The following is a 905,844-nucleotide window of genomic DNA, read 5'->3' as shown; positions in this document are numbered from 1 at the left end:
TCGGCGGACAGACGGAGCCGCACGCCGGGGGCCTGATGGTGGACGGCCATGGTCAAGGCGGTGCCGCAGGCCGCGGTCAGGGCGTCGTGCCAGCGCACGGTGAACACCCGGTCCAGAGCCGTCAGGTCGGGTTCCTGCTGTACGGCGAAAAGCCGGTGGGCCTGCTGCACGAGGGCGTGGACCTCGGCACGCATGGCCAACGCACGTGTGGTGGGGACCATGCTGCGGCCGGTGCGGACCAGGATCTGGTCACCGGTGGCCTTGCGGATGCGCCCCAGGGAGCGGCTCATCGCCGGCGAGGTGACGTGGAGGCGTGCTGCGGCACCGGCGACGCTGCCCTCTTCCAACAGGGCGTCCAGGGCCGTCAGGAGATTCGGATCCAATTGCATGAGAGTAACTCTACAAGTGACAAGCATGCACTTGTTGTTAACAATCTGGCGGCCTACCTTCGGAGTGCGGGGCGAGACGACCGCCCCGCTTCCACCGATCCCCCAGGGAGCCCGCCATGAGCACAGCCATGCCTTTCGACGCCGACGTGACGCTCCTGTCCGACGTGACCGCCGCGGTGAAGGCCGCCGGCGCCACGCTGCGCGACCGCTCCACCTCGCACGCCCGGGGCGTGAGTCTGGACGAGGTCGTCGGCGAGATCCACGCCAACGACGACGCGGTGCTGGAGGTGCTGCGGGAACCGCTGCTGCGGGCCCGGCAAGGGTCGCGGTGGGCCGAGGACGAGCTGGCCGGGGGCGCGCTCCCGCCCGGGGAGTGGTGGGTCGTCGACCCCGCCGAGGGCAACATCAACCACGTCCACGGCATGGAGGACTGGGCCGTCACCGCCACCCTGGTCCGCGAAAACCAGCCGGTACTCACCGTCGTCCACCTGCCGCTGACCGGCGACACGTACACCGCCGTCGCCGGCGGCGGTGCCCGGCTCAACGACCGGCCCCTGAAGGTGTCCGCCAAGACCGACCTGGGCGCCGCGCTCATCGGCACCGGCCAGGCCAAGCCCGGCGAGGACGAGCGCACCTTCCGGCGGATCGGCGACTCCGTCACCGCCATGCTCATCAACGGCCTGGTCGTGCGCGTGTCCGTTCCCGCCACGATGCAACTCATCCACGTCGCCGCCGGTCGCACGGACGCGTTCTGGCAGTTCTCCGACGTCCGCTCCGGCCTGGTCGCGGGCGCCCTGCTGGTCGCCGAGGCCGGAGGCACCGTCACCGACCTGACGGGCGAACCCTGGAGCACCGGCAGCCGCGACTTCCTGGCCGCCGCCCCCGGCATCCACGGCGCCGCCCTCAAGATCCTCTCGCCGATCGCCTGACAGGACCTCGCCGCTCTTTCCCGATCCCCCTCCCCGCCCCCACACCGCAAGGAGCATCACCGCATGGCAAACATCGGCATTCTCGGAGCCGGGCGCGTCGGCACCAACCTCGCCGGCAAGCTGTCCGCAGCCGGACACCGTGTCACCATCGGCGCCCGCAGCCCCACAGACGCCGCCGCCCGCGGCCTTGGGCCCGCCCACGGATCGCCTTCGCCGACCAGCGCACCACCGCCCGCACCATGGACATCGTGATCAACGCGACGCCCGGCGACAGCTCCCTGGAGCGCCTCGTCGACCTGCGCACCGAGCTCTCGGGAAAGATCCTCGTCGATGTCTCCAACGCAACCCGCGACGCCGCTGACGGCTTGCCCGGCGACCTGTGCTATCCCGGCAGCAGCCTCGCCGAGAAGCTCCAGGCCGCGCTGCCCGACACCCGTGTGGTCAAGACCCTCAACACCATGCTCTTCATGGTCATGACCGCTCCCGAAACCCTGACCACCCCGCCGACCGCCTACCTCTCGGGCGACGACGCACAGGCGAAGGGGACCGTCTCCGGCCTGCTCGCCGACCTGGGCTGGCAGCCCGAACGGATCGAGGACCTGGGCGACATCACCTCAGCCCGCGCCACCGAGGCCATGATCCTGGTCGTGCCCCACATCCTGCGCCGGCACGGTTTCAAGCCCTTCGCCGTCACCCTCGCCCGCTGACCCGGGGCGTCGGTTTCGGAATTCTTGATTTCGGGGATGATTTCCCATCATTTGCCCTGATTGTTCCGCGCCGTGACGGTGCCTTATGCGACAGCCGAGGAAGAGCATGGGTTGGAAACGTACACGTCGGACGGCCGCGTCGGCCGCTCTCGCCGGGGCGGTCGCCCTCGTCCTGACGGCGTCGCCTTCGGCAGGAGCCGAGCCTCGGGCCGGGGCCGCGTCCTGGCCCGGGAGCGTGGCCGCCCCGCAGGACAGCGATCCGCCTCCGCCTCGCCTGCCCCGCGATTTCCGCGGCAAGGGCAAGTGGATCGTCCGGGACCTGGGCATCACGGTGCCGTTCACCTGGAGCGGCAGGGACGGCAACAGCCAGATGACCGCGGGAGGCCCGCAACACCCGATCTGGTTCACCAACCTGATCTACCACGACACCCTCTACACCCTGACGTACAAATGGCCCGGTCTGAACGAGCATCCCTGCTCGCGCATTCCCGGATTCGGCCTCGAGGATCTGAACCAAGGGTTCGAAGGGGCCCGGTTCGTCGGGCGGGAGACCCTGCGGCGCACTCCGCAGCGTCACGTGAACCACTGGAGGGTGGGCGTGGTCTTCCCGCAGCTGCCTCCCGGGAACTACCCCCGGCTGCCCCTCGCCCTGGGCGACATCTACGTCGACGAGGGCAACCCGGGCACCTTCTGGCAGGTGCTGCAGTTCGGTGTGCAGAACCTCTACGACCCCGAGCTGGACGAGTGGCTGGTCATGGACACCTTCGAGCACCGGCCCGGGACCGTGACGCTCCCCCAGGAGTGCGAGCCGCCCCGGCCCTGACGGTCTTTCCGTCCGCCCGGGCGATGCCGGCCTGCGGCCTCCGGCCGGCGCCGCGTCCGGGCGACCGGTCAGGCTCCCGGACCGCTCGCCGACTCCGTGGCGGCTGGGGCGGAGTCCTCGGTGTAGTAGCGGAGGAGGAGTTCCCGCTCGGCGTCCCGGTGCGGGTACATGAAGAAGATCAGCAATCCACCCAGGGCGATCGCGGCCAGACCGACGGTGTACGCCCAGTCGTCGCCGTGGAGGAACGACTTGCGTGCCGCCTCGACGATCTGGTGGGCGTACTGGGGGTGTTGCTCGGCGACCTGCCCCGCTGAGGCGAACGACTTCGTCAGCTCGCTCTGGACCTGGTCCGACACGTTCTTGCTCTCGGGGGAAGCGGCGATCGCCGCACTGAAGGCCGAGGCGTAGCCGGCGGTGAGGAGTACGCCCATGACGGACTGCATGACGGCCCCGCCGAGGTCCCGTTGCAGGTCGGCGGTGCCCGAGGCCATGCCGGCCCGTCGCACGGGCACGGATCCGGTCAGGGAGTGGGACGCGGGCGTCCCGGCGAGGCCGGCGCCGATGCCGATGAGCACGTAGGCCAAGCCGATCTGCCAGTAGCTGCTGTCCTCGCCCCAGAACAGCAGCATCCAGGCGAAGGCGAGGAAGAGGAACGCGTAACCGATGAGCAGGGTCGTGCGGGAGCCGCGCGTCTCGACCAGCTTCGCGGACCGTGGTGCCACGAGCACGATCATCACGACGAGGGGCAGGATGGCGGCGCCGGCTTCGACGGGGTTGTACTCGAGCACGTTCTGCAGGTACTGCTGGCTGATGAACGCCGACCCCATCATGGCGCCGTACACGATGATTCCCGCGCATGCGGCGACCCAGAACGTGCGCCGGCCGGCGATGCGGAGGTCGTACAACGGGTTCGGAGCCCGGCGCTGACGCCAGAAGAACGCCGCGCCGGCAGCCAGGGCGATCACGGCGAGGCCGATGACCAGGGCCTCCTGGCCGGGGACGGCGCCGAAATTGATCGCCAGCACCAGTCCCGCGACCAGGAGGACGGACAGGATGCCGCCGAGGTTGTCCAGCGGTTCGGCCGATTCGTTGGCGTGTGCGGGGACGAACAGCAGGGCCATGACCAGCGCGACCACGGCGAGGGGGAGGGTGATCAGGAACACCGACCCCCAGTAGAAGCGTTCGAGCAGCGCTCCCGCGGTCACCGGCCCGAGCATGGAGATGCCACCGCCCAGGGCCGACCACAGCGCGATCGACTTCGTCCGCCCCGGCCCCGTCCACAGCGCGGTGATCAGCGCCAAGGTGGTCGGGTAGGCCATGCCGGCCGAGAGGCCGCCGAGGATCCGGGCCGCGACGAGGACGGTGTCGTTCGGCGCGTACGCGGCGAGCAGACAGGCGGGGACGGACAGCACGACGCCGAGGAGCAGCAGCAGCTTGCGTCCGTGACGGTCACCGACCGCACCCAGATAGAGCACCGACGCGGCCAGGCCGAGGGAGTACCCCACGGCGACCAGGTTGAGCGCGGTCTGGGAGGAGTCGAAGGCCTTGCCGATCGCGGGCAGCGCCACGTTGGCCACCGACAGGTTCAAGTTGGCCACCGCGGCGACGATGATCAGGGACGCCAACACGAGCGACGCCCGCGCCGGGGCCTCAGGCGGAACGTCGATGGGAGCCGCGCCGCTGTGCGACATGGAACCTCCGGGGCGAAGTCGGGCTTGGCGGGAGTCGGAATGCGGGGTGCGGGGCAGCGGAGGGTGATGCCGGGTCAGTCGCGGAGCGATCTGAAGAAGACGGCACTGTCGTCGCCGGGGCCGAGGACCATGCGGACCAGCGGGTCGCTGTGGAACAGCGAGGAGGCCATGGGTACGCCGGAAGGCCCGCCCCATCGCGGGTTGTCGGCGGGGGCCAGTTCCCAGGAGAAGTCGCCCGCCGCGGCTCCGGTCCGGATTCCAGCCGCGTGTCAGGAGCGGGCTGCGGGATCTGGATCCGGAACTGGCTGATATCAGCACACACGATCAGCAATATATGGCCGATGCGGGCAAATCTAGATGAAAGTGGTTGGCGTCGGTACTGCGCGTCCACCAGGAGCCCGGTCGCGCAGCGACGTCCAGACCCGCCTGCGGTCCTGGCCGACGCGAACAGCCGCCACCGGCGAGGGCACCGCCCAGCGGGCCGGCGTACACGTCGCAGAGGCCGACAGACCTTCCGGGCCACCGCCTTCGTTCGCAAGAACTCGCCGTCGTCGGACGTTTCGGCGCGCGCGGCCGGTCGGCACCCGCTCAAGTGCAGGTCCGGCCGGGTCTGCCTGGGCAGGCGGCAGCTTCTAGGATCTTCCGCATGGCAACAAGACTCGTGCAGATCAACATGAAGGCACAGGACGACTCCGCGCTCGGCCGGTTCTGGGCGGAGGCGCTCGGCTGGGGTATCGACAGCGAGGGACCCGGCGTCACCAACCTCGAACCCGTCGGGTTCGCCTATCCCGACCCCCTGGCCGTCTGCATCGACATCATTGCCCGCCCGGAACCCAAGACGGTGAAGAACCGGGTGCACCTTGATCTGGCGACCACCTCGACCGCCCATCAGGCGGAGTTGGTCGCGCGCTTGGAGGATCTCGGCGCGACACTCGCCGACGTGGGTCAGGGCGATGTTCCCTGGGTGGTCATGGCCGACCCGGAAGGCAATGAGTTCTGCGTCCTGGAGCCCCGCCCGGTCTACCAGGACACCGGGCCGGTCGCCGCGGTGGTGGTGGACTGCACCGACCCGCGGGGGATGGCCCGGTTCTGGGACGCGGCGATGGACTGGACGCTGCACGAGGTGACCGACGGCCAGGCGAGCATGCGATCCGCCGCAGGCGTCGGCCCTTACCTGGAGTTCGTCCGCAACCCCGACACGAAGAGCGTGTGGAACCGCGTCCACCTCGACGTCTGCCCCTACCCCGGTGACGACCTGGCCGCAGAGGCAGCCCGACTGCGCGCATTGGGCGCCACGAACCCCGACTTCGACCCGACCGCTATCTCCTGGACGGTTCTTGCCGATCCGGAGGGCAACGAGTTCTGCCTCCTCAGCCCTCGCTGACCGCAGTCAACGCTTCCGGCAAGGCTGCATCGGGAACGGGCCGGCGCCGTGTGGCGCCGGCCCGGATGGATGTCACGCGCCTCTCAGGGTGCGGAGGCGGGGGCGGTACGCGGTTCCTGCTCTTGTTGCTTCTGGGGTCCTCGGAACCACTGCGCCTCCTGCGAGGCGTCGGCCGACGGGTCGAGCGGGGGCTCCGCCTGGTGGCCCGGCTGGCCTTCGGGGTGGTCGTGGTGCTGATGGCCGGGCTTCGGCTTGTGCTCTGGCTCCGGCTTCGGCTTGTGCTCTGGCTCCGGCTTCGGCTTGTGCTCCGGCTTCGGCTTGGCATCCGGCTCCGGCTTCGGCTTGTGGTCCGGCTTCGGCTTGGCCTCCGGCTTCGGCTTCGGCTTGTGCCCGGAGTGGCCGCCTTCGATCACGAAGGCCTCGGCGATCGCCGAGGTCACCTCCGCGGTGGGGCCACCAAGGGCGTAGACGCAGTGGCTGTGCTTGTCGCCGGGGCAGGGAGCCGTGGCCGCGCCCAGGTTGACGCGCGCCGTGGGAAGCGGGGGCAGACTCGCCCAGGCGTTCGCGGCCGGGGTGTAGGCCTCGAAGGTGTTCATGACAGCGTCAACGCCGGAGCTGCCGCCCACGGTGTAGACGCAGCCGTTGCTCATGCCCTCGGGGCAGGGGGCCGCCGCCGCGCCGAAGTCGGCGCGCGGGGTCGGGATGTCGGCCGCGTACTGCCACTGGCCGAGGGAGGGGCTGTACACCTCGACTGAGGGGAGCAGGCCGGGGACGCCGGTGCCGCTGATGGCGTACACGCAGGTGCCGTGAAGGTGCAGGTCGGCGGGGCAGGGAGCGGCCGCGCCGCCGTGGGTTTGGCGGGCGGCCTGGAGGGGCGCCAGGGTGGCCCAGGTGTTGGTGCTCGGGCTGAACGCCTCGACCGTTGCGAGCGGGGCACCGGCACGTCCTCCGAAGACGTACACACAGGTTCCGCGCAGGCCCAGTTCGTCGGGGCAGGGGGCCGTCGCGGCAGCCGTGTCCGCGCGCCCGGTGGGCATGGACCTCACGGTCAGCCACACATTGGTCTTCGTGCTGTAAGCCTCCACCGTGTTCAAGGTCGCGCCGCCCCCGCCGACGCCGCCGATGGCGTAGACGCAGTCGCCCTTCACCCCGCCGGGGCACGGCGCCGTCGTGGTCGCGGGGTCGTAGCGGGGGAACTTGGGGGCCGGCAGGGTGACCCAGGTGCCGGAGGCGGGGCTGTAGGCCTCCAGCTTCTGCCGGTCGCCCACGTCGACGGCGCTGACGGCGTAGACGCAGGTGCCGTGGAGCCCTTCCGGACATTTCGCAGCCGTACTCGCCAGGACGCTGTGCGGCGCCGGCATGTCCGGGAGCGTCACCCACACGCCCTGGGCAGTGGCCGCGGTGGACGCCAACGCCAGCACCGGGGCCAGGGACATGACGGCGAGCCGACGCCAGAGCGAGCGTCTGGGCCGGGCCGGCGGGGAAGCCTCGTATGCGCTTCGCGGGACGCGCCTCATCGGGCACCTCTCTCCGGGCGTGCCTCGGCGAGAGGTGCCGTGGCGGAAAATGGGAGCACCCGAAAGTTACATACGATGATGTGATTGATGCGCAGCGTGACGGTCGTACGTTCCGAGTCTTACCCGGTCGGCCGATCCGGACTGGCGTCCCACCGTCGGCGGCACGGGCAGCGGTTTCGGCTCGATGTGCCCGAGGTGGCCCGGGTGAGCACCGCCTCGTTCCTCTTCGGGCTTACGGGGCCGGGCAAGCGCGGGTACGGCCTTGTCGAGCACCGATTGCCTCATGCCTGCCGAGTGGGAACGGCTGCGGCCGTGCCCTATCGCAGCTCGCCGGCCGCCGCCTGAGCGAACTCGTTGGTGTAAGTCCGATCGAGGGCGATTCCCTTGGCCGCGACCGCGGGCGAGAACGACTTCTGCAGGTCCGCGGCAGCCCGCGCCCCATCGGCGTCGATGGTCCCGTCCGTGGAGTAGCCCGGCTTGGCGTGTTCGATCGCCGCCCGGTAGATCTCCGGGTCGCCCGCCGCGTACTCCTTCGGCATCGCGTCGCAGATCTCCTGCGCCGAGTGCTCCTCGATCCACCGCAGCGTGCGCAGCATCGCCCGGGTCAGCTTGGCGGCCGTGTCCTTGTTCTCCGCCAGCCAGGACTGGCCACTGTAGAAGACGGCCGCCGGGTAGCTGGAGACGCCGAACACCTCCTGCGCGCCCTCCGGGGTGCGGGTGTCGGCGAGGATGCGGAGCTGTGTACCTCCCATCCGCTTCTGCAGCAGCGAGACGGCGGTATCGACCATCACGGCGGCGTCCACCCGGCCCGCCTCCATCGCGGCGATGGCGGCCGCCTCACCGCCCACGGCCTGGACGGAGGCGGCGTCGGCCGCCAGCCCGTTCTTGCCCAGGAGGTACTTCAGGAAGAAGTCGGTGGACGAACCGGGGGCGGTGATCCCGACATCGGCACCCTTCAGGTCCGCCACGCTCGCGATCTCCCGGGTGGCCTTCGGGGACACGGCCAGCACGATGGAGGGGGTGCGGAGCATGTTGACGAAGGCACGTACGTCCTTGCCCTTGGCCTGCATCTGCACGGTGTGGTCGTAGTAGCCCGAGGCCACGTCCACGCTGCCGCCCTGCATCGCCTGGAGCGCCTTTGACCCGCTCTTCAGGTCTTGGAGCTCGACGTCGAGACCCTCCTCCTTGTAGTAGCCGAGCTGCTGGGCCAGGGTCGTGGGCAGGTACGGAAGCAGGGGCTGGCCGCCGATGCCGATCGTCACCTTGGTGAGTTCGCCGTTTGCACCGTCCGCCCCGGACGATGCCGATCCGCAGCCGGCGAGCACCGCGGTGAGGGCTCCGGCCAGCGCGAGGGCGAGACCGCGTCGGCGTGTGAAGGGCTGCTGGGGTGAAGAGGGATGGGCGGGGGTCGGCATGAAGGTCCTCTGTTCTCGGTCCTGTGGAGTGGGGTCGGGGAGTGGTCGGTGACTACGGCTTCCAGCGCAGCAGGCGCCTCTCGACCCGCTGGACGCAGGCGTCGACGGCCAGGACGACGGCGGCCAGTACGGCCATTCCGGCGAACACCCCGGTGGTGTCGAGGACGCCGTCGGCCTGGGAGATGAGGTAGCCGACGCCCTGCGAGGCGCCGAGGTACTCCCCGACGACGGCGCCGACGAGAGCGAAGCCCACACCCGTGTGGAGACTGGAGAAGAGCCAGGTCATCGCGGCGGGCAGGTGCACCTGGCGCAGCAACTGGGCGTCGCTCGCGCCGAGCATCCGCACGTGACGGACCAGAACCGGATCGACGTCCCGGACTCCCTGGTAGACGTTGAAGAAGACGACGAAGAAGACGAGGGTGACGCCGAAGGCCACCTTCGACCAGATGCCCAGGCCGAACCAGATGAGGAACAACGGGGCCAGGACCACCCTGGGCAGCGAGTTCAGCATCGTGACGTACGGTCCGAGGAGCGTCGACAGGAGCGGGGAGCGGGCGAAGGCGAGACCCGCCGCCAGGCCCAGCAGGGTGCCGGCAACGAGCGCGAGCAGGGCTTCGAGGGCCGTGGTGCCCAAGTGCGGCCAGATCGTGCCGGAACCGAACCAGTCGGTGAGGCGTTCGGCGACCGCCGAGGGGCGGCTGAGGTAGAAGGGATCCGCCCAGCCGTGCGCGGTGGCGAACTCCCAGCTCCCGAGCAGCAAGACGATGATGCCCGCGTGTACGGCCACCCTCCCGGGGGTCTTCACTGTGCCCGCTCCCCGGAACCGATGGCGGGCAGCGGACGGCCCTGGGCGCGGGTGACCTGCTCGCGCAGCGATTCCCAGATGAGGGTGTAGATCTCGCGGAACTCCGGTGTCGTCCTGATGTCCATGAGGGTTCGGGGCCGTTCGAGCGGCACGTCGAACCGGCTGACGACGGTACTGGCGGGCCCGGAGGAGAGGACCACGACCTCGTCGGACAGCGAGACCGCCTCCTCCAGATCGTGCGTGACGAACAGGACCGTCTTCGCGGAGCCCGCCCACAGGGCGAGGAGTTCGTCACCGAGCAGTTGGCGGGTCTGGACGTCCACGGACCCGAACGGCTCGTCCATCAGCAGGATGTCGGGATCGGTGATCCAGGTCTGCGCGATGGCGGCGCGTCTGCGCATCCCGCCGGAGACCTGATGGGGGTACGCGTCCTCGAAGCCGGTCAGGCCGACTCGGTGCAGCCACTGCCGGGCTGCGTCCGTGCGTGCTTCACGTCCCGTGCCGGCCAGCAGCGGGCCGAGCGCCACGTTCTGCAGGAGGGTCTTCCACGGCAGGAGCACGTCCTGCTGGAATACGTAGCCCACGTCGCGCTGCGGCCCGCTGACGGGACGTCCGAACACCTCGACGCCGCCCACCACCGGAAACGCCAGCCCTGCCACCAGGTTGAGCAGGGAGGACTTTCCGCAGCCGGAGGGCCCCACGACGGAGACGAAGCGGCCCCGGCGCACCGACAGCCCGACACCGTCGAGCACCGGACGGTCGGCGCCGTCGCCCTTGCCGCTGCTTTGGCGACCGGGTCCGTAGGAGAAGCCGACGTCTCTGAGGAGGATCGCGGGAGCGTCGTCGGATTCGTCCCCGGGCGTACGGCCGGCGGGTTCCGAGGAGGGTATTTCGGGGAGTTCTGAGGAATACATGGGGCATCGATTCGAAAGTCCGCCGCAGTCGTACCCGCGATGGAGAACGTACGTACAGAGAGCGGGGAGATGTCGGGTTGGGTCGGTCGCCGGCGTTTTCGCATCCTTGGAGGCCATGGCGACTCTAAAGCCAAGAGCGCTCCTAGATCACTCCTCCGGAGCAAGAGGGGACCTAATTCCTTCACATCCCAGGCCATTGGTCCTGCACGGACCTTCGGCCCTTCCGGGGCGGTACTTCGTCCGGCAGCCTCGGTCTGACCGAAGCAGTTGACGGACAACCCTAGGACCAGTCTTTATGAGTGGCACGGACGTGACGGGTGCGGCGCTCGTGGAGTGGAATGGTGGACTACAGCGGGAGGCGGTCGAGATCCTGTCCGGCCGGGGCGGCATGGTCGTCGCGCCTGCGAAAATCGGCTACGCCCTGATGACCACTGACCGGGACGGACTGGAGCGGAAGTTCGCGGCGAAGAACCGCAGTCGGAACAAGCCCGGTGTCGTCATGTGCGCCTCCCTGGAGCAGTTCGCCGAGCTGGCCCGCACGCACGAGGAGATCCTCTCCTTCGTCACGGACCACTGGCATCAGGACGTGCTGCTCGGTTGCATCCTGCCGTGGCGGGACACGGCCCTCCGACGGATCCCGGAAGGGGCCGGGGAACTCGTCATGGATTCCCGGGGTACGAGCTGCTTCGTCATCCGCTGCGGGACCCCGGCGGACCTCATCACCGCCTCGCTCTGGGAGGACCACGGCAAGATCACTTTCGCGAGCTCCGCCAACCCGTCAGGGCAGGGCAACAGGGGCACGATCGCAGGGGTCGGGCGGCGCATCGCCGAACACGCCGACCTGTTGGTCGCGGCGGACGGCTATGTACGGTCCGTCCAGCCCGGCAGCGGTCCGCACGACCGGTACGCGCAGGGCGTGATGGTCTCGATGGTCGACCCGCGGGGCGAGCTGGTACCCCGGCAGGACGGCGGGCCCGCCCCGGAGGCCAGGCCCACCGTGATCCGCAAGGGTCTCGAGGTCCGCCGGATCATGCTGTCCCTGGGCGAGCACTTCCCCTCGTGGGACTACCGGCACGGCAGCCACCACTGAGCTTCTTGAGTGCGTCCTGCTGCCGGGTGCCACGAAAGGCCGAGGGCGAACGCCGGGCAACGGGTACCTGGCGCTCGCCCTCGGAGGGTCAGGTGACGTTGATGGTGGTCATCATTCCGCCGTCCTCGTGGTCGAGGATGTGACAGTGCACCATCCAGGTGCCGGGCTTGTCGAAGGGGCGAGGTCGAACGTTTCGGCGTCGGGGAAGACCTCACCGTTGATCTTCCATGGGTGTCCTGACATCCCCTTCATGTCGTCGGAGAGGGTCGTCTCCACGTCGGGGGTCGTGGTGGCGAGAGCCGGATCCAGCGGTGTCGCGGGCGGCGGGGTGAAGGGCGAGAGCCCGGGCTCGGCCTGGGTGGCGGTGTACGTGGGGGGATGCGCAGCCCGGCCTTGCGTCCGTCGGTGAGGGACAGGCTCTCGTTCTTGCCGCCAGTCATGGCCAGTTCGACGTCGAACCGTTCACCGGGTGCCAGGGTGAGGGTGCGGGTCGTGTACGGCTCACGCAAGGGAGCCCCGTCGGTGTGGGTCACCTGCACCTCCACGGGGAACGACAGGTCCGGGTCTTGGCTGAGGACGCGTTGATGAGCCGGAGCTTGGCCATCTGCCCGGTGGACAGGGCTAGCGGGAAAATGTCCTTCCCGGTGTCGAGGTCTGGTTGTGCACGTTCAGGCGGACCGTATCGCCGCTGTCGACGACGACCGGCAGCCCGGCGCCGAGCCGGCCGCTCGCGGAGTCGGCCAGGTCCGTGCAGGAGAACCGCTGCAGTTCCTTGCCGCCGATCCGCTTCGTCGTGCTGGTGATGCACAGCTCGATGTTCTCGCGCGGCGGCGTCCTGGTGATGTCGTACGCGTCGACGGCGGGCAGGGCCGCCCGGCGGTCGATGCGCCGGCGGTCGTGTCCGTGGAGCACGCGGCGAGCGTGGTGGCCGCCACCGCGCACACCGCGGTCAGCGCGACACCGCGGCGCAACCGCGATCCGTGCGGCACGCGGACCTGGATGTCCGCTGATGGTTCTTCGTGTGCCTGCGCCGCTGACGGGCCCTGAGCACATCCTCTTCGGGAGGCTTCAGAGCGCCGGCCATGCTCCCGGCGGGCCGCGTCGTGCACGGCCAGTACCCCGCCGACGCCTTCTCCACCGCACGGCATTGCGCTGAGGGACGCACGCACCGGACACGGGATCGCAGCTCGCCCGGCCGACGGTGAAGACCGCGCCCGGCCCCAGCTCCACGGGGACGAGAACCGCGGCGGTCCGCCGGAAGGACCGTGCGCGCCGCGTCAGGGGAACCGCCACGGCGAACACGCCCATGATCGCGACGGCGAGCGTGGACGGCGGCAGCGGGGCGTGCGACATCCACACCTGTGAGGTCGTGGACAGGGTCACGCACATTCCCCTCCGGGCGTTTCCGCTGCTCCTTCCCCTCCGCGCCAACCGCCGCACCGCACACCGCGCCTCGGGGTACCCGCTGACACCGCTCACCGCACGTGGGGCAGGGACGGGTCAACGGTCCCTTGCACCCTTGGCAGTAGACGGCGCCGGGGAGGTTCTCGTACCCGCATGAACCGCATCGCATGGCATCGCCCCTCAACTCCACGCTGTTCCTCTGGACGGCGGGGCGCTCGCCATCGGGCGGCCGCGCGCTCCTTTCGGACACCCCGGCCGAGGGCCGCCGGGTTCGCGCGCAACAACCGAAAGCAGTCTGCTTTTGGTGATTGCAGCGGGCGTTCACCAGCCAGGAGGATCTAATTCGGAACGGCGCACAAATAGGACCCCTTCTCCCTTTCCCGTTTCAGGGGGCGAGGGGACAGAAAGCGAAGGAGGTGCATCTTGTTCAAGTTCCCGGTTCTCTGGATTCCAGGAATCCTGACAGTTTTCCTGGCCCTCTAGCGGCCGCGAGCGACGCACGTAGCGGAAATCTCACGAGAGAGGGGTGATTAAATTGTCGATCAATCTGTTCAGCTTCGCCATGACGCTTTTCAGCGGCACCTTCAAGCTCTTCGGCTGAACCCGAGAGCCATCAGAACGAGAAACCGAAGAAAGGAGCGGGGAAGTGTTCTTCTCTCTCTTCAGCCTTACGCTCCAACTGTTCGGCCTTTCCTAGAGAGGCCGGGGCACGAAACTCCTTCCCTCACGGACGGCATCAGCCAACCCGCAGGGCAAGGAGTTTCGTGCCCTGCGGCATATGCGCGAACACCTCGCTTGGACCTGCGCGCGGCACCGCTGCCATTCGACACCCGTGTTTCAACCGACGGCCACCAAATGCAAACCATCGGCAACTGTCGGATCCGTTGACGCTGCCTAAGGTGATCGACAGCAGCGATGCCGTGTCGATATCCGAGGCGGCATCCGAACCCCTGGAGGAACCGCCAGCATGAAGGCCAGCACCACCCTTCAATTTCTCAGCCCCGTCCGTTCCGCTGGGCCCCGGACCCGGAATGCGTTCCTCGGCGCCGGCGCGCTCGTCACGGCCGGCGCCTGCATCCTGCTCACCGGTTCCGCGGCAACGGCTGCCGCTGCCCCGGGCACGGCATCCTCTCCGGCGGATTCCACGGAGGTCACGCTGCCGTGGCAGCCCAAGGTCCGGGGTGAGTACTGCAGCGCGGTGTTCACCAACAAGTACCAGCGGATCGGGTGGGACAAGCCCGCGAACCTGGGTTCCGACACCCGCATGGTCATCGAGCGCTACAACCGCGACACCGGACGACCCAACGGCACGGCGAAGCAGTTCGACCCCAACTCCACCACCAACTCGGGACAGGAAGTCGGTAACGTCGGCAACGACACCGACCGGTGGCGCGCCTACTTCGTCGGCACCGCGCTGTCCGGGGAGCACGCCGGCAAGCGCGTGCGCACCGAGTTCTCCGTGCTCCAGCCCGTCTCGACGGGAGTCTCCACCTGCGAGACCAGGGTTGTCAGCACCGGCGGCGCTCCCGGGTTCTGGCCCGGTCCGAGGTCCCTGGTGACCCCGGAGAACGGGGCGGTCCTCACTCTCGGCTCGGCATCGGGGAAGAACGCGTCCGTGACCAGCAGTCTTCTCGCGACCCCGGTCTCACAGCGGGCACCTGGTGGCAACAACCCCCGGATGCAGAACTGGATCCTCCAGGGCAGCGGCGACACGTTCCAGCTCAAGAGCATGTCCTCCAACCAGTGCATGTCCGCCAGCTTCCCCGCGAGCGACGGGATCGGCCGCTCCGTCAACCAGGTGGGTTGCGGCAGCGATGCCACCTGGTGGCGCATCGTCCCGGCTGCCGAGGGCGGCCACAAGCTCGTCAACACGAAGTGGGACTCCGCGCTCGACGTACCGGGCGGCACCGAGGGGGACATCGATCTGGTGGCGGCCGCCCCGAACGCCGGTGCCGTGCACCAGGTGTGGAACTTCTTCACGCCGAATCCCTAAGGGGCGTGCTGAGCTTGGCGGCAGGGCACCCGGGTAGCTGGGAGGGGCCGCTCGACCCCATCCGTACAACCCCAGGAGCCCTGCCGCCGCGGCCTGCCACGACGTCGGTCGCGCGGCCACGCCTCGGAGCCGGTCACGCGACGGCGGGTGGACCAGGCCTGCACGGGCTACTGGCCGGCCACGTCCCAGGCCCGCATCAGGCCGTCCAGCCAGGCGGGCGGCAGCTCGGCGGCTTCCCACTCCTCCCGGAGAGCGGTCCCCGTCGTGGCGAGCCGCTCCAGCACGGCGACGCTGGTGGCGGAGTGCAGAAGGGAGTAGCGGCCGTGAATGGCGGTGGCGCTGTCGGGCCCGTACTGCGCGTACAGCCGCTCCAGACGAGCCTCGTGCGCCCCGGTGAACGCCGCGAGCCGGCCGGGGTACCCGGCCCGCTGCCGGGGGGTCATCGTGCCGAGGACAGCACCCAGCACTTGTTCGGTGACCTCGGGGTCGAGGTCGGAGGCAGCGGTGAAGGCGAGGTAGAGGGGGGTGACGGCCACCTTCGCCCGTTCCACCTCCATCCGCCCGACCGGTGACCGGGCGTCCGAGGCTCCGGTCGATCCCGAGGGGTCCACGGCCTCCCGCAGTGCCCGTTCGGCGATCGCGCCGAGCTCGTCGGTGACGGCCCGGACGCCGTCCAGCCAGCCGGACTCGTACGGCTCGCCCTTGTCCCCCGCAGCGGGCCTCCCGAACGCGCCGGCCTCCTCGTGGGCGCCGGCCAGCGCGCCCGCCTCGACCAGGGCGATCAGGCCCTCCGCGTCGCCCGAGGGGACCCCTGCCCGGGCCAGCAGGTGGAGCAGCGTCGTCTTCGCGTTCAGGATGCTGACCACGTCCAGATCCTGCCGCTTCTCCACGGCAGCGTTCATCGAATCCTCCTCATCCACGGGCGGCACGGTGCGCTTGCGCGGAGCGCTCCGTTCGACGATTCAACGCCTGATGGGCGCGCCGAGATCCCCTGGGATGCTCATGATCGGCCTCGTCCGGTGAGGCTACCTTGAAGTGCCCTTGCCGGGACCGAACCTGGAAACGGGGAAACGTCTTCCGCCGGCGCCGCTGCCTCCCCCCGCTACGTCTGCCGTCGTCCCCGGCGCGCGGGCGCGGCCTGAGATGATGAGGGTGTGCCAGAGCCAGGGACCACTGCCGTCGTCATCGTCCTGCCCGACGCCGCCCCGCTCCTCGATGCGGCGCGGGGTGTCGACCCGGCTCTCGTGCGCGGTGGGATACCGGCGCACGTCTCGCTCCTCTACCCGTTCGTACCGGAACCGGCGCTGACAGATCGGGACGATCAGGACGTACGTTCCCTGGCAGCGCGTTTCCCGGCAGCTGAGCTTCTCTTGGAAGAGGTCGTGACGGCGCCCGGCTTCGTCGCCGTCACCGTCCCGGGGCTCCAGCCGATCGTCGACGCGTTCCACGCGCGGTGGTCCGGGCTGCGCCCGTACAGGGGCCGCTTCGGGGATCGGCCCGCCGCCCACGTGACGGTCGCCATGGGGCCGGACGAGCCTACGGCCACCGCCCGGGTACGCGATGGGATCGGCGGGCTGCTGCCCCTGCGCACCCGTGCGACGGCGCTCCAGCTGGTGGTGCTGGCGGAGAAGGGCTGGCGGTCGCGGCTCACCGTGCCGCTCGGCGTCCCGGGCGGGCCGTGAACACCGACGCCTGCTGATGCGCTGATCCTCGGCGCAGTCGCGCGGCGACTAGGGGGTGTCTGACGGGTGTCCGTGGGGAAGGAGCGGCGTCCGGTGCGTGCTCTCGGCGTGCCGGCCGAAAGCCTGCGTACTGGGCGTACTCGGGCTTCCGGCCGGCGCGGCGAGAGTGCGTGCCGGGCGTCGCGACGCCGCGGACACCCGTCAGACACCCCCTAGGCTCGCCCCCATGACCGATTCCACTCCTGATCCCCGTCTGCAGCGCTTGGTCGACCAGCTCGGGCCGGGACCGGTGAGAACGGTGGAGGTCATCGGGTTCGACGAAGCCGACGTCCTGGTGAAGATCGTGGATGCCGGGGGCGGACAGGACGAGATCGGACGGATCCCTCGGCACGAGGTCTCGCTGCGTCGGCGAGAGCATCCGTCCGAGCTCTTCGCGATCGGCCAGAGGCTCGACGCCGAGGAGACCGGACGGTGGGACGAAGGTGAGCTCCACCTCTCCGCCAGGGCGTGCGAGATCCCGCCGCTGCGGTCGTTTCTCCTCTCGCGGGAACGAGAGCAGGTGGTCACCGGGACCGTCGCCGGGGTGCACGACTTCGGGGTCTTCGTCCATGTCGACGGTGAGCCCGAGGGCTTGTGCACCGGCTTCATCCGGGTCCCGGACCTGACGTGGTCCCGGATCGACCACCCCGCCGAAGCCGTCGAGACCGGCCAGCGCGTCACGGGAGAGGTGATAACCGCCGAGACCCGGTCCGGGCAGGTGACGCTCTCGCTGAAGGCCCTGCAGGAGGATCCGCTCATCCGCTGCGCGGACCAGGCCGGCCGAGTCGTCACGGGGACCATCACCAAGGTCGTTCCGTTCGGTGTGTTCGTGCGGCTCGCTCCGGACCTGGAGGGATTCCTTCACCTCTCGGAACCGACCGACGAGCCGGTCGACACCCCCGGCCAACTCGTCCACGAGGGACGGCAGATCACGGTGAAGGTCGCCGGGATCGACCTCGAACGCCACCGGTTGCGGCTGTGCGCCGCCGACGCAGCCGCCGGCGGCTGAACGGCGTACGGTCGCAGGGTGGTACGCCGTCCCGTGCGGCCGAAACCTGTCGTTCGGCCGCACGGGAGTCGGTCGGGGGCGTCGGGGGCTACTTGTCGCAGGCGACGCCGTCGCCGTCCTTGTCGAGGGCGGAGCGGTAGCCGGGCTGGCCCTTGCGGATGGGCGCCGCACCGGCCGCCTTGGCGGCGTCGCAGTTCTTGTAGTAGGCGCTGCTGCCACCGCTCCCGCCGGTGCCGGAGGTCGCGTCGGTGTCCGCCGTGGGGGTAGCCGGGGCCTTCGTCACCTCGGCGTAGCGCCGGGTGCCGGCGGCGGCCGGACACGTGCTGCCGGGCGAGACGAGGTGGAGGGTGGCGTCGGCGGGTGCCGCTCCGGCTTCGGGACTCTGGAAGCAGACGCCCCAGTTGGGGTGGTACGAGGCGAGGGGCACGTCGGTGTAGACGCTCTGCGCGGTGACCTTGGCCACCCCGGCGGCCTTGAGCGCCTTCTCGGCCTGATCGAACGGCATCGAGACCACGGAGGGCAGCACGGGAGCCGCGCTCGGCTCCGCAGTCTTGCCCGTGGTCGCGGCGGAGGCATCCGGCGAAGCCGTCGCGGTGGCGGCCGGCCCGGCCTTGGCGTCGCCCTCGGCCTTGTCGTCCCCGCCGGAGAACAGCACGACGAGGAACCAGAGGCCCGAGATCACCGTGGCGGCGATCTTCTTGCCCTGCGTCCAGCGGGTCATCCATGCCAGCGCGATCCCGAGCGGGGGCAGGAACACGAGCGCGGCGATGATCACAGCCGGGCGCTGCCACCAACGCTGGACGGGCGGCTGCTGGGGGTAGGGGGCGTGCTGGGCGGGCGGCGAGTACACGGTTCTCCTGGTGACGGTGTGACAGATGTTCAGACCGCAACCATTTTTGATCATGATGGCGATAGATACCACCGAAATGGCTTATTCCGGATTCAAGGAGCGTCGGAGAACGCACCCTTTCGGACTCAGCCGTTCTTCAGCCGGCGGAGGAACTCGTCGCCCAGGCGTCGCTGGAGTTCGGCCAGTTGTTCGTCGGTCAGGCCCGCGAGCTCGCCCGTGCCGCCCGCGCCCTTCGCGGCATCGTCCTGTTGCTTCTGCTGCTCACGGCGTTTGAGTTCCTGCTCCTCCGGAGAGCCGGGCGCCGCGTGGGCGCAGCGTATGAGGACGCCGTCGGCAGCCTTGAGACAGGTGGCCTCGCGGCCGTCGACCGGGCCCCTGCCCTCCACGCGATAGCGGATGTTCTGCTCGCTGCCGACGGTGGCCGTCCACGTACTGCCTCCCGTCGGGACGACCTCGAACACCTGGTCGTCGTTGTAGCAGCAGACGTCCCGGTACTCGGCCTTGATGAGCGCGACGAGGGCCTTCGGCGAGGACCAGGCCGGATCGAGGCGGCGGATGGTCATGGGCGCGAGACCGCCGCCCTGGTGGCGGGTGGGGACCGTCGAGACGGCGACCACCGAGCTGGCCTCGCCCTGGGGGGTGAGGGGGGTGACGTAGGCGCTGTCTCCTGCGGAGCCGGTGTACCGCAGGGTGAACTCGGACTCGTTGCCCTCGTTGGCGCCGTCCTCGGAGGCGTCCCAGCCACTGCGCTCGAACCACCAGTCGCTGAAGCCGCCCACGGCGGCCGTGCCCTCGCGCTGACGGGCGGCGAGACTCAGCGGGTAGGAGGGGCCGGGGACGGCGGACGTGTCGGTGGTGACCGTCAGCTTTCCGGTCGTGCCGTCGTAGAGGGCCACGCCGGCGGGGCGTTCGGTCACGAGGAGGAGCCCGGTCTGCCGCTTGAGCGGGACGACCACGACCGGCGTGCCGTCCGAGCAGGTCACGTAGGCGTCGTCGGCCTCGAACCGGACCCACCGCTGCACGGCGGAGATCTTCCGGCCGAGATTGTGGTTGAACCATCCGCTGATCCGGGCGCCCGCCTTCTCCACGTCGAACGGACACCGCTCCTGGCTGCGGCCGCTGCCGCCCAGGGGGACCTCCTGCACGAGGCCCACCTCGTAACCGGCGAGCCAGCCGCGCCGCTCGACCAGGGCGCCGAAGCGGTCCGAGTCGGGCAGGTAGGTGATGTCGGAGATCTCACCGGTGACATCACCCAGATGCGGAGCGGCCTGAGCCTTGCCGACCACGTACGGGGAGCGGGCGGACAGCCCGTGCAGCGGCTCGGTCACGATCTGCGCGGTGGCCATGTACGCGCGGTCTTGCAGATAGGCCCCGTACACCAGCCAGCCGATGGCGAGCGCGAGTCCGAACACGCCCCCGAACCACCCCAGGACGATCGCCGTGTTCCCCGCTCCCCCGGTACGCCCCGCGCGCCGCCGGATCCACCGCACCGCCACCCCGGCCGCGATGCAGCACGCCACGAGCAGCAGCGGAAGAGCGAACCAGGAGAAGAGCTTGCGCAGCTCCCACACCGCGATCGTCGTGTAGTAGGAGGCGTACCACAGCACGAATGCCGCCGCGAGTACGGTCAGTCCCCAACGCCATGCCCGGCCCATCGGTGCTCCCCCGCCCCCGGTCCGGGCCCCCCGCCCGGTATCACCCGTTCGATTCTGCACCCCGGGCCGGGCCGTGTCACCGGCCTCACGCCCGCCGGTCGGGAAGATGCCAGCGGTACGGCGCGACGAGGGCGTCGATGCTGTCCGGCCCCCAGCTGCCCGGTGCGTACGGTTCCACCGGCGGCGGGGCGTCGAGCAGCGGGGCGGCCACCTCCCAGAGCCGCTCGACGCCGTCGGACCGCGTGAACAGGGACTGGTTGCCGCGCATGGCCTCCAGGAGCAGGTGCTCGTACCCCTCCAGCGAGTTCTGCGCGGCGAACGAGGTGGCGTAGTTGAAGACCATGTCGGCGTCGGCCAGCTGCATCGACGGCCCCGGCTCCTTGACCAGGAAGCGAGCGGTGATGGAGCCCGGGTCGTCGAAGTCGATGACGAGTTCGTTGCTCCGGCCGTCGGCAGCGGCCCGCGCGTCCAGCGGGAACATCCGCAGGACGGGCTCGTGCAGGCCGATCGTCACGACGTGTCGGCCCTCGGCCAGGGCCTTTCCCGTGCGCAGGTGGAAGGGCACTCCCGCCCAGCGCCAGTTGTCGATCTCGACCCGCAGCGCCGCGAACGTCTCCGTGTCCGACGCCGGATCCACGCCCTGCTCGTCGCGGTATCCGGTGTACTGGCCGCGGACGACGTGCGCGGGGTCCAGGGGCCGCATGCTGCGGAAGACCTTGACCTGCTCGTCGCGGAGCGCGTCCGCCTCCAGGGCGACCGGCGGTTCCATGGCGACGAACCCGAGCAGCTGGAACAGGTGGGTGACGACCATGTCGCGGAAGGTTCCGGTGCCCTCGAAGAAGCGAGCGCGGCCCTGGATGTCGATGTGCTCGGGCACGTCGATCTGTACGTGGCTGATGTGCTCGCGGTTCCACAGCGGTTCGAAGAGGCCGTTGGCGAAGCGGAGCGCCAGGACGTTGTCGACGGCTTCCTTGCCGAGGAAGTGGTCGATCCGGAACACCCGTGACTCGTCGAACACGCGGTGGATGGCGGCGTTGAGCTCGCGGGCGGACGCGAGGTCGGTGCCGAAGGGCTTCTCGACGATGACCCGGCCGTTCCCGGCGAGCCCGGTGGCGCCGAGCAGGTCGATCATCGAGGTGAAGGCGACGGGGGGTACGGCGAGGTGGAAGAGGCGGCGCGGCTCTCCGCCGAGGGCGGTCTCGGCCTCGCGCACCGCTGCCATCAGGGGGTCCGCCGCCCCCGTGTCGGCCGCGCCGAACGACAGGGCGGCCTCGAACGCCTCCCAGGCCGGGCCCTCGGGCTTCGAACGCCCGAACTGCGCCACGGCCTGCTGCGCATGGGTCCGGAACTCCTGATCGGTGAGGGCCTCCGCCACGGGAGCGGTGCCGACGATGCGGTAGCGGCGCGGCATCAGTCCCGCTCGCGCCAGGTGGAACAGCCCGGGCAGCAGCTTGCGGCGGGCCAGGTCGCCGGTGGCCCCGAACAGGACGACGACGTGGTCCGCCGGGGGCTCGGGAGACTGGGCAGGCTGGGCCATCGGGGCATCCTCACTCGTCCGCGCCTGAGCGCTGCACCGGCACGGCCCGGGCCCTGTGCCGTGTGCCGTGTCCGCCGTCGTGGCGGCGGCCGTGCGTCCTCCAGCCCACTGTGCGCGCCCCCAGCCGATCCGGCATCCGGGCCCGTCCGGAGCCCGTCCGGCCCGCGCTCCCGCAGTGCCGCGCGCCGGACACGCGACAGCGCGGCCCGCCGGCAGCCACCGGCGCGCCGTGCGGCTCTTCCCGGGCGGCGGCCCGGCCCTCCCTACACTTCTGGTGGAGGTGGGCATGGCTCAGACCGGACTCTCCGACGGGGACGGTGTCACGACGGCGAACGCGGGCGGCGGCGGCGCGGTGCTGACCTTCGCCGGTGCCCTCGCGCCGGTCGTCCTCGACGGCGCCGAGGTGACGGAGGGCCCCACGGGCAGCACCTCGCTGACCGGCTGGGCCCGGCCGGGTACGCACACACCGGGCGGAGAGCAGAGCCTGCCGGTGGCCGAGCACGGCGGCCACCGCTGGGCGGTGGCGGACGTCCATGTCGAGGTGTCATCCGACGGCGGCCCGCGGGACTGGGTGGACGTGCGGTGGCGCAGCGGCCATGAGCTGGAGGCGGTCGACCCCCGTGGCCGGTACCGCATGGAGGTGCCGTGGCTGCTGCGGGCCCGTACCCTCAGACTGCTGCCGCTCGACGATCTGATCGACCAGGTCGCCCGGTACGCCGTCACTCTCGCCTCCGGCCACCGGGACCTGGCGGGGGCCCGACGGCTCGAGCTCGGCTGCAACGAGCTGACCGCGCGAGACGCGCTCGCTCCCCGGCGGCCACGCCGGTCCGCCGAAGCGGGCCCCGTCCGGCTGCTGCACGACGTGATGGCGGCCGGCGGCCATCTGGCCACCACGGCCCACGCCGTACGGGCCCGGGCCGAAAGCGCTCAACGCCTCGCCGGCCTGTCCCTGGTCACCCTCCCCCGCAGGCTGCCCGCCGCGCCCGACGCACCCGTCCTGGTCTTCAGCACACAGGTGCACACCCTCGATCTGTTGCGAGCCTGCGAGAGCGTCGCCACCGACGAGCGGGCCGGGGCCGGACTCGACGCCGCCCGCGAGGCCCTGTGCCGCCGCTACCACCGCCCCGTCCCCTACCGGCGGAGGTAGCCCGGTCAATGCAGCCCGCCGCCCGGCTGCGGCAGGATGCGGCGGCCGCCGCCCCGGGCGCCCGGTTCCGGGGCCGCGGCAGGGGTGCCCGCCGGGACGGCGCGGTCCCGGCCCCAGGCCCTGATGTCCTCGATCTGGTCGGGGTTGGTCCGGCTCAGCGGCATCGTGTTGGCGAAGGTGTCCCGTACGAACTCGGGGGTCACCGCCGCCTCGCCGCGGATGTGCCGCATCGCGCCCACGTCGTGGAGGGCCGATTCGAGGTCCGCTCCGGCGAAGCCGTCGGACATCGCCACCAGGCTGTCGAGCAGGTCCTGCGGCGGGGCGGCCTTCACGTAGCGCTGGTAGTACATGCCGATGATCTCGCGCCGGTCCGCCTCGTCCGGCAGGTCGACGAAGAACAGTTCGTCGAAGCGGCCCTTGCGGAACAGCTCCGGGGGCAGGCTGCGCACGTCGTTGGCGGTGGCCACGACGAAGGACCGCGAGCCGCTCTCCTGGAGCCAGAACAGGAACTGCCCCACCAGCCGCCGGTTGACTCCGGTGGAGTCGTTCTGCCCGGCCAGCCCCTTCTCGATCTCGTCGATCCACAGGACGCAGGGGGAGATCCGGTCCACGGTCTCCAGCGCGTCCTTGAGCCTGCCCTCGGACTCGCCTACGTACTTGCCCAGGATCGAGGCGAGGTCCAGCCGGTAGAGCGGCAGCTGCCACTCGGCGGAGATCGCCTTGGCGGACAGCGACTTCCCGCATCCCGGTACGCCGACCAGCAGCACCCCGCGCGGGGGCCGCAGCCCGGTGCCGCGCAGGTCCGACTCCAGGAGCTCGCGCTTGTTGCGCAGCCAGGCGCGCAGGGTGAACAGACCGCCGATCTGCCGGTCGGCCTCCTTGACCTGGACGCGCTCCAGCCCGGCCAGGTCGCCGAAGATGCGGTCCTTGGCTCGGGCCAGCAGGTGGACGTCCTCCCGTTTCACCGAGCCCTTCGCCACGATGGTGGCGAGCAGGTTCACCGCCTCCGCCTCGGTGACGCCGACGAGGAACTCCGCGGCCCGCCGGGTGTCCTGCTCGGTCCACTCGATCGGGACGATGCCGTGGTGGTCCCCCAGGAAGCCCGTGATCTGCGTGTACATCTCCTCCGCGTCGGGGAGGTCCAGTTGCAGGGTCATGCCCAGGCGCAGCAGCCCCGTCCAGATGGGGGTGTCCGTGATCAGCATCAGACAGCCGGAGTTGCTGTCGGCGAGCCGGGCCAGCTCGGAGAGGTGGCGGGTGAAGGGGCTGTCGCCGCTGACGTCGTCGGGGTCCACGAAGACGACCGTGGCCTGGGCCCGGCCGGTGAACTGGGCCGCGGCGAACTCCATCGCTCCGGTCAGGGAACGGTCGTCGTTGACCGGTGCGTTGGTCCGCAGATCGCGTAGTCCGGTGGCCCGGGTGTACACCCAGAAGGGCAGTGCGGCCCGGGCCGGACTGCCCGCGGCCTCCCTGACCAGCCGCATCGCGCGCGGCTGCTCGATGGTGCGCAGGCCGACGACGGGGATGCGGGCCGCGATGTAGCTGTCCAGATCGCGGCGAGCCTCGGCGAAGAGGGGCATGGAGACCTTCTGTCGTTCGTACGGTTCCCGTGGGAAGGGCGGGCGGAGCGGGGTGCGTCAGTCGGTGATGACCCGGCGGCGGGGCCGGGCGGCCGGGTCCTGGCGCCAGGGGTCGGGGCCGGTTCCGGCGGCGGGTGGTGGGCCGTCGAGCGCGCCGGTCAGGGAGCTGTCCCGGACGGCGCGCAGCCGCGCCTCGATCAGGCGGGGGTCGGTGCCGTCCCGCCGCATGTCCTCGACCTGTTGTTCCAGGGAGCGCTGGGCGTCGCGGATCTGGTCGTCGATCGCGGTCCGGAGCCGGTCGCGGAGGTCCGCGGGCAGGCCGGGGTGGCCTGCCATGGTCCGGATCTCCCGCAGTCCGGTGCGGGCCTGGACGAGGGCGCGGCCGACCGAGAACTCGTCGGAGGCCTCGGCCATCGCCTCGGTCAGCCGTCGGCTCCACAGGTTCAGCCGCCGGTCCAGGGCCTGTCGGAGCCGTTCGACGAGCCGGTTCCAGGTGTCGGCGGCGAAGTCGGCCGGTGCCATGCCGGGCAGGGCCGGGTCCACCGGCACCCGCTCGTCCGCCCAGGCTTCGAGGTGGTCGGCCCAGGCACGGTAGTGGCCTCCCGAGGTCCACAGCATCGGCTCAGTCGTTCCCGCCCCGCCGCACCAGGATCTCGCCGGGCGGCAGCGGCTCCCAGTCGGGCAGGCCCTCCACGATCCGGCGCAGCCGCCCGGTGGCCGCCGTCTCGGCGGTGGTCTGCTGCCGGGCCCAGGGGAGGGGCTCCGGCTCCGGCCGGCTCGTTTCCTGTGCGCTGCCGCTCATTGCGTGCCTCCTGCCGGGCTGCCGTTCGGGGTGCCGTTCGGACGTACGACGCGGGCTTCGAAGGGGGAGCTCCCCTCGCCGGCCCCGGCCAGGCCGTCGATCATCGCCCGTACGTCCGGTTCCTGGGCGTCGGCATCGCGGAACCTGGTCTCGAAGTCGACGAGTTCGGCGCCGGCGGCGCGCAGTTGGAGCAGCGAGTCCGCCTTCGAGCGGTCCAGCACGCCCTGCGCGTACTGCTGCCGCTCCACGGCCTCGCGTCGGCCGCGGGTGATGACCAGGGCCCAGATCCCGCCGGCCAGCAGGGTGAGGACGAGGCCCCCGCCCGGGTGGACGCTCATCGCGAGCGGGAGCACCAGGAGCAGCAGGACGATGGCCGGGGCGACCACCTCGTTGCGCCACGAGGGCACGAGACCCGCGATGAACGGCCCCACGTGGTTGTCCCAGTGGTCGCTCAGGGAACGTTCGAGCTGCTCCATGGGCGTGGTGAACGCGCCGGTCCAGCGCGGCAGTCCGAAGGTCTGCGCCCCGAGGTTGTGCTGGGTCTGGAAGACGGCCTCGACGGTTGACGGGAGGTGCGTGCGGTAGTCGCGGCTGAATTCGGCGTGCGCCTCGCGGAACCAGTCGTGGCAGGCGCCGACGGCCAGCCGCTGGGTGGCGGCGGAGACGCCGATGGCGGCCGGGCTGAGGGCGGAGGCCGACTGGACCGTCAGGTAGTCCAGCTTCTCCTCCAGCGAGGTGGCGTCGGCGTCCGCCGCCGCGCGGGCCGCCGTCGTGTCGCCGTCGTGGGCGAGCACGGCCTCGTTGTAGGCCAGGTCCCGGCGCAGGGGCAGTTCCTCGTTGTCGTACTCGGACACCAGGCGGTCGAGGATGTCGTCCACCAGGTCCTCGACCCGGTGGGTGAGCCGGTCCTCCTGGCTCATCAGCCGGTTGTACTTCTCCAGCAGCGCCCGGTGCACATCGGCCGCGCACAGTACGTAGTCCAGGGCGGGCCACTGCGGCGACACGGCGGCCAGCGCCGGGAAGTCGGTCTTCGCGGACTTGCCCATGTGCGCCGCGACCTCCGCGCGCCAGCGCTGGACCTGGGCCGCGACGGTCTGCTCGCCCTCCAGCAGCACCTCAAGCCATTCCTCGAGCACCGTGCGCAGGAGTTCGCGGCCGGCCGGTCCGAAGGCGCCCTGGGCCACGGATTCCAGGATGACGGCGAACTCCCGGCCCAGCGCGGTCGGGTCCTGGGCGCGCAGGTAGTGCAGGAGCCAGCGCACGGCGGCGGCCTGCCGGTTCTGGCGGCGCAGGATCAGGGCGAAGAGCAGCGAGGTGCGGCCGGGCGAGCGCCGGAAGGCCTCGGTGACGGCCCGGTCGCACAGGTCGCGGTCGTCGGAGGACCAGGCGGCCAGCGCGACGAGGGCCGGGGCCAGCCAGTAGCGGGGGGTCTGGATCATCAGCTCGTCGCTGACGGACCGTACGGACTCCTCGGAGACCAGGCCGGTGTCGAAGGCCTGGAGCAGACCCACCGTGGTGCGCCGCACCACCTTGTGGTGGCCGAATTCGTGCTCGATGCGGTCCTGGATCACACCGATCCTGGTCTCGGCCCGCTGGAGCGCGTCGGCGAGCTGCGCGGAGCGGACGAACGCCTGGAAGTCGTCGCGGAGCTGCTGCAGCGAGTCCCGGGTGTCACGTTGTGTCGCCTCGACCCCGGCCACCTGCCCGGACACGTTCGCCACGTGCATGTCGAGCTGGTTCACCAGGTTGCTGAGCTGCGAGACCTGTCTGCGCAGGTGGTGGTCGATGTCTGCCATGAGGCCTTCTGCTCCTGTTCGGGTCTGGCAGCGAGGGGCTCACATGCCGCGGGTGTAGACGACTCCGTCGGGCGGGACGGGCACGAGGGCTCCGCTGGCGTAGACCTCGACGAGCGGGTACGCGCCGGTGCGGATCATCATCCGGGCGCGCGCGTAGGGCTCGGGGACCACGTCGGCCGGCGTGTAGTGCTGGAGGATGGCCATGGTCAGGTCGAGCCGGTGGTCGACGTACGGGGGGCCCAGGCCGCACACGGCGACCCAGCCCACCGGGAAGTCCCCGTATTCGTTCTGGTACTCCTCGCGGATCCAGTCGGTCAGCTCGCTCAACGCCTCGCGGCTCAGGCCGGCGTCCAGCCGGTGGAGCGCTTCGAAGAGTCCGGCGTGGCGGGGCCTGGCCAGTCCGGCGGCCAGCTGCCCCCCGGTGGTCCCCGGAGCCGCCGTGTTCCCGGTCCGGGCCGCCGTGGCGCGGGTCTCGGCCTCGCGGGCGAACGGGCCCAGGACGCGGCGCAGCCGCTGCCCGAATTCCATACGGTCCCCCCGTGTGCACGCGTCAACCCATCTGATCATGATGGGTCGTCAATTTACTTAAAGCTACGTGTTTCTGAGTAGAACTCATAGAAACTGAGTCAACTACGATCGTCAATTCCGGGGGCATGATGGGGAGTTGCTGGAACTGTGGCCGGGAACAGGCACCCGGAGCCGCCTCCTGCCCCCACTGCGGCATGCCCGTGCGCACGACTGCGGCGGGCACTTCCGATCCCTCCGGCGCCGGCGGTCTCTCCCACCCCGCCGACCCGCCGCTGTTCCCGGATCCCGCCGGGCTCCGGGGCGACGCCGACGCACCGCTCTTCCCGCCCCTGCCGCCACCGCACCGGCCCAGCCGCCCGGCCCCCGACGCTGACGGCGGCCGAGCGAACCGGACGGCGCCGCGCCGGATCGTCCACGTACCCGGCGGCCCCCAGGACCCCGCCGGACAGCCCGGCCCCGTACCGCCCGCCGCCGGAACCCCGCCGCCGGGGCGGATGCCGCCTCCCGCGCCGCCGGCCGACGGCGGACCCCCTGCGGACCCGGGCTCCTCGGCATCCGCTCCCGGACCGGCCTCGGCCGCGTCCACCCAGCGGCGCCGGTCCGCGGGCGGCGACCTGGAAGGGCTGGTCGACGGGCCCGTGGTGCTCGACACCGTCAGCCACCGGATGCTCGGCCTCGGCGTGCTGGTCGCCCTCGGCCTGCTGCACCTGCTGCTGGCGCTGATCCGTCTGGTCGCCTCGATGGGCGGGGACATGCCGGTCACGGCCGTACTGAAGGACTTCGTCTACTTCCTCGCGATCGTCGCCGTCATGGGACTCGCCATGCACCTGGCCTTCCACGGCTCGCCCTCCGGAGGCGGCGGCGGGATCCTCTCCGTGCTCCTCTCCCTGGTCCGCGGCTGCTTCACCTTGATCACCACCGCCCTGCGCCTGCTCTTCACCGGACTCGCGAACGCCTTCAGGAGCGGTACCCGGGCCGCCCAGTCCGCCGGGCAGGGCGAACTGCAGCAGGCCGTACGCCGGTTCCGGATCCGCGACATGGCCGGCAACACCACCGCGTGCAGCCTCGTGGGCGACCTCCTGGGTCCCGAGGTACGGCAGGGCGACCTGATCCGGGTCAGCCGCCGGGGCCTGCGTACCGGCCACATCCGGATCCGCCGCGCCGAGGTGCTCGCCGCTCCCGGCGGCCCCGTCTCCAGCGTCGTCACCACGCGCACCGCCCGGCGGTTCCGGCTCGGGGTCTGGGCCGACGGCCTCGCCTGGGTTCTCGCCGCTCCCCTCGCCCTGAGTCTCGTCACCCAGATCACGGCGGTGTTCGCATGACCTGGCCGGGGACCGATGCCAAGGCCCCCCGCGCCGGGGCTCCTCGCACCCCCGCCGGGCCGCCGGCGCACGGGGCCCTGCCGCCCCTGCTCGAACAGGTCGCGGTGATCCTGGAGTCCTCCCGCGAGTGGGCCCCCGACGAGCAGGCGCTCGCCACGGCCGAGCAGCTCCTCTCGCGCGGGCCCGGCCCCGGGACGCCCGCCGCCCCGCTGAACGAACTCGGCGCCACCCCGGACCGGTTCAGCTGGCTCTGCCTGCGGGAGGCGGCCTCCGATCAGGAACCCCGGCTCTCCGCCGCCCGCGCCACGGCCGCCTGGAGCTCCCTCGCGGCCCTTCGCCGGCCGGCGGCCCTGATCGTGGGGGCGGACGAGAGCGGCCGGGCGGGGGTGGCCATCGGGCTGGACCCCGGGATGGGTACCGGGATGTACACCGGACGCACCCGCGAGCCCGGCACCGTCGCGGGCGGCCCGGCTCACACCCCGGGGGACGGTGTCCGCCAGTGGCTCTCCGACCAGGCCCCGGACATGATCTGGGAACCCGGCACCCCGCCCGGCTGGCCGGTGGTCGCGGATCCGGCGCACATCGAGGAGGCCCTGGTCTGCCGGACCCGGTCGGCCGACCCCTCGGCGGGCGGCGGCAGCGGCCTCGCGGAGGACCAGCGCCTGCCCCATCTCACCGGGCTGCTCGGGCTGCCTCTGACCGGCTGGTGCGTGGTCCTCACCCTGCTGCCGCTGGATTCCGGCGAACTCACCGCGGCGGGCGGCCGGTTGGCGAACCTGCGGGCCCAGGCGGCCCGCCGGGTCACGGTCTCAGAGGGGATCGCCGAACACCGCCACCACTCCGTGGTCGACCCCCGGGCCGAAGCCGTCACCGCCACCCTCGGAGCCTGGCAGGCCCTCGTCGACGACTGCCTGCGCACCGGCGGCTGGAGCGTCGCCGTCCACCTGTGCGCCCGCACCCACGAGACGGCCGCCGTGGTGCGCAGCGCCTTCAGCCGGGCCCTGCGCGCCGACACCGCCGCGGCGCCCGAGGGCCGCACCCAGGACTGGGACACCGCCCGCTGCCGGGCCGGGGCCGCGCCCGCCGGGGGCTGGCTCAGCTCCCACGACCTCGGCTCCCTGCTCGTACCGCCCGCCGACGCCGTGGGCGACCTCCAGGTCCGGCGCTCCCTGCCGGCCGGGCGGCGCTCGTCCCCGACCCGCCGCGCGCTCTCCCTCGGCAACTGGCTCGGCACGGACCTCCCCGCGCGGATCGACGTCGACGACCTTGCCGGACACGCCTTCGTCGCGGGCATCACCGGATCCGGCAAGAGCACCACCACCAGCAGCCTGCTGCTCCAGTTGTGGAACGAGCACCGGGTGCCCTTCCTGGTGATCGACCCCGCCAAGGGCGACTACGCGCGGCTCTCCGGCGCACTGGAGGGCGGCCTCACCGTCGTGTCCGGGACCGAGCTTCGCATGAACGTGCTCGCGCCCTGGCCCGGTCAGCCCGCCGACCGGCACATCGCCCAGGTCGGCACCGCCTTCCGCGCGGCGTTCGGTCTCGCCGTGCCGTCGCCGTACGTGGCCTCGCTGATCCTGGAGGAGCTCGCCGTCGACGCGGCCGCCGGCTCCTCGGTCAGCCTGCACGACGCCGCCGCCCGGCTCGACTCGCTCGTCGCCGAACTCCGCTACCAGGGTGAGGTGGAAAGCAACATCCGGGCCGCCCTGGGGCTGCGCCTGCGGCTGCTGCTGCAACCCAGCCGGGCGGAACGGGTGGCGGGCAGCGGCCCGCCCGTCTGGCTCACCGAACGGCCCACGCTGGTCCGGCTGGGAGACCTCGGGGACGAGCAGGAGCGGGCCTTCCTCGCCGCGATGCTGGTGCTCTACGTCTCCGACGCGGCCCGGGCCCGGGGCGAGTCGGCCGGCGTGACCCATGTGACGGTCGTCGAGGAGGCCCACCGGCTGATGCCGGAGCCCCGCCCGACCGGCGCCGAGGACGGAGACGCGGCCGGTGTGGCCGCCCGCCTCATGACGCAACTGCTGGCGGAGATTCGCGCGTACGGCGAATCGCTGATCGTGGTCGACCAGAGCCCGGCCGCGGTGGCCCGCGAGGTGCTGCGCAACACCGGCCTCAAGATCGCCCACCGGATCGTCGACACCGACGACCAGCAGTCACTGGGCGGCGCCCTGGGCCTGTCCGACACCGAGACCTCACTGCTCGGCTCGCTCACCGTGGGGCGCTGCCTGGTGTCCTCGCGGGAACTGGTCCGCCCCCAGTCCGTCCAGGTCACCGCCCCGGATCTGACCCCTCGGTCCCCCGGCGAGCCGCCCGCGCCGACGCCCCTGCCGCAGGGGGCCCGCTGCCACCGCCCCGAGGACGCCCGGCACCACCACGTCAGCGAGAGCGTGGGGGCACAGGCCGAACTGGCCGTGGCGCTGTGGACCGCGGCGGCCGGGGAGGCGGACGTGGTGGATCTGCTCCACCCGCTCGCGGCGGCGCACCCCGGCAGCCGGACCAGTTGTCTGGTCGGGGCCGGCATCCGCCGGCACGTGCGCACCCTGCGGCGGCTCGGGCAGCTCTCCGAGGCCACCGGGCACGCGTACGAGGCACAGCTGTGGCAGGCGATGGTCACCCGCGGCCCGCTGCCGCCCCACCCCGCTGCGAAACCCGCCACCCGTCCCCACCAGGCGTGTGTGTCCTGCCCCGCCCCCTGCCTGGTCCGGGCGGCCGTCGCCACGGGCGCCCTGCCGCAACTGCGGCGCGCCCGCACCCAGGTGGCGCGGGCCGCCACCCAGAAGGCCGCGCTGGACGCGACGGGCGTCGCGATGGAGGCCTGCCGGGTGGAGCTCGCCCGCCTGTACTCGGGCCCCGCCCTCTCGGCCGTGGGCTACTGCCTCGGGGTGCACGTGGCGGTGGAGTACGGCATGGAGGCGGCCTGGATCGGCCTGTTGAAGTCCTAGGAACCGGAGGAGAGATGGAGAGACGATCGGAAGGCTCCGAAGCGTGGGAGGCGGACGAGGACGCCGAGCCCCCGGCAGATCCCGCCGAGGGCTCGGGCGCGCTGGAGAACTACCGCCGGCACCTGGCGGCCCCCGAATCGGTGGAGGGGCCCGAGGGACTCGAGAGCAACGAGGCGCAGGCACCGCTCGACGACACCGGGAGGTTCCACCGGGAGATGACCCGGCGGGAGCAGCTGCTGCGGGAGGACATGAAGACGGTCGTCGTCGCCGCAGGCGGGACAGCCGGGCGCGAGGCGGGAGAACCCGAACAGGACGGGGAAGACCGCCGTACCGCGGAGGAACGGTTCGCCGACGCATACGGCGTCCGCTTGGTCGGTCTGGACCACGCCGTCAAGACGGAGGAATCGCTCCGCCGCAAGGTCGCCGGCTACCAGGCCGAAGGCATGTCGGAGCAGGACGCGCTGAAGCGGATCAAGGATGCGATCCGCTACACCGTCCAGTTGCCCGACGACCAGTACGTCGCCGGTTCGTTGCGGGCGATCGGCGCGCTGACCGCGCTGGGGCACGAGGAGCAGGGAGTGCGGAACTCCTGGAAGGACTCCGAGTACCGCGGCGTGAACACCTCGTGGCGTGCGAGTGGAACGGACACCCGCTTCGAGGTCCAGTTCCACACTGAGGTTCCCCCGCTGTGCGGGAGTGGTTGACTAGCTGGTCAGGGCGGGTTGACGTGGTTTCAGGTTCACTTGTTCGGTGGCTGCCTGGTTGGCGTAGTGCTTCTCCTCGAACTCGATGGGGCTGAGGTAGCCGAGTCGTTCCTGGATGCGGTGGGGGTTGTAGAAGCCGTCGATGTAGTTGAAGAGTGCGAGGTTCGCCTCGGCACGTGTGGCGAAGACGCGGCCGCGGACGCACTCGGTCTTGACAAGCATCCACAGATTCTCGGCGAGGGCGTTGTCATACGAGTCGCCGACGGAGCCCATGGAGGCTTGGATCCCGGCTCTGAGCAGGCGTGTTGTGAGCTTCACGGACGTGTATTGGCAGCCGTGGTCGGCGTGGTGAATGAGTTCGCCGGTGATGGGCTCGCGGGAGGCGAGGGCGTACTCAAGCGTGGTCAGGACCAGGTCGGCGTCGGCGCGGGCGGAGGTTTCCCAGGCGACGACGCGGCGGGAGAAGGCGTCGCGGATCGCGGAGAGCCACAGCGGGCCCTCCAGTGTGGCGATCATGGTCAGGTCGGTGACCCACAGCCGGTTCGGCCCGGTCGCGGTGAAGTCGCGCCCGACCAGGTCCGGGGCGAGCTCGGCGTTCGGGTCGCGGCGGGTGAAGCCCTTGGCCTTGCGGGGACTGAGGCCCTGGAGGCCGGCCTGGCGCATGAGCCGTTCGACGCGTTTGCGGCCGACTCGGGTGCCCTCGCGCCGCAGGACGGCGTGGACGCGCGGTGAGCCGTAGATCCCGCCGGAGGCGTCGTGGACCTGGCGGATACGGTCCGTCAGCTCGATGTCCCGGCGGCGCCGCTCGCACGGCTCCTTCTCCGCCCGGCGCCAACGGTAGTAGGTGGAAGAGGGGAGGGAGAGTTCCCGGAGTACGGGCTCGACCCCCAGGTGTGGGTGCTCGTCGAGGAGTCCTGTCACCTGGGCCGGGTCGGGTCGAGCTGCGCCGCGAAAAAAGCCGACGCCGTCCGCAGAACCTCATTCGCCCGCTTGAGCTGGACATTCTCCTTCCGCAAGGCCGCCAGTTCCTCACGCTCCGCGGTGGTGAGCAGGTCTCCCCGTTCGCCGGCGTCGGCCTCGGCCTGACGGATCCAGTTCCGCAGAGCCTCGTGATGCACACCGAGATCCTCGGCCATACGACGGATCACCGGCTTCGGCTCCGCGGCGCGATACATCCGCACCGCACGCTCACGCAACTCCAACGGATACTTCCTCGGTGCGGACATCGTCCGGGTTCCTCTCATGAGACCCATCTGACCCCCTGTCACCCATCCCCGCATCTCGGGGGAACCTCACACCCGGGTCGGCTTCCTCGCCAAACAGGCGACCCACCCCGCGTACGCGGAGAAGCGGGCTCCCGGTACATCGGAGGACAGAGCGGCGGAGCTCGGCAAGAAGCAGGAGCTCTTCACCCGCTTCGTGACCCCGCCGCAGGGCACCGGTCTGATCGTAGGACGTGACCAGAGGGGAGAGACGGAATGAGCGGCGAAGGCGGCGAGGGCGGGTACGACGGCGCGGACGCCTCACCCGACGTCGGTGTCGAGGCGGCGGAAACGGTCGAGAGCGTGGAGACGGCCGAAACCGCGTCGGCTGCGGAGACGGCTGAGACCGCGGAGGACTCGTACCTGAACGAGGCGCCGGAAGACGACCCGGAAGCCTTCAAGAACCACCTGCGCGAACTGGACCCGGCCCTGTTCGAGGCGGACGCCACGCCGGAGACCCAGGAGGAAAGGGAGGCGAGGCTGCGCCGGGAGGCGGCGGCCGCCGCCCAGGGGGTGCTGCCCGTCCAGCTGGCCATGCGCAAGCGCGGCGAACTCCCGTAGGGCCACGACCAGGAGGAAGGCACATCGCCATGAGCGACGAGAGCGGCCGAGAGCCCGGATACGAAGACGGGGCGGAGTCCTACGAGGAACCGTACGGGGAGCCGTACGAGGGCGGGCCCGAGGCAGTGGAACGGGCCGAGAACCCGTGGCTGCGGGACGCGAAGGGGGAGCCGGCGGGGCAGGAACCCGAGAACCCGTGGAAGCCGTACATGAAAGAGGCGCCGGAGGACGACCCGGACGCCTTCTCCAGACACCTCGAATCACTCCCGAAGTCCGGGGACGAGGACGATGACGCCGAGGTGCGTCAGCTGGCCCTGACCCCGGACCGGGAGGCGCTGGAAGCGGACCCGAACCAACCCGAAGCCGCGCCCGAGCCCCGGGAGACGGAACCCGTCGCCCAGGAAGCGGAGCCGGAACACTTGCGCATGATCCGGCTTACCCAGACAGGAGTGCGCCCGATCGGTGAACTGCGGAGCCGGGGAGCCGGCTCCAGCGCGGAGCATGCTCACGGGGAAGCCCCGGGCCTCTCTCAGGCTCCCGGGCAGAGGCTCAGGCAGGGCCGCGGAAGGGGACCGGCAGACGGGCTGGGGAAGGAGCTGTAGCGCGCGGGGACCGGGCGTCCGCGAGGCAGGTGGGCCTCGCCGGCGCCCGGATCCCGGCGCCGGCGCCCGCCCGGCCGCGGCACTATGCGGTGGGGAGGAAACCGGCCACGAGCACGGCGAACTCCTCGGGGTCGAGGATGGGGATGCCCAGTTCCTCGGCCTTGGCGCGCTTGGAGCCTGCCTTCTCCCCCGCCACCACGAGGGTGGTGCGCTTGGACACGGACGACGATGCCTTTCCGCCCGCCCGCTCGATCAGCTCGTTCATCTCGTTCCGCGACAACACCGCGAGGGGCCCGGTCATGGAGCCGGTCACCACGACGGCCTGTCCGGCCAGCGGGCCGCCCGCCGAGTCCTCGCCGTCGTTCACGCCGTTCTCGTTGTTCTCGTTGTTCTCGTTGTTCTCGTTGTTCGTGCCGCTCGCGCCGCCCGTACCGGTCGCGGGCTTCTGCGGCTCGGTGACCTGCGTGCCCACCCGTTGGGCCTGGAGTCTGTCGAGGAGCGGGGCGAGTTCCACGAGTTCTGCCTCGATCACCCGGGCCTTCTCGGTGCCGATGCCGTCGACCCCGGCCAGCGTCTCCGCGTCGGCGGTCCGGATCGCGGCCATCGAGCCGAAGTGCGCGGCGATCCGGCGGGACATCGTGCGCCCGGTGCCGCGGACGCCGAGGGCGCAGAACACGCGGCTCAAGGCCGCACCGCGGGCGGTCTCGATCGCGGCCAGGAGGTTGGCGGCGCTGGTCTCACCCATCCGCTCCAGGCCGAGGAGCTGCTCGCGGGTCAGTGTGAACAGGTCGGCGACGTCGTTGACCAGACCCGCCTCCACCAGCTGGACCGCGCGCGTGCCGCCGAGGCCTTCGATGTCGAGCTGGTCCCGGCCGGCCGCGTAGATCACCGAGGCCACGGCCTGACAGCTCCGGCCGCGCACGCACCGCCAGCGCTGCTCGGAGGTGTCGATCGCGTCCCCACAGCGGGGGCACGCCTCAGGGAAGACGATCGGGCTCTCGGCGCCGGTGCGCTGGTCGACCAGCGGTGCCTCGACCCGGGGGATCACGTCGCCGGCCCGGTACACGAACACCTGGTCGCCGGTCATGAGACCGCGGCGGGTGATGTCGGACGGATTGTGAAGCGTGGCGTAGGTGACCGTCACCCCGTCGATGACCACGGGCTCCAGGACGGCGCGCGGGGCGATGATCCCGGTCCGGCCGACGTTCCACTCCACCGCCAGCAGACGGGTCACCTTGTGCTCGGCCGCCAGTTTCCGGGCCACCGCCCACCTCGGGGCGCGCGAACCGTTTCCGGCCTGCCGCTGGTCATCGGCCGTATCGGCCTTGACGACGACACCGTCGATCCCGAACGGCAGGTCTCCGCGCAGGCCGGCGATCACGTCGATGCGTTCCTGCACCTGCTCCACGGTCTCGCAGCGCATCGGGGCGGCGGCCGTACTGGCGGCCGTGTTCGCGCCGAGCACGGCGAGGTTCGCCAGCAGAGCGGTGTGACCGAGGTCTTCCAGGCCGATCGCGCCGTAGGCGAAGAAGGTCAGCTCGATCCGGTACGGGCGGTCCTTGGCCCGCAGGGTGCCGGCCGCTCCGCTGCGCGGGTGCGCGAAGGGCGTGGCCTCGTGGGCGAGCCGGATCCGGTTGGCCTCCTCGAACTGCTCGGTCGTCAGCAGCACTTCGCCCCGCAATTCGACGTCGGCCGGCGCGGTGAGCAGCGGCGGCAGACCGAGGATGGCGTCGGCGGCGTGGGTGATGTCCTCGCCGGCCAGGCCGTCGCCACGGGTGAGGATCTGGACGAGCCGGCCACCCCGGTACCGGGCGGCCACCGCGAGGCCGTCGAGCTTCGGCTCCACACACCATCCGGCCACGGGGCGCCCGAGACGCCGTTCCAGCCCTGCGGCCCACTCGGCGAGCTCGTCCGCGTCGAAGACGTTGTCGAGGGAGAGCATCGGCACCGAGTGCGGAACGTCGCCCTGCACGGCCCCGCCCGCCACCTTCCCGGTCGGCGACTCGGCGAGCGCCTCGTCCGGGTGGGCTTCCTCGTAGGCCGCGATGGAGCGCAGCAGCCCGTCGTACTCGTCGTCGCCGAGCGGGGTGGTCCCGTCCCCGTAGTACGCGGCCGACGCGGCCAGGGCGGTGGTCACGGCCTCCGCGTAAGCAGCGGGAGAGAGCAAGGCAATGTTTTCGGTCATGAACATCATCATCCTGCCCGGCACTGACAATGCGGCGGTGCGACCCCGCCTCGCCGCGACCCGTTCGTCCATCGTGACCTGGGAAGACGGTGGCGTTCCGACACGTGGGACGCTGCTGGGCGGCGGCCGTGAGGGGGGTATCTTCGTGCGGTCACGGACGGCAATCGGATCGTCTGTCCAACCCAGGGGAATCGACATGACTGATCTGAACTCGCTGCGGGCGAGCCTTGCGTCGGGTGAGCACGAGTTCGCCGGCACCCTGGCCTTCGTCGCCGCGCACTACGAGTACCAGCCGCAGGCGTTCCGCAACGGGGACCTGGACAACGCCGCAGGGACCAACGAGGGTTCCTGCAAGACGCTGGGGCTGGCCCTGCTGGAAGGGCTGAGCGACCAGGAGGCGCTGCTGGCGTTCGGTGAGCACTACCGCAGCGTGCTGGCAACGCCGGACGACACCGATCACGGCAACATCCGCAACCTGATGGCCCATGGCCTGGCAGCGGTGAGCTTCACCGGTCAGCCGCTGGCCCGCAAGAGCTGAACCCGGCCGAGGACCTTGCCCGGCCGCCGTCCGGAGGTGCGCCAGGGCCTCGTCGACCGCGTCCAGGGTGGAGGCGGCCGGGAGCATCGCCACGCTCTGGGAGATGCGGGCCAGGAATCGTCCGAGGCGTCGACCCGGCAGGTCGAGTCGTCGACCGGCGGCCCGTCGGCGTGGGCCCGGTGGTCTCCCAGGCGATTCCCGATGCGGCGGCCTGGAGCGCCAGGCCGCTCGCCGCGGTACGCGGGGCCACCGCGATGGCCACGGCCTCGTCGTCGTCCGGCCGGAGCGGCGGCAGGCCGGCTCCGGCGGCGACCTCGTCGAATTCGCGGTCCCGTTCGTCCACCAGCACGAGGCGGGACACCCCTGGCCCACGCCCTGGGGCGCCATGCCCAAGCTGGACCCGTGCGATACCGACAGCCTCGGTGGGCGGATCCAGCGGGTCCTGCCCACCGAGGTCGTGCGCCGAGCGCGCCGCGCCCGGCCGGGCCCCGCACCGCTACGCGCGGGCCGGCCTGGTCCGCGGCCTCGGGCGTTCGCCCTGCGGCCCGAACAGGACCAGGTACTCGACCGGCCCGCCGGGGCCTGCGTTCGCCAACCCGTGCGGCGTGCGGGTGTCGAACTCGGCGACCTCCCCGGCGGCCAGGACGAGATCCTGGTCGCCCAGCGCGAGCCACAGCCGCCCGTACAGGACGCACAGCCACTCGTAGCCCTCGTGGGAGACCTGCCGGGGCCGCACGGGCGGATCCTCGACGGCGGGCAGTACGTGCTTGTGGGCGTGCAAGCCGCCGACGTACCGGGTGAGCGGCAGCACCGCCTTGTCGTCGCCGAAGCGGGGCGGCGCCGAGGTGCGCGGCTCGGCCACCGGGGCGGCGGCGGGAGCGGTACCGGCCAGCTCGTCCAGGGAGACGCCGTACTCCTTCGCCAGCCGCAGCACCACCTCCAGGGTGGGCTTGCGTCGGCCGGTCTCGATCCGCGACAGCGTGCTCGGCGAGATGCCGGTCGCACGGCTGACACCAGCGAGCGTGGCGCCGCGCCGCTCGCGCGCGGCCCGCAGCCCGGGACCCATCGCCGCCGGCGTGCCGTCCAGGTCGTCACCCGTCACCGTTCCCGCTCCTCCCACCGCACCGCTCCCCCGTCCTGTCCTGCGAGCTTGCCAGACTGGCAACGCCGATCGCGCCGGGAGGCTGCCGCGCCGCATGATCGACGGGTAGCCGATTCCGCCCGCGAACCGAGGAGAAGCCCATGCAGCCCGAGCCGACCGCCGAGCTCCGCCACCGCACCGTCGAGGCCCCGGCCGGGCGCCTGCACCTGGTCGAGCAGGGCACCGGCCCGCTGGTCCTGCTCGTGCACGGCTTCCCCGAGTCCTGGTACTCCTGGCGCCACCAGCTCCCGGCCCTCGCCGCCGCGGGCTACCGGGCGGTGGCGATCGACGTACGCGGTTACGGCCGCTCCTCGAAACCCGCCGCGACCGACGCCTACCGGATGCTCGACCTGGTGGAGGACAACGTGGCCGTGGTGCGCGCCCTCGGAGCGGCGGACTCGGTGGTCGTCGGCCACGACTGGGGATCCAACATCGCCGCAGCCTCCGCCCTGCTCCACCCGGAGGTCTTCCGCGCCGTCGGTCTGCTGAGCGTCCCCTACGCGCCGCCGGGCGGCCCCCGCCCCACCGCCGTCTTCGGCCGGATCGGCGGCCCTGAGCAGGAGTTCTACGTCTCCTACTTCCAGGAACCCGGCCGTGCCGAGGCGGAGATCGAGCCCGACGTCCGGGGCTGGCTCGCCGGCTTCTATGCGGCGCTGTCCGCCGACACCATGCCCGCCGCGGGCGAGCCCGACCCGCACTTCGTCTCCCCCGGCGGCCGGCTGCGCGACCGCTTCCCGGCCGGCCGGCTCCCCGCCTGGCTGAGCGAGGACGACCTCGACGTCTACGCCGCGGAGTTCGAGCGCACCGGCCTGACCGGCGCCCTCAACCGCTACCGCAACATGGACCGTGACGGGGAGGACCTCGCTCCCCACCGCGGAGCACCGATCACGCAGCCGTCCCTGTTCATCGGCGGCACCCTGGACGCCTCCACCACGTGGATGGCCGATGCCATCGACGCCCATCCCTCCACCCTCCCCGCCCTGTCCGCCTCCCACCTGCTGGAAGGGCGCGGCCACTGGATCCAGCAGGAACGCCCCGACGAGGTCAGCCGCCTGCTCGTCGACTGGCTCACCACCCTCCGGGACTGAACCGGGCGCACCGGGACCTGCCATGCTGAGCAGGTTCGGTCCGGTCCTCGTCCCCCGGAGGTTCTGATGCGTGCAGGCGTCGTCGTCGCCGCGCAGCCCGGTGTGGAGGAACTCGCCGTGCAGGCCGAGGGGTTGGGCTTGCACAGCTTCTGGGTCAACGACACCCCCATGGTCCACGGCGACCCCTTCGTCGCCTTGAGCCTGTGCGCGAAGGCGACCAGCCGCATCAGGCTCGGCATCGGCGTGACCTCACCGGCGCTGCGCTCGGCCCCGGCCGCCGCGAGCGGGCTCGCCAGCCTCAACGCCCTGGCACCGGGCCGGATCGTCTGCGGAGTCGGCACCGGGAACACCGCCCGGCGCACCCTGGGCATGCGCCCGACCTCGGCGGCCAGGCTGGAGGAGTTCACCGGCGCACTGCAGGACCTGTGCGCCGGACGCTCGACCGAATACCGCGAAGGTGACCGGGTCCGCGACATCCGGTTCCTGCACGCCGGAGCGCACGTGAACACCGCCGACCCGATCGAGTTCGCCGTGGCCGCGCTGCTCGGGCCGAAGGCCGCCGCCGTCGCCGGCCGCCGCGGCACCGGCCTCATCTCCTTCGGCCTGCTGGACCCCACCGCCTGGCACGCCCTGCACGCCGCCCGGCACCACGCCGCGCAGGGCACGCCCCGCGCCTCCGGCTCCCACACGGACTCCTACGTGGTCACCTCGCTCCACGTGCTCGACGAGGGCCAGGACCCCCACGGCGAAGCGGCCCGGGACGCGACGGGCCACCTCGTCCTGTCGCTGCTGGCCTTCGCCGCCGACACCGCCGCGGACACGCCCGCCGCCGTCGGACAGCTCCGCCCCGAGGAACGCGAGGCGGTGCGTCGGCTCCTCGAACGGCGAGGCACCACCGCCACCGCGCCGGACCGGCACACCAAGCTGTACCCCGGCTACCTGGGACGCATCGCCCCGCAGGACCGGGACCTGGTTCTGCCCTCGCTGATGAACATGCTGGCCCTGGTCGGCACCCGCGACGACCTCCTCGCCCGTATCTCCATCCTGGAACGGGCCGGCGTCGACGAACTCCTCATCCAGCCGGTGATCGACCCGCCCGCCGAGATGGCCGTGCTCGCGCAACTCCTCACCTGAGCCGATCGACGGCCGGTGGCCGGCCTCAGGCCGGCCTGCGCCACACGGAGACGTGCTTCGAGGAGTCCTGGGTGAAGGGAGCCTTGTCCCAGTCCGCGAAGCGGTGTTCCAGCTCGAGCCCGGCGATCCGTGCCATCAGGTCGAGCTCTGCCGGCCAGGCGTACCGGTGCCGGGAGTTGTCCCGTCGGTAGCGGCCGTCGTCGCCGTCGCGTACGAAGTGGTGCGAGACGAGGATCTGCTCGACCAGGTCGAAGGTGTCGAAGCCGAGATGCGCCTCGGAGACATCGAACGGCACCGCGACCTGGCCGGGCGGCAGGAACCGCAGCGGCGGCACGCCCAGCTCGACGACGAACCGGCCACCGGGCTCCAGATGCCGGGCGGCGTTGCGGAAGCACTCGACCTGCTCGTCCTGAGTGAGCAGGTTCGTGATCGTGTTGTAGACGAGGTAGACCAGGGTGAACCGGCCGGGAACGGCGGTGGTGGCCATGTCCCCGATGAACACCGGGAGCGTGTCCTCGTCGGTCTTGCGACGCAGCACCGCTGCCATGTGCTCGGACAGTTCGACGCCCACCACCGGCACGCCGCGTTCTCGGAGCGGGACTCCCACTCGTCCGGTTCCGATGGCGAACTCCAGCGCCCGGCCGTCTCCGGCGAGCTCGGCGAGGAAGGATAGAGCCGGTCCGAGAACGGCGGCCGAGGACGCTTCGGTCTCCTCGGTGTCGTAGCGGTCGGCGGTCGCGCGGGTCCACAGTTCACTGCTCGTCACGGACGGCCACTCTGCCGGGTGCCGACGTGCGCTGTCGAGGCATTTACGTTCTCCACGGCGCGCCTCGCACCGGTCACGACGCGTCGTCGCCTCGCCCACCGGCCGAGTGTCCGTCGCCCGGCCGGGACTCCGCCTGGTGGATGGCCCAGGCCGCGTTGACGAGGCCGATGTGGCTGAAGGCCTGGGGAAAGTTGCCGAGGAGTTCGCCGGTCGTCGGTTCGACTTCCTCGGCGAGAAGCCCCACGTCGTTCATGCAGCCCGCCACGCGTTCGAAGACGATGCGGGCCGCGTCGGTGTCGCCTGCCAGTGCGAGGGCCTGGGCCAGCCAGCACGTGCACAGCAGGAAGGTTCCTTCGCCTCCGGCCACGCCGTCGTCGGCCGCGAGGTAGCGGTACACCATCCCGTCCGGCCCGGTGAGGCGGGTGCTGACCGCGTCGATGGTGGCTCGCATCCGCGGGGAGCCGGCGGCTTCGAACCCGACGATCGCCATCATGAGGGCCGACGCGTCGAGGACGTCCGAGCCGAACGCCTGCGTGTACGCGCCCGCCGATTCGCTCCACCCGTCCTGTTCGATGGCCGCGCGGATCTCGTCCCTGGTCTGCCGCCAGAGCGGGGTCCGCTCCTCAGCGCCCAGCACCTCGGCCAGGTCCAGGGCGCGGTCCAGGGCCACCCAGCACATGAGCTTGGAGTACAGGAAGTGCTGCGGTTCGCCGCGGACCTCCCAGATGCCCTGGTCCTTCTCGCGCCAGCGGACGGCGGCCGTGTCGGCGAGGCCGGTCAGGAAGGCCCTGGTCTGCTCATCGGCGTCCTGCAGGTGGTCGCGCAGCTTGTGGAAGGCGGCGAGCAGTTCGCCGTACACGTCGAGCTGGCGCTGGGACCAGGCGCCGTTGCCGGTCCGGACGGGGCGGCTGTCGCGCCAGCCGGGGAGGTGCGGCAGTTCGCGTTCGCTCAGGTCGCGTTCACCGCGGATGCCGAACATGATCTGGAGGTCGTCGTGGTGGTCCGGGTCACCGGCGGCGGCCTGTGCCATCCAGCGGAAGAACTGCTCTGCCTCGTAGGGGCAGGCGGCGACCCACAGGGCGTCCAGGGTGAACGCGGCGTCGCGCACCCAGGCGTAGCGGTAGTCCCAGTTGCGGACTCCTCCGATCTCCTCGGGGAGGGAGGTCGTCGGTGCGGCCACGATGGCGCCGGTCGGCTGGAAGGTGAGTGACTGCAGGACTCGTCCGCTGTGGCCCACCAGGTCCGCCCACGGGCCCTCGTACGTCTGGTGCTCTCCCGACCAGGCGCGCCAGGCCTCGACGGTGTCCCGCAGGTGACCGAGGATCTCCTGCTGGGACCACATGGTCGGGTCCCCTCCGGCGGGTACGTACTGGAGGGCGAAGCCCGCGTGCTGGCCTGCGTGCAGTTCCGGGGAGCATCGGGCCAGGTCCGTGATCTCCAGTGGGTACGGGGAGCACAGACCGAGGGTGTCGGGGCCTCCGTGGCAGAGCAGTCCTCCTTCGACCGCCGTCAGGCGGGGTCTGATCAGCCCGTATTCCGGTCGTGGGGCGAATTCCACGTCGAGGGTGACCCGGCCCTCGGTGCAGTGCGCCACTCTGAGGAGGAGGTGGGGTGCGCGCAGGCCCAGGTCGTGTCCGCTCTCGCTGCCTCCGGAGGCGAGGGCGTCGGTCAGGGTGACCGATCCGGTGGGCGTGCGGAACGTCGTCTCGAGGACCATCGTGCGTTCGAGGTAGCGCCTGCTCTGGGTGGAGGGGCCGGCGGGCCGGACGAGCCAGTGGCCGGCCTGCGGGCCGAGGATCCGGCCGAAGAGGGAACCGGAGTCGAAGTGCGGCATGCACAGCCAGTCGACCGATCCATGACGGCTGACGAGTGCCGCGGTGTGGCAGTCCGAGAGCAGGGCGTAATCCGCGATGGGCCGGTCGTTCATCTCTGGCACCTCCGCGGTGGCCGGAGTCGCAGCGCCGTGGGACGGGGCCGGGCCCCTGCGGGTGCGGCGGTACGCCTGCGTCACATCTTCCTACAGCCGGGATGTGCCCGCACGTCCCGCCGCTCTGCCGGTCACCACCGCAGGCCCCCACGGGCTGTACGTGCCTGGTGCCTGTCGTCAAACTCCCGTCTGCCCCGCGACGCCTGGCACGCGCTCTCGCCGCAGGGCCGCCCTCCGGGCGACGACGGGAGTTTGACGACAGGCCCTAGGGGCAGGCTTCCTCGGTCTTGGCCACGGTGAACGCGACCGGCTGACCGGTGAGCGCCGTCCCGGGCTTCGGGTCCTGGCTGCACACCTTCCAGTTCGACTCCTGCAACACCATGCGGCTGTGAAGGGCGTCCTTCACCGTGATGCCGGTGTTGGCCGGCAGCGCTCCGCGGACCGCTTTCATTCCCTGCCCCCCGAAGTCCGCCATGGTGCTGCCCACGGGCTTCGGGGCGGGGGCGTCGCCGGCGGGACAGGCCTCCTCCAGCTTGACGGCCCCGAAGTCGATGGTGGTGGAGGTGTCGACGTTCGCCGCGGCGGCGGGCTGCTGCGAGCACACCTTCCAGTTCCGGTCCACGGCCTGGAGACGGTCGCGGCCGAGCGCGTCGTGGGACTTGAGGACCGCGAACCCCGCGGCCTGCGCCTCGTCCTGAGCGGCCTGCAGGCCCTTGCCGACGAAGTGGGGCAGAGTCGCGGTCTTCGCGGCGGACGCCGGACGGGACGGCGCGGGGGCAGGTGCGGCCGGGGTGCCGGTTGCCGAGGGCTTTCCCGCATCGGAGGACTGGGGGTTGCAGGCGGTGAGCCGACTCCCGTGCCCTGCTGGGTGCCGTCGATCAGCATGCCACCGAGCCAGTACGAGCCGTCGTCGTCGCGGCCCCACATGATGTGGCCCACCACCGTGTCAGCGGCGCAGACCGCCAGCGAGTGCCAGACGCCCTCCCTCGACGACAGAAGCAGGTAGCGGGCCGCCAACGCGGGCACGTACCGGCGCTGGTCGTCCAGCGGAGCGATGTCCGCGACAGCGCGCCAGTTCTCGTCGTTCACCTCGTGCAGGGCAACCGGTCGCCCCGCGCCGTCGGACAGTCCAAAGCTGATCATGAGGACCAAGCCATGCGCCGAGCGGTTGACCGGCGAGTCATTTTGGATGCGTCAGGCAGTGGTCGAGGAGTGCGTGCATGCGGGGGACGGGGAGCGACGGGTTGGCCGCGGCTCCCTCCGCGGTGCGCAGGTCGGTCAGGAGGGTCTCCAGGGTCTCCGGTGTCAGGATCGGGTTGGCGGCGGCTGCCCGGCGCACTGCGTCGTCGGGGTCTTCCAGCGGGGGTCCGGGCAGGGCGGGGTCGGCTGCGGCCAGTGCGCGTACCTCGGGGTCCGGGTGGCCGATGAGGTGCGTCCAGCCGGTGCGGGGGAACGTGGAGAGGGTCAGCAGGTGCGGGCGGTGGGCCGGGCGGGTCACGAAGACGTCCACGAGGAGGTGCGGCGGAGCCAGCGGGTGGTGGCAGGCCAGCCGGATCCGTACCTCCTCGTCATCGTCCCGAGCCAGTTTCCCGACGAGCTCCGCGGGCAGGCCCCGCCAGCTCGCCGCGGCCCGGCGGAGCACCGGTTCCCCGGACACCGCGCAGGTGGCGTACCAGTCGGGCGACGGCTCGGTGGCCGGCTCCGTGATCGGGCAGGTGCAGTCGGGGCCGTGGTCGACGATCGTGCGGATCTTCTCGCATTCGGTCCAGGTACGGACGGAGGGCTGGAGACGGGCGCGCATCCGGATGTCTTCGTCCGGATCCTCCCTCAGCTCCGCCGCCGCCGGGCCCAGGTCCGGCCGGGTGGCGATCAGCCTGCGGATCTCGGCGTCGGGGTGGCGGGCCAGCCGGGTCAGGGCCTCGGCCGGGGTATGGCGGTTCCAGGCCAGCGGATACACCTGGTCGTCCGCGAAGCACCGCTCGACGACCGCGGGTGACAGGGCACAGCTGCTGAGCACGGACACCGCGTAGCGTGAACCGATGGGCGGCAGCCCGGCCTCCACCGCCTCCGGGTCCAGTTGCCGGCTGCCCTGCCTGGCTGCCTCCCGTACGGCGGGGTCGGGGTCGTCGAGCAGGGCGGCGTGCTGGGCGGCGGTGAGCGACTGCCACTGGAAGGCGGCGTACAGACGGAGTGCGGGGTGGTCGTGGCCGGCCATGTCCTGCGGGAAGGAGACGGGGACCTGCCGGGAGGACCAGAGGTCCCCGAGGATGTCGTGCTCGGTGACCCTGCCGTCCTCGCCTCCGTCCTGGGCGGTCAGGAAGGTGACGAGGATGTCGTGCGGCAGGGACCGGAGCTGCCGGGGCTGGGGCCGGGGGCCGTGGGCGAGATGCGCACGGACGAGTCCCGAGGGGTCCGATGCCAAGGGAGCGAGCCGCGCGGGGTCCACGTGCCGGTTGCGGGCGAGGGCGCGGCGGACCGGCTCGGCCGGGTGGTGAACGGCCGCGTCGACGACGGCGTCGGGCAGGTCCCGGCCCTCGCACATCAGCAAACCGGCCCGGCCGGCCCCACCGGCCGCTTCGTCCAGGAGGCGTATCAGTACGTCGGCGGGCGCCGCCACGTTGAAGGCGATGCCGCGCAGCCACGGTTCACGGAGAGAGTCGGACACCACGTCATCCTGCCAGCTCGCCTGCTGAGACCCTCGGGCATCGTTCGGCGGTGGCGGCCGGCTCGCGGTTCTGCTGGGGTGGTGGCGACGGCGGCACGAGCAGCAGGAAGGAAGACCGGCATGGCGGTTCAGCGGATGGACAACGTCGGCATCGTCGTCGAGGACATGGAGGCCGCCATCGCGTTCTTCGTGGAACTCGGCATGGAACTGGAAGGCAGGGCGGAGGTCGAGGGACTCGTCGCCGACCAGTGCACCGGACTCGACGGCGTCCACTGTGACATCGCGATGGTCCGTACCCCGGACGGTCACAGCCGGCTCGAACTGGCGCGGTACCGCAGCCCCGCGGCGATCAGCGGCGAACCGCGCAACCGGCCGCACAACGTCCTGGGCACGCACCGCGTCATGTTCGCCGTCGACGACCTTGAGGACACCGTCGCCCGCCTGCGCCCTCACGGCTCCGAACTCGTCGGCGAGATCGCCCGGTTCGAGGACAGCTACCTGCTGTGCTACGTCCGCGGCCCGGAAGGCATCATCGTCGGACTGGCCGAGCAACTGCGCTGAGTGCCGGCGGCTGACGGACCGGGCTGCGCCGGCGGGCCGCCCGGTCAGCCGATGTGGACGACGCGGGCCCACACGGGCGGGCCGTCGGGTACGTAGTCCGGATCCTCCTCGTTGACGGTGCGGGGAGGGCGGGGGAAGAGCCCGACGACCGTGCGGCAGGACGGCTGCGCGGAGGGCCAGGGCGTCTGTCCGTCCGTCAGGGCGACGATCACGTCCGGGCGGGGACGCGAGCGGAGCGCACGGGCGAAGCCGGACCGCAGGTCCGTACCCCCGCCGCCGATCAGTTCGAGGCTCTCGGCCCGGCAGAGCGGGAGGGCGACGCCCGCCGCCGCGTCGCAGGAGATCACCGAGACCAGGTCGCGCCGCCCGCCCACCGCCCGTGAGATCGCCGCCACCTCCAGCAGCGCGCCGCCCAGCTCGGCGTCGCTCACCGACCCGGAGGTGTCGATCACGACGCAGACCCGGGGCGGCGTCCGGCGCAGGCTCGGCAGCACGACGCCGGGGACGCCGGCGGAGCGGCGGGACGGGCGCCGGTAGCTGTGGTCCTCTCCCGGCCCCGGCGCACCCACGGCCGCCCGAAGCGCCGCGCCGAGCAACTGCCGCCACGGCTGCGGAGGGTGGAACGCCTCGTCCGCCCAACGCCGCCACGCCTCCGGGGCGTCCCCGGGCCGGCCGGTGATCGCCTCGGCCACCCGGAAGCGCACCGCGTCGCGCTGCTGCCGGCTCAGGCCGTGCGCTCCCTCGGGCCCCAGCTCCCAGGGCCGCTCATGCCCGTCGGCGCCGCTGCCGCAGTCCAGCCAGGCCAGCCGTGGTGTGCGGCCCGCCATCGAGAACCGCCGCAGGTACTCCTCCATGAGCAGCCCGTCGGGCAGGCCCAGCATCGCCGGGAGCACCGCGCCCGCCGGCTTCGGCAGGCCATCGCCGTAGATGTCGTCGTTGATCTCGAAGTCGGCGGCGACGTTCTGCCGCAGCCGTTGTCCCGGCCCTTGCTCCCCGTGCTGCCGGGCGTACCGCGCGCTGCGTTCGTGGTGGTCTCGCAGCAGGTGGGACACCTCGTGCACCCAGACGCCCGCCAGCTCTTCCAGGGGGGTGCGCGCCACGAAGGACGGGGAGACGTAGCAGCGCCAGTAGGCGTCCACCGCCATGGTCGGCACGGACCGGTCCTCCACCACGTGGAGCGCGAAGAGCGCGCCGGCGAGGTACGGCCGTACGGCGACCGCGTACAGCCGCGCCGCCAGCAACTTGTCCATGTCCAGCGGGACCACGGGGCCCGGCGGTGCCCCGGGAACTTCGGCTCGCACCGGCCGCGGGGGCGGGGGCGGGGACATGGGGCGCGGCAGCGGGCGCGGCCCCGGCTGCTTCACGGGCCGGCTCATCGGTGCCCACCCGCCGGGCCCTTGGCGCCGGCGGCCGCCGCGGTACGGGCCACCGAGTCCTCCGCCCGTCGGGCGAGGCCGACCACGGCGGCGAGGCGCTCCACCGTCTCCGGGACCTCCCAGCCGTCGCGGCGCAGCGCGGCCAGCGCCTTCGCGGGGGCGACCAGCAGATCCGGTGCACCGGTCTCCAGTGCCCTGACCAGCACCGCCCAGCCCGCCTCCCAGCGCTCCCGCTCCGGGCGCGCCCCGACGGCGGCGACCACCGCTTCCAGCGTTGCCTGGCGCAGGTCGCCGCGCGCGGGCAGTTCGGCAGCGGCCGGGTCGGCGAGCAGCACGTCCGGGTCGGGCAGTTCCATGCGGTCGATGTGGGCGAGCAGTTCGAGGCCGGGCCCGTCCCCGACCGCACCGCGGACCAGCAGTGCCAGCACGTCCCGGGAGACGGAAGCCGCCGTGCCGAAGGCCAGCAGGGTCATCGCGGCCTCCCAGCTGCGGGGCGAGGGCCAGGCGCCGCCGCGGCGCGTCTCGGTGGTCGGCAGCCGGTGGATCAGGTTCGGGCGGGCGTTCAGGAAGCCGCAGACCGCCTGCCGGGCGAACGCCACCGCATCCGGCAGTCCCGCCGGGTCGAGCCGGGGCAGCTCCGCACGCGGCCAGACCCCGCCGAGGCCGCGTACGACCACCTCCCTGTCGTGCACCCAGTACAGGTGGACGAACCGGTTCGCCAGCGGCGGGCTCAGCTCCCAGCCGTCCGCGGCCGACGCACGCGGATTGGCCGCGGCCACGATCCGTACGCCGGGTGGCAGTTGCAGCGCGCCGACCCTCCGTTCCAGGACGACCCGTAGCAGTGCGGCCTGGACGGCAGGGGTGGCGGTGGACAGTTCGTCGAGGAAGAGCAGCCCCCGCCCGGTGCGCGCCAGCTCCACGGCCCATTGCGGCGGAGCCATGGGCACGCCGTTGGCCGCCGGGTCCTCGCCGACGATGGGCAGCCCGGAGAAGTCGGTCGGTTCGTGGACGCTGGCGATCACGGTCGTCAGCGGCAGATCGAGGGAGGCGGCGAGCTGGGTCAGGGCAGCCGTCTTGCCGATGCCGGGCTCGCCCCAGAGCAGTACGGGCAGGTCGGCGGCGACGGCCAGGGTGAGTGCCTCCAGCTGCTCGTCGGGGCGCGGTTCGGTCGTGGTGGTCCGCAGGAGGGTCAGGAGGCTGTCGGCGAGGGCGAGCTGTGCGCGGTCGGCCGGGGGCGGCAGAGGTACGGGCACGGTCACGGGCGTAGGCAGGAGGGTGCTTGAAGTCATGGGTATCACCTGGGTGTTCGGGGACGGGGGCCGTCCTGGATGTCGACGTCGTCGAGCGGCGCACGACGCCTGTGGAAGGCGCGCGCGGTTGCCGGGGCTGACGTCCGGTCCGGTCGGTTGCCGGTGTGGTTCGGGTACGGGGCGGTCGGACGTGGCCGTGCGGCAGACCGGGCCCGCGGGCGGGGGCGCTGCGGGCCTTCAGCTGTACTGGCCGGTCCGGGGCCTGGTGCGGCTGCCTTGTTTGCGGCGCAACTCCAGCGGCAGCCGGTGATCGGGCCGTGGCCGGTGGCCCGGGCTGCCCGTCGCTGCCGCGGCGGGGTGCACCGGTACCAGCCCCGAGCGGAAGAGCCCGTGGTCGAGGCGGCCGGTCACGGCGGCTTCCAACGCGTCCCGTAGGGGCCCTTCGCGCAGGACGGCGCCAGGACCGAGCAGCCCTTCGACCACGGCCAGGGCTCCGGTCACGTCGCCGTGGCCGAGCCGCTCTCGGACGGCGGGCAGCGCTTCGGGGCTGCGGTGCACCGTGTCGATCGCCCTGAGGCAGGGCAGGCCGGGCCCTCCGAGCGCCATGAGAAGTTCCTCACGGGCCAGTTGGGCCGGTTCGTGGTCGACCGCGGCCAGGGTCCCGTCGCGCAGCGCGATCCGGTGGACCTCCCCCAGGCATTCGACCCGGTGCGGGTCCGTTGGCCCGGGGGCCGCGTGGTCCGGCGGCCTTCCGGGGCCCGGGTCCACCACCGGACCCGAAACGGAGCCTGTGACGCCGGGCGGGCACAGCGCTGCCGCCACCAGCGGGTGCAGCCGTTCGGCACGGAGCAGTCCGGCCCGCAGCAGTTCCAGGTCCGGAAGCTTCCGGACAGCGGCCTCGGGAAGCACCGGGAGCTCCGCGATCCACTGCGGCGCCGGCACCTCCCGTACCGGCCGGAGGACGGGGGCGTGGCTGTCGTCGGGGGCGACGAGTTCGAGCACGGAGTGGTTGCGCGCGCCGAGCCGTACGGCGAGGGCCCCGCGAGGGCGGCCTTCGGCCCGCAGGAGCAGTTCCGCCTCGTGGGCCCAGTGGTCCGGCGGCCACGCGGGATCACGGCCGGCGGGCCGGTGCGGTGTGTCCGCGCCGCACCGCTGTGCCAGCTCGGCGCTGCGCGTGGCGTCCCAGAGGTGGCGGTGCAGGTCGAGACGGAACCGCCGGTCGGGGTGCGGGTGCGGGTGGTGCTCCGGTGCGCCGTCGCGCGAATCCTCCCAGAGCGCCAGGGACATCCGCTGGCCTGCGTCCGCCCAGGCGGGCGGGGTCCGCACGACGAGCTGCGGGGCTGAGGGGCCCAGGTCGCCGTAGCGGGCCAGGGAAAGGGTGAGACCGGGCCGGAGCCGCCCGTCGGGGGCGATCCGGGGGATGTTCCAGCGCAGCAGATCCGGCGCCAGTCGGCGCAGATCGGCCCGGAGGCGGGTGGCGAGGAGGGTGCCGTGGCTGTCGCGCACGGCGCGCAGATCGAAATCGACGTCGATGCGGGCTGCGGCGCAGGCACCGGCCCAGTCGCCGGCCGCGCGGCGCGCGGTCGCGTTTTCGATCATGGACGGTGGCACGGCGTACTCGCGTACGCGCTGCCACATCAGGAGGCGGGCGGGAATCGGTTCCGCGAAGTGAAGTGCCATCAGCACTCACCTTGCACGGACGATTCCCCCAATCCGAAGAAGGGGAAGTTGTTCATCACCGGCATCATAAGCAGCTCCCGGATGATCTGTCAGCCACGAATCGTGAGGCCACGGCGCCGTGGTCGCACCTCCTGACGCGGCGCGGTTCAGCCCCGGCCACCCTTGTCGCCCTTGTCGCGGTTGCCGGTGGTGGCCGGCGTACGGCCCCCGGCCCCGTCGGCTTCCCGCGCGGCGCGACCGCGCAGGTGGGCCCGGTACGAGGCGAGCTCCCGCTTCACGATCGGTGCCATCAGGTACAGGCCGATGACGTTGAACAGGGCCAGGACGAAGACGAGCGCGTCGGCCAGGTCCAGGACCGCTCCCAGGGTGAGCAGCGCGCCGGCCACGGCGCAGGCGGACACGAGGAGTTTGTAGAGGGCCAGGCTGGTCCGGCTGCGGCCGAAGAGGTCGGCCCAGCCCTGCTCGCCGTAGTAGGTCCAGGTGATGATCGTCGAGAAGGCGAAGAGGACGACGGCGACGGTCAGGACGTACGGGAACCACGGCATGACGGTGGCGAAGGCGTCGGAGGTGAGGGCGACCCCGCCCGGCGCGGCCTCGCCGTTCGCGACCGCCTCGCGGGCGTCCAGCCAGCTCTGGGGCCGGGCGATGATGATGGTGAGCGCGGTGACCGTGCAGACGATGACGGTGTCGATGAAGGGGCCGAGCATCGCCACGAACCCCTCGGTCACCGGATGGCGGGTGCGCACCGCGGCGTGGGCCATGGGGGCCGAGCCCAGGCCGGCTTCGTTCGAGAACGCCGCGCGCTGGAACCCGACGACCATCACGCCGACGAAGCCGCCCGCCACGCCGGACGGCTGGAAGGCGCCCTCCACGACCGAGGCCAGGGCTCTGGGCACGGAGCCGATGTTGGCGGTGATGACGACGAGACAGGCCCCGATGTAGACGGCGGCCATCGCCGGCACCAGCCGGGCGGTGACGGCGCCGATGGTCCGCATCCCGCCGAGCAGGACCGCCGCGATCAGTACGGAGGCCACCAGCCCGAAGACCAGCCCGGCGCCGGGGCCGCCGAGCCATCCGGTGTCGCCGCCGGTCACCGTCCGCAGCTGGGCGAGGCTCTGGTTGATCTGGAACATGTTGCCGCCGAGCACCGCGAAGATCACGATGATCACGGCGAAGACGGGCGCGAGGAGCCGGCCCAGCCAGGCCATGCCGCGGTCGGCGAGGCCGCGCCGCAGGTACTGGAGGGGGCCGCCGCGGACGGTGCCGTCCTCGTCCACCTCGCGGTACTTCACGCCCAGGGTGCACTCGGTGAACTTGATGGCCATGCCGAGCAGGCCGCACAGGACCATCCAGAACGTGGCGCCGGGGCCTCCGATCGTCACGGCGACGGCGACGCCCGCGATGTTGCCGAGCCCGACGGTCCCGGAGACGGCCGCCGTGAGCGCGCGGAACGGCGTGACCTCTCCCGGTTCCCCGGCGGCTCCCTTCCTGCGGCTGCTCGCCCGCACGAGCGAGACGGCGTGGCGGAATCCGCGCAGCTGGACGGCTCCGAAGTACACGGAGAACACCGCGCCGGCGATGACCAGCCAGGCGACGATCCAGGGGAAGGTGACTCCGAAGACGGTGACTTCGGCGAATATCAGGCCGGATATGAAATCGGTGAGGGGGTCGAATACTCCGCTGATGGCGTCTTCGACGGCCGATCCGACGGAACTGTCGGAGGCGGCGAGGATATTCGGGGTGGTCGCGGATGCGTGGAGGATCTGCATGAAGGGAGGGGCTCCTCGTTCGCGCTGAACGCGGCACGTGCCGCGTAGATGAATGGTCAACTGACGGCAAAGGGACGTCCAGGGACTTTGGTCCTTTTCCGGCCGTACGGTCTGACTCCGGTCTCCGCTGGTCCGTACGTGCGAACGGGACCAAAGACTCACCTCCGGCGCGGAACTGTCACCATTCGGACCGACCATCGGACGAATTCGAGCAATGCGTTCCCGCACGAATTCGAGAAGGTCCTCCCGTCCCGCGAGGCGGATAAGCAGCGGGAATCTTCGGCGGAGAGGTTCGAGCCCGTCCGTGCACCCCGAGCCCGCCCGGAAGCCTCGGGCATCTGCCCGTGGGTGCACCGGCGCACGGGCAGCGCAGCCGCCGCTTCGGCTCGGTCGCGCGGTCGCGCGCACTGGGGGGACGGTGGACGAAACGGGCCGTCCGCCCTGACCGGGCTGCGGTCCGGTGGCTGAGCCGGTCCGGCGATTCAACGCGTTCACGCATCCCGCCGTCGCAGGCGCAGACACCCCGCCCGCTGAGGGTGAGGATGGGCTGACGGGGCCTCCCCCTGCGGTACCGCCGGCCTTCGGCGGGCGCAGCGAGGCCTTGCTCCTGCCTTGGGCGGGCGGGGTCCGGGCTACGGCCCGGGCCTCTCCCCCGCCTCACCCATCGGTCTTTGCCTGGCGCTGTCGCTGGACACTGGAGCGCACGTTGAACGTACATCAAGAGAGCTTCGCGGACGTGGTCACGATCGCGGCCAACGGCCCGTTCCCCCGGCCCGGTTCCCGGATCGCCGGACTCGGTGCGTACCGGCCGGTGACCGTCGTCCCCAATGCGTTGGCCGCGGACGCGGCGGGGGTGGACGCGCAGTGGATCGAGCAGCGCGTCGGAATCCACGAGCGGCGCCACGCCACCGGCGGGGAGAGCGTGGTGGCGATGGCGGTGGAGGCCGGGAACAAGGCCCTCGCCGACGCGGGCGCCGGCCCCGGCGACGTCGACGTGATCATCCTGGCCACGTGCTCGATGCCTTCGCCGATGCCCAACGGGGCGGCGTCGGTGGCGGCCTTGCTCGGCTGTCCGGCCGCTGCCGGGTTCGACGTGAACGCCGCCTGCTCCGGGTTCAGCCATGCGCTGGCCGTCGGTGACGCCCTCGTACGGGCCGGCACCGCGCGCAACGTCCTGGTCGTCGCCTCGGAGCGGATGAGCGACTGGGTCTCGGCCCGGGACCGCAACACCGGGCCGATCTTCGCCGACGGCGCGGCCGCCGCCCTCGTCTCCCCCTCCGAGCGGCCCGGGATCTTCCCGGTCGCGTGGGGAAGCGACGGCCGGCGGGCCGGGCTGATCAACATCCGGCCCGAGACCGGGCACATGGAGATGGCCGGACGGAAGGTGTACCGCTGGACCACCAGTGCCCTGATGCCGGCCGTCCAGGGCGCCTGCGAGCGAGCGGGCATCACTCCGCAGCAGCTGAAGGCGTTCGTACCGCACCAGGCGAACCTGAGGATCATCGACATCCTCGCCCAGGCCATCGGAGCCCCCGGCATGGTCACCGCCCGGGACGTGACGTCGGCCGGGAACACGTGCGCCGCGTCCGTGCCGCTGGGCTTCCACGCGCTGCGCCGGCACGGGCAGATCCACAGCGGCGATCCGGTGCTCCTCTTCGGTTTCGGTGCCGGCCTCACCTACGCCGCCCAGGTCGTCATCACCCCCTGACTGGAGGATCCGATGCATACGGAGACAGACATCCCGACCGGTGTCCGGCAGCTGGTCGCCGCCCTCGCGGAGCGCCCCGCCGGGGAGGTCCAGCCCGGTGACCGGCTGCTGGAGGACCTGGGCCTGGACTCACTGCAGATCACCGAACTCGCCCAGAAGCTGGAGCACCTGCTCGGCCGGCCCGTCGACGAGGACCTCCTCAACGCCGAAGGCGTCACCGTCGCCGACTGCGCCGCGCTCGCCGAAAGGGGCTCTGCACCATGACTGCCTGCCCGCCGCCGAAGGCTGCCGAGAGCCTGTCGAGCCTGCGCACCTGCGTCGAAATCACGTGTGACATCTTCCTGCGCGTCGTGCCCGCCGCTCCCTCGCGGGAACTCCCCCTCCCGGCGGCACTCTCCGCCAGACCGTGGCTCCCCCACGTGCTGACCCGGGTTCCGCTGTCATGACCGGGCCCATTTCGGGAGTCCTCCAAGGACTCCTGACCAGGCGCAGGTCCCGGGCCGCGAGGACCCTTTCGGCCACGGGGACGGCCCATGCCAAGGCGATCCTGCTGGGCGAACACGCCGCTGTGTACGGTGCGCCCGCGCTCGCCCTGCCCCTGACCGCGCTGACCTGCCGAGCCACTGTCACCGCCGCCCGCGACGGCGCCCGGGGACTCCACAGCATGCGCGTCCTGGGGACTCCGCCCCCGCCCGCGCAGGGCGTCCTTCTCGACTCCGGCAAGCCGCCACCCGGGATGTCCCTGCTGGTCGACGCCGTACTCCAACGCGCCGATGCCAAGCGCCCGCAGGGCGTGGACCTGGAACTGGCCACCGCCATCCCGCCGGGCCGGGGCCTCGGCGCCAGCGCCGCGTACGCCCGCGCCCTGACCTACGCGCTGGCCGGACTGCTGCGGCTGGACCTGCGCGACCGGGAGGTGTTCGACTACGTGCAACTCGCCGAAACGGCGGCGCACGGACACGCGTCCGGTATCGACGCGCTGACCACCGGCAGCATCCGGCCCGTGCTCCTCCAGGCAGGCGTTTCCAGTTCGCCACCGGTCGCACGGGAAGCATGGGTGGTCGTCGCCGACTCCGGCACATCGGGCAGCACCCATCAGGCCGTCGCGATGCTCCGCGCGTGTTTCGACGCCCGCCCCGAGGCACGGACCAGGTTCCTCTTCGAGTCGTCGGCGCTCACCCGCAGGGCGCTGCGCGCCCTGGCCGAGGGGCATCTGGACATCGTCGGCTTCTGCATGACCGACACCCACCAGCTGCTGTCCGACCTGAGGCTCAGCACCGCGGACCTCGACGCCCTGGTGGAGGCGGCCTTGGACCACGGGGCCCTGGGTGCCAAGCTCACCGGAGGCGGGCTCGGCGGATGCGTCATCGCCCTGGCCGGGACCGCCGCCTCCGCCGACGCCCTGGCCGCCCACCTCGCCCGGCACGGAGCGGTCCGCACCTGGACCGCCCGCGTCGAAGGCGGGTGAACCCCGGTGACCTCGCGCTCCCTTGCCGCGACCGCGGTCGCCCATCCCAACATCGCCCTGGTCAAGTACTGGGGGAAGCTCGACGAGGAGCTGATCCTGCCCCTGGCGGACAGCTTGTCCATGACCCTCGACGTGTTCCCCACCACCACGACGGTCCGTCTCGCACCCGGGCAGGCACAGGACTGCGTCCGCATCGACGGCTCACCGGCCGCGGGCGAGCCCTTGCGGAGGATCACCGCCTTCCTCGACCGGCTCCGTATCCGTACCGGCCGCACGGAACGGGCCCTGGTGGAGACCGGCAACACCGTGCCGGTCGGAGCAGGACTGGCCTCTTCCGCGGCGGGGTTCGCCGCGCTCGCGGTGGCCGCGGCCACCGCCTACGAAGCCGGCCTCGACCCGGCGGGCCTGTCCCGCCTGGCCCGCCGCGGCTCGGGATCCGCCTGCCGCTCGGTCTTCGGCGGCTTCGTCCACTGGCACGCCGCCGCCCCCGGCGCACAGGACCGCGACCACGCCTCCTACGCCGAACCCCTCGACGACGTCCACCCCGGCCTGCAGCCCGCAATGATCGCGGTGCTCCTCCAGACCACCCCCAAGGCCGTCTCCAGCCGCGAGGCGATGCACCGCACCGTCGCCACCTCGCCCCTGTACGGCAGCTGGCTGCGCTCCACGCGCGAAGCCCTCCCGTCCATGCGCAGCGCCCTCAGAGCCGGCGACCTGGAACGGGTCGGAGCCATCGCCGAACGCAACGCGCTCGGCATGCACGCAACGATGGAAACCGCCCTCCCCCCTGTCAGATACCTGACGCCGGCCTCGCACCACCTCCTCGCGCACGTCCGCACCATGCGCGCGAACGGGGAGCCGGTGTGGGCGACGATGGACGCGGGCCCCAACGTCAAGGTCCTGTGCCCCGCGGTCGAAGCCCCGCGGATCGCGGCCGAGCTCGCCGCGGTGTCGGGGAGTCCGACGGCCATCGCCCGCCCCGGCCCCGGTGCGATCCTCGTCGCAGGCGGCGTGTGATGGCCCGGCCGGTCACCTGCCGGGCACCCGGCAAACTCCTCGTCGCCGGCGAGTACGCCGTCCTGACCCCCGGTCAGCCGGCGATCGTCGCGGCCGTCGACCGTTACGTCACCGTCACGGCCGCCCCGGCCCGGCACGCCGACATCGAAGTGGTCACCACCCTCGCCACTGCGCCCCTTCTGCTGCACCGGGACACCGACGGACAACTCCCCGACCCCACCCGCACGTCCCGCCCCCGAGGCCTCCTCCACCTCCTCGCGGCGGTCTCCGCCGTCGACGCACTCCGGGCCGCACTCGGCGCGCCCCCGCTTCCCGTGCGCCTGTCCGTGCACTCCGCCCTGCACGACCAGGGCGTCAAGATCGGACTGGGCTCCAGCGGTGCCGTCACCGTCGCCACCGTCCAGGCGCTGGGCGGCTTCTTCCGGCTGCGCCTCACCCCCGAGGTCCGGCTGCGCCTGGCGCTGCTGGCCACCGCCGCGGCCGATCCCCACGCCTCCGGGGCGGACGTCGCCGCCAGCACATGGGGCGGCTGGATCCGCTACTGCGCACCCGAGCGCGCGGCACTGCACCGGATGAGAGCACGGCACGGGGTCACCGCCGCCCTGTTCGCCGAATGGCCCGGCCTGTCCCTGACACCCGTCCCGGCGCCCGCCGGCGCCCTGCACGTGGGATGGACGGGCTCCCCCGCCTCCACCACGGCCAAGGTCCGCCGGCTCCAGGACACCGAGTGGTGGGACAGCACGGCCCACCGGCGGTTCCGTACCCGCAGCGCCCTGATCGCCGATGCGCTCGCCCACGCTCTGCGCCACGGCGCCGACACCGTGCCGGTGCGCACGATCGATGCCGCCCGCAGACTCCTGGCCGGCCTCGACCGGCAGACGTCCGCGGGGATCTTCACACCCGCCCTCACCACCCTCTGTCACGCCGCGCACGTCCTCGGAGGTGCGGGGAAGCCCTCCGGGGCCGGCGGTGGAGACTGCGGCATCGCCGTGCTCCCGCCATCAGCCGACCCGGGCGCCCTCCACCGCGCGTGGACCGACGCGGGCATCTGCCCCCTCGACCTGCGCACGGCGCCACCACAGCCGTCCCCGGGCTGGACACATCCCATCGGACCACGCCCCCGCACCGCGCTGCCCACCGCCGCGGGGCCCGGCGCGAGGAGGACACCGTGACCGTTCGTCCCGCTCCCCTGCCCGACCGGACAGCCGTCCCCGCGGACCGGCCCACCCCCATCCCCACACGCTGGGTCGGCCCGATCCGGATCAGCGGGAACGCCGCGTCCGGTGAGATCCACGTACCGCTGGCCACCTACGAAACGCCGCTGTGGCCCTCGGTCGCCCGCGGGGCCGGGCTCTCCCGCCTCGTCGCCGACGGCATCAAGGTCACTCTCGTCGACGAGCGGATGACCCGCTCGGTCCTCCTCGAGGCCCCTGACGCCGAGACCGCGTACGCCGCCGCCCGCGCGATCCATGACCGCACCGAAGAGCTGCGCCGGCTGACCAGACGGTCCAGCCGGTTCGCCGAACTCCTGGGCATCCGGCACGAGATCACCGGACCCCTGCTGTTCGTCCGCTTCGAGTTCGCGACCGGCGACGCCGCGGGACACAACATGGCCACCCTGGCCGCTGACCTCCTGCTGGCCCACCTGCTCCAGCACGTCCCCGGCCTCGCCTACGGATCCGTCTCCGGGAACTACTGCACCGACAAGAAGGCCACCGCGATCAACGGGATCCTGGGCCGCGGCAAGAACGCCACCGCCGAAATCCTCGTCCCCCGGAGCCTCGTCGCCGGGCGGCTGCGCACGACCGCCGCCAGGATCGCCCGCCTGAACGTCCACAAGAACCTGGTGGGCACCCTCCTCGCCGGCGGGGTCCGGTCAGCCAACGCGCACTACGCCAACATGCTCCTCGCCGTCTACCTCGCCACCGGCCAGGACGCCGCGAACATCGTCGAAGGCTCCCAGGGCATCACCTACGCCACCGACCGCGGCGGTGACCTCTACTTCTCCTGCACCCTGCCCAACCTCGTCGTGGGCACCGTCGGCAACGGCAAGCACCTGCCCGCGGTCGAAGCAGCCCTGACGCGGCTCGGCTGCCGAGACGAGCGACCCACCGGGCAGAACGCCCGGCGCCTCGCCGCCATCACCGCCGCGACCGTCCTGTGCGGGGAACTGTCCCTCATGGCCGCCCAGACCAACCCCGGCGAGCTGATGCGTACGCACACCCGCATCGAACGGGCCTCTGGAGACCGGCATGAGCACTGACCCGCCCGTGGGTATCCACGACCTGAACTTCGCCACCACCAGCCTGGTCCTGACCCACGACGAGCTGGCCCGCCACACCGGGGCCAACCCCGCCAAGTACCGCCACGGCATCGGCCAGACCTCCATGAGCATCCCCGCCGCCGACGAGGACATCGTCACCCTGGCCGCGAACGCCGCCGCCCCGGTCATCGGCCGCCACGGCACGGACGGGATCCGTACTCTGCTCTTCGCCACGGAGAGCGGCATCGACCAGTCGAAGGCCGCGGGTGTCTACGTCCACCGGCTTCTCGGCCTGCACCGCAACGTCCGCGTCGTCGAGCTCAAACAGGCGTGCTACGGCGCCACCGCCGCCCTCCAGCTCGCCCGCGCGCTGGTCCTCACCGACCCGGACCAGCAGGTCCTGGTCCTGGCCTCCGACATCGCCCGCTACGACCTCGACAGCCCCGGGGAGGCCACCCAAGGGGCCGCCGCGGCCGCCCTCCTCATCGCGGCCCGTCCCGCCATCGCCGTCCTCAACACCCCATCCGGCCTCTACACCCGCGACGTCATGGACTTCTGGCGCCCCACCTACCGCTCCACCCCCCTCGTCGACGGCAAGAAGTCCGTCGACACCTACCTCGAAGCCCTCACCGCCACCTGGCACGACTACCGGGCCCGCGGCGGGCTGCCCTTCGAGAAACTCCGGGCCCTCTGCTACCACCAGCCCTTCACGCGCATGGCCCACAAAGCCCACCACCATCTCCTCAAGACCGTCGGCACCACCCCGACCAGCCAGGCCGTCATCGAGGCGATCGGGGCGACGACCGGCTACAACGAAGCCATCGGAAACAGCTACACCGCCTCCGTCCACCTCGCTCTCGCCTCGCTCCTCGACTCGGACGCCCCCCTCGACGGCGAGACCATCGGCCTCTTCAGCTACGGCTCCGGCAGCGTCGCCGAATTCCTCACCGCCACCGTCGTGCCCGGCTACCGCACCGCGCTGCGCACCGGCGCGCACCGCCGCGGCATCACGGACCGCACGCCCCTCACGTACGACGCCTACCGCGCCCTGCACGGCCGGCTGCTGCCCACCGACGGCCGGGAACACCTCCTCCCCCACCAGACCGACGGCACCTACCGCCTCGCCGGCGTCAACGCCCACCAACGCCTCTACACGGCCACCCCCGACCGTTCCAGCCAGGCACCCTGCGAGGATCAGTACGATGAACCGCGCCGCAACGAGGTGCGCGCAGCACACAGCCGGGAGGCAACGGGACATGAACGCCTCGCACAGCACGGGCGACCGGGATTCCCGCCGACGCGGTCAGGGTGAGCTCGAATCCCAGGTCCTTGCCGTGCTCGGCCGGGCGCCGCGGCCCGTGAACGCCGCGTGGGTCCAGGAGCGCCTCCCCGGGGACCTGGCCTACACGACCGTGATGACGATCCTGACCCGCCTCCATGCCAAAGGCGCGGTCGTCCGCGAGCGTGCGGGCCGGTCCTTCGAATGGGTGCCGGTCGCCGACGAGGCGGGACTGGCCGCGCTGCGCATGCGCAAGGTCCTGGACGGGGAAGCCGACCGCGAGGCGGTGCTGGCCAGCTTCGTCACCACCCTTTCCCCCGGCGACGAGCAGGTGCTGCGCAACGTGCTGGCCCAGCTCGCCGACGAGGGAGAAGGCTGACCGCGATGGGGGTGTTCGTCTTCCTGCCGCTGGTACTGCCCTTCACCGCTTGGCCCATCGCCCGCCTCGCCGAGCATCACCTTCATCCGCGGACCGCCACCCGCCTGCTGGCCTCGATCGCCGCCGTGCTCGCGGTGTGCAGCACGCTGTGCCTGGTCCTGCTCATGGTGGTCGGCACCGCACAGCTGCCCGGCAATCCTCTTCCGGACGGCTGGTCGGACCCGGAGGTGCGCGCGGCGCTGCCCTATGACGAGGTGGCCGGAAAGGCCGCCATACCCGCACTCCTGGCCGTCATCACCGGCGGCGCGCGGCAGGCCTGTCGGCACCACCGGGTGCGCCGCGGCGCTGCCCGCGCCCTCGCCGCGCTGCCGGACCGAAGTGTGGCCGTACTGCCGGACGACACGCCGTACGCCTACGCTCTGCCCGGCTCCCGGGACCGGATCGTGGTGACGGCCGGAATGCTCGCCGAGCTGAGCGGCCCGGAGCGTCGGGCCCTGTTCGCCCACGAACGTGCCCACCTCATCGGACGCCACCACCGCTTCCTGATGGCCGTGCAGCTGGCCGCGTGCGCGAACCCGTTCCTGCGTCCGCTGCGGACCTCGGTCAGGTACACCACGGAGCGCTGGGCGGACGAGGAGGCGGCGGCCACGACCGGCAGCCGCCGCACCGTGGCCCGGGCCGTCGCCAAGGCCGCGCTCGTCACCCGGGGCGCGCCCGCGGCCACGCTCGCGCACTTCGCGGCGCCGGGCCCGGTGCCACGGCGGGTGGCGGCCCTGCTCGCCCCCGCTCCGCTGTCGCGGGCATGGCCGTCGGTGTTCACCGCGGCGGGTCTGGCGGTCTGGGGAGCTGCCGTCGGCGCCGCGGTCTCGGCGCTGTCCTCGGCGAACTCGGCCATCACCCTGTTCTTCGTACTCAAGGCCGCGACCCCGCTGTGAGCGGCGCGGGCCGGCGCTAGGGAATCGTCAGCACCTGGCCGACGGCCAGCAGGTCCGGATCCTCGACGCCGCTGGCCGCGGCGATGTCGGGGTAGCGGCTGCCGTCGCCGTAGAAGCGTTCGGCGATGTCCCAGAGGGTGTCGCCGGGTTCGACGGCGTAGGTGCGCGGCTCCGGAACGAACGGGGGCTCCTGTCCGGCGGCGGGGGCCTCAGCCGGTTCCGCGACGGCGAGGGGATGGTCGGTGTCGGTGTCCGACGCCCACAGCGGGCCGCCGCCTGCGGCGTACAGCACCACGTTGCGGTCCGCCTGGACGACCAGCCGTCCGGGGTCCTCCCCGTTGGTGCCGGTGGCCCACACCGGACCGTAGTCGCTGTAGAGCACGAAGTTGCCGTCCTGCTGGAGGACTGCTCGCCGGACTCCCTGCTCGTGGGTGTCGGTCGCCCATACGACGCCGCCGGGCTCGGAGAGCACGAGGTTGCCGTCGTCCTGGAGCGTCAGGACGTAGGCGCCGCCCAGCAGGGACTGGCCGAGACCGATTTCGTCACCCGGGTACAGGGTGTCACTCATGGACGTTCCTTTCGAACGGGGGGATGCGCTTCGAGGCCGTCGCACGGCCTCTGGCCTGCCTGGCGGCCTACGGGCCGGTGCTACAGGTCGAACTCGTGCGGGGGCAGGTCGAGCGTGTAGCAGGCTTCGCGGACGACGGCCCGCTCGGTCTTGTCGAAATCGCCGTCGGCGCCACCGATGACGATGCCGATCTGGATGACGGCCCGGGCTTCGGCGGGCTTCTTCTTGGCCTTGGCGATCTCCTGCAGGACGCTGACCCTGCCGAAGTCGAAGTCGGCGGTCAGCTTGTCCAGGTTCTCGTCGAATCGCCGCTGGAGGTCGGCGGCGTCGAAGTTGCGCAGCACGTCGTTGGTGGCGATCAGCTGGGCGACGCGCCGGCGCTCGGACGGGTCGATGCTGCCGTCGGCGGCGGCGACGAGGGCGCACATCGCCATGGAGGCGTCGCGGAACGCACCGGACTTGAGATCGTTCTTCTTCGCTTCCAGCTGCGTCTGCATCTGCTGGGCGGATTCCTTGATGCGGTCCCACAGGGCCATGCCAACTCCATTTCCGACGGGCGGGCGGTCCAAGGGCGTAGAAGCTCCTTCCGGACCACCTAACTTCTACACACTTGTAGAAGTTACCAGTCGTGACGACCTCGGCGACACACGGGGGCCGGCCGGTACCGCACCGGCCGGCCCCCGCCGTTCACGCCTGCTTGGCCGAGGCGTCCAGCGCGGCCAGCGCCTGCGCCCAGCGCGCGTACTTCAGGTCGGCGAGGTCGGCGACGGTCTTGACGCCGAACGCCTCCTTCAGGAGACCACCCTGCCGCTCACTGACCCCCTTCAGGGCGTCCACGGGCGCGGCGAGTATCTCCGGCAGGCTCTTGTCGGCCCACGCCTTGTCCAGCACCTTGTCCAGATCGATCGAAGCCACAGCGGTCCTTCCACGTCTACTACACGACTGTAGAAGCGTATGGGCGGACGGGGCGCCACGGGGCCCATCCCGGCCGATCGCGCGAGAAAGGCCTGAAACCGGCCCTACGGGGAAGGCCCTTCGGGCAATTCCTCCACTCGAGCGGATCAACATCCCTTGAAGAGACCGGGGATTGACCGCACCCTCGTCGTTCACACCCTCCAACAGGCTTCACAAGCGCACAATCTGACGCTCTCGAATACCTCACGGAGCACATTTCCCTCTTGCCGCTCGATACACCGTGCTGTGAACTGTAAAGACCCATTGGAAGCAGCCGCAGGGCGCGAGCGAGCCCAACGGGCTGCACATGGAGAGCTCGTGAACATCAGCCCCAAAGAGCCGAACTCCATTCTGCGCCACCTCATCGGCGAATCAGGGTGGACTCTGGAGGAGTTCGCGCGAGCCGTCAATGCCCTCGGACGCGGTCAGGGAATCCCTTTGCGCTACGACCGCACGTCGGTGGCTCACTGGCTGACCGGTTCACGTCCCCGCCCCCCTGTCCCTGATGTCGTTGCCCAGGTACTGAGCAGACGGCTCGGCCGGCTCATCCGGGCGCAGGACACGGACCTCCTTTCCGTAGTGGTCGATCCCACTGATGCGACGCCTCTCACCCAGGCCTCCCTCATCGAAGACCCGGTTCTCCGGCTCCTGGCGCTGTGCCGCCTCGAGCTCGCGCCCAGCGGCTGCGCCGTGATCGCCGCGCACGCTTTCCGCTTGCAGGAAGCGGCCGTTCCGCCTCCACGCGAGGGGGCGCCGTCCGGCGGTTCCCGCGTTTCCTCGCAGCCGTCGGCCCGGCCCGCCGGCGGCAACGTCCTGCCCATGGTCGGACGGGCCCGTGTCGCGCATGCCGCGCTGCTCGAAAGGATGCTCTCGTCCTATGCCGACCTCGACGAGGAGTTCGGCGGCGGCCGGGCCCGAACCTCCCTGGCCACGTGCCTCGCAGACGTCGCCGTGCCCTTGCTCGCCTCGACGGCGCCACCTGCGCTGCACGACCGGATACGGAGCCTCTCGGCGCAGCTGGCGCTCGTCCTCGCCTCGATGCACGCGGACAGCAGGGCCGAAGGGGCAGCCCAGATCTACCAGAACGCCGCGCTGCACCTGTCCGCCCATTCCGCGGACCCCGCGACGCCGGCGCTGGCACTCCAGGCGATGAGCAGTCAAGCGTCCCGGCTGGGGCACGACTGGTATGCGCTCGGACTCGCGGCACGCGCCGTCGGCGCGACCGACGAGTACGCGGCATCGGCCGTCCGCGGACTCGCGTTCCAAAGGCGCGCCGTCGCCCACGCGCTGGTCGGACAGTACGACGCCGCCTCGGAGGACATCAGCAGCGCGCGGGAGATCCTGCGACAGGACCCCTACTCGGCGCACCCGTTGATCCCTGCGAGCGCCGCCGCGTTCCACGAGTCCGCCGCCCGCGTGCACGAGGTCGCGGGCGACACGCGTCGCGCGGTCAAGGCATGGCTGGCCTCGATAGATCACCGTGCTCAGCCGCTCCAGCGGTCCGGCGTGCTGGCCCACGCGTCGCTCGCGGGGCTCATGATCCGCACCGGGCACGTACAGGCCGCCTACCCCCATGTCAGGGCCTTCGCCGCCCGTCATCACGACTTCGAGTCGGCGCGCGTGCACGAGGCCCGTGTGCGCCTGGTAGAGCAGTTGCGTCCGTTTCGCTCCCACGCGGCCGCCCGATTCATGCTCCAGCACCTGGAACCGGCGGAGATGTTCGGGGGGAACGGAACATCAGCACCGACTACGGCTGCTTCCAACGCTGTTGGAGGGTGAGGTCGAGGGACGTGGGTGCCAGAGTGATCCGCGCGGCCGGACGTGGGTGTACCGACGGAGGCTTGATGTGCCAGCGAGCGGCGATGGAGGCGAGGGCGAGCGTGGAATCAACGATGCTGAAGGTGTCGCCAATGCACTTGCGGGCGCCGGCAGCGAAGGGAATGTACGCGTGGCGGGGGCGCATCGCGAGAGGACCCGGAAGCCAGCGGTCGGGGTCGAAACGCTCCGGGTCGGGATAGTGAACGGCCTGATGGTGGATGAGGTAGGGGCTGTAGATGATGACGCTGCCCGCGGGGAGGGGGTGTCCTGCCAGTTCGGTGGCGGTCGTGGTGGCCCGGGTCAGGCACCAGACCGGTGCGTACTTGCGGAGCGTCTCGTGGACGATCCGCCTCGTCAGATCCAGGTGCGGTAGGTCCTCCCAGGTGGCGATGCGGCCGCCGAACACGGTGTCGGCTTCGTCCTGCAGCCTCTCCTGCACGTCGGGGTCGCCGGCCAGCGCGTACATCGCCCAGGCCAGTCCGTTGGCGGTGCTCTCGATACCGGCGATCAGCATGGTGCTGATCTGATCGTGTATCTCGCTGTCCCCCAGCAGACGGTCGTCCGCGTCACGAGCCGTCACCAGTGCGGACAGCACGTCGTCGTGGCGGCCACCGTTCAACCTGTGGTCGGCCAGGACGCACTGCACCGCGGCACGGATCTCGGCTTGAGCACGTCGGTAGCGGCGGTTGCCCGGAGTGGGTACTCCTCCCATGGCTGCCATCGACATGACCATGTGCCGGTACGCTCCGCCGGTGATGAGCCCCAAGGAGGCTTCCACGACCTGCGTGGCACGAGTTGCCGGATCGTCGGCATCGCCGGGGTCACCCGTGAACAGGGCCCGGGCCACGATCCTGGCGGCGAGCCGGTGCATCTCGGCGGAAGCGGATATGGTCTGGCCGTCCCGCCAGGTGCCGAGCACCACGGCGATCTGCTCGCTCATCACCCGCGCGTAGGCCGGGAGCCGGTCGTTTCGGAAGAGTGGCTGCAAGCGCCGTCGCTGGGCTCGATGATCTCGATACGGGCAGGTCACCAGCCCGTTCCCGCCCACAGTGCGGAGCTTGTCCATCACCGGACCGCCCTTGTCGAACACGCGGTCGTTGCGCAGGACTTGGTCCACCAACGCGGAGTCGCACACCACGTGCGCCTGCCAGCGGCCGATCCTGACCTGCACCAGGTCGCCTTGCGCGGGCAGCGACTCCATGAAGGGCAGCAGCCCGTTGCGCAGCTGCAGGAGGTGACCGATCACCGGCAGGAGCCCTGCGGCTGTCGTGACCTTCCATGTCGTCCGCGTCTCAGACATGGCGTCGGCCGCTCACGGAGAGGAGGAGAAGCGCAAGGTCGGTGAACCCGGGGGTGTCCAGCAGATCGGCGCAGTCGGTCAGGTCCTGCTGGGTGACGAGCCCTTGTCCGACCATGGCAGGCCCGGTCTGCTCCAGCGTGAGGCGCACGAGCACGTCGGCGTTGCGGCCGCGGCCCACCACACCCGGGGTGCAGCGGAGGTCTATCTCTTCAAGACCAAGCCGTGCGAACAATCCGGGCAGTGAAGTGGCCCAGCGGAAATCGGCCTGCATGGCGTCGGCGGTCAAACCGATCAGGGCATTCATGCACCGGTGATAGGCGTCCCCATGAGCGTCAGGGGGCGGAATTATGATCACCCCGTCCACATGCACCCACCCCCCGGGGGCGGTCCAGTCGACCATCCGGGCGAGGACGTCTTCGCGCTCGGGCAGGTGCTCGAGCAATGCGCGAGCGTGAACCAGATCAAAGGATTCAACGGGAAAGCCCTCCTTGACCACGTCGTGCCGCAAGAGGGCCAGGTTCGGCACGTCAGGGGGCAACAGCCGCAGGTCTACGTCCGTCGCCACCACCTGTCCGGGCGCACACCGCGCGGCCAGCCACCGTGCGACGGAGCCGGCCCCGCCCCCCAGCTCCAGGCAGCGCCAGCCTGGTTGGATACCACGATTCTCGATGACCGCGCAGGTTGCCGGATCCGCGAACGCCTCCAGAGCCTGCAGACGCCGCCGCTCCATCGGGATCCGATGGTCGAGCAGCCCCGCTCCGTATTGCTCGCCACCGGATCCGCCCGCTTCAGGTACTACTTCCATGATCTACCTCCCGAGTTCCTCGGATCGAATCCCGTCACAGTCCGTGCAGTTGGTCGCGGGAGCACGCCCTGAGCCCATTGGTGTGAACGGGGAACGGGGACCGGCGGGTCCGCTTCACCACGACACGGTCGCTGGGAACGTTTCGAGCATGCAAGATCCCTTCGATCAGGCCCTCGCCTGTCGCATCGTCGCCCACCCGGCGTTCGGAGCACTCTGCCGCCGCCTCGAAACGGATGACGGCGTCGCCGCGCCGCCGGAACAACGATTGCCGCAGCAGCTCGAGCAGGGTGAGCACGCCGTCGTCGGACCACCTGTTCCCTGACCGCCCGGGCGTCCGCTCTCCCGGCCCGGCCGTCCGTCGCGTCCGTCATGCGCTCAACCGCCGCCAGACCAGGTGCGGAGCGATGCCACCGGCCATGGGAGGGGGTGAGAGGGTCATCGTGTCCTGTGCGAAGGCCAGGGTCCTGGTCTGGCAGGTGCCCGCCCAGTCCAGGATCGACGAAGCCTCGATGTGGTGCATGACCTCGTCCCCCGAGCTTTCGTAGGTTCCGAAGTAGCCGACGTAGGAGACTCCTGCGGCCAGGCCTTCGGCGGTGATGGCCGCGGCGCGGTCCGGCGGCGGCGCGGTGATCCCGCCGCCCGTGAGGTGCACGCTGACGCGCCCTTCGGAGGTGTAGACGAGGAGCCCGTCCGGCCGGTCGCCGAACGGCCGGGCCACGACCTGTCCCGCCGGTGCCAGGAGGTGGCAGGCGAGCAGCCGCCAGGTGCCGACGAGGCCGGTCATGAGGCACCCGGCAACCGGGTGGCGATCGCTCCTGCGCCCACCGGGGCAACGGATCCGATGAACCGCCTCACGCAGGGAGGTACCGTCGGCCCCGCATCGCCCCCAGCCATGCGACCGAGCCCGCCTGGACCTCCCGCATCGCCCGCGCCACCTCCGGGTGCGTCACCGCAACCCGGTACACCGACCGCGCCATCTCTTCTTCGTAGTCGGAGAACAATGCCGCGCACGCGTCGACCGCCTCTTGCATCCCCATCGACGGACTTGAACGCTGCACGATCCGGGCGGCGTGTACGTATTCGCACTTCTCCGCGTGGGTGCCCGCGAGGTCGTACAGATCCAGGACGATTCCGATGGAGCGGCCCGAAGAGAAGGCGGCCCGCTCGAAATCTTCGCGTCCGGCCAGCTCCTCCACGCCGGCCGCGAGCTCCGGATGCGTGCACACCAGGAACACGTGCATGAGGGGCATGGCCGCGCTCGTCTGCCGCAATGACATGTATTCCTCCAGCGCCACGGGTTCTTGCTCGATCTCGATCTCCCGCACCCGCCGCGTCACCGCGATCCACTCCAGGAACCGCTTCCGCACGAGATCCCGGCACTTCGCACCACGCCGATGTGCCAGCGCGAGAAGATCCGCGACGGCGCCGTACCCCGCCACCCGCTCTCCGCCGAAGGCCGACTCCAACCGGTCCAGGAGCAGAGCCACCCGCCGGGGATCCGTTGAATCGTCGACGACATCGTCCAGCATGACCCAGAAGGAGTAGAAACGCGCCAGCACTTTCATCGAGGACAGGTCCCCTGCGGGATAGGTGTACGCGCAGTAGTACGCGCCGCAGTCCACGTAGAAGCCGTGGGCCAGGTCGGAGATCTCCGCCGCCAGCCACTGGAGTCCGTCCTCGTAGTACTCCCGGCAGTCCCGCCGCATCTCGGGGTACTCCGCGTGCAGCCGAGGCGGAAAGCGCGAAACGAAGACCGGAACACTCACGTCCATGGTGCCTTCCCTCAGTACCGCCGGTGCTGTGCCGGATCCGGATCTGCCAGTGCGTGAGGCCGTTCATGCGCTCCTCCCGACCGCCCGTTGCGCGAGTTGGCGCAGGGCGTCCACGGCCCACGGCTCGAGTCGAGCGTCCTCCAGCGCGTCGAGGGCCCTGCGATGGCGCTCGCCGATCATGGACTCGACGGTGTCCCGCGCGCCGGTGGCGTCGATGATGTCCCGCGCCACGGCCGCCTGGTCCTCGGTCAGCGTCGGACAGCCGAGCAAGGGACGGAGCCGGTCCGCCTGGCGGCGCGCGGCACGTTGCAGGGTGAGGGCGATCAGCACCGTGGCTTTGCCCTCCCGCAGGTCGTCGAGTGCGGGTTTCCCGGTCTGTGCGGGGTCGCCGAAGACGCCGAGAAGGTCGTCACGGAGCTGGAAGGCCTCCCCCACCGGGATCGCGTACGCCGTCAGGGTGTTCAGCAGCGCGCGGTCGCCTCCGGCGAGCGCGGCTCCGAGCTGGAGGGGGCGCTCGATGGTGTATTTCGCGGTCTTGTAGCGGACGACCATGAGAGCCGTCGCCACGTCGGGGGTGCCGCGGCCGGAGTGTGCGAGATCGAGGTACTGGCCGAGGGTGACCTCGGTGCGCATCTCGGCGAGCAGGGGCAGGATCCGGGCCAGCTGGTCCGGGGTGGGACGGCCTGCGTGGAGAAGTTCGTCGGACCAGACCAGGGCCGCGTCCCCGATCAGGATGGCAGCGCATTCCCCGAACCGGTCCGCTGCCGTCGTCGTCTTCGTCGTCGTTGTCGTTGTCGTTGTCGTTGTCGTTGTCGTTGTCGTTGTCGCGGCGGTGGAGGTCTCCGCCGCGATGCCGGCCACGCGGCAGTGGTACCGGCCGGCCTGGGCACGGTGGACGGTGGGCCGGCCGCGACGCGTGGCCGATCGGTCCATGACGTCGTCGTGGATGAGCGCGAAGGCGTGGAACAGCTCCAGCGAAGCCGCCACGTGGTGCGCGGTGACGATGTCTCCCGCGGCCCCGGCGGCATGCCAGCCGATCATGGCGAGAACCGGCCGGATGCGTTTGCCTCCGGCGGCCAGGAACTCCCGCAACGGCCGGGCCAGGTCCGGCAGACGGCCCGATGCCTTCGATGCCACCGCCTTCTCCGCCAGAAAGCCGGTCAGCACCCGCTCGACTGCTTCCTTCAAGCCGTCGAGGTCCGCAGCGGCTGTGGGTGCGGGGCCCGCGGACGGTTGCGTCGTCGAAGGGTTCATGACGGGATGTCCTCGCCGGTGGAGTTGGGGAGCCATGCGACAGAAGGCCGGCAGGGTGGGCCGCCGCGGTCTGCGGCCTCATGGGCTCGCTTGCGGCCTGCTTCCGGTGGGCATGACCAGTTCACTTCACGCCAAACCGGGCAGCAAGGGGATACGACGCTGCGTCAGGGATCCACCGCAGCAAGTTCGTGCGCTTGTGAAAGCCGTGTGTAAGGAGCACAGTTGTCCACCGACCCCGCGAAGAACGTGCAAGGCAATCCCAATACGCGGCTGAGGGAGCTCGTGAACGAGGCGGGCTGGAACGGGGCCCAGTTCGCGTTCGCCGTGCGGTCCGCGGCGCAGCGCCAGGGGATCGTACTGGGCTGCAACCGGTCGGTGGTCACGCGCTGGCTGGCGGGCACCCAGCCCCGGCCGCCCGCTCCCACCTACATCCTCCAGGCCCTGTCGCAGAAGCTCGGCAGGCCCCTCACGGCTCAGGAAGCGGGTCTGACGCGCTCGCCGGCCCCTCACGAACTCCCGTGGGAGACCGACGCCATGCGCCGCGTGTTCCAGCTGACCGGAGCGGACCTCGACCCCGCCCGTCGCCACCTGCTGGCCGCACGCCCCTACACGCTGGAGATCGTTCCGCAGTATTTCCTCCTCCAGCCCGCGACACCGGGGCGCACCCCCACCGCTGGGGAAGGCACTGCCGTCGCACAGATGCAGACGATGGCCGTGTGCTTCGCCGATGCCGCCGAACGGCACGGCGGCAGGCACGTGCGCACCGCGCTGGCCGCCTACCTCCACCACGACGTCACCGCCTGGCTGGGGACCCGTCTCCCCGAAACCGCGCACCGCGCGATTCTGGGCGGGGCCGCGCAACTGACCCTGCTCCTGGGCACCATGACGGCCGACACCGGTCTCGACGCCCTGGCCCAGCAGTACCACCGCGCAGCCGTCGATCTCGCGGCCGAAGCCGCCGACGCCCTCACCCACGCCATCGCACTGCGGACCATGGCCGCGCACGCCTACGACCTGGGACATCACGCCACCGCGATCGTGGACCTGGCCGAACACGCCGCCGCCGAGGCCAAGACCGCCCCGGCGGCCGTCCGCGCCTACACCCAGGCGCACCTGGCGGTCGCCCTGGCCCGCCACGACCGCCGCGCGGCCCTGGCGTCCCTCGACGAGGCCGAGAGGCTCCACGGCCAGGCCGACAACCGGCCGGGGCCCTTCACCGCCTACCCTCTGGGCGCCCTTCTCTACCAGCGCGCCCAGACCCTCCAGGCCCTGGGCGACCTGTCCAACGCCGTCGACGCCTACCGGGCCTCGCTACAGGCCCGGGGCGAAGGCGAACAACACGCCCGGACGCTCACCCACTCCCGCCTGGCCGAAACCCTGCTCAGCCTGGGACACCTCGACGGGGCCCTCCACCACTGGCAGGCGTTCGCCGACACCTATCCGGCCATCCACTCCGCCCGCACCACCCGTCGCCTCACCGTGATGCGCCAGGTCCTCAGCCCCCACCAGCGCCACCACGGGGTGCGCGCGCTCCTGGCCGACACGGCCCCCCTGCGCTAGTAGTGCTTTGTTAGCGGGTCTTGTCACGTCGGGTGTTCGGTAGTTCGCTGGTTGTATGAGGGCTGGGGAGCTTGCCGCGGTTCGGGTCCGGTTGGAGGAGTTCGCCTCCGAGGTGTTCGCGCCGTTGGTGCGGCCGGACTGGCAGGCGAAGGGCCAGTTGTACCTGCGGGGGCTGCTGCTGGACGGCCGCAGGAAGTCGATGCAGCCGATGGCCGAACGCCTCGGGGTCGACCACCAGCAGTTGCAGCAGTTCATGACCTCCTCGACCTGGCCGGTGAAGGACGTGCGGGCCGGGCTGGCGTGGCGGGCTGTGCAGGCGGTGCGCCCGCAGGTGTGGGTGGTCGATGACACCGGTTTCCCCAAGGACGGCAAGGCATCGCCCGGGGTTGCCCGCCAGTACTCGGGCACCCTGGGCAAGGTCGGCAACTGCCAGATCGGCGTCAGTGTCCATGCCGCCTCCGACACCGCCTCGTGCCCGCTGTCTTGGCGGTTGTTCCTGCCGCAGTCGTGGGACGGGCCTGAGGCGGCCCAGCGCCGGGCGGCCTGCCGGATCCCCGAGAGCGAATACCACCGCCCGAAGTGGCAACTCGCGCTGGAGATGCTCGACGAACTCGCCGGGATCGGCCTCCGGCCGGCCGCCCTGGTCGCGGACACCGGTTACGGTGCGAACGCCGATTTCCGCCACGGTCTGGAAGACCGCGGGCTGGCCTACGTCCTGCAGGTCAAGGGCGAGATGACCGCCCACGGCGAGGACGCCGTGCCGCACCAGCCCGGCTATGGCGGGCTCGGGCCCCGCCCGCTGCCCCGATACCGCACGCGGCCGGTGTCCTTACGCGAGCATGTGCTGACTGCCGGACGCCACCGGGGCCGGGCCGTGACCTGGCGCAAGGGCTCGAAAGCGGCGATGAGCTCGCACTTCGTCTTCCTGAGGGTCCGCCTCGCCGGCCGGCGGCCCAAGCCTGCTGAGGACGGCACGATCCCGCTCGTCTGGCTGATCGCCCAGTGGCCCGAGGGCGAGGCCGAGCCGGTCAAGTACTGGATCTCGAACCTGCCCGCCGGCCTTCCCGCCAAGGACCTGGTCCGTCTGGCGAAGTCCCGCTGGCGGATCGATCACGACTACCGCGAGCTGAAAACAGCCCTGGGACTGGACCACTTCGAGGGCCGTTCGTTCACCGGCTGGCACCGGCACGTCACCCTCGTCACCGCAGCCCACCTGTTCCTCACCGAACAGCGGAGCAGCCCAAAAGCCCCTGCCAGGGCCTGACCCTCTACCAGGCCCTGGACCTCCTCCAACACCTACTCGCCACCTGGACCGGCGCCTGCCCCACATGCCAGCAAACCGTCCCCTGGCAGCCCTACGACAGCACCTAACAAAGCCCTACTAGGGCCTGTCGTCAAACTCCCGTCTGCCCCGCGACGCCTGGCACGCGCTCTCGCCGCACCGGGCGAAAGCAAAGTACGTCCAGTACGCGTGCTTCCGCCCGGCGCACCGAGAGCACGCACCAGACGCCGCAGGGCCGCCCTCCGGGCGACGACGGGAGTTTGACGACAGGCCCTGGGGCCGCGGCAGTGCACTGCCGGGATAACTCCTCGGCAGCCTCATCGGTAGACCGTTCCGCGCCGGCCATTCTGACGACGGCGCTCAGATATGGATCCTGCATGCGGTGACGATGCCCGAACCACGCTTGCGTGGCCAATAGGTTCACTCGTCGAACAGGTTCTCGCATCCCTGAAAAGGCGGCGGTCGTCGCACCAAGTCCATGGGCGGAACAGCCGAGTTCACGAAGGCACAATCTCGAAACCGGAGAACCAAAGTGCCCCGTGCCAATCCCTTCTGATGCGGGGCCCACCTCATCTCTACTTGAGCCCGAGCGGAAACAGCACCACGAAAAGGCACTGACGCAACGGTGAAGAGTCTCCTCCTCGGCAGGAGACCAGACCCGCCTACGCAGCCGCGGCTGTACGGGCCGGGATCCGCGTCCCCCTTCGAAATTCCGGCCCTGGGTCCCTGCAGGAGTTGCCGTGCCCGAACGCAGCGTACGAGACGACGACATCGCCATTGTGGGAATGTCCTGCCGATTTCCCGGCGCACGCTCACCCCATGAGTACTGGGAGCTGCTGAGCCACGGCGTGGACGCGATCGGCGAGGTACCGGCGGAGCGTCGAAACCTTGCCCCTGAGAACTCGCCCGACGCCATCGCGTCCGGGTTCCCCGCCTCGCTCCGTGGCGGATTCCTCGACCACGTGGACCTGTTCGACGCCGGATTCTTCGGCATCTCACCGCGCGAGGCCTCTCATCTCGACCCGCAGCAGCGCCTGATGCTCGAACTGGGCTGGGAGGGTCTGGAAGACTCCGGAATCGTCCCGGACGCCCTCACGGGAAGCCGTACGGGCGTCTTCATGGGTGCCATGCGCGACGATTTCGCGACGGTCGTCCACCGTCGCGGCCTGCGGAACATCACCCAGCACACCTGCACCGGCCTGCAACGCGGGATGATCGCCAACCGGCTCTCCCACTTCCTGCGCCTCACCGGGCCCAGCCTGACACTCGACACCGGACAGTCCTCGTCCCTCACCGCGGTGCACATGGCCTGCGAGAGCCTGCAACGCGGGGACTGTGCGCTGGCGTTGGCCGGAGGCGTCAACGTGATCCTGGTGCCGCAGAGCACGGTGGAAGCCACCCGGTTCGGCGGGCTCTCGCCGGACGGCCGGTGCTTCGTCTTCGACGCACGCGCCAACGGATTCGTCCGCGGCGAGGGAGGCGGTCTCGTCGTACTCAAGCCCCTCGCCCGGGCGCTGGCCGACGGCGACCGGGTCCACGGGGTCATCCGCGGCAGCGCCGTCAACAACGACGGGGGCGGACGCCTGACCGTCCCCAGCGGCGCCGCCCAGCAGCAGGTGCTGCGGCTTGCCTACGAGCGCAGCGGAATCAGCCCGGCCGAGGTGCAGTACGTGGAACTGCACGGTACGGGGACCAAGGCGGGCGACCCGGTGGAGGCGGCCGCGCTCGGTGCCGTGCTGGGCACGGGCAGGAACGCCGGCGCGCCTCTGCGCGTGGGCTCGGCCAAGACGAACGTGGGGCACCTCGAAGCCGCGGCGGGCATCGCGGGTCTCCTGAAGGCGGTACTCGCACTGCGGCACGGGGCGATCCCGCCGAGCCTGAACTTCCGGTCCGCGCCTCCCGGCATCCCGCTCGGGGAACTGGGCCTGCGCGTGCAGACGGCCCTGGAGCCCTGGCCCAGCGCGGCAGGTCCCCGGACCGCGGGGGTGAGCGCCTTCGGCATGGGCGGCACCAACTGTCACGTGGTCCTGACGGAGGCCCCCGAGACGGGGCAGGCTCCCGCCGCCGGGCGACGGCTTCCTCGGCAGGCGCCCCACCAGGGTGCGGCCTGGGTGCTGTCGGCCCGGAGCGAACAGGCGCTGCGGGCCCAGGCCGAGGCCCTGCTGGCCCATGCGGACGCCCGCGCCGAGGACACCGTCGCCGACATCGCGCACTCCCTGGCCACGACACGCTCGGCCCTCGAACACCGTGCGGTGGTCATCGCGAGCGAGCGCGCGGAGTTCCTCGAAGGGCTGCGGGCCCTCGCGGACGGGGTTGCGCACACCAGCCTCGTGCGCCGACCGGCCGGGAACCCTGCGGCCACGGAACCGCCGTCAGGGGTTCCGACGGCAGACCACGGCGGCCGCGCGCCCGCGCTCCCGGCGCTGGCAGCGGCCTACGTCCGGGGCGAAGACGTGGAGTGGGCAGGGGCCCTGGCCTCCTCCGGCGGCCGCCGGGTGGATCTGCCCTCGTACGCCTTCCAGAGGCAGCGCCACTGGCCTGACGAGGCCGACGGCGGCGGCGCGCCGGATCCGGCGCGCCGACGGGATCCGGAGCCCCGGCCGGATCCGGAGCCCCGCGCTGTCCCGGACGGCCCGCGGCTGGCTCTGGAGTCCCTGCCGGGCCCGGAGCGGCAGCCGGTCCTGCTGGATCTGGTCCGCACCGAGGTGGCCGCCGTACTGGAGTACTCCGGTCCGTCCGATGTGGAGGAGGACCGCTGCTTCGACGACCTCGGGCTGGACTCGCTGACGGCGGTGGAGCTCACCGAGCGGCTGTCCTCGGCCACCTCTCTGCCACTGACCAGCGGCCTGGTCTACGACCATCCCACCCCGCGCGCCGTCGCCCGCTTCCTGGACGGCTTGACGTTCGAGCCCCGGACGGCCCCTCCCGCACCGATGCCCCGCGCCTCGGCCGAGGTCCGTGACGAGCCGATCGCCGTCGTGGGCATGGGCTGCCGGTTCCCCGGGGGCGTCCGATCCCCGGACGCGCTGTGGGAGGCGGTCGCGGCCGGCCGCGACCTCCTCGGGGATTTCCCCCAGGACCGCGGCTGGGACCTCGACCGCCTCTTCGACCCCGACCCCGACCAGCGCGGCACCAGCTACGTGCGCCAGGGCGGCTTCCTGTACGACGCCGCCGAGTTCGACGCCGCCTTCTTCGGGATCTCGCCGCGCGAGGCACGCGCCATGGACCCCCAGCAACGCCTTCTGCTGGAAGTGGCCTGGGAGACAGCCGAACACGCGGCGATCGATCCCGCCTCCCTCCGCGGGAGCAGCACCGGGGTCTTCGTGGGGGCCATCCCCCAGCAGTACGACACGGGCGTCGTCCAGGCGTCCGAGGACCTGGAGGGGTACATCTACACCGGCAACACCACGAGCGTGCTCGCGGGCCGGGTGGCGTACAACTTCGGCTTCCTGGGGCCGGCGCTGGCCGTGGACACCGCTTGCTCGTCCTCCCTGGTGGCGATCCATCTGGCCTGCCGCTCGCTGCGGGACGGGGAGTGCTCACTGGCACTGGCGGGCGGCGTGACGGTGATGTCCACCCCTTCCATGTTCACCGAGTTCAGCAGGCAGCGCGCACTGGCGCCGGACGGGCGGTCCAAGGCCTTCGCGGCCGCGGCGGACGGCACCGGATGGTCCGAGGGGGCCGGCCTGCTGATGCTGGAGCGGCTCTCCGACGCACGCCGCAACGGGCACCGGGTCCTGGCCGTCGTGCGGGGAAGCGCCCTCAACGAGGACGGGGCGAGCAACGGGCTGACCGCACCCAACGGCCCTTCACAACAGCGCGTCCTGCGCCGGGCCCTGGCCTCCGCCGGGCTCGGCGCCGCGGAGGTCGACGCCGTCGAGGCCCACGGCCCGGGCACGACGCTGGGCGACCCCATCGAGGCACATGCTCTGCTCGCGGTCTACGGCCGTGAGCACACCGCCGAGCAGCCCCTGTGGCTGGGCTCGGTCAAGTCCAACATCGGGCACACCCAGGCCGCCGCCGGAGTCGCCGGAGTGCTGAAGATGGTGATGGCCATCCGTCACGGCGTGCTGCCCCGGACCCTGCACGTCGACGAACCCACCCGGCACGTGGACTGGTCGAGCGGCACGGTACGCGTGCTGACCGGGGCACGGGCCTGGCCCGAACTGGACCGGCCTCGGCGGGCCGGCGTGTCCTCCTTCGGCGCCGGTGGGACCAACGCCCACGTGATCATGGAAGAGGCGCCGCCCGAGGCCACGGCGGCAGTCCTGCACGTACCCCCGGACGGGGACGGACCCCCGGCGGAGACGAAGGCGCTGCCCTGGCCGCTGTCGGCCAAGGGCGACCAGGCCCTGAGCGCCCTGGCCGGCCGCCTGCGCCGGCACGTGGCCGAGGATCCGGCGCGATCCCCGGCGGACATCGGGTACACGCTGGCCTGCGGTCGATCGAACCTCGACAGCCGTGCGGTGCTGGTGGCCGCGAGCCCCGCGGAGTTCCAGGAAGGTCTCGCGGCCCTGGAGGAAGGCGGCACGGCGGCCTCACTGGTACGGGGCTCCGGCAGGCTGGGCGCCAAGACGGTCTTCGTGTTCCCCGGCCAGGGGTCGCAGTGGCCGGGCATGGCGGCCGGACTGCTCCGGTCCTCGCCCGCGTTCCGGGACTCCGCACAGAGCTGCGCCGACTCCTTCGCGGCACATCTGGACTGGTCCGTACTCGACGTACTGCGTGGAGCCGACGGCGCTCCTCCCCTGGACCGGGTGGACGTCGTCCAGCCCGCCCTGTTCACCATGATGGTCTCGTTGGCGGCGATGTGGCGGGCCCACGGAGTGGAGCCCTCGGCAGTCGTCGGCCACTCCCAAGGGGAGATCGCGGCGGCCCACGTGGCCGGGGCGCTGTCCCTCGAACACGCCACGCGGATCGTGGCCCTGCGCAGCCGCGCCCTCCTGGCCCTGGCGGGACAGGGAGCGATGGCTGCCGTCGGGGCGCCCGCCGCCGACCTGCGCAGGCGGGCCGAACGGTGGCCCGGGCTGCTGGGCATCGCGGCGGTCAACAGCCCCGTATCGGCCACCATCGGCGGAGACCCGCGGGCTCTGGACGAACTGCTCACCGAACTCGCCCGGGAGAACGTGGAGTTCCGCCGCCTTCCGGGGGTCAACAACGCCGGCCACTCGGCCCAGGTCGAGTCGCTGCGCGGCCATCTCCTCGAGGTGCTCGCCCCGGTGGCACCGCGGCCGGCCGACGTCCCCTTCTACTCGACGGTGACGGGCGCCCTCCTCGACACGAAGCAGCTGGACGCGGAGTACTGGTACCGCAACGCACGGGAACCGGTGCTGTTCGAGCAGGCCTGCCGTGCGCTGCTCGACTCGGACCACGGGCTGTTCATCGAGGTCAACCCGCACCCGTTGCTGCACATGGCCTTGGAGGAGACCATCGCGGACAGCGGCCGGGCCGCGGCTGCCATCGGCTCCCTCCGCCGCAACGACGAAGCCCCCAGGCGCTTCCTCACCTCCCTCGCCGAGGCCTGGGCCCACGGGGCCCCGGTGGACTGGCGGTCCGCCTTCACCGGCACCGGCGCGCGGCCCACGACCCTGCCCACCTACGCCTTCCAGCGGCAGCGCTACTGGTGCGACGCCGCCCCCGCCACCGCTGCCTCAGCAACCGGTACGGGGCTGGGCGCGGCCGGACACCCCCTGCTCGGGGCCTGCGTACCGCTCCCCGGGACCGACGGTCTGGTGCTCGCCGGGAGCGTGTCCCGGCGCAGCCACCCATGGCTCGCCGATCACCGTGTGTGGGGGAACCCACTCCTGCCGGGTACCGCGTTCGCCGAGATCGCCGGAGCGGCGGGCCGCCTGCTCGGCTGCGCGGTGGTGGCGGAGCTGGATCTGGAAGCTCCGCTGTGGCTGCCGGACACGGGCGCGCTCCGGCTCCAGGTCGTCGTGGACGGGCCGGCTCCGGACGGCACACGCCCGTTCAGCGTGTACGCCACATCCGACGCGGATTCCGGCCGTCAGTCGTGGACCCGGCACGCCAGGGGCTCGGTCGGCCCCCGGTCACCCGGCGCGGATCCGGCCGACGCGGTCCCCGAGGTCTGGCCGCCCCCGGGCGCGGAACCGGTGGACCCGGCCGACGGGTACGAACGCCTGCACGCTCTCGGCTATCACTACGGAGCGGCGTTCCGGTGCCTGCGCAGGATGTGGCGGCACGGTACCGAACTGCTGGCCGAGGTGGACCTGCCCGACGAGGCCCGCGGCCAGAGCGCGGGGTACGGCATACACCCGGCGCTGCTGGACGCCGCGCTGCACGCCGTCCTGATGGAGACGGCGGGCGACTCGCCCGTCGTCCGCATGCCCTTCTCGTGGAACGGGATCGCGCTTCACGCCTCGGGTTCCTCCGGGCTGCGGGTCCGGATCACCAGGACCGGCGAGGACAGCATCGGGCTCGTGGCCACCGACGGCACCGGACAGCCGGTGGTGTCCGTGGACTCGCTGACCTTCCGTTCGGTGTCCCGGGAACAACTGCACGCCGACGGCTCCGAGCCCCGCGACTCGCTGTTCCGGGTGGAGTGGACCGCCCTGCCCCCCGGCGCCGCGCCCGCGCCCGCCCCCTCGCGCCCCGTGGCCGCGATCGGGACACCAGGGGATCCGGCGCTGCACGGGGCGACCTGGTACGCCGACGTGCCGGCGCTGGCCGCGGCCCTGGAGGGAGGGGCTCCGCCCCCCTCCGCGGTGATCGCCTCGGTCCCCGCGCCCGCCGCCTCCGCCCTTCCGGGGGCCGTCCACGCCCACGTCCATCAGGTACTCGGAGTTCTCCAGGCCTGGCTCGCCGACGACCGTTTCACCGGGACGCGCCTGACCGTGCTCACCCGCGGCGCGGTCGCCACCGACGCGGGGGAGGACGTCACCGGCCTGCCCTCCGCCGCCGTCTGGGGCCTGGTGCGCAGCGCCCAGGCCGAACATCCCCACCGCTTCACCCTGCTGGACCTCGACGACGATCCCGCGGCTCCCGCCGCCCTGCCCACCGCGCTCACCACGGCGGAGCCCCAGCTCGCCGGCCGGGCCGGTGTCCTGCTCGCGCCCCGGCTCGTGCACGCCGTGCCGTCGAGCGTGCTCGCGCCGCCGCGCCACAGCCCCGTGTGGCGCCTGGACATCCCGCGCAAGGGCACCCTCGACGGTCTCGCACTGGTGGCATGTGAGGAACACACCCAGCCGCCGGCCGAGGGGCAGGTGCGCGTCGCGGTACGGGCGGCGGGGCTGAACTTCGTCGACGTCATCATCTCCATGGACCTCTTCCCGGGCTCGGCGGCGCTGGGCAGGGAGTTCGCAGGGATCGTCACCGAGGTCGGCCCGGAGGTCTCGTCCTTCGTGCCGGGCGACAGGGTGCTGGGCATCGTCGGGATCGAAACGGGGGCGATCGGCCCGGTCGTCACCGCCGACCACCGCATGATGGCGCGGATCCCGGAAGGATGGTCGTACGAGCAGGCCGCGTCGATGCCCATCGCCTACCTGACGGCGTACTACGGGCTGGTGGAACTGGCCGGGCTGCGAGCGGGCGAGGCGGTGCTGGTGCACGCCGCCACCGGCGGGGTCGGCATGGCGGCCGTCCAGCTGGCCGGGCACCTCGGGGCGGAGGTCTTCGCCACCGCCCACCCCGACAAGTGGCCGCACCTGACCCGGATGGGACTCGACTCCGACCACATCGCCTCTTCGCGGACCCTCGACTTCGGGGAGGCGTTCCTGGCGGCCACTTCGGGCCGGGGCGTCGGGGTCGTGCTGAACTCGCTGACCCGGGAGTTCGTGGACGCCTCGGCGCGGCTGCTGCTGCCCGGCGGCGGCCGCTTCCTGGAAATGGGCAAGACCGACATCCGTGACGCGGCGGAGATCGCCGGGCAGTACCCCGGGGTCGAGTACCGGGCCTTCGACGTCCTGGACGTCGGGCCGGAGGACATCCAGCGCATGCTGGCGGCGGTGCTCGCCCTGTTCGCCGACGGCACCCTCCGGCCGCTTCCCGTCAGGTCCTGGGACGTGCGGCGGGCCCCCGAGGCGTTCCGGTACTTCAAGGAGGCCAGGCACACCGGCAAGCTCGCCCTGACGATTCCACGGCCGCTGAACCCCGGGGGGACGGTGCTGATCACGGGCGGCACGGGCATGCTGGGCGGGCTGTTCGCCCGGCACCTGGTGGCCCGCCACGGTGTTCGCCGCCTGTTGCTGATCAGCCGTCAGGGGTCACGGGCCCCTGAGGCGGCCCGCCTGGAACAGGACCTCACGGAACTCGGGGCGGCCGTCACGGTTGCCGCCTGCGACATCTCCGACCGCGATGCCCTGGCGGGCGTCCTGGCCGCGGTTCCCCCGGAGCATCCGCTGACGGCGGTGGTCCATGCCGCGGGGACACTGGCGGACGCGGTCCTGACCGGCCTGACGCCCGAACGCTGTGACGAGGTCCTCGCGGCCAAGGCCGACGGTGCCTGGCACCTGCACACGCTGACCCGCCACGAGGACCTCGCAGCCTTCGTCCTGTTCTCCTCCGTCGCCGGTGTCCTGGGCGGCCCCGCGCAGGCCAACTACGCCGCCGCGAACACCTTCCTCGACGCCCTGGCCCAGCACCGCGCCGTCCACGGGTTGCCCGCCCAGTCCCTGGCCTGGGGCCTGTGGAAGCAGGCCAGCACGATGAGCAGGCACCTCACTTCGCGCGATGTGGCCCGCATGGTGCAGGGCGGTCTGCTGCCGCTGGGGGACGAGGAGGGGCCGGCGCTCTTCGACGCGGCCTTGCGTACGGGCGAGACCTTCCTGATGACCGCCCATGTGGACACCAAGGCCCCCCACTCGGACACCTCCTCGCCGCTGCTCCGCCACGTACTGCGCCCCGCCGTCCGGCAGGCGGTGCACGCAGCGCCGGCCAACGTGCGCTCGCTGAGGCAGCGGCTCGCCGGGCTCACCCCGGCGGAACGCGATCACGCCCTGCTGGAACTGGTACGGCAGCACGCTTCGCAGGCCCTGCGGCTGGCCGCCGCCGACCGCGTTCATCCCGAGCGCGCGTTCAAGGACATCGGTTTCGACTCGCTCACCTCCGTCGAGTTGCGCAACCGTCTGAACCGGGTCACCGGAGCGCAGCTGACCGTATCCGCGATCTTCGATCATCCCACCCCGGCCGCACTGGCGGCCCACGTACGCGACCGGCTGTTCCCCGAGGGCACCCCGACCCGTCCGGCCCTGCTGGAGGAACTGGGCAGGCTCGAGGGCCTGATCCTCCTGCCGCAGACCGACCCCCGCACGGCTGATGCGGTCAGGACGCGTCTGGAGTCCGTGCTCACCAGGCTGCGCGAACAGCGGGACGGCGGTGCGCCTGCCACCGGTCCGGACCTCGAAGGGGCAACGGCCAACGAGGTCTTCAAGCTCATCGACGACGAGTTCGGGCTCCGGTGACCTCCCGGGGGCGGCGAGCCCGCTCGTACTCAGAAGCAGGTGCACGATGACCGAGGACGAGAAGACACTCGCCTATCTGAAGCGGGTGGCGGTCGAGCTGCGGCGTTCCCGCGACCGCGTCCAGGAACTGGAGGGGCAGGCGAACGAACCCATCGCGGTCATCGGAATGGCCTGCCGCCTCCCCGGCGGCGTCCGCTCACCCCAAGACCTGTGGGACCTCGTCATCGGCGAACGCGACGCCATCGGCCCCTTCCCCACCGACCGCAACTGGGACCTCGAACGCCTCTACCACCCCGACCCCGACCACCCCGGAACCTGCTACGCCCGCGAAGGCGGATTCCTCCACGACGCCGCCGACTTCGACGCCGACTTCTTCCACATCTCCCCCCGCGAAGCCCTCGCCATGGACCCCCAGCAACGCCACCTCCTCGAAGTCGCCTGGGAAACCATCGAACACGCCGGGATCAACCCGCACACCCTCCGCGGCACCCCCACCGCCACCTACGCGGGATGTGTCCGTCAGGAGTACGGCCCGCCGCTGCACCTGGCGTCCGAGGAGGTGGCGGGGCACCGGCTGACCGGTGTGTCGGGGAGCGTCGTATCGGGGCGGATCGCCTACGCACTCGGCCTGGAAGGCCCCGCGATCACCATCGACACGGCGTGCTCGTCATCCCTGGTCGCCGTCCACCTCGCCTGCCAAGCACTCCGCCAACACCACACCCCACTCGCCCTCGCCGGCGGCGTCACCATCATGTCCACCCCCGGCACCCTCACCGAATTCAGCCGCCAACGCGGCCTCGCACCCGACAGCCGCTGCAAACCCTTCGCCGCCACCGCCAACGGAACCGCCTTCGCCGAAGGCGCCGCCCTCCTCCTCCTCGAACGCCTCACCGACGCCCAACACAACAACCACACCATCCACGCCCTCATCCAAGGCAGCGCCATCAACGAAGACGGCGCCAGCAACGGCCTGTCGGCACCCAACGGACCCGCCCAACAACGCGTCATCCACCAAGCCCTCACCAACGCCCGCCTCACACCACACGACATCGACGCCATCGAAGCCCACGGCACCGGCACCACACTCGGCGACCCCATCGAAGCCACCGCCCTCCTCACCGCCTACACCACCAACCGACCCACCCACCAACCCCTCTGGCTCGGCTCCGTCAAATCCAACATCGGCCACACCCAAGCCGCCGCAGGCACCGCCGCCATCATCAAAATGATCATGGCCATCCACCACGCCCAACTCCCCCGCACCCTCCACATCGACCAACCCACCCCCCACGTCAACTGGACCACCACCCCCCTCCAACTCCTCACCACCACCACACCCTGGCCCACCACCCACCACCCCCGACGCGCCGCCATCTCCAGCTTCGGCATCAGCGGAACCAACGCCCACCTCATCCTCGAACAAGCACCCCCGCACGACAGCACCCCGCCGACAGCCGTCCCGGACGACCACCCGCTGACCTGGGTGCTCTCCGCGCACACTCCGAACGCCCTCAAGGACCAGGCCGAACGCCTGCGCGCGCACACCGCGGCGCACCCCCGTCTGCGCGCCGCGGACATCGCCCACGCCCTCGCCACCACGCGGGCGACGCTCGAGCACCGCGCGGCGGTCGTCGGACGCACCCGCGAGGACCTGCTCGACGGGCTGGCAGCCCTGTCCTCGAACCAGCGGCACCGCGGCACCGTACGAGGAACACCCGACGAGGACCGCGCGCTTGTGTTCCTGTTCTCCGGCCAGGGAGCCCAGCGAGTCGGCATGGGTCAGCAGCTGTACCGCACCCATTCCGCGTTCAGGCAGGCGCTCGACGCGGTCTTCGAGGCCGTGGACCCCCACCTCGACCGCCCTCTGCGCGATGTCATGTTCGCCGCTCCGGCCTCACCCGAGGCGGCTCTCGTCCACCGGACGGGATACACCCAGTCGGCCCTGTTCGCCGTGGAGACGGCCCTCTTCCGCATGCTCGAACGGCAGGGCGTGCACCCCGACCACCTGATCGGGCACTCCATCGGGGAGCTCACGGCCGCCCACGTCTCGGGCGTCCTCGGCCTGTCCGACGCCTGCGCGCTCGTCGCCGCCCGCGGGCGGCTGATGCAGTCGCTCCCCTCCGGCGGCGCGATGGTCGCCGTGCACGCCGGCGAAGCCGAAGTCCTCCCCTACCTACGGGAGCATTCCGGGCACGTGTCCATCGCCGCCGTCAACGCGCCCGCGTTCGTCGTCATCTCCGGCCACGCCGAGACGGTGCGCGAGATCGCCGACGAGCTCGGCCGGCAAGGTCGGCGCACCAGCCCGCTCCGTGTCAGTCACGCGTTCCACTCCCCCTTCATCGAGCCCGTCCTCCAGGAGTTCCAGGCCGTCGCCGCGGGCCTGGAGTTCCACCGGCCGGCGATCCCCGTCATCTCCACCCTCACCGGTCGGCCGGCCGCACCCGACGACCTGACCACTCCGCGCTACTGGGCGGAGCAGGCGCGCCACGCCGTGCGCTTCCAGCAGGCCCTCGACACCCTGATCCGCGAGCGGCCGACGACCCTCCTGGAAATCGGCCCTGACGCCACGCTGACCACCATCGCCCACAGCTGTACCCGCGAACGCACGCAGCATGACCACACCATCCTCCCGACGCTGCGCAAGGGCCACGGCGAAGCCGACACGCTGGCCACGGCCGTCGCCCAGCTCCATGCCAACGGACACGTCGCCGCCCCCCTCCTGCCCGCCGCGCCGGCCGCCCGGCCCGCTCCGCTGCCCACCTACCCCTTCCAGCACCGGCGGTACTGGCTCGCCCCGTCCGTCGACGGCACACCTCGCGCAGCCGCACGCGCCGTCGGCGCGGAGTACGGGGACCACCCGCTGGTCGGCGCCGTGCTCCCGCTGCCGGATGACGAGGGCTGGGTACTGAGCGGACGGCTCGCGACGGAAAGCCACCCCTGGCTCACCGACCATGCCGTAGACGGCGAACGGCTGTTCCCCGCTACCGCGTTCCTTGAACTCGCCCTGCGGGCGGCTCGGGAAGCAGGCTGCGACAGCGTGGCGGAACTCGTCCTGCACACACCGCTGAGCCTGCCGGAACACGGTGGGCTCCAGCTGCGCACGACCGTGGGCCGGGCCGACGCGGCAGGGTGCCGTCCCCTCCGCGTCTCCTCGCGCGCGGAGGACTCCGGGGCCGCGGGCGAGTGGGTCCGGCATGCCACCGGCGTGCTCGCCCCGGACCCCGTCGTCCCCCTCACCGCACCCGTGTCCTGGCCGCCTGCCGGGGCCGACGGGACGGAACGCGCCGGTCTTCACGACCGGTTCGCGGCGCACGGTGTCGTGTACGGGCCCGCGTTCCACGGCCTCACCGCTGCCTGGAGCCGTGGCGACGAGGCCTTCGCCGTCGCGGAGGCCCCCGAGGCCATCAGGGCCGCATGCGGCTCGTTCGGACTCCACCCGGCCCTGCTGGACGCCGCGCTGCACGCCCTGCCGCTGTGCCTGCCGGACGGCGCCGGGCAGTCGCTGCCCTTCTGCTGGACCGGAGTGACCCTGCACGAACCGGGGGCTTCGGCCGTCCGGGTACACCTGGCACGCACCGGAGAGCACGAGGTGGCGGTGACGGCCACGGACAGCACGGGGCGTCCCGTGCTCACCGTGACATCGCTGGCGCTGAAGCCCACCGGGCGCGCGGCGCCCGACGTATCGCCGCCCGAGTCGCTGTTCCGGTTGGACTGGCCGGAGCGGCAGCTTCCCGAGGGGACTCCCGATACCTCGTCCTGGGCCGTACTGGGCGGCTCCACGGACGGGCCGCCGCTCGCGAACCTCCCGGTCACCCGGACGTACCCCGATCTCGCCGCGCTGGCCACGGCGATGGACGACGGCGCCGCCACCCCCCGCGTCGTGATCGCCCCCGTGCACACCGGGCTCGCGGGAGACGTCGAACTCCCCGCGGCCACCCGCGGCCTGGGGCACCACGTCCTCGCCCTGGTGCAGAGCTGGCTCGCCGACGACCGGTTCGCTCACGCACGGCTCGTCGTGGTGACCCACCGGGCGGTCGCCACCCACACCCGCGAGGACGTCCGCGATCTCGCCGCCTCCGCGGTGTGGGGGCTGCTGCGCAGTGCGCAGAGTGAGCATCCCCGGCGTTTCGCGCTCCTCGACCTGGATGACGGTCCCTCCGCCCCGGGCGTCCTCCCCCGCGCACTCGGCAGCACCGAACCCCAGCTCGCGGTCCGGGCCGGAGCGCTTCTCGCCCCGGCCCTGAGCCGCGCGGCCTCCACCTCCGCCGGAGCCGCGACCGGATCCGCCATCGGATCCGCCGCCGACGGGCGACCGCTGGACGGGGCGGGGACGGTACTCGTCACGGGCGGCACGGGCGTACTCGGGGGACTGGTCGCACGGCATCTCGTGACGCGTCATGGCGTACGCCGTCTGCTCTTGATCAGCCGACGGGGAGCGAACGCGCCCGGAGCCAAGCAGCTGGAGCACGAACTCGCCGCGCTCGGGGCCACGGTGACACTGGCGGCATGCGACGTCGCCGACCGGCGGGCACTGCGGGACGTCCTCGCCGCGATCCCGGCCGAACACCCGTTGACGGCGGTCATCCACACAGCCGGAACCCTCGATGACGGTGTCCTGACGAGTCTGACCCCGGAACGGTGTGACTCGGTGCTGCGGGCCAAGGCCGACGGCGCCTGGCACCTCCATGACCTGACGCGCCGGCACGACCTGGCGTTCTTCGTCCTCTTCTCCTCCGCCGCCGGCGTTCTGGGCAACGCCGGACAAGGCAACTACGCCGCCGCGAACGTCTTCCTCGACGCCCTGGCACACCACCGTGCCGCCCAGGGCCTGGCGGCCCAATCCCTCGCCTGGGGTTGGTGGCGCGAGGCCGGGATGACCGCTCGCCCGGGCGAGGATCTGCGGCACGTCGGCCACTTGGGGCTCGTCCCGATGCCGGCCGAAGAGGCCCTCACGCTGTTCGACGCGGCGCTCGGCAGCCCGGAACCGCTGCTGGTGCCCGCACGGCTCGACCTGCACGCGCTGCGCACCCGGCCCGGCGCCTCCGCCGCGCTGCCGGTGCTGCGCGGGCTGACCACCGGCAGTGCGAACGGGGCAGGACGCGGCGGAGCCGAACCGTCCTTGACGCTGCATCAGCAGCTGGCCGGCCAGGACGGGCCCGGGCGCCACACGATCGTGCTCGGCCTGGTCCGCGGCCTCACCGCGACGGCACTCGGCCACCAGGGCGGAACGAGCGTCGAGGCGGACGTCGGATTCACCGCTCTGGGCGTCGACTCGCTCACGGCAGTCATGCTGCGCAATCGGCTCGCGTCGTCCACCGGGCTCCAGCTGCCCAGCACTCTGATCTTCGACCACCCCACTCCGGAGGCACTCGCCCGCCACCTGACCGCGGAGCTCGCGCGGACGGCCGTCTCCCCCGTCTCCGCGTGGCTGGACAAGCTCGACTCGGCCCTGTCCGCCACGGCACCTGACGACGCGGTCCGCACGACAGGTCTCCGGCGCGTGCGGGAACTCCTCGGGAAGTACGGCGACAGCGCGGAGCCCGCACGGGGAAGCGATCTCGCGCAGTCCCTGGGAGAGGCGACCGACGGCGAGCTCTTCGACTTCCTCGACCAGGAGTTGAGCTGAGATGGCAGGGGACGGCCCCGCGGCGACCGCGACGAACGAAGAACGCATGCGCGCCTATCTGAAGCGGGTGGCGGTCGAGCTGCGGCGTTCCCGCGACCGCGTCCAGGAACTGGAGGGGCAGGCGAACGAACCCATCGCGGTCATCGGAATGGCCTGCCGCCTCCCCGGCGGCGTCCGCTCACCCCAAGACCTGTGGGACCTCGTCATCGGCGAACGCGACGCCATCGGCCCCTTCCCCACCGACCGCAACTGGGACCTCGAACGCCTCTACCACCCCGACCCCGACCACCCCGGAACCTGCTACGCCCGCGAAGGCGGATTCCTCCACGACGCCGCCGACTTCGACGCCGACTTCTTCCACATCTCCCCCCGCGAAGCCCTCGCCATGGACCCCCAGCAACGACACCTCCTCGAAGTCGCCTGGGAAGCCATCGAACACGCCGGGATCAACCCGCACACCCTCCGCGGCACCCCCACCGCCACCTACGCGGGCGTCATGGCCGGCGACTACGCCGCATGCTTCTCGGGCGGTTCGCAAGAAGTGGAGGGATATCTCGCCACGGGCACTGCCGCGAGTGTCGTGTCGGGGCGGATCGCCTACTCCCTGGGCCTGGAGGGGCCCGCCATGAGCATCGACACGGCGTGCTCGTCATCCCTGGTCGCCGTCCACCTCGCCTGCCAAGCACTCCGCCAACACCACACCCCACTCGCCCTCGCCGGCGGCGTCACCATCATGTCCACCCCCGGCACCCTCACCGAATTCAGCCGCCAACGCGGCCTCGCACCCGACAGCCGCTGCAAACCCTTCGCCGCCACCGCCAACGGAACCGCCTTCGCCGAAGGCGCCGCCCTCCTCCTCCTCGAACGCCTCACCGACGCCCAACACAACAACCACACCATCCACGCCCTCATCCAAGGCAGCGCCATCAACGAAGACGGCGCCAGCAGCGATCTGTCGGCACCCAACGGACCCGCCCAACAACGCGTCATCCACCAAGCCCTCACCAACGCCCGCCTCACACCACACGACATCGACGCCATCGAAGCCCACGGCACCGGCACCACACTCGGCGACCCCATCGAAGCCACCGCCCTCCTCACCGCCTACACCACCAACCGACCCACCCACCAACCCCTCTGGCTCGGCTCCGTCAAATCCAACATCGGCCACACCCAAGCCGCCGCAGGCACCGCCGCCATCATCAAAATGATCATGGCCATCCACCACGCCCAACTCCCCCGCACCCTCCACATCGACCAACCCACCCCCCACGTCAACTGGACCACCACCCCCCTCCAACTCCTCACCACCACCACACCCTGGCCCACCACCCACCACCCCCGACGCGCCGCCATCTCCAGCTTCGGCATCAGCGGAACCAACGCCCACCTCATCCTCGAACAAGCACCCGCCCCCCTCGACGAGGACGGCCCGCTCACGGAACAGCCGTCCGGCACGGGCAGCGGCCCGATGCTGTGGCTGGTCTCCGCACGGAGCGAGCCGGCGCTGCGCGCCCAGGCACGAAGGTTGCGGGATTTCCTGTCCACGCACACCGCCCCCGGACGCGCAGACCTCGCGAACATCGGGTTCTCCCTGGCCACGACCCGGGCCTCGTTCCACCACAGGGCCGTACTGACCGCCGACGACACCCAGGGCTTCCTGGCCGCGCTGGAGGCACTGGCCGCCGGAAAGGACGACCCCGGCATCGTCCGCGGCACGACCGGAACCGACCCGGCCGCGCCGGACCCTGCGCCGGCGCACCGCCTCGGCTCCTCTCCCGCCGGACCCCTCGCACCGGTGGCCCGCGCCATCGCCGACGGCGCCGACCCCGACCCGCACGTCCTCTACCCGGACGCCCGCCGTGTTCCGCTGCCCACCTATCCGTTCCAGCACCGCTCCTACTGGCCCACCGCCGTCACGGGGCCCGAGCCCTCCACCACCTTGCCCGAGCCCTCCCCGTTCTGGGACTCCGTACACCGGGGGGACATCGCCGCCCTCAGCACCGCACTCGGCATCGACGCCGACCAGCCGTTCCGCGAAGCCGTCCCCCGGCTGGCCGCTTGGCGCCGACACGAGATCGACAGGGCCCGGGCAGTCTCCTGGCGCTACCGGCTGACCTGGAAACCCGAACCGGATGTCCCCGCGGCAGATGTGTCGGGGACCTGGCTCCTCGTGGCCCCCGCGAGTCCCTCCGCCGCCGCGTCACAAGCACGGTGCGCTCAGGCCCTGGACGGCCGCGGAGCCCGCGTCGTCCCCGTCACCGTGCCGGCCGGGGGCACCGATCGGGCGTCCATGGCCGGTCGGCTGCGCGACGCGTTGCCCGGCGGCCCGCCCCGCACCGCAGGGGTCCTGTCTCTGCTCGCCCTCGACGAAGAGCCCATTGCCGCGGACGCCGCCACACCGGCCGGCTTCACCGCCACCCTCGCACTCCTGGGAGCCCTGGACGACGCCGGCTTCGAGGCTCCGCTGTGGTGCGTGACCCGCGGCGCGGTACGCGCCGAGGAATCGGACCGCGTCGACCACCCGCTGCAGGCTCTCCTGTGGGGCCTGGGCCGAGTCGCCGCACTCGAGCAACCCCGTCGCTGGGGCGGGGTGATCGACCTCCCCCTGACCGCGGACGGCCGGATCGCGGACCGCCTCGCCGCCGTCCTGGCGGCGTCAGGAGGCGAGGACGAGTACGCGCTGCGGCACAGCGGCACGTACGTACGACGGCTGGCCCGTGCTCCGCTCCCGGAGCCGTCGACGGTCCACCGATGGGAACCGGACGGGGCCGTCCTCGTCACCGGTGGCACCAGCGGGGCCGGGGCGGAGGCCGCCCGGATGCTGGCACGCGCGGGGGCGCGGCGCCTGGTTCTGGCCGGCCGCCGTGGCCCGGCAGCCGCCGGGGCGGCTGAACTGGCCGCGGAACTCACCGCCGAGGGAGCCCAGGTCACCCTGGTGGCGTGCGACGTGTCGGACCGTGCCGCGACCGGCCGGCTCCTGCACGAGATCCAGAGCGGCCACCGCCTCGCCGCCATCGTCCACGCCGCGGGGACCGTCGACGACGGGATGCTGGAGAACCTGACGCCCGAGCGCTGTGAGTCCGTACTGCGCCCCAAGGTCAGCGGAGCGCTCAATCTCCATGAGCTCACGGCGGGACTGGACCTCTCCGCCTTCGTGCTCTTCTCATCGGCCGCCGGCACCTGGGGCAGCCCGGGGCAGGCCAACTATGCGGCGGCGAACGCCTTTCTGGACGCCTTGGCCCAGCACCGGGCCGCCCGGGGACTGGCCGCGACGTCCGTGGCCTGGGGTGCTTGGGAAGGCGTGGGCAGCGCCGCCGCCGAGGCAGTGGTACGGGAGACACGGCACAGGGGCATCCGCCGCATGGCAGCCGCGGCGGCCTCGGCCGCCCTGGAACGGGAACTCGGCCGCAGGGAGCCCTTCGCCGTCATCGCCGACCTCGACTGGGGCAGGTTCGCCCCCGCGCACACCGCGGACCGGGCGTGCCACCTCTTCGACACCGTTCCCGAGGCGCAGTCCGCGCTCCGCGCGGTCCGGACACCCGGCACCGGCACACCGCTCCCGCACCTGGCCGCACGCCTGGCAGGCGAGGCGCCCGCCGACCAGCACCTGCTGCTCGGCACCTTCATCCGCGGCCACGTCCGCGAACTGCTGGGACTGACCGGACCGGGCGGGCAGCAGGAGGGCCGCGGCTTCGCGGAACTGGGCCTGGATTCCCTGGGGACGACGCGACTGCGCCGGCGCCTGGAGACCGGGCTGGGTATCCGGCTGCCCCTCACCACCCTGTTCGAGTACGACACGACGGAGGCCCTCACGGACGAGCTGCTCCGGCTCCTCGGCACCGCGAGGACACCGGCTGCCGGTCCGGACCCGGAAGCCGGACCGGACGACCTGGACGGCCTGGAGGCGCCGGACGCGCTGGACGCGCTGGACGCGCTGGACGCGCTGGACGCCGCGAGCCTGGTCGAACTCGCACTCGGCACGCCCACGGGGATCCGACCATCGACCCAGGGACCCGATCATGAGCACTCCTGAGAAGCTGACCGAAGCCCTGCGTTCCACGCTCAAGGAAGTGGAAAGACTCCGGCGGACCAACCGGCGGCTGTCCGAGCGGGCCGACGAACCCATCGCCGTCATCGGAATGGACTGCCGCCTCCCGGGAGGGATCCGCTCCCCCGAACACCTGTGGGACGTGCTCGCCTCCGGTCGTGACACCGTCACGGATTTCCCCGACGACCGCGGCTGGGACTTCTCCGCCCTCTACGACCCCGAGCCCGGTCGCCCCGGCCGCAGTTTCGTACGTCAGGGCGCCTTCCTGGACGGAGTCGCCGACTTCGACGCGGACTTCTTCGGTGTCGGAGCACACGAGGCCCTGATGATGGACCCGCAGCACCGGCTTCTCCTGGAAACCTCGTGGACCGCCTTCGAACGGGCCGGGATCAACGCCCGGACCCTTCAGGGCAGCGACACCGGAGTGTTCATCGGCATCGGATACCTCTACTACACCTACGGATCCTTCTTCTACGACAGCACGGACGCCTCCGAGGGCCACCGGTACGTGGGCAACGCGCCCAACCTCGCGTCGGGCCGGATCTCCCGGACCTTCGGCTTCGAAGGGCCCGCGATCACGCTGGACACCGGCTGCTCCTCCACGCTCGTGGCACTCCACACGGCCTGTCGTGCGCTCCGCGCCGACGAATGCACGCTCGCCCTGGTGGGCGGTGCCACGGTCATGCCCCATCCCGGAGCCTTCGTCGAGTTCAGCCGGTACCCGTCCGACTCCCTGATCGCACCGGACGGCCGGAGCAAGGCGTTCTCGGCCGGAGCGGACGGCATCGGCTTCTCCGAAGGAGTCGCCGTCCTCCTGCTCGAACGGCTTTCCACCGCCCAGCGCGAGGGGCATCCGGTCCTGGCGGTCGTGCGCGGCAGCGCCGTGAACCAGGACGGCAGCAAGGAGGGCTTCGAGGCGCCCCGGGGGCCGTCCCAACGGCGGGTGATCCGCTCGGCGTTGGCAGCTGCCGGGCTCACCGGTGACGAGGTCGACGCCGTGGAGGCACACGGCACGGGAACCCCCTTCGGCGACGCGATCGAGGGTGAGGCGATCGCGGCGGTCTACGGGCCGGGGCGTGACCGGGACCGGCCGTTGTGGCTGGGATCGGTGAAGTCGAACATCGGGCACACCCAGGCCGCCGCCTGCGCGGCCGGAGTCATCAAGATGGTTCTCGCCATGCAGCACGGCCTGCTGCCCCGCACCCTGCACGCGGAGGAGCCGTCGCCGCACATCGACTGGCAGGGAAGCGGGGTGCGATTGCTGACCCAGGCCCGGGCCTGGCCGGACACCGGCAGACCGCGCAGGGCCGGCGTGTGCTCGTACGGTGTGAGCGGCACCAACGGACACGTGATCCTCGAACAGGCTCCGCCCGCCGCCCACGAGCGTCGCCACCCGGCTCCCGGGGAGCACGGGGCCGACCGGCCGCCGCTGGTGTGGGTGCTCTCCGCACGAAACGAGCGAGCGCTCCGCGACCAAGCCCGACAGCTCCTCTCCAGGGTCGAGGCGGACCCCGCGCTGGACATGGGGGACGTCGCTTTCACCCTGGCCACGTGCAGGGCCCACTTCCCTCACCGTGCGGCGGTGGTGGCCCGCCACCGTGACGACTTCCTGACGGGTCTTGCCGCCCTCACCTGCGACCGGGAGAAGGAAGCCGTGGTCCGCGGAACGGTCAGCGGCGGCAGGCTCGCCTTCCTCCTCCCCACCACGGACGAAGCCGGCCAGCCTGCCGCAGAAGGGGATGTCGAGCGGGCCAGGACCTGGTTCGGTCACCTGGAAGGCTGGGGAGTCCGGCCGGACCTGCTCCTCGGCGGCCGACCACCACGGGCCGTGGACGACCACGGTTCCGCACCGCCCGGCGGTGACGCGTTGCGCGGGCACGGTGTGAGCACGGTGGTGTCCATCGACGCGCAGGGCCTCCCGGCGGTGCGGCTGCTCGACGGCCCGGCCGACAGCCGCAGTGACCAGGGCCGCCCCCCGTACGCAGGCGACCACCCCTCGGCCGACGTGCTGGTGCGCGTACTTGCAGCGCTCCACGTAAGCGGGTTCTCCCCGGACTGGCAGCGCTTCTTCGCCGATGCGGACGCGCGAGCCGTGAGTCTGCCGACCTATCCGTTCCAGCGCCAACGGTACTGGCCGCTGCCCTGAACCCACGCGGCCCGCCCGGGCTCGGAGCCCCGGTGGCAGCCGCGAGCAGATGAGAGCAGAGAGGACGTCGACGTGCTCTTCGATGATCTTTGGCTGGCGGAGGAACCCGGCGATCCCCCCGAGGTGTTCGAGGAACTGACCGCGTGCCCCTGGCCGCCGGGACCCGTGCCGCCCGAGCGCTGGGTGCTTCCGGGAGTTGCCCCCGTCGCCCGCACGCTCGCCCGGGGGACGCACGTCTGCGTGGCCCTGAACGGAGTGCGGGCCTGGCCGTCCGGGGCCACGCTGGACCTGGTGATCTTCGCCCGGCGCGTCCGATGGCCGGGACCCCGCTCGCTGGCCCCCTTCCCGCAGCCGTTGCCCCGGGCCGGCGACGCCGAAGGGCTGGCCCTGTCCGTCCGCTACGCCGACGGCCGGCGGGCCTGCACCGCGGACCACCACCGGGGGAGCCCGCGGCAGGGACGGGCCCGAACTCCCGAGGACCCGGTCCTGCGCTACGGCGATGGCGGCGGCGGCCCCTTCCTCTATCGCCAGAGCGTCCACCTGTGGCCCTTGCCGCCCCCCGGACGCCTCACCGTCACGGCGGCCTGGCCCGGCCGCGGAGTGCCCGAGAGCCGGACCGACCTCGACGCGACCGCCATCCGCGACGCCGCGGGGCAGGCCACCGCCATCTGGCCCGACCTGGCCGGCCTCCCGTTCGCGGGCGGCGGTACGTGAGCGCGGAAGCGGTGCGCGGGACCCACGGCAGCGGCCGCCCCGCGCGCACGAACGATGCCGGGCAGGCCGTGGCGGACTTGGAACGACGCGATGCCGACCTACGGGAGAAGGAGGTGCTCGCGGCGCAGCGGCAGCACGCCAAAGGCCGCAGGACGGCCCGCGAGCGCATCGGCATGCTGCTCGACCCCGGCTCCTTCACCGAAACCGGAGCCATGGTCCGGCACCGCTCGCGGATGCCGGGCCTGGTGCACGACCGGCCGTTCGGTGACTCCGTGGTCACCGGATTCGGCACGGTCGACGGCCGGCAGATCTGCCTGTTCGCACAGGACTTCACGGTGTTCGGCGGCAGCCTGGGGGAAGCGGCCGGAGAGAAGATCGTGAAGGTGATGGACCTGGCCGCGTCCGCCGGATGTCCGATCGTCGGGATCAACGACAGCGCCGGCGGCCGCATCCAGGAAGGGGTCGCGGCTCAGAGCCTCTACGGGCAGATCTTCCTTCGCAACGTCCGGCTCTCCGGCAGGGTCCCCCAGATATCGCTCATCATGGGCCCGTGCGCCGGCGGCGCCGTGTACTCGCCGGCCCTGACCGACTTCGTGGTGATGACCGACAAGGTCTCCCACATGTTCATCACCGGTCCCGAAGTCATCAGAGCCGCCATGGGCGAGGAAGTCGACATGGAAACGCTCGGCGGCGCTCGCACCCACAACGCCCGGTCGGGCAACGCCCACTACCTGGCAGCGGACGAGGAAGACGCGATCGCCTTCACGAAGAGACTCCTGTCCTACCTCCCCTCGAACAGCGGGGAGCAGCCACCTGCCGGCGGACCCGGCTGCGCACCGCCCGGCTTCGGAACGGACGTCCACGACGTCGGCGAGACCATCGCCGGTGTCATGGACAGCGGAACGTTCCTCGAGGTCCAACAGCTCTTCGCACCGAACATCGTGGTGGGACTGGGCCGCGTCGACGGCCACAGCGTGGGGGTCGTCGCCAATCAGCCGAAGAGCTCCGCGGGCTGCCTCGACATCGATGCCAGCGAGAAGGCAGCCCGCTTCATCCGGACGTGCGACGCCTACAACATCCCCGTGCTCACGTTCGTCGACGTCCCCGGCTTCCGCCCCGGAGCAGCCCAGGCCCGGGCCGGGGCCGTCCGCCGTGGCGCGAAACTCGCGTACGCCTACGCCGAAGCGACGGTCCCGCTCATCACCGTCATCACGGGCAAGGCGTACGGCGGCGGCTATGAGGTGATGGGCTCCAAACACCTGGGAGCCGACGTCAACCTCGCCTGGCCGACCGCTCTGATCGGTCCCGCGGACCCCTCCACCGCGTTCCGTTCCCCGCAGCAGGCATCCGCGTCCGGTCTCTGCGACCCCTACATCGCGGCGGAGCACGGATACGTCGACGTGGTCATCCGCCCCTCCGACACCCGTGAGCACGTCGTCCGCGCGCTACGGCTCCTGCGCGGCAAATCGGAGTCCTTGCCCCCGCGGAAGCACGACAACATTCCGCTGTGACGACTGAAGGACCGGCGGGTGTTCCTACCGGCCGGAACGCGGAAGCCGTACGACCGCCATGCCTGCGGCCAGGTCCACGGTCGTCCTGTTCGGCGGGGCCCCGTCATCCTCGTTGTCCGGAATGACCAGGGCCGACTGCCGCTCCTTGAGCTCGTTCTGCTTGCCCGGGGAGAAACTCGCATGGAGTTGTTCGAAGCCGGTCGCCGATATCTGCCCCTGCCGCGCACCGTTCCGCCACGGGAGCACACCGGCCCGCCCCGCGCGCAACAGCAGCTGGTCGACGAAGGCCAGCAGGGTCAGCACGATGACCAGCCCCGGCAGAGTCATGAAGGCGATGAAGTGCACGTCCCCAGTATCCATCCGGTCCGGCGCAGTGGTCGCAGCCCGCGAAGGCCGTCTCGCCCGTCTACTTGACGCCCGCTCGACGGCCCTCCACGGCATCGTCGGCGCCCGTCAGATGTGCTCGGGTGTCGGGGATGCCCAGGGCCTTCGCGTGCCGGTCCGCCATGCTGAGCAGGCGTCGTATCCTGCCGGCCATTTTGTCCTTCGTCATGGGAGGAGTGGCGAGGGCTGCGAGTTCGTCGAGCGAGGCCCGGTCGTGCTCGATGCGCAGCCGGGCGGCTGCCGCCAGGTGCTCCGGCGTCTCACCACCCAGGATCTCCAGTGCCCGGCGGGCGCGTGCGCCGACGACCACGGCTGCGCGCGCCGACCGGTGCAGATTGTTGTCCGTGCAATTGGCCAGGCTGTTCGCCGCAGGGGTGCGCGACTGCTTTCCGTGCTCCTCGTATGTCATTTGCGCTTCGCTCCAGCGGGCCGCCGTGGACCTGGCGCCGATGCGGCCGAGCATCGCGGAAATCGCGGACGCGTCCTTAATCACCACGCGGACGGCGCCCGGCCGCTCCCCGTCCATGCGCGGCTCGCGGATTTTCGCCGGAATCGACAGCCGACGCGCCGCGCCCACGAGGGCGAGAGCCACTTCCTGACCGGGGCACAGGACCTCGAGGCCGGCATGGCGGCCGGGCTCCGCCAGGGTTCCCGACGCCAGGAACGCCCCCCGCCAGGCGGCCTCGGCATCGCAGACCGGGCCGGAGACCACGCTCGGGGGGAGGCCGTACACCGGGTTGCCCCGGCCGTCCACCAGGCCGGCTTGGGTCGCCAGGTGTCCGGAGCCGTTGGCCACCCGCACGAAGTACTGAATCTCCTGCCGGTGGTCGGTGGGGTCCGCCGGCACGAGGTCGGACCGGTGGCCGTAGACCTCCAGCACCGCCGTGCGCAGTCGCTCGGCCGTGGCCCGGCACATCGGACCCGCCTGGACGCCCTGGGTCCGACCCGGTACGCCTGCCGTCGTGAAGCGCAGGGTGGCCGCGGCTTCGGCCTTCCGGCAACAAGGGCGATGGACCGGAAGGCGAGACAACTCTCCCCGTGCGGCTGCCGTCATTTCCACGGAGTGGCTCCTCTTCCTGCAGCCGGGTGCTTCGCCCAGGCGCGCGACCAATGGCATTCAAGATCAATTGATCAGATCGCCGAGATGCTCAAGGATAACGTCACGCGCCCGCCCGCGGAGAAAGGCCTGCGGCACGCAGATCCCTTTGCGGAGTGCGATACCCCACAGGAAATCCGCCGCGCCGCAGGAAAGGAAGCCGGAGCACCCTTGAATTCATCCGGTGTTCCGCTGTGCGGCCTGCCGGGAAGGAGCGGTGCTGCTATCGGATCGCGTCCTGCACGGCCTTGCGGGCGTGCAGGACGTAGGCCTCCAGGGGCAGGGGGGTGCGGTCGAGGAGTTCCAGACCGGCGCCGGCCAGCAGGCGGGCGTAGTCCTCGGCGCGGCGCTCGCGACCGCCGACATTGCACATCATGTGCAGGTCCCAGGCCGTGGCCAGCGAGGGCGAGCCGTCGGTGGGGAGGAGCCGTTCGACGATCAGCAGGTCGGCGTGAGCAGGCATCGCGCGGGCGCAGTGCCGCAGGATCTCGGCACACCGGTCGTCGTCCCAGTCGTGCAGGACACGGGAGAGGATGTAGACGTCACCGCCGTGGGGCAGGTCCGCGAAGTCGCCGCTGCGGTAGTCGCAGCGGGCGCCGCAGCCCATGCCGTCGAGCGAGCGGCGGGCCGCCTCGACCGCGTGGGGCCGCTCCAGGAGCGTGCCGCGCAGCTCCGGGTGCGCGATGAGGATGCGCCCGAGGAGCGCCCCGTTGCCGCCGGCCACGTCCACGATGGTGCTCGGCGTGGGCGTCCGGGCCGCCGCGGTGATCACGGGGTGGTCGGGGATCGGCCGGAACATGCGCGAGCTCGCCGCCATGGACCGGTCGAAGAGGTCGGCGAGCGCGGGGTCGCGGGCGAAGTGGTCGAAGTGGTTCTCGCCGAAGAGGTGGTCGAAGGCCGGCTGCCCGGTCCGTACGGTGTGGTCGAGGGCGCCGAAGGAGCGGTAGAAGGGGCCCCCGTACATCAGGGCCAGGGGGCGCATCGTGTCCGGGGTGTCCGCGCGGAGCAGGCTTCCGAGCGGGGTGAGTCGGAAGCCGTCCTGCGCTTCGTCGTCCTCGGCCACGATGTCGAGCATCGTGAGGTAGCGCAGGAGTGTGCCGAGGCTTTCGGGGTGGGTGGCCGTGCGCCGGGCGAGTTCCCGGGTACTGGTCGCGACGGTGGTGTCCATGGCCTCGGGCAGGCGCAGCCGTGCGAACGCGGCCAGGGCCTGTGTGGTCCATGCTCCCGTGAGGAGGTGGAGGAGCGTTTCAGCCGGCCGGTTCGCGCCGGGGTACTCGTCGAGATGGGCCGCGAGGGCGTCGCGGTGATCGCCGGGCGCGTAGAGCTCCAGGCGCCGGTAGCCGCCGCCGGTCGCGGCCGCGGGAGTGGTGAAGTACAGGACGGTTCCGTCCTCGTGCGGGTTGTAACCGCCGCCGTCGGGGCGGGCACCGTGCCGGGAGAGCACCGCGCACAGACCGCGCAGCAGCAGTGTGTCGGGGTTCTCCAGCTCGAAGGCCAGGTGGGCCTCGTGATCGCGGGCGCGCTCGTGCGCGGCGATCGGTTCCAGGTCCGATCGCTCGGGCACCGTGAGGGCGAACACCTCCACCGCGCGCCGCTCCCCGTCGGGGCCGTGGACGCGGGGCCGCAGGATGCGGACGTCGAGATCGAGCGCGTCGCGGCGGTGGCGCCGGGCGAGCCGTTCCCGTACGACGACGCTCGGGTGGGACGGGGTGTCGGCGGCGAGCCCGCAGTCGGCGAGCTGGCTGCGCAGGTGCTGGGGGTCGCGGGGGAAGAGCAGCAGGCCGGCGTGGGCGAACCGGCAGTGCTCGGCGAGCGACGCCAGTTCCGCGCCCCGCAGGCCGGGCAGCAGGAGGGGCAGCAGCGTGCTGCTCTTGTGTTCCCGTACGAAGGCCGCCGCCGCGCGCAAGCGGGCCGTGTCGTCGAGAAGCATCGTTTCGCCGGGAAACGCCGCGGCGGTGGATGGCTTCACGGCAGCGGGCAGGTGGGGTCCGTCGGGGAGGGTCGTGGTCATCGCGGTGCTGTCCTCAGGCCGGTGCTGGAACGGAACGGATTGGAACGGGGCATAACGGAATAGAGTTGTGTGAAGCGGGGCAGACCGGGGCGCCGCGTTGTACCGCGGGCGCCGGCAGGGGTGGAGCGGCGGCTCAGACGCCGACGTAGTTTTCGGCGAACCAGTCCTGGTGCGCACGTGACGTACGCAGGGATTCGAGGCGGGCGCGCCGCAGGGAGGCGTGGAAGAACGATCCTCCTGAGCGGTCCTGGTCGGGGATCGCGTGCAGCAGCCCGGTCATCCACTGGGTGAACTCCTGCGCACGCCAGATGTACGCGAGGCACTGCGCCGAGTAGCGGTCCAGGGCCGCGCCGTCCCCCCGGGCGAGGGCCTCGGCCAGGGCTCCGGCCAGGAGCTCAGCCTCCAGGACGGCCAGGTTCGCACCCTTCGCGGCGACCGGGGCGGGCAGGCTCGCCGCATCGCCGGCGAGCAGGAGCGAGCCGTGGCGCAGGGGTTCGACCACGTCGCACGCCAGGTCGACGACACCGCGCTCGATGATCGGCCCCCGGTGCAGCGGGCCGTGCTCCGTGGCACGCATCCGCAGGTCGAGTTCGTCCCAGATCCGCTCCTCCGTCCAGGCGTCGGCACGGGCGCCGCGTCGGCACTGGAGGTAGTAGCGCGTCACCTGGGGGCTTCGGGCCATGTGGCCTGCGAAACCGCGGTCGTGGACGGCGTAGCCGACGGCGTCGAGACTGGGCGGGGCCTCGGCGAGCAGGCCGAGCCAGCTCACGCCGTGGTCATGGTGGTGGCGGACCGTGCCGGGCGGCAGGGAGCGGCGGGCGGCGCCGTGCCGGCCGTCGCAGCCGGCGACGTACCGCGCGTCCCACCGGGTGGGGCGGCCGTCCGGCTCGCGGGTGGTGACGTGGGGCCGGGCGCCGTCGGCGTCGTTGACGGCCAGCGCCTCGGTCTCGAAACGGATCCGCCCGCCGGCGCCGCGATAGCGACCGAGGAGGTCGGACACCAGGTGCTGCTGCGGGTAGACGGTGTGCCGCTCGCCCCGGCCGAGGTTTCCGTAGTCGAGGCGGAAGCTGCCGTCCGCGGTCCGGAACTCGCATGTGCCGTGGGTCCGTCCGTGCCGGTGCAGCCCGTCGGCGAGGCCATGGCGGTCCAGGACCCGCACGGTGTTCGGCGCGAGGAACCCGGCCCGGGCGCGGGTCTCGACGCGGGAGCGGGCGGCGCGTTCGAGGACGACGCAGTCGATGCCGGCGCCGAGCAGGAGGTTGCCCAGCACCAGGCCGGCGGGACCGGCGCCCAGAACGACCACATCAGCTGATTCACGTAATGCTCGGCGATTCCGATGTTCTGTCATAGCGCTGGAATCATAAGCACGGAAAAACTCGCGGACGATCATGACTAATTCGGATGCGGTAATAGAATGACAATCACTGGAATTAATGGCCGGCCGGGCCTGCGCCCGGCCGGCTCCGTCCTCGCCCCGCGTCGGCGTCGTCCGCCCGGCAAGCGGTCCCGGTTCACCGGGGCGGACTCGCCGGGCCGACGGGCGCGGTTCAGCTCGTGGGCACGGTGTCCTCGAAGGCGGTGCCGACCGACCGGTACGCCGCGATCCTGGCGTTGACCTGGGCGGGCGTCAGCACCTGGTCCTTGACGTGGAGGACGTAGTCGACCTGCTGCTCGTACGCGCGGGGGGTCGTGGACGTCTGGCCGTTGAGGTCGATCAGCCACTGGTTGAAGTTGATCGACATGGGGCGTTCGGGAAGGTAGGAGGCGCCGTGGGTGCCGAAAAGCTGCCCGTCGACGTAGTACGTGATGGCGTTGTCGTCGATGGTGACGACGAGGTCGTGCCAGCCGGCGTAGCTCTGGCGGCTCTCGGTGTGGGCGTTCACCGCCTGCCACGGATCCGGGTTGTAGGTCTCCCAGGAGGTCGTGTACAGGATGTTGGACGGCTCGCCCCAGCCGCCGTTGGGGAGGTACTCGAAGTCGTACTCGGCGTAGTCGTCGGCCATGGGGGCCTTGAGGTCGTTGATGGTGAAGAACGTCTGTACGAGGCGGTCGCCGTCGGGGCCGGACCTGGGGGCGTCGCTGAACCTGACCCGGGCGGCGTACGTGCCGTTCTTGAACTTGGTCGCCTTGGTCAGGACTTCGGTGTGCTCGGTGCCCGGGGCCGTGCCGTTGGTGGAGGTCTCCAGGGTCATGACCGTGTTGCCGCCGCCGGTGGCGAAGGTGACGTTGGAGGGGTCCCAGGTGGCGCCGGGAACTCCGGGACCGCCGGAATTGGAGCGCACCGACCAGCCGTTGGCGGAGATCTTCGGATCGGTGTGGGTCGTGTACGTGAAGTCGTCCCAGAGCGATCCGGATCCTCCGGGCGGAGGTGTGGTGGGAGGCGGAGTGGTCGGCGGGTCGGTGGGGGTGTTGCCGGCCGGGGCGGTGCCCCAGACCGGGGTTCCGGCGCGGGTGGCGGTGACCTTGGTGGAATCGCCGTACGCGGTCTGTGCGGCGATGAAGGAGTAGTCGTCGCTCTGCCGCAGCGTCTGCCAGTTGGCCTGGTGGAAGCGCAGCTGCATGTCGCCGGTGTCGGCGCCGGGGGCGAGGGAGCCGGCTCCGGAGGTGAACCCGACCTCCAGGTAACGGTCGGCGGTGCCGGTCGGGTTGGCGAGGTCGCCGAAGGTGCCGGTGATGTTGGCGCAGCCCTTCACCGCCCAGGAGCAGGCGAAGCGGTAGGCGGCGCCGGGCGAGTCGGACTTGAAGTAGTAGCGGAGTCTGACTTCGCTCAGCGGCAGGGCCGTCGTGCCGGTGTTCTTCACCTTGAACCAGGGCTCGCTCTGGTCGGCGGTGGCACCCGTGGCACTGGTGCGGTACTGCACGGACAGGCTGCTCGCCGCGCTGGCGGTGCCCGGCAGGGCGGCGAGGGCGGCGGCGCCGAGGGCCGCGACGACGGCTGCCGCGGCGGCGGCCCGCAGCCGGCGGCGGCGCGTTCCTGCCGTCCGGCTGCCGTTGCCTGCCGTCCGGCTGCCGTTGCCTGCCGTCCGGCTGCCGTTGCCTGCCGTTGCCTGCCGTCCGGCTGCCGTTGCCTGCCGGACGGGTCGGGCCGGTCGGGCCGGTCAGGTCTGGTGAGCTGTTCGAGCTGGTCACGGTGGGGTCCTCTCCGGGGGTGCGATCGGGACGATGTCGCAGCAGGCCCGTGGGGCCGGCTGCGCGCATCACAACGGAGTGCGGGGGGGGGCCGGGTGCAAGGGTGGGGCGGGGCAGACCAGAAGGCTGACCACTCGACTACTGGACAAGTGACCTGTCGACGAGGAATGAAGCTGGCATAGACCAATTCAACCGTCAACCCCCTTGTATCCAAGGCCCTTTGCCTGATTCTCGGTGCGATGCGTCACGATCAGCTCGTACACTCCGCTTGACCAGTGACGGTGGGCGGCCGAAGTGGCCAAGGCCGGTAGGACACGGCACGCGGTAGTGGCGCTGGAGAGGGGACGGCACAGATGCGCGAGAGAAGCCCGGCCGGCGGACCCGAGGGGATACGCCCCGGAGGAGTACTCAAACGCGAGCGGGTCCGTGATGCGGTGCTGGGGATGGTCGAGGAGCGTCGGGCGGGGGACGCGATCCCCTCCGAGCGGGCCCTGTGCGTCCAACTCGGGGTCTCCCGGCCGACGCTACGTGCCGCCGTCGACGAGCTGGTCGCCGCCGGCGTTCTCATCCGCGAACACGGTCGGGGCGTGTTCGTCGCTCCGGAGAAGATCACCCAGGAACTGGTTCCGGGGCGCCACTCGCTCAGCGTGCCCCGCGCCTCGGGAGCCTGGGCCAGTCGGCTGCTGGAGTTCACGACCGTACCGGCCGGCGCCCGGGTGGGCCGCAGGCTGCACCTCTCCCCCGCCGCGCCGATCGTCTACGTGGCCCGGTTGCGGCTCGTCGACGGCTACCCGATGGCCATCGAGCACCTGCACATCCCGGCCGCTCTGGTCCCCGGCCTCACCTCCCGGGAACTGGAGCAGGGCGACCTGTACGAGCATTTGCGCACGCACCACGACGTGCACGTGAACGAGGCGACGCAGACGATCGAGCCCACCGTGGTGACGCGCGCGGAGGCCGAACTGCTGGAGGTGCCGGAGCTGTCGCCCGCCCTCCTCTTCGAACGGCTCACCACCGACACCGCGGGGCAGCCCGTGGAGTACGTCCACTCGCTCTACCGCGGCGACCGCTACCGCATCGTGTCCCGCCTGACGCTCCGGGCCGACACCGCACCGGCCGCACCCGCCGCAGCGTCCGACGGGCACCATCCGGGCATCCCGCCGGGCGACTTCGTCCACGGCGACCCGGTGACCGCGTCGACGCTGGGAGACGTACAGGGGCGTCGCTGACACGCCCGGTCCGGCAGCCGGACCACGTTGCCGTGACCCGGCTCGCCGACCCCCAACGGGCGCGCTGAGCCGATCCGTTGGGGGCGCGGCTGTTCTGGTGGGCCGGTCAGGAGCTCATGATGAAGCGCAGGGCCAGGCCGGAGGCGGTGGTCCAGTGGGTGACGCGGGCTCCGTCGTCGAAGGGGACCTGGCCGGGCAGGTCGAGGGTGATCGGGGCGCTGGTGTTGCTGTCGGGGTCGGGGCCCTGGAGGCGGAGGGGGATGGTGTTGGTTTCGTAGGTGTCCATCCGGCCGCCGGTGGCGAGCAGGGCCGCGTAGGCCTTCCCGCCGGGGGCGAGGGTGACGGGTGCGTCCTGACTGTCCTTGATCACGGCGATCGCGGACCTGGCACCGTCGAACTTCAGGTGGGGGTACTGGTAGAGGTTGCACTTCTTGTTGCCGGTGTTGGTGACGGTGAGGAGGAGGTGCCTGACGCTCTTGCCCTGCGGGTCCTCGCTCGTGGCGGAGAAGGTGAGGTCACCCGGGGCACACCCCACCACCACCCCCGGAACACTCGGCGACGCCGAGGACGTCGCCCCGCTGCTCGGCGTGGCCGCAGCCGACTCACTCGCCTCCGGCGAGCCCGTCGTGCCCGGCCGGCCCGAGGACGTGGAGTCGCCCGCGCCATCGGCGCCGTTCGCCTCGCACGCGGTGGACGCCAACAGCAGCGCACCGAGAGCGGCCACGGCCGCAACGTTCCTGATTGCCTTGTTTCCCCTGGTCAACAGAGCCCCCTATGTGGTGTGCTTCGGTCTGCACGACCTGTACGCACGCCGGAAGCCACCGGGTTGCATGCCGAGGCGAAAAGTTTTGGTACCGATGGGGGTGGCATGACGGAGGACGAGTTCGACGCGTTCTACGCGTCGGCGTTCCCTCGGATCGTCGGCCAGGTGTACTCCTTCACCGGTGACCACGGCCAGGCCCAGGACGTCGTCCAGGAGGCCTTCGTCCGCGCCTGGGACCGGCGGCGCGACTTCCTTGCCACCGAGGCCCCGGAAGCCTGGATCCGCACCGTCGCGATGCGTCTGGCGGTCAGCCACTGGCGGCGGGCACGGCGGTGGCTGGAGCTGGTACGCCGCACTCCGCCGCCCGAGCACGCCCCGGGCCCCGGACCTGAACACGTCGCCCTCGTCGCAGCGTTGCGGCAGCTCCCGGAGCCCCAGCGCCTGGCGATCGTGCTGCACCACCTGTGTGACCTCAGCGTGGAGCAGGTAGCCTCCGAGACCGGCGCCCCTGCCGGTACGGTCAAGGCCCGCCTCGCGCGCGGCCGGACCGCCCTCGCCAAGCTGCTGCCGGCGAGCGAGGTCGGCGCAGCGGGCGGGAGCGGCGAGAAGAAGGAGGACGACCGTGGCCGATGACCTCTCCTTCGCCCTGCGCGAGCTGGCCGACAGCGCGGGCACGCCCGCCCCCACGACGGGCGCGGAGGTCCGCCGCCGGGCCGCGTCCCGTCGGCGCCGCCGGCACGCCGCCCTCGCCGGCGGTACCGCCGTACTGGCCGCGGCCTTGGTGTTCGGCCTGGCCGCAGCCTTCGGCGGGCCGGAGCCCGACCGGCGCCCGACCCTGCCCGCCGACTCCCCCACCGCGCCCTCCCCCACCGCGTCCGCCCCCGCCGGACCCTCCGCCGTCGCGACGTCCCCGACCTCCCCGACCTCCCAGAGCTCTCCGGCGTCGCCGAGTGCTCCGGGGGTGGTGGTGGGGTGTGCCCCGGGTGACCTCACCTTCTCCGCCACGAGCGAGGACCCGCAGGGCAAGAGCGTCAGGCACCTCCTCCTCACCGTCACCAACACCGGCAACAAGAAGTGCAACCTCTACCAGTACCCCCACCTGAAGTTCGACGGTGCCAGGTCCGCGATCGCCGTGATCAAGGACAGTCAGGACGCACCCGTCACCCTCGCCCCCGGCGGGAAGGCCTACGCGGCCCTGCTCGCCACCGGCGGCCGGATGGACACCTACGAAACCAACACCATCCCCCTCCGCCTCCAGGGCCCCGACCCCGACAGCAACACCAGCGCCCCGATCACCCTCGACCTGCCCGGCCAGGTCCCCTTCGACGACGGAGCCCGCGTCACCCACTGGACCACCGCCTCCGGCCTGGCCCTGCGCTTCATCATGAGCTCCTGACGACCTGACCTCCTGACGACGCCCGCCCCGCGGCGGCTGCGGACCACCCGGGTGACCTTCGGCCACGGTTGGCCGATCCCGAATCGGCGTGGCGGCCGCACCATGGTGCGCGCCGGTCGAGTGTGGATGGACCGTCCGCAACTCTCTGCCGGACGCCTTCGCCGGGAGTGTGAGTCATGCGCCGTTTCCTGCCCGTCCTGCCAGTCGCCGCCGTTCTGATCGGGGCGTCGGCCGTCCCCGCGGCCGCGGCCGCGGCCGACCCGAGGCCGATCACCTCTCCCTACGTCCAGGCCGCCGCGGACGTCGCCGCCTCCGGCGCGCTGAGGCGTGCGAAGAACATCGACTGGGTGCGTCACGTCAACACCGGCCGGTACTGCGTGAACGTCAGCGAAGAGGTCAACCTGGCGTTCAGCGTGGTCCACGTCGAGCTCCCCAACTCCAACCGCCGCAGCTTCAGAACCGAGCCCAACTCCACCTGCGGCCCGGATTCCGTCACGGTGTACACGTACGACCTCAACGGCAGCTACATGGACAACCCCTTCACGGTCACCGTGTTCTGACCCGTGCCCTCCGCGCCGGGGCGCGGCCGCCCCGACGAGCAGGTCGCCCCGGAACACGTGCTGCCACCGCACGGCGGTGTTGATGTCGGGTGAGCGCGCGACGTAGGCCTCGGTGATCCCCGAGCCGACCACGACGAAGGTGCCGCACCAGACCGCCTAGCCCACCACGAGCAGCGGGAAGAACGTGAGCTGCCGCTCCAGTCCGACGTCTCCGCGGGAGGAAGCACCGTCGGTCCCCGCGCGTCGCGGCATACGAGCGCGGGGTGACGGCCAGGGTGGACACCGGCCGGAGACGACGACGGAGCGGAGAGCGCGGATGCGGTACATCAAGCTGGGTGGCCTGGAGGTTTCCCGGATCGGGCTGGGTGCCATGGGCATGTCCGACGGCTACACGGGGGCCGGGACGGACGAGGCGGAGTCCATCCGGACCGTGCACCGGGCGCTGGAGCTGGGTGTGACCCTGGTCGACACCGCCGAGATCTACGGCCCCTACACCAATGAGGAACTCATCGGCCGGGCGCTGAAGGGCCGCCGCGAGCAGGTGGTGCTGGCGACGAAGTTCGGCCTCGTCTCCCACGCCGGCGGCGGCCCGTGGACCCTCGACAGCGGCCCGGCCAACATCCGCACCGCCGTCGAGGGCTCGCTCAGGCGGCTCGGCACCGACTACGTCGACCTGTACTACCAGCACCGGGTCGATCCGAACACGCCGATCGAGGAGACGGCCGGGGCGGTCGGCGAGCTGGTCGCCGAGGGCAAGGTACGCGGCTTCGGCCTGTCCGAGGCCGGCCCGGACACCATCCGCCGCGCCCACGCCGTCCACCCGGTCACCGCCGTGCAGTCCGAGTACTCCCTGTGGACCCGCGGCGTGGAACAGCGGGTCCTGCCGGTGCTGCGCGAACTGGGGATCGGCCTCGTGCCGTTCTCCCCGCTCGGTCGCGGTTTCCTGACCGGCACGATCCGCTCCACCGACCAGTTCGACGACGGCGACTTCCGGCGCGACAACCCGCGTTTCACCGGCGAGAACTTCCGGCGCAACCTGGCGATCGCCGACCAGGTCCAGGCTCTCGCCACCCAGGTCGGCGCCACGCCGGCGCAGGTGGCGCTGGCCTGGCTGCTGGCCCAGGGCGACGACATCGCCCCGATCCCCGGTACCAAGCGCGTGGCCCGGGTGGAGGAGAACACCGCCGCCGACGGGATCGCGCTGAGCGGCGAGCAGATCGACGCGCTCGGCGGCCTGCCGCCCGCCGCGGGCGACACGCACACCGCGGCCCAGGCGCGGATGCTCGAACGCTGAGCCCGGTCGCGTGCCGTCCAGCCGCCCGGCGGCTGCGACCACCAGACCATCAGACCATCAGACCACCACTGCGAGGCAGGCCTCCATGGAGCATGTCACCCTGAACAACGGCGTCGTGATGCCGGTCCTCGGCTTCGGCGTCTACCAGATCCCCCCGGAGCAGACCGAACAGGCCGTCGCCGACGCGCTCGCGGCCGGCTACCGGCTCCTGGACACCGCGGCCGCGTACGGCAACGAAGCGGCCGTCGGCCGGGCCATCAAGGCCGGCGGCGTTCCGCGCGGGGAGCTGTTCGTCACCACCAAGCTGTGGGTCCAGGACGCGCCGGCCGAGGACAACGCCCGTCGGTCCTTCGAGACCTCCCTGGCCAAGCTGGGACTGGACCACGTGGACCTGTACCTGATGCACCAGCCCTACGGCGACGTCTACGGGCAGTGGCGCGCGATGGAAGCCGTCAACCGCGAGGGGCTGGCGAAGGCCATCGGGGTCTCCAACTTCTACCCCGACCGGCTCCTGGACCTCATCCTCAACAACGAGATCACCCCGGCGGTCAACCAGATCGAAACCCACCCGTTCTTCCAGCGAGCCGCCGACCACGACCTCATGCGCGAGCACGGGGTCCAGCACCAGTCCTGGGGCGGCTTCGCCGAGGGCCGGAACAACCTGTTCACCCACCCCGTCCTCAGCGACATCGGGCGGGCGTACGACAAGTCCGCGGCGCAGGTCGTACTCCGCTGGCTGATCCAGCGGAACGTCGTCACCATCCCCAAGTCGGTCAGCCCCGACCGGATGGCCCAGAACATCGACCTGTTCGACTTCCGGCTCACCGACGACGAGATGGCCCGGATCGCCACCCTGGACACCGGCGCCTCGCTGTTCTTCGACCACCGCGACCCCCAGATGGCCGCCCGGCTCGGCACGCACCGCCTGGAGGGCTGAGCGGCGGCATCGGGGCGGCTACCGGCCGTTGCGGCTCCCGGACGGCATGATGTGGCTGCTGACGGCCCGTCGGGATCCGCCGACGGTTCCGTGCCGGCGCGTCCGCGTACCCGCGTACCGTGCGCGCCCGTCACCTGAGCACCTTGGAGGCCCGTATGAACCGCGCGTGGATGCGCACCCTGCCGGTGGCCGCCGTGCTGGCGGCCCTCACCGTAGGCACCACGGGGTGCTCGGGCGATACGACACCGTCCGAAGCCGCGTCGAAGGCGGCCTCTGCCGTGCAGTCGGTCGGGGCGGGGCTGGACGCCGCGGCGTCCGAAGCCAAGAAGAAGCTCGACAGCGTGAAGGACGGGGTGGACGCGAAGACGGACGTCAAGCTGGGAACTCCCGACAAGGACGGCGACGGGCACAGCACCGTTCCGGTCACGGTGTCCAACTCGGCCGACGGTGCGAAGTCCTTCGCGGTCCAGGTCAACTTCCGCGACCCCGGGGGCAACCTCCTCGACACGGTCGTCGTGACCGTCTCGGACGTCGCCGCCGGGGCCACGGGCCAGGGCACGGCGCGCAGCACCCGTGCGCTCTCCGGCGAGGTCCAGACGAGCGTCGGAACGGCGCTGCGCTACTGAAGCCCGCGGGCGTTCATTCCCCGCGCGCGGAGCGGCCGTCCACCGCCGTGCGGTCGAGCCCTCGCGCGTATTCGTTCAGCGTGAGAGGCGGGGCGACGGCTCCCCCTCGTACCCGGTACAGGCGGCCCTGCCCCGCCAGCAGCTGCAGGTCCCGGTTGACGGTCATGGCGCTCACATCGAATTCGAGCGCCAGCGCCCGGCAGGTGACGTACCCGCGCACCAGCGCCTTCACCTCGATCCGGTCGCGCCGGGCCTCTGCGGTGAGCTTGCCGGTGGCCAGGCTGATCTGTCCGTGACCATGCCGCATGGCGGCCTCCTCTTGTCCGATGGGCGTGTCAGCCCCGCCCACCACATGGCAACCACATTTAGACCAAAGATAGGCCAGAGGACGAGAGGGCGAGCTCGTGCTGCGGGAAGTGGGGACCTCCTGCGGGAACGCGGGGAGCAAGGTCCCGCGCGGCGGGGGGACAACGGCCCCGGACCGGCCTTCAGCGCGCGAGGCACCCGGTTCCGGTCACGCGGGGAGCACTTCCGGCGTATCCGATACTGGAACGGTGAACGCCTTTCCCTCCCTGCGGCCGGTGGTGCGCGACGGCTCTCGCGCCATCCACGCACAGGCATACAGCGCCCTCGCCGATGCCATCGCCGCGGGAGACTTCCCCGCCGGGGTGCGGCTGCCTTCCGAGCGCTACCTGTGCGACCGGCTGGGCGTCAGCCGCGAGACCGTACGGAAGGCGCTGCGCGCACTGGAGGAGGACGGCCTCGTCGCGTCGGCGGAACGGGCCGGCTGGCACGTGACCCACACCCCGGCTCCGTCCTTCGACCACACCTCCGAATCGGTCGGCGGCCTCCAGGAGTACGCCCGCTCCCTCGGTTTCGAAGCCACGGCCCGCGTCCTCGCGGCACGCCTTCGCCCGGCGGACTTCGACGAGGCCGAGAAGCTCGCCGTGCTCCCCGGAGACGAGATCTTCGAACTCGACCGGGTTCGGCACTTCAGCGGCCTGGCCATCTGCCACTCCGTGAGCCTGGTCCCGGCCGAACGCGTGCCCGGCCTCACCGAGATCGACTTCACCGCCGTATCGCTCTTCACCGCGCTCTCCGAACGCGGAGTGGTACCCAGGCACGCCCGCTACTCGGTGCACGCCTCCCTCGTGCCGCCCGAGGAGGCGGCCCACCTCGACCTGGCCGCAGGCGCCCCCGTCCTGAACACCGAACAGCTCACCTTCGACCAGCACGAGCGGCCCTGCGAGTACAGCCGCGGCGTCTACCGCGCCGACCGCTACCGCTTCCACGCCTCCCTCACCGCAGGGCCGAACGTCCCTCAGTCCGTCGCGCCGGTCGGCCCTCGTCGCTGAGGTCCGGTACCCCCGGACGGGAATCGGCTGCGGCGGCCGGGTTGTGACGGAAGCCTTACGCCGGAGCGTGGCAGCCCCCGCTCGGCCCGCCCGCTGCATAGCGTCCCCGGCATGCGCGTACTCCTCACCGGAGGAGCCGGGTTCATCGGCTCCCACATCGTCCCCGCCCTCCAGGACCGCGGCCACGACCCCGTGGTTCTCGACGCCCTGCTGCCCGCCGCCCATCCCGGCACCCCTCCCCTGCCGGACGTCGAGTTCCTGCGGGCGGACGTACGGGATCCCGACGCCGTACGGGCGGCGCTGCGCGGGGTGGGGGCCGTCTGCCACCAGGCGGCCATGGTCGGGCTGGGCAAGGACTTCGCCGACGCCCCCGAGTACGTCGGCTGCAACGACCTGGGCACGGCCGTACTCCTGACCGCGATGGCCGAGCGCGGGGTGCGCGAGCTGGTGCTGGCCGGGTCGATGGTGGTCTACGGGGAGGGGCGCTACGCGTGCCCGCGGCACGGCGCGGTCCGGCCGGGCCCCCGGCTGCCCGCCGACCTGGCGGCGGGCCGGTTCGAGCCGCTCTGCCCCGCGTGCGGGGCCGAACTGGTCCCCGGTTTGGTGTCCGAGGACGCTCCGACGGATCCGCGCAACGTGTACGCGACGACGAAGCTGGCCCAGGAGCACCTCGCCGCCGCCTGGGCCCGGTGCATGGAGGGCCGGGCGGTTTCGCTGCGCTACCACAACGTGTACGGGCCCGGCATGCCGCGCGACACCCCCTACGCCGGGGTCGCGTCCTTCTTCCGGTCCTCGCTCGCCCGGGGCGAGGCCCCCCGGGTCTTCGAGGACGGGGCGCAGCGGCGCGACTTCGTCCACGTGAGGGACATCGCGGTGGCGAACGCGGTGGCTCTGGAGGCGGTGGGCGGCCGGGCGCCCGGCACGCTCACCGCGTACAACGCGGGCAGCGGCGAGCCGCACACGGTCGGGGAGATGGCCGCCGCCCTGGCCGCAGCCCACGGCGGACCGGCGCCCGTGGTGACGGGCGAGTTCCGGCTCGGGGACGTCCGGCACATCACGGCCGACTCGGCGCGGCTGCGCGACGAGCTGGGCTGGCGCCCGGCGGTGGGCTTCCCGGAGGGGATGGCCGAGTTCGCCGCAGCCGGGCAGCGCGCGTCGGCGGGCGCGGACCGCTGACGCGTCCGGTGGCCGGCCCCGGTTCCGTCCGCGGCCGGCGCTCCGGTGGCTTCAGCCCGGGGCGGGGAGGCTGAGTTCGAAGCGGCATCCGCCGGGCACGTTGTGCACGTCGGCGTGTCCGGAGTGGGCCTCGACGATGCCCCGTACGATCGCGAGGCCCAGGCCTGCGCCCGAGGGCGGCGTACGGGCCTGCGAGCCCCGCCATCCGGTGTCGAAGACCCGGGGCAGGTCCTCCTCCGGAATGCCGCCGCAGGCATCGGTGACGGACAGCACCACCGCGTCATCGCGGCGTTCGGCCGCGATCGCGACGGTTCCGTCGGCCGGGGTGTGGCGGATCGCGTTGACCAGCAGGTTGGACAGCACCCGGGTCATCTCCCTGCCGTCGACCTCCACCGGCAGCGGGGCCACGCCCGCTCCGGCGAGGCGCACGCCGTGCTCACGGGCCAGGGCGTCGGCCCCGGCGAGGGCGTCGCCGACCAGGTCGTAGAGGGACATGCGGGTGGGGTTGAGGGCGAGGGCTCCCGCGTGGATGCGGGACAGCTCGAACAGGTCGGTGACCATCGAGTTGAGACGGTCCACCTCGACGCGCATCTGGCGGTGGTAGCGCACCGGGTCGGCGACCACGCCGTCCTCCAGGGCCTCCGACATCGCGCGCAGCCCGGCCAGTGGGGTCCGCAGATCGTGCGAGATCCATGCCACGAGCTCGCGCCGCGAGGTCTCCAGGGCCCGCTCGCGTTCGCGGGAGGCGGCGAGCCGCCCGCTGGTGAGAGCCAGCTCCCGGCTGAGTGCCTCCAGTTCGGCGGGCGCCGGAACCGCGGGGGGTGTGAAGGTGCCGTCTTCCCCGAACCCGTGCGCGGCCGAGACCAGTTCGCGGCAGCGCAGGACGACCTGCCGCCCCAGCAGCAGAGCGGTGCCCAGTGATACGGCGGCGGCCATCGCCACGACGGTGGTCACCACGGCGAGGTCGTGGGAAGACAGGAACATCGCCCAGGCCACGGTGAGCGTCCCGGCGAGCATCGCGCACACGGCGACGGCCGCGACGACCGCCAGGGACACGGCGATACTGCGGCGGCGCAGTATCCGCAGGCCCGCGGCCCCGAGCAGGCCGGCGGCGCCCGCGCCGAGCAGGGCGTACAGGGCGATCAGCAGCAGATCACGCATGGCTGTCGTCCGTCCCGGCCCCTGCCCCGGCCCCCGTCTCCGCCGCCTCGCGCACGGGCGCGGCCGGCTCGAAGCGGTATCCGGCGCCCCACACGGTCTGGATCAGCCGGGGTTCGGCCGGATCGTCCTCGATCTTGCTCCGCAGCCTGCGGACGTGGACGGTGACCGTGGACAGGTCCCCGAAGTCCCAGCCCCAGACCTCCCGCATGAGCCGTTCCCGGTCGCAGACCTGCCCGGGGTGCCTGAGGAAGTGGACCAGGAGGTCGAACTCCCTGAGGGTGAGGGCCAGTTCCCTGCCGTCCTTGGTCGCCCGGCGGGACGCCGGGTCGGCCGTCAGACCGCCTGCCGCGAGACGGGAACCGTGGACCGGCGCGGCCGCGGACGCCCGGCGCAGGACGGACCGTACGCGCAGCACCAGTTCGCGCGGGCTGAACGGCTTCGTCACGTAGTCGTCGGCGCCGACCTCGAGGCCCAGGATGCGGTCCTCCTCGTCACCGCGCGCGGTGAGCATGACCACGGCTACCGGCGGAGCCCCCGCCGTACGGCTCCTCAGGCGCCGGCAGACCTCCAGGCCGTCCATGCCGGGCAGCATCAGGTCCAGGACGACGAGGTCCGGACGGCAGCGGGCGGCGGCCTCCAGCGCCGTCGGCCCGTCAGCGGCGCGGTCCACGGTGAACCCGGCCCGTTCCAGATAGACGGCCACGACCTCGGCGACCGTCGGGTCGTCGTCCACCACCAGGACACGGCCGGAAAGGTCACCGGCCGGGGAGGGGGTACGGCCGCCGCCCGGGTTCCGCTCGCTGCTTGGTTCCATACCGCCAGGGTGACATCGCGAGCGCTCCGTACGAAGCCGGCCCCGTGGGGATCCGCACGGCGTCCGCGTTTCGTAAGGTCTGCGAACCCCCTGCTCCGCCTTCCGCTTCCTACGGTGTGGAGGGTGACTTCCTCTGCTTGTCCGCCGCCCCGCGCGGACCTCGTACTGCCGTGCCTCGACGAGGCCGAAGCGCTGCCCTGGGTTCTGGCCCGCGTACCGGCCGGGTGGCGGGCCATTGTCGTCGACAACGGCTCCTCCGACGGCTCCGCCGACATCGCCCGCTCCCTGGGCGCCACCGTGGTGCACGAGGCACGGCGCGGGTTCGGTGCCGCCTGCCACGCGGGGCTCCTGGCCGCACGCGCCGAACTGGTCTGCTTCTGCGACTGCGACGCCTCCATGGACCCCGGTCTGCTCGCCCCGATGGCCTCCCGGATCCATGCCGGGGAGGCCGACCTGATCCTGGGCCGCCGCCGCCCCCGGGCCCGCGGCGCCTGGCCCGTGCACGCCCGCGCCGGGAACCTCGCCCTCGTCCGCATGCTGCGGCGGCGCACCGGACTGCGGTTGCACGACCTCGGCCCCATGCGGGTCGCCCGCCGCGAGGCGCTGCTCGGCCTGGAGCTGACCGACCGCCGCAGCGGCTACCCCCTGCAGATGGTCGTGCGGGCGGCGGACGCGGGCTGGCGAGTGGCCGAGACGGATGTCCCCTACCTGCCCCGTTCGGGAAAGTCCAAGGTCACCGGGACCTGGCGCGGCACCTGGCACGCCGTACGGGACATGCGCCGGGTCCTGGCCGAGCCGCCGGGGCCCCGCGCCGCCCCTGCCGACGGGATCCGCGCGTGAACGCCGCGAGCACGCTCCTCGTCATCGCCAAGGCCCCCGTCCCGGGCCGCGTCAAGACCCGCCTGACTCCCGTGTTCGCGCCGGAGCAGGCCGCCGACCTCGCGTGCGCAGCCCTGCGGGACACCCTCGCGGCGGCGCTGGCCACCCCGGTCCGACGCAGGCTCCTGGTCCTCGACGGGCAGGCCGGCCCCTGGCTCCCCGAGGGCATCGAGGTCGCTCCGCAGGGCGAGGGCGGCCTGGACGCCCGGCTGGCCGCCGCCTTCGCCCTGGCCGACGGGCCGGCTCTGCTCATCGGCATGGACACGCCCCAGGTCACCCCCGGCCTGCTCGCCAGAGGTCTCGACTTCACCGAGGCCGACGCGTGGTTCGGCCCCGCCGACGACGGCGGCTTCTGGGCTCTCGGTCTGGCCGCCCCGGACCCGGCGCTCCTGCTCGGCGTCCCCATGTCCGTACCGCACACCGGTGAAGCTCAACGGCGGCGGCTGACCGAAGCGGGGCTGGCCGTGCGCGACCTGCCCGAGTTGTGCGACGTGGACACCCCTGCCGACGCGGCCAGGGTCGCCGCCGCCGCTCCGCGGACCCGCTTCGCCGCGCTGTACTCGGCGCTGCGCGCGGTGGCGCGATGAACACCCGGGTCTTCGCACCGGCCCCGCAGAGCTGGCAGGCCGACCCGTACACGCTCGCGCTGCGCGCCGGGCGAGGCCCCCTCTACCTGCGCCGCGAGGACGGCTGGCTGCTGCCGCTGGACGTCGCCCGGTGGTGTGCCGAACCCGATGCGGCGGACGACACCGTCCTCGGCCGCTGTACCGGTCCGGTCCTGGACATCGGCTGCGGACCCGGCCGCCTGGTCGCCGCCCTCAACCGGGCCGGCCGGACGGCCCTCGGCGTGGACGTCACCCCGGAGGCGGTGGCCCGTACGGTGCGGGCGGGCGGCAGCGCCCTGTGCCGGTCGGTGTTCGACCCGCTGCCCGGCGAAGGCCGCTGGCAGACGGTGCTGTTGATCGACGGAAACATCGGAATCGGCGGAGAGCCGGGCCCCCTGCTGCGCCGCGCGGCCGAGCTCGCCTCCCCCGGCGGTTCCCTGCTGGTCGAGGTGGTGCCGGTCGAAGTCGACGAACGGGTCGAGGTGTTCGTCGACGATGGCCGCGGCGGGCGCGGGGCCTCCTTCCGGTGGGCGCGGCTCGGTCCCCGGGCACTGTGCACCGAGGCCGAGGGGGCGGGCTGGTCCCGCTCCGGTGGCTGGGAGGCGGCGGGGCGGCACTTCGTCCACCTGCGACGCCGCTGACCTGCCGCCCCGCTCCGCCGTTCCCGATCGGCCGGGCCGGGATCCGCACCTCCCCCGGATCCCGGCCCGGCGGGGCCCTCGCCGGCGGGCCGGCCGGCTCAGGGCCGCCGGCCGGCCCGCCGCAGCCAGGCGCGCGTGCCGAGGTACGCGGCGGTGAGCACGGCGATGGCCGCCATGGCCAGCAGCCAGTTGCGCGGGTAGTCCAGCGGGAGCACGGTCGGGTTGGCCGCGGCGCCGGGTCGCAGCAGGGCCGGCAACGCGATCGCGGTGAGTGAACCGGCGACGATCAGTGCCGCGCGCGGCACCCCGCCCAGCCGCACTCCGGCCGCCGCGGTGAGCGCGGCGACCGCGAACACCAGCGGGGCGATCAGCGCGTCGTGCAGCACGACCGCTCCGCCGAGCCACAGGGCGATCCGCCAGGGCTCGGGCTGCTGGAGCAGCAGCCATGTGCCCCAGGCCATCAGTGCCACGCCGCCGGCCCCCGTCACCTGTCGGAACGTCATCACACCACCTCCAGCCGGGCGACCCACTTGGTCTGGAGCACCCCGGGCCGGTTCGGGGCGATGATCCGCGCCGGGTAGCCGTGGTCCAGGGACAGCACGGCGCCGTTGAGCCGCAGCGCCAGCAGCGTGAGCGGGTCCTGCGCGTACAGACGGCCCATGTCCATCACCCGGTACGCGCCCTCCGCCTCCAGGGAGACCACCCGGGCACGGGAGCCGTGCCCGCCGCCGGCCCGCTCGAGGAGGTCGCGGACGCGGATCCCGCTCCAGCGGGCGGACTTGCTCCATCCCTCGACGCAGGCGATGGGCAGGATGACCTCGTGCTGCGGCAGTGCGCGCAGTTCGTCCAGCGTCAGGGTGTACGGGCGGGGGCCGGCCACGGTCAGCCGCCAGTCGGCCAGTGAGGCCCAGGTGACGCGGGCGGCCGCGGCCGTCCGGTTCACCGGCAGTCCCTGGAGGCCGTGTTCGGGGCTGCGCGGGGCGAACAGGTCGACCGGCCCGAGGGCGGTGACCGACTGGCCGACGGTGGTCAGCGTCACCGCGCCCACCGCCGCCGTGACGCCGAACAGGAGCCGGCGCCGGTCCGGTCCGTCCGCTACGGGCAGGGCGAGGGTGCCGGTGGAGCGGCGGGTGAAGTGGTCCCTGATCTTCGGCCACTGCACGGCGAGGTGCAGGAGCAGTGCGCCCGCCAGGAGCCAGCCGACCGCGTAGTGCACGGGCACGAAGCCGAACGGCCAGGGGTACCACTGGAAGGTGTTCAGGAGGCCGGTGAGCAGCTGGAACACCGCGGCGGCGACGAGGACGGCGACCGACATCCGCTCCAGCGCGTGCCGCGCCGAGCGCACGGGCGGCCAGGTGAACAGCCGCGGGTACACCGCCCACAGCTTCGCCAGCAGCAGGGGGATCGCCGCGGTCCCGGACGCCACGTGCAGTCCGTGGGTGAGGCGGTAGCCCCAGTACGGCCTGCTGGGCAGCCGGTCGGCGAGCCAGCCGGGCGGATGCTGGAGGACGTGGCTGAGCACACCCGTGGCGAAGCAGACGGCGACGGCGAGTCCGAGCCAGCGGCCGATCGCGGTCGCGGTGCGGGCATCGTGGAGGCGGGCCTTGAAGGTGACCGGCGGGCCGGGCGGGAGAGTGGGGCGCATGGCCCCATCACACCCCCGCCGGGGCCCGTACGGGTGGCCGCGACACCTTACGGATCGGGGACGTCGGCGGTGTGGGGGCCCGTTCGCCCGCTCCTTCCTGGAAGCCTTGCCCGGGTGAATCCGACCACCGCCCTCGCCTCCTCCGCCGTGGCCGCACTCGCGGCCGCTCTCGCGCTCGCCGTCGGGTACGGCAGCCATGGTTCCGTCGACCTGTTCTGGTGGTACGCGGGGTGCTGGGCGCTCTTCGCCGTGGCTCTGCTCGTCCTGCGCCGTGTGCCGGCCGCCCTGGTCGTGCCGCTGGTGCTGGCCGGCGCCGTGGCGATCACCGTGACGGGGCTGGCCGGGCCGCCGCGCACCAGTACGGACTCGTACCGCTACGCGTGGGACGGCCGGGTCCAGTCCGCCGCCGTGTCACCGTACGACCACGCGCCGCAGGATCCGGCCCTTGCCGGGCTGCGCGACCCCTGGCTGTTCCCCTCGGGCCCGGCCTGCGCCGGTCCGGGCCTGGCCCGGATCCCCTCCGCCTACGGGACGCCCCGCTGCACCCGCGTCAACCGGCCCGCCGTGCACACGATCTACCCGCCCGTGGCCGAGGCCTACTTCCTGGTCGTCGACCGCCTCTCCCCCGCCGGTGCCCGGCACAAACCGCTCCAGATCGGGGCCGGCCTGCTGTCCCTGGGCGTGACCGGAGTGCTCCTGTCGATCCTGCGGCGCCGCGGTGACGACCTCCGCAAGGCCGCCTACTGGGCCTGGTGTCCGGCCGTCCCGCTCGAAGCGGTGAACAACGCGCACGTCGACGTTCTGGGCGTGCTCCTCGCGGTCGCCGGCCTCGGCCTGGTCGCCACCCGGGCCACCACGCGGCGGGCGGCCGGCGGACTCCTGATCGGCGCTGCCGTCGCGACAAAGCTGATGCCCGCCGTCGTCTTCCCCGGCGCGCTGTCCGGCGTCCTGTCCGGGGGCCGCCGCGTCCGCGACACGGCCGTCGTGCTGCTGCCCGCCGCGGCCCTCGTGGCGGCCTCCTACCTGCCGTACGTCCTGCTCTCGCACGGCTCGGTCTTCGGCTACCTGGGCGGCTACGTCGAGGAGGAGGGCTACGACGACCCGTCGGCGGGTTCGCGCTACGCGCTGCTGCGACTGGTGCTGCCGGACGCCTGGGCGTTCCCCGTCCTGCTCGCCGCCGTCGCGGGGGTGTCCCTGTACGTGATGCGGCGGGGGGATCCGCGGCGGCCGTGGAGCGGGGCCCTGCTGGTCACCGGCTGGGCCTTCGCCCTCCTGACCCCCGGCTACTCCTGGTACGCCCTGCTCCTGATCGCGCTGGTGGCCCTGGACGGGCGCTGGGAGTGGCTCGGCATCGCCGTGGCGGGGGCGGCCGTGTACCTCCTCGGGCCGCTGTTCGCCTACCGGGACGTGCTGACCGACATCGCGTACGGCACCGCGGTCCTGCTGGTGGTCCTCGTGTCCGTGCTCCGCGGGCGGGCTCAGGCGAGGGCGGCGGCCAGCAGGGCGAAGGCGGCGATGATGACGGCGACGCGGACGTAGTGGAAGCGGTCCCAGCGGTTCTTCTGCTGCTGCCAGTCGGCGGGCCGGTTGTCGGGGGTCCAGGTCTTGCTCCGGTTGTTGATCGGGACGAGCAGCAGGACCGACATGATCACGCTGAGCACCAGCAGTGCCCCCGCGGTGATGACGAGGCCGGTGCCGTCGTGCCGCCATCCGGCGACGGCCCACACCACGACGAGGGCGAGCGAGGTGATGTACCAGACCGGCATCACGGCTCCGAGCATCCGGCCCCCGTGGGCGCGGCCGAGCACACCGCTGTCTTCCGGGAGGGCGTTGAGGATGGGGTTGATGACGAAGGCGACGGAGAACTCCACCCCCACCATCACGCCGACGACCACGGTGGTGAAGACCTCAAGTGCGTTGAGCATGGCCCCTCCTGGGATCTAGCGTTGCTAGCTGACGTGACAACGCTAGCGCTACTGCCGCTCGATTGTCTAGCGGTGCTAGAATCGAATCATGTCGGTACAGGAACGCAAGGAACGCGAACGGGCGGACCGCGAACGCCTCATCGTGGCGACGGCCCGCGAACTCGCCGAGCAGCAGGGCTGGGACGCGGTCACCACCCGCCGGCTCGCCGAGCGCATCGAGTACAGCCAGCCCGTCCTCTACAGCCACTTCCGCGGCAAGCGCGAGATCATCGGCGCCGTCGCCCTCGAGGGCGCCGCCGAGATGGCGGGACTGCTGCGGGGCGCGGCCTCCGCCGCGGATGACCCGCGCGGCCGCGTCACCTCCCTCGCCCGCGCCTACCTCGACTTCGCCGACCGCAATCCGGCGGTCTACGAAGCGATGTTCCAGCTCGACGGCGGCCTGGTGTTCGCGAAGGAGGACACCCCGAAGCATCTGAAGGACGCGTTCGCCGCCCTGCTGGACAACCTGGGCGAGGTCGCCGGGGACGGCGTCCACCCGGCGTTGTTCACCGAACTGTTCTGGGCGGCCCTGCACGGCCTGGCGACCCTGACCCGTGCGGGCCGGCTGCCACCGGAGGACGCCGAGCGGCGGACGCGGCTGCTGGTGGACCGGCTCTCCGTGTTCTGACACACCGCCCCGGCGCGTACGTGGCCGCGCTCGGGACGGCCGCCCGCACGGGAAGTTCCCGGTCCCGCGCGCCCGGCTCCAGGTAGCCTGCCTCCTCGCAGACAGCCAACGGAGCCATCACGCTCGACGGCGGCGCCCCGCTCGGCGAGGTGATGCTGCGCCGGTTCCCGGAGGGATTCGAGATCGGCTACGCGGTCGGCCCCGCCCACCGCGGTCAGGGGCTGGCGGCGCGAGCGGTACGGGTGATGTCCGCCTACGCCTTCGGGCAACTCGGCGCGCCGCAGGTGATCCTGGAGCTGGAGGCCGAGAACCTCGCGAGCGTCGCCGTGGCCACCCGGGCGGGCTTCCGGCCGCTCGACGTACCCCTGATCACCGGGGAGGAGAAGGGGCGGCCGTACAGCCTCCAGACGTGGGGGCTCACCCGCTCGGGTTCCGTCAGCCCAGGGGGACGGTCTTGACGGCGGTCAGGAGCGGAATGAGGACGTGGTCCCCGTTGCCCGGCCCGCAGACCGGTGCGGTGTCCGCGGTGTCGGAGACGTTCGTCCCGGTGGCGTAGCGCGTGTCCGCGGCCGGCACGAGGCTCGTGAGGTGGCTGGCGTGCCGTTCGGAGTAGTACACGCACTGGTGCAGGTTGAGGTAGCGGCCCGCGATCAGGTCCAGGGACTTGACGCCGGAGAACCCCGGGTTGGGCACGTGGCTTCCGTTGCCGGCGCCGCAGGCCGGGCCGGTCTCGGGGGTGTTGGAGACCTTCGTGCCCGTGGAATACCTGCCGTCGCCGCCCGGCGTCACCAGCGTGGTGAAGTGGTCGGTGCTCGCGGCGCGGTAGTAGTCGCACTGGTGGAGGTTGAGGTAGCGCCCCGACCCGAGGTTCAGCGCCCTGACACCGTGCAGGAGCGTGACGGGTACGTGGTTGCCGTTCCCCGGCCCGCACGCCGCGGCGGTGTCGGCGGCGGCGGCGTGCTTCGTGCCGGTGGAGTACCGGCCGTCTCCACCGGGTGTCAGGAACGTGCTGAAGTGGTCGTCGAGCGAGCTCGCGTAGTGCGCGCACTGGTGCAGGTTCAGAAAGCCGGAAGGCGCCGCGAGCCCGGCCTCCCCGTCGTGCGTCCATGCCGTGGAGGGCGGGGCGGCGGCGATGAGAGCGCACATGCCGGCCGCCATGGTGAGCACCAGCCGCCAGGCGCGGCTGACCGTCCGTCGTGTCATTGTCTGTACCTTTCCATGAGGGTTCGTGTCTGGTCCGCCTCGGCGGGCCTTCCCCGGGCAGTTGACGCAGGGGCCCCGGGCGACTGCCGCGGCCGGCGGGCACCGTCATGCTCTCGGGCCCCGCACCGACTCCCCCACCCCTCCTGGACAGCGGATCGTTTCCCCCTCACCCGGATGGAACAGCCGGACCGGGGCTCGGCGGCGCCGGAGGGCGGTGGCACGGATGGCGGAGTCCGCGAGCCGTTCGCCGCCGAAGAGTTCCCCGCCGGGCGGCAGGTCAGGGCTCCAGGTCAGGGCTCCAGGTCAGCCAGTCCGGCGAGAACCGGCTTCCCCCCGTCCTCTTGCCGGAGCCCCTCCGCGACGGCGAGGGCGCGGCGCCGGTAGTGCGGATTGCGGGTGGCTGCGCCCAGTGCGGCGGCCAGGGTCCCGGGGTTGGTGAACTGCCTCAGCGGGACGGCTCCGGGGGACACTCCGAGGGCGGCCAGCCGTGCGGCCCAGAACGGGCCGTCGAACCACACCGGCATGGTCACGGCCGGCACTCCGGCCCGGAGCGCGGCCGCCGTCGTGCCCGCTCCCGCGTGGTGGACCACCGCCGCCATCCGGGGGAACAGCAGGGCGTGCGGTACCTCTCCGATCGTCAGCATGTCGTCGCCTTCCGCCCGCAGACCGCTCCACCCGGACTGGATGACGCCGCGCAGGCCGGCCAGGCGCAACGCCTGCACGATCAGCCGACTCACCCGCTGCGGATCCGGCACCGTCGGACTGCCCAGCCCGACGAAGACGGGGGCGGGGCCGGCCTCCAGGAAGTCCGTTACGTACGCCGGGAGTTCGGCGGTCGGCGGATCGTACGGCCACCAGTAGCCGCCGACGGTGAGAGCCGGACGCCAGTCGTGCGGGCGGGGCACCACGAGCGGACTGAACCCGTGGTGCACCGGCCAGTCCTGCCGTTCCCGTCGCCGGCGGCGGACCCGGCTGCCGTCCCGGGGAACCCCGAGTTCGCTCTGCACGGTGCGGGCGGCTTCCGCGAACACCAGGTCAAGCGCGGCGTTGACCGCGCGCGCCGCCAGCCGGTTGCCCTCCGCGCCCAGCGAGCGCGTGCCGGTGACGGGCGGCGGGAACGCACGGGTGGAGGCCAGCGGTTGCAGGTAGACGCCCCTGCTCGGCAGGCCGAGTCCCTCGGCGATGGCGTATCCCAGCGGCGCGACGGACGCCGAGAGCAGCAGCACGTCACTGGTCCGGGCCGCGTCGAGCATCCCGGCCGCCATGTCCCCCACCAGACGCCTGGCCATGGCCAGCATCCAGGCCAGCTTCCCCGGTCCGCTTCCGCTGCTCAGCAGTCGGCGGCCGTGCTCCGTGCGCAGTTCCGCCTGCGGGTCGACGGGCAGGCCGTGGCACGTCAGGCCGGCTCCGGCCACCAGGCCCGCGAAGGACTGGTGGGTGGCCAGGGTGACCTCGTGGCCGGCCCGCGCCAGTTGGTGGCCGAGCCCGGTGTACGGCGCGACATCACCCCGGGAACCTGCCGTGATCAGAGCAACACGCATGGTGATCAGTATGGCGGCGGCGCCGGGGTGGGCGGGGGAGGCGGGCGCCGGGGCAGCGAGCCCGGGCCCCGAGCGGCCGTCGACCTTGGGCCTTCGGCCTTCGACCGTCGGCCGCCTTGCAGTCGATCAATCCCCCGCACAGGTCGATAATGTCCGATATGACATCGAAGGCCTCTACGTCGCACCGCCCGTCGACGCTGACCGTGAAGGGCCGGAACGTGCGGTTGCGGACCCTTGGCTTCATCGCCCTGGCCGCCCTCGCGATCTGGTTCATCGCCGTCAACACCGGGCAGGTCACCATCCGGCTGTGGGTCCCGACGGTCACGATCCCGCTGTGGGCCGTTCTGACCGTGACGTTGCTGGCGGGCATCGCGCTCGGCCTGCTGATCGCCCACCGCCGGGCCAAGCGCTGACGGCGCCGCTGTCGCTACGAGCTCGCGGCCACGCCCGCGGCTTCGCTCGCCGGTCCCGTCCGGTCCTGTGCGGTCCGCCGCTCGGCCCGCGCTGCGGGGATGAGGGCGGCGACGGCTCCGGAAACCAGGGCGAGGCAGCCGCCCAGCAGCAGGCCGGTCCGGAAGCCGCTCTCGGACGTGAACGTGAAACCGCCGACCGTGGTGGTCATCTGGGCCAGGACCACCCCGACGACCGCCGCGCCGACCGAGGTGCCCAGGGAGCGCATGAGCGCGTTGAAGCCGTTCGCCGCGCCGGTCTCCGCGAGGGGCACCGCGCCCATGATCAGGGCCGGCATGGCTCCGTAGGCGAGGGCGACACCACTGTTCATGACCATGGCGGCCACCATGAGCCCCGGAGCCGTACCGGCCAGCAGGAGGGCGGCTCCGTAGCCCGCCGCCAGGACGAGCGCACCGGAGACGAGGGTGACCTTGGGGCCGCGGGCGTTGGTGAGCCTGCCCCCGAGCGGGGAGACGGCCATCATCATCAGGGCACCGGGCAGCATCCACAGGCCGGCCGCCAGCATGGACTGGCCCAGGCCGAAGCCGGTGGCCTCGGGGTACTGGAGGAGCTGCGGAACGACCAGCATGCTCGCGTACATGCCGAACCCGATGAAGACCGACGCGAGGTTCGTCATCAGGACGCGCGGGCGGACGGTGGTGCGCAGGTCCACGAGCGGTTCGACGGTGCGCCACTCGAACCATCCCCAGGCGGCCAGGACGACGGCCGCACCGGCGAACAGCCCGAGGACGGCCGCCGAGCCCCAGCCCCAGTCGGCCCCCTTGGACACGGCGAGCAGCAGGCAGACCAGGCCCACGGCCAGGCCCAGCGCGCCGGCGAAGTCGAAGCGCTGCCCCTTGGCCGCGACGGGGACGTCGGGAACGAAGGCGACGATCATGACGGCGACCGCGACCGCGAGTCCGGCCGCGCCCCAGAATAGGAGGCGCCAGTCGGCGTACTGCGCGACGGCCGCGGCGAGCGGGAGCCCGATTCCGCCGCCGATGCCCATGGAGGCGCTCACCAGGGCGATGGAGGAGCTGAGCTTCTCGGCCGGCACGATGTCGCGGAGCAGGGCTATCCCGAGGGGGATCATGCCCATGCCGATGCCCTGGAGGCCGCGGCCGACGATCATCGGTACGACGCTGCTCGACAGGGCGCACACCACCGACCCGACGATCAGCGGCACGGTGCAGGCCAGGAGCATGCGGCGCTTGCCGATCATGTCGCCCAGGCGCCCGCTGATGGGCACGCACACGCCCGCGACCAGCAGGGTGGCGGTGACGACCCAGGCGGAGTTCGAGGAGGAGGTGTGGAGGAGTTTCGGCAGCTCCGCGAGGAGCGGCGTGACCAGGGTCTGCATGACCGCCGCGGTGACTCCCGCCAGTGCGAGCGTGGCGATCACTTTGCCGGTGTGTGGAGCAGCCGTGGACGGCTGAGACATGGGGGGTCCCTCGGGGCGTGGGTCCGTCGCCCCGCCGTCCGGGCGCGGTGACGCGAGGAGCCGGGCGGCGCGGCGGGTGGACGGGCAGGACGGTGGCACGTGGGATGACACGGGGGGGCGGACGGGGGTGGCGTGAATGGACACACCATATTCAGTAGCCAACTATCACTTCGGGGCTCGCGGAGTGTCAACTCGAACTAAGGGTCGGCTATCACTTGTTAGGCTGGAGAGGTGCCCACCGAGACCCCCAGGCCCCTGCGCGCCGATGCCCTGCGCAACGTCGAGAAGATCGTGCGGGCGGCCCGCGACGTCTACGCCGAGCAGGGGCCGGACGCGCCGCTCGACGAGATCGCCAGACGGGCGGGCGTGGGGATCGCGACGCTCTTCCGGCGGTTCCCGGACAAGGCGGCCCTCCTGCGGGCGGTACTGGAGCAGCAGTTCACCCAGCAGGTCCTGCCCGTCATCGAGCACGCCCTCGACGACGAGGACCCTCGCCGCGCGCTGACCTCCGTCATCGAGGCCGCCCTGACATCGGCGGCGGACGAGCACCACGTGCTCACGGCCGCGCGGAACGCGGGGATCATCACCTCGGAGACCAGCGCCCGCTTCTTCGACGCGCTCGATCCGCTGGTCACCCGGGGCCAGCAGGCCGGAGTGATCCGGGCGGACCTCGTGCCCGACGACGTCAAGCGGGTCATGGGCATGCTCGTGAGCGTGCTGTGGACCATGGATCCGGCGGAGGGGGGCTGGCGGCGCTACGTGACGCTGGTCGTGGACGGCCTGTCCCCCGCCGCGGCCACTCCCCTGCCGAATCCCTCTCCCCCGCTGCTCCGCAGACACCGGCCCTGACCCGGCCGCGGCCTCGGACTCGCCCCTTCCGCAAGGCCAGCAGACCGGTCCGGACCGGTGGCACTGGATGGATGGCGCCTCAAGCCGGTTTCCGGTCGAGCTCCCGCAGTCCTGGGGCGCCGTTCGAGCTGCCCGCGAGCGGAACCGCTACGGCTTGTCCCGCAACGCGAGAGCGAAGCCCTCCGCGGCCGGCCGGAGTGGCCCGCCGGTATTCCGGCGCCCTGGGCGGGGTGTTCCCTTGCCGGATCGGGGTGATGGCCGCCTGGGCGCTGCCGCGCGGCACACGTGCCCGAGGAGGTCGGCTTCGCCACCAAGCCCCGCCAACCCGAGGTGATGATCTCCCGGATCCTGCCCGACCTGCCACAGGGACGGGTGTGGGTGGCCGCCGACGAGGTCTACCGCCGCGAGGACGAGCCCGAGAGACGGGGCTACTACCTCGGCTGGAGCCCGCCGGACACACCGATCGAGGAGATCGTCTTGGTGCCCGGCGCCCGCTGGCGGGTGGAAGGAGCCATCAAGCTGGCAAGGTCGGCATGCGGGCCGGCCGACTACGAGGTGTGCTCCTTCCACGGCTGGAACCGGCACGTCACCCTCGTCCAGCTCGCGGCGGCGTTCCTGGCCGTCAGCAACGCCCGGGCCGCCCGGGAAAACGGTCCGCTCGCGAGCAGCCGCTTCGGCATCCCCCGCACGAGGAACGGATCCGGCACGGGCTGGCCTGGTCCCTATGGCAGTCCTCCCGGGGTACCGCGCGTAGTCCGGATGGCGCTGTGCGGGCGGCGGACAGGGCGGCAGGCGTCGCTCCCCGGGTCCGGGGAAGGGATCGCGCCCCGGGCTGAAACAGGAGTCCGGGAAGCGCTCCCCCTCCCACGTAGCGAACTGCACGTCATTCTCCCGGTCCTGAGCCACCACCACGTTCATCGCGATCACCGGCTGCAAGGAGCTTCCGAAAAACTTCACAGGACTCGCCGGAAAGATACAGGAACACTTCTTCTCGTACTGCCAGCACGTCGGCGTCAAGGGAATTTCGCAGAGAAGCGACCGGAAGACCGTGACATCTCGACTCCGGGGTGCAGGCTACGATACATCCAAGGTGTACGAAAAATACTACACTGACTTCTACATGGAGAAATCCAAATTCCAGACCAGGGACTACCGGACATACAAGCGGGTTGAGGCGAAGGTAAGGGCAGACCAGGTCGAGGCGACGGTCGCAGTGCAGGCCAAGAAGCACGGCGAGCGCGTCAAGAAGCTGGCCCGTCTGGCCGAAGAATGGTGCTCCTATCCCTCGAAATACGTGATTGCCCGCACGGCACAATGGGATCGCATACTCAAGGAGTGCGATGACCTGCTGAACGCCGTATCGCCAGGTTCTCAACACCGCGCCGCGCTGGAGCGGATAGCCGCGAAGATCAGCGTCAAGCGGGCCAGGATCGAGAACGTCAGAGGAACCGCCAGATCTGCGGTGTACGCTTCCATGCTGAAGTTGGAAGCAGAGTTCCTGGATCTCGCGAAGGAAACTTTCGGACCGTCCCGGATCAAAGAATGGGCACGCTCCAAGGAGAGATACGAACTCGCCGTTGCCGGTTTCAATCAACGGACGGGTTCCAGATCGATCGGGAACCCGCCGTCGCCCCCGAATCCAACCGCCAGGACAAGAGGATCCAGGAACTGCGACGGGCGGTCGACTCGAAGTACGAATTTGAGCGGGTCGCCAAGGGGAATTCCAACGGCGTCGCGTACGGAATGATGGAAAGCCTTCGATCAGAATTCAAATCCTCCGGCCAGGCGGCCGGCGCTCCCCAGGAGATCCACTACCAGGCGACGCTGGATTCGATGGAGAAGAGCCTGGCGGCATGCAAGCAGCGCCTACCGGAATGGGATAAGCAAAGGCTTGCGAGGCAGGCCGCCCCACAGACGGTGAAGGACGTCCGGGGCGCCGTCCAGAAAGGGGGCGCGACACGGGCGAACCCGGCCCCGGCGAGCGTGTACAACATCCAGCCACCTCGCCGGGCACCCCGGGCGGCGCACTTGTCCATGGAGTGGACCATGCCCATCGGCCAGGAATTCCCCATCCCTCTGGACGCGTACACGATGGACAGTTTCCGCGCCGACTACTCGGATTGGGACCTTCCGCTCGCGAAAGCATTCTACGCTTACTTTCACCTGAACCGGAAGTGATACGACACGAACAGTTCCCATCTCGACACTCTCGTTTACAGCGGATCCCACGACGTCGTTCACACGGCGGTGGACAGTTTCCGCGTGGACCTCCAGGAAGCGATCCGCGAATCCACACGCGCATTCACCGAGTCGTATCCGGACTGGACGTAGGGACGGACGGTCACTTCGAGGCAGTGGCGGCCGACGGTCATGCCCGCGTTCCGCGCAATTCGGCTGGTCTAGACCCTTTGGTTGCAGATCGGCGGTTGGCTGTAGTTCGGTCCTCGGCTGGTGGGGGTGGAGGGCGTCCGGGGGGGGTGGTGGCTCGCATGCGTCGGTGGCCGGTCAGGCCCTCACGCGATGATGCGCGCCGTTCCGGCGGGGCGGGCCGTGCCGCGATGTCGCGCCGCCACTCGCCGACGGTGCGGCTGCGTTTGCTGTTGTTCAATCAACGCACCCATTGACACTGCCCGACGGGTACGGGTCAGGGTGAGCAGGTCGCGGAGACGGCCTCGTTCGCGGCCGCGGCCGGCTTGTCGTCGTCCTGGTCGGCACCGGCCCAGGCGACGTGCCCGTCGGGGCGGATGAGCGCGGCGCGTACCCCGCTCCAGGCGGCCGGCAAGGCGGTGGGCGCCGCGGTGTGGACGGCGGGCCCGGGCCGCGGCAGGCGGACGCCGAGCGTGCCCGCGGCCGTGAGGTCGAGCAGGAGGTGCGCGTCCGGGCGCAGGAGGCTCAGCATCGACGGTCCGTGCCGGTGACGGCCAGGCCGGGGGCGCGGGTACCGGTGAGCGGGTGCGCACCGGGGTCGGCGGCGGGGTAGCCGACGGAATGTCCGGTGAGCCGTTCGGACAGGGCGCGGCCGAACTCCGGGCGGGTGGCGATCATCCCGTCGAGCAGGGAGCGCAGGGCGAGGCCCTCGGGGGTGAAGGTGGCCATCACGGCGGTCTGGGCCCGGCTGTGTTCCATCAACTGGACGCCCACCGGGTGGCGTTCGGTGTGGTAGGTGTCCAACAACACTTCGGGGACGGCCGTTCTGGGTCGCGGTCGCTTCCAGCCGAGGTTGTGCGCGTCCTGGATGCCGACGTTCATGCCCACTCCCCCCGGCGGGGTAGTGCTGGTGGGCGGCGTCGCCCGCCAGCAGGACGCGGCCACGGCGGTACTCGGCCGCCGGCCGGGTCGCGTTGCCGAAGTCCTCGCCGGCGACGGCGACGACCTTCTGGCGCAGTTCCTCCCAGGTGAGGTCGCCGGGCCACTCGGTGGCGGCTGTCGGGGCCGGCGCCGACGATGCGGTGGCGTCCGCCGGGCAGCGGGGTCCGCGGTGAAGCCGGTGACGCGCCGGCCGCGGAGGATCGTGGCCCGAGCGAGAGGGCGAACTCCTGGAGCAGTTCCTCGGTACGGCCCTGGGGCATGAAGAGGGTGTACGGGTACGGGGTGTCCAGGTCGCGGAAGTCGAACCGGGTGTCGAGCACGGCGAAGTGGCCGCGGGTCGATCTGCGTGCGCGGTTCGATGACGGTGACCGGGACCCCACCCAGCCGGAGTTCGGCCGCGAGCCACAGGCCGACGGGACCGCCTCCCGCGATCAGGACGTGCTGCTGCTGTTCCATGACGGCTCCCCACCTTCTTGGTCACTGACCAGTAGCGTGGTTCGCAGCCCGGATGCTGGAGCTGATGGCGGACCCCGTGGCCGGCGAGGTCCCCGCTGGCCGGACTCCCCGAGGAGCCGGACCGGCGCGCCCTCCTGGCCCACCGCGACGGGGCGGGCGGCCCTGGTCGTCGGCACCTACGCCGCCGAAAGCACACCCCGGGCCTGGCCGAAGCGGTCTCCGAGGCGAGCCACCTCGCCCTCCACCGCACGTTCGCCCACCTGGCCACCGACTCCTTCGACGAGCGCTTCGAGTTCGGACTGAGCTCGATCCTGGACCGGCGCTGAGCCGCGCCGCCTTCGCCTCCCCCGCGGTCGTGCACGCCGCCGTGCTTGGACACGCGCACGGGCCGTTCAGGGGCCCAACGCCCGCTTCAGCTCCGCCTTGTCCATCTTCGAACGGCCCTCGATCCCCTTCCGCTTCGCCTCGCCGTACAGCTGTTCCTTGGTGGGGCCCTGCGCGCCGCTGCGGGAGCGCTGTCCGCCGCGCTTGGAGGACGACATGTCCTGGCTCGAGGAGCGGGATGCGGTCTTGGACTCGCCGGAGCGGGCGCGTTCCTTGTTCACGGTGCGGGCGGCGATCTCCTCGGCGCGCTTCGTGCTCTCTCCGCGCTGCTCGACGCTCTCCTTGATGTGCTCGTACTGCCGTTCCCGCTTGGGGCTGGAACCACGAGGCATGACAACGCTCCTCTGCTCGTAGTGCGATCTCGGCGTGCGATCTCGGCACGTGTGCGCGCCTGCCCCCCCGGTCATTTCATTCAGCCGGTTCACGCGTCCGTTCCCCGCCATCGGCCGGCCGCCGTGCGCCGGCTCTCCGTCCCTGCTCGCCGGCACGCTGCACACGGGCCGGATCGGCGGGCGGGCCGGTGCCGGGGCCCGTCCGGGACGGGACTCCCGGCGGGCGGCCGTGCTCGTCCACGGCCGCCCCCATATCGGGAAGCAGCTTCGGGCGCGGGTCCTGCTTCTTGGCGTTCATGATCCACCGACCTTTCACCCGGCGCCCGCGTACGGAGCACCGCCCCCGTTTTCGCGACTACCCCCGATATCGCCACATATCGAGCCTGCAAGAACCGTGATCAGGGTGTGCGGCATCACCCATGGGGCATTCGCCCTATATGCACCTTCTGAAACATCCCGTCATCCCTTGGACCGACAGCACGCTCTCCCTCATGGCCCAGGGCTACGCATGGCTCCCCGACCGGATGCGGGCCGCCGAGGACGGCATGGTCAGGACCCATCTGCTCGGCCGGCCGACGATCGCGCTGCGCGGTCCGGAAGCGGTCGGCTTCTTCTACCAGGAGGACCATGTCGTAAGGGCCGCCGCGCTGCCGGACCCCGTACTGGCCACCCTGTTCGGGCACGGCGCCGTCCATACCCTCGACGGCCGGGCGCACCGGGTCCGCAAGGCCATGTTCCTCTCGCTCCTCAAGGACCCGAACGGTGTCGCGGCGCTGGGCGAGGCCGTCCGGGAGCGTTTCCTGGCGTCCGTGTCCGGCCGGCCGCGGGAGCGCCAGGTCCTCTTCGACACCGCGGCCGAGTCCCTCGCGGCGGCCGTGTGCGACTGGGCGGGCGTCCCCCTGGCCGGGACCGCGGTCGCGGACCTGTCCCGTGACTGCACGGCCATGGTCGACGGCTTCGCGTCGCCCGGCACCCGCCACGTCCGCGCCCACCGGGCCCGGGTCCGGCAGGAGCAGGCTCTCGCAGACCTGGTCACCGATGTCCGCGCGACGCAGCCCGATGCGGTCACCGGCGGCTCCGCCCTGGGCGCCATCGCCCGGCACCGTGACGCCGACGGCGATCTCCTCGCCCCCGGGACCGCCGCGGTCGAACTGCTGAACGTCATCCGCCCCACGATCGCGATCGCCTGGCTCGCCACCTTCGCCGCCCACGCGCTGCACCGCTGGCCCCACCACCGCGAACTGCTGCGCGCCGGCGCGGACGGCGGCTACGCCGTCGCGTTCGCCCACGAGGTACGGCGCTTCTACCCGTTCGCCCCCTTCGTGGCAGGCCTCGCGGCACGCGACCTGACCTGGCGGGGCGAGGAGATCACGAAGGACACCCTGATCCTGCTCGACCTGTACGGCCAGAACCACGACCCCGCCCTGTGGACCCACCCGTACCGGTTCGACCCGCACCGCTTCACCGGCGGGCACAGCCGGATCGGCCTCCTGGTTGCCCAGGGAGGCGGCGACCCCGCCCACGGCCACCGGTGCCCCGGAGAGGACATCACCGTGACCGTCCTCGCGGTCATCGCGACGGAGCTGGCCCGGCTCGACTTCGACGTGCCCGAGCAGGACCTGTCCATCCCCCTGTCCCGCATTCCCACCCTCCCCCGCAGCGGTTTCGAACTGGTCCTGCGCCCGTGAGACACGCGTGGTCCGGGTCGCTGCGACGTTTGCCGCGCCGCGCCAGGAGCACGCGCCGATCGGGGGCCGTCCGCCCGCTCCGTCACCACGGAGGTACGAGGCCGCGGGCCTGCCGGTGACCACCCCCGTCAGGGACGGTTCGCCCTCGGCGTGGGGACCGGTGAAGCACTCAACGAGCACGTCCTCGGCGGCCGCCGGCTGTTACCGGCGGCCTCGAGGCGCGCCGGCACACGGACCGCGACAGGGCTGTGGGCACCGCGCTCAGGCCGTGGGGTCCGATCACGTCACGTGGGCTGGGCCCCGTGCCGCAGCCGGCGGCCCGCCGCATTTCGGACGCGGCGGGTTCGTCCGCGCTCGGCCAGCAGCCCGAGGGCTTCGGGTGAGGTCACGATCTGTGTGGTCGCGGCCGTGCGCTGGAACCAGTCGGATGCGCTGGTGAGTTCCTCGGCGGCCCACGGCTCGTCCAGGGCGATGGTTCTGAGCAGACTCCATTCGCGCAAGCGGCGGGCGAGGAAGGGGCGGTCCGCGATCACTTCGGTGAAGTTCTGGGCCCAGGGCGTGAAATGGGGGTCGGTCAGCAGGGCGGAGGCCCGGCGGTCCAGATGGTGGCCCACCGCGCTGTCCGCCATCATCGCGTCCTGGTCCTGCAGGACAGCAGCCGCCAAGTCGGCCTCGTCAGCCTCGGTGACGGCTTCCAAAGCTTCCAGATAGCGGGCGAACCGCCGGTGCTCGGCGGGTTCGTCGTCGGTGTCGGGGCCGGTCATTCCGCGATCCCTTCCGGCCGATCGACCCATCGGCCTCGCCAGGCGGGGCGCGTTGACCGCGCGCCAGCGAGGGTACGCGGATCCGATCAGGTTGCACACCATGGACCCGTGCGCTGCGCGCCTACCGGCTCTGGCGCAATACGAACGCCCGCCGTCCCGATCAGCGCGCTAGCTATGAAACTGCCGGACGTTGGTTACACATGGGTCTCCGAGTAGACGGAGGTCTGCCGTGCCCCCTTCACCTCAACAGCAGCAGGACCGTCAGGCCCAGCACCGCCTTGCGGTCCTGCGACACGCCGAAGAAGTCACGGGGAACGTCGCGCTGACCTGCCGGTACTACGGCATCAGCCGCACTTGCTTCTATAAGTGGCAGCGCCGTTACCAGGACGAAGGCCTCGACGGCCTGCGGGACCGGTCCAGCAAGCCGCACCACTGTCCTCACGCCACCGAGGCCGACGTCGTGAACAAGATCGTCTACCTGCGGCGGCACTACTACTTCGGTCCGATGAAGATCAAGATGTACCTCAAGCGGTACCACGACATCGACATCGCCTGTTCAGCCGTCTACCGCATCCTCAAGAAGCTCGGGCTGAACCGGCTGCCGGCCTCCCAGCGCTACAAACGCCACGACAAGCGCTACACCCGCTACGAGAAGCAGTTGCCCGGCAACCGCGTCCAGATCGACGTCAAATTCATCGAGCCGATCGGCCTCCCTGCGCAGGCTCCTGCGGCAGCGCCGGTGACCGGGCCCCTTCCGAAACGGCGGCGCCGGGCGAAGTACTACCAGTTCACCGCCATCGACGACTGCACCAGGCTGCGGGTGCTGCGGATCTACCCGCGGTGCGACCAGAAGACCGCCGTCCAGTTCCTCGACTACGTCCTCGAGCGCCTGCCGTTCCGCATCGAGGTCATCCAGACCGACAACGGCGCGGAGTTCCAGTCAGCCTTCCACTGGAACGTTCTCGACAAGGGCATCGCCCACACCTACATCAAACCCGCATCACCGCACCTCAACGGCAAAGTCGAACGCTCCCATCGCATCGACGCCGAAGAGTTCTACCGCATGCTCGACGGCCTCGTCATCGACGACACAGGCGTCTTCAACGACAAGCTGCGAGAGTGGGAGGACTACTACAACTACCACCGCCCCCACGGCGCCCTCGGCGGCCAGACACCCTACGAACGCCTCAAGCAGAAGACCGAGGCCCCGGTGTAATCAAGCACCAGCAGTCGCACACCTAGCGCGTGGCGAGCCGTTCCAGCAGGGCTGCGCTGCGTGCCAGCAGGGCCCGTTCCTCGTCACTGAGTTCGGCCTCGATGGCCTGTGCGAGCCAGCCGACCCTACGGCCGCGCTCCGCTTCGAGCGCGGCCCGGCCTGCGTCCGACAGCTCGACCAGAGACTTGCGGCCGTCCGTGGGGTGCGCCCGGCGCGTGATCAGGTCCTGTTCCATGAGCAGCCCCACCGCCCGGGCCATCGACTGCGGGCGTACTCGCTGGTCGGCAGCGAGGTCGCTGGTGGTCAGGGCACCTGCGCGGTCGAGTGCACCCAGCACGGCGACCTGGCCCAGCGGGATGTGGTCCTCGTGTTTGACGCGCCGGGTGAGCTTGCCCATGGCGGTACGCAGTTCGGCGGCGATGGCGGCGGCTTCCGTGGTGGGCATAGGGCACTTTAACCCTCTTTGCAGCAGGACTGCGCACCTTGTCTGCACAGTGAAACTGCACAGCAGAACTGTTCAGCATTGCTGTAGAGTCTGGTATGTCGGGTCGAGCGCCACCGTTGCCGCAGCCGGGGCCCGGCACCGCACAACGGGGAGGAACCCACATGTCCGCGAAGGAAGCCGGGACCGTCGACGCCACCATCGAGACGGTCACCGCCCGCCGGATCATCGACAGCCGCGGCAACCCCACGGTCGAAGTCGACGTCGCCTTGACGGACGGCTCCCTGGGACGCGCCGCCGTCCCCTCCGGCGCCTCCACCGGCGCCCGGGAGGCGGTGGAGCTGCGCGACCAGGACTCCGCGCGCTGGCACGGCAAGGGGGTCGACCGTGCGGTGGCCCATGTGAACGGGGAGATCGCGACGTCCGTGCGCGGCCGCGACGCGGCGGACCAGGCGGGGCTCGACGCCGCACTGGTAGCCCTCGACGGCACCGCGACGAAGGCCCGGCTCGGAGCCAACGCGGTTCTCGGCGTCTCCCTCGCCGCCGCCAAGGCCGCCGCGGCGGCCCACCGCCGGCCCCTCTACCGCTACCTCGGCGGCGCGGACGCCACCCTCCTGCCGCTGCCGATGATGAACATCGTCAACGGCGGCGCCCACGCCGACAATCCGCTGGACTTCCAGGAGTTCATGATCGCGCCGGTGGGTGCGGACACCTTCGCCGAAGCCGTCCGCATGGGCAGCGAGGTGTTCCACACGCTGCGCCGCGATCTGCTGGCCGCCGGACACTCCACGGGCGTCGGCGACGAGGGCGGCTTCGCGCCCTCGCTCCGTACCGCCGAGGAGGCCCTCGACTTCGTGATGGCCGCCATCGAGCGCACCGGCTACCGCCCCGGCGCGGACATCGGCCTGGTCATGGACCCGGCGTCCTCGGAGTTCTTCCGCGACGGCGTGTACGACTACACGGGCGAAGGAGTGCGCCGCAGCTCCTCCGAGAACGTCGACTACCTGGTCAAGCTGATCGACTCCTACCCGATCCTCTCCATCGAGGACCCGATGGCGGAGAACGACTGGGACGGCTGGCGCGAGCTGTCCGCCCGCGTCGGCGACCGCTGCCAGCTCACCGGCGACGACCTGTTCTGCACCAACGAGACACTGCTGCGCGAAGGCATCGCCACCGGCGCCGGCAACTCGATCCTGATCAAGGTCAATCAGATCGGCACGCTGACAGAGGCCCTGGCCGCCGTGTCCACGGCCCACCAGGCCGGCTGGACGGCCGTCATGTCCCACCGCTCGGGCGAGACCGAGGACACCACGATCGCCGACCTGGCGGTCGCCACCGGCTGCGGTCAGATCAAGACCGGCTCCCTCTCCCGCTCCGACCGCACCGCGAAGTACAACCAACTGATCCGGATCGAAGAGGAGCTCGGCGACTCGGCGCGCTACGCGGGCCGCTCCGCACTGCGCCGGGCGTGAACGGCAAGCCGGAGTAGGAACCGAGTGGCCCCCGATCACGATCGGGGGCCACCAGTGACCGGCGCCCGGCCGGCTGCCGGAGTCCGCCCTACGCGGCTCGGCGGGGCTACGGTCCGAGAGCGAGCAGGGTACGGAAGGTCACCGACACGCGCCGGCCGCGTGCGACGCGCCCTGTGGTTCCGGTTCCGGGGTCGCTCTTGCGTGCGGCGATGGCATGGCGCCAGGTGTAGCGGGCCGGGCCGGTCATGACCAGCAGGCTGCCGGGGGCGAGCGGCACTGCCAGCTTCGTGCCGTCCTCGGGGTTGGCGAAGTCCATGAGGCAGCTTGACCCCAGCGAGATCGCGGCGATGGCCGGACCGAAGCAGGGCAGGCAGTCGACGTGGGCGCTGATCCCCTGACCCGGCTGGTACTCGTTGACGATCACCTGCTCCGCCTCCTGGTCCATCAGACCTTCACGAGTGAGGCGAGCGGCCGCCTGGCGGGCCCATACGGGAAGCGGTGGAGCGGCTGCCTCCCGTACGCCCGCCACACTGCGGCGGCCGTAGTCGTACCGGTGGCCGTAGTGCTGCACCCGCCGCTTCAGCTGTGCCGACCACTCGGCGGTGTCGATGTCCGAGAGCAGGGCCTCGCAGGCCTCGGGAGCCAGCCAGTCGGCGATGCAGCGCAGTCCCGGCACCGCACCAGACGGCTGCGGCGGGGATATGGAATCGATGCCCAGGGAAAGCCGGCCGGAAGTCTCAGACATGACCCGAACAGTAGCCAGTCGTCGTGCGCCACGCTTTCGGGCGACTACGCGGCCACACCCTGCGCCCCCGCGCCGGCGGAACCGTCCGACAACGGCCCGGGCCTGTGGGCAACGACCCGCAGGCCCCGGGGAGGGTATGCGGTGGGTCTACTTCTGGTTGAGGGGCAGCGCCAGGTCGGTGACCTGGTACTTCTCCGGGAAGGCACCCTTGTCGGTGGCCTTGCCCGTCAGTACGTCGACGGAGTAGAGGCGGTATGCGCCGCCGGTGCCGATGGCGGCGAAGCCGCGGTTCGTCCCCGCGTCCGGGTTGTAGTAGACGTCGAATCCGGCGCCGAGGTCGGCATCGACCCCGAGGTTGCCGGTGGGGGCCAGGAGGCCGGCGTTGGCGGGTGACTGCAGGGAGATGCGGTTGCCCGTCGTGTCGAGGTCGAACAGGGATGTCGCCGTTGCGGCGTTGAGGTCGTTGTTGGTGTACGCGGCGCCGGTGACGCCCACGGCGGTCGACGGCGGGGTGGTGGGGTTCGTGAGGGGCCCGTCGACCGTCGTGGTCAGGGCGGCTGCCGCATCGTCGATGTTGTGGCGCAGGTTCTGGCCGGTGTCGGAGATGACCCGCAGACGGTTCGCGGCGGGGTTGAAGTCCACGCCGAAGGCTGTCCCGGCAAGCGCCTCAGTCAGCTGGGACACCTTCGTCGCCGCAGCGTTCGCGGTGTTCAGGGTGTAGACACCGCCTTGATTGCCGACGCCGTACAGCTGCTCGTTCTGGACACGGAAGTCGATTCCGACGAGCCTGGTGTCGCCGACGAGGCCGGAGACCTCGCCCAGCGGCCTGGGCTTGGACGGCTTGTTCACATCGAACTCGACCAGGCCCTGGTCGCTGGTCAGGCCGATCGCACTCAGGCCGCCCTTGTGGTCCGTCGCAGGCAGGGTCCGCGACGGGGTGTCGTCGGCAGCGGCGAGTGCGGGAGCCGCGCACAAGGCTGCGAGAACGACGGCGGACACGGCGGTGAGGGTGCGGTTTCGCATGGTCACTCCCAGATCGGATGGCTCGGCCAATGCGGCCGAGCGCTCGACGGGCATTCGTGACCGCGGCCACCGCGGACGCGTGCCTTCGGTGGATGCCACCCGCACGGCCCACGTGCGCTCCCCCGATTGCTCCGGTCCGTGGTGCCGGCATGGGCTCACCTCGGTCCGGAGACTTAGAACGCTGGTCTAAACTGAAAATCCAGTCAGTGCGTCGAAGGGGTGAGCCACGTGTTCTCGACCGGCCCCCAGTGGTCGCCTGCACCGATCCGTCCTCGAGGAGGCACCCGCATGACGCATGGATTCGATGTCGTGGAGACCTGTATCGCCGACCTGCGCGCCGCGCTGGAGAAGGGTGAGACCACCGCCGTCGGGCTGCTCCACGCCTACCTCGCGCGGATCGACGCGTACGACCGGCCCGGTACGGCCACGGCTCTCAACGCGATGGTCGTGATGAACCCGGACGCCCGGGCGGAAGCGGAGGCCAGCGACGCACGCCGCGCGCGCGGCGAGACGCTCGGCCCGCTGGACGGCATCCCGTACACCGCGAAGGACAGCTACCTCGCGAAGGGCCTGACCGCCGCGTCCGGCTCCCCCGCGTTCGAGCACCTCGTCGCCCAGCGGGACGCCTTCGCCATCGAGCGCCTGCGCGCCGGCGGGGCCGTCCTCATCGGGCTGACCAACATGCCTCCGATGGCGAACGGCGGCATGCAGCGCGGTGTGTACGGACGCGCGGAGAGCCCGTACAGCGCCGACTGGCTCACCAGCGCCTACGGCTCCGGCTCCTCCAACGGATCCGGCACGGCGACGGCGGCGTCGTTCGGCGCGTTCGGCCTCGGCGAGGAGACCTGGTCCTCGGGCCGGGCACCGGCGTCGAACAACGCGCTGTGCGCCTACACGCCCAGCCGCGGCGTGATCTCGGTACGCGGCAACTGGCCGCTGGTACCGACCATGGACGTGGTGGTCCCGCACACCCGCACCATGGCCGACCTGCTCGAACTGCTCGACGTCATCGTCGCCGACGACCCGCACACGCGCGGTGACCTGTGGCGCGCACAGCCGTGGGTCGCGCTGCCCCCGGCGTCGCAGGTACGACCCGCCTCGTACCCGGCGCTCGCGCCCGCCGACGCCGCGTCCGCGCACGACGCACTCGCCGGCAAGCGCGTCGGAGTACCCCGGATGTACATCAACGCCGACCCCGAGGCCGGAACGAACCCCGAGGGAGGCATCGGCGGCCAGACCGGCCGGCGCATCGACACGCGTCCCTCGGTCATCGCCCTGTGGGAAGCCGCACGCCGCGACCTGGAGGCCGCCGGCGCCGAGGTGGTCGAGGTCGACTTCCCCGTCGTGTCGAACTACGAGTCCGACCGCCCCGACGCACCCTCGCTCTTCACCCGCGGCCTGGTCAGCCGCGACTTCCTGACCTTCGAGATCGAAGACCTGTCCGCCTGGGCATGGGACGACTTCCTGCGCGCCAACGGCGACCCCGCGCTCTCCACCCTGACCGAGGTCGACGGCACCCGCATCTGGCCCAAGCAGGCGGGCGAACTGCCCGACCGCTACCACGGTTTCGACGACACGATCGGCGACTACCCGCGCCTCGTGCGCGAGCGCCCGTACGCGTCCCTCAGCGACATGCCCCACCTCGAACAGGGAGTGCGCGGACTTGAGGAGACCCGCCGGGTCGACCTGGAGCTGTGGATGGACGGACTGGGGCTGGACGCGGTGGTGTTCCCCGCGGTCGCGGACGTGGGCCCCGCGGACATGGACGTCTCCGTGGCGTCCGCCGACCTCGGCTGGCGCAACGGCGTCTGGGTCGCGAACGGCAACCTGGTCCCCCGCCACCTCGGCATCCCCACGGTGACCGTGCCGATGGGTGCCATGACGGACACCGGCATGCCCGTCGGGCTGACCTTCGCAGGCCGCGCGTACGACGACAACGCCCTGCTGGTCCTCGCCGCCGCCTTCGAGAAGACCGGCAGCCGGCGCACGGCACCGCCCCGCACACCGCGGCTGCCGGCAGAGTGACCGACCCGCGGCCCAGGGGTCTCCACGGGAATCCCCTGGGCGGAGCGCGGCGGTCGCTGCCACGTTTCCGGAGGCCGTGCGAGAGAACGAGGCGGACCGGTTGGTGGCCCGGGCCCGGCATTCGGCGGCGTGCGGCTACGCGGTGGCCGGCATCGACACCTCCGGGTGCGGTGACCGGCCCCGTTCCGCCGCCGACGAGGAGCTTCGCGCCGGCTTGCGCCGGGCGACGGAGGCCGGCGAGCCGGTCGACGAGGTCTTCGAGTGCCTGGTCGGCCGGCTGGTCGAAAGGGCGGTCCCCGGATGGCGGACCACCCTGGACGCCCTCTTGGCGCTGCCCGAAATCGGCGGCCCGGTCGGGTACTCGGGGTGGACCGCGGTCGGGATCCACCGTGCGGCGGTCGAGCCGAGCATCGCGGCCGCGGGCTTCTTCGCAGGGGGCTACGTGCCCCGCGCCCAGCGCGAGGAAGCCGGGCAGCTCACCCTTCCTCTGCTGTTCTTGCTCCAGTGGGACGACCAAGGGAACCCCCGGCAACGGGCCCTGGACCTGTTTGACGCCTTCGGTAGCGCGGAGAAGACACTGCACGCCAATCCGGGCGGGCACACCGGTACACCGTGGTTCCAGGTGGAGGACCGGAACCGGTTCCTCGACCGGCACCTGAAGTGAGGCGCTCCGTCTGCGCCGGGCGGTGAAGGCAAGTCACCTCCACCGCCCGGCGCAGGGGGTTCAGCGTCGTCTCGAAAGCCGGCCCGAGCCGATACCCGCCACGTGCAGGGCCAGGGCCATCAGGCCGAGCAGCGTCACGTTCGTCGAGGAGAACGCGTCGTTGGTGCCGATGGCCGCCGCATTGATCAGGAACGCGATGAAGAAGAGCACCGCTGCCGCCATACCAAGCATGAACAGCTCCTCTCGAATTGAAGGATGCTGCCCGTATGCCCCCGCGTCACCGTCGCAAGCCCGGGAGGGCTGAGGGTGCCGTCGCCTCCTGCCTCCTGCCCCCTGGTTCCAGGAGACGACGACCGTGGGCGGGTTACGAGCAGACGGCGAAGGTGACCGTCTGCGGAGGCCTTCTTGGCCGACGCGTCGGTGACCGTGGTCGCGTTGCGCAAGCCCCAGCCGCTCGGGGTTCCGCAGATCACGCCGGTGGTCGCGTCGGCCAAGAAGGCTTCCGTGACGGTCCAGGTGAAGGTGGTGGAGCCCGTCTTGCCGGCCGTGTCGGTGGCCGTGACCGTGACCTGGCCGGCGCCGGCCATGGTCGGGCTTCCTGTGACGGTGCCGGTCGCGGCCGCGATGGAGAGCCCGGCGGGCAGCCCGGTCGCGGACCAGGTGTACGGGACGGTGCCGCCCTCGGCGGTGTTCCTCAGATCACGTCGACGGCCGGCCTGTCGCCGGGGCCGGCCTGGTACACGGCCGCGCTCGCCCACGGCCACGGCGGCAGCTTCGCGCAGGCCCTGCGCTACGCCGCCCAGGGACTGCGCGCCTCCCGCGAGGAGCACGACGCCGTCGAGGCGTTCGCCGCCGCCGGCCGGACGGCCGCGGCCCAGGACCTGCTGGACCGCATGCACGACGCGGTCGGCCCGCACAGCGGCCACGCGCCCCTGACCCGGGCCCGGGCGGTCTGCCTGCACCTGAACGGCGAGAACGACGACGCCGTCGAACTCCTCGACGACGCCGCCCGTTCCTTCGCGGTGCTCGGCCGCCCGGTCGAGGTGGGGCGTACCCATCTGGCCCGGGGCCAGGTGGAGCGCCGCCGCCGTGCGGCGCCGGCCCGTACCGCGTGGGAGACGGCCCGTACGGTGTTCGAGGAGGCCGGGGCCGCGCCCTGGACGGCGCTCACCGACGACCACCTCTCGCATCTGACGGGCCGGCCCCCTGTGCCGGGTACGCCTGGCAGGTCGGCGCGCGGGCGGGCGGCGCCGGAGCTGACGCAACACGAGCTGCGGCTGGTGGGCCTGGTCTGCGCGGGTGCCACCAACCTGGAAGCGGCGCAGCGGATGTTCATCTCCACCAAGACGGTCGAGTCGACCCTCAGCCGGGTCCACCGCAAGCTCGACGTCCGCAACCGCACGCAGCTGACCGCCGCCTTCGCTCCCGGGATGGTCCCACTTGACCCATCGGGTCACGTCAACGCCCGCCAGCAGCGGCTGCTTTGACTCGACCCGAGCAAGATCGGCGCCTCGCGGAGATGAACGTCATGGACGCCGTGGACGCCTCGGTACACCTCCTCATCGCCTCCGGCAACCTGGGCGAGCCGACCTTCCCGGGCGAGGACGCCATCGGCTGGCGCACGGCCCTCATCGCGGCCGCCGTCGCCGCCGTCGCCTACGAACTCACCCTCGCCGGGCTCCGCAGGGTTCGCCGTGTGCGGCGCGGCCCGCTGGCGGCTTCGCCGCCGGTGTGCGCGTGGAGGCGCCTGAGGGACCACATCCGGCAACGCGCTTGAGCGGGCTCTCCACAGGCCCGCCGACACCGAGCTCCTGGCGAACCGTCGCGGGCCTACCGGGTGCACGCGTGCCAGCCACCCGGTAGCGTCGAAAAGGTGCGTTCCGCCTAATACGCTGCGGCCCGGCCCGGCAGGGCCGCTGCCGATGCCGGCTGGCAGAGGAACGGGATCACATGCGAAAGCACAGCAAACACGCCATGGCCGCTGCGGCAGCCATGGTCTGCCTGGTGGCCTTCGGCCCTGCGTGCGGCAGCATCGGCTCACCACCTGCCCAGCCCGCCGGGCAGCCCAGCCCCACGGCCCCGGCCCCCCGGTTCGTGCCCGGTCCCTGTCCGAAGCCGCCCGAGCCGATCGAAGCGCTGAGCGACGCGCGGTGCGGCGTCCTCGAAGTCCCCGAGAACCGCTCCCGCCCCGGCAGCCCCACCATCAAGCTGGCCGTCGCGCGCATTCCGGCCGCCACCGCGGAAGCCGCCGAGGACCCGGTGGTCTTCATGGCGGGCGGCCCCGGCGCCGACACGTTCGACGACATTCCCTTCCTCATCGACTCCGGCCTGAACAAGGACCGCGAACTGATCGTCATGGCCCAGCGCGGCAACCTCTACGACCGGCCGAACCTCGCATGCCCGGAGGTCGACCGGTTCAACGAGCAGGCCGTCGGCCTCGGCTACGACGCCCAGCGGGCACAGCAGCTCTTCCTGAAGGCGGTGCAGGACTGCCGGAACCGTCTGACGGCCGACGGCATCGACCTGAGCGCGTACAACACCACCGAGAACGCCGCGGACTTCGCCGACCTGCGCAGGGCGCTGGACATCCCCCAGTGGAACGTCTACGGGTACTCCTACGGCAGCAACCTGGCCCTCACGTACCTGCGCCTGCACCCCGAGGGCATCCGCGCGATGGCGATCGACTCGATCACGCCGCCCCAGGACGCGACCCTGCCGTGGACGTGGGGCAGCAGCGCCGAGGGGATCCGCAACATCTTCGAGGCGTGCGCGGCGCAGCCCGCCTGCAAGAGCCGCTACCCGGACCTCCCTAAGCTGCTGACGAAGCAGGTGCGCAAGCTGGAGAAGCACCGGCTGACGCTGGACGTCACGCCGCCGGACGGGGGCGAGCCGGTCAAGACCGTCCTCGACGGGGGCGCGCTGCTGAACCTGATCGTCGCCTTCACTCCCCGCCCCAAGGACATGCCGGCAGCGCTCGACGAACTCAGCCGCGGCAACCCGGAGCGCTTCGCGCAGGCCCGCGCGGCCGGCTCGGTCCAGAAGTCCGGCGAGTTCGCGCACGGTCTGACGAATTCGTTCGCGTGCGGCGAGTGGGCTCCCGGCTACTCGGAACCCGACGTTCTGGAGGCGGGCCAGAAGGCCTTCCCCGGATGGCCGGACACGGTCCTGGCCCAGGCCCCCCAGCTGCCCTTCCAGTACCCGGCGTGCGGGATCTGGAACGTTGCGGACCGGGCCTCGGTCCAGCGGGTGCCCACGGTCAGCTCGGTGCCGGCGCTCGTCATCTCCGGCACGTTCGACGCGAAGACCGGTGCGAGCTGGGCGCAGGGCGTGGCACGCGACCTGTCCCGCTCGACTGCCATTCAGGTTCCCGGAATCGGCCACTGGGTGGTCCCGCAGTCGCCCTGCGCGCAACGCGTGCTGGCCTCGTTCCTCGCTCGACCGACCGCGCCCGACACCGACTGCGTGGACGATCTCGAGCCCGGAGAGTTCACGATCATCCCGAAGTAGCGGGAGGGCAGATGCCCCGTCATCACGCGCCCCGTCGTCGGCGCACCGTACGACGGCTCCTGGCCCCGTCGGCCGGCCTGGCGACCGGCCTCCTCGTCACCGGCCTGCTCTCGGCGCCCGCCCGGGCACAGACCGGTGCGGAGGCCACCCCCAGCCCCGGAGCGCCGATCGGTACCGCCGCCCGGACGGTGGGCGACGCCCGCTACGAGCCGGGCCCCTGCCCGAAGACACCGGAGCCCGTCAAGGCCCTCGAAGGGGCCCGCTGCGGAACGCTCACCGTGCCCGAGAACCGCACCAAACCGGGCAGTCGGACGATCAGGCTCGGTGTGGCGATCGTGCCGGCCGCGTCCGACACCCCGAAGACCGACCCCATCGTGTGGCTCGCGGGCGGGCCGGGCGACGACGCGGTCGGGGAGGCCCAGATGGCGATCGACGGCGGCCTGAACCGCGACCGTGACGTGATCTTGATGTCCCAGCGCGGTACGTACTCGGCCGACCCGGAGCTGCTGTGCCCCAACGTCGACGAGTTCAACGCACGCGTGGTCGGCCTCGTCTATGACGCTCCGGAGACCGAACGACTACACGTCCAAGCCACGAAGGGCTGCCGGAACGAACTCGCCGGCCGCGGGGTCGACCTCAGTGCCTACAACGACACCGAGAGCGCCGCCGACTACGAGGACCTGCGCACCGCACTGGGCATCAAGGAGTGGAACCTGTACGGCATCTCCTACGGCACCCACCTGGCACTGAACTACATGCGCCTGCACCCCGAGGGTCTGCGCTCGGTGGGCCTCGACGGCATCCTGCCGCCGTCCAGGTCGGGGTCGGCCTCGACCTGGAGCAGCTTCCGGCAGGGCGTGGACGGTCTCTTCAAGGCCTGCGCGGACCAGCCCGCGTGCAACAAGCGCTATCCGAACCTGTCCGCCACTTTCAAGAAGCTCGTCAGCGACCTCGAAGCCAAGCCGGTCACCACGACCGTCACGCCCCCCGGCGGCGACAAGCAGGTGGAGGTCGTGCTGGACGGCGGGACCCTGGTGAACTGGCTGACCTCCGCCACCCACACGGCGGAGGCCGTGCCCCGGTCCATCGACGAGCTGGCGAAGGGCAACCCCCGGCGGATCGCCGAACAGTGGGCGGGCTGGCGGACCAACCCCAAGGGCATCGGCCTGGTTTCGCACGGTCTCTCCTACGGAGTCTTCTGCAGTGCGTGGACGCCGTACGAGAGCAAGCACGCGGCGCTCCGGGGCGGGCGCAGAGAGTTCCCGTCGTTCCCCGAGTCGGTGCAGGCCCAGGCTCCTCTGCTCACCTTCCTCCATCCGGACTGCGACGTCTGGAACGTTCCCGCGGCGCCCCGCTCGATCCGGGACGTCACGAACAGCGACATCCCCACACTCGCCCTGTCGGGTGCGTTCGACGCCCAGACCGGGGCGGACAACGGGCCCTACGTCGCCCGCACGCTCGACAAGGCCACGGTCGTCACGATCCCCTACGAGCCGCACGTGGTGTTCGCCACCTCGAAGTGCGCCCAGGAGATCACCGCCTCGTTCTTCGACCGCCCGACCGCGCCGAAGACCAAGTGCCTGAAGAGCCTCGAGCCGCCCGAGTTCGAGATCGGCCCCTGAGGCCGATTCCCACCTCGTCGGAGTCACCATGGCCCCCACCTGGGACGCACGCCGCCCGCACCGCTCCGGGGCCTCGCTCCTGCCGGTCCTGCTTCCCATCGCGCTGCTGATCGTGGTGGCGGTGGCCGTGGGGTCGTGGCTGCAGTTCTCCGAGCGGCAGGCGATCGACACGGTCCGCACGGTCGGATCCCACGCCGCCGACCGCGTGGACGTCAAGGCCACCGTCCAACGCGTCGACGCCACGGCCCGGGAACTCCTCCTGCGGGTGCAGGTCACCCCCAGAGGGGCTCTCGGCGAGGAGGACGGGACGGCGCCGGTGGCCGACCTCAGCCTCCAGACCTCCGCGCAGACCCTCGGTGACCTGGCCTTCAAGGCACACGAGCGGATCGCGACCAGGGACGTACAGGTGGCGATCACGGGTGGGTCGGTCAGCGACTACCCGTTCGACGGCTACGTGACGGACATCGAGTTCTGGGCGCAGCTGGACGGCAAGCCGGTGCCGGTCCGGATGCTCTTCGCCAACAACGACACCCTCTTCTCCGTCTCCACGACGCCCCTGCCCGCCACCGGACTGGAAGCAGCCCTGGGGCTGGAGCTGACCCGATCGGGCAGCCTGCTCGTCTTCGCGGTCTTCATGATGATCGTGATGTGGGCGCTGGCCGCGTCGGTACTCATCGGCACCTGGTACCTGACGACCCGTAGGCAGGGCCTGGTCTGGCCCGCCCTCGCCTGGATGGCCGCCACCCTGTTCGCCCTCGCGGCGTTCCGCAACACCGCCCCCGGTACGCCGCCGATCGGCTGCGTGCTGGACTGGTTCGCCTTCCTGTGGGCCGAAACCATCATCGCCCTCTGCCTGATCGCCGTGGTCCTCACCGGCGTCCACACCGCCCTCCGGAACGACGACGCCCCTCCCTCCTGACCGCTCGCAGGATCCTCGCCGTGCGTGCATGTGTAGCCATAAGGATGATGTTGAGCGCTTGCAGCGACGAGCATACTCGGTATACATACTGAGTATGTCGATCCGTCACGGGCTACTGGCCCTGCTCGAACGGGGTCCTCGGTACGGCTCGCAGCTGCGCACCGAGTTCGAATCCCGGACCGGTTCCACCTGGCCGCTCAACGTCGGGCAGGTGTACACCACCCTCGCCCGGCTGGAGCGCGACGGACTGGTCGCCCCCGGCGGCGAGGACGCCGCCGGGCACACGCTGTACGCCATCACCGATGACGGACGGGCCGAGCTGCGCCAGTGGTACGAACGGCCCGTCGACCGCACCAACCCGCCCCGCGACGAGCTGTCGATCAAGCTCGCCATGGCCGTGGGCGCACCCGGCGTGGACATCCGCGCCGTCATCCAGTCCCAGCGGCACGCCACGATCAAGGCGATGCAGGACTACACCCGGCTCAAGGCCACCGCGCTCGCCGCGATCGAGGGCGGACAGTCCCACGAACGCGACGACGTGGCCTGGCTGCTGGTGCTGGAACAGCTGATCTTCCAGACCGAGGCCGAGGCCCGCTGGCTCGACCACTGCGAAGCCCGGCTCGTCCGGCTCTCCCGGCCGGCCGACGGGGGAGCCACCGAGCCCCAGCCACCCCAGGCCGCCGCAGGAGCCGAGTCTCCCGCCCCGACCACCATCAACCGGCCCCGCACCGCCCGCTCGCGGCGGGGCTGAACCACCGTCCGGAGACCTCTCATGCCTGACCAGCGTCAGAATCAGCCCGTGCTCCAGCTGGACCGACTCGTACGCACCCACGGCAGCGGCGCCACCGAGGTGCACGCCCTGCGCGGGATCAACCTCTCGGTATACCCCGGTGAACTCGTCGCCGTCATGGGCCCCTCCGGCTCCGGCAAGTCCACGCTGCTCACCCTGGCCGGCGGCCTCGACACCCCCACCAGCGGCCGGGTCGTCGTCGAAGGCACCGACATCACCACCGCCAACCGCAAGCAGCTGGCAGCCCTGCGCCGCCGCAGCATCGGCTACGTCTTCCAGGACTACAACCTCATACCCGCCCTCACCGCCGCCGAGAACGTGGCCCTGCCCCGCGAACTCGACGGCGTCTCCGCCCGCAAGGCCCGCGTCTCCGCCCTCGCCGCACTCGAGGAAATGGGCCTGGGACAACTCGCCGACCGCTTCCCCGACGAAATGTCCGGCGGCCAGCAGCAACGCGTGGCCATCGCCCGCGCCCTCGTCGGCGACCGCCGCCTCGTCCTCGCCGACGAACCCACCGGCGCCCTCGACTCCGAGACCGGCGAATCCGTACTCGCCCTGCTCCGCACCCGCTGCGACGCCGGCGCCGCCGGCGTCCTGGTCACCCACGAACCACGCTTCGCCGCCTGGGCCGACCGCGTCGTCTTCCTCCGCGACGGCAGCGTCGTCGACGAGAACGTGCGGGGCAGCGCCGAACAGCTGCTCAGCGGTTCCGGAACGCCCGACGCCGGCTTCGGCGGCCCCGGTCAGGCGGCCGGCCTGTGAGCAATCCGTTCGGCGGTTGGTACCACTCCTGGGTCGCGGCCGTCCGTATCGCCCGCCGTGACGCCTGGCGCGCCAAGGGCCGCAGCGCCATGGTGCTCGCCATGGTCGCGCTGCCGGTCATCGGCGTCAGCGCCGCCGACCTGACCCTGCGCAGCTCCGAGCTCTCTCCCGAACAGACCCTGAGCCGCCGGATCGGCGCGGCCGATGCCCGGATGGAGCTGCCCTTGTCGGGCCGGGCCGTCCTTCAGAGCGCGGACGGCACCGACTACCTGGACGGCGTCACCGACGGCGGGGACCGCGACAAGTTCGTCGGGTCCGACCTCACCGGGGCGGTTCTCGCCGCGACGGTGCCCGCCGGGGCCGAGACCGTTCGGGACACCACCGGCAAGGTCAAGGCGCAGACCGCGCACGGCCTGCTCGGGACCGAGGTGCGCGAACTGGACGCGGCGCAGCCGCTGGCAGCGGGCATCGTCACCCGCACCGGCGGACGGCTGCCCGCGGCAGCGGGCGAGGTGGCCGCCACCGACGCCTTCCTCGAGGCCTCCGGACTCGCGGTCGGCTCCGAGGTCACCGTGCGGGGCGTCACGCGTCCGTACCGGATCACCGGCTCCTACGAGCTGCCCTCCGCGCTCAGGCAGAGCCAGTTGCTCGCCCCGGACGGGAGCGTGCTGGCGCCGCTGGACCAGGCGCAGCGTGATGCCGGGCTGAGCCCGCTCTTCTACCGCGAGGGCCTTCTGGTCAAGGTGGGTGGCGCGGGCTTCACGTGGGACATGGTGAAGGAGGCCAACGCGAAGGGTGCGGGCGTCGTCTCACGGGCCGTCATCACTTCTCCGCCGGCCGATGCCGACGTGCCGTACCTGCGGCAGAAGCCCGACTTCGGCGACGGGAACCGCTACGGCCTCAGCCCGGAGACGATCACCGTCACCCTCGTCATGATGGCCCTGCTGGAGGTCTGCCTGCTCGCCGGACCCGCCTTCGCGGTCGGCGTCCGGCGCTCGCGCCGCCAGCTCGGACTGGTCGGCGCCAACGGCGGCGACCGCCGCCACATCCGGGCCATCGTGCTCTCCGGCGGCCTGGTCATCGGCGCCGCGGCCGCCGTCATCGGCACCGTCATCGGCATCGCGCTCACCCTCGGGCTGCGCCCGGTACTGGAGCAGGCCGTCGGCATGCGCTTCGGCGGCTTCGACGCCCGTCCGCTGGAACTGCTCGGCATCGCCGCGCTGGCGGTGGTCACCGGCCTGCTGGCCGCCGTGCTGCCCGCGATCACCGCGTCGCGCCAGAGCGTACTGATCTCGCTGACCGGCCGGCGCGGGGTGCGCCGGTCCCATCGGCTCCTGCCCTTCGTCGGCCTGGTCGCGGTCGCACTCGGCGCTGCGGTCACCGTATGGGCGGCCCTGGGCATGCGCGGCACGATGACCATCGCCGCGGGCAGCGCCCTCGCCGAACTCGGCGTGGTCGCCCTGACCCCCACCCTGGTCGGGCTGTTCGGACGGTTCGGCCGCTGGCTCCCGCTGTCGCCGCGGCTCGCGCTGCGCGACTCCGTGCGCAACCGCAGCCGTACCGCGCCGGCCGTCGCGGCCGTACTCGCCGCCGTCGCGGGCACCGTCGCGGTGGCCACCTACCAGCACAGCCACGACCTGCGCGACGCCCGGGCGTACGTGGCCAAGCTGCCCGCCGGCTCCGGCCGGCTACTGATGAAGGAAGCCGCCGGCCACCGGGACGTACCGGCCGCCCGGACCGCGCTCGCCGACAGCCTCCCGGTGGCCGTGCAGGCCGATGTGGACCGCATCACCGTCGGCCCGCCGGACTGCGCCCCGTCCTCCAGGGAGCCGGGCTGCGGGCGGGTGGAGCTGATCCCGCCGAAGGAACAGCGCTGCCCGCTCACCGAGACCAGGCAGGGATCGTCCGCCTTCCCCGAGGACCAGCAGCGTGAGCTGCGCCGGGACCCGCGGTGCGCCGATCCGGTGGACCGGCCGGACTTCCCCGTCCTGGTCGCCGACGAGAAACTGCTGACCGCTCTCGGGGTGACCGACCCGGGTGCGGTGGCCGCGCTCAAGGCGGGTACGCCCGTCTCCCTCGACTCACGCAACCACGTGGACGGGAAGGTCACCGTCCGGGTCGTCGACAACAAGTACGAGAGCGAGCACTGGGAGCCCGGCAAGAACATGCCGGGCCAGGACAAGGTGGTGCAGGTCTACCAGGTGCCGCAGGGCGTCCAGGGCTACGGGGTCCAGCTGATCCTGCCGCCCGCCGCCGCCAAGGCCGCGGGGCTGGCCACCGCGCCCTACGGGGCGTACTTCACCCTCGCCGACGGCGCCGCCGGCTCCGCGCAGCGCCAGGCCATGGACGCCCGGCTGGGCGACCTCGGGTCCGACACGAAGTTCATGATCGAGAACGGCTACGAGAGCCCCGTCGACGTACGGGTCCTGGCGCTGACCGTGTTCGCGGGCCTGATCACCCTCGGCGCGGCCGGGATCGCCACCGGTCTGGCCCAGGCGGACGCCGAGGCCGACCTGCGCACCCTGGCAGCGGTCGGCGCGACCCGGCGGGTCCGGCGCACGCTGAGCGGCTTCCAGTGCGGGGTGGTCGCCCTGATGGGCGTGATCCTGGGTTCGGTGGCCGGGCTGCTGCCCGCGGCCGGGCTGCTGATCGCCGAACGGACCCAGGCGGCCCGGTTCGGCGAGCGGCTGGGTGAGGCCGTGCCCGTACCCATCGGCGTGCCGTGGGAGACGGTCGGCGCACTGCTCGTCGTGGTTCCGCTGGGCGCGGCCCTGCTCGCCGCGCTGGTGACCCGCTCGAGCGGCTCGGTGGCCCGCCGCGCAACCAGCTGAACCGTACGAATCGCTGCCCCCGTCCAGGCCGGATCACGCCTGGACGGGGGCGCACCCGGTTCCTCGGGTAGATCGCGGCCCGCGCCCGGATGCGGTCCCCTGCCGCGTCGTTCACGGGGTTCCGTTTCCCGCCGGCCCCCGTGTCAGTGGCCCACGGTCCGGCACCACGATCCTGCGCAGCAACCCGCGCGCGCGATCGGACGTTTCCTCGGCCGCATCGATGGCATCGATGCACTGCCAGTAGACGGATTCGTCGCCGGTGGCGCACGCGACCGCGACGAGTGCCACGACGACTTCGCCGAGCAGCGCGGCGAGCGCGTGCAGCGCGCGCTCAGGGTCCGGGACCCCGGTCAGCCGGCCGGCCCTCGGCACGCGGGCCCGCTCCGCGCCCGCGCCCGCGCCCGCGGCCGCGTCGCGGTCGCCGACGCCTCGCCCGCGGCCTCCGGCCTCGGAGAGACCGCGTGCCTCGGCTCGCAGGTGGGCCGGTCCGGTGACCGCCAGCATCCCACCGATCGCCCGGGCCAGTGCTTGCGCCTGCCACGCCTCCGTCAAGACCCCCGCTGCCGACGGGTTCTGGGCGAGAGAACGACGGCAGATGTCGATCAACGACGTGGCATCGCTCGCGGAACGGGCCGAGTCGGCCGAGTCGCCCGAGGAGTCCGGGGAATCGCCGAGCCTCTCCCCCAGCTGCCCGTACCGCGCCGCGATGCCTTCGGGGTCGCTCCACATGTCGTCGACTGCACGCGCGGCATCACGGAGTCGGTCGTCGATACCCATGGATCAACCTCCCTCGTCCTCGCCGAGCAGCAGTCTGAGAGCCTTGCGGGCGTGGTGCAGGTGAGTCTTCACCGAACCCGTCGAGATACCCATGATGGCGGCGATCTCGTCGAGCGGCAGGTCGTACTGCGCCTGAAGCGCGATGGCCCTGGCCTGCTGCACGGGGAGCTTGCGTACCGATTCGAGGATGTCCGTGCGGGCATCGCACACGGCGAACTGGTCCCGGGGCCGCACGAATCGCGACTGGTCGGGAAGCAGGTGCGGATCCGTACTCGAGCCGAGTCTGCGACGCGCCGCCTGCGCATCGCCGAGGCGTTGGCCGGCGACCTTGAACAGCCAGGCCCGGGGATTTTCCAGGCCGCAGACCGTCGTCCAGTACCGATGGGCGCTGATCATGGTCTCCTGCGCGGCGTCGTCGATCACGGACGCGTCGCCCTCGAGCCAGACGAGATACCTGCGCACCTGCGGCTCCCACCGGGCGAAGAACCGTTCGAAAACGTCGTCACCCGTGCCCACTTCCTCCCCCTGACGCGGTGCCCGCTCCCGCCTCGCCCCGCCCGTCCCCTTCGCCCGTCGCCGGCGTGCTGTCGGGCATCCGGTCAAGGATCACCCGCAGTGTCGCCCGGCGCTCCCGCTCCAGCCCCGTACGGACCCGGCCGCGGGCCAGCTCGTGCAGAACGTCCCAGTGGCTGGAGCTCCCGTGCCGGCATCGGAGAACCAGACCGATGACGGCGACCACGGCCGGCGCCAGGATTCCCATCAGCTCAAGCGTCATGCTGCCCTGCTCCTCACTCACACGCGAGGCACCCGGCGCCGCGCTCGTGCCCACTACAGGCCCGGGACGGCCAAAGGGTTGAACGCGGAGGGCGGTACGACGGCGAGCTGCCCTCCGCCTCTTGCGGGCCGGCCCGCAAGAGGCGGAGGGGGAGGGCTGCTACTCGGCGATGTCGATGTGCATGTTGAAACGCACCCCGGCGACCTTCACCAACAGGTTGCCCTGCACCTTGCGCTTGGCCAGGGTGCCGCCCACGTTGCCCTTGCCCAGGGCGGCCTTGTTCTGCGGCGGGAAACTGTGGAACTCGGTGAAGATCCCGCCCGCGGCCAGCGGCGCGGCCTTGCCCCACTCCCCGCGCAGTTCCTCATAGGTGTCGGGGTCCATCGCGGAGCCGCCCAGGCCGAGGTTGACGCGCTCCCCGCCCACGTAGGTGGCCGCGCACTGCTGCAGGACCGTCAGGACCAGCGAGTCCTTGAGCAGGTAATGCGTCTTGATCTTGCCGAGCAGGTTGGCGGCGTCCCCGTCGAGCTTCCTCTTCCGGGCCTCCCGCGCCCCGGACTTGATCATCTCGGTGCGGTCTGTCTCGATGGACTTGTATGCCTCGACGTAGCCCTTGTCCTTCGCCGGGCGATCCGGATCGTCGTGGCCCACGTGTCCGGCGTGATCCACTCCGGGTCGAAGCCGATCGATTCGCTGTACTCCAGAAGGCTCTGGTTGGCGTCCTCGTCGTTCTCGGCGTACTTGGGCATGAACGGGTTCCCCCTCCGTCGTGCTGACGGCGTACAACGTGCCACGGAGTCAGGGGGCTGTCATCCGGTTCCTCCAAGGTCGTGAACGGGGTGGGAGACGGGGCGGATGTGACGGCTCGGCGCCACATCCGGCACCCTCGCGTTTCCAGCACGTCGGTGGCGGTCAGCTCGCCCTGGAGAGTGAGCCGTTCCTTGACCTCGGCCCGGTGGGTGACCAGGTCGTTGAGGTCCGCCTTGTCCGCGGCGACGGTCCCCCACTCCCCTTCCCGGACGGGACGGTCTCCAGGACGATGTCCGTGCCCGTGGCCACCAGGACTCTTTCGGCCCCGAACCGCCATGACCGGAGCGAACCGGATCCGAACTGACCGAAACAGGCGGGCGGGAGGGTGCGCGGGGTCCGTCGCCCATCTGCCGTGTGCGCCGGAGTGTGCGGCGCGTGCCCGTGAGCTGCGCGTGCGCTCTTGCGGCGGGCGGATGCGCGGATCGACCATGTCGTCCAGTGCCAGCTGCCGTGGCCGGATCTGATGCCCGGCGGCTACCGCTGTCCGGCCTTCTCCCGTCCTTCCCGTACGGGTCGGCTGTGGTGCGTCCGGAAGCGGTGACGGCGAAATCAGCTGAGGCAAGGCCGGGACGATGCACGTAAGCGACCCTGTGGATGCGACCGCGGGAACCGACACCTACGGTGGCGCGGGAACCGCCGACTCCATCGGCGCGTCCATCGCCCGGGGATGGACGTTCCTGCGGACCGCCACCCGGGGCCCCTCCGCGTGGACGCTGTCGCTGTCCCTGGACGTGCGCATGCCCAGCGGCGGGGTCTTCCGCGCCGCCCAAGCCCGTGAGCACGTGCGCACGGCTCTGGGCAGAGAACTCGGTTACGACGTCGGGACGGACGGTTTCGGCGCGATGCTCGCGCTCCAGCTCACACCGGCGGCAGAGCACGACCTCGTCTGCGCACTCGCCCGGCGGGTCGGAGACTGCCGGTCGGTGAACCGATTCCGCTTCTTCCCCGACGACTTCCGCTTCGCCGCCGACACCGACTGCACCGCCGTGGCCGCGGCCGCACTCCACGCGCACGGGCTCCTCCCCGAACCCCACCTGGATGCCGTCGCGGAAGAACTGGCCGGCGCCGCCGCCCACCGCGGTCCCGCCGACGGCATCGACGTGCGGGAAGGGGTCGTCATGGTCTATTGGGAGGACGACGTCGAGCCGGGCGCCGCCCCCAGAGGCCGCAAGCACGACCCTGTCGCGTGCGCCAACACGGCCTACGTCTTCCATCTCGCCGGGCACCGTCATCCCGCCTGCGACGCGACGATGAACTACCTGCGCGACCACGCCGCCTCGGAGCGCCTGCTGCACGGCACGCGCTACTACCCCGCGCCCGCGGCCTTCCTGTACGCAGCCTCCCGCGGATGCGCTCGTTTCGACGCCTACGAGGCTGCGCTCTGCGAGCCACTGCGCGACGCCTACCGGCGCTACCAGGAGTCGACGACCTCGGACGCGTGCGAACTGCCCGCGCTGGAGCTGGCGTTGATGAGCATCGCCGCCGACAACCTGGGGATCGAGGACGGCCGGCACCGGCGACGTGCCGCCCTGGCCGGTCTCCAGCAGCCGGACGGGTCCTGGCCCGCCCACGGCTACTTCCGCACCGGGCGCACTCCCCTCTACTTCGGCTCCTCCTGGCTGACCACGCTGTTCGCCGTCACCGCGCTGAGCTCGCAGAACCGAGGCCGAGGTCACTCACATGCACCCCACTGATCCCGCAGCACTGCTCGCGCCGTACCGCACCCACCTCACCGACCCCCGGCACGCCCTGCTCACAGAGCAGTTGCTCGCCTGGTACCTCCGCACATGCACATGCGATCAGGACCCGAGCCGACACGCCTCGACCGTCTTCGCCGCGGCGACGTTCGACTTCCACTGCGCGCCCCGCGACGCCGCTCTCCAGCAGAACCTCATCGCCTCCAGGTACCTCGTCCTCTTCCTCGCCGTCGACGACTCGACAGCCGAAGAGAAGGCCGTCCTCGCCGGGCAGCTGACAGCCGGACGCGCCCCCACACCCGGAGGCTGCGGTACGGCGCTGCTGCCCCTGCTGGGAGCCCTGCGCGAGCAGGGACTGGCAACCGAGCGCCTCCTGGCGGAAATCACCGGCCTGGCAACGGCCATGGCCCGGGAAGCCCATGTCACCCCGGCCTCCGAAACCCTCGATCAGCTGCTCGCCCTGCGCCACACCACGATCGGCACGCTCCCCTACATCACCCTGTGGCGAACCCTGCTCGGTCTGGCCGTGCCCGCCCCGGGAGCCCCGGTCGAACCGGTGGTCGACGATGCGATCGAGGCCACCTACCTGGCCAATGACCTGGCCTCCCTCGCCCGGGACGGCGACGCCGATCCCGCGGACTCCCCCGCGACCTCCAACTCCGTCCTCGTACGCGCGATGTTCTCCGTACGGTCCGCACACGCTGCCGATGACCGCGGCGAGCTCCCGCCCGAGGCCGTCGCCGGCGCCCTCGACACGACCGTCGCCCGCTACGCCACGGTCGCCCGACGTGTCGAAGCGGCCGAAGGCGATCTGGGGCAGCTCCTGCGCGGCATCGTCGAAGGCAACCTCGAGGCCACCTCCCACCTCGTCGACGCCCGCTACCCCGGGGCGAACGCGCTGATACCGCGACTGCACCGCATGGACCGCACGGCCCGCGCGGACCGCGCGTCTACGGACCGGCCCAGAGGATCGACAGGACGCGGAGGTGTCCGAGAGTGCGGTTGACCCAGTAGACGGCGTTGAGCGGGCCGACCGACGCGCACCGTACGTCCTCCCCCTCCGGGTCGGTGGGGTCCCACTGGGGCCAGGACCACGGGGAGCGGGAGGCGATGTCGAGGACGTCGCGGACCATCTCCTGAACGGGCGGATCGAGCGCGGCCAGACAGGCGGACGCCTGCGGTGCCAGCCGGGCGGGCCACGCGTCAGCCATCGACGCGGCCCGGGAGTCGCGATCGGGGGCGGCGCGCGGACCGTGCACTCATTCGGGGATCCCTTCCTCGGTGCCGAGTCTGCCGCCCAGCCGTGTGCCGCGTCGAGTGCGCGTTGCCGGCCTCAGCCGCGCTCGGGCGGGCCGGGGCCGCCCGGCTTCTCGGGGCCGTCCACCGCCGCTGTTGCCGACTGCTCCGCGGGCGCCGGTCTTCTGAGGCTGAGCACCACGGATCCGGCCAGGACGACGACGATGACGGCCAGGCTCACCGGTGAGGGGATCTCCGGGATGTCGGGGCTGATGAGTTTGTGGGACGCCTGGAGGATGAGTTTGACGCCGATGAAGCCCAGGATGATCGCCAGGCCCCGGTTCAGGTAGTGGAACCGGTCCAGGAGTCCCGCGAGCATGAAGTAGAGGGCCCGCAGGCCGAGAATGGCGAACGCGTTGCTGGTGTAGACGATGAAGGCGTCGTCGCTGACGGCGAGGACGGCGGGGACGCTGTCGACGGCGAAGATCAGGTCGGCCGCTTCGATGGCGGCGACGACCGCGAGCAACGGCGTCGCCATCCGTTTTCCGGCTTCCTTGACGAAGAACTTGGCTCCGGCGTACTCGTCCCGTACCGGAATGACCTTGCGGAGCATCCGCACGGCGAAGCTCTTCCCCGGGTCGAAGCTGTCCTGCTCGTCATTGAGGAGCTTGTAGGTGCTGTAGAACAGCACGGCCGCGAAGGCGAACAGCACGGCGGTGAAGCGGCTCACGACGGCGACGCCGAGCGAGAGGAAGATCCCGCGGAAGACGAGGGCGCCGATGACGCCGAAGAACAGCACCCGGTGCTGATAGGCGCGGGGCACCTTGAAGTAGGCGAAGATCACCGCGAACACGAACAGGTTGTCGACCGACAGGCTCTTCTCCAGCAGCCACGCCGTCGTGTACTCGGTGCCCGCCGTCACCCCCAGAACGAGGAACACGACCGCACCGAAGATCAGGGCGAGGCTGACCCACACGCCGCTCCACGCGGCGGCCTCCTTGAAGCCGATGACGTGCACATCGCGGTGGGCCAGCAGGTCCACCGCCAGCGACACCACCACTGTCGCGGCGAACGCCCCCCACAGCCATAGCGGGACTTCAAGCACGCGGAACACCCTCACCACGGGCCGTGCGAAGCGAACCGGCCCCTATGTCGCAGTGTCCAGGACGGAGCCTCGGCGAGCACGTCGTGCCCGGCCCCGCAGGTCCATCGGCAGCCCGCCGAGCCCCGTGCCGGACCGCAGCCGAATGCGACGGGAGCACGACTCAGCGCTGCCGCGGCCGGAGCGAGCGGTGAAGGCACAGGCCACCACCGCGTACACCCGGGCCGCGGCGCCGTTGATCAACATTGTGCGATGCGGCACTACCCCTGGCTCCGCCCGGCCCTGCCGGCCTCCGGCACCCGCCGGTCCGCAGGCGCGGCGGCTCCGGTGCAGTCGGGGTTCGTGCAGCGGGCGTCGGAGTACTGGGGAACATAGACCCCCATGGTCTTCGACCGCTGGACCGTCGCCGGCAGCGGCTGCTTGCAGGACGGGCACAGGTGCCCCGGACGAGTCCCCGCAGGGTGCTTTTCTCCGTACATACACCGACTTTACGTCCCCTTTGCCCGGATTTGAAGTGGTTTTGGGTGGGCGGTCGAAATCGAGGGCGGCCGGCGCCGCCCAGGCAGAACATGCGTTCCCCGTTTGCCCCCGAACCGGCCGTGACGACCTCGGTCCAGCGCCGTTCTTGGAGCACCAGTACCAACCCTGCGCCCATCCGGAGGATGCCGTGAGCCCTGGGCCCACCCGCTCCCACGTCCGCGATCTCCTGACCTCGTACCTGGTGCGCCGCCCCGCCGAGGCGGACCTCCTGGCACCCCTGATGCGGGCGCTGGAAGCCGGGGACGATCCCACCGACCGCTCCACGCTGCCCGGACACATCACGTGCAGCGCCGTCGTGATCGACCGGAACCGACGCGTGCTGCACGTCCACCACAAGGCCACCGGCACGTACCTCGCGCCGGGCGGATACGTCGAAGAGGGCGACCGCACACTGCTGGAGGCGGCGCTGCGCGAGGTGCACGAGGAGACCGGGATCCCGCCCCTCGCCCTGTGCGCCACCGCCGCATACGGGAGCGTGCCCTTCGACATCGACGTCCATGACATCGATGCCGGCCCGACGAAGGGTGAACCTGCCCACCAGCACTACGACTTCCGGTTCGTGTGCTGTCTGGTCGACACCACCGCCGAGATCGCCCCGCAGCTCGACGAGGTCTCCGGGGTGGAGTGGCGGCCTTTCGACGAGGTCGCGTCGCCCGCTCTGCGGGCCAAGCTCATCGCCTCCGGCCTCGACGGCCGCATCGAACCGGTGAACGCCTCGGCACTGATCCACGACGGGAACGGCCGCTACCTGCTTCATCTGAGGGACGATCTGCCCGGGATCCGGGAACCGGGGGCCTGGGCTCTGCCGGGCGGCGGCCGCGAACCGCACGACGGTTCGCTGGAGGCCACCGTCCGCCGAGAACTGCGGGAGGAGGCCGGACTCGAGATCCCCGTACTGACGCCCCTCGCAACGGAGTTGGCCACCGGAACCGATGGCATGACCGTACCGGTGCAGATCTTCGCCGGGCGGTGGAACGGCGATCCGGCCGAACTCCACCTCACCGAGGGCGTCATGCTCGCCTGGTTCTCCCCGGAGACGATGCCCCGCCTGCGGCTGAGCCCCTCCACCGTGGACCTGGTCCGCCGCCACCACACCACCACCCACACCACCACCCGTCCGCCCCTGCCGGAACAGCCCCGCAGCCGCCAGGCCGGCAGCGGAGGCGTGCCCCATATCGTCGGCGTCCACCTCTACCTGGAGCAGGACGGCCGGGTGCTGCTGGGGCTGCGGCACCCCGGTTCCGCTTTCGGCGCCTCCACCCACCACTTCCTCGCCGGGCACTGCGAGCAGGAATCCGCGGCGAGTTGCCTGGTGAGGGAGGCCGAGGAAGAGGCGGGCCTGGTCATCGACCCCGGAGACGTGGAACTGGTGCATCTCGTCCACCACGTGGACGCGGCGGGCGGGCATCCCAGGATGGGAGTGGTCTTCCGCGCCCGGCGATGGCAGGGCACACCTGAGGTACGCGAGCCCGACCGCTGTGTGTCCTGGGGCTGGTGGCCCGCCGACGCCCTCCCCCACCCCGTCGTCCCGTACACCCGGGCCGCCATCGAGGGCATCCTGGCCGGCCGCTTCTACACCGAGGTCGGCTGGACCTGAGCCGGCCTGCTCCGCCCCCTCCGCCCGCCACCTCCCGAAGGAGCCGTACATGGCTGATCCCGATCTCAACGGCATCCCCCGGCACACGGTGCCGGTCGACGTCCACCTCATCCTGAGCCGCGAGGGCGAGCGCGGCCCTGAGGTGCTCCTGTCGCGGCGCGCCGGAGCGGTGTACGCGTCGGGGCTGTGGCACCTCCCGTCCGGGCATCTCGACCCGGGCGAGGACATGGTCGCAGCGGTGATCCGGGAGGCCCACGAGGAGACCGGCGTCGCCATCGACGCCGGGGACGTCACCGCGGCCGTCACCGTCCACCATCACCCTCCCGTGGGCACCCGCTCCCGGATCGGGGTCTTCTTCGAGGTGCGGTCGTGGTCGGGGCGGCCCCGGGCGATGGAGCCGGACCGGTGCGACGGCATGGGCTGGTACCCGCTGGACGGGCTGCCGGACCCGATGGTCGCCTACTGCCGGGCCGGCCTTGACGCCTACCGCGCCGGCCTGCCCGCCGCCGTGCACTTCCAGCACCCCGACGACCCCGTCCACCACACCCCGGACGGCCACCACCGCACCCGCCTCCTGCCGGCCCCGCCCGCCGGCAGAGTGCACCTGCCCCACCACCTGCGGGCGTTCGCCGAGCGGGCCGTCGGCCGGCTCGCCCGGACGACGGAGGTCTCCTGGGCGCGGACACGGAACCGGGTCTGGCGGATGACCGGATCCGACGGCGGCGTCTGGTACCTCAAGCAGCACAGCGGTCCGCGGTTCCACGACCGGGAGGTGGCCGCGTACCGGGCGTGGGTGCATGCGCTCGGCCCCCAGGTGCCCCGTCTCGTCGCGGTCGACGCCGCGGCCCGGGCTTTCGTCATCACCGCGCTGCCGGGGCGCTGCCCGAACGGCATGCTCCTCGACACGGCCGCCGAGGAACGTGTCCAGTACGAGCTGGGCCGCCTCGCCGCCGCCCTGCACCGCAGCGGCCCCGAGCGGCCCGCCGGCCCACCGGAGGTCTTGGGCCGGATGAGGCGTCATCTGGAGGAGGCGCAGCCGCATCTGGCCGACGGGGAGGCGGACTTGCTCCTGGGGTTCGCCCGCGCGTACGAGGGCCTGCCCCGGCCCGTGGTGGTGCCGACGCACGGGGACCTCCAGTACCGCAACGTCCTCCTCACCGACGACGGCCAGGTACGACTGTTCGACTTCGAGCGATCGGAGTACGCCACGGCGACCCGCGACATGGTGCGCCTGAGGGACACCTGGGCCGGCCGGCCCGGACTGCGTGCCGCGTTCCTGGACGGGTACGGCCGACCGCTCACGCCCACCGAGGAACTCCGCCTGGAGTGCGAGACGGCCTTCGACGCCGTTTCCGGCATCGCCTACGGGATCTCCCACGACGACCCCGAGGTCGCAGAACGCGGCCGGCGCACGCTGCTCCGGCTACATGCAGCGACCCCGGTTTGACAGCGCCCGGGCGGGTGGGAGGGTGGTAGGTGGGGGCGATGTTGGGAGGCTCGGCATGGCATCCGGCTTGGCATGGCGCTGCTCGGCGCGGCAGATACCGCTCAGGCTCACCACCGGGGTGTTCTTCCTGAACTCCGGACTATCGAAACGCGGTGCGGACCGGGCCACCGCCGAGGGGTTGCAGCAGTTCGCCGCCGCCACCTATCCGTTCCTGGCGAAGCAGGACGCCCAGAAGTTCGTCCGGCTGCTCTCCGCCGGGGAGATCGCCATCGCCGCCACCCTGCTCCTGCCGGTCGTTCCCGCCGCTGTCGCCGGGGCCGCGCTGACGGCGTTCTCGGTCGGCACCATCGGGCTGTACCTGCGTACGCCGGGAATGCGGCAGGAAGGGAGCCTGCGCCCGACCGAGCAGGGAATCGCGCTGGCCAAGGACTTCTGGCTGCTGGGCATCGGCGCCTCCCTCATCGCCGAAGGCGTGCACGAACACCGGTGACGACCGGGCGGTTGGGCGGGGCGGACGGGAGCGGGCGCACTCGGCCCACCCCGTTCGGGTGTACCGCTGCGCGGCGCGGGCGGGTGTCCGAACGAACCTCCCCATCGGAACCGGCGCGCGGGTCCTGTGCCCGGGCGCCCGTGGAAAGTATGATCAAGCAATGTCCGACACGACCGAGACCACACCCGGCTGGCTGAGCAAGGACGAGCTGGAAACGGCCAGGGCGCGCATGCCGATCCTGTACGTCGCGGCTGTCCCCGTACGCGTCGATGACAGCGGGGAGGTGACCGGCATCGGACTGCTGCTGCGCATCGGTCCGGACGGCACGGTCAGCCGCACCCTGGTGTCCGGGCGCGTCCTGCACCACGAACGGGTCCGCGACGCGCTGCTGCGCCACCTGGAGAAGGACCTCGGTCCCGTGGCCCTGCCGCGCGTGCCGCCCTCCCTCCAGCCCTTCACGGTCGCCGAGTACTTTCCGACGGCCGGCATCACCTCGTACCACGACCCGCGCCAGCACGCGGTGTCCCTCGCCTACCTCGTGCCGGTGGCCGGTGACTGCCGTCCCCGGCAGGACGCTCTGGACCTGGTCTGGTTCAGTCCGCAGGAGGCGGCCTCTCCGGCCGTGCAGAGCGAAATGCCGGGCGGGCAAGGTGTGTTGCTCAAGCAGGCGCTCGCACACACCGGGCACGTCTACTGAGAGCCGCGTGCGGGGAGCGGGGCGCCGTCGGTGCCGCGCTCCCTATTCGCGCTTCCACACCTTGGCGTAGGCCTCCAGGTAGTCGTCCTGGCCGTCCTCGATCTTGGTGACCTCCAGGACGAGCAGCACGTCGGAGGAAGCGCGGACGCAGATCTTGTCACCGATCCCCCACTCGGCGTCCTCCACCAGCGTTCCGTAGCCGGAGGCCCACTTGCGCGCGAGGCAGTCGCTGTTCTTGCCGGAGTCCGCGTCCTTCAGCAGCAGGATGTCGTCCCCCGCGAAGTCCCAGTTCTCGTGCAGGTCGACGTCGAACCCCTTCCCGGACTGGGCGTTCTTGAAGTCGGCGGCGTCCAGACCGTGCCCGGTGGGCAGTTGGACGGCCTCCTGCTCGTCGGACAGGTACCAGTCGGCGAACGGATCGGTGGCGCTGGGGCTGGGTGCCGGGGTGGTCGCCTCGGGGGTCTCGTCCGGGGTGGTTTCGCCGTCGGTGGGCTCCGGTGTCGTCTCCGTATCCGAAGGGGTGTCCGAGGGGGTGTCCGAGGGGGTGTCCGAGGGGGTGTCCGAGGGGGTGTCCGAGGGGGTGTCCGAGGGGGTGTCCGAAGGGGAATCGGCGTTTTCGTCCTGGGACACGGACGACGGGTCCGTCTTCCCGGACTGGTGGGCCGAGTACGCCAGAGCCCCGATCGCCGCTGCCACGACCACGGCCGCGGCAGCCAGGAGGGGCGCGGTCCGGACCTTCGCCCGGAGTCCCGTCGGACGTGGGCCGTGGCCGGCCGGGCCCTGGCCCGCCGGGATGGCAGGCGGCTCGCCGGGAGGCTCCGGCACGGTCGAGCCCCGGACCATCGGGCTCGCCGCCGGGGTGGTCGGCTGGTCGGCGAGGCCGGCCGGCGCCGGGCCGGGGTCCACCCGCGTGGGCTCGTAGGGCGCGGGGGCCGTGGGCGTTTCGGGTTCCCCGTCCGCCTCCAGCGCCGAGGAGGCGCGTGCCAGCAGGCTGCTCGCGACGGCCGGCGGCAGCCATGCCGAACCGTGCGGTCGCGCGTCGTCCGCAGGCCCGCCCGGGCGGCCGGCTCCGGCCACCCGGGCCGACAGCTCCGCCTCCAGCGCCGCGAGGGACGGCCGCTGTTCCGGGTCCTTGGCCAGGCAACGCCGTACGAGGTCCCGCGCGAGCCCCGAGAGGGCGTCGAGCCGCGGTTCGGAATGCACGACCCGGTACAGCAGTGCGGGGGTGGCCCCGGTCCCGAACGGGCTCTCGCCGCTCAGGGTGAAGGCCAGTACCGCGCCGAACGAGAAGACGTCGGAGGCGGTGCCGACGGCGTCACCCGCGGCCTGCTCCGGGGACATGAAACCGGGTGAGCCCACGGTCATCCCGGTCCGGGTCAGGGCGCTCGCCTCGGTGGCGCGCGAGATGCCGAAGTCGATCACCCGGGGCCCGTCGGGCCCCAGCAGTACGTTCGAGGGCTTCAGGTCCCGGTGGACCAGCCCGGCCGCGTGCACGGCGGACAGGGCCGCCGCCAGACCGCGGCCGAGGGCGAGCGCCGAGGCCTCGGGGAAGGGGCCGTGTTCGGCCACTGCCTCGGCGAGCGACATGCCGGGTACGAAGGCGGTGCTCAGCCATGGCGTCGGATCGTCCACGCCGGCGTCGAGCACCTTGGCGGTGAACCTGCCGTCCACCGCCCGCGCGGCGGCGACCTCGCGGGCGAACCGCCGCCGGAACTCCGGGTCCCGGGCCAGTTCAGGATGCACGACCTTGACGGCCACGCTCCTCCCGCCGGGGGTCCTGGCCAGATAGACCCGCCCCATGCCCCCGCTGCCGAGCCGGGCGACTACGCGGTAGGGCCCCACCCGTACGGGGTCGCCCGGTATCAACGCGTCCACTTGGCCCCCCGAGTAGCGCTGGTTTGGCTGGATTCTAGTGTCGCCTCCATGGTCATGTCTGGCTTTGTCCCTCAGTGGGTCAGGCGGGCGCCTGCTCCCGGTTGCGGTCGATCGCCTTGGCCAGGCGGGCGGCCTGCGTGACCAGGCGGGACCGGCCGCCGCGGGCCGCGACGGCGGCGAGGCCGGCCGGCTGCGGGGCGGCCACCGCGGACTGTTCCACGCAGTCGGCGGCCGTCTCCAGGAGTTCGCCGGTGCCGCGCGGATCGGCGGCGCCGGTGAGTAGCGCGGGCAGGGCGGGTTCCAGGACGGACCAGGTGGTGGCGCAGGCGCCGGTCGCGGCGGCGGTGCGCAGCGAGTCGGCGAGCCGGTTGGGCTTGACCGTGCCCAGGGTCAGCTGCTCCCCCAGGTCGGAGCCGAGGCGTACGGCGTCCAGTTCGCCGCGGGCGGCGAGGGCCAGGAGCGCGTCGACGGCGCTCAGCCGGTCCTCGGCGTGCCGGGCTCCGAGTCCGGTGGCGACGGCGAGGTGGAGCGCCGGACCGGCCGGGCCTCCGGCGGCCGCGAGCAGCGGCAGCACGGCGGTCCCGCCCCGCTCTTCGTGGACGGCGCACGAGGTGATGGCCGGGAGTGACCAGGCGGCGAGCGTCTCCCGGTCCTCGGGGAGGACGGCGACCAGGGCGGCATCGCCGTCGCCGTCCCAGCAGCGGCCGGCCGCCCTGCGTGCCTGTCCCAACTCCCGGAACGGCTCGGGGAACCGGTGCAGGACGGTGGGGCGTTCCCCGGTGTCCAGGGTGAGGTGCTCCGGCCACACGTCGTAGTGGCGGGCGCCGGCCGGCGCGGTACGGCGGGTGACGGCGGCGGGCAGACCCTCCTCGCCGAGCCAGGCCGCGAGCCGGTCCCCTTCGGGTGTGCCCAGGGCGGCCGCTCCGGGTACGGCCGTGGGGTCGCGGCGGGTCCGCAGCAGGGCCTGCGCGAAGTCCGCCGGGCCGGGGGTCTCGTCGAGCCGTGCGTACGCGGCGAGGCGCTCGATCAGGGTGTGCGGGTCCAGGGAGCCGCTCGTGTGGGTGGGGAAGGCGAGCAGGAAGGGCAGCGGCCGGTCCGCGATGTGCCGCGCGGCCTCGGTCACGCGGGCGTGGGAGGCGACGTGGAGCGCGGGGTGGTGGCAGTCGCTGCGCCAGCCCACGGGGGCGGGCCAGGACCTGTCGGCCTGCTCCGCCGGGCGTACGTCCAGGACCGCTGCGGCGACGTGTTCGATTCCGGGCAGCTCGCTGGTGAAGTGGTGGGACCGCTCGGGGTCGAGCCACCACCGTCCGGCGAGCGCGGGACGCAGCGCCGCCGCGAGGGCCTCCCGGTCCCGGTGGGCGTGCCGGACGAGGCCGTCCAGGGCGCGTTCGAACTCCTCGGCGTTCGCGCTTCGGGAGTTGACCGCGGCGGCGACGAGCTCCACGGTCTCCTCGACGCTCTCCGGGGCGGGCGCGAGCGGGACCCGGGCCGGGGGCGGGGGAAGGATCTCCCGGTAGGGGGCGCTATCGGCGGCGGGTGCGGCGTCAGGGCCGAGGACCTCCACGGCGCGCGCCTGGTGCAGGGGGCTCAGCAGGTGTGCGGATGCGGCGAGTCCGGCGCGTACCTCCGGATCGGCGACCAGGTGCGCGGCGGCGAGCTTCAGGGCCCGTTCCTGGATGCCGGTGTCGGTGTGCCCGAAGGCCTCGCCGAGTACGGGCAGCAGCTCGGGCGCGGCGGACGGATCGCGGACCAGCTCACGGCCGAGCAGCACCAGTTGGGCACGGACCAGCTTCTTCTCCGGCCGGAAGAGGACGGTCAGGGACATGTCGGTGAGCAGGCGGGGGGCGAGGCCACCGGTCGCGGCGAGCCGGGCCAGAACCTGCTGGGCGTGCCCGGCGACGGCGGACGGGGCGTCGGCGGCGAGCGCGATCCAGTCGGCGGCACGCTCCCGTTCCTCCTCCGCGGTCGGGTGCAGGGCCTGGAGGATCGCGAGGTACGGCTTGAGGTGGGGGGCCGTGCCGCCGCGCAGCAGACGGGCCGTGCACCCGTCCAGGAGGACGGTGCGGTCGACCAGGCCCTCCTGCGCGACGGCGGTGAGCGCGGTCGGCCAGTGGTACCGGCCGACTGGCTCGCCCGACCAGTTGCCGAGCGCGGCGACCGGCTCGGCGGTCTCGAAGAGGTGCGGCACGAGCTCGGCGGTGTACGGGTCCCCGCGCAGGGCCTCGGCGAGGGAGGTGCGCGCTGCGGGCAGGGACGAGGCCCAGCCCTCGAGGCAGCCGTCGGTGGTCGGCATCGCGCAGCCGGCGATGCCGACGAGCGTGCGGATCAGCGGATAGTCCTGCTCCGCGGTGGCGGCCCGGGCGGCGAGCCGGTGGGCGAGGTCCCCCAGCAGCCGCGGCTCCCGGTCGGAGAGGACCTCGAGCAGGGCGTCGACCGGGAGCCCCTGCCAGCGGCGCAGGTCGCGCGCGGCGATCCAGGAGGCCGCGGCCGCGGCACCGGTGGTGCATCCTGCGCCGGCGACGACCAGGGCCGGGTTCACCAGGTCCCGTTCCCGCCAGTTCTCCCAGCCCTGGGAGCGCAGGTCCGCGCGCAGCACCTTCAGCTCGGCGAGCAGCTCCCGGCGCTGCGCCCGGTCGAGGGGCTTGAGCAGTCCGGGCAGGTCGGAGGTGCGTCCGGCCCGGACTGCCGCGAGGATGTCCCGCGCGGCGGCGTCCGGCTGCGGTGCGGGAGCAGTGGCGTCCTGGGCGGCGGTGTCCTGGGCGGCGGCGTTCATCGTGCGGCTCCGGCGGGGGTGGTGGCGTCGGTGTGCGTGGCGGCCCGGCGGGCCATGCGGGTGGCGAGGGCGTGCTTGCAGGGGCCCCGGCGGCCGCGGTAGTCGGCCCACCACTGGCAGGTGCAGCTGAGGGCGCCGCCCGTGCCGCGGACCTGGTAGCGGCGCTCCCCCGAGGCGACCACGGCGGTGCCCGCGCTGGCGTCCAGGGTGACGGCGCCCTCCGCCAGCAGGGCTCGGGCGGCGGCCAGGCGCGGGTTGTGGCGTTCGGCGCGGCGGGCGTCGTAGGGCAGTTCGCGGTGGAAGTAGGCGGCTTCGGCGAGGTCGTAGCCGACGCGGCCGGCCGTGCCGAGGTGGGTGAGGGCTGCGCGTACGCGCGCCACGGGCAGGCCGGACTGCTCGGCGAGGTCGGCCGGGTCGATGCGCGGTTCCCAGGCCAGCAGCACGGAGATGAGGTCGGCGTCCGCGGCCGCCGTGTCCATGGCGAGGGCCTCCAGGACGCCGCCTTCGCCGGAGAACCCGCGGTCGGGTTCCGGGGAGAGCGTGAGGGTGAGCCGCATGCCGGGCAGCCCGACCTCCCAGGCGGAGGCGGTGGGCCCGGAGCCGTCGGCGGGAGGCCCGTACACGCGCAGGCCGGTCGCGTTGCGCAGGACCCGCTGGAGGGCGGCGAGCCGGTCCGGGCCGGGCAGGCAGACCGCCCCGGGCGCGGGGCGGGTGGTGGGCCGCAGGGTACGGCCCGCGGGGATCACCCACAGGGCGGCTCCGGCGGCGCCGTTGCCGGCGGGGGTGCGCGGGAGCGAGCGCAGGAAGCGTACGGCTTCGGCGGCGGTGAGTTCGGCGCGCAGGTCGAAGCCGGTGGTGATGGCCTGGGATTCGGCGAAACCGCGCAGCCAGCGGTCGGGCAGCGGGACCTTCTTCTCGACGACCGGTCCGTCGAGGGTGGTGACCGTCAGCTCGTCGGGGCCGACGCGCAGGTGCAGCGGGTCGTCGCCGGTCAGCCGGGACAGGGCCTCGCGCAGCGGGTTGTTGACGTCGACGTTGGTGGTGCCGTGGCCGGTGTCGGCGCCGCCGAGTCCGTCGGGGAGCACGTCGAGGCGGGCGTACACCCCGCAGCACCCGGAGAAGGACTCGAAGCGCAGCCGGTCGCCGTTGCCCGTGACGACCGGGTCGAGGGAGGCCCGCAGGGTTCGCCGGTAGTAGCGGGCGGCGGCCACGTCGGCGACGGCCAGCAGGGCGCGGGCGGTGGCCTGAGGACTGTTCAGGAACCCGGCGAAGAACTGGGGGTGGGCCTCGGCTCCGGCCGGCGTCAGGCCGCCCGCGGTCTCCAGGCCGAGCATCCGTCCCGTGCCGACGGCGTCGGTGGTCAGCGAGGATGAGCCCGCGTAGGCGAAGGTGTGTGCGGTTCGCGTCATGATCGGAACGCTAAGGGGGACCACTGACAACGCCGCTGCGCGCCCGTCGCCCCCGCGACCCCGCCGTTACCGGGCGGGGCCACGGGGACGCTGTTACCCGATGACCCGTCACATCCGTGGCGGTACCCGGGTGATGGTCCGGGCTGCGGCGAACTCCGCCAGGTAGGCCTGTTCGGCCTCGTCGAGGTATCCGTAGGCGTCCTCGCCGACGGGGATCCGCAGGGGCGTGGCGGTGTCCGATCCGACGATGTCCAGGACCCGCGCCGCGAAGTCCTCGGGGCGGCCGGTCTCGGGGTTCTCCGCGAGGCCGCGGGCGCCTTCGAGCATCTCGCGGTTGGTGACGTCGTAGGCGGGGATCCGGTGGCCGGCCTCGGCCATGGAGGTGCCGTAACGGGTGGCGAACATGCCGGGTTCGAGGACGGTGACGCGGATGTTGTGGGGCGCGGCCTCGACGGCCAGGGCCAGGCTCATGCCCTCCAGGGCGTGCTTGCCGGCGCCGTAGGCGGCGAGCCCCGGAAAGGCCATGCGGCCGACGATGGAGGAGACGTTGACGATGTGTCCGTGCCCCTGGGCCCGCATCAGCGGCAGGACCAGGCGCGTCAGCCGCCAGGGGCCGACGACCAAGGTCTCCAGCTGGTCGCGCAGTTCGCCGTCGGAGACCTCTTCGACCGCGCCGAACAGTCCGACGCCGGCGTTGTTCACGAGTACGTCGATGCCCCCGAGACGTTCGGCGGCGGTACGGACCGCCTCGGCGCAGGAGGCGGCGTCGCGCAGTTCGAGCGGGACCGGGATGATGCGGCCCGGCCAGGCCGCGGCGAGTTCCTCCAGGTCGGCGGTCTTGCGTGCGGTGACGGCCAGTTCGTCCCCGGCCCGGGCCGCGGCGACGGCCAGCGCCTGCCCCAGGCCCGAGGAACATCCCGTGACCAGCCAGCGTCGTGACATCGTGCCCCCGATGCGTCCGTGATGCGCGGTGTCCGCCGTACAGCGGAAGCTCATGGTCGGCGGACCCCCGTCCGACGGCCATCCCTCCCGCTGGGGCGCGCGGAGGCGCGCGGGCGCACACCGGGGCGCGCGCTGCCTGCGGCGCTCCGGCGCGAGCCCGGTCAGACCACGGCGGGCACGATCCGCGGTCCGACCGGACTTCTGCGTGCGGTACGTCCTCGGATCGGCCCCCGGCCCTTACACCTGCGGCGTGCTCAGCGGGCCCTGGGCGGAAGCCCGCTGTCGAGCGAGCTTGTCCATGACCCGGTCGCGGAGGAGCTGGTACTCCTCGCGGAGCCTGCCCCACTCGGTCTCGGGCGGCCGGGCGATGACGATGCCGCCCGTGACCGTCTCCTCCGGCCCGAACTGCTCGCGGGTGAGATCGACTTCCACCCCCAGGCCCAGCCGGTTCCACCAGTGGTAGTCCACACGCTCCCCGTTGACGTGGACCTCCCCTCGGATCAGTTCGCCTCCCAGCAGGTCGTTGAGCACCATGGCGGTCACCCCGCACTGGTCCCGGGCAGGGTTGTCCTCGGTCCAGTGCGCGCGGAACTCCGGCGTGCACGTCTCGGCACTCCAGCTGCCGCGAACGGCTCGTTCGATATCGGACATCAGCAACGTGGTCATGCCCCTGATCCTGCCCGCGCCCACTGACAACGGCCGACGGCCGACGGGCTCGAGCGTTCCCGTCAGGCGTCTCGTCGTCGCAGGACCGTTCCGCCCAGCAGCAGGGCAGTGGCCGTCCACAGGGCCAGCACACCCAGCCCCGGCCACGGGCCGATGGGCAGCCGTTCCAGGTCCGTCGTCGCCTGGATGGCCAAGCCGGCGGGCATCGGGCCGGCGCGGGCGAGTTGGCGCTGCAGCCACGGATCGGTCACGACGTGGCTGATCAGCGGAAAGAGGTACAGCATGGCCAGGACGGCGCCCGAGGCGACCGCGCCGTCACGGACGGCGAAGGTGACGCCTAGGGCCAGCTGGGCGATGAGCACCAGGTAGAGCACGGAGCCGAGGGCGGCCCGCAGCGCCGGCCCGTCGGTGAGGGCGGGCGAGCCCGGCAGCAGCAGGTGCCCGGCGACCAGCGAACCCAGTACGGCCACGCCGCCCGCCACCGCGACGACCGCGCTCAGCACCGCGGCCTTGGCCGCCAGTACGGTCGTCCGCGCGGGCACGGCGGTCAGCGTCACCTGCATCATTCCCGTGCCGTACTCGCCGCCCGCACACAGCACGGCCAGGACCACGACCACGGCCTGGCCGACCGTCACCCCGCTGAGGGCCAGCCAGGCCGGATCGCCTCCGCAGCACCGCACGCCGCCCGCCGTGGCCGCGCCCACGGCCACCGTGAGGGAAACCAGGACGAGGAGCAGCCACCACCAGCCCGTCTCCGTGCGCAACTTCGTCCACTCGGCCCGGCACGTACGGCGCAGCACCACGGCGTTCACGCGTTCCTCCGGCCCAGCACCAGGGAAGCCGCCGCCAGCGCGAGCAGCGCCCACGCGCCCAGCACCGCCAGCCCGACCCACGGAGGTAGCGGGAAGTAGCCCGTGGCCGGGGTGTAGACGGAGAGGACGTGGTCGTGGCGCGGCAGGGTCTGCTGGACGGCGAATCCGGCCGCCGGGGTGAGGCGCAGCAGCCAGCCGGCCGGACCGGCCGGCAGCATGCCGCCCAGGGCCAGCAGGTAGGGCAGGACCGTCACCGCGACGAGGGCGGTGATCGCTGCCGCACTGCGGCGCAGCAGCACGCCGAGCGACAGTGCCAGGACGGCCGTCGCGGCCAGCAGCAGCCCCGTGCCGAGTACGGCCCGCACCTGCTCCTCCGTCGGTACGGTCAGCACGGCGAAGTGCGCGGCTCGGGCACGCGCCCGGCCCAGCGGCAGACTCACCGCGGCCGCGCCGGCACCGACGGCGAAGCCGATGCCCGCGACGACCAGGGCCTTCGCTCCGAGCACCCGTCCCCGCCTCGGCGTGGCCGCCAAGGTCAGGCCGAGCAGCCCGCGCCGGTACTCGCTGGTGGAGAACTGGACGGCCACCACACCGACCACGATCAGGCCGATGAAGGTACCGATCAGGAAGGTCTCGACGGTGAAGGCGGGACCGAGTGCGGGACCGCCGACCACGGGCGCGATGTCGCCCGCGCCGGTGACGGTGAAGCCGTCGCCGCTCGCGCGGTGGCCGCCCGACGTGCCGGGGGCGTAGCTGCCCGACGTGCCCGCGTCACCGCCCACCTGTGTGTAGGCCCAGTCGTCGCGCCACGCGCCGGTGAGCACCGGCTGTCCGAAGGCCGCGGTCGCCGTCGCCGGGGAGCTGCCGGCGCCGGCCGTCTGCACGGCGGCGGGCGCGGTGACGAACAGACCCGCCCGGACCTCATCTCCCGGAACGGCCACGGTGGCGATCTCCGTCCAGTGGACGCCGTCCGCCGAGTCGTAGCCGGTGACGGTCTTCCCGGCCCGGACCAGCCGCAGCCACTGCGGCGCGGCCGCGGACGGCACACCCGTCAGACCGGCGGCGCGGTCGTGGACGAAGGCGTGCTGCATGCGGACGCCGTGCGCGCCCGTCGCCATGACCGCCGCGTACGGCGAGCCCTGCGTCAGGTTCGTCTTGACGATGATCCCCGCCTTGGACCAGGGCGTGACGCCGTTCGTCGTGTGGTCCGGGGGGCCATCGGGATCGGCGAGCACGCCCGTCAGCGCAGTGACCGGTACGGTCAGCGATCCGTCGCCGGTCAGGGTGCGGTGGACGAACGAGAAGCTGTCGTTGACCGCCTCGCCGCCCGGTCCGACCGGCAGGGCCGAGGCGTCACCGGGGTGCTCGTTCGACGAGACCGTGCCGACCAGCAGGAACAGCACCGAGGCCAGCGCCGCACCGACGGCCCCCAGCAACCAGCCTCGCACGGTGCGGAACTTGGTCCATTCGGCGTGCAGGGCCCTCATCGCCCGGCCCCCTCTGCGGCTGCCGTGGAGGCGTCGGCGCTCCGGTACTGCACGGAGTCCCGGGTGAGTTCGAGGTACGCCTCCTCCAAGGTGACGCGGTGCGCGGCCAGTTCGGCGAAGGGGACCCCCGTCTCCGTGAGCCGGGCCACGATGGCCTCGGCGGCCATCCCGGTGACCGTCAGCGTGTCCGGACCGGCCGCCTCCGCCACGGCCCCGGACTGCTTCAACGCGTGTGCGGCCGCCGGCAGCGCCGCCGTGCGCAGCGTCACCCGCCCGGCCGCGACACCGGCCAGCAGCTCACGTACGCCGGTGTCTGCGACCACCCGGCCCCGGCCGACGACGACCAGGTGGTCGGCAACGCCTTCCAGCTCGCTCATCAGGTGGCTGGAGACCAGCACGGCGCGCCCTTCCGCGGCCAAGGTCGTCAGCAGTGTCCGAATCCACCGGATCCCTTCCGGATCCAGCCCGTTGAACGGTTCGTCCAGCATCAGCGCGGGCGGATCGCCCAGGAGCGCTGCCGCGATGCCGAGGCGCTGCCGCATGCCCAGGGAGAAGCCGCCCGCCCGGCGCCGCGCGGCATCCGCCAGTCCGACGTCGCCGAGGACACGGTCGACGCGGGTGGCCGGCAGTCCTTGGGTACGGGCGAGCCAGAGCAGGTGGTCGCGGGCGGTGCGGCTCGGCTGGAGCGCTCCGGCGTCGAGCAGCGAGCCGAGCTCACGCAGTGGCTCCGCCAGGCTCCGGTACGGGCGTCCGCCGACCAGCGCGCGGCCCGCGTCAGGCGCGTCCAGGCCCAGCACCACCCGCATCGTCGTCGACTTGCCCGCCCCGTTCGGCCCGACGAAGCCGGTCACCCGGCCCGGGCGCACCGCGAAGCTCATCCCGTCCAGCGCCTGCGTCGCACCGAAGCGCTTGCTCAAGCCCCGTACCTCGATCCCGTCCGTGCTCCCGGTCCCGATGCCGGGCCCGATGCCGTCCTCGCCTGCCATGGCTGCCTCCGCCTGTGTTCGTTCGGTGCTTGCGGCACCACGGTGCGCGGGCGGGGGTGACACGGGCCGAACGCCCGCCGTCATACCGCTGTTAGGCGGGCTCACCTAGCCTGACCGGCAGGGCGGTACGGGCCCGGACGAGAGGAGTGCTCCATGGCGGGCGAAGGAGGTTCCACACGCGCGTCGCGGCGACGCGGCGTGCGCTGGCGGTTCACGCAGCTGTACGCCGGGCTGTTCCTGACCTCGGGCGCCGCGATGCTGGCCGTCGTCGCGCTCTTCGCGGGCGGTTCGATGGACGTGGCGCCGGGCCCCGGTTCGATGGCGCCGGACGTGTCGGGCGCGGCACAGGCGCGGATCGCGAGCCTGGAGCACCGGCTCGCGCAGGCGCAGGCCCGGCAGACGGAGCAGCTGCTGCTCGGCTCGGCGGTCGGGCTGCTGGTGATGGGTGTGCTCTCGCTGCTGCTCGGCTGGTACGCGGCCGGACGGGTGTTGCAGCCGTTGCGTGCGATGACCGCGGCCACCCGTCGGATCTCGGCGGACAACCTGCACGAGCGGCTGGCCGTCGACGGCCCGCACGACGAGCTGCACGACCTCGGCGACACCATCGACGAGCTGCTCGCGCGCCTGGAGGGCTCCTTCGCCGCTCAGCGGCGGTTCGTCGCCGACGCCTCGCACGAGCTGCGCACACCGCTGGCGACCATGCGCACAGCCGTGGACGTCACCTTGGCCAAGCCCGGCCCGCTGCCGGAACAGACCCGTGTGCTTGCCGGGCGCGTGCACACCGAACTCGACCAGATCGACCGGCTGTTGGACGGTCTGCTGACGCTGGCCCGCGCCCAGCACGACCTGCCGGAGCCGGAAGCCGTCCCGCTGGACGAACTCGCCGCCGCCGCGCTGGCCTCCCGGGGGCTCCGCGTCGAAGAGGTGATGGACTCGACGCCTGGCGCCCTGGTAGGGGGGAACCGGACGCTGCTGCGGCGGCTGGTGGAGAACCTCGTCGACAACGCCGTCGTGCACAACGAATCCGGCGGCTGGGTCCGCGTCTCCCTCCGCACCACCGGCTCGGCGGTCGAGCTCGTCGTGGAGAACGGCGGGTCGGTACTGGCGCAGGAGCAGGTTGCCGAACTCACCCGTCCCTTCCGCCGCGCAGGAGCGGACCGGACGGGCTCGACCGGTCCGGGGCAGGCGCTGGGGCTGGGGCTGGGACTCGCGATCGTCGCGGCGGTCACCGAGGTGCACGACGGACGGCTGGACCTGCGCGCGCGGGAGGGCGGCGGCCTGCGCGTCGCCGTCACCCTGCCCAGGGCGGTCGAGGGGGCGGAGGCGGCATGAGGGTGCTGGTGGTGGAGGACGCCCGCGCGCTCGCGGACCTCGTCGCGGAGGGACTGCGCGACCAGGGCATGGCCGTGGACATCGCCTACGACGGCCTGGCGGCCGCGGCCAAGCTCGACGTCAACGGCTACGAGGTGGTGGTCCTGGACCGGGACCTGCCGGGTCTGCACGGCGACACGCTCTGCCAGATGATCACCGAGCGGGACGAGCGCCCGATGGTGCTGATGCTGACCGCCGCGGACTCCCCCGCCGACCGCGTGGGCGGTCTGGGCCACGGCGCGGACGACTACCTGGTCAAGCCGTTCCACTTCCCGGAACTCGTGCTGCGCCTGCGGGCCCTGGCCCGGCGCCGCCCGTACGCGAAGGCCCGGATCCTGCGTACGTCCGGCGTCGAGCTCGACCCGGTGCGGCGCAGCGCGACGCGCGACGGGCGCACGCTCGACCTCTCCGTCAAGGAGTTCGAGGTGCTGGCGGCGCTGCTGCGGGCCGGTCCCGGCTTCCTCAGCACGGAGGCCTTGCTGGAGCAGGTCTGGGACGAGCACGCCGACCCGTTCACCAACACCGTCGCCGTCACCGTCGGACGGCTGCGCCGCAAGCTCGGCAGCCCTCCGGTCATCACCACCCTGCCGACGGTCGGCTACCGGATCGCGGACCCCGAGCCGGACCCCGAGCCGGGCCCGGCGGCGTGACGAGCCCACAGGATCAGCGGGACCTGCAGGGGAAGCCGTGCCGTGGCGAGGGCCTTCGCGGGCATGGGGCGATGGCGCCAGTCGTAGGCCATCTGCACGTTGGCCGGGAACACGGCCGCGAAGAACACGGCCGCGGCGCGGGCGCTGGTCCGGCGTGTCGGCGGAAACGCGAGGCCCGCGGCCAGGGCCAGTTCCACGACCCCGCTGGCGGCCGTCCACGTACGGGGGCTGCCGGGCAGGGCGCGCGGCACGATGCCGTCGAACTGCTTCGGGGCGATGAAGTGGGCGGCGCCCGCAGAGGCGAGCAGCGCGGCCAGTGCGAGTGCGGAGCGTGCGGGAGAGGGCATCGGGGTCCTTCGGGCGCGGGGGATGTGCCGGGACTGCGTGGGCAAGCGGGTCCTACTCGCCGGTAAGTATGGTCCACTCGCACGGCGCTGTCAGCGTCACCGTCAGCGCGTGAGGAAGCGGGTAGCGCCCACGTAGACGCGGCCCGTGGATCCGATGGGTTCCTCCTTGACCACGTCACCGGTTCGCGGCGAGTTGATCATCATCGGTTCGCCGTTCTTCGTCCCCGAGTAGATGCCGACGTGGGTGACCTCGGTGCCGGTGGCGGGGCGGAAGGCGACGATGTCGCCGGGCTTCAGGTCCTTCGTGCCGGTGATCCGCACACCGACGGCCGAACCGGACGGTGCCTGCCCGCCGCCCGCGTCGAACTGCGGCTGGGCGTCCCGGGGAATCGTCACGCCGAGGGCGGAGTAGATCTGTCCGGTCAGCCCGGAGCAGTCGTAGCCGAACCCGGAGGTGCCCGACCACAGGTAGGGCAGGCCCATGAAGGTGCGTGCGGCGGCGACCACGTCCTCCCCGCTCGGCGCGGCCGGCACCCTCGCGAGGTCGCCGGCGCGGAAGTACACGCGGGCGCCGGTGTGCGAGTACGCGGTCACGACACCGGGCACCGGGCCGGCCTTCACGGGGAACGAGGTGTTGTACGAAAACTCGGGCGCCCGCGCCGAACCGGCGCCCGAGACGGCGGCCTCGGCGGTGGTGAAGCCCCGGGCGGTGGGCCGGCCGACACGTTCCTCGTGCGTACCGGCGGGCGGCTTCCGGTGATCGGAGGTCAGCTGCCGGTCGGGAATCCAGCCGGGGTACGCGCCCCGTCCTGCCTCGTCCCTGGGGGTGGGCTGGCCGTGCACCCATACGTGGTCCCAGAGGAGGCCGCCGTGCCACATCGTCCGGTCGACGGTCACCCGCACGCCGTGGAGCGCCTGCGTCTCCCCGGCCACGTCCCGGCGCTCGTCCAGCGTCATGGCCTTCAACCAGCCCCGGACGTCGGCGGGATGGGCGGTCGCCGGAGCGTCCACGGGCCGCACCTCCTCGGGGGACACCCAGACCTGGGCCACCGTCACGTCGACGTAGCAGGTCGGGGCGCCGTCGCACGGACGCGCCGCGGCGGGCCCGGAGTGGCCGGCCGCGACGGCCGGAACGGCGGCGGGGCCGGCGGGGCCGGCGGGGAGTGCGGCGGCCGGGGCGGCGAGGGCGAGGAGCGCTGCGGCAGCCGTCAGGGCTGTCTTCACGGAGTACATGAGCCGATTCTGTCCAGTACGCCCCGTCCGCGAACCCCTCCGGTGGTTGCACGGCCCGGCGGCCTCCGGGGGCCGGCGCGCAGGGGCTAGCGTGTGGGTGTGGACCTCTTCTCATCCTCCTGGGCGGCGCTGCGGGCGGCGGTCGCCGGGCTCGGTGACGAGGACTTCGCGCGGCCGTCCGGCTGTGCGGGGTGGCTCGTGCGGGACCTGGTGTGCCATCTGGTCATCGATGCCCAGGACGTCCTGATCACCCTCGCCACCCCCGCCGACACGGAGCCCACCCGGGACGCGGCGACCTACTGGGAGGTCGGCGCGGCCCCGGACGGACAGGACCCGCTCGACGCACTGACCGTGCGCCTGGCCGCCGCGTACGGGGAGCCGTGGCTGCTCACGTTCCACCTCGACGACGTCGGCTCCGCCGCGGGACGCGCCGCGGCCCTGGCGGACCCTTCGGCCCGGGTCGGCACCCGCGGCCAGGTGCTCACGGTCGGCGACTACCTCTCCGCGTACGTCCTGGAGTGGACGCTGCACCACCTCGACCTCGGCGCGCACCTCCCGCACGCACCGGGCCCGCCCGCCGAGGGCCTCGCCGCGGCCCGCGCACTGCTCGAGCGCATCGGCGGGACGCCGTACCCGCCGTCGTTCTCCGACGAGGACGCCCTGCTGGTCGGCACCGGCCGACGGGCTCCGACCGCGGCCGAGGCGGGCGCGCTGGGCGCGGCGGGGGTGAGCGTGCCGCTCGTCCTCGGCTGACGGGTGGTGCGCAGGCCTCCGCGGCGGGTCAGGGCATCTCGTCGGGGTCGCAGCTGGCCCGGCGCAGTCCGATCGTGCGCAGGGACCGCATCAGGGCCTCGGAGTCTCCCTCGCGCACCACGTGGACGGCTCCTTCGACCGCCAGGCCGGACACCGAGCGAGGCACCCGGGCGGCCGCCAACCTCAGCACCACGCCGCTCGGCGGGTCGAGCGTGCGCACCCCGTGGAACACGCGGAGGACGCCGGGGTCCGCGTCGAGGCTGTCGAGCCCGGCAGGCACGGACAGGACCGTGATGTCAGGCAGCAGGACACGCGCCCGGGCGAGGGCCACTACGGGGTCGTGGGCGTGCGACACGACCCGGAAGTGCGGGTTGCGCTGGATGCCCGAGCGGAGCAGCTCCAGCTGCTCCCCGTCCGGCACGCCGACCACCAAAACCGTCATCACCTGCCCCATCCTCCGTTCCGGGACTCCGCGAGGCGATGCGGCGCGCGGAGACCGGATCGGCGGGGTCGGCCGCGCGCCCGCGCTGCGGGCGGCCGCTCAGGGCTTCCTGATCTCCGCGAAGATGCCCGCGGCGCCCTCGGCGAGGAGGGCGCGTTCCGCGCGTGCGCAGGCGTCCACGTACGGATCGCCGGTGGAGGCGAGGAGGCGGGCAGCCGGGGAGCCGCGCCAGACCTGGATGCAGAGGGCGCCTTGCCCCGGTGACGGGAGGAACTGGCGGGGCTCGAGGATCTCGTGGACCTCGGGCATCAGGCCCAGCCGGTTGAGTCCGGCGGCTGCCAGCAGGACCGCGTGGCGCTGCACAGCACGTCTCGGACGTCCGGCGTCTACGTGCCGCAGCCTCCCGCCGCGCGGCTCGTGGCGCCGAGCGCACGGACCTCGGGCTCGTATCCGCAGGACCGGAGAAAGACGAGCAGGCCCTCCGGCGAGATCGCGGTCGTCGCGTCGTTGCGCAGCGGATGAAAGAGCAGGAGCTCGTACCCGGTCAGCCTGGCGTCGACGACGACTCGGACGGTTTCCGGGGCGGCGTTCATCAGGGCGAACGGGGTGACCGCTCCGGAGGTCACGCCGAGGACGTCCGCGAGGGTTTCGGGGCGGGCGAAGGACAGCCGGCCGACGCCCCACTCGGTGGCCAGGGTCTTGAGGTCGACCGGGGTGTCCTCGTCCGCCACGAGCAGGACGAACCGCTTCCGGCGATCCCGGAGGAAGAGGTTCTTCGCCCCTCTGCCACCGAGGCGCATCCCCAGGTTCCGCGCCTGCTCGACGGCGAAAACGGGAGCGTGGCGCTCGCTCGTCCAGGCAATCCCCAGTCCGTCCAGCCGCGCCGTCAGCACGGCTTCAGCCTGGTCCAGGTCGCGCATCGTCATTCCGCCATCTTCCTTCATGTTCGACCATCGGCGACAAAGGCGCAGGTCAGGGCCTATCTCGGAACGTCGGAACCGGGTCCGGGGCCATGACCACGGCCAAGGTCGGCGGTCCTCGCCGGGCCGTGGTGCGAAGCGCGGCCGGCCCCGGCCGGGTGTGCGCGTTACCGGGCCGGAGGCGGGGCTCCGGGGTCCTTGCGCTCCGGGTCGGCCTTCGGCTTCGCGGGGGCCTCGTCCTGCGACGGGCCGATGCGGATCTCGAACTCGCCCGCGTACTTCTCGTGGCCCGCGATCACGGCTTCCTCCACCGCCTCCTCGGCGAGTTCGCCGCGGACGATCAACGGGTCCTGGCGGAGGTCCTTCAGGAGGGCCCAGCACATGCCGATCATCACCAGGACGAACGGGGCCGCGACGAGGATCGTCAGGTGCTGCAAGCCCGCCAGGGCGTCGCCCTTGCCCTCGCCGACGAGCAGCATCACGGCGGCCACGCCACCGGTCACCACGCCCCAGAAGATGACGACGAACCGGGCGGGTTCGAAGGTTCCCTTCTGGGAGAGGGTGCCCATGACGATCGACGCCGCGTCCGCCCCGGAGACGAAGAAGATGCCGACCAGGACCATCACGAGCAGGCTCATCACGCCGGCGATCGGGAACTCCTGGAGCACCCCGAAGAGCTGCGCCTCGGGCGTGGTCGCGTCGCCGAGCTTCCCCTGCTCCTTCAGGCGCATCGCCGTACCGCCGAAGACGGCGAACCAGACCAGGCTCACGGTGCTGGGCACCAGGATGACGCCGCCGACGAACTGACGGATCGTACGGCCCCGGCTGATGCGGGCGATGAACATGCCGACGAACGGCGTCCACGAGATCCACCACGCCCAGTAGAAGACCGTCCAGCTGCTCAGCCAGTCGGCGACGTCACCGCCGCCGGTGGACGCCTCGGTGCGGCCGATCAGCTGGGGCAGCTCGTCGAAGTACGCGGCCAGGGAGGTGGGGATCAGGTCGAGGACCATGACGGTGGGGCCGACGACGAACACGAAGACCGCGAGGACGACGGCCAGCACCATGTTGGTGTTGGAGAGCCACTGGATGCCCTTCTCCACACCCGAGACGGCGGAGAAGACGAAGCAGACGGTCAGTACGCCGATGATGGCGACGAGCAGCCCCGTCCCGGCCTTGCTCAGCCAGCCCACCTCGTGCATGCCGCTGCCGATCTGGAGCGCGCCGAGTCCCAGGGACGTCGCGGAGCCGAACAGGGTGGCGAAGATCGCCAGGATGTCGATCACCCGTCCCGGTGCGCCCTCGGCGCGCTCCTTCCCGAGGAGCGGCACGAAGACGGCGCTGATCGTCTGCCGTCTGCGGCGCCGGAAGGTGCTGTACGCGATGGCCAGGCCGACCACCGCGTAGATGGCCCACGGATGCAGCGTCCAGTGGAACAGCGTGGTGGCGAGCGCCGTCTGCATGGCGTCCGCGGAGTCGGCGGGGTCGGTGCCCGGAGGCGGGGTCGTGTAGTGCGCGAGGGGTTCGCTGACGCCGTAGAACATCAGGCCGATGCCCATGCCGGCGCTGAACATCATGGCGACCCAGGAGACGGTGCTGAACTCCGGCTTCTCGTGCTCCTGGCCCAGCTCGATCCGCCCGTACCGGCTGATGGCGAGCCAGAGCGCGAAGACCACGAACCCCGAGGCGACCAGGACGAACGCCCAGCCGGCGTTGTGCATCAGCCCGCCCAGCAGCGTGTCGGAGACTCTCTCCAGCGCGCTGGTGGCCGTGGCGCCCCAGATCACGAAGCCCAGGGTCAGCACGGCGGTCACGCCGAAGACCACCCGGTCGGTGACGGGCTCCTTGTCCTCGTGCGGGTGCCGGCCGGGCAGCGCCGCCTTCACGGGCAGCCGCAGCCTTTGCATCCGTTTGCGTTGCTCCTGAGACACACGCGGCACCCTTCGCGGTCGTGGCCGGTTTTGGCCTCGGGTATCCCGTACCACGGCGCGCACACCCGTCCCCGCATCAACAGGCCCCGATCGGCCGACCGGCTCAGGCGCGCGGTGCGATTTCCTCGAGGTCGTCGACGGTGCCGGACATGACGACCCGGATGTGTTCGGTGAGGTGGTCCGCGGGCCAGTCCCACCAGGCGAGGGCGAGGAGGCGGGCGATGTCGTCCTCGTGGTGGCGGGTGCGGATGAGCCGGGCCGGGTTGCCGCCAACGATGCCGTAGTCGGGGACGTCGTCCACGACCACGGCGCCGGACGCGATGACCGCGCCGTGCCCGATGCGTACGCCCGGCATGACCATGGCCTGGTAGCCGAACCAGACGTCGTTGCCGACGACGGTGTCGCCCCTGCCCGGCAGGCCGGTGAGCAGGTCGAAGTGCTCGGCCCAGGATCCGCCCATGATGGGGAACGGGAACGTGGAGGGCCCGTCCATGCGGTGGTTGGCTCCGTTCATGATGAACCGCACCCCGGTGCCCAGCGCGCAGAACCTGCCGATGACCAGCTTCTCCGGCCCGTAGTGGTAGAGCACGTTGCGGGACTCGAACGCGGTCGGATCGTCCGGGTCGTCGTAGTAGGAGTACTCCCCGACCTCGATCAGCGGCGAGGTCACCAGCGGCTTGAGCAGGACCACGCGCGGCTGGTCGGGGAACGGGTGAAGCACCGTCGGGTCCGCGGGAAGGCGGTTCATGGCAGTCGCTCTCGGTTCCGGTTTTCGGTTCTTGGCTCTCGGTTATCGGCTATCGGTTCGGCGTGGGCGTCGACCGCCCCGTACTGCGACCGCCCGGGCCGGCTCAGGCGTAGGGGCGCCCCAGGCGGCGGACCAGGGCGGCCTCGGCTTCCGTGAGGTGGGGGTCCTCCAGCCGTCGCTCGGTGGCGACGGGCATGCCGGGGCGCCGGTCGGTCCCACAGGTGCGGGCCATGGCACGCAGGAAGCCCCGGATCAGCAGCCGTTCGTGCGGGCGCAGGACGATTCCGCGCAGGATGACGAAGGTCATCGCGACATCGACCTCGGGGCGGCCGACGCGGCAGGTGCTCCAGTCGATGACCCTCGGGCCGCGGTCCGTGATGATGACGTTCTCCGGATGCAGATCGAGGTGCAGCACCCGGGCGTCACCGCCGTCGCCTCCCGGCAGCCCGGGCAGCCAGCCGGGATCGGGAAGACCGTGCAGCTCCTGGTGCAGCCGGCCCAGCAGCGCACCGTACGCCGGAGCCCGCCAGGGGCGACTGCGCAAGGCCTCGCTCATGGTCGGCCCGTGCAGCCGCTCCATCACCAGGTCCGTACCGGCCACGTCGTGGACGACCGGCACCGGGTAGCCCTGCGCGGCCAGCCACCGCAGGAGCCGCGCCTCGTCCTCCGCGTCCTCCGCCGGACCTCCGTTGCGGAAGCGGCGCAGCACGCGGTCCCCGTCCACGGCGTACACATCGGCCTCGCGTCCCCGCCCGATCAGCTCCAACACCCCTCCTCGGTCCACCTGCTCCGCTCCCGGGCAGCGCGATCGCCCCCGCCCGCAGTATCCACGAGAGGGACCGAACAGGATGATCGGGTGCGTTGGGCCGTTCGGTGGCGGTCGATGCGCCGAAGTGCTGATGGGCGGCGCGTACGCCCGGGCATCGGAGCGGCCGCATGTCCGACTGGTTCGCGGGAATCCGGCAGGGCAGGGGGCGACCGAGAAGGAGGGAGCAGGGAAGGATGGCATCCGACTCGTCGCCCGTGCCCGCGGAGGCGGGCACGGCCACCGTCACCACCGCCGTACCGGCCCGCCTCGACCGCCTGCCGTGGTCCCGCTGGCACTGGATGATCGTGATCGGCCTCGGTACCGTCTGGATCCTCGACGGCCTCGAGGTCACCATCGTCGGCAACGTCGCGGGCCGCCTCGCCGAGGAAGGCAGCGGGCTCGACATCACCGCCGCCCAGGTCACCGGTATCGCCGCCGCCCTCTATGTGGCAGGTGCCTGCTCCGGGGCGCTCTTCTTCGGATGGCTGACGGACCGCTACGGCCGCAAGAAGCTCTTCATGGTGACCTTGGTCGTCTACCTCGGCGCGACCGCGATGACCGCGCTCTCGTTCGAGTCCTGGTGGTTCTTCCTCTTCCGCTTCCTGACCGGTTTCGGCATCGGCGGCGAGTACGCGGCCATCAACTCGGCGATCGACGAGCTGATCCCGTCGCTCTACCGGGGCCGGGTCGACCTCATCATCAACGGCAGCTACTGGCTGGGCGCGATCGGCGGAGCCCTGCTGTCCGTCGTGATGCTGGACACCGACATCTTCCCCAAAGACCTCGGCTGGCGGCTCAGTTTCGCCCTCGGCGTCGTCCTCGGCCTGGTCATCCTGCTCGTACGCCGGCACGTTCCGGAGAGTCCGCGCTGGCAGTTCATCCACGGCAGGGCGGAGGAGGCCGAGGCGCTGGTGTCGTCCGTGGAGCAGGAGATCGAGCGGGAGAAGGGCGAGCGGCTGCCGCCGCCGGCCGGTGAGATCACCATCCACCAGCGCAAGAGCATCGGCTTCGGCCTCATCGCCAGGACGGTCTTCGGCCGCTACCCGCGCCGTGCGTTCCTCGGCCTGTCGCTCTTCATCGGCCAGGCGTTCCTCTACAACGCCATCACCTTCGGCTTCGGCACCATCCTCACGACGTTCTTCGAGGTGCCGACGGGCCACACGGGCTACTACTTCGCCGTGATCGCCGCGGGCAACTTCCTCGGCCCCCTGCTGCTCGGCAAGCTGTTCGACACGCTGGGCCGCCGGATCATGATCTCCTCCACCTACCTGCTCTCGGGCGTGCTCCTGTTCGGCACGGCCTGGCTGTTCGACCGGGGTTCGCTCACGGCGACGGGCATGACGGTCTGCTGGTGCGTGGTGCTGTTCTTCGCGTCGGCGGGCGCGTCCAGTGCGTACCTGACCGTGTCGGAGATCTTCCCGATGGAGACCCGCGCCATGGCCATCGCCTTCTTCTACGCCCTCGGCACCGCGGCCGGCGGCATCAGCGGCCCGCTGATCTTCGCCGACCTCACCGAGTCGGGCGTGGTCGGCGACACGGCGCTCGCGTTCCGGATCGGCGCCGCGCTGATGTGCGCCGCCGGCCTCGTGGCGGCCTTCCTGGCGGTGAAGGCCGAGCGCCGCTCGCTGGAGGACATCGCCGAGCCGCTCTCGGTGGTGAAGCCGGCCGCGGCCGGCCCACCGTGAAAGGCGACGGCGCTCGGCGTCCGCCGGGGGGGGGGGGCGTACGGCGCGCTCTAGCGGCCGCTGTCCGTGAGGACCGTCGGTGACGCCGCTCGCTGGTGCGGGACCGGCACCTGCGCGGACGGCTCCGGGAGGTCTCCGTCCCGGTGCAGGGCGACGGTACGGGTCGGGGCGGGGATCGAGATGCCCTCCGCACGGAACCGCCGGTGCAGGCGCTTGATGAACTCGTGCTTGATCCGGTACTGGTCGCTGAACTCGCCGACCCCCAGGATCACGGTGAAGTCGATGCGGGAGTCCGCGAACGTGTGGAAGCGGACGGCCGCTTCGTGGTCGGGGACCGCGCCGTTGATGTCGGCCATCACGCCGTCGACGACGTCGAGGGTGACCCGCTCGACGTGCTCCAGGTCGCTCTCGTAGCCCACTCCCACCTGGACCAGGATCGAGAACCGCGCTTCCGGCTGGGTGAAGTTGGTCATGTTCGTCCGGGCGAGGCGCCCGTTGGGGATGATGACCAGGTTGTTCGACAGGTTGCGCACCACGGTGTTGCGCCAGTTGATGTCGACGACGTACCCCTCCTCGCCGCTGGTGAGCCGGATGTAGTCACCGGGCTGCACCGTCTTCGAGGCGAGGATGTGCACCCCGGCGAAGAGGTTGGCAAGGGTGTCCTGGAGGGCGAGGGCCACGGCCAGACCGCCCACTCCCAGGGCCGTGACCAGGGGTGCGATGGACACGCCGAGGGTCTCCAGGGCGACCAGCACGCCCATCACGAGGACCACGATCCGCGTGATGTTGACGAAGATGGACGCCGACCCGGCGACTCCGGTGCGCGCCCCCGCCACGGACTGGACGAGGCCCGCGACGACCCTCGCCGTGCTGAGCGTGGCGATGAGGATCAGCAGCGCGGTCAGGGACTGGTTCACGATCCCCGAGACCCGTGCGGTGAGCGGCAGCGTCGTGGCGGCCACCGCGGCGCCCGCGATGAGCGCGGCGCCCGGGGCGATGGTGCGCAGCGCGTCGACGATGATGTCGTCGCCCCGCCACCGGGTGCGCTCCGCGTGCCGGCCCAGCCAGCGCAGGAGGGTGCGCAGCAGCAGCCCGGCCGCGGCGCCCGCCGCCAGCGCGATTCCCGCGACGAGCCAGTCGTGCAGGACGAGATCGCGGTTCAACGGACCCCCTCCGCCGCGCGGCGCCGGCCCGGGGGCGTGGCGACGGACGCTGCCGGCCGTCGTATAGGGTGTGTCGTCACCTTGTCACCTGTCAGTTCGTCGTGCTGTAGGCCGCGTTCGGGCGTGTGTACGCATCCGGAACGGGCTGCCATCCTGCCCCATGGCGGGTGACGCACCGCAGGCGGGGGCGGCGACTACCGTCGCACTGCGGCGTGTTCGAGGACCGCGCGGACCTCGCCGGTGATCGAGCTCTCGTTGCGTTCGAACTCGGGGCCGGTCAGCAGCTGGGGATCGGCCGGCAGACCCGTGAGCACGGGGGTGTGGAGGTGGCCGCCGGGCAGGTGCGGGGCGAGCTCGGTGCGCAGCCGGTTGGAGCGGTAGGCGACCTCGTTGGACAGGTAGCCGCCCCCGCCGCCCGATACCGCCCGTGAGCCCGGTGTCGGGCCGTCGGGCCGGTCCACGGGAGCCGTGCCGCCGGCCGGGATCTCGGTCACCGCGCGGTTGAGGAGGACCGGGTACGGGGTCTGCACGGCGGCGGTCACCGCGTCGGCGGGCAGCGTGGTGCGGATGAACTCCGGTCCGGGGCCCAGGCCGGGGGCCGTCACCGGGCGTTCGCGGGTACCGCCGGAGAGGGCGCGCGCGTTGTCGGGGTACGGGTCGGCGGACCGTGCCCGGCCCGCCCAGTCCTCCAGGGTGAAGATGCCGGGGTAGCCCTGGCTGACGGTGGTGATGATGTCGGCCGAGGCGGGTCCGGCGGTCATGCGCGGGGCGAACGCCCGCTCCACCATGTGGGCGTCGAAGTCGGCGTACCGCACGGGCAGGACGACGGCGCGGATCTCGGCAGGGCTGCCGTCGGCGAGGGTCACGCGCCGTCCGTTGAGCTGGAGGGCGGCCGATCCGGAGGGGTTGGCGCGGCGGATCTCGGCGTCGAGCCCGAAGGGGTCGAACCCGCTGATGAATATCCTCCGTACGCCGGGCGCCGGCCGGAAGGCGTTGTCGGTCAGGCCCCGGGAGGCGTCCTCGAAGCGGGCGCGCAGCGCGGCCCGGTCGACGGTGAACCCGGGCTGCCAGCGGGCGAGGGCGGCGGTCATGGCGAGCCGCGTCCAGTACAGCGGCCGGTCGTCGCCGGCGGCGAGGTCGCCGCCGGGCCGCTGGCCCTGGGCCCGCCGTACGGATGCCTGCCAGAGGGCCTGGCCCCAGGACTGGAGGAGCCGTTCGGCCTCGGCGGGGCCGCGCGTCGCGCACAGGGCGGCGGGGAAGCGCCGTACGAAGTCCTCCAGGCCGGCCCGCTCGACCAGGGCGGTGGTACGGGCGTCGGCGAGCCTCGACTGTTCGGAGTCGAGCGGTGCGGAGGGCTGGGTGCGGCAGGCGGAGGTGCCGGCGGCCGCGTGCGCCGGTGAGGCGACGGCCACGGGGAGGATGGTGATGAGGAGGGCGGCGGCCGATGCCGCGCGACGTAAGATCATCATGCGATGTGACATTACATAGTGGCCGGCACCCCCACCACAGGAGCACCGGCCACAGCCGCGAGGGCTGGCTCAACTCCACCGGCCCCGGGCCGGCGGGCCGCTCATCCGTACCGGCGCAGCTCGTGGAAGAAGCCGTCGATGACCTGGAGTTGCCCGGTGCGCAGGGCCTCGTCGTAGACGTGCTTGCCGACGGCCAGGTCGAGCACGCCCAGGCCGAAGGGAGAGAACACCACCGGCCGGTCCTGCGGCACCTCCGTGCGGCCGGTCGTGACGTCGTGCAGCGTGCCGGCGAGGAAGTCGCGGCTCCCGGTGAGCTGTTCGGCCAGGTGGGGCGAGGTGTCGGCCTTGAGGCAGTGCTCGACGTCGTCGACGATGTTGGTCGAGGCGAGCAGGATCTCGGGCGCGAGGTCGCGCAGGGACACGTGCAGGACCAGGGGGTTGTGGTCGAACCACGCCGGGTCGGTGACGTGGGGCCGGTCGGCGATCGTGGCGAAGACGAGCAGGTCGCTGGAGCGGATCAGCTCCTCGGGGCTGTCGTGCAGGGTGACCGGGGTGGTCTCGTCGGTGGTCCGCAGGTAGCTCTGGAAGCCCCCCGCGCTGTCGGCGGAGATGTCGTGCACGCCGATCTCGTCGAAGGACCAGCCGGTCGCGGCCAGGAAGGTGTGGATGTAGCGGGCGATCAGGCCGGTGCCGAAGAATCCGATGCGGGTGGGCCGGGTCCCGCGGGCCCGGCTCAGGCTGTGGGCCGCCGATGCGGCCATCGCCGCGGTTCGGGTGGCGCTGATGATGGAGCTCTCCAGGCAGGCGAACGGGTAGCCGGTGTCGTGGTCGTTGAGGATCAGGACCGCCGAGGCCCTGGGGAGGCCGGCCTGCACGTTGTCGGGGAAGCTGGAGATCCACTTGAGGCCGTCCACCCGGTCCTGTCCTCCGATCGACGCGGGCAGCGCGATGATGCGGGCGCTCGGGCGGTCGGGGAAGCGCAGGAAGTACGACGGCGGGTTCACCGACTGCCCGGCGGAGTGCAGTTCGTAGGTGGCCTCGATCAGTTCCATGATCTGGCGCTCCTGGCCCTGGAGGGTGTGCTGGACCTGGGCGCCGGGGATCACGGCGAACGGGGGAACGGTGAACTGCGGTGCGGTGGGAGTCGGTTCGGAGTCCGTCGTGGTCGTGGGAGTGGTGCGGGCGGCGTTCATCGGGTGCTCCCCTCGGAGGATGCGGTCGGGGCGGGCGGGAAGGAGTGCGGGGCGTGGGGTGCGGCCATCGCGACGAGGACCTCGCGCGGCGGCTCGAACGGTTCCCTGCTGTGGGCGGTGCGGATGTTGTCGATGAGCATCAGGTCGCCGGACTGCCACGGCTCGCGGACGGTGTGCTCGGTGTAGACCGTGTTGATCAGCTCGACGACGTCCTCGCCGATCGGGTCGCCGTCCCCGAAGCGGGTGTTGAACGGCAGGGCGTCGGGGCCGTAGACGTCGACGAGGTACTCCCGTACCTCGGGCGCCAGCGTCCACTCGTTGAGGAACGCGATCTGGTTGAACCAGCAGCGCCGGCCGGTGGCCGGGTGGCGCACCACGGCGGGGCGGCGCTGGCGGGTGCTCAGGCCCCCGTCGCTCTGCCAGGCGAACTCGACGGCGTTGGCACGGCAGTACTCCTCGACGACGGCCCGGTCCTCGGTGCCGAACGCCTCGGTCCAGGAGGCGCCGATGTCGTCGTTGTAGGTACGGGTGAGCAGCCAGCCCTCGCCTTCGAACCGCTGGACGAGCTCCGGCGGCAGCGCGTCCAGGACGGCGGCGGAATCCGCCAGGGCGGTGGCTCCGCCCTCGGCCGGTGCGGTCAGGCAGGCCATCAGCATCAGACCGGGAGGGCTGTGGGTGTAGCTCAGCTCGTGGTGCATGCACATGGGCTGGTTGGCCGGCCACACCGTGGAGGAGTACACGCCGGGGGCGTGCGCCCGGCGGGGGGCGAAGGTCTCGGTGTCGGCCATCAGGTTCGGGGCCACCTCGGTGAAGACGGCGCCCACCTGCCCCACGTCTGCCAGGCCGAGCCCGCGGACGAGGACGGCGCCGTGTTCCGTGACCAGGCCGCGCAGGGTGTGTCGGTGCTCGGCGGCCCAGGCGGGTACGTCGGCCGGTTCAGGGGTGGGAACGTTCAGGATCGGGGGTGTGCCGGGGTTCAGGACCACCGGGGGCACGGGCGCGGAAGCGGACACCGGGCTGGGGCTGATCGGGGCGGGGCTGGTGAACGACATGGTCTGGTTCCTTTCGGGGGTGACGGGGCTGAGGAGGCGGCCGGACATCAGAGGGAGACCGGCGGTGCGGTGGGACGCGGCCGGGACGGGATGTCCAGGAACCGGGCCAGATCGGCGAGGACGGGGTGCCGGTTGACGTCCGCCGGGGAGACGGCGCGGTCCAGGGTGACGGCGAGCCTCACGGCCGACAGGGAGGTCCCGCCCCGGTCGAAGAAGTTGTCCCCCCGGCCGATCTGGTCCTGCGGCACGCCGAGCACCTTCGCCCACGCGGCCGCCATCCGCTCTTCGGCGGGTGTGCCCGGCGGCTGGACCTCGTCCTCGGTGGCGTCCTCGGTGCCGTGGAGCCGCGCGGCCAGGGCGGTCAGGGCCTTGCGGTCGATCTTGCTGTTGGCGGTCAGCGGGAGGCTCTCCTGCCAGTGGATGGCCGAGGGGACCATGTACCCGGGCAGCGACGCGCCGAGGCGGTCCAGCAGGACGCCGGTTTCGAGCGGCTGCGGGGCGCTGTAGAAGGCCACCAGGTGCGTGCTCTGGTCGGGCCGTTCGGTGACCACCACGGCGCTGTCACGGACCCCGGGGGCGCGGAGCAGGGTGTTCTCGATCTCGCCGGTCTCGATGCGGAAACCGCGGATCTTGACCTGGTTGTCGCGGCGGCCGAGGAACTCCAGCTTGCCGTCGGGCTGCCAGCGGCCGACGTCGCCGCTGCGGTACAGGCGCCGGCCCTCACGGTGCGGGTCGGCGAGGTAGGTCGGCCGGGTGCGCTCGGGGTCGTTGACGTAGCCGCGGCCGACGCAGACCCCGGAGAAGGCGATCACGCCGGGGGCGCCGAGCGGTACCGGGTTGAGGTGCTCGTCGACGACGTAGAGGTGCACGTTGTTGACGGGCCGGCCCAGCGGCACCCGGTCGGTGTCCGGTGTGCGGTCCATGACCTCGTGGTTGGTGTCGTCGCTGGTCTCGGTCAGCCCGTAGGCGTTGACGAGCTTGATCCGGGGCTGCGCGGTGAACCAGCGCTGGGCGAGCTCCTTCTTCAGCGCCTCACCCGTGACCGATACGTACCGCAGGTCCGGCAGGGTCCGGGGGTGCTGCTCGAGGTGGGACAGGACCACGTCGAGGTAGGAAGGGACCACCTGCAGGACGGCGACCCGGCCGCGGACGACGGTGTCGACGAACCGTGCGGCATCGAGGATCGCCTCCTGCTCGATCAGCAGGGTCCGCCCGCCGACCAGCAGCGGGGCGAGCAGCTGCCACAGGGAGATGTCGAAGCACTGGGGCGCGGTCTGGGCGACCACCTGCCCTTCGGTGATCTCCAGGTCGTCGATCTTGGCGTAGAGGTGGTTGAGCATGCCCTCCTGTTCGCACATCGCGCCCTTGGGCTCGCCCGTGGAGCCGGAGGTGAAGTAGATGTAGGCCAGCTGGTCGGGTGCGACCTCGATGCCGAGGTCGGTGCCGGAGTGCTCCCGTTCGCCGGCGGTGTCGGTGTCCGTGTCCGTGTCGGTGAAGAGCGTCCGGACCTCGGGCCGGGCGGTGAGAGCCGAGCGCACGCCGGCGGTGGCGTCGGACCGGGTCATCACCAGTCCGCAGCCCGCCCGGGCCAGCATGGTGGTGATGCGTTCGGCCGGCAGGTGCGGTTCGATCGGCAGGTAGGCGCCGCCGGCTTTGAAGACGGCCAGGACCGAGGTCAGCCAGTCCAGGTTCCGCTCCATGGCCACCGCGACCACCCCTTCACGGTGCAGTCCCCGGTCCAGCAGGGCGCGGGCCAGCCGGTTGGCGCGGGTGTTGAGCTCCTCGTAGGTCCACTCGCGGTCACCGTGCTGGGCGGCGACGGCGTGCGGGTGCTGCCGTACGCGCTCCTCGAACAGTTCGTGCACGCGGCGCTCGGGCAGCTCCCGGCTCGGCCCGGCGAGGCCATTGATCTGGAAGCGGAGCTCTTCGGCCGACAGCAGGCTCCGAGCCGTGTGATCGGCCTCCGGGTCGGCGGCGATCAGGGCGAGCGCGGTCAGGTGGTATCCGGCGATCCGGGCCGCACAGTCCTCGTCGAGGACGTCGGTGCGGTAGCGCAGCCGCAGCGTCGCCCGGCCGTCGTCGTGGTGGGCGATGCCCATCCACAGCGGCATGTCCGCGGCCGCGGCGCTGCCGGTGACGTCCAGCACGGTCTCGAAGGGCGCCTCGGCCAGACCGAGTTCGCGCTTCAGGTCTGCCACGGGGAAGTCCTGGTGGACCAGTAGCCGCAGCAGGGCGTCGCGGGTGTGCAGCAGGAGGCTGCGCCACGAGCCGGGGCCGGTCGTCAGCCTGCACGGCAGCGGCCGGGCTCCGGCGGCGGCGACGTACCCGGTGGTGACCTCCTGCTCGCCGCTCAGCGCGGCGAGCACCTTCGCGTGTGCGGTCAGCAGCACGCAGTCCAGCGGCACTTCCAGGTGCTCGGCCACCCGGCGCACTGCCGCCACCCGGTCGGCCGGGACCGGCGTCTCGTACTCGGCCACGCCCGCGACCGGCACCCGGGTCCATCGGGGAAGGGGGGCGAAGCCGCTGCCGGCGGTCAGGATGCCGTGCCAGAACTCTCGGCTGGTGGATGCGTTGCGGGCCATGAGGGGTCTCTCCTGTCTGGTGCTGATGCGGTCGGGTCGAGTTGCGTCGGGTCGGGTCGGGTTCAGCTGGGCTGCGGCCGGGCCGGGTTTCCCGTCCACCGGGCTCCCTGCGGGATCTGCTCGCCCTTCATGAGGAAGGAGTCGCACGCGAGCTGGACGCGGTCTCCCACGGTCACGCCGTAGTGGACGTACGCGCTGACGCCGAGGGTGGAGCCGTCACCGATCGTGGTGCGGTCGGACTTGAAGGCGCCGTCCTCCTGCGAGTGGCACTGGACCACCGTTCCCGCGTTGAGCGTGCAGTCGTCCCCGATGGTGACGAGGGTCCGCTCGGGGAAGGAGCAGCCGTCGTCGAAGACCCGCTTGCCGATCCGCGCGCCCAGCAGCCGCCAGACGACGCTCTTGAACGGGGTCCCGTCGAAGAACCGCTCGTATCCGATCGAGGCCATCTTCCAGAAGCGCTCGTGCCGCCAGAACGACGGCTCGTAGATCGAGCAGTACAGCGGTTCCTGGGCCTTGAATCCGGTGGTGGCCCGTTCGATCAGCGCGAAGTAGACGACGGTGAACGGCAGCATCAGGACGGCGGCCAGCGCGACGACCGACACGCCGAGCGAGGGGTAGAGGGCCGCGGCGGCCAGGCCGAGAAGGGTCATGGCGAAGACGTGGATCCACCGCGCCGTCAGGTACAGCGCCGCCGTGACGGTGTTGTGCCGGTTCTTGGCGGCCAGGCGCCGGCGCAGCTCGCTGCCGCTCTCCAGCTCCTCGAACCGGGTGTCCCGCATCACCGTGCGGGGGATGGCGAAGGCGGGCGAGCCCAGCAGTCCCGTGTTCTCCCGCACCTCTCCGTCGACCGGGACCATCACCTTCGTCGCCAGCAGGCAGTTGTCGCCGGTCTTGGCCCGCGCGGGATAGGCGATGCGGTTGCCGAGGAAGTTGTCGGCTCCGATCGAGGCCCGGGACAGGCTGAACGCGGTGTTGGAGTAGTCGGCGTTGATGACCGAGAGGCCGTCGGCGACCATCGTCCTGCTGCCCACCGAGCTCAAGAACGGGCTGTCGTGTTTCACGTCGATGCCGAAGTTCGAACCGGTCTGCGTGACGCGCGACAGGTCGTAGCCGACGTAGCGCAGGTAGTGGACGATCGCGGAGCTGTCCCCGAACAGCGCGGTGAAGAACTTGCTGTTGGTCAGGCGTGCGATGGCGCGCTGCAGACCGTAGTGCAGGCCGTAGAGCGGATAGACCGTGTCCGGCTTGACCGCCAGGTTGAGCAGGCGCGGCAGTACGCCCTGGATGACCAGGCCGGCGAGAGCGGCGCCGAAGAACAGGACGAAGGATGCGGCCAGCGCGCCGAGGTAGAAGCCCCCGCTGGTGAACGCCGCGGTCCCGGCGCGGGTGGGCGTGGTCAGGTTCGACAGCGGGGCGAGCAGCACGGTCAGGCCACCGGTGGCCAGCGGCAGGTACACCAGTACCAGGGCGAGCAGCTGCCCGACGGTGTAGCGGACCTTCCTGGCGGTGGAGCAGTCGGCGGCGCCGACCGTACGGAAGTCCGTGCCGGTGGGCTCGGCCGGCGAGCCGTGCCAGCGCTCGCCCGCGGGGACCGTCTGACCGGCGTGCAGGCTGGAGGCGTGCCCGAGCTGGGCCCGGCTGCCCATCGAGGTGTGGATGTCGAGGACGGTCTGTTCGCTGACGAGCACGTTGCTGCCGAGGGTGACCGGGCCGGTCTGGATGAGACCGTCGTGTGCCCGGTAGCCGGAGAAGAGCACGTGCTTGCGGACCACGGTTCCGTCACCGATCGTGATCAGGTCGGTGCAGACGGGGATGTGCGGGGAGAAGATCGCGACGTTGCGGCCGATCTTGGCGCCCAGCGCCCTCAGGTACACCACGTACAGCGGCGACCCGGCGAGGAGGCGGACGGGGCTGGTGCGGATCAAGGTCTTGACCAGCCACCAGCGGACGTAGCCGAGGCTCCAGACGGGGAACTCGCGGGGCGTGAAACGACCGATGAGGGTCCACTTCCCGACGATCGGGAGGGCGCACAGGCCGGCGAAGCCGACGCCGCCCGCCAGTACGGATCGCAGGTAGACGTCGAGCGCACCGTGGCCGTCGGCGATCCAGTCGAAGCTGCGGACGGTGAGCAGTGCGACGAGGTAGGAGTAGCCGAGGAACACCAGGAACTGCAGCATTCCGCAGAGCAGGTACTGGCCGGTGCCGGCCCGCTTCACCTGCTCGCGCGCCGGGGCGGGGGCGGCGGGCGCGGCCCCGGTGAGCGCGGCGGCCAGCGCATCGACCGTGGGATTCCGGTAGACGTCCTTCATGGATGCGGGCGGCAGGTCCGACCGCTTGCGGATTCTGGCGCAGAACCGAGCCATCACCATCGAATCAGCGCCCAGGTCGGCAAAGAAGTCGCTGTCGCCGGGGACCTGGTCCACACCCACGACATCAGCCAGCACCTCCGCAAGGAGCCGCGCCGTCTCGGCGGTCGCGCCGTCAGACGTGGCCTTCGGCCGTTCCTGGGGCCTGCTGGTGGACAGCGTTGCGGTGGGTTTCTCTAGCATGTCTGCTCCTCGACGGTGTTCCGGGCGCCGCAGACCGCGGGGGTCGCCTCGTCACGGCACTCACTGCCGCCCTTCCAGTAGGCCCCGGGGGGATATTTCCGTCACGCCGCTCGATGTCGTGTCTTGACACCGCACAACGGCAGAGGTAGCGCCTCCCGGGCTCGGGCTGCCGATCCGGGCGCGTATCCGGGATCGCGTACCGCGTCAAGTCACGACATCGGGTGACATGACAGAGCCGCAGGTCAGCACGCGTACTGGAGGGGTCCCGAAGACGTCGCAGCAGCCGAGGTCTTCCCCGAGTCGCCCACACGAGCCAGTGGCACCAGAGCCGACGTGAGCGCATACCAGGAGGTGCCCATGCCGGTCATATCCACTCCCCAGGAATTCAACACGGACGACCTCTACGTCGACCTCGAGGCGATCAGCGGGCACCGGCTGTTCCTCAAGTGCGAAGGGTTCAACTTCGCGGGGTCGATCAAGCTCAAGGCCGCCACCGCGATGGTCGAGGCCGCCGAACGCGACGGCCTGCTCACCCCCGGGTCCATCCTGGTCGAGTCCTCCTCGGGCAACCTCGGCGTGGCGCTGAGCATGATCGCCGCGAGCAAGGGCTACCGGTTCGTGTGCGTGACCGACTCGCGCTGCAACCTGGCGACGCGGCTGCTCCTGGAGGCCCTCGGCAGCGAGATCCACGTCATCACCGAGCCCTCCCCCACCGGGGGCCTGCTCGGCGCCCGCATCGACCACGTCCGCGCCCTGTGCGCCTCGGACGACCGCTACGTATGGCTCAACCAGTACGCCAACCCCAACAACCACACGGCCCACTACCGCACCACCGCACCGGCCATCGCCCGCGCCTTCCCCGACCTCGACGTCCTGTTCGTAGGGGCCGGCACCACCGGGACCCTCATGGGGTGCGCCCGCTTCTTCCGCGGCTGGCACCGTCCGGTCCGCATCGTCGCGATCGACTCGGAGGGCTCCGCCACCTTCGGGGACACGCCAAGCCGCCGCATGATCCCCGGACTCGGCACCAGCATCCGCCCGCCGCTGCTCGACACCTCGTACGTGGACGAAGTCATCCACGTGGGCGAAGCCGAGACGATCCGCACCTGCCATCAACTGGCCGGCCACGGCTTCATCTTCGGCGGGTCGACCGGCACCGTCGTGAACGGGGCCGGCCAGTGGCTGGCCCGGCAGGACAAGCAGCTGACCGCGGTCGCCATCGCCCCCGACCTCGGCGAGCGCTACCTCGAAACCGTCTACCAGGCCGACTGGGTACGGAACTTCTACGGCGAGGACGTCCTCCGGTCCCAGACGGCCGCGGCCGCCGCGGCGGCCTGATCCGGCGGGCACGCCGCGCGCTACCTCAGCGGCGGTCCGCCGGCAGGTCGTCGAGTTCGGCCGCGCAGAGGTGGGCCGGATCGAGGTCCGTGCCGGCGAAGTGACCGGCGAGCTCCAGTGACAGCACGCCGTGCAGGCCGGTCAAGAAGGTCAGGAACCGGTGGAGCGTCCCGGCGGCCGGGGGGTGGCCGGCGGCCCAGTACCGGTGGCTCTCCAGGTAGCTGCCGAAGGGGCTCCCGGCGCCGTCCCCGCCGGGCCCCCCGCCTCCCGCGAGGGCCGCGCACGCGTCGAGCAGCGTGGTCACGACCTCGGAGGAGATGGCGGTGATGTCCGCGGGCGCGTGGCGGCCGGGGATCGGGGTGCCGTAGACGAGGAAGTACCGCTGGGCGTCCGCCAGGGCCCAGCCGCGCAGGACGTGCGCCAGCCCCGCGAGGTCGCCGCCGCCAGCGGAGGCCGCGCGGAGGGTGTCGGCGAGGCTGCGGTAGGCCTCCCCCACCAGCTCGGTGATCAGCTCGTCACGGCCGGCGAAGTAGCGGTAGAGCGCGGGTGCGCTCATGCCCATCTGCTGGACGATCGCGTTGAGGGAGAGTGCGGACGCGCCCGCCGTGGCGATCTGCTCCCAGGCGCGGGCCGTGATCTCCGCCCGCACCTGTTCCCGGTAGCGCTCCCGCGGGGTCTTCGCGCCCATCGCCGCCGCGCCGCAATGTCAGCCGTCCCGCTCGCCCTCGTCCGCCACCGGACCGAGACCGTGATCAGCGCTCCGCTGCACGCCGTCTGGAAGCTCCAGACCGACGTGGAGCGCCGGCCCTCCTGGCAGACCCCCGTCGAGACCGTGGCACGCCACGACCACGGCACCCTGCGCAGCGGCTCGGCCTTCCGGTGGACGCCCCCCCATACCCCCGAACCCCGTGACTCACGCCACCTCCCTGGAGATCACCTCGAACGTCCGGCAGCCGCGAGGACTCGAAGCCTGGCTGCGCGAGTTGAAGGCCGCCGCCGGAGCCCGAGCCCACGACCAGCCGCGCTGACCGCCCCTATGATGGGCCGATGGCGACGATCAAGCAGATCCAGATCACCTTCGACTGCGCGGAGCCCGAGCGCGTCGCGCGCTTCTGGTGCGAGGTGCTGGGGTACGTCGTACCGCCGCCACCGAAGGGCTTCGCCGACTGGGGCGCGTTCGATCGCGCGCTGCCGGCCGAGCGGCAGGGTTCGGCGTTCGCGTGCGTCGACCCCTCGGGCGTGGGCCCGCGGCTGTTCTTCCAGCGCGTCCCCGAGGCCAAGGTCGTCAAGAACCGGGTCCACATCGACGTACGCGTGGGCGCCGGGCTCGTCGGCGAAGAGCGACTGGCCGCACTCGAGGCCGAATGCGCACGGCTGATCCCGCTCGGCGCGTCCCGCGTCCGGTTGCTGACCGCCGACGGCGAGAACGAGTCGTGCCTCGTGATGCAGGACGTCGAGGGCAACGAGTTCTGCCTCGACTGACGGTCGCGAACCCGAGGTCCCCGGTGCGGTCAGCGGTCAGCGGTCAGCGGCGGCTCGGCTCACGGTGCAGGAACTCCAGGCGGTGCTGGGCCAGTTGCAAGTGCCGCGGATCGAGGGCCGGCAGCACGCGCAGCAGGCGGATGAGGTCGGGTCCCGTTTCGAGGGCCGCGCCCGCGTCCTTGAGCTGCGTCCAGCAGTAGAGCGCGCCCGCGGCCGCCGCATGCACGTCGGCAGCGTCCGGGGCCTGACTGCCCAGCCTGGTGCGGACGGCGCCGGACCACAGCTGCGTCGCGAGCCGGAAGTCGCCCGCCATCCGGGCCAGATCGGCCCGGATCTCCACCCAGTCCAGCGCCTCGGGCGAATCCGGCCCGTGCGTCTGATGCACGTACTGCTCCCATGCCTGCGCGAGCAGCGCGGCCTCGGAGTGCCGGCCCGCCGTGGCCAGGGAGTGGATGTGGGGGCGGGGATCGTCGGGCAGGTCCACGCGCGCGGACTGCTGCGGCCGCGGCGCTTCCGCGCGCCGGTGCTCTTCACCGGGATGAGCGACTGCCTGACCCGGCACCGGCCCGGGCGGCGTCGCCATGGCGAGCTCGCGGGCGCCGGGAAGGACCAGCGAACCGGGCGGCAGGGCGGCGGCACCCACCGCGAGCGCGTGCAACTGGAGGTTGGCGGGCCGGGTGGGACTGGCCCGCAGCTGGTCGATCCAGGCCCGCGTATAGCTGCTGACGACCAGGCCCGCGCCCTGCCAGCCGGGCGGGCAGACGACTCCGTACACCTCAGCCGACGGGGAGGCGGGCAGGCTGCCGTACTCCTGGAGCAGCGGCCAGGCCGCCTTGTCGGCCACGAGGTCGAGGAGGACCGTGGTCAACCCAGCCGGGCGGCAAGCCAGTTCCGTACCGAGCCACTCCCACGGCAGCGCCGTGTAGCGCACCGAGCCGGCCGTGGTCCCGGCCAGCGCCAGGTGCAGGCGGTCAGCCCGCCGGTCGGCGGTGAGCCGGCCCGAGAGGTACACGAGCAGCGGACCGGGCGTGGCAGCGGCCGTACGCAGCCGCATCAGCACCGTGTTCGGATCCCGGGCCCCGTCCAGGTACGTCGTGTCATACGGAACGCCGCTGTTCAGCAACGCCGACACCGGCACCACACCCAGCGCGGCCACGTTGGCGCTCGGCGCCACCTGTACACCGCGGCGCCTCACGGCGGCGTCCCCCGCTATGAGGAGCACATGGCCCCGCTGCTCTCCCAGCCCCAAGTTGTGCATGGACAGACCGTACTCACTCTGCGGGGTCCGGGAACCACGCGCCCGGCTGCTCCCCCGCCATCCCGATCTCCCTCTTTAGGGGGATACAACCAGCTCTTTGCCTTTATATGGTGGTGTACGCAGATCAGTTTTCCGTCGAGACCTGGACGGTGCCCGTGTCCGATTCCCCTTCCTTCCTCACCGGTGTACGCAATGCCGTGCGCCTCATGGCAAAGCGGGTCAACTCCCGGCTGAGCCGGCCGGACGCCGCCGTGCTCCTCGCCGCGGACGACCTCGTGGTCTCGGCGCCGGCGGAGGGCGCCGAGTGGACCGCGGGGGCGGAGCACCTCGTGCGGTGGTACCTCACCGGCTCCGTCGACCCGGTCGACGTCCACCTCGTCCAGCGCGAGGGCATCTCGACCGTGACCCGCGCCGTCCTCGCCGAAGGACTGCCCTCACACGAGACGTCGGTGAAGGTGACCGTCCCCGTCGGCACCCCGGCGGGCGAGTACATGGTGCTGGTCACCAGCCAGGGCCTGCTCGACGCGTACAGCCGCCCCTTCCGCATCACCTCGGCCTGATCCCGCTACGCGGACCGCTGGGCCGTGACCAGGAGGTACTCCCACTCCATGACGCCGTCGGCGAGGTGCCGCGAGGCCAGGTCGTCGAGGGCCGCGTCGAGTGCGGCCACCCGCTCGGGGTCTTCGGAGACGAAGCGGTACGTGGCGATCGTCGGCCCGTAGCAGGCCTTGAAGTAGTCACGGAACTCCTCCGGCCGTGCGAACCGGTCGACGCGCAACCGCTGTCGGCGCGCGTCCACGTCGGTCACGCCGTCGCCGAGCAGGGCGTGCACGTGCTCCGGGTCCCCCCACAGGGGCGGCGGCTGGACACCGGGCGGCGGCGGAGGGGCGTAGGGGCGCATCGCGGCGAACATCTGCCCGATGAACCCCTCCGGGGTCCAGTTGATCAGGCCGACGGTACCGCCCGGGCGGCAGACCCGGACCAGTTCGTCGGCGGCCTGCTGGTGGTGCGGGGCGAACATGACGCCGACGCAGGACATCACCGTGTCGAACTCCCCGTCCGCGAAGGGCAGGGCCTCCGCGTCCGCTTCCCGCCAGTCCAGCCGGGCGCCGCTCGTCTCGGCCAGGCGGCGTCCGACCTCCAGGAGTTCGGGCGTGAGGTCGGAGGCGACGACGTCGGCGCCGAGGAGGGCGGCGGGGACGGCCGCGTTCCCGGAGCCGGCCGCGACATCGAGGACGCGGTCGCCCTTCCCGACGCCGCATGCCCGCACCAGCTCGCCGCCCAGCTCGTGGATGACGTGCGTCGCCACATCGGGGTAGTCCCCCAGCGCCCACATCGCACGGTGTTTCGCCTTCAGGGCATCGGGGACCGCGTTCTCGTTGCTCATGTCTCCATACCTAGTGCCTGCCGCCCGCGACGGCCCCGGGGCCGGGGCCAGGAGGGTGACGGTGGCCGGCGGACGCCCGGGCCGTCCCCTCCCGGGTCCTCCGGACGGCCCAACGCCGGGCCGGGTCGCGGACGGGGCGGCGGTCCGTCCGCGTACGGGCCCGCGACCTGGTGAATCACCCGCCGGGCGAGTGGAACGGCAAGGGCGGGGGCAAGGGTCCGTGCGCGGCGGACCGCATGTCGTCGCGCCGGGCCGGGGCTACGTTCCGGTGGCATGAAGCAGACATCAGGCGACCGGCCCTCCGGCCCCTCCCGCCGCGCCCTGCTCACCGCCGGCGTGGGCGCCGCGCTCGTGGCGGGCTGCGCCCGCGGGGGCTCTCCCGGGGCCCCGGCCGCCGCCGCCACCGCCACCGCCACCGCCAGCGGATCCGCCACGCCCAGCGCCGCCGCGGGCGGCATCACGCCGGGGGTGATGACGCTCTTCAAGAACCCGGAGTACAACTTCAACGGGCTCCTCGCGCTCGGCGCCTCCGGCGCGGGCGCCGCCGAGGTCGGCGAGGTCCTGACCGCCGTCAACGCCATCAACAGCGCCGGGCTGTCCTCGCAGACGTACGTCGAGACCTTCCGCACACTGGGCGACCAGCTCCTCAAGGCACCCCCCGGAGCCCCTGCCGACGACCAGACGAAGCGGTTCAGGGCGCTGCGCGCCGCCCAGTACTACGGCCAGGCGCTGTTCTTCGTCCTCGGTTCCGACGACCCGGGCAGCGAGGAGCAGCTGTACCGGTCCGGCCGCGCGGCCTGGGACGCGTTCTGCGACCTGTGCGAGCCCGCTCCCGTCAAGGCCACCGTCCCGTACGGCACGACGCCGCTGCCGGTGTGGTTCTTCCGGCCCGACGCGTCGAACACCCCGCGCCCCACCGTGATCCTGACCAACGGCAGCGACGGCCAGAACGTCGACATGTGGACCTACGGGGTTCCCGCCGCGCTGGAACGCGGCTGGAACGCGCTCGTCTACGACGGGCCGGGGCAGGGCCAACTGCTCTTCGTCGACCGGATCGTGTTCACGCCCACCTGGGAGAAGGTCGTCACACCCCTCGTCGACTGGCTGACGGCCCGCTCCGACGTGGACGCCGCCAGGATCGCGCTGACGGGTCTGAGCATGGCGGGGGACCTGGCGCCCCGGGCCGCGGCGTTCGAGAGCCGGATCGCCGCGCTCGTGGCGATGCCGGGGTGCGTGGAACCGTGGCTGGGCTTCCCGCCCGAGATCCGCAAGATCCTCACGCCCGACAAGCAGGAGACGAACGACATCTGGAACAAGGAGGTCGTCCCGGAACTGCCGCCGGAGGCCGCCGCGGTGATGAAGAAGCGCTTCGAGCCGTTCTCCGTCCCCGCGATGCTCGACGCCCGCCAGGGCAAGCTGTTCACCGACTTCTACACCCCCGCCACCCGCATTCAGGCCCTGTCGATCACCGACGTCGTCGGCCGCATCAAGGCGCCCACCCTGGTGCTGGACTACGAGGGCGAGCAGTTCTACCCCGGCCAGCCGCGCCGGATGTACGACGCGCTCACCTCACCCAAGGACTTCCTGCGGCTGACGGCGGCGCAGGGCGCGCAGTTGCACTGCTCCCCCATGGCCCCGCAGCTGCACTGCGAGGTGGTGTTCGACTGGCTGCAGAACACGTTGCCGGGCAGCTGACGCGGCGCGGACCGGCCGTGTATCGCGTACGTATCGAAAATCGCATACGCCACCGCAACGGCCCGGCGTCTCCCATGGGGCGTATGAACCACAACGCATCGCCACCGTCACCGACCCGCCGCGCGCTCGGGATCCTGCTCGTCGGTCTGGCGGTGCTCGGCATCGCCGGCTCCGCGTACGTCCTGCGCATGCCTCTGATGATGTCCGTTCCGGCGTGCATGGCGGGGCGGTGGCACGGCTGCTTCGACACCTTCAACGGTGTGGTGCTCATGACGCTGGTCACGCTGCCACTGGCCGTGCTGGTGGCGTGGGCCCTGGCACGCCGCCGGCGTGCCGCGGGCGCCCCGTCCGCGTGGCGGCTGTCGCTGGCCGAGGTGGGCATGGTGCACGGGACGGTGCCGTTCGTGTGGATGACCATGATGCCGGGCTCCGGGGCCGGCATCGTGCCCGGCCGGGTGAGCCTGGTGCCGCTGCGGGACCTGGTCACGATGGGGACGCTCGGGACCGTCGGCAACCTGCTGGTCTTCGCGGCGCTGGGGTTCTTCGCCCCGATGCGGTTCTCGGCGCTGGCGTCCCTCCCGCGGATCCTGGCGCTCGGGGCGGGCTGCTCGCTCCTGGTCGAGACCGCGCAGTACGTGTTCCGGCTGGACCGGGTGTCGTCCGTGGACGACGTACTGGTCAACGCCGCCGGCGCCGCACTGGCCGCGCTGGCGTCGCGCCGCTGGTGGCGTACCGCGGCGCAGGCGAAGACGCCGTCGGACCGGCCGCGTCCCACGCTGGTGCCGGCCGGCTGAGGTCGCGTGCGTGTCCGGTGTGTACACGTCTTCGGATACGCCGACGATATGCCGTGCTGCTTAGGCTTCGGGCATGCGCGTACTGATCGTGGAGGACGAGCCCTACCTGGCGGAGGCCGTCCGTGACGGTCTGCGGCTGGAGGCGATCGCCGCCGACATCGCGGGCGACGGCGACTCCGCCCTGGAACTGCTCAGCGTCAACTCCTACGACCTCGCGGTCCTCGACCGCGACATCCCCGGCCCCTCCGGCGACGAGGTCGCCCGGCGCATCGTCGCCTCCGGCAGCGGCATCCCGATCCTCATGCTCACCGCCGCCGACCGGATCGACGACAAGGCCTCCGGGTTCGGACTCGGCGCCGACGACTACCTCACCAAGCCGTTCGAGCTGCGGGAGCTCGTCCTGCGGCTGAGGGCGCTCGACCGCAGGCGCGCGTACGCCCGGCCCCCGGTCCGCGAGATCGCGGGGCTGCGGCTGGACCCCTTCCGGCGGGAGGTGTTCCGCGACGGGCGCTACGTCGCGCTCACCCGCAAGCAGTTCGCCGTCCTGGAGGTCCTGGTCGCCGCCGAAGACGGGGTCGTGAGCGCCGAAGAGCTGCTGGAACGGGCCTGGGACGAGAACGCGGACCCCCTCACCAACGCGGTGCGCATCACCGTCTCGGCCCTGCGCAAACGGCTCGGCGAACCCTGGATCATCGGCACGGTGCCCGGCGTCGGCTACCGGATCGACGCACAGCGGCAGCCGGGGCTCGGGCCCGGCGGACCCGAAGGAGGAAACCGTGCGTAGAGCGCCCGGGCTGAGCGTTCGTTCCAAGCTCACCCTCAGCTACGCCGGATTCCTGATGCTCGCCGGTGTCCTGCTGCTCGCCGCGGTGTGGGTGTTCCTCCTGCGTTACGTACCCGAGCGCGCGACGCTCATCGTCCCCTCCGGCGCGCCCACCAACGGTGTCTTCCCCATCCGGTCGAGCCTCCTGCGCGTCTTCGCGCCGCGGGCGGCCGCGGTCCTGGCGTTCCTGCTGGTGCTCGGTCTCGCGGGAGGGTGGATCCTCGCCGGCCGGATGCTCGCACCGCTCACGCAGATCACCGAGGCGGCGCGGACGGCGGGCAGGGGATCGCTGTCGCACAGGATCCGGCTCAGGGGCCGTCAGGACGAATTCCGCGAACTGTCCGACGCGTTCGACTCGATGCTGGAACGACTCGAGTCCCATGTCGCCGAGCAGCGGCGGTTCGCCGCGAACGCCTCCCATGAGCTGCGTACGCCGCTGGCGATCTCGCGGGCGCTGCTCGACGTCGCCCGCAAGGACCCCACCCGGGACCGGGACGAACTCGTCGAACGCCTGCAGGCCGTCAACACGCGGGCGATCGACCTCACCGAGGCCCTGCTGCTGCTCAGCCGCGGCGACCGCGGAAACCTCGCGCGCGAGAGCGTCGACCTCTCCCTCATCGCCGAAGAAGCGGCCGAAGCGCTGCTTCCCCTCGCCGAACAGCGCGGTATCACGCTCGACGTCACCGGCGGGGCGGCCGGGACCAGCGGCTCCGCGGAGCTCCTGCTGCGGATGGTGACGAACCTCGTCCAGAACGCCATCGTGCACAACCTCCCCACGGGCGGCACGGTGACGGTCCACACCGCGTCGCACGGGGACACGAGCGTGCTGCGGGTCGAGAACACGGGCCGCCCGCTCCCACCGGAACTGGTCCCGTCCCTCACCGAACCCTTCCGGCGCGGAACGGACCGCGTACGCACCGACGAACACGCCGGGGTCGGCCTCGGCCTGGCCATCGTGCAGAGCATCGTCCGTGCCCACGACGGAACCCTCGGCCTCGTCCCCCGGCCCGCCGGCGGCCTCCTGGTCACGGTCCGGCTTCCCGGCACGCCGTTGCCGTAGCCGGGGTGTGCATAGGGTGAGCCCATGTCTGTCACATTGAGCTCCGCACGAGCCGCTGCCGCACTGCGTACGTCGGCACGGATCTCCGCCGAGGTGCTGGTGGTCCTGGTCATGGCGGCGGCGGCCCTGTGGGTTCTGGGCCGGATGTGGTCGGTCGTCTGGCCGCTCATAGTCGCCCTGTTCCTCACCACTCTGACCTGGCCCCTGGCCGCGTACCTTCGGCGCCGGGGGTGGCGGCCCGCGCTGGCCGCCTCCGTGGTGACCGTGCTGTTCCTCTTGGTGGGCGCGGGCATCGTGGCGCTGATCGCCGTGCCCGTGGCGTCCCAGTCGGGCGAGTTGGTCGACGGCGTCTCCGCGGGCATCCAACGGCTGCGCGAGTGGGCGGCCGGTCCTCCCCTGAACATCGGCGACGACCAGATCTCCGGCGCCTTCGACGCCGCGATGGCCCGTCTCCAGAACAGCGTCGGCAGCGCGGTCTCCACCGTCGCCACCGGCGTGAGCACCGTCTTCAACGGTCTGGTCACCGCCGTGCTGGCGCTCTTCCTGATGTTCTTCTTCCTCAAGGACGGCCCCCGCTTCCTGCCGTGGCTCACCCGCCAGCTCCCCGGCCGGCTCGCCACCGACATCCCGGTCGTGGCCGCGCGCAGCTGGCAGACCCTGGGCTCGTTCGTCCGGTCACAGGCCTTCGTCGGCCTCCTCGACGCCGTGTTCATCGGCCTGGGCCTGTGGATCGTGGGCGTACCCCTGGTGCTGCCGCTGGCGGTCCTGACGTTCGTCTCGGCGTTCGTGCCGATCGTGGGAGCCCTGTTCGCCGGTCTGGTGGCGGTGCTCATCGCGCTGGTGTCGAACGGTCTGACGGACGCGCTGATCGTGCTGGCGATCATCGTGGCGGTGCAGCAGCTCGAAGGCAACGTGTTCCAACCCATGATCCAGAGTCGCGGTCTCGGTCTCCACGCGGCGGTGATCCTGCTGGCGGTCACGCTGGGCGGCAGCCTGGCCGGCGTCGTGGGCAGCCTGCTGGCCGTACCGGCGGCCGCGCTGGTCGCCGTCTTCTGGAACTACCTGCGCGAGCAGATCAGCGAACCGCCGAACGAGCCGGGGGCCGGCGAACCGCTGCCCGCGGCTCCCGTCCCGTCGTAGACGGGACGGGCCGAACGAGCCGCTCAGGAGCTGGTGGTCGCGCGGACCGAGCCGGAGCTGGCGCCGCTGGCGTCACCCAGGAAACAGGTGACCTCGCGGTCTCCGCGGCCCCAGGTCTCCTCGGACGGGAAGTAGACGAAGAGCTCCAGGTTGTCCGGGAGGGTCGCGGACGGGCCCACGTAGTCGGTGAGCACCGTGCCGGAGCACCGTTCCTCGGTGTTCGCCGCGACCGCCTCCTTGCCCGGGTACGGTCCGTCGTCCAGGGCGAAGACGGCGTACGTCTCCCCCTCGTGCGGCCGGTCGCAGGGCAGGACGGTGACCGTGAAGGGAGCATCCACGCTGGCCCCGTCCTGGAACTCCGCCAAGTCGTTGGCCGTGTTGAAGCAGTCCCCCGTGCGGAGGTCCTTGACCTCGCTGGAGCCCTGCTCGGTGACCCGGCCGGTGGTGTCGCGCTTCGGCGCGTCGTCCAGCACGGAGAACCCGAAGACCACGGCGAGGGCGTAGAGCACGAGGGTCGCGCAGTGGATGACGATCGCGGCGATGGCGAACCCCTTGCCCCTCTCGTGACGCGCGCGGATCTGGTAGAGGGCGATGATGCCGAGGATCAGCGGGACCAGGGGGATCGCGCAGAGGACCGACATGATGAAGGCCACGATGGCCAGCGTGTTGGTCTTCTCCGGCTGCTGCGGAGGCGCGTACCAGCCCGTCGGGCCGCCGTAGGGCCCGGGCGGCTGCCCTGGTGGTGGCGGGTACTGACCCGGTGGCGGGGGCGGTGGGGGCGGGTACTGACCCGGGGGCGGTGGGGGCGGGTACTGACCTGGCGGGGGCGGGGGCGGGGGCGGCGGGTGCTGACCGGGCGGTCCGTGCGGCCCCCAGCCGGGCTTCGGCTCGGGGGACGACGGTGGTGGCGGGGGTGGGAAGGTCATGCGCGTCGCGCTCCTTGCACGGAGGAACGTGGATCTCGACCTCGTGCCTTCGGCCCGACGGCGTCCTTGCGTCCACTCCGACGACGCACGCCTGTCTGCCGATGGTGCTCTGATTTCCACGCTACGCCCCGAAGCCGGAGGCGTCCTGCGGGAGCCGCCCGCCTTATCCGTTTGCCGTCGGTGAACCCCGTCGGATAGGAAGCTCGCATGTTGAGAGGCGGCAAGGTCGGGCTCAGGGCCCGGCACGAAGACGACATCCCGGTCCTGCGGACCGAGCTCTACGACGACGTGGTCAACTCCTCGCGGGCCGAGGGCCGGCCGTGGCGGCCGATCTCACCCGGCTCGAAGGACTCGCGGCTCGCGGTGAACGACGAGCAGGAGGCGCACGTCCCGTTCTCCGTGGTGGAACTGGACGGCGGCACGCTGGTCGGCACCGCGGTGCTCTGGGGCATCGACAACCACAACCGGTCCGCGCACATCGGGCTGGGCCTGCTGCCCTCCTCCCGCGGGAAGGGCTACGGCACCGACGTGGTCGCGGTCCTGTGCCACTACGGCTTCACCGTGCGCGGCTTGCAGCGGCTGCAGATCGAGACGCTCTCGGACAACGCCGCGATGCTCCGCTCGGCCGAGCGCAACGGCTTCGTCCGCGAGGGCGTGCTGCGCTCTTCGGCCTGGGTGATGGGCGAGTTCCTCGACGAGGTGCTGCTCGGCCTCCTCGCCCAGGACTGGAAGCCGGACTCGAAGGGCTGAGGCCGCCTCCGGGCACGACGCGTCGCGGGGGCGTCGGTCAGGAGAGCAGGTCGATCCGCCGGCCGATGTCGTGCTGCTCGGCCTGTCGGTAGGCGGTCCACGCCAGAGCGAGGTCCTGCCAGGGAAGTCCGACGGGCGCGTAGACGGAGCGGGCCGTCGCGCCGGTGCGTCCCGGGTGCTCGCCGCGCAGTACCTCGCCGAGCGTGGCGTCGGCGGCGGGGGCCGGAAGGCCCGCCGCCGCCAGTGCGCCCATGGCCGCGGCGAGTTCCCGGTCGTCGACGACCAGGAGTGCGGATTCGAGCAGATCGGCGGAGAGTTCCTGCTTGCCGGGCTCGTCGGCTCCCAGAGTCGTGAGGTGCTGCCCCGGCCGCGTGTCCGCGAGCCGGAGCACCGGTGAGCGTGACCAGGTGGCGAGCAGGACGATGTCCGCGGCCGCGGCGACCTCGGCGGCGGACGTCAGGGAACGGCCGCCGTGGCGTGCGGCGAAGGCGTCGGCGCGCTCCGGATCCACGTCGTGGACGACCAGATCGCGGTGCCGGCGCAGGGTGTTCAGGCCGCGCACCATGAGCTCGGCCTGTGCGCCCGCGCCGATCACCCCCAGTACCGTGCCCTCCGTCGCGGCGGGGCCTGCCAGAAGGTGGGTTCCGAGGGCCGCGGCCAGTCCGGTGCGCCACGCGGTGACGGTCGCGGAGTCCATCAGCGCGAGGAGCTCCCCGTCGCGGCCGCTGTGAAGGCAGATCACACCGCGCAGCGCCGGCCGGGCTCCCGGGAACTTGGCGTTGACCTTCACCGTGTACGCCTCGATCCCGGGCAGTACGCCGGGGATCAGGGCCGTGGCCGTGCCGGGAAAGGGCAGGTCGGTGCGGATCCGTTGCCCGGCGACCGGGGAGGCGGCGGCACGGAAACCGTCGCGCAGGGCAGCCATGCAGGCCACCGGCTCGAGCACGGTCTGGAGGTCGCTTCGGGTCAGTAGGCGGGTCACCCGGCCATGATCTCCCAGGGCATCGCCCGGGATCGACAGGGGGATCGACCGGCATCGGCCGGGAGCTCTCCGCGTTCGGCGGGCCGGCGCCGTGGCCGTGCGCGCGCCGGCCCCCGCCCGGGGAAGGGGCGGGGGCCGGCGCGCGGGGTGGACGGCCCGCGCGGAGCGGTCAGAACGCGAAGACGGCGTTTCCGTTGAGGGTCGCGGACATGGTGCACGCGTTGCCGAAGGTGTGCTTCCAGGAGATGCGGCTGCCCTGCCAGACGCCGTCCGCGGTGACGGTGACGGGGGCGTAGTGCATCGGGCAGGCGCGGTTCGTGTCCGGGGCGGCCAGGAGCGCGTCGAGGCTGCCGGCGGTGGCGGCGAGGGCCGTACAGGCCGCGGCGGGGTCGGGGTGCGTTCCCTGGGCGGTCGGGGCGCAGCTGAGGGTCGACGCCCGCGCGACGGTGTCCGCTTCCTCGCCCTGAGCGACGGTCAGGACCACGGCGGAGGGCGCGTACAGGCTGGCGGGCTGGGCCTCCGCGATGCCGGTGGCACCGGCCAGGGTCAGAAGGGCGGCGGCGGAGACGGCAGCGATGCGGTGACGCACGACAGAACTCTCTTTCAATTCGAAGGGATGATGCAGCTGTTGGCTGCGATTCATCGACCGGACGCTGCCGAGTCTGTCGGGTGCGAAGGGCGCATGCACATCGAACGCCGATTTACAGACATCTCGTTCGATTATCGGCGACCGAATGGTCGTTCAGGCAGCTCGGACCGGGGATGCACCCCTTCGCGATCGCGCGCGAACAGAGGGTCACACCCGTCCGGGCAGCCGTATGCAGGCCGTTGACCTGCTGTCGGCTGAGCGTGGTTCACCGAACGTCCACCCAGGCTGACCGGATAGTGCCGGTGCGCGCCCCCCGCGAAAACCGGGTGCGGCCGCTCGACCCGCCCTGGGATCATCCCGGGATGGTCCACCGACTCGAACCCCTGGTCATCCGGCACACCCATCGCGTCCCCTCCCCCACGGGACCCGTCGGGGAAGGCGCCGTCGCGGCGCAGCAGTTCGACGCCGCACTGATGTCCGCGGGCTTCAAGCTCTCCGCCGAGCTGCTCGCGCACCTGTCGGGGCTCTCCGCGGGCGCGGTCGTCGAGACCGCCGTACGGACCCTGGGCACCGTCCGGGAGATGGCCGGCGACCACGTCCGGCACAACGTGTACTTCATCGGCTTCCCCGCCAACGTCCCGGACACCTTCGACTTCTGGATGAGCTGCATCGCCGACGCGCTCGCCGACGAGGGGACGCGCGCGAGCACCCTGGAGCAGCTGAGCACCGGCCTGGTGAACCTCCTCACCCTCCCCTCGTACGGGAACCACCGGCACACCTACGCCGAGATGCTCGCCCACCACGACGAGCTGATCGCCGCCGCGGGAGACCGCATGACGGTCCTGCACCTGGGCGGCGTTCTCGACGAGGAGATCACCGCCCTCTACCTGGCGTTGGCCGGCAGCACCACCCCGCTCGGCGAGGACGGGCTGCACGACCTGCAGGACCTCGCCGGCCACTGCGCCGACGGGCCGCAGCCCGCCGAGATCCCCATGCGGGAGAACCGCGCCGTGGTCAACCAGGCCCGCCTGATGGCCGGTGCGGGTCTGCTGCTGGACACGGTCACCGATGTGCTCCGCCTGGCCTGCGCGTTCGTGGGCGGCGACGTGACCCTGCAGGAGCCCGCGCGGCTGCGCACCCTGCCCCGGTCGGTGCGCCGGGCGCTGCTCGCGGGCCTCGACGCGGTCGTCGCCGCGGCGCCGGCCAAGCTCGCGGACGTCCACGCCCACCGCGAGATGTGGAAGCGGCTCGGCGAGCGGCTGCACCCGCACGAGTACCCGCAGTGGCCGCACGCGGCCGACGTGTTCGCCGTCGCCCGCGGCGAGAAGACGGCCCGCTCCCTCGACAGCCGGGTCGAGGAGCTGCTCGCCCGGGGCGACACCACCGCGGCGGCCGGGCTGCTGAAGGCCGCGCCCGGCAAGCTCTTCCGCGCCCTGGACCAGCTGCTGCGCGACTCGGTCACGCAGGACGAGCGCGACGTCGTGGTCGCCGCCGCCGAGCAGGTACTCCCCGATGTCTCCGGCCGGGTCGTGCTGTCGGTGCGCCAGCACCTGCACAACCGCGAGCACGAGACCGGCGAGCAGCGCGTGTTCGTCAACCGCCTCGGCCGGGCCTGGGTCACCGGCGACCTCCGCCGTCCGGTGTTCGCGCCCGAACGCGAACGGCTGACCGCCGCGCTCGACGCGGAGCTGCGCCGACGGCTGCCCGCCCCGGACCACCTGCTCATCGACCCGGACGTGCTGGACGTGGCGCTGCCGCTCAGCGGCAAGGCCACCGCGTCCGGGCTCGGTGTGCTGCCGCGCGGCTCGGTGTCCCGCGTCGACGGGGACCTGCTGCGCTTCTTCGTGTACTGGAAGCAGAGCGAGCACTCCACCGACTACGACCTGTCCGCGGCGCTCCTGAACGCCGACTACTCGACCGCCTCCTGGCTGTCGTACACCAACCTGCGCGGGGTCGGCGGCGAGCACTCGGGTGACATCACCAACGCCCCGGACGGGGCTTCGGAATTCATCAACCTGCGCCTGGGAGCCGTACGCGCCGCCTGCATCGTGCCGCAGATCAACATCTACTCCGGGGAGGGCTTCGAGGAGGTCGAGGAGTCCTTCTTCGGGTTCATGCTGCGCGAGGGCGAGCAGCGGGGACGGCCGTTCGAGCCGCGTACGGTCCGCATGAGGTCGGAGCTGCGCGGTCCCGGCCGGGTCGCACTGCCACTGGTCTTCCTGCGCGCGTCCGACGGCCGTTGGCGCGCCAAGTGGCTGCACCTCTACCTGAAGGGGACGCCGTCGTCGAACACGGTCGAGGGCAACCGGGCGACCGTCGCCACGCTGCTGCGCGGCATCGTCGAGCGCGAGCAGCTCACCGTGGGCTACCTCACCGGGCTGATGACCGGCAGCGCGACGACGGTCACCCTGTGGGACGGCAAGACGGCTCCGGCCGGACCCGTCACCTACGTCGGCCTGGAACGCCCCGCCGGCCTGCACCCGGGGTCGCGGATCGTCACCCCCGAAAACCTGCGTGACCTGATCCCCGCCTGACTGTTAACGTGGCCGTGGCGAGGCCATGAAGGGGCTTCCTTCTCCACACTCCTTGAAATTAGTCCCTTCGCTTTCCTCGCCACCGACTTGAGGCCTCCGGCCGCCCCGCCTTCACACGGTGTGGCCGGAGGCCTTTCGCATGGCTGGATTGCGTCGGCGGGCGTCTGGGCATTGTGTCCGGCGGGCCTGGATTTCCCGGGCGGGTGGGGGTGGGGATGCTGCCGCACGTGCAGGGGGAGGCCGGACCGCGCGAGGGGCTCGACCTGACCGGTATCCGGGGGCTCGTCGAAGCGTGCCTGGCCGATTTCCTGGAGGTCAAGGCCCGGCAGGCCGAGGCCGCCGGTTTGCCCGGGGAGGCGGCGGACCTGCTGCGCGCCTTCCTCCTCGCGGGCGGCAAGCGGATCCGGCCGGTGCTGTGCGTGGCGGGCTGGTACGCCGCGGGCGGGCGGGGGGACGATGCGGGGGTGGTGCGGGTGGCGGCGTCCCTCGAGATGTTCCACGCCTTCGCCCTGATCCACGACGACATCATGGACGGCTCGATGCTGCGTCGCGGCCGTCCGACCGTGCACCGTGCCCTCGCCGACCGGCACGGTGATGCCCGCCTGGGCGTCAACATCGCCATCCTGATCGGCTCGCTCGCCCTGGCCTGGTCGGACGAACTGGTCAACGGCGCCGTACTCGCTCCGGGCCGGCGGCGGGCGGCCGCCGGGCTGACCGACACCATGCGCACCGAGGTGATGTACGGGCAGTACCTCGACTTGACCACGCAGAATGCATTCTCCTCCGATGTCGAGGGGGCGTTGCGGATCGCCCGGTACAAGACGGCCTCCTACACCTTCGAACGGCCGTTGCAGATCGGTGCCGCCCTGGCCGGTGCCGACCGGGAACTGCAGGCGGACCTGGGCGCGTTCGCCCTGCCGCTCGGCGAGGCCTTCCAGCTCCGCGACGACCTGCTGGGCGTCTTCGGGGATCCGGCCAGGACCGGGAAGTCGGCAGCGGAGGATCTGCGGGAGGGCAAGCAGACCGCACTGGTCGCCCTGGCCATGAGATCCGCGACGCCGCGCCAACGGCGGGTCCTGCGACAGGCGCTCGGCAACCCCGACCTGGACGAGGAGGGCGCCAGAGGCGTCCGGAGCGTCCTCGTGGACACGGGAGCCGTTGCTGCGGTCGAGGACCTCATCCGGGTCCGCCGCCGGCAGGCCGAGAAGGCCCTGGACCGGTCCGGGATGTCCGGCCCGGCCGCACGCAGGCTGCGCGAGTTCGCCCGCAGCGCTACGGAGAGGACCTCATGAACCTTCCGCTCCCGGTCGCAGACCCGCACGGCAGGGCTCCGGCCGCCCGCGCGATGCTCGACCGCCTCGTGGACGACCCGGCCGGGCACGTCTCGGCATCGGTGTACGAGACGGCCCGGCTGGTCCGGCTGGCCCCGTGGGTGCACGGCCAGGCGGGCCGGGTGGAGTACCTCCTCGGCCGGCAGCACGCGGACGGCCGCTGGGGCACGGCGGGGCCGTACGCGCTGGTGCCGACCCTGTCCGCCACGGACGCCCTGCTGCACCTGGCCCGGTCCTCGCCGGATCCCGGGCTGCTGCCCGCCGCGGGCCGCGCGCTGGAGTACCTGCACCGGGTCCTGAGCCGGCCGGGCGGCCTCCCGGACACCGTCGCCGCGGAGGTCCTCGTACCCGCTCTGACAGGCGACATCAACGCCCAGCTGTCCCGTCCGGTGCCCCGCCTCCAGCCCGTACGGCACCTGCCCCCGCATCCCGGCTCCGACGCATCGCGGCTGGACGGGCTTCGGTCCGCGCTCGCGGCGGGAGCCGCGCTCCCCCTGAAGTCCTGGCACGTCCTGGAAGCGGCCGGCCCCCTCGCGCACGCGGCCGCCTCGGTCCGTCCCGTGGACGGGGCGGTGGGCTGTTCACCGGCGGCCACCGCGGCCTGGCTCGGACCCCACCGCCCGAGCGGCGACCCCACGGGCTGTGCGGCCTACCTCGACCGGGCGGCGGCCCGGGCCGGCGGCCCCGTACCCGGCGTCTGGCCGATCACCGCGTTCGAACGCGCCTGGGTCCTCTCCTCGCTCCTTCGGGCGGGCCTCGACATCACCGTCCCCGCCGGGCTCCTCCGGCGGATGCGCGCCGCGCTCGGGGACACCGGCACCGGCGGCGCGCCGGGGCTGCCCCCGGACTGCGACACCACCTCGGCCACCCTGTTCGCCCTCGGGCTGGCCGGCCACCCCAGCCCGCCCGACATGCTCCTCGCCTTCGGGAACGACGACCACTTCCACTGCTGGCCCGACGAACGCACCCCCTCGCCGACCGCCAACGCCCACGTCCTGGAAGCCCTCGGCAGCCACCTGCAGCGCCATCCGGAAGGCCGTGCCCGTCTCGGCCCGGCCCTGGCCAAGGCAGCCGCCTGGCTGGCCGCCCGCCAGCGCGAGGACGGCAGCTGGCACGACAAGTGGCACGCTTCCCCGTACTACGCCACCACCGCCGTGGCCCAGGCCCTCCACGAGTTCGCGGGCCCCCGGCACCGCGGCGCGGTGGCCAGGGCCACCGCATGGATCCGCTCCACGCAACTGCCCGACGGGAGCTGGGGCATCCACGGCGGCACCGCCGAAGAGACCGCCTACGCCCTGGGCTTCCTGCACGCCACCCGCGCCGCCACCGGCTCCGCCGACCGGCGGCTGGTCCGCGCCGCCCGGGCGCTCACCCGCCTGGCCGAAGCGGGCGAGCACCCGCCCCTGTGGCACGACAAGGACCTGTACGCCCCGACCGTCATCATCGACGCCGCCGTCCTGGCCACGCTCCACCGCGCCCACACCGATCCCGTGCTCGCCCCGTACCTGTCCGGGCGGCCCGTATGAGCGGACGCCCCCACCCGGAGCACGGCCCGCGGTCGATGCCGATGCCGATGCCGACGGCGTGGCACCTGTTCCCGCACCGCATCAACCCGCTCGCGCAGGCCGCCGACGACCACACCAGGGCATGGATCCACCACTACCGGCTGACCGAGGACCCCGCCGCCCGGGAACGCCTGGTGCGCACCTGCATGGGCATCGGCGCCGCGGGCTCCTTCCCCGACGCCGGGCGGGACCTCCTGGAGCTGGTCACCGACCTGTTCATCTGGCTGACCGCGGTCGACGACGTCCACGTCGAGGGACCGGACGGCGGCATCGCGCGGCTGACCGAACAGATCACCGTCTTCATGCGCGTCCTGGACGGCGGCGGGCCGACCACGGGGACCGGATGCGTGCCGGCCCTGGCCGACCTCGTGCGCCGTACGCACGCCACCCTCACCCCCGGTCAGCGGGCACGACTCACCGCGGCCCTGCACTCCGCGTTCCTGGGCTGGATCTGGGACATGTCCCTGCACGATCGGCCGGTCGGGCTCGCCGAATACAACACGATGCGCCCCCACACGGTCTCCGCCGTCATCGCGACCACCCTCATCGAACCCGGCATCGGAATCGACCTCCCCGACAGCGTCCGCGAGAGTCCCGGCATCCGGCAGCTGACCCGGTCCACGACCCTGCTGACCGGCTGGGCCAACGACCTCTACTCCTTCGCCTACGAACACGGTACGGAGGCCGACGCCGACGCACCCCGCTCGCTGCCCACGGTGCTCGCCCACGAGTACGGCCTGGCCCTCCCCGACGCGTTCGCCGCTGCCGCCGCCATGTGGGACGAGGAAGCGGTCAGGATGCACCGGAGGGTCACCCGGCTCCGCTCGTCCTCCGCGCCCGGAGTCGCCGCGTACGCCACCGCCTGCGCGGAGTACCTCGCGGGCAGCAAGGCCTTCTACGACACCACGCGCCGGTACACGGCCCCGCACCGGCCGCACGGTGACCATCCGTAGGGCCTCGGGCGGGTACCGCGTCAGCTGCGGGGCGGGTTCAACGTGGCGAGGGTGGGGCCGTCGGGGCGGACCGTGATGCCGAACGCGGCCTTCGTGGGCGTGGAGTGGAAGGCCACGGTGTGGGCCGGCAGGAGGTGTTCGAGGAGGATGGTCATCTCGCGGAGCGCGAACTGCATGCCGAGGCAGGTGCGCGGCCCCATGCCGAACGGGAAGTAGGCGGCCGGGTGGGTGGGCCGGCCGGCCGCGGTGGTGAAGCGGCCGGGGTCGAAGCGCTCCGGATCCGGCCACAGTTCGGGATCGCGGTGCGTGAGGTACGGGCAGATCAGGAGGTCGGTGCCCGCCTCGATGGCATGGCCGGCGAGGGTGTCGTCCTGGGCGGCGCGGCGGGGCAGGATCCAGGCGGCCGGGTAGAGCCGCAGTGTCTCGTGGATCAGTGCCTGGACGGCCCGGCGGCGGTGCGGCGTGCCTTCGCCGCCGGCGGCGAGGGCTTGTTCGCGGGCGGCGGGGTGCCGGTCGAGGAGCAGGTAGAGCCAGGTGACGGTGGTGGCGGTGGTCGCGTGCCCGGCCACGAGCAGCGTGATCAGCTCGTCGCGGATCAGCTGGTCGGTGTACTCGGGGCGTTCGGCGGCGGCGCCGATCAGGGCGTGCACCAGGCCCGGGCCGTCGGGCCCGGCGGGCTCGGCGCGGGCCGCGTCGATGGCGCTCCGGGCGACCGCGTCGATGCGGGCGAGGTCGGCGGCGACGGCGTCCGGAACCTCGGTGACATCGGCGGGCAGGGTCGGAAGGACGGCCGTCACGGCCGGCACGGTGGACAGTACGCGCTCGGTTGCCTCGTCCAGGGGGTGCCCGGTGAGCGCGCGCCAGATGACGTCGATGGCGAAGCGGCGCATCTCCTTCTCGACGTCGAGGGTCTGGCCGGTGCGGGCGTACGCCCGCCAGCGCTCGGCGACGGTCCGGACGGCCGCGGTGATGCGCTGTTCGTACCGGCGCGTTCCGGTGGCGGTGAACTGGGGCTGGAGCAGGCGGCGTTGCCGCTTCCACGCCTCACCCGTAGCGGCGAGCACACTGTCGCCGACCAGCAGGCGGGCCCGCTGCTCGCCCTGGACGTACCGCTCCGGGTGCCGGGCCAGGATGTGCTGGACCGCCTGCGGATCGGTGACGAGGACCGTGCGGGCGTCCTCGAGACGGAACGCGGCGACGCCGCCGAACCGGCCGCGCACCTGGGACAGCAGATCGACCAGCGCGCCCCGGTCCGAAAGCCACCGCTCCACCAGATCCGCCCCGGCCTCTGGCACCGGCAGCCGGGCGGCGGGAACGCGTGGGAGGGAACCGGCTCGGGTGTCGATGGCTCGCCACACCTTCCTTCTTGTGATGATCGGGATCATTCGCAAGATCGGGACACCCCGGGAGCGTGGGTGTGGCCGGAACGGTCGAGGAGCACCGGCACTCCAGACTGTACGAGAACAGCCGCATCCGGCAAGGGAGTCACACATGACGCGGTATCTGATCTCGTTCGATGACGGCGCGATGAACATCGCCGCGGAGGACTTGCCCGCGGTGTCCGACGCCTCGCACGAGGTGGTGCGTGAGGCCCGGGAGGCCGGTGTGTGGGTCTTCGGAGGCGGAGTGGAAAGCCAGCGGGCGAGCATCGTGTCCACCGACGGGACCGTCACCAACGGCCCGTACCCGGAGACCAAGGCGGTGCTCGGCGGCTTCTCGGTCATCGATGTGCCCACGCGCGAGGACGCACTGGGCTGGGCCGCCCGGCTCGCTGCCGCGTGCCGCTGCGCGCAGGAGGTCCGCGAGATCATGTCCGACGACCCGACCACCTGACCGGAGCACCGAGCGGGGGTCCGCTCCACGGCTGAATCCACGGCGGACGTGGCCGGCGCGTCGGGCGTGGCGTCGGGACTTGTGCGGGTTGCCGGGTGATGCTGGCGCGGTGCGACTTGATCACGTGTCCTATGCGGTGGCCCGCGACAGCTTCGTGTCGACCGTCCAGTGGATCGGATCGGCCCTCGGCGCCGGATTCGTCGACGGTGGCGTGCACCCGCGGTTCGGCACCCGCAATTTCATCCTCCCGCTGAGCGGCGGCACCTACGTCGAGGTCGTCACCACGCTCGACCACCCCGCCGCCGACCGGGCACCCTTCGGCCAGGCGGTCGCGCGCCGCGCCGCCGAGGGCGGCGGCTGGCTCGGCTGGGTGGTCTCCGTCGACGACATCGCCCCGGTCGAGGCCCGCCTGGGCCGCACCTCGGCCGACGGGCACCGCGTCCGCCCCGACGGGTTCGACCTGAGGTGGAAGCAGATCGGCCTGCTGGAACTGCTGGAGGACCCGCAACTGCCGTACTTCCTCCAGTGGCTGGTCCCCGTCGAGGAGCGCCCGAGCGCCGGCCCGCGCACCTCCACCACCATCCAGGGGGTCTCCATCGGCGGCGACGCCGCCTCCATCGCCGAATTCCTCGGCGAACCGGCCGACCACCCGCTCGACCAGATCGACGTCACCTGGGTCGAGGACGAGGAACCCGGCCTGGTCTCGGTCGAGTTCGCCACGCCCCGCGGCCCGGTCACGATCTGACCCGGTCCCGGCTGCCCCGCGGGAGCAGCCGGGTCACGTGGAGGCCTGGACCTAGTTCGGGGCCACGCGGCAGGCGCTGACCGCCGTGCCGTCGGTGACGCCGCCCTTGGTCAGGCCGGACACGCACTGGTCGTGGTAGCCGCTGACGCCTGCGGAGCAGGCCGTCCTGATGGACTCCGGGGCCTCGCCGCCGCGGAGTTCTCGCTCGACCGCGTTGATGCAGGCACTCACGTCCGCGTGTGCGGCGGGGGCGGCCAGGGCAGCTCCGCCCAGGGCCAGGGTCAGTCCGGTGAGGACACTGGCGATACGGGTCGACGTACGGGTTGACGTGCGCAAAGGGATGCACCTGCTCTCGGTGTGCGGTCGTCTCGACCGGACGGCGAAGACTCCGACGGCGTACTCGCCGTGGTGCCGGTACCGGTCCCCCTGACCACCGTACGACCGGGGGCACCTCCCCACGAGTCGGTTACCCGGTGCGCCGGACCCGTCACCCGGCCGCCGGCCCTCGCGAACGGCGGAAGGGCCCGGATCCTGTGGGGATCCGGGCCCTTCCGAGTGGTAGCGGGGACAGGATTTGAACCTGCGACCTCTGGGTTATGAGCCCAGCGAGCTACCGAGCTGCTCCACCCCGCGTCGTTGCCCTAACCCTACGGCACCTTTGGCCCGCGGTTCACCACCTTTTCCCGCCGGGGCAGCAGGAACGGGGTCACCAGCACGAGCGCGCCGGCCAGGCCGATGGCAGTGCGCGGGCCGAGCAGGACGCCCAGCGCGCCCCAGGCCGCCGTCAGGAGCGCGGTCGAGGCCTTGGTCGTCACCGCCCAGGCGGACAGCGTGCGCGCCACCCGGTCGGCCGGGGTGCGCTCGAGGCGGTACGTGGCGTACACCGGGTTGAAGACCCCGCAGCAGAAGACGAGTCCGAGCTCGACTCCCATCACCAGCAGCAACCCCGCCGTGCCCGGCCCGAGGAAGGCCAGACCGAAGGGCCAGAGCGCGCGCAGCGCTCCGGCCACGGCCAGGACCCGGTGCTGCCCGAACCGGGTGACGAGTGGCCGGGCCAGCCGCGATCCGAGCAGCCCACCGACGGCGGGCACGGCGAACGCGAGGCCGTACTGCCACGGCGCGAACCCGAGCGGGCCGAGCATCAGGACGGCCAGGAGCGGCTGGGTGGCCATGACCAGGCCGTTGAACAGGGCGGTGTTGAAGAACAGCGGACGCAGCGCCACGTCGGCGAGGATGAACCGCCAGCCGTCGAACAGGTCCGCGGCCCGTATCCGGGCGGCCTCCCAGCGCTCGGGCGGCGGCTCGTGCCCGCCCATCGCCCGGATGCCGAGGGCCGACAGCAGATGGCTGACCGCGTCGGCCACCACCGTCGCCACGGGCCCGAGGAGCCCCATCACCGCTCCGCCCAGAGGTGGTCCGACGACCGTGGCCGTCCAGGTCGTGGATTCGAACCGGGCGTTGGCGACGAGCAGTTCCCCGGCCGGCAGCAACGTCTTCAGGTAGGCGCCGGAGGCCGCCCGGAAGGTGATGTCGGCCGCCGCGACGACGATCGAGACGAGCAGGAGCTGGAGGAAGGTGAGCACCCCGAGCACGTACGTGATGGGGATCGTCAGCAGCGCCGCGAACCGCACGAGGTCCATCGTGATCAGCACCGTCCGCTTGCCGCGGAACTCCACCCACGGACCGAGCGGCACCGCGACGGCCGCGCCCGCCATGGCCCCCGCGGACGAGAGCGCCGCGACCTCCGCCGGGCCGGCGTGCAACACCTGGATGGCGATCAGCGGGAACGCCCCGAAGGCGAGCCACGTGCCGAGCGTGCTGGTCCCGTACGCACCCCAGAGCCATCCGAAGCGCCGCCCGAGGCGGTGGCCGTTCCTCATCCCGAAGGCCCCTCACCTGCTCTCCCGCACAACCGATCCGCGATCGGAAGCATCAAATCGAGCGCTCTGGCGGGGGTCAAACAACCATGCGAGCGAGGAGACACAACCCGAGGTTGTGGTCCTAGAGTGTCGCCATGGACCTCGAATCCGTCCGGACCTTCGTCGCCGCCACCGAGGCGGGGCAGTTCCAGCAGGCCGCCGCCGAGCTGGGGGTCACCCAGCAGGCCGTCTCCAAGCGCATCGCCGCGCTGGAGCGCAACCTCGGCGTGCGGCTGTTCACCCGCACCGCGCGCGGAGCCGAGCTCACCATCGACGGGCAGGCGTTCCTGCCCCACGCGCGCGAGCTGCTGCGCGCCGCCGAGCGCGCGGTCGCGTCCGTGCGCCCCGGCCACCGTCCGCTGCGCGTCGACGTGATCGCCTCGCGCGGCGCGCCGTCGGGTCTGATGCGCGAGTTCCACCGCGCACACCCCGAGATCGACCTCGACGTGGTGATGCTGTTCGACATCGAGACGGCCGTCGCCGCCATCCGGTCCGGCGCGATCGACGCGTCCTTCCGCGCCGTCGCCGTGCCCGGCCGTCCCCTTCCCGAGGACATCGAGTCCGTCCGCGTACTGGACGAGGCCCTCCAGCTGCTCACCGGCCCGGCCCACGCGCTGGCGGGCGCCCGGTCGGTGTGCCTCGCTCAGCTCGCCGGGCACCGGATCTGGATGCCCGGCATCGTCCCCGGGACCGAGTGGGCCGCCTACTACGCCGACGCCGTCGCCGAGTTCGGCCTGACCATCGAGGCCACCGGCCCCAACTTCGGCTCCGACGCGCTCCTGGACACGATCGCCGACACCCCGGCCCTGGCCACGTTCATGGGCGAGCAGACCCGCCTGGTGTGGCCCGCCGGCCACGGCCTGCGCCGCATCCCGGTGACGGACCCGACGCCCGTCTACCCGCACTCGCTCCTCTGGCACCGCGACAACCCCCACCCCGCCCTGACCGCCCTCCGCGCCCACCTCGCCGCCGCGACGGCCGGCCGCGGCGCCGCCGGGACCTGGGCGCCGGGCTGGGTGCTCCCGCGCTGAACACCGTCGCTTCCCGGAGCACCCCGGCCGACCGGCGGACGGCAACTCGCGCCGACAGGTGAACGCGCCCGGACGGGGCAGGTGTCACGTACGGTCGGGCGGCGGGCCGGGGCGTGCTGCCACGGCTGTCGTGCCTCACCCGGTCGCAGGCCGGTCTTGTCCGTTGATGTCGCCGGAACAGGAGCACGCAGATGCGCCTCTACGCCCAGACCCGAGCACGTCGCTGCCGGCAGGTGCTCGCCGATCTCATCGCCGTGGCCCTGTTGGCGGGTGCGGTGACGTTCGCACTGGCCGTCCACGACGTGATCATGCTGCTGGCCGAGCCGGGGCGGAAGGTGGAGAACGCGGGCGGCAGTCTGGCCTCCGGTCTCGGCGACGCGGGGAACGCGGCCTCGAACGTGCCCCTCGTCGGCGGCATCCTGAAGAAGCCGCTGCAGTCCGCCGCCGAGGCCAGCAACGGGCTCTCCGATGCCGGGCAGTCGATGCAGGACGCGGTGAGCCGTGCGGCCGACCTGACCACGTTCGCCCTGATCGTCTTCTCGGTGACGGTGGTGCTGGCGCTGTGGCTTCCCCCGCGCGTGCGCTGGATCCGGCGCAGCGCGCTGATCCGAGGTCTGGTCGACGCTCCCGGCGGCGCCGACCTGCTGGCGCTGCGTGCCCTGACCGGGCCGGTGGCGGACCTCGCCGCCGTCTCCGTGCCGCCGGGGGGTCTCGCGGATGCCTGGCGCCGGGGCGACGAGCAGGTGATCGGCGACCTGTCCCGGGTGGCACTCGGGCAGGCCGGCCTGCGCCCCTGAGGGCATCTCGGGTCCGGCCGGGGCCTATCCTCAGCCTCGCATCGGCGGGATGCTGCACGTGGGGGGTTGTATGAGCTGGATGGGCCCGGGCACGGCCGACGAGGTCACGGTTCCCGACGTGGTCGGACTGATCGTCACCGACGCGCGGAAGGTCGCGTGGGAGGCGGGCGTGGTGCTGGCCGCCTCCGACCCGGACGGACCTCCGGTGGGGGCACTGACCTGGCCCGGAGTCTGGGTGGTCACCGCCCAGACTCCCGCCCCCGGGTCCCGGATGCGCCGCCGGGGCTCCCTGGTGATCGAGTTCAGGGAGGTTCCCTCGTACCTCCGTGAGACGGCGGAGGCCTACGACGCCGTCTCCGTTCTCTACGCGGATCTCGTCCGCGACTCGCTCGACGGCCTGCCGCTGGACCGCGCGGTCCTCGCCGCGTTCGCCGATCTCACGCGCGGCACCGCTGCCGGGCCCGTCGCCGAGCTGGGCTGCGGCCCCGGATACGTGACGGCGCATCTGCGGGGCCTGGGGCTGGACGTGTTCGGCATCGACCTTTCGCCGGCGATGATCGGCCTCGCCCGCGAGGCCTACCCCGACGTGCGCTTCGAGGTCGGTTCGATGGACGCCCTGGCTCTGGCCGACGGCACGCTGGGCGGCATCGTCTGCTGGTACTCGGTGATTCACGCACCGCCGCGGGACATGCCGTCGTACCTCGCCGAGTTCCGCCGGGTTCTGGCCCCGGGCGGGACCCTCCTGCTCGCCTTCTTCGAATCCGAGGGCGGACCCGTGGCGGCCTTCGACCACAAGGTGACGACGGCCTACCGCTGGCCGGTCGACGCCGTCGCCGGGCTGGCCGGCGAGGCCGGGTTCGCCGAAGTCGGCCGGATGCTGCGCGAGCCCCTCGAAGGGGAACGGTACCGCCGGGGCCATCTGTTGATGCGGGCACGGGACCGGTAGCGGGTCCCCGGCCGAGCGGACCGTGAGGCGTACGGCCCGGTCAGAGGGAGGCCAGCCAGGCCGCCGTCTCGTCCGGGTGGGTGAAGCGGAGGGTGCCGAGAGGGGCGAAGCGGGGGTCGCGGACACGGCGCTCGACTTCGCGGTGGCGGGCCCCGTGTTGCGACCAGGCCCACCAGACGGGGTGTTCCCGGCTCAGCCAGCCCGCCCAGGACTCCCTGTTGCCGCCGAACAGAACCTCGCGCGTGACGGTGCGCCGGAGGGAGCGGCGCAGTACGCGGGGCATGACGACGCTTTTGCGGTAGTCGAGCCAGATCACGGTGTCGGCCCGCTCCCACAGCAGGTCACGGACGTCCGGGTGACCGATGGAGTCGACGATCCAGCGAGGCCCGGCGGCCAGCTCCGACACCTCTTCGACCAGCATGTCGTTGGTGGCCCAGCCGGGGCCGTTGAAGTGCAGCGCGTCCATCTCGTGGCACGGCAGGCCCAGACGGCTGCCCAGGGCTCTCGCGAGCGTGGACTTGCCCGCGCCGGTGACACCCACAACCAAGATCCGTTCCACGGTTGCGCACCCTATCCCGCCCGGCATCGAAGCGGGTGGCCGTCGCCGCGGGCTTCGTGGCCGCCGCCGTGGCATTGACGGCCGTGTGGGCGGGGTGGATCCTTCGCGCACCCCATGAGATCGACGGATCGTTCCCGGTGAACGCCCAGCAGGAGGCGGCGGCACGCCGCCTCGCGGCGGAGCATCCGGGCCCGGACTCGCAGGTGGCGAGGATCCAGCTGGTCAAGGACGGGACGGGCGGCTCTCCTGCCATCCGGATCACGTCGGCCACCGCGTCCATGGAGTTCTCCTGGCCGGACGAGCGCCGGCTGCGCATGGCCGGCGCCCTGCCCGTCGCGCCCGTCTCCGAAGTGCTGCGCGTGAGCCGCGAGGCCGCGACGACGAAGGCCGAGGAGTACATGCTGGCGCACTTTCCCCGGGCGCGAGAGGCGACCCGACCGGTGCCCCCAGCGGCGAATGGGGAGACTGGCATGTGAGCCGGCAGGCGCACGTAAAGGGTGTCCTGATGCCGATGCGGCTCGACATCGTGGTGGACGCGACGGGGAAAGTCGTGTCGTTCGCCGCGCGCGACGTCGCCAACCCGCCGCTCCCCGGCGTTCAGGTCGACGCGGCCGGGGCTCGGTCCGCTCTCGCGGCAGGAGCTCCGCACAGCCCCATCGTTCCGGGAGAGCCGGTTCTCGTCGCCGCCGACGTACGGGGCGCGTGGCGGCCCGTGTGGCGCTTCCCGCTGTCCCTGCCCGGCAAGACGGACGGTCCGGTGTCCGTCGCACTGGTCGACGCGGCGAACGGTGAAGTGATCCAGCCGTAGCCCTATATCCAGCCCAGAGCCTGACCGACGACGAAGGGAACCGGGATCAGCACGGCCATGGCAAGCCACCGGCGAGGCTGTCCGCCCTCTTGTCGCGGAATGAGCACGTCCACGACCAGCACCATCCCGAGGACGAGCAGGCCGCTGAGCACGGCGCCGTACGACACGACGGTCGCGGTCTCGGACGCTTCCTTGTCACAGCCGACGCCACCGCCGCAGTCGACCGACGGGTACTGCGTGGTGAGCCAGCGGATGCACAGACCCGGAATGACGGCGACCACGCCGATCAGGAGGTTGGCCAGCCCTGGCGCCCACAGGTGACGGCCTCGCTGCCACCACCTGCCGTCGGCGTTCGCCTCGGGACCCGGCACGGCCCGTCCCTTCATCGTGTCCTGGTACGGACGGCATCCGGCGGCGCGGCCACCGACGGGCTCCGCCCCGGAACACACGGTCCGGGGCGGAGTCGTCTGCGGCTGGATCAGGCGGCGGTGATGTTCTCCGCCTGCGGGCCCTTCTGGCCCTGCGTGATGTCGAAGGTCACGGCCTGGCCTTCCTGGAGCTCGCGGTAGCCGGTCGAGTTGATGTTGGAGTAGTGCGCGAAGACGTCCGGTCCGCCGCCGTCCTGGGCGATGAAGCCGAAGCCCTTCTCGGAGTTGAACCACTTCACGGTTCCGCTGGCCATGCTCGAGCCTCTCAGTCGATGTCGGATCCGCACCGCGCGGACCCGGAGGTGATCGCCCTGGTCCGGCACTGCACAGCAAAACGCCCACGCCAGGGCGCGGGCAGGTACTGCGAACCACGACAGCTGGTGCTGAAACTACACGCAGGAACCACGTCTCACCAGAGAGCAATATCGGGCATGTGCGAATCGCCGGTCCTGCGGCGGCAGACTGCGGGCATGGCTACCTTGAACGGATCCCCCGCCGGCCTCGCCGACGTGCAGGCCCTGGCACTCACCAACTACGGGCACTTCACCACCATGGTCGTGGAGGACGGCGCGGTACGCGGGCTCGCCCTCCACCTCGACCGGCTGGTCGACGACTGCCGGACGGTGTTCGACGCGCCGCTGGATGCCGAGTGGGTGCGGGAGTGCGTACGGCGGGAGGTGGGCGGGAGCGCGGGACGGCGCACCGTCCGGGTCACGGTGTTCGGCCCGGGGCTGGACCTGGCGGCCCCCGACCGGGAGACACGGCCCGCCGTGCTGGTCACGACGCGGCCCGCCGGGGGCGTCGCGGGCCCGCTGCGGGTGCAGCGGCTCGCCTACCGGCGCGACCTGCCGGCGGTGAAGCACGTGGCGCTCTTCGGGCAGCTGTGGATGCGGCGCAGGGCCCGCCTCGCCGGGTTCGACGACGTGCTGTTCACCGGTGCCGACGGGCTGGTCTCGGAAGGCTGCACCTGGAACATCGGCTTCGTGGACGCGGCCGGGACCGTGGTGTGGCCGGAGGCCGACGTACTGCCGGGGGTCACCATGCGGCTGCTCCGGTCGGCCCACGGCGGGCATGTCACCGCTCCGGTGACGGACGGTCTGCTGCGGTCGATGCGGGCCGCGTTCGCCACGAACACGGCCATCGGGGTACGGGTGGTGGCCTCGGTGGACGATGTCGTGTTCCGCACCGACGACCCGGTGGTCACCGCACTGCGGGAGGCGTACGCGGGGGTGCCGCTGGACCGGTTCTGAGCCCCGGAGCCCCGGAGCCCGCGGCCCCGCGGCCCCGCACGAAGGGCCTGCTCGTCAGCCGGCCAGTTCTCGCGGGTCCAGCGGGATCCTCCAGAAGTTGCGGCGGTGTGCCGCGTCGAGGTCGGCCTGGAGCGGGGACGGGGGTACGACCAGGACGGGGCAGGCGGCGTGCGCGAGGCAGTAGCGGGCCACCGAGGGGCGGACGAAGCGGCGCAGCGGGGTGCGGGGTCCCGTGCCGACCACCAGGAGGTCATCCGGTTCGCGGGCCGTGTCCACGAGGGCCGCGCCCGGAGTGCCGCGTACCGTGAGGCCCGCGAGGGTGACTCCGGGCTTCACAGCGCCGAACGCCGTGTCGAGGACCTCGCGGAGTCGGCCGACGGCCGCGGCACGGCACTCCGCCGGGACGGACGGCCCGAGGCCGTTGCGGCTCCCGAGCTCACCACCCGGCGACTGCCAGGCCAGGACCACCCACAGCTCCGCATCCCGCACCCGGGCCTCCGCGGCCGCCCTGTGCAATGCGGCCAGGCTCCCCAGGGTGCCCGTGGCACCGACCACGACTCTTGGCATGGCGTCTCCCTGTCTCCGTCGTCCGCCAGGTTCCATGGAAGGGCCTCGACGGGCGGTGGAGTACGGCTGTTGACGGCCTTCTCACGCGGAGTCCGGCAATTTTGACGGCCTGCTGACGCTGCCCGGCGATGCCCGGTGCTGCGCGGCGCTGCCCGGCTCACGGGCGGTAGACGAGCTCCATCAGCATCGCGACGATGACGGCCCAGACGCCGAGGCCCAGCAGCCAGAAGGCTTCGAGGCAGGCGCCGGCGGCGATGACGACGAGGCCGATGGTCCCGAGGCCGAGTACGGCCCGGCGGATGGCGCGGTCGGGGCGCGAGCGAGAGGTCACGGCGCCAGAATCCCCCGGCTCCCCCGGCGCGGCGGGCGGCCCGCGGGATTCCTGGCGGCGTCTTGATGCGAATGGGTCAGCCGGCGTGGACGTGGGGGCGGCGGCGCACCGGCGCGTTACGGCGCCGAGCGGCGGAGGCGGCCCGGACGGGGGCCGCCCCCGCGGGAACCGGCGGCGGGGCGAATCCGTCAGGGCACCGTGGGCGTGTCGTCGAAGACGGTCGGCCCGGTGTCCGCCGTGACGCGGAAGCGGAGGCGGCAGATGACGGCGTCCGTGTCACGGCGGACGGCGTGGGCGACGACCGAGCCGCGCTGGTTCTGGAGCAGCCGCTGCCACAGGCGTGCGGGTTCGGTCTCCGGGATGAGGACGGTGACCTGGGCGCCGGGGTGGGTCTGCGCGAGCCCCCGCACGTACGCCGACACCGGCCGGCCCAGCGAGCGGCTCTCCGAGGACAGCTCGGTCAGTTCGACCCCCGGATTCCACAACTCCCAGTCCCGGCGCAGGGATTCGACGGCCAGCCGGTCTTCGTCCGTGGGATGGGTGACGGTGACGGCGCGGACCTCGTCGCCGAGGGAGCGGGCGGCGGTGAGGGCCTGGCAGGTGAGGCGGGACAGCCCGGATACGGGGACCACGACCAGCGAGTGGGCCCGGTGCGGCGGCTGCGGGACACGGCCCAGTTCGAGGCGTTCGCCGATCTCGGCGTAGGCGCGGTGGATCTTCTCGAAGGCGAGCACGATCAGCGGTAGGGCCAGGACGATCAGCCAGGCGCCCTCGGTGAACTTGGTGGCGGTGACGACGACCGCCGAGACGCCGGTCAGGAGCGCGCCGAACCCGCCCAGGGCGGCCTTGGTCTGCCAGCCCTTGCGGCGTTCGCCGTACCAGTGCCGGACCATGCCGACCTGGCAGATGGTGAAGCCGACGAAGACCCCGATGGCGAAGAGCGGGACGAGGGTGTTGGTGTCGCCGCCCGAGAAGACGAGCAGGGCGCCGGAGACGAGCGCCAGCCAGACCACACCGTGCCGGTGGACCTGCCGGTGGGCCTTGAGGGCGAAGACGTGCGGGAGGTGGTTGTCGCGGGCCAGCAGGCCCATCAGCACCGGCAGCCCGCCGAAGGAGGTGTTCGCGGCGAGCGCCAGCAGCACCATGGTGGCGAACTGGACGACGTAGAAGGCCGCGTTGTGCCCGAACGAGGCGTCCGCGAGCTGGGCCAGGACGGTGACGCCCTCGACCGGCTGGAGGTGGAAGCGGCCGATCAGGATGGACAGGCCGATCAGCATCACGCCGAGCAGGGCGCCGAGGGCGACCTCGGTGCGCTGGGCGCGGCGGGCGGCCGGGGCGCGGAAGGAGGGTACGGCGTTGGCGACCGCCTCAACGCCCGTGAGCGCCGAGCAGCCGGCGGCGAACGCCTTCAGCAACAGCAGGGCGCCGACGGCGGTGGCGCCCTCGCCGAGCACGGAGGCGTGCCCGGCGGCGGAGGCGGTGCTGACCGGGCCGTCACGGAGGAGCCCGACGGTGATCATCGCGAGGATCGAGCCGACGAAGAGCGCGGTCGGGACGAGAAACGCCTTGGCCGAATCGACGACCCCGCGCAGGTTCACGGCGGTGACCAGGGCCAGCACGCCGAGGCAGATCCACACGCGCTCCCCGTGCAGGGCCGGGAAGGCCGAGGTCAGCGCGGCCACGCCCGCGGTGACGGACACCGCGACGTTGAGGACGTAGTCGAGGATGAGAGAGGCGGCGGCGACGAGGCTGGTGCGCTTGCCGAGGTGGCGCCTGGCCACCGCGTACGATCCGCCGCCGTCCGGGAACGCTGCGATGACCTGCCGGTACGAGGCGACCAGGACCGCGAGGAGTGCGGCGATGGCGAGGGTGACCGGGAGGGTGAATCCCAGGCCGTAGGCGCCGCCCGCGGCCAGGACGAGCACGATCGACTCGGGGCCGTACGCGACGGACGCCATCGCGTCGAGCGACAGTGCGGAGAGGCCCTGCAGGGCGGTCAGCCGGTGCCGCTCGCCCGCCCTGTTCGCTCCGGCGCCGGGGGGGCTCCTCCTGGCCCGGCGTCTCGGCGACCGCGGTCGGTTTTCCTACGTGCATGGCCATGTCGCCGGTCCCTCCGATTGAGCACAGTGAGAACAGCGTCGAAGGCGCACGGGGCTGCCACCAGCACCCTTGGCGTGTTCCATACGTCCGCCCCGGCACTCTTCACGCGTTCCATACGCACCGGCGGTGCGGCGGGCGTCAGGGGTCCGTCAAGAGCCGGCGCCACGCGTTGCGCCGGCTCCACGGAGGGGCAGGCTTGATCTGGGCGAGGGCGACGCCCTGCGTCGCACCCCCTGAGCCCTGCGCCACGATCGGCCCGTCCGGACGGGAGGCCTCACATGTCCGGCTACTGGTTCCGCTACCGCGACCGGATCGCCCTGGCCGCGGGCCTCGTCCTCCCGTTCCTGGTGGCGCTCGCGCTGGCGCCGTTCCGTACGGGCCTCTCCGCGACGAACGAGGCTCTGGTCATGGTCGTCGCCGTGGTCGCGGTCGCCGCGCTGGGCACGCGGGCCGCCGGGGCGCTGGCCGCCCTGTCGGCCGCGGCCTGGTTCGGCTTCTTCCTGACCAGGCCCTACCAGCGGTTCGCCATCGCCGACACCGACGAGATCCAGACGGCGGTCCTCCTGCTCGCCGTCGGCCTCATCGTCTCGCAGCCGGCCGTACGCACCCGCCGGCTCCAGGCCGTCGTGGTCACGGACACCGCGCACCTCTCGAGCCTCCGGGGGACGGCCCGGCTGGTCGAGGACGGCGGCTCGCCGGCCGCGGTGGTGGAGTACGTGCGCCGGGAGCTCGTCGGCCTGCTGGGTCTGCGCGGCTGCCGGTTCGAGTACGGAACCCTGATGGGTCGCCTGCCGCGGCTGGAGCACGACGGCAGCCTGTGGCTGCGCCGCGGCAGCCGCGTCACCGAGTACGCCGCATGGCCGGACGGCGAGACGGAACTGCGCGCCGTCGGCGGTGGCCACTACTACGGCCGCTTCCTCCTCGACCCGCTCCCGGGCCGCCCGCTGCCGCCCGAGGAGGCCCGCCTGGTGGCGGTCGCGCTGGCCGCCCAGGCCGGCGCCGCCCTGGACACGGCCGGTCTGCCCCACCACGGCTGACCGGCGTGGCGGGGGGGGCCGGGCTCCGGGATGGCGGTGCGCACCCACCGCAGCGCGCCCCGATGCGGCGCACACCCATTCGGGCGGTGACGGCCCGTCATCGCCCGCGTAGCGTAGGGCTGGGGAGGATCCGGGGGGATACGGACACATCGCATCCTGGGAAAGACGGTCCACATTCATGGCATCAACCAAGCCGTCCATCGTCCTGGTCCACGGCTTCTGGGGCGGCGCCGCCCACTGGGCGAATGTCATCGTCGAACTGGACAAGCGCGGATTCGGCGACCTGCACGCGGTGGAGAACCCGCTGACCTCGCTCTCCGACGACGCCGAGCGCACCCGCAAGATGGTCGGGCAGATCAGCGGCCCCGTCCTGCTCGTCGGCCACTCGTACGGCGGCGCCGTCATCACCGAGGCCGGCGACCTGCCCAACGTCGCCGGCCTCGTCTACATCGCCGCGTTCGCCCCCGACGCGGGCGAGAGCCCCGGCCGGATCACCGAGGAGGTGCCGCCGGCGGCGCTCGACAACATCGCCCCGGACTCCGACGGCTACCTGTGGATCAAGCAGGACAAGTTCCACGAGAGCTTCTGCCAGGACCTCACCCCCGACGAGGCCCTGGTCATGGCCGTCACCCAGAAGGCCCCGCTGGCCTCGACGTTCGGCGACAGCGTGACCTCGCCCGCGTGGCGGAACAAGCCGGCCTGGTACCAGGTCTCGACCCAGGACCGGATGATCCACCCGGACAACGAGCGCCGCATGGCCCAGCGCATGAACCCGCGAGCGATCGTCGAACTCGACGCCGGTCACGCGTCCTTGGCCTCCCGGCCGGGCCCGGTCGTCGACCTCATCGAACAGGCCGCGAACGAACTCGGCGGCTGAACCCCGGCAGACCGCCGCCCGTGGCCCGGCGCCCTTCCTTTCGAGGGGCGCCGGGCCGCGGGCCTTCGTACGGCGGTGCGGCGGTGTGGCGCGGCTACCGGCTACTTCGGCATCAGCACGGTGTCGACGATGTAGACGTTGGCGTTGGCGGTCTTGACGTTGCCGCAGACCACCGAGGCGGCGCCGTTGACCTCGTAGGCCTCGCCGGAGCCCGTGGTGGAGACCATGCCCTTCTGCAGGGTCTCGAACGAGCCGTTGTCCAGCTGCTCCGGCGTCAGCCGCTGGCCGACGACGTGGTAGGTGAGGATCTTGGTGAGCGTCGCCTTGTCGGCGAGGACCTTGTCGAGGTCGGCCTTCGGGATCTTCGCGAAGGCGTCGTTGGTGGGGGCGAAGACGGTGATGTCCTGTGCGTTGTTGAGGGTGTCGACCAGGCCTGCCTGCTTGACCGCGGCGACCAGGGTGGACAGGGCCGGGTTGTTGGAGGCCGCGGTGGCGACCGGGGCCTTGGCCATGCCGTCGAAGGAGCCCGCGCCCTGCTTCGGCACTCCGGAACAGGCCGGGCCGAACGGCTCGTCACCCGCCGTGGAGCCGGCTGCCGGAGCCTCGCCGGTGTTGGCCGCGTCGCCGGCGGCCGCGGTGGGGGCGGCGGCCTTGGTGTCGCCGGAGGAGTCGGAGCAGGCGGCCAGCGAGAAGGGCAGCAGGACGGCGGCGGCGACGGCGATCCCGGTACGACGGATCTTGATGCTGTTCATGATCGGTATCTCCTTGGATGGTTCGGTTCTCGGTGGTGTGGTCGGTCTCAGGGGTCGGGTCTCAGGGGACGGGTCTCAGGGGACGGTGACGAAGACGCTGTGCCGGCCGCTCGCTCCGTCGGGGACGGTTCGGGTGCGCTGCTCGGTCTGCGTCTGGCCGGTGCCGTCGGTGGCGCGGACGGTGATCGTGTGGCCGCCCGAGGCGGCCTGCCAGCGGTAGGACCACTGGCGCCAGGTGTCGACGGTGTCCTGGGCCGCCAGGTCGGCGTCCTGCCAGGGGCCGTCGTCGATTCGGACCTCGACGCGGGTGATGCCGCGGCGCTGGGCCCATGCGACCCCGGCGACCATGACGGTGCCGCCGTGGGTGGCGGGGCGGGCGAAGGGCTTGGGGGTGTCGATGCGGGACTGCGTCTTGACCGGCGCCCGACGGGCCCACTTGCGCTTGACCCAGTACGGGTCGTAGGCGTCGAAGGTGGTCAGCTCGATGTCGTCGATCCACTTGCAGGCGGAGACGTAGCCGTAGAGCCCGGGGACGAGCATGCGGACGGGAAAGCCGTGGTCGAAGGGCAGCGGTTCGCCGTTCATGCCGACGGCGAGCATCGCGTTCCGGCCGTCCATGACGTCCTCGACCGGGGAGCCGAGGGTCATGCCGTCCACGGAGCGCGCCACCAGCTGATCGGCCGGCCCGCCCTTCGACGGCGGCTCGACCCCGCAGTCCGCCAGCAGGGCGGCGAGGGGTACGCCGAGCCAGCGGGCGTTCCCGAGGTAGGGGCCGCCCACCTCGTTGGAGACGCAGGTCAGCGTGATGTCGCGTTCGATCAGGGGGCGGGCCAGGAGCTCCTCGAAGGTGTACGTACGGGGCCGGGTGACGCCCTTGCCGTGAACGCGCAGCCGCCAGGTGGCGGCGTCGACCCTGGGCACGACGAGGGCGGTGTCGACGCGGTAGAAGTCCCGGTTCGGTGTGGTGAACGCGCCGATACCCGGCACCTTCAGCTCCGCTCCGGAGGGGACTGCGGGAGCGGGCGAGGCAGGGGCGGGCAGGGTGAGACCGGTGCGGGAGGCGACGGCGCCGCGGCCGCGCCGCCCGGACAGTGCGCGGCCCAGCACACCGGCGCCGGTGGCGGCCGCGGCGGTCACGGCCGCCGCGGTGAGGAACCCGCGCCGGTTCCACCCGGCCCCGGCCCGTGCTTCGTCCCCGGGCCCTGCCCCGGCCCCGCCGCCCTCGTCACCGGCCGGGGAGCTGCGGGCGCGGGTGGCCCGGCCCGCCAGGAGGTACAGCACGGCAGCACCCGCCACCGCACCGGCCAGGGAGGGCAACACGTCGGCGGCGCCCGCGGAGTCGGGCCGGCCCAGGGCCGCGGCAGCGCCGACGACGCCGAGCACCAGGACCCCGGCCGCCCCAACCCGCCGGTGGCGCAGCGCGAGGACGCCCAGGAAGAGCGCGAACACGGCGAGCAGCGCGAGGATGCCGAGCTGGAGGACGAGCTTGTCGTTCTCCCCGAAGGCGCGGATCGCGAAGTCCTTCACCGCGGCCGGGGTCCGGTCGATGACCGCGCCGCCCACGACGGTGACCGGCCCGGCGGCCGGACGCACCACGGCGGCGGCCAACTCGGCCACGGAGAGCGCGGTGAACCCGGCCAGGAGCCCGGCCGCCCCGCCGGGGGCGGTGCGGGCGACGGTGTTGCGGAAGCTGCTCACACCCTGGCTTCGACGGCCCCCGCCCGGCGGATTGGTCTGCCATCCGAACGAGTCACATCCGCCGTTCCTCCTGTGGACCGAGGCCGACGCGGGTGAGCCCGTCGCCGAATCCACACCCATCCGCACGCACGTCCGCTACGAAGAGGAGTCAGGCACCCCGAACGGCTCTGGGGCCGGAACGCGCCACGGTGGCGGTCCGGCCATGCCCTACCGACAAGGACCACTATGCGATGGACACCCCACCCCCGGACGGCCGACGCCGGCCGATGCCCCTTCGCCTGGTCGCCGCGGCCGGAGCCCGGCCGGTGAACCAACCGCTCCCGTTCGGCGTCACGGGCCACACCGGCCACACCAGCCACACCGGACTCGCCGAGGTCATGCAGCAGGTGGCCCACGGCGACAAGCAGGCCTTCTCCGGCCTCTACGACGCCCTCGCCCCCATGGTCTTCGGCATCGTGGTCAAAGTCGTGCGCGACCGCGCCCAGTCGGAAGAGGTCGCCCAGGAGGTCATGATCGACCTGTGGCGGCAGGCCGCCCGCTACCGGCCCGACGCCGGCAGCGTGCACACGTGGGCGGCGACCATCGCCCACCGCCGGGCCGTGGACCGCGTGCGCTCCGCCCAAGCCGCCGCCGACCGCGATCAGGCCCAGGCCGCCCGCGAACACCAGACGGCGTTCGACCAGGTCGCCGAGCAGGTCGAGACCCGACTGGAGAGCGAACAGGTACGGCGCTGTCTGCGCGGCCTGACCGAGCTCCAGCGGCAGGCCGTGACCCTCGCCTACTACCGCGGGCTGACCTACCGTGAAGTCGCCCAGACGCTTCGCACGCCGCTTCCCACCATCAAGACACGCATGCGCGACGGGCTGATCCGGCTTCGCGACTGCATGGGGGTGACCGCATGAATCACCACGCGTCCGACATCCATGTCCTCGCCGCCGCGTACGCGCTGAACTCCCTCGACCCCGGCGAGCGCGAGGAGTTCGCCGCGCACCTGGCCTCCTGCGAGGCGTGCCGGCACGACGTGGCGGACTTTCAGGCCACCGCCGCGCGTCTGGCAGCCGCCACCGCGCAGGCGCCGGCCGCCGCGATGAAGCAGCGGACGATGGCGGACATCGACCACGTGCGCCAGCTCCCGCCGCACGTCCCCGCAGGCGCCCCGGCCGCCCAGGCCGCCCCGGCCGTGTTCCGCGGCGTGCTGCGGCGCAAGGCCCTGCCCGTGGCCCTGGCCGCGAGCCTGGCCGCCGCCGCCTCGTTCGCCGGGCTGGCCGCCTGGCAGCACCAGGAGAACCTGCGGCTCGAGCAGCGGGCCCGGCAGAGCGAGCAGCGTCTCGACGCCGTGAGCACCGTGCTGGCCGCCCCGGACGCCCGCACCGTCCACGGCCGGGCCGGCAACGGGGCCTTGACGACCGTCGTCGCCTCCGACCGGCAGAACAGGGCCGTCTTCACCGCCGCCGGCCTGCCCGCCCCGGCTGCGGGCAAGACCTACCAGCTGTGGCTGGCCCACGACGGCGCCATGCGCCCGGCCGGGTTCATCCACCGGGACGGCAGCGTCCTGATCGACGGCGACACCGCCGACGCGGACGCCGTCGGCCTCACCCTCGAACCGGCCGGCGGATCCGCACAGCCCACCACGAACCCCCTGCTCCTGCTGCCCCTCGCCACGTGATCCGCAGCCCTGCACACGGCCGGCCGGTCACCCCTTCGGCTGAACTCGGCACCGGAGCCGCCCCGGTCCGGCGAAGGTGCTCGGCCGAAGACGCCCGGCGGCGCGCCGCCCTTGCGTACGATGCCGCCACCCAGACCGAACCGAGACCGTAGGGCGGAACCGTAGCCATGACAGAGCGGTACGACTGCTCGATGACATCCGAACGCACGGCCGGCCTGCGCGCGGCCGCAGCGGCCGTGCGGTCCGGCGGGCTCGTCGTGCTGCCCACCGACACCGTCTACGGCATCGGCGCCGACGCGTTCGACCCGCGCGCGGTCGCCGCTCTGCTCGATGCCAAGGGGCGGGGCCGCCACATGCCCTCACCCGTCCTCGTCGGCTCCCCGGACGCCCTGGACGGCCTCGTCACCGACCTCCCCGACATCGCCTGGAAGCTCGTCGAAGCCTTCTGGCCCGGCGCCCTCACCCTCGTCGCCCGGCACCGGCCGACGCTGAAATGGGACCTCGGAGACACCCACGGCACCGTGGCCGTCCGCATGCCCCACCACCCCCTCACCCTCGAACTCCTCGAAGACACCGGCCCGATGGCCGTCTCCAGCGCCAACCTCACGGGACACCCGGCCCCGCAGGACTGCGACGCCGCCCGGCGCATGCTCGGCGACACCGTCGCGGTCTACCTCGACGGCGGCCCGACCGCCGCCCTCGTCCCCTCGTCGATCGTGGACGTCACCGGCCCCGTGCCGGCCCTGATCAGGGCCGGCGCCCTGACCCCCGCCCAGCTCCGCACCGCCGCCCCGGACCTCACCGAGCCCGAAGCCTGAGGCTGCGGGATCCTGAAGGGGGCCGCGCTGCCGCGCGCGATCCCGTGACCGTGCCCGACATCGGGCCGCCGCCGAACACCGGCGAGGCCGCATCGATCGCCGACCCGGATTCGTCTGCCCGATCGGACCGGGCGACAACTGAATGGCCGTATGAACTGGGGGAAGCCGGTGGGACCGCGGGCGAGGTCGAACATCCCGTGGTTGAGGGAGTGGAAGCCTGCCAGCGTGATGAACTGGAAGCGGTAGCCCATCGCGCCCAGCTCCCGCTGGAACTTGGCGATCTGGTCGTCGTCCAGCGCCGCCTTCCGGTTGAAGGACGGCGAGCAGTTGTAGGCGAGCATCTGGTCCGGGTACTGCGCGTGGATCGCCTCGGCGAACTCCCGGGCCTGCGGGAGGTCCGGGGTACCCGTCTCGACCCAGATCAGGTCGGCGTACGGTGCGTAGGCCAGACCGCGGGCGATGACCGGAGCCATGCCGTTCCGGACGCGGTAGAAGCCCTCCGCCGTGCGCTCCCCCGTCGCGAACCGGGCGTCGCGCTCGTCCACGTCACTGGTCAGCAGGTTCGCGGCCAGCGCGTCCGTACGGGCGATCACCAGGGTCGGCACGTCCGCGATGTCCGCCGCGAGCCGGGCCGCGTTCAGGGTCCGGATGTGCTGCGAGGTCGGCACCAGCACCTTCCCGCCCAGGTGCCCGCACTTCTTCTCCGAGGCGAGCTGGTCCTCGTAGTGGATGCCGGCCGCGCCCGCCGCGATCATCGCCTTGGTTAGCTCGAACGCGTTCAGCGGGCCGCCGAACCCGGCCTCCGCGTCCGCCACGATCGGCGCCAGCCACTCCGTGGTGTCCGAACCGCCCTCGGCCGTCGCGATCTGGTCGGCGCGCAGCAGCGCGTTGTTGATCCGACGCACCACCTGGGGCACGGAGTTGACGGGGTAGAGGCTCTGGTCGGGGTAGGTGTGGCCGGCCTGGTTCGCGTCGGCCGCGACCTGCCAGCCCGACAGATAGATCGCCTGCAGGCCCGCCCGGATCTGCTGGACGGCCTGACCGCCGGTCAGCGCACCCAGCGCGTGGATGTAGTCCCGCTCGTGCAGCTGGCGCCAGAGCCGCTCGGCACCCCGGCGGGCCAGCGTGTGCTCCTCACGGACACTGCCGGAGAGCCGCACCACGTCCTCGGCCTTGTACGTCCGCTCGATACCGGCCCACCGCGGATCGGTGGCCCACCGCTCCTCCAGCCGCTGGGCCGCCGCCGTCGTGTTCGCCTCTGCCATGGCCGTCACCGTTTCCGTGATCGCTGGGTCTGCGAATGCTCCGAACTCTCGCCCAGCGCATTGGCACCCTGTGCCTGAGTAGGAGATCGCGGCCGCCGGGTCCGGCGGGCCGCACCACAGACTTTGGCAGTGGCACTCAGTGCCCTCAAGAAGGGACGCGTGCCAAGTCCTGCGCATCTTCTAAGGCCGTTTTGCCAAGCTTGCGAAGGTCCCCCACAGCTCACCCGAGTGCGCCGGGCCTCGCTCGTCGGCGTGGCGTACCCCGTTCCGTCCGTTCTGCACCACTAGCCTCAGCGCATGGCTGATACGTTCGAACACGCGCCGCAGGTCTGGACAGCGGGACGGCTTCGCTCCGCCCTCGCCGGGGTTTCCGACGACACCCCCATTCACATCGGAGTGGCGGACGAGCCCGGAAACCTCGAGGGATACGGCGAGTTCGTGCTCGTCGGCGCCGAGCCCGTGGAGATGGAGGGCGACAACGGCGCCGCGCCTGCTCAGGTCCAGTTCACCCTCTTCGCCGATGCCAAGGCAGGCGTGTACTACCTCGACATGGACTGAGCGGCACGTGCCTCATCCCTGGGGCATCAGCCGTGTCAGCGTCGCGTCGACGAGGGCGCGGGCGCTGTCGGCGTCCAGCAGGCCGGGCCGGAAGAGGATGCGGTACATCATCGGCGCCACCACGTGGTCGACGACCACGTCGACGGCCGGCGCCGGCTCCCCGCGCCCGGTCGCGCGGGCGAGGATGATCTCGACCTGCTCGACGGCGTAGGCGGAACACTGGCCGGCGTTGCTGCCGTCGGGGTCTCCGCCGAGGGCGTCGCGGATGTAGTCACGGCCGGCCGTCGAGGACATCTCCTCCAGGAACTGCACCGCCCACGCTTCGAGGTCGGCACGCAGACTTCCCGCGTCGGCCGGCGGGGCCTCCGGGCGGAGCCGCTCCACCGCCACGTCGGAGAGCAGTTCCTTGATGTCGCCCCAGCGCCGGTAGATCGTCGAGGGCGTGACGCCCGCGTGCTTGGCGACGAGCGGAACCGTCAGGGCTGCGCGGCCGCGTTCGGCCTCCAGCTCGCGCACGGCCTCGTGGACCGATCGCTGGACGCGGGCGCTTCGCCCTCCTGGACGGGGTCTGGGCTGTGAGCTCATACCCGATACCCTAACGCTAAGAATTCGCTTCAGCTGGGATGCTCTATCCGGCCTGCCGCTCGGCCATCGGGGCCGGGCCCCTCACCTGCTCGTACGCTTCCGCTACGTGCAGGACGGTGGCCTCGCCGAACGGGCGGCCGATCAGCTGCAGGCCGATCGGCAGACCGTGCGCGTCGGCGCCGGCCGGCACGGACAGAGCGGGCAGTCCGGTGATGTTGGCCGGCGCGGCGAGCCGTACGTAGGCGTCCGAGACGCTCTCGGTGGTGCCGTCCGGCCAGCGGAAGGCTTCCTGGTCCGCCCTGGCGGCGGTGGCGGGGACCGCCGGAGCGGCGATGACGTCGACCTCGCGGAGGACCCGGCTCCACTCGTCGCGCATGAGGGTGCGGGCCCGCTGAGCACGCAGGTAGTCGGTGGCGGGGACCAGGGCGCCGGCTTCGAGCAGCACCCGGACGTCCGGTCCGTACAGGTCGGCCATCGTGTGCAGGTGCTGCTCGTGGTAGGCCGTCGCCTCCGGAACCATCAGGCCCCACTGGATGGCCTGGACGTACTCGGCCATCGGGATCTCCACGTCGACCAGCCGCGCGCCGAGGGCCGTCATGTCGTCGAGGGCCTTGCGCACCGCGGCTTCCACCTGAGGGTCGACGCGGTCGAAGTAGTGGTTGACGGGGACACCGACGCGCACCCCTTGGAGGCCCTGTCCCGGGCGGGAGGCCCGCGCCTCGTGGGGGCGGTCGAGGCCGGCGGGGTCGCCGGGGTGATGTCCGGCGAGGGCGTCCAGGACCAGACCGGCGTCGCGGGCGGTCCGGGTGATGGGGCCGACGTGGTCCAGTGACCAGGACAGCGAGGCGACGCCCTGCCGGGGCACGAGGCCGTAGGTGGGCTTGAGGCCGACCACGCCGCTCAGCGCCGCGGGGACCCGGATGGAGCCGCCGGTGTCCGTGCCGAGGGAGAAGGTCGCCATCCCGGCCGCCACCGCCGCCGCGGAACCACCGCTGGAGCCGCCGGGCACGTGGTCCAGATTCCAGGGGTTGCGGGTCTGCGGGGTCGTCAGACCGTAGGCGAACTCGTGGGTGTGGACCTTGCCGAGCAGGACGGCGCCGGCCGCCTTCAGCCGCGCGGCCACCACGCTGTCCTCGCCGGGCACGCGGGCGGCGCGGACGGCGGAACTGGAGGTGGTCCTCACGCCCGCGGTGTCGATGAGGTCCTTCAAGGCCATGGGCACGCCGTGCAGCGGACCACGGCGGCGGCCGGCGGCGATGTCCCGCTCCGCCTGGGCGGCCTGGGCCCGCGCCGCGTCGGCGGCCACGGTGACGTAGGCGTTGACCTGCGGGTCTACGTCATCGATCCGCTCCAGGACCGAATCGGTCAGCTCGACCGGTGAGAGACTTCCGTCCGCGAGGGCGGCGGAGGCCTCGGTCAGGGACAGCGCGTAGGGCTTCAACTCGCTGACCGCTCCCGGGAGTCGGCGCGGAACGCGAAGGCCGGGCGGACCTCCGCCAGGTCGAGCTCACGCAGTCGGCTGATGACGGTGATGATGTGGTGCGCCGTCCCGGCCACCACCGCGTGCCGATCGGGGTCCAGGGAGAGGCCGGCTCGAAGCGCCGACTCGGCGGCCCCTTCGGGCGAGAACGCGGGAACAGACATGAGGCGAGTCCTTTCCGGGACCAAACGCTGCATATTTGCGTTAGCGCCACGGTAGGCGAGCCTCACCACTAACGCAAACACTGAGCCTTAAAGCGCCAGAACCGGCCAACCCGTGGCCTGAACGCGCAATCATTGCGTTAACCCGAGCGTCGGGGTAGCTTCCACGCAATATCTGAGCGTTAAGGCGGAGTCCGCACACGCTCCCCCACCCCTTCTCCCAGGGAGCCCTCCCATGACCAGGCACGCCCTCACGCCCACAGCACCCGGTCTCACCCCCACGTGGATCCTGGGCGACATCACCGTCCGCCGCATCGACGAGACGGAACTCCCCGCACAGACCGGCCCCTGGCTGCTGCCCCGGGCAACACCCGAGGTCGTGGCCGGATCCCCCTGGCTCCGGCCCGACTTCGCCGGAGCCGACCACGTCATCCGCCTGGCGAGCCACACCTTCGCGATCGAGGCGGGCGGACTGCGCATCCTCGTCGACACGGGCATCGGCAACGGCAAGGAACGCGCCAACCCCGCCTGGCACCACCTCCGTACGGACTACCTCGCACGCCTCGAAGCAGCGGGGTTCTCCCCCGAGTCGGTCGACCTGGTGATCCTCACGCACCTGCACACCGATCACGTCGGCGGGAACACCCGCTCCCACGAGGGCTCCTGGATCCCCACGTTCCCCAACGCCCGGTACCTCGCCGGCCGCACCGAGTGGGACTACTGGGCATCCACTGAGCTGGACGGGCCCCGCACACAGATGTTCCGCGATTCCATCCACCCCATCAACGACCACGGCCTCCTCGACCTGATGGACGTCCCCGCCGACGGGCTGGAGATCGCCGCCGGCCTCACCCTCGTCCCGGCCCCCGGCCACACCCCCGGCCAGGTCGCCGTCCGGCTGAGCAGCCAGGACAGCACGGCCCTGATCACCGGCGACTGCATCCACCACCCCGTCCAGCTCGCCGAGCCCGCCATCCACAGCTGCGTCGACACCGACCCCGCACAGGCCCACGCCACGCGCCGCGACCTCCTCGCCGCACTCGCCGGGACCGACACCCTCCTGCTCGGCAGCCACTTCCCCCCGCCCACGGCAGGCATCGTCCGCACCGACGGCGCCTCCTACCGCCTCCACCCCGTGCCCGCCCACCTCGCCTGAGCCCACCGAAAGGAACGCATGAACCGCCCCGCGCCGGTGCCGGCCGAGCCCCGCCCACGGTTGGCCAGACGCTCATCCTTCGCTCTCAACGCCTCCATCCTGGTCACCCTGCTGGCGGCATCGAGCGCGCCGACCCCCCTGTACGCGATCTACCAGCGCCAGTGGGGCTTCTCCTCCCTCACCCTCACCGTCGTCTTCAGCGCGTACTCCCTGGCCATGCTGCTGGCCCTGCTCACGACCGGCTCCCTCTCGAACCACCTCGGGCGCCGCCCGGTCCTCATCGGCTCCCTCGCCGTCGAGGCCTCGGCCATGACCCTCATCGCCACGGCCGACGGAGTGGGCCAACTGCTCCTCGCCCGGGTGCTGCAGGGTCTGGCGACCGGTGCGGCGACCGGCGCCGTGGGCGCGGCCGTCATGGAACTGGAGCACCCCGGCCGCGCGGGCCGGGCGGCCCTCACCAACAGCGTCGCACCCATGGCGGGCATGGCCGCGGGTGTGCTCGGATCGACCTTTCTGGTCCGGTCCGTTCCGGCGCCGGGCCCCGCGGCGCACTTCGCGCTGGCGGCCGTGTTCGCGCTCCAGGCGGTCGCCATGGTCCTCACCTCCGAAACGGCCCCCCGCATGCCCGGGGCCCTCGGCTCGCTGCGCCCCTCCGTCACCGTGCCCGCCGCCGCCCGCGGGCCGCTGCTCCTCGCGGCGCCGAGCGTGATCGCGGTCTGGTCACTCGGCGGCTTCGCCTCCTCGCTGGGCCCCGGGCTCGCCCGGCTGATCGCCCCTGACACGCCCCAGGCCGTCGGCGGCCTCGTCTACTTCACCCTGACCGCGAGTGCGGTGCTCTCCGTGGCGGCCGTCCGGCGCCTGCCGTCCCGCACCTCGCTGCGCATCGGCGCGGCCGCGGTACCGCCCGGGGCCGGCCTGATCCTGCTCAGCCTCCAACTGAGCAGCCTGGCCGTACTGTTCGCCGGTACCGCGCTGGCCGGTGCCGGCTTCGGCGCGGTCTCCCAAGGAGCCCTGCGGGCCGTACTGTCCCCGGTCGCCGCGAGGGACCGGGCCGGAACCCTCGCCGCGTACTACGTCCTGAGCTACCTGGCCCTGAGCCTGCCCACCGTGCTCGCCGGCCTGCTGACCGTTCGCCACGGACTGTCCTCCACGACGCTGCTCTTCGGCTCCGCGGTCGGCGGCACCGGGCTGCTCGCCCTGGCGCTCGCCCTACGGGACACGCGCGGGCCGGGCCCGAAGGGACGAGGAGGACGGTCCGGAGCGAACGGTCACCGACGCCGGGGGCGCCGTATCCGGACATTCGGTGGCGTGATGTGATCGGCGTCTGTTCTTGGTCCGCTTCTTTCGTGGGGATGTGCAGTGGTGATCGGGTGCCTGTCTGATCGGTGGCGCGTGCGGCCGGCGGTGCTCGCGGCGATCGCCGGGTGCGTGGCACTGGCCGCGTGTTCCCCTGCGAAGGGCGAGGGGAAGGCCGGGGAGAAGGCCGGGACCTCTTCTCTCGCCCCGCCGGTCCCGACCGTGATCGGCTGGGACCAGGCCGAGGAAGTCGTCACACGCGGGTTCCGCCAGGCCGCGTCCGCACGGGACGAGACCACCCTGGCGACCCTGCTGACCGGCGCCCTGCTCCAGGAGAGCGTGGCCCAGGTCAGGCTGAAGCGGTGGCCGGACAACCTCGTGCGCAAGGCGGAAACGGACATGTACCGCCGCGAGTACCTGATCCCCACCGAACGCGACCAGCCCGGATACCCCCGTTCGTTCGCCGTGCTCTTCCGTATGACGGACACGGCGGAGAAGGACCGAGCGGCCGGGATGTACTACTTCGTCCAGGCGGAGCCCGGCGCCGCCTGGAAGGCCGCGGCCCGGACGTGGGCGACCGACCGGCCCGCTCCGCAGCTTCCGCCGGAGCAGTTCGAGGACCGCGGGTACGGCACCTACGGCTTCGAGGTCCGCGACCGGCCGATCGCCGCGCCGGCCCGGGAGCCCGCCGGCGCCGCGGCGCTCTCGCCCACCGCCGCATCCGACCGGCGCGTGTGCGGCCAGTACGCGGAGTACCTCGGCTTCACGGCACCCCACGGGGAGCCCGAGAGCGAGAACTTCGTACCGGGCAAGCTGACGGGCGAGGTCGTGGACTCCTACAACGCGGAGGACGGCAAGAAGGAGTGGAAGGGCGATCTCCGCCACCGGTACGCCTTCGAGGTGACGGGGCCCGAGCTGCCGGTGCTGCGGCTGGCGGACGGAAAGGCGCTCGTCACGTGCTCGTACGTCCGTACCGACCACCGCGAGGGCAAGTCCGGCCCGACCACCTCGTTCAAGTACGGCGGCGAGAACGCCGCGAGCCGCGACACCGACCAGCTGCTGGGCGGCGGCCACAAGTGGTGGCGGAACACCGATGTGCGGCGCGTCATGACCGCGACGTTCGAGGTACCGGAACAGGGCCCGGCCGACGTGGTGGGGTGCAACTGCCTGAACCCGCCCGTGCTCTCCGCGGAGGGAACCCCCAAGTAGGCGCCGGCCCGTTCGGCGCGTGACCGCGGTCACTCTCACGTGGTGTCACGTCCCCGTGCCGCGTCGAGCGGGGAGAACCGGACCTCGCTCGGCTCGCCCCTCGCCCCTCGCCCTTCGTACCAAGAGTGGGGCCCGATCAGGTAATGGTGCGGGCAAATCCGTCTCGGAGCGGTGTCCGGGGAAGTAAGGGTCAGCTAACTTAGGGCTGCCTCACCACTTACCCCATCGCCAGGAGCCTTCATGCGCCCCGCCCGCCTCACCGTCATCGTCGCCGCTTCCGCGGTGGCCGCACTGACCGCCGTCACCGGCTGCGCCGACAAGAGCGCCGGCGGTGGCGACGGGGCGGTCAAGGTCGCCGCGTCGGACAGCGCCTGCGAGGTCTCCACGACCGAATTCCCGGCCGGCAAGGTCACCATCGACGTCGAGAACAAGGGTTCCAAGGTCACCGAGCTGTACGTGCTGTTCCCCGACGACCGGATCGTCACCGAGCGCGAGAACATCGGCCCCGGGACCAAGGCCTCCATCACCGCCGAGATCAAGGCCGGCGACTACGAGATCGTCTGCAAGCCCGGTATGAAGGGCGACGGCATCCGGCAGAAGGTCAAGGCCACCGGTCAGGGCGGCGGCGAGAAGCGCAGCCCCGAGCTGGACGCCGCGGTCGCCGCGTACCGCAAGTACGTACAGGAGCAGGCCGACGAGACCCTCCCGAAGGCCCAGGTCTTCGCGGACGCCGTCAAGGCCGGGGACGTCGAGGCCGCGAAGAAGGCGTACGCCCCCTCGCGCATCGGCTGGGAGCGCACCGAGCCGGTCGCCGAGTCCTTCGGCGACATCGACCCCAAGGTCGACGTCCGCGAGGACGGCCTGGAGGCCGGCCAGGACCCGGCGAAGGACTGGACCGGCTGGCACCGCCTGGAGAAGGCGTTGTTCCAGGACGGCAAGATCGGCGACGAGGAGAAGAAGCTCGCCGACACCCTCATCACCGACCTCACCGACTGGCAGAAGAAGGTCGGCCAGGCGGAGATAACGCCCACGTCCATGGCCAACGGCGCCAAGGAGCTGCTCGACGAGGTCGCCACCGGCAAGGTGACGGGCGAGGAAGAGCGCTACAGCCACACCGACCTCGTCGACTTCAAGGCCAACGTCGAAGGCGCGCAGAAGTCCTACGAGCTCCTGAAGCCGGCCGCGCAGAAGAACGACCCGGAGCTCGCCAGGCAGCTGGACACCCAGTTCGCCGCGCTGTCCGCACTGCTCGACAAGTACCGCGCCGACAAGACCTCCTACGAGTTCACCTCGTACGACAAGGTCGGCGAGGCGGAGCGCAAGGAGCTGTCGGACGGTGTGAACGCACTCGCCGAGCCGCTCTCGAAGCTGGCCGCCGCGGTCGTCAAGTAGTGCCGGCCGCGCGGCCGGACGGAAGCATGGACAGGACAGGCGGGAGAGCCGGATGAGCGACTCGGAGCCGGAAGAGACCGGCAGTTCGGCGAACGCCCCCTCGCGGCGCGCCGTGCTCGGCTGGGGCGGGGCCGGGCTCGCGCTCGGTGCCGCCGCGGCAGGCGGCGGGGTCGCCGCCTTCCAGGCCGGATCGGACGCGGTCCCGGCGGCCGCGGCCGGCGGCGCCGTGCCGTTCCACGGGGAGCACCAGGCCGGGATCGCGACGGCGGTCCAGGACCGGCTGCACTTCGCGGCCTTCGACGTACGGACCAAGGACCGCGCCGAGCTGGTCGCGCTGCTCAAGGAGTGGACCGCGGCGGCCCGGCTGATGACGGCCGGGCATCCGGTCGGCGAGGGCGGCTTCGGCGGGCTGCCCGAGGCCCCGCCCGACGACACGGGTGAGGCGCTGGGCCTGAAGGCCTCCCGCCTCACCCTGACCGTCGGTTTCGGCCCCGGCCTGTTCGCCAAGGACCGCTTCGGTCTGGACGGCAGGCGCCCCGAAGCCCTGGTGGACCTGGAGCTGTTCCGCGGCGACAACCTGGACCCGGCCCGCTCCGGCGGCGACCTCTGCGTCCAGGCCTGCGCCGACGACCCGCAGGTGGCGGTGCACGCGATCCGCCAGCTCGCCCGGATCGGCTTCGGCCGGACGGCGATGCGCTGGTCACAGCTCGGCTTCGGCAAGACCTCCTCCACCACGCCCGACGAGCAGACCCCGCGCAACATGATGGGCTTCAAGGACGGCACGCGGAATATCTCGGGCACCGACACCGCGGCCCTGGACCAGCACGTCTGGGCCGGCCCCGGCGACGGCAGCGCATGGATGACCGGGGGCTCGTACCTGGTCGCCCGGCGCATCCGCATGAACATCGAGACCTGGGACCGCACCTCCCTCCAGGAGCAGGAGGACATCTTCGGCCGCGACAAGGGCGAGGGCGCCCCGGTGGGCAAGTCCAAGGAACGCGACGAGCCGTTCCTGAAGGCGATGAAGCCCGAGGCGCACGTCCGCCTCGCCCACCCCGACAGCAACAACGGGGCGACCATCCTGCGCCGCGGGTACTCCTTCACCGACGGCACGGACGGTCTGGGGCGGCTCGACGCCGGACTGTTCTTCCTGGCCTACCAGCGCGACGTCCGCACCGGCTTCGTCCCCGTCCAGCGCAGTCTGGCGAAGTCCGACGTCCTCAACGAGTACATCCAGCACGTGGGTTCGGCCGTCTTCGCCGTCCCGCCGGGCGTCCGCGACAAGGACGACTGGTGGGGCCGGACACTGTTCTCTTGATCAACACCGTGGAGGGACCGCCGTGTTCGGCAACTATCTGATCGGACTGCGTGAGGGTCTGGAAGCCAGCCTCGTCGTCTGCATCCTCGTCGCGTACCTGGTGAAGACGGAACGCCGCGACGCCCTGCGCCCGGTGTGGCTCGGCATCGGTGTCGCCTGCGCGATCTCGCTCGCCTTCGGCGCGCTGCTCGAGTTCGGCACCCAGGAACTCACCTTCGAGGCGCAGGAGCTGATCGGCGGCACCTTGTCGATCCTGGCCGTCGGCCTGGTGACGTGGATGGTCTTCTGGATGAAGCGCACCGCCCGGCACCTGAAGGCCGAGCTGCACGGCAAGCTCGACGCGGCGCTCGCCATCGGCACCGGCGCGCTGGTCGCAACCGCCTTCCTGGCCGTCGGCCGGGAGGGGCTGGAGACCGCGCTGTTCGTGTGGGCATCGGTTCGGGCCAGCGGCGAGGGCTCCTCGGCACCGCTGATCGGCGTGCTGCTGGGCATCGCCACGGCGATCGTGCTGGGCTGGCTGTTCTACCGCGGCGCGCTCGGCATCAACCTGGCGAAGTTCTTCCGGTGGACCGGCGCCATGCTGGTGATCGTGGCCGCGGGCGTGCTCGCGTACGGGGTCCACGACCTCCAGGAGGCCCGGTTCCTCGGGGGCCTGGGCAACAAGGCGTTCGACATCAGCGAGGTCATCCCGCCAGACAGCTGGTACGGGGTCGTGCTGAAGGGCGTCTTCAACTTCCAGCCCGACCCGACGGTCCTCCAGCTCGTGGTGTGGGCGCTGTACCTGGTCGTGACCATGGGCCTCTTCCTCGCCCCGTCGCGGGCATCGGGAACCGGGGAGGCGGACGGCGTCACTGGTGGCGGGAGGAGCGGCGCTGTCCGCCCGCGGAGCGGAACGGGGTGACGGGGCGGGGCTTCACCGATGGGCCGGAGGAAGCCCCGGGGGGCACCGAGGCCCTCGGTCAGACGGCCGCGGGGGTGCCGAGCATCGCGGAGGCGTGCTGGAGGGGGCTCAGGACGCGCGCGGGCGCTGCGGCCAGGGGAAGGCCTCGGCAGGTGAAGCCGAGCTGGGTCATGGCCCGGATCACCTCGCCGGCGCTGAAATCGCGGCGGTCCTGGCGGGTGACGACCTGGCCGACCTGCTTGACGGGGTAGACGCGGCGGCCGATGATCACGGACTCCCCGACGACCTCCTCGGGCTTGACGCCCTTCATCGCTTCCAGGACTCCGCTCTTGGTCAGGTCGAACGGAAAGCGGGCGATGACACAGCGCATGATGCCTCACAGGGAGAAGAGGTGGATGGTCCGACCGCGCTGAGGCGGTTCAGCGTGAAGGTCCGGCCGTTCGTGGTCAGGCCGCCGCGTCGACGGCGGAGTGCCGCGCGCCCCCGCGCCTGGCCGCCGAAGCGGGGCTGCGCCGGCCGCGGGAGGCGGCGCTGCGCTTGGGCCGCTCGGTCGCCGGCGCGGTGATGGTGACGGGGATGCCCGAGGGGGTCCGTGCGCCGGTGATGCGGTGGAGTGCTTCGTCGCCGGAGCGGACCTCGGTGGTCTGGGGCACGATGCCGGCCGCGGCCATGAGGCGGGTCATGTCGCGGCGCTGCTTGGGGACGACCAGGGTGACGACGCTGCCGGACTCACCGGCGCGGGCGGTGCGGCCGCCGCGGTGGAGGTAGTCCTTGTGGTCCGTGGGCGGGTCGACGTTCACGACGAGGTCGAGGTTGTCGACGTGGATGCCGCGGGCGGCGACGTTCGTGGCGACGAGCACGGTGACGTGTCCGGTCTTGAACCGGGCCAGGGTGCGGGTGCGCTGGGGCTGGGACTTGCCGCCGTGCAGGGCGGCGGCGCGGACCCCGCTGTCGAGGAGGTCCTGGGTGAGGCGGTCCACGGCGTGCTTGGTGTCGAGGAACATGATGACCCGGCCCTCGCGGGCGGCGATCTCGATGGTGGTCGCCTGCTTGTCCGTGCCCTGGACGTGCAGCACGTGGTGTTCCATCGTGGTGACCGCGCCCTGGGAGGGGTCCACGGAGTGGACGACGGGGTCGGCCAGGTAGCGGCGGACCAGGAGGTCGACGTTGCGGTCCAGGGTCGCGGAGAACAGCATGCGCTGGCCTTCGGGGCGTACCTGGTCAAGGAGCGCCGTGACCTGCGGCATGAAGCCCATGTCGGCCATCTGGTCGGCCTCGTCGAGGACGGTGACGGCCACCTGGTCGAGTCGGCAGTCGCCGCGGTCGATGAGGTCCTTGAGGCGTCCGGGGGTGGCCACGACGACTTCGGTGCCACCGCGCAGCGCACCCGCCTGCTTGCCGATCGACATCCCGCCGACGACGGTGGTCAGGCGGAGTTTGACGGCGCGGGCGTAGGGGGCGAGGGCGTCGTTGACCTGCTGGGCGAGTTCCCGGGTGGGGACCAGGACCAGCGCCAGGGGCTGGCGCGGCTCGGCGCGCCGTCCGGCGGTGCGGGCCAGGAGCGCGAGGCCGAAGGCGAGGGTCTTGCCGGAGCCGGTCCGGCCGCGCCCGAGGACGTCGCGGCCTGCGAGGGAGTTCGGGAGTGTCGCGCCCTGGATCGGGAACGGCACGGACAGACCCTGGTTCCCGAGCGCGGCCAGCAGCTCCACGGGCATGTCCAGATCGGCGAACGCCTCGACCGCGGGCAGCCCGGGGGTAATGGTCTTGGGCAGGGCGAACTCGCCCTGCGCGGCGGCGGGCCGACGGCCGTAGCCGCCCGAGCGGCTCGGGGCGGATGAACCGAAGCGGCTCCCCCGGCCCGAACCGGAGGCCGAGCCGGAGCCGTAGGCGGGGCCGTCCGTGCGGCCTCGGGTGCGGGAGGAGCGGCCGTTCGTACGTGTGGGGTTCATTCAGAACCTTCCTTGATACGGCACGTATCAAGGAATTCCCGCAGCGAAATGACAGCGCGGGCAATCACAAGAACGAACCGAATGGAATGCGACAGCGAACGCGGCACACGGGAATTCCGTGTCGACACAAACGCTTCGATGGGCAATATCCCAGAAAATCTCGTGTCCGCAGGTGAAACCACTGCGGGAAATGCGTGCAGCTGGGGCCCGCACCCCCAGGGATGCGGGCCCCAGCTACGAATTACGCAACAGCGTCAGGCGTGGGCGAACGCGTCGGCGCCGCCACCGTCCTGCTCGATGAAGCCGAATCCCTTGGCCGCGTTGAACCACTTCACGGTGCCTGTTGCCATGTTCTGTCTCCCTGGGGCAGTACAGCAGCGTCCGCAGTGCGCGGACACCGTGTCGCCGCGATGATGCCCCGCCGGAGAATGACCGGAAATATGAAGGGCGTCCGCCTGGCCGGGGGCCGGGGGAAGCGCCTGGCTTCTTGGGTACCAAAACTGCAACCGAGATCGACAGTAGCACGGTACGGTGGCTCGCGTACGTCAAAATATTTCCCTTGTGCGCGTCGCGGCAGAAAATCTCCGCACGGGGCCCATTGAAATCCCGGCCCGCCGGCACGGAAATTCTTGGCCCCGGCCCGCCCCGGACCGCGCCGCCCCCGCGGGCGAAAACGCCGCAGGGGCGGCCGACGTCACCGTCGGTCCGCCCCTGCGGCGCGAGCCGCCCGGGTCAGGCACCCAGGTGGTGCCCCTTCGCCCACTCCAGCTCGCCGTCCGCGGCACAGTTCGAGGTGTAGACCGGGCCCGTGAACGCCGGGCGGCTGGCGGGCACCGCGGCGAGCGAGGAGCAGTTCGACGAGTAGCCAGCGCGGCCGCCGGAGAAGTAGTCGATGTCGACCCCGTCGTTGGCCAGGGCGGCACCGGCCCCGCCCAGCAGGATGCCGGCGGCCAGGACGGACGCGGTGACAGCAGAACGAATACGCATGACTCCCCTAAGGATCTCTGAAACGAAGCGCAGCTCGATGTGCGCGTCGGCCGGTCCAACCCCCCAGGGGCACTGCCGGGAACGGCGGTTCACTCCAATGCCCGCTGCCGTATCGTTTCGACACCCCCATTCAGCCGCTGAAGTGCGCACCGGCCGCCAGGGCAAGATCCGCGTCCTCACGCCAGGCGGTCGATGAGGATCATCGCCACGTCGTCCGTGAGGCGGCCATCGGTGTGGCGGATCAGCGCCTTGTGCAGTTCCTCCAGGAACTCCTGCGGCGAGGTGTCGGCCGCTATCCGCTCCATGATCTCCGGCAGCGGGAGGAAATCGTCGTCACCGTTGCGGGCTTCGATCACGCCGTCGGTGTAGAGCAGCAGCCGGTCACCGGGCAGGAGCGGGTGGCTCTCGGCTTCGGCGAGGGGGCCGTCGACGAGGTCTTCGAGACCGAGCGGCGGCATCGGCGAGGCCGGCATCAGGGTCTGCACCTTGCCCTGGCGCAGCACCAGGGGAGGCGGATGGCCGCGGTTGACCAGGTGCACGACCGATTCGTCCGGCACCTGGGCGATGAGCGCGGTGGTGAATCCCTCGATCAGGACTTCGGGCAGTTCCGCCTGGGAGTAGGTGCCTGGTACACCGGCCTCTCGCCGCAGCGCCGCAGCGCAGTGGTTCATGACCTCCTGGACGTCTTCCTCGTAGTGGACGGCCTCCCGGAACGCGCCCAGTGCCACCGCGACCGCGCGGATCGCGGACAGGCCCTTCCCCCGGACGTCGCCCACGATCAGGCGGACGCCGTAGCGCGTCTGCACGGCCTCGTACAGGTCGCCGCCGATCTGGGCCCCGGTCCCGGCCGCGAGGCACAGGCTGGCCGCGCGTACGGGGCCCAGGAGCTCGGGGACGGGGCGCAGGACGACCTCCTGGGCCGCCACCGCTATCCGGCGGACCTGGTCGAGCTCGAGCTGCCTGCGCGTGCGCACCGCGTTGCTCAGGATGACGCTGGCCACGGACACCACGAGCAGCCCCAGGAAGTTGCCGATGATCAGCTGGGTCTGGGTTCCCCACGACTGGTTGTAGGTCGCGGAGGTGATGTTCACGGCCACGGCGAGGGCGGCGGCGGACAGGGTGCCCACCGGGCCCATCGTCAGCGCGGCCAGCGCCGGCGTCGTGGAGATGACGGGGCCGGTGACCAGGTCGTGTGCGGGCGAGAGCTCGATGGCCAGTACGCCGAGCGCGATCGCGAAGGGCGCACACTGCGCCAGCTTGAACAGGACCTCGCCGTGACCGCCCGCTCCTGGCCGAGAGGACGCTCCCGGCCGAAGGGGCCAGCGAGGGTGTGACCTCATGGAAACAGCCTACGGGGCCACCCGTGGTGCCCGCCGCACCCGGTAGGGCGGCGCCGGCTACCTCCCGGGCGGAACGTCGCGGCGCCCGCGCAGCAGGCGGGTGGCGAGGAGGGCCAGGTTCAGGGCGAGCGCCCCCGCGGCCAGCGCGATCTGCCAGGTCGGCCCGCCGGAGACGATGGCGACCACCAGGTAGACCGTGAGGAGCACCGCGAACAGGGATTCCTGGACGGCGCTGCGCTGCCACCACGGCGCGCGCGGGGCCTCCTCTTCGGCCAGGCGCAGCGCGTACAGCTCCACGGGGCCGAACTCGTCCTCGGGCGCGCTTCCGGTGGCGTCGAGGTGGCCGGCGGCCTCCTCGGCCAGTTCCGCGGCGCGTGCGCGGGGTATCGCGTGGCGCTCTTCGAGCAGCCGGGGCAGCCGGTCCAGCCAGAGCTCGCGCTCGCCGCCGCTCAGGGGGGCGGTTCCGGAATCCATGATCGCTCCTTTGGGTTCTGCGGTCGGTGTGGTCCGTGTCGCCGCCCAGAGCAGCGCGAGACCCAGTACGCACGGCAGCGGGGCGGGGAGATGGCCGAGCGGCTGCCCGGAGAGGGAGGTGAGGGCCGTCGCGGCGGCCACCGCCGCCACCGCCGCGCCCACCCGCGCCAGTGCGCGCCGTCGACGGTTCCGGGCGGTGGCCGCGAGGGCGGCTCCGGCCAGGGCCATCGCGATGAGCGAGGAGCCGGCCAGCCCCGCCGGAGTCACGGGAAGGGCCAGTCCGTTCGCGATCCAGAGCCAGGCACCCGCTGCCACGGCGGCCAGACCGACGGGCGCGGAGGCGGTGCGGAGCGCCTGGGCGAAGGTCGGACCGTTCCCGACCTGCCGCAGGCGTTCCTCGGGCGGGACGCGGTCGGCGACCACGGTGGCGGCGAACTCCTCCGGTGAGCCGAAGGCCTCCTCGGGAGGCTCGCCGCTGTCCGCGCAGTGCTGCGCGACCTCGTCCAGCACGGTGTCCGCGGTGGCGCCGCCCACGGAGTGCGCGGCCAGGGCCAGTCGGGCCCGTGCGTTCCACCTGGTGACGGCGTCGCCGCTCATGACGTCTCCTCCCCGCCGGGTCCCTCCACGGCGTGGGACAGGAGTCGGGCCATGGCCTCGGAGAACTGCCCCCAGCCGACGGCCTCCTGCCGCAGCCGGGCGCGTCCGTCGCCGGTGAGCCGGTAGACCTTGCGGCCCGGCCCGCCTTCGCCGGGTTCCCAGCGGGCCTCCACCGCGCCGTCGGCCTCCATCCGGCCGAGTACGGGGTACAGCGCGCCACCGCGGACGGTGCCGAACCCGCGGGCGGCCAGCTCCTGCACCAGCGCGTAACCGTGCCGGTCGCCGTCGGCGAGCACGGCCGCGAGGGCGAGCGGCAGGACTCCGCGCAACCAGCCGGTCATGGACTCCGTACCGGCCATCCGGACGCCACCCCGCTCTCTCCTGCTCGACCTACTACTCGACTGCGACTAGTCCGGACTCAGACTAGTGTGGAGACACGTCAGCCCGTCGTCAACAGCCAACGGGTGACGGGACGGTTGAGAGGTGCCGCGACGGGCAGGTGCCCCGTGTACGAGGAGGTACCGCTCTGGACGCTTCCGCGCCCGACTGACCGGAGAACCCGATGAGCAGCGCCGACGAAGCCTACGGCGACGACGTGTACCAGCCGCAGGAGACGAACGAGTCCGCCGAGGCACAGCCCGACATGGAGAACGCCCTCGACGAGCCGGGCCTCGACGACACCCTGGACACCGCGTACGTACCGCTCGACCGCCCCTTGGCGGTGGAGGACCGGGGCACGACGGCCGCGGAGGCGCGCACCGGGGAGAGCCTGGACGAGCGGCTCGCGCGGGAGCGGCCGGAGGTGTCCGCCCGGGACGAGGAATCCGACGAGACCGGCGACCCCCTGCTGGCGGGACCGGACCGGGCGGGCCGCCTGATGGCGGTCGACGAATCGGCTCCACGGAGCCACATCTCCGTACTGGCCCGCGACGTCGGGATCGACGGCGGCGCGGCGTCGGCGGAGGAGGCCGCGGTCCACATCGTCGACGAGCTGCCGCCCGCCGAAGACCGGGACGGATAGCGGCGCGGTCAGATGATGTGGATGCGCTCCAGTTCACCGGCGGTGTCGCGGAGCATCAGGTCGCTGCCCTTGGCGCGTTCGCGCTCGATGTACCCGAGCAGGAGCACCGCCCGGTTGATCACGTCGGACTTGCTGACGCCGCTCGCGGCAGTCAGCTCGGAGACGACGGTGACGGCCGGGGGACACAGGGTCACGGAGTACCGCTCGGAGTCGGGGTGAGAGGGAAGCTGTTCCATGGTGACGTCCTTACCTGGTGACGAAGACCTGCACCATGCTTGCACCAATTCCGCGCACTGTCGCATCAATTTTGCGCATACGCTACCGCGTGCAACCAGTCGCCCGCCCTGCCGAGGCGGCAGACCGGTCCCCCGTACGGATCGCCGCCGGGCTAGTGCGCGGCGGGCCAGGGGACGTCGGGCTCGGCGGGCCGGTCGTAGGACACGCCGTCGACGCCCCAGCCGTAGAGCTCGCGGACCTGGCTCATGAACCAGTCCGCGCCGGCGCGGGCGCTGTCGAGGCCCAGCTCCGGGTCGGCCCACAGCTCGCGGACGCGGTCCTGGACGGCGCCGTCGAGCTCCCAGCCGTCCAGGCGGATGCGCCCCGCCTCGTCGAGGACCAGCGGGCTGCGGCCTTCCAGCTGGTCCCACAGGTCCACGGCCTGCTGCGCGGTGGACCGGAATCCGTCCGCTCCGAGAACGGTGCGCAGGAAGGCCGTGTAGAGGGCGATCGAGGGGATCGCGCTGGACGCCTGGGTGACGGCCGCGCCGGCCACGACCGTGAACGCACGGCCGTCCTTCTCCTTGAGCAGGGGCGAGGCGTTCAGGTCGTGGGCGGTCCGTTCCAGGTGTTCCTTGGCCGCGCCGATGGTCCCGTGCCGGTAGACGGGGGCGGTGACCTCCGAGCCGACATAGGTGAGGGCCGCCGTGGTGAACCCGTCGGCGAGGAGCCGGCGGGCGGCGAGGGCGCGGACCCACAGGTCCCAGTCGTCGCCGCCCATCACCGCGACGGTCGCCCGCTCCTCTTCCTCGGTGCCGGGTTCGATCCGGAACCGGGTGACCTTGGGGTCGTCGCCGGAGAAGTCGAGCGCGGGCGCCTCGTAGGCGGCGCCGAGGGGTTTGATCACCGAGTGGTGGACGGCGCCGGTCGCCGGGTCGGTGCGGCGGGGGGCGGCGAGGCTGTAGACGAGGTAGTCGATCGGCCCGTAGTGCTCTTCCAGCAGGTCGAGGACGTGCGTCTTGGCGTCCGCGGAGAAGGCGTCGGTGTTCACGAACCGGAAGTCGTGTCCGTGCTCGGCGGCGAGCCGGGCGGTGGCCGCGGTGCGGTACCAGCCCGCTGTCGCGGTGCGGCGCCCGTTGTCGGCGCCCTCGAAGGCGACGCCGATGCCGCGGATGCCGTGCCGGCGCAGGCCGGCCACGAGCGTGGCGAGGCCGTAGCCGGCGGAGTGCCCGAGGACGAGAGCGGTCGGCCGACGGCCGTCGGTGCGGGCCTCGATGCCCTCCCACATGCGGTGGACGGTGTGCGCGGCCCCGTCCGGATGGGAGTTGACGATGAGGAATCCGCGTTGCTTGGGCTCGATCTGACGAAGGGTCACGATGCGTCCGTTCCGCTCGGGCGAGGCGGACGAGGCGGGTGCACGGGTCAGCGAGCGCGTGAAGGCGGCGTGCCGGTCCCCTCGTCCGGGATGACGGCGGACGGCCGCCGCCCCCGATGCCCGTCACCAACCCGGCCGGGGCCGGACTGCCGACGCGGAAGTCGTGCTCCAGCCGTCCGTCTTCCAAGATCGTATGCGCGGAGTTGCCGACGGTTCGTGACGGGCCGTCACGCAGAACGCGGCCGGTCCTTTGTGGATGTCCGACATTGACACCGTCTGTCGCTGCGTGGCCGGCCACCGGAGCGTCCGTACGGGCGGAGCGCCGGCCGCGTGGTGGCGGGGGGGGTGCCACCACGCGGCTCGGGCCCGCTCGGGAGCCCGCGGCGCTCACCGCCGCGGGCTCCCGTGACCCTCGTATGGCCGCTCTCCGCCGGTTCAAACGGTCGAAGCACAAACTTTCTCGGAGCGGTCCGACGGTCCCCGCCGGCCGGGGATGGAGCGGCGGGGGCCGGGGCAGGCGCGCCCTCGACGGAGACCCCTCCGCGCCCGGGACCAGGGGGCGGAGGGCCATGGTTCCGATCGAAGGAGTTGTTTCGCATGGCGGAGAACGTGTGGGCCTACCGGGCCGGCGTCGACTACCTGGCGGCCGACCTGACCGGCTACGGCGTCGAGGCGCTCGACGGCGGCATCGGCAAGGTCGCCAAGCACTCCGACGAGGTCACCGACGCCTATCTGGTCGTCGACACCGGAGTGTGGATCCTCGGCAAGGAGGTCCTGGTGCCGGCCGGCCTGGTGTCCCGGGTCGACCACGTGGCCGAGAAGGTCTACGTGGACCGTACGAAGGACCAGGTCAAGGCCGCTCCGGAGGTCCACCGGGACGAGCACCTCGGGAACCCGGACCACCGCGCGGCGCTGGGCAGTCACTACCTCTCCGGAATGCGGCTCGGCATCCCGCTCGCCTGAGCGGACGCCGGCCGTGATCCGGCCGCGTGTGTTTGACGGCCGCGATCCGGGTCAGACGCGGAGCGCAAGGCAGTTCCCCGTACCCCGAGGGAGTGATCAGCTGTGTCGCAGGACGAGAAGGGCAAGGCCAGGGCCGAGCAGGCGAAGGGCAAGCTCAAGGAAGCGGCCGGCCGACTGGTGGGCAACGAGCGGCTGACCGCGGAAGGCCGCGCCGAAGGCGCGAAGGGCGATGCCCGCCAGGCCAAGGAGAAGATGAAGGACATCTTCAGGCGGTGATCGGACCGCGCCACAGAGCGTGCCTCGGTCCCGAGCCCCCGAGGGGGTTCGGGACCGAGGCCTGTCCGCGGCCGGCAGCGGTCATCCGGCCCCCGCGCGGGGGCCGGCGGTACGGCCCGGTACCTTCGGCGGATGAACAGTGATGACCAGCCGGACCTGGACGCGATCGAGGAGTGCTTCGTCGCGGTTCTCGAAGGGCGGCTCACCCGTGACGCCGCCGACCGATGGGCCGGTCGCTGGTTCACGGACGACGGCCTGGAGTGGGACGAGCCGGGCCGGTGGGCGCTGGGACTGCTCCACGGAATCGATCTGCGTCACGGGCCGGGCGAGGCGTACCTCCACGACGACGTCCAGGTTCGGGAGTGGCTGGCGGAGCTGCGGGACCGGCGCACCCGGTGACGTGCCCCGGCCGGTCGCGTCAGTGGCCGACGAGGGTGCGGTCGAGGAGTGGGAGCAGGCGGTCCCAGTGGCGTTGCAGCGCGGCGGGGTGGAAGGCGTCGGTGTCGGACATCGTGAAGCCGTGGACGGTGCCGGGGTAGACCTCGCTCGTGTAGCCGACGCCCGCGGCCTCGAAGGCCTTGTCGAGCTCCGCCAGGGCCTCGGGGGTCAGATCGCCTTCGGCGAGACCGAGGTGGACCTGGGCGGTGAGCTCGGAGAGCAGGCGGTGCGGGCTGTCGGGCGCGTCGGTGACCAGGAAGCCGGGGTGGAATCCGGCGACGGCGGCCACCCGGTCCGGGTGGGCCGCCGCGGTGCGCAGGGCCAGGGCGGCGCCCAGGCAGTAGCCGACCGTGGCGACCGGTCCCGCGCCGGCCTCGGGCTGCGCCGCGAGGAAGCGGAGGTAGGCGTCGGCGTCGCGCAGGACCCGTTCGGTGGTGTGCTCCTGTACGAGGGGCATGAGCCGGGCGAAGAGCGCGGGCCGGGCCTCTGATCCGATGTGCTCGGGAAGTTCGACCACCGGCGATGGACCGTGCCGGTAGTAGAGGTTGGGGACGAGCACGTAGTAGCCGTGCCCGGCCAGTTCGCGGGCCTTCGCCTCCAACTCGGGGCGTACCCCGAAGGCGTCCGGGTACAGCAGCACCCCCGGGTGCCGCCCTCCGTGGTCGGGGAAGGCCGCGAAGGCGTCGGCCTGGCCGTCAGCGGTGGGAATCCGAAGTGTCCTGGTGGGCAAGTTCTTCCTTACGTGGAGTCCGCTCAACCGTGTGCCGCGTTGCTGTCCTCGGCTCGATCGAACATACATCGCCCGGCGCAACCCGCCGCGCGACGGCTCCCGTTGCTCGGCCGGAACGCCACTCCCGGATGCCTTCAGCTGCGGAGCGCCGTCCGGCATCCGGCATCCGGGAGCGGTGCGTCAGTGCCGCCGGATCAGTGCCACGCACCGCAGGCGACGAGCCCGCGGTCCATGCTGTAGAGACAGGCGCGGACCTTGAAGGGAGGCCCGTCGTACAGGGGCTCGGACCAATTGGACTGGTTGACCACCGGGTTGAGGATGCCCTCCCACGAAGCGCCGTTGTCCTCCGACCTGTCCATGTAGTGCGAGAAGCTCCCGGTGTACACGTTCCCCCAGGTGCGGGCGTACTCGTGCCGGTCCCCTCCCAGCTCGGTCGCCAGCATGAACCAGCCCCAGTTGTCCGCGGAGTACTTGCGGCAGTAGTACACGCCGCTCACGTTGCAGTTGCTGGCGGCGACGGCCGCTTTGCCGGGCAGCGGTTCCTCTCTCAGGATGACCGGGTTCTGCCACGAGCCCGGACGCGCGTCGGGGTCGTGGGTGACGCGGGTTCCCGGGGCCGGGGGCGGGGTGGCCGTCGCGGCGGCGGCCGGGCCCGTATCACCGGGTGCCGGCTGGGCCTGGGCGCCCGTGGTGAGAACGCCTGCGGTGCACACGGCGAGGACGGTCGCGATGGTGGCCCTGCGCCAGGTGGTGAAGCGTTGCATGTTCCCTCTCCTTCGGAATGCGGATGGAGCGCTCATGAGACGGAGCGCTCATGACGGATGCGGCGGCCGGTGGTCGCCCGCCCGTTCGTTCATCACCCCGCCCGCGGCCGCTCTGCGCTGCTGCCGGGGCGTGGCGTGGGGCTTCGCGGGGCCGCCGTGGGCGTGGCGGTGGTCCCGCGGGGTGCGGTCGTAGGCGGCGCGGAAGCTGCGGCTGAATGACGCCGGGTCGCTGAACCCCCAGCGGGCCCCGACCGCGTGGACCGGCAGGCCCGCGAGCCGCGGGTCGACGAGATCGGCGGAGCAGCGTTCGAGCCGGCGCCGGCGGATCGTCGCGGACACCGTCTCCCCGCGGTCGGCGAAGAGCCGGTGGAGGAGCCGTACGGAGATGTGGTGGCGGGCCGCGACGACCTGCGGCGACAGGTCCGGGTCGGCGAGGTTGTCGTCGATGAAGGCGTCGATCCGGCCGAGCAGCATGCGGTGCCGGGCCGGAGGCGGCAGGCTGTCCGCGGCGTCGATGTGGTGCGCGAGGAAGGCCGTTGCCAGGTCCGCCGTCATGACGGCGATCCGGCGGCCGTCCGCTTCGCTCAGGTGCTCCGCCTCCTGCACGACGGAGGTCAGGTGCCGGGCCAGCACCGCCCCGACGCCCCGGTCCGACACCAGGCCGCGGGCGAGGAGCCCGTCCACCCGCGATTCCGGGAGGGCGACCAGGGAACGCGGCAGGTGCAGGACGATCGCGTCGGACGGCACGGCGCCCGGCCCGCCGACCGGGGCCCGGCTGCGGGAGGGGGTGGACGAACTCCAGAGGTTGAAGTCCCCTGCCGACAGGGCGGCTTCGCGCCCCGCCTGGGAGACCTGGAGCGACCCGGTGAGCAGGAGCGTGAGTTCGTACGTCTCCGGGTCGGACCGGCGGATCAGCCGGTCGGTCCGCTCCGAGCTCATCGCGGGAAAGGACATCCTCGCGATCCTGACGTCGTCGAGGGGCAACAGGCCCATGCTGACCCTGAAGTCGGCCGGGTGGTCGGCCGTCACCCGGGTCGGGCCGGCCCCCTTGCTGACCATTTCGCGCCACCACTCGAACCGGTGCTCGGCAGGCAGATCCCCCGCGTCGAAAACCGTGAAGCCCATGTGCCCCTCCCCCGTACGGCAGGGATCCACCGTTGGGGGGCGGTTCGGGGGGCGTCCATGCGGCCGTTCCGCCGGGTGGCCGGATACCGCACACCCCGGCAGCGGGGAGCGGAAGCGGCGCGTGGGACGGCCCTGCTCGGAGGGACGCGTGACGGCACGGAAGCGGACGCGGGCGGGAGGGAGCGCGGGGGCCCCGGTCCGGCGGGGCGATTCGGCGCGTTCGTACGGGTCGGGGTACGGGTCGGGGTACGGTCCGTGGCGGCCGTCGCGCCGCGTCACGGGCCGTCCGCCGGGGGCAGCAGGGCGGCGGTGCCCGCGTCGACGAGGATCCTGGTGGCGTCACCGGGAGAGCCCGCCGGCCCGGTGGCCGTCCCGGTCGCGGCCCCGGTCACCGACCCGCTCGCCGACCCGGGGAACGACCAGGCAGGCCGCCACCCGCCGCCGACCGGGACCGCGAGCAGGACCGGCCGACCGGGCGGCACGCCCGGACGGGCCGCGGCGGCCACTGCCGTGGCCTGCTCCTCACCGACCTCGACGGGTGCGAGCCGCGGGTCCGGCTCGTCCACGGCGACGAAGGACACCGCGGTCCCGGAGCGGTCGACGACGATGTCCAGCCGCATCGGCATGAGGACCGAGTCCACCGCGCGCCGCCACGAGATGACCCGGCGCCCGGTGTCGCCCAGGGCCCACGACGTCACCCGCGCGCCGTCGGCCCACGGGAAGTGGGCCCGCATGAACTCCTCTCCCCCGCGCTGTTGTTCGGCGGGTCCGCCGCCGGCGTGGGCGTCCTCGTCGTCGCCGTCGCCATCGTTCACCTCCATGCTCCGGGTGCCGCTCAATGGCTTGAGGTCCGGCCAGGAGAACTCCGTGTACCCCTGGCCGGAGGTGACCACCACGGCCTCGGCCGCGGGGTCGGTCCCGCGCTCGACACCGGTGACGGGGACGCCCGCTCCCCACAGCGCCCGGGCGGCCCCCTCCGCCCGGGCGCGCTGCTCGCCGGAGAGGGCGACGGCCGTCGGAGCCGCGGGCGCCGCGGACCCCGTACCGGCCGGCGAACCGAGCGCCACGGCGAGGACGGCGAGGACGGCGCAGAGTCCGGTGACGGCCAGGAGGACACGGCGCGGTGTCCGGGCCCCGGCGGGCGCTGGGGCCGCCCCGCGGGCGGGGGTTGCGCGGAAAGGGATCCGGCTCATGTCCCCTCCTTCAGCAGAGGGTGACCGGGGGGACCTCGTAGCGCGTCCCGCCGGAGTCCATGAACCCGACGACCGCCGAGCAGTCGCCGTAGTAGGAGGTGCCCCAGGTGAAGTAGCGGGTGGTTCCCTTGGACTGGGTGAAGGCACCTTGGTCCCACCACGTGCCACCGCGGTTGTAGTGCCCGAACCGGGCGGTGATGGTGGAACCGCCGGTCTTCTCGTACGAGTTGCTCACCTGGGCCCGGTCTGCGGCGTCGCGGTTGGCGAGCTGGGTGCAGAGCACGCCGTTGCTCAGCCTGGTGCAGGCGACGGTGCGCGCCTGGGCCGGGGCGGCGAGGCCGACGGTGGCCAGGGCGAGGGCAACGCCGACGAGGGCAGGGGCGATCCTGCGCATGGGTCTCCTCCGGAAGGGGGTGGGGCGAAGTGGAGTGGGTGGGGTGGGGCTCGGTTGGGCGGAACGTGCGTCCTGCGGCACCCGGATCCAGCCGGGGTCGTACCGTGCGGTGCCGTGCCGTGCCGTGCCGTGCCGTGCCGTGCCGTGCCGTGCCGTACGCATACCGTGCGCGTGCTGCGGGTGGCCGCTGCGGGCCGGCCTGAGCGGTGGTCCTGCCGGCGGCTCCGGACTTGAGTATCCGTGCCGCTGCGACCCTGCCGCGTTGACGTGGCGTGCCCGCTTCCTTGGCACTGGGCGCACGCCCCGCTGCCGACATCACCCGAACACCACGTTGCGTAGCGCTGCTGATGCGTGCCGTGACGCCGCGTGCCAGCGTGGTCGGGAGGAATCCACCCACCCACGCATCGAGGAGTGGCCGTCATGGGCGGTATGAAGGACAAGCGCCAGGAGCCGGGCAAGGGCCGCGAGGAGCAAAGGCGCCCCCAGGCGCCCGGCCAGGACCCGGTCCACCCCGAGCCCGGCACCCCCTCCCGCAGCGGCAAGAGCCCGGAAGAGATCAGGCGGCCCCGCGAGGAAGAGCCGCTCCGGGACGACGAGTACAACCTGCGCGACGGCGACTGACGGGCTCCGTCACGCCGCACACGGAGCTCCGGAGATTCGCCCCCGGCCGCGGCCCGGGCTTCGGCCCACCCCCGTGGCAGGCAGCGCCATCTACATGCTTTACAGTTCAACCACCACCCGCGGTACGCCTGCGTTCCAGCAGCCGCGCCACGGGTCCAGCACACCACGGCCGCCCGACGCCCCCGTAAGGCGGCCCTCCCGGGGGCTGGCGCCCCACCCCCGTGCGCGCCAGCCCCCACCTCTTCGACGAGGCGTGCCGCGGCGGGGGTCCCGGTCAGGCGTGGGGCGTCATCGCACGCAGCCGGTCGGCCACGCCGTACACGCTCAGGCGCAGGGCCCGGATGTCCGCGATGAGGGCGCGCCAGGGTTCGAAGGCGGTGTCCACGTCCTTGCCGGAGGCCTTGATGTAGGCGATGGCGACGCCGTAGCCGAAGTACTCGTTCCTGGCGGGGAGGGGCCGTACGAGGACGAGCTGCTCCAGCAGGGCGGCCGCCCGCCAGTGCGCGTCGGGTTCGTCGGTCTCGAGGGCCGGGGTGTTCACGCGGTGCCGGGCGACCGCGGCGACGAGACCCGAGTAGTCCAGGACCCCCAGCTCCCGGCCCAGGAGTTCCTCCTGGCGGTCGAGGAGCCACCGGAGGTCGATGTGCAGATCCAAGATCAGGCCGCCCGGTGCGTCTTCACGGACGCGGGCAGCCCGCCGAACTCGGCGTCGAAGGCCTCGGCGATGCCCGGCCGGCTGACGGCTTCGCGGAACGCGGCGGTGGCCCGGCCGAGGGCCAGCTGGTTCTCCTCCTCGATGGCCAGCTCCGCGAGATACGCCCGCACGCTCTTGCCGCGAGCGGCGGCGAGGGTGGCGAAGCGGTCCCGGGTCTCCGAGTCGATCTTTACGGTCGTGTCTGCCATGGCATGAGTATGCACCGACGCATACCTGGGTGAATACCCCGCGAAAACCCGGGTACGGGAGTGGACGGCGCCGTGCGCGAGCGCCCCAGGGGCGCGCGGGGGCCGACGCGGGCACACTGGCAGGACGACGAATGCAGCAGGGAGGCCGGATGAGCTGGGCATCGTGGACCACCCCCGGGATCTTCGCCGGACGCAACGGGGTACAGACCGGCGAGGCGGGGCCCGTCCTGACGGGCGAACTCGCCGTGCACACCACCTGGACCGAGGCCGACGGCCTGGCGCACATCACCGTGCAGTACAGCGGCGCGTCCGACTGGCTCCCGCTCGCGGGGAGCCCCGTGCCCTGCGCCAGCGAGTCCGCGAGCCGCACCCTGCACGACGCGGTCATCCACGCGATCCGCGCCGGAGCCGTCCTCCCCCTGGAGGCCGACACCCCGGCCCCTCCCGCCTCCTGATCCGGCTGTCATGGGAGGGCTGGATGCGTTCACCGGGGTACTCGACTATCCGATGTACGTCGTGACGGCGGCGGCCGGGGACGAGCAGGCCGGCTGCCTGGTGGGCTTCGCCTCCCAGTGCTCGATCGACCCGCCCCGCTTCATGGTGTGGCTGTCCAGGGCCAACCGCACGTACCGGATCGCGCGGCAGGCCTCGCACCTGGCGGTGCACGCGTTGCGCAAGGACCAGAAGCGGACGGCGGACCTCTTCGGGGAGCAGACCGGCGACGACGTCGACAAGCTCGAGCGGATCGCCTGGCGCCTTCCGGCCCACGGGACCGCGCCGGTGCTGGCGGACGCGGGAGCCTGGTTCGTCGGCCGGATCGAGGAGCTGCTCGACGGCGGAGACCACGTCGGGTTCCTGCTCTCACCCGTGGAGCAGAGCCCGCCCGGTCCCGCGCGGCCGCCGTTGCTGCTCTTCAGCGACGTCCAGGACCTCACACCGGGGCACCCGGCCTGATACGCCGCGCCGCCACGGGGCCGCCCGGCCGGAGGCTCATGGACCTTGGACGGGGACTCAGGGACGGAGACTCACGGACGGGGACTCACGGCTCGGTGGCCTCGGCGGTGATGAGGTCGGTGAGGGCCGGGAGGCCGCCGTCGGCGAACGCGCGGCGCTGGCGGTCGGCCGGGGTGCCGCGGCGCAGGAGCCGGTGTACGAGCGAGTTCACCTCGCGGAGGTCGCCGGACTCCTCCAGGGCGGGGCCGATGTGCCGCAAGAGCGTGCACAGTACGTCCCCGCTGCTGCGGGGCCGCCCGTCCAGGTCCAGCAGCGTGCTGCTCAGCCCGTCGCGGGCCGCGTGCCAGGTGGCGGCTTGCAGGACCTCGGGCTGCCAGGGGACGGGGGCCGCTCCCGCCCGCTCCTCGGCCATCGCGGTGACGACGAGGGCGCGGACGATGCCGGCGAGCATGACGGCCTCGTCCGCGTCGAGCTGCACGTCGCAGCAGCGCACCTCGACGGTGGGGTAGCGCTCCGACAGCCTCGCCTGCCAGTAGAGCTGTCCCCGGTCGGCGATCACCCCCGACACCAGCAGCGCATCGGCCCGCGCCTCGTAGTCCGCGAGCCCCGCGAACCGCGGCAGGGGCCCGCTCACCGGCCAGCGGCCGAAGATGATCGTGCGCCAGCTGGCGAAGCCGGTGACCCGCCCGTCCCACAGGGGCGAATTGGCGGACATGGCCAGCAGGGCCGGAAGCCAGACGCGCAGGCGGTTCAGGACCGCCACCCCGGTCTCCCGGTCGGGAATGCCGACGTGGACGTGCATCCCACAGATCAGCTGCTCGTCGACCAGCAGCCGGGCCTCGCCCCGCATCCTCAGGTACCTGGGCCGGCCGGTGACGGGTACGGGTACGGCGTCCCTCAGCGGTGCGGCGCCGGAGGCCGCGATGCGGCAGCCGTTCGCCTGGGCCGCGGAGGCCACCGCGTGCCGCAACCGGAGGAGATGGCCGCCCACCTCCTCCAGGGCCTCGCACACCGGGGTGGCGACCTCGATCTGTGCCTGGAGCAGCTCGTCCTGGACCTCCTGGGCGTCGGCGATCGGCGCCAGGCCGGCCGTGGCCCGCACCTCTTCCACGAGCGGCACGGGGAGCAGCGTCACCGGGTCTACCAGCAAGTACTCTTCCTCGACCCCGACAGTGACCATGCCGGACGGATACCCGCAACGGGCGTGATCATCCGGGAAGCCGGCCGGCGTTCTACTCTGGTACCGGGAACTTCAGGGAGGCCCGCATGGCGGCCCACCACCGGTACCACGTGGATCAGGACGGGCACTCGATCACCGTCCTGAGCGATGTCCGGCGCCGCCGCGCCGACGTGCTGGTCGACGGGAAGACCGTCGCGTCCGTGCGCGTGCCCCGCCGCGGAGCCGCCTTCCTCCGGGGCGAGCTGCCCGGTGATCCGCCGGATCCTCCGAAGCCGTTCCTCATCCGCGTGAGCCACGCCTACGATTCCGGCGACGTTCCCCCGTGTGCGCTGGAAACGGACGGCATGCGCTACCTCATGCCGTCGGTCCCCCTCACGCGGGAGGAGGAGTGGCCTGCCGAACCCACGCCGCCGGCCCGGACCCCCGGCGAACTCGCCAGACGATGGCGAAACCGCGTCCACCGGACCGGCCGGGGCGGGTCAGGACCGCGTGTCTGACGGGTGCGCGGCCGGCGCTGCCGCCCTGCGATGCCTGAGGTTGACGACTGAGGCCTTGGCCAGTGCCAGGGGGTTCAGGAAGCGCAGCGGGCCGATCAGGCGGGAGCCGAACCGGTGCACGTGCCGCGCCACCGATGCATCGCGCGCCGCCGCCGAGAACACCAGCCGCTCCAGGGGGTTGAACGGGCGGGCCTTGGCGTAGTCGACGGCCAGGTACTGGTGGCCGCGCAGCTTTCGCCGGTGTGTCCGCCCGTACGCCGCGAGCGCCCTGTCGAGGTCAGCGCGACCGGTCGCGGCCGCGGCGACCGCTTCCGCCAGCCAGTGCGCGGACTCCAGCGCCCACCCGCATCCCACTCCCCACAGGGGATCGCCGGTCAGGGCCGCGTCGCCGATGAGCGCGACGCCCGGTGCGGTCGGCTTGCGGCTGTGCAGCGGGTAGTCGACCGTCCCGATGATCTTCGTGATGCGTTCGGCGGAGTCGATGGGCGGCGCCTCGGGAAGGGCGCGTACGAACTCGAAGAAGCTGCGCTCCAGGTCTTCCCGGAAGGCGGGCAGCCGCTGCTTGCCGGGGAGCACCGCGAGGACGGTCACGCCGTCGTCGTTGGGGAACGCGTAGGCCATGTCGGGTTCGAGGAACCAGGTGTGACCGATCCCGTCGTGGAGCGGGAGGTCGCGGAAGTGCGCGAGGTAGCCGAACCGGGCGTTCTCGTACTGCCGGGCGGGCACTCCGGCGAACTTCGCCACGGCGGAGTCCTTTCCGTCGGCGCCGACCACCAGGCGGGCCCGGATCTCGCGCTCGCCCTGCGGGGTCGACGCGCACACCCCGAGGGTTCGCCCGGATTCCCGCACCAGTCCGGTCACCCGGTGTCCGAGGAGCAGGTCGACGCCGGGGGTCTGCGCCGCGCGCGACCTGATCAGCGGGTCGAGGACGCTGCGGCGGATGTTGTACGCGTACGGCAGTTCGGGGCCACCCGGCGCGGCCGTCGGCCGGATCCATCCCCAACGGGTGTACCAGCGGGCCTCGTTGCGGACGGCTCCGGCCTTCTCCAGGGCGGGGACGAGCCCGAGTTCGTCCAGCACCGGGTAGGCGTTGGCCGTGATCGAATGGGTGCACAGCACCTTGTACGCTTCCGGGTCCGAGCGGCGTTCCAGCAGTGCGACGCGGGCACCGCGCCGGGCGAGCAGGATCGCGGCGGCGCTGCCGGCGAGGCCGGCTCCGCTGATGACGACGTCGTAGTCGTAGACGCGTCCCGGGTCCGTGCCCGTGCTCTCAGGCTTGGTCATGCGCCGATCGCCCCCTTCGGATCGTGGTGCCGTTCGTGGGAGTGGTGCGGTGCCCCCCTGATGTCAGGCACATGGCGAATTGTAGAGAGCCGGGCCGCGGACCGGGTGACGGGTGACGGGTGGTCAGGCTGCCGGCCGAGAGGGATTCCTCGCCCAGGTGGGTCAGGAGCCCGCTGATGCGCGCGGCCAGGTCGGTGATCGCGATCCCCGCGGGGCCGACCCAGACGGGCGGCGCGACGAGCAGGTTGACCAGCAGCCCGACCGCGGCGCCGATCAGCGTCCCCAGGACGCGGTCCCAGGCGGTGTCCGCGACCTGGGCGACGCCGAGGACGAGCATGGCGCTGATCGCGACCGCGGGGACGAACTCGTCGACACGGACCAGGTGACCTGGACGACGAGCAGGGCGGCCAGCGGTGCGGTCAGCGGATTCGGCTCGCTGCCGAGGCGGAGCGCGACGACGTAACCGATGACGGCCGCCGCGGTGGACCGCAGGGCCTGAACGGCGACGGGCTCGCGACGGCGGTGGGCGATACGGACGGCGAGTGCACTGATCATTTCCGGCATGCCTGCCCGCATGCCCCAGGCGGACCCGGGCGACACGGCACGGACGCGCCGCCTCGACGAGGTCGCACATATTCGTCCAGTCGTTCGATATCTGGCAGGATGCGGGAGTGACGATGGAGCGTGAGGGCGGTACGGGGTTCGGCACCGCCGATCCCGGGGCCTGGGTACCCCGGCCCGGGATTCCCGGCGACCTGCTGAGGGCGAAGACGCTGGTGTACGACCCGAGCGGCCTCGACTGCTCCCGGCCGGTGCCCGAAGCGGAGGGTGCCGAGTACGGGGCGTGTGCGTTCGCCCTGGACGGCCTCGCGGTCAGGTTCCGGGTGGCCAAGACGACCCCGACGAAGGCCGGGCAGTTCGTGACGGTGTGGAAGAGGTCCGTGAACGGGCCGATCCAGCCGTTCGACGCGGAGGATCCCGTCGATCTGTTCGTCATCAGCGCCTGCCAGGGCGGACGGTCCGGGCAGTTCGTGTTCCCGCGGGAGGTGCTCCGCGACCGGGGCATCGTCTCGACGAAGGGCTCCGGCGGGAAACGCGCCTTCCGCGTCTACCCGCCCTGGGTGACCGCCCCCAACCGTCAAGCGCAACGCACCCAGACCTGGCAGGCGGAGCACTGGCTCGGGCTTCCCGGGGACGGGCCCGTCGACATCCCGCGCGCGGTCGCGCTCTATCACCCCCGCGCCGTTCCGTAGGCTGGAGGCATGCGGATGCGCCCCACTCTGAGCTGGACGCCCTCCGGGGACCTGCGGCCCGGCAGCACGGATCCGGAGCCGGTCGCCGGGGCGTTGCGGGCCGGCGGGGTGCTGGTGCTCAGCGGGGCGGGGATGTCCACCGAGTCGGGGATCCCGGACTACCGGGGCGAGGGCGGGAGCCTGCGTCGGCACACCCCGATGACCTACCAGGAGTTCACCGCCAGCGCCCGGGCCCGGCGCCGGTACTGGGCGCGCAGTCACCTCGGCTGGCGTACGTTCGGCCGGGCCCGGCCGAACGCCGGGCACCGGGCCGTGGCGGCGTTCGGCCGGCACGGGCTGCTCTCGGGTGTGATCACCCAGAACGTGGACGGGCTGCACCAGGCCGCCGGCAGCGAGGGCGTCGTGGAGCTGCACGGGGGCCTGGACCGGGTCGTCTGCCTCTCCTGCGGGACCTCCGGCTCGCGCGGTGCACTCGCGCGGCGGCTCGAGGAGGCCAACGCGGGCTTCGCGCCGGTGGCCGCCGGGCTGAACCCGGACGGCGACGCCGACCTCACCGACGATCAGGTCCGGGACTTTCGCGTGCTGCCCTGCTCGGCATGTGGCGGCGTCCTCAAACCGGACGTGGTGTTCTTCGGCGAAGCCGTTCCGCCGCGGCGGGTCGAGCACTGCCGTGAGCTGGTCGCCGGAGCGACCTCCCTGCTGGTCCTCGGCTCCTCGCTGACGGTGATGTCCGGGCTCCGGTTCGTCCGTCTGGCGGCCCAGGCCGGAAAGCCCGTGCTGATCGTCAACCGGGACGTGACCCGCGGCGACCAGCACGCCGTGACCCGGGTCGCCCTCCCCCTGGGCGCGACCCTCACCGCCCTCGCCGACCTGCTGGACATCCCCGTGGACGGCGCCGGCGGCTGATGAGGATCGGGGCGCCGGTGAAGACGATCAGGCCGGCGGCGACGAGGCCGACGTACAGGGCGGGGCTTCCGATCGGGAGCTGGGCGGGTGGGACGAAGGAGAGGACCAGGGCGAAGGCCACGGCGGTGAAGCCGGTGCCGGCGACGGCCCACATGCCCTTCTTTCCGCCGGGGATGGTGAAGCTGCGCGGCAGGTCGGGGCGGGTGTGGCGCAGCCGGATGGCAGCCGCGTACAGGAGCAGGTACATCACCAGGTAGAGGGAGACGGTCATGGCCGAGATGAGGAAGAAGGCCGTCGACACGCTCGAGGTGACCAGGTAGATCGAGGAGATCAGGGACACGATCAGCCCCTGGACGATCAGGATGTTGCGCTGGGCTCCCTTCTTGTTGGTGCCCTGGAGCACGGCCGGGAGGTGGCCGTCGTGCGCGGTGGCCAGCAGGGCCTTGCTGGGGCCGCTGATCCAGGCGAGGGCGCCGCTGAGGGCTCCGTAGCAGACGAGTGCGGCGACGACGGGGACGAGCCAGCCGACGTGGAGGGCTCCGCCCAGGACGCGCTGGAAGGCGTCGAAGACGCCGGTGGTGATGGAGATGCGCTCGTACGGGAGGATGCCGGCCACGGCCAGCGCGCCGGCGGTGAAGATGCCGAAGGTGAGTGCGGCGCCGATCCACATGGCCTTGGGGTAGCCGCGCTTGGGGTCGCGCAGGTCGGAGACGTGGACGGCCTGGGACTCGGCTCCCGCGAAGAGGAGCAGGATGCCGGCGAGGAAGGCGAGCGTCGCCAGGCCGGTGAAGGCGGGGAGCAGGCGCGGGGTTCCGGTGGCGGTGGTGACGGCGGCCGCGTGGGCGTGTTCCCAGCCGATGGGGTGGCCGGAGGCGACCCAGTAGCCGAAGAGGCCCAGGAGCAGCAGACCGGGCAGGGCGGTGCCGAGGACGAAGCCGCGCTTGGCGATCTTCACGAGGAGGCCGGTGCCGCTGAGGGCCACCAGGGTGGCGAGCCAGTACGCGCCGATGCAGAACAGGCCGATGAAGACGTGGTCGGCCCCGAGGGAGGGGTCGCGGACGGCGAAGGCGACGGCGACGGCCGCGAATCCCAGGCCGGTCGGGTACCAGACGACGTTCTGGATCCACTGGAGCCAGACGCCGACGAACCCGGTGCGCTTGCCGAAGGCCTCGCCGATCCAGTCGTAGACGCCGCCCTTGCGCTGGGCGAAGGCGCCTCCGAGCTCGGCGGAGACGAGGGCTGCGGGGATCAGGAAGAGGAGGGTGGCGAAGCCGATGTAGCCGAACATCGTCAGTTCTTCCTCGGCCATCATCGGCAGTCCGCGCAGGCTGGTGATGACGGAGGCCGCGGTCATCAGGCCGAGTGCGGGGACGGTCAGGCCGCGGGCGCGGCCCGCGCGCAGGACGGTGCGGGCCGGGTCGCCGCGCGGGGGGCGTCGGTGGATGGACATGGGGGTGCTCCGTTCGGGTCATGGGTGGGAGGGGACGCGGCCGGGCGTGTGCGCAGCGGCGTGCCGCGGGCCTCAGTGGTGGAAGGAGACCGGGCCCGTCGCGCCGGAGTCCCCGGCCGTGCGGCCGAGCTGTGTCACGGCGCGCCGCAGGTCGGCGAGGAACAGGGAGGCCTTGTCGCGGCTGATCTCGCGGCGGACCAGCACCCGGTGGATCACGGTGTCCTGGCGGCCTGCGGGCAGCGGGTACGCGGCGACCTGCCAGCCGCGTTCGCGGAGCTTCGCGGAGACGTCGTAGAGCGTGAAGCCGGCGCCGTCCGGGTCGGTGAGGGTGTACGAGACGCCCGGCAGGGCTCCGCGTCCGTCGTACAGGAGGGTGAAGGGGCCCAGGGCCGCGATCTCGTCGCCCAGGTGGGCGGCGGTGTCCAGGAGGTTGCGCTGGATCCGTGCGTAGCCTTCCCGGCCCAGCCGCAGGAAGAGGTAGTACTGCGTGATGATCTCCCCGCCGGGGCGGGAGAAGTTGAGGGCGAAGGTGGGCATGTCGCCGCCGAGGTAGTCGACGCGGAACACCAGCTCCTCGGGAAGGTGGGCGGGGGTGCGCCAGAGGACCCAGCCGACGCCGAGGGGCGCCATCCCGTACTTGTGCCCCGAGGCGTTGACGGACACGACCCGCTCGACGCGGAAGTCCCAGACCAGCTCCGGCTGGGCGAACGGGGCGATGAAGCCCCCACTGGCGGCGACGACGTGGACGGGCACGTCGAGTCCGGTGTCGGCCTGGATCGCGTCGAGTTCGGCGGCGATCGCCGCGACCGGCTCGTAGTCGCAGGTGAAGGTGACGCCGAGAATGGCGACGACTCCAATGGTGTTCTCGTCGACGTACTCCCGCAGCTGCTCGGGGCGCAGCCCCGTGGCGCCCGGCAGCAGGGGCACTTCGCGCAGTTCGACGTCGAAGTAGCGGGCGAACTTCTTCCAGCAGATCTGCACGGGTCCGCACACCAGGTTCGGGCGGTCGGCGGGCAGGCCCGTGGCCCGACGGGCCTTGCGCCAGCGCCACTTCATGGCGAGGCCGCCGAGCATGCACGCCTCGCTGGAACCGGTGGTGGAACAGCCGAGCGCGCGCCGGGCGTCCGGGTTGTTCCACAGGTCGGCGAGCATGCGCACGCAGTGCTGTTCGAGCTCGGCGGTCTGCGGGTACTCGTCCTTGTCGATCATGTTCTTGCCGAGGGTCTCGGCCATCAGCCGGCGCGCCTCGGGCTCGCTCCAGGTGGTGCAGAACGTGGCGAGGTTCTGCGAGGCGTTGCCGTCGAGCTCCAGTTCGTCGTGGACGAGCCGGTACACGGACTCGGGGGCGGCGCCGGCGGCGGGGAAGTACGTATCGGGGAGGATCTCGCGGCCCAGGGGGCCGCCATAGACGCCCTCCACGCCCGCGGCGGTCTCAGTGGTCTTGGCTGTCTCGTTGGTTGCAGTGGCTTCCGTGGTCACCGGGTCACCTCACACGTGTGCGTCACCTGACACCTTCAAGACAACGCCCGAAATGTCACGTTCGGGCGCTCTCGGAGGTCCCCGGATTCCGCCGAAAGCCCCTTCCGCTTCGAGTCGGACCGCATGTTTCGGATGCCGGCTACCGGCTCCGGCCCGCACGGCGCCCGCGAAGGCGCCGTGCGGGCCGGATCGGCTCGGCTCAGCCCTCCTCGGGCTCCAGCTGGGCCACTTCGAGGAGCGTGGCGAGCACGTCCGCGGCACTGCCCTCGTGATCGCTGCCCGCGGTTCCGCTTCCGCTCTGGAGGTTGGCCGTCCGGTCGACCTCGACCACGGAGTCGGCGTGCGAGTTGTCGATGACGGTGATCAGGCTCCCGCTCGCGGCGGCCGGGGCCGCGCCGCCCCCGAGGACGGCGACCGCGAGGAAGGCGGCCGCCCGGATGCGAGCGCCGGTCACACGCCCACGCTCTCGCGCGCCCCGGGTACCGGGTGGTGGCGCGTGATGTTCTTGGCCAGCAGCTGGGTGGACTCCCCGACCCCGACCTCCTCACCCCCGTCGGCCGCGGGCAGCCGTCCGTCGGACAGCCTCAGCTCGGCCAGTGCCGTGTCCATCGCCTTGTGCGCGGCGAACAGGCACGGCGTGCTGTAAATGGCCACGTCGACGCCGAGGTCGGTCAGCTCGCCCAGGGACAGGCGGGGCGACTTGCCCCCGGCGATCTGGTTGAACAGCAGCGGCTTTCCCCCGACCGCCTCGCGGATCCGCTCGATCCACTCCACGCTGCGCACCCCGTCGACCAGTACGACGTCGGCGTCCGTCGCCGCCAGGGCCTGCGCCCGGTGGACGATGTCGGCCTCCTCCGTCGCGTCGGTACGAGCGACGACGACCAGGTCCTTGCGGGTGGCCAGCACCATGTCCAGCTTCTCCAGGTACTCCCCCAGCGGCAGCACCTGCTTGCCGTCCGCGTGCCCGCACCGCCGCGGACGCTTCTGGTCTTCGAGGATGACCCCGGACGCGCCCATCCGCTCCAGGCCTTCCACGACGTGACAGGCCACCTCGGGGTCGACGTACCCGTCGTCGATGTCGACGAGGAGGTGGTGGCGGGGGAAGGCGCCGCGCAGCCGCTGGACGAAGGCCACCATGTCGGGCCAGGCGATGAAGCCGATGTCCGGCAGCCCGTAGTACGAGGCCGCGAAGCCGAACCCGGAGACGAACATCCCGTCGTAGTGCTGGGCCGCCACGGAGGCGGAGTACATGTCGTACACCCCGATCAGCGGGGTGGTGCCCGGCTTCGCGATCTGTTCCCGCAGCTTGTTTCCGTACGTCATGGTTCGGTTCCTCCGAGGGTCGCGTCGGCACAGGGAAGGTCGGGGGCCGTCGCGACACGACGGCCCTTTACGCGATGTGGATCTTCCCTTGGTGAAGTCCAGACCCTTCGCTTGTGAAGCCTTTACTCACCCCAACGGCGCAGTCCGTTCACCACAGAAACGTCTCTGGTCGTCCGACTGACCGACAGCCGGCGCCCTCATGGCCCGATCCGGCCCCGGGGCTTACGCGCCTACGCCGTCCGGCCGTACGCCGCGCATCCGCCCGTACGCGTACACGCAGCCCGCCAGCGCCAGGTCCGACAGCAGCATGAAGCCGATCGAGTAGGAGTCCTTGGCGCTGTACACGGCGCCCATGACCAGCGGCGGCACGAAGCCGCCCAGCCCTCCCACCGCGCCGACGATGCCGGTGACGCTGCCCACCTGGGCCTGCGGCGTCACCTGCGCCACCAGGGCGAAGACGCTGCCGCTCGCCGTGCCGAGCCCCGCCGCGATGCACAGGAAGCAGATGGTTCCGACCGGATCCAGAGCGGGGTCGAACGCCTGGACGATGGCGAGGAGGGCGACGAAACCGAGGGCCGCGGCCGTGACCAGGGCCGGGTGGACGCGGTCGGCCAGCCAGCCGCCGAAGGGGCGGGCGACCACGGTCAGCAGGGCGAATCCGGCCGCCTTGGTGCCCGCGTCGGTGGGCGAGAGTCCGTACCAGGTCTTCAGGTACGTGGGCAGGTACACCCCGAAGGCGACGATGCCGCCGAAGCCGATCGCGTACAGGGCGGACAGCTCCCAGGTCACGCGCAGCCGCCCGGCCCGCCCGAGCCGTACGGTCAGCGACTCGTCGGGCACCGGGCGGTCGGGGCGGTCCCTGAGCAGCAGGGCCGCGAGCACGGCGAACAGGGCGAGCGCCGCGGCCACGACGAGGAAGGGCAGGGTCTCGCCGTGCCGGGCGATCCGCGGGGTGAAGTAGCCCGAGAGCGCGACTCCGCCCATCCCCATGCCGAAGACCCCCAGACCGAAGCCGCGCCGGGCGGGCGGGAACCAGGAGTTGACCAGCGGGACGCCGATGGCGAACGTGGTCCCCGCCAGGCCGAGCACGAAGCCGACGGCCAGTGTCGCGGCGTACGAGTGGCGCGCCGGGATCAGCAGCAGCACCGGCACGATGGTGAGCGCGGAGACCAGCGGGAACATCAGGCGGGCGCCGTAGCGGTCGGTGAGCGCTCCCACCGGGACACGGCCGACGGAGCCGACGATCACCGGCACCGCGACCAGCAGGGACTGCTCGAGCGAGCTCAGCCCGAGGCGGTCCCGGTAGTCACTGCCCAGCGGCGCGATCAGGTCCCAGGCCCAGAAGGTGAGCGTGAACCCGACCGTGGCCACGAACAGATTGCGATAGGCGGCGGGCGAAGGTCTCTCGGTGGCTGCCACGCCCTCACGCTACGCACCGCCGTCCCGGCCCGCGCGACGGGCTGCGCTGTTCGGCGCAGCGATCCGGGGAGCCCCGCGCGGGTGGCGGATTCTCGACAAGATCCGTAAATTCTGACGCAGAGAGCCACACTGGCCGGAAATATTTGCTCAGTTTGGTGAGATGCGCACTGATGTTTCATCATCATGACTGCGCGTCACTTTTGACGTGCGTCGAGGAGGCGGGGGCGCCGGGGGTCCCCCGTTCCCACCGGTCGGGCCCGCAGGCGAGTCCTCGCCGCGCCCCGCCGGGACTCCTGCCCCGTTCCCGTTCTCGTTCCCGTCCCCATTCCCGTCACCTAGGCAAAGGCCCATGTCCGCCCAGCAACTCTCGGACCTCATACGTTTCGCCCGGCACAACTCACCCTTCTACCAGGACCTCTACGCACCCCTGCCACCGCACACAGACCGGCTCACCGACCTGCCGGTGGTCGACCAGCAGGCGTTCTGGGCGGCCAACTCCCTGCACGGCAGCCGCGTGTTGACCGGGCCGCTCAGCGAGGCCACGGTCTACAAGACCGGCGGCACCACCGGGTCGCCCAAGTTCTCCGTCTACACACGCGACGAGTGGCGCACCTTCGTCACCGCCTTCGGCCAGGGACTCGTGGACACGGGCCTGCGCCCGGGGCACCGCGTCGCCGACCTGTTCTACGCCGGTGAGCTGTACGCCAGCTTCCTCTTCGTCCTCGACTCCCTCGCCCACGCCCCCGTGGACAACGTCCGCCTGCCCATCGGCGGCGCCGCGCCGCCGGAGTCGACCCTGCCCACGCTGCGCGACCTCTCGGCCCAGGTCCTGGCCGGTACGACCACCACCCTGTGCCGGCTCGCCGAACAGACCCTCTCCTCGGCCGTCCGGCTCGACTCGGTGGAGCTGCTCCTCTTCGGCGGCGAGGCCCTCTTCGACGACCAACGGCGCCTGCTGACCACCGCGTTCCCCCGCGCCGAGGTGCGTTCCGTCGGATACGCCAGCGTCGACGCCGGCCTGCTCGGCCGGCCCGTGCCGGGCCCCGACGCGCGGGTGCACCGGGCCTTCACCCCGTACTCGCTCGTCGAGATCCTCGACGACTCCACCGACGAGCCCGTCACCGAACCGGGGCGGCCCGGCCGGGTCGTGGTCACCAGCCTCTTCCGGCGCCTGATGCCGATCATCCGGTACCCCGCGGGTGACCGGGCCGAGTGGACCGGCACCGGTCACGGCCACTTCAGGATCCTCGGCCGCGCCGAGGAGGGCGTACGGGTGGGCCCCGTCTCCCTCTACACCCAGGACGCCCAGGACGCCGTGGCGGCGGCCGACACCGCCGGGCAGGTGGCCGGCATGCAGCTCGTCGTCCGCCGCTGGGACGGCCGCGACGGGCTCGTCCTGCGGCTGGCGGCGGCCCCCGGCAGGGCCGCGGATGGCCGGGAGGCGCTGGCCAGCGCCGTGGTCCGGGAGTTGGAGACCGTACGGCCGCTGTATCCGGACAGCGTGCGCGCCGGGTTCGTGCACCCCATGTCCGTGGAGTGGGCGCGCCACCGCGACCTCGCCGTCAACCCGCGCTCGGGCAAGCTCGTCCGGGTCCTCGACGAGAGGCCGACCGCATGACCTCCGCTCCCGTCGAGACGCGTAGGACCGAAGCCGAAGCCGAAGCCGGCGCCGAGCCCGACGGCCGGCGCACTCCGCTCGTCCTGCGCAACCGCGCCTTCGGCGCCGTCTGGCTCGGCCAGGTCCTGACCCAGGCCGCCGTGCGCATGTTCCAGGTCGGCGTGTCCTGGTGGATCGTCGCCTACGCCGTCCACGACGCCCGCGGTCTGGCTTCCGGGGTGTTCATGGCGGCCTGCACCCTGCCCGCCGTGGTGCTGGCGCCCGTCGTGGCCGGGGCCGTCGCCCGGTTCGCGCACCGCTCGGTGCTGCGGACCTCCGCCACCGCGGCCGGGGGCGCTTCGGCCGCCCTCGCGGTGTGGGCGTACGGCGGCGGGCCGCCGCTCGCCACCGTGTACGCCGCCGGACTGGCCCTGGCGACCTGCCAGGCGTTCTTCGACCCGTGCCTGACCACGTCGGTGCCCGAGCTGGTCGACGACGCCGACATCGAGACGGCCACCGGTTTCGAGCTGTCCACCCAGTCCCTGGCGGGGCTCGGCGGGGCGCTGCTCGGCGCCCTCACCGTCGACCGGGCGGGCGTGGCCGGGCTGGCCGCCGGCTGCGCGGCCGCCTACCTCGCCGCCGCCCTGCTCGTCGCGAGCGCCCGCTTCCGCACCGCCTCGACCAACCCGACCACCCCGACCACCGGCTGCGCCCCGGCCGCGGCCGGCCCACAGCGGCGCACGCTCCGCCGCATCCTCGGCGAACTCCCCTACGTGCGGCGGATCCTGGTCTGCTTCGCCGCGGCGAACCTCTTCACCGCCGCCGTGTTCGTCGTCATCCCCCTCTACACCCGCTCGGTCCTCCAGGGCGGCGGCGGCACGGTGGCCCTGCTGGAGGCCTCCCTGGGCACCGGTGCGCTCGTAGGCGCCTTCACCGGCACCCGCGTGCCGGGGCGGCCCACGGTCGCCGGTGCCTGCTGTCTGGGTCTCATGGCCCTCGCCCTGGCGGTGCCCGGGCTGATCGCGGACCGCCCGGTCGTCGCGGGCTGCCTGGCCGTGGCCGGCTGGTGTGCCGGGGCCGTCAGCGTCCGCTTCGTGGCCCTCTTCCAGCGGCTGGTGCCCACGGCCGACAAGCCCGGCTTCTTCGCGGTGATGCAGGCCGTACTGGGCGCCTCCCTGCCGGTGGCCTCGCTGGTGTTCGGCACCGCCGGAGACTTCCTGTCGCCCCGGACGCTGTGCCTGGTGCAGGGGATCGGCCTGGTCCCGGCCGCCTGCGCGCTGGCCCTGCTCCGCTCCCCCGCCGCGGCTTGGGCCCGGCCCGCGGAACCCTCGGGGGGCGCCCGGTGAAACCCGTCATCACCCCGGCCACCAGCGCGGACATCGCCGAACTGCGCCAGCTGTACTACGCGGTCTACGGGCCGCACTACCCGGTGGCCCTGGGCACCGACCCGGCCGAGATGGCCCGGCTCATGGCGGACCCGCACTCGCTGTGGCTCGTCGGCCGCTGCGCCTCCACCGGCGCCCTGACCGCGTCCGCCGCCATCCACGGCGAGCCGGGCAGCCGCATCGGCCGCCTGGAGGGCATCGCCGTCCATCCCGGGCACCGCTCGGCGGGCCTGGCCGCCGCCCTGACCGAGGCGCTGTGCGCCGGGATGCTGGACACGGGGCGGCTGGACTCGGTGTACGCGACCGTACGCACCGTCAGCGCGGGTCCGCAGCGGGTCGTCGCGCGCAACGGCTTCCGCCCGCTGGGCATCCTGCCCAACGCGGTGGATCTCCGCAGCCGCGAAAGCCTCGCGCTCTACGCGCGTCACTCCGCGGGCGTGCTCGACCGCCGGATCCCCGTCACCGAAGTGCCCGCCCCGCTCCTGCCGTTGCTGCGCGCGGCCGGAGCCGCGCTCGGCATCGGCTACCCCGGGGTCCTGGCCGCCACCGGCCCGCTCCCGGCGCCCGCGCCGCAAGGGGCCGCCGAACGGCTGGAGATGATCGAGGCTCCCGCCTTCGTGCGCCGCCGGTTCCGCGAGCGGTTCCCCGGCGCCGGGGGCTGGTTCTACCCGCTGCACACCCCGAACGTGCTGCTCACCCCCGAGGACGGCCGGTTCGAGGTCTACGCCTACCTCAACCGGGCCGGCGGGTACGGCTGCCTGCTGACCGCCCACCCCGACCCGGCCGCGGCGGCCGCGTACCTGGAACCCGTCACGCGCGCCCTGGCCCGCGCCGGCGCCGGCTACGTCGAGGCCCTGGTGCCGCTCGCCCACCACGAGGCCCTCTCGGCCTTCCTGGCCCAGGGGTTCGTCGCGGGGGCCCTGTACCCGGCGATGCGCGCGGACGGCGACGGCTTCCACGACTACGCCGTGCTGTCCCGTTCCAGCGAGCGCGTCGACTTCCGCGGCGTCGCCGTCGAACCGCCGCTCCAGCCCTATCTGGACTGCTACGTGTCGGCCTGGGCGTCGACGCACCTGCCCACATCATCCGAGGTTGCCCCATGAGCCCCCTGACCCCCGTACACCCCCTGAACCCCCATCTCGCGCCGGTCGCCGTACCCGACCCGGCCCTCCTGCCGCACGTACAACAGCTGTGCGACCTGACCGACCCGTACGCGTTCGGCCCCGCGCAGGACGAGCTGTTCGCCGCCGCCATGGCGGAGACCAACGCCTGGCACGCCGAACGCTCCCCGTTCTTCCGCTCCCTGTACGAGGCAGCTCCCCCGGCGGAGCCGTACCGCGCACCGCTCGTCCACGCGAACTTCTTCAAACGGCACGAGGTGCTCTCCATCCCGCGCGAGGACGTCCGGCTGCACCTGACCTCCTCCGGCACCACCGGCCAGAAGTCGCAGATGTTCTTCGACGAGTGGACCATCCGCTCCGCCCAGCGGATGGTCGCCCGGATCTTCGAGCGCAACGGCTGGATCACCCCCGGCCAGGAGGTCAACTATCTCCTGTACAGCTACGAGCCCTCACCGTCGCTGAACCTCGGGACCGCCTTCACCGACAACTACCTGTGCGATTTCGCCCCGGCGCGCAGTGTCGAGTACGCGCTGCGCAACACCGGCGGCGACCACGAGTTCGACCCCTTCGGCTGCGTCGCCGCGCTGCGCCGCTTCGAGCGGGAGGACGCTCCGGTCCGCATCCTCGGCTTCCCGGCCTTCCTCTTCTTCACGCTGGAGCGGATGCGGGCCATGGGGCTGCCTCCGCTGCGGCTGCCGGAGGGCTCCCTCGTCGTCCTCGGCGGCGGCTGGAAGGGGCACGCCGACCGGCGGATCGAGAAGGAAGAGCTGTACGCGCGCGTCACCGAGCAGCTCGGCATCCCCGGTGGGCGGATCCGGGACACCTTCGGGTCGGTGGAGCACTGCGTCCCGTACATCGAGTGCGACCACCACCGGCTGCACGCGCCCGTCTGGTCCCGGGTGACGATCCGCTCCACCCGCACGCTGGAGCCCCTGCCGTACGGCGAGCGGGGCTATCTGCACCTGGTGTCGCCGTACATCACCTCGGTGCCGGCGCAGAGCGTGGTCATGGGCGACCTCGCCTCCCTCCAGCCGGGCGACGGCTGCGGGTGCGAGCTCCGTACCCCCTGGTTCACCGTCCACGGCCGTGCCGGGGTGAGCCGCAACCGCAGCTGCGCGGTGGCCGCAGCGGAACTGATGAAGGGCATGGCGTGACCGTGACGGAGACCAAGGCCGCGACCGAGGCCGCGTACGCGCAGGACAGCGACGGCCCGGGGGCCGCGCACCACTACTGGCAGGGCGCCTTCGTCGGCGACGAGGAGGCCGGGCGCCGTCTCGCGGACCTGCCCGCCGCCGTCGAGGCGGCGCTGGCCGAGGGGCTGGAGACCGAGACGGTCCTGGCCGCCTGCGAAGCCCTCGCCACCGCCCTGCGCGATCCGGCCCACCCCGTGCACGCCCGGCTCGCCCCGCACCTGCCCGAGGGCGAGGACCCGGCCGTCCTGGCGGAGCTCGGCGGACTCCTCGGGCGGCGGGAGCTCACCCGCAAGCTGCGCCGCGAGCTCGGCAGCGCTACCCCGGGCCGGCTGAACCGGGCCGATCCGCGCGAGACGGTGTACGAGGCGTGGGCCCCCGTCGGCATGGTCGCCCACATCGCCCCGGGCAACGCCGCGACCGTCGCACCGCTGAGCATCGTCGAGGGCCTGCTCGCCGGAAACGTCAACGTGCTCAAGACCAGCAGCGCGGACACCCTCCTCACACAGCACCTGATGGCCGAGCTCGCCACCCTGGACCCGAGCGGCGCACTGGCGGCGCGGATCGTCGTGCTGCGCTTCCCGTCGTCACGGCAGGAGTGGCTGAGCCTGATGTGCGCGCCCGCGGACGCCGTCGCCGTGTGGGGCGGGGAAGGGGCCGTCGAAGGGGTGGCGGCCCATGTGCCGGCGGGCTGCCGGCTGGTGGAGTGGGGGCACCGGATCTCGTTCGCGTACCTGACGGGTGACGCGTGGTCGGACGCCGGCACGCTCGACGCCCTCGCGGACGACGTGTGCCTGCACGAGCAGCAGGCGTGTTCCAGCCCGCAGGTGGTCTACCTCGACACCGGGGACGAAGCCGTGGTGTTCGCGTTCGCCGAGCGTTTCGCCGCCGTCCTCGCCGCCCGTCCGCCCGCGGTGGCCGGCGCCGCGTCGGGCGGCGCGGACGAGCCGGATCCCGCCGAGGCGGCCGAGCTGACCACGGCCGAGCTGGTGGCCCGGCTGGAGGAACACCTGGGGCTGACGAGGGTGTTCGCCGCGCCGGACGGTTCGTGGCGGGTGATGGCCGACACCCGGTCGGCGCTGACCGCCTCACCGCTGCACCGCAGCGTGTGGGTCAAGCCGCTGCCGCGCGAGCGGCTGGTCGCCACCCTGCGCCCGATGCGCCGCTACCTCCAGACGGCGGGCCTCGCGGGCAGCCGGACCGACATCGCCGAGCTGTCCCGCACCGCCCTGGCGGCGGGCGTCACGCGCGTCACGCCGGTCGGCTCGATGCTGGACGGCTACACGGGCGAACCGCACGACGGCGTCTACGCCCTGCAGCGCTACAGCCGCCGCGTCGCGGTCCGGGCCGACCCGGCCCGCTTCGCCACCACCGCCTGCCTGGACGACCTGGCCCGGCCCGTGGTCCTGCCGCGGCCCGCGGGCCCGCTGCTGGGCAAGGAGCAGGTGCAGGAGCGTGGTTCGCGGGTGGCGCGGGCCGATGCCGAGCTGTACTTCCGCAGCGGCGGCAGCACCGGCGTGCCCGCGCTGTCGGTCTTCAGTTACGACGACTACGACACCCAGATGCACGCCGCCGCCCGCGGACTGCTCGCCGCCGGCTACGACCCGGTCGGGGACCGCACCGCCAACCTGTTCTACTGCGGCGGCATGTACGGCAGTTTCATCAGCTTCTTCTCCGTGCTGGAACGGCTCGGCGGGGTGCAGCTGCCGCTGTCCGCGGGGCCCGACCACCGCGCCACGGCGCAGGCCCTGATCGGCCACGGGGCGGACACCCTCTTCGGGATGCCGTCGTACCTGTGGCAGCTGCTGCACGCGGAGGCGGACGCGCTGCGGGCGTACGGAGGGCTGCGCAAGATCTTCTACGGGGGTGAGCACTTCACGCAGGAGCAGCAGCGCACCCTGAAGGACGCGTTCGGCATCGAGGCGGTCCGCTCGATCACCTACGGCAGCACCGACCTCGGCCCGCTGGGCTTCCAGTGCACCGAGAGCTCCGGCGGCGTCCACCACCTGCACGCCGACCTGCACACCATGGAGATCGTGGACCTGGCTGAGGACCGGCCGGTGGCCCCGGGCGAGACGGGCCGGCTGGTGTTCAGCACGCACGCCCGGCGCGGCCAGCACCTGGGCCGGTACGTGATCGGCGACCTCGGCCGGGAGGTCCCGGGCCGCTGCCCCTGCGGCCGTACGGCGCCCCGCTTCGAGCTGAGGGGACGTACCGGTGACGTGATGCGGGTGGCGACGCACTTCCTCAACCACCGCCGCTTCCTGGCCCTGGCCGAGGAACAGGGCGGCCACCGTGGTGAGTTGCAGATCCGGCTCGACGGTACGGACGCACGCGAGCGGCTGACCGTACGGGTGGAGCGGGGTGCGGCGACGGACGCCGCGCGGCTGAGGTCGGTCTTCCTGTCCGGCTACCCGGAGCTCCGCTCGGCGGTCGCGGAGCGGCTGCTGGACCTGGTGGTCGAGGCGGTCGACGGCGCGGCGCTCGACCGCAGCGCGACGAGCGGCAAGCTCCTGGCCGTGGTGGACGCACGCGGTTAGACGGCGGCCGGGCGAGGGGCGAGCCGGCTTGGCCCGGCCCCCCGTCCGGCGGCGGCCGTCAGCCGGTCACTTGGACTCCAGGTCACTCTTGATCATGGCCATGGCGGAGGCCAGCCGGCTGAGGCCCTTCTGTACCTCGCGGATGCCCGCGCCGGTCTGCAGCTCGTCGTTCTTGCCGGCTCCGGTGACGCATTCGTCGCCTCCGTGCTCGAAGGCCGTCAGGGCCTCCGTCCAGAAGTCCTTCGCCTTGTCGCTCGGCACGGGGTCGAGCTTCTTGGCCTTCGCCACCGCTGCCACGAGCTCCTCGCAGGCGGTGCGCTGGACGTCCGTCGTGCGCAGACTCACCTCGTTGACCCGGCCCGAGGTGTCGGCCAGCGCCTTCATGCTGCGCTCGCCCCCCGACGACCACCAGTCCTCCAGCTTCTCGGCCTGGGTCGAACTGCACCCGGTGAGCAGCGCCCCGGCGGCCACGGCCGTGGCCGCGACGGTGAGCAAGCGGATACGCACACGCATGGAACCCCCCTTGTACGGTCGTGCCGATGCTGTCAGGAACCACCGGACCGGGCAGGGCAAACGCCGGAACTCCGGTTCCTCCCGGCGTGGTTCACTCGGCGCCGAGGACGTTGTCGATGTACGCCGCGAGCGAGGCCCGCAGACCGGCGGGGTCCGTCCCCTGCCCGTCGATCAGGTGGGCCACGAGGTCGGCCCGGATGGCGGCCAGCAGGGCGTGGGCGGTGAAGTCCGCGTCGTGGACGGCGGGCAGTTCCTCGAGTGCGGTACGGAGGATGCCGTGCCACCAGCCGTAGTGCTCGGCCCGGTAGGGGCTGCTGAGCCCGGCGTCCTCCGCGGCGGACATCAGGTTCCGGTTCTCGATCTTGAAGCGCAGCGAGGTGTCGAGGAGGTTCAGCACCCGCTGCCGGGGCGAGGACCCGGCCGCGTCCTGTGCCTCCCGCACGGCCTGGTGGAGGGGTTCGAGGCGGGAGGCGATCACGGCGCCGATCAGCCCGGCGCGGTCGCCGAAGCGGCGGAAGAGAGTGCCCTTGCCGACGCCCGCCGCCGCGGCGATCTCGTCCATCGACACGCTCTGGGGGCTGCTGCTGGCGGCGAAGAGCGCGTCGGCCGCGGCCAGTACGGCTTCCCGGTTGCGCAGGGCGTCCGCGCGTTCCGTGCGCTGAGCCACAGGTCCTCCTTGGCGGCCTCGGGCGGCCGGTCCGTCCCGGACCGGGCTTGTGCTGTCGAACCGTTCGACGGTACGCGCTGCCACCCTACGGGGGTGCCCGGGGCGGGCGTGGCCGCCGGTCAGCGCACTGCGGCAAGTTCCCGTTCGGCGAAGGCGCGGAAGGTGTGCGGCGGGCGGCCGGTGATGCGCCGGACGGTGTCCGTGGTGCGGTCCTCGGCGCCGTCGGCGATGGCTCGGTCCATGCCGGCCAGCAGGGTGGCGAACGCCGGCGGGATCTCGGCCGCCCAGCGGTCGCGCAGCTCCTCGAAGGTCACGTGCCGGTGCACGACGGGCCGGCCGGTGACCTCGGCGATGATCGCGGCGGCGTCGTCGTAGCTCAGCGTTTCGGGCCCGGTCAGGATCAGGTCGGTGCCGGGGGCCCGTTCGTCGGTCAGGGCGCGCACGGCGACGCCCGCGATGTCCTGTGCGTCGACGAAGCCGACGCGGCCGTCCCCGGTGGCGGTCCGGATGGCGCCCTCGTCGCGGATGCTGCGGGCGTGCGGGGCGGCTCCGGCGAAGTTCTGCATGAACCACGAGGGCCGCAGCACCGCCCACTGCTCGAACAGGCCGGGCAGGGCCTGGTGGACCTGCCCCACCGCCGGGCCGCCGGAGGGGATCGCCGAAGAACCGAGCAGCACCGCCCGCACCACGCCCGCCGCACGGGCCTGGCGGAGGAAGGGGAGCATGACGGCGGCCGGGTCGGAGGATCCGATGGGCGGGACCAGGTACACGCGGTCGGCCCCGTCCAGGGCCGCACCCCAGGTCGCGGGCTCGTGCCAGTCGAAGCGGACGGCTTCGGCGCCGGGCACCGGGGTGGCGGTGCGACCGCCCGCCTTGACCCGGCGGCCTTCGGACACGAGGCCCGCGGTGACGCGGCGGCCGGTGGTGCCGGTGGCTCCGATGACCAGGGTGGCCTGGAGGTCGCTCATCGCCCGACTCCCGCGAAGCCGTGCCAGGGGGTTGTCATGTTCGAGCCTTCCGTTCCCATAAACGGACCGTCGGTCCGTATGGCCGAAGCATACGGACCGGCGGTCCGGTTAGCAAGGAGGCCACCAGCGGTCCCCTGCGGCCCTCTCCCGCTCAGCGCACGGTCACCCGGGCCAGGGCCCAGGAGGTGTGGTCGAACGCCGTGGCGGCGTTGGCGTCCTCGACGGCCAGGTGCAGCAGTTCGACCCCTCGTACGTCGACGTCCACCTGTACGGGACAGCCCGCTCCGGTCAGCGTGGCGCCGACCGGCCAGCGGGTCCTCGCCGGTCGCGGTGGTCGCCCGGACCTGCCAGCCCGCCGGGGCGCGCAGCGTGAGGAGTGCGCGGGTCCAGGGCTTGCCCGACCCGTTACCCAGAGTGCCGGTGACCGTGAAGGGCCTGCCCGGCTGGGCGGACGTCTGGACCTGCCACCGGGGGTCGGGCAGCGCGTGGTCCCTGACGGGCGCGAACCGCAGGGCCTTCCAGTCGTCCTTGCGCACGGCCTCGGCGAGCCAGGTGGCTCGGCCACCGTCCTGGGCGTTGGCACGGCTGGTGACGCCGCGTTCGTCCCGGTACCAGTACAGGTGGTCGTGGCGTGCGGCGTCCGGGCCGCCGGCGAGCAGCGGGGCGGCCGGCAGTCCGTCGATGTCCGTGGGTGCCGGTGCGCCGCCGAGGTCCGAGAGGGTGGGCAGCACATCGGTGAGCGGGGTGGGCCGGTCGTTGGTGCCCGGCGAGGAAGTGGCGGCGGGTGGGCATCGGGGGCTCCTCGGCTCTCGCGGATGGAGTTCGATCATGCGGAGAGCAGTGCCCCGATGACCATGCACACGGGATGAGGAGCGTGTGACAACGGCTCGGGCGGTGCGTCAGCGGCGCTGCCACTCCTCGGCCAGCAGGCGGTAGGAGCGGACCCGGTCCGCGTGGTCGTGGGTGATGGTGGTGATCACCAACTCGTCTGCTCCGGTCGCCTCTTGGAGCCGTTCCAGGTGATCGGCGACGGTCCGTGGCGAGCCGGCGAACTGGGTTTCCACCCGGTCGGCGACGAGTGCGCGGTCCGCCTCCGTCCAGGGCAGGGCGCGCGCCTCGTCGGGTGTGGGAAAGGGGATGGCGCCCTCGGCGGTACGGATGCTGCGCACCCACGGCGCGTATCCGGTGGCCAGTTCGCGGGCGGTCTCGTCGTCCTGGGCGACGACGACGTCGGCGGACACCGTCACGTACGGCCGGTCCAGCTCGGCGGACGGCTTGAAGGCGGCGCGGTAGCCCTCCGCCGCCTCCAGTACGGAGGCGGGGCTGACGTGGTAGTTCGCCGCGAACCGCAGCCCGTTGCGGCCCGCGGTCTCCGCGCTGACCCCGCCGCTGCTGCCCAGGATCCACACCTGTACGTCGGCCCCCTCGCCCGGGACGGCGTGCGCCTCCAGGCCCTCCGGGGAGCGGTAGTCGCCCCGGAGCAGTGCGAGGACGTCGTCGACCTGCTCGGCGTAGTCCTGCGGCTGGGCGCCGGGCAGGTTCAGCAGCCTGCGCTGGAGCGCGGTCCGGGGATGGCCCAGCAGGTGCTCGAAGGAGAACCGCGGCGGGATGCGCAGCCCGTTCGGGGTGTATCCGTCCACGACGGGGACGCCGGGCGGCGCCGGCTCGCCGGAGCGCGGCTGCGGCCGGCCGGCCGAGCGGCCCAGGCCCAGGTCCAGGCGTCCGGGGTGCAGCGCGTCGATCAGGCCGAACTCCTCGACCGTGGACAGTGCGGTGCGGTGCCCTAGCTGCACGGCGCCGGAGCCGAGCCGGATGGTCGAGGTCGCGGAGGCCGTCAGTGCGAGGACGACCGCCGGGGAGGTTCCGGCGACCCCCGGATTGAGGTGGTGCTCGGCGAACCAGTAGCGGGCGTAGCCGAACGCCTCCGTCTGCCGGGCGAGGTCGATGCTGTGGTGGAGGGCCTCGGCGGCGCTGGAGCCGGACGGGACCGGGACGAGGTCGAGGACCCCGAGGGGGATGCCGGACATGCGGGGCTCTCCTTACAGGTCGGGGCGGGCGGGCTCGGGCACGCAGAGTCCGAGGTGGTCGCGCAGGGTGGTGCCCGCGTACTCGGTGCGGAAGACGCCGCGCTCCTGGAGCAGCGGGACGACGGTGTCCGCGAATCCGTCCAGGCCGCCCGGCGTGATGTGCGGGACGAGGATGAACCCGTCGGCCGCGTCGGCCTGCACCAGGCCGTTGATCGAGTCGGCGACCGTGGCGGCGGAGCCGACGAAGGTCTGGCTGGAGGTGGTGGCGATGACGAGTTCGCGGATCGAGAGCTTCTTGGCCTCGGCGAGCTCGCGCCACTGGCGGACGGTGTCGAGCGGGTCGCGGAACTGGCGGACGCTGGCCCGGCCGAGGGCGATGGTGTTCTCCCCGACGACCGGGTCGACGGCGGGCAGCGGGCCGTCCGGGTCGTAGGCGGACAGGTCCCGGTTCCAGACGTGTTCCAGGTACTTGACCGCGGTCTGTCCGCTGACCTGGAGGCGGCGTACCTCGTGCGCGGTCTCGTGGGCCTCGGCGTCGGTGTCGCCGAGTACGAAGGTGGCCGCGGGCAGGATCTTCAGCTGGTCCGGGGTCCGCCCGTACGCGGGGAGGCGGCGCTTGACGTCGGCGTAGAACGCGCGGCCCTCGTCGAGCGTCCCGTACCGGCCGAAGATCGCGTCGGCGCCGGCGGCGGCGAACTCACGGCCCTCGTCGGAGTCCCCCGCCTGGAAGACCACGGGTCGGCCCTGCGGGCTGCGCGGCACGTTGAAGTGCCCTTCGATGTCGAAGTGCCGCCCCTGGTGGGCGAAGGCCCCGGCCCGCGGGTCCCGCAGGAACACGCCCGACACGGGATCGGCGAGGACCTCGGAGCCGTCCCACGAGTCGAACAGCTCCGTCGCGGTGGCCAGGAACTCCCGCGCACGGGAGTAGCGCTCCTCGCGCGGCAGGAAGCCGCCGCGCCGGAAGTTCTCGCCGGTGAAGGCGTCCCAGGAGGTGACGACGTTCCAGGCGGCCCGGCCCTCGGACAGGTGGTCCAGCGAGGCGAACTGGCGGGCCACCTCGTAGGGTTCGTTGAAGGTCGAGTTGATCGTTCCGGTCAGCCCGAGGCGTTCGGTGACGGCCGCCAGGGCCGCGAGCACGGTGAAGGTGTCGGGACGGCCGACCACGTCCAAGTCGTATATTTTTCCGCCCTGTTCGCGCAGTCGCAGCCCCTCGGCAAGGAAGAGGAAGTCGAACTTGGCGCGTTCGGCGGTCCGCGCGAAGTGGACGAACGAGTCGAAGTCGATGTGGCTGCCGGCGGCCGGATCGCTCCACACGGTGGTGTTGTTGACGCCGGGGAAGTGGGCCGCGAGATGGATCTGCTTGAGCGGCTTGCTGCTCATGGTGGGTCCTTCCGGGTCCGGGATCAGGCGGCGTAGCGGCCGGCGGGGCGTTCCAGGCCCAGCAGTCCGCGCAGGGTGTCCGCCTCGTAGGCGCGGCGGAACACCCCGCGCCGCTGGAGCTCCGGCACCAGCCCCCGGGTGATCGCGGGCAGGTCGTGGGCGAGTGCGCCCGGCCGCAGCCGGAAGCCCGACAGTCCGGCCGTCCGCCAGTCCTGGAGCAGGTCCGCCAGGTGCGCGGAGGTCCCGGTGAAGATCGCCGCGTCGCCTGAGTACGGGGCGCCCGCGAGCGCGTCGAGACGTTCCTTTCGCGCTGCGGCCGCCGGGGCGTCCTCGTCCAGGAAGACGGTGAGGTCCGCGAAGAGGTGCAGCGGCTGCGCCTGCCCGGCGGTCCCGGCCGACGCTCGGGCCCGGCGGATCTCCCCGGCCGCGGCGCGGACCCCGTCGGCGTCGGGCGCGGCGATGTACCCGACATCCGCGGACCGGGCGACGAGGCCGTACGCGGCGCTGCCGTCGCCGGGGGCACCGGCGGCGTACGCCGCGGTGACGAGGGGCTGCCCCTGCGGTGGGCGGGGGGTGATCGACGGTCCTCTGACGCTGAAGTGACGGCCTTCGAAGTCGATGTAGTGCAGCTTGTCGCGGTCGACGAACCGGCCCGTGGACACGTCCCGGATCTCGGCGTCGTCGTCCCAGCTGTCCCACAGCCGCCGGATCACCTCGACGTGGTCGGCGGCCTCCTCATGGGCCTCGGCATCGGGGAGCGGGACCGCCCGGCGCCCGAAGTGCCGTGCCTCGTATGGCAGCGGGGACACCTGGACGCGCAGCCCCGCACGGCCGCGGCTGACGTGGTCGAGGGTGGCGATGGCCTTGGATATGTGGAAGGGCTCGGTGTGGGTGGCGGTCACGGTGGGGACCAGGCCGATGTGCCGGGTCAGCGGTGCGACGCGGGCGGCCGTCAGGACCGCGTCCAGCCTCCCCCGGACCTGGTCGGTGCGCCCGTCGGGCCCTTCCGCCGAGGACGACTGGACGGAGAGGGCGTCCTCGAAGGTGACGAAGTCGAGCAGTCCGGCTTCGGCCTCGGCCACGGCGGCGGCCCAGTGCCGGGCCGTGAACAGCTCGCCGGGCCGCGCCTCCGGCTCGCGCCAGGCGGCGGGGTGCCAGCCCGCGCCGTCGAGGGCGACGGCGAGGTGCAGCGGCCCGGAAGACGCCGATGTGAATGCGGATTCGGATTCGGATTCGGATTCGGACGGGAATATGGGCACGTCGGATTACGCCTTCCTGATCGGCCGTACGAAAAGGAGGCCGATGTGCGTCGGGAAAACATGGGGGCGCAGGAGAGGGGGCGGGGAAGAGAGCCGTCGCCGATGTCTCCAAGAAACGCTACGCCCGATAGCGGTGCCATACAAGGACCGAAATATTAAGAGCAGTTGGCAGCCGTATTGCCCGGCGCCCGGACCGCCAGGAAGGACGGACGGGTGCGCACGGTGAAGCCGATCGACTCGTACAGCCGGACCGCCGTCGTGTTGCTCGCCGCGGTGTGCAGGAACGGGACGTCGCCGCGCTCCCGGATGCCCGCGGCCACGGCCCGGACCAGCCGCGTGGCCAGTCCCCTGCCCTGGTGGCCGGGGTGGGTGCACACGGCGCTGATCTCGGTCCAGCCGGGCGGCCTCAGCCGCTCGCCGGCCATCGCGATCAGCCGCCCCCGGTGCCGGATGCCGAGGTACGTGCCCAGCTCGACGGTGCGGGCGAGGAACGGACCGGGCCTGGTGAGCTCGATCAGAGCGAGGATCTCGGGTACGTCGCGGGGGCCGAGCCGGACCGCCTCGGGAGCGGGTTCGGCGCGCAGCGAGGTGTCGACCAGCTGGACGCCCTGGATCGACGCCACGGTCTCCCAACCGCCCGGCGGGGTCAGCGCGCCCGTGAGACCGGTGGTCCCGCCGTCGCCGACCAGCGCGTGCAGCTCGGCCCAGGCGTCCGGGTCGGCCGGGTCCGCGAGGCCGGCGAAGGGCGAGACGTCCGACGGATAGCGGGCGGCGCGCGGGGTCCGCAGTCCCGTCCCGGTTCGGGCCGCCCGCTCGGCCCAGGAGGCGTGCGCATCGCCGGACAGCGAGGCCCAGGCGGGGTTGTCGAGGATGTGCGGGGCCACCACGGTGCGCGTACTCGGACCGGAAGTGGTGTTCGTGCTCATGGGGCGATCTCTCCGTCCGTGGCGCGGCCCGGGGGCCGGGGATTCAGGAGTTGGTCACCGGCAGGCCCGGCGGGTCGACCTCCGAGGCGGTGACGGCCTCGTTCGACAGGTTCCAGGCCTCGAGCAGCCGCGCGTACTGGCCGTTCCCGACCAGGTGGTTGATCGCCTCCGCCACCGGCTTGGCGAGCCCGCTGTCCTTCTTCGCGGTCGCGGCGATCAGGCCCTGGAGCGACTCGCCGGCACCGGAGAAGGCGCCCGCGTTGCGGGTCGGCGCGTTGCTGCTCGCCGTCTGGGTGATGTGGTACGCGATGGACGGGTTCGGGCCGAAGCTGAGGTCGATCCTCTTGCCGCTCAGGGCCAGGTAGGTGCTGTTGGCGTCGGGGAAGTACTTGACGGTGACGTCCTTGCCCTCGGCCTGGAGCTTCTTCTGCCACTCCAGCAGGATCTTCTCCTGATTGGTGCCCGAGCTGACCGCGACCGTCCTGCCCGCCAGGCTGCGGTAGTCGCCGCCGAAGTTCCAGGGGTTGTCCTTCAGCGTCTCGAAGGCCAGGTTGTCCTGCCGGTAGGAGGCGAACTCGTACTTCTTCTTGCGCTCCTCCGTGACGGTGACGTTCGTGAAGGCCACGTCCACCTTGCCGCTGTCGATGCCGACGAAGAGGTTCTCCCAGGTGGAGTTCTTCACGACCGGCTTGAGCCCGAGCGCGGCGGCCACCAGCCGGCCCAGGTCGGGCTCCGCCCCGGTCAGGGTCTTCTGGTCGGTGCCGACGTACGCCAGCGGCGGGAAGCCGGCGGGCAGCGCGCCCACGCCGATGACGAGCTCGCCGCGGTCGCGGACGGCGGCGGGCAGCTGCGCCCGCAGGGCTTCCACGGCGGGGACGGCCAGCTCGGTCTGGCGGGCGGCGCCGTTGGACACGGCGCCGACGGTGACCGTGCCGCCGCCCGCCCCGCCCGCCCCGGCATCGCCGCCGCACGCGGTGAGGCCGGAGGCGAGCGCGGCGGTGGCGGTGGCGGCTCCGATACCGCGGACGAGTCTGGTGCGCAGGGAGCGTGGGCGTCGCATGGGGTTCCCTTTCGGGTCGGGAAGGGCAGCGTCGGTGTGCGGTGGGGGCTTCGGGTGTGGCGCGCGGCCGGGTCAGAGCACCTTGCTCAGGAACTCGCGCGTGCGGGCGTGGGCGGGCCGGTCCAGCACCTGCCCGGGCGGCCCCTGTTCGACGATGCGGCCGTCGTCGAGGAAGACGACCTCGTCGGCGACCTCGCGGGCGAATCCGATCTCGTGCGTGACGATGACGAGCGTGGTGCCGCCGGTGGCCAGGTCCTTGATCACGGACAGCACCTCGCCGACGAGTTCGGGGTCGAGCGCGGAGGTGGGTTCGTCGAAGAGTATGACGCCGGGCCGCAGCGCGAGGGCGCGGGCGATGGCCACGCGCTGCTGCTGGCCTCCGGACAGCTGCCGCGGGTAGGCGCCCGTCCGGTCGCCGAGCCCGACGCGCTCCAGGAGTTCGCGCGCCCGGGCCCTGGCCTGCGGCCGTTGCAGTCTGCCGGTGGCGACCGGGGCCGCCGCGACGTTGTCCAGCACCGTCAGGTGCGGGAAGAGGTTGAAGTTCTGGAAGACGAAGCCGATCCGCCCGCGCTGGGCGAGGATCGCGCGCTGGCTCAGCTCCTTCAGCCGGCCGCCGTGCCGCTGTACGCCGATCAGCTCGCCGCCCACGCTGACGTATCCGGACTCGGGCTTCTCCAGGTGGTTGATGACCCTCAGCAGGGTGGACTTGCCGGAGCCGGAGGGTCCGAGGACCGCGGTGACGGTGCCCGGCCGGAGAGTGAGGCTCACCCCGGCCAGCACCTGCTGCCGGCCGTACCACTTGTGCACGTCGTGGACCTCGATCGCGGCGGCCCGCGTGCGGGTGGCGGTGGTCATCGCGCCGTCTCCTTCCGGAAGCGGTCCCGCAGTTCGCGCAGGCCCGTCCGGGCCCGCTGCAGGGGGGTGGGCGGCACGGTGCGCAGCGCGCCGCGGGCGTGGTGGCGCTCGACGTAGAACTGGACGACCGAGAGGACGCTGGTGAGGACCACGTACCAGAAGGTGGCCACCATCAGCAGCGGCACCACGTCGCCGGAGTAGGTGCTGCCGAGGCTCTGCACGGTGCCGAACAGGTCGAGCAGCGATACGTAGAAGACCAGCGAGGTGGCCTTGACCAGACCGACCAGCTGGTTGACGTAGGCGGGGACGATGGAGCGCAGCGCCTGGGGAAAGACGATCCGGGCGAACTGGTACCGCTTGGGCAGTCCCAGCGCGGCCGCCGCCTCGTGCTGGCCCTGGTCGACGGAGAGCAGCCCCGCCCGGACGACTTCGGCCGCGTACGCCGCTTCGCACAGGCTCAGTCCGACGACCGCCACGACGATGTCGGTGGCCAGCCGTGACTCGTCGAAGGTGAAGAGGGCGGGCCCGAAGGGTACCCCGATGCTCAGGGTGGGGTAGAGGGCGCTGAGGTTGTAGAGGAACAGCAGGACCACGATCAGCGGCACCGAGCGCAGCAGCCAGATGTACGTCCAGCTCACCGACCGCAGTACGGGGTTGGCCGACAGCCTGCCGAGGGCGAGCAGGATGCCGCCCGCAAGGCCCAGGACGGCGCCGTACGCGGCGACTTGGAGGGTGATGAGCAGGCCTTCGAGGATGACCGGGCGGACGAACCAGTACGTGAACCGGTCCCACTGGTAGAAGGGGTTGGTCAGCAGGCCGTGGGCGGCCTGGGAGAGCAGCACCAGCACGATGACGGTGGCGATCCACCGCCCGGGCCGGCGGAGCGGGCGGACCCGCTCCGCCGGCGCCGGAGGTCCGGGAGGTCCCTGCGGTCCGGGAGGTCCGGGAGGCGCGGTGCGGAGGATCGGTTCGGTGGTCAAGGGCACTCCAGCAGCATTCGATGAACCGAAGAATCGAAAAGCAGCCGTCATGCCGGACGGAAGAGGCCGCTGATGTCGTTATCTGCGGCGTAAGCTAGGCAGCCCGGAGAAGGGCTGTCAACGGTCCTGATATCGATATCCGCGGAAGCGTGCGGCATTTTCATCCGCCGTACACACAACGCCTTCCGGTGAAATCAACCGGGCTGTCGTTTCACAACCAGGGGAGCTGTTCGGCGGAGTACCGGTGGGCGCGGAAGACGGAGTTCTGGGCGCCGGCCGAGGACTCCAGTCCCACGCCCTCGCCGAACGACCGGAACTGCGGGACCACGAACTCCCAGACCACGTCCCCGCCGGGGGTCACCTCGAAGAGCCGCCCGAAGGAGCCCTCGGCGATGAAGGTGTTGCCGTTGGGCAGCCGCTGGGCGCTGGACATGTACGGGCTGTAGAAGTTCTGCGGCGGGTTGTCCTCGTACGACCACACCTCCTTGCCCGTGCGCGGGTCGAGCTCCAGCACCCGCGAGTACGGCACGGAAGTGGTGTCGCGGTAGGTCCCGTTGTCGAAGACGAGGATGTTCCCGCCCGCCAGCTCGTGCGGATGGTGCTGCTGCGCCAGGACGTCGGGGCCGATGTGCCAGAGCACGGAGCCGTCGGTGCGGTCGACGGCCACGGCGGAGGACGCGCTGCGGAAGCCCACCACGAGGGAGCCGTCGGCGCGTTCGTTGACGGTGTTGGCCATGGGCCAGTGCTCACGGGCGAAGTGGCGGTCCAGCGGGAACTCCTCGGGGTCGAGGTGGTCGATGGCGGCCCACCGCCACACCTCCTCCCCGTCCCAGGTCAGTTCGTACACCACGTCCCCGTAGATGACCCCGCCCGGTGCTTCGGAGCCGGGGATGCCGCCGCGGATCCGGGCGGCGTCGGCGGGGGCCAGTGGTTCGACGACGGTGATGACGAGGTTCCCGTTGCGCAGCAGCGAGGCGTCGTGGTGGTGGAAGGGGTGTCTGACCTCGCGGATCACCGTGGAGTCGGGGGCCAGTTCCTGGAAGATGCCGCCGTGGTAGACGTCCCAGATGGGGAAGAGGGTCGGACTGGTGGTGTCCTTGGCCGCGTAGAAGAGGTTGCCGCCTGGGAGGAGCTGGGCCTGGCGGCCGGGCGGGTGCGGCGAGTTCCAGGTGTGGACGGGCCGTCCCCCGATGTCGACGAGGTGGATCTCGCCGGCGCTGGTGATGGGCGTGTAGAGGGTGTAGCCGCCGTAACTGCGGGCGGGGTCATGGGCGATGAGGCCGACGCCGCGGCGGCGCAGGGTGTTCTGGTCGACGGTCATGGGGATCTCCTGTTACGTGGGGGGTGGCTAGCGGATGGTGACGGCGGCCGGGTCGACGGCCGTCAGGGGTGCGGGGTGCAGATGCCCCAGCAGCGCCGCGCGGTCGGCGGAGCCGGGCAGGCCCTGGGCGGCCTTCGCCCAGCCGGCCTCCTGCTCCAACTGGGCCAGCAGCTCGGGCGAGAGGGTCGCGCCGTACTCGTAGCGGGGCTGGAAGACGTCGAGGTACGCGGGCTGGAGCGCGCCCTTGGACTGGGCGAGTACGGCCTTGCGCGCGGCGGCCCGGTCGGCGGCGATCTCGCGCTGGGCCTTCAGCAGTGCCCGCAGGACGGCCGTGGTCGTCTCCTCGGTCGCCTCCGGGCCCGCGACGAGCAGGGTCCGGGCCGTGTAGCCGGCGAAGGGGAGCTCGGCGTAGCGCTCGCCCAGGGTGGTGCGGGCGGAGTCGTAGAAGCTGGGGAAGGTGACCCCGGCGTCGATGTCGCCCCGGGCCAGCGCCGAAGTGACCTGGTTCGGTGCGAGGTTGACCACGGTGACGTCCGCGGCCGTCAGCTGGGCGGAGGCGAGCATCCGCGAGAGGGCGTACTCGACGTTCGTGCCCTGCGGGACTCCGACCTTGCGGCCCTTCAGTGCGGCGAAGCCGGTGATCTGCCGGTCGGTGCGGGTCAGCAGGCGCCAGTCGGAGAACCGGGACAGGTCTGCGACGATCCGCAGCTCGCGCCCGCCCAGAGCGGCCGTGACCGCGGGCAGGTCGCCCACGACACCGAGCTGCGCCTGACCGCCGAGTACGGCGTTCAGCGCGTCCCGCCCGCTGGGCTGGGTCGTCACGGTGGCGTCGATGCCCTCGGCGGACCACAGTCCGCGCTCCTGCGCCACGGAGACGGGCGCCCCGCCGAGGTGGTCGGACCCGGCGAGGGAGACGGCGGGGCGGCCGCCGCCCGCCGGGCCGGAGCCGCCGGCGCAGGCCGAGGTGAGCGCGCAGAGCAGGGCCGCCGTCAACAGGGCGGCCACTGCGCGGGGTCTGGGCATGGGGAGTCCTTCCGGGGACGGAGATGCGGGCAGAGGCGGGGAGGGAGGGGTTTCAGCTGGAGCCGAGGTGGCGGGCGATCAGTGAGCGCAGGTCCGGGTCGGGCGCCCCGGCGGGCACGGCGTGGTCGGCCAGCACCCGCCCGGGGGTGCCGCCGAGGACGACGACCCGCTCGGCGAGGGCCAGTGCCTCGTCGATGTCGTGCGTGACGAACAGGACGGTGGTTCCGCGGCGCTGCCACAGCTCCCGCAGCAGGGTCTGCATCCGGGTGCGGGTCAGGGCGTCCAGCGCTCCGAACGGCTCGTCCATCAACAGCACTTCGGGCTCGGCGGCCAGGGCGCGGGCCAGGGCGACGCGTTGCTGCATGCCTCCGGACAGCTGCGCCGGGTACTTCTCGGCGCCGTCCGCGAGCCCCACCTCGGCCAGAGCCGCGAGGGCGCGCCGGCGGCGTTCGGCACGGGGGAGGCCGAGGCTCTTGAGGGCGAACTCGACGTTGCCGCGGGCGGTGCGCCAGGGGAAGAGCGCGTAGTGCTGGAAGACCACGCCCCGGTCCGGGCCGGGACCGCGCACCGGAGCCGAACCCGCCGTCACCCGCCCTTCGGTGGGCCGTACGAACCCGGCCACCAGGCCCAGCACCGTGGACTTGCCGCACCCGCTGGGCCCCAGCAGGGCCGTGAACGAGCCCGCCGGGAGCTCCAGATCGGTGCGCTCCAGCACCGGGGCGGCCCCGTAGCGGACCGACAGCCCCTCCAGTCGTACTCCCAGGCTCATGAGGCGCTCCAGTGCACGAACCGGCGGCCGACCGCGGCCAGTACGAGGTCGACGGCCACGCCGAGCAGTCCGAGCACGAGCAGCCCGGCGAACATCCGGTCCACGCGCAGGAACTGGCCGTCCACCTGGAGCCGGTACGCCAGCCCGCTGTCCGCGCCGCCGAGTTCCGCCGCCACCAGGGCGAGCAGCGCCACCGAGGCCCCGTACCTCAGCGCGGCGAGCAGCGCGGGCGCGGCGGCGGGCAGCAGCACCTCGGTGAACCGCCGGTGCAGCGGCGCTCCCAGTGACCTGGCCGCCCGCAGGTGGGACACCGGCACCCGGGACACCCCGTCGTGGACGTACAGCCAGACGGCGAGCAGTACGGCGTACGCGATGAGCAGGCGCTTGGCCGTCTCCCCGATGCCGAACCAGGCGGTCGCGAGCGGGACCAGCGCGATGGCCGGTATCGGGCGCAGGAAGGAGACCACCGGGGTGACGGCGGCGGACAGTCGCGGCAGATAGCCGGTGGCGAAGCCCAGTGCGCTGCCGAGGAGGGCGCCGAGGGCGAAACCCTGCCCGGCGCGCGCCAGGCTGGCGCCGAGGTCGGCGGCCAGGAGGCCGCTGCGGGCGCTGTCCACGAGCGCGGTCGCGGTCTCGCCCGGCGTGGGCAGCAGCCCCGGGGCCACCGCACCGGACCAGGCGAGCAGGGACCACAGCGCGAGCACGGCACCTGCCGCGCCCAGGGCCGGGCCGAGACGGCTGAGGGCCCGGCCGGGCGGTGAGTGGGTGGCGTGCACGGGGCGGCTCCTCGGTCGGTTCCTCGGTCGTCGATAAGTGAGGTCAATAATTGACCAGGCTTATGACGGGAGTGTTGCGGCAGTGCGAAACCTCTCCGGAGCCCCACGGACGCCGTCCGGTGATGAGGTACGTTCGCCAGCGTGTCTCGACCCGAACCCACCCCGGAGGCGATCGAGGTCGGACGGGTGATCCGGAGCTGCCGCACACAGCGCGGCGTCTCGATGGCCGTCCTCGCCACCCGCTCCGGGCTCTCCCAGCCGTTCGTCAGCCAGCTCGAACGCGGCCTCGCCACGCCCAGCCTCAGCTCGATCTACCGGATCGCGGAAGCGCTGGACGTCACCCCGGGCACCTTCCTGCGGCCGCCCGCGCGACCGGGTGCGGTCAGCCACGAGAGCGACCCGCAGGTGATCCGGGTGAACGAGGCCACCGGGCAGACCGCCCAGGTGCTCATCCCGGGCGGGCGCAGCACGCTGATGGAGGCCTACGAGCACCACTTCGAGCCCGGCCAGGGCGAGCACGGCTGGTTCGAGCACCCCGGCGAGGACTTCCTGTACGTACTGGAGGGCGAGATCGTCCTCGAGGTCGAGGGCGAGGAGCCGCTGACGCTCCGCGCCGGGCAGAGCGCGCACCACCGAGGCGAGGTCCCGCACCGATGTCGCCTGGCGGGCCCGGCCGCCGCACGCACACTGCTGGTCATCGCGAACGCCTAAGGGCTGTCCCGGCTTTCACCGAAGCGGGCCCCGCCTCCCCGACTGCCAAGGATCCGATCCGCCATGAGTGACCCCGTCACCGCACTGAGCGTCAGCGAGGCGCGGTCCCGCCTCCACGAGCTGACCGTCGTCGATGTCCGTACGCCGGCCGAGTTCGCGTCCGGCCACCTGCCGAACGCCGTCAACGTCCCGCTCGACCGCATCGCGCGAGCGCTGCCGGAGCTCCGTCAGGCCGCCGGGCGGGGTCCGCTCCTCCTGGTGTGCGCCTCCGGCGCCCGCTCGGAGAACGCCGCGGGGACCCTGGCTTCCCACGGCCTCTCCGCCGCGACCCTGACCGGCGGCACCACGGCCTGGGCCGCCGGGGGCCACGGGCTCCGGTACCCGGACGGGCGGCCGCGGGCCGTGTGGGCCATGGAGCGCCAGGTCCGCTTCGCCGCGGGCGGCATCGTGCTGCTGGGCCTGGCCCTGGACCAGTTCGTCCATCCGGCGTTCGGACTGCTGTCCGCCGGGATCGCGGCCGGCCTGGTGTTCTCCGCCCTCACCAACACCTGCGGCATGGCGGTCGTACTCGGCCGGCTCCCGTTCAACCAGCGGCGGGGGACGCAGGGCTGACGGAGCACCCCGCCACGCTCGGCGTGGCGGGGTGGCGGGGTGGCGGGATACCGGGGCTCCGGGGTGCTCTCGACCGACCGGGCCCTAGCTATGAAACTGCCGGACGTTGGTTACACATGGGTCTCCGAGTAGACGGAGGTCTGCCGTGCCCCCTTCACCTCAACAGCAGCAGGACCGTCAGGCCCAGCACCGCCTTGCGGTCCTGCGACACGCCGAAGAAGTCACGGGGAACGTCGCGCTGACCTGCCGGTACTACGGCATCAGCCGCACTTGCTTCTATAAGTGGCAGCGCCGTTACCAGGACGAAGGCCTCGACGGCCTGCGGGACCGGTCCAGCAAGCCGCACCACTGTCCTCACGCCACCGAGGCCGACGTCGTGAACAAGATCGTCTACCTGCGGCGGCACTACTACTTCGGTCCGATGAAGATCAAGATGTACCTCAAGCGGTACCACGACATCGACATCGCCTGTTCAGCCGTCTACCGCATCCTCAAGAAGCTCGGGCTGAACCGGCTGCCGGCCTCCCAGCGCTACAAACGCCACGACAAGCGCTACACCCGCTACGAGAAGCAGTTGCCCGGCAACCGCGTCCAGATCGACGTCAAATTCATCGAGCCGATCGGCCTCCCTGCGCAGGCTCCTGCGGCAGCGCCGGTGACCGGGCCCCTTCCGAAACGGCGGCGCCGGGCGAAGTACTACCAGTTCACCGCCATCGACGACTGCACCAGGCTGCGGGTGCTGCGGATCTACCCGCGGTGCGACCAGAAGACCGCCGTCCAGTTCCTCGACTACGTCCTCGAGCGCCTGCCGTTCCGCATCGAGGTCATCCAGACCGACAACGGCGCGGAGTTCCAGTCAGCCTTCCACTGGAACGTTCTCGACAAGGGCATCGCCCACACCTACATCAAACCCGCATCACCGCACCTCAACGGCAAAGTCGAACGCTCCCATCGCATCGACGCCGAGGAGTTCTACCGCATGCTCGACGGCCTCGTCATCGACGACACAGGCGTCTTCAACGACAAGCTGCGAGAGTGGGAGGACTACTACAACTACCACCGCCCCCACGGCGCCCTCGGCGGCCAGACACCCTACGAACGCCTCAAGCAGAAGACCGAGGCCCCGGTGTAATCAAGCACCAGCAGTCGCACACCTAGCGGGTGTCGGGCACGTACTTGTAGCCGACGCGGCGCACGGTGGAGATCCGGTTGCGGAGGGCGGGGCCGAGCTTGCGGCGCAGCCGGGCCACGTGGACGTCGACCGTACGGCCGTCGCCGATGTGACCGTAGCCCCAGATGCCCGAGATGAGGGAATCGCGCGTGTGAACCGTGTACGGGTTGCCCACGAGGTGCGCCAGGAGGTCGAACTCCAGGTACGTGAGGTCCAGTTCGCGCCCGTCGACCTCGACGACCCGGCGATCGCGGTCGACTCGGATGGCGTCGGCGGACTGCTCGGGTTCGGCGCGCGGGACCGGTTCCGGTCCGCGGGCCGGGAGCGCCACGGGTTCGAGGGGATGGATCTCCGGGCGGATCCCGTGCGCTTCCATCAGGGCCACGGGGTCGACGTGCGCCGGCAGGAACACGAGGTACCCGACGCGGGCTCCGTCGGCCCGGTCGGCGAAGGCGCCCGGCGGGCGCTCGCCGACGAGCTGGAGGCGGGGGGCCGGGGAACGGCGGGCGGCGGATGCGGGAACTGCGGTGGTCACGATGAGCCCCTTCGGCTGCTCGGAGTGAAGTACGGATGCCGGGTTTTCGGCCACGACGGGGCAGGGGATCTCCGTGACGGTCTCGACCGGGAAGGTCGAAGCGCGGCACGCCGGACGGACCCGTACGGCCCAGAGGGGCCGGGGTCGCGAAAGGCGCGTCCTACAGCGGGATGCGACGGCCGGAACACCGGCGCACGTCGCGGAAATGCCCTGTCGAAGAAGCCCTAGAAGGGTCGGCAGACGGCGCTGGCGACGCGACGGAAGTCAACGTGCCTGCGGCGTACGAGCAACGGCTGCGACGGGGACATGGACACATGGTGAAGTGCGGTGCGGGCGCTCGTCAATACTTCCCTACCGATTGCATAGGAAATAGCCGGAGGAGCTCTCGCCGAACCAACTCCCCACCCACGGAGCCGTCTTCCATTTCAAGACGGCGCTGTCCACCATGCGGTCACGCTCTTGCCGGGGCGGCGACCACGGGCAAGTATCCCTATCAATCCGATGGGAAAGGTGGGGATCCCGGTGAACTGCCGCCCGCCCAGACGCCCCGAAGGCAGCGGCCGCCGCGAACCGCGCCTCGGAAGAACCCGGCCGACGCCACCCGACAACGTTCCGGAGTAGTCGACATGACCACCGCCATCACCCCTGGCACCGCCGTCCACCCAGCCCCCGCACCAATCGGCGGCACCCGGACCTGTCGGTGACGGCCATGCCGACGACACCGAGCACGGCCGCCGCCCCCCGGCCCGCCGACGCACAGCGCCGCAGGTTCCTGCGCGCCGCCCGCGACGTGGCGGAGGACCTCGCCGCGGACGCCATCGCCCGCGACCTGGCCGGCGCGCCGCCCGCCGACGAGGCGGCCAGGCTGCGCGAGGCCGGGCTGCTGGCGGCCCTCACCCCGCCCGGGGCGGACCGCGGGACGGACTGGCGCACCGCGTGCGCCGTCGTACGGGAGATCGCCGCGGCGGACAGCTCCGTCGGCGACGTCCTCGCGCGCCACTACGTCCACGCCTGGAGCGGACGCTTCTACGCACCTCACCACCACGCGGCCGCCCTCGAAGAGGAGTCGGTGCGCGAGCAGTGGCTGTGGACCGGCACGGTCCGCGCCCCCGCACACCACGACGACGCCGATGGGCTCGGCCTCGTGCTGCGGCGGCGCGGCACCGGCTACGTGCTGAACGGGTACCGGTCCGTGGACACCGCTGCGGCCGTCGCCGACCAGATCGTGGTGGACGCCGTCTGCGCCGGGACCGGCGACGTCCTGGTCGTACGGATCCCGCCCGGCGCACGGGGTGTCACCGTCGAACCGGCCCGCGACCGCCTCGGACAACGCCTCGCCGGTGCGGGCGAGGTCGCCTTCGACCGGGTCACGGTCGCGCCCGCGCAGGTGCTGGGCCGCCGGCCGCACGACGAGGAGGCGACCGCGCCCTTCACCGCGCTCGCCGAGCCGGCGCTCCGGCTCGCCCTGTGCCACGTCGGCCTCGGCATCGCCGAGGGCGCCCTCACCGAAGCGCGCGACCTGAGCAGGGGCGGCCGCGCGCACCGGCTGCCCGGCGAGGATCCGGACCTGCTGCTGACGTACGGGGAACTCGCCTCCGCCGCTCAGACGGCCACCGCCGTGGTCGACCGGGCCACGGAGGTGATGGCCCGGGCCCTCGACACGGGCGCGCACCTCGACCCCGAGGAGCCCGCGGGCGTCGCCGCCCTGGTCGCCACGGCGGAGACCGTCACGTCGAAGGCCGCCCTGCACATCACCACCCGGGTGCTGGAGCTCGCCGACGCGCCCGGTCTGGACCGGTTCTGGCGCAACGCGCGCGTCCTGACCGCCCACCGCCCGGTCGCGCACCGCCTGCGCTCCATCGGCGAGCACTACCTCAACGGCTCGCACCGTGCGGTGGCCGCGGCCTTCCACTGACGCGCGTGTCCGGCGGCCCACGGCACGGGGCGCGGGATCCGCGTTCCGGGCCGTGCGCCGCCGGACACGCGCGCCGGAGCCGTACGGGATAATGGCCGCATGCGGATCTCAGCCAGGGCGGACTATGCGGTACGTGCCGCGCTGCAGCTTGCCGCGGCACAGGACGACGGGCCCCTGAAGGCGGAGGCGATCGCCGACGCCCAGGACATTCCGCACAAGTTCCTCGAGGGCATCCTGAACGACATGCGCCGGGGCGGTCTCGTACTCAGCCAGCGCGGCGGCAACGGCGGCTACCGGCTGGCCAAGCCGGCCGAGTCCATCAGCATCGCGGACGTCATCCGCGTCGTGGACGGCCCCCTCGTCTCGGTGCGCGGGGTCCGCCCGCCGGACCTGTCCTACACCGGCCCCGCGCAGTCGCTGCTCCCCCTGTGGGTCGCGCTCCGCGCCAACGTGCGCGAAATCCTCGACGGAGTGACGCTCGCCGACGTCGCGGCGTCCGACCTGCCCGCCGACGTCTCCGCGCTCACCGACACGCCCGGCGCCTGGACCAATCCCTGACCCCTGCCCCACCTGCACTTTCTCAGATCCCGAGATGGTGCCGTCCATCATGTGGTCAACCCCTTGGGGCGAGTCTCAGCCTCTGCCAATATGCCTACCAACCAGGTAGGAAAACTAGGAATTCAGGGAGGGGCGGGGCCGTGCACACACTGCACCACACAGGCCGGATGCTTCCCCTGACGTCCCGCCGCCACATCGACCTGGTCCGTACGTCCAGCGCCATCTGTCAGCCCGCCTGACGTCTCCTCGGGGCCGGGCCCCACGCGCGGAGCACCACCGGGCGCGTACCGCCCCGTTCGCCGCCGGCCGGGCGGACCCTCGGCCGACCGCTTCGCCCGCGTCCCGCCCAGCCCGCCGCTGCGGGCCCGCCGTCCGCACCCAGGCCCCCGAGCCCTCGACACCCGTCCGCCGCCGACCGCGATCCCGCCGCCGACGGCCGGGAACGGGTGCCGTCTGCCCCGATGGCCCTGCTTCGCCCATCGCCGTACCTCGCCGAACACCATCCCGTGAAAGGACACCTCCGTGTCTGCCGCAAGACCGCTCAGCACCCTGCGCACCATCGCCGTCGTCGCGACCCTTCCCCTGCTGCTCACCGCCTGCGGCTACGGCTCCGAGGCGAAGAAGGAAGACGACAAGGCGAAGGTCGCGGCCACCGGCGACAAGAAGCTGTCGGCCTCCGAGGTGCGTATCGGGTACTTCCCGAACCTGACGCACGCCACCGCCCTGGTCGGCCTCCAGGAGGGCCTGATCCAGAAGGAACTGGGCGGCACCACGATCAAGACGCAGGCGTTCAACGCCGGTCCGTCCGAGATCGAGGCCCTCAACGGCGGCTCCCTCGACATCGGTTTCATCGGCCCCTCCCCCGCGATCAACGGCTACGTCAAGTCCAAGGGCTCCAACCTGCGGATCATCTCCGGCTCCGCGTCCGGCGGCGTGAAGCTCGTCGTGAACCCCGCCAAGATCAAGACCCTGGACGACCTCAAGGGCAAGAGGATCGCCACCCCCCAGAAGGGGAACACCCAGGACGTCGCGTTCCTCAACTGGATCTCGGAGAAGGGCTGGAGCGTCGACCCCGAGTCCGGCAAGGGCGACGTCTCCGTCGTCCGCACCGACAACAAGGTCACCCCCGACGCCTTCAAGCAGGGCTCCATCGACGGCGCCTGGGTGCCCGAGCCCACCGCCTCCAAACTCGTCTCCGACGGCGGCGCCGTCCTCCTCGACGAGACCACCCTGTGGCCCGACAAGAAGTTCGTGATCACGAACATCATCGTGTCGCAGAAGTTCCTCAAGGAGCACCCCGACGTCGTCGAGGCGGTCCTGGCCGGCACGGTCAAAACCAACGCCTGGATCAACGCCAACCCCGACCAGGCCAAAGCCTCCGCCAACGCCAAACTCGCGGCCGACAGCGGCAAGCCCCTCGACGCCGCCATCATCGACCCGGCCTGGCCCGGCATCGCCACCACCGACGACCCGCTGGCCGCCACCCTCAAGACCCAGTCGGAATGGGCCGTCAAGGCCAAGCTCATCGAACAGCCCGACCTCACCGGCATCTACGACCTCACGCTCCTGAACAAGGTCCTCAAGGCCGCCGGAAAGCCCGAAGTCTCCGACGCCGGCCTCGGCGCCAAGTAACCCCGCAACCCAGCAACCCAGCAACCCAGCAACCCCAGGAGGTGACGACCATGGCCACCACGCTCGCCAAGGCTGCCGAGGGCACCGTAGCGGAGCCGACGCACGGTACTCGTATCGAGCACGTCTCGAAGTCCTTCTCCGGCCCGGCCGGATCACAGCTCGTCCTGGACGACATCAGCCTCGATGTCGCTCCCGGAGAGTTCGTCACCATCCTGGGGGCCTCGGGCTGCGGCAAGTCCACCCTGCTCAACCTCGTCGCCGGCCTCGACAAACCCACCACCGGCACGATCCAGACCCCCGGCCGCCCCGCCCTCATGTTCCAGGAACACGCACTCTTCCCCTGGCTCACCGCAGGCAAGAACATCGAACTCGCCCTGCGACTGCGCGGAATCCCCAAAAACGACCGCCGCACCGAAGCCGAACGACTCCTCGAACTCGTCCGCCTCGGCGGCGCCCACGGCAAACGCGTCCACGAACTGTCCGGCGGCATGCGCCAACGCGTAGCACTCGCCCGCGCCCTCGCCCAGGACAGCCAACTCCTCCTCATGGACGAACCCTTCGCCGCACTCGACGCCATCACCCGCGACGTACTGCACGGCGAACTCGCCCGCATCTGGGCCGAAACCAACCTCTCAGTCCTCTTCGTCACCCACAACGTCCGCGAAGCCGTCCGCCTCGCCCAACGCGTCGTCCTGCTCTCCTCACGCCCCGGCAAAGTCGCCAGGCAATGGACCGTGGACATCCCCCAGCCACGCCGCATCGAAGACGCGAACGTAGCGGAACTGTCCCTCGAGATCACTGAACACCTGCGCGAGGAGATCCGCCGCCATGGCCAGCACTGAAACACAGGCGAAAACGGACGACCTCGCAGGACTGGAAGCCGGCCTCGACGCCCTGGACGCGGTCCACACCCACCGCACACCCTTCCGCGAAATCCTCGTCAAGAAGGCTCTCCCACCGGTCCTGGCCGTCGGCCTCGTCCTGCTCGTGTGGCAGGTCCTGGTCTCCCTGAAGGTCACCGAGGAAACCAAACTCCCCGCACTGTCCGCGGTATGGGACAGCCTCGCCGACATGTGGCTCAAGGGGACCCTCCTCGAAGTCATCTGGACCAGCGTCTCCCGCGGCCTCCTCGGCTTCCTCCTCGCCCTCGCCATCGCCACCCCCCTCGGACTCCTCGTAGCCCGCGTGAAGTTCGTGCGCGCCGCGATCGGCCCCATCCTCCAAGGCCTCCAGTCCCTGCCCTCCGTCGCCTGGGTACCCCCCGCCGTCCTCTGGTTCGGCCTCAACGACGCCATGATGTACACCGTCATCCTCCTCGGAGCCGTCCCCTCCATCGCCAACGGCCTCGTCTCCGGCATCGACCAGATCCCCCCGCTCCACCTCCGCGCCGGCCGCACCCTCGGCGCCACCGGACTCCTCGGCGCCCGCCACATCGTCATGCCCGCCGCACTCCCCGGCTACCTCGCCGGCCTCAAACAGGGCTGGGCCTTCTCCTGGCGCTCCCTCATGGCCGCCGAAATCATCGCCAGCTCCCCCGACCTCGGCCTCGGCCTCGGCCAACTCCTCGAAAACGGCCGCAACAACATCGACCTCCCCGGCGTCTTCCTCGCCATCATCCTCATCCTCGTCGTCGGCATCGCCATCGACCTCCTCATCTTCAGCCCCCTCGAACGCCGCGTCCTGCGCACCCGCGGCCTCCTGACCGGAAGATGACCGGACGGACGACGGAGCCGCCATGCAGACCTGTTGCGCCCCGGGACACGGTGACGCCACCGCCGTCGCGCCCTCCCCGGCACCGCCGCCGCCCGGCAGCCCGACCGGGGTCTGATCGACCTGCCGGGCGGGCGCTTCCTCATGGGCACCGACGACCCTGGCGGCTTCCCGGCGGACGGTGAGGGGCCGGTGCGCGAAGTCGCCGTGGACCCGTTCCGCATCGCCACCACGACAGTGACCAACGCCCGGTTCGGCGTGTTCGTCGCGGCAACCGGACACGTCACCGAAGCCGAACGCTTCGGCTCCTCCTCGTCTTCGGCGGTTTCCTGCCCGAGGACGTCGCCGCCGTATCGCCGCCCGTGGCCGCCGTCCCCTGGTGGCGGGCCGTCCCCGGTTCGAGCCGGCGCCGGCCGAAGGGCGCCGGTTCGTCCGTCACCGCCCGCCAGGACCACCCCGTGGTGCACATCTCCTGGAACGACGCCCAGGCGTACTGCGCCTGGTCCGGGACCCGGCTGCCCACCGAGGCCGAATGGGAGTACGCGGCCCGCGGCGGCCTCGAACAGCGGCGCTACCCGTGGGTTCGACGAGCTCACGCCGGACAGCTCCACCGGCAACATCGGGTTCCGGGTGGCCGCGGACGCCGGCGCAGCGCCGGGATGACACCCCTGGTCCACCCGTGGTCTTGACAGCGTCCCGACACGCATCGACACTCCTGAACGGCGAATCCTGGTGAACCGGTAGGGAATCATGGGCTGTTCTGCACTGGACCGCGGCACTGACGGCGAACGCACCGCCGTCCTGCCGCTGCCCCTGCTGACGTCCCGCCGCCACATCGACCTTCTGCGCGTGTGCAGTGCGGCGAGTCCCCTGCACCTCGGCGGCCGGCCCGCGTCCGCCCGCCCCTGATCCTCCGCGCCCTCATCCTTCGCGCACTCACCCCCCGGGGTCCCGGCCGCGCCAAGCCGTGGCAGACCGTCACCGTCGTACGCCCGTGACAGAGAACTCCCAGGGAGACGCATGTCCGCCACTTCCCCGCACGCCGTGCCGTCGCCGTCCTTCCGGAGCAGGATCGGCCGTGACGCACGCAGCGGCTACCCGGCCGTGCCGCACCGCTACCGGCTCCACCTCGCGCTTTCCTGTCCGCACTGTCTGCGGATCGCGATCACGCACAGCCTGCTCGGCCTGGCGGAAGCCCTCCCGCTGACGATGCTCCCCGCCGTGCCCGACGCGCCCGACGGCGGGTACGTGGCGCTGCGTCCGCTGTACGAGGCGAGTTCGCACCAGCACCCCGGCCCGGCGGTCGCGCCGGTGCTCAGCGACGACTGGACCGGACGGATCGTCAGCTCGTACGCCGGCGACATCCTCCAGGACCTGAGCGGGCGGTTCGACACCTCCGGCCGTGGCCTGCACCCGGACGGCGCCGACGAGCAGCTCGCCGCCGTCGCCCGGCTCTGCGAGCAGGGCATCAACGCCGCGGCGCAGCGCGCGGGCCGGTCCCGCATCGACGCGGCGGCGCGCGGCACCGCGCTCGCCACGCTGCTGCGCGGGCTGGACGCCCTGGAGCAGCGCCTGTCCTCCGCGCCGCACGTGCTCGGCGGAGAACAACTCACGGCCGCGGACGTACAGGTGTGGGTGACGCTGGTGCAGCTGGACACGGTTCACCGCTGGCACCTGGACGCCGCGGCGGTCTACCGGATCACCGACCATCCGCATCTGTGGTCGTACGCGCGACGGCTGGCGGCGCATCCCGCTTTCACGCCCCACCTCGACCTGGACGGCATCGCGCGCAGGCACCACGCGCACTGCCGGGGCAAGGAGGCCGCCGGGGCGGCGGTACGGATCGTGGACTGGGCACGGCACGCACCGGGCGGCCCCGCCGTGGTGAAGACGGCCGGGGCACCTCGCGACGAGGGGTCTCGTCCCTGAGCCGGAGGCCTCGAATACCAGTTCACAACAGCTGGTAGCCTCGGCCTTCCTATGCAGTCCTCCGTCATCAACGGCACGGTTTCGGCCCACCTCACACGTTCCCTCGTCGGCGCGATGCCCGGTGCGGACACCGTCAAGCTCGCACGCGTACCCGACCTCGCCCCCGAGGTCCTGACGGACGATCTCTCCAGAGTCTCCACCCCGTCGCTCCTCAGGGTCTGGGAGAACCTGATCCTGCTGGAACCGCACACGCTCATCGGCCCGCTGGTCCTCGAGGACGCCCCGATCGGCACCTTCGGCCTCTGGGACTACCTCGTCACCACGGGGGCCACCCTGCGCGAATCGCTCACACAAGCCGTGGGTCTGCTGGCCGTCCTCGGCGATCCGGCCGCGGAGAAGCTGATCGTGGAGGAGGACGGGCGGCACTTCACCGTCCGGCACGCCACGGGCACGTGGGGTCCGGAAGTGGTGCAGGCGGTCGACCTGTTCGCCCTCTCGCTCTTCCTGACCCGGGCGCGGGCCGCGGCAGGCCGCCACATCGTGCCGTCCCGGGTCACCATCACCCACCGCCCGCCGCGGCAGGCCCGGCAGTTGGCCGGACTCTTCGGCACGGACCGGATCCAGTACGACGCCCCGTACAACTCGATCTCCTTCAGCGAGGACGACGTCCACGCCCCGCTGCCGAAGGCGCAGCCGGGCATGGACCGGATCCTGGCCCACCACGCGGAGCTGGTGCTGGCATCGTCCCGGCCGGTACTGGGGTGGCAGGACCTGTTCCGGGGGGCGCTGGCCTCGGCCTTCCAGGAGGACGCCGTGAGTCTGGAGAACGTGGCGCAGCGTCTGACGATGAGTCCGCGCACGCTCCAGCGGCGGCTGGCCGAGAACGGCACGAGCTGGCGCGCCGAGGTCGAGTCCGTACGGCACGAGCACACCATGGACCTGCTGCGCTCCACCGACCTGCCGCTGGACTCGATCGCGGACCGGGTCGGGTACAGCGACGCCCGGGCCCTGCGGCGTGCGGTGCACCGCTGGCAGGGACAGGCTCCGCGCGACGTCCGCCGGGCACCGCGCCGGGCACCGTCCGCGGGCTGACCGCATACGACCGACCGCATACGCGAAGACGCCCGGCCGGGAAATCCCGGCCGGGCGTCCTACGTGGGTCCGCTGCGTGATGGTGGCTTAGTACCAGTGGTTGGCGGACCAGAAGTTCCAGGCGCCGACGGGGCTGCCGTAGCGCTCGTTCATGTACTTCAGGCCCCACTTGATCTGGGTGGCCGGGTTGGTCTTCCAGTCCGAGCCCGCCGAGGACATCTTCGAGGCCGGCAGGGCCTGGACCAGGCCGTACGCGCCGGACGAGGAGTTCGTGGCGGTGTAGTCCCAGCCGCTCTCGCGGGAGATGATCTTGTCGAAGGCGGCGAACTGGGCCGGGTCCTTGATCATCTGCTGGGCGATCGCCTTGGCGCTCATCGGGGCGGCCTGCGCGGGAACCGCGGCCAGCATGGAACCGGCGACACCCAGGGCGAGGACGGTACCCGTGAGGGTCTTCTTCGAAGCGGCGATGCGGCGGATGACGGTGTTGGACACGGACTGACCTTCCGAAGGGGACAGGGACGGTCGCGGCATGCCGGTGACATGCGTGAGCCACTCACGGGGAGGAGAGGGGTTCGTCGGCGGGGGGGTGAAGCACCCCTGCCGCCTTGCGACTCATCCAGTTCTACAGACCCCCCGACCCCCTGGCAACGACCCCTCTTACTAGTGGACCTCGCAGCCGGGGCGGAACGGCCCCCCTGCCGGCAGCGGACCGTCCGCCCAGGTGGGAGGGGGTGCGGCAGGGCGCATACGGGACCTTTAAGGACCACTATCCCGGTTCGTATGTGACCTGGGTCCTGTGGGGCGGGTCACCGCCGAGGGGCCCGGATCTCACCCTCCGTGCCCGACTCGTCCCTTTTGTCGGTGTGGTCCGGGCCACTCTCCACCCCCGAATCGAAGGAAACAGCCGCCCGAAAGCCGGCATCTCCCTGGGCCTCGCAGCCCCGGGCCGGCGCGCGTCAACGCCGTGATCCGCCGCTCACCCTCCGGGCCGACGGAATCCCGCGGGTCGGGCGCTGCGCCGCCGTACCCGTCCCGCGCCCCCTGGGGCCGGGCCCCGGAGGCCCGGCGGCGGCGGCCGGCGACGCCGCGGGGAACGGATCGTGCCGGTCCGCGGCCTCGCGTACGCAGGAAGTGGATCTCGCCAGGTGTCAGCATGCCTGGCGAAAAGCGGGCAGCGCGGCGAGACCGCACAGCGATGAGAGGGAGGACCGTGGCGCCTCAGGTGGTCGATGAAGCAACACAGCCCATTCCGGGGCAGAGCAGGCCTCCCGTCGACACGATCGGCTCCGTCGCCGCCCGGCCCGCGCCGGCCGGCCCCGACGCGGAGCTGCTGGTCGCCGCTTCCGTGCTGCTGGCGGACGCGGCCCTGGCCGCGAAGCGGGCCGGCGGGGAACTGACCGGGGCCGTGAGCAGTTGGCGGTTCGGACTGGCCGCCCTGCGCCGTCCGGGATGGGCGTTCGCTACGGCGGCGTCGTGCGCGCGGGCGCTGACCAGCCCCTCGGGGCTCGGGTTCGGTCCGAACGGCGGGCTGGCCGGGGAGCTGGCCCGGATGGCGGGGAGCATGATCTACCGCCGCCCCGCCGCGGTGGCCATGGCGGTGGACGCCTTCGCGCTGAGGATCGAGGCGGCGGCCGTCGAGCACCCGAACCTCGACTCGGCACTGGCGAGGCGGCTCACCGACGCCATGGTGGCGGGCGACCGGTGGGAGGCGCTGAAGGCGCTGCACGCGCTGGTCGAGCGACTGGGCGTGACCCGGGCCCTGACGACCGTCAGCCCCGTGATCATGGAGCTGCTTGCGCTGCTGGGGCTGCTCGACGAGAACCCGGTCAACGACGACTTCTCCTGGGTGACGCTCGCCGGCGGGGTGCCCTCCACGGATCCCTTCTTCGGCCTGCCGAGTTCGGTGCTCCGCTACCTCAACCCCGGTCCCGGCCGCGCCGAGCGGACCGAGCCGGACGCCATCCTGGCGAAGGTCCTGAGGACGTCGCGCAACGACATCGTCAGCTACATCAACGACATCGGAGCGCTCGGCAACCACGGGCTGGTGCTGCTGCGGCGCGTCGAGTGCGCCGACGGCCGGGTCAGGCACGTACTGCTGCTGCCCGGTACCAGCTTCGGTCTGCCGAGCAACAGCACCCCGCAGGATCTGATCGGCGCCTTCGACGGGTGCCTGCGCTCCGACACGACCTACACGCGCGCCGCCCGGAAGCTGTTGCGGCGGGCGGGGCTGCCGGCCGGGTCGGAGCTGATGCTCGTCGGGCACAGCCTGGGCGGGCTGACGGCAATGAACCTGGCGATGGACGTGGAGCTGGCATCCACCTACCGGATCACGCACGTGGTCACGCTGGGCTCCCCCATCGACAACAAGCGCCCGGCCGACCACACCACCCAGGTGATCAGTCTGGTCAACAAGCACGACGTGATCCCCATGCTCGACGGGCGGGGGCCCGCCTCCCCCAACGACATCCCCGCCGCCTGGGTCGAACTGACCTGGCTGGACGAGTCCTACGACTACCCCCTCTCCCACGCGCCGCAGGCGTACTCCGACACCCTCCGGGGGGACATGGCGCACCACCGGGACCGGGTAAACGAACTGATCAAGGTCTACGACGGTGAAGTCGTCGGGAACCAGCCGTACATGCTCCGCGACAAGTGACCACGAGGGAGACCGCCCCATGACCGAAGCCGACGGCACGACCGCGACCGCGACCCCGACCCCGACCCCGACCCCGACCCCGACCCCGACCGCCACGGTGACGGCGTCACGGCCCGATACGGCCTGGCCCCTGGAGAACATCCTGTTCAGCACCGCGCTGGTGGCCCGGCGCCTGCCGTGGGCGGACCTGCCCGCGCGCGTGCTGGGCGTGGACGCGCTGACCCGCGACGGGCTGACCCGACGGCTGATGACGCACCTGCGGGGCGGCCGGAACGGGCGCCCGGTGCGGCTGCGCACGCCCTTCGGCACCTTCCTCGTGCCGCTGACCCGCGCGGATGCCGACAGCCTGCTGAGCCGCGCCGACGCCGCGGGGGCGCTGGGAACCGCGTCCGGTCTCGCCGCCGACGGCCTCCGGTACGCGCTGTCCCCGCACGCGGCCCCCGCGGGCGCGTGGGACGCGCTGACGCGGGAGGAACACGACGGGCTGACCGCCCAGGTGGCCCGGCACCTGGTGGACGTGCGCGGTGCCCGGCGGGAGGACGGCGCCCTGGAGCGGGACCGCTGGCGCGCCGGCATGCTGCGGCTGAGCCGGCACGTCGTGCTGGGGGCGGGCGCGTCCGAGGACACCCTGCTGAGCGAGCTGGTCACCGAGGCGGGCGCCCCGGGCAGCCGGACGTACGAGGCCTCGCGGGCGGCGGCCGTACGACGGCGTCTGGCACCGTACCTCGCGGACCCTGAGCCCGGCTCCCTGGCCGACCGGCTGGCGGCCCGGGGCCGGGACGGCGCCCCGGACGACATCCACGTGGCCGTCGCGCACGCGCTGGCCCTGGTGTCCGCGGCCGCCGGCGCCGCGGCGCTTCAGGCCCTGGAGCTGCTCGGCGCGGGTACGGCCGGCACCGGAGCGGGCTCGGAGGAGGAGGCCGCCGCCGAGGCCGTTGAGCAGGCGCTGGACCGGTATCCGCCGCTGTCCGCCGTGGTGTACCCGGTGCGCGCCCCGCTCACGGCCGATGGCGTGGCCATCGGGGCCGGCGAGGAGATCCTCTACCTGCCGCAGCTGCTGGGGCCGGCCGGGGAGGGCGGACGGACGGATCCGGCCCGGGCGCTGTGCGCGGACCCGTCGGGCTGCGCCCTCGCGCGGTTCGCCGCGCTCGTCTGCCGGGAGGTCGTCCGCGGGATCACGGCCGAGGTGCATCCCGCGGACCTCGCGCCGCGGTCCACCGGTGCGGCCGCGGCCGCGCCGCTGTCCGAGTACGGCGTACGGGGGCGCGCCGACGCGGACCGGCTGGAACGGCATGCCGAGAGCCTCGCCGCCTGCGCCTCGGACACCGGGTGGAACGGGAGCGAGGCCGGCGAACGGTTCCGCATGATCCTCCTGGGGCACGCCGAACGGTGCTCGCGCGCTGCCGCCGACGTACGCAGTGCCGCGGGCCGGCTGTCGGGCTGACCACCCCGGTCTCGAACTGAGAAATTCACGCGGTTGTGCCCCGATCGGCCGTGATCATCAGACCCCGCGGCCGTTGAACCGGCGGAAACGTGTCGCCGACACCCGGTCGGCCGACGTGCGAGGGGACAGTGAGCTCCGATGGTGAAGGACAACGTGGCCGAGATCATCAAAGCGGCGGGGGCCGAGTTCAGCTCCGCCAAACGGTTGCTCGGCGACGCCGGCGGTGTGGCGTGGGACCGCCTGCTCGACTGGCTCGTCGACGACTACTTCCGGGTCGTCTCGCTCGGCCTGGAGAACATCCCCGCCGAGGGCCCGGCCGTGGTCGCCGTCAACCACTCCGGGGCCTGGGGCCTCGACGCGTTCGTACTGGACAAGGTGCTCGGCAGGGCCCTGGACCGGCGCGTCCGCTTCCTCGCGGCCCCCTTCGTGTTCCGCACCCCCATCCTGGGGCGGCACGCCCGCCGCAACGGCGCGCTCCCCATCGGTCCGACGGCCGGCGTCGAGCACCTCAACGCCGGGCGGCTCGTCGGGGTGTACCCGGAGGGCATCGCCGGCCTGGAGAAACCGTTCACCGAGCGGTACCGCCTGCGGTCCTTCAGCCCCGGATTCGCCGTCGCCGCGATCCGCGCAGGTGCCCCCGTGGTGCCCGTCGGGATCGTCGGCGCGGAGGAGGCCTGCCCCAAGCTCGGCGAGGTGCCGACCCTCGCCCGGATCCTCGGCGTTCCGTACTTCCCGGTCACGACGCCGTTCCCGCTGCCGTCCAACTGGACGATCACCGTCGGGGAACCGATCCCGGCGCCGCCCCGGCCGGAGGGGCTGGCCGCCCGCCGGGACGCCGCCCGGCGGCTCAGCGAGACCACGCGTACCGCCGTCCAGGAGCTGATCGACCGCGAACTGGCCGAGCGGGAGACCGTGTTCGACTGACACCGGGCGGCCGCCCCGCACGGTGACCACGGGGCCGCCGGGACGGTCCGGCCGTACCGGGGCGCCCCTCCCCCGTCTATGTCCGATCGGCCAATCCCGGTGGACGGTTACGGGTGGCGGATGCGTTGGCCGCCGGCCCGCCTGCGCGCAGGATCCACGCAGTGTCCGGACATCCGGACGCGGATCGATGCGGAGGATTCCTGCCATGCCCACGTTCATGAGTGCGGTGACGCGCCGCAAGGCGCTCGAAGACCTGACACGGGAGGCCGCCGAGGGCGGCGGCGAGGGTGGGCTGCGCCGCACCATGGGGCTCTGGCAGCTGACCTTGCTGGGCATCAGCTCCGTGGTCGGTACCGGCATCTTCTTCGTCCTGGGCACCACGGTGCCCAAGGCCGGCCCGGCCGTCGTCCTGTCGTTCGCGCTCGCGGCCGTCGTGGCGGGGCTGGGGGCGCTGTGCTACGCGGAGCTGGCCAGTACGGTGCCGGTGGCGGGCAGCACGTACTCGTACGCCTACGCCTCGCTCGGGGAGGGCGCGGCGTACCTGGTCGCCTGGTGCCTGATCCTGGAGTACGGGGTGGCCGTGGCCACGGTCGCCGTGAGCTGGGGCCAGTACCTGAACGAGGTGACCGGCTCCCTCTTCGGCTTCGCGCTGCCCGGCGCGATCAGCCAGCCGCCCGGTGCGGGTGGCGCGGTCAACCTGCCCGCGCTGGCGGTGGTCCTGCTCTGCTCGCTGCTGCTGGTGCGCGGCACGCGGGAGTCGGCGATCGTCAACGCGGTGATGGTGTGCGTGAAGACGGGGGTGCTGGTGCTGTTCGTCGCCGTGGCCCTGACCGCCTTCGACGGTTCCCGGTTCGCCGACTTCGCCCCCGCCGGCGTGGCCGGGGTGACGGTCGCCGCCTCGGGGGTGTTCTTCTCGTTCATCGGCTTCGACGCCGTGTCCACCGCCGGCGAGGAGGTGCGCGACCCCCGCCGCACCGTGCCCCTGGCACTGCTGCTGACCCTGGTGACGGTCACGGCCCTGTACGCGGCGGTCGCCGTGGCCGGCGTCGGCGCCCAGGACGCGGCGCGGTTCGGGGAACAGGCCGAGGGCGGCCGGGCGGTGCTCGCGGAGATCCTGCGTCAGGTGACCGGCATGGGCTGGCCGGCGCTGGTGCTGTCCGCCGGGGCCGTCGTGTCGATCTTCAGCGTGGTGCTCGTGACCCTCTTCGGGCAGACCCGCATCCTGTTCTCGATGGCCCGTGACGGACTGGTCCCGCAGGTGTTCTCCCGGGTGGACCGCAAGCGGCACACCCCGGCGCACAACACGTGGATCGTCGGGGCCGGCGTGGGGCTGCTCGCCGCGTTCGTGCCGCTCCAGCAGCTCGCCGACCTGACCAGCCTGGGCACCCTCATCGCCTTCGCCGCCGTCGCCGCGGCAGTCCTGGTGCTGCGGCGCACCGCGCCGGAAGCCCCGCGCCCGTTCCGGCTGCCGCTGCACCCCTTGGTCCCGGTCCTGTCGGCCGGGTCCTGCCTCTACCTGGCCTGGCTGCTTCCGGGGCTGACCTGGTCCCTGTTCGGGCTCTGGCTGTTGCTGGCCGCCGGGCTGTACCTGGGCTTCGGCCGTCGCCACTCCCGGCTGGAGCGGTTCGCCGACGGCTCCGCCGACGACCGGGACAGGGAGGGGGACGGGTTCAGCGAGCCCGCGGACCTGCCGCGCGCCTGAGCTCGAGCCAGGCACCCAGCCGGACATCGGGGTCGTCGAGATCGAGGCCGAACAACTCCCGCACCCTGCGCAGTCGGTGGCGCAGGGTGTTGGGGTGCACTTGCAGCCGGCCGGCGGCCGCCGCGACATCGCCGACCTCGTCCAGCCAGGCGCTGAGCGACGCCCCGTAGCCGGTGCCGTGCCGGGCGTCGTGGGCGAGCATCGCGTCGACCTCGGCCAGCCGCAGCCACGGATCGCGCTCCAGTTCGTCGCCGACCCGGTCGAGCAGCATCCGGTGGCGCACGTCCGGCGCCATCGCCACGGGGCCGGCGGGCGCCCCGGCGACGGCCCGCAACACCGCCTCGGCCTCCCTGCGCAGGGAGGCCGGGGCGTTCACGTCCACGGCCGCCCGGGTCAGGGCCGCGGTGACGTCCGGGGAGACGGCCCGGCGCACCGCGGTCAGCACCGCCTCGGCGAACCGGCGGCCGGCGTGCAGCGCCCCGGCCTGGGGCAGCAGGACGAACAGCACGCCGCCGGTGGCGGCGACGGTGGCGTCGGGGCGGTGCGCCGCGCACTGGCGGACCAGTTCGGACTCGGCGTGCTCCAGGACGGTCGCCGCGGCCGCTGCCGAGGGCGTGGGGCCGCGGTGGCCGGCGACCGCGCGCGGGGGCGCGAGCGCCAGCAGCCGGAACTCGCTGCCGCGGCGCAGGCCGAGGAGTGCGGAGGCCTCCTCCGTGACCACCCCGGAGCCGGTGAGCAGGGAGAGGAGGGTGTCCCGGCGCAGTCGGCGCTCCGCTTCGGGCAGGGTGATCAGCCGCAGCAGGTGCGGGGCGGCGAGCCGGGCGGTCTCCGCCAGTGCGGCCAGGCCCTCCCCCGTCATCCCCGATTCGGGTTCGATGACCCACAGGGAGCCCAGCGGCAGGGTCCCGGCGCGTACCGCGACCGCGGCCCTGGGCAGTTCCTCCCCGATCTCGGGGAACCGGACCACGCCCGGCGCGGCCAGGACCTGGCGGTACTGGCCGCGTTGCATGGGCAGTTCCGGGAGGTCGTACACGCGGCGCTGGAGGATGCCGCGCTCGCGGAAGGCGTCGATGCGGACGTCGGGCACGCTGGAGTACGCGATCACCCGCTGGGCCAGGTCTTCCACGACCGTCGCGCCCCCGACGACCGTCGCGAGGTGGTCCGCGAGGGCGTACAGCTCCCCGCCGCCCAGCGGTGCGGGGGTGAACTCGGGCCCTCCGGATCCCGACAGGGCGCAGCTGAGTACGGCGTCCACGGTGCGCCAGGGCAGTTCGTCGTCGGCCGCGAGCACGGCGATGCCCTGGACCTCGGCCTCGTGCACGAACCGCGGGATGTCCTGTCCCCGGCGCTTGACCACGACGGCGCTGAAACCGCGGGCCGCGGCCTGGCCGAGCAGGGCGAGCCGGCGCGGGTCGGCGGGGTCGGTGCCGACGAGGAGCAGTACGCCGCCGGGCGAGTCCGGGAGCCGGTCTCCGGCGTCATGGATGACCGTGCCACGAACCGGAACCCCGGCACCGGCCGGGGCGGTCAGCACGCGGGGAGCCGACACGCCGGCCGCCCGCAGCACGCCGCCCAAGGTGGCGGGGGCGTCGTCCGGGTCCGGCGTACGCATGGTGGGATCGGACAATGGAGGGCTCGTTTCGTCGGCCGATCGGCTGCGGCACCCGCTGCGGAGGATTGCCAGGATAGCGATCGGACATCCCATGCCGATCCGAGGGGGAACGCGCTCCATGCATTCCGACGCACTGCTCAGCACATCTCAGGACGACCTGGTCGGCCTCTTTCCCCTGGGCTCCCACCTGGACGGACAGGAACAGCTCGTGGTCGGCGGCTGCCGGCTCTCCGATGTGGCCGAGCGCTTCGGCACGCCCGCGTTCGTCGTGGACGAGACGGCCCTGCGCGTTCGGGCGCGCGCGTACCGGCGGGCGCTGTCCGAGCTTTGGCCGAACAGCCAAGTGGTCTTCGCCTCGAAGTCGTTCCCGTGCACCGCGGTGATCCGTACCTTCGTCGAGGAAGGACTCGGGGTGGACATCGCGGGCGGCGGAGAGCTGGTCGCCGCGCTGGCCGCCGGGGCCGATCCGGAACTCCTCGTCATGCACGGCAACGCCAAGACGGACGAGGAGCTGGCGATGGCCCTCTCCGCAGGTGTGGGCACGATCGTGATCGACAACCTCGGCGACGTCGACCGGCTGGAGCACCTGGCCGCCGGCGGCCAGAGGGTGCTGCTCCGGGTGGTGCCCGAGGTCGATGCCGATACCCACGCCGCCATGGCCACGGGCGGGCGCGGGTCCAAGTTCGGGCTCACCGCGCCCCAGGCGGTCGAGGCCGCCGAACGGATCCGGCGCGGCGGACGGCTGCGGTTGGACGGCCTGCACGTGCACGTCGGCTCGCAGCTGATGGAGACCGCGCCGTTCCGGAAGTCGGTCGAGGTGGTCGGGACCCGTACCGAGCTCGGCCGGCACCCCGTCTACGACGTCGGCGGCGGGCTCGGCGTCCGGTACACGTACCAGGACCGGCCGCCGGGCGTCGCGGAGTACGTCCGCACCCTCACCGACGCCGCGTGCGCGTACCTGCCCGAGGACGCCCGGCTGATCCTGGAGCCGGGCCGGTCTCTGGTGGCGGAGGCCGCCGTGACCCTGTACCGGGTCGTCAACGTCAAGCCGGGACCGCGGCCGCTGGTCGCGGTCGACGGCGGTATGGCCGACAACCTCGAACCGATGCTGTACGGACAGCGCTTCGAGGCGACGGTGGTGAACCGCGTGGGCGGCGGCGAGGACTGCGACCTCGTCGGCCGCCACTGCGAGTCCGGAGACACCCTGATCCGCGAGGTCCCGCTGCGCGACCCCCGGCCCGGGGACGTCGTCGCGGTACCGGTCACCGGGGCCTACTGCTACTCGCTGGCCAACAACTACAACGGGGCCCGCAGGCCTCCCGTGGTCTTCGTCCGGGACGGCGAGGCACGGGACGTGGTCCGCCGCGAGTCCTACGCGGACCTGCTGCGCCGGGACACCCAGGCCGTCCACCCCCGCGCCCTGCCGTACCTCGGCACCCCCTGACCGGCCGCGGCCGCGCGATCCGTCCGTCAGTCACCGCGCCGGTCGTCGACCCGAACCTCCAGCTGCGCCCAGGCCCCGGCCAGGGCCGAAAGGTCGACGGCCGCCGGCCCGGTCATCGAACGCACGGGACCGTCCGGCCGGAAGTGGACCAGCGTCCCGGTGGTGCCATCGGCATCGACGGGCTCGAGGCCGGTGACCGGCACACCGTGTTCGTAGCGCTGGGTCCAGGCCCCGTCGAGGCGACGGTTGGTGTGGACGAGCCACTCGCTCAGCGCCGCGACCACGGACATGCCGCGCCGGGGACGGCCGTCGGGGAGCGCCTCGGCCTCCGGGAAGTCGAAGAAGCGGAGGTCCTTCGTCGCCATGACCGGCTTCTTCACGGTCCGGCCGTGCTCGTCCACGCGGGTGTCGGTCCCCCGTCCGTCGTCCCGGACGGACACGGACCCGTCGGGATGGAGCACGACGACGCAGTTTCCCCCGCGCCGGCCGGACGCCTCGTCGGCCGCGTAGGCGAGTACCTCGAGGAGCAGGTGCCATGCTCCGCCCGGAGAGAACTCCACGGGACTGCGCCGGATGTGCGCCAGGTGGTCGGCGTCTACGGCGCCGGACCAGTCGTGTGTCGTGTTGACCCAGGAAGCTCTCGATACGTCCACCGGACCGATTATCCCACCCGGTGGCGTCCCTCGGGCTCACGGCCGAAGGCGAAAGGGCGAGTGCCGGTCCTGCTCCGCGGACAGGAACTCCCTGAACACCTGCGTGGAGCGCGGGTTCTGGTCGCACTGCCACACGCCGTGCGGGCAGTAGTCGGTGATGCTGTGGTACAGCGGCCTGTGCTCGGCGATCCAGGCCAGCATGTCCCGCATGTACTCGGGGTTGTCGCCGTTGCGGAAGAGCCCCCACTCGGGGTACGAGATCCGCTTGCGGTGGGCCTTCGCGAAGTCGACCTGCTGCTGGAGGCCGTACGGCTGGGTGACCTGCTCGTCGAAGGAGTGGCCCGGCGGCTGGTCGTAGGAGTCCATGCCGATGATGTCGACGACGTCGTCTCCGGGATAGCACTTGGTCCACGCGATCGCGTCGCCGCCGCGGTTGGGCGCGAAGTCGAAACGGAACCGCTGCCCCTTCACCGTGCGCATGGCGGCCACGATGCGCCGCCAGTACCGCTTCCAGTTCTCGGGGTCCGGACGGCACCGGTGCGTGTAGTTGAAGCCGTTCATCTCCCAGCCGAGCACCACCACCGTGTCCGGCACCCCGAGGGCGACCAGCCGCTTCGCCAGCCGCTGGAAGTGCTGGTCGTACTGGCCCCGCGCACCGGTGCGGATCAGCTCGGCGACCCGGGCGTCGGGGACGCCGGCCTCGTTGCGCTCCAGCATCGGCACGTTCAGGACGAACATCCGGTCGGGGCGCGCCGTCCGCCACCGCGCCCAGGTGCGCAGGGAATCGGGAGCCCCCTCGATGTTCGCCCAGGTGTCGCCGGGCAGGTAGGTGTGCCCCGCGCGCAGCTCGGTGCCGCCGAGCCAGTGCGAGAGTTCCTGCATGCGCTCGACACCGGGCGAGCCGTAGTGGAGGTAGGCGCCCACCGCGACCTCGGTCTCCGCCCTGCTGCCGGAGGCCTGTCGCGGCGGCACGGGCGTGGCGAGGACACACCCGGCGAGGAGCAGGCCGACGGCGAGGATGCTCGTGCGGGCGACTGCCCGCCGGCGGCCTTGACGGGACATGACCTCTCCACAAGCCTCGCGAACGAATGTGTCTGGCAGCGAGGTTATGCATCGCCTCCGGCTCGCCGCCCGTCCGGTGCCCCGCTGCTGGGCCATTCGCAGCAGCGGGCCGTCCGCGCTTGGCCCGACCGGGTAGCGCTCGGCCCGGCGGACCGCCGTGCGTGCTTCCATGGGGGCGTGGAGAGCATCACCCAGCGGCTCCTGACCCAGGGGTTCGGCCGGCCCAGCGGGCTGCTCGGCCGGCTCGGCGGCCGGCTCATGGCACGCGGCAACGCCGCCACCGAACAGCACGTCGTCGACCTCGCCGCGCCCACCGGACAGGAAGCCGTGCTGGTCCTCGGGCCCGGCCCCGGGATCGGACTCGAGGCCGCCGCCCGCCGCTCGGCGCACGTGGTCGGCGTCGACCCCTCCGACGTCATGCTGTCCATGGCCCGCCGCCGCTGCGCCCCCGCGATCGCCCGGGGCCGAGTGCGCCTCGCATCCGGCACCGCCGCCCGCACCGGCGAGCCCGACGCCTCCGCCGACGTCGTGATCTCCGTCAACAACCTCCAGCTCTGGCCCGACGTCACCACCGCCCTCGCCGAACTCCACCGCGTCCTGCGCCCCGGCGGCCGCATGGTCCTGGCCGCACACGAGAAGTGGCTCCCCACCGGTCTCCCCGCCCTCGCGCAGACGGTCCGGGCGGCCGGCTTCACCTCCGTACGCACCTGGACCTGGCAGCCCCCGACCCGCATGGCGTCGACGGCGGCACTGCTGAGCGCCGTACGCGGCGGCTAGTCCGTACCGGGCCCGCGGCGGTGCTGCGGAACTCGCACGTCCGGGCGTACGGGCGTTCTAGCGTGCCTGCCATGACTTCGCTCAGGCACTGGCGTGCACCGTCACTCGCCCTCGCGGCCGTGCTGCTGCTCGTTCCGCAGACGGCGGCGGCCCAGGACACCGCGGGCCCCGCCGCCCCGGGGAGCACGGCGACCCCCGACCGCCCCTCGTACGACGTGTCGCTGCGCTCCGACGCCGACGGCTCGCGGTGGAGCGGACGCCAGACGGTGTCCTTCCGCAATGCCGCCCGCACCCCGCTGCGTTCGGTCGACGTACGGCTGTGGGGCAACGGCACCGACGGCTGCGGAACCCCGGACGGCCCGTCGCCGGTCCGGGTGGGCCGGGTCACCGGCGGAACCCCGCGGCCGCTCACCGTCGGCTGCACCGCACTGCGGATCGACCTGCCCGCCCCGCTGCCGTACGGCGCGCGCACGAGCGTCTCCTTCGACGTCGAGATCACCGTCCCGGGCCGCGTCCACCGCTTCGGCAGGGACGGCGCGCACCGCTACCTCGGCAACGCGCTGCCCCTGCTGTCCGTACGCGACGCGCAGGGCCGGCACCTCGACCCGGACGTCGGGTTCGGCGAGAGCTTCCACACCCTCGCCGGGGACTTCCGGGTCGTCCTCGACCACCCCGCCGCGCTCGTCGTTCCCGCGACGGGCACCACCATCCGGCGCGCGGGCGGACCGGGCCGCACGGTCAGCACCAGCGTGGCGCGCGGGGTGCGGGACTTCGCGTGGGCGGCGGGCCCCTTCCTGTCCAAGACGGTCACGACGCCCGGCGGGGTCCGGCTCAACGCGTACTGGACCGCCACCACCTCCCCCGAGGGCGTCGCCGCCGACCTGAAGGACGCCGTCGGCTCGGTCGACGAGTTCGGGCAGCGGTTCGGGCGCTACCCGTACGGCGAGCTCGACCTCGTCATGAGCGACACCCTCGACGACTTCGGCAGCATGGAGTTCCCGGGACTCGTCCTGCTGTGGACCGAACCGGACGGTTCGGCCGTCGTCCACGAGATCGCCCACCAGTGGTTCTACGGCATCGTCGGCAACGACCAGTTCGCGTCGCCGTGGCTGGACGAGTCCTTCGCCCAGTACGCGAACGAGCTGTACTACCGGCAGGACACCGCCACCTGCTGGGCGGACCAGGGGCCGTGGCCGAGCGGGACGTCCGCCCTCACCCGCTCGCTGGCCTACTTCGCGGACGGCCGCCGCACGGAGTACCGGGTCGTCTACCACCGCGGGGCCTGCGCCCTGCACGACCTGGAACGGGTACTGGGCGGCCCGGCGATGGCGGGCATGCTGCGCGGCTACGCGCGGGACCACTGGCTGGGCGTCACCACCACCGCGGACTTCAAACGCGCGGCGCAGGCGGCGACGGCGCGGGACCTCGGCCCGTTCTGGACGGAGCACCGGATCCACTGAGGCAGCCGGTGCGCGGGGACGGACGCGATGTCCGGCCCCGCGCCACGGAACGCCTCCCTACTGTTCGGCCAATCGCTGCCTGACCAGGAACTCGGCGTGGTCGGACAGTTCGGCACGCCGGCTCTGTACGCTCGCCAGTTCAGCTTCCCGCCGCAGCGCCAGTTCGGTCCGCAGCACCGTGGGCCTGGGGACCGGCACCCGCTGGCCGGGCTTCTCCGTGAACGGCCGCAGTTCCTCGGCGACCGCCTGCGCGCCGCCCGATGCCCCGCGGCGCAGGGCGAGGAACACCCGGGCCAGCCAGTCCGCCGGAACCTGCACCATGAAATCAGTCATGCTCGTGCAACGACGGGACACCCGTCCCGTATCGGTGGACAGCTCGTCCGGCCCATCGGCGGCCTAGGGGGTGTCGTCAAACTCCCGTCGTCGCCCGGAGGGCGGCCCTACGGCGTCTGGTGCGTGCTCTCGGTGCGCCGGGCGGAACCACGCGTACTGGACGTACTTTGCTTTCGCCCGGTGCGGCGAGAGCGCGTGCCAGGCGTCGCGGGGCAGACGGGAGTTTGACTACAGGCCCTAGGGAGTCCAGTGCGGATCGCGTCCGCTCAGGCCGATGGTCCGGTCCAGCAGCGGGGCGTCGTCCGGAACGGGGACGACGGGGCCGAAGATCTCCGAGCGGCCCTCGTCCTCGACGCTCGCCAGCAGGAACGCGTGCGAGGCGCGCAGCGCGGCCTGGTCGGGTGCGTACTCCTGGCCGGTGGCCCGGGCCAGGTCCCAGCCGTGGACGACCAGTTCGTCGACGGCCACCGCACCCGCGATGCCGCCGGGCAGGTCCAGGCCGCCCGCGCGGGTCATGCCGGTCCAGGCGGCCGGATCGTGCCAGGCCTCGGCCAGTTCGCCGAGGGTCCGGGGCAGTTCCTCGCGCCAGCCGGCGGGCAGGGAGGGGGCGGCCGCGCCGGGGTCCGTGTCCGTCGTTGGGCCCAGGTCCTTGCGGCCGGCGTCGCGGAACGCGACGACGAGGCCGGTGAGGTGGCCCAGCAGGTCGCCGACCGCATAGTCGGGGCAGGGCGTCGGGCCGTCGAGGCGGGCGTCCGGGACGCCCGCCACGAGACCGGCCACGATCCGGGCTTGTGGTCCGAGGTCGATGGTGGTCGTATCGGTCATCTGCCGCTCCTCCGGGACGATGGGGCCTGAAGGGTAGTCCGGCGACGGAGCCCGTCCCCGTCGCCACACGGGCCGGAGATCCGCCGCAGCTCGAACGGAAGGCGCACCACCCATGACCGAGGACACCGCACCGGCGAACGACCCGCACGAACCGACCCCCGGGGAGCGGGCCGCGCGCGACCGGGTACGGCGACGTGCCGAGGGGATGACGCACCACCAGACCGCCGAAGCACTGGAAGCCGCCGAGGAGGCCGCGGGCGATCTGGAGGCGGCGGACGCCGGCACGCGCGCCGAGGTGGCGGAATGGCAGCGCATCACCGATCTGCTCTTCGACCACGGCGGCCCCTACGCACCGGAGACCGATGCCTTCGTGCAGGGCCAGCTCACCGCCCGGCAGAACCGGAAGCGCGCCCGCTGAAGCCGCTCCGGCCGTGAGCGGGGCCGCCACCGGTCGGTGGCGGCCCCGCTCTCCCGGGCCGGCAGGCGGGCAGGCGGGCAGGCGGGCGGGCGGCTAGAGGCTCGTGCGGACCGCGCCCGCCGTGCGTTCGGCCTTCTCGGGCGTCCCGGAGGCCTTGGAGCGGTCGTCGTCCTTCGGCCGGCCGATGAACCAGGTCAGCAGCGGTCCGGCCATCATGGTCGTGACCACGGCCATGACGACCATGAGCGAGTAGAGGCCCTGGGACAGGAAGCCCAGTTGCAGACCGACGTTGAGGACGATGAGCTCGGTCAGGCCTCGGGTGTTCATCAGCGCGGCGAGCGCGGCGGACTGCCGCACGGGCATCCGGTTGAGCCGGGCCGCGACGAAGGCGCCCGTGAACTTGCCGCCGACGGCCACCAGGAGGATCAGCGCCAGGGCGCCCAGCCCGCCCATGTCCAGCTCCGAGAGGTCGACCTTGAGGCCGGCGACGAGGAAGAACACCGGCAGCAGCAGCGTGCCGTTCATCTCGCCGAGGCGGTCGTGCACCTCGGAGCGGAGCCGCTCGGTGCCGGTGCGCGGGAGGACCACACCGAAGAGGAAGGCGCCGAAGATGTAGTGCAGGCCCACCCACTCGGTGGCGGCGGCGGACAGCAGCAGTCCGGCGACGACGCACGCGAACACGGTCGGGGTGAGCCGGAGCTCGGGGCGGCGGTCCGCGTAGCGCTGCAGCAGCGGCCGCAGGACGAAGAGCATGCCCAGCAGGTACGGGATGGCGAGCAGGATGCGCCACTCGTCCGCGCCGCCCGAGCCGCTGAGGACGACCACTCCGGCGAGTACGGTCCACGCGAGGACGTCGTCGATGGAGGCGCAGGCCAGAGCGACGACACCGAGCGGGGAGCGCGTCATCTTGCGGTCGGTGAGGATGCGGGCCAGCACCGGGAACGCCGTGATGGACATGGCGATGCCCATGAACAGCATGAACGCGGTCTGGTCGCCGGTGCCGTACTCGTCCATCAGGTAGAGCGCCAGCACCATGCCGAGGCCGAACGGCACCAGGATGGAGCTGAACGAGACGGACGTGGCGAGGCTGCCGCTGCCTCGGATGAGCGTGGCGTCCCATTCCAGGCCGACTATGAACATGAAGACCGCGACGCCGACCGCGGCCAGGGCGCCCAGCAGGGGCCGGATGTCTGCGGGGAAGAGGGCGTCGGAGACCGCTCCGTCGAAGAGGGTCGGTCCCAGCGCTATGCCGGCGACCACCTCACCGATCACCGGCGGCTGGCCCAATCGTCGGGCCAGTGCGCCGAGTACGCGTGCCAGGATCACGACGGCGGCGAGGCCTAGGAGGAGTGACGTGGTCTGATGGGGGTTCATTCGGTCCGTCTCCGTAAATCAGGGTCTGTGCTGCGACCCCGTGCAAGAAGCGCGGGCGGGTGGCCGGATGCCCGTGACGCCTGGGCGGGCACCGGCATCCGGTCGGGGTACCTTAGAGGGGCAGCAGTTCGCGGGACTGCACGAGACTGTGCACCTTCGCAAAAGAGCGATGCTGTAGTCCCGCCGGAGCATGATCCGCAAGCCTTGCGCCCAAAGGGCCCTGACACGGGAAATTCCGCAGGTCACGCATGGGGCGCAGCCCTGCGACGCCATCCCTGTCGGCCGATTCCGGCACACCCGTGTCGGCTGCCCCGCGCAGCCGCGGTAGACATGCGTCCGAGGTCCGCTCATGCGGGGTGCGTACGGCCGGCGCCTCGAACGGGCACCGTGGAGTGGTACTCCCGGCAGCACGACGGCTCTTGACGCCTTCTAGGAACATGAGGGGTGGGGGCGTTTGACGGAGGACGACCGGGTTAGACGCGTGGATACCGGAAGCCGCCCCCTGCGGGTCGGGGGCTTCCGGAGCGGGCCTCGGCCGCGGGGCGTACCTCCCCCGGCGTCGTGCGGCCGGCCCGCCCGCACGACGGGCTGCCGCCCGGCTCCGTACGGAACCCGGCCGGTCCCGTGTTCCCGGTCCCTCCGCGGCCGGGAACCCGGGCCGCGCCCGGTCAACCCCCGGCGACTGCGCTCGTACCGTCGTCCCCGGGCAACGGGCCCGGCGGCAGCGGCCCGGCATCCCCCGCGCCGCCCGGGCCTGCGTCAGCGGGTGCGTCGGGGGCCACCGCGGTGCGGGCGGCGGCGGGACACGACTTCGGGAGCGGCCTCGGGAGACGAGAAGCCGCCGGCCACGGCGACGTGCGCCGGCGAGGCCGGGGCGGGCGGTACGGCGGCCGGTGCGGCGGCCCGGGCGGCCGTCGGGCGCTGGGCACGGCCGAGGACGGCGGTGTGGGAGATCAGCGGCGCGCAGCCCTGGCAGATCTCGGCGAGGGTCCAGACCTGGCCGACGGCCGGGTTGTGGATGAGGACGAGCAGCGGGGCACCGGTGCAGGCGGCTCTGGTGTCCTCGTGGTAGCCGCATTCGGCGGCCAGGCAGGCGCACGCGGCGTTGGGGCGCACGGTCGCGAGCCGGGCGTGCGCGCGTACGTGCTCGGCGGCGAAACGCCGCATGGCCGTCGTGTCCTTGGAGCGGGGCGGCATGCGGCACGCCTCGGTGCTGCAGCTGACGGAGACGGTGTGATCGCCGTGGCCGGTCAGACGGACGGTCCACGTCCGTCCGGGAACACGGGATCCGGGAATCATGGTCAAGGCAGAGTTGTCCGTTCACATACGCGGTGGTTTGCCCGCTGTTCGGCGAGTCTCGGATTGGAGACGGTGGAATGCGCGCGACGTCGGCCCCGGCCCCGGCGAGGGCACCGGCAGGTGCGGCGGCCCGGTCATGAGGAGAAGCGCACCTCAGACGAGGGAGTAGGTGGCGAACACGCCCTGCAGTCTTTGTCGCACGCCGTCCGGCAGGTGTCAACAACGTGGCGCTCGGGGAAGTCTGCTGGATATCGGTTCAGGTGGCCGTCGAAGTCCAAGCCGAGGGAGATCGCCCGCATGCGCACTCTGACGTTCGTGGTCGGTACGGGCCGCAGCGGATCGACCGCGCTGTCGGGCATCGTCAACGCGCATCCGGACGTCCTGAGCCTGAACGAACTGCTGTCGTCGGTGCAGAGCCGGGGCTTCCCGGAAGGCGTCCTGGGAGGCCGGGAGTTCTGGCGGCTGCTGGCCGATCCCAATCCGGTGTTCGAGCGGATGATCCGGAGCGGGGTGCCGATGCCGGAGTTCGTCTACACGCGCCGTCCCGGGCGCTTCGCGACCGACACCACCGGCATCCCCGCCCTGTCCCTGATGGTCCTTCCGCACCTGACCGACGATCCGGACGGCCTGTTCGACGAGCTGGAGAAGCAGGTGTGCGGCTGGCCGAACCGAACCGCCGCCGGCCATTACGAGGCCCTGTTCCGGCTCCTGTGCACGCGGTTCGGGCGCAGCGCGGTGGTCGAGCGGTCGGGCTATTCGCTGGAGCGGGTGCCGTTGCTGCGCGGGGCCTTCCCGCAGGCTCGCTTCGTGCACCTGTTCAGGGACGGGCCGGACTGCGCGCTGTCCATGAGCCGGCACACGGGCTACCGGCTGATCTTCCTGCTCCGCGACATCCTGGCCCGGACGGGCGCCGAGCGCGTCGAGGACCTGACCGGGGAGCAGGTGCGGTCCTTGCCTCCCGAGCTGTCCCGGCTGCTGGGCGAGCGTTTCGATTCCGCGCTGGTGCTGGATCGCGACCTGCCGTCGTCCGGCTTCGCGGCGCTGTGGTCGGAGATCGTCGTCCGGGGTGTGGCGCATCTCGACGAGGTGCCCGCAGCGGTACGGACCACGCTGTCCTACGAGGACCTCCTCGACGAGCCCCGCAAGGAGCTGACGCGACTGGCCGGCTTCATCGGCGTCGAACCGCTCCCGCAATGGCTCGACGTCGGCGTCGCGCGCCTGGACGGCAGCCGGCGCGGCTCGTCCCGCCGCCTGCCGGCCGCCGAGCTCGCGGCGCTGCGGGAACACTGCGCCCCGGGCACGGACGCCCTGGCAGGCACCCGGGCGTGGTAGGGAAGGATCCGCGAGACGGCCTCCGGGCAGTCACTTCCCGGTGGTGTCGCGGACCCTCGCCCACAGGGGCAGCGCGAACCAGCACAGCAGGTACCAGGCGAGCACGCCGCCGACGAGCCACGGCACGAGCGCGTTGTGGGTCGCGACCCGCAGGACGAGGAAGAGGGCCGTGGTGCAGGTGGCCAGCAGCAGGACGAGGCCCGTGAAGGTGAGGCGCGCGGCCCAGGCGACCGCCTCGGGTTTGATGCGGTGGCCCGAGACGATGCGGTGGAAGGCGACCGGCCCGATGAGCGCGCCCGTCGCCAGCGAGCCCAGCACCACGGTCACGATGTAGATCGACTTGTCCGTCTGCGCGAGCCCGTGGAAGGCGGGGGTGAAGGCCACCGTCAGCAGGAATCCGAAGAGGATCTGGACCCCGGTCTGGGCGACGCGGATCTCCTGGATGAGTTCCTGCCATTGCCGGTCGGCGCGTTCGTCCGCGCTCTCGTCCCGTCCGTCCATCGAGATGCCCTTTCCTCCGAGTCGTTCGCGTGCGTACGGGTGGGCGGCGCCCGCTGCGCGGGTACCCGGCAACGGGCCGGTCAGTCCCCTCCGCCGGGGAGGATCTCCCTGACCTTGGCGACGGCGAAGCCCCACCCCTGGCCGGCCTTCGGCTTCCCGGGCACGGCCACTTCCTCGGGGTTGGTCAGGACGTCCAGCAGGACCGGTCCCGGAGTCTCGAACGCCCTGCGCACGCTGTCGTGGAGATCGGCCGGGTCGGTGACGCGCATGCCGGTGAGGCCGAGGGCGGTGGCGACGGCGGCGAGGTCGGGATTGTCGAGCTGCGTGCCGAATTCGGGCAGCCCGGCCTGTTCCTGTTCCAGCTTGACCATGCCCAGGCGGCGGTTGTCGAAGACGACGAGTTTCACGGGCAGTCGGTACGTCCTGATCGTCATGAGGTCGCCCAGCAGCATGCTCAGCCCGCCGTCGCCGCAGAAGGCGACGACCTGCCGGTCGGGCGCCCACAGCTGTGCCCCGAGCGCCTGCGGCATGGCGTTGGCCATCGAGCCGAGGTTGTACGAGCCGATCAGGCGGCGGCCGCCGCGCATGGTGACGAAGCGGGAGAGCCAGACGGTCGCCATACCGGTGTCGGAGGTGAACACGGCGTCGTCGGCGGCGTACGCGTCCACCGCGGCGGCCAGGGCCTCGGGGCGGATCCGGTGGTCCCGGTTGTCCAGCGCCGAGCGCAGCCTGCCGGTCCAGCGGCGTTCGTGCGCCGGATCGGCCAGTCGCCGCTGTCCTTCCTCCCAGCGTGCGAACCGGTCCCGCGCGTCCTCCAGGTGGGTCCGGTCGGCGGTCTCGTCCAGGAGCGGGAGCAGGGCCCGCAGGGTCGCCCCCACGTCGCCGGTCAGCCCCACGTCCACCGGGACCCGGCGGCCCAGGTTCTCCTCGCGGGTGTCGATCTGGACGGCCTTGCAGCCCTGCGGGTACCACTCGCGGTAGGGGAAGTCGGTGCCCAGCATGGTTTCAGCACATCGCGCTGGTGTCCCGGTCCGGCGGGCTCACGCCCGGGGTCACAGGTCGAGGTCGAGGAGGGCGTTCTCGACGAGCTCCGTGGGCGCCGGGTGGATCCAGTACGGGGACTTGGCGAGGGTGGACGCGTCGATGCCCAGGGTCATCGCCAGCACCAGGGGCTGGATGAGGGCGGGGGCCTGCGGGCCCATGACATGGGCGCCGAGCAGCCGGCCGGTGCCCCGTTCGGCGAGCACCTTGCAGAAGCCGGTGGTGTCCTCCATCGCCCAGCCGTAGGCGACGTCCGCGTACCGGGCTTCGCCCACCAGCACGTCCAGCCCCCGCTCGCGGCACTCCTGCCCGGTGGCGCCGACCGAGGCGATCTCGGGGTGGGTGAAGACGGCCGAGGGCACCCGGTCGTGGTCGGCCTCGATCAGGTCGTCGGGGTGGCGCAGGTTGTGGGCGACGACCTGCGCCTCGCGGTTGGCGACGTGCTTGAGCGGCACCGGTGTGCACACGTCCCCGAGCGCGAAGACGCCTTCCGCGGTGGTGCGTTGGTGCGCGTCGACCACGATGCGGCCGTCGTCACGGGTCGCGATTCCGGCGGCCCCGAGGTTCAGCCGGTCGCTGTTGGGCACGCGGCCGGCGGCCACCAGCAGCATGTCCGCCTCAACGGTGGAACCGTCGTCGAGGCGCAGCCGCAGCGCGCCCGGACGGCCGCCGACCTCGGTGACCTCCCGTCCCAGTCTGAGGTCGAAGCGGGATCGGGCCAGTTCGGTGAACCGTTCGGCGACCGTCTCGTCCTGGGGGCCGAGCAGGAGCTCCTCCTTCTCGACGATGACGACGGAGCTGCCGGCCGCGGCGAACACCTCGGCGAGCTCCGCCGCGATGTACCCGCCGCCCAGGACGGCCAGGCGGCGCGGCGGCGCGGCGATCCGCATGACGGTGTCGGAGGTTTCGTACGGCAGTGCGCAGCCGGCGACGGGAGGGGGCACCGACGGGCGGCCGCCGACGGCGATGACGACCTGCCGGGCCCTGATGCCGACGACGCCGTCGGGGCCGTCGACCCGCAGCTCCCGCGGGCCCGTGAAGCGCGCCGTCCCCTCGTACACGGTGACGAAGTCCGTCTCCCGGCGGTCCCGGCGGCCCTGTTCCCGGTCGGCGTCCAGGCGCCCGAACACCCGGTCGCGCATCGCCCGCCAGCGGACGCCCGCCAGTTCCGCGTCGACGCCGTACGTGCCGGCCTCGTCGACGGTCCGGGCCACGTGCGCCGTGTGGACGAGCATCTTGCTCGGGATGCAGCCCGCGTTCAGGCAGGTGCCTCCGAACCACCTCTCCTCGACGATGGCCACGTCGAGGCCGGCGAACGACTCGTCGATGACGGCGTTGCCGGATCCCGCACCGATGACGACAAGATCGTGCTCGCGCATGCCGCCAGGCTACGTCGGCGGCCGGTGGGCCGCCCGGTCAGTCGGCGAGGGCGAGGTGCACGCCGAAGCCGGCGATGACCGTGCCGCTGATCCGGTCGAGGATCCGGCGTGCCGAAGGGCGCTGGAGCCTGACGCGCAGCGCCCGGGCGCATGCGATCAGCACGCCCGACCAGAGCAGGCCGAGCAGGATGTGCACTCCGGCCAGCAGGGTGCCGGTCAGCAGGTGCGCGGAGCCGGCCGGAATGAACTGGGGCAGGACCGCCATGTAGAAGGCGCCCACCTTGGGGTTGAGCAGGTTCGTCAGGGCGCCCTGGCGCCAGCCGCTCCCGAAGCCGTCGCCGGCATCCGCCTCGGGCCCGTTCGCGGGCGCGGTACCGGCCTCGGCCTCGGCCTGGCCGGGGTCCGCCCCGGCGCGTCGGCGCAGGGTCGACAGCAGGATGCGGCTGCCCATCCACACCAGGTACGCCGCGCCCGCCCAGCGGATCGTCTCGTAAGCGAGGTGTGAGGCGGTCAGGACCGCGGTGAGACCTGCCGAGCTGAGCACGCCCCAGGCGAGGGTGCCGGTCTGGATGCCGAGGACGACACCCCAGGCGCGCCTGCGGCGGCCCAGGGCGGCGGTGCGCAGTACGAGGGCGGTGTCGAGGCCCGGTGTGAGGGTGAGGAGTCCCACGATCAGCGCGAAGGACCCCAGCGCCGAGGCAGTGATCATGCCGCAACTGTAGCGACGAGGCCCCGGACTTCCCAGATCCTGCCCGGAATCGGGCAGGCATCGGACAGGCGGTTCCATCGAGCCGGCGGCTTCGGCGGGTGGGGCGGAACCGGGGACGGGGGTGGGCGACTTGCCCTAGGCTGATCCGCCTGCCCGATCTGTCCGTGGGGGGGAATCGACGGCGGCCGAGGAACAGGGGGCGCACGCGGCCCGGCCGGCCGCCCGGCCCACTGCCCGCTCGCCGCCCGGCCCACTGCCCGCTCGCCGCCCGGCGATCCGCACCGCCGTCGAAGGAGACCCGCATGCTGGAGTTGGCAGAGCTGGCCACGACCGGAGCCACGGCCGTCGTCGCGGCGATGGCCACCACCGCCTGGGACAGCACACGGGAGTCCGTGGTCCGGCTGTTCCGCCGCGGCGACACCGCCGAGGAGGAGACGGTCCAGGTCCAGCTGGCCTCGCACGACGACCTGGTCCGGCGGACCGAGGACACCGAGCGCGCCCGCCGGGCCCTGCTCCCGCTGTGGGAGCTGCAACTGGAGGCGTTCCTGATCCGGTACCCGGAGGCCGCAGACGACCTGCGCGCCCTGATCACCCGGTCCCAGGACGCACTGCGCCAGGCCCAGCGGCCCTCGGTCGTACAGAACATCACCGCCTCCGCCCCGGGGGCGACCGCCGCGGGCGTCACGCACGGCAACGCCTATCTGACCACCACCACCCACTACGGCGGCCCGCCGGAGGCCACCGCCCCGGGCCCCGCCACCGGCGGATCCGCCGAAGGCGCACCGGAGGGCGCCGCGTGAGCGAGGCGGACGACGGCTCCCGGCCACGGTTCGTACAGAACGTCGTCTCCGGGACCGGGCGCCGGTGCCCTGGACGCCCCGCGCGATCGTGTTCCTCGCGTCGGCCGCACAGCACTGGGCACATCTCGGCCCGGGCTACCTGGGCCCGCTGCTCCTGGAAGACCCCCAGCTGGCGGTCGACGCCGGCAGCAGCGCCCTGACCGCCCTCGCCGACCTCCCGGACGCCGTCGCCGTACTCGAGGCCGTCGAGGCGCGGTTCCCGCCGGGCAGGCACACCGACCTCGACCCCGGCATGGCGGTCCTGACCGCCCGGCTGACCGAGCACCGGGTCGGCCGCACGGACGACCCCGCCCAACACACGCTGCTGTACCGCCACCTTTCGATGCGCCAGTGGCACGCGGGCCTCCACCGCCAGGCGCTCGACAGCAACGAACGGGCCGTGGCCTGCTGCCGTCGCCTGGCCGATGAGGATCCCGTACTCCATCTGCCCGCCCTCGCGGGCGCGTTGACCGACCGAGGCGTCTTCCAGGCGGAGCTGGGACTGCACGCGGAGGCCCTGGAGTCCACCGAGGAGGCCATCGCCCTGGCCAGCCGCCACGATGCCGAGTACCCCTCGGCCGAGCACCCCGACGTCCCCCGGGCCGACCTGCCCGGCGCCCTGGGCAACCTCGGCAGCCGCCTGCTGGCGGTGGGCCGCATCGAGGACGCCCTGCAGGCGAACCTGCGGGCGGCGGAGATGTTCGGCGGGCTGTCCGACCTGGACCCCGCCGTGTACCGGCCGGACTTCGCCCGCGCACTGGTCAACACCGGGATCATGCTGTTCCAGTCGGGGGACCGGGCCCTCGCCGTGAAGACGGCGCTGGCGGCGGCGGAGATCTACCGCGAACTGGCCGCGGCGGATCCGTACGCGTACGAACCCGCGTTCGCGACCTCGCTGGTCACCGCGGCCAACCACCTGTGGGGAACGGGACGCGGGAAGGCGGCGGCCGGCGCCGCCGCCCTGGCCGTGGGCATCCGCCGCCGACTGGCCGAAGCGAACCCGGACGCCTACCGGCCCGCCCTCGCCCGCGCGCTGACCGCCTTCGGCGTCTACCTCTGGAACACGGACCGTCCCGCGGAGGCGCTGGACGCCACCGAACAGGCGGTCGCCCTCTGGCGCGAACTGGCCGGGGCCCACCCCGCCGTGCACGAGGGCCGGCTCGCCGGCGCCCTGTCCAACCTCGGGAACCGGCTCGCCGCGGTCGGCCGGCCGGAACAGGCGCTGACCGCCACGGAGGAAGCCGTACGCATCCACAGCCGCCTGGCCGCCACCGGCAACACCCTCCACCAGGACGAGCTGGGCATGGCGCTGAACAACCTGGGCAACCGTCTGGCCGCGCTCGACCGCGCGGAGGAGGCCGCCGGTGCGTCCCGGCTGGCCGTGGACATCTACCGCCGCTTGGCCGGGGAACTCCCCTCGACGTACGACCACGGCCTGGCCCGCGCGCTCGTCAACCTCGGCGTACACCTGGGCCGGCTCGGCCGCGTCCAGGAGGCCCTGACCGCCGTGGAGGAGGGAATCCGGATCCAGCGGGCCCTGGCGTCGAAGGACGCCGGGGCCTTCGCCGGGGACCTGGAGGGGTACGTGGCCACCCGGGACGCACTGCGGTCGGGGTTCGCCCGCTGACCTCACACGGCGCGCGCCTCCTGCCGTACGTGGTCACGGAGGCCGCGCCCAGCCAGCCACGACTCCAGGTCGGCGACGTCGCCGTCGTCGAGCAGCTCCGGGTCGACCGTCGTGCGCAGCTGGTGCGGGACCCCGGCGTCGAGGAGGAGCCGGAGGCTGCGCAGGGCCGGTCCCGCGCTGCCCCGCACACCCGTGACCCGGGCGTAGGCGTCCGGGGCGGCCTTGACGTCGAAGCCGACCCAGTCCACCAGGCCTTCGCCCAGCACCTGCGCGAAACGGCGCGGGTAGCCGCCGCCGGTGTGCAGGCCCACGGCGTAGCCCAGGGCCCGCACCGCGCGCATCGCCTCGGCGAGGTTGGGCTGGAGCAGCGGTTCGCCGCCGGAGAAGACGACTCCGTCGAGCAGGCCCTGACGGCGTGCGAGGTGGGCCGTGACCGTCTCCCACCGCACCTCGGTCCGCGCGCGCGGGTCGAGCAGCTCCGGGTTGTGGCAGTAGCCGCATCTCCAGGGGCAGCCCTGGCAGAAAACGGTGGTGACGAGCTTGCCGGGCCAGTCGCAGGCGGAGAGCCGGGACCAGCCGCCGATCCGGATCACGCCGGGGCCGACGCCTTCTCCTGGAAGGGGGTGCGCTCGGCGTGCTCGCCCTTCTTGCCGATGTTGAACGAGGCGACCGGACGGTGGTAGCCCATGACGCGGGTCCACACCTCGCAGTCCCCGTCGCAGGCCGGGCAGGTGGCGTGCTCGCCGGCCAGGTAGCCGTGCTCGGGGCAGATGGAGAAGGTGGGCGTCACGGTGAGGTAGGGCAGCGAGAACCTCTCCAGGGAGCGGCGCACCAGGCTGCGGCAGACGTCGGCGGTCGAGACGCGTTCCGACATGTAGAGGTGGAGCACGGTGCCGCCGGTGTACCTCGTCTGCAGTTCGTCCTGTCGCTCCAGTGCCTCGAAGGGGTCGTCGGTGAAGCCGACGGGGAGCTGGGAGGAGTTGGTGTAGTACGGGTTGTCGGGGGTGCCGGCCTGCAGGATGCCGGGGAAGCGGCGGCGGTCCTCCTTGGCGAAGCGGTAGGTGGTGCCCTCGGCGGGGGTGGCCTCCAGGTTGTAGAGATGGCCGGTCCGCTCCTGGAACTCGACCATGCGGGCCCGGACGTGGTCCAGCATGCGGAGGGCGAGCGCGTGCCCTTCGGGTGCGGTGATGTCGTGGGCGTCGTGCGTGAAGTTGCGGACCATCTCGTTGACGCCGTTCACGCCGATGGTGGAGAAGTGGTTGCGCAGGGTGCCGAGGTAGCGCTTGGTGTACGGGAACAGGCCGCCGTCGATCAGGTCCTGCACGGTGACGCGCTTGGTCTCCAGGCTGTCCCGGGCGAGCTCCAGCAGCCGGTCCAGGGCGTCGAGCAGGCCCTGTTCGTCGCCCGCGTGCAGGTGGCCGAGGCGGGCGCAGTTGACGGTGACGACACCGAGGGAGCCGGTCTGCTCCGCGCTGCCGAACAGGCCGTTGCCGCGCTTGAGCAGCTGGGTGAGGTCGAGTTGGAGGCGGCAGCACATCGAGCGGATCTGGCCGGGTTCGAGGTCGGAGTTGAGGAAGTTCTGGAAGTACGGCAGCCCGTACTTCGCGGTCATCGCGAACAGCCGTCCGGCGTTCTCGCTCTCCCAGGGGAAGTCCTTGGTGATGTTGTACGTCGGGATGGGAAAGGTGAAGACCCTCCCGGTCGCGTCCCCGGCGGCCATGACCTCGATGTAGGCGCGGTTGATCAGGTCCATCTCGGCCTGCAGCTCGCCGTAGGTGAAGCCCATCTCCTCGCCGCCGACGACCGGTACCTGCTCGCGCAGGTCTGCGGGGCAGGTCCAGTCGAAGGTGAGGTTGGTGAACGGGGTCTGGGTGCCCCAGCGCGAGGGCACGTTGAGGTTGTGCACCATCTCCTGCATGCACTGGTACACCCGCTCGTACGGCATGACGTCCTTGCGCACGAAGGGGGCCATGTAGGTGTCGAAGGAGCTGAACGCCTGGGCTCCGGCCCACTCGTTCTGCAGGGTGCCGAGGAAGTTGACGATCTGCCCGGCGGCCGAGGAGAAGTGCCGGGGCGGGGCCGAATCGATCTGTCCGGGGACGCCGTTGAAGCCCTCGGTGAGCAGGGTGCGCAGGGACCAGCCCGCGCAGTAGCCGGCGAGCATGTCCAGGTCGTGGATGTGGAAGTCGCCGTCGCGGTGGGCGCTCCCGATGGCGGGGGTGTACACCTGGTCGAGCCAGTAGTTGGCGACGACCTTCCCGGCGGTGTTCAGGATGAGCCCGCCCAGCGAGTAGCCCTGGTTCGCGTTGGCGTTGACCCGCCAGTCGCTGCGGTCCAGGTATTCGGTCACCGAGTCCACGGCGTTGATCTGCGTCACGTCAGCCCTCCCACGAGGCGGTGGAGACCTCGCCACGCGGACGTGCGCGCGAGGTGCCGGCAGGTATCGGGCTCCAACCGTCGTGCGGTCGCTCACCGTTGCGGGGCAGCCCCGGATTCGCACCGGGTTCCCTGTTGTCTCGGCGGGCTTCGGGGAACGCCTGCCGAACCGACAGCGGCAACACTACATCTGGGGGTTACGGCGACACGACAGCACAACATATTGGGTGACCTTCGGCTCCGCGGACGGACCGAAGGTCCTGCCGCCCGGACCGACGGACCCGCCCTCTTCCGGCGAGGGGCCGGGGACGGATCTCGAGGCTGGTTGCCATGAGACGGTCAGCCTGCGGCTCGGAGCACTGGCGGCCGTACTGCGCTGAACGGTCCCGGTCCGCAGGCGCCGCCGCCGGACCCCCACCGGCCTTGACACGCCCCCGGGCGCGGGAATCCGCCGGTGCGCGCAGGGCCGCGGCCTAGGGTCGCGGCATGGGTACCGAGCGGTTGGCAGCGGCCGACAGGATCTTCGACCGGCTCGACACGGACGGGGACGGAGTGCTCGCCGCGGACGACTACCGGGCGAGCGCGGACAGGATGCTCCAGTCGTACGGGATGGGGCCGGGCTCGCCTAAGGGGCGCGCGCTGATCGAGGCGAACCAGGCGGTGTGGCAGCGGCAGGCCGAGCTCGTCGACCGTGATCACGACGGGCGGATCACGCGCGAGGAGTACCGCGAGTGGGTCGGCTCCCTGCCGCCTGCCTCGGCTTCCGGCAAACCCTCGGGTTCTCCGGAGGTGATGGCCGCGCTGCACGCGCAGTTCCACGTGGCCGACCGGGACGGGGACGGGCTGATGAACCGCCGCGAGTTCATGGCGTGGCGCGGGTTCAAACTCGTACCGGAGGAGGCGGCGGAGGCCGCGTTCGCACTGGTCGACGCGGACCGTGACGGCGCGATCAGCTGGGACGACTTCAACGGCGCGGAGCACCGGCACGGCCTGGCGGCGCTGCTGTACGGACCGGGCTGGCCTTCCCTCTCGGACCTTCCCGGGTAGTCCCGCGAGAACGGGCGGGCCTTCAGGCCTGGCGGCGGACCATTTCGGCGATCCAGGCGGGTGCGAACGGAGAAGTACAGCCCGGGGACGTCGGATAGTCCTTGAGCACCTCCAGGCGCTCGCCGATCTCCAGGGCGCGGGCGCGGTGCTCCGCGTGCTCGATGCCGATCTGCGCCAGGCAGTGGTTCATCGCCCACTGCAAGCGGTCCGGGGCGTCCTTCATCTGCGCCTCGATGACGTCGAGCAGTCCCACGAGGTCGAGGCCCTCGGGCTTCTTCGCGACGCGTTCGGTGGTCAGCGCCCAGCCGGCGCTCGCGACCACCGGATCCGGATCGGCGAACCAGGCCAGGCGCAGCTCCTCGGAGTGCGGGCTCTTCTTCACCACGTAGTTCACGAGCCAGTCGTGCACCTTGGGCGTGCGCGCCGCGCGCAGCATGGCGTCCAGCTCGTCACGCCCGAACGCCTTCGGGCGGCAGATCAGGAGCGCCACCAGCCTCGCCGCGGTGTCGTCCGTCTCCCAGAGCGCGCACGCGAGTTCCTGCTGCGTCTTGAGCCGCTTCGCGATCGCGCGCAGCTTGCCCAGGTTCACACCGTGATCGTCGCCGTGCTTCTCGTTCACCGCGCGGGCCTTCGGATCCTCGAGTCCGGCCAGCTCGGCCATCACCTCGTCGACCGTCGTCCCGGTCAGCGCAGTCCCGGCCACCTCAGCCACCTCACCCTCCTGTCCGCCACGTGCGGGCTCACCCTACGACGGAAGCCGGCCGGGCGGGGTCATCCGATCGGTTGACCCGGCCGTCAGCCGTCCGCGCGCACCATGCAGCCGGTACGCCGACGGGATGGGACCCTCCACGGGCCCACCATGGGTGTCAGAGCGGGGAAGGCCGGACCGGCCGAACATCAACCGAGCATCCAGATACAGGAGTTGGCCTCAATGAAGCACGTCGAGAAGTTCACCGGGCGTACCCGTGCCCTCACCGGCGGCGCCCTGGTCGCCGCCGTCGCCCTCGGCGGCTTCGGCGCCTTCTCCGCCGCTGCCGCCCCGGCCCCGGCGACCCCGGCAGTCCCGGCAGCCGCATCCGCCGCACAGGCCGATGCCAAGAACCGGAACCTGACCCAGTCGACCCACCTGACCGTCGATGCCGCCACCAGGGCCGCGCAGGCCGCCCTCGACGCCGCCGAGAAGGAGAACCAGCGCGTCTCCGTCGCCGTCGTCGACCGCAACGGCAACACCCTCGTCACCCTGCGTGGCGACGGCGCCGGCCCGCAGTCCTACGAGTCGGCCGAGAAGAAGGCCTACACGGCCGTGTCCTGGAACGCGCCCACCTCCGAGCTGGCCAAGCGCCTGGAGCAGGTACCCAACCTGAAGGACATCCCCGGCACCCTGTTCCTCGGCGGCGGCGCACCGGTCACCGCCAAGGGGGCCCCGGTCGCGGGCATCGGCGTCGCGGGCGCACCCTCGGGCGACCTGGACGAGAAGTTCGCCCGGGCCGGCGCCGCGGCACTGGGCAAGTAGCCCCCGTACCGTGCGCCGCCGGCCGTTCTCCCCCGCCCGGATCCGCGCGAGCGTCCGGGCGGGGATCTCCCTCGCCGTGCGTACGAGGACCAGGACGGCCCTGGCCTCGCTGCGCGGCCCGACCCACCCGAGGAGCACCGCCATGCCCCCTGCCGACCGAGCCCTGCTGGCCGCCGTCTGGGACGACGACGCCGACGCCGTGCGCGCGGCCATCGACGCCGGCGCCGACATCGAGACCCGCGACGAGCACCGCCGCACCCCGCTCCTGATCGCCGCCATCGGCGACCACGTGGCGGCCGCCGGGGCCCTCGTCGCGGCCGGCGCCGACCCCGACGCCCAGGACGACCGCGAGGACAGCCCCTGGCTGGTCACCGGCGTCACCGGCAGCGTCCGCATGATGCGCACCCTGCTCCCGGCCGGACCGGACCTCACGCTGCGCAACCGGTTCGGCGGCATCGCCCTGATCCCCGCCGCCGAACGCGGCCACGTCGCATACGTCCGGGCCCTGCTCCGGGAGACCGACATCGACGTCGACCACGTCAACCGGCTCGGCTGGACCGCGCTGCTCGAAGCGGTGATCCTCGGCGACGGCGGCCGCGCGCACCAGGAGATCGTGGAGCTCCTCGTCACCGGCGGCGCCACACCGCACCTTCCGGACGGCGACGGCGTCACCGCGCTCGAACACGCCGAGCGGCGCGGCTTCACCCGGATCGCGGGCCTGCTGAGGGCCGTACGGTGATCAGCCGCTCGGACACCGGCCGCACGGGGCGCCCCCGCGGGCGCCACCGGTCCGCGCTGACCGCGGCGGCCTGCTTCGCCGCGCTGCTCACGGGCTGCACGCAGGCGGGTCCCGCGGGGTCCGCGGCCGCCACCGGGCCCTCCGCCCCGGCCGGGCCGGAAGCGGGCACCGCTCCGGGCCCAGAACGCGGCACCGGCGCCCGCGCGCAGGGCAGGACCCCGGAGGGGACGCTCCTGGTCGCCGACTTCGGATCCGACACCGTCACCTTCGTCGACCCGGACAAGGGCCCCATCGACTCGGTGAAGGTCGGCACCGCGCCCTACGGCCTGGCCGTCGGCGCGGACGGCCGCGCCTGGGTGGCCACGGCGGAGGGCGTCGCGGTCCTCGACACCGCCGCCCGCACGCGGCTGGCCGTCGTGCCCTACCGGACGGCGGGCCTCGGCCCCGCGACGTACGGCGAGTACCGCGGCGGGGGCATGGGCATCGCGCTTGCCCCGGACGGCCGCCACGTCTACGTCGGCGTCAACGTGCCGGGCGGCAAGGGCACGCTGGAGGTGGTCGACACGCAGACCCTGAAGGTCACCGGAAGCGCGGGCACCGGCCGCCGCCCCTTCGACGTGGACGTCTCCCGGGACGGCAGCCAGGCGTACGCGACCGGCCACGACTCCTTCGACGTCACGGTCGTGGCCACGGACACGCTGGACACGCGCCGCATCGAGGTCGCCCCCTACGGCACCGAGGGCGGGCTCGGCTCGTGGCTCAAGCCGCACTACACGGCCGTACGCCCCTCCGACGGACGGCTGCTGCTGCCGTTCGAGGGCGAGAAGCTGGTCGTCGTCGACCCCGGCACCGGACGGTCGACGGTCGAGCGGATGACGGCGAACGCCCACCAGCACGGCGCGGCCGTCACCGCGGACGGCACCCTGCTCGTCGTCGGCACCGGTCCCATCGACCCGTCCACCGACGAGGGGCCCTCGCTCACCGTCCGCGCCCCGGACGGCAAGGAGAAGGTGATCCCGCTCGACGGTCCGCACGAGGACGTCACCGTCTCGAAGGACGGCCGCACGGCCTATGTGACCGGGGGCTTCACCCGCGACGGCCACTGGAACGGCATCACCGTCGTCGACCTGGACGCCGGCAGGGCACACCGCCTCCCCGCGGGACAGCGCCCCCTGGGCATCGCGGTCCTGTGAGTCCCGTGGGCCGTGGGCCGTGGGCCCTGTGCCACGCACCGGCCGCCGCGCGGGCTCCGCCGCGGGATGCGGCGTACGCTCGTCGGCAGGGGCTCGTGGTCCGCGTCCGCCGTCGAAGAGTGAAGGCGGCGAGCCGGACCCGTACGGGACCGCGGGAGGAATCCATGACCGCGCTCGGTGACCTGATCGAGATCGACGACCGCACCGTCCTGGTGCTCGGGCAGGGACTGGACGTCGAGCACGGCCGGCCCGATGTCGCCAATGCCCTGGTCCACCGGGCCGGCGACACCCTGGTGCTCGTCGACACCGGGGTCACGACGGCCTTCCGCTCGGCCCTGCGGAAGGCGGCCGACCGGGTCGGGCCCTGGTCCCGGGCCCTGGTGCTGACCACGCACGGCCACCTCGACCACGTCGGAAACAACGACCTGGCCGACGAACTGGGCGTGCCGGCCGAGCACCGCGTACCCGCCCTCGACCTGGACCAGATGCGGGACCCCGTGTCGTACTGGGTGCGCGCCTTCGACCGCATCGCCGGGCTGACACCGCTGCCCGAACCGTCCGCACTGGCCGACAGGGTGGTGTCGCTGTTCCAGCCGCTGCGGCCCTTCGGCGCGACGACCCGGACCTACGAGGAGCTGCCGCTGGAGCGGATCCGGATCGGCTCGCATCGGTTCACCGGCTGGACCTTCGCCGAGGGCGCGGTGCGCGTGCTGCGCAGTCAGGGGCACTGCGCAGGGCACGTGGTCGTGCACCTGAGGGACTGCGGCGTGCTCCACCTGTCCGACGAGGGCAACGGGCCCTGCGGTGCGATGGCCGACGCCGACCAGCTCAAGATCCAGACCGTGCTCGGTGCCGCCGCCGTCCTCTTCGAGGAGGGAGAGGCGGCCCTCCTCACCGACGGCCACACGTTCACCGTGCGCCGCGGCGCCGAGGCGGTGCCGTACCTGGACGGGCTGCTCGAGCAGGCCACCGCGCTGCAAGCGGCGGCGCTCGGGCTGACCGCGGACAGCGCGCGGGTCCGGCCGGGTGCTTTCACCACCCGCTACGCGCAGGCCGTCGCCGGTCTGGGGGTCGGCGGCGCCAACCCCAGCGCCATGTTCACCGCCATGATGGCGGTCAACCAGCTCCGTGAGCTCGGGCTGCGGCCGGAGTCCGCGGGCTCCGACGCACCCTGGTCCCGGCCCGCGTCGCTCCGCAACCCCGGGCCGGAACCCCGGTGATGTGGACTGGCTGCCCGTCAGGACTTGGGGTCGTCCGCCCGCAGCGCCCGCGCCTCCGACTTCAGTATGCGCATCGACTTGCCCAGCGAACGGGCCATGTCGGGCAGCTTCTTGGAGCCGAACACCATCAGGCAGACGACCAGGACGATGAGCAGGTGCCAGGGCTGGACGGCATTGCGGAACACGGGCGTTCCACCTCTCGGACGATGCGGCTTCTCTCGGATGACCACGCTCATGGAACAGCCGGGGCCGGGTCCGGGACAAATCTGAAGAAGTCCTGAAAGCCGTGGCCGGTGGCCGGTGGCCGGTGGGCGGTGGGCGGTGGGCGGTGGGCGGTGCGCGGTGCGCGGTCAAGATCACCGGGATGGGAGACTGGGCCCTGACCGGAGAACCGACAGGACGGAACCCATCGTGCGAGGACGACAGCGGCGCGCAGCCCTCGCGCCCCTGGTCATGGCGGCGCTGGTGACGGCAGCGGCGACGGCCTGCGCCCCTCCGCTGCGGGACCTCGGCCCGCTGCCCCCGCGATTCACGGGTCCGCCGCTGACCGCGGACACGGTGGTGTCGGAGATGACCTCGGTGCTGGCGGCCGAGGGCGTCACGGTGAAGCGGGAACCCTCGGACGTCCTCGGGTACTGCATGGAACGGCTGTCGGGACGGCACGCGCCGCAGACGGTGGAAGCCGCGGTGAAGGCGGCCGTCGCCCGGGCCCGTTCCGAGCACGGCTGGCAGGACGCTCCCGTCACGGGCAGCGAGACGATCACCTTGAAGAAGAGCAACTGGACGGTCCTGGTCGGCTTCAACGACGAGCCCGCGGAGGGCATTCAGGCGCCGGTCAGCCTGTCGCTGACGTGTGTGGACGGCGGCGCCCCCACGGCCCCGGCGACACCCACGGGACCTGCGTTCACACCCGTACCCGCGTCCTCCTGAGGACGACCACGCCCGGACCCGTGAATCCGGGCCCGGGTCGGGCGTGACGTCACGCCCGACCGGTCGTTGAGCCTGACGGTCAGCGAAGTGACACAGCCGGGCCCCGGGGACGCGCTCCTCGGGGCCCGGCTGTGTCACGTCGGGGCGGGCGGCGGCAGGCGGGCCGGCCGGGGCGGGTGCTCGGATATTTCCGTGCCGTTCCACCGGCGGAGATGCAGACTCGCTCCATGACGGACATGCAGGAGTTCCGGTACGCGGTCGGCCGCCGAGCAGCAGTCGGGCCTGAGGGGCTTGACGGTCCGGCGAGTGAGCTGGCCGTCCGACTGGGCGTGCGGACGGCCGTCCTGCTGGAAGGGGCGAGCGACCTCGCCGCCGTCGAGGCCCTGGCCGCACGGCGTGGACGGGACCTGGCCGCCGAGGGCGTGTGCGTGGTGTCGATGGGCGGGGCGATGAGCGTCGGCCGCTACGCCGCCCTCCTCGGGCCGACCGGCCTCGGCCTGCGCCTGGCGGGACTGTGCGACGAACGCGAACGGCCCTTCTTCGACCGCGGCCTGGCGCGGGCCGGAGCGGAGCGCGGGGACGTCTTCGTGTGCGTGGCGGATCTGGAGGAGGAGCTGATCCGCGCGCTGGGCACGGCACGGGTCGAGGAGATCGTCCGGGCCGAGGGCGATCTGCGTGCCTGGCAGACCTTCATGCGGCAGCCCGCCCACCACGGGCGTCCTCCGCAGCAGCAGTTGCGGCGGTTCCTGGGCACGAAGAAGGGCCGCAAGATCCGCTACGGCCGTCTGCTGGTCGAGGCCCTCGGCCACGACCAGGTCCCGGCTCCCCTCGACGGCCTCCTCTCGAGCCTGTGAGCGACGCCCGCGATCCGCGGGGGCCTGCCGCCGCTGGCGCCCGGTCCGTGCCGGGTCAGCGGCCGCCGCGGTGGTCGTAGACCGTGAGGGACAGGTCCTTCATCGCCGCCTGGGCGCGTTCGGAGTCCAGGCCCTGGTCGAGGGCCTCCAGCGCGGCCGCCGCCGACACCCGTACCGCGAGGGGCAGGCCGTCGTAGGCGGAGACCCGGTAGGCGACCGTACGGCGGGCGTCCCGTTCCTCCTCGGTGACTCCGTCGTGGGTCAGGGGGAAGACGGCCGCCTGGTAGGTCGCGATGCTCACGAGGACGGCGTCGGCGATGCCCTCCGCGTACCCGTCGGCCCGTGCGAGGCCGCTCTCGGGCCGGAAGAAGGCCGCCACCTGGCGACGCGAGAGGAACGAGCCGATCCCGGCACCCAGACCGGCCGCGCAGCCCGCGGCCAGGGCCGTCGTCCTGCCGCCCAGCAGAAGCCCGAAGCAGACCCCGCCGACCGCGCCGCACGTCACCAGCACGAAGGTGATCATCAGATGGATGCGGGCGGCGATCGAGGACGTCATGCCCAGCAGTATGCACAGCACCGCCGCCGCCCCTCGAACCCGCCCGCACCGGGTTGGCCGGGCTGCGAGGAGCCGGAGGCGGCCGGGGCCGGGGCCGGGCTGGAGGCCCTCCACACCCTCTGGCGGCGCGAAGGCTCCGGTTTTTCGGAGTGCCGGGTTCAGGTGCTTCCCGCATCATCAGTGCTGTGTACGACACAGGCACGGGATCGATCGCGCTGTCGGTCGTGGTTCCCATGTACAACGAGGAGGAGGCCCTGCCCGTGCTGGCGGCCCGCCTGCGGCCGATCCTCGACGGGGGCGGCGAACCGTACGAGGTCGTCGCCGTCGACGACGGCTCGACCGACGGGACCCCGCGCCTCCTGGAAGACCTGCGTGCCCGCTGGCCCGAGCTCCGCATCGTGACCCTGCGCCGCAACAGCGGCCACCAGGCCGCCCTCACCGCCGGACTGCACCGTTCCCTCGGCGCCCACGTGGTCAGCATCGACGCGGACCTCCAGGACCCGCCGGAACTCATCCCCGAGATGCTCGCCCTGGCCCGGGCGGACGGTCTGGACATCGTCTACGGGGTCCGGACCGACCGGTCGGCCGACAGCGGATTCAAACGCCGGACGGCCGGCGCGTACTACTGGCTCATGCGCCGCCTGGCCGGCTCCTACGTCCCCGCGCAGGCCGGCGACTTCCGCCTGCTGTCCCGCGCCGTGGTGGAAACCCTCAAGGCCCTTCCCGACCAGCACCAGATCTACCGGCTGCTCATCCCCTGGCTCGGCTTCCCCGGCGGCCAGATCACCTACCAGCGCGCGGAACGCGTGGCCGGCACCACCAAGTACCCGTTGCACAAGATGGTCCTCCTGGCTCTGGACAGCGTCACCAGCTTCTCGGCGATCCCCCTGCGCCTGGCCACGGCGCTCGGCGCCGTCAGCCTCGTCCTCTGCCTCGCCTTCCTCACCTGGGCCCTCACCGTCTACGCCCTGGGCAGCACCCTGCCCGGCTGGACCTCCTTGATCATCACGGTCCTGTTCTTCGGCGCCGTCCAGCTCTTCTGCCTGGGAATGCTCGGGGAGTACGTGGCGCGCATCTACACGGCCGTCCAGGGCCGGCCCACCTACGTCGTCGCCCGCGACACGGGAGAAGAGCGGAAGTAGCCGGGGAGACGGCGGCCGGTCACACCAGCACGCCCGCGAAGAACATCGCCCCGAGGAAGAAGTACTGGATCGCGCACAGGACCAGCAGCGGCACCTGAACCCATCGGGACATGCGCCTGACCAGCAGGAGCCCGACGAACATCTGCGCGTGGTTGCGGTACCACGACATCTCCGCGCCGGCGAGGAACGGCGCGAGGAAGATCGCCGGAGTCAGTACCAGGGCGGCCCATTCCTCGACGCCGAGCCCGCGCTCGCGCACGAGGCGCACCGCGGCCGTCGCCACGACGAGCAGGACGAAGGCGGTGTTCAGCCAGAGCTGGGGTCGGTGCGCGGCGAGGCTGTGCTCCACCAGCCACGGCAGCCGTCCCTGGGGCGTGTACCAGTGGCTGAACGGGAAGTCGTAGGCGTTGCGCATCTCGCCGAAGGGCTCGTGCAGGCCGCCCTGCCGGTAGCTGGACTCCTGGAGCACCTCGTACGCGTCCCAGCGGCCGGTCGCCTGCCACATGAGCCATTTCGCCCAGAGCACGCCGCAGCCCGCGATGGCCGCCGACAGCCCGGCCTTCAGGAACCGGACCGGCCACGCGTCCCGCCGCCACGCGAAGAACGCGCTCAGCAGCAGCATGCCGACGGCCACGGCACCGACGGGATGGCAGGCGACCGCCACGAACCCGCCGGCGGCGGCCACCGCGCAGGAGCCGCGCTTCACCCCGGCGACGCAGACGAGCAGCGCCAGCGTTCCGGTGGCGATCGGGAACATCGCGTGGAGATAGATTCCGCCGGGGAACACCGTGCCGATGGCGAGGGTCAGACCCGTGGCCCAGCTGAGCCGGGCCCCCAGCAGCCACCACAGCACCGCGAACATGCCGAGGAGGGACGCCTCGGCGAGGACGACGGCCGCCAGGTCGTACGAGAGGCCGGTGGCCGACACCGCCCGGACCGACATGGGGTAGCCGGGAAACCAGGCGACGTTTCCGCACATGACATCGCGGAAGTCCGGATAGCGGTCGCGGCACCAGAACATTTCGTAGCCGGACTGGGCGATGGACAGGTAGTGACCGGAATCCCAGCGATGGCGGCTGTCCGTGGACCAGTAGGCCACTCGCGATCCGTCGCCGGCGACGGAGAGCCTCGCGACCAGCCAGCTGACGAGGTTCGCGACCAGCCATGCGACGACCGGCGGCAGCAGGCCGTGGCACCGGTCGCGGCGGAGTTCGATCATCCCGATCAGTCTGGCGAACGCCCCCCGGAGCCGCATCCGGAGGTGCCCGTCCGGCCGAGCCGCGTGCCGCCGCTAACCGATGCCCCGGCTGTGGCGGAAGCGGCCGAGCGCGTCGGTCAGGTCCACGACGGGGTCCGGGTAGTCGATCCCGGCGCGCTCCCCGCTCGGGAGCTTCCACGGCTGGTGGACGTACGGGACGGACAGCCCGGCCAGCTCGGGGACCCAGCGGTGCACGTAGGCGCCGTCCGGGTCGAAGCGGCGGGCCTGGATCAGCGGGTTGAGGACCCGGTTCGGGCGGGTGTCGGAGCCGGTGCCGGCGACCCACTGCCAGTTGAGCTGGTTGTTGGCGACGTCTCCGTCGACGAGCAGGTCGAGGAAGTGCCGGGCCCCGATGCGCCAGTCCACGTACAGCGTCTTGGCGAGGAAGCTCGCGGTCAGCAGCCTGGCCCGGTTGTGCATCCAGCCCTCTTGGCGCAGCTGGCGCATGGCCGCGTCGATGACCGGGTAGCCCGTGCCGCCCTCGCGCCACGCCTGGATCTCCTCCCCCGCGTCCCGCTCGGTGCGCCAGCTGTCCTGGCGGGAGCGGTAGTCCGAGGCGGCGGCGTCGGGGCGCGCGGCGAGCACCTGGTGGTGGAAGTCCCGCCAGCAGATCTGGCGGACGAAGGCCGCAGCGCCGAGCCCGCCGCGCTGCCGGGCGCGCCGGACGGTCTCGACGGCCGAGACGGTGCCGAAGTGCAGGTGCAGGGAGAGCCGTGAGGTCACGTCACCGGCCAGGTCGTCGCGGGTCTCGGCGTACTGCCGGATGCCCTCGCCCAGCCAGCGGTCGAGCAGCTCCCGGCCCTCGGACTCTCCGCCCCGGGCCAGCAGGCCGGACACGCCCCGGACGGCGGTACGGGCGGGCAGGGGCTCCGAAGCGAGTCCTGCGGGAACGGGCACGTTGCGCGGCGCGGCCGACGGCGCGCGGAGCGGCAGCCCCGCCCAGTGCCGGAAATACGGGGTGAAGACGGCGAAGTGGTCGGAGCCGGCGGGGAGCACCTCGCCGGGGGCGACGGCCGTCACGACCGAGTCGTGTACGTACAGCCGCCGGCCGTCCTGTTCCAGGGCGGCGCGCAGGCGCTCCTCGCGGGCACGGGCGTACGCGCTCACGCCCGCGGCCATGTGGACCTCGTCGGCATCGGTTTCGTGGGCCACCGCTTCCACCGCCGCCACGGGGTCTGCGGACCGCAGGATCAGCCGGCCGCCGCGGGCGCGGAGCCCGGCGTCGAGGTCGGAGAGGCAGTCGGCGAGGAAGGCCTGCCGGTTGGGGGCGTTGAAGCCGGCGGCCTCGATGTTGCTGTCGCGGACGAACAGCGGCACCACCTCCTCCGCGGACGAGAGCGCGGCGCGCAGCGGGGGGTGGTCGTGTACGCGCAGGTCGGAGGTGTAGAGGACGATGGCGACGGTCATGGGAGCGCGCTCCGTACGGGTAGGGCGGACACCGGCTGTGAGGGTCTTCTCCGGTGACGGCGATTCCGGATGCGCTATCCGTCGTGCGAGGACGAAGCCGGGGAGGTCGAGGAAGGAGCGGGGGCGGGGGCGGGGGAGACGCGTTCGGCGGCGCGGGTGATGTTGCGGGCCATGCCGCCGAAGACCACGGCGTGGAAGGGGGACACGCTCCACCAGTAGAGGTGGCCGAGCAGGCCGCGGGGGTGGAAGAGAGCGCGCTGGCGGTAGGACGCGCCGCCCGGCCCGTCGGTCCCGGGGCGCGGATCGGCGTACATCTCCAGCCAGGCCAGTCCGGGCAGCCGCATCTCCGCGCGCAGTCGCAGCAGCCGGCCCGGTTCGATCTCCTCGACCCTCCAGAAGTCCAGCGAGTCGCCCACCCGCAGCCGGGACGCGTCGCGTCGGCCCCGCCGGATGCCGGCTCCGCCCACGAGCCGGTCGAGCCAGCCGCGTACCGCCCAGGCGAGGGGGAAGGAGTACCAGCCGTTGTCGCCGCCGACGCCCTCGATGATCTGCCAGAGCGCCTGCGGGGAGGCGTCGGTGGCCCGGGTCCGGTGGTCGGTGTAGAGGCTGCCGCCCGCCCAGTCCGGGTCGGTGGGCAGCGGGTCGCTGGGTGCGCCGGGCAGGGAGGCGTTGGACCAGCGGGTGGCCACCTTGGCCTCGCGCACCCGCTGGAGGGCCAGCGCGAGCGCCCGGTCGAACGGGACGGGCGTGCCGGGCGGGTCGGGTACGTACCGGGCCACGTCGTGCTCGTCGCAGACGACCTCGTGGCGCAGTGATTCGGCGAGCGGCCGGGCCAGCCCGCGCGGGACGGGGGTGACCAGGCCGATCCAGTGGCTGGACAGCCGCGGGGTGAGCATGGGCACCCGCAGGATCAGCCGGTGGGGCAGCCCGGCCACGGCCGCGTAGCGCCGCATCATCTCCTCGTACGTGAGGACGTCGGGCCCGCCGATGTCGAAGGCCCGGTTCACGTCGGGGGGCATGGTCGCGCTGCCGACGAGGTAGCGCAGGACGTCGCGCACCGCGATCGGCTGGACCCGGCTGCCCACCCAGCTCGGCGTGACCATGACCGGGAGCCGCTCGGTCAGGTAGCGGAGCATCTCGAACGACGCGGAGCCCGAGCCGATGACGACGGCCGCGCGCAGCACCGTCGCCGGGACCTCGCCGGCCAGGAAGATCCGGCCGACTTCGGCGCGGGACCGCAGGTGCGGGGAGAGCCGGCCGGCCGGCACCCCGGCGGGAGCCAGCCCGCCCAGGTACACGATGCGCCGTACGCCCGCCAGGCGGGCCTGCTCGGCGAAGGTGCGGGCCGCCGCGCGGTCCCGCTCCTCGAAGGCGCGTCCGGAGTTCAGCGAGTGCACGAGGTAGTAGGCGACGTCGACTCCGCGCAGGGCTTCGCCGGTGGACTCGGCGTCGGTGACGTCCGCCCGGACGACCTCGACCCGGCCCGCCCAGGCGTGGTCGCGCAGCCGCTCGGGGGATCTGGCCAGGCACCGGACGCGGTGGCCCGCGTCCAGCAGCTCCGGCACCAGGCGGCCCCCGATATAGCCGCCGGCCCCGGTGACCAGGCAGAGCAGCGGGCCCGGCCGTTGCTCCGGCTCCGTCGCGGGGCGGGGTTCGTCACTGCGTGCGGACATGGAGGCCTCCACTCCGACCGGCGTCGCCCGATGTGGCTGAACCGGTCTGTGACTGCCTTCCCCGCGGAGGGCCGGATCGGATGCGCCATCCGCAGGACCGGGCGGATCTTGTATCGATGCACAAACGATGCACGTTGTGGGCCGCCGTCGCCAGCGGACACGCTCGTCGGGCTGCAGCCCACTGCGCCCGTTCTCGGCACGAGGAGCCGGCACCATGGTTCTCGCCATCACCCCGACACCCGGTCCGCCCGACGAGGTGTGCGAACTCGTCGAGCTGTCCAGGCGGTTCAAGGAGGGCGACGAGGAGTCCTTCGCCGCCGTGTACCGGCGCTGGGGCGGCATGGTCCACACCATGGCCTGGCGCAGCACGGGCGACCGGCACACCGCGGAGGACATCACCCAGCAGGTGTTCTTCGACACCTGGCGCGGCCGCCACCGCTACGACCCGCAGCGCGGCGATCTGGCGGCATGGCTCGCGGGGATCACACACACGGCACAAGGCCGTGGACGCGCTGACCGTACGCGCGCGGATCGCGGCGTCCGTGTGCACCGGTCTCCCGGAGTCCGACGGCCGGCCGGACCCGGCGGGGAGCGGCGGCCCCGAGGCGGCGCTGGACCGGGTGTTCGTGCTGGACGCCCTGGCCGCCCTGCCCGTGGCCCAGCGCGAGGTCCTGTGCCTGGCCTTCTACGGCGGCCTGACGCACGTACGGATCTCGGAGTGGACCGGCATCCCGCTGGGCACGGTCAAGAGCCACCTGCGCAGGGGGCTGCTGTCACTGCGCCGGAGCCTGGGCGGCGTCCGAGCGCGGCAGGACCTCTGATCCGCCAGCGGCTCTGATCCGTCAGTCTTCCTTCACGACGGGCCAGGTGCCCACGATCCCGCGGATGACGTCCAGACCCGACCCGAGTCCGGTGAGGAGCCGCGATCCCGCATCGCGGACGCCCGTCCAGCCCGGTCCGCCCAGCAGGAGCCGCGGTTGCGACCGGGCGCCCTTGACCCCCCATTCGACGCCGGCGACGACATCGACGACCCGGCCGAGGTCCACGCCGGCCGGCTTGGCCTGCGCCCACAGCACGACGACCGAGGGACCCACTCTCCGTACCGCGTCGCGCAGCGCCTCCACCGGAAGCGCCGGGCCGAACATCCGCCGCGGCAGGCCGACCTCGGCCAGGGCCGCGTCCAGGGCCTCGAGGGCCAGGCTGTGCTGTTCCCCGGGCGCACAGGCGAGCAGCACGGGCGGCACGCCCGCGGTCTCGACGGCGGGGCGCCGGCGCCTGAGCGCCGTGGACACGTGCCATGACAGCAGGTGCTCGACCTCGACGTAACGCTCCCCCGCGGTGGCCCACTTGCGCCCGACGGCGTGCAGCGTGGGAGCGATGATCTCCTCCCAGGTGACGACGCAGCCGTAGGTGTCGAGCGCCCGTTCGAGGAGTTCGCCGACGGCCACCGCGTCCAGCCGCACCGCCGCACGGGCCAGTCCGCGGCACTCCTGGCGTACGGCTCCCAGGGGCAGCGCTCCCCGCCCTCCGGGCGTGTGGGGGCCGGCGCCGGGCGAGACGCCCTCCGCGCCCTCCGCCTCCGCCGCCCGTGCACTCCCCGCCGTCTCCTGCGCCCGCTGCCCCAGGGCCTGGGCCGGACGGTTCATCGCCGCCCGGGCGGCTTCCGCGGGAGGAACGCCCTGCGCCGTCAGCAGACACATCAGTTCGAGCCGGGAGACGTCGGGCGGCAGCCACCGGCGGTGCCGCCCGTGCTCCCGGTCCGCCGGCCCGATCCCGTACCTGCGCTCCCAGGAGCGCAGGGTCGTCGCGGACACCCCGAGCCGCCTCGCCACGGCTCCGGTGCTCAGGCCCACCCCGTCGCCCGCAGCGCTGACGCGGCCTCCCGGGGCATGCTGGTGGAGGCTCATGCCGCCAGCCTAGTGGGGTGGCATTCCGTGTTCGGGGCAATGGCGGCGCCGGGCTGCGCGGCCGCGGTGACGCGGGCCCCCCACCCCCGTGGGGGGGCTCCGCTTCACCGTGCCGGTGTCCGTACGACGGTCACCACGCTACGTCCGGGGAGACCGGCCGCCCCAGGACCGCCCGCGCCAGCCAGGGGACCGTACGCGCCACGGGGGACCCACCACGCCGCGACGGGGACACCGCGCGCCAGGATCCGGCGATGACCTGGTCATTCGTGCTCGTCTACGCTCAACCCCCGTGGTCTCGCACGAACATCGGGGAACGACCTCCTCCGTCCTCACCCGTCTGAGCGTCAGTTCCGCACGTCTGTTTGACGTGCCTCCGACCGGGTACGCGCACCTGCTGGGCCTGGCGCCCGCCGTGGCGCGGCGGATGGCCGTCAGTACGCGGACGCTCCAGCGCCGCCTCGACGAGCACGGCACCACCTGGAACGAGGAGGCCGAGGGCCTGCGCCGGGCCCGGATCACACGGCTGCTCCACGACACCGACCTCGGCATCGACGCGATCGCCGCGCGCAGCGGCTACGCCGACGCCCGCGCCCTGCGCCGCGCGGTCCAGCGCTGGTACGGCACCACACCCGGCGCGCTGCGCCGCTCCGGCCGGGCGACCGACAGGCGAGTGTCAGTGCCGGGTGCCACGCTGAGGGCCCAGACGATCCGCGAAAGGCAATCGCCATGATCAGCACTGACTTCGCCCCCGGCTCCCCCTGCTGGCTCGACCTCGGCGCTCCGGACGTCCGGGCCGCCGCCGCCTTCTACGGCGCGGTGCTCGGGTGGGAGTACGAGTCCATGGGCGAGGGGGAGGACATGGAAGGCGGCATGTTCCGGAAGGACGGCAAGATCGTCGCCGGACTCGGCAAGCTCACCGAGGAGGGCGCCCGCCCGGCGTGGATGATCTACTACAGCGTCCCCGACGCGACCGCCACGACCCGGGCCGTGGAGAGCGCGGGCGGCACGGTGCGGGTGCCGCCGAGGGACCTCGACGAGTGGGGCCGGATGGCGCAGTACACCGACCCGCTGGGGGGTCAGTTCGCCGTCTGGCAGCCCGGCACCAGCAAGGGCGTCGACCTGGTGGACGAGCCGGGCTCGCTGTCCTGGACGGAGCTGTACACGAGCGACGCCCCGGCCGCGAAGGAGTTCTACGGCGGTGTCTTCGGCTGGCAGTTCAGCGACATGGCGCTGCCCGGCGGCGGCGAGGGCACCTACTCCCTGATCACCCCGGCCGGCCTTCCCGAGGAGCGCATGCACGGCGGCCTGATGCAACTCCCCGAGGAGGCCCTCGCCCTGACGGACGGCCGGGCGTACTGGCACCCGGTGTTCCACGTCACCGACTGCGACGCGGCGGTCGCCACGGTCACCGAGAACGGCGGCAGTGTGCAGATGGGGCCGGAGGACGCCGAGGGCGTGGGCCGGCTGGCCATCTGCCTCGACCCGTCGGGCGCCGACTTCGTGCTGCTGACCCCGGTCCCGGCGTCCTAGTAGTGCTTTGTTAGCGGGTCTTGTCACGTCGGGTGTTCGGTAGTTCGCTGGTTGTATGAGGGCTGGGGAGCTTGCCGCGGTTCGGGTCCGGTTGGAGGAGTTCGCCTCCGAGGTGTTCGCGCCGTTGGTGCGGCCGGACTGGCAGGCGAAGGGCCAGTTGTACCTGCGGGGGCTGCTGCTGGACGGCCGCAGGAAGTCGATGCAGCCGATGGCCGAACGCCTCGGGGTCGACCACCAGCAGTTGCAGCAGTTCATGACCTCCTCGACCTGGCCGGTGAAGGACGTGCGGGCCGGGCTGGCGTGGCGGGCTGTGCAGGCGGTGCGCCCGCAGGTGTGGGTGGTCGATGACACCGGTTTCCCCAAGGACGGCAAGGCATCGCCCGGGGTTGCCCGCCAGTACTCGGGCACCCTGGGCAAGGTCGGCAACTGCCAGATCGGCGTCAGTGTCCATGCCGCCTCCGACACCGCCTCGTGCCCGCTGTCTTGGCGGTTGTTCCTGCCGCAGTCGTGGGACGGGCCTGAGGCGGCCCAGCGCCGGGCGGCCTGCCGGATCCCCGAGAGCGAATACCACCGCCCGAAGTGGCAACTCGCGCTGGAGATGCTCGACGAACTCGCCGGGATCGGCCTCCGGCCGGCCGCCCTGGTCGCGGACACCGGTTACGGTGCGAACGCCGATTTCCGCCACGGTCTGGAAGACCGCGGGCTGGCCTACGTCCTGCAGGTCAAGGGCGAGATGACCGCCCACGGCGAGGACGCCGTGCCGCACCAGCCCGGCTATGGCGGGCTCGGGCCCCGCCCGCTGCCCCGATACCGCACGCGGCCGGTGTCCTTACGCGAGCATGTGCTGACTGCCGGACGCCACCGGGGCCGGGCCGTGACCTGGCGCAAGGGCTCGAAAGCGGCGATGAGCTCGCACTTCGTCTTCCTGAGGGTCCGCCTCGCCGGCCGGCGGCCCAAGCCTGCTGAGGACGGCACGATCCCGCTCGTCTGGCTGATCGCCCAGTGGCCCGAGGGCGAGGCCGAGCCGGTCAAGTACTGGATCTCGAACCTGCCCGCCGGCCTTCCCGCCAAGGACCTGGTCCGTCTGGCGAAGTCCCGCTGGCGGATCGAGCACGACTACCGCGAGCTGAAAACAGCCCTGGGACTGGACCACTTCGAGGGCCGTTCGTTCACCGGCTGGCACCGGCACGTCACCCTCGTCACCGCAGCCCACCTGTTCCTCACCGAACAGCGGAGCAGCCCAAAAGCCCCTGCCAGGGCCTGACCCTCTACCAGGCCCTGGACCTCCTCCAACACCTACTCGCCACCTGGACCGGCGCCTGCCCCACATGCCAGCAAACCGTCCCCTGGCAGCCCTACGACAGCACCTAACAAAGCCCTACTAGGGCCTGTCGTCAAACTCCCGTCGTCGCCCGGAGGGCGGCCCTGCGGCGTCTGGTGCGTGCTCTCGGTGCGCCGGGCGGAAGCACGCGTACTGGACGTACTTTGCTTTCGCCCGGTGCGGCGAGAGCGCGTGCCAGGCGTCGCGGGGCAGACGGGAGTTCGACGACAGGCCCTAGGCGGGCCTATCCGTCGCCGAGGTGCAGGGCGTGCTCGAGCACGTCCTCCATCGGGTCGTCGATCTCCCCGATGTTGAGCAGCGCGACCACCGGCGCGCCGGGGGCGTTCCGGCGCGAGGTGTCGTCATCTTCGTCGTCCGCCACGGCCGTGCCCACGGCCATGGCGGTCAAGGCGGCCACGAGGGCGGCGGTAATGATCTTCTTCATGTCCGGCCCAACGAGGGCGGGCCGCGCAGGATGCGGGCGGCGGGCCCGCCCGGGTCAGGCGCCGGCGCGGGACAGGTAGGGCGCCAGGCCCGTCGATGAGGCCCCCGCCCAGCCCACGTACCCGTCGGGGCGGACGAGGAAGAGACCGTCCCCGTACGCCTCGTACGAGGGCACGCGCACGGTGCGGACCTCGGGCAGGGGCGGGAGCTGCGCCGGCGCGGCCTCGCCGACGACCAGCAGGGTCCAGTGAGGGCCCCGGAACGCGTCGAAGAGGCGTACGCCGCGCAGCCCGTCCGGGGCGCGGTCCCCCGCGCGCAGGGCGCCGTCGGCCAGGTCCTCACGGGTCTCCACCGCGAGCGAGGAGCCGCGGTAGCCGAGGCCCAGCTGCTGCGTGGCCGCGCCGCGCCGGGCCTCGCCCCGGTGGACGCGGGTCGAGACTCCGAGCATCCCGGCGGCGAGGGGCAGGCGCTCCTCCTCGTAGGTGTCGAGGAGGGATTCGGGCGCCCTGCCGCGCAGTACCGCGCCCAGCTTCCAGCCGAGGTTGTACGCGTCCTGGACGCTGGTGTTGAGCCCCTGGCCGCCCGCGGGCGAGTGGACGTGCGCGGCGTCCCCGGCGAGGAAGACGCGGCCCTCGCGGAAGCGCTCGGCCAGCGCGGCCCGGGGGCGGAAGTCGGAGGCCCAGCTCACGGAGGTCACGTCGGCGGGGGCGAGGTGCGAGCGGGCGGCGACGGCGGCCCGGATGCCGTCGAGGGAGAGGTCCACGTCCGTACCCTCCGGGAACTGGGCCACGACCTGGAAGTCCTCCGTCCCGGCGAGCGGGCAGACCGCGAGGAATCCGGCGCCCTCGACGGGCGGGAAGATGTGCCAGTTGTCGCGGTCGAGGCCGCTGATGCGGACGTCGGCGACCAGCATCGGGTGCGGGTCCACGGTCTCTCCGGTCATGGGGATGCCGAGCGTGCGCCGCACGGTGGAGCGGCCGCCGTCGGCCGCGACGGCGAAGAGCGCGCGGACGGGCGGCCCCGAGGCGAAGACGGCCGTGACCCCGTCCGGGTCCTGCTCCAGGCCCACCAGCTCGCGGCCGAAGGCGATCCCGCCGCTCAGTTCCGCGAGGCGCGCGGCAAGGATCTCCTGGGTGCGCCACTGGGGCACCATCCAGGGCTCGCGGTACGGGGAGTCCTCGCTGCCCTCGTCGCTCCCGTCGAACATCCGGTGCTCGCCCTGGCGCCGGCCGTCCCGCCAGATCATGCCGACGGGGTAGGGGCCGCCGGCCGCCCGGATCGCCTCCCCCACGCCGAGGTCGTCGAAGACCTCCTGGGTGCGGGGCTGGATGCCCTTGCCGCGCGAGCCGGGGAAGAGCCCTTCGGCCCGCTCCACGACGAGGGCGCGCACCCCGCGCCGGGCGAGGTCCACGGCGAGCGTGAGGCCCGTGGGGCCCGCGCCGACGATCAGTACGTCCTGTTCACCGAGTCCGTCCTCGTACACGGCCTTTTCTCCTTAACGTTGTTAAGTTCCTGCTCCCCAGAGAGTCTCCTTAACGGTGTTAAGCTGTCAAGCGTGATGGCCCGGAGAACCCCCAGACTGGACAAGAAGCAGGTCGTGGACACCGCACTGCGGCTGCTCAACGAGGTAGGCCTCGAGGGACTGACCCTCCGGGCGATCGCCAAGGAGCTGGAGGTCCAGGCGCCGGCCCTGTACTGGCACTTCCAGGGCAAACAGGACCTGCTCGACGAGATGGCCACGGAGATGTACCGCCGGATGGTCTCGGGCTCGGACCTGGCGCCGGGCGCCACCTGGCAGGAGAGGCTCACGGCCGGCAACCGCGGCCTGCGCGCCGCGCTGCTCGGCTACCGCGACGGCGCGAAGGTCTTCAGCGGCTCCCGCTTCACGGGCACCGAGCACGCGGTCCAGATGGAGGCGAACCTGCGCTCGCTCGTCGACACCGGCCTCACGCTGCCCCAGGCGGTCCGGGCCGCCTCCACCGCCTACTTCTTCACCCTCGGCTTCGTCACCGAGGAGCAGGGCGTCGAACCGCTCCCGGGCGACCGCAGGGAGGGCTTCGACGTCGGCGAGCGCGCCGCCCGCATGGCCGACTTCCCGCTCGCGGCGGCCGCCGGAGCCGACCTCTTCCAGAACTACGACGAGAGCTACGAGGAGGGCCTGGCCCTGGTGATCGCGGGTATCGAGGCACGCTACCGGGCCGGGTGACCGGCCCGGTACGAGCACCGCTCGAAGCCCGGGGCCGTCCCGCCGCCCGTTGCGTAGGGTCGGGGACATGACGATCAACGACGCATCCGCGCAGGGCGCGGCCCCGCGGCCCGACCTGGACGCCTACCTCGCCCGCACCGGCTGGACCGGGGAGCGCCGCGCGGACGCGGCGACCCTCCGCTCCCTGCACCTGGCCCACATGTACGGCATCCCGTTCGAGAACCTGGAGCCGCTCGGCGGCTCGGCCCCCTCCCTCGCACTTCCGGACCTGGAGGCGAAGCTGGTCCGCGGGGGCCGGGGCGGGTACTGCTACGAGCACAACACGCTCCTGGCCGCCGTACTGGAGGCCTTCGGCTTCGGCGTCACGCGGCTGGCGGCGCGCGTCCTGCTGGGGGCCGGGGGCGCGGTCCGGCCGCGCACGCACATGCTGCTGCTGGTCGACGTACCGGGCGAGCCGGGCCCGTACGTGGCGGACGTCGGCTTCGGCGCGGGCGGTGCGCTGCTCGAACCGGTCCCGCTGGTCGCGGACACCGAGTTCCGGGACGCGACCCGCAGGCACCGCCTGGTCCACCGGCCGCACCGCGGGCCGCTGGAGCTGTGGGTGCTCCAGGCGTACGAGGACGACGCGTGGAGGGACCAGTACGCGTTCACCCTGGAGCCCTTCGAGGCCCCGGACTTCGAGGTCGTCAACTGGCACATCGCGACCAACCCGCGCTCCCCGTTCTCCCACCTCCTCTACGTCCAGCGGACGACGCCGGACGCCCATCTCGCGCTCAGCGGCCGCCACCTGGTCGAGACCCGCACGGACGGCTCCCGCAAGGAGCGCGAACTGACCGGTCACGACGAGATCGTGCGCGTCCTGACGGACGACTTCGGCATCGCCGTCCCGGACGGCGCCCGGCTGGACGCAGGGGACGCGCCCGCCGGCTGACCCTGCCGCGCCGCGGCGGCCGTCCGGGTGGTGTCCGGGGCGCACGCGCCCGCGTCGCGGGCCCGGCGGGCCCCGGCCGCTCCGGCCGTCCCTCCTCAGGGAACGGGCCGCCCCGCCGCGGCCCGTCCGCCGCACCCGAGGAGCTCGGTCAGGTATGACGCCGCCCGCACGCATCGACGTCCACCAGCACCTGATCCCGCCGGACCGCGACCGCGCCGGCACTTCCTCGACTACGACCACGCGTACGGCCTCGACGCCGACGGCCCCCGCATCGCCGAGGCGCACCGGGAGCGCTACGGGCCTGCCGAACCGCCCGGACCGGACACGGGCTCCGAGATCCCCTCCCTCATCCAGTACACGGTCAACGCCGCCTCCCCGGCCTGGCAGCGGCTCGACACGCTCATCCGCGGGCACCTGAGCACGTGAACCGCCTCCGCTGCCCGCGATTCCCCTGGTCCGGGCAGCCGTTGTCGGTCCCTTTCGGTACGGTCGGCACATGAGAGCTACGGCAACTTTCACCGTCAACTCGTTCGCCCCGGCTGAGCTGAAGCCCGAACCCGCCGTGTCCACCGGCACGCCGGTGGGCATGGCCACGATGGAGAAGATCCTCCAGGGAGAGGTGGTGGGGCGCGCGGCGACCCTGTTCACCTCCGCGTTCGACAACGCGACCGGCGTCGGCACCTATGTGGCCATGGAGTCCTTCGAAGGCTCGGTCCAGGGGCGGGAGGGTGCCTTCAACTTCGTGCACTCGGCCTCGACGTCGGGCAGCGACCGGACCGCGGAGTTCTTCACCATCGTGCCTTCCAGCGGCACCGGCGAACTGACCGGGATCTCCGGTGCGGGCGGGCTGGCCGTCGACGCCGACGGCACGCACCGCATCTGGTTCGACTACGAGATCGGCTGATCGGCGGCTCCGAGCAGGAGGCGAAGCGGCGCCGGCCCGCCGCGGCCCGGCCGGGCCGGGCCACCCTGCCGCGGCCGGCCCGGCCCGGCACCGGGCGGTCATCCGCCGGTTGTCCGGGGTACGTTCAGAGTCCTCCCCCTCGTAGCGGTCAGGGCCTTACGATGCCCGTGCGAGGCGCCCGGCGCGCACCGCGGGGCGTCAGGGGGAGGCGCGATGGCCGCACGACCGTACGACCGCACACCCGGATCGCGCGCGCGGTCCGGGGACGTGCCGGACCCGACCGGGCGCGGTCTGCCGGGCGGGGTGGAGCTCTACCACCTCATGCCGGACGGCGGCATCGTACGGACCGACCGGGACGGTTCCCGGGAGCTCGGGCCGGAGCGGGAGTTCCTGCGGTTCATCGACGACGGCCAGTTCGCGCACTATCTCGTGGGCGACGCGGGCACCTCGCCGGAGCGGCCCTCCAACGCCACCGTGAAACTCGGGGTGGTGGGCCCGCGCAGCGCCTTCACCCCGCACGCGCACGGCGGCGAGCACTTCGTCCTCAGCCTCGGCCACGCCGCCTGCGGACTCCACGACCCGGACCGCGACCGGGTCTGCGAAGTCCTGCTCGCACCCGGCATGCTGATCCGCATCCCGGAGATGATGCCGCACTCCTTCGCGAACCGGGGTGACGCCCCGCTGACCATCCTCGCCGCCAACACCGGGTACGGGATCGACCACGAGGACTACGCGATCACCGCGGCGGAAGCCGAGCAGCGGGCCGCCGCGAGTGCCGTGCGCCCCGGCCCGGCGGGGCTCGCCGCCGCCTCGGCCGCCCATGCCACCGCCCTCGCCTCCGCGACCGACTACCGGGCGCTCGCCGCCGCGCTGCGCGACATCGAGCACGCCCAGCGGACCCGCGGGATCGCCGCCACCAGCGTCAGAGAGCGGCTGGCCGCCAGGCTGCGCCGGGTGGCGACCGCACTGGAGGTCCGCCGGTGATCTGCCCCCACTGCGAACGCAACCTGCTCCGCAAGGAGCGCACCGGCAACATCTGCGGCCACTGCAAGCGCCGCTACGCACTGGACCCCAAGACCAACTCCCTCCGCCTCAGCGACCTCCGGGTGCGGCGGATCACCGACGCGCTGACGGAGAACGGGCGGATCCGGATCGCGCCGGGCCAGTTGTGGTACGCGCTGTCGCGCAAGCGGTTCACGGAGAGCACGTTCGCGCCCGGGTGCGCGGGCTGGGCCCTCTTCGGCGGCGTGCTCCTCGGCTTCTGGGGCGTCTTCGGCGGACTGCCGCCCCTGCTGTACGCCGCCGCAGCCCTGCCGGCCGCCGCGCTCGGCCTGCTGATCGCCCGGCAGACGGGCGTGGGCCTCGGCATCCCGCCCATGAGCCGCGCGGCCTTCCGTTCCGAGGCGCTCGCCGCATGGACGCGCGTGTACGGGACCCTGCCGACCGGCGTGGTCGACGACATCGGCCACCCCTGGCCCCGGCGGCCTGTCGCGGCACCGCCACCTACCGCCGTACTCGTCTGCCCCGATCCGTCCATCGCCGCCTTCCTCGCCGCCGAGGGCCTGCCCGAGCGCCACGGCATCGCCCTCGTCCAGGGCCCCGAACAGGTCGCGTCCCTGGTCCCCGCCCTGCCGCCGCGCGGCCCGGTCCTGGTCCTCCACGACGCCGACGCACCCGGTGAACTCCTGGTGCGAGCGCTCCGCGAGACCCTGCGCGGCCGGCCGGTGGTCGACGCCGGAGTGGCGCTGCGCACGGCACGGGCCCTGCCCAAGGCCGTTCCGTACCGCGACCCCGCCCGGAAACCCACCGCGGAGGAGCTGCACCGGCTGGCCGACCTCGGCGAGCTGACTCCCGAGGACCTGAAGTGGCTGGCGCAGGGCTGGCGGTTCCCGCTCGTCGGCCTTCCCCCGGCCCGGCTGCTCACCGTGCTCGACGGGCTCGCCGAGCGGATCGGCCGCGACGTCGACTCCGAGCGCCGCGACGCCGCGGAAGTCGGCTTCATGACCTGGCCCGCGGCCGCCGGGAGCGGCGAGGACCGGGTGGGCGGGCCGTGATCTGCCCGAACTGCTCGACCTCGCTGAGGGCCAGGGAACGCAGGGGCCAGGTGTGCTCGCGCTGCCACCGCCGCTTCGCCCTCGACCCCAAGGTCCACGGCCGCGGCATGCACGACGTACGGATACGCCGGCGTGCGGCGGCCCTCACCCACGACGGCCGGCTCACGGTGACCGTCACCCAGCTCTGGTACCGCTGCCGCACGTACAGCAGGGCCTGGCCGGCGCGCGAGGCGCACGGGACGCGGCCCTGGGTCCGCCGGCTGGTGTCGTTCCCGATCTGCGCCGGGTTCCTCGTGTGCTGGGCCCTCACCAGCGGATTCCTCGCCCTGCTCGCCGCGGCAGCGGCCGTCGGCGTCCTCATCGCGGCGCACAACTTCCTCGAGTTCTTCTCCGGCGGGCCGGCGGGATCGTACATCCGCCCCGACGAGGAGGAGTTCCGGAAGCTGATGTCCGGCGAGTGGACGACGGTGTACGGGGAGCTCCCGCCGGGTGTGGTCGACGACGGGCCCCGTACGGCCGGGCACAGCGTGCCTCAGCCGCACCCGCCCCGGGCCGTGATCCTGTGCACCGACCACGCCGTCGCGGTGTTCCTCGAGGCCAACGGCCTGCCCGCGCGGTTGCGGGCGGTGCTGGTGGAGGCGGATCCGGGCTCAGCCCACGACGCCCTCGTGGACGTTCCCGGCCGGCTGCCGGTCGTGGTGCTGCACGACGCGAGCGCGCTGGGCGCCCTGCTGGCGCCGCTGCTGCGCGTCGCCCATCCGGACAGGGCCGTGGTGGACGCCGGTCTTCCGGTGGCCGCGGTCCGCAGCCGGGGCGGCGCCGTCCACCGTGTCACGCGCGTCCCGTCCGGCTCACAGGCCCCGGCCGTGGACGCGGGAGGACTGCGGGACGTGGCGGGCCTGTCCGAGGAGGACGCCGTCTGGCTGGCCGAGGGGTTCTGGAGCCCGATCGCGGCCGTGCCCCCGGCGCTGCTCGCCGGTGTCGTCGAGGAGGCGGTGGAACGGGCCGTGGCCGGGGCGGCGGGAGCTCGGGAACCCGACCCGGCGTACGGCTTCCTGACCTGGCCCGACGCCCCCGCGACGAAAGGCACGCCGACCGCATGAGCGCGCGTACGAAAACAAGGGGCCGGACCGGAGCCCCCGCCTTCGCCGACCGGCTGCTCGCCGTGGCGATCGACGCGGCAGCGGCCCGCGCGGCCGACCCCGGCGGGCTCCGGTTCACGGAGCGTCAGCTCTACTACGAGACCTGCCGCGTCCTCAGCCCGGCCGAGCCGCTCCTGCGCCGCGTCCCCGGAAGCCCGCGGCCGCCGCTGCCCCTGCGCTCCTTCACCCGCGCACTGGACGCGCGCGGCCGGGAGACCGTACCGGGCCTGCTGCCGGCAGCAAGCCGTTCGAAGGAGGCGACGGACCTCACCCGGTCAGGGCCCTCCGAGCCGGACCTGTACGACTACGGCCTCCCCCGCCTGCTGCTCTGCCAGGACCGTTCGATCGCCGCGATGCTGCTCGCCAACCACGTGCACCTGGAGGCGGCCTGCCCCGTCCTCGCGGCACCCGACGCGCTGCCCCTGGCCCCGGTCCTGCTCTCGGCCCTGGAACGGGCGGACGGCGCCACCGTCCACGTCCTGCACGACGCGAGCCCCGAGGGCGTGACGCTCCCGGCCCGGGTACGGGCCGCACTCGGCCCCGCGCCCGGCGTACGGGTCGGCTCCCTGGGGCTCGTACCGCGGCACGCCGCCGCCCTGCGGCTGCCTTCGGGCCGTGGCCCGGCGCCCGACCCGGCGGCGGGCGCCGACTGGCCGGGGGCGCTGCGGCCGCGCGAGGCCGCGTGGCTGGCGCGCGGCCGGTTCGTCCAGCTGGCCGCCGTACCGCCGGCCAGGCTCGTCCGGACGGTGCTGCGCCTGACCCGGGGGCCGCGGCCGCCGCGCGACTCCGTGTGGGGCGAGCTGAGCGGGCTGCGCACCGCCGGCTTCATGACCTGGCCCACCGCGTGAACGGCCCCCGTGTCCCCTTCCACACACCCGAGGTACGCACACGATGATCCGGCCCCAAGAGATCGGCTACGCGGACGAACTCCTCGCCGACGGCACGGTCCACCGCAGGTACGAGGGCGGTCTGGAGGAGTGGCGCAGCCGCACCCCCGGCCGCCCCCACCTGGTGTCCTGGCACGACAACCGGGGTGGCTCGGGAACCGACGAACTGCTCGGCAACCGCGTCATCAAACGCACGCTCGCGGACGGCACCGCCGGCTACGCCCGGGACATCGGGTACGGGCGCACGGTGTGGGCGCGCGGTGAGCGGGTCACCGTCAACCGGAGTTCCTTCGGCGGCCGGATGGGGGTGCTGCTCGCCGGACTGGGGGTGGCGGCCCTCGCCGTCACCGCCGCCCATCTGCCGCCGCTGAGCATGACCCCGGAGGAGGAAGAGGCCCTGCGTCGGCAGCAGGCGCAGAGCCAGGTCTCGTCGGGGTCGGGCGGGGACGGCGGAGTCGGGGACTCCGGCGGGGACGGGGACTCCGGCGACGACGGCTGGGAAACGGGCTGGGACGACGAGGACGCCTGGAGCGACGACGACTTCGGCTGAGCCGAGGCCCGAGCCGGAAGGCCCGCAACAGCTCGGAACCGTACGGAGCCGTACGGAGCCGTACGGAGCCGTACACGAGCAGCACGCCAGCATGAGGAAGGGGAGCCGTCCGTGGCACGTTTCTGCGCCTGCCTGGCCGACACCACCGGGCAGGCCCGCGCCCATCTCGAAGCGATGGGCGCCACCGCCCGACCGGGCCACGGCCCCGTGACCGTACCGGGGGCGGCGCTGAGCCTCATCGGCGGCGAACCGGGCGGGGCCACGGGCCCGTTCTCCGCACACGGGCGCACCGCGGTCGGCGAGGTCACCCTGCACAACCGCCCGGTGCTCCTCGCCGCGCTCGCGGCCCGGTCCGCCGCCGCGCCGCCACCGCCGCCCGGCTGTTCCGACGGTGAACTCCTGCTGCACTGCTGGGCGTTGCTCGGGCCTGCCGGGGTGGCGCTCGCCGAGGGGATGTTCGCACTGGCCGTGCTCGACGGCCCCGACCTGGTGCTGATCCGCGACCACGTCGGAGCCCGCACCCTCTTCTACGCGCGGGCCGGGGGCGCCTGGGCCGCCTCGACCTCGCTGCGGGCGCTGCGCCGGTGGCCGTCGCTCGGCACCTCCGTGAACCTGTCGGCGGTCCGCTCCTTCCTCACCTTCGCCTACCTGCCGGGCGAGGAGACCCTGCTCACCGGGGTCCGCGAGGTGCTGCCCGGCCGCGTGCTGCGCCTGGCGCGCGACGGCGGGGTCGGCGAGACCGTGCACTGGGAGCCCCGGGAGCACGTCGAGGATCCCGGCCCCGCCGGCCCGACCGGCCATGTCCTGGCCCTGCGGGCCCTGTTGGAGCAGGCCACGGCGGCCCGGCTGCCCGTCGCGGAGCCGGCCGCGGTGCTGCTGTCCGGCGGCATCGACAGCTCGCTCGTCACGGCCCTCGCGGCGAAGCTCCACTCGCACCCCGTGCACACGTACTCGATCAGCTTCGGCGACGACCTGCCCAACGAGCTCGGCTACTCCGGCCTGGTGGCCTCCCACTGCCACACCCGGCACCGGGTCCTGAACGTGTCGGGGGCGGCGGTGGCGGCCCGGCTGGCCGAGGCCGCCGCACTGCTGGACAGCCCCGTCGGGGACCCGCTGACGGTGCCGAACCTGATGCTGGCCGAGGCGGTGGCCGCGGACGGCGCCTCCGTGGTCCTCAACGGCGAGGGCGGCGACCCGGTCTTCGGCGGGCCCAAGAACCTCCCCATGCTGGTGCAGGAGATGCACCGGACGCCGGGCGCGCCCTGGGACGAGGACCGGGCGACCGCGTACCTTCGCTCGTACCGCAAGTGCTGGACGGACCTCCCGGTCCTGCTGACGGCGCCGGCCCTCGACGCGCTGGGGGACGCCCCGCGCCTGGAGCGCCATGTGGAGCCGTACCTGCTGGCGCGGGCCGCCGGCGGCGGCCCGTACGCCATGGAACACCTCCTGAACCGGCTGCTCCACTGCAACCTGCGGACCAAGGGGGCGCACCACATCCTGACGAAGGTGGAACGCCTCACCTCCTCCCAGGGGGTGGAGGGCCGCTCCCCGCTCTTCGACCGGTCGGTCGTCGACCACGCCTTCGCCACGCCGCCGGGGTACAAACTCCGCGGGACGGCCGAGAAGTGGATCCTCAAGGAGGCCGTACGGGACCTGCTGCCGGGCACCGTGGTGGACCGCCCCAAGAGCGGGATGCGGGTGCCGGTGCAGCAGTGGCTGACCGGTCCGCTGCGCGATCTCGGCCACGAACTCCTCCTCGGCCGGCGGTCCCGGCAGCGGGGCCTGTTCCGGCCGGAGACCATCCGTGCCTGGCTGAAGGGCGAGGGCGCCCTGCTGCCCCGTCAGGGCGGCAAGCTGTGGCTGGTCCTCACGCTGGAACTGTGGCTGAGGTCCTACGACGTGTGAGTCCGGGTCGGATGCACCGTCCGCGCGGTCCCGCCCGGGCGGCGCCTTCGGCTCGTAGCGTTTCCGACTGCAGAAACGCTACGCTGGCGGGCCACCGACCGGAAGGAGTCCGCGATGCCGGGAGGCAGGCTCACCCAGCAGGAGCGCCAGCAGATCGCACTCGGGCTGGCCGACGACCTCGCGTACGCGGAGATCGCCAGACGCCTCGACCGCCCCACCTCGACGGTCACGCGCGAGGTGATGCGCAACGGCGGCCCCACCGCCTACCGCGCCGACCTGGCCCACCGCGCCACCGAACACCGCGCCCACCGGCGCCGGCGCCCCGCGTCCCGGGACGCCGGCGCTCCCGCTCAGGGCCACGGGCGCGACGCCGAGGCGGTGCGCGAGTACGAGGAGATGTTCGCGACCGTCTTCATGCAGTCCGGCCTGCCCAGGATGACGGCCCGGGTGCTGGCCTGCCTCTACACCACCGACGCCGGCAGCCTCACCGCCGCCGAACTCGCGGGGCGCCTGCGGATCAGCCCCGCGTCCGTCTCCAAGGCGATCGCGTTCCTCGAGGGCCAGGGCCTCATCCGCCGGGAACGCGACGAACGCCGCCGCGAGCGGTACGTCGTCGACGACGACGTCCTCTACCAGTCGACGATGGCCAGCGCCCGCGCCACCGCCCACCTCGGCGAGATCGCCCGGCAGGGCGTCGGCGTCCTGGGCGCCGGCACTCCGGCCGCCGCGCGCCTGGAGAACATCGCCCGCTTCGTCGACTTCGTCTCCGAGAGCATCGCCCGCGCCGCGGACCAGGCCCGCGAGATCCTCCACAGCAAGCCCGAACGGGCCTCGGACGGCCCTGCCTGAGCTACGTCCGCACCGCGGTCGGCTCCACCCGGCCCGCGGCGGAGGCGAAGCCCAGCCAGGTGTGGCGGTTGCCCCACCAGCACCAGCCGACCTTCGGGGCGTCGCGCCGCTCGCGGCCGTCCCGCCCCATGCCGTTGCTGATCCAGATCGCGGCGGTGCGGGCGTCCAGGGTGCCATCGGCCTTGCGGAGCCGGGAGCCGATGGTCATGAAGCAGCGGTTGCGCTCGAGGACCGCGGGCTGCTGGAGCAGCCAGTGGAGGCCTTCGGTGAGCAGCAATGGGGTCCGGTCCGCTCGGGTGAGGGCCGGGAGTGCCTCGTCCGGGCTCCAGTTGGCCAGGTGGTCGCCTCGGTCGAGTCCGGTGACGAGGTAGAGGGGGGCCCCGGGCAGTTCGACGGCCCAGGGGGCGAAGCGGTCGACGTCGGGCATGTCGGTGACGACGAAGCCGGGCTTGCCGTTGCGGCGCAGCAGCGGTGCGAGGGCGGAGGCGGGGGCGTGGTCGGGGTGGACGGAGAGCAGCCCGCCGTCGTGACCTCCCCCGGCCCGCTCGGCGAAGGCCCGCAGCCCGTCGGCGTCCATCCCGACGAGTCCGTGCACCCCGAGCTCGATCAGCCGCTCCGCCTGCGCCGCGAGCGACGGCAGCGGGGGCGTGGCGGCGGAGGCGGCGGACGAGGTGTCGGGCTCGGTGGTCATCTGCTCACGGTCCGGAATCGGTGGGCCCCCGGGTGAACGAGTCGGCAGGTGCATGGTCAGCAGGTGAACGAGCCGGCTCCGCGAAGGGTTCCCCGGCGCGGTGACTCCGCCCCGGATCAGTCGCGCAGCAGCAGCACCACCACCGCCAGGACGACCCCCAGGACGAGGGCGAGGATGCCGTGGACGAGGCGATGGTGGCGCAGTACCGGCAGGAGGCTGTCGAGGGCGTAGCGGCCCGGGCCGGTGAGGGCCAGGGTGACGGCCGCGGCGGTGATGAGGGATTCGAACTCGACGCCCTCCATGCCCAGCACGGACCCCGCCCACTTGACGGAGATGGCGTTGATCATGATGCCGACGACAGCGGCGGCCGCCAGCGGGGTGAACAGGCCGAGGATGAGGCCCAGGCCGCCCAGCGTCTCGGTCAGGCCCGCGATCGTCGCCATGGCCTCGCCCGCCGGGTAGCCGGCCTTGCCGAAGAACATGCCCGTGCTCTTGACGCCGGGGCCGTCGAACCACCGGAACAGCTTCTGCGTTCCGTGGACGATCATGATCGCGCCGAGCACGACGCGCAGCACCGGCAGGCCGACGTCGAAGGGCGTGGTGCCGGCGGGCACGTTGCGGGGGCCGGGATAGGACGAGGTCGCTGTCATCGTGGCGCCTTCCGTCGGGGGCGGGTGAGAGAGGGATCTCTCCGATGGCGTCAGCCACCCCCCAGGGTGACGAATGGCGAGACGAAATGCCCGGTATGCGAGCGTGCGAGTCGTCCGGCCGGGCAGGGACGGTGCCACCCTCGTGCGGCCCGCGTCCGCCCCGCACGCCGTCCAGGGTGGCAACCGCCATACATGTCCGGCCCGTTGTGGCAGCCGCCGCCGTGCGTACGGGAAGGGGCCCGGAGCTACCGTCGCAGCCATCCGGACCAGTCGGCCGTTTCACAGCAGTGGAGGGTGGATGCATCCAGTTCTCGGAAGGCTCGGTGGGGCCGTCTCGGCCCTGCTCCTCGGCGCCGGCCTGCTCGTCGGCGGGCCGGGCTCCGCCGCCGCCCGGGCGGACACGGCAGCCGCGGCGCCCGTCGCCGGCGAGCTCAAGGCGTACGAAGTCGACGGGGTCTACAGCGCCGGCGTGTCGTCCGGCGGCTACATGGCGACCCAGCTGCACGTGGCCTATTCCGGTACGTTCGACGGCTCGGCCGCCTTCGCCTCCGGCCCCCAGTACTGCGCGCAGAACGACCTGGGCAAGGCCCTGAACGCCTGTATGGAGGTCTACCAGGACCTCCAGCTCGCCACCCTGAAGCAGACCACCGCGAACTGGTCCGCGCAGGGATCCATCGACCCCGTGGCCGGTCTGCGCGGCGACCCGGTCTACGTCTTCAGCGGTGCCAACGACTCGACCGTCGAACGCCCGGTGTCCACCGCGCTCGACGACTACTACCGGCACTTCGGCGCGGACGTGCTCTACAACAGGAGCACCGCCGCGGGCCACGCCTGGATCACCCCGCTGGGCCCGAACGCGTGCTCGGTCACCGCCGGCCCGTGGCTCAACGACTGCGGCTTCGACGCCGAGCGGGAGTTCCTGGGGCACCTGCTCGGCCCGGTCAGCGCACCCGCGGCCGCGCCCGGCGGCAGCCTGATCCGGTTCGACCAGAACGCGTACGCGCCCGGCGGCGCCGCGAAGGCGATCTCCATGGACGAGAACGGCTTCGTCTACGTGCCCACCAGCTGCGCGAACGGCGCCGCCTGCAAGGTCGTCGTCACGCTCCACGGCTGCAAGCAGGGCTACTCGTACCAGGGTTTCGGCACCCGCTTCATCGACACGGCGTACCTCAACGAGTACGCCGACACCAACGACCTGATCGTCCTGTACCCGCAGGCCGTCCCGACCACGACCCTCGACAACCCCAACGGCTGCTGGAACTGGTGGGGCTACCTCGGCGACTCCGCCTACGCCCGGCACGGCGGCCGGCAGATCGAGACGATCATGGGCATGGTCAGGGCACTCGGCGGCGGGGGCCCGACCCCGCCGCCCGCGGGCACGCTCACCCTGCCCAGCCTGGACGCCGAGGACGGCTACATCAAGGCCGCGGGGGACGGCTCGGCGCCGACCGTCGGCACCCTGGAGGGCGCGTACGGCCTGGCCCTGGGACGCGGCACGGACGGCAGGTCCAACCGGAGCGTGCTGTCCTTCGACACCGCCGCGGTTCCCTCCGGCAAGGAGATCACCCGGGCCTGGGTGACCCTGACCAGGAACAGCGGATCCGGGGACCCCTGGGCCTCCCCCGCCGGGAACCGGCTCCTCATCGACGTCCACACCGGCTGCCTCGGCGGCTGCACCGTGGAGCCCGCCGACTGGGCCGCGGCCGCGACGGCCGCCGGCGCGGCCGACATCGGCCCCTTCACCTCGGGGAGCAGGGCCTCGGGCGACCTGTCCGCCGCGGGCCTGGCCGCGGTCAACCGCTCAGGACGCACCCAGGTCCGCCTCCGGTTCGAACGGGAGCAGCCGGCCACGGCGTACCTCTTCGTCAACCGGGACACGCGGGCCACCCTGACCGTCGAGTACCGGTAGCGGGGGCCGCGCACCGGCCCTCGGCCGGCACCGGCCCTTCGGGGCATCCGGGGCGCGGCTGCCGCGCGGCGCGGGCGGCCGCGGACCGGCTCCGGGATATCTGTGGGGGCAGGCGGCGGTCGGCAGTGGCCGTCAGAGTCCGGAAAGGCAGGAGCCCGGTGGCCGTCCAGCCCATTCCCGAGGGATTTCCGCGCGTCACGCCGTACCTCTGCGTCGACGGAGCCGCGACCGCGATCGACTTCTACGTCGCCGTGCTCGGCGCACGCGAGCTGATGAGGATGCCCGCACCCGGAGGCAAGATCGGCCACGCCGAGCTGGAGCTCGGCAACTCCGTCGTCATGCTCTCCGACGAGTACCCGGAAATGGGGTTCCGCTCGCCGAAGGCGGTGGGCGGCACGCCCGTCACGCTGCACGTGTACGTCGAGGACGTCGACGCGGTCTTCGCCAAGGCCCTGGCCCGCGGCGCCGACGCGCTGTCGCCCGTCAAGGACGAGTTCTACGGGGACCGCACCGGCCGGTTCATCGACCCCTTCGGCCACCGCTGGAACGTCGCCACGCACATCGAGGACGTTTCCCCGGAGGAGATGGAGAAGCGGTCGAAGGACGCCATCGAGGCCATGGGGTCCACGCCCGAGGCCGGGTGAGCCGTGGGCGGGCAGGACGCCGGGCAGGACCTCCCCGCGGGTCCGGCGGAACCTGAGGACGCGGCGCGGCGCAGGCTCCGGCGCCGGCTGGCGCCGCTGTACGCGGCCGCGTTCCTGCAGAACCTGGCGCTGTGGGTGCCCGTGGAGAAGCTCTTCATGACGGGCATCGGCTTCGACGCGGCCGGGGTGGGCGTCATGGCGGCCGTGTACGCGGTGGTGGTGCCGGTCTTCGAGGTGCCGTCGGGCCTGCTCGCCGACCGCTGGAGCCGGCGCGGCGTCCTGGTCCTGGCGAGCGCGGCGGCGGTGGTCAGCGTCATCGTGGGCGGGCTGAGCCAGAACGTCGGGACGTACATGGTGTCGGCGTTCTTCCTCGGGGTCTTCTTCGCCATGCAGAGCGGGACGTTCGAGTCCGTCGTGTACGACACGGTGCTGGAGGAGACCGGGTCGAGCGACGTGTTCGAGAAGGTCATCGGCCGGGTCCGGGTGGTGGAGAGCGTCGCTCTCGTCACCAGTGCCCTGGCCGGGGGCGCCATCGCCTCGGTCCTGTCCCTGCGCGACACGTACTTCCTGACCGTGCCGCCGCTGGTCGCGACGGGCCTCGCCCTGTACCTCTTCCGCGAACCGCGGCTTCACAAGACCGAGGAGGCCGAACCGCTGCGGCGGCAGATCGCGGCGACCTACCGGGTGCTGCTGGGGCGCGGCCGGCTCCGCTCGGTGATCCTGCTGACCGTCACGGGCGCGCTGCTGATGCAGGGGATGCTGGAGTTCGGCCCGCTGTGGCTGGTGGCCCTGGCCGTTCCGGCGTTCTGGTACGGGCCGCACTGGGCGGGTCTGACGGCCGCGCTCGGCATCGGCGGCCTGCTCGGTTCCCAGGGCCGGCTGGGGCGGCGGTGGCCCGTGGCCCTGCTGGCCGCCCTGATGGTGGGGTGCTGCTGCGTCCTGGCGACGAGCGGCTCCGCCGCGACGGTGATCGTCGCGCAGGTGCTGCTCACCCTCGCCGTGGTCGCGGTGAGCATCCCGGTGCTGCACCGGCTGCACGACGCGGTGCCCTCGGCGGTCCGGGCGGGGGTCGCGTCGGGTGTCGGCACCCTCACCTGGCTCGCCTTCGTACCGTTCGCGCTGGTCGTCGGCTTCCTCGCCGACCGGGCGGGGGTCGGTGCGTCGGGGTGGCTGTTCGTCGGGGTCGCGGTCGTGGCGGGGATCCTGATGGTCGTGGTGCTGCCGGGAGCGGCGGCGGAGCCCGGGGTCCCGCCCGCCGGGAGGCAGCCGGAGCCCGCGTTTCCGGCCGACCGCTTCCTGCCCCCGGACCATCCGCAGTGGCCGGGCCACTGGGCCGTCCCTCCCGCGGCCTGGGAGGCCTCCGGCGTCGACCTGACCGGGGACGCGGCTCTCGCCGAAGTCCGGGCGGCGGTGCTGGACATGCCCGCGGAGCTGCGCCAGGTCATCGTGGAGCGGGACGTACGGGGCCGGCCGGCCGCGGAGGTGGCGCGGAGCCTCGGGATCAGCGCCGCGGACGAGGGCCGCCGTCTGCACGAGGCCCGCGCGCTGGTACGGGCCCGGCTGGAGCGGTACGTCGAGCGGCGCGAGCGGTGACGCCGGAGCGGCCGGACCCGGCCGGGAGCGACCAGCGGTGCGCCGGGTTCGTGGAACTGATCACCGCGTACCTCGACGGCGCCCTCCCCGACCGGTCCCGCCGGCGCATCGACGAACACCTCGAACGCTGCGAGGGCTGCCGGGCCGCCCTCGCCCAGTGGCGGACGGTGGCCCGCCTCGCCGGACGGCTGAGCCCCGCCGATGTCGCGGACCTCGACCCCTACCTCCGCGACCGCCTCCTGGCGGTGTTCCGCGAGGCGCGCCGACGCTAGGCCGTCGCCCCGGGCCGGGCTCGGGGGCCGGCTCGGGGCGGCTCAGCGGCCGGGTGATCCGGCGCGCAGGCCGTCCATGACGAGGTCGAGGAGCCAGGTGGCACGGGGTTGCCAGTCGCCGTGGGGGTCGATCAGCCAGAGGCCCGCGATGGCGAGGATGAAGTCGTCCGCGCTCACTCCCGGACGGATGGCGCCGGCCTCCTCACCGGCCCGGAGCAGCATGTCGGCCGCGCAGGTGAGCGGCTCGTGTCCCGGCTTCGCCGGGCCGCCCGGTGCGCTGGCGGCCTGGCGGATCGCGTCCGCCAGGCCTGCCTTGGCCATGGCGAATCGCGCCAGCCGGTCCATCCACTCCCGCAGGGCCTGATCCGGCGGGAGGGTCTCGACCAGGTGGGCGGCGGAGTCCGCGACCTGCTGCATCTCGTGGCGGAAGACCTCGAAGACGAGCGATTCGCGGTTCGGGAAGTTGCGGTAGAAGGTGGCCTGGCCCACGCCCGCCTTCTTGGCGATGGCGCTCAGCGGCGCGTCCGCGGAGCGGGTCAGCTCCTCCAGCGCCACCTCCAGGATCCGCTCGCGGTTCCGCTGCGCGTCCGAGCGGACCGGAGTGCTCCTCTTCTCCTGCACGCGTCCTCCTCACGGGTACGCCGACGAACCCGGCCTTGCTGACCGGACAGCTGTCCGGTACGTTCTCCAGTAACGGACAATTGTCCGGTTGACTCCACCTTAGCCGTGGATACGGCCGACGGGGACCGCCGCCGCGAGCGCGGCCGACACCCCTTCCCCGCATCCTGCCCGCTTCCGAGCCGGGCCCGCCACGTACAGCGCCAACTCTTCAACGCCCCGCACGGCTGCGCTTCGGCGTGCCCCGGAAACGCGAAAGAAGGCTGACCATGGCCGCACCGACGTCCAGCGCCATCGTCCTGAACGTCAACGGCGAGAAGTACCCGCTCTCCGTCGACCACCGCACCACCCTCCTCGACGCGCTCCGTGAGCGACTGGACCTGACCGGCACCAAGAAGGGCTGCGACCAGGGGCAGTGCGGAGCCTGCACGGTCCTGCTCGACGGCCGCCGCACGGTCTCCTGCCTCCAGCTCGCCGTCGCCGCCGAGGGACGCGAGGTCACCACCATCGAGGGAGTGGCCGACGGCGACCGGCTGCACCCCGTGCAGCAGGCGTTCCTCGACCTCGACGGCTTCCAGTGCGGCTACTGCACACCGGGGCAGATCTGTTCGGCCGTCGCGGTGATCGAGGAGCACGCCGCGGGCTGGCCCAGCGCGGTCACCGGTGACGTACGGCCCGAAGCGGGGCCGCCGCCGCTGACCCCCGAGGAGATACGGGAGCGGATGAGCGGCAACCTGTGCCGGTGCGGCGCGTACGTGTCGATCGTGCAGGCCGTCGCCCGGGCCGCCGCGACCGGGGCCGGGGCGGCCGCGGGTACGGAGGTGGCGGCATGAGGGAGTTCGGATACCGGCGCGCCCTCGACGTGGCGGGCGCGGTCGCACTGCTCGAAGCCGACCCGGACGCGCGCTTCCTCGGCGGCGGCACCAACCTCGTCGACCTGATGAAGACCGGCGTCGAGCGCCCCGCGCAGCTCGTCGACGTACGCGAACTGCCGCTCCGGCGGATCGAACCGACGCCGGAGGGCGGGCTGCGCATCGGCGCCACCGTCACCAACAGCGACCTCGCCGCCCATCCCGAGGTCCGCCGCCGCTACCCGGCCCTGGCGCAGGCCGTACTCGCCGGCGCCTCCGGGCAGCTGCGCAACATGGCCACCGTCGGCGGGAACCTGCTCCAGCGCACCCGTTGCGGCTACTTCGCCGACGTGACGCAGCCCTGCAACAAGCGCTCCCCGGGCAGCGGTTGCCCGGCCCTGACCGGCGAGCACCACAACGCCGCGATCCTGGGCGCCTCCGGCCGCTGCGTGGCCGTCCACCCGTCGGACATGGGCGTGGCGCTGACCGCCTTCGACGCCGTCGTGTCGTACGAGACGACCGACGGGCCCGGCGAGTTGCCGCTCACCGGCTTCTACCTGCCGGTGGGCGACACCCCCCACCGCGAGACCGCCCTGCCGCCGGGCGCTCTGATCACCGGCGTCACCCTGCCGCCCGCCCCGGTGGCCGCCGCCTCCCGCTACCGCAAGGTGCGCGAGCGCGCCTCGTACGCGTTCGCGATCGGCTCGGTCGCCGCCGCGCTCCACGTCGAGGCAGGAGTCGTACGGGACGTGCGCCTGGCGCTCGGAGCGGTCGCGTCGCGGCCGTGGCGGGCCGTGGAGGCCGAACGGGTGCTGACGGGCGCACCGGCCGACTCCCGCACCTTCGCGGCCGCCGCGGACGCCGAACTCGCCGCCGCGCGGCCGCTGGCCCACAACGGGTACAAGGTGACCCTCATGCGCAACCTCATCGTGGCCGTGCTGACCGAACTCGCCGAGGAGGACGCCCGATGAGCACCGTCACACCCCTGAGGGGCTCCGTCGGCTCCGCGCACACCCGTGTCGAGGGCCGGGACAAGGTCACGGGCGCGGCCCGCTACGCGGGAGAGATCCCCTTCGCCGAACTCGCGCACGGCTGGCTGGTGTTGTCCACCGTCGCCCGCGGCCGCACCCGCTCGATGGACACGGACGCCGTCCTGGCCATGCCGGGCGTCCTCACGGTGCTGCACCACGGGAACGCCCCGCGGCTGAAGACCGGCTACCCGGGCCTGATGGGCATGCAGCCCGACGTGTCCGTCGCACTGTTCCAGCACGACCGGGTGCCGCACGCCGGCTGGCCCGTGGCGCTGGTCGTGGCCGAGACCTCCGAGCAGGCCAGGGAGGCGGCCGAGGCGCTCGTGGTGCGCTACGAGGAGGAGCCGCACGACGTCGACTTCCGCGCCGGCCGGCCCGGTACGTACGCCCCCGCGGACGCGCCGCACGCCGCGGCGGTCACCTCGAAGGGCGACCTGGAGGCCGAACTCGCCCGGTCCGCCGTCATCGTGGACGCCGAGTACACCACGCCCGAGGAACACCACAGCCCGATGGAACCGCACGCCGCGACGGCCCGCTGGGAGGCCGGCCGGCTCGAGCTCGTCGACTCCAACCAGGGCTCCGGATGGGTGCAGGCCGAACTCGCCGGCCTGTTCTCGCTGGACCCGGCCTCGGTGCGGGTGCGCTCGGAGCACATCGGCGGCGGCTTCGGCTCCAAGAGCCTGCGCGCGCACCAAATGGCCGCCGCCATGGCCGCGACCGTCCTGCGGCGCCCCGTCCGGGTGGTGCTGACACGCCGCCAGATGTTCTCGCTCGCCGGCTACCGCAGCCCCACGGCCCAGCGGATCAGGCTCGGCGCCGACGCGGACGGGCGGCTGCGCGCCCTGGGCCACGACGCCCTGAACCTCACCTCCACCGTGCACGAGTACCTGGAGCCGAGCGCCATGCCCGGCCGGGTGCTGTACGACGCCGACGCCCACCACACGGCCCACCGGGTCGTACGGCTGGACGTGCCGAGCCCCACGTTCATGCGGGCGCCGGGCACGGCGCCGGGGTCGTTCGCGCTGGAGTCGGCGCTCGACGAGCTCGCCGTGAAGTGCGGGGTCGACCCGATCGAGCTCCGGGCGCTCAACGAGCCACGGACGGGTCCGGTGTCCGGGCTGCCCTTCGCCGGCCGCACCCTGATCGCCTGCTTCCGCGAGGGTGCCCGCAGGTTCGGCTGGGCCGACCGCGATCCGCGGCCCGGCCTGCGCCGCGACGGCCGGTGGCTGCTCGGCACCGGCACGGCAACGGCCACGTACCACGCGGGAACCGCCCCTTCCACGGCCACGGCCACGGCCGAGGCGGACGGCAGCTTCACGGTGCGGATCTCGGCGGCGGACATCGGGACCGGCGCGCGGACCGCGCTCACCCTGATCGCCGCGGACGCGCTGGAGGCGGCCCCGGACCGCGTCCGCGTCCTGATCGGGGACAGCGACTTCGGACCGGCGATGATCGCGGGCGGTTCCATGGGCACCAGCTCCTGGGCCTGGGCGGTCAACGCGGCGGTGACAGCGCTGCGCGAGCGGCTCGCCGACGGCGGTGACATCCCGCCGGAGGGCGTCACCGCGCACGGGGACTCCACGGCGGCGGTCGTCGCGCTCCCGCCGAAGGAACGTCACTCCTACGGCGCCCAGTTCGCGGAGGTCGCCGTCGACACCGGCACCGGCGAGGTCCGGGTGCGCCGTATGCTCGGCATCTTCTCGGCGGGCCGGATCGTCAACCCGCTGACCGCCCGCGGTCAGTTCGTCGGCGGTATGACCTGGGGCATCTCCATGGCCCTGCACGAGGAGGCGGTCCGGGACCGGGCCTCGGGCGCCCACGTCGGCGCGGATCTCGCGGGCTACCACGTCGCGGCCCACGCCGACGTCCCGCACATCGAGGCGGACTGGCTGCCGGCGGAACCGGACGAGGACGACCCCGTCAACATCAAGGGCATCGGCGAGCTCGGCATCGTGGGCGCCGCGGCGGCGGTCGCCAACGCGGTCTGGCACGCGACCGGCGTACGCCACCGCCACCTGCCGATCCGGCCCGACCGCGTCCTGACCTCATCCTGACCTCGTCCTGACCGGACCCTGCCCTCGTCCTGACCGCAGAGCGGCGGCCCGGCCGGCCTAGGAGGCCTGTGCCGGGCCGCCCGCGAAGCGGTGGCGGGCGGCGTCGATGTGACCGATGTACCGGTGGGTCCAGTCGCACAGCCCGTCGATCGTCACCCGCAGGGCCTGGCCCGGCTCGGTGAGGGTGTACTCGACCCGCGGCGGCACCACCGGGTGCACCGTGCGCTCGACCAGGCCGTTGCGCTCCAGCATGCGCAGGTTCTGGGTCAGCATCTTGTGGCTGATGCCCTCGATCTCGCCCCGCAGCTCGCCGAAGCGCAGGGTGCCCTCCCCCAGGGCCTCGATGATCAGGAGCGCCCACTTGTTGGCGACGTCGGAGAAGATCTCCCGCCCCAGGGAGTCCGCGCGCCGCACGTCCGCGTCGTCGGGCGAGCCCTTGAACTGCTTGGTCACCATCTGGTTCCCCAGTCACTTAAAAGTGCGTTCTTCCATGTCAGCGACCACTCTCCTACGGTTCCTGAGTAACCACAAGAGAGCGAAACGCTCTCGTGAGCAAGGAGGCAGCATGCCCATCACCCTGGTCGACCCCAGTGGACTGCCGAAGGTCGACGCCTACCGGCAGGTGTCCGTCGCGACCGGCTCCAGGCTCGTCTTCGTCGCGGGCCAGGTCTCCTGGGATGCCGACGGCGTGACGGTCGGCGAGGGCGACCTCGCCGCTCAGGTCGAGCAGAGCTACCTCAACGTCGCGGCCGCCCTGGCCGAGGTCGGCGCCTCCGTGGCGGACATCGCGAAGCTGACCGTCTACGTCGTCGACTGGACCCCGGACAAGATGCCCCTGCTCATGGAGGGGATCACCCGGGCGTTCACGAAGCTCGGCGTCACCGCGACACCCCCGGCCAGCCTCCTGGGCGTGGCGACGCTGGACGTACCCGAGCACCTCGTGGAGATCGAAGCCACCGCGGTCGTCGACTGACACCCGGGGCGGGACCGGCCGCCGGGCGGCGGGCGGCGGGCGCCCGCGGCACGGCCTCACCCCGCCCCGGTCGGACGGGTGTCGGCGAGGTAGTCGAAGGACAGGCCGCTGGAGGCCTCGCCGCGGCCCGCGTGGGTGCGGGCGCTCAGCCAGAGGGCGACGCGGCCGTCGTGCCAGCGGGTGCGGTTGTAGGCGAGGGTGACCTTGGTGCCGGCCTGCGGGACCTCCTCCTCGTGGACGAAGTACTGCCGTCCCGCGTCGTACCCCTCGCGCAGCAGCGAGGTGCGCGGACGGACGAGCCGGTCGTCTCCGACGGCGCTCGGCATGGCCGCGCGCTGGAGCCGGATGTCGCGGTTCTGGCCGGGCACGTGCACGGGGATGAAGGGGATCCAGTTCTCCGGTACCGAGCTCATCGCCGTGTACGCCTCCGGCGCCGCCGGGGCGGCGGGCGGCTGCCGCGGGTGCAGGCGCAGCCGGTGGGCGAGGACCTCGGCCGCGGCCTCGCTCCCCCGACGGGCCTCGCCGTGCGCGAGGGTCACGGTCCGCTCGACGCCCCACACCATGTTGGCCATTTCGTCCCGGATGAGCGCCACCTCCTCCAGCACCGGGCCCTCCGCGACCTTCGGGACGCTCGCCGGCAGCAGCAGACCCGGACCGGGTCCGTCCACCGCGTCGTCGCCCGTCTTCCGCAGGGTGTTGAGGGAGAACAGCGACCAGGGCCGGGCAGCTCCGCCGCTCCCGCCGCCCGAGTCGCCCGAGCCGCCCGAGCCGCCCGAATCGCCCGAATCACCCGACTCGGCCGGCTCGATCCACTGCTGCTCCCCGAACACGTCGGTGACCGTCAGGCCCCGGATCGAGGCCAGGCTCCCGGCCGGCAGATCGCAGGGCAGCATGAACCAGTCGTTGCTGTAGACGAGCGCGAACTCCAGGAAGATCAGCCGGGCCAGGTCGGTGCTGTCCGGGCGTACCGCGGCGAAGTTGGTCCGGCCGTCCTCCACCGCCCACCACCGGGGCAGCGGCATCCCGGAGTAGCGGACCGGGGCCGGGAAGACCGTACGGTTCACCACCCGCGGCTCGGCGTCCACGACCGCCTCCGGCGGCTCCGGCGGCTCCGCTTCCGCCGCCGCGCCGACCGAAAAGGCGTGCCAGTCCAGCGTCCCGCCCGGGTACTCGGGCGCGGTCAGCACCTGCTCCGGTCCGCCGCCCACGCCGTCCAGGCGCACGGAGAAGCGGTGTTCGAGCCGGGCGGCGTCCCAGGCCGCGTTGGGGCGCCGCCGCTGCGGATCCTCCGACGGCTGGTCGACGAGCTCCTCGAACCAGCGCACCAGCCGCCCGCCGAGCCTGACCAGTTCCTCCCGGTGCAGGTCCAACAGTCCGCTGATGCCCTCGTACGCCGGCCGGCCGTCCTTGAGGTGCCGGTAGAACGCGTACCCGTCCATCCGGCGCCCCGCGACCGCCTGGAACGCCGACCACACCTCGGGGTGCGCCACCCGGTGCACGTCCGCCTCCGTCCGCGACCGCGGATCGGGCAGGGCGATCGGGTAGCGGGCGACGTACTCCCTGCGCGCGTTCAGGCTGACCGCGTTCACCCAGTCGCTGGTGGCGACCAGTTTCAGCCAGCGGCGGCCGATCGCCAGCCGCCAGTCGAAGGACACGGCCTCCGCACCGAACGCGAACGGCAGCTCCCGCCGCTCCGCGACCGCCTCCAGCGGCCGGTCCGACGGCAGCGCCTCCACCGCGCCGTCCGCCGGCCGGATCCGCGACGGGGCGGTGACGGCCACGGAGTAGGTGGCCGTCACCGGAGACCCGGCGTCCTCGGCCCGGAACTCCCCGAGCTGCCACTGCCGGGTCAGCATCCACAGCGGGTCGCGCACCTCCACCCGCAGGGCCCGGTCGAAGTCCGTGGTCCGCGGCCGGCCCTCCAGCCGGTTCCACACGCCCACCGTGGGCGCGCCCCGTCCGTCCAGGGCTTCGCGCAGCCGCTCGATCCTGATCTCGCCCGAAGCGTCGGGCGTGCCGGGCCCGTTCATCTCACTCATCGGCCTTCCCCCGCAGGTTGCACAGCGCCAGATCGGTCGTCAGCGTGATCGGCTGCCGGGCTGCCGGCAGCACGGTGGCCGGGAGCAGCTGCGCGTACGCCGTGCCGTCGAGGTGGGCCGGTTCCACCGCCCGTGCCCGTGCCAGTCCGAAGGTCTCGGTGACCGCCGCCACCAGGTCGTCCTCGCGCCAGGCGCCCGTCCGCACCGGGGGTACGACCAGCAGCATCGACTGCGGCGGCTCCGAGCCGGGACGGTCGAAGTGGACGGCGATCCCGGTGGTCTCCCGGACGGCGGGCACCACCTCCGTCCACTCGTCGAACAGCAGCCCGCAGCGCCGGGTCTCCAGCAGCGGCTCGGGGGTGCAGTGCGCGGTGAACAGCACCCGGTCCTCCTTGATCTCGGTGCCCGCCTTGAACTCCATGGCCAGCCAGTGGTCCCCGGTCCGGTACGGCAGCTGCACCGGCGTCAGCCTCGGCTCCTGCCAGCCGGCGACATCGCTCATCAGCCCGCCCGGCCCGCGCAGCGCGTCCCCGAGCACCACGGCCTTCTCCCAAAGCCGCGGCTTCTCCCGTACGCGCGCGATGCCGTGCGCCCAGTCGTCGACCGGGAAGTCCCGGTCGAAGTCCGACCTCAGATGCGCGGTCAGCGCCTCGCTGTCGGCACGGGCCCGGCGCCATCCGGCGGCCAGCTCCTGCGAAGGGGTGAACTCCGGTACCACCAGCACGTCCTGCCCCAGCAGCGCCTTGAGCGCGTCGGTCGCGGCCCGCACCCGGTCCGGGCCGGTCACCGCCGCGTCGTACGCCGTGAGCGCCGGGTCCGCGGCGCCGAGCCGTTCGTCGGCCTCCCGGCCCAGGGCCCGGGAGCGCTCGAGCAGCTCACGTCCGTACGCCACGATCCGGTCCCCGAAGGGCAGGAGGTCCAGGCCCACCGGGTCGACGTCGTCCAGCGGCAGCAGCCGTCCCACCTCGGCCAGCAGCCCGCTCAGGGTGGTCTGCGCGGTGCGCGCCTCCCCCTCCAGGTCCGTCAGCCGGTCGTCGAAGGCCGCCCGCGCGTTCCTGACCAGGGCCCACAGCAGGGCGGGGCTCTCCGGGCGCGGGCTGGTCGGGGTGGTGGTCAACAGCCGCTCGGCCGTCTCCAGCAGCGCGAAGCGCTGCTCGTCGGAGGCGGCGGGCGGCAGGTCGTCGTACCGCCCGAGCAGTCCGTCCGCCTCGGTCAGTGCCCCGCGCATGCGCTTCGCGGCGACGGCGACCGCGGCCAGCACCTCCGCGTAGACGCCCCGGCGCCATTCGGTCAGCTCGCCCCAGCCGCTGCGCACCATCCCGAAACCGCCCGCCGTGGTGGTGAGCGCGGCGCAGCGGGACAGGAGTACGTCGATCCGGTCGAGCACCTCGGCGCGCAGCGGCGGCGCGGGCGCGGCCGGGTACAGCCGTGCCAGGTCGGCGGTCAGCTCGGCGGTCTCCCGGCCCAGGGCCGCCAGTGCCGCGCGGACGGCCGCGGGCCGCTCCCTCGGCAGCGAGACAGCCTCGTCGGCGGACCGGTCGGCGCCTTCGGGTCCGGCTGCGGCCATCAGGTCGGTGGGCCGCAGCGGGCGGGCCGTGGTGAGCAGGGTGCGCAGGGCGTCCACCAGCGGCGCGACCTCGAAGAAGCTGATCTTGTCCGGTACGCGTTCGGTGTAGCGGATCGTCAGCTGGCAGTCCGGGCGCGGCCGTTCCTCGTTCACCACGACCCCGATGATCCGGTCGTCGAGGTCGCTCTTGGCGGCCTCGCCCGCGGGGCGCACCGCCCAGAGCAGGTCGATGGGCTGGAGGCGCAGGTCGTGCATGGTGACGACCCTGCTGCGCGGCCGCCGGCCGGCCGGGTCGGTCCAGGTGACGAGTACGGCGAGGTCCTTCTGCGGGGGCAGCAGCGCCGGCAGCCAGTCGTTGACCGCGGGCTCCGCCTTCGCGCGCGGCCCGTCGCCGAAGTACAGCGGCGGTACGTGGCCCACGTCCAGCCCGGCGGTCAGCTGGAGGCCGAACCGGTGGGTGAGCGTCACTCCGCTGCGCGGGGTCGCCACCACCTCCGGGTCGGGCGGCAGCCCGTCCTTGGCGTAGGCGTCGAGGGTGGCCGAGGCCCGCTCGGTGTTGCCGGACAGCGCCTGGTGGGCCGCCTCGGCCACCGCGAGGTCGGCCAGCGCGTCGTGGACGTCGAGCAGGCGGCGTACCTCCTCGTTCAGGGCGCGGCCCTCGTCGAGGGTGGCGGGCGGCAGGTGCTCGGCGCCGAACGGGTACTCGGGGGCGGCGGGTGCACGGGTGGCGCGCCGGACCAGTTCCAGGCCGTCGACGACGTTGCGCGCCTCGACCACGTCCAGCGGGACCCCGGGGCCGGGGACCACGTCGGACAGCCGGCCCGCGCGCAGCGGGAACGCGCCGCGCAGGGCGGGGAGGAACTTGTCCAGGGTGCCCGTGGGGAGCCGCCGCTCGTGCAGCCCCTTCTCGAAGCGGTAGCCGAGCAGGGCGCCGAGCGACTGGCCCTGGCGCAGTCCGTCGAGGAGCGTGAGGGCCGTCCTCACCCGTTCGGAGGAGAGGTTCACCGCGAAGGAACCCGTGCCGTCGCGCGAGCCGTTGGCGAGGTAGCCGGCCCGCAGGACGGCCGCGGTGCGGGCCTGGGCCGGGGACGGGGCGTGGACGTAGCCCCCGTTGTCCGGGTCGCGTTCCACCGGATCGGTTCCGAAGACCGCGGTGAGCCCGGGGGGTACGGCGTGCCGCGCGCGCGGGACGGGGCGGCGGCGGACTTCCTCCAGCCAGCCGTAGCAGCCCAGATGGATCCCGCGGCGCGCCGGACCGGTGCCGTCGGAGCCACCGCCCGGCCCGTACCGCAGTTCCGCCAGCCGCTCGTTGGCCAGGCCCAGCCGCCACGCGTCCAGCCGGTGGTTCGCACAGTCCAGGTGTTCGGCGAGCACCCGCTCCAGCCGGGCGGTGGGGACGGCGGACAGCAGGCCGACGGCCCTCAGCTGCTCGTCGAGCCGGGCCGTCGCCGGATGGCTGCCGAGGACGTCCGGGATGAACCGGTGCACGAGCAGACCGGGGTCGCCGCTGCCGGTGACGTCCTCGTCGGGCGCGTACAGCCGCCGGTAGCGGCTCTCGCTCGGCGGGTCCTGCGCCTCACCGGCCCGGCGGGTCCTGATGTGGACGAACGGCGGCTCGGTGATCGGGGCCGGCGCCCGGCCCGCGGCCGCCGCCAGCCGCCAGGCGGCCTCCTCCCAGCCGAGCAGCACGGCGTGCCGCAGCAGCAGGTACAGCAGCGCCGCCGGCGGCCGGGAGCCCTCGAAGCCGTCCTCCAGGCGGATCCGGTCGAGGTCGGTCCGCCCGTACCGGGCCAGCCACTGGAGGTAGTTCAGGTGGTCCGGCGCCGCCGTGCAGGGCGGCAGCGCGCGGTCCTCGCTGAGCGGCCGGCCGTCGACGAGCGGTCCCAGCAGCCGGTACGGGGTCCCGTCGAACAGCCGCCCCATCAGCTCGGGTTCCGGTCGGGCCGGCCCTCCCGGGGGCCGGACCTCGTAGCCGAGCCGGGCCAGCAGGGCGCGGATCGGCTGCGGCATGTGCAGCGGGTCCTCCAGCGCGGCCGTGACGGCCGGGCCGTGCCCCGCGAGGTTCTCCTGGTTGTAGAGGTCGGCGACGCTCCGTGCGTAGCGCTGGTGGTACTCGGCGGAGGACGGGTGCAGCGCCAGGATGTCCAGCAGCCGCTGGTGCGGGTCCGCGCTGCCCGAGGTGAGGCGGGGCACCTCGGCCGCCGCTTCCGTCCAGTCCGCCGCCAGGGTCTCCAGCAGCCGGTGCAGCGCGGTCCGGTGGGCTCCGGTGGCGTCGGACGGCCAGGCCAGCCGTTCGAAGGAGGTGGTGGGCAGGATTCCGTACGGCTGCCTGCCGATCCTGACGACGGGCAGCGGGCCGCGGGCCGAGACGTACCGCACGAAGAAGGCGCGGGTCCGTTCCACGTCGTCCTCCGCGATGAGCGGATGCAGGGCGGTGCGCAGGTAGTCGCCCCAGGTCGACGGCCACAGGGCGGTGTTGGCCGCCCGCGCGTCGCGCAGGTCGGTGCCGTCCGCGTGCGGGACGCCGTCCAGGGCGGCCGGGTCGATGCCGAGGAGGTCGGTGAGCCACCGGCCGTCGGTCCGGGTCGTCCAGTCGCCCGCGTCGTCCTCGGGCGGTCCGGCGGCGAACGCGGCGCGCAGTCCGGCCGCCTCCTCGCGCCGCGCGCCCTGTCCGGCGGGCGCCTGCTCGGTGTTGTTGGTGGGCGTGCCCTGCGGTACGAGGCCGAAGCCGGCCGGGCTGCGCAGCTGCCTCCCGATCAGTCCGGCCAGGGCCTCGGCCGAGGCCTCGGGGCCCTGCCGCCTGCGCAGTCCGAGTACGAGCAGCCGGTCCAGGCCTCCCTGGGTCCGCTCGTCCAGGCGGAAGCGCAGTCCCATGCCGAGCTCGACCGCCCGTGTGAAGCCGGTGAGCCAGAGCAGGTCGGCCGGGACGTTCAGGGTCCCGTCCCGCGGGTCGATCTTCAGCTGGTCCTCGGCGCCCGGGTCGGGGCTGACCGCCAGTTCCTCGGGGACGGGCTCGCCGGTCTCGTTCAGTACGAGTTCGCCGCCCGCCCAGCCGAGGAAGACGAAGCGGTCCGGCAGCAGTCCGGCCCGGGCGGGGCGGGTCCAGGAGTCCGCGCTGAGCCGGGCCGGACGCGGGACGACGAGGAAGGCCACGACCACCCCGTCGGAGGCGCGCAGCGGTGCCTCCTCGATGCCGGCGGGCGGTCGGCCCCGGACGGCTCGGGCGCGCGCCGCGCCCACGGCGGCGAGCAGCGCGGCTTCGGCGGCGCGGATCCGGACCCGGTCGCCGTGGGCCCGCCAGACGGCGGTCCAGTAGTCGGCGGTCGGGCGCCGGTCGTCCGCCGGCAGGGCGACGGCGGTGGTGACGACCAGCACGGTGGTCTGTGCCGGCAGGTTCGCCGGTTTGCCTCCGGGGTCGGCGGGGCCGTGCCGGTCCCGGAGCCAGAGCGCGCGGCCCGGGGCGACCCGCCCGGTCAGCTCGTGCCAGGCCGCCTCCTCGGCGGCGCGGTCCCCCGCGGCCCGCCACAGCGCCGTCCAGTAGGCGGTCAGGGCGGAGAACTCGGCCTCGCCGGGCAGTGGTTCGAAGGCGTCGATCTGCCATTCGTCGGGGAAGACGCGCACCAGCAGTTCGGTGGCGGTGAACCGGGTCTCGATGCGTACGGGCCCGAGCAGCACGGGGTACTCGTCACTCAGCGGGTCGGGCATCGAGCAGCATCTCCTGTGCGTGTACGGCGACCAGGACGGGCGCCTGGAAGAGCATGTAGGCGAGGTCGGCGGAGCCGAGCCGGCCCGACCAGGGCGGCAGCCGGGTGTCCTCCCGGCGCTGCTCGGTCTTCTCCGCGTCGTCCTCGGACCCGTCGAAGGGCTCGAGCGGCAGCTCCGCGCCCGGGTCGAGGGTGATGAAACGGGCGCCGGGCGGGGCCACGTCGGGCCAGGAGAGGTCGTTCCACACCTCCAGCGGGCCGGCCGGGACCTCGTCCGCCCCGAACCGGGGGTCCCCGGGCCGCTCCTGGATGACGAAGAACCAGCCGGGGTCGACGGGTCGCCCGCCCCTGGCCTCGGTGGGGGTCAGGTCGAAGCCGAGGAGGGTGATGTCGGGCTCGACCTTCGCCTCGAAGACGGGCAGGCGCACCAGGTGCGGGGGCGGCCGCTCGCCGTCCGGGACCGGGGCCAGGACCCGTTCCCGGTCCCGGTGTTCGGTGCCGTCGTCGTCGCGCGCCCAGTCGGCGCGGTGCGCGTACACCACGGCCGTCGGGTACTTGCGCAGCAGTTCGCCGCGGATGACGAGGACCAGGTCCTCCTCGGCTCCGGTGCCTCCGCTCTCCTTGTCCCGGTGGTCGTGGGCGCCCAGCTCCGACTCCGGGGCCCAGGTGTCGATCGCCGGGATGTCGTACAGGCGCTCCCGGCGCTCGTCCGGGCCCTCGCCGGGCTGCGGGAGGGCGGCCCGCGGATCCCAGAACTGCCGGAAGACGCTGCACCGCTGGTCGGTGGGGTACTCCCGCCACAGCAGCTCGCGGGCCATCTCGTGGTTGAGTCCGACGAGGTACGCCTCGATGAACTCCTGGTCCGGCGACAGCAGGGTGATGGAGTTCGGGGGAACCAGGCCCAGGTTGGGTACGAAGGTGTCCACGGACTTGTCCACCAGGGCCCGGTACATGGGCAGGTCGATGACCGGATGGGCCATCACCTCCATGAACCGCGTGGCGAACGGGGTGAGCCGGCCGGGCAGCCGGACCTCCGCGAGCAGGTTCCGCGGCACGGTGGTGTCGGCCTGGAGTCCGGTGAGCATGGCCTTGCCCGCGTCGACCACGCCGAGCGGCTCGCGGGTGCCGTCGCGGGCTCCGGCTTCCGCGGCCCGCAGGCCGAGCCGGATCTCCCGCAGTCCCGCCTTGAACCGTTCCGCTTCCCTGCTGTCGGGGCCGCCGGGCTCGGGGACGAAGCCCTCGGCGGGCAGGCTGACGCGGAACGCCCCGCAGGTGGGCAGTTCCGCCTCCGGGTCCTCGCCGGGCGGCGGCGCGCCCGGGTGGAGGACGTCCGCGAGGTCCTTGGGGGTCACGAGCGCGGACGGGGTGCCCTTGGCGGGCGCGGCGGTGACCGCCCCCGTGGCCCGGTCCATCTTGGGTACGAGCGCGTCCGGCGGCTCCGTGCCGGCGAGCAGTGACGGCCCGTCCGGGAACAGGGCGCGCATCAGCCGGGACCCCGGGCGCATCATGCGGCGCATCTCGGGCGACAGCGGGGCGGAGGCGACCCGGCTGGTGGCCACCTGGTGTCCGACGGCGACCGGCAGAGCGGAGGCCGGCGGCCCGCCGTTGCCCGCCGCCGCTCCGTGCCGGGGCGCGCCGGCCGTCCGCACCCGGAAGTTCGCGGGCGCCGTCAGGCGCAGGGCCCGGCCGGACTCCGCCGCCACGATCGCGGCCGCGGCGCGTGCGCCGCCGCCGGCCGGGGGCAGGGCGGGCAGGTGCTTGCCCTGGAGGGAGTGCCCGACCTCGCGTGCCAGCTGGGCGGCCCGGATGAGGTGGTTGGCGGTCAGTACGTCGCCCACCTGCTGCCAGGCGGCCGCCATGAACTCCTCCTGGCGGGCCCGCACCACCTGGGCGCCGAAGTTCGCGGCGATGCGGAAGCGGGGGTCCAGGTTCAGCCGGTGCACCCAGTTCCGGTTCACGGGCGCGGGCAGCGGGGTGCCGCTGTCGTCGGTCAGCAGCCGGGCCGTTCGTGCGTGCCAGCGCCCGTACAGGGGCGGGGTGATGACCGGGTCGACCTGCGGCGGCTCGGCGTCCGCCGTTCCGGTCGGGGCCAGGCGGGCGGCGAGCTCCCGGTGTGCCTCGGCCGGTGTGCGGCGCAGGTAGTCGTCGGCGAGGTTGACCAGCCCGGCCAGTGCTTCCTGGAAGGGGTGGGGGTACGGGCGTTGCGGGGGCGGGGCGGTGGAACGTCCGTCCCAGTCGTCCCACACGTCCGGTACGCGGCCGGGGATCTTCAGTGCACCGCCCAGCCTGAGGACCCCGCCGAGCCCCGCCGGCGCGTCGATGGGCGGCAGGCCAGTGCCGGGCCGCAGTACGTCGACGTCGCGCCGGGTGACCCGTGGATCGGGCCGCTTGGGCAGGAGCTGCCGCACCAGGTGCTCGAAGTCGCCGGCCGGTCCCGTACGGAAGGACCAGCGGTGGTAGTACGGCAGGTGCAGTCCGGCCCGGCCGGGCCCCCACGCGGCGAGGGTGGCGGACGTGCCGTCGGGGATCTCGGCCCCGGTCCCGGCCAGCCGTCCCGTCTCGAACGCCGGTACCAGGAAGGCGTGGTAGGGCGTGTTCGGTTCGAGGTGCCGCGGGCAGATCAGCCGGGAGCAGGCCTGGTCCGGATCGGTGTGCAGGACCTCGCGCAGCCGGGCCAGCGCGCCGGGCATGTCGGACTGCTCCGAGACGAGCGGACCGTCCAGCGCGCCGTTGACGTGGACGTGGGCCCAGGCGCCGAGCTGTCCGGCGGGCGGCAGGGAGGCGGCCGGGTCGGCGACGGCGATGTACGGCAGGGGCCGGCCGGGCAGCGGCGGCCCCTCCTCGAACTCGCCGGGCGCGCCGGAGTCCGCGGGGCCCTCGAGGACGACCAGCGCGAGCCACGGCCGCAGCCTGCCGGTGTCGGGATCGGGCACGTCCGGGCTGTACCGCCAGAGGAAGTCCTCGGGGTAGAACTCGATGTGGGCCAGGTAGTTGGGTTCGGTGTCGGTGACGCCGTCGCGCGGTTCGACGCGGGAGACGGCGCGCGGGTCCACGCCCACGATGTCGCCGGGGCCGTACAGCTGGACGGGACGGCGGACGGGACGGCCGGGTCCGCCGCGCTCGCCGGTCACGTTCAGCACCACGTCGATGGTGGCGCGTTCCTCACCGGGCGGTTCGCTGATCTTCGTGGCGATCCCGGCGCGCAGCCAGGGCAGGAAGGAGTACGCGTTCGCGGTCACGTGAGGCTCCCGGCCGGACCGAACACCTCGGTGGTGGCGGTGAGTTCGTCCTGGTCCAGGGTGGCGGCGGCCAGCCCCGACCGCAGGGTGCCGCCGGTGACCAGGATCTCGTCCCCGTCGAGGGCGATGGCGGAGAACGCCCACCGGCCGGCGGCGGGCACGGCCGCGGGTACGGCGGCTCCCGTGGCGGCGTCGACCAGCAGCGTGTTCTGGTAGCCGATCCCGTCGGTCGCGTCCCCGGTCCCGCCGACCAGCAGGAACGAGCCGGTGCCGAGCGGCACCACCCGGTGGGCCTCGCGCCCGCGGCCGGGCAGCGGCGGGAGCGGCGTCCACTGGCCGCGCGCCAGGTCGAACCGCTCGGCCGTCAGCGCGTGGTACGGGTCGAAGGTGCCGTCTCCCGGGGTGCCGGGCAGCGCGCCGCCGACCACGAGGGCCGTGGTGTCGGAGGCCCGTACGGTCCGGTGGCCGCTGCGCCGCGCCGACATGCTGCCCGTGGGCGTCCACGTCTTGGTCGCCGGGTTGTACAGCTCGCAGAAGGCCAGTGCCGCGTCCGCCGGTCCGGAGACCGGTGCGGTGCCGCCGCAGACCAGCACCTGGCCACCCTTGAACAGCACGGCTCCGTGGCCGGTCCGGGCGTCGTTCATCTCGGTGGCGACGGTCCACTTGCCGGTGTCGGCGTGGTAGATCTCGGCCGTGCGCAGGGCCCCCAGGGAATCGCCGGAGCGGGTGGCCACACCGCCCGCCACCAGGACCGTCTTGTCGTCGAGCAGGACCGCGCTGTGCCCCCACCGTGCCTGGTGCAGGTCGTCGACCGCCGTCCAGGTGTCGTGGGCGGGGTCGTACACCTCCACGGAGGCCAGGGCGGGGGCGATCCGGCCGGGGGCGCTCGTGCCGCCGACGACCAGGATGCTGCCGTTGTCCAGCCGGGTCACGGTGTGGTGCCGGCGCGGGAAGCGCATCGGCTTGGCGGCCTTCCACTTCTCCGCGGCCGGATCGTAGAGCGCGGCCTTGTCCACGGCGGAGCCCTTGGCGTCGGCGCCGCCCGCGACGAAGACCCTTCTCCCGTCGAGGAGGACCGGGCCGTCGTGCTGCCCGTGCCAGCTGGCCGCCGACGGCAGGTCGCCGGTCTTCTTCCAGCTTCCGGTGGCCGCCGCCGCAGTGGGACTGGTCATGGCGTGGAACCCTCCGTGGTGGGTGCGTCGTACGCGCCGCGCGCCGCGCGGTTCACGGCGTGTGGATCTCGGTGGTGGCGGAGGTGACCGGGGGGTCCCCGGGGGCCGCGGGGCCGGACCTGACGACTCCGCCGACCGCCAGCACCCGGCCGTCGGACAGCTCCACGGCGGCGAAGTCGTGGCGGCCGGTGGCCAGGGCGCCGGTGGCCCGCCAGGTCCCGGTGGCCGGGTCGTGGAGCAGGGTGCCGCGGAACCCGGCGGCGCCGTCCGGGCCGTGCGCGCCGCCGGTGACCAGCACCAGGCCCGAGCGCAGCAGGAGGGCGCGGTGGCGGCTGCGCCCGGCCGGCATGGGCGGCGCCTGGCTCCAGGTGCCGGCGCCGGGTGCGTAGCGTTCGGCGGTGGCGAGCGGGGCCCGGCCGAAGCGGGGTGCGGCGGGCAGCCCGGTCGCGTCGCCCCCCGTCACGAGGACGGAGCCGTCGGCGAGGACCGTCGCCTCGTGGCCCTTGCGGCCCGTGGCGAGCGCTCCGGCCGGTGCCCAGTCGCCGGTGGCCGGATCGTAGAGCTCGCAGTAGGCGAGGGCCACTTCGCCGGCGCCGGTGGCGAGGGCTCCGCCGACGGCGAGGACCCGGCCGGATCCGGGGAGCAGGACCGCGCGGTGGCCCGCGCGGGCGTCGGCCATGGGCCGGGCGATGTCCCACAGCCCGGTGCGCGGTTCGAAGAGTTCGGCGCCGGCCAGGGTGCGGACGCCGTGCCCGCCCCGCTCGGCCGTACCCCCGCAGACAAGGACCCGGCCGCCGGGCAGCAGGACCGCCGCGTGGCCGCCGCGCGGGGTGTTCAGGTCCCCGGCGGGGGTCCAGGCGCGGGCCACGGGATCGTAGAGCTCGGTGGAGGCCAGGGGCGCTCCCGCCCGGTCCCGGCCGCCGGCCACCAGGACCCTGTTGTCGGCGAGCCGGACGACGGTGTGCCCGGTCCGGGCCGTGCGCAGCGGGGGCAGCTGCTCCCAGGCCAAGGCGACCGGGTCGAACAGCGCGGCGGTGGCCAGGGCGCCTCCGGTGGCGTCGGCGCCGCCCGCGACGAGGACGCCGCCGGAGCCGAGCCGGACCGCTTCGGCTCCGGTCGCCCGTACCGCGGCGGGGGTGTCACCGGCCGCGGTCCAGGTCCCCGGCGCGGCCAGGGGCGCGGCCTCGGACTCCGGGATGACGTGCAGCCGGCCCGCCAGCCGTGCGTCGGCGGTGGTCCAGGCGTCGAGCGCGTCCTCGGCCGCGGTCCGGCTGCGGAAGCTCGACGCGCCCCGCGCGAGGGCGGGGGTGGGCGCGAACGCCTGGAGGTTGTTGCGGAGGTGGGCGATGACGAAGCGCTGCCCGGTCACGCGTGCGGTGTCCTCGGCCGTGTAGGGCCGGCGCAGCCGGGCCTCCCGCCGGGACAGGGCGGAGCGGCTGGTGCTGCTGCCGGTGAGGAGTCCGTCGAACACCGCGCTGCTGACCTCGTGGTACCGCAGGCGCGTGCCGGCCGGTGCGGTGGCGGCCGCGGCCGCCGCCCGGGCGGCCGGTGCGGTGCTGTCGAAGACGTGGGCTTCGTAGCGGGCGCTGCGCCGGACCACCCGGGCCGAGGCGAGCGCGTCCCGCTCCGTGCCGAGTTCGATCCCGGCGTCCTGGTCCTCGTACCCCGAGGCGGAGAGTTTGGCCGCGTCGTCCATGTCCTGGAACTGCGCCATGGCGAACTTGTCGCCGGTGAGCGCAAGCTGGACGAGCCCGCAGGCGGGGTCGGGGGCGACGTGGAAACGGTTGCCGTCGCTCGGCCGCTGTGCGCCGACGCGGTCGACGCGGATGCCGAGCGGGATCGCCCGCTGCCGTACGAAGAGGGTGCCGAGCGGGTGCAGGACCAGATGCTCGTCCTCGGGGAGTGTGCGCAGGGTCACCAGATGGTCCCCGCCGGCCGCCGAGGGCAGTCGGGTCTCCCACCCCTCGGTCTTGCCGAACTCGGCTTCCAGCAGCGGCAGTACCTCCACGGGGGGCAGGGTGGTGGTGTGTTCCTCGCCCCAGGTGATGTCGAAGTCGGCGGAGATCTCGAAGAAGAGCAGCGAGATCGAACCGCGGCCGTGGGCCCGCCACGGCGTCGGCCCCGAGAGCCGGAAGCGCAGGTCGATCCCGAACAGGCCGACCCCGAAGGCCTTGAGCGAGACCCCGGCGCAGATGTCGATGGTGAAGGCGAACGGGGAGAACTGGAAGAGGGCGTCGAAGCCGAGGTGGCCTTCGATGCCGAAGTCCTCGAATCCGAGGCGGAGTTCGGCGCGGGCGCCGAACTGGACGGTGTTGCTGGTGACCGCGAAGTAGCCGGACACGCGGATGAGCCGGCCGGGCTGGTTGAGGATGTCGATGGACAGCCGGTCGGGCACCGGGAAGGGCAGCGGCGGAGCCTTGTACGACGGGTGGAACCCGCCGACGGACAGCACCAGCTGGGGGTCGTCGCCCCAGGAGACGAGCAGCCCCATTCCGCCGTCGATGGGCATGGTCAGGATGTGCGAGTCGAAGAGGGTGGCGAAGAACCACAGCTGGGACTTGTCGAACTCGACCGCGCCGATGAACGCCACCTGGATGACGAGCAGCGGGAGCTGCTCGGTCGGCAGGACGCACCGCAGGACGCCGAGCACGGCCAGGTTGCCGGGGATCTCGATGATCACCCCGAGCGAGACGCTGATCAGCGTGGGTGTGCCCCAGCCGATCTTCGCCATGGGCCCGATCAGGAAGGTGCCCTGTTCGGGCGGGAAGAAGGCGTTCAGGTCGCTGACGATGCGCGGCGCGTTGGCGACGACGTCCTTCGGGAACATCACCGAGTCGATGCGGCCGGTGGCCACGCCCTCCACCAGCGCGCGCAGGTTCATGCCGCGGTTGAGGCCGAGGAGACCGCCGACGGCGAGGAGGGTGAACCCGTAGCCGAGCTGGATGCCGCCGTTGCCGAACTCGGTGGTGATCAGGATGAGGAGGGAGAAGCCGCCCGGCCGGTCGGGCATGCGGGTGCCGATGATCCCGACCGCCTTGAGCGCGACCAGGCCGGCGAAGTCCAGTTCGAGGGCGCCCGCGTACTCGCCGCGCTCGGGGTCGGCGAAGAGGTAGCCGCCGCCGGTGACCACGCCGGCGTCCACGACCAGGCCGATGCCGCTGGGCGGTTTGAAGGCGAAGTCGAGCTGGGCGGGTCCGAGGTTGCCGCCGCCGGGCGGGAGGGAGAACTCGGCGACGACGCCCATCCGTTCGACGGTCGCGGTCACGGGTCCGAGGGCGGCGGTGAATCCGGCGGAGAGCTCGACGGGGACGGTGCCTCCGCCGATGCGCGCGGCGAGGAGGATGTCGCGGATCTCCACGGGGCCGATCCCGATGTGCACGGGGATGCGTACTTCGAGTCCGCCGCTGCCGGTGAAGCGCAGGCCGGTCCCGGGTGAGAAGGCGAGCCCCAGATCGAAGCCGGCCTCCAGGCGCCCGCTGGAGAGCACGGAGGACACGAAGCCGTCGCCGGCGGAGGCGTCGATGATCAGCCGTCCGCCCGTGAGCCCGGCCTCGGCGAGGGGCTCGCCGTGCGCGTGCCCGGTGGCCGGGTCGACGGCGAGGGCGAGACCGGCGGTGACGGTGAATCCGTCGATCTCCAGCCTGCTGCCCCCGGCCTGGCCGAGCAGCACGATGGGCCGGTCGGGCCGCGACTCCAGCCCGATGGTGAGCAGTCCCTCGACGGGGCGGTCGGGGGCGGGGGGTACGAGGCTGACGGCGAAGGACGGCCGCAGTTCGCCGGTGGCTCCGGTGGGCAGGACGCCCCGGACGCCGAGGGTGCCCGAGACGCCGGGCCGCAGCCCTTCGACGGGGCGGGTGACGTCGCCCTCGCCGCGCAGCACCACCTCGGCGCCGAGGCCCGCGCCGTCGGTGGTGGGGGTGATGTCGAAGGTGAGCGCCTGGAGCAGGGGCGGCGTGGTGGCGGTGGCGGGGACGAACAGCGCGGGCAGCCCGGTCCTCGTCAGTACGGTCTCCAGGACGGCCAGGAGCTTCGCGGCGTCGAAGGCGGGCGTGCCCCAGCCGTACCGCTCCCGCAGCTGGCCGGCGGGGTCGAACAGGGCGGGCAGCAGCCGCTCCAGGTAGAGGTCGAGCCGTTCGTAGGGCGGGCGGCTGGGGTCGGTGGCGGGCTCTCCCGGGTGGTAGGTCCGCTCCAGCACCCCGAAGAGGGTGTACCAGGCGGCCATCAGCGGGGAGGCGTTCATCGCCTGGGCCAGGGACAGCTTGCTGAGCTTGATCTCGAGGTCGGTGGTGAGGTCGTCGATCTGCTGCTGTGAGATGCCGGGCAGGTCGGGTCCGGAGGCGCGCAGCGCGGCGGTGATCGCGGGCAGGGCGGCGTGTACGCGGGCGCACTGCTGGACCAGTTCGAGCGCGGCGGTGGTCATGTCGGCGGCCGTGCCGGAGCGGACGGCGTCGCGAAGCCGGCGTTCGGGCCCGTCGATGGCGGTGGTGGCGGCGGCGACCGTACGGCGGGCCGGGGTGATGCGGCCGTCGGTCAGGAACGCCGGTGGGAAGCGCACGCCGAAGCATTCGAAGGTTCCGATGACGAGGTCGTCGCGGAGCAGGGCCCCGGTCGACCGGACGAGGTTGGCGAGTTCGGCCGCCAGGCGTTCCAGCGTGCCGGGTTGCTCCGCCATGCCACCGGCCTCCTCAGGCGCGCGCGAGCGCGTCGATCAGTTGCGGATAGGTCAGGCCGGCCAGGCGCGGCAGCGCGCTGTGGGCCCGGTCGAGCGCGGTCTTCAGGGCCGGGCCGGCGTGTTCCCTGATCTCGCGGTGCAGTTGGTCGACGCATTCGTCGACCGGCCGGCCGGCGAGGGTCTCGGGCAGTGCGAGGCCGGCCTGTCGGGGCAGCCGGATCAGGAGCTGTACGAGTCCGGGCCCGCCGCCGCGGTGCCAGGCCACGGTGACGCGGCGGTTGTGCCGGACGAGACCGGCCAGTTCCTCGCGGTGGTCCCGCCACAGGGCGTGGAGCAGCCGGCCGGCGGGCGACCCCTCCAGGTCCTGCTGGAGACCGGCCAGGTGGCCGAGCGCGGCGGGGACGCCGTCCGCCGGCGCCCCGGCCAGCGGGTCGAGGCTGCCCGGCGGGGGCTTGGGGACGGTGTTGACGGGGTGGGAGTTGCGGATGGTGGCCACCGTGAGCAGCAGTCCCTCGTGGGCGAAGAACCGTTCGATCACCTTCTGGATGGGCAGGACGAAGGTGAGGAACGGGAGCGAGCTCGCGGCGATCGCATAGATCAGCCCGACGACCTCGACCACGGGCTTCCCGTCGGGGTCCGTGGTGCCCAGGTCGTTGACCATGGCCGATCCGGAGTCGCCCTGGTAGGCGAAGTGGAGCGTGTCGTAGGCGTGCTGGGCGGGGTGGGGATTGGGCTTGACGAGCAGGAGGTTCTCGGCGCGCTGGGGGGTGTCGAACAGCCCGGTGACCGTGCCGCCGGTCTTGCCCGTCCGTGCGCCGACCTTCCGCACCTGGTAGTTCTCGACGCTCGCTTCGAAGGGCGTGATGGTGTGCACGCCCGTGATCTCCCCGATCCCCCTGATGGCGGGCTTCCAGGTGCGGCCGGGATGGATCCTCAGCAGTCCCTCGTCCCGGTCCGAGGCCTCGTCCTTCTCGGAGCTCAGCGCTCCGGTCTCGTACACGCCGAAGATGTCCGAGCAGCAGATGCCGTCGCTGCCCGTGGGCTGGCCCACCTTCGACACCAGCGGGACCGGGTTGAACTTCCCGTCGTGCGTGATCACGTGCTGGCAGGTGAGGGCGTAGACCTTCCACTCGTCGACCTGGTCCTTCAGGACGCAGCCGAGCGTCCCCAGGCCGCCGGCGTTCTCCACTCCGATGCAGTACCCGCCCTTCAGGTCCCGTGCCCGCTCGGAACTCTGGTCCCACAGGGCCGGGTTCAGCATTCCGGGCGGCTGCTCGGACGTGAGCGGGACGACCCCGCCGATCGCGACGACGTCGGTGGGGACGCCCTCGACGTCCGACGGGATCAGCTCGGCGGCGGGGAGCGCCGAGGCGGGCAGCTTCTCGCGGACCAGGACCTTGACCGCCGGTTCCCGGGTGAGGACGCCGTCGACCTCCTTGCCCCCGACCCCGACGAACATCACTCCGGGGATCGCGAAGAGCCGCTCCTTGACCCGGTTCTTGGCCGCGACGAGTTCTTCCTCAGTGGTCATGACGGCCCTCCTCGGCCGGGCCGAGGGCCGCGACCATCTGCGCGTAGGTCAGACCGGCCAGGTCGGGCAGGGCGCTGCGGGACCTGGCCAGCGCCGAGCGCAGCTCGGGGCCGGCGAGCCGGGCGTACGCGTGGTGGATCCGGTCGACGTACTCCCCCAGCGGGACGGGGCCGACGGCGGACGGCATCTGCCGCGCGTCGTGGCGGACCGTCGCGATCAGGTCCCGGACGAGTCCGGCGAGGCCCGGCCCCGCGGCGTCGGCGCGCCAGAGGTCCGCCAGCTCGGGGTGGCGTCCGGTGAGTCCGGCGAGTTCCTCCCCGTGCTCCTGCCAGAGGCGCAGCAGGCGCCGGCCGGGAACCGTGCGGCCGAGGTCGGCGCGGAGCACGGCGGTGGCGGAGCCGGTGAGCGGAGGTGCGGTGAGTGGGGCCGGTCCGGGTGCGGGTGGGGGTGTGGGTGGGGGCTGCCCCACGACGCGCTGGATCCTGGCGCGGGTCGCCGTCGCGAGCCGGACGGGCATCTGCTTGGTGTGGACGAAGTAGTGGAGCACCACGTCGATGGGGAGGACCTTGCCCCAGCCGCGCATTTCCGCCGGCTCGTCGGGGCCGAAGCCGGCGAGCACCAGGCCGACCGCCCGGTTGAAGCGGTCGACCACGAGGGCGCCCGAGTCGCCGTGGTCGGAGAAGTGGTTCACGACCGTGGTCGGCAGGCCGGGGTTGGGATGGGGTTTGACGATCATCAAGTTGCTGTAGCGAATGCCGTCCACGTCGTAGGCGGCGTTGACGGCCTGGACCGTCCCGCCGGTGTACCCCGTGGCGACACCGCGCTTGCGGACTTCGAAGCAGTGGGTGTCGACCTCCTCCGGCTTGAGGGTGTACGTGCCGGTGACGGGGCCGATGTCGAGGATGTCGGCGTACCACTTCACGCCCGGGTCGAGCCGGGCCACCGCCACGTCGACGGTCGTGTCGCGGTCGCCCGTCTCGTAGTTGCCCACCACGTTGCTGGAGAAGAGCCGCTCCAGGGGGAAGTCCTGGCGGAGCGGGTGGTAGACCCGCGTGCCGGTGTCGGCCCTGACCGGATGGTCGAGGGGCGGCGCCTCGCCGAGGACGTGCTGGTTGCTCAGCAGATAGACCTTGCCGGGGTCGCCCGTGTGCTCGAGGAATCCGCCGATGGTGCCGGGGGCCTTGGGGTCCACGGCCGAGGAGACCATGGCCCCGCCGATGAGCCGGCTCCACTTGCGCTCGTCCAGCCGGCTCTGCGAACCCGGCGGGCTCCCGGTCGGCCCGCGCCGCCCGCAGGGGCCGGGCGGCGGGTCCGGCGCCCGGGCGCCCAGGTCCACCACATCGGTCCCGACGCCTTCGAACTCGGCCGGGACGAGCCGGTCTTGGGGCAGTTCGCCCGGCGAGCGCTTGCGGGTGACGAACACCCTGATGGTCCGTTCCCCGGTGGCCCGCCCGGCCCGCTCCCGCCCGCCGACACCAACGGCCACGACCCCGGGGAGACCGAAGAGCCTGTCGAGGGCACGGTCCTTGACAGCCGTGTATTCGGCCTCTCTGCGCACCGCGAAACCCGCCCCCTGACACCCCGGTTACCCCGACACCCTTCGGGAAACACCCCAGCGGTTCCCATGAGTGAACGTTCGAACGCAATGCTGACGACCCCCGAGAAAGGAACTCAAGACATGGATCGGCAATTCACCCGCATGGGGTAAACGGGGCCGATCAGCGCATTGGCCGAAAACAGGGCCCTTCGGGGCCCTGCGGCCGCTCGCGCCATCAGGGGGTCGGGAGACCGCCCGGGCGCCGGGGCGGGGGGGCCGAAGCGGACGGGCACGCCGGGCGAGTACAAGACGCTCACGGGCGGGCCGGCCGGCGCCGGCAGACCCGCGGCAAGGAGCAGGTTTTCGTCGCAGTCGAGGAGTTCGGCGCGGTGCAGCGGCCAGCGGGGGTGGGTGTTCGGGAGGTAGAGCTGCCGTCCGAAGAACGTGCTGTGCATGCCCCAGCGGGCGGTGAGGAAGTGTTCGAGCGCCGTCGGTTCCCCGATCCGCTCGCCGACGCGCACCGCGATCCTGCTGTGCGCGCCCCGCGGCCCGGGCCAGCGGCGGGTGCTGGCGTACGTCACGGTGTCCGCGTCGTGGCGGACCGTCATCCGCGACCAGACGTACGGGAGGCGGAACACGGACCGCGCGACGGCCACCGGGACCAGGCGGGCCGCGTCGAGCGAGCGGAAGACCACGCCGCGACGCCCGTGGGCGTCCACGGAGTAGAGGCGGACGTTGGTCTCCGGGAAGCTGCCGAGGTAGGGGACGCCGGGGAGGCGGAACCATCCGACCTTGTGCATGCGGAAGGCGACGAGGCCGACGTACGTAACCCCGTCCAGCGTGTCGGGCACGGTGCCGGGCGGGAGCAGCGGGCCGACGTCGGCGGGGTCGACGGCCCAGTGCAGGAAGGCCAGATCCAGCCATGACTGGGTGAGCAGCGGACGGTCCGCCGTATGGGGTGGATCCGCCGTTACGGGTTGCGGGTCGGATGCCCGGTTCGGTGCCGGATTCGGTGCCGGATTCGGTTCCGGATTCGCGGGCGGCGGCGTCTTCGGCATGGCGCCAGTATCGCCTCGCGGCCGCGCACCCGGCAGGGACGTAAGACTTTCGTCATACGGAAAGCCCTGGTCACGGGGGTGCGGGTGGCTTTGAATACGGGAAACGGTTCCGTGCGGAGAGGACAGCCAGTGGCAACGACGAAGTGGGGCGGCAGGAGGCTCGCCGGGATCCTGGTCCTCGCGGCGGTGGCGCTGGCCGCCGGCCTGTACTGGTTCCAGCCGTGGAAGCTGTGGCAGGACGACACGGTCCGCGAAGCGCTGCCGGCGGCGGCCCCGGCCGGCGGCCCCTCCCCCACCTCCTCGGCCGCGCCGAAGACCGTGGCCGAGGGCACCTTCATCAGCCACGAGCACGCCACCACCGGCACCGTGAAGCTGATCCGGCTCCCCGACGGGTCCCACACCCTGCGCCTGGAGAACCTCGACACGAGCAACGGCCCCGACCTGCGCGTGCTGATCACCGACGCCCCGGTGAAGGAGGGCACCGCCGGATGGACGGTGTTCGACGACGGCAAGCACCTCAGCCTCGGCAAGCTCAAGGGCAACAAGGGCGACCAGAACTACGAGATCCCGGCCACGGTGAACCCGGCCGAGTACTCCAGTGTCTCCGTCTGGTGCGACCGCTTCGACGTCTCCTTCGGCGCGGCCGCCCTCAAGGCGGTCTGACCGCGCGGGGGTTGCTTGCTGCGCTGCCCGGGACGTATTGCAGAATCACTGGCCAAAGCAACTGATTCTGTACTACGGGAGTTCCGGACATGCGCGTGTTGTTGTCGTCGTACGGGTCGCGTGGCGACGTCGAACCACTGGTGGGGCTGGCGGTGCGGTTACGGGAACTCGGCGCGGAGGTACGGGTGTGCGCGCCGCCGGACGAGGAGTTCGCCCGGCTGCTGGCCGGCGCCGGCGTGGAGCTGGTGCCCTTCGGGCAGCCGGTGCGGGCACTGGTGACCGGGGCGGTGGCCCCGCCGGCCGGGGGCGCGCCGCAGCGCGCGGCCGAGCTCGTCGCGGAGCACTTCGGCACGATCGCCGCCGCGGCCGAGGGATGTGACGTGCTGGTGGCCTCCGGGCTGATACCCGCCGGGCTGCGCTCGGTGGCCGAGAAGCTGGGCATCCGCTACGTGTACGCCTGCTTCCATCCCTTCGAGCTGCCGTCCGCGCACTACCGGCCGTCGCTGCGGCCCGGCCGGCCGTCCCCGCCGGAGGTCACCGGCCTGCGGGAGCTGTGGGACCTGGACGCCGAGCGCGTGAACGCCCTGTACGGAGAGCCGCTCAACGCCCACCGGGCCTCGATCGGCCTGCCGCCGGTGGACAACGTCCGCGACCACGTCTTCACCGGCCGGCCGTGGCTCGCGGCGGACCCGGTCCTGGGCCCGTGGCAGGACATGACCGACCTCGACCTCGTCCAGACCGGCGCGTGGATCCTGCCGGACGAACGCCCGCTGCCGGACAAGCTGGTGGCGTTCCTGGACGCCGGCCCGGCACCGGTCTACGTCGGATTCGGCAGCATGCCGATGCGCACCTCGCCGGACGTCGCCCGGGTGGCCGTCGAAGCGGTCCGCGCGCAGGGCCGCCGCGTGCTCGTCGGGCGCGGCTGGGCCGGGCTGGCCCTGGCAGCCGGCCAAGGCGACTGCTTCGCCGTCGGCGAGGTGAACCAGCAGGCGCTGTTCGGCAGGGTGGCGGCCGTGGTGCACCACGGCGGGGCCGGCACGACGACCACGGCCGCCCGGGCCGGGGCGCCCCAGGTTCTGGTGCCCCAGATCGTGGACCAGCCGTACTGGGCCCGCCGGGTGGCCGAGCTGGGCATCGGCGCGGCACACGACGGTCCGACCCCGACCGTCGAGTCCCTGTCGGCCGCGCTCAGGACCGCCCTGGCCCCCGAGACACGCGCACGGGCGGGGGCCGTGGCCGGCACGATCCGCACCGACGGGACGACGGTGGCCGCGCGGCTGCTGTTCGACGCGGTCGGTCCGGAGGGCTCGCCCGTGTCCGTGTGACAGGGGCGGCGCGCCGGGCTGCTCGCGCGGCGCGTGGTGCGGGCTACTTGGGCGGGCGCATGGTGCCGGGGCGGCAGGTCACCGCCGGGTTGTACGTCTCGAAGGTGCCCAGGGGGTTCTTCTTCCACAGCCACAGGTGCAGCGCGTAGTGGACGGGCTGGCCCGGGAAGTGGCCGCGCTGCGGACCCTCGAAGGCAGTGCCGAACAAGGTGGGCCGGTCGTCGTCCGTCGCCAGGTTCTGGTCGCGGTCGTAGACCAGCCACTGGACCCCGACCAGGCGCTTGCCGCCGCGCCCGTCGTCCTCGTAGAACAGGGCGGCGGGCTTCGCCGGGTCGACGGAGTTGTCGAGCGCGTGGTTGAAGTGGGGGTAGCCGAGCGCCCCCGGTCCCTCCTTGTTGACGACGCAGTACGTGTCCGGGACGTAGCCCGCCTTGACCGCGTTCCCGTGGATCTTGTACCTGGCGGTCGCCTCGTACGTGATCGCGCGGGCTGCCGCGCTCTTGCCCGCGTCGGCGCCCGACGCGGACGCGGGAGCGGGAGCGGAGACCAGCGCCAGGGTCAGCGACGCGGCGATCGTAAGGACCGGGGTGAGACTTCGGGCCATGTTCGGACTCCTCGGGACGGGCTGACGTCTCCAGCAGCCTGTCCCGCGATCCCCCGGCCCGCCACACCGTGCGACAGGACGGCCGACCGCCACCCGGGTGACGGCGGGCCGGTCCGCACGGACCCGAGCGGGGCGGCACCGGCTCACCCCATCGCGCCAACGGTGGTTTCACGTCCGGCTCCCGCAGGGAACCCGTGTGTCCGCGGAACTCGATGGCACGGAGGGTGCGGAACATGACGCAGGAGAACGCGACACCGGGCGACCACGGTGCGCTGCACGACCTCGTGTCGGCCGTGTCCAGGGGCGCGCCCGAGTACCGTGCGTGCCCCCATCCCGTCTACGCCGCGCTGCGCGAGCAGGCCCCGGTGTGCCGGCTGACGCCCGCGCACGGGGTCGACACGTATCTCATCACCCGTTACGAGGACGCCCGGGACGCGCTGTCGGACCCGCGCTTCAGCAAGGACATGCGCGGGGCGCTGGACACGTACCACGCCGTGTACGGCAGTTTCTTCGACGCGCTCGACGACAACGTCCTGAACTCGGACCCGCCCCGGCACACGCGGCTGCGCCGGGTGCTGCGCAGCGGCTTCACCCCGCGGCGGGTGGAGGAGATGAGGCCGAAGGTCACGGCGATCGCCGAGAGCCTCCTCGGCGCGTGTGCCAAGGGCGACCCGGTCGACCTGATGTCGTCGTTCGCGTTCGCGCTGCCCATCGCGGTCCTGTGCGATCTGATGGGGATCCCCGAGGGGGACCGTCCGGAGATCCTCGCCCACTTCGCGGTGGTGTCGCGCGCCCGGTTCGACCCCCGGATGGGGGCGGAGCTGCAGGCGGCCGAGGAGTGGCTGCGGGACCGGCTGGCGCGGCTCATCGCTTGCACGCGCGGCCGTCCCTCGGACTCGTTCCTCAGCGACCTCATCCGGGCGGAGGAGGGGCTGGACGACGCCGAGCTGATCTCTTCGCTGTGGGTGCTGTTCTTCGCCGGACACAAGACCACCGCGTTCCAGATCGGGAACTCGGTGCTGAACCTGCTGCTCCATCCGGAGCAGTTGCAGAAGCTCCGGAAGGACCCGCTGCTGATTCCGCGGGCCGTGGAGGAGATCGTCCGGTTCGAGGGATCGGTGGAGTCCTCGACCTTCCGGTACGCGACGCAGGACGCGGAGGTACGGGGGACGGTGATCCCCAAGGGCTCCCTCGTGCAGATCGCCATCACCTCGGCCAACCGCGACCCCGCGAAGTTCGACTCGCCCGACGTCCTGGACGTGACGCGCGAGGGCCTCCAGAGCGCGCACCTGGGCTTCGGCCACGGCACGCACTACTGCCTCGGGGCGCCGCTGGCCCGGCTCGAGCTGGAGGTCGCCCTCGCCTGCCTGCTGCGGGAGTTCCCGGAGATGGAACTGGCGGACGCGGAGGCGGCCGCGGGGGCCTGGCTCAGGGGGCCGATGCCGGCGTTCCGGGGGCTGCAGGAGCTGCGGCTCGTCCTGGAGCCCTCCCGGTCGGCCCCTCCGCACGGGGTGCCTCTGGAGTCCCTCCCCCGGTGACGCCCGCGGGCCCTGTGACTGCCATGGCTCCCGTGACCCCTGTGGCGCCCGCGGCCCCGTGACCCTGACCTGAGCGACTTCCGGAACCGACCGACCAACTGACCAGACCCTGACGGACGGTGGATTTGGCATGACAGATTCCGCGAGCACCTCCAGGCTAGGCCTCCTCGGACCGCCGACGGGCGAGCCGCTGATCTCCGTTGCGCTCATCGAGGAGGCCGCCGGGACCGCCCGGGACGCGTCCGCCCCCGGCACGGCGGACGTACACGCGGCGACGTCGAAGATCGACATGCACCACCACTACTGCGCGCCGGAATGGCGCGAGTGGGCCGCCCGGCACGGGCTGGTCAACCCCGAGAAGCTGCCCCCGTGGTCGCGGCTCGACACCGGGGCCGCGATCGGCTTCATGGACCGGGCGGGCATCTCCACGGCCGTGCTCAAGCCCATGCTCCCCGCGCGCTACCGCTCCACGGCGCAGCTGCGCGAGGCGATCAACATCACGCTCCAGTCGATGCTCGAAGTGGCGAGCTCGCATCCGGGACGGTTCTCGTTCTACGTGCCGCTCTTCCTCGACGACCCGGACGCCTCCTCCTGGGCCGTTCGCCGCGGGCTCGGGCAGCTCGGCGCGGTCGGGGTGAACGTGACGGCCAACTACGGCGGGGTCTACCTCGGCGACCCGGCCTACGACCGGGTGTTCCACGAGCTGAACGAGCACGGCGCGGTGGTCGACACCCACCCCCACAACCTCCCGGACGGCGCGCCCGGCGCGGTGACGGTGCCCGGCATTCCGAACTTCATGTGCGACTTCCTGCTGGACACGACGCGGGCCGCGGTGAACATGATCGCCCATCGAACCCTCGACCGTTTCCCGGACATCTCGGTCATCCTGCCGCACGCCGGCGGCTTCGTTCCGTACATCGCGGGGCGTCTGGAGGCGCTCGGCCGCTTCTGCGACCCGCCCGTCGAGCCCGCCGCGGTCCGCGACCACCTGCGCCGCTTCTACTACGACACCGCGGGCCCCATGGCGGGCGCCTCGACGCTCCTCGACCACGTGCCCGCCGACCACATCCTCTTCGGCACGGACTGGCCCGCCGCCCCCGCGGACACCGTGACGAAGCTGGCGTTCCCCGCTCTGGAGGCGGATCCCGCCTTCACCTCGGAGCAGCTGCGGGGGATCTACCACGACAACGCGCTGCGTCTGATCCCGCAGCTGGCGAGCGTCTGACGGGGCGGCCGCACGGCCCGGAGATGACGTGAGCGTGCGCCACACGGTACGAAGTCTCCTGTGAACGCACAGACCCCGTCCGGGACCGTCCGGATATTCATCGCCCTCGCCCCGCCCGACGACGCGAAGGAGGAGCTGGCGAGGGAGCTCCGTCCCGCCTACGAGGCGCATCCGCGCATGCGGTGGAACCGCATCGAGGACTGGCACATCACCCTGGCGTTCCTCGGCGAGCTCCCGGTCGCGACCGTTCCGCTGCTCAGGCCGCCGCTCGCGGCCCTCGCGGCGCGGCACCGGCCCGTGCGGCTGGCGCTGCACGGCGGCGGGCACTTCGACGACCGGGTGCTGTGGAGCGGGATCGGCGGGGACCTCGAAGGGCTGCACCTGCTGGCCGGCGAGGTGCGGGCCGTGGTCAAGGAGTGCGCAGTGCCCTTCGAGGACCGGCCGCTGCGCCCGCATCTGACGCTGGCCCGGTCCCGCCGGAACGAGCCCTCTTGCGCGGTGGAGGCGGCCGAGGCCCTGGATTCCTTCACCGGCCGCTCCTGGCCGGCCGAGCGCCTGCACCTGGTCGGCAGCAACATCGGCCGCGGGCCGGGACCGATCCACTACCGCGACATCGAGGCGTGGAGCTTCGGCGGCGGGAGCTGAGCGCGTCCCGCCGCCGCGACGAGCGTCAGAGCGCGTTCTTCGAGGCGCTGGCGACGACGCATTCCTTGTACTCGCTGCCGTCGCCCTTACCGGTGTACGGGGTCTTGGCCTCGGCCGGCTGGGAGGCGCCGGCCTTGACCGTGAGCGCGGACACCGTGGCCTGGGCGGTGCTCGCGGTGGAGGCGGAGTCCCCGCGGAACTTCATGGTGATGTTGTAGGTGTAGCCGACCGAACCGCTGTTGGTCACCGTGATGCGGGCGACCAGGTTCTTGCGCGCGTCGTCCAGCTTGCAGCTGTCGATCCTGATGTCGCGCTCGGCCTTGTTGCTGCTGGAGCCGCCGGTGACGGAGCCGCCGCTCGAACTGCCGCTGGTGCTCGTGCCGTCGCTGTCGTGGCTCCCGCCGGTGCTGCCGCCGCTGGAGCTGCCGGAGCCCGATCCGGAACTGCTGCTGCCACCGCAGCTGCCGCCGTGGGAGCCGCGGGCTCCGGTGAGTGCGAACACGGCGATGCCGAAGACGGCGACCGCGCGGACATGGCGAAGCTTCACGTTCTACCCCGTTGGAATATCAGTACCGAAACCGCCCGTCTTGACGGGCACACGTCACCCTACCAGCGCACTCACCGTGCCCCGTCCCCGTTTGCACGGCCCTCGGCGGCCCCGGTCCGTGCTTCCAGAGCCCGGCTCAGGCAGGCGGTGAGGCGTGCCGCGATCGTCCCCTCCGGATCGAGGCGGGGGTTGAATATCGTGACGTCGAAGCCGACGGCCCGTGCGTCGGCCAGCGCCGTGGCCAGCACGGTCTCCAGCTCCTGCCACGTCAGCCCGCCGGGAAGGCGGTAGTCGACGGCGGGCATGACCGCGTCGTCCAGGACGTCGGCGTCGAGGTGGATCCAGTGACCGGCGCTCCCGTCGTGCGCGAGCCGGGCGAGCGCCTCGCGCGCGGCGGTGGCGGCGCCGGCCGCGCGCACGGCATCGAGGCCGATCGCGTGGAGCCGCGGCGGCAGCGGCTGCATCCCGGCCGCGTCGGACTCGGCCGAGTCCCGGAAGCCGAAGGCGACGGCGTCCTCGTCGCGCAGCAGCGGTCCGCGGCCTTCGAGGTCGGCGAGCAGCCGCGGGCCGCGCCCCGTGGCCAGGGCCAGTTCCATCGAGGCCGCCTCGCCGGCGGGCTCCGCCGACGGCTGGTAGAAGTCGGTGTGGCCGTCGAGGAACAGCAGGCCGTAGCGGCCGCGGCGGCGCAGGGCGAGCAGGTTGCCGAGCAGGATGCTGCAGTCGCCGCCGAGGACCACGGGGAAGCGGCCTTCGTCGAGGACGGCTCCGACGGCGTCGGCGAGCCGGACGGAGTACCGCGCGATGCCGACGGGGTTCAGGACCCCGGTCCCGGGGTCCCGCCGCGGGTCGTACTCCGGCGGTTCGACCCTGCCGGCCCGCACCGCTCCGGGATGGTCCGCCAGGCCGGCGTCGAGCAGGGCGGCCGGCAGGTCCTGGACGCCGGACGGGCGCAGCCCGAGCACGGAGGGTGCTTCGATGATCGCGATCTCGGGCACGTCTCAGCCCCTTCGCCGCCGTGCGGGACCACAGGCCACAGACCCATGGTCCCGCACGGCGGGCGGCCCGTCGCGGCGGGTCAGCCCGCGTCGAGGACGAGGTCGGCGCGGTGGCGGCCGGCGGCGACGAGGCGGGCGTTCGGCTCGTCCGACCGGGCCACCCAGGTGCGTGCGTGCTCCGCGTCCTTGCCGTGGCGCACGTGCCGGTCGACCAGGCGCCGGACGCGCAGCTCCTCGTCCGGGGCGAGGTACCAGGCCTCGTCCAGGAGCGTGCGTACGGAAGCCCACTCCCCCGCGTCGTGCAGCAGGTAGTTGCCCTCGGTGATCACCAGCGGTACGTCCGGGGGGACGGGGATGCTGCCCGCGACCGGTTCCTCAAGGGAGCGGTCGAAGGCGGGTGCGTACACCGGGCCGGTCTCGGATCCGCGCAGGCGGCGCAGCAGACAGACGTATCCGGCGACGTCGAAGGTCTCCGGGGCGCCCTTGCGGTCGGCCAGTCCCGCCCGGACCAGCTCTGCCTGGGCGAGGTGGAACCCGTCCATCGGGACCACCACCGCCGTCCGCGGCCCCAGCGCTCCGGCGAGCCGGGCGGCCAGTGTCGACTTTCCGGCCCCCGGCGGCCCGGCGATGCCGAGGATCCGCCGGCCGCCCCGGGCGGCCAGCGCGGCCGCCCTCCCTGCCAGTTCCGTCGTGGTGTGCACCCGCCCATCCTGCCCGGCCGGTCGTCAGGTGTGCGGCAGTGCCTTCCTCAGCCGTGCGTGCAGGTCCTTCGCGAGTCGCGCGTCGGACGGGGGTTTGTCCGTGTAGAGGCGGCGCAGTTCGGCGGTGAAGGTCTGGGTGAAGGCGCCGTACAGGGGCGTGCGCGGGCGCTGCACGGCGTCCTGGAGTGCGGGCAGCAGGGTGTCGCGCGCGTACTTCGGACGGCCGTGCTCGTCGCGCGGCATGCGGTCGGTGCTCTCGGCGTTCGGGCCGGCCGGGGCGGGGGCCTTGGCCGCGCGGCAGGCCGGGCCGTTCTCGACGTACGCGGAGAGCCTGGTGGCCGCGAACCCCGCGTCGAGCAGGCAGCGTTCGCTGTCCCGGCCGGTGAGGAACCGGATCAGCTCCTGGGCCGCGGGGCCGCGCTTCGACGCCTTGGTCACGGCCAGGTTCTGGCCGCCCAGGACCGCTTTGCCGGGCAGCGGGGCCACCCCCAGCTGCTCTCCGGTCAGGGTCTGGTGCAGGGTGCCGTAGGCGTACGGCCAGTGGCGCAGGAACGCGGTACGGCCGTCGGCGAAGTCGCCGAGGGATTCGGTCTCGCCGGAGCCGCCGGCGTCTGCGAGCGTGTACGGGGCCTTGGTACGGTCGCGCAGCTCCGCGATCCCCTCCTCCAGGGCGTCCTCGGAACCGGTGTACCGGCCTGCGCCGTCGGTGAGGGAGAGTCCCTCCCCGGACGAGGCCAGCGCCTCGATGCCGTTGACGGTGAGGCCCTCGTAGGGCGCGAGCTGGGTGGTCCACCCCTTCTCGTAGCCGTCCGCCGCACTGCGGCCCGCGTCCCCCACGGTGCCGATCAGCCGCTGGACCGTGGCCCAGTCGGTGCCCTTGCCCAGCTCGGTGTCCGTGACGCCCGCCTTCTTCAGGTAGTCGCGGCGGTAGAAGAGCAGCCCGACATCGCTGTTGAACGGGACGGCGTACACCTTGCCCGCCCAGCGGGCGGTGTCGGCGACGGACGGAATGACGTCCGCGTCGAGCAGTTCCCCGGGGAGCGGCCGGACCAGGCCCGCGTCGGCGAACTCCGGTACCCAGGTCACGTCGAGGTTGACCACGTCGTACTCCGCGCTGCCGGACTGGAGCGCGCCCAGCAGCTGGCTGCGCTGCTGGTCGGCCGAACCGGGGAGTTCGACGAGCCGGGCCCGGGAGCCGGAGCCCTTCTCCTCCTGCTCCCGGTTCCACTGGTCGATGAGCTTCTGCCGGATCCCGCCCTTGCCGGTGACATCGCGTCCGCTGGCCACGACGATGTCGCCCTCGGCGACGCCGCTGTCGGCGGACCGGCCGACGGCGTCGGGGCCTCCGTCGCCGCTCCCGCTGCACGCTCCCAGTGTGAGGACCGCCGTCAGGACGGCGGTGAGGAGGGGGGCCAGGGGGCGTGGGCGCCGGCCCGGCCTGCCGGGCGGTCTGCTGCCGCGGGTCATCCCTCGTCTCCCGTTCCGGCCCGGGCGACCTCGTCGCGCAGTCCCGCCACCAGATCGGTCCCGGTGTCCAGGCAGCGGCCGCCGCTCGCCTCGGCGATGACGGCCTCCGGCTTGCCCTTGTCGCAGCCGCCGCTGTCCAGGGATGCCATGACCACGGGGACCCTCTTCTCCCGCGCGTACGCGCGGAGGCCTTCGAGCCGCCCGCCCTCGGTCAGCCGGTTGTCGTCCTCGCCGTCGGTGATGTAGACGATCAGCTGCGGACGGTCGTCGTCCGCCCCGCGCCGGGACATGTCGTCCAGGGCGGCCCTGAGGGCCCGGTACGGGTCCGCTTCCACGTCCTTGACCTGGGCGCGTTCGTCGATGGTGCGCTCGGCTGCCGCGCGCCCGTACCGGCCGAAGGGCAGCAGTTCCTGGTGGGCGAGCGGGGCGCCGGGCGCGGCCGCGACCGCCCACACGCCGTACTCGTCCTGGTCCCCCAGGCCGCCGAGCGACTGTTTGACGATGCCGGGCGCACCGCCGGGCCCCGCCCACAGGTCGCCCATCGAGCCGGAGCTGTCGAGCAGGAACAGCACCCGTCCGGGCCCGTTGGCCTCGCGGTACTCCTTCAGGGCCGCGGCCATCGCGGCCTGGCGGGCGGGGGCCGCGAGGGAGCCGGGGCTGGCGACGGCACCGAACTCGCTGAAGGTGAGGTCGGCGGCGAGGGGCCGGTGTTCGCCCGCGGCGCTGCGGAAGCCGTCCTTGCCGAACTCGACGAGCCCGCCCCGGACCTCCTGTCCGGCCTTGCCCGCCGCTTGGTCCCCGCCGGCGCCGGTGAGCCAGGCGCGGAACCGGTCGACGGCGTCCTGCCGCGCCTCCTGGTCCCGGTCGGCCTCGCGCCAGCGCACCCGTACGAACGTGGGGTCCAGGCCCGGCGCGTCGTCGGGGTAGGCGGCCAGCCGCCGGGCGCGCGTCGTGCTGTCGCAGTCGACCCCGGACTTGAGCAGGAACTCCGGGACCAGGGCGGCGGTGCGGTCGTCGACGGAGTCGTCGTCGGGCAGGGCGCACAGCAGGGTCCCGCCGGTGGGCGAGGGCGGGCCGGGCTGCGCGACGCGACCTTCGGCGGCGGCCGCGTTCGCCTCGCCGGCGCCGTACAGGCCGAGGGTCGCGACCAGGCCGGAATCGGTGTGCTCCGGGTCCGGACGCCGTACTTCCGCCTTCGGGTCGCGGGTGCGCAGTGCGTCCATCAGGCGGGTGAGGCCGCCGGTCCGCTCGGCGACCGGTTCCGCCGCGAGCTGCTGCGGCACGGCGAGCACGAGGGGCGAGTAGGCGAACGGGGCCGGGTCGACGCGGAGTTCCGCGTAGCTGCGCTGGTCCTGGGGCGGCCGGGCCCGGGCCGCGCTCGCCGAGGTCGCGGGGATCCAGACGTCGGGCTGGGGGCCGATGTCGCGCTGTGGATTGACCGTCTCGGAGACGGGCCGCTGCCAGGGGTCGGACTGGTCGTGGAACGCGGCGACCACGTCCGCGGCGCCGGCGCTGTAGACCGTGATGCCGCTGCGGCGGCAGCCGTCACCGGTCCGGTTCCCGTCCGACACCAGGTACACCTCGGCCGCCCTGCGCACGGTGGACTCGATCTCGGGGTCGGTGAGCAGCCGGAGTTCGAGCGGCGGCGTGCAGGGCTGCCCGCTGCCGAAGAGGTCGTCGGCCAGCAGGTATCCGGCGGGGACGAGCCCCGCGAGCACGGCGAGCACCCCGGCGGTGACCGCGACCCTGCGGGTCCTGCCGGCCGGGCGGCGCGGGGTGGCCGGGCTCGGAACGCGGACCGGGCGCGGACGGCGGGCTCGGGGAAGGGACCACGGCGCCCGCCGGTGCGCCGACGGCAGGTCCGGCACGTGCGGCGTGCCGGACTCGGGGCCGGGCGGGCGCTCCGGCGTCGGGTCCGGCGCGGCGCCGGGCGCGCGGTCCGGCTCGGGCCGGGCCCCCGGCACGGCGGCAGTGCCCGGCGCGGCTCCTGCGGCGGCCAGCAGCACGTCCGCGCCGGAGCCCGCCGGACGGCTCTGCGGCTCCCACGGCTCGGCGGGATCGCGCAGGGTCGTGTGGTGCGCGGACATGTACGCCCGCAGCCGCTCCGCCAGCGCCGTGAACCCCACGGGCGCGCCGTCCCCGTCGGCCCGCAGGGCGCGGATCAGCTCGGCGGTGAAGGGTGTCGGGGTGGCGTCGTCCCCCGCGTCGATCCGGTTGTTGGCCTGCACGCTCATCAGCAGCGAGATCCGGTGCCGCTGCGCGGTGTCGAGCGCGTCCCAGGCCGCCGACGCGTTGCCCGCGTAGCAGCAGTCGAGCACGACGACCACGTGCTCCGCCCTGGTCCGGGTCAGCACGGTCAGCACGCTCCGCCAGGGAACGGCGCCGCGGAACACCGACTCCGCCCCCGCCACGATCGTCGCCGCGCGCATCTGGAGCCACAGCTCGTCACCGGTGCTGGGGACGGCACCGTGCCCGGAGAAGTAGAGCAGGAGGAGGCCCTCCGCCTCGTCGACGGCGCCGTCCAGCCGGCGGTCGAACTCGTCCACGTTGCGCGGCCGGACCACGCCGATCTCGTGCTCGCCGAACACCCCGCCCGTGCGCAGGGCGGCCGCGAGGCCGACGATGTTGTGCTCGACCGGCTCCAGGTCGCCGGGCACGCCGAAGGGGTGGCCGGGCTGTGTGAACTCGTACGCGGGCACGCCGACGATCAGCGCCCGGTTCACCCTCCCGCGCGGGTCGAAGCGCGCCACCGGACTACCTCGCGTCGCCGTCCGGGACGACCTCGACCTCCGGGGGTTCGCCCCGCTCCACGGAGCGGCGGTTCTCCCGCCAGGCCCGTACCCCGCTCTTGGCCTGCTCGTACACCTCTTCGAACAGCTTGGGGCCGACGATGCCGACCAGGACCAGCATGATCTCCAGCCCCGCGCCCATCGGGCTGCCGGGGCTCTCCTCGGTCCCGGCACGCTCCCTGATCTCCAGGTCGCCGCTGCTCCGCAGCGCCTCCAGCTTGTGTTCCCGTTCGAGCCACGCCTTCAGGGCTCCGACATCGCTCGCGCTCGCGCCCTGCCCCAGGCGTATGCGGACAACCGTTTTCGGCAAACCCTCCCCCTTGGTCATAACTCAGCATCATGGCATGTGAGTTGGGGGCGTGGGGAGACATCGGTCCGGGCAGGTCCGCGCCCGCGCGCGCCGGGGTCCGCTTCGGCCTGTGACGTGCCCGCCACGCAGAGCCGCCCGGTACGGCGCCGGCGGGGCCCGCCGGCGCATGGGGCGGAGGAACGGGGGCAGGTGCCGCAGGACAGCCCCGCCGACGGGAGCGGTCGGCATCCGGCGGCAGCGTACGGCGACGAGGAGGACGGCCATGGACGAGCAGGGCGGCGTGGGAGGAGTCCCGCTCCACGACGAGCAGCCGGGGGCCCGGCACCATCGCAAGCCGCCGCGCCCCGACGGGCCCGACGAGAAGAAGACGGCGGCGGCCGACACGGACGAGGCGAGCCGTCTCGACCGGCCGCAGCAGCCCGAGAAGCCGGACGGGAAGGGGACCCGCTGGGTGAGCCCGCGCGGGGAGTGACCCCGCGCGAGGAGTGACCCCGGCGTGACGGCCCGGGCCACCGTCAGGGGCTCAGCGGTCCTGCGCGAGTTCGTACAGCTCGCGGAACCGGCCGCCGTTCAGGGTGACGAGCTGGTCGAAGGGGCCCTGTTCCACGATCCGGCCGCCGTCCAGGACGATGATGCGGTCGGCGAGCCGGCAGTTCTCCATGCGGTGCGTGACGATCACCGTGATCCGGTCCTCCTTCATGCCCCGAAGCCCGGAGAAGACCATGTGCTCCCCCCGGGGGTCCATGGCGCTCGTCGGCTCGTCCATGACCAGCAGGCCCGGCCTGCGGTGGAAGGCGCGGCCGCACGCGATGCGCTGCCACTGGCCGCCCGAGGGTTCGTGGCCGCCCCACACCGAGCGGGCCAGGAGGGTGTCGAGGCCGTCGGGGAACCCCTCGACGGCCGCCCGCATGCCGACCGCGTCCAGCGCGTCCCACACGGCGTCCTCGCCGCGGGGGTCCGGCCGGCCGAGGGTGATGTTCTCCCGGGCGGAGAACGGCCAGTACCCGTACGACTGGGTCACCAGGCCCACGTGCGCCCAGGCCGAGCGCTGGTCTGCGTCCGAGGTCGGTACGCCGTCCCAGGAGACGGTGCCGGAGGTCGGGGCGGTGAGCGAGGTCAGCAGCCGGATCAGCGTGGACTTGCCGGCGCCGTTCTCGCCGATGACGGCGACCACCTCACCCTTGGCGAGGGTGAGGGAGACCGGTCCGAGGGAGGGGGTGTCCTTCCCGGGGTAGGTGTACGTGGCCTCCTCCAGCCGGATCTTCTCCGGGGCGCCCTCCATCACCTGCGGGCCGCGCGGGCCGGACTTCTCGGCGGCCTCCTCGACGAAGGCGGTGTAGTCGCCGAGGTAGAGGGCGTGCTGGAACATGGCCGCGCCGTAGACGACGAGCTGTGACAGCGCGGCCGTGGAGGTCCGCATGGCGACGATGGCCGTGCCGGCGGCGGCGATGGCCATGTAGCCGCCGACGACGAGCCCGGCGAGTGCCCCGTACGTCGCGACGACGAAGGTCCCGGAGGCCGCGGCGGCGATCAGGTACACGGTGAGGTAGCGGGGCGCGGAGCCGACCATCCTGGAGTCGATGCGCTCGCATACCGCCGCGTACCAGTGGTGGGCGTAGGGCCGCATGCTGTTGCCGCGCAGCTCGTCGGCGAGCTTCGGGGTGGTCAGGTGCCAGCGCATCATGTGCTTGATGTTGCGGGCGGCGACCGTCTGGTTGTGGAGCCGGTAGTCGAGGCGGGCGGCGTACACCGAGCCGAGGCCCCGGGGGACCACCGACAGCAGGAGCAGCGGCAGCAGCACGGGGTGGACCACGGCGAGGACGGACGCGACTGCGACCATGTCGATGATCCCGCCGGTGAAGCCCAGGGCGTCCTGCAGGAGCATGGCGGAGCGGGCGGAGCCGGTCTCGGCGGCCTCCGAACGCTCGGTGAAGTCGGGGGCGTCGTAGGCGGCGAGTTCCACGTCCATGTGGGCGTCGACCATCGCCAGGTCGGCGAGGGTGGCCATACCGGGGTTGAGGCGGCGGGCGGCGCTGCCGGCGGCGATGGAGGCGAGCGCGCCGAAGGCGGTCATCGCCGCCGCGACGGCCAGCGGCCAGGCGGCGGCCGCGATCCGTTCCCTGACGCCGTCGCCGGCCAGCAGCGGGACCATCGCCTGGGAGACCGCCGCGAGGGCGGCCGCGGTGCAGATCCCGCCGAGGATCTGGGCGGTGACCAGCACCCGGAAGGCGGTGCGGTTGACGGCGAGGGCGAGTCGCGCGGTCTGCTTCAGGGCGGCGGGTACGCGTCGGGCCATCTGCCCGAGCGACAGTGCCTCCATGGTCTCGTTGTGCTGGCCCCAGCTGTACGTGAACTCCGGCGGGGCGGGCGGTGCGGCGGGTTCCGCCTGCGCCGCCCGTTCCGGCGTCCGCCGCTCGCCCCGCTGCTCTTCCTGCTGCTCTTCCTGCTGCTCTTCCTGCTGCTCTTCCTGCTGCTCTTCCTGCTGCTCGGACATGCGCGCTCTCTCCTTCAACCGGGTTGTCGTGGAGGCCGGTTCACGTGCTTCCGCGCATGGCCGGGAAGCCCGGGTCCGCGGTGTGCGGAGGGGCTGATGCGGGGTCGCCGGAACTGGAGGGAGTGAGTAGAGCGCAGGCCGGGGGCCGGAGCAGCGGGATCTGGCCGACCTCGCGGCGACGGCCCCCTTGGCGTGGCCGCTGATCGTGTCCGGCCGCCCTCGGGTTCCGGGGGCGGCCGGTGCGACAGGTTGGCCGGAACCGGCCGGTGCGGGGGTCGGGTCGGCGGAAACCGCTTGCGGCCGTCGCCGGGGGCCGCGCCGGGTTCGGATGCTCAGGTCATCCGCGCCAGAACAGGTGGTGCTTCACGCCGCTCGGGCTGGGCACGATGTCGAGGTGGAAGCGGTCGAGCAGTTCCTCCGGGGACTCCCAGAGCCGCGCTCCGGAACCGATCCGCACCGGGGAGACCGCGACGTGCAGGGTGTCGACGAGGTCGGCGTCGAGGAACTCCCGGATGGTGGCGGCCCCGCCGCCGAGGCGGACGTCCTTGCCCTGCGCCGCCTCCTTCGCCTGTTCGAGGACCGCGGCCGGGTCGGCGTCGACGAAGTGGAAGGTGGTGTCGGAGAGCGTGAACGACGGACGCGTGTGGTGGGTGAGGACGAACACCGGGGTGTGGAACGGGGGCTCGTCGCCCCACCAGCCGCGCCAGTCGAGGTCCTGCCAGGGGCCGCGCTGGGGACCGAACTTGTTGCGGCCCATGATCTCGGCGCCGATGTTGTGCGCGAAGTCCCGCGTGAAGTAGTCGTCGAGGCCGCGGCTTCCCCCGGGCTCGGTGCGGTTGGGCCAGCTCGCCGTGGCACCCGCCCAGGCGAACATGGTCCCGGGATCGGCGTCGCCGAACGGCCGCTCGAGGCTCTGGTTCTCACCGGCGCCGAATCCGTCACTCGAGACGTTGAAGTTCTGCACTCTCAGCAGCTGGTCCACGCGTTTCCTCCTGCGTCGTCGGAAGCGGGGGGGACGGCCCGGGACGGGCAGACCCCCCGCCGCTGCCGCGATCCAACCCGCTGCGGCCCGCGAACGCGATCACCGACCCGGCGCGGCAGGCGCCGTGAGCCGCCTGCGCGTGCGCTCCACGTGCGCATGCCTGCGTACGGGGGCTCAGCCCCCGGTCGCCGAGAAGTGCTGGTAGTCGGGGTTGGACCAGTCGCCGCCCCAGTGCCAGCCCACCTCCTCGAAGGCCCGGGTGATGACGTCGCCGGGGCGGATCATGCCGGGGGCGGGGGGCTCGCGCCGCAGCTGCGGGCGGCCGACGGCCGGACGGGGGGTGCCGCCGCGGTCCACGTACGGGTTCTCCACCGGGTTGACGTCCACGGCGTCCCCGTAGGCGTGCCGGGAGAGGCGGCCGGGGTCGCCGGTGACCCGCCGGCAGTTGAAGGCGGACGTGTTGTCGTCGGCCATCGACCGTTCGTCGTCACCGTCGTAGGCCGCGGCCGGCCTCATCCGGCGGATGGGGAACTTCGCCTCGAAGGCCTTGCCGAAGACCCGCAGGAGGGGCTCGACCGCCCGCTCGTGGACGACGAGTTCGCCCCGGTGGACCTTGCCGTCGAAGCCCCAGTGGTTCATCCGGATCAGCCGCAGCCGGTCGGGGCCGACCGGGCAGCCCGGCCGGTAGGTGGCGCCGAGCGCCTCCGCCGGCACCTTCTGCACCTCGGCCGCCAGCCCGGTGTGGACCTGGACGCGGCCCGCGGGCGGCGGCGGGGCCGCCGGAGCGGCCGTACAGCCGAGGGCGGCCGTGCACAGCACGACGACCGCGGCACCGGCGGTGGAGGCGAGGCGCGCGGCGCCGCGGCAGGGGGCCTGCCGGGCCGCTCCGCACGCCCCGCGGGCCGGGCTCAGACCGCGCCCCGGGGAGCGGGCCGCACCTCGATGCCGCGCAGTACCTCCGGCGCCGCGTCCTCGCGGACCTCGATCACGCGCTTGCGTACCATGCTCCGACCATAGATCGAGGCCGGGAGTCATGGTGCACGTACTGAGCGGCAGGATCCTGCTGACCCCCACGGACCCCGAGCGCTCGCGCGCCTTCTACGGCGGCACGCTCGGGCTGGCCGTCTACCGCGAGTTCGGCACTGGCCCGGAGCGCGGGACGGTCTACTTCCTCGGCGGCGGGTTCCTGGAGGTGTCGGGGCGCGCCGAGGCGCCGCCCGCGCCCGGGATGCGGCTGTGGCTCCAGGTCGAGGACGCGGCGGCGGCGTACGAGGAACTGCGCGGCCGGGGCGCCGAGGTGCTGCGGCCCCCGCTGCGCGAGCCCTGGGGCCTGATCGAGATGTGGATCGCCGACCCCGACGGCGTGCGGATCGCCGTCGTGGAGGTGCCGTCGGACCACCCGCTGCGCCACCGCCCCTGAGACCGGGGCAGGCTTGGGCCGTTCGGGTGAACGGGAAGCGCGGAACCAGGCGCCGTCCGGGTCCGGTCCGGCGGCCGGCGAGCAGCAGCCCCGCCATGCCGGTCTCGGCCACCCGTTCGCGCCCGCCGGCCCCGCTCTGCCCGGGGCGGTTTCGAGGGGTCGGGGCAGGTCGGCGGGGTGTCCGCGGCCTGTGTGACCATGGCTCGTCTACACATCCGCGCCTCATGGGGGGACCATGCGCACCCGCACCACCACTGCCACGACCGGCCTCGTCGCCGTACTCGCGGCGCTGCTCGTCCTGGCCGGATGCACCACACCGCAGGGGAGCCCGCGCGGGGCGGTGAGCTCCGGACCTTCGGCGCCCGCGCCCGGCGGTGGTGGCGGGTTCGAAGGGCCGCGGCCGCAGGATCAGAACCTGCTGGCGTGGACCGGCGACCCCAACGACGCGGGGCACGTCACCGCGCAGACGGCCGCGGGGGTCGGGGGGCGCGTCACCCTGGTGCGGATCGTCCTGCGCGAGGAGATCACCTGGTCGAACATCTGGCTGGGCCTGGCGGGACTCGACCCGAACGCCCAGCTCGCCAACTGCCAACTCGGCGTGTACGACGCCAAGGGCACCCTGGTCGCGGCCACTCCCGACATCTCGCCGCAGCTGATGACGGAACCGATCGCCAAGCCGTTCGCGCTGGCCAAGCCGTTCACCGCCGCGCCCGGCACCTATTTCATCGCCCTCCTGCTCAACGGCAGTTGGGCCACCAACGCCCTCACCCTGAAGTCCACCGGGGCCGGCATCTCCGTCAACGCCGGTCTGACACCGCCCCATCTGCGCTACAGCACCATCCTGACCGGTCAGACCTCGCTGCCGGCGAACGTCGACCTCAACGAGCAGTCGACCAGCACCATCAACACCGGCTGGGCCAGCCAGTGGTACGCGATCTCCTGAGCCGCCCACCGGTGTAGCTTGCCGGTTGACCGAGCGACCCGAGGGCGGAGGGAGCGAGCCCGTGGCAGACCACGACCTGGCCGGATTCACCGAGGACACGTTCACCCACGACGGCGCCTCCCGCCGCGTACTGCGCACGGGCACGGGCCCTGCGGTGATCGTCATGGCGGAGATCCCGGGCATCACCCCCAAGGTCATCGAGTTCGCCGAACGCGTGGCGGAGTCCGGCTGTACGGCCGTGCTGCCGGTGCTCTTCGGCACACCCGGCCGTGACGCGAACCCCGCGGCCCGCGGCTGGCCGAGCACCGGCCGCTACATGGCCTCGTCGCTGTGGCGGGTCTGTGTGAGCCGGGAGTTCACCCTGCTGGCCACGGGGCGCAGTTCGCGGGTCGTGCGGTGGCTGCGCGCGCTGGCCGCCGCGGAGCACGAGCGGTGCGGCGGCCCCGGGGTCGGCGCCGTCGGCATGTGCCTGACCGGGGGCTTCGCCCTGGCGATGGCCACGGACGAGCGCCTGCTCGCCCCGGTGCTGGCCCAGCCCTCGCTGCCGCTGGCGTGCACCGCGGGCAGGGCCGGCTCCGTCGACATCAGCCCCGGGGACCTGGCGCTCGTCCGCGCGCGCTGCGAGCGCGAGGGGCTCCAGGTCCTGGGGCTGCGGTTCCGGGGTGACCGGCTGGTGCCCGGGGAGCGGTTCGCGCACCTGCGGCGCGAGCTCGGCGACGCTTTCGTGGCCGTGGAGCTCGACGACGGTGCGGCGAACCCCGAGGGGGTCTTCGCCCCGCACTCGGTCCTCACCGAGCACCTCGTCGACGAGCCCGGCCAGCCCACCCGGCAGGCGCTGGACGCGGTCCTCGGCCTGTTCCGCTCGCGGCTGCTCGGCGAGCAGCCGCGAGCCGGTGCCTGACCCGTCCCGGCGACCGGGGCGGCCGCCGGATCCGGCGGGCGGGCCGGCTATCCGAACTGGCCGGGCTGGTAGTCGCCGGCGGGCTGCTGGACGATGACGTTCAACCGGTTGAAGGCGTTGATCACGGCGATCAGGGACACCAGCGCGATGAGCTGCTCCTCGTCGTGGTGCTTGGCCGCGTTCTGCCAGACCTCGTCGGAGACCCCGCCGGCCGCGTCCGCGATGCGGGTGCCCTGCTCCGCCAGCTCCAGGGCGGCCCGCTCGGCGTCGGTGAAGACCGTGGCCTCGCGCCACGCCGCCACCAGGTGGAGGCGGGTCGCCGTCTCCCCGGCGGCGACGGCGTCCTTGGTGTGCATGTCGGTGCAGTATCCGCATCCGTTGATCTGGCTCGCGCGGATCTTCACCAGTTCCTGGGTGGCGGCGGGCAGCGGTGAGTCCGCGACGACCTTGTTCGCGGCGATGAAGTGCTTCAGGACCTTGCCGGCGGCCGGGCTGCCGAAGACGTTCAGGCGGGCGTTCATGGTGGCCTCCTGTGTCGTGCGTGTCGGGGGTGTCGGGGGTGTCGGGGGTGTCGTGCGGGTGGATGCAGAGCTGAGACAGACCGGACCGGCCGGATGTGACAACAGCACGGGTGTGACCTGCGTCACCGGCCGGGTCGGGGGATGCTGGTTGCATGGCCGGCGTTCCCTGGGCGGGGCTGCCCGCCGCCTACCGGGCGGCGGCCCGGCGGTCGGTGCGGGTCACCCTGGCCGCCAGTGCCGGCTTCTACCTGTTCCTGTACGGCTTCGGCTCGGCCGACGCCGCGACCTACGCGGTGTTCGCCGCCGTGTCCATGGCGGGCCTGTCGCACATTCCGGGTACCGGCCGGCAGCGCGCCGCGATCGTGCTGCGGCTCATGCCCGCCTGCTGGGTGCTGATCACCATCGGCACCTACCTGGCCGTACGGACCTGGAGCGCGGTCCTCGGCATGCTGGTGGTGGGCTTCGCGCTGGCCTTCGCCGCCGTGGGCGGGCCGCGCCCGGCGGGGGCCGCGCCGGGACTCCAGCTGATGTACATCCTGCCGTCCTTCCCGCCGTACGATCCCGCCTCGCTGGGCGAGCGGCTGGCGGGCGCGACGACCGGCCTGGCCTTCCTGGTCCTCGCGGAGGCGTTCGTACTGCCCGATCCGCCGACCGTCCCGTACCGGGAGCTGGCCGCGCGGGCCGCCGACAGTGCGCGGCGCTGCGCCGACGAGCTGACCGGGGCGTCCTTCACGCTGTCCGACGCGACGGCGCGGGCGGCGCTGGCGGCGGGCACCGCCCTGCGCTCCTCGCTGGTCCCGGAGGCCGAACGGCCGGCCGGGGCGAGCGTGCGGGACCGGGCGCTGTCCCAGACCGGGCTGTCCCTGCGCACCCTGCTGGGCAGGCTGTCGCTGCTGCCGCCGGTCCCTGACGGGCCGGATCCGAGCCGGGCGGGACTGGACGCACTGCGCGCGGTACGGGACGCGGCGGAGGAGACGGCCGGGCGCCTGCGCGGCCGGCCGCCCACCGGGGACGCGCACAGCGAGCTGCTGCGGGCCCGCTCGGCCCTGGCCGCGGGCCCGGAGGCCGACGCCTCCCCCGCGGTGCTGCGCCGGCACGTGGCGGTGCTGGAGGCGGCGGACGCCGCGCTGGCCATGTCGACGGCCGCGTGGATCGCGGTACGGGGCCGGGCCGGCGCGGAGCGGGCGGCGCCGGGCCGGTTCTGGTACGCGACGATGCCCGCGCCCCTGCTGTGGTGGCGGCGGCTGGAGGGCCACGCCGGCGGGCGGTCGGTGTTCTTCCAGAACGCGGTGCGGATCAGTCTGGCGCTGGCGGCGGCGCGGGTGATCGCGGGGGTGGACTCGCTGCCGCACGGGTTCTGGGTGCTGCTGGCGACCTTGACGCTGACCCGGACGACGGTGCGGGAGACCCGCTCGACGGTACGGGTGGCGCTGACCGGAACCCTGATCGGCGCCCTGGTCGTGGCCGGGCTGCTGGCGCTGGTGGGTACGGAGATCGCGGTGTACGCGGCGGCGCTGCCGCTGCTGATGCTGGTCGCCTTCACGCTGGGGCCGGTCAAAGGGGTGGGCTGGGCCCAGGCGATGTTCACACTGGTGGTCGCCCTGGTGTTCGCCCAGTTGGCGCCCGCGACCTGGCAGCTGGCCGAGTTCCGGCTGCTGGACGTACTGACCGGCAGCGCGATCGGCGCCGTCTTCGGTCTGCTCGCCTGGCCCCGGGGCGCCCAGGACGAGCTGCGGAGGGCGATGGCGGTGCTGCTGCGGGGCACGGCGGAGACCGTGGTCGCCACGACGGCCCAGCTGGCGGCGGGCGGGGTGCGCGAGCCCGTGGCCGCGACGGCGCCGGGGCAACGGTCGCTCCAGCACGCGGTGATCATGGCGGAGTCGGCGTACGCGCAGTTCCAGAGCGAGCCGAAGGAGCCGGCGCAGGCGCCCCCGGGGCAGGACTGGCAGGCGACCCTGATGGCCGGGCACCACACGCTGTGGGGCGCGGACCGGCTGCTGGTACCGCTCGAGCGGGTCGACGTACCGCCCCTGCCGCGGGATCCCGCGCGGGCGGTGACCCGGCTCGGCGACCGGGTGGCCGGACGGATGCTGCTGGTGTCGGCGCGCCTGGACCCTCGGGACGACACCCCGGAGGGGCCGGTTCCGCTGCGGGGTCCGGATTTCGACGGGTTCTCGGCGGAGCCGCCGGGCGCACCGACCTCGTACTACGCGGCCGCGGAGTGGCTGGACTCGCTCATGACGGACCTGGAGCGCATCACCGGACAGTCCGGGAACGGCCGGGCAGGACCGGGCGGCGGGCGCTCCGCGGGCTGAACCCGGTTCCGGCCGGCGGCGGGGAGGAGCAGGGCGCGGGCCGCGGGGCCGGTGCGCCGCCGTGCGTGCGGCGGACCGGCCCCCGGTGCGCGCAGGTCACCAGCGCACGGGCAGTTCGCGTACGCCCCTGATCAGCATGCCGGGCACCCAGGACAGCTTCGTCTCGTCGGCGTCGCCGGCGAGCTCCGGGAAGCGCTCCAGCAGCGAACGCAGCGCGATGCGGCCCTCCATCCGGGCCAGCGGTGCGCCGAGGCAGTAGTGCAGGCCGTGCCCGAAGGCGATGTGGCCGCGGGCGTCCCGGCGGATGTCGAAGCGGTCCGGGTCCTCGAAGCGCGCCGGGTCGCGGTCCGCGTCGGCCATGGCGATCAGGACGGCCGAGCCGGCCGGGATCACCACCCCGCCCATCTCCACGTCCTCCAGGGCGAGTCGCTCGGTGCAGGTCTCGACCGGACCGTCGTAGCGGAGCATCTCCTCGATCGCGCCGTCGAGCAGGCCGAGGTCCGCGCGCAGGTCGGCCAGCTGGTCCGGGTGGGCGAACAGGGCGCGCATCCCGTTGCCGATCATGTTGACCGTGGTCTCGTGCCCGGCGATGAGCAACAGGACGCTCATGCCGATGAGTTCCGAGGGCGAGAGCCGGTCACCGCCCTCGTCGACGGTGTGGATCATCGCGCTGAGCAGGTCTTCTCCGGGAGCGGCGCGCTTGGCCTCGATGAGCTCGGTCAGGTACCGGGGCATCTCGGCGTACGCGACGGCCTCGGCCTCCGGGCTGGTGCGGGCCACCATCTCGCTGGACCACCTGCGGAACGCCTCGCGGTCCAGCTCGGGCACTCCGAGCAGTTCGCAGATCACGGTCATCGGGAGCGGGAAGGCGAAGGCGTTCACCAGGTCGCCGCGGCGCGCCGGGTCGGCATCCATGGCGTCCAGCAGTTCGTCGGTCACCTGCTGGATGCGCGGAGCCAGTGCCTCGATGCGGCGCGGGGTGAACTCCCGGGCCACCAGGCGGCGCAGCCGGGTGTGGTCCGGCGGGTCGGACATCAGCATGTGGGCCAGCGCCGGGTGGTCCTGATCGGCGTTGATGATCTGGCCCATGTCACCGGATCCGCGCCAGTCCCTGCTCAGCCGCGGATCGGTGAACGCCGTGCGACAGGCGTCGTGTCCGACGACCAGCCACATCTCCTCCCCGTCCGGGGTGCGCACGTGGTGGACGGGTCCCTTCGCACGCAGTGCCGCGTAGACCGGGTACGGGTCCCGCGTGAAGTCCGGGCTGAGCTCCAGCAGATCCACGATGGCAGGTCCAAGCACCATTCCAATTCCCCCCTGAATCGTATGCGTTGCGACATCGCACGCACGCCGATGTCGGTAAGCACCAACGGTATTCGTGGCGGCGTCCCGGCCTGCGACCGGACCCCGTTGACGGACTGTCGACAGTACGCGCCGCGGCCGGTCCGCGCGCCATCGGGCCGACCAAGGCTCCAGCGGGACTCCACCCGGACGCCATCCGCGTCCGGTAGGGCGCGCTCCGAGGGCCTGCCGGCGCCGCGCCGGGCGGCCGCCCGGCGCCTCAGCCCGGCAGCCGGGCCGCCACCAGCGCCAGGCCGCGCCGCAGTCTGCGGAAGTAGGTCGCCCGGCTCAAGTGAAGCCGCCGCGCGACCTGGTGGTGCGTCCGGTCGCGGCCGAGGTAGTACGCCTGGAGGATCGCCCCGGCCTCGGCATCGGCGCGGCTCTCCGCGTCCGCCAGGTCCAGTACGGCGCACCTCAGCCAGCCGCGGAGCGCGTCCGGGGACTCGAACTCCGGGCACGACAGCAGAGGGCTCGCGGACAGCGCCACCGGGTCGCCGATCCTGGCGAGCGCCCATGCGACGAGGGCCGCCGCGTCCTGGCCCCCGTACGGCGATCCCACCGGCGGCGGCGCGAGCGCGCGCATCCACCCCGGCAGCCGTGCGGGGCTGAAGTCGTGGCTGTAGACCTCCGGCCGGCGCCCGCACCGGTACACGTCGTCCCGGATGCCGCCGTGCGGCCGGAAGGTCAGCGTCCGCAACAGTGCCTGATAGTCCGGGCTGGCGGTGGAGACCACCAGGTGACCGGCGTGCACGGCGCTGACCAGGATGTCCCGCAGGATCTGCGCGTGCGTCACGGGATCCGCCCCGTACGCCGCCCCGAGGAAGAGCCCCGGTCGGCCGCCGGCCCCCAGGGCCGCCGTGTGCTGCTGGAGCAGCGGCTCGATCCCGCCCTCGGTGCCCGCGCCGACCGGCACCAGCGCGGCCAGGCCCACCGGCCGGCCGTCCCGGTCCCGCGCCAGCCGGAACGACGAGGGCCCGTCCGCAAGCCAGCGTTCGGTGATCGCCTGGGAACGCCGGACGTCGAACCCGCCGCGCACCGCCCACCGGTGCATCAGCCGTTCCACGTCCGGCGCCTCCTCCGGACGGGCGGGGCCGATCCGCGACCCGTCCTCGGCGGGCGGGAACAGGGTGCTCCGCAGCAGCGGGTCGCCGCTCAGGAACAGCCCCTGCTCCACGAGACCGGCCCGCTCCTCGGGCCCGGCCGTGTGTCCGGCGAGCAGGAGGCCGCGGTAGTCGGCCGCCCGGGTGCGCACCTGCGCGTGCGCCTTCGGCCGGCGCCACTGGTACGCCAGCTCGAACAGGCTGCGGTACGGCTCCCGTACCGCCAGGCCCAGCCGCTCGCGCCGTACGACGCTCAGCCCGGCCAGCGTCGAGAACAGCGCGGGGCCGCCCGCGACCAGGTGCTCGTCCCCGGCCCGTACGGTCGCCAGCAGGCGCAGGGCGTGGCGCCAGCGCCGGCCCGGCCGCTCCCGGCCGAGCCGCTCCAGTACCTCGCCGGCCATCAGGTCGGCCACCGCGCCCGGCGCGTCCGGGGCGATCCCCGAGTGCAGGGCCCGGCAGGCCAGTTCGGCCAGCAGCGGCACCCCGCCGGCCAGCCGCACCACCAGCGCCAGCCCCTGCGGGTCCGTGACGCCCGCGGCCCGCGCCTGCGCCTCGACCGCCGCGGGCGGCCTGGGCCCGACGGTGACGGTGGCCGGACCGGTCTCCGCCCATCCCGCGGCCGCCCGCAGCGGGAGCCTGCTCACCAGCAGCACCGGCCGGGGCGGGCACGCCTCGTGCAGGGACGCGGCCAGCGCCTCGGCCTGCCCGGGGCCGTCCACGCCGTCGATCAGCAGGAGGCCGTCCGGCCCGGCGACGAGCCCCCGCAGCACGGTGGGGTCGCAGGCCTCGCCCGGTTCGAGCCTGGCGGAGACCGGCAGCCGCGCGGCCAGCCGGCTCTTCCCCGTCCCCAGTCCGCCGGTCAGGTTGACCAGGGCGCACTGCGCGAGGGCGGCCCGCAGGCGGGCGAGATCATCGGTGGTCTCCACGGACCCGGGACGATACCCACCGTGATCACGCCAGTCACGGCGGGAACCGGCCGTTCGCTGACCGGAGTTGATACTCCGGTGAGACTCCACGGCGACGGGGCGTGGCTAGTGTCGTCACCACCGCGGGCCCGGCGGTTCCGATCCTCCCGATCCTTGTGAAAGGACCCCTCGTGAAGTTGGCTCGATGGCTGTCGACCGCGGCCGCGACCTTCCTGGCCGGCGCGACCCTCTTCGCCGGACCCGCCGCCGCCGCACCCGGCCCGGCCACGGCACCCGCCGCCGCGGCCGCAGGCGCCGCGGCGAACGTCCCGACCGCGCCGAAGTACTTCCTCGGCGCCGGCTACGGCCCGCTCAACATCGCCACCGACGCGGCCTGGAACAGCGCCTACGCCCAGGCCACGCAGGAGGGCTACCCCGCCGCCAACTGCGCCCGCTCGGCCGGTCCCGTCGCCGCACCGATCGGCAACGGCGGCTACTACCAGGTCTCCCTGGAGATCTACTGCGTACCGCCGCCGCCCCCGGGCTCCGGGCAGATCGTCGGCGTCCACTCCGGCAAGTGCCTGGACGTGAAGGGCGCCAAGACCGCCGACGGCACGCCCATCCAGATCTACGACTGCAACGGCACCAACGCGCAGGCCTGGAAGCTCGAGGCCAACGGCACCGTCCGCGCCCTGGGCAAGTGCCTGGACGTCCAGTACGGCAAGACCGAGAACGGCTCGCTGATCGGTCTCAACTCCTGTCACGAGGGGCTGAACCAGAAGTGGGAGCAGCTCCCGAACGGCCTGCTGCGCAGCGTCCATTCGGGCAAGTGCCTCGACGCCCTCGGCTGGGCCACCGGGAACGGTGCCCGCGTCGGCATCTGGGACTGCACCCCGCACCACACCAACCAGCAGTGGCGCGGCTCCGCCCTCGGCACCTGACGGTTCCGCGGACCAACGGCCCGGCCCGCCGGACGCCCCCGCCCGGACTTCCCGGGCGGGGGCGTCCGCGTCCGGCGCCCGGCGGTGCCGGGCTCCGGCGCGCACGGGGTCTAGGCGGTCGGGGACAGGATGCCGCTGCCCAGTCCCGCGGGGCCGCTGTCTTCCTCCCGCGCGGCGCTCTGGGATGTGGCGGGCTGGGTGCTGCCGATGACGATCAGGGCGATCAGGACGGCCGCGGCCTCGCTCTGCAGGATCCGTGCGGCCTGTTGCAGGCGGCGGGGGTCGGTGGCCGGGATGGACAGGGCCACGCACTCCGCGTTCGGGCCCGCCGTGATCGGGACCGCGGCGCAGAGGGTGCCCAGCGCGTACTCCTGGATGTCGAGCAGGGGGGCGCTGGGCCGGCGGCTGTCGAGCTGCTGGAAGAGGGCCTGCGGGGTGCCGAGGGTGTGGGCGGTGAAGCGGGTGAGCCGGTGGCGGGAGAGGTGGTCCTTGCGCTGGTCGTCGTCGAGCTGGGTGAGCAGGGCCTTGCCGACGGCGGAGGCGTGGGCCGCGGCCCGGAAGTCCACCCATTCCTCGACGAGCGGTGTGGCGGGCCCGTCGGCGTACTGGGTGATGGAGACCTCTCCGTCGGTGTAGCGGGCCACGTAGACGGCTGCTCCCACCGCGTCGCGCACCCAGGCGAGCGTCTCCTGGAGGTGTGCGCGGCCGTCCTCGCCCGGGCCGAGGCGCAGGGCGCCGCCGGCGATGTAGGCGTCCGGGCCGACGGGGGTGACCAGCGCCGCGCGGACCAGTTGCTCCACGGCCCGGGCCAGGGCCAGTTGGGGCAGGTCCGTCTCCCGGGCGATCTGGGTCAGGCTCACGCCGCCCGCGTAGCGGTTGATCGCTTCCAGCACGCGCAGGGCGCGGTGGACCGATTCCATCGCGGCCGGTGCGGGGCGCCGTCCCGCCGAGCCGCGGGGGGCCCGGGCCGGCTGGGGCTCGTCGAGTACGTCGAGGGCCCAGGCGTGCGCCGCCTCGTCGGCCAGGTGCAGGGGGTTGAGGCGTGCGTGCTGGGCCACGGCGGCGGCGACCTGCGGGCCGGGCATCGGCACGTCTCCCAGGTCCGGGTCCTCGGACCAGACGTGCGCCGTGACGGCCCGCCGCAGCCGCGGGGGCAGCCGGTACGGGGGGCGTACGAAGCGGCCCGCGCCGGTGAGGGCGGTGAGGTCCTGGGTGGTGATGGGCGGGGAGGTCCAGATGATCGAGGCCCGCAGGGCTTCCTCGAGGGTGTCGGGGATCTCCGGCAGGGCCGGCAGGTGCTCGTCGGGGGGCAGGGCCTGTGCCTGCCGTTTCCAGTGGCGGGCGGTCTTCACCTCGGCGCGGGCCAGGTGGTGGAGGTAGAGGCAGCGGGCGGCGGTCTGCGACCCCGCGCCGGCGGCGTACTGGAACCAGAACTGCGCGCCCTCCTCGTCGTCCAGGTGCAGGAGGCAGCCGAACAGCAGTGCCGAGTCCGGTCCGTGGGGCCAGGAACCGGCGCCCAGGGCGATCTCCGCGAAGGCCCGGCTCTCGGCCAGCGCCCAGGCGATCTCGTCCAGGGTCCGGGCCGCCCGTACGTGGCACGTGGCGTCGAGCACGAGGTCGTCGACTCCGGCCGAGCGCGGCGCGGGCACGCCGCCGCCCTCCGTGCCGATCGCCGCCCGGGCGCGGTCGGCCGCGATCCGGCGGGCGATCCGGCGCCGTGCCGCGCCCTCGTCGTATCCGGCGTACTCCTCGACCAGGACCTCCGCTCCCCGCAGGGCCGCGTCCAGTCCGTCCCACGTCACAGGGTCGCGATCGCGAGTCACATCGCTCACTGGTCCTTCTCCTCTCCAGGGACCCAGTCCACCCCGAGTTTCCGGGACAGGGTTCGGCGCGCGCCTCGGATGTGCGAACGGACGGTCGCCGAGGAAATGCCCATCATGCGGGCGACCGTGTCGTTGTCGTTGCCCAGCAGGAAGGCCAGCAGCACCACGTCGTACTGCCGCTCGGACAGGTCCGCGATCGCCGCGTACAGGCCGAGTTTCGACTCCAGCAGTTCCATCCGCTCCCGGGAGGCGCGGCGCAGCGCGGCGAACCACGCGGTCTCCACCATGGCCACCGACCGGGCCGAGACCGCGAGCCTGCGCTCGACGTGCTCGCGGAGCACGGCCCACGCGAACCCGTGCAGGCTCGCCTCCTTCAGGGCGTGCGGCCACACCTTGAGCAGGAAGGTGAACACGTCGTCGACCACGTATTCGGCGTCCTGCCGGGAACCCAGCTGGAGATGGGCATAGCGCAGGTAGGCGCGATGCTGCTGGGAGTGGAAGGCGGTGTAGTCCACCGGCAGGACGCCGGCCAGCTCACTGGAGACCGCCTGGTCCCCGGATGGGTCGAACTCGCCCTCACTCATGCACTCTCCCACGGCTGCTCGTCGCCGACCACCGGGTCGGCGACACCCTGACCACGTCAAAAGCGAAAACACTTACCGCGGTAGCGGCTATCAGCACGAGGGCAACGACCTCGACATCCACGTCTGCGTGAAACCTTCCCGATGGTGTGCGTAGCGCGCCTGCCTGCCCCCCGGCTCCGGCAGTCGTGGAGCATGGAACGCTCCTGATCCCCACCCCATCGGAAAACAGGGCCGATCGTGCAAGCCGGTCTTCGGGAATCTTCCGGAGATAGCGCACCCGCTCCCCCGCACGCCCCTTGGCGCCCGCGCACGCCCCCGGCTTTCTTAGCGGGACGTTAGATCTGGGTGGCGGAGCTTGTCCGCGGGTCGCGGCGGCCGCATGCTCTGGGCACTTCCCCGCCACCGGGGCATCTCCCCCGTCCCCGTCAGGGACTTCCGCCTTCCGTCTGGAGCCGCCATGTCCTCGTCCACCGTGACGCCCGCCCCTCCGCCACCCGGGGACGAGCGCAGGAGGCGCCGTCTCGCCCTGATCGGCGGATCGCTCGGAAACCTCGTCGAGTGGTACGACTGGTTCGTCTACGCCAGCTTCGCGATCTACTTCGCCGACTCCTTCTTCCCCGGCGGCAATCCGACCACCCAGCTGATGAACACGGCGGGCATCTTCGCGGTCGGCTTCCTGATGCGGCCCGTCGGCGGCTGGATCCTGGGCCGCGCCGCCGACCGGCACGGGCGCAAGAGCGCGCTGACGCTGACCGTCACGATGATGTCGGTGGCGGCCCTGCTGATCGCCGTCGCCCCGACCTACGGCCAGGCCGGGTACTTCGGCGCCCTGGTGCTGCTGCTCGCGCGGCTGCTCCAGGGGATGAGCATCGGCGGCGAGTACGCGGCCAGCGCCACCTACCTCACCGAAGCGTCGGCCCGCGACCGGCGCGGCCTGGGTTCGTCCTTCCAGTACGTGTCGATGACCTGCGGGCAGCTGCTCGGCCTGGGCATCCTGATCACGCTTCAGCACACGCTGACCACCGCCCAGTTGGAGAGCTGGGGCTGGCGCATCCCCTTCCTCCTCGGGGCGTTGTTCGCGGTGGTCGTCTTCTGGCTGCGGCGGCGGCTCCAGGAGACCGACGCCTTCAAGGAGGAGGCGGACGGCGAGGACGCGGCCGACGACAGCGCGCGCGGCACGCTGAAGGTCCTGTGGCAGCACCGGCGGCAGGCCGGACTGGTCATGGCGCTCACCCTGGGCGGCACCGTGGCGTACTACACGTACACCACCTACCTCACCAAGTACCTGGTGGGCAGCGCCGGCATGGCGAAGACCACCGCCACGCTGGTGAGCTTCACCGCGCTGGCCCTGTTCGCCGTGCTCCAGCCCTTCGCCGGGATGCTGTCCGACCGGATCGGCCGCCGCCCCCTGCTGATCACCTTCGCGGTGGGCTGCACCGTCGGCACCTACCCGATCATGACCGCGCTCGGGTCGGCCTCCTCCTACTGGTCCGCGCTGGGGCTGTCGCTGCTGGCCCTGGTGATCGTCACCGGCTACACCTCGATCAACGCGGCGGTCAAGGCCGAGCTGTTCCCGACCCGGGTGCGCGCCCTGGGCGTGGCACTGCCGTACGCGATCGCCAACGCGCTGTTCGGGGGTACGGCGGAGTACGTGGCGCTGTGGTTCAAGAGCAGCGGCCACGAGAAGATGTTCTTCTGGTACGTCTCCGCGTGCGCGCTGGTCTCCCTCGTGACGTACGTGCTGATGCCGGACACCCGCAATGCCGCGCTCAGCCGCGCCGAGGAGCGGGCCGACGCCGAGGCCAAGGCGCAGGCACAGGACGGGGCCGATGGCGGCCCGGACCGGCCCGCGGCGGCTCGCGTAGGCTTCTGACCCCGGTCTCAGCTCGCGAGGTAACTGTCTATGCACGCGCTTCTCGTCGAGGACGACGACCGCATGGCCCAGGCCCTCGGCACCGCCCTCGCCCAGCGCGGGCACACCGTCCGCCGGGTGGGCCGCGCCCTGGACGCCCTGCGGTTCGTCCGCGAGGCGGACTTCGTCCTGCTCGACCTCGGGCTGCCCGATCTGGACGGGCTGGAACTGCTGCGGCGGCTGCGCACCGTCTGCGACGCGCCGCTGATCGTGGTGACCGCCCGCTGCGAGGAGCGCGACATCGTGCAGGGGCTGCGGGCGGGCGCCGACGACTACGTGGTCAAACCGTTCCGGATGGCCGAGCTGATGGCCCGTATCGACACCGTACGGCGGCGGACGGGAGCCCCGTCGTCCGGCCGTCCGGAGGCCGGGGGCGGGCGGGTGCGCAGCGGGGACGTCGAGGTCGACACGGCGGGCCGTACGGTGACGGTGGCCGGGGCGGAGGTCCGGTTGACCCGCCGGGAGTTCGACGTACTGGCCTTCCTGGCGGCCCGGCCCGACGAGGTGCACTCCCGGGAGGAGATCCTGGACCGGATCTGGGGTGACGCCTTCCTCGCCGCCTCGCGGTCGCTGGACGTCCACGTGGCGGGGATCCGCGCCAAGACCGGCCGCTCCGGCCTGGTGCGCACGGTCCGCGGGTTCGGCTACCAGCTCGGTTCCCCCGGCGGAGGCGGCGCGCGGTGAGGCGGCGGCTGCTCGTCGTGCTGATGGTCCTGATGGGCGCGGCGGCGCTGCTGCTCTGCGCCCCGCTGGCCGACGCCTACGCCCGGGGCCGGACCGAGCACCTGCTCCTGCAACGGCGTTCGGAGGCCGTGCGGTTCGCCGATCTCGCCGAACGGATGCGCACGCGCGCCGACCGGGAGGAACTGTCCGCCGAGATCGGCCGGTACGCCCAGCTGTACGGAGCCGGGGTGGCCGTGGTCGACACGGCGGGGGCCACGGTCGCGCGGGCCGGGGCGGGGGCCGCCTGGGAGGACGCCCGCGACGCGGACGAGGCCGGGCGCCGCGCGCTCACCGGGCGCTCCACGGACCGGCTGCCCACCGTCCGCCCGTGGGGCCCGAAGACCGTGGTGCTCGCGGAGCCGGTGGGCCGGGACGAGCGGGTGAGCGGGGCCGTCCTGATGGCCGTGTCCACCGACGCCGCCCGGCTGGACGTCACGGTCCGCTGGTCGGTCATCGCCGCCGGGGCCGCCGCGGCCTTCGCGGCGGCCGCGCTGGTGGCCGCGGGCATCGCGCGCTGGCTGATGCGCCCGGTCGGCGATCTGGACCGGGCGGTGGAGGGCCTGGCCGCCGGCAGTCTCCAGACGCGGGCCGTCTCGGACACCGGACCACCGGAACTGCGACGGCTGCGGCAGCACTTCAACATCATGGCGGAGGCCGTGGCCGACTCCATCGGCCGCCAGCGCGATTTCGTCGCCGACGCCTCCCACCAGCTGCGCAATCCGCTGGCCACCCTGGTGCTGCAACTGGAGAACATCGAACCGCACATCGCCCCGGGGCCCGGCCGGACCGAGCACACCCGCGCCCTCGACGAGGCGGAACGCCTGGAGGAGCTGCTCGACGGGCTGCTGGCCCTGGCCCGGGTGGAGTCCGGGAGCGCGGAGCCGGCGGACCAGGACGTGGCGCGGGCCGTACGGGAACGGGTGCGGGCCTGGACTCCGGTGTTCCGCGACGCCGGGCTGGAGCTGACGGCCGACGGCCCGGCGGACGGCCTGCGGGCCCGGGCCCTGCCGGACGCGGCGGGCCGGATCCTGGACGCGGTCCTCGACAACGCCGTCAAGTTCGTGCCGCGCGACGGCCGTGTCGAGGTGACCGCCGGGCGCGGTGCGGACGGGACGGCCGTCGTACGGGTCGCGGACGACGGTCCGGGCGTGGCGGAGGACCAACTGGACCTGCTGCTGCGGCGTTTCACCCGCGCGCCCGAGCACCAGAACGTGCCCGGCAGCGGTCTGGGGCTGGCCATCGCCGACGAGATCGCCCGGATCAGCGGCGGCCGGCTCGGCGTCGGCGGCAACACCCCGCACGGTCTGGTGGTCGAGTTCCGCCTCCCGTCCGCCCCCTAGGTCGTCTCTTGCCGTGGCCGTCCGGTCAGCCGTAGACCGACCGGTAGTAGGTGACGGCGCCCGGGTGCAGGGGCACCGCCCCGGTCGAGATCGCGAACCGGGGCTCCAGGCGTGCGCCCGCCGTCACTTCGCGCAGCAGGTCGCTCCACCGCTCGAACACCACCTGGAGCAGTTCGCGGGTGGCGCTGCGCGGTACGTCGTCTCGGGCCAGGAGGTAGTTGCCGACGCCGACGGTGCCCACCGGCTCCGTGAGCCCGTACACCCCGGCCGGGAGGGTGACCGCGCTGTAGACGGGGCCGTGGCCTTGGCGCAGCACGTCCACGTAGCCGTCCAGCGGGAGGAACCGCAGCGGCAGTTCGCGCGCCAGCCCGGCCAGCGCCGGGGTGGGGACCCCGCCCGACCAGAACAGCGCGTCGACCGCGCGCTCCCGCAGTGCCGCCGCCGACGCGGCGAGCCCCAACTGCCGTTCGAGGGCGGCGGCGGAGCCGTCGCCCAGCCCGGCGGCCCGCAGGACCCGCCCGGCCACCACCTGTACGCCCGAACCGGTCGCCCCGGCCGCGACCGGCCGTCCGGCGAGTTCGCTCACCGACCGTACGGATCCGTCCGCCGGGACGAGCAGGTGCGTGTAGTTCACGTAGACCCGGGCCAGCGCCGTCACCGCGGCCGGGCGGGTGAAGGACTCGCGCCCCAGCACCGCGTCCTCGGCCGCGTCCGCCATGGCCAGTGCCAGCTCCACCGAGCCGTCGTCCAGCTTGCGCAGGTTGTCCACGCTCGCCGAGGTGCTCACCGGGACGATCTCCAGACGGCGGCCGCTCGCGGCGACGGCCCGGGCCAGGGCCTCGCCGAAGGCGTTGTACGGTCCGCCCTCCGGCCCCGTCGCGAGCCGGAGCCGCCGCACCGGGCCGGAGCCGCCCGAGCATCCGGCGAGCCCCGCCGCGACCGCGCCGAGCCCGGCGCCCATCACCCGTCGGCGGGTCACCTCCGCACTCGTCACGGCCGCAGCGTAGCGAGGGATCACAGGGCCAGGGGTTCCAGGTCGCGGTGGATCCTGCGGTGCGCGCGGGCGGCGCGGGTCAGGGCGTGGTCCTCGCCGAGCAGCCGCGTCAGCTCGGCGACGGCCCCGGCCCGTATCCCGGCCGCCTCCCGCGCGCGGCCCGTCCGGTCCAGGCCGACCGCCAGGTTGGAGGCGGCCGCCAGGGTGTCGGGGTGGTGGGCGCCCAGCGTCTCGCGCAGCCGCGGCACGGTCTGCCGGTCGAGTTCCAGGGCGCCCTGCGGATCGTCCAGTCCGGCCAGGGCGCCTGCCAGGTTGAGCTGGGCGATGAGCGTGTGCGGATGGTCGTCGCCCAGGACCTCGCGCAGGGAACCGAGGGTCCGGCGGAGCATGGGCTCCGCCACCTCGGCCTCCCCCGTGGCGCAGTGGCAGACCGCGAGGTTGTTGACGGCGGCCAGGGTGTACGGGTGGCGCTCGCCCGGCACCTTCAGGTAGGCGTCGGCCACCTCCTGCGCCAGGTCCCGCGCCCCGCCCGGGTCCCCGGTCGCCAGCAGGTCGGCCGCCAGGTTCAGTTCGCAGGCCAGCAGGTCCGGGTTGCCCGGGGTGCAGGCGGCCCGGTAGCGGTCCCGGGTGGCCTTGGTCAGCCGCAGCGCGTCCACCGGCCGGCCGGCGCGGCGCAGGGACACGGCGAGGTCCTTCGCGGCCGACAGGGTGCCGGGGAAGCCGTTGCCCAGCGTGCGCCGGTAGCTCTCGTGGGCACGGCTGAGCAGGTGTACCGAGTCCTCGTACCGGCCCATGTCGCGCAGGTCACGGGCGAGGTGCCGGGCAGAGGACAGGGTGTGCGGGTGGTCCGGGCCCAGCACCTCGGCGCGCAGGTCGAAGACCCGTTGGTCGATGTCCCGGGCCCACGCGTACTGCCCGGCCATGCGCAGGCTCAGTGCCAGGTTGTTCGCGGCGGCCAGGGTGCGCGGGTGCGCCTCGTGGAAGATCTGCGCGAAGCCCTCGTGGGCGGCGTGCGCCAGCTCCCTCGCCTCGCCGTACCGGCCGAGCGCGCCCAGGTCCAGCGCCAGGGCACTGGTGGTCATGTACGTGTGCGGGTGCGAGTCCCCGAGGACGTTGCGCTGCCGTTCCAGCGTGACTTCGTCCAGCTCCTTCGCCTCCGCGAACCGGCCCAGGGAACGGAGGACGCTGGAAAGCTGGAAGCTCAGGTAGAGGTAGGGGACGTCGTCCTCGCCCAGGGTTTCCCGCCACGTCTCGCGCAGCTCTTCGGCCAGCCTGCGGGCGCCGTGGAGGTCACCGCGCTTCCACAGGTAGCGGACCCGGTCGATCAGCAGCCGGCGCGTCTGCGGCTCCTGGCAGTACCGGGCCTCGGACGGGGCCAGGTGCGGCCAGATCGTGGCGAACTGCGGCCAGTTGTCCGGGTTGTCGATCGGCTCGTCGTCGTCCGGCCGGGCTCCGGCGAGGATGCGGTGCACCGCGTGCCGGGTCTCGCGCTGCTCCTCCTCGGTCAGCTGCGACCGGATCACGGCCTGGAGCAGCCGGTGCACCTCGATGCCTTCGCCGGCCCGGGCGACCTTGGCCAGCCCGAACCGGCCGATCTCCCGGAGCACCCGGCCCAGCACCATCTTCTCCTGGAGCGAGGCGTCGTACGGCTTGAGGGCGTCGATCATCTCCCTGCCGTAGAGCAGGTTCGCCGAGATCCGCTCGGGCGCCAGGAAGGCACAGAGCTGGAGTAGCCGCACGGCAGCCGGGGAACGGTCCCGGAGCCGTTCGATGGAGATGTTCCACGTGGCGGCCACCGGCTCCGGGTAGCCGGGCGGCTGGCTCAGGCCCAGGACGCGCGCGGGGTGCCGGGCCAGCTGCTCCAGGTACGCGGCGACCGGCGTCGCGGTCTCGGCTAGCCAGGCTCCCGCCTGTTCCAGCGCGAGCGGCAGGTCGCCCAGTGCCGCGGCCAGCTGCCCGGCCTCCTCCTCCCCCAGGCCGGGTGCCCGGCGCCGCAGGTGCTCGACGGACTCCTCGCGCGGGAACACGTCCACGGGCACCGAGGCGGCGTACTGCGACCAGCCTTGGTTGCGGGAGGTCACGAGCACGTGGCCCGGGCCGCCCCGCGGGAGGAAGGGGATGAGGCTTTCGGGGTCGTCCGCGTTGTCGAAAACCAGCAGCCAGCGGGCGGACGGCTCCCCGCGCCGCAGCAGGTCGACCGCCTCCTGCGCGGCGCCCGCCATGTCGTCCCCGCTGCCCGCGCCCAGCCGCACGGCCAGTTCCGCGAGCGCGGCGACGATGTCGTCGGTGTGCTCCGCGGAGATCCACCACACCAGGTCGTAGTCGGCCTTGAAGCGGTGCGCGTACTCCAGGGCCACCTGGGTCTTGCCCACACCTCCGAGTCCGTGCAGGGTCTGCGGCAGCAGCACGGCCAGGCCGCGGCCCAGCGGGTCGCACATCCGCTCCAGCACGGAGGCGCGCCCGGTGAAACCGGGGTTGCGGGGCGGCGCGTTCCAGACCGTCGGGACGGTTCCGGGGCGACGGGGGCCGTCGGTGTCCGCCTCGTCGTGCCGGAGCGGGCCCTCGCCGGGCGGGGGCGGGGAGGGGCGGGTGTAGGCGTTCCGGATGCGTCGGCGCGTGCCGGGCTCGACGGTGGGCATGGAGGTGACGGCGCCTTCGGTGATCATGGCCGTGAGCCGTTCGAAGGCGGCGAGCAGGGAGTCGGTGAGCCCGGGCTCGTCGCCGAAGACGGCCAGGGTCTCCTCGTAGGCGTAGGAGGATCGGTACGGGATCTCCACGGCGCGCCAGTAGGAGGTGAGCTCGTCCCCGGCGATACCGCGCAGGAAGCGGTCGAACGTGGTCCGGGCCAGTGCGCGGCCCGCTTCGGCCCGGTCCGGATCGCTCTCGTCGACACGCATCGGGACGGGGCGGATCGTGATGCCCCGGTCTCCCAAGGGCTCGTCGATCCCGCGGGCGACGGCCGCGGCCCCGTCGATGGACTGGCCGGACAGGGTGAAGCAGTCCACCAGCACGTCCGGGAGGTGGACGGTGCAGATGCCGGTGGTGTCGGACAGGCCGGTGCGGCTGTCGATCAGGACGTAGTCGTAGTTCCGCTTCATGTCGGCGCGCAGGGCGTCGAGGAAGTGGCCGCCGCCGAACCGGTCGTAGAAGTCGTCCCAGTCGAAGGTGGTGACGGTCGTGGCGTACTCGCGGTTCTGCCGGCCGGCCGAGAGGAAGTCGAGGACGCCGCCGTCGGGGAACTCCCAGCCCAGGGCGGCGGACGCCGTTTGCGACGGCATGGGGCGCCACGCGCGCGTAGTCCTCGTGCCAGCCGTCGAGGCGCGCACCCGGTCTGGTCACGGCGGACACGTACTCGGTGACCAGGTCCATGACCCCGGTGGCGTACCGGTGCGTGTCGGGATCCAGGAAGGGGTGGAGGAAACGGTGCAGGCCGGGAGCCTCGAGGTCCCAGTCCACGGCGAGGACCCGGCTGCCGTTGGCCGCGAGGATCCAGGCGGTGTTGGCCAGCGCCATGGTGCGGCCGGCGCCGCCCTGGTACGAGTAGAAGGTGACGATGCGTCCGTCACGGCCGTCGCTGTCGCTGTCCCTGTCACGGCTCCCGGTCATGCGCGTCCCCCCGGCCGGTGTGTATGTGCTCCATTGAACGGGCCCGGGCCCTGCCGGCGCCAGAGCCCGACCCCTCGTCTCGTACCCGGGCCGGCCCCGTCGGCATTCCGTGCCGCCGGCCGGGGCGGGCGGGGCAGGGGCCTCGCGGCGGCTCGGCGCGAGTCCGCGCACCCGGGTTATCCGCCCTCCGTTTCGACGGTGTCCCCGTCCCTCGGCGGCCAGCCGGCCGGCGCCTTCCCGGGCGCGAGGCGCTCCACCACTTCGGCGAGCTCCTGGCACGCCTGCTCGATCCTGGCGCGGATGACGTTCTGCTCGGTGACGACCGCCGACAGCAGCAGGGAGGTCAGCGCCGCGGAGCCGTTGAGCGCCTGGAGGTTGACCATGGCCTGGACGAGCGTGTGCCGGTCGAAGGGGCCCTCCTGGTCGATCGCCGCCGAGTTCGCCATGGCCGATACGAGCAGCATGCACGGCGCGCTGCCCTCCAGCTGGAAGCGCAGGGCGGCCCAGACCAGGAGCGGGAAGACGAGGAAGAGCAGCGCCAGGTCGCTGCGGGTCGCCAGCAGGGTGACGGCGAAGGCCGCGGCGAACAGGGCGGCCGCCTCCGCCCACCGGTAGGCGTCCGAGGGAAGCCGGGCCATGCGCAGGACCAGGAGCAGCGGCGCGACGACGAGCACGCCCATCGCGTCGCCGGCCCACCAGGTCCACCACACGATCCAGAATCCGCTCGGCGGCATGCTGCCGGTGAGCAGGAGCAGCCCGGCTCCGATGGTGGCGCTGATCAGCATCGGTCCCAGCCCGCCCAGGAAGACCAGGGCCACTCCGTCCCGGAGCCGGTCCAGGGTGACGCGGAAGCGGACGCGCCGGAGCATCAGGTAGGCGCACACGGGGGCGAGGGTGTTGCCCGCGGCGATCCCGAAGCCGACGGGGTCGATCGAGCCGCTGATCGACAGGATGACCAGACAGGCGCCGAGGGCGATGCCGGGCCAGACGCGCAGCCCCTGCCACAGCAGGCAGGCGAGGGCGATGCCGGTGGGCGGCCACAGCGGGGTGACGACGGCGCCCTGGATCACCACCTGCTGGAGCAGCCCGATGCGCCCGCCCGCGAAGTAGGCGGCGGCGACGACCAGGATCCGGAGCACCGTCATGCCCAGACGTCGGAAACCCTCGGTGCGCATCACTTCATCAGACAACAGCCCGCACCCGCGCCCGGAGCATGACACGCGCTACCGCGCCCTCCGCGTCATCCGGTTCCGCCCCGGACGGCCTCATGGCGGAGCACGAGCACGGCGGCGTCGTCCTGGTGGCCTGTGGAGTCGGCCACCTTCATCACCGCGGCGGCCAGGTCGCCGGGTTCCGCCTCCGCGTTGGCCCGGACCACCTCGGCCACCCGCTCCAGCCCCGCGTCGATCGGGAAGGACGGGCCCTCGACGACCCCGTCGGTGACCAGGACGAACGAACCGGCCGCCGCGATCCGGCGCCGTGTCACGGGGTAGCGGGAGCCCGGCAGCATGCCCAGGGGCAGGCCGCCCTCGTCGCGCACGATGCCGTGTTCGCCGTCGGCCGTGGCCCAGACCCCGGGCACGTGGCCGGCGCGGGCGCTGTGGACCTCCCAGGTGACGGGGTCGAAGCGGAGGAAGGTGCAGGTCGCGAAGAGGTCGCAGTCCACCGAGAGCAGCAGGTCGTTGGCCCGGCTGAGCACCTCGCCCGGGTCGGCGGCGGACGCGGCGACGGCGCGTACGGCGATGCGGACCTGCCCCATGAAGGCGGCGGCCTCGACGTCGTGGCCCTCCACGTCGCCTATGGAGAACCCGAGCGCGCCCCCGGGGAGCAGGAAGCCGTCGTACCAGTCGCCGCCTATGCTCAGGCCGTGGCGGGCAGGTGCGTACCGGGCCGCGGTGCGCAGGCCGGGTACGCCGGGGAGGGACGCCGGGAGGATCTCCCGCTGGAGCGCTTCGGCCAGCTCCACCCTGGCCTGCTGGAGCTCCGCCCCTTCCCGTGCCTGGGCCGTGAGCCGTCCGAGCCGGGTCAGCAAGTCTTCCGCGGTCGCCGACCGCGTGGACCTATGGGGGCTCATGGACCGCTCCTGGACCGCTTGGACGTACGTCCGCTTCGGTTTCTGACACAAATGACCATGTTCATCATATTTCGAGGGCTCGGTGATCACATCACGAGGCCGGTCCCGGGCCCGGGTCCGGGCCCGGGACCGAGGAACCCGGGCCCCGGGGCCGGGGTCCTAGGGCTGGCTGACCAGGTGGGCGACGTTGCTGGACGCGTTCGAAGGGCCGCCCCTGCCGTTGATGACGTGGCGGATGGTGCCGGTGCCGCCGAGCGAGACGGTCACCATGCTCTGGAAGCGCACGTTCGGCCGGTCGGGCGCCTCGAAGGCCCGTTCGGCGGTGACGGTCCTGTCCACGTTGAAGAAGCAGTAGCTGCCCAGCCCGTAGGCCTGGTGGCTGGTCACGTGCTCGGCCACCTTGTACGCCGCGTAGCCCTGGGTGGAGCCGTTCATCCAGGCGGCCTGGCCGGGCGGGTCGTAGGGCATCTCGTTCTGGTAGAAGTACGTCCGCCCGCCATTGCCGTTCCACACCGTCTGGTGCTTCTGGTAGTGCTCGACGAACAGTCCGTACATGGTCACGCCGTCGCCGTTGACCACGAGTCCGGTGTCGGCCGTGTTGGTGTTCCAGCCGATGCCGCTGCCGTGGTCGCCGCGCCAGATCCACATGTGGTCGCCGATGACGTGGTCGCTGTTGACGACGAGGCTGGTCGTGGCCCTGCCCACGGCGGCCCCGCCGACCCGGAAGAAGACGTCGTGCAGGGAGGTGGGGTTCGCCGAGTGGTCGGCGGCGGCGCCGGCCGGGCCGACCTCCATCAGGGTCCGCGAGTTGACGGTGCCCGCGTCGAAGAGCACGCCCGCGATCTTCACCCCGTCGACGTCGGCGACCGTCATGGCCGTGACGCCGTTGTCGGGGATGAAGGTGGCGAGGCCGAGGCCGAGGACGACGGTGTCCGGACGGGTCACCCGCAGGGTCCGGTCGAGATGGTAGACACCGGGTGTGACCAGCAGGTTCTTACCCTGGGCCAGGGCCGCGTCGATCTGTGCGGCACTGGCTCCCGGCTTGACCACGTAGAACTGGTCCATGCCGAGCGAGCTGCCCGCGGTGTTTCCGTCCGCCCAGCTGGTGGCCGAGGAGTCGGTCCGCAGCGACGGTACGAACACCCGGTAGGCGCCCGTCCCGTCCACGTACAGGAAGGGCTTCTCGCGGACGGCCGGGGTCCGGTCGACCGTGGTGTACGGCGGGTTCGGGAAGCTGGTGCCCGGCACGCCCCGGCTGCCGACGAAGACCATGTTCCAGTTGGCCCCGGTCCAGCCGCCGAGCTGCGAGTTGCGGGTCAGCCACTGCTGCTGCGTGCCCGACCGCACCTGGCCGTCGATCTTGCTGTCGGCCATGAACCCGCCGCTGGCCCAGCCGCCGTCGTCCAGGGCGAGGTTCCCGCGGACGTGCATGCGGCGGTAGGGGGCGGCTTGGGACACCGCCCACCGGTCGGTGCCGCCGGCCGGGTTCACGGACAGGTTCTCGGCGCCGCGCCAGAAGTTCTGGGTGGCGTTCTGCGGCGGGAACCAGTCGGCCTCCACGTGCACGGCGCCGTTGATGGTGACCGCGTCGGGCGACTGGCCGAGGCCGAGCACCTGGGTGTAGAAGCCGACGTTGACATCGTTGCCATAGGTGCCCGGCTTGAACATCACCGCGTAGCGCTGGGTGCCGAACTGGTTGGTCTCCTGCTGCCGGAAGATCGAGTCGAGGCGGCTCTGGATCGTGGCGGACGGCATGGACGGGTCGAAGACGACCACGTTCGGGCCGAGGTCCACGTCACCGGGTGCGGTGCTCACGGGCGCCACCTGGAAGCGCTGGGCCGCCGTGCCGTTGCAGGTGTACTGCACCAGCTGCACGCCCTCGGCGGTGGAGGCGGACGGCACGTCGAGGCACTTGCCGCTGTGCCGGCTGACGAAGCGGTAGGCGCCGCCGCCCTCGTCGACGGCCTGCCACTGCTGGTTGGCTCCGCCCCCGTACGTCCACAGGTGCACGGCCGCGTCGTCGGCCGAGGACGTGTCGCTGACGTCGACGACCTGGCCGGGGTCGTTGCGGTTGCCGATGCGGACGAACCCGTCGGCGGTCGCGGTGAAACTCCACTGCTGCGCCGCGGTGCTGTTGCAGGAGTACTGCTGCACCGCGGTGCCGTTCGCGGTCGCGGCCGACCGCGCGTCCAGGCACTTTCCGCTGCCGGTGTTGACCACCGTGGACCAGCCCGCGGGCAGGGCGGCGGCGGCCCGCACCGACGCCTGCGCGGTGGCCGCCCGGGTGACGGCCGCCTGCGGGGCGGCCGCCTGGGTGGGGTGGACGGCCGCGAGCAGCGAGGCGGCCGAGACCGCGGCCACGAGGGCCGTGAGCCGGGGTCCGGAGACGCGGTTCACCGGGTCACCGTCCACTTCTGGTTGGCGGCTCCCGTGCAGGTCCGGATCTGCAGCCGGGTGCCGTTGGCCGGGCTGTTGCCGGCGGCGTCCAGGCACTTGTCCGCCTGCGGGTTGACGATGTCGCGTGCCGCGGGGACGGCCCACTGCTGCGCGGGGGTCCCGTTGCAGTCGTAGAGCTGGACCGGTGTGCCGTCCGCCGTGCCCCCCGAGGCCACGTCCAGGCACTTGCCGAGCGCGCGGACCGTGCCGTCGGCGCCGGCGGTCCACCGCTGCGCGGCGGTTCCGTTGCAGTCGTAGAGCTGGACGGGGGTGCCGTTCGCGCTGTTGGCGCCGGCCACGTCCACGCACTTGCCGCCGAGCCCGGTGATCGGACCGCCGCCGGGCTGGCCGCCTCCGGTGGTGACGCGGACGTGGTCGACGACGAGTTGCGCGGGGAAGGCCGTGCTGCCGTCGGGGTCGCCGGGCCAGTAGCCGCCGACCGCGAGGTTGAGCATCAGGAAGAAGGGCTTGTCGAAGACCCACTGGCGTCCGCCGAGGTCGGCGGGGGTGCGCCGTTGGTAGACGGCGCCGTCCACGGACCAGGTGACCGAGTTCGGGCTCCACTCGACGGCGAAGGTGTGGAAGGCGTCGGCGAAGGCCTGCCCGCCGGGCAGGGTGTAGCCGGCGCCGATGCCGCCGGCGCCGGAGTACCCGGGGCCGTGCAGGGTGCCGTGGACCGTGGACGGTTCGAAGCCCACGTTCTCCATCACGTCGATCTCGCCGGAGGCGGGCCATCCCACCTGGCCGATGTCGTTGCCCAGCATCCAGAACGCCGGCCACATGCCCTGCCCGCGCGGTACCTTCATCCGGGCCTCGACCCGGCCGTACGTCGTGGTGAACCGGCCGGCGGTGTTCAGCCGGGCCGACGTGTACTCGCACCGCCCGTACCAGCACTGGTGATTGGCCGGGTTCTCCCGGCGGGCGGTGATCACGAGATGGCCCTGGCCGTCGAGGGCGGCGTTGCGGTTGCCCGCGGTGTAGAACTGCCGCTCGTGGTTGTTGACGTTGTCGCCCGTCTCGACCTGCCACTTCCCGCCGTCGACGGCGGAGCCGGTGGGCCCGTCGAACTCGTCGGCGAACGTGACGGCTTCGGCCGAAGCGGCCGGGACCGGGACCGCGGCCGGAGCGGGGGCCCGCGGCGGGGCCGCGCCCTGGGCGAGGCCGGTGGACAGGGAGGCGAGGGCGAGGAGCGAGACGGAGGACAGCAGCAGACGCCGGGATAAGCGCGGGGATTTCATGGCGCTCCCTTCCGGGAGAGTGGGGGGAAGCCCGACCGAAGGTCATGACCATGCCAGGCCCTTAGTTCACTACGTGATTTAAGAAGTGAACAAATTCCGTGTCAAGGGCTTGGCCTGGACCATTCAACTACCGTGTCCAGCATGTGAATTACCTCAGGCAAGACATGGAACTGGACGGTCACGCTCAGGTACCTTCCATCACGTCGCCGCCACACCCGGGGCACAGGGCCCCACGGGACTCGCGGCGACCAAAGGAACCGACGTCTGTTGACGACAGCCACAGAAGTCTTCACGGTCCAGCCTTTCACCCCGCACTGCCAGGTGATCCACACCGAAGGCGATCACGCGGTGATAGGCATCTCACCGGGCAACAGCTATTTCTCCGCGCAGCGCGTCACCGACCTGGCGCACTGGGGCATGCGCAACTTCCAACAGGTCGACCTCATTTACACCGACCTGCACGTGGCCGAGATGTACGAGGCCCTCGGCTACCCCGAGGACGAGGCCCGGCGCAAGGCGGTCAAGAACCTGCGCGGGGTCCGCGCCAAGGTCAACAACGCCGCGGCCGACGCCGATCCCACGGGATCCCGCCTGCGGGCCCGCCCGATGTCGTCCCTCACCGACATCCCCGCGTACCGCAGGCTCCACGCCCACCTCAACACCCTCCTCGACACCGACCCGGAGTTCCGCGAGACCTGCAACGCGCTGGTCGACGCGTTCCTCTCCTCGAAGGTGCTCGGCGGGGAGACCGCCACGCTCCGCCAGCGCGAGGTCTGCCTGGAGTACGTCTGCGCCGAGGCCCCTCTCTTCCTGGACACCCCGGCCATCCTCGGCGTGCCCTCCTCCCTCAACTGCTACCACCAGCTCCTGCCGATGGCCGAGCTGCTGTACTCCCGCGGTTCGGGCCTGCGTGCCTCGCGCAACCAGGGCCACGCCGTCATCACCCCCGCCGATGGAGACACCGATGCCCACTGACACCCTCCTCGACTTCCCGTTCTCCGCGCGCGGCGACCAGCTTCCCGTCGAGGTGGAGCGGCTCCGCGACGAGCCGGTCAAGCGGGTGCGCACGATCGCCGGGGACGAAGCCTGGCTCGTCTCCTCCTATCCCCTGTGCAAGCAGGTCCTCGAGGATCCGCGGTTCAGCCTCAAGGACACCTCGGCTCCGGGCGTTCCGCGCCAGTACGCGCTGACGATCCCGCCCGAGGTCGTCAACAACATGGGCAACATCACCGGCGCGGGGCTGCGCAAGGCCGTCCTGAAGGCCATCAACCCCAAGACCGACGGACTGACCGACTGGATGCGGGCGCAGGCCCACACCCTCGTCGACGGCATGCTGACCGCGGGCGCCCCGGTGGACCTGCGCGGTCAGTTCGCCAGCCCGTACGCCGAACAGCTGCACTGCCGCATCCTGGGCATCCCCGGGGAGGACGCACCGCGTCTGGCGGCGAGCCTCGACATCGCGTTCATGAACTCGGCCTGCCCCGTCACCGGAGCCAAGCTCAACTGGGACCGGGACATGGCCTACATGGTCGAGCGCCTCGACGACCCGTCGGTCACCGGCCTGATGGCCGAACTCGCGGCCCTGCGCAAGGACCCCGACTACGCCCACCTGACGGACGAGATGCTCGCCACCGTCGGGGTCACCCTCTTCGGCGCCGGCGTCATCTCCACCATGGGCTTCCTCACGATGGCCCTGGTCTCGCTCATCCAGCACCCGGAGGTCTGGCAGCAGATCCGCCAGGACCCCTCCCGGATCCCCGCGGCGGTCGACGAACTCCTGCGCGTCAACCTCTCCATCGCGGACGGCCTCCCCCGTCTGGCCCTCGAGGACGTCACCCTCGGGGACGTGGAGGTCAAGAAGGGCGAGCTGCTCCTCGTCCTGGTCGAAGCCGCCAACACCGACCCGGACGTGTACCCCGACCCGCACACCTTCGACATCGACCGGGCGAACGCGGGCACCCACCTGTCGTTCGGCGGCGGCCAGCACTACTGCCCGGCGACCGCCCTCGGCAAGCGGCACACCGAGATCGCCCTCGAAGTGCTCGTCGAGAAGATGCCCGGTCTCCAGCTCGCGGTGCCGGTCGACCAACTCGTGTGGCGCACCCGCTTCATGAAGCGCCTGCCGGAGCGGCTCCCCGTGCTCTGGTAGCGGTTCCGGACGGAACGGCGGCGCGGGGACCGGAGGCCGTCGCAGGCCCCGGTGCCCGCGCCGTCGCCGCGCCGGTGCCGGGCCGGTGCCGCGCTAGCCGCGGGTCTCGGCCGGCGACCGGCGCAGCAGGTAGACGGCCGCGGTCGAGACGAGCACGGCCATGCAGGCGATGAACACCAGGCCCGCGCCCTCCAGGCCCATCGGGTCCGAGAGGACGCCCACGCCGATGACCGGCACCGAGATGCCGGCGTACGCGACGACGAACAGGGTCGAGATCACCGCCGCGCGCTCGTCCGCGGGAGAGGCCTCGGCCACCGTGGCCAGCGCCCCGCGGAACGCGAGCCCCTGGCCGACCCCGCCGACGAGCGCGCTCAGGACCACCAGCACCAGCAGTTCCCAGTACAGGGCGCCCGCGAGCAGCGCCAGACCGGCGAGGAGCCCGGCGCAGCCCAGCGGCAGCGAGCGCGCCACGCCGACCCGGCCGACCATCAACTGCCCTGCGGTCGAGGCGAAGAAGGCCAGCGCGACGACCAGCCCGCTGACGGCGTGGCTGTGCACGTCCAGGGACTGGGCGAGGAACGCCGGGCTGACCGAGGTGAACACCCCGAACAGGGCGAATCCCACGAACGAGGCGATCGCCGCGGGCCCGAACACCGCCCGGACCTGCGCGGGCAGGCCCGGCCGCTGCGGTCGTACGGTGCTCAGCGGACGCCGCTCCCGTACGGTCTCCGAGAGCCGCAGCAGGACGGCGGCCGACCCGGCCACCAGGGCGAGGTGCACGGCGAACGGCAGGTACAGGGGCCAGGCGGCGTACTGCGCGAGCAACCCGGCGAGCAGCGGGCCGCAGCCCAGTCCGCCCATGTTGGCGGCCGTCGCCACGAACGTGGCCCGGGAGCCGCCGCCGGCCGGGGCCAGCTCCATCACGTACACGGTGGCGGCGCCGGTGAACAGGCCCGCGGACAGACCCGACAGCAGCCGGCCCGCGTAGAGCCAGCCCAGTCCGGTGGCGCACAGGAAGCAGACGGCGCTCGCCGCCGCGCAGGCCAGCCCGACGAGCAGCACCGGCCGCCGGCCCACGGCGTCCGAGGCGTTGCCCGCCAGCAGCAGCACGCCGATGACCCCGAAGGCGTACACGGCGTACACGACGGTCACGATCAGCTGGGAGAAGCCGAACTTCTCCTGGTAGAGGCCGTAGAGCGGGGTCGGCAGTGTGGTGCCGGCCATGCACACGGCGAACACCGCCCCGCTGAGCAAGCACTGGCGCCACACCCGGCGATCACCGTCCATGCCGCCGACGGTAACCCCGCGCCCGGACCCCGCCCGGCGCGCCGTGCCGTGCCGTGCCCGGCACGCCGTCGGGGTACGGGACCGGGGTGGCGGTCAGGGCGACAGCCGGATCGGGTTGGTCAGCGCCGCCGGAGGGCCGGGGAGGGGCGGGGCCGTCGCGGGGTGGCGGGCCTCGGCGCGGACGTAAGAGGTACGGGCCGCGGTGGTGCGCCATTCCAGTCGCGTGGCCGCGGGCGCGGTGCACACCACGCCCTGGTCGGTGACCAGCCGCAGGTCGTAGCTGCCGGTGCCGCTGACGGTGAGCCGGACCAGGACCTCCTCCGTGTCCGCCGTGGTCCGGATCCGGTCGCCGATGCCCGCGTGGGCGCCGCGGGCGGTCACCGCGTCGAAGGCCACCGTCACGGCCGAGGACTCGGCGGCGTAGCTGTGGCCGGCGCGCAGACCGGCCAGGACGGCCTCGCGGGACAGGTCCTCGGCCAGCACCACCGTCTGCGGGCTGCCCACGCGGTCGGGGTCGCGGTGGTAGTCGCTGCTCGCGAGGACCGGGAGCCACGGTCCTCGGCCGGCGGTGAGGGTGGCGTCCCAGGAGGCGAGGGCGACCTCGTCGTCGGGGGTCCAGGGGCCGTTCCACACCTCGACCGCGTCGGCCTCGCCGAAGCCGAACTTCCAGGCGCAGCCGAGGCAGGTGGCGTGCGGATGGGCCGGTACGACCAGCCCGCCGGCCCGCCGTATCCCGTGTGCGAAGCGGGCGAAGCGCTGGTCCCGGGCCCGGTAGCGCCAGTCCGTGAAGGTGCCGGGTGTGGTGCCTACGGCGACGACGTGGCCGGTGCGGGTGGTTATCTCCTCCCCGGTGAGGACCAGCAGCTCCGGGTGCGCCGCGGCGGCCGGGCCCCAGGCCGCGTGCGCGGCGTGGGTGTTGTGCTCGGAGGAGTTGATGAAGTCCAGACCCGCCGCGCGGGCGAGCGCGGCGAGTTCGGCCGGGGTGTTGCGGCCGTCGGAGTGCACCGAGTGCAGGTGGCAGTCGCCCCGGTACCAGGCCCGGCCGCGGCCCCTGGCCCGCTGTGGCGGGTAGCCGGGGACGGCGGGCTCGCCCGGGTCCCCGTAGGTGAAGGTGGCGGTGATCTCGTAGCCGAGGCCCTCGGGGGCCACCGTGTACGGTCCGAGCGCCACGTGCCAGCGGCCGGGCTCCACGGGGCCCGGCAGGTAGCCGGGGGTGGCGGCGTCGGCCCGCAGGAAGAACTCGCCGCGGGCGCCGCCCGACCAGCCGCGGAAGCCGCGGCCGCCGAGGTCCGTGCCGCGCTGGTCGAAGATGCCGATGTCGAGTGCGTTGCCCGGGGTGCCGGGCGGCACCGGGGGTTTCGCGTACGTGTAGGAGATCCGCAGCTGCCCGGTGCTGGGCGGAACGTCCAGGGGGAGGTAGACCCAGTCCGGGGCACCGGGTGCGATGGTGCCGCGCAGGGTGCGCGTGGCCGTGTCCCGGCCGGTGGGGGTGAGCGGGCCGAAGGCCGCGGTCACGCCGGATGCCAGTAGTGCTCGTCTACTGAGAGCCATCCGGCAACGGTGACAGCCGAGGGTTAACCGGGAGTGAAGCCCGGGCGAGGCCTGGTGGCGGGCCCGGGCCGCCGTCCGGCGATCACGGTACTGGCGGCGAGGAGGAGCACCGCACACAGCGCGGCCCGCCACGGCGAGGTCTCCGCCTCCGGCGCGGGGGACGCCCGGCGCCGCGGGTCGTAGGCGACCTTCACCTCCTCGCCGACGGCGGCGACGGCCCGGTCGTCCTTGAGCTCGCCGGGGTAGCCGCCCGGGCAGTCCAGCGTGAGGCGGTACACCGTCTTCTGCGAGGGCGCGCCCTCGCCGAGCGAGCCCTGGAGCCTGGTGTGGACCTCGCGCACCACGCAGGAGGCGGTGGCCGGGCGCGACGCCGTCTGGTCCGCCGCCGTCACCGTGAGCAGCAGTGCCAGGGCGAGCAGGAGCCCGCCGAATACGCTGCCGCTGCCGCCGACGAGCACGCCGTACGCGACGCAGGCGCCGACGAGCAGGAGCACCGCGCCCAGCCACGCGACGGCGGTCGGCGGGGAGGCCGGGCCCGCGAGGCACCAGTGGGCCCAGCCGTACACGGCCGCCGCGGCGACGGCGGGCAGGCCCGCGGCGAGCCGCCGCACCCGTGGTTCCGTCCTTGGCATGAACACCACCCCCGAACGGGGGGACGCACCGGACCCGCCCGCGGTTTCCCCGGGCGACGGGACACCCGGCTCAGGCGTCGCCGCTCAGGCGGTCGCGCTGGATCCGGTGGGCGAGGGTGCGGCGGACCGAGGGCGATCCGCCGGCGTCGGCCCCGGCGCCTGCGGCGCCCTTCGGCGGGACGTCGAGTGCGCGGCCGATCTCGTCGTACGCGGCCTGGTGGGCGGCGGACAGCCGGGCGCGGTGCAGCCGCAGGTCCTCTTCGAGGCGGCGCCTCAGCTCGTCGACGGTGCGCGGCGTGAAGTGCTTCGTGCCGCGGGTGAGGGCGTCGACGGTGCGGGTGCAGTGCGCGGCGCCGTCGAGGGCCTCGGAGACCTCCTCGGCGAGGCCCCACAGGCGCCCTTCGAGCCACGGGACGTCGTACTGCTCGAGCCGGACCCCGATGGGCGCCCGGGGCTCGTCGGACTTGTACTTGGCGACCTGCTTGGACACGGCAGGCTGGCTCATCTCGGTGAGCCGGGCGATCCGGTCCTGGGTCCAGCCGAAGCCGGCGAACACCTTGATCATCTCGGTGCGCAGCCTGCGCATCTCCTCGCCCGCGCGGATGACCTCGTTCATGCCGGCGAGCATCCGCTCGGCCTGTTCCTCGGTCAGCGTCTCGGGAACCCGGCGCCCCTGCTCTCCACCTGCCACAACTCGGTTATACACCCACCGGGCCACCCGCTCATAACCAGGTTGTACAACCAGGTTATGAATGGCAGGATCCGTGTCATGCCCACCTTCTGCGCACCCGACGGCACCCGGCTCGCCTACCGCACCCACGGAACCGGCGACCCCGTGCTCTGCCTGCCCGGCGGCCCCGCGGACTCCGCCTACCTCGGCGACCTCGGCGGCCTGTCCGCGCACCGCCGGCTGATCGTCCCCGACCTGCGCGGCACCGGCCGGTCCGCCGTACCCGAGGACCCCGCCGGCTACCGCTGCGACCGCCTCGTCGACGACGTCGAGGCCCTGCGCGGACACCTGGGGCTCCCGGTGACGGACCTGCTCGCCCACTGCGCCGGCGCGAACATCGCCGCCCAGTACGCGGCCCGGTTCCCGCACCGCGTGCGGCGGCTCGCGCTGATCACCCCCAGCACCCGGGCCGTAGGCATCGAGACCAGCTGGGAGAACCGGCGCGAGCTGGCGCAACTGCGCCGGGGCGAGCCGTGGTTCCCGGCCGCCTACGCCGCACTGGAGGCGATCGGCGCGGGCAAGGGCGGCGACGTGGACGGCATCGCCCCCTTCTTCTACGGCCGTTGGGACGACCGCGCACGCCGGCACCACGAGGCCGGCCGGCCCGGCAACCCGGAGGCGGTCGCCCGGTTCGGCGCCGAAGGGGCCTTCGACCCCGAGGCCACGCGCGCCGCGCTCGCCGCCTTCGCCGGACCCGTCCTGGTGCTCGCCGGGGAGTTCGACCTGAACAGCCCGCCTCGGTCGGCCGCCGAGTTCGCCGGGCTCTTCCCCGACGCCTCCCTCGTCGTACAGCCGGGAGCCGGCCACTCCCCCTGGATCGACGACGCCGACCGGTTCGTCGCGGCGGCATCGGCCTTCCTCGGATAGCCGGGCGAACGGCGCACCCGGGGGCGGGAGTCCGGCGATCGCGGGAAATCTGCCAGACTCCCCGCATGCCGCCCTTCACCTCCGTCGCCGCCTACGCCCCGCCCGGTGTCGGAATGCTCGCCGTCGGCGTGGTCACCGAGGTGTTCGGCCCGCGCGCGGGGCTGCCGCACTTCGACTTCGCGCTGTGCGCCGACCGGCCCGGGCCGGTACCGACCGACCTCGGCGTCCCGCTGGCCGTCGGGCAGGGGCTGGAGCGGATGGCCACCGCCGATCTCGTCATCGCCCTGCCCTGGGCCGGCTTCCGCACGCCGCCCGCACCGGCCGTGCTGCACGCGCTGTCCGCCGCCCACGACCGCGGCGCCCTGGTCGCGGCCCACTGCGTCGGTACGTACGCGCTCGCCGCCGCCGGCCTGCTCGCCGGGCGCCGGGCCACGACCCACTGGCGGTTCGCGGACCTGCTGGCCGCCCGCCATCCGGAGGTCACGGTCGACCCCCACGCCCTCTACGTCGACGAGGGCCGCGTCGTCACGGGCGCGGGCGCCGCCGCGGGATTCGACCTCTGCCTGCACCTGGTCCGGCGGGAGCACGGCGCCGCGACCGCCAACGCCATCGCGCGCGACCTCGTCCTGCCCTCGCACCGCGAGGGCGGGCAGGCCCAGTACCTCGCCGCCCCCGTCCCCGAGGACGCGCAGGACACCCGCCTCGCCGAAGTCCTCGCCTGGGCCCGCGCGCACCTCCACGAGCCGCTTCCCGTCGCCGAACTGGCCCGGCGGGCCGTGATGAGCAAGCGCTCCTTCGCCCGCCGCTTCGCCGCGGCCACGGGAACCACCCCGCACGCCTGGCTCGTCGGCCTGCGGCTGAGCCGCGCCGAGGAGCTGCTGGAGACCACCGGACTGTCCGTCGAGGAGATCGCCCGCGCGGTCGGGTTCGCGAGCGCGGCCGTGCTCCGCGAGCAGTTCGTACGCCGTCGCGGTGTGCCCCCGCGCTCCTACCGGCGTTCCTTCACCCGTACGCCGTAAGGGGTGCCTTGTGCCTCGCGAACGGGGGCGCCCGGCGGCGCTAGGGTGGGCCGGACCCGGCCGTAGGTGATCGCGAGCAAGGTGGGCAGCTGTGTCGACGTCGAGCCACGAGATGTTCGGCGCGCCGTGCTGGGTCAGCCTGATGACCGGGGACCTGGCCGCGGCCCAGCGGTTCTACGGGGCCGTCATGGGCTGGCACTTCCGCGGCACCCGGCTCGGGGAGGGCTTCTCCATCGCCTTCCGCGACGGCGCCCCGGTGGCCGGCATCGGCGCGCTGGCCCACCGGCTGGCCCTGCCGGCCGCCTGGACCCCGTACTTCGCGGTCGACGACGCCGACGTCACGGCGGCGCGGATCGTGGAACGCGGCGCCACCATGGCGGTGGGCCCCCTCGCGTTCGGCACCGGACGCGCCGCGCTGGCCTCGGACCCCGACGGAGCCGTCTTCGGGTTCTGGCAGGGCGAGGTCATCCCGGACTGGACCGTCGGCCGGGGCAATGCCCCCGCCTGGCTCGAACTGCGCACCCGCGACGCCTTCGCGGCGGCCGTCTTCTACGGCGAGGTCCTCGACTGGGCCGGCGAGCGGACCGGCTGCTGCACGGTCTCGTACGAACACGACCACGTCGTCCTGCGCCACGGGAACGACACCACGGCCCGCATCGTGGGCGGGGCCGTGGAGGCGGCACCCGATCCCCAGGTCCGACCGCGCTGGCACGTCCATTTCCGCGTCCCCGACCTCGAAGCGGCCGTGGAAACCGCCACCGGGCTCGGTGGCCGCGTCGCCTCGCCCGTGGCGACCACGAGCGACAGCCGCTCCGTCGTCCTGACCGACCCCGACGGCGCCTCGTTCACCGTGGTGGCCCCCCAGGACCACTGACGCGCGGGCCCCGGACCGGCCCGCGGGAGCTGCCCGGACGCCGGGTTGAGGCTTCACGGCACCGGCGTAGCGTGGGATGTGCCGGAATCTCGGGGTCACGACCCATACGAGGAGCGATGGCCATGGGCAAGCCCTCGATCGATGACTTGCGCGCACGGGTACGCGGGGCGGTCGTCACCCCGCGGGACGCGGACTACGACGAGGCCCGCAAGGTCAACAACGCCATGATCGACAGGAAACCGGCGGCCGTCGTGCACTGCGCGAACGCCGGAGACGCGATGGCCGCGGTGGACTTCGCCCGCGACAACGCCCTCGACCTGGCGGTCCGCGGCGGCGGGCACAGCGTGCCCGGCTTCGGCACCTGCGACGACGGCGTGGTCGCCGATCTGTCCGGGATGCGGTCCGTCCGCGTAGATCCCGTCAGGCGGACGGCCCGCGCCGACGGCGGAGCCACCTGGGGCGACTTCAACGCGGCGACGCACGCCTTCGGCCTGGCCACCACCGGCGGGATCATCTCCACCACCGGTGTCGGCGGCCTCACCCTGGGCGGCGGCATCGGATACCTCGCCCGTGGACTGGGCCTGAGCTGCGACAACCTGCTGTCGGCCGATGTGGTGACGGCGGACGGCCGGCTGCTCGTCGCGAGCGGGGAGGAGAACCAGGACCTGTTCTGGGCCCTTCGCGGCGGCGGTGGAAACTTCGGCGCGGTGACCTCCTTCGAGTTCGCGCTCAGCCCCGTCAAGGACATCTACGGCGGGCCGATGCTCTTCGAACTGGCCGACGCCGGCACCGTACTGCGCGCCTTCCGCGAACTCATCGCCGACGCCCCGGAGCAACTCGGCGGCTTCCCGGCCTTCCAGATCGCACCGCCGCTCCCCTTCATCCCCGAGGACCGGCACGGCGAGCCCTTCGCCCTGATCGTGGCCTGCTGGTCCGGCCCCGTCGACGAGGGCGAACGGGCGCTCCAGGTGTTCCACGACATCGCACCCGTGGTCGCCGAGCACGTCGGGCCCATGCCCTACCCCGCGCTCAACAGCGCCTTCGACGCGCTCGTACCGCCCGGCCTCCAGCACTACTGGAAGGCCAACTTCGTGACCGAGCTGACCGACGAGGCGATCGAGGCGCACCTGCGGTTCGGGCCGCGGCTGCCCGCCGTGAACTCGACCGTGCACATCTATCCCGTCAACGGCGCCTGCCACCGCGTCGCACCGGACGCGACGGCGTACGCCTACCGCGACGCCTCGTTCGCCACCGTCATCGCCGGGATGTGGCCCGACCCCGCCGACAACGAGGCGGGCATCGCGTGGGTGCGCGACTACTACGAGGCGACCGCCCCGCACTCCGAGGAGGGCGGCTACATCAACTTCATGGCGGACGACGACCAGGACCGGATCCGGGCCAACTACAAGGACAACTACGACCGGTTGGTGGAGGTCAAGCGGACCTACGACCCGGGCAACCTCTTCCACCTCAACCAGAACATCAGGCCGTAGGCGCCGTGCGGTCACGGCGCCGCCGCCCGCCCTCTCAGCGTTCCGAGAGCTCCGACGGGGCCTCCTGGACCATCCAGCCGTTGCCGTCGGGGTCCTCGAAGGTCATGAACGAGTTCCAGGTCCCGCCCTTGCCCTCCGTCCAGCCCGATTCGCCGACGTGGCGCACCGGGGAGACGTCCACCCCCCGCTCCACCAGCTCCGCGCGGGCCGCCTCGATGTCCGTCACGCAGATCTGGAGCCCCTGGAGGGTGCCCGGCGCCATCTCCTTCGTACCGGGCGCGGGCGGCATCCCCGACAGCAGCGCGATCGAACACCGGGAGCCGGCCGGCGTCATCTGGATGATGCGCACCCCGGGGGCGACCTCGTTGTCGAGGTCGACCGCGAAGCCGACCTTGCCGGCGTAGAACTCCTTCGACCGGTCCATGTCGCTGACAGGGACCGGGACCACTTCGAGTGTCCAGTTCACGGAACGTCTCCTCACGGGCGGACGGATCGGGCCGGGGTCCACCCTCGCCCACGGAGGAGCGGCCCCGCACGCCGAAACGCCGAAACGCCGGACCTCCGGACCTCCGGACCTCCGGACCTCCGGAACGACGCGGCACCGCACGGGCCGGGCCCCGGCCGCCGATTTGCGGTGCGTGCCGACGTGGGGTTGGTTCGAAGGAGGCGTGTACGCGGGTTCGCGACTCCCCGTCTCCCCGTCTCCCCGTCCACCCGTCCACCCGTCTCCCCTGGGTTTGGGGGTGAACGACCGTGTTCTTCACCGACCGCGAGGACGCCGGACGGCGCCTCGCCGCGGCCCTCGGCCACCTGGAGCAGGAGCATCCCGTCGTGCTGGGCCTGCCCCGCGGCGGGGTCCCGGTCGCCTTCGAGGTGGCGCGGGCGCTGGGTGCGCCGCTCGATGTGATCGTCGTCCGCAAGCTCGGTGTTCCGTACCACCGCGAGCTGGGCTTCGGCGCCATCGGCGAGGGCGGGGTGCGGGTGATCAGCGAGGAGATCGTGCGGAGCAGCCGGGTGGCGGCCGGGGACCTCGCGGCGGTCGAGCGCGTCGAGGAGGCGGAGCTCGTACGGCAGGCCGGAAGGTTCCGCGCCGGCCGGGAGCGGCTGGACCTCGACGGCCGGACGGTGCTCGTCGTCGACGACGGGATCGCGACCGGGGCCACCGCTGCCGCCGCCTGCCAGGTGGTACGGGCGATGGGCGCGGCCCGGGTGGTGCTGGCGGCGCCGGTGGCGCCGCCGGACGCGGTCGCCCGGCTGCGCACGGCGGCCGACGAGGTGGTGTGCCTGTCCACGCCGAGCGGATTCTCGGCCGTCGGCCAGTGGTACCGGGACTTCTCGCAGACACCCGACGAGGAGGTCGTCTTCCTGCTGGCGCAGGCCGCCGGGGCCGGGCCGGGCGCGGTGGCCGCAGAGGACGTGCGGGTGGACGCGGGCGGGGTCCTGCTGGCCGGTGACCTCGCCCTGCCGCCGGACGCGGGCGCGGTGGTGGTCTTCGCGCACGGCTCCGGCAGCAGCCGGCACAGCCCGCGCAACCGGTCGGTGGCCGCCGCCCTGCGCCGGGCGGGGCTGGGCACCCTGCTCTTCGACCTGCTCACCCCGGCCGAGGAGGCCCGTCGCGCGAACGTCTTCGACATCGAGGCGCTCGCCCTGCGGCTGGCGGACGCCACGCGCTGGCTGCGGCGCCGCGAGCCGCTTCCCGTCGGCTACTTCGGGGCGAGCACCGGAGCGGCGGCGGCGCTGTGGGCCGCCGCGGACGCCGGCCCCGAGGTGGGCGCCGTGGTCTCGCGCGGCGGCCGCCCCGACCTGGCCGGGGACCGGCTGGCCGGCGTACGGGCGCCGACCCTGCTCGTCGTGGGCGGCCTCGACCCCACGGTCCTCGACCTCAACCGGCAGGCACGGGCGCGGCTGCGCTGCGAGAACCGCCTCGACGTCGTCCCGGGGGCCACGCACCTCTTCGAGGAGCCGGGGACCCTGGAAGAGGTCGCCGGCCTCGCCCGCGACTGGTTCACGCGGCACCTGGGGACGGTGCACCGGTAGGCCGGGCGGAAGCGGCGGGCAGGTGCTCCACGGCAAGAGGCCCGAAGCCGATCCGGGTCAGTGATCCGTCGTCCGCCCACCGCACCTCGATGCCGGCGCCGTCCGCCCGCACCTGCGACACCGCTGCCGCTGCCGCCAGAGGCTCCGGATCCGGTTCCGCGGTGAGCGTGGCCAGCGCCGCGTACAGGCCCGTTCCCGCCGCCCCGGCCGTCAGCCGCGGTACGAGTGCCCACGGGGTGAAGGCCGTGCCCGCCGGTGCCCGGACCTCGTCCGCGGACTCCCATCCGTGCAGCGGGTGGAGCGCCGACCGGAGCGTGTCCCCGGGGCCGGTGGCCCAGCCGGTCTGCTCCGCACGAGACCCCTCCGGAGCCCCCTGGACCCGGTGGACCCGCAGTTCACGGCGGCCCCTGACCACGGTCACGCTGTCCACGCGCAGGCCCGGCACGCCGGTCCCGGCGGCGAAGACCGGCCGGTGCCAGGACGCGGCCCAGCCCCAGCCGTCGCCGTGCCCGGCACCGAGCGGGTGGATGCGGCGCCGGGCGCTGCGCGTCCCGGACACGACCAGGGCGAGGTGGTTGTCCGGGGTGTTGCCGTACGCGGTGGGCCCGGTGCGGGTGGAGTAGGCGTGGCGGGCGTAGAGCGGGTCCTGGTCCGCCGCCGACTCGGCCTCGTGCGGGCCGACGTGGTCGCTGCCGTGGTTGTGCAGGCGTACGAGCCCGTCGGCGCGGGTGGACTGGACGAGCAGGCCGGGCGCCGGCAAGGCGAGCACCCGGTCCGCGCGCTCGCACGGAGCGGGCTCCTCCGTCGCGGTCCACAGCGGGTCCCGTGCGGGGGCGAGCAGGCAGACGAAGGCCTTGGCCGCCCAGTAGGGCGAGGCGGGGCCCGAATAGGGCTGGAGGGTCGCCGTGTGCGCGCCGTGCCAGCCCGGGCGGAGCAGCCCGGCGTCGTCGACCGCGCCCCGGTCCAGGAAGTAGCGCAGCGAGCCGCTCAGCAGCCGGCGCGAGGTGCCCGGGGTCAGCGGGGTGTGGCCGGTCACGGCGCCGAGGCCGACGGCGGCCGCGGCGGCGAAGCGGTAGGTCAGGGAACGCCCGAAGTAGAGCGGGGCGCCGTCGGCGCCGAAGAGCAGGGAGTGACTGTCCAGGTGCGTGCGCAGCCGGGCGCCGTGCGGCTGCCCGGGGCCGGCCGGGGCTCCCCCGCCGTCCGGCGCTCCCTCGCCGTCCGGCGCTCCCTCGCCGTCCGCGAGGTGGGCGTCGAGCACGGGGTACAGGTGCAGGGCCCAGCCGTTGTAGTGGTCGAAGGCGCGGCCGTCGCCGTCGGCGTACCAGCCCTGGCCGGCGTACCACTGCTCCAGGAGGCCGAGGCCGATGCGGCGGGCCCGGGCCGTCTCGGCGTCCCCCCGTCCCACGGACTCCAGGAATCCGGCCACGGTGAAGGGGAAGAGGTACCAGTTGTTCGGGGCGGGCGCGTGGCGCAGGGCGCCGCGCAGCCACTGCTCGGTGCGGTCCTGCACGGCGCCGTCCAGGCGGTCCCACAGCCACGGCCGGGTGAGCCGCAGCCCCAGGGCCACGGAGGCGGACTCGACCATCGGCTGGCCCTGGACGCGGAGATCGCGGATGAGGGGCCAGGATTCCGCGTCCTCGCGGCCGGGGGTGCGGGTGCCGGCCGCGAGCCCCCGTGCGTAGCGGTCGAGCCAGCCGTGCGGGTCCTTCCCGCCGCCGCCCGCGACACGGAAGGCGGCGGCGAGGAAGGTGCGGGCGTACCCTTCGAGCCCGTCGGAGCGGACGCCGGAGGCGGAGGGCGGACCCGGCAGGTCGAGCAGGGCCCCGCCCGGGGTGGCCCACCGCCAGGCGGCGCGCAGCAGTCCGTCCGCGGCCGCCTCCCAGTGCTCCCGCGTGTAGCCGGTGCGGGGGCTCAGCTCACGGTTTTCGGCGGGGAGTCCGGAGATGACCATGCGAGCATGCTGTGCTCGCCCTCGCCTCCGGGTCAACCCGCCGATTCCTGAACGTGGTTCAGGTGCAGGAGGTGAAGGTGGGGCTGGTGTTGGCGATGTAGCTGAGGTCGATGCCCTTGCCGGTGGTGCCGTTGACGATGGCGAAGCTGAAGTCGGCCGGGTCGGCGGCCAGGTTCCAGGCCTGGTGGCCGGGCGCGGAGTCGGTGACGACGTACGCGCCGTCGTCGCGCGAGCCGTTCTGTACGCCGAGGCGGCGGCCGTTGCCGACGGACGTGACGCTCACGCCCTGGAGCGCGGAGCCGTCGGCGCGGTCGGTCTCGCTCGCCGGGGAGGCCCCGCCGGCTCGGGCGGCGGCGACTAAGCGCAGCCAGGACGTGGCGCGTTCCGGCGCGGTGGCCGGGATTGCGGTCAAGGGTCGGGCCCTTCCTTGCGTTCGGCCGGGTCGGAGCGGTGGCTCGGGTGCGGCGGGTGACGCCCCGTGCGAGACGTCGGGGTCAGGCCTCGGCGGCGGCGAAGGCCGCCTCCAGGCGCGGGACCCAGTCCACGAGGTCCTGGCCCCAGCAGCCGCTCTCGTGGCCGCCGTGGCAGTTCTCGCCCCAGCCGGAGCCGTTGCCGTAGTTCACGTAGTGGTACGGGAGGCCGAGGGCGTCGAGCGCGGTTTTGGTGTTGCGCGCCGCCGACTCGGCCCAGAACTCGAAGTCGGACGGGTTGCCGTTGCCGGAGCCGGTGTAGACGGCGATGCCCATGCCTGCGAGGGCGGCCATGTGCGAGGTGGGATCCGCCGCGTTCCAGCGCCAGTCGGCGTCGAACACCGGATACGGGGTGCCGAAGATCGCGTCGCTGGAGACGGCCGGCCCGAACTCGAGGTTGCAGGAGGGACCGGAGCTGGAACCGCACAGCGGGGCACCGACGTTGGTGAGCGTGGCGACGACGGCCCCGCGGGTGACCATGTGGTTCCTGGAGAGGTCGTTGGCACCGGAGAGGGTGGCGACCTGGCTGAACAGGCCGGGGTGGCGCTGTGCGTAGTGCAGGGCGCCGAATCCGCCCATGGAGAGGCCCGCGACGGCCCGGCCCTCCTTGCCGGTGAGGGTGCGCAGGTTGGCGTCGATGAAGGGGATCACCTGGCTGATGTGGAAGGTCTCCCAGTTCTGCGCGCCGGCCGCGGTCTTCTGGTCGGCCCAGTCGGCGTACCAGCCGCGGCGGCCCCCGTCCGGGATGACCGTGATCATCGACTGGGCGGCGGTGAGCGCGGGGTAGGCGATCGCGGGGTTCCCCGGGTCGTCGGACGCGCCGTGCAGGAAGTAGAGGACCGGGTAGCGCCTGGCCTGGTCGGCGGCGTAGTCGCGGGGCAGCAGGATCCGGATCCGGTGCTCGCCCGCGACCTGCGGCGTGGTGACGGTGAGCACGAAGTTGGTTCCGGTGCCGGTCGCCGCGGCCGTCTGGGTCAGGCCGAACCCGTCGGTCATGGCGGGCGGCCCCGGGGGATCCGCGTGTACGGGCGGTGTGCCCACGAGGAGTACGGCCGCCGCCAGGGCGAGGACCGCGGCCTTCGCGCGCAGGAGGCGGGCGGACCGGGGCGATCTCGCCGGGCGGGAGCGAACGAGGTTGTCGGTCATGGCCCGAGTGTGGACCAGGCACCGCGTCAACTTGGAGTCTAGTTCTAGAGAGTATCTCGGATTCGTATGGCCGGAACCGGGTCGTTCGCACGGCCGGGGGCCACGGGCACCCGGCCGTGACCCCCGCCCAGCCGCGTGTCCGCGACCGGAAAGAGACGACCTAGCCCTTGCTCTTGGTCTTCTCCGCCAGGTCGTCCTGGAAGGGCTTCTCGCACGCGGGCCCGGTGTCGTTGGCGATGAAGCTGATCGCGTCCGTCCCGTCCACCCGGCCCTCGGGCTGGTGCCACGCCCTGATGTTCCAGCCGCCCTTGTCCATCCCCACGGTGACCGTGCTGGCCTCCTCGGCTCGCCCGGTCTCCTTCCAGCCCCCTTCGACCAGCGTGGCCACCGTGGCGTCGAAGGACTTCCTGGAGTCGGCGGGCTTGGCGCTGACCGCCTGCCACCTGATCGTGCAGGACTTGAGGCCCTCCGGAATCTCGTCCGCGGGCTGTCTCGCCGCGTATCCGGCCTTCGTCGCGGCGGTGTCCAGCTGCTTCCTCACCACCTCGATGTCCAGGCTGCCGCCCGAACCCGCCTTCGCCGCGGCGGAACCGCCGGCCGACGGTGCGTCACCGCCAGGGGTCCGAGCCGAATCGCCTTCGCTGTCGCACCCCGCGACCAGCAGCACCGCACCGGCGGCCGCGGCCGCCCACCTCGCCCTGCGCACGATGACGCATCCCCCTTCACGGCCGCGGACCCGTGCCCGCGATCAAGGAAGCAGTCTGCCACCGACCCGCACCGGCCCCCGAACTCCCTTGGCCCATCGCCCGGATGGCGGAACGGCCGCGGCCGGTCAGGACCGGGGGGCCGATGCTCCCGCGCGGCCGAGGAGCTCGGCCAGGCCCCTGCGGGTGGCGGCCAGGACCACGCGGTCCTCGGGCCTGAGGACGTAACCGGGGTGCAGCTGCCACACCAGCCCCGGGCCGGGGACCGTACCCTCGCGCGGGACGGTGGCCAGGTCGGGCCGGCGCTCCGCGGGCGAGGCGGTGTCGAGGGCGACGACCCGCCAGGCGCCCGGGCGGAAGGACTCGGTGACGGTCCGGCCTTCGAGCTGCGGGTGGCCCGCCACGTCGACGACGGCGAAGAGCAGCACCCGGCGCTCCACCGCTATGGCCCCGAGGATCTGCCGGCCCATCATCGCCCCGGCGAAGGCCGGGGCGGCGAGGTGGGTGACGCTGCGGCTGCGGGTGAGCGCGCCCGGGTGGGCGGCGCGCAGGGTGCGGTAGACGGCGGTCGCGAAGTCGTCCTCGTACAGGCGCATCACGACCCGGAGGTCGGGCTTGACCCCGCGCGCGTACAGGGCGGACTCCAGGTTGGTGGTGTCGGAGCTGGTCAGGGCGAGCAGGGAGTGCGCCCGGTGGACGCGGGCGGCCTCCAGCACCCCCTCGTCGGTGACGTCCCCGACGACCACGGGCACCCGCAGCCGACGGGCCAGGGCCAGGCCGCGGGCGCGCGGGTCGGACTCCACGCAGACCACCGGGATCTCCAGCTCCCGCAGCCGCGCCAGCACCCGGGTACCGATCTTGCCCAGGCCCAGCAGCACCACGTGCCCGGACAGACCGCGGGGCGGCCGGCGCAGCACCGTGGCCGTGCGGAAGGCGCCCAGCGCCTCGAGAGCGGCCGCCACCAGGACCGGCAGCAGCAGGAGGCCGACGAACCCGGCCAGGATCTGGAGCACCTGCCGCTGCGTCGGGGCGCCCACCGCCGGGTCGTTGATCGCGAAGATGTCGAGCAGGGTGACGTACGCGGCGTGCAGGGGGTGATCGCCCGTGGTCAGCCAGGAGGCCACGGCGAGTGCGGTGACGGCGGCCACGATGCCGGCCAGCGACCAGCGCAGCCTCCGGGAGAACAGCGAGGCCACCGGCAGGGCGGCGGCGCTGAGGCGCGGAGCCGCCGCCTGGGCGGGGCCCGCGTACGTCACCGTTTCCAGGGCCACGATGCCGCGTCCCGTCGCGGCCGCCACGGCGCGGTCGTCGGGCAACAGCTGGAGTCCGCGCTCCCCGCCGAGCACCGAACTCTCGCTGCCGGCCGGGTCGGTGGACGTCGCCGACAGCAGTGCGAGGGTGCACAGACCGGGATCGGCCGTCTCGCCGCGGCCCGGAGGCGTACGCTCCACCGCGCGCAGCAGCAGGCCGTCCGCCTGGACCACCTTGCTCGTCCCGGCGACCGCGCTCGCGGCGAGGGCGGGTGCGGCCGTGTCGGCGTCGGACAGCACCGTGGTCGCGGAGTCCCGGTCGCCCGGGTGGACCCCCGGTCCGGCGACGATCGCCGCCTGGTCCAGCAGGTCCTCGAGGTGTTCGCCGAGCTTGCGGTTGTAGAGCCGGATCACCAGCCGCAGCCGGGGGTTGAGCCGGCGGGCCACCAGGGCGGCCCGTACGTTGCGGTCGTCGTCCTCGTAGACCAGCGCGAGCGCGGCGGCGCCGGCCACCACCGCGGCCAGCACCTCCTCGTCCGGTTCCGCGGCCTCCACGATCCGCGGCTCCTCCGGCGGCCGCTCCCCCACCGGTCCGCGCAGTACCCGGGAGGCCGGGGTGCGCCCCCAGCGCCCGCGCCGCGCGGGCGGTCCCACCGCGAGCGGCGGCTCGCTCGCCGGCGGCACGACCAGCGTGACGCGTTCCCCGTACACCTCGCCGAGTTCGGCCGCCAGCCGGCGGGCCAGACCGTCGTCCCCGCACACCACCATCCGGCCCGTGCCGCCCGGGACATGAAGAACCTGCTGCGGAATCTGCACGGGCTCAGCATGCCGTGCGCCACCGGCACCGCACCGCGCGGGCCCGCCCGGCGGACCCCCGGGCCCGCGCGGGCTACTCGGCGAGCGCGGTGCGCAGTTCGTCGCGGTGGGCGGTGAGCCAGGTCCGGAAGTCCTGGAGTTCGGGGTCGAGTTCGCGGACGGCGGTCAGGTCGCGGGCCGCGGTGAAGCGCTCCGCGCAGTCGGCGTAGTACTGGAACATGTTCCCGGCTTCGTCGGCGCCCGGGAAGTCCTGCGCCCGGAAGGCGTCCGCGCTCAGGGGGCGGTAGCGCACGGTCTCGCCGACCGTCTCGGTGAGGGCCGCGGCCATCTCGGCCAGCGTGAGGTGCTCGCCGGCGATGCTGACGGTCGCGGCGATCAGGTCGGTGTCGCGTTCGAAGACGGCCAGGGCGGTCCTGCCGACGTCCGCCACGGCGATGCCGGAGAGCCTGCTGTCGCCCATCGGGAGGGCCAGCTCGAGGACTCCGTCCCCGGCGCGCCGCGGGGCGAACGTGGTGAGCAGGTTCTCCCAGAAGAAGGTGGTCCGCAGGAAGGTGGTGGGGACGCCCTCCTCGGCGAAGTAGTGGTCCGCCTCCGCCTTTCCGTCGAAGTGCGGCACCTTGTACCGCTCCTGGAGCGTGGGCATCCGCGGGTCCTCGAGCGGGACGCAGGTGCGGGTGTCCTCCAGTGTGGACCAGATCGCGTGCTGGATCCCGGCGTGGGAGGCCGCCCGGGCGAGGGCCAGGGCCTGGGCCTTCTCGCGCTCGGCGGACATGTGCTCCCAGAAGTTCGTGACCAGGAACGCCCCGTACGCGTGCTCGAAGGCGGGTGCCAGGCTCGATTCGTCGTCCATGTCCGCCTGGACCACCTGCGCCCCGAGCCGGGTCAGCTCCCCGGCCTGAGGCGAGTCCGCGCGACGGGTCACGGCGCGCACCGCGAAACCGCTCCCGGGGGCGGCCAGGATGGCCCGCACCAGGCTGCCGCCCTGCGAGCCCGTGGCACCGAACACTGTGATGGTCTTCTTCTCAGCCATGCCCTCCTTCTTCGCACACTCTCCGCGTCCGGGCTGTCACGCCACGCCACACGCAAGGGCTTCAGGGGCCCGGGCGGAGCGGTACGTCGGGCATGGGATAGCGCATGCCCGATTCCATCAGGGCGCACATCGGACTGTCGTCGGGGTCGCGCGGGCAGGCGAGGTCGATGGCGAAGGGCTGCGGTGGATCTCCCGGCAGCTCGGCCGTCAGCACGGTGCGGGCGGCACCGGGCGCGCGGCCCATGGCGACGGTCCTGCCGTCGACGAGCACCTGGACGGGCCGGCGCGGGCCCTCGTACAGCACGCTGATCGAGTGACCGTTCTGATCCAGATGGAATCGGTGCCGGATGGTCATCGCGCACTCCCGGAACGACGTGTTCCCTCCCTGATTGCATCGTACGGCGCAACGCCGCGGGACGGGCGCGTAACCCTTTGCGTGGCGGATCGTTTCTCCGTACGTCGCAGAAAACACTCGCGTCCCCCGCGGTGTCCGCGGCCCAGGGTCCGGGGAGCACCATCACTCCCCGGGCCCTCGGTCATCCGCCCCGGCGGAAAATACGGTGCCCCGGCGCGATCCGGTTCCCTACACTCGCCACACGCGCTGCCGACAGAGTGGCGCGCGCCTCATGCCGAGTGAAGAGAAGGGGAGCCGGGCCATGTGCGTTCACCGCACCGCGAACGCCTTCGCCACCCCGTCCCGGTACGACGTGATCCCGGTGTCTCACGCCTGACGGTGCCGGCCGCGCGGCCGCCACTGTTCCCCGTGACGCATCCTCAGCTCCCCGCCCCTGCCCTGCCCTTGCCGCGCCCGTACGGGTGCCGTCGCACGCGGGCCGGGCCGCCGGGCTCCGCCGTCCGGGAATCGCGCGCCCTTCTCTGATCGTTCGACATCCTTCGAAAGGCCCCGGGCCATGCGCACCAACCGGCGATCTGCCGCCACCACCGCCTCCCCCGCCAGCACCGTCCGGAACCTGGGCATCCTCGCCCACGTCGACGCCGGCAAGACCACGATCACCGAGCGCATCCTCTTCGCGACCGGTGCCATCCACAAGCGGGGCGAGGTCCACGAGGGCACGACCGTCACCGACTACGACGCCCAGGAACGCGACCGCGGCATCACCATCTTCGCCGCGGCCGTCAGCTGCACCTGGGACGGACACCGCGTGAACCTCATCGACACCCCCGGCCACGTCGACTTCTCCGACGAGGTCGAGCGCTCGCTGCGGGTGCTGGACGGGGCCGTCGCGGTCTTCGACGCCGTGGCCGGCGTCGAGCCGCAGAGCGAGTCGGTGTGGCGCCAGGCCGACCGGCACGGCGTACCGCGGATCGCGTTCGTCAACAAGCTGGACCGGGCGGGCGCCGATCTCGACACGGCGGTCACCTCGATCCGCGAACGGCTCGGCGCCGTACCGCTGGTGGTCCAGCTGCCCATCGGCAGCGAGGACGCCTTCACCGGCGTCGTCGACCTGCTGGCGATGCGCGCGCTGATCTGGCACGCCGGCGCCGACACGTACGAGACGGGGCCCGTCCCCGAACCGCTGCGCGAGGAGGCCGGCCGGCGCCGCCGGCTGCTCGAGGAGACGGTGGCCGAGCTCGACGCGGACGCGCTGGAGGAGTTCTGCGCGACGTCGGCGCTGACCGAGCGGACCCTGGCCCGCGGCCTGCGCGAGCTGACGCTGCGCGGGGACGGCGTCGTCGTGCTGTGCGGCTCGGCGTACAGGAACCGGGGGGTCGAGCCCCTGCTGGACGCGGTCCTCGCCTACCTGCCGTCGCCCGTCGACATGCCGCCGGTGCGCGGGACGGCGGACGGCGCGGAGGTGGAGCGCGCGCCCGATCCGGCGGAGCCGTTCGCGGCCCTCGCCTTCAAGGTGACCGCGACGCAGACCGGGCGCCTCACCCACCTGCGGGTCTACGCGGGCACGCTGCGCAAGGGCGAGTCCGTACTGGACGCGGGCACGGGCCGTACGGAGCGGGTGGGCCGGATCCTGCGGGTGCAGGCCGACCGGCACGAGGAACGGGAGGAGGCGGTGGCCGGTGACATCGTCGCCGTGGTCGGGGTGAAGGCCGCCCGGGCCGGTACGACGCTGTGCGCTCCGGGGGCTCCGCTGGTCCTCGAACCGCCCACGGTGGCCGACCCGGTGGTGTCGGTGGCCGTCGAGGCCCGCCGCGGCACCGACACGGGACGGCTCGCGTCGGCCCTGGCCCGGCTCGCCGAGGAGGACCCGTCGCTGGTGGTGCGGTCCGACGCGGAGACCGGCCAGACCGTGCTGTCGGGTCTGGGCGAACTCCACCTGGAGGTGGCCGTGGAGAAGCTCCGCGGCGGCCACGGGGTGGAGGTCGTCGTCGGGCGTCCGCAGGTCTCCTACCGGGAGACCGTGGTGCGCGGAGTGGCCGGCCTCGTCTACCGGCACGTCAAACAGGACGGCGGTGCGGGGCAGTTCGCGCACGTGGTGATCGATGTCGAACCACTGGAGGAAGGGATGACGGGCTTCGAGTTCCGCTCGGCGGTCGTCGGCGGCCGTGTGCCGCAGGAGTACGTGCGGGCCGTGGAGGCCGGCTGCCGTGACGCCCTCGCCGAGGGTCCCCTCCGCGGGTTCCCGGTGACCGGGCTGCGGGTCACGCTCGCCGACGGGGCGACGCACTCCAAGGACTCCTCGGAGCTCGCCTTCCGGGCTGCGGGCCGGTTCGCGCTGCGCGAGGCGCTGCGCGTGAGCACGGTGGAGCTGCTGGAGCCGGTCGCGGAGGTCGCGGTGACGGTCCCGGAGGACGGCGTGGGCGCGGTGCTGGGTGATCTCGCGGCCCGCCGCGGAAGGGTCAGCGGGTCCACCTCCCGGTCCGGGACCGCGGTGGTCACGGCGGCCGTGCCGCTGGCCGAGCTCTTCGGCTACGCGTCCCGCCTGCGCGGCCGCACGCAGGGCCGGGGCACCTTCACCACCCGCCAGGCCGGCCTCGCACCGGTCCCGCCCTCGGTCGCGGAGACCCTGGCGGCCCGGTAGCCGCCGGCCGCCCCGCCCCGCCCCCGCTCCCTTCCACGGGGAGGGGGCGGGGCGGGGCCTCGCCGCAGCGGTCCGGCACCGGCACCGGTCGCCGCACTAGGCTGCGTGCCCGGAAGATCCATCACGACAGGCAAGGTGCGCAGATGTTCGAATTGCCGCAGGAGAATCCGTACCCGGACAGCCACGTCCTCGGCGAGGGTCCCGAACCGCACCCGCTGCTGCGGCCCGTGCTGCCCCTGCTGGGGCGCTGGCACGGCCGGGGCCGGGGCGAGTACCCGACCCTCGAGCAGGACTTCCGGTACGAGCAGGAGGTCACCTTCAGCCACGACGGGCGCCCGTTCCTGCGCTACGAGGCACGCGCGTGGCTGATCGACGCGTCGGGGACCCCGGTGCGCCCGGCGGGCCGCGAGGCGGGATGGTGGCGGGTGACGCCCGACGCGTCCCTGGAGGTCGTCCTCGCCCATCCGACCGGCATCGTCGAGACGTACGTCGGGCGGGTGTCCGACACCGAGATCGAGATCGAGACGAAGGAGGTCGCACTGACGCCGCTGGCCAAGGAGGTCACCGGCACCCGGCGCCACTACGCGCTCCGGGGCGAGGAGATGACGGTCACCCACGACATGGCGGCGGTGGGACAGCCGTTGCAGCACCACCTCAAGGCCCACCTGCGCCGGCGTCCCTCGTGACGCCCTCCTGACGCCCTTCCTGGCACCGGCCGGACCGCTCGAATCACCCGGGTGCCCGGCAGGTTCAGGCCGGGCACCGGGGCACCGCTCTCGCATAGTCGTGGTGACGCCGCGGCCCCCGCGGCGTGGTGCCGGAGGGAGAGACCGTGGTGGATGCGGGACGACGAGCGGCGATGACCGCGCTGCTGGCCGCGGGGCTCGCCCCGTGCACGGGCGCCGCGGCCGCCCCGGCCGGACCTCCGGAGGCCACCCCCGGCACCGCCGCCGGGGCGGGCGGCCCGCGCCCGCCCGCCGCACTGCTCGGCGCCGAGATCCGCCGGCTGCCCACGACGCTGAAGGTCGTCGCGCTCACCTTCAACGCCGCGTGGGACGAGAGCGGGCTGGACACGGTGCTGGGCGAACTGCGCCGCCGCGGACTGCCCGCCACGTTCTTTCCGACGGGCGACTTCGCCGACACCCACCCCGCCGCCGTACGGGCCATGGGCGCGGCGCACGGCCTGGGCAACCACTCGTACAGCCACCCCTACTTCAGGGACCTGAGCACCGAGGAGCGCGCGGAGGAGGTCCGGCGCGCCGACGCCGCGATCCGCGAGGCGTCCGGAACGGAGCCGCTGCCGTTCTTCCGGTTCCCCTACAGCGCGACGACCAGGGACGCGGTCGCCGACGTGAACGACCTCGGCTACGCGGCGATCGAGTTCACCGCCGACACCAACGGCTACCTCGGCCCGAGCGGCGGCATGACCGTGGACAAGGCGGTCGGACGCGCCGTCGACGCCCTCAGGCCCGGCGCGATCATCCAGATGCACGTGGGCGGCAACGGGGACGGCGTCGTCCTCGACGCCCTGGCCCTGCCCCGGATCATCGACGCGGCGCAGGCCGCCGGCTATACGGTCATCGACCTCCGCAGCTTCCTCACCGAGGACCCCGATATTGGGATGCGCGCAGGTCAGGCCGTGCGTAGGGTCGATCCACGTGGAACCACTCACTGAGAAAAGCATCCGCTCGTCGTTCGTGAACTGCACCAAGGGCGAGGCAGCGCGGCTGCGGCTGCCGCTGGACTTCGCCGAACTGCCCTGGGAGGACCTGGACTTCCTGGGGTGGGTGGATCCGGGGGCGCCGCTGCGGGCCCATCTCGTCCTGCCCGGAGCCCGGGGTCCGGTGGGGATCTCGCTGCGCGTGCCCTCGGTGGGCCGCACCAGCGCGGTGAAGTCCAGCCTGTGCCAGATCTGCCTGACCGGTCACGCGTCGTCCGGGGTCACCCTGCTCGCCGCCCCGCTGGCCGGCGCCCGCGGGCGGGAGGGCAACACGGTCGGCATCTACGTGTGCGCGGACCTCGCCTGCCCCCTGTACGTGCGGGGCAAGCGCCAGCCGAAGCTGCGGGCCGGGCGGTACGAGGAGTCCCTCACCCTGGACGAACGCCTCGCGCGCATGTCGGGCAACCTGGACGCCTTCGCGGCCAGGGTCACCGCGGCGTGACCGGTCCCGGGCCCCCGCCGCGGCTCCGGCGGCGGCCCGGGCGGCGGTCACTCGCCGCGCGCCTGCTTCTCCTCCTGCGCCCTGGCGCGTTTGGCGACCACCACGGCGGCCGCGAGCGCGCTGCCCGCGAAGGCCAGGGCGACCGTCCACGGCTGGTCGAAGTGGTGCCGGGTGGCGTGGTCGGCGGAGTACCGGCCCGGTCCGGCGAGGCCGACGGCCGCCGCCGTGAACCCGAGGAAGGCCGGATACTCGAATCCACCGCCCTGGTTGAAGAACCCGGCGGGCGCGTGGACCGATACGGCCCCCGCCATGGCCCCCGCCGCGGCGGCGCCGGCAGCCGGAGTGGCCAGGCCCAGGACGAGCAGGGCCCCGCCCCCGGCCTCGCCCAGACCGGCCGCGATCGCGCTCTGCCGCCCGGGCTTGAAACCCATGTGCTCCATCGCCGCCGCCGTCCCCTCCAGGCCCGCTCCGCCGAACCAGCCGAAGAGCTTCTGCGTGCCGTGCGCCATCAGCACCGCGCCCGTGCCGGCGCGCAGCGCCAGCAGGGCGAGGTCACGGCGGTTGATGCAGGTCATCGGGTCTCCTCACGCAGCGGATGCGGTACCCACCATCCGTATCCGCTGCGCCACCACCGCCCACACATCTGCCCGCAGATCCTCCATACGGCCGGAACCGAGGCAAAGGACGCCATGGACGCCACCCACTTCGAGCAGGTCTTCACCTATGCCTGGGAGCACCACACGGGCAAGGGCTCCAGTGCGCTGTCCGTGGCGTACGAACCGGACGGGGCGGGCCGGCCACGGCGCTGGCTGCTGCTGGCGGCGCTGCCCGACTTCAGCGAGCTGCTGCCCTTCGAAGACGCCGCGCACGCACGGGAGTTCGCCCTGGCCGTACTGGAACTGCCCCTGACGGAACGGTTCCACGAGCGGGAGGTCGAGCTGTACGGGACGGGCCCGCGGGAGGAGCGCCAGGCCGCCCTGACGGTGGGCCGCGACCCGGCCGACGGGTTCCGCGCCTACTTCGCCTACCAGTCGTACTACGTCTTCCCCGGCCGCGACGGACTGCCGGGCCATACCGCGCTCGGGCTGGAGGTGGTCTGCGAGGACGTGGACGTGGCCCGGGCGCAGGCCGGAGCACGGGCCCTGCTCGCGGCCCTCGACGGGGCCCTCGACGGGGCCGGCCCGCCTACCATGGCCCCATGAGCGCGAGCCCGCACCCGGCAGGTGCACACGATGCGCAGCCGCGGGAGGAGCGGCTGGCGGTCGCGGTGTCCGTCCTGGCGCTGCTCGCGGATGCCACCCGGCCCGCGCTGCTGGACGAGCTGGGGCGGGGCGAGGCCGATGTCGGCACGCTCACCGGGGCCTGCGGGGCCGCCCGGCCGTCCGTGAGCCAGCACCTCGCCAAACTCCGCCTCGCCGGGCTGGTCACCAGCCGCAAGGACGGGCGGCGCGTGGTCTACGCCCTGCGGCACGGGCACCTGCGCCGGCTGGTGGACGAGGCCCTGAGCGTCGCGATCGGCGCCCTCCTGCGCCGTACTGACCCCCGGCGGCCGGGTGGTCCGCCGCTCCGCCGCGGACCCGGACCTGCCCCGCGCCTTCGCCGCACGGTTCGCCCTGTCCCACGGCTGCTGGCTGCTCACCTACCCGCTGGCGGGCCTGCGCGCCGCCGGGGCCGGGCTGCCGGTGACCGCACTGGTCCTCGGCGCCCTCTCCCTGGCCGCCACCGCGGCGGCCACCGCCGTCTGGCCGGCGCGCGGCCCGCTGCGGACGGCTGGCGGCACGGCCACCACTACGTCATCGACCGGCACCACCGGCGCTGGCCGGCCGTCGGCCTCACAGGGCCTTCGCGCGGGCGATGACCAGGGCGACGTCGTCGTGGTCGTCCGGCCGGCGCAGGGTGTCCAGGAGCCGGTCGCAGGTCTCCTCCAGCGGGCGGCTGGTGTCGGCGAGCAGCTCCAGCAGGAGGTCGAGGCGCTCGTCGATGGGCTGGTCCCTGGTCTCGACCAGACCGTCGGTGTAGAGGACCAGCTGGTCCCCGGGCTCCATGCGCACGGAGGTGACCTCGAAGGGGACGCCCCCCACGCCCAGCGGAGTGCCGGTGGGCAGGTCCAGCAGCCGGGGGGCCCGGCCGGACCGGATCAGGACCGGGGGGAGGTGCCCGGCGACGGCGATGCGGCACTGCGCGCGGTGGGGGTCGTAGACGGCGTAGACGCAGGTGGCGATCGTCTCCTCGAGGGCGTTGGTGGTGCGGTCCAGCTGTTCGAGGACACGCGTCGGGTCGAGCGACAGTTCGGCGAGGGTGCGGGTGGCGGTGCGCAGTTGTCCCATCCCGGCGGCGGCGTTGATGCCGCTGCCCATGACGTCCCCGACGACGAGGACGGTGGTGTCGTCGGGCTGGGCGATGGCGTCGAACCAGTCCCCGCCGATCTCGCTGGTGGCCGCGGCGGGGCGGTACCGGTAGGCGACTTCGAGACCGGGGGTGGGCGGCGGGTGGTGCGGCAGGAGGTGGTGCTGGAGGGCGAGGGCGGTGTGGTGCGCGTTGCGGTACCAGCGGGCGTTGTCGATGCACACGGCGGCGCGGGCGGCCAGTTCGCCGGCCAGGATGATGTCGTCGTCGTTGAAGGGCCGCGGATTGCGGGTGCGCTTGAGGTCGAGGGCGCCGAGCACCTCGCCGCGCGCGATGAGCGGCACGGCCAGGTACGAACGCAGGCCGGCGCGGGCCAGCAGGGCGGCCGCGTCGTCGTCGCGGGCGATGCGGGAGATGTCCCGGGCCTGGACGTGCGCGACCAGGACCGGATGCCCGGTGGTCACGGACCGGGTGACCAGCCGGTCCGCCTCGTAGCGGGCGATGTCGCCCGGCGGGTCCGCGGCGCGCACGGCCTCGCTCGGGTAGGCCGACGCCACGGCCAGGGCCCGGAACACCGCCGGTTCGTGGTCGGACGACTTCAGGCTGGGGCGGCCTTCGAGCACGGAGTCGAGGATGTCGACGGCGGCGATGTCGGCGAGCTCGGGCACGACCACGTCGGCGAGCTCGCGGGCGGTCTGGTCCAGGTCGAGGGTGGTGCCGATGCGGACGGTGGCGTCCGCGATCAGGGCGAGGCGGCGGCGGCTGTGGGCGATCTCCTTGGCCGCCTGGTGGCTCTGCGTGACGTCGACCACGGAGGTCGCGAGCCCCAGGACCCGCCCGGTGGCGTCCTCCAGCCGGTAGTACGAGACCGACCAGGCGTGCTCGTGGTGCTGGTCCCCCTGTGTGTGCCCCGCCGTGAACTGCTCGACCAGCGGTGTCCCCGTGGCCAGCACCTGGCGCATCGCCGCCTCCACCGCCCCCGCGTCGTCGAGGAAGGACAGTGCGTCGCGGACGCCGCGTCCGATGTGCTCGGCGGCGGGCAGCCCGTTGATGCGCTCCAGCGAGGGGTTGACCAGGACGTAGCGCAGGTCCGTGTCCAGGACCGCCAGACCGATCGGGGACTGGGCGACCAGCCGGGCGGAGAGGGCCAGGTCCCGCTCCAGCCGGCGCAGGCGCGTACGGTCCGTGGCGATCCCGAGGGCGTAGAAGTCCCCGTGCTCGTCGAGCAGCCGCATGTTGCGGAACTCGACCAGGCGCGTGCTGCCGTCCTTGTGCCGTACGGGGAACGCCCCGGCCCAGTCCCCGGCGCCGCCCATCACCCGGGCGAAGAGCTCCAGGACCAGGTCCACGTGGTCCTGGGACGCGAGCAGGCGGGCGGCCGGCCGGCCGAGGGCCTCCTTCGCGGTCCACCCGAACAGCTGCTCGGCCTGCGGGCTCCACAGGGCGACCCTTCCCTGCGCGTCCAGGACGACCGCGGCGACGTTGAGGACGTCGAGCAGCCCGCTCGGCGGGGACACCCCGGGCGCGACGCGCCCCGCGGTGTCCGCCCGGCCTCCCCCGAACGGTTCGGTCGCATCCATCCAAGGCGCTCCTTCCGGCGCGGCTCATTTCATGGTCCCCCCAAATCCGCCCTCCAGCCCTCCAGCCCTCCGGCCGCCCGCGTCCCGCCTGCCCGGCGGGCGGAAAGCGCACTGGTCAGCGGGTCTCCGTGAAGGTCCGGACCGGAACCACTCGGTCCGCATGGCCCCGCGCGCCCTGGGCAGGAGCACCGTACGGGGCGCGGCCTGGCCACCGGGCTGCGACGGGGCCGTGCCCCGGCTGCCCGGCTGCCCGGCTGCCCGGCTGCCCGGCTGCCCGGCTGCCCGGCTGCCCGGCACCCCCGACCGCTACCCGAGCGCCGCCAGGAGCTCGCGTTCGCGGGCGGGGCTGAGGCCTGCCCGGCGGGGGCGGGACAGGCCGGTCTCGCGCTCCCAGTCGAGGGTGTCGGTCAGGAGGGCCCTGCGCGGGCGGTGCCGCAGGCCGGCGGCCCGCGCGGCGGCGCCGCTGCGGGCGCAGAACCCGGCCCATTGCGGGTCGGCCATCCACATCGCGAGCGACTCCGGGCCCATGAACTCGGCCACCCCCTGCCCGAGCAGCCAGTCGCGGCCGGCCGCGACCACCGGGCCGGTGTGTCCGCCGATCTCCCTGGACAGGGCGATCCACTCCCCGAAGGACAGTTCCGGGCCGACCGCGTCGAACGTGCCGGCCGTCTTCTTTTCCGCGCAGTCGAGCAGCCACGCCGCGAGGTCCCGTACGTCGACCGCCTGTGTCGGGACGTCCAGCGGATCGGGCACCAGCATCGGCGCCAGCGGCTCGCGGGCCGCGCGGCCGACCCAGTACCCGGTGCGGCCGCTGTGGTCGCCCGGTCCGCCGATGAGTCCGGCCCGCGCGATGAGCAGCCGGTCGCCCAGTGCGGCCGTCGCGGCGCGCTCGCAGGCCGCCTTGGCCCGCCCGTACTCCTCGCGGCCGAGCTCGTCCGCCGTCGCCGGCGGCAGCAGTCCGGCCGTCTCGTCCGCGCCCGGCCGTGCGTGCGAGGCGTACGCGCTGACCGAGGAGACGTACGTCCAGTGGCCGGCCCGTCCGCCGAGGGCCTCCAGCGCGCCGCGGACGAAGCCGGGCTGCCAGGACACCTCGACCACCGCGTCCCAGTCCCGGCCCGTCAGGCCCTCGTACGCCGTCGCCGCGCGCCGGTCCGCGGCCACCAGCGTGGCGCCCTCGGCGACTTCACCGCTCTCTCCGCGGGCCAGGCACGTCACCCGGTGCCCTCGTGCCACTGCCTGCCGCGAGATCTCGCGACCCACCCATGCCGTTCCGCCCAGTACCAGGATCTCCATCCGGCCACCTCAACACGGACAACGGGCCTTGGCCCAGGGGCTTTCGCCGACAGCGGACCCGCAGCTGGACCGGCGCCCCTGCTCGCTCAGGCCGCCGCCGTGGTGATCACCAGCGGCGGCCGCGCAGGTCGGGCGGTGCCGGACGACGTCCCGGAAACCGCTGCGTTGCAGCAGGGCCGGGATCAGCGCCACGGGCCACGCGTGGTTGCGCACCACCTGCCAGGAACCGTCGGTGCGACGGAGCCGCACGGTCAGCCGCCGGGCCGCTCGGTCGGCCACCCTGCCCGGCTGCGGTCCGCCGCCGGGGGTCAGGGCTGCTCGTGCTCGGCCTCCGACACGAACGGCTGGAGGAAGCTGCCGATGAGCTGCTCGATCTCGGTGATCCGCTGTTCGTACGTGTACAGCTGGTCCCGCAGGACCGCCTTGCCGTGCTCGTCGTGCCGGGATTCGTCGATGTTGCGCTGGACGATGCCGATGAGGTCCTGGAGCTGGATGTGGAGCGTCTCGCTGATCCCGCCCCATACGGCACGCAGGTCGGCGGCGCGGCTGTCGGCGTACTGGCGCGCCGCCATCGTGGCCGACTCCTTGACGTGGTCGGAGAACTCCTGCGCCGCGCGGGCCTGCAGTTTGCCGTCGGCGAAGAGGACCGCCCCGGAGGCCATGAGCGGTCCGACGGCGGCGCCGATCGCGATCGCGACGCCGAGCGGGGGCACGGTCAGCCCCAGGGTGATCAGGCCGGCCGTGGCGGCCGCGGCCGTGCCGCCCGCGACGGCCGCCCCGGTGCCCGCGCCGATGGCCATGAGGGAGCTGGGCCGGTACATCAGCGGCACGTCGTCCCGGCGCCGTCGTCCGCTGCGGCCGTTGCCCTTGCCCGCCGTGATGGCCAGGGTGTAGAGGAGCTGGTTCTGGTCGCGCACCGACTGGGCGCCGGTGAGCTCGGCGCGCAGCTTGTCGAGGAGGTCCGCGTGCGCCCGGATCAGCGGTTCGAGCTGGCGCAGCAGATCGGACTGCTGCTGCTCGATGAACCGGTCGAGGCTCTGCGCGCAGAAGACCTGCATCCGATCCTGGAGTTGGGCGGTGTACGCGTCCATGAGCTCGTGCCGGGCGACCACCCGGCCGTCCTTGGTGAACGAGCGGATGGCACGGCTGAAGCGGCCGGGGCCGCTCGTCACGTGCCACTCGGAGATCTCGCCGCTGGTCTCGGACAGGAACGTGGCGAACCTCAGCTGGAGTGCGCTCTCGATGTCGAGGATCCGGCTGCCCACGATGTCGCGGATGGCGTCGGCACTGGTCCGCAGCTGGTCCTGGGTGGCCTGGCTGCGGACCAGCAGCTCGCGCAGTTCCGCCGTGGACTTCATCAGGATCGCGCCCTCGTCGTGCAGCCGCAGGCGCAGGTTGACGGCGTTGTGCCGGAGGAACTCGGCGAGCCGTACGAACTTCACCCGGGCCGCGTCGCGCATGCAGAAGACCTCCAGGGCGGACTCCAACTGGCCGATGCCCGAGGCCCGCAGCCCCTGCTCGTCCCCGTCGATCCGGGACTTCAGCGCCTGGAGCGCGCTCACGAAGTACACGTGGGGCGCCGCCGTCGAGTCGGAGTCGCCGCTGAGCTCGGCCACCGCGTTGCGGCAGCGGCTCATGACCTCCGCCCGCTCCTCCTGCTCGATCCGGTCGAACTGGTTCACCACGAAGAAGATGTCGCGGTGCCCGAGCCGTTTGACGCGCTCGAGGTAGTTCTCGGTCTCGTGGAGGGTGAACGGCCGTCCCGCGTCGGTGACGAACACGACGGCGTCCACCTCCTCGAGGTACCGCAAGGTCACCAGCTCCCGGTCCGGGCTCTCGTTGATCCCCGCCGAGTCGACGATCTCCACGGATCTGCGCAGCAGCTCCAGCGGCTGTTCGACCACGGCCAGCGCGAACGAGGGGGCCCGCGGCGCACCGTGGGCGTCGATCTGGAGGGAGACCTCCCGCTTGAACTCCTCGGTGGTGACGGCCTTCTCGCCGCCCCGCCGGTCCGCGTCCCGGTAGAGCCAGGCCCGCTCGGTCTCGCCCCAGCGCAGGACCGTGGTGAACGCGGTCGCCGGATTGGCCTTGGTGGGCAGCAGCCGCTTCCCCAGCAGGGCGTTGATCAGGGTGCTCTTACCGCTGCTGAACTCGCCGAGCACCATGATCCGGAAGGTCTCGCGCTCGAAGACGGCCCCGTTGATGCCCAGTTCCAGCGCCCCGGCCGGGCCGCCGGGCGGGGCGACGGCCTCCGCCGCCTCACCGGCCACCTGGTGCAGTCGCCGGTAGTACGAGCGCAGCGCTCCGATGTTGTCGCTCCAGCCGCGAAAATGCGTGGCCGGCGACTCCTGGCCGGGTGACGGCTGCGGGGTCTCGTGTTCCATCAGGCCCCTTCCAGGGGGGAGAGGTGGGCGTGTACGGCACGGCTCAGCGACCGCGCGGTGCGGCGCAGCGAGCTCCAGTGCCCGAAGGAATCGGGGCGGGCTGCGACGGCCGTCGTGTGCAGCCGCCACCACTGCTCGTCGCGGTCCCGGGCCTCGCTCAGCAGGCGGTCGTACACCTGGCCGATCCGTGCGTCCGTACGGGCCACCTGTTCGGTGAAGGCGGCCTCGACGATCCGCTCCAGGTCGTCGATGGTGCGCTCGCGGCGCTCCGCCTGGCCGTGTTCGAGCGCCTCGGTCACCAGTGCCGTGCCGGCCGCGCCGGCGATCTGGGCGACGACCTCGGTGGAGACGGGGGTCAGCACGCTCTCGATGGCCGTGCCGACGAACTCCGGCAGCCAGGAGGCGTCCCAGCCGGTCGCGTTCTGCGATTCGGCGGCCGCCGCGGTGTCGGCGACGCCGGGCAGGGCCGCCGTCGGCACGATCCGCCGGGTGTCCGGGGCGGCCAGTCCCTGGAAGAGTTCCTCGCCGGGCCGGTTGCGCAGCAGGACGTCCCGCAGCCGGCGGGTGTCCTGTTCGAGCACCCGGTCGACGGTCACCGTGATCCAGGATTCGAAGCGCTGGAGCGCTTCCGCGGTGTACGGGATCGTGTGCAGCCGGATGAAGTGCTGTTCCTCCGGGGTCTCCAGCATCCCGGAGAACCGGGAGGCGAGTTCGCGCGTGGCGGCGGCCCGGCGCCTGCGTGCCTCGGCGGCCATCGCCGAGACGAGCGCGGCGCGCCACTCCCCCACGTCGGCGCTGAGCACGATCCAGTGGAATCGGGCGCTCTCGTGGGCCGTGTGCCAGATCTGTGCGGCACGGGCCCGGACCGGATCGGAGCGGTCCGCGTCCGCGAGGGCCCGGGCGGCGGCCTCCTCGACCAGGTCGCAGGTGGCCGCGAGGAGGTACAGCCTGCGGATCGTCCGTAACGCGCGGCGCAGCCGGACGCCGGCCAGCTGGGCGAGCACCGAGCGCAGCCGGTCGATCCCGTCCGCCGTTTCGGCCGGCGACGCCGTGCCGGACGTGCGCACCGGTCCGGGCTCCACCAGCGCCTCCGGCGCGAGGATCCCGACGAGGTGCCGGACGCGGCGCAGGATGTCGGCCGCCTCGTCCTCGACCTCGTCGAGCTTGGTGACGACGACCGCCAGGGGCGGTGTGTGCGGGGCCGCGGCCAGCGCCTTGATCCTGGCCTGTTCGGTGGCGAGCATCGCCCGGCGGGCCTCGGTGACCACGACCACCACGTCGCCGTCGGCCACGATCCGGGCGAGGGCGGCGGTGTCGGGCTGCCGTACCCCGGACCAGCCCTCCCAGCCGGGTGTGTCCACGAGTTCCACCCCGGCCCGGGCCAGCCACGAATCCGCCGGCACCCGGACCGCTACGGTGCGCGGCTGCGCAGGGTCGGAGGCCGCGGGACCGGCGTCGGCGGAACCGGGGTCGGCGGAACCGGGGTCCGTGGGGCCGGCCTCCGTGGGGCCCGCCTCCGTGGGGCCCGCGTCGGCCGGACCGGCGGCGGGGGCCGGGCGGACGACCACGGGCGGGCCCTTGGTCGGATGGACGGACACGGGCAGGCAGTCCGTGCCGATCAGGTCGTTGACGAGCCGGGACTTGCCGACGTTGCTGCCGCCGATGACGCAGATGCGGGCCAGCGGCGATTCGGCCCTGCGGGCGGCCCGGCGGATCAGCGAGGCCGCCGAGTCCGCTCCGGCCTGGTCCGCGAGCAGGGCGACCCGCTCGGCCAGTTCACCGACCGGCTCGTGCCTCGGCTCGTCCTGTGGCCGATCCCGGCCGTGCATCCCCGTACCGCCCACCGCTCCGCCACCCCACCCCGTCCCGACCGGCCCGCCGCGACCATGATGCCAACGGACGCGGCCCGGCGTCGGCGATTCGGATCAGCCGGCCTTCGGTTCGGGGGACGGGTTCGGGGGGCGGGTTCAGGTGGTCGGTTCAGGTGGTCGGATGCAGCCGGGCCGGTGCGTGCGGCTCCGCACCGAGCCGGCGCGCGTCGGTGGCGGCCAGGGCGCTGCCGGCCAGCCAGCTGTCCCAGTCCACGTTCCAGTCGCCGAATCCGTTGTCGAAGGGGGCCATCTTCTCGCCACCGCTGTTGACCACCTCGACGATGTCCCCTTCGCGCACCGTCTCGAAGAACCAGGCGGCGTCCTCGGTGCTCATACCGGTGCAGCCGTGGCTGACGTTCGCCTCGCCCTGTGCCTCGACCGACCAGGGCGCGGCGTGGATGTACTCGCCGCTCCACGTCACCCGGGTCGCGTAGCGGACGGGCAGGTCGTAGAACTCCTTGGTGCCGCGCTTGATCCCGACGCTGTCGCCCCGCATCCGGACCTTGGACTCCTTGCGCAGCACGACCTTGATGCCCGCGCGCGTCCGGAACCCGGCCTTCCCGGTGGTGACCGGGATCGTCCTGATGACCCGTCCGTTGCGGCGTACGGTCATCTCGTGGGCGGCGGAGTCGGTGAGGGCCTCGATCCGGTCCGCGACGGTGAACTCCAGCGGCTCCGAGGGGCCGCCGTGGCCGAGGCCCCCGAGCTCGACCCCGTCGAGGCCGCTGCGTACGCGGACCACGGTGTGGGCGGGCCAGTAGGTGCGCGGCCGGTAGTGCAGCGTCGAGGCGTCGACCCAGTGCCAGGCGCCCTCGACCTGGGGTTCCGAGGTGACCTGGAGGGCCTGTTCCACCCGCTCGCGGGCCAGCGGGTCGGCGGCCGGCACCGGGCGGCTGAGATCGGCGGTGACGATCTCCCCGGCGCCGTACGTGCCGGGGCCGGGCCCGAACTCGGCCGTCAGCCGGCCCCCGTCGGCGGGCGGGGCGGTCCTGAAGGCCATGGTCACGCCGACCGGGGTGCCGGCCGCGTCCTGGGCACCGACCTGCACGGTGTACGTCTCGCCCGCCCGCAGCGGTTCGGTGTTGAGCCAGCGGCCGCTGTCGGCGCTGAGCTCCCCGGCCAGACGGCGGCCGTGGCCGTCGGTCACGGTGACGTCGGTGAGGCGGCCCGGTTCGGCGAGGGCGATCTCCAGCGGCGCGTCGGCGTCCGTGGGCAGCGCGTCCGCGTGGGCGCCGGCCGGCTCCCCGACGGCGGGCATCCGCAGGACGGTGCCGCTGCCGCGGGCGGTGGCCCGGACCCGCTCCTCCCGCCAGCCGGCGCACAGCCCGGGCCGTGAGGTGGGGACGGTGCACCGGCCGACGCCCGTCCGGCCGCCGTCGTCCACGGCCCGTCCGACCAGCAGGGTGACGGCGGCCTCCTTCGGTCCGCGCCCGGCCGGGTGCTCCGCGGCGTCCGCGTCGGACGCCCGGCCCGGCGCCGCCGCGGCCACCAGCATGGCTCCCGTCACGGCGGCCACCACGCCCCACGCCTTGGTCAGTTGCATTCGTTGCCCTCCCAGATCTCACGCGCCCGGATGGCAGCATCAAAACGATCGGGAGCCAAAATGATGATCATGAACTCGGCTCTGCGGCCGAACGAGCACCCCAAGTGAACTCGTACGGAGCACAACCCGGGGCCGGCGGGCGCGCCGTCAGAGGGCCCGGCGCATGCAGACCCGCGGCCAGCGGTCCAGGCCGTGGCGCGCCTCCTGTTCGCGGATCTCCCGCAGGCCCGGCGCGAGGGCCGCCTCGTCGAGCGGCAGGAATCCGCAGCGCGCGTAGTACGGGGCGTTCCAGGGGACCTCGGTGAACGTGGTGAGGGTCAGGGCGGGAGCCCCTTCGCGGGTGGCGTACGCGGCCAGGTGGTCCAGGAGCGACCGGCCGATGCGGCGGTGGGCACTGTCCGGGTGGACCGACACCTGCTCGACGTGGAGGTTGCCGTCGACGCGGTCGGCGATCAGGTACGCGACCGGGGTGCCGGCCTGGCCCGTGGCGACCCAGGCCAGCCCGGCCCGCCGGTAGTCCGCGAGTTCGGCGAGCGGAAGCGGCTCGTCGTCGGCGATCTCCGGCATGCCGATGTCCCGGAAGCACCGTCCGGCCGCCCTCTCGATGTCCTGGAGGAGGGGCAGTTCGTCCAGGCGTGCTGCTCGTATGCGCATGGACGCATTGTCGGGGCCCGGCCGGGCGGCGGCACGCGATTTCGGCGGCGGTCGGATCAGGCCGGACCAGGTCGGGGCAGGTCGGGGCAGGTCCGTTCCAGAACGGCGCTCAGGGCCTGCATGACGTGGCTGCGCCACCCGCCGCCCATGACGGTGCGGGCCATCATCTGGGCCGGGTCGTCCGGGTCGAAGCCCTCGTGGAGCAGGAGGAGCCGGGTGCCGCGGCCCTCCGGTTCGAGGGTCCAGGTGATGGTCCAGTCCTCCCCGCCGGCGTCGGGGGCGGCGGCGTCCCTCCAGCGGACGGAGAGCATCCGCGCGGTCTCGTAGGCCAGCACCTCGCCCGCCGTCGTGCCGGAGTAGCCGGTGTTCGGGCGGGGCAACGAGGTCATCGTGTAGCGGTGGCCGACTTCGAGGCGGAAGTCGTTGGGCATGAGCCACTGGGCGATCAGGTCGGACTCGGTGAGGGCGCGCCAGACCTTCGCGGGCGGGTGGGGCAGGAACTGGTCGACGCGGACGGTGGTGAGGTCCTCGTCGGAACCCTGGTCGGAGGCTGAGTTCATGTCTCATCGTCGGGCATGCGGTCGAGGAGATCACCCAGGCCCTTGAGCCTGTCGCGCCAGAACCGCTCGTACGGATGGAGCCAGTCCTGCACGTCGGCCAGCGGCGCCGCCTCCAGGCGGTAGATCCGCTGCCGGCCGGCGCGTTCCTCCGAGACGAGCCCGGCCTCCCGCAGCACCTTCAGGTGCTCCGAGAGGCTCGGGCGGCGCATGTCGAAGTGGTCGGCGAGGGACTGGACGGGCTGCGGACCGCGCTCGCGCAGCAGGCGCAGGACTTCGCGGCGGGTGCCGTTGGCGAGGGCGGCGAACACGCGGTCTTCGGCGACACCCGTCGTGGTCATGGCGTTAGAAGCCTTCCTTCTCCGTCACCAGCATCAGGGTGTTGCCGTCGAGGTCGCGGAAGCCGGCCATCCGCCCCCAGGGGGCCTCGTCCGGACCGTTCACCTCGACACCGGCCGCCGCGAGCCGCGCGCAGTCGGCGTCGACGTCGGACGTGACCAACATGATCCCCTGCGCGGAGCCGGGCGTGAAATCGCCCATGCCCGGGCCGGAGAGCGTGAAGACGGTCCGGGCGCCCGCGGGGGCGACCTGGAGCCAGCGCATGGGGCCGACCTGGCGGTCGGCGCGGACCTCGAAGCCGAGTACGCCGGTGTAGAAGGCGAGGGCCCGGTCCTGGTCGGTGACGGGGAGGGTGACGAAGGAGGCGTGGGTGATGTTCACACCTCCACGATAGGTAGGAAATTCCCTACATGTCAAACGTAGGAGATTTCCTACCAATGAAGGGCTGCGGGCCGCCCTGCGGCGCGCGCACCTCGTGGACGACCGGACCGCAGCCCGCCACTTCTGGGACGCCCGGTACGCCCCGGAGCTCCACGCCTGGTGCGGGGGCACCGCGGACCGGCTCCCCTTCTTCCGCGCGGACGGCACTCCGCTCGGCGCCCGGGAGCTGCCCGGATCCGACCCCGGTCCCGCCGTCCGGGGCACCGAGAGCGGCGACTGCCTCGCGCAGATGCTGGAGCGGCTCGCCCCCGGGGCGGGCTGAAGCCGCCGGCGGGAGAACGGTCTACGCGACGGCGGAGCGGATCTCGTCCGCGAGCAGCCGGGCGGTCGTGTCCGACCGGGGGCTCACCAGGCGGGTACGCGTGAGGGCGAAGGACAGCCCGCGCTCGCGGTCGGCGAAGGCGATGCTGCCGCCGCTGCCGTGGTGGCCGAAGGCGGTGCGCTCCCCGGCCATGGCGGGCAGCCCGAGGAAGTAGCCCAGACCCTTGGCGTGCCGGGCCACGAGCATGAGGTCCTTCCCGTCCACGGCCACGCCCGCGGCGTACGCCGTCCGCTCCGGGGAGAGCAGCCGGACCCCGTCGACCTCGCCGAGCAGCGCCGCGTACATGCGCGCGGCGGCCCGCGCGCTCGTCGTGCCGCCGGCGGGCAGGTCGCTGAGCAGGTACGGGACGCGGTTGGCGAGCTCGGCGGTGGTCCACACGGACCGGTTGGGCACGACGTAGCGGCGGAAGGGCGCGGTGGGCGGGAGCGCCTCCAGGTAGGCCGCCCAGTCGCCCTCCACCAGCGGGGCCGTACGGCCGAGTTCGCTCCGCGGCAGGCCGAAGTACAGCTCGTCGCCGATGCCCAGCGGCTCGGTCACGTACGTGCGCAGGGCGTCGGCCGGGGTCAGCCCGGTGATCCGGCGTACGGTCTCGCCGAGGATCCAGCCGAAGGTCCAGCCGTGGTACCCGCTCGCGGAGCCGGGCTCCCACAGCGGCCGCTGCGCGGCGACGGCCGCGCACATCGCGTCCCAGTCGCACAGTTCGGCCGGAGTGACGGCGGCGGGCAGCTGCGGCACCCCGACGGCGTGCGTCAGCGCGTGCCGTACGGTGGCGCGCCCCTTGCCGTGCACGGCGAACTCGGGCCAGTAGTGGGCGATCGGGGTGTCGTAGTCGAGGAGTCCGCGCTCGGCCAGGACGTGGACGAGGGTGGTGGTGAAGCCCTTGCCGGTCGAGAAGCTGTGGACCAGCGTGCCGGAGGTGAGCGGGCGGCCGGCGGGCCCTTCCGCCCGGCCCGCGTGCGCGTCGACGAGCAGTTCGCCGTCCAGGTAGGCGGCCACCTGGAGGCCGCTCTCCCTGCCCGACTCCACGAGGCCGTCGAGGATCCGGCCGACCCTGGCCCGTACCTCGTCCGTCCTCACCCTGCGCCGCACCCGCGCATCATGGCACCGCGCCGCCGCTGTGACGGCACTCACACGATTTCTCGCTGACCCGTGTCGACCGGATGCTGTTCCCCGGGCGTATGCCTGGTGAGAGGGACACATGGAGTTCGGGAGCGATTTTTGACCGTCGAGGAGTTCGAACAGTTCTACGCACAGGCGGCGGGTCGGCTGACGGGGCAGTTGTACGTCATGCTCGGCGACCACCACGAGGCGCAGGACGTGGTGCAGGAGGCCTTCGTCCGGGGCTGGGGCAGACGCCGTCAGCTGGACCGCGACGGCCGGCCCGAGGCGTGGATCCGCACCGTCGCCTGGCGGCTCGCGGTGAGCCGGTGGCGCGTGCGCCGTCGCAGTGCCGAGGCCTGGCAGCGCACCGCCCCCGTCGGCCATGTGGAGGGTCCGGGGCCGGAGGCGGTCGCCCTCGTCGACGCGCTGCGGCAGCTGCCGCTCAAGCAGCGCCGGACGATGGCGCTGCACTACGTGTGCGATCTGACGGTCGAGCAGATAGCCGCCGAGACCTCTCTGTCCTCGAGCACGGTCAAGACCCACCTGTCCCGCGGCCGGGCCGCCCTCTCCCACCGGCTGCAGGACCCCCGCATTGAGGAGGCACCCGATGCATGACACCCAGGATCCGCTGCGGTCCCTGTTCCGGGAAGCCGCTTCCGCCGGGCAGAGCGGTGCGGTGCTCCCGCCCGTCTCCGACATCGCCCGGCGAGGTGAGCGGACCCGGCGGCGCAGGATCGTCTCCGTCGCGGCCGCCTGCCTCCTGGTCATCGGCGGAACCGGTACCGCCCTGGCCACGCTGCTGCCGCACGACACGCAACCCGTCCTCCCGGCGACCAGCCCCTCTCCCGGGCCGCCGTCCCCCGTCCCCACCTCCCAGGGCCCGTCGGCCGAGCCCTCCTCCACGGCGGGCATGTCCCGCCGGCCGCCCCAGAGCACGTCGACGTCGACGTCACCGGGCCCCCCGCCGGCCACGGGCACCTCGGGCGCGCAGACCTCCTCCCTGGCCACGTCCCGCCCGCCCCGGTAGCCCTTCCCCTCTCCCCTTCCAGCGCTTGAGCGGACACCGGCCCCGGAACCACGGCCGGCGGTTCCGCACGCCTTCGCACGCCTTCAGCCGAGCAGGAGATCCCCTGATGTCCGTTTCCGCCCCGCCCCGGCCCGTCGAGGTCCCCCTCCGGCCCGCCGTGCGCCGTCCGGTGCTCGGGTGGCGCCCCGCCCCTGCGGACCGCGAAGTGCTGTGGCTCTACCTGCTGACCCGCGTCGGCCTGTGGACCACCGCGGGAGCCGTCCGCTGGCTGTTCCCCTCCGACGGCCAGGCCCGGGAGCCCAAGTCGTTGCTGTCGCCCTGGCAGCAGTGGGACTGGGTGCACTACCTCCACATAGCCGAGGACGGCTACTTCCCCGGCCAGGCCGGCCCCTGGACGGCGGGCTGGGACAACCGGGAGGCCTTCCTCCCCGGTTTCCCCCTCACCCTGCGCGCCGTCCACACGGTGGTCCCTGACTGGGCCGCCGCGGGATTGCTGATCTCGTTCGTCGCGGGCGGAGTCGCCGTCCTGGCCCTGGCCCGCATCGCCCGCCACCACCTGCCCGACCCGGACGCGGGCCGCCGTACGGTGCTCTTCCTGCTGCTGTCCCCGTGCGCCGTGTTCCTCGCCGCCGGCTACACCGAGGCCCTGTTCCTGGCGCTGGCCCTGCCCGCCTGGCTGGCCGCCCAGAACCGGAACTGGCCTGCCGCCGCCGTGCTGGCCTGTCTGGCCTGCTCCGTACGCGTCACGGGGCTCTTCCTCGCGGCCGCGCTCGCCCTGCACTTCGTCCTGACCGCCCGGGACCGCCGGGCCTGGCGTTCGGCGCCGTGGCTGCTCCTGCCCGCCCTGTCCCCCGTCCTGTACAGCTGGTTCCTGCAGGCGCGGACCGGGGACTGGATGGCGTGGAAGCACGCCCAGGAACGCGGCTGGTACCGGGACTTCCACGCGCCGTGGGACGCCTGGGCCAACACCTGGGAGGCGGCCTTCGGCGGCCTCCACCCCACCGGCTACGCCCTGATGTGGCAGGCCGAGCTCCTGGCCATGCTGACCGGGGTGGTGCTCCTGGCCCTGCTCGTCCGCCGCCGCCGCTGGCCCGAGGCCCTGTACACCGTGCTCACCCTGTGGGCTCTGGGCACGTCGTACTGGTACACGTCCGTGCCCCGTTCCACCCTGCTGTGGTGGCCGCTGTGGATCGGCCTCGCCTCCTGGAGCCTGCGCCGCCCCCAGGTGCTGACGGCGTACCTGTGCGTCGTCGCCCCGCTGGGCACCGTGGTCGCCGTCACCTTCCTCACCGGGCGGTGGGCGGGCTGACCCGTCCGAACGGTCACGGAATAGAGTGCCGTCCGTGGACAGACACATATCTTTCGAACGGCTGCACAACTTCCGTGACCTGGGCGGCTATCCGGCCGCGGACGGCCTGACGGTGCGCTGGGGCCGGCTGTACCGGTCCGACTCCCTCGGCAAGCTGCGCGGCGCGGACTGGGAGCGCTTCCTCGAGCTCGGCGTCGGGGCCGTCATCGACCTGCGGTACTCCTGGGAGATCGACGCGAAGGGCCGGGTGCCCGAGCACCCGTCACTCGCCTACCACCACCTCAGCATCGAGCACCGCCCCTACGACCAGGCGGCCCTCGGCCCGGACGTCGAGACCGGCCCCTACCTCGCCGAGCGGTACCTGGAGGTCGCCCACGACGGCGTCGGCGAACTGCGCACGGCCCTGGAGGTGATCGCCACCCAGGAGGCCCCGGTGGCCTTCCACTGCGCGTCCGGCAAGGACCGCACCGGTCTGCTCGCGGCCGTGGTCCTGGACCTGCTCGGGGTCCCGGAGGAGGTCGTCGTCGAGGACTTCGCCCTCACCGGGCTCGCGACCGGCCGGCTGCTCGCGGACTGGCGGGCGGACCACCCCGGCCAGGAACCCTCCTGGCCGGGATACGGACAGGCCCCGGCCGAGGTGATGCGCCTGTTCCTCGCAGCCCTGCCCCGCGAGCACGGATCCGTACGGGCCTACGCCGCCGACCTGTTGGGCGCGGACGACGCCCTGGTGGCGGCCCTGCGCGCGAACCTGCTCGAACCCGCCCGGCAGAACGCCTGACGCCGCCCTCCCCGGAGGGCCGTCGTCCCGGTCCTGGTTCCTAGGGCCTGTCGTCAAACTCCCGTCTGCCCCGCGACGACGGGAGTTTGACGACAGGCCCTAGACGCGGTTCCCGCCGAACGGACCGCCGAACGGGCCCACGGCCCAGTAGGTGACCAGCGCTTCGCGGTAGCCCGGATCGCCGAGGTGCCGCTCCCGGAGGAACTCGGGAGCGGCCTTGATCTGCTGCCTGGTCCCGTCCACGTACACCGTCCGGGTCTCCGGGTCGACGCGGGTCACCGCGCCCGCCGGGACGAGGACCTCCCTGCCGAAGATCCACACACCGGTGTCGACCACCAGATAGGCGTCGCCGGCCGCGTCGTTGTGCTGGGCGACCTTTCCGATGCGGCCGTCCGTCGCCTCGACCGCATAGCCCGTCAGATCGGTGCCGGCCAGGTGCCCTGAGGCCGGCCGGAAACTCCACACATGCTCCGTCACGCGAAACAGCTCCTCCGGTCGGGCGGACGGCGGGCAGGTCACCCCCTCGCCTGCCCGGTGAGCGCATCCGTAACCACCCCGTCGGCACCTCGGACGGCGCATACTCGGACCATGGCTGACACCACCACAGTCGAGGTCGACACCGATGTCCACGACCGCCTCGCCGCGCTCGCCGCGGCCCGTGGACTGAGCCTGCGCGCGTACCTGGCCCAACTCGCCGCCGCCCAGGAGAACGAGGCCGCCCTCGACCGTGCCGCCCGGGCCTTCGACACGGCGGTGGCCCGGCCCGGTTTCCGCGAGGGCTTCGCCCGCGACTTCGCCGTCTGAGGTCAGCCCGCCGGGGCGAAGCCGAGCCGCAGCGCCGTCGGCCGGGCCCGCAGCACGTGCTCGGGCAGTTGACCCGGCCCGCACGAGGCCGTGCCGAGACCGTGGTGTGCGGCGTCGAGGTGGACGTGGACCCGGTCGCCCGCCGTGAGGTCGGTGGTGTGCCGGGCGGCGGCGAGCGCGGCCTGCGTCCAGCGGCGGACGGTCAGGTCGTACCAAGGCGCCCCGGTCACCAGCAGCCCGCCGCCCGCCCCGTCCAGCCGGGCCCAGCGCACCTGGTGCCGGTTGCCGTTCTCCTGCGGACGCACGTACGGGGTCTGCCACGAGTCGACCGTGTGCCGGTGGAGTCCCAGCCGGGCCGCGGCCGCCGAGTCGCGGTACGCCTCTCCCGGGCCGAGCCCGTACCACTCGACGGTGTCGATCCAGCCGGGCAGGGCCGTGCGCAGTCCGATGCGCGGGAGCGGACCCGGCCAGTCCCCCTCGGGCACGACGGTGAGGTCGAGCCACAGGGTGGAGCCGTCGGTGTGCCAGACGCAGGTGGTGCGCATCGCGGCGTCGGTGCCCGCGGGCGCCACCCGGGTGGTCACGGTCAGGGCGTCGTGGGAGGGGTCCACTGCGGTCACCCGGGCGGTGAGCCGGTGCAGTCCGAGGGCCTGCCAGCCGTCGGCCTCCCGGGCGCCGAGGCGGTCGTTGTCCGTGGGCGCGCGCCACAGTTCGAGGGCGGGCGGGTCGAGCGGCATCCCGCCGACGGCGCGCAGCCTCCCGGTGGCGGCGTCGAACCGGCCGGGCCCGACCAGCAGCTCGGAACCCTGCCGGGACAGGGGTGCGCGCCTGCGTCGCGGCGGCGGCGCGGGGGCCGTCACCGCCTGGCCCCAGGCGATCTCGTGGCCCGCCCCGGCCCAGGGCTCGTCCCGGGCGAGGCGGGCGGTGACGGTGAAGGTCCGTTCGGTGTCCTTCGCGGGCGGCAGCGGGGGCCACGGCAGGAGGATGTGCTCGCCGGCCCGCAGGACGGGGACCGGCAGCGGGCCCTGCGCGAGGAGTTCGCCCTCGGCCTCGGCCCGCCAGTCGAAGCGGAGGTGCGCGGTATCGCGGAAGTCGTGCCCGTTGCGGATGAGGATGCTCTCGCCCGCCGGGTCCGGGTCGATGGCGACGGGCTCGATGACCTTCTTGTACTCGGCCAGGCCCGGGGAGGGGGTCCGGTCGGGGAAGAGGAGTCCGTCGGCGACGAAGTTGCCGTCGTGGACGGTCTCCGCGAAGTCGCCCCCGTACGCGTGGCGGGTGCGCCCGTCCTCGGTGCGCCGGGCGATGCCGTGGTCGATCCACTCCCACACGAAGCCGCCCTGCAGGCGCGGGTACCGCTCGAAGAGACGCTGGTACTCGGACAGTCCGCCGGGTCCGTTGCCCATGGCGTGCGCGTATTCGCACAGGACGAAGGGCAGGGCGCGGCGGTGCGCGTCGAGCGCCGGGTCCGCGGTGGCCGGTTCCTCGCCCCGGCCGATCAGTTCGGTCTCGGCGTGATCGGCGTACATCCGGCTGTAGACGTCCGTGTAGCCGCTGTCCTGGTCGCCCTCGTAGTGCAGGGGCCGCGAGGGGTCCCTGCGCCGGGTCCAGGCGGCCATGGCTGCGAGGTTCCGGCCGGTGCCGCTCTCGTTGCCGAGGGACCACATGATCACGCTGGGGTGGTTCTTGTCGCGTTCGACCGTGCGGCTCATCCGGTCGAGGTACGCCTCCCGCCAGCGCGGGTCGTCGCTCGGGTCGGCACGCCGTCCGAGGGGCTCGAACCCGTGCGTCTCCAGGTCGCATTCGTCGACGACCCACAGGCCGAGTTCGTCGCACAGGTCCAGGAAGGCGCTGTCGGGCGGGTAGTGGCTGGTGCGGACGGCGTTGATGTTGTGCCGTTTCATCAGCAGCACGTCGCGGCGCATGGTCGCGTACGAGAGGGTGCGGCCGCTGTCGGGGTCCCATTCGTGCCGGTTGACCCCGCGCAGCAGCAGCGGACGGCCGTTGACGCGCAGCAGTCCGTCCTCGACGGCGACGGTGCGGAAACCGATGCGGATCCGGACGCGTTCGCCCGCGGTGACGAGTTCGCCCTCGTAGAGGTGCGGCTGTTCGGCGGTCCAGGGCACGACGGCGGGGAGGGTGTGCGGGCCGGCCGGGTCGGCGCCGTGCAGGCCGAGCGCGGGGACGTGGAGGCGGGCGGCGGCTCCCGAGGTCTCCACGCGGAGGGTGCCCCGGCCGGTGGTGTGCTCGTAGTCCGCGTGCACGAAGACGTCGTCGAGGCGCTGCCCGGGCCGGGCGAGGAGGCGGACCGGCCGGAAGATGCCGGACAGCCACCACATGTCCTGGTCCTCCAGGTAGCTGCCCGCGGACCACTGGTGCACGCGGACGGCGAGGACGTTGCGGCCGGGGCGCAGGGCGCCGCCGGCGTCGAACTCGGTGGGCAGCCGGCTGCCCTTGCCGTCGCCGAGGCGCTGCCCGTTGAGCCAGACCGCGAAGCAGGAGTCGACGCCCTCGAAGCGCAGGACGGTGCGGTCGGCGGGCCAGGGCTCGGGGAGGGTGAAGGCACGGCGGTATTCGCCGGTCGGGTTCTCGTCGGGGACGTGCGGGGGGTCGATCGGGAAGGGGTAGGTGACGTTGGTGTAGGCGGGTGCGCCGTGGCCGTGCAGCTGCCAGCAGGACGGTACGGGCAGCTCGTCCCAGGTGTGGTCGTCGAAGCCGGGGTCCTCGAATCCGGGGCTGAGGTCGTGGAGTCCGGCGGCGAGCCGGAAGCGCCAGGGCCCGTCGAGTGCGAGGGCCGGGGCGTCGGAGCGGAGCGCCGCCCGGGGTGCGAGCCGGCCGGAGCCGGGCGCCCGGTCTTCGACGTACGCGGTGTGGGGCGTGGGGGTGTGGGCGGTGCTGGTCATGGGCTGGCCGTTCTCCTACGGGATGTCGTGCCGGGGTCACGCCGAGCGCAGCAGCTCGTCCGGGCCGACGCCGTGGGCGAAGGGGCGGCCCTGCGCGTAGCGTTCCACTTCGTCGATCGCCCCGTGCGTCATACGGGTCAGCTCGTTGCCCAGTGAGCCCGCGATGTGCGGGGTGAGGAGCACGTTGGGCAGGGTGTAGAGGGGCGAGCCGGCGGGCGGTTCCTCGGGGTCGGTGACGTCGATGACGGCATGGATGCGGCCGGTCCGCAGCTCGGCCACGAGGGCGTCGGTGTCGACGAGGGAACCCCGGGCGGTGTTGACGAGGGTGGCGCCGTCGGCGAGCCGTCCGAGCAGTTCCGCATCGAACATGCGGTGGGTCTCGGGGAGTTGGGGTGCGTGGATGGAGACCACGTCGCTGCGCGAGACGAGTTCTCCGAGCGGGAGGGGGCGCACGCCGAGGGCGGCGGCCTCCGCCGGGTCCACGTACGGGTCGTACAGCAGCACGTCGAGGTCGAAGGGGCGCAGCAGTTCGATGACGCGGCGGCCGATGCGGGAGGCTCCGACGATGCCCACGGTGCGGCGGTAGTTGCCGTGTCCGGCGAAGTACGGCAGGAGTTCGTACGCCGACTGCTCGCGGCGGTAGCGCCGGGCGCTCTCCAGGACCCGCTTGTTCGCGAACAGGATGGCGGCGAGGGTGAACTCGGCCACCGGCCGGGCGTTGGCGTCCGCGGCGGAGGAGACGACGATGCCCCGCTCCCAGACGGCCGGGGTGACGTGGTGTTTGACGGACCCGGCGGCGTGGACGACGGCCTTGAGCGCGGGCAGCCGGCGCAGCGCGTCCTCGTCGAGGACCGGGGACCCCCAGTGGGTGAAGAGGACCTCGGTGCGGGCGAGCAGCTCCGGGTCGGCGGCCCGGTAGTCGGTGACGAGCAGTGCGGGGTCGGTGTCCGCGATGCGGGGCAGCCGCTCGAACGCGGCGGCTTCGAGGAGGGTGCGGTGGATGGTGTCACCCATGGCGAGCAGGGTGCGCGGGGGCGCGGCGGCGGCCGGGTGCCCGGGGCGGCGTACGGGGGCGGTGGTGGTCACGGTCACTTCACCGCGCCCGCGGTGAGGCCCGAGCGCCAGAAGCGCTGGAGGCAGAGGAAGGCCACGGCGAGCGGGAGGACGGAGACCAGGGAGCCGGTGATGAGCAGGGCGTACTGCTCGGGGTACTGGGTCAGGGTGGCGTTCCAGTTGAACAGGCCGAGTCCCACCGGGTAGAGGTCGTGGTCGTTGAGCATGACCAGGGGGAGGAAGAAGCTGTTCCAGCTGCCGGTGAAGGAGAAGAGGAAGACGGTGACGAAGGCGGGTGCGAGCATCGGCAGGGCGACGGAGCCGAAGATGCGCAGTTCGCCGGCGCCGTCCATGCGGGCGGCCTCCAGGGTCTCGCCGGGGACGTAGCCCTCGGAGAAGATCCGGGAGAGGTAGACGCCGAAGGGGCTGACCAGGCCGGGGATCAGGATGGCCCAGTAGCTGTTGACGATGCCGACCTTGGAGGCGAGCAGGTACATGGGCAGGGAGATGACGGTGGCGGGGACCAGCAGGCCGAGGAGGATGAAGCCGTACAGCTTCTCCTTGCCCCGGAAGTCGTACGTGTCGAAGGCGTAGCCGGCGCCGAGGCTCAGCAGGGTCGAGGCGAGGGACCCGAGCACGGAGTAGACGAAGCTGTTGAACAGCCAGCGTCCGAAGATGCCGTCGTTGTACGTGAACAGGTCACCGAGGTTGGCGAACAGGTTGAAGTCGCCGAGGGCGAAGCCGGGCTTGCCGAAGAGGTCCGCGTTGTTCTTGGTCGCGGCGAACAGCAGCCAGGTGAGCGGCATCAGCGTGTAGAGCGCGATCAGGACGAGGAGGCCGTTGACCGCGGCTTTCGAGGCGAGGATCCGGCCGCCGGTGCGCGGGCGGCGCGGCGGGTGCGGGGGCGGCGGCGCGGGGTGCCGTCGGGCGCGGGGGGCGTGGTCTTGTCCACGGTGAGGGTGCTCATGCTTCCTTCCACCGGTTTCCGAGCCTGGTGACGACGAAGGACAGGAGGGCGCCGAGCAGGGCCAGGATGAGCGAGGCCGCGGCGGCGATCCCGTAGTCGTGCTTGGAGAAGGCGGCCTGGTAGATGAACATCGTCGGCGACCACTCGGGCGACAGGCCGGTGGCGTCGTAGCGGAAGGTCTCCGGCTCGGTGAACAGCTGGATGGCGCCGATGCAGGTGAAGAGGGTGGTGAGGACCACCGAGGACCGGATCATGGGGATCTTGACGGACAGGGCGGTGCGCAGGGCGCCGGAGCCGTCGACGATCGCGGCCTCCAGTGTCTCGCGGGGGATCGCCTGCAGGGCCGCGTAGAAGATCACCATGTTGTAGCCGATCCACTGCCAGGTGGTGGCGTTGACCATCGAGAAGAGGATGGCGTCGTCGCCGAAGAAGTCGACTTCGGCGCCGGCCCAGTCGAGGAACTGGTGGACGGGGCTGAGGCCGGGGGTGTAGAGGAACACCCAGATGATGGCGGCGATCAGTCCGGGCACCGCGTGCGGCAGGAAGACGGCGAGCTGGAAGAACCGCTTGGCACGGGCCAGGGCCGAGTCGATGAGCAGGGCCAGGACCAGGGCCCCGCCGATCATGACGGGGATGTAGACCGCGCAGTACACCGCGATGTGCAGGAAGCCCGTCTGCAGGGCGGGGGCGGTCAGTGCCCGGACGTAGTTGTCGATGCCGCTGAAGAAGGTCTGCGTACCGCCGAAGCCGAGGCCGGAGGACTGCTCACGGAACAGGCTCAGGTAGGCCGCGTACCCGATGGGCACGACCATGACGGCGAGGAAGAGCAGGACGAACGGTCCGATGAGCAGGGCGGCGGCGGTGCGCTGACCGCGCCGGCTGCGGCCTGGGCGCCGTGTGCTGCTGGGGGCGAGCGGTGCTGTCACCGGGGCACCTCCGGGGCCGGGGAAAGGACGGGCGGGGAAAGGACGGGCGAGGGAAGGGGAGTGCGGAACGGGCGGGGAAGGGGAGTGTGGAACGGGCGAGGGGGTGTTGCGGGCCCGGCGGTGCGGCGCGGTGCGGTGCGGTGCGTGCGTGCGCCTGCCGGGCCCGGCCCGTGCGCTGCCTCTACTTCGCGAGCTTCAGACCCCGGTCGTTGATCAGCTTCTCGGCCGTGGCCTGCGCCGTGTCGAAGGCGGCGGCGAAGTTGCCGTCCTGGGCCTTGGCGAGGGCCGCGACGAGTTCGACCGAGGTCGCGTTGTGCACCGGGCTCCAGACCCAGCCGGTGGCTATGTTCGGGACCTGCTCGGAGGCCGTGGCGTAGATGTCCTGGCCGCCGTAGAACTTGGTGTCGAAGGAGGCCTTCGCCGCCTCGCGGAGCGCCTCGTCCGCGGGCATGGCGCTGGAGGTGCCCATGCTCAGCCGGGCCTTGACGGCCTCCGGGCTGGTGGTGGCCCACTTGATGAACTCGGCGGCGGCCTCCGCCTTCCTGCTGTCCTTGATGACGGCGAAGGAGGAGCCGCCCACCATGCCGATCTTGCCGTCACCCCAGCCGGGGAGTGCGACGGAGGCCCACTTGCCCTCCTGCTTCGCCTGCTCGGTCTTCAGGCTGCCCGCGCTCCAGGAGGCGCCGAGGCGGGTGTAGACCTTGTTCTCGGCGGCCGCCTTGGTCGATTCCGGGCTCCACGCCTTGTGGTTGAACACCAGGTCGTTCTTGACCAGGTCGCCCCAGTACGCGGCGACCTTCTTGGTGGCGGCGTCGTTGATGTCCACCTTCCAGGCGTCGCCCTCGGTGCCGTACCACTTGGCACCGGCCTGCTGGGCCAGGCCCGCCCAGGTCGCGGCCTCGTCGCCCCAGAACGAGGTGATGCGCGCCTCGGGGTCGGCCTTCTTGATCTCCTCTGCGGCCGTTCTGAACTCCGCCCAGGTCTTGGGGACGGCGATCTTGCGCTGCTCGAAGAGGTCCTTGCGGTAGTAGAGCATCTGCGGGCCCACGTCGAAGGGCGCCGCCCACTGCTTGCCGCCGAGGGTGACGAGGGCCTGCACCTGGTCGGGCTGCTTCTTGACGGTGGGTCCGAGCAGCTTGGAGGAGTCGGCGAGCAGTCCCTGGGTGACGAGGTCGGGGACGGCCTGGTACTCGACGTTCATCACGTCGGGGCCGTTGCCCGCCTTCACGGCGGCGGCGAGCTTGTCGTAGCCGCCGGACTGGCCCGCGGGCACTTCGGCGAACTTGACCTTGATGGTGTCGTGGCTCGCGTTGAAGGCCTCGGCCGTCTGCTTCGTGCCCGGCATCCAGGACCAGTAGGTGATCTCCACCGGCTGGGCGGCGGTACCGCCCGCGGCCTTGCCGGAGCCGTCGCCGTCACCGCAGGCGGTGGCCAGAAGCCCCAGGGCGGCGAGGGGCGCGGTGGCGGCGGCTACGCGGAACGAACGTGAAGTGCGCGACATGGCACGGCTCCTACGGGGCTGCGTACGGAAGGAGTGGGGTGAACGGGCACCATCGTTTGTCCGAAACCGATCACAGTCAAGGGTGAACGCACATAACAATCGAGTAGTCAGACCGTTTTCCCGGGATATCGATCGAGACGCTCAATACGTTCACCTCGAACGGCAAAGGGCGGCTTCAAGCCAGTCTTTGAGCTGCACCTGACAATTCAAGGTCCCTGTGCCACTCTCCGTGACGCACTCCCGCGAGGCCTCCGGGCCCTCGCATCACCCCCACAAGGACGTGGCAAGGAGGAGCGACATGAGGCACATCCCCACCCTCACAGGACTCGCCGCACTGGCGATCGCGGCAACCGTCGCCGGTACGACGGCGGCGATCGCGGCAGGCCCCACCGCCGACCAGAAGGCGGACGGGGTCATCGTGGTCGCGGGCAGCACCTGCACGTGGACCAACGCGAGCACCAGCGCCGTCCCGCCGGACGCCCTCACCGTCGACCGCACCACGATCAACAAGCCCGGCGGCAACCTCGCCTGCAACGGCGGCATCACCGCCACCCTCAACAACAACCCCGCCTTCACCTTCGATGACGCCGGCGCCGTGGCACACACGGACGCCATCGACATCACGGGCAGGCAGAGCTTCATCTCTTGCCGGTACAAGGCGACGAATCTGGTGTGGGACCAGGACGGAACCACCCGGAAGTACACCAACAGGCCCTTCACGGCCACCAAGACCTCGGGCAGCTTCCTGTGCCCGGGATCGGTCACCACCGCGGCCGGGGACGCCTCCATGCTGTTCCACTGAGCACGGCCCGCGCCCGGCCCGGCCCCGTCCGCGCACGCTGCGGACGGGGCCGGGCCTCCCCCGCACGTGCGGAGCAGTGGCCCGTGAACTGCCGTCAGCCCGGCTCCCGGGCCCGGTGGTTCGGGGTTTGCGCGGCCGCGATCCGAAGATCTACCTTCTCGCTACGTGACCATGCCACGCAGGACGATCGTCAAGGGAATGGCTGCCGCGCCGTTCGTCACGGCCGCGGGTGCCGCCCTCGCACCCGCCCCGGCCGAGGCGGCCACCATCACCCCGGGCCAGTTCACGCTCGGGCATCACGCTGCTGCGCTTCTCGGCGATCGGCCTCGACCGCGCCTCCAGCCCGGACAGCCTCACCGTGGGCGAGTACGCGAAGAGCCTGACCAGCCCCGCGGTGGACTACTCGGGGTCCGGCTGGAACGGCAACGGAACGACGGTGACCCTGCCCAAGATCGTCCGCTGGCCGCTCGACCACACGACCCGGGGCCTCGCCTCCACCGCGGCCACCGAGGCCGTCACGGTCAAGCAGGGCAAGGCCCAGGCGTGGTCTCGCGGAAGAGCAGGCACTACCTGTCGGCGAGCGACGGCCCGGCCTCCAACGGCAGCCTGCGTACCGTCGTGTCCGGCGCCGACACGCCCTCCACCGTGGTCCGCCTCGGCAAGGGCTGCGAGGACCTCAGCTTCCACAGCGCCGATGCCGCCGACTGGGCCTACCGCGAGTCCGTGGTCTGGAACCTGAGCGAGTACGCGGACCGCCGCGACGTCTACGCGGTCTTCGCCGACGGCTCCTGAGACGGCTCCCCGCGCCCTCGGCCCACCCCCGCGGTGCGTCCGCGGCCGCTCAGTCGAGGAGCGGATGCACCTCCGGATGGGCGTCCCACCACTCCTTGTGGAAGGCGTGGTTGGCGACATTGGCCAGATGGGCCTGGGCCGCGGCGCGGTAGAGCCGTTCCGCCTGGCCGGCCGAGACCGCGGAGCGGTTCCATGCGAGCCTGATCCGGCCTGTGACGGGCGACCCGGCCAGCGGCCGCATCACCGTCCCCGCCGCCGGCGGGGCCGTCGGCTGGCTGAGCGAGACGGCCCGCCCCGCCGCGATCAGGTCGTAGTGCATCTTGCGGTCGGTGATCCGGTACCGCAGTGACGGGACGAACCCGGCCTTCGCGCAGGCGGCGACCAGGGCCTCCGGGCCGCCGTCGTCGTCCTCCACCAGCGTCATCCACGACTCGCCGGCGAGGTCGGCCAGTTCGATGCGGTCCGAGCCCGCCAGCGGGTGCGCCGCCGACAGCCGGATGCAGAACGGCTCCCTGGGGACGAGCGTCCGCGCCAGGGTCCCCTCCGGCAACGGCACCTCGTGCTCGTTGACCTCCCCGTACACGATGGCGTCGTACCGTCCGGCGCCGAGCATCCGGGTCAGCGCGGTCACCGAGTCCTCGAGGTCCACGGTGATCTCCTGGCCGGACATCGACCGGTCGGTCTCGGCGAGCAGCCCGTCCAGCAGGACGAGCAGGATGCAGCCCAGGCGCAGCGGGGTGCCGGTGGCGATGGCCCGCGCCTCCGCGCCCAGGGCCTCCATCTCGCCGAGCACCCGGCGCGCCTTGGCGAGGACGAACTGGCCGAGCGCCGTGGGCTCCACTCCGTTGCGGCCCCGTACGAACAGCTCGCCGCCGGTGACCCGTTCGATGCGGCGCAACTGCGCCGAGAGCGCGGGCTGGGACACCCCGAGCCGCCGTGCCGCGCCGCCCAGACTGCCCGCCTCGGCGATCCGGCAGACGGCCTGCAGATGCCTCAACTCCAGCTGCATCCGGGCAGCGTACGCAGCGGGCCGCCGCCACACCATAACTCCGCACTTATGCCTGCCGAGATGTCCCATTTCCGTCATGTCCACGCTCATACTCGGCCGCGAACGAGCACACACTCCCCCACCCACCCCCCACGATCGGAGTGGACGTTGCAGCCCACCAGATGGACGGCGGCCGTGGCAGCGATGGCGCTGACCGCGAGTCTCGCCGGCACCCTGGCCGGGACGGCAGCGGCAGCGCAGCAGGCGCAGCCCGCACCGTCCCCGCAGGACACCCCGGCCGCCCGCGCGGTCGCCGCCGCCGACCGGGCCGTCGACAGCGGTCTCGACTCCCTGGTCAACTCCTCGCAGGAGCAGTACGAACGACGCCGGGTCACCCCCTGGGTCAAGGACCTCTACTCGGTGGCGTACGAGCGCAGCTACCGCGGCCTGCCGGTCGTCGGCGGCGACGCGGTCGTGCTCGCCGACGGCGAGGGCAGGGTACGGGCCCTCCAGTCGGCCTCCTCCGTACGGATCGAGGTGGCGACCCGGCCGACCGTCGGCGCCGAGGACGCCGAGACCGCCTCACGGGCGCGGCTGGCCTCCGTCGACAAGGTCGACAGCAGCCGGCTGGTCGTGCGGCTCAAGGACGACAAGCCGGTGCTGGCCTGGGAGACCGTCCTCTCGGGCCGGACCCGAACAGCGCCGAGCAAGCTGCACGTCTTCGTGGACGCACGCACCGGCGCCTTCGTGGACAGCTACGACGACGTGGTCGCCGGCAGCGGCAGCAGCAAGTGGAACGGACCCGGCCCGCTCACCATCGACACCACCAACTCCGGTTCCTCCTACACCCTGCGCGACCCCAACCGCACGGGCCTGAGCTGCGCGGACTACAGCACCGGGACGGTCTTCACGAAGTCCTCCGACTCCTGGGGCACCGGCAACCCCACGAGCAAGGAGACGGGCTGCGTCGACCTGATGTTCGCCGCGCAGAAGCAGTGGGACATGCTCGGCCAGTGGCTGGGCCGCAACGGCGTCAGCGGCAACGGGCGCACCTTCCCGGCCAAGGTCGGGCTGAACGAGCTCAACGCCTACTGGGACGGCAGCTCGGTCACCATCGGGCGCAACAGCGCGGGCGAATGGATAGCGGGCGTCGACGTGGTCGCCCACGAGTACGGGCACGCCATCGACAGCAACACCCCCGGCGGGACGGGCGGCCAGGAGGCGGGGCTCGGCGAGGCCACCGGTGACATCTTCGGCGCCCTGACCGAGGCGTACATCAACCAGCCGGCCCCGTACGACACCCCGGACTACACGGTCGGTGAGGTCATCAACCTCCAGGGCCGGGGCCCGATCCGGAACATGTACAACCCGGCGGCCGTGAACAACGACCCGGCCTGCTACAGCTCCGCGATACCCGGCACCGAGGTGCACGCGGCCGCGGGCCCGATGAACCACTGGTTCTACCTGCTCGCCGAGGGCACCAACCCGGGCGGCGGCAAGCCCGCCAGCAGCACCTGCAACCAGACCACGCTGACCGGTGTGGGCGTCCAGAACGCCGGCAAGATCTTCTACGGCGGCATGCTGCTCAAGACGAGCGGCATGTCGTACAAGAAGTACCGTACGGCGACGCTCGGTTCGGCGAAGTCCCTCGACGCCACCTGCGGCCTCTTCGACAAGACGAAGGCCGCCTGGGACGCCATCAGCGTGCCCGCGCAGGCGGCCGACCCGACCTGTACCCCGAGCGGCCAGAACAACGACTTCTCGCTGGCGCTGAACCCGTCCTCGGGCGCCGTCCAGCAGGGCGCCTCGGCCACCACCACGGTCGCGACCAGCGTCACGACCGGTGTCGCCCAGTCGGTGACGCTCACGGCGAGCGGTCTGCCCGCCGGGGTGAGCGCCTCCTTCAACCCGGCCACCGTCCAGGCCGGCCAGTCCTCCGTACTGACGCTGACAGCCACCGCCAACGCGGCGCCCGGCACCTCCACGGTCGTGGTCAGGGGGCAGGGCACCGCCCTCTCCCACACCGTCGACTACACGCTGAACGTCGGCGGTACCCAGCCCGGCAACGACCCTCCGGACATCAGCGTCGCCAACGTGCGGGCCCACCTGACCCAGTTGAACACCATCGCCTCCCAGAACGGCGGCAACCGCCGTGCGGGCAGCGCCGGCTACACCCAGTCGCTGGCGTACGTGAAGGGCAAGCTGACGGCCGCCGGGTACACCGTCACCGAGCAGAACTGCTCCTCCTGCACCTACCCGTCCAACAACCTGATCGCCGACTGGCCCGGCGGCCCCGCCGACCAGACGGTCGTGTTCGGCGCCCACCTCGACGGAGTCGCGGCCGGCCCCGGCATCAACGACAACGGCTCGGGCTCCGCGACCCTGCTGGAGAACGCCCTCGTCCTCGCCCAGCAGAACCCGACCATGACCAAGCACGTCCGGTTCGCCTGGTGGACCGACGAGGAGCAGGGCCTGAACGGCTCCGAGTTCTACGTGAACCAGCTGACCGCAGCCCAGCGTTCGGCCATCAAGGGCTACTACAACTTCGACATGGTCGGCTCCACCAACGGCGGCTACTTCGTCAACAACCTCAACTCCGCCACCGCCGCGCCCCTCAAGGCGTACTGGACCTCGCTGAACCTCGCGCCGGAGGAGAACACCGAGGGCCAGGGCCGCAGCGACGACTACTCCTTCCAGCAGGCGGGCATCCCCACCTCCGGCTACGCGGCCGGCGCCAGCGCCCGCAAGACCTCGGCGCAGGCCGCCAAGTGGGGCGGCACCGCGAACGCGGCGTACGACCCCTGCTACCACAGCTCCTGCGACACCACGAACAACATCAACGCCACCGTCCTGGACCGCAGCGCCGACGGCGTCGCCTACGCGCTGTGGAAGCAGGCCGTCGGCGGTGAGACGCCCGCACAGGACTTCTCCCTGGCCACCAGCCCGTCCGCGGGCACCGCGGCTCCCGGCGGCTCCACCTCCGCCACCGTGAACACCCGGACCGTCAGCGGCGCCGCCCAGACCGTGGCCCTGTCGGTCTCCGGGGCCCCGGCTGGGGTGAGCGCCACGCTCAGCCCGGCGTCCGTACAGTCCGGGAGCCCCTCGGCCCTCTCCGTGCAGGTCGGCGCGAGCACCGTGCCCGGTACCTACACCCTGACGGTCACGGGGTCCGGAACCGTCAGCCACACCACCACCTACACGCTGACCGTCAGCGGTGGCGGCGGCACCTGCACCCCGCGCCAGCTCGTGGCCAACGGCGGCTTCGAGAACGGCAGCAGCCCGTGGTCCGCGACCGCGGGCGTCATCACCAGCCAGTCCGGCCAGGTCGCGCACTCCGGCCGGTACATGGCCTGGCTGAACGGCTGGGGATCGTCCCACGCGGACAGCGCCGCTCAGTCCCTGACCGTCCCGGCGGGCTGCACCTCGTACCGGCTCTCCTTCTTCCTCCACATCGACACGGACGAGAACGAGAACGTCGTCTACGACCGGCTCACCGTCTCGGTGGGCGGCCAGACCCTGGAGACCCTCTCCAACCTGGACGCCAACACCGGCTACGCGCAGAAGACGTACGACCTGGCCCGGTTCGCCGGGCAGACGGTCAGCCTGCGGTTCGACGGCGCGGAGGACCAGTCCCTCCAGACGTCGTTCGTGGTGGACGACGTCACCGTCCAGGTGAGCTGACCCCGCCCCCTCACCGAAACACCTGAACACCGGGCTCCTCCCCCACCCGGGGGGAGGAGCCCGCCGCGTCACGGCATGGCCGGTTCCGCTCCGCCCACGTCCCCCTACGGCCGTCGGCCCGGCGCCCCCTTCCCGGTCTCCGGGGCGATCAGGGCCGTCATTCCGGGGTCCAGCTCCGAACCGTCCACCAGTACGGCCTCGACCGTGCGGGTGGCCGGGTCGATGTCGGCCTCCATCCCCTCCCCCACGTAGCGGGGGTAGCCGGAGGCGCCGGTCCTGCCCGTCGCCTCGACCACCGCCGATCGCAGGGGGTGGTCCGCCCTGGGTGCTCCGCTCCGGTTCTTGACGTGCTCGGGTACCAACAGGATCTCGAAGCGCTGCGGCTCGGTGGTCATGTCCCGACGCTAGACACCGCCGCTCCGGCCAGGCAAGGACCCGCAGGCCCTGCCGGGAGCACGGCGGGCAAAAGTCACGAGGTCGGCTCTGTGGCCGGGTCGGCGCGTTACGCCGGACGGTAGCCGCGGGCGCGCACGAGTTCTCGGAGGAGTCCGGTGAAGGCTCGGGCAGCAGCGCTCTCGTAGGCACTGTCCCGGCGCAGGAGGGTGGCGGTGCGCGGCGGGAGGGCGGGGTCGAGCGGGACGCGCCGCAGGTGCGGATGGTCGTCGGTGACGGCGTCGGGCAGGACGGTGGCCAGCGGGGTGCGGCGGACGATCTCGGTGAGGGCCTGGACCGAGTTCGCCTCCACGGCGACGTGCGGCCGCACCCCGTGGGTGGCGAGGTAGGCGTCGACGTGGCCGCGCGTGGCGAAGTCCCCGCTGAGCAGGGCCAGTCGGCGCCGCGCCAGGTCCCGCACGGGGAGCGCCTCGCCGCCGGCCGGGTGGCCGGGGCCGGCATCCGCGGCGGTGACCAGGCCGAGGGTCTCGGTGAACAGCGGGGCGGCGGCGATGCCCGGCAGGTGCGGCCCCTGGAAGGCGAGGCCGAGGTCGTGCTCGTCGGCGAGCAGTCCGGCTTCGATGCGGTCCTGGGGCATCTCGCGGACGTCGAGGGTGATGCCGGGGTGGGCGGTGTGGAGTTCCGCCGTGAGCGGTCCCACGAGGTACGCGGTGAAGGTGGGGGTCAGGGCGAGGCGCACGTGACCGCGGGAGAGGTCGGCCAGGTCCGTGACGGCGCGCTCGGCCGCCGCCAGGTCGCGCAGCGCGCCGCGCGCGTAGTGCACGTAGGTGATGCCCGCGTCGGTGAGCCGGACGGCGCGGCCCGTGCGGTCCAACAGCTGGGCTCCCACGGTGTGTTCGAGTTGTTTGACCTGCTGGGAGAGGGTGGGCTGGGAGATCCGCAGCTCCTCGGCGGCGCGGGTGAAGCTGCCGTGCTCGGCGACGGCGATCAGATAGCGCAGGTGACGCAGTTCCAGGGCCATGGCGCCAACTATAGATGGAATCGATGGGTGGTATGGATATTGCGTCTTGGACACAATAGATGCAGCTCATGCATGGTGGAACACGTCAAGCCCCACGGGGCGCATCCCACCTCGGGGAGTGACCATGCACGATCTTTCCGACGGCGTCGCACGCTTCCAGCAGGAGGTCTTCCCGGCCAAGGCCCGCCTTTTCGCGGATCTGGCCGAGGCGCACCGGCCGGCGACGCTGTTCATCGGCTGCTCGGACGCCCGCGTGGTGCCGGAGCTCATCACCCAGAGCGAGCCGGGCGAGCTGTTCGTCATCCGCACCGCCGGAAACCTGGTGCCGGCCTACGGCCCCGGTGCGGACGGGGTGACGGCGAGCATCGAGTACGCCGTCACCGTCCTCGGCGTCACCGGCGTCGTGGTGTGCGGGCACTCGGCCTGCGGGGCGATGACCGCCCTGGCCGAGGGCACCGACCTGAGCGGCGCCGCCTCGGTGGCGGGCTGGCTGCGGCACGCGGACGCCTCGGTCGCCCGGACGGCGGGCACGGGGCCGGGCCGGGTGGCCGCGCTGGTCCGCGAGAACGTCCGCGCCCAGTTGGCGAACCTGGCCACCCATCCCTCGGTCGCCCGCGCCACGGCCGCCGGGAGGCTCAGCCTCCGGGGCTGGGTCTACGACATCCCCACCGGCGCGGTCGCCGAGGTGACCGGCCCCACGGCCGCCGCGGCCCGCTGAGCCCACGTCACCCCAGCACCCCTCCGAGCACCCCGCTCCCCCGACCCGTTTCCGGAAGGACACCCCCATGCCGCACGCCCAGCTCGACCCCGCCGCCCGCCAGGCCCTCGCCGTCACCGCCGTGGAGGCGAAGACCCGCAAGGACCTCTCCTGGCAGCAGCTCGCCGACTCCACCGGACTGTCGGTCGCCTTCGTCACCGCCGCCCTGCTCGGCCAGCACCCGCTGCCCGAGGCCGCGGCGAGGTCGGTCTGCGAGCTGCTGGGTCTCGACGAGGAGGCGGTCCTGCTGCTGCAGACCGTCCCGACCCGCGGCTCGCTCCCGGGCACCGTCCCGACCGACCCGACGGTCTACCGGTTCCACGAGATGCTCCAGGTGTACGGAACCACCCTGAAGGCCCTGGTCCACGAGCAGTTCGGGGACGGCATCATCAGCGCCATCAACTTCAGGCTGGACGTGCGCAAGGTGGCCGACCCGGAGGGCGGGGAGCGGGCCGTCATCACCCTGGACGGCAAGTACCTGCCGACCAAGCCCTTCTGACCGGGCCCCCTGCCAGAACGTCAGAGAGCCTCTCGCCGGCCGGGCGAGAGGCTCTGTGACGTGAGGACCGGTGCCCGTCCCGGTGGCCTGGGGGCCGCCGCACGTCCTGGGGTCGGATCCGCGGATCCGGGTGGAACAAGCCGGGGCCCCGTGGGCACTCGCGCGGGCGTCGGAGGCCCCGGCTCGCAGAGGGGACTGCGTCAGCTGCCGGCCGAGAGGTTGCCCGAGAGGAGCGAGATGTTGTCCAGGATGTGCGAGAGCGTCTCGTCGCCCTTGGCCTGGGTGGAGTTCTCGGTGCACTGCTGGTTCATCGGGTTGGACGCGACGTTGATGTCCTGGACACCGACGTTGATCAGCGCGACCAGCGACTGGGCGTTGACCTTGGCGGGCAGGCCGATGCAGGGCTTGTTCAGAGAGCCCTGGACCAGGCCGAGCTGCGGGCTCTGGTCGCCGTGGGTCTTCTGGTTGCCGTAGATCTGCTGGGCGCCGTTGCCGTTCACGGTGTTGATGCCGTTGTCGTTGCCGATGGCCATGGCCGGGGCGGCAAGAGCGGCGCCCGCACCGACGATGGAGGCGGTGGCGGCGGCGGTGGCCATGAACTTCTTGATCATCATTGGTCCTTCTGTTGCACGAGTGCACGGTGGTGAGCGCCTTGATCAACGGTCGGCCGCGCCGCGGGTTGCGGGAGTTCACCCGATCAGCCCCCCGAAGGACCCCGGGGAGGCGGACTGCCGCACGACGCCGCCGTGCCCCGCACGGGGCACGGCACCTTCTCGTCCGGGGCTACGCGGCGGGCACGACCGATGCGCGTATCGCCGCGGCCCACTCCGCGAGCAGCATGGCGTGCCGTACGCGCTCGGTGTCGGACAGGCGGCCTTCGGCGCGGGCGAAGAGGCCGCGGATATCGGCGTTGATCTCGGCGAGGGGACGCTCGGGGGCCGGTTGGGCAGGGGTCGGGCTCACATGATCAAGAGTAGGCGGTGCCACTGACAACGGTGACCGCCGTCCGGCATGCGGACGTCGCCGTCCGTGATCAGGACCCGGTGCCCTGCTCCGGGGCCTCTCCCACGGGGTGGACGACGACGGGATAGTTCGGCGCACCCTCGGGGACCGGGCAGGCGTAGGCGCGCCCGGCGATCTCGGCCGCCCGGTCGAAATCGGCGACGTCGACGACCCAGTACCCGGCGAGGACCGCGCTGGTTTCCCCGTACGGCACGTCGGAGACGTGCGGCGTGCCGTCGGCTCCGGCGGTCACCAGTCGGGCCTGGCGGGGTGCGGTGAGCCCCTGGCCGTCGACCCACTCGCCCGCCGCGACCAGCTCGGCGTTCAGCGCTTCCATGTGCTCGGCCATCGCCTTCAGGTCGGCCGGCGACCAGGCCGGGCTGTCGCCGCTCGCCTGGCCCAGCATGGCGTCGTAGTCGGCCTGCTTGCCCAGGAGCATCAGCATGAACTTCATGGGGTGCCCTTCCTTCCGCCCGCTGACAGCGGTCACTCCCATTCCGACACATCGGCGAAGACGACGCTAGACGGCGCTCCGTTCCGGACACTCCGGGAAATCCCGGTCCGCTTAGGCTGGCTCCATGAAGATCATCGACCTGGAACCCGGCGACGCGCGGCTCACCGACGACCTCCTGCCCGTGCTGCTCGAGCTCCGCCCGCACCTGACCGAAGACCTGTTCCGCTCGATCCTCGCGGAGGGGCAGAGCCAGGGCCTGCGCTTCACCGCGGCCTACGACGAGGACGGCGCGTGCGTCGGCGCCGCGGGCTGGCGGATCGTCGCGAACACCTACCTGGTCCGCAAGCTCTACGTCGACGACCTGGTGACCGCGGCCACCGCCCGCTCCACCGGCGTGGGCCACGCGCTGCTCGCGCACCTCGAGGAGCACGCGAGGGCGGCCGGCTGCACCACGCTCACCCTGGACTCCGGCACCCAGCGGACCGACGCGCACCGTTTCTACTTCCGCGAACGGATGGCCGTGACCGCCTTCAAGTTGGAGAAGCCCCTCACCTGAGCGCGGACGGCGGAAGGCGGAGGCGCAGGGACTCCGGCGGCTCCGGCGGCGTGACCGAACCGTCTCCGCTCCGATGCCTGACCGGCCTCGTCGGCGCGGTGCGTGCTTGTTAGGTTCCTCCCTCAGCTGACCTGGAGGAGAACCGATTCCCATGCCCCCATCCGCCGAACGCCGCCGGGCCCTGACCGCCGCGGCCGCGGCCGCCGTGCTGCTGGCGAGCCTGACCGGCCTGACCGGCTGCGGGGACAAGGACGGCAGGGCACCGGAGGCGACGCCCCCCTCCGGGCCCGCCCCGGCCGCGGCCTCCGCGGCGGCGGATCCGTCCGCCCCGCCGGCCTCCGCCTCCCCCTCGGCCCCGGTGTCCCCGTCCGCGCCGCCGGCCACCGCCCCGTCGGCGGCCCCGACGCGCGCCACGCCGCCCGCGGCCCCGACCCGGCTGCGGGCTGCGGTCGACACCCGGGGCGGCGGACTCGCCCTCGTACGCGGCGGCGCCGCGCAGGAGTTCACCGTCACCCTGCGGAACGGGAACTCCGCCGAGTACCGGCACCTGCTCGTCGCCTTCCAGATGGAAGCCCTCGTGGGCGAGCCGGGCGACCTGCCGGGCAGCGGGCCGGGCTTCGCGCTGGAGCGCTTCGACCCTGCGTCGGGCACCTGGCGCGCGGCGGCGCTGCGCGTCGCCAACGACCAGATGCCCGCGTCGATGCTCACCGGCGGCGGTCCGCTCGCCCGGGAGGGCGTACGGACCGAGCGCTACCGGCTGCGGGCGACCGCCGGCGGTCCCACCGGCAGCAGTCCGCTGGTGGTGTCCTTCATCGACACCGACGCCGACCGGCAGGCCGCGTCCCACGTGGTCCTGGCGCACACCACCCGCTGACGGGCTCGCCGAGCGTGAGCGCCGCCGTGCGCCAGGCGGCGGTCACCGCCTCGCGAGCCCGCTCCGTGGCCTCGGGCACCCGGTCGGGCAGGTGCAGCGGCGAGCCGATGTGCACGTGCAGACCGGGCCTGCGGAGCGGCGCGGTCAGGGCTCCGGCGAGCTGCTTGACCCGGCCGCCGGAGCACAGCCGGCGCGCACCGGCCTGGCCCACGGGCACCACCGGGGCGCCCGTCGCCGCGGCGAGCCGGGCCAGGCCGCTGCGGAAGGGGCCCGGCGCGGACTCCCCCGCGTCGCGGCGGCCGGGCAGCCCGCCTTCCCCGTAGAGCAGCACGCTGCGGCCCGCGGCGAGGGCGGCGGCGGCCGCGTCGAGCGAGTCGGCGGCGCGGTGGGTGCCGCGGTGGACGGCGATGTGCCCTTCGCGCCGCAGCGCGGCCCCGAGCAGCGGCACCCGCCACAGGCCGCCGGTGGCCAGGACGACCGGCTCGATCCCGTACCTGCGGAGGGCGGCGACCACCACCGCGGGATCGGCGAGCGAGGTGTGGTTGGCGACGAGGATGCTGCCCCCGGCGGGGCGCGCCCCGGGGTCGGCGGTGACCGTCAGGGTTCCGAAGGCGGGTACGACGGCGGCGGCGAATCGGCTGAGCATGGACGACCCCGTTCGGATGGCGCGGTGGTGGTGTGCTCCATGGTCGGCGGCCGTGGCGGCACGGTCATGAGTAGCCGTACTCACCGGGCGTGGGCGACGCGACGCGCACGTACCCATCGCCCCCACTCCATCGATGCACGGGTTTATTGCGATGCGAAGTCGATTTCTTGCGTACGTTCATGGACTTCCTTCCGGCGGAGTCGTAGCCTCCTGCGTTGAGCCGACTCGCCCCCCGCCCGCCGATCGAGCCCGCAAGGACGTGCCTGCCCATGTCCCAACCGCCGAACAGCCATGCCCCGAGCCCCGGACAGCTCCGCAGGATCAGACGGCGGGGCGCCGCCGTCTTCCTGGCCCTGTCCCTGACCGCGACCGCCGCGCTGACCGCCCTCACCCTCGGCAGCGCCCCCGCCGCGTACGCCGCGGGCGTGCCCGCTCCCTCGCCGATCGGCATACCGGGCCGCGGCGCCGACGTGCCGTTCACCGAACTGGAGGCGGAGTACGCGCAGTCCAACGGCACCCTGATCGGCCCCGACCGGTACTACGGCCACCTCCCCTCGGAGGCCTCGGGCCGGCAGGCGGTGACGCTGGATTCCGTCGGACAGTACGTGGAGTTCACTCTCACCGAACCCGCCAACGCCATGTCCCTGCGCTACAGCCTTCCCGACACGGCCGACGGGAAGGGGCGCGACGCCACCCTGGACGTGCGGGTGGGCGGCCAGTCGGTCCGCAGCCTGCCGGTGACCTCCAAGTACAGCTGGTACTACGGGGGCTACCCCTTCAACAACAATCCCGGGGACACCAACCCGCACCACTTCTACGACGAGTCGCGGACCCTGCTCGGTGCCACCTACCCGGCCGGTACGAAGGTCCGGGTGCAGGTGACCTCGACCGCGCAGTCCCCCAGCTTCACCGTCGACCTCGCCGACTTCGAGCAGGTCGCCCCGGCCGCCGGCAAGCCGGCCGGGGCCCTCGACGCCGTCGCGGACTTCGGCGCCGACCCCACCGGGGCCACCGATTCCACTGCCAGGATGCAGGCCGCGGCCGATGCCGGACGGGCGCAGGGCAGAGCGGTGTTCGTGCCGCCCGGCAGCTACACGCTCTACGACCACGTGGTCGTGGACGGGGTCACCGTCCAGGGTGCCGGCCCCTGGTACACGGTCTTCGGCGGACGCGACCCCGTGAACCGCAACCGGGCCGCCGGGTTCTACGGCAAGTACGTACCCGGCGGCGGCTACACCGGCCCGGTGCGGCCGCACGAGGCGAACGGACCGAGCAGAAACGTCACGCTGAAGGACTTCGCGATCATCGGCGACATCCGCGAGCGGATCGACGACGACCAGGTGAACGCCATCGGCGGTGCGATGTCCGACTCGACCGTGGACAACGTCTGGGTGCAGCACGTCAAGGTCGCCGCGTGGATGGACGGTCCGATGGACCGCTTCACCATCAAGAACAGCCGCTTCCTCGACATGACGGCCGATGGCGTGAATTTCCACACGGGTGTCACGAATTCTCGCGTCACCAACACCTTCGTGCGCAACGCCGGTGACGACGGACTGGCCTCCTGGCCGCAGGACAAGCCGAACGTCAACATCAGTTTCGACCACAACACGGTGGTCCTGCCGATCCTGGCCAACAACATCGTCACGTACGGCGGCAAGGACTTCACCATCTCGGACAACGTCATGTCCGACACCGTCAGCAACGGCGGAGGACTCCACATCGCCAACCGCTACCCGGGGGTGAGCTCCGGGAAGGGCACCGCGGTCGCGGGCACCATCACCGCGGCTCGCAACACCCTGATACGGGCCGGGAACAGCGACTTCAACTGGAACTTCGGCGTCGGCGCGATCTGGTTCTCCGGGCTGAACGAGCCGGTGCAGGGCGCGGCCATCACCATCTCCGACACCGACGTGCTCGACTCCTCCTACGCCGCGGTCCACGCGATCGAGGGCGCCGTCAGCGGGGTCAGCCTCACGAACGTGAACATCGACGGCGCCGGCACGTACGCCATCCAGGCGCAGTCGGCCCTCGCGATGAAGTTCACCAACGTCACGGCGAAGAACATCGCGCAGGCCGCGACCCCGATCCACAACTGCATCGGCGCCGGCCTCCAGATCACCGACGGCGGCGGCAACTCCGGCTGGAACACCGGCCAGACCTGCTCCGGTACCTGGCCCGCCCCGGTGTGGACGAACGGCGGTGTCCCCGGCGGCGGAGGCACCACACCACCGACCACTCCTCCGACCACTCCTCCGACCACCCCGCCCACCACTCCCCCGACGACCCCGCCGCCCACCACCCCGCCGAACGGCAACCTGGCGCAGGGCCGGCCCGCCACCGCATCCTCCTCGGTCCAGTCGTACAGCGCCGCGAACGCGGTGGACGGCAACGCCTCGACCTACTGGGAGAGCAACGGCAACTCCTTCCCGCAGACCCTCACCGTCGACCTCGGCGAGGCGAAGACGGTCGGCAAGGTCACGCTCAAGCTGCCGCCCCCGGCGGAGTGGGCGACGCGGACGCAGACCCTGTCCGTGCTCGGCTCCGCCGACGGCAGTACCTGGTCCACGCTGAAGGCGTCCTCGGCCGTCACCTTCAACCCCGCCTCCGGCAACAGCGCGACGCTCGCCTTCGACCCGGCCGGCGTGCGCCACGTCCGGGTGCACGTCACCGGGAACACGGGCTGGGCGGCCGGTCAGGTCTCGGAATTCGAGGTCTACGCCGCGGACGGCGGCCCGACGGCCCCGCCGAGCCCTCCGGCGGGCACCAACCTCGCCCTGGGGCGGGCCGCCTCGGACACCGGCCACAGCGAGGGGTACGCGGCCGCCAACACCACCGACGGCCAGGCGGGCACGTACTGGGAGAGCGCCAACCACGCCTTCCCGCAGTCCCTGACCGTGGACCTCGGCACCGAGCTGACGGTGGGCCGGCTGGTGCTCAGGCTCCCCGCCGCGTGGGGCAGCCGCACCCAGACCCTCTCGGTGCTCGGCTCCGGCGACGGCGCCGCGTGGTCCACGCTGAAGGCTTCCGCCGCGTACGCCTTCGCCGAAGGAGTCAACACCGTCACCATCCCCCTGCCGCCGACGGCAGGGGTCCGCCACCTGCGGCTCACGTTCACGGCGAACACGGGCTGGCCGGCGGGGCAGGTGTCGGAACTGGAGGCATACTCCTCGTAAACACCGCGCTGAATATGACCAAACGGTCACAGCATCGGGCCGGTGGAACGCGCCGGGCTCCCCGGACATCTAGCACGTCGGCGCGGCCCCACGGAGGGCCGCGCCGGTCGTGTTGGCAAGGCCGGCGACAGCCGGGTACGAGGGCAAGGCGGGGCTGGGATGAAGGCGACAACGGTGGCGGGCGGTTCCCCGGACAATCCGGAGACCGAAGAGACGCATGCCCCGGCTCCGGGCCCCGTCCCGCCCGAGACCGCTCCCGAGGCGAAGGCCAAGGCCGCAACGGCGACGGCCACCCCCGGCCCGCGGACCGAGCCCCACACCGACGCGACAGCCGAACCCGAGCCGCAGACCGAGGCGGGGGGCGAGCCCAGCGCTGGGGCCGAGCCCGAGGCGGGGGCCGGTGCGAACGCCCAGCCCGAGCCGCAGGCCGAGGCGGGAGCCGGGGCGAACGCCCAGCCGGAACCGCAGTCCGAGCCCAAGGCGGGGGCCCAGACCGAGGCGGGTGCCGAGGCCGGTGCGAACGCCGAGGCCGAGCCGCAGTCCGAGCCCGAGGCGGGGTCCGAGCCCGAGGCGGGGTCCGAGCCCGAGGCGGGGTCCGAGCCCGAGGCGGGGTCCGAGCCCGAGGCGGGGTCCGAGCCCGAGGCGGGGTCCGAGCCCGAGGCGGGGTCCGAGCCCGAGGCGGGGTCCGAGCCCGAGGCGGGGTCCGAGGCCGAGGCGCAGGACGAGGCCGGGACCCGGACCGAGGCCGGGACCCGGACCGAGGCAGCGCCGCAGGACGAGGCGGGGGCCGAGACCGAGCCCGAAGCAGAGCCGGAGGCGCCGGTCGTAGCCGACGGGGAGCCTTCGGCCAACGCCCCGGCGGAGCCTGAGCCCGAGCGCGCGCCGGACTCCCGTACCCCTGCATCCGCACCCGAATCCCCCGCCGGATCCGAGGCCGAGGCCGCGCCCCAAAGCCCTGGCGACATCGGCGAGTTCGACGCCGACCCCAGGACCAAGCCCGCACCCGAACCTTCCGACAACACGGTCACGCTCCGAGCCAAGCCCGGAACCGGAACCAAGTCCGGGGCCGCGCCCCAGAACCCGGACGAGACCGGCGACCTCGACGCCGGGCCCAAGGCCAAGCCCGCACCCGGACCCTCGGACCTCACCGTCACGCTCCGGGCCGAGGACTTGCCCTCGGGCGACGCCGGCGCGTCCGGGCGCAACGGTGGGGCCCCGGCCCCGTCGGCGGGGTCGGCCGGAGCCGGTGTGACCCGGCGGGCGCCCTCGTGGGCGCGGGGGGCCGAGAGCGACTCCGAGCGGACGAGCCAGTTCATCGCGCTCAAGCCGCTGGACACCCCGGCACCCACCCCGGCCCAGGCATCCGCACCCGCCCCCACCTCCACGCCCACACCCACGCCGATCACGGCCGGAACCACCACCCCGACGGCCCCGCCCCCCACCGCCACCCCCGCGGGAGCGGCCCCCGCCGCCGTCCCCCTCGAGCTGCTGGCCGAGCTCACCAACACCGCGCCCCCGACGGAGACCCCGCGCCGCACCGCCCTGCGGCGCGTCAAGATCTGGACCCCGATCCTCCTGGTCCTCGCCGGCGGGGCCATCGGCGCGCAGTTGCTGCGCCCGCTGCCCGCCCCGAAGATCGTCGCGGCCGAGACCGGCCACACCATCGCCGGGCAGCTGTCCATCCCCTGGCCCGCCAAGGGCCAGGGCGCCGTCCGCGTGCCCGGCTCCGGCGACATCGGCACCTTCGGCGAGCAGAAGCCCGTCCCCACCGCCAGCGTCGCGAAGGTGATGACCGCCTACGTCGTCCTCAAGAACCACCCGCTGAAGAAGACCGAGCCCGGCCCCAAGATCAAGGTCGATGCGAAGACCGTGGCGGACGGCACCTCCGAGAACGAGTCCCGCATCGTCGGCCTCACCGCCGGCACCGAGTTCAGCCAGCTGGACATGCTGAAGATGCTGATGATCCCCTCCGGCAACAACGTCGCCCGCCTGCTGGCCCGCTGGGACACCGGCAGCGACTCGGAGGCGGCGTTCGTGGAGAAGATGAACGCCGCCGCCAGGGAACTCGGCATGACGAACACCGTCTACACCGACCCCAGCGGCCTGGACTCCGGCACCGTCAGCACCGCCGCCGACCAGCTGAAGCTCGCCGAGGCCGTCATGAAGGACGACGTCTTCCGCTCGATCGTGGCGTTGCCCGGCGCACCGATCCAGGGGCTGAAGCAGCCGCTCGACAACAACAACGACCTGCTCAACTCCAGCATCAGGGGCATCAAGACGGGCTCCAGCACGCCCGCCGGCGGAGCCCTGATGTGGGCGGCGTACAAGGGGGTCGGCGGCGAGGACCAGCTGGTGCTGGGCACGCTGATGGACCAGCGCGTCGACGGTCCGGACGAGAACGCCGTGAAGAGCCTGCAGCTGGCCCTGGACAACAGCAAGAAGATCATCGAGGCGGTACGGACGGCCCTCGTGTCGGCTCCGGTAATCCGCAAGGGCGACACCGTCGGCTACGTCGACGACGGACTCGGCGGCCGTACGCCGCTGGTGGCCGCCAAGGACCTCAACGTGATCGGCGTACCGGGCCAGCAGCTGAAGCTCACCCTCAAGCCGGGTGCCTCGCCGCTGCCGCACACGGCCGGGTCCGGCACCGAGGTCGCCGTCCTGACGGCGGGCGAGGGCGAGGGCGCCAAGAGCGTGCCGGTGGCGGTCGGGAGCGAACTCGCCGAGCCCTCGTTCGGGACCAGGCTCACCCGCCTCGGCTAGGCACCGGCACGGCGGACCACGGCAGACGGCCGGGCCCCGGGGGAATCCCCCGGGGCCCGGCCGTTTCCGCACTCGAGCACGCCGCACACGAGCACGCCGCGGTCAGGCGTGCGGCGGCACCCGGGACGGGCGGCCCGAGCCGCGCGTCAGGGAGTAGCCGAGGATGCCCGCGAGGGCGCCGAGCACCGCGCCCGCCGCGGTCCAGATCCAGCGGTCCGACCACCAGCCGCCGGACCAGCCGTCCTCGGGCTCGCTCAGCGAGCCGGTCACGGTGGCGGGGACCATCGGCGTGGAGAGGGCGCCGTCCACCGCGTAGGCGCCGCCGCTCTCGTGCACCGAGGCCTCGACGGCCGCACGGATCGGCAGACCGAGGTCCTCCTCCGGTGCGTCGACGACGGTCAGGCGTACGTAGTAGCTGCCCGGCAGCGGGTCGTTGGCCCACTGCTCGGCTCCGGCGCGGACCGTGCGCAGGGTGCAGGACAGCTCCACCGTGGCCGCTTCCCGGGCCGCGGCCCGGGTCTGGGTGCCGTAGGCGCACGCCTGGCGGCGGCGCAGCCCGTCGTAGACGTCGAGCTGCCAGGTCGAGGCGCCGTGCCGGTTCTTGGCCTCGGGCAGGGTGACCGCCGCCTTGACCGTCAGGCGCTGCTGCGCGTCCACGGGGACGACCCAGTAGAGGTAGTCGCCGGTGGACGCGCTGGCCGTGGCCTTCTGGCCCGGGCGGAACGCCGTCGCGGTGCGGAAGCCGGTGCCCGCCTCGGTCGGCGCGGCCTCCTCCTTAGGGGGCGTCGAGCGGGGGCTGGGGCTCGCCGAGGAGGTGTCGGCCAAGGCCGTCCCGGTCACCGTGAGGGCGGCTACCGCGGCCAGCAGGCCTGCGGTCAGGGTGCGTACGGTACGCATCAGTTGGTCCTCCAGACGGAGATGCGCCAGCGCGAGATCCAGCCCCACACCACACCGGCGGCGAGCCCGACGAGGGCCAGGACGGCAAGCAGCCACCAGCCGCGGCCGAGACCGAAGGCGGCGGCGTCGGACGCCCCGCCGGGTCCGTCCACCACGTCGATGGTCAGCTCGACGGGCATGCCGGGGGTGGTCTTGACGGAGGCGGGTGCGGAGAAGGAGTTGCTGACCTGGAGGCAGACGGTTTCCGCCGCCTCCTTCGCGGCGTCGTCCTCCGCGTCGGTCTCGGCCTTCGGGTAGCGCAGGCCGGTCGACAGGACGTCCGTCCGGCCGTCGCCCGCCTCGGAGCCGCGTACGATCTCGCGGCCGTGCACGGTGGTGGCGCGCAGCAGGACGCCGTAGTCGTTGTTGACGGCGCGGTCCGCGGCGATGCTCACCGAGGCGCGCAGTTCCTGGCCGGGGCGGACGTCGACGCGGTACCAGCGGTGCTCGCCGAAGGTCTCGCGGTCGCTGTAGAGGCCGGGCTTCAGCCGGGGGGCGTTCGCGCACTGCTTCGCACCCTCGGTGGCCACCGGGTTGACGACGGGTTCGGCGGCCCGGTCGACGAGTTGCTTCACCCTGCTGGAGAGTTCGGCGGTGTGCTGCACGGAGGTGTACGTACCGCCGGTGGCCTCGGCGATGCAGGTGAGCTGGGCGCGGATCTTGGCGTCCGGGACCAGACCGAGGGTGTCGATGACGAGGTGGATGCCCTTCGCGGCGATGTCGCGCGCGACTTCGCACGGGTCGAGCGGGGCGCAGGTGTCCTCGCCGTCGGTGATGAGGACGATCCGCTTGGTGCCGTCTCCGCCGTCCAGGTCCTGGGCCGCGGCGAGCAGGGCGGGGCCGATCGGGGTCCAGCCGGTGGGGGCGAGGGTCGCGACGGCGGTCTTGGCCTCGGTGCGGTTCAGCGGCCCGACCGGGTACAGCTGCTTGGTGTCCTTGCAGCCGAGGGCCTTGTCGTCACCGGGGTAGGTGGCGCCCAAGGTGCGTATGCCGAGCCGGACTTCGTCCGGGACCGAGTCGATGACCTCGTTGAAGGCCTGCTTCGCGGCGGCCATCCGGGACTGGCCGTCGATGTCGTTCGCCCGCATGGAGCCGCTGACGTCGAGGACGAGATCGACCTTCGGGGGTTCCTTCGCCGTCGGCCCGTCGGCGGCGGTGGCGCTCGCCGGGAGGAGCCCGACGGCCAGGGCGGCGAGCAGTCCGCACGCCCGGGCCGCAAGCCGTTTTCTTGTGATCATCGCCGGATCGTATTGAGGATCTTCCGGCATTCCAAAACGGGTCGCCAGCCGGGGTCTTCCGGCGGCGGACCACCGGCGTACTACTGCGCGGGACCCGGGGCGAAGGTGGTGGCGAGGTGGGCTGCCAGTGCCCCCGGGTCCGGTGGGCTGAGGCGGGCGGCGAGGTGGCCGTCCGGGCGGATCACGAAGGCCGTCGGTCCGTCCACCGCGTAGCGGCGGGCGAAGGCGCCGCCGGTGTCGCGGTACTCCGGCAGGCCGGTGGTCTCGGCCTGGGCGTCGGGGCCGAGGATCGCGATGACCTCCATCCGGCCGGCCGAGGACTCCCGTGCCGTCCGTGCGAGTTCGCCGGTCCGCGGATCGTCTCCGTGGAGGAGCAGGACGTGTCCGCGGTCGCGCAGCAGGTCGTAGAGGCGCAGGGGGTGGGCGGCGATCGGGCCGGTGAGGCCGCCGCAGTCCGGTGCCCGGTCCCCCGGCCGCGGACCCGGGCCCTCGCCGGGCGGGTCGACGATCGGGCTGCCCCGGTAGGCGACGAGCAGTTGGGCCTCGCGCAGCATCACGGTCGCGGGGTCGTCCGGGTCGGCCTGGACGCCCGCTTCGGCGTGCCGCACGGTGCGGCCGACGACTTCCTCGCCGACGGGACGGCGTTCGGTGTCGTAGCTCCGGAGCAGGCCGGGGTGGGCGCGGCCGTCGACGGCGAGGGCGAGCTTCCAGGCCAGGTTCCAGGCGTCCTGGATGCCGGTGTTCATGCCCTGGGCGCCGGTGGGCGGGTGGATGTGCGCGGCGTCCCCGGCGACGAAGACCCGGCCGTCGGCGTACCGGTCCACGATGCGGTGGCTGATGCGGAACACCGAGGCCCAGCGGATGTTCGAGGCGGTGGCGGGCTGCGGTGAGAGCCGGTCCAGGACGGTCTGGACGTCGGGGAGTGCGGGGGCCCGGCCGGTCTGCAGCCCGTGGGCGACTCCGTCGGAGACGGCGTCGGCCTGCTGTGCGGTGGAGAGTTCGGGCGGGACCCGCATCGACGCGCGGTACCGGCCGGCGCCGGGCAGCGGGATGCACACCAGCACGTCGTCGACCGCACCGGCGGCGTCGCGGTGCATCGAGCGGACGGCGTACCCGTGGGGGAGGTCCCAGTCGACCTCCACGTCGGCGAGCATGTACTCCTCGGGGAAGGCGCCGCCCTCGAAGCCGAGTCCGAGGCCCTTGCGGACGATGCTGTGCGCGCCGTCGCAGCCCACCAGGTACCGGGCCCGTACCTCTTCCTCCGCGCCGGAGGGGGTGAGCAGCCGGCCCGTCACCCCGTCGGCGTCCTGCGCGAAGGACACCAGCTCGGTTCCGCGCTCGACCGCGGTCCCGAAGCGGGCGAGGAACTCGTCGAGGATGCGCTCGGTCTCGTACTGCGGCAGCGCGGCGAAGCCGTACGGGACCTCGGGCGGCAGCATGAACTCGAGGCGGGGCTGTTCGACGCCGTTGACGTACGCCAGTTGCCCGCGCATAGGAACGGCCGCTTCCATGGCGGCGCGCACCAGCCCCATGCGGTCCCAGAGTTCCAGGGTGCGCGGCTGGATGCCCACCGCCTTGGCGAACGGGAGCCGGGCGGGCAGCCGGTCGACGATCCGGCAGGAGACTCCGCGTCTGCGCAGCTCCACGGCGGCGGTCAGCCCGACCGGGCCCGCGCCCACGACCAGTACGTCTGTCGAGTGAGTGTGCGCCACTGGCGCCTCCCGGCGTGCGGGCCCCGACGGGGCGGTGCCCCTCCATGGTCGCCGCCCGCCGGGGGTCCGGCATCTCCGGTGTGCCCACGCCTCCGGTCTGCTACTCGACGACGAGCTCCACCTCGATGTTGCCGCGCGTGGCGCGGGAGTAGGGGCACACCTCGTGCGCCTGCTTGACCAGCAGGGCGCCGGTCTCGCCCGCCAGGGACTCGGGGAACTCGACGCGCAGGACCGCGGCCAGGCCGAAGCCGGCGCCGTCCTTGCCGATGGAGACCTCGGCGGTGACCGAGACCTCGCTGGTGTCGACCTTGGCCTGGCGGCCGACCAGGCCCAGCGCACTGGCGAAGCACGCGGCGTATCCGGCGGCGAAGAGCTGCTCGGGGTTGGTGCCCTGTCCGTTGCCGCCGAGCGCGGGGGGCATGGCGAGGGCGAGGTCGAGCTGGCCGTCGGAGCTGACGGTGCGGCCCTCGCGGCCGTTGGCGGTGGCGACAGCGGTGTACAGCGCGTCCATCGGAGTTCCTCTCGCGGAAATGATCCGTTGCGGCGGCCGGTGGTCGACCGCGCTCCACCATTAGAGCACGCAATTCAGTTGTGCACAATTCAATGCCTCGCAAGTGCTTCCCGGGTACACTGGCGCCCATGACCGAGAAGCCGACCGCACCCCACCCCGACCAGGACTTCCTGCGCCTGGACGGCCAGATCTGCTTCGCGCTGAACGCCGCGAGCCGCGCCTTCGGCGGTCTGTACCGCGTCGTGCTCAAGGACCTGGGCCTGACCTACCCGCAGTACCTGGTGATGCTGGTGCTCTGGGAGCACGGCGAACTGCCCGTCAAGGAGATCGGACAGCACCTGCGCCTGGACTCCGGGACGCTGTCCCCGCTGCTCAAGCGGCTGGAGGCGGCCGGCTTGGTCCGCCGCGAGCGCAGCACCGAGGACGAGCGGTCCGTGCACGCCCACCTGACCGGGGAGGGGGCCGCGCTGCGGGCCCGCGCGGTGGAGGTGCCGCGGCGGATCGCGGCCGCGACGGGCTTCGAGCTGGCCGAGATCGTCGAGCTCCAGACCCGGCTGAGCCGCCTCACCGCCGCGCTCGACGCCGCCGTTCCGCAAGAGGCGTAAGAGGCGTAAGAGGCGGTAAGAGGCGCAACCGGGCGCGGCGCCGGACACTGGGTCCGGAGGCAGGAGGAACGCCCATGGACCCGGTGGCGGCGCTGGACCGGATCGCCTTCTTGCTGGAGCGCGCCCAGGAGCCCACCTACCGGGTACGGGCCTTCCGCACGGCCGCGGCCGCCGTCGGACGGATGGGCGGGCGCGAGACGGCCGAGCGGGCGGCGGACGGCACCCTGGAAGCGGTCAAGGGCATCGGCCCCAAGACCGCCCAGGTGGTGCGGGAGGCACTCGGCGGGGCGGTCCCGGCCTATCTGCAGAGGCTGGAGGACGAGGTCGCCGCGCTCCCCGAGGGCCCGCCGGCCACCCCGGCGGCGACCGCCCTGCGGGCGGCGCTGCACGGGGACTGCCACGTGCACTCGGACTGGTCCGACGGAGGCAGCCCGATCGAGGCCATGGGCCGGGCCGCGGCCTCCCTGGGGCACGAGTACGCCGTGCTCACCGACCACTCGCCCCGGCTCACGATCGCCCGCGGACTCTCCCCGGAGCGGCTGCGCGAACAGCTGCGGGTGGTGGCGGAGCTCAACGAGACCTGGGCGCCGTTCAAGCTGCTGACCGGCATCGAGTGCGACATCCTCGACGACGGTTCGCTGGACCAGGAGCCGGAGCTCCTCGACCGGCTCGACCTCGTCGTCGGCTCCGTCCATTCGAAGCTGCGGATGGAGGCGCCCGCCATGACCCGGCGGATGGTGGCCGCCGTGCGCAACCCCCTGATGGACGTACTGGGCCACTGCACGGGGCGGCTGGTGACCGGCCGGACCCGGCCACCGTCCCGGTTCGACGCCGCGGCCGTCTTCGCGGCCTGCGCGGAGTCCGGTACCGCCGTGGAGATCAACAGCCGTCCCGAGCGGCTGGACCCGCCCCGGGACCTGCTGCGCCTCGCCGTGGCCGCCGGGACCTTCTTCGCCATCGACACCGACGCACACGCCCCCGGCCAGCTGGACTGGCAGCTGCTCGGCTGCGAACGGGCCGTGGAGTGCGGGGTGCCGGCCGAGCGCGTGATCAACACCTGGACGGCCGGACGGCTCCGCGAGTGGACCCGTACCCGCGCTACGCCGGCCTGAGCCCGCCCACCAGCAGCAGCACATCGGCCCCGGCGACGGCCAGCACGGCCAGGAAGGGGAGCCGGCCCGCGGGGCGCCGGGCCGCGAGGAGCAGCACGGCCGCCGTCCCCGCCAGCAGGGCCCATCCGTACGCCGTGACCCGCCCCGGCGGCCCCACCACCAGGGCGGCGGCCGAGCCGAGGACCAGGAGCGCGGCGAGCGCGGCCGAGTACCGCGGCCCGATCCGCTGGGGCAGGCCCACCACCCCGGTGGCGAGGTCGTCGGCGATGTCCGGCAGCACGTTGGCGAAGTGCGCGCCCGCCCCCAGCAGGGCCGCCGCGGCCGTGAGCCAGGGCGGCGGCCACGGCGCACCGGGCAGACCGAGGGTGAAGAAGGCGGGCAGCAGGCCGAAGGCCAGGGCGTACGGGAGCCAGGAGACGACCGTGCGCTTCAGCCACAGGTTGTAGCCCCAGGCGGCCGCCACCCCGGCGAGGTGCACGGTCCCGGCGAGCAGCCCGCCGGCCAGGGAGAGGGGGACGCAGACCAGCAGGGCCAGGCCCGCCGCGCCGGTCACGGCGGCGGGTCGCACCGTGCCCGCGACCAGCGGTTTGTCCGGCCGCCCCACGGCCCGGTCGCGCCGCAGGTCGGCCCGGTCGTTGCTCCAGCCGACCGAGAGCTGACCGGCGGCGACCGCGCCCACCGCGACGGCCCCACCCGCCGGGCCGTGCCCTGCGGCGGCCGCCAGGGCCACGGCGAAGAGGGTGACGGCCACCGCCGGCAGCGGATGGCAGGCCGCCAGCAGCCCCGCGGCCGGACCACCGCGCGGGCGGCGAACGGCCGGGACGGTCGTGGCATCGGTGGTCGTGGCATCGGTGGTCGTGGCGTCTGCGGCGGTCGCGGCGGAGCCGGTCGCCCCGGTTCGTGCGGGCACGGCGACACCGTATGCCGCGCCGCGCCCGGTTGGCCTGATTCATAACGATGTGTCAGTTGTTTCCTATGGTGAACGGATGACGCATGTCCTGGCAGTGAGCAGCGTGTTCCCGCCCCATCACCATCCGCAGGCCGAGATCACGGCCGCCCTCGCCCGCTTCCTGCCGCCGGGCCCCGACACCGCCCTGCTGCACCGGGTGCACTCCTCGGTCCGCGTGCGCACCCGCCACCTCGCCCTCCCGCTGGAGCGCTACGGGCCCTCGAACGACTTCGGCACGACGAACGCCCTGTTCCTGGAGGCGGCCCTGGAGCTCGGCGGCCGGGCCCTCTCGCTCGCCCTCGCCGAGGCCCGGCTGGCCGCGCCGCAGATCGACCTCGTCATGTCGACCACCGTGACCGGGCTCGCGACGCCCTCGCTGGAGGCACGCCTCGCGGCACGCGCCGGCCTGCGTCCCGACGTACGGCGGGTGCCGCTCTTCGGCCTGGGCTGCGCGGCGGGCGCCGCCGGCGTCGGCCACCTCCACGACCACCTGACGGGCCGGCCCGGACACGCGGCCCTGCTGCTGTCCACCGAACTCTGCTCGCTCACCTTGCAGTCCACGGACACCTCGATGGCGAACCTGGTGGCCGGAGCGCTGTTCGGCGACGGGGCGGGGGCGCTCGTCGCGGTGGGCCGCGAGCACCCGCTGCACGACACCGGCGCCGGGCCGTCGGTGGTGGCCGCGCGCAGCCGCCTCTACCCGGGCACCGAGCACCTGCTCGGCTGGGACATCGGCCACTGGGGGCTGCGCATGGTCCTCGGCCGCGAACTGCCGGACCTGGTCCGGCTGCACGTCGCCGAGGAGGTGGAGACCTTCCTCGCCGCGCACGACCTCAAGCCCTCGGACGTCGACGCGTGGATCTGCCATCCCGGCGGCCCGAAGATCCTCGACGCGCTGGCCGAGGCGCTCGCCCTGCCCGAGTCGGCCTTCGCGGCGAGCCACCGCTCGCTGGCCGCCGTCGGCAACCTCTCCTCGGCGTCGGTTCTGCACATCCTGGGCGGCATCCAGAGCGCGGGGCCGCCGCCGCCCGGATCGGTCGGGCTGATGCTGGCCTTCGGACCGGGCTTCGCCTCCGAACTCGTCCTGCTCCGCTGGTGACCACCGCCGCGGCACCCCCGACTCCCCCTGGCTGGTGACTCCATGGCCCTCACCCCGTCCATGACCTGGTACCTGCTGCTCATCGGCCTCGTCGTGGCCGAGCGGCTCGCCGAACTGGCCACGGCCCGCCGCCACTCGGCGTGGAGCCTGGCCCGGGGCGGCCGCGAGTACGGCAGCGGCCACTACCCCGTGATGGTCGCCCTGCACACCGCGCTGCTGGTGGGCTGCGTGGTGGAACCGTGGGCCTCCGGGCGTCCGTTCCTGCCCGCGCTCGGCTGGCCGGCGCTCGGCCTGGTCCTCGCAGCGCAAGCCCTGCGCTGGTGGTGCGTCGCGACCCTCGGACCGCGCTGGAACACCCGGGTGCTGGTCGTACCCGGACTGCCGCTGGTGGCGGCCGGGCCCTACCGGTGGATGCGCCACCCCAACTACGTGGCGGTGGTCGTGGAAGGGCTCGCGCTGCCGCTCGTGCACAGCGCCTGGGTGACCGCCCTGGGCTTCACCGCGCTCAACCTGCTGCTCCTGCGCGTGCGGATCGGCTGCGAGGACGCCGCGCTGACCGACGGCGGACGGCAGCGCGCCCCCGCCTCCGTGCCGACGGCCGGATCCCCCTCGTGATCGACCTGCTGATCGCCGGCGGCGGCCCGGCGGGCCTGGCGACCGCCATCCACGGCACGCTGGCGGGCCTCGAGGCCGTGGTGGTCGAACCGCGGCCCACGCCCGTGGACAAGGCCTGCGGCGAGGGCCTGATGCCGGGGGCGGTGTCCCGGCTGCGGGAGCTCGGCCTGGACGTGGCCGGGCAGCCGTTCCACGGCATCCGCTACGTGGACGGCACGAGCGGACGGCAGGCGGAGGGGCTGTTCCGCCGCGGTCCCGGTCTCGGCGTCCGGCGGACCGTGCTCCAGGCCGCGCTGGCCGAACGCGCCGCACAACTGGGCGTACGGGTGGTCCGCGGCCGCGTCGAAGCGGTCAGCCAGGCCGCCGACCACGTCAACGCGGCAGGTCTCACGGCCCGTTACCTCGTCGCCGCCGACGGGCTGCACTCGCCCGTCCGGCGCGCGCTCGGCCTGTCCGTGCCGCCCGCGCCCGGCCGGCCGGCACGCTACGGGCTGCGCCGCCACTACAGCGTCGAACCGTGGAGCGACCTCGTCGAGGTGCACTGGGCGGCGCACTGCGAGGCGTACGTCACCCCGCTCGCCCCCGACCGGATCGGCGTGGCCCTCCTGACCACGGAGCAGGCCCCCTTCGACGCCCAGCTCGCCCGGTTCCCGCTGCTGGCCGCACGGCTGCCCGCGTCCCCCGGGGCGCCGGTGCGCGGCGCCGGGCCGCTGCGCCAGGGGGCGCGCGTACGGGTGGCGGGGCGCGTGCTGTTCGTGGGGGACGCGGCCGGTTACGTGGACGCGCTGACCGGCGAGGGCCTGACCCTGGCCGTGACGGCGGCGGGCGAACTGGTGCGCTGCGTACGGGCGGGGCGGCCGCAGGCGTACGAACGGGCCTGGCGGGAGCTGTCGCGCAGCTACCGCACGCTCACCGAATCGCTGCTCTGGGCGCGCCACCGGCCGCCGCTCGCCCGGCGGATCGTCCCGCTGGCGGCGCGGCTCCCGCGCGTGTTCACCCGGGCGGTCAACCTCCTGGCGTGACACGGGCCTTGGGCGCGGCGCACCGGACACGAGGCGGCACCCCGTGCCGGGTACGCACGGGGTGCCGCTCGTTCACCGCCGGATCAGGCCGCGCTCTGCCCCGGGTTCCTCAGCGCCACTCCCGCGAGGACGGCGCCGGCCGCCGCGCTGAGCATGACGACGCTGCCCGCCCAGGCGACGGACCCGCCGACCGCCCCGGCCAGGGGGTCGAAGGCCGCCGCTCCGCCGGACACGTGCAGTGCGACGACGCCGACGGCCGTGACCGCCGCCGCCCGCCACACCATCGTGGTGTCCCGCACCGCCAGCAGCGCCCCGAAGCCGATGCAGAGCACGGTGACGAGGAGCGGCAGGAAGTCCAGCGGTGCCCCTGACGACAGGGCCGCCAGGTCCATCGGAAGGTGCGGGGCGCCGGTGACCAGCAGGGCGATCGCCACCGGCCAGCGCAGCATGTGCCGCAGCACCGGCGGACCGGGGCGGGCCGGTTCGGGGCGGGCCGGGTCCGGGCCCGGTCCGGTCGGCCGGCGCCGCTGCTCGTAGGGGGCGTCGTACAGCTCCCGGTACGGCGGCTCGTACGGCTCCTCCTCGTACGCCTCCTCCTCGGGCCCGGGCGGCCCCGCCGCTTCGGCCCGCTCCTCCCCGGGGCGGTCGTGCACCTCGGACCGCGTGGGCTGTGCGGCCGGGTCGGACGGGGCGGGCCGGGGCGGCTCCTCGGTCCCGAGGATGGTCACCAGCAGGGCCACGTCCTCGATGGGCCGGCCGACGGCGGCGGCGCGCAGCGTGATGTCCGCCGCGTCGACCTCGTGCGGGGGCTCGCCCAGCAGGGCGACCATCTGCCGCACCTCGTGCACGGGACGGGTCACGGCCGCCGTGCGCAGCGCCTCGTGTCCGGGGTTGGGCAGCTGGCCGGTGTCCTTGAGCAGGCTCACCAGGGCGGTGACCTCCTCCAGGGGACGGCAGGTGGCCGCCGTGTCCAGCAGGGTGCGCACGGGCTCGGGGCCCGGCGACGGTGCGTCCGGAGGAGTGGTGTCGGGGATCCCGTGGCGGTCTTCTCGGTCCGTCGCCGCGAGGGTGATGGGGTCATTCATGGAAAGCTCCGTTCGCCGACACGCGGGTCTACACATCGCGCGCCGGTCATCGTGCGTCATGGGAAGCGCACGCTTTGTTACATTGACGGTCAGATCCGCTCACTGCGCCATTCGGGGCGGGCAAACGGGGGTCGCCGGGCGCGCTGGCGCGTCCCTGGGGAAAGGCTCGACGCGTGCCCGATGTGCGGAGGTTGTGGCGCCGGTGCGTACGACCGCTGACGTTCTCGCTCCCGGCGGTGCTGCTGGTGGCCGCGTCGCCCGGGCCTGAGCGGCCCTCGGCCGAACGGCCCGTCGTGGAGCGGCCGGTCGTGGAGCGGCCCGTGGTGGAGCGGCCCGTGGTGGACACCGACCGGGGGCGGGTGCGCGGCCTGGAGCACGGCGCCCACCGCTCCTTCGAGGGTGTCCCGTACGCCGCCGCCCCGACCGGCGCGCTGCGCTGGCGGCTTCCGGAGCCGGCGCCCCGCTGGCAGGGCGTGCGCGACGCGGGTGCTCCCGGGCCGCGCTGCGTGCAGCTGCCCGCGTTCGGGCCGGGCGGACCGAGCGGTTCCGAGGACTGCCTGTACCTGAACGTCACCCTGCCCTCGGCCGCACCCGCCCGGGGCGGTGCGGGGCGGCCCGTCATGGTCTGGTTCCACGGCGGGGGCTTCGTCAACGGCGCGGGTGACGCGTACCGGCCCGAACGGCTCGCCGTCCGGGGCGACGTGGTGGTCGTGACCGTCAACTACCGGCTGGGCGTCTTCGGCCTGTTCGGCCATCCGGAGCTCGGCGGGGCTCCCGGTTTCGCCCTCGCCGACCAGCAGGCCGCGCTGCGCTGGGTGCGGGCGAACGCGGGCAGGTTCGGCGGCGACCCGGGCAGCGTCACGGTGTTCGGCGAATCGGCGGGCGCCCTCAGCGTCTGCGCCCACCTCACCTCCCCCGACTCGGCCGGGCTGTTCCACCGGGCGATCGTGCAGAGCGGATCGTGCTCGACCACGATCCCGCCCTGGTCGCTGCTTCCCGCACTCGGCGCGTACGAGCCCTTCGTCCCCGAGCGGACCACGGTGTCGGACGGGGACCTGGCGGCGGCGCGGCTCGGCTGCGCGGGGCCCGACGGAGTCCTGGACTGCCTGCGCCGCCTGGACGCCCGAGAGCTGGCCACACCGGAGCTGATGCAGACCTTCTCCAAGGTCCCCTACGGCGGCGCCCTGCTGCCCGAGGAACCCCGACGGGCCCTGGAGAACGGACGGTTCCACCGGGTGCCGGTGATGCAGGGCAGCACGCGCGACGAGATGCGGATCTTCCTCGGACCGACCCTGGCGGCGTACCCGATCGCCGACGGGGCCGCCTACCGGGACCGGCTGGAACGGTCGTTCGGGGCCCCGACGGCCCGCGCCGTCGAGGCGGGCTATCCGGTGACGGCCTATCCGACGCCGGCGACGGCCTGGGCGACCTTGCTGTCCGACGCCTCCTTCACCTGCCCGACGCTGCGGGACGGCGGCGCACTGGCCCGGCACGTACCGGCGTACGCCTACCGGTTCTCCGACCGCGGGGCGCCCAACTTCACCGGGCTGCCGGACGCACCGGGGCTGCCGTACGGGGCCTCGCACGGCTTCGAGCTGCCCTACCTCTTCGAACTGGCGCCGCTGAACGCCCCGCAGCGGGCCCTGGCGGACCGGATGACCGACTACTGGACCGCTTTCGCCCGCACCGGTGCCCCCGGCTCACCGGGTGTCCCGCCCTGGCCCCGCTTCCGCCCCCAGACCCCCTCGGTCCTGTCCCTGGCCCCGGGCCCGTCCGGCATCGGCCCGATCGACGCCCGCACCGAGCACCACTGCGCCCTGTGGGACGCCCAGGCACCCGCACCCGCACCCGCACCCGCCTCCGCCTCCGTCCCCGCCCCCGCCCCCGCCCCTCCCCGCTGATCTGCCCGCTGACCTGCCCGATCCGGTGCGCGGATCAGGCTTCCGGGGCGGGGGCCCAGGAGGCGGAGACCAGGGAGCGTTCCGCTGCTGCCAGGTGGGTGGCCGTGGACAGCCAGGCGTGGGCGTAGCCCTCCGCGGAGGGGTCCGCGAGGCGGCCGAAGCCGTCGCGGGGGCGGCGGTCGGCCTCGGCGGCGAGGGCCGCGGCCAGGTCGGCCGCCCCGGTGAGCCCGGCCCGGCGGAGCGGGCCGTACGCGGCGAGGGGTTCGGTGCCCCGGGCCGCCTCGGCCACGGCTCGTCGGCCGCCCGCGACCCCGGTCTCCAGGAGGCGGCGTACGCGCCACAGCGGTGAGTCGGCCAGCGGGTCCGGGCCGGCGGGGGCCGGTTCGGGAGCGGGCCCGGCGGTGGCCGCCGGCGGGAAGTGGACGCCCTGGAGGCGGTCGTAGCCGAGGTCCGCCCGGCCCAGCCACTCCTCGGGCAGCCGCAGGGTGTACTCCGCGCCGGGCACCGGGCCGACGGCGAGCGGACTCAGGGTGGCGGCCCGGTCCAGGTCGGGGCGGCCCAGGACGCGCAGCCGCAGACCGGGGTACGAGCCGAGGCGGCGCAGGTTCGCCGTATGCGCCAGCTCGGGGTGGGGGTGGGCGGGCCGCAGCCGCAGCAGGGGCGCGCCCGGCCGCAGTTCACGCACGTGGAGGTGTTCCCCGGCCGCGCCGACGACGGCGACCTCGCAGCCGAGCAGGGCCGGTTCGGCGTCCTCGGCATCCGCGGGGGGGTCGGCGAGCGCCTCGGCGGCGGGCCGCGCGAAGAGCGCCGCGGCGGGCCCCTCGGTCCACGGGATCCCGCGCAGCGGGGTCGCCTTGACCCCGCGTCCGGCGCCGAGCCGGCCCTCCGGGGAGACGGTTGCGCCGACGACGCGCAGGCCGCCGCGGGCCAGCCCGGCGTGGTCGAGGACGGCCCCGCCGAGCGCGACGGAGGCCGTCCCCGCGCCGCGGGCCCGGGCCAGGCCGCCGGGGCGGACGTCGGAGAGCGAGTACGCGGCGCCGTCGGGGGCCAGCAGGTGCGTGACCACTCCCCCGTAGCCGGTGGCCGAGAGAACCGGCTCCCGGCACAGGCCGTACACCTGGAGGCTGCCGCCGGGCGCGTAGGCACGGCGGGCGGTGCCGGTCAGGGCGGGATCGGCGCGGCCGGCGGCCAGCAGGGCGGCGGTGCGCAGGAGTTCGCGGAAGGCCTCGGTGAGCGCGCCGAGCCGTTGACCGGCCTGCTGCCCGCGGGCGGCGCGCAGGCCCCGTACGACGCGCAGCGCGGCCGCCTCGGCGCGTGGCAGCCCGGCGAGGCGGGCGGTGTGCGCGGCGCGCAGCAACTCGGCCTGGACCACGGCCCCTCCGGCGGTGACCCCGGCGGCGAGCGCCTCGGCGGAGACCCGCCAGAGCCCGGCCGCGGCGCTGCGCTGGGCCTCGGTGAGCGTGGCGCCGGGGGCGGAGCGCCCTGCCGGCGGGTCGGGCTCGGCCGCAGACCCGGCCGAATCCGCTCCCCGAGCCCCCTGGGCCCGGCCCGCGGCTGCGGCAGCGCCGGGGACTCGGCCCGAGCCCGGGTCCGGGGCCTGACCCGAGCCCGGGCCCGGGACCTGACCCGAACCCGGGTCTTGGGCCTGGGCCGAGCCCGGGACTTGGCCCGAGCCCGGGTCCAGGGCCTGGGCCGGGTCAGTCAGGGGGGCGGCGCCCAGGGCGGCGGCGCGGTGGAGGCAGCGGGGGGCCAGGAGGCAGGTGCAGACCGCCTGTCCGGGCTCGGTGACCGCGCCGCCCGGGCCGGGCCGCAGGGTGACGACGGCGTCCTCCCCGAAGGCGAGGACGACGGCTCCGTCTCCGTCGGCCCCGCCGGACGCGAGCGCGCCGCAGCTCGCGGTGGCGGCGTCCAGCTTTTTGCGCAGCCGTGCGCTGAGCTGCTCGACGGCCTCGGCGAGCACCTCCGGTGCGACGGGCGGCAGTTCGGTGGTCAACGGGGTTCTCCACGGAGTCGGTCGCCCACCCAGCGGGCGAGGGCGAGCGGGCTGAGGGCGGCCACCGGCATCCCGGCGGCGACGAGCTGCCGGGCGACCGGGACCGAGTACCGCGGGGTCCCCGTGTCGTCGAGCGCGGCGCAGCCGAGCAGGTGGGCGCCGGAGGCGGCCAGTGCGCGGACCTCGCCGAGCAGTCCGCCGATCGGTGCGCCCTCCTCGAAGTCGCTGACCACGACGACGAGGGTGCGGCTCGGGACGGTCATCAGCGAGCGGGCGTGCGCGAGTCCGGCGGCGATGTGCGTACCGCCGCCGACCCGGACCTCGAGCAACAGGGAGAGCGGGTCCTCGACCCGGTCGGTGAGGTCCAGGACCTGGGTGGAGAAGGCGAGGAAGTGGGTGGACAGGGTGGGCACTCCGCCCAGCACGGCCGCGGTCAGCGCCGACCAGATGACGGAGGCCTCCATCGAGCCGGAGACGTCGACGACCAGGATCAGCCGCCAGTCGCTCTCGCGGCCGGCCCGCGTGCTGAACACGGGCCGTTCCGGGACCACGACCACGCTGCCGTCGGGCCGCCGCCGGGTGTGCGCGAGATTGGCGCGCAGGGTGCGGGCCAGGTCCAGTCTGCCGCCGGGGCGGCGGGTGGGGCGCGGGGTGGCGAGGCCGGAGAGGGCCGGGCGCATCCGGGTGGCCAGTTCCCTGGTCAGTTCCTCGACCAGCCGCCTGACCAGGGGCCGCAGCGTGGCGAGCTGGGCCTCGGGCATCCCGCCTGCGAGGGACAGGACGGAGCTGAGGAGTTCCACGGAGGGCCGTACGGACGCCGGGTCGAGCTGGGAGAGCACGTCGGTGCGGCCCGCCTCGGCCGCTCCGCCGAGCACCTCTTCCCGTACCTCGGCGCCGAACAGCGCCTCCAGCTCCTGCGACCACTCCCGGGCGGTGGGGAAGGAGTGTTCCCGGCCGCCGCCCTGTCCTCCCCTGCCGCCGTCGAGGTCGGTGGAGCCTTCGCCGCGGCCGGCGCCGTAGAGCTCGTCGAGGGCGTGGGCGTAGCGGCGGGCGCCGGCGGGGAGCCGGTCGCGCTCACGGCCGAGCAGCAGCCTCCAGCGGTCGGCGGGCGCGAGGCGCGGGCCGGGGTGCGCGGCGCGGGCGGGCCCGGATGTGCCCAGCGCGGCCGGATCCGGATCCGGGGCTTCGGCGCGGCCGTGGTCCTGGGCCGGTACGGCCGCCCCGGGCAGCGGGAGTTCCTTCAGCGCCGCGAGTCCGGCGGCGTCGGCGGCGGCCCAGAGGGCGAGCAGCGCGGGCGGCGCGTCGAGCGCGAGGTCGACCCGGTCGCCCAGTCGCTCGCCGACGGTGTCCAGCAGCCGGTCCCGGTCGGCGGGAGACAGGGTGTCGAAGCCCCCGCGCAGGGCCGGGAGGCGGTCGAGGAAGTCCTGGTCGCCGAGGTGCTCGACCCGGTCGAGGAGCGGCGTGAGCGCGGCCGGGGAGGACTGCAGGAGCGGTCCCGCCGCGGTGAGCACTCCGCCGAGCCGGCGGGTCAGGGCGCGGCGCGCGTCGGGGGCCGCCGCGGCGTCGATCCAGCCGCCGGCGCGCTCGCCGAGCCGGGCGGCCGGATCGAGGTCGAGGAGGACCCGTACGGCCAGGGCCGCGCCCTGGATCAGCGGGGAGGCGGAAGCGGCCAGGGCGGCGAGGGCCTCGTCGGTGCGCAGCCCGAGGTGGTGGGCGGCGGCGCGGTCGGCGAGGGCCACCAGGGCCGCGGCGTCGGCGGGGTCCTCGCTGCCGGCGAGGCCGGGCAGGGAGCGGACGGCCGCTTCGAGCAGATCCCCGGTGAGTGCGGCGGCGGTGGCGCGGGAGGTGTCGCCGGTGCCGGGGAGATGGCCGCGGTGGAGTGCCTCCAGGAGGTCGAGGGCCTCGAGGAGCTCGGGCAGGGTCGCGGTCTGCGGCAGGACTCCGGCCGCCTCCCGGAGGCGTACGTCGACCAGTTCGGGCAGATCGCAGCGTGCGGCGGCGGCCAGTCCGGCGAGGATCCGCTCCGGGGTCGGCCCGCCGTCGGCGGCGGCGCGGCGGGCGGTGTCGCGGAGGGTGCCGGCGGCGGCCTGGGCGGCCGTGACCCCGCGCACCCCGGCGAGGTCGAGCCGGGCCGGGACCGAAGGCGTCCAGGACAGCCGCCACTTGGTGCCGAGGGCGGCGCCGTCGCCGGTGGTGGCGACGGTGAGGGGCTCGCCGTAGGAGGCTCCGCAGACCAGGAGCCGCTGGAGGAGGATCTCGCGGCGGCCGTCGAGGGCGGAGCGCAGCGGGTCGAGGCGGACCTCGCGCGGGGCGGGGTCCTCGGGGCCGGGCAGCCGCAGCTCGGTGAGCTCGGCCTCGACGGAGGGGCCGAGGCCGGAACGGGGGGCGTGCGGGGTGATCCGGCCGCGTGCGGTGCCGACGAGCACCGCTTCGAGGGCGCGGGCCAGTGCACGGCCGCGGCCGAGCGGTTCGCCCTGCCCGAGGACGGTGGTGAGCGCTTCGAGGAGTTCGCCCCGGCCCGGTGCGGGGAGCCCGCGCAGGACGGCCAGGTCACAGGCGAGCCGCAGGGTCTCGGTGGCCTCGCCGGTCCCCGCGGTGTGCCCGGCCCGGCGCAGCTCGCGGCAGACCCGGGTGACGGCGACGGAGGCCGCCTCCCAGACCAGGCGGGGCTCTCCGCCGGCGTCGAGGACGGACTGCTGCCACAGCGGGTCCCGGATCCCGGCGGGGTACCCGGAGCGGGAGTCGAGCAGGTCGAACGAGTACGGCACGAGCGAGGTGACGGCCTGCGACGCGCCCTGCCCGGCAGCCCCGGACCGGACCCCGGTCCCGCTCCCGGTCACGCGCCCGGTCGTCTGTCCGGTCCCGCGGCCGTGTCCTGCGGGCGCCGCCCCGGCGTCGCCGCCGGCTGCCGCGGTCCCGGCCTCCCCGGCCGGGGAGGGGGCGCGGGCGGGTACGCCGAGGAGGGCCGGTGCGTGGAACGCTCCGATCACGGCGGCCACGCGGTGGCCGGCGGCGAGGGCGCCCCCGATCACCTCACGCATGTGGGCCTCGCGGGCCAGGTCCGTCGCCGGGACGGTGGCGGCGTCCGAGCGCAGCGCCCATCCGACGCCGAGGGCGGCCCGCCGTACGGCTTCCGGCGAGCAGCCGGGTGCGAGTACCTCGACGGCCCGGTCCCACATGTCCTCGCCGTCCCGGCCGGTTCCGGCTGCGGCGAGCGCGTCGGCGAAGGTGCGGTCGCGCGGCGCGCCGGCCCGGTCCGGGACCGCCGCGTCCACCCGGGTCCAGGCCTCGGCGGACAGCGGGAGGTCGCAGCACAGGACGGCCGCCCCGCGCGCGGCGGCCCAGCGGATCGCGGCCAGTTCCGGGGAGAAGTCGGCGAAGGGGTAGAAGGCCAGGCGGCCGTCCCGGCCCGTGCCGGCCAGGGCGACGGGGGCGGCAGTCTCCGGGTCGGCGAGGTGCTCCAGCCACGGCTGGAAGTCCACCGGGAGCTCCACGCAGACCGCGTCCGCGCCTGAGGCGTCCAGCAGTTCGGGGACCAGCGCCGCCAGCGCGGGGCTGTGGTGGCGCACCCCGAGCAGGTACGGCTCTCGGGAGGCGGCCAGCGCCTCGACGGCCGTACGCGGATCGGCCGACGCGCCGGCGGCGTCGCGCGCGTCGGCCGTCGTCTGGGGTGGGGTCACCGCAGGCTCCCGCGCAGGTCCCAGAGGCGGCGCCACATGGCCGAGCCGTCCTCGGCCCGGCGGCGGACCGGGCCGTCCCAGTAGCCCAGCAGCCGTCCGTGGTCGGCCGGGTCGTCCTTGCGTACGACGCCCAGCAGGTGCCCCGGCAGCAGGTCCAGCACGTCCCCGCCCGGCAGGTAGGCGGCCGCGACCCCCAGCGAGGCCGCCACCTGCACGGCCTCGGCGGTGGACATCACCGTACCGGGGCGCTCCACGTCCCAGCCCTCGGCGGAACGTCCCGAGCGCAGGTCGCGGAAGACGGTGACGAGCGCGTCGAGCACGGCGTCGTCGACCCCGAAGGAGGCACCGGCCCGCTGGACGGCGGCGACCGCCTGACGGCGGATCAGGGTGGCCTCGGCGTCGGCGTCGGCGATCGGGGCGACCGTCTCGAAGTTGAAGCGCCGTTTGAGGGCCGCTGACATCTCGGAGACGCCGCGGTCGCGCAGGTTGGCGGTGGCGATGACGGTGAAGCCGGGGGCCGCGGAGACCACCGCGTCCTCGGTGGCGGTCAGTTCGGGCACGGTCACCCGCCGGTCGGACAGGATCGACACCAGCGCGTCCTGGACCTCCGGGAGGCAGCGGGTGATCTCCTCGACGCGGACCACGCGCCCGGTCCGCATGGCGGAGAGCACCGGCGAGTCGACCAGCGCGCCCGTGCTCGGCCCCTGGGCGAGCAGCAGCGCGTAGTTCCAGCCGTACCGGAAGGCGTCCTCGGTGGTCCCGGCCGTGCCCTGGACGGTGAGGGAGCTGGTGCCGCAGACGGCGGCGGCCAGCAGTTCGCTGAGCATGGACTTGGCCGTGCCGGGCTCGCCGGTCAGCAGCAGGCCGCGCTCTCCGGCGAGGGTGACCACGCAGCGCTCCACGAGGGCGCGCTCGCCGACGAACTTGGGGGCGATGACCAGCTTGGTACCGCCCTGGGGCAGGGCCAGTTCGGCTCCGTCGCTGCCGCAGACGAAGGTGACGACGTTGCGCGGGGTCAGCGCCCAGCCGGGCGGGCGGGGGCCGGGGTCCTGGGCCGCGAGGAAGGCGAGTTCGGCGGCGTACCGCTCTTCGGCGGGCAGGACCTGCCGGGCGGGCGCCGCCGCTGCGGCGGCCTGGTCGGTGAGCGTCATCGGAGTACTCCTGGGTGGTGCGGAACGGATACGGACGGCGTGCGACGGGTGGGCAGCGGGCGGGCGGGCCGGGCGGGCACCCTCCGCCCCCTTCCCCGGCCCTCGCCTGCGGGCGAGGGCCGGGGGGGGGGAAGGACGACGGGTGCCCGCGCGGCCGGGAATCGGGATCAGGCGATCGGAGTCCGGGCCGTCAGGCCCGGGGCGCCCTCACGTCCGGCGGGCGCGGCCCCGCGTGCGCTTCACCTTGAGCTCCTCGAAGCGCGGGCCGTCGCCCTCCCGGACCCGCTGCCATGCCTTGCGGTAGAGGTCGGCGGCCGGTTCGGCGGGCACCAGCGGGCCCAGCAGGCGCTGCCCGTACATCGGGAGCTTCCACTGCTCCACCGGCAGCAACGGCGAGGCCATCTCCGCCCAGCCGCCCGGCAGGAACAGCGAGCGCCCGGCCCGGCTCCGGCCGGCCGGCACCACCAGGTCGGTGGCGGCCAGTTCGGCGCGGGCGGCCTTGAGGCGGGCCGGCTTCCAGCCGGTCCAGCGCGCGGTGTTGCGGTCGGTCGGGTCCGGCATGGCGAGCAGCATCAGGTAGAGGGCGGCCGCGTCTGTGCCGAGCCCGTGCTCCCCGGCGGCCTCCGTCACCAGGTCGGGGACCGAGCGGCCGGGGTCCTGCGGCCACCAGGTGCCGTCCTTGTCGACGGCGCCCGCGACCGGGGCGCCCGGGTCGGCGAGCAGCGCGGCGAAGCGCGGGTCGTGGGCGGCCCGCAGGGCCGTCTCGATCGCGGAGTGCCGCTGGTCGTCCCCGCGCAGGATCGCCAGGTACGGGTCGGAGCCGGTGGAGTCCAGCAGCGCCGGGCAGAGCGCCGACCGGGGCCGGTGGTCGTGGGTGGCCATGATCACCGCGCCGTACCGCTCGAATCCCTCACCGGTCTCGGTCGGTGTGCCCGCCGCCTGCCGGAATTCGGTGAGATCGCTGTAGTGCCCGCTCTCCAGCAGTAGTTCGGGGGCGGCGAGCCGCTGCCGTACGGCCGTCAGCGCGGGCGGCAGGGCCGCTCGTACGGGGTCGCCCGCGGGCAGCCGGTGCGCGAGCCAGGCCATCGCGCCGATGGCCGAGGTCAGGACGGCTGAGGTGAACGGGCGGGTGGCCGGCTCGCGGGGTTCCACGTGGTCGCCCTTCACCGTCCACGCCACGTCGACGGAGAGCTCCGGGGAAGCGGCCGGGTCGAGGAGCGCGGACAGGGCGCTGGGGACGGCCCATCCGGTGCGCAGGACGCGCGTGCCCTCGGTGAGCAGCCAGTCGGGCACGGGCGTGCGACGGCCGACGCGCCGGTTCCACACCTCGGCGGCGGCCGCCGCGTCGGGGCCTTCGGTCCACAGGAGGGCCGGGTCGGCGGGCAGCAGCGCGGCGACGACGGCCCGCCGGACCGCGACCTCGAGGCTCCTGAGCTCGTCGCGGGCGTGGGCGGCCTCGCCGGCCTTGAGGCCGAGGAGGGTGCGCAGCTCGGGGGTGAGGAAGTTGTTCCACCACATGTCGACGGAGGGCAGGCCGGCGATCAGCAGCCGGGCCAGTGCCCCGGGGACCCCGGTGAGCCGGGCGAACTCCTCCGCCGCCTCGGGGACGAAGGGCGCGGGGCCCCGGTCCGCCGCCTCGGTGAGGAACCGGGCCAGCCAGTCGGGGCCGCGCCCGGGGTCGCCCAGCGGGGCGTGGCCGCGCAGGGTGTAGGGCCCGGGGACGGTGAAGCGGCCGGCGGGGTCGTGGAACAGCGCGCCGAACTCATGGCCGTCGGGGACGGATTGGCTGTGCTCGGTCGTGGCGAGGACCGCTCCGCCGCCGAGCGGGAGCACGGCGCGCCCGTGCAGGTTGCGCTCGGCTCCGTCGGGGGTGCGCAGGTGGCGCTGGTCGAGGTGGACGAGGACGCGGCGCCAGTGGTCGGCGGATCCCTCGGCCGAGGCCAGGCCCGCCGCGTCGATCTCGTGGAGCATGCAGACGAGGGCGGCGCGCTGCTCGTCGGTGGTCCCGGCGGCGACGGCGCGGTAGGCGATGGCGGCGGGCTGGTCGAGCAGCGGTGTCCAGTCCAGCGCGGAGTAGGGAAGGGCGGGCACGTCGAAGTGCAGCCTGCCCGGTACGGCGACCGCCGCGGTGTCGCCGCGGGCCGCCGCGAGTTCGCGCAGGAAGCGGTGGGCGACGTCCGTGTCGGCGCCGCCGCGGTAGTAGCGGGAGCCGGTGAGTCCGTTCAGCGCCTGGTCGATCAACTCGTCGGTGGGGCCCTGGGGGCCGGTCTCCGCGGCTTCGGCGTCCGCGCCGAGGCGCGCGGCGATCCTGTCGAGGGCCTTCTGCTGGACGAGGGCGAAGCGCAGCACCTCGATGACGCCGCCGACCAGCTCGGGGGCGGTGACCTGGGGCAGGGCCGCGTTCACCAGGGCGGGCAGGTCCTCGGCCCGCTCCGCCGCGGCGGCGGACTTGAGCAGGGCGGCGACGGTTTCCCGGTCGGCGGTGCGCAGCGCGGCCGAGCCCTCGGGGTCGCGGGGGCGCAGGGCGTACCAGTGGGAGAGCGGGGGGAGGTTCACGCTGCCGGTGGCGTAGGGCACCCGGCGCTCGTCGTCGCGCGTCTTGGCGGTGACCACCCCGTCGGGGTCGCTGATCCTCAGCTCGTGGTAGTGGGCCGACAGGGCGCGCGGCCGGTCGTCGCCGGGGAAGGCGAGTGCCGCGAGCGGCATGTTGGCGCCTTCGGGGGCGGTGACGGTGCGTCCGCTGGTGTCGGCCGCCCGCCAGCCGTGGCCGGGGACGCGGGCGGCGCGCCAGCCGAGCAGGCCGCCCTCGGGTGCGCCGAGCACCGAGCCGGGCACGGTGGGCGTGGGCCGCAGCCGACAGGAGGACCCGCCGGAGGCGGCCTGCACCGGGTGACCGTCGAGGCTGTCGGTGAGGAATCCGGGCAGGGAGAACCGGCCGAGGTCACCGGTGGCGGGGTCGTACTCCCGCCAGCCCCGCTCGTTGGCCTGGTCCCGGTGCTGCCACACCCAGTACGAGGCGCCGTCGGACAGCATGGGCCGCTCGTCCGGCAGCCTGGTGTCGCCCCGGTGCAGGATGCCGCCGCCGGTGGCGCGCCCGCCGCCCGGGAGGGGCAGGCTGAGGTGTTCGGAGCGCAGCTGCCAGTTCGGACGGGCGGTGTCGAGGGTGAGGACGGTGCCGGGCGAGGTGTGCCAGTAGCCCTCCGTCCCGTTGCTGCTCCAGGAGCTCCAGAAGACGAGCAGTTCGCCGTCGACGTAGTGGAATCCGTGGCGGTAGTGGGAGCCTGCGGGGACCCGCAGGTCGTGCGTGAGGACGGTGGAGTCGGCGTCGATGACCCGGACCTGCGTGGCGTTGGCCACGATGAGGTGGGGCCAGGCCTCGACGACGGTCAGGCCGCGCCGGTCCTGGGTGGCCAGTTCGGCCACGGCGTTCTCCCAGGAGGGCCAGGCCAGTTCCTCGAAGAGTCCGCCGCGCAGGGTACGGGCGAGGGTTTCGGCGAGGTCCGCGGCGGCGGCTCCGGCCACTTCGGCGGGGGCGAGTTCGAGGGCCTCGACGGGCAGCCAGGTCAGGCGCTGGATGGCGTCCGGGACGCCGGGCAGCCCGGCGGCGGTGGAGGCCCGCGCGACGCCGCGCACCCACTCGGCCAGCAGCGGGCGGCCACCGGGCGAGGCGGCGACGCGGCGGACGATGTCGTCGCCGCTCTCGCCGAGGCTGTTGAGCGCACCGTGGAAGGCCGGGTGGAACCGCTCGTCTGCGGCGAGGGCGAGCAGGTCCCGGCGCTGGTCGGAGCGCGCCCAGTCGTCCAGGTTCAGCCGGTCGTGCCGGTAACTGCCGCGCTTGGTGTCGGGGTCGGCGACCGGGACGCCCAGGGTGAGCAGAAGGTCGAGGAAGTCGGCGTCCTGGACCCCGACGCGCAGGCCCGCTTCGCGGCCGGGCCGCACGAGTTCGGCGCGGAGCTGTCCTGCGCAGCGCTCGACGAGGTCGAGGAGCACGGCGGGCGTGGTGCGCCGGCCCCAGCCCGTGTGGCGGGCGGCGTGGAAGCGCTCCAGCCAGCCCGCCGTGCCGTCGGCGCAGCGCTGGTCGGCGGGGAGGTCCTCGGATACCAGCCCGGCGGTGGCGCCGGATTCGTCCAGGACCTCCAGCCACAGGTCGGTGAGTTCGACGCCGTCGCCGCCGCCGGGCGGGGTCAGCCCGAGGAGCGTGCCGCGTACGGAGGGCACGCGCCCGGCCAGCTCGACCAGGGCGGTCCGGTGGGCCTTCCACCAGCCGAGCGGGGCGCGCAGGGTGGCGGGCAGCGGCAGCAGGTCGGCGAGGTAGTCCTGCTCGGGCTCGCTGCCGGTCAGGCCCGCGGCTCGGGCGAGGCGGCGCAGTTCGGTGGCGGCCTGGGCGGAGGGCGGCAGCCCGCCGGCGGTGCGGCGTACGCACAGGCGGCGGAAGCGGCGGTAGGCCTCGGCGGGGCTGACCCGGAGGGCCAGCTCCTTGCCGTAGCCGGTGAGCACCTTCACGGGGAGGGCGCCGGCCAGGGCGAATTCGAGGAAGACGGCGTCGAGCCGGTCCTCGTCGACGCCGAGGCCGTACTGGGCCTCGGCGGCGCGGGCGCGCCCGAACAGCTGGGCGGCGTAGGTGGTGTTCTCGACGGCCAGGAAGGTGCGGGCGGCCTGCTCGTGGAAGACGGGCAGGAAGTGCGGCACGGAGGCGGCGAGCCGGCCGGCGAGTTCGATGCAGGCGTCGAGCGCGGCCTTGGGCTGCGTCTTGGCCTGGCGGCTGATGCGGTCGAGTTCGGGCACGACGGCGAGGGCGTGGTGGCCGTCCTCGGGGTGGTGGACGAGGACCCATTCGGGGAAGCCGAGTGCCTGGCGGTGACCGAGGCCGACGACGGGCGGCTCGGCCTGTTCGGGTACCAGGCCCAGGAACCCGGCGGCCAGGTCCTCGGCCGCGCCCAGTTCGGCGGCGGCCAGCCGGACGACGACGCGGTCGTCGCCGAGGGCGGGGTGGCGGTAGGAGCGGGCCGTCAGGTCGACGGCGGTCCGGCCCGCGTCCGCGGTGCCGAGCGGCAGTACCGCGCCGGCCCTGAGCAGCAGTTCGGCCTCGCTCACGGGCGCACCGTCCTTACCGGTGGTGCTGGTGTTGTCGTCGGTGGTGCTCACGCGTCCCCGCCCTCCTCGATCTTGCGCCCGGCGTACAGTGCCGCGGCCATCCGCATCCCCTCGGACCAGGCCACCGGTCCGACCTCGGCCGGGCGTACGGTCCGGCCCTCCCCGTCGTGCCAGGTCAGCGCGCCGGTGCTGGTTTCCGCGTCGTAGTAGGGCTCGCCGATCCACACCGCGGCCTCCGAGGCCCGGCCGGTGTCGCGGACCTTGCAGGTGGCGTAGCCGCCGGAGACCCGGTAGCCGAGGCCCGTCGCCCGCGCGGCGAGGCTGAAGCGGGTGGGGAAGACCCCGCCCGCGTAGTCCTTCACCTCGGTGGCGGTGGCGGCGAGCCCGGCCGGCTTCTGCCAGGTGGCGCGGTGGATCTGCTCGACCCGCTGCACGATGCCCAGTTCGGCCGCGAAGTCCCGTACGTCGTCCAGGTCGGGCAGCAGCACCGGGTGCGGCAGGGTCACGGTGCGCGGGGACAGCCGTACGGTCTCCCCGTCGAGGTTGACCACCTTCAGCTCACCGGACTCGGTGGCGTCCCGCAGGAAGCCCACCTCGTCCGGGTCGTCCCCGACGACGGCCAGGTCGCGCAGGGCGCTCTGCCAGGCCTCGTCCCGCCAGACCCGGGCGAGCAGCGCCGTCGGCACGGGCAGCGAGGACACCATCCAGGTGTCGGCCTGTGCGACGCACGCCGCCTCGTGCCGGTCGAGCCACTCGGCGAGCCGGCGCAGCCGGTCCACTTCGGGATGGTCCTTCAGCGCCCTGGGCAGGGCCTTCAACTGCCGCCCCGCGGAGCGGCCCGTGACGGAACGCGCCGCCACCCGCCCTTCCACGAGGGCGATCTCGTACCCCTCGCCCGCTGCCACCCATGCCATCAGCCCGTGTCCCTCCGCCTGTCCCGGCCCTGTCCACGCAGCTCGGACAGGGGGGTGGGAACCCCCCTGAGCTGCGGTATGCGGGGAGACTAGCGAGCGCCACTGACAACGTCCGCCGGAGGGTGGGTGGTCGGTTTTTTGTCCGGTTCTGGGTAGTGTTCAGGGGACATTGACGCGGAGTCGGTTTGGGGTGGGGTCCATGGTTCGTCAGATACGGGTGCCCGGTGCGGTCCTGGCGGCTTCGCTGCTGTTGCTCTCCCTGGCCGGCTGCTCCGATCCGGCCGCGCCCGGCGCGGACAAGGGCACGGGCCCCGACCCCAAGGCCTCGGCCTCGCGTGCGGCGCCACCCGCCGCGGACGGGAAGCCCGCCGGCGGGGACGTGCTGCCCGGCATGGTCACCACGGCCGCGGCCCGCACGCAGCTGGCCGCGCTGAAGGTGGCACCGGCCGGCACGATGGCCGGGTACAGCCGGGACAAGTTCACGCACTGGGCTCAGCAGGGCAACAAGTGCGACACCCGCGAGGTCGTCCTCGAGCGGGACGGCACCGACGTGAAGCGGGACGCCGAATGCCGGGCCGTGTCCGGTTCGTGGAAGAGCCTCTACGACGCCGTGGCCGTCACGGACGCGGCCAAGATGGACATCGACCACATGGTGCCGCTCGCCGAGGGCTGGCGCTCCGGCGCGGCCGGCTGGGACGCCGCCCGGCGCAAGGCCTTCGCCAACGATCTCGCCAACCCCCAGCTGCTCGCGGTCACCGCCGCCTCGAACCGGTCGAAGGGCGACCAGAGCCCCGACCTGTGGCAGCCGCCGGACAAGTCCAGCTGGTGCCAGTACGGGCGGGCCTGGACCACCGTCAAGTCCGTCTACGGGCTGACCGTCACCGAACCGGAGAAGAAGATGCTCACGACCATGCTGGACACCTGCGCCTCATGACCGGCGGACAGCAGTGGCAGGACGAGGTGCTCGCCGGGCCGGGCGGCGCGATGACCGACGAGGTGGGCGTGATCACCGGCCCGCTCACCCTGTGCACCACGGCGGTGGCCGGGGGGCTGGCCAGGTTCGACGTCCAGTACAAGGACGCCGACGAGTGGTACACGCTCACCGGCAGCCCCCGGCCCCACCACGGCGACCCGGCCGCCCTGCACGCGGCGGCCCTCGAAGCGGTCCGCGCGGGCCACGCGGCCCAGGCCCCGGGGACCGCCCCGGCCTAGGTCGTCTCGTTCGGGCCGGGGTCCGTGGCTCAGGCCTCGTACTCGGTGAGGTCGATGGCGTGGATCCGCAGGAGGTGGCCGTGCTCGGGGTGCGCCGTGTCGTGGTCGGTGACCATGCCCAGCTTGCGGATCACGTTCTCGGACTCCTCGTTGCCGACCCGGTTCACGGCGACGACCCGGTCCAGCCCCCGGTCCTGGAGCGCGTACTCCAACGTGGCGTGCGCCGCCTCGGAGGCGTAGCCCTGGCCCCAGTACTGGCGGCCGAGCCGCCAGCTGATCTCGACGGCCGGAAGCACCTCGGGCAGGTACTCGGGCACCGAGAGCCCGACGACGCCGATGAGCTCGCCGGATCCGAGGAGCTCGACGGCGAAGAGGCCGAAGCCCTCCTCGTCCCACTCCTCCTCCCAGCGCTCGATGTCCTCGGCGGTCTCCTCGAGGTCGCGGACCGAACCGTCGCCGATCCACCGCATCACCTCCGGGTCCCCGTTGATCTCGGAGAGGGGGACGAGGTCGTCGTCGGTCCAGCGGCGCAGGATGAGGCGGGGGGTCAGGATCTCGGTCATGCGGCCCATCCTGCCGAACACCGCGGGCCGGCGGTAATCGGGCCCCGGCCGTTGCGTGCGTGTTGCGGGTTCGTGGCCATCGCGGCGGGTGTCTTCCGGCGGCCCGCCGCCGGGCCTACCGTCCGTCGGTATCCGCGACCTGCAAGGAGTGTCCCCGCGGTCGAGCGGACGCTGTTCATCGAGTGCGCGGGCAACGGCCGGAGCTTCTACGCCTCGCAGCAGGGCCGGCAGGTCACCGGCACCGCCTGGACCCTGGGCGCGATCGGCGTCGCGCGCTGGCGCGGCGCGCGGCTGTCGGACGTACTGCGGCGGGCGGGGGTGACGCGCGGTGCGGTCGACGTGCTGCCGCGGGGGCTGGACGACGAGGTCGTCACCAACGGGGTGAACCTGGGGCGGGTGCGGCGTCCGCTGCCTGTCTCCAAGGCGCTGGACGACGTACTGCTCGCCTACGAGATGAACGGGGAGCCGCTGCCGCCCGACCACGGCGGCCCGGTCCGCCTGGTCGTTCCCGAGTGGATCGGGATCTCCTCGGTCAAGTGGGTCGGGGACATCGAGGTCAGCGACGCGCCGCTGTACTCGCCGTGGAACACCGACACGTACCGGCTGTTCGGGCCCTCCTACGCGCCGGAGGGCGCCCCGATGGGCCGGCAGACCCTCAAGAGCGCGTTCGAGCTCGAGCTGGGGGCGGCCGTGCCCGTGCACCGGACCCGGCTGCTGACCGGGCGTTCCTGGTCGGCTGCCGCCCCTGTGGAGCGGGTGGAGGTGAGCACCGACGGCGGTGCCCGCTGGAAGCGGGCCAGGCTGCACGACGCGCCGCGCCGGGGCAGCTGGGTGCGCTGGTCGCTGCCGTGGACCCCGCGGGCCACGGGCGCCACCGCGCTGCTGGCCCGGGCGACCGACGCCACCGGGCGCACGCAGCCCGCGACGACCCCGCACAACACGCAGGGCTATCTGTTCGACGCGGTGGTGCGGCACCCGGTGACGGTGGTCTGAGCGGTGGTTCACGGTGTGTGGAAGCGGACTTCCGGCGCCTCGGGGGACGGCCCGTCCAGGAGGGGCTGGGGCCTGCCCTTGAGGTGCTGGTCGAAGAAGGCCGCGACATAGCGCCGGGTCAGCTCGACCGAGCGGGCTCCGGGCAGCGGGACCTCGGGGTCGGGCAGGCCCAGCTGTTCGGCCAGGGCCGGGAAGTCGCTGAAGGTGAAGTGGCCGGAATCCGCGAAGGTGATCCAGCGCTTCCAGCCGTCGAACCGGGGCCAGTCGCGGTCCCAGCTCGGATTGCCCCCGGGGACGCCGTCCTGCGCGCCGAGCAGCATGAAGGGGCGCCCGCCGAGCCCGGTCGCGGGGGCCGGCGTGGCGAGTCCGCCGTCCATGTTGACCCCGGCGCGGACCCTCGGGTCGGCGGCCATCGCGGCGAGCGCCGAGGCGCCGCCGATGGAGTGGCCGGCCATGGCGATGCGGCCCGTGTCGATGAGGCCGGAGTGGCGCCAGGCGGGTTGGCGGCCGGTGAGGCGGTCCAGGAGGAAGGTCACGTCGCGGGCGCGGCTGTCGCTGACCTCCCGCATGGGGGTGCCCGCCTCCGCCTGTTCGCAGGCCAGGCACTCCAGCACGCGTCCGCCGGGGAAGGCGGTGCCCACGCTCTCGTAGGCGTGGTCGACGGCGGCGACCACGTACCCGCGGGAGGCCAGGTCCTCGGCCAGCGAGGTGAGGGTGGAACGGTGGACTCCGAAGCCCGGGGAGAGGACGATCAGCGGGTACCGACCGGCGGCGGGCCGGGCCTGGGACCGGGCGTGCACGGCCGTGCCGGCGAGGGTCTCGGCCGGGATCACCCCGTCCAGCTCCCGGTCGGCCAGCAGCAGCCGGGCCTCCTCCCCGGTGAGGTAGCGCACGGGGCCGCCGGAGCCCCGCTGCGCCGGGTAGCGCATGGTGACCATCAGCTCACGCGGTCCGGACCCCGCCCACGGGTCCGTACGCCCGCGGTCCACGAGGTGGAGCGTCTCCTGCCCGACGGGGAAACGGCCGGTGGGGCGCGGGAGTTCCGGGGCGGCGCGGCGGCTGTCGGCCGCGGCCCGGGCGTCGGCCGACGGGGCGGACGCGGCGGCCGCGGCCGGGCCGGCGGCCGTGAGGGACAGCGGCAGGAGGAGGGCGGTTAAGGCCGCGGCAGCGGCGGTCGCGGTGGCCGTTCGGCGTCGGTTCATGCCTCCGAAGCTACTCAGCACGCCCTGTCCGATCATCAACTCACAGGAGGAGAGGGCCGTCCCACTCCGGAAGGAGACCGGGTCAGCCCGGAGCCGCACTCCCGTCGCCGACGCTGATCGCACGGAGCTTCTCCCGCAGGTACAGGTGGGAGTCGACGGGGTCGTGCACCACGCGCCCGACGGGCGCGGGCAGGGACTCCACGCGGGTGTGCGCGTCGCATTCGTAGAAGTAGACGAGCGAGATCAGTTCCTCGGCGGGCGCGTCGGCGGGCGGCGGCAGGACGCGGTGGCGGCCCGCGCGCCAGCGGTCACCGGTCCAACGAGCCATCAGGTCGCCGATGTTCACGGTCAGCGCGGCCGGGTCGTACGGGGCGTCCTGCCAGCCGTCGGCGTCGGTGTGGATCTGCAGCCCGCCCGCGCCCTGCTGCCGGTCGAGGACGGTGACCGTGCCGAAGTCCGTGTGGGCCCCGATGCGGAACTGGCCGGGCAGCGGGGGCCCGACGATCTCGGCGCCCGGGTACCAGTTGACGTTGAACCCCCAGGTGGGGTGTGAGGTGTGGCGGGTGAAGTGGTCCTCTTCGAGGCCAAGGGCGGTGGCCAGCAGACGCAGCAGTTCGTCGGAGAGGGCCCGCATCAGGCCCAGGTACTCGGTCACCAGCGGACGCAGCGGGGGCACCTGCGCGGGCCACGCGTTGGGACGGAACCACTCGGCGTCCACGGCGGGCACACCCGTGGGTTCGTCCGCCGCCCAGGACCAGGACTCCTTCAGGTCGGGCGGCGAGGCCGTGCCCTCCGCGTAACTGTTGGCCTCGGCGCCGGGGCCGAGCCAGCCGCGGCCGCCGACCGTCACCGCGTACGGCGCCTTGGCGCTGCCCGGCAGCAGGAAGAACTCGCGCGCGGCCGCCCTGATCCGCGCGGGCAGCGAGGGATCGACTCCGTGCCCGGTCACCAGCAGGAATCCGGCGGCCCGCAGGGCCTCGTCGACGCGGGCCGCCGTGCGCGCCCGGGCTGCGGAGCCGCCCGAGCGCCAGGGCTCGAGATCGATCACGGGGACCTGGGAACTCGCCATGGGAGACCTGCCTTCCGGGCCTGCGGGGGTGGCGTCCGCGTCACGGGACTCCGAGGCTATCGCCGCCCACCGCTCACTGGTAGTGACCACATGGTGACGTGCTCTGGGCCCCGGTCGAGAGGTTCCTCCCGAAATGGACCAGAATGGTTCGGTGGGAGGGTGGGGGCGGTCGTGCGTGCCGGGGGCTCATGGAGGACGGAGCGAGCGGTGAGGACATCGACGAAGGAGGTCTTCGGCGCGCCCTGCTGGGTGAGCCTGATGGCCCGCGACCTCGGCACGGCGCAGCGCTTCTACGGTGCGGTCGTGGGCTGGACCTTCCGGCGGGCCCGGCTCGGCGAGGCGTTCTCGGTCGCCGAACTGGACCACGTGCCGGTGGCGGGCATCGGCGCGCTCGCCTCCGACCTGGGCGTGGCGGTGGCCTGGACCCCGTACTTCGCCGTCGACGACGCCGACGCGGCGGCCGACCGCGTCCGGGAGCGCAGCGGCACCATCGCGGTCGGGCCGGTCTCCTTCGCCACCGGCGGCCGCGCGGCGCTGGCCGCCGATCCCGACGGCGCCGTCTTCGGCATCTGGCAGGGCGCCGTCTCCACCCACTGGCGGGTCGGCAAGGGCCAGGCGCCGGCCTGGCTGGAGCTGCGGACCAGGAACGCCTTCGACGGGCGATCTTCTACGGGGCGGTGCTGGAGTGGGCCACCGGCCGCGCCGGCTGCTGCGAGGTGTCCTACGAGGAGGACCAAGTGGTGCTGAGGCAGGGCGGCGAGCCGGTGGCGCGCCTGAACAGCGGCCCGGTCGAGCCGGCCGCCTACTCCTCGCACACCCGGCCGCGCTGGCACGTCCACTTCCGCGTCCCGCGGCTGCGGCCCGCCCTCGAGGCCGCCGTGGAGCTGGGCGGGCGTACGGTCTCGGACATCGCCTCGAACGCCGGCGAGCGGTGGGTCGCGCTCCGCGATCCGGACGGGGCCCTGTTCACCCTGACGACCGCGCTGGCCACGGACACCGCCTGACGGCCGGCCGTCTACGGTTCGGGCACGAAGGGCAGGTAGTCCACACCGGGCGCGGCGGGGATCACCGCGTAGCTGGCCTCCGGCAGTTCGTTCCACACGCCGGGGAGGTCGCCCAGCGGCTCGGACACCACCAGCCGCGTCGCGTCGGACACCTCCGCGAGGAAGGGCAGCTCGGGGTGGAGGTGGCGGACGGTCTCGGCGGCGCTGCTGTAGAAGAGCGACCTGGACTTGCCCTGGCTCGCGTAGCGGAACGCCCAGAGGCGCTCGCCGTCGCTCACGGCGACCGTCATCTGGAGCGGGTCGCTCACGCCGTGCTCCTTGCCGAGCCGTTCCACCAGACCGACCATCCGCGCCACGGCGCCCGGCACGTCCTGGTCGAGGCCGTAGGTGACCGCCAGGTAGAACATCACCTCGGAGTCGGTGGAGCCCTCGATGCAGGGGAAGAGGGCCGGGTCCACCGCCATGCACAGGTCGCGCTGGAGCCGGTGGAAGTCGGCGATCGCACCGTTGTGCATCCACATCCACCGCCCGTGCCGGAAGGGGTGGCAGTTGGTCTGCTGGATGGCGGATCCGGTGGAGGCGCGCACGTGGGCGAAGAACAGCGGCGAGCGGACGTGCCCGGCCAACTCCCGCAGGTTGCGGTTGTTCCAGGCCGGTGCGATGTCCTTGAAGACGGCGGGCGTCCCGTCACCGCTGCCGTCCGCGCTGTACCAGCCGACGCCGAACCCGTCACCGTTGGTCGACTCGACGCCCATCCGCGCGTGCAGGCTCTGGTTGATGAGCGAGTGCTCCGGGCGGTAGAGGACCGCGTCGAGCTGCAGCGGTGAACCCGAGTAGGCGAGCCAGCGGCACATGAACACCATCCCCTTGTCAGCCTGGTCCGAGCCTAATCCCGCGGGCAGGGTACGGCGCGTTTGCACGCCCGGACGGGTCACGCTCGGTGACGGTTCGAGATGCGGGTGCACGGCGCTGCTGCTTCGCTGAATCCGCCCGCTCTCCCCCACCGATCCAAGGAGCGATCATGAGCGTTTCAGGCGAGTCCCGCGGCCGGTCCCAGCAGATGCGCGCCAAGGCCCAGGAACTGAACGATGCGGCCGACCGCTCACAGGATCCGGAGGAGAAGCAGCGGCTGCGCGACAAGGCCCGCCGGCTCCAGGAGCAGAGCGAGCAGGAGGGCCGGATGGACGACCGGGGCATGGACCCCATGTAGTCCGCTCTCCGCCGGCCCCTTGCGCACCCCGGCCGGTGGCAGCCGCGATCCCCGTCGCGGCGGCCACCGGCCGCCGCGTTGCCCCGGCGGCCCGGACCGGTGCGGACCGGTGCGGCGGCGCGCGGGCATGGAGCGGCCCGCCCCGGGTAGCCGCGTGTCATGACGAGCGGCGGCAAGACACGCGAAAGCGCGGCGCGCGAGGGTGTGCGTACCGCCTCACGGGGCGGCACGGGCCGCGAAGTGGTGGCCCGGTGCGGGCTGGTGGCACGCGGCGTGCTGTACGTGCTGGTCGGGCTGCTCGCGCTGCGGGTGGCCTTCGGTGACGGCGGGCAGGAGGCGGACCGCACGGGCGCGCTGCAGGAGCTCGCCCGGCAGCCCCTCGGCGGTTTCCTCGTGTGGGCCGTCGGCGTCGGCGTGGTGTGCATGATGCTGTGGCGGCTGTCGGAGGCGGTGTTCGGCGCGGCGGGCCCCGACGGCCACAAGGCGGGCAAGCGGCTGGCGTCGGCGGCCCGGGCGGTGTTCTACGGAGCCGTCGCCTTCTCGGTGCTGTCCTTCGCGGCCGGGTCCGGCGGCGGGCAGTCCGGCGACGAGCAGTCGCGTGACGTGACGGCCAGGGTGATGGAACTGCCGGGCGGTCCGTGGTGGGTCGGGGCGGCCGGTACGGCGATCGCCGTCGGGGGCGCCGTGATCGCCGTACGGGCCGCGATGCGCACCTTCCTCAAGCACCTGAAGACGGACCGGATGCCGGAGGGGGTCCGCAAGGCGGTCGAGTTCCTCGGTGTGACCGGCGGCGTGGCCCGCGGCGCCGTCTTCGCCGCGGCGGGCGCCTTCGTCGTGTACGCGGCGGTGCGCTTCGACCCGTCGGAGGCGAAGGGTGTCGACGACACCCTCCGCGCGTTCACCCAGACCCCGGCGGGACCGTGGCTCCTGGTGCTGGTCGCCGCCGGGCTCATGCTGTTCGGGCTGTTCTCCTGGGCGATGGCCGCCTGGCGCCGGGTCTGAGGGACGGGGACCCGGCGGCGGGGCGGCAGGGCAGCAGGGCGGACGGGCTCAGAGGCGGACCTTCCACTCGGCCGTGGACCGCAGGGTGCGGGCGATCTCCGGGTCGCGCACCGAGGGGGTGCGGTCCTCGGCCGTGACCGTGAGCCGGTGGGTGCGCGGGTCGAAGAGCCACAGGTCCGCCACCGCCACCTCGGTGCGGCCCTCGAACCTCTTCAGCTCCCTGCCGTCCAGGTACCACCTGACCCGGAGCTGACGGCCGTCCGCTCCGGCCAGCCTCGGCACGGCCGCCTTCGCCGTGTGCCGTAGCCGCAGGGTGCGGTCGGTCGGGGTGAGGGGCGTGACGGTCCGCGCGTGCCGGTGGAAGCCGCCGATCATCGCCTCGACGCCGGGCAGGTTGAAGGGCCTGCCCAGCACCCGCATGATCGAGTTATCCGTGGGCCGGTACAGCCCGGTGGTGTAGTACCCGCCGCCCTCGTACGTGCCGACCGTGCCGCCGTCCGGGGAGGTTTCGCCGAGCCAGCGGTGCCACTTGGCCCGCCGGCCGGCCATCCGGTCGGCGGTCAGGGCGGAGCTGTTGGACTCGGCGGGCTCGGGGCCGGCGTACTCCTCGTACTCCGGGACGCCGGCGTAGAAGTACTCGTCGGCGAGCTTGCCGAGCGAGTGGCCGGTCTCGTGGATGGCCACCTGGCCGGACTTCGGGTGGCCCGCCGAGGCGGTCGATATGCCCTCGTAGCCGAGCGTGGCGCTGGGCTCGTTGTAGCCGGCTCCGCCGTACTTGGCGCTGTTGGCCAGCACGATGACCAGGTCGGCCGCCGGGGCCTTCGCCACGTACGCGTCGACCTTGGGCTGGTCCACGCACAGGAGCCGTTCGATCTCCTCGCACCAGAAGTACGAACCGAGGGCGGTGTCGCGGACGGTGGACGGGGTGGGGTCGCCGGAGACGCCGGACTCGCGCGAGACGGCGTCGACCGTCCACACGTTGAAGAGGTTGCGGTAGGTGGTGTACGGCTCGACGGCCGTCACCTCGTCCCACTTCTGCCGGGCGTCGGTGCGGAACCGTTCCAGCTCGGCCGAGGTGTAGCCGTCGCCGATGACGACCACGTCGAGGCGGTCGCCCGTGGGGCCGTTGTCGATCATCTTGGCGACCTCGCCGTCGGCGGCCCGCTCGGCCTCGGAGAGCCCGCCCGCGGTCTTCGCCCGGGCCCCGGCGGCCGGTACGCGGATGTGGCCGGACCCGGCGTCGCCGCCGTGCTCCGGCCCCGGTATCTCGACCTCGAACCCGCCCGCCGGCGGCGCCGTGCCGGCCGCGCCGGCCGGCGCCGCCGTCATCAGAACGGCCGCCGCGCAGGCTGCCGCGAGGGCGGCGCGCAGCACCGGCCCCCTGATCCGGCCTCTGACTGGACGCATGAAGTCCTCCCCCTGGAAAGGCAGTCGATCCGACGATTAAGCAGGAAGTTAAGTCTGCTGAATCGGTTGCTTAAACTAGGTGGCGCGCGGGGCGTGCGCAATGACCTGATCCCCCTGAATACTGGGGAGTTCGAGCAACCAGGGGGATTTCATGGACGAACCGGCCCGCATCGGCGGCAGGGTTCAGCGGATGCGCACCGAACTGGGCATGACCCAGCGGCAGCTGGCGGAGCCCAGTTACACGCCCGCCTACATCTCGACGCTGGAGTCGGGCCGGGTCCGCCCGTCCGAGACCGCGCTGCGCTTCCTCGCCGGGCGCCTGGGCACTTCGTACGAGGAGCTCACCACCGGCCGCCCCGCCCACCTGGCCACCGAGCTGCGGCTGGCGCTCGCCGACGCCCAGCAGACGCTCGGCACCGGCGCGGCCGACGAGGCGGCCGTACGGTACCGGGGGCTGCTCGACGAGGCGCGGGAGCTGGCGCTGGTCCCGGAGCAGGCGGAGGCACTGCTCGGGCTGGGCGAGTGCGCCCTGGAGTCCGGGGAACTCACGGACGCGATCGGTCACTTCGAGGCGGCCGAGCGCCTGCTGGCCGATGAGCCGCTGCCCCGCCGGGCCCGCCCCATCCGCGGCCGCGCCGTCGCCCACCTGCTCGCGGGAGAGCTGCGCTACGCCTGCTACCTGCTGGAGTCCACCATCGACGAGCTGGGCACGAGCGGGCTGGCCGATCCCGAGGCGCTGGTGCTGCTCTACGCCGCGGTGATCGGGCCGTACATCGACATGGGCGCCCACGCCCGCGCCGCCCACGCGGCCGAGCTCGCCCTGGCGCTGGCCCCGCAGGTCAGCGATCCGGCACTGGTGGCGGGGATGCACCGGCAGGTCGCGCGGACGTTCCTGGCCGAGGGCCGGGCCGCCGACGCCGACGCCTCGCTCGCCAAGGCCCAGGCCATCTACGGGCAGCTGCGGCTGCGGACCGACCTGGCGCACTGCCACTGGATGCGCGGGTACGTGCAGGCACAGAACGGCGAACTCGACGCGGCCGAGAGGGAGTTGCGAACGGCCCGGGAGATGCTGGCCGCCCGGCGCGCCGCCCTGTACACGGCGCAGGTGGAGGTGGAGCTGGCGGACGTGCTGCGCCGGCTCGGCCGGTCCGCGGAGGCCGCCGAGCTGCTCTCGGCCCTGCTGGAGCTGGGCGACAGCCACGGCGCCGTGCACGCTGCGGGCGCACACCGGCTCCTCGGCCTGATGGCCGAGGAGCGGGGTGAGCCGGAGACCGCCGAGGAGCACTACGTGCAGGCGCTGGCACTGCTGGAACGCAGCGGGGCCAGCGGCGACCTCGCGGACCTGTGCCGGATGCTGGGCGATCTGCTGCGCCGGACGGGCCGGACCGAGGCCGCCCTGGACGCGTACCGGACGGGGCTGGGCCACCGCGCGGCGCCGGGCACCACCACGCTGGGCCCGGCGCCCGCCGCGCCCGTGTTCGGGTCGGTTCGGATCAGTGGTTCTCGGTGGGCCGCAGGTCGCGCGGAATGAGCGCCCAGGTCGTGGCCGCCGCGGCGACCGCGAGCCCGCCGGCCATGAGGAACGCCGGGGTGATCGCGAGGGTGTAGGCCTGCGAGGCGGTGTCGATCAGGGCCTGGCCGACGGCGCCGCCCAGCGTCTCGGCGACGTGTGCGGCCTCGCCGACGGAGTCCCGTACCGCCGCGGCGCTCGGCCCGTCCAGGTCGAGGGCGGGCAGGTTGCCCCGGTAGAGCGCGGCCGCGGTCGAGCCGAGGACGGCCACGCCCATGGCCGAGCCCAGTTCGTAGCAGGTCTCCTCGATCGCGGCGGCGCTGGAGACCTCGTCCGCGGGCGCCGAGGAGATCAGCGTGACCGAGGCGACGGTGGTCGCGATGCCGGCGCCCAGGCCCATGACGGTCAGGGCGGCCGCGAAGGCCGGGTACCCGAGGTCGGTGAACTGCTGGAAGGCCCAGGGCAGGGCCATGCCTGCGGCCAGGACGACCAGGCCCGCGCCCAGTACGTGCCGGATCGCGAAGCGCTGCATGAGGGTGGGGGCCACCATCGAGCCGCAGATCAGCGCGAGCGGGGCGGGCAGCAGGCGCAGACCGGCCTCCAGCGGGGTGTAGCCCTGGCCGTACTGGAACCACTGGGTGACCAGGAACAGGATCGCGCCCATGCCCACCATGGGCAGGAAGATCGCGGTCGCCGCGACGCTGAAGGCGGGCTTGGCGAACAGCCGTACCTGGAGCAGCGGGTTGTCCCGGCGCAGCTGGCGGCGTACGAAGACGGTCAGCAGGGCGGCGGCCACGGCCAGCAGGGCCCACGGCAGCGGGTCGCCGACACCGCTCTTGCCGAGCTGCTTGATGCCGCCCGCGAGGGCGAGCATGCCGACGATGGACTGGCCGACGCCCCACCAGTCCCAGGCGCCGGTGCTGCGCGGGGAGCGGGATTCGGGCAGGTAGCGCAGGCCCGCGGCGACGATGAGGGCGGCGACGGGCAGGTTGAGCAGGAAGGCGGAGTGCCAGCCGTGGTCCTGGACGAGCAGTCCGCCGACGACCGGACCGAAGGCCATGCCGCCGCCGAACACGGCCGCCCAGACGGCGAGGGCGAAGGCCCGCTCCTTGGCGTCGGTGAAGACGCTGCGCAGGATCGACAGGGTCGAGGGCATGATGGCCGCGCCGCCGATGCCGAGGAGCGCGCGGGCGGCTATGACGTGCCAGGCCTCGGTGGCGAAGACGGCCGTGAGCGAGGCCAGCGAGAAGATCCCGAAGCCCACCATGAGCAGTCGCTTGCGCCCCCAGCGGTCTCCGAGCGCTCCCGCGGTGACCAGCAGGCCGGACAGCGCGAGCGCGTAGATGTCGATGATCCACAGCTGCTGTACGGCGCTGGGCTGGAGGTCGCCGACGAGGGAGGGGAAGGCCACGTTGAGGATCGTGGTGTCCATGGAGATCAGCAGGAGGCTGCCGGAGAGGATCGCGAGGACGATCCACCGGCGGGGGTCGAGCGCGGCGGGATGCATGAGGTTCCGTTCGGGTCTGTGCACGGAGAGGGGCGGGGCGGCGGCTACGCGGACGGCGGTCCGGGGGGCCGGGTCCCGCCGAGGAAGGACGTGAGCACCAGACGGCCGGTCTGGCGGGGGGCGAGGTGCCCGTCGCGGACGCCTTCGGAGGCGGCGTCGAGCAGGCCGCACAGCGAGTACCAGATCCAGTACGGCGGCAGGTCGGTGCGCAGCCGCCCCAGCCGCTGCCCGTGGGCGAGGAAGGCCAGCGCCCGCTGGTCCTGCCGGTCGACGCCGGCCCGGAACTCCGGGTCGGCGAGGACGGTGGCGTCGCGCGAGGCGAAGCCGTACAGGTGCGCGACGGGCAGCAGGGCGACGACCAGCTCCTCCAGGGCGGCGTCGAAGGCCGGGCCGTCGGCGGTCTCGGGCAGGCAGACCGGGGCGAGGCAGTCGTCGACCACCTCGATCGCCCGGACGGCTACGGCTTTGAGCAGCGCCTCGCGGGTCGCGTAGCGGCGGCCGAGCGTGGCACGGCTGGTGCCGGTACGGGCCGCGATCTGCACCATCGAGGCGCTGTGGTCGCCGGCGAGGACGCGCGCGGCGCTGTCCAGCAGCTGTTCTTCGGACACCATGATGAGCCTCCTTCGCCTCGAATGATACAAAGATGTCTCATTCGAGGCAAGCATGACCCATTGCGGGCTCGTTCCCGCACCTGCCGTCCGACGATCGCGGGGGGGACCATGGACGCAATGCGGAACGAGAGCGCCACCGGGGGCCGGCAGGCCCGGCGGTGACACCCATCGGGAGGCGGGCATGCGCGAAGAGGGAGACGGCGCCGGAAGGGGTGACGGCAGGAACGAGAGCGAGGAAGAGCGCGCGGACCGGCAGTGGCAGGAACTGGTGCAGGAGATCCGGGTCGCCCAGACGGGCGTGCAGATCCTCTTCGGTTTCCTGCTGACGGTCGTCTTCACGCCGCACTTCCAGGGCCTGCCCCAGACCGACAAGACGATCTACATCATCACCGTACTCCTGGGGTCCCTGTCCACGGGCGCGCTCATCGGCCCGGTCGTCTTCCACCGCATCGTCTCGGGCCGCCGGATGAAGCCCGAGACGGTCGTCTGGGCCTCACGGCTGACGTTCGCGGGCACCCTCCTGCTGCTGGCCACCCTGACCGCAGCGCTCCTGCTGGTGCTGCGGGCGGCCACGCACAACGCGTTCGTGCCCTGGCTGGTGGCCGGCGTACTGGCCTGGTACCTGCTGTGCTGGTTCGCCCTGCCGCTGTGGGCGCGCACGCGCTACACCCGCAAGGACTGACCGGGCCGCGGCAGCGGCCCCGGGCGTACCCGTGCCGCGTCCCGCGTGCCGCTCCGGGCTACTGCGCGCCCTGCTCCGCGGCCCCGCGGGCCCGCGCGCCCGAACGGGTGCGGCCGGCCGTCTGGGCCCGCTGCGGGTGCCGGCGCACGTACTCGTGCTCCAGCTCGTTCATCCGCTGCGTGTGGGTGACCAGGGCGTCGTCCGACCCGTGCAGCAGCGTCTCGTGTCGCGTGCGGTGGATGGCCTCCAGCTCCTTGAGCAGGCGGCCTTCCTCCAGATTCCGCGCCGACGGACCGCCGTCGTGCTCCGTCATGGCACGCACACCTCCTCCGCGCTCGGTCCGGCCTCGCAGAAACGCCCCTCCCCTACAGCCCTCCCCTTCCATCATCTCCTGCCCGGCCCGCGTCAGCAGATGCGCGGCAGTTGCTCCCCGATCGGCAGGTCGACCACCCGGGTGCCGCCGAGGCCCGTACGCGCCACGACCAGGCCGGGATGGTCGGCGACCGCCTCGCCGATCACCGCCGCGTGCCGGCCCAGCGGGTGGGCGCGCATCGCGTCGAGGACGGCGTCCGCGTGCTCGCGCGGGACGAACGCGACCAGCTTGCCCTCGTTGGCCACGTACAGCGGGTCGAGACCGAGGATCGCGCACGCGTTCGCGACGGCGGCGGGGACCGGCACGCGGCCCTCCTGGATGACGACACCGGTCCCGGAGGCGGCCGCAATCTCGTTGAGCGCGGCCGCCAGGCCCCCGCGGGTGGGGTCGCGCAGGACGTGCAGGTCCGGGGTGACGGCGAGCATGGCCCGGACGAGGCCGTTCAGGGGCGCGCAGTCGCTCGCGATGTCCACGCCGAACTCCAGCCCGTCCCGGACGCTCAGGATGGCCACCCCGTGCAGGCCGATCTCACCGCTGACGATGACGACGTCACCGGGGACGACCCGTTGGGGACGCAGGTCCACGCCGGTGGGGATCAGCCCGATGCCCGCGGTGTTGACGTAGACGCCGTCGCCGTGCCCCGTCTCGACGACCTTGGTGTCGCCGGTCGCCACCTCCACCCCGGCGGCGCGCGCGGCGGCTCCGAGCGCCTCGGCCACGCGTGCCACGACCGACAGCTCGACGCCCTCTTCGAGGATGAACCCGCAGGAGAGGTAGGCGGCCCCGGCCCCGCTCATGGCCAGGTCGTTGACCGTGCCGTTGACCGCCAGGTCGCCGATGCAGCCGCCCGGGAAGAACAGCGGCCGTACGACGTACGAATCGGTGGAGAAGGCCAGCCGGACCCCGCCCAGGGAGACCGCGGCGGAGTCCCCGAGCTGGGCCAGCACCTCGCCGCCGAAGGCGGGGGCGAACAGGTGCTGGACCAGTTCGGCCGAGAGCGCCCCGCCCCCGCCGTGGCCCATCACCACGCGGGGGCGGTCGCGCAGGGGGGCCGGGCAGGTCCAGCCCGTGATGTCGAGCGCGGGGGTGTGCTGCGCGGTCGTGTGCTGCGCGGTCTCAGGCAACGGGGCTCGCCTCCGGCGAAACGGTGGTGCGGGCGGGAGTGAGTTCCAGCCGGCGGTACAGGTAGTACGCGGCGCACGCGCCCTCGCTGGACACCATCGTGGCGCCGAGCGGGCTGCGCGGGGTGCACAGGGTGCCGAAGGCCTCGCACTCGTGCGGCTTGAGCAGACCCTGGAGCACCTCGCCGCTGCGGCACGCGGCGGGCTCGCAGGTGTTGATGCCCGTCACCGAGAAGCGGTGCTCGGCGTCGAACTGCCGGTAGCGCTCCGACAGCCGCCAGCCGCTGTCGGGGATCACCCCGATGCCCCGCCAGGCCCGGTCGGTCACCTCGAAGACGTCCTCCAGCATGGCCAGCGCGGCCGGGTTCCCCTCCGGGCGCACCGCGCGCGCGTAGGCGTTGTCGACCGTGTGCTCGCCGCGCTCCAGCTGCCGTACGGCCCGCCGCACGCCTTCGAGGATGTCCAGCGGTTCGAAGCCGGTCACCACGATCGGGACCCGGTGGCGGGCCGCCAGCTCCGGGTACTCCCCCATGCCCATCACACTGCACACGTGCCCGGCCGCGAGGAAGCCCTGGACCCGGCAGCTCGGCGACCCCATGATCGCCTCGATGGCCGGGGGGACGCGGACGTGGGAGACCAGCAGGCTGAAGTTGCGGATGCCCAGCTTCCTGGCCTGGTACACCGTCATGGCGTTGGGCGGCGCCGTGGTCTCGAAGCCGATGCCGAAGAAGACCACCTCGCGCCCCGGGTTCTCCTGCGCGATCCGCAGCGCGTCGAGCGGGGAGTAGACGACCCGTACGTCGCCCCCCTCGCTGCGCACCTGGAACAGGTCGCGGCCGGTGCCCGGCACCCGCAGCATGTCGCCGAAGGAGCAGAAGACGACGCCGGGACGGGAGGCGATCTCCAGGGCCTTGTCGATGACCTCCAGCGGGGTGACGCACACCGGGCAGCCCGGGCCGTGAATCAACTCGACCTGATCCGGCAGGAGTTGGTCGATCCCGTGCCGGATGATGGTGTGCGTCTGGCCTCCGCAGACCTCCATCAGGGCCCATGGACGGGTCACGGTGGCGTGGATGTCGTCGAGCAGCCTGCGGGCGAGCTCGGGGTTCTGGAACTCGTCGATGTACTTCACTGGCGGGCTTCCTCCTGCGCTGCGGCTTCGTCAGGGTCGTCGGTGAACGGCCACGGGACGCCGCCCTCGGCCGCGGCCTGTTCCCAGGGGTCGCCGAACTCCTCCTGCAACATGCCGAGCTGCTCGAAGAGTTCGAGGGTCTGGCGGGCCGACTCCTCGTCGAGGCGCTGGAGGGCGAACCCCACGTGGACGATGGCGTACTCACCGACCTGGAGGTCCGGCAGGTACTCCAGGCACACCTCCTTCTGCACCCCGCCGAAGTCGACGGTCGCCATGCGGGTGCCGTCCTTCTCTCCGATGTCGAGCACTCGGCCCGGTACCGCCAGGCACATGGGTTCTCCTCAGCTAGGAATGGTGATCCGTGGCGTGGGCCGCTGCCGCCACCATGAGCTGGCCCAGCGACAGTCCGCCGTCGTTCGGCGGGATCCGGGAGTGGCGCAGGACGGTGAAGTCCCGCTCGCGCAGGACGCGGGCGCAGGCCGAGGAGAGCAGGGTGTTGGCGAAGACCCCGCCGGTCAGCGCGACCGTGTCCGGTCCGTGCCGTTCGCGGGCCAGCACGCACAGCTCGCCGACCAGGCCGGCGACCGCCGTGTGGAAGCGGTGGGCGATCCGCGCCGGGTCGGTGCCCGCGCGCACGTCGGCCACCACGGCGGCCAGCACCGGCGCCGGATCGGCGGCCACCGCCCCCGCGGCGCCGTCGGGGGGCGGGCGCAGGGCGAAGGCGTACCCCGGACCGGGTCCGTCGTCGGCGGGGCCGGTGAGCGCCGCGTTCTCGAGCTCGATCGCGGCCTGCGCCTCGTACCCGGAGCGGTGGCAGACCCCCGCCAGCGAGGACACCGCGTCGAAGAGGCGGCCCATGCTGGAGGTGCGGGCGCAGTTCAGGTTCCGCTCCAGCTGAGCGCGCAGCACCCGCAGTTCGTCGGGCGGACAGGCCGCGACGCAGGGCAGGTCGGGGGTCCATTCGATGCCGGCGGCCCGCAGCTGGGACAGGGCCATGCGGTAGGGGCGGTGCACGGCCGCGTCGCCGCCCGGCAGCGGGACGTAGGAGAGGTGCGCGAAGCGTGTGTACCCGGCGTAGTCGGCCAGGAGGAACTCGCCGCCCCAGACCGCGCCGTCGTCGCCGTAGCCGGTGCCGTCGAAGGCGACGCCGATCACCGGCCGTCCGCCGTCCAGGCCGTGTTCGGCCATCGCGGAGGCGATGTGGGCGTGGTGGTGCTGTACGCGGACCAGGGGCCGGCCGGCGGCGTCGCGGCGGGCGCGCTGCCCGGAGCGGTAGCCGGGGTGGAGGTCGGCGGCGAGGACGGCGGGGCCGACGCCGGTGATGGACTCCAGCTGCCGCTCGGCGCGTTCGCGGGCGTACTGGGTGGCGAGGTCGTCCATGTCGCCGATGTGCGCGGACAGCCAGGCCCGGCGTTCCTCGCCGAGGCAGAAGGTGTTCTTCAGGTCTCCCCCGGCGGCGAGGACCGCGGGGACCGGCAGCGGGAGCGCGACGGGCAGCGGGGCGTAGCCGCGGGAACGCCGTACGGTCAGCGGCTCGCCGTCGCAGACGCGCACCACCGAGTCGTCGCAGGGCACGTGGATCGGGCGGTCGTGGGTGAGCCAGGCGTCGGCGAGGCCGGCGAGCCGGTCCAGGGCCTCGTCGTCGTCGGTGACGATGGGCTCCCCGGAGAGGTTCCCGCTGGTCATGACGAGCAGCCGGGGGCCCGGCGGGTCGCCGGGCAGTCCGAGCAGCAGGTGGTGCACGGGCGTGTACGGGAGCATCACGCCGAGGTCGGGGCAGCGCGGGGCGACGGCCTCGGCCACCCCGGCGGGCGCCTCGGCGCGGCGGCGCAGCAGCACGATCGGGCGGGCCGCCCCGGTCAGCAGGGCGCGCTCCTCGGGGCCGGTGCGGACGAGCCGGTCGAGGTCGGCGAGGTCGCGGGCCATCAGGGCGAACGGCTTGTCCCCGCGGGCCTTGCGGCGGCGCAGTTCGGCCACCGCTCCCGGGCGGGAGGCGTCGCAGGCCAGGTGGTAGCCGCCGATCCCCTTGACGGCGAGGATCGCTCCGGCGGCCAGCATGCTGCGGGCCCCGGCGACCGGGTCGGTGCCGGTCACCTCGTGGGGCGGACGTCCGGCGAGCAGCCGCAGCCGGGGCCCGCAGGCGGGGCAGGCGACGGGCTGGGCGTGGAAGCGGCGGTCGGCGGGGTCGGCGTACTCGCGGGCGCAGTCGGGGCACATCGGGAACGCGGCCATCGTGGTGTGGGCCCGGTCGTACGGCAGGCCGGTGACGATGGTGAAGCGCGGTCCGCAGTGCGTGCAGGTGATGAAGGGGTGCCGGTGGCGGCGGTCGGCCGGGTCGGCCAACTCGGCGAGGCAGTCCGCGCAGGTGGCCACGTCCGGTGGGACTAGCGTGCGGGCGGGGCCGCCGGTCCGGGAGGCGACGATGCTGAAGCCGGTGCCGCCCGCGACCGGCACCCGGCGGTGGTCGACCGCGTCCACCACCGCCAGCGGGGGCGCCTCCGCGGCGAGCCGGTCGCAGAACTCGCTGACGGCGGCCGGCGCGCCCTCTACCTCGGCGACCACCCCCTCGGGGGTGTTGGTGACGTGCCCGGCGAGGCCGAGGCCGGTGGCGCGGGTGTACACGTAGGGCCGGAAGCCGACGCCCTGCACCACGCCCCGGACGGTGACCCGGCGCCGCTCGACCGTCTCCATCAGCGCGTCGGCACCACGGTGTGCGGCGTTCCATGGGCGTGGCCGTGATCGTCGTGGTGATCGTCGTGGTCGTGGTGATCGTGGTCGTGGTCATGCCCGTGGCCGTGCGCGTGGGGCTGCCGCGCCATGACCGGCGTGTGCGCCGCGGCCCCCGCGCCCACCGCCAGCGCCCGGTCGAGCAGCAGGCCCACGCCCTCCCCGGCGCGGGCGGACGTCAGCGCCACCTCCACGCCGGGGTTGACCCGCTGGACGTTGGCGCGGAAGGCGGCCTCGTCGAAGGCCACGGCCCGCGCGATGTCCGTCTTGGTGACCACCACCAGCTGTGCCAGACCGAAGGCGGTCGGGTACTTCAGCGGCTTGTCCTCGCCCTCGGTGACCGAGGCGAGCACCACGCGCAGGGTCTCCCCGAGGTCGTAGGACGCGGGACAGACCAGGTTGCCCACGTTCTCCACGAAGAGGATCCGGGTGTCCTCGGGCAGCCATCCGTCCAGGTGCCGGCCCAGCATCCCGGCCTCCAGGTGGCAGAGCCCGTCGGTGAGCACCTGCTTGACCGGTGCTCCGGAACGGGCCAGCCGCCGTGCGTCGTTCTCGGTGGCGAGGTCGGCGGTCAGCGCGGCCACCGGCACCCCCCGCTCCCGGGCCAGGAGCAGCTCCCGCTCCAGCAGCTCCGTCTTCCCGCTGCCCGGGCTGGAGAGCAGGTTGACGACCGCGGTTCCGCGTGCGGTGAGTCCGGTGCGCAGGGTGTGCGCGGCCTCGTCGTTCTTGGCGAGCACCGCCTGCCGCAGATCGACCACTCGGCACATGGTTCAGCCCTCCTCGGAGATCGGTTCGCGGGTACGGGCCGCGCCGGGAACGGGACCGTCCTCCCAGTCCACGGTGAGGATCCGCAGCTCGCGGCCGGAGAGCAGTTCGACGTCCGTGGCCCGCGCGCAGCCGGGGCAGCACAGTTCGGGGGGCATGCCGGTCGGCCACTCCCGCCCGCAGTGACCGCACCGGGCGCGGGCCGCCACCGTCTCGGTGACCAGGCGGGCACCTTCCAGTACGGTTCCGGCGCAGGCCAGTTCGAAGCAGAAGGCCAGGGAATCGGGGACCACGCCGGCCAGTTCTCCGACCTCGAGCCGGACGGCCGTCACCGCGCTCGCGCCGCCGGCCCCGGCCGCTTCCTCCACCTGGCCGACGACGGCCATGGCGATCGACATCTCGTGCATCGGACTCCGTCCTGCCGGGGCTCATTACACCGGCAGGACGGAGGCGGGGCGGGCGGGCACGCCGACGTACGACACGCCCCGTACGCCGTTCGGGCGCACGCCGTTCGGGGGCGGGGGCGGTCCCGGGCGGGCGGCGGCTCACATCCTGGTCAACCGCAGGTAGCGCCGGATGTCGGGGAGGACCTCCCGCAGGACGAGGACGAGCGCGGCGGTGGCGGCCCCGTAGACGACGGCCTTCTTCATGGGGTTCTCCTCAGTGCGGCGCGGTCGGGCGCGGCGGTCTCGTCGCGGAGCAGGTCCAGCACCATGCGGGCGGCCAGCGGTACGGCCGCGGCCACGGGTGGGCTCAGGCCGATGCCCTCCTCGACCGACGCCGGTTCGCAGCCGACGACGAGCGTCCGGCGGGGCGGGGTGGTGCCGGTCCCGGCACACAGGGTGTCCAGCAGCGCGAGGACCGCGTCGGGGGACATGTGGTGGCCGTCGAGGACGGCGCCGCCGGGCCCCCCGCTCCCGTCGGCCTCGATGAGGTAGAGCGTGCCCGGCTCGCCGCCGCGTGCGGTGGCGTCGAGCATCAGGAGCGTGTCGTAGCCGTCGAGGAGCTGGTAGGCGAGGTGGACTCCGCGGACGCCGAAGTCCACCACCTCCACCGTCCCGGGCAGCGGGTGCGCGGACAGGGCCCGTACGGTCTCCACGCCGAAGCCGTCGTCGCCGAGGAAGACGTTGCCGATGCCGGCGACCAGTGTTCTGCCGCTCACGCGTCCTCCAGGGGGGTGACCTCGTCGGGCTGGAAGTAGAGGAACCGGCCCTGTTCCCGTCTGATGTCCGCGCCGGGGTCGCCCTCGACGGTCACGGCGAGGTGGACTCCCCCGTCCACGTCGTGCAGGACCGCCTCGACCCTGGCGGCCATGCCCTGGAGGAACAGGTCCTGGGCGTCGGTGCGGCGCAGGCCCGGGCGGAGCAGGACCCGGCTGCCGACGCCCACCGGGGCGCCGTCGACGAGGATCCGGTCGCGCGCGGGGTCGGCGGTGTCGTCCCGGGCCGGGTCCCACCAGGGGGTGTCGGGCCGGAACACGGCCTGCTCGCCGGGGAGTCCGGTGGCGGGTTCCGGGCGGTCCGGCCGGTTCGCGTCCGGGCCGGTGATCTCGCGGAGGGCGCGCACCGCCCCGTGCAGCCGCTCCAGTACCTGGGGCGGCATGGTGTCGGCCAGCTCGATGACCGCGGCGGCGCGGGCGTCCGTACCGCGCGCCTCGCGCTTCTCCCGGTCGGTGAGGGCCGCCGTGCGCAGGGCGAGGATCTCGTCGATCTCGGTGGCGTCGTACATCGCGCCGAGGCTCTCGGGGGCGATGGCCGGGTGGTCCTCCAGGATGATCGGCGAGGACAGGACCACGTCGGCCCGGCCGGGTTCGCCGGCCAGGACGGGCCAGGTGTGGCGGTTGGCGCAGGTGGCGACGGCCGCCCTGGCCCACTCGGGCGGGTCGGTCATGGAGAGGAAGGAGCCGGAGTCGAGGCCGAGCAGGAGGTGCGCGGCGACCAGGGACCGGGGCAGGGCCTCGTCGCGGCCGGGCGGCGTCGGCGTCGGCGTCGGCGTCGGCGTCGGCGTCCAGGGGCTGGTGTTCTCGACGACCGCCGTGAGCTTCAACACCCGGTAGGCGCCTTCGAGTTCGGTGGCGCTCAGCCGTACGACGCCCTCGACCTCCTCGGTGCGCCGCACCAGGCGGCCGATGGGCCGGCCGTCGGCGTCGAGGACGGGCTCGGTGCTCTCGCGGGCGGGGCGGCGGAAGGGGAGGACGAGTCCGTCCCCGGCCAGTTCGGCGACGCCGGCGGACAGCTCGACGCGCTCCTCGGTCCCCTCGTCCCAGGGGACGAGGACCCGGTCCGCCAGGTGCAGTTCGGCGACGTCCTCGAACGTGCCGTCGGGCAGGGCCTGTTGGACCGTGCGGCGCTGCGCGTGCAGGAAGCGCAGCTCGACGGCGAGCTGCGCGCCGCCCTTCGGCTCCATCAGGATCTCGGTCTGCTGGTGCGCGTGTTCCCCGTGCGCCGGGCCCCACGCGGGCGGGACGAGTACGCCGAACTGCCAGCGCAGCCGGTTCTTGGCCGCGGAGGCCCGGTAGGGGTAGAGCACGTAGCCCTCGAAGAGGACGGCGTCGGCCACCTGCCGGGCGATGGCGAAGCGGGAGTCCGTCGCGGCCGTCGTGGTCATGGCGCCGTCCTCTCGGTGGCACGGGGCAGTACGGAGCCGAACCGGACGGGCGGGGGCGGCGGTTCGGCCGCGGCGGCCGCGTCGAGGAGGGCGCGCACGGTGGCCTCCCAGGAGGCGAGGGAGTGCTTCGAGCGGAAGGCCAGCAGCTCCGCCATCGTGTCGCGGGGCAGCCGCAGCCAGCCGCAGCCCGGGAAGTGCTGCTCGACCATCTCCCGCCAGACCGGTACGGGCAGCCGGTACGCGGCTTCGCGGTCCCAGGGCACGGGCTCGACGCGGAAGCCGCCGGCTCCGGTGAAGGCGGTGCCGGAGAACAGCATCAGCAGCGGGGCCTCCCCCTCCTCCAGGGCGTGGAAGTAACGGGTGGCCGCGATGTCCATGTCGTAGGTGCAGGGGACGACCAGGTCGGTCTCGGTCTCCCCGGTGAAGCCGGGCACCATCAGCGCGACCTGGGCGAACTGCACGGGCTTGAGGGTGGTGCCCCAGCGGCCGCGCTCACCGAACAGGTCGGCCAGGCCCTCGGCCTCGGCGGGGCCGTAGCCGCGCCGGGCCGGTTCGATGCGGATCTGGCAGCGCAGGGCGAGTGCGTGCACCCGGGCGTTGCCGGCGGCGGTGATCCGCAGCCGGAAGACGAGGGTGGGGCCGGCGGCGTAGGCGTCGGCGCGCACCCCGGTGCAGGTGAATCCGAGGTCGGTCATCTCGGGGCCGCCCCGGCGGAGTCGGCAGGCACCTTGGCCCGGCGTTCGACCTGTTCGAAGAAGGCTTCGAGGGCCGCCCGGGCCTCGGCGCCGCCGTCGAAGCCCTGCCACAGCAGCCTCATCCGGCCCACGAGTTCGTAGCAGATGTCGATGGGCACGAGGTAGCAGTCGGTGCGGCCCTCCGAGCGGCGCAGCAGGAGGGCCTCCACGTCGGCTTCGAGCAGGGCGGCCAGCCGGCCGCCGCCGAGCACGGTCTGCCAGGTCTGCGGGTCGAGCTCGCTCTCGGTGGCCCCGGCGGGGCTCGGGTAGAGCGCGACGAGCCGGTCGAGGGCGGCGTTGCGGAAGAAGAAGGCGACGCCGACCGGGATCTGGAGCAGCTCCCAGGCTCCCTCGTCGAGCGGATGGCCCGGGTCGGTGAGGTAGCGGCCGGGGACCGCGCGGTACCGGCCGGTGGCGGTGCCCGGCCGGTCGAAGAGCAGGGCGCAGGCGGTGCAGGCGCAGACCAGGGCCCGCTTCTCGGTCTCCACGAGGTGGCGGTGGCCGTCCTCGGGCACCGCCACCCCGCACAGTTCGCAGGTTTCGGGGCGCGGCGGACGCGGGCCCGCGAACCGCCGCAGGCCGCGCGGTGCGCCCGTACGCGCCGGGTGTCCGTTCACCGCACCCGTGCCGGGGTCTGCGGGCGGGCCGAGATCTGCAGCAGGGTGGGCTGCGGGGCCGCCTGTTCCCGCTCGACCCGGGTGACCTCGGGTGCGAAGGAGGCCAGGGTGTCCTCGACGGACTGCTGCCCGCCCGCGCTGCCGCAGCCGCAGCCGGTGCCCGCGGACTCGGGGCCCAGCCGCAGCACCCCGGTGGCCTCGTCGAAACCGAGCACCTGCGCCGGGTCTCCGGCGGCGGCCAGGGCGCGGGCGATGCGGGCGTGCACGTCCTCGGGGTGGAGGTCGTGCAGGGCCAGCAGGCTCGCGACGAGTTCGTCGTCGAGCAGCGGGCGCAGCGGCGCTTCGCCGAGCCCCGCGACGATCCGGGCGAGGCCCGCCCCGTAGAAGTCCATGAGGACGCGCACCAGTTCCTCGGCGGCGGCGCACGCCTCGCGGTCGCCGGTGGCGGCGAGCCGGTCGAGCACCTCCTCGACGCGGTGCCCGGTCTGCCGGGCGTCGGCGGCCGGGCTCATCCGCCCAGTCCGCTCAGGCCGGTGGGGACGTGCATGGTCTTCACGGTCTTGCCGCCGCCCACGTACATGTGGACGCCGCACGGCAGACAGGGGTCGAAGCTGCGCACGGCGCGCATGATGTCGATCCCCTTGAAGTTCTCCGGGGTGTTCTCCTCGAAGATCGGCGTGTTCTGGACCGCGTCCTCGTACGGTCCGGGCGTGCCGAAGGTGTCGCGGGTGCTGGCGTTCCACGGGGTGGGCGGGTACGGGTGGTAGTTGGCGATCTTCCCGTCGCGGATGACCATGTGGTGCGAGAGCACCCCCCGCACGGCCTCGGTGAAGCCGACGCCGAGCCCCTCGTCCGGCACCTCGAACTTCTCCCAGGTCTGGGTGCGTCCGGCGCGGACCTCGGCGAGGCCCTTCTCGGCGCAGTGCAGGGCGATGGCGGCCGCGTAGGCCTGGAAGTAGGTGCGCGCGCGGTTGCGTTCCAGCGCGTTGCTCCACTTCGGGATCTTCCACTCGAAGCGGGTCTCGGGCTTGGTCATCGTGCGCGGCAGGGTGATGACGACGCTGTGCCCGGTGGCCTGGACGTAGTCGGTGTGGACGAGGCCGGACAGGGCGGTGGACCACAGGCGGGCGATGGGGCCGCCGCCGGTGTCGAGGGCGAGGTGGTCCTTGCCGTCGAACCAGCGGGGCGACATCACCCAGCTGTACTTGTCGTCGAAGTTCCGCTTCTGCGGGGCGGGGATGGTGTGCTGGTTCCACGGGTGGCGGGGGTCGACCGGGTTGCCGAGCGGGTCGTGGGTGACGAACTGCTCCTGGCCCTGCCAGTCGTCGTAGTACGAGCTGCCGAGCAGGATGCGGATGCCGAGGTTGATCTCGGTGAGGTCGTTCGTGACCAGCTTGCCGTCGACGACCACGCCCGGGGTGACGAACATCTTCCGTCCCCAGTCGGTCATGTTGGCGTAGGTGAAGTCGCAGTACTCGGGGTCGTTGAGGGCGCCCCAGCAGCCGAGCAGCACCCGGCGCCGGCCGACCTCCTCGTAGCCGGGCAGGGCCTCGTAGAAGAAGTCGAAGAGGTCGTCGTGGAGCGGTACGACGCGCTTCATGAACTCGCAGTACCGCATGAGGCGGCTCATGTAGTCCGTGAAGAGCTGGACGGAGGCGATGGTGCCGACGCCGCCCGGGTAGAGCGTGGAGGGGTGTACGTGGCGGCCCTCCATCAGGCAGAACATCTCGCGCGTGTAGCGGGAGACCTGGAGGGCCTCGCGGTAGAACTCGCCCTCGATGGGGTTGAGGGAGCGCATGATGTCGGCGATGGTCTTGAAGCCGTGGTCGCCGGCGTGCGGGGCGGGGGTGCGCTCGGCCAGTTCCAGGACGCCGGGGTTGGTCTCGCGGACCATCTTCTCGCAGTAGTCGACCCCGACCAGGTTCTCCTGGAAGATGTTGTGGTCGAACATGTACTCCGCCGACTCGCCGAGGTTGATGATCCACTCGGCGAGGTGGGGCGGCTTCACCCCGTAGGCCATGTTCTGCGCGTACACGGAGCAGGTGGCGTGGTTGTCACCGCAGATCCCGCAGATGCGGCTGGTGATGAAGTGCGCGTCCCGAGGGTCCTTCCCGCGCATGAAGACGCTGTAGCCGCGGAAGACCGACGAGGTGCTGTAGCACTCCGCGACCCGCTTCTGCTTGAAGTCGATCTTCGTGTGGATGCCGAGGCTGCCGACGATCCGCGTGATCGGATCCCAGGCCATCTCCACCAGGCCGCTGCCGTCACCGGCCGCCTTCGTCTTCGGTGCCATCGTCTCTGCCGTGACCCTTCCTGCTGCTGTGCTGCGCGGAGTTCGTGATCGGTGTGGGACGTGCGGGGGGGGCGGTCACCAGGGCGGGCGGTAGCCCGTGGTCAGCTTCTGGCCGGCCCGGCGCCACTTGGGCTCCTGGTCCACGGTGTGCGCCGTGATCGCGCGGAGCCTGCGGACCACCGCCCCGTAGGCGCCGCTGGTCTTGCTGGACACCTTGGCGCCGGGGGGTTCGTCCATGAACGGCATGAACTTGTCCGGGAAGCCGGGCATCGTGCAGGCGATACAGATGCCGCCGACGTTGGGACAGCCTCCGATGCCGTTCATCCAGCCGCGCTTGGGGACGTTGCACTTGACGACGGGGCCCCAGCAGCCCAGCTTCACCAGGCACTGCGGCGAGTCGTAGGTCTTCGCGAACTGGCCCTGCTCGTAGTAGCCGGCCCGGTCGCAGCCCTCGTGGACGGTGGCGCCGAACAGCCAGGTCGGGCGCAGCTTGTCGTCGAGCGGGATCATCGGCGCCGAACCGGCCGCCTGGTAGAGCAGGTAGGTCAGGGTCTCCGAGAAGTTGTCCGGCTGGATCGGGCAGCCGGGCACGCACACGATGGGGATGCCGGCCTTCGAGGTCCAGTCCCAGCCCAGGTAGTCGGGCACGCCCATGGCCCCGGTGGGGTTGCCCTCCATGGCGTGGATGCCGCCGTACGTGGCGCAGGTGCCGATGGCGACGACCGCGAGGGCCTTGGGGGCCAGCCGGTCGATCCACTCGCTGGTGGTGATGGGCTGGCCGGTCTCGGGATCGTCGCCGAAGCCGCACCAGTAGCCCTCCGGCTTGATCCTCTCGTTGGGGATGGAGCCCTCGACGACGAGCACGAACGGGTCGATCTCGCCCCGCTCGCCCTTGAAGAACCACTCGATGAACGTGTCGGCGCCACCGACGGGCCCGCATTCGAAGTCGATCAGCGGCCAGTGCACCGCGATCTTGGGCAGCCCCGGCAGGACGCCCGTCACGATCTCCTCGATGCTGGGCTGCATGGCGGCCGTCAGGGATACGGAGTCGCCGTCGCAGCTCAGTCCCGCGTTGATCCAGAGGATGTGGATCGGGGGGTCTTCGACCGGTGCCGACGTCGCTGGATCCATGGGGATGCCTCCTCGGGGAGGTGCTCGGGGCGGTGTGCGGGGCGAGGCGGGGTCGACGGCCTCGTCTTTCTTGCTAACAGCCGGACGTACCGCGTGCCTCGTCTTGTGCCGCCAGTCCAGTGACCGGGCGCTGCCGGGACGGAAGCGGCGCCGTGTGCCTCCCGGCCGCGGGGCGGGCCAGGTGGGGCGGCGTGGCCGTCGCGGGCTCCTTGCGTACGAAGGCGCGGCGCAGGGCGTGGTAGGGGGCGTCGGGGTCGGAGAAGGTCTGTCCCATCAGCACCAGCTCGGCCTCCCGGTAGGCGGCCAGCGGCTTCTCCGCCTCGTCGCGGTCGCGCCGCGCCTTCTTGGCGGCGATCCGGGCGGCGGTGGAGGGCAGGGCGGCCAGCCGCGTCGCGAGCCGCGCCGTCTCGTCGGCGAACTCCCCGGGCGCGCAGGGCACCGTACGGTCGGCCAGCCCCAGCCGGAGCGCGGCCTCCGCGCTCAGCGGCAGGGCCTCGGTGGTGAGGCGCTCGGCGACGCCGGTGCCGACGCGGCGCGGCAGCGTGTACGTCCAGTACTCGGAGCCGTGCAGTCCCATCAGACGGTAGTGCGGGTTGAGGACCACGCCTCGGCGGCACCAGACCTCGTCGGCGGCGAGGGCGAGCATGGCCCCGCCTGCGGCGGCGTTGCCGCCGAGGGCGGAGACGACCAGGCGGTCGGTGGTCGTGAGCACGGCCTCGACCAGGTCGTCCATGGCGTGGATGTTGGCCCGGGACTCGGCGGCCGGGTCGGTGGCCGCCTCGATCACGCCCAGGTGGATGCCGTTGGAGAAGAAGTCGCGGCCCCCGCCGAGGACCAGCACGGTGGTGGGGCGGGAGCAGGCGGTCCGGTAGGCCTCCAGCAGGCGCCGGCAGTGGGCGGTGCTCATCGCGCCGCCGGGGAAGGCGAAGGACAGGAAGCCGGTCTGGCCCTCCTCCCGGTAGCCGATGTCGGACCAGGTGTTCCGGCGGGCGTCGGTGTGCAGCGGGGCCGGGTGTTCGCGCAGCACGGGCAGCCGGCCGGCGAGGGCCACGGTGGCGGGCAGCTTCGGGGCGGCGGGCCCGCCGGGGGTGCGGCGGGCCCGGAGTTCGGGGATCCAGACGGCGCCGTCGGCGGTGGCCCGGCAGACGGCTCCCGCCCGGGTGGCGAGCAGCTCCCCGGGACGGCCGCGCAGCCGGTCCTCGGCGTGGCCCCCGTGCAGGAACCACTCGGCGCCGAGCAGTTCGTCCCGTACGCCGGGCTGTGAGTCGGCGGCGCGCAGGACGCGCAGGACGCGTGCGGTGGAGTCCGTCCGCCAGTCGATCCGCCGGTGCTCCTGGCGCATCGCGGGACGCGGGTGCCCGCCGGTCTGGGGCCGCGGGGTGTGGGTGCCCGAGGCGAAGCGGCCGACGGCGAGGAGGACCGCCTCCAGGGCGGCGTCGGCGATCTCGCCGCGGTAGAGGTCGCTCTTGGCCACGGGCGGTACGGGGCACTCGACGTGGGCCCAGACGGCTCCGGCGTCCATCTCGGCCTCGGCCTGCAGGACGGTGACGCCCCATCGGACGGCCTGGTCGTGCAGTGCCCAGTCGAGCGAGGAGGGGCCGCGGTCGCCGACCGGTCCGGGGTGGACGATCAGACAGGTGTACGCGGACCAGACGTCCTCGGGGAGGGCGGTCCGCAGCATCGGCGCGATGACGAGGTCGGGCCGGTGGCGGTCGACGGCCTCGGCCAGGGGCAGGTGCGGCAGGGCGAGTTCGACCGCCACGCTGTGGCCGTGGTCGCGCAGCTCGGCGTGGACCCGCTGGGTGAGGCTGTTGAACGCGCTCGCGACGAGCAGGACGTGCACGTGATCTCCCCGCGGCGGCCGGATCCGCGGCGCCGGAGCGCCTCGGCTGATCGTGGCCGGAAGCCGACGCGAACGTCATGACCGGCCGCCTGAGATGCTCGGGCACCACGATGGCGTGCCGCCGGGCGCCGAGCGGTGGTGTCACCCGAAAGCGCGGCCCGCAGGGGCCACTCGGCCCTGGGGCGCACCGCCGCGGGTCAGCGGGCGGCGGCGCGGGCCGTGCAGCTGCGGGCCACCTCGGCGGCGAAGGCCCGGGCCGGCGGGGCCAGGGCCGACCAGCGGCGGACCGCCCAGCCGACGGCGAGGGGCGGCAGGCCGGGGATCGGGACCAGGCGCAGCGGGCCGTCGGTGCCGGGGACCCGCCAGCCGGGCAGCGCCGGTACGACGGCGTGGCCCAGGCCCAGTTCGGCGAGGAGCAGGGCGGTGTCCCAGTCGGCGACGCTGGTGTCGGAGCGGACCCGGATCCCGGCTTCGGCGAAGGCGGCGTCGAGGCGGGCGCGGGAGGCGGAGTTCTCCGGCAGCCGGACGTGGCGGACTCCGGAGAGGTCGGCGAGCTCGATGTGCGGGCGGGCGGCGAGGGGGTCGTCGGCGCCGACCGCGAGCACCCAGGGCAGTTCCATCACGGGACGCTGCTCGATGCCGCGGACCGGGGCTCCGATGGTGATCCAGGCGAGGTCGAGGTCGTCGGCGGCCAGCGCGTCGAAGCAGCCGCGGCTGGAGTTCTCGGTCTGGAACTCCAGGCTCACCCCGGGGTTGCGGCGGCGGAAGGTGACGACGGCCTCGGACATGAAGTGCCGGACGGTGGTCGCCCCGGTGGTGACGCGCACCGAGCCGCCCCCGCCCCGTACGAGGTCGTCCAGGCGGCGCAGGGCGCCGTCGAGGCCGGCGATGCCGTCGGCGGCGGCCGCCTGGAGGATGCGGCCGGCCTCGGTGGGCACCACTCCGCGGGCGTGGCGCTCCAGCAGGCTCGCGCCGGTCTGCTTCTCCAGGCGGCGGACGTGCTGGCTGACGGCGGACTGGGTGCGGCCGAGGTCGCGGGCCACGGCGCTGAGGCTCCCGGCGCGGCACACGGCCACGAACACGCGGAGGTCGTCGAGGGTCATGAGATCCAAGCTATCGCTTGGATGCAGGCAGCAAATCGGAGGATTGACTTGGATGTGAGGCGCCATCAGGATCGGTGCGGGACCGGGCGGCAACCCGTCCCGCGTCTCGCCACGGGGTCCGGAACCCAGGCGCGGACGGAAGACGGGTGCCGACCCGCCGCCCCCTCCCGCCCGCGGGCCGCCGAGCGGGCGGGCCCGGCGGCCGACGGGCGGGTCAGGGGGTGAAGGTCCAGCGCTGGGCGGGGGCCTCGGTACAGGCGGCCCGGGTGAGGCGGGTGCCGTTGGCGGTGCCGGACCCGGCCGGGGTGAGGCATTGGCCGGAGGTGCGCAGGGTGCTCTGGGGGCCCGCCTGCCAGGTCTGGCCGGCGCTGCCGTCGCAGGTACGGATCGTCACGCGGGCGGCGTCGGAGCCGTCCAGACAGACTCCGGCCAGGCCGGTGAGGCGGCCGTCGCCCTGCAGGGTCCAGCGTTGGTTCGGGCCTCCGTGGCAGGTGTAGAGGGTGGGCTCGGTGCCGGGGGTGGTGGCGCTGTGCGGCAGGTCCAGACAGCTCGCGGAGGCCGCGTTGACGAGGGTGGCCGCGGACGGCAGCGGGGCCGGGCGCCCGGTGAGGGTGATTTCGGCGGCGCTGGTCCACGGGCCTCGTCCACCGGCCTCGGTGAGGGCCCTCAGCTTCAGGTAGCGGCCGCTCTTCACGGACAGGGCGGCGCTCTTGGCCGCCGCGGTGTCGGCGAAGGAGCCGGTCGCCACGGGCGGGCCCCAGTCGGCGGTGGTGTCGGAGACGTAGACCTCGTAGTCGCCGATGCGGCCGTTGACCCCGCCGTCCTGGCGGGGCAGGTAGCCGAGGCCCTCCACCGCGTAGCGGGCGCCGAGGTCGAGCTGGATCTCGTGCGGGAGCGCGGCCGGGGTCCCGGAGGACCAGGCGGTGTGCCACTGCGTGCCCGGGTTGCCGTCGAAGGCGCGCGCGGCGGCACCGTTCTCGGCGGCGGTCTCCTGGCTGTCGGCCGAGACCAGGGACCAGCCCGACTGCGCGATGGGGGCGGCGGAGGGCAGGGGTCCGGCCGCCGGGACGGTGGTGCCCGCGGCCGAGACGCTGAAGGCGCCCGACTTCGCACCCGTCTTGATCCACAGCACTCCGGCGCGGTCCGCCGGGTCGAAGAACCAGCCCGAGGCGGCCGCGTCGTAGGCGGCCTTGGAGCCGAGGCGGGGCAGGGCGGACCCGTCCGCCGTGAGGGCGGTGGGGGCGGACGCCACGTGGAGGGTGAACTCGTACCCCCGGGAGGCCGGCTTGCCGGTGTAGCTGCCGGTGGGCGCGCCGACGGAGACGGTGACCGTGCCGGAACCCGAGGCCGGGGCGGTGACGTCGACCTGCTGGCGGGCGTAGGCCCCGGACTGGAAGGCGCGGGTGCGGCCGTCGTCCTCGTAGAGGCTGAAGGAGGAGTCGCCGCGCGGGTGGATGTCGTAGGTGAGGGTGGAGACGGGCTTCTCCCCCGTGTAGTTCATCTGCGGCCACATCGGCACGATGGCGCCGCCCTTGACGAAGAGCGGCAGGGTGTCCAGCGGGGCCTGGTAGCCGTTGAGCCAGCCCGGCCCCGCGTAGGTGCGGCCCGTCCAGTAGTCGGTCCAGGTGCCGGCGGGCAGGTAGATCCCGTCCCGTACGGAGGTGTCGGAGACGACGGGCGCGACGAGGAGGGAGTCACCGGCCATGAACTGGCCGCTCGTGAGGTTCCCCCGGGCCACCGGGTCGTCGGGGTGTTCGAGGACCATCGCGCGGGTGCTGGGCACACCGGTCTCGTGCGCGGTCCGGCTCATCGTGTAGAGGTACGGCATCAGCCGCATCTTGAGCTGGAGGTACTTGCGGTTGATGGACAGGTACGGCTCCGCGAAGCGCCAGGGCTGCTTGTCCTGGTAGCCGGCCGAGGGGCCGGTCGCGCCCCAGCCGGACATGGTCATGAAGGCGGGGGTGAAGGCCTTCCACTGGAGGTCGCGGGTGAACGTCTTGGGGCTGCCGCCGAAGATGCCGTCGACGTCGCCGGAGGCGTAGTTCAGGGCGGACAGGCCCGCGCCGGTGATGGCGGGGACGTGCCAGCGCATGTCGTCCCAGGTCCCGTGGGTGTCGCCGGTCCAGACGACGGCGTTGCGCTGGGTGCCGGCCCAGCCGTCGACGGTCCAGACGTAGCGCCGGGCGTCGGAGTTCCTCTCGATCCCCTCGACGGCCTGCTTCACCCCGTCGAAGGCGTACTTGTAGCCGCCGCCGATCCAGGCCACGTCCGTCTTCACCCCGCGGGAGCCGGCGTTGCCGACCTCGTCGGCGATGGAGCCGAGACCGGTGGAGGTCCACAGGCCGGTCTGGAAGCCCTTGGTCCGCAGCGCGTCCACGGTGGACTTGAGCGGTGCGGTGTAGCCGCAGCCGTAGCCGTCGTTGGGCAGGAACCAGCCTGAGGGCATGTCGGCGGCGCGCGCGTCGGCCGCGTATCCGACGACGTCCGGGGTGGTCTGGTGGCGCAGCCGGCCGTGGTCGCCCTGGTAGTCGGGGTTGGAGGCGTTGAAGCAGTCCGCGTTGCCCAGCTCGAAGCCCCACATCGGGGCCAGGAACGGTTTGCCGCTGACGTCGGTGTACGCGTCCAGCACCGACTTGAGGGAGGTGCCGGTGAAGTACCAGGCGTCGAAGCGGCTCTCGTCGTGGGAGAGGGCGGTGGGCGCGTCGAAGGCGTAGGAGCCCGGGGCCCAGGTGTTGCGCATGACGCCGTAGCCGTTGGTCGACATGTAGAAGGGGGCGGGGCTGGCGTTGTCGTTCTCGCGCCACTTGTTGTCGACCGCGACGGGCACGGTCTTGCCGCGCAGCGCCCATTCGCCCAGGCGCAGGCCGGTGCCGTAGAACTGCTCGTCCGCACCCCGGGCCAGGTACTGGGTGGTCCGGCCGGCCGTCCAGCTGGTGGGCTGGGTCTCCTGCCAGACGAGGGTGGTGTCGTCGGCCCGGTAGACGGCGAAGCGGAGGGGGGACTTGTAGACCCGGATGGACAGGGCTCCGGTGGTGATCCGGTAGTACGCGCCCGTGTCGGACGAGCTCGTGGTGACGGGGCCGAAGTCGGTGGTGGGCGCGAGGTCGGTGCCGGCCGGGTCGTTCGTGAAGGCCCCGTCGGGCGAGAGCCAGAGCCGGAAGATGTCGGACCGGGCGACGACCACGCGGGCCTTGGCACCGCTGGAGGCCGTGACGGTGAAGGTGTTGCCGGACCGGCCGAAGGCGGTGACGTTGCCGGCCGTGGCCGTGGCACCGGCGGGGGCCGCGGCGGCGGACGGGGCCGCCGGCCCGGCGGCGGCCAGCCCCGCGACGGCGAGCAGGCCCGCGAACAGGGCCGCCCTGGTGCGCCGCAGCCGGGAGCGGGCGGCGGGTGCGCCCCCGCCCCCGCCCCCGCCCCCGGTCCTGGTCCTGGTCCTCGTCCTGGTCGTGGTCGTGGTCCTCGTCCTGGTCGTGGTCCTGGTCCTGGTCCTGGTCCTGGTCCTGGTCCTGCGGATGCCTGGCAGTCTCATGGGGCAGCTCCTCGTGCGGTCCGGATCGCGGACACACCTCTTTGGCATGCACCTGGCAAGATAGCGCCCGGCAGGGCTCCACTGAAGGATGATGCTCGAAATCTCTCCCTACCACGCATCTTTGCGCATGGATTCGGCAGCCGGCCCGGCGCCGGGGTGCCTCAGAGGCTGACCGCCAGCACCGGCGGAGCCGGGGAGGACCACTGGTGACCGCAGGGGTCGAAGGCCAGCACCACCGGACGGCCCGGCCGCTGGCGCCAGGAGATGCGCTCCGGCGCGCGCTCGCAGACCGGGCAGCACGGCAGCGGACCGGGATCCGGAGGGCACGCGGGTGCGGCCGCGAGCGGTGTGGCGTGCGGATCGCGCATGGAGTCTCCCTGGTCGTGCGGTTGGACTGCTCGCACTGTGCCATGGAGAGGCCCTGGTCCGCACGGGCGAATCCTCCAGCGTTTTGGCTGGTCAGAGGTGTAGTCACCAGGAGGATTCCGGTCCTCTTGGGGGCACTTGGTGACCAACCGCACGCACCGTACGCCGCTCACCGGCGGCTCGCCGGCCGCGCACCGCCGCCCATCAGGCCCGATACGCCACAGCGCGCCCCGGGATCCACACCGCGTGGACCCGGGGCGCGCTGCGCCGGCTCGTGTCAGGCCGGTGTGCCGACCTCGGGGTGCTCGGCCAGCCAGGCGCGGACCGCCTGCTGCTCCTTGCCCTTGCCGGTGTCCTGGATCTTCGCCTCCAGGCTGGTCAGCTGCTGCTCGGTGAGCTTGAAGGAGCTCAGCCAGCGCGCCACCTCGGGCTCGTCGGCCGCGAAGCCCTTGCGGGCCAGGGTGTGGATGCCGTCGCCCGTGCCCCAGACCCCCTTCGGGTCCTCCAGCTTGGTCAGCTCGTACGAGGAGTACGCCCAGTGCGGGGACCACAGCACGGTCACGACGGGCTCCTTCTTGTCGTAGGCCCGCTTGAGCTCGGCGAGCATGCCGGGCGTGGAGCCGTCGACGACCTGGTACTCGCCCTCGAGGCCATACTCCTTGAGGACCTTGTCCTTCAGGATCGACATGACGCCCGCGCTCGGCTCGATGCCGATGATGCGGCCCTTGAACTGCGCGGACTTGCCCTTCAGGTCGGCGAGCGAGCGCACGTCCTTCACGTACGAGGGCACGGACAGCTCCAGCGACGTGGGGCCGTACCAGGAGCCGAGGTCCTCCAGCTTGTTCCCGTACTTCTCCCAGTACTGGGCGTGGGTGACGGGCAGCCAGGAGTCGGTCTGGAAGTCCAGCTGACCGCCGGCCAGGCCGGTGTAGAGCGCGCCCGCCTCGAGCTGCCGGGCGTCGACCTTGAAGCCGCGCCGTTCCAGGAGCTCCTTCCACAGGAAGGTGGAGGCGATGCCCTCGTCCCAGGGGATGTAGCCGACGGAGAGCGTGCGGCCCTTGCCGACGTCGGCGGCGCCGGCCGGCCGGTCCTCGGCGGACGGACCGCCGAAGGTGCCCAGGCCTCCGGCGACGAGGGCGAGGACCACGGCCCCGGCGATGGCATGGGCGGGCTGGGGGCGGTGGTTCCACACCTTGGCCGCGCCGGTGGCGGCGGACCGCGCCTTGGCGAGGGCTCGGCGGCCGAGCGGGGAGACCTGGCGGCCGAGGGCACCGGTCATCCGGTCGAGGTACATGGCGAGGATCACGATCGAGATGCCGGCCTCGAACCCGAGGCCGATGTCCACGTTGCCGATGGCCCGGTAGACGGCGCCGCCGAGGCCGCCGCCGCCGACCATGCCCGCGATGACGACCATGGACAGGCCCAGCATGATGACCTGGTTGACCCCGGCCATGATGGTCGGCAGGGCCAGCGGCAGCTGGACGCGGACGAGGGTGTCGCGCGGCGCGGTGCCGAAGGCGTCGGCCGCCTCGACCAGTTCCGGGTCCACCTGGCGGATGCCGAGCTCGGTCATCCGTACGCCCGGGGGGAGCGAGAAGATGATGGTCGCGATGATGCCGGGCACCACGCCGACCCCGAAGAAGATGATGCCGGGGATCAGGTAGACCATGGCCGGCATGGTCTGCATGAAGTCCAGGACGGGCCGCAGGACGGCGCTGACCCGGTCCGAGCGCGAGGCCCAGATGCCGAGCGGGACGGCGAAGAGCAGCGTCACGAGGGTGGCGACCAGCACCAGCGACAGCGTGGACATGGCCTCGGACCACAGGCCGACGGAGTCGACGAGGGCGAAGCCCGCGAAGGCCAGCAGGCCCGCGAGGAGTCCGCGCAGCCACCAGGCTCCGACGGCGAGGATGCCCGCGAACAGCAGCGGGGCAGGGGCGGACAGGACGGCGTCGATGCCGTCGTAGAGGCCGGTGACGACCGCGCTGATCGCGTCGAACAGCCAGGACAGGTGGCTCTGGAGGAAGTCGACACCGCTGTCGACCCAGGCACCGAGGTGCAGGCGGGGCATCAGGCGGCCACCTCCGCGCAGGCCATCGGGGGCCGCGGTTCGTCGCCGATGAAGGCGATGAGGCGGTCCTGCGGAACGCTGCCGATGACGGCGCCGTCCGCGTCGGTCACGGCGACCGGGTGCGGGACCCGGGCGCTGACGGCGCACAGGTCGGCGAGCGGGGTGCCGGCGGAGACGGTGGGGCAGGCGCAGGCGTCCGCGCCGGCGGGTGCCTCGTCCATGACGGCATCGGCCGTGAGGACGCGCGACCGGTCGACGTCCTGGATGAAGGAGGCGACGTAGTCGTCGGCGGGGCGGGTGAGGATGTCCTCGGCGGTGCCCTGCTGGACGATGCGCCCGTCGCGCATGACGGCGATGCCGTCACCCAGGCGCATGGCCTCGTTGAGGTCGTGGGTGATGAAGACGATGGTCTTCTTCAGCCGCCGCTGGAGTTCGAGGAGCTGGTCCTGCATGTCGCGGCGGATCAGCGGGTCGAGGGCGCTGAAGGACTCGTCCATCAGCAGCAGGTCGGCGTCGGTGGCCAGGGCGCGGGCCAGACCCACGCGCTGCTGCATGCCGCCGGACAGCTCGTCGGGCCAGGACTTCTCCCAGCCGCCGAGCCCGCACAGCTCCAGGGCCTCGGCGGCCCGCCGCTCGCGCTCGGCCGGGGGGACACCCTGGACCTCCAGTCCGTACGCGGCGTTCTTGAGGACATCGCGGTGCGGGAACAGCGCGAAGTGCTGGAAGACCATGCTGATCTTGGTGGACCGCACCCGGCGCAGCTCGCGCGCGCCGAGCGCGGTGAGGTCCTCCCCGTCGAAGAGGATGCGTCCCGCGGTGGGCTCCAGCAGGCCGTTGAGCATGCGCAGCAACGTGGACTTGCCGGATCCCGACAGACCCATGACGACGAAGATCTGGCCGGGCTCGACGCTGAACGAGGCGTCGATCACCGCGGCGGTCGTACCGTCGGCGCGCAGGTCCTCGCGGTCGGCGCCCTCCCGGAGCGCGCGGACCCCCGCCGCCTCTCTGTCGGGGTGCCTCCCGAACACCTTGTAGACGTGCTCGGCTTGGAGCGTGGACACATGTACCTCGCGGGTCGTACCGGGTACGGCACGCGCCGGTCTCGCGGCCGGCGGGCCGTGGAGCGGGGCGGGATCTGCCCGCGTGCGCCACTCACTCCGGCGGGATCCGCCGGTGTGGATGGTTCCACTCCAGCCCCGCTGGTTCCCGGCATTCACCAGCGCAAACGCAAAGGTGATCTACCTCACGGCCGCGGCCCGGTCCGCCGGCCCCGGTTCGTCCTCCAGCATCGACTCGCGCAGGTGTCCCAGGATCCGGTTCAGCAGCCGCGAGACCTGCATCTGCGAGATGCCGAGCGCGGCGCCGATCTGAGCCTGGGTCAGCTCCTCGCCGAAGCGCATCCGCAGCATCCGCCGCTCGCGCTCGCTGAGCCGCTCCAGCAGCGGAGCCAGGGTCTGGATGTCCTCGACCAGTTCCATGGCCGGCTCGTCCTCGCCGATGACCTCGGCGAGCGTGTGCCCCTCGGCCTGACCGCCGCCGTACTCGTACGCGGCCGCCTGCGGGGCGTCCAGGGAGCCGCTGGTGTGACCGTTGGCGGCGAAGAGCCCCTCGATCACCTCTTCCTCGGAGAGGTCGAGGCGGTCGGCGAGATCCGCGACGGTGGGCGACCGGTCGAGCTCGCTCGTGAGGGACTCCTTCGCCTTCGCGATGTCGATGCGCAGCTCCTGGAGCCGGCGCGGGACGCGGACGGCCCAGGAGGTGTCGCGGAAGTGCCGCTTGATCTCGCCTGTGATGTACGGCATGGCGAGCGTGGAGAACTCGTTCTCGCGGGCCGGGTCGAACCGGTCGATGGCCTTGATCAGGCCGATGGTGCCCACCTGGACGATGTCGTCGATGTCACAGCCCTCACCGCGGTTGCGGAAGCGGCGCACGGCGAACTGGACGAGTGAGGCGTTCATCTCGATGAGGGTGTTGCGGACGTACTGGTACTCCGCGGTGCCCTCGGTCAGCGAGCGCAGCCGCCGGAAGAAGACCTTCGAGAGCTCCCTCGCGTCCGCGGGGGCCATCTCCCGGGGGTCGTCGATCCGCGGCACCCCGGCACTGCGGGCCGCCGAATCGGCGCTGCGGCGCGGGCTCGGGACGGTGGCCGGAGCTGCGGTGGCGTGCGCGGCGGGAGCGGAGGCGCCGCCAGAGACGGCGCCGGTATGGGAGTACGGGGCAGGGACCGGCATGGGGTTCGCTCCTTGGGCTGGTCGGCTTGCGGCGCGGGACCTTGACTGCCGTAGATGGTGGCCTTCTTCTCCTCTCCCGTCAAGAATTACCGGAAATGCTTTTCACGTCTTGCGTCACGTGAATCACTCATCGCATCATGACTGCTATGGGGAGCATGTCTCAACGGAACAACTGGACGTTCCTGACCAATCACGCCCGCGTCCTGGTGACCATCGCCCGGGACCCGGCCGTACGGCTCAGGGACGTCGCCGCCGTGTGCGGACTGACCGAGCGCACCGTCCAGACGATCGTCACCGACCTGGAGACGGACGGGTACCTGCGGCGCGTCCGCGACGGCCGACGCAACCGCTACGAGATCTCCCCCGGTGCGGTCTTCCGCCACCCGGCCGAGGCGGGCGTCCAGGTGGCCGGCCTCCTCGCCCTGCTGACCGGCGCCGCCGCCGACCCGGACGCCCCGCCGCCGACCCCGGACCTGACCGGCCCCCAGGCCACCGAGCTCCTCGGCATCGCCCCTGCCCTCGACCCCTCTGCTACGTGACGCGGAAGCCGGTGACCGGACGGTCGCTGTGATCACGCCGGTCGCTGCGAGCACCGCGATCGGGCAGGTCGCGGTGGAAGGTCAGCCGGTCCCAGGTGGGAAAGGCCAGGTCGGTGAGGGTCAGCAGCCGGCCCGAGGTGTCGTGCAGGGTCCGGCGCACCGTCAGACCGCAGGTCTGCGCGGCGGCCGGCGGATGGGTGATGCGGGTCATGGTCAGGGTCTCGGCGACCCGGCCGTCCGCCTCGGCCCGGTCGAGCCAGCGGTGCAGGGGGGCCAGATCCTCGTCCCGGACCGCCGTCGGCCGCTCCCGGTAGCGGGCGAGCTCGGGGCTCCGCGCGACGGCGTCCCGGCTGAAGTAGGTGACGGCGTGCCGCAGGGTCTCCCCCGCCGGGCCGCGCTCGCGCAGGTGGTGCACAAGGGTCCGCTCGCCTCCGCACACGCCGAGCGGGTCGGCGAGCGAGGGCGGTACGGTGACCAGCGTCAGCCAGCTCTGCGTACGGACGGATACGGGCCGGGGTGCGGGCGCGGACCCCGTTGCGGGCGATGCGGGCGATGCGGGCACCGCGGCCCCGGCAGCCGTGACGGCGCGCGTGCCGCGGCGGCCGGTGACGACGAGGCCGTCCTCGCGCAGGTGCTGGAGCGCGGCCCGGATGGTCTGCCGGTTCACCTGGTAGCGCGCGGCCAGGCTGCGCTCCGAGGGCAGTCTGCCGCCGGGGGACTGCGCGGCGCGTTCGAGTTCGTCCCGCAGCGCTGCGGCGATCCGCTGGTACTTGGGCATGACGGCCGGGCCGCCGCCCCGCGAAGGGGAGGGCATGGCTTCTCCTCTGACGGGTGGTCAAGGACTGCGCGGTCTGCCCGACCAACCTAGCATTGGTCTATACCTTTGGGTGAGGCGAGTTCGCGGACCCGGCGCACGTTGGCCGGTTCCCTACCCCCGCAGCGGGTTCGGCAGCGGCAGGTAGCGGGCGTCCGCGCCGTCCGCCCGCGTCCAGCGCAGCAGCAGGTTGGTCTTGGCCGGCAGGGCGGGGGCGGCGAGCAGTTCCGCGATCTCGGGGAGCCCGCGCTCGGCGTCGTAGCGCAGGAACTCCTCCCGGACGGCCGGCCACACGAGCCCGGAGATGTCCGGATGCCGTTCGCCGAGCGCCCCGGCGATCTCCGCCAGGTTGTTGACGACCAGGCAGTAGACCAGCCGCTGCCAGGCCGCACCGCGCTCGGGGTCGGGCAGCAGCCTGACCCCCTCCGCGTCCCGGAAGAGGGCCTGGACCGGCATGCCCGCCGCGTCGACGGCGATCACGGTGTTCTGGAGGTGCGCCTCCAGCACCACGCCGTGCCGCGCGAACAACTCCAGTACCGGGGGCACGACCTGGCGCAGGTACGCCCGCCACCAGGCGGCCGGGTCGGCGGCCAGGTCGAGGGGGCTCCCGGCGTAGCCCTCGGCCAGGGCCGCGGCCAGCAGCGGGGTGGCCCCGGGCACGAGGTGCCCGTACGCGTGCGTGTCCCCGAGCCCGTCCCCGAGCCCGTCCGCGAGCCCGAGCCCGGACCCGTGCCCGTCCCGGGCACCGAAGCCGTCGCGGACCAGGACGGCGAGTTCCTCGAAGGCGAAGCCGGCGGTGCGGTAGCCGCGGTCGGCGAGCCAGACCGCGGCCGAACCCGCCCGGTGCAGCGCGGCGAAGCCCGCCTCCACCGCCGCGTCGGTGCGCCGCAGCTTCAGCAGGTCGTGGCGCCACAGGCGGCGCACGTCGTTGGTGATCCGGACGTCGAGGCTGAACTTCACGAAGAGGTCGGCCGCGGGCGACGGTACGTACAGGGTCCGGATCGAGGCGGTGGGCCAGACGGGCAGGCGGCTCTCGCCGAGCCGCAGCAGCCGCCCGTCGGCGAAGGCCTCGCGCACCGGCGGCCGGGAGCCGACCAGGTCCAGCTGCCAGGGGTGGGCGGGCAGCAGCCGGTATCCGGCGGGCGGGCGCGGTCCGCCGAGGGTGTCGGCGAGGGAGTCGATCGCCGCGGCGGCGGCCGCACCGCCCTCCTCGACGGCCTGGTCCTCGCGCAGCCCCAGGAAGGCCAGCGGGAAGCGGGCGCGGGCTTCCGGCGCGTACCGCAGCCAGCTCGCGGCCGGTGCCCCGCCCCGCGCCTTGGGCGCCGGGTGGTGCGGATGGCCCATCACCAGGGACTGCTCGGAGAGGAGGTACGGATCGGCCGGCGGCTCGGCGGCGGAGCGGGCGGCCAGCAGCGCGGCGACGGCGTCCCGGCTGTCGTTGATCTCGACGGGCAGTTCGTCGTTCGGGACTCCGGTGTACCGGCCCAGCTCGTCGGAGGTGAGTTTGACCAGTTCGGTGTGGCCGAGCCGGTGCCAGCCGTCCGCCGTACGCAGTTCGGGGCGCTGGGGGCGGCGGACGCCCCGCACCCGGAGCAGCCGTCCGCTGCCGCGGAGCCGGTAGACCCCCGCGCCGTGGTCCGCGGCCGGTTCGGCGGCCTCCCGGAGCAGACAGTTCAGGAGTGGGGTGGCCGCGTAGGCGTCGGCGGCGGCGTTGATGTCCACTGGTTCCATTCGGTCCTGTCCGGTGCGCCGGGGGTCAGCGCAAGCGCCCACCGGCCGTGATCCTCAGTATCCGCGATGATGAAGTGATCATCCTGAAACGCGATCCCGAGGTGCGGAGCTCCCAGCATGTATTTTCCCGCTTCCCCCGCCGAAGAGGCGGTCGCAGCAGAGCTGGTCTCGGTGCGCCCCGCGCTCGAACCGGCGTACACCGGCGCACTCGGCGGCACGGTCGGCCGTACTGACCCGGCTGTGGCGGGCCCTGGCCTTCGAACCGCTGCCGTGGGTGCTCGGCCGCGAGCGCGGCGCCGACGGGCTGACGCTGCTGCTGGCCGGGGGCGGCCGCCTGGAGGGCCCGCCGCCGGACGCCTACGCCACCACCCCGTACGTGCGGGAGCTGCTGCTCGACGGCAAGCCCCACCGGCAGGCGGGGCGGCTGATGGAGGCTATGGGCGTGCCGCACGGTGCGGAGTTCGCCGCGGAGCTCGACGGCAGCACGGCCTCCCTCGCGCTCTCCCGGGCCGGACAGCCGGCCGCGCAGCCGGACCCGCGGACCACCCGGGAGTGGGAGCAGCGGGTGGTCGACGGGCATCCCTACCACCCGAACTGCCGTTCCCGGCCCGGCTTCTCGGTGACCGAGGAGCTGGCGTACGCGCCCGAGCACCGGCCGGTGGTGGATCTCGGGCTGATCGCCGTACGGACCGAGGAGTGCCTGGTGACCGGCGGCTGGCCGGCGGAACTGCGGGACGGCGGGCGAATCCTGGTCCCGGTGCACCCGTGGCAGGCGGAGCACGTGCTGGCGCACCGGCGCGTACGGGACGGGTTCGCGGCGCATCCCCTGATGGCGCTGCGGACGCTCGCCCCGGTGGCGGGCGGCGCGCACGTCAAGACGGCGCTCAGCACCCGGCTGACCTCCTCCGTACGGGACATCTCCGGCTACTCGATCGAGACGGCGGCGGCCGTGTCCGCCTTCGCCCAGGCGCTGTCCGAGCGGCTCGACGGACGGCTGCACGTCACCCGGACGCTGGGCGCCGTCACCGCGCACAGCCCGGACCTCGCGGCCGTGCTGCGCGAGCCTCCCGAGGTGTACGCGGACACCGCGGCGGGCGAACGGGTCCTCCCGGTGGCCGCGCTGGCCGGGTTCCCGCCGGCGCGCTCGGCGGACTGGCTGGCCGGGTTCGCCCGTCTCGTCCTGTCGGTGTCCTTGCGCGTGCTGGAGCTCGGCGTGGCCCTGGAGGCCCACGGCCAGAACCTCCTGGTCGTCCTGTCGGCGACCGGCGACCCGCTGCGGCTGGTCTACCGCGATCTCGCCGACATCCGGATCAGCCCGGCGCGGCTGGTCCGGCACGGGCTGCCGGTGCCGCCCCTGTCCGGGCGGCTGGTCACCGACGACGTGGCGGTCCTGCGGCGCAAGCTCTTCGGCTCCGTGCTGACGGGGGCGCTCGGCGCCACGGCGGGCTCGGCCGGGGCCTTCGCCGAGGCCCTCGCCGCCGCGGTGGCGGGACTGCCGGCCACGGCCGACACCGAGGCCCTGCTGACCGGCGGGCTGCCCACCAAGGCGCTCACCCTGATGCGGCTGAGCCCGGGCGTACCGGGCGACCAGTGGACGGAGCTGCCCAATCCGCTGGCCGGGGGGTGAGCCGGGCCGGTGAGCCGCGCTACGGGAGAGCCACGTTGCATGATCATGCATGATGGCGCATACTCTTCCTATGTCTAAGGTTCTCACCTCCCTGCCCACCGGCGAGCGCGTCGGCATCGCCTTCTCCGGCGGACTCGACACCTCCGTCGCGGTCGCGTGGATGCGCGACAAGGGTGCCGTCCCCTGCACCTACACCGCCGACATCGGCCAGTACGACGAGCCCGACATCGCGTCGGTGCCCGGCCGGGCGACGGCGTACGGCGCCGAGATCGCGCGCCTGGTCGACTGCCGCGCCGCGCTGGTCGAGGAGGGCCTGGCGGCGCTCACCTGCGGCGCGTTCCACATCCGGTCCGGCGGGCGGGCGTACTTCAACACGACGCCGCTCGGCCGCGCCGTCACCGGCACCCTGCTGGTCCGGGCGATGCTCGAGGACGACGTGCAGATCTGGGGCGACGGCTCCACCTTCAAGGGCAACGACATCGAGCGGTTCTACCGCTACGGCCTGCTCGCCAACCCGCACCTGCGCATCTACAAGCCGTGGCTCGACGCGGACTTCGTCACCGAGCTCGGCGGCCGCAAGGAGATGTCGGAGTGGCTGCTCGCCCACGACCTCCCCTACCGCGACAGCACCGAGAAGGCGTACTCCACCGACGCCAACATCTGGGGCGCCACCCACGAGGCCAAGACCCTGGAGCACCTCGACACCGGCGTCGAGACCGTCGACCCGATCATGGGCGTGCGGTTCTGGGACCCCTCGGTCGAGATCCCGGCCGAGGACGTGACCATCGGCTTCGACCAGGGCCGCCCGGTGACCGTCAACGGCAAGGAGTTCGCCTCCCCCGTCGAGCTGGTCATGGAGGCCAACGCCATCGGCGGCCGCCACGGCCTGGGCATGTCGGACCAGATCGAGAACCGGATCATCGAGGCCAAGAGCCGCGGCATCTACGAGGCCCCGGGCATGGCCCTGCTGCACGCCGCGTACGAGCGCCTCGTCAACGCGATCCACAACGAGGACACCCTCGCCCAGTACCACAACGAGGGCCGGCGTCTGGGCCGCCTCATGTACGAGGGCCGCTGGCTCGACCCGCAGGCCCTGATGATCCGCGAGTCGCTGCAGCGCTGGGTCGGCGCGGCCGTCACCGGCGAGGTCACCCTGCGGCTGCGCCGCGGTGAGGACTACTCGATCCTCGACACCACCGGCCCCTCGTTCAGCTACCACCCGGACAAGCTGTCCATGGAGCGCACCGAGGACTCGGCGTTCGGCCCGGTCGACCGGATCGGCCAGCTCACCATGCGCAACCTCGACATCGCCGACTCCCGCGCCAAGCTGGAGCAGTACGCGGCTCTGGGCATCGTCGGCAACACCCACGAGACCCTCATCGGCGCGGCTCAGGCCGCGTCCACGGGGCTGATCGGAGCGATGCCGGAGGGCGGCGCCGAGGTCATCGCCTCCCGCGGGCGGGCCGAGGGCGACGACGAGCAGATGCTCGACCGCGCCGCGATGGAGTTCGGCACCGACTGACCGCAGCCGCCCGCCGGCTCGCAGGCACCGACCGATCCCACGGCCGGCCGACCCCCGTCGGCCGGCCGTGGGCCGTTCGGGGGTCAGCCCGGTGTGTGGGGGCCCGCCTTCACGCCGATCGGTGCGGGCGGTGGCAGGAAGGGGGCATGAGCCTCCGCCGGCGACAGGTCCTGGGCACTGCGGCCGCGGCCGTCCTCGCCTCCGTGGGCGCGGCCGGCCGGGGCCCTGACTACGCCGCGCTCGCACGCGGCATCGACGGGCGGCTGGTGCTCCCGGACGACCCGGACTACCCCGGGGCCCGGCAGCTGTTCCAGCCCCGGTACGACTCCGTGGCCCCGGCCGCGGTGGCCTATCCCGCGCACGCCGACGACGTGGCCGCCTGCCTGGACTTCGCCCGGCGCACGGCCGCGCCGGTGGTCGCCCGAGGCGGCGGGCACGGCTATGCGGGATGGTCGACCCGGGCCGGCGGGCTGGTCCTCGACGTCGGCGCGATGGCCGCGGTCGGGGTCGGGGGGGACGGCGTACGGATCGGCGCGGGGGCCCGGCTCGGGGACGTGAACGCCGCCCTCGCCGGGCGCGGGCTGGCCGTCCCGACCGGACTGTGCCCCTCCGTCGGCATCGCCGGGCTCACCCTCGGCGGCGGCCTGGGACTGGCCTCGCGGGCGTACGGCGCCACCTGCGACCGGCTCACCGGCGCCCGGGTGGTCACCCCGGACGGGGCCGTCCGCGAGGTGTCCGCGGACCGCGACCCGGATCTGTTCTGGGCCCTGCGGGGCGGCGGGGGCGGCAACTTCGGGGTGGTCACCGAATTCCGGCTGCGCACCCACCCCGCCGGCGACTGCGCCTTCGCGGAACTCCACTGGCCCGACGGCGACTCGGCGGCGGTCCTGCACGGCTGGCAGCGCTGGCTGTCCGGGCTCCCGGACCCGTTCTGGACGCAGGTCGAGTTCACGGTCGAGGCGGGGTCCGCCGCGCCGCCCCCGGCGGTACGGGTGGTGTGCCTCGACGGGCGCCCCGAACTGGACCGGCAGCTGACCCGCCTGGCGGACCTGGTCGGCCGGCCGGTACGGGACCAGTGGAGCGTCGTACGGAGCTACGGGGACACCGTACGGGCCCTGTCCGGCTGCCTGGAACGCACCGCGGAGCAGTGCCGGCTGCCCGGCACCCTGCCCGGCCGCGACCCCCGAGGCCTGCTGGACCGGGACTCGTACGCGGCGCGCTCGGACTTCTGGACGGGCCCCGGGCTGCCCGACGCGGCGGTCCGCGCGGTGCTGGCCGCCGTCCGGCGGTACGGGTCCGCGGTTCCCCCCGGCGGCCTCGGGGTGGTGCAGTTCGACGGGGTCTGCGGCGGCGCCCTGAACCGGATCGCGGCCTCCGGCACCGCCTTCGTCCACCGCGACAGCGCCTTCCTCGCCCAGTACCTCGTCTACTGGCCGCGGTCCGCGACAGGCGCCGACGTGGACCGGCACCAGGCCTGGCTCGACGGGCTCTGGCAGGACCTGCGCCCCTGGGCGAGCGGCCGGGCGTACCAGAACTACACCGATCCGCGGCTCGACGGCTGGCGCGAGGCCTACTACGGGCCGAACCTCGCCCGGCTGCAAGACGTCCGCCGCGCCTACGACCCCGACCGGCTGTTCCGCTTCCCCCAGGCCCTCTAGGAGACTGCATGCGACGTACGTTGACGATGGCCGCGGCGGTCGCCGCCCTGCTGCTGCCGGCCGGTGCGGTGACCGGCGCCGAGGCGGCGGCGGGCGGGTCGCCGGCCGGGGAGGCGCAGGCCTACTGGACCCCCGAGCGGATGGCATCGGCCGCGCCGCTGCCGCCGCCGGAGCCCGCCCCCTCCCCCACGCCGCCGCCCACCCCTGCGCCCACCCCTCCCCCCGTGCGGAGGCCGGCCGCCGCGGCGCCGGGCGTCGGCCAGAACTTCGACGGGATCCCGGTCGTCGGCCGGATGTTCGTGGTCAAGGGCGCCGGGGCGTACTTCTGCACCGCGAGCGTGGTCGCCTCCCCGGGCCGCAACCTGGTCCTCAGCGCGGCGCACTGCCTGCTCGGCGCGGACAGCAAACGGGTGGCGTTCGTACCGCGCTACACGCGCGCGAAACCCCAGCCGTACGGAATGTTCCCCGTCCTGCGGGACGCGGCCGGGCGCTCCCGGATCTGGATCGACCCGCGCTACCGGTCGCAGGGCCCCGACCGCGCGGCCGCGCTCGACGTGGCCTTCGCGCAGGTGGGGCCGAACGCCGCCGGGGTGCCGGTGCAGAGCGTGGTCGGCGGGAACCGCCTGGTCACCGGCGCCGGTTACGCACATCCGCAGGTCAGGCTGATCGGCCACCCGTCCTCGGCGGCCCGCCCGCGCCTGTGCGTCAACCGCACGACGAAGTTCACCAGCAAGGACGCGCGGATTCCGGGCTCGTTCCTGCGGATCGCCTGCACGGGCTATCCCGGCGGGACCAGCGGCGGCCCGTTCCTGGCCCGCTACGACGCCCGCACGCGGACCGGTGACGTGATCGGGGTGATCGGCGGCTGGAAGACGGGCGGTGACACGGCCGACACCTCGTACAGCTCCTACTTCGGCTCCGACGTCAGGAAGTTGTACGCGAAGGCGGTTGCCGGGGCGAAGGCGGGGTGAGCACCCGCACCCACCGCGTGCGGCGCGGGTTGCCGACCGTCCGCGGGGCCGAGGGGAGTCCGGCTGCGGTCAGCGGGTCGGCCGGCGCGAGGCCGAGCCTGCGGCGCAGGTCGGCAAGGGCGGCATGGACCGGCGCGAGCACCACCTCGGCCTCCGGGCCGATGTGTGCGAGGGCGTGCGCGGTGGTCTCGATGGCCTCGGCGGCGTCCTCGGCGGCGGTCCGGCTCCACCCTCCGGGCGCACCGGTCCGCCAGGGCGCGACGGTGTCGTAGAGGTGGCACGCGGCATCGGCCGCGGCATCGGCGCGTTCCCCGACGCCCGGCGCCGCGATGGTCGGCAGTTCCATACCGCACCAACGATCCGCGTCCCTCCGGGGGCACGAGCGGATCCCCCCCCCGGCCCTGGGGAGCGTCACGAGGCCACGGCGTGCAGCCACAAGGGGAGCAGGAGGAGGGCGGCCAGGGAGGTTTTGATCACTATCGATGCGGAGAGTTCGACGCCCACGTCGTAGCGCTGGGCGAAGATGAACAGGTTCTGCGGGGTCGGCATCGCGGCCAGCAGGACGAGGTACGCGAGCCACTCGCCCCGTACGCCGACCAGCACCCCGCACACCGCCCAGGTCAGCAGCGGAAAGGCCAGGCACTTGAAGGCGATCAGGGCCAGTTCCTCGCGGGTGGTGCCCCGCAGGTCCAGGCCGAGGCCGCCGAGGTGGAGGCCGAGGGCGAACAGGGCCACCGGGGAGGCGCTGCCGCCGACGAAGGCGGCCCCGTCCAGGATCACGGCCGGGACGTGCACGGACAGCAGGTTGAGCACGATGCCCGCGTTGCAGGCGAGGACCAGCGGGGTGGCGAGCGAGGCACCGGCGGCCCGGACCAGGCGCCGCCCCGGGCCGCCCGTCGCGGCGTCCGCCCGGCCCAGCTCCATCACGCAGATGACCGCGAGGGACAGCACGCACACCTGGAACAGCAGGATCGGGAAGATCGGGGCCGCCGTCCCGAACACGGTGATGAAGACGGGGACGGCGAAGTACGCGGTGTTCACCTGGACCCCCGCCATGACGCGCAGGGCCACGGCCCGCGGTTCCCGGACCCCGTGGGCCACGGCCGTCACCGCGACCGCCGCCACCGCGAGGGCCGCGGCCCCGGCGTAGCCGCCGATCGCCTGCCAGTCGAACAGGGCCGCCAGGTCACCGGCGTAGATGTTGCCGAAGAGGTAGCAGGGCACGGCGAACAGGAACGCGTAGTCGGAGAACGCCTTGGAGGCCTCGGCCGGAACGGCCTTGCGGCGGGCGAGCAGGACCCCGCCGCCGAAGGCCAGCAGCACCGGCACCAGCTTCTCCAGCGTGGCTGCCCCACCCATGCGTTCCGGCTCCCCCGTGATCGTCCGGCGAGCAGACTATCCCCCCGGCCCGTTGCGCATAGGCTGGCCCGATCATGAGCGACAAAGCCCGCATCCGGCTGCCGCGGCGGACCCGCGCACGCGGCCGTACCGTCCCGCCGTCCTCCCCGCGCCCCCGGGTGCCCGGGGCGCTGGCGCAGCTGGCCGTGGTGCTGCGCTCGCCCGCCCGGGCCGCGCAGCCCCTGTTCGCACAGGCGCCCCGGGCCTGGCAGCGGATGCTGCCGTTCGCCGTGGTCGGCGTCTTCGCGGTGACCCTGCTGCCGGTGACCATCACCGTCCTGGCCAACGACTACGGGCTGAACGGCGGCTGGGCGGGCGCACTGGGCGTGGCGCAGACCGTGCCGCTGCTGCTCGCCGTGACGCGGCCCGTGCACGCCTGGGCCGTGGTCCTGTTCGCCGACACCCTCGGCGCGGTGCTGCTGCTCCACGCCGAACGGGTGGGCTCGCAGGTCTGGCCGTGGCCGCCGATGGTCATCGTCGGCTACCTGCTGCTGATGGCGTGCCTGGGGCTGCGCGAGTCCACCCGGACCCTGGTCGGGGTGTGGCTGGCCACCGGGGCGGTCGGGGCGGCTCTGGGCTTCTTCCAGCCGACGGGCTCGATGAACACCGCCGCGCTGATGTTCGTGCTCGGCGGGGTGGTGCTGGCGCTGGCGGGCGCGCTGCGCGGACTGGGCGACGCACAGCAGCGGATCGCCGAGCAGGAGAGCATCAGCGACGCGGAGCGGGCCCGGCGCACGCTGCTGGAGGAACGGACCCGCATCGCCCGGGAGTTGCACGACGTGGTGGCCCACCACATGTCGGTGATCACCGTGCAGGCGGATTCCGCGCCGTACCGGCTGCCGGGCATGCCCGAACCGGTGCGGGAGGAGTTCGCGGCGATCGCGGCCAGCGCCCGGGAGTCGCTGGGCGAGATGCGCCGGCTGCTGACCGTGCTGCGCGGGGACGGTACGGAGCGCGCCGAGGGAGAGAAGGCCCCGCAGCCGGGGATCGACCGGATCCAGCAGCTGGTGGAGGCGACCGTACGGGCCGGGCAGCCGGTGGAGTTGTCGCTGGCCGCCGGCGCGGCCGGGGCGGCCCCGCCGGCCGTGGACCTGTCGGCGTACCGGATCGTGCAGGAGGCGCTCGCCAACGTGGTCCGGCACGCGCCCGGGGCCGCGGCCCGGGTCTCGGTGACCGTCGACGAGGACGAGGTCCTGGTGCTCGTGGTCAACGGCCCGGCCCCGGACGACGTGGTGGCGCTGGAGAGTTCGGGCACGGGGCACGGCCTGGTGGGGATGCGGGAGCGCGTACGGTTGACCGGCGGGACGCTGGACACCGGTCCGCTGCCCGACGGCGGCTTCCGGGTCGCCGCCCACCTGCCCCTGAACACCCCTGACGAGGACCCCAGTTGACCATCCGTGTGATCATCGTCGACGACCAGGCCATGGTGCGGGCCGGCTTCGCCGCACTGCTGTCGGCGCAGGCCGACATCGACGTGGTGGGCGAGGCGCCCGACGGCCGGCAGGGGGTGCAGGTCTCCCGCTCCACGCACCCCGACGTGGTGCTGATGGACGTGCGGATGCCGGAGATGGACGGGCTCACGGCGGCCCGGGAGCTCCTCGAGCCGCCGCCCGGAGTGGTGCACCGGCCGAAGGTGCTGATGCTGACCACCTTCGACATCGACGACTACGTGTACGAGGCGCTGCGCGCGGGCGCCTCCGGATTCCTGCTGAAGGACGCGCCCCCGGCCGACCTGATCGCCGCCGTACGGGTCGTCGCGTCGGGCGAGGCGCTGCTGGCGCCCTCGGTGACGCGGCGGCTGATCGCCGACTTCGTGCAGCAGCGGCCGGCGCCGCGCAAGGATCCGGCGCTGCGGCTGAACGGCCTCACCCCCCGGGAGACCGAGGTGCTGGAACTCATCGCGCGCGGGCTGTCGAACCAGGAGATCGCGGGCCATCTGGTGCTCGCGGAGCAGACGGTCAAGACGCACATCGGGCGGGTGCTGGCCAAGCTCGGCCTGCGCGACCGGGCCCAGGCGGTGATCTTCGCGTACGAGGCGGGCGTGGTGCGGCCGGGCGACTCCGGCTGAACGCGGCGGCTTCTCCTCCACCCCCTACCGGGGTATGACATCCGACTTGGCTCCACGGTCCGACGTACGGTCCGGTACCTCCTTCCTACCTTCCACCTCGTCACGAGGAGAGGAGAAGGGGCATGCGCCGCTTCGGAAGGACGATGGTCTCGGCCGCGCTGGCGGTCGCCGTCGTCGGGGGGACCGCGGGGTGGGCCTCCGGCGACAGTCAGCGGGCGGTCACCGGGCCGCCGCCCGGCACCGCCGCCTGGCGGGCCGACACGGTGTCCGGCCGGGCGCTGCCCGATCCGGCGACCGCGACGCCGCACGAGGTGGCCCGGTTCTTCGCCGGGCTGGACGGGGCCGCGCGGCGGGAACTCGTCCGGTCCCACCCGCTGGTGGTCGGGAACCTGGACGGGGCTCCGCTCCCCCTGCGGTACGAGGCCAACCGCATCGCCATCGCCGCGACGGGTGAGGCCCGCTACGCCTCGCTCGGCGCGCCGGACCGGCGGATCCTGGCCTTCGACCCGCGCGGCCGGGGCCAGGTCGCCGAGGTGTTCGGGGACCTGGAGCGGGCGGCGCACGTCTCGGTGATCGTGCCGGGATCGGACAACGACGCCACCCGTCACGACGCGCGGCGGGGGGCCGACAGCGGCCCGGCCGGGATGGCCCGGGCGCTGCGTGCGGCGGCGGGCGCGTCCACCGCGGTCATCGCGTGGACCGGCTACACCACCCCGGTCGGGGTCGGCCTGGACGCCGCCGACGGCCGGCTGGCGGAGGCGGGGGCGGTCCGCCTGGCCCGTTTCACGGCGGGGCTGGACGCGGTCGGCGCACCCGACCCGGTGCTGTTCTGCCACAGCTACGGCTCCGTGGTCTGCGGGCTGGCGGCCCGGCACACGGACGCCACCGACATCGTGGCCTTCGGCTCCCCCGGCATGCGCGCCGCCACCGCGGCCGGACTGCACACCGGCGCCCGGGTATGGGCGGCCCGCGGCCCCTCCGACTGGATCGCCGACGTGCCGAACGTCGAGCTCGGCGGGATCGGCCACGGCGCCGACCCCACCTCCGCGGCCTTCGGCGCCCGCCGGGTCCCCGCCTCCGATGTGCGGGGCCACACCGGCTACTTCGTACCCGGCACCCAGTCCCTGGCGGCGTTCGCCGCGATCGCGGCGGGAGAGCTCCGATGACGGCGCGGGGCACGCTCACCCTGCTGAAGCGGAGCGCGGAGCGGATCGATCGGCGGACACCGGCCCATCGCGACCGGGCGGTCGACGGACTGCGCGCCCTGGCACTGCTGGCCGTGCCGACGGGCCACTGGCTGCTCGGCGGGTTCACCCTGGACGCCGACGGCGGCCTGCACAACGCCAGTCCGCTGTCGGCGTTCGGCGGGCTGGCCCCCGCGAGCTGGGTCCTCCAGATGCTCGGCATCTTCTTCCTGGTCGGCGGCTACGCCTCGGCGCTGTCCTTCCGCCGCCGCACCGGCTCGGCCGGTGCGTGGCTGAAGGGGCGGATCGTCCGGCTGGGACGGCCGGTGCTCGGGGTCACGGCGGTGTGGGCGCTGGCCGCGCCCGTGCTGTACGCGGCCGGGGTGCCGGAGGCGACGCTGCGGACCGGGGCGACGCTGGTGATCCAGCCGTTGTGGTTCGTCGGCGTGTACGTGGTGATCACCGCACTGACCCCGTACTGCGTGCGGGCCGCGGGCCGGCTCGGCGGCTGGGCGGCGGCTCCGCTGCTCGTCTCGGTCGCCGTGGTGGACTTCCTGCGCTACGGCCCGCTCGCCGGCTCGGTTCCGGGCTGGGTGTCGCTGCTCAACATCCTGCCGGGCTGGCTGTTCGCCTACCAGCTCGGTGTCGGCTGGGGTGAGGGGCGGATCGGGCGGCGCGGGGGCCGGCTGCTGCTGGTGGGCGGGACGCTGCTGTTCGCGGCGCTGCTGGTGGTCTTCCACTACCCGCCGTCGATGGTCGGCGTGCCGGGTGAGGCGCGCACCAACTCGCACCCGCCCTCGCTGCTCGTACTGGCCCTGGCCGCGGCCCAGTCGGGCGCCGCGATCCTGCTCCGCGACCGGCTGGCCAGGCTGCTGGCCCGGCCCGCCCTGTGGGCCCCGGTGGTCGTGGTCAACCTGTGTGCCATGACGATCCTGTGCTGGCACCAGACGGCCATGCTGGCCGCGGCCGTTCCCGGTTCGTTCCTGGGTGGGCTGCCGGGGCTGACGACGGCGCCGGACAGCCCGGGGTGGATCGTGGCGCGGCTGGCGTGGATGCCGGTGTTCGCGGTGCTGCTGGTCGTCATCGCCCGCTACGCGAAGCGGTTCGAGGGTCCGGCGCGGGAGGGGCGCACGGCCCCGGCGGTCCGCCGGACCGTGGCGGGGCTGCTGGCGGCGGGGTTCGCGGTGTTCGCACTGGGACTGGCGTAGACGGAAGAGAGCGCCGCTCCCCACCGGGAGCGGCGCTCTCTTCCGTACCGGCGTCAGGCGATCGAGGCGGCCACGATCGCGGCCACGGCCAGGTTGCAGGCCGAGGAGACCCAGACCGCCGGGTGGGGCTCCGGGTCGACGACGATCGCGCCGAGCTTGCCCGGGGTCACCAGGTCGAGCACCAGGAAGGCCACGGCCATCAGGATCAGGCCGAGCAGGCCGAAGGCCGCGGTCGACAGCAGGCCCTTGCCGAAGTCCTCGTAGGTGGTCCAGATCGAGGTGAACACGATGCCGCCGATACCGAGGAGCGCGGAGCTGAGGAAGAGGGCCGCGTTGCGGTTGCGCTCCTCCCAGATCTGCTTGGGGAGCTTCCCGGGCGTCAGCACGTCCACGAGGACTATGCCGAGGATCAGCAGCACGAGGCCGAGGGCGCCGTACGCGCTGGTGCGGCCAAGTCCGTTGATGATGTCGCTCATTGAGAAGCCTGTCTCCGCGTAGGTGGGAAATGATGTGCCGTGGGCTGGCCGAATCTATCGCACGGCCCCGGCGCGGACCATGGGGAGGTCAGCAATTGGCAAAGGTCAGGGGCGCGCGGGCGGCCGAGGCACAGGCCCTGACGGGGCTGGTGATGCGGTCGAAGGCGTACTGGGGGTACCCGCCGGAAGCCCTCGCCGCCTGGGCCGCGGAACTGCGGATCCGCCCCGCTGACGTGACGTCCCGCCGGATCGTCGTGGCCGAGGACGACGCGGGGGCGGTGCTCGGGCTGGCCTCCCTCGACGGGTCCGCCCCGCTCGCCTCGCTGGGGCTGCTGTTCGTGGAGCCGCGGGCCATCGGGCGGGGCGTGGGACAGCTGCTGTACCGGGACGTACTGCGCCGGGCGGCGGAGCTGGGGGTGCGCCGGCTGGTGGTCGACTCCGATCCGCACGCGGCCGGCTTCTACCGGGCGATGGGGGCGGTGGCAGCGCCGGGCGGCCCCGACGGGCTGGTGCGCTTCGAGGTGTCCCCCGCCCCGCTCGCCGCCTGGGCGCGGGCCTGGACCGGCGGCCGGAAGGCCGTTCACCTGGGCAACGTGGCCGAGTTCAACGCCCAGTTCGCCGACGCCACCTTGGACCGGGAGCAGGCGGCCGCGCACCACTACGCCTGCCTGGCCGCCTTCTACAGTCCCCGCCCGGCTGCCCTGGTGCTGCCCCGGGCGGTGCCGCGGGGCTGGACCGAGCTGGTCTGCCGCCAGCTGGGCTGGACCGGGGTGGAGGTGTACGACGGTCTGGTCGAGCGGGGTCCGGGGCTGCTGGATCGCGTACGGGAGCGGCCGGCGCTCGCCGCGCGGCTGACCGGGACCGGGCTGCCGCTCGTACCGTGGGGGCTGACCCGGCCGTTCGGGCTGCTGGCCGGGCGGGCCTGGGAGCCGGCGGAGCTGCGGTACGAGTCGAAGTCGGCGGCGCACGGGCTGTTCGGCCGGATCCTGGCGGAGGGCGGGCATCCGGACGTCTGGCTGCCCGCGCAGTGGCGGCCCGCCACCCGGTGGGCGGCGGCCCGGCTGCTGTCCGCGCGGGCCGGGGCGGGCAGCAGCAGCGTGCTCAAGTCGGAGCACGGGGTCGGGGGTTCGGGCACCACGGTGGTCACGCCCGGGCAGCTCCGGGCGGCGGGCGGGGCGCGCGCGCTGCTGCGACGGCTGCCGCGCGGGCCGCTGCTGGTGGAGGAGTACGTGCACGGCCCGGCGGGGGACGAGGGGCCGCGCGACCTCACGTACGACGGGTTCGTGGCCGCCGACGGCCGGGTGCACGAGGTCGGCGGGGCGGTGATGGACGTACGGGACGGCTGCTACGCGGGGGCCACGGTGGGGCCGGGGGTGGTGCCCGCGTGGGCGGAGAAGCCGCTCGGTGCCTTCGGTGCGGCAGTGGGCCGGGAGCTGGCGGCCGGCGGCTACCGGGGCTGGTTCGACGTGGACTTCGTGACCGCCGGCGAGGGGCGGCTCGCGCCGACCGAGACCAATCTGCGCCTGACCGGGCCGTCCATCGCCTTCATGGTGGCGGCCCGGCTCGACGAGCTGCGGGGCGCCGGGCACCTCGTACGGATCGCCGACCGGGTGGAGCTCGGCGCGCGGCTGCCCGGGCCCCAGCTGGACGAGCTGTGCACGGGGCTGGCGCGGGAGTGCGCCGGGCTGGGCGCGGTGTTCGTCCCGGCGATCCCGACGGCCGCCTTCGAGCCCGCGCCGTGGCTGGGCTTCCTGGTGGCCGCGCACGACGCGGGGACGCTGGACGCGGCCGAGGCACTGGTCCGGGCCGGGGCCAGGGCGGGCGGAGGGCTGTTCGGCCCGCGAGAGCCGGGTCCGTAGGCGGGCCCGGGCCGTCGGCGGCCCGGGCACCCGGTCAGTCGTCGAAGTCGAAGGGGTTCGGCGGTTTGGCGACGACGTAGGCGGCGACGACGGCCGCCGCGATCATCAGGGGGATGTTGAAGGTGTAGACGAGCGCGGCCTGCCTCGGCCAGTCCTGTTTGGCCGCGAGCCGGTAGAAGTTGTCCTGCGGCCACCACGCCATCAGCAGGTAGGCCACCGCCAGATGCGCGGCGGAGGTGAGCCTGCGGCCGCGTCCCCGGCGCGGCATCCGGGCGCGGCCGCCGAGCAGGAAGACCAGGCCGGTGCCGAAGGACACGCACTCGACGAGGTAGAGCAGGAAGAAGAGGAACGCCCAGGGCTGCGGTACGCCGCTGAGGTCCGTCGATCCCGGCCAGAAGACCTTGGTGAGGATCAGGCCGACGAAGCCCACCGCCAGGCCCCCGCAGCCCGCGGCCCAGAGACTGGGGAACGGCCCGACCGGAGCGGCTGCCGGCCGGGCGGACTTGCTCCCGGCGGGCCGCGCCGCGGGGGCGCGCAGGATCGGCAGGGGCAGGGCGGCCCGGTCCTCCTGGCCGCCCCTGGTGCGCGGCAGGGCGTGCAGCGCGACCACCCGGAGCGGGATGTCCTCCCGGGGCAGTTTCCCCGCCAGGTGCTCGCGCAGCTCCTCGACGTCCGGCAGCCCTCGGCCCGGGGGCCACGCGGGCGCTCCGGGCAGCGGTGCCGCGTAGGCGATGAGCCTGCGCGGGCCGCGGGCGCCGTCCACGCCGTTGACGATCACCGCGCCGATGCCCTCGTGGCCGCGGATCACGGATTCGACGGGGTGCGGATCGAGCGAACGGCCGGGCAGGGCGATCCGGTCGCGGAGCCGGCCCCGGAACTCCAGGAGTCCGTCCTCGCGGAGCAGTCCGAGGTCCCCGGTGGGCACCGGGTCCCCGCCGCCGGGCGGCGTGAGGTGTATCTCCCCGTTCCGCAGCTCGGCCCGGCATCCGGCGAAGGGGGTGCCGAGCAGGGAGCGCTCCTCGGGGCCGTCGAGCGGGCCCGGCAGCTGCGGGAGTTCGAACCAGGTGCCGGCGCCGGCGGTCTCGGCGGTTCCGTACACGTTCAGCACCCGCACGCCGGGCCGGAGCACGGTGTGCAGGGCGGCCATGTCGTCGAGGTGGAGCCGGTCGCCGGAGAACGCGAGCAGCCGCAGCGACGGGAGGTCCGCGCCCGCCGCCCGGCGGGGCTGCGGGACGGGTGGGCGCGGCGGCGTCGCCGAGGGGGCCAGCAGGTGGGCCGCGTCGCCGGGGCCCGCGTGGAGCACGGTGACCTGCTCGTTCCGGACCGCCTCCGCGATCTCCTCGCCCTTCCAGGGGGCGCGTGCGGGGAGGACGAGCGCGCCGCCCGAGCACAGGGCCCGGGTCCAGCCCGCGGCGAAGGCGGTGACGTCCGGGCGGGCCGTGATCAGGTGCCGGTCCCGCGGGGTCGGCCGGACGGCCTCAGCCCAGCCCTCGTAGGCGGCGAGCAGCAGGCCCTGGCCCACGGGGACGGCGCGCGGCTCGGCGGCCCCGGTGAACAGGACCGCCGCGGTACGGCCGGGCCCCGGAAGGCCCGCCCCCGGGAGCCCGGGAGCCCCGTCGGACTGCCCGGGCGCCCCGTCGGACCGGTCGGCCGCGCCGTCCGCCTCCCCGCCGAACCGGATCACCCGCAGGCCGGTTCCGCCGTCCAGGGCTGCCTGGTGGGCGGCACGGGTGAGCAGGACATCGGGCCCGGCGCCGGCGAGCTGGCGCCGCCCGGTGCGCGGGTCCTCGGCGTCGACGACGGCGTAGACACCGCCGGCCTTGAGGACGGCGAGGAGGGCGACGACCAGCTCGGCCTGGCGGACGGTGCCGACGGCCACGCGCGCGCCCGGGGCGAGGCCCTCGGCGAGCAGGCGGCGCGCGAGCCGGCCGGCCCGCGCGTCCAGCTGCCCGTAGGTGAGGCTGTCCGGGCCCGCGACGAGGGCGGGTGCGTCGGGGGCGTCGCGGGCCCACCGCTCGAAGCGGTGCAGGACGGTGTCGGTGGGATGTGTGCCGGAGCGTACGGACTCGGGTCCCTGCGTCATGGACCGATGATGACACCGGGCACCGACAGTGGCCGGGGGTCGTGAAATTCCCTCGCTCGAGCCGGAGTTGACGCCCGTCGGAGCGCAGGGCCAGCACGCTTGACCTCGACTTAGGTTGAGGTCATAACGTTCCGGACATGGACATGGAAGTCACCGCCTGGACCTCGCTGCACAGTGCGATCAACGCCCAGCAGGACCGCCGCCCCGTATCCCGGGCGAGCCTGCGCCGGGTCGCCTCCTTCGCCCGCCCGCACCGCCGCGGGCTCATCCTCTTCCTGCTGCTCAGCATCGTCACGGCGCTGCTCGCGGTGGCGACCCCGGTGCTCGCCAGCCGGATCGTCGACGCCATCGTGGGCGGCCGGGACAGCGGTGCCGTCACCCGGCTCGCCCTGCTCATCGCGCTGATCGCGGTGGCCGAGGCGGGCCTGGCGCTGCTGACCCGCCGGCTCTCCGCCACCCTCGGCGAGGGGCTGATCCTCGACCTGCGGACGGCGGTCTTCGACCACGTGCAGCGGATGCCGGTCGCCTTCTTCACCCGGACCCGGACCGGGGCCCTGGTCAGCCGTCTCAACAACGATGTGATCGGCGCCCAGCGGGCGTTCAGCAACACCCTGTCCGGGGTCGTCTCCAACACCGTGACCCTGCTGCTGACCCTCGTCGTGATGCTCAGCATCTCCTGGCAGATCACGCTGCTGGCGCTCGTACTGCTGCCGGTGTTCGTGCTGCCGGCCCGCCGGATGGGAGTGCGGATGGCGGCCATGCAGCGGGAGGCCGCGACGCTGGACGCGGCGATGGGCACGCAGATGACCGAGCGGTTCTCCGCGCCCGGCGCGACGCTGGTCAAACTGTTCGGCCGGCCCGCCGACGAGTCCGCGGAGTTCGCGGCCCGGGCCGCGCGGGTGCGGGACATCGGGATCCGCACGGCGATGGCCCAGTCCGCCTTCATCACCGCCCTCACCCTGGTCTCGGCCCTGGCCCTCGCCCTCGTCTACGGGCTGGGCGGGTACTACGCCCTGCGCGGGACCCTGGACGCCGGCTCCGTCGTGGCCCTCGCCCTGCTGCTGACCCGGCTGTACGCGCCGCTGACCTCGCTCGCCGGGGCCCGCGTCGAGGTGATGAGCGCGCTGGTGAGCTTCGAGCGGGTCTTCGAGATCCTCGACCTGAAGCCGCTCATCTCGCAGAAGCCGGACGCCCGTACCGTGCCGGAGGGGCCGGTGGCCGTGGAGTTCGACGGGGTCTCCTTCGCCTACCCGTCCCCCGACAAGGTCTCGCTCGCCTCCCTGGAGGAGGTCGCCACCCTCGACGCCCGGGGCGGTACGCGGGTCCTGCACGAGGTCTCGTTCCGCGCCGAACCCGGCCGGATGATCGCCCTGGTCGGCTCCTCGGGCGCCGGCAAGTCGACGATCGCCCAGCTGCTGCCCCGGCTGTACGACGCCGACGCGGGCACGGTCCGCATCGGCGGGGTCGACGTACGGGACCTCACGGCCGACTCGATCCGCGAGACGCTCGGCATGGTCACCCAGGACGGGCACCTCTTCCACGAGTCGGTGCGCGCCAACCTGCTGCTGGCCCGGCCGGAAGCCTCCGAGGAGGAGGTCTGGGAGGCACTGCGCCGCTCCCGTCTGGACGGCCTCGTCGCCTCTCTGCCGGACGGGCTGGACACGGTCGTCGGGGAGCGCGGCTACCGCCTGTCGGGCGGGGAGCGGCAACGGCTGACCATCGCACGGCTGCTGCTGGCCCGCCAGCGGGTGGTCATCCTCGACGAGGCGACCGCGCACCTGGACTCGACCTCGGAGGCGGCGGTGCAGGAGGCACTGGGCGAGGCCCTGGCGGGCCGGACCGCGGTGGTGATCGCGCACCGGCTGTCGACCGTGCAGGCCGCCGATCTGATCCTGGTGGTCGAGGGCGGCCGGGTCGTGGAACGCGGCACGCACACCGAACTGCTGGCGGCGGGCGGCCGGTACGAGGAGCTGTACCGCACCCAGTTCGCGACCTCGGACACGCCCGCCGACGTGGCACCGGGCGGCGCGACGACCCCCTCTGGAGCATGATGCCGGTATGGACATCAAACTTGAGCTGGTCGCCGTGCCCGTCACCGATGTCGACCGGGCCAAAGCCTTCTACGAGAAGCTTGGCTTCAACGCCGACCACGACCACACCGTCAGCGAGGACGTCCGCTTCGTACAGCTGACCCCGCCCGGCTCGGCATGCTCGATCGCGATCGGCAAGGGCCTGACCCGGATGACCCCGGGATCGCTGGACAACATGCAGGTCGTCGTCACCGACATCGAGGAGGCGTACGAGGACCTGCGCGGCCGCGGTATCGAGGTCACGGAGATCCAGGACCTGCCCTGGGGCTCCTTCGTCTACTTCTCCGACCCCGACGGCAACGGCTGGGCGGTCCAGCAGACGACCCCGCGCAAGACGGCGGAGTAGGGCGCCTCGTGGACCGCGAGGCCATGGAGCCCGGCGCCCTGGATCTCGGGGCCATGGACCTCGGGGCCTACGTCGAGCGGACGCGCAGCGGGCCGTGCTTCGTCTGCGCGTTCCTTGCCGGGCACCCGGACTATCCGCACGAGACGGTCTTCGAGGACGAGCACCACGTGGCCTTCCTCGACCGCTGGCCCACGCTCCCGGGCAAGGTCCTGGTGGCACCGAAGGCGCACGTCGAGCACGCCGTCCGCGACCTCGACCCGGCGGCGTACACCCGGCTCATGCTGGTCGTGCGGGACGTCGCCCTCGCGGTCGAGGAGGTCTACGAGTCCGAGCGGACCTACCTCTACTCCCTGGGGAGCCGGCAGGGAAACGCGCACCTCCACTGGCACATCGCCGCGCTGCCGCCCGGAGTGCCGTACGAACAGCAGCAGTTCCACGCCCTGATGACCGAGAACGGCGTGCTGTCCCCGTCGCCCCGGGAGGCGGCGCGGGCGGCGGCGCGCCTGCGAGCGTCCCTGGCGGGACGCGGGCTCGGTCCCCAGGCGGGATGACCCCTCCGCCGCGCCGGCCGCCATGCCCGCCGCGATGCGGGCATGGCGGGGCCCGAGGGGGTCAGCCCTCCACGACGACGGGGTGGTGGTCGAGTTCCCACGCGTGGTGCTTGAACTCGTGGCGGAAGTCCGCGTGGTCCTCCCACTGGCGGGCGATCCCGCGCAGCACGTCCCAGTTGTGCTCCACCGACTGGTCGATGACGCGCCGCATGGCCGCGTCGGCCGACTCCCGCTGCGTGATGAGGCCCTTGATCGCGGACGCTTCGAGCACGGAGTTGCGCAGCGCCCGCAGCGCGCGGGAGGTGTCGTCCATGCCGAAGCCGTACTCGCTGCCCGTCTCCGCGTCGAACAGCGGGGTGAGCCGCGCCTCGATGAAGGCGGTGATCCGCTCGAAGTGCTGCACGTCCATCGGGGCTCCGTTTCTCCTGCCGGCCACCACGTGGGCCCGGCGTCTCCATGTTCCTGTGCTGCTCAGCGCCATTGTCCCCCGGCTGAGGTCTGCCGGGGCCGCCCCTAGGGCGCCAGGACGTCCAGCTCCTCGAGGGCGCCGACGGCGATCTGCCGGGTCAGGGCTTCGGCGCGCGCCGCGTCGCCCTCCCGGACGGCCTCGGCCACCTGTACGTGCAGGGTGACGGCCGCCGGATCGGGATCGTGGAACATCACCGCGTGCTCGGTGCGCCCGGTCAGCACTTCGGCGACGACGTCGCCGAGGCGGGCGAACATCTCGTTGCCGGAGGCGTTCAGCACGACGCGGTGGAAGGCGATGTCGTGGCGCAGGTAGCCGTCGAGCTGGTGGCCGCGCGAGGTGCGGACCATGCCGAGGGCCGCCTCGGTCAGCTCGGCGCACTGCTCGGGCGTGGCCCTGGCCGCCGCGAGCCCGGCCGCGACCGGCTCGATCGCTGACCGCAGCACGGTCAGGGAGCGCAGCTGCCGGGGCCGGTCGGTGCCGGCCAGCCGCCAGCGGATGACCCGGGGGTCGTAGACGTTCCACTCCTCGGTGGGCCGCACGGTGACTCCGACCCGCCGACGGGACTCGACCAGGCTCATGGACTCCAGTACCCGGACGACCTCGCGCACCACGGTGCGGGAGGCGTCGAAACGCCCGGCGATCTCGTCCGTGCGCAGCACGCTGCCGGGCGGGTACTCCCCTGCCGTGATCGCGAGCCCGAGGGTGTCCAGTACGTGGGAGTGGAGCCCCTGTCCCGGTCCAGGACTGCCTTCGGTGGTCATGGGCGTAAGCGTACGGTGACGCCCCGGCGAACAAAAGATGCGATGTTTTACCGGCCACCCCTTGAATAAGTACTACTTAATGGGCTTCAGTGGTGCCCGCACGGACCGATGTCGACGAGGACAGCGAGGTACGACGTGAGCTCCCAGCGCGTCATTGTGGTGATGGGCGTGGCCGGTACGGGCAAGACGACCGTGGGCCGGCTGCTCGCGGAGGCCCTGGCCCTTCCGTACGCGGAGGGCGACGCGTTCCATCCGCCGGCCAACGTCGACAAGATGTCGGCCGGCATCCCGCTGGACGACGCCGACCGCCGGCCCTGGCTCGACGCCATCGGCGACTGGATCGGCGCCCGGGCCGGGCGCGACGGGGGCCTCGTCGCGGCCTCGTCGCTCAAGCGCTCCTACCGCGACCGGCTGCGCGCCGCGGCCCCCGGGGCGGTCTTCGTCCACCTGACCGGTGAACGCCCGCTGATCGAGCACCGGATGGCGGCCCGCACCGGCCACTTCATGCCGACCGTGCTGCTGGATTCGCAGTTCGCCACCCTGGAGCCCCTCCAGGAGGACGAACTCGGCCTCGCCGTGGACGTGTCCGGCTCCCCCGAAGAGATCACCGAACGGGCCCTGGCCGCCCTGCGCCGGCTCCCGACCCCCAAGAACTGACGAAACACCCGAGAACTAACGAAGGAACGTCACCGTGACCGGTCTCAGCGTCGAGACACTGGCGGCGGCAGGCACCGGACCGATCACCTCGGCCGGGAACACCCAGCTGGGCATCGCCGTGCTCGCGGGCATCGCCGTCATCGTCCTGCTCATCACCCGCCTCAAGCTGCACGCCTTCCTGGCGCTGACGGTCGGCTCGCTCGCCCTCGGGGTGTTCGCGGGCGCGCCGTTGGGCAAGACGATCACCAGCTTCACCGCCGGGCTCGGCTCGACGGTCGCGGGCGTGGGCGTCCTCATCGCCCTCGGTGCGATCCTCGGAAAACTGCTGGCGGACTCCGGTGGCGCGGACGAGATCGTCGACACGATCCTGGCCAGGGCCAAAGGCCGGGCCATGCCGTGGGCCATGGTGCTGATCGCCTCGGTGATCGGACTGCCGCTCTTCTTCGAGGTCGGCATCGTGCTGCTGATCCCGGTGGTGCTGCTGGTGGCCAAGCGGGGCAACTACTCCCTGATGCGGATCGGCATCCCGGCGCTGGCCGGCCTGTCCGTGATGCACGGGCTGATCCCGCCGCACCCCGGGCCGCTCGTCGCCATCGACGCGCTCCACGCGAACCTGGGCGTCACCCTCGGCCTGGGTGTCCTCGTGGCGATACCCACCGTGATCATCGCCGGTCCGCTGTTCGCCCGGTACGCGGCACGGTGGGTGGACATCCCGGCACCGGAGCACATGATTCCGCAGCGGCCCTCCGCCGATCTGGAACACCGCCCGCGGTTCGGCGCGACCGTCTTCACCGTGCTGCTGCCGGTGGTGCTGATGCTGGTCAAGGCCCTGGTCGACATCGTGGTCAACGACCCGGCCAACGCGGTGCAGCGCGTCACGGACGTCGCGGGCTCCCCGCTGATCGCCCTGCTCGCGGCGGTCCTGGTGGGCATGTTCACCCTCGGCCGGGCGGCCGGGTTCACCCGGGAGCGGCTGTCCTCCACGGTCGAGAAGTCGCTGGCTCCGATCGCCGGCATCCTGCTGATCGTCGGCGCGGGCGGCGGCTTCAAGCAGACGCTGATCGACGTGGGCGTGGGCCAGATGATCCTGGACCTGTCGGAGAACTGGGCCATCCCGACCCTCCTGCTGGCCTGGCTGATCGCCGTGGCCATCCGCCTCGCCACGGGCTCCGCGACGGTGGCGACGATCTCGGCGGCCGGCCTGGTGGCCCCGGTCGCCGCGGGCATGTCCACCACCGAGACCGCGCTGCTGGTCCTGGCGATCGGGGCGGGCTCGCTGTTCTTCAGCCATGTCAACGACGCCGGGTTCTGGCTGGTCAAGGAGTACTTCGGGATGACCGTCGGGCAGACCCTGAAGACCTGGTCGGTGATGGAGACCATCATCTCGGTGGTCGGACTGGGCTTCGTCCTGCTGCTGTCCCTGGTGCTCTAGCCGCACGGCCCCCTGGCCGCCCGGCGGTTCAGCCCGGCAGGCGCTCCTCGCCGAGCTGGGCCGCCGCCAGTGTGAAGCCGTTCGCCGCGGTGGCGCAGCGGCAGGCCAGGGTGGCGACCTCGGCCCGCAGGGCGTCGTCGTCCGGGACCCGCCAGGCGGGCGCGGCCGTCGCCGTGCGCAGCCGTACCGCGTGGGAGCGGAGTGCGGCGGCGTGGCCGCGCAGGCTGCCGGGCCGGTTCGAGTGCCGGTACGGATCCGGTCCGATCGGCTGGACCGCGCGGAGCCGTCGGGGCGGCGGCCCCGGCTCCGGGGGCGCCGTGTCCCCGTCGGCCCCCGCTCCGGGGGCGCCGCCGGCGGGCAGACCGGGGCCCCGGTCGCAGAACGCGAGGAGGGCCGCGCCCAGTCCGAGGAGCGGAGCGGCGGGCACGGCCCGGCCCGTGGCGACCTGCCAGCCCGCGTGGTCGTTGAACGGGTTGGCGTCGGTCAGCGCGTGCCAGGCCAGGATGTCGGCGAAGGCCGGGGTCAGCAGCGAGAAGGCGTGCTCTGCGCCCCGGTCGCGCACGATCCGCCGGAACAGGGCTACGGCCTGGGCCTGGCGGCCTTGCGCGGCGGCCGCGAGGACCGCCGCGGCGCCGGGATCCCCCAGGAGCTCGGGCCGACGGGCCTTCGCGGCCCTGATCCGGGCCCTGAGCCCGCAGACGGCGACGCTGACGGCGAGGCTCTCACGGCCCGTCAGCGCCCCCGCCAGCCGCCCGGCCCGCGCTCCGATGCCCCGGCCGCGCGGCGCCCAGCCGAGGCCGGCCGGGTCGCTGAGGGTCCGCAGCAGCGTGCGCCAGCCGTGCCGGCGAAGGCCGCCCCGGGTGAGGGCGGCGGCGGGCAGGCGGGCGCCGAGGGCCAGCCCGGAGGCGTATCCGGCGGCCTCACCGACCGCGTCGGCGGCCTCGGCGAGTTCGCGGCACAGGTCGTCGAGCAGGTCGGCGTCCGCGGCGTCGAACGTGGAGGTCACGGCGTCGGGCATGGGGTCCTCGCGTGGTCAGCGGCGGTGACATCGGCTTCACCGTACGTCGCTCCCGCGGACCCCGCGCTCCGAGCGCCGGGGAGGGGCCAGGGCGAAGACGGCGTCCCGGAAGGCGGAGCGGAGGGTGGTGGGCCGTCCGGGCGGGAAGGCCGGCAGGATCAGCGCCCAGCGGTGGCGGCCCGGGCAGACCCACAGGGCCGGGCCGGTGACGGCCGGGGCGGTGTGGGCCCAGACGCCGTGCGGGGCCGGATGCCACAGGAGTCCGCGGGCGGGGGTCAGTTCACCGGTGCGGATGCGCAGGGACTCGGCCGTCCAGGCGCGGGTGATGCCCGTCGCCGTCGGGCCGTCCGTGTCCGCGGGGGCCGTCAGGTGGCTCAGGAAGCGGACGAGGTCGGCGAGCGGCGCGTACAGGGCGGCGGCGGCGTCGGCGAACCGGGTGCCGGTCATGCCCAGCGGGTGCCAGACCCGGGTCGTGGCGAGTTCGGCGAGCGGGCCGCCCGAGAGGTGCTCGGCGAGACGGGTGAGGACGGCGGTCCCGTCGGCGTGGGTGAGCAGGTGGTGGGCGGTGGTGCCGGCGGGTGTCCCGGCGGCGGCCTCGTCCCCGTAGGCGGAGAGCGGGGTGTGCAGCCGGAGCGCGCCTTCGTCGACGAGGCTGCCGAGGACGGGCCAGAGGGCGAGGACGGCGGCGAGGGCGCCGACGTCGAAGGCCGTGCCGTCGCAGGGGTGCGAGGCCGCGTGGACGCCGTCGGGACCGCCGACCGCCCAGACCGCCCCTGGGTCCGCGGAGCCCACGAGGGCCCGGATGTCGTCGGCCTGGTCGCTCAGGAGCTGCATGGTCGTTCACGCTAGCGAGGCCGGTACGGCTTCCCGGGCGCGGCGGTGCGGAGTCGGCCGTCCCCCACCCGAATGCGCCGCGGAGGGCGGGGCGCCCTGGAGCGCCCCGCCCCGCTCATGGTGCGGTCAGCTCTGGTCGGGCCGGTCGGTCACCCGCAGGCTGTTGAGCAGCGGCTTGCCGAATCCGCTGTGCGTGACGAAGCGGAGGTTGAGCACCCCGTCCGTCACCTTGACCGTGTACGTACGGGTCAGGGCCGTGTACGTGCCCGCCTCCAGCGCGATGTCCAGGGAGGGCAGGACCTGCTGGCCCTCGGCCAGGACGTCGAAGACGCGCTTGTTGGGCCGGGTGGAGGAGAGCTCGGCGAAGCCCAGCTCCACCGTGTAGGTGCCGTTCGGCACGTTGTCGAAGCGGTACTCGTACATGCCCTCACGGGCGTTGCGGAACAGCCGCTGGTCCTGCGTGCCGGCGATGGTGCGGCTGGTGCTGCGGGCGGAGCTGCTGCCCTGGTAGCCGTACGATCCCGCCGTGTACTTGCGGTCCGGGGACCAGGCGTCGCCCAGGACGTCCGTGCCCGCGGAGTCGGAGCCCGCGTCCAGGGCGACCTGGTAGCGCGGTACGACGACCTTGACCGGGACGGTCAGGACCGGCGTGCGGCCGCTGGCCGAGGTGATCTTCAGGTCGGCGGTCAGGACCGTCCCCGGGGTGAGTCCCTTCGTGTCCACCGCGAGGGTGACCGGGGCCTTGGCGCCCGTCGGGAGGTTCCCGGTCCCCGGCGTGGCCATCAGCCAGGCCGCGTCCTCGGTCACCGTGAAGGCCGTACCGAGGCCCGGGTTGGTCAGGTCCAGGGTCCGGGTCCGCTGCTGGTTCGCCTGGAGGACCACCTCCACGGCGGCCTTGGACGGAGTCACCCGGCCGGTGCGAAGCGACTGCGTCACCGTGGTCACGTCGGCCGCCTTGACGTCGACGGTCGCCTGCCCGGACTCGTACTGCGGCGCGGACAGGGCGACGGCCCGCGAGCCCGACGGGCTCTGGACCACGTAGCCGCCGTCCGCCGCCGTGGTGGCGGAGACGGCCGAGTCGCCGGTGCCGACGGTCACCGTGGCGCCCGCGACGCCGTTGCCGTCGTTGGCGTCGAGCACCCGGCCGGCGACCACGCCGCTCTTCGTGGTGCGGAAGGCGATGCCCAGGCCGTCGGTGATGACCGCCGTGTTGAAGGAGTACTTGAAGGCATCGGTGCCGGTGGCGTTCTCCACGCCGACCGTGGCCGTGGAGCCGCCCTTGATGCCGGTGCCGCCGGTGCCCTTGTAGGCGTAGGAGACGCTGCCGTCCTCTCCGATGGACGCCGAGAACGAGAACGTGTCGGCCTGCGCCGACCAGTGGGAGACCTGGCGCCATTCGATGACGTAGCTGCGGTGCGGGGCGGTGCCCGTGACCGCGGTGAAGACACCGGATCCGCTGCCCGCCGCGCCGACGACCAGGTCGTCCCAGAACGGGTAGAGGGCGGCGTTCGGGGTGGCGGTGCTGGGCAGGTCGCCGTTGATGTCGGCGGTGTTGTTGCCGCCGAAGCTGACGGTGCCGTTGGTGCCGATCCAGGCCTGCCCGTACGTCTTGCCGTACAGCGGCAGCGGGAAGGGCAGGTCGACGCGCTCGGTGGTGTTGTCGCCGGTCAGCGCGAGCTGCCGGCTGCCCTCGGTGTACGGGCGGTCGGTCGTGGTGGCGCAGGCGTAGCCGTAGCCGTCGGTGCGCTCGGGCAGGTTCACCGTGACGGTGGTGTCGCCCGCGACGGCGGCCTGGGCGGAGCCGCCGGTGACGCAGCGGGACGGGTGGGTGGCCCGCACCTCGTAGGTGCCGTGGGGCAGGGTGACCTCGAAGCGGCCCTGCGCGTCGGCGGTCACGGTCACGGGGGTGTCCGCGATGGTGACGGAGGCGCCCGCCGCGGGTCCGGAGGCCGCGGTGACCGTACCGGTGAGCTTGCCGGAAGCGGCCTGGACCAGGCTGAAGTCGCCGGTGGCCGTGGAGTTCTCGGTGACCGTGGCCGTGGCGGTCTGCGGTCCGTAGCCGAACTTGGCGGCGGTCAGGCCGTAGTCGCCGACCGAGAGTGCGGCGAACCGGTAGGTGCCGTCGGCGGCGGTGGTCGTCGTACGGTCGATGGGCCCGTCTGCGGTGACCGTGGCGCCCGCGACCGGCGCGCCGTCGGAGCGGACGGTGCCGGCGAGCGCGCCGATCGCGCCGCGCGGGGCGGCGTTCAGGGCAGCGAGGGCGTCGAGCCTGCCCTCGCCGAAGACGTTGTTGTCGGCGGCGCTGCCGCCGCACTGGGCGCTGTCGGTGTCCTCGGCGGTGCCGTCGAGCAGTGCTTCGGTCTGCGCGACGTCGCCTTCGAGGGCGGGCGCGGCGGACCAGAGCAGGGCCACGGTGGCCGCGGTGTGCGGCGAGGCCATCGAGGTGCCGGAGAAGGCCTCGTAGGCGCCGCCGGGGACGGAGGAGCGTACGTTCACGCCCGGGGCGGCGATGTTCGGCTTGATGAGGCCGCCCGCGGCGGCGCCGCGCGAGGAGAACGACGCGATCGCGTTGTTGATGTCGAAGGCGCCGGAGCTGTAGGAGCTCGCGTAGTCACCGGGTGAGCCGCTGGTGGAGCAGCCGGGTCCGGAGTTGCCGTTGGAGAAGGCCGGGAAGATGCCGGCGGCCCGCCAGGTGTCGACGATCTCCTGGTACCAGGTGTCGCCGCCCGGGCCGCCCCAGGAGTTGTTGACGACGTGCGGGGCGAGGTCGGGCCGCGGGTTCTGGCCGTTCGCGTCGGTCGGGGCGACGATCCACTGGCCGGAGGCGAGCAGCGAGGCCTCGGAGCAGGAGTTGGACTCGCAGCCCTTGGCGGCGATCCACTTGGCGCCCGGGGCGACACCGATCTTGTTGGCACCGCCGTCGTCGCCGACCATCGTGCCCATGGTGTGGGTGCCGTGGTCGTTGTTGTCGCACGGCGCGGCCGCGGCGCAGATCCCGGCGGGGTCGAACCAGTTGTAGGCGTGGCTGTAGCTGCCGTCGGCGTTCTTGCCGCGGTACTGGCCGTTCACGGCGGGGTGGGTGTAGTCCACTCCGCTGTCGATGTTGGCGACGACGATGCCCTCGCCGCGCACTCCGGCCTGCTCCCAGACCTGCGGGGCCTTGATGCGGTCGATGTTCCACTCGACGGCGTCGGCGAGGGCCTGCTCCCGCTTGCCCTCGGCGGGCTTGGGCAGCTCGACCTTGTCGTCGGCGGCGATCCGGGACACCTCGGGGCGCTGTGCGAGGGAGCCGGCGAGCTTCTCGGTGCCGACGACGCGGACGGCGTTCACGATCCAGTACGAGGTGTACTCGGCCTTCGCGCCTTCGAGGGCCTTGACCACGTCGGCCTGGCTGCGCGCGGCGTGTTCCTTCTTGGTCCGGAGCACGGTCTCGGCCTTGGCGGCGCGGGTCTTCTGCCGGCCCGCGGCGGTGAGGTCGGCGGCGCTGTCGAGGTAGACCCAGAAGGCGGCCTTGTCGGAGCCGTCGAGCTGGGCGCGGAGCCTGGGTTCGATCTTGCGTTCGGCCGCACCGGGGGTGGGACCGGGTTCGGGCGCGGCCGCGGCGACGCCCGCGCCGAGGGGTAGGAGCAGGATCGAGGTGAGGGCGGCGAGCGCCGCGCGTAAGGAACGCCTGTTGCGTTGAGCCACGTGTTGTCTCCTCGTACGCCGTGTGCAGGTTGTGCGGGAAGAGGGTGCGTGATGTGCGTGATGTGCGCGGGTCATGGTGAATCAACGGCATGTCCATTACAAGAGGGCCTATTGAGCCGAACTTCCGCGCCGCACTCCGACGCCGGCCCCCGCGCGGCCCGCGCCGGCCCGCGCCGGACCGCACCGGCACCCGCCCGGTGGCCCCCGGCGTCCCCCAGGGCCAGCCTTGACTCATGAGCACACCCGCCCGGCCGGCCGGGCCCGGCGTCCCGCTCGCGTCCGCGCGGGGCCGCTGGATCCTGCTCACCACGGTGCTCGGCTCGAGCATGGCCATGCTCGACTCGACGGTGGTCAACGTCGCCCTCCCCCGGATCGGCGAGGACCTCGACGCCGATCTCGCCGTCCTCCAGTGGACGGTCAACGCCTATCTGCTGACCCTGGCCGGGCTGATCCTGGTCGGCGGGGCGCTCGGCGACCGCTTCGGGCGCCGGCGGATCTTCGTCCTCGGCGTGGTGTGGTTCGCGGTGGGCTCGCTGCTGTGCGGCATCGCGCCGAACGCCGGGGTGCTGGTGGCCTCCCGGGCCCTGCAGGGCATCGGCGGAGCCCTGCTGACGCCCGGTTCGCTCGCCCTGATCCAGGGCTCGATCCACCCGGAGGACCGGGCCCGGGCGGTGGGCCTGTGGTCGGGGCTGGGCGGGGTGGGGGCGGCCGTGGGGCCGTTCCTCGGCGGCTGGCTGGTGGACGGGCCCGGCTGGCGCTGGGTGTTCCTGCTGAACGTGCCGCTGGCCGCGCTGTGCGTCCCGGTGGCACTGCGGCACGTACCCGAATCGCGCGATCCGCAGGCGCACGGGCGGTTCGACGTGGCCGGCGCGCTGCTGGGCGCTGCCTCGCTCGCCCTGCTCACCTACGCCCTGATCGAGGCCCGGACCGCCTCCGCGCCGGTGATCGCCGCGGCGGTGGGCGGCGTACTGCTGGCCGGGGCGTTCGTGTACGTGGAGCGGCGGCGGGCCGATCCGATGGTGCCGCCGGAGATGTTCGCGTCCCGGCAGTACACCGCCGTCAACCTGGTCACCCTGTGCGTGTACGCGGCCTTCGGCGGGTTCTTCTTCCTGGTCGTGCTCCAGCTCCAGGTGGTCTCCGGCTACTCCGCCCTGGCGGCCGGCGCGGCGCTGCTGCCGACGACCGTGCTGATGCTGCTGCTGTCCGCCCGCTCCGGGGAGATCGGGGAACGCATCGGGCCGCGCATCCCGCTCACCGTGGGGCCGCTGATGTGCGCGGCCGGGACGCTGCTGATGCTGCGGGTGGGGCCGGACGCCTCGTACGCGGCGGACGTGCTGCCCGCGATGGTGGTGATGGGTGCGGGCATGGTGATCCTGGTGGCCCCGCTCACGGCGACCGTGCTGGCCTCGGTGGACCCGGGCCGGGCGGGACTGGCCAGCGGCATCAACAACGCCGCGGCGCGGGCGGCCGGGCTGCTGGCAGTGGCCGCGCTCCCGCTGCTGGCCGGAATGGGACCGGAGGCGTACCGCTCGGCGGAGCAGTTCGACACGGCGTTCGGGCGGGCCATGCCCTGGTGCGCGGGGGTACTGGTGGTCGGGGCGGCGGTGGCGTGGGCGACCGTACGGACCCCCGCGGCCGGGGCGGCGCACCCGCAGTGCCGTACCCAGTGCGCGGTGGGCGCCCCGCCTCTGGAGCCACCGCGGAGGGCGGATTCCGGACCCCGAGAGGCTTGACTGAATTTTCAGTCAATGCCACAGTGCCGCTACCTCTCATCCATCCCTCCTTCGGAGGTTCGTATGAACCCAAGCCGTAGAACCGTGCTGCGATCGGCGGGCGCCGGGGCGGCCGGACTCGCCCTCGCGACCCTCGCCGGCCAGCAGGCCGCCCAGGCGGTTCCGGCCGCCGCCGCCCGGATGCGCGTGCCGCTCGACGACGTACGGCACGCCCGCACCTGGATGGCCTGGCCCTCCAGCCGCACGATCTGGGGCCGCGACCTGGCCGGTGTGCAGCAGGACATCGCCCTGATCGCCCGCACCGCCGCCCGCTACGAACCGGTGCTGATGTGCGCGGCGGACGAGAGCGCGGCCGCCACCGCGCGGGCCCGGTGCGGCTCCGCCGTCACCGTCATCTCCTCGATCCCGGTCGACGACCTCTGGATGCGGGACTCCGGCGCTGTGTTCCGCCTCGACGGCGCCGGCGCCATGGACGCGATCGGCCTGAACTTCAACGGCTGGGGCGGCAAGCAGACCCACCGCAAGGACGCCAAGGTGGCCCGGCTGCTCGCCGCGCACGAGTCCCTGCCCTTCACCGTCGCCGACTTCGTGGGCGAGGGCGGCGCGGTGGAGACCGACGGCGACGGGACCGTGATGGCCACCGAGAGCAGCCTGGTCAACAAGAACCGCAATCCCGGACTGAGCCGGGCCCAGGTCGAGGCCAAGGTGCTCGCCGCCTACGGCGCCGACAAGATGATCTGGGCGCCCGGGATCAAGGGGCAGGACATCACCGACGACCACATCGACGTCACCTCCCGGTTCGTGCGGCCCGGCGTGGTGATGGTCCAGGTGCCGCCCCCGGAGCGCACCGACATCTGGGCGAAGGACGCCCGCCAGCAGCTCGCCATCCTCTCCGCCGCCACCGACGCCAAGGGCCGCCGGCTCCAGGTGATCCGGGTGGACGGGCCGCGGAACCCGCGCTCCGACAGCCCCGACTTCGTGGACTCGTACCTGAACTTCCACCTCGTCAACGGCGCGGTGATCACCTCCCAGTTCGGGGACCAGGCCACGGACGCGGGGGCCCGGCAGGCCCTGGCCGCGGCCTTCCCCGGCCGCACCGTCGTCCAGCTCGACGTGGACCGCCTGATGGGCGGCGGCGGGGGCATCCACTGCTCGACCATGCAGCAGCCGGCCGCCCCGTGAGGTGACGCCATGTGCTGGAGCGCGACGGCCGATCTGACGGCGGGCACGGTCATCGCCGCCGTGGGCCTCGTGTGCGTGGCGCGCACCGCACGCGGCGGGCGGGCCCGCGACCTGCCCGTCGCCGCGCTCCCGCTCTTGCTGGGCGCGCACCAGCTGATCGAGGCCGCCGTCTGGAGTGCGGGCGGCGGCTGCTCACCGGCCACCACCGCCTGGGCCGTGGTCGCCTTCCCGCTGCTGGCCGTCTGGGTGCCGCTCGGGGTTCTGCTCGCGGCCGCGCCGGGGGCCAGGCGCCGCCTGTGGGGGCCGGTGGCGGTCGGCCTCGCCACCGGCGCGGTCCTCTCGTACGGTCTCGCGACCCGGCCGGTGACCGCGGAGATCCGCGGTCACACGGTCGGCTACGGCGTGGACGTCCCCTGCGCCCCGCTCGTCGTGGCGGGCTACCTGTTCGCCACGCTCGGCGCCCTGCTGCTCGCCGGCGACCGGCGGCTGCGGCTGCTCGGGGCCGTGCTGGGCGCCGGCGCCGCGGTCTGCGCGGCGCTGTGGAGGCTGGAATTCGCCTCCACCTGGTGCGCGTTCGCCGCGGTCGCATCCTTGCTGGTCCTGGGCTGGGTACGGCGCCCGCAGGCCGCGGCTTCTGTGACACGACCGGCTTGAAGTTACGAAGTTACCCCGAGGTATCTAGTGACTTCACACGCACCTAGCAGTAGAACTCGTTCTCATTCAGCCGAGAGTGAGGAACGTCACATGAGTGACAATGGCATGCCCAGAAACGGTTCCAACGGCTTTTCCCGTCGCGGATTCCTTGCGAGAACAGGTTCTATTTTGGGGGCCGTGGCCCTCTCTGCACAAGTCACTTCCGCTCATGCGGCGCACGCCGCCACCACCACCACGACCGCCTCGATCAACGACGGGGCCCGCGTACCGGTCCTGATCATCGGCACCGGATACGGCGGATCCGTCGCCGCCCTGCGCCTGGCCCAGGCCGGCGTCGACGTCCACATGATCGAGATGGGCATGGCCTGGGACACCCCGGGCACCGACGGCAAGATCTTCGCCCACACCACCAAACCCGACTACCGTTCCTACTGGCTGCGCACCAAGACCAAGGCGCCGCTCAGCAACTTCCTCGGATTCCCGATCGACAAGAACGTCCCCAAGTACACGGGCATCCTCGACGCCGAGGAAATGGGCGGCATCATCGTCTACCAGGGCCGCGGGGTCGGCGGCGGCTCGCTCGTCAACGGAGGCATGGCCGTCACCCCCAAGCGGGCCAACTTCAGCTCCGTCCTGCCGTCGGTGAACGCCGACGAGATGTACGACACCTACTACCCCCGGGCCAACGCGGGGCTCGGCGTGGGCCTCATCGACCCGGCCTGGTTCGACACCGTCGCCTGCTACCAGTACGCGCGCGTCGGCCGCAAGCACGCCCAGCGCTCCGGATTCCCCTTCGTCTTCGTCCCCGACGTGTACGACTGGGACTACATGAAGCAGGAGGCGGCGGGCACCGTCCCCAAGTCCGCGGTGGACGGCGAGATCCTCTACGGCAACAACCACGGCAAGAAGTCGCTCCAGCAGACCTACATCGCGGCCGCCAAGGCCACGGGCAAGGTCTCCATCTCCCCCCTGCACCAGGTCACCTCGGTCGCCCCGGCCTCCGGCGGCGGCTACACGGTCACCATCAGCCAGCTCGCCACCGACGGCAGCGTCACCGCCACCAAGACCGTGACCTCCGACCGGGTCTTCTTCGCCGCCGGCAGCGTCGGCACCAGCAAGCTCCTCGTCAAGCTCAAGGCCACCGGCGTCCTGCCGAACCTCAACGACGAGATCGGCAAGGGCTGGGGCGATAACGGCAACGTCATGTGCGGCCGCGCCAACCACATGTGGGACGCGACCGGCAAGGTGCAGGCCTCCATCCCCTGCGGCGGCATCGACAACTGGGACGCGGGCGGCGCGTTCGCCGAGGTGGCCCCGCTCCCGACCGGCATCGAGACGTACGCCTCCTTCTACCTGTCGATCACCAAGAACCCGCACCGCGCCCAGTTCTCCTGGAACGCGGCGGCGGGCAAGGTCGACCTCAACTGGCAGACGGCCTGGAAGCAGCCGTCCATCGACATGGCCAAGACCATCTTCGACAAGATCAACTCGAAGGAGGGGACGATCTACCGGACCGACCTGTTCGGCACCAACAAGATCTGGGGCGACCACCTCACCTACCACCCGCTCGGCGGCGCCGTGCTGAACAAGGCCACGGACAACTACGGCCGCCTGCACGGCTACACCGGCCTGTACGTCATCGACGGCGCGCTGATCCCCGGCAACACCAGCGTCAACCCGTTCGTCACCATCACGGCACTCGCCGAACGGAACATCGAGAAGATCATCGCCACCGACCTGTAGCCAGGTCCGTACGCACGACAGCCGGGGCCGATCGGGTGAACCGAGCGGCCCCGGACCCATGTCAGTGACCCGGCAGCATGCAGACGCTGTCGAGGCCGAGCACGTGGTTGAGGCGGCCGAAGACCAGCCAGGATCCGATGCTCATCGTCAGCTCCACGATCTCGAGCTGGGTGTAGTGCGCGTTCATCCGCTCCCAGAACTCGTCGTCGAGCCCGTGGTGGTCCAGGGTGAACCGCTCGGCGTACTCCGCCGACATCCGGGTGCGCTCGTCGAAGCGGTCCGTGGTCCGCCACTCGGTCACGGCGTCGGAGAACTCCTCCTCGACCTTCTCCCCCTTCAGCTCCGTGCGCCAGTCCAGGCAGAAGACGCAGCCGTTGATCTGCGCGACCCGCAGCCGCGCGGCCTCGAACTCGCGCAGCCCCAGGGTGGTGTGGGCGTAGACGGACAGCGAGAAGTTGGCGGCGGCCATGCCGATGCCGGGGACCAGATCGCCCCACACGTACTCGATCGGGTGCTGGCCTTCGGGAATGTCGATCCTCATGACTGCTTCCTTCCGAGTTTGCCGATGGCGGGGCGCAGCGGGACGTCGAGGGCGTCGTAGAGCCCGGGGTCCGCCTCGGTGAGCCAGTCGATGGCGCTCACCAGGCGTCCGACGGCGGTGGCGTTGCCGCCCGCCGAGCGGTTCTCGCCCTCGTCCGTGGCCTCGACGGTGACCTCGATGCGCGGGCGGCCCTCGATGACGACGCGGTGGGCGCCGTCGCCGCCGTCGGGCGGGGTGGGCCAGTCCGTGGCGCACGAGGCGTGGATGCGGGTGACGTGCTCGATGACGATGCGGGGTTCGCCCTCGACGATGCCCTGCACCTCGAAGCGGACGGCTCCCTGGGTGCCGGCTTCGAACGCGCCCATCGTGCGGGTGGTGACGGTGGTGTCGAGGGCGCGCCGGTCCACCGTCTCGCGGATCTCGTCCAGTTCCACACCGAGGGCGCGGGCCATCATGCGTATCTGCCCGCCCCACACCATGGTCGGGATCGAGGGCATGAGCATCATCGGTTCGTAGTCCATGGGCTGGCCCATGCCGACGAGGTAGCGGACGGAGTCCGGCTGGTCGTAGGTGGAGTAGTCGAAGATCTCCTGGCAGCGGATGGCGTCGATCGTCGTGCCGAGGCCGCTGAGCAGGAGCGGGAGGACGTCGTTGCCCCAGCCGGGGTCGACGCCGGAGGCGAAGAGCGAGCCGCCGCCCTCCGCGATGGCGGCCAGGACCGGATCGCGGAACTCGGGCGGGGCGCTGCGGTGGTCGTACAGCGGGTAGAGCGCGGGGCTGACGACGACCGCGCCGGCCCGGATCGCCCGGGTGATGTCGGCGAGGGCCTCGTCGGGCCGGACGTCGCCGGAGGCGGCGTACACCACGGCCCGGGGGCGGGCGGCCAGGACGGCTTCGATGTCGTCGGTGGCCGCGACCCCCGACAGGTGGTCGAGTCCGCCGAGTTCACCCGCGTCGCGGCCGACCTTGGCTGGATTGTGGACGATGACTGCGGAGAGTTTCAGTGCTGGATGGGCCTCGACGGCGCGGATGGCCAAACGGCCGACGTTGCCGGTACCCCAGACAACCGTGGAAATCATGCGCGGAGGGTAGCCACAGGACCTGGACGTTTCCATAGTCGTGCGGCCGCAGTCGTGCGGCCCGGGCCTCCGCGCCCGGCGGGGTCACTGGTTCTCGCCGCCCAGGACGAAGAGGAGGTAGACGAAGAAGGCGAAAAGGTGGCCCACGAACAAGTAGGCGATCAGCCGGATCACCAGACCGCGCGGGAACTTGCTCTCGATGCGCGCCCGTACGGTGGTGACGGGCTCCTGTCCCTCTGACATGGGTACGTCTCCTCGGCTATCGGTGGTGTGTGGTGGCGGCGCCGCCCAGGCACAGCCCGGCGAGGCTGCTCTGCAGCAGGGTGTGGACGAACAGCAGGTCCGCGCCGCCGGGATCGGCCCCCGCGATGCGGTGCGGGGTCAGCGAGTCGAAGTGCGCGCTGTCCCCGGGGTCCAGGAGGTGCTCGGCCTCCCCCAGGTGCAGCCGCAGCCGGCCGCCCAGGACGTACAGCCACTCCTCGCCGGGATGTACGCGCACCAGCTCGCCCGGGCCGCGGCCCTGCGGGACGTGCACGCGCAGGGCCTGCATGCCGCGCCCGGAGCCGCCCGCCTGCCAGTACGTCCAGCCGTCGGCCTCGCGGGCGCCGGGGCCGCCGGCCCGTACGATGGGATCGGCGACGGCCGGGGTCTCCCCGAGCAGCTCGGAGACCGTCGTACCGTAGGTGCGGGCGAGTGCGAGCAGCAGCGGCAGCGAGGGCTGGCGCCGGCCCGTCTCCAGACGGGACAGGTGGGCGGGCGAGAGCCTGGCCCGCCCGGCGGCGGCTTCCAGGGTGAGTCCGGCGCGGCGGCGCAGGTCACGCAGTTGCGGGGCCACGGCGGGCAGCTCGTCGCCCGTTTCCTCGGGGGCAGGGCCGGGGTTCATGCCCCGATTGAGCCAGAGACTTGCCTGTAAGGCAATCCGTCTTGCCTCTGAGGCAAAAACACCTCCTCCGGGGCCGCTCTCCTATCCCCCGCTGCCGCCCGCGAGCACCGTCTCCACCGTGTCGGCCTGCTCCGCCCTCTTGTCAGGCCGGTGCCTGAGCACCCGCGCGAAGCGCAGGGCGACCCCGGCCGGGTAGCGGGAGGAGCGCTGGAGGCCGTCGTAGGCGATCTCCACCACGAGTTCGGGCCGCACCCGCACGGTGAAGCCGTCGTCCGAGGTGGCGAGGGCGCCCAGCTCGCGGGTCTGCCAGCGCAGCATCTCGTCGGTGAGCCCTTTGAAGGTCTTGCCGAGCATGGCGTAGCCGCCGTCGGCCGCCCGGGCGCCCAGGTGCAGGTTGGACAGCATCCCGGTGCGCCGCCCGTGGCCCCATTCGGCGGCGAGGACGACCAGGTCCAGGGTGTGCACCGGTTTCACCTTGAGCCAGTTCTTGCCGCGCCGGCCCGCCGCGTAGGCCGAGTCGAGGCTCTTGGCCATCACCCCCTCGTGGCCGCGGCGCAGGGTCTCCGCCCAGAACTCCTGCGCCTGCGCGCCCTGCGCCGACGGATCCTCGACCACCAGGCGCCGTACCCGGGCGCTCTCGGGCACCAGGGCGGCGAGGGTCTCGTACCGTTCGCGGACCGGGCGGTCGAGCAGCACCTGCGGTCCGGCGGCCAGCACGTCGAAGAAGTACGCGTCCACGGGGAGCGTCCGCCGCGCCGCCGCGACGTCGACGCGGGAGCCGACCCGGCTCGCGATCTCCTGGAAGGGCACCGGGCGGCCGTCCGCGGACCGGCCGATGACCTCTCCGTCGAGGATGAACCGCTCCCCCGGCAGCGAACGGGCCAGCTCGGCCACCTCCGGCAGCCGGTCGGTGATCTCGTCGAGGGAGCGCGTGTACACCCGTACCTCGTCCCCCTCGCGGTGGACCTGGACCCGGATCCCGTCGAGCTTCTCCTCCACCGCGCAGGGCCCGAGCGCGGCCAGCGCCTCTCCGACGGACTTCGCGGTGCTCGCCAGCATGGGCTGCACCGGCTGTCCGACGCGCAGGGTGAAGCCGCCGAGCACGGCCGCGCCCCCGGCCAGCACGGCCGCCGCGACCCTGGGCAGCGAGCCGTCCAGCATCACCGCCCGGCGCAGGTCCGCGGCCGGCACCGCGGCGGCCGCGGCCACGCCCTCCAGGGCCACCGCGTCGAGCGCGCCCTGGCGGACCTCCCCCGACAGCAGGCTGCGCAGGAACCGCTGCTCGGGTTCGGTCGCCGCGGCCAGCAGGTCCTGGAGGATGCGGCGGCGCCCCGCCTGCGATCCCGCGCCCGCCACGGCGGCCAGCTCGGTGACCGCGGCGTCCACGCCCCGGACGGTCAGGGTGGGCTCCGGCGCGGGCGCCACGTCCTGGCCGAGCGCGCGCCAGCCGATGCCCGGCCGGCCCTGGGGGAGGCGCCCGGCGAGGTACGAGATCACCAGCGCGGCCTCGTCCGGGGGCGCGGCGGCGAACAGCTCCGCGAGCAGGGCGGTCTTCCCCGACCGGGCGGAGGTGCCGGCGACCTCCCGGGACACGCGCGCGACCTCGGCCAGCAGCATGCCGCCATCCTCCCGCCCCGGCGCGCGCCCCGCAGGTCGGGATCCGGCCGCCTCGGCCGGGATCCGGCCGCCTCGGCCGGGATCCGGCCGCCTCGGCCGGGATCCGGCCGCCTCGGCCGGGATCCGGCCGCCGCGCATACCGCGGACGCGGTACGCGCGGCGGCCGGCGTACTCCTGTGGAAGGTGGGGACATCCCCCTGAGGAGGCTCGGGCGCGGGGCGGCGGGCGTTTAGGGTTCCCGTATGAAGCTCCGACTGCCCAGGCGCCGCCGGGTCCGCCTGTTCGCCGGCGCCGCCGCGCTCGCCGTCGTCGCGGGAGCCGGGCCGTGGCTCGTGTCGGCCGCGTCCGGCGACACCGCGGCCGTGCACCGCGAGGACCGCGTGGTGGACATGCCCGGCGCCGCGATCGACACCTCCTACTTCACCGCGGAGGGCTCCGGCGGCGGCGGGCGCACGGCGGAGAAACGTCCCGCTGTGCTCCTCGGCCACGGTTTCGGCGGCAGCAAGGAGGACGTCCGCGCCCACGCGGAGCAGCTGGCCCGCGACGGGTACGCCGTCCTGACCTGGTCGGCCCGCGGCTTCGGCCGCTCGGGCGGCCGGATCGGGCTGAACGACCCCGAGTACGAGGTCAAGGACGTCTCCCGGCTCATCGACTGGCTCGCCACCCGGCCCGAGGTACGGCTCGACGCGGAGGGCGACCCGCACGTCGGCGTGGCCGGCGCCTCCTACGGCGGGGCCGTCGCCCTGCTCGCCGCCGGGTACGACCGGCGGGTGGACGCCATCGCCCCGCAGATCACCTACTGGAACCTGGCCGACTCCCTCTTCCCGAACGGGGTCTTCAAGAAGCTCTGGGCCGGCATGTTCTTCACCACGGCCTCTGCGGGCGGCATGCAGCCGGCGCAGCAGGGCCCGCAGGCGGCCGATCCGCCCGCCGCTCCCGGCTGCGGGCGCTTCCAGCCCGAGCTGTGCGCCATGTACGAGCGGGTCGCGGTGGCCGGGAAGCCCGATCCCGAGGCCCGCGCGCTCCTGGAGCAGCGCAGCCCGTCGGCCGTCGGCGCCCGGATCAAGGTGCCGACCCTGATCGTGCAGGGCCAGGACGACTCCCTGTTCCCGCTGGACCAGGCCGATTCCATGGCCAAGGCCATCGCGGCGAACGGCGCGCCCGTCTCCGTGGACTGGGCGTCGGGCGGACACGACGGCGGCACGCGCGAGGCCGACCGGCTGGCGGCCCGGACGGCGGCCTGGTTCGACCGCTACCTCAAGGACGACGAAGGCGCCGGCACCGGGCCGGCCTTCCGCGTCTCGCGTTCCGGCGGCATCGACTCGACCGACGGCCAGGTGCAGCTGCGCGGCGCCACCGGCGACCGGTACCCGGGACTGGCTTCGGACCCGCGGGAGTTCCCCCTGGCCGGACCGGAGCAGAGCTTCGCCAATCCGGCGGGCGGCGCGCCTCCCGCGCTGTCCTCGCTGCCGGGCATCGGCGGGCAGCTCGCTTCCTTCGGAGCCGGGCTCTCGCTGGACTTCCCCGGGCAGAACGCCCGGTTCGAATCGAAGCCGCTGGCCGAGGAGGTGCGGATCACCGGGGCTCCTACCATCGCCCTGAAGGTGAGGTCGACGGCACCGGACGGTTCGGCCGTGCTCTTCGGCAAGGTGTACGACGTCGGCCCGGACGGTCGCACGCAGGTGCTGCCGAGTCAGCTGGTCGCCCCGTTCCGGGTGGAGAACGCGCAGCAGGAGACCTCCGTCGAGGTGCGGCTGCCGGCGATCGACCACGCCGTCGAGGCCGGGCACCGGCTGCGGCTGGTGGTCGCCGCGACCGACCTGGGCTACGCGAGCCCGGCCGCCCCGGCCACCTACACGGTCTCGGCGCAGGGCCCGCTGGCCGTGCCCGTCGCCCCGGAGGTCGAGGCCGCCACGGCCGGGCTGCCCGCCTGGACGTGGGGACTGCCCCTGGGCGCGGCGGCACTGGCCGGGGCGCTGCTGGGGATCCGCAGGACCGGCCGGGGCGGTGCGGGTGCGGGGGGCCGGGGAGCGCAGCCGGACCCCGCGCTGGCCTACGTACCGCTGGAGATCACCGGTCTGACGAAGCGGTACGCGAAGGCGGAGGACCGGTACGCCGTGCGCGACCTGTCGTTCCGGGTGGAGAAGGGGCAGGTGCTGGGCCTCCTCGGACCCAACGGGGCCGGGAAGACCACCACGCTGCGGATGCTGATGGGGCTGATCTCGCCGGACGCCGGGGAGATCCGGGTGTTCGGGCACGCGGTACGGGCCGGTGCGCCGGTTCTGTCGCGGGTCGGGGCCTTCGTGGAGGGCGCGGGTTTCCTGCCGCACCTGACGGGCCGCGCGAACCTGGAGCTGTACTGGCAGGCCACCGGCCGCCCGGCCGAGGACGCGCACCTGGCGGAGGCCCTGGAGATCGCCGGGCTCGGCGACGCGCTGGAGCGCGCGGTGCGCACGTACTCGCAGGGCATGCGGCAGCGCCTCGCGATCGCCCAGGCCATGCTCGGGATGCCGGATCTGCTGATCCTCGACGAGCCGACGAACGGTCTGGACCCGCCGCAGATCCGCGAGATGAGGGACGTGATGATCCGCTACGCGGCGGGCGGGCGGACCGTCATCGTCTCCAGCCACCTGCTGTCCGAGGTGGAGCAGTCCTGCACGCACCTGGTGGTCATGGACCGCGGCAGGCTGGTGCAGGCGGGCGAGGTCTCGGAGATCACCGGCGGCGGGCACACCCTGCTGGTGTCGCTCGCGGGGCCGGTGGACGAGGTGGCCGTCGAGAAGGTGGCGGCGCTGGAGGGAGTGGGTTCCGTGGTGGCCGCCGACGACGGACTCCTCGTACGGCTCGACGGCGCGACGGCCGCCGGACTGATCGCCGAACTCGTGCGGCTCGAGGTGCCGGTCAGCGGAGTGGGTCCGCACCGGCGGCTCGAGGACGCGTTCCTCACCCTGATCGGAGGTTCGGCGTGAGCGCCGTACAGGAGGTGGCCCCCGGCTACCAGGCCGGACGGACACTGCCGCTGCGCGTGGAGGCGCTCCGGCAGTGGCGCAGGCGGCGGACCCTGGTGATGTTCGGGGTGCTGGCCGCCCTTCCGTTCATCATGCTCATCGCCTTCGCGGTGGGCGGCGGGCCGGACGGCCCCGACGGGGGCAACGGCCGGATCACGCTGATCGACACGGCGACGGCCTCGGGCGCGAACTTCGCGGCGACCTGCCTGTTCGTTTCGGCGGGCTTCCTGCTGGTGGTGCCGGTGGCGCTGTTCTGCGGGGACACGGTGGCCTCGGAGGCGAGCTGGTCCTCGCTGCGCTACCTGCTGGCCTCACCGGTGCCGCGGGCGCGGCTGCTGTGGAGCAAGCTGGTGGTGGCGCTCGGCTTCAGTCTCGCGGCGATGGTGCTGCTGCCCTTGGTGGCGCTGGCTGCGGGCACGGTCGCGTACGGGTGGGGGCCGCTGAAGATCCCGACGGGCGGGGCGCTGGCCGCCGGGGACACCGTGCCGCGGCTGGCGCTGGCGGTCGCGTTCGTCTTCGTGTCGCAGCTGGTCACCGCGGGGCTCGCGTTCTGGCTGTCCACGCGGACGGACGCGCCGCTGGGCGCGGTCGGCGGTGCGGTCGGTCTGACGATCGTAGGGAACGTGCTGGACGCGGTCACGGCGCTCGGGTCCTGGCGCGAGTTCCTGCCGGCGCACTGGCAGTTCGCATGGGCGGACGCCTTGCAGCCGCAGCTGGAGTGGGGCGGGATGATCAAGGGGGCGGCGGTGTCGGTGTCGTACGCGCTGGTGCTCTTCGCCCTCGCCTTCCGGGGGTTCTCCCGCAAGGACATCACGTCCTGAGCGGAAGAACCCCGGGGCTGGAGACGGCTAGGGGGTGTCTGACGGATGCCCGTGGGGAAGGAGTGGCGTCCGGTGCGCGGTCTCGGTGTACCGGCCGGAAGCCTGCGTACTGGGCGTACTCGGGCTTCCGGCCGGTGCGGCGAGAGCGCGTGCCAGGCGTCGCCGGGCAGACGGGAGTTTGACGACAGGCCCTAGGGAAGAACGCGTACGGGTGAGCCGTCGAGGAACGCTTGGATGTCCTCGACGGCTTCGCCGTAGTACGTGGCGTAGTTGGCCCGGGTGACGTAGCCGAGGTGCGGGGTCGCCAGGAGCCTCGGGGCGGTGCGCAGCGGATGGTCCCCCGGCAGCGGTTCGGTGTCGAAGACGTCGAGGGCGGCGCCCGCGATGCGGCCCGCGCGCAGGGCCGCGAGGAGCGCGTCCTGGTCGACGATGGCGGCGCGGGAGGTGTTGACGAGGTAGGCGCTCTCCTTCATCAGCGCCAGTTCGGTGGCGCCGATCAGGCCGCGTGTGCGTTCGCCGAGGGCGAGGTGGACGGAGACGAAGTCGCTGCGCGCCAGCAGTTCCTCCTTGGAGGCGGCGAGCTCCACGCCCGCCTCCGCGGCCCGCTCCTTGGTGAGGTTCTGGCTCCAGGCCGTCACGTCCATGCCGAAGGCCAGCCCGATCCGGGCGACGCGGCCGCCGATCTTGCCGAGGCCGAGCAGGCCCAGCCGGTGGCCGTGCAGGTCGGCGCCGACCGTGCTCTGCCAGGGGCCGTGCGTGCGCAGGGCGCCGTTCTCCTGGACGATGCCGCGGGCCAGGCCGAGCAGCAGGGCCCAGGTCAGTTCGACGGGCGGGGTGGCGGAGCTGGCGGTACCGCAGACGGTGACCCCGTTGCGCGCGGCGGCGGCGTAGTCGATCACCGCATTGCGCATGCCGCTGGCCACGAGGAGCCGCAGGCGGGGCAGCCGGTCGAGCAGCGAGGCCGGGAAGGCCAGGCGTTCGCGCAGGGTGACGACGATGTCGAAGTCGGCCAGGCGGGCCGCGAGCCGGTCCTCGTGGGAGAGGTGGTCGGTGTAGGTGACCACCTCCACCCGGTCCGCGACCGGGGACCAGTCGGCGAGGGAGGTCGCGGCCTCCTGGTAGTCGTCGAGGACCGCGCAGCGCAGCACGCCCGTCACGCCGGGACGCCCGGTGCCACGGCGTCGATCTCGGCGAGCAGTGCGGCGTCCAGCGGGCGGTCGGCCACGGCCGCGTTGGCGCGGACCTGCTCGGGAGAGGTGGCTCCGGCGATGACGGAGGCGCAGCCGGGCTGGGCGGAGAGCCAGCCGACCGCGAGTTCGAGGACGGTGCGGTCGTGCTTCTCGGCGAGGGCGGCCAGCTCCTCGACCACGTCGAGGCGCTCGTCGGTGAGGTAGGCGTCGCGGCCTTCGAGGCGGGAACCGGCCGGGACGGGGGCGCCCCTGCGGATCTTGCCGGTGAGCAGGCCGTTGGCCAGCGGGAAGTACGGGAGCACGCCGACGCCGTAGTGCCGGGCCGCCGGGACGAGTTCGCGCTCGGCCGAGCGCTCCAGCAGCGACCACTGGTTCTGCGCGGAGACGAAGGGCACCGAGCCGGTCTCGCGGGCGGCGTGGGCGGCTTCGGCGAGCTGCCAGCCGGTGAGGTTCGAGTGGCCGATGTAGCGGATCTTGCCCTCGGCGACCAGCTCGGTGAGCGCGGCGAGGGTCTCCGCGATCGGGGTGGCCGGGTCGGGGCTGTGCAGCTGGTACAGGTCGATGTGGTCGGTGCGCAGGCGGCGCAGCGACTCCTCGAGGGCCCTGCGGACGTACGCGCGGCCGCCGCGTGACCCGGCGGCGGGGCCGTAGTTCATGTCCATGCCCGCGTAGCCGAACTTGGTGGCGAGGACGACCTGGTCCCGGCGGCCCTTGAGGGCCTGGCCGAGGTGGTTCTCGGAGCCGCCGAGGCCACCGTAGATGTCGGCGGTGTCGAGGAGGGTGATGCCCGCGTCGAGCGCGGCGTCGACGACGGCGCGGGTGGCCTGGGCGTCCAGCCGGCCACCGAAGTTGTTGCAGCCGAGCCCGACGGTGGAGACCTGAAGACCCGAACTGCCCAGGGGGATATAGCGCATGCGATGCGTGCCTCCGCACTCGTGCGATGCCTGACCGGCCGTCGGCCCAGTCTAGAAGAGCTCGGCGAGGCGCTTGCCGACAGCCCAGGCCTCCTGCGTGGTGCAGGCCGCGAGGGCGGGGTCCCGCACTGCCGCCGCCTCGGCGAGCGCGGTGGTGGCGTAGAAGTTGACGCGGTCGCAGAACACCTCCCGGATGTCGGCGCCGGTGGCGGGTGCGAGGGTGACGGCGGCGGTCGCCGGGGTGAGGTCGCGGATGCCCTGCGGGGTGACGGTGAGCGAGACGGGCGCGCCGGTGGCGGCGCAGCGTCCGGTGACGCGGCTCTCCGGCTCCTTGAAGACCACCGGGAACATCAGGACGTCCATCACGCACCAGCCGTGGACGCGTCGTCCCCGCAGCTCCATCGCGTACGGCCGCTCGGCGTTGAGCGAGACGCCCGCCCCGACGATGTCCCCGCTCCCGTCGGTCTCGAGGTCGAAGTCCATGGCGCTGAAGCGGGGGAGCACCTCGTCGGCCGACCAGCCGAGCAGTTCGCCGGCCTTGGCGGTGGAGAGCGGGCCGTGGGTCAGCAGCCCGTCGACGAGGGCGGCTCCGGCGGCCATGAGCCGCACGCCCTTCGGTGAGGTCCACTTGGCGACCAGCTGATCCGACAGGTCCTGCGCCTTCTCGTTCACCGCATCCTCCAGGTTGGGTGGATTTGTTCCGTTTCCAACCTATCGGAGCGCGAGGCGACGCGGCCGGTGCGAGCTCCCCCTCAACCTCCCTCAACCTCCCTCGGCCTCTCCCCCTCTCCCTCCCTCTCCCTTCAGCCCGGGGCGCGGCCGCCTCGATGCCCGGCACGAGATGGCTAGACCACACGGGCGGCGCCGGCCGACGGGGACGCCGAGGTGATGCGGGGCGGCGCGTGGCCCGCCCGGCGGAAGGCGTCCGTCAAGGCCCGTCTCACCGCGGGTTCGGCGGCCGTGTCGATCAGGGCCAGGGCCGAGCCGCCGAAGCCGCCGCCGGTCATCCGGGAGCCGTGGGCCCCGGCCGCGTCGGCGGTGGCCACCGCCAGGTCGAGTTCCGGGCAGGAGACCTCGTAGTCGTCGCGCAGCGACACGTGCCCCTCGGTGAGCAGCGGCCCCGTCTCGCGCAGCCGGCCGGCCCGCAGCAACACCTCGGTGCGCAGCACCCGCTCGTTCTCGGTGACCACGTGCCGGACGCGTCGGCGCACCACCGGATCGCCGAGTCGGGCCAGCGCCCGTTCGAGGTCCTCGTACGGGAGGTCCCGGAGCGCGGGTACGCCGAGGGCCTCGGCCGCCCGGTGGCAGGAGGCCAGGCGCTGCGCGTAGGCCCCGTCCGCCAGGGCGTGCTTGACGCGGGTGTCGATGACCAGGAGGCGCAGGCCCGCCGCCTCGCAGTCGAAGGGGATGTGCCGCTGTTCGAGACTGCGGGTGTCCAGGTGGAGGGCGTGGCCTTCGGTCGCGCACGCCGAGGCCATCTGGTCCATCACCCCGCAGGGGACGCCGACGTACGCGTTTTCGGCGCGCCGGGCGAGCGCGGCCAGTTCGGGCCGGGTGAGCGGGAGCCCGTACAGGTCGGCGAGGGCCAGCGCGGTGGCCACCTCGAGGGCGGCCGAGGAGGACAGCCCGGCTCCGGTCGGCACGTCGGACCGTACGTGCAGATCGGCCCCCCTGACCGGAAGTTCAGCATCCAGCAGGGCCCAGAAGACCCCGGCCGGGTAGGCGGCCCAGCTGTCCGCGCCCCGCGGCGGGTGCGCCGGATCGAGCGCGGCGAGGTCGAGGGTCACCACGCCGGCCCGGGTGTTGGCGGAGTGGAGCCTGATGATCCCGTCAGTGCGCGGGGCCGCGGCCACCTCGGTGCGCTGCGGGAGCGCGAAGGGCAGGGCGAAGCCGTCGTTGTAGTCGGTGTGTTCGCCGATCAGGTTGACCCGGCCGGGCGCCGCCCAGACCCCCTCGGGCGGGCGGCCGTACAGCTCCCGGAATGCCCTGGCGGTCCCGGTCACGGGGTCGCCACCTCCCGCAGGCGCGCGGCCGCGTCCTCGGGCCGGACGTCGTTCATGTAGGCCTCCATGCCGGATTCGGTCCCGGCGAGGTACTTCAGTTTGTCCGCGGTGCGCCGGACCGTGAACAGCTCCAGGTGCAGCGCGAAGTCCTCGCGTCCCTCGCCGAGCGGGGCCTGGTGCCAGGCGGAGATGTACGGGGTGGGGTCGGTCCGGCCGAAGAGCCGGTCGAAGCGGCGCAGCAGCTCGAGGTAGATCCGGGGGAATTCGGCGCGGGCCGCGTCGCCCAGCGCGGGCAGGTCGGGGACCCGGTGGTGCGGGTGGAGGTGGACCTCGTAGGGCCAGCGCGCCGCGTAGGGCACGAAGGCGGTCCAGTGCTCCCCGGCCAGGACGACGCGCGAGCCGTCGGCGCGTTCGGCGGCCAGCACCTCCTCGAAGAGGTTGCCGCCGGTGCGCGCCCGGTGGCCGGCGACCGTGGCGAGCATCCGGGTGGTGCGCGGGGTGACGAAGGGGAAGGCGTAGATCTGGCCGTGCGGATGCGCGAGGGTGACGCCGATCTCGGTCCCCCGGTTCTCGAAGCAGTAGACCTGCCGGACGCCGTCGCGGGCGGAGAGTTCGGCGGTGCGGTCCGTCCAGGCGGCCATCACCAGCGCGGCCCGCTCCTCGTCGAGCTGGGCGAAGGAGGTCAGGTGGTCCGGGGTGAAGCAGATGACCTCGCAGCGGCCGGTCTCTCCGGCGAGGGAGGGGAACCGGTTCTCGAAGACGGCCACTTCGTAGTCGGGGGCCGGGATCTCGCTCGCGTGCCCTTCGGTGGAGGGGCACAGCGGGCAGGCGTCGGCGGGCGGGTGGTAGGTGCGGTCCTGCCGGTGGGAGGCGATGACGACGCTGTCGCCGAGCAGCGGATCGCGGCGGACCTCGGAGGTGCTCGCGGTGGCCCGCGCTCCGAGCGGACGGGTGTCGGGGAAGGCGCGGGCCGCGCCGTCGCCGGTGTCGTAGTAGAGGATCTCGCGGCCGTCGGCCAGGCGGGTGCTCGTGCGCTTCACGTGGGGATCCTCTCTCACTGGAGGGTGACGACGGTCTGGCGGCCCAGGTCGGGCCGGTCGCGCAGCGGCAGTCCGGCGCCGGGGCGCTCCAGTTCGAGGACGACGATCTCGTTGTCTCCGGCGCGCCACAGGGGGCCGGGGGCGTAGAGCGTGCGCTGCGGACCGCGCGGGGTGTCGTGGTGGCCGAGGAGGAAGCCGTTCAGCCAGACCAGGCCGGTGCCCCAGCCGGACATGTCCACGAAGGCGTCGGCCGGTGCGCCGGCGAGGTCGTGGGTGAAGCGGTGGAAGACGGGCCGGCCCTCCTCGGCGGCGCCGGGCGCCGCGGCGGCGAAGTCGAGTCCGGTGAGGTCCGTGAGCGGCAGCGGGCGGATCTCCCACTCGAACAGCTGCTGGTGGCCGTGGCGCACGCCGCGCCAGATTCCCTTGCGGTCGTCGAGCAGCGGACCGTAGTTGACCCGGCCCTGCGCCCTGACCAGGACGTCGAGGACCACCCCGGCCTCGCCGACGGGCAGGTCCAGCCCTTCGTCGGGGGCGTTGCGGTCGAGCACGCCCAGCGGCACTCCGTCGGCGAAGACGTACGCGCGGTCGCCGAGGCCGTCGATCTTCACGGGCATGACGGGGCGCGGGCCGGTGATGGTGGTGCGGTAGTGGATCAGGCCGTGGCTCTGGCCGAGGCGTTCCATGGACTCGGGAGCCGGGCGCAGCGCCGGCGGGCCGGCGAGCAGGTCGAGGGCGGTCAGCAGCGGGGCGGTGCCCGCGGGGGTGGCGTGGGCGGGGGTGATCCGCGGCGGCGGCTCGGGCAGCGGGGTGTCGGGCAGCGGTACGTACTTCCCGATGACCTCGCGGAACGCGTGGAACTTGGGAGTGAGTTCGCCGGCTTCGCCGATGGGCGCGTCGTAGTCGTAGCTGGTGACGGTGGGCTGATAGCCGGCCTCCCCCGGGCGGGACCCGGTGTGGTTGGCGCCCGCCCAGAAGCCGAAGTTGGTGCCGCCGTGGGCCATGTAGAGGTTGACGGAGGCCCCGGTGGCGAGGAGCTCGTCGAGTGAGGCGGCGGCGTCTTCGACGGAGCGGACGTGGTGGTCCTCGCCCCAGTGGTCGAACCAGCCGATCCAGAACTCCATCGCGGCGAGCGGGCCGGTCGTCTGGTAGCGGCGCAGGGCTTCGAGGCGTTCGGCGGGCCGGGCGCCGAAGGTGGCGGTGGCGAGCCGGCCGGGGAGCATGCCGCCTTGGAGCATGGCGTCCTCGGGGCCGTCGGCGGTGAACAGCAGGCAGTCCACGCCGCGTTCGACGAGGGCCTGCTCGACGTGGGCGCGGTAGCGGCTGTCGTTGCCGTACGAGCCGTACTCGTTCTCGATCTGCACGGCGACGACGGGGCCGCCGCGGCTCGCGAGCAGGGGCAGCAGTTCGGGGACGACCAGGTCGAACCAGCCGTCCACCTCGGCCTCGAAGCGGGGGTCGGAGCAGCGCAGGTGGAGGCCGTCGACGGCGAGGAGCCGGGCGGGCAGGCCGCCGAAGTCCCACTCGGCGCAGATGTACGGGCCGGGGCGGACGATGGCGTCCAGGCCGAGGTCCTGGGCGGTGCGCAGGAAGCGGGCGAGGTCGCGCGGGCCGGAGAAGTCGGCCTTGCCGGGGGCGGTCTCGTGGAAGTTCCAGGGGACGTAGGTGTCCACGGTGTTCGCGCCCATCGCGCGCAGCCTCTTCAGCCGGTCCTCCCACAGGTCCGGATGGACCCGGAAGTAGTGGAGGGCCCCCGAGACGATGCGGTGGGGGCGGTCTGCGCGCCTGAATCCGTCCTGGTCGTGCGTGAGCATGCGCTGACTCCCGAGAGAGGGTCGTGATGCCGTGAGATGCGGGACGCCGCCGAATATATGAACGCTCCGACCACGCCGTCAATGACAAGTTGATCGGAATCGATCGAATCGATCGGTTCGAATGCCTATGATGGCGCTGACGGCAGCGGCAGACTGCAGGGGGAACCTTGAGACCACACGTAGACCAACGTCAGGCCCAGGTGCTCGCACTCGTGCGGGCGCGGGGCAGTGTGCGCGTCGCGGAGCTGGCCCAGGAACTGGGCATCTCGCCCGTCACCCTGCGGCGGGACATCGAGGCGATGGCGGCGCGGGGCGAGATCCAGCGGATGCACGGGGTGATCAGCCGGGTGGAGCCGGGATCGGCGCCGCCGGACGGCCGGGCGGGCGGGGCGGAGGCCGGCGCGTCCGCCCCGGCCCTGTCCGCCGCCGGTCACGGGGCTCCGGCCGGTGACGGCGAGGGGCTCGTGATCGGGATGGTGGTGCCGACCACCGAGTACTACTACGCCGATGTCGTACGCGGGGCCCGCGCGGCCGTGGAGGCACGCGGCGCGCGGCTGACGGTGGGGCTGACCCGGTACCTGCCGGGCGAGGACCGGACCCAGGCGGACCGGCTGCTGTCCACCGGGGCGCACGGGCTGCTGCTGACCCCGAACTGGGAGGCGGGGTCACCCGGGCCCGGGGAGGGGGCCTGGACGGCGGAACTGCCCGTTCCGACCGTGCTGGTGGAGCGGTGGGCGCCGCCGGGGCATCCGGCGGCGGCGCTGGACCGGGTGGCCTCCGACCACGCGCACGGCGCGGCCCGGGCGGTGCAGCACCTCGTGGGGCTGGGGCACCGGCGGATCGCGCTGGCCAGCCGGACCACGCCGACCACGGCGCGGCTGCGGGCCGGGTACGAGGCGGCCGTGGCCGCGCTCGGACTGGAAACCGCGCCGCCCTGGCCGCCGACGGGGCCGGGCCCGCTCTCGGACGCGGACACCTTCGCCCGGACCCTGGAGTACCTGTGCGACGCGGTGACGGAGGGCGGGGTGACCGCGGCCCTGATCCACAGCGACACCGACGCGATCATGCTGATCCCGCGGCTCCAGGCACGGGGGGTGCGGGTCCCCGAGGACCTGGCCCTGATCACGTACGACGACGAGGTCGCGGGACTGGCCGACGTGCCGCTGTCGGCGGTGGCACCGGCCAAGCGCGAGGTCGGCGCCCGTGCGGCGGAGCTGCTGCTGGACCGGCTGCTGGAACGCGTGCCGGGCGAGAACCCGCAGGGCAGCCCCCGCCAGCACCTGGAGCTCCTGCCGCGACTGACCATCCGCACCTCACGCGATGCCCCTGGGCCGGTCCGGGATCGCGCACCGAACTGATTACTTCGATCGGATTGCACATTCGATCTTGGTCGCGGATCGGTCCGGGCCGCGGGGGGCGGGGGACAGGGAAAGCCGACACCCGTCGCGTACTTCAGCTGTCGGCCTACCCCGGCCGGCCCCCCTCGGTGGCGGCCGCCACCATCCGCCCCAGCTGCTCCCGCCCGTGGCCGAGGCGGCCGGGCAGCTCGGCCGCATCGGGGTACCAGCGTTTCTCGTACTCCCAGCAGAGCCACGCCTCGCCGCCCGCGACGGCCACGGCCACGGCCTGGGCCACCGTCTCGGCCAGCGGCAGCACTCCGGCGCCGAGCCCGATCGGGGTGAGCTCCTGCGCCGAGGCCACGTCCTTCACCTGGACGTAGCCCAGGTGCGCGGCCAGGGCCTGGCGCGACCGCTCGGGGGTCTCCCCGCCGAGCCAGGTGTGCAGTACGTCCCACAGCGCGCCCGCGCCGGGATGCCCGACCCGGTCCAGGACCCGGGCCGCGGCCGCCCCGGTGCGGTGGGAGTCGTGCGTCTCCAGCAGGATCCGCACGCCGTGCCGCTCGGCGATCGGCGCCGCGGCGCGCAGCCTGCGCACGGCGTTGGCGTCGGCGTCCGCCTCGGGCAGGTCGCGGCCGCCCGGGAAGACCCGTATGTAGGGGGCTTCGAGATCGGCGGCGAGCCGGACCAGCGCGCTCAGTTCGGCCAGGACCGGCTCGTCGGCGCCGGCCGCGGCCACCTTGGCATAGCCCGCGACTCCGAGGACGCGGACCCCGGCGGCGGTCAGGGTGCGCAGGCCGGCAGCACGCTCGGCAGGTGGGCTGCCGGGGTGCAGGGGCTCCTCGGGGTGCGCGCGCAGTTCCAGGCCGTCGAACCCGTGGTCGGCCGCGAGCGCCGCACTCTGGTCGAGGAGGGCCCCGGGCAGGCCGAGGGTGGAGAAGGCGTACTTCACGGGCCGCTCCTTTCGGCGGGGGCGGGTCCGGTGGAGGCGCGCACCATCAGCTCGGTGGGCAGAGTGGTGATCCCGCCCGGGGGCAGCGGTCTGCGGCCGGTGACCAGGTGGGCGGCGAGCGCGCCCGCCTCGCGCAGGGGCACGCGCACGGTGGTGAGGGCCGGGGCGGTGTCCACGCAGAACGGCAGGTCGTCGAAACCGGCGACGGACACGTCCTCGGGTATGCGCAGACCGGACTCGCGCAGGGCTGCGGCGACTCCGGTGGCAACAGTGTCGTTGGCCGCGGTGACGGCGGTGAAGGGGGCCCCGCGGCGGAGCAGTTCGCGGGTGGCGTCGTACCCCGCGGAGCGGGTGAAGGCGGCGTGCACGGTGAGGTCGGCGCAGGCTTCGGCGAGGCGGGGGTCGTGCCGCAGCAGGGCGTCCCTGTGTCCGGCGAGCCGCTCGCGGGTGGTGCTCAGACCGGGCGGGCCCGCGACGGAGGCGATCCGCCGGTGCCCGAGTGCCAGCAGGTGCCCGGCGAGGCGGAAGGCGCCGCCATGGTCGTCGAAGGTCACGGTGGCCACGGGCAGTCCGGCCGGGGCTTCGGCGGGCAGGGGCAGCGGGGGCCGTCCGCACAGGACCACGGGCGCGCCGGTCGCGGCGATCCGGGCCACGCGGGCGGCGAGTGCCGCGGTGTGCTCGGGCTCCTCGACGGCGCCGCCGGTGAGGACGACCCCGCCGGCCCGCTGGCCTTCCAGCAGGGCCAGGTAGGCCAGTTCGGCCGCGGGATCCCCTTCGGTGTTGCAGACGACCGCGAGGCGGCGGGCGTCACCACCACCGGTGGGCGCGAGGGCGCTCTGCAAAGAACCGGCGAGGATCCCGAAGAAGCTGTCCGCGACATCGTGGACCAGCACGCCGACGAGGTCGGAGGTCGCGGCCGCGAGGGCGCGGGCCGGCCCGTTGGCGATGTAGCCGAGCTCCTCCACGGCCCGCTCCACCCGGGTGCGGGTGCCGCCCGCCACCGGATAACCGCCGTTGAGCACGCGCGAGACCGTAGCGGGCGACACCCCCGCACGCACCGCGACCTCGGCCAGGGTCACCGCCATGGCAACCGCCCCCTTCCTGCTGTCTCCCGGTCTTCTGTTCCCGGACTCTCTGTTCTGCTCCCGGGTCATCGTCTCACCCGGTGCGTGGATCTCCATGATGCCGGATTCAGCAAGCGCTTTCTATCACTCGTTCGGGTATTGCACCGGAGACGAGCGCGACTCTAGCCTGAACGGAGTGAAAGCGCTTTCTATCGCTTTCCATCGACTGGTATCGAACGGGGAGGACACCGTGGACCGCAGGACGATCAAGATCGCCATGAACGGCGTGACCGGGCGCATGGGGTACCGGCAGCACCTGGTCAGGTCACTGCTCGCCCTGCGCGAGCAGGGCGGACTCCCGCTGGGGGACGGCACGGTGCTGTGGCCGGAGCCCGTGCTCGTGGGGCGCCGGGAGCCGGCGCTGCGGGAGATCGCCGAACGGCACGGCCTGGAGCACGTCAGCACCGACCTGGCGGCGGTCCTCGCCGATCCCGAAGTCGAGATCTATTTCGACGCCCAGGTCACCAGCGCACGCGAGACGGCGGTCCGGCAGGCCATAGCGGCCGGGAAGCACGTCTACTGCGAGAAGCCGACCGCCCTGACCTTCGAGTCCTCGCTCGAGCTGGCACGGCTGGCCGCGGCCGCCGGGGTCAAGCACGGCGTGGTGCAGGACAAGCTCTTCCTGCCCGGGCTGCTCAAGCTGAGGCGGTTGATCGAGGGCGGGTTCTTCGGCGAGATCCTGTCCGTGCGCGGGGAGTTCGGGTACTGGGTCTTCGAGGGGGACTGGCAGCCCGCGCAGCGGCCCTCCTGGAACTACCGCGCGCCGGACGGCGGGGGCATCGTCGCCGACATGTTCCCGCACTGGGAGTACCTGCTGCACGAGCTGTTCGGCCGGGTCCGTACCGTGCAGGCCCTCGCCCGGACGCACATCGGTCGCCGGTGGGACGAGGACGGCAAGCCGTACGAGGCCACGGCCGATGACGCCGCGTACGGAATATTCGAGCTGGAGGGCGGCGCGGTCGCCCAGGTCAACTCCTCCTGGGCGGTGCGGGTGCACCGCGACGAGCTGGTGGAGTTCCAGGTGGACGGGACGCACGGGTCGGCCGTCGCCGGGCTGCGGAGCTGCCGCGTCCAGCACCGTGGGGCGACGCCGAAGCCCGTGTGGAATCCGGACCTGCCGCAGACCGAGCCCTTCCGCTCCCAATGGCAGGAGGTACCGGACAACTCCCCCGCAGACAACGGCTTCAAGGCCCAGTGGGAGCTGTTCCTGCGCCATGTCGTCCTCGGAGACCCCTGGCAGTGGGACCTGCTGGCCGGGGCGCGTGGGGTCCAGCTCGCCGATCTGGGCCTGCGCTCCTCGGCGGAGGGCCGGCGGCTGACGGTGCCGGAGGTGACCCTGTGAGCATCCGGCTCCCCTCGGCTGACGGCGGGTACCGCCTGCTCACGCCGAACACCGATCCCTTCGCACCGCTCGCCTGCGGTCCGGCGCACAGCCGGCGGTTCTACTCGGCCGCGCACGTGGTCGCCGGTCCGCGGACCCCGCCGGGCTCGGCAGGGCCCGGGGTGGACTGGGACGCGACGCTGGCCTTCCGCCACCGGTTGTGGTCGCAGGGCCTGGGGGTCGCCGAGGCCATGGACACGGCGCAACGCGGCATGGGCCTGGACTGGCCCGCCGCGGCGGAGCTGATCCGGCGTACGGCGGCGGAGGCCAGGGCCGTCGGCGGCCGGATCGTCTGCGGGGCGGGCACCGACCAGCTCTCCCCGGACGGGGCGCACGCGCTGACGGCCGTCACCGCCGCGTACGAGGAGCAGCTCGCGCACGTCGAGGCCTGCGAGGCGGGCGCCGTCCTGATGGCCTCGCGGGCATTGGCGGCCACAGCCCGCGACCCCGAGGACTACCTGGAGGTGTACGGGCGGCTGCTCCGGCAGAGCGCGCGGCCGGTCGTACTGCACTGGCTGGGGCCGATGTTCGACCCCGCGCTGGCCGGCTACTGGGGCCATGACGACCTCGACGCGGCCACGGAGGTCTTTCTGAAGATCATCGCCGATTGTCCGGAGAAGGTGGACGGGATCAAGGTCTCGCTGCTGGACGCCGAGCGGGAGGTGGACATCCGGCGGCGGCTGCCGGCGGGCGTCCGCTGCTACACGGGAGACGACTACCACTACCCGGAACTGATAGCGGGGGACGGTGAGCTCGCCAGCGACGCTCTGCTGGGCATCTTCGACCCGATCGCCCCCATAGCGGCCCGTGCGGCGCTGGCGCTGGACCGGGGGGATGACGCGGGCTTCCGCGAGCTGCTGGATCCGACGGTCCCCCTGTCGAGGCATCTCTTCGCCCCTCCGACCCGGTTCTACAAGACGGGCGTGGTGCTGCTGGCCTGGCTGGCCGGGTACCAGGAGGAGTTCAGGATGCTCGGCGGGCTGGAGACGGCTCGACCCCTGGTCCATCTGGCGACCGCCTACGAACTGGCCGACGGGCTGGGGCTGTTCCCCGATCCCGAGCGTGCGGAGGACCGGATGCGGGGACTGCTCGCGATGCACGGGGGGGCATCGTGAGGCCCGTGGCGGCGCCGGCTCCGGCGCGGCTCAGTCTCAACCAGGAGACGATCCGGCAGTGGTCGCTGCCCGAGCTGGTCGCCGGGTGCACGGCGGCGGGGGTGGGTGCGGTCGGGCTGTGGCGGGATCCGGTCCGGGCCTTCGGGGTGCGGGAGACGGCGAAGCTGCTCGCCGGTGCGGGGCTGCGGGTCAGCTCGCTCTGCCGGGGCGGATTCTTCACCGCGGCCGACCCCGCCGGCAGGGCCGCCGCACTCGCGGACAACCGCCGGGCCGTGGAGGAGGCGGCCGAACTGGGCGCGGACACGCTGGTCCTGGTCTCGGGCGGACTGCCGGCGGGTGACCGGGACCTGGTGGGGGCACGCGGGAGGATCGCCGGGATCCTCGGCGAGCTGGCGCCGTGGGCCGCCATTCACGGGATACGGCTGGGGATCGAGCCGCTGCACCCGATGTTCGCCTCGGACCGGTGCGTGGTCTCCACCCTCGGCCAGGCCCTGGACCTGGCCGAGCAGTTCCCCGCGGAGCAGGTGGGGGTGGTGGCCGACTCGTACCACCTGTGGTGGGACGAGCGGCTGCCGGCGGATCTGCTCCGGGCGGGCGAGGGCGGGCGGATCGTGTCCGTCCAGGTGGCCGACTGGGTGACTCCGCTCCCCGAAGGCGTCCTGCTGGGGCGCGGACAGCTGGGCGACGGCTCCATCGACCTGCGGGGCTTTCGGCTGATGGCGGACGCGGCCGGATACCGGGGCCCGGTCGAGGTGGAGATATTCAGCCCGGGCCTGTGGGCCCGGGACGGCTCGGAGGTCCTGCGGGAGGTGATCGACCGCTACCGCGAGCACGTCGAGTGAAGGGCGGGCGGCGGCGGCCGGCGGCCGGCGGCCGCAGCCGGAGCCGGGTGGGGCCGGGTGGAACCGACTGAAACGGGGTGGACTTCGGGCGGAAGGGCTGTCTAGCATCGTGACCGCGGGATCGCGTGCCGGTCACCGGCTGGGTGAGGCATGGAGGTCACCGCGAAGTGCCTTTCGGAGGCATTCATCCATGTCCGTCGCACTGAACCACACGATCGTCCACTGCCGTGACAACCGGGAGTCCGCGCAATTCCTGGCGCACGTCCTCGACCTGCGAGTCGGGGCCGAGTCGGGCCCCTTCATCCCGGTCGAGACCGCCAACGGCGTCACCCTGGACTTCGCGACCATCCCCGCCGAGTCCATCACCCCGCAGCACTACGCGTTCCTCCTCTCCGAGGAGGAGTTCGACGCGGCCTTCGGGAAGATCCGGGCGGCGGGGGTCGCGTACTACGCCGATCCGCACCGGAAGCTCCCCGGCGAGATCAATCACCACGACGGGGGCCGCGGCGTGTACTTCGCGGACCCGGCCGGGCACTGGATGGAGATCATCACCCGCCCGTACGGGTACCAGGAGGACGGGACCGCGCATCCCTCGGGCGGGCCGGGCCCGGACCAGGCCTGACATGCCGTCGGGCCGGGCCCTCAGGGGGCCGGCCCGACGGAGGTCGCCGGGGCCGGTGGCAGGGGCGGCAGGATTCGAACCTGCGACAGACGGTTTTGGAGACCGTTGCTCTGGCCGGCTGAGCTACGCCCCTTCGGTGGACCAAACATGTCATAGGCCCTGCACCGGGTTCCATCGAATTAACGGGCCCGCCGCGCAGGTGGCGGGACCGGGGGCCGGGGAGGATCGTGGACAGGGTGATCAGCGGATCAGCACGTGCCCCGCGGCCCCGGCTCCGGGCCCGGCTCCGGCCCCGGAGTCGTCTGCGCGGCGCCGCGGCCGTACCCGTGCTCGCGGCCTTCGGCCCGGCGCTGCTGGGCGCGGCCCCCGGAGGCTCGGGCGAGACCGTCTCCCTGGCCGGGAGCGGGCCCGGCCAGCGGCTCGACGTCACCCTGGTCCAGGTGGTGGACCCCGCGAGCCCGGCCGATGAACAGGGTCCGGCGCCCGACACGTCGACCCGGCTGCTGGCGGTCCGGTTCCGCCTGGAGAACACCGGCAGCGCCGTGTACAAGGACTCCCCCGCTCCGGCGGCCCACCTGCTGGACACCGCCGGGAAGCGGTTCTCCGGCCTCAACAGCCCGACGACGGCCGGGGACTCCTTCCCGGACACCGTCACCCTGAGCCCGGGCGGCTCGGCCGAGGGCTTCGTCACCTTCCGGCTGCCCCAGGAGGCCACCGCGGCGGCGGTCCAGTTCGCGCTGAACGGCGGCCTGGCCGACGACGTCGGCCAATGGAGCCTCCCGTAGCCCGACCGTGAGACCGGCCGAGCCGGGGAACGGCCCGCGGCACGCGAGTTTCCGCCGCCCCCTTGACCGCTCTGGTCCAGACCAATAGTTTCCGGCATGCACCGCGCACGCGCTCACGCCCCGCTCCCGCATCGCAAAGGAAGCCCATGCGCCGCAGCATGCTCGGCAGACTGGCCGTCGCCGCCTGCTCCCTCTCCCTCCTGACCGCCTTCGCGCCCGCCGCCGGCGCGGCGCAGGACGAGGCGGCGGGCGGCCACCACCGCTCGTACAAGAAGGTCGGCTACTTCACCCAATGGGGCGTCTACGGACGGGACTTCCAGGTCCAGGACCTGGAGGCGAACGGCTCCGCCGACAAGCTCACCCACATCAACTACGCCTTCGGCAACGTCAGCGCCGAGGGCAAGTGCTTCACCGGGAACGTGCCCGGCGAGGCCGACGCCTGGGCCGACTACGTCCGCCCGCTCGACGCCGAGAACTCCGTGGACGGGGTCGCCGACACCTGGGACCAGCCGCTCGCCGGCAACTTCAACCAGCTCCGCGAGCTCAAGGCCAAGCACCCCGGCCTCAAGGTGATGATCTCGCTCGGCGGCTGGAGCTGGTCCACGCACTTCTCGGACGCCGCGCTGACCCCCGCCTCCCGCAAGGCCTTCGTCCAGTCGTGCATCGACCTCTACATCAAGGGCAACCTGCCCCAGGACGGCACCCGCGGCGGCGCGGGCGCGGCGGCCGGATTGTTCGACGGGATCGACCTCGACTGGGAGTGGCCGGGCTCCGCCGGTGACACGGACACGAAGTTCCGGCCCGAGGACAAGCGCAACTTCACCGAGCTCGTCAGGGAGTTCCGCACGCAGCTCGACGCGTACGGGCGCAGCCAGAAGCGGAAGTCACCGTACGAGCTGACGGCCTTCGTCCCGACCGCACCCGCCAAGATCGACGCGGGCTTCGACGTCCGCCGGATCATGCGCGACCTCGACTTCGTAACCCTCCAGGGCTACGACTTCCACGTCTCCGGCGAGTCCACCACGGCCCAGCAGTCGGCGCTCTACGCCCGAGGCGACTTCAGCGTGGACGGCACGGTCGACGCCTGGCGCGAGCGCGGCGCGCCCGCGCACAAGCTGGTGATGGGCATGCCGTTCTACGGGCAGGGCTGGACCGGTGTCAGCGGCGGCGGGGACGGCCTGGGCCAGCCCGCCACCGGGCCGGCTCCGGCCACCTGGGCGGCGGGGTACGAGGACTACAAGGCGCTGAAGAAGCTGGCCGACTCCGGCACCTACCAGGTGCACCGGGACCGGCGCGGCGGGCACGCCTGGCTCTTCGACGGCACGACCCTGTGGACGTACGACGACCCGCAGGTGCTGCGCGCCAAGACCGGCTACATCCGCGAACACGGCCTCGGCGGTGCGATGTTCTGGTCCCTGGACGCGGACACGTCCGACGGCGAGCTGATGACGGCCGTGGACCGGGGCCTGCGGGGCCGCTGACCCGCGCCCGCGGGATCCCCTGACCGGCGCCGCCGGGCCGCGGAACAACTCCGGCCCGGCGGCGTCACACCACGTACGCTCCCCCTCGCACGACGATCTCGGCGGTACGGGCCCGGGCAGGCCGGTCCTGGCCGTCGGATGGATCACCGGGCCCGCTACGGTCGCCGCATGACAGAAACGATCACCGCCTCCCCGGCGGGCACCTGGCGCCTGGGCGACCTCACCGTCAACCGGCTCGGCTTCGGCGCGATGCGGCTCACCCACCTGGCCGACGGCTCCCCCAGCGACCGCGAGCGGGTGACCAGTGTGCTGCGCCGCGCCGTGGAGCTCGGCGTGAACCACATCGACACCGCCGCCTTCTACTTCTCCCCGCTGCGTTCGGCCAACGAGCTCATCAACCGCGCGCTGGCCCCGTACGCCGACGACCTGGTCATCACCACCAAGGTCGGGCCGGGCCGCGACGCCGCCGGGCAGTGGTGGTGGGCGGAGCCCGGGCAGCTGCGCGGCCAAGTGGAGGAGAACCTCCGCCAGCTGGGCCGCGACCACCTCGACGTGGTCAACCTGCGCGTCCCGCGCCGGGAGACGAGCGGGTCGGTCGCCGAGCACTTCGGGGCGCTCGCCGAGCTCCGCACCGCCGGCCTCATCCGCCACCTGGGCATCTCCAACGCCCGCCCCGACCACCTGGCCGAGGCGCGGGCGATCGCTCCGGTGGTGTGTGTGCAGAACCCGTACGGGATCGGCTCCCCGGCCGAGGACCACGCCTTCGTGGACGAGTGCGGGAAGCAGGGCATCGCCTTCGTACCGTTCTTCGCGATCGCCGGCGCGGGCAAGGAGTCGGGCGCGACGGCCGAGGACAGCCCCGGGGTACGCGCCGTGGCCGAGGCCCGCGGGGTGTCGGCGGCCCAGCTGCGCCTGGCGTGGACGCTGAACCGCGGCCCGCACGTCCTGGCGATCCCGGGCACGGGCAACCCGGACCACCTCGTCGAGAACATCGCCGCGGGATCCCTGCGTCTCACCGCCGAGGAGGCAGCGCTCCTGGACTCCCTGTGAGCCCGCGGCCGACGGGGCGGTGCCGCTGGTGCAGGGCGTCGGACCGGGGGATACGATGCCGGCTGCGCCGCGGCGGTCCGGCCGGAACACGCCCGTCGCGGCACTGCCCCCTTTCGCCCGCGGCGGATGCCGGGAAATCATCTTCGGGATAAGTGTTATCGAGACCCCTCTCGACGGTCTCCCAGCCATTGGGCATCATCGACCGCCGGTACGGACAGGGAACATCACATGAGCACTCAGCACACGGCAGCGCTGGTGGCAGCGGCTCGCGCGGGCGATCCGCGCGCGCAGGACGAACTCATCGGCACCCATCTGCCGCTCGTCTACAACATCGTCGGCCGGGCCCTCAACGGGTCCTGTGACGTGGACGACGTGGTGCAGGACACGATGCTGCGGGCCCTCGACGGGCTGGGTGGCCTGCACTCCGACGAGAGCTTCCGGTCCTGGCTGGTGGCGATCGCGATGAACCGGGTACGGGCGTACTGGCAGGCCCGGCAGAGCGGCTACGGCGAGAGCACCCTGGAGGCGGCGGGCGAGGTCGCCGACCCGGGGGCCGACTTCGTCGACCTGACCGTCGCCCGCCTCAACCTGGCGGGCCAGCGGCGCGAGACGGCCCGCGCCACCCGCTGGCTGGAGCCCGACGACCGGGCGCTGCTGTCGCTCTGGTGGCTGGAGTGCGCCGGGGAGCTCACCCGGGCCGAGGTGGCGACCGCGCTGGAGCTGTCCCCGCAGCACACGGCGGTACGGGTGCAGCGGATGAAGGCGCAGCTGGAGGCGGCCCGGGTGGTGGAGCGCGCCCTGGACGCCCAGCCGCGGTGCGAGGAGCTGCGGACCCTGCTGGCGGGCTGGGACGGCCGGCCCTCGGCGCTGTGGCGCAAGCGAATAGCCCGCCACGCACGCGAATGCGTACGGTGCTCCGGCCTGTGGAGCGGTCTGGTGCCGGCGGAGGGACTGCTGGCCGGTCTGGCCCTGGTACCCGTCTCGGCGGCCCTGCTGGGCGGGGTCCGCGCGGCGGGTGCGGCCGACTTCGACCTGCTGGCCTCCGCCTCCGCCTTCTCCGAATGCGGAGGCGCGGGCGCGGGCGGGGGCTTCGGAGACACCGCGGCCCACGCGCACCTCGCCCCGGACGTGGAGGCGGTGGGCGGCGGCCGCGGCGCGCTGCGCAAGCGCCGCCAGAACCGCCGCCGGGTGATCGGCGGCGCGGTCCTCGCCGCCTGCGTCGCGGGCGGCGGTCTGGTGTACCTCGGTACGCTCCCCGGCTCCGGCGAGACCAAGAAGGCCGACGCCGCCGCCCCGGCCCCGCTGGCCGCGCTCTCGGCCTCCGAGTCCGCCCTCCCCTCCCAGCCGCCCTCGCCGTCCGCGTCCGCGTCCCCCTCGGCCTCCGCTTCCCCGTCGCCCTCGGCGTCGGCCTCGCCGAGCGCCGCTCCGAGCCCGTCCGCGACGCCGAGCCGCAGCAGCTCCCCGAGCCCGAAGCCCCCGGCTCCGGCCCCCGCCCCGCCGGGTATGGCAGGCCAGGTCGTCGCCCTGGTCAACTCCGAGCGGGAGGCTGCGGGCTGCGGTCCGCTGAAGGAGGACGCTCAGCTGCGCGCGGCCGCCCAGAACCACTCCGACGACATGGCGCGGCGGGACTTCTTCGCGCACACCAGCCCGGACGGGACGGACCCGGGCCAGCGGACCACCGCCGCGGGCTACCGCTGGTCGACGTACGGGGAGAACATCGCGAAGGGCCAGCAGACGGCCCAGTCGGTCATGGAAGCCTGGATGAAGAGCCCGGGGCACCGCGCGAACATCCTCAACTGCTCCTTCAAGGACATCGGCGTCGGCATCCACCAGGGTGCGGGCGGTCCCTGGTGGACGCAGAACTTCGGGGCGAAGTAGCCGACGGGCGAGGCGGGTTCAGGGCTGGACGCCGCGCAGCTTCCGCGGGTTGACGACGAAGCGCAGCACGGTGATCCGGCCTTCGGCCGCCTCGAAGGTGACCGCGCCGAAGGGCACGCCGCCGAGGTCCATGAGCAGTCCGGGCTCGCCGTTGATCTCGGTGATGCGCATCTGCACGTCCTGTACCTCGGGTTTGGCCAGGACGCCAAGGAGCCAGCGGGCGACGTGGTCGGGGCCGTGCAGGGGGCGGCGGGCGGCCGAGACGATGCCGCCGCCGTCCGACCAGGAGACGACGTCGGGGGCGAGGAGCGCGAGGACCTCGCGCAGGTCGCCGCCCGCGCACGCCGCGAGGAACTTCTCGGCGATCTCGCGCTGTTCGGACGCGTCGGCTGTGAACCGGGTGCGTCCGGCCCGTACGTGCTCGCGCGCCCGGTGCGCGGACTGGCGGACCGCGGCCTCCGACTTGCCGACGACCTCGGCGATCTCCGCGTACGCGTACCCGAACACCTCGCGGAGCAGGAACACCGCGCGTTCGACCGGAGTGAGGGTCTCCAGCACCACCAGGACCGCCATCGAGACGGTGTCGGCCAGTTCGGCCTCCTCGGCGACGTCGGGCGAGGTCAGGAGGGGCTCGGGGAGCCACGGGCCGACGTACGCCTCGCGGACGGCATGGGCCGAAGTCAGCCGGTTCAGGCTCAGGTTGGTGACGGTGCGCACCAGATAGGCCTTGGGGTGCTCGACGGACTCCCGGTCCGTCCGGTTCCAGACGATCCAGGCGTCCTGCACGATGTCCTCGGCGTCGGCCACGCTGCCGAGCATCCGGTAGGCGGTGCCGAACAGCAGCCGCCGGTTGTCCTCGAACGTGTCGGTCATGGGCCCCACCGTCGCATCCGCGCCTGAGTCGATCAAGAACGGGCTGTGGTGTCCGCGCCTTCCGCGCGGCGCACCCATCTGCCTCAAAAAGGGGGCAGGATAGGAGCTGGAGGAGAATCGGCTGATCACAAGGGTGGAGCAGGACACATGGCGAGGAAGGACCTTCGTCCGCACCAGCGCGAGGCCGTCGATGCCGTGGTGCGGGCGCTGGAGGTGCCCGCCGGGGGCCGGGTGCCCGAGCGCGGGCTGCGCACCCAGGTGATCATGGCGACGGGCTCGGGGAAGTCCCTGGTCGCCGTCCGCTCGGCGGAGGAGCTGCGGGCCGGGCGGGTGCTAGTGCTCGTGCCCTCCCTGGACCTGCTGGTGCAGACCGCCGCCGCCTGGCGGGAGGGCGGCCGCTCCGGAAGATCCCTGGCCGTGTGCTCCCTGCGCGCCGAGGACGCGGGCATGCGGACCACCACCGACCCGGCCGAACTGGCCCGCTGGGGAGGCGGGTCCGCGGGCCGGGCGACGGTGTTCGCCACCTATGCCTCGCTGGGCCTGGGCACCGTCGAGCGCGCACACCTCGCCGGACTCCCCGGCTGGGACCTGATCGTGGTCGACGAGGCGCACCGGACCTCCGGGCGGATCGGCAAACCCTGGGCTGTGGCGCACGACAACGCCCGGATCCCCGCCCTGCGACGGCTCTACCTGACGGCCACGCCCCGTGTCTGGCGGGACGCCGAGGACGAGGAAGGGGAGGCCGCCGAGGCCGGGGAGGCGGCGCAGGGGGTCGAGCAGGGTCGCGCGGGCGGTCCGCGGGGGCGCGGTGAGCTGGTCGCGTCCATGGAGGACGACCCGCACGGCCCCTTCGGCGCGCGCTGCTACACGCTCACCCTGTCCGAGGCCATCGACCGCGGGATCTGCGCGCCCTACCGGGTGGTGTGCGTGGACGTCACCGATCCACAGTTCCGGGCGGCCGTGCTGCTGGGCCGCGACGGGCGCTCGGACGCGGTGCGCGGGGCCCGGATGGCGGCCCTGCAGACCGCGCTGGTGAAGGCGGCCGCCCAGGAGGGGTTCCGGCGGACACTCGTGTTCCACCACCTGACGAAGGAGGCCGAGGCCTTCGCGGCAGGCCTCCCGGCCGTCGCGCGGCGGCTGCGGGCCGGCGTGGGCGGCGGCGGCAGCGGCGGCAGCGGCGGCAGCGGCAGCGGCAGCGGCAGCGGCAGCGGCAGCGGCAGCGGCAGCGGTCCGGCATACCCCCGTACCGTCTGGGCGGACTGGCTGGCGGGGCAGCACTCCGCGGCCCACCGCCGAGGGGTACTGGGCGCGTTCGCGGACGACCGGATCGCGGAGAAGGCCTTCCTCGGCAGTGTGCGGGTGCTCGGCGAGGGCGTCGACACCAAGGAGTGCGACTCCGTCTACTGGGCCGACGTACGGGGGTCCATGCCCGACCTGGTCCAGGCCGTCGGGCGGGCCCTGCGGATCCGCCCCGGGGAGGGGAAGGTCGCCTCGCTGGTGGTCCCCGTGCTGCTGGAGCCGGGTGAGACCCCGGAGGCGATGCTCACCTCCCGGGCCTACGGCGACCTCGCGCGGCTGCTGGAGGCGCTGCGGGCGCACGACTCGCGGCTGCTCGAGTCGCTGGCCCAGCCGCAGGTGCCGAGCCGGACCGCGGCCCCGGCGGCGGCCTCGGGCGCGCAGGAGCTGCTGAGCTTCTCCACGCCCCGGGATCCCGCGCTGCTGGCCGCCTTCGTACGGCTGCGCGTGCTGCATCCGGAGCACGCGCACTGGCGGCGCGGGGTGGAGGCCGCCCGGGTCTACGCCGCCACGGCCGGGGAGCTCAAGGTGCCGTTCGGCTTCAGGGTGCCGGCGGGGGACGCGGTGTGGCCGCCGGGACTGGCCCGGTTCCCGCTCGGCCAGTGGATCGCGGACGCGCGGCGCACGTACCGCCGGGGCGCGCTCGGCCGGGAGCGGGTCGCCGCGCTCGACGCGCTCGGCATGGTGTGGAGCCACTTCGACGTGGCCTTCGAGGAGGGCCTGGCGGCGGCGGCCGGCTGGGCGGCGGAACACGGCCACCTGCTGCCGCCGGTGGACGCCACGTGGCGCGGGGCGCCGGTGGGGGTGTGGGTGAAGAACCAGCGTGCGGCGGCCCGCCGCGAGGGGCCGGGGACGCTGTCCGAGGAGCGGCGCGAGGCGCTGGAGGCGCTGGACCCGTCCTGGTGCCCCGCCTGGGAGATCTCCTGGCAGCGTGCCTTCCACCTGACGCGGGTGCATCTGGACGCGGGTGGCCGGCTGCCGCTGTCGCCCGGCGAACTGGTGGTCCAGGGCGAGGACCTGGGCGGATGGGTCCGCGGCCAGCGGCTGAACCAGGAGGGGCTGTCGTGGGCCCAGCGCTGGCTCCTGGAGCACGCCCTCGGGGTGACCCCGGCGACGGCGGCGGAGCGTCCGCCGCCGCGCCGCAGCCACGCCGCCGCCTGGGCGGAGCAACTGGAGGCGGCCCGGCGGTTCCGGGACCGCGAGGGTCACCTCAAGGTGCCCCGTACGCACGTGGAGCGGGTCGGGGACCGGGAGCTGCGGCTGGGCTCCTGGATCGCCAACCAGCGCTCCCGCGCGGACTCCCTCACCCTGGACCGGGTGGAGGCGCTCGAAGCACTGGGCATGCGCTGGTAGACCCGGCCGGGCGAGGCGGGCTAGGGCGTCGCGACGCCGCGGACACCCGTCAGACACCCCCTAGTGGTGGAAGCCGGATCGCGGTTCGGTCGCGGGGGCGGGGGGCGGTGCGGCCTGGAGGTGCTCCACGGCGCGGCGCAGGTCGGCGACGAGCAGGGCGATCTGATCGCGGGTCACCCCGTGCCGGACGAGGACCCGCTGGATGACGGTGTCCTGCCGGTCGGCGGGCAGCGGGTAGGAGGGCACCTGCCAGCCGCGCATCCGCAGCCGGTCGGAGAGGTCGTAGAGGCTGAAGCCCGCTCCGGCCGGGTCGGTGAGGGTGTAGGAGACGGCGGGCAGGGCTCCGCGGCCGTCGTAGAGGAGGGTGAACGGGCCCATCGCGGCGATCTCGGCGGCCAGGTACTGGGCGGTGTCGGCGCAGGCCTGCTGCACGCGCCGGTAGCCGCCCCGGCCCAGGCGCAGGAAGAGGTAGTACTGGGCGACGACCTCGCCGCCGGGGCGGGAGAAGTTGAGGGCGAAGGTCGGCATGTCGCCGCCCAGGTAGTCCACGTCGAAGACGAGGTCCGCGGGGAGCAGCTCGGCGGTGCGCCAGACGATCCAGCCGACGCCGAGGGGTGCGAGTCCGTACTTGTGGCCCGAGGTGTTGACGGAGGCGACCCGGGCCAGCCGGAAGTCCCAGACCACGTCGGGGTGGAGGAAGGGCGCGACGAAGGCGCCGCTCGCGCCGTCGACGTGGATGGGGACGTCCCAGCCGTGTTCGGCCTGGATGCGGTCGAGTTCGGCGGCGATCTCGGCGACGGGCTCGTAGTCGCAGGTGTAGGTGACGCCGAGGATGGCGACGACGCCGATGGTGTTCTCGTCGACGTACGCGGCGAGCTGGTGGGGCGTCAGGCCGGTGGCGCCGGGCTCCAGGGGTACCTGGCGCAGTTCGACGTCGAAGTAGCGGGCGAACTTCTCCCAGCAGATCTGGACGGGGCCGCACACCAGGTTGGGGCGGTCCGCGGGGAGCCCCTGGGCCTGGCGGCGGGCGCGCCAGCGCCATTTGAGGGCGAGTCCGCCGAGCATGGCGGCCTCGCTGGAACCGGTGGTGGAGCAGCCGGCCGCGGTGGCGCCGGCGGGGGCGTTCCACAGGTCGGCCAGGATGTTGACGCAGCGTTCCTCGATCTCGGCGGTCTGCGGGTACTCGTCCTTGTCGATCATGTTCTTGTCGAGGCATTCGTTCATCAGGCGGTGGACGCCGTCGTCGGACCAGGTGGTGCAGAAGGTGGCCAGGTTCTGCGCCGCGTTCCCGTCCAACAGGAGTTCGTTGTGGATGAGTTCGTAGACGACCTCGGTGGGAGCGGAGTCTTCCGGCATCCGGTACTTGGGGAGGATCTGGCCGCTCAGCGCGGACGCGAACACGTCCGTGTCGGCGTCGGGGGCGTGTGCGTCCTTCGTCTCATGAAGAGCCATGTCGGCACTATAGGTGAATAAGGGACATATCCCCCCGACGTCACGCCATACTTCCGGCCGACTCCGCAGTGTGACCCCCTCCATAGCCGACGGAGCTCGCCGGAGAAATTACTGCCGAGTAGCATGAGCGCCGCAGATCTTCCCGCCGACGCCGCGCGGGTCGACCCGAATCGAAAGATCGTGCAATTCGTTTTATCTGCAACTTATCCACTGATGTCCTGATACCGGTCAACCGCCCGCGCACCCCTGGTACTTCTTCGGTCATGAACAAGATCACCCGCCGGCAGGCCTTGGGCACCACTGCCGGTGCACTCACCGTCCTCGGACTGGCGGGCGCCACCGCGCGCGCCGCCGCCACCGACTCCCGCGCCGCCGCCACCCCCGCCGGCACGGTCGACGAGGTGTACAAGGGCCGACGCATCCAGATAACCGCCGGCACGGGCGGCGGCCACCACGGCGGCCACCACTCCCCCGGTCTGCCCACCGTCCGGATAGACGGCCGCGAACTGCACGTGATGCGGAACGCCGACGGCACCTGGATCAGCGTGGTCAACCACTACGAGACCTTCGCCGACCCGACCTCGCTGGCCCGCGCCGCCGTGCGCGAGCTCCAGGGCTCCGCGCTCGCCCCGTTCGCCCCGATGGGAGGCACGGCATGACCGTCCGCAAGAACCAGGCCGCGCTCACCGCCGAGGAGAAGCGCGCCTTCACCAACGCGCTGCTGGAGCTGAAGCGCACCGGCCGCTACGACCGCTTCGTCACCACCCACAACGGCTTCATCATGGCCGACACCGACTCGGGCGACCGGGTGGGCCACCGCTCCCCCTCGTTCCTGCCCTGGCACCGCCGGTTTCTCCTGGAGTTCGAGGCTGCTCTCCAGGAGGTGGACGCGAGCGTCGCGCTCCCGTACTGGGACTGGACCACCGACCGCACCACCCGCTCCTCCCTCTGGGCCGCCGACTTCCTCGGCGGCACCGGCCGGGCCCGCGACGGGCAGGTCCTCGACGGACCCTTCGCCTACGGGACGGGCAAGTGGAACATAGGCGTACGGGTCGACGGGCGCGCCTACCTGCGCCGGGCGCTCGGCCAGAGCGTCGCCGAACTGCCGACCAAGGCCGAGGTGGACGCCGTACTCTCCATGCCGGTGTACGACGCGGCCCCCTGGAACAGCGCCTCCAGCGGCTTCCGCAACAACCTGGAGGGCTGGCGGGGCGCCAACCTGCACAACCGGGTGCACGTGTGGGTCGGCGGCCAGATGGCCACCGGGGTCTCGCCCAACGACCCGGTGTTCTGGATGCACCACGCCTTCGTGGACAAGCTGTGGGCCGACTGGCAGGCCCGCCACCCGCAGTCCGGCTACCTGCCGGCGGCCGGCACCGCGAACGTCGTGGACCTGCACGACACCATGCGGCCGTGGAACGACGTGACCCCGGCGGACATGCTGGACCACCGGAAGTTCTACACCTTCGACACCGAGCCGGTCGCCGCCGCCAGCCACCGGTAGTGCAGTTCGGGGCGGCCGACCTGGCCGTACCGGGGGGTGCGATCCGCCCGGCCGGTGTCCACCAGGTGTTCCAGGTAGCGGCGGGCGGTGATCCGCGAGATCCCCGCCGCCTCGGCCGCCCCCGCTGCGGTCAGGCCCTCCGGGGCCGACCGCAGCAGCGCGGCGACCCGGTCCAGGGTCGGCGCGCTCAGCCCCTTGGGGAGTTCCGCCGGGCGCGGGGCGCGCAGGGCGGCCATCGCCCGGTCCACGTCGTCCTGGCCGGCCGCCTCCCCCGCCGTCGCGCGGAACTCGGCGTACCGCAGCAGCCGTTCGCGCAGGGTCGGGAAGGCGAAGGGCTTCAGCACGTACTGGACCACGCCGAGCGAGACGCTCTCGCGGACCACGGCCAGGTCCCGGGCCGAGGTCACCACGATCACGTCGACGGGATGCCCGGCCGCCCGCAGCCCGCGCGCGAAGCGCAGGCCGTGCCCGTCGGGCAGGGTCAGATCGAGCAGCAGCAGGTCGACGCGGGTCCGCTCCAGGGCCCGGGTGGCCTCCGCGAGAGAGTGCACGGCGGCGACCGCGGTGAATCCGGGGACCCGGCCGACGTAGAGGGCGTGCGCGTCGGCGGCCACCGGATCGTCCTCGACGATCAGGACCCGCACCTCGGGCGCGCTCACGCCGGCTCTCCGAACGCCGGCCCACCCACGGCGGGCCCGCCCACCGCAGGCTCGCCGACAGCCGGCTCGCCCACCACGGGCCCGCCCACCGCAGGCCGCGCGGGCGCAGGCAGCCGTACGGTGAACTCGGCGCCGCCGGACGGGCCCGAGGCGGCCTCCGCGGTCCCGCCGTGGCGCTGCGCCACCTGCCGTACGAGGGCCAGGCCCAGCCCGCGGTCCTCGCCCTTGCCCGACCAGCCGCGCCGGAACACGTCCACCCCCTCCGGGAGGCCGGGCCCGCTGTCCGCCACCCGCAGCAGGATCCCTTCCCCGTCCCCGCGCACGGTGACCGCGATCCGGCCGCCCGGGACACCGGTGAGCGCGTCCATGGCGTTGTCCACGAGATTGCCGACCACGGTGACCAGGTCCCGGGCCGGCGGGGTCCCGGGCGCGCCGTCGATGGCCGAGCTGTCGGGGGTGACCACCAGCTCGACGCCCCGCTCGTGCGCCTGGGCGGCCTTGCCGAGGAGCAGCGCCACGAGCACCGGCTCGCCGACCGCGGTGACCACCTCGTCGGTGAGGGCCTGCGCCAGCTCCAGTTCGGCGGTGGCGAAGTCCACCGCCTCGTCCGCCCGGCCGAGCTCGATCAGCGAAACCACCGTGTGCAGCCGGTTCGCCGCCTCGTGCGCCTGGGACCGCAGTGCCTGGGTGAACCCGCGTTCGTGGTCCAACTCCCCTGCCAGCACCTGGAGTTCGGTGTGGTCGCGCAGGGTGACCACGGTGCCACGGCGGCCGCCGCCCGCAACGGGTGAGCTGTTGACGACGAGCACCCGGTCGGCGGCCAGGTGCACCTCGTCCACCCGGGGCCGGTCGGCGAGCAGCGCTCCGGTGAGCGGCGCGGGCAGCCCCAGGCCGGCGACACCGGTACCGGTCACCGCGCCCCGCAGCCCCAGCAGCTCGCGTCCCGCGTCGTTGATCAGCGTGATCCTGCGCTGGCCGTCGAGCATCAGCAGTCCCTCGCGCACGCCGTGCAGGGCCGCCTGGTGGTAGTCGTACATCCGGCTGAGCTCGGCGGCGTTCATCCCGTGGGTGTGCCGGCGCAGCCTGGCGTTGACGATGTAGGTGCCCGCCCCGCCGAGGGCCAGGGCCGCGGCCGCGACCCACAGGAGGGCCGTGAGCTGCTCGGCGAGGCGCGCGCTGATGGCCCGGACGGTGATGCCGGCGCTGACCAGGCCGACCACGCGGCCTTCGTCCACGAGCGGGGTGACCACCCGGATCGAGGGCCCGAGGGTGCCGGTGTAGGTCTCGCTGAAGGTCCCGCCGCGCAGGGCCGCGGCGGTGTTGCCCAGGAAGGGCTCGCCGATCCGGCGCGGGTCGGGGTGGGTCCACCGCCGCCCGGCCGGGTCCATGATCGTCACGAAGTCCACGCCCGAGTCGACGCGCACCCGCTCCGCGTACGGCTGGAGCCGGGCCGCGGGATCGCCGCCGCGCACGCCCTCCCGTACGGCCTCCAGGACCGACGGGGAGTCGGCGACCGCGCGGGCCACGGCACCGGCCTGGCGGCGGGCCGCGTCCTCGGCCTGGCCGCGGGCGGTGGCGTACGCGAAGACGGCGCACCCGGCCACGACCACGGCGACCAGCAGCACCTGCATGGCGAAGAGCTGGCCGGCGAGGCTGCGCGGCGGCCGGGGCAAACGGAACATGACGCTCAGTGTGCACCGGCTCGTGAACTCAATGAACGCAAGGGTGACCGGGGTCACATCGGCGGGCCATGGTCCTCCCGGAACGTTTTCACCACCAGGAGGCATCGTGGCCGCCACGCGCGACAGAACGCACTATCTCTACATCGCGGTGATCGCCGCGGTGCTCCTCGGCATCGCCGTCGGCTTCGCCGCACCCGGCGTGGCTGTGGAGCTCAAGCCGCTGGGCACCGGCTTCGTGAACCTCATCAAGATGATGATCTCGCCCGTGATCTTCTGCACGATCGTGCTGGGCATCGGCTCGGTCCGCAAGGCCGCCAAGGTGGGGGCGGTGGGCGGGCTCGCCCTCGGCTACTTCATGGTGATGTCCACCGTGGCCCTCGCCATCGGCCTGCTCGTGGGCAACCTGCTGGAGCCGGGCAGCGGCCTGCACCTGACCGAGGCGGCCAAGCAGGCCGGCGAGGCGCAGGCCAAGGCGGGCGGGGCCGAGAGCACGCCGGAGTTCCTGCTGGGGATCATCCCGACCACCCTGGTGTCCGCCTTCACCGGCGGCGAGGTGCTCCAGACGCTGCTGGTGGCGCTGTTGTGCGGGTTCGCGCTGCAGGCGATGGGCGCGGCGGGCGAACCGGTGCTGCGCGGGATCGGGCACGTGCAGAAGCTGGTGTTCCGGGTGCTGGCGATGATCATGTGGGCGGCCCCGGTGGGCGCCTTCGGGGCGATCGCCGCGGTGGTCGGGGCGACCGGCATCGACGCGCTCAAGTCACTCGCCGTCATCATGATCGGCTTCTACGCGACCTGCCTGATCTTCGTCTTCCTGGTGCTCGGCACGCTGCTGCGGGTGTGCACCGGTGTCAGCGTGTTCTCCCTGCTGCGCTACCTCGGGCGGGAGTTCCTGCTGATCCTGTCCACCTCCTCCTCGGAGTCGGCGCTGCCGCGGCTCATCGCGAAGATGGAGCACCTGGGCGTCTCCCGGCCGGTCACCGGCATCACGGTGCCGACCGGCTACTCCTTCAACCTGGACGGGACCGCGATCTACCTGACGATGGCCTCCCTGTTCGTCGCGGAGGCGATGGGCCAGCCGCTCGCACTGGGCGAGCAGATCTCGCTGCTGCTGTTCATGGTCATCGCCTCGAAGGGCGCGGCCGGGGTGACCGGAGCGGGCCTGGCCACGCTCGCCGGCGGACTCCAGTCGCACCGGCCGGAACTGGTGGACGGGGTCGGCCTGATCGTCGGCATCGACCGGTTCATGAGCGAGGCCCGGGCGCTGACCAACTTCGCGGGCAACGCGGTCGCCACGGTGCTCATCGGCACGTGGACCAAGGAGTTCGACCGCGAACGGGCCGGCGAGGTGCTCGCCGGACGGCTGCCGTTCGACGAGACCACGCTGGTCGACGACGCGGCGCACGAGCCGGCGGGCGCCGTCCCGCCCCAGCCCGAAGCCGCCAAGGACGGCGTGCCGGTCTAGCCGGCGGGCCCGCTCGGGCCGGCCGGGCAGGGCTCGCCCCCACGGTGCCCAGCCCGGTCGGTCCCGACTACTCCCGGTAGGGGCGATTTTCGGCCATGGGCCGGAGAACGCGCGTGCGGTAAAAGGTACTTCCATACCGGGGCACACGTCTGACATCTTGCGTCCACCACTCGTTTCGTACGGCCCGGTAGCTGCCATCCGCACCACCGGGTCATCGGAGGACGCATTGATACCCCACATATCCAGCCGACCTCGACGTACCCTCGTGCTGGCCGCCACCCTCGGCGCCGCACTCGCCTTCGGGACTCCTGCCGCGCTCGCCGGCACCGACCCCGTGGGCCCGTCCGCCCCCGCCTCCGCTCCGGCGGCAGCGGCGGCTCCCCAGGCCGCGGCCCCGACTTCCCAGAGTGCGACCTGGGTTGCCGGCACCCGTGCCTACTTCGTGATCACCACCCCCGGTGACACCTCGGCGGTCCGCGCGGCCGTCGCCTCCAACGGCGGCTCGGTCTTCGCGTCGTACGACGCGATCGGCGTCATCGTCGCCCACTCCGCCTCGGGCACCTTCGCCGCCACCATGCGCGGTGTGAGCGGGGTCCAGCAGGTCGGCGCCACCCGCACCTCGGACATCCCGGCGGACGCCTACAACCCGGCGCTGCCCGCCAACCCGGCGCAGTCCACCACCCCGGCGGGCGAGCCGGTCCGCGCCGACATGACCCAGATCAAGGCCGACCAGGCCTGGGCCGTCACCACCGGCTCCGCCACCGTCAAGGTCGGCATCCTGGACACCGGTGTGGACGACCAGCACCAGGACCTGGCACCGAACTTCAACGCGGCGGACTCCGCGTCCTGCGCCTACGGCAAGGCCGACACCCGCGCCGGCGCCTGGCGCGACGTCGGCACGCACGGCACGCACGTGGCCGGTACGGTCGCCGCCGCCAAGAACGGCAAGGGCGTCATCGGCGTGGCCCCGGGCGTGAAGATCTCCTCGGTGCGCATCGCCGAGCCGAACACCTCGCTCTTCTTCCCCGAGAACACCGTCTGCGGGTTCATGTGGGCCGGTGACCACGGCTTCAAGGTCACCAACAACAGCTACTACACCGACCCGTGGCAGTTCAACTGCCCGGACAACGCCGACCAGGCCGCGATCATCGAGGGCGTCAAGCGCGCCCAGGAGTACGCGGAGGGCAAGGGCTCGCTCCAGGTCGCGGCGGCCGGCAACTCCAACCTGGACCTGGCCAACAAGACCACCGACACCGAGAGCCCGAACGACTCGACGCCGGTCACCCGCACCATCACCAACGCCTGCCTGGACATCCCGACCGAGCTCCCGGGCGTGGTCACGGTCTCGGCGATGGGCACCACCGCGAAGGCCTCGTACTCCAACTACGGTCTGAACGTCATCGACGTGACGGCCCCCGGCGGCGACGCGACCGGCATCTACAGCACACTGCCGGGCGGCAAGTACGGCAGCATGAGCGGCACCTCGATGGCCTCCCCGCACGTGGCCGGCGTGGCCGCGCTGCTGGCGAGCACCAACCCGGGCATCACCCCGGCGCAGCTGCGCGACAAGCTGGCCACCCAGGCCAACGACGTCGCCTGCCCGTCGGACACCCGCTGCAAGGGCACCACGGCGAAGAACGGCTTCTTCGGCGAGGGCCAGGTCGACGCGCTCAAGGCCGTCGGCAGCACCCCGCCGCCCGGCAAGTACTTCGAGAACACCGGTGACTTCGCCATCGGCGACAACACCACCGTGGAGAGCCCGGTCACCGTCAGCGGGGTCACGGGCAACGCCCCGGCCACCCTCAAGGTGGGCGTGAACATCGTGCACACCTACATCGGTGACCTGAAGGTCGACCTGATCGCGCCCGACGGCACCGTGTACGGCCTGCACAACCGGACCGGCTCGAGCACGGACAACATCAACCAGACGTACACCGTCAACGCCTCCTCGGAGGTCGCGAACGGCACCTGGAAGCTCCGGGTGAACGACAACGCCGGCGGCGACATCGGCAAGATCGACGCCTGGAACCTGACCTTCTAGTCACGACGGTTCCGACTGGTACCGACCGGTACCGACCGGTACCGACCGGTTCCGGCACACCGCGAGGGCCCCCGGGAGCACGTGGTGCTTTCTAGGGGTCGTCGCAACACGTGGTCATGTTGATCAGGCCGCGAGCAGTTTATGCAGGCGCTCGGCTGGGGTTTCCCAGTCGAGCGTTTTGCGTGGGCGGCCGTTGAGCTGGGCGGCGACGGCGTCGAGGTGTTCCCGGTCGTGGACGGACAGGTCGGTGCCCTTGGGGAAGTACTGCCGCAGCAGGCCGTTGGTGTTCTCGTTCGAGCCGCGCTGCCAGGGACTGGCCGGATCGCAGAAGTAGACCGGAACGTCGGTGGCGACGGTGAACTCGTGATGGCGGCCCATCTCCGAACCCTGGTCCCAGGTCAGGGACCGTTTCAGGTGGGCAGGCAGGAGCTGGACGGTCTCCTGCAGTGCGTCGCGGACCTGCTCGGCGCTCCGGCCGTCCGGCAGGTGCACGAGCATCACGTATCGGGTGGCCCGCTCGACCAGGGTTCCGATCGCGGACCCGTTGTCCTTGCCGATGATCAAGTCGCCTTCCCAGTGGCCGGGGACCGCACGGTCTTCCGCCTCGGCGGGACGCTCGCTGATCATGACCATGGGCTCGGCGAAGCGGGGCCGTCGCTGCTGGGCCTGGCGGTGGGGCTTGCGGCGGGCCCGTCCGGTCCGCAGTGCTCCGGCGAGCTCCCTGCGCAGTTCCCCGCGTCCTTGGACGTAGAGGGCCTGGTAGACGGTTTCGTGGACCACGTGCATCTCCGGCCGGTCGGGGAACTGTGCCCGCAGAGCCTGGCAGATCTGCTCCGGGCTCCACAGCTCGTCCAGGCCGGCCTGGACCGCGGCTCTCAGCTCGGGGTTCTGGCTGATCTTGCGCGGCTTGGGCCGTGGCCGGCGGTCATCGGCCCGGGCCTGCGCCGCGAAGGGCCGGTACTGCCCGTTCCCCGGGTGCCGGTTGCGGCGAAGCTCCCGGCTGACCGTGGACGGGCTGCGGCCCAGCTCGGCCGCGATCGCCCGGATCGTGGCCTTCTCCCGCAGCCGGTCTGCGATGTGGATCCGGTCGGCCTCACACAGATACCGCGACGACGCGGAAGGCGGCACCACCGGACGAACCGGTGGTGCCGCCTTGTGCCGGCCCGACGGGTTGCGGCCGTTACGCCACCGCTTGCCCGTGCGCAGGTTGATCCCGACTCGTCTGCAGGCTTCGGAACTGCTCAGGCCCTGGTCCATGAGCCGGAAGTATTCCTCCCGCTCACGGACCAGCTTCCGACGGCCTTGGGCCACCGTCCGCACCTCGCGGATCTCGAACTCCATCGCACCCCTTGAGCTGGGGTGTTGCGACGACTTCTAGAACCCAAGCGTGCTCCCGGGGGCCCTCGCCGTTCACCGGGTCCGCAGCACGCAGTCCCCGCAGTAACCGCCGCCCGGCACCCGGTAGTAGAGGCAGCAGCTGCGCCGTACGAACGCCACCCCGAGCCCCTCCTCGTGGACGAAGGTGCCGGTCCCGGCGAGGGCGCCGCCGTCGGCGAGCAGGGCGGCCGCAAGTTCCACGGCCGTGCTGCCGGGCACCCGGTCGAGCAGCACCCGCAAGGCCCCGACCAGCCCCGACGCGGTGTTGCCCCGCAGCACCTTGGGCGACACCCCGAACCGCTCGCGCACCGCGGAGTCCAGCAGCTCCAGATGGCCGAGCACGTTCCCGCCGAGCTCGCCGACCGGAAGTTCCTGCGGCTCGGGGAGCCACAGTTCCAGCGATCCCGCGCCCGGCAGCCGCCACCACACCCGGTCGGCGGCGAGGTCCGGCACCCGCCCGGCCAGTGCCGCGCAGCCCAGCCCGATCGACCAGAGCCGCGCGGCGATGCCGAACTGGGCGGTCGAGGCCGCCACCCGCCCCGGCCCGCTGCGGTTGCGCCGCCCGACCTCCGCGACGTACGGCGCGAGCTGCTCCCCGTACAGCACGGTCAGCGGCCGGAACCCGGGGCCGGGCGGCGGCTCCTTCCCACAGGCCACGGTGAAGAAGGGCCCCACGGATCCCAGTTGCCTCAATACGTCGTCCACGTCGGCCACGGTATCCGCCGCCGGACCGGGCACGGAGGGCGGTGGGGTGGATCAGCCCGACGGGGTGCAGGCGGCCACCTCGAAGTCGGACATGTCGAGCCCGCCCTCCTTGGTGTCGTCGTTCGCGAAGACGAAGGACTCGATCGGCACGCCCCGTTCCGCGCTCAGCTGGGCCACGAGTTCCTGGAGGACCACCGTCTCCAGCACGACGCGGACCGCGTCGGCGCAGCGCGGCAGCCTGACCGCGAACAGGTTCTCGGCGGCCTCCACCTCCGCCGTGGTGATCAGCAGCGTCAGGTGGCCCGCGCCGGCCAGTGAGCGGGCGAGCTCGATCTCGCGGCCGTCGCCGTACACGAGGTGCAGGGTGTTGCCCGCCGACTCCATCTCGCCGTGCAGGTAGTTGCGGGTCGCCGAGGCGGCGGCCGTCATCCGGACCACCTCGCGCAGCAGCAGCGCGCCTTCCTCGGCCGAGGCGCGGGAGGCTCCGGCGGCCACGCCGTCGGAGGCGACGCAGCGGGCGCCGCGCACCCGCAGCCGCGCCACGACCTCGGCGGCCTGGCGGTGGACCGCGGTGGTCTGCTCGGCGATGTCGCCCCAGGGGTCGCCGTCCCGGCCGGCCAGGACGCCCGCGACGAGGTCGAGGGCGACCACGGTGCCGGTGTAGCCGACGGTGGAGGCGTACGAGTCGGACTCGTTGCCGAGGTCCACGGTGACGTCGGCGAGGTCGCCCAGCGGCGAGGGCACCACGTTGAGCAGTGCGGCCCTGGTGATGCCGGGGGCCGCGCACTGGAACGCGGCGAGGGTCTCGGAGCTGCGTCCGCCCTGCGACACGGCGATCAGGCAGTCGGTGTCGAAGCCGGCCGTGCCGGTCTCGATCTCGCTGGACAGCACGCGCTGGGTGACGATCCCGGCCTCGCGCAGCTGCTGTACGGGCACGGCGAGGGCGGCGTACGAGGCGCCGATGCCGGTGAAGAGCGGGCGTCGGGCGGTGCGCAGAGCGGCCAGCTCCGGGGAGCCGAGCCGGGTGCGGACGCGGGCGGCGATCCGGGCGAGGGCAGCGCCCTGGCCGGCCTGGCCCTGGAGGAAGGTGATGCGGGATCCGGACATCGTGGCTGCTCCTGGCGGTGAGGGGGAGGAGGGTACGGGGCCGCGCTCGGGGCGGCCGGGCCGGGTGGGCCGGCGGGTCGGGAGGACCGGGCTCAGGCGGTGGAGTCGGCCTTGGCGCCGGGGGCGGGTGCCGTCTCCGGCTCCGTCTCCGGCTCCGGCTCCGGCTCCGGCTCCGGGTCCGGCTCCGGGTCCGGCTCCGGGTCCCGTTCGCGTCCCGGTGTCGGCAGGTCGAACTTGACGATGGCGAACCGGAAGATCACGTAGTAGAGGGCCGCGAAGGCCAGGCCTATCGGGATGAGCAGCAGCGGCTTGGTGGCGATGCCGAAGTTGACGAGGTAGTCGATGGCGCCGGAGGAGAAGCCGAAGCCGTCGCGGATGCCGAGGGCGTAGCACAGGGCCATGGAGACGCCGAAGAGGACCGCGTGGATGGCGTAGAGCACCGGCGCGACGAACATGAAGGCGAACTCGATGGGTTCGGTGACGCCCGTGACGAACGAGGTGAGGGCGACGGAGATCATCATGCCCTTGACCATGGTGCGGTTCTCGGGCCGGGCGGTGTGGGCGATGGCCATGGCGGCGGCCGGCAGCGCGAACATGTAGATCGGGAACCCGCCGGTCATGAACTGCCCCGCGGTCGGGTCTCCGGCGAGGAAGCGGTGGATGTCGCCGTGCACCTCCGCCCCGGTGGCCGGATTGACGAAGGTGCCCGCCTCGAACCAGGGGAAGAACGAGAAGAAGTGGTGCATCCCGATGGGGATGAGGGCGCGGACTACGACGCCGAAGATGCCCGCTCCCCAGGCGCCGGTGCCCACGAGCCACTCGCCGAAGTGGAAGAACCAGGAGCCGACGGTCGGCCATACCAACCCGAATACCACTCCGGTGCCGACGCCCGCGAACGCGCTCAGGATCGGCACGAGACGGCGGCCGCCGAAGAAGCCCAGCCACTCGGGCAGCTTGGTCCGGCTGAAGCGCTGGTAGAGGAGGGCGGCGATCAGGCCCATCACGATTCCGCCGAGGACCTTGGCGTCCAGCGGTTCGCCGTCGACGCCCATGGGGAAGGCGGGGCTGGCGAGCACGGCCTTGAAGACCAGGTACCCGACCACCGCGGACAGGGCCGTGGAGCCGTCGGCCTTCTTCGCGAAGCCGATGGCCACCCCGACCGCGAAGAGCAGCGGGAGGTTGGCGAACACGGTGTCACCGGCGGCGGCCAGCACCATGGCGAGCTTGCGGACGACCTCCGGGAAGCTCTCGCGGCCCAGCAGGTCGTCGCCCCCGAGCCGGGTCAGCAGGGCGGCGGCCGGGAGGGTGGCCACCGGCAGCATCAGGCTTCTGCCGATGCGTTGCATGACCGGCATGATCCGGGCCGTACTCATCGCGGGTACTCCTCGTCGAGTGGGGGTGGGAATGACCCCGAAGGTACTTAGAGGTTCTTTATTGGTCAATAGTGGTTTTATGTGGTCTGCACGCCAGCGGCCAAGACATGCCGAAGGTCCCCCATGCGTTAGGCCCTAGGCCCGGAGGAACTGGTAGCAGGTGGTACGGTCCCTCCATGACCGACGACGCAATGGACGCCCGGGGCGCCGATCCCCTCTGGTCGCAGGCCGCCGACCGGATCCGCGAGGAGATCGCCCGCCGCGGCCTGGGCGAGGGCAGCAAGCTGCCGCCCGAGCGCGAGCTGTGCACCCGCCTCGAGGTCTCGCGCGTCACCCTGCGCCGGGCGCTGGCCCATCTGGTCGACCAGGGCCTGGTGACCGCGTCACACGGCCGCGGCTGGTTCGTCGCCGCCGCCTCGCCCCCGGCCCCGGCCCGGGACTGGCCGGAGGACCTGGAGTCCTTCACCGCCACCGCGCGCCGCAAGCACATGCGGGCGAGCTCGACCGTGCTGCGCCACGACACGGTCACCGCGTCCCTGGACGACGCGGACCGGCTCGGCGTGCCCGCCGGTACCCCGCTGCTGCGCCTGGAGCGGGTCCGCCTGCTCAACGACGTGCGGATCGCCCTCGACCGCACCCTGGTCGTCGCCGAGCTGGCGCCCGACCTGACCAGGACCGACTTCCGCGAGGCCTCCCTGTTCAGCGAGCTGCGCCGCTGGGGCGTCCAGCCGGAACGCGCCGAGGCGACCATCGAGGCCCGCAGCGCGGACGCGGAGCTCGCCGGGCACCTGGGCATCGCGGCCGGGGCGCCCGTACTCGTCCTCGACCAGACCGTGTTCACGCGCGGCGGCAGGCCGCTGCTGCTGTCGACGGTGGAGTACAGCGGCGAGCGCTACCGGCTGCGCACCACCCTCCGGACAGAGTGACACGCCGGTGCCCGGCGCCAGGGCGCCATTGGGCACCGGGACGGACGGCGAAAGACCCTTCTTCCGCCGCCCCGCGGGTCAGAGGCGGGCGAGGAACTCCAGCAGCGCCCGGTTGAAGGCCTCCGGCTGCTCCACGCCCGGCAGGTGCCCGGCGCGCTCGATGACGGCGAGCACCGAGTCCTGCAGCAGCGCGTGCAGGGCCTCGGCCGCCGCGACGGGCGTGTACACGTCGTCGGCGCCGACCAGGACCAGGCAGGGCTCGGCGGTCTCCGCGAGCACGGGCCGGTAGTCGGGGCACTCGGCGCGGCCGCGCAGGGCCGCCGCGGCGCCCTCCGGGTCCGTCGCGCGCATCATGGCGGTCACCCGCCCGGCCGCCTCCGGCATGCCGGTCACGTTGTAGGGCGCCAGCATCTTGTCGATGACGCTTTCCGCGTACGGCCCCATGCCCTCGGCGAGCAGCCGGTCGGCGGTCTCGAGACGGGCCTTGCGCGCCTCCGCGGTCTCCGGGAAGGCGGTCGTGTCGGACAGGACGAGGGCCCTCACCAGACCCGGGTGGCGCAGCCGCATCTCCATGGCGATCTGCCCGCCCATGGACACACCGCCGACGACCACCTGTTCGATTCCCAGGCGGGCCAGGAGACCGGCGAGGTCATCGGCGAAATCGGCAAGCAGCGCCTTGCCCGGGAACACCGGGCTCTCTCCGTATCCTCGCAGGTCAGGGGCTATGACCCGGTATCCGGCGGCGGTCAGCGCGGCCGTCTGGGCGGCCCACATGGTGCGGTTGAACGGATGTCCGTGGATCAGGATTACGGGCGCTCCGCCCCGGGGACCCAAGTCATCGAAAAAGAGGTTCACGCCATTGCCAAATTGGGGGTTCATGAGAGGACTTTAAGGGGCTACATTGAGCCACTCGCGTTCACCTGACAGCCCGTTGCCTTTCACCCGTGTTTTGCACGGGGGGCGACGTCAGGGACGCAGACTGTGCAACCACCCCACCGCCCAGAAGGACCGAAGGCTCCGTGCCCGTACCCGTACTCCTCGCCGGCCGCACCGTGCGGCTCGAGCCCCTCGCACCCCACCACACCGAGGCCCTGGCCCTGGCCGGTGCCGAGGATCGTACGACTTACGCCTTCACCCCCGTACCCCATGGGGTTCAGGCGTCCCACGAGTACATCGACCGTGCCCTCGCCGATCAGGCGGCGGGCCGATCGCTCCCGTTCGCGGTCATCAGAGCCAAGGACGGGCGGGTCGTCGGTTCGACCCGGTTCCTGGAACTCGACTACTGGCAGGGGCCGCTGGTGTGGCCCGCAGTACCCGGCGTTCCGTTCGGCGATCCGGCGACGGCGATCCCCGATGCCGCCGAGATCGGCAATACCTGGCTGTCCCCGGGCGCCCAGGGGACCGGCATCAACACCGAGGCGAAGCTGCTCATGCTCCGCCACGCCTTCGAGACCTGGGGGGTGCGCCGGATCTCGCTGCGGGCGGACGCCCGCAACGGCCGCTCGCGGGCCGCGATGGAACGTCTCGGCTTCACCTGCGAGGGCGTCCGCCGGGCGCATTCGCGGGGGCTCGACGGGGCGGTCCGCAGTACGGCCTTCTACTCGATCCTCGACGAGGAGTGGCCGGCCGTGCGGTCGATCATCGAGTTGAGGCTGTCGGCCGGTGCTCAGCGCAAGCGGCGCCGCCGCACGCTGATCCCCGCCTAGCCCGCCTGGCGTAACGCTCCTGCACCGGCCCTCCCCCGCCTCCTCCCGGACACGTCGATCGTCGATCTCGTCGGTTCATCCGAGGAAGGCCGGGGCGAGGGCCGATGCCGTGAGCCGCGCGGGGGCGCCGCTCCCGTCGGCCGGTACGGAGTGGAGGTCGGCTCCGAAGTCCCCCGGCAGGGAGTAGACGACCGTCCGGTCGTCCGTCCACACCACCTGGTCGTCCACGCTCCGCTCCTCGGCGAGCGGGGTCTCCGTGCCGGAGGCCAGGTCCAGTACGTGCAGCCGCCACGGCGCCTCGGCCGGCAGTCCGGGCACCCGCTTCTTGAACACCACCCGGGTCCCGTCGGGCGACAGGGAGGGGCACTCGACGTTCTCGCGCAGCGTGGTCACGGTGCGCGCCGCCAGGTCTCCGCGGACCAGGTGGGTGCGGCCCGCGGTGCCCAGCGTGGCGTAGAAGGTCCGTTCGTCGGCGGTGAAGGTCACCCCCCAGAAGTTCACGTCGGCGCTGCGGTACGGCTTGCCGTCCTTGAGGACCGTGAAGTCCTCGAGCGAGGCCTCGAGCCGGCCGGTGCGCAGGTCGAGCACCGCGGTCCGGGTGGAAAAGTCGGTTCCGGCGTACGAGTCCCCGCCGACGAAGACCGTCCAGGCCGCCAGCCGGCCGCCCGGCGAGACCCGGGCGCGGGTGGGGATGCCGGTCACGGCGTGCGCGGAGACCTCCTGGAGGCGGGCGTCGAGCACGACGGCCCGGTAGCGGTCCGGGACCCCGCCCTTCTCGGGCTGGAGGCAGATCCCGGTGCCCGCCGCGGCGTGGAAGCGCAAGCAGGCCACCCCCGAGGCGGTCCGGTCCCCGTCCGGCGCGGCGGCCCGGACGGTGGCGAGCTCGTCGCGGTGCGGCCCCCAGGCCATGTTCCGGAACACGATGCGCGGACCGCCGTGGGCGGGGTCCAGCGAGACCGCGCCCCGGGTGACCCGGGGGCCGTCGGCCTGCGTCCGGTTCTTCTCGTCGGCCGTGTCGGAGGCCCGTACGAGGGCCGTCACGGCCACGGCGGCGAGCAGCACGACGGCGGTGGCCAGGATCAGGATCCGGCGCTGGAGGCTCAAGGGGTCCTCTCCTCTCGCGGGGCGGGGGCACCTTACCTATGGGCATGCACATGAGCCAGACCCGGCCGGTGAACGGAACCGGAAGCCGACGGGCCGCGCCGGCACCGGGCAACGGCCGTCCCCGGAACGTCCCAAGAAAGGGAAAAATGCGGAACCCTGGCATGCTTTCGTTCATCCTTCGAACAGAAGGATCAAGCCCGCCAGACCACCGCCCCCTCGGGGCAGCACCAGCCGGAGAGCCACCGCACATGTCGTACCCACCCGAAGGGCAGCAGCACCGACCGCCGTACCGGCCGGAGGGGCAGGACCCGCAGCGGCCCTACGGCGACCAGCACGGACAGCAGCCGTACGGGCAGGAGCCCGAGCCGGCTCCCCGGCGCAGGTCCCGGGTCCGGCGCTGGGTGATAGCGGGTGTCTCCGTCCTGGCGCTCGCGGGCATCGCGGCCGGCGTGATGAACCACTACGAGATACCCCCGTTCACCGACAAGGGCTCGGCCGTCTCCTTCGGGACCCCGTCCGGCGGCGACAAGGGCAAGAACCCGGCCCCCCAGGCCGCGAACTCCAAGATGCTGATGCCCACCGGGCCGCCGGCCGAGTTCAAGAACTCGATGACGCTGCCCGACGGGACGCACGTGGCCGTCACCACGCTGGACGGCAAGAAGTCCGGCTTCAAGGGCAAGGTGTGGGTCTGGGCGCCCAAGGAGTACAACGACCCCAAGTTCGCCAAGAGCGGCTTCCCGGTCATGATCGCGCTGCCGGGCGGCGCCGGCTACCCCAGCAACTACTGGATGGGCACCGACCTCGGTCTCCAGACCAGCATCGCCAAGTGGTACGCCGAGGGGAAGAGCAAGCCCTTCATCCTGGCCATGCCGGTGCTCAACCCGGGCCCGGACGACAAGGGCATCTACTGGGACGGCTCCGACATCCCCGACCAGCCCAAGATGGGCACGTGGCTGACCGAGGACGTGCCGGACCTGATGAAGGCGAACTTCCGGACCGTGAAGTCACGTGACGGCTGGGCCTTCATGGGCTCCTCCACCGGCGGCTTCGCGGGCCTGAAGGCCGTGCTGAAGCACCCGGACAAGTTCAAGGCCGTGATCGCCTCGGGCCCGGACATCGTCCCGGACTCCTCCCTGTGGAAGGGCCACGACAAGGAGAAGGCCGAGAACAACCCGGAGCTGCTCGCGAAGCAGCTCATCGACAGCAAGGGCCCGGACGTCTACCTCGCCTTCCAGGTCGGCGACAGCGAGAACAACAAGAAGACGCTGCCCGACGTGCAGAAGTTCATCGCGACCTTCGGCAACAAGGGTCCCGTGCACACCGAGCTGAGGATCATCAAGGGCGGCCAGCACAACGCCAAGACCTACGTCCCGAACATGGGCGAGGGGCCGATCCAGTACATCAGCAAGGTCATGGAAGGACCCGTCGAGTAAGGTCCGGCGACTCCGCCGCCCGCACCGCGCCCTCCCCCGCTTCCTTCGCCTCCGGCCCGCCGAACACCTTCGGCGGGCCGGAGCCGTTCCAGGGCGCCCAGCCCGGGTCTCCGGTCATCGCGAAACGCACCCAGGCCGCGTGCATCTCGTCGGCCAGCGCCTGGGGAGCGTCCGGCCCGGCCAGCCAGGCAGCTTCCGGCGCGTCCAGCGTGTCGAACACGAAGCCCAGCTCCAGCGCGTGGCAGGCGCCGAGCCCCGGGAGGCCCGAACGCCACGCGAACTCGTACAGGTAGCTCGGCGCCGCCCGCCGCGCACCGGCGAGCCTCCGCATCGGGTCGCGCAGCATGCGGTCGGTGCGCAGGTGTCCCGCGAGGTCGGCGGGGCCGGCCCCGGGCAGGGCTTCGCGCAGTGTCCGTACGGCGGCCCGGTCCTTGCCGCTGCGCCGGCGGGCCAGGGCCACGGCGAGCGGGCCCAGCCGGTCCAGGAGCCGCATCGTGCCCGTCGGGGCCAGCCAGAGCCGGTACTCCTCGGCGGTCCAGCCCAGCAGCAGCGGCACGTCGCCGGCCCGGGCCGCGTCCAGCGGGTCTTCGGGCAGCGTCTCCGGGTCGGTCACCAGGCCGAAGGCGGGCCCCCCGGTCAGGGGGCCGGACCGGCGCAGTACGGCGGCCTGCGCGGCGAGCAGGGTGGGCAGGGCGGTGGCGCCGAAGGCCGCCGCGGTGGCGTCCGTCTTCAGCAGCGAGGCCATCCGCCGGACCATGGCGCGGACCCGGTCGCGGTGCAGTGCCTCGGGGGCGCCGCTCTCCAGGGCCGCCTGTGCGAAGAGCCCGGCGGCCCCGGGGGCGGCCAGCAGGGCTCCGGTGCTGATGGCTCCGGCGGACTCTCCGAAGACGGTGACGCGGGCGGGGTCGCCGCCGAAGGCCTCGATGTTGTCCCGGACCCACTCCAGGGCCGCGATCTGGTCGAGCAGGCCCCGGTTGGCGGGGGCGTCGGGGAAGAGCCCGTAGCCGAGGACGCCGAGGCGGTAGTTGAGGGAGACGAGCACGACCCCGTCGCGGGCGAAGGCGGAGCCGTTGTAGACGGGTACGGCCGAGGAGCCCCTGGTGAGCGCCCCGCCGTGGATCCACACCATGACGGGCAGCCGGGCACCGGGCGCCGGATCGGGGGTCCACACGTTGACGCTCAGGCAGTCCGTCCCGGGGATCTCCGGGTCGGCGAGCAGCGCGGCGAACTTCGGCGGGTAGGGCACCTTCGGCGCGGTCGGCCCGAAGGCACCGGCGTCGCGCACGCCCTGCCAGGGCTCCGGGGGCGCGGGCGCCGCGAAGCGCAGGGGGCCGACGGGCGGGGCGGCGTAGGGGATGCCGCGGAAGACGGCGGTCCCGTACGGACCGGTGCGGCCCTCGACCACGCCGTACGCGGTCGCGGCCCGGGGCCGGCCGCCGGTGGCCCCGCCCGCTGCGCTCATCTGGTCCTCCCGGTTCGGCCCCGCGCACGCGCGCGGTGGGCGCACCGTCGCACAGCCGCCCCATGGGTGACAAGCCGTACCGGGGACCTCACCAAGTAGGCCCAGCGGCCGTGACCCCCCGCGTCTCCCCGCGTTGTATGCCATGTCAAACACCGCACACCCTGCGGTGTCCTGTTTCTCATGAGGAGATCTTGATGTCGCGTATCGCGAAGGCATTCGCCGTCACCGCTGTCGCCGGTAGCGCCGTGGCCGCCGGAGCGGGTCTGGCCGTCGCCGATGCCGGAGCGCAGGGTGCGGCGTTCGCCTCCCCCGGTGTCCTGTCGGGCAACGTCGTTCAGGTTCCGGTGCACGTCCCGGTCAACGTCTGCGGCAACACCGTCAACGTGATCGCCCTGCTGAACCCGGCGTTCGGCAACACCTGCGTCAACGCCTCGGGTGGCGGCGACCACCACACCGAGGGCGGCTACGGCCACTGATCGCCGTCTGACCGGCTGATCGACCGACCGAAGGAAGGGCCCCCGCCGCACGGCGGGGGCCCTTCCCGTGTGTCCCCTGTGTCCAGCGCACGGTGCGCACCGTGCGCCCGGCGCGGCCGGCCGGGTCATTCGTAGCGGTAGAGGCCCTGGTGGCCGAGCATCTGGCGCGGGGTGACGTCCCACGGCGGCATCGGTTCGTCGAGGGCGATCACCCGGCCGCGCTGGAGGTCGCCGAGCGCGAGCGGTGCGGCGGGCAGGTAGCCGGAGCCCGGGTGCCGCTGCTGCCAGCGGTCCCAGATCAGGTCCACGAAGGCGTGGTGCAGCCAGAACGCCGGGTCGTTGGGCGCGGTGCCGCCGGTCATGTGCCCGCCGATCCACTGGTGCACCTTGTTGTGGTTGCGCCAGCGCTCGCTCTTGGGGGCGGCCCATCCCTCCAGCTTGTTGCGGAAGCCGCCGGCGGTGGCGGTGGAGTCCCAGGGGGACACGTCGTAGACCGGGTCGTCGACGGCCCACTGCAGTTCGGCGGGGGTGGGCAGGGCGATCGGGTTCTGCGGACGGCCGAGGTTGCGGGTGAGGAAGCGGGCCTCCGAGACGCCCACCGTCACCGTCCAGTTCCCCTTGTCGTAGGCGAAGGGCCCGGTCATCACCTGCCGGTCCGCCGCCCGGCCGGTGCCGCCCAGGAAGTCGTCGGCCCAGAGGGAGGAGACGGGGCTGGTGTCGGTGGTCCAGTCCCAGTACGGGAGGGATACGCCCGGGTCCACGGTCCGCAGCTGCTTCTCGAACTCCAGCAGGTAGTACCGGTGCCACGGGAAGAAGGACGGGGACATGTGCCCGACGCGGAGCTTCCGGTCGCGGTCGGGCACGAAGTACTTGCCGTGGGTGCGCACGAAGGAGTCGTAGACGCCGGTGCGCTTGAGTTCCAGCACGGCCGCCGTGAAGCGCTTCTTCTGCGCGCTGGTCAGGTTCTTCTGGTTCTGCCGCGTGTACAAGGCGGGGCTCCTCCCGTCAGCCGTGGTGCGGGGCGGACGCCGACACGAGCTGGGCGGTGCCGAGTTCGTCGACGGCCGCTCGGGCCAGTTCCAGCGGGGTCCCGAAGGACTGGAAGTGGTTGACCTCGCTCAGGTAGCTGCCGTCGGCCCGGCGCATGACGTGCAGCGGGCGCCCGTCGATGCGGATCCCGGCCCGGTCCACGGCGATGTGCCGGCCCCGGTACGTCTCCTCCTCCGCGAGCGGGGCGGGTGTCAGGGTCTGCCGGGGGCGGCGGGCCCGCAGTACGGGAGCCAGCGCCGCGGCGGTCCCGGCGAGCACGGCCGCGCTGAAGGCCGTACGGAGCAGGGCGCGGCGGGTGGGAAGTGCGGCGGGTGCTGCGGGCATTCGGTCTCCCTCGCTCGGTGGCCGGCGGCTACGGGTCTAACGCGGCGCGGCGGGCGAGGTCACCCCTGGGGGTGCAGGCTGGCCGGGATCAGGCGGTCACGCGCTGGAGCCGGGGCAGGTGCAGGTCGCGGAAGACCGCGGCCATCCGCAGGGCGAAGACCAGCCCGGCGGAGACGGCGATGTTCGGCGTGTCCGCGACGCCGGCCCAGTGCAGGCCGAGGTAGGAAGCGGCGCCGGCCAGCGCGGCCGTCGCGTACACCTCCTCGCGCAGCAGCAGCGGCGGGAACTCCCCGCACAGGACGTCGCGGACGACCTCGCCGGTGACGCCGGTCAGGACGGCGAGGATGAGGACGGCGACGGGCGTGACGTGGGCGTCGATGGCGGCGCGGGCACCGATCACGGTCACCACTGCGAGACCGACGGCGTCGACCACGACGAGGGCGCGGTGCGGGAGCTCCCAGCGGCGCAGGTAGAGCATGGTCGCCACCCCGACGGAGGCGATGAGCACGAGCAGCACCCAGTCGTGCGTCCAGTACAGCGGGTGCCGGTCGAGGATGAGGTCGCGCAGGGTGCCGCCGGAGATGCTGGCGGCGAAGGCGAGCACGAGCCCGCCGAACGGGTCCATGTTGGCGCGGTGCGCGGCCAGGACGCCGGAGGCGGCGAAGGCGGCGATGCCGAGGAGGTAGAGGGCGTGCAGCATGGCGCCTCCTTCACGGGGCGGGCGGGTTCTCGGGGGCAACCCGTCGAGGGTGCCGCACCCGGGCCCTCCGCCGCATCGGCCGTTCGGCCAGGCCGGAGCCCGTGCCGGCGTTCCGGACACGGGGTCCGGCGGGCACGGGGTCCGGCGGGGCGGGCGCTACGGCGCCGGGAGTTCGGCGAAGTCCGCGACCAGGCCGCGGTGGTGGCCGGCCGTGCCGAGGGCCAGGGAGTCGGCCTTGGCCCGCTTCAGGTAGAGGTGGGCCGGATGTTCCCAGGTCATGCCGATCCCGCCGTGCAGCTGGACGCACTCCTCGGCGGCCCGGACGGCCACGCCCGAGCAGTAGGCCTGGGCGACGGCGACCGTGAGCGGTGCGTCGGGGGACTGGGTGGCCAGGGCGTCGGCCGCGGCCCTGGCCGCCGCCCTGGCCGAGGCCACGTCGAGCCAGAGCCGTGCGAGCCGGTGCTTGAGGGCCTGGAAGGATCCGACGGGCCGGTTGAACTGGTGGCGGACGCGGAGGTAGCCGACGGTCTCCGTCAGGCACCACTCGGCGATCCCCAGCTGTTCGGAGGCGAGCAGCCCGGCCCCGGAGAGCAGGGCTCCGGCGACGGCCGCCCGGGCGGTGGCCGGATCGGCGAGCCGGGTGCCGGCCGCGGCGTCGAAGGAGACGGTGGCGAGCGGGCGGGTCAGGTCGAGCGGGACCTGCGCGGTGAGCCCGGCCGAGGCGGCGGGGACGGCGTACAGGCCGGTGTCGGCGAGCACGAGCAGCACGTCGGCGGCGACCGCGTCCGCGACGGAGGTGACCGTGCCGGTCAGGGTCCCGCCGCCGGAGTCGTGGAGGGCGGCCGGCAGCGGGGCGCCGGGGGCGAGGGTCAGCGGCACGGCCGGTACGCACACCTGCCGGCCCGAGGCCAGCTCCCGCAGCAGCGGGGCGGCGGCGTCGGTGTCGGTGTCGGTGTCGCAGCCCAGCAGGATCTCGGTGGCCAGCACCGCGCTCGTCAGGTAGGGGGCGGGCGCGACGGCCCGGCCCAGCTCCTCCAGGACCACGGCCGCCTCGCGGTGGCTCGCGCCCTGGCCGCCGAGCTTCTCCGGTACGAGCAGCCCGGCCGCGCCGATCCCGGCGGCGAGGGGGCGCCACAGGGCCGGGTCGTGCGGCCGGTCGGTCTCGATCCGGGCGAGGACGGCCGCCGGTGTGCAGCGGGCGTCGAGGAGGGAGCGTACGGCGGTGCGCAGCTCCTCCTCGGCCTCGGAGTAGAGCAGGTCCACCGGGGCCGGCGGGGCCGGCAGCGTCGTCGGGGTAGTCGGGGTCGTCATCGGGAGAGGTCCTTCCAGGCGAGGTCCTTGTCGTCGCGCGGCTCGGACGGCAGGCCCAGTACGCGTTCGGCGACGATGTTGAGGAGGACTTCGCTGGTGCCGCCCTCGATGCTGTTGCCCTTGGCGCGCAGGTAGCGGTAGCCGGCGTCGCGGCCGGTGAAGTCGACCAGTTCGGGACGGCGCAGGGTCCAGTCCTCGTAGGACAGGCCCTCCTCCGCGAGGAGTTCGACCTCCAGGGCGCTGATCTCCTGGTTGAGGCGGGCGAAGGTGAGCTTCATCCCGGACCCTTCGGGGCCGGGCTGGCCGACGGCGAGCTGCTGGCGCAGCCGTTCACCGGTGAGCCGGGCGACCTCGGCCTCCACCCAGAGCTCCAGCAGCCGCTGGTGGAGGGCGTGGGTGCGCAGTGCCGGGCGTTCGCGCCAGGTGGCGGCGACCGGCGCGATCATGCCGCCCTCGCGCGGAATGCGCATGCCGCCGATGGAGACGCGCTCGTTCATCAGGGTGGTGCGGGCCACCGCCCAGCCGTCGCCGACGGCGCCGAGCCGGTGGGCGTCGGGGATGCGCACGCCGGTGAGGAAGACCTCGTTGAACTCGGCCTCGCCGGTGATCTGGCGCAGCGGCCGGACCTCGACGCCGGGGTCGTGCATATCGCACAGGAAGTAGGTGATGCCCCGGTGCTTGGGCTGCTCCGGGTCGGTGCGGGCGATCAGGATGGCCCAGCGGGCGGTGTGGGCGCTGGAGGTCCACACCTTCTGGCCGTCGACGACCCAGTCGCCGGACTGTTCGTCGAGGACGGCGCGGGTGCCGAGGGCCGCGAGGTCGGAGCCCGCGCCGGGCTCGCTGAAGAGCTGGCACCAGACCTCCTCGCCGATCCACAGGGGGCGCAGGAAGCGCCGCTTCTGCTCCTCGGTGCCGTACGCGAGGATCGTGGGCGCGGCCATGCCGAGGCCGATGCCGATCCGGCGCGGATCGTTGTCGGGGGCTCCGGCGGCCTCAAGTTCGGCGTCGACGACGGCCTGGAGGGAGCGGGGCGCGCCGAGCCCGCCGAGGCCCTCGGGGTAGTGGACCCAGGCCAGTCCGGCGTCGAAGCGGGCGCGCAGGAAGTCCGTACGGGAGGTGGTGGCGGGCGGGTGGGCGGCGAGCAGGTCCCGTACGCGTGCGAGCAGGTGCTCGGCGGTGGCGGCGGTCATCGGGAGACACCCCGTTCGCGGGGCATGGCCAGGACCACGCGGCCGGTGGTGGCGCCGTCGGCGAGGCGCTGCACGGCGTCGGCGACGGCGGGGAGCGCGATGGTCTCGCTGATCAGGGGCTTGACGGCGCCCTCGGCGGCGAGGCGGGTGAGTTCGGTGTGGCAGGCGGCGATCGAGGCGGGGTCCTTGGTGGCGTACAGGCCCCAGTGCAGACCGAGGATCGAGTAGTTCTTGATGAGCGCGTGGTTGAGGGCGGGCGCGGGGACGGTGCCGCTCGCGAAGCCGACGATCAGGATCCGGCCCTCGAAGGCCACGCACTTGGCGGAGACGGTGTAGGAGTCGCCGCCGACGGGGTCGTAGACGACGTCGGCCCCGCGTCCGCCGGTGAACTCCTTCACCCGGCCGACCACGTCCTCGGACCGGCGGTCGATCACCAGGTCGCAGCCGAGTTCCTCGGCGGTGCGCGCCTTGGCCTTTCCGCCGACGACCCCGATGACGGTGGCCCCGGCAGCCTTGCCGAGCTGGACGGCGGCGCTGCCGACCCCGCCGGCGGCGGCGTGCACGAGCAGGGTCTCGCCCGGCTGGAGGCGGGCCCGGCGGTGCAGGCCGAACCAGCCGGTCTGGTAGCCGATGTGCAGGGCCGCGGCCTCGGCGTCGTCGAGGCTCTCGGGGGCCGGAAGCAGCGCCCGTTCGGATGCGACCACGTACTCCGCGAAGCCGCCGTGGGGCAGGCTGGGGTTGGCGATGACCCGGCGGCCGTCGTCGGTCAGGCCGCAGATCTCGACGCCGGGGGTGAAGGGCAGCGGCGGGCGGATCTGGTACTGGCCGCGCACGAGGAGCGCGTCGGGGAAGTTGAGGTTCGCCGCGAGCACCCTCAGCCTCACCTCGCCCTCGCCGGGGACCGGTTCGGGGATCTCCTCGAGGCTCATGGCCTCTCGGGGCTCTCCCAGGGTGTGTACTCGCCATGCCTGCATCCGGGGCCTCCAGCCGCCGTCGAGGAACCACGCTCCGCGGGCATACTAAGCGGTCGCTTGCCCTCCTGGGAACCACAGGACGCCGGGGAACCCGGTGGAGACTCGCGCGGAAAGCGGGCGACCAGGCCGAGGCCGTCGGATTAACATCAACAGGCAGTTGCCATAGGGCATATGACACGATCATCGGGGGGACCGTTCCATGAACCGAAGCCGTACCAGAGGCAGTGCGTCCGCGGCCGTGGCCGCAGCCGTCATCGCGGGGCTGCTCACCGCAGCCGGACCGGCCGCGGCCGCCGGACCGGCGTGCGAGCCCGGCATCACCGTCCTGCCCTCGCTGACGGGCGGGCCCGCGGGCTCGGTCCGCGCCTTCGGCCCGGACGGGCTGGCGGTGGGTTCCAGCGCCGGACTGCCCGCGTACTGGACCGCGGACCGCCAGGTCCACGCGGTGCCGATGCCGGAGGGCTTCCAGGAGGGCACCGTCACGGGGGTGAACGCCAAGGGCCTGATGGTGGGCACCGTCCAGAGCACCGCACAGGGCCTGCCCGGTGCCGTGTTCACCTACCGGATCGGCGCACCGTCGGTCCAGCTGATCACCGCCACCTCCACCCAGTCCGGCGGGGGCGAGGTCAACGACGCCGGGCACGTGGTCGCCCTGGACGGCGGCGTCGCCAAGGAGTGGGTGAACGGGACGGTGGTGCGCGAGCTGCCCGTGCCCGCCGACGCGCACCCGAGCACCGTCATCAGCGCGGTGAACGGCATCAACAAGCGCGGCGACATCCTCGGCACGGCGTACACGAACTACTGGGACCAGGACAACGACCAGATCGTCAGCACGACCTTCCCCGTGGTCTGGCCCGCCGGCGGCTACCCGACCGCGAGCCTCCCGGTCTGGACCGAGGGCGACTGGACCGTCGGCACCCGAGCCACCGGCATCGACGACAAGGGGCGGGTCGTCGGCTACGAGAAGCTGAGCTACCGGGACTGGCAGGAGCGCAAGCCGGCCGTATGGAAGCGTCCGTACGACGCCCTGCCGACCGGGCCCGCTCCGGTCGCCGGATACCAGCACCTCACCCTCGACGCCATCAGCCCGGGCACCAACGCGGTGGTCGGCACGGCCATGACCTTCGTCGAGGGCTACGCCAACCACGTCCGGGCCGCCTACTGGCCGGGCGCCGGCGCGACGAAGGCGCTCCCGCACCCCGCGGGCGCCACGCCGGACGCGCGCAGCGAGGCCTTCGCGGTCTCGGACGACGACCGGGTGGGCGGCAGCTACTGGGGCTGGGACGGCGTCGGGTCGGGCGCCGTGATCTGGACCTGCGCGAGCCGGCAGGCGTACACCCCGCAGGGCTGATCCCGTCCGGGGCCTGGTGATCTCGGCGCCCGCGCGCTATCGATGGCCCATGACGGACGACACCCGGCGCGGTCTGCCCGCGCCACCGCCGCTCGGCGCCGCCGCCCTGCCTCCCGGTACGTACGCGGGGCAGGTGGTCCTCGTGACCGGCGGCGGCACCGGGCTGGGCAAGGCCATCGCGGCCGAGTTCGCCCGGCTCGGCGCCGACCTGGTGATCGCGAGCCGCCGGGCCGAGCAGCTGGCGGCGGCGCGGGACGAGCTGGCGGCCGTCCCCGGCGCGGGCCGGGTGACGGCCGCCTTGTGCGACATACGGGACCCCGAGCGGGTCGCGGACGTCTTCGACGCGGCCGAGGCCGCCTTCGGGCTGCCGGACGTGCTGGTCAACAACGCGGCCGCCAACTTCCCCTCCCCCGCCGAGGACCTGTCGCCGAACGCCTGGCGGGCGGTGGTGGACATCACCCTGACCGGAACCTGGTTCATGACGCGGGAGTTCGGCCGCCGCCACCTCGCCGCACGGACCCCGGGGTCGATCGTGAACATCGGCGCCTCCTACGCCTGGACGGGCGGGCCCGGCTTCGCACACAGCGCGGCCGCCAAGGCTGGGGTGAAGAACCTGGTGGAGACCCTCGCCGTCGAGTGGGGCCCGTACGGCATCCAGGTCAACGGCCTGGTGCCCGGGCTGTTTCCGCACGCCGACATGACCGGCGACATCCGGGGCGGCCTGGACCGGGCCGCACCCGACGCCAAGGACGGGCGGCAGCCCGCGCTGCGGGTGGGCGAGCCTCGCGAGCTGGGCTGGGCCGCGACCTTCCTGGCCTCGCCGTACGCCCGCTTCGTCACCGGCCACACCCTGGTGGTCGACGGCGCGAACTGGCAGCGCCGGGCGCTGGTCAACCCGGAGGTCGTGCCGGTGCGCGAGCAGCTGGGGCGCGGCCCGTTCGGCGACAGGCCCTAGCCCCCCGTGAAGTGCGGGGGGCGGCGGGCGGCCTTGGCTCCGTAGCCCTCGCGGCAGTCGTCCGAGGTGAGGGTGAGGGCGGCCGTCATGGCGACGCGGTCGAGGGCCGCGGGCAGGGCGGCGTCGGCGTAGGCGTCGACCGCGCGCTTGATGCCCTGCACCGCGAGCGGCGCGTTCGCGGCGATCTCCGACGCCAGGCCGCGGGCGGTGGCGTCCAGCTCCGCCCCGGGCACGACGAGCTGGACCAGGTTCAGGCGCAGCGCGGTCGCCGCGTCGATGCGGCGGCCCGTCAGGGCCAGGTACTTGGCCCACCCGGCGCCCGCCTCACGGGCGATCCGCAGGTCGCCGCCCGCGTCCACCGCCACGCCGAGCTGCGCCTCCGGGAGGGCGAAGACGCCGTCCTCGGCCGCCACCCGGATGTCGGCCATCAGGGCCAGCTCGAAGCCGAAGCCGAGGCAGTAGCCCTGGACGGCGGCCACCACCGGCTGCGGGAGGCGGGCGAGGACCGCGAAGCGCTCGTGGACCCAGCGCAGGCCCTCGTAGTAGTTGCGGGTCCGCTCGGCGGCCGATCCGCCGGTGATCGCGCCGCCGGGAGCGGTCACGTCGATGCCCGCGCAGAAGGCCCGGCCCTCGGCCCGCAGCAGAACCGCGCGGACCGAGGGGTCGAAGCGGATCCGGTCCGCCAGCAGCCCCAGCTGGCGGGTGGACTCCCAGCTCCAGCCGTTGAGCTTGTCGGGGCGGCACAGGGTGAGGACCGCGAGGCCGTCGTCCGCGACCTCCAGCCGGATCCGCTCCTCCCCCTGCGCGATCTCCGTGCTGACGGTGTCGATCACGTCTGCCGCACCCCCGTAAGGAATCTGACGAGGCGTCAGCCTAGGGGTGTCCGGTCAGCGGGGGAAGACCTCGAACGGGACCGCCGGACGGCCGCCGAACCGGGCCGCCGACTGCTGGGCGTTGCTGGTGAGGAAGGTGCGGACGTACTCCGCCGGGTCCTGGTCGGTGAGCACCTCGATGTACGCCTTGTGCTCCAGCAGGGAGGCGATCGACCGCTCCAGGCCGGGACCGGCGTCGGCCGCGTGCGTCGGCGTGCTGGAGCCGGCCACCGCGACCCAGCGCACACCGTTCCACGGCTCCAGGCCCTGTTCGGTGAGGAGTTCGGGGAAGATCCACCGGTTCCCGGCGTCACCGGCCGCGTCCAGCACCGCCCGGCCGACCGCCTTGTGGTCGGGGGTGTTCCAGTAGCCGCCGCCCTGCGCCCCGCCCCAGGTGTCCCGGTGGTTGAGCGTGATCACCAGCTCCGGGCGGTGCCGGCGGATGGCAGCCGCGATGTCCCGCCGCAGGCCGAGGCCGTACTCGACGACGCCGTCGCGGTAGTCGAGGAACTCCACCTCGGACACCCCGACGACCGCCGCGCTCGCCCGCTGCTCCGCCTCGCGCAGCGCGGCGCAGTCGGCGGGGGCGATGGTGTCGATGCCCGCCTCGCCGCGGGTGGCGAGCAGGTAGACGACCTCGCGGCCGCCGTCGGTCCAGTCCGCGACCGCGGCCGCGCAGCCGTACTCCAGGTCGTCCGGGTGGGCGACGACGGCGAGGGCGCGCTGCCAGTCGGCGGGCATGGGCTGCAAGGGCTCGGGCTCATCACGCTGTTCGGTCATGCCCCGCACGATAGACGGCGGACCGGTGCGCGGCGGGCCCCGGCGCGGCCCGGTCAGGCCTCTCCGCGGACGAGGGCCAGCAGCCGGTCCAGGACGCGCGGGCCGCCCGCGCGCACGCCGTCGTGCTCGAACTCGTCCGTCACCCAGGTCCGCAGCCCCCGTACGGCGCGGGCGGTGCGCAGGGAGTCGTCGGTGTCCACGTACATGTCGTCGTGGTAGACGGCGGCGGCCACCGGCACCTCGTTGGCGGCGAGCCGGGCCGGGTCGTAGAGGGGCTCCCAGCCGGTACGGGCGGCCAGCAGGTCGGCGGTCTCGCGCAGCGGGGCCAGCGAGGGGTCCACGGTGAAGTGCCAGGGGTGGATGGTCTCGCCGGTGAACAGGACGGGCTCGTCGCCCGCGAGGGCCTTGGCGGCGTCGAAGCGGGGGTGTGCGGAGCGCACCCGCTCGGCGGCCCAGGCGGTGGGCGCGGCCGGGTCCTGGGCGTAGCACGCCTCGTGGACCAGGGCGTAGAGGGGGTGCCCGGCGAAGGAGAGCAGGGCGCGGGCGCTCTCGAGGAAGGCGTCGGACAGCGCGGGGCCGGCGGGGGTGCGGACGAAGGCGTCCTCCAGCAGGTGGTGCAGCTGGTGGCTGCCGTCGCCGGAGCCGAGGACCAGGCCGAGGGACTGGAAGGCCTCGACGGTGAGGCGGTAGCCGCCGGGGAGTTCGGCGGGCCGCTCCGCGAGGTGGGCCGCGATCCGTTGGACGCGCTCCACGTCCATCGGGTAACGGTGGTAGTGGGCCAGGTTCTTGCGCTCGATCCGGGGGTACGCGGCCTCGTACACCTCGTCGGCTGTGGCGGTGAGGGACGGGAGACCGCCGGTGATCAGGACGGCGCTGAGACCTTCGGGGGCGGTGGAGAGGTAGCGCACGGAGCAGAATCCTCCGAAACTCTGGCCGAGCACGCTCCACGGGGCGCCGCCGGTCAGGGCGGGGCGGATGGCCTCGGCATCGCGCACGATGGAGTCGGCGCGGAAGTGGGCGAGGTACTCGGCCTGCTGCGCGGGGCCGCCGCGCAGGGGCAGGGTCTGCCGGTTCACCGGGGTGGAGCGTCCCGTGCCGCGCTGGTCCAGCAGGAGGACGCGGTAGTCGGTCAGCGCGCGCTCCAGCCACGCCTGGCGGCCGATGAGCCGCCGGGCCCCGAAGCCGGGTCCGCCCTCCAGGTAGAGCAGCCACGGCAGGGTCTGCGGGTCCTTGCCGGCGGCGACGATCTCGCGGGCGTACAGCTCGATGCGCTCGCCGTCCGGGTGCGCGTGGTCCAGCGGGACGGTGAACCGGTGGTCGGTGACGACCGTTCCGGGCTGGCGGTAGCTGTGCTCGATGGTCACGGACGGCCCCTGGGGTACGAGGTACGGGAGTACGGAAACCCGTGCCCCGGCCGGGTCGCGGCCGGGGCACGGGTGTGGCGTTCCGGTGAGTCTAGTACGGGGCCCTGTACGGGACCGGGGCTTACGGGAACTCGACCACCGAGCGGAGGACCTCGCCGCGCTCCATGCGGGCGAAGGCGTCCTCGACCCCGTCGAGCGGGATGGTCTCGGAGACGAAGGCGTCCAGGTCGAGCCGCCCCTGGAGGTAGAGGTCGATCAGCAGCGGGAAGTCGCGCTCGGGCAGGCAGTCCCCGTACCAGGAGGACTTCAGGGCTCCGCCGCGGCCGAAGACGTCCAGCAGCGGGAGTTCGAGCCGCATCTCCGGGGTCGGGACACCGACCAGGACCACGGTGCCGGCCAGGTCGCGGGCGTAGAACGCCTGCCGGTAGGTCTCCGGGCGGCCGACGGCGTCGATGACCACGTCCGCGCCGTTGCCGCCGGTCAGGTCCTGGACGGCCTTGACCACGTCCTCGCCGCGGCCGTTGACGGTGTGGGTGGCGCCCAGGCCGCGCGCCCACTCCAGCTTCCGGTCGTCCAGGTCCACCGCGATGATCTTCGAGGCGCCCGCCAGCCGGGCTCCGGCCACGGCCGCGTTGCCCACTCCACCGCACCCGATGACGGCGACCGAGTCGCCCCGGCCGACGTTGCCGGTGTTCAGGGCGGCGCCCAGGCCCGCCATCACCCCGCAGCCGAGGAGGCCGGCCGCCGCCGGGGCCGCCGCCGGGTCCACCTTGGTGCACTGTCCGGCCGCGACCAGGGTCTTCTCGGCGAAGGCGCCGATGCCCAGCGCCGGGGACAGCGGGGTGCCGTCCTCCAGGGTCATGGGCTGGGTCGCGTTGTGCGTGGCGAAGCAGTACCAGGGGCGGCCGCGCTTGCAGGCCCGGCAGGTCCCGCACACCGCACGCCAGTTGAGGACGACGAAGTCGCCGGGGGCCACGGAGGTGACGTCCGGGCCGACCGATTCCACGATCCCGGCGGCCTCGTGGCCGAGCAGGAAGGGGAACTCGTCGTTGATGCCGCCCTCGCGGTAGTGCAGGTCGGTGTGGCAGACCCCGCAGGCCTGCACCCGGACGAGCGCCTCGCCCGGTCCCGGGTCGGGCACGAGGATCGTCGTCGTCTCCACCGGTGCGCCCTTGCTCCGGGCGATGACCCCTCGTACGCGGTGCGTCACGTCGTAACCCCGTTCTGCTCTCGTCGGTTCCCGGTCAGAACGTACACGGGCGCGGCCCGGCAGGGGAGTTGCCTCACTCCGGAGCGAGAGATCCAGCCAGCTCAGGCCGGCTCAGGCCAGCTCAGGAGGTACGGACGCGCGCAGGGCGGCGCCGAACGCGGACACCGCCGGGTGGGCGCCGGCCCCGCTGCGGAACGCGAGGTTGGTGCGGCGCCGCATGCGCAGCCGGGTGAGGCGGACGGCCGGATCGGCGGGGCCGGTGACCCCGAGCTGCGGTACGACGGCCACCCCCTGGCCGACCGCGACCAGGGCGAGCACGGTCGCGAACTCGTCGACCCGGTGGCGGACCCGCGGGGTGAACCCGGCCGCCTGGCAGGCCCGTTCGGCCATGGCGTGGCAGAGGGTGCCGGGGGTGGCGGTGATCCAGGGGTCCTCCGCGTGGGCGCGCAGGACGGCGCCCTGGTCGTCGGCCGGGGGCGGGTCGGGGGTCCCCGCGGCGGGCGCCGCCAGGTACATCGCCTCGCGGTAGAGCGGCTCGGTGGTCAGTCCGGGCTCCCGGGCGGCGGGTACGAAGTCGTAGGCGTGGACCAGGGCCACGTCGAGGTCGCCGGAGCGCAGCGCGTGCGCGACCGCCGCCGGGTCGGTCTCGCGGACCATCGGTTCGAGTCCCGGGTGGCGCCGGGCGAGGGCGGACAGGGCGGCCGGGACGATGGCCCGGGTGGCGGTGGGGAAGGCCCCGATGCGCAGGGCTCCGGCCAGGCCGCCGCGGGCTTCGGCGAGATCGGACTCGGCCTGTTCCAGCCGTTCGAGCACGGCCTCGGCGTGGCCCACCAGGTGCTGTCCGGCCGGGGTCAGGCGGACCCGGCGGCCGGTGCGTTCCAGCAGCGGGAGCCCGGCCTCGCGTTCGAGGACGGCGAGTTGCTGGGATACCGCCGAAGGGCTGAAGGCGAGGGCTTCGGCGACGGCGGCGATGGTCCCGCGGCGGGCCAGTTCGCGCAGCAGTCGCAGGCGTCGTACGTCGAGCATCGGATCAGCTTACGGGTGGGATAAGAAACGCGAACTGGATTCGTGGCTCGGGGCGGGCGAGGCTCGAGGGCATGACACAGGACATGACCGGCATCATCGAGAACGGCGGCGTGGACGGCGGCGTGCATCGTCGCGCGGACGCCGTCGCCGGCGTCGCCGCGGACCCGGAGACGGAGACGGGACTCCGACTGCGCGGGATCCACGTACCGCTGATCACCCCGTTCACCCGCGCCGGGGGCATCGCCGCCGAGGCCCTGGAGGCGCTGGCCCACGAGGTGCTCGACGGGGGCGCGGCCGGGATCGTCGCGCTCGGCACCACGGCGGAGGCGGCCATTCTCGACGAGGCGGAGCGCGACCTCGTCACCGGCGTGTGCGCGCGGGTCTGCGAGGAGCGGGGCGCACTGCTGACGGTGGGCGCCGGGGCGAGCGGGACCGGGGCCGCGGAGGCCTCGCTGGCCCGGCTGGCCCGGTGGCCGGGGGCGCGGGCGGCGCTGGTGACCGTGCCCCCGTTCGTGCGGCCTTCGGCGGCGGGGGTGCTGGCGCATTTCGCGCGGCTGGCCGGGGTGAGCCCGGTTCCGCTGATCGTCTATCACGTCCCGTACCGGACCGGGCAGTCGCTGGATGCCGCGGCCCTGCGGGCGCTCGGCTCGCTGGACGGGGTCGCCGGCGTGAAGTACGCGGCCGGCTCGCTCGGGCAGGACGCCGTGGCGCTGCTCGGGGACCTGCCCGACGGCTTCGAGGTGCTGGCCGGGGACGACGCGTACCTCTCGCCGATGCTGGCGCTGGGCGCGGCGGGCGGGATCCTGGCCTCGGCGCACCTGGCGACGGCCCGGTTCGCGGAGCTCGCCGGGGCCTGGCGGGCGGGTGACGTGGCGCGGGCCAGGCCGCTCGGGCACGCCCTGGCCCGCATGTCGGAGGCGGTCTTCGCCGAGCCGAATCCGGCGGTCGTCAAGGGCGTGCTGCACGCGCAGGGCCGGATCCCCTCCCCCGGCGTACGCCTGCCGCTGCTGCCGGCCTCCGGGGCGGCGGTGACGGCGGCCCTGGAGCGGCTGGCCGAGCTCTGAAGGCCCCGGGGCCGGACCGGGCGGGGGGGCCGGGCGGGGCGGAACAGGGCGGGGGGGCGGGACACGGGCGATGCCATGACCGGAATACGCCCTTGATGGGCGATTCGCCTGCAACGCCCCCGTCGCCCGAATCCGGCCCGTGGAGAGCGGACTTGCCCCTATTCACCGGGGCGCCGCGGCCGGCCCCGCGACCCGTGATGTGAGTCACTCGGAACACATCAACATCAATTCCTTCGAAGGGCCGATTCCCTTTTCCCGGAAAGAAAGTTGGGTATTGCGCGAAGCGCCCCCCAAGGTCATTTCCGAGGCGGAGGGCAGGAAGTCGATCTACCGGTGGAATTCGGGCCTTGTTCCGGCGCGTCGGGCTCGCCTACGGTCACCCTCATTCCCGGCGGCATGCTCCCTAAACCGGCCACCTCCGGGGCCTCTCCGTCCCCCCACGTGAGGAAATGCGCCATGTCCGCAAAGGGAAAGCACCGTCGGCCGAAGCAGCACCCGATCACCCGCAAGCTGGCGCTCGCCGGCACCGGCGGCGCGGCGCTCGCCCTGCCCCTGATCAGCACGACCACGGCCGGGGCGGCGGAGACGGCAGGCGTTCCCGCGGCCCGGTCCGCGGTCGCGGCCCCCGTGGCCGCCGTACCCGCGTCCTATTCCGTGGTCGCCGGTGACACCCTTTCCAAGATCGCGGCGCAGCATTCCGTGAGCGGCGGCTGGGAGCAGCTGTACGCGGCGAACAAGAGCGTCGTGGGCGCCGACCCGTCGGTGATCCGGCCCGGGCTCAGACTGACCCTCGGCACCCAGGCCAAGACCACCACCGCAGCCGCCCCCGCCGCCGCCACCACGTACGCGAACAATCTCGACGGATGGATCCGCGAGTCCCTCGACGTGCTGAAGAAGCACGGCATTCCCGGGACCTACGACGGAATTCACCGCAATGTGATGCGGGAATCCTCGGGCAATCCGAAGGCGATCAACCTCTGGGACATCAACGCCCAGAACGGCATCCCCTCGAAGGGCCTGCTCCAGGTCATCGACCCGACGTTCAAGGCCTACCACGTGCCCGGCACTTCGCTGGACTCCTACGACCCCGTCGCGAACATCACGGCCGCCTGCAACTACGCGGCCGCCCGCTACGGTTCCATCGACAACGTCAACGGGCCCTACTGACGGGCCCCGCGCAGGACGCTCAGGGCCGGCGCCCGCGGCGGGCGGCCCGGAGCAGAATGCGCACGGGGGCCACGAGGCCGTAGCCGACGTCCCGGCGCAGGGCGCCGACCCCGGCGCGCTCCACGGCCGTGAGCTGGTGCGCCATCAGCTCCACCATCGTCGCGGCCACCGGGCGCAGTCCCGGCTCGGCGAGGTCGAGGATGCCTTCGGTGGCGTCGAGTGCCGTGCGGGCGCGGCCCGTTTCGGCGGCCAGGAGCGCGCGTACGGCGGGGGTGTCCCGGGCCTGTTCGAGGTCGGCGCGGGTCACCGCGTGCTCGTCGAGGCGGGCGCGCGGGATGCAGAGGCGGCCGTCCGCCAGGTCCCCGGCGAGGTCCGCGAGGAAGTCGACGCGCTGGGCGGCGTCGACGAACCGCCGCCAGCCCGCCGCCTGTTCGGCGTCGGGGCCGCCCTGGTACTGGAGGCCGGTGAAGACCAGCACCCCCGGCCAGGCGTAGGCGTCGAGATAGTCCTGGAAGTCCTCCTCGGCGGCGAAACCGTCGAACCCGGCCTCCGCGGTGGCGGCCCCTTCGAGGAACCGGGAGACCCAGTGCGCGGGCAGCGCCCGGGATTCCACGGCGTGCGCGTACGCGCGCAGCACGGGGTCGGGGCCGTCCCCGGTCTTCAGGGCCGCTTCGACGCGCTCGGTCAGAGCGGCCAGGTTGGCCACCCGTTCGGCCGGGGTGCCCGTCTCGGCCACGTCGTCGACCAGGTTCATGAAGGCGAGTCCGGCGGAGAGCCACGGCACCAGGGGCGGCGCGGCGAGCAGCCGCAGCGCGAGGTAGGGGGCCGGTTCGCGGCGCAGCACCCGGCGGGCGGCATGGGTGTGGTCTTCCCGCAGGCTGGTGCCGGATATCCCGGCGGCCGTGAGCGTGGTGCGCCAGGTCGGCATGGTGGTCGTGCTCCTCGGAACGTTTCTCCGCGTGTACGGAGATCAGGATCGCAGGCCTGTGCGCCGTGCCGGCGCGCGCGTCAGGAGCGGTAGACCTTCTTGACCTTTCCGTCGGTGCCGGCCAGGACGTAGCCGCCCTGGCCGTACTCGTCGCTCAGGTAGGGCCGCATGGACGGGCTCTGGTCCATCATCCAGGGCTCGACGATCACGTAGCGGGAGGTCGGGTTCGCCACCTCGAGCTCCTTCTTCGCCTCCTCCAGGAGGGCGGGCAGGGTGTCCCATTCGACCTTGGCCATGTCGATGAGCGGGACGCGGTCCCTGACCGTGCCGGCGGGGCCGCTGCGGGTGACCGCGCCGTCGCGGTACTGCCAGGAGTCGACGGTCTTGGCCCCGGGGGCGGTCGGGACGGCGGCGATGACGTAGGAGTCGTAGATCCGCAGGTTCACGAAGTCCGTGGTGCCGGTCTGCTCCTTCAGGGCCGCGAGGGCGGTGCGGATGTTGGCGGGGGTGAGCAGGCTGCCCTCGGTTTTGGCTCCCTTGTTCGCGCCGGCCTTGGGGCCGGGGGTCGACGGGGCCGAGGGGGTCGCGGGGCCCGCGCTGCCGGAGGGGCCGGCGCTCGCACTGCTGCCGGGGCCGCCCTTCGCCTCGCCGCCCGAGCCGCCGCCGTCGGGCAGCAGTTGGACGATCCCCGCCGTCCCGGCGACGAGGACCGCCACGAGGGCGGCGCCGAGCAGCACCGGGCGCCGGCGGCGGGAAGCCTGCGGCGGGAGGGCCGCGGTGACCGCGTACGGGTGGCGCACCGGGCCGAACGGCGGCGGTGTGGGCGGCCCGTACTGGCCCACGGCCGGCGGGGCTGCCGGAGCCGACGGGACTGCCGGGGTCCCCGGGGTCGCGCCGAGAGCGGTGCTCGCGTCCCGGAGCAGCGCTTCCAGCTGCTCGGCGTCGGGCCGCGCGGCCGGATCCCGTACGAGCAGCCGTTCCAGTACGGGCCCCAGCGGGCCGGAGCGTACGGGCGCCGGGATCGGCTCGTCGAGCACGGCGACCACGGTGGCCAGACTGGTGGCCCGGCGCAGCGGATGGACGCCCTCCGCGGCCACGTAGAGCAGCATGCCGAGCGACCACAGGTCGGAGGCGGCCAGCCCCTCCTCCCCTCGGACGCGCTCGGGTGCGATGTACTCCGGCGAGCCGATCAGCACACCGGTGGAGGTGAGGCCCGTCGAGCCGTGCAGGGCCGCGATGCCGAAGTCGGTGAGGACCGCCGATCCGTCGGGCCGCAGCAGCACGTTGGCCGGCTTCACGTCCCGGTGCAGGACCCCTTCGGCGTGCGCGGCGCGCAGGGCGGACAGCACGTCGCGGCCGAGCCGGAGCACGTCGGCGAGCGGCAGCGGTCCGGACGCCATCCGGTCGTGCAGGGAGCCGCCCCTGACCAGTTCCATCACGATCCACGGATGGCCGTACGAACCGTCCGCGCCGACGGCGGGCTCGACGATGTGGTGGATCGTCACGACGTGCGGATGCGCGAGGCGGGCCAACGCGCGGGCCTCGCGCACGGCCCGTTCGCGCAGCTGGTCGACGAGGCCGGGCTGGGCGGCGGCGGTCGCCGGGTCCGGCGGGCGCACCTCCTTGAGCGCGACCTCGCGGTGCAGTGCGATGTCGCGGGCGCGCCACACCGTGCCCATCCCGCCGCTGCCCAGGGGCGCGACCAGCTCGAAGCGGCCGTCGATCAGCTGTCTGCCGGCCTCACTCGTGTCCATGGCCGGTCATCGTAAGGGGCGCCGGTGTCAGCAGCGTCGGCGGTCCACCGTGAGGGTGCCCTGCACGGCGGTGACCGTGCGGTCGTGGCATCCGCCGGGGGCCTGCGGCCCGTACAGGCGGGAGCGGGCGGAGGTGGTGGCGACGGCGTGCCGCTGGTCGCGCGGGACGTTCGCGGTGTAGGTGGCGTCGCCCGTGTACCGGTCGTCGAGCCGGGAGACCTCGATCGTCCGGCCGCCGCGCAGGGTGGCGGTGTCCGCGCGGTCGCCGAGCGAGAGGACGGTGCGCAGCCGGTCGCCGGCGCCGAGGGTGGTCTCGCCGTCCATCGTGTAGGTGCGGCCGGTCCGGGTGGCGGTGGACCCGCGGGTCACGGTCTCCTCGTCGGTCCAGGTGGCGGTGAGCGCGTCACGGTTCTCGCCGTCGGTCCAGCGGTGGACGGAGGTGTTGCGGACGGCGCGGGTAACGGTGGTGGTGACCCGCCCGTGGGAGGTGTCGAGGTGCCCGGCGACGGTCAGCCGGTGACCTCCCTCGGTGTCGAGCCGGTGTTCGCCGCCGGGTGCGGCGGGGGTCCAGCGGGAGGAGTTGGCCGGGTCGCTCTGCTCGTGCCGGGTGAGGGCGCCGGTGACGACCTCGCGTGCCTCGTCCTGCCACAGCAGCAGGTTGGTGGGGGTGCTCCAGCCGCTCTGCCCGGCCGGCACTCCGGCCACGGACACCTCGATCCGGTGCGGACGGCCGTCGTTGAGGAGGGCGGCGTAGGGGGTGAGGTCGTAGGTGACCGGCTGGACGTCGAGGGCCCGGGGGCCGGGGGTGACGTACCAGAGGAAGGGGTTGGACCAGCCGCCGGTCCAGACGGTGGGGAAGGGCGCCGCGATGCCGGCGAGCTGCCCGTCCACGGAGACGCGGACCTCGCGGTACGGGCCGTCGGCGGCCTTGCAGGAGTACGGGGCCGCGTCCGGGGTGGTCGTGTACCAGTACTCCTCGCAGCCGCCGCCCGAGCCGGTGGCGTACACCTCGGCGAGGAGGCGCTCGGTATTGCGCGGGGTGGTGACGGCGGGGGTGGTGAGGGGGAGCACGCGGTCGGGGGTGGCGGCGGGGCCGGTGCGGCCCTCGGCGGCGTAGAAGGTGAGGGTGACCTTGACGTCGATGATCCCGGTGTAGGTGTCGTTGACGACGTTGCCGATGAGCATCTCGACGGGCTGCGGGCGGGTCAGCGTGTCGCGGTAGCGGGTGACGTCCTTCTCGACCGACCAGGTGATGCCGTCGGGCGAGGGCTGCGGGGTGGAGGTGCGCAGGATCTCGACGCCGCCGAGGGAGAGGTGCCCGAGGCGGTCGTACTGGCGCCCCTCGACCTTGCCGTCGAGGCGGAGCACCACCGCGGCCCAGTGGTCGGCGCCGCAGCCCGCGGGCGGGGTGTAGCTGCCGCGGTACGGGGTGAAGTCGCGGAACCGGGCCTCCGCGAGGGTGACTTCGCAGGACCGGGTACCGGGGCGGGCCACGGGCGGGGCGGGGGTGAGGGGGTCGTGCCAGTCCGTGCCGAACTCGGCGGGCGGTGATTCGCCTCCGGGGGCGGCGGCGGAGGCCGGTGCGGGTCCGGGTGCGGCGGCGTTCGCGGGTCCCGCGGTGCCGGCCAGGGTTGCCGCGGCGAGGGTCAGCGCGCCGAGCAGGCCCATGATCCTGTGTCGTGTCATGGGCCCGCAGTGAAACCGGCCCGCCCGGCGGGCGCCAGGGCCCGTGCGGCGGCCCTGGCCGAAAATCGCCGCTCGGCGCGTGCCGGTCGGGCGGGCCGGGCAGGCCGGGGCCGGGCGGTCAGACGGGGCGGGCCGGGAGGACGACGACCCCGTCGGCGTCCGCGTGGACCGTGTCGCCGGAACGGAAGGTGACACCGCCGATCGTGACGGGACCGTCGGCCGTCCCCGCTCCGGTCTTGGCGCTCTTGAGGGGCACGGTGCCCAGCGCCATGACCCCGAGGTCCAGTCCGCCGAGGGCCACGCTGTCGCGGACCGCGCCGTTGATGATCAGACCGGCCCAGCCGTTGCGCGCTGCCGCGCCGGCGATCAGGTCGCCGACGAGGGCGGTGCGCAGCGACCCGCCGCCGTCCACGACGAGGACCGCGCCCCCGCCCGGGGAGTGGACGAGCCCGCGCAGCAGCGCGTTGTCCTCGTGGCAGGCGAGGGTCCGCACGGGTCCCGCGAACAGCCGGCGGCCGCCCAGCAGGCGGAACTGCGTCGCGCAGATGCCGAGGGCTTCGCCGTGCTCGTCGTAGAGGTCGGCCGTGGGGACCGGGGTGACGCTCATGTCGCTGGAACTTCCTCGCGGGCTCGTGCTGGTACGCCGTGGCAGGGCCGTGCAGGCCCTAGGTGTGCGACTGCTGGTGCTTGATTACACCGGGGCCTCGGTCTTTTCCCCAACCTCACCGGGCAATACACCTAGCGCTTCAGGGCACGGTACCGCTTGAGCAGGGCGGTGATCCTCTCGGGATCCGCCGTGCCGTTCAGTTCGGCGAGGAGGTCGTCGGGGCAGAGCTCGTAGAGGTCGCCCCACCATCGGCCGCCCTTGGTCTTCCAGATGCGGTAGCCGCCCGGGACCCCTCGTGCCACGTACGCGCGTCGGCTCATGTCCCGTCCCTGCCCCGCCCGGTGCGTCCGGACACTCAGTCGCGGGAGTTGCCGAAGAGGATCCGGTAGCCGATCAGCAGGACGAGCGAGCCCGCGATGGCCGAGCCCCAGGTGGCGAGGTCGAAGAACTGGTTGTCGATGGGGCGGTCCAGGAACTTCGCCGAGAGCCAGCCGCCGGTGAAGGCGCCGGCCACGCCGATCAGGGTGGTGCCGATCAGGCCGCCCGGGTCCCGGCCGGGCAGCAGGACCTTGGCGATGCCTCCGGCCAGCAGTCCCAGGATGATCCAGCCGATGATCCCCATGTCCATGCACTCCGTTTCGGTGTTCCGGTGGTTCACCCAGGAGGACGCGATCGGGGCCGAATCGGTTCTCCTGGGCTCGGCCCTCAGCCGTGGTGGACCGGGGTGAGCGCGCCCAGCGGTACCGCGGGCGGGACCGCGGAGGCCGGTGCGAAGGCGGGGGCGGAGCCCGGGACGGGAGCCGGGGCCGGGTCCGGAACGGGCGGCGTGCGGGTCAGCAGCAGGACTCCGCGCGCGGCGGCCAGGGCTCCCGCCGAGGCCAGCAGCAGTCCCGCGGCCCCGCCCTGGAGGCGCTCGCCGAGCAGGACCATGCCGATGGCGGCCGCGGCCAGCGGGTTGGCCAGGTTGACGACGGCGAGGGGGGCGCCGAGCCCGCCCCGGTAGGCCCGCTGCGACAGCAGCATCCCGCCGACGGCGAACACCACGACGAGCAGGGCCACGGCGAGGACCCGGACGCTGAACAGGGATCCGCCGCGGCCGCCCGCGACGGCCACCGTCTGGGTCAGGGCCGAGGCGGCCGCGGAGGCCAGCCCGGAGGCCGTGGCGTGCCGCAGCCCGGAGCGCGGGTCCTTGACGGCGGTCAGCATGAGGATCAGCGCGGCCGTGGTCCCGGAGACGGCGAGTGCCTCGGCGAGGGTGAGCGTGTCGTCGGGGGCGGGCCCGGAGGCCGGGAGCAGCAGCAGGCCCAGTCCCGCGACGGTGGCCAGGGTGCCGCGCCATTCGGTGGCCGCCACCCGGCGGCCGGCCCCGCGCGCCCCCAGCGGGACCGCGGCCACCAGGGTCAGCGCGCCGAGCGGCTGGACGAGCGTGAGCGGTCCGTAGCGCAGGGCCGCGGCGTGCAGCAGGGCCGCGGCGGCGTTCAGCCCGGCCGACCACCACCAGGCGCCGTTGCCGAGCAGGGCCCTGGCGCTGCGGGCGGCGCCGGCGCGGGCGAGCCGCTCCTGGGCCACGGCGGCGGCCGCGTAGGCCACGGCGGAGGCGAGGCAGAGGGCGACGGCGAGGGCAGTGGCGTTCACCGCTCGGCTCCGGCGGGCACGGGTGCGGCGCGGCGCGGACCCGGCAGCCCGGGTACGGGGGCCGCGGCGGCGCCCCTGCGCGGGATCAGCAGCAGGGCCGCTCCGAGGAGCAGGGTCGCCACGATCGCGTCGAGCCAGTAGTGGTTGGCGGTGCCGACGATCACGAACAGGGTCAGCGCGGGGTGCAGCAGCCACAGGGCGCGCCACCGGCCGGAGGTGGCGGCGATCATGCCGAGGGCGAGCATCAGCGCCCAGCCGAAGTGCAGGGAGGGCATCGCCGCGAACTGGTTGGCCATGGTGTCGGTGGCCGGGGCGGCCCCGTAGACGCTGGGTCCGTAGACCTGTCCGGTGTCGACCAGGTGCGCGGCCTCGAACATCCGCGGGGGCGCCAGCGGGAAGGCGAGGTGCAGGGCGAGGGCGGCTCCGGTGAGCACCGCGAGGACGCGGCGGGCCCAGAGGTAGTGGTCGGGCCGGCGCAGGTAGAGCCAGATCAGGAAGAGGGCGGTGGCCGGGAAGTGGACGGCCGCGTAGTAGGCGTTCGCGGTGTGGACGAGGGTGTCGCCGTGCAGCAGCAGGCGCTGGACCGTTCCTTCGCCGGGGAGGTGCAGGGCGCGCTCGGCGTCCCAGATCCGGGCGGCGTTGCGGAAGGCCTCCTCGGTGCGTCCGGTCGAGAGCGTCCGGCCCGCCTTGTAGACGGTGAACAGCCCCGCGACGAGCAGCAGCTCGCGTATGAGGCGGCGGCGTGCGGCCTTCCGGCCGGCCGCCGCCCCGGCGGGTGTGGTGTGGGAGGTCATCCCCCGGCCCCTCTTCCTGTTGCGCACAGATCTACACGATCGACACGCCAGTGTATCGATACATTTGCGTATCGATACGACGGTGTACCGATACGCTCGCGTTCCCGTACACTCGCAGTGGAACCAGCCGCCGGGACGCCCCCGAGGAGAGCCGCACCCCATGACGTCGACGCCGAGCACCGCGCGCCGCTCCAAGATCACTCCGGAGCGGGAGCAGGAGTTCTTCGACGCCGTCCTGGAGCAGCTGCGCGAACACGGCTACGAGGCCCTGACCATGGAGGGCGTCGCCGCGCGGGCCAGCTGCGGCAAGTCCACGCTCTACCGGCAGTGGAAGACCAAGCCGCAGCTCGTCGCCGCCGCGCTGCGCGCGAACCGGCAGGGCACGCTCGTCGCGGTGGACACCGGGACGCTGGCGGGCGACCTGCGCGAGGCGGCCCGGATCGCGGCCTGCACCTCGGGGCGCGACACCCGGCTCATGCAGGCGCTCGGGCACGCGGTGCTCAGCGACGGGGAACTGCAGGCCGCGCTGCGCGAGGCGCTGGTCGAGCCGGAGCTGGCCGCCTTCGCCGTGATGGTGGAACGGGCGGTGGCGCGCGGCGAGATCACCGCGGACCACCCGGCCGTGGAGTTCCTGCCCGCGCAGCTGATGGGCGTACTGCGCATCCGGCCGGTGCTCGAAGGACGCGACGCGGACGCCGCCTACCTGCTCCGGTTCGTCGACGCGGTCATGCTCCCCTCCCTGGGCCTCACACCGCCCGGCACCCCCGGCCCCACCGGGACCCCCTGAACCGGCGGGCCGCCGTCCCGATGACCGGACGGTGACCTGCCCGCGCTGCCTCGTGGGGACGGCGGCAGCGCGTCATCCGGACCGGGCGGCGGTCACTCACCCGAAGAGTGGCCGCCGTCCGATCCGTGTGGTCGTCGCGTGCGTGCGCGACCCTCCGTCAGCGCACGGCGCCCATGGTGCGGGTGAACTCCTCCGGGCCGGTCTCGAAGCCCCGCAGCCGCGCGTCGAGCGACCAGGCTCCCGAGTCGTCGCGGGTGAACTCGGCGACCGTCGCCGCGGTGGCGGCCGGGACGGATCCGAAGTCGCCCTGGGCGAGGTCCGTATAGCCCTCGCGGATGCGCAGTCCCGTCCCGGCGACGTCGGCGAACGTCGCGGCCGGCCCGCCGGCGGCGGTGTCCTGGATGATCACCCCGACCACCACGCGCCGCAGGTCGGGCGCCATCCGGTCGAGTTCGAGGGTCATCACCTCGTCGAATCCGAAGCCCTGGCCGGTGTGGCTGTCGCGGTTCAGGGTGATGGTGCCGTCGGGCGAGCGGCTGCCGAAGTGGACCAGGTGGACGGGTACCCCGTGGAGGTCCGCGGCGCCGTACACCGCCGCGACGATGTCGAGATCGTGCGCGGGCGTCCCGGCCGGGCTGGGGTCCCACCGCAGCCCGATCTCGACCTTGGCCAGTCCCTTGCGTACACCAGTCACCGAACTCCCCCTTCGCTTACGGGTATTGCCCGGCCATGCTCCCACGTGTCCCCCGCCGCGGTCCGAACGACCGTACGTTCCCGGCCAGTGCGCTCACGTGGCGAGCTCGACGCGTACGGTCTCCGCCCAGGGCGGGGGCGCCGGCGGGTCCTGCCCGACGAGCGCGGCGATCAGCCGGCAGGACGGGGTCTCGTCCGGCCACGGCGTGTACCCGTCGGTGAGCACGACCACGATGGTCGGCCGGTCCGGCAGGGCCGGCACCGCGGTGATGCCGACGCGCATGTCCGTGCCTCCCCCGCCCGCCAGGGTCACCTCGCCGGCGCTGCGCACCCGGGTCACGGCGTGCACGTCGGCGTCGCAGGCGAGGACGGCGACCCGATTGCCTCCGACCCCCACCCCCCGCAGGGCGCCGGTGACTTCGGCGAGCTCCGCCGCCAGGTCGTCCGGCCCCGTCGAGCCCGAGGGGTCGATGACGATCGCGACCCGCGGCAGCGGCCTGCGCAGGCTGGGCAGCACCACCCGGCCGCCGAGCGCGGGAGTGCGGCGCGAGGGACGGCGGTACGTGTAGTCCACCGCGCCGGCCGCCCAGGCGGCGGCCTCCCGGACCGCTCCGGACAGGGCGCGCCGCCAGTCCGCCGAGGGCACCAGCACCTGCTCGGCCCACCGGGCCCAGCCCTCGGGGATCCGGCCCCTGGCGCGCCGGTGGGCCCGTACGGCCTGGGCGGTCTGCCGGCGCAGGGCCTCCGCCTCCACCGCGCCCACCCCGGCCGGGCCGCCCTCCTCGCCCAGCTCCCAGGGGCGGGGGGGTGCCGTGCGCGCCGGAACCGCAGCGCGCGATCCCCGACTGCCCCGGTACGTCTACCAGTTGCCGTCCTGTACGGGTTTGCCCGGCCTCGGGGCGTTTCCCAGCGGCTTGACCTGCCCGGGGCCGGGCTCCGCCCAGGGGGCGTGGTCGTCCCCGAGCCACTCCCCCACCGGCTTGACCCCGGTCAGCGGCCCGGCGGGCGCGAGGTCGGCGCCGGACTCGTCGTAGTAGTCGAACCAGGGCAGCCCGGCCCGGGTGTAGGCGGCCCGGTCGACCGGCGAGGGCGGTGCGTCCTCGCCGGTGATCCGGCGCCACGCGGGCGGGGTGACCAGGTGGACGAAGACCCGCGCCGCCGGCTCCCGCGCCCAGGCGGAGAGCGGCCGGTCGTCGCGGTAGACCTCCTGGCGCATCGAGCCCCCGACGCCGAGCCCCATGGCCGGGGCCGCGGGCGCCGCGCCCCGGGCCGGAGCCGGACCCGGCGGGGGCATCGCACCGGGCGGCGCCGCCGCCATCGGCATGGGAACGGCCCCGCCGTAGCCGGCGAAGCCGCCGGGGGCGGCCGGTCCGCCTCCAGGCCGGGGCGCCGCCCTGCGGGCCTCCAGCTGCGCGCGCCGCCACTCGGCCAGTGCCCGCTCGCCGAGCGGGAACGCCTGGAGCTGCACTCCGCCGGTGGTCTCCTCGCCGGTGACCTGGCCCTCGACGGTGGCACCGAGGCCCAGCGGCACGGCGACGAACTGGCGCACCGTCCCGTCGCCCGAGTTGATCCCGTCCAGCCACGGCTGACGGGGCAGTACCACGTAGTTCTGCGGGTCACGGGCCAGCCGGCCCGTCCAGCGCTCCCCCGACACCGCGCACACCTTGCCGACCCCGACCTGGAGCGCGGCGGGCTCGGCGCTGCGGCCGAAGCTCAGCCACATCGCCTCGCGCAGGTACACCGGCAGCATCACGCCGCCCTTCGCCAGCCACTCCGGCGGCGCCGTGTCCGGATAGTCCTCGACCCGCCGCAGCGGGAACTCCCCCAGCCCCGGCGGGAGTGCGTGCGTGCCCGATTCGGGCAGCCGCAGGGTCCGGATGAAGCGGATCTGCACCCCTTTGCCCAGAAACAGCGCATTGCCGTCGACCCGTACCGATCCTGTCCCCATGCCCGCCCTTTTCCCGCCCCGGCTCGGATCCGCCACAGCTTCTGCGCCCGAACCGGATCGTTATCCTCAAGTTTTGCTCAGATGTAGTGACGCTGCGCCCGTCGCCTTCCTAGCTTCCTCGTACACGTGTGTTGACGTCCCCCCACGTCCCCGCGGTTCCGCGCGCCCCAGCGACCCTGACGGCCGTCCCGCGTCATCGAGGAAAGAGTGCAGCAATGAAGGTTCCCCAGGCCGGCGCGGTCGCCGCGGTGATCGCCCTCGCCCTGACCACCTCCGGCTGCGGCGGTGACGACAAGGCCACGGGGACCCTCTCCATCGGCATCAAGTTCGACCAGCCGGGCATCGGCATGCGCGAGCCCGGCGGGACCTTCACCGGGTTCGACGTGGACGTGGCCACCTACGTGGCCAAGCAGCTCGGCTACACGCCGGACCGGATCGAGTTCAAGCAGGTCTACAGCAACGACCGCGAACTGCTGCTCCAGTACAACGAGGTCGACTTCGTCGCCGCGAGCTACTCGATCAACGACAAGCGCAAGGAGAAGGTCGACTTCGCGGGGCCGTACTTCGTGGCCCACCAGGACCTGCTGGTCCGCGCCGCCGACACCTCCATCACCAAGGCGGAGGACCTCAACAACAAGCGGCTCTGCTCGGTGGCCGGCTCCACCTCCGCCGAGAACATCAGGAAGGGACTCGCCCCCAAGGCGAGCGTCCTGGAGCTCCCCGGGTACTCCGAGTGCCTCGTCGCCCTCGCGGACAACCTCGTCGACGCCATGACCACGGACAACTCCATCCTGGCCGGGTACGCGGCCAGGAAGGGCAACGAGGGCAAGTTCAAGCTCACGGGCCAGAACCTGAGCAACGAGAACTACGGCATCGGCGTCAAGAAGGGCGAGAAGGAACTCCAGGACAAGATCAACGCCGCTCTGAAGAAGATGGTCGAGGACGGCTCGTGGGAAGCGGCCGTGAAGAAGAACTTCGGCCCCGACTACAAGTACGAGCCGGCCCCGCCGATCGCGGCGGGCAGCTGACGCGACCGTCGAGCCGGTCAGCGGTGCCCGGGGCTCAGCAACGCGTCGGCCGCAACCGATGAAGGCCGCCGCTGCTTCCTTGGCCGCATGACGGCGGGCGTCCAGGGCGGCGGCCGCTCGGGCGGAAGGGCAGAGCCCTGTCGATGACCCGCGTTCCTCATCGGGCCGCGTGCTCCGAAAGGGTCCGCCGGCATACGCGCACCCGGTGCGCCACCTCCGCGTCCAGGTCCGACAGCTCGCCGAGGTAGTGCTGGCGGTCTGCGAGAACACCCCGGTCCGAGACGCGTGCGAGGAGCAGCTCCGTTTGCCTCCGAGACGGCGTCCGCTTCCTCGAACAGGAGGCCGCCACCACCTGCTGCTTGTACTGGACGTCCGCGTCGGGGGCGGCGCCGTTGTTCACGCAGACGGTGGAGCCGCCCCGGTCACCCCCGCAGGTGTTGGTGGTGCACCCGGTCAGGGCCGCGGTCAGCAGGATCCATGCCGCGAAGGGGCCGGCCAGGCGCCGGCCGGCCCCTGATGCGGCCGCTCTCACCGGCCGGAGCCCTTGTCCGTGCCGGTGTTCGTGTTGGAGCAGTGCTGCTGGGCGCTGTTGTCCGCAGTGCATTCGTTGCTGGACCCGCCCTTCGTTCCCGTGAGGGCCATCAGGGCGGCTACCAGGATGGCCGCCGCCCCGATCCCGGCAGCGATGATCATGGCTTTCGGCTCGCTGAGAAACGACACGGAAACCCCCCGGATGTCGGTCGCGCGACGAAGCGGCGAGCCCGAGGCCGGCACAGCCCGCGCCCCTTGGCCGGCCTTCGCGCGCCGAGGACGTTTGTGCTGGCCCAGGGGCCTCCGGAGCCCCATGCGGTACGTCGGAAGGAGAGGGTGGGGAGGTGGTCGGGAGGCCGCCGGGAGGCGGGGCCGGCCCTGGCGCCGGCCGGCGAAAACCGGTGGAGCCGCGTTCCCGTGTGCGGCTACGGTGCTCCCGCCCCTGACCCCTCGTCCGAGGACGTGCCGTTGTACACCAAGTGAGACCCCCCGAGCTCTATGCGTCGCGCGTCGCACCTGTGCGCCGTGCTGCTTTCTGCTGCGGACTTCTCACTGGAACCGGTGTACTCCTGTGCTCAAAACCTGGGTGGTCACGCCCACCTGCCTGCCCCTGGTCATCCGCCGTTGCCACGCCTGCGCGTCCGAGCGCTTCCGGGCGAACGGCAAATTCCGTGTCAACGCACACCACAAGCTCCTCGATGCCTGGCTCCTCGCCCTGTGCACCGGCTGCGGGGAGACCACCAGGCTCAGCGTCCTGGAGCGGGCGAACGTGCGCTCGATCCACCCCGGGCTCCTGGACCGGCTGCACGGCAACGATCCCGGCCTGGCGGCGGAGTTGCTCCAGGACCCGTCCGTACGGCGGCGCAACCGCGTCGCCCTCGACTGGGACGGCGCCTGGCGCCTCGACACCGGCGGCTCCGGCCGGCCGGACGGCGAGACGGACAGCGATGCGGACGAGGTCGCGGTCCGGTTCGCGGCGCGGATCCCCGTCCGGCCGGTGCGGCTGATCGCCGAAGGCTACGGTCTCTCGCGCGCCGAGGTCGAAAGGCTGGTCACCGAGGGGAACCTCGTCTCGGCCGTCCGCCTGGACGGCAGGCTCCGCGGCGACTTCACCTTCGTCCTCAAGCGCTGAGCCGCCCGGCACCAAGGGCCCGTCCGGCACGATCCGCCGGACGGGCCCCGGTGCCGCGACCGGTCAGGCCACCGGGGCCTTGCCGCGCAGCACCGTCAGGAACTCCCGCATCCAGCGCGAGTGGTCGGGCCAGGCCCGGGCCGATACGAGGGTGCCGTCGACCACGGTCTCGGAGTCCTCGAACTCGGCCCCGGCCGCCTTCATGTCCAGCTCCAGCGCCGGGTACGCGGTCACCCGGCGGCCCTCCAGCGCCCCGGCCGCGGCCGTGATCAGCGGGCCGTGGCAGATCTGGGCTACCGGCTTGTCCGCCTCGGCGAAGGCGGCCAGGATCCGCCGCACCTCGGGGTCGTTGCGCAGGTACTCGGGCGCGCGGCCGCCCGGGACGACCAGGGCCGCGTAGTCCTCGGTGACCACGTCGGCGAAGGCCAGGTCGGCCGGCCAGGTGTAGCCGGGCTTCTCGGTGTAGGTGTCGAAGCCGTCCTCGAAGTCGTGCACCACGAAGCGCAGCTTCTTCACGGACGGCGCCGCGATGTGGACCTCGTAGCCCTCCTCGCGCAGGCGCTGGTACGGGTACAGGACCTCCAGCGACTCGGCCGCGTCACCGGTCACGATGAGGATCTTCACTGCCATGGGCTGCTCCAGAGGCGCTGTTCACGGTCGGATGGGGCCCGTGGGGCCACCGCTACCCTGCCCGCCGCCCGCTGCCCGCACACCCGCCAAGGTCCGCGCTCCCGACACATGGTTTTCACCTGTACGGCACATGACAATGTGAGCCTCGCTCTGCCACCTGACACCCCGCCAAATCCCCGGGCGGGGACGGTGCTTGTGGAGAGGCATCCCCCACGTCATGAGAATCTCGCGCCTGACTCCCTGGGCCGCCGGCCTCGCCGCGGCCGCCCTGTTCGCCATACCGGCCGCCGCCTCCGCCGGGCAGCCGCAAACGGCGGAACCCCGCCCGGACGCGGCCGCGGCCGACAGCTACTACGCCGCCGCCGAGGGCAAGACCGGCGCGGCCCTGAAGGCCGCCCTGCACGGCATCATCAAGAACCAGTCCAAGGTGACCTACGACGGCGTGTGGAACGCCCTGAAGGTGACGGACCAGGACCCGGCGAACCCGAACAACGTCATCCTGCTCTACTCCGGCCGATCCCAGTCGAAGTCCACCAACGGCGGCGGGGCCAACGACTGGAACCGCGAGCACGTCTGGGCCAAGAGCCACGGCGACTTCGGCACCGCGACCGGCCCGGGCACCGACCTGCACCACCTGCGCCCCGAGGACGTCACCGTCAACAGCACCCGGGGCAACAAGGACTTCGACCGGGGCGGCAGCCCCGTCGGCGAGGCCCCCGGCAGCCTCACCGACGCCGACTCCTTCGAGCCGCGCAACGCGGTCAAGGGTGACGTCGCCCGGATGCTCCTCTACATGGCCGTCCGTTACGAGGGCGGCGACGGCTTCGCGAACCTGGAACTGAACGACCGGGTCGGCAACGGCTCCGCCCCCGCCCACGGCCGGATCAGCGTGCTGAAGCAGTGGCACCAGATGGACCCGCCGGACGCCTTCGAGCAGCGCCGCAACCAGGTCATCTTCGATGTCTACCAGCACAACCGGAACCCGTTCATCGACCACCCGGAGTGGGTCGCCTCCATCTGGTGACCGCATCCGGCCCGGAGCGCCCGGCCCTCACAGGGCCGGGTAGTCCGTGTACCCGCGGGCGTCTCCGCCGAAGAAGGTGGCGGGGTCCGGGGTGTTGTACGGGCCCTGCGTGCGCAGCCGCTCCGGAAGGTCGGGGTTGGCCAGGAAGAGGGCCCCGAAGGCGAGCAGGTCGGCGGTGCCGTCCTCGATCAGGGTGAGTGCCCGGTGGTCGGTGGGGCCCTCGGTCGCCGGGTTCAGCACGAGCGGGCCGGAGAACTGCTTGCGCAGGGCGAGGGTGGTCTCCCGGACCTCCGGGCCGTACTCCATGACGTGCAGGTAGGCCAGGCCGAGCCCGTCGATCTCCTTGACCAGGGCCTCGTAGACGGGCTGCGGGTCGGGCTCGGAGATGCCGTTGTACGGGTTGCCGGGCGAGACGCGCAGCGCGGTGCGCTCGGCGCCGATCGCGGCGGCGACCGCCTTGACCACCTCCACGGCGAAGCGGACGCGGTTCTCGGTGGCGCCGCCCCACTCGTCGGTGCGCAGGTTCGAGCCCGGGGCCAGGAACTGGTGGATCAGGTAGCCGTTGGCCCCGTGCAGCTCGACGCCGTCGAAGCCGGCTTCCACGGCGTTGCGGGCGGCCTCGGCGTAGTCGGCGATGGTCGCCCGCACCTCGGCGCCGGTCAGCTCGTGCGGGGTCACGTAGTCCTTGAGGCCGTCCGCGGTGAAGACCTGGCCCTCGGCGGCGAGGGCGGAGGGCGCCACGGGGACGAGGCCGTCGGGCAGCAGCGACGGGTGGCCGATCCGGCCCGAGTGCATGATCTGCGCGAAGATCCGGCCGCCCGCGGCGTGCACCGAGCCGGTGACCCCGCGCCAGGCCGCGACCTGCTCGGCGGTGTGCAGGCCGGGGGTGAAGGGGTAGCCCTGCCCGACGGCGGAGGGCTGGATCCCCTCGCTGATGATCAGTCCGGCGGAGGCGCGCTGGGTGTAGTACTCGGCGACGAGGCCGGTGGCGATTCCGCCCTCGGCCGCGCGGCTCCGGGTCATGGGAGCCAGGGCGATGCGGTTGGGGAGGAGCCCGCCGGCGAGGTGGACGGGCTCGAATGCGCTGGTCATATCTGCCTCACAGAGTTAATTGGTCGGCCAACGAATGGCCCGTGAGAGGCAGCGTACCCCATTACTTGGCCGACCAAGGTAAAATCTGGGGGGCGGGTAGGATTTCCCGCCGGAGACGAGAAGAGGACCACCGCCATGACCGCGCAAGCAGCCGGGGAACCGCGCACCGAACCCGTCTGTCCGGTGCCCGGGGCGGTACTGGACGGGCCGGTCAGTCACGCCATCAGCCGCGTGGCCCGGCTCCACCGGATCGCCGCGGGCCGGGCGCTACGGGATCTGGGACTGCATCCGGGACAGGAGTTCCTGATGATGCACCTGTGGGACAGCGGGGCCGTGCGCCAGTCCGAGCTGATCAAAGCGGTCGGCCTCGACCCGTCGACGGTGACGAAGATGCTCCAGCGCCTCGAACAGGCCGGCCATGTCCGGCGCCGCCCCGACCCGGCCGACCGCCGCGCCTCTCTGGTCGAGGCGACGGAGACCAGCTGCGGGCTGCTCTTCGAGGTGCGCCGGGCCTGGGGCGAACTGGAACGCCAGACACTGGCCGGCCTCGACGCGTCCGAGAGCGCCGAACTGACCCGTCTGCTGGGCAAGGTGGAGACCACGCTGTGCACCGAGCTCGCCCGGAGCGGGGACGGGGACTGCGACAGCGCCTGCTAGGGCCAGGGGCCAGGCGCGCTACGGCGGGTCCAGGCGGTCGGCCAGGTCCCGGAACCCGGACCACGGCACGGCCGGGGTGCGGGCGTCCCACACCTTCTGGGAGAGCGCGGCCAGCGGCATCCGGATGCCGGCCGCCACCTGGTCCTGGGTCTGGGCGCCGGACAGGTCGGCCCAGACGGCGAGCCGCCCGCCCAGGATCTGGTCCGCGTACCGCGCCGGGACGGCCGTGCTGCCGCGCAGGACCAGCGGGGTCCACTGCTCGTAGATGCGCTGCCCGGTGGGGTAGGTGAACTGGTTGGGCTCGCCCAGCACGTAGTACAGGTACTCGTCGTTGAGGTTCACCAGCTTGCGGCCCTCGCGCAGGTACTCGAGCGGCGGGCGGGCGCCCGTCTCCTTGCCGGTCCAGTACTCGACCTGGATGTCGTCGGCCGCCTTCGCCACCCCTCCGGCGAAGAACCCGTCGTTCCACGCCTTCAGCGCCTTGCCCGACGGGCGCACGGTGTCCGCCCGGTCGCCCAGCCAGCCCGTGGCCAGGTCCTGCACCCGGGCGTTCGGCCCGTACCGCTCCCGCGCCGCGGCGGCGAGCTGCGGGAACGAGGCCTCCGGATCGCGGACCACCAGCGCCTGGTACTCGTCGGCGCCCAGGTGCCAGGCCCCGCCGGGGAACAACGGCCGGTACTCCCGGAGCAGTTCGTCGATGAGCTTCGCGGACGCGGGGTCGGCTATGTCCACCGCCCCCTTCACCGCCCTGCCCTGCGCGTCGCGCAGCTGGAGGCCCGGGTGCGCGCGCAGCACCGCGCCGAGGTGTCCGGGCGAGTCGATCTCCGGGACGACGGTGATGTGCAGGCGGGCGGCGAGTGCGGTGATGCCGCGCACCTGCGCCTTGGTGAGGTGCGGGGTGGAGACGATCTCGGGGTGGCTGTCGGACTCGATGCGGAAGGCCTGGTCGTCGGAGAAGTGCAGGCCGAGTTGGTTGAGTTTCAGGTCGGCCATCCCGCGCAGCCGGTCCTTGATCCAGTCGGGGGTGAAGTGCTTGCGCGCGATGTCGAGGTTGAGGCCGCGCTGCGGCTCGGCCGGGCCGTCGCGCACGGTGCCCTCGGGGGCCGAACCGGCGCTGCTCACGGCCTGTTTGAGGGTGCGGGTGCCGTAGAAGACGCCCGCCTCGTCGGGGCCGGTGATGCGGACCCGGCCGTCCTTGACGTCGAGGGTGTACGACTCGGCCGGGCCGGAGCCCTCGGCGCCGAGGGCCAGGTGCACGTCGCCCGGGCCGGGCTCCGCCGATTCGGCGTACCCCATGCCCAGTTCACCGGCGAGCAGCCTGCCCTCGTCGGACAGGGCGCCCTTGTCGCCGGGCGCGACGACGACCCGCGCCCCGGGAGCGGGCTTCCAGCCGGGACCCCGGGCGGGCACGTGCTCCCGTACGGCGGGGATGGTGCGCGGGGCGGTGGACAGGGCGTAGGAGGGCGTCGGGGACGGGGCGGCCGGGGTGGGCTGCGCGGCGGGGGCCGCGGAACCGGCCGAAGTGCTCGCTCCGGAGGTCGTGGCGGTCGGCGTCGCCGGGGCGCGCGCCTCGTCGGAGGCGGCCGTGCAGGCCGCGGTGGCGCAGGTGACCAGCGCGGCCAGCGCGGCCAGCGCGGCCAGCGCGGCCGTCGCTATGGCGTGGCCTCTCACGTGAAACCTCGGATTCCGGATCATGCGCCCGTGTCCCATGCGCGCGTGTCCCCCGCACCAACCTGGCACGGGGGACACGGGCGCGCGACCGGGCGGTCTCGGGCCGGGGCGGTCTCGGGCCAGGGCCTCAGGCCAGGGCGTCGAGCGCGGTGGCGGCGAAGCCGTGGTCCTGCTCGGGGGCGCCGCCACCGACGCCGATGGCGCCGATCAGGCGGCCGTCGCGGTGCACGGGCAGCCCGCCGGCGATGAACAGCAGCGGACGGTCGAGGGCCGTGGGCAGGGTGTGGAAGGGGGCGCCGGGCTGGACGGCGGCGACCAGGTCGGCGGTGGGCGCGTTCAGCTGGAGCGCCGTGAAGGCCTTGCGGGTGCTGGTCTCGCCGGAGATCAGCACGGCCCGGTCGTCGCGGCGGAAGGCGAGCAGGTGGCCGCCCGCGTCGAGGACGGTGACGCTGACGGTGGCCCCGGCCGCCTCGGCGGCGGCCGTGGCGGCGGCGAGGAGCAGCTCGGCGTCCTCGGTGGTCAGCGGGGCGACGGCGGTGCGGGTGATGGTGCTGGTGGTGCTGGACATGCGGACTTCTCCTCGCGAGGGGGGCGTACGGGGAACGGGGGAACGGGGCGGATCAGTGGTGGGCGGGTACGGGGGCGGCCGCCCCGGGGGCCGCGGCAGCGACCCGGCCGCCGTGGGCCGCGCCGCCGGCCGTGCGCCGCTCCAGGGCGCCGGACACCAGGGCGAGCACCAGGGCGGAGGCGGCCAGCGCCGCGCCGACCCAGTTCGGGGCGGTCCAGCCGAGGCCGGCGGCGATCACGAGGCCGCCGAGCCAGGCGGCCAGGGCGTTGCCCAGGTTGAAGGCGCCGATGTTGACGGCCGAGGCCAGGGTCGGGGCGCCCGCGGCCTGGTCGAGGACCCGCTTCTGGAGCGGGGGCACGGTGGCGAAGCCGAGGGCGCCGATGAGCACGACGGTGACGGCGGCGCCCGCCTTGGTGTGGGCGGTGAGGGTGAAGACGGCCAGGGTGACGGCGAGCGCGCCCAGGGAGACGTACAGCATCGGCATCAGCGCACGGTCGGCGTACCGGCCGCCGACGAGGTTGCCCGCGACCATGCCCAGGCCGAAGAGGACGAGGAGCCAGGTGACGGAGGAGTCGGCGAAGCCCGCCACGTTGGTCATCATCGGGGTGATGTAGGTGATCGCGGCGAACACGCCGCCGAAGCCGAGCACGGTCATCGCCATCGCCAGCAGCACCTGCACGTTGCGGAAGGCGGCCAGCTCGCTGCGGATCCGTACGCCGCCTTCGGGCCGGGGCAGTTCGGGGACCAGCCGGGCGATGCCGAGCAGGCCGAGGACGCCGAGCCCGGCGACGATCAGGAAGGTGACGCGCCAGCCGAGGGTCTGGCCGACGAGGGTGCCGAGCGGGACGCCCACCACGTTGGCCACCGTCAGGCCGGTGAACATCATGGCGATGGCTCCGGCCTTCTTCTCGGGGGCGACGAGTTCGGCGGCGACGACCGCGCCGATGCCGAAGAAGGCGCCGTGGGCGAGCGAGGCGACGACACGGCCGGCGAGCATGACCCCGAAGGCGGGGGCGAGCGCGGAGAGCACGTTGCCCACGATGAACAGGCCCATGAGCAGCATCAGCATCCGCTTGCGGGGGATGCGCGTGCCGAGCACGGTCATCAGCGGTGCGCCGAGGACCACGCCGAGGGCGTAGCCGGTGACCAGGAAGCCCGCGGTGGGGATCGAGACTCCGTAGTCGCCGGCGACCTCGGGCAGCAGGCCCATGATCACGAACTCGGTGGTGCCGATCCCGAAGGCCCCGATGGCGAGGGCGAGGAGGGCGAGAGGCATGAGGGAGGTGTCCTTCGGCGGGAGGGGGTGCGGTGCGGGGGTGGCCGCGGCCACCGGGGGCGATATACGTTGCTGTCGCCGCTTACATGCGTACACATTAATTGCAGACGCGGGATATTTGCAAGCGCGGGCTATTGCACGCGTGGCCTATCCTGGTGGTCACACGCGGTATCCGCTCAGAAGGAGGAGCCCATGACGGCCACGGACAGCGCGCTCACCGCCCTCTCCCAGGGCTGGTGCGCCCTCTCCCTGCTGCACGGGCGGATCGAGTCGCACATCGAACGCGCCCTCCAGGCGGGCCACGCCCTCAGCGTGCGCGAGTTCTCGCTGCTCGACGTCCTGAGCCGGCAGCACAACGGGCCGGGCGGGCACCTGCGCATGCACCAGGTCGCCGACTCGGTGCTGCTCAGCCAGAGCGCGACCACCCGCCTGGTCAGCCGTCTCGAGGACCGCGGTCTGCTGAGCCGCTACCTCTGCGACACCGACCGGCGGGGCATCTACACCGACGTGAGCGAGGCGGGCCTGGCCCTGCTGGCCGCCGCCCGGCCCACGAACGACACCGCGCTGCGCGAGGCGCTGGACGAGGCCGCGCTCAATCCGCAACTGGCCCCGCTGGTCGCGGTGGTGGAGAACACCCGGTCCTAGTAGTGCTTTGTTAGCGGGTCTTGTCACGTCGGGTGTTCGGTAGTTCGCTGGTTGTATGAGGGCTGGGGAGCTTGCCGCGGTTCGGGTCCGGTTGGAGGAGTTCGCCTCCGAGGTGTTCGCGCCGTTGGTGCGGCCGGACTGGCAGGCGAAGGGCCAGTTGTACCTGCGGGGGCTGCTGCTGGACGGCCGCAGGAAGTCGATGCAGCCGATGGCCGAACGCCTCGGGGTCGACCACCAGCAGTTGCAGCAGTTCATGACCTCCTCGACCTGGCCGGTGAAGGACGTGCGGGCCGGGCTGGCGTGGCGGGCTGTGCAGGCGGTGCGCCCGCAGGTGTGGGTGGTCGATGACACCGGTTTCCCCAAGGACGGCAAGGCATCGCCCGGGGTTGCCCGCCAGTACTCGGGCACCCTGGGCAAGGTCGGCAACTGCCAGATCGGCGTCAGTGTCCATGCCGCCTCCGACACCGCCTCGTGCCCGCTGTCTTGGCGGTTGTTCCTGCCGCAGTCGTGGGACGGGCCTGAGGCGGCCCAGCGCCGGGCGGCCTGCCGGATCCCCGAGAGCGAATACCACCGCCCGAAGTGGCAACTCGCGCTGGAGATGCTCGACGAACTCGCCGGGATCGGCCTCCGGCCGGCCGCCCTGGTCGCGGACACCGGTTACGGTGCGAACGCCGATTTCCGCCACGGTCTGGAAGACCGCGGGCTGGCCTACGTCCTGCAGGTCAAGGGCGAGATGACCGCCCACGGCGAGGACGCCGTGCCGCACCAGCCCGGCTATGGCGGGCTCGGGCCCCGCCCGCTGCCCCGATACCGCACGCGGCCGGTGTCCTTACGCGAGCATGTGCTGACTGCCGGACGCCACCGGGGCCGGGCCGTGACCTGGCGCAAGGGCTCGAAAGCGGCGATGAGCTCGCACTTCGTCTTCCTGAGGGTCCGCCTCGCCGGCCGGCGGCCCAAGCCTGCTGAGGACGGCACGATCCCGCTCGTCTGGCTGATCGCCCAGTGGCCCGAGGGCGAGGCCGAGCCGGTCAAGTACTGGATCTCGAACCTGCCCGCCGGCCTTCCCGCCAAGGACCTGGTCCGTCTGGCGAAGTCCCGCTGGCGGATCGAGCACGACTACCGCGAGCTGAAAACAGCCCTGGGACTGGACCACTTCGAGGGCCGTTCGTTCACCGGCTGGCACCGGCACGTCACCCTCGTCACCGCAGCCCACCTGTTCCTCACCGAACAGCGGAGCAGCCCAAAAGCCCCTGCCAGGGCCTGACCCTCTACCAGGCCCTGGACCTCCTCCAACACCTACTCGCCACCTGGACCGGCGCCTGCCCCACATGCCAGCAAACCGTCCCCTGGCAGCCCTACGACAGCACCTAACAAAGCCCTACTAGGGCCTGTCGTCAAACTCCCGTCGTCGCCCGGAGGGCGGCCCTGCGGCGTCTGGTGCGTGCTCTCGGTGCGCCGGGCGGAAGCACGCGTACTGGACGTACTTTGCTTTCGCCCGGTGCGGCGAGAGCGCGTGCCAGGCGTCGCGGGGCAGACGGGAGGTTGACGACAGGCCCCAGGGACGTGTCCCCGGAGCCGCCGGCTCGTCTAGGCCCGCGGGGGGCTCGGGGACGCCGGGGACGGTACCGAGCGGAAGCTCGTGGGCCGGGCCGCCGACGGGGTCGCGGACTTCGACGGCGGGAGCGGGGCCCCCGCCGGCGCCGACGGCGCGCTCCCCGCCGGGTCCGGCTCCGAGGAGGGCGAGGCGCTCGGCTCCGGGCCCGGCTCGGAGCCCGTCCCCGGGCTCACGGAAGGGGCCGGCGAGGAGGGCACCGGGGGCGCCGGCGGCCCGATCTCGGGCGGGGCGGCGGGCGGCACCGGGCGGACCGGAGCGGGGTCCGGCGCCAGCACCAGGTAGCCGGCCACGGCCGCCGCCGCGGCGGCCAGCCCGGCCAGCGGCAGGGCGAGCCGGCGCAGCCGCAGCGCCGGGAACCCGCGTACGTGCGGCCCCGGCGGATCGGCGGGACGCAGCTCGCGGACCGTGATCCCGGCCGCGCGGGCGTCCATCGCCTCGCGCAGCCTGCGCTCGACGGGGCGTTCGGGGGAACGTTCGCCGTACGTCATACCCGTCCCTCCAGAATCCGTTCCAGTGCGTCCAGGGCCCTGCTCGCGTTCGACTTCACCGCTCCGCGGCTGATCCCGAGGGTGCTCGCGATCTCCGCCTCGCTGAGCTCCGCCCAGTACCGCAGCACCAGCACCTGACGGCGGCGCGGGGTCAGCCGGCCGAGCGCGGCGAGCACCTCGCGGTGCGCCTCGTCCAGGACCACGTGCGCCTCCGCGGACGGTACGTCCGCCGGTGCGGGCGGGGTCCAGGCCCGGACCGTCCGCCGTCGGCGCAGGACCGAGCGCGAGGTGTTGACGACGGAGGTGCGCAGGTAGCCCAGGGCGTTGTCCACCTCGGTGATCTGCTCCCCGTGGCGGCGGTACAGCGCCGTGAAGGCGTCCTGGACCACGTCCTCGGCGGTGGCCAGGTCGTCGACGAGGAGCACCGCCAGCCGGACCATGCGCAGCCGGTGCGCGTGGTACAGCGCGGTGACGGTGGGCGGCGCGTCTCCCGGACCGCCCGCGGCGCCGTCGCCGTACGGGCTGCCGTACGGGCTGCCGTACGGGCTGCCGTACGGGCTGCCGTACGGGCTGCCGTACGGGCTGCCGTACGGGCTGCCGTACGGGCCCTCGTGAGGGAGCCCGTGCGGCCGGGGCTCCGCCGCCGGGGCGGAGCGGTCACGGCGCAGCAACGACCACAGGCCCCGCCACGCCCGGGGGAAACCGGGCGTGAGGGGGCCGACGGGTGGTGCGAGGTGGAGCACGGGGTTCCTCAGCCGTTGGCGCGGCGCCGCACGGCGTACAGGGTCCCGGCGCCGGCGGCGATGAGGAGGGTGGCCCCGGCCCCCAGTGCGGCGGTGGTCGCGGAGGAGCCAGTATGGGCCAGCTCGGTGCCCGCGGGCGAAGCCGCCGGCTGCGGGGCGTCGCTGGGGACCGCGCTCGGAGCCTCGCCGGGTGCCGTACCGGGCCCCGTTCCGGGAGCCGTGCCGGGGGCCTTGCTGGGGGCCGCGCTCGGCTGGTCCCCGCCGGGCACGCTCGCGGACGGGCTCGGGGCCGTGCCGGCGCCGGCCGACTTCGGCACGGCGCTGGGCGACGCGCTGGACGCGGGCGCGGCGGGGGCGGGGACGGTGCCCTCCGAGGCGGCGGCCGCCGGGCCGGCGAGGGCGACGGCCGCCCCCGCAGCGGCCGCGGTGAGGGCCGCCCGGCGGAGGGTCCGGGGGACGCGCTTCAGGTTCATCACGGTGGTTCTCCACGATCGGGTCGGGGTCGGGGCGCGGAACCGCACCCTTCACCCCCGCACGACGCGCGACCCCCCGGGAGGTTGCCGCCCGCGGCCGAGAATTTTTCGCAGAGCCGTGCCCAGCACCTCGACCCCCTCCTCGATCTCGCCCGCCGACCCGGCCGCGTAGCCCAGGATCAGGCCCGGCGGGCCCGGGGCGAGGCGGTGCCAGGACAGCGGGTGGGTCTTGACCCCGAGCTCCAGGGCCGCCGAGGCCAGGGCGGTGTCCTCGAAGGCGGCGCCGTCGAAGGTGACCATCAGGTGCAGCCCCGCGGCCGCGCCGTGCACCCGGGCCCCCGGCAGCCGGTCCGCGACGGCCCTGAGCATGGCGTCGCGGCGGCGGCGGTGGCGGCGCCGGACGAAGCGCAGGTGCCGCTCCAGCTCCCCCGAGTCCATCAGCCGGGCGAGGACCAGCTGGGCGAGGACCGGATTGCCGAGGTCGGCGTACCGCTTGGCGGCGGTCACGGCCTCGCTCAGGCGCGGCGGGACCAGGAGCCAGCCCAGGCGCAGGGCCGGGGCCAGGAGCTTCGAGACGCTCCCGGCGTAGCAGACGCCCTCCGGCAGCAGGGCCCGCAGCGCGGGTACGGGCGCCCGGTCGTAGCGGTGTTCGGCGTCGTAGTCGTCCTCGATCACCAGTCCCCCGCCGGCCGCCCAGCCGAGCAGCTCCCGGCGGCGCTCGCCGTCGAGCACGACCCCGGTCGGGAACTGGTGCGCCGGGGTGAGCAGCACGGCCCCGGCGCCGCTCGCCCTGAGCGCGGCCACGTCCAGCCCCAGCTCGTCCACCCGTACGGGAACGGGCTCCAGGCGGCCGTACTCCAGCTGCTGGCGGGCCCCGAGGGACCCCGGGTCCTCCACCGCGATGCGGCGCACCCCGCTCTCCCGCAGGACCTGAGCCAGCAGGCCCAGCGCCTGGGCCACGCCGGCCACGACCACCACCTCGTCGGGGTCGGCGCGGATCCCCCGGTTGCGGGCCAGCCAGCCGACGACGGCCGCGCGCAGCGCGGGCGCGCCCTGCGGGTTTCCGTAGCCGAAGTCGGCCGGGGTGAGGCCGGCGAGGACCCGGCGCTCGGCCTGGAGCCAGGCGGTACGGGGGAAGGCCGTCAGGTCGGGGACCCCGGGCGAGAGATCGATCCGGCAGGGCACGGCCCGCAGGGCGTCGACGAGTCCGCCGCGCGCGGGTGCGGCGGCGGGCTCGGCCACCGGCGGCGGGGCGGCGACGACGACCGTGCCGCCCCGGCCGCGGCCGGAGACCTGGCCGGTCTCCGCGAGCCGCTGGTACGCCTCGGTGACCAGCCCCCGGGAGACGCGGAGCTCGGCGGCGAGCACCCGGCTGGCCGGGAGCCGGCTGCCGACCGGCAGGGTGCCGTCGGCGATGGCTGCGCGCAGCCGGCCCGCCAGCCATTCGGTGCGGCCGCCGGGCGGGGCCTGCCCGATGTCGAGCTGGAGGAAGTCCGATCCGCTTTTGGACCCCTGCTTCGCGCCTTCATTGGACCTGCTCACCGGACCATTGTGCCGCGAGGCTGGAGGACATGAAGAGCATGAAGGCCACCGACCCCACCACGTCCCCGCAAGCCCCGCGATCCCCGCAACCCGCACGGGCCGCGGGTTCGCCCTCCCTCGCCTTCCGGGACCTGGCGCCCGGTATCGCCGGGATGGCGCTGGTGGGCAGCAGCGTCACCGTCTCGCGCACCCTCGTCGACGCCCCGCTGTTCGCCGTCCAGGCCGTTCGGTACACGGCCGCCGCACTGCTGCTGCTCGCCCTGGCCCGGGCGGCCCGGGTGCCGCTGCTGCGGCCGCGCGGCCGTGAGTGGCTGTGGCTGGCCGGGATCGCGGCGACCGGGCTGGTGCTGTTCAACGTGGCCGTCGTGCGCGGGGTCGCGCATGCCGAACCGGCCGTCATCGCCGTCGCGGTGGCCTCCGTACCGATCCTGCTGGGGCTGATCGGCCCGTTCCTGGAGGGCCGGCGGCCCAGCCGTCAGGTGCTGCTGGCGGCGCCCGTGGTGGTGGCCGGGGCCGTGCTGGTGGAGGGGACGGGCCGGACGGACGCCGCCGGGGTGGCCTGGGCGGCCCTCGCGCTGGGCTGCGAGGCGGGGTTCACCCTGCTCGCCGTGCCGGTGCTGCGCAGGCACGGCCCGTGGGGGGTGTCCGTACACGCCGTGTGGATGGGGGCGCTGATGCTGGCGGGGCTCGCGGTGTGCTTCGAGCGCCCCGCCGACCTGCTGGAACAGGGCGCGGCCCAGTGGGCGGCCGTCGCGTACCTCGCCGTCCTGGTGACGGCGGTGGCGTTCCTGCTGTGGTACCGGACGGTGGCCGCCGTGGGCTCGGGCCGGGCCGGGCTGCTGACGGGGGTCGCGCCGCTCGCCGCGGCGGGCACCGGGGTCGTCACGGGCGGCGGGGTTCCGTGGCCCGCGGTGTGGCTGGGCCTGGTGGTGGTCGTCGCCGGGCTGGCGGCGGGCCTGCGGCCGCCGCGCCCCGCGGCCGGTGCGCTCCCGCACCGGGAGCCCGCGTCCCCTTGAGGGCGCCGGGCCCCGTGGATCACAATCCGCAGATGGCGACGCCCTCGTACAGCAGTGCCCCGTGCACGAGTTCCCCGTACAGCAGCTGGATGCGGTACTTCTCCCCCACCGCCAACCACCGCAGACTCGGCCTGGTCTGCCTCGGGGTGGGGGTCCAGCAGGGCGGACTGCCGGTGGTGGGCCCGCGCTCGCTGGACCACCACGTCGCCGTGGTGGTCACGCGCGGCCGGGGCTGGTTCAGCCACGCCGGCCGGCCGCCGCAGCCGGTGACCGCGCCCGCGCTGCTGTGGCTGGTGCCGGGGGTGGAGCACCATTACGGGCCCGATCCGCGGACCGGCTGGGACGAGTGCTTCGTCGACTTCACGGGCAGCAGCGTGGAGGCGTACACCGACCTGGGCTATGTGACCCCGGACCGGCCTCTGGTGCCGCTGAGCGGGACGGCCGGGGTGCAGCACGTGGTCGACGGGATCGTACGGGCGGCCCGGCGCGGCGGCCCGCTGCTGGAGGTCGAGGCCGCGGCCGCCGTGCACGGGCTGCTGGTGGCGCTGCGCTACGCCCGTGCCGAGGTGTCCCGGCAGGGGGACGCCGTGATGGACACCCTCGCGCGGGACGCCCTGCTGCCGATATCGGTGGCCGAGCACGCCGCCCGGCTGGGGATGCCCCTGCCCCAGCTGCGCTGGGCGGTGCGGCGCAGCACCGGGGAGGGGGTCAAGGAGTACCTCCTCGGGATCAGGCTGAGCCGGGCGAAGGAGCTCCTCGCCCGCACCGACCTGCCGGTCGCCGGGGTGGCCCGGCGGGTCGGCTACGAGGATCCGGCCTACTTCAGCCGTCTGTTCAGCCGCCGGGTGGGCATGGCCCCCGTGCGGTTCCGGGCGCAGCAGTCGGCCGGCAGGACGCTCCCTACGGCACGTGGCCGACGGTGATTTCGGCGACCGAGGTCCACGGGTTGCCCGCCACCTCCCGCGTGGCCCTCAGCTTCACGTAGCGCGCGGTGCGCGGCGTGAAGGCGGCGTCCTGCTGTGCGGCCGTGTCGGCGAAGGTCCCGGAGGCGGCCGCCGTGCCCCAGGTGACGCCGTCGGTGGAGGTGAACACCTGGTAGTCGGCGATCCGTCCGTTGCTCTGCGTCTGGCGGGGCAGGCAGTGGAGGGCGGAGACGTTGTAGGAGGCGCCGAGGTCGAGGGTGATCTCGTGCGGCATGGGCGCGGTGGCGGCGTACCACTGGGTGTGCCAGATGGTGGACGCGTCGCCGTCGAGGACGTTGGCGGCGCTGCCGTTCTCGCCCGCGGTCTCCTGGCTGTCGACCGCCGTCACGCTCATCTGCCCCTGTGGTACGAGGAGTTCACCGCCGTCCACCGGCCCGAGGTCGTCGACGGCCAGGTCGTCGAGGATCAGGTCGGCCTCGTTGTGGGAGTCCTCGGGGGTGATCTTGCGTACGCCGATCCAGGCGTCGGCCCCGGCGGTGAAGGTCTTGGTGAAGGTGGTGGGGGTACGGGCCTGGTTCAGCGCGGTGGCGGTCTCGGTCGTACCGGATCCGGTGACGAACTGGTAGTCGCCGCTGAACGCGGTCTCGTAGCGGAAGGTCACCCGGTAGGAGCGGCCCGGGGTGAAGCGCAGGGTCTGCGGCAGGGTGCGGTAGACCAGTCCGGTCCGCTCCTCGTGCGACTTGAGGGAGTTCTGGCCGCCGATCACGTCGTCGACCGGCTTCCCGCTCCATCCGGCTTGCGTGTAGGGGGCGTTGCGCTGGGCGATGTGGGTGCGCGGGTCGGTGGCCGAGCCGCCCGCGCCGCCGAAGGCGAAGGGTCCCCAGCCGGCGTCCACGTTCTCGAAGTCCTCGGCGAACCAGTGCCCGGCGAGCGGGGTGCGGGCGGAGCGGACCACGCGGACGTCGTCCAGGTGGACGGTGCCCGGTCCGGTGGCCGCGGCGAGCCGGAGGGTGGCGGCGGACTGTCCGGCGGGGACGTCGAAGAGGACCTTCATCCGCTGCATCCGGGTGCCGTTCTTCTCGCTGCCGCCGACGTTGTTCGTCAGCGGTGAGGAGTCGGCGTACACGGAGGCGGCGGCGCCGCCGGCGGGGGTCGCGGTGAGGGTGGCGGCCCGGCCGGTGGGGGTGGAGACCCAGACGGACGCGGCGTAGGTGCCGGGGGTGAGGCCGGTGAGCTGCTGGGAGACGGCGGGGGCGGTGCCGGGGGCGAAGGTGAGCTCGCTCTGGCCCTGGGCGTTGCGGGTGACGGCGGCGCCGGTCCCGGTGACGGTCCAGGCGTTCAGGCCGCCCGAGTAGAAGGAGGGGTCCTTGACGGGGGTGCCCTCGCCCCACTGGGGGTCTGCCTGGGCGGCCGGCGCTCCGTCGGTGACCACGTAGGCGGTGCGGGCGGCGGCGTTGACGGTGACCTGGCCGCCCGCGCCCACGGTGAGGTCGCCGACAGGCACGCGGCCGGTGTCGGTGAGCCGGTACAGCTTGGGCGCGCTCCAACCGGCGGGCAGGGTCCAGGTGGTGGAACCGCCCTTGTCGTTCCAGTGGTAGAGCTTGCCGTCGCGGGGCAGCAGGTAGGCGTCCCCGGACAGGACGGTGCGGCCGGCCGTGGTGATCTGGCGCTTGTTGCCCGTGGTGGTGACCGTGGTGCCGTTCGCGAGGGTCACCGTGTCGGCGGTCCACTTCACGATCGGGGACTGCTGGAGGAACTTGGTCGGCAGGTTGGCGGCGAAGGTGGTGTTCAGGAAGGCGGTGAAGTCCTTCTTGCCCTGCCAGCCCTCGTACGCGGTGATCTCGGCGCCGCCCAGCAGCGGGCTGCGGGCGATCCAGTCGTCCTTGGCGTGGTTGGCGATGAACCGGGCGATGGTGGAGTTGATGCCCTTGAGGTCGCTGCCGCCGTAGTTGACGTCGGTCGCCCAGTGGTGCCAGAGGGACTGCTCGGTCAGGGTGTTGGGGAACTCCGTGGTCAGCTGGAGTCCCAGTCCGGTGATCTCGCGCTGGAGCCCCCGCGAGACGTAGCCGTCGCCGTACCAGACGTCCACGTAGAGGAAGTCGAGGCCCGGGGCGGCGGCCTTGAGGTCCTGGAGCCGCTTCAGCCGCTCCCCGGACTGGCCGTCCTTGCGGGTGTCCACGTAGTACGACTGGTCCAGCCAGTCCCAGCCGAGCCCGCCGCTCTGGTGGGCCGGGTCGAAGGTGGCCGAGACCGGGTACTCCTCGGTGGCGTTGACGTGCACGCCGAAGTCGGCGTTGTAGGCGTGGCCGGCGGTGGTGAGGGTGTTCAGGTCGACGGCGCCGCCCAGCTTGGAGCCGATGTTCTTGTAGTCCATGTGCGCGGAGTCGTGGCCCTCGGAGGCGTAGCCCTTGAGGAGGACGAACTGGCCGAGGCCGTCGGTGGCGCGGTTGACCCGCTTGGTCTCGTCCAGGGTCTGCGCGAAGGGGTGGGTGGCCTGGGAGGCGAAGTTGAAGGGGATCCGCTGCACGACGCGGTCGGCGGTGTCCTGCCAGCCGGTGGGCGGGGTCCAGATGTCGCGGTAGGCGACGGCGGCGTCCTGCCAGTCGACGACGGAGTCCGCGTTGCGGTCGGCCGTGATCGCGACGCGGACGTACGGCAGGGGCTCGGTGTCGGTGTCGGCGGCGCCCGCGGGCCGGTACAGCCACGCTCCGCTCCACAGGCCGGCGCGGCGGTAGCCGCCCTGGTCGGTGACCCGCTTGGATATCCGGCCGTTCTCCCGCGCGGTGCCGCCCGAGGGCGTGTCGTACAGGGAGTTGGAGTCGATGGCGGCGGCCAGCCGCCCGGTGTTGGCCAGCCCGTACATCACGGTGGTCGCGGCGGGGTCGACGGGGGTGGCCGCGGTGACGGGGGTGAAGGTGTCCCCGGTGCCGGTGGTGGCGGTGTGCATGTTCGCGGTGGCCAGGGCGGCGCCGGGCTGGTCGCTGCGGACGCTGACGAGGTGGTGGTCGGGGATCGCGAAGGTGCGTACGCGCAGCGCGGCGGTGTCCTCGATCGCGGTGACCTTGAACTCCACCACCGAACCGGTCACCGAGAGCCGGGTTCTGACGGTCACTCCGGAGAAGGACAGCGCGTAGTCCACCCCCGAGGCGGAGGGGGCCGAGGTCACGGTCGGGGTGTGGCTCGTCCCGTTGACGAGTACGGTGCTCAGCGCGTCCTCGTTGCCGTGCAGGACGTCGCCGGTGGCCCGGCGGGTGTAGCTGATGACGCGGGGGAAGCCGCTGTCCACGCTGACGGACAGTTCGGGCGAGGTGATCGTCACGGGTGCGGCCGCCGCGGCGCGTGCGGCGGGTGCGGCGGGTGCGGCGGGTGCGGCCACGAGCAGGGTGGCGACCAGGCCGGCCACCGCGGCCGCGGCCGGCCAGAGGGGGGTTCGCATCGGACCTCCGGGAGTCGGCGCTTCCTTGGCGGAAGACCGCTCGGCCCGCAGGCCCGAGCGGTCCGCTCACTGACCTGACAGCTTGCGGACCGCGACCGGGCAAACCCATGGACAAAGCGGAGCGCCGTCCTGGACTTACGTACGCGCGAACTCGGGAGGGCGGTGCCGGTGCGGGGCTACCCAGAGGCCGGGACCAGGATGACGGCGGTGCCGTAGGCGCACACCTCGGTTCCCACGTCGGCGGCTTCGGTCACGTCGAAGCGCATCATCAGGACGGCGTTCGCGCCCCGCGCCTTCGCCTGGTCGATCAGCCGTTCCATGGCCTGGTTGCGGGTCTCCACGAGGGTCTTGGTCAGTCCCTTGAGCTCTCCGCCGATCATCGACTTCAGGCCCGCGCCGATCTGGCTGCCGAGGTGGCGGGAGCGCACGGTGAGCCCGAAGACCTCCCCGATGACCCGTTCCACCCGGTAGCCCGGCACGTCGTTGGTGGTCACGACGAGCACACCGGTCTGCTCGGCGCCGGGGCCGCCGCCGTAGTCTTCGATACCCATGGCCCCACTGTCGCCCGGCCCGCGGCGGCCCGCATCCGGAACGGCCACAATCAGCCGATCAGGGCATTCGGGCGGCGAGGCCGAACTCGTGGGCCACGACCACCGCCTGGGCCCGGCTGGACAGCCCCAGCTTGCTCATGCAGCGGTGCACGTGGGTCTTCACGGTGGCGGCGCTCAGGAACAGCCGCTCGGCGATGTCGGCGTTGGGCAGACCGGCGCCGACCAGGCCGAGCACCTCGCGCTCGCGCGGAGTCAGGGTGTCGAGCCCGGGGTGCGGGGGCCGGGCGACCGGGGCGGCGTACGTGTCGATCAGTCCGCGCAGGGCCCGGGGGCTGAACAGCATCTCGCCGGCGTGCACGGTGGCGATGGCGGCGAGCAGCCGGTCGGGCGGGGTGTCCTTGAGGAGGAACCCGCTCGCGCCGACCCGCAGCGCGCGGAAGACGTACTCGTCGGTGTCGAAGGTGGTGAGGACGAGCACCTTGGGGCCGCCGCCGGCGCCGCCCGCGCCGTCCGCGTGTGCGGCCAGGATCCGCTCGGTGGCCTCGATCCCGTCCGTCCCGGGCATCCGGATGTCCATCAGGACGACGTCGGGCCGGGTCTCGGCGGCGAGCCGGACCGCCTCCTCCCCGTCCGCGGCCTGCCCCGCGACCTCGAAGCCGGGAGCGGCGGTGAGCAGCGCGGCCAGTCCGGACCGGATCAGGAACTGGTCATCGACGACGAGTACGGACGGCATGCGCGCCTTCCCCTTCCGGTCTGGGCACGGGAATCCGCAGGCCGACCTCGAAGCCGCCTCCGGGGACCGGCCCCGCGGTCACCGTGCCGTGGTAGATCGTCGCCCGCTCGCGCATACCGATCAACCCCTGACCGGCTGCTCCTCCCGGGCCGTCCGGCGCACCGGCCGCCGCGCGGCCGTCACCGCCGTCGCCTCCGCCGCCTCCGCCGCCTCCGCCGCCTCCGTCGTCGCCGACGCGTACCCGGACCTCGTCCGCTCCGTAGTGGACCAGGACGGTGGTCCGCGCCCCCGGGGCATGCTTGATCACGTTGGTCAGCGCCTCCTGGACCACGCGGTACGCGCACAGGTCGATCCCGGGAGGCAGTTCGTACGCCGTCCCGGTGACCCGTACGGCGACGGGCACCCCCGCCGCGCCGACCCTCCCGATCAGGTCCCCGAGCCCCGCCAGGCCGGCCGCCCGGCCCCGGTCCTCCTCCTGGGCGGGCAGCGGTCCGTCCTCGCGGAGGACCAGCAGCATCCGGCGCATCTCGGTCAGGGCCTCGCGGGCGCTGTCCCCCACGGTGTCCAGGGCCTTGCGGGCGGCCGTCGGGTCGGAGGTGAGCACGTAGGAGGCGAGCCCGTTCTGGACGGAGATCACCGAGACGTGGTGCGCTATGACGTCGTGGAGTTCGCGGGCGATCCTGATGCGTTCCTCCGCGACGGCGTGGCGGGCCTTCTCCTCCTGCTGCAGCCGGAGTTGGCGGGTGAGCTCGCGCAGCCGCCGGGAGCCGTCCCCGGCGACCCAGCAGACGACGGTGGCCACGGTGACGAAGGCCATGCTCATCGGCACGACGCCCGGCTCGGCGAGCCGGGTGCCCCACAGGAGCACGGCCAGCGCCCCGGCGGCGGACCGGACCGACACCGTGCGGGGGCACTTGGACGCCACGGTGTAGAGGGCGGTGGCCAGCCCGCACGCGGCGACCACGTGGTAGTAGCCGAGGCTGAAGTAGACGGCGGCCCACAGCCCGGTGTTGAGCAGGATCGCGACGGGGTGGCGGCGGCGCAGCACGAGCGGCAGGTAGATCAGGGCGAGCAGGGCGTAGGCGATGGCGTCGGTGTCGCGCCAGTAGCCGTACGGGTCGGGCCAGTTGTGCAGCAGCGTGGACGACATCCACAGCGAGCCCGCGGCCCATACGATCTCGCCCGCGACCGGCAGCACGGAGCGGATCCGGACCACGGCCGGATGTTCGGACAACTGCACGTCAACCCCCTTGAGTACACCCCTGGTTGTACAGGGTCGCCACCCGAGGGGGTAGGCCGGATTCAACCCGTGGACGGTCGCGGCCGATGATCGGCCGCGCGTAGCTTCGGCAGGGCCGGTTCACCGGCCGGCACGGCCTCACCCCCCGGGGCCCGCCGCGCGGCCGTGCCCGTTCGGGGGCGGGCACGGCCTCGCTCACCCGTGGGCGGGGGTCAGGCGGGCCACGTGGCCGAGCGGGTGCCGAGGAGGCGGAAGCGGCCCGAGGCGACCTCGTAGAAGAACAGGCCGTCGCCCGTGTAGGTGCCGTTGGCCCGCTCGAAGGCGTAGGCCTTGGAGACGCCCTGGTGCGTGGTCCCGCGCAGGGTGGGCAGCAGGTCCCCGCGGCCGACCTGGGGGCGGCCCAGGTCCCGCGCGCACCGGGCCAGCAGGTGCACGGCGTCGTACGCCTCGGCCGCGTAGAGCGGGGCGGGGCCCCCGTGGCGGGCCCGGAAGGCGGTGTCGAAGGCGCGGGCCGCCGGGGGCGCGGGGGCCGCGGCGGGGTCGACGGCGGTGGAGACCAGCAGCCAGCCCTCGGCGCTCGCGCCCGCCTCCCGGAGGAAGCGCGGGTCGTGGACGGCCTGGGTGGCGAGGACCCGGCCGCGGTGACCGGCGGCCGACAGGGCCGCGGCGAGGCGGGCCGCGCCGGAGGGGCCGCCGCCGTAGAGGACGACGCCCGCGGCCGTCCGGACGGCTTCGCGGGCGAGGTCGCCGTGGTCGGCATCCGCGGCCACCGTCGCCGTGGTCATCGGCCGTCTGCCCGCGCGCAGGGCTTCGCTGAGGAAGCGGGTGGTCTGCCAGCCGTACGGGGTCCCGTCGTCCACCACGAGGGTGCTGCCGCGCTCGCGCGCGGTGAGGTACTCCACGACGGGCCGCATCTGGTAGGCGTTGTTGGGGCGCAGGCAGGTGTAGACGCGGCTCACGTGGGTGGTGTCGCCGTCGTTGGCGGTCAGGACGGGCAGGCCCGCCTGGTCGTAGGGGGTGAGGACGGCCGTGACGGCCGCCGTGGCGGTGGCCGCGAGGACGGCGACGACGGTGGGGTCGGCGGCGAACCGGGCGGCCGCGGCGGCGGCCGGTCCTGCCGCTCCCCGGTCGTCGGCCTCGTCGAGGCGGAAGGTGAAGGGCTGGCCCTTGTCCGCGGAGAGTTCCTCGACGGCCAGCAGGGCTCCGTCGCGCTGGGCCCTGCCCACGCTCTGGCCGGGGCCGCTGAGGTCGGCCTGCAGGCCGATGGCGAGCGTGGGGCGGGCGGGACCGGCCCCGCGGCCACCGGGCCGGTCCGTCTCCCCCAGCAGCCAGGCGGTGGTGGTGCCGCCCGCGACGAGGGTGGCGGCGGCCGCGGCGAGCAGGGTCCGCCGGCGCGGCCGCGCGGGCGAGGTGTCCCCGGGCGAGGTGTCCGCGGGCGGGCTGTCCGCGGGCGGGCTGTCCGCGGGCGAGGTGTCCGCGGGGCCGGGCGGGGCGGCCGGGGCCGTGGCCAGGGTCGGTTCGATGTCGGGCAGGCGGAGCATCTGCGCGGAGCGTTCGGCGATCAGCTGGAGCAGCCCTCCGGGCAGCCAGGGGCCGGGAGCGTCCTGGGCCAGCGCGTCCCGCAGCTGTGCGGCGGTGGGGCGGTCGCCCGGCGTCTTGGCCAGGCATGCCGTGATCGCGGGCAGCAGTCCGTCCGGGACGCCGGCGGTGTCGGCGGCGTCGTGCACCGTCCTGAACAGCATGGCCTCGACCGGGCCGGAGCCGAAGGGCCGCCGTCCGGTGGCCGCGTACGCGAGTACGCACCCCAGCGAGAAGATGTCGCTCGGCGGTCCGACGTGGCCGCCCTGGGCCTGCTCCGGCGAGAGGAAACCGGGCGAGCCGATCACCACGTCGGTGGCGGTCAGGACGGTGTCGTCCAGGGCCCGCGCGATCCCGAAGTCGATCAGCCGGGGCCCGTCGGTGGCGAGCAGGACGTTCGCGGGCTTCACGTCCCGGTGGACCAGCCCGGCCTCGTGGACCGCGCCCAGTGCCTCCGCCAGCCGGGCCCCGAGGAAGCGGACGCTGTCCGCCGGGAGCCCGCCGGCCCGGGCCACGGCGTCGCTCAGCGGCGGACCCGGTACGAACTCGGTCGCGAGCCAGGGCGCGGGGGCCTCCGTGTCTGCGTCGACGACCGGCACGGCCCAGCGGCTGTGGACCCGGCGGGCGACGGCCACCTCGCGGCGGAACCGCACACGGAAGCCGGGGTCGTCGGCGTACTCGGCCCGGACGAGTTTCACCGCGGCGAGCGCGCCGCCGGAGGAACGGCCGAGCAGGACCACGCCCATGCCTCCCGCACCGAGCCGGCCGAGGATCCGGTAGCCGCCGATGCGGGCGGGGTCGGTGGGATGCAGCGGCCTCATCAGGGCTTCAGCTCCAGTTCGATCCGGTACAGCGCCTTGGCCGCGCCCTCCGCGGCCACCGGCAGCAGCTCCCTCATCTCGTACCCCTGGGCGCCCTTGACGGAGAGCGCCATCACCACGGGACCGATCCGGGACTTGGTCCACACGTAGTGCTGCGGGCCGCCCGATTCGGACGAGCTGTACTTCCCGGCCTCGAACAGCGAGGCGTCGGCGTTGAGCACCGACTCCTTCGGCTGGTGCATGGACATCAGGCCGTGCAGCGCCTGGCCGCCGCCGAGGTCCTGGTCGGGGCAGCGGAAGCTCTGGCGGACCGTGTCCTGCATATCGCGGTCGGCGGCCGCCACGTCCCGGTGCACGGTGAGGGTGAGCGAGCCGAGCACCCTTCCCCTGCCGTCCTTGGCCGGCAGGTCGATCTTGCGCGTGTAACTGTCGAGCACGTCGGCCGGCAGTTCCGCGCGCGACCACGCGCAGCCGTCCGAGAGCACCGGCCAACTGCCGCCGCTCTCGTACGGATCGTGCGCCACCATCCCCGCCGACCAGGACTCCGGGTCCAGGGCGGCGGCCCGCGTCAGGCGCTGCGCCTCCTGCGGTGTGCGCGGGAGGCGGGCCGGGTCGGGCGTGAAGGTGTACGCCGTGGGCAGCGTGCCGGGAGCGGTGGAGCCGGAGGGCGAGGGGGCCGGCGCCGAGGGCTGGGCCGTCACCGAACCCGTCGGACCGGGCTGCGGTGCGTCCCCGTGCCCGCCGCCCTGGCCGCATCCGGTCAAGGCCAGCAGCCCTGCCAGTGCTCCGCTCCACGCCCCTGCCCTCGCCAGCCCACTCCGCATGACCGCCCCCGGTTCGCTCGCCCGATCCAACAGATCGAGTATGAACGGCAGTTGAAGCAACCACCGGGCGAATGTGCGGGGTGTCGGGCCGGCCGTGAAGCGGAGGGGCATACTCCATCCGGCGGAGGCACGGATTGGGCATATCGGGCTAAAACGCGGTGAGCCAACCCTGTGAACCGCCCCGCCGTCGCCATAGTCGTCCCTGGCAACCGCCAGGTTGCCGCCCCGTGCCGCGCGCCGCGGCCGGGCGGAAGCTTTCGTAGAGGAGCCGGCTCATGCTGAAGCCCACCAGGACCATCCTCGCTCTCGCCGCCGGAAGCCTGGTGCTCGGCCTGGTCGGGGCCGGGACCTCGGTCGCGGACGAGCAACCGGTGGCCGAAACCTCGTCGCAGCAGACCGTGGCCGCGGGCATGCGGCACTCGATCGGCAAGGTCGTCTCGAAGGGCCCCCTGAAGGTCCGCAGCAAGCCGAACACCCGCTCCCGGATCGTCGGCCAGGTCTACCCGAACCGCACGGTCGAGATCGAGTGCAAGCAGTACGGCGAGTCGGTCGACGGCAACCGCGTCTGGTACCGCCTGCACGACGAGAACGGCTCGAACGAGAACGGCAACAACGAGAACGGGAACGGCAGCAACGGCACCGACCAGAACGGCACCTGGCCGGGCAGCGGCAACCCGAACGCCGGCACCGGCGGCGGCAGCCGCGGGGACGACCGCGCGGCCTACGACCACGAGCGCTGGGTCGCGGCCCGCTACGTCAAGAACCTCAGCACGGTCCGCTACTGCCGCTGACCCCGCACGGCCCGGCCCGAGGGCCGGTCAGCGCTCCGGGCGTACGGCGCGCGGCCCCACGCAACGCGCTCCGTACGCCCGGACCCGCTCGCGCAGTTCGCGGTCGGCCGTGACCACCACGCAGCCGCGGTCCGCATGGGCCGCGGCCAGTTCCACGATGCGGTCGTCGCCGCTCCCGGGCGCCGGGTCCACCCGTACGCCGGGAACGGACTCGACGCCCCGGGCGGCACCCTCGACGACGAGGATGATCTCCTCGTCCCCGTCCCGCGCGGCCAGCCGGTCGCGCAGCCGCTCGGCCGCGCCCCGCCGGTCCCGCCACCAGCCGTCCGGTACCGAGCCGACGACGTTCGCGCCGTCCACGATCAGCACGTGCCCCATCGAGGCGTCCTAGAAGTCGCCGTAGTTGACCTGCCAGGTGGGCAGGCCCATCCGGCGCCAGACCGCGACCACCCGGTCCCGGTCGTCGAGCGAGACCCGGACCGCGTACCGGTCGCGGACGTGCGCGTCGAAGAGCTCCGCCTTCACCACGTCGTCGCGGCGCGTGTCGCCCGCCGCCCGCATCCACAGCTCGTCGTAGGGCACCCGGTGCCGCCGCAGCCAGGACTCGGTCTGCGGGCGGTGCTCCTCGCTCCGGCCCGACAGCAGCACGATCACGTCGCCGTCGGCCCGCCGGAAGGCGTCCAGGGCGTGGCGGACCGGCTCGTTGAGCAGGTCGAGCTCACAGCGCGAGAAGTCGTACGGGCCGCGGTCGCCGGTCAGCGCGAGTGTCCCGTCGATGTCGCACATCACCGCGGCGGGCAGGGCCGGGTCGGCGACGTACTCCCGGACCGGCGGCGCGGCCACCTCGCCGGACGTGCCGTTCAGCCACTCCGCCGTCAGCCGCCAGCCGCCCTTGCGGGCCTTCTGGTGCTTGTCGGCCAGTATGCGGATGATCTCCTCGCCGACCTGCTTCTCGCGGGCGGCGTCCCGGCGCAGGCACTCCTCCAGCGGGACGTCGGTGAAGTCGTGCACGACGAAGGTGGCGAGTCCGCCGACCGCCGCCTTGAGCCGCTTCGGGATGTGCTTGGTCAGGTGGGTGTTGTCGACGACCACGTCGAAGCCGCCGTCGACGGCCGCGCGGACCGCCGCGTCCTGGACGGCCAGCACGGTCTGCTCGTGCGCGTGGGACCGGCCCCGCCCGGGGTCCGGCAGGTCGAGCATGCTCCGCAGGTCGTCCAGGTTGACGCGGCGCATCCGGCCCCCGGACTCGGCCTGGAGGGCGCGCGCCGAGGTCGTCTTGCCGGAGGCCGGCAGCCCCGTCATGACGTGCACGACGGGCAGCGGGCGCTCCCCCGGGGCCGGTTCCGCCGGGCGGGCCGCAGCGGGAGCCGGGGCGGCCGCGGTCCGGGCGGGGCCGGAGACCTGCGGCTTCGCGGCCGGGGGCGCGGGGGCCCGCACCCCTTCGGGCGCGGCTTCGGACACGGGCTGTTCCTCCTCGTCGGTGGCGTACGGGTCGCCGGTCTCCGGGCGCACGTGGCGCCAGGTCGTGATCTCGGTCGGGCGGCCGTCGAGCCGCAGGAACATCGCCGCGCGCAGCCCGCGGTCACGGAGCCCCTTGACGGCGCGGGCGAAGGCGCCCCGGTCGCCGGCCAGGTGGACGAGTCCGGCGTACGCCTCGTCGATGGCCCGCTCGTGGCGCGCGGCCTCGTCCTCCAGACGCGCGATCACCTCGCGGACCCAGGTGTCGAACTCGTCGGGCACCTGCTCCAGCAGGGCGTCGAGCGGCTTGCCGCCCGAGTCCTCGATGTCGGCCACCGTGCAGTTCAGGCCCTGGGCGAGCTGCTTGGCGGGCAGGGCCGCGAACCGCTGGATGCCGTGGCCCCGCCAGATGTCCCGCTCGGTGACGCCGGTGAGCACCTTGTGCAGCCGCACGTACTCGGACAGCTTGGCCTTGGCGCGCACGCCCGAGGCGAAGCGCAGCACGAAGCCCTCCGCGTCGGTGCCCGTCGCCGCGGCGCCGCCGGGCATGGTGCTGGACTCGGTCAGCGCGACCAGTTCGTCCAGGGGCATCGCGGGCCAGACGGTGACGACGGAACCGATCCCCTCCCAGTGGGGCGCGGCCTCGGCGAGCGGTACCTCGGTGCCGTCCGCTCCGAACGCGGCGAGCAGGACGAGGTCGCGGCGGCCGCCGTAGTCCACGACGATGCGGTTCTGCGGGTACAGGATCTCGGCGAGGTAGGTGGTCCCGGGGCGCAGCGCCGCGGTGTCCCTGGTGTCGAGGAGGCGCTGCGCCCAGGTGGACTGGGCGCTGCTGAAGGAACCCTTGGAGGCGACGTGCCAGCGGTCCGCGTAGTGGAAGACCACGGCGAGGCTGCCGTCGACCTTCTCGTAGACCTCGAACGGCTCGTCCGGCAGGGCGGGCGCGTAGGGCCGGCCCGCCACGTGCTCGCCGACGTTGAAGAACTTCGGCAGCGGCAGCGCGACGACCGCGCCGGTGCCGTCGTCGGCGACGAGTCCGCGGCAGCGCGTGGTGACCTGGTTCCACACGCCTTCGTACTGGGCCGTCCGGGTGTAGGTGTAGATGGACAGCGGCAGTTCGGGGTGCGTCTTGCGGGTCACGTACCCGGCGTCGATCGCGTCCGCCAGCGCCTGTGCGGGCAGCAGGTCGTGAAGAGTCAGGCGGTCCTGGCTCATGGGTTCCTCCCGGTTTGAGATGGCTGATTCTCGCGTGCGGGAGGGTCTGCCCGGTAGTCAATTATGCCTGGTCGCGGCCCCGCCCAGTCGGTTGATGTCCTTCGGGCGCAGAGTGCGGCCGGCGACCTCGGTGCCGGGTGCGGCGACGGCGATCATGGCGCGGCCCAGCGCCTCGGTGGTGACGACGAGGTCCGGCGCGATCCGGCGGACGAGCGGGACGAGGGGTGCGGTGACGGCGTAGAGGGCGCGGTAGAGGCGGGTCTTGGAGGGCACACCGCGCACCGGCTGGACGATGCCCGGGCGGAACATGTAGGCCTGGAAGGGCAGTTCGAGCAGGTCGTTCTCGGTCTTCCCCTTGACCCGGGCCCACATGGAACGGCCCTGCTCGGTGCTGTCGGTGCCCTCGCCGGACACGTAGACGAAGGTCATCCGAGGGTTGGCGGCGGCGAGGGGGCGGGCCACCGCGAGCGTGAGGTCGTGGGTGACGCGCCGGTACGCCTCCTCCTTCATCCCGACGGAGGAGACGCCGAGGCAGAAGAAGCAGGCGTCGTACGCGGCGAGGCCGAGGTCCGGGGCGGAGAGGTCGGACGGGTCTTCCTGGACGCGTTCGCGCAGTTTGGGGTGGGTGACGCCGAGCGGGGTGCGGCCGATGGCGAGGACGCCGTCGACGGTGTCGTCGCGCAGGCATTCGCGGAGCACGCCCCGGCCGATCATTCCGGTGGCCCCGAAGAGGAGGACGTTCACGCGGCGCTCCTCAGGTGCTCACGCAGAGCTCGTTGCCCTGCGGGTCGGTGAGCGTGGTCCACGTCCAGGGGCCCTGACGGCCGTCGTGGAGGAAGGTCGCGCCCTTGGCGAGGAGCCGTTCGACCACGCCCTTCGGGTCGTCGGAGCCGGTGCGGACGTCGAGGTGGACGCGGTTCTTGACCGTCTTGGGCTCGGGGACGAGCTGGAAGAGGATGCGGGGAGCGCCCTCCAGGCCGTCGGGGTGGCGGATCGCGGTGCCCACCTTCCACACGAGGGCGCCGCGGTGCGTCGTGGTGTCGTTCTCGGTCGCCTGGCCCGCGGCGATCACGCCGCGGATGAAGTCCTCGTCGCTCGGCTCCACTTCCCAGCCGAGGGCGTCGGCCCACCAGTCCGCGAGCGGGTGCGGATCCCGGGAATCGATGACCAGCTGAAAGGTGTAGGCCATGCCGGGACCCTACTGAGCGGGCACCGCGGCCGCCACAGGAGCGGGAGGTGTCAGGGGCGGCGGCGGAGGACGAGGAACGCGGCGGCGAAGGTCAGCAGGCAGGCCCCCATCGCGATCCAGAGCAGGACCTCGCCCAGCGGGCGCAGCCAGGGGACTCCGGCCGGGTCCGCCGCGGAGAGGCAGGCGGTGGCCGTCATGCCGAGGGGAAACACGGTGGCCCAGCGCCGGATGTCGTAGTGCGGGCGGGGGTGGCGCAGTTCGGCCCCGAGGAGGACGGCGTACCAGGCGAGGGAGAGGGCCAGCACCACCAGTGTGGTGACCTGCAGCGCCGTGTGCGCCGTACCCGTCCATACGGGTGACGCCGTCAGCTTGGCGCCGGCCAGCGCGGAGATGGACAGCGCGCCGCCCGCCACCCAGTGGTCCCCCGCGCCGCCGATGACCTCGTGCAGGTCGAAGCGGACCAGGGCCGCCCCGTAGAGCAGCAGGCCGAGGCAGAACGCGGCGAGCGCCGCCCGGGCCAGCCAGTCGTGGTGACCGGCGGCGGACAGCGTCGCCGCGAGGACGGCGAGCCCTTGGGTGGCGACGCAGACGAGGAACGCCACCCCGCCCATGCGCCGCCGCCAGTGGCGTACGACGGCCAGCAGCAGCCCGGGCCAGAGCGCCGCGGCGAGCGCCAGCAGCGCGGTGGCCGCGCTCTGCCACCCGAGCGCCGAGAGGCGGGTGCCGAGCACGGTGGTGGCGGCGACGGCGGTGAGCGCGGCCGGGGTGTCGGCCTCGGCCCGGAACCTGCCGCGGTCGCCCAGCAGGCGGGCCGTGAAGTCGGCGGCCAGAACCAGCCACAGGGCCCCGGACAGGGCCAGCGCCGCCAGGGAGAGCACCTCGTGCCCGGTCAGGTGCAGCCCGACGGAGAGGATGCCGACGGCCATGACGGCGGCGCCCGCCGCGGGCGGGAGACCGGTCCACCAGGCGCGATCGGGCAGAGGGCTCACCCCTCCAGCGGACCTCACCGTGGCGCGGGCCGCCAGCGGACGGGGCGGGCCGGGCCGGCCCCGCGCGGTCGGCGTCGGCCTCGCCGTACGGCCGCTGGAACGGATTGCCATCGTTCGGCCGTGGCCGGAATTTGATCTTGTAAGTACGGTTAGGCGTACCTAATCTGCGGCACACCCGAGTGGGCGTCCCGCCACACGCGCCCGCCGGCTACCGGTTCGGAACCCGTCCCCACCGAAGGAGCCCCCCACATGACCCCCCTTCTCGACAGGAACCGGCCGTACGCCGTCGCCCTGTTCCGGATCGTCACAGGACTGCTGTTCGCCTGCCACGGCGCCGCCTCCCTGTTCGGCGTCCTGGGCGGAGCGCAGGGCGGCGGCACGGTCCCGGCCGGCGCCTGGCCGGGCTGGTACGCCGCCACCATCCAGCTGGTCGGCGGCGTCCTGGTCCTCGTGGGCCTCGGCACCCGGTCCGCGGCCTTCGTCTCCTCCGGCTCGATGGCGTACGCGTACTTCAGCGCCCACCAGCCCGACGCCCTCTGGCCGTTGCAGAACGGCGGCGAGCTCTCCGCCCTGTTCTGCTGGTCCTTCCTGCTGCTGGTGTTCACCGGCCCCGGCGCCCTCGCCCTGGACGGCCTGTTCGCCTCCCGGACCCCGGCGGACCGCAGCCGCGGGGAGCGCAGCCGGGAGGCCGTGGCCGCCTGAGGCATCGACTGGCGTCGGTCCATGGACATGGCGACGGGCGGGAGCGCTCAGCCGCAGGGCCCGGCACCCCCTTGGGGTGCCGGGCCCTGCGGGCGGGAGCGCGCGCGGTCAGGAACCGGCGTTCTTCGCCGCCTTCTCGGCCTTCTCGGCCTGCATCTCCTTGATCCGGACCGCTTCCTTGCGGACGTCGGCCTGGGTGGCGCGCTCGCGCTGGAGCCACTCGGGGGCTTCCTGCTTGAGCGCTTCGATCTGCTCGGTGGTGAGCGGCTCGGTCACGCCGCCGCGGGCGAGACCGGCGATGGAGACGCCCAGCTTCGCCGCGACCACGGGGCGCGGGTGCGGGCCGGTGCGCCGCAGCTCCACCAGCCAGGCGGGCGGGTCGGACTGGAGGGCGTTCAGCTCGGTGCGCGAGACGACACCCTCCTGGAACTCAGCGGGGGTGGCCTCGAGGTACACACCCAGCTTCTTCGCCGCGGTCGCGGGCTTCATCGTCTGGGTGCTCTGGTGGGACGTCATGCCGTCAAGAGTATCGAGCGTGTGCGCTACCTCCGACCACGACCGGTAACCTGGCGGGGTGACAGGCTCGGAAGTACCCCATTCGTTCCGGCTCGCCTATGTCCCCGGGGTGACACCCACCAAGTGGATCCGGATCTGGAACGAGCGGCTGCCCGACGTACCCCTGACCCTCGTGTCGGTGTCCCCCGCCGAGGCGTTCGGCGTGCTGCGCGACCGCGCCGCCGACGCCGGTTTCGTCCGGCTGCCGGTGGACCGGGACGACCTCAGCGCGATCCCCCTCTACACCGAGACCACGGTCGTCGTGATCCCCAAGGACCACCTCGTGGCGGCGGCCGAGGAGGTCTCCACGGCGGATCTGGCCGGGGAGATCGTGCTGCACCCCCTCGACGACACCCTCGGCTGGGAGAAGCTGCCGGGACAGCCCGCGATCGAGCGTCCCGAAACGACCGCGGACGCGATCGAGCTGGTGGCGGCCGGGGTGGGCGTGCTCGTCGTCCCGCAGTCCCTCGCGCGCCTGCACCACCGCAAGGACCTCACCTACCGTCCGGTCACCGACGCACCCGAGTCGCGCGTGGCGCTGTCCTGGCCGCAGGAGGAGACCACCGATCTGGTGGAGCAGTTCATCGGGATCGTCCGCGGGCGGACCGTGAACAGCACCCGGGGCCGCCCGGCCGCCGCCGCGCAGCCGAAGGCCACCGCGAAGGCCAAGGCCAAGGCGAAGGCCAAGCGCCCGGAGGCGGGCGGCGGCGCACCGCGCAAGGCCGCGCCGGGCAAGCCGGCGAGCCGGAGCCCCAAGGGCGGCAAGGGCGGAAAGCCCCGCCGCCGCTCGTAGCCGCACCGGCCGGGCGCCGCTCTTCGCCGGCCCCGGCCGGCAGCAGGGCGGCCGTGACGGCCGGGTCCGCAGGACACGGGTGGCCTCGCGGTGTATGCAGGGGGGATGGATCTCCGGCCACCGCTCGCGTCCAGCCCACGGTCCGGGCAGGTGCGCCCCGCACAGCTGGCGGTTCCCTTCGCGTTGATCGCCCTGGTCACGGTGGTGGACGTACTCGCGCCGCCCGATGTCCACCTCGGTCCCTTCCTGGCCGCCGCACCGGCCGTCACCGCCTCCTTCGCCGGACCGTGGATGACGGGGTTCGTCGGCCTGGTGGCGGTGCTGGCGCAGGCGGTGGTGGCGATGGCGCGCACGACGCTCACCGATCTGAATCACACCTTCCAGATCTGCGCGCTGATCATGATCTCGGTGTTCGTGACCCTCTTCGCCCACCTGCGCGAGGTGCGCGAGCGGGAGATGGTGCAGCTGCGGTCGGTTGCCGAGACCGCCCAGCAGGTGGTGCTGCGGCCGCTGCGCGACCGGATCGGTCCGCTGGGCGTGGCCTCGCTGTACCTGGCCGCCGCGGCCGAGGCCCGGATCGGCGGGGACCTGTACGCCGCCGCCCGGACGGCCACGGGAACCCGGCTGATCATCGGCGACGTCCGCGGCAAGGGGCTGGAGGCGGTCGGGGACGCCGCGCTCGTCCTCGGCGCCTTCCGGGCCGCCGCCCACCAGGAGGCGGGCCTGCCGGGGCTGGTGGCCTACCTGGAGGCGGCGGTCTCCCCTGACCTGGACGACTCCGGGGACCAGGGCGCGAGCTTCATCACCGCGGCCGTCCTGGAGATCCCCGACGACGAACCGGTACTGCACCTGGTCAGCTGCGGCCACCCGCCGCCCCTGCTGCTGCGCGACGGCCGGGCGCTCCCCCTCGACGTGGACCAGCCCTCGCCGCCGCTGGGCCTGGCGGGACTGGTGGAATCCTCCGTCACCGCGCAGACCTTCGCCTTCGCCGCGGGCGACGTCCTGCTCCTGTACACGGACGGCGTCCTGGAGGCACGCGACGCCGAGGGCACCTTCTACCCGCTCGCGGACCACGCGGCCGCCTGGTCGGGCACCCGCCCGCGCGCCCTCCTCGACCTGCTGTGCGCGGACCTGCTGTCCCACGCGGCGGGCAGCACCCTCGGCGACGACGCCGCGATGGTCGCGATCGAACGGCTCCCGCACTGACGCGCGGTTTGCCAGAATCCGATCATGCTGAGCATCGGAACGATCGTGATGGGCGCCGCGGACGTACGCAGGGCGGCCGAATTCTGGGGCCGGGCGCTGGGGTACGTCCCGCGCGACGGCGAGGTGTCCGACGGCTGGACCGTCCTGGTCCCGGCCGACGGTCACGGCCCGGGCCTGGCCCTGGGGCGCAGCACCTCCCCCGTACAGGAGCGCCCCCGCGTGCACCTCGACCTGTACGCCGCGGACGCGGCCGAGCAGGCGGCGGAAGTGACCCGCCTGGTGTCCCTGGGAGCCCGTCACGCCGACTGGGACTCCTACCCCGAGGATCCCGATTTCGTCGTGCTGGCCGACCCGGAGGGCAACCGCTTCTGCGTCATCGACACCAGCCACGGCTGAGACCCGGGCGGCGCGCACGCAGCCGTCCGGGCGCTACGCGAGGATGCCCGCGCGCGCGGCCAGGGCGAGTGCCACCGCGGGCCGCGGCTCGGGCCCCTCCACGCCTCGGGCCGGTGCCAGCAACGCCGCCACGGCGGCCGCGTCGGCCGCGCGTTCCCGCGCCGCCGCCACGAACCCCTCGACGGCCTCGGCCAGGGTCCGCCGCCGCTCGTACGGCACGTCGCGCGAGTCCACGGCGAGTTCGAGGAACTCCCGGTGCGAGCCGGCCCAGGGCGCGGCGCCGTCCAGTCCGTCCTCGGACAGCTCGTCCGGATAGGGGATGCGGTGCCAGGCCCCGTCCTGCCACCAGTAGACGAACCCGAGGAGGTTGCCCTCGGCGTCCTCGCGCAGGAGGTCCCAGGGCAGCCAGTCGGGGCCGCCCGCGAGGAAGTCGATCTGGCGGTCGCCGACATGGGTGTGGCTGCCGTCCGGGTCCTGGCCGCACAGGACGGCCCGCGCCCCGTCGAGCACGGTCAGGCGCCACCAGCCGTCGGCGCCGGTGGAGTGGCACCACACGCCGTCGTCGTCGATCGCGTACTCGGTCCGGTCGGCGCAGGCGGCGTCGAGCACGGCCAGGGTCACGGCCCTGGCCCAGAGCAGTTCGGGACGGTCCAGGTCTTCGGGCCGGCTCGGCTGGTGCATGGTGCGGGTTCCCTCCCCGTTCGCGCGGACCGTGCGCCGGTCCTGTGAGCCGGACAAGCCTCGCACGGGCCGCTTCGGCCGAATTGCCGATGGTCCGGGAGGTCCGGACACGGGAGTCTGAGAAGTAGCGATTCGTCCTGCTTTCTGCCACTTCCTCCGCGGACAGGAGCTCCCCGTGCTCGTCCTCGACTCCTCCTACTCCGACACCGCGCTCGCGCGGCGTGCCGCGGTCCGCTTCGTGCGGGCCCGCTGCCCCTGGGCCGACGTGCACGACGTCGTGCTCGTCGTCAGCGAGCTCCTGGGCAACGCCGTCCGCCACACGGACGACGGCGGCTGGCGCCTGCGCATGGCCTGCCGGCGGCCGGGGGAACTGGTGGTCGAGGTCTACGACAGCAGCAGCGCCCGCCCCGTGCCCCGCCCGGGGGACCCGGACAACGGCGGCGGGTTCGGCTGGGGCATCGCGCGGCAGCTGACCTCGTCGCTGACCGTGGTGCCCGAGGGGGCCGGGAAGTCCGTACGGGCCGTCTGGCAGCGCGGGACACCGGCCGACGCGAGCCCGGCCCCCGCAGGCCCGGCCGTCGGCAGCCCGGCCGTCGGCAGCCCGGCCATCGGCAGCCCGGCCATCGGCGGCCCCGTGCCCGCCGATCCGGTCCTCAGTGGCCCGGTGCCCGGCTGACCTGGGCCAGGACCAGCACCGTGTCGTCGGCCGGGGTGCCGGGGATCAGGCCGGCCAGGATCCGGTCCGCCGCCGCCTCCATCGTGCCCCGCGCCCGCCGCAGCTGGTCGCGCAGCGCCTCCATTCCCGCGTCGATGTCCCGGCCCCTGGCCTCGATGAGGCCGTCCGTGTACAGGGCCAGGGTGGCCCCCTCCGGGAGGTCCAGCTCCGTCGTCGCGAAGGGGAACCCGCCCACGCCCAGCGGCACCCCGGCCGCCTCCGTGACCGTCTCGACGGTGCCGTCCGGGAGCCGGACCATGAGCGGCGGATGGCCCGCGTTGGCCATCCGGGCACGGCCGGTCGCCGGGTCGTAGAGCAGGTAGAGGCAGGTGGCGAGTTCGATCCCGGCCTCCCGGGCGCAGGTGTCGAGCTCGGCGAGCAGCTCGCCGGGATCCGCGTGGTGCCTCGCCAGGGCCTTCGCGGTGATGCGCAGCCTGCCCATGGCCGCGGCGGCCCGCACCCCGTGCCCCATCACGTCGCCGACGACCAGGGCCACCCGGTCGCCGGGCAGGCTGATCACGTCGTACCAGTCCCCGCCCACCTCGGTGACGTGGCCGGCCGGCAGGTACCGGTGCGCGACGCGCACGTACGGCCCGGCGCCCGTGGCGCTGGGCAGCAGGGCCCGCTGGAGGGTGAGTGCGATATCGCGGACCTGGCCGTAGAGGCGTGCGTTGTCCAGGCACAGGGCGGCGCGGGAGGCCAGCTCACCGGCCAGCCCGAGGTCCTCCTCGGTGAAGGCCGGGCGGCCCGCGGCCCTGCCGAACATGGTGATGCCCTGGACCGTTCCCCTGGCGATGAGCGGGGCGATCAGGATGTCCCGCAGCCCGCTGTCGAGCAGCAGCCGGGCGCGCTCCTGGTGGACGACGGTGCGGGTGGCGAACTCCTCGTTGACGGGGACGGACACCGGGCGTCCGGAGCGCAGCGTGGCGTGGATGCTGGAGCCGGGCGGGTAGGTGACGTACTCCAGCCCGCCGACGAGCTCGTCCGCGGGCGGCGGCAGCACGGTGCCGGAGGCGATGCGGCGGGTGGACAGCGGCAGCCCGGGGTCGAACACCTCGGGATCGTCGGGCGCCCGGTCGACGAGTTCCACGACGGCGCCGTCGCAGAATTCGGGGACCACGGTCTCGACCAGTTCCCGCGCCGTGACGTGCAGGTCGAGGGTGGTGCCGATGCGGGCCCCGGCCCGGTCCAGCAGCGCGAGGCGCCGGCGGGCCGCCGTCGCTTCGAGGATCGCGTGCTCCCGCTCGGTCACGTCCACCAGCAGCCCGCCCACGCCCGGGCGGGTGTCGCCGGCCCGGCTGAGCGCGAACAGGCTCACGGACCGGACCTGGTCGTGGTCGGGGCGGCCCGGGGTGCGCAGGCCCACCAGGGCGCCGACCACGGGCCGCCCGCCCTCGGCCACGGCCCGTAGCGTGCGCTCGTACTCGCCCTCGTCGGAGGTGAGCATGATCTCGGTCATGGGCCGTCCGAGGTGGTCCGCGATGGACATGCCGTCCATGTCGGCCAGCGCCTGGTTGAGGTGGACGTACCGGAGTCGTTCGTCGAGCATGCCCAGGCCGATGGGGCAGGTCTCGAAGAGGGCGTCGAGGAACGCCAGGTTCGTCTTGACCCGGTCGAGGTCCTCGCCCCTGCTGGCCAGGCCCATGATCACGGTGCTGCCGTCGGGGCCGGTGACGGGGAAGACCCGGAAGCCGCAGTCGAAGACCGTCCCGTCGCGGTGCGCGACGGGCATGCGGACCCGCCAGTACCCCAGGGTGCGCCCGCGTTCCGCCAGCTGCGCGGCCGCGCCGGGGCGGCCCGGGGCCGGGGCGGGGAACAGGATGTCGGCCGGGCCGGAGAGGACCGCTTCGGGCGGGTGCCCGAAGAGCTTCTCGGCGCCGGGTCCCCAGTAGCGGACGCGGCCCGCGCCGTCGAGGCCGAAGACCGCCACGGGTACGTGCTCCAGCAGCGTGCCGGGCTCCGACGTCAGGAGGCCGGCGGACTGTTCGCGCTCGCCCCCCGGCGGATCCGTCGGCACAGAGGTCCCCTTTCGGGCTTCCCGCGTTTCCCCGGTTCCCCGGTTCCCCGGTTCCCCGTCAATTCTGCCCCCACCCCGTCCCTCGGACCCACTTGCGCCAGTTGAGGGGACGGGCGCGCGCGTCGACGGCCGCGCGTCCGCCAACCGCTGCCGACCGAGTCGAGGACGACATGCCCCTGCCCCTGAACCGACGGCTGGCCCTCGGTGCCGCCCTGCTGGCCGTGCTGGCCGGCGTGGCACCGGCCACCACCGCCCACGCCGCCGAGGCACCCGCCGATCTCCAGGCCCTGGTGAGGGCCCTGCGCCAGACCACCGACGCCGGAGCGCCCGGGGCCATGGCCCGGATCTCGGGCCCCGGCGGCGTCCAGTCCAAGGCGGTGGGCGTACGCGACCGGGCCACGGGCGCGGCCATGGACACCCGCTCCCGCTTCCGCGTCGGGAGCGTCACCAAGACGTTCTCCGCCGTGGTGCTGCTCCAGCTGGTGGCCGAGAAGAAGATCCGGCTGGACACCCCCGTCAACCACTACCTGCCCGGCCTGCTGCCCGACGACCGGATCACCGTGCGCCACCTGCTGAGCCACCGCAGCGGGCTGGCCGACTACACGGACGCCATGTTCGCCCGGACCGTGCCGGGTTTCGAGGCCGTGCGCACGAAGGTGTTCGGCTACCGGGAGCTCGTCGGGCTCTCGCTGAAGGAGCCGAGGACGACCGAACCCGGCGCGGCGTACGCGTACTCGAACACCAACTTCGTCGTCGTCGGCATGCTGATCGAGGAGGTCACCGGGCACCGGGTGGGCGAGGAGTACCAGCGCCGCGTGATCAAGCCGCTGGGCCTGCGGAACACCTCGTACGTGCACCCGGGTACGCGGATCGAGGGGCGGCACGCCCGCGGCTACCTCCACCCCGACGAGGAGGGCGCTCCGCTGGTCGACGCCACCGAGCAGACCGTGTCCTGGGCGCAGTCCGCCGGGGCGGTGATCTCCGACCCGGCCGATCTGAACGCCTTCACCTCGGCGCTGCTCGGCGGCCGGCTGCTGGACGCGCGGATGCTGGACGCCATGCTGAGGATGACCCCGACCGACGCCGCGGCCACCCGTTTCTACGGGCTGGGCCTGCGCCGCTACGACCTGTCGTGCGGCACGTCGGTATACGGCCACACCGGCACCGTGCAGGGCTTCTACACCTACGCGTTCGCCACCCGTGACGGCCGCCGCAGCCTCACCGCCATGGCGAACACCTCGAACCGGGGCGCCGCGAACACGGCGCTCGGCGGGACCCTCGAAGCCGCCTTCTGCGGCAAGCGGTCCGCGGCGGCCACGCCGCGCGGCTTCTCCGTCGCCCCGGCCGAGGTGGACCTGCCGGAGCGCCACGCGCGCTGAGCCGGGCCGGCCGGTACCCCGTCCGGGGGGTAGCCCCCGGACGGGGCGCCGTGGATCATGACAGGAGGCCGGTCCGCCGGCCCCGCGCTCCGCTCCCCGCCACCGAGCCCTGGAGAAACGTGTGTCCTCCGCCTCGAGTTATGCGTCCGGTGCCTGCGAACTGCCGCTGCTGGGCGACACCATCGGCGAGAACCTGGACCGCACCGTGCGGCGGTTCCCCGGGCGCGACGCCCTCGTCGACCGGGCGTCCGGGCGCCGTTGGACGTACGCGGAGCTGGCGGCGGACGTCGACGCGCTCGCGCTCGGGCTGCTCGGCCTCGGCATCGCCAAGGGCGACCGGGTCGGGATCTGGGCGCCGAACCGGGCCGAGTGGACGCTGGTCCAGTACGCCACGGCCAGGATCGGGGCGGTCCTGGTCACCGTGAACCCGGCCTACCGCTCGCACGAACTGGAGTACGTCCTGCGGCAGTCCGGGATGCGGCTGCTGGTCGCGGCGGAGCGCTTCAAGGGCTCCGACTACGCGGCCGTGATCGCCGAGGTCCGGCCGCGCTGTCCGGAGCTGGAGTTCACCGTGCTGCTGGACGGGGCCGAGTGGACCTCGCTGCTGGAGCGCGGACGGCAGGGCGACCCGGCGGACCTGGGCCGGGCACAGGCGGCGCTCAGCCCGGACGACCCGATCAACATCCAGTACACCTCGGGCACCACGGGCTTCCCCAAGGGAGCGACCCTTTCGCACCACAACATCCTCAACAACGCCTTCTTCGTCGGCGAGTTGTGCCACTACACCGAGCGGGACCGGGTCTGCGTCCCGGTGCCCTTCTACCACTGCTTCGGCATGGTGATGGGCAACCTCGCGTGCACCAGCCACGGGGCGGCCATGGTGATCCCCGCGCCCTCCTTCGACCCCGCCGCCACCCTGGCCGCGGTCGAGGCGGAGTCCTGCACCTCGCTCTACGGGGTCCCCACCATGTTCATCGCCGAGCTGGCGGACCCCGGCTTCGACGGGTACGACCTGTCCAGCCTGCGGACGGGCATCATGGCGGGCTCGCCCTGCCCGGTCGAGGTGATGAAGGAGGTCATCGAGCGGATGGGCATGGCCGAAGTGGCCATCTGCTACGGGATGACGGAGACCTCCCCGGTGTCGACGCAGACCCGCGCGGACGACTCCGTCGAGCGCCGGGTGTCGACCGTGGGCCGCGTCGGACCGCACCTGGAGGTGAAGGTGGTCGATCCGGGATCCGGCCGTACGGTGCCCCGCGGCGAGCCGGGCGAGCTGTGCACCCGCGGCTACTCGGTGATGCTCGGCTACTGGGGCGAGCCGGAGCGGACCGCCGAGGCCGTCGACGCGGCGCGCTGGATGCACACGGGCGACCTCGCGGTCATGGACGACGACGGCTACCTGAGCATCACCGGCCGCATCAAGGACATGGTGATCCGCGGCGGGGAGAACCTCTACCCGCGCGAGATCGAGGAGTTCCTGCACACCCACCCGGACGTCCTGGACGTCCAGGTCATCGGCGTACCCGACCCGAAGTACGGGGAGGAGCTGATGGCGTGGGTGCGGATGCGGGAGGGCGCCGAGCCGCTGACCGCCGCGGACGTGCGCGCGTACTGCGACGGCCGGCTCGCCCACTTCAAGATCCCGCGGTACGTGCACGTCGTGGAGGAGTTCCCCATGACGGTCACCGGGAAGGTGCGCAAGGTCGAGATGCGCGAGGCGGCGGCCCGTCTGCTGGATCCCGTCTCCGACAGGTCCTGAGGGCCGCCGCGCCCGCACGGGTGGATCAGTTCTTGCCGAGCAGCCGGTTCATCGTGGCGATCTCGGCGCTCTGCGAGCTGATGATGGCCTCGGCCATCGTCTTCGCCCCGGGGAAGGCTCCGTCGGCCAGCTCCGTCTTCGCCATCGCCACGGCGCCCTCGTGGTGCTTGATCATGAGCTCCATGAAGGCGGTGTCGAAGGCCGGGCCGGAGGCCTTGCCCAGGCGGTCCATCTCCTCGGCGGTCATCATCCCGCCGCCGGCCCCGTGAGCGGAGTGGTCGGCCGCGCCCGCGGCGGGCACCTGCTCACCCCACGAGGTCAGCCACCCGGACAGGGTCGTGATCTCCGGGTCCTGGGCCTTCCTGATGGCCTCGGCGAGCTTCTTCACCTCGGCCGAACCGGCCCGGGAGGGGGCGAGGTCGGCCATCTCGACGGCCTGGCGGTGGTGGGGGATCATCCCCTGCGCGAAGGCGGTGTCGGCGGCGTTGTGCTGCCCCTGCCCGGCGGGCGACGAGGCCGAGGGGGACGTGGACCGGGCGGGGAGGCCACTGTGCCCGGCGGTGGCCCCGCCCTCGGCCGCACCGCAGGCGGCGAGGACGAGGGAGGCCGCCGCGGCGGCCGCGACGGCGGCGGTACGGCGGATCGGGGAACGGTTCTTGCTCATGGTGGTGCGACTCCTTGACGCGTGAGGACAGGGCGGAGCGCGGCGGCCCCGGGGAGGGGGCGCCGTGCGGGCCGCTCTAGATGCGCAGGAGCTGGAGTTCCGCGAGATCGGGCGGGGCCCGGCCGCTCTCGGCGGGCGCCGAGGCCCGGGTGGCGGACACCGCGGTAGCGGGCGCGCCCGGCAGGGCGGCCGCGAGTGCGGGAGGCGCGTACGGGGTGGTGATCCCGGTCGCGGCGCAGGCGGCGTCCGCGTGGTGCACCTGGCCGTGACCGCCGGCGTCGTGCGAGCAGTCCTCGGCCGTCCGGTGGTCGCCGGATCCGTGTGCGGCCGCGGGTACGGCGTGCGCCCGTACGGGCATGACGGCCATGGCCCCGGCGCCCAGCCCGTGCATGGCCAGCACTCCGGCCAGGACGGCGAGCACCAGCAGCAGACGGCCGGGCCCGGTGGGGCGGCGGCGCGGCGGCTGCGGGGCGGCGATCATACGGTCATCCTACGATCCCGCTCGGCCCGTGCCCGCGCGGATCCTCCCCGACGGCGCGTCCCGCACCGGTGCAGCCGACCCTTCCGGCAATGTCCGGATCAACGCCGTGCATCACGGCGAGGGGACGCCACGATCACGGCATGATCACAGCCGACCCGCGTCGCACCTCGCGCGTCGGCCTGTTCGTCGGGCTCCTGAGCGCGCTGCTCTTCGCGATACTGCACTGCTCCGCCCAGCTGCCCGGCGAAGAGCCGGTGGCGTCCGGCCCCGTCTCCGTCACCATCGGCGCTGTGATGGCCTCGGCCTTCCTGCCGCCGGCGGCGGCCACGGCGCTGCCGGTGCCGGAGGGAGGCGCCTGGCCGTGGCTGTCGGCGGCGGTTCCGGCCACGCTGTCCGCGCTGCTGCTGGCCGTGGGCACGATGATCGCCTACCCGTTCGAGATGGACACCATCGTGCGCCTGTCCGGCGACCGGCTGGTGGCCACGCACTACGGGCTGTACAACACGGTCTGCGGCGTGGGCATCGCCCTCGGGAACCTGCTCACGGGTGCGGCCCTGGACACGGCCCGGGCGGCCGGGCTCTGCGCGCTCCCCTGGCTGGGGCTCGCCGTCCTCGGCCTGGGCTGCGCGGCCGCCCTGTACGCACTCCACCGCTCGGGTCGTCTCGTGCCCGGCTCGCGCGGGGCACCGGCGGAGGCCGCGACCGCCTGACGGCCCGGCCGTACGGCACCGCCTCTCGGTACGAATGCGGGGGCGGCCCCCCGGGCCACGCGTTCCCGGCCGCCCCCGCACTCGCACCCCGCCCCGCATGCCGGGATCATCCCGATCCCATCCGGCCTGCTCCCGCGTGGATCGCGCCAATGCTCAGGGCGACCCAACTTCTTTGCGCACACGGCGGGTTACGGTCCGGGCATGTATGCGAACGCGCGGAGACCCGCCGCCCACCCGCCCAGCCGACGCACCCTCCTGCGCTCCGCCGTGGCGGGCACCGCGGCCGCCGGAGCGGGTCTGGCCCTCGGTCCGGCGTTCCCCGCCTCCGCCGCCCCGGAGGAGGCGCCCGCGGACCGTCCGGCGACTCCCGCTCAGGCACTGCGCCGGCTGGCGGAGGGCAACGACCGCTGGCGCAGGCGGCGGCAGCGGCACCCGCACGAGTCCGCCGCCCTGCGCCGCCGGCTGACCCCGGGGCAGCACCCGTTCGCGATCGTGCTGGGCTGTGTGGACTCCCGGGTGCCCCCGGAGCTCGTGTTCGACCAGGGACTGGGCGACCTGCTGACCGTCCGGTCCGCCGGTGAGGTGCTCGACGAGGCCGTGCTGGGCAGCATCGCCTACGGGGTCCTGGAACTGGGCGTACCCCTGGTCCTCGTACTGGCCCACCAGTCGTGCGGAGCCGTCGCCGCCGCCGTCCACGCCGATGAGACGGGTGAGCCGCTCCCCGCCCACATCCGGTACCTGGCCGAGCAGATACGGCCGTCCATCGACCGCGGCCGGTACGGCGAGGCCCGCGTCGACGCCACGGTCGACGCCCACGTACGCGGCGTCCGCACGCGCCTGGCGGCCGAACCGGACCTCGCCGCGAAGGTGGCCGCCGGCGAACTGGCCGTGGTCGCCGCCCGCTACGAGCTCACCGACCAGCGGGTCCGCACGCTCGCCTAGGCCGTCTCTTTCGGATCGTGCCGGGCCCTACCGCCACGCCGGCTCGCGGCGCAGGTCCGGCGTGGTGGCGGCCGCCAGGTCGTCGACCACCGCGTGCAGGCTGCCCGTACGCCGGTACACCGCGCGCTGGCGTTCCGCGCCCGTGCCCCGCCTGCACAGGTCGCCGAGGAGGCTCTCGGCCTCGGCGAGGTCGCCGGTCGCCGCCAGCCCGGGCTCGGCGCGGCGCAGCAGTGCGGTGGTCAGGGCGTGGGCGGGCACGGTGTCGCCGGTGAGCGGGTCGAGTCCCTCGCCGTGGTGGCCGTAGCGGGCCGCGAAGCGGTGGGCCGCCCGCAGCCGCGCGACGGGGACCTCGGGCGCGGGCCCGGCGTCCGCCTCGGCCGTCATGGTGGTGCACAGGCCCCGGATCAGCAGGGCCAGCAGCACGGTGGTGTCCAGGTCGGCGCTGACGTCCGCGATCCGGATCTCGAGGGTGGGCACGTGCTCGGACGGGCGGGCGAACCAGTAGATCATCCCCCGGTCGAGGATGACGCCCGAGTTCACCAGGGCGTCCGCGGTGGTCTCGTAGCCGGCCGGGTCCAGCAGCGGCGCGGGCCCCGCCGTCGGCCAGCGGCCGAACTCCACCGAGCGCCAGCCGGCGAAGCCGCTCTCCAGCCCGCCGGCGAACGGCGAGTTCACCGCGAGCGCCTGGAGCGCGGGGAGGTACGGGCGGACCCGGTTGGCCAGGTCCAGGGCCCGGGCGTGGTCGAGGGTGCCGATGTGGACGTGGCAGCCGCAGACCGCGCCGAGTCTGCCGTCGACGACCGCGCGGTAGGCGCCGGCCATGCGCCGGTAGCGGGGGCAGTCGGTCACCGGTACGGGATCCTCCGGCGGGACCACGGCCGTGCCGGTGCCCACCAGCAGGCATCCCGCCTCGCCCGCGGCGCGGCCGGCCGTGCTCCGCAGGGCGGCCAGCTGCTCGCGCAGCTCGGTGCCGGTGCGGACGGGCCGGGTGCAGACCTCGAGCTGGGAGGTGTAGAACTCGGCCTGGGCCTGGTCCCCCAGCTCCGCGGCGAGCGCCCCGAGCACCTGCGGCGCGCGGGGCACCGGCGCCCGCGTGCGGACGTCCGCGAGGAAGAACTCCTCCTCGACTCCCATGGTGAGCACGGCTCCCCGCTTCCGTCGTCGGACGTGCGACCGGCTGGCACCCCCGCCCGCCCGGCTCCCGCGCCTTCTGCGCCCGGCCGCCGTCGTGGGAGGCGTATGCCCTCCTCAGTCTCCTCCATACCCGGCCGTCGAGCGCTCGCGGGCCCGCCACCTGCGCGGGGTCACCCAGAGCGGCCAGCCGGTCACGCGGGGGCGCCGCCCCTCCCCCGGAGGGCCGTTCGGGGGTTCGAGTAGCGTTCGGTGGATGAGCACGCCACCGCCGCAGCAGCCCCCGGGCCCGTACGGACCCCCGCAGCACCAGCCGCAGTACCAGCCGCAGTTCCAGCCCCCGTACCAGCAGCCTCACCCCCAGCAGTACCCGTACCCGTACCCGTACCCCGGGCAGCCGCCGTACCCGCCGCCTCCGCGCAGGAACCGGACGGGCCTGGTGGTCGGGATCGTCGCGGCCTCGCTGGCCGGGCTGGGTGTCCTCGCCTTCGCGGTGAGCCGGATCGCCGGGGCCGGAGGCCTGTCGGGCGGGTCCGGATTCCCCGAGGCCGAGTACCGGCTCACCGTGCCGCAGACGCTGCTGGACGGCGAGTACGAGCTGGTCGAGGACCTGTCGCAGTCGGAGGGCGCGGCAGCGCTGAAGGGCGCCTACGACCCGAAGATCCGCAACCCCGAGCCGGCGGTCGGCCAGTACACCGCCGAGTCCCGCAAGGGTGTCAGCGCCCTCGTCTTCTCGGGGATGTACGGCCAGTTCAAGGATCCGGCGACGGCCCGCGAGAAGATGCTGGCCGGCGCCGCGGACGCGAAGGGCGCGACCCTGGCGGTCCCGGCCCGGGAGATCACCCCGGCCGGCTCCGGGATCACCGTCTCCTGCCAGGTTCTGACGATGACCCAGGAGGGCACGAGGAGCACCCTGCCGATGTGCGCCTGGGCGGACGAGAACACCGGCGCGTCGGTCGGCTTCGTCGCTCCGGAGACCGTTCAGCAGGATCCGAAGGCCGTGGACCTGGCCAAGGTCGCCGAGACCACCCTGAAGGTGCGCACGGAGACCCGGCAGCCGATCCGCTGACCCCCGTCAGCGGAAGAGCGCGGTGATGCGCTGGAGCGGGACGAGCTTGAAGTTCTGGTTCCCGCTGGTGCCCGGAGCGCCGTTGGAGCCGTCCTGGCAGATGAACACGCCCTGCGGGAAGGCGGGTCCGAGGTTGGCGGCCGTGGCGTCGATGCCGTCGGTGTCCTCGCAGTCGTCGGCCGCGGCGCCGCCGGCGACGGAGAAGCGGCCGAGGTAGGCGCGGGTGGTGCGGTCGTAGACGGTGAAGTCGTCGTCGGCGGAGACCACGATGTCGCCGCGCAGGTCGACGTTGTTTCCGTGATCGCCGTTGATCCGCTGGATCCGGGTGCCGGACAGGTCGTAGACCTCCAGTGCGCCCTTCTTGTCCGTGGCGACGACCACGGACCTGGCGGGGTCGGTCGGGTGGACCCAGATCGCCGGATCGTCGGCGGCGTCCCCGCTGTGCGAGACCGGTGCGGTCTCCACGGTGGCGGTGACGGAGGCGGCGGCCGCCTGCGCGGGCGCGGCCGGTATGGCCAGGGCGGCCAGCGCCGCGGCGGGCAGGACGGCGGTACGGACGGAAACGGTGAAGGGCACCGGGTTCTCCTTCCACTCTGTGTACGGGACACAGGGAGGCTAGGGAGACTCGGCGAGCGGCGCGTGAACGCGAGTTGAACCGGTCGGCGGCGCGGCCCGGCGGACCGGGCAGGTCGTCTTGTCGCGGTGTTCCGCAGTCGCTAGCGTCTGCGTCCGGACGTCGCCTACCCAGGGAAGGCGGGACCGATGCCCGTCGGAGTCACTCTTGCCGTCGTCGGTGCCGGGAACCGCGGAACCCGTCACGCGGCCTGGGCCCTGGCCCACCCCGAGCGGGCGTCGGTCGTGGCCGTGGCCGAGCCGCGTGCGGTGCGGCGGGAGCGGTTCGCGGCCGCCCACGGTCTGGACGCCGGGGCGGTGGTGGACGACTGGCGGACGCTGGCGGCCCGCGGCCGCGTCGCGGACGCGGTGCTGATCTGCACGCTGGACCGCGAACACCTCGAGCCGGTGCTGGCGTTCGCCGCTATCGGCTACCACATCATGCTCGAGAAGCCGATGGCCCTGACCGAGGAGGAGTGCCGGCGGATCGTGGCCGCCGTCGAGGAGGCGGGGGTGATCCTCTCCGTCGGCCACGTCCTGCGGTACACCCCGTACACGCGGGCGCTGAAGGACGTGCTCGACTCGGGCCGGGTCGGCGACGTCCTCAGCGTCCAGCACCTGGAGCCGGTCGGGTTCTGGCACCAGGCCCACTCCTTCGTGCGCGGCAACTGGCGCCGCGAGGACGAGGCCACCTCGATGCTGATGGCGAAGTCCTGCCACGACCTGGACTGGCTGCAGTACGTGCTGGGCCGGCCGCCCGTACGCGTCTCCAGCTTCGGACGCCTCTCCCACTTCCGGCCCGAGCTCAAGCCCGCGGGCGCCGCCGACCGGTGCCTGGACTGTGCCGTGGAGGACACCTGCCCTTATTCCGCGGCCCGCGAGTACGGCGACCGGCTCGCCGGCGGCCGGCACGGCTGGCCGCTGAACGTGGTGGTCGACGAGTTCACCCCGGACGCCCTGGAGAGGGCGCTGCGCGAAGGGCCGTACGGACGCTGCGTGTACGCCTGCGACAACGACGTGGTCGACCATCAGGTGGTGGCCATGGAGTTCGACTCCGGGGCCACGGCCACCTTCACGATGACCGCCTTCACCGAGTCCGCGGACCGCCAGACCCGGATCTTCGGCACGCGCGGGGAACTGAGGGGGGACGGGAGGGAGTTGCGGCTCTACGACTTCCTGACCCGCACCGAGGAGGTCATCGGGCTCGGCTCCGAGGGGTCGATGGACGCCTCCGGCGGCCACGGGGGCGGCGACGCGGGCCTGATGGACGCGTTCGTCTCCGCCGTCGCCACCGGGGACCCGGGCCTGGTCAAGTCCGGCCCGCGGGAGTCGCTCACCAGCCATCTGACGGTACTGGCCGCCGAACGCGCCCGACGGGGAAGCGCCGTTGTGCACATCCGAACGTGAACGATCCGATCAATCGGTCAATGTGATCGCTCAGGCGTAGGAACGATCCATTCTTACGCACCTCTTGAACGATATTTCGCGCGCATGCTACAAACCGATCAGCGGGCGCCCCCTCCCACCCCGCTCCCCCGCGCGTCACCGCCTCACCGCCGAGCGGCCGCCTCCCGCTGCGCAGACGTGCGCGCGGGCCGGCCCGCCGTGCGGCGAGCCGGCCCGCGCCCCAGCCCTGGAGGCTCCATGCCCCTCCCGTGGTCACGCCGTTCCTTCCTGCTGGCCGGAATGTCCGCGGTCGGCGCCGCCCCGTCGACCGGTACCGCATCCGCGTCCGCAGTGGCCGACGAGTACGACACCCTGCGCCTCAGGTGGCGCGGGATGCTGCTGGGCAGCGGGTTCGATCCGGCGGCCGAGCCCTTCGCCGGAAAGCTCGCGCTGCTGGGCACACAGGCCGCCGAACACCGCGCGACCATGGCGGCCGTCAGCGGGTCGCTCTGGCCGGATCTGCCGCTGACCGTCTCCGGCTCGATCACCGGCAGTTACGCCCGGCTGGCCACCATGGCCCAGGCGTACGCCCAGCCGGGCACGGGCCTGACCGGCAGCGCGGCGCTCGCCGCCGAGATCGGCACCGGTCTCGACCACCTCTACCAGCAGGCGTACAACCCGGCGAAGAGCCAGTTCGGCAACTGGTGGGACTTCCAGATCGGTTCGCCCCAGCTGCTGCTGGACATCAGCGTCCTCCTCCACGACCAGCTCCCCGCCGCCCGGCTCGCCGACCACCTCGCGGCCGTCGACCGCTTCGTCCCGGACTCCTCGGTCGCCGCCTACACCGGCACCAGCACCGGCGCCAACCGGGTGGACCTGTGCCGGTCGCTGGCCCTGCGCGGCGTCCTCGGCAGGCACGCGGCCAAGGTCGCGCTGGCCCGCGACGCCCTCTCCCCCGTGTTCCCCCTCGTCACCAGCGGAGACGGCTTCTACGCGGACGGCTCCTTCGTCCAGCACACCTACCTGTCCTACACCGGCTCCTACGGCGCGGTGCTGCTCAGCGGCCTGGCCGGGCTCTTCTCCCTGCTCAGCGGTTCGACCTGGGCGGTCACCGATCCCAGGCGGCAGCTCGTGCTCGACTCGGTGGAGAAGTCCTACGCACCGTTCCTGTTCAACGGCCTGATGATGGACGCCGTTTCCGGGCGCTCCACCAGCCGGGGCAACCCGCGGAGCACCCCGTACGGATTCCAGGGCGGCGACCACGGCCGCGGCCACGGCGTGCTCGCGGCCGTCGCCCTGCTGGGCACCGCCGCGAGCGGGACGGAGAACCAGCGCTGGCGCGGGCTCGTGAAGGGATGGATGCAGCGCGACTACTACAGCCCGGTGCTGGGCGACACCGACCTGAGCGTCGCGGCGCTGGCCAGGCTCAAGGCCGTACAGGATGACAACGCTGTCAGCGCCCTCGCCGAACCCACCGGGCACCGGCTCTTCCCCAGCATGGACCGGGCGGTCCACCGCCGGCCCGGCTGGGCCGCTTCGATCAGCATGGCCTCGAAGCGGATGGGCCTCTACGAGACCGGCAACGGGGAGAACCTGCGCGGCTGGCACGCCGGTGCCGGCATGCTCCAGTGGTGGGGGGACACGTACGCCAACGGCCAGTACACCGACGCGTTCTGGCCGACCGTGGACCCGTACCGGCTGCCGGGGACCACCGTCACCCGGAAGGTGCTCGCGGACGCGGAGGGCGGCGCCTGGGGGCTGCCGAGGCCGGACGTCAGCTGGGTCGGCGGCGCCACGGACGGGGAGTTCGCGGCCATCGGCCAGTTCGTCCGCGGACTGTCCAGCACGCTGTACGCGAAGAAGTCCTGGTTCTGCCTGGCCGATTCGATCGTCTGCCTGGCGGGGGCCGTGCGCAGCACGGACGGCACGACGGTCGAGACCGTCGTCGAGAACCGCAATCTGGGGGCCGCCGGCACCCAGGCCCTCACGGTGAACGGCGCCGCCCAGTCCACCGCCCTCGGCTGGTCGGCGACGCTCACCGGAACCGGCTGGGCGCAGATCGCGGGCCACGGCGGGTACGTGTTCCCGGGCGGGGCCACGGTGAAGGCGCGGCGCGAGGCCCGGACCGGTTCCTGGCACGACATCAACACCGGCGGCACCACGGACCCGGTCACCCGCCGGTACGTGACGCTGTGGTTCGACCACGGCGTCGACCCGGTGGACGCAGCCTGCGCCTGGATCCTGATGCCGGGGGCCGGTACGGCCGCCACCGCCGCCCGGGCCGCCGACAGCGGCTGGCTGACGGTGCTGGCCAACGACAACGACCAGCAGGGCGTCCGGGTGGCCTCGCTCGGTGTCACCGCCGTCAACTTCTGGTTCGCCGGGACGGTCGGCACGCTCGCCGCGGACAGGCCCGCGTGCGTCCTGGTGCGGGAGCACGGCGACGGCACGGCGACCCTGTGCGTCTGCGACCCGATGCGCATGCAGACCGGCCTCACCGTGACGTGGAACCGCCCGGTCGCGTCCGTGCTCTCCCGGCCGTCCACGGTCTCCTCGGCCACCACCGGATCCGCGCTCACCCTGACCTTCGCGGACCTCACCGGGCAGGCCGGCGCCACCCAGAGGGTCAGGGTGGCGCTGGCCTGACCGGCCCGGTCCGCCCCGGCCCCCGTCCGGGGCTGGGCTGGGGCTGGGGCTGGGCGGGGGGCCTACCAAGACGACTTGGTGACCCCGGGGAGGAAGCCGGCGTGGGCCTGCTCGCGCATCCGGACCCGGGAGAGCCCGAACCTGCGCAGGTGGCCGCGGGGGCGGCCGTCCACGCTGTCGCGGTTGCGCACCCGGGTCGCGCTGGCGTCGCGCGGCTGCCTGCGCAGCTCGTACAGCGCGGCGCCGCGTTCGGCTTCCGTCGAGGAGGGCCGGCGCAGGACCTCCTTCAGCCCGGCGCGCCGGGCGGCGTAGCGCTCGACGGTCGCCTTGCGCCGCTCGTTGCGTGCGATCTTGCTCTTCTTCGCCATCAGACCTTCACCCCCCGGGCCCGGATCCGGGCCACCGCCGCCTCGACACCGATCACGTCGACGGTCTTGACCGCCCGCGCGCTGAGGGTGAGGCGGACGTGCCGTCCTTCGCTCGGCAGCCAGTAGCGCTTGCGCTGGATGTTGGGGTCGAAGCGGCGCGGGGTGCGCCGGTGGGAGTGGGAGATGCGGTTGCCGAAGCCCGGCTGGGCGCCGGTCAGCTGGCAGTGGGCGGACACGGTGTTACCTGCCTCTCTTTGAAGCGGAAGAGTTATTGGAAATGATTTCCATTCCCGTATAGTAGCGGCATGGCACGCAACGAAGTACGCCCGATCGTCAAGCTCCGCTCCACCGCGGGCACCGGCTACACCTACGTCACCCGCAAGAACCGGCGCAGCGACCCGGACCGCATGGTGCTGCGCAAGTTCGACCCGGTGGTCCGCCGGCACGTCGACTTCCGCGAAGAGCGCTGAGCCCCGCCCCACCACCCAGAAGGACACCCCCGTGAAGCCCGGAATCCACCCCGTCTACGGCCCCGTCGTCTTCCGCGACAAGGCCGCCGACTTCGCCTTCCTCACCCGGTCCACCGCCACCAGCGACAAGACGGTGGAATGGGAGGACGGCCACACCTACCCCGTCGTCGACGTCGAGATCTCCTCGCAGAGCCACCCCTTCTACACCGGCACGGCCCGCGTCCTGGACACCGCAGGACGCGTCGAGCGCTTCCAGCGGCGGTACGGGAGCCCGGCGTGACCCTGCCCGTCGTCATCGTCGGCGGGCTGCACTCCGATGCCCGCCGTGCCACCGTGGAACGGCTGCTCGCCACGGTCCCGGCAGCGTGGCCCTGCACCACGACCTCTCCACGGCGGCCCGGGGCACCGTCCTGCGCACCGTGCGCGACGCCTCCGGGACGCTCGGGTCCGGTGAGGCACCGCTCGTCAACGACTGCGCCTGCTGCGCGCTGCGCGAGGACCTGGTCCCCGAGCTGTGGCGGCTCGCCGACGGCGGGCCGACCCGGCTCGCGTGGGACGCCGCGGGCGGCGCGCTCTGCGTGGAGGACAGCGGCCCCTGGCTGGCCTCCCTCCCGGACGCGGCCTGGGAGATGGTGCCGCCGGTGCGGCGGGCGGCCGCAGCGATCGGCTGGCACCCCGAGCACGGCGACTGCTGCCAGCACCTGGTGTTCACCTCGCCCGGCCTCGACCGCGAGGGGCTGGAGCGGCTGCTGGACTCCTGCCTGCTGACGGACGCCGAGTTCACCGCGGGGCGCGAGGGCTGGAAGCGCCTGCCCGCCACCTTCGACTCCCTCCTGGCCCCCCTCCCGTAGGCCGCCCACAACCACCCCTCACACTTCACAGGTTCAGGACTCCCCATGGCCCGACGCATCACGCCCCGCAAGCCCGCCGCCTCCCGTCCCAACCCGCTGGACGCGGCGGAGATCACCTACATCGACTACAAGGACACCGACCTGCTGCGGAAGTTCGTCTCCGACCGCGGGAAGATCCGCAGCCGGCGGGTCACCCGCGTCACGGCCCGGCAGCAGCGCCGGCTCGCCGCGGCGATCAAGAACGCCCGTGAGATGGCCCTGCTCCCCTACGCCGCCAGGTAGGGCCGTCCCGACCGTCCTGATTCGGCCGTCGGGCGTCGCGAAGCAGTCCCTCGCCCGCCGGGGAGGGCCCAAAGGGGCCCGCGCGGGTTACGGTCGTATGACCGTTTGCCGAAACCGGTACGTATTCCTCGTCGGGGAGGAACAGCTGGGATGAGCAACGCACCTCTGTACCTGGAACCGCGGCTGGCACCGCGGCTGACGTCCTTGCTGGATGCGGCCCCCTTCCTGCACGGACTCGTGGACGGGCTCGGATCACCGCTCAACCTCGTACTCCCCCAGGAGTTCGCCGAGAACGTGGCGCGATTCGGCTCCGTCCTGCGCCGCCACCACCTCGGCGGCCGGGTCTGCTTCGCGCACAAGGCCAGCCGGTCCCGCGCCCTGGTCCGGCACCTCACCACGACCGACGCCGCCCTCGACGCAGCCTCCCTCGGCGAGTTGAGGCACGCGCTGGGCTCGGGATTCACCGGGGACCGCATCGTGGTGACCGGGCCCAAGGACGCCGAGACGCTCTGGCTGGCCGCGCGCAGCGGGGCCGTCGTCAACGCCGACGGGGCGGCCGAGCTGGAGGAAGCGGCCCGGATCGTCGGCGCGTTCGGGCTGCCCCGCCTGCGCGTGATCCTGCGGCTGTCCGAGTTCGAGACCTCAGGCACCCGGATGCTGTCGCGCCGCAGCCGGTTCGGCACGGCCGTGAAGTCGCTCAGCGACCTGCTCGGCGTACTCGAACGCCACCAGGACGCGCTGGAGCCGATCGGCGTGGGCTACCACCTCGACACCACGAGCCTGGACGAGAAGGCGACGGCGCTCGAAGGGTGCCTTCGGGCGATGGAGGAACTGCAGATCCGGGGGTTCGCGCCGCGCGTGGTCGACGTGGGCGGCGGCTTCGGCGTCAACTACCTGGCGCACGCCGCGCAGTGGGACCGATACACCACCGAGCTCACGCACGCCGTCATGGGCCGGCGCCCGCCCCTCACCTGGGGCGGCCACGGCTACGGACTGCGCGCGGAGAAGGGCACGCTCCGGGGATCCCTCGGCCTCTATCCGGCCCATCGCCCCGTCGCCGGCGCCGCCTACCTCGACGAGCTCCTGTCCCGTCCCGCGCCCGGTCTCGGCCGCCCGTTCGGCACGCTGCTGCTGGAGAGCATGTACGACCTGTACGCCGAACCCGGCCGGGCGCTGGCCGACCAGTGCGGCCTGACGCTCGGGAGGGTGCAGGAGGTGCGGGCCGGCGGGTCCGGAGAGCACCTCGTACGGCTCGCCCTGAACGCGGGGGACGTGGGCCTCGAGGACCACGGCGTGCTCATGGACCCCGTGCTGCTCCCCCGCGGCGAGCTCCCCGGGCGGTCTGCCGGGCCGGCTGGCGGGCCGTCTGCCGGGGCGACTGCCGGGCCGGTGGGCGTGTACCTCATGGGGAACCTCTGCCTCGAAGCGGACCTGATCACCCGCCGCATGGTGTTCCTGCCCCGGCTGCCGCGACCGGGCGACCTGCTCGCCTTCGCCAACACCGCAGGCTACTGCATGGACTTCACCGCGACCCGGGCCCAACAGCAGCCCGTGGCCCGAAAGATCGCCGTCCGGCAGGAGGACTCCGGGGAGGGGAGAGGGAGCTGGACTTGGTGCCTCGACGAGGAGTACTGGCCGGTCACAGCCACGGGGGGACGGCGGACATGAGGTACGACAGCATCACCGAGGCCATCGGCAACACCCCGCTGGTCCGTATCGACCCGGCCGTGCACGGCCTGCGCCACATCGACCTCTACGCCAAGCTGGAGATGCTCAACCCCTTCGGCTCGCTGAAGGACCGCGCGGCGTGGCACATGGCCCGCTCCGCGCTCGACGGGGCCCGGGCGAAGGCCGCGACGGTCGTCGAGCTGTCCAGCGGAAACACCGCCAAGGCCCTGGCCCTGATCGCGGGGCTGCACGGGCTGCCGTTCAAGAGCGTCACGAACCGGATGCGCATCCCGGAGATCAAGGACCTGCTCCTGCTGCTGGGCGCCGAGATCGAAGAGCTGCCGGGGCAGAGCGAATGCCTCGACCCGACCGACACCGAGGACCCGCTGACCCGGTTCCACCAGCGGCTCAGCCACCCGGACAGCGCCCTCCTGCACACCGATCAGTACTTCAACCCGTTGAACGCCGAGGCGCACGCGCAGGGCACCGGACCGGAGATCATCGCCGATCTGGACGGCCGGGCTCCGGACTGGTTCGTCGCGTGCGTGGGCACGGCCGGTTCGTCCACGGGGGTGGCCCGCGCCCTGCGCGCCCACGATCCGGCGGTGCGGGTCGTCGGGCTGGTCGGGGAGAAGTCCGATTTCATCCCGGGCATCCGCACCTTCGACGAGGTACAGCAGGTCGGGCTCTTCGACCCCGCCGCCTACGACGCGATCGAGGGCGTCAGCTCGGACGAGGCCATCGACGGGATGGTCACGCTGATGCGCCGCTGCGGGCTGCTCGCCGGGCCCACCGGCGGGGCCGCCTACCTCGGGGCCGTGCGCCATCTCCGGCCGCTGGACACCCCGTCGGCCGGCGGGCGCAGGACGGCCGTGTTCATCGTCTGCGACCGGGCGGAGAGCTACCTCGGCTATGTGCGGCAGCGCCGTCCGGAGCTGCTCGGCAGGCCGCCGGCGAAGAACTCGGTGACCACGCTGACCGAGGCCGAGGTGCGCTCGGCCGCCGTCATCGAGGTCGCCGAGGCCCAGAAGTGGATCGAGGAGCGGCGCCCGCTGGTGATCGACCTCCGCGGCCCGTTCGCGTACGCCGCCCTGCACATCGACGGCGCCGTCAACATCGTCGACGAGCTCTTCGACGAACTCCTGCGCGGCGGAATGCCCTTCGGCACCCGGCAGCCGGTGCTGCTGACCTGCCCGGTCGGCGAGAAGTCCACCCGGTACGCGGCCCTGCTGACGCGCATGGGCCACCCGGACGTACGCAGTCTCGCCGGCGGCATCGTGGCCTGGCGGGACGCCGGAGCGCCTCTGGTGCGTGACTGAGGTGGCGGCCGACCCCGCCGGGGAGATCGCGGAGCTGGCCTCGTGGCAGCGCGGGCTGCGCGCCCAGTTCCCGATCATCACGGGCCATCCCGGCCTGGCCTATCTGGACAGCGCGGCCACGGCACAGAAGCCGCAGGCCGTCCTGGACGCCGTGCACGGCTACCTCACGACGTCGAACGCCAACGCGGGCCGGGGCTCGTACCCCTGGGCCAATACGACCACCGCGCTGGTGGAGCGCGCCCGCGACCGGGTCAGGGAGTTCCTCGGCGATCCGTTTCCGGACCGGTCCTCGGTGCACTTCACCACCGGGGCCACGGACGGACTGCGCACCGTCGCACGGGAGTGGCTGCCCGGACTGCTGGCGGACGGGGACGAGATCGTCGTCCCGTTCTCCGACCACGAGGCGAACCTGGCGCCGTGGCTGGAGGCGCGGGAGCTGCTGGCCCGTCAGGGGGTCCGGATCCGGGTGCGGGAACTGCCCTGCCAGGCGGGCTCCGGGGACTACGACCCGGCGGCCCTCGCCGGGATCCTGGGCCCGCGCACCCGCTTCGTCGCCGCCACGCACGTGCACCACGTGTACGGGGCCGACATGAACGTGCACCGGATCCGGCAGGTGGTCGGGCCCGACGTGCCGATCTGCCTGGACGCCGCCCAGAGCCTCGGCCACCTCCCGGTCTCGGTGGCCGGGCTCGACGTGGACTTCGTGGTCTTCTCCGGGCACAAGGCCCTCGCCCTGCCCGGTACCGGCGCGGTCTGGGCGCGCGACCTGCGGGGGCCGGCCTTCCGGCCGGGCGGCTGGAGCGGCACGCCCAACACGGTGGGCATCGCCTCCCTGGCGGCGGCCCTGGACTGGCTGGACGCCGCCGGGACCGACCGCATCGAGCGCTGGACCGTGGCGCTGACCTCTTTGTTGACGGACGGGCTCGGCCGGCTGCCCGCGTACGAGGTGCTCGGCTGCCGTTCGAGTCTGGCGACCGCGTCCGAGGTACAGCGGCGGCGGAGCATCGTCACCTTCCGGCACCACGAGATCGGCGCCCAGGACCTCGGGTTCATCCTGTTCAGCCGCGGTTTCATGGTGCGCTCCGACGGCCACTGCCAAGCGGGCGACCGGGAGTCCTCGGTACGGGTGAGCCTGCACGTGCACAACACGCCTGAAGAGGTGGAAGAGTTGCTCACCGTGCTGGCTAGTCTGCAATGATTTCCATTATGGAGATGAGCACGGTGACGGCCCGTACGGCAGCGCGCTGGGTGGAGCGATGGGAGCGTCAGCAACAGCGGTACGCCGTCGACCGCGAGGAGCGGTTCACGGTCATCACCGACGTCGTGGAACGGATGACGGCCGGCCGGGCCGCTCCCCTGGTCCTCGACCTGGGCAGCGGACCGGGAGCCCTCGCCGCACGGCTGGCCGGCCGCCTCCCGGACGCCGAGGTACTGGCCGTGGACGCCGACCCGCTGCTCCTCGAGCTCGGCCGCTCCCACTACGGACCGGCCCTGCGCCACGTCGAGGCGGTGATCGGGAGGCCGGGCTGGCTGGACGTGCTCGCCCTGGACCGCCCGGTGGACGCGGTGGTCTCGGCGACGGCCCTGCACTACCTCGGGGAGTCCACGCTGCGGCAGGTCTACCAGGAGCTCGCCGGACGGCTGCGGCCCGGCGGCGTCCTCGTCAACGGCGACCACATCAGCCCGGACGCGCCGTGCATCGCCGAACTGGCCCTCCACGTCGGGGAGCGCCACTCCGAGCGGTACCTGGACACCACCGAGGACTGGGAGTCCTGGTGGTCCGAGGCGGCCGCCGACCCGGAACTTGCACCGCGGCTCGCGGACTGCGGGCCCGACCGGCATCCGCACTGCGAGGGCAACGACCTGACGCTCTCCGGGCATGTCGCACTGCTGCGCGAGGCGGGGTTCCGGCAGACCGGCACGGTATGGCAGTTCGGCCACAGCCATGTGGTGGTCGCCCTGCGCTGAACGGGGCCGGCGGCGGGGACGGCGCCGGACGCGCCGCGCCCTCGACCGGTGTCGTGGCCGGGGCGCGGCGCGGGGCGCAGGGGTCTCAGAAGAGGTCGGTGAAGAACCGGTAGCCGGTGGGGTCGCCGGGCATCTGCCAGTGGAATCCCTGGAGCAGGAAGCAGGCGACGAGGTTGCTGACGGCGAAGAAGGCCAGGACTCCCAGGGTGACCGCGGCGGCGCGGCGCAGGGCGGGCGAGCCGGCGGCGGCGTCCAGGGGCTGGGCGGCGCCGGTCAGGACGAGGTTGACACCTGCGGCGAGGGCCGCGAGGAAGAAGGTGACGGCGGCCCAGGTGTACAGGTGCAGTCCGAACAGGGCGCCGGCGTAGCCGGGGTCCGGGGGCACGATGTGCATCAGCACCTGTGCGCCGGAGACGGTGCCGCCGATCAGCGCGGAGACGAGGGCGACGCCCCAGCCCGAGGCGAACTCGGCGGTGGACACCGCCCCCTTGCGCGAGCGGGCGATGGTCATGGCCGGGCCGAGGGCGCTGAGCAGCATGAACATGCGCTGGAGGAGGCACATGGGGCAGGGGTACTCCCACAGGCCGAACTGGAAGACGTACGCGCCGCCGATGGTGGCGCACATCCCCAGCACGTAGGCGTGGGCGAACCAGAGTCCGAGGCGGTGGGAGAGGCGTGCCGGGCGAACTGTGCGGGCTGCCAGCCGTGGGCCGTGTACGGGCTGCTGAAGACCCGGGACGCGGACTCCCCCGGCGTCTCCACCACCTCCGCCGTCATCTCACTGTCCGTCTTCACCCTGCTCTACGCGGTCACGGCCGTGGTTACCGGAGCCTTCCTGTTCTGGACCCGCGTCCACCGGGGCGGGCCGGTGTGCGGCCTCGTCGTCCTGAGCGTCGCGGTCGTCGCTCTGCTCGCCACCGTCGAACAGACCGCGCTGGGCCGGGACGGCGTGGCGTTCGCGCTGTCGGGGCCGGCGGTCGTGGCCACCGTCGCGACGCTGTTCCTGGCCCTGTTCCCCGACGTGATGCCCTCTACGGCCGATCCCGCCTGGAGCCCGACCGTGGCCGGTTCGGCCGCGAGCCCGTACACGCTGGAGATCCTGACCTGGGTCGCGTCCTTCATGACCCCCGTCGTCCTCGTCTACCAGGCGTGGACCTACCGGGTGTTCCGCAAGCGTGTCGGCTCGCCGTGACGCGAGGGCGAGGGCGAGCGCGGCCAAGAGCAGAACGGCCGCCACGACGAAGGTGGTCCGCATGCCGGTGGCGACGGCCCCGGGACGCGCCGTGGTCACGTCGGCCGTCGCCGACGCGAGGGCGAACACGGCGCCCATGACGGACGCGCCGGTGACGAGGCCGAGGTTGCGCGACAAGTTGAGCAGGCCGGAGACGACGCCCCGGCGGTCGGCGGGGACTTCGGCCATGACGGTCGTGTTGTTGGCCGTCTGGAACACCGCGTACCCGGCCGTGACGACGACCATGGGCACGAGGTATCCGGCGACGCCGGAGCGCGTCGGCAGGGTGGACAGGGCGGCGGCTCCGGCCGTCATGGCGATGAGCCCGGCGGCGGCCGTGCGGGGCGCTCCGAAGCGGTCCGTGATACGGCCGGCCGGCACGCCGGTCAGCGCGGCGACGAGCGGACCGGCTGACAGGACGAGTCCGACGAGGGCCTCCCGGAGCCCGAGGCCGCGGGCGAGATAGAACGGCCCGACCACCAGCGTCGACATCATCACGGTGGAGACGAGGGCGCTCGTGGCGAGGCTCCCGCCCAGCCGCGGATCGCGGAGCGTCCGCAGCCGGATCAGCGGGGACTCGGCTCTCGCCTCGGCGCGCACGAAGAGGACCGCTCCGCAGGCGGCGGCCGCGAGCAGGGCCCCGTTGAGCGGACCGAAGGCGCCGCGCCCCAGGGTCATGGCGAGCGCGTACGCCGCGAGGGTCAACGCGAGGAGCAGGGTGCCGGCATGGTCGAAGCGTGCCCGGCCGGCCGGGCGTCCGGGCCGGTCGGCGGGCAGGTGGCGGTGGGCGAGCAGCAGGGTCAGGGCGCCCAGCGGGACATGGACGAGGAAGACCGCCCGCCAGCCGAATCCGGAGAGCAGGAATCCGCCCAGCGAGGGGCCGAGCGCGGTGCCGACGGCGGACATCGTGCCGAGCAGCCCCATCGCTCTGCCGGTCCGCGCCTTCGGGACGGTCTCGGCGACGAAGGCCATGGTGAGGGCCATCATCACGGCCGCTCCGAGCCCCTGGGCCGCCCGGGCGGCGATCAGCAGCGGGAGCGTGGGCGCGGCGCCGCACAGGGCGGAGGCGGACGTGAACAGGAGGATGCCGGCCAGGAGCAGCCGCCGGCGGCCGACGAGGTCACCGAGCCGCCCGGCGCCGACCACCAGGGTGGTGACGGCGAGGAGATAGGCGAGGACGATCCACTGCACTTCCTGGAAGGAGGCGCCGAAGGCCTGTGCCAGCGCCGGGAGTCCGACGTTGGCGATGCTGGTGCCGAGGGAGGACAGCAGCGCGGAGAGCGAGAGGGCGGCGAGCGCCCGGCGTACGGCGGGCGTACGGCGGGACGCTCGGGGTGACGGCTCGGGGTCGTGGTGTGGGCTCATGCGCGGGAGCCTGCGCGGGCGGGGTCCGCACCGGCAAAGATTTTTGCCGTTCCCGGGAAACGGCGAGCGGCCGCGGCGGCCGGGGGCCCGCCCGCAGGGGCCCCGGCCGACGAGCCGGCCGTCCGGATCGGCAACCTCAAACGACTCGATCGCAGGGCGGGGGTGGCAAGGTCCGGAAGGCACGCCCTGGTCAGTCCTCCAGGAGGTCCAGCTCCTCGTCGGTGAACTGGCTCGCGCAGACGTCCTCGGTGGCCGTTATCGTGGCCATGCGCAGCAGTCCCGATTCGGTGCTGTGGGCGTACAGGGTCCACCCCTGCTTCTCGTACTCGGCCGTGACCATGGAGCCGATGTCGCCGAGCGGCACCTGCTCGGAGGGCCGCGTCTCTTTCCAGCCCCGTTCCGCGAGGCCGGCGAGAACGGTGTGGAACTGCCGGTGTCCGTCGGCGGGTTCCTCTCCTCGCGAGGGCGCGGGGTCGCTGGACGACCAGGTGGGCCCGCAGGCCGCTATCCGGGCCATCAGCTGCTCTCGAGCCCGCTCCTTGTCGGTGGTGGGCCGGTCGGCCGAGGCGTCGGGCGCTGGGGCTCCGCTTGTCGTCCCCTCGGGGAACCCGGCGGCCGCGACGGCCGCGGCGAGGTCGGTCCGCACGGCCTCCTTGCCGAAGGGGCCCGAGGGGGAGGGGGAAGGCAGGGTCGCGGGGGCGGAGGGGGCGGAGGGGGCGGAGGGGGCGGAGGGGGCGGAGGGGGCAGCCGCCGAGGTCCCCGGCGAGGCGCCGCCCGCGCATCCGGCGATCAGCAGTGTGCCGAGTGCGGCTGCCGCCGCCCGTCCGTACCTGGTCATGGTGGTGCGCATGTGCTGTGATTCCCCCGTGCGATGGCGACCGGAGACCGTTCCTCCGATGCCGGTCGGAGGAGTCTCGCACCCTGGTCACCGCAGCCCGGCAGGAGGTGGGCAGAAAGAGGTCCGAGAGACAGGTCCTACACGGAGACCGGCCGCTCCGGCGGGTCCGGGTAGGAGCATCCCGCGTAGGTGTCGCCCTCGTACTCGATGCCGCCTTCCATGGTCACGCCGCATGCGGAACAGGTGACGGCGAAGTGCGGGTTGACGCGCAGGAAGGCGGCGTCCTTCAGTTCGAAAACGGCCTTCAGCGCGTCCGCCCCATGGTGGCGGGTCCCCTGCTCCAGGAAGTCGTACGCGCTGAAGGTGTGGCCGGACCCGCAGGTGAACGGGGCGAAGCGGAACGGGCCGATGTCCCCGAGCCCCAGCTCGGACTCGATCCGCGCCTTCTCCTCGTCCGACACCGGTTCGAGCCCGGACGCCTTGACCCGCTCGGGCGTCCAGTGCTGCTCCCCGAGGATGCGGGCCTGCTCGCGGGAGAGGAAGAAGGCACCGGTTCCGCCGCTTCGGACCGTCTCCTGGACCAGTGCCACGACGGCCGCGTCGTCCCCCGAGAAGACGGCCTTCCCCCGGCCGACGAGGGCTTCGGCATGGGCCAGCAATGCTCTGTCCACGACACGTCCTTCCGGGCCTGCGCCCTGAATCGGATCCTGTGGTCGCGGACCACCATGGCGTTCGGACGGCCTGTTCGGCGGGTGCCACACGGTGGTCGCACCCGCCCGGCCCAGTGCGGGGTCCGTCAGGTCTGGTACGGGTCGAAGGGGATGCCCGCCGGCTTGGCCTCGGCCAGGTGGGATGCGAAGGAGCCGTCCTTCAGGCCGAAGTGCGCGCTGCCGAAATCGGCCTGGCTGAGCTTGTCCCGCAGGGTCGCGGGGTAGCCCGACCAGCCGACCAGTGCGGGGAACTGCCAGGCGCGGCGGTGGTTCTCGGGCGGTTCGTCGTTGGTGTTCGCCGCGCGGAAGCAGTGGGTGCCGACGCCGTCCTTGTGATAGACGATCTTGGGGTGGGTGCCGTCCCAGCGGATCTGGTCGCGGGCGTGGATGTCGAAGTCTCCGTGGGCGGACGTCGCGACGTACTTGGCCTCGTTGTCCTGGATCCAGACCACCACGTGTTCCCAGTCGTGGCGGTGGCCGCCGAGCTCGATGCCGGGGATGGCCTGGTCCTTCTCGAAGTACAGCGCGTACACCACGGCGCACCAGCCGTTGTTGCAGGTCCAGCGCGAGTAACCGTTGGTGTTGTCGAGGTCCGAGGCGTCCCGGCAGTTGCCGTTGAGGGCTCCGGTGGGCTTGAGGCCGCCGTTCAGGACGCCCGTCGGGCCTATCGCGGGGGTCGGGTAGCAGCCGTCGGTGTCGTAGTCGTAGGCCGGCTGGAAGGTCCGCTCGATCGCTTCGGCCTGGGCGGGCAGGGCCGGGGGCGGCGCCGCGAAGGCCACGTGGGGAAGGGCTACGACCAGCGCCAGGGCGGCGCCGACGACCATGGCTGATCTCTGAACGTGGCGGTTCGTCCGCACAACAGGCCTCCTGGCCGGTCCGGTTCGGGGGTGGCGGGCGGATCGCGACCACCGTCGACCGACACGCCCGCAGCATCATTCGCGAACCGGGGCGACACGGCAAGGGTCCGGGCAGCCTCTCTTCCCGGCGCGGCGTCCGTTACGGACAGCCGCCCGGGCGGAGGGAGTTGATCAGGCGTCAGCGCGTCGCGCCCACGGCGGGAACGCGGCGGGCAGGAGGAGGGCCGAGGCCCGTCACACGGTCATCGTCCGAGCGTGTTCATCAGGACGATCGCCAGGAGGTTCAGCAGGATGACGGCGACGACTCCGCCGATCACGATCCAGGCACTGCGTGATTCGTCCATGCGTACGAGTCGCCTCCCGGATCGGACGTGCCGCCTTGTGCGGGTCCGGCGGCCGTACGAAGGCACCGCCGCCCTCCGGCCATCATGGCCCGGTTCCGCGCGGAGCACCTTCCGGCCGCCGTCATCCGGTGGAGCCGTCCCCGGTGAGGGTCGCGGCGGCGGCGAAGAGGCGGGCGCAGCGCCGGGTCATGGCCGCCGGGGTCTGCTCCGGGTGCTTGACCCACCAGCGGACGAGGGTGGCGACCAGGTCCCGCCAGACGTACTTGAGCGCGTCGGCGTCCAGCGGATCGGTGGATCCGGCCGCGCGCAGCAGTTCGGCGGTGCCGCCGGCGGCGAGCCGGTCGATGGCCGTCCAGTACGCGGCGGCCCGGCGCGCGGCTTCGCCGCCGGGCGGCAGGGTGGTGTCGTACAGCACGAACCACGCCTCCCGCCGCCCCTCCAGCGCGGTGAAGATGCCGTCGAGCACGCGCAGCGGCGTGTGCGGCGTGGTGCCGTCGGGGCCCATGGCCGTGCGGACGGCCTCCAGGAGCCGGTCCCCGACGGGGACCAGGCAGGCGACGTACAGCTCCTCCTTGGTCCCGAAGTACTGGTGCAGCAGCGTCTTGGTGACGCCGACGCGCGCGGCGATGGCGGGGAGCGAGGCGGCGGCGTAGCCGCGGGCGCCGAACTCCTCCGTGGCGGCTACCAGCATCTGCTGACGGCGGCGGTGCCGCGGGACTCCCTTGGTGCCGGCCTTCGAAGGGGAGGCCGATGAGGTTGGCGGGGCTGGTGGGGTTGCCATGCGCCGATATTATCAGTAGGTAATTTACCCCTAGGTACATTACCTCGACCCCTGGAGCTCCCCATGGCCGGCACCACCGAGCAGCCGAAGACCCGTACTCGCTCCTGGTGGGGCTGGGGCTGGGCGGACGCACACCCCGACGACGCGGAGTGCGCGGCGATGGGCTCCCTGCTCCCCGGCACCCTCAGCCACCCGCTCCCCGTCCCCCGCGTCCGCGACCTCGGCATCGGGAGCCCCGCCGTCGAACCCCCGCGGAGCCTCGCCCGCCTGGTCACCTCGGATCCCGCGGACCGCGCCGCCCATGCCATGGGGAAGGCGTACCGGGACGTCGTACGGGCCCTGCACGGGCGCCCCGGCCGCATACCCGACCTCGTCGCCCGGCCGGTGGACGAGCAGGGCGTGGCCGACCTGCTGGACTGGGCCGGTGACCGGCAGGTGGCCGTGGTCCCGTACGGCGGGGGCTCCTCGGTCAGCGGCGGCGTGGAGTACCGCGGCGACGCCCACCGGGCGGTGCTCTCCCTCGACCTGACCGCCATGGGCCGGGTCCTGGAGGTCGACGCCGAGGGCCGGGCCGCACGCATCCAGGCCGGCACCCTGGGGCCGGGCCTGGAGGACCAGCTGCGGCCCCACGGCCTCACCCTGCGGCACTTCCCGCAGAGCTTCGAGTTCTCCACCCTCGGGGGCTGGCTCGCCACCCGGGCCGGCGGCCACTACGCCACCGGGCGTACGCACATCGACGATTTCGTGCAGTCGATGCGGGTGGTCACCCCGGCCGGTACGAGCGCGTCCTGGCGGCTGCCGGCCTCCGGGGCGGGCCCCTCCCCCGACCGTCTGTTCCTGGGCTCCGAGGGTGCCCTCGGCGTCATCACCGAGGCCTGGGTCCGGCTGCAGGAGCGCCCGCGCCACAAGGCGTCCGCCGCGGTCTCCTTCACCGGCTTCCACGACGCCCTCCGGGCGGTGCGCGCCCTCGCGCAGTCCGACCTCGCCCCCGCCAACTGCCGTCTGCTGGACGCCGGTGAGGCCGCGCTGTCCGGCGCGGCGCGGGACGGCAGCGCCGTGCTGGTGCTGGGGTTCGAGTCCGCGGACGAGCCGGTGACGGCCCGGCTCGAACGGGCCGTCGGGCTGGCCCGCTCGTACGGCGGCCGGTCCGAGGGGACCGGATCTCCCGGGACTCCCGGGACTCCGGGGGCTCCGGGGGCTCCGGGGGCTCCCGGCGGCGACGCGGCCGTGGGTGCCTGGCGTTCGGCGTTCCTGCGGATGCCCTACCTGCGGGACGGCCTGGCCAGGATGGGCGCCGTCGCGGAGACCTTCGAGACGGCCGCCACCTGGGACCGGATCCCCGGACTGATCGACGCGGTGCGCACCGAGGTCGGCGCGGCGGCGCTCAAGGCCACCGGGCACCCGGCGACCGTCAACTGCCGTCTGACCCACGTGTATCCGGACGGCGCGGCACCCTATTTCACCGTTCTCGCCGCCGGGCGGGCCGGGGACGAGGTCGCGCTGTGGGACGACCTCAAGGCCGTCGCGGGCGAGGTCCTGCACCGCCACCGGGCCACCATCACCCACCACCACGCCGTCGGCCGCGACCACCGTCCGGGCTACGACCTCCAGCGCCCCGAGCCCTTCGCCCTCGCCCTGCGGGCCGCGAAGGGAGCCCTCGACCCGCGCGGCATCCTCAACCCCGGCGTGCTCGTGGACTGACCCGGCGCCCCGGGGCGGGTCACCGCAGGACGGCCCGGCCGGCCCTGCGGTGCTCGGCGGCCGCGGCCGGATCCGTCCCGTCGAACAGGACCGCGATCCCCTCGTGGGCCAGCGCCTCCTCGTTCCGGTATCCGAGCCCCGGGGCCAGCTCCAGCGCCTGCCGGTGCAGCCGCATGGCCTCCTCGGGCAGGCCGGCGAGCCGGCAGGTCTCGGCGTAGCCGTTGAGGAAACGGATCTTCCAGTGCTCCTCGAACAGCTCGTCCAGCAGCGCGAACGCCTCGCGATGGCTCGCCAGCGCCTCCTCGTAGCGGCCCATCTGCCGCAGTGCGACGCCCAGGCAGTTGAGGCACCACGCCTCGTTGTTCATGTGCCGGTCCTCGCGGGCCAGCGCCAGGGCCCGGTGCAGGTGCTCCGCCGCCTCCTCCGGCGCCTCGCCCGCGAGGGCCATGCCGAGGGTGATCCGGGCGGTCAGCGCCGGCGGCCACGCGGGGTCGGCGTGCGCAATCCCCAGCACCGCGCGGGCCTGCCGGGCGGCCCGCTCCCGGTCGCCGAGCTGAAGCATCGCCCAGGCCTCCGAGGCGGCCGCGTGGGCCGCTCCGGCGGGGCAGTCCGCCCGCGCGTACAGCGTGCCCGCCCGTCCGAAGAGTTCCAGCGGCTCCTCGGCTCCGCCCTCGTCCCACCGCAGGTATCCGCGGCGCATCGCCAGCTCGGCCTCGGCGCGCAGGTCCCCCGTCCCGGCCACCCGCAGCCCGGCCGCCTCGTACGCGGCCGCGGCGTCCGCCGTCCGGCCCGCGTTGTAGCGGGCGAAGCCCAGGTCGCTGTAGGCCTCGGCCAGCTGCCGCGGATCGCCCAGGCGCTCGGCGGCGGCCAGGGAGCGCTCGAAGAGGTGGTTGAGGTGCGTCGTGCCGCAGCGCCGCGCGAAGTAGCCGCGCAGGAACCGCGGCAGCTCGCACACGTGCAGATCGGCCCCGACGGCGTCCGCCGTCTCGAAGGCGGCGATCATCGATTCGTACTCCGCGACGAGCCAGGCACAGGCCGCGTTCTTGTCCGCGAACCGGGGCAGTTCGGCCGGGGCCCGGCCCGCGGAGGGCGGCCGGCCCGGCGACAGCACCGGCATCGCGGCGTCCGCGGCGGCGGCCGCGTGCACGTAGTAGTCGAGGAAGCGGCCCAGGGCCCGCTCCCGTTCGGCGGGCGGGTCCTGTTCGGCGCAGGCCCGGCGGGCGTGCTGGTGGACCAGGTCGTGCAGCCGGTAGCGGCCGGCCGTGGGCTGCTGGACGAGGTGGGCGTCGACGAGGTCCTCCAGCATCGCCCGGGCGCTGTGCAGCGGCACGTCCGCCAGTGCCGCCGCGAGGTACTCGTCGAAGGATCCGCCGGGCAGCAGGCCCAGCATGCGGAACAGCCGGGCGTGGGCCCGGTCGAGCTGCCTGACGGACATGGCGAACGCGGTGTCGAACTCGCTCGCGCCCTGCGCGAGCCGTTCGACGAGGATGCCCGCGGTCCAGCCCGGCCGGTGCCGCAGCCGGGCCGCGGCCAGCCGCAGGGCCAGCGGCAGATGTCCGCACAGCCGCAGCACCTCGGCGGCGGACTCCGGTTCGCGGGCCAGCCGGCCCTCGGGGCCTTCGGGGTCGCCGCTGGCCCGGGCCAGCAGTTGCGCGCTCTCCCGCGGACTGAGCACGTCCAGCGACACCGGGGGCACCTCGTCCAGGCCCAGCAGCCGGTTGCGGCTCGTGATCAGGACGACTGAGGGGCCCGCGCCGGGCAGCAGCGGGCGGACCTGGCCGGCACCGGCCGCGTTGTCGAGGACCACGACGGCCCGCCGCCCGGCCAGTTCCGCCCGCCAGCAGGCGGCCAGCTGTTCGACGCCCTCCTGCGGCACCCGCTCGGACGGCACGCCGAGCGCGCCGAGGAGCATCCGCAGCGCGGAGTCGGGGTCGAGCGGCTCCCGGCCCTCGGTGAAGCCGTGCAGGTCCACGTAGAGCTGGGCGTCCGGGTAGTCGCCGGCGAGCCGGTGCGCGGCGTGCACCGCCAGGCAGGTCTTGCCGACGCCCGCCATGCCGTCGACGGCCACCGCCCGGTGGCTGTCCACCGCGGTGAGCACGGCGGCGAGCCCGGCCTCGCGTCCGGTGAAGTCGGGCGCGTCGCGCGGCAGGTCGTTGCGGGGCCCCGGGTGGACCTGGCGGCTGGCCTTGGGGGGTGCGGGCAGCGGGTTCGAGGACCGTTCCCACAGCGGGCGCAGCGGGCGGGGGTCGCGCTTGACGAGGCGGCAGAGGGCGACCACCGCGGGCCAGGGCGGCACGGTCTGGCCGCCGAGGTACCGCGACAGCGAGGAGGAGCTGAGTCCGGCGTCCCGCGCGAGGGCCCGTACGCCGAGCCCGGACAGCTCCTGGATCAGGCGCAGCCGTGCGGCGAGCTCGTCCTGCGGGTCGTCCTTGGCCGTCCGCTGTTCCATCCGCACCGTTCCCCCGCCTGCGTGTCCCGCTCCGCCAGGAGTATTCAGGGCCAAGTCGCCGCTGGTCAAGGCCGGTTCGGCTGTCCCAGGGCGTCCCATCGCCGTCGTCACGGGGCGCTGTGGCGGCTGTCATGGAGTCACGCCCCGGGAGAACGGGGCACCGATCCGGAAGAGGGAAGATCCCATGCAGTCTCGTATGCAGAACCCCGCCGTCGTCCTGTCCGACGCGATGCAGCCCATCCAGGCGCTCTTCAAGGCCGTGCACTCCGGCGGGGTGGACGGGCAGACGCTGGAGCTGGTGCACCTGCGGGTCAGCCAGATCAACGGTTGCAGCGCCTGCGTCGACGGCGGCGCCAAGTCGGCCCGCGCGGCCGGAGTGAGCGACGAGCGGCTGGCCACGGTCGCCGCCTGGCGCGAGGCCCCGTACTTCACCGACGAGGAGCGGGCGGCCCTCATGCTGGCCGAGGCGGCGACGCGGCTGGCCGACCGTCCCGACGCGGTGAGCGACGAGGTCTGGGACACGGCCGCCACCTACTTCGACGAGAAGCAGCTGGCCGCGATCGTCCTCATGATCGGCGTCACCAACCTGTTCAACCGGCTCAACGCCACGACCCGTCAGATCGCCGGCGCGTGGGGGTGACCGGCGGGGCCGGCCCGGCCCGGCCCGGCCCTCGGGCATGACCGTTCCGTCCATCTCGGCACCGCACAGGAGGAACCCGCCATGAACGACACCCGGAAGTCCGCCCAGCGCACCACCGCCACCGCCCGGACCCCGGAGGGGTTCACGGACGAGGAGCGCGGCGCGATCAAGGAGCGCGCCAAGGAGCTGCGGGCTTCGGCGCGCAGCGGATCGCGCGCCGCCCAGGCGGCCGGGGAAGAGGCCGCCGTACTGGCGAGGATCGCCGAGATGGCCCCCTCCGACCGGGCCATGGCCGAGCGGCTGCACGCGATTTTCAAGGCCGGCACACCGGAGCTCGCGCCCAGGCTCTGGTACGGAATGCCCTCGTACGCGAGGATCGGCGCGCTGGTGAGGCAGGCGGCGCGCTGAGTCCAGCCGGGACGGCGGGCCGCGACGACAAGATCGGTAAAGCGGCGCGATCGTTTATCGCGGCCACCCTCCCGGCCACGGCAAAGATCTCCGACACGTGCGTGCGGGCGCGATCGGGCACTCGCGGGCGACCAGGGGACGCTTTTACTTAGATTTTCCCTGGAAGGCTTAAATCCGGTTGCATCAGAACTCTCGATCGAGACCCTGTCAGGACTGTGAAAACTCTTGACAGTCCGATCGTTTTTGGACAATTATTGCAACTCATTGCCGCAACCGGAGGGGGGAGGGGGGTTCCGGCATTTTAGTCCCACCTTCAATGCTCGCGATCCCTCCAGATCATCATGAGCCTGCCCACTGCAATCCGCCCAATGAAGTTCACCGACCGGGTCGTCGAATCGCTCAGGCCGATCGAGCACACGCTGCCGACCGTCGCGATCCCTCGGGGTAGTCACATCTACAACTGCACCGAAAGCGACCAGAGCCTGTATCTGGTGAAGTCGGGGCAGGTCAAGACGGTGATCGTCACGTCCACGGGAAAGCGATGTTTACTCGACCTGTACATCGCCGGCGAAATCTTCGGTGAACTGTGCATGTCACAGATCAGTCGCGTCGAGACGGCCGTGGCCATGGCGGACACCGAACTGACCAAAATCCCGTACGGCAAGTTCTTCGAAATGCTGGCTGCGGCAAGTCTTCTCGAAGAATTCGCGGAACACCTCGCCAGTCGACTCTCGGAACGCCAGCGCGTCATTGTCGACCTGGTCACTCTGGAAAGCGAATTACGACTGGCGGCTCGCCTGCTCCAGCTTTCACACCGCTTCGGGCAGACTCATCAGCGGGGACTGAAGATTGCCGCCCGGCTCACCCAGGAAGAACTCGCAGAAATGGTGGGGACAACCCGGTCGAGGGTCGGGTATTTCTTGAAGAGGTTCCGTGAGGCGGGGCTCCTGGAATCCAGCAGCGGCTGGATCACCATCCGCGACGAGGCCAACCTCGCCGGCTACATCGAAGCCAGGCTCGGCCTGAGCGGCGCGGCCGCCTAGCCTCGGCCCAGGGGTCCGGTTCCGGCCGAACGGTGCACTCGGCCACCAGGACCCGCGGCGGACCTCCTCAGCGAACCCGGGGCCGGGAGCGGCGACCGCACCGGCCGAGCCGGTCCGGTCGCCGCTCCCACACCGTCACACCGCCCGGGCAGCCGGGAGATGGCGCAGCCGTCCGTCGGCCACCCGCGCGACGCGCCCGCCGATCCGCTCCACCACCAGCCGGTCGTGCGTGACCACCACCAGCGCCACCCCGAGGTCCCGGCACAGCTCGTCGAGCAGCCCGAGGACCGCCAGCGCGGTCGTCCGGTCCAGGGCGCTGGTGATCTCGTCGCACAGCAGCACGTCCGGGCGGGCCGCCAACGCCCTTGCCAGTGCCACCCGTTGACGCTCACCTCCGGACAGCGCGGCCGGCCGCCGGGTCAGGTGCTCGGCCCGCAGGCCGACCCGCTCGACCAGCGCCAGGGTCTCCGCCTCCACCCGGTCCGCCGGCACGAGCCCGAACTGGCGCAGCGGACGTCCGACGATCCTGGCCACGGTCTGCCGGGGATTGAGCGAGTCGTACGGGTTCTGCGGTACGAGTTGCAGCAGCCTGCGCTGGAGCGGGCTCCGCCGGCCCACCGGCCCCGCCAGCACCTCGCCGGCCAGCCGGACCTCTCCGGCGCCCGGGGTCAGCAGACCGGTGATCGCCCTCAGCAGGGTGCTCTTGCCGCTGCCCGAGGTGCCGACGACGCAGAGGCGGCCGCCCGCGGGAACGGTGAGCGACACGTCGGCGAGGATCCGGCCCGCGCCGGGCCGCTCCGCGCAGAGCCCCACGACGGACAGCGGCGCCGCGCCGTCCGCCGCGCCGTCCGCCGCGCCGGGTCCGTCCGCCGCGTCCGATCCCTCCGGCTCGTCCGATCCCTCCGGCTCGTCGTACCCGCCCGGCTGCTCGTCGTACGCGTCCGGCTCGTCGTACGCGTCCGCCGTGTCCGGTACGTCGCCGGGCTCGGGCCTGCCCGCACCGGATCCGTCCGCCGGCGCCCCGGCCAGCAGGGCGTCCGGGTGCCCGGCGCGCAGGATCCTCCCGCCGCCCATCACCACGACGGTGTCCGCGGCCCGCGCGACCGCGTCGAGGTCGTGCGAGATCAGCAGGACCGCGGTGCCCGACGTGCGGCACAGGCCGACCACCTCCATCACGAGCCGCGCGGTGTTCTCCGGGTCGAGCGCGCTGGTCGGTTCGTCGAGGACCAGCAGCCGCGGTTCGCGGGCCAGGGCCACGGCGATCGACAGCCGCTGGAGCTGTCCGCCGGACAGCTGGTGCGGTTTGCGGGCCAGGAACCCCGGGTCGTCGGGCAGGGCCACGCGGCGCAGCGCCGTCCTGGCCCGCTCCAGCCGTTCGCCGGCCGGTACGCCCAGGGCGCGCAGCTGTTCGCCGATCTGGTCGGCGACCTTGAGGTTGCCCGGCAGCGAGGTGCGCGGGTCCTGGGCGACGTACGCGACGGATCGGGCCCGCAGCCGGGCGAGCTCGCGGCGGCCGAGGCCGTCGAGGGCGGTCCCGAAGAGCCGGGTGGCTCCGGCCGTGCGCTCCAGGCCGGGGTTGGTGTGTCCGAGCAGGGCCAGCGCGGTGCTGGTCTTGCCGCTCCCGGAGTCGCCGATCAGGGCGACCACCGTGGCGGCGGGCACCGTCAGGTCCACGCCCCGGACGATCTCCAGTCCGGTGGCGCTCGCCCGCAGGCGCAGGCCCCGTACGGCCGCGGCCGTGTCCGGCGCGTCCCCGGGCGGCTGCGCCGGGGCGTCCCCCGCTTCCGCCGCCGGTGCGGCCTGCGGCGCGGGTCCGGCGTCCTTGGGGGCCGGGGCGCGCCCGCGGCGCGCGGCCGGGGCGGCCAGGCCGAGGCTGTCGGAGAGCCGGCCGACCGTGAGCAGCAGCGCGAGGAGCAGGCCGGCGGGGGCCAGTACGGCCATCGGCTGGAGGGTCAGACCGCCCTGGTTCTCCATGATCATCAACCCCCAGTCGGGGGTGGGCGGCTGGGCTCCGAGGCCGAGGAACCCGGCGGTGGCGACCGCGTAGGCGGTACCGGCGAAGCGGACGCTGGCGTCGGCGGCCAGGGTCCTGACCAGGTTGGGGAACACCTCGCGGGCGAGGATCGCGGCCGTGGACTCGCCGCGGGCCAGGGCCACTTCCACGTAGTCGTGGGCCAGGATCTGGGTGGTGGTGGCCCGGACGATCCGGGTGATGTCGGGCAGCATCACGGCGACCACCGAGATGGCGACCCCGAGCAGGCCCGGGCCGGTACCGGTGGCTATCACCGCGATCAGCACCAGGGGCGGCAGGCCCATCAGCACGTCGGCGCAGCGCAGGATCAGGGTGGCGGTCCAGCCGCCCCGGTAGGCGGCGACCATGCCGGCCGTCACCCCGATGAGGTAGGCGACCAGCAGGACCGCGACGGAGAGCAGGATGAGGGTCCGGCCCCCCGAGAGCACCCGGCTGAGCACGTCCGCGCCCAGGTGGTCGGTGCCCAGCGGGGTGTCGGCGCTGCTCGGGGCGTACGGCATGCCCGCGCCGACCCGCGGGTCCTTGGGGGCCAGCCACGGGCCGCAGAGGGTCAGCGCCACCAGAACGCCGAAGAGGATCGCCGCGACCGGCCGGCGGCGGGCCGGGGCGGCCGGCGGGGGCGGCCCGCCGGCCGGCGCCGGCGGTCCGGTGACCGGGGTGGAAACGAGGGTCACTGCGGAATCCTCCTCAGGGGGTCGAGCACCGTGCCGAGCACGTCTCCGAGCAGGTTCGCCAGCACGGTCACCAGCGCCACCAGCAGGGCGACGGCCTGCACCGTCGGTACGTCGCGGCCGGCCGAGGCCTGCACCAGCACCGAGGCGATCCCGGGGAAGCCGAACAGGGTCTCGGCGACCAGCGCCCCGCCGACGAGCAGCGACAGGTAGCGCGCCAGCAGCGGGATCACGGGCGGGAGGGCGGCGGGCAGGACGTAGCGCAGGATCACCCGGTGCTCGGGCACTCCGTTGAGGCGCGCGGTGGTGACGGCGTCGCCGGCCGCGACCTCGACCACCCCGGCCCGGACCAGCCGCGCGTTGTGGGCCAGGCAGCCGACCAGCAGGGTGACCACCGGCAGCACCAGGATCTCGGGACTGCTCAGCAGCCCCTGGCCGGGGCCGAGCAGGGACACCGCGGGCAGCAGGTCCAGTTCGACGGCGAGGACCAGGACCAGGATGGTGCCGGTGACGAACTCCGGCACCGAGAGCAGGGTGAGGGTGGTCGCCGAGATCAGCCGGTCGGGCAGGCCGCCGGCCCGCAGCCCGGCCCAGATGCCGAGGCCGACGGCGAGCGGCACCAGCAGGGCGAGGGTCACCCCGGCCAGGACGAGCGAGTTGCCGACCCGGTCGGCGATCAGCTCGGAGACCGGGCTGCCGGAGACGTAGGAGATGCCCAGGTCGCCGCGCAGGACGGTGAGCAGCCAGTCGCCGTAGCGGACCAGCGCGGGCCGGTCCAGGCCGAGTTCGGCGCGGCGGGCGGCCACGGACGCCGGGTCGGCGTCGGGCCCCAGGGAGGCGGCGGCCGCGTCGCCGGGCGCGGCCTCGGTGGCGACGAAGACGATCGCGGAGACGGCCGCCAGCACCAGTACACCGGTGAGCAGCCGTCTGGCCAGGAGAGACCGCAGCGACCCCTGGCCGGAACCAGGAGTCGCTGCGGCTTCGGGCTTGGTGTCGGTCATGCCAGGAATGCGTCTCTGAAGCTCGGGAACGTCGGGTAGCCCAGCGATTTGACGCCGTGCACCTGGGGGGTGGCGGCGGCCAGTACGGGGGCCTTCGCCCAGACCAGGTCGCCGCCCTCCTCGTAGAGGTGCTGCTGGATGTCGCCCATGGACGTCTTGCGCTGCTCGTCGGAGACCGCGGACCTGACCTTGGTGACGAGGTCGTCGATCTTCGGGCCCGCGACGCCGGTGAAGGGCAGCAGCGCGTCGGTGCCGTAGAAGAACAGGACGTCGAGCGGGAGCGGCCGGGGCTTGCGGTTGGCGGACTGGAACTTGGCGCCGATGAACACCTTGGGGTCGGCGAAGAAGTCTCCGGCCGGCACCTTGTCGAGGCCGATGGTGATCCCGGCCTTCTTGGCCTGCTCGGCGAGGACCGCGGCGCCCTCGGCCAGCCCGTACTCGTAGTCGCTGGTGCGGATGGTCAGCGAGAGGTTCTCGACGCCGGCCTCCTTGAGGAGCTTCTTGGCCCGCTCGGGGTCGTACTGGCGCTGCGGCAGGTCCTGCGCGTAGTACGGCAGGTACTTGCCGAACAGGTCGTTGCCGACCTCGCCGAAGCCGAGGGTGACGCGCTCGACCATCTGCTCGCGGTCGACGGCGTACTTGAGCGCCTGCGCGACGCGGGCGTCGGTGAAGGGGTCCTGGCTGCGTTTGAGCATCGCGCCGAAGTTCGGCCACTCCCACTTGGGCGGGATGATCAACTGCACGGCCGCGTTGGAGCGTTCGGTCTTGCCCGCGACCAGTGAGATGCTCGCCGCGTACTCGACCTGGCCCGCCTTGAGGGCGTTGAGCCGGGCCGTGCCGTCCGCGATGGAGACGAGCTCGAGCTCGTCCAGGTACGGGCCGGCGCTGCCCCAGTAGTCGGGGTTGCGCTTGAGCGTGGCGCCCTGTCCCACCCGGTGCTGCTGGAGGATGAAGGGGCCGCTGCCGGGGACGTTGGCGAAGTCCGTGGTGCCCGCCGGGATGATGAAGATGCCCTGGGTGAAAACCAGGTCGAGGAACCCGTGCGGGCGCTTCATCACCAGGACGGCCGTCAGTTCGTCCTTGCGCTGGGACTTGGCCAGGTCGAGGTCGGCCAGCAGCGGGGCCTGGTTGGCCTTGGTGTCGACGTACGTGTTCAGCGTGAAGAGCACGTCGTCGATGGTGAGCTTGCGGCCGTCGCTGAACTTGACGCCGCTGCGCACCTTCAGCGTCCACTCGGTGCCGTCCGCGTTCGGCGTCATGCTCTCGGCCAGCTGCATCTCCGTACGGCCTTCGGCGTCCAGGACGCACAGCTCGTCGTAGATCGCGCGGGCGCGTACGTAGTCGATCGGGGTGTTCGCGGCCTTGAGCACGTTGGCGGTCTCGTTGCTGCCCCCGATGAAGGCGGCGCGCAGCTTGCCGCCGCGCTTCGGCTGGGCGGAGGGCTTGGCGTCCGCCGCGGGGGTCTTCGCGTCCGAACCGCAGGCGGTCAGCAACCCCGCCCCCGCGGCGCCCACGGTGATGCCGGCCGCCGTCCGCAGCAGCGTCCGTCTCGACAGCGTGGGCCTTGAGTCCGTCATGGTTCCTCCTAGTTCGCGTTCTGCGCTGGGCCGGGCGCGCGAGGAAGGTATCCATGTCAAACGTCCGCGATCTGCGCAGCATTGAGCATGGGACCGGACGAACCGGAAGCACGCTCACTTCGGAGCAGACCGGCGCCGGAGGGCGTGCGAATCTGCGCCGCATGACGAATCAGCTTCAGGAGATGCCGGCCGATTTCGACCGGGTGCTGTGTGTGGTCGCCCACCCCGACGACATGGAGTTCGGCGGTGCGGGCGCGGTGGCCGCGTGGACCTCGGCGGGCAAGCAGGTGGCGTACCTGCTGCTGACCCGCGGCGAGGCGGGGATCGACGGGATGGAACCGGCGAAGGCGGCCCGGGTGCGGGAGGAGGAGCAGCGGCGCAGTGCGGGGATCGTGGGCGTGGACGCGGTGGAGTTCCTGGACCATCCGGACGGCACGCTGGAGTACGGGCTGACGCTGCGGGGCGACATCGCGGCGGCGATCCGCCGGCACCGGCCGGAGCTGGTCGTCGGCTACAACCACCGCGACGCCACGCACACCCGCCGCTGGAACACGCCGGACCACCGCAACGCGGGCCGGGCGCTGCTCGACGCGGTCGGCGACGCGGGCAACCGGTGGATCTTCCCGGAGGCCGGGGAGCCGTGGGGCGGGGTGCGGTACGTCGCGATGGTGGGCTCCCCCGAGCCGACCCACGCGGTGGACGTGACCGCCTCGGTGGACCGGGCCGTGGCCTCGCTCGAGGCGCACGAGGCCTATCTGGCGGCGCTGGGCGGCGGCGCCCCGGTCGACGTGCGGGCCCCGCTGACCGGACTGTTCCGGGCGACCGCTGAGCGGTTCGGCGGCCGGATGTCGATCGCGTTCGAACTCGTGGTGGGCTGAGCGGAACCCGCCGCGAACGGACCTCGCGGATGCGCAACTTTGGCCAGGCGGCCCGGCCGGGACTCCCTACGCTTCCCGGCATGGCTGCTATCCCTTACATGAAGTACGAGGACGTCGCACGCGCGCTGGAGTGGCTGACCGAGGCGTTCGGGTTCACCGAGCAACAGCGGTTCGCCCACCCGGACGGTGCGGTGTTCCACGCGGAGATGCTCACGCCCGCCGGCGATCCGGTGTACCTGGCCGGGCCCGGAGACGGCTACCGGTCGCCCGCCGGCACGGGCTACCGCAGTGCGATGGTGTCGGTGGACGTCGAGGACGTCGACGCCCAGTACAAGCGGGCCGAGGCGGCGGGCGCCACGCTGGGCTTCGCGCCCACCGACACCCCGCAGGGCATGCGGATCTGCAAGGTGGAGGACCACGAGGGACACGAGTGGTTCTTCAGCCAGAAGCTCGCCACCACCTGAGGTCACCGGAAGGGGACCGGCACGGGGAAGCGGGCCAGGGGATCTCCCCCTGGCCCGCTTCCCCGTGCCCTGAGGCGTCACCAGGCGATCGGCAGGGCCTCCAGGCTGTGGATGACCACGTTGCGCTTCCACGGCAGTTCGCTCTCGGGCACGGCCAGCCGCAGCCCCGGGAAGCGCCGGATCAGCGTGCTGATGCCGATCTGCATCTCCAGCCGGGCGAGTTGGGCGCCGACGCAGTGGTGGATGCCGTGACCGAAGCTGGTGTGCGAACCGGGCTTGCGGGTGATGTCGAAGGTGTCGGGGTCCTCCCAGACCCGGCCGTCGCGGTTGGCCGAGTTGGTGACGGCGATGACGCCGTCCCCGGCCCTGATCAGCTCGCCGCCCACCTCGACGTCCTCGGTGGCGACGCGGATCAGCCCGCCGGCCGCGCCGCCGGGGATGTAGCGCAGCAGCTCCTCGACGGCGTCGCCGATCCGCTCCGGCTCGGCGCGCAGCAGCGCCAGCTGTCCGGGGTTGCGCAGCAGTACCAGGACGGCGTTGGCGAGCCGGTTCGCGGTGGTCTCGTAGCCGGCCACGATGAGACCGCCGGCGAAGGAGATCAGCTCGAGCTCGGAGAGCCGGTCGTCGTTGTCGCGGGCGGCGATCAGGACGCCGAGCAGGTCGTCGGCGGGGACGGCGCGGCGCTCCTGCACCATCGCCGCGAGGTAGCCGATCAGGGCCTCGCGGGCGGCGACGGCTTCCTGCAGTGCGTCGGGGGAGGTCTTGAACATCAGGTCGGACCACTCGCGGAACCGGCCCTGGTCCTCGCGCGGGACCCCGAGCAGGTCGCCGATGGTGATGATCGGCAGCGGGCCGGAGAGGGCGGACACCACGTCGCCGCCCGGGCCGTCCTTCTCCATGGCGTCGAGCAGCTCGTCGACGGTGCGCTGGATGCCGGGGCGCATGGCCTCGATGCGGCGCACCGTGAAGGCGGGGGCGACGAGCTTGCGCAGCCGGGTGTGGTCGGGCGCGTCCTTGCTGACGATGGACTCGGGGTCGCCCTCGACGCCGGGCATGAAGCGGGGGGCCCCGGGGCGGGTGGCCGCCTGGCGGCTGAACCGCGGGTCGCTGAAGACGGTACGGACGTCGTCGTAGCGGGTCACGATCCAGGCGGGGTCGCCGCTGGGCAGGGCGACCGGGCAGACCGGCTGCTCCTCGCGCAGGCGGGTGTACTCGGGCGACGGGTCGAGCGCGGACCGGATCGGGAACGGGAACGGGCAGCGCCCGGCGCTCCCGTCGGCGGCGGTCGGGTGGTCTTCGGGCAGCCGGTTCACGCCGGCTCCTTTCTGGTCCGCGGGAGCGTGCTGCGCCCGGGCTCGGTGGTCGGTGGGACCGGTCACCAGGTGACCGGCAGCTCGTGGACGCCGTGCACGAACATGTCCGTGCGGAACGGGACGTCGTCCAGCGGGACGGCGAGGCGCAGGGTGGGGATCCGGGCGAACAGCGTGGACCACAGGACCTGGAGCTGGAGCCGGGCCAGCAGCTGGCCCAGGCACTGGTGCAGGCCGAAGCCGAAGCCGAGGTGCTCGTGCGCCTCGGGGCGGCCGAGGTCGAACCGGTCGGGGTCGGGGAAGACCCGCTCGTCCCGGTTGGCCGAGGAGAGCACCACGACGACGCCCTCACCGGCCCGGATGGTCTGTCCGCCGATCTCCACGTCCTCGGTCGCCGCGCGGCGCAGCCCGTAGTCGATGACCGTCTGGTGGCGCAGCAGTTCCTCGACCGCTCCGGGGACCAGTCCGGGATCCTTGACCAGGTCGGCGAGTTGGCCGGGGTGCCGGAGCAGCAGCAGGGTGCCGACGCCGATCTGGTTGGCGATGGTCTCGAACCCGGCGATCATCAGCAGGGTGGCGATGCCGACGAGTTCGTCGTGCGTGATGCCGTCCTGGTCGAGCCGGGCCGCGGCCCGGCCGAGCAGGTCGTCGGTCGGTGCGGCGGTCTTGTCGCGGACCAGCCGGTCCAGGTACGCACGCAGCTCGTCCCGGACGATCTGGCGGCGGGCCGGCGGCGCCGACTGGTCACCGATGACCTGGGTGCAGTCCTGGAAGAACTCGCGGTCCTCGTAGGGCACTCCGAGGAGTTCGCAGATCACCAGGGTGGGCAGGGGCAGGGCGATCGCCTGGACCAGGTCCGCGGTGTTTCCGCCGCTCAGCATGGTGTCGACGAGTCCGTCGACGATGTCCTGGATCGCGGGGCGCAGCTTCTCCAGCCGCTTCATCCGGAACTCGCCGACGATGGTGCGGCGCAGCCGGGCGTGGTCCGGCGGGTCCATCCGGATGAACGTCCCGGGTCCGGGCGGCCGGACGGTCATCCGGGCGGGGAACCCCTCGCGGGAGAAGTCCGAGCTGAAGCGGTGGTCGGCGAGGACGGCGCAGGCGTCGGCGTGGCCGGTGATCAGCCAGACCTCGCTGCCGTCGAAGTCGAGGGTGGTGCGGAAGACCGGCTGCTCGGCCCGCAGCTGCGGGTAGACGGGTGCCGGGTCGAGCGGGCAGGTGCGGGGTACGGGGTACGACGCGGGCGGGGTCGAGGCGTCCAAGGGGGCGGGTCCCTCCTCGTCCAACGGAACGGCTGCCGGGCGGGGTTGCCCGGCAGCCATCCTCATCGCCGGCCGTTCGGGAGTCTGCTCAACTTTGTGCTGGCAGGCCCGGCCCGGCGGATCACGCGAAGTCGTGGTCCAGGGTGTATTCGGCGTTGCCGCCCTCGTCGTGGGTGGCGGTGAAACCGCCGCTGCCGGTCAGACCGGTCAGCTCGCCCGTTCCGGAGCCCGGAACGACCGTCCACGTCACCACGGCCGCGGTGCCGGTCAGTTCGCCGGTGTGCTGGAGCACGAAGCTGCCGGAGCGGCCGCCGAGCCGTCCGGTGATCTGCTCCAGGCCGACGAAGGTGGTGGACTCGTCGCTTCGGTAGAACATCACGTATTCCTGGACGCCCTCCCCCTCGATGGCGCCGGTGTACGAGTACTCGATGGCGGAACGGGTCACTTTGCGGCCGTCGGCCTGGGAGATCTCCTGCTCGTCCCAGCTCTTCAGGACGCGGGTGCCGGTGGCTTTGCTCATGTCTTCGAATCTCTTCTCAGCAGAGGGTCATCGAACAGTGGCGATGTCACGCGGAGTCGGCATCGCCCGGCTGTCCAGCATGCCCGGAGTCCTCCTGGCCCGCGAACCAGTCGCGCATTCCGCCCTCGATTCCGGCGACCTGACGCCAGATCAGGCCGTCCTTCAGTACGTACGCGCCGAAGCCGAGTTCGCGTTCGCCGCGCACGCTCATCAGGGCGCGCATGAAGATGGTGTCGTCGGTGTGGGTGTACTCCAGCAGTTGCTCGTAGCGGGCCTGGATGTCCATGTAGCGGCCGAAGGTGTCGCCGATCTCCTTGATGCCGGTGAGCACGCCCTGGAAGCGCACCACCACGGCCTCGGGGTGGTAGGTCTCGAGGAGCCCCTCGATGTCCTTGTTCTGGAGGCAGTCGATCTGGCGGACGAAGATCGGGTGGCAGCCCGAGAGGTCCAGCTTCTCCATGGTCTTCTCCTTGGGGGATCGGGTGGGGCGGGGTGGGCTCGGGTGGTGCGGGTGGTGAGGGTGGTGCGGGGCCGGCCCTAGGTCCGGACGGGGAGGTCCAGTCGGCCGCGGATCAGGGCGAACAGGTCGCCCGGTGCCCGTTTCAGGTAGAAGTGGTCGCCGTCCACGACCCGCAGGTCGAATCCGCCGCGCGTGGTGTCCCGCCAGGCGGCCATCTCGTCCGCCTCGACCTCGGGGTCGGTGCGGCCGACCACGGCCGACACATCGCAGCCCAGCAGGCCGCCGGGCAGGGGCGTGTACGTCTCGTTCACCTCGAAGTCGGCCCGCAGGCCGGGGGTGAACGCGTTCAGCAGCTCGGGGTGCGCGAGCACCTCGGGCGGGGTGCCGCCCATCCGCGCGACGGCGGCGGTGAACTGCTCCGGCGGCAGGTCGTGCAGACGGCCGCGGCGGGACGGCAGGTGCGGGGCCCGGCGGGCCGAGACGAACAGGTGGCGCGGTTCTCCCCAGCCGCGCGCCGCGAACTCGCGGGCCACCTCGTAGGCGATGGCGGCCCCCAGACTGTGCCCGAACAGTGCGTACGGCCGGTCGAGCAGCGGCAGCAGGCCGTCGCACAGCGGCCCGATGATATCCGCCATCCGGCGCAGCGGCTGCTCCCTGGCGCGGGATTCCCGGCCGGGGAGGAGGATCGGCCGGATGTCCACGTCCTGTCCGAACTCCCGCTGCCAGGGCCGGAATCCGGCCGGGCCGCCGCCGGCGTGCGCGAAGCAGAACAGCCGGGTCCCGGCGTCCGGGGCCCCGCGCGCCTCCGCGGTCCAGCGTCCCGTCACGGTGCTCACCCTCCTGTCGTCGGCCGGCCGGTCACGCGGCCAGCAGGATGCTGGTGTCGATGCCCCCGAAGCCGAAGCCGTTCGAGAGCGCGTACGAGTGGTCCGCCGGCCGGGCCGTCCGGCCGACGAACCTCAGCCCGGGGTCGATGGGCCGGTGCAGATTGACGTTCGGGTGGACGAAGCCCCCGCGCAGCTGAATCACGGTGGCGACCGCCTCGACCACGCCGGCCGCGTACAGGCAGTGCCCGGTGAGCGCCTTGGTCGCGTTGATCCACGGCCGGCCGGGCCCGTCGCCGAAGACCTGCCGGAGCGCGGCGGCCTCGGTGCGGTCGCCGAGGGCGGAGCCGGTGCCGTGCGCGTTGACGTAGCCCACCTCCTGCGGTGCCAGGCCGGCCATCCGCAGGGCCGCCGTCATGACCTCGGTCTCGCCCCGCTCGTCCGGGTCGGCCTGGCTGTTGCCGTCCAGGGCGAGCCCGTAACCCGCGATCCGGGCCAGGACGGGCGCGCCGCGGCCGCGGGCCGACTCCTCGGTCTCCAGCACCAGCGCCCCGCAGCCCTGGCCGGGGACGAATCCCGAGCGGTCCTCGTCGAACGGGCGGCAGACCTCCTGCGGCGACGCCCCCGGCGGCCCGGCCGGGCCCGCGGCCATCGCGCCCAGGTTGACCAGCGCCTGCCGTTCCAGCGTGGAGAGTTCGGCGAGGGCCCCGACCACCAGGCAGGCGTCCACCGCGCCCAGGGCCAGCAGCCGGGCCGCGGTGATGATGCCCACGTTGCCGCTCGCGGAGGCACCGCCGACCGTGCAGCCCTCCCCGGTGATGCCCAGTACCTGGCTGAGCACGCCGAGATGGTCGGTGTCGAGCAGGTGCAGCGCGGCCCTGGCCGGGACGTACGCACCGCTGGCCGCGAGTTTCGGGTACAGGCTCTCGGCGTAACCGGTGGTCAGGTTGTGCCCGGCCACCACCAGCCCGGTACGGCCGGGGGCCGGGCCGCCCGGTGTCCCGAGGCCTGCCTGGAGGTGCGCCTGCACCGCGGTGGCCACCGCGACCCGGACGCCGAGCGGGGCCCGGCCGGCCGTGCGCAGGGCGGCCGACCGCAGTCCGGCGGGCAGGCCGGGGACGGCGTCCAGGGCCTCCCGCAGGCCGAAGTCCGCGAGGTCGGCCGAGACGCACGGCTCGTGCGGTCCGTCCGCCTCCCGCCGGCCGATCCCGCTGCGGCCCGCGCGCAGGGCCCGCTCGAAGGCGTCCGTGCCGGCCGCGACCGCGGTGTGCACCCCCAGGCCCGTGACGACCACGGAGGCGGCGGCGGTCACCGGCGGTACGTCCGCATCAGGTCCACCAGGGCCCCGAGGTCGGGCAGCCCCTGGAACTCGGCCACCGGCACGTCCAGTCGCAGTTCCTCCAGGGTCAGGGTGACCACTTCGGCGCGGTCGATGCTGTTGCAGCCCAGGTCGGCCATCGAGACGTTCCGGCCGACCTGGGCCGGGTCGACCTCGGGGACGACGGCGACGATGTGGCGCCGCAGCGTCTCCAGGACCGTGTGCTCGTCGTACGCGTCGTGCTCGTCCATCGGTGTCCTCTCGGGGGGCGGGTCAGCGCCAGGCGTAGCGCCGGTGGTAGTCCTCGACGCCGGTGAGCACGAGCAGCTCGCCCGGCGGCCGGCCGGCGTGGTCGAGGTAGTCGGACCAGTCCTCGGTCCGGATCCGGCGCTCGCGCTCGGGGACGAGGCAGGCGCGGGTCTCCTTCAGCAGCCGGGTGTACTCGTCGAAGCCGATGTCGCGCCGGGCCGCCAGCCGCTCCCCGATGCGCAGCGCGGCGAGCGCCCGCCCGGATTCGGGGGTGATCACACCGCTGAGGAACTCGGAGGCGCAGCCGGAGCCGTACGCGAACAGGCCGACGCGCTCGGGCCGGTCGCAGGGCGCGGTGTCGATGGTGGAGGCGAGCGCGAGGTAGAGCGATCCGGAGCAGAGGTTGCCGACCACCCGGGGGTAGGCCAGCGAGGGTGCGACGCGGCGGCCGAAGTCGGCGTCGATCGCGGCCGGCCCCGCCTCGCCGTGCTCGCGCATCATCTTGCGGTGGCCGGCCCGGACCAGACCGGCGAACGGGGTGTGCATCACCAGCCGGTCGAAGGTGGCGGTGAAATCCGCGCCTTCCACCCGGTCCGCGTAGTCGGCGAAGCTGTGGGAGAGGCAGTCGAGGTAGGCGAACAGGGAGCGGTCGGCGTCGGCGATGTCGAGGGTGGGCAGCGGCCGGGCGGAGTCCAGGGTCTCGTAGCTGTACAGGCCGTAGGCACCCGGGTCGATGGTCATGATCCGTGGGTCGTCGCCCAGCAGGACGGCCGCCGCGCCGTGGCCGGTGGCGGCCTCCGCGTACTCGGCGTACTCGTCGACCACGGCCACGTCGGTGGCGATGACCAGCGCCTTGGCCCCCGGCGCGCGGCCGGAGGCGAGGTAGCCGGCGGCCAGCTGGACCGCGCCGGTCGCCGCGTAGCAGGCCTGTTTGGCCTCCATCACCCGGCAGCTGCGGGAGAGTCCGAGGTACTCGTGGACGTAGGAGGCCACCGACTTGCTGTAGTCCACCCCGGACTCGGTGGAGGTGACGAGCAGTTCGATGCGGCCGCGCTCGTCCGGGTCCAGTGCGTCGACCAGTGCCTTGGCGCTGTTGACGGCGTTGGTCACCGGGTCCTCGAAGGGCAGCCCGACCGAGCGGCGCTCCATCATCAGGTTGCCGAGCCGGGCCGGGTCCAGGCCGCGACCGTCGAACAGTTCGGGCAGGGCGATGCCGGCCAGGCCGGCGTACACGTTGAGGGCTTCGATCCCGATCACGCCGACCGCCTCCGGCTCAGGTGGTCGATGAGGCCGTCGATGTCCGGGACGGCGCTGAAGTTCGACATGGGCTCGTCGATGCCGAGGCGCCGGGTGACGCCCAGGATGATCTCGACCCGGTCCACCGAGTCGGCGCCCAGGTCCCGCAGGTGCTTGTCCCCGGTGATCTCCTCCGGGGGCAGGGCGGGCAGGATGCCGCGGATCACCTCGCGCAGGGCCTGCTCGGCCCTGGCCCGGGCGGCCGCGTCCGTCGTACGCCGGGCGCCGTCCGCGCCGGGCCCGCCGGCCGCGCCGCCCGCGCCATCGACGTCGTGCTCCACGCCGGTCACCGTGCCTCCTCGGGGTCCCACAGCACCCGCTGGGTGCTGACGGCTATCAGGTCCGTGCTGTGCGCGTCGCGCACCACGACGTCGACGATCTCCTCACCGGCGTCGGCCCGCGCGGCCCGGACGGTGACACCGATCTCGAACTCGCTGTCGGGGTCCGCGTTGCCGACGTAGCACAGCTGCTGGTCGACGATCCGCCGGCGCAGGAACGCCCGGTCGCCGCGGCCCAGTTCGCGCCACTGCCGCAGCACGGCCTGGTCGACGAAGGAGAAGTAGGACGCGAAGTAGACGAGTCCGACCCCGTTGAGGTCGCGTGTGATGTCGATGCCGTAGCGGGTGGTGAAGCCCTCGGCGACGGTGCGGTACTCCTTGCCGGGGTCCTCGCAGAAGGTCAGCAGCGACCGGGCGCGGCCGTAGACCGGCCGCGGTGAGTACTCCTCGGGCAGGGCCGGCAGCCGGGTGTGGTGGAAGTCCGGCGGCGAGGCGGCCATCAGGCCCCGGTTGCTGTCGGCCTCGCGGCGGCTGACCCAGCGGTTGAAGTTCTCCACGTGCAGGCAGCCGGGGGCCGGACCGCGGTGGAAGGCGGCCGGGTCCCAGGGCTCCGGCGGGGCGGCGGCCGCGGTGGTCGAGGAGATCCGGTGGACGGTCAGCACCGATTCGCTGCCGAAGTCGAACGACCGCGACAGTACGTCGAGTTCGTCGCCGAAGGTGGGACTGCGCAGATGGAACTCGCGGCTGCCGCGCACCCGGTAGTAGAAGAAGGCGAGGTACGCGGGGCTGCCCTCGGCGTTCTTGGCCGCGAGGACGTCGGTGTCGCAGAGGGCTCCCACCGTCTCCCAGGTCCAGTCGCCGATCTGGCCGAGGAAGAGCGAGTTGTGGCCGCACATGGCGGGCGAGACGGTCACCCTGCGGCGGACGGTGCCGGGGTCGAGCACCTGGAAGGCGGGTGCCGCTCCGGGGGTCGGTGCGGGGTCCACGGCCGGCGTGGCGGCGGGTGTCATCGGGTGGCCTCCGGTCGGCCGGCCGCGTCGACCGCGGCCAGGAAGTCGGCGAGCACCTCGTTGAAGCGCCCGGCGGCGGTGAGGCTGGGGAAGTGGCCCGCGTCCTCGAACTCGCGGTAGCGGACGTCGGGCAGGGTGCCGTGCAGCAGGTGGCCGGTCTTCAGCGGGACCACCGTGTCGTGCCGGCCGTGCACGATCAGCGAGGGCACGGCCAGACCGGCCAGCTTCGGCAGCAGGTTCGGGGAGGCGTCGAACTCGTCGAGGTAGCGCAGCCCGATCTGGGCGTTCAGGCTCTCGCAGCGCAGCAGCAGCTCCTCGTACCGCTGCCGGTGCGCGGCGACCGGCTCGGTTCCGGGCTCGGCGAGCAGGTGGTCGAAGTCCTCGCGGGCGACGAGCGCGAGGCGGTTCATCTCGCCCTGCCGGTTGCCCACCTTGTAGGACCCGCCGATCAGGGTGAGCGAGGCGGCCTCGCGCGGATGGCGCAGCGCGAAGGACATCGCGGGCAGCGCCCCGAACGAGGCGCCGCCGAGGTGCACCGGGCCCCGGACGTCCAGGGCGTCGAGGGTACGGCGCAGCAGGTCGGCCAGGCCCTCCACGGACAGGTCGGCGGCGGCCGTCGTCGATCCGACGCCCGAGTGGTGCACGCTGATCACCCGGTGGCGGCCGGCCAGTCCGGCGAACTGCGGGCCGAAGAAGCCCGCGCCGATGTTGAAGGGGTGCAACAGGACCAGGGGGGTGCCCTCGCCGGCGGTGAACACCTCCACGTCGCCCTCGCTGAGCGCGACCAGGTGCCTGTGGACGTCCGGCTGGTACTCGCGCAGGACCGCGAGGTTCTCGTTCAGCGGCTGGTGGCCCTCGTCCATCGCGGCCCGTACGTCGGCGGGGATGGCGGCGGCCGGGTGGTAGACGGCGGTCGCCGGGTGCTCGGCGGCGTCCCGCGCGTCGACCGGTACGAGCTCGGGGGCCGGGCCGCCGTCGCGGTACAGGGCGGCCACCCGGCGGCCGGCCTCGGCCGCCCGGTCGGCCCCCAGGCCGACCGGGACGGCCAGCCTGATCAGCGCGGTGGCGTCCGGGGCGGCGGACAGGTGCGGGGCGGCGCGGACCCCGGTGTGGCGGTAGATCCAGGCCAGCTGGTCGGCCACCGGGTGCGCGGCCCCGTCGGCCCCGGGCAGCAGGGCCGCATCGAGCAGCACGCAGTGGCCGCCGGCCTCCCGGACCGGCAGCCCGGCGTCGGCCAGTACCTGCCGGAGCACGCGGACCGCCTCCATCCGCCCGGCCACCAGCGCGGCGGAGCGCTCGCGGTCGGCGAGGGCCGCGGCGATCAGCCGGCGCTGGGCGACGCCCGGCTCCCGGCCGCGCCGCATGACGTCCTCGTGCAGCAGCCCGGCCAGCGCGCTGTCGTCGGTGGCGACGATGCCGCCGAGGTCGATGCCGTGGTCCTTGGACAGGCCGAGGGTCACGGCGGTGGCGAGGCCGAGGATCTCCTCGGCGACCTCCCACACCTTGCGGCCCCGCTCGCCGTCCTCGTGTTCGGCCACGAAGGCCGCGTTCTCCAGTACCCGGGTCGCGTCCAGCACCAGCGCCACCCGGTGGGCGTCCGCCACGGCCCTGATCCGGCGCAGGTTCGCCAGCGACAGCGGGAGCCCGCCCAGCGCGTTGGTGCTCGTCTCGACGCAGACGAAGGAGACCGTGCCGGGGTGGGCGGCGAGCGCCCGGTCGAGGTCGTCGGCGTCCAGGTCCCCCCGGAACAGCGGCGGCCCGTCCGGAGTTCCGGCCGCCCGGACCGGCAGCGGTGCGAAGCCGTGCTCGGCCTGGTTCAGCGCCCAGGTCGGGAAGAGCTCGTTCTGCGCCACGAGGCCCCGCCGGCCGGGCCAGGCCCGGCAGAGCAGCGCCTCGGCGGAGCGGCCCCGCAGGGTCGGCACGACGTACCGGAAGGGCAGCAGGCCCGCCAGGTCGTCAGCCGGTCCGGTGCGGGTGCCGGCCTGTGCGCGCAGGGCGGCCACTCCCTCGGCCACGTACGCGGTGTCGAGTTCGGTCCAGGAGTCGGTGACGAGGTCGAAGTCGGCCTCGGCGGAGGCGAGCAGCAGCGGGTTGTACCCGTGCCCGGCCAGGCGGCGCTCCCGGACGGCGGCATCCGGGGCGTCCGGCCGTACGGGGCGGGGTGCGGCGGGGGACGGGGAGGCGGGCCCGGGCGTCGCGGTCGGCTTCGGCCGGGCGGGACGGCGGGCGGAGGCCGCGGCCGGGGGCCTGGCCGCCGACACCTCGGGGTTGGCGATCATCAAGATGAGCTCGCCGACGTCGGTGGGCTCCCCGTCGGACGGCCTGCACAGGTACACCGGCAGATTGACGGGCCGGAACTTGTTCTTGAAACGGAAGTTGCCCTCACCGGTGAACACCCCGGTGGACCGGAGCTCGGCCAGCGCCTGTTCCGCCGCCGGGTCGGCGTTCTCCGAGGCGCACAGCCGCACGCCCAGGCTGGCCCCGAAGCTGAACATCGTGATGCCCTCCGAGGCGAGCAGCTGCACGATCCGTACGATGGTGAACTCCAGGCCCCCCATCGGCGTCTGGTCGGAGTAGAACTCCAGGTCCAGCAGGTAGCCGTGCTCGGAGGGGATCCGGGTGACGATGACCGCGCTGCGCAGCTCGTGCGCGGCGTACGTCAGGAACATCCGGTGGCGCTCCGCGAGCAGGCCGCGGCTGATCTCGTCGCGCACGGTGAACACGTACGGATTGACCATGTCCTTGGTGGCGCACCAGTCGTCGATGAGCCCGGCGATCGCGGTGTCGGTGGCCGGATCGGACCCGACGAGGTACTCGGTCACCTCGGCTCCGGGCATCCGCTCGAAGCGCTGCACCATGTACCGCAGCCGCCTCATCCGGGGGCCCGTCAGAGTGAACTCGCCTATCCCCTCGATCCGTTGGACCACACCGAAGGGTGTGGCCGAGTACGGGCGCCCGCCGGCCTCCTCGAGGCGGATCATGGAGAGCAGGTTGGGCTTGAGGCCGTGGCGCTCGGCGTGTTCGGTGTACTCGGCGGTGAGCCGCGGGAGGTCCTCCCGCGACCCGACGTAGCTCCAGGCCAGCAGCGAGCCGTCCCGCTGGGAGAAGTTGAAGTAGGCGTCGCGGGCCGAGCCGAGGAAGATCATCGGAGCGATGTCCCGGCCGGGCAGGCCGCCCTCCTTGGCGTGCCGGCGGTCGAGCTCGGCGATCACCGCGGCGATCTCCGGGTGGGTCGCCAGCTCGCGCTTGCGCACGACGGCCGGACCGGCCGCCGCGGTCGGCTCGGCCGCCAGGTCGGGGGCCGCCGTTCCGGGCTCCGGGCGGGACGGCAGGTCGACGGCGCCGGCTCCGTGCACCGAGGCCAGGTGGCCGGCCAGCGCGCCCACCGTGGGGTGGTCGAAGAGCAGCGACTTGCGCTGCGGTCCGAAGCGTCGCTCCAGGGCCGAGACGACCCTGAGCATGTCGAAGGAGGTGAAACCCTGGTCGGCGAAGCTCGCGCCGGCCGCAACCGGGCGCTCGGCCGTCTCCTCGATGAAGCGCGCGAGCTGTGGTGCGGTCAGGTCGCCGGCCCCGGTGGGGGCGGCGGCTGCGGGTCCCGTGGCTGCGGCGGGCACGGGGGCGGGGGCGGGAGTGGCCGTCGGATGCTCGGGCGGCTCCGGTGCCGGGGGCTGTGTGCGTACGGGGGGCAGCTGGTGGCCCGCCTGCCCGGGGAGGCCGTCGAGGGCGGCGGCGACGGAGGCGCTCAGCCGGTCGACGGAGTCCTGTTCGTAGAGCTCGACCGCCTTGAGGTCCAGGCCGTACGTCTCGTTGAGCAGCCGGACCAGGTCCATCCGGAAGATCGAGTCCAGCCCCAGCTCACCGAAGGACTGATCGGCGGGCAGCTCCTCCTCCGGCGTCCCGAGGATGTCGGCGAGCAGCGAGGTGACGGTCCGCCGGACCTCGTCCAGCGGGACACCGGGGGCGGCGGCGGGGGTGACGGCAACGGGCTTCGGCTCGACGGCCGGAGCGGGAGCCTGAGCCGGGGTCCGGAGCTGGGTCTGGGGCTGGGTCTGGGTCTGGGTCTGGGGCTGGGTCTGCGGCTGGGTCTGCGGCTGGGTCTGCGGCTGGGTCTGGGTCCGCGCCGGGGCGGGCTGCCCGGCCGGGGCCTCGGGTCCGGCGGCGAGCGGGGCCAGTTTCACCCGCTCCCGGGCGGGCGACGACGGCGAGGACGGTGACGGTTCGATGGTGGCCTCCAGGCTCGGTTTCGGTGTGCCGCCGGGCGCGAACCAGTGGCGGACTCCGGCGAAGGGGACGGCGGGCAGCGGGGTGCGGCGCGGCAGCGGCCCCTCCCACAGGCGGCTCCAGTCGACCGCGGAGCCCTCGGTCCAGGCCCGCGCGAGCCCGTCGGCGTCCCCGTACTGCTCGGCGGCCGGGGCTCCCCGGCGGGCCGTGCCCCGGTGGGCGCCGGGAGGACGGCCGCCCCCGGCCGCCGCGCGGAGTCCGCGGACGAGCTCGTCGCGGTCGCGCACCACCAGGGCGAGGCGCTCCGGCCACTCCTCGCGCCCCGTCTGCACGGTACGGGCGACCTCCGCGAGGAGCGGTTCACGCCGTTCCACGTGATCGGCCAACAGTGCCGCGTACGCGTCCAGTTGGGCTGCGGAGGGAGCGGAGAGCGCCACCAGGCGCGGGCTGCCGTCGTCCACGGGGGCGGGCTCGCGCGGGTACGACTCCAGCACCACGTGGGCGTTGGTGCCGCCGAAGCCGAACGAGCTCACGCCGGCGCGCCGGACCGGTACGCCGTCCGGGCCGGCCGGGGCGTCCCACGGGGCCGGCTTCCCGTCGAGGATGCGCAGCGGCGTGCCGGCCAGCCGGATGTGCGGGTTGAGCGTGTCCAGGTGGAGGTGGGGCGGGAGCTGGCCGTGTTCCATGCCAAGCAGCACCTTGAGCACCCCGGCGATGCCCGCCGCCGCCTCCAGGTGGCCGATGTTGGTCTTCACCGATCCGATCGCGATGTGCGGCCGGTCGGGCAACTCCCGTCCCCGGTCGGCGTACAGGGCCGCCAGGGCCTGCTTGACGCCCTCGATCTCCACCGGGTCGCCGAGGGTCGTGCCGGTGCCGTGCGCCTCCAGGTAGGTCAGGAGGTCCGGGTCGGTGCCGGCCGCGCGGTGCGCCCGTACCAGGACCCGGGCCTGCGCTTCGGGGTTGGGTGCGGTCAGCGAGGCGGCACGGCCGCCGTGGCCGACCGCCGTCCCGGTGACGACGCCGTAGACGTGGTCACCGTCGGCGAGCGCGCGGTCGAGCGGCTTGAGCAGGACCACCCCGCATCCCTCGCCGCGGACGTAGCCGTCCGCGGCCGCGTCGAAGGTCTTGCAGCGGCCGTCAGCGCTGAGCATCCCGGACTGCTGGAAGGAGCTGAACAGCGCCGGGCTGAGCAGCACGTTGACCCCGCCGACCAGGGCCTGCTCGCACTCCCCCGCCGCCAGGGCGCCGACCGCGCGGTGGATGGCCACGAGCGAACTCGAACAGGCGGTGTCCACGGACTCGCTGGGGCCGCGCAGGTCCATCAGGTACGAGACCCGGTTGGCGAGGATGGCGTGCGCGACTCCGCTGGCGCTGTGCGCCTCGACGGGGGCCGCGTCCCTGCCGAGCAGGTCGGCGTAGTCGGAGGTGGAGACACCGGCGAACAGGCCCGTCGCCGTCCCCGCGAGGTCCGCGGGACGGTGGCCGGCGTCCCAGACGGCCCGCCAGGCGGTTTCCAGGAACAGCCTCTGCTGGGGGTCCATCAGGGCGGCCTCGCGCGGGGCGATGCCGAAGAAGCGGGCGTCGAACCGGCTCACGTCGGCCAGGAAGGCACCGCGGAACGCGGCGGCGCCGGGGGCCCCGGCGAGGTCCGTACGGTCCTGCGGCACTCCCGTCACCAGGTCCTGCCCGGCCATCAGGTGGTCCCAGAACTCCGCGGTGCCGGCGGAGCCGGGCATCACGGCCGCCATGCCGACGACCGCGACCGTGAACGGCCGGGGGCCGGCCGAGGCCGCGAGCTCCGGCTCCGGCTCGGGCTCCGGATCCGGCTCCGGCTCCGGCTCGGGTGCGGATACGGATACGGATACGGATATGGGCGTGGCGCGGTGCCGTGCCGAGACTTCCGCGGGGTGATGGCGGACCAGGTGCGCGGCGAACGAGGCCAGGTCGGGGCATTCGAAGAGGACGGTCGGCAGCAGGTCCAGACCGTAGAACTCGTTGACCTGGTTGATGAGTTCGGTCAGCGTGATGGAGTCGAAACCGAGCTCGAGCAACTGGGCGTCCAGGTCCACCTCGTGCGGATCGACCAGCAAGAACTCTGCTGCCATCGAACGGAGTTCGCCCTCCACCTCGGCCATCGGCGGCTCGTCGGCGGCCATGGCCGGAGCGGGCAGCGCTCCCCCGGCGACCGTCTCGGCGACGGGTTCGGCCGACCGGGCCGAACGCTGGACGACCGTGACCCGTACCTCCTGACCGCCTGCGGCCAGATCCAGCGCCCGCAGACCGTTGGCCGTGCTCATCGGCGCCATGTCCCAGCGGCGCGCGAGGAGTTCGCGGGTCGCCTCGTCCACGCTCATGCCGCCGTCCTCCCACAGCGGCCAGGCGATCGACACGGTGCGCCCGGCCCGCAGGCCGGCCGCGTGCCGCTGGGCACGCTGCTCGGCGAACTCGTCCAAGAAGGCGTTGGCATAGGCGTAGTCGAGCTGGCCCGGGTTGCCGCTGTAGGCCACCACGGAGGAGTAGAGGACGAAGAAGTCGAGGGGCTGGCCGATGGTCGCTTCGTCGAGCGCGAGCACCCCGGCCGTCTTCGGGGCGAGCACGGCGTCGAGGTCCGCCCGGCTCTTGGCCACCGCGCGGGAGTCGCGGGTGAGGCCGGCGGCGTGCACGACACCGCGCAGCGGGCCGTACCGCGCGACGGCGTCGGCGACCAGCCGGTGGGCCTCGCCGGCGTCCGAGACGTCGGCGCGCAGGTACCTGACGGTGCCCGGGCCGCGGTCCAGTTCGTCCACCATGGTCCGGCGCCGGGCGTCCAGTTCGGAGCGGCCCACCAGGAGTACGGTCACCCGCTCGCGGGAGGTCAGGAGCCGGGCGGTGTGCAGGCCGAGCGGCCCGGCCCCGCCGGTGATCAGGTAGACGCCGTCCGGCTGCGGCCGCAGCTCCGCGGTGTGCGCGGGGACGAAGTCCAGCAGCACCCTGACCTGGCGCTCGCCGTTGCGGTGGCGGACCTCGCCGGCGGCTCCCGGCCGGCACCCGGCCAGCTCCGCGACCAGCCGGGCGGCCCGTGCGCGCGGTGGCGCGAGCGCGTCGGCGCCCTCGAAGGCGACGCGGGCGGCGCCCAGTCGGCTGTGTTCCAGGGCCATGCTGCGCAGCGCGGCACCGACCGCCGCGTCATAGGGGCGCGAGGAGGGGGTGGGGGCGGTGAACCCGTAGACCACTCGCAGGTCGCTCGGGGCACCCGGCCGGGCGAGCAGGGCGGTGGTGAGGCCGACCAGGGAGTGGAACCCCCGGTCCAGGCTGCCGGGCAGGTCGTCGCTGCCCTGGCCGGCCGGGCTCTCGGGGGCGCAGAAGATCAAGGAGTCCGGGTCCAGGCCGCGCCCGGCGAGGTCCGCGACGAGGCGCGCGCACTGCTCGCGGTCTGCGGGCGCCAGCCGGTAGCCGCCGTCCTCGGTCCGGGCGAAGTCCGGCCCCGGGGTCAGGACGACGGCCCGCACTCCGGCCGAGGCAAGTCGCTCGGCCAGGGCCTCGGCCAGCCCCGGCCCCTCGGCGGCGACCAGTGCGAGGCGCGGCCCGGGGACGCCGGGGGCCGCGACCGGTTCGGGGGCGTTCTCCCAGGCCGGGCGGGCGAACCGGACCAGGGCCGCCTCCTCCGGAGCCGGGGCGGCCGACGGCAGCGGGCCGGACTGCCGGGCGGGGTGCTCGGTGTCGGGCGTTGCGTGGTGCGCGGCGTTCGGATCCGCCGAGTCTTCGGCGCCCGGCCCGGCGTGCTGTCCGGTCCGTTCTCGCGCGCCCTGTGCGCCCTCTACGCCCTGTGCGTCGTGTGTGTCGTGTGTGTCGTGTGTGTCGTGTGTGCCCGGTGCGTCTGCCGGCTCGGCGAGCCAGTAGCGGGCGCGGTCGAAGGGGTAGGTCGGGAAGGCGGCGCGCCGCGGCCGGGGGCCGGACCACAGGAGCGGCCAGTCCACCTCTGCCCCGGCGGTCCAGGCCCGGGCTGCCGCGGCCCGGTCGCCGGCCTCGGGGCGCGGAACGCCGGTGCGGGCGGCGGTGCCGGTGTGGACCCCGGGGGCCTGCCGCCCCTCGGCGAAGGCCCGCAGGCCCTCGGCGAGGGCCGCTACGCTGCCGGCCACCACGGCCAGCCGCTCGGTCAGCTCCCGACGCCCGGTCTGGCTGGTCCAGGCGAGCGAGCGAAGCGACGGGCCGGTGGCGCCGGCGGAGCGTGCGCCCGCGTCCAGGTGCTCCGCGACGCGCGCGGCGAGCACGGCCAGCCGTTCCCCCGTGCGCGCGGTCAGCAGGAACACCTCGTCGTGGTCCTCGGGCGCGGCCCCGGCGTCCGCCGGAGCGTCCGCGTCGAGGTACTCCTCCAGCACCAGGTGGACGTTGGCCCCGCCCGCGCCGAACGAGCTGACCCCCGCCCTGCGCGGGTACCCGGCCGCCTGCCCCTCGAACTGCCGCTCGGGCCGCGGCCACGGGGCCGCCTCGGTCAGCGGGCGGAACGGCGACGCGGCGAATTCGATCTTCGGATTGATCCGGTCCAGGTTCGCGCTCGGGTACAGCATGCCGTCCCTGAGCTGGAGCAGCACCTTGGTCAGTCCGGCGATGCCCGCCGCGCCCTCCAGGTGGCCGACGTTGGCCTTCACCGAGCCGATCGTGACCGGCGGGCGGTCCCGGTCCGGGCCCCGCCCCGTGTCCGCGCCGGACCCGAAGGCCCGGGTGAGGGCCGCGACTTCGATCGGGTCGCCCAGTGCGGTGCCGGTGCCGTGGGCCTCCACGTAACCGACGGTGCGCGGATCCACCCCGGCCTCCTCCAGCGTCCGGGCCACCAGTGATGCTTGAGCGTTGGGGTTCGGAACCGTGTAACCGCTGGTCTTGCCCCCCGCGTTGGACCGGCTCGCCTTGATGACGGCCCAGATCCGGTCGCCGTCCGCCCGTGCCTCGGCCAGCGGCTTGAGCAGGACGGCGCCCACGCCCTCACCGGGAACGTAACCGTCCGCGTCCGCGTCGAAGGTCCGGCAGGCGTCACCGCTCGCGAGCATGCCGCGGGCGGACAGGGCGACCAGGTGGGCCGGGTGGAGGATGAGGTTGACCCCGCCCGCGATGGCCATCCGGCACTCGCCCCGGCGCAGGCTCTCGCAGGCCAGGTGCACGGCGGTGAGCGAGGACGAGCACGCCGAGTCGACGGCGAAGCTGGGCCCGGTCAGGTCGAAGACGTAGCTGGCCCGGTTGGCCACCGACCAGTAGGCGGAGTGCGCCGCCCCGAACTCGCCCCGGGGCCAGCCGGAGGCCGCGGCGAGCTGCCCGTACGAGCCGTACATCAGACCGGCGAAGACACCGGTCTCCGGCACCCTGGTGTGCTCGCCGAGGTAGCCGGTCTCCTCCAGGAGGTTCCAGCAGGTCTCCAGGAACAGCCGCTCCTGCGGGTCGATGGCGGCCGCCTCGCGCGGCAGGATGCCGAACAGCTGGGGATCGAACCCGTCGATGCCGTCCAGGAAGCCCGCCCACCTGCCGTAGCTGCGGTTCTGCCGGCCGCGGCGGGGATCGAAGTACTCCCGCCAGTCCCAGCGGTCCGCGGGCACCTCGGTCACGGAGCTGACCCCCGCGGCAAGGTTCCGGGCGAAGGCGTCGAGGTCGGGCGCACCCGGATAGCGGCCGGTGACGCCGACCACCGCGATGTCGCGCGCCTCGTCGGCGGCCGGGTGCGGGGCCGGCGCCGGCGCCACGGCCGTGGGCGCCGCGTCCTGGCCCGACGGGGCCTCCGCGGGAGTATCCGCCGGGGTTTCCGCTCCGCGCGTGAGGAGGGCGGTGAGGCGCTCGCCGCGGACCTCGAGGAGGTGGGCGGCGAGCCGTTCGATCGTCGCGTGCTCGAAGAGCAGGGTCGCCGGGAGCTCGCCCAGGTCGGCGGAGAGCAACTCGACGATCTCGGCGCCGAGCAGCGAATCGACCCCGAAGTTCTCCAGCGTCTCCCGGTCCGTGAGTTCGTCCTCGCCGCACTTGAGCAGTCCGGCGAAGACGCGCTTGAGGTAGTCGCGGGCCTGCCGCTCCAGATCCGTGTCCGGTACGGCGGGGGTGGTGGCGACGGGCAGGGCTTCGGGGGTGGGCCGGGCCGGAACCGGGCCGGGGGTGAGCGGCATGCCGTGTTCGGCCAGGCGGTTCGGGTCGGCCTTGATGACGAGCACCTGCCCGGCGCCGCTGGACAGTGCGGTCCGCAGGGCCGCGACGCCCTCCGCCGGCTCGATCGAGCCGACACCGAGGGCCGCGAACGAGCGGTGGTAGCGCTCGTGCGACACCGCGCCGACGGTCCCCCAGAAGCCCCAGTTCACCACCGACACCGGGAAGGCGCAGTGGCTCCGGGCCTGCCAGGCGTGGGCGTCCTCCAGGGTGGCGGCCGCGGCGTAGTTGGCCTGTCCGGGCGAGGCGACGAAGGAGGCCGCGGAGGAGAACAGGACACAGAAGTCGGGCCGTTCGGCCGCGAGCGCGTCGAGCAGCACCTTGACACCGACCGCCTTCGCGGCGAGCACGCGCGTGAAGTCCGCCTCCGTCATCCGGGCGAGCGGTACGTCGCGCAGTTCGCCGGCGGCGTGCAGTACTCCGTGCAGGGCGCCGAAGGCCCGCCGGGCCTCGGCCACCGCGGCCCGCACTGCCCCGGCGTCGGTGACGTCCCCGCGGACGTAGCGGACCTCGCCGCCGAGCCGGCCGATCTCGGCCGTGCCCGCCAGCACCTGCGGGTCGTCGCCGGGCCTGCGGCCGAGCCAGACGAGCCGGGCGCCGTGCACGGCCGCGAGGCGTTCGCTCACGGCCCGGCCCAGGCCTCCGGAACCGCCGACCACCAGATAGACGCCGCCGTCGCGCGGGGCGGGCCCGGTGGGCCGCCCCGTGACGGGTTCGAAGCGCCGCAGGTACCGGCGCCCGTCTCGCAGGGCCACCACGGGGTGCGGGGCCTGTGTGGCGTGCGGGCCGTGCCGAGCGTTCTCGGAGGCGATCCGGCGGGCCGCGCGGGCCGGGTCGGCCGCGACGCCCACCGGGTCGATGTCCACGCAGCCCACCCGCCAGAGCGGGTACTCGGCCGCCACCGTCCGGGACAGCCCGACCAGTCCGGCACCGTGCGGCTGCGGCCGGTCCTGCTCGATGACCGGCAGAACTCCGTGCACGACGAAGGTCACGGAGAGCGGCCTGGCCGCCTGGCCGAACCGGAGCAGTTGCTTGAGCAGGTAGAAGACCGTCAGGGTCACCGGGTCGCCGGTGGGCGCGGTGTCGGCGAGTTCCGGTACGGCACCCTCGCGGCCGGCGAGGACGTAGAGCAGGTCGAACGGGCCGGGGGCGGGGGTGGCCCCGCCCAGCGGGATGCGGACCACCTCGTCGTGGGCGTGCAGTTCGGCGAGGGCGTCGGCGAGCGGGCCGTCTCCCTCGGCGTAGGCCAGCCCGACCCGCCGGCCCGCGTCGCCGGCCGGCGGCCGGTCGTCGGCCGGTGCGGCGTCCTCGTACCAGGCCGGGCGGCAGACCAGCAGCGGATGGTCCGGGGACGGGACGGCGGCGGACACGGCGGACACGGCGGTCACGGCGGTCACGGCAGGACCGCGGACGGCTGCTGCGGCGACGGTGGCGGGCACGGCGGGCCGTGCAGTGGCGGCCGTGGGTGTGGTCGCCGGGGACGGCGGGGCCGTGGGCGCGACCCAGTGGCTGGTGCGGGCGAAGGGGTAGGTGGGCAGGGGGACGTTGCGGCGCGGGCGGCCCGCGTGCGCGGCGGTCCAGTCGACCTCCCGGCCCGCCAGGTAGTCCTCCGCGAGCCGTCGCAGCCGCTCGCCGTGGCCGTCCGCGGCCGGTCGGCCGCCGGTGAGGAACTCCTCCGCCTGTGCGCGCAGTTCGGCGATGTCTCGGACCACGAAGGCGGCCCGTACGGGGAAGTGCGCGCGGGACACGGCGAGCGTACGGGCGGTGTCGCCCAGGTCGTGCCGGTCCGTCAGCCGTCCGGCCAGCTGCCGCACCCGCTGGTTCAGGGCGACCGCCGTACGGGCCGAGAGGGGCAGGACGACGGCCTCGTCGGACGGCCCGGCGGCGGAGCCGGTCCGGGGCGGGGCCTCGGCCAGCACCACGTGCGCGTTGGTCCCGCTGAACCCGAAGCTGCTCACCGCCCCGACCCGGACGCCGGACGGCCCGGGCTCCCACGGCGTCGGCGCGGTGGCGACCCGGAACGGCCCGCCCTCGAAGTCGATCTTCGGGTTGGGCGTGGTGAAGTTGAGCGACGGCGGGATCTGCCCGGCCCGCAGACCGAGTACGACCTTGAGGAAGCCCGCGATGCCCGAAGCCAGGGTGGTGTGCCCGATGTTGGACTTGACCGAGCCCAGGTGGCAGGCGCCGGCCGACTCGACGCGGTCGCCGAAGACCTGGGTGAGGGCCTTCACCTCGATCGGGTCGCCGAGCACCGTCCCGGTGCCGTGCGCCTCCACGTACCCGACCTCGTCGGGGCTGAGTCCGGCCCGCCGGTAGACGTCCGTCAGCAGCGCCGCCTGGGAATCGGCGCTGGGCGCGGTGATGCCGTTGGTCCGGCCGTCGCTGTTGGTGCCGGTGGCCTTGATCACCGCGTACACGGTGTCGCCGTCGGCCAGCGCGCGGTCCAGGGATTTGAGCACCACCGCGCCGACGCCCTCGCCGAGGACGATGCCGTCGGCCGACGCGTCGAAGGGCGCGCAGCGGCCGGTGGGCGAGAGCATGCCCGTACTGCTGGTCCACACGTGCATCCGGGGCGTCAGCATGACCGCGACGCCGCCGGCGACGGCCGTCTCGCATTCGCCGGCCCTGATCGCGGCGACGGCCTCGTGCACGGCCACCAGCGACGAGGAGCAGGCGGTGTCGATCGCGACGGCCGGGCCGCCGAGGTTGAGGTGGTAGGCGATCCTGGCCGCCAGGATGGACGGCGAGTTGCCGAGGAAGGCCTGGCCGGTGCCGTCCTGGCCGTTCGCCTCCAGCAGCCGCAGGTAGTCACCCGCGCCGGAGCCGACGAACACGCCGCAGCTCGCCCGCTCGGGGCCGGGCACGGCGTAGCCCGCGTCCTCCAGGGCCGACCAGGCCTCCTGGAGGAAGAGGCGCTGCTGCGGGTCCATCTGCTCGGCTTCCATCGGCGAGAGGTGGAAGAAGGCCGCGTCGAACAGGTCCACGTCGTCGAGCAGCGCGGCCCACTTGCTGTAGGTACGGCCTTCGGCGCGGCGGTCTGGGTCGTAGTGCGCGGCGATGTCCCAGCGCTCGGCGGGTACTTCGCGGACGCTGCTGCGGCCGGTGATCAGGTTGGACCAGAAGGCGGGCAGGTCGGGGGCGTCGGGGAAGCGGCCGGACACGCCGATGACGGCGATGCCGCCTGTGCCTGTGCCTGCGGCGGGGGCGGGGGCCGGGGCCGGGGCTGCCGCTGGGGCCGGGGCGACCGGGGCCAGGGTCACGGGCCGGCCGCCGGGGCCGGCGGGGCGGATCGACAGCGGCGGCGGTGAACCGGCCGCCCGGTCCGGTGATGGCCCGTCACCGGACCGGCCGACCGGCGCCTGTGGGACCGCGTCCGGCACGCCCCCACCCGAAGCCTCGGCCACGACGGGCGGGACGGCGGCGGGCGCGGGGGCGGGCGCGGGCGCGGGCGCGGGCGGGGGCGGGGTGTACGAAACCCTGGCGTCGGCAGGCGCGGCGTGCGCGGCCTCTGCGACGGCGGGCGGGGTGTACGGAGCCTCGGCTGCGACCGGTGCGGCGTGCGGAGCCCCGGCGGCCATCGGAGCGTACGGGGCTTCGGTGGCGGGTGGGGTGGGCGGGGCGTACGGGAGGACGGCGGCGGCGTGCAGGGCGCGGCCACGGGCGGACTCCGCGTCGACGAAGTCGGCGAGCCGGTCGAGGGTCGGGTGGTCATAGACGGCCACCGAGTCGAGGTCGAGGCCGAAGTGCTGGTTGAGGTCGCGGACGATCTCCACCGCGCCGAGCGAGTCGACGCCCATCTCGCTGAAGGTGAGCTGGGGGTCGATCTCGTTGCGGTCGAGGTACAGGTGCCCGCAGAGCGTCTCCATCACCACACCGACGACGACGTCCCGCTCCGGCCCCACGGCAGCACCCGCCTGCGGCGCGCCGCCCGAGGCAGTGCCCGGGCCGGAAGCCGAAGCCGAACCGGAGACCGAGGTCGAGGGCACGGCGGGTGCCACCGTCGGCTCCGGGGCCGGAGCGGGTGTCGCGGGTGCGGCCGGGACCTGCGCCACGGCGGCGGCCGGGCCGGGGTGCGGAGCGGGGCCCGAGGCCGAGGCGTTGGCGGGTGCCAAGCCGGAGACCGGGTCCGGGCCGGGGTGCGGGACCGGGCCGTAAGCCGAGGCCGGAGCGGATGCCGCGGGTGCGGCCGGGCCCGGGTCCGCGCCGTACGCCGGGGCCGGAGCGGATGCCGCGGGTGCGGCCGGGACCTGCGCCACGGCGGCGGCCGGGCCGGGGTGCGGAGCGGGGCCCGAGGCCGAGGCGTTGGCGGGTGCCAAGCCGGAGACCGGGTCCGGGCCGGGGTGCGGGACCGGGCCGTAAGCCGAGGCCGGAGCGGATGCCGCGGGTGCGGCCGGGACCTGCGCCACGGCCGCTGTTGGGCCGGCGTGCGGTGCCGGGGGCTCGGGCTGGGGGGTTGGGTGGGTGTAGGCGTGGACTTTGGCTGTGTGGGTGTGGACCCGGGTGAGGGAGTCCTGGCCCAGGACCACGCGGTGGAGGTCGGCCTCGCGGTTGACCGCCGTGGTCAGTTCGGGCAGGGTGCGGCCCGCCAGCTCGCGCTTGAGGGCGCGGACCGGCGCGGCCGGCTGGGACGCGATCGTGCGGGCCAGGTCCAGCGCGGCCGGCAGCACCTCATCGCGCGGCAGGAACGTGACCTGCCCGCCGCGCCGCTCCAGCTCCGCGCCGCTGAACGGCCTGCCGGTGTAGAACATCTCGGTCGCCAGCGACCGCCCGAACCTCCGCTCCAGGACGTACGTCGCGCCCATGCCCGGCGTGAACCCGTACTTCAGGAAGCTGGCCGCGTACATCCCCTCGCGCGCCATCAGGACCATGTCGGCGTGCAGGCCGAACATCAGGCCGCCCCCGGACGCGTGCCCGGACAGTGCCGCGATCACCGGGCGGTCGCAGGACAGCAGCCCCTCGTAGAGGAACGGCACGTCGGTGAAGCTGCCCTGGCCCCCCGCGAGCTGCTCCAGGGCCTCGGGCGTGCCGCCCATGCTGAACGCGGGCCCGGCGCCCGTCAGCACCACGGCCTTGACCTTCTCGTCCGCGCTCAGCTCCGCGAAGGCCGCCTCCAGACCGCCCACGGTCTCCTCGGTGAACATGTTGCTGGCGGTCCGCATGACGACCAGCGCGATGCCCGGGTCGAGGATCCGCAGTTCGACCGCCGGCCCGTCCTCGTACCGGCCCGGTGCCGCTTCCGCACCACTCGCTGTGCCCCGCACGCGCTCCGCCTCTCCCCCGCCGTCCTCGGCGGCGACCGGCACCTTGGGCCCGCCCCGCCACTGCCCGAGCCAACAGCGCTCCTCGGTCAGCGGGTGCGTGGGCAGCGGGATCCGCCGACCTGCCCGCCCGCCGTCCCGACCGTCCTGTCCGTCCCGACCGTCCCGTCCGGCTCCCGCGTGGACCTCGTGCCAGCGCACGTCGGCGCCCGCCGCCCAGGCGGCGGCCAGCTCCCGCAGCCGGCCCTGCCGGAAGAGCTCGGCGCAATCCTCCGGCGAGGGCCGCCCGGCCTCACCGGACGCGGTCCGCCCGTCCGGGCCGCCCGTGACGTACCCGGCGACCGCGTCCTCCGGCGCCCCGTCCGCCAGGAAGGCGTCGAGCGCCCCCCGCAGGCGGTCGAGCGCGCCGGCCGGGCCGTCCACGACGACGGCCAGCCGGTGGGGCCGCGCGGTGCGGCCGACCTGGAGCGTGAAGGCGAGGTCGGACGGATCGGGCCCGGCACCCGGCGCGGGCCCGCCGGCCGCAGCCAGCTTGGCGATGCGCCGCAGCGAACCGTCCGGCGCGAGCGCGTCCGGCGGTACCTCGCAGCCCAGTTCCTCCCCGATCCGCCGGGCCAGCTCCAGCAGGCTGGACGGGTCCAGGCCGAGATCGCCCAGCCAGGCGTCCGGATCGACCTGGTCCTCGCCGACGCCGAGCAGCCCGGCGGCCAGCCGGACGAGCGTCGCGGTGCGGTCCGCGTCGCCGGGAGCCGTACGGGCCGCGTCGGCCGGGCCGGACGCGGCGTCGAGATGAGCCCGTACGGAACGGGCGTACCCGCGCAGCGCGGCGGCGTCCGGCGCCGACAGGACGAAGAGCAGCGGCCCCCCGTCGCCGCGCACCGCCCGGGGGGCCGGGGCCCCGTCGTGCTCCTCCACCACCAGGTGCGCGCCCGCGCCCCCCGCGCCGAAGGCGCTGATCCCGGCCCGGCGGGGCGAGCCGTCGGCAGGCCGGGGCCACTCCTCGGCCCGGCGCTGGATGCGCAGGGGTGAACCGGCCAGGTCGAGGTGCGGGTTGAGCTCGCGGGAGTGCAGGGACGGTACGAGCCGGCCGTGCCGCAGTTGCAGCAGCACCTTGGTCAGGCCCGCGATGCCCGCGGCGCTCTCCAGGTGCCCGATGTTGGACTTGACCGATCCGACCGCGCAGCTTTCCGCCGCCGCGCCGGCGCCGGCGAACGCCTGCCGGAGCCCCTCGATCTCCACGGGGTCGCCGAGCGAGGTGCCCGTGCCGTGGGCCTCGATGTAGCCGATCGTGCGCGGTTCGACGCCGGAGCGGTTCAGTGCCGTCCGGATCAGCGCGGCCTGCGAGTCCGGGCTCGGGACGGTGAACCCGCTGGTGCGCCCGCTGTGGTTGACGGCCGACGCCCGGATGACGCCGTGCACGTGGTCGCCGTCCGCGAGCGCCTGGCGCAGCGGCTTGAGCAGTACCGCGCCGACGCCCTCCCCCGGTACGTAGCCGGTGGCGCCGGCGCCGAAGCTCCGGCAGCGGCCGTCGTCGGAGAGGAACTGCCCCTGAGCGAGCTGGAGGTACTTCTGCGGGTGGACGGTGACGTTCACCCCGCCCGCCAGGGCCAGGCTGCTCTCTCCGCGGCGCAGGCTCTCCACCGCGAGGTGGATCGCGGTCAGGGAGGACGAGCAGGCGGTGTCCACGGCCATGCTCGGTCCGGTCAGGCCGAAGGCGTACGAGACCCGGTTCGGGACGGCCGCGTGCATGGCGGTCGGCGCGACGCCCTGGTCCTGGAAGAGCTGGTAGTGGTTCCACATGACGCCCGCGAAGACGCCGACGGTCTCGCCCGACAGGGTGTGCGCGGGGCGGCCGGCGTCCTCCAGGGCGCGCCAGCAGGTGGTGAGGAAGAGGCGTTCCTGCGGGTCCATCCGCTCGGCGTCGCGCCGTGAGATGCCGAAGAACTCCCGGTCGAAGAGGTCCACGCCGTCGAGGAAGCCGCCCCATCTGCTGTACGTGGAGCCGGGACGGCCGCGTTCGGGGGCGAAGTAGCCGCTGTGGTCCCAGCGTTCCCCGGGGACGGTCGTGATGCTGTCCCTGCCCTCGGCCAGGTTGCGCCAGAAGACGTCGAGGTCCGGGGCCTGCGGGTACGCGCCAGCGAGGCCGATGATCGCCACGGCGTCCGTCTCTGGACCGCGTACGGGGGCCGCGCGGAACGAAGCCGGGGTCGAGGTCGAGGTCGAGGCCGGGGCCGAGGCCGGGGCCGGGGCCGAGGCCGGGGCCGGGGCCGAGGCCGGGGCCGGGGCCGTGTCCGCGGCCGCGAAGGGCCGTGCGATGCGGTCCGGGGTGCCGTACACCGCCACCGACACCCCGTCGGGGCCGGTCAGGACGCGCTCCAGCAGCTCCAGCCCGTCGGGGGTCGGCATCGGCCAGGTCCCCCTGGTCCGGCGTGAGTGCTCGACCGCGGCCGGGCTGAGCCGCATGCCGCCCTCGGCCCACATCGGCCAGCCGATGGCGTGGGTGCGCCCCGGCGCGTCCGCGCGGCCGGCGCGGGCCTCGGCGAAGTGCTCCAGCCAGGCGTTGGCGAAGGCGTAGTCGCTCTGGCCCGGGGTGGCCTGGGACGCGGAGAGCGAGGAGTACAGCACGAACAGGTCGAGCGGGTCCCCTGCCGTCGCGCGGTCGAGGTGCGCGGCGCCGAGGGCCTTCGGCAGGATCACGGCCGTGGGCGCGTCGTCCCGTTTGTTGCGGAACAGGGAGTCCGCGGTGACCCCGGCGTTGTGGAACACGCCGTCGATCGGGCCGAACCGCTCGCGGGCCAGGGCGAGGGCCGCCTCCACGTCCGCGAGTCGGGTGACGTCGGCCGTCAGGTACGCGACCTCGGCGCCGAGGGACTGCCAGTCGTCGGCGCGGGCGGCGAGTTCGGGACCCATCGGGCGGCGGCCGATCAGCACGATCCGCGCGGAGTACCGCTCGGCGAGGTGGGTCGCGAGGACGCTCGCGAGGGCCCCGCCTCCGCCGGTCACGACGTACACGCCGTGCCGCTTGAGCGCCGGGGCCGACGCCTCCGGGTGGGTGCCGCTGGTGGCGTGGAGGGTCGGGTGAGGGGCCAGGCCCCGCTGTTCCCGGCGGCCCGCGAGGTGCCGGGACTGCGGGCCGTCGGCGGCTTCCCCGGCCGCGAGTTCGACGAGGACGGCGGCCGCGACGGCGCCGGCCGTCCAGCGGTCGACGCCGACCGCGCGGCAGACGAGCGCGGGGGCCTCGGCCGTGACGCACCGGGCCAGTGCCCCGACCGCCAGGTGCTCGGGGGCTCCCCCGCCGTCCGGGGCGGGGTGCACGAAGAGCACCGCCGGTGCGGTGGCGCCCGCGCTCGCCGTTGCCTGGCGGGCGAGTACGGACCGGGCGAGGCGCAGCACGGTACGGGCCGGCGCGTCGGGCGCGCCGACCCCGGCCGGGGCGGCCGGGACGACCACGGCCGTCGGACGGACACCCCGGGCGTCGAGCACCGACCAGAGCAGGTCCAGCTGCGCGGGATCGGCCGCGTCGAGGCGGTAGCCGGCGGCTCCTGCCTGCTCGAACACCGGGCCCGGGCCGACCCGGACGACCGTGGCACCCTGCGCCAGGTCGGCGAGCTCGGCGCCCAGGCCGTCCGGTTCGCCGTCCGGTGCGAAGAGGACGAGGTCGCCGGGCGCGCCGTCCGGCCGGGTACGGGCCGGGACGGGTGCCGGGTACCACCGCGGCCGGAACAGGGCGGTGGCCGCGGGCCCCGAAGCAACGGCTTCGGCCTCGGCTGCGGATGCGGCCGCGGCCGGCCCCGGTGCGGGGGTGGCCTCAGCGGGGGGCCCGGACGGGGCGGGGGCGGGGGCCACGGCTTCGGGGTGGGTCTCGGCGAGGTGGGCGGCGAGGCTGTCGATGTCGGTGAACTCGAAGAGGAGGGTGGGGTAGAGCGGGCTGCCCACCGTCTCCTCCAGGAGTCCGCTGATGCGTACCAAGTCGGCGGAGTCCAGACCGAGTTCGTAGAAGCCCGTACCGCTGCCGACCTCGGCAGGGTCCAGGCCGAGCGCCTCGCCGACCAGTCGGCGCACGTGCGCCGCGTACACCGCGACGGGGTCGGCACCGCGGCCCGCGCCCGCGCCCGAGACCGCGGCCGGGACCGGGACCGGGACCGGGCCGGCATCGGTAGCTGTATCGGCGTCGGTGTCGGCCTGCGTCGGATCCTGGTGCGCCCTCGGCTCGTCGAGCAGTCGGGTGATCAGGTCGGGGCGGCGGATGCGCTTGCAGGTGAGGGCGCCGAACTCCGCGAGCAGCAGCCCCTGTTCGTCGTAGAGGCCGTAGTCGCTGCGGATCACGTCGCCGGAGTCCGCCAGGCGTTCGACGCCCGGCACGTAGAGGTAGACCTTCCGGCCGAGCGGCCGGGGAGCCCTGAACCTGGCGATGTAGACCGGGATGAACGGCTCGCGCGAGACGGCCTCGGTCTGGCCGTACGCGGCGATGGTGGCCGCGTCGAGCAGGGCGGGGTGCAGGTGGAAGTTCCCGGCGTCGGGAGCGGCCGCGCCGGTGCTCAGCTCGGCCAGCAGGTAGCCGTCGCCGATGTGCAGCGGGCCGTGGCAGGCCATCGCGGGACCGTGCCGGATGTTCTCGTCCCGGGCGCGGGCGTACAGCTCGGCCATGTCCGTGGTGCGGACCGCGCCGGCCCGCAGGGCGTCGGGGTCGATCGTCTCCGGCTGGGCCGTGCCGCCCGGCCCGACGCCGGGGGAGGCGAAGGAGAGGGCCGCGGTCAGGTTCTGCCGCCAGGGCGAACCGGGAACGGCCGACCAGCGGCTGTCCACCGTCACCGGGCGCACCCCCGACCCGTCCGCCGCGCCGAGGACGATCCGGATCTCGCGGTCCATGCCCTCGGTGGTGGCCACCGCCTCGGTGAACAGGATCCGGCTGAACTCGGCCCGCTCGTGGTCGAGTCCCCGGCTGCGCAGGATCCGCATCAGGATGTCCAGGAAGGTCACGCCGGGCATGACCGAGACCCCGTGCACGTGGTGGTTGCGCATGATGAAGTCGGTGTCGGTCAGTACCACGCGACATTCGATCGGTCGGTCGTCGGTCACGGTCGTGTTCCCCTTCGCCCGGGTTCTGAGACCGGTTCGTCGTCACCTGCGAATCGGAGGTCGAGAATGGATGCCACCGGGCCGTCCGGGACCAGGCCGTCCGGGACCGGGCCGTCCGGGACCGGGCCGTCCGGGACCGGGCCGTCGGCCACCGGGCCGTCCGGCTCGCGCTCCAGCCAGTACCGGCGGCGCTTGAACTCCGGTTCGGGCAGCGGCTGCCGGGTCGGGCGGTACCGCGCCCGGCCTTCCCCGTCGAGTTCGCCGACGATCGCGTGGGCGTTGGTGCCGCCGAGACCGAAGGCGCTGACTCCGGCGACCCGGCGGACCCCGGCCGGCCAGGAGGAGAGTTCGGTGTTCACCCTGAACGGTGAAGTGCGCAGGTCGAAGCGTGGGTTGGGCCGGTCGCAGCCGATGGTGGGCGGGATCGCCGCGTGCTCCACCGCCAGCAAGGCCTTGATCAGCCCGGCGATCCCGGCCGCGCTGAGCAGGTGGCCCAGGTTGGACTTCACGCTGCCGATCGCGCAGCGGCCGTTCTCCGCCGTGGCGTACCCGGCGTCCGAGCCGCCCGCACCGTCGCGGAAGGCGTCGGTCAGGGCCCGGAGTTCGATGGGGTCGCCGATCAAGGTCGCGGTGCCGTGCGCCTCGACCATGCCGATCTCGGTGGCCCGCAGCCCGGCGTCGGCCAGTGCCCGGCGCACCACGGCCGCCTGGGCCTTGGGGTTGGGGGTGGTCAGGCCCATCGTCCGGCCGTCGTTGTTGACCGCGACCGCGTCGATGACCGCGTGGACGCGGTCGCCGTCGCGCAGCGCCGCGTCGAGCCGTTTCAGCAGCAGCACCCCGCAGCCCTCGCCGGGGACGAAGCCGTCCGCCCGCTCGTCGAAGGTCCGGCAGCGGCCCGACGGGGAGAGCGCCTTCGCGGCGCTGAACTCCAGATAGGGCTCCTCGTCCAGGAGCACCTCCACCGCGCCCGCCAGGGCCAGTTCGGACTCGCCCGCCAGCAGGCTGCGGCAGGCGAGCTGGACGGCGACCAGCGCGGAGGAGCAGGCGCTGTCGACCACCATCGCCGGTCCGTGCAGGTCGTACTGGTGGGCGACCCGCGCGGCGATGAAGTTCTGGTCCCCGCCGAGCCCCGCCGGTCCCCCGGCCCCGGCCCGGTGCCGGTATCCCGACATCCGGGCACCGGCGAAGACCCCGATCGAGCGTCCGGCCAGTTCCTCGTCCGGATAGCCCGCGTTCCGTACGGCGCCCTCCGCGCCCTCCAGGAAGAGCCGTACGGCCGGGTCGAGGCCGGTGGCCTCCTCCTCGCTCATGCCGAAGTGGTCGGGGTCGAAGTCCTCGATCCCCTCGAGGAATCCTCCCCACCGGCTGATGCTGCGGCCGGGCTCGTAGGCGGGACGGTAGAGGCGTGCGGTGTCCCAGCGGCCGGCGGGCACTTCGGTGACGGCGTCCGCCCCCGTGGCCAGCTGCTCCCAGAACGCCTCGATGCCGGGGGCGCCGGGGAACCGGCAGGCCATGCCGATGACGGCGATCCGGTCGTCGCCCACCGCCCCGGGAGCCTGCACCGGCGCCGTCTCCAGCGGCTCCGGCGGCTCCGGCGGGACCGGCGGGACCACCGGCTCGGCCGGTGCCGGGGATGCGGTGACCGCCGCCGGGAGCGTACGGGCCAGATGGGCGGCGAGGGCCAGCGGCGTGTCGTTCTCCAGCAGCGCCGCCGGTTCCAGCGGATGTCCGGTGCGGTGCTCGATCTGCACCACCAGTTCCCCCAACATGACCGATTCGACTCCGAGTTCCGCGAAGGACGCGGTCGGCTCCAGCTCCTCGCGCGGGACGCCCGCGACCGCTTCGAACACCTCGGCCAGCCACCCGGGCACCGGGGCCGGCCCGCCGGTGGACCCGGCCGCCACGGCCGCCACGGCCGGGGCTGCCGCCTGCGGCGCCACCGACGGCGCGGCCGGGTCCACCGGCGGGGCGGGCAGCACCAGCGTCGGACCGTCCGTCGTCATCGCCCAGTCGAGGACCGCGAGGCCGTCCGCCGTGGACAGCACCCCGATGCCCGCGGCCCGGCCGGCCGTCCGGGCCGCCTCCCCGGCGGAACCCTCCGCCCAGACCGGCCACTGCACGGCACGCACCCGGCTCCGGCCGAGCCGCGCCAGGTGGCCCGCGACGAAGTCCGCTCCGGTGTTGGCCGCCGCGTAGTCGCTCATCCCGGACGCCAGCCGGGGCAGGGCCGAGGAGACCGACGAGAAGAGGACGAAGAAGTCCGGCCGGTCCGCGCCGCAGAGTTCGGCCAGGGTCTCCAGCCCGTCCGTCTTCGGCTCGAACACCTCGTGGATGTCCTCGGACCGCTTGTGGACGAAGGCCGCCGGGCCCCGGGTACCGAGACCGGCGCAGTGCACCACACCGCCGACCGGCCCCAGGTCGGTACGGATCTCCGCGAGGAAGGCAGACAGCCTGGCCCGGCCCGACAGCGGGCCCGTGAACACCCGCACCTCGGCGCCCGAGCGTTCCAGATCGCGGATCGTGGCCACCGCCTCGGCGGTCGCCGCGGGCAGCGCGGGGTCGTCCCAGCGCTCGCGTACGGGCAGTTCGCGCAGGCAGGTCAGGGCGATCCGCCGGGCTCCCCGGGCCACGAGGTGCCGGGCGACCGTGGAACCGAGGCCGCGCGTGCCGCCGGTGACCAGGTACGCGCGGTCCGGGTCGGCGCGGAACGGCTCCGGGGCCGCTGCGGCCGCCGCCGGCACCTGCGTCCATACCGGGAGCAGCCGCTGCCCGTCGCGGTGGCAGACCTCGGCGGCGGGCTCGGCGGCCCGCCACTCCGCGGCGATGGCCTCGGGCCGGGGCAGGTCGGTGTCCAGGTGGGTCGCCCGGACCCTCGGGTACTCGGCACCGAGCATCCGGACGAAGCCCGCGACGCGGGAGCCGGCGAGCGAGGGCCGGGCGCCGGGCAGGTCCTGGAGGCCCTGGGTCACCTGGAGCACGCGCAGTTCGCCCCGGTGGCCGCGGATCAGCTCCTGGAGCATCGCGATCCGGGCCGTCCAGGGGCCGGGGCCACCGTCGGGCCGGCCCACGTCGGTCAGGTCCAGCAGCCCGCTGAGGCCGGGCAGTGCGGCGAGGGCGTGCAGGGCGGAGGCCTCGTCGTGGAAGCCCGGGCCGTCACGGTCCGGCGCGCCGCCCTCCCGGAGCAGCACGCAGTCGGCCTGCGCTCCGAGCAGCGCCATGGTGTCCGCCGCGAGCTCCGCGCTGCCCGGCCCGGCGAGCACGGCCACGGTGCCCCGGGGCGTCGCCGCCCCGGCGACGGCCTCGGTGACGGGCGGAGCCGCCTCCCAGCGGCGCACGCGCAACGGGACGGCCGCCTCCGGCGGAACGGGCTGGTCCGGCGGAACGGGCCGGACGGGCCGGACGGGCCGGGCGACGGCCGGAGCGTATGCGGCCGCCGGTACGGACCCGGAGGCGGGGCCTTGGCTGGGGCGGGGCTCGTCCTGGGGTGCGGGACGCGGGGCCGGCTCCGGGAGCCAGTGGTGGCGGGTGGCGAAGGGGTACGCGGGCATGGGGACGATGCGGCGCCGGGCCGTACCCGGGAGGGCTTGCCAGTCCCAGCCCGTGCCGGTGACCCAGCGGCGGCCGAGTTCCCCGAGGTCGCGGCCCGCCGGGTCGACCCGCTCCGCGGGCACCCCGGGCCCGGACGGCCCCGACACCCGTCCGCGCAGCTCGGCCCCGCCCCGGCCGGCCGCGAACGCGGCGAGCCGGCCGGCCAGTTCGGGCAGGGAGGAGACGATCAGGGCGAGCCGCTCGCGCAGTTCCTCACGGCCGGTCCGGCTGGTGTGGGCGAGGTCCGCGAGGTCCGCGCGCGCCGTCCCGCCCGGAGCGTCCCCGGGCACGGCTTCCCGCAGCTGCGCGGCCAGCCGGCCGGCGAGGGCGGTCAGGGCGTCCTCCGTACGCGCCGACAGCACCACCAGCTGCGGTTCGTCCGCCGCTGCCGCCGCGTCCTGGCCGTACGGGGACCGCGGGTGGGGGTATTCCTCGACCACCACGTGCGCGTTCGACCCGCCCGCGCCGAACGAGCTGATCCCGGCCCGGCGCGGGGCCCCGGCGGGCCGGGGCCACTCGGCGACCGTCCGCTGCACGCGGAACGGCGAAGCCGGCCAGTCGATCGCCGGGTTGAGCTCTTCGGCGTGCAGTGAGGGGACCAGCAGTCCGTGCCGCATCTGGAGCAGCACCTTCGTCAGCCCGGCGATGCCGGCCGCCGCCTCCGCGTGCCCGATGTTGGACTTGAGCGTCCCGATGGCCACGGATCCCGGGGCCAGATCTCCGAACGCCTGCCGGAGGCCCGCGATCTCCACCGGATCGCCGAGCGCCGTTCCGGTGCCGTGCGCCTCGACGTACCCGACCGTCCCGGCCGGCACCCCGGCGCGCACGAGCGCCTCGGTCACCACCCGGCCCTGCGCGGCCGGATCGGGAACGGTGTAGCCGTTGGTGCGGCCGCCGTGGTTGACGGCCGTGCCCTTGATGACGCCGTGGATCCGGTCCCCGTCGGCGACGGCCCGGGCCAGCGGTTTGAGCAGCACCGCCCCGACCGCCTCGGCCGGTACGAATCCGTCGCCGCCCGCGCCGAAGCCCCGGCAGCGGTGGTCGGAGGAGGTCATGCCCATCGCGCTCTGCTGCACGTACTTGTTCGGGTGCAGCGAGAGGTTGACCCCGGCGGCCAGGGCCACCGCGCACTCGCCGTCGCGCAGGCTGCGCGCGGCGAGGTGCACCGCGGTCAGCGAGGACGAGCACATGGTGTCGACGGTCAGGCTGGGGCCGTGCGCGTCCAGGAAGTACGAGATCCGGTTGGCGATGCCCGCCGGTGTCGAGCCGCTGGCGACGGGCGTGCCGGTGAGCGTGCGCTCCACCCCGAAGTAGGGGTACTCGTTGTGCATCGAGCCGACGAAGACACCGACCTTGGAACCGTGGGCGCGGCGTAGCCGGTCCCTGGGGTGGCCCGCGTCCTCCAGGGTCTCCCACACCACCTCCAGCAGCAGCCTCTCCTGAGGGTCCATCAGGTCGGCGTCGTGCGGGGTGATGCCGAAGAGCAGCGGGTCGAAGCCGGCCACCGCGTCGAGGAATCCGCCCTGCATCAGCTCCTCCCCCGGCCGGCCGGTGCGCCGCTCGGCGGGCAGCCCGGTCACCAGGTCCGCCCCGCGCAGCAGGTGTTCCCAGAGCGCCTGCGGGGTGGGTGCGCCCGGGTAGCGCCCGGCGAGGCCGATCACGGCGACGGCGTCGTCGGCCCCTGCGTCGGCGTCGCTCCCGTACGCAGCGCTGTACGCGGCCCCGTACGAGGGGCCGGACGCGGCCTCCGGGCGGCCTGGGCCGGTCGCGGCGGCCTGGGTGGCGATGCTCCGGGCGACGCCGGCCAGGTCGCGCTGCTCGAAGAAGACGGTGGCCGACGTGACCCCGAACTCCTCGCGCAGGTCCGCGTTGAGCCGTGCCACCACGAAGGAGGTGAGGCCGTACTGCTCCAGCGGCGTGTGCGGGTCGATGCCGTCCTGCGGCAGTCCGGAGGCCCGCGCGTAGAGCCGTACCAGCCGCCGTTCGATCCGGGCGGCGTCCACCGCGGACGGGGCCCGGTCGGCCGCGGGCCGCGGGTCCGGGCCGGCCGGGCGGGCGGGAGCGGCCGGGAAGGGTTCGGTGGGCAGCGGCACCCGGCGGGCCGGGACGGACCAGAGCGCGAACCAGTCCACCTCTTCCCCGGCCTGCCATGCCGCGCCCGGCCCGGCCGCGGGGACGGACGGGGGACCGCCCGCCAGGTGGTCCTCGAGTGCGGCCCGCAGGGCGGGCAGGCCCTGGGAGCAGTCGAGGACGAGCCGGTGCGCGTGGTGGGTGCGGCCGGTCTGCAGGGTGTACGCGAGGCCGGCGGGGTCGGGTTCCGCGGTCCGCAGGTGGTCGGCCAGCCGCCGTGCCGCGCCGCGCAGCCCCTCCTCGTCCCGGCCCGAGAGCACCGCGAGGAGCGGGCCCCGCGGGGTGAGGTAACGGCCCGGCGCGAGCTCTTCGGCCGTCGCCGAGCGGATCACCGCGTGCGCGAGCGAGCCGGTCGCCCCCGCCGCGTTGACCAGGGCCCGCAGGGGGGTGTCGCCGTCCGGTGCACGCCAGGGCACGGCCCGGTCCGCGAGTCGTACCGGCAGCGCGTCCCAGTCGACGAGGCGGCTGAGCCGGCCGGCGGCCGGAGTCGGCGCGATGCCGTGGTGGCGCAGCTGGAGCAGGGTCTTGGTGACCTGGGCCAGTCCGGAGGCGGCCTCCAGGTGGCCGATGGCCGATTTGACCGTACCGATCAGTACGGGTCCGCCCGGGCGGCGGGACTGGAACAGTGCGCCGAGCGCCTCCACTTCGGCGGCGTCGGCGAAGGCGGCCCCGGTGGCCGCGCATTCGACGTACGAGACGTCGTCGACGGTGACGCCCGCGCGGTCCAGGGTGCGGGCCATCGAGTCCCGGAACGCGGTCACGTCCGGGGCTCCGAAGCGGGCCGGGCCGCCCGCGCCGCCCGAGCCGCCCGCGAAGTCGATCCAGCTGCCCTCGACGACACCGTGCACGTGGTCCCCGTCGCGGCGCGCGTCCTCGACCCGGCGCAGCAGCAGCGCGCCCACCCCCTCGCCGGGCGACCAGCCGCTCGCCGTGTCGTCGAAGGCGCCCGCGACACCGTCCGGGGCGACGAGTCCGAGGCCTTCGAGCAGGGCCGTGTGGTAGGGGTGCGCGATCAGGTTGGCCGCGCCGACGACCGCCGCGTCGCAGTCCCCGCGGTGCAGGGCTTCGAGGGCGAGGTGCAGTGCGGTGAGCGAGGACGAGCAGGAGCTGTTGACGGCGATGCTGGGGCCGCGGAATCCGAAGGCGTGCGAGATCCGGTTGGGGATGTCCGAGGCGATGGCCGAGACCTCGGCGCGGCCGGTGCGCTGCCAGTCCGCGGCGCCGACGTGCTGGTGGTCGTTCCACATGGTGGCCACGTAGACGCCGACGCGCGGGGCGGTCCGGTGCAGGGACCCTGCGGTGTGCCCGGCGTCCTCCAGGCACTGGCCGACGGCGTGCAGCAGCTGGCGCAGCTGGGGGTCGAGGGCGGCGGCCTCGGCCGGTGACAGCCGGAACAGTGCGCTGTCGAAGCCGTCGATGCCGGCGAGGTACCCACCGGGGACGGCGCCGGCCTCGGCGGCGCGGGCGGCGCTCGGGGCGGCGATCGAGCGGCGGCCGGCGGCGAGGTTGCGCCAGAACGCGTCGGGCGAGTCGGCGTCGGGGTAGCGCCCGGCGAGGCCGGTCACGGCGACGGGGGTGACGGCGGCGGGGCGGACGGCCGGAGCCGGGGCCGGGCCGTTGATCCGGGCGGGTCGGGCGGGGCGGTCGGCGAGCGGGCCGCCGAGGAAGGACTGCAGGAACCGCTGGCCGTCGTCCAGCCGGAGCTCGCCGCGGATCGTGTCGAAGGCCACGCTTCCGATCGGGCACAGGCCGACCCCGGTGTCCTGCTGGGCCTCCATCAGGAGCTGCCCGGCGTAGCCCGCCTCCAGCAGCAGGTAGCGGTCCGCGTCCGGGCCGTAGAGCGGTGCGATTCCCTTGGGCTGGCCGATCAGGTAGAGCTCGAACGCCGCCTGGTCGAAGAGCGGCCGGTTGTAGAAGAAGTGCGCGGACCGGTCGATGGCGGGGTCCGGGTTGACCAGGCGCAGCGCGTGCTCGACGGGGTCGTGGTAGTAGACCCCGCCGGGCAGCGACTCGACGGCGCCGGGGCGCACGAACAGGTAGGCCTGGACGGCGTAGGTGTCACCGGCGGAGGGGTAGCCGCGGCGCACGCGGCCGTCACCGTCGCCGTCACCGTCTCCGTCGCTCGCCCGCAGTCGGTCGAGCAGCGCGCACAGGTCGGCGTACGGGAGTGGCACCGGGCCGAACTCCCGGCTGCTGGCCCGCGCGAGGTGCCGGCCGGCGGGGCCGCGGGGGGCCGGCAGCCGCAGCACGGGCTCGGCCGGGGAGACCGGCCGCAGGTTCCAGGCCGCCCCCTTGAACGCGGCCCGCTCCTCGGCGGAGAGCACGTCCACGAACTCGGGCACGGCGGCGCCCTGGCCGGCGGGGGCGGCCGGGAACGGGCCCGGCACGGCCGCAGGGGTGGGCACGGCCGCAGGGGTGGGCGCGGCGGCCGGGGTGGCGGTCGGGGCGGGCGCGGCGGTGGGCGGCGCAGCGGTGGGGGCCGTGGCGAACTCGCGGGCGAGATGTCCCGCGATGCCCGCGACGCTGGGTGCGTCCAGCAGGGCGCCGACCGGGATCCGTACACCGTGCCGCTGCTGGAGGGTCCGGGAGATCCGCACCATGGTGAACGAGGTCGCGCCCTGGTCCCAGAGGTCCGCGTCGGGGTCGACCGGACGGCCGTCGAGCAGCCCGGTGACGATCTCGGCGATCTCCGCGGCGAGCCGGTCGGCGAGCGCGGTGCCCGGCTCCGTGGCCGTGCCCGGCGCGGCAACGGCCGGGGCAACGGGAGGAAGGGCAGCGGGCTGCACGGCGGCATCGGAGGCCACGGCGGCCGGCTCGGCGGCCCCGGCCGGGAGGGGCCAGGGCAGGGCGGCGCGGTCGAGTTTGCCGTTGGAGGTGGCCGGGAGGGTGTCCAGGAAGCGCACGTGGTTGGGGACCATGTAGTCCGGCAGGGCGAGCGCGGCGTACTCCCGCAGCGCGGACACCGACGGGAGCTGACCGGCGCCCGCGTCTCCGGCGCCCGCCGCAGGGAGCAGGTAGGCGACGACCTTGTCGTCGCCGGAGGCGTGCGGGCGGACCAGGACGACCGCCTCCCGGACCGCGGGGTGGCTGCGCAGGCGGTGTTCGATCTCGCCCAGTTCGACCCGGTGGCCGCGGATCTTGACCTGGGTGTCGGCCCGGCCGAGGAAGGTCATCACGCCGTCCGGGCCGAAGGCCGCGCGGTCGCCGGTGCGGTACATCCGCGCCGCGCCGCCCGGTACGAACGGGTCGGGTACGAAGCGCTCGCGGGTGAGTTCGGGCTGGTTGTGGTAGCCCAGCGCCAGGCAGTCCCCGCCGATCATCAGGTCGCCCTCGGTCCCGATCGGACAGGGCTCCAGGTCCTCGTCCAGGACGTAGTACCGCGCGTTGTCGATCGGCCGGCCGTACGGGATGCTCCGCCAGGCCGGGTCCACCTCGGCGACCCGGTGGTAGTTGGACCAGACGGTCGCCTCGGTGGCTCCGCCCAGGCTGACGAGCTCGGCGGAGCCGAACACCGACCGCAGTTCGCCCGGCAGCGACAGCGGCGTGTAGTCACCGCTGAGGAAGACGAGGCGCAGGTCGCCGGTACCGGTCCGGTCGTCGCCCGGTCCCGGCAGCAGCGGCATCAGCTGGGCCAGCGTGGTGGGCGCCGAGTTCCAGAAGGTGACCGGCTGCTCCAGCAGCAGGTCGAGCAGCAGCGCCGGGTCCTTCTGCTGGTCCTCGTCGGCGACGTACAGGGCGGCGCCCCGGCCGAGCAGGCCGAAGACGTCGAACACGGAGAGGTCGAAGCCGAGGGAGGTGACCATCAGACCGAGGTCGCCGGGCCCGAAGTCGAAGGTGCGCCAGCACCAGTTCAGGAGGTTGCGCACCGAACGGTGGGCGACGGCCACCCCCTTGGGCCGGCCGGTGCTGCCCGAGGTGAAGATGACGTACGCGGTGCTGTCCGCGTGGGCGGTCGGCCGGGGCGGGACGTCGGCGGGGACGACGCCGCGGTCGGCGTCGACCACCCGGATGCCGTCCGGGACGGGGAGCGGTCCGGTGTCCGAGGTGGTGAGCAGCACCGTGGCGCCGGCGTCGGCGAGCATGGCGGCCGCGCGCTCGGCGGGGGCGGTGGGCTCGATGGGCAGGTAGGCGGCGCCGGCCTTCAGGATCCCGAGGACGGCGGCGATCAGCGCCGGGCCGCGCCTGGCGCAGACCGCCACGATCTGGCCGGCGTCGACGCCGAGCGCGCGCAGCCGGTAGGCGATGCCGTTGGCCCAGTGGTCGAGTTCGCGGTAGCCGACGGCCCCTCCGGCGTGCAGTACCGCGTCGGCTTCGGGGGTGCGGCGGGCCTGGTCCTCGAAGAACAGGTGGACGGGCCGCTCGTCGGGGACGGGTACGGCGGTGTCGTTCCAGGTGTGCAGGACGAGTTCCCGTTCGGCCGCGCTCAGCGCCGCCCGGGGCTCCGGCGGGCCGGGGGCATCCGCCGTGAAGGCCTCGCCGAGGCCGTCCAGCAGGCGGCCGTACGCGGCGAACATCGCCTCCAGGTCGCCGGGGGCGAAGTCGCCGGGCACCGCGTCCCAGTGGTAGCGCAGTTCGTCGCCCTCCTCGACGCAGATGCTGTCCAGGCAGACGTCGGGGGTGCAGGTCATCCAGCGGCCGCCGCGTACACCGGACGGCGGTGCCTGGTCGGTGAGTTCGAGCAGGCCGGTGTGGACGACGGGGAAGGCGAGGCCGGTTCCGGCCCGCTCGCGCAGGGTGACGCGGCGCAGCTCGGCGAGCCCGTCCGCACCCGCGCCGCGGGTGTCGTCCTGGTCCATCCGGTGCTGGTGGGCGGCGGCGCGCTCGGCGAGCGACTGCCCGGCGGGGCCGTGGTCGAGCCAGCTGAGCCGGGTGTGTTCCCCCGGGCGGCGGTGTTCGTCGTCGGGGTGCCAGCGGGCGGCCACCACGGTGAAGTCGCCGTCCACGCGGGTCGACAGGGCTTCGGTGAGGACGGCGAGCAGGGCGGCGTCGGGTGTCAGGCCGCGGTCCTCGACCGCCGCGCGGATCCGCCGCCATCCGGTCAGGACTCCGGAGCGGCGGGTGCGGCTGCGGTCTGCGCCGCCGGCCGGGGCGGGGCCCGCGGGCAGGCCGGTGAAGCGCTCGCGCCAGTAGGCGACGGCCTCGGGGTCGGGCGGGCCGGGGAGGCCGGTTTGGCCGGTTTGGCCGGTGGCCGCCGCGTGGCCGGATGCGGGCAGGCCCGGTCGCCGGCCGGCGGGGCCGCCGTATCCGGCGACGAGCTCGCGCAGCAGCAGGTGGAGGCTGCGGCCGTCGACGACCGCGAGGTCGATGGCGCAGTGCAGGGTCGCCCGGCCGGAGGCGGTACGGGTCACCCGCAGGTCGAACTGCGGCCAGCGGCCGAGGGCGAAGGCCGACCCGGTCATCCGGTCGCGGAAGGCGTCCTCGACGGGCCCTGCGGCGGTTTCGGCGGGGTGGTCCACGACGGGGATCCGGCGGCGCGGTCCGGCCGTCCGGCGGACGTGCAGCTCGCCGTCGTGGGACAGGTGGCTGCGGAGCACGTCGTACCGCTCGGTCATGGCGTGCCAGGTGTCCTCGAGGCGGCCGATGTCGAGGTGGTCGAGTTCGAAGGCGTGGTAGACCTGGCAGCCGTCCCAGGGACCGGAGCCCTGCGCGCGGGCGACGTAATAGGCCTGCTGGAGCTGGTTGAGCGGCCTGGTCTCCTCGTCGGCGCCGGCGCCGGACGCGAGGTCGCGCAGGGTGTTGCCCAGCGCGGTGAAGAGGGTGTCGGCGGCGCCCGGGGCGAGCAGGGTGTCGGCCACGTCCCAGCGGTAGTGCAGCGCCCCGTCCGTCTCCCACATCTGGTGGTCGAGCGCGACGCCGGCGGTGCGGCTGGCGGCGTGCGCCACGTGTCCGGCGAGGCCGCCCGTGCGGTCGGAACGGTCCGTGCCGCCCGTGCCGGTGTCGAGCAGGCTGGTGAAGACCACCGGCAGGGCGGCCTGCGGCGACGTCCGGTCCCGGGAGCGCAGTTCCCGCAGCACCTCGACCCCGGAGACCCCGGTGTGCGCGAGGTCGGCCCACAGCCGGTCGTGCAGCGCGCGGGCCGCTTCGCCGAAGGTGTGGTCGGGCAGCGGGGCGACGGCCAGCAGCGCCGTGGAGGTGAAGGGGCCTACCAGCTGCTCCGCCCCGGCGGGCAGCCGTACCCGGTCGGAGGTGGTCAGCACCAGGGTGAACGGCTCGCCGGGGGCGTCGGCTGCCAGTACCTCGGCGAAGGCGGTGAGCACCAGGGCCGTCGGCGACACCTCCAGGGCCGCGGCGTGCTCCTTGAGGGCGGTCCACCGCGCCGGGGTCAGGGCCGCGCCGAGCGAGCGGCGCGGGTGGCCGCCGGGGCGCGCCCCGGGGCGCGCCCCGGGCCGGGTCCGGGCCGCCGCCGGGGCGGTCATCGGACGGGCCGCCGGGGCGGCGAGCCGGTCGCACCAGTAGTCGAGGTCCTCGCGGTGGGCGGGGGTGGAGCGCCGGGCGTGCAGGGCCAGGACGGCGTCGCGCAGCGGGACGGCGGAGACGGGCAGCGGGTCGTCGGGCCGTTCGTACCCCAGCCACCAGTGGTCGAGGAGCACGGCGAGGCCGTGGCCGTCCGTGAGCATGGCGTCGATGTCCAGGTGGACCGTGCCCGCGCCGTCCGGACCCAGTGACACCTCGACCGTGTACGGCGGCCAGCCGGCGGCCCGGTGCCGGGCCGTGTCGGCCAGGCGCTCGCGGACGTCGCGGACGTGCCGGGCGAAGGCCTGCGCAGTGGCGGCGGAGAGGTCGTGCACGGGGACCTCGGGCTCGGGGGCTCCGGCGGGCGCGCGCGGGGCGATGCGCTGGCGGCCGTCCTCGTCGACGAGGACGCGCAGGATGTCGTGGTGTGCCACCACGCGCCGCCAGGCCGCCGTGATCCGCCGCGGGTCGAGGGCGGGCACGGCGAACTCGCGGTACAGGCGGCAGCCGACCGGGTCCGCGCCGAGGTCGGGGTCCCGGCCGACCAGGTAGGCCTGTTGCACGGGAGTGAGCGGGAACGGTTCCTCGCTGCCGCCCCGGTCCGGCCCCGGCTCCTGCCCCGCCTCCGCCGGCAGCTCCGACGGCCCGGCCGGGCCCACCGACCCCGCCGAGCCCTCCGACTCAACGATCCTGTCGATGAGTTGGCGGGTGGTGGCTCCGGCCCCGAGCCAGTCGACGGCGATCCGGACCCCGTGGGCGGCCTCGATGCCGAGCACCAGCCGGGTCGCCGCCAGCGAGGCGAGTCCGTGCTCGCGCAGCGGTGCGTCCAGGGACAGCTCCGCGCCGCCCGGCCGGACCTCGCCGACGAGGCGGACGACCGATCGGGCGATCTGGTCGTGGTTCATGGGTTCCTCCTTCGCGGCAGGGCAGAGCAGGGCGGTGCGGTGCGAGGCATCGGCTCGGCGGGCCGGACGAGCGAGGCGGGCGCGGGGCCGTCGGCAGGCTCCGGGCTCGCGGCCGCTGGACCTGTCAGTGCGTCAGACGGGATGCTCCGCGAGGAACTTGGCCAGCGCCTCGAAGAGATCCGGTTCGCCCCGGAACACCGAGATGTGGTCGCCGTGCGGGCGCACCAGGCTCACCGCCCCCGGCAGGGCCGCTGCCACCCGTGCGGATCCGCCCGGGTGGGCGGTGTCGTCGTCCGCGCTGGTCACGACGAGCACCGGCAGGTCCAGTCCGGCGAGCCGGGGTCGGAGGTCCTCGCCCATCACGGCCGTGTTCAACTCGGAGTAGCGGCGGAACAGTTCGACCGTCGCGTACGGGTAGAGCACCAGGTGGGCCAAGTCGGCGGGGACGTTGTCGCCGATCGACCGGCAGAGCGTTTCGTGGATGGTCGCGGCCAGGCCCGGGTCGGAGCCGGCCATCGCCAGCAGGGCCTGGAGATTGCGCTGGTGGTCCGTCTTGGGGCTGTCCGGGCCGAGGTCGAAGTCGCCGTGCCACAGGCTGAGCGAGGTGATCCGGTCCGGGTGCAGCGCGGCGGCGGTGACGGCCGGTACGGCTCCGCCGCACAGCCCCACCACGTGCGCCCGGGCGGCGCCGGCCCGGTCCATCGCGGCCAGCAGGTCCCCGGCCTGGGCTGGCACGCCGTATCCGGCCGGCGCCGGCCCGTCCGGGTCGGCGAACAGACCGCGGCTCTCCCAGGTCACCACGTGGTGGTGACGGGCGAGTTCGCGGATCCACCGCTCCGCCAGCCGGGCCGGCATGCCGGGGGCGAGCGCCAGCACCACCGCCTGCCCGCCGGGCCGCCCCGCGGTGTACACGCGCAGCGGCACACCGTCCGGGGCCCGGGTGTCGAGACGGGCGCAGAACCGCCCGAAGTCGGCCGCCGCCGCCTCGTCGGCGAGGGCGGCGAGCCGGTCGGCGCCCCGCACCCGGCCGTCCTCGGTGAAGGACAGCCCGGCCAGGTCCAGCCGGTCCGCGACCACCCGGGTGAAGGTGTCCGCCGGGCCGGGTCCGCCGCCCACCGCGATCGCGGGGGCGCCGAGCCGCCGGGTGAGGTCCTCCAGCAGCGGGCCGAGGGCCTGGGCGCGGGGCCCGGCGGGGACCGTCACGGGCGGCAGTACGCCGAGCAGCGGGCCCAGCGACAGGACCGCCTCCGCCAGCCGGGCGAGCCCGTTCGCCGGGGTGGGCACGGGGCCCACCCCGGCGGCGCCGTCAGCCGTTCCCGAAGACATGGCCCCGGGTGGTGCGGTCCACCAGCTTGTTGTGTCCGTACGTGTCCTGGCCGGCGACGAGGACGGCGCCGTAGCGGTCCAGCGAGACCTGGCCGCCGTACTCCTCGATCTCCTCGGTGTCGGGGTAGACGCGGACCGCGGTGGGCACGTAGCGCGAGGCGAAGCCCATGCGCATCTGCCGGTCGGGGCCGTCGTTGGGGTGCGAGGCGTGCATCAGGGTGGACCAGAACATGATGGCCTCGCCGGGCTTCATCACCATCGAGACGGCCTTGCTCTCGTCGGGGACGAAGTTCTCGTCCTTCTGGAGCTCGCGGTAGTCGTAGCCGAAGAAGCCCCGGCGGGTGCCGCTCTTGCTCTCCTGGTTGATGCGGTCCGGGTCGTAGTGCATCTTCTTGGTCTCGTCGTAGTTCATCTGCTGGTGCGAGCCGGGGATGAACTGGAGGCAGCCGTTCCCGACGGTGGCCTCGGTGAAGGCGGTCCAGACCGTGATGGTCCCGCCGAACTCCTTGAACTCGTCGGGCCACAGGATCTGGGGTTCGCCCGAGGCGTTGGCGAAGGTGTCCGCCTGGTGCCAGTCGGTGCCCTCGTCGCCGGGGTACTTGGGGAAGAACTCGGTGCGCCAGCACAGGACGTCGGGGCCGAGGGCGCTGACGACGCGGTCGACGATCGCTGCCCGGCCGATGTGGCCGGCCAGGAAGTCCGAGTCCAGGTGGCGGTCGTAGTTGGAGATGTTGGTGTTGCCCGAGGAGGCGGCCTCGTCGCCGTAGACCGCCATCGAGCGGTCCATCAGCTCCAGCCGCTCGCGCCGCCACTCGGCGGTCATCTGCTCGGGCTCGTAGACCTTGAACGGTCCGAAGAACCCGTTGGTGCGGAAGCTCTCCAGCTCCTTTTCGGACAGCGAGAACGCACCGCCCGCTCCGGCCTGGGTCATGGCTGCTCCTTCACGTGGTGGTCGTGGGCGGCGGCGCCGTCCTGCCCGGGGTGGCGGGCCGTCCGCTCCTCCACGCAGGCGGCCAGCCTGGCGACGGTCGCCTCGGCGCCCAGCTCGGCGCCGGTCAGGCGCAGCCCGAACCGCTGGTTGACCTGCGCGACGATGCGGACGAACGCGAGCGAGGTGGCGCCCGTGTCGAAGAGGTCGACGTCTGCCGCCGGCGGCCGCGGGCCGCGCAGGACCTCGTGGACGATGGCGGTCACGGTGGTGAGGGTGGTGGTGGGCCCGGAGTCCGCCGGGAGGACGGCGGCGGGCTCGTCGTCGAGGATCCGGCGCAGGGCGTCGCGGTCGGTCTTGCCCTGCGGGGTGAGCGGGATCGAGCCGACCACCCGGTGGGCCGAGGGCCGCAGGTGGGCGGGCAGGGCGCCGGCGGTGTACGCGGCCAGGGCGGCGGGCAGCGCGGCCGGGTCGGTGTCCGGTCCGCTCTCCGGCACCACGAAGGCCGCCAGGCGCAGGTCGCCGTCGTAGTCGTGCGCGACGACCACGGCCTCGCGGACCTGTGGGTGGCCGGTCAGGAAGTGCTCGATCTCGCGCGGCTCGATGCGGAAGCCGCGCACCTTGAGCTGGTCGTCGAGGCGGCCGAGGTAGCGCAGTTCCCCGTCCTCGGTGCGGACGGCGAGGTCGCCCGAGCGGTAGTGGCGGGTGACGGGTCCGCCGCCGAAGGACTCGGTGGTGAAACGCTCCGCGGTCAGCTCCGGGCGGTCCAGGTAGCCGCGGGTCACCCCGGCCCCGGAGACCAGGAGTTCGCCGGGCGTGCCGTCGGGTACGGGGGCGCCGTCGGGGCCGGCCAGGACGAAGTCCAGGTCGGGCAGCGGGACTCCGATGGGGCTGTGCTCGGGCGTGTCCAGGTCCGCGGCCGTGATCGGGCGGTAGCTGGCGTGTACGCAGGTCTCGGTGATGCCGTACATGTTGACCAGCCGGGGCTGCCGGTCCCCGTGCCGCTCCAGCCAGCCGTCCAGGTCGCGCACTTCGAGCCGCTCCCCGCCGAAGACCACCAGGCGCAGAGCGAGCCCGTCCGGGCCCTCGTGTTCCGCGTCGGCCGCGGCGAGCTGGCGGAAGGCGGACGGCGTCTGGTTGAGCACGGTGACCCGCTCGGTGCGCAGCAGGGCGTGCAGGTCGGCGGGCCTGCGGGCGAGGCCCTTGTCGACGACGACCAGGCGGCCGCCGTGCAGGAGGGCGCCCCAGATCTCCCAGACGGAGAAATCGAAGCCGGTGGAGTGGAACAGCGTCCACACGTCGTCGGGGCCGAAGCCGAACCAGTCCCGGGTGGCACTGAACAGCCGGACCACCTGGCGGTGTTCGACGAGGACGCCCTTGGGCAGGCCGGTCGATCCGGAGGTGTGGATGACGTACGCGAGGTCGCTGCCGGTCGCCGCCTCGCGGCGGTCCGGGGCCACCGCCCCGGTCCGGCCGGCGGGCGCCTGGGCGGTGACCGGGACGACGTCGGCGGCCAGGGCGTCGGGCAGCGCCTTGGCGGCCTCGGCGGTGGCCACGACGATCCGTACCCGGGTGTCCTCGAGCAGGTGGAGCAGCCGGGGCGCCGGGTAGTCGGGGTCCAGCGGTACGTAGGCGCCGCCGGCCTTGAGGATGCCGAGGAGGCCCACCACGAGCTCGGCGCCGCGGTGGGCGCTGAGCCCGACGAGAACGCCGGGGCGCACTCCCCCGGCCGCCAGCCGGGCGGCGAGCGCCTCGGCGCGGGCGTCGAGTTCGCCGTAGGTCAGCTGCTCGCCGGACGCCGTGACGGCGATCCGCTCGGGTGCCTCTCGCACCCTGTCCTGAAAGATCTCGTGCAGACTTCGGCCGCTCATGGCCGACACCTCCTGGTCCGGGGGTGAGTGGGTTCAGCGCGCCGAGGGCAGTTCCGTGGCGTACAGACCCCAGTGGTGTGGTGTCAGGGCGACGTCCTGGAAGGAGCCCTGGACGAACATGCGGGCCCAGGTGCCGCCGGCGCCCTTCTCGGGCGCCCGCTCCCGGAAGAAGATGTCCCGGACGCTCTCGTTCTGGACGTGCAGCTGGAGCAGCCGCTGGTAGGTGCCCAGCGAGCGCATGTGGATCATCCAGTGGATGCGGTCCATGGGGCCGAAGGCGTCCTCGTAGAGGAGCACGGTGGCCTCGCCCGCCAGGTTGTCGTTGATCGCCTCGGCGGCCTCGCGGGCGAACTGCCGGGCCTCGGAGCGGAAGTCGTAGATGATCTGGGCGGTGCGGTGGATGACGATGCCCGCGTTCGCGGAGTGCAGCAGCAGGTCGTCGGGCTGCGAGGTCTGGTGACGGGCCGGCGGCAGCGAGACGGCGGTGCCGCCCTGCTGGAACACCGCGCTCTGCCGCTCCAGGGTGCCGTCCACGGCGGTGCCGTACATGCCCCAGAACTGCGGCAGCAGCACCGCCTCCTTCAAGGTGCCGTCGACGAACATCCGGGCCCAGCTGCCGCCGCCCTTGCTCTCATCGATGCGGGCCTTGCCGAACAGGCCGCGGTAGTCCTCGTCCTGGCTGCCCATCCGGACCAGCGTCTCGTAGTCGTCCATCGACTTCAGGTGGATCAGCCAGTGCACCAGGTCCTTCGTGCCGAAGGTCTCCTCGTAGACGAAGACGCTCGCCACGCCCTCCTGGGAGGTGTTGATGTATTCGGCGAGTTCCCGGGCGAACTCGCGTGATTCCGAGTGGAATTCACTGCGGACCTGGGCGGTGCGTTCGACGATCATTCCGGAGTTCCCGGAGTGCAGGATCTTCTCCGGCGCCAGGACCGTCTGGTGACCGGCCGGCGCTACGACCGCCCTGGCCTCGTCCGTCGATTCCCCGGTCTCCGCTGCGGTCATGAAACCCTCCTGATCGAATACCCGGTGAATGCCGCCGGGAACGTTCCGGAAATCCCCCGTCAGAGACTATGGAGCCGGGGTGACAGTTCCTGCTCAGAATTGCGCACGGAGGATCGCGTTTGTCCGGTCCGTCAGAATGGAGGCGGCTCCCGTCATCAGCCGGTCGGCGATGACGTCCACGTGGCGGCGGCGCCAGTCCGCGAGGTCGGTCCCGGCGACGAACCGGTTGAACGCGCCCATCGCCGGGCCGCAGTGGATCTGGTAGTTGACCTGCTGCTCCGGGGTGCCGTGCATGGCCAGCCTGGTCGAGTGGACGAAGTACCAGCGGAAGACCAGAGCCATCCGGTGCCGGGCGCTGCGGCCGGCCCGGGCCAGCTCCTCGGGGTCGGTGCGCGCCAGGTGCGCCCGGGTCTCCCGCCACACCTCCTCGACCGGGCGTCCGAAGCACTGCTCTTCCAGGGAGCGCACGGTGCGCTCGTCCAGCTCTTCGAGGGCGCCGTACTGCCGGTAGAGCTGGTAGAGCTTGTTCGCCCGGGCCGGGAACAGCGTGCCCCTGCGGACCACTTGGACCCGCGCGCCCAGTTCGAACATGTCACCGGCCGGCGCGTACGTGGTGTCCTGGACGTCCAGCCCGGCCAGCATCTCCTTGACCGCGTCCGCGGTGCCCGCTTCGGGCGAGCACTGGTTGACCGAGCCGGTGAGCACGAAGTCGGCCCCGAGCAGGAACACGGCCGCCACCGCCTCGGGGGTGCCGAGCCCGCCGGCGGCCCCGACCCGGATCCGCCGGTGGTAGCCGTACTCGGCGCCCGCCCTGTCCCGCAGCCGGGCGATGGTCGGCAGCAGGGCGAGCGCCACACCGCCGTCGGTGTGGCCCCCCGAGTCGGACTCGACGCACAGGTCGCCGCTGACCGGCAGTTCCCGGGCGATCCGGGCCTCCTCCGGGGTCAGCCCGCCCTCCGCGAGCAGCCGGTCGACCACGGCGGCGGGCGCGGGGGCGAGGAAGGCCTGGGCCACCTCGGGACGGGACACCTTGGCCACCACGTGCCGGCCGGCGGACGGCCGGCCGTCCGCGTCGCGGCTCGCGCCGGCGAACCGCACCCGGACCAGGGCCGGGGTGATCCGGGTGAAGCCCGCGGCCTCGACGCTCCGCACCCCGTAGCGGACGCAGAGCGAGGCGACCGCGTCCTCGCGCGCCGGATCGGCGGGCGTGTGCAGCAGGTTGACCCCGTACGGGCGGTCCGGACCGGACTCCCAGGCGAGCCGTTCGAGGTCCCGCGCGATCCGGTCGAGGCCCAGCCCGCCGGTGCCGAGGAAGCCCATCAGACCGGCGCGGCCCATCCGCAGCACCAGCTCGGCCGAGGAGATGCCCTTGTACATCGACCCCGCCAGGTAGGCGGCGCGGACCCGGTGGTCACGGCGGAACCCGGCACTGCCGAGGCCCTCCGCCCGGAACACGGCGGGAGTGCCGGCGGCCACGGGCTCGGCCGACGGCGCCGGCACGGACGCGGGTACCCGTACAGGCGCAGGCGCAGGCCTCGGGGGGCTGTCCTTCAAGGCCGTCTTCCACAGACCGGACAGCGCCGTGCCGGGGCCCCGCTCGATCACTTCGCGCACCCCGAGGGCGAGCAGGTGGTCCATGGTCTGCGCCCAGTGCACGGGTTCGGCGATCTGCCGGGCCAGCAGCCCGGCCACGTCGTCCCCGTACGGTGCGGCGGTCACGTTGGCGATCACCGGGAGGGCGGGCGGGCGCAGGGTGAACCCGGCCAGGTATCCGGCGAACGCCGCGGCGGCCTCCCGCATGTACCGGGAGTGGAAGGCCGTGCGGACGGCCAGCGGGACCGTCCTGCCCGCCTTGTCCTCGCGCAGCCGGGCCGCCACCGCCCGAAGCCGCTCCGCCGGGCCGGACAGGACCACCTGCGTCCGCGCGTTGTGGTTGGCGATGTCCACCGTGTCCGCGCCGTACCGCGCCAGCGCGTCCGCCAGCTCCTGGGCGGACGGTCCGACGACGGCGAGCATCCCGCCGTCCCCGTCGCCCGACATCAGCTCGCCCCGCCGCTTGACCAGGCGCACCCCGGTCTCGAAGTCGAAGCAGCCGGCCGCGAACAGCGCCGCGTACTCCCCGAGGCTGTGGCCGGCCAGCACGTCGGGCTCCGGTTCGCCGTCCGCGCGTGCGGAGAGCACGGTCAGGGCCTCCACCACGAAGAGCGCCGGCTGGGCGTAGCGCGTGTCGCCCAGCCGCCCGTCGGGGTCGTCGAGCAGGAGCGGCTCGAGCGGGAAGCCCAGGATGGCGTCGGCGGTGTCCACCAGGGCGCGGTGGCGGTCGATCAGGCCCGCGCCCATGCCCTTGCGGTGCGATCCCTGCCCCGGGAATATCCAGGCACGCAACGGGTGCCTCCTCGTCGTCGGTGAGCGGATGGAACGACCGGGGCCGGGCCGCCCCGGCTCAGCGCGGGGCCGGCGCCGGAGGCGGCAGCGGGGGCGGGGCCTCGCGGCCCGGCCCGGCCGCCAGACCGGCGAAGCCGGCGATCCGGTCGCGGACCCGGTCCGAGGACATCAGGCGGACGAACTCGTCGACCGCGGTCTTCCGGGTCTGTTCGTCGACGATCCACAGCCGGCCCATGTAGCGCTTGAGGTCGGTGACCGTGGCGGGGTCCAGCTTGGAGGCGCGGAAGAGCAGCCGGCGCAGCGCCGGCCCGGGGTCCTCGGCGAGTTCGTCGACGAGTCCGTGGACGGCGGCCTCGCGGGCGGCGACCGGCAGGGTGCCGAGCGCCATCGCGTAGGCCCGCTGGAAGCCGACCCGCCGGATCAGGAAGGGCAGGACGGAGCAGGGCAGCAGCCCCCAGAGCGCCTCGGGGAGGCTGAACCGGCTGCGGTCGGTGGCGTGTACGAAGTCGCTGGCCGCGACCAGCCCCACGCCGCCGCCGACCGCGTGGCCGTCCACCTGGGCCACCACGATCCTGCCGATGGTGGTGAACCGTTCCAGCAGGGCGAAGTAGTCCTCCCCGCCCTTGCGGGTGTCCTGGACGCCCTCGATCCCCCCGCCCGCGCCGTGCGCACCGTCCGCGCCGTCCGCCGCCGCGACGCCGGCGAGGTCCATGCCGCTGCAGAAGGTGTCGCCCTCCGCCCGCAGGACGACCACCCGGCAGTCCTCGGTGCGCTCGGCGAGGTCCAGTACGGCACCGAGCTCCGTGATCAGCTCGCGGGTGATGCTGTTGCGCTCCCCCGGCCGGGTGAGCGTCACCGTCAGCCGGCCCCGGTCGTGCTCCACGCGCAGCGTCCGGTGGCCGGCCGGGCCCCCCGCGGTCCCGGTCAGCTCCACCGGTACCTCCGGTGGAACCCGCTGATCTCGTCGAGTACGAGGAGCCCGCGGCCGGCGAACCCCTTCTCGTAGACCGGCCCGTAGCCGTCCGGGTCGAAGCGCTGGTCGCGTACGCCGGCCATGCGCAGCGCGCCGCCGTCCGCGATCGTCTCGTACTCGGGCATCGCGAGCGGGTAGCGGTCCTCGATGGCGGCGCCGATGCCCAGCGCGGCGAGTTCCGCCCCGGCGCCCTCGGGCACCACCCCGCTGTAGAACTCCGAGGCGCAGCCGGACCCGTACGAGAACATGCCGACCCGGCGGGCGCCGGCCTGCGGCCCGTCCTGGTCGATCAGCGAGCACAGGGCGAGGTAGAGGGCGGCGGAGTAGACGTTGCCGACCCGGGAGCAGTACGCGAGCGAGGCGGCGGTGCGCCGGTCGAAGTCGGCCTCGACGGCGGCGGTCCCGTAGCCCTTGAGCTTGCGCAGCATCGTGCGGTGGGCGGCCCGCACCATGCCGGCGAACGGGGTGTGCAGGACCAGCCGGTCGAAGGTGGTGACGATGTCCGCGCCGACGACGCGCTCCGCGTAGTGCCGGTAGCTGTGCTCCAGGCAGGCCAGGTAGGAGAGCAGCGAGAGGTCGGAGTCGCCGGCCTCCAGGTCCGGCCGGGGGCGCAGGGTGTCCATCACCTCGTAGCTGTAGAACCCGCTGGCTCCGGGGTCGAGGGCCAGGATCCGCGGCCGGCCGCCGACGATCATCGCCACCGCACCGGCGCCCTGGGACGGCTCCCAGTAGGTGTCGCGGGCGGCGGCGCTGGCCGCGTCGGCGGCGATGACCAGCGCCTTCGCGTCGGGGTCCGCTCCGACTTCGAGGAGGGCGGCGGCCGAACGCAGCGCGGCGGTGCCGCCGTAGCAGGCGTGCTTGGTCTCGAAGGACCGGCAGCGCCGGCCGAGGCCGAGCGCGTCGTGGACGTAGGTGCTCAGCGGTTTGCCGTAGTCCAGGCCGGACTCGGTGCCGACGATCACCAGTTCGATGCGGTCGCGCTCGGCCGGGGACAGCGCGTCGACCAGCGGCTTGGCTGCGTTGACGGCGTTGGTGACGGCGTCCTCGCAGGGCAGGTTGACCGACTTCTGGCGCATCATCAGGTTGCCGAAGCGGCGCATGTCCAGTCCGCGCGCCTCGAAGAGGGTGCGGACGTCCAGCGAGGCCCTGCCCACGTAGGCGTTGACCGCCTCGATGCCGACCTCCATCTAGCTGCCCGCTCCCGCGTGGTGCGGTACGAGGACGGTCTCCTGGAGGGTGCCGTCCAGGAACATCCGGCCCCAGTTGCCGCCGCCGCGTCCGGCGGGGATCCGTTCGCCGGTCAGGATCTCGCGGAACTCGGCGTCGGTGCGCTCCAGTTCGACGATGCGGCGGTAGTCGTCGAGGCTGCGGAGGTGGATCATCCAGTGCAGGCGGTCCTGGGTGCCCCACTGCTCCTCGTAGAGGAAGACGGTCGCGTGGCCGGCCAGTGCCTCGTTGATGCGGCTCAGCCAGGCGAAGGCGAAGTTGCGCCCCTCCTTGCGGAATTCGAACTTGACCTGCCCGGTGCGGTGGATGACGACGCCGGCGTTCGCGCTGTTGAGCTGCTGCTCGGGGAGCTGCCCGGTCTGGAAGCGGGCCGGTACGGCGAAGAGACCGCCGAGGTCGGCTTCCTCGTGGGCGTGGGTGAGTCCGTGCTGGGGGACGATCACCTTCTCGTGGAAGGAGCCCTGGAGGAACATCCGCTCCCAGTTGCCGCCGCCCTGCTCGGCGAGCCTGTCGGAGCTGGCGACCTCCTGGAAGTCCGTGTCGTGGTCGACCATTTCCAGCAGCTGGCCGTAGTCGTTGGGGGCCCGCATGTGAATGAGCCAGTGCAGCCGGTCCTGTGTTCCGAACAGCTCCTCGTAGACGAGGGTGGTGGCATTCGGGTGCAGTGCCTTGTTCGTGAAGAACTGCAGATCCCGCGCGAATGACCGGCCCTCGGTGCGGAATTCGTAGGCGAGCTGTCCTACCCGGTGGATGATCAGTCCGGAATTGCCGGTGTGCAGCAACTGCTCGGGGGGTTCGGCGACCTGTTCGGCGGCCGGGGGAATGAAAGACCATGCCATGAGGAGAATTCCCTTCTGCCTGGTTCGGCGGATTGCACCGGCGGCCGATCCGCACGCCCGATTCCGCAGTGCGGCCACGCTAGCGGGGCCGGGAAACCGGGCTCTGCTCAATCTTGGGCAACGCCCGGCGGCACCAGATCGACTAGACTCCCGGGGCAAGCGGACCGCTCGGTCCTCTTCGCTCGGGACGTCGGCCGCGGCACCCCGCGGGCCCCGTCGGCCCCATGATTGGAGTGCGCCTTCATGACCTCTGTCACCAGCGAGTCCCTCCGGTTCGACAAGGACGCCGACGACTACGACGCCTACCACGGCGGTCTGGAGCGCGGCCGCAAGGCAGCCGAGGACCTCTCCCCGCACCTGCTCCCCGGTCCGGTGCTCGACATCGGCCTGGGCACCGGCCTGGTCGACGTCGGCCTGACCGAGCTCGGCCATCGCGTGCTCGGCGTGGACGTCGCCCCGCAGATGGCCGCCCGGGCGGAAAGCCGCCTGAACGGCCGGGTCGTGGTCGGCAACGCCCAGTACCTGCCGTTCGCCTCCGGCTCGCTGCCCAACGTGGTCATGGTGCACGTGCTGCACGTGGTGGACGACATGGACCGGGTGCTCGCCGAGACCGCCCGGGTGCTCGCGCCCGGCGGCCGCCTGGTCACCGTGCACGGAGTCCCCGTCGCCGAGCCCGACGACCTGGTCGCGGCGGAGGCGCCGCTGAACGTCCTCAAGCCCAAGGTGCCCGACACCCCCGAACGCCTCGCGGCGGCCGCGGCCACGTACGGGCTGCGGGTGCTGGAGGAGGCCGCGGTGAACCCGTACGAGATCGATCTGACGCCGAACCAGTACGCGGACAGCATCGCGGGCCGGGTCTGGTCCTACCTCAAGGACGTCGGCGACGCGGACTGGCAGCGGCTGGTCGTCCCGGTGGTGGCGGCGCTGCGGGCGCTGCCGGACCCGGACCGCGAACGGCACCAGGTGTGGCGGGTGCCGCTCACCGTCCTGGTGAAGAACTGACCGGCCGGGGAGCTGACATGGGATCGAGCACCAGCACGGGCCTGCCGCAGGCCGACCCTTCGGACGGTACGCCGACCCGTACGCTGACCGACCTGCTGCGGGAGCGGGCGGCCGCCGACCCGGAGGGCATCGCGATCGTCGTCGACGGCCGGGACCCGCTGACCTTCGGGGAGTGGGACCGGCGCGCCGACGCCGCCGCGCACGGCCTGCTGCGGTTCAAGGAACCGCGGCTGCGCCGGATCGCCCTGTACTTCGGCGGGCTCGACTGGATCGACTACGCGGTCGCCTACCACGCGGCCCAGCGGGTCGGCGCGACCACCCTGCACCTCAACGACACGATGCCGGCCGAGGAGATCGCGCACCGGCTGGCGGAGTGCGGCGTGAACGGCATCGTGCACGGCTCCGCGCTGGCTCCGCCGTCCGGCTCCAGCGGCTGGACGGCCACCCTGGAGACGCTCGACACCGGGCGGTACGACCCGCCGGCGCCCGCGCCGCGGATCGACGGCATAGCCGACATCCTGTACACCTCGGGCACCACCGGACGGGCCAAGGCCATCACGGTGACCCACACCAACATGCTGTTCGGACGGGCCAAACCGACCATCGACACCCTCGGCAACGCGGACCACCTGCTGGCCGCGATGCCGCTGGGCACCTCCTCCAGCCAGGGCACCGCCTCGCTGCCGCTGCTGTCCCGCAGCATCCTGCTGGTCGCCCCGCCCGAGGACCCGGAGCAGATCGCCGCGCTGATCACCCGGTATGCGTGCGGCTCGATGATGATCACGCCTGCCACCGCGCTGGCGCTCGTACGGGCCCGGGTGCACGAGCGGCACGACCTCGGCAGCATCCACACCGTCACCACCGCCTCGTCGGCGTTCCCGCCGGCCGTGGCCCGCGACCTGCTCGCCGCGCTCCCCGGAGCGTCCCTCGCGATGGCCTACACCTCGCTGGAGGCCTCTCCGGCCGTCACCCTCCATCTGTTCGACCCGGCCAGACCGCTCTCCATGGGACACCCGGCGCACGGGACGGAGCTGCAGATCACCGACGAGGACCAGCAGCCGCTGCCGGCCGGCTCGGTCGGCGAGATCTGGATGCGCACCGCCGCACCGAAGCGCCGCTATCTCGACACCGACCTCGACCAGCGCTTCAACATCGGCGACTGGACCAGGATGACGGACCTCGGGCGGGTCGACGAGGACGGCGAGCTGACCTTCTTCGACCGGTCCGCGGACGCGGTGCGGTCCGGCGGCGCGCTGATATCCAGCATCGCCGTCGAGGCCGAGCTGTACGAGCACCCGGAGGTCAAGGAGGTGGCCGTGATCGGCACCCCGGACGCCGAACTCGGCCAGGCCGTCACCGCGGTCCTCGTACTGACCTCCCCCGACCGGCTCGACGAGGTACGCGCGTTCGCCGAGTCCCGGCTGCGGAAACCCGAGGTCCCGGCCCACTACGTCCTCACCGGCGCCCTGCCCCGGAGCTTCCTCGGCAAGGTGCTCAAGCGTGAACTGCGCGCCCGCCACGGACGTCCGGCGGACGGCCTGCCGTCCTGACCCGCCCGGCCGGCCCACCCGGCCCACCCGGTCGCCCGGCCGGGCCACCCGCCCACCGACCCACCCGGAGGAGAACCCCGATGCCCCTCGACCCCGCCCTGCTCGCCGTACTCGGCTGTCCCGACCACCCCGACGCCGGACTGCGGCACGACACCGGGACCACGACCTTGACCTGCCTGGACTGCGCCCGGGACTTCCAGGTCGTCGGGGGCGTCCCCGTCCTGCTCGCGCAGAACCCGCAGCGGTAGCGCCACCGTGAACGGGCGGCCCTGCGACGTCTGGTGGGCCCGGACGGACTGGCTCCGCCCGGAGCACCTGAGCGTGCTGAACGCCGGGGAGAACGCGCGGCTGCGCCGCTTCCGGCATCCGGCCGACCGGGAACGCTCCGCGCTGGGCGCCGTCCTGCTGCGGGCGGTCGCCGCAGGTGTGCTCGGGTCGGCGCCGGACGCGGTGGGCGTGGACCGCTCCTGCCCCTCGTGTCCCGGGCAGCACGGCAGACCCGTGCTGCCCGGGACCGGGCTGCACGTGTCGACCAGCCACTCCGGCGTGTTCGTGGTGGTGGCGGCGACCCGCGCCGGACCGGTCGGGGTGGACGTCGAGGAGGAACCCGGCGGGCTCGGCGGGGACTTCCGCGGTGCCGGCACGCTGGGCCCGGAGGAGGCGGCCGGCACCTCGGACGCGGCCGGGTTCGTCCGCTGCTGGGCCCGCAAGGAGGCGCTGCTCAAGGCCGTCGGCGTGGGCATCACGGTGCCGCTCGCCGAGGTCGACCTGGGCCCTCCGGGCGAACCTCCGCGCCTGCGCCGGTTCCCCGGTTCCCGGCCCGACCAGGTGTTCCTCGCCGATCTGCCGGCCGCGGAGGGGTACGCCGGAGCGGTGTGCGTCCTCGCGCCGGGCCCGGTCCCGGTCAGGCACCATGATGCGGGGCCCCTGCTGCACTCGGTCGGGGCCCCCTCAGCCACCGGCGGGTCCGTCCCGCCGGACGGGCGGGTCCGATGACCCGCGCCGTCCGGCGGGACGGACCGGCCGGACCCCACCACCCCGGAGGTCCCCGTACCGTGCCCAGCACCCCCGCATCCGGCGCCCCGGCCACCCGGTCGCGCGCCGATGCCGTCCGCAACCAGCGGCTGCTCGTCGACGCGGCGGCCCGCTCGTTCGCCGAGGGCGGCCTCGGCATCCCCGTATCGGAGATCGTCCGGGAGGCGGGCCTCGGCAAGGGAACGGCGTTCCGCTGCTTCGCGTCCAAGGACCAGCTGGTCGCCGCGATCGCCACCGAACGCCTGGAGGAACTGACCGGACTGACCCTCGCCCTGGCCGAGGAGGAGGACGCCGGCCGCGCCCTGTACTCCTTCATGCGGGCGGCGGCACGGCTGTACACGGCGGACCGCGGCTTCTTCGAGTCGCTCTCGCTGGCCCCGCACGCGCACCCCGACGTACTCGCGGCCGAGGAGAAGCTGACCGACGCGGTGACCGGCGTGCTGTACCGGGCCCAGGAACAGGGCGCGGTGCGGGCCGACATCGGCACCGTGGACGTGATGCTGCTGCTCGGCGGCATCCGGCAGGCGGCTGCCCCGCTGCGCGCCGAACAGCCCGAGCTGTGGCAGCGCTACCTCGACGTGGTCTTCGACGGGCTCCGCACGCCGGCCCCCGGAGCCGCGGACCGGCCGTACGCCGTGGCCGCACCCTCCCTGGCGGACTACCGCCGGGCGGTGGAGGCGCTCGGCGCGCCGTGACGGGCCCGCCCCGGCCGCGTCCGGGGCGCCACCCGCCCGGCCCGCCGGGCAGGCCGCCACGCGCACCGGCTGCCCGGACCGTCCCCACGACCCCTCGTCATCACCGCCCACATCTGTCTCAAATAAACGGACCAGGAGGTCCGCTTCCGATGTTACGATCCCGCGGAACCGGCCTCGCCGGGTCCACCGACCTGCTGTTCTGTCAGGAGCGCCAGTGACCACCTCACCTGCCAAAGGCTCCTCGTCGAGCCCTGCACCAGCACTGTCCGGACCGGGCGGCCGACCCGCACTGATCATCGTGTTCCTGTGTCTCGCCGACCTGATGGTCGTGCTGGACGCGACGATCGTGAACGTGGCCCTGCCGTCGATCAATTCCGGCCTCCACATGTCCCAGGGCGACCTCCAGTGGGTCGTGAACGTCTACGCGCTGATGTTCGGCGGCTTCCTGATTCTCAACGGCAGGCTCGGCGACCTCTTCGGCCGCAAGCGGCTGCTGCTGGCCGGCGTCGTCCTGTTCACGGTCTCCTCCGCGGTCAACGGCCTGGCGACCGACGCGACCGTACTGATCGTCGGACGCGGCGTCCAGGGCCTGGCCGGTGCGATGATCGCGCCCGCCGGACTCTCCATCATCAACACCTCGTTCAAGGACGCCTCGCTGCGCACCAAGGCGCTCGCCGCGTGGGGCACCATCGCCGCGGCGGGCGGCGCGCTCGGCCTGCTCCTCGGCGGGCTGCTGACGGCCTCGCTCTCCTGGCACTGGATCTTCTTCATCAACATCCCGGTCGGCGCGGCCGTCCTGCTCGGCTCGCGCTTCATCCCGGACTCCCGGGTCACCGAGGGCGACCGGTCGGTGGACGTGGTCGGCGCCGTCAGCATCACCGGCGGCCTGCTGCTGCTCGTCCTCGCGCTGAGCAACGGCGAGTCCTGGGGCTGGACCTCGGCCCGCACCCTGGGGGCCGCGGCCGGCACGGCGGTCCTGCTCGCCGTGTTCGTGGTGGCCTCGCTGCGCAGCCGTGCGCCGATCGTCCGGTTCGGGATCTTCCGGATCCGCTCGCTGGCCGTCGCCGACCTCGTCCTGCTGATGCTCACCTCGGGCATCTTCTCCATGTTCTTCTTCTCCTCCCTGTACCTCCAGGGCGTCCTCGCCTACAGCCCGCTGCGGGCCGGCCTGGCCTTCCTGCCCGCCGCCATCGGCGTGATGGTCGGCGCCACCCTGGCCCAGCCGACCGTGGGCAGGATCGGGCCGATCCCCGTCGGTACGACGGGTCTGGCCCTCGGCGCCGGCGGCATGCTGCTGCTGTCGCGCCTGCCGGAGAACGGCACGTACGCCGGCGACCTGCTGCCCGGCCTGCTGATGCTGTCCATCGGTCTGGGCATCGCGTTCGTCCCCGTCACCCTGCTAGCCACCTCCGGCGTCCCGGAGTCGGACGCCGGTCTGGCCTCCGGGCTGTACCAGACCGTCCAGGAGATCGGCGGCGCGGTGGGCCTCGCCGTGCTGTCGGCCATCGCCGTGCGCCAGGCCACCGCCGAGCTCGGCGGCAACCCCTCCCCCGACACGGCCGCCCAACTGGCCGCGCAGGTCTCCGGGTTCCGCGCCGCGTTCGCGGTCGGCGCCCTGCTGCTGCTCGCCGGAGCGGTGCTGTTCGTCGCCCTGCTGCGCAAGCGGCACGTCGAAGCGGTACTCCAGGAGATGACCCAGCCGGCCGAGAAGGAGCCGAAGGAGACCGCGGCGGAACCCGCCTGAGGCGTCCTCAACCGACGGAGGCCCGTGACCGGAACGCGGTCACGGGCCTCCGGCCGTCCACCCGGCGGGGACGGCCGGGCTCAGTCCTGCGGCAGGCTCTCGCCCGACGCCAGCAGTTCCAGCAGCCCGACCGCCTCGGCCGGACCCGGCAGATCGCGCAGTTCGGCCCGCAGCCGCTGCGTGTTCTCCCGGTGGATCCCGTCCGCCAGCACCTCGGACGCCGCGGCGCGCACCGCCTGCGGCGTCAGAGTCGCCGGGTCGACGGACCGGCCGATGCGCAGTTCCTCGACGCGGCGCGCGTTGTCCGGGTGGTCCCCGAGGAACGGGATGACCACCTGCGGGACACCGGCGTCCAGGGCGCCCACCACGGTGTTGAACCCGCCGTGGGTGACGGCGAGCGCACAGTGCGGCAGCAGCAGGCTCTGCGGGATGTAGCGCTCCACCCTGATGTTCGACGGCAGCGGCCCGAGTTCGGCCGGGTCGCTGTCCCGGTCGGTGGTGGCGATGACGTTCACGGGCTCCCCGTCGAACGCGGCCAGCACCTCGCCGAACAGCTGGGGGAAGGCCCCCGGCACCCAGCGGTTCGCGATCGTCCCAAAGGTGACGTAGACGGTCGGCCGGTCGGGCAACCCGGCCACCCATGCGGGCAGTTCCTCGTCCTGCGCCCGGTCGAAGGGCATGGGCCGCAGGGCCCGCATGGTGCGCGGCCGGTACTGCCCCGGGTACAGGTAGCCGGGCGGCGCGCAGCACAGGTGCAGGTGGCGGTGAAGCATCCGCTCCTCGGGGTCGGGGGCCAGCCCGGCCTCCTCGCGGGCCCGTGCCAGTTCCTCGGTGATGAGGTCCTGGAGGGGCCGCATGTCGTACAGCGGGGTGGTGTCCAGCGCCGCGTGCGGCACGCCGAGGACCTCGGCGGCCACCGCGCCACCCACCTCGTAGCTGTCGCGCACGATCACGTCGGGCCGCCAGTCCTTCGCCAGGGCGAGCAGGTCCGGGACCATCCGGCGGGTCCGTACGCCGTACAGGATGCGGGCGATCGCCACCCGGTCCATCTCCACACCGTGCGGTGCCAGGCCCCGGGCGCTCTCCTTGATGCGGAGGAACTCGGCGTCGCCGTCGCCGTCCCGGCCGAGGCCGGCCGGGAAGCCGCGCAGTCCCACCGCCTCGACGGCGGGCAGCATCGACTTGCCGGTGGCGAAGGCCACTTCGTGGCCCGCCGCCCGGGCGGCGGCGGCGAGCGGCACGAGCGGATGGAAGTGCCCGGGGGCCGGTGTCGTCGTGAACAGCACACGCATCGAAGACTCCTCAGCAGTCGGTTCCCTGGTGTGTACCGCCCGCCCGGGGTCCCCCGCTGCTCAGTTGTGCCCAGTACGGGCCGGTGCTCAGCCGGCCACCACCACGCGGGCCGGTCCGTCCGGTACGCACACCGGCAGGAGCCGCTCGGCCTCCGCCACCAGCTCGGCCGTGACGGCGCGCGACAGCTCCTCCAGCGGGGTGAGCGTGAGCACGGCCTCCCGGCGCTTGCGGTCCAGCGACCACACGCCGGCCACCGTCCCGTCGACCAGGAAGGTCGGCTTCAGCTGGAGGTTGGCCTTGGCGTACACGGCGTCGCGGTGCTCCGGCGGCAGGATCCGGGCCCGGCGCTTCGGCGCGTACGCGAGCAGGGTGCTGTCGAACCAGGGCAGCAGGCGCACCGGCGCGGGCTCGGCGGCCGGCGGGCGGGGTGCGTCGGGCAGGTCGTAGAGGAGTTGGCCGCTCTCGTCCTTGAACACCGCCAGCCGGCCCTCGAGCGACTTCAGCAGGGCCTTGACGGGGGTGACCTTCATCCCGGTCCACTGGGCGATGTCGGCGGCTCCGGCCGGTCCGAAGGCCCGCAGGTGGCGGTGGACCACGTCGTGCAGCGCGGCCTCGGGGGCGGGCGGGCCGCCGGCCGGTGCGGGGGCCGCGAGCACCCCCTCCGGCACCGCCTCGTCCCAGACCCCGCCGGCCGGCGAGCGGGTCACGGCCACGGTGGAGCGGAACGGCCGCCACTTGTAGGTCCGCTGGAACTCCAGCTCGCCCGCGTCGATGGCCTGCGGATGGGCCGCGACCCACTTCTCGATCCAGTCCGTGACCTCCTCCGGGGAGCGCGCCACGGATCCGGCGAACTCGGTGAGGCCCTCCCTGAACCGGTCCGCCGCGGCGTCCGACTCACCTCGGGTCCGGCGCCAGGTGTCGTCCCCGGCGGCCACCACGACGGCTGCGTACGCGGCGTGTTCGGCCGGGGTCACCAGGTGCAGGGTGCGCCGCAGCAGCGTGCCCACCACGAGGGTGCGCTGCTCCAGGGCGGTCCGCACGCTGTCGGCGTCCACGCCTCGCACCCGGGTCCACAGGGCGACCGGCAGCGCCGGGCCGTACTGTGCCTGGACGGCTCCGATGGCCTCCACGGCCTGCGGCAACGGCAGGTCGAGCCGCTCCAGCAGTCCCTGCCGGGCCAGCAGCGCCCGGTTTAACTCACGGTCCGTCAATGTCTGTGGAGTCACGACCCATCCCGTCCTGCGGAAGTCTGCCGCGACGCAGCCTAGTGGAGGACCACCGGGCGGCGGAGGGGTTGCCGTCCGGGCCGTCGCCCCGGCCGTCGCCCCGCTCCGCGGAGGCCCGCGAATGCGCAATTGTGTCTATCCGCTGTCGTGCGGCGGCTCCTAGGTTCTCGCTCTGACTCGCCTGTCGGACACCGTCGGAGATGCGGACCGGATGAGCGCACCCAAGAGGACCCGCACCCCGAGCCCGGCCGACCACACCCCGGCCTCCCCGGCCGGCCCACCCGCTGCGGAGTAGCCATGGAAGAGCCATCACCGGCCCTGTCGGTCAGCCGCTCGCCGTCCGGCGTGCAGGAGCCACCCCTCGCGCAGCGCTTCATGCTCTCCCTGGCGGCCGAGGACAGCCCCCGCTTCCCGCTGAGCGCGTTCCACACCTGGTACGCGGAACGCTGCGCGCGCCGGTTCAAGGTCTCCCGGATCCCGTTCGACGCGCTGGAGCAGTGGTATTCGGAGCCCGGCACGGGGAACCTGCGGCACCGCACCGGCCGGTTCTTCTCGATCGAGGGGCTGCGCGCGGAGGACGGCGACCGCCTCGTGGCGGGCGCCGCCCGGCCGATCATCGTCCAGCCCGAGATCGGCACCCTCGGCCTGCTGGTACGGCAGTTCGACGGCGTCCTGCACTTCCTGATGCAGGCGAAGATGGAACCCGGGAACATCAACACCGTGCAGTTGTCGCCGACCGTGCAGGCGACGCGCAGCAACTACACGCAGGCGCACGGCGGTTCCGTCGTCCGCTATCTGGAGTACTTCGCCCGCCCGGGCCGGGCCGAGGTGCTGGTGGACCTCCTGCAGTCCGAACACGGCTCGTACTTCCTGCACAAGCGCAACAGACACATGGTGGTGGAGACCACCGAGGACGTACCGCCGCACGAGGACTTCCACTGGCTGACCCTCGGTCAGCTCCGGCTGCTCCTGCAGCAGGAGCACGTGGTCAACATGGACTCCCGGACGGTGCTGTCCTGCGTCCCGGTCGACTCGGCCGGCTTCGCCCCGGCGGGTGCCACCGGGTTCGGCGCCGGTGTGCTGCACTCGCTCAGTCCGGCGGCGCGGCCCCGGCACACCCTGGCGGAGCTGACCCGCTGGCTGACCGACATGCGGGCCGGCGCGCCCGGTTCGGTGCGCCGGGTGCCCCTCAACGACACCGAACGGGCGGGCTGGGTGCGTACGGCCGACAGCATCGCGCTGCGCGGGGGCGGTGCGTTCAGCGTCATCGGGGCCCAGGTCGAGGCCGGCAACCGCGAGGTGCCCTCGTGGTCCCAGCCGCTGCTGGAGCCGACCGGGGTCGCCGTGCACGCCTTCCTGGCGACCCGGCTCGACGGTGTCCTGCACGTGCTGGTGCAGGCGTACGAGGAGGCGGGGTCGCTCAACGGGCCGGAGTTGGCGCCGACCGTCCAGTGCCTGCCGGGCGAGCGCTCCCGCTACCTCGGCGAGGTGCTGTCGGCCCCCGCCCCGCGGGTGCACTACGACGTGCTCCAGTCCGAGGAGGGCGGGCGCTTCCACCGGGCGGAGAGCCGCAACATGCTCGTCGAGGCCCCCGAGGGTTTCCCGCTCGAGCAGCCCCCCGAGTACCGGTGGGCGACCCTCGACCAGCTGGCCCGGATGACCAGGTTCGGGCACCACGTCAACATCCAGGCCCGCACCCTGCTCGCCTGCCTCCCCAGCGCGTGGTGACCCCGCCCGAGCCACTCCCCCACCCAGAGCACCCCGAGGAGACCCGACCATGACCGAGCTACCGGCGAGAGACCTGGCCCAACCCCGGCCGCCCACCGGTCCGGGCGCCCCGGACGGGCCCACCGCGGACGGACCGGGCTCCCCGCCGCCCGCCAGGCTGGACACGCTGACCGGGCTGCGCTTCGTCGCGGCGCTGCTGGTCTTCCTGTACCACTCCTTCGTCGAGGTCAGGTTCGTCAGCGGCGGCACCGGCGAGTGGCTGAACTCGGCCATGGACCGGGGCGGCAGCTACGGCGTGGGCTTCTTCTTCGTCCTCAGCGGCTTCGTGCTGACCTGGTCCTACCGGCCCGGCACCTCGCGCGGCCTGTTCCTGCGCCGACGGCTCGCCAAGATCTTTCCCAACCACCTGGTCACCCTGGCGGCGGCGGTCCTGCTGGCCGTGAGCACGGGCACGGCCCTCGGTGTCACCGACTGGCTGCCCAACCTGCTGCTCCTGCAGTCCTGGTGGCCGGACCCGCTGGTCGCCTCCTCCGGCAATCCGGTCAGCTGGTCGCTCTCCTGCGAGCTGCTGTTCTACCTCGCCTTCCCGTTCCTGCTGGCGGCGGTCGAGCGGATACCGCGACGGCTGCTGTGGCCCGCGGCCGTGACGGTGGTCGGACTGTGCGCGGGCGCGGCGCTGGTCGGACGGTACGTGATCTCCAACGAGCCGGCCCTGCCGTACCCCGGCTTCGAGTCGATGTCCTACCACCAGGTGTGGTTCGTCTACTTCTTCCCGCCCGTGCGGATGCTCGACTTCGTCCTCGGCATCCTGGTGGCCCGGCTGGTGCTGACCGGCCAGTGGGTGCGGATCGGCATGCTGCCCGCGCTCGCCCTGGCGGCCACCGGGTACGTGGTCTCCACGTACTCCGTCTACCTGCTGGGCGTCGGGGGCATCGCCTCGGTGTGGCTGGTGCCGCTGATCGCCAGTGCCGCGACCGCCGACGCCCGCGGCACGGCCTCCCCGCTGCGCGGGCCGGTCTGGGTCCGGCTCGGCGAACTGTCCTTCGCCTTCTACATGGTGCACTACCTGGTGCTCACGCAGCTGAGGAAGGCGCTGGGCCCCGAGTGGACCTCCTCGCTCGGCGTCGAACTGCTGGTCGTCGTCCTGGGCCTGGGGCTGTCGCTGGCCCTGGCCTGGCTCCTGCACGCGCTGGTGGAACGCCCGGTGACCGCACTGGCCGGCCGCCGGCGGCGGCCCTCGACCGCGAAGGCAGCTGACGCATGACGCACCAGGCTCCCGACGCCCCCCTCCCCGCCGGGGCTCCGCTGATCACGGTGCTGGGCGCGTCCGGCTTCGTCGGCTCGGAGGTCACCGCGGCGTTCAGCCGGCTCCCGGTCCGGCTCCGGGCGGTGGCCCGCCGGCCCAGCAGCGTGCCCCCGGGCAAGGCCCTGACCGAGGTCCGCACGGCCGACCTCACGGACCTCGGGGCGCTGGCCGGGGCGGTGGCCGGGTCGGACGTGGTCGTCTCCCTGGTCAGCCACAGCGACGGGTGGCGGGCGGCCGGCACGGGCAGCAGCCCGGAATCCGTCAACGTCGGCGTGATGGGCTCCCTGGTCGAGGTCCTGGACGGCCGCCGGCCGGGCGGCGGGCCCCCGCTGGTGCTCTACTCCGGCGCTGCCTCGCAGACCGGGCTGCCCCGGGCGGAGCCGATCGACGGCAGCGAGCCGGACCGCCCCGAGACCGAGTACGACCGCCAGAAGCTGCGCGCCGAGCAACTCCTGAAGGAGGCCACCGCGGCCGGGGCGGTGCGGGGCGTCAGCCTGCGCCTGCCCACCGTGTTCGGCCGCCCCGCCGCCGCCGGGGCGGACGACCGGGGCGTGGTGTCGTTCATGGTCCGGCGCGCGCTCGCCGGCGAGCCGCTCACCCTGTGGCACGACGGCACCGTACGGCGCGACCTGGTGTGCGTCCAGGACATCGCGCAGGCCTTCCTGGCGGCCGTGGAGCGGCCGGACCCGCTGGTGGGCCGGCACTGGCTGCTCGGCTCGGGGCGGGGCGAACCGCTCGGGGACGTGTTCCGGACGATCGCCCGGCTCGTGGCCGTCCGCACCGGGCGGCCCCCGGTGCCGGTGCTCTCCACCACACCCCCCGCGCACGCCCCGGCGACCGACTTCCGCAGCGTCACCATCGACTCCACCGCGTTCCGCGAGGCCACCGGCTGGCGGCCCCGGGTGCCGCTGGAGGAGGCCCTGCGGGCCACCGTCGACGCGCTCGCCGACGCACGCGCCTGAACCGGCCGGGGCGGCTCCCCCTGGCCCCGGCCGGTCCCGGCCGGGGCACCGTACGGACAGAACGGACGGAACACGTATGACGATCCGGGTGTGGGACTACCTCCAGGAGTACGAGAACGAGCGCGCGGACCTGCTCGACGCCGTCGACTCCGTTTTCAGGTCGGGGCAGTTGGTGTTCGGCGCCAGCATGCGGAGCTTCGAGGAGGAGTTCGCCGCCTACCACGGCTCCGGGCACTGCGTGAGCGTGGACAACGGGACGAACGCCGTCAAACTCGGTCTGCAGGCCCTCGGTGTCGGGCCCGGGGACGAGGTGGTCACCGTCTCGAACACCGCCGCCCCCACGGTCCTGGCCATCGACGCGGTCGGAGCGCGGCCGGTCTTCGTCGACGTGGACCCGGACAGCTACCTGATGGACACCGCACAGGTCGCGGCGGCGATCACCGACCGGACCCGGGCCCTGCTGCCGGTGCACCTGTACGGCCAGTGCGTCGACCTGGCGCCGCTCGAACGGCTGGCCGCCGACCACGGCCTGAAGCTGCTGGAGGACTGCGCCCAGGCGCACGGTGCCCGCCGGCACGGCCGGGTTGCCGGCTCCACGGGCGACGCGGCGGCCTTCTCCTTCTACCCGACGAAGGTCCTCGGCGCCTACGGCGACGGCGGGGCGGTGCTCACCTCGGCCGATGACACCGCCGCGCGGCTGCGCCGGCTGCGCTACTACGGCATGGAGGAGCGCTACTACGTCGTGGAGACCCCCGGCCACAACTCCCGGCTGGACGAGCTCCAGGCCGAGATCCTGCGCCGCAAGCTCCGCCGGCTGGACGACTACGTGGCGGCCCGGCGGGCCGTAGCCGAACGGTACGCCGAGGGCCTCGGCGACACCGACCTGGTGCTGCCCGGGGTCGTGGACGGCAACGAGCACGTCTACTACGTCTACGTGGTCCGCCATCCGCGCCGTGACGCGATCCTCGAGGCACTGGGGACCCACGGCATCGCGCTGAACATCAGCTATCCCTGGCCGGTGCACACCATGAGCGGTTTCGCGCACCTCGGCTACGCCAAGGGCTCGCTGCCGGTCACCGAGGAGCTGGCCGGGCAGATCTTCTCGCTGCCCATGTACCCCTCGCTCACGCCGGAGGTGCAGGACCGGGTGATCGCCGCCGTCCGCGAGGTCCTGCTCAAGGTCTGACCCGGCGGGGCCCCGGCACCGCCCCACCTCGCACCCGACGATCCAGGAGACGACATGGAAGCACGCAAGCTCACCGTCGACGGCGCCTTCGAGTTCACCCCGCGGGTCTTCCCCGACGACCGGGGGCTGTTCGTCTCGCCGTTCCAGGAGGCCGCCTTCGCGGAGGCGACCGGGCTGGCCGCGTTCCGCGTGGCGCAGAGCAACCACAGCAGGTCGCGGCGCGGGGTGGTGCGCGGGGTGCACTTCACCACGACGCCGCCCGGTACGGCCAAGTACGTGTACTGCCCGCAGGGCGAGGTGCTCGACATCGTGATCGACATCCGGGTGGGTTCGCCGACCTTCGGCCAGTGGGACGCCGTCCGGCTGAATCCGGAGACGTTCAAGGCCGTGTACTTCCCGGTGGGCGTCGGCCACGCATTCGTGGGCCTGGGCGAGGAGTCCGTGGTGTCGTACCTGCTGACCAGCCCCTACGTCGCCGAACACGAGCTGGCGATCTCGGCGTTCGACCCGGAGCTGGACCTGCCGCTCCCGCAGGACGTCCCGCGCGTCGTGTCGGAGCGCGACGGTGTGGCCCCGACCCTGGCCGAGGCGCGGGCCGCGGGTCTGCTTCCGGTGTACGCGGAGTGCCTCGCGATCGAGCAGGCCGCCGCCCGGGCCGCGCAGAGCCTGAAGGACCCGGCCTGACCGTCCGGGCCGGGCGCGCGGGGCCCGGCCCGCTCCCCCGACGCCGTCACGGGGAGCCGAGCCGGGCCAGCGCCGCCGTGGTCAGGGCCCGGACGCCCGCGGGCAGGGCGGTGCGGACGTCGGGGGCGAAGTCCGGGGCGTGGTTGGCGGGCAGGGCGGCCAGCTTCTCGGCCGCCGTCGTGCCGGGCGCGCGGGACCAGGCGGCGGGGCCGGCCGTGCCCAGCATCCAGTAGCCGAGCCGGATGCCCCGCTCGCCGTGCACCTCCTGCCCCGCGTCGCCGAACAGGGCGAAGTCCTCCGTGGCGAGCGAGGGCGGCCACATCGCCACCCGCCCGGCGCCGAACTCGGCGGCGTGCGCCTCCCGTACCGCCGCGGTCAGTCCCGGGTCGGGGTGGGTGACGGGCGAGGCGGACAGCCGGTCGATCTCCGGCTCCCGGGGGCAGGCCGCCGCGACGCACTCGGCGCGCACGATCCGCTCCACGGCCGCGGCCGCCCGGGCCAGCGAGGCTTCGCTCACCGCCCGTACGGTCACGGCCAGTTCGGCGCGGTCCGGGATGACGTTCGCCCGGTCTCCGGCCCGGAACGAGCCGACGGTCACCGCCACCTGCTCCGCCGGGGCGGCCTCCCGGGCCACGACCGTCTGGAGCCGGGTCACCACGTGGGCGGCGGCCACCACCGGGTCCACGGCGAGGTGCGGGGCGCCGGCGTGCCCGCCCCGGCCGTGCACCACCACCCGGAAGGTGACGCTTCCGGCCGTCACGGGCCCGTACCCGTGCGCCACCATCCCGGCGGGCAGCGGGGCCGCGTGCTGGGCCAGTACCTCGTCCGGGCGGCCGCACCGCCGGTAGAGGCCGTCGGCCAGCATCGCCCGGGCCCCTTCGAGGGTCTCCTCGGCGGGCTGCCCGGCCACCACGAGGGTGCCGCGCCAGGTGTGCGGCGCCCCGGCCAGCAGCGCGGCGGTGCCGGCCGCCGCGGCCAGGTGCAGATCGTGCCCGCAGGCGTGCGCCGCCTCGCCGTCGGCCGCGTACGGCAGCCCGCTGGTCTCCCGCACGGGCAGGGCGTCGAGTTCGGCCCGCAGCAGGACGGTGGGCCCGTCGCCGTTGCGCAGCACCCCGGCCACTCCGTGGCCGCCGATGCCGCGCGTGGTCGCGTACCCCGCCGATTCCAGCCGTCCGGCGAAGCGGTCGGCGGTGCGCCGCTCCGCTCCCGACAGCTCGGGATCCCGGTGCAGTTCCAGGTAGAACGTGGTCAGGTCGCGCAGGTGCGCGTCCAGTCGGGCGAGCGCCGCGGGTGCGTGAGCGGTCATGCCGCCATGATCCGCCCGTGCGGCGGGAGCGTGAACGGCAGGGCGCTGTCACATCGTGTCAGTGGAGTGTCAGCGGGACGGGGGGTCGGGTGACGGCGTGACCGGTTCTGATGGGCGCAGGCACAGCACAGCCCGGTGCCGGTCCCGCCCCAGAAGGAGTCATCATGGAGAAGTCGCCTCTCGCCTCGCTCGCGGACGAGATCCTGGAGCTCGAGTCCGAGACCTTCGAGATCTCCGACTACTCGGACGCCAGCGAGGTCGTGCTCGCCGGTTCCACGAGCTGCAGCTCCACCTCGACCTGCTCCTCCACCACCAGCACCACCTCCTGCTCCGCCTGACCCGTCAGAGCGCGCGGACACCGATGCCCCGGCCCTCGCCCGTGCGAGGACCGGGGCATCCGGCCGTGTGCGGTGCCTACGGGAACGGGTGCGGGACCATGCGGATGCCGTCGGCGGTGAGGTCGGCCTCGCGCAGTCCCGCCCGTCGCGGCGCGGTCCGCAGCCGGGGCAGGCGGGGGGCGCGCTGCCGGGACCAGCCGAAGTCGATCGGCAGCAGGCCCGGCACCACCGCGCAGACCGTGCGCAGCCCGATCCGCCGCTGCTCCGGGGTGGTCTGGTCGACGACGATCACATCGTGCCCGGCGCGCGTCAGCTCATCGACACAGCACCGCAGATCGTCCCGCAGGTCGCCGGTGCGCGGGCGCCCGTGCTCGGTCCAGGAGCGGTAGACGTCGGCCATCGCGCGCACGGCCGTCGGCTCCCGGTAGGACCGCACGTGCTCGGCCATCGCCGGCAGCCCGTACAGCTGGGCGTGGTCCTTCAGGTGCCGGACGCGGCCGAAGTCCGCCGCCATCGCCTCCAGTTCGCCGCGCCGCTCTTCGACCTGGCGGGGCAGGTGCGGTATGTAGGTGAGAACCTCCGACAGCGCCGCCTCTACGGCCCGCGCCGGGTCGAGTGCGGCCCCGGCGCCGAAGGAGAAGAGCCCCGGGCCGCCGTCGCGCCGTACCGCGAGCCCGGTCACCACGGGCACCGCCAGGTCGATACGGTTGTCGAAGGCGTGTACGTCGTACCCCTGGAGCGCCGCCCGGTCGGCCATGGTGCGCACCGCCGTTCCCGGCACCGTCGACAAGTCGATCTCGGTGAGCGGCAGTCCCGCGTACCAGGCGATCAGGAACGCGTCGCGCTCGACGAGTTCGAGGAGCGCGCCGAGCAGTGCCTCTTCGAGGCAGCTGCCGATGGCGCAGCCGTTGGAGCACTCGAAGACGAAGTTGTCGGCGGCGAGCCCGGCGCTGTAGTAGACGAGCCGGGCCGGGACCAGGACGGGCCGGTCGTCGCGCAGCGAGTGCCCGTACACCCATGGGATGGGCCGGTCCGGGTCGAAGGGGGACACGAGCGGGTCGTCGCGGTAGGTCTCGGGGGCGTAGAACCCGCACGCGGCGGGGTCCAGTGCCCGCTCGCCGAGCTCCGCGTACGAGGCGGTCAGCGGCGCGTTGCCGGTGCGGCTGTGGGTTCCGGCGTACCGCTCCAGCCCCTCCAGGTGGGCGAGGTCGCGGCTGGCGGCGAAGCTGTTGGCCTGCCCGCTCCACGTGACGTCCGTCAGTCCCGCGTACCCGCGCATGAAGACGCTTCCGGCGACCGGGGCGGTGGTCGGCGAGGTGACGTTGAGCCAGGTGCCGCCGCCGAGCACCCCGGTCACCGGATTGGCCAGCGCCGTGTAGGGCATCGGGTACGAGGACGCGGCCCGCAGCCGCTGCGCACCGGGGTCGGGCTTGGGCCGGGACTCGGGTGCGAAGGGCCGCGGCGTGTCGGTGCCCCGCGGGCCGCAGTCCGGGCAGAGCGGGTCGGCCAGCAGCGGATACGTCCGGATCCGCAGCGTCTCCAGGTCCAGCCGGGACACCTGGGGCAGTGCCCGGTCGGCCTCGGTTCCGGCGGGGGCGGTGACCCGGCCGCCGTGGACGGCCTCGTGCAGCGCGTACACGGCGTCGTGGGCGTACGGGGACAGCCGCGGCCACTCGGGCCCGGTGGGCGTGCCCGGTCCGCCGCCGGTCTCCAGCGCGTCGCGCTCGCTGCGGCTGCGCAGCCGCTGCCGGCGCATGGCCAGGCACTGGCCGCAGGCCGGCGCCGTGCCGTCGCCGCCCCACGGGCCGATGAGCACCTCCCGGGCGGTGAGGTGCACCGTGGCGCCGGGCCGGACCGCCGCGAACGGGTCGGCGGAGCGCGGCCCGAGGGCGTCGTGCACGCCGAGGGTCACCACGGCGGCGCCGAGCGGATCCAGGGCCCGGGCGAGGCCTCGCCGGGCCGTCTCCAGGGGCGTCCCGTCGGGGGCGAGGGGGCGCGGCGGGGTCGTGGTCATGTCCGGTTGCTCCAGCGGAAGGTCTTCAGGCCGATCGCGCCGAAGAGGAGGGCGAAGCCGAGCAGCGCCGCGCAGCCGGTCCAGATGGCGGCGAGGGATCCGCTGCCGGTCAGGGCGCCGGTCGCGGCGTCGTTCAGGTACCGCAGGGGCAGCACCCGGGAGACCGACTGGAGCCACGACGGCATCATGTCCAGCGGGAGGAACGAGCCGGACAGGAACGCCATGGGCACCATAAGGCAGTTGGCGATGGCGGCGACGGCCTCGGGGGTGTTGGCGTAGGTGCCGACGATCACGCCGATGGCGAGGAACGCGGTGATGCCGAGTACGAGGGCGGGCAGCACCAGCGGCCAGCGTCCGTCCAGGACCAGGCCGAAGCCGGGCAGCATCGCCACCGCGACGAACACCGCCGCCTGCACCACGCCGATGGCCAGGGCCAGTACGTACCGGGAGGCGAGCACGGTCGTCAGCGGGGTCGGCGTCAGCCGGATCAGCCGCAGCAGGTCGTCGCGCCGCCACTGCATGAGCGTGAACGCGATTCCGAACACGGCCGCGTTGGCGACGCCCCACGACATGACGCCGGGCGCGATGTACGAGATGTAGGGGCGGCCGCTCTCCTCCACGTCCTGCCCGCTGAAGATCAGGCCGAAGACGATCAGGAAGAGCAGCGGGAAGGCGAACGTGAAGAAGAGGGTGGCCTTGTCCCGGACCTGCGCCCGGTAGCCGGCGGCGGTCAGGGCCGTGTATGCGCTCATGCCTGGTACTCCGTCTGCGTGGTGGGGCCGGCCTGGGGGCCGGGGTGTGCGGCGCCGGTGAGTTCGAGATAGACGTCCTCCAGGGTGGCCGTCCGGGTCATCACCCCGTCCAGCCCGGTGAGGGCGTCCACGGCCTGGAGCACCTTGCCGGGCACGGCGGTCTCCAGCACCAGCGAGCCGCCCTGGAGCGTGGCCCGGTCCACACCGGGCAGCGCAGCGGCCTCCTCGACGCCGAGCCGGCCCTCCGGCAGCAGCAGCCGGGCGGGCGCGCCGGCGGCGGTGACCAGCCGGTGCGGAGAGTCCAGGGCGGCCACCCTGCCGCCGACGAGGATCGCGACGCGGTCGCAGAGCGCCTCGGCCTCGTCGAGGTGGTGGGTGGTGTAGACGATGGTGCGGCCCTCGCTCTTGAGGGCGCGCAGCACCTCCCACAGGTCGCGGCGGGCCTGCGGGTCCAGGGCGGCGGTCGGCTCGTCCAGGAAGATCAGCTCGGGGCTGTGGACGAGGGCGGAGGCGATGGCCAGGCGCTGGCGCTGACCGCCGGAGAGGTTCTCGACCAGGACGTCGCGCTGCTCGGTCAGGCCGACGCTCTCCAGCGTGCGGTCCGCGGCCGCCGGGTCGCAGCGGTACAGGCCCGCGACCGTCACGAGGTGCTCGCGCGCGCTCTGCCGTACGAAGAACGCCGAAGCCTGGGTCTGCACGCCCATCCGGGGCAGCAGTGCGGTGTTGCGCGGCCAGGGGCTCTGGCCGAGGACGCGGACGGTGCCCCCGTCGGCCTGCCGCAGCCCCTCCATGATCTCGATGAGGGTGGTCTTGCCGGCGCCGTTGGGGCCGAGCAGTCCGAAGAACTCGCCGCGGTGCACGTCGAGGGAGACCCCGTCCACCGCCCGGCGGTCGCCATAGCGTTTGCGCACGTCCTGAACGGCGATGGCCGGGGCGTCGGGCGGCTGGGTGCTGTCAGTTGTCATGGGTCGTGCGTCCCTCTGTGTCTGTCGTGCCTGTCTTCGGACTGGGCGTCTCGCCGGTCCTGCGGGTGGTGCGGGTCGTGGGGTCAGGTGGTGGCGGCGTACCAGACGGCTCCGGCGAGGCCGGCCGTCAGCAGCAGGACGAGTACGGCGGAGCCGACGCCGTATCCGAGGTAGAGCCGTCGGGCCCGCGGCGGGTACGCGGCGGCGGCCTTCCGGTCGCGCATCCGCAGCCTCAGGTACCCCGAACTGGCGGGTGCCAGCCGTGTCACGCGCAGGCCGTGGCCGAGCATGGTGTACCCGTCGAGCGGGGGCAGCGGGAGCAGGTTGACGAGCGCCTGCGCGCTCCCGAGGAGCAGCAGCGCGGCGAGTACCCGCCGGGTGGGGTCGCCCTCGGGCAGCGCCGCCCACCAGCCGAAGAACGGCAGCAGGAACAGCAGGTTGGCGAAGGCGCCCGCGGCGGCGACGGCGAGCTGCTGCCGACGCCGCTCCAGGAAGCGGTAGTTGTCGACGGTGCAGTACATGATGGCGACGGGCAGCCGCCACCGCAGCCCGATCTCCCCGACCGTTCCGCCGACATGGCGGGCCGCGATGCCGTGCGCGAACTCGTGCAGGGCCGTGCTCAGCCACAGCAGCGTGGCGACCGCCATCAGGGGGGCCGGCCGGCGCAGCAGCCATCCGAAGGCGTCCGCGAGTTCGGTCAGGGACGCGGCGAGCACCGCCTCCATGGCCAGGCAGACCAGGAGCAGCGCCCCGAGCACCACGGGGTGCAGCAGCGGGCGCAGCGCGCGGTGCAGCCGGGCCGTGGTGGCGTCGGCGTCCGCGACCAGGCGCAGCGTGCCGCGGGCCAGGGTGCCGTCCAGCGGCCGGCCGCGCGGCGCGGGCGCGGACGGCGGCGGGCCGCCGGCGAGCAGCCGGCGGCTGCCGAGCAGGGCCAGCAGCTGCTGCCAGTTGCCCTCGCCGAGCCGCCGCCCGAAGGCGTGCGCGTACTCGGTGCCGATGTCCGCCAGGCTGCGGGAGCCGTCGAGTCGGGAGACGAGGAAGAACTCCTTGGGCCCGATCTCGAACGACGCTCCGGACACCGGGTCCTTGACCAGGTGGACGGTCGCCGGCCCGTCGAGCAGCGGCGCGGACAGCAGGACCTCCGGCCGCAGGGCGGGCCGGTGGCCGAGCAGCCCGGCCGGACCCGGCGCGGGAGGGGAGCCGGTCACGGGCCGACCGCCGCGCCCCCGGCCGGGACCTCGCCCTCGCGCAGAACCCGGCCCAGCAGATGGGCCAGGTACGCCTCGTCGCGGATGGTGACGTGGAGCCGGTTGTTGGTCATGTGCATGTACGGGGAGAGCAGCAGGGGCAGGGCCTCGGCGGGGTCCGTGACCCGCTCGTCGCGGGTGCCGTCCCAGGAGCGGAAGACCAGGTCCCCGGCGGCGGCGAGCGTCTCGGCGCGCCCGCGCAGCTCCCGGCAGTGCTCCGCCCACCCGGCGAGGAAGGCCGGGAGCCGGCCGGTCTCCCCGGAGGCGAGCGCCTCGCGTACGGCGGCGAAGCGGCGGCCGAGTCCCGGTGCGGTCTGCCCGTAGGTCCGGTCGTACTCCTCGGACCCGATGAATCCGGTGCCGGGAAAGGCCCGGTGCCAGAAGTCGTAGTACCGGTCGAGATATCCGGCGAGTTCCTCGCGCTCGGGAAGGAAGACGCCCGCCATGACCATCATCAGCTGGGCGGAGGTGCCCAGCAGCACGGTCCGCAGGTGCAGGTTCATGCGGTGCAGGGCGTCGATGACGAGATCGCTGGAGCGGGCAAAATGCCATTCGGCGAGTTCCACGCCCGCCGGGCCGCCGTACTTTCCGTATTCGGGTTCGTACGGTTCCCGGGAATACGAATTGTTCGGCCGCAGGTTCATCCGGCCGTCGGGGCCCATGAAGGCGGCCCGGTCGCCCTCGGGGAACTCTATGTCGAAGAGCGTGTTGTAGAACTCGTTGAGGAATCCGGAATCGACCTCGTACAGGGCCGGGCGGGCCTTGAGGAACGCGGCGACGGCCTCCTCGGCGCGGCGCCGCACCTCGGGCCCGGCCCCGGGCGTGGCCGGGCGCAGCCGCAGCCGTACGTGCGGGCCCTCCAGCCAGTAGTTGATGAAGAAGTGCCCGGCGAGCAGCCCGTCGGCGGTGAGCCCGGCGATCAGCGGCCGGACGCACTGCACCAGCAGGGGCTGCGGGTTGGCCGCGTAGAAGACGTGCAGGGCCTGCCAGTCTCCGCGGGTCCGGTCCGGTGCGCCGGTGGACGGGGTCATCTCGGACATCGGGTGCCGCCTTCCTGGTCTTCCTGGTCTGGAACGGTCGTGGTGAAGGTCTCGACGGCCAGTTCGGCGACGTGCGCGCCGCGCGCCGAGTGCACGTGCAGGCCGCCGGGGTCGGGGAGCATCTCGCGGAAGACGACGCGGTGCGCCGGATCGCGCAGCAGCGTCTCGAACGCCGCGAGCGACAGGAGGCTCGCGAAGTCGACGTACTGCGGTTTGGCCCCGGCGGCCGAGCGGCCCGCCGAAACGGTCGCGAACACCTGCTCCGGCAGGCCGTGGGCGCTCCGCCAGCGCTGCCAGTCGAGGAAGTGCCCGGCCTCCTGGGCCCCCCGGACGGGCAGGCGGCCCGCGGTGGTGGTCCAGCTGCGGCGGCTGAGCACGACGTCGCCGTGGACCACCCGGGGCCGCGTCGTGACGTGGTCGCGCGCCTCGCCCTCGGGTACCCCCGCCCACACGTCGAGCGGCGACATCGACGACGGGGACAGCAGCAGGAGCGTGCGCGGGATCGCGGGCAGCGCGAGCGGCACCAGGTAGCCGAGGTAGACGGGGATCACCTCGCAGCCCAGCCGGTGCGAGCGCAGGGTCACCCGCCCGGTCCGGGGCACGTGTTCGGCGTACAGGTCGTCCAGGTGCAGCCTGCGGTCCGGCGGGAGCGTGCCGCTCTCGCCGGGGCAGACGATCTCGTAGTCCGTCAGCCGCCCGTGCAGGTTGAGGTTGGTGGTGACCGGTCCGCCGGTGACCTCCGCGAAGACCGCGCCCGGCGGGCTCACCCGGCCCGCCGTGGCCCGCAGTTCCCCGGAGAGGCCGGCGTCCGGCCCGTCGTAGACGTGCGTGAAGCGGCTGAAGGGGAAGGACAGCCCGCCGTACGAGCGGTTCAGCACGGTCAGGGGGCGGCCGTCGGCGGCATCGCGGGCGAACTGGAGGTGGTGGCAGCGCGGTGCGAAGTCCGTTGCCACGGGGCCGAGTTCGGCTGCCACCGCGGCCAGGTCGGGCTCGTCGAGGCGCAGGAGGGCCGGACCGGCGTCCGGGGCCCCGCCCGCCTCGTACGCCGTCCAGGCCTGCCGCATCCGCCCGATGAAGGCGCGGCGCGCCGCGTCCACGGCCCGGATGCCCGGCAGGCCCAGCCAGTTCTCCTCCGGCACGTACTCGCCGCGCTCGTCGAAGGGCTTGCGCCGGGCGGTGAACGACAGGTACTGGTCGAAGAAGTCCTCGTGGAAGTCGTGCACCAGCCCCAGCAGGTCCTCGCAGCGGCCGCCGGCGCCGTACCGCGCGGTGAAGAACCCCTCGAAGGTGATCCGCTGGGTCAGCGTGAGGTCGAAGGCGGGCAGGATCCGCTCGACCGAGCGCAGCGCCGTCCAGTCCCCCGGCGGACAGGGCAGCTCGCGGCCCGCGCTCACGTCCTCGTACAGCAGGGTCTGCGGCAGGGCCGCGTCCGGTGCGCCGAGCTCCTCCTGGGCCCGGTGCAGTCCGGTGCGCAGCACGCGCAGCAGCCCGGCGCGTTCCGCGTGGCCCGCCTCCGGGTAGCCGGCCAGGGCCGCGGCGGGTGCGTCGAGCAGGGCGGCGAGCCGGTGGGCCCAGGGCCGCTCGAGCAGGGCCAGCGACTGCTGGAACGACCGCAGCGGGTCCGTGCTGTGCACCTCGGTGTCCAGGCAGGGCACGCGCACCATGCCGAGCTGGAGGAGGGCGGAGACGTACGCCTCGCAGTCGGCGGGGTCGGCCGCGTGCTCGGTGGCCAGCCAGTCGGCCAGCTCGCGGTGGCGCAGCTCGGGCCGTTCGGCGAACAGGGCGAGGATGCGGTCGAGGGTGCCGCTGCGGCGCAGGAAGAACAGCCGGTCCTTGACCGCGTCGAAGGTGACGGCGGCCGCGTCGTCGCCGGCGGTGACCGAACGGCGGACGTAGCGGATCCGGTCCTCCTCGTGACCCCAGCCCGAGGCGAGGCGCAACGGCAGGTCCCGGCGGCGCACGGGGTCGGCCAGGATCAGCTCCGCGAGCCGGGCCAGGACCACGACGTTGAGCCGTACGTGGCTGCTCCAGACGTCGGCCACGCGCATCGCGCCGGCCGCTGCGCCTTCGGCACGGTCGGCGCGGTCGGCGCCCTCTGCACCGTCGGCGCCGTCGGTGAAGCGGCCGGTCGCGACGCCGGTGAAGGTGCTGAACGGGCTCGTCTTGCACGCCGTGCGGTACACGTACGACAGGACCGACCGCTCGGCCTTGCGGGCCCGCCCGTTGGGTACGCCCGCGGTGCGCGCGTAGCCGTCGAGCTGTCCTTCGAGGACCGGAGAGGCCAGCAGCAGGCCGAGCCGCAGCCGGTCGTCGGCCACCAGTTCCCGCAGGGCGGCCCGGTTGCGTGCCAGGTCCGCGGTGAGCAGCGCCGGGCCCTCGGCCAGCAGTTTGTCCAGCAGCCGGCGCCGGTGCAGCCAGCCGGCCAGTTGCTCGGCGGCGTCCTCGTCCACGGCGGCGACGGCCTCGACGGCCGTCTCCGTCGAGGCGTCCGGCCGGCCCGGCAGACGGCCGTTGTGGATCTGGCGGCGCAGCCGCAGCAGTGCGCGGCGCTGGGCCGCGCCCGGGCCGTCCGGAGCCGGGTCGGTGGCGCCGACGGCGGTGTGGAGCACGTCGCCCAGCCGTTCGGCGCCCTCGTGCAGTCCCGCCTCGGCGGTGAGCACGTCCCGGGCCCAGCGGCGGGTGTCCGCGGCGCGCAGATCGTCGACGGCGGACAGCGGGAGTCCCGCGACCCGCAGCATGAAGCGGTCGCCCGCGTGCCACTCGGTGGTGTTCATCGTCCGCTCCCTTCAGGCTGTTTCGTGGCGGAAGTCGGCCGGCCGCGGGCGCTCGCGGCCCAGCAGCATGATCAGCAGGGCTGCCTCGTCGCTCCCGGCCAGTCCCAGCTCCTCGGCGTACGAGATGTTGTCGAAGCCGAGCGCCACGCCGGCGCCCAGGCCGAGGGCCGCGGCCGTGGTGTAGAAGGTCTGCGCGACGGCGCCGATGGTGCCGCCGACGAGGCGGTAGCCGCGGTCGCCCACGGCGTCGAGCACCGCGGTGGTGCGGACGGTCGGGACGAGCACCGCGCCGGCCTGCTCCAGGTTGTAGTTGGAGAGGAAGTAGTTGCGCTGGAGGAAGGGGCCGGGCGGGCCCGGTTTCACCGGGCGCAGGGTGTGTGCGGCCGGGTCGTAGGCGTACGCGCCGGGGGCGACGCCCTCGACGTGGTTGACGAAGGCGTACAGCGCGGTGAGCGGCGGGCCGCCCGGGCGCTCGGCCTCCGTGCCGTAGCCGGTGGCCGCACAGTCGGCGAGCGCGGCGGCGAGCTCCCCGGCGGTGACCGGGCGGGAGGCGTCGAACCGGCCGAAACTGCTGCGGCGTTCGCGCAGGGCCCGCCCGGCCGTGACGGGCGGCGCGGGCGGCTCCGGGAGCGGCAGCGGATCGGCGCCCCGGGGCGGGAACGCGGCGGCGGTGTCCAGCGCGCCGGGTGCCGGGCGGTCGGCGGCCCGGCCGGCGGTGGCCTCGTGGATGCGCAGCAGCGTCTCGAAGACGAGGACCCGGCGGGAGCGTTCGACGTCCCGGTGCCGGACGGCGGCGGCATCCGGGGCGGCGGCGTGCGCGGCGGCGGCGTCGTCGGTCCCGCTGTCCCCGGGCGCCGGCGCGCCCTCCCAGGTCAGCGGCACGACGGCGAAGACGCCCTCCTCCTCGGGGGCCACGCCCAGCAGCCGGGCCAGGCGGTCCTCGTCGAACCACAGCACCGGGTCGATCCGCAGCCCGTACTGCGCCGCCCACAGGCGCCAGGTCTGCACGAGTGCGCCCACGTCCATGCTCACGGCGTGGAAGGAGAAGCTGTTGTACTTGAAGGCGTTCTGCCAGTACTTGACGCTGAGGACGAGGTACTGGGTGGCCCGCGCCGCCTCACCCGCCGCGGCGCCGAGGGCCTCGCGGACCTGCCCGGTGACGTCTCCCGTGAGCAGGCGTCGCAGTCCGTGCTGGTGCGGCGCGTAGTGGTAGAGACCGGGTGTCAGGGGCCCGCCCGGCCCGGCCGCCCAGTGGACGGCCACCGGGTAGAGCCCGCCGCCGGAGGCGGTGCCCCGCGACCAGTTCGCGTGCGTGTAGTGCGGCAGCGCGGCCAGGTCGGTGTTGGCCTGGACCGCGAGACGCCGTCCGGTCAGCCCGTACGAGTCCAGGAGCATCCCGGACAGCAGCGGCAGGGTGAATCCCGGCGCGGGCCGCCCCGGCAGCCCGCCCGGCGGAGCCGCCGGCAGCGGGAGCGTCTCGGCGGCCGGGTGGAACTTGGCCTTGCGGGGCCGGTCGGCCCAGTCGGGCACGAAGTCGACGGGCTCCATCGGCACCCGGCCGCGGTGCATGATCTCGTGGGCGTAGACATGGGCGTAGCCCATGGGTCCTCCTGCGTTCGGGTGGGACGCCGGTGGCGGCGGGGTCAGGGGAAGGGGTGAGGGGCCTGGTTCAGGTCGCCGGGCTCCAGCTCGCGCTCGCGCAGCCCGGCGGCGTACAGGGCCGTCCGCATGCGCGGCATGCCGAGGGCCCGCTGCCGGGTCCATCCGAAGTCGATGGGGAGCAGCCCGGGGACCAGCACGCTGACGGTGTGCAGGCCGAGGGCCCGCTGCTCGGGCATGGTCTGGTCCACGACCACGACGTCGAAGCCCTGCTCCGTCACCGCCGCCACGCACCGCTCCAGATCGGTGCGCACGTCCTCGGACGCGGTCGCGCCCCGCCCGTCGGGCCAGCGCAGTTCGGCCACGGTGCGCGGGAGCTGGTGGCCGGGCCTGCGCAGCAGGAAGTCCGCGTGCCGGCCCATCTCCGGGATCCCGTACACGAGCGGATGGTCGTGCAGCGCCGTGACCAGGCCGAAGTCTGCGGCCATCGCGCGCAGTCGGGCCTCGTCGCGCTCGGTGCGCCCGGGCAGGTTGACGGCGTCCGTGGCGATCTCGCAGAGCGCCGAGTCCAGGGCCGACTCCGGGTCGAGGCCGGCTCCCGCACCGAAGCACATCCGGCCGGGGCCGCCGTCGAAGCGCTCGGCCACCGCCGTCACGACGGGGATCGGGAAGGTGATGCGGGTGTCGAAGAACCTGGCCCGGTAGCCGTACATCGCCAGCCGGTCGACCATCGCGCGGGTCGACGGCCGGGCGCTGCTCGCCGGGTCGATCTCGGGCAGCGGCTGGCGCCCGTACCAGCTGAGCAGGAAGGCGTCGCGTTCGACGACCTCCATCAGACCGAAGTACACGGCCTCGGCCTGACTCCCCCCGGATGCGCAGCCGTTGGAGCTCTCCTGCACGAACCGGTTCTCGAGTTCCGGCGCGTGATAGTACGTCAGGATCTCCGGTACCAGGCGGGGCGCCCGGTCGCGCAGCGACCAGCCCCACACCCAGGCGATCTCCCGGTCCGGGTCGAAGGGGCGCACGCGCGGGTTCTCCCGGTGGAAGGCCTCGCTGTACAGGCCGACCTCGCGCGGGTCGACGGCGTCGGCGCCGAACTGCTTCAGGGAACCGGTGACGTTCGTGGTCCGGGCCCGGGCCCGCATCCCGGCGTAGCGCTCCAGCCCCTCCAGCACCCCCACCCGCGCACTGCGCGCGAAGGAGTCCGTGTGGCCGCCCCAGAACGTCTCGCGCAGGTACTCGCCCGAACGCATCGAGAAGCAGCCGATGGTGGCCGAGGTCGAGGTGGAGGAGACGTCCTGGACCAGGGAGGGCCCCAGCGCCCCGCACAGCGGGTTCGCGAAGGCCGCCACGTCGATCGCGTACGACTCGACGGGGCGGGTGCGGAAGACCCCGGGCCGGTACTTCGGCGCCGGCGCGAGCTCGAGTCCGGCTCCTGCCGCGGTGTCCCGGCCCGGGGCGCCGCACACCGGGCACTCGGGGTCGGGGACCAGCGGATACGTACGGACGGAGCCCGTCCGCAGGTCCAGCAGCCGGACTTCGGGGAAGGCGCCGCCGGGCACCGGGACGTCGCGCACCGGGGCGCCGGCGGGCCGGGGCTCCCGGGCCGCTGTGATCAGGGCCGCCAGCGCCTCGGCGGCGAAGGCGTGGGCGTACGGCCAGGAGCCCGCGGCCCGCGTACCGCCGCCGAGTTCCAGGGCGTCCCGGAGCGCGACCGACCGCACCGCCTGCCAGCGCCGTTCCAGACACCGGGCGCAGCCGCCGGGCGGCCCCACGACCGCCTGGTGGCCGTACAGGTGCACGGGCACGGCCGAGCCGTCGCCGGTGCCGGGCGCGGGCGCGGGACGCGTGAAGGCGTCGGCGGACCCGAGGGCCGACAGCGTCACCCGGGGCCCTCCGAGAGCCCCGAGGGCGCGGTCCAGCAGTGCGGTGAAGCGGGCCGCCGCGTCCGCTCCGAGCGCGGCGGCGACCTCGGGACCTGCCGTCAGCGAAGCGGTTTCAGTGGTCATCGCCCGGCTCCAGGGCGGTGGTGAGCAGCACTCTGGCGGTGTGCAGCCCGGCCGAGGCCAGGTCCGCGGACCCGGTCGGGACGAGGTACGCGTCACGGCCCGCCGACCGCAGCCGCTCCAGCACCTCGGGCCAGCCGACGGCGGCCGGGGGCGCGTCCTCGGGCCCGGACGGGGCGGGTGCGGCATCGGGGGACACCGTGAACGTGCGGGCGTCGAGGTCCGGCAGCAGGGGATCGCCCGTGTCGGCCGGTCCGCCGGTGGCGGCGTCGTCCTGCTCGTACTGCACGGCGCCCAGCAGGTCGCGCAGCGCGTCCGCCGTCGCCGTCCGCCGGTCCAGGCCCGCGCCCACGGCCCAGCGCTCCCCCGCCCGGGCGAGCAGCACCTGCACTCCGGACCGCGCGCCCTCGCCGAGGTCGAGCAGCTCGACGGCGAGCCCGAGGCGCTCCGCCGACCGTACGAGGAACACGAGTTCGGCGTCGCCCGTCCCCGCCGTCCCGTCCGTCCCGTCCGTCCCGTCCGTCCCGTCCGTCAGCGGTACGGCAGTGGCCGGGGTCCCGCGCACCGCACGCAGCAGGGCGTCGTGGGCGAGGGCGGACAGCAGGCCCGCGGCAGCCGCGTCGGCGGGCGAGGGGCCGGCGCCGGAGCCCGCGCGGGTGCGCTCGAAGAGCCGGTCGCCGTTGTGCGGGCCGAAGGGGCGGACGGCGCCCGCGGGCACCAGCGCGGGCTCCTTCGTGACGAGCGAGACGGCCTGCTGCCAGCCCGCGGCCGTGCCCGGCAGACCGGAGGCGACGGTCAGCGAGCCCTCCGCGACCGCATCCGCGCCCCGGGCGGCGACACCCCGCGCGGGGACCACGTGCTCGGCGTAGACCAGGGCCGCGGCGTCCAGTGCCCGCATCCGCGCCCCGGCGACGTGGTGGACGTCGAAGGCCGCGATCGCGCGGGGGCCCGGGTGGCCGGTGCCGAGTTCGACCACGCTCAGCTTGAGGGGGATCTGGGTGAGCGGCTCGTCCGCGTAGCGCGTGAAGACACCGGTGTACGGACGGACGAGCGCGGAGCGCCGGTTCAGCTCCTCCACGAGGGCGTCCGCTTCGCGGGCGGTCTCCAGGGTGGGCAGCGCGGGCGCGCCGGACGTGCCCGCCGCGGAGAGGTCCACGGGCGCCGGCTGTTCCCGCGCCTCCTCCTCGCCCGGGGCGCAGAACGGGCACCGCGGGTGCGCGAGCAGCGGCTCCGCCGTGACGTCCAGCGAGGCCATGTCCTGCACGATCACCTGGCCCGCGGTCTCGGCGGGCAGGGAGCGCGAGGCCGTGCGGAAGACCTCGTACCCCAGGAGGTTGCCGATCATCGCGGCCAGCGGCCGCCCGGGCTCGGGGCCGGCCGCCGGAGGGCTGCCGGGCAGGGCGAGCGCGCTCCACAGCTCGGCCGCGGGCGCGGTGTCCCGGCCGGCGGCCGCACCGAGGCGGAGGGCGGCGCAGGCCCAGCAGCCGGGGGTGCCGTGCGTCATCAGGGGACCGGTCACGGCGTCGGATCCGTAGGTCCAGGCGGGCAGCAGGGTGCGGCCGTCCGGGATCCCGGCGCGCAGCAGCGGCAGCAGCCGGGCGGGGGCGCCGCGGCCGCCGGTGACGACCACGAGGTCGTAGCCGTCCAGGTCGGACCAGGAGGGCTCCCGGCCGGCGGGCGAGGGCAGGACGCGCAGCTCGACCGGGCAGCCGTCGGCGACGGCTTCCGCGGCCTCCGCTTCGAGATCCGGGGTACCGGGGGCGGCGCCGGTGCCTGTGGTCACGCCGATGGCCGCGCAGCCGTTGCGTATGAGGCTCGACGCGCACCAGCGGGCCACGTCGTCCTCGCCGAGTACGGCCACCCGGGTCTCCCGGAAGCGCAGGAACCGTGCCTCCGCGTCGTCGGAGTAGTGGTCGGCGTAGGCGATCTGCGGGGCGTAGCGGCGGGCCACGTCCGGAGCGGGCGCCGGCTGCTCTCCGGCGGACCCGTCGGGGTCGGTGACGGGACGCGCGAAGTCCCGTTCGTACAGGGTCCGGACGAGTTCGCCGACCATCGTCCGCTGTGCTTCGCCGAGGCCGCGGCACAGCTCGGCGACCGTGTGCTCGCCGGTGAGGTGGGGGACGATCACCGTGGCGAACCGGTACGCGGACTTGGCCGTGAGGCGGAAGCCGCCGTCCGCGTTGTGGAACAGCACGCCGTCCGGCGTCTCGGTGAACAGCACGTCCCTGCGGATCCGGGGACGGGTCGCGGCAACGGCTTGGTAGCTGGCGTGAGCCATGGGAACACCCCTGGGTGCGGTCTGGGCGGGATCGGGGAGGAAGCCTGGAGCGGGGAGGGGAGCGGAATGAGGGGGACGGGTGAGGCAGGTGGGTCGGGTCAGTGCGGTGCGGCCGCGGCGGCCGTCGCGTGCGTCCGGACATGCCAACGCGCGTAGATGCGGAGGAAGTCGTGGAGGCGGTAAGGACCGGGCGGCCCGTCCTCCAACAACCCCGATTCCACCAGCTGTTCGAGAATCGATTCGCTCTCCTGCGCCGACAGGTCCTCGTCCGCCGCGTGCGCGCCCAGCCGCAGGAACGCCGCCCGCAGCTCCGCGGGCAGTGCGTCGAGCGCCCGCCCCAGCACGTCGGGCACCGAGAGCCGGGCCTCCTCCGCGAGGGCGAGGCGCGCGGGGGGATCCTCCGCGAGCCAGGCCGCGCAGTCCGCGACCGACAGGCCGGGCCGGGTCAGCAGCCGTCCCGCGGCGATCCGCAGTGCGAGCGGGAAGTGCCCGCATACGGAGGCCAGCTCCCGGGCGGCGGCCGGTTCGGCCGCGATCCGCTCGGTGCCCACGAGCCCGGCGAGCAGCGCGTACGCCTCGGCGGACCGCAGTACGTCGAGCCGGTGCACGGCGCCGCCGTGCGTGGCGACGACCGCGGCCAGGCCGCGTCTGCTGGTGACGAGGACGGAGGCGTCCTCAGCCGCGGGCAGCAGCGGCAGCACCTGCCAGGCGCCGGCCGCACCGTCCAGGACGATCAGCCGCCGGTCCGCGCCGGGCTCCGGCAGCAGCCCGGCCGCCTCCTCGACGCCGACCGCGGTCCCGTCAGGCCGGGCCAGCTGGAGGGTGAACACCCCGCCGGGGAAGGAGTCCTGCACCTCGTGGGCGGTCTGGCGGGCCAGTGCCGACTTCCCGATGCCCGGCGCCCCCGAGACGACGACCAGGCGCGGCCCGTCGGCGGAGGTCAGCCGTGCGGCCATGGCCCTGCGGTCGCCCTCGCGCCCGGCGAAGGCGGGAACGGGCAGGACCGCGCGGGCCGGCCGGGCCGGGGCCGCGGCGCCGGGAGGCAGCGCGGGGACCTCGCCGGCGGTCGCGGCCCGCGAGGTCACGGCCCGCGCGGCCGGCGCCCGCGGCGTGGCTTCGGGCGGGGCGGGTGCCAGGTCCTCGGCCCGCAGGATGGCCAGTTCCAGACGGCGCAGTCCCGGGCCCGGGTCGATGCCCAGCTCGTCGCGCAGCCGGTCGCGTACGGTGCGGTATTCGGCGAGCGCCTCGGCCTGCCGCCCGGTGCGGTAGAGCGCCTCGATGAGCTGCTCGGTAAAGCGTTCGCGCACCGGGTGCCGGCGGGCGCTCTCGTACAGGTCGACCAGGACCTGATGGCAGTTCCCGGCGGCCAGTTCGAGGTCGCAGACCCGTTCCAGCACGCGCAGCCGCTCCTGTTCGAGGGCGGGCACCGCGTCCTGCTGGAGCATGCGCGAGGCCACGTTGGCGAGGGGCTGCCCCTGCCAGAGCGACAGGGCCTCCCGGAGCCGGTACAGCTCCTCCCCCGGGCCGGCCGCCGTCCCGGCCTGGGCCGTGAGCGTCCGGAAGAGCACGAGGTCGAGGGTCTCGGTGTCGTTGTGCATCCGGTATCCGCCGGGAACGGCCTCGATGGTGGTCGCCGATATTCCGTACTTCGCGAAAAGCCGGCGCAGCCGCAGGACACACGTCTGCAGTGCCGCGCGGGCCGTGGCGGGCGGTTCCTCGTCCCATACGGCGCGCAGCAGGTAGGCGGTCGACACCACGGTGCCGGGATGGAGCAGAAGTGCGGCGAGAAGACTGGTCGGCTTGGACGGTTTGAGAACGACGGTTTCAGGGCCGTGCGCAATGCTCAAGGGCCCCAGAAGCTGGAACCGGATGACTGATCCCCCGTGTCGGGACACCCATTCCCCCTGTAGGGAGCGTGGCGGGGGCGATGGTCTCCCGGTTCCGCGGGGCCCGTCACACGCCGGAAATAGTCCGGACCAAGCCCGCATTGCCGTTCCGCCCCCGTTGGGCGGTGAATAACTGGAACACTACATAACGGATCTTGTGGAAGTCGAGCCAGAGGATGCCCGATTTAACGCCCGTCGGCTTTTTCTCGCTCCTCCGTAACCTGGACGCTTCGAGGAGTTACCGCTGGTCCGTCAAAACCGTTCACCTGTAAACGAATTACGGCGCGGCGCCATCCAAGCACGATGTCGTGATCCAATTAAGGTATATATTCCGCCACTGATATGGCCGGTCCTCGCCCCCGGAGCCTCACTCCAGCCGGCGGGCCTCGGCCCCGCTCACCGGCCCGCCCGCCCGGACGCCGTGCAGGACGTGGGCGAGCACGAGCTCCGGTGCGAGCGCGGCGAGCGCCTCGGTGTCCAGCGTGTAGAGCGGGGGGCCCGCATGCGCGGCCCCGCCCACGGCCTCGGAGATCTCCCGGCCGCCGAGCTCCTCCGCGGCGAACTCCGCCCTCGTGACGACGGGTACGGAGGCGACCGCCCTCCGGGGGCACCCGTCCAACTCGACGACATCCCATGGAACTTAGGTAAGCCTTGCCTAAATAATCTAGGGTGTCAGCATGAAGAAGATCATCCGCGTGCTGGCGGCCGTGGCGGCCGGCCTGGCCCTCGCCGTACCCGGCGCGCTTCCGGCCCCCGCCCTGGCCTCGACCGCTCCACCGGGCCCGGCCCGACTCGAACTGCCCCGCCCCACCGGCGACTTCCCGGTCGGACGCGACACCCTCCACCTGGTGGACCGGGAACGCAAGGATCCGTGGATACCCACGGCCGACCGGGAGTTACTGCTGTCGCTGTACTACCCGGCGCTCGCCCGCACCGGAATCCCCGCCCCCTATATGGCCGTTCCCGAGGCCAAGGCGCTGCTGACCGACCGGGGCGAACTCGGCCGGTACGTCACCCCCGAGCAGGTCGCGGCCACCCGCACGCACGCGCGCCAGGACGCATGGCCCCGGCCCTCGGCGCACCGCTACCCGCTGATCGTGCTCTCGCCCGGATTCACCCTGCCGCGCGCCTCGCTGAGCACCCTGGCGGAGGAACTCGCCTCCCGGGGGTACGTCGTGGCCGCGGTGGACCACGCGTACGAGTCCGACGGCACCGTCTTCCCCGGCGGGCGGATCCTCGGCTGCACGGCCTGCGAGCAGGTGTTCCCCGACGGGTCGCTGCACCGGGTCTCCGAAGGCCGGGCCCGTGACGCCTCCTTCCTGCTGGACCGGCTCACCGGCCCGCGCGCCGCGTGGCGGTACTCCTGGCTGATCGACTCCCGGCGCATCGGCATGGCCGGCCACTCCATCGGCGGCGCGGCGGCCTCGGCCACGATGGAGGCGGATCCGCGCGTGGACGCCGGGGTCAACATGGACGGCACCTTCTTCACCCCGATCCCCCGAAGCGGCCTCGGCGGACGGCCGTTCCTGATGCTCGCCGGCGATCCGGCCCTCCTGCCGCCCGACTTCCCCGACACCTCGTGGGAGGACAACTGGCCCCGGCTGGACGGCTGGAAGCGCTGGCTGACCGTCACGGGAGCCGGGCATCCCGCCTTCACCGACTGGCCGGTGCTCGGCGACCAGGCGGGCTACGCGCACCCGGAGACGCCCCTGTCGGGCACCCGTTCCCAGCAGATCACACGGGCGTACGCCGGCGACTTCTTCGACCTGCACCTGCGCGGACTGCCGGCGCCGCGGCTGGACGGCCCGGCGGCGGCCGACCCGGAAGTCGTCTTCCACCGCGGCTGAGTCCGCGCCGACCGAAACCAGGAGCCCACGCACATGTCGACACCTTCCGAGGGCGGCTCCGCCGCCCATGGCCTGAGCGGTGTGGCCATGACCCTGCTGACCCCCCTCTACGGCCGGGCCCACGCCGCCGAACTCCTCCCGGGAACCGCGTTCCGCGACCCGGCGGCCGCCGCCGTACTGGCCTCGACCGGATACCGTCCGTCCGAGGTGCTGACCGACCGGGGCAACGCGGTCGGCTCGGTCCACCGGGCCATCGTCTTCGACGAGTTGACCGCGGCGTTCTGCCGGGCGCACCCCGATGCGGTGGTCGTCTCGGCGGGCATCGGGCTCGACACCCGCGCCGAGCAGCTCGCCGCGGCGCTGCCCCCTTCCGTCACCTGGCTCGGCGTCGACCTGCCCGACGTGGTGGAGCTGCGGGCCGGGCTGCTGCCGCGGGACCGCGCCCGGGTGTTCCCCGCCTCGATCACCGAGCCCGGCTGGGCGGAGCGGCTCCTGCCCCTCGTCGGGGAACGGCGCGACGTACTGGTCCTGGCCGAGGGCGTCCTGATGTACCTTGACCCCGCCGGCCTGCGGGACTTCCTCGCCTCCTGCCGCTCCGCCTTCCCCGCCGCCGAGCTGGTGGCGGACTACTTCCACCCGAGGGTGGCGCTCAGCGGACGGCACCCCATCACCAAGGCGACGGGGGCGCGGTTCCGCTCCGGCGTCCGGGGCGGCCGCGGACTCGCCGCGGCGGCACCCGGCTGGGAATGGCTCGGCGACCACCGGGTGATGGAGCGCATCGGCATCGGCCACCGGGCGGCCGCGGGCCTGTTCCGGCTGCTGACCCTCGGCGCTCCGGCCTACGCGGTGGCCCGGCTGCGAGCCACCGGGCAGACCGGCCGCACGGACGGCCGGGACTGAGGCACATATCTCCCCATCCGGCCCATTCTTAGGTTAGGCTTACCTAATAGTGGGGGGTGTGGGGATGCAGGACAAAGCACGGCACCAAGCACAACAGGACGAGTGGGCCGACGGGGTACTGGCCTGGATGAGCTCCCAGGAGGAGGTCGACCAGGCATTGCGCGAAGCGTTGCGCCGCTCGCCCAGCCAGCGCGAGGAGACGCTCGCCCGGATGGCGGACGCCCTCCGCGGGGCGGCCCAGGGACTGACCATCCCCGGGTGCGCGGCCGCGGCGGGCGTCCCCGAGCGCACCTTGCGCGAGTGGCTCGACATCGACGCCAGCTTCGCCGGCGCGCTCCGCGCCGCGCACGCACTGGCCGAGGCACACGGCCTGAGACCGGGGTCGGCGCCGACTCCCGCCGCACTGCAACTCATCCTGAACGCGATCCGCAAGGGCGCCACCGGGCCGGCCGCGGCGAGCCTCGTCGGGATCTCCATCCGCGGGTTCAACCGCCTGCGCACCGAGGTCCCGCCCGTGGCGGCCCTGATCGCGGCGGCCCAGCGGGCCCGTACGGCCAGGGCCGGCGCGGGCCGGCGGCGCAGACGCCTCGGCGCCACGGCCCGCCGCACCGAGTACCGGATCGTGCAGCTCGACGATCCCATCCTGTCCCCGTGCAGCCAACCGGACGATTCCGCTGGCGGGTTGGGCGAAAACACCGCGCGCCGCGACTGAGCAGGCGATCATCGTGAATGCCGGATCCGACGGACCGCGCCACACCCTCGAACGGACTACTTAGGTTAGGCTAAGCTAAGTAACACGTGAGGGGGTGGAGCATCCTCCGGCCCTCGTCGTGCTTCGCGCGCCCGTTCACCACCGGTGCCCTTCGAAGCGCCGGTACCGAGGAGATCCAGCCGTGGGCCCTGCGACCATCGACCCCTACCCCATGCCGACCCAGAACGCCGTGCCGCGGTCCGCGGCTCCGTGGTCCGTCGACCCCGACCGGGCCGCCCTGCTCATCCACGACATGCAGAACCACCTGCTCCATCCCTTCCCCCGCGGCCTCCCGCCCCTCGTGGACCTGATCGGCAACATCTCCGCGCTGCGCCGCGCCGCACGACGGCTGGACCTCCCGGTCGTCTTCAGCACGGAGCCGCCGGCCGAGCGCCCCGAACAGCGGGGCCTCGCGGCCGAGATGGACACCGAGCGGACCGCACCGGACCGCGACGTGTCGATCACCGGGGAGCTGACCCCCCGCCGGGGCGAGCACGTCATCACCAACGTGCGGCACAACGCCTTCCTGCGCAGCCACCTGGAGCGCATCCTGCGCACCACCGGCCGCGACCAGCTGATCCTGTGCGGGGTGTTCGCCCACTCGGGCGTCCTGCTCACCGCGGCGGACGCCTTCATGAACGACATCCAGCCATTCGTGGTCGCCGACGCGGTGGCCGACACCTCAGCGGAAGAGCACGCGCTCGCCCTGCGCTGGACGGCCGCCCGCGGCGCCGTCGTACGCACCACCGCGACCCTCATCGACGAACTGGAAGCCTGATGACAGCAGCCCTGCCGTGGCTGGAGCGGTTCCAAGGCCGCACGGTCGTGGTCAAGTTCGGCGGCAACGCCATGGTCAGCGAAGAACTCAAGGCGGCCTTCGCCCAGGACGTGGTCTCCCTGCTGCGCGCGGGCCTGCGGCCGGTCGTCGTGCACGGCGGCGGCCCGCAGATCAGCGCGATGCTCGAACGGCTCACCCTGGAGGTCCGGTTCGCCGCCGGACTGCGGGTGACCACCCCCGAGGTCATGCAGGTCGTCCGGATGGTGCTGGCCGGCCAGGTCCAACGGGACATCGTCGGACTCATCAACCACCACGGCGCCTTCGCCGTGGGGATGACCGGCGAGGACGCGCGCACCCTGTCCGCCGTCCGCCGGCCGGCCGTCGTGGACGGCACGGAGGTGGACATCGGCCTGGTCGGTGACGTGGTCCACGTCGATCCCGGCACCGTGCGGGGCCTGTTGGACCGGGGGCGCATCCCGGTGGTCTCCCCCATCGCCCGGGGAGCGCACGACACGAACGTCTACAACGTCAACGCGGACCTCGCCGCCGCCGCCCTCGCCGAGGCGCTGGACGCGGAGAAACTCGTGATGCTCACCGACGTCGCCGGCCTCTACGCGGACTGGCCGCACAGCACGCGGATCATCGACCGTCTCACGGCCTGCGAGCTGGAGAAACTGATGCCCTCGATGGCGGGCGGCATGGCGCCCAAAATGGAGGGCTGCCTGCGTGCGGTGCGCTCCGGGGTCCGGATGGCACACGTACTGGACGGCAGGATTCCGCACGCCCTGGTGCGGGACGTCTTCACCGACGCGCGCACCGGCACCACGGTGGTGCCGGACGGTCCGCCGGGGCCGGAACACCTCCTCCCCTGAACACGCGTACCCAACCTCCGCGACGGCGCTGCGGATTGATCTTGCGTCAGGCCATCTCGGGTCCAACTTGACAGTCTCCGAACTGTCGGAGATGTTAGGCCAGCCTTACCTAACCAAAAAGGGTAGGACTGAGGAAGGATGGGCATGTCCGCACCGCACGCGAGCTCCACACCCGGGGACGCTCTCCCGGACAGCAGGGACCTGGTCGGCATCGGCTTCGGGCCGGCCAACCTCGCCCTGGCGATAGCGATCCGGGAGCACAACGGCCGACGAGCCTCCGGCGAGGAGATCCGGGCCTCCTTCATCGAGCGCCAGGAGGACTTCGGCTGGCACCAGGGCATGCTCCTCGAAGGGGCCACCATGCAGGTGTCCTTCCTGAAGGACCTGGTGACGATGCGCAATCCGGGAAGCCCCTTCAGCTTCCTGCACTACCTGCAGGAGCGGGACCGGCTGGCCGATTTCATCAACCAGAAGACCTTTTTCCCCACCCGCCTCGAATTCCACGACTACTTCCGCTGGTGCGCCGCCTCCTTCACCGGGCAGGTCGACTACGGCACCGAGGCCGTCGAGGTGCGGCCGGCCGGCTCCGGGGACGACGCGGACCACCTGGACGTCATCACCCGGCCGGCGTCCGGGGCCGGGCCGCGGCGCGTCACCCGCACCCGCAACCTCGTCCTCGGGACCGGGCTGCGCCCCCACGTCCCGGACGGGATCAGCACCGGCCCGCGCATCTGGCACAACCGCGACCTGCTGCACCGCGCCCCGGGACTGACCGACCGCCCGCACCGCCGCTTCGTCGTCGTCGGCGCCGGACAGTCGGCCGCGGAGACCGCCGACCACCTGCACCGCACGTTCCCGGACGCCGAGGTCTGCGCGGTGTTCACCCGCTACGGGTACAGCCCCGCCGACGACTCCCCGTTCGCCAACCGGATCTTCGACCCGGCCGCCGTGGACGAGTTCTACCAGGCTCCTGAGGAGGTCAAGCAGCAGCTGATCGGATACCACGCCAACACGAACTACGCGGTGGTGGACGGCGATCTGATCGAGCACCTGTACCGGACCGTCTACCAGGAGAAGGTCGCGGGCACCGAACGGCTGCGCGTCCTGAACACCACCGCCCTCACCTCCGTGGAGGAACTCCCCGACGGGGCCCGGGCCGTGGTGCGCTCCCTCACCACGGGAGAGACACAGACCCTCGACTGCGACGCGGTGGTACTGGCCACCGGCTATCGCCCCACGGACCCGGCGGAGCTGCTCGGAGACCTGGCCGGCGAGTGCCTCACGGACGGGCAGGGGCGGCTGCGCGTCGGCCGCGACCACCGGGTGGAGACCACCGGCCGCGTCCGGGCCGGCATCTACGTCCAGGGCGCCGCCGCCGAGCACACCCACGGCATCACCGCCTCCCTGCTGTCCACGCTCGCCGTGCGCTCGGGGGAGATCTGCGACTCCCTGCTGCTGCGCGTCGCCGAGCGCGAGGTACGGAGCACCCTGGCGGCCGAGGCGGCGGCCGCCGCGGACGGCGTCCCCGCCCACCGCTGACCCCCTCCACCCCGCCCCACCCCGCCCACCCCACCCCCGCACCGACCGGCCCGGTCACCACCCGAGGAGAGACTCCATGGCCACCACCAACCCCTTCGAGGACGACGACGCCCGCTACTTCGTCCTCGTGAACGCCGAGAACCAGCACTCGCTCTGGCCCGCCTTCGCGGAGGTCCCCGCGGGCTGGACCGTGGTGCACGGCGAGGACAGCCGTCAGGGCTGCGCCGCGTACACGGACACCCACTGGACCGACATGCGGCCGGCCAGCCTCGCCGCCAGGGGCTGACCGGCGGCACCCGGCCGTACACGCGGGGCCGGGCCGGAGCATCAGCTCCGGCCCGGCCCCGGTCGTGTGCGGACCGTACGGTTCAGAGCCGGCGCGAGAGCACCTCGGAGCCGCGGGCGGGGTCCAGCGCCGCCGCCCAGGCGGCGGGCGCACGTCCCGGGCCGGCCGGCGCGAAGCCGTGCCGCCGGAACAGGGCCGCGCCGCCGACGGTCGCGGTGAAGACCTCCCGCACCGAGCGGCCCCTCGCCTCGGCGAAGGCGGCACGCAGCAGCGTGGCGCCCAGGCCCTGCCCCTGGCTTCTCCGGTCGACGCAGAAGTTGTAGAGCACGGCGGCCCCGCCCCCCTCGTCGCTGAGGGCGAGACAGCCCCGCACCGGGGACCGGCCGCGGCCGGTCACGAGGATGAACTCCCGGGCGTGCGCCCGGTAGTGGTCGATGCTGCGGGGCCTGAGGGCACCGGAGCGGACGAAGGCCAGGGAGAGCGCGTGGAGGGCCGGGGCGTCCTGGGGGCGGGCCCTGCGGACCAGCGGCGCGGGGTCGTCCGCGCCGTGGACCGGCGGACGGGGCGTGGCGGCAGTAATCACAAAATTAGGTTAGCCTTCCCTAAGTTGACCTGCAATCCAGACCCTGCGCCCAACGCATGGCGAACCAGGGTCAGTTGACCGAAGCAGGCGCCGGGCACCCATGACGCCCGGCTTGACGCGCACCCTTCCAGCTAGTTAGGTAAGGCTTACCTAAAAAGCCGAGGGTGGCCGACCCCAAGGAGAGTCGCTCCATGCCCGCATCCCCGCCGTTCACGCTCGACCGCCTGGTCCGCGACGTCGCCGACGTGCTCTACACCGAGCCCTCCGACGTCTCCCTGGAGGAGGACCTCCTGGACCAGGGCCTCGACTCGATCCGGCTGATGTCACTCGTCGAGAAATGGCGGGCCGAAGGCGCCCGGATCACCTTCGTGGACCTCGCCGAACGGCCCACCCTGCGCCAGTGGGCCGATCTGCTCACCGTCGCACCCTGACCCCCTCCTCCCCCGCACCTGCCCGCCCCGGAGCCCTCCGTGCCCTTGCGTGACTTCGTCATAGACATCGAACCCCTGCGCACCAGCCGCGACTTCCGCGCGATCTTCATCGCCCGCGTGGTGTCGCTGTTCGGCCTCGGCATGGCGACGGTGGCCCTGTCCGCCCAGGTGTACGGACTGACGCGCTCGAGCTTCGACGTCGCCGTCGCCAGCACGATCATGAGCGTCACCGTGCTGCTCGGTTCGCTCTGGGGCGGCGTGATGGCCGACCGGACCGACCGCAGGCGCCTGATCGTGTGCGCCCGCGGCGCCGCCGCGCTCGCCTTCGCCGGCCTCGCCGTGAACGCGATGCTCCCCGAGCCGACCCTGTGGGGCATCTACCTGTGCGTCGCGTGGGACGGCCTGGCCACGGGCGTCAGCGTGACGGCCCTGATGGCCGTCGCCCCCACGCTCGTACGCCCCGACCAACTCCCCGCCGCGGGCGCGCTGATCTCGCTCACCGGCGAGATCGGCTCCATCAGCGCCCCCTTCCTCGGCGGCGTCCTCCTCGCCCTGTGGGGTCCGGGCCCGGTCTTCGCCTTCACCGCCGTCACCACGGCCGTCACCACCCTCCTGATCGCCCGGATCAGGCCGCTGCCGCCGGGCAAGGACCACGGGGACGAAAACGGGCAGGAGGACGAGGACGGCACGGACGGCGCCGCCGACAACGGATCGCTGCTCGTCGCCTTCCGGTACGCCCTGCGCCACCGCGTCGTCGGCGGACTGCTCCTGCTCGGCGGGGTCATGGCCCTGTTCAACGTGCCGGTCGTGCTGTTCCCCGAGATGGTGGACCGTCAGTTCCACGGCAGCGAGGTCATGCTCGGCCTCCTGTACACCGCCCCGGCGGTCGGCGCGGTCGCCGTCTCGGCCACCAGCGGCTGGCTGACTCGGGCCGCCCGGCCCGGCCGGCTCCTGCTCGGCGCCGCCCTCGTCGGCGGTCTGGCCACCGCGGGCTTCGGACTCAGCGGCCACGTCTGGGTCGCCTTCGTCCTGCTCGCCGTGTGCGGGGCCGCCGGAACCGTGTACGAGATCCTCGAGTACGCCCTCGTCCAGCACAACACCCCGGACCGGCTGCGCGGCCGCATCGTCAGCGTCATCACCACACAAGGCACCACCGGCGGCGTCGTCGGCGACGTCGAAGTCGCCGCCCTCGCCCGCTGGTTCAGCCCCGGCGGGGCCGCCGTCGTCAACGGCGCGGTGTGCGCCGTGGCCGCCCTGGCCGTGGCCGTGACCGTACCGGGCCTGCGCAAGGCCGCCCTCCCCCGCGAGGAACGCGACGACGAGGGCCCCGGCCCGGCCCCCGCCGACCTGACCCCCGCGGTCCCCCCGGCCCCCGCGGCCTAGTTCCGTGCCCGGGGCGGCCCCGGACCCGGCCCCGCCGCCCCGCGCAGCCGCACCCGGCCTGCCCGCAGGCCCCCGCACTCCGTCGTCACCCCTGCCGGTCCCGCCGCCGGCCGGTGCCCGCAGCGAACCTGGAGCACGATTCCATGACCGAGCGTCCCTCCCAGCGCCTTCCCCTCACCGGGGCCCAGACCGGTGTCTGGTACGGCCAGCGCCTCGCCCCCGACTCCCCGGTCTACAACGTCGGCCAGTACGTCGAGATCGACGGCCCCCTGGACGCCGGCCTGTTCGTGGCCGCGCTGCGCCGGACGGTCGCCGAGAGCGAGGCGCTCACGGCGCGGTTCGCGGAGGACGAGGACGGGAATCCGTACCAGCTCACCTGGAGCGGACCCGCCTGCGGGCCGCTGGTCGCCGTACTCGACCACACCGGCCAGGAGGACCCGTACGGCACCGCGCTCTCCCTCATGCGGACCGACATGGCCCGCCCCGTGGACCCGGTCCGCGACTCCCTGTGCGTGTTCACCCTCCACAAGGTCGGCCCGGACCGCACGCTCTGGTACCAGCGGGCCCACCACATCGTGCTCGACGCCTTCGGGTTCTCCCTGGTCTCCCGGCGCACGGCCGAGGTCTACACGGCCCTCGTCCGCGGCGAGGAGCCGCCGCCCGCCCCGTCCGGCGGCCTGGAGGCCGTCCTCGCCGAGGAGGAGGCCTACCGCGCCTCGCCGCGGTGCGCCGAGGACCGGGCGTACTGGCTGGAGCGGCTCGCCGACCACCCCGAACCGGAACCGCTGGCCGGCGCCCGCTTCCCCGCGGCCCACGCCTTCCTGCGCGACGGCGCCACGCTGACCGCCGCCGAGACGGCCGGACTGCTCGCCATCGCCCGTGCGGCCAGGTCCAGTTGGGCCGACGTGATGACCGCCGCCTTCGCCGCCTACCTGCACCGGGCCACCGGGAGCCGGGACGTGCTGCTGTCCCTGCCCGCCATGGCGCGGCTCGGCTCGGCGGCCCTCAAGGTGCCCGCCATGGTCGTCAACGTGCTGCCGCTGCGGGTCTCCGTCCGCCCGCAGACCCCGCTGGCGGAGCTGGTCGGCCAGGTCGCGGCAGACGTCCGCGACCTGCGCCGCCACCAGCGCTACCGGGCCGAGGACATCCGCCGCGACCTCGGGCTGTCGGGCCGCGACCAGGGTCTGCTCGGGCCCATGGTCAACATCAAGGCCTTCGACAACGAGCTCGACTTCGCCGGGGCGGCCGGCTCCGTGCACAACGTCGCCGCCGGACCGGTGGACGACCTCACCCTGGGCGTCCACCACGACGCCGCCGAGGGCCGCATCCGCTTCGAACTCGACGCCAATCCGCAGGCGTACGACGCCGGGACGCTGGCCGCGCGGCGCGCCGAGTTCACGCACTTCCTGCGCGAGGCCGCCGCGGCCGGCCCGCAGGCGCCCGTCGGGCGCCCGGACCTGCTCCCCGCGACGGCCCGGGACTCCCTGCTGCTCGACGCGAACGGCACCTCCCGCCCGGTTCCGCCCGGCACGGTCGTCGACGCCTTCGAGGACGCCGCCCGGCTGCACCCCGGCCTGCCCGCGGTGGTCGCGGGCACGCGGACCCTGGACTACGCGGGCCTGGAGGAGCGCGCCAACCGGCTCGCCCGCCTGCTCATCGGGCGCGGCGCCGGACCCGAGAGCGTCGTCGGTCTCGCCCTGCCCCGCACCGCCGACCTCGTGGTGGCCCTGCTCGCCGTGCTGAAGGCGGGCGCCGCCTACCTCCCGCTCGACCTCGACTACCCGGCCGACCGGCTGGAGTTCATGGTCGCGGACGCCCGCCCGCTGTGCGTGCTGACCACCCTCGGCCACGCGGCGGCCGCCCCCGTCGTGGACGGGGTCGAGACCGTCGTCCTCGACGCGCCCGACACCCTCGCCGAGCTCGCGGACACCGCCGCCGACGCCCCCGCGGACGCCGACCGCACCGCGCCGCTGACCGGCGCCCACCCCGCGTACGTGATCTACACCTCGGGCTCGACGGGCCGCCCCAAGGGCGTGGTCGTCCCGCACTCGGCCCTGGCCAACTTCCTGCGCATGCAGGCCCACGAGCTCGAACTGGCCCCGGCCGACCGGCTCGTCGCCGTCACCACCATCTCCTTCGACATCGCCGCCCTGGAGATCCACACCCCGCTGATCTGCGGCGCCACCGTGGTCCTCGCCGACCGCGACACCGTACGGGACCCGGCCGCGCTCGCCGCCCTCGTCGACTCCCACGCCCCCGCCGTCATGCAGGCCACCCCCTCGCTGTGGCACGCCCTCCTGGAGGACGGCCGCCCGGACTCGCTCGCAGGCACCCGCGTCCTGGTCGGCGGGGAGGCCCTGCCCGCCGCCCTCGCCGAACGCCTCGCGCGCACCGCGCGGTCGGTCACCAATGTGTACGGACCGACCGAGGTGACCGTCTGGGCGACCTCCAGCCCGCTCGCCCCGGACCACACCGGCGTCCCGGGCATCGGGACGCCCTTCTGGAACACCCGCGCCCACGTCCTGGACGGCGCCCTGCGCCCGGTCGGGGCCGGCCGCCCCGGTGAGCTGTACCTGGCCGGGGACCAGCTCGCCCGCGGCTACCTCGGCCGGGCCGCGCTGACCTCGGAGCGGTTCACCGCCGACCCGTACGGCCCGGCCGGCAGCCGGATGTACCGCACCGGAGACCTCGTACGCCGCGCCGCGGACGGCACGATCTCCTTCCTCGGGCGGGTGGACGACCAGGTCAAACTGCGCGGCTTCCGCATCGAACTCGGCGAGATCGAGAGTGCCCTGACCGCCGGCGGGGGCGTGGACCGGGCCGTGGCCCTGGTCCGCGAGGACCTCCCCGGCTTCCCGCACCTCGTCGGCTACGTCACGTCCGCGGCCGGGGTCCCCGACCCCGACCCGGCCGCGCTGCGCCGGGCCCTCGCGGAGCGGCTGCCGGAGTACATGGTGCCGTCCGCCGTGGTCCTCCTCGACGCCTTCCCGCTGACCGCCAACGGCAAGATCGACCGCCGTTCGCTGCCGGCCCCCGACCTGGCCGCGGCGGCGGCCGCCGGGGCCCGGGCCCCGCGCGGCGCCCGCGAGGAGATCCTCTGCGGCGTCTTCGCGGACGTGCTCGGCCTGGGCTCCGTCGGACCCGAAGACGACTTCTTCGCCCTCGGCGGCCACTCCCTGCTGGCCGCACGGGTGATCGCCCGCGTGCGCACGGCGCTGGGCACCGAGTGCGGGATCCGGGACGTCTTCGAGGCGCGCACGGCGGCCGCCCTGGCGGCGCTGCTCGCCGGACGCACGGCCGCCGCCCGCCCGGCGCCGGCCGCGGGTCCGCGCCCCGACCCGCTGCCGCTCTCGTACGCGCAGCAGCGCCTGTGGTTCGTGCACCAGATGGAGGGCGCGAGCGCCACCTACAACATCCCGTTCGTGGTGCGCTTCGACACGGCGCTCGACGCGGACGCGCTGGACGCGGCGCTGCGGGACGTGGCGGGCCGGCACGAGACCCTGCGGACCGTCTTCGGGGAGCGCGACGGGGAGCCGTACCAGCGGGTGCTCGACGTGGCCGCGGCGGGAGTGCGGCTGCACGTGGAGGACGTGGCCGCGGCCGGGTTCGAGGCGGCGGTCGGGGCGGCGCTGGATCACCTGTTCGATCTGTCGGCGCAGGCTCCGCTGCGGGTGACGCTGGTGCGCGAGGAGACCGGCGGGGCCCACGCCCTGGTGGTCCTGCTGCATCACATCGCGAGCGACGAGTGGTCGATGGGGCCGTTCCTGCGCGACCTGGAGCGGGCCTACGCGGCCCGGTGCGCGGGCGGTGCCCCGGAGCTCGGGGTCCCCGCCGTGCAGTACGCCGACTTCGCGCTGTGGCAGCGGGAGCTGCTGGGCTCGGCGCGGACCCCGGGTTCGCTCGCCGCCCGGCAGGCCGCGTACTGGCGCGGGGCCCTGGCGGAGCTGCCGCCGGAGGCCGGGCTGCCGGCCGACCGGCCGCGGCCCGCGGTGGCCGATCCGGCGGGTGCCATGGTCTTCAGACGGGTTCCGCGCGAACTGGCGTCGGCGGTCCGGTCGCTGGCCCGTGAGAGCGGCACCAGCGTGTTCATGGTGGTGCACGCGGCGGTGGCCGCGGTGCTGCACCGGCTCGGGGCGGGCGAGGACATCGTGCTGGGCAGTCCCGTCGCCGGCCGCGGCGACAGTGCGCTCGACGAGCTCGTCGGCTTCTTCGTCAACACGGTGGTGCTGCGCACCGACCTGTCCGGCGACCCGTCCTTCCGGGAGCTGCTGGAGCGGGTGCGCACGGCCGACCTGGCCGCGCTGGACCATGCGGACCTGCCGTTCGACCGGGTCGTGGAGGAGGTCAACCCGCGGCGCTCGCTCGCCCGGCACCCGCTGTTCCAGACGATGGTGTCGTACAGCACGGTGACGCAGGACGTGGCGAACCTGTTCGGACTCCCCACGCGGGTGGACCGGGTGGACCCCGGTGTGACCAAGTTCGACCTCGACGTCACCTTCGCGGACGCGGCGCACGGCGAGGACCTGGAGCTGGAGGTCTTCTACGCGACCGCGCTGTTCGACCGGGCGACCGTGGAGACGTTCACGGACCGGCTGCTGCGCGCGCTGGCCGCCGCCGCCGCGGCGCCCGCGGACCCGGTGTCGTGGTGGGAGCTGCGGGACGCGGCCGAGCGGGCCCGGCAGGACCGCTGGAACGACACGGACCGCCCGGTGGAGCCGGGGACGGTGACGGAGGTGTTCGCGGCCCGGGCGGCCGCCGCCCCGGACGCCCTGGCCGTCGTCGCCGGAGCGGAGCGGCTGACCTTCGCCGAACTCGATGAGCGGGCGGGCCGGCTGGCCGCGCTGCTCGCCGGGCACGGCGTCGGACCGGACGCGGTGGTGGCGCTGGCCGTGCCGCGCTCGGCCGACACGGTCGTGGCGACCCTGGCCGTCCTGCGGGCGGGCGGCGCCTACCTGCCGCTGGACCTGGATCACCCCGCCGAGCGGATCGCGTTCATGCTCGAGGACGCGGCGCCCGTGTGCGTGGTCACGACCCGGGCGGTCGCGGACCGGCTGCCCGGCGCGGACCGGATGCCCGGCACGGAGCTGCTGGTGCTGGACGACCCCGGCACGGTGGAGCGGCTGGCGGCCGCCGCCCCCGCGGCCCGCGTGCCGGTGGATCCCGAGCACGCCGCGTACGTCATCTACACCTCCGGCTCCACCGGCCGGCCCAAGGGCGTCGTCCTGCGGCACGCCGGGCTGACCCGGCTCTTCCGCGACCACGAGCGGGAGCTGTACCTGCCCGTCGCCGAGCGGCTCGGACGGCGGGTGCGGGCCCTGCACACGGCCTCGTTCTCCTTCGACTCGTCGTGGGAGCAGCTGCTGTGGCTGGTGGCCGGGCACGAGCTGCACGTCCTCGACGAGTACGGCCGCCGGGACGCCGACGCGGTCGTGACCTACGTGCGCGCGGAGCGGATCGACACGCTCGACGTCACCCCCTCGTACGGCCGTCAGCTGGTGGACGCCGGGCTGCTGGCCGGCGACTGGCGGCCGCCGCTGTTCCTGCTCGGCGGGGAGGCGGTGCCGCCCGCGCTGTGGGAGGAGCTGCGCGCCGTCACCGGTGTGGAGGTCGTCAACTACTACGGTCCGACGGAGTTCACGGTGGACGCGCTGGTGGCGCGCGTGGGCGACTGCGCCTCACCGGTGGTGGGGCGGCCGCTGGACAACAGCCGGGCCTACGTCCTGGACGGGCGGCTGCGGCCGGCGCCGGTGGGCGTGCCCGGTGAGCTGTACCTGGCGGGCGGGCAGAACGCGCGCGGCTACCTGGGCCGGTTCGCGCTGACGGCCGAGCGGTTCGTCGCGGACCCGTTCGGCGCCGCGGGCACCCGGATGTACCGGACGGGCGACCTCGTCCGGTGGCGCGCGGACGGGCTGCTGGAGTTCCTGGGCCGGGCCGACGACCAGGTCAAGATCCGCGGCTTCCGGGTGGAGCCGGCCGAGGTGGAGGCCGAACTCGCGGCCCTGGACGGGGTGTCCTCGGCCGCCGTGGTGGTCCGTGAGGACGAGCCGGGCCTGCCCAGGCTCGTCGGCTACGTCACGGGCACGGCCGATCCGGCCCGGCTGCGGGCCGAGCTGGCCGAGCGGCTGCCCGAACACCTGGTGCCGGCCGCCGTGATGGCCTTGCCGGTGCTGCCGACGAACGTGAACGGCAAGCTGGACCGGGCGGCGCTGCCGGTGCCGGTGGTCGCCGCCGAGAGCTCCGGGAGGCCACCGCGCGGGGTCGCCGAGGAGCGGATCGCCGAGGTCTTCGCCCATGTGCTGGGGGTCTCCTCGGTCGGGGCCGACGAGGACTTCTTCCGGCTGGGCGGCCACTCCCTGCTGGCCACCCGGGTGGTGGCCCGGGTCCGGGCGGCGCTGGGCACCGAGTGCTCGGTGCGGGACGTGTTCGAGCTGCGGACGGTCGCGGGGCTCGCGGAGCGGCTGTCGGGCCGCGCCGCGGCGGTGCGCCCGGCGCTGGTGGCGGGTCCGCGTCCGGAGCGGCTGCCGCTGTCGTACGCCCAGGCGCGGCTGTGGTTCCTGCACCGGATGGAGGGCGCGAACTCCACCTACAACATCCCGCTCGCGCTGCGGCTGCGCGGACAGGTGGACACGGCAGCGCTGGAGGCGGCCGTGCACGCGGTGACGGCGCGTCACGAGGCGCTGCGCACCGTCTGTGCGGAGGACGCGCGGGGCCCGTACCAGCGGGTGCTGGAGCCCGCGGAGGTGTCGGTGCCGTTCACGGTGACGGACGTCGAGCCGGCCGCTCTGGGCCGGAGCATCGACGCGGCGGCCGGTCACGCCTTCGACCTGGAGACCGAGACGCCGCTGCGGGTCACGGTGCTGCGCACCGCCGCCGACGACCAGGTGCTGCTCCTGCTGCTGCACCACATCGCCGGTGACGAGTGGTCGGCCGGTCCGCTGCTGGCCGATCTGGCCGCCGCCTACGCGGCCCGGTCCGCGGGCGGGCTCCCCGAGAGCGCGCCGCTCCCGGTCCAGTACGCGGACTACGCGCTGTGGCAGCGCGAGCTGCTGGGCGATGTGGGCGTCCCCGGGTCCGTGGCGCACCGTCAGGCGGAGTTCTGGCGGGAGGCCCTCGCGGGTCTGCCGCAGGAGGCGGCGCTGCCCTTGGACCGGCCCCGGCCGGCCCTGCCCTCGCACGAGGGCCGCACCGTGACCGCGGCGCTGCCGGACCCGCTGGCGGCGGGTGTGGAGCGGCTGGCCGCGGAAGCGGGCACCACGGTGTACACCGTGGTCACGGCGGCGGTGGCGGCGCTGCTGCACCGGCTCGGGGCGGGCGAGGACATCGCGCTGGGCAGCCCGGTGGCGGGGCGCGGCGAGGAGGCCCTGGACGGTCTCGTCGGCTTCTTCGTGAACACGCTGGTCATCCGGGCCGACCTGTCGGGCGGCCCCTCGTTCGGCGAACTGCTGCGCCGTACGGCCGCCTTCGGCGCGGACGCGCTGGCCCACGCGGACCTGCCCTTCGACGCGGTCGTCGAGGCGGTCAACCCGGAGCGCTCGCTGTCGCGGCACCCGCTGTTCCAGACGATGGTGGCCTACGAGGACGGCGGCGCGGAGCCGGTGCGCGCGCTGGGGGACTTGCGCGCCGAGGAGTTCCCGGTCGCGGCGGGCGACGCCAAGTTCGACCTGGAGATCCTCTTCCGCCGCTCCCCGGGCGCCGGCGGCGCGCCCGCGACGATGACGTGCGGGGTGCGGTACGCGACCGACCTGTTCGACGGGGAGACCGTACGGTCCCTGCAGGCGCGGCTGCTGCGCCTGCTCGCCGCGGCCGTGGCGGCCCCGGACGTCCCGCTGGCCGAACTGGAGCTGCTGGACCCCGCCGAGCGCGCGCTGGTCCTGGCCGGGTGGAACGACACCGCCCGGCCGGTGTCGCCGCAGACCCTGGACGCGCTGGTGGCGGCCGGCGGCCGGCGCGATCCGCTCGCCGCGGCGCTGGTCTTCGAAGGGCGGGAGCTGTCGCGCGCCGGGTTCGAGGAGCGGGTGAACCGGCTGGCGCGCCTGCTGATCGAACGGGGCGTCGGCCCGGAGACGGTCGTGGCGGTGGCCCTGCCGCGCTCCTTCGACCTGGTCGTGGCCCTGCACGCGGTCGTCCGGGCCGGCGGCGCCTACCTCCCGCTCGACCTCGGCCTGCCGGCCGAACGGCTGGCGTACATGACGGAGTCGGCGGCGCCGCTCTGCCTGCTGACGGACCTGCCCTCGCTGGGCGCTCTGGGGGCGCTGGGGGACCTGTCGGGGCTAGGCGACACCGAGATCCTGGTCCTGGACGCTCCGGACCTGGCGGCCGAGCTCGCCGCGCTGCCGTGCGGTCCGGTCGCGGACGCGGAGCGGCGGGCGCCCCTGCTGCCCCGCCACCCGGCGTACGTGATCTTCACCTCGGGGTCCACGGGCCGGCCCAAGGGGGTGCTCGTCGAGCACGAGGCGATCGTCAACCGGCTGCGCTGGATGCAGGACGCGTACGGACTGGACTCCGACGACCGGGTGCTCCAGAAGACCCCGGCGAGCTTCGACGTCTCCGTCTGGGAGTTCTTCTGGCCGCTCGCCGAGGGCGTGCCCCTGGTCATAGCCCGCCCCGAAGGGCACAAGGACCCCCGCTACCTCGCCGAACTGATCCGTGAACAGCGGGTCTCCGTCCTGCACTTCGTCCCCTTGATGCTCGCCGCGTTCCTCGGCGAGGGCCCGGTCGCCGGCTGCCCGGCCCTGCGGCTGGTCGTGTGCAGCGGCGAGGCCCTTCCGGGTGAACTCGTCGCCCGCTTCCACGCCTCCGCGCGCGGCGCCGGAACCCGCCTGGTGAACCTGTACGGGCCCACCGAGGCGGCCGTCGACGTGACCGCCGCGGACTGCCCGGCTCCGGAGAGCGGGCCGGACGCCGCCCGCGCCGCCGGCGCCTCCATCGGCGCCCCGGTGTGGAACACCCGGGTGTACGTGCTGGACGCGCGGCTGCGACCGGTGCCCGTCGGGGTGCCCGGCGAGCTGTACCTGGCCGGCGTCCAGCTGGCCCGCGGCTACCTCGGGCGCCCCGGCCTGACCGCGGAACGCTTCACCGCCGACCCCTACGGCGCCCCCGGCACCCGGATGTACCGGACCGGCGACCTGGTGCGGTGGAGCCGCGGCGGCCGGCTGGACTACCTCGGCCGCACCGACGACCAGGTCAAACTGCGCGGCTTCCGCATCGAACTCGGCGAGATCCAGGCCGTCCTGGCCAGCGCCCCCGAGGTCGCCCAGGCCGCCGTCGTCGTCCGCGAGGACCAGCCCGGCGTGCAGCGCCTGGTGGCCTACGCCGTCCCCGCACCCGGCGCGAGCGCCGACCCGGCGGCCCTGCGCGCCCTGGCCGCCGCCCGCCTGCCCGAGTACATGGTCCCGGCCGTGGTCGTACCGCTGGCGGCGCTGCCGACCACGGCCAACGGCAAGCTCGACCGGCGCGCCCTGCCCGCGCCCGCCGCTCCGGCCCCCGGGGCCTCACGGGCCCCGCGCGACGCCCGGGAGGAGATCCTCGCGGGGATCCTGGCCGATGTGCTGGGCCCAGCTCTCCCGGGCCGAGCACGAGCTCCGCGCCATCCTGGAGCGCTGGCCCGTGGAGGACTACGCACAGCTGATGCTCGGTCGCACGCTGGAGCGCGGCGGGCGGGCCGCGGAGGCCCGTCCCTACCTGCGGATGGCCGCCGCGATGGCGGGCGAGTTCGAGGACTAGGGGGGTGCCCGGCCCGGCGCATGCGGGGCCCGGGCTCCGGCTCGGTTAGCCTGGGTCCCATATGAACCGCCTGACCACGCCTTTCGGCTCCTACGAGCTCACCCGCTTCCCCGAGGACCCGCGCGACCGGCTCCGCGCCTGGGACGCCGCCGACGAGTACCTGCTGCGCCACCTCGACGCCGGAACCGGCGAGCGCGGGCCGGTGGACCTGGCCGGCGCCGGGCAGATCACGGTCGTCGGGGACCGCTGGGGGACGCTGACGACCGCGCTCGCCGCGTACCGGCCGACGCAGATCACCGACTCCTCCCTGACCCGCTCCGCCACCGCGGCGAACCTCGACCGGAACGGGATCGGGACCTCCAAGGCGACGGTCGCGCTGCTGACCACGCAGGATCCGCCGCCCGAGAAGATCGACGTCCTGCTGGTGCGCGTGCCCAAGAGCCTGGCGCTGCTGGAGGACCAGCTGCACCGGCTCGCCCCGCACGTGCACGCGGGCACCGTGGTCGTCGGCACCGGCATGGTGAAGGAGATCCACACCTCCACGCTGCGGCTCTTCGAGCGGATCCTGGGCCCGACGAAGACCTCGCTCGCCGAGAAGAAGGCGCGGCTGATCTTCTGCACGCCGGGCACTCCGGGCGCCGCACGGCCCACGACCCCCGGGCCGTGGCCGGTGACGTACACGGTGGACGAGGACGCCGGGTCCGCCTCCGGGCTGACCGTCGTCAACCACGCCGGGATCTTCTGCGCCGACCGGCTCGACGTCGGCACCCGCTTCTTCCTGCAGAACCTGCCGACCAACACCGACGGGGCCCGGGTCGTGGACCTGGGCTGCGGCAACGGCGTCGTCGGCACGGCGGTGCAGGTGCACGACGCGGACGCCGAGGTCGTCTTCACGGACGAGTCCTACCAGGCGGTCGCCTCGGCGCGGGCCACGTACAAGGCGAACATCCGCGAGGGCCGGCGGACGGCCGAGTTCCATGTCGGCGACGGGGTCGCGATGCTGGCCCCGGGCTCCGTGGACCTGGTGCTGAGCAACCCGCCGTTCCACTCCCACCAGGCGACCACGGACGCGACGGCGCTGCGGATGTTCGCGCAGTCGCGCAAGGTGCTGCGGCCCGGCGGCGAGCTGTGGATCGTCGCCAACCGGCACATGGGCTACCACACCCACCTGCGACGGCTCTTCGGCAACAGTGAAGTCGTCGCGAGCGAACCGAAGTTCGTGATCCTGCGGGCCGTCAAGGAAGACCGGCCGCGGCCTATGTGACCTGCCGGTACGTCCTACACTCTGCCGCGTGAGCAGCCAGGTGGTGGGAGACGGGGCGGACGGCGGGACGGGCGGCGGGGCCGATGAAGGTGCCGACGGCGGGACCGGTGGCGGGCGCTACCGCCGGGAGGACGTGGCCCGCGCGGCCGGGGTCAAGGTGCGCAACCTGCGCTACTACCAGGAGCGCGGGCTGCTGCCGCCGCCGCGCCGCGAGGGCCGGATCGCCTGGTACTCCGATGACCACCTGACCCGGCTGCGGCTGATCAGCGACCTGCTGGGGCGCGGCTACACGGTCAACGGCATCGCCGAGCTCCTGCAGGCGTGGGAGGGCGGCGGCGGCCTGTCCGGACTGCTGGGCCTGGAACGGGAGATGACCCGGGACTGGGTGCGCGAGGAGCCGGTCACGATGACGCGGGCCGAGCTGCGGGAGCTGTTCGGCCCCACGGCCACGGCCGAGGACACCCGGCGGGCGGCGGAGCTCGGGTACGTCACGGTCGACGGGGACCTGGTCACCCACCCGAGCCCCCGTCTGCTGGACGCGACGCTCGCGCTGGTGCGCGAGGGGGTGCCGCTCGCGGAGATCCTGGACGCCGGGGAGTTCGTACAGGCGCAGGCGGCCGCCCTCGCGGACCGGTTCGTGGGACTGTTCCGGCGGCATGTGATCGGCCCGGCGGGGCTGGAGCGACTTTCGGCCACACAGCTTCAGCACGTCACGGAGGCGGTGACGGCCCTGCGGCCTGTCGCCGGGGAGGTCGTGGCCACGGAGTTCGCCCGGGCGATGGCGCGCCGGGTGGACGCGGAGGTCGCCGAACTGCTGCGTACGGAGCAGTAGGAGTCGGCTGAAAGCGTGCGGTCGCACAACCTTGCCAACCCCCATTGGCACTCTTACATTCAACTCGTCGGTAACAACGGTTCACAGCTGAACACAAGGGACGATCTCATGACGGATTCCCCGAACTTATCCGACTTATCCGATGAAGACCGCGGCTCCGGCCGTGTCCGATGGCGGCGGTTCGCCCTCCTGACCGTACCCGCCGTGGCCGTGACCGCCGGCCTCGGCATCGCCCTCGCACAAGGGGCGCTCGCCGCCTCCTTCGCGGTGTCGGGGCAGCAGTTCAAGGTGTCGGCGAAGAGCCTGCAGGGCGAGGGTTTCGCCCAGTACGGCAGCGTCGACGTCAATGCCCGCGAGGAGCTCATCCCGGTGGCCGTCACCGCGATCCGGGAGGCGAAGCTCAACAGCCTCTGCCAGTCCGTGGTCACCACGCTCCCCGTGATCGGCGACATCTCGCTCAACCTGACGGCGGGCCAGAAGAAGCCCGTCGAGGCGAGCAACCTGTTCGTGGACGCGACGCAGCTCTCCGGCGACGCGGTCTTCACCAACATCGAGATCGGGCGCGACGCCTCCACCCTCGACAAGGGTCCGGCCGACGCCCAGGGGATGCAGGACCTGTTCGCCCAGCAGGCCGACACGGTCAGCATCACCGATCTGCAGCAGACGGCGTGGGCCACCAACGCCGGCACCTTCAAGCTCTCCGGGCTGCGCATGGACATCAGCAAGGGCAAGAAGGAATGCTTCTGAGCCGTCGGCGGTGGCGGCGGTGGCGGCGCGGCAGACCGTTCTGGGGCGGATTGTTCACCATCCTCGCCGGCGTGTGGATCTGCCTCCTCCCGCTGGCACCACTGAAGATCATGCTCCAGCAGGGGGTGGCGGGGATCCCGTCCGTCCTGATGGGCCTCGTGATGATCGTGCTCGGCCTCACCGCCTGGTTCTCCCCCGCCCAGCGCGCTCTCGCGGGTGTCCTCACCACCCTGATCGCCACCGCGGCCCTGGTCCTGTCGAACCTCGGCGGATTCCTGATCGGCACCCTGCTCGGCATTCTCGGCGGCGGCCTGATGTTCGCCTGGCAGCCGCACGCGGCCGCCCCGCCAGCCGCCCCCTCCCCCACGACACCCTCGCACCACGATCCCCAAGGAGCACAGCCATGAGCCGTACGCGCACCGCTCTCGCCCTCGGGATGGCCGCCGCCGGAGCCCTCACGCTGGCCTCGGTCTCCGCCTCCGCCGCGCCGTTACCCGTGGCCGGGTCGACCACCGTCACCCCGGACGGGCACGCCTTCCAGGCCACCCTCAGCGGTAAGGCCACCCTCAAGGCCGGTTCGGTGACGGTGACCTGCAACGTCTCCGTGGCCACCGGCACGGTGCCGGCCGCCCCCGGCAACCAGAACCCGGCCGGGCCCGTCTCGTCCCCCATCTCGGCGCCGACGTACAGCTCCTGTACGTCGAGCTTCCCCGGCGTGACCCCCACGGTCACGACCAGCGGTGCCTGGACGGTGTCGATGCAGCACGGCTCCCCCATCACCGCGACCATGACCGTGCCGGCCGGCGGCCTCGTGGTCAAGACGACCGGACTCGCCTCCTGCACGGTCACCACCGCGCCCACCGCCGCCGCCGAAGTCGGCGGCACCTGGACCAACGGGGCGCCGCCCAGCCTGACCTTCACCAACGCGACCGTACCGGTGAAGGTCACCGGCGGGTTCGGCTGCCCGACGAGCGCGACCACGTCCACCTTCAACGCGGTCTACCTCGTCGCCGACACGACCGACCCGGCGCAGCAGATCACCGTCGGCCCCTGACCCCCGCGCACACCGAGGCCCGCCGCCCGGAGAGCGTCCGGAACGGCGGGCCTCCGTCATGCCCGCGCCGCCTCAGCGGTGCGCCGGGAACTCCACGACCTGCTGGTACGTGGGCCGGTTCTGCCAGTTGACCTGCGGGTGGGACAGTCCGCCGACCGGGCGCTGGACGATCGAGTCGGCGCACCACTGGATGCCCGCGGCGCAGGTGCCGTCGGCCGGGTACACGGCCGCCGGGGTGGCGGCGGCGGCCTGCCCCAGCGTGGCGGTCACGGTCTCGCGGCACGCGGCGAGCGAGCCGCCCCCGCAGTAGACGCGGGACGGCGGATCGGCCACGGGGCGTCCGAGGACCATCCGCAGGTCCTCGTCCGCGTAGCTCCACCAGCCGTACTGGAAGGCCGATCCGGCGTGCGAACCGGTGGGGCCCTGGCCCGCGTTGGGTGCCTCGTCGACGGTGAGCGAGGCGCGCAGGGCGTCGTACAGCGGTGCGCCGAGGCCCGGTTTGAACTGGGCCTCGATCAGCAGCGGCCACCAGGCGTCCATGATCCGGATGGCGTCCGCGTGCGCGTACGTCCGCGAACCCCGCGCGGTCTCCTTGCGTTTGGCGCCGCTCGCCTGCCACGCGGCCAGCTTGTCGGCGGCCGCGGCGACGGCCGGGTCGGCTACCGGTGCGCTGCGCAGCACGGCGAGGAGCTCGGGCAGCAGGTTCTCGGCGCGCAGGTCGGTGACGGCGGCCTCGGCCATCGCCTGCGTGAGGGTGGCGCGGGTGACGCCGCCGGCGGTGACGAGCTGCTTGACCCGGCGGTCGAGGAGGTCGCCGCGGTGGACGGCGCCCATGCCGAAGCCGGCCGCGCCGTAGTCCTTCGCCTGTTTGTTGTTCCAGCTGATGTAGTAGTCCTGGCCGATGGACTGCGGGTGCTCGGCGGGCGGGGTGTAGGAGGCGGTGTTCGCGGCCGGGTCGAAGCCCTGCCACTCGTACTGCTGCCGGGCGTGCACCGGCAGGGCCGCGTCCACCGCGGCCGGGCGTACGGGGTTCAGCCCGCTGTTGTAGTAGGCGGCTTCGCGGGAGTCGGCGTAGAACCAGTTGAAGGCGTAGCCGATGTGCTGGACCGCCTGCTGGAAGGTGCGGGCGTCCTTGACGTACGAGGGGTCGTTGAGCATCTGGAAGCCGATGATCGAGTCGGCCTCGTGCCGGTAGGTGGAGCGCAGGGCGGTGTAGGCGACGGGCTTCGCGTCCACCGTGGCGCGGTGGGTGACGATGCCGTAGTGCGTGCGCCAGACCTGCATCCGGTAGGAGCCGTCGGGGGTCGGGTCGGCGACCGACTTCTTCCAGGCGTTGGCGCGTTCGAGCTTCTCCATGGGCGTGCAGGTGCCCCGGTAGAGGTACGAGGTGCTCGCCTTGGTCGGGGTTCCGCCGCCGGGTTCGCACAGCTCGACGGCGAAGGTGTCCGTGATGTCCTGGCCGGCGGAGGTGGCGCTCCAGGCGTAGTCCTGGCCGCGGCCGAGCTGCACGTACATGCTGACGCCCGCGAAGGAGGCGCCGCGGGCGCTGATGCCGGGGCCCTGGATCTCCTGGAGCATGAGGAGCTGGGGCGCGAGGTAGCCGGTCTGCGGTCCGAAGACGGCGACGGGGCGGCCGCTCGCGGTGTGGGCGCCGGAGACGAGCAGGGCGTTGGACATGCTCTGCCACAGCGGCTTCGGCGGGCTCGCGGCCTCCTTGGCGGTCGCCGCGCCTGTACGGTCGTGGACGAGCTGTTCGGCGACCACGGATCCGGCGTCCGGGAGGGCCGTTCCCTGGGGGTTCGCGGGCTTCTGGGCGTAGGGGAAGCTCGCGCCGTCGTGGACGGTGAGGACGGCTTCCGCGTCGTTGCGCTGGCGGAAGGACTCCCAGACCCTGGTCCCCTCCTCCAGGCCGTACTTCTGCTGTGCGGACAGCAGGGAGAGCGCGGCCTGGACCTCGCCGCCGCCTCCGCCGCCGAACAGGCCGCCGACGACGGAGGCCAGGGCGATCAGGTCGGTGATCTTGAAGGGCTGGATCTCACCGGCGTTGGTGATGGAGTTGATGTGGCCGGTGAGGACGTATTCGCCGGGGAAGTAGCGCCCGTTCTTGGACTGGGTGCGGTAGAGGTTGATGCCGTCGACGTAGGCCTGCGCGTCCTCCATCGCGAGCCGGCCGCGCTCGCCCCCGGTGGAGCCGATCCGGTCCACCTGGGCCTGGAGGTCGGCCTCGGTGTACGGGGCCTGCGGCCAGAACTGCTGCTCCAGGCCCTGGTTGGCGAGGGCGCCGCCCGCGAAGGGGGTCAGGTCGCCGCGGCCGACGTGCCGGAAGAGGTCCATCTGCCAGAGCCGGTCCTGGGCGGCGGCGTAGCCGGCACCGAAGGAGGTCCCGTAGCGGGTGGTGCCCTTGATGTGGGGGACGCCGGTCTTCTTGTCGCGGGTGATGGTGACGTCGGCGCGCGGGCTGGTGGTGGACTCCACCTGGCCGGCGGGCACGCCGAAGGAGGCGTCGTTGAAGAAGTCGTTGACCTTGGCGTCGGTCAGCCCCGGGTAGCCGGCCACCAGGGAGTCGTAGCGGGCCAGCTGGTCGGAGGTGTGGGCGGGCAGCGTGCCGAAGGCCTTGTGCAGGAGGATCTGCGCGAGCGTGGCATTGCCGTTCTGGCCGGGCGGCAGGATGTCCGAGCACTGGCTGCCGCAGTAGTCGGCGATCGGGAGCGGCACGGGGTCGGCGGCTCCGGCGGCCGCGGCGGGCGGTGTCAGCAGGGTCGCGCCCAGGGCGATCAGCGCGGCGGCGACGGCAGTTCTCAGGCGGGCGGCGGGACGTAACATACGTGCTCCTCCGTGGGGTCGGGAACCGGGGTCACGGGGAGGGTACTGACGGAACTACCACTGGGTAAGATGAACGGCCGTCACTTTTTCGGGGGCTTGCGGACACTGTCCCCCCACCGGGCGCCGGGTGCCGGGTGCGACTCCCTGCCATGTCACAGAGCAGTCAACTTGGCCTGGCCCTAGAGGACCGGGCTTTGAGGTAGCGCCCAACTGGCTGCTGGGTTGGCCCCTCCGTCCAGCCGCCCCTTAAGGGGTGGCAGGGACGCGTGACTCACGCCCCGCGGTCCACACGGTCTCTCCGCGTGCGGCGAGGTTGTGGGACGCGTTGTCGTCCGCGTCCGCCAGGAACCCGCAGGCCCGGCACGCGAACGTTGCTTGATCGACCCGGTTCTTCCGGTCGATGTGACCGCACACGGAACATTGCTGACTGGTGTACGCCGGATCGACATACACCAGCGGCACCCCGGCCCGGCGGGCCTTGTACTCAAGAAAGGCGCCGAGCTGGTGGAAGCTCCACGAGTGCAGGTCCGTCCGCTGAGCCTTTCGGAGCCGTACCCGGTCGCGGATGCCCTTGAGGTTTTCCAGGGCGATACCGGAGCCGGTGCGTTCAGCGGCGGTGACGATGGTCTTCGAAACGATGTGGTTGACGTTGGCGGTATGCCGGGCTTCCTTGCGTGAGCGCTTCTTGAGAAGTCGCTTTGCGGACTTGGTGCCCTTGGCCTGTAACTTGCGCCGCAGGTCGAGCTGCCGCTTGCGGTGCCGGTTCAGGCCACGCCCGGCAGCACGATAACCATTGGATGCAGTGGCGATGTTCACGATGCCGAGATCCACACCGACGAACGCGGACGGGGCCTCGTTCAGAGGGGCCTCGGGCACTTCGCACACCGCGACCAGATAGAACACGCCGTCGCGTTCGATCAGGTCGGCCTCGCCCTTGCGGTGCTCCCGCAGCATGTTGAGCGCGCCCGGGGAACAGGAAAAGCGGACGTTCTTGAGCCGTCCCGCAGTGGTCCAGATCGAAACCGTCAGAGCGTCGTACTGCCACGCCAGGCACCGGTCGTCATACGGCTGTGCTGCCTCGGGCCGGAACGTGATCGGCTTGGACTCGGCCTTGATCCAGCGCTTCGACCCGGGCTTGCCGAGGTTTCCGGCCCAGATGTTCGCCTTCAGCGCGGCATAGGCGTCGCGGGTCTTCTTGATCACGTGCTGAGCGGCCTGAGCGCCCAGGCCGCGGGCCTTGAGTTCGGCGTAAGTGTGCTTGCGCAGCTCGTACTCACGGGGGCACCCGTGCTCGAACGCCACCCCAGATACCCAGTTCGCAGCCTCGTTGACCGTGCGCAGCGTCGCCGACAGCGCGGCAGCCTGAGCGGCCTCCGGCATCAGCTTGATCTGCGTCACGAGCTTCACGCGAATCACCGTACTACAGTTAGTCTATGTCACCCCGCTGGGAACCTGACCCCAACATCCGCAGGGGTCGAACGGTCATCCACACCCTTGGCGCCCACTTGGTCTTCACACCCAAGTACCGGCGCGGCCCCTTCACCGACGAGATCCTCACGCGCTGCGAAGAGATCATGCGGGCCGTCTGCGCCGACTTCGAAACCGACCTGGTCGAGTTCAACGGCGAACGTGACCACGTCCACCTCCTGGTGCACTACCCGCCCAAGGTCGCCATCTCCAGGCTAGTCGGATCTCTCAAGGGCGTGTCCGCCCGCAGACTCCGCCAGGAATACCCCGGCCACATCCGTGAGTACCTGTGGGGCGAACACTTCTGGTCCCCTTCCTACTTCGCCGCGTCCACCGGTGGTGCACAGCTGAGCATCATCAAGCAGTACATCGAGAACCAGAAGCGTCCAGACTGACCGTCACACAGAGGCGAAGAGAACTCCGGCGCATCGACACTCCCGGTCCAGGAAGCGATTACTCCCGGGGCCTCCCAGAGCAGCCGCAGCGCCGACACCACGCCCGGCGCCACCGGCAGCAGGCGCCCTGCGAAGGTGGTCGCGGCGGCTGTGTGGGCGTGCCCACACCGGAACGCGGTCAGATGCGGGTGCCGCGCGGCGAGAGCCTCGAGCCGCTCCTCGCCGAACCGCCGGATCCGGTCGACGTACGGGGTGTGCAACGGGACCGGCGGCGGGTGGTGGAAGGCGACCGGCACCGGGGGCTCGCGCGCAGTGCCAAGCGAGGATCCCATCCTGCCGGGCCAGCACGGACTCCTCCTGGCGGCGGTCCTCGCCGGGAACAGACGAGTCGCACACCGCGAGCACGAAGCCGTCCCCGCGCACCACCTGGTCGACCGACGCCGCGGACGCCCGGCCCCCTCCCCCAGCAGCCGCCGCCGGAAGGCGGCCCGCTCGCCGGACGTCGCCGAGATCGGCGATCACGATCACGGACGGTGTCTCCTTGTTCTCCAGCCGGGTCGTTGTCAGAGGGGCCGTCTACTGTTCGGTCATCTGATCACGCACGAAAAGGGGAGGCAGCGTGCGGCGCTGGGAGTACGTCGACGGAGGCTCTGCCAAGTTCTGGGAGGCAGCGGCGGAGGGCACCTCGGTGACCGTCCGCTTCGGCCGCACCGGGACCGTCGGCCAGACACGGGTCAAGGAGTTCGGCTCCGCCGCTGACGCCCAGTCGCACCTGGTCAAGGCCATGGCCGAGAAGGAACGCAAGGGCTATGCGGAGGTCGCGCAGGCCGGGGCAGCGGCGCTGCCGGCCGTTCCCGCCGCTGTGGGCCCGGCCGTCGCCGAGGTGCCCGCAGCTCCCGCAGTGCCCGCCGACGAGGACACGTTCACCCTGCCCGAGGAGTGGAAGCGGAACCTGTATCCGCGACGCGGCGGGGTGCCCTGTGACGTGCCGGCGGTCGAGGCCGACGCACTGCGGGCACTGCGCGAGTCTCTCGAGCGGAGTGCCGAGACGGTCGAGCGCGTGCTCTCCTCCCCGCAGAGCGACCCCGCTCTCGTCGAGGCCGCCCGGGCCCACCGGTCCGGCAGCCCCAGCCCGCTGGGCGCGGCGGTCCTCGCGGAGCTGCAGACCGGCGGCTCCCCGGCCCCGAGCGTCGTGGACGCCTGGGCCGCCGAATTCGGCCTGCCCTTCGCCGCGCGCGCGGCGGCCGAGATGCAGGAGATCCACGCCGAGTGGGCGTCGCCGTCCCCGGGCGACCGGAGCCGGAAGGAAGCGGTCGTGATGACCGCGGACCCCGACGTGCACCACCGCGGCACCTGGGGCAGGATGGCCGCCCGCCACCCTCTGGCGCGCATCCGGGCCCTGCTGTCCGTGGCCGACGAGGAAACGTACCGGGCCGCCGTCGCCGGTCTCGCGACCGCCCGGCGGACGCCGCGCCAGCAGATCACCGCGTGCTTCATCGCCCCCGCCGAGCAGGAGTGGGTGGAGGAGTGCTGCGCCGATCCGGCCCTGCGCGCGCACCCCGACCGGGCGGTGCGCGAGATGCTGCTGTGCTCGCTCGGGTCGCCCGGGCAGGCCGCCCTGTTCGACGACCGGGGGGACCTGGGCTGGACCGTCCGCAACGCGGCCGTCGTGCCGACCGTCGCGGAAGGCATCGGCGTGGCGATGGCCCCGCTGGCCGCCGGCGAGCTGAACCGCCACTACATCGACACCGACGACACCAAGGCGATCGCGGCGGCCCTCGTCGAGCTGCCCTCCGACGAGGCCTTCGGCTTCCTCGTGGAGCGGCTCGACGACAAGTACGTCCGGATCGCCGTGGCCGCCGCCGCCCGCCGGTACCCGGTCCGGGCGCTGCGGCTGCTCGCGAAGGCGGCCGGCGGCGCCGGCCCCACCGCCTCGATGGCGGGTCAGCTGCTGGTCACGCACGTCGCCGCCCACCGGGAGCTCGTGCTCGGGCTGCTGGCGGACCTGCCCGAGGAGCTCGCCGCGCGCGTCGGTCCCCTCGCACGGCAGGAGGGCCGGGTGGCGGAGGTTCCCGAGGAGACGCTGCCCCCGCTGCTGACCAGCCCGCCGTGGACCCGCAAGCGGACGGTGGCCACGCCACGGACGGTCGGCGGGCTGGCGGCGCCGGAAGAGCCGCGGACGCGGTGGCGGACCGGCGAGCGGGAGGCGTGGGCCGCCACCGAGTCCTGGGTCACCACCTGGGAGCCGTACCACCCGATGGAGACCTACGTCGAGCACCTGCGCCAGGGCATGCGGCGCCGCCAGTGGGACGCGCTGGCGGTGTTCGTCAAGGGGCCCGAGGAGCAGGTGCGTCCGCTGCTCGCGGGCTGGCAGGGCACCGAGTACACCTACGAGGGCCTGAGCTCCTTCAAACCGCTCGTCGCCCGCCACGAACTGGCCGCGCTGCCCGTGGCCGTGAGCATGGCGACCCGCAATCCGAAGGTGATGGCACCGCTCCTCCTCCCCTTCCTCGACGCGGGCGTGGCACGGCTGATGGCCGGGTGGCTGGTACGGCTCAAGGCGGCGGGTGAGACGGCGCGTTCCTGGTTCGTCCGGCACGGCGCGGGCGCGGCCCGGCTGCTCGTACCCGACGCGCTCGGCGCGCCCGGGGCGGAGCGGACCGCCGCCGAGCAGGCCCTGTCCGTGATCGTGGCGGCGCACGGCGCCGACGCGGTGCGCCGGGTGGCCGCCGAGTACGGCCCGGAGGCAGCCGAGGCCCTGGAGCCGCTGCTGACCGCCGATCCGCTCGCGGCCGCGCTGCCCGCCCGCATGCCCAAGGTGGCCGGCTGGGCCGCTCCGCAGGCGCTGCCGCAGATCCTGCTGCGGTCCGGCGGGGCGCTGCCCGCCGTGGCGACCTCGTACGTGCTGACCATGCTGGCGGTGTCCACGCCGAGCGCGGAGTTCCCCGGGCTGGCCCAGGTGCGCGACCTGTGCACGCCGCAGTCCCTGGCCGCCTTCGGGTGGGCGCTGTTCACGGAATGGCAGCTCGCCGGGATGCCGCCCAAGGAGGCGTGGGCGCTGCACGCGCTCGGCAGGTTCGGCGACGACGGGACCGTCCGGGCCCTGACCCCGGTGATCCGGGCCTGGCCCGGCGAGGGCGCGCACCACCGGGCGGTGGACGGCCTCGAGGTGCTGGCGGCGATCGGCACCGATGTCGCCCTGCTGCACCTGCACGGGATCGCGCAGCGCGTGAAGTTCAAGGCGCTGAAGCTGCGCGCGCGGGAGAAGATCGCCGAGGTCGCGGCCGGGCTGGGGCTCACCGGTGAGCAGCTGTCGGACCGTCTGGTGCCGGACCTCGGTCTGGACGCGGACGGCAGCACCGTCATCGACTACGGCACGCGCCGCTTCACGGTCGGCTTCGACGAGCAGCTGAGGCCGTACGTGCTCGGCGAGGACGGCCGACGCCTGAAGGACCTGCCGAAGCCCGGCACCCGGGACGACGCGGAGCTCGCCGTCGCCGAGCGCAAGCGGTTCACGGCGCTGAAGAAGGACGTCCGGACGATCGCCTCGGACCAGGTGCGGCGCCTGGAGGCCGCGATGGTGGACGGGCGCTCGTGGACGGCCGCCGAGTTCCGCCGGCTGTTCGTGGAGCATCCGCTGGTGTGGCACCTGGTGCGGCGCCTGGTCTGGCGGGCCGAACAGGAGGGCGGGGTGACCGCGTTCCGCGTGGCGGAGGACCGCACGTACGCCGACGCCGAGGACGAGACGGTCACGTTCGCCGACGACGCGGGGATCACCCTGGCCCACCCGCTGGACCTGGACGGTGCGCTCGCCGGCTGGTCCGAGCTGTTCGCGGACTACGAGATCCTCCAGCCGTTCCCGCAGCTGGGCCGGCCGGTGCTGGCGGTGACCGAGGAGGAGGCCGCCGACTCGCGCCTCACCCGCTTCGAGGGGATCACCGTGCCGGTCGGCAGGCTGCTCGCGCTGCAGAAGCGCGGCTGGGAGCGCGGCGAGCCCCAGGACGCGGGGGTGGAGCGGTGGTTCTCCCGACGGCTGGGCCCCGAGCGCTATCTGGTGATCGGGCTCGACGAGGGCATCGCGGTCGGGATGATCGGCGAGTTCCCGGACCAGAAGCTGGAGACCGTCTGGCTCGACACGCGGCCCTGCGACTACTGGAGGTCCCGCACCTATCCGCTGAAGTTCGGCGACCTGTCCCCGGTGCTCGTCTCCGAGGTGCTGGCCGACCTGACGGAGCTGACCTCGTGACGACCACGAACCTGACGACCACGAACACGACCACGACCACGACCACCAGCGTCCCGGCCCCGGCCCCGGCCGCCGAGGAGTTGCAGCGGCCGCCCGCCGAGGTCCGCTACGCCGCGGAGCTCGCCGCCCTGCGCGCCGGCGACACCGATCACCGGCCGCCGGGCTGGCAGCTCAGCCTGCGGGCCGCCCGCCGGTTCATCGTCGGGGACGAGGAGGCGGGCATCGGCCGCAAGTTCGTCGGTGACACGGCCCTGGTCGAGCGGGCCCTGGTGGCGCTGGCCACCAACCGGGGCCTGATGCTGGTGGGTGAGCCCGGTACGGCCAAGTCGCTGCTGTCGGAGCTGATCTCGGCGGCCGTCAGCGGGGACTCCACACTGATCGTCCAGGGCGGGGCGGCGACCACCGAGGACCAGATCAAGTACTCCTGGAACTACGCCCTGCTCGTCTCCGAGGGCCCGTCGCAGCGCTCGCTGGTACCGGCCCCCATGCTGAGCGGGATGCGGGAGGGACGGCTCGTCCGGTTCGAGGAGATCACCCGCTGCCCGCTGGAGGTGCAGGACTCCCTCCTGTCGCTGCTGTCCGAGCGGGTCGTGGCCGTCCCGGAGCTGGAGGGCCCGGACGGGATGGTGTTCGCCCGCCAGGGCTTCAACGTGATCGCGACGGCGAACACCCGCGACCGCGGGGTCAACGAGATGAGCGCCGCGCTGAAGCGGCGGTTCAACTACGAGACCGTCTTCCCCATCTCCGACCTGGACATCGAGATCGCCCTGGTGGAGACCGAGGCCAAGGCCCTGCTCCGGCGCTCGGGCGTGACCGCGGCGCCGGATCCGGAGGTGCTGGAGGTGCTCGTCACCACGTTCCGGGAGCTGCGCTCCGGAGTCGGCGGCCACGGCGCCGGCACCGACCGGCTCTCCTCCGTGATGAGCACGGCCGAGGCCGTGTCGGTCGCCCACGCGGTGGGCGTACGGGGCTGGTTCCTGCGCGGCGAGCCGGGCAACGCTGCCGACCTGGTCACCTGCCTGGCCGGTACGGCGGCCAAGGACAGCCCGGAGGACCTGGCGCGGCTGCGCCGCTACCTCGAACAGCGGGCGGCCCAGCGGGGCGGGGCGCAGTGGCAGGCCCTGCACGCGTCGCGCCACCTGCTGGCGGGCCGGTGAGCCGGTGATGCGATGACCGCGACCTTCCTCGGCGTACGGCACCACTCCCCCGCGTGCGCCGGCCTGGTGGCCCGCACCATCGAGCAGCTGCGGCCGGCGTACGTGCTGGTCGAGGGCCCCGCCGACCTGAACGGCCGCCTCGACGAGCTGCTGCTGGGCCATGAGCTGCCGATCGCCGTGTTCAGCCACTACCGGGACGCGGAGCGCACCGCCACGTCCTGGGCTCCGCTGTGCGCGTACTCGCCGGAGTGGGTCGCTCTGACGGCGGGCCGGGCCGCGGGCGCGGAGGTGCGTTTCATCGACCTGCCCGCCTGGCACCCGGCGTTCGCCGGACGCAGCAACCGGTACGCGGACGCCGAGGCCCGCTACGCCGAGGCGACGGACCGGCTGTGCCGTCGGTTCCACGTCGACTCCGTCGACGCGCTCTGGGACCGGATGTTCGAGTCCGGGCCCGGGCCCGGGCTCGGCTCCGGCTCCGGCTCCGGCTCCGGGGACGACGGGCTCGCGGCCCGGCTGGAGGCGTACTTCGACGTGGTGCGCGGCGACTCGGTCGCGGACGACGGCGACCGGGCGCGGGAGCGGTACATGGCCGACTGGGTGCGGGCCGCCGTGGCCGCGGCCGGTGAGCGCCCGGTCCTCGTGGTCACGGGCGGCTTCCACCGGCCCGCGCTGGTCGCCCTGAGCACGGCCCCCGCGTCCGGCGACGCGGATGACGGCACGGGTGACGGCTGGCCGTCCGTGCCCGCGCCGCCCGAGGGATCCGTCGGCGGCAGTTTCCTCGTGCCGTACTCCTTCCGGCAGCTCGACGCCTTCGCCGGCTACCAGTCCGGCATGCCCTCGCCCGCCTACTACCAGGAACTGTGGGAGGCGGGTCCCGAGGCCGCCGGCGAAGCCCTGGTACGGGCCGTGGCCGGGCGGCTGCGCGGGCGCGGCCGGCCGGTCTCCACGGCCGGGCTGATCGCGGCCCGGAGCACCGCCCTGGGCCTGGCCGCCCTGCGCGGCCACCGGACGCCGAACCGCCTCGACCTGCTGGACGGACTCGCCGCGGCGCTGATCACCGACGCCCTCGACGAACCACTGCCGTGGACCCGTCGCGGCCCGCTGCGTCCCGGAGCCCATCCGGTCGTCGTGGAGATGGTCGCCGCGTGCGGCGGCGACCGCGTCGGGCGGCTGCACCCCGGCACGCCCCTGCCCCCGCTCGTGCACGACGTCGAGGCCCGGCTGGCCGCGCTGGATCTGGCACCCGGCGACGGCCGCCCCGTCACGCTGCGCCTGACCGACCCGGCGGACCTGGACCGCAGCCGGGTACTGCACCGGCTGCGCGTACTGGACGTACCCGGCTTCACCCGGGTGAGCGGCCCCGCGCACGGCACCGACCCCGTGTTCACCGAGAGCTGGGAAGCCGGTCCGGCCGCGGGCCGGGAGGCCGCGCTCATCGAGGCGGGCGGGTTCGGCGCGACCCTGGACGAGGCCGCGGCCGTCGCCCTCGGCGACCGGATGCGCGCCGCGGGCGCCGAGCCCGACGCGCTGGCCGCCGTCCTGTTCGACGCCGTGGTCTGCGGTGCCACGCGGCTGTCCGCCCGCCTGGTCGCGGAGCTCGCGTCCGGGCTCGGGCGGGCCGGCGCGCTCGGACCGCTGGGCGAGGCCCTGCACACGGCACTAGGACTGTGGCGGCACGACCGGGTGTACGGCGTGGCCCGCGACCGGCTGCTCGGCGCCGCCGTCGACACGGCGGTCGGCCGCGCCCTGTGGCTCGCCGAGGGCATCCAGGGCACGGGCTCGGGTCCGGATCACGGCCGGCTGCGCGCCCTGGGCGCCGTACGGGACGCGGTGCTGCACGCCGCGGAGCTGCTGTCGGTGTCCCGGGGGACGGTCGCCGGGGTGTGCCGCCGGATCAGCGCGGATCCCGCCGCCCCCGCCGACCTGCGCGGCGCGGCCTTCGGGCTGCGCCGCGTGCTGGGCGACACCGGCGGCCTCGACGCGGCCGCCGCGGTCCGCGCGGCAGCGGATCCCGCGACGCTCGGCGACTGGCTGGCGGGCCTGTTCGCCCTCGCCCGTACGGAACTGACCTCGGGCGGCGGCGGACCCGAGCCGCTGATCGGCGTACTCGACGAACTGGTCCGGGACATGTCCGAGACGGACTTCCTGGCGGGTCTGCCGGCCCTGCGGCAGGCGTTCGCGTACTTCCCGCCCCGCGAGCGCGAGCGGATCGCCGCCCGACTGATCGAACGGCGCGGCCTGCGCGGCTCGGCCCGGACGCTGCTGCGCGTCACCGCCGACCCGCTGCTGATCGCGCGCGCCCGGAAGCTGGAGAACCACGTGGAACGCACGCTCGACCTCTACGGCCTGCGGACCGCCCCGTGACCGCCCCCGGCCCGCACCCCTCCGCCGTCCCCGACCCCGGCCTGGAGCGGTGGCGGCTGATCCTGGGCGCCCCCGCCGAACGGTGCACCGGCCCGCTCGGCGCCGACGGCGCCGCCCGCGACACCGCCCTGGAGTGGCTGTACGGCCGCGACCCCGAGCAGGCCCGGCGCGGTGTCCGTGCCGGTACGAACGCCCGGGCGAGCCGCGAGGGCGGCGACGGGACCTCGGCGGTCACGGCGGTCGACTGGCTCGACGACATCCACCGGCTCTTCCCCAAGGAGACGATCGAACGGCTGGAGCGGGACGCCGTCGAGCTCTACGAGATCCACGAGATCGTCACCGACCCGGCCGTGCTGGAGCGCGTGGAGCCCGATCCGGCCCTGCTGCGCGCCGTGCTGCGCACCAAGCACCTGATGAACCCGGAGGTGCTGCGGCTGGCCCGGCGGATCGTGGAGACGGTGGTGCGCCGCCTCCTCGACCGGCTGAAGCCCGAGATCCGGCGCTCCTTCACCGGTACCCGCTCGCGCCGTCCCAGCCGGCTGCCCTCGGCCCGCGACTTCGACTTCCGCGGCACCGTCCGCGCCAACCTGGCCCACTACCGGCCCGCCGAGCGGCGGATCCTGATCGAGCGGCCGCGCTTCCACTCGCGCACCCGCCCCCACCTGGAGCAGTGGCAGCTGATCCTGCTGGTGGACCAGTCCGGTTCCATGGTCGACTCGGTCATCCACTCCGCCGTCACGGCCGCGTGCCTGTGGGGGCTGCCGGGCCTGAAGACCCATCTGGTCGCCTTCGACACCAGCGTGGTGGACCTGACCGACGATGTCCGCGACCCGGTCGAGCTGCTCGTGGGCGTCCAGCTCGGCGGTGGCACCGACATCGCGAGGGCGGTCGACTACGGCACCGGGCTGATCGACAACCCGCGCCGCGCCATCGTCGCGCTGATCACCGACTTCCACGAGGGCGGCGACGCGTACCGGCTGGTGCGCGCCGTACGCGCGCTGGCCGAACAGGGCACGACCGTACTGGGACTCGCCGCGCTCGACGAGGACGCGAACCCGGCATACGACCGGGGGACGGCGCAGCGGCTGGCCGACGTCGGCGCGCACGTCGGCGCGATGACGCCAGGTCAGCTCGCCGAGTTCGTCGCGGAGAGGCTGGGCCGGTGACGGGGGAGGCCGCGACGGCCCGGCCCGACCTGCTGGCCCTCGACTCCGGCACCCTGATCGCGCTCGCCAACCGGGGGCTGGTCAAGCGCGCCACGAAGGAACTGGACGCGGGAGCCGGGGCGGTGGTGTCCGTGGACGGGGAGGAGGACGGGCACGGGCACGGGCACGGGCGAGGTACGCTCCGCGGCCGGTTCCCGGACGGCACGGAGGTTTCGCTGCCGCCGGGCGCGGGCCTCGACCGGGGCTCGTGCACCTGCGGTGCGCCCGGGATCTGCCGGCACCTGATCGGCCTGGTCCTCGCCTGCCGGCGGGCAGCCGCCGAGGTCTCCGGCACCCCGGCCGACGGCGGTACCGGTGCCGGTACCGGTGCCAGTGCCGGTACCGGTGCCGGTGCCGGTGCCGGTGCTCCGGACGGCTCCGCGTGGGAGCCGTGGTCCCCCGGCGGTCTCGACGACGAGGCGCTGAGCGCCGCCGTCGGAGCGCGGGCCGTCACCGGCGCCCGGCGCGCCCTCGCCCGCGGCTACACGGCCCGGCTGCACCACCCCACGGCCACGGCGCCCGCCGCCTGGGCCGAACTGCCCACCTGTACGGTGCGGTTCCCCGTCCCGGCAGCGGACGGCATCGGACTCGCGGTCACCGACGCCGCCGACGCCCGGCGCGGGGAGGCCATCGCCCTCGCCGTCTGGGCGTTCCGTGCCGCCGTCGAGGCCGACCCGGCCGATCCGCCCGCCCAGGTAGACGTGGGAGGCAGCGGCGAGCGGCGCGCGGGCGAAGGGCGGGCGCGCACCGCCACGTCGCCGGAGCTGGGCACCGCGGCCGCCCTCCTCGACGACCTGCTGCTGGACGGCGCGGTGCACGCCGGTCCGGTGCTGGCGACGGCCCTGCGCCGGTCGCGGGACGAGTTGTCCGCGCGGTCCCTGCACTGGCCGGCCGGAACACTGGCCGACCTGATCGAGCAGCTCGACGACCACGCGGCCCGCGGCGCCCGCTACCGGGCCGAGCGGTACGCCGCCCTGGTCACCGAGTTCCACGCCCGTCTGCGCGCGGCCGGCCACACCACGCGGCTCTCCGCGTCGCAGATCCTGGGCTCCGGAGAGCGCGGCGACACGCCTCTGCGCCGGGTGCGCCTGACGGCGCTCGGCTGCCGGATCAGCGGTACCCCGCAGGACCGGACCGCCGAGGTGTTCCTCGCCCACGACAACGCCCGGACCGGCCTGGTGCTGCGCCGCAGGTGGAGCCTCGCGCCGGGCCAGGAACCGACGGGGCCCGAGCTGGCGGCCCGGCGCGTGGCGGGGGCTCCGCTGGGGGCGCTGGCCCGCGCCAACCTGGTGAGCGAGAGCGCCTCCCGTACGCCCGGTCTGTCCGTCACCATCGGGGCCGGCCGGGTGGCGTCCACGAGCGTGACCCCGGTCGGCTCGGCGTGGTCCGGCCTCCCCGAGCCGGTGCTGCTGAGGGACTTCGCCGCCCACGCCCGGGCGCTGGACCGGCTGCCGCCGTACCTGGTGCGGCCCCGGACCGAGGCCGGCTCCGTGCACGTGGTCGAGGTCCGCGAAGTCGTTGAGCTGGGCTACGATCCGGCCGAGCAGCGGCTGGAGGCGACCGTACGGGACTCCGGGGGCGCCGTGGCGACGGTCAGCGCGACGCACAACCCGTACAGTCCCGGCGCGCTGGACGTGCTCGCCGCGTGCCTGGACGGCAGCCGGGGCGAGGTCCGCTTCCTGAGCGCGTTCGTCCGGGTGACGGGGGGCGGGCTGGTCCTCGATCCGATCGCCGTCATGACGGCCGGGGGCGTGACCGTACCGGACCTGAGTCCCGCGGCCGGCTCCCGGCTCGCGGCGAACCTGCTCCCGCGTCCGCGCGATCCGATCGCCCAGGCGCTGGAGGGCGCGCTGGCCGCGCTGGCCGTGGCGGCCGAGCTCGGCCTGCGCGACCTCGGGGAGGGTGCGCGCACCGGCCTCGAGGAGGCCGCGACCGGCCTGTCGCGCACGGGCCTCTCGGTCGCGGCGGGGCTGGTACGGGCCTTCCTCGGCACGCTGCGCGAGGAGGGCCCGGCCGCGGCGGTCCGGGCGTGGGTGGACGCGCAGATCCACCTGCTGTCCGCGCTGGAGCTGCACGCCCGTGCCACCTGAGCCGGGCGCCGTCGCGGACCGGTTACCCCCGGTACGTCTCCAGCAGCCGGAGCCAGATCTCGCTGATCGTGGGGAACGCGGGGACCGCGTGCCACAGCCGTTCGAGGGGGACCTCGCCCGCGACGGCGACGGTGGCCGCGTGCAGCAGCTCGGCGGCGCCCGGGCCGACGAAGGTGGCGCCGAGCAGGATCCCGCGGTCCAGGTCGACGACCATCCGCGCCCGGCCGCGGTAGCCGTCGGCGTAGAGCCCGGCGCCCGAGACCTTGGACAGGTCGTAGTCCACGGCGCGCACCCGGTGGCCGGCCCGTTCGGCCTCGGCCAGGCCGAGGCCCACCGCGGCGGCCTCCGGATCGGTGAAGACCACCTGGGGGACGGCCCTAGTGTCGGCGGTCGCGACGTGCGCGCCCCAGGGTCCGGTGTCGAGCGGGACGCCCGCCGCCCGGGCGGCGATGGCGGCTCCCGCGATCCGGGCCTGGTACTTGCCCTGGTGGGTCAGGAGCGCGCGGTGGTTGACGTCCCCGACGGCGTACAGCCAGTCGTGCCCGGGCACCCGGCAGCTGTCGTCGACCCCGATCCACTGGCCCGCGGACAGCCCGACGGTGTCCAGCCCGATGTCCTCGGTCCGCGGTGCCCGGCCCGTCGCCACCAGCAGCTCGTCGGCCTCCAGGAGCTCGCCGCCCTCCAGCACCACGGTGACGGGGCCGGTGGAGCCGTCCCGTACGACGGCCTCGACGGCCACGCCGGTACGGACCACCGCGCCCGCCTCGCGCAGCGCGTCGGCGACGAGCTCGCCCGCGAAGGGCTCCATGCGCGGCAGCAGCCCCGAGCCGCGCACGAGTACGGTGACCTGCGATCCGAGGCCCTGCCATGCCGTGGCCATCTCCGCGGCCACCACCGAGCCGCCGACGATGAGCAGGCGGCCCGGCGCCGCCGGTGCCGAGGTCGCCTCACGGCTGGTCCAGGGTCCGGCCCCGGCCATCCCGGGCACGTCGGGGATGACGGCGCGGGTCCCGGTGGCGACCACCACCGCGTGGCGGGCGGACAGCACGTGGTGCTCGCCCTCGGGGCTGGTGACGGCGACCTTGCGGACCCCGTAGAGCCGTCCGTGACCCCGGTAGACGTCGGCGCCGATCGAGTCGAGCCAGTCGATCTGGCCGTCGTCCTTCCAGTTCCCGGTCCAGTAGTCGCGGTGCGCGAGCACCGCCGCCGTGTCCAGCGGACCCTCGGCGGCGCCCGCCAGCCCCGGCACCCGCCGGGCGTCGGCACGGGCGAGCACCGGGCGCAGCAGTGCCTTGCTCGGGACGCACGCCCAGTACGAGCACTCCCCGCCCACGAGCTCGCTCTCGACCAGAGCGGTGCTCAGTCCTGCGGCACGGGTCCGGTCGGCGACGTTCTCGCCGGCCGGTCCCCCGCCGAGCACCACCACGTCGTACTCCACGGCATCAGTCATACGGGCCAGTGTCACCGCCCGCCGGGGCGGCGTCACGCAATCAGGCCCCCGGCGTGCCGGTTTCCCCCGCGCCCTGCTCCGCGGCGATCTTGGCGCGCACCTCGTCCATGTCCAGGGCGCGGGCCTGTGCGATGAGGTCGGTCAGCGCGGCCTCCGGCAGGGCGCCGGGCTGGGCGAAGATGGCCACCTGGTCCCGGATGATCATGAGGGTGGGGATGGAGCTGATCTGGAACGCTCCGGCCAGTTCCTGCTGCGCCTCGGTGTCCACCTTGGCGAAGACCAGGTCGGAATTGGCCTCCGAGGCCTTCTCGTAGACCGGGGCGAACTGCAGGCACGGCCGGCACCAGCCCGCCCAGAAGTCGATCAGCACGAACGGGTTCTCGCTGACCGTCTGGTCGAAGTTTTCCTTGGTGAGCTCGACTGTAGCCACGGTGTCCTGACCTCCTGATTGAGCGTTCTGCTCGTTGAACCAACGACGTGTCCGCATCATTCCGTTCCCGGCCTGACGGCTCCTAGAACGGATGCCCCGCGGGAGTGGAGCGGGTGGTGGTCCAGCGCAGCTCGGTGAAGGCGTCCAGATTGGCCTCGCCGCCGAACCGGGCCCCGGTGCCGGAGGCGCCGACCCCGCCGAACGGGGCGACGGCCTCGTCGTTGACCGTCTGGTCGTTGACGTGCGCGATCCCGGTCGGGATCCGGCCGGCCAGGTCCAGCCCGCGCGCCGCGTCACGGGTGACGATCCCGAGGGAGAGCCCGTAGGGGCCGGCCGAGGCGAGCTCCACGGCCTCGTCCTCCGTCGCGAAGGACCGTACGGGCGCGACGGGGCCGAAGACCTCCTCGGCGTAGGCGGGGGTGTCGTCCCCGACGCCCGCGAGCACGGTCGGCCGGTAGAACAGGTCCCGGTGGGTGCCGCCCGCGACCAGCTTGGCACCCTGTGCGGTGCTGGCCTCCACCAGGGCGTGGACGCGCTCGACCTGGCCGCGGTCGATCAGCGGGCCCAGGTGGACCTGCTCGCGGTACGGGTCCCCCACCGCGAGGGCCTCGGCGCGTACGGCGAGCCGCTCCACGTACTCGTCGTACAGCGAGGCGTGCACGAGGTGGCGGCCGGCGGTCATGCAGATCTGGCCCTGGTGGAAGAAGGACCCCCAGGACGCCTGGGCCACGGCGGCCTCGACGTCCGCGTCGCGGAGCACGACGAGGGCCGAGTTGCCGCCCAACTCCAGGTGGGCACGCTTGAGGTGACGGCCCGCCAGTTCACCGACGGAGCGGCCGGTGGCAGTGGATCCGGTGAACGACACGATCCGGACCCGGGGGTCGGCGACGACCGCGGCGCCCGTCTCGGCGCCGCCCGGCAGGACGTGCAGCAGGCCGCCGGGCAGGCCCGCGGCGGCGAGGACGGCGGCGAGCGCGAGGCCGCCGCAGACGGCGGTGCGCCGGTCCGGCTTGAGCAGCACGGCGTTGCCGAGGGCCAGCGCGGGCGCCACCGAGCGGATCGACAGGATCAGCGGGGCGTTGAACGGGGCGACGACCCCGACCACCCCGGCCGGCACCCGGCGGGTGAACGAGAGCCGGGGCGCCTCGCTCGGCAGCACCTGCCCGGTCGGGCGGGAGGCCAGCGCGGCGGCCTCATAGCACTCCTGCGCGGCGACGTGCAGCTCGAAATCGGCCTTGCCGGGTATCGACCCGGACTCCCGCACCAGCCATTCCCGCAGCTCTTCGGCGTGCGTGGTGAACAGGTCCCCGGCGCGGCGCAGCACGGCCGCCCGCTCCGGGTGGGTGGCGCGCGCCCATCCGGCCTGCGCGGCCCGCGCCCGTACGGCCGCTTCCGCGACGTCGGCGGGCGCGGCCAGCGTGATGGTGGCGAGGGTGCGGCCGGTGGCGGGTTCGACGACCGGTGCGTCGCCGCCGGTGAGGGTGGGTCCGTCCTGCCAGAACGTCGGATCGAGGAGCGGCATGGCGCGGTGCCTCCGGGTGGGGATGGGCGGGTGCCGGGGGTTGCGGGGGGCGGCAGCACGCGCCATCGTGTCAGACCGGAGGCTCCATCTCTGTTCAGTTATTGGGCAGTTGACGAGTAGAGATGACCGGAAACGATCGACGCCCCTGAACCCGGGGCGGGTTCGGGGTCCGGCAGGGACGGCCCCGGTCACCGCACTAGGGCCTGTCGTCAAACTCCCGTCGTCGCCCGGAGGGCGGCCTTGCGGCGTCTGGTGCGTGCTCTCGGTGCGCCGGGCGGAAGCACGCGTACTGGACGTACTTTGCTTTCGCCCGGTGCGGCGAGAGCGCGTGCCAGGCGTCGCGGGGCAGACGGGAGTTTGACGACAGGCCCTAGCTATGAAACTGCCGGACGTTGGTTACACATGGGTCTCCGAGTAGACGGAGGTCTGCCGTGCCCCCTTCACCTCAACAGCAGCAGGACCGTCAGGCCCAGCACCGCCTTGCGGTCCTGCGACACGCCGAAGAAGTCACGGGGAACGTCGCGCTGACCTGCCGGTACTACGGCATCAGCCGCACTTGCTTCTATAAGTGGCAGCGCCGTTACCAGGACGAAGGCCTCGACGGCCTGCGGGACCGGTCCAGCAAGCCGCACCACTGTCCTCACGCCACCGAGGCCGACGTCGTGAACAAGATCGTCTACCTGCGGCGGCACTACTACTTCGGTCCGATGAAGATCAAGATGTACCTCAAGCGGTACCACGACATCGACATCGCCTGTTCAGCCGTCTACCGCATCCTCAAGAAGCTCGGGCTGAACCGGCTGCCGGCCTCCCAGCGCTACAAACGCCACGACAAGCGCTACACCCGCTACGAGAAGCAGTTGCCCGGCAACCGCGTCCAGATCGACGTCAAATTCATCGAGCCGATCGGCCTCCCTGCGCAGGCTCCTGCGGCAGCGCCGGTGACCGGGCCCCTTCCGAAACGGCGGCGCCGGGCGAAGTACTACCAGTTCACCGCCATCGACGACTGCACCAGGCTGCGGGTGCTGCGGATCTACCCGCGGTGCGACCAGAAGACCGCCGTCCAGTTCCTCGACTACGTCCTCGAGCGCCTGCCGTTCCGCATCGAGGTCATCCAGACCGACAACGGCGCGGAGTTCCAGTCAGCCTTCCACTGGAACGTTCTCGACAAGGGCATCGCCCACACCTACATCAAACCCGCATCACCGCACCTCAACGGCAAAGTCGAACGCTCCCATCGCATCGACGCCGAGGAGTTCTACCGCATGCTCGACGGCCTCGTCATCGACGACACAGGCGTCTTCAACGACAAGCTGCGAGAGTGGGAGGACTACTACAACTACCACCGCCCCCACGGCGCCCTCGGCGGCCAGACACCCTACGAACGCCTCAAGCAGAAGACCGAGGCCCCGGTGTAATCAAGCACCAGCAGTCGCACACCTAGCGCTCCAGGACCAGGGCGATGCCCTGGCCGACCCCGATGCACAGGGCCGCCATGCCGGTGCCGGAGCCCGCGGCCGCCAGCTGGTGTGCGACCGAACCGGCCAGCCGGGCTCCCGACGCGCCGAGCGGGTGGCCGATCGCGATGGCTCCGCCGCGCGGGTTGACCACGGCCGGGTCGAGCTCCGGCCAGGCCGCGAGGCAGCCCAACGCCTGTGCGGCGAACGCCTCGTTGAGCTCGAACGCGGTGAGGTCGCCGAATCCGCGGCCCGCCTTGCCGAGCGCCTGCTGGACGGCTTCCACCGGGCCCAGCCCGAAGAGCTGGGGCTCGATTCCGGTGACGGCGGAGGCGCTGATCCGGGCGAGCGGCTCCCGCCCGGTGGCGGCGAGTCCCGCCTCGTCGGTCAGCAGCAGTGCCGCGGCGCCGTCGTTGAGCGGGGAGGCGTTGCCGGCCGTGACCGTACCCCGGCCGGCCGTCCGGAAGGCGGGCTTCAGCCGGGCCAGGGCCTCGGGCGTGGAACCCTCCCGGATGCACTCGTCCCGTACGAGGTCCACACCCTCGTAGGGCACGACCTCGCCGTCGTACAGGCCGGCGGCCCAGGCGGCCGCCGCCTTGCGGTGGCTGTCGAGGGCGAAGGCGTCCTGCGCCTCGCGCGTGACGGCGTACTTGTCGGCGACGAGTTCGGCGCCCTCGCCGAGGGAGACGGTCCACTCGGCGGGCATCCGCGGGTTGGTCATCCGCCAGCCCAGCGTGGTGGACCACATCTGCTGGTGGCCGGCCGGGAAGGTGCGTTCGGGCTTCTGCACGACCCAGGGGGCCCGGGTCATCGACTCGACCCCGCCCGCGATGGCCACCGAGGCGTCGCCGAGGGCGATGGCGCGGGCGGCCTGGATGACGGCTTCGAGGCCGGATCCGCACAGCCGGTTGACGGTGACCCCGGGGACGCTCACCGGGAGGCCCGCCAGCAGGACCGCCATCCGGGCGACGTCGCGGTTGTCCTCGCCCGCACCGTTGGCGTCGCCGAAGACGACGTCGTCGATGCGCGCCGGATCGAGGCCGGGCGTACGGTCCACCAGCGCGCGGACCACGTGCGCGGCGAGGTCGTCCGGCCGGACTCCGGCGAAGGCCCCGCCGAACTTTCCGATCGGGGTGCGGACGGCGTCGACGACGTAGACGTCGCGGACGGTGCGGATGCTCATGGGGTCGCTCCTGGGCGGATCCGTACGGGCGGTGGCGCCCCGGTGCGCGTGTGGGCACTGCGGGACGCCGCCGGGCGCGCCCGGTGGGACGCGCCCGCAGTTTCCGTCCGCAGGTCACCGCCTGTCAACGGCCCCCCGGGCGCTGCCCTGGAAGCGACCTTTGCTTCCCGCCGCCCGGACCCCGCCCCGGGCGGGGCCTCGGCCCCGGGCGCACCGGCGTGCGTCAGGTCGATTCGCGGTGGACGGCCGCGGCCGCCATCAGGTCGTGCCGCTCCGTGACCTCCGACGGCTCCCGCACGGCGCGGTCCACGAGCGCGGCCAGGTGGTCGCCGGTCGGCAGCTCGATCTGCACCGTGCTCAGCCGGGGCCGCAGCAGCCGGCCGATCAGCAGGTCGTCGGCGCCGATGACGGCCACGTCCTCCGGGACGCGCAGGCCCTCGTCCTGGAGGGCCCGCATCAGCAGCATCGCGTACTCGTCGTTGTACGCGAAGACCCCGTCGAGGCCGAGTCCGCGCCAGCGGGCCGCGAGCGCCGCGGCCGACTCCTCGGAGTAGGCCATGGGGAGGACCTCGATCCCCGCCCCGCCCCCGGCCGCGGTGTCGTCCCCGGCCCCGGCCCCGGCCGCGTCCCGCACCGCGCCGAGCCTTCGCGCCGCCTCCCGCGCACCCGCGAGGCGGGGCGCGGAGAACAGCTCCAGCCCGTCCTCCTCGGGCACGATCACGCCGATCCGGCGCCGGCCGCGCTCGATCAGGTGGGCGGCGGCCCGGGCCCCGACCTCCTCCTGGTTCATCACCAGCGCGTGCGCTCCCGGCACGCTCACGGGACCCATGGTGATCACCGCGCGGGCGCCGGACCGTTTGAGGGTGGCCACGTTGTGCGCCGAGAGCGTGATCTCGCCGAGCGAGATCACCGCCACCGGGCGCAGCTCCGCCCAGGCTCGGGCGGCCTCGTCACCGCTGAGGCCGAGGCTGCCGTACTGGACCACGGTGTAGTCGAGGCGGCGCAGCGCCCACTGGAGCTCGTTGAGGAACGTGCTGTACAGCGGCCCGACCGGCACGTGCGAGGTGGGCAGCAGCACGATCCGGGTGTGCCCGGCGCGCAGGCTGCGGGCCGCCGCGTGCGGCACGTACCCGAGCTCCTCGGCGGCCTCGCGCACCTTGCGGCGGGTCGGCTCGCTGATGCGCACGGCCTCGGCGTTGTTCAGGACGTACGAGACCGTCGCGCGCGACACGCCCGCGAGCCGGGCCACGTCGGCGCTGGTCGGCACGGGCGGTGGGGCGGTGGGCCCGGAGGCGGCCGCCGGCGCCGGCGGCTTCGGCGATTTCGATGACTGAGACATTGCCGTGGCATCTTTCCAGACCCGTTGCGGCGGAGGGCTAGCGGATGGCCTGAAACGGATGCTACACAGCGGTTACACGATTCATTGACACGTGTAACCCCGGTGTCACATCCTCTTCACCGGGCGAGCCGTCTCCCGTGTCCCCCATCGTGCCGTCGCCCTGTCGCGCTCCGTCGCACCCCCGCCGTCGCGACAGGGCGGCGCGCACCCCTCCCGCCGCACCCCTCATCCCCTCGCACCTGCCCAGGAGGGCACCGTGGGCCTTTCCTCCCCCGGCCACGACACCGGCGCCGACACCGGCGCCGACACCGCGGCCGCCACCGCCACCACCGGCGCCACCACCGACACCACCGCCGCGGCCACCACCGACGCGTCCGCCGCGTCCCGCCCCGCACGCGGCCTGCTCCCGCTGCTGCTCATCGGCAACACCACCATGTACGCGCTGTACATAGGCGTCGCCGGCGTCCTGCTCGCGCTCCAGGTGGAAGACATCGATCCGGCGAACAAGGTCGCGAACTTCGGCCTGATCGCAGGGGTCTCGGCGATATTCGCCACCGTGTTCAACCCCGTCGCCGGAGCCCTGTCCGACCGCAGCGGCCGGCGCAACCCCTGGATCCTCGGCGGCGGACTCACCGCCGTACCGGCCATGTTCCTGCTCGGCTTCGCCGACACGATCCTGCTGATCACGATCGCCTGGTGCCTCGGCCAGGCCGTCATGAACGTCTACCAGGCGGCCATCACCTCCGTGGTGCCCGACCGGGTGCCGATGAACGCCCGCGGCAAGGCCTCCGCCGCCGTCGGCCTGGGCCTGCCCTTCGGGTCCACGCTCGGCGCACTGGTCGGCGCGGCCTTCTCCGAGGACTTCCGCACGGGCTATCTCGTCTTCGGCGCCCTCGTCGCGGGCTCCGCCGTCCTGTTCACCGCCTGCACCCGCGAACAGCGCCTCCCGGCCCGCACGCCGCTGCCCGTCAAGGCCCAGCTCGCCGCCTTCTCCAGCGCCCTGCGCGACCACGACTTCCGATGGGCCTTCATCGGGCGGGCGCTGCTCGTCCTCGGCTACTTCGCGGTGAGCGGCTACCAGCTCTACATCCTCCAGGACCACACGGTGCTGCCCGACGACATGGAGCCGGAGGCGGCCGTGGCGGTGCTGATGCCGCTCACCAGCGTGGCCATGGTCGTCTCCACGGTCCTCGGCGGGTACCTCTCCGACCGCTACGACCGCCGCAAGCTGTTCGTCGGCGCCTCCGCCCTGCTGTCGGCGGTGGCCCTGGTGATCCCGGCCGTGTCGACCAGCTGGACCGCGATGCTGGCCTTCGCGGTGGTCAACGGGCTCGCGTTCGGCTGCTACATGGCCGTGGACACCGCTCTGGTGACGATGGTGCTCCCCAAGGCCGAAGACGCGGCGCGCGACATGGGCGTGCTCAACATCGCCAACGCCGGCCCGCAGATCGTCGCCCCGTTCGTCGCCTCGGTGGTCGTCTCGCTCAGCGGCGGGTACACCTCTCTGTTCGTCGTCGCGGCCGTACTGGCGGTGGCGGGCGCCCTGGCGGTGAAGCCGATCCGCAGCGTGCGCTGACCCACCCCCGTCCCGTCCCCTCCCATCCCCTCCCTCCTATCCTCCCCCTCTCATCGTTCACCCGTCTCCGAAAGGCACCACCGTGCTGCTGCACACCCAGAGTTGGGGCGAGGGCGACCGCCTCGCCCTCCTGATCCACGGGATCATGGCCGACCACCGGACATGGCGCCGGGTCGGTCCCGCGCTCGCCGACCGCGGGTACCGCGTCATCGCCGTGGACCTGCGCGGCCACGGAGCCAGCGGCCGGGGCGAGTACAGCCCGGAGCTTTTCGCGGACGACGTGGTCGAGACCCTCCCGGCCGGAGCCGAACTCGCCATGGGCCATTCGCTGGGCGGCCTGACGCTGTCGCTCGCCGTGGACCGGCTGAGGCCGCGGCGCGCGGTGTTCTCCGATCCGGCGTGGCACCTCGGCTTCACCCCGGAGGGCTTCGGGCCGGAGATGCTCGCGGAGTTCAAGTCGGCGCCCAGGGAGCAGATCCAGGCGATGAACCCGCGCTGGGAGGCGGCCGACGTGGACATCGAGCGGGAGACCCTGGCGGTCTGGGACGAGGCCACCGCACTGAGCCTCGGCCCGCTGGCGGGGGCGGACCTGCTGCCGGCGTCGCCGGTGGTCCCCTCGCTCGTGCAGCTCGCCGACCCGAGCATTCTGATCTCCCCGGAGCGGGCCGCGGTCCTCAAGAGCCGCGGTTTCGAAGTGCGTTCGGTCGCGGGGGCCGGGCACACCATCCACCGCGACGACTTCGACGGGTTCATGGCCTCGCTGGAGGGGTGGATCTAGTCACCCCCCGCCACTCCCCACTACGGTCTCCCTACCGATCGGTAATGGGGAGTGGTCGCGGTGCCTGAACCTTCAGTTCCAACAGTCCCGCCGGCCGGAGCGGCCGCATACGGCTCCGCGTACGGCTCCGGCGGGCCCTCCGGCCTGGTGGAGATGGCGGCGGCCCTCTCCGAAGGCCGTTTCTCGGCCAGGGAGTTGACCGAGCGTGCGCTGAGCAGGATCGCGGCCGCCCAGCCGGAGCTCAACGCCTTCCGCACGGTGCGCGCCGAGGCGGCCCTCGCGGAGGCGGACGCCGCGGACCGGCGGCTGGCGGCGGGTGAGCGGCTGCCCCTGCTGGGCGTTCCGCTCGCCGTGAAGGACGACATGGACGTGACCGGCGAGCCGACCTCCTTCGGCTGCGCCGGGCACTTCCCCGCCAAGACCGCCGACAGCGAGGCGGTACGCAGGCTGCGCGCGGCCGGCGCGGTCATCGTGGGCAAGACCCAGACGCCGGAGCTGGGCCAGTGGCCGTTCACCGAGGGCGAGGCCTTCGGCGAGACGCGCAATCCGTGGAACCCCGCCTACACGCCCGGCGGTTCCTCGGGCGGCTCGGCCGCCGCGGTGGCGGCGGGGCTGGTCCCGGCGGCGCTGGGGTCCGACGGTGCGGGCTCGGTGCGCATCCCCGCCGCGTGGACGCACCTGATAGGGGTGAAACCGCAGCGCGGGCGCATCTCCACCTGGCCGGAGCCGGAGTCCTTCCACGGGCTCACGGTCAACGGCGTACTGGCCCGCACCGTCGCCGACGCGGCGCTCCTGCTGGACGCGGCGAGCGGCCCGCACCCCGAGGACGTGCACCGCCCGGAGCGCATCTCGGCCGTCGAGGCGGTGCGCCGCACCCCGCGCCGGCTGCGGATCGCGCTCTCGTTCGCGATGCCGTTCACGGCGACGCCCAAGTCCCTGGATCCGGAGGTCCGTTCCGCGGTGGAGCGGCTGGCCGGGCGGCTGGAGTCACTGGGCCACGAGGTGGTCCCCGAGGATCCCCGGTACGGCCCGATCGGCCTGACCTTCGTCCCCCGGGCGACGAGCGGCGTACGGGACTGGGCGTCGCGGGTTCCGGATCCCGGGCTGCTGGACCCCCGTACGCACGAGGCGGTACGGACGGGCCGGATCCTGGGCGGCCTGCCGCTGCGCGCGGCCCGCCGGGCGGAGTCGGCCCTGCGGCGGCGGGTCGGGGAGATCTTCGGCCGCTTCGACGTCGTCCTGACCCCGACGACGGCCACCGGGCCGCTGCGGATCGGTGCGCTGTCCGGCCTGGGCGCGATGGCCACCGACCGGGCGATGATCGCCGCCTGTCCGTACGCCTGGACGTGGAACGTCCTGGGCTGGCCGGGAGTCAACATCCCGGCGGGCTTCACGGAGGACGGCCTGCCGATGGGGGCGCAGCTGCTGGGGCCGGCGAACGCGGAACCGACGCTGCTGGGGCTGGCCGCGCAGGTGGAGTCGGCGGAGGGCTGGGCCGCGAGGTGGGCGGGGGACGGGGGCTCCGGGAGCCGCCGGAACCCGATGCCCTGACGGCCCGGCGGACGTACCCGGCCCCGGGTGCGGCCGAGCGGCACCCCGACCCGCTAACCTCACCCGGATGACGGCAATTTCCCCCCACGGCAACCACCGCACCGACCAGCCCGGCCGCGACGGAGCCACCGCCACCAGCGAGGCCGATCCGCGCGCCATCGGCCCCGTACGGACCTCCTACGCGCCCGACCCCGACGGCGATCCGGATCCCGGCGAGATCGTCTGGACCTGGGTCCCGTACGAGGAGAACGACGGCCGCGGCAAGGACCGCCCGGTCCTGGTCGTGGCCCGGGAGCCGGGCGGGCGGACGCTGCTCGCCGTGCAGCTGTCCAGCAAGAGGCACGACCACGACCGGGAGTGGGTCCCCATCGGCACCGGCCCGTGGGACAGCGCGGGGCGGGAGTCCTGGGTGGACGTCGACCGGGTCCTGCGGGTGCACGAGGCGGGGATGCGCCGCGAGGCCTGCGCGCTGGACCGCGGCCGCTTCCAGCTGGTGGTGGACCGGCTGCACGAGCGCTACGGCTGGCACTAGTGTCCTGAGTCTGGAATTCTGTTCAGATAGCTGGCGAGTCGTTCGAGGATGTCGTCCGCGGTCTTGGTCCAGGCGTAGGGCTTCGGGTCGCTGTTCCAGGTGGCGATCCAGTCCCGGATGTCCTTCTCCAGGGCCTGCACGGACTTGTGGACACCTTGCCGTATCTGCTTGGTGGTCAACTCGGCGAACCACCGCTCCACCAGGTTCAGCCAGGAGGATCCGGTGGGCGTGAAGTGCAGGTGGAAGCGGGGGTGCGCCAGCAGCCACTTCTTGATGTCCGGGGTCTTGTGGGTGGCGTAGTTGTCCAGCACGAGGTGGATCTCGAGGCCGGCCGGCATTTCCTTGTCGAGCTTGACCAGGAACTTCTTGAACTCCTCGGCCCGGTGGCGGCGGTGCAGGGATCCGATGACCTTGCCGGTGGCGACTTCGAGTGCGGCAAAGAGCGTGGTGGTGCCGTGCCGGACGTAGTCGGCCGTCCGCCGCTCGGGCACCGCCGGCATCATCGGCAGCACCGGCTGGGACCGGTCCAGGGCCTGGATCTGCGACTTCTCGTCCACGCAGAAAACCAGGGCCCGCTCCGGCGGGTCCAGGTACAGGCCGACGACATCGTGGACCTTGTCGACGAAGTACGGGTCCGTGGACAGCTTGAACGTCTCGGACCGGTGCGGCTGCAGACCGAACGCCCGCCAGATACGGGACACCGTCGACTGCGACAGGCCGGTCTCTTTGGCCATCGACCGCGTGGACCAGTGCGTCGCGCCCTTCGGCGTCGACTCCAGCGTCTTGGTGACGAGGGCGGCGACCTGCTCGTCCGTCACCGTCCTCGGGCCGCCCGACCGTGGCATGTCCCCCAGGCCCGTGATGCGGTACTGCACGAACCGGGCTCGCCACCGACCCACCGCCTGAGGTGTGGAACCGACCAAGGCCGCGACGTCCTTGTTCGTCGCACCTTCGGCACTGGCCAGGATGATCCGGCAACGCAAGGCCCAGGCCTGCGGTGTCGAGCGGCGCCGCACCCAGCCCTCGAGCGCGGCCCGCTCCTCATCCGTGAGCACCAACTCGGCCTTCGGCCTCCCCATCGCCATACCGGAGAGCCTACATCTGAACAGAATTCCAGATTCAGAACACTAGGGCCTGTCGTCAAACTCCCGTCTGCCCCGCGACGCCTGGCACGCGCTCCGGGCGACGACGGGAGTTTGACGACAGGCCGGATCCTTCCGCCGGGCCGCCTCGGCCCGGGGTCCGGGCGAAGGCCCGGTCGAACGCCTCCCGGGTCTCCGGCTTGCGGTCCAGGATGCCGAACACCACCCGGTCGAACGCCCCCGCGAAACGCCCGGCCAGCAGCCCCCGGAAGGCCTCGGCCACCACCGCCGGGTCGTTCCGGAACACCCCGCAGCCCCACGCGCCGAGCACCAGCCCCCGGTAGCCGTGCAGCGCGGCCACCTCCAGGACGAGCCCGGCCCGCCGGGCCAGCGCCTGCGGGATCTCGGCGGCCCGCTCCGGCTCCTGGCGGCGGATCGTGCCCGCGTTCGGGGCCGGGGAAGTCAGGAAGCCGGCCCGGAACGGGGTCTCCAGCAGAGCGCCGCGGTCGTCGCGGAAGACGGGGACCCCGGGCGAGTGAATCACCCGGTCGGTGTAGAAGGTGCTGCGTTCCGCGCGGTGGACCTCGTAGTACTCCGGAGCCTGCGTCAAGGTCTCGTACAGGGCCGAGGCGCGGCACAGCGCCTCCTCCTGCGCCTTGGCGCCGCGGACGTAGCCGCCCCCGGGATTCCGGGCCGAAGCGAAGTTCAGGACCGCGACCGGAGCACCCTGCCCCGCGAGCCTGCGGGCAGCGGCCGTACTGCTCTCCCCGGTGACCTCGATGACGGTCTCGTACCCGCCACCGGCGATCCGCTCGCCTGGAATCGTCTGGTTTGGGCCGTATATCCTGGTTCCCGCCTTGGCTTCCGCCAGGGCGGCGGCCAGATCGATCCGCCGTCCCGACCGCGTCCGGTATCCGCCGGCCGCCACGATCTCCGCGTTCTCCCGCGCGGTCTCGCGCAATCTGCTACTCACACCAGCATCTTGCGCACCACAGGCCCCACAGGGAAAAGGATTTTGCGTCCGGAAGACGGGTAGGCACGGGTGATGTCACGACGACCGATGTCGCGACCGACGACAGGAGAAGAGGACCCGGTCATGGCCACGTTCTCAGCCGCTCACCCACCCCCGCACCCACCCATATCCGAGAGCCAGGCCGAGGACCTGCTGCACGGCATCTGTTTCAAGACGGGCCCGCCCCGCCTGATCGGCGCCGAGCTCGAATGGCTGGTCCTGGACGCCGAGCGGCCCGGCCGGCCCGTGGCGCCCGACCGGCTGCGGGCCGCGCACAGCGCCGCGCGCGCCCTGCCGCTGAACTCCCGGGTGACCGTGGAACCCGGCGGCCAGCTGGAGCTCAGCTCGGCCCCCGCGACCTCCCTGAGCGGCTGCGTGGACGGCCTCCAGGCCGACCTCACCGCCGTCCGCGCCGCCCTGATCGCTCAGGGCCTGCTGCTGGAGGGCCGCGGCCAGGACCCCCGCGTCCCCCACCGCCGGCTGCTGACCAGCCCGCGCTACGACGCGATGGAGACCTACTTCGACCGCACCGGCCCGGCGGGGCGCGCCATGATGCGCGCCTCCGCCTCCGTGCAGGTCTGCGTCGACGCCGGACACGAGGAGCCCGGCGTGCTCGGCCACGGCCGGCGCTGGCGGCTCGCGCACCTGCTCGGCGCGGTCCTGGTGGCCTCCTTCGCCAACTCCCCCGCCTTCGACGGCCCGTACGCCGACTGGCGCTGCGCCCGGCAGGGCAACTGGGCCGACATCGACAGCCGCCGCTCGCTCGCCCCGCCGCTGGAGGGTTCACCGCGGGGCGGCTGGACCCGGCAGGCGCTGGACACCGAGGTGATGTGCGTACGGTCGTACGACGGCGAGCCGTGGACGGTCCCGCAGGGCATGACGTTCCGCGACTGGCTGCGCTCGGGCGGCGACCCGGTGTACCCGGGGCTGCGGCCGCCCACCGCGGAGGACCTGGACTACCACGTGAGCACCCTGTTCCCGCCGGTGCGGCCGCGCGGCCACCTGGAGCTGCGGATGATCGACGCGCAGCCCGGTGACGACGGCTGGCTGGTCCCGGTGGCCGTCGTGCACGCGCTGTTCGACGATCCGGAGGCCGCGGAGACCGCGTACCGGGTGGCCAAGGCGCTCGCCGAGACCTACGGCTCCTCGCCCGCGCCCCGCAATCCGCTGTGGCGCTCCGCCGCCCGGCACGGTCTGACCGACCCCGAGCTGCGGGCCGCCGCCAAGGCCTGCTTCCGGGCCGCCGCCGAGGCGCTGCCCCGGCTCGGGGCCGGCGCCCACGTCCGCGACACGGTCGGGGCCTTCACCGAACGCTTCGTGCTGCGCGGCCGCTGCCC

General features: G+C 73.3%; 765 protein-coding genes, 2 tRNA genes, 24 pseudogenes and 1 riboswitch (2 of these 792 only partly in view). Of the genes and pseudogenes, 359 read left to right on the top strand and 432 right to left on the bottom strand.

The features are described from left to right. Positions 1 to 389, bottom strand: the 5' end (the start) of a protein-coding gene (locus ACTVZO_RS38075) for a LysR family transcriptional regulator (RefSeq protein ID WP_443302722.1). The gene continues 556 nt to the left of window position 1, outside the view; 389 of the gene's 945 nt are visible here — the first part of the coding sequence; it begins with the start codon at positions 387 to 389; the stop codon falls past the left edge of the window. Positions 390 to 505: 116 nt separating this feature from the next. Between ACTVZO_RS38075 and ACTVZO_RS38070 the strand changes: the two genes are divergently transcribed. From ACTVZO_RS38070 to ACTVZO_RS38060, 3 genes and pseudogenes are all read left to right on the top strand, one after another. After that, positions 506 to 1,318 (top strand): inositol monophosphatase family protein, encoded by an 813-nt coding sequence (locus ACTVZO_RS38070; RefSeq protein WP_443302721.1) that lies wholly within the window; start codon positions 506 to 508, stop codon positions 1,316 to 1,318. A gap of 63 nt (positions 1,319 to 1,381) precedes the next feature. Continuing rightward, positions 1,382 to 2,025: pseudogene (locus tag ACTVZO_RS38065) on the top strand (NADPH-dependent F420 reductase). 106 nt (positions 2,026 to 2,131) lie between these two features. Beyond that, entirely contained in the window at positions 2,132 to 2,848 is a 717-nt protein-coding gene (locus ACTVZO_RS38060) for a hypothetical protein (protein ID WP_443302720.1), read from the top strand. 68 nt (positions 2,849 to 2,916) lie between these two features. Here the strand turns inward: ACTVZO_RS38060 and ACTVZO_RS38055 are convergent, their stop codons facing one another. Continuing rightward, positions 2,917 to 4,539, bottom strand: a complete 1,623-nt coding sequence (locus ACTVZO_RS38055; RefSeq protein ID WP_443302719.1) for an MFS transporter — start codon at positions 4,537 to 4,539, stop codon at positions 2,917 to 2,919. A 646-nt stretch (positions 4,540 to 5,185) separates the two neighbouring features. Here ACTVZO_RS38055 and ACTVZO_RS38050 point away from each other — a divergent pair. Beyond that, positions 5,186 to 5,923, top strand: a complete 738-nt coding sequence (locus tag ACTVZO_RS38050) for a VOC family protein (protein WP_443302718.1) — start codon at positions 5,186 to 5,188, stop codon at positions 5,921 to 5,923. A gap of 83 nt (positions 5,924 to 6,006) precedes the next feature. Here the strand turns inward: ACTVZO_RS38050 and ACTVZO_RS38045 are convergent, their stop codons facing one another. The 4 genes from ACTVZO_RS38045 to ACTVZO_RS38030 form a co-directional block, all read right to left on the bottom strand. After that, positions 6,007 to 7,359: a Kelch repeat-containing protein gene (locus ACTVZO_RS38045; protein ID WP_443302717.1), complete on the bottom strand. Its 1,353-nt coding sequence runs from the start codon at positions 7,357 to 7,359 to the stop codon at positions 6,007 to 6,009. 398 nt (positions 7,360 to 7,757) lie between these two features. Continuing rightward, positions 7,758 to 8,855 carry an ABC transporter substrate-binding protein gene (locus ACTVZO_RS38040; protein ID WP_443302716.1) on the bottom strand — a complete coding sequence of 366 codons (1,098 nt, stop codon included), beginning with the start codon at positions 8,853 to 8,855 and terminating at the stop codon, positions 7,758 to 7,760. A gap of 52 nt (positions 8,856 to 8,907) precedes the next feature. Beyond that, positions 8,908 to 9,660 carry an ABC transporter permease gene (locus ACTVZO_RS38035; protein ID WP_443302715.1) on the bottom strand — a complete coding sequence of 251 codons (753 nt, stop codon included), beginning with the start codon at positions 9,658 to 9,660 and terminating at the stop codon, positions 8,908 to 8,910. Next, positions 9,657 to 10,574 (bottom strand): ABC transporter ATP-binding protein, encoded by a 918-nt coding sequence (locus ACTVZO_RS38030; RefSeq protein WP_443302714.1) that lies wholly within the window; start codon positions 10,572 to 10,574, stop codon positions 9,657 to 9,659. The genes ACTVZO_RS38035 and ACTVZO_RS38030 overlap by 4 nt, the downstream gene beginning before the upstream one ends. A gap of 295 nt (positions 10,575 to 10,869) precedes the next feature. Between ACTVZO_RS38030 and ACTVZO_RS38025 the strand changes: the two genes are divergently transcribed. Beyond that, positions 10,870 to 11,664: an L-threonylcarbamoyladenylate synthase gene (locus tag ACTVZO_RS38025; protein ID WP_443302712.1), complete on the top strand. Its 795-nt coding sequence runs from the start codon at positions 10,870 to 10,872 to the stop codon at positions 11,662 to 11,664. Between the two features lie 88 nt (positions 11,665 to 11,752). Here ACTVZO_RS38025 and ACTVZO_RS38020 read toward each other — a convergent pair. Both ACTVZO_RS38020 and ACTVZO_RS38015 read right to left on the bottom strand, forming a co-directional pair. After that, positions 11,753 to 11,827: pseudogene (locus ACTVZO_RS38020) on the bottom strand (multicopper oxidase domain-containing protein); the annotation flags it as partial. A 458-nt stretch (positions 11,828 to 12,285) separates the two neighbouring features. After that, the gene (locus ACTVZO_RS38015) at positions 12,286 to 12,576 is read right to left on the bottom strand and encodes a hypothetical protein (protein ID WP_443302710.1); all 291 of its coding nucleotides are present in this window, start codon (positions 12,574 to 12,576) and stop codon (positions 12,286 to 12,288) included. 1,459 nt (positions 12,577 to 14,035) lie between these two features. On the opposite strand from ACTVZO_RS38015, the gene ACTVZO_RS38010 reads away from it, so the two are divergent. Beyond that, the gene (locus ACTVZO_RS38010) at positions 14,036 to 15,061 is read left to right on the top strand and encodes an RICIN domain-containing protein (RefSeq protein WP_443302708.1); all 1,026 of its coding nucleotides are present in this window, start codon (positions 14,036 to 14,038) and stop codon (positions 15,059 to 15,061) included. 167 nt (positions 15,062 to 15,228) lie between these two features. Here the strand turns inward: ACTVZO_RS38010 and ACTVZO_RS38005 are convergent, their stop codons facing one another. After that, on the bottom strand, positions 15,229 to 15,963 hold the full coding sequence (locus ACTVZO_RS38005; RefSeq protein WP_443302707.1) for a hypothetical protein: 735 nt from the start codon (positions 15,961 to 15,963) through the stop codon (positions 15,229 to 15,231). 252 nt (positions 15,964 to 16,215) lie between these two features. Between ACTVZO_RS38005 and ACTVZO_RS38000 the strand changes: the two genes are divergently transcribed. Together ACTVZO_RS38000 and ACTVZO_RS37995 are read left to right on the top strand one after the other, a co-directional pair. After that, a complete protein-coding gene (locus tag ACTVZO_RS38000) occupies positions 16,216 to 16,743 on the top strand; it encodes a 2'-5' RNA ligase family protein (RefSeq protein WP_443302706.1) in 528 nt (175 codons plus the stop codon). Between the two features lie 226 nt (positions 16,744 to 16,969). Further along, complete coding sequence (locus ACTVZO_RS37995; RefSeq protein ID WP_443302705.1) at positions 16,970 to 17,791, top strand: S1 RNA-binding domain-containing protein; 822 nt, start codon at positions 16,970 to 16,972, stop codon at positions 17,789 to 17,791. An 88-nt stretch (positions 17,792 to 17,879) separates the two neighbouring features. Here the strand turns inward: ACTVZO_RS37995 and ACTVZO_RS37990 are convergent, their stop codons facing one another. The 3 genes from ACTVZO_RS37990 to zwf form a co-directional block, all read right to left on the bottom strand. Next, a complete protein-coding gene (locus ACTVZO_RS37990) occupies positions 17,880 to 18,641 on the bottom strand; it encodes an excalibur calcium-binding domain-containing protein (RefSeq protein WP_443302704.1) in 762 nt (253 codons plus the stop codon). Positions 18,642 to 18,766: 125 nt separating this feature from the next. Beyond that, on the bottom strand, positions 18,767 to 20,296 hold the full coding sequence (locus ACTVZO_RS37985) for a hypothetical protein (RefSeq protein WP_443302703.1): 1,530 nt from the start codon (positions 20,294 to 20,296) through the stop codon (positions 18,767 to 18,769). A gap of 85 nt (positions 20,297 to 20,381) precedes the next feature. Continuing rightward, on the bottom strand, positions 20,382 to 21,833 hold the full coding sequence (zwf, locus tag ACTVZO_RS37980) for a glucose-6-phosphate dehydrogenase (RefSeq protein WP_443302702.1): 1,452 nt from the start codon (positions 21,831 to 21,833) through the stop codon (positions 20,382 to 20,384). Between the two features lie 286 nt (positions 21,834 to 22,119). On the opposite strand from zwf, the gene ACTVZO_RS37975 reads away from it, so the two are divergent. Next, complete coding sequence (locus tag ACTVZO_RS37975) at positions 22,120 to 22,980, top strand: hypothetical protein (RefSeq protein WP_443302701.1); 861 nt, start codon at positions 22,120 to 22,122, stop codon at positions 22,978 to 22,980. 5 nt (positions 22,981 to 22,985) lie between these two features. On the opposite strand, the gene ACTVZO_RS37970 is transcribed toward ACTVZO_RS37975, so the two are convergent. Genes ACTVZO_RS37970 through ACTVZO_RS37950 form a run of 5 tightly spaced genes read right to left on the bottom strand, consistent with a single transcriptional unit; the run spans position 22,986 to position 27,686 of the window. Beyond that, positions 22,986 to 24,560 carry an AAA family ATPase gene (locus ACTVZO_RS37970; RefSeq protein WP_443302700.1) on the bottom strand — a complete coding sequence of 525 codons (1,575 nt, stop codon included), beginning with the start codon at positions 24,558 to 24,560 and terminating at the stop codon, positions 22,986 to 22,988. A 57-nt stretch (positions 24,561 to 24,617) separates the two neighbouring features. Next, positions 24,618 to 25,178, bottom strand: coding sequence for a hypothetical protein (locus ACTVZO_RS37965; protein WP_443302699.1), 561 nt, complete (start codon positions 25,176 to 25,178; stop codon positions 24,618 to 24,620). 4 nt (positions 25,179 to 25,182) lie between these two features. Next, entirely contained in the window at positions 25,183 to 25,362 is a 180-nt protein-coding gene (locus ACTVZO_RS37960) for a hypothetical protein (protein WP_443302698.1), read from the bottom strand. After that, a complete protein-coding gene (locus ACTVZO_RS37955) occupies positions 25,359 to 27,158 on the bottom strand; it encodes a hypothetical protein (protein ID WP_443302697.1) in 1,800 nt (599 codons plus the stop codon). Before ACTVZO_RS37955 ends, ACTVZO_RS37960 begins: the two co-directional genes overlap by 4 nt. A 39-nt stretch (positions 27,159 to 27,197) precedes the next feature. After that, entirely contained in the window at positions 27,198 to 27,686 is a 489-nt protein-coding gene (locus ACTVZO_RS37950; protein ID WP_443302696.1) for a hypothetical protein, read from the bottom strand. A 200-nt stretch (positions 27,687 to 27,886) separates the two neighbouring features. On the opposite strand from ACTVZO_RS37950, the gene ACTVZO_RS37945 reads away from it, so the two are divergent. The 3 genes from ACTVZO_RS37945 to ACTVZO_RS37935 are packed head-to-tail and all read left to right on the top strand — an operon-like array spanning position 27,887 to position 32,654. Then, complete coding sequence (locus ACTVZO_RS37945) at positions 27,887 to 29,008, top strand: hypothetical protein (protein ID WP_443302695.1); 1,122 nt, start codon at positions 27,887 to 27,889, stop codon at positions 29,006 to 29,008. Further along, the gene (locus ACTVZO_RS37940; RefSeq protein WP_443302694.1) at positions 29,005 to 31,950 is read left to right on the top strand and encodes an ATP-binding protein; all 2,946 of its coding nucleotides are present in this window, start codon (positions 29,005 to 29,007) and stop codon (positions 31,948 to 31,950) included. Before ACTVZO_RS37945 ends, ACTVZO_RS37940 begins: the two co-directional genes overlap by 4 nt. 14 nt (positions 31,951 to 31,964) lie before the next feature. Continuing rightward, a complete protein-coding gene (locus tag ACTVZO_RS37935) occupies positions 31,965 to 32,654 on the top strand; it encodes a hypothetical protein (protein WP_443302693.1) in 690 nt (229 codons plus the stop codon). On the opposite strand, the gene ACTVZO_RS37930 is transcribed toward ACTVZO_RS37935, so the two are convergent. Then, on the bottom strand, positions 32,655 to 33,575 hold the full coding sequence (locus ACTVZO_RS37930; protein ID WP_443297102.1) for an IS3 family transposase: 921 nt from the start codon (positions 33,573 to 33,575) through the stop codon (positions 32,655 to 32,657). Next, positions 33,572 to 33,880: a transposase gene (locus tag ACTVZO_RS37925; RefSeq protein ID WP_443299298.1), complete on the bottom strand. Its 309-nt coding sequence runs from the start codon at positions 33,878 to 33,880 to the stop codon at positions 33,572 to 33,574. Before ACTVZO_RS37925 ends, ACTVZO_RS37930 begins: the two co-directional genes overlap by 4 nt. Before the next feature lie 252 nt (positions 33,881 to 34,132). Between ACTVZO_RS37925 and ACTVZO_RS37920 the strand changes: the two genes are divergently transcribed. Together ACTVZO_RS37920 and ACTVZO_RS37915 are read left to right on the top strand one after the other, a co-directional pair. Further along, positions 34,133 to 34,477 (top strand): hypothetical protein, encoded by a 345-nt coding sequence (locus ACTVZO_RS37920; RefSeq protein WP_443302692.1) that lies wholly within the window; start codon positions 34,133 to 34,135, stop codon positions 34,475 to 34,477. 29 nt (positions 34,478 to 34,506) lie between these two features. Continuing rightward, a complete protein-coding gene (locus ACTVZO_RS37915; protein WP_443302691.1) occupies positions 34,507 to 35,079 on the top strand; it encodes a hypothetical protein in 573 nt (190 codons plus the stop codon). An 82-nt stretch (positions 35,080 to 35,161) separates the two neighbouring features. Here ACTVZO_RS37915 and ligA read toward each other — a convergent pair whose 3' ends face one another. After that, entirely contained in the window at positions 35,162 to 37,273 is a 2,112-nt protein-coding gene (gene ligA / locus ACTVZO_RS37910; protein ID WP_443303398.1) for an NAD-dependent DNA ligase LigA, read from the bottom strand. Between ligA and ACTVZO_RS37905 the strand changes: the two genes are divergently transcribed. Further along, complete coding sequence (locus tag ACTVZO_RS37905; RefSeq protein WP_443302690.1) at positions 37,263 to 37,802, top strand: HopJ type III effector protein; 540 nt, start codon at positions 37,263 to 37,265, stop codon at positions 37,800 to 37,802. The two genes, ligA and ACTVZO_RS37905, sit on opposite strands and share 11 nt — an antisense overlap. A gap of 496 nt (positions 37,803 to 38,298) precedes the next feature. On the opposite strand, the gene ACTVZO_RS37900 is transcribed toward ACTVZO_RS37905, so the two are convergent. Continuing rightward, on the bottom strand, positions 38,299 to 38,904 hold the full coding sequence (locus tag ACTVZO_RS37900; protein ID WP_443302689.1) for a helix-turn-helix domain-containing protein: 606 nt from the start codon (positions 38,902 to 38,904) through the stop codon (positions 38,299 to 38,301). 140 nt (positions 38,905 to 39,044) lie between these two features. Between ACTVZO_RS37900 and ACTVZO_RS37895 the strand changes: the two genes are divergently transcribed. Both ACTVZO_RS37895 and ACTVZO_RS37890 read left to right on the top strand, forming a co-directional pair. Next, on the top strand, positions 39,045 to 40,031 hold the full coding sequence (locus ACTVZO_RS37895; RefSeq protein WP_443302688.1) for an alpha/beta fold hydrolase: 987 nt from the start codon (positions 39,045 to 39,047) through the stop codon (positions 40,029 to 40,031). Positions 40,032 to 40,097: 66 nt separating this feature from the next. Further along, positions 40,098 to 41,165: an LLM class flavin-dependent oxidoreductase gene (locus ACTVZO_RS37890; protein WP_443302687.1), complete on the top strand. Its 1,068-nt coding sequence runs from the start codon at positions 40,098 to 40,100 to the stop codon at positions 41,163 to 41,165. A gap of 25 nt (positions 41,166 to 41,190) precedes the next feature. Here ACTVZO_RS37890 and ACTVZO_RS37885 read toward each other — a convergent pair whose 3' ends face one another. The 5 genes and pseudogenes from ACTVZO_RS37885 to ACTVZO_RS37865 form a co-directional block, all read right to left on the bottom strand. Beyond that, on the bottom strand, positions 41,191 to 41,931 hold the full coding sequence (locus tag ACTVZO_RS37885; RefSeq protein WP_443302686.1) for a class I SAM-dependent DNA methyltransferase: 741 nt from the start codon (positions 41,929 to 41,931) through the stop codon (positions 41,191 to 41,193). Positions 41,932 to 42,004: 73 nt separating this feature from the next. Then, positions 42,005 to 43,858: a glycoside hydrolase family 15 protein gene (locus ACTVZO_RS37880; protein WP_443302685.1), complete on the bottom strand. Its 1,854-nt coding sequence runs from the start codon at positions 43,856 to 43,858 to the stop codon at positions 42,005 to 42,007. 265 nt (positions 43,859 to 44,123) lie between these two features. Further along, the gene (locus ACTVZO_RS37875; RefSeq protein ID WP_443302684.1) at positions 44,124 to 44,783 is read right to left on the bottom strand and encodes a hypothetical protein; all 660 of its coding nucleotides are present in this window, start codon (positions 44,781 to 44,783) and stop codon (positions 44,124 to 44,126) included. Next, positions 44,705 to 45,001 (bottom strand): annotated as a pseudogene (locus tag ACTVZO_RS37870) (GNAT family N-acetyltransferase); the annotation flags it as partial. The pseudogene ACTVZO_RS37870 and the gene ACTVZO_RS37875, both read right to left, overlap by 79 nt. A 37-nt stretch (positions 45,002 to 45,038) precedes the next feature. Then, the gene (locus tag ACTVZO_RS37865) at positions 45,039 to 46,523 is read right to left on the bottom strand and encodes a hypothetical protein (protein WP_443302683.1); all 1,485 of its coding nucleotides are present in this window, start codon (positions 46,521 to 46,523) and stop codon (positions 45,039 to 45,041) included. A 120-nt stretch (positions 46,524 to 46,643) separates the two neighbouring features. Between ACTVZO_RS37865 and ACTVZO_RS37860 the strand changes: the two genes are divergently transcribed. Next, the gene (locus ACTVZO_RS37860; protein ID WP_443302681.1) at positions 46,644 to 47,084 is read left to right on the top strand and encodes a VOC family protein; all 441 of its coding nucleotides are present in this window, start codon (positions 46,644 to 46,646) and stop codon (positions 47,082 to 47,084) included. 44 nt (positions 47,085 to 47,128) lie between these two features. Here ACTVZO_RS37860 and ACTVZO_RS37855 read toward each other — a convergent pair whose 3' ends face one another. The 4 genes from ACTVZO_RS37855 to ACTVZO_RS37840 all read right to left on the bottom strand — a co-directional run bounded on the left by ACTVZO_RS37855 (position 47,129) and on the right by ACTVZO_RS37840 (position 53,159). Then, positions 47,129 to 48,334, bottom strand: coding sequence for a vWA domain-containing protein (locus ACTVZO_RS37855; RefSeq protein WP_443302680.1), 1,206 nt, complete (start codon positions 48,332 to 48,334; stop codon positions 47,129 to 47,131). Between the two features lie 122 nt (positions 48,335 to 48,456). Further along, entirely contained in the window at positions 48,457 to 49,749 is a 1,293-nt protein-coding gene (locus tag ACTVZO_RS37850; RefSeq protein WP_443302679.1) for an AAA family ATPase, read from the bottom strand. 198 nt (positions 49,750 to 49,947) lie between these two features. Next, positions 49,948 to 51,390, bottom strand: coding sequence for a hypothetical protein (locus ACTVZO_RS37845; RefSeq protein ID WP_443302678.1), 1,443 nt, complete (start codon positions 51,388 to 51,390; stop codon positions 49,948 to 49,950). A gap of 146 nt (positions 51,391 to 51,536) precedes the next feature. Next, on the bottom strand, positions 51,537 to 53,159 hold the full coding sequence (locus tag ACTVZO_RS37840) for an alanine/glycine:cation symporter family protein (RefSeq protein WP_443302677.1): 1,623 nt from the start codon (positions 53,157 to 53,159) through the stop codon (positions 51,537 to 51,539). 706 nt (positions 53,160 to 53,865) lie between these two features. Here ACTVZO_RS37840 and ACTVZO_RS37835 point away from each other — a divergent pair. The 9 genes from ACTVZO_RS37835 (at position 53,866) to ACTVZO_RS37795 (ending at position 62,208) form a co-directional block, all read left to right on the top strand. Further along, positions 53,866 to 54,867 (top strand): beta-ketoacyl-ACP synthase 3, encoded by a 1,002-nt coding sequence (locus ACTVZO_RS37835; protein WP_443302676.1) that lies wholly within the window; start codon positions 53,866 to 53,868, stop codon positions 54,865 to 54,867. A 12-nt stretch (positions 54,868 to 54,879) separates the two neighbouring features. Next, positions 54,880 to 55,131, top strand: a complete 252-nt coding sequence (locus tag ACTVZO_RS37830; protein WP_443302675.1) for an acyl carrier protein — start codon at positions 54,880 to 54,882, stop codon at positions 55,129 to 55,131. A 178-nt stretch (positions 55,132 to 55,309) separates the two neighbouring features. Beyond that, positions 55,310 to 56,335, top strand: coding sequence for a mevalonate kinase (gene mvk / locus ACTVZO_RS37825; RefSeq protein ID WP_443302674.1), 1,026 nt, complete (start codon positions 55,310 to 55,312; stop codon positions 56,333 to 56,335). A gap of 6 nt (positions 56,336 to 56,341) precedes the next feature. Beyond that, positions 56,342 to 57,352, top strand: coding sequence for a diphosphomevalonate decarboxylase (gene mvaD, locus ACTVZO_RS37820; protein WP_443302673.1), 1,011 nt, complete (start codon positions 56,342 to 56,344; stop codon positions 57,350 to 57,352). Continuing rightward, positions 57,352 to 58,524, top strand: a complete 1,173-nt coding sequence (locus tag ACTVZO_RS37815) for a phosphomevalonate kinase (protein ID WP_443302672.1) — start codon at positions 57,352 to 57,354, stop codon at positions 58,522 to 58,524. Before mvaD ends, ACTVZO_RS37815 begins: the two co-directional genes overlap by 1 nt. Further along, positions 58,521 to 59,615, top strand: a complete 1,095-nt coding sequence (locus ACTVZO_RS37810; RefSeq protein ID WP_443302671.1) for a hydroxymethylglutaryl-CoA reductase — start codon at positions 58,521 to 58,523, stop codon at positions 59,613 to 59,615. Before ACTVZO_RS37815 ends, ACTVZO_RS37810 begins: the two co-directional genes overlap by 4 nt. Next, entirely contained in the window at positions 59,605 to 60,927 is a 1,323-nt protein-coding gene (locus ACTVZO_RS37805) for a hydroxymethylglutaryl-CoA synthase (RefSeq protein WP_443302670.1), read from the top strand. Before ACTVZO_RS37810 ends, ACTVZO_RS37805 begins: the two co-directional genes overlap by 11 nt. After that, positions 60,872 to 61,273 carry a BlaI/MecI/CopY family transcriptional regulator gene (locus ACTVZO_RS37800; RefSeq protein ID WP_443302669.1) on the top strand — a complete coding sequence of 134 codons (402 nt, stop codon included), beginning with the start codon at positions 60,872 to 60,874 and terminating at the stop codon, positions 61,271 to 61,273. Before ACTVZO_RS37805 ends, ACTVZO_RS37800 begins: the two co-directional genes overlap by 56 nt. A gap of 5 nt (positions 61,274 to 61,278) precedes the next feature. Continuing rightward, complete coding sequence (locus ACTVZO_RS37795) at positions 61,279 to 62,208, top strand: M56 family metallopeptidase (RefSeq protein ID WP_443302668.1); 930 nt, start codon at positions 61,279 to 61,281, stop codon at positions 62,206 to 62,208. Between the two features lie 16 nt (positions 62,209 to 62,224). On the opposite strand, the gene ACTVZO_RS37790 is transcribed toward ACTVZO_RS37795, so the two are convergent. The 3 genes from ACTVZO_RS37790 to ACTVZO_RS37780 form a co-directional block, all read right to left on the bottom strand. Further along, positions 62,225 to 62,776 (bottom strand): LysM peptidoglycan-binding domain-containing protein, encoded by a 552-nt coding sequence (locus ACTVZO_RS37790; RefSeq protein ID WP_443302667.1) that lies wholly within the window; start codon positions 62,774 to 62,776, stop codon positions 62,225 to 62,227. Between the two features lie 80 nt (positions 62,777 to 62,856). Beyond that, positions 62,857 to 63,312: a tellurite resistance TerB family protein gene (locus ACTVZO_RS37785; RefSeq protein WP_443302666.1), complete on the bottom strand. Its 456-nt coding sequence runs from the start codon at positions 63,310 to 63,312 to the stop codon at positions 62,857 to 62,859. A gap of 151 nt (positions 63,313 to 63,463) precedes the next feature. Next, positions 63,464 to 63,691, bottom strand: coding sequence for a hypothetical protein (locus ACTVZO_RS37780; RefSeq protein ID WP_443302665.1), 228 nt, complete (start codon positions 63,689 to 63,691; stop codon positions 63,464 to 63,466). Positions 63,692 to 64,048: 357 nt separating this feature from the next. Here ACTVZO_RS37780 and ACTVZO_RS37775 point away from each other — a divergent pair, with 357 nt between their 5' ends. After that, complete coding sequence (locus ACTVZO_RS37775; protein WP_443302664.1) at positions 64,049 to 65,509, top strand: tetratricopeptide repeat protein; 1,461 nt, start codon at positions 64,049 to 64,051, stop codon at positions 65,507 to 65,509. Here the strand turns inward: ACTVZO_RS37775 and ACTVZO_RS37770 are convergent. Both ACTVZO_RS37770 and ACTVZO_RS37765 read right to left on the bottom strand, forming a co-directional pair. Beyond that, on the bottom strand, positions 65,478 to 66,848 hold the full coding sequence (locus ACTVZO_RS37770; RefSeq protein WP_443302663.1) for a cytochrome P450: 1,371 nt from the start codon (positions 66,846 to 66,848) through the stop codon (positions 65,478 to 65,480). The two genes, ACTVZO_RS37775 and ACTVZO_RS37770, sit on opposite strands and share 32 nt — an antisense overlap. After that, a complete protein-coding gene (locus ACTVZO_RS37765) occupies positions 66,841 to 67,653 on the bottom strand; it encodes a class I SAM-dependent methyltransferase (protein WP_443302662.1) in 813 nt (270 codons plus the stop codon). The genes ACTVZO_RS37770 and ACTVZO_RS37765 overlap by 8 nt, the downstream gene beginning before the upstream one ends. 148 nt (positions 67,654 to 67,801) lie before the next feature. On the opposite strand from ACTVZO_RS37765, the gene ACTVZO_RS37760 reads away from it, so the two are divergent. After that, a complete protein-coding gene (locus ACTVZO_RS37760; RefSeq protein ID WP_443302661.1) occupies positions 67,802 to 67,975 on the top strand; it encodes a hypothetical protein in 174 nt (57 codons plus the stop codon). Positions 67,976 to 68,020: 45 nt separating this feature from the next. On the opposite strand, the gene ACTVZO_RS37755 is transcribed toward ACTVZO_RS37760, so the two are convergent. From ACTVZO_RS37755 to ACTVZO_RS37745, 3 genes are all read right to left on the bottom strand, one after another. Beyond that, positions 68,021 to 68,437: a lipocalin-like domain-containing protein gene (locus ACTVZO_RS37755; RefSeq protein WP_443302660.1), complete on the bottom strand. Its 417-nt coding sequence runs from the start codon at positions 68,435 to 68,437 to the stop codon at positions 68,021 to 68,023. Between the two features lie 67 nt (positions 68,438 to 68,504). Next, positions 68,505 to 69,425 (bottom strand): terpene synthase family protein, encoded by a 921-nt coding sequence (locus ACTVZO_RS37750; RefSeq protein WP_443302659.1) that lies wholly within the window; start codon positions 69,423 to 69,425, stop codon positions 68,505 to 68,507. 63 nt (positions 69,426 to 69,488) lie between these two features. Beyond that, positions 69,489 to 70,679, bottom strand: a complete 1,191-nt coding sequence (locus ACTVZO_RS37745) for a polyprenyl synthetase family protein (RefSeq protein ID WP_443302658.1) — start codon at positions 70,677 to 70,679, stop codon at positions 69,489 to 69,491. Between the two features lie 222 nt (positions 70,680 to 70,901). Between ACTVZO_RS37745 and ACTVZO_RS37740 the strand changes: the two genes are divergently transcribed. From ACTVZO_RS37740 to ACTVZO_RS37705, 8 genes are all read left to right on the top strand, one after another. Beyond that, on the top strand, positions 70,902 to 72,239 hold the full coding sequence (locus ACTVZO_RS37740; protein ID WP_443302657.1) for a hypothetical protein: 1,338 nt from the start codon (positions 70,902 to 70,904) through the stop codon (positions 72,237 to 72,239). A 55-nt stretch (positions 72,240 to 72,294) separates the two neighbouring features. Beyond that, positions 72,295 to 73,503, top strand: a complete 1,209-nt coding sequence (locus ACTVZO_RS37735) for an IS701 family transposase (RefSeq protein ID WP_443302656.1) — start codon at positions 72,295 to 72,297, stop codon at positions 73,501 to 73,503. A 758-nt stretch (positions 73,504 to 74,261) separates the two neighbouring features. Further along, the gene (locus ACTVZO_RS37730; protein WP_443302655.1) at positions 74,262 to 82,937 is read left to right on the top strand and encodes an SDR family NAD(P)-dependent oxidoreductase; all 8,676 of its coding nucleotides are present in this window, start codon (positions 74,262 to 74,264) and stop codon (positions 82,935 to 82,937) included. 85 nt (positions 82,938 to 83,022) lie between these two features. Further along, positions 83,023 to 88,563: an SDR family NAD(P)-dependent oxidoreductase gene (locus tag ACTVZO_RS37725; RefSeq protein ID WP_443303397.1), complete on the top strand. Its 5,541-nt coding sequence runs from the start codon at positions 83,023 to 83,025 to the stop codon at positions 88,561 to 88,563. A gap of 1 nt (position 88,564) precedes the next feature. Beyond that, the gene (locus ACTVZO_RS37720) at positions 88,565 to 92,599 is read left to right on the top strand and encodes a type I polyketide synthase (protein ID WP_443302654.1); all 4,035 of its coding nucleotides are present in this window, start codon (positions 88,565 to 88,567) and stop codon (positions 92,597 to 92,599) included. After that, complete coding sequence (locus tag ACTVZO_RS37715) at positions 92,586 to 94,760, top strand: type I polyketide synthase (protein WP_443302653.1); 2,175 nt, start codon at positions 92,586 to 92,588, stop codon at positions 94,758 to 94,760. The genes ACTVZO_RS37720 and ACTVZO_RS37715 overlap by 14 nt, the downstream gene beginning before the upstream one ends. 72 nt (positions 94,761 to 94,832) lie before the next feature. Then, a complete protein-coding gene (locus tag ACTVZO_RS37710; protein ID WP_443302652.1) occupies positions 94,833 to 95,474 on the top strand; it encodes a hypothetical protein in 642 nt (213 codons plus the stop codon). Positions 95,475 to 95,485: 11 nt separating this feature from the next. Then, positions 95,486 to 96,985: an acyl-CoA carboxylase subunit beta gene (locus ACTVZO_RS37705; protein WP_443303396.1), complete on the top strand. Its 1,500-nt coding sequence runs from the start codon at positions 95,486 to 95,488 to the stop codon at positions 96,983 to 96,985. 24 nt (positions 96,986 to 97,009) lie between these two features. Here the strand turns inward: ACTVZO_RS37705 and ACTVZO_RS37700 are convergent, their stop codons facing one another. From ACTVZO_RS37700 to ACTVZO_RS37680, 5 genes are all read right to left on the bottom strand, one after another. Continuing rightward, entirely contained in the window at positions 97,010 to 97,330 is a 321-nt protein-coding gene (locus ACTVZO_RS37700) for a DUF6191 domain-containing protein (protein ID WP_443302651.1), read from the bottom strand. Positions 97,331 to 97,391: 61 nt separating this feature from the next. After that, positions 97,392 to 98,429, bottom strand: coding sequence for a DNA-binding protein WhiA (gene whiA, locus ACTVZO_RS37695; protein WP_443302650.1), 1,038 nt, complete (start codon positions 98,427 to 98,429; stop codon positions 97,392 to 97,394). A 259-nt stretch (positions 98,430 to 98,688) separates the two neighbouring features. Then, positions 98,689 to 100,476 (bottom strand): methyltransferase, encoded by a 1,788-nt coding sequence (locus ACTVZO_RS37690; protein WP_443302649.1) that lies wholly within the window; start codon positions 100,474 to 100,476, stop codon positions 98,689 to 98,691. A gap of 133 nt (positions 100,477 to 100,609) precedes the next feature. Further along, a complete protein-coding gene (locus ACTVZO_RS37685) occupies positions 100,610 to 101,779 on the bottom strand; it encodes a 4-hydroxybenzoate 3-monooxygenase (protein ID WP_443302648.1) in 1,170 nt (389 codons plus the stop codon). A 244-nt stretch (positions 101,780 to 102,023) separates the two neighbouring features. Further along, positions 102,024 to 103,433 carry a cellulose binding domain-containing protein gene (locus ACTVZO_RS37680; RefSeq protein ID WP_443303395.1) on the bottom strand — a complete coding sequence of 470 codons (1,410 nt, stop codon included), beginning with the start codon at positions 103,431 to 103,433 and terminating at the stop codon, positions 102,024 to 102,026. Between the two features lie 525 nt (positions 103,434 to 103,958). Between ACTVZO_RS37680 and ACTVZO_RS37675 the strand changes: the two genes are divergently transcribed. Then, positions 103,959 to 104,834, top strand: coding sequence for a GntR family transcriptional regulator (locus ACTVZO_RS37675; protein WP_443302647.1), 876 nt, complete (start codon positions 103,959 to 103,961; stop codon positions 104,832 to 104,834). 106 nt (positions 104,835 to 104,940) lie between these two features. Here the strand turns inward: ACTVZO_RS37675 and ACTVZO_RS37670 are convergent, their stop codons facing one another. After that, a complete protein-coding gene (locus ACTVZO_RS37670) occupies positions 104,941 to 105,558 on the bottom strand; it encodes a DUF4232 domain-containing protein (protein WP_443302646.1) in 618 nt (205 codons plus the stop codon). Between the two features lie 144 nt (positions 105,559 to 105,702). Between ACTVZO_RS37670 and ACTVZO_RS37665 the strand changes: the two genes are divergently transcribed. The 6 genes from ACTVZO_RS37665 to ACTVZO_RS37640 all read left to right on the top strand — a co-directional run bounded on the left by ACTVZO_RS37665 (position 105,703) and on the right by ACTVZO_RS37640 (position 110,410). After that, a complete protein-coding gene (locus ACTVZO_RS37665; protein ID WP_443302645.1) occupies positions 105,703 to 106,230 on the top strand; it encodes a SigE family RNA polymerase sigma factor in 528 nt (175 codons plus the stop codon). Next, positions 106,220 to 106,993 carry a DUF4232 domain-containing protein gene (locus ACTVZO_RS37660; protein ID WP_443302644.1) on the top strand — a complete coding sequence of 258 codons (774 nt, stop codon included), beginning with the start codon at positions 106,220 to 106,222 and terminating at the stop codon, positions 106,991 to 106,993. The genes ACTVZO_RS37665 and ACTVZO_RS37660 overlap by 11 nt, the downstream gene beginning before the upstream one ends. A gap of 176 nt (positions 106,994 to 107,169) precedes the next feature. Then, positions 107,170 to 107,553, top strand: coding sequence for a hypothetical protein (locus ACTVZO_RS37655; RefSeq protein ID WP_443302643.1), 384 nt, complete (start codon positions 107,170 to 107,172; stop codon positions 107,551 to 107,553). A 316-nt stretch (positions 107,554 to 107,869) separates the two neighbouring features. Further along, positions 107,870 to 108,847, top strand: a complete 978-nt coding sequence (locus ACTVZO_RS37650) for an aldo/keto reductase (protein WP_443302642.1) — start codon at positions 107,870 to 107,872, stop codon at positions 108,845 to 108,847. A gap of 85 nt (positions 108,848 to 108,932) precedes the next feature. Further along, entirely contained in the window at positions 108,933 to 109,784 is an 852-nt protein-coding gene (locus tag ACTVZO_RS37645; RefSeq protein WP_443302641.1) for an aldo/keto reductase, read from the top strand. Positions 109,785 to 109,939: 155 nt separating this feature from the next. After that, positions 109,940 to 110,410 carry a hypothetical protein gene (locus ACTVZO_RS37640; RefSeq protein WP_443302640.1) on the top strand — a complete coding sequence of 157 codons (471 nt, stop codon included), beginning with the start codon at positions 109,940 to 109,942 and terminating at the stop codon, positions 110,408 to 110,410. A gap of 13 nt (positions 110,411 to 110,423) precedes the next feature. Here ACTVZO_RS37640 and ACTVZO_RS37635 read toward each other — a convergent pair whose 3' ends face one another. Beyond that, positions 110,424 to 110,717 (bottom strand): DeoR family transcriptional regulator, encoded by a 294-nt coding sequence (locus ACTVZO_RS37635; RefSeq protein ID WP_443302639.1) that lies wholly within the window; start codon positions 110,715 to 110,717, stop codon positions 110,424 to 110,426. 247 nt (positions 110,718 to 110,964) lie between these two features. On the opposite strand from ACTVZO_RS37635, the gene ACTVZO_RS37630 reads away from it, so the two are divergent. Then, entirely contained in the window at positions 110,965 to 111,765 is an 801-nt protein-coding gene (locus tag ACTVZO_RS37630; protein ID WP_443302638.1) for a GntR family transcriptional regulator, read from the top strand. A gap of 111 nt (positions 111,766 to 111,876) precedes the next feature. Next, positions 111,877 to 112,941, top strand: a complete 1,065-nt coding sequence (locus ACTVZO_RS37625; protein ID WP_443302637.1) for an NAD-dependent epimerase/dehydratase family protein — start codon at positions 111,877 to 111,879, stop codon at positions 112,939 to 112,941. Between the two features lie 51 nt (positions 112,942 to 112,992). Here the strand turns inward: ACTVZO_RS37625 and ACTVZO_RS37620 are convergent, their stop codons facing one another. Continuing rightward, entirely contained in the window at positions 112,993 to 114,102 is a 1,110-nt protein-coding gene (locus ACTVZO_RS37620; RefSeq protein ID WP_443302636.1) for a sensor histidine kinase, read from the bottom strand. Then, positions 114,095 to 114,916: a response regulator transcription factor gene (locus tag ACTVZO_RS37615; protein ID WP_443302635.1), complete on the bottom strand. Its 822-nt coding sequence runs from the start codon at positions 114,914 to 114,916 to the stop codon at positions 114,095 to 114,097. The genes ACTVZO_RS37620 and ACTVZO_RS37615 overlap by 8 nt, the downstream gene beginning before the upstream one ends. Positions 114,917 to 115,039: 123 nt before the next feature. On the opposite strand from ACTVZO_RS37615, the gene ACTVZO_RS37610 reads away from it, so the two are divergent. The 3 genes from ACTVZO_RS37610 to ACTVZO_RS37600 are packed head-to-tail and all read left to right on the top strand — an operon-like array spanning position 115,040 to position 117,041. Further along, a complete protein-coding gene (locus tag ACTVZO_RS37610) occupies positions 115,040 to 115,756 on the top strand; it encodes a glycosyltransferase family 2 protein (protein ID WP_443302634.1) in 717 nt (238 codons plus the stop codon). After that, positions 115,753 to 116,382 (top strand): TIGR04282 family arsenosugar biosynthesis glycosyltransferase, encoded by a 630-nt coding sequence (locus ACTVZO_RS37605; protein ID WP_443302633.1) that lies wholly within the window; start codon positions 115,753 to 115,755, stop codon positions 116,380 to 116,382. The genes ACTVZO_RS37610 and ACTVZO_RS37605 overlap by 4 nt, the downstream gene beginning before the upstream one ends. Beyond that, entirely contained in the window at positions 116,379 to 117,041 is a 663-nt protein-coding gene (locus ACTVZO_RS37600) for a class I SAM-dependent methyltransferase (protein WP_443302632.1), read from the top strand. Before ACTVZO_RS37605 ends, ACTVZO_RS37600 begins: the two co-directional genes overlap by 4 nt. Positions 117,042 to 117,139: 98 nt before the next feature. Here ACTVZO_RS37600 and ACTVZO_RS37595 read toward each other — a convergent pair whose 3' ends face one another. Both ACTVZO_RS37595 and ACTVZO_RS37590 read right to left on the bottom strand, forming a co-directional pair. Further along, on the bottom strand, positions 117,140 to 117,544 hold the full coding sequence (locus tag ACTVZO_RS37595) for a hypothetical protein (RefSeq protein ID WP_443302631.1): 405 nt from the start codon (positions 117,542 to 117,544) through the stop codon (positions 117,140 to 117,142). Next, positions 117,544 to 118,686 carry a molybdopterin-dependent oxidoreductase gene (locus ACTVZO_RS37590; RefSeq protein ID WP_443302630.1) on the bottom strand — a complete coding sequence of 381 codons (1,143 nt, stop codon included), beginning with the start codon at positions 118,684 to 118,686 and terminating at the stop codon, positions 117,544 to 117,546. Before ACTVZO_RS37590 ends, ACTVZO_RS37595 begins: the two co-directional genes overlap by 1 nt. A gap of 114 nt (positions 118,687 to 118,800) precedes the next feature. Between ACTVZO_RS37590 and ACTVZO_RS37585 the strand changes: the two genes are divergently transcribed. Continuing rightward, complete coding sequence (locus tag ACTVZO_RS37585; protein WP_443302629.1) at positions 118,801 to 120,225, top strand: glycosyltransferase 87 family protein; 1,425 nt, start codon at positions 118,801 to 118,803, stop codon at positions 120,223 to 120,225. On the opposite strand, the gene ACTVZO_RS37580 is transcribed toward ACTVZO_RS37585, so the two are convergent. Continuing rightward, positions 120,165 to 120,611 (bottom strand): anthrone oxygenase family protein, encoded by a 447-nt coding sequence (locus tag ACTVZO_RS37580; RefSeq protein WP_443302628.1) that lies wholly within the window; start codon positions 120,609 to 120,611, stop codon positions 120,165 to 120,167. The genes ACTVZO_RS37585 and ACTVZO_RS37580 overlap by 61 nt on opposite strands. Positions 120,612 to 120,699: 88 nt before the next feature. Here ACTVZO_RS37580 and ACTVZO_RS37575 point away from each other — a divergent pair, with 88 nt between their 5' ends. Further along, positions 120,700 to 121,278 (top strand): TetR/AcrR family transcriptional regulator, encoded by a 579-nt coding sequence (locus ACTVZO_RS37575; protein WP_443302627.1) that lies wholly within the window; start codon positions 120,700 to 120,702, stop codon positions 121,276 to 121,278. A 116-nt stretch (positions 121,279 to 121,394) separates the two neighbouring features. Then, a complete protein-coding gene (locus tag ACTVZO_RS37570; RefSeq protein ID WP_443303394.1) occupies positions 121,395 to 121,736 on the top strand; it encodes a GNAT family N-acetyltransferase in 342 nt (113 codons plus the stop codon). Here the strand turns inward: ACTVZO_RS37570 and ACTVZO_RS37565 are convergent. Together ACTVZO_RS37565 and ACTVZO_RS37560 are read right to left on the bottom strand one after the other, a co-directional pair. Then, complete coding sequence (locus ACTVZO_RS37565) at positions 121,714 to 122,481, bottom strand: hypothetical protein (RefSeq protein WP_443302626.1); 768 nt, start codon at positions 122,479 to 122,481, stop codon at positions 121,714 to 121,716. The genes ACTVZO_RS37570 and ACTVZO_RS37565 overlap by 23 nt on opposite strands. A gap of 290 nt (positions 122,482 to 122,771) precedes the next feature. Beyond that, complete coding sequence (locus tag ACTVZO_RS37560) at positions 122,772 to 124,022, bottom strand: glycosyltransferase (RefSeq protein WP_443302625.1); 1,251 nt, start codon at positions 124,020 to 124,022, stop codon at positions 122,772 to 122,774. A 158-nt stretch (positions 124,023 to 124,180) separates the two neighbouring features. Between ACTVZO_RS37560 and ACTVZO_RS37555 the strand changes: the two genes are divergently transcribed. Next, positions 124,181 to 124,435 carry a DUF1049 domain-containing protein gene (locus ACTVZO_RS37555; RefSeq protein ID WP_443302624.1) on the top strand — a complete coding sequence of 85 codons (255 nt, stop codon included), beginning with the start codon at positions 124,181 to 124,183 and terminating at the stop codon, positions 124,433 to 124,435. A gap of 14 nt (positions 124,436 to 124,449) precedes the next feature. Here the strand turns inward: ACTVZO_RS37555 and ACTVZO_RS37550 are convergent, their stop codons facing one another. Continuing rightward, a complete protein-coding gene (locus ACTVZO_RS37550) occupies positions 124,450 to 125,913 on the bottom strand; it encodes an MFS transporter (protein ID WP_443302623.1) in 1,464 nt (487 codons plus the stop codon). A gap of 231 nt (positions 125,914 to 126,144) precedes the next feature. Here ACTVZO_RS37550 and ACTVZO_RS37545 point away from each other — a divergent pair, with 231 nt between their 5' ends. From ACTVZO_RS37545 to ACTVZO_RS37535, 3 genes are all read left to right on the top strand, one after another. Further along, positions 126,145 to 126,762: a TetR/AcrR family transcriptional regulator gene (locus tag ACTVZO_RS37545; RefSeq protein ID WP_443302622.1), complete on the top strand. Its 618-nt coding sequence runs from the start codon at positions 126,145 to 126,147 to the stop codon at positions 126,760 to 126,762. A 1,048-nt stretch (positions 126,763 to 127,810) separates the two neighbouring features. Next, positions 127,811 to 128,509 (top strand): hypothetical protein, encoded by a 699-nt coding sequence (locus ACTVZO_RS37540; RefSeq protein ID WP_443302620.1) that lies wholly within the window; start codon positions 127,811 to 127,813, stop codon positions 128,507 to 128,509. Beyond that, a complete protein-coding gene (locus tag ACTVZO_RS37535; protein WP_443302619.1) occupies positions 128,506 to 128,940 on the top strand; it encodes a hypothetical protein in 435 nt (144 codons plus the stop codon). The genes ACTVZO_RS37540 and ACTVZO_RS37535 overlap by 4 nt, the downstream gene beginning before the upstream one ends. A 466-nt stretch (positions 128,941 to 129,406) precedes the next feature. Here ACTVZO_RS37535 and ACTVZO_RS37530 read toward each other — a convergent pair whose 3' ends face one another. From ACTVZO_RS37530 to ACTVZO_RS37510, 5 genes and pseudogenes are all read right to left on the bottom strand, one after another. Further along, positions 129,407 to 129,661, bottom strand: a complete 255-nt coding sequence (locus ACTVZO_RS37530; RefSeq protein WP_443303393.1) for an aromatic-ring hydroxylase C-terminal domain-containing protein — start codon at positions 129,659 to 129,661, stop codon at positions 129,407 to 129,409. Then, complete coding sequence (locus ACTVZO_RS37525; protein ID WP_443303392.1) at positions 129,655 to 130,011, bottom strand: FAD-dependent monooxygenase; 357 nt, start codon at positions 130,009 to 130,011, stop codon at positions 129,655 to 129,657. Before ACTVZO_RS37525 ends, ACTVZO_RS37530 begins: the two co-directional genes overlap by 7 nt. Positions 130,012 to 130,072: 61 nt before the next feature. After that, positions 130,073 to 130,477 (bottom strand): annotated as a pseudogene (locus tag ACTVZO_RS37520) (hypothetical protein); the annotation flags it as partial. Beyond that, positions 130,453 to 130,527 (bottom strand): annotated as a pseudogene (locus ACTVZO_RS37515) (hypothetical protein); the annotation flags it as partial. The pseudogenes ACTVZO_RS37515 and ACTVZO_RS37520, both read right to left, overlap by 25 nt. A 392-nt stretch (positions 130,528 to 130,919) precedes the next feature. Further along, a complete protein-coding gene (locus ACTVZO_RS37510) occupies positions 130,920 to 131,243 on the bottom strand; it encodes a plasmid stabilization protein (RefSeq protein WP_443302618.1) in 324 nt (107 codons plus the stop codon). A gap of 491 nt (positions 131,244 to 131,734) precedes the next feature. Between ACTVZO_RS37510 and ACTVZO_RS37505 the strand changes: the two genes are divergently transcribed. Further along, the gene (locus ACTVZO_RS37505; protein WP_443302617.1) at positions 131,735 to 132,931 is read left to right on the top strand and encodes a cytochrome P450; all 1,197 of its coding nucleotides are present in this window, start codon (positions 131,735 to 131,737) and stop codon (positions 132,929 to 132,931) included. 284 nt (positions 132,932 to 133,215) lie between these two features. Here the strand turns inward: ACTVZO_RS37505 and ACTVZO_RS37500 are convergent, their stop codons facing one another. Continuing rightward, positions 133,216 to 133,695 carry a hypothetical protein gene (locus ACTVZO_RS37500; protein WP_443302616.1) on the bottom strand — a complete coding sequence of 160 codons (480 nt, stop codon included), beginning with the start codon at positions 133,693 to 133,695 and terminating at the stop codon, positions 133,216 to 133,218. A gap of 229 nt (positions 133,696 to 133,924) precedes the next feature. Between ACTVZO_RS37500 and ACTVZO_RS37495 the strand changes: the two genes are divergently transcribed. Beyond that, positions 133,925 to 134,911, top strand: coding sequence for an IS481 family transposase (locus ACTVZO_RS37495; RefSeq protein WP_443298085.1), 987 nt, complete (start codon positions 133,925 to 133,927; stop codon positions 134,909 to 134,911). 22 nt (positions 134,912 to 134,933) lie between these two features. Here the strand turns inward: ACTVZO_RS37495 and ACTVZO_RS37490 are convergent, their stop codons facing one another. Then, a complete protein-coding gene (locus tag ACTVZO_RS37490) occupies positions 134,934 to 135,356 on the bottom strand; it encodes a MarR family winged helix-turn-helix transcriptional regulator (RefSeq protein WP_443302615.1) in 423 nt (140 codons plus the stop codon). Between the two features lie 161 nt (positions 135,357 to 135,517). On the opposite strand from ACTVZO_RS37490, the gene eno reads away from it, so the two are divergent. Continuing rightward, positions 135,518 to 136,825, top strand: coding sequence for a phosphopyruvate hydratase (gene eno, locus ACTVZO_RS37485; protein ID WP_443302614.1), 1,308 nt, complete (start codon positions 135,518 to 135,520; stop codon positions 136,823 to 136,825). A 106-nt stretch (positions 136,826 to 136,931) separates the two neighbouring features. Here eno and ACTVZO_RS37480 read toward each other — a convergent pair whose 3' ends face one another. After that, complete coding sequence (locus ACTVZO_RS37480) at positions 136,932 to 137,570, bottom strand: alpha-ketoglutarate-dependent dioxygenase AlkB (protein WP_443302613.1); 639 nt, start codon at positions 137,568 to 137,570, stop codon at positions 136,932 to 136,934. Between the two features lie 147 nt (positions 137,571 to 137,717). Further along, the gene (locus ACTVZO_RS37475; protein ID WP_443302612.1) at positions 137,718 to 138,593 is read right to left on the bottom strand and encodes a DUF4394 domain-containing protein; all 876 of its coding nucleotides are present in this window, start codon (positions 138,591 to 138,593) and stop codon (positions 137,718 to 137,720) included. Positions 138,594 to 138,881: 288 nt separating this feature from the next. On the opposite strand from ACTVZO_RS37475, the gene ACTVZO_RS37470 reads away from it, so the two are divergent. Both ACTVZO_RS37470 and ACTVZO_RS37465 read left to right on the top strand, forming a co-directional pair. After that, on the top strand, positions 138,882 to 140,618 hold the full coding sequence (locus tag ACTVZO_RS37470) for an amidase (protein WP_443302611.1): 1,737 nt from the start codon (positions 138,882 to 138,884) through the stop codon (positions 140,616 to 140,618). A gap of 76 nt (positions 140,619 to 140,694) precedes the next feature. After that, entirely contained in the window at positions 140,695 to 141,282 is a 588-nt protein-coding gene (locus tag ACTVZO_RS37465) for an alpha/beta hydrolase (RefSeq protein WP_443302610.1), read from the top strand. Positions 141,283 to 141,342: 60 nt separating this feature from the next. On the opposite strand, the gene ACTVZO_RS37460 is transcribed toward ACTVZO_RS37465, so the two are convergent. After that, positions 141,343 to 141,492, bottom strand: a complete 150-nt coding sequence (locus ACTVZO_RS37460; protein ID WP_443303437.1) for a hypothetical protein — start codon at positions 141,490 to 141,492, stop codon at positions 141,343 to 141,345. Then, complete coding sequence (locus ACTVZO_RS37455) at positions 141,468 to 142,208, bottom strand: Ig domain-containing protein (RefSeq protein ID WP_443302609.1); 741 nt, start codon at positions 142,206 to 142,208, stop codon at positions 141,468 to 141,470. Before ACTVZO_RS37455 ends, ACTVZO_RS37460 begins: the two co-directional genes overlap by 25 nt. On the opposite strand from ACTVZO_RS37455, the gene ACTVZO_RS37450 reads away from it, so the two are divergent. The 8 genes from ACTVZO_RS37450 to ACTVZO_RS37415 all read left to right on the top strand — a co-directional run bounded on the left by ACTVZO_RS37450 (position 142,176) and on the right by ACTVZO_RS37415 (position 151,713). Next, positions 142,176 to 142,769, top strand: coding sequence for a helix-turn-helix transcriptional regulator (locus ACTVZO_RS37450; protein ID WP_443302608.1), 594 nt, complete (start codon positions 142,176 to 142,178; stop codon positions 142,767 to 142,769). The two genes, ACTVZO_RS37455 and ACTVZO_RS37450, sit on opposite strands and share 33 nt — an antisense overlap. Before the next feature lie 32 nt (positions 142,770 to 142,801). Then, entirely contained in the window at positions 142,802 to 143,059 is a 258-nt protein-coding gene (locus tag ACTVZO_RS37445; protein WP_443302607.1) for a hypothetical protein, read from the top strand. A 173-nt stretch (positions 143,060 to 143,232) separates the two neighbouring features. Further along, complete coding sequence (locus ACTVZO_RS37440) at positions 143,233 to 144,789, top strand: alpha/beta fold hydrolase (RefSeq protein WP_443302606.1); 1,557 nt, start codon at positions 143,233 to 143,235, stop codon at positions 144,787 to 144,789. 11 nt (positions 144,790 to 144,800) lie between these two features. Continuing rightward, the gene (locus ACTVZO_RS37435) at positions 144,801 to 146,411 is read left to right on the top strand and encodes an alpha/beta fold hydrolase (RefSeq protein ID WP_443302605.1); all 1,611 of its coding nucleotides are present in this window, start codon (positions 144,801 to 144,803) and stop codon (positions 146,409 to 146,411) included. A 28-nt stretch (positions 146,412 to 146,439) separates the two neighbouring features. Then, a complete protein-coding gene (locus tag ACTVZO_RS37430) occupies positions 146,440 to 147,330 on the top strand; it encodes a DUF4436 family protein (protein ID WP_443302604.1) in 891 nt (296 codons plus the stop codon). A gap of 94 nt (positions 147,331 to 147,424) precedes the next feature. After that, on the top strand, positions 147,425 to 148,081 hold the full coding sequence (locus tag ACTVZO_RS37425) for a PadR family transcriptional regulator (protein ID WP_443299891.1): 657 nt from the start codon (positions 147,425 to 147,427) through the stop codon (positions 148,079 to 148,081). A gap of 21 nt (positions 148,082 to 148,102) precedes the next feature. Beyond that, on the top strand, positions 148,103 to 148,882 hold the full coding sequence (locus ACTVZO_RS37420) for an ABC transporter ATP-binding protein (RefSeq protein ID WP_443302603.1): 780 nt from the start codon (positions 148,103 to 148,105) through the stop codon (positions 148,880 to 148,882). A gap of 101 nt (positions 148,883 to 148,983) precedes the next feature. Further along, positions 148,984 to 151,713 (top strand): FtsX-like permease family protein, encoded by a 2,730-nt coding sequence (locus ACTVZO_RS37415; RefSeq protein WP_443303391.1) that lies wholly within the window; start codon positions 148,984 to 148,986, stop codon positions 151,711 to 151,713. Positions 151,714 to 151,824: 111 nt separating this feature from the next. Here the strand turns inward: ACTVZO_RS37415 and ACTVZO_RS37410 are convergent, their stop codons facing one another. From ACTVZO_RS37410 to ACTVZO_RS37395, 4 genes are all read right to left on the bottom strand, one after another. Then, positions 151,825 to 152,490: a DUF6099 family protein gene (locus ACTVZO_RS37410; protein WP_443302602.1), complete on the bottom strand. Its 666-nt coding sequence runs from the start codon at positions 152,488 to 152,490 to the stop codon at positions 151,825 to 151,827. Between the two features lie 3 nt (positions 152,491 to 152,493). Further along, positions 152,494 to 153,006 (bottom strand): RNA polymerase sigma factor, encoded by a 513-nt coding sequence (locus tag ACTVZO_RS37405; protein WP_443302601.1) that lies wholly within the window; start codon positions 153,004 to 153,006, stop codon positions 152,494 to 152,496. Next, complete coding sequence (locus tag ACTVZO_RS37400) at positions 152,993 to 153,265, bottom strand: hypothetical protein (protein ID WP_443302600.1); 273 nt, start codon at positions 153,263 to 153,265, stop codon at positions 152,993 to 152,995. Before ACTVZO_RS37400 ends, ACTVZO_RS37405 begins: the two co-directional genes overlap by 14 nt. A gap of 159 nt (positions 153,266 to 153,424) precedes the next feature. Further along, on the bottom strand, positions 153,425 to 153,916 hold the full coding sequence (locus tag ACTVZO_RS37395) for a hypothetical protein (RefSeq protein ID WP_443302598.1): 492 nt from the start codon (positions 153,914 to 153,916) through the stop codon (positions 153,425 to 153,427). Between the two features lie 731 nt (positions 153,917 to 154,647). On the opposite strand from ACTVZO_RS37395, the gene ACTVZO_RS37390 reads away from it, so the two are divergent. Further along, positions 154,648 to 155,769, top strand: a complete 1,122-nt coding sequence (locus ACTVZO_RS37390) for a hypothetical protein (protein ID WP_443302597.1) — start codon at positions 154,648 to 154,650, stop codon at positions 155,767 to 155,769. After that, positions 155,756 to 156,778 (top strand): terpene synthase family protein, encoded by a 1,023-nt coding sequence (locus ACTVZO_RS37385; protein ID WP_443302596.1) that lies wholly within the window; start codon positions 155,756 to 155,758, stop codon positions 156,776 to 156,778. Before ACTVZO_RS37390 ends, ACTVZO_RS37385 begins: the two co-directional genes overlap by 14 nt. On the opposite strand, the gene ACTVZO_RS37380 is transcribed toward ACTVZO_RS37385, so the two are convergent. After that, on the bottom strand, positions 156,723 to 156,983 hold the full coding sequence (locus tag ACTVZO_RS37380; RefSeq protein ID WP_443302595.1) for a hypothetical protein: 261 nt from the start codon (positions 156,981 to 156,983) through the stop codon (positions 156,723 to 156,725). The two genes, ACTVZO_RS37385 and ACTVZO_RS37380, sit on opposite strands and share 56 nt — an antisense overlap. Positions 156,984 to 157,105: 122 nt before the next feature. Further along, entirely contained in the window at positions 157,106 to 158,113 is a 1,008-nt protein-coding gene (locus tag ACTVZO_RS37375) for a TerC family protein (RefSeq protein WP_443302594.1), read from the bottom strand. 664 nt (positions 158,114 to 158,777) lie between these two features. On the opposite strand from ACTVZO_RS37375, the gene ACTVZO_RS37370 reads away from it, so the two are divergent. The 4 genes from ACTVZO_RS37370 (at position 158,778) to ACTVZO_RS37355 (ending at position 162,881) form a co-directional block, all read left to right on the top strand. Continuing rightward, a complete protein-coding gene (locus ACTVZO_RS37370) occupies positions 158,778 to 160,247 on the top strand; it encodes an NUDIX domain-containing protein (protein ID WP_443302593.1) in 1,470 nt (489 codons plus the stop codon). Positions 160,248 to 160,296: 49 nt separating this feature from the next. Next, positions 160,297 to 161,694, top strand: a complete 1,398-nt coding sequence (locus tag ACTVZO_RS37365; protein ID WP_443302592.1) for an NUDIX domain-containing protein — start codon at positions 160,297 to 160,299, stop codon at positions 161,692 to 161,694. A 55-nt stretch (positions 161,695 to 161,749) separates the two neighbouring features. After that, positions 161,750 to 162,184, top strand: a complete 435-nt coding sequence (locus tag ACTVZO_RS37360; protein ID WP_443302591.1) for a hypothetical protein — start codon at positions 161,750 to 161,752, stop codon at positions 162,182 to 162,184. 160 nt (positions 162,185 to 162,344) lie between these two features. Further along, the gene (locus ACTVZO_RS37355) at positions 162,345 to 162,881 is read left to right on the top strand and encodes an NUDIX hydrolase family protein (RefSeq protein WP_443302590.1); all 537 of its coding nucleotides are present in this window, start codon (positions 162,345 to 162,347) and stop codon (positions 162,879 to 162,881) included. 42 nt (positions 162,882 to 162,923) lie between these two features. On the opposite strand, the gene ACTVZO_RS37350 is transcribed toward ACTVZO_RS37355, so the two are convergent. The 8 genes from ACTVZO_RS37350 to ACTVZO_RS37315 form a co-directional block, all read right to left on the bottom strand. Next, positions 162,924 to 164,756, bottom strand: a complete 1,833-nt coding sequence (locus tag ACTVZO_RS37350) for a serine/threonine protein kinase (protein ID WP_443302589.1) — start codon at positions 164,754 to 164,756, stop codon at positions 162,924 to 162,926. A gap of 79 nt (positions 164,757 to 164,835) precedes the next feature. Next, positions 164,836 to 167,529, bottom strand: a complete 2,694-nt coding sequence (locus tag ACTVZO_RS37345; RefSeq protein ID WP_443302588.1) for a DUF7824 domain-containing protein — start codon at positions 167,527 to 167,529, stop codon at positions 164,836 to 164,838. Then, the gene (locus ACTVZO_RS37340; RefSeq protein ID WP_443302587.1) at positions 167,526 to 168,938 is read right to left on the bottom strand and encodes an SWIM zinc finger family protein; all 1,413 of its coding nucleotides are present in this window, start codon (positions 168,936 to 168,938) and stop codon (positions 167,526 to 167,528) included. The genes ACTVZO_RS37345 and ACTVZO_RS37340 overlap by 4 nt, the downstream gene beginning before the upstream one ends. Before the next feature lie 108 nt (positions 168,939 to 169,046). Further along, positions 169,047 to 169,880, bottom strand: coding sequence for an SDR family oxidoreductase (locus tag ACTVZO_RS37335; protein ID WP_443302586.1), 834 nt, complete (start codon positions 169,878 to 169,880; stop codon positions 169,047 to 169,049). Positions 169,881 to 170,117: 237 nt separating this feature from the next. Continuing rightward, positions 170,118 to 170,546, bottom strand: coding sequence for a YunG family protein (locus ACTVZO_RS37330; RefSeq protein WP_443302585.1), 429 nt, complete (start codon positions 170,544 to 170,546; stop codon positions 170,118 to 170,120). A 62-nt stretch (positions 170,547 to 170,608) separates the two neighbouring features. Beyond that, the gene (locus ACTVZO_RS37325; protein WP_443302584.1) at positions 170,609 to 171,358 is read right to left on the bottom strand and encodes an ABC transporter permease; all 750 of its coding nucleotides are present in this window, start codon (positions 171,356 to 171,358) and stop codon (positions 170,609 to 170,611) included. Next, entirely contained in the window at positions 171,355 to 172,845 is a 1,491-nt protein-coding gene (locus ACTVZO_RS37320; RefSeq protein WP_443302583.1) for an ABC transporter permease subunit, read from the bottom strand. The genes ACTVZO_RS37325 and ACTVZO_RS37320 overlap by 4 nt, the downstream gene beginning before the upstream one ends. Continuing rightward, positions 172,842 to 173,831 carry an ATP-binding cassette domain-containing protein gene (locus tag ACTVZO_RS37315; protein WP_443302582.1) on the bottom strand — a complete coding sequence of 330 codons (990 nt, stop codon included), beginning with the start codon at positions 173,829 to 173,831 and terminating at the stop codon, positions 172,842 to 172,844. Before ACTVZO_RS37315 ends, ACTVZO_RS37320 begins: the two co-directional genes overlap by 4 nt. A 153-nt stretch (positions 173,832 to 173,984) precedes the next feature. On the opposite strand from ACTVZO_RS37315, the gene ACTVZO_RS37310 reads away from it, so the two are divergent. Further along, a complete protein-coding gene (locus tag ACTVZO_RS37310) occupies positions 173,985 to 175,163 on the top strand; it encodes a sensor histidine kinase (protein WP_443302581.1) in 1,179 nt (392 codons plus the stop codon). Beyond that, a complete protein-coding gene (locus tag ACTVZO_RS37305) occupies positions 175,160 to 175,852 on the top strand; it encodes a response regulator transcription factor (protein WP_443302580.1) in 693 nt (230 codons plus the stop codon). The genes ACTVZO_RS37310 and ACTVZO_RS37305 overlap by 4 nt, the downstream gene beginning before the upstream one ends. Here the strand turns inward: ACTVZO_RS37305 and ACTVZO_RS37300 are convergent. Together ACTVZO_RS37300 and ACTVZO_RS37295 are read right to left on the bottom strand one after the other, a co-directional pair. Then, the gene (locus tag ACTVZO_RS37300) at positions 175,801 to 176,199 is read right to left on the bottom strand and encodes a DoxX family protein (protein ID WP_443302578.1); all 399 of its coding nucleotides are present in this window, start codon (positions 176,197 to 176,199) and stop codon (positions 175,801 to 175,803) included. The two genes, ACTVZO_RS37305 and ACTVZO_RS37300, sit on opposite strands and share 52 nt — an antisense overlap. A 102-nt stretch (positions 176,200 to 176,301) precedes the next feature. Further along, complete coding sequence (locus ACTVZO_RS37295; RefSeq protein WP_443302577.1) at positions 176,302 to 177,432, bottom strand: C40 family peptidase; 1,131 nt, start codon at positions 177,430 to 177,432, stop codon at positions 176,302 to 176,304. 99 nt (positions 177,433 to 177,531) lie between these two features. Here ACTVZO_RS37295 and ACTVZO_RS37290 point away from each other — a divergent pair, with 99 nt between their 5' ends. Then, the gene (locus ACTVZO_RS37290; protein ID WP_443302575.1) at positions 177,532 to 178,185 is read left to right on the top strand and encodes a maleylpyruvate isomerase N-terminal domain-containing protein; all 654 of its coding nucleotides are present in this window, start codon (positions 177,532 to 177,534) and stop codon (positions 178,183 to 178,185) included. A 28-nt stretch (positions 178,186 to 178,213) separates the two neighbouring features. On the opposite strand, the gene ACTVZO_RS37285 is transcribed toward ACTVZO_RS37290, so the two are convergent. The 6 genes from ACTVZO_RS37285 to ACTVZO_RS37260 form a co-directional block, all read right to left on the bottom strand. Beyond that, positions 178,214 to 178,627 carry a hypothetical protein gene (locus tag ACTVZO_RS37285; RefSeq protein ID WP_443302574.1) on the bottom strand — a complete coding sequence of 138 codons (414 nt, stop codon included), beginning with the start codon at positions 178,625 to 178,627 and terminating at the stop codon, positions 178,214 to 178,216. Positions 178,628 to 178,726: 99 nt separating this feature from the next. Next, positions 178,727 to 178,990 carry a hypothetical protein gene (locus ACTVZO_RS37280; protein WP_443302573.1) on the bottom strand — a complete coding sequence of 88 codons (264 nt, stop codon included), beginning with the start codon at positions 178,988 to 178,990 and terminating at the stop codon, positions 178,727 to 178,729. Between the two features lie 23 nt (positions 178,991 to 179,013). After that, positions 179,014 to 179,553, bottom strand: coding sequence for a prolyl-tRNA synthetase associated domain-containing protein (locus ACTVZO_RS37275; protein ID WP_443302571.1), 540 nt, complete (start codon positions 179,551 to 179,553; stop codon positions 179,014 to 179,016). 161 nt (positions 179,554 to 179,714) lie between these two features. Next, positions 179,715 to 181,454 carry a BCCT family transporter gene (locus ACTVZO_RS37270; RefSeq protein ID WP_443302570.1) on the bottom strand — a complete coding sequence of 580 codons (1,740 nt, stop codon included), beginning with the start codon at positions 181,452 to 181,454 and terminating at the stop codon, positions 179,715 to 179,717. 127 nt (positions 181,455 to 181,581) lie between these two features. Next, complete coding sequence (locus ACTVZO_RS37265) at positions 181,582 to 182,226, bottom strand: CatB-related O-acetyltransferase (protein ID WP_443302569.1); 645 nt, start codon at positions 182,224 to 182,226, stop codon at positions 181,582 to 181,584. 103 nt (positions 182,227 to 182,329) lie between these two features. Next, complete coding sequence (locus ACTVZO_RS37260; RefSeq protein ID WP_443302568.1) at positions 182,330 to 182,992, bottom strand: phosphotransferase; 663 nt, start codon at positions 182,990 to 182,992, stop codon at positions 182,330 to 182,332. Between the two features lie 236 nt (positions 182,993 to 183,228). On the opposite strand from ACTVZO_RS37260, the gene ACTVZO_RS37255 reads away from it, so the two are divergent. After that, positions 183,229 to 184,719, top strand: coding sequence for an MFS transporter (locus ACTVZO_RS37255; RefSeq protein WP_443302567.1), 1,491 nt, complete (start codon positions 183,229 to 183,231; stop codon positions 184,717 to 184,719). Positions 184,720 to 184,769: 50 nt separating this feature from the next. Here the strand turns inward: ACTVZO_RS37255 and ACTVZO_RS37250 are convergent, their stop codons facing one another. The 6 genes and pseudogenes from ACTVZO_RS37250 to ACTVZO_RS37225 all read right to left on the bottom strand — a co-directional run bounded on the left by ACTVZO_RS37250 (position 184,770) and on the right by ACTVZO_RS37225 (position 194,727). After that, positions 184,770 to 185,882 (bottom strand): mechanosensitive ion channel family protein, encoded by a 1,113-nt coding sequence (locus ACTVZO_RS37250; RefSeq protein ID WP_443302566.1) that lies wholly within the window; start codon positions 185,880 to 185,882, stop codon positions 184,770 to 184,772. 194 nt (positions 185,883 to 186,076) lie between these two features. After that, entirely contained in the window at positions 186,077 to 187,351 is a 1,275-nt protein-coding gene (locus ACTVZO_RS37245) for a pyroglutamyl peptidase (protein WP_443302565.1), read from the bottom strand. Between the two features lie 101 nt (positions 187,352 to 187,452). Beyond that, on the bottom strand, positions 187,453 to 188,544 hold the full coding sequence (gene sbnB / locus ACTVZO_RS37240) for a 2,3-diaminopropionate biosynthesis protein SbnB (protein ID WP_443302564.1): 1,092 nt from the start codon (positions 188,542 to 188,544) through the stop codon (positions 187,453 to 187,455). Next, positions 188,541 to 189,596 carry a TauD/TfdA family dioxygenase gene (locus ACTVZO_RS37235; protein WP_443302563.1) on the bottom strand — a complete coding sequence of 352 codons (1,056 nt, stop codon included), beginning with the start codon at positions 189,594 to 189,596 and terminating at the stop codon, positions 188,541 to 188,543. Before ACTVZO_RS37235 ends, sbnB begins: the two co-directional genes overlap by 4 nt. A 74-nt stretch (positions 189,597 to 189,670) precedes the next feature. Then, positions 189,671 to 192,178: pseudogene (locus ACTVZO_RS37230) on the bottom strand (non-ribosomal peptide synthetase); the annotation flags it as partial. 62 nt (positions 192,179 to 192,240) lie between these two features. Further along, the gene (locus ACTVZO_RS37225; RefSeq protein ID WP_443302562.1) at positions 192,241 to 194,727 is read right to left on the bottom strand and encodes a Pls/PosA family non-ribosomal peptide synthetase; all 2,487 of its coding nucleotides are present in this window, start codon (positions 194,725 to 194,727) and stop codon (positions 192,241 to 192,243) included. Positions 194,728 to 195,084: 357 nt separating this feature from the next. Here ACTVZO_RS37225 and sbnA point away from each other — a divergent pair, with 357 nt between their 5' ends. Continuing rightward, positions 195,085 to 196,065 carry a 2,3-diaminopropionate biosynthesis protein SbnA gene (sbnA, locus tag ACTVZO_RS37220; protein WP_443303390.1) on the top strand — a complete coding sequence of 327 codons (981 nt, stop codon included), beginning with the start codon at positions 195,085 to 195,087 and terminating at the stop codon, positions 196,063 to 196,065. A gap of 25 nt (positions 196,066 to 196,090) precedes the next feature. Here sbnA and ACTVZO_RS37215 read toward each other — a convergent pair whose 3' ends face one another. Next, positions 196,091 to 196,753: a TetR/AcrR family transcriptional regulator gene (locus ACTVZO_RS37215; RefSeq protein ID WP_443302561.1), complete on the bottom strand. Its 663-nt coding sequence runs from the start codon at positions 196,751 to 196,753 to the stop codon at positions 196,091 to 196,093. Between the two features lie 359 nt (positions 196,754 to 197,112). Between ACTVZO_RS37215 and ACTVZO_RS37210 the strand changes: the two genes are divergently transcribed. Beyond that, positions 197,113 to 197,547: a VOC family protein gene (locus tag ACTVZO_RS37210; RefSeq protein ID WP_443302560.1), complete on the top strand. Its 435-nt coding sequence runs from the start codon at positions 197,113 to 197,115 to the stop codon at positions 197,545 to 197,547. 43 nt (positions 197,548 to 197,590) lie between these two features. Here the strand turns inward: ACTVZO_RS37210 and ACTVZO_RS37205 are convergent, their stop codons facing one another. Beyond that, on the bottom strand, positions 197,591 to 198,805 hold the full coding sequence (locus tag ACTVZO_RS37205) for a hypothetical protein (protein ID WP_443302559.1): 1,215 nt from the start codon (positions 198,803 to 198,805) through the stop codon (positions 197,591 to 197,593). A gap of 206 nt (positions 198,806 to 199,011) precedes the next feature. Here ACTVZO_RS37205 and ACTVZO_RS37200 point away from each other — a divergent pair, with 206 nt between their 5' ends. After that, entirely contained in the window at positions 199,012 to 199,365 is a 354-nt protein-coding gene (locus ACTVZO_RS37200; RefSeq protein ID WP_443302558.1) for a GPI anchored serine-threonine rich family protein, read from the top strand. 5 nt (positions 199,366 to 199,370) lie between these two features. Here ACTVZO_RS37200 and ACTVZO_RS37195 read toward each other — a convergent pair whose 3' ends face one another. Further along, positions 199,371 to 200,192, bottom strand: a complete 822-nt coding sequence (locus tag ACTVZO_RS37195) for a class I SAM-dependent methyltransferase (RefSeq protein ID WP_443302557.1) — start codon at positions 200,190 to 200,192, stop codon at positions 199,371 to 199,373. Between the two features lie 273 nt (positions 200,193 to 200,465). Here ACTVZO_RS37195 and ACTVZO_RS37190 point away from each other — a divergent pair, with 273 nt between their 5' ends. From ACTVZO_RS37190 to ACTVZO_RS37170, 5 genes are all read left to right on the top strand, one after another. Then, positions 200,466 to 201,887: an alpha/beta hydrolase family protein gene (locus ACTVZO_RS37190; RefSeq protein WP_443302556.1), complete on the top strand. Its 1,422-nt coding sequence runs from the start codon at positions 200,466 to 200,468 to the stop codon at positions 201,885 to 201,887. Between the two features lie 83 nt (positions 201,888 to 201,970). Continuing rightward, positions 201,971 to 202,681: a VanZ family protein gene (locus ACTVZO_RS37185; RefSeq protein ID WP_443302555.1), complete on the top strand. Its 711-nt coding sequence runs from the start codon at positions 201,971 to 201,973 to the stop codon at positions 202,679 to 202,681. A 73-nt stretch (positions 202,682 to 202,754) separates the two neighbouring features. Next, positions 202,755 to 203,465, top strand: coding sequence for a response regulator transcription factor (locus ACTVZO_RS37180; protein WP_443302553.1), 711 nt, complete (start codon positions 202,755 to 202,757; stop codon positions 203,463 to 203,465). Then, on the top strand, positions 203,458 to 204,564 hold the full coding sequence (locus ACTVZO_RS37175; protein ID WP_443302552.1) for a sensor histidine kinase: 1,107 nt from the start codon (positions 203,458 to 203,460) through the stop codon (positions 204,562 to 204,564). The genes ACTVZO_RS37180 and ACTVZO_RS37175 overlap by 8 nt, the downstream gene beginning before the upstream one ends. A 24-nt stretch (positions 204,565 to 204,588) precedes the next feature. After that, the gene (locus tag ACTVZO_RS37170; protein WP_443302551.1) at positions 204,589 to 205,704 is read left to right on the top strand and encodes an AI-2E family transporter; all 1,116 of its coding nucleotides are present in this window, start codon (positions 204,589 to 204,591) and stop codon (positions 205,702 to 205,704) included. A gap of 23 nt (positions 205,705 to 205,727) precedes the next feature. Here the strand turns inward: ACTVZO_RS37170 and ACTVZO_RS37165 are convergent, their stop codons facing one another. After that, positions 205,728 to 206,357 carry a DUF4190 domain-containing protein gene (locus ACTVZO_RS37165; RefSeq protein WP_443302550.1) on the bottom strand — a complete coding sequence of 210 codons (630 nt, stop codon included), beginning with the start codon at positions 206,355 to 206,357 and terminating at the stop codon, positions 205,728 to 205,730. 480 nt (positions 206,358 to 206,837) lie between these two features. Here ACTVZO_RS37165 and ACTVZO_RS37160 point away from each other — a divergent pair, with 480 nt between their 5' ends. Then, complete coding sequence (locus tag ACTVZO_RS37160; protein WP_443302548.1) at positions 206,838 to 207,380, top strand: GNAT family N-acetyltransferase; 543 nt, start codon at positions 206,838 to 206,840, stop codon at positions 207,378 to 207,380. 37 nt (positions 207,381 to 207,417) lie between these two features. On the opposite strand, the gene ACTVZO_RS37155 is transcribed toward ACTVZO_RS37160, so the two are convergent. Both ACTVZO_RS37155 and ACTVZO_RS37150 read right to left on the bottom strand, forming a co-directional pair. After that, entirely contained in the window at positions 207,418 to 208,362 is a 945-nt protein-coding gene (locus tag ACTVZO_RS37155; RefSeq protein ID WP_443302547.1) for an ornithine cyclodeaminase family protein, read from the bottom strand. Between the two features lie 169 nt (positions 208,363 to 208,531). Beyond that, on the bottom strand, positions 208,532 to 209,005 hold the full coding sequence (locus ACTVZO_RS37150; protein WP_443302546.1) for a subtilase-type protease inhibitor: 474 nt from the start codon (positions 209,003 to 209,005) through the stop codon (positions 208,532 to 208,534). Positions 209,006 to 209,313: 308 nt separating this feature from the next. Between ACTVZO_RS37150 and ACTVZO_RS37145 the strand changes: the two genes are divergently transcribed. The 4 genes from ACTVZO_RS37145 to ACTVZO_RS37130 all read left to right on the top strand — a co-directional run bounded on the left by ACTVZO_RS37145 (position 209,314) and on the right by ACTVZO_RS37130 (position 215,334). Next, positions 209,314 to 211,485 carry a TerD family protein gene (locus ACTVZO_RS37145; RefSeq protein WP_443302545.1) on the top strand — a complete coding sequence of 724 codons (2,172 nt, stop codon included), beginning with the start codon at positions 209,314 to 209,316 and terminating at the stop codon, positions 211,483 to 211,485. A 215-nt stretch (positions 211,486 to 211,700) separates the two neighbouring features. Continuing rightward, positions 211,701 to 212,777, top strand: coding sequence for a polyprenyl synthetase family protein (locus tag ACTVZO_RS37140; protein ID WP_443302544.1), 1,077 nt, complete (start codon positions 211,701 to 211,703; stop codon positions 212,775 to 212,777). After that, entirely contained in the window at positions 212,774 to 214,342 is a 1,569-nt protein-coding gene (locus ACTVZO_RS37135; protein ID WP_443302543.1) for a prenyltransferase, read from the top strand. The genes ACTVZO_RS37140 and ACTVZO_RS37135 overlap by 4 nt, the downstream gene beginning before the upstream one ends. Continuing rightward, entirely contained in the window at positions 214,339 to 215,334 is a 996-nt protein-coding gene (locus tag ACTVZO_RS37130) for a terpene synthase family protein (RefSeq protein ID WP_443302542.1), read from the top strand. The genes ACTVZO_RS37135 and ACTVZO_RS37130 overlap by 4 nt, the downstream gene beginning before the upstream one ends. A gap of 20 nt (positions 215,335 to 215,354) precedes the next feature. On the opposite strand, the gene ACTVZO_RS37125 is transcribed toward ACTVZO_RS37130, so the two are convergent. Next, positions 215,355 to 216,680: a cytochrome P450 gene (locus ACTVZO_RS37125; protein WP_443303389.1), complete on the bottom strand. Its 1,326-nt coding sequence runs from the start codon at positions 216,678 to 216,680 to the stop codon at positions 215,355 to 215,357. A 145-nt stretch (positions 216,681 to 216,825) separates the two neighbouring features. On the opposite strand from ACTVZO_RS37125, the gene ACTVZO_RS37120 reads away from it, so the two are divergent. Further along, positions 216,826 to 217,167 (top strand): YciI family protein, encoded by a 342-nt coding sequence (locus tag ACTVZO_RS37120; RefSeq protein ID WP_443302541.1) that lies wholly within the window; start codon positions 216,826 to 216,828, stop codon positions 217,165 to 217,167. Between the two features lie 109 nt (positions 217,168 to 217,276). Beyond that, on the top strand, positions 217,277 to 217,912 hold the full coding sequence (locus ACTVZO_RS37115; RefSeq protein WP_443302539.1) for a VOC family protein: 636 nt from the start codon (positions 217,277 to 217,279) through the stop codon (positions 217,910 to 217,912). 51 nt (positions 217,913 to 217,963) lie between these two features. On the opposite strand, the gene ACTVZO_RS37110 is transcribed toward ACTVZO_RS37115, so the two are convergent. From ACTVZO_RS37110 to ACTVZO_RS37100, 3 genes are all read right to left on the bottom strand, one after another. Then, positions 217,964 to 218,248, bottom strand: coding sequence for a hypothetical protein (locus tag ACTVZO_RS37110; protein WP_443302538.1), 285 nt, complete (start codon positions 218,246 to 218,248; stop codon positions 217,964 to 217,966). Positions 218,249 to 218,468: 220 nt separating this feature from the next. Then, a tRNA-Met gene (locus ACTVZO_RS37105) sits at positions 218,469 to 218,545 on the bottom strand. A gap of 14 nt (positions 218,546 to 218,559) precedes the next feature. Further along, positions 218,560 to 219,792: an MFS transporter gene (locus ACTVZO_RS37100; protein WP_443302537.1), complete on the bottom strand. Its 1,233-nt coding sequence runs from the start codon at positions 219,790 to 219,792 to the stop codon at positions 218,560 to 218,562. Positions 219,793 to 219,926: 134 nt separating this feature from the next. Between ACTVZO_RS37100 and ACTVZO_RS37095 the strand changes: the two genes are divergently transcribed. From ACTVZO_RS37095 to ACTVZO_RS37080, 4 genes and pseudogenes are all read left to right on the top strand, one after another. Beyond that, the gene (locus ACTVZO_RS37095; RefSeq protein ID WP_443302536.1) at positions 219,927 to 220,862 is read left to right on the top strand and encodes a LysR family transcriptional regulator; all 936 of its coding nucleotides are present in this window, start codon (positions 219,927 to 219,929) and stop codon (positions 220,860 to 220,862) included. A 191-nt stretch (positions 220,863 to 221,053) separates the two neighbouring features. Further along, positions 221,054 to 221,659 carry a hypothetical protein gene (locus tag ACTVZO_RS37090; protein ID WP_443302535.1) on the top strand — a complete coding sequence of 202 codons (606 nt, stop codon included), beginning with the start codon at positions 221,054 to 221,056 and terminating at the stop codon, positions 221,657 to 221,659. 49 nt (positions 221,660 to 221,708) lie between these two features. After that, a pseudogene (locus ACTVZO_RS37085) lies at positions 221,709 to 221,936 on the top strand (PASTA domain-containing protein); the annotation flags it as partial. After that, on the top strand, positions 221,931 to 222,605 hold the full coding sequence (locus tag ACTVZO_RS37080) for a class I SAM-dependent methyltransferase (RefSeq protein WP_443303388.1): 675 nt from the start codon (positions 221,931 to 221,933) through the stop codon (positions 222,603 to 222,605). The pseudogene ACTVZO_RS37085 and the gene ACTVZO_RS37080, both read left to right, overlap by 6 nt. 40 nt (positions 222,606 to 222,645) lie before the next feature. On the opposite strand, the gene ACTVZO_RS37075 is transcribed toward ACTVZO_RS37080, so the two are convergent. Next, on the bottom strand, positions 222,646 to 223,164 hold the full coding sequence (locus ACTVZO_RS37075; RefSeq protein WP_443302534.1) for an adenylate kinase: 519 nt from the start codon (positions 223,162 to 223,164) through the stop codon (positions 222,646 to 222,648). A 2-nt stretch (positions 223,165 to 223,166) separates the two neighbouring features. On the opposite strand from ACTVZO_RS37075, the gene ACTVZO_RS37070 reads away from it, so the two are divergent. Both ACTVZO_RS37070 and ACTVZO_RS37065 read left to right on the top strand, forming a co-directional pair. Next, complete coding sequence (locus ACTVZO_RS37070) at positions 223,167 to 223,640, top strand: hypothetical protein (protein ID WP_443302533.1); 474 nt, start codon at positions 223,167 to 223,169, stop codon at positions 223,638 to 223,640. A gap of 29 nt (positions 223,641 to 223,669) precedes the next feature. Further along, a complete protein-coding gene (locus tag ACTVZO_RS37065) occupies positions 223,670 to 223,972 on the top strand; it encodes a hypothetical protein (protein ID WP_443302532.1) in 303 nt (100 codons plus the stop codon). Positions 223,973 to 223,974: 2 nt separating this feature from the next. On the opposite strand, the gene ACTVZO_RS37060 is transcribed toward ACTVZO_RS37065, so the two are convergent. Both ACTVZO_RS37060 and ACTVZO_RS37055 read right to left on the bottom strand, forming a co-directional pair. Then, positions 223,975 to 224,358: a hypothetical protein gene (locus ACTVZO_RS37060; protein ID WP_443302531.1), complete on the bottom strand. Its 384-nt coding sequence runs from the start codon at positions 224,356 to 224,358 to the stop codon at positions 223,975 to 223,977. A 92-nt stretch (positions 224,359 to 224,450) separates the two neighbouring features. Then, positions 224,451 to 224,654: a cold-shock protein gene (locus ACTVZO_RS37055; RefSeq protein WP_328929665.1), complete on the bottom strand. Its 204-nt coding sequence runs from the start codon at positions 224,652 to 224,654 to the stop codon at positions 224,451 to 224,453. Positions 224,655 to 224,870: 216 nt separating this feature from the next. On the opposite strand from ACTVZO_RS37055, the gene ACTVZO_RS37050 reads away from it, so the two are divergent. Beyond that, positions 224,871 to 225,650, top strand: coding sequence for an aminotransferase class IV (locus ACTVZO_RS37050; RefSeq protein WP_443302530.1), 780 nt, complete (start codon positions 224,871 to 224,873; stop codon positions 225,648 to 225,650). Between the two features lie 54 nt (positions 225,651 to 225,704). Here the strand turns inward: ACTVZO_RS37050 and ACTVZO_RS37045 are convergent, their stop codons facing one another. The 3 genes and pseudogenes from ACTVZO_RS37045 to ACTVZO_RS37035 all read right to left on the bottom strand — a co-directional run bounded on the left by ACTVZO_RS37045 (position 225,705) and on the right by ACTVZO_RS37035 (position 228,648). Then, the gene (locus ACTVZO_RS37045) at positions 225,705 to 226,217 is read right to left on the bottom strand and encodes a universal stress protein (RefSeq protein WP_443302528.1); all 513 of its coding nucleotides are present in this window, start codon (positions 226,215 to 226,217) and stop codon (positions 225,705 to 225,707) included. A 157-nt stretch (positions 226,218 to 226,374) separates the two neighbouring features. After that, on the bottom strand, positions 226,375 to 226,548 hold the full coding sequence (locus ACTVZO_RS37040) for a hypothetical protein (RefSeq protein ID WP_443302527.1): 174 nt from the start codon (positions 226,546 to 226,548) through the stop codon (positions 226,375 to 226,377). A gap of 188 nt (positions 226,549 to 226,736) precedes the next feature. Continuing rightward, a pseudogene (locus ACTVZO_RS37035) lies at positions 226,737 to 228,648 on the bottom strand (APC family permease). A gap of 278 nt (positions 228,649 to 228,926) precedes the next feature. On the opposite strand from ACTVZO_RS37035, the gene ACTVZO_RS37030 reads away from it, so the two are divergent. Both ACTVZO_RS37030 and ACTVZO_RS37025 read left to right on the top strand, forming a co-directional pair. Beyond that, positions 228,927 to 229,685, top strand: coding sequence for a DUF4118 domain-containing protein (locus ACTVZO_RS37030; protein WP_443302525.1), 759 nt, complete (start codon positions 228,927 to 228,929; stop codon positions 229,683 to 229,685). Positions 229,686 to 229,863: 178 nt separating this feature from the next. Beyond that, on the top strand, positions 229,864 to 230,562 hold the full coding sequence (locus tag ACTVZO_RS37025; RefSeq protein ID WP_443302524.1) for an alpha/beta hydrolase: 699 nt from the start codon (positions 229,864 to 229,866) through the stop codon (positions 230,560 to 230,562). Between the two features lie 101 nt (positions 230,563 to 230,663). Here the strand turns inward: ACTVZO_RS37025 and ACTVZO_RS37020 are convergent, their stop codons facing one another. Then, positions 230,664 to 231,314, bottom strand: a complete 651-nt coding sequence (locus ACTVZO_RS37020) for a fasciclin domain-containing protein (protein WP_443302523.1) — start codon at positions 231,312 to 231,314, stop codon at positions 230,664 to 230,666. A 75-nt stretch (positions 231,315 to 231,389) separates the two neighbouring features. Beyond that, positions 231,390 to 233,012, bottom strand: coding sequence for a molybdopterin-dependent oxidoreductase (locus ACTVZO_RS37015; RefSeq protein WP_443302522.1), 1,623 nt, complete (start codon positions 233,010 to 233,012; stop codon positions 231,390 to 231,392). A 305-nt stretch (positions 233,013 to 233,317) separates the two neighbouring features. Between ACTVZO_RS37015 and sigK the strand changes: the two genes are divergently transcribed. The 3 genes from sigK to ACTVZO_RS37000 all read left to right on the top strand — a co-directional run bounded on the left by sigK (position 233,318) and on the right by ACTVZO_RS37000 (position 235,496). Next, a complete protein-coding gene (gene sigK, locus ACTVZO_RS37010; RefSeq protein ID WP_443303387.1) occupies positions 233,318 to 233,914 on the top strand; it encodes an ECF RNA polymerase sigma factor SigK in 597 nt (198 codons plus the stop codon). Next, positions 233,911 to 234,678, top strand: a complete 768-nt coding sequence (locus tag ACTVZO_RS37005; protein WP_443302521.1) for an anti-sigma factor domain-containing protein — start codon at positions 233,911 to 233,913, stop codon at positions 234,676 to 234,678. The genes sigK and ACTVZO_RS37005 overlap by 4 nt, the downstream gene beginning before the upstream one ends. A gap of 167 nt (positions 234,679 to 234,845) precedes the next feature. Continuing rightward, positions 234,846 to 235,496, top strand: a complete 651-nt coding sequence (locus ACTVZO_RS37000) for an L-threonylcarbamoyladenylate synthase (protein ID WP_443302520.1) — start codon at positions 234,846 to 234,848, stop codon at positions 235,494 to 235,496. A 173-nt stretch (positions 235,497 to 235,669) separates the two neighbouring features. Here ACTVZO_RS37000 and aceA read toward each other — a convergent pair. Beyond that, positions 235,670 to 236,761 (bottom strand): annotated as a pseudogene (gene aceA, locus ACTVZO_RS36995) (isocitrate lyase); the annotation flags it as partial. 297 nt (positions 236,762 to 237,058) lie between these two features. On the opposite strand from aceA, the gene ACTVZO_RS36990 reads away from it, so the two are divergent. Then, positions 237,059 to 237,319, top strand: a complete 261-nt coding sequence (locus tag ACTVZO_RS36990; RefSeq protein WP_443302519.1) for a DUF6225 family protein — start codon at positions 237,059 to 237,061, stop codon at positions 237,317 to 237,319. A gap of 12 nt (positions 237,320 to 237,331) precedes the next feature. Here the strand turns inward: ACTVZO_RS36990 and ACTVZO_RS36985 are convergent, their stop codons facing one another. The 3 genes from ACTVZO_RS36985 to ACTVZO_RS36975 are packed head-to-tail and all read right to left on the bottom strand — an operon-like array spanning position 237,332 to position 239,548. After that, positions 237,332 to 237,904, bottom strand: coding sequence for a TetR/AcrR family transcriptional regulator (locus tag ACTVZO_RS36985; RefSeq protein ID WP_443302518.1), 573 nt, complete (start codon positions 237,902 to 237,904; stop codon positions 237,332 to 237,334). Between the two features lie 43 nt (positions 237,905 to 237,947). After that, positions 237,948 to 239,345 carry an amidase gene (locus ACTVZO_RS36980; RefSeq protein WP_443302517.1) on the bottom strand — a complete coding sequence of 466 codons (1,398 nt, stop codon included), beginning with the start codon at positions 239,343 to 239,345 and terminating at the stop codon, positions 237,948 to 237,950. Continuing rightward, the gene (locus ACTVZO_RS36975; protein ID WP_443302515.1) at positions 239,342 to 239,548 is read right to left on the bottom strand and encodes a hypothetical protein; all 207 of its coding nucleotides are present in this window, start codon (positions 239,546 to 239,548) and stop codon (positions 239,342 to 239,344) included. The genes ACTVZO_RS36980 and ACTVZO_RS36975 overlap by 4 nt, the downstream gene beginning before the upstream one ends. 232 nt (positions 239,549 to 239,780) lie before the next feature. Here ACTVZO_RS36975 and ACTVZO_RS36970 point away from each other — a divergent pair, with 232 nt between their 5' ends. The 6 genes from ACTVZO_RS36970 (at position 239,781) to efeU (ending at position 246,817) form a co-directional block, all read left to right on the top strand. Then, on the top strand, positions 239,781 to 240,701 hold the full coding sequence (locus tag ACTVZO_RS36970) for an MBL fold metallo-hydrolase (protein ID WP_443302514.1): 921 nt from the start codon (positions 239,781 to 239,783) through the stop codon (positions 240,699 to 240,701). Positions 240,702 to 240,719: 18 nt separating this feature from the next. Beyond that, on the top strand, positions 240,720 to 242,018 hold the full coding sequence (locus ACTVZO_RS36965; RefSeq protein ID WP_443302513.1) for an MFS transporter: 1,299 nt from the start codon (positions 240,720 to 240,722) through the stop codon (positions 242,016 to 242,018). Between the two features lie 75 nt (positions 242,019 to 242,093). Then, on the top strand, positions 242,094 to 243,206 hold the full coding sequence (locus ACTVZO_RS36960) for a hypothetical protein (RefSeq protein ID WP_443302512.1): 1,113 nt from the start codon (positions 242,094 to 242,096) through the stop codon (positions 243,204 to 243,206). A 240-nt stretch (positions 243,207 to 243,446) separates the two neighbouring features. Continuing rightward, positions 243,447 to 244,598 carry an iron uptake system protein EfeO gene (efeO, locus tag ACTVZO_RS36955; protein ID WP_443302511.1) on the top strand — a complete coding sequence of 384 codons (1,152 nt, stop codon included), beginning with the start codon at positions 243,447 to 243,449 and terminating at the stop codon, positions 244,596 to 244,598. 52 nt (positions 244,599 to 244,650) lie between these two features. Then, positions 244,651 to 245,916, top strand: coding sequence for an iron uptake transporter deferrochelatase/peroxidase subunit (gene efeB / locus ACTVZO_RS36950; RefSeq protein WP_443302510.1), 1,266 nt, complete (start codon positions 244,651 to 244,653; stop codon positions 245,914 to 245,916). A gap of 22 nt (positions 245,917 to 245,938) precedes the next feature. Beyond that, a complete protein-coding gene (gene efeU / locus ACTVZO_RS36945) occupies positions 245,939 to 246,817 on the top strand; it encodes an iron uptake transporter permease EfeU (RefSeq protein ID WP_443302509.1) in 879 nt (292 codons plus the stop codon). A gap of 58 nt (positions 246,818 to 246,875) precedes the next feature. On the opposite strand, the gene ACTVZO_RS36940 is transcribed toward efeU, so the two are convergent. The 7 genes and pseudogenes from ACTVZO_RS36940 to ACTVZO_RS36910 all read right to left on the bottom strand — a co-directional run bounded on the left by ACTVZO_RS36940 (position 246,876) and on the right by ACTVZO_RS36910 (position 252,523). Further along, positions 246,876 to 247,187 (bottom strand): SCO5918 family protein, encoded by a 312-nt coding sequence (locus tag ACTVZO_RS36940; RefSeq protein ID WP_443302508.1) that lies wholly within the window; start codon positions 247,185 to 247,187, stop codon positions 246,876 to 246,878. A 76-nt stretch (positions 247,188 to 247,263) separates the two neighbouring features. Continuing rightward, positions 247,264 to 248,766 (bottom strand): DEAD/DEAH box helicase, encoded by a 1,503-nt coding sequence (locus tag ACTVZO_RS36935; protein ID WP_443302507.1) that lies wholly within the window; start codon positions 248,764 to 248,766, stop codon positions 247,264 to 247,266. A gap of 260 nt (positions 248,767 to 249,026) precedes the next feature. After that, positions 249,027 to 249,116 (bottom strand): annotated as a pseudogene (locus ACTVZO_RS36930) (cold-shock protein); the annotation flags it as partial. A 382-nt stretch (positions 249,117 to 249,498) separates the two neighbouring features. Beyond that, positions 249,499 to 249,753, bottom strand: a complete 255-nt coding sequence (locus ACTVZO_RS36925; protein WP_443302506.1) for a hypothetical protein — start codon at positions 249,751 to 249,753, stop codon at positions 249,499 to 249,501. A gap of 176 nt (positions 249,754 to 249,929) precedes the next feature. After that, on the bottom strand, positions 249,930 to 251,093 hold the full coding sequence (locus tag ACTVZO_RS36920; RefSeq protein WP_443302505.1) for a PP2C family protein-serine/threonine phosphatase: 1,164 nt from the start codon (positions 251,091 to 251,093) through the stop codon (positions 249,930 to 249,932). Positions 251,094 to 251,150: 57 nt separating this feature from the next. Further along, a complete protein-coding gene (locus tag ACTVZO_RS36915) occupies positions 251,151 to 252,164 on the bottom strand; it encodes a hypothetical protein (protein WP_443302504.1) in 1,014 nt (337 codons plus the stop codon). Beyond that, a complete protein-coding gene (locus tag ACTVZO_RS36910; protein ID WP_443302503.1) occupies positions 252,161 to 252,523 on the bottom strand; it encodes a PadR family transcriptional regulator in 363 nt (120 codons plus the stop codon). The genes ACTVZO_RS36915 and ACTVZO_RS36910 overlap by 4 nt, the downstream gene beginning before the upstream one ends. 203 nt (positions 252,524 to 252,726) lie before the next feature. Here ACTVZO_RS36910 and ACTVZO_RS36905 point away from each other — a divergent pair, with 203 nt between their 5' ends. Continuing rightward, positions 252,727 to 253,185: a DUF5709 domain-containing protein gene (locus ACTVZO_RS36905; protein WP_443302502.1), complete on the top strand. Its 459-nt coding sequence runs from the start codon at positions 252,727 to 252,729 to the stop codon at positions 253,183 to 253,185. A gap of 8 nt (positions 253,186 to 253,193) precedes the next feature. On the opposite strand, the gene ACTVZO_RS36900 is transcribed toward ACTVZO_RS36905, so the two are convergent. Beyond that, positions 253,194 to 253,421, bottom strand: a complete 228-nt coding sequence (locus ACTVZO_RS36900; RefSeq protein WP_443302501.1) for a hypothetical protein — start codon at positions 253,419 to 253,421, stop codon at positions 253,194 to 253,196. Positions 253,422 to 253,573: 152 nt separating this feature from the next. Continuing rightward, positions 253,574 to 254,776, bottom strand: a complete 1,203-nt coding sequence (locus ACTVZO_RS36895) for an enoyl-[acyl-carrier-protein] reductase FabV (protein WP_443302500.1) — start codon at positions 254,774 to 254,776, stop codon at positions 253,574 to 253,576. 597 nt (positions 254,777 to 255,373) lie between these two features. Between ACTVZO_RS36895 and ACTVZO_RS36890 the strand changes: the two genes are divergently transcribed. The 3 genes from ACTVZO_RS36890 to ACTVZO_RS36880 all read left to right on the top strand — a co-directional run bounded on the left by ACTVZO_RS36890 (position 255,374) and on the right by ACTVZO_RS36880 (position 256,414). Further along, positions 255,374 to 255,739, top strand: a complete 366-nt coding sequence (locus ACTVZO_RS36890) for a PRC-barrel domain containing protein (RefSeq protein ID WP_443302499.1) — start codon at positions 255,374 to 255,376, stop codon at positions 255,737 to 255,739. Between the two features lie 102 nt (positions 255,740 to 255,841). After that, the gene (locus ACTVZO_RS36885; RefSeq protein WP_443302498.1) at positions 255,842 to 256,015 is read left to right on the top strand and encodes a CsbD family protein; all 174 of its coding nucleotides are present in this window, start codon (positions 255,842 to 255,844) and stop codon (positions 256,013 to 256,015) included. A 132-nt stretch (positions 256,016 to 256,147) separates the two neighbouring features. Then, positions 256,148 to 256,414 carry a hypothetical protein gene (locus ACTVZO_RS36880; RefSeq protein WP_443302497.1) on the top strand — a complete coding sequence of 89 codons (267 nt, stop codon included), beginning with the start codon at positions 256,148 to 256,150 and terminating at the stop codon, positions 256,412 to 256,414. A gap of 19 nt (positions 256,415 to 256,433) precedes the next feature. On the opposite strand, the gene ACTVZO_RS36875 is transcribed toward ACTVZO_RS36880, so the two are convergent. The 5 genes from ACTVZO_RS36875 to ACTVZO_RS36855 form a co-directional block, all read right to left on the bottom strand. Then, on the bottom strand, positions 256,434 to 257,183 hold the full coding sequence (locus tag ACTVZO_RS36875; protein ID WP_443302495.1) for a dienelactone hydrolase family protein: 750 nt from the start codon (positions 257,181 to 257,183) through the stop codon (positions 256,434 to 256,436). Positions 257,184 to 257,377: 194 nt separating this feature from the next. Further along, on the bottom strand, positions 257,378 to 257,947 hold the full coding sequence (locus ACTVZO_RS36870) for a hypothetical protein (RefSeq protein WP_443302494.1): 570 nt from the start codon (positions 257,945 to 257,947) through the stop codon (positions 257,378 to 257,380). Between the two features lie 48 nt (positions 257,948 to 257,995). After that, complete coding sequence (locus ACTVZO_RS36865) at positions 257,996 to 259,072, bottom strand: AraC-like ligand-binding domain-containing protein (RefSeq protein ID WP_443302492.1); 1,077 nt, start codon at positions 259,070 to 259,072, stop codon at positions 257,996 to 257,998. Positions 259,073 to 259,347: 275 nt separating this feature from the next. Continuing rightward, positions 259,348 to 260,265, bottom strand: coding sequence for a hypothetical protein (locus ACTVZO_RS36860; protein WP_443302491.1), 918 nt, complete (start codon positions 260,263 to 260,265; stop codon positions 259,348 to 259,350). A 10-nt stretch (positions 260,266 to 260,275) separates the two neighbouring features. Next, positions 260,276 to 260,659 (bottom strand): hypothetical protein, encoded by a 384-nt coding sequence (locus tag ACTVZO_RS36855; protein WP_443302490.1) that lies wholly within the window; start codon positions 260,657 to 260,659, stop codon positions 260,276 to 260,278. A 420-nt stretch (positions 260,660 to 261,079) separates the two neighbouring features. Between ACTVZO_RS36855 and ACTVZO_RS36850 the strand changes: the two genes are divergently transcribed. Beyond that, positions 261,080 to 261,280 (top strand): hypothetical protein, encoded by a 201-nt coding sequence (locus tag ACTVZO_RS36850; RefSeq protein ID WP_443302489.1) that lies wholly within the window; start codon positions 261,080 to 261,082, stop codon positions 261,278 to 261,280. A 274-nt stretch (positions 261,281 to 261,554) separates the two neighbouring features. Here the strand turns inward: ACTVZO_RS36850 and ACTVZO_RS36845 are convergent, their stop codons facing one another. Together ACTVZO_RS36845 and ACTVZO_RS36840 are read right to left on the bottom strand one after the other, a co-directional pair. After that, positions 261,555 to 261,935 carry a toxin Doc gene (locus ACTVZO_RS36845; protein ID WP_443302488.1) on the bottom strand — a complete coding sequence of 127 codons (381 nt, stop codon included), beginning with the start codon at positions 261,933 to 261,935 and terminating at the stop codon, positions 261,555 to 261,557. A gap of 2 nt (positions 261,936 to 261,937) precedes the next feature. Beyond that, positions 261,938 to 262,183: an antitoxin MazE7 gene (locus ACTVZO_RS36840; RefSeq protein WP_443302487.1), complete on the bottom strand. Its 246-nt coding sequence runs from the start codon at positions 262,181 to 262,183 to the stop codon at positions 261,938 to 261,940. A gap of 149 nt (positions 262,184 to 262,332) precedes the next feature. On the opposite strand from ACTVZO_RS36840, the gene ACTVZO_RS36835 reads away from it, so the two are divergent. Both ACTVZO_RS36835 and ACTVZO_RS36830 read left to right on the top strand, forming a co-directional pair. Then, positions 262,333 to 262,638: a hypothetical protein gene (locus ACTVZO_RS36835; RefSeq protein WP_443302486.1), complete on the top strand. Its 306-nt coding sequence runs from the start codon at positions 262,333 to 262,335 to the stop codon at positions 262,636 to 262,638. A 10-nt stretch (positions 262,639 to 262,648) separates the two neighbouring features. After that, positions 262,649 to 263,137, top strand: a complete 489-nt coding sequence (locus tag ACTVZO_RS36830; RefSeq protein ID WP_443302485.1) for a flavin reductase family protein — start codon at positions 262,649 to 262,651, stop codon at positions 263,135 to 263,137. An 85-nt stretch (positions 263,138 to 263,222) separates the two neighbouring features. On the opposite strand, the gene ACTVZO_RS36825 is transcribed toward ACTVZO_RS36830, so the two are convergent. Further along, positions 263,223 to 264,317 (bottom strand): carboxylate-amine ligase, encoded by a 1,095-nt coding sequence (locus tag ACTVZO_RS36825; RefSeq protein WP_443302484.1) that lies wholly within the window; start codon positions 264,315 to 264,317, stop codon positions 263,223 to 263,225. Positions 264,318 to 264,403: 86 nt separating this feature from the next. Here ACTVZO_RS36825 and ACTVZO_RS36820 point away from each other — a divergent pair, with 86 nt between their 5' ends. Further along, on the top strand, positions 264,404 to 264,814 hold the full coding sequence (locus ACTVZO_RS36820) for a hypothetical protein (protein ID WP_443302483.1): 411 nt from the start codon (positions 264,404 to 264,406) through the stop codon (positions 264,812 to 264,814). Here the strand turns inward: ACTVZO_RS36820 and ACTVZO_RS36815 are convergent. Beyond that, the gene (locus ACTVZO_RS36815) at positions 264,797 to 266,098 is read right to left on the bottom strand and encodes an NAD(P)/FAD-dependent oxidoreductase (RefSeq protein ID WP_443302482.1); all 1,302 of its coding nucleotides are present in this window, start codon (positions 266,096 to 266,098) and stop codon (positions 264,797 to 264,799) included. The genes ACTVZO_RS36820 and ACTVZO_RS36815 overlap by 18 nt on opposite strands. Positions 266,099 to 266,243: 145 nt before the next feature. Continuing rightward, positions 266,244 to 266,674: pseudogene (locus ACTVZO_RS36810) on the bottom strand (hypothetical protein); the annotation flags it as partial. 101 nt (positions 266,675 to 266,775) lie between these two features. Here ACTVZO_RS36810 and ACTVZO_RS36805 point away from each other — a divergent pair. Together ACTVZO_RS36805 and ACTVZO_RS36800 are read left to right on the top strand one after the other, a co-directional pair. Next, complete coding sequence (locus tag ACTVZO_RS36805) at positions 266,776 to 267,351, top strand: MepB family protein (RefSeq protein WP_443303386.1); 576 nt, start codon at positions 266,776 to 266,778, stop codon at positions 267,349 to 267,351. 9 nt (positions 267,352 to 267,360) lie between these two features. Beyond that, a complete protein-coding gene (locus ACTVZO_RS36800) occupies positions 267,361 to 268,257 on the top strand; it encodes an NAD-dependent protein deacetylase (RefSeq protein WP_443302481.1) in 897 nt (298 codons plus the stop codon). On the opposite strand, the gene ACTVZO_RS36795 is transcribed toward ACTVZO_RS36800, so the two are convergent. The 5 genes from ACTVZO_RS36795 to ACTVZO_RS36775 form a co-directional block, all read right to left on the bottom strand. Further along, positions 268,205 to 269,707 carry an amino acid permease gene (locus ACTVZO_RS36795; protein ID WP_443302480.1) on the bottom strand — a complete coding sequence of 501 codons (1,503 nt, stop codon included), beginning with the start codon at positions 269,705 to 269,707 and terminating at the stop codon, positions 268,205 to 268,207. The genes ACTVZO_RS36800 and ACTVZO_RS36795 overlap by 53 nt on opposite strands. A 72-nt stretch (positions 269,708 to 269,779) precedes the next feature. Continuing rightward, positions 269,780 to 271,186: a glutamate decarboxylase gene (locus tag ACTVZO_RS36790; RefSeq protein ID WP_443302479.1), complete on the bottom strand. Its 1,407-nt coding sequence runs from the start codon at positions 271,184 to 271,186 to the stop codon at positions 269,780 to 269,782. A 199-nt stretch (positions 271,187 to 271,385) separates the two neighbouring features. Continuing rightward, positions 271,386 to 271,640: a hypothetical protein gene (locus ACTVZO_RS36785; RefSeq protein ID WP_443302478.1), complete on the bottom strand. Its 255-nt coding sequence runs from the start codon at positions 271,638 to 271,640 to the stop codon at positions 271,386 to 271,388. Beyond that, the gene (locus ACTVZO_RS36780) at positions 271,637 to 272,509 is read right to left on the bottom strand and encodes an isocitrate lyase/PEP mutase family protein (protein WP_443302477.1); all 873 of its coding nucleotides are present in this window, start codon (positions 272,507 to 272,509) and stop codon (positions 271,637 to 271,639) included. The genes ACTVZO_RS36785 and ACTVZO_RS36780 overlap by 4 nt, the downstream gene beginning before the upstream one ends. 222 nt (positions 272,510 to 272,731) lie before the next feature. Further along, positions 272,732 to 273,928, bottom strand: coding sequence for an MFS transporter (locus ACTVZO_RS36775; RefSeq protein WP_443302476.1), 1,197 nt, complete (start codon positions 273,926 to 273,928; stop codon positions 272,732 to 272,734). A gap of 349 nt (positions 273,929 to 274,277) precedes the next feature. Between ACTVZO_RS36775 and ACTVZO_RS36770 the strand changes: the two genes are divergently transcribed. Genes ACTVZO_RS36770 through ACTVZO_RS36750 form a run of 5 tightly spaced genes read left to right on the top strand, consistent with a single transcriptional unit; the run spans position 274,278 to position 281,761 of the window. Next, the gene (locus ACTVZO_RS36770) at positions 274,278 to 275,546 is read left to right on the top strand and encodes a phenylacetate--CoA ligase family protein (protein ID WP_443302475.1); all 1,269 of its coding nucleotides are present in this window, start codon (positions 274,278 to 274,280) and stop codon (positions 275,544 to 275,546) included. Beyond that, positions 275,543 to 276,871: an MFS transporter gene (locus tag ACTVZO_RS36765; RefSeq protein ID WP_443302474.1), complete on the top strand. Its 1,329-nt coding sequence runs from the start codon at positions 275,543 to 275,545 to the stop codon at positions 276,869 to 276,871. Before ACTVZO_RS36770 ends, ACTVZO_RS36765 begins: the two co-directional genes overlap by 4 nt. Continuing rightward, entirely contained in the window at positions 276,868 to 278,013 is a 1,146-nt protein-coding gene (locus tag ACTVZO_RS36760) for a GNAT family N-acetyltransferase (protein ID WP_443302473.1), read from the top strand. Before ACTVZO_RS36765 ends, ACTVZO_RS36760 begins: the two co-directional genes overlap by 4 nt. 23 nt (positions 278,014 to 278,036) lie before the next feature. Further along, a complete protein-coding gene (locus ACTVZO_RS36755) occupies positions 278,037 to 279,185 on the top strand; it encodes a LuxE/PaaK family acyltransferase (protein WP_443303385.1) in 1,149 nt (382 codons plus the stop codon). Further along, positions 279,182 to 281,761: an acyl-CoA reductase gene (locus ACTVZO_RS36750; RefSeq protein WP_443302472.1), complete on the top strand. Its 2,580-nt coding sequence runs from the start codon at positions 279,182 to 279,184 to the stop codon at positions 281,759 to 281,761. The genes ACTVZO_RS36755 and ACTVZO_RS36750 overlap by 4 nt, the downstream gene beginning before the upstream one ends. Positions 281,762 to 281,827: 66 nt before the next feature. Here the strand turns inward: ACTVZO_RS36750 and ACTVZO_RS36745 are convergent, their stop codons facing one another. The 15 genes from ACTVZO_RS36745 to ACTVZO_RS36675 form a co-directional block, all read right to left on the bottom strand. Next, positions 281,828 to 282,274, bottom strand: coding sequence for a hypothetical protein (locus ACTVZO_RS36745; protein WP_443302471.1), 447 nt, complete (start codon positions 282,272 to 282,274; stop codon positions 281,828 to 281,830). Between the two features lie 91 nt (positions 282,275 to 282,365). Beyond that, positions 282,366 to 282,941, bottom strand: coding sequence for a TetR/AcrR family transcriptional regulator (locus ACTVZO_RS36740; RefSeq protein ID WP_443302469.1), 576 nt, complete (start codon positions 282,939 to 282,941; stop codon positions 282,366 to 282,368). A gap of 119 nt (positions 282,942 to 283,060) precedes the next feature. Then, positions 283,061 to 283,909: an NmrA family NAD(P)-binding protein gene (locus tag ACTVZO_RS36735; RefSeq protein WP_443302468.1), complete on the bottom strand. Its 849-nt coding sequence runs from the start codon at positions 283,907 to 283,909 to the stop codon at positions 283,061 to 283,063. Positions 283,910 to 284,060: 151 nt separating this feature from the next. Continuing rightward, the gene (locus ACTVZO_RS36730; protein ID WP_443302467.1) at positions 284,061 to 284,174 is read right to left on the bottom strand and encodes an NPCBM/NEW2 domain-containing protein; all 114 of its coding nucleotides are present in this window, start codon (positions 284,172 to 284,174) and stop codon (positions 284,061 to 284,063) included. A gap of 634 nt (positions 284,175 to 284,808) precedes the next feature. After that, positions 284,809 to 285,936, bottom strand: a complete 1,128-nt coding sequence (locus ACTVZO_RS36725; protein WP_443302466.1) for an LLM class flavin-dependent oxidoreductase — start codon at positions 285,934 to 285,936, stop codon at positions 284,809 to 284,811. A gap of 12 nt (positions 285,937 to 285,948) precedes the next feature. Further along, complete coding sequence (locus ACTVZO_RS36720) at positions 285,949 to 287,316, bottom strand: NtaA/DmoA family FMN-dependent monooxygenase (RefSeq protein WP_443302465.1); 1,368 nt, start codon at positions 287,314 to 287,316, stop codon at positions 285,949 to 285,951. Between the two features lie 23 nt (positions 287,317 to 287,339). Next, a complete protein-coding gene (locus tag ACTVZO_RS36715) occupies positions 287,340 to 288,569 on the bottom strand; it encodes an LLM class flavin-dependent oxidoreductase (RefSeq protein WP_443303384.1) in 1,230 nt (409 codons plus the stop codon). A gap of 161 nt (positions 288,570 to 288,730) precedes the next feature. After that, the gene (locus tag ACTVZO_RS36710; protein WP_443302464.1) at positions 288,731 to 289,501 is read right to left on the bottom strand and encodes a GNAT family N-acetyltransferase; all 771 of its coding nucleotides are present in this window, start codon (positions 289,499 to 289,501) and stop codon (positions 288,731 to 288,733) included. Between the two features lie 43 nt (positions 289,502 to 289,544). After that, positions 289,545 to 290,561 carry an ABC transporter substrate-binding protein gene (locus tag ACTVZO_RS36705; RefSeq protein ID WP_443302463.1) on the bottom strand — a complete coding sequence of 339 codons (1,017 nt, stop codon included), beginning with the start codon at positions 290,559 to 290,561 and terminating at the stop codon, positions 289,545 to 289,547. A gap of 72 nt (positions 290,562 to 290,633) precedes the next feature. Next, the gene (locus ACTVZO_RS36700; protein ID WP_443302462.1) at positions 290,634 to 291,416 is read right to left on the bottom strand and encodes an amino acid ABC transporter ATP-binding protein; all 783 of its coding nucleotides are present in this window, start codon (positions 291,414 to 291,416) and stop codon (positions 290,634 to 290,636) included. Beyond that, a complete protein-coding gene (locus ACTVZO_RS36695; RefSeq protein ID WP_443302461.1) occupies positions 291,413 to 292,396 on the bottom strand; it encodes an amino acid ABC transporter permease in 984 nt (327 codons plus the stop codon). Before ACTVZO_RS36695 ends, ACTVZO_RS36700 begins: the two co-directional genes overlap by 4 nt. Positions 292,397 to 292,607: 211 nt before the next feature. Next, positions 292,608 to 293,717, bottom strand: coding sequence for an aryl-sulfate sulfotransferase (locus tag ACTVZO_RS36690; protein WP_443302460.1), 1,110 nt, complete (start codon positions 293,715 to 293,717; stop codon positions 292,608 to 292,610). A gap of 27 nt (positions 293,718 to 293,744) precedes the next feature. Next, positions 293,745 to 294,740, bottom strand: coding sequence for an ABC transporter substrate-binding protein (locus ACTVZO_RS36685; protein ID WP_443302459.1), 996 nt, complete (start codon positions 294,738 to 294,740; stop codon positions 293,745 to 293,747). 52 nt (positions 294,741 to 294,792) lie between these two features. Continuing rightward, positions 294,793 to 295,509: an ABC transporter ATP-binding protein gene (locus ACTVZO_RS36680; RefSeq protein ID WP_443302458.1), complete on the bottom strand. Its 717-nt coding sequence runs from the start codon at positions 295,507 to 295,509 to the stop codon at positions 294,793 to 294,795. Further along, positions 295,506 to 296,285: an ABC transporter permease gene (locus ACTVZO_RS36675; protein ID WP_443302457.1), complete on the bottom strand. Its 780-nt coding sequence runs from the start codon at positions 296,283 to 296,285 to the stop codon at positions 295,506 to 295,508. The genes ACTVZO_RS36680 and ACTVZO_RS36675 overlap by 4 nt, the downstream gene beginning before the upstream one ends. A 141-nt stretch (positions 296,286 to 296,426) precedes the next feature. Between ACTVZO_RS36675 and ACTVZO_RS36670 the strand changes: the two genes are divergently transcribed. The 3 genes from ACTVZO_RS36670 to ACTVZO_RS36660 all read left to right on the top strand — a co-directional run bounded on the left by ACTVZO_RS36670 (position 296,427) and on the right by ACTVZO_RS36660 (position 298,740). Beyond that, entirely contained in the window at positions 296,427 to 296,996 is a 570-nt protein-coding gene (locus tag ACTVZO_RS36670) for a helix-turn-helix domain-containing protein (protein ID WP_443302456.1), read from the top strand. 63 nt (positions 296,997 to 297,059) lie between these two features. Next, complete coding sequence (locus tag ACTVZO_RS36665; RefSeq protein ID WP_443302455.1) at positions 297,060 to 297,608, top strand: rhodanese-like domain-containing protein; 549 nt, start codon at positions 297,060 to 297,062, stop codon at positions 297,606 to 297,608. A gap of 145 nt (positions 297,609 to 297,753) precedes the next feature. Beyond that, a complete protein-coding gene (locus tag ACTVZO_RS36660) occupies positions 297,754 to 298,740 on the top strand; it encodes an IS481 family transposase (RefSeq protein WP_443298085.1) in 987 nt (328 codons plus the stop codon). 22 nt (positions 298,741 to 298,762) lie between these two features. Here ACTVZO_RS36660 and ACTVZO_RS36655 read toward each other — a convergent pair whose 3' ends face one another. Together ACTVZO_RS36655 and ACTVZO_RS36650 are read right to left on the bottom strand one after the other, a co-directional pair. After that, positions 298,763 to 299,314, bottom strand: coding sequence for a winged helix-turn-helix domain-containing protein (locus ACTVZO_RS36655; RefSeq protein ID WP_443302454.1), 552 nt, complete (start codon positions 299,312 to 299,314; stop codon positions 298,763 to 298,765). 224 nt (positions 299,315 to 299,538) lie between these two features. Beyond that, complete coding sequence (locus ACTVZO_RS36650; RefSeq protein WP_376195854.1) at positions 299,539 to 299,622, bottom strand: putative leader peptide; 84 nt, start codon at positions 299,620 to 299,622, stop codon at positions 299,539 to 299,541. Positions 299,623 to 300,023: 401 nt separating this feature from the next. On the opposite strand from ACTVZO_RS36650, the gene ACTVZO_RS36645 reads away from it, so the two are divergent. The 10 genes and pseudogenes from ACTVZO_RS36645 (at position 300,024) to ACTVZO_RS36600 (ending at position 308,150) form a co-directional block, all read left to right on the top strand. After that, positions 300,024 to 301,229 (top strand): acyl-CoA dehydrogenase, encoded by a 1,206-nt coding sequence (locus ACTVZO_RS36645; protein ID WP_443302453.1) that lies wholly within the window; start codon positions 300,024 to 300,026, stop codon positions 301,227 to 301,229. A 99-nt stretch (positions 301,230 to 301,328) separates the two neighbouring features. Beyond that, positions 301,329 to 301,787: an RrF2 family transcriptional regulator gene (locus tag ACTVZO_RS36640; RefSeq protein WP_443302452.1), complete on the top strand. Its 459-nt coding sequence runs from the start codon at positions 301,329 to 301,331 to the stop codon at positions 301,785 to 301,787. Positions 301,788 to 301,954: 167 nt separating this feature from the next. Beyond that, positions 301,955 to 302,026 carry a putative leader peptide gene (locus ACTVZO_RS36635; RefSeq protein ID WP_362306379.1) on the top strand — a complete coding sequence of 24 codons (72 nt, stop codon included), beginning with the start codon at positions 301,955 to 301,957 and terminating at the stop codon, positions 302,024 to 302,026. A gap of 283 nt (positions 302,027 to 302,309) precedes the next feature. After that, the gene (locus ACTVZO_RS36630) at positions 302,310 to 303,419 is read left to right on the top strand and encodes an aliphatic sulfonate ABC transporter substrate-binding protein (RefSeq protein ID WP_443302451.1); all 1,110 of its coding nucleotides are present in this window, start codon (positions 302,310 to 302,312) and stop codon (positions 303,417 to 303,419) included. 50 nt (positions 303,420 to 303,469) lie between these two features. Beyond that, a complete protein-coding gene (locus tag ACTVZO_RS36625) occupies positions 303,470 to 304,261 on the top strand; it encodes an ABC transporter ATP-binding protein (RefSeq protein WP_443301509.1) in 792 nt (263 codons plus the stop codon). Continuing rightward, positions 304,248 to 305,132, top strand: coding sequence for an ABC transporter permease (locus ACTVZO_RS36620; RefSeq protein WP_443302450.1), 885 nt, complete (start codon positions 304,248 to 304,250; stop codon positions 305,130 to 305,132). Before ACTVZO_RS36625 ends, ACTVZO_RS36620 begins: the two co-directional genes overlap by 14 nt. A gap of 22 nt (positions 305,133 to 305,154) precedes the next feature. After that, a pseudogene (locus ACTVZO_RS36615) lies at positions 305,155 to 305,710 on the top strand (SUMF1/EgtB/PvdO family nonheme iron enzyme); the annotation flags it as partial. 169 nt (positions 305,711 to 305,879) lie between these two features. Next, positions 305,880 to 306,038, top strand: a complete 159-nt coding sequence (locus ACTVZO_RS36610; RefSeq protein ID WP_443302449.1) for a hypothetical protein — start codon at positions 305,880 to 305,882, stop codon at positions 306,036 to 306,038. 111 nt (positions 306,039 to 306,149) lie between these two features. Beyond that, positions 306,150 to 307,058, top strand: coding sequence for a glutathione S-transferase C-terminal domain-containing protein (locus ACTVZO_RS36605; RefSeq protein ID WP_443302448.1), 909 nt, complete (start codon positions 306,150 to 306,152; stop codon positions 307,056 to 307,058). 51 nt (positions 307,059 to 307,109) lie between these two features. Then, a complete protein-coding gene (locus tag ACTVZO_RS36600) occupies positions 307,110 to 308,150 on the top strand; it encodes an AraC family transcriptional regulator ligand-binding domain-containing protein (RefSeq protein WP_443302447.1) in 1,041 nt (346 codons plus the stop codon). 87 nt (positions 308,151 to 308,237) lie between these two features. Here ACTVZO_RS36600 and ACTVZO_RS36595 read toward each other — a convergent pair whose 3' ends face one another. Further along, the gene (locus tag ACTVZO_RS36595) at positions 308,238 to 308,681 is read right to left on the bottom strand and encodes a transglycosylase SLT domain-containing protein (protein WP_443298580.1); all 444 of its coding nucleotides are present in this window, start codon (positions 308,679 to 308,681) and stop codon (positions 308,238 to 308,240) included. A 691-nt stretch (positions 308,682 to 309,372) separates the two neighbouring features. Here ACTVZO_RS36595 and ACTVZO_RS36590 point away from each other — a divergent pair. From ACTVZO_RS36590 to ACTVZO_RS36575, 4 genes are all read left to right on the top strand, one after another. Then, positions 309,373 to 310,806, top strand: coding sequence for a lipase family protein (locus ACTVZO_RS36590; RefSeq protein WP_443302446.1), 1,434 nt, complete (start codon positions 309,373 to 309,375; stop codon positions 310,804 to 310,806). A 19-nt stretch (positions 310,807 to 310,825) separates the two neighbouring features. Then, the gene (locus tag ACTVZO_RS36585; RefSeq protein ID WP_443302445.1) at positions 310,826 to 312,250 is read left to right on the top strand and encodes a hypothetical protein; all 1,425 of its coding nucleotides are present in this window, start codon (positions 310,826 to 310,828) and stop codon (positions 312,248 to 312,250) included. 138 nt (positions 312,251 to 312,388) lie between these two features. After that, complete coding sequence (locus ACTVZO_RS36580; RefSeq protein WP_443302444.1) at positions 312,389 to 313,174, top strand: lysophospholipid acyltransferase family protein; 786 nt, start codon at positions 312,389 to 312,391, stop codon at positions 313,172 to 313,174. A gap of 205 nt (positions 313,175 to 313,379) precedes the next feature. Continuing rightward, positions 313,380 to 314,876 carry an APC family permease gene (locus ACTVZO_RS36575; protein WP_443302443.1) on the top strand — a complete coding sequence of 499 codons (1,497 nt, stop codon included), beginning with the start codon at positions 313,380 to 313,382 and terminating at the stop codon, positions 314,874 to 314,876. Here ACTVZO_RS36575 and ACTVZO_RS36570 read toward each other — a convergent pair. Beyond that, on the bottom strand, positions 314,845 to 316,488 hold the full coding sequence (locus ACTVZO_RS36570; RefSeq protein ID WP_443302442.1) for a PucR family transcriptional regulator: 1,644 nt from the start codon (positions 316,486 to 316,488) through the stop codon (positions 314,845 to 314,847). The two genes, ACTVZO_RS36575 and ACTVZO_RS36570, sit on opposite strands and share 32 nt — an antisense overlap. A 118-nt stretch (positions 316,489 to 316,606) precedes the next feature. Between ACTVZO_RS36570 and lysA the strand changes: the two genes are divergently transcribed. Continuing rightward, positions 316,607 to 317,932, top strand: a complete 1,326-nt coding sequence (gene lysA / locus ACTVZO_RS36565; RefSeq protein WP_443302441.1) for a diaminopimelate decarboxylase — start codon at positions 316,607 to 316,609, stop codon at positions 317,930 to 317,932. Between the two features lie 26 nt (positions 317,933 to 317,958). On the opposite strand, the gene ACTVZO_RS36560 is transcribed toward lysA, so the two are convergent. After that, positions 317,959 to 318,585 carry an ATP-binding protein gene (locus ACTVZO_RS36560; protein WP_443302440.1) on the bottom strand — a complete coding sequence of 209 codons (627 nt, stop codon included), beginning with the start codon at positions 318,583 to 318,585 and terminating at the stop codon, positions 317,959 to 317,961. 36 nt (positions 318,586 to 318,621) lie between these two features. Further along, complete coding sequence (locus ACTVZO_RS36555) at positions 318,622 to 319,647, bottom strand: glycoside hydrolase family 26 protein (RefSeq protein ID WP_443302439.1); 1,026 nt, start codon at positions 319,645 to 319,647, stop codon at positions 318,622 to 318,624. 177 nt (positions 319,648 to 319,824) lie between these two features. Between ACTVZO_RS36555 and ACTVZO_RS36550 the strand changes: the two genes are divergently transcribed. Together ACTVZO_RS36550 and ACTVZO_RS36545 are read left to right on the top strand one after the other, a co-directional pair. After that, positions 319,825 to 320,424 carry a class I SAM-dependent methyltransferase gene (locus tag ACTVZO_RS36550; protein ID WP_443302437.1) on the top strand — a complete coding sequence of 200 codons (600 nt, stop codon included), beginning with the start codon at positions 319,825 to 319,827 and terminating at the stop codon, positions 320,422 to 320,424. Positions 320,425 to 320,495: 71 nt separating this feature from the next. Then, positions 320,496 to 321,884: a M1 family metallopeptidase gene (locus ACTVZO_RS36545; protein ID WP_443302436.1), complete on the top strand. Its 1,389-nt coding sequence runs from the start codon at positions 320,496 to 320,498 to the stop codon at positions 321,882 to 321,884. 57 nt (positions 321,885 to 321,941) lie between these two features. Here ACTVZO_RS36545 and ACTVZO_RS36540 read toward each other — a convergent pair whose 3' ends face one another. Both ACTVZO_RS36540 and ACTVZO_RS36535 read right to left on the bottom strand, forming a co-directional pair. Then, positions 321,942 to 322,205, bottom strand: coding sequence for a hypothetical protein (locus tag ACTVZO_RS36540; protein ID WP_443302435.1), 264 nt, complete (start codon positions 322,203 to 322,205; stop codon positions 321,942 to 321,944). Positions 322,206 to 322,454: 249 nt separating this feature from the next. Further along, positions 322,455 to 323,042, bottom strand: coding sequence for a TIGR03086 family metal-binding protein (locus ACTVZO_RS36535; RefSeq protein WP_443302434.1), 588 nt, complete (start codon positions 323,040 to 323,042; stop codon positions 322,455 to 322,457). 112 nt (positions 323,043 to 323,154) lie between these two features. On the opposite strand from ACTVZO_RS36535, the gene ACTVZO_RS36530 reads away from it, so the two are divergent. Beyond that, entirely contained in the window at positions 323,155 to 323,460 is a 306-nt protein-coding gene (locus ACTVZO_RS36530; protein WP_443302433.1) for a hypothetical protein, read from the top strand. Between the two features lie 93 nt (positions 323,461 to 323,553). Here the strand turns inward: ACTVZO_RS36530 and ACTVZO_RS36525 are convergent, their stop codons facing one another. Both ACTVZO_RS36525 and ACTVZO_RS36520 read right to left on the bottom strand, forming a co-directional pair. Further along, a complete protein-coding gene (locus ACTVZO_RS36525) occupies positions 323,554 to 324,834 on the bottom strand; it encodes a cation:proton antiporter (RefSeq protein ID WP_443302432.1) in 1,281 nt (426 codons plus the stop codon). A 759-nt stretch (positions 324,835 to 325,593) separates the two neighbouring features. Next, a complete protein-coding gene (locus ACTVZO_RS36520) occupies positions 325,594 to 326,133 on the bottom strand; it encodes a hypothetical protein (protein ID WP_443303383.1) in 540 nt (179 codons plus the stop codon). 297 nt (positions 326,134 to 326,430) lie between these two features. On the opposite strand from ACTVZO_RS36520, the gene ACTVZO_RS36515 reads away from it, so the two are divergent. Then, a complete protein-coding gene (locus tag ACTVZO_RS36515; protein WP_443302431.1) occupies positions 326,431 to 327,465 on the top strand; it encodes a sulfotransferase family protein in 1,035 nt (344 codons plus the stop codon). Positions 327,466 to 327,495: 30 nt separating this feature from the next. Here ACTVZO_RS36515 and ACTVZO_RS36510 read toward each other — a convergent pair whose 3' ends face one another. The 4 genes and pseudogenes from ACTVZO_RS36510 to ACTVZO_RS36495 form a co-directional block, all read right to left on the bottom strand. Then, entirely contained in the window at positions 327,496 to 327,966 is a 471-nt protein-coding gene (locus ACTVZO_RS36510) for a DUF6328 family protein (RefSeq protein WP_443302430.1), read from the bottom strand. 80 nt (positions 327,967 to 328,046) lie between these two features. Then, positions 328,047 to 328,967, bottom strand: a pseudogene (locus ACTVZO_RS36505) (thiamine pyrophosphate-dependent enzyme); the annotation flags it as partial. 51 nt (positions 328,968 to 329,018) lie between these two features. Continuing rightward, positions 329,019 to 330,386: a mycothione reductase gene (locus tag ACTVZO_RS36500; RefSeq protein WP_443302429.1), complete on the bottom strand. Its 1,368-nt coding sequence runs from the start codon at positions 330,384 to 330,386 to the stop codon at positions 329,019 to 329,021. A 37-nt stretch (positions 330,387 to 330,423) separates the two neighbouring features. Then, positions 330,424 to 331,095: a LysE family translocator gene (locus tag ACTVZO_RS36495; RefSeq protein WP_443302428.1), complete on the bottom strand. Its 672-nt coding sequence runs from the start codon at positions 331,093 to 331,095 to the stop codon at positions 330,424 to 330,426. Positions 331,096 to 331,397: 302 nt separating this feature from the next. Here ACTVZO_RS36495 and ACTVZO_RS36490 point away from each other — a divergent pair, with 302 nt between their 5' ends. Beyond that, positions 331,398 to 331,895, top strand: coding sequence for a hypothetical protein (locus ACTVZO_RS36490; RefSeq protein ID WP_443302427.1), 498 nt, complete (start codon positions 331,398 to 331,400; stop codon positions 331,893 to 331,895). Positions 331,896 to 331,959: 64 nt separating this feature from the next. Further along, positions 331,960 to 333,561, top strand: a complete 1,602-nt coding sequence (locus ACTVZO_RS36485; RefSeq protein ID WP_443302426.1) for a tetratricopeptide repeat protein — start codon at positions 331,960 to 331,962, stop codon at positions 333,559 to 333,561. Positions 333,562 to 333,563: 2 nt separating this feature from the next. Here ACTVZO_RS36485 and ACTVZO_RS36480 read toward each other — a convergent pair whose 3' ends face one another. Continuing rightward, the gene (locus ACTVZO_RS36480) at positions 333,564 to 334,154 is read right to left on the bottom strand and encodes an anaerobic ribonucleoside-triphosphate reductase activating protein (RefSeq protein ID WP_443302425.1); all 591 of its coding nucleotides are present in this window, start codon (positions 334,152 to 334,154) and stop codon (positions 333,564 to 333,566) included. Continuing rightward, positions 334,151 to 335,938, bottom strand: a complete 1,788-nt coding sequence (locus ACTVZO_RS36475) for a ribonucleoside triphosphate reductase (RefSeq protein WP_443302424.1) — start codon at positions 335,936 to 335,938, stop codon at positions 334,151 to 334,153. The genes ACTVZO_RS36480 and ACTVZO_RS36475 overlap by 4 nt, the downstream gene beginning before the upstream one ends. 40 nt (positions 335,939 to 335,978) lie before the next feature. Then, a riboswitch (cobalamin riboswitch) is annotated at positions 335,979 to 336,126 on the bottom strand. A gap of 297 nt (positions 336,127 to 336,423) precedes the next feature. Between ACTVZO_RS36475 and ACTVZO_RS36470 the strand changes: the two genes are divergently transcribed. Beyond that, a complete protein-coding gene (locus ACTVZO_RS36470; protein WP_443302423.1) occupies positions 336,424 to 336,984 on the top strand; it encodes an EF-hand domain-containing protein in 561 nt (186 codons plus the stop codon). A gap of 22 nt (positions 336,985 to 337,006) precedes the next feature. On the opposite strand, the gene ACTVZO_RS36465 is transcribed toward ACTVZO_RS36470, so the two are convergent. Continuing rightward, complete coding sequence (locus tag ACTVZO_RS36465) at positions 337,007 to 337,645, bottom strand: DNA alkylation repair protein (RefSeq protein ID WP_443303382.1); 639 nt, start codon at positions 337,643 to 337,645, stop codon at positions 337,007 to 337,009. 270 nt (positions 337,646 to 337,915) lie between these two features. Here ACTVZO_RS36465 and ACTVZO_RS36460 point away from each other — a divergent pair, with 270 nt between their 5' ends. From ACTVZO_RS36460 to ACTVZO_RS36445, 4 genes are all read left to right on the top strand, one after another. Next, positions 337,916 to 338,497 carry a GlcG/HbpS family heme-binding protein gene (locus ACTVZO_RS36460; protein WP_443302422.1) on the top strand — a complete coding sequence of 194 codons (582 nt, stop codon included), beginning with the start codon at positions 337,916 to 337,918 and terminating at the stop codon, positions 338,495 to 338,497. Positions 338,498 to 338,639: 142 nt separating this feature from the next. Then, positions 338,640 to 339,236 (top strand): ankyrin repeat domain-containing protein, encoded by a 597-nt coding sequence (locus ACTVZO_RS36455; RefSeq protein WP_443303381.1) that lies wholly within the window; start codon positions 338,640 to 338,642, stop codon positions 339,234 to 339,236. Then, positions 339,233 to 340,429 (top strand): YncE family protein, encoded by a 1,197-nt coding sequence (locus tag ACTVZO_RS36450; RefSeq protein WP_443302421.1) that lies wholly within the window; start codon positions 339,233 to 339,235, stop codon positions 340,427 to 340,429. Before ACTVZO_RS36455 ends, ACTVZO_RS36450 begins: the two co-directional genes overlap by 4 nt. 164 nt (positions 340,430 to 340,593) lie before the next feature. Next, a complete protein-coding gene (locus ACTVZO_RS36445; protein WP_443302420.1) occupies positions 340,594 to 341,649 on the top strand; it encodes an MBL fold metallo-hydrolase in 1,056 nt (351 codons plus the stop codon). A 17-nt stretch (positions 341,650 to 341,666) separates the two neighbouring features. Here the strand turns inward: ACTVZO_RS36445 and tatA are convergent, their stop codons facing one another. Then, complete coding sequence (gene tatA / locus ACTVZO_RS36440; protein ID WP_443302419.1) at positions 341,667 to 341,834, bottom strand: Sec-independent protein translocase subunit TatA; 168 nt, start codon at positions 341,832 to 341,834, stop codon at positions 341,667 to 341,669. Positions 341,835 to 342,060: 226 nt separating this feature from the next. Here tatA and ACTVZO_RS36435 point away from each other — a divergent pair, with 226 nt between their 5' ends. Then, positions 342,061 to 342,579 carry a hypothetical protein gene (locus ACTVZO_RS36435; RefSeq protein ID WP_443302418.1) on the top strand — a complete coding sequence of 173 codons (519 nt, stop codon included), beginning with the start codon at positions 342,061 to 342,063 and terminating at the stop codon, positions 342,577 to 342,579. A 227-nt stretch (positions 342,580 to 342,806) separates the two neighbouring features. Next, positions 342,807 to 343,433: a TOPRIM nucleotidyl transferase/hydrolase domain-containing protein gene (locus tag ACTVZO_RS36430; RefSeq protein ID WP_443302417.1), complete on the top strand. Its 627-nt coding sequence runs from the start codon at positions 342,807 to 342,809 to the stop codon at positions 343,431 to 343,433. Positions 343,434 to 343,488: 55 nt separating this feature from the next. On the opposite strand, the gene ACTVZO_RS36425 is transcribed toward ACTVZO_RS36430, so the two are convergent. Next, the gene (locus tag ACTVZO_RS36425) at positions 343,489 to 343,989 is read right to left on the bottom strand and encodes a hypothetical protein (RefSeq protein WP_443302416.1); all 501 of its coding nucleotides are present in this window, start codon (positions 343,987 to 343,989) and stop codon (positions 343,489 to 343,491) included. A gap of 176 nt (positions 343,990 to 344,165) precedes the next feature. Here ACTVZO_RS36425 and ACTVZO_RS36420 point away from each other — a divergent pair, with 176 nt between their 5' ends. Further along, a complete protein-coding gene (locus ACTVZO_RS36420; RefSeq protein ID WP_443303380.1) occupies positions 344,166 to 345,131 on the top strand; it encodes a glycosyltransferase family 2 protein in 966 nt (321 codons plus the stop codon). 19 nt (positions 345,132 to 345,150) lie between these two features. Here the strand turns inward: ACTVZO_RS36420 and ACTVZO_RS36415 are convergent, their stop codons facing one another. The 3 genes from ACTVZO_RS36415 to ACTVZO_RS36405 form a co-directional block, all read right to left on the bottom strand. Further along, the gene (locus ACTVZO_RS36415) at positions 345,151 to 346,350 is read right to left on the bottom strand and encodes a hypothetical protein (RefSeq protein WP_443302415.1); all 1,200 of its coding nucleotides are present in this window, start codon (positions 346,348 to 346,350) and stop codon (positions 345,151 to 345,153) included. A 72-nt stretch (positions 346,351 to 346,422) separates the two neighbouring features. Next, entirely contained in the window at positions 346,423 to 347,796 is a 1,374-nt protein-coding gene (locus ACTVZO_RS36410) for a cryptochrome/photolyase family protein (RefSeq protein WP_443302414.1), read from the bottom strand. 74 nt (positions 347,797 to 347,870) lie between these two features. Beyond that, positions 347,871 to 349,469: an SDR family oxidoreductase gene (locus ACTVZO_RS36405; protein WP_443302413.1), complete on the bottom strand. Its 1,599-nt coding sequence runs from the start codon at positions 349,467 to 349,469 to the stop codon at positions 347,871 to 347,873. A gap of 127 nt (positions 349,470 to 349,596) precedes the next feature. On the opposite strand from ACTVZO_RS36405, the pseudogene ACTVZO_RS36400 reads away from it, so the two are divergent. Next, positions 349,597 to 349,902: pseudogene (locus tag ACTVZO_RS36400) on the top strand (RNA polymerase sigma factor); the annotation flags it as partial. A gap of 70 nt (positions 349,903 to 349,972) precedes the next feature. Continuing rightward, positions 349,973 to 350,290: a sigma factor-like helix-turn-helix DNA-binding protein gene (locus tag ACTVZO_RS36395; RefSeq protein WP_443302412.1), complete on the top strand. Its 318-nt coding sequence runs from the start codon at positions 349,973 to 349,975 to the stop codon at positions 350,288 to 350,290. Between the two features lie 21 nt (positions 350,291 to 350,311). On the opposite strand, the gene ACTVZO_RS36390 is transcribed toward ACTVZO_RS36395, so the two are convergent. Beyond that, entirely contained in the window at positions 350,312 to 351,376 is a 1,065-nt protein-coding gene (locus ACTVZO_RS36390) for a MerR family transcriptional regulator (RefSeq protein WP_443302411.1), read from the bottom strand. 367 nt (positions 351,377 to 351,743) lie between these two features. Here ACTVZO_RS36390 and ACTVZO_RS36385 point away from each other — a divergent pair, with 367 nt between their 5' ends. The 3 genes from ACTVZO_RS36385 to ACTVZO_RS36375 are packed head-to-tail and all read left to right on the top strand — an operon-like array spanning position 351,744 to position 354,170. Continuing rightward, on the top strand, positions 351,744 to 352,106 hold the full coding sequence (locus ACTVZO_RS36385) for a helix-turn-helix domain-containing protein (RefSeq protein WP_443302410.1): 363 nt from the start codon (positions 351,744 to 351,746) through the stop codon (positions 352,104 to 352,106). Beyond that, the gene (locus ACTVZO_RS36380) at positions 352,103 to 352,906 is read left to right on the top strand and encodes a VOC family protein (protein ID WP_443302409.1); all 804 of its coding nucleotides are present in this window, start codon (positions 352,103 to 352,105) and stop codon (positions 352,904 to 352,906) included. The genes ACTVZO_RS36385 and ACTVZO_RS36380 overlap by 4 nt, the downstream gene beginning before the upstream one ends. A gap of 55 nt (positions 352,907 to 352,961) precedes the next feature. Next, on the top strand, positions 352,962 to 354,170 hold the full coding sequence (locus tag ACTVZO_RS36375) for an IS701 family transposase (protein WP_443299644.1): 1,209 nt from the start codon (positions 352,962 to 352,964) through the stop codon (positions 354,168 to 354,170). Positions 354,171 to 354,471: 301 nt separating this feature from the next. Here ACTVZO_RS36375 and ACTVZO_RS36370 read toward each other — a convergent pair whose 3' ends face one another. Then, a complete protein-coding gene (locus ACTVZO_RS36370) occupies positions 354,472 to 354,672 on the bottom strand; it encodes a hypothetical protein (protein WP_443302407.1) in 201 nt (66 codons plus the stop codon). 54 nt (positions 354,673 to 354,726) lie between these two features. Next, positions 354,727 to 356,154, bottom strand: coding sequence for an FAD-dependent oxidoreductase (locus tag ACTVZO_RS36365; protein WP_443302405.1), 1,428 nt, complete (start codon positions 356,152 to 356,154; stop codon positions 354,727 to 354,729). Between the two features lie 75 nt (positions 356,155 to 356,229). On the opposite strand from ACTVZO_RS36365, the gene ACTVZO_RS36360 reads away from it, so the two are divergent. From ACTVZO_RS36360 to ACTVZO_RS36310, 11 genes are all read left to right on the top strand, one after another. Further along, entirely contained in the window at positions 356,230 to 356,877 is a 648-nt protein-coding gene (locus ACTVZO_RS36360; RefSeq protein ID WP_443303379.1) for a TetR/AcrR family transcriptional regulator C-terminal domain-containing protein, read from the top strand. Positions 356,878 to 356,944: 67 nt separating this feature from the next. Then, a complete protein-coding gene (locus tag ACTVZO_RS36355; protein WP_443302404.1) occupies positions 356,945 to 357,808 on the top strand; it encodes an arylamine N-acetyltransferase family protein in 864 nt (287 codons plus the stop codon). Positions 357,809 to 357,838: 30 nt separating this feature from the next. After that, the gene (locus tag ACTVZO_RS36350; RefSeq protein ID WP_443302403.1) at positions 357,839 to 358,234 is read left to right on the top strand and encodes a hypothetical protein; all 396 of its coding nucleotides are present in this window, start codon (positions 357,839 to 357,841) and stop codon (positions 358,232 to 358,234) included. A 70-nt stretch (positions 358,235 to 358,304) separates the two neighbouring features. Beyond that, positions 358,305 to 358,712, top strand: coding sequence for a DUF3224 domain-containing protein (locus tag ACTVZO_RS36345; protein ID WP_443302402.1), 408 nt, complete (start codon positions 358,305 to 358,307; stop codon positions 358,710 to 358,712). A 213-nt stretch (positions 358,713 to 358,925) separates the two neighbouring features. Next, a complete protein-coding gene (locus tag ACTVZO_RS36340; RefSeq protein WP_443302400.1) occupies positions 358,926 to 359,696 on the top strand; it encodes a cupin domain-containing protein in 771 nt (256 codons plus the stop codon). Then, complete coding sequence (locus ACTVZO_RS36335) at positions 359,693 to 360,766, top strand: hypothetical protein (protein ID WP_443302399.1); 1,074 nt, start codon at positions 359,693 to 359,695, stop codon at positions 360,764 to 360,766. The genes ACTVZO_RS36340 and ACTVZO_RS36335 overlap by 4 nt, the downstream gene beginning before the upstream one ends. Beyond that, on the top strand, positions 360,763 to 361,869 hold the full coding sequence (locus tag ACTVZO_RS36330; RefSeq protein WP_443302398.1) for a hypothetical protein: 1,107 nt from the start codon (positions 360,763 to 360,765) through the stop codon (positions 361,867 to 361,869). The genes ACTVZO_RS36335 and ACTVZO_RS36330 overlap by 4 nt, the downstream gene beginning before the upstream one ends. Then, a complete protein-coding gene (locus ACTVZO_RS36325) occupies positions 361,866 to 362,756 on the top strand; it encodes a hypothetical protein (RefSeq protein WP_443302397.1) in 891 nt (296 codons plus the stop codon). Before ACTVZO_RS36330 ends, ACTVZO_RS36325 begins: the two co-directional genes overlap by 4 nt. Before the next feature lie 43 nt (positions 362,757 to 362,799). Continuing rightward, positions 362,800 to 363,345: a hypothetical protein gene (locus ACTVZO_RS36320; RefSeq protein WP_443302396.1), complete on the top strand. Its 546-nt coding sequence runs from the start codon at positions 362,800 to 362,802 to the stop codon at positions 363,343 to 363,345. Positions 363,346 to 363,456: 111 nt separating this feature from the next. Beyond that, positions 363,457 to 365,250, top strand: coding sequence for an asparagine synthetase B family protein (locus ACTVZO_RS36315; RefSeq protein ID WP_443302395.1), 1,794 nt, complete (start codon positions 363,457 to 363,459; stop codon positions 365,248 to 365,250). A gap of 114 nt (positions 365,251 to 365,364) precedes the next feature. After that, on the top strand, positions 365,365 to 366,099 hold the full coding sequence (locus ACTVZO_RS36310; RefSeq protein WP_443302394.1) for a helix-turn-helix domain-containing protein: 735 nt from the start codon (positions 365,365 to 365,367) through the stop codon (positions 366,097 to 366,099). 1 nt (position 366,100) lies between these two features. On the opposite strand, the gene ACTVZO_RS36305 is transcribed toward ACTVZO_RS36310, so the two are convergent. Then, entirely contained in the window at positions 366,101 to 366,790 is a 690-nt protein-coding gene (locus ACTVZO_RS36305) for a DUF5701 family protein (RefSeq protein WP_443302393.1), read from the bottom strand. Between the two features lie 116 nt (positions 366,791 to 366,906). Next, positions 366,907 to 367,440, bottom strand: coding sequence for a DoxX family protein (locus tag ACTVZO_RS36300; protein ID WP_443302392.1), 534 nt, complete (start codon positions 367,438 to 367,440; stop codon positions 366,907 to 366,909). Positions 367,441 to 367,738: 298 nt separating this feature from the next. Here ACTVZO_RS36300 and ACTVZO_RS36295 point away from each other — a divergent pair, with 298 nt between their 5' ends. The 4 genes from ACTVZO_RS36295 to ACTVZO_RS36280 all read left to right on the top strand — a co-directional run bounded on the left by ACTVZO_RS36295 (position 367,739) and on the right by ACTVZO_RS36280 (position 371,858). Next, a complete protein-coding gene (locus ACTVZO_RS36295; protein WP_443302391.1) occupies positions 367,739 to 369,349 on the top strand; it encodes an extracellular catalytic domain type 2 short-chain-length polyhydroxyalkanoate depolymerase in 1,611 nt (536 codons plus the stop codon). A gap of 158 nt (positions 369,350 to 369,507) precedes the next feature. Beyond that, complete coding sequence (locus tag ACTVZO_RS36290) at positions 369,508 to 369,993, top strand: VOC family protein (RefSeq protein WP_443302390.1); 486 nt, start codon at positions 369,508 to 369,510, stop codon at positions 369,991 to 369,993. Positions 369,994 to 369,996: 3 nt separating this feature from the next. Beyond that, positions 369,997 to 371,586 (top strand): MFS transporter, encoded by a 1,590-nt coding sequence (locus ACTVZO_RS36285; RefSeq protein ID WP_443302389.1) that lies wholly within the window; start codon positions 369,997 to 369,999, stop codon positions 371,584 to 371,586. After that, the gene (locus tag ACTVZO_RS36280; protein WP_443302388.1) at positions 371,583 to 371,858 is read left to right on the top strand and encodes an anti-sigma factor family protein; all 276 of its coding nucleotides are present in this window, start codon (positions 371,583 to 371,585) and stop codon (positions 371,856 to 371,858) included. Before ACTVZO_RS36285 ends, ACTVZO_RS36280 begins: the two co-directional genes overlap by 4 nt. A gap of 42 nt (positions 371,859 to 371,900) precedes the next feature. On the opposite strand, the gene ACTVZO_RS36275 is transcribed toward ACTVZO_RS36280, so the two are convergent. Continuing rightward, complete coding sequence (locus tag ACTVZO_RS36275) at positions 371,901 to 372,479, bottom strand: TetR/AcrR family transcriptional regulator (protein WP_443302387.1); 579 nt, start codon at positions 372,477 to 372,479, stop codon at positions 371,901 to 371,903. A gap of 266 nt (positions 372,480 to 372,745) precedes the next feature. On the opposite strand from ACTVZO_RS36275, the gene ACTVZO_RS36270 reads away from it, so the two are divergent. From ACTVZO_RS36270 to ACTVZO_RS36260, 3 genes are read left to right on the top strand one after another with little or no spacing between them, the layout of a single operon-like run. Further along, positions 372,746 to 373,309: a 2Fe-2S iron-sulfur cluster-binding protein gene (locus ACTVZO_RS36270; protein WP_443302386.1), complete on the top strand. Its 564-nt coding sequence runs from the start codon at positions 372,746 to 372,748 to the stop codon at positions 373,307 to 373,309. Beyond that, entirely contained in the window at positions 373,306 to 374,298 is a 993-nt protein-coding gene (locus tag ACTVZO_RS36265; protein WP_443302385.1) for an FAD binding domain-containing protein, read from the top strand. The genes ACTVZO_RS36270 and ACTVZO_RS36265 overlap by 4 nt, the downstream gene beginning before the upstream one ends. Further along, the gene (locus tag ACTVZO_RS36260; protein ID WP_443302384.1) at positions 374,295 to 376,412 is read left to right on the top strand and encodes a xanthine dehydrogenase family protein molybdopterin-binding subunit; all 2,118 of its coding nucleotides are present in this window, start codon (positions 374,295 to 374,297) and stop codon (positions 376,410 to 376,412) included. Before ACTVZO_RS36265 ends, ACTVZO_RS36260 begins: the two co-directional genes overlap by 4 nt. Before the next feature lie 57 nt (positions 376,413 to 376,469). Here ACTVZO_RS36260 and ACTVZO_RS36255 read toward each other — a convergent pair whose 3' ends face one another. Continuing rightward, entirely contained in the window at positions 376,470 to 376,868 is a 399-nt protein-coding gene (locus ACTVZO_RS36255; RefSeq protein WP_443302383.1) for a winged helix-turn-helix transcriptional regulator, read from the bottom strand. A gap of 109 nt (positions 376,869 to 376,977) precedes the next feature. Here ACTVZO_RS36255 and ACTVZO_RS36250 point away from each other — a divergent pair, with 109 nt between their 5' ends. Further along, positions 376,978 to 377,385 carry a RidA family protein gene (locus ACTVZO_RS36250; protein WP_443302381.1) on the top strand — a complete coding sequence of 136 codons (408 nt, stop codon included), beginning with the start codon at positions 376,978 to 376,980 and terminating at the stop codon, positions 377,383 to 377,385. Positions 377,386 to 377,441: 56 nt separating this feature from the next. Here ACTVZO_RS36250 and ACTVZO_RS36245 read toward each other — a convergent pair whose 3' ends face one another. The 8 genes and pseudogenes from ACTVZO_RS36245 to ACTVZO_RS36210 all read right to left on the bottom strand — a co-directional run bounded on the left by ACTVZO_RS36245 (position 377,442) and on the right by ACTVZO_RS36210 (position 397,904). Next, entirely contained in the window at positions 377,442 to 379,424 is a 1,983-nt protein-coding gene (locus ACTVZO_RS36245; protein WP_443302380.1) for a hypothetical protein, read from the bottom strand. Further along, complete coding sequence (locus tag ACTVZO_RS36240; RefSeq protein WP_443302379.1) at positions 379,417 to 384,696, bottom strand: hypothetical protein; 5,280 nt, start codon at positions 384,694 to 384,696, stop codon at positions 379,417 to 379,419. The genes ACTVZO_RS36245 and ACTVZO_RS36240 overlap by 8 nt, the downstream gene beginning before the upstream one ends. Next, positions 384,677 to 387,934 (bottom strand): hypothetical protein, encoded by a 3,258-nt coding sequence (locus ACTVZO_RS36235; RefSeq protein ID WP_443302378.1) that lies wholly within the window; start codon positions 387,932 to 387,934, stop codon positions 384,677 to 384,679. The genes ACTVZO_RS36240 and ACTVZO_RS36235 overlap by 20 nt, the downstream gene beginning before the upstream one ends. Continuing rightward, positions 387,931 to 389,106 carry a Kelch repeat-containing protein gene (locus ACTVZO_RS36230; RefSeq protein WP_443302377.1) on the bottom strand — a complete coding sequence of 392 codons (1,176 nt, stop codon included), beginning with the start codon at positions 389,104 to 389,106 and terminating at the stop codon, positions 387,931 to 387,933. Before ACTVZO_RS36230 ends, ACTVZO_RS36235 begins: the two co-directional genes overlap by 4 nt. A gap of 52 nt (positions 389,107 to 389,158) precedes the next feature. Next, complete coding sequence (locus tag ACTVZO_RS36225) at positions 389,159 to 393,778, bottom strand: DUF6603 domain-containing protein (RefSeq protein ID WP_443302376.1); 4,620 nt, start codon at positions 393,776 to 393,778, stop codon at positions 389,159 to 389,161. 13 nt (positions 393,779 to 393,791) lie between these two features. Next, positions 393,792 to 395,309, bottom strand: coding sequence for a hypothetical protein (locus ACTVZO_RS36220; RefSeq protein ID WP_443302375.1), 1,518 nt, complete (start codon positions 395,307 to 395,309; stop codon positions 393,792 to 393,794). Then, positions 395,299 to 396,867 carry a hypothetical protein gene (locus tag ACTVZO_RS36215; protein WP_443302374.1) on the bottom strand — a complete coding sequence of 523 codons (1,569 nt, stop codon included), beginning with the start codon at positions 396,865 to 396,867 and terminating at the stop codon, positions 395,299 to 395,301. The genes ACTVZO_RS36220 and ACTVZO_RS36215 overlap by 11 nt, the downstream gene beginning before the upstream one ends. A gap of 214 nt (positions 396,868 to 397,081) precedes the next feature. Then, positions 397,082 to 397,904: pseudogene (locus tag ACTVZO_RS36210) on the bottom strand (YqjF family protein). A 129-nt stretch (positions 397,905 to 398,033) separates the two neighbouring features. Here ACTVZO_RS36210 and ACTVZO_RS36205 point away from each other — a divergent pair. Beyond that, positions 398,034 to 398,567: a DM13 domain-containing protein gene (locus tag ACTVZO_RS36205; RefSeq protein WP_443302373.1), complete on the top strand. Its 534-nt coding sequence runs from the start codon at positions 398,034 to 398,036 to the stop codon at positions 398,565 to 398,567. 89 nt (positions 398,568 to 398,656) lie between these two features. Continuing rightward, positions 398,657 to 399,892 carry a glycosyltransferase gene (locus ACTVZO_RS36200; protein WP_443302372.1) on the top strand — a complete coding sequence of 412 codons (1,236 nt, stop codon included), beginning with the start codon at positions 398,657 to 398,659 and terminating at the stop codon, positions 399,890 to 399,892. Positions 399,893 to 399,935: 43 nt separating this feature from the next. Here ACTVZO_RS36200 and ACTVZO_RS36195 read toward each other — a convergent pair whose 3' ends face one another. After that, on the bottom strand, positions 399,936 to 400,496 hold the full coding sequence (locus tag ACTVZO_RS36195) for a hypothetical protein (RefSeq protein ID WP_443302371.1): 561 nt from the start codon (positions 400,494 to 400,496) through the stop codon (positions 399,936 to 399,938). Between the two features lie 233 nt (positions 400,497 to 400,729). Here ACTVZO_RS36195 and ACTVZO_RS36190 point away from each other — a divergent pair, with 233 nt between their 5' ends. The 3 genes from ACTVZO_RS36190 to thpR all read left to right on the top strand — a co-directional run bounded on the left by ACTVZO_RS36190 (position 400,730) and on the right by thpR (position 403,904). Next, positions 400,730 to 402,034, top strand: a complete 1,305-nt coding sequence (locus ACTVZO_RS36190) for a cytochrome P450 family protein (RefSeq protein ID WP_443302370.1) — start codon at positions 400,730 to 400,732, stop codon at positions 402,032 to 402,034. A gap of 130 nt (positions 402,035 to 402,164) precedes the next feature. Beyond that, positions 402,165 to 403,259 carry an amidohydrolase family protein gene (locus ACTVZO_RS36185; RefSeq protein WP_443302369.1) on the top strand — a complete coding sequence of 365 codons (1,095 nt, stop codon included), beginning with the start codon at positions 402,165 to 402,167 and terminating at the stop codon, positions 403,257 to 403,259. Positions 403,260 to 403,319: 60 nt separating this feature from the next. Then, complete coding sequence (gene thpR / locus ACTVZO_RS36180) at positions 403,320 to 403,904, top strand: RNA 2',3'-cyclic phosphodiesterase (RefSeq protein WP_443302368.1); 585 nt, start codon at positions 403,320 to 403,322, stop codon at positions 403,902 to 403,904. Between the two features lie 25 nt (positions 403,905 to 403,929). On the opposite strand, the gene ACTVZO_RS36175 is transcribed toward thpR, so the two are convergent. The 6 genes from ACTVZO_RS36175 to ACTVZO_RS36150 all read right to left on the bottom strand — a co-directional run bounded on the left by ACTVZO_RS36175 (position 403,930) and on the right by ACTVZO_RS36150 (position 410,713). After that, the gene (locus ACTVZO_RS36175) at positions 403,930 to 404,451 is read right to left on the bottom strand and encodes a hypothetical protein (RefSeq protein WP_443302367.1); all 522 of its coding nucleotides are present in this window, start codon (positions 404,449 to 404,451) and stop codon (positions 403,930 to 403,932) included. 71 nt (positions 404,452 to 404,522) lie between these two features. Then, complete coding sequence (locus ACTVZO_RS36170; RefSeq protein ID WP_443302366.1) at positions 404,523 to 405,446, bottom strand: arginase family protein; 924 nt, start codon at positions 405,444 to 405,446, stop codon at positions 404,523 to 404,525. Between the two features lie 80 nt (positions 405,447 to 405,526). Next, positions 405,527 to 406,147 carry a nucleoside/nucleotide kinase family protein gene (locus ACTVZO_RS36165; RefSeq protein ID WP_443302365.1) on the bottom strand — a complete coding sequence of 207 codons (621 nt, stop codon included), beginning with the start codon at positions 406,145 to 406,147 and terminating at the stop codon, positions 405,527 to 405,529. 24 nt (positions 406,148 to 406,171) lie between these two features. After that, positions 406,172 to 407,614 carry an extracellular solute-binding protein gene (locus tag ACTVZO_RS36160; protein ID WP_443302364.1) on the bottom strand — a complete coding sequence of 481 codons (1,443 nt, stop codon included), beginning with the start codon at positions 407,612 to 407,614 and terminating at the stop codon, positions 406,172 to 406,174. Next, entirely contained in the window at positions 407,611 to 410,364 is a 2,754-nt protein-coding gene (locus tag ACTVZO_RS36155; protein WP_443302363.1) for a VWA domain-containing protein, read from the bottom strand. Before ACTVZO_RS36155 ends, ACTVZO_RS36160 begins: the two co-directional genes overlap by 4 nt. A gap of 4 nt (positions 410,365 to 410,368) precedes the next feature. Then, positions 410,369 to 410,713, bottom strand: coding sequence for a hypothetical protein (locus tag ACTVZO_RS36150; RefSeq protein WP_443302362.1), 345 nt, complete (start codon positions 410,711 to 410,713; stop codon positions 410,369 to 410,371). A 262-nt stretch (positions 410,714 to 410,975) separates the two neighbouring features. Between ACTVZO_RS36150 and ACTVZO_RS36145 the strand changes: the two genes are divergently transcribed. Next, positions 410,976 to 411,185 carry a hypothetical protein gene (locus ACTVZO_RS36145; RefSeq protein ID WP_443302361.1) on the top strand — a complete coding sequence of 70 codons (210 nt, stop codon included), beginning with the start codon at positions 410,976 to 410,978 and terminating at the stop codon, positions 411,183 to 411,185. Between the two features lie 51 nt (positions 411,186 to 411,236). Here the strand turns inward: ACTVZO_RS36145 and ACTVZO_RS36140 are convergent, their stop codons facing one another. The 3 genes from ACTVZO_RS36140 to ACTVZO_RS36130 all read right to left on the bottom strand — a co-directional run bounded on the left by ACTVZO_RS36140 (position 411,237) and on the right by ACTVZO_RS36130 (position 415,008). Beyond that, positions 411,237 to 413,207 carry an ATP-binding cassette domain-containing protein gene (locus ACTVZO_RS36140; RefSeq protein ID WP_443302360.1) on the bottom strand — a complete coding sequence of 657 codons (1,971 nt, stop codon included), beginning with the start codon at positions 413,205 to 413,207 and terminating at the stop codon, positions 411,237 to 411,239. A gap of 337 nt (positions 413,208 to 413,544) precedes the next feature. Continuing rightward, on the bottom strand, positions 413,545 to 414,189 hold the full coding sequence (locus tag ACTVZO_RS36135; protein ID WP_443302359.1) for a dihydrofolate reductase family protein: 645 nt from the start codon (positions 414,187 to 414,189) through the stop codon (positions 413,545 to 413,547). Between the two features lie 174 nt (positions 414,190 to 414,363). After that, positions 414,364 to 415,008, bottom strand: a complete 645-nt coding sequence (locus ACTVZO_RS36130) for a M15 family metallopeptidase (protein WP_443302358.1) — start codon at positions 415,006 to 415,008, stop codon at positions 414,364 to 414,366. 214 nt (positions 415,009 to 415,222) lie between these two features. Between ACTVZO_RS36130 and ACTVZO_RS36125 the strand changes: the two genes are divergently transcribed. The 3 genes from ACTVZO_RS36125 (at position 415,223) to ACTVZO_RS36115 (ending at position 417,453) form a co-directional block, all read left to right on the top strand. Beyond that, the gene (locus tag ACTVZO_RS36125) at positions 415,223 to 415,609 is read left to right on the top strand and encodes a VOC family protein (protein ID WP_443302357.1); all 387 of its coding nucleotides are present in this window, start codon (positions 415,223 to 415,225) and stop codon (positions 415,607 to 415,609) included. 235 nt (positions 415,610 to 415,844) lie between these two features. Next, complete coding sequence (locus ACTVZO_RS36120; protein WP_443302356.1) at positions 415,845 to 416,552, top strand: hypothetical protein; 708 nt, start codon at positions 415,845 to 415,847, stop codon at positions 416,550 to 416,552. 61 nt (positions 416,553 to 416,613) lie between these two features. Continuing rightward, positions 416,614 to 417,453, top strand: a complete 840-nt coding sequence (locus ACTVZO_RS36115; RefSeq protein WP_443302355.1) for a dienelactone hydrolase family protein — start codon at positions 416,614 to 416,616, stop codon at positions 417,451 to 417,453. Positions 417,454 to 417,500: 47 nt separating this feature from the next. On the opposite strand, the gene ACTVZO_RS36110 is transcribed toward ACTVZO_RS36115, so the two are convergent. Next, complete coding sequence (locus ACTVZO_RS36110; protein ID WP_443302353.1) at positions 417,501 to 417,974, bottom strand: carboxymuconolactone decarboxylase family protein; 474 nt, start codon at positions 417,972 to 417,974, stop codon at positions 417,501 to 417,503. A gap of 152 nt (positions 417,975 to 418,126) precedes the next feature. Between ACTVZO_RS36110 and ACTVZO_RS36105 the strand changes: the two genes are divergently transcribed. Beyond that, on the top strand, positions 418,127 to 420,289 hold the full coding sequence (locus ACTVZO_RS36105) for an FUSC family protein (RefSeq protein ID WP_443302352.1): 2,163 nt from the start codon (positions 418,127 to 418,129) through the stop codon (positions 420,287 to 420,289). Positions 420,290 to 420,385: 96 nt separating this feature from the next. Here the strand turns inward: ACTVZO_RS36105 and ACTVZO_RS36100 are convergent, their stop codons facing one another. Continuing rightward, on the bottom strand, positions 420,386 to 421,594 hold the full coding sequence (locus ACTVZO_RS36100; RefSeq protein ID WP_443302351.1) for a cytochrome P450 family protein: 1,209 nt from the start codon (positions 421,592 to 421,594) through the stop codon (positions 420,386 to 420,388). Positions 421,595 to 421,850: 256 nt separating this feature from the next. Continuing rightward, a complete protein-coding gene (locus ACTVZO_RS36095) occupies positions 421,851 to 423,656 on the bottom strand; it encodes a hypothetical protein (RefSeq protein WP_443302350.1) in 1,806 nt (601 codons plus the stop codon). A 170-nt stretch (positions 423,657 to 423,826) separates the two neighbouring features. Between ACTVZO_RS36095 and ACTVZO_RS36090 the strand changes: the two genes are divergently transcribed. Beyond that, positions 423,827 to 424,576: a ricin-type beta-trefoil lectin domain protein gene (locus ACTVZO_RS36090; RefSeq protein WP_443302349.1), complete on the top strand. Its 750-nt coding sequence runs from the start codon at positions 423,827 to 423,829 to the stop codon at positions 424,574 to 424,576. A gap of 209 nt (positions 424,577 to 424,785) precedes the next feature. Here ACTVZO_RS36090 and ACTVZO_RS36085 read toward each other — a convergent pair. After that, a pseudogene (locus ACTVZO_RS36085) lies at positions 424,786 to 425,496 on the bottom strand (IclR family transcriptional regulator); the annotation flags it as partial. A gap of 908 nt (positions 425,497 to 426,404) precedes the next feature. Continuing rightward, complete coding sequence (locus ACTVZO_RS36080) at positions 426,405 to 426,983, bottom strand: RNA polymerase sigma factor (RefSeq protein ID WP_244291365.1); 579 nt, start codon at positions 426,981 to 426,983, stop codon at positions 426,405 to 426,407. Between the two features lie 457 nt (positions 426,984 to 427,440). Here ACTVZO_RS36080 and ACTVZO_RS36075 point away from each other — a divergent pair, with 457 nt between their 5' ends. From ACTVZO_RS36075 to ACTVZO_RS36065, 3 genes are read left to right on the top strand one after another with little or no spacing between them, the layout of a single operon-like run. Continuing rightward, entirely contained in the window at positions 427,441 to 428,856 is a 1,416-nt protein-coding gene (locus tag ACTVZO_RS36075; RefSeq protein WP_443302348.1) for an MFS transporter, read from the top strand. A gap of 30 nt (positions 428,857 to 428,886) precedes the next feature. Then, on the top strand, positions 428,887 to 429,579 hold the full coding sequence (locus ACTVZO_RS36070) for a response regulator transcription factor (protein WP_443302347.1): 693 nt from the start codon (positions 428,887 to 428,889) through the stop codon (positions 429,577 to 429,579). Next, positions 429,576 to 430,958 carry an ATP-binding protein gene (locus ACTVZO_RS36065; protein WP_443302346.1) on the top strand — a complete coding sequence of 461 codons (1,383 nt, stop codon included), beginning with the start codon at positions 429,576 to 429,578 and terminating at the stop codon, positions 430,956 to 430,958. The genes ACTVZO_RS36070 and ACTVZO_RS36065 overlap by 4 nt, the downstream gene beginning before the upstream one ends. Positions 430,959 to 430,983: 25 nt before the next feature. On the opposite strand, the gene ACTVZO_RS36060 is transcribed toward ACTVZO_RS36065, so the two are convergent. The 6 genes and pseudogenes from ACTVZO_RS36060 to ACTVZO_RS36035 all read right to left on the bottom strand — a co-directional run bounded on the left by ACTVZO_RS36060 (position 430,984) and on the right by ACTVZO_RS36035 (position 441,306). Continuing rightward, positions 430,984 to 431,952 carry a TAXI family TRAP transporter solute-binding subunit gene (locus ACTVZO_RS36060; protein ID WP_443302345.1) on the bottom strand — a complete coding sequence of 323 codons (969 nt, stop codon included), beginning with the start codon at positions 431,950 to 431,952 and terminating at the stop codon, positions 430,984 to 430,986. Between the two features lie 20 nt (positions 431,953 to 431,972). Next, positions 431,973 to 435,558 (bottom strand): annotated as a pseudogene (gene fxsT, locus ACTVZO_RS36055) (FxSxx-COOH system tetratricopeptide repeat protein). Between the two features lie 176 nt (positions 435,559 to 435,734). Continuing rightward, positions 435,735 to 436,736 (bottom strand): MASE1 domain-containing protein, encoded by a 1,002-nt coding sequence (locus ACTVZO_RS36050; RefSeq protein ID WP_443303378.1) that lies wholly within the window; start codon positions 436,734 to 436,736, stop codon positions 435,735 to 435,737. 62 nt (positions 436,737 to 436,798) lie between these two features. Then, entirely contained in the window at positions 436,799 to 437,632 is an 834-nt protein-coding gene (locus tag ACTVZO_RS36045; RefSeq protein ID WP_443302344.1) for a PP2C family protein-serine/threonine phosphatase, read from the bottom strand. A 159-nt stretch (positions 437,633 to 437,791) separates the two neighbouring features. After that, positions 437,792 to 440,029: an RICIN domain-containing protein gene (locus ACTVZO_RS36040; protein ID WP_443302343.1), complete on the bottom strand. Its 2,238-nt coding sequence runs from the start codon at positions 440,027 to 440,029 to the stop codon at positions 437,792 to 437,794. After that, on the bottom strand, positions 440,026 to 441,306 hold the full coding sequence (locus ACTVZO_RS36035) for a ricin-type beta-trefoil lectin domain protein (protein WP_443302342.1): 1,281 nt from the start codon (positions 441,304 to 441,306) through the stop codon (positions 440,026 to 440,028). Before ACTVZO_RS36035 ends, ACTVZO_RS36040 begins: the two co-directional genes overlap by 4 nt. Positions 441,307 to 441,573: 267 nt before the next feature. On the opposite strand from ACTVZO_RS36035, the gene ACTVZO_RS36030 reads away from it, so the two are divergent. Next, positions 441,574 to 442,281 carry a tRNA-dependent cyclodipeptide synthase gene (locus tag ACTVZO_RS36030; protein WP_443302341.1) on the top strand — a complete coding sequence of 236 codons (708 nt, stop codon included), beginning with the start codon at positions 441,574 to 441,576 and terminating at the stop codon, positions 442,279 to 442,281. Continuing rightward, a complete protein-coding gene (locus tag ACTVZO_RS36025; RefSeq protein ID WP_443302340.1) occupies positions 442,271 to 443,455 on the top strand; it encodes a cytochrome P450 in 1,185 nt (394 codons plus the stop codon). Before ACTVZO_RS36030 ends, ACTVZO_RS36025 begins: the two co-directional genes overlap by 11 nt. A gap of 93 nt (positions 443,456 to 443,548) precedes the next feature. On the opposite strand, the gene ACTVZO_RS36020 is transcribed toward ACTVZO_RS36025, so the two are convergent. From ACTVZO_RS36020 to ACTVZO_RS36005, 4 genes are all read right to left on the bottom strand, one after another. Further along, on the bottom strand, positions 443,549 to 444,742 hold the full coding sequence (locus ACTVZO_RS36020) for an MFS transporter (RefSeq protein ID WP_443302339.1): 1,194 nt from the start codon (positions 444,740 to 444,742) through the stop codon (positions 443,549 to 443,551). A 93-nt stretch (positions 444,743 to 444,835) separates the two neighbouring features. Beyond that, the gene (locus ACTVZO_RS36015) at positions 444,836 to 446,293 is read right to left on the bottom strand and encodes a CehA/McbA family metallohydrolase (RefSeq protein ID WP_443302338.1); all 1,458 of its coding nucleotides are present in this window, start codon (positions 446,291 to 446,293) and stop codon (positions 444,836 to 444,838) included. Positions 446,294 to 446,316: 23 nt separating this feature from the next. Further along, entirely contained in the window at positions 446,317 to 446,925 is a 609-nt protein-coding gene (locus ACTVZO_RS36010; RefSeq protein ID WP_443302337.1) for a hypothetical protein, read from the bottom strand. A 70-nt stretch (positions 446,926 to 446,995) separates the two neighbouring features. After that, complete coding sequence (locus ACTVZO_RS36005; RefSeq protein ID WP_443302336.1) at positions 446,996 to 447,616, bottom strand: sigma-70 family RNA polymerase sigma factor; 621 nt, start codon at positions 447,614 to 447,616, stop codon at positions 446,996 to 446,998. A gap of 78 nt (positions 447,617 to 447,694) precedes the next feature. Here ACTVZO_RS36005 and ACTVZO_RS36000 point away from each other — a divergent pair, with 78 nt between their 5' ends. The 4 genes from ACTVZO_RS36000 (at position 447,695) to ACTVZO_RS35985 (ending at position 451,908) form a co-directional block, all read left to right on the top strand. Continuing rightward, the gene (locus ACTVZO_RS36000; protein ID WP_443302335.1) at positions 447,695 to 448,522 is read left to right on the top strand and encodes an alpha/beta fold hydrolase; all 828 of its coding nucleotides are present in this window, start codon (positions 447,695 to 447,697) and stop codon (positions 448,520 to 448,522) included. A 65-nt stretch (positions 448,523 to 448,587) separates the two neighbouring features. After that, positions 448,588 to 449,541 carry a GlxA family transcriptional regulator gene (locus ACTVZO_RS35995; protein WP_443302334.1) on the top strand — a complete coding sequence of 318 codons (954 nt, stop codon included), beginning with the start codon at positions 448,588 to 448,590 and terminating at the stop codon, positions 449,539 to 449,541. A 142-nt stretch (positions 449,542 to 449,683) separates the two neighbouring features. Continuing rightward, positions 449,684 to 450,415 carry a VOC family protein gene (locus ACTVZO_RS35990; RefSeq protein ID WP_443303377.1) on the top strand — a complete coding sequence of 244 codons (732 nt, stop codon included), beginning with the start codon at positions 449,684 to 449,686 and terminating at the stop codon, positions 450,413 to 450,415. 122 nt (positions 450,416 to 450,537) lie between these two features. Beyond that, positions 450,538 to 451,908: an FAD-binding oxidoreductase gene (locus tag ACTVZO_RS35985; protein WP_443302333.1), complete on the top strand. Its 1,371-nt coding sequence runs from the start codon at positions 450,538 to 450,540 to the stop codon at positions 451,906 to 451,908. A gap of 34 nt (positions 451,909 to 451,942) precedes the next feature. Here the strand turns inward: ACTVZO_RS35985 and ACTVZO_RS35980 are convergent, their stop codons facing one another. Continuing rightward, on the bottom strand, positions 451,943 to 452,374 hold the full coding sequence (locus ACTVZO_RS35980) for a VOC family protein (RefSeq protein ID WP_443302332.1): 432 nt from the start codon (positions 452,372 to 452,374) through the stop codon (positions 451,943 to 451,945). 287 nt (positions 452,375 to 452,661) lie between these two features. On the opposite strand from ACTVZO_RS35980, the gene ACTVZO_RS35975 reads away from it, so the two are divergent. Next, positions 452,662 to 453,945, top strand: coding sequence for a phosphoribosyltransferase family protein (locus ACTVZO_RS35975; RefSeq protein WP_443302331.1), 1,284 nt, complete (start codon positions 452,662 to 452,664; stop codon positions 453,943 to 453,945). Here the strand turns inward: ACTVZO_RS35975 and ACTVZO_RS35970 are convergent. The 7 genes from ACTVZO_RS35970 to ACTVZO_RS35940 form a co-directional block, all read right to left on the bottom strand. Beyond that, positions 453,914 to 455,896: a DUF2264 domain-containing protein gene (locus ACTVZO_RS35970; RefSeq protein WP_443302330.1), complete on the bottom strand. Its 1,983-nt coding sequence runs from the start codon at positions 455,894 to 455,896 to the stop codon at positions 453,914 to 453,916. The two genes, ACTVZO_RS35975 and ACTVZO_RS35970, sit on opposite strands and share 32 nt — an antisense overlap. Before the next feature lie 58 nt (positions 455,897 to 455,954). Then, complete coding sequence (locus ACTVZO_RS35965; protein ID WP_443302329.1) at positions 455,955 to 456,308, bottom strand: RICIN domain-containing protein; 354 nt, start codon at positions 456,306 to 456,308, stop codon at positions 455,955 to 455,957. Positions 456,309 to 456,390: 82 nt separating this feature from the next. Further along, on the bottom strand, positions 456,391 to 457,512 hold the full coding sequence (locus tag ACTVZO_RS35960; RefSeq protein ID WP_443302328.1) for an alpha/beta hydrolase: 1,122 nt from the start codon (positions 457,510 to 457,512) through the stop codon (positions 456,391 to 456,393). Between the two features lie 160 nt (positions 457,513 to 457,672). Next, positions 457,673 to 458,218, bottom strand: a complete 546-nt coding sequence (locus ACTVZO_RS35955; RefSeq protein WP_443302327.1) for a hypothetical protein — start codon at positions 458,216 to 458,218, stop codon at positions 457,673 to 457,675. Positions 458,219 to 458,344: 126 nt separating this feature from the next. Further along, positions 458,345 to 460,234, bottom strand: a complete 1,890-nt coding sequence (locus ACTVZO_RS35950; RefSeq protein ID WP_443303376.1) for a potassium channel family protein — start codon at positions 460,232 to 460,234, stop codon at positions 458,345 to 458,347. 121 nt (positions 460,235 to 460,355) lie between these two features. Next, positions 460,356 to 461,312, bottom strand: a complete 957-nt coding sequence (locus ACTVZO_RS35945) for an NmrA/HSCARG family protein (protein WP_443302326.1) — start codon at positions 461,310 to 461,312, stop codon at positions 460,356 to 460,358. Between the two features lie 61 nt (positions 461,313 to 461,373). After that, positions 461,374 to 461,667, bottom strand: a complete 294-nt coding sequence (locus tag ACTVZO_RS35940) for a hypothetical protein (RefSeq protein ID WP_443302325.1) — start codon at positions 461,665 to 461,667, stop codon at positions 461,374 to 461,376. Positions 461,668 to 462,223: 556 nt separating this feature from the next. On the opposite strand from ACTVZO_RS35940, the gene fusA reads away from it, so the two are divergent. From fusA to ACTVZO_RS35920, 4 genes are all read left to right on the top strand, one after another. Further along, on the top strand, positions 462,224 to 464,308 hold the full coding sequence (gene fusA, locus ACTVZO_RS35935) for an elongation factor G (protein WP_443302324.1): 2,085 nt from the start codon (positions 462,224 to 462,226) through the stop codon (positions 464,306 to 464,308). 143 nt (positions 464,309 to 464,451) lie between these two features. Further along, the gene (locus tag ACTVZO_RS35930; RefSeq protein ID WP_443302323.1) at positions 464,452 to 464,994 is read left to right on the top strand and encodes an FABP family protein; all 543 of its coding nucleotides are present in this window, start codon (positions 464,452 to 464,454) and stop codon (positions 464,992 to 464,994) included. 146 nt (positions 464,995 to 465,140) lie between these two features. Beyond that, positions 465,141 to 465,983 (top strand): polysaccharide deacetylase family protein, encoded by an 843-nt coding sequence (locus tag ACTVZO_RS35925; protein ID WP_443302322.1) that lies wholly within the window; start codon positions 465,141 to 465,143, stop codon positions 465,981 to 465,983. Next, positions 465,967 to 466,470, top strand: a complete 504-nt coding sequence (locus ACTVZO_RS35920; protein ID WP_443302321.1) for an FBP domain-containing protein — start codon at positions 465,967 to 465,969, stop codon at positions 466,468 to 466,470. Before ACTVZO_RS35925 ends, ACTVZO_RS35920 begins: the two co-directional genes overlap by 17 nt. Before the next feature lie 47 nt (positions 466,471 to 466,517). Here ACTVZO_RS35920 and ACTVZO_RS35915 read toward each other — a convergent pair whose 3' ends face one another. Continuing rightward, positions 466,518 to 467,045, bottom strand: a complete 528-nt coding sequence (locus ACTVZO_RS35915; RefSeq protein WP_443302320.1) for a DoxX family protein — start codon at positions 467,043 to 467,045, stop codon at positions 466,518 to 466,520. A 114-nt stretch (positions 467,046 to 467,159) separates the two neighbouring features. Here ACTVZO_RS35915 and ACTVZO_RS35910 point away from each other — a divergent pair, with 114 nt between their 5' ends. Together ACTVZO_RS35910 and ACTVZO_RS35905 are read left to right on the top strand one after the other, a co-directional pair. Beyond that, on the top strand, positions 467,160 to 467,672 hold the full coding sequence (locus ACTVZO_RS35910) for a hypothetical protein (RefSeq protein ID WP_443302319.1): 513 nt from the start codon (positions 467,160 to 467,162) through the stop codon (positions 467,670 to 467,672). After that, positions 467,669 to 467,983 (top strand): annotated as a pseudogene (locus ACTVZO_RS35905) (ArsR/SmtB family transcription factor); the annotation flags it as partial. The gene ACTVZO_RS35910 and the pseudogene ACTVZO_RS35905, both read left to right, overlap by 4 nt. 319 nt (positions 467,984 to 468,302) lie before the next feature. Here ACTVZO_RS35905 and ACTVZO_RS35900 read toward each other — a convergent pair. The 10 genes from ACTVZO_RS35900 to ACTVZO_RS35855 all read right to left on the bottom strand — a co-directional run bounded on the left by ACTVZO_RS35900 (position 468,303) and on the right by ACTVZO_RS35855 (position 479,418). Next, the gene (locus tag ACTVZO_RS35900; RefSeq protein ID WP_443302318.1) at positions 468,303 to 470,396 is read right to left on the bottom strand and encodes a SpoIIE family protein phosphatase; all 2,094 of its coding nucleotides are present in this window, start codon (positions 470,394 to 470,396) and stop codon (positions 468,303 to 468,305) included. 306 nt (positions 470,397 to 470,702) lie between these two features. Next, positions 470,703 to 471,689, bottom strand: coding sequence for an oxidoreductase (locus tag ACTVZO_RS35895; protein ID WP_443302317.1), 987 nt, complete (start codon positions 471,687 to 471,689; stop codon positions 470,703 to 470,705). Positions 471,690 to 471,698: 9 nt separating this feature from the next. Further along, positions 471,699 to 471,968: a hypothetical protein gene (locus tag ACTVZO_RS35890; RefSeq protein WP_443302316.1), complete on the bottom strand. Its 270-nt coding sequence runs from the start codon at positions 471,966 to 471,968 to the stop codon at positions 471,699 to 471,701. Between the two features lie 29 nt (positions 471,969 to 471,997). Further along, complete coding sequence (locus tag ACTVZO_RS35885) at positions 471,998 to 474,073, bottom strand: dynamin family protein (protein WP_443302315.1); 2,076 nt, start codon at positions 474,071 to 474,073, stop codon at positions 471,998 to 472,000. Continuing rightward, positions 474,073 to 475,902 (bottom strand): dynamin family protein, encoded by a 1,830-nt coding sequence (locus ACTVZO_RS35880; RefSeq protein ID WP_443302314.1) that lies wholly within the window; start codon positions 475,900 to 475,902, stop codon positions 474,073 to 474,075. The genes ACTVZO_RS35885 and ACTVZO_RS35880 overlap by 1 nt, the downstream gene beginning before the upstream one ends. Before the next feature lie 151 nt (positions 475,903 to 476,053). Further along, the gene (locus ACTVZO_RS35875) at positions 476,054 to 477,487 is read right to left on the bottom strand and encodes an Ig-like domain-containing protein (protein ID WP_443302313.1); all 1,434 of its coding nucleotides are present in this window, start codon (positions 477,485 to 477,487) and stop codon (positions 476,054 to 476,056) included. A 147-nt stretch (positions 477,488 to 477,634) separates the two neighbouring features. Continuing rightward, positions 477,635 to 478,141 (bottom strand): GNAT family N-acetyltransferase, encoded by a 507-nt coding sequence (locus ACTVZO_RS35870; protein WP_443302312.1) that lies wholly within the window; start codon positions 478,139 to 478,141, stop codon positions 477,635 to 477,637. Positions 478,142 to 478,197: 56 nt separating this feature from the next. After that, positions 478,198 to 478,701, bottom strand: a complete 504-nt coding sequence (locus tag ACTVZO_RS35865) for an SRPBCC family protein (RefSeq protein ID WP_443302311.1) — start codon at positions 478,699 to 478,701, stop codon at positions 478,198 to 478,200. Further along, entirely contained in the window at positions 478,698 to 479,039 is a 342-nt protein-coding gene (locus ACTVZO_RS35860; protein ID WP_443302310.1) for an ArsR/SmtB family transcription factor, read from the bottom strand. The genes ACTVZO_RS35865 and ACTVZO_RS35860 overlap by 4 nt, the downstream gene beginning before the upstream one ends. A gap of 4 nt (positions 479,040 to 479,043) precedes the next feature. Further along, entirely contained in the window at positions 479,044 to 479,418 is a 375-nt protein-coding gene (locus ACTVZO_RS35855; RefSeq protein WP_443302309.1) for a VOC family protein, read from the bottom strand. A 94-nt stretch (positions 479,419 to 479,512) separates the two neighbouring features. On the opposite strand from ACTVZO_RS35855, the gene ACTVZO_RS35850 reads away from it, so the two are divergent. Beyond that, positions 479,513 to 479,740: a hypothetical protein gene (locus ACTVZO_RS35850; RefSeq protein ID WP_443302308.1), complete on the top strand. Its 228-nt coding sequence runs from the start codon at positions 479,513 to 479,515 to the stop codon at positions 479,738 to 479,740. A gap of 21 nt (positions 479,741 to 479,761) precedes the next feature. Here the strand turns inward: ACTVZO_RS35850 and ACTVZO_RS35845 are convergent, their stop codons facing one another. After that, complete coding sequence (locus tag ACTVZO_RS35845; RefSeq protein ID WP_443302307.1) at positions 479,762 to 480,877, bottom strand: serine hydrolase domain-containing protein; 1,116 nt, start codon at positions 480,875 to 480,877, stop codon at positions 479,762 to 479,764. A 141-nt stretch (positions 480,878 to 481,018) separates the two neighbouring features. Between ACTVZO_RS35845 and ACTVZO_RS35840 the strand changes: the two genes are divergently transcribed. The 4 genes from ACTVZO_RS35840 to ACTVZO_RS35825 all read left to right on the top strand — a co-directional run bounded on the left by ACTVZO_RS35840 (position 481,019) and on the right by ACTVZO_RS35825 (position 484,015). Next, positions 481,019 to 481,516 (top strand): SigE family RNA polymerase sigma factor, encoded by a 498-nt coding sequence (locus ACTVZO_RS35840; protein ID WP_443302306.1) that lies wholly within the window; start codon positions 481,019 to 481,021, stop codon positions 481,514 to 481,516. Then, on the top strand, positions 481,509 to 481,928 hold the full coding sequence (locus tag ACTVZO_RS35835) for a hypothetical protein (protein WP_443302305.1): 420 nt from the start codon (positions 481,509 to 481,511) through the stop codon (positions 481,926 to 481,928). The genes ACTVZO_RS35840 and ACTVZO_RS35835 overlap by 8 nt, the downstream gene beginning before the upstream one ends. A gap of 106 nt (positions 481,929 to 482,034) precedes the next feature. Beyond that, the gene (locus ACTVZO_RS35830) at positions 482,035 to 483,237 is read left to right on the top strand and encodes a mannosyltransferase family protein (RefSeq protein WP_443302304.1); all 1,203 of its coding nucleotides are present in this window, start codon (positions 482,035 to 482,037) and stop codon (positions 483,235 to 483,237) included. Between the two features lie 34 nt (positions 483,238 to 483,271). Then, positions 483,272 to 484,015: a tyrosine-protein phosphatase gene (locus ACTVZO_RS35825; RefSeq protein WP_443302303.1), complete on the top strand. Its 744-nt coding sequence runs from the start codon at positions 483,272 to 483,274 to the stop codon at positions 484,013 to 484,015. Between the two features lie 99 nt (positions 484,016 to 484,114). Here the strand turns inward: ACTVZO_RS35825 and ACTVZO_RS35820 are convergent, their stop codons facing one another. After that, positions 484,115 to 484,492, bottom strand: a complete 378-nt coding sequence (locus tag ACTVZO_RS35820) for a PRC-barrel domain-containing protein (protein ID WP_443302302.1) — start codon at positions 484,490 to 484,492, stop codon at positions 484,115 to 484,117. A 111-nt stretch (positions 484,493 to 484,603) separates the two neighbouring features. Between ACTVZO_RS35820 and ACTVZO_RS35815 the strand changes: the two genes are divergently transcribed. Beyond that, complete coding sequence (locus tag ACTVZO_RS35815) at positions 484,604 to 484,819, top strand: antitoxin MazE7 (RefSeq protein WP_443302301.1); 216 nt, start codon at positions 484,604 to 484,606, stop codon at positions 484,817 to 484,819. A 2-nt stretch (positions 484,820 to 484,821) separates the two neighbouring features. Here the strand turns inward: ACTVZO_RS35815 and ACTVZO_RS35810 are convergent, their stop codons facing one another. From ACTVZO_RS35810 to ACTVZO_RS35785, 6 genes are all read right to left on the bottom strand, one after another. Then, positions 484,822 to 487,719 carry a glycoside hydrolase family 2 TIM barrel-domain containing protein gene (locus ACTVZO_RS35810; protein WP_443302300.1) on the bottom strand — a complete coding sequence of 966 codons (2,898 nt, stop codon included), beginning with the start codon at positions 487,717 to 487,719 and terminating at the stop codon, positions 484,822 to 484,824. Positions 487,720 to 487,755: 36 nt separating this feature from the next. Then, positions 487,756 to 488,733 (bottom strand): hydroxyacid dehydrogenase, encoded by a 978-nt coding sequence (locus tag ACTVZO_RS35805; RefSeq protein WP_443303375.1) that lies wholly within the window; start codon positions 488,731 to 488,733, stop codon positions 487,756 to 487,758. A gap of 74 nt (positions 488,734 to 488,807) precedes the next feature. Continuing rightward, positions 488,808 to 489,578: a carbohydrate ABC transporter permease gene (locus ACTVZO_RS35800; protein WP_443302299.1), complete on the bottom strand. Its 771-nt coding sequence runs from the start codon at positions 489,576 to 489,578 to the stop codon at positions 488,808 to 488,810. Positions 489,579 to 489,595: 17 nt separating this feature from the next. Continuing rightward, positions 489,596 to 489,739 carry a hypothetical protein gene (locus tag ACTVZO_RS35795; RefSeq protein ID WP_443302298.1) on the bottom strand — a complete coding sequence of 48 codons (144 nt, stop codon included), beginning with the start codon at positions 489,737 to 489,739 and terminating at the stop codon, positions 489,596 to 489,598. Further along, complete coding sequence (locus tag ACTVZO_RS35790; RefSeq protein ID WP_384215496.1) at positions 489,736 to 490,665, bottom strand: carbohydrate ABC transporter permease; 930 nt, start codon at positions 490,663 to 490,665, stop codon at positions 489,736 to 489,738. Before ACTVZO_RS35790 ends, ACTVZO_RS35795 begins: the two co-directional genes overlap by 4 nt. A gap of 181 nt (positions 490,666 to 490,846) precedes the next feature. Further along, positions 490,847 to 492,166, bottom strand: a complete 1,320-nt coding sequence (locus ACTVZO_RS35785) for an ABC transporter substrate-binding protein (RefSeq protein ID WP_443302297.1) — start codon at positions 492,164 to 492,166, stop codon at positions 490,847 to 490,849. A 298-nt stretch (positions 492,167 to 492,464) separates the two neighbouring features. Here ACTVZO_RS35785 and ACTVZO_RS35780 point away from each other — a divergent pair, with 298 nt between their 5' ends. Further along, positions 492,465 to 492,968, top strand: coding sequence for a hypothetical protein (locus tag ACTVZO_RS35780; RefSeq protein WP_443302296.1), 504 nt, complete (start codon positions 492,465 to 492,467; stop codon positions 492,966 to 492,968). 543 nt (positions 492,969 to 493,511) lie between these two features. After that, positions 493,512 to 493,760, top strand: a complete 249-nt coding sequence (locus ACTVZO_RS35775) for a hypothetical protein (protein WP_443302295.1) — start codon at positions 493,512 to 493,514, stop codon at positions 493,758 to 493,760. A gap of 49 nt (positions 493,761 to 493,809) precedes the next feature. Here ACTVZO_RS35775 and ACTVZO_RS35770 read toward each other — a convergent pair whose 3' ends face one another. Continuing rightward, positions 493,810 to 494,769 (bottom strand): LysR family transcriptional regulator, encoded by a 960-nt coding sequence (locus ACTVZO_RS35770; protein WP_443302294.1) that lies wholly within the window; start codon positions 494,767 to 494,769, stop codon positions 493,810 to 493,812. Positions 494,770 to 494,952: 183 nt separating this feature from the next. On the opposite strand from ACTVZO_RS35770, the gene ACTVZO_RS35765 reads away from it, so the two are divergent. Next, complete coding sequence (locus tag ACTVZO_RS35765) at positions 494,953 to 498,429, top strand: M28 family peptidase (protein ID WP_443303374.1); 3,477 nt, start codon at positions 494,953 to 494,955, stop codon at positions 498,427 to 498,429. Between the two features lie 104 nt (positions 498,430 to 498,533). On the opposite strand, the gene ACTVZO_RS35760 is transcribed toward ACTVZO_RS35765, so the two are convergent. After that, positions 498,534 to 498,824, bottom strand: a complete 291-nt coding sequence (locus tag ACTVZO_RS35760) for a hypothetical protein (RefSeq protein WP_443302293.1) — start codon at positions 498,822 to 498,824, stop codon at positions 498,534 to 498,536. Between the two features lie 107 nt (positions 498,825 to 498,931). After that, a complete protein-coding gene (cynR, locus tag ACTVZO_RS35755) occupies positions 498,932 to 499,843 on the bottom strand; it encodes a transcriptional regulator CynR (RefSeq protein WP_443302292.1) in 912 nt (303 codons plus the stop codon). A gap of 124 nt (positions 499,844 to 499,967) precedes the next feature. Between cynR and ACTVZO_RS35750 the strand changes: the two genes are divergently transcribed. Together ACTVZO_RS35750 and cynS are read left to right on the top strand one after the other, a co-directional pair. Next, entirely contained in the window at positions 499,968 to 500,561 is a 594-nt protein-coding gene (locus ACTVZO_RS35750; RefSeq protein ID WP_443302291.1) for a carbonic anhydrase, read from the top strand. A 67-nt stretch (positions 500,562 to 500,628) separates the two neighbouring features. Beyond that, on the top strand, positions 500,629 to 501,099 hold the full coding sequence (gene cynS / locus ACTVZO_RS35745; RefSeq protein ID WP_443302290.1) for a cyanase: 471 nt from the start codon (positions 500,629 to 500,631) through the stop codon (positions 501,097 to 501,099). A gap of 200 nt (positions 501,100 to 501,299) precedes the next feature. Here cynS and ACTVZO_RS35740 read toward each other — a convergent pair whose 3' ends face one another. The 3 genes from ACTVZO_RS35740 to ACTVZO_RS35730 all read right to left on the bottom strand — a co-directional run bounded on the left by ACTVZO_RS35740 (position 501,300) and on the right by ACTVZO_RS35730 (position 502,555). Then, positions 501,300 to 501,710, bottom strand: coding sequence for a rodlin (locus ACTVZO_RS35740; protein ID WP_443303373.1), 411 nt, complete (start codon positions 501,708 to 501,710; stop codon positions 501,300 to 501,302). 172 nt (positions 501,711 to 501,882) lie between these two features. Then, the gene (locus ACTVZO_RS35735; protein ID WP_443302289.1) at positions 501,883 to 502,062 is read right to left on the bottom strand and encodes a hypothetical protein; all 180 of its coding nucleotides are present in this window, start codon (positions 502,060 to 502,062) and stop codon (positions 501,883 to 501,885) included. Positions 502,063 to 502,132: 70 nt separating this feature from the next. Beyond that, a complete protein-coding gene (locus tag ACTVZO_RS35730) occupies positions 502,133 to 502,555 on the bottom strand; it encodes a YciI family protein (RefSeq protein WP_443302288.1) in 423 nt (140 codons plus the stop codon). Positions 502,556 to 502,679: 124 nt separating this feature from the next. Between ACTVZO_RS35730 and ACTVZO_RS35725 the strand changes: the two genes are divergently transcribed. Both ACTVZO_RS35725 and ACTVZO_RS35720 read left to right on the top strand, forming a co-directional pair. Then, the gene (locus ACTVZO_RS35725; RefSeq protein WP_443302287.1) at positions 502,680 to 503,111 is read left to right on the top strand and encodes a GNAT family N-acetyltransferase; all 432 of its coding nucleotides are present in this window, start codon (positions 502,680 to 502,682) and stop codon (positions 503,109 to 503,111) included. Between the two features lie 151 nt (positions 503,112 to 503,262). Further along, entirely contained in the window at positions 503,263 to 503,985 is a 723-nt protein-coding gene (locus ACTVZO_RS35720; protein WP_443302286.1) for a hypothetical protein, read from the top strand. On the opposite strand, the gene ACTVZO_RS35715 is transcribed toward ACTVZO_RS35720, so the two are convergent. Then, positions 503,921 to 504,631 (bottom strand): lysophospholipid acyltransferase family protein, encoded by a 711-nt coding sequence (locus ACTVZO_RS35715; RefSeq protein ID WP_443302285.1) that lies wholly within the window; start codon positions 504,629 to 504,631, stop codon positions 503,921 to 503,923. The genes ACTVZO_RS35720 and ACTVZO_RS35715 overlap by 65 nt on opposite strands. A 269-nt stretch (positions 504,632 to 504,900) precedes the next feature. On the opposite strand from ACTVZO_RS35715, the gene ACTVZO_RS35710 reads away from it, so the two are divergent. After that, positions 504,901 to 507,807: a discoidin domain-containing protein gene (locus tag ACTVZO_RS35710; protein WP_443302284.1), complete on the top strand. Its 2,907-nt coding sequence runs from the start codon at positions 504,901 to 504,903 to the stop codon at positions 507,805 to 507,807. A 159-nt stretch (positions 507,808 to 507,966) separates the two neighbouring features. Then, on the top strand, positions 507,967 to 510,570 hold the full coding sequence (locus ACTVZO_RS35705) for a serine hydrolase (protein WP_443302283.1): 2,604 nt from the start codon (positions 507,967 to 507,969) through the stop codon (positions 510,568 to 510,570). 102 nt (positions 510,571 to 510,672) lie between these two features. Here ACTVZO_RS35705 and ACTVZO_RS35700 read toward each other — a convergent pair whose 3' ends face one another. From ACTVZO_RS35700 to ACTVZO_RS35685, 4 genes are all read right to left on the bottom strand, one after another. Continuing rightward, positions 510,673 to 511,467 (bottom strand): hypothetical protein, encoded by a 795-nt coding sequence (locus ACTVZO_RS35700; RefSeq protein ID WP_443302282.1) that lies wholly within the window; start codon positions 511,465 to 511,467, stop codon positions 510,673 to 510,675. Next, positions 511,467 to 512,744 carry a VWA domain-containing protein gene (locus ACTVZO_RS35695; RefSeq protein ID WP_443302281.1) on the bottom strand — a complete coding sequence of 426 codons (1,278 nt, stop codon included), beginning with the start codon at positions 512,742 to 512,744 and terminating at the stop codon, positions 511,467 to 511,469. The genes ACTVZO_RS35700 and ACTVZO_RS35695 overlap by 1 nt, the downstream gene beginning before the upstream one ends. A gap of 80 nt (positions 512,745 to 512,824) precedes the next feature. Continuing rightward, positions 512,825 to 514,456 (bottom strand): FAD-dependent monooxygenase, encoded by a 1,632-nt coding sequence (locus ACTVZO_RS35690; protein WP_443302280.1) that lies wholly within the window; start codon positions 514,454 to 514,456, stop codon positions 512,825 to 512,827. A gap of 100 nt (positions 514,457 to 514,556) precedes the next feature. Beyond that, on the bottom strand, positions 514,557 to 514,967 hold the full coding sequence (locus ACTVZO_RS35685) for an organic hydroperoxide resistance protein (protein ID WP_443302279.1): 411 nt from the start codon (positions 514,965 to 514,967) through the stop codon (positions 514,557 to 514,559). A 128-nt stretch (positions 514,968 to 515,095) separates the two neighbouring features. Between ACTVZO_RS35685 and ACTVZO_RS35680 the strand changes: the two genes are divergently transcribed. After that, positions 515,096 to 515,572, top strand: coding sequence for a MarR family winged helix-turn-helix transcriptional regulator (locus ACTVZO_RS35680; RefSeq protein WP_443302278.1), 477 nt, complete (start codon positions 515,096 to 515,098; stop codon positions 515,570 to 515,572). Between the two features lie 74 nt (positions 515,573 to 515,646). Beyond that, positions 515,647 to 516,684, top strand: a complete 1,038-nt coding sequence (locus ACTVZO_RS35675; RefSeq protein ID WP_443302277.1) for a PHP domain-containing protein — start codon at positions 515,647 to 515,649, stop codon at positions 516,682 to 516,684. On the opposite strand, the gene ACTVZO_RS35670 is transcribed toward ACTVZO_RS35675, so the two are convergent. Then, positions 516,671 to 517,594 carry a UbiA family prenyltransferase gene (locus ACTVZO_RS35670; RefSeq protein WP_443302276.1) on the bottom strand — a complete coding sequence of 308 codons (924 nt, stop codon included), beginning with the start codon at positions 517,592 to 517,594 and terminating at the stop codon, positions 516,671 to 516,673. The two genes, ACTVZO_RS35675 and ACTVZO_RS35670, sit on opposite strands and share 14 nt — an antisense overlap. 76 nt (positions 517,595 to 517,670) lie before the next feature. Between ACTVZO_RS35670 and ACTVZO_RS35665 the strand changes: the two genes are divergently transcribed. Genes ACTVZO_RS35665 through ACTVZO_RS35655 form a run of 3 tightly spaced genes read left to right on the top strand, consistent with a single transcriptional unit; the run spans position 517,671 to position 520,369 of the window. Next, positions 517,671 to 518,732 carry a type III polyketide synthase gene (locus ACTVZO_RS35665; protein WP_443302275.1) on the top strand — a complete coding sequence of 354 codons (1,062 nt, stop codon included), beginning with the start codon at positions 517,671 to 517,673 and terminating at the stop codon, positions 518,730 to 518,732. A gap of 60 nt (positions 518,733 to 518,792) precedes the next feature. Continuing rightward, entirely contained in the window at positions 518,793 to 519,347 is a 555-nt protein-coding gene (locus ACTVZO_RS35660) for an isoprenylcysteine carboxyl methyltransferase family protein (RefSeq protein ID WP_443303372.1), read from the top strand. Then, positions 519,344 to 520,369 carry an NAD(P)/FAD-dependent oxidoreductase gene (locus ACTVZO_RS35655; protein ID WP_443302274.1) on the top strand — a complete coding sequence of 342 codons (1,026 nt, stop codon included), beginning with the start codon at positions 519,344 to 519,346 and terminating at the stop codon, positions 520,367 to 520,369. Before ACTVZO_RS35660 ends, ACTVZO_RS35655 begins: the two co-directional genes overlap by 4 nt. A gap of 83 nt (positions 520,370 to 520,452) precedes the next feature. Here the strand turns inward: ACTVZO_RS35655 and ACTVZO_RS35650 are convergent, their stop codons facing one another. Next, a complete protein-coding gene (locus ACTVZO_RS35650; RefSeq protein ID WP_443302273.1) occupies positions 520,453 to 521,454 on the bottom strand; it encodes a hypothetical protein in 1,002 nt (333 codons plus the stop codon). Positions 521,455 to 521,627: 173 nt separating this feature from the next. Here ACTVZO_RS35650 and ACTVZO_RS35645 point away from each other — a divergent pair, with 173 nt between their 5' ends. Then, entirely contained in the window at positions 521,628 to 523,355 is a 1,728-nt protein-coding gene (locus ACTVZO_RS35645; protein WP_443302272.1) for a carboxylesterase/lipase family protein, read from the top strand. Positions 523,356 to 523,389: 34 nt separating this feature from the next. Here the strand turns inward: ACTVZO_RS35645 and ACTVZO_RS35640 are convergent, their stop codons facing one another. The 5 genes from ACTVZO_RS35640 to ACTVZO_RS35620 form a co-directional block, all read right to left on the bottom strand. Continuing rightward, complete coding sequence (locus tag ACTVZO_RS35640) at positions 523,390 to 525,348, bottom strand: hypothetical protein (RefSeq protein ID WP_443302271.1); 1,959 nt, start codon at positions 525,346 to 525,348, stop codon at positions 523,390 to 523,392. Continuing rightward, positions 525,345 to 529,028 (bottom strand): vWA domain-containing protein, encoded by a 3,684-nt coding sequence (locus ACTVZO_RS35635; protein ID WP_443302270.1) that lies wholly within the window; start codon positions 529,026 to 529,028, stop codon positions 525,345 to 525,347. Before ACTVZO_RS35635 ends, ACTVZO_RS35640 begins: the two co-directional genes overlap by 4 nt. Beyond that, positions 529,025 to 530,179 (bottom strand): ATP-binding protein, encoded by a 1,155-nt coding sequence (locus ACTVZO_RS35630; protein ID WP_443302269.1) that lies wholly within the window; start codon positions 530,177 to 530,179, stop codon positions 529,025 to 529,027. The genes ACTVZO_RS35635 and ACTVZO_RS35630 overlap by 4 nt, the downstream gene beginning before the upstream one ends. Positions 530,180 to 530,386: 207 nt before the next feature. Continuing rightward, positions 530,387 to 535,324, bottom strand: coding sequence for a DNA-binding protein (locus ACTVZO_RS35625; RefSeq protein WP_443302268.1), 4,938 nt, complete (start codon positions 535,322 to 535,324; stop codon positions 530,387 to 530,389). Next, positions 535,321 to 536,187: a DUF4132 domain-containing protein gene (locus tag ACTVZO_RS35620; RefSeq protein WP_443302267.1), complete on the bottom strand. Its 867-nt coding sequence runs from the start codon at positions 536,185 to 536,187 to the stop codon at positions 535,321 to 535,323. The genes ACTVZO_RS35625 and ACTVZO_RS35620 overlap by 4 nt, the downstream gene beginning before the upstream one ends. A gap of 199 nt (positions 536,188 to 536,386) precedes the next feature. Between ACTVZO_RS35620 and ACTVZO_RS35615 the strand changes: the two genes are divergently transcribed. Next, positions 536,387 to 537,121 carry an HNH endonuclease family protein gene (locus ACTVZO_RS35615; RefSeq protein WP_443302266.1) on the top strand — a complete coding sequence of 245 codons (735 nt, stop codon included), beginning with the start codon at positions 536,387 to 536,389 and terminating at the stop codon, positions 537,119 to 537,121. Continuing rightward, positions 537,118 to 537,399 carry a hypothetical protein gene (locus ACTVZO_RS35610; RefSeq protein WP_443302265.1) on the top strand — a complete coding sequence of 94 codons (282 nt, stop codon included), beginning with the start codon at positions 537,118 to 537,120 and terminating at the stop codon, positions 537,397 to 537,399. The genes ACTVZO_RS35615 and ACTVZO_RS35610 overlap by 4 nt, the downstream gene beginning before the upstream one ends. Positions 537,400 to 537,428: 29 nt before the next feature. Here ACTVZO_RS35610 and ACTVZO_RS35605 read toward each other — a convergent pair whose 3' ends face one another. Then, positions 537,429 to 537,962 (bottom strand): GNAT family N-acetyltransferase, encoded by a 534-nt coding sequence (locus ACTVZO_RS35605; RefSeq protein WP_443302264.1) that lies wholly within the window; start codon positions 537,960 to 537,962, stop codon positions 537,429 to 537,431. Between the two features lie 147 nt (positions 537,963 to 538,109). Between ACTVZO_RS35605 and ACTVZO_RS35600 the strand changes: the two are divergent. Further along, a pseudogene (locus ACTVZO_RS35600) lies at positions 538,110 to 538,955 on the top strand (molybdopterin-dependent oxidoreductase); the annotation flags it as partial. A gap of 8 nt (positions 538,956 to 538,963) precedes the next feature. On the opposite strand, the gene ACTVZO_RS35595 reads toward ACTVZO_RS35600, so the two are convergent. Beyond that, the gene (locus ACTVZO_RS35595; RefSeq protein ID WP_443302263.1) at positions 538,964 to 540,157 is read right to left on the bottom strand and encodes an alpha/beta hydrolase family protein; all 1,194 of its coding nucleotides are present in this window, start codon (positions 540,155 to 540,157) and stop codon (positions 538,964 to 538,966) included. An 82-nt stretch (positions 540,158 to 540,239) separates the two neighbouring features. Next, positions 540,240 to 541,226, bottom strand: coding sequence for an isopenicillin N synthase family dioxygenase (locus tag ACTVZO_RS35590; protein WP_443302262.1), 987 nt, complete (start codon positions 541,224 to 541,226; stop codon positions 540,240 to 540,242). A 258-nt stretch (positions 541,227 to 541,484) separates the two neighbouring features. Here ACTVZO_RS35590 and ACTVZO_RS35585 point away from each other — a divergent pair. Beyond that, positions 541,485 to 542,230, top strand: a pseudogene (locus ACTVZO_RS35585) (VOC family protein). An 11-nt stretch (positions 542,231 to 542,241) separates the two neighbouring features. Here ACTVZO_RS35585 and ACTVZO_RS35580 read toward each other — a convergent pair. After that, entirely contained in the window at positions 542,242 to 543,084 is an 843-nt protein-coding gene (locus ACTVZO_RS35580) for a class II glutamine amidotransferase (RefSeq protein ID WP_443302261.1), read from the bottom strand. A 167-nt stretch (positions 543,085 to 543,251) separates the two neighbouring features. Between ACTVZO_RS35580 and ACTVZO_RS35575 the strand changes: the two genes are divergently transcribed. Both ACTVZO_RS35575 and ACTVZO_RS35570 read left to right on the top strand, forming a co-directional pair. Next, a complete protein-coding gene (locus ACTVZO_RS35575; RefSeq protein ID WP_362301810.1) occupies positions 543,252 to 543,440 on the top strand; it encodes a DUF6381 family protein in 189 nt (62 codons plus the stop codon). 159 nt (positions 543,441 to 543,599) lie between these two features. Then, on the top strand, positions 543,600 to 544,442 hold the full coding sequence (locus ACTVZO_RS35570) for a DUF1206 domain-containing protein (RefSeq protein WP_443302260.1): 843 nt from the start codon (positions 543,600 to 543,602) through the stop codon (positions 544,440 to 544,442). 48 nt (positions 544,443 to 544,490) lie between these two features. Here the strand turns inward: ACTVZO_RS35570 and ACTVZO_RS35565 are convergent, their stop codons facing one another. Then, complete coding sequence (locus tag ACTVZO_RS35565) at positions 544,491 to 545,849, bottom strand: M64 family metallopeptidase (RefSeq protein WP_443302259.1); 1,359 nt, start codon at positions 545,847 to 545,849, stop codon at positions 544,491 to 544,493. Positions 545,850 to 546,000: 151 nt separating this feature from the next. On the opposite strand from ACTVZO_RS35565, the gene ACTVZO_RS35560 reads away from it, so the two are divergent. After that, positions 546,001 to 547,380, top strand: a complete 1,380-nt coding sequence (locus tag ACTVZO_RS35560; protein ID WP_443302258.1) for a tetratricopeptide repeat protein — start codon at positions 546,001 to 546,003, stop codon at positions 547,378 to 547,380. Here the strand turns inward: ACTVZO_RS35560 and ACTVZO_RS35555 are convergent. Both ACTVZO_RS35555 and ACTVZO_RS35550 read right to left on the bottom strand, forming a co-directional pair. Further along, on the bottom strand, positions 547,343 to 548,866 hold the full coding sequence (locus ACTVZO_RS35555) for an MFS transporter (RefSeq protein WP_443302257.1): 1,524 nt from the start codon (positions 548,864 to 548,866) through the stop codon (positions 547,343 to 547,345). The two genes, ACTVZO_RS35560 and ACTVZO_RS35555, sit on opposite strands and share 38 nt — an antisense overlap. A 44-nt stretch (positions 548,867 to 548,910) precedes the next feature. Further along, entirely contained in the window at positions 548,911 to 549,477 is a 567-nt protein-coding gene (locus tag ACTVZO_RS35550) for a TetR/AcrR family transcriptional regulator (protein WP_443302256.1), read from the bottom strand. Between the two features lie 181 nt (positions 549,478 to 549,658). Here ACTVZO_RS35550 and ACTVZO_RS35545 point away from each other — a divergent pair, with 181 nt between their 5' ends. Beyond that, the gene (locus tag ACTVZO_RS35545; RefSeq protein WP_443302255.1) at positions 549,659 to 550,159 is read left to right on the top strand and encodes a DUF6328 family protein; all 501 of its coding nucleotides are present in this window, start codon (positions 549,659 to 549,661) and stop codon (positions 550,157 to 550,159) included. 58 nt (positions 550,160 to 550,217) lie between these two features. Here ACTVZO_RS35545 and ACTVZO_RS35540 read toward each other — a convergent pair whose 3' ends face one another. The 22 genes from ACTVZO_RS35540 to ACTVZO_RS35435 all read right to left on the bottom strand — a co-directional run bounded on the left by ACTVZO_RS35540 (position 550,218) and on the right by ACTVZO_RS35435 (position 574,637). Next, entirely contained in the window at positions 550,218 to 550,472 is a 255-nt protein-coding gene (locus ACTVZO_RS35540; RefSeq protein WP_443302254.1) for a DUF6158 family protein, read from the bottom strand. 92 nt (positions 550,473 to 550,564) lie between these two features. Then, a complete protein-coding gene (gene hypE, locus ACTVZO_RS35535) occupies positions 550,565 to 551,656 on the bottom strand; it encodes a hydrogenase expression/formation protein HypE (protein ID WP_443302253.1) in 1,092 nt (363 codons plus the stop codon). Further along, a complete protein-coding gene (hypD, locus tag ACTVZO_RS35530; RefSeq protein WP_443302252.1) occupies positions 551,649 to 552,785 on the bottom strand; it encodes a hydrogenase formation protein HypD in 1,137 nt (378 codons plus the stop codon). Before hypD ends, hypE begins: the two co-directional genes overlap by 8 nt. Beyond that, positions 552,782 to 553,117 carry a HypC/HybG/HupF family hydrogenase formation chaperone gene (gene hypC, locus ACTVZO_RS35525; protein WP_443302251.1) on the bottom strand — a complete coding sequence of 112 codons (336 nt, stop codon included), beginning with the start codon at positions 553,115 to 553,117 and terminating at the stop codon, positions 552,782 to 552,784. The genes hypD and hypC overlap by 4 nt, the downstream gene beginning before the upstream one ends. 13 nt (positions 553,118 to 553,130) lie before the next feature. After that, the gene (gene hypF / locus ACTVZO_RS35520; RefSeq protein ID WP_443302250.1) at positions 553,131 to 555,476 is read right to left on the bottom strand and encodes a carbamoyltransferase HypF; all 2,346 of its coding nucleotides are present in this window, start codon (positions 555,474 to 555,476) and stop codon (positions 553,131 to 553,133) included. Beyond that, a complete protein-coding gene (gene hypB / locus ACTVZO_RS35515; protein WP_443302249.1) occupies positions 555,476 to 556,279 on the bottom strand; it encodes a hydrogenase nickel incorporation protein HypB in 804 nt (267 codons plus the stop codon). The genes hypF and hypB overlap by 1 nt, the downstream gene beginning before the upstream one ends. Before the next feature lie 3 nt (positions 556,280 to 556,282). Beyond that, positions 556,283 to 556,684 carry a hydrogenase maturation nickel metallochaperone HypA/HybF gene (locus tag ACTVZO_RS35510; RefSeq protein WP_443302248.1) on the bottom strand — a complete coding sequence of 134 codons (402 nt, stop codon included), beginning with the start codon at positions 556,682 to 556,684 and terminating at the stop codon, positions 556,283 to 556,285. A gap of 138 nt (positions 556,685 to 556,822) precedes the next feature. Then, on the bottom strand, positions 556,823 to 556,927 hold the full coding sequence (locus ACTVZO_RS35505) for a DUF6893 family small protein (protein ID WP_384217651.1): 105 nt from the start codon (positions 556,925 to 556,927) through the stop codon (positions 556,823 to 556,825). Further along, complete coding sequence (locus tag ACTVZO_RS35500) at positions 556,924 to 557,439, bottom strand: hydrogenase maturation protease (protein ID WP_443302247.1); 516 nt, start codon at positions 557,437 to 557,439, stop codon at positions 556,924 to 556,926. The genes ACTVZO_RS35505 and ACTVZO_RS35500 overlap by 4 nt, the downstream gene beginning before the upstream one ends. Next, the gene (locus ACTVZO_RS35495) at positions 557,436 to 558,884 is read right to left on the bottom strand and encodes a hypothetical protein (RefSeq protein WP_443302246.1); all 1,449 of its coding nucleotides are present in this window, start codon (positions 558,882 to 558,884) and stop codon (positions 557,436 to 557,438) included. Before ACTVZO_RS35495 ends, ACTVZO_RS35500 begins: the two co-directional genes overlap by 4 nt. Further along, a complete protein-coding gene (locus tag ACTVZO_RS35490) occupies positions 558,881 to 559,579 on the bottom strand; it encodes a DUF6084 family protein (protein ID WP_443302245.1) in 699 nt (232 codons plus the stop codon). The genes ACTVZO_RS35495 and ACTVZO_RS35490 overlap by 4 nt, the downstream gene beginning before the upstream one ends. Beyond that, complete coding sequence (locus tag ACTVZO_RS35485; RefSeq protein ID WP_443302244.1) at positions 559,576 to 560,235, bottom strand: DUF5947 family protein; 660 nt, start codon at positions 560,233 to 560,235, stop codon at positions 559,576 to 559,578. The genes ACTVZO_RS35490 and ACTVZO_RS35485 overlap by 4 nt, the downstream gene beginning before the upstream one ends. Continuing rightward, positions 560,232 to 560,747: a hypothetical protein gene (locus tag ACTVZO_RS35480; protein ID WP_443302243.1), complete on the bottom strand. Its 516-nt coding sequence runs from the start codon at positions 560,745 to 560,747 to the stop codon at positions 560,232 to 560,234. The genes ACTVZO_RS35485 and ACTVZO_RS35480 overlap by 4 nt, the downstream gene beginning before the upstream one ends. After that, a complete protein-coding gene (locus ACTVZO_RS35475) occupies positions 560,744 to 562,528 on the bottom strand; it encodes a nickel-dependent hydrogenase large subunit (RefSeq protein ID WP_443302242.1) in 1,785 nt (594 codons plus the stop codon). The genes ACTVZO_RS35480 and ACTVZO_RS35475 overlap by 4 nt, the downstream gene beginning before the upstream one ends. Positions 562,529 to 562,603: 75 nt before the next feature. Then, positions 562,604 to 563,659, bottom strand: coding sequence for a hydrogenase expression protein HypE (locus ACTVZO_RS35470; protein ID WP_443302241.1), 1,056 nt, complete (start codon positions 563,657 to 563,659; stop codon positions 562,604 to 562,606). A gap of 73 nt (positions 563,660 to 563,732) precedes the next feature. After that, positions 563,733 to 565,502, bottom strand: a complete 1,770-nt coding sequence (locus ACTVZO_RS35465; RefSeq protein ID WP_443302240.1) for a hydrogenase maturation protein — start codon at positions 565,500 to 565,502, stop codon at positions 563,733 to 563,735. A gap of 197 nt (positions 565,503 to 565,699) precedes the next feature. Next, complete coding sequence (locus ACTVZO_RS35460) at positions 565,700 to 566,605, bottom strand: LysR family transcriptional regulator (RefSeq protein WP_443302239.1); 906 nt, start codon at positions 566,603 to 566,605, stop codon at positions 565,700 to 565,702. Positions 566,606 to 566,819: 214 nt separating this feature from the next. Continuing rightward, on the bottom strand, positions 566,820 to 570,134 hold the full coding sequence (locus ACTVZO_RS35455; RefSeq protein WP_443302238.1) for a TIM-barrel domain-containing protein: 3,315 nt from the start codon (positions 570,132 to 570,134) through the stop codon (positions 566,820 to 566,822). Between the two features lie 161 nt (positions 570,135 to 570,295). Continuing rightward, entirely contained in the window at positions 570,296 to 570,502 is a 207-nt protein-coding gene (locus ACTVZO_RS35450) for a hypothetical protein (protein WP_443302237.1), read from the bottom strand. 275 nt (positions 570,503 to 570,777) lie between these two features. After that, the gene (locus ACTVZO_RS35445; RefSeq protein WP_443302236.1) at positions 570,778 to 572,571 is read right to left on the bottom strand and encodes an ABC transporter permease/substrate binding protein; all 1,794 of its coding nucleotides are present in this window, start codon (positions 572,569 to 572,571) and stop codon (positions 570,778 to 570,780) included. Next, entirely contained in the window at positions 572,571 to 573,632 is a 1,062-nt protein-coding gene (locus tag ACTVZO_RS35440; protein WP_443302235.1) for a quaternary amine ABC transporter ATP-binding protein, read from the bottom strand. Before ACTVZO_RS35440 ends, ACTVZO_RS35445 begins: the two co-directional genes overlap by 1 nt. Before the next feature lie 177 nt (positions 573,633 to 573,809). Continuing rightward, on the bottom strand, positions 573,810 to 574,637 hold the full coding sequence (locus tag ACTVZO_RS35435; RefSeq protein WP_443303371.1) for a SigB/SigF/SigG family RNA polymerase sigma factor: 828 nt from the start codon (positions 574,635 to 574,637) through the stop codon (positions 573,810 to 573,812). 320 nt (positions 574,638 to 574,957) lie between these two features. Between ACTVZO_RS35435 and ACTVZO_RS35430 the strand changes: the two genes are divergently transcribed. After that, a complete protein-coding gene (locus ACTVZO_RS35430) occupies positions 574,958 to 575,341 on the top strand; it encodes a MarR family transcriptional regulator (protein WP_443302234.1) in 384 nt (127 codons plus the stop codon). Here ACTVZO_RS35430 and ACTVZO_RS35425 read toward each other — a convergent pair. Together ACTVZO_RS35425 and ACTVZO_RS35420 are read right to left on the bottom strand one after the other, a co-directional pair. After that, positions 575,334 to 576,155 carry a GntR family transcriptional regulator gene (locus ACTVZO_RS35425; protein ID WP_443302233.1) on the bottom strand — a complete coding sequence of 274 codons (822 nt, stop codon included), beginning with the start codon at positions 576,153 to 576,155 and terminating at the stop codon, positions 575,334 to 575,336. The two genes, ACTVZO_RS35430 and ACTVZO_RS35425, sit on opposite strands and share 8 nt — an antisense overlap. A gap of 114 nt (positions 576,156 to 576,269) precedes the next feature. Continuing rightward, the gene (locus tag ACTVZO_RS35420) at positions 576,270 to 577,886 is read right to left on the bottom strand and encodes an IucA/IucC family protein (protein WP_443302232.1); all 1,617 of its coding nucleotides are present in this window, start codon (positions 577,884 to 577,886) and stop codon (positions 576,270 to 576,272) included. A gap of 117 nt (positions 577,887 to 578,003) precedes the next feature. On the opposite strand from ACTVZO_RS35420, the pseudogene ACTVZO_RS35415 reads away from it, so the two are divergent. From ACTVZO_RS35415 to ACTVZO_RS35400, 4 genes and pseudogenes are all read left to right on the top strand, one after another. Beyond that, a pseudogene (locus tag ACTVZO_RS35415) lies at positions 578,004 to 579,513 on the top strand (IucA/IucC family protein). A gap of 70 nt (positions 579,514 to 579,583) precedes the next feature. After that, entirely contained in the window at positions 579,584 to 581,035 is a 1,452-nt protein-coding gene (gene argG / locus ACTVZO_RS35410) for an argininosuccinate synthase (RefSeq protein WP_443302231.1), read from the top strand. Between the two features lie 146 nt (positions 581,036 to 581,181). Next, positions 581,182 to 582,693, top strand: a complete 1,512-nt coding sequence (locus tag ACTVZO_RS35405) for an FAD-binding oxidoreductase (protein ID WP_443302230.1) — start codon at positions 581,182 to 581,184, stop codon at positions 582,691 to 582,693. A gap of 8 nt (positions 582,694 to 582,701) precedes the next feature. After that, a complete protein-coding gene (locus ACTVZO_RS35400) occupies positions 582,702 to 583,664 on the top strand; it encodes a trypsin-like peptidase domain-containing protein (protein WP_443302229.1) in 963 nt (320 codons plus the stop codon). Here the strand turns inward: ACTVZO_RS35400 and ACTVZO_RS35395 are convergent. Both ACTVZO_RS35395 and ACTVZO_RS35390 read right to left on the bottom strand, forming a co-directional pair. Next, entirely contained in the window at positions 583,618 to 584,010 is a 393-nt protein-coding gene (locus ACTVZO_RS35395) for a hypothetical protein (protein ID WP_443302228.1), read from the bottom strand. The genes ACTVZO_RS35400 and ACTVZO_RS35395 overlap by 47 nt on opposite strands. Before the next feature lie 65 nt (positions 584,011 to 584,075). Continuing rightward, positions 584,076 to 585,023, bottom strand: a complete 948-nt coding sequence (locus ACTVZO_RS35390; protein ID WP_443302227.1) for an AEC family transporter — start codon at positions 585,021 to 585,023, stop codon at positions 584,076 to 584,078. 74 nt (positions 585,024 to 585,097) lie between these two features. Here ACTVZO_RS35390 and ACTVZO_RS35385 point away from each other — a divergent pair, with 74 nt between their 5' ends. The 4 genes from ACTVZO_RS35385 (at position 585,098) to ACTVZO_RS35370 (ending at position 589,522) form a co-directional block, all read left to right on the top strand. Continuing rightward, positions 585,098 to 586,453 carry a histidine kinase gene (locus ACTVZO_RS35385; RefSeq protein ID WP_443302226.1) on the top strand — a complete coding sequence of 452 codons (1,356 nt, stop codon included), beginning with the start codon at positions 585,098 to 585,100 and terminating at the stop codon, positions 586,451 to 586,453. Beyond that, entirely contained in the window at positions 586,450 to 587,130 is a 681-nt protein-coding gene (locus ACTVZO_RS35380) for a response regulator (RefSeq protein WP_443302225.1), read from the top strand. The genes ACTVZO_RS35385 and ACTVZO_RS35380 overlap by 4 nt, the downstream gene beginning before the upstream one ends. A 122-nt stretch (positions 587,131 to 587,252) precedes the next feature. Beyond that, positions 587,253 to 588,296 carry an alpha/beta hydrolase gene (locus ACTVZO_RS35375; RefSeq protein WP_443302224.1) on the top strand — a complete coding sequence of 348 codons (1,044 nt, stop codon included), beginning with the start codon at positions 587,253 to 587,255 and terminating at the stop codon, positions 588,294 to 588,296. Beyond that, positions 588,293 to 589,522, top strand: a complete 1,230-nt coding sequence (locus ACTVZO_RS35370) for an acyltransferase family protein (RefSeq protein WP_443302223.1) — start codon at positions 588,293 to 588,295, stop codon at positions 589,520 to 589,522. Before ACTVZO_RS35375 ends, ACTVZO_RS35370 begins: the two co-directional genes overlap by 4 nt. Before the next feature lie 53 nt (positions 589,523 to 589,575). Here ACTVZO_RS35370 and ACTVZO_RS35365 read toward each other — a convergent pair whose 3' ends face one another. Continuing rightward, positions 589,576 to 589,998, bottom strand: coding sequence for a DUF350 domain-containing protein (locus ACTVZO_RS35365; protein WP_384217716.1), 423 nt, complete (start codon positions 589,996 to 589,998; stop codon positions 589,576 to 589,578). A 95-nt stretch (positions 589,999 to 590,093) separates the two neighbouring features. Between ACTVZO_RS35365 and ACTVZO_RS35360 the strand changes: the two genes are divergently transcribed. After that, entirely contained in the window at positions 590,094 to 591,857 is a 1,764-nt protein-coding gene (locus ACTVZO_RS35360) for a GNAT family N-acetyltransferase (RefSeq protein WP_443302222.1), read from the top strand. Positions 591,858 to 591,891: 34 nt separating this feature from the next. On the opposite strand, the gene ACTVZO_RS35355 is transcribed toward ACTVZO_RS35360, so the two are convergent. Continuing rightward, positions 591,892 to 593,940 (bottom strand): AMP-binding protein, encoded by a 2,049-nt coding sequence (locus ACTVZO_RS35355; protein WP_443302221.1) that lies wholly within the window; start codon positions 593,938 to 593,940, stop codon positions 591,892 to 591,894. A gap of 137 nt (positions 593,941 to 594,077) precedes the next feature. Here ACTVZO_RS35355 and ACTVZO_RS35350 point away from each other — a divergent pair, with 137 nt between their 5' ends. From ACTVZO_RS35350 to ACTVZO_RS35340, 3 genes are read left to right on the top strand one after another with little or no spacing between them, the layout of a single operon-like run. Beyond that, entirely contained in the window at positions 594,078 to 595,991 is a 1,914-nt protein-coding gene (locus ACTVZO_RS35350) for an ABC transporter ATP-binding protein (RefSeq protein WP_443302220.1), read from the top strand. A 7-nt stretch (positions 595,992 to 595,998) separates the two neighbouring features. Then, positions 595,999 to 596,376 carry a glyoxalase superfamily protein gene (locus tag ACTVZO_RS35345; protein WP_443302219.1) on the top strand — a complete coding sequence of 126 codons (378 nt, stop codon included), beginning with the start codon at positions 595,999 to 596,001 and terminating at the stop codon, positions 596,374 to 596,376. Between the two features lie 8 nt (positions 596,377 to 596,384). After that, entirely contained in the window at positions 596,385 to 596,927 is a 543-nt protein-coding gene (locus tag ACTVZO_RS35340) for an HIT family protein (RefSeq protein WP_443302218.1), read from the top strand. Positions 596,928 to 596,988: 61 nt separating this feature from the next. Here the strand turns inward: ACTVZO_RS35340 and ACTVZO_RS35335 are convergent, their stop codons facing one another. Further along, on the bottom strand, positions 596,989 to 597,336 hold the full coding sequence (locus ACTVZO_RS35335; protein ID WP_443302217.1) for a hypothetical protein: 348 nt from the start codon (positions 597,334 to 597,336) through the stop codon (positions 596,989 to 596,991). Between the two features lie 104 nt (positions 597,337 to 597,440). After that, a complete protein-coding gene (locus ACTVZO_RS35330; protein ID WP_384217732.1) occupies positions 597,441 to 598,157 on the bottom strand; it encodes a FadR/GntR family transcriptional regulator in 717 nt (238 codons plus the stop codon). A 108-nt stretch (positions 598,158 to 598,265) separates the two neighbouring features. Between ACTVZO_RS35330 and ACTVZO_RS35325 the strand changes: the two genes are divergently transcribed. Both ACTVZO_RS35325 and ACTVZO_RS35320 read left to right on the top strand, forming a co-directional pair. Continuing rightward, on the top strand, positions 598,266 to 598,814 hold the full coding sequence (locus ACTVZO_RS35325) for a gluconokinase (RefSeq protein ID WP_443302216.1): 549 nt from the start codon (positions 598,266 to 598,268) through the stop codon (positions 598,812 to 598,814). A gap of 34 nt (positions 598,815 to 598,848) precedes the next feature. After that, positions 598,849 to 600,246 carry a GntT/GntP/DsdX family permease gene (locus ACTVZO_RS35320; protein WP_443302215.1) on the top strand — a complete coding sequence of 466 codons (1,398 nt, stop codon included), beginning with the start codon at positions 598,849 to 598,851 and terminating at the stop codon, positions 600,244 to 600,246. Positions 600,247 to 600,274: 28 nt separating this feature from the next. Here the strand turns inward: ACTVZO_RS35320 and ACTVZO_RS35315 are convergent, their stop codons facing one another. The 3 genes from ACTVZO_RS35315 to ACTVZO_RS35305 form a co-directional block, all read right to left on the bottom strand. Next, entirely contained in the window at positions 600,275 to 601,264 is a 990-nt protein-coding gene (locus ACTVZO_RS35315) for a hypothetical protein (RefSeq protein ID WP_443302214.1), read from the bottom strand. A 36-nt stretch (positions 601,265 to 601,300) separates the two neighbouring features. Further along, on the bottom strand, positions 601,301 to 602,098 hold the full coding sequence (locus tag ACTVZO_RS35310; RefSeq protein WP_443302213.1) for a serine hydrolase: 798 nt from the start codon (positions 602,096 to 602,098) through the stop codon (positions 601,301 to 601,303). A gap of 126 nt (positions 602,099 to 602,224) precedes the next feature. Continuing rightward, entirely contained in the window at positions 602,225 to 605,785 is a 3,561-nt protein-coding gene (locus tag ACTVZO_RS35305; RefSeq protein WP_443302212.1) for a S8 family serine peptidase, read from the bottom strand. Positions 605,786 to 606,018: 233 nt separating this feature from the next. Between ACTVZO_RS35305 and ACTVZO_RS35300 the strand changes: the two genes are divergently transcribed. From ACTVZO_RS35300 to ACTVZO_RS35285, 4 genes are all read left to right on the top strand, one after another. Continuing rightward, a complete protein-coding gene (locus tag ACTVZO_RS35300) occupies positions 606,019 to 607,518 on the top strand; it encodes an MFS transporter (RefSeq protein WP_443302211.1) in 1,500 nt (499 codons plus the stop codon). Positions 607,519 to 607,581: 63 nt separating this feature from the next. Further along, positions 607,582 to 608,700: an agmatine deiminase family protein gene (locus ACTVZO_RS35295; RefSeq protein WP_443302210.1), complete on the top strand. Its 1,119-nt coding sequence runs from the start codon at positions 607,582 to 607,584 to the stop codon at positions 608,698 to 608,700. 9 nt (positions 608,701 to 608,709) lie between these two features. Then, the gene (locus ACTVZO_RS35290) at positions 608,710 to 609,354 is read left to right on the top strand and encodes a DUF6629 family protein (protein WP_443302209.1); all 645 of its coding nucleotides are present in this window, start codon (positions 608,710 to 608,712) and stop codon (positions 609,352 to 609,354) included. A gap of 105 nt (positions 609,355 to 609,459) precedes the next feature. Beyond that, complete coding sequence (locus tag ACTVZO_RS35285; RefSeq protein WP_443303370.1) at positions 609,460 to 611,097, top strand: GMC oxidoreductase; 1,638 nt, start codon at positions 609,460 to 609,462, stop codon at positions 611,095 to 611,097. Between the two features lie 61 nt (positions 611,098 to 611,158). Here ACTVZO_RS35285 and ACTVZO_RS35280 read toward each other — a convergent pair whose 3' ends face one another. From ACTVZO_RS35280 to ACTVZO_RS35260, 5 genes are all read right to left on the bottom strand, one after another. Beyond that, the gene (locus ACTVZO_RS35280; RefSeq protein WP_443302208.1) at positions 611,159 to 611,638 is read right to left on the bottom strand and encodes a carboxymuconolactone decarboxylase family protein; all 480 of its coding nucleotides are present in this window, start codon (positions 611,636 to 611,638) and stop codon (positions 611,159 to 611,161) included. Beyond that, positions 611,635 to 612,717 carry an NAD(P)H-dependent amine dehydrogenase family protein gene (locus ACTVZO_RS35275; RefSeq protein WP_443302207.1) on the bottom strand — a complete coding sequence of 361 codons (1,083 nt, stop codon included), beginning with the start codon at positions 612,715 to 612,717 and terminating at the stop codon, positions 611,635 to 611,637. The genes ACTVZO_RS35280 and ACTVZO_RS35275 overlap by 4 nt, the downstream gene beginning before the upstream one ends. Before the next feature lie 84 nt (positions 612,718 to 612,801). Further along, positions 612,802 to 612,960, bottom strand: a complete 159-nt coding sequence (locus tag ACTVZO_RS35270; protein ID WP_443302206.1) for a DUF6126 family protein — start codon at positions 612,958 to 612,960, stop codon at positions 612,802 to 612,804. A gap of 16 nt (positions 612,961 to 612,976) precedes the next feature. Further along, entirely contained in the window at positions 612,977 to 613,600 is a 624-nt protein-coding gene (locus ACTVZO_RS35265; RefSeq protein ID WP_443302205.1) for a helix-turn-helix domain-containing protein, read from the bottom strand. A gap of 81 nt (positions 613,601 to 613,681) precedes the next feature. Then, positions 613,682 to 615,217 carry an ATP-dependent DNA ligase gene (locus ACTVZO_RS35260; RefSeq protein ID WP_443302204.1) on the bottom strand — a complete coding sequence of 512 codons (1,536 nt, stop codon included), beginning with the start codon at positions 615,215 to 615,217 and terminating at the stop codon, positions 613,682 to 613,684. A 242-nt stretch (positions 615,218 to 615,459) separates the two neighbouring features. Between ACTVZO_RS35260 and ACTVZO_RS35255 the strand changes: the two genes are divergently transcribed. Then, entirely contained in the window at positions 615,460 to 618,186 is a 2,727-nt protein-coding gene (locus ACTVZO_RS35255) for an alpha/beta fold hydrolase (RefSeq protein ID WP_443302203.1), read from the top strand. Continuing rightward, positions 618,183 to 619,046, top strand: coding sequence for an ABC transporter permease (locus ACTVZO_RS35250; RefSeq protein WP_443302202.1), 864 nt, complete (start codon positions 618,183 to 618,185; stop codon positions 619,044 to 619,046). Before ACTVZO_RS35255 ends, ACTVZO_RS35250 begins: the two co-directional genes overlap by 4 nt. A 191-nt stretch (positions 619,047 to 619,237) precedes the next feature. On the opposite strand, the gene ACTVZO_RS35245 is transcribed toward ACTVZO_RS35250, so the two are convergent. The 6 genes from ACTVZO_RS35245 to ACTVZO_RS35220 form a co-directional block, all read right to left on the bottom strand. Next, positions 619,238 to 620,203, bottom strand: a complete 966-nt coding sequence (locus ACTVZO_RS35245; protein ID WP_443302201.1) for a D-2-hydroxyacid dehydrogenase family protein — start codon at positions 620,201 to 620,203, stop codon at positions 619,238 to 619,240. Next, the gene (locus tag ACTVZO_RS35240) at positions 620,200 to 621,150 is read right to left on the bottom strand and encodes an aldo/keto reductase (RefSeq protein ID WP_443302200.1); all 951 of its coding nucleotides are present in this window, start codon (positions 621,148 to 621,150) and stop codon (positions 620,200 to 620,202) included. Before ACTVZO_RS35240 ends, ACTVZO_RS35245 begins: the two co-directional genes overlap by 4 nt. Before the next feature lie 51 nt (positions 621,151 to 621,201). Beyond that, positions 621,202 to 621,822, bottom strand: coding sequence for an organomercurial lyase (gene merB, locus ACTVZO_RS35235; RefSeq protein WP_443302199.1), 621 nt, complete (start codon positions 621,820 to 621,822; stop codon positions 621,202 to 621,204). Positions 621,823 to 621,995: 173 nt separating this feature from the next. Continuing rightward, entirely contained in the window at positions 621,996 to 623,153 is a 1,158-nt protein-coding gene (gene galK / locus ACTVZO_RS35230; RefSeq protein WP_443302198.1) for a galactokinase, read from the bottom strand. Further along, complete coding sequence (galT, locus tag ACTVZO_RS35225; protein WP_443302197.1) at positions 623,150 to 624,193, bottom strand: galactose-1-phosphate uridylyltransferase; 1,044 nt, start codon at positions 624,191 to 624,193, stop codon at positions 623,150 to 623,152. Before galT ends, galK begins: the two co-directional genes overlap by 4 nt. Before the next feature lie 14 nt (positions 624,194 to 624,207). Beyond that, on the bottom strand, positions 624,208 to 626,004 hold the full coding sequence (locus tag ACTVZO_RS35220) for a glycoside hydrolase family 35 protein (protein WP_443302196.1): 1,797 nt from the start codon (positions 626,002 to 626,004) through the stop codon (positions 624,208 to 624,210). Positions 626,005 to 626,171: 167 nt separating this feature from the next. Between ACTVZO_RS35220 and ACTVZO_RS35215 the strand changes: the two genes are divergently transcribed. Beyond that, complete coding sequence (locus ACTVZO_RS35215; RefSeq protein WP_443302195.1) at positions 626,172 to 627,362, top strand: substrate-binding domain-containing protein; 1,191 nt, start codon at positions 626,172 to 626,174, stop codon at positions 627,360 to 627,362. Positions 627,363 to 627,468: 106 nt separating this feature from the next. Here ACTVZO_RS35215 and ACTVZO_RS35210 read toward each other — a convergent pair whose 3' ends face one another. Further along, positions 627,469 to 628,293: a sugar phosphate isomerase/epimerase family protein gene (locus ACTVZO_RS35210; protein ID WP_443302194.1), complete on the bottom strand. Its 825-nt coding sequence runs from the start codon at positions 628,291 to 628,293 to the stop codon at positions 627,469 to 627,471. Beyond that, the gene (locus ACTVZO_RS35205; RefSeq protein WP_443302193.1) at positions 628,290 to 629,378 is read right to left on the bottom strand and encodes a LacI family DNA-binding transcriptional regulator; all 1,089 of its coding nucleotides are present in this window, start codon (positions 629,376 to 629,378) and stop codon (positions 628,290 to 628,292) included. Before ACTVZO_RS35205 ends, ACTVZO_RS35210 begins: the two co-directional genes overlap by 4 nt. 256 nt (positions 629,379 to 629,634) lie before the next feature. Here ACTVZO_RS35205 and ACTVZO_RS35200 point away from each other — a divergent pair, with 256 nt between their 5' ends. The 4 genes from ACTVZO_RS35200 to ACTVZO_RS35185 all read left to right on the top strand — a co-directional run bounded on the left by ACTVZO_RS35200 (position 629,635) and on the right by ACTVZO_RS35185 (position 633,377). Continuing rightward, positions 629,635 to 630,759 (top strand): Gfo/Idh/MocA family protein, encoded by a 1,125-nt coding sequence (locus ACTVZO_RS35200; protein ID WP_443303369.1) that lies wholly within the window; start codon positions 629,635 to 629,637, stop codon positions 630,757 to 630,759. Beyond that, complete coding sequence (locus ACTVZO_RS35195; protein ID WP_443302192.1) at positions 630,756 to 631,913, top strand: dihydrodipicolinate synthase family protein; 1,158 nt, start codon at positions 630,756 to 630,758, stop codon at positions 631,911 to 631,913. Before ACTVZO_RS35200 ends, ACTVZO_RS35195 begins: the two co-directional genes overlap by 4 nt. Before the next feature lie 5 nt (positions 631,914 to 631,918). Continuing rightward, complete coding sequence (locus ACTVZO_RS35190; RefSeq protein WP_443302191.1) at positions 631,919 to 632,755, top strand: sugar phosphate isomerase/epimerase family protein; 837 nt, start codon at positions 631,919 to 631,921, stop codon at positions 632,753 to 632,755. 190 nt (positions 632,756 to 632,945) lie between these two features. Next, positions 632,946 to 633,377 carry a VOC family protein gene (locus tag ACTVZO_RS35185; RefSeq protein WP_443302190.1) on the top strand — a complete coding sequence of 144 codons (432 nt, stop codon included), beginning with the start codon at positions 632,946 to 632,948 and terminating at the stop codon, positions 633,375 to 633,377. A 56-nt stretch (positions 633,378 to 633,433) separates the two neighbouring features. Here the strand turns inward: ACTVZO_RS35185 and ACTVZO_RS35180 are convergent. Further along, positions 633,434 to 633,510, bottom strand: a tRNA-Trp gene (locus ACTVZO_RS35180). A 103-nt stretch (positions 633,511 to 633,613) separates the two neighbouring features. On the opposite strand from ACTVZO_RS35180, the gene ACTVZO_RS35175 reads away from it, so the two are divergent. The 4 genes from ACTVZO_RS35175 to ACTVZO_RS35160 all read left to right on the top strand — a co-directional run bounded on the left by ACTVZO_RS35175 (position 633,614) and on the right by ACTVZO_RS35160 (position 638,571). Continuing rightward, positions 633,614 to 634,162, top strand: a complete 549-nt coding sequence (locus ACTVZO_RS35175; RefSeq protein WP_443302189.1) for a DUF4352 domain-containing protein — start codon at positions 633,614 to 633,616, stop codon at positions 634,160 to 634,162. Between the two features lie 146 nt (positions 634,163 to 634,308). Continuing rightward, positions 634,309 to 635,643 carry a glycoside hydrolase family 18 protein gene (locus ACTVZO_RS35170; protein ID WP_443302188.1) on the top strand — a complete coding sequence of 445 codons (1,335 nt, stop codon included), beginning with the start codon at positions 634,309 to 634,311 and terminating at the stop codon, positions 635,641 to 635,643. A gap of 168 nt (positions 635,644 to 635,811) precedes the next feature. Beyond that, the gene (locus ACTVZO_RS35165; protein ID WP_443302187.1) at positions 635,812 to 636,693 is read left to right on the top strand and encodes an aldo/keto reductase; all 882 of its coding nucleotides are present in this window, start codon (positions 635,812 to 635,814) and stop codon (positions 636,691 to 636,693) included. A gap of 228 nt (positions 636,694 to 636,921) precedes the next feature. Then, the gene (locus ACTVZO_RS35160) at positions 636,922 to 638,571 is read left to right on the top strand and encodes a sigma-70 family RNA polymerase sigma factor (protein ID WP_443302186.1); all 1,650 of its coding nucleotides are present in this window, start codon (positions 636,922 to 636,924) and stop codon (positions 638,569 to 638,571) included. 18 nt (positions 638,572 to 638,589) lie between these two features. On the opposite strand, the gene ACTVZO_RS35155 is transcribed toward ACTVZO_RS35160, so the two are convergent. Next, positions 638,590 to 639,444: an RNA polymerase sigma-70 factor gene (locus tag ACTVZO_RS35155; RefSeq protein WP_443302185.1), complete on the bottom strand. Its 855-nt coding sequence runs from the start codon at positions 639,442 to 639,444 to the stop codon at positions 638,590 to 638,592. 147 nt (positions 639,445 to 639,591) lie between these two features. Between ACTVZO_RS35155 and ACTVZO_RS35150 the strand changes: the two genes are divergently transcribed. Then, positions 639,592 to 642,093, top strand: a complete 2,502-nt coding sequence (locus ACTVZO_RS35150; RefSeq protein ID WP_443302184.1) for a Helicase associated domain protein — start codon at positions 639,592 to 639,594, stop codon at positions 642,091 to 642,093. 60 nt (positions 642,094 to 642,153) lie between these two features. Here ACTVZO_RS35150 and ACTVZO_RS35145 read toward each other — a convergent pair whose 3' ends face one another. Then, entirely contained in the window at positions 642,154 to 643,545 is a 1,392-nt protein-coding gene (locus ACTVZO_RS35145; RefSeq protein WP_443302183.1) for a glutamate decarboxylase, read from the bottom strand. A gap of 263 nt (positions 643,546 to 643,808) precedes the next feature. On the opposite strand from ACTVZO_RS35145, the gene melC1 reads away from it, so the two are divergent. After that, positions 643,809 to 644,204: an apotyrosinase chaperone MelC1 gene (melC1, locus tag ACTVZO_RS35140; protein ID WP_443302182.1), complete on the top strand. Its 396-nt coding sequence runs from the start codon at positions 643,809 to 643,811 to the stop codon at positions 644,202 to 644,204. Further along, on the top strand, positions 644,201 to 645,049 hold the full coding sequence (gene melC2, locus ACTVZO_RS35135) for a tyrosinase MelC2 (RefSeq protein WP_443302181.1): 849 nt from the start codon (positions 644,201 to 644,203) through the stop codon (positions 645,047 to 645,049). Before melC1 ends, melC2 begins: the two co-directional genes overlap by 4 nt. On the opposite strand, the gene ACTVZO_RS35130 is transcribed toward melC2, so the two are convergent. Together ACTVZO_RS35130 and ACTVZO_RS35125 are read right to left on the bottom strand one after the other, a co-directional pair. Next, on the bottom strand, positions 645,004 to 645,708 hold the full coding sequence (locus ACTVZO_RS35130) for a response regulator (RefSeq protein WP_443302180.1): 705 nt from the start codon (positions 645,706 to 645,708) through the stop codon (positions 645,004 to 645,006). The two genes, melC2 and ACTVZO_RS35130, sit on opposite strands and share 46 nt — an antisense overlap. Beyond that, on the bottom strand, positions 645,705 to 647,339 hold the full coding sequence (locus ACTVZO_RS35125; RefSeq protein WP_443303368.1) for a sensor histidine kinase: 1,635 nt from the start codon (positions 647,337 to 647,339) through the stop codon (positions 645,705 to 645,707). The genes ACTVZO_RS35130 and ACTVZO_RS35125 overlap by 4 nt, the downstream gene beginning before the upstream one ends. A 157-nt stretch (positions 647,340 to 647,496) precedes the next feature. Between ACTVZO_RS35125 and ACTVZO_RS35120 the strand changes: the two genes are divergently transcribed. Further along, on the top strand, positions 647,497 to 648,852 hold the full coding sequence (locus ACTVZO_RS35120; protein ID WP_443302179.1) for a cation:dicarboxylate symporter family transporter: 1,356 nt from the start codon (positions 647,497 to 647,499) through the stop codon (positions 648,850 to 648,852). A gap of 265 nt (positions 648,853 to 649,117) precedes the next feature. After that, positions 649,118 to 650,893 carry a S8 family peptidase gene (locus ACTVZO_RS35115; protein WP_443302178.1) on the top strand — a complete coding sequence of 592 codons (1,776 nt, stop codon included), beginning with the start codon at positions 649,118 to 649,120 and terminating at the stop codon, positions 650,891 to 650,893. Between the two features lie 123 nt (positions 650,894 to 651,016). On the opposite strand, the gene ACTVZO_RS35110 is transcribed toward ACTVZO_RS35115, so the two are convergent. The 4 genes from ACTVZO_RS35110 to ACTVZO_RS35095 all read right to left on the bottom strand — a co-directional run bounded on the left by ACTVZO_RS35110 (position 651,017) and on the right by ACTVZO_RS35095 (position 655,455). After that, positions 651,017 to 652,234 (bottom strand): IS30 family transposase, encoded by a 1,218-nt coding sequence (locus tag ACTVZO_RS35110; protein WP_443298897.1) that lies wholly within the window; start codon positions 652,232 to 652,234, stop codon positions 651,017 to 651,019. A 69-nt stretch (positions 652,235 to 652,303) separates the two neighbouring features. Further along, positions 652,304 to 652,975 (bottom strand): (2Fe-2S)-binding protein, encoded by a 672-nt coding sequence (locus ACTVZO_RS35105; protein ID WP_443302177.1) that lies wholly within the window; start codon positions 652,973 to 652,975, stop codon positions 652,304 to 652,306. Positions 652,976 to 653,026: 51 nt separating this feature from the next. Then, positions 653,027 to 654,082: an SIS domain-containing protein gene (locus ACTVZO_RS35100; protein WP_443302176.1), complete on the bottom strand. Its 1,056-nt coding sequence runs from the start codon at positions 654,080 to 654,082 to the stop codon at positions 653,027 to 653,029. 92 nt (positions 654,083 to 654,174) lie between these two features. Beyond that, positions 654,175 to 655,455, bottom strand: coding sequence for a PTS transporter subunit EIIC (locus tag ACTVZO_RS35095; RefSeq protein WP_443302175.1), 1,281 nt, complete (start codon positions 655,453 to 655,455; stop codon positions 654,175 to 654,177). 176 nt (positions 655,456 to 655,631) lie between these two features. On the opposite strand from ACTVZO_RS35095, the gene ACTVZO_RS35090 reads away from it, so the two are divergent. Beyond that, positions 655,632 to 656,381, top strand: a complete 750-nt coding sequence (locus tag ACTVZO_RS35090; protein ID WP_443302174.1) for a GntR family transcriptional regulator — start codon at positions 655,632 to 655,634, stop codon at positions 656,379 to 656,381. 78 nt (positions 656,382 to 656,459) lie between these two features. Here ACTVZO_RS35090 and ACTVZO_RS35085 read toward each other — a convergent pair whose 3' ends face one another. Continuing rightward, on the bottom strand, positions 656,460 to 657,260 hold the full coding sequence (locus ACTVZO_RS35085) for an alpha/beta fold hydrolase (protein WP_443302173.1): 801 nt from the start codon (positions 657,258 to 657,260) through the stop codon (positions 656,460 to 656,462). A 140-nt stretch (positions 657,261 to 657,400) separates the two neighbouring features. On the opposite strand from ACTVZO_RS35085, the gene ACTVZO_RS35080 reads away from it, so the two are divergent. Next, positions 657,401 to 658,087, top strand: a complete 687-nt coding sequence (locus ACTVZO_RS35080; RefSeq protein ID WP_443302172.1) for a GNAT family N-acetyltransferase — start codon at positions 657,401 to 657,403, stop codon at positions 658,085 to 658,087. Positions 658,088 to 658,162: 75 nt separating this feature from the next. Here the strand turns inward: ACTVZO_RS35080 and ACTVZO_RS35075 are convergent, their stop codons facing one another. Next, positions 658,163 to 659,191 carry a TolB family protein gene (locus ACTVZO_RS35075; protein ID WP_443302171.1) on the bottom strand — a complete coding sequence of 343 codons (1,029 nt, stop codon included), beginning with the start codon at positions 659,189 to 659,191 and terminating at the stop codon, positions 658,163 to 658,165. 248 nt (positions 659,192 to 659,439) lie between these two features. Here ACTVZO_RS35075 and ACTVZO_RS35070 point away from each other — a divergent pair, with 248 nt between their 5' ends. Next, the gene (locus ACTVZO_RS35070) at positions 659,440 to 660,624 is read left to right on the top strand and encodes an alpha/beta hydrolase (RefSeq protein WP_443302170.1); all 1,185 of its coding nucleotides are present in this window, start codon (positions 659,440 to 659,442) and stop codon (positions 660,622 to 660,624) included. Here ACTVZO_RS35070 and ACTVZO_RS35065 read toward each other — a convergent pair. After that, positions 660,602 to 662,086, bottom strand: a complete 1,485-nt coding sequence (locus tag ACTVZO_RS35065) for a carboxylesterase/lipase family protein (protein WP_443302169.1) — start codon at positions 662,084 to 662,086, stop codon at positions 660,602 to 660,604. The genes ACTVZO_RS35070 and ACTVZO_RS35065 overlap by 23 nt on opposite strands. 194 nt (positions 662,087 to 662,280) lie before the next feature. On the opposite strand from ACTVZO_RS35065, the gene ACTVZO_RS35060 reads away from it, so the two are divergent. Beyond that, positions 662,281 to 662,562, top strand: coding sequence for a chaplin (locus tag ACTVZO_RS35060; protein WP_443302168.1), 282 nt, complete (start codon positions 662,281 to 662,283; stop codon positions 662,560 to 662,562). A gap of 125 nt (positions 662,563 to 662,687) precedes the next feature. Here ACTVZO_RS35060 and ACTVZO_RS35055 read toward each other — a convergent pair whose 3' ends face one another. From ACTVZO_RS35055 to ACTVZO_RS35030, 6 genes are all read right to left on the bottom strand, one after another. Continuing rightward, on the bottom strand, positions 662,688 to 663,551 hold the full coding sequence (locus ACTVZO_RS35055; RefSeq protein WP_443302167.1) for a tyrosinase family protein: 864 nt from the start codon (positions 663,549 to 663,551) through the stop codon (positions 662,688 to 662,690). Between the two features lie 16 nt (positions 663,552 to 663,567). Continuing rightward, entirely contained in the window at positions 663,568 to 663,936 is a 369-nt protein-coding gene (locus ACTVZO_RS35050; RefSeq protein WP_443302166.1) for a tyrosinase family oxidase copper chaperone, read from the bottom strand. Between the two features lie 88 nt (positions 663,937 to 664,024). Next, positions 664,025 to 664,636: a trimeric intracellular cation channel family protein gene (locus ACTVZO_RS35045; protein WP_443302165.1), complete on the bottom strand. Its 612-nt coding sequence runs from the start codon at positions 664,634 to 664,636 to the stop codon at positions 664,025 to 664,027. Between the two features lie 156 nt (positions 664,637 to 664,792). Further along, positions 664,793 to 665,947 carry an acyl-CoA dehydrogenase family protein gene (locus tag ACTVZO_RS35040; RefSeq protein WP_443302164.1) on the bottom strand — a complete coding sequence of 385 codons (1,155 nt, stop codon included), beginning with the start codon at positions 665,945 to 665,947 and terminating at the stop codon, positions 664,793 to 664,795. Beyond that, positions 665,944 to 667,137 carry an acyl-CoA dehydrogenase family protein gene (locus tag ACTVZO_RS35035; RefSeq protein WP_443302163.1) on the bottom strand — a complete coding sequence of 398 codons (1,194 nt, stop codon included), beginning with the start codon at positions 667,135 to 667,137 and terminating at the stop codon, positions 665,944 to 665,946. Before ACTVZO_RS35035 ends, ACTVZO_RS35040 begins: the two co-directional genes overlap by 4 nt. After that, positions 667,134 to 668,111 carry an NADPH:quinone oxidoreductase family protein gene (locus ACTVZO_RS35030; RefSeq protein WP_443302162.1) on the bottom strand — a complete coding sequence of 326 codons (978 nt, stop codon included), beginning with the start codon at positions 668,109 to 668,111 and terminating at the stop codon, positions 667,134 to 667,136. Before ACTVZO_RS35030 ends, ACTVZO_RS35035 begins: the two co-directional genes overlap by 4 nt. Positions 668,112 to 668,310: 199 nt before the next feature. Between ACTVZO_RS35030 and ACTVZO_RS35025 the strand changes: the two genes are divergently transcribed. Then, the gene (locus tag ACTVZO_RS35025; protein ID WP_443302161.1) at positions 668,311 to 669,462 is read left to right on the top strand and encodes a hypothetical protein; all 1,152 of its coding nucleotides are present in this window, start codon (positions 668,311 to 668,313) and stop codon (positions 669,460 to 669,462) included. Between the two features lie 49 nt (positions 669,463 to 669,511). Then, on the top strand, positions 669,512 to 670,417 hold the full coding sequence (locus ACTVZO_RS35020) for an SDR family oxidoreductase (protein ID WP_443302160.1): 906 nt from the start codon (positions 669,512 to 669,514) through the stop codon (positions 670,415 to 670,417). Here the strand turns inward: ACTVZO_RS35020 and ACTVZO_RS35015 are convergent. The 5 genes from ACTVZO_RS35015 to ACTVZO_RS34995 all read right to left on the bottom strand — a co-directional run bounded on the left by ACTVZO_RS35015 (position 670,414) and on the right by ACTVZO_RS34995 (position 675,669). Further along, positions 670,414 to 671,250, bottom strand: a complete 837-nt coding sequence (locus ACTVZO_RS35015; RefSeq protein WP_443302159.1) for an enoyl-CoA hydratase/isomerase family protein — start codon at positions 671,248 to 671,250, stop codon at positions 670,414 to 670,416. The genes ACTVZO_RS35020 and ACTVZO_RS35015 overlap by 4 nt on opposite strands. Positions 671,251 to 671,304: 54 nt before the next feature. Then, a complete protein-coding gene (locus ACTVZO_RS35010) occupies positions 671,305 to 672,069 on the bottom strand; it encodes a PIG-L deacetylase family protein (protein ID WP_443302158.1) in 765 nt (254 codons plus the stop codon). 53 nt (positions 672,070 to 672,122) lie between these two features. Further along, positions 672,123 to 673,427 (bottom strand): alpha/beta fold hydrolase, encoded by a 1,305-nt coding sequence (locus tag ACTVZO_RS35005; RefSeq protein ID WP_443303367.1) that lies wholly within the window; start codon positions 673,425 to 673,427, stop codon positions 672,123 to 672,125. A 127-nt stretch (positions 673,428 to 673,554) separates the two neighbouring features. Beyond that, positions 673,555 to 674,643 (bottom strand): S-(hydroxymethyl)mycothiol dehydrogenase, encoded by a 1,089-nt coding sequence (locus tag ACTVZO_RS35000; protein WP_443302157.1) that lies wholly within the window; start codon positions 674,641 to 674,643, stop codon positions 673,555 to 673,557. Positions 674,644 to 674,754: 111 nt separating this feature from the next. Then, positions 674,755 to 675,669, bottom strand: a complete 915-nt coding sequence (locus tag ACTVZO_RS34995; RefSeq protein WP_443302156.1) for a LysR substrate-binding domain-containing protein — start codon at positions 675,667 to 675,669, stop codon at positions 674,755 to 674,757. A gap of 71 nt (positions 675,670 to 675,740) precedes the next feature. Here ACTVZO_RS34995 and ACTVZO_RS34990 point away from each other — a divergent pair, with 71 nt between their 5' ends. Beyond that, positions 675,741 to 676,733 (top strand): dihydrodipicolinate synthase family protein, encoded by a 993-nt coding sequence (locus tag ACTVZO_RS34990; protein WP_443302155.1) that lies wholly within the window; start codon positions 675,741 to 675,743, stop codon positions 676,731 to 676,733. A gap of 456 nt (positions 676,734 to 677,189) precedes the next feature. Further along, positions 677,190 to 677,900 (top strand): LysM peptidoglycan-binding domain-containing protein, encoded by a 711-nt coding sequence (locus tag ACTVZO_RS34985; RefSeq protein ID WP_443302154.1) that lies wholly within the window; start codon positions 677,190 to 677,192, stop codon positions 677,898 to 677,900. 19 nt (positions 677,901 to 677,919) lie between these two features. On the opposite strand, the gene ACTVZO_RS34980 is transcribed toward ACTVZO_RS34985, so the two are convergent. From ACTVZO_RS34980 to ACTVZO_RS34945, 8 genes are all read right to left on the bottom strand, one after another. Continuing rightward, positions 677,920 to 678,828 carry a squalene/phytoene synthase family protein gene (locus tag ACTVZO_RS34980; RefSeq protein ID WP_443302153.1) on the bottom strand — a complete coding sequence of 303 codons (909 nt, stop codon included), beginning with the start codon at positions 678,826 to 678,828 and terminating at the stop codon, positions 677,920 to 677,922. Positions 678,829 to 678,908: 80 nt separating this feature from the next. After that, a complete protein-coding gene (locus ACTVZO_RS34975; protein WP_443302152.1) occupies positions 678,909 to 680,582 on the bottom strand; it encodes a serine/threonine-protein kinase in 1,674 nt (557 codons plus the stop codon). Positions 680,583 to 680,609: 27 nt separating this feature from the next. Beyond that, positions 680,610 to 682,268: a peptide-N4-asparagine amidase gene (locus ACTVZO_RS34970; protein WP_443302151.1), complete on the bottom strand. Its 1,659-nt coding sequence runs from the start codon at positions 682,266 to 682,268 to the stop codon at positions 680,610 to 680,612. A 118-nt stretch (positions 682,269 to 682,386) separates the two neighbouring features. Continuing rightward, positions 682,387 to 682,875 (bottom strand): ribonuclease E activity regulator RraA, encoded by a 489-nt coding sequence (gene rraA, locus ACTVZO_RS34965; protein WP_443302150.1) that lies wholly within the window; start codon positions 682,873 to 682,875, stop codon positions 682,387 to 682,389. 131 nt (positions 682,876 to 683,006) lie between these two features. Continuing rightward, positions 683,007 to 683,195: a hypothetical protein gene (locus ACTVZO_RS34960; protein ID WP_443302149.1), complete on the bottom strand. Its 189-nt coding sequence runs from the start codon at positions 683,193 to 683,195 to the stop codon at positions 683,007 to 683,009. Positions 683,196 to 683,230: 35 nt separating this feature from the next. Next, the gene (locus ACTVZO_RS34955) at positions 683,231 to 683,497 is read right to left on the bottom strand and encodes a GlsB/YeaQ/YmgE family stress response membrane protein (protein WP_443303366.1); all 267 of its coding nucleotides are present in this window, start codon (positions 683,495 to 683,497) and stop codon (positions 683,231 to 683,233) included. A gap of 83 nt (positions 683,498 to 683,580) precedes the next feature. Continuing rightward, complete coding sequence (locus ACTVZO_RS34950; protein WP_443302148.1) at positions 683,581 to 684,510, bottom strand: hypothetical protein; 930 nt, start codon at positions 684,508 to 684,510, stop codon at positions 683,581 to 683,583. Then, the gene (locus ACTVZO_RS34945) at positions 684,507 to 685,304 is read right to left on the bottom strand and encodes a phosphatase PAP2 family protein (RefSeq protein ID WP_443302147.1); all 798 of its coding nucleotides are present in this window, start codon (positions 685,302 to 685,304) and stop codon (positions 684,507 to 684,509) included. Before ACTVZO_RS34945 ends, ACTVZO_RS34950 begins: the two co-directional genes overlap by 4 nt. A 160-nt stretch (positions 685,305 to 685,464) precedes the next feature. Between ACTVZO_RS34945 and ACTVZO_RS34940 the strand changes: the two genes are divergently transcribed. Continuing rightward, entirely contained in the window at positions 685,465 to 686,091 is a 627-nt protein-coding gene (locus ACTVZO_RS34940) for a TetR/AcrR family transcriptional regulator (protein WP_443302146.1), read from the top strand. A 157-nt stretch (positions 686,092 to 686,248) separates the two neighbouring features. Here the strand turns inward: ACTVZO_RS34940 and ACTVZO_RS34935 are convergent, their stop codons facing one another. From ACTVZO_RS34935 to ACTVZO_RS34925, 3 genes are all read right to left on the bottom strand, one after another. Continuing rightward, on the bottom strand, positions 686,249 to 686,785 hold the full coding sequence (locus ACTVZO_RS34935) for a TerD family protein (protein WP_443302145.1): 537 nt from the start codon (positions 686,783 to 686,785) through the stop codon (positions 686,249 to 686,251). A gap of 93 nt (positions 686,786 to 686,878) precedes the next feature. After that, entirely contained in the window at positions 686,879 to 687,538 is a 660-nt protein-coding gene (locus tag ACTVZO_RS34930; protein ID WP_443302144.1) for a vWA domain-containing protein, read from the bottom strand. A gap of 105 nt (positions 687,539 to 687,643) precedes the next feature. After that, complete coding sequence (locus ACTVZO_RS34925; protein ID WP_443302143.1) at positions 687,644 to 688,732, bottom strand: hypothetical protein; 1,089 nt, start codon at positions 688,730 to 688,732, stop codon at positions 687,644 to 687,646. Between the two features lie 215 nt (positions 688,733 to 688,947). On the opposite strand from ACTVZO_RS34925, the gene ACTVZO_RS34920 reads away from it, so the two are divergent. Next, a complete protein-coding gene (locus tag ACTVZO_RS34920) occupies positions 688,948 to 689,760 on the top strand; it encodes a glutamate ABC transporter substrate-binding protein (protein WP_443302142.1) in 813 nt (270 codons plus the stop codon). A 157-nt stretch (positions 689,761 to 689,917) separates the two neighbouring features. Here the strand turns inward: ACTVZO_RS34920 and ACTVZO_RS34915 are convergent, their stop codons facing one another. Together ACTVZO_RS34915 and ACTVZO_RS34910 are read right to left on the bottom strand one after the other, a co-directional pair. Continuing rightward, positions 689,918 to 690,292, bottom strand: a complete 375-nt coding sequence (locus tag ACTVZO_RS34915) for a hypothetical protein (RefSeq protein ID WP_443302141.1) — start codon at positions 690,290 to 690,292, stop codon at positions 689,918 to 689,920. Then, a complete protein-coding gene (locus tag ACTVZO_RS34910) occupies positions 690,289 to 690,480 on the bottom strand; it encodes a hypothetical protein (RefSeq protein ID WP_443302140.1) in 192 nt (63 codons plus the stop codon). The genes ACTVZO_RS34915 and ACTVZO_RS34910 overlap by 4 nt, the downstream gene beginning before the upstream one ends. 382 nt (positions 690,481 to 690,862) lie before the next feature. Between ACTVZO_RS34910 and ACTVZO_RS34905 the strand changes: the two genes are divergently transcribed. Next, the gene (locus tag ACTVZO_RS34905) at positions 690,863 to 691,423 is read left to right on the top strand and encodes a DUF1062 domain-containing protein (RefSeq protein ID WP_443302139.1); all 561 of its coding nucleotides are present in this window, start codon (positions 690,863 to 690,865) and stop codon (positions 691,421 to 691,423) included. A gap of 63 nt (positions 691,424 to 691,486) precedes the next feature. Here the strand turns inward: ACTVZO_RS34905 and ACTVZO_RS34900 are convergent, their stop codons facing one another. Then, positions 691,487 to 692,053, bottom strand: coding sequence for a DJ-1/PfpI family protein (locus ACTVZO_RS34900; protein WP_443302138.1), 567 nt, complete (start codon positions 692,051 to 692,053; stop codon positions 691,487 to 691,489). Between the two features lie 217 nt (positions 692,054 to 692,270). On the opposite strand from ACTVZO_RS34900, the gene ACTVZO_RS34895 reads away from it, so the two are divergent. Next, the gene (locus tag ACTVZO_RS34895) at positions 692,271 to 693,077 is read left to right on the top strand and encodes an endonuclease I family protein (protein WP_443302137.1); all 807 of its coding nucleotides are present in this window, start codon (positions 692,271 to 692,273) and stop codon (positions 693,075 to 693,077) included. A gap of 27 nt (positions 693,078 to 693,104) precedes the next feature. Here the strand turns inward: ACTVZO_RS34895 and ACTVZO_RS34890 are convergent, their stop codons facing one another. Further along, positions 693,105 to 694,169, bottom strand: coding sequence for an alkene reductase (locus tag ACTVZO_RS34890; RefSeq protein WP_443302136.1), 1,065 nt, complete (start codon positions 694,167 to 694,169; stop codon positions 693,105 to 693,107). Positions 694,170 to 694,304: 135 nt separating this feature from the next. On the opposite strand from ACTVZO_RS34890, the gene ACTVZO_RS34885 reads away from it, so the two are divergent. Next, positions 694,305 to 694,826 (top strand): MarR family winged helix-turn-helix transcriptional regulator, encoded by a 522-nt coding sequence (locus tag ACTVZO_RS34885; RefSeq protein WP_443302135.1) that lies wholly within the window; start codon positions 694,305 to 694,307, stop codon positions 694,824 to 694,826. An 18-nt stretch (positions 694,827 to 694,844) separates the two neighbouring features. On the opposite strand, the gene ACTVZO_RS34880 is transcribed toward ACTVZO_RS34885, so the two are convergent. From ACTVZO_RS34880 to ACTVZO_RS34870, 3 genes are all read right to left on the bottom strand, one after another. Continuing rightward, a complete protein-coding gene (locus ACTVZO_RS34880; protein ID WP_443302134.1) occupies positions 694,845 to 696,521 on the bottom strand; it encodes a beta-N-acetylhexosaminidase in 1,677 nt (558 codons plus the stop codon). A gap of 103 nt (positions 696,522 to 696,624) precedes the next feature. Next, the gene (locus ACTVZO_RS34875; protein WP_443302133.1) at positions 696,625 to 697,065 is read right to left on the bottom strand and encodes a GlcG/HbpS family heme-binding protein; all 441 of its coding nucleotides are present in this window, start codon (positions 697,063 to 697,065) and stop codon (positions 696,625 to 696,627) included. A gap of 52 nt (positions 697,066 to 697,117) precedes the next feature. Then, on the bottom strand, positions 697,118 to 698,341 hold the full coding sequence (locus ACTVZO_RS34870) for an MFS transporter (RefSeq protein ID WP_443302132.1): 1,224 nt from the start codon (positions 698,339 to 698,341) through the stop codon (positions 697,118 to 697,120). A 192-nt stretch (positions 698,342 to 698,533) separates the two neighbouring features. Here ACTVZO_RS34870 and ACTVZO_RS34865 point away from each other — a divergent pair, with 192 nt between their 5' ends. Together ACTVZO_RS34865 and ACTVZO_RS34860 are read left to right on the top strand one after the other, a co-directional pair. Beyond that, the gene (locus tag ACTVZO_RS34865; protein WP_443302131.1) at positions 698,534 to 698,986 is read left to right on the top strand and encodes a MarR family winged helix-turn-helix transcriptional regulator; all 453 of its coding nucleotides are present in this window, start codon (positions 698,534 to 698,536) and stop codon (positions 698,984 to 698,986) included. 55 nt (positions 698,987 to 699,041) lie between these two features. Then, positions 699,042 to 700,250 (top strand): IS701 family transposase, encoded by a 1,209-nt coding sequence (locus ACTVZO_RS34860; protein WP_443299644.1) that lies wholly within the window; start codon positions 699,042 to 699,044, stop codon positions 700,248 to 700,250. A 323-nt stretch (positions 700,251 to 700,573) separates the two neighbouring features. On the opposite strand, the gene ACTVZO_RS34855 is transcribed toward ACTVZO_RS34860, so the two are convergent. The 4 genes from ACTVZO_RS34855 to pdxR are packed head-to-tail and all read right to left on the bottom strand — an operon-like array spanning position 700,574 to position 703,847. After that, positions 700,574 to 701,089, bottom strand: a complete 516-nt coding sequence (locus ACTVZO_RS34855) for a hypothetical protein (RefSeq protein WP_443302130.1) — start codon at positions 701,087 to 701,089, stop codon at positions 700,574 to 700,576. Further along, positions 701,086 to 701,832, bottom strand: coding sequence for a sigma-70 family RNA polymerase sigma factor (locus tag ACTVZO_RS34850; protein ID WP_443302129.1), 747 nt, complete (start codon positions 701,830 to 701,832; stop codon positions 701,086 to 701,088). The genes ACTVZO_RS34855 and ACTVZO_RS34850 overlap by 4 nt, the downstream gene beginning before the upstream one ends. An 8-nt stretch (positions 701,833 to 701,840) precedes the next feature. Next, complete coding sequence (locus ACTVZO_RS34845) at positions 701,841 to 702,305, bottom strand: LAETG motif-containing sortase-dependent surface protein (RefSeq protein ID WP_443302128.1); 465 nt, start codon at positions 702,303 to 702,305, stop codon at positions 701,841 to 701,843. A 51-nt stretch (positions 702,306 to 702,356) separates the two neighbouring features. Continuing rightward, on the bottom strand, positions 702,357 to 703,847 hold the full coding sequence (gene pdxR / locus ACTVZO_RS34840) for a MocR-like pyridoxine biosynthesis transcription factor PdxR (RefSeq protein ID WP_443302127.1): 1,491 nt from the start codon (positions 703,845 to 703,847) through the stop codon (positions 702,357 to 702,359). A 29-nt stretch (positions 703,848 to 703,876) separates the two neighbouring features. Between pdxR and ACTVZO_RS34835 the strand changes: the two genes are divergently transcribed. Then, entirely contained in the window at positions 703,877 to 704,863 is a 987-nt protein-coding gene (locus tag ACTVZO_RS34835; RefSeq protein ID WP_443302126.1) for a DMT family transporter, read from the top strand. Between the two features lie 32 nt (positions 704,864 to 704,895). Then, positions 704,896 to 705,786, top strand: a complete 891-nt coding sequence (locus ACTVZO_RS34830; protein WP_443302125.1) for a helix-turn-helix domain-containing protein — start codon at positions 704,896 to 704,898, stop codon at positions 705,784 to 705,786. Here the strand turns inward: ACTVZO_RS34830 and ACTVZO_RS34825 are convergent. The 6 genes from ACTVZO_RS34825 to ACTVZO_RS34800 form a co-directional block, all read right to left on the bottom strand. Next, positions 705,764 to 709,222: an endo-alpha-N-acetylgalactosaminidase family protein gene (locus ACTVZO_RS34825; protein WP_443302124.1), complete on the bottom strand. Its 3,459-nt coding sequence runs from the start codon at positions 709,220 to 709,222 to the stop codon at positions 705,764 to 705,766. The genes ACTVZO_RS34830 and ACTVZO_RS34825 overlap by 23 nt on opposite strands. Before the next feature lie 176 nt (positions 709,223 to 709,398). Continuing rightward, positions 709,399 to 709,773 carry a YbjQ family protein gene (locus ACTVZO_RS34820; protein WP_384221514.1) on the bottom strand — a complete coding sequence of 125 codons (375 nt, stop codon included), beginning with the start codon at positions 709,771 to 709,773 and terminating at the stop codon, positions 709,399 to 709,401. Positions 709,774 to 709,831: 58 nt separating this feature from the next. Continuing rightward, positions 709,832 to 710,506: a response regulator gene (locus ACTVZO_RS34815; protein ID WP_443302123.1), complete on the bottom strand. Its 675-nt coding sequence runs from the start codon at positions 710,504 to 710,506 to the stop codon at positions 709,832 to 709,834. After that, entirely contained in the window at positions 710,481 to 711,746 is a 1,266-nt protein-coding gene (locus tag ACTVZO_RS34810; protein ID WP_443302122.1) for a sensor histidine kinase, read from the bottom strand. The genes ACTVZO_RS34815 and ACTVZO_RS34810 overlap by 26 nt, the downstream gene beginning before the upstream one ends. A 212-nt stretch (positions 711,747 to 711,958) precedes the next feature. After that, positions 711,959 to 714,145, bottom strand: a complete 2,187-nt coding sequence (locus tag ACTVZO_RS34805; protein ID WP_443302121.1) for a bifunctional serine/threonine-protein kinase/ABC transporter substrate-binding protein — start codon at positions 714,143 to 714,145, stop codon at positions 711,959 to 711,961. Beyond that, entirely contained in the window at positions 714,145 to 714,969 is an 825-nt protein-coding gene (locus tag ACTVZO_RS34800) for a hypothetical protein (RefSeq protein ID WP_443302120.1), read from the bottom strand. The genes ACTVZO_RS34805 and ACTVZO_RS34800 overlap by 1 nt, the downstream gene beginning before the upstream one ends. Positions 714,970 to 715,244: 275 nt before the next feature. On the opposite strand from ACTVZO_RS34800, the gene ACTVZO_RS34795 reads away from it, so the two are divergent. Further along, complete coding sequence (locus tag ACTVZO_RS34795; RefSeq protein ID WP_443302119.1) at positions 715,245 to 715,760, top strand: SH3 domain-containing protein; 516 nt, start codon at positions 715,245 to 715,247, stop codon at positions 715,758 to 715,760. Positions 715,761 to 715,787: 27 nt separating this feature from the next. Here the strand turns inward: ACTVZO_RS34795 and ACTVZO_RS34790 are convergent, their stop codons facing one another. Genes ACTVZO_RS34790 through ACTVZO_RS34770 form a run of 5 tightly spaced genes read right to left on the bottom strand, consistent with a single transcriptional unit; the run spans position 715,788 to position 720,611 of the window. Continuing rightward, complete coding sequence (locus ACTVZO_RS34790) at positions 715,788 to 716,138, bottom strand: NTP pyrophosphohydrolase (protein WP_443302118.1); 351 nt, start codon at positions 716,136 to 716,138, stop codon at positions 715,788 to 715,790. A 9-nt stretch (positions 716,139 to 716,147) separates the two neighbouring features. Further along, positions 716,148 to 718,433 carry a phosphatase domain-containing protein gene (locus tag ACTVZO_RS34785; RefSeq protein ID WP_443302117.1) on the bottom strand — a complete coding sequence of 762 codons (2,286 nt, stop codon included), beginning with the start codon at positions 718,431 to 718,433 and terminating at the stop codon, positions 716,148 to 716,150. A 57-nt stretch (positions 718,434 to 718,490) separates the two neighbouring features. Further along, positions 718,491 to 719,177 carry an epimerase gene (locus ACTVZO_RS34780; RefSeq protein WP_443302116.1) on the bottom strand — a complete coding sequence of 229 codons (687 nt, stop codon included), beginning with the start codon at positions 719,175 to 719,177 and terminating at the stop codon, positions 718,491 to 718,493. Between the two features lie 10 nt (positions 719,178 to 719,187). Further along, positions 719,188 to 719,622: a VOC family protein gene (locus tag ACTVZO_RS34775; protein WP_443302115.1), complete on the bottom strand. Its 435-nt coding sequence runs from the start codon at positions 719,620 to 719,622 to the stop codon at positions 719,188 to 719,190. Between the two features lie 50 nt (positions 719,623 to 719,672). Beyond that, positions 719,673 to 720,611 carry an SLAC1 family transporter gene (locus ACTVZO_RS34770; RefSeq protein WP_443302114.1) on the bottom strand — a complete coding sequence of 313 codons (939 nt, stop codon included), beginning with the start codon at positions 720,609 to 720,611 and terminating at the stop codon, positions 719,673 to 719,675. Positions 720,612 to 720,860: 249 nt separating this feature from the next. Here ACTVZO_RS34770 and ACTVZO_RS34765 point away from each other — a divergent pair, with 249 nt between their 5' ends. Then, on the top strand, positions 720,861 to 721,313 hold the full coding sequence (locus ACTVZO_RS34765) for a DoxX family protein (RefSeq protein WP_443302113.1): 453 nt from the start codon (positions 720,861 to 720,863) through the stop codon (positions 721,311 to 721,313). A 108-nt stretch (positions 721,314 to 721,421) separates the two neighbouring features. Here ACTVZO_RS34765 and ACTVZO_RS34760 read toward each other — a convergent pair whose 3' ends face one another. Beyond that, entirely contained in the window at positions 721,422 to 721,829 is a 408-nt protein-coding gene (locus tag ACTVZO_RS34760; protein ID WP_443302112.1) for a DUF5997 family protein, read from the bottom strand. Positions 721,830 to 721,887: 58 nt separating this feature from the next. Here ACTVZO_RS34760 and ACTVZO_RS34755 point away from each other — a divergent pair, with 58 nt between their 5' ends. The 3 genes from ACTVZO_RS34755 to ACTVZO_RS34745 all read left to right on the top strand — a co-directional run bounded on the left by ACTVZO_RS34755 (position 721,888) and on the right by ACTVZO_RS34745 (position 724,263). Then, entirely contained in the window at positions 721,888 to 722,661 is a 774-nt protein-coding gene (locus tag ACTVZO_RS34755; protein ID WP_443302111.1) for a LysR substrate-binding domain-containing protein, read from the top strand. 105 nt (positions 722,662 to 722,766) lie between these two features. Beyond that, positions 722,767 to 723,867 (top strand): PP2C family protein-serine/threonine phosphatase, encoded by a 1,101-nt coding sequence (locus tag ACTVZO_RS34750; protein WP_443302110.1) that lies wholly within the window; start codon positions 722,767 to 722,769, stop codon positions 723,865 to 723,867. A gap of 24 nt (positions 723,868 to 723,891) precedes the next feature. Continuing rightward, positions 723,892 to 724,263: a VOC family protein gene (locus ACTVZO_RS34745; RefSeq protein WP_443302109.1), complete on the top strand. Its 372-nt coding sequence runs from the start codon at positions 723,892 to 723,894 to the stop codon at positions 724,261 to 724,263. 33 nt (positions 724,264 to 724,296) lie between these two features. On the opposite strand, the gene ACTVZO_RS34740 is transcribed toward ACTVZO_RS34745, so the two are convergent. Next, positions 724,297 to 724,944 carry a hypothetical protein gene (locus ACTVZO_RS34740; RefSeq protein WP_443302108.1) on the bottom strand — a complete coding sequence of 216 codons (648 nt, stop codon included), beginning with the start codon at positions 724,942 to 724,944 and terminating at the stop codon, positions 724,297 to 724,299. A 175-nt stretch (positions 724,945 to 725,119) separates the two neighbouring features. Here ACTVZO_RS34740 and ACTVZO_RS34735 point away from each other — a divergent pair, with 175 nt between their 5' ends. Further along, a complete protein-coding gene (locus ACTVZO_RS34735) occupies positions 725,120 to 725,620 on the top strand; it encodes an ATP-binding protein (RefSeq protein WP_443302107.1) in 501 nt (166 codons plus the stop codon). On the opposite strand, the gene ACTVZO_RS34730 is transcribed toward ACTVZO_RS34735, so the two are convergent. Continuing rightward, complete coding sequence (locus ACTVZO_RS34730) at positions 725,598 to 727,676, bottom strand: SpoIIE family protein phosphatase (protein WP_443302106.1); 2,079 nt, start codon at positions 727,674 to 727,676, stop codon at positions 725,598 to 725,600. The genes ACTVZO_RS34735 and ACTVZO_RS34730 overlap by 23 nt on opposite strands. Positions 727,677 to 727,846: 170 nt before the next feature. Here ACTVZO_RS34730 and ACTVZO_RS34725 point away from each other — a divergent pair, with 170 nt between their 5' ends. Then, entirely contained in the window at positions 727,847 to 729,055 is a 1,209-nt protein-coding gene (locus tag ACTVZO_RS34725) for a serine hydrolase domain-containing protein (protein WP_443302105.1), read from the top strand. Between the two features lie 121 nt (positions 729,056 to 729,176). After that, the gene (locus tag ACTVZO_RS34720) at positions 729,177 to 730,814 is read left to right on the top strand and encodes an AMP-binding protein (RefSeq protein ID WP_443302104.1); all 1,638 of its coding nucleotides are present in this window, start codon (positions 729,177 to 729,179) and stop codon (positions 730,812 to 730,814) included. Positions 730,815 to 730,839: 25 nt separating this feature from the next. Here ACTVZO_RS34720 and ACTVZO_RS34715 read toward each other — a convergent pair whose 3' ends face one another. Then, complete coding sequence (locus ACTVZO_RS34715; protein WP_443302103.1) at positions 730,840 to 731,478, bottom strand: DUF305 domain-containing protein; 639 nt, start codon at positions 731,476 to 731,478, stop codon at positions 730,840 to 730,842. Between the two features lie 76 nt (positions 731,479 to 731,554). Beyond that, positions 731,555 to 731,959 (bottom strand): DUF6153 family protein, encoded by a 405-nt coding sequence (locus tag ACTVZO_RS34710; protein WP_443302102.1) that lies wholly within the window; start codon positions 731,957 to 731,959, stop codon positions 731,555 to 731,557. Positions 731,960 to 732,252: 293 nt separating this feature from the next. Here ACTVZO_RS34710 and ACTVZO_RS34705 point away from each other — a divergent pair. Both ACTVZO_RS34705 and ACTVZO_RS34700 read left to right on the top strand, forming a co-directional pair. Next, a pseudogene (locus tag ACTVZO_RS34705) lies at positions 732,253 to 732,669 on the top strand (MFS transporter); the annotation flags it as partial. A 201-nt stretch (positions 732,670 to 732,870) separates the two neighbouring features. After that, a complete protein-coding gene (locus ACTVZO_RS34700; protein ID WP_443302101.1) occupies positions 732,871 to 733,611 on the top strand; it encodes a carbonic anhydrase in 741 nt (246 codons plus the stop codon). A gap of 27 nt (positions 733,612 to 733,638) precedes the next feature. Here the strand turns inward: ACTVZO_RS34700 and ACTVZO_RS34695 are convergent, their stop codons facing one another. Beyond that, complete coding sequence (locus ACTVZO_RS34695) at positions 733,639 to 734,745, bottom strand: carboxylate-amine ligase (protein ID WP_443303365.1); 1,107 nt, start codon at positions 734,743 to 734,745, stop codon at positions 733,639 to 733,641. 253 nt (positions 734,746 to 734,998) lie between these two features. On the opposite strand from ACTVZO_RS34695, the gene ACTVZO_RS34690 reads away from it, so the two are divergent. Then, the gene (locus tag ACTVZO_RS34690; RefSeq protein WP_443302100.1) at positions 734,999 to 735,811 is read left to right on the top strand and encodes a hypothetical protein; all 813 of its coding nucleotides are present in this window, start codon (positions 734,999 to 735,001) and stop codon (positions 735,809 to 735,811) included. A gap of 6 nt (positions 735,812 to 735,817) precedes the next feature. On the opposite strand, the gene ACTVZO_RS34685 is transcribed toward ACTVZO_RS34690, so the two are convergent. After that, complete coding sequence (locus tag ACTVZO_RS34685) at positions 735,818 to 736,387, bottom strand: phytase (protein ID WP_443302099.1); 570 nt, start codon at positions 736,385 to 736,387, stop codon at positions 735,818 to 735,820. 186 nt (positions 736,388 to 736,573) lie between these two features. Here ACTVZO_RS34685 and ACTVZO_RS34680 point away from each other — a divergent pair, with 186 nt between their 5' ends. Then, complete coding sequence (locus ACTVZO_RS34680) at positions 736,574 to 737,830, top strand: Gfo/Idh/MocA family protein (RefSeq protein WP_443302098.1); 1,257 nt, start codon at positions 736,574 to 736,576, stop codon at positions 737,828 to 737,830. Positions 737,831 to 738,067: 237 nt separating this feature from the next. Next, on the top strand, positions 738,068 to 740,455 hold the full coding sequence (locus ACTVZO_RS34675; RefSeq protein WP_443302097.1) for a polysaccharide lyase 8 family protein: 2,388 nt from the start codon (positions 738,068 to 738,070) through the stop codon (positions 740,453 to 740,455). A 62-nt stretch (positions 740,456 to 740,517) separates the two neighbouring features. Here ACTVZO_RS34675 and rpsN read toward each other — a convergent pair whose 3' ends face one another. Then, positions 740,518 to 740,823, bottom strand: a complete 306-nt coding sequence (gene rpsN / locus ACTVZO_RS34670) for a 30S ribosomal protein S14 (protein WP_443302096.1) — start codon at positions 740,821 to 740,823, stop codon at positions 740,518 to 740,520. Next, entirely contained in the window at positions 740,823 to 741,059 is a 237-nt protein-coding gene (gene rpmB, locus ACTVZO_RS34665; protein ID WP_443302095.1) for a 50S ribosomal protein L28, read from the bottom strand. Before rpmB ends, rpsN begins: the two co-directional genes overlap by 1 nt. Before the next feature lie 69 nt (positions 741,060 to 741,128). Here rpmB and rpmG point away from each other — a divergent pair, with 69 nt between their 5' ends. From rpmG to ACTVZO_RS34625, 8 genes and pseudogenes are all read left to right on the top strand, one after another. Next, positions 741,129 to 741,293 (top strand): 50S ribosomal protein L33, encoded by a 165-nt coding sequence (rpmG, locus tag ACTVZO_RS34660; RefSeq protein ID WP_133895600.1) that lies wholly within the window; start codon positions 741,129 to 741,131, stop codon positions 741,291 to 741,293. A 31-nt stretch (positions 741,294 to 741,324) separates the two neighbouring features. Further along, a complete protein-coding gene (locus ACTVZO_RS34655; protein WP_443302094.1) occupies positions 741,325 to 741,573 on the top strand; it encodes a type B 50S ribosomal protein L31 in 249 nt (82 codons plus the stop codon). Next, positions 741,570 to 742,144: pseudogene (locus ACTVZO_RS34650) on the top strand (GTP-binding protein). Before ACTVZO_RS34655 ends, ACTVZO_RS34650 begins: the two are co-directional and overlap by 4 nt. A 45-nt stretch (positions 742,145 to 742,189) precedes the next feature. Next, entirely contained in the window at positions 742,190 to 742,426 is a 237-nt protein-coding gene (rpsR, locus tag ACTVZO_RS34645; protein WP_443302093.1) for a 30S ribosomal protein S18, read from the top strand. Positions 742,427 to 742,576: 150 nt separating this feature from the next. After that, positions 742,577 to 744,094, top strand: a complete 1,518-nt coding sequence (locus ACTVZO_RS34640; RefSeq protein ID WP_443302092.1) for a Y4yA family PLP-dependent enzyme — start codon at positions 742,577 to 742,579, stop codon at positions 744,092 to 744,094. Continuing rightward, positions 744,091 to 745,413 (top strand): pyridoxal-phosphate dependent enzyme, encoded by a 1,323-nt coding sequence (locus ACTVZO_RS34635; protein WP_443302091.1) that lies wholly within the window; start codon positions 744,091 to 744,093, stop codon positions 745,411 to 745,413. Before ACTVZO_RS34640 ends, ACTVZO_RS34635 begins: the two co-directional genes overlap by 4 nt. Before the next feature lies 1 nt (position 745,414). Further along, the gene (locus ACTVZO_RS34630; protein ID WP_443303364.1) at positions 745,415 to 746,611 is read left to right on the top strand and encodes an aminotransferase class V-fold PLP-dependent enzyme; all 1,197 of its coding nucleotides are present in this window, start codon (positions 745,415 to 745,417) and stop codon (positions 746,609 to 746,611) included. Between the two features lie 8 nt (positions 746,612 to 746,619). Further along, complete coding sequence (locus ACTVZO_RS34625) at positions 746,620 to 747,381, top strand: class I SAM-dependent methyltransferase (protein WP_443302090.1); 762 nt, start codon at positions 746,620 to 746,622, stop codon at positions 747,379 to 747,381. Positions 747,382 to 747,466: 85 nt separating this feature from the next. On the opposite strand, the gene ACTVZO_RS34620 is transcribed toward ACTVZO_RS34625, so the two are convergent. Continuing rightward, entirely contained in the window at positions 747,467 to 748,084 is a 618-nt protein-coding gene (locus ACTVZO_RS34620; RefSeq protein ID WP_443303363.1) for a disulfide bond formation protein B, read from the bottom strand. Between ACTVZO_RS34620 and ACTVZO_RS34615 the strand changes: the two genes are divergently transcribed. Then, entirely contained in the window at positions 748,022 to 748,573 is a 552-nt protein-coding gene (locus ACTVZO_RS34615) for a cytochrome d ubiquinol oxidase subunit II (protein WP_443303362.1), read from the top strand. The two genes, ACTVZO_RS34620 and ACTVZO_RS34615, sit on opposite strands and share 63 nt — an antisense overlap. A gap of 159 nt (positions 748,574 to 748,732) precedes the next feature. Here ACTVZO_RS34615 and ACTVZO_RS34610 read toward each other — a convergent pair. The 5 genes and pseudogenes from ACTVZO_RS34610 to ACTVZO_RS34590 form a co-directional block, all read right to left on the bottom strand. Beyond that, positions 748,733 to 749,977, bottom strand: a pseudogene (locus tag ACTVZO_RS34610) (MFS transporter); the annotation flags it as partial. Positions 749,978 to 750,167: 190 nt separating this feature from the next. Continuing rightward, positions 750,168 to 750,827: a hypothetical protein gene (locus ACTVZO_RS34605; RefSeq protein WP_443302089.1), complete on the bottom strand. Its 660-nt coding sequence runs from the start codon at positions 750,825 to 750,827 to the stop codon at positions 750,168 to 750,170. Between the two features lie 125 nt (positions 750,828 to 750,952). Beyond that, entirely contained in the window at positions 750,953 to 751,486 is a 534-nt protein-coding gene (locus ACTVZO_RS34600; protein ID WP_443302088.1) for a hypothetical protein, read from the bottom strand. A gap of 125 nt (positions 751,487 to 751,611) precedes the next feature. After that, on the bottom strand, positions 751,612 to 752,349 hold the full coding sequence (locus ACTVZO_RS34595) for an NPP1 family protein (protein ID WP_443303361.1): 738 nt from the start codon (positions 752,347 to 752,349) through the stop codon (positions 751,612 to 751,614). Between the two features lie 498 nt (positions 752,350 to 752,847). Beyond that, positions 752,848 to 753,417 carry a TetR/AcrR family transcriptional regulator gene (locus ACTVZO_RS34590; RefSeq protein ID WP_443302087.1) on the bottom strand — a complete coding sequence of 190 codons (570 nt, stop codon included), beginning with the start codon at positions 753,415 to 753,417 and terminating at the stop codon, positions 752,848 to 752,850. Positions 753,418 to 753,570: 153 nt separating this feature from the next. Here ACTVZO_RS34590 and ACTVZO_RS34585 point away from each other — a divergent pair, with 153 nt between their 5' ends. Continuing rightward, the gene (locus ACTVZO_RS34585; protein ID WP_443302086.1) at positions 753,571 to 755,208 is read left to right on the top strand and encodes an FAD-binding oxidoreductase; all 1,638 of its coding nucleotides are present in this window, start codon (positions 753,571 to 753,573) and stop codon (positions 755,206 to 755,208) included. Between the two features lie 19 nt (positions 755,209 to 755,227). On the opposite strand, the gene ACTVZO_RS34580 is transcribed toward ACTVZO_RS34585, so the two are convergent. Then, positions 755,228 to 757,657, bottom strand: coding sequence for a helix-turn-helix domain-containing protein (locus tag ACTVZO_RS34580; RefSeq protein ID WP_443302085.1), 2,430 nt, complete (start codon positions 757,655 to 757,657; stop codon positions 755,228 to 755,230). Positions 757,658 to 757,841: 184 nt separating this feature from the next. On the opposite strand from ACTVZO_RS34580, the gene ACTVZO_RS34575 reads away from it, so the two are divergent. The 3 genes from ACTVZO_RS34575 to ACTVZO_RS34565 all read left to right on the top strand — a co-directional run bounded on the left by ACTVZO_RS34575 (position 757,842) and on the right by ACTVZO_RS34565 (position 759,748). Next, entirely contained in the window at positions 757,842 to 758,297 is a 456-nt protein-coding gene (locus tag ACTVZO_RS34575; protein WP_443302084.1) for a carboxymuconolactone decarboxylase family protein, read from the top strand. Positions 758,298 to 758,378: 81 nt separating this feature from the next. Continuing rightward, complete coding sequence (locus ACTVZO_RS34570; RefSeq protein ID WP_443302083.1) at positions 758,379 to 758,705, top strand: hypothetical protein; 327 nt, start codon at positions 758,379 to 758,381, stop codon at positions 758,703 to 758,705. 368 nt (positions 758,706 to 759,073) lie between these two features. Next, on the top strand, positions 759,074 to 759,748 hold the full coding sequence (locus ACTVZO_RS34565) for a Crp/Fnr family transcriptional regulator (RefSeq protein ID WP_443302082.1): 675 nt from the start codon (positions 759,074 to 759,076) through the stop codon (positions 759,746 to 759,748). Between the two features lie 135 nt (positions 759,749 to 759,883). Here ACTVZO_RS34565 and ACTVZO_RS34560 read toward each other — a convergent pair whose 3' ends face one another. Genes ACTVZO_RS34560 through ACTVZO_RS34550 form a run of 3 tightly spaced genes read right to left on the bottom strand, consistent with a single transcriptional unit; the run spans position 759,884 to position 765,029 of the window. Next, positions 759,884 to 762,454, bottom strand: a complete 2,571-nt coding sequence (locus tag ACTVZO_RS34560) for an ABC transporter ATP-binding protein/permease (protein ID WP_443302081.1) — start codon at positions 762,452 to 762,454, stop codon at positions 759,884 to 759,886. Further along, positions 762,451 to 763,452, bottom strand: coding sequence for an ABC transporter permease (locus tag ACTVZO_RS34555; protein WP_443302080.1), 1,002 nt, complete (start codon positions 763,450 to 763,452; stop codon positions 762,451 to 762,453). Before ACTVZO_RS34555 ends, ACTVZO_RS34560 begins: the two co-directional genes overlap by 4 nt. Then, positions 763,449 to 765,029 carry an ABC transporter substrate-binding protein gene (locus ACTVZO_RS34550; RefSeq protein ID WP_443302079.1) on the bottom strand — a complete coding sequence of 527 codons (1,581 nt, stop codon included), beginning with the start codon at positions 765,027 to 765,029 and terminating at the stop codon, positions 763,449 to 763,451. Before ACTVZO_RS34550 ends, ACTVZO_RS34555 begins: the two co-directional genes overlap by 4 nt. 161 nt (positions 765,030 to 765,190) lie before the next feature. Here ACTVZO_RS34550 and ACTVZO_RS34545 point away from each other — a divergent pair, with 161 nt between their 5' ends. Further along, positions 765,191 to 765,907 (top strand): PIG-L deacetylase family protein, encoded by a 717-nt coding sequence (locus ACTVZO_RS34545; protein ID WP_443302078.1) that lies wholly within the window; start codon positions 765,191 to 765,193, stop codon positions 765,905 to 765,907. Between the two features lie 80 nt (positions 765,908 to 765,987). Then, positions 765,988 to 766,371, top strand: coding sequence for a VOC family protein (locus ACTVZO_RS34540; protein ID WP_443302077.1), 384 nt, complete (start codon positions 765,988 to 765,990; stop codon positions 766,369 to 766,371). Between the two features lie 77 nt (positions 766,372 to 766,448). On the opposite strand, the gene ACTVZO_RS34535 is transcribed toward ACTVZO_RS34540, so the two are convergent. From ACTVZO_RS34535 to ACTVZO_RS34440, 20 genes are all read right to left on the bottom strand, one after another. After that, positions 766,449 to 767,684, bottom strand: a complete 1,236-nt coding sequence (locus tag ACTVZO_RS34535) for a cytochrome P450 (RefSeq protein ID WP_443302076.1) — start codon at positions 767,682 to 767,684, stop codon at positions 766,449 to 766,451. A 62-nt stretch (positions 767,685 to 767,746) separates the two neighbouring features. Beyond that, positions 767,747 to 768,943, bottom strand: coding sequence for a cytochrome P450 (locus tag ACTVZO_RS34530; RefSeq protein ID WP_443302075.1), 1,197 nt, complete (start codon positions 768,941 to 768,943; stop codon positions 767,747 to 767,749). Positions 768,944 to 769,064: 121 nt separating this feature from the next. Then, a complete protein-coding gene (locus ACTVZO_RS34525) occupies positions 769,065 to 769,463 on the bottom strand; it encodes a DUF3224 domain-containing protein (RefSeq protein ID WP_443302074.1) in 399 nt (132 codons plus the stop codon). 46 nt (positions 769,464 to 769,509) lie between these two features. Continuing rightward, the gene (locus tag ACTVZO_RS34520; protein ID WP_443302073.1) at positions 769,510 to 769,923 is read right to left on the bottom strand and encodes a nuclear transport factor 2 family protein; all 414 of its coding nucleotides are present in this window, start codon (positions 769,921 to 769,923) and stop codon (positions 769,510 to 769,512) included. Positions 769,924 to 770,000: 77 nt separating this feature from the next. Beyond that, the gene (locus ACTVZO_RS34515) at positions 770,001 to 770,750 is read right to left on the bottom strand and encodes a thioesterase II family protein (RefSeq protein WP_443302072.1); all 750 of its coding nucleotides are present in this window, start codon (positions 770,748 to 770,750) and stop codon (positions 770,001 to 770,003) included. 31 nt (positions 770,751 to 770,781) lie between these two features. After that, positions 770,782 to 772,059 (bottom strand): beta-ketoacyl synthase N-terminal-like domain-containing protein, encoded by a 1,278-nt coding sequence (locus ACTVZO_RS34510; protein ID WP_443302071.1) that lies wholly within the window; start codon positions 772,057 to 772,059, stop codon positions 770,782 to 770,784. Further along, the gene (locus ACTVZO_RS34505) at positions 772,056 to 772,316 is read right to left on the bottom strand and encodes a phosphopantetheine-binding protein (protein WP_443302070.1); all 261 of its coding nucleotides are present in this window, start codon (positions 772,314 to 772,316) and stop codon (positions 772,056 to 772,058) included. The genes ACTVZO_RS34510 and ACTVZO_RS34505 overlap by 4 nt, the downstream gene beginning before the upstream one ends. Positions 772,317 to 772,338: 22 nt before the next feature. Next, positions 772,339 to 773,571, bottom strand: a complete 1,233-nt coding sequence (locus ACTVZO_RS34500; RefSeq protein ID WP_443302069.1) for a hydroxymethylglutaryl-CoA synthase family protein — start codon at positions 773,569 to 773,571, stop codon at positions 772,339 to 772,341. Continuing rightward, on the bottom strand, positions 773,568 to 773,900 hold the full coding sequence (locus ACTVZO_RS34495; RefSeq protein WP_443302068.1) for an acyl carrier protein: 333 nt from the start codon (positions 773,898 to 773,900) through the stop codon (positions 773,568 to 773,570). Before ACTVZO_RS34495 ends, ACTVZO_RS34500 begins: the two co-directional genes overlap by 4 nt. Then, a complete protein-coding gene (locus ACTVZO_RS34490; protein ID WP_443302067.1) occupies positions 773,897 to 774,898 on the bottom strand; it encodes an LnmK family bifunctional acyltransferase/decarboxylase in 1,002 nt (333 codons plus the stop codon). The genes ACTVZO_RS34495 and ACTVZO_RS34490 overlap by 4 nt, the downstream gene beginning before the upstream one ends. Next, complete coding sequence (locus ACTVZO_RS34485; protein WP_443302066.1) at positions 774,895 to 795,612, bottom strand: SDR family NAD(P)-dependent oxidoreductase; 20,718 nt, start codon at positions 795,610 to 795,612, stop codon at positions 774,895 to 774,897. The genes ACTVZO_RS34490 and ACTVZO_RS34485 overlap by 4 nt, the downstream gene beginning before the upstream one ends. Then, positions 795,609 to 808,688 (bottom strand): amino acid adenylation domain-containing protein, encoded by a 13,080-nt coding sequence (locus tag ACTVZO_RS34480; RefSeq protein WP_443302065.1) that lies wholly within the window; start codon positions 808,686 to 808,688, stop codon positions 795,609 to 795,611. Before ACTVZO_RS34480 ends, ACTVZO_RS34485 begins: the two co-directional genes overlap by 4 nt. A 132-nt stretch (positions 808,689 to 808,820) precedes the next feature. Beyond that, positions 808,821 to 809,972: an alpha/beta fold hydrolase gene (locus ACTVZO_RS34475; RefSeq protein ID WP_443302064.1), complete on the bottom strand. Its 1,152-nt coding sequence runs from the start codon at positions 809,970 to 809,972 to the stop codon at positions 808,821 to 808,823. A 22-nt stretch (positions 809,973 to 809,994) separates the two neighbouring features. Then, a complete protein-coding gene (locus ACTVZO_RS34470) occupies positions 809,995 to 810,945 on the bottom strand; it encodes a chlorinating enzyme (RefSeq protein ID WP_443302063.1) in 951 nt (316 codons plus the stop codon). Continuing rightward, positions 810,942 to 812,813 (bottom strand): amino acid adenylation domain-containing protein, encoded by a 1,872-nt coding sequence (locus tag ACTVZO_RS34465; RefSeq protein WP_443302062.1) that lies wholly within the window; start codon positions 812,811 to 812,813, stop codon positions 810,942 to 810,944. Before ACTVZO_RS34465 ends, ACTVZO_RS34470 begins: the two co-directional genes overlap by 4 nt. Positions 812,814 to 812,846: 33 nt before the next feature. Next, positions 812,847 to 813,818, bottom strand: coding sequence for a DUF6039 family protein (locus ACTVZO_RS34460; RefSeq protein ID WP_443302061.1), 972 nt, complete (start codon positions 813,816 to 813,818; stop codon positions 812,847 to 812,849). 93 nt (positions 813,819 to 813,911) lie between these two features. Further along, positions 813,912 to 816,203, bottom strand: a complete 2,292-nt coding sequence (gene fabD / locus ACTVZO_RS34455; RefSeq protein WP_443302060.1) for an ACP S-malonyltransferase — start codon at positions 816,201 to 816,203, stop codon at positions 813,912 to 813,914. Positions 816,204 to 816,261: 58 nt separating this feature from the next. Then, positions 816,262 to 817,137 carry an enoyl-CoA hydratase-related protein gene (locus ACTVZO_RS34450; RefSeq protein WP_443302059.1) on the bottom strand — a complete coding sequence of 292 codons (876 nt, stop codon included), beginning with the start codon at positions 817,135 to 817,137 and terminating at the stop codon, positions 816,262 to 816,264. Continuing rightward, complete coding sequence (locus tag ACTVZO_RS34445; RefSeq protein WP_443302058.1) at positions 817,128 to 818,363, bottom strand: hydroxymethylglutaryl-CoA synthase family protein; 1,236 nt, start codon at positions 818,361 to 818,363, stop codon at positions 817,128 to 817,130. The genes ACTVZO_RS34450 and ACTVZO_RS34445 overlap by 10 nt, the downstream gene beginning before the upstream one ends. Then, positions 818,364 to 819,242 carry a DUF6039 family protein gene (locus ACTVZO_RS34440; protein WP_443302057.1) on the bottom strand — a complete coding sequence of 293 codons (879 nt, stop codon included), beginning with the start codon at positions 819,240 to 819,242 and terminating at the stop codon, positions 818,364 to 818,366. It lies immediately after the preceding gene. A 243-nt stretch (positions 819,243 to 819,485) separates the two neighbouring features. Here ACTVZO_RS34440 and ACTVZO_RS34435 point away from each other — a divergent pair, with 243 nt between their 5' ends. The 6 genes from ACTVZO_RS34435 (at position 819,486) to ACTVZO_RS34410 (ending at position 825,268) form a co-directional block, all read left to right on the top strand. Beyond that, positions 819,486 to 820,244, top strand: a complete 759-nt coding sequence (locus tag ACTVZO_RS34435) for a class I SAM-dependent methyltransferase (protein ID WP_443302056.1) — start codon at positions 819,486 to 819,488, stop codon at positions 820,242 to 820,244. A 17-nt stretch (positions 820,245 to 820,261) separates the two neighbouring features. Next, the gene (locus ACTVZO_RS34430) at positions 820,262 to 821,794 is read left to right on the top strand and encodes a class I adenylate-forming enzyme family protein (RefSeq protein ID WP_443302055.1); all 1,533 of its coding nucleotides are present in this window, start codon (positions 820,262 to 820,264) and stop codon (positions 821,792 to 821,794) included. 80 nt (positions 821,795 to 821,874) lie between these two features. After that, a complete protein-coding gene (locus ACTVZO_RS34425; protein ID WP_443302054.1) occupies positions 821,875 to 822,042 on the top strand; it encodes a hypothetical protein in 168 nt (55 codons plus the stop codon). Between the two features lie 7 nt (positions 822,043 to 822,049). After that, the gene (locus tag ACTVZO_RS34420; protein ID WP_443302053.1) at positions 822,050 to 822,790 is read left to right on the top strand and encodes a 4'-phosphopantetheinyl transferase family protein; all 741 of its coding nucleotides are present in this window, start codon (positions 822,050 to 822,052) and stop codon (positions 822,788 to 822,790) included. A gap of 59 nt (positions 822,791 to 822,849) precedes the next feature. After that, on the top strand, positions 822,850 to 823,524 hold the full coding sequence (locus tag ACTVZO_RS34415; RefSeq protein WP_443302052.1) for a TetR/AcrR family transcriptional regulator: 675 nt from the start codon (positions 822,850 to 822,852) through the stop codon (positions 823,522 to 823,524). Positions 823,525 to 823,738: 214 nt separating this feature from the next. Continuing rightward, a complete protein-coding gene (locus tag ACTVZO_RS34410; protein WP_443302051.1) occupies positions 823,739 to 825,268 on the top strand; it encodes an MFS transporter in 1,530 nt (509 codons plus the stop codon). A gap of 80 nt (positions 825,269 to 825,348) precedes the next feature. On the opposite strand, the gene ACTVZO_RS34405 is transcribed toward ACTVZO_RS34410, so the two are convergent. Together ACTVZO_RS34405 and ACTVZO_RS34400 are read right to left on the bottom strand one after the other, a co-directional pair. Continuing rightward, on the bottom strand, positions 825,349 to 826,560 hold the full coding sequence (locus ACTVZO_RS34405; protein WP_443302050.1) for a glycosyltransferase: 1,212 nt from the start codon (positions 826,558 to 826,560) through the stop codon (positions 825,349 to 825,351). 87 nt (positions 826,561 to 826,647) lie between these two features. Further along, on the bottom strand, positions 826,648 to 827,787 hold the full coding sequence (locus ACTVZO_RS34400) for a winged helix DNA-binding domain-containing protein (RefSeq protein WP_443302049.1): 1,140 nt from the start codon (positions 827,785 to 827,787) through the stop codon (positions 826,648 to 826,650). 297 nt (positions 827,788 to 828,084) lie between these two features. Between ACTVZO_RS34400 and ACTVZO_RS34395 the strand changes: the two genes are divergently transcribed. From ACTVZO_RS34395 to ACTVZO_RS34375, 5 genes are all read left to right on the top strand, one after another. After that, positions 828,085 to 829,515 (top strand): NDP-hexose 2,3-dehydratase family protein, encoded by a 1,431-nt coding sequence (locus ACTVZO_RS34395; RefSeq protein ID WP_443302048.1) that lies wholly within the window; start codon positions 828,085 to 828,087, stop codon positions 829,513 to 829,515. A 49-nt stretch (positions 829,516 to 829,564) separates the two neighbouring features. Then, complete coding sequence (locus tag ACTVZO_RS34390; RefSeq protein ID WP_443302047.1) at positions 829,565 to 830,779, top strand: acyltransferase family protein; 1,215 nt, start codon at positions 829,565 to 829,567, stop codon at positions 830,777 to 830,779. Continuing rightward, positions 830,776 to 831,783: an NAD-dependent epimerase/dehydratase family protein gene (locus ACTVZO_RS34385; RefSeq protein ID WP_443302046.1), complete on the top strand. Its 1,008-nt coding sequence runs from the start codon at positions 830,776 to 830,778 to the stop codon at positions 831,781 to 831,783. The genes ACTVZO_RS34390 and ACTVZO_RS34385 overlap by 4 nt, the downstream gene beginning before the upstream one ends. 76 nt (positions 831,784 to 831,859) lie before the next feature. Next, entirely contained in the window at positions 831,860 to 832,969 is a 1,110-nt protein-coding gene (locus ACTVZO_RS34380) for a DegT/DnrJ/EryC1/StrS family aminotransferase (RefSeq protein WP_443302045.1), read from the top strand. 54 nt (positions 832,970 to 833,023) lie between these two features. Next, positions 833,024 to 833,653, top strand: a complete 630-nt coding sequence (locus ACTVZO_RS34375) for a dTDP-4-dehydrorhamnose 3,5-epimerase family protein (RefSeq protein ID WP_443302044.1) — start codon at positions 833,024 to 833,026, stop codon at positions 833,651 to 833,653. 46 nt (positions 833,654 to 833,699) lie between these two features. Here the strand turns inward: ACTVZO_RS34375 and ACTVZO_RS34370 are convergent, their stop codons facing one another. Next, positions 833,700 to 834,959, bottom strand: coding sequence for an amidohydrolase (locus ACTVZO_RS34370; RefSeq protein ID WP_443302043.1), 1,260 nt, complete (start codon positions 834,957 to 834,959; stop codon positions 833,700 to 833,702). A gap of 164 nt (positions 834,960 to 835,123) precedes the next feature. On the opposite strand from ACTVZO_RS34370, the gene ACTVZO_RS34365 reads away from it, so the two are divergent. Continuing rightward, the gene (locus ACTVZO_RS34365) at positions 835,124 to 835,297 is read left to right on the top strand and encodes a thiazolylpeptide-type bacteriocin (protein ID WP_007268044.1); all 174 of its coding nucleotides are present in this window, start codon (positions 835,124 to 835,126) and stop codon (positions 835,295 to 835,297) included. 76 nt (positions 835,298 to 835,373) lie between these two features. On the opposite strand, the gene ACTVZO_RS34360 is transcribed toward ACTVZO_RS34365, so the two are convergent. From ACTVZO_RS34360 to ACTVZO_RS34310, 11 genes are all read right to left on the bottom strand, one after another. Then, on the bottom strand, positions 835,374 to 837,311 hold the full coding sequence (locus ACTVZO_RS34360) for a TOMM precursor leader peptide-binding protein (protein WP_443302042.1): 1,938 nt from the start codon (positions 837,309 to 837,311) through the stop codon (positions 835,374 to 835,376). Continuing rightward, positions 837,308 to 838,063, bottom strand: a complete 756-nt coding sequence (locus ACTVZO_RS34355) for an ABC transporter permease (protein WP_443302041.1) — start codon at positions 838,061 to 838,063, stop codon at positions 837,308 to 837,310. Before ACTVZO_RS34355 ends, ACTVZO_RS34360 begins: the two co-directional genes overlap by 4 nt. After that, the gene (locus ACTVZO_RS34350; RefSeq protein ID WP_443302040.1) at positions 838,060 to 839,028 is read right to left on the bottom strand and encodes an ABC transporter ATP-binding protein; all 969 of its coding nucleotides are present in this window, start codon (positions 839,026 to 839,028) and stop codon (positions 838,060 to 838,062) included. The genes ACTVZO_RS34355 and ACTVZO_RS34350 overlap by 4 nt, the downstream gene beginning before the upstream one ends. Positions 839,029 to 839,111: 83 nt before the next feature. After that, positions 839,112 to 840,236, bottom strand: coding sequence for a peptidase M50 (locus tag ACTVZO_RS34345; protein WP_443302039.1), 1,125 nt, complete (start codon positions 840,234 to 840,236; stop codon positions 839,112 to 839,114). Then, a complete protein-coding gene (locus tag ACTVZO_RS34340; protein ID WP_443303360.1) occupies positions 840,233 to 841,306 on the bottom strand; it encodes a lantibiotic dehydratase C-terminal domain-containing protein in 1,074 nt (357 codons plus the stop codon). The genes ACTVZO_RS34345 and ACTVZO_RS34340 overlap by 4 nt, the downstream gene beginning before the upstream one ends. Further along, a complete protein-coding gene (locus ACTVZO_RS34335) occupies positions 841,303 to 844,089 on the bottom strand; it encodes a lantibiotic dehydratase (RefSeq protein ID WP_443302038.1) in 2,787 nt (928 codons plus the stop codon). Before ACTVZO_RS34335 ends, ACTVZO_RS34340 begins: the two co-directional genes overlap by 4 nt. 12 nt (positions 844,090 to 844,101) lie before the next feature. Then, positions 844,102 to 845,691, bottom strand: coding sequence for a SagB family peptide dehydrogenase (locus ACTVZO_RS34330; protein WP_443302037.1), 1,590 nt, complete (start codon positions 845,689 to 845,691; stop codon positions 844,102 to 844,104). A gap of 41 nt (positions 845,692 to 845,732) precedes the next feature. Then, the gene (locus tag ACTVZO_RS34325) at positions 845,733 to 847,697 is read right to left on the bottom strand and encodes a TOMM precursor leader peptide-binding protein (RefSeq protein ID WP_443302036.1); all 1,965 of its coding nucleotides are present in this window, start codon (positions 847,695 to 847,697) and stop codon (positions 845,733 to 845,735) included. Continuing rightward, positions 847,687 to 849,972: a TOMM precursor leader peptide-binding protein gene (locus ACTVZO_RS34320; protein WP_443302035.1), complete on the bottom strand. Its 2,286-nt coding sequence runs from the start codon at positions 849,970 to 849,972 to the stop codon at positions 847,687 to 847,689. Before ACTVZO_RS34320 ends, ACTVZO_RS34325 begins: the two co-directional genes overlap by 11 nt. Positions 849,973 to 850,070: 98 nt before the next feature. Continuing rightward, complete coding sequence (locus tag ACTVZO_RS34315) at positions 850,071 to 851,819, bottom strand: BTAD domain-containing putative transcriptional regulator (protein ID WP_443302034.1); 1,749 nt, start codon at positions 851,817 to 851,819, stop codon at positions 850,071 to 850,073. Positions 851,820 to 852,225: 406 nt separating this feature from the next. Further along, positions 852,226 to 852,477: a hypothetical protein gene (locus ACTVZO_RS34310; protein WP_443302033.1), complete on the bottom strand. Its 252-nt coding sequence runs from the start codon at positions 852,475 to 852,477 to the stop codon at positions 852,226 to 852,228. 58 nt (positions 852,478 to 852,535) lie between these two features. On the opposite strand from ACTVZO_RS34310, the gene ACTVZO_RS34305 reads away from it, so the two are divergent. The 7 genes from ACTVZO_RS34305 (at position 852,536) to ACTVZO_RS34275 (ending at position 858,831) form a co-directional block, all read left to right on the top strand. Beyond that, positions 852,536 to 853,705 (top strand): alpha/beta hydrolase family protein, encoded by a 1,170-nt coding sequence (locus ACTVZO_RS34305; protein WP_443302032.1) that lies wholly within the window; start codon positions 852,536 to 852,538, stop codon positions 853,703 to 853,705. 33 nt (positions 853,706 to 853,738) lie between these two features. Further along, complete coding sequence (locus tag ACTVZO_RS34300; RefSeq protein ID WP_443302031.1) at positions 853,739 to 854,605, top strand: class I SAM-dependent methyltransferase; 867 nt, start codon at positions 853,739 to 853,741, stop codon at positions 854,603 to 854,605. Positions 854,606 to 854,669: 64 nt separating this feature from the next. Next, positions 854,670 to 855,317 (top strand): hypothetical protein, encoded by a 648-nt coding sequence (locus ACTVZO_RS34295; protein ID WP_443302030.1) that lies wholly within the window; start codon positions 854,670 to 854,672, stop codon positions 855,315 to 855,317. A gap of 181 nt (positions 855,318 to 855,498) precedes the next feature. Beyond that, positions 855,499 to 856,134 (top strand): isochorismatase family protein, encoded by a 636-nt coding sequence (locus ACTVZO_RS34290; RefSeq protein WP_443302029.1) that lies wholly within the window; start codon positions 855,499 to 855,501, stop codon positions 856,132 to 856,134. Next, complete coding sequence (argB, locus tag ACTVZO_RS34285; protein ID WP_443302028.1) at positions 856,134 to 857,006, top strand: acetylglutamate kinase; 873 nt, start codon at positions 856,134 to 856,136, stop codon at positions 857,004 to 857,006. The genes ACTVZO_RS34290 and argB overlap by 1 nt, the downstream gene beginning before the upstream one ends. Before the next feature lie 144 nt (positions 857,007 to 857,150). Further along, positions 857,151 to 858,545, top strand: a complete 1,395-nt coding sequence (locus ACTVZO_RS34280) for a lysine N(6)-hydroxylase/L-ornithine N(5)-oxygenase family protein (protein WP_443302027.1) — start codon at positions 857,151 to 857,153, stop codon at positions 858,543 to 858,545. Between the two features lie 76 nt (positions 858,546 to 858,621). Further along, positions 858,622 to 858,831: an MbtH family protein gene (locus ACTVZO_RS34275; protein WP_443302026.1), complete on the top strand. Its 210-nt coding sequence runs from the start codon at positions 858,622 to 858,624 to the stop codon at positions 858,829 to 858,831. Between the two features lie 82 nt (positions 858,832 to 858,913). Here the strand turns inward: ACTVZO_RS34275 and ACTVZO_RS34270 are convergent, their stop codons facing one another. After that, complete coding sequence (locus tag ACTVZO_RS34270) at positions 858,914 to 859,414, bottom strand: GNAT family N-acetyltransferase (RefSeq protein WP_443302025.1); 501 nt, start codon at positions 859,412 to 859,414, stop codon at positions 858,914 to 858,916. A gap of 191 nt (positions 859,415 to 859,605) precedes the next feature. Here ACTVZO_RS34270 and ACTVZO_RS34265 point away from each other — a divergent pair, with 191 nt between their 5' ends. The 8 genes from ACTVZO_RS34265 to ACTVZO_RS34230 all read left to right on the top strand — a co-directional run bounded on the left by ACTVZO_RS34265 (position 859,606) and on the right by ACTVZO_RS34230 (position 874,848). Next, a complete protein-coding gene (locus tag ACTVZO_RS34265; protein ID WP_443302024.1) occupies positions 859,606 to 859,845 on the top strand; it encodes a phosphopantetheine-binding protein in 240 nt (79 codons plus the stop codon). A 39-nt stretch (positions 859,846 to 859,884) separates the two neighbouring features. Further along, on the top strand, positions 859,885 to 861,228 hold the full coding sequence (entS, locus tag ACTVZO_RS34260; RefSeq protein ID WP_443302023.1) for an enterobactin transporter EntS: 1,344 nt from the start codon (positions 859,885 to 859,887) through the stop codon (positions 861,226 to 861,228). 143 nt (positions 861,229 to 861,371) lie between these two features. Further along, the gene (locus ACTVZO_RS34255; RefSeq protein WP_443302022.1) at positions 861,372 to 871,016 is read left to right on the top strand and encodes an amino acid adenylation domain-containing protein; all 9,645 of its coding nucleotides are present in this window, start codon (positions 861,372 to 861,374) and stop codon (positions 871,014 to 871,016) included. Positions 871,017 to 871,021: 5 nt separating this feature from the next. Next, entirely contained in the window at positions 871,022 to 872,215 is a 1,194-nt protein-coding gene (locus ACTVZO_RS34250; RefSeq protein ID WP_443303359.1) for a methyltransferase, read from the top strand. A gap of 28 nt (positions 872,216 to 872,243) precedes the next feature. Next, positions 872,244 to 873,047 (top strand): MerR family transcriptional regulator, encoded by an 804-nt coding sequence (locus ACTVZO_RS34245; RefSeq protein ID WP_443302021.1) that lies wholly within the window; start codon positions 872,244 to 872,246, stop codon positions 873,045 to 873,047. Between the two features lie 108 nt (positions 873,048 to 873,155). Then, positions 873,156 to 873,794, top strand: coding sequence for a DUF6230 family protein (locus ACTVZO_RS34240; protein ID WP_443302020.1), 639 nt, complete (start codon positions 873,156 to 873,158; stop codon positions 873,792 to 873,794). Beyond that, the gene (locus ACTVZO_RS34235) at positions 873,785 to 874,201 is read left to right on the top strand and encodes a DUF6114 domain-containing protein (protein ID WP_443302019.1); all 417 of its coding nucleotides are present in this window, start codon (positions 873,785 to 873,787) and stop codon (positions 874,199 to 874,201) included. The genes ACTVZO_RS34240 and ACTVZO_RS34235 overlap by 10 nt, the downstream gene beginning before the upstream one ends. Beyond that, positions 874,198 to 874,848, top strand: coding sequence for a hypothetical protein (locus tag ACTVZO_RS34230; RefSeq protein WP_443302018.1), 651 nt, complete (start codon positions 874,198 to 874,200; stop codon positions 874,846 to 874,848). The genes ACTVZO_RS34235 and ACTVZO_RS34230 overlap by 4 nt, the downstream gene beginning before the upstream one ends. Positions 874,849 to 874,920: 72 nt before the next feature. Here the strand turns inward: ACTVZO_RS34230 and ACTVZO_RS34225 are convergent, their stop codons facing one another. After that, positions 874,921 to 877,671 (bottom strand): penicillin acylase family protein, encoded by a 2,751-nt coding sequence (locus tag ACTVZO_RS34225; protein ID WP_443302017.1) that lies wholly within the window; start codon positions 877,669 to 877,671, stop codon positions 874,921 to 874,923. Positions 877,672 to 877,917: 246 nt separating this feature from the next. Next, the gene (locus ACTVZO_RS34220; RefSeq protein WP_443302016.1) at positions 877,918 to 879,078 is read right to left on the bottom strand and encodes an RNA-guided endonuclease InsQ/TnpB family protein; all 1,161 of its coding nucleotides are present in this window, start codon (positions 879,076 to 879,078) and stop codon (positions 877,918 to 877,920) included. A gap of 26 nt (positions 879,079 to 879,104) precedes the next feature. On the opposite strand from ACTVZO_RS34220, the gene tnpA reads away from it, so the two are divergent. The 6 genes from tnpA to ACTVZO_RS34190 all read left to right on the top strand — a co-directional run bounded on the left by tnpA (position 879,105) and on the right by ACTVZO_RS34190 (position 890,595). Then, the gene (gene tnpA / locus ACTVZO_RS34215) at positions 879,105 to 879,533 is read left to right on the top strand and encodes an IS200/IS605 family transposase (RefSeq protein ID WP_443302015.1); all 429 of its coding nucleotides are present in this window, start codon (positions 879,105 to 879,107) and stop codon (positions 879,531 to 879,533) included. 619 nt (positions 879,534 to 880,152) lie between these two features. Next, complete coding sequence (locus ACTVZO_RS34210) at positions 880,153 to 883,779, top strand: WGR and DUF4132 domain-containing protein (protein WP_443302014.1); 3,627 nt, start codon at positions 880,153 to 880,155, stop codon at positions 883,777 to 883,779. Continuing rightward, positions 883,776 to 884,936 carry an ATP-binding protein gene (locus ACTVZO_RS34205; protein ID WP_443302013.1) on the top strand — a complete coding sequence of 387 codons (1,161 nt, stop codon included), beginning with the start codon at positions 883,776 to 883,778 and terminating at the stop codon, positions 884,934 to 884,936. The genes ACTVZO_RS34210 and ACTVZO_RS34205 overlap by 4 nt, the downstream gene beginning before the upstream one ends. A gap of 12 nt (positions 884,937 to 884,948) precedes the next feature. Then, positions 884,949 to 887,300 carry a DUF5682 family protein gene (locus ACTVZO_RS34200; RefSeq protein WP_443302012.1) on the top strand — a complete coding sequence of 784 codons (2,352 nt, stop codon included), beginning with the start codon at positions 884,949 to 884,951 and terminating at the stop codon, positions 887,298 to 887,300. Next, complete coding sequence (locus ACTVZO_RS34195) at positions 887,297 to 888,466, top strand: VWA domain-containing protein (protein ID WP_443302011.1); 1,170 nt, start codon at positions 887,297 to 887,299, stop codon at positions 888,464 to 888,466. The genes ACTVZO_RS34200 and ACTVZO_RS34195 overlap by 4 nt, the downstream gene beginning before the upstream one ends. Continuing rightward, a complete protein-coding gene (locus ACTVZO_RS34190; protein WP_443302010.1) occupies positions 888,463 to 890,595 on the top strand; it encodes a hypothetical protein in 2,133 nt (710 codons plus the stop codon). The genes ACTVZO_RS34195 and ACTVZO_RS34190 overlap by 4 nt, the downstream gene beginning before the upstream one ends. A gap of 22 nt (positions 890,596 to 890,617) precedes the next feature. Here the strand turns inward: ACTVZO_RS34190 and ACTVZO_RS34185 are convergent, their stop codons facing one another. Genes ACTVZO_RS34185 through ACTVZO_RS34175 form a run of 3 tightly spaced genes read right to left on the bottom strand, consistent with a single transcriptional unit; the run spans position 890,618 to position 893,997 of the window. After that, positions 890,618 to 892,045, bottom strand: a complete 1,428-nt coding sequence (locus tag ACTVZO_RS34185) for a dihydrolipoyl dehydrogenase family protein (RefSeq protein ID WP_443302009.1) — start codon at positions 892,043 to 892,045, stop codon at positions 890,618 to 890,620. Positions 892,046 to 892,085: 40 nt separating this feature from the next. Next, complete coding sequence (locus tag ACTVZO_RS34180; RefSeq protein WP_443302008.1) at positions 892,086 to 892,532, bottom strand: thioredoxin family protein; 447 nt, start codon at positions 892,530 to 892,532, stop codon at positions 892,086 to 892,088. 25 nt (positions 892,533 to 892,557) lie between these two features. Beyond that, positions 892,558 to 893,997, bottom strand: coding sequence for an aldehyde dehydrogenase family protein (locus ACTVZO_RS34175; RefSeq protein ID WP_443302007.1), 1,440 nt, complete (start codon positions 893,995 to 893,997; stop codon positions 892,558 to 892,560). A 431-nt stretch (positions 893,998 to 894,428) separates the two neighbouring features. On the opposite strand from ACTVZO_RS34175, the gene ACTVZO_RS34170 reads away from it, so the two are divergent. Then, on the top strand, positions 894,429 to 895,415 hold the full coding sequence (locus ACTVZO_RS34170; RefSeq protein ID WP_443298085.1) for an IS481 family transposase: 987 nt from the start codon (positions 894,429 to 894,431) through the stop codon (positions 895,413 to 895,415). 22 nt (positions 895,416 to 895,437) lie between these two features. Here ACTVZO_RS34170 and ACTVZO_RS34165 read toward each other — a convergent pair whose 3' ends face one another. Further along, positions 895,438 to 896,637 (bottom strand): thiolase family protein, encoded by a 1,200-nt coding sequence (locus ACTVZO_RS34165; protein ID WP_443302006.1) that lies wholly within the window; start codon positions 896,635 to 896,637, stop codon positions 895,438 to 895,440. A 223-nt stretch (positions 896,638 to 896,860) separates the two neighbouring features. Beyond that, on the bottom strand, positions 896,861 to 897,976 hold the full coding sequence (locus ACTVZO_RS34160) for a LacI family DNA-binding transcriptional regulator (protein WP_443302005.1): 1,116 nt from the start codon (positions 897,974 to 897,976) through the stop codon (positions 896,861 to 896,863). A 256-nt stretch (positions 897,977 to 898,232) separates the two neighbouring features. Here ACTVZO_RS34160 and ACTVZO_RS34155 point away from each other — a divergent pair, with 256 nt between their 5' ends. The 4 genes from ACTVZO_RS34155 (at position 898,233) to ACTVZO_RS34140 (ending at position 902,413) form a co-directional block, all read left to right on the top strand. After that, entirely contained in the window at positions 898,233 to 899,552 is a 1,320-nt protein-coding gene (locus tag ACTVZO_RS34155) for an MFS transporter (protein WP_443302004.1), read from the top strand. 82 nt (positions 899,553 to 899,634) lie between these two features. Continuing rightward, complete coding sequence (locus ACTVZO_RS34150) at positions 899,635 to 900,330, top strand: alpha/beta fold hydrolase (RefSeq protein ID WP_443302003.1); 696 nt, start codon at positions 899,635 to 899,637, stop codon at positions 900,328 to 900,330. Between the two features lie 153 nt (positions 900,331 to 900,483). Then, entirely contained in the window at positions 900,484 to 901,881 is a 1,398-nt protein-coding gene (locus tag ACTVZO_RS34145; protein WP_443303358.1) for an amidase, read from the top strand. Between the two features lie 67 nt (positions 901,882 to 901,948). Continuing rightward, on the top strand, positions 901,949 to 902,413 hold the full coding sequence (locus tag ACTVZO_RS34140; RefSeq protein WP_443302002.1) for a type II toxin-antitoxin system PemK/MazF family toxin: 465 nt from the start codon (positions 901,949 to 901,951) through the stop codon (positions 902,411 to 902,413). On the opposite strand, the gene ACTVZO_RS34135 is transcribed toward ACTVZO_RS34140, so the two are convergent. Beyond that, the gene (locus ACTVZO_RS34135; protein WP_443303357.1) at positions 902,410 to 903,492 is read right to left on the bottom strand and encodes an IS630 family transposase; all 1,083 of its coding nucleotides are present in this window, start codon (positions 903,490 to 903,492) and stop codon (positions 902,410 to 902,412) included. The two genes, ACTVZO_RS34140 and ACTVZO_RS34135, sit on opposite strands and share 4 nt — an antisense overlap. Before the next feature lie 61 nt (positions 903,493 to 903,553). Further along, positions 903,554 to 904,468, bottom strand: a complete 915-nt coding sequence (locus tag ACTVZO_RS34130; protein WP_443302001.1) for a TIGR02452 family protein — start codon at positions 904,466 to 904,468, stop codon at positions 903,554 to 903,556. Positions 904,469 to 904,591: 123 nt separating this feature from the next. On the opposite strand from ACTVZO_RS34130, the gene egtA reads away from it, so the two are divergent. Next, on the top strand, positions 904,592 to 905,844 hold the 5' portion of the coding sequence (egtA, locus tag ACTVZO_RS34125; RefSeq protein WP_443302000.1) for an ergothioneine biosynthesis glutamate--cysteine ligase EgtA. The gene runs 58 nt beyond the window's last position; the window shows 1,253 of its 1,311 coding nt (coding positions 1-1,253); its start codon is at positions 904,592 to 904,594; its stop codon lies off the right edge, out of view.

The organism is Streptomyces sp. IBSNAI002 (genome assembly GCF_052244475.1).
In the GTDB taxonomy this organism is placed as follows: domain Bacteria; phylum Actinomycetota; class Actinomycetes; order Streptomycetales; family Streptomycetaceae; genus Streptomyces.
This window is presented reverse-complemented; position numbering and strand designations above follow the sequence as displayed.

Bases quoted from the DNA above. Each gene is read 5' to 3' on its own strand.
- ACTVZO_RS34955 (WP_443303366.1), bottom strand. From the start codon at position 683,497: ATGGGGATCATCGGCTGGATCATCCTGGGACTGCTGGCCGGAGGCATC.
- ACTVZO_RS35045 (WP_443302165.1), bottom strand. From the start codon at position 664,636: ATGCTGCACGCCCTCTACCTCCTCGGCATCGCCGCCTTCGCCGCCTCC.
- ACTVZO_RS36650 (WP_376195854.1), bottom strand. From the start codon at position 299,622: ATGTCCCCGTCGCAGCCGTTGCTCGTACGCCGCAGGCACGTTGACTTC.
- ACTVZO_RS37380 (WP_443302595.1), bottom strand. From the start codon at position 156,983: ATGGCTGACGCGTGGCCCGCCCGGCTGGCACCGCAGGCGTCCGCCTGT.
- rpsN (WP_443302096.1), bottom strand. From the start codon at position 740,823: ATGGCGAAGAAGAGCAAGATCGCACGCAACGAGCGGCGCAAGGCGACC.
- ACTVZO_RS34680 (WP_443302098.1), top strand. From the start codon at position 736,574: ATGCCCGTCGGAGTCACTCTTGCCGTCGTCGGTGCCGGGAACCGCGGA.
- ACTVZO_RS35750 (WP_443302291.1), top strand. From the start codon at position 499,968: ATGCACGATCTTTCCGACGGCGTCGCACGCTTCCAGCAGGAGGTCTTC.
- ACTVZO_RS36190 (WP_443302370.1), top strand. From the start codon at position 400,730: ATGACGCAGGAGAACGCGACACCGGGCGACCACGGTGCGCTGCACGAC.
- ACTVZO_RS37880 (WP_443302685.1), bottom strand. From the start codon at position 43,858: ATGAACGACCGGCCCATCGCGGATTACGCCCTGCTCTCGGACTGCCAC.
- ACTVZO_RS36080 (WP_244291365.1), bottom strand. From the start codon at position 426,983: ATGAGTGAGGGCGAGTTCGACCCATCCGGGGACCAGGCGGTCTCCAGT.
- hypF (WP_443302250.1), bottom strand. From the start codon at position 555,476: ATGGAGACGGTCGAGCGGCGCCGGGTCACCGTCCGGGGCGTGGTGCAG.
- zwf (WP_443302702.1), bottom strand. From the start codon at position 21,833: ATGGCCCAGCCTGCCCAGTCTCCCGAGCCCCCGGCGGACCACGTCGTC.
- ACTVZO_RS37330 (WP_443302585.1), bottom strand. From the start codon at position 170,546: ATGACCACGTTGCTGATGTCCGATATCGAACGAGCCGTTCGCGGCAGC.
- ACTVZO_RS37950 (WP_443302696.1), bottom strand. From the start codon at position 27,686: ATGGAATTCGGGCAGCGGCTGCGCCGCGTCCTGGGCCCGTTCGCCCGC.
- ACTVZO_RS34360 (WP_443302042.1), bottom strand. From the start codon at position 837,311: ATGACCACGACCCCGCCGCGCCCCCTCGCCCCCGACGGGACGCCCCTG.
- ACTVZO_RS34330 (WP_443302037.1), bottom strand. From the start codon at position 845,691: ATGGGCTACGCCCATGTCTACGCCCACGAGATCATGCACCGCGGCCGG.
- ACTVZO_RS36465 (WP_443303382.1), bottom strand. From the start codon at position 337,645: ATGGCCGAGCTGGCCGGACTCGAGGATCCGAAGGCCCGCGCGGTGAAC.
- ACTVZO_RS35400 (WP_443302229.1), top strand. From the start codon at position 582,702: ATGCGACGTACGTTGACGATGGCCGCGGCGGTCGCCGCCCTGCTGCTG.
- ACTVZO_RS36700 (WP_443302462.1), bottom strand. From the start codon at position 291,416: ATGACCACCGCCACCCGCACGCGGGCCGCCGCGATCGAGGTCCACGAC.
- ACTVZO_RS36310 (WP_443302394.1), top strand. From the start codon at position 365,365: ATGCCGGGAGGCAGGCTCACCCAGCAGGAGCGCCAGCAGATCGCACTC.
- ACTVZO_RS36230 (WP_443302377.1), bottom strand. From the start codon at position 389,106: ATGACCAGTCCCACTGCGGCGGCGGCCACCGGAAGCTGGAAGAAGACC.
- ACTVZO_RS34240 (WP_443302020.1), top strand. From the start codon at position 873,156: ATGACGGATTCCCCGAACTTATCCGACTTATCCGATGAAGACCGCGGC.
- ACTVZO_RS34320 (WP_443302035.1), bottom strand. From the start codon at position 849,972: ATGGCTCACGCCAGCTACCAAGCCGTTGCCGCGACCCGTCCCCGGATC.
- ACTVZO_RS35630 (WP_443302269.1), bottom strand. From the start codon at position 530,179: ATGACGCTCACCGACCAGGCCGCCGCAGCGGCGGCGCCCGCCCGGCAG.
- ACTVZO_RS37960 (WP_443302698.1), bottom strand. From the start codon at position 25,362: ATGAGCGGCAGCGCACAGGAAACGAGCCGGCCGGAGCCGGAGCCCCTC.
- ACTVZO_RS37440 (WP_443302606.1), top strand. From the start codon at position 143,233: ATGCGAAAGCACAGCAAACACGCCATGGCCGCTGCGGCAGCCATGGTC.
- ACTVZO_RS38045 (WP_443302717.1), bottom strand. From the start codon at position 7,359: ATGTCCCTGGCCCCGGTGCTGGCGTTGGCGTCCACCGCGGCCACTGCC.
- ACTVZO_RS37385 (WP_443302596.1), top strand. From the start codon at position 155,756: ATGCACCCCACTGATCCCGCAGCACTGCTCGCGCCGTACCGCACCCAC.
- ACTVZO_RS34865 (WP_443302131.1), top strand. From the start codon at position 698,534: ATGACGGCCACGGACAGCGCGCTCACCGCCCTCTCCCAGGGCTGGTGC.
- ACTVZO_RS36905 (WP_443302502.1), top strand. From the start codon at position 252,727: ATGAGCAGCGCCGACGAAGCCTACGGCGACGACGTGTACCAGCCGCAG.
- ACTVZO_RS36340 (WP_443302400.1), top strand. From the start codon at position 358,926: ATGGCCGCACGACCGTACGACCGCACACCCGGATCGCGCGCGCGGTCC.
- ACTVZO_RS37120 (WP_443302541.1), top strand. From the start codon at position 216,826: ATGACGCGGTATCTGATCTCGTTCGATGACGGCGCGATGAACATCGCC.
- ACTVZO_RS35020 (WP_443302160.1), top strand. From the start codon at position 669,512: ATGACGGACGACACCCGGCGCGGTCTGCCCGCGCCACCGCCGCTCGGC.
- ACTVZO_RS36935 (WP_443302507.1), bottom strand. From the start codon at position 248,766: ATGAACCCCACACGTACGAACGGCCGCTCCTCCCGCACCCGAGGCCGC.
- ACTVZO_RS36325 (WP_443302397.1), top strand. From the start codon at position 361,866: ATGAGCGCGCGTACGAAAACAAGGGGCCGGACCGGAGCCCCCGCCTTC.
- ACTVZO_RS36965 (WP_443302513.1), top strand. From the start codon at position 240,720: ATGAACCGCCCCGCGCCGGTGCCGGCCGAGCCCCGCCCACGGTTGGCC.
- ligA (WP_443303398.1), bottom strand. From the start codon at position 37,273: ATGATGTTCATGACCGAAAACATTGCCTTGCTCTCTCCCGCTGCTTAC.
- ACTVZO_RS36645 (WP_443302453.1), top strand. From the start codon at position 300,024: ATGCCGACGACACCGAGCACGGCCGCCGCCCCCCGGCCCGCCGACGCA.
- ACTVZO_RS37595 (WP_443302631.1), bottom strand. From the start codon at position 117,544: ATGACGTTCCGACAGGTGACGGGGGCCGGCGGCGTGGCACTGATGGCC.
- ACTVZO_RS36735 (WP_443302468.1), bottom strand. From the start codon at position 283,909: ATGAGCGACCTCCAGGCCACCCTGGTCATCGGAGCCACCGGCACCACC.
- ACTVZO_RS35575 (WP_362301810.1), top strand. From the start codon at position 543,252: ATGAGCGTTTCAGGCGAGTCCCGCGGCCGGTCCCAGCAGATGCGCGCC.
- ACTVZO_RS35960 (WP_443302328.1), bottom strand. From the start codon at position 457,512: ATGACCGACAACCTCGTTCGCTCCCGCCCGGCGAGATCGCCCCGGTCC.
- ACTVZO_RS37795 (WP_443302668.1), top strand. From the start codon at position 61,279: ATGGGGGTGTTCGTCTTCCTGCCGCTGGTACTGCCCTTCACCGCTTGG.
- ACTVZO_RS35665 (WP_443302275.1), top strand. From the start codon at position 517,671: ATGACGCATGTCCTGGCAGTGAGCAGCGTGTTCCCGCCCCATCACCAT.
- ACTVZO_RS37925 (WP_443299298.1), bottom strand. From the start codon at position 33,880: ATGTCCGCACCGAGGAAGTATCCGTTGGAGTTGCGTGAGCGTGCGGTG.
- ACTVZO_RS35605 (WP_443302264.1), bottom strand. From the start codon at position 537,962: ATGACCGAGATCCTGACCCCCCGCCTCATCCTGCGCCGCTGGACCGAC.
- ACTVZO_RS34870 (WP_443302132.1), bottom strand. From the start codon at position 698,341: ATGCCTCTCGCCCTCCTCGCCCTCGCCATCGGGGCCTTCGGGATCGGC.
- efeO (WP_443302511.1), top strand. From the start codon at position 243,447: ATGCGCCCCGCCCGCCTCACCGTCATCGTCGCCGCTTCCGCGGTGGCC.
- ACTVZO_RS36840 (WP_443302487.1), bottom strand. From the start codon at position 262,183: ATGGCAGACACGACCGTAAAGATCGACTCGGAGACCCGGGACCGCTTC.
- ACTVZO_RS34355 (WP_443302041.1), bottom strand. From the start codon at position 838,063: ATGAGCGCATACACGGCCCTGACCGCCGCCGGCTACCGGGCGCAGGTC.
- ACTVZO_RS35330 (WP_384217732.1), bottom strand. From the start codon at position 598,157: ATGACCACCGAAGGCAGTCCTGGACCGGGACAGGGGCTCCACTCCCAC.
- ACTVZO_RS34550 (WP_443302079.1), bottom strand. From the start codon at position 765,029: ATGACGGACTCAAGGCCCACGCTGTCGAGACGGACGCTGCTGCGGACG.
- ACTVZO_RS35425 (WP_443302233.1), bottom strand. From the start codon at position 576,155: ATGCCCTCCCCTTCGCGGGGCGGCGGCCCGGCCGTCATGCCCAAGTAC.
- ACTVZO_RS35325 (WP_443302216.1), top strand. From the start codon at position 598,266: ATGTCGACGAGGACAGCGAGGTACGACGTGAGCTCCCAGCGCGTCATT.
- mvk (WP_443302674.1), top strand. From the start codon at position 55,310: ATGACCGGGCCCATTTCGGGAGTCCTCCAAGGACTCCTGACCAGGCGC.
- ACTVZO_RS36925 (WP_443302506.1), bottom strand. From the start codon at position 249,753: ATGCGTATTCGTTCTGCTGTCACCGCGTCCGTCCTGGCCGCCGGCATC.
- ACTVZO_RS37550 (WP_443302623.1), bottom strand. From the start codon at position 125,913: ATGTCTCAGCCGTCCACGGCTGCTCCACACACCGGCAAAGTGATCGCC.
- ACTVZO_RS35970 (WP_443302330.1), bottom strand. From the start codon at position 455,896: ATGGTCATCTCCGGACTCCCCGCCGAAAACCGTGAGCTGAGCCCCCGC.
- ACTVZO_RS37425 (WP_443299891.1), top strand. From the start codon at position 147,425: ATGTCGATCCGTCACGGGCTACTGGCCCTGCTCGAACGGGGTCCTCGG.
- ACTVZO_RS37135 (WP_443302543.1), top strand. From the start codon at position 212,774: ATGAACCTTCCGCTCCCGGTCGCAGACCCGCACGGCAGGGCTCCGGCC.
- ACTVZO_RS35300 (WP_443302211.1), top strand. From the start codon at position 606,019: ATGAGCACACCCGCCCGGCCGGCCGGGCCCGGCGTCCCGCTCGCGTCC.
- ACTVZO_RS34555 (WP_443302080.1), bottom strand. From the start codon at position 763,452: ATGACCGACACCAAGCCCGAAGCCGCAGCGACTCCTGGTTCCGGCCAG.
- ACTVZO_RS36880 (WP_443302497.1), top strand. From the start codon at position 256,148: ATGAACAGTGATGACCAGCCGGACCTGGACGCGATCGAGGAGTGCTTC.
- ACTVZO_RS37130 (WP_443302542.1), top strand. From the start codon at position 214,339: ATGAGCGGACGCCCCCACCCGGAGCACGGCCCGCGGTCGATGCCGATG.
- ACTVZO_RS35310 (WP_443302213.1), bottom strand. From the start codon at position 602,098: ATGCAGCTCCTGAGCGACCAGGCCGACGACATCCGGGCCCTCGTGGGC.
- ACTVZO_RS35355 (WP_443302221.1), bottom strand. From the start codon at position 593,940: ATGACGCAGGGACCCGAGTCCGTACGCTCCGGCACACATCCCACCGAC.
- ACTVZO_RS36255 (WP_443302383.1), bottom strand. From the start codon at position 376,868: ATGGTGACCAAGCAGTTCAAGGGCTCGCCCGACGACGCGGACGTGCGG.
- ACTVZO_RS34740 (WP_443302108.1), bottom strand. From the start codon at position 724,944: ATGCACCAGCCGAGCCGGCCCGAAGACCTGGACCGTCCCGAACTGCTC.
- ACTVZO_RS36910 (WP_443302503.1), bottom strand. From the start codon at position 252,523: ATGGCCGGTACGGAGTCCATGACCGGCTGGTTGCGCGGAGTCCTGCCG.
- ACTVZO_RS35335 (WP_443302217.1), bottom strand. From the start codon at position 597,336: ATGGACGTGCAGCACTTCGAGCGGATCACCGCCTTCATCGAGGCGCGG.
- ACTVZO_RS34695 (WP_443303365.1), bottom strand. From the start codon at position 734,745: ATGGGAGTCGAGGAGGAGTTCTTCCTCGCGGACGTCCGCACGCGGGCG.
- ACTVZO_RS37530 (WP_443303393.1), bottom strand. From the start codon at position 129,661: ATGCTGAGCCTCCTGCGCCCGGACGCGCACCTCCTGCTCGACCTCACG.
- ACTVZO_RS37555 (WP_443302624.1), top strand. From the start codon at position 124,181: ATGACATCGAAGGCCTCTACGTCGCACCGCCCGTCGACGCTGACCGTG.
- ACTVZO_RS34775 (WP_443302115.1), bottom strand. From the start codon at position 719,622: ATGGCCTACACCTTTCAGCTGGTCATCGATTCCCGGGATCCGCACCCG.
- ACTVZO_RS37675 (WP_443302647.1), top strand. From the start codon at position 103,959: ATGCGCGAGAGAAGCCCGGCCGGCGGACCCGAGGGGATACGCCCCGGA.
- ACTVZO_RS35455 (WP_443302238.1), bottom strand. From the start codon at position 570,134: ATGAGACTGCCAGGCATCCGCAGGACCAGGACCAGGACCAGGACCAGG.
- ACTVZO_RS35290 (WP_443302209.1), top strand. From the start codon at position 608,710: ATGTGCTGGAGCGCGACGGCCGATCTGACGGCGGGCACGGTCATCGCC.
- ACTVZO_RS35255 (WP_443302203.1), top strand. From the start codon at position 615,460: ATGAAGCTCCGACTGCCCAGGCGCCGCCGGGTCCGCCTGTTCGCCGGC.
- ACTVZO_RS36225 (WP_443302376.1), bottom strand. From the start codon at position 393,778: ATGGCGGAGCAACCCGGCACGCTGGAACGCCTGGCGGCCGAACTCGCC.
- ACTVZO_RS34715 (WP_443302103.1), bottom strand. From the start codon at position 731,478: ATGAGCAAGAACCGTTCCCCGATCCGCCGTACCGCCGCCGTCGCGGCC.
- ACTVZO_RS36295 (WP_443302391.1), top strand. From the start codon at position 367,739: ATGCATCCAGTTCTCGGAAGGCTCGGTGGGGCCGTCTCGGCCCTGCTC.
- ACTVZO_RS35375 (WP_443302224.1), top strand. From the start codon at position 587,253: ATGCGCCGCTTCGGAAGGACGATGGTCTCGGCCGCGCTGGCGGTCGCC.
- ACTVZO_RS36595 (WP_443298580.1), bottom strand. From the start codon at position 308,681: ATGCCGCGACCGTCCCTGTCCCCTTCGGAAGGTCAGTCCGTGTCCAAC.
- ACTVZO_RS34200 (WP_443302012.1), top strand. From the start codon at position 884,949: ATGACCGCGACCTTCCTCGGCGTACGGCACCACTCCCCCGCGTGCGCC.
- ACTVZO_RS35875 (WP_443302313.1), bottom strand. From the start codon at position 477,487: ATGCAACTGACCAAGGCGTGGGGCGTGGTGGCCGCCGTGACGGGAGCC.
- ACTVZO_RS34995 (WP_443302156.1), bottom strand. From the start codon at position 675,669: ATGCTCGACGTACGACGCCTGCGACTGCTGCGCGAACTGGCCCGCCGC.
- ACTVZO_RS34565 (WP_443302082.1), top strand. From the start codon at position 759,074: ATGAAGTTCACCGACCGGGTCGTCGAATCGCTCAGGCCGATCGAGCAC.
- ACTVZO_RS36105 (WP_443302352.1), top strand. From the start codon at position 418,127: ATGGCCGGCGTTCCCTGGGCGGGGCTGCCCGCCGCCTACCGGGCGGCG.
- ACTVZO_RS37050 (WP_443302530.1), top strand. From the start codon at position 224,871: ATGGCTACCTTGAACGGATCCCCCGCCGGCCTCGCCGACGTGCAGGCC.
- ACTVZO_RS36520 (WP_443303383.1), bottom strand. From the start codon at position 326,133: ATGATTCCCGGATCCCGTGTTCCCGGACGGACGTGGACCGTCCGTCTG.
- ACTVZO_RS34925 (WP_443302143.1), bottom strand. From the start codon at position 688,732: ATGGGGACAGGATCGGTACGGGTCGACGGCAATGCGCTGTTTCTGGGC.
- ACTVZO_RS37435 (WP_443302605.1), top strand. From the start codon at position 144,801: ATGCCCCGTCATCACGCGCCCCGTCGTCGGCGCACCGTACGACGGCTC.
- ACTVZO_RS36915 (WP_443302504.1), bottom strand. From the start codon at position 252,164: ATGAGCGGCGACGCCGTCACCAGGTGGAACGCACGGGCCCGACTGGCC.
- ACTVZO_RS35560 (WP_443302258.1), top strand. From the start codon at position 546,001: ATGGACGAACCGGCCCGCATCGGCGGCAGGGTTCAGCGGATGCGCACC.
- ACTVZO_RS37205 (WP_443302559.1), bottom strand. From the start codon at position 198,805: ATGCACAACTTGGGGCTGGGAGAGCAGCGGGGCCATGTGCTCCTCATA.
- ACTVZO_RS35260 (WP_443302204.1), bottom strand. From the start codon at position 615,217: ATGCTGCTGGCCGAGGTCGCGCGCGTGTCCCGGGAGGTCGCCGGCACC.
- ACTVZO_RS36375 (WP_443299644.1), top strand. From the start codon at position 352,962: ATGAGGGCTGGGGAGCTTGCCGCGGTTCGGGTCCGGTTGGAGGAGTTC.
- ACTVZO_RS37510 (WP_443302618.1), bottom strand. From the start codon at position 131,243: ATGCCTCGTGGTTCCAGCCCCAAGCGGGAACGGCAGTACGAGCACATC.
- ACTVZO_RS37430 (WP_443302604.1), top strand. From the start codon at position 146,440: ATGGCCCCCACCTGGGACGCACGCCGCCCGCACCGCTCCGGGGCCTCG.
- ACTVZO_RS36200 (WP_443302372.1), top strand. From the start codon at position 398,657: ATGCGCGTGTTGTTGTCGTCGTACGGGTCGCGTGGCGACGTCGAACCA.
- ACTVZO_RS37845 (WP_443302678.1), bottom strand. From the start codon at position 51,390: ATGGCACTTCACTTCGCGGAACCGATTCCCGCCCGCCTCCTGATGTGG.
- ACTVZO_RS36265 (WP_443302385.1), top strand. From the start codon at position 373,306: ATGAGGGAGTTCGGATACCGGCGCGCCCTCGACGTGGCGGGCGCGGTC.
- ACTVZO_RS36515 (WP_443302431.1), top strand. From the start codon at position 326,431: ATGCGCACTCTGACGTTCGTGGTCGGTACGGGCCGCAGCGGATCGACC.
- ACTVZO_RS34525 (WP_443302074.1), bottom strand. From the start codon at position 769,463: ATGAGCAAAGCCACCGGCACCCGCGTCCTGAAGAGCTGGGACGAGCAG.
- ACTVZO_RS36580 (WP_443302444.1), top strand. From the start codon at position 312,389: ATGGTGAAGGACAACGTGGCCGAGATCATCAAAGCGGCGGGGGCCGAG.
- ACTVZO_RS34595 (WP_443303361.1), bottom strand. From the start codon at position 752,349: ATGGTCGTCGGCGCCGCCCTGGCGCTGGTCGTAGCCCTTCCCCACGTG.
- ACTVZO_RS35385 (WP_443302226.1), top strand. From the start codon at position 585,098: ATGAGCGACAAAGCCCGCATCCGGCTGCCGCGGCGGACCCGCGCACGC.
- ACTVZO_RS35430 (WP_443302234.1), top strand. From the start codon at position 574,958: ATGTCTCAACGGAACAACTGGACGTTCCTGACCAATCACGCCCGCGTC.
- ACTVZO_RS36120 (WP_443302356.1), top strand. From the start codon at position 415,845: ATGCGCACCCGCACCACCACTGCCACGACCGGCCTCGTCGCCGTACTC.
- ACTVZO_RS37185 (WP_443302555.1), top strand. From the start codon at position 201,971: ATGAACCACAACGCATCGCCACCGTCACCGACCCGCCGCGCGCTCGGG.
- ACTVZO_RS34765 (WP_443302113.1), top strand. From the start codon at position 720,861: ATGACCCCCCTTCTCGACAGGAACCGGCCGTACGCCGTCGCCCTGTTC.
- ACTVZO_RS37270 (WP_443302570.1), bottom strand. From the start codon at position 181,454: ATGCAAAGGCTGCGGCTGCCCGTGAAGGCGGCGCTGCCCGGCCGGCAC.
- ACTVZO_RS35470 (WP_443302241.1), bottom strand. From the start codon at position 563,659: ATGGATCCAGCGACGTCGGCACCGGTCGAAGACCCCCCGATCCACATC.
- ACTVZO_RS35450 (WP_443302237.1), bottom strand. From the start codon at position 570,502: ATGCGCGATCCGCACGCCACACCGCTCGCGGCCGCACCCGCGTGCCCT.
- ACTVZO_RS34785 (WP_443302117.1), bottom strand. From the start codon at position 718,433: ATGAGCCAGGACCGCCTGACTCTTCACGACCTGCTGCCCGCACAGGCG.
- ACTVZO_RS37645 (WP_443302641.1), top strand. From the start codon at position 108,933: ATGGAGCATGTCACCCTGAACAACGGCGTCGTGATGCCGGTCCTCGGC.
- ACTVZO_RS37615 (WP_443302635.1), bottom strand. From the start codon at position 114,916: ATGGAACCAAGCAGCGAGCGGAACCCGGGCGGCGGCCGTACCCCCTCC.
- ACTVZO_RS37195 (WP_443302557.1), bottom strand. From the start codon at position 200,192: ATGAGCAACGAGAACGCGGTCCCCGATGCCCTGAAGGCGAAACACCGT.
- ACTVZO_RS37815 (WP_443302672.1), top strand. From the start codon at position 57,352: ATGGCCCGGCCGGTCACCTGCCGGGCACCCGGCAAACTCCTCGTCGCC.
- ACTVZO_RS34425 (WP_443302054.1), top strand. From the start codon at position 821,875: ATGCCCCTCGACCCCGCCCTGCTCGCCGTACTCGGCTGTCCCGACCAC.
- ACTVZO_RS36510 (WP_443302430.1), bottom strand. From the start codon at position 327,966: ATGGACGGACGGGACGAGAGCGCGGACGAACGCGCCGACCGGCAATGG.
- ACTVZO_RS37400 (WP_443302600.1), bottom strand. From the start codon at position 153,265: ATGACGCTTGAGCTGATGGGAATCCTGGCGCCGGCCGTGGTCGCCGTC.
- ACTVZO_RS37600 (WP_443302632.1), top strand. From the start codon at position 116,379: ATGAACACCCGGGTCTTCGCACCGGCCCCGCAGAGCTGGCAGGCCGAC.
- ACTVZO_RS34340 (WP_443303360.1), bottom strand. From the start codon at position 841,306: ATGACCCCGTCCACCGGCGCACCGGACCGGACCCGCGGAGACTGGCAG.
- ACTVZO_RS36525 (WP_443302432.1), bottom strand. From the start codon at position 324,834: ATGAACCCCCATCAGACCACGTCACTCCTCCTAGGCCTCGCCGCCGTC.
- ACTVZO_RS36125 (WP_443302357.1), top strand. From the start codon at position 415,223: ATGGTGCACGTACTGAGCGGCAGGATCCTGCTGACCCCCACGGACCCC.
- ACTVZO_RS35030 (WP_443302162.1), bottom strand. From the start codon at position 668,111: ATGCAGGCATGGCGAGTACACACCCTGGGAGAGCCCCGAGAGGCCATG.
- ACTVZO_RS34725 (WP_443302105.1), top strand. From the start codon at position 727,847: ATGCCCCTGCCCCTGAACCGACGGCTGGCCCTCGGTGCCGCCCTGCTG.
- ACTVZO_RS34990 (WP_443302155.1), top strand. From the start codon at position 675,741: ATGACACAGGACATGACCGGCATCATCGAGAACGGCGGCGTGGACGGC.
- ACTVZO_RS35995 (WP_443302334.1), top strand. From the start codon at position 448,588: ATGCCGCCCTTCACCTCCGTCGCCGCCTACGCCCCGCCCGGTGTCGGA.
- ACTVZO_RS34945 (WP_443302147.1), bottom strand. From the start codon at position 685,304: ATGACCTCCCACACCACACCCGCCGGGGCGGCGGCCGGCCGGAAGGCC.
- ACTVZO_RS36260 (WP_443302384.1), top strand. From the start codon at position 374,295: ATGAGCACCGTCACACCCCTGAGGGGCTCCGTCGGCTCCGCGCACACC.
- ACTVZO_RS34880 (WP_443302134.1), bottom strand. From the start codon at position 696,521: ATGATCCGGAATCCGAGGTTTCACGTGAGAGGCCACGCCATAGCGACG.
- ACTVZO_RS34480 (WP_443302065.1), bottom strand. From the start codon at position 808,688: ATGAACCACGACCAGATCGCCCGATCGGTCGTCCGCCTCGTCGGCGAG.
- ACTVZO_RS36825 (WP_443302484.1), bottom strand. From the start codon at position 264,317: ATGGTCACTGTCGGGGTCGAGGAAGAGTACTTGCTGGTAGACCCGGTG.
- ACTVZO_RS35545 (WP_443302255.1), top strand. From the start codon at position 549,659: ATGCGCGAAGAGGGAGACGGCGCCGGAAGGGGTGACGGCAGGAACGAG.
- ACTVZO_RS36460 (WP_443302422.1), top strand. From the start codon at position 337,916: ATGAAGCACGTCGAGAAGTTCACCGGGCGTACCCGTGCCCTCACCGGC.
- ACTVZO_RS34750 (WP_443302110.1), top strand. From the start codon at position 722,767: ATGGATCTCCGGCCACCGCTCGCGTCCAGCCCACGGTCCGGGCAGGTG.
- ACTVZO_RS37025 (WP_443302524.1), top strand. From the start codon at position 229,864: ATGGCATCAACCAAGCCGTCCATCGTCCTGGTCCACGGCTTCTGGGGC.
- lysA (WP_443302441.1), top strand. From the start codon at position 316,607: ATGCATTCCGACGCACTGCTCAGCACATCTCAGGACGACCTGGTCGGC.
- ACTVZO_RS35985 (WP_443302333.1), top strand. From the start codon at position 450,538: ATGGGCAAGCCCTCGATCGATGACTTGCGCGCACGGGTACGCGGGGCG.
- ACTVZO_RS37470 (WP_443302611.1), top strand. From the start codon at position 138,882: ATGACGCATGGATTCGATGTCGTGGAGACCTGTATCGCCGACCTGCGC.
- ACTVZO_RS35160 (WP_443302186.1), top strand. From the start codon at position 636,922: ATGAGCACTCAGCACACGGCAGCGCTGGTGGCAGCGGCTCGCGCGGGC.
- ACTVZO_RS36490 (WP_443302427.1), top strand. From the start codon at position 331,398: ATGCTGGAGTTGGCAGAGCTGGCCACGACCGGAGCCACGGCCGTCGTC.
- ACTVZO_RS34175 (WP_443302007.1), bottom strand. From the start codon at position 893,997: ATGCCGCTCCTCGATCCGACGTTCTGGCAGGACGGACCCACCCTCACC.
- melC2 (WP_443302181.1), top strand. From the start codon at position 644,201: ATGACCGTCCGCAAGAACCAGGCCGCGCTCACCGCCGAGGAGAAGCGC.
- ACTVZO_RS34970 (WP_443302151.1), bottom strand. From the start codon at position 682,268: ATGACACGACACAGGATCATGGGCCTGCTCGGCGCGCTGACCCTCGCC.
- ACTVZO_RS35740 (WP_443303373.1), bottom strand. From the start codon at position 501,710: ATGATCAAGAAGTTCATGGCCACCGCCGCCGCCACCGCCTCCATCGTC.
- ACTVZO_RS36620 (WP_443302450.1), top strand. From the start codon at position 304,248: ATGGCCAGCACTGAAACACAGGCGAAAACGGACGACCTCGCAGGACTG.
- ACTVZO_RS37995 (WP_443302705.1), top strand. From the start codon at position 16,970: ATGACCGATTCCACTCCTGATCCCCGTCTGCAGCGCTTGGTCGACCAG.
- ACTVZO_RS38040 (WP_443302716.1), bottom strand. From the start codon at position 8,855: ATGCCGACCCCCGCCCATCCCTCTTCACCCCAGCAGCCCTTCACACGC.
- ACTVZO_RS34805 (WP_443302121.1), bottom strand. From the start codon at position 714,145: ATGAGGCCGCTGCATCCCACCGACCCCGCCCGCATCGGCGGCTACCGG.
- ACTVZO_RS37320 (WP_443302583.1), bottom strand. From the start codon at position 172,845: ATGAGGGCCCTGCACGCCGAATGGACCAAGTTCCGCACCGTGCGAGGC.
- ACTVZO_RS34960 (WP_443302149.1), bottom strand. From the start codon at position 683,195: ATGAGCCGACGCGCGTACGTGGCACGAGGGGTCCCGGGCGGCTACCGC.
- ACTVZO_RS36415 (WP_443302415.1), bottom strand. From the start codon at position 346,350: ATGATCGAACTCCGCCGCGACCGGTGCCACGGCCTGCTGCCGCCGGTC.
- ACTVZO_RS36145 (WP_443302361.1), top strand. From the start codon at position 410,976: ATGGACGAGCAGGGCGGCGTGGGAGGAGTCCCGCTCCACGACGAGCAG.
- ACTVZO_RS35815 (WP_443302301.1), top strand. From the start codon at position 484,604: ATGGCTGACACCACCACAGTCGAGGTCGACACCGATGTCCACGACCGC.
- ACTVZO_RS37985 (WP_443302703.1), bottom strand. From the start codon at position 20,296: ATGGGCCGGGCATGGCGTTGGGGACTGACCGTACTCGCGGCGGCATTC.
- ACTVZO_RS37760 (WP_443302661.1), top strand. From the start codon at position 67,802: ATGCAAGATCCCTTCGATCAGGCCCTCGCCTGTCGCATCGTCGCCCAC.
- ACTVZO_RS34815 (WP_443302123.1), bottom strand. From the start codon at position 710,506: ATGCCGTCCGTACTCGTCGTCGATGACCAGTTCCTGATCCGGTCCGGA.
- ACTVZO_RS36765 (WP_443302474.1), top strand. From the start codon at position 275,543: ATGACCTCCGCTCCCGTCGAGACGCGTAGGACCGAAGCCGAAGCCGAA.
- ACTVZO_RS37295 (WP_443302577.1), bottom strand. From the start codon at position 177,432: ATGTACTCCGTGAAGACAGCCCTGACGGCTGCCGCAGCGCTCCTCGCC.
- ACTVZO_RS35405 (WP_443302230.1), top strand. From the start codon at position 581,182: ATGAGCCTCCGCCGGCGACAGGTCCTGGGCACTGCGGCCGCGGCCGTC.
- ACTVZO_RS37565 (WP_443302626.1), bottom strand. From the start codon at position 122,481: ATGACACGACGGACGGTCAGCCGCGCCTGGCGGCTGGTGCTCACCATG.
- ACTVZO_RS35170 (WP_443302188.1), top strand. From the start codon at position 634,309: ATGCGCCGCAGCATGCTCGGCAGACTGGCCGTCGCCGCCTGCTCCCTC.
- ACTVZO_RS36500 (WP_443302429.1), bottom strand. From the start codon at position 330,386: ATGCGCGAGCACGATCTTGTCGTCATCGGTGCGGGATCCGGCAACGCC.
- ACTVZO_RS35475 (WP_443302242.1), bottom strand. From the start codon at position 562,528: ATGGCACCGAAGACGAAGGCGGCCGGTGACGGCAGCGGCCTGGTGGAG.
- ACTVZO_RS36140 (WP_443302360.1), bottom strand. From the start codon at position 413,207: ATGTCCGAGCAGCAGGAAGAGCAGCAGGAAGAGCAGCAGGAAGAGCAG.
- ACTVZO_RS35275 (WP_443302207.1), bottom strand. From the start codon at position 612,717: ATGATTTCCACGGTTGTCTGGGGTACCGGCAACGTCGGCCGTTTGGCC.
- ACTVZO_RS35365 (WP_384217716.1), bottom strand. From the start codon at position 589,998: ATGAGCGACATCATCAACGGACTTGGCCGCACCAGCGCGTACGGCGCC.
- ACTVZO_RS35940 (WP_443302325.1), bottom strand. From the start codon at position 461,667: ATGACCATCCGGCACCGATTCCATCTGGATCAGAACGGTCACTCGATC.
- ACTVZO_RS37045 (WP_443302528.1), bottom strand. From the start codon at position 226,217: ATGCCAAGAGTCGTGGTCGGTGCCACGGGCACCCTGGGGAGCCTGGCC.
- ACTVZO_RS37975 (WP_443302701.1), top strand. From the start codon at position 22,120: ATGGCTCAGACCGGACTCTCCGACGGGGACGGTGTCACGACGGCGAAC.
- ACTVZO_RS37500 (WP_443302616.1), bottom strand. From the start codon at position 133,695: ATGACCGGCCCCGACACCGACGACGAACCCGCCGAGCACCGGCGGTTC.
- ACTVZO_RS35010 (WP_443302158.1), bottom strand. From the start codon at position 672,069: ATGACCGAACAGCGTGATGAGCCCGAGCCCTTGCAGCCCATGCCCGCC.
- ACTVZO_RS38060 (WP_443302720.1), top strand. From the start codon at position 2,132: ATGGGTTGGAAACGTACACGTCGGACGGCCGCGTCGGCCGCTCTCGCC.
- ACTVZO_RS37150 (WP_443302546.1), bottom strand. From the start codon at position 209,005: ATGAATCGCAGCCAACAGCTGCATCATCCCTTCGAATTGAAAGAGAGT.
- ACTVZO_RS34280 (WP_443302027.1), top strand. From the start codon at position 857,151: ATGTCCGCACCGCACGCGAGCTCCACACCCGGGGACGCTCTCCCGGAC.
- ACTVZO_RS37920 (WP_443302692.1), top strand. From the start codon at position 34,133: ATGAGCGGCGAAGGCGGCGAGGGCGGGTACGACGGCGCGGACGCCTCA.
- ACTVZO_RS36250 (WP_443302381.1), top strand. From the start codon at position 376,978: ATGCCCATCACCCTGGTCGACCCCAGTGGACTGCCGAAGGTCGACGCC.
- ACTVZO_RS36685 (WP_443302459.1), bottom strand. From the start codon at position 294,740: ATGCCCAGACCCCGCGCAGTGGCCGCCCTGTTGACGGCGGCCCTGCTC.
- ACTVZO_RS34605 (WP_443302089.1), bottom strand. From the start codon at position 750,827: ATGCGCACCACCATGACCAGGTACGGACGGGCGGCGGCAGCCGCACTC.
- ACTVZO_RS34430 (WP_443302055.1), top strand. From the start codon at position 820,262: ATGGGATCGAGCACCAGCACGGGCCTGCCGCAGGCCGACCCTTCGGAC.
- ACTVZO_RS34140 (WP_443302002.1), top strand. From the start codon at position 901,949: ATGACGGCAATTTCCCCCCACGGCAACCACCGCACCGACCAGCCCGGC.
- ACTVZO_RS34895 (WP_443302137.1), top strand. From the start codon at position 692,271: ATGAGAATCTCGCGCCTGACTCCCTGGGCCGCCGGCCTCGCCGCGGCC.
- ACTVZO_RS34465 (WP_443302062.1), bottom strand. From the start codon at position 812,813: ATGAGCGGCCGAAGTCTGCACGAGATCTTTCAGGACAGGGTGCGAGAG.
- ACTVZO_RS37005 (WP_443302521.1), top strand. From the start codon at position 233,911: ATGAATCACCACGCGTCCGACATCCATGTCCTCGCCGCCGCGTACGCG.
- ACTVZO_RS36345 (WP_443302402.1), top strand. From the start codon at position 358,305: ATGAGAGCTACGGCAACTTTCACCGTCAACTCGTTCGCCCCGGCTGAG.
- ACTVZO_RS34690 (WP_443302100.1), top strand. From the start codon at position 734,999: ATGAGCACGCCACCGCCGCAGCAGCCCCCGGGCCCGTACGGACCCCCG.
- ACTVZO_RS36535 (WP_443302434.1), bottom strand. From the start codon at position 323,042: ATGACCGATACGACCACCATCGACCTCGGACCACAAGCCCGGATCGTG.
- ACTVZO_RS35090 (WP_443302174.1), top strand. From the start codon at position 655,632: ATGACCGACGACGCAATGGACGCCCGGGGCGCCGATCCCCTCTGGTCG.
- ACTVZO_RS34625 (WP_443302090.1), top strand. From the start codon at position 746,620: ATGGAGATGAGCACGGTGACGGCCCGTACGGCAGCGCGCTGGGTGGAG.
- ACTVZO_RS35705 (WP_443302283.1), top strand. From the start codon at position 507,967: ATGAAGGCGACAACGGTGGCGGGCGGTTCCCCGGACAATCCGGAGACC.
- ACTVZO_RS36025 (WP_443302340.1), top strand. From the start codon at position 442,271: ATGCCCACTGACACCCTCCTCGACTTCCCGTTCTCCGCGCGCGGCGAC.
- ACTVZO_RS37310 (WP_443302581.1), top strand. From the start codon at position 173,985: ATGGCGGGCGAAGGAGGTTCCACACGCGCGTCGCGGCGACGCGGCGTG.
- ACTVZO_RS37625 (WP_443302637.1), top strand. From the start codon at position 111,877: ATGCGCGTACTCCTCACCGGAGGAGCCGGGTTCATCGGCTCCCACATC.
- ACTVZO_RS36855 (WP_443302490.1), bottom strand. From the start codon at position 260,659: ATGCGCAGGATCGCCCCTGCCCTCGTCGGCGTTGCCCTCGCCCTGGCC.
- ACTVZO_RS36800 (WP_443302481.1), top strand. From the start codon at position 267,361: ATGCGGATGCGCCCCACTCTGAGCTGGACGCCCTCCGGGGACCTGCGG.
- ACTVZO_RS36585 (WP_443302445.1), top strand. From the start codon at position 310,826: ATGACCGAAGCCGACGGCACGACCGCGACCGCGACCCCGACCCCGACC.
- ACTVZO_RS37635 (WP_443302639.1), bottom strand. From the start codon at position 110,717: ATGCGGCATGGTCACGGACAGATCAGCCTGGCCACCGGCAAGCTCACC.
- ACTVZO_RS37655 (WP_443302643.1), top strand. From the start codon at position 107,170: ATGCGCCGTTTCCTGCCCGTCCTGCCAGTCGCCGCCGTTCTGATCGGG.
- ACTVZO_RS36890 (WP_443302499.1), top strand. From the start codon at position 255,374: ATGGCGGAGAACGTGTGGGCCTACCGGGCCGGCGTCGACTACCTGGCG.
- ACTVZO_RS35480 (WP_443302243.1), bottom strand. From the start codon at position 560,747: ATGAGCCCGGCCGCCGACGCCCGGCAGACCGGGCACCGCGTCGAGGAG.
- ACTVZO_RS37590 (WP_443302630.1), bottom strand. From the start codon at position 118,686: ATGCGCCCCACTCTCCCGCCCGGCCCGCCGGTCACCTTCAAGGCCCGC.
- ACTVZO_RS37505 (WP_443302617.1), top strand. From the start codon at position 131,735: ATGGCCCAGGGCTACGCATGGCTCCCCGACCGGATGCGGGCCGCCGAG.
- ACTVZO_RS37275 (WP_443302571.1), bottom strand. From the start codon at position 179,553: ATGACGATGCGCGACCTGGACCAGGCTGAAGCCGTGCTGACGGCGCGG.
- ACTVZO_RS35725 (WP_443302287.1), top strand. From the start codon at position 502,680: ATGAAGATCATCGACCTGGAACCCGGCGACGCGCGGCTCACCGACGAC.
- ACTVZO_RS37905 (WP_443302690.1), top strand. From the start codon at position 37,263: ATGAACATCATCATCCTGCCCGGCACTGACAATGCGGCGGTGCGACCC.
- ACTVZO_RS35155 (WP_443302185.1), bottom strand. From the start codon at position 639,444: ATGACCGACACGTTCGAGGACAACCGGCGGCTGCTGTTCGGCACCGCC.
- ACTVZO_RS34225 (WP_443302017.1), bottom strand. From the start codon at position 877,671: ATGTTACGTCCCGCCGCCCGCCTGAGAACTGCCGTCGCCGCCGCGCTG.
- ACTVZO_RS36370 (WP_443302407.1), bottom strand. From the start codon at position 354,672: ATGAAGAAGATCATTACCGCCGCCCTCGTGGCCGCCTTGACCGCCATG.
- ACTVZO_RS36355 (WP_443302404.1), top strand. From the start codon at position 356,945: ATGACGATCAACGACGCATCCGCGCAGGGCGCGGCCCCGCGGCCCGAC.
- ACTVZO_RS37095 (WP_443302536.1), top strand. From the start codon at position 219,927: ATGGACCTCGAATCCGTCCGGACCTTCGTCGCCGCCACCGAGGCGGGG.
- ACTVZO_RS37830 (WP_443302675.1), top strand. From the start codon at position 54,880: ATGCATACGGAGACAGACATCCCGACCGGTGTCCGGCAGCTGGTCGCC.
- ACTVZO_RS35065 (WP_443302169.1), bottom strand. From the start codon at position 662,086: ATGAGCGCAGCGGGCGGGGCCACCGGCGGCCGGCCCCGGGCCGCGACC.
- ACTVZO_RS36530 (WP_443302433.1), top strand. From the start codon at position 323,155: ATGACCGAGGACACCGCACCGGCGAACGACCCGCACGAACCGACCCCC.
- ACTVZO_RS35715 (WP_443302285.1), bottom strand. From the start codon at position 504,631: ATGCTCAGCCGATTCGCCGCCGCCGTCGTACCCGCCTTCGGAACCCTG.
- ACTVZO_RS34365 (WP_007268044.1), top strand. From the start codon at position 835,124: ATGGAGAAGTCGCCTCTCGCCTCGCTCGCGGACGAGATCCTGGAGCTC.
- ACTVZO_RS34985 (WP_443302154.1), top strand. From the start codon at position 677,190: ATGTCCGCAAAGGGAAAGCACCGTCGGCCGAAGCAGCACCCGATCACC.
- ACTVZO_RS34325 (WP_443302036.1), bottom strand. From the start codon at position 847,697: ATGACCACTGAAACCGCTTCGCTGACGGCAGGTCCCGAGGTCGCCGCC.
- ACTVZO_RS36000 (WP_443302335.1), top strand. From the start codon at position 447,695: ATGCCCACCTTCTGCGCACCCGACGGCACCCGGCTCGCCTACCGCACC.
- ACTVZO_RS34275 (WP_443302026.1), top strand. From the start codon at position 858,622: ATGGCCACCACCAACCCCTTCGAGGACGACGACGCCCGCTACTTCGTC.
- ACTVZO_RS37915 (WP_443302691.1), top strand. From the start codon at position 34,507: ATGAGCGACGAGAGCGGCCGAGAGCCCGGATACGAAGACGGGGCGGAG.
- ACTVZO_RS38010 (WP_443302708.1), top strand. From the start codon at position 14,036: ATGAAGGCCAGCACCACCCTTCAATTTCTCAGCCCCGTCCGTTCCGCT.
- ACTVZO_RS34145 (WP_443303358.1), top strand. From the start codon at position 900,484: ATGGCGGCGGCCCTCTCCGAAGGCCGTTTCTCGGCCAGGGAGTTGACC.
- ACTVZO_RS34710 (WP_443302102.1), bottom strand. From the start codon at position 731,959: ATGATCGCCGCCCCGCAGCCGCCGCGCCGCCGCCCCACCGGGCCCGGC.
- ACTVZO_RS37940 (WP_443302694.1), top strand. From the start codon at position 29,005: ATGACCTGGCCGGGGACCGATGCCAAGGCCCCCCGCGCCGGGGCTCCT.
- ACTVZO_RS34405 (WP_443302050.1), bottom strand. From the start codon at position 826,560: ATGCGTGTGCTGTTCACGACGACACCGGCCCCCGGGCACTTCCATCCG.
- ACTVZO_RS37335 (WP_443302586.1), bottom strand. From the start codon at position 169,880: ATGTCACGACGCTGGCTGGTCACGGGATGTTCCTCGGGCCTGGGGCAG.
- ACTVZO_RS37965 (WP_443302699.1), bottom strand. From the start codon at position 25,178: ATGCTGTGGACCTCGGGAGGCCACTACCGTGCCTGGGCCGACCACCTC.
- ACTVZO_RS34470 (WP_443302063.1), bottom strand. From the start codon at position 810,945: ATGACCCAGGCCGGAGCGGGCGGTGCGTTCTCGCTGTCCGAAAAGGAG.
- ACTVZO_RS37955 (WP_443302697.1), bottom strand. From the start codon at position 27,158: ATGGCAGACATCGACCACCACCTGCGCAGACAGGTCTCGCAGCTCAGC.
- tnpA (WP_443302015.1), top strand. From the start codon at position 879,105: ATGTCACCCCGCTGGGAACCTGACCCCAACATCCGCAGGGGTCGAACG.
- ACTVZO_RS36320 (WP_443302396.1), top strand. From the start codon at position 362,800: ATGATCCGGCCCCAAGAGATCGGCTACGCGGACGAACTCCTCGCCGAC.
- ACTVZO_RS35125 (WP_443303368.1), bottom strand. From the start codon at position 647,339: ATGCAGGTGCTGCTGGTCGCCGTGGTCGTGGCCGGGTGCGCCGTCTTC.
- ACTVZO_RS37190 (WP_443302556.1), top strand. From the start codon at position 200,466: ATGAAGCAGACATCAGGCGACCGGCCCTCCGGCCCCTCCCGCCGCGCC.
- ACTVZO_RS35295 (WP_443302210.1), top strand. From the start codon at position 607,582: ATGAACCCAAGCCGTAGAACCGTGCTGCGATCGGCGGGCGCCGGGGCG.
- ACTVZO_RS37340 (WP_443302587.1), bottom strand. From the start codon at position 168,938: ATGACGCGAACCGCACACACCTTCGCCTACGCGGGCTCATCCTCGCTG.
- ACTVZO_RS36690 (WP_443302460.1), bottom strand. From the start codon at position 293,717: ATGACCGTCGACCAGAACACCCTGCGCCGCCGCGGCGTCGGCCTCATC.
- ACTVZO_RS35760 (WP_443302293.1), bottom strand. From the start codon at position 498,824: ATGACCACCGAGCCGCAGCGCTTCGAGATCCTGTTGGTACCCGAGCAC.
- ACTVZO_RS35695 (WP_443302281.1), bottom strand. From the start codon at position 512,744: ATGATCACAAGAAAACGGCTTGCGGCCCGGGCGTGCGGACTGCTCGCC.
- ACTVZO_RS34305 (WP_443302032.1), top strand. From the start codon at position 852,536: ATGAAGAAGATCATCCGCGTGCTGGCGGCCGTGGCGGCCGGCCTGGCC.
- ACTVZO_RS35795 (WP_443302298.1), bottom strand. From the start codon at position 489,739: ATGAGCACCCTCACCGTGGACAAGACCACGCCCCCCGCGCCCGACGGC.
- ACTVZO_RS37640 (WP_443302640.1), top strand. From the start codon at position 109,940: ATGAACCGCGCGTGGATGCGCACCCTGCCGGTGGCCGCCGTGCTGGCG.
- ACTVZO_RS37285 (WP_443302574.1), bottom strand. From the start codon at position 178,627: ATGACGGTTTTGGTGGTCGGCGTGCCGGACGGGGAGCAGCTGGAGCTG.
- ACTVZO_RS37215 (WP_443302561.1), bottom strand. From the start codon at position 196,753: ATGGGCGCGAAGACCCCGCGGGAGCGCTACCGGGAACAGGTGCGGGCG.
- ACTVZO_RS35200 (WP_443303369.1), top strand. From the start codon at position 629,635: ATGAACGGCGTGACCGGGCGCATGGGGTACCGGCAGCACCTGGTCAGG.
- ACTVZO_RS35315 (WP_443302214.1), bottom strand. From the start codon at position 601,264: ATGCCCGACGCCGTGACCTCCACGTTCGACGCCGCGGACGCCGACCTG.
- ACTVZO_RS35610 (WP_443302265.1), top strand. From the start codon at position 537,118: ATGACCGGCGGACAGCAGTGGCAGGACGAGGTGCTCGCCGGGCCGGGC.
- ACTVZO_RS35895 (WP_443302317.1), bottom strand. From the start codon at position 471,689: ATGGAGATCCTGGTACTGGGCGGAACGGCATGGGTGGGTCGCGAGATC.
- ACTVZO_RS36605 (WP_443302448.1), top strand. From the start codon at position 306,150: ATGTCCGCCACTTCCCCGCACGCCGTGCCGTCGCCGTCCTTCCGGAGC.
- ACTVZO_RS37785 (WP_443302666.1), bottom strand. From the start codon at position 63,312: ATGGCCCTGTGGGACCGCATCAAGGAATCCGCCCAGCAGATGCAGACG.
- ACTVZO_RS34350 (WP_443302040.1), bottom strand. From the start codon at position 839,028: ATGACAACTGACAGCACCCAGCCGCCCGACGCCCCGGCCATCGCCGTT.
- ACTVZO_RS36240 (WP_443302379.1), bottom strand. From the start codon at position 384,696: ATGCCCGACCCGCTGAGTGACGAGTACCCCGTGCTGCTCGGGCCCGTA.
- ACTVZO_RS37840 (WP_443302677.1), bottom strand. From the start codon at position 53,159: ATGCAGATCCTCCACGCATCCGCGACCACCCCGAATATCCTCGCCGCC.
- ACTVZO_RS34845 (WP_443302128.1), bottom strand. From the start codon at position 702,305: ATGAACCTGAAGCGCGTCCCCCGGACCCTCCGCCGGGCGGCCCTCACC.
- ACTVZO_RS37560 (WP_443302625.1), bottom strand. From the start codon at position 124,022: ATGCGTGTTGCTCTGATCACGGCAGGTTCCCGGGGTGATGTCGCGCCG.
- ACTVZO_RS37065 (WP_443302532.1), top strand. From the start codon at position 223,670: ATGCCGATGCGGCTCGACATCGTGGTGGACGCGACGGGGAAAGTCGTG.
- rraA (WP_443302150.1), bottom strand. From the start codon at position 682,875: ATGAGCGTCACCCCGGTCCCCACGGCCGACCTCTACGACGAGCACGGC.
- ACTVZO_RS35830 (WP_443302304.1), top strand. From the start codon at position 482,035: ATGTCCGTTTCCGCCCCGCCCCGGCCCGTCGAGGTCCCCCTCCGGCCC.
- ACTVZO_RS34230 (WP_443302018.1), top strand. From the start codon at position 874,198: ATGAGCCGTACGCGCACCGCTCTCGCCCTCGGGATGGCCGCCGCCGGA.
- sbnA (WP_443303390.1), top strand. From the start codon at position 195,085: ATGCCGGTCATATCCACTCCCCAGGAATTCAACACGGACGACCTCTAC.
- ACTVZO_RS37090 (WP_443302535.1), top strand. From the start codon at position 221,054: ATGCGCCTCTACGCCCAGACCCGAGCACGTCGCTGCCGGCAGGTGCTC.
- hypB (WP_443302249.1), bottom strand. From the start codon at position 556,279: ATGTGCCGAGTGGTCGATCTGCGGCAGGCGGTGCTCGCCAAGAACGAC.
- ACTVZO_RS37390 (WP_443302597.1), top strand. From the start codon at position 154,648: ATGCACGTAAGCGACCCTGTGGATGCGACCGCGGGAACCGACACCTAC.
- ACTVZO_RS37890 (WP_443302687.1), top strand. From the start codon at position 40,098: ATGCGTGCAGGCGTCGTCGTCGCCGCGCAGCCCGGTGTGGAGGAACTC.
- ACTVZO_RS37525 (WP_443303392.1), bottom strand. From the start codon at position 130,011: ATGAACGTCGGCATCCAGGACGCGCACAACCTCGGCTGGAAGCGACCG.
- ACTVZO_RS37480 (WP_443302613.1), bottom strand. From the start codon at position 137,570: ATGTCTGAGACTTCCGGCCGGCTTTCCCTGGGCATCGATTCCATATCC.
- ACTVZO_RS37360 (WP_443302591.1), top strand. From the start codon at position 161,750: ATGGCATCCGGCTTGGCATGGCGCTGCTCGGCGCGGCAGATACCGCTC.
- ACTVZO_RS38055 (WP_443302719.1), bottom strand. From the start codon at position 4,539: ATGTCGCACAGCGGCGCGGCTCCCATCGACGTTCCGCCTGAGGCCCCG.
- ACTVZO_RS36455 (WP_443303381.1), top strand. From the start codon at position 338,640: ATGCCCCCTGCCGACCGAGCCCTGCTGGCCGCCGTCTGGGACGACGAC.
- ACTVZO_RS36390 (WP_443302411.1), bottom strand. From the start codon at position 351,376: ATGAGCCTCCACCAGCATGCCCCGGGAGGCCGCGTCAGCGCTGCGGGC.
- ACTVZO_RS36035 (WP_443302342.1), bottom strand. From the start codon at position 441,306: ATGAAATCCCCGCGCTTATCCCGGCGTCTGCTGCTGTCCTCCGTCTCG.
- ACTVZO_RS36625 (WP_443301509.1), top strand. From the start codon at position 303,470: ATGGCCACCACGCTCGCCAAGGCTGCCGAGGGCACCGTAGCGGAGCCG.
- ACTVZO_RS35990 (WP_443303377.1), top strand. From the start codon at position 449,684: ATGACCGGGGACCTGGCCGCGGCCCAGCGGTTCTACGGGGCCGTCATG.
- ACTVZO_RS34700 (WP_443302101.1), top strand. From the start codon at position 732,871: ATGTATGCGAACGCGCGGAGACCCGCCGCCCACCCGCCCAGCCGACGC.
- ACTVZO_RS34395 (WP_443302048.1), top strand. From the start codon at position 828,085: ATGGAAGAGCCATCACCGGCCCTGTCGGTCAGCCGCTCGCCGTCCGGC.
- ACTVZO_RS35620 (WP_443302267.1), bottom strand. From the start codon at position 536,187: ATGGCATGGGTGGCAGCGGGCGAGGGGTACGAGATCGCCCTCGTGGAA.
- ACTVZO_RS34180 (WP_443302008.1), bottom strand. From the start codon at position 892,532: ATGCGGACACGTCGTTGGTTCAACGAGCAGAACGCTCAATCAGGAGGT.
- ACTVZO_RS36110 (WP_443302353.1), bottom strand. From the start codon at position 417,974: ATGAACGCCCGCCTGAACGTCTTCGGCAGCCCGGCCGCCGGCAAGGTC.
- ACTVZO_RS37805 (WP_443302670.1), top strand. From the start codon at position 59,605: ATGAGCACTGACCCGCCCGTGGGTATCCACGACCTGAACTTCGCCACC.
- ACTVZO_RS34185 (WP_443302009.1), bottom strand. From the start codon at position 892,045: ATGACTGATGCCGTGGAGTACGACGTGGTGGTGCTCGGCGGGGGACCG.
- ACTVZO_RS36820 (WP_443302483.1), top strand. From the start codon at position 264,404: ATGGCGGCCCACCACCGGTACCACGTGGATCAGGACGGGCACTCGATC.
- ACTVZO_RS37235 (WP_443302563.1), bottom strand. From the start codon at position 189,596: ATGTCGTTCACCAGCCCCGCCCCGATCAGCCCCAGCCCGGTGTCCGCT.
- ACTVZO_RS35720 (WP_443302286.1), top strand. From the start codon at position 503,263: ATGCCCCCATCCGCCGAACGCCGCCGGGCCCTGACCGCCGCGGCCGCG.
- ACTVZO_RS36805 (WP_443303386.1), top strand. From the start codon at position 266,776: ATGGAGCGTGAGGGCGGTACGGGGTTCGGCACCGCCGATCCCGGGGCC.
- ACTVZO_RS35900 (WP_443302318.1), bottom strand. From the start codon at position 470,396: ATGGATGCGACCGAACCGTTCGGGGGAGGCCGGGCGGACACCGCGGGG.
- ACTVZO_RS35460 (WP_443302239.1), bottom strand. From the start codon at position 566,605: ATGACCCTCGACGACCTCCGCGTGTTCGTGGCCGTGTGCCGCGCCGGG.
- ACTVZO_RS34440 (WP_443302057.1), bottom strand. From the start codon at position 819,242: ATGGCATGGTCTTTCATTCCCCCGGCCGCCGAACAGGTCGCCGAACCC.
- ACTVZO_RS34575 (WP_443302084.1), top strand. From the start codon at position 757,842: ATGCAGTCTCGTATGCAGAACCCCGCCGTCGTCCTGTCCGACGCGATG.
- ACTVZO_RS34900 (WP_443302138.1), bottom strand. From the start codon at position 692,053: ATGGCAGTGAAGATCCTCATCGTGACCGGTGACGCGGCCGAGTCGCTG.
- ACTVZO_RS34545 (WP_443302078.1), top strand. From the start codon at position 765,191: ATGACGAATCAGCTTCAGGAGATGCCGGCCGATTTCGACCGGGTGCTG.
- ACTVZO_RS37255 (WP_443302567.1), top strand. From the start codon at position 183,229: ATGGCATCCGACTCGTCGCCCGTGCCCGCGGAGGCGGGCACGGCCACC.
- ACTVZO_RS37305 (WP_443302580.1), top strand. From the start codon at position 175,160: ATGAGGGTGCTGGTGGTGGAGGACGCCCGCGCGCTCGCGGACCTCGTC.
- ACTVZO_RS35050 (WP_443302166.1), bottom strand. From the start codon at position 663,936: ATGCCCGCAGCACCCGCCGCACTTCCCACCCGCCGCGCCCTGCTCCGT.
- ACTVZO_RS35370 (WP_443302223.1), top strand. From the start codon at position 588,293: ATGACGGCGCGGGGCACGCTCACCCTGCTGAAGCGGAGCGCGGAGCGG.
- ACTVZO_RS34490 (WP_443302067.1), bottom strand. From the start codon at position 774,898: ATGACACCCGCCGCCACGCCGGCCGTGGACCCCGCACCGACCCCCGGA.
- ACTVZO_RS36300 (WP_443302392.1), bottom strand. From the start codon at position 367,440: ATGACAGCGACCTCGTCCTATCCCGGCCCCCGCAACGTGCCCGCCGGC.
- ACTVZO_RS35810 (WP_443302300.1), bottom strand. From the start codon at position 487,719: ATGACCAGCACCGCCCACACCCCCACGCCCCACACCGCGTACGTCGAA.
- ACTVZO_RS36710 (WP_443302464.1), bottom strand. From the start codon at position 289,501: ATGAGCACGAACACCACTTCCGGTCCGAGTACGCGCACCGTGGTGGCC.
- ACTVZO_RS36720 (WP_443302465.1), bottom strand. From the start codon at position 287,316: ATGAGCAGCAAGCCGCTCAAGCAGATCCATCTCGCGGCCCACTTCCCC.
- ACTVZO_RS35060 (WP_443302168.1), top strand. From the start codon at position 662,281: ATGTCGCGTATCGCGAAGGCATTCGCCGTCACCGCTGTCGCCGGTAGC.
- ACTVZO_RS36770 (WP_443302475.1), top strand. From the start codon at position 274,278: ATGTCCGCCCAGCAACTCTCGGACCTCATACGTTTCGCCCGGCACAAC.
- ACTVZO_RS36555 (WP_443302439.1), bottom strand. From the start codon at position 319,647: ATGTCCCGTCAAGGCCGCCGGCGGGCAGTCGCCCGCACGAGCATCCTC.
- ACTVZO_RS37315 (WP_443302582.1), bottom strand. From the start codon at position 173,831: ATGGCAGGCGAGGACGGCATCGGGCCCGGCATCGGGACCGGGAGCACG.
- ACTVZO_RS37020 (WP_443302523.1), bottom strand. From the start codon at position 231,314: ATGAACAGCATCAAGATCCGTCGTACCGGGATCGCCGTCGCCGCCGCC.
- ACTVZO_RS37750 (WP_443302659.1), bottom strand. From the start codon at position 69,425: ATGGACGTGAGTGTTCCGGTCTTCGTTTCGCGCTTTCCGCCTCGGCTG.
- ACTVZO_RS36990 (WP_443302519.1), top strand. From the start codon at position 237,059: ATGGCTGATACGTTCGAACACGCGCCGCAGGTCTGGACAGCGGGACGG.
- ACTVZO_RS37535 (WP_443302619.1), top strand. From the start codon at position 128,506: ATGATGGAAAGCCTTCGATCAGAATTCAAATCCTCCGGCCAGGCGGCC.
- ACTVZO_RS34445 (WP_443302058.1), bottom strand. From the start codon at position 818,363: ATGGAGGTCGGCATCGAGGCGGTCAACGCCTACGTGGGCAGGGCCTCG.
- ACTVZO_RS36070 (WP_443302347.1), top strand. From the start codon at position 428,887: ATGCACGCGCTTCTCGTCGAGGACGACGACCGCATGGCCCAGGCCCTC.
- ACTVZO_RS34940 (WP_443302146.1), top strand. From the start codon at position 685,465: ATGACGTCGACGCCGAGCACCGCGCGCCGCTCCAAGATCACTCCGGAG.
- ACTVZO_RS35915 (WP_443302320.1), bottom strand. From the start codon at position 467,045: ATGACCTGCATCAACCGCCGTGACCTCGCCCTGCTGGCGCTGCGCGCC.
- ACTVZO_RS35165 (WP_443302187.1), top strand. From the start codon at position 635,812: ATGACAGAAACGATCACCGCCTCCCCGGCGGGCACCTGGCGCCTGGGC.
- ACTVZO_RS37420 (WP_443302603.1), top strand. From the start codon at position 148,103: ATGCCTGACCAGCGTCAGAATCAGCCCGTGCTCCAGCTGGACCGACTC.
- ACTVZO_RS36780 (WP_443302477.1), bottom strand. From the start codon at position 272,509: ATGACGTACGGAAACAAGCTGCGGGAACAGATCGCGAAGCCGGGCACC.
- ACTVZO_RS35070 (WP_443302170.1), top strand. From the start codon at position 659,440: ATGTCGTACCCACCCGAAGGGCAGCAGCACCGACCGCCGTACCGGCCG.
- ACTVZO_RS35945 (WP_443302326.1), bottom strand. From the start codon at position 461,312: ATGGCTGAGAAGAAGACCATCACAGTGTTCGGTGCCACGGGCTCGCAG.
- ACTVZO_RS34370 (WP_443302043.1), bottom strand. From the start codon at position 834,959: ATGACCGCTCACGCACCCGCGGCGCTCGCCCGACTGGACGCGCACCTG.
- ACTVZO_RS37850 (WP_443302679.1), bottom strand. From the start codon at position 49,749: ATGACTTCAAGCACCCTCCTGCCTACGCCCGTGACCGTGCCCGTACCT.
- ACTVZO_RS35870 (WP_443302312.1), bottom strand. From the start codon at position 478,141: ATGCGCATACGAGCAGCACGCCTGGACGAACTGCCCCTCCTCCAGGAC.
- ACTVZO_RS35100 (WP_443302176.1), bottom strand. From the start codon at position 654,082: ATGTCCGGATCCCGCATCACCTTCCTCCAGGGCCAGGCCGGCCAGGGC.
- ACTVZO_RS35150 (WP_443302184.1), top strand. From the start codon at position 639,592: ATGGCGAGGAAGGACCTTCGTCCGCACCAGCGCGAGGCCGTCGATGCC.
- ACTVZO_RS36445 (WP_443302420.1), top strand. From the start codon at position 340,594: ATGACCGCGCTCGGTGACCTGATCGAGATCGACGACCGCACCGTCCTG.
- ACTVZO_RS34540 (WP_443302077.1), top strand. From the start codon at position 765,988: ATGGCTGCTATCCCTTACATGAAGTACGAGGACGTCGCACGCGCGCTG.
- ACTVZO_RS35765 (WP_443303374.1), top strand. From the start codon at position 494,953: ATGGCGCTGACCGCGAGTCTCGCCGGCACCCTGGCCGGGACGGCAGCG.
- ACTVZO_RS34165 (WP_443302006.1), bottom strand. From the start codon at position 896,637: ATGAGCATCCGCACCGTCCGCGACGTCTACGTCGTCGACGCCGTCCGC.
- ACTVZO_RS36195 (WP_443302371.1), bottom strand. From the start codon at position 400,496: ATGGCCCGAAGTCTCACCCCGGTCCTTACGATCGCCGCGTCGCTGACC.
- ACTVZO_RS34830 (WP_443302125.1), top strand. From the start codon at position 704,896: ATGGCGACGCCCTCGTACAGCAGTGCCCCGTGCACGAGTTCCCCGTAC.
- ACTVZO_RS34160 (WP_443302005.1), bottom strand. From the start codon at position 897,976: ATGTCTCAGTCATCGAAATCGCCGAAGCCGCCGGCGCCGGCGGCCGCC.
- ACTVZO_RS35270 (WP_443302206.1), bottom strand. From the start codon at position 612,960: ATGTCAGAGGGACAGGAGCCCGTCACCACCGTACGGGCGCGCATCGAG.
- ACTVZO_RS37490 (WP_443302615.1), bottom strand. From the start codon at position 135,356: ATGCCCACCACGGAAGCCGCCGCCATCGCCGCCGAACTGCGTACCGCC.
- ACTVZO_RS38025 (WP_443302712.1), top strand. From the start codon at position 10,870: ATGAGTGGCACGGACGTGACGGGTGCGGCGCTCGTGGAGTGGAATGGT.
- ACTVZO_RS35800 (WP_443302299.1), bottom strand. From the start codon at position 489,578: ATGCCGCTCACCTGGCTGCTGTTCGCCGCGACCAAGAACAACGCGGAC.
- ACTVZO_RS35650 (WP_443302273.1), bottom strand. From the start codon at position 521,454: ATGAATGACCCCATCACCCTCGCGGCGACGGACCGAGAAGACCGCCAC.
- ACTVZO_RS36795 (WP_443302480.1), bottom strand. From the start codon at position 269,707: ATGTCCATCCACCGACGCCCCCCGCGCGGCGACCCGGCCCGCACCGTC.
- ACTVZO_RS35095 (WP_443302175.1), bottom strand. From the start codon at position 655,455: ATGAGTACGGCCCGGATCATGCCGGTCATGCAACGCATCGGCAGAAGC.
- ACTVZO_RS36850 (WP_443302489.1), top strand. From the start codon at position 261,080: ATGGGCGGTATGAAGGACAAGCGCCAGGAGCCGGGCAAGGGCCGCGAG.
- ACTVZO_RS34760 (WP_443302112.1), bottom strand. From the start codon at position 721,829: ATGACGTCCCACCAGAGCACCCAGACGATGAAGCCCGCGACCGCGGCG.
- ACTVZO_RS37860 (WP_443302681.1), top strand. From the start codon at position 46,644: ATGGCGGTTCAGCGGATGGACAACGTCGGCATCGTCGTCGAGGACATG.
- ACTVZO_RS34375 (WP_443302044.1), top strand. From the start codon at position 833,024: ATGGAAGCACGCAAGCTCACCGTCGACGGCGCCTTCGAGTTCACCCCG.
- ACTVZO_RS34585 (WP_443302086.1), top strand. From the start codon at position 753,571: ATGGCCGGCACCACCGAGCAGCCGAAGACCCGTACTCGCTCCTGGTGG.
- ACTVZO_RS34920 (WP_443302142.1), top strand. From the start codon at position 688,948: ATGAAGGTTCCCCAGGCCGGCGCGGTCGCCGCGGTGATCGCCCTCGCC.
- ACTVZO_RS35555 (WP_443302257.1), bottom strand. From the start codon at position 548,866: ATGCATCCCGCCGCGCTCGACCCCCGCCGGTGGATCGTCCTCGCGATC.
- ACTVZO_RS35685 (WP_443302279.1), bottom strand. From the start codon at position 514,967: ATGGACGCGCTGTACACCGCTGTCGCCACCGCCAACGGCCGCGAGGGC.
- ACTVZO_RS37200 (WP_443302558.1), top strand. From the start codon at position 199,012: ATGGCAAAGCGGGTCAACTCCCGGCTGAGCCGGCCGGACGCCGCCGTG.
- ACTVZO_RS35445 (WP_443302236.1), bottom strand. From the start codon at position 572,571: ATGCCCCGCCTGCACCTCGGTGCCTGGGTCGACAGCGGTGTCGACTTC.
- ACTVZO_RS37160 (WP_443302548.1), top strand. From the start codon at position 206,838: ATGTTGAGAGGCGGCAAGGTCGGGCTCAGGGCCCGGCACGAAGACGAC.
- ACTVZO_RS37765 (WP_443302662.1), bottom strand. From the start codon at position 67,653: ATGGAAGTAGTACCTGAAGCGGGCGGATCCGGTGGCGAGCAATACGGA.
- ACTVZO_RS35085 (WP_443302173.1), bottom strand. From the start codon at position 657,260: ATGAACCCCCAATTTGGCAATGGCGTGAACCTCTTTTTCGATGACTTG.
- ACTVZO_RS36640 (WP_443302452.1), top strand. From the start codon at position 301,329: ATGCGGATCTCAGCCAGGGCGGACTATGCGGTACGTGCCGCGCTGCAG.
- ACTVZO_RS35805 (WP_443303375.1), bottom strand. From the start codon at position 488,733: ATGGGTGACACCATCCACCGCACCCTCCTCGAAGCCGCCGCGTTCGAG.
- ACTVZO_RS34800 (WP_443302120.1), bottom strand. From the start codon at position 714,969: ATGCGGAGTGGGCTGGCGAGGGCAGGGGCGTGGAGCGGAGCACTGGCA.
- ACTVZO_RS37450 (WP_443302608.1), top strand. From the start codon at position 142,176: ATGCACGACGCGGTCGGCCCGCACAGCGGCCACGCGCCCCTGACCCGG.
- ACTVZO_RS35035 (WP_443302163.1), bottom strand. From the start codon at position 667,137: ATGACCGCCGCCACCGCCGAGCACCTGCTCGCACGCGTACGGGACCTG.
- ACTVZO_RS36830 (WP_443302485.1), top strand. From the start codon at position 262,649: ATGGGAGGGCTGGATGCGTTCACCGGGGTACTCGACTATCCGATGTAC.
- ACTVZO_RS35510 (WP_443302248.1), bottom strand. From the start codon at position 556,684: ATGCACGAGATGTCGATCGCCATGGCCGTCGTCGGCCAGGTGGAGGAA.
- ACTVZO_RS35570 (WP_443302260.1), top strand. From the start codon at position 543,600: ATGACGAGCGGCGGCAAGACACGCGAAAGCGCGGCGCGCGAGGGTGTG.
- ACTVZO_RS35550 (WP_443302256.1), bottom strand. From the start codon at position 549,477: ATGGTGTCCGAAGAACAGCTGCTGGACAGCGCCGCGCGCGTCCTCGCC.
- ACTVZO_RS34580 (WP_443302085.1), bottom strand. From the start codon at position 757,657: ATGGAACAGCGGACGGCCAAGGACGACCCGCAGGACGAGCTCGCCGCA.
- ACTVZO_RS35590 (WP_443302262.1), bottom strand. From the start codon at position 541,226: ATGGCGAGTTCCCAGGTCCCCGTGATCGATCTCGAGCCCTGGCGCTCG.
- ACTVZO_RS34385 (WP_443302046.1), top strand. From the start codon at position 830,776: ATGACGCACCAGGCTCCCGACGCCCCCCTCCCCGCCGGGGCTCCGCTG.
- ACTVZO_RS36970 (WP_443302514.1), top strand. From the start codon at position 239,781: ATGACCAGGCACGCCCTCACGCCCACAGCACCCGGTCTCACCCCCACG.
- ACTVZO_RS37970 (WP_443302700.1), bottom strand. From the start codon at position 24,560: ATGCCCCTCTTCGCCGAGGCTCGCCGCGATCTGGACAGCTACATCGCG.
- ACTVZO_RS36705 (WP_443302463.1), bottom strand. From the start codon at position 290,561: ATGCGACGCCCACGCTCCCTGCGCACCAGACTCGTCCGCGGTATCGGA.
- ACTVZO_RS37620 (WP_443302636.1), bottom strand. From the start codon at position 114,102: ATGCGTGATCTGCTGCTGATCGCCCTGTACGCCCTGCTCGGCGCGGGC.
- ACTVZO_RS36360 (WP_443303379.1), top strand. From the start codon at position 356,230: ATGGCCCGGAGAACCCCCAGACTGGACAAGAAGCAGGTCGTGGACACC.
- eno (WP_443302614.1), top strand. From the start codon at position 135,518: ATGTCCGCGAAGGAAGCCGGGACCGTCGACGCCACCATCGAGACGGTC.
- ACTVZO_RS35835 (WP_443302305.1), top strand. From the start codon at position 481,509: ATGCATGACACCCAGGATCCGCTGCGGTCCCTGTTCCGGGAAGCCGCT.
- ACTVZO_RS37225 (WP_443302562.1), bottom strand. From the start codon at position 194,727: ATGCTAGAGAAACCCACCGCAACGCTGTCCACCAGCAGGCCCCAGGAA.
- argG (WP_443302231.1), top strand. From the start codon at position 579,584: ATGTCTAAGGTTCTCACCTCCCTGCCCACCGGCGAGCGCGTCGGCATC.
- ACTVZO_RS35025 (WP_443302161.1), top strand. From the start codon at position 668,311: ATGAACCGAAGCCGTACCAGAGGCAGTGCGTCCGCGGCCGTGGCCGCA.
- ACTVZO_RS36575 (WP_443302443.1), top strand. From the start codon at position 313,380: ATGCCCACGTTCATGAGTGCGGTGACGCGCCGCAAGGCGCTCGAAGAC.
- ACTVZO_RS37145 (WP_443302545.1), top strand. From the start codon at position 209,314: ATGGTCCACCGACTCGAACCCCTGGTCATCCGGCACACCCATCGCGTC.
- ACTVZO_RS34980 (WP_443302153.1), bottom strand. From the start codon at position 678,828: ATGCCGACCTGGCGCACCACGCTCACGGCCGCCGGGATATCCGGCACC.
- ACTVZO_RS36815 (WP_443302482.1), bottom strand. From the start codon at position 266,098: ATGACCAAGCCTGAGAGCACGGGCACGGACCCGGGACGCGTCTACGAC.
- ACTVZO_RS35350 (WP_443302220.1), top strand. From the start codon at position 594,078: ATGGACATGGAAGTCACCGCCTGGACCTCGCTGCACAGTGCGATCAAC.
- cynR (WP_443302292.1), bottom strand. From the start codon at position 499,843: ATGGCCCTGGAACTGCGTCACCTGCGCTATCTGATCGCCGTCGCCGAG.
- ACTVZO_RS34235 (WP_443302019.1), top strand. From the start codon at position 873,785: ATGCTTCTGAGCCGTCGGCGGTGGCGGCGGTGGCGGCGCGGCAGACCG.
- ACTVZO_RS34675 (WP_443302097.1), top strand. From the start codon at position 738,068: ATGCCCCTCCCGTGGTCACGCCGTTCCTTCCTGCTGGCCGGAATGTCC.
- ACTVZO_RS34380 (WP_443302045.1), top strand. From the start codon at position 831,860: ATGACGATCCGGGTGTGGGACTACCTCCAGGAGTACGAGAACGAGCGC.
- ACTVZO_RS35910 (WP_443302319.1), top strand. From the start codon at position 467,160: ATGGACGCCACCCACTTCGAGCAGGTCTTCACCTATGCCTGGGAGCAC.
- ACTVZO_RS37580 (WP_443302628.1), bottom strand. From the start codon at position 120,611: ATGCTCAACGCACTTGAGGTCTTCACCACCGTGGTCGTCGGCGTGATG.
- ACTVZO_RS36745 (WP_443302471.1), bottom strand. From the start codon at position 282,274: ATGCGTGTGCGTATCCGCTTGCTCACCGTCGCGGCCACGGCCGTGGCC.
- ACTVZO_RS36985 (WP_443302518.1), bottom strand. From the start codon at position 237,904: ATGAGCTCACAGCCCAGACCCCGTCCAGGAGGGCGAAGCGCCCGCGTC.
- ACTVZO_RS37060 (WP_443302531.1), bottom strand. From the start codon at position 224,358: ATGAAGGGACGGGCCGTGCCGGGTCCCGAGGCGAACGCCGACGGCAGG.
- ACTVZO_RS35865 (WP_443302311.1), bottom strand. From the start codon at position 478,701: ATGAACTCAGCCTCCGACCAGGGTTCCGACGAGGACCTCACCACCGTC.
- ACTVZO_RS34295 (WP_443302030.1), top strand. From the start codon at position 854,670: ATGCAGGACAAAGCACGGCACCAAGCACAACAGGACGAGTGGGCCGAC.
- ACTVZO_RS37855 (WP_443302680.1), bottom strand. From the start codon at position 48,334: ATGGACAAGTTGCTGGCGGCGCGGCTGTACGCGGTCGCCGTACGGCCG.
- ACTVZO_RS35280 (WP_443302208.1), bottom strand. From the start codon at position 611,638: ATGAGGATCGACATTCCCGAAGGCCAGCACCCGATCGAGTACGTGTGG.
- ACTVZO_RS36570 (WP_443302442.1), bottom strand. From the start codon at position 316,488: ATGCGTACGCCGGACCCGGACGACGCCCCCGCCACCTTGGGCGGCGTG.
- ACTVZO_RS36185 (WP_443302369.1), top strand. From the start codon at position 402,165: ATGACAGATTCCGCGAGCACCTCCAGGCTAGGCCTCCTCGGACCGCCG.
- ACTVZO_RS34855 (WP_443302130.1), bottom strand. From the start codon at position 701,089: ATGACGTACGGCGAACGTTCCCCCGAACGCCCCGTCGAGCGCAGGCTG.
- ACTVZO_RS35265 (WP_443302205.1), bottom strand. From the start codon at position 613,600: ATGAACCCCGGCCCTGCCCCCGAGGAAACGGGCGACGAGCTGCCCGCC.
- ACTVZO_RS37055 (WP_328929665.1), bottom strand. From the start codon at position 224,654: ATGGCCAGCGGAACCGTGAAGTGGTTCAACTCCGAGAAGGGCTTCGGC.
- ACTVZO_RS34135 (WP_443303357.1), bottom strand. From the start codon at position 903,492: ATGGGGAGGCCGAAGGCCGAGTTGGTGCTCACGGATGAGGAGCGGGCC.
- ACTVZO_RS36245 (WP_443302380.1), bottom strand. From the start codon at position 379,424: ATGAGTGAGATGAACGGGCCCGGCACGCCCGACGCTTCGGGCGAGATC.
- ACTVZO_RS36600 (WP_443302447.1), top strand. From the start codon at position 307,110: ATGCAGTCCTCCGTCATCAACGGCACGGTTTCGGCCCACCTCACACGT.
- ACTVZO_RS34460 (WP_443302061.1), bottom strand. From the start codon at position 813,818: ATGACCGCAGCGGAGACCGGGGAATCGACGGACGAGGCCAGGGCGGTC.
- ACTVZO_RS37690 (WP_443302649.1), bottom strand. From the start codon at position 100,476: ATGACCACGACCCTCCCCGACGGACCCCACCTGCCCGCTGCCGTGAAG.
- ACTVZO_RS37080 (WP_443303388.1), top strand. From the start codon at position 221,931: ATGCGCCGCCGGGGCTCCCTGGTGATCGAGTTCAGGGAGGTTCCCTCG.
- ACTVZO_RS37650 (WP_443302642.1), top strand. From the start codon at position 107,870: ATGCGGTACATCAAGCTGGGTGGCCTGGAGGTTTCCCGGATCGGGCTG.
- ACTVZO_RS34265 (WP_443302024.1), top strand. From the start codon at position 859,606: ATGCCCGCATCCCCGCCGTTCACGCTCGACCGCCTGGTCCGCGACGTC.
- ACTVZO_RS34745 (WP_443302109.1), top strand. From the start codon at position 723,892: ATGCTGAGCATCGGAACGATCGTGATGGGCGCCGCGGACGTACGCAGG.
- ACTVZO_RS37415 (WP_443303391.1), top strand. From the start codon at position 148,984: ATGGTCGCGCTGCCGGTCATCGGCGTCAGCGCCGCCGACCTGACCCTG.
- ACTVZO_RS36860 (WP_443302491.1), bottom strand. From the start codon at position 260,265: ATGAGCCGGATCCCTTTCCGCGCAACCCCCGCCCGCGGGGCGGCCCCA.
- ACTVZO_RS36865 (WP_443302492.1), bottom strand. From the start codon at position 259,072: ATGGGCTTCACGGTTTTCGACGCGGGGGATCTGCCTGCCGAGCACCGG.
- ACTVZO_RS35495 (WP_443302246.1), bottom strand. From the start codon at position 558,884: ATGACCACGACGGCCGCGACGGACTCCCGCTTCGCCATCGCCCGGCAG.
- ACTVZO_RS35930 (WP_443302323.1), top strand. From the start codon at position 464,452: ATGTTCGAATTGCCGCAGGAGAATCCGTACCCGGACAGCCACGTCCTC.
- ACTVZO_RS37365 (WP_443302592.1), top strand. From the start codon at position 160,297: ATGGCTGATCCCGATCTCAACGGCATCCCCCGGCACACGGTGCCGGTC.
- ACTVZO_RS37720 (WP_443302654.1), top strand. From the start codon at position 88,565: ATGGCAGGGGACGGCCCCGCGGCGACCGCGACGAACGAAGAACGCATG.
- ACTVZO_RS35435 (WP_443303371.1), bottom strand. From the start codon at position 574,637: ATGGCCCCCGCGGACGCGAGGGAGCTCTCGAAGGTCTTCTTCCGGCGG.
- ACTVZO_RS37210 (WP_443302560.1), top strand. From the start codon at position 197,113: ATGGCGACGATCAAGCAGATCCAGATCACCTTCGACTGCGCGGAGCCC.
- ACTVZO_RS34505 (WP_443302070.1), bottom strand. From the start codon at position 772,316: ATGGACGAGCACGACGCGTACGACGAGCACACGGTCCTGGAGACGCTG.
- ACTVZO_RS35770 (WP_443302294.1), bottom strand. From the start codon at position 494,769: ATGCAGCTGGAGTTGAGGCATCTGCAGGCCGTCTGCCGGATCGCCGAG.
- ACTVZO_RS37410 (WP_443302602.1), bottom strand. From the start codon at position 152,490: ATGGGTATCGACGACCGACTCCGTGATGCCGCGCGTGCAGTCGACGAC.
- ACTVZO_RS36545 (WP_443302436.1), top strand. From the start codon at position 320,496: ATGACTTCGCTCAGGCACTGGCGTGCACCGTCACTCGCCCTCGCGGCC.
- ACTVZO_RS36920 (WP_443302505.1), bottom strand. From the start codon at position 251,093: ATGAGGTCACACCCTCGCTGGCCCCTTCGGCCGGGAGCGTCCTCTCGG.
- ACTVZO_RS36495 (WP_443302428.1), bottom strand. From the start codon at position 331,095: ATGATCACTGCCTCGGCGCTGGGGTCCTTCGCGCTGATCGTGGGACTC.
- ACTVZO_RS34635 (WP_443302091.1), top strand. From the start codon at position 744,091: ATGAGGTACGACAGCATCACCGAGGCCATCGGCAACACCCCGCTGGTC.
- ACTVZO_RS36900 (WP_443302501.1), bottom strand. From the start codon at position 253,421: ATGGAACAGCTTCCCTCTCACCCCGACTCCGAGCGGTACTCCGTGACC.
- ACTVZO_RS36020 (WP_443302339.1), bottom strand. From the start codon at position 444,742: ATGGACGGTGATCGCCGGGTGTGGCGCCAGTGCTTGCTCAGCGGGGCG.
- ACTVZO_RS34390 (WP_443302047.1), top strand. From the start codon at position 829,565: ATGACCGAGCTACCGGCGAGAGACCTGGCCCAACCCCGGCCGCCCACC.
- ACTVZO_RS37000 (WP_443302520.1), top strand. From the start codon at position 234,846: ATGACAGAGCGGTACGACTGCTCGATGACATCCGAACGCACGGCCGGC.
- ACTVZO_RS35240 (WP_443302200.1), bottom strand. From the start codon at position 621,150: ATGCGCTATATCCCCCTGGGCAGTTCGGGTCTTCAGGTCTCCACCGTC.
- ACTVZO_RS35710 (WP_443302284.1), top strand. From the start codon at position 504,901: ATGTCCCAACCGCCGAACAGCCATGCCCCGAGCCCCGGACAGCTCCGC.
- ACTVZO_RS35680 (WP_443302278.1), top strand. From the start codon at position 515,096: ATGACCGAGAAGCCGACCGCACCCCACCCCGACCAGGACTTCCTGCGC.
- ACTVZO_RS37345 (WP_443302588.1), bottom strand. From the start codon at position 167,529: ATGAACGCCGCCGCCCAGGACACCGCCGCCCAGGACGCCACTGCTCCC.
- ACTVZO_RS34570 (WP_443302083.1), top strand. From the start codon at position 758,379: ATGAACGACACCCGGAAGTCCGCCCAGCGCACCACCGCCACCGCCCGG.
- ACTVZO_RS37895 (WP_443302688.1), top strand. From the start codon at position 39,045: ATGCAGCCCGAGCCGACCGCCGAGCTCCGCCACCGCACCGTCGAGGCC.
- ACTVZO_RS37100 (WP_443302537.1), bottom strand. From the start codon at position 219,792: ATGAGGAACGGCCACCGCCTCGGGCGGCGCTTCGGATGGCTCTGGGGT.
- ACTVZO_RS34435 (WP_443302056.1), top strand. From the start codon at position 819,486: ATGACCTCTGTCACCAGCGAGTCCCTCCGGTTCGACAAGGACGCCGAC.
- ACTVZO_RS36470 (WP_443302423.1), top strand. From the start codon at position 336,424: ATGGGTACCGAGCGGTTGGCAGCGGCCGACAGGATCTTCGACCGGCTC.
- ACTVZO_RS35395 (WP_443302228.1), bottom strand. From the start codon at position 584,010: ATGGAACTGCCGACCATCGCGGCGCCGGGCGTCGGGGAACGCGCCGAT.
- ACTVZO_RS35220 (WP_443302196.1), bottom strand. From the start codon at position 626,004: ATGCTCACGCACGACCAGGACGGATTCAGGCGCGCAGACCGCCCCCAC.
- ACTVZO_RS35700 (WP_443302282.1), bottom strand. From the start codon at position 511,467: ATGCGTACCGTACGCACCCTGACCGCAGGCCTGCTGGCCGCGGTAGCC.
- melC1 (WP_443302182.1), top strand. From the start codon at position 643,809: ATGAACAAGATCACCCGCCGGCAGGCCTTGGGCACCACTGCCGGTGCA.
- ACTVZO_RS34335 (WP_443302038.1), bottom strand. From the start codon at position 844,089: ATGAACACCACCGAGTGGCACGCGGGCGACCGCTTCATGCTGCGGGTC.
- ACTVZO_RS34860 (WP_443299644.1), top strand. From the start codon at position 699,042: ATGAGGGCTGGGGAGCTTGCCGCGGTTCGGGTCCGGTTGGAGGAGTTC.
- argB (WP_443302028.1), top strand. From the start codon at position 856,134: ATGACAGCAGCCCTGCCGTGGCTGGAGCGGTTCCAAGGCCGCACGGTC.
- ACTVZO_RS36425 (WP_443302416.1), bottom strand. From the start codon at position 343,989: ATGACGTCCTCGATCGCCGCCCGCATCCATCTGATGATCACCTTCGTG.
- ACTVZO_RS34640 (WP_443302092.1), top strand. From the start codon at position 742,577: ATGAGCAACGCACCTCTGTACCTGGAACCGCGGCTGGCACCGCGGCTG.
- ACTVZO_RS37355 (WP_443302590.1), top strand. From the start codon at position 162,345: ATGTCCGACACGACCGAGACCACACCCGGCTGGCTGAGCAAGGACGAG.
- ACTVZO_RS34875 (WP_443302133.1), bottom strand. From the start codon at position 697,065: ATGTCCAGCACCACCAGCACCATCACCCGCACCGCCGTCGCCCCGCTG.
- ACTVZO_RS38070 (WP_443302721.1), top strand. From the start codon at position 506: ATGAGCACAGCCATGCCTTTCGACGCCGACGTGACGCTCCTGTCCGAC.
- ACTVZO_RS35345 (WP_443302219.1), top strand. From the start codon at position 595,999: ATGGACATCAAACTTGAGCTGGTCGCCGTGCCCGTCACCGATGTCGAC.
- ACTVZO_RS37790 (WP_443302667.1), bottom strand. From the start codon at position 62,776: ATGAGTGACACCCTGTACCCGGGTGACGAAATCGGTCTCGGCCAGTCC.
- ACTVZO_RS37300 (WP_443302578.1), bottom strand. From the start codon at position 176,199: ATGCCCTCTCCCGCACGCTCCGCACTCGCACTGGCCGCGCTGCTCGCC.
- ACTVZO_RS35110 (WP_443298897.1), bottom strand. From the start codon at position 652,234: ATGGAGTTCGAGATCCGCGAGGTGCGGACGGTGGCCCAAGGCCGTCGG.
- ACTVZO_RS38030 (WP_443302714.1), bottom strand. From the start codon at position 10,574: ATGTATTCCTCAGAACTCCCCGAAATACCCTCCTCGGAACCCGCCGGC.
- ACTVZO_RS37935 (WP_443302693.1), top strand. From the start codon at position 31,965: ATGGAGAGACGATCGGAAGGCTCCGAAGCGTGGGAGGCGGACGAGGAC.
- ACTVZO_RS35565 (WP_443302259.1), bottom strand. From the start codon at position 545,849: ATGCGTCCAGTCAGAGGCCGGATCAGGGGGCCGGTGCTGCGCGCCGCC.
- ACTVZO_RS35785 (WP_443302297.1), bottom strand. From the start codon at position 492,166: ATGTCGCGCACTTCACGTTCGTTCCGCGTAGCCGCCGCCACCGCGCCC.
- ACTVZO_RS35490 (WP_443302245.1), bottom strand. From the start codon at position 559,579: ATGACCGACCTCGGATTCACCTGCACCGGGGTGCGCGCCGACGCCTAC.
- ACTVZO_RS35860 (WP_443302310.1), bottom strand. From the start codon at position 479,039: ATGACCACGACGGGTGTCGCCGAAGACCGCGTGTTCGCCGCCCTCGCC.
- ACTVZO_RS34795 (WP_443302119.1), top strand. From the start codon at position 715,245: ATGCTGAAGCCCACCAGGACCATCCTCGCTCTCGCCGCCGGAAGCCTG.
- ACTVZO_RS34590 (WP_443302087.1), bottom strand. From the start codon at position 753,417: ATGCTGGTAGCCGCCACGGAGGAGTTCGGCGCCCGCGGCTACGCCGCC.
- ACTVZO_RS36410 (WP_443302414.1), bottom strand. From the start codon at position 347,796: ATGACCGTCGCCATCGTCCTCTACACCTCCGACCTGCGCGTACACGAC.
- ACTVZO_RS37170 (WP_443302551.1), top strand. From the start codon at position 204,589: ATGTCTGTCACATTGAGCTCCGCACGAGCCGCTGCCGCACTGCGTACG.
- ACTVZO_RS35185 (WP_443302190.1), top strand. From the start codon at position 632,946: ATGTCCGTCGCACTGAACCACACGATCGTCCACTGCCGTGACAACCGG.
- ACTVZO_RS35505 (WP_384217651.1), bottom strand. From the start codon at position 556,927: ATGAAGAAGGCCGTCGTCTACGGGGCCGCCACCGCCGCGCTCGTCCTC.
- ACTVZO_RS36870 (WP_443302494.1), bottom strand. From the start codon at position 257,947: ATGCAACGCTTCACCACCTGGCGCAGGGCCACCATCGCGACCGTCCTC.
- ACTVZO_RS35950 (WP_443303376.1), bottom strand. From the start codon at position 460,234: ATGGTGGTGTGCGGGGACGACGGTCTGGCCCGCCGGCTGGCGGCCGAA.
- ACTVZO_RS36940 (WP_443302508.1), bottom strand. From the start codon at position 247,187: ATGCGCTGTGTCATCGCCCGCTTTCCGTTCGACCTGACCAAGAGCGGA.
- ACTVZO_RS37140 (WP_443302544.1), top strand. From the start codon at position 211,701: ATGCTGCCGCACGTGCAGGGGGAGGCCGGACCGCGCGAGGGGCTCGAC.
- hypC (WP_443302251.1), bottom strand. From the start codon at position 553,117: ATGTGCCTGGCGGTACCGGGCCGAGTGCTCGACATCGGAGAGAAGGAC.
- ACTVZO_RS37755 (WP_443302660.1), bottom strand. From the start codon at position 68,437: ATGACCGGCCTCGTCGGCACCTGGCGGCTGCTCGCCTGCCACCTCCTG.
- ACTVZO_RS37030 (WP_443302525.1), top strand. From the start codon at position 228,927: ATGTCCGGCTACTGGTTCCGCTACCGCGACCGGATCGCCCTGGCCGCG.
- ACTVZO_RS35540 (WP_443302254.1), bottom strand. From the start codon at position 550,472: ATGACGGAGCACGACGGCGGTCCGTCGGCGCGGAATCTGGAGGAAGGC.
- ACTVZO_RS35615 (WP_443302266.1), top strand. From the start codon at position 536,387: ATGGTTCGTCAGATACGGGTGCCCGGTGCGGTCCTGGCGGCTTCGCTG.
- ACTVZO_RS37445 (WP_443302607.1), top strand. From the start codon at position 142,802: ATGAACGTCATGGACGCCGTGGACGCCTCGGTACACCTCCTCATCGCC.
- ACTVZO_RS37265 (WP_443302569.1), bottom strand. From the start codon at position 182,226: ATGAACCGCCTTCCCGCGGACCCGACGGTGCTTCACCCGTTCCCCGAC.
- ACTVZO_RS35885 (WP_443302315.1), bottom strand. From the start codon at position 474,073: ATGGAACACGAGACCCCGCAGCCGTCACCCGGCCAGGAGTCGCCGGCC.
- ACTVZO_RS37745 (WP_443302658.1), bottom strand. From the start codon at position 70,679: ATGAACCCTTCGACGACGCAACCGTCCGCGGGCCCCGCACCCACAGCC.
- ACTVZO_RS36220 (WP_443302375.1), bottom strand. From the start codon at position 395,309: ATGACCACTGAGGAAGAACTCGTCGCGGCCAAGAACCGGGTCAAGGAG.
- ACTVZO_RS36665 (WP_443302455.1), top strand. From the start codon at position 297,060: ATGAGTGACCCCGTCACCGCACTGAGCGTCAGCGAGGCGCGGTCCCGC.
- ACTVZO_RS35390 (WP_443302227.1), bottom strand. From the start codon at position 585,023: ATGGGTGGGGCAGCCACGCTGGAGAAGCTGGTGCCGGTGCTGCTGGCC.
- fusA (WP_443302324.1), top strand. From the start codon at position 462,224: ATGCGCACCAACCGGCGATCTGCCGCCACCACCGCCTCCCCCGCCAGC.
- ACTVZO_RS36305 (WP_443302393.1), bottom strand. From the start codon at position 366,790: ATGACCACCGAGCCCGACACCTCGTCCGCCGCCTCCGCCGCCACGCCC.
- ACTVZO_RS35040 (WP_443302164.1), bottom strand. From the start codon at position 665,947: ATGACGACCCCGACTACCCCGACGACGCTGCCGGCCCCGCCGGCCCCG.
- ACTVZO_RS36725 (WP_443302466.1), bottom strand. From the start codon at position 285,936: ATGTCCGGCATCCCCCTCGGGGTCCTCGACCTCGTCCCGGTCCCGTCC.
- ACTVZO_RS36975 (WP_443302515.1), bottom strand. From the start codon at position 239,548: ATGTCTGTTCCCGCGTTCTCGCCCGAAGGGGCCGCCGAGTCGGCGCTT.
- ACTVZO_RS34520 (WP_443302073.1), bottom strand. From the start codon at position 769,923: ATGGAGAAGCTGGACCTCTCGGGCTGCCACCCGATCTTCGTCCGCCAG.
- ACTVZO_RS35880 (WP_443302314.1), bottom strand. From the start codon at position 475,902: ATGCACGGCCGGGATCGGCCACAGGACGAGCCGAGGCACGAGCCGGTC.
- ACTVZO_RS37770 (WP_443302663.1), bottom strand. From the start codon at position 66,848: ATGTCTGAGACGCGGACGACATGGAAGGTCACGACAGCCGCAGGGCTC.
- efeB (WP_443302510.1), top strand. From the start codon at position 244,651: ATGAGCGACTCGGAGCCGGAAGAGACCGGCAGTTCGGCGAACGCCCCC.
- ACTVZO_RS36610 (WP_443302449.1), top strand. From the start codon at position 305,880: ATGGGCTGTTCTGCACTGGACCGCGGCACTGACGGCGAACGCACCGCC.
- ACTVZO_RS37180 (WP_443302553.1), top strand. From the start codon at position 202,755: ATGCGCGTACTGATCGTGGAGGACGAGCCCTACCTGGCGGAGGCCGTC.
- ACTVZO_RS36075 (WP_443302348.1), top strand. From the start codon at position 427,441: ATGTCCTCGTCCACCGTGACGCCCGCCCCTCCGCCACCCGGGGACGAG.
- ACTVZO_RS37575 (WP_443302627.1), top strand. From the start codon at position 120,700: ATGTCGGTACAGGAACGCAAGGAACGCGAACGGGCGGACCGCGAACGC.
- cynS (WP_443302290.1), top strand. From the start codon at position 500,629: ATGCCGCACGCCCAGCTCGACCCCGCCGCCCGCCAGGCCCTCGCCGTC.
- ACTVZO_RS34975 (WP_443302152.1), bottom strand. From the start codon at position 680,582: ATGGACACGAGTGAGGCCGGCAGACAGCTGATCGACGGCCGCTTCGAG.
- ACTVZO_RS35580 (WP_443302261.1), bottom strand. From the start codon at position 543,084: ATGTGCCGCTGGCTCGCCTACTCGGGTTCACCGCTGCAGCTCGACGCG.
- ACTVZO_RS34300 (WP_443302031.1), top strand. From the start codon at position 853,739: ATGTCGACACCTTCCGAGGGCGGCTCCGCCGCCCATGGCCTGAGCGGT.
- ACTVZO_RS36380 (WP_443302409.1), top strand. From the start codon at position 352,103: ATGATCAGCACTGACTTCGCCCCCGGCTCCCCCTGCTGGCTCGACCTC.
- rpsR (WP_443302093.1), top strand. From the start codon at position 742,190: ATGGCCCGACGCATCACGCCCCGCAAGCCCGCCGCCTCCCGTCCCAAC.
- ACTVZO_RS37475 (WP_443302612.1), bottom strand. From the start codon at position 138,593: ATGCGAAACCGCACCCTCACCGCCGTGTCCGCCGTCGTTCTCGCAGCC.
- ACTVZO_RS36540 (WP_443302435.1), bottom strand. From the start codon at position 322,205: ATGGTGCAGGTTCCGGCGGACTGGCTGGCCCGGGTGTTCCTCGCCCTG.
- ACTVZO_RS35780 (WP_443302296.1), top strand. From the start codon at position 492,465: ATGAGGCACATCCCCACCCTCACAGGACTCGCCGCACTGGCGATCGCG.
- ACTVZO_RS35285 (WP_443303370.1), top strand. From the start codon at position 609,460: ATGCCCAGAAACGGTTCCAACGGCTTTTCCCGTCGCGGATTCCTTGCG.
- ACTVZO_RS35205 (WP_443302193.1), bottom strand. From the start codon at position 629,378: ATGGCGGTGACCCTGGCCGAGGTCGCGGTGCGTGCGGGGGTGTCGCCC.
- ACTVZO_RS36680 (WP_443302458.1), bottom strand. From the start codon at position 295,509: ATGAGCCTGGGAGTACGACTGGAGGGGCTGTCGGTCCGCTACGGGGCC.
- ACTVZO_RS36160 (WP_443302364.1), bottom strand. From the start codon at position 407,614: ATGACCCGCGGCAGCAGACCGCCCGGCAGGCCGGGCCGGCGCCCACGC.
- ACTVZO_RS36100 (WP_443302351.1), bottom strand. From the start codon at position 421,594: ATGGTGCTTGGACCTGCCATCGTGGATCTGCTGGAGCTCAGCCCGGAC.
- ACTVZO_RS34835 (WP_443302126.1), top strand. From the start codon at position 703,877: ATGAAGAGCATGAAGGCCACCGACCCCACCACGTCCCCGCAAGCCCCG.
- ACTVZO_RS36835 (WP_443302486.1), top strand. From the start codon at position 262,333: ATGAGCTGGGCATCGTGGACCACCCCCGGGATCTTCGCCGGACGCAAC.
- ACTVZO_RS34820 (WP_384221514.1), bottom strand. From the start codon at position 709,773: ATGGGTATCGAAGACTACGGCGGCGGCCCCGGCGCCGAGCAGACCGGT.
- ACTVZO_RS36430 (WP_443302417.1), top strand. From the start codon at position 342,807: ATGACGGACATGCAGGAGTTCCGGTACGCGGTCGGCCGCCGAGCAGCA.
- ACTVZO_RS38050 (WP_443302718.1), top strand. From the start codon at position 5,186: ATGGCAACAAGACTCGTGCAGATCAACATGAAGGCACAGGACGACTCC.
- ACTVZO_RS34790 (WP_443302118.1), bottom strand. From the start codon at position 716,138: ATGGGGCACGTGCTGATCGTGGACGGCGCGAACGTCGTCGGCTCGGTA.
- rpmG (WP_133895600.1), top strand. From the start codon at position 741,129: ATGGCACGCAACGAAGTACGCCCGATCGTCAAGCTCCGCTCCACCGCG.
- ACTVZO_RS34255 (WP_443302022.1), top strand. From the start codon at position 861,372: ATGACCGAGCGTCCCTCCCAGCGCCTTCCCCTCACCGGGGCCCAGACC.
- ACTVZO_RS36270 (WP_443302386.1), top strand. From the start codon at position 372,746: ATGGCCGCACCGACGTCCAGCGCCATCGTCCTGAACGTCAACGGCGAG.
- ACTVZO_RS37735 (WP_443302656.1), top strand. From the start codon at position 72,295: ATGAGGGCTGGGGAGCTTGCCGCGGTTCGGGTCCGGTTGGAGGAGTTC.
- ACTVZO_RS36015 (WP_443302338.1), bottom strand. From the start codon at position 446,293: ATGGCTCTCAGTAGACGAGCACTACTGGCATCCGGCGTGACCGCGGCC.
- ACTVZO_RS35595 (WP_443302263.1), bottom strand. From the start codon at position 540,157: ATGAACCGACGCCGAACGGCCACCGCGACCGCCGCTGCCGCGGCCTTA.
- ACTVZO_RS35730 (WP_443302288.1), bottom strand. From the start codon at position 502,555: ATGAAGTTCATGCTGATGCTCCTGGGCAAGCAGGCCGACTACGACGCC.
- ACTVZO_RS35420 (WP_443302232.1), bottom strand. From the start codon at position 577,886: ATGGAACCAGTGGACATCAACGCCGCCGCCGACGCCTACGCGGCCACC.
- ACTVZO_RS34885 (WP_443302135.1), top strand. From the start codon at position 694,305: ATGACCGCGCAAGCAGCCGGGGAACCGCGCACCGAACCCGTCTGTCCG.
- ACTVZO_RS37800 (WP_443302669.1), top strand. From the start codon at position 60,872: ATGAACGCCTCGCACAGCACGGGCGACCGGGATTCCCGCCGACGCGGT.
- ACTVZO_RS35675 (WP_443302277.1), top strand. From the start codon at position 515,647: ATGGACCCGGTGGCGGCGCTGGACCGGATCGCCTTCTTGCTGGAGCGC.
- ACTVZO_RS36045 (WP_443302344.1), bottom strand. From the start codon at position 437,632: ATGAGCCCCCATAGGTCCACGCGGTCGGCGACCGCGGAAGACTTGCTG.
- ACTVZO_RS37715 (WP_443302653.1), top strand. From the start codon at position 92,586: ATGAGCACTCCTGAGAAGCTGACCGAAGCCCTGCGTTCCACGCTCAAG.
- ACTVZO_RS37245 (WP_443302565.1), bottom strand. From the start codon at position 187,351: ATGATGATCTTACGTCGCGCGGCATCGGCCGCCGCCCTCCTCATCACC.
- ACTVZO_RS35145 (WP_443302183.1), bottom strand. From the start codon at position 643,545: ATGGCTCTTCATGAGACGAAGGACGCACACGCCCCCGACGCCGACACG.
- ACTVZO_RS37665 (WP_443302645.1), top strand. From the start codon at position 105,703: ATGACGGAGGACGAGTTCGACGCGTTCTACGCGTCGGCGTTCCCTCGG.
- ACTVZO_RS36010 (WP_443302337.1), bottom strand. From the start codon at position 446,925: ATGCCAAGGACGGAACCACGGGTGCGGCGGCTCGCCGCGGGCCTGCCC.
- ACTVZO_RS34890 (WP_443302136.1), bottom strand. From the start codon at position 694,169: ATGACCAGCGCATTCGAGCCCGTCCACCTCGCCGGCGGGCTCCTCCCC.
- ACTVZO_RS34825 (WP_443302124.1), bottom strand. From the start codon at position 709,222: ATGCGAACCCCCCTCTGGCCGGCCGCGGCCGCGGTGGCCGGCCTGGTC.
- sbnB (WP_443302564.1), bottom strand. From the start codon at position 188,544: ATGAACGCCGCCCGCACCACTCCCACGACCACGACGGACTCCGAACCG.
- ACTVZO_RS36405 (WP_443302413.1), bottom strand. From the start codon at position 349,469: ATGTCCGCACGCAGTGACGAACCCCGCCCCGCGACGGAGCCGGAGCAA.
- ACTVZO_RS35660 (WP_443303372.1), top strand. From the start codon at position 518,793: ATGACCTGGTACCTGCTGCTCATCGGCCTCGTCGTGGCCGAGCGGCTC.
- ACTVZO_RS38005 (WP_443302707.1), bottom strand. From the start codon at position 15,963: ATGAACGCTGCCGTGGAGAAGCGGCAGGATCTGGACGTGGTCAGCATC.